This is a genomic window from Tardiphaga sp. 20_F10_N6_6, from assembly GCF_052076045.1.
GTDB lineage: Bacteria > Pseudomonadota > Alphaproteobacteria > Rhizobiales > Xanthobacteraceae > Tardiphaga > Tardiphaga robiniae.
The window spans coordinates 5,405,987-6,328,732 of record NZ_CP197239.1 but is presented as its reverse complement, the minus strand read 5'-3'; the positions used below and the strand labels follow the sequence as shown (position 1 = coordinate 6,328,732).

Here is a 922,746-nt window from a genome sequence, read left to right as displayed (position 1 = left end):
CCTGCGGGATCTGCTCGCTGGTCATCAGGAACGAGAACAGCACCGCGTTGGTGACGATGTAGAGGATCATCGCGCTCATGCTGGCCGAGATCAGAAGAACCTTGGGCACGTCCTTCCACTTCATGTCCTTGTAGATGAACATCTCGATCAGGAAGGCGTAGACGGCGCTCATGGCGGCGGCTTCCGTCGGCGTGAACCAGCCGAGATAGATGCCTCCCAGCACGATAACGATCAGCGAAATGCCCCAAGCTGATTCCCGAAAGGCGTGCCAGCTCTCGGCCCAGGTTGCCTTGGGTATGCGCGGATAGTTGTTCTTCCACGCGCGATACCAGGTCGTGGCGGAGAGCATGACGGCCAGGATCACACCCGGTATCATTCCGGCCATGAACAATTGTCCGACCGAGGCGGAAGAGACTTTCTCGCCGGCGGGACCGAAGTAAACCGCACCGCTGGTCGATACTGCGTAGATCACCATGATGATCGAAGGCGGAATCAGGTTGCCGAGCGCGCCGCCGGTAACGATGATGCCGGCAGCAAAGCGCTTCGGGTAGCCGACCGAAAGCATGGCCGGCAGCATGATCGAGCCGATCGCCACCACAGTCGCCGGCGAAGACCCCGACACCGCTGAAAACAGCGCGGCGGCCATCGTGGCTGCAATGCCCAGTCCGCCGGCCCAATGGCCGATCATCGTCCGCGCGAATTCGATCATTCGCCGCGCGACGCCGCCATGCGTAAGGAAGTTTCCGGCGAGGATGAAGAACGGGATCGCCATGATCTCGAACTTCTCGATGCCGGTAAACAGCTTCAGCGCGACGGATTCGATCGGCACGTTGGTCATGAAAAACAGGAACGTCAGCACCGTGAGACCGAGCGCGATCGAGATCGGCATGCCCGTCAGCATCAGCACAACAAGCAGTCCGAAAATAATGGCAGCGATCATCGGATGATCCTCGCGGCGCTGGCGGCGGCGGCTTCGGGATCGATCCCCTCCACGTCGGTCTCGTCATGATGTGGGAGTTCGCCGGTGCGCCAGAACTTGCGAGCAACCTGCAGGAAGCGGAAGCACATCAGATAGGAGCCGAGCGGAACACAGAGATAGATGATCCAGCTCGGCAGTTCGAGATCGGGCGTCACCTGATCGGTGTACATCAGCCCGTAGACGAATTTCGCGCCCATGCTCCCGACCACAAAGGTGAAGAGCGCGCCGCAGAGCAGACCGAACATCACCACCGTCTTGCGCCAGGGCGGGTCGAGTTGGTTCACCAGCACATCGACGCCGACATGGATGCCGGTCCGCACGCCGTAGGCGGCGCCGAACTTCGCCATCCACACAAACATCAAGATGCACAGCTCCTGCGCCCACGACAGGTGGATCGGGAACAAAAACGGATAGAAGAACGGGATGCCGACGAGGTAGCGATGTGCCACTGCAATGAAAATGATCACGGTCGCGGCCGCGATCAATGTCATGATCAGCAGTTCCTCAAGCCGATCGAGGATGCGAAGAAACATTTAGTCCCCCAGTGCGGGTCAACCGGCAATTGATCTGATCGCGGCGTGACCTTGCGCTAACCCCATTCCGCAGTCAGGCAACTGCGGCCCCCGGGGCGTCAGTGGCTTCCGCACCCGAGGGCGCGGAAGCTCACATCGTCAATCCTAGTTGGTGGCGCCGCGCGTTTCCTTGAGAAATTCGTCGATCAGTGGCTTGCCTACCCGGCCTGCTACATCGGTATAAACCGACTCCACCGCCTTGCGCATGCCGGCATCTTGCTCCGGCGTCAGTGTAACAAATTCGGTCTTGCCGCTCTTCTTCATCTCGGCGAGTGCGTCGTCGTTTTCCTTCGCCGACTGGCCGTTGCCATAGGCGGTGGCTTCCTTCATGGCCTTTTCCAGAAGGCCGCGAGTATCCGCCGGAATGCCATCCCAGAATTTCTTGTTCACCACCACCACGTAACCGATGTAACCGTGGTTGGTCAGCGTGGTGTACTTCTGCACCTCATGCATTTTCTGGGTGTAGATGTTCGACGGCGTATTCTCCTGACCATCGACCACGCCCGTCTGCAGCGCCTGGTACACTTCCGAGAACGCCATCACCTGCGGAATCGCGCCAAGCGTGCGGAATTGAGCTTCCAGCACCTTTGACGACTGGATGCGGAACTTCATACCTTTGTAGTCCGCGGGAGTGAGCAACTTCTTGTTCGCGGTCATCTGCTTGAAGCCGTTGTCCCAATAGGCAAGGCCGGTCATGCCTTTGGAATCCAGCAGCTTGAGCAGTTTCGCGCCGAGCGGGCCGTCAGTCACCTTGCGCAGGGTGGCGAGGTCCGGAAGGATGTAGGGAAGATCGAAAACCTCGAACTCCTTGACGCCGATCGGCCCGAACTTCGAGTTCGACGGCGCCAGCATTTGCACCGCGCCGAGCTGCAAGGCTTCCAGCTCTTCCTTGTCCTTGTAGAGCTGCGAGTTCGGATAGACTTCGACCTTGACCTTGCCGTCGGTGTATTTCTCGGCGAGTTCCTTGAACTTCTCCGCAGCGAGGCCCTTCGGCGTGTTCGGCGCGACGACATGGCTGAATTTGATGATGATAGGCGCCTGCGCGGCGGCCGGTCCTATCAATGCAAGCGCGGCAACCGATGCTGCTGCGAAAATCAATTTGCGCATGTGTTTCTCCCCGTAATGACGTGGGAGCTCATTGAGCGGCTCCCGCTTGTATGCCAGTTGCAGCAATATAGAGATCAATGCGCAAACACCATTGCCCGTTCGCAGGGGTGCAACATGAAATCGATGCTGCACCGCAAAACGCGGAGCGCCTGCTCCCTCTCCCCGTTCTGCACGGGGAGAGGGGCGGGGTGAGGGGCGAGGCAATGGCCTAACAGCGTGGGGAATCGTGCGGGTGCGACCCGTCAGTAAGTGAGGGATGAGAGGACAACGAACCGCCCCTCACCCGCGCGTAAGAGCGCGCGACCTCTCCCCGCGCAGAGCGGGGAGAGGTTATCCCAGATCAGCTCGCGGCAGCAACCGCTGCCGGCATGTCGCGCGCGCGCTTCATGACGATCTTGTTCAGCCCGCCGAGATAGGCCTTGGCCGAAGCGACCAGCGTATCCGGATCGGCGGCGCGCGAGGTCATGGAGCGGCCTTCATGGGCCAGACGCACCGACACTTCCGCCTGCGCGTCGGTGCCTTCGGTGACGGCATGGACCTGATACAGTTCCAGCTTGGCCTCGTGCGGCACCAGCGCCTTGATGCAGTTGAACACCGCATCGACCGGGCCATTGCCCTCGGCCTCCTCGATCTTCACCACGCCGTCGATGTTCAGCTTCATCGTCGCGCGCTGCGGACCGTGGGTGCCAGCGATCACCGTCAGCGACACCAGCTTGATGCGGTCGTGGGCGGCAGTCATTTCCTGATCGACCAGCGCTTCCAGATCCTCGTCGTAGATGTCCTTCTTGCGATCGGCCAGGGCCTTGAAGCGCACGAAGGCGTCTTCCAGCTGGTTCTGACCCAGCTTATAGCCCATCTCCTCCAGCTTGTGGATGAAGGCATGGCGGCCGGAATGCTTGCCCATCACCAGCGAGGTCTGCTTCACGCCCACCGTCTCCGGCAGCATGATCTCGTAGGTCTGCGCGTTCTTCAACATGCCGTCCTGATGGATGCCGCTCTCATGCGCGAAGGCGTTACGGCCGACGATCGCCTTGTTGTACTGCACCGGAAACGAGGTCGCAGCCGAGACTTCCTTCGACGCGCGCATCAGCATCGTGGTGTCGATGTTGTTCCAGTACGGCAATTTGTCATTGCGCACCTTCATCGCCATCACGATCTCTTCCAGCGCAGCATTGCCGGCACGCTCGCCGATGCCATTGATGGTGCATTCGACCTGCCGCGCGCCGCCGCGGATGCCGGCCATCGAATTGGCGACGGCCATGCCGAGGTCATTGTGGCAGTGAACCGAGAAGATCGCCTTGTCGGAATTCGGCACGTTCTCGCGCACGCGCTTGAACAGGTCGTAATATTCCTCGGGCACCGAATAGCCGACGGTGTCGGGGATATTGATGGTGGTCGCGCCGGCCTTGATCGCCGACTCGACGCAGCGGCACAGGAAATCGAATTCGGTGCGGGTGCCGTCTTCCGACGACCATTCGACGTCATCGGTATGGTTGCGGGCACGGGTCACCGACGAGATCACCAGATCATGGACGGCATCCGGCTCCATCTGCAGCTTGTACTTCATGTGCACCGGCGAGGTGGACAGGAAGGAATGGATGCGGCCGCGCTTGGCGGGACGGATCGCCTCGGCGCAGCGGTCGATGTCCTTCTGGCCGGCGCGGGACAGGCCGCAGACCACGGCATTCTTGGTGCGCTTGGCAATCTCGTTGACGGCTTCGAAGTCGCCGTCGGAAGCGATCGGGAAGCCGGCCTCAATGACGTCGACACCCATGGTGTCGAGCATCGCGGCGATCTCCAGCTTTTCCTCGAAGGTCATGGTGGCGCCGGGACACTGCTCGCCGTCGCGCAAGGTGGTGTCGAAAATGATGACGCGGTCCTTGTCGGACTTGTCCTGAACGGACGGGGTGGTCGAAGTCATGAGATATTCCTTAGGTCGGGGCGCATCTGTCTGGGCGCCAGAGGGAGCTGATGGTTCTGAATGTCATGATCCCCTGAGTACCCAGGCCAAACGGCCCAGACGGCGCTCAGGGGCAGATAAGCAGAAGCAGCCCGCCAAGAAGGAGGTTCGAGCGCAGCGCAGCCGGAATCGCGTCGGGACCAGCGGCAACAGCCACTCCCCCGGAAACTCCAACCATGTCGCTGCGAATCAGCATTGCCACACCTTCAGGCCCAGATCCTCGGCCAAAACCAGTTTCAAGGAAAACCCTTGATGGTTCGTTGCCGACGAGGCCTAAGGTCGTTCTAGACGACAAATGCGGGGCCCTGCAACGGCTAAGAGGGTCAGGAAGACTGACCTAAATCCTCCTGGGAGAAGCTCGGGCGCGTGGCCGACTGGCCTAGCCAGAACATCGCCAACTGGACGTTTTCGCAGCCATCCTTTTGCCCTAAGACCGAACGGCAATTGCGAGGACAGGACGATGACTTTCGCTAGGGGATTATCCGCTTTCCCGATCACGCCGATGAATACGAATGGCAGGGTCGATACGCCCGCGCTACGGCGGCTGGTGGCGCCGCTGGCGACCGCCAAGGTCGATTCCATCGGGCTCCTGGGCAGCACCGGATCGTATCCGTTTCTCAGCCGTGACGAGCGTCGGCGTGCCACTGAAGCCGCCATTGCGGAGGTGAACGGCCGTGTCCCCGTGCTGGTCGGCATCGGCGCACTGCGTACCGACGAGACGATCGAACTCGCCCGCGACGCCAAGGCGGCCGGCGCAGCCGCCGGCCTGCTCGCGCCGGTGTCCTACACGCCGCTCACCGAGGACGAGGTGTTCGAGCACTTCAAAGTGGTTGCCGGCGAGAGCAAACTGCCGATCGTCATCTACGACAATTTCGCCACCACGCATTTCAAGTTCACGCCCGACCTGGTCGGCCGCATCGCACGTATTCCCGGCGTCGTCGCCGTCAAGGGCACCTCGCCCGAAGCCAGCCTCGCCGCGGATCACCTGAAGCAAATGCGTGCCGCTGTGCCATCAGGCTTCTCCGTCGGCTATGCCGGTGACTGGAATTCGATGGAGACGCTGCTGGCCGGCGGCGATGCCTGGTATTGCGTGGCGGCGGGCCTGTTTCCAAAGAGTTGTCTGGCCATCACCCGCGCAGCGCAGGCCGGCAATGCCGACGAAGCGCGCCGCCTCAACGGCGCGATGCAGCCGCTGTGGGATCTGTTCAAGCAGTTTTCCAGCCTGCGCGTGATGTATGCGGCTGCGGAGCAGATGGGGCTGACGGATGCGAAGCCACCGCGCCCGGTGCTGCCATTGAATGACGCGGCGCAGGACAAGGTCGCCGCGGTGTTGAAGGAATTGAAGTTGAGTTAAACTAGCCCGCCGTAGCTGTCGTCCCCGCGAAGGCGGGGACCCATAGCCACGGTCGAACTAATCAAAACGGCAAAGTCGCAACGACAACGTACGAACGGCCTCTTCGGCGTGTATGGATCCCCGCCTTCGCGGGGATGACAGCCAGAAAATATCACGTTTTCTTCGCCACCTTCTTCTTGGCCACCTTCTTCTTCGCGACCTTCTTCACCACAGGCTTGCCTTCCCGCGGCGGCCCTTCCTTCTCCAGCGCCTCGCGGATCAGCGTAAAGTCCTTCTTCGCCTCGCCGTCCACGGTCGGAAAGTGCAGGTCCAGTTTCTCCAGCGCGTTGACGATGGCCGAGCCGATCACTACACGCGAGAACCATTTGCGATCCGCCGGCACCACATGCCATGGCGCTTCCTCGCAGGACGTATGCTTGATCAGGTCCTCATAGGCCTCCTGATACTTGTCCCACAACGCGCGCTCGGCGATATCGGCCGATGAGAACTTCCAGTTCTTGGCCGGCTGCTCGAGACGATCGAGGAAGCGCTCGCGCTGCTCTTCCTTGGAGACGTTGAGAAAGAACTTCAGCACCACGGTGCCGTTGCGCGCCAGATACTTTTCGAAGGCGGTGATGTCCTCGAAGCGCTCGCGCCAGATATCTTTTGTCACCAGCTCCGCCGGGATCTTCTGCTTGGCTAGAATCTCCGGATGCACGCGCACCACGAGACATTCCTCGTAGTAAGAGCGATTGAAGATGCCGATGCGGCCGCGCTGTGGCAGCGCGATGGTGTGACGCCACATGAAATCATGATCGAGCTCGTTCGACGACGGCGTCTTGAACGAATGCACCTCGCAGCCCTGCGGATTGATGCCGTCGAACACGCTCTCGATGGCGCTGTCCTTGCCGGCGGCGTCCATGCCCTGGAAGATCAGCAGCAGCGACCAGCGATCCTGCGCATAGAGCTTCTCCTGCAGCTCCTGCAGCCGGCGGCGGTTGGCCTCGATGATCTTCTTGCCGGTTTCCTTGTGCAGCCCGCCGCTGCCATTGGTGTCATGCGCCTTGAGGTGGAAAGCTTTCGAACCGTCGACCCGATACGGCTCGATATAGGACTTCAACGCGGACACAACTGGCTTGGCAGACATGAGATCGGCAACTCCGGGACACGGGGATTGCAAGCGTAGCGTGCCGATCCCGGCAATACCAGCAGATCACGTCGCTGGCATCAGCTGCGCTGTCATAAACGCTGTCACAAACAGCGGCATCGTCGGGGTGAAGTCAGCTTCGCTGCGCACCAGACGAATTCCGCTCAGCTCAGGCGACGCCTGACCGGCAAGATTGGCTTCGATGGTGCTGCGCAGCGTCTCACCCGGCTGATCCGCATCCAGAAGACGCATCATCGCCACCGAGAAATCCGTCACGACGCAGGACCAACCAGCGTCGGCCCGGTAATCGGCTTCCGTCAGACCGAGCTCTTCCTCGACTTCACGGGTCACACTGCCCGCGATATCGACGACGTCGCCGCGCAGGTCGTCCAGATCAGGCGTGCCCGCCGCAAAATAGATGCGTCCGGCATTGGATGTATGCTGCCCCATCTCGCCGAGCACGAAGGCGCCGTCGCTGGCACGCAGCGCACCCATGCCAAATCCGTTGAACACATCCGGATCGGGACAGCGCCAATCCCGCCACGCCAGAAAGCTCGCAAAATCGGTCTCGAAATAGTCCGCGCTAAATTGGTTGCCAGTGAACTGCGCATTGCGCGCCAGCAACACGCGCCCATTGAACAGTTGCGGCTTCTCGGCGCGCTTGCTTGCGAAGTGAGCGTCGATCTCCTCACGCCGCTCACGCGCGAATGGCCACTGCCAATCGCTGCGTGTGAGGTCGAGTTGCGTGACGCGGTGAATGACCGGCGTCATCATGCGCAGAACCTACTTCGCATTCGTCCCCGTCGTCTTGGCGAACTGCTCGACATATTTATTCGTGTAGGTCTTGCTGACATCGATATTGGCCTTGGCCACCTCGGGCGAGCCCTCGCTGAACACGGCGAGCACGGCAGCCGCGCCCTTCGGATCCATCAGCCCCGTCTCCGAATACATCGGGAGCGTGTTTTTGAGCGCCGCGAGATAGAGCTCCTTGTCCTTGCCGACGATACCTTCCGGCATCTTCGCCATGATCTTTTCCGGCGTATGACTGTGGATCCACTTCAGCGTGTTCATGATCGCGTTGGTCAGCCCCTGCACTTCCTTCTCGTGTCCCTTGACCCATGCGGTCGTCGAATACAGCGCGCCACCGGGATATTCGCCGGAGAACACCGCCAGCGTGTCCTTCTGCGTCCGGGTATCGCTGAGAATCGTGAGGTCTTTGTGGCTGCCTTGCAGCACGGTGACGGCAGGGTCGAGCATGACGGCGGCTTCGATCTGCCCCTGCTCCATCGCCGCCACCGCGGTCGCGCCGAGGCCCACGCCGATCACGGCGGTGCCAGCCGGATCGAGACCGTTTTTCTTGAGCTGATACTTCAGGAAGAAGTCTGTCGACGAGCCCGGCGCGCTGACGCCGACTTTCTTGCCGGCGAGATCCTTGATCGACGTGATCTTGCCGGTGTGCTTCGGCGACACCACCAGCACGAGACCGGGATAGCGGTCGTAGACGACGAAGGATTGCAGCTCCTGCTTCTTGGCGGCGAGATTGACGCAATGATCGAAATAGCCGGAGACCACATCGGCGCTGCCGCCGAGCACCGCCTTCAGTGCATCGGAGCCGCCCTTGAGATCGACCAGTTCGACCGCGAGACCCGCCTTCTCGTATTCGCCGAGCTGCTTGGCCAGCACGGTCGGCAGATAGCACAGGCACGCCCCGCCGCCGATGGCGATGGTCACTTTGGTTTGCGCTGCAGCGGGATGAACGAGAAACAGCGACAAAAGGCTCGCAAGGAAAAGACGTGTGGGGAATAAACGGCTCAAGCCGGTTTTTATGTTTGTTGTCATTATTTCCTCCGCTGCTATCAGGCGCGGAGGATAGAGGAGCCTCCGCCGGTTGGAAAGCCGGCACTGGTCAACGCACATTCCGCGACATAGCATCCGCGCGGCAAATCATTGTCATCCAGGGGGAACGTTCATGAAGCGCATCACTGCGACACTCTCGATCACCGCAGCCTTCGCCGCCGGTTGTCTCATCACGCATCTCGTGCCCGAGGGCATCACGCCGGCACAGGCTGCGGAAAACATCACCGCCCAGGTCATCCACGTCCCCGAACTCGTCGGCGACGCACTCGGCCCGGCCTCGCCCACCGGCTTCCGCTCCAAGATGTTCATGCAGGCCGATGGCGCCACCATCTCGGTGCAGGACGGCAATGTGGTAAAGCACATGCATCCCAACACCAACGAGATCCAGTACATCCTCGAAGGCACCGGCACCGTCTGGCTCGGCGACAAGGAAGTTCAGGTCAAGGCCGGCGACCTCATCATCATCCCGAAGGGTACGCCCCATGGCGGCACCAAGCCGGACGGCAAGCCGTTCCGCGCCATCGCCATCAAGACCCCGCCACAGGCGCCGGACGACACCAAGCCGCTGCCGTAAGCCACGGGCTAACCTCGCCCCGCTTGCGGGGCGGGGGAATCGTCTCAGCTCCGCCCGTCGCTCGCCACCGGCTTCCACACCAGCAAGCGCTTCTCGACCATCGTCACGAGAATATCGATGGCGATCACAAAGGCCGATAGCACAAACATGCCCGCGAACACGCCGGCCACATCGAACGTACCCTCCGCCTGCTGGATGACATAGCCAAGCCCCGCCGCGGAGCCGAGATATTCGCCGACCACGGCGCCGACGACGGCAAAGCCCACTGCGGTATGCAGCGACGAGAACATCCATGACAGCGCCGACGGCCAGAACACATGGCGCATCAACTGCCGCTCGCTCATGCCCAGCATGCGGCCATTGGCGAGCACCGTGGGCGAGACTTCCTTGACGCCCTGATAGACGTTGAAGAATACGATGAAGAACACCAGCGTGACGCCGAGCGCGACTTTTGACCAGATGCCGAGCCCGAGCCACAGCGCGAAGATCGGCGCCAGCACCACGCGCGGCAGCGCATTGGCCATCTTCACATAAGGATCGAAGATCGCTGCGAGACGCGGCTGGCGCGCAAACCAGAAGCCGATCAGCACGCCCAGCGTCGAGCCGATCACAAAGGCCAGCACGGATTCCAGCAGTGTGATGCCGAGATGCTTCCAGATAATGCCGCTAGCGAACCAGCTATAGATCTGGCTGCCGACATCCCAGGGGTTGGAGAAGAAAAACGGCGGCAGCAGGATGCGGCCGAACACCGGCACGGTGGTGAGCAGGTGCCACAGCCCGATGACGACCACGGCGACGAGCACCTGACACAGCAGCAGCACGGGACGCGTCATGACGCGGCTCCCATACCAGCGGACTGCGCGTAGCCCTTCATCACTTCGTCCTTCAGTACGCTCCAGATCTCGCGATGAAGCGCGTGAAACTCCTTGTCGAGCCGCACTTCGAAAATATCGCGCGGCCGCGGCAACGGCACTTTCCAGTCGCCGATGATGCGCGAACCAGGCCCCGCCGACATGATGACGACGCGGTCCGCCAGCGCGATCGCCTCTTCGAGATCGTGGGTGACGAACAGCACCGCCTTGCGATCCCTGCTCCACAGATCCAGCAACAGGTTGCCCATCACCTGCCGGGTCTGCGCGTCAAGCGGCCCGAACGGCTCATCCATCAGCAGGATTTTCGGATTGCGGATCAGCACCTGCGCAAGACCGACGCGCTTGCGCTGGCCGCCCGACAGCATATGCGGATAGCGCCCCGAAAACGCACCGAGACCGACCGAGGTCAACCACTCCTGCGCCCGCGCCAACGCCGCGTCGCGTGCTATGCCCGCGATCTCCAGTCCGATGGCGACATTGTCGAGGGCGGTCTTCCAGGGAAACAGCGCATCGGCCTGAAACAGGTAGCCCGCCTGTGCGTTCAGTCCGCCCAGCGGCTGACCGAAAATCCGGACAGCACCGGAGGCTGGCGCCAGCAGACCGGCAGCGACATTGAGCAGTGTAGATTTGCCACAGCCGGTCGGCCCGACGATGGCAACGAACTCGCCATCCGCGACCCGGAGCGTCGCCTTCTCTACCGCCGTATAGACGCGGTTGTCGGCAATACCGAACGCCACCGTCGCGTCATCAAGCGCCACCGCCATCGATGCCGCGGCCTCACCTGCCTGCACGCGCGTCCCCCAGAGTGTTTTTGTTCCGGGACTGGCTTAGCGCTGCAGGGCAGACAATTCAACGTCTGGGCCGAGCTTGGTGGGTTGCCACGGCTGTGATAGTCCGGGACATGACCTCCGCTGCCCCCCTGATCGCCTTTCAGCATGTCAGCAAGAGCTTCGACGGCGGTGCCATCAAAGCCGTCGACAACGTCTCGCTCGATGTTGCCGAGGGCGAGTTCCTCGCGGTCGTCGGCGGCTCCGGCTCTGGCAAGACCACGCTGATGCGGCTGGCCAACCGGCTGATCGCACCGGACACGGGACACATCACCATCGCCGGCGAGGACGTCGCGCAGGTCGATCCCATCGAACTGCGCCGGCGCATCGGCTACGTGTTCCAGAGCGGCGGGTTGTTTCCGCATATGAGCATAGCCGACAATATCGGCATCACGCCCAGACTGCTGGGCACTCCCGCCAGGGACATCGCGGATCGCGTCGATGAATTGCTCGATCTCGTGCGCCTTGACCGCAAGCAGCATCGCGACCGCTTCCCGCACGAACTCTCCGGCGGTCAGCGCCAGCGCGTCGGTGTCGCGCGGGCGCTGGCTGCGAAGCCGCGCATCGTGCTGATGGATGAACCGTTCGGCGCGCTCGATCCGCTGACCCGCGATGCGCTTGGCGACGACTACCGCGCGCTACATTGCAGCCTCGGCCTCACCACCATCATGATCACCCATGACATGACGGAGGCGATCCTGCTCGCGGACCGGATCGCGGTGATGCAGTCCGGCAAACTGCTCGCGGAGGGCACGCCCACTGATTTGTCCGAAAGCACCGATCCCTATGTCGGCGAGTTGCTGGGTACGCCGCGCCGGCAGGCGAAACGACTTCAGATGCTGCTGCCGAAGGATGGCGCGGCGCCCCAAGGCGGCGCGACATGAGCCTGTTCACCGATCCGCGCTGGAGCGACGCGCTCGGGCATCTGCCGGACTATCTCGGCAGCCACGTGCGCGTCAGCCTCGCCGCGCTGGCGCTCGGCCTCGTCATCAGCCTGCCGCTGGCCATCATCGCGCGGCACCGGCCCGTGATGCGCAGCGCGCTGCTCGGTGCGGCCAGCATCGTGCAGACAGTGCCGGGCCTGGCACTGCTGGCTTTGTTCTATCCCCTATTGCTCGCGCTTGCGGCGCTGTCGCTGCAATATCTCGGCGTCAGCTTCTCGGCCTTCGGCTTCCTGCCGGCCGTGCTGGCGCTGGCGCTGTATTCGATGCTGCCGGTATTGCGTAACACCATCACGGGATTGAACGGCGTCGATCCCGCGCTCACCGAAGCCGCGCAAGGCGTCGGCATGACACCGCGGCAATCGCTGACCATGGTCGAATTGCCGCTGGCATTGCCAGTCATCATGGCCGGCATCCGCACCTCGGCGGTGTGGGTCATCGGCACCGCGACGCTGTCCACGCCGATCGGCCAGACCAGTCTCGGCAACTACATTTTTGCAGGATTGCAGACGCAGAACTGGGTGCTGGTGATCTTCGGCTGCGTCGCCGCTGCAATCCTCGCGCTGGCCGTCGATCAATTGCTGGCGCTGATCGAGACCGGCATCCGCCGGCGCAGCCGCATCCGCACTGCCATCGGCGTGCTCGGTATCGCTGCGCTGGTGCTCGTCACACTCGCGCCGTCATTCGCCCGCTCCGGCACACGCATCGTGGTCGGCGCCAAGACTTTCACCGAACAATATGTGCTGGCCGCGCTGATGTCGCAGCGCCTGCAGGCGGCCAGCCTGCCCGCCACGACGCGGCAGGGTCTCGGCTCCAGCGTGATCTACGATGCGCTGGCCTCCGGCGATATCGATGTCTACATCGATTATTCCGGCACGCTGTGGGCCAACCAGTTTCACCGCAGCGAGATCCTGCCGCGCGAACAGTTGCTGACCGAGCTGAAGACGACGCTGGCCAAACAAGGCATCACGCTGTTCGGCGAACTCGGTTTCGCCAATGCCTATGCGCTGGTGATGCCGCGTACGAAGGCGGAGATGCTGGGGATCAAGACCGCAGCCGATCTCGCGGCGCTGAGCAGTAATATGACCATCGCCGGCGACTACGAATTCTTCTCGCGGCCGGAATGGTCGGGGCTGAAGGCAGCCTATGGCCTGTCGTTCAAGGCCCAGCGCACCATGCAGCCCGATTTCATGTATGCCGCCGTCGCCTCCGGCGAGGTCGATGTCATCGCCGGCTACACCAGCGACGGGCTGATCGCGAAATACGATCTCGTGGTGCTGGACGATCCCAAACATGCGATCCCGCCCTATGACGCGATCATGCTGCTGGCGCCGAAGCACGCGGGTGACGAGAAGCTGCGCAGCGCATTGGAGCCACTGCTCGGCAAGATCGATCTGCCGCTTATGCGCGAGGCAAACCTGCGCGCGGCAGGCAATGATGCGACGAGTTCGCCGGAGAGTGTGGCCCGGTGGATGTGGGAAAAGATCGGGAAGAAGTGACACTTCTCTTCCCCTCTCCCCTTTGCGAAGCTTCGCTTCGCGGGGGAGAGGAGAAGAAAGAGCGACTACAAATTCTTGATCATCCCCGCGTCGATCAGCAGCCGATTGAACCGCCGCGCTTCCGCGCCGTCCTTGCAGGCATAGAACATACCCTTGCAGCGAAGCATGATCTTCTTTTGCTCCTCGAAGGACGGGTCCAGCGGAATGCCCGCGGCCTCCTGAATGACCAGCGGCAGATACGGCCCGTCGATCGTGTCCATCACCGTCGCGCTCTTCACCGGTTCGAAATTGATCGCGTCGATGGCGTAGTAGGTCGCGTAGTAGCGCGGGTCGTAGCTCTGCAGCTTCTTGCCGAGGCCCGCTTCATCCATGTTGGGATCGAGAATGCCCGGCGCGAATTCCGGCTGATGATCGCCATAGCGTACGATCAGGAACGGCTGCGCTGGAAACTGCTTCTTCAGCTTCGCGACGAACGCGCTATAATGATCGACGCTCATCGCTTGCCGGCGCAGATATTCATCAACCACCGGCACATTGCCGGGCGCACGCCAGCCCGGCGTCATGTCTGGGCGAAATTTGGTCTCCCACGGAAAGTGATTGGCGGCGAGATAGACGAACATGAACAGCGGATTGGTCGGCGGCTGCTCGGCCATCAGGCGCGCCGCTGAATCGTAGAAGAAGCTGTCGGGCTCGACGCCCTTGGCACCAAGATCCTTGGCGTCATAGAAGCGCTCGACGCCGGTGGTGGTCTGGAAGCTGCGCGCGCTCATGAAGGCGCCGAAGGCCGGATAGAGCGAGATAGTGCTGTAGCCACAGCGGCGCAGCGCCAGTGGCAATCCGCGCTCGACGCGGCCCGAAGCGATCCGCGTGACGAAATAGGAGAACGGCCCGAACGAGCGCGACGAGAGTCCGGCCAATACGTTGTATTCGGTGAACCAGCTCGGCCCGCCATTGCTCTCGGCGAGAAATTTGCGTGCCTTGCCATCCCATGAATTGAAGTGGCTGCCATAGCCTTTCGGCGTCTTCACGCCGGCGGCCTGACGGATGTCGAAGGACGACTCGTCATGCACCATGATGATGTGCGGACGACGTCCCGCCGGATGGCAGGAATCCTCCAGCGGCAACTTCAGCCGCTCGGTGATGACCGCGTCGGACTCCATGAAACCGTAGCTGCTGAAGTCCGACACCGCGGTAACGCCGGAGCGCGCGAATTTCGACAGATAGCCGTCATCGTAATAGCCGCGCCAGGCTTCATCCGGCCAGGCCAACGCATATCCCGTCAATGCGGCGAGGCAAGCCGTCAGCGCGGCGAGCGCCGGCAGCCGTCGAATGCGGAACGGATCGAGCCACCACAGCGCATACATCAGCGGCAGCACCACCACGGCAGCGCCGATGGCGGACCAGCGCAGGTTCGGAAAGATCGTGAACAGGAAGGCTGCGGTATCGCGGTCGATCACCATCAGGTCGACGAAGTTCGCGGTCATCTGCACCACGTCGTGCTTCAGCCGCGACAGCAGCACGAGGATGACGACCAGGGTCAGCGACAGCGCCCCCGACAGCGCGGGGCGGCGCAAGAGCGCGATCCAGAAGAAGTTGAGGATGGCCCAGGCCAGCACGAAGCCGATCCGACCCACCAGATCGGTCTCGGTCTGGACCATCACCAGCAGCGCGCCGAAATGCGACGCAGCCACGGCCAACAGCCGCCACACGCTGGTCGGCGCGGCCACAGCAGTTGACGAGACGCTGGGTACTGGATTGAGCGGAGGCGCCATGGCGGCACGCAACACCACCGGCGAGGCCTCGGGCCTGGGCTGGCGACGGCCAGAGGGCGCATGTCGCAGCCGGAAACTGCGATATGTCATTAATTTGTAATGTAATCGTCATGAACGGGCAATGACCTTGGCCCGAACGGGATCGACGGAACCAGCAGACTGCCCTCACTGCTGCAGCCGGCCGGGTCAGAGATCCTTGATCAGCCCCGCATCGATCAGCCAGCGATTGAAACGGCTGGCTTCATCGCCGCCCTTGCAGCCATAGAACACGCCCTTGCAGCGAAGCATGATCTTCTTCTGCTCGACAAAGGATGGATCGAGCGGCACCCGCGCGGCTTCTTGCACCATCAACGGCAGATAGGCAGCATCCAGCACCGGCAGCGCCGATGACAGTTCGGGCCGGTAGTTCAGCGCGTCGATGGCGTAATAGGTCGTATAGTATCTGACATCATGCGTCATGATCCGGTCGGCGCGCCTCGGCTGGGCCAGATCAGGCTCCAGCAGTTTCTGCGCGATTGCCGGCTGGTGATCGCCGAACCGCACCAGAAGGAACGGCTCGGCCGGATGATCCTTCTGCAGCTGCGCGACGAAGGCCTTGTAGTCCGCAGCCGTCATCGCCTGACGGCGGATATACTCATCCACCTCCGCCGTATTGCCCGGCGCCTGCCAGCCGGCCGGCGTCAGGTCGTCGCGATAGGTCGTGGTCCACGGGAAGTGATTGGCGGTGAGATAGACCAGCACGAAGACCGGCTGGTCGGTCTTGCTCTCGCGCGCGATGAGGTCCCTGGCCTGATCGAAATAGAACCTGTCGGGCTGCATGTCTTCGCTGACACCCATCGCCGCCATGTCGATGAAGCCGTCGATGCCTGCGCCCTCTTGGAAGCTGCGCGCGCTGAGGAAATTTCCGTAGGTCGGATACAGCGAGAAGGTCTTGTAGCCGCAGCGCTGCAGCGCCTGCGGCAGGCCGCGCGAGATCTTTCCGGCAGCGATACGCGTCACATAGAATTTCAGCGCACCGAAAGAGCGCGCAGACAGTCCGGTGAAGATATTGAACTCGGTGTACCACGTCGGCCCGCCGCTGGACTCGGTGATCAGCGCGCGCTGCTGGCCATCGGCAGACTTGAAGTAATCATGATAGCCCGCCGGCACCTTGATGCCGGGGGCCGCGGACACGTCGAAGGACGACTCGTCGAGCACCATCACGATATTCGGCCGCTTCACGCCCGGCTCGCAGGTGGTCATCGGCGACGCCTGCGCGGAGCTGACGAGGCTCTTGGAATCCGCCTCGATCCAGCCGGTCGCGGTCAGATGCGAGACCGAAACCACGCCCGAACGCGCCAGATTGGAAATGTGATTGACGCCCTGGAACGGCTCCCATGGCTTTTCGGGATTGGCTGCCGACAGACCGACGATTCCGACCATGCAGACGCCCGCGCAGGCCAGAGCCGTGCGGCGGCGCAGTCGGAACGGATCGGCGCGCCAGATCAGCCAAAGGATCGGCAGCGCGACGGCGGCGGCGATCAGCAGCCAGGTCCGCAGCTGCGGGAAGATCGAATGCAGGAAGGAGATCGTATCACGATCGATGATCAGGAAATCGAGAAAGGTCAGCGTGAGCTGCGTGATGCCGAATTTGAACTGCGACAGCACGATCAGCGCCGTGACCAGCAGCAGCGACAGCACCGCGCTGACGCCGGGCCGCTTGAACAGCGCGAGGAACAGGAAATTCAGCAAACCCCAGGTGAACAGCGCCAGCGTGGTGGCGAACGGGCCGTATTCGACCGAGGCGAGAACATAGATCGCGAGCGTATGGATCGCAGCGATCAGCGCCGTGCGCAGCGGCCAGTGCCGAACATACTGCCAGGCCGCCGCCATTCGCTCCCTGAAGCGGCGGCCGGCTTGCGCCGGGGAGACTGAGATCGGCGACGGCAGCATGACTTGCCTGCGAACACCCGGCAAGAAAACTACCTTGTCTGGCAACGGCCAGCCGGCTCACACCGCGACCGGACCCTGCGGAATGTCACAAAATCGTAATACAGGCGTCATGAACGGACAATGAACCTTTCGACGCAGGCGGTGCCGGTCCGGGCGCCGCCTGCCGTCGTCATCCCTCGCCTCTACCGCACTGCGGTCGGCGTCTCGCCCTTGATGATCTCGCCGAAGCGCTGCCAGCGCTCGCCCTTGAAGCTCATCATCTGGAACTGGTCGATGGGCGAGAAGTCGGTCAGGCTGGTATTGACGGTCACGCCCGGCAGCAGTCCGTCGAGCTGCACGTTCTTCAGGTTGGCGGCCTGCTTCATCAGGTTCTCATGGGTGAGATCGTCGCCGCACTGCTTCAGCGCCTCGACCATGGTCTGGGCGATGCTGTAGCCGGACAGCACGGTGCTCTCCATCGGCTTGCCTTCCGGAATGTACTTCTCGACATAGGCGTAGAACTTCTGCATGCCCGGATCGTCCTTCCACTGCGGATCGGTCGGATCCTTGGCGAAGGTCGCGGACAAAACGTCCTGCGCATTCTCGAAGCCTGCCGGACGGATCACGCTGCCCACCGACGAACTCGCATTCGGCACGATGTGCAGCGGCTTCCAGCCGAGCTCGGCGACTTTCTTGATCGACTGTGCGGCGAATTTTCCGACAGCAAAGGAGAACAGCGTATCGACGCCGGCGGCCTTCAGCTTGACGATCTGCGAGTCGATGGTCGGCTCGGAAACCTCGTAGCTCGCTTCAGCCACGATCCTTGACGCCGCCTTGTCGCCGAAACCTTCCTTCAGTCCCTTCAGATAGTCCTTGCCGAAATCGTCGTTCTGATAGAGCACGCCGATCTTGGCATCCGGCTTCTCCTTCAGAAGATACTTCGCATAGGCCGCAGCTTCGGCGTGGTAGCTCGGCAGCCAGCCCATGGTCCATGGAAACTGCTTCGGATCGTTCCAGCGGGTGGCGCCGGTCGCGAGAAACAGTTGCGGCGTCTTCTTGGCATTGACGTATTTCTGGATCGCGGCATTCGCGGCGGTGCCGACATTGCCGACGATCGCCATCACCTCGTCGCTCTCGACCAGCTTGCGGGTCTGCTCCACGGTCTTCGGCGGCGAATAGGCGTCGTCATAGGAGATGAAGACGATCTTGCGGCCGTTGATGCCGCCCTCGTCATTGATCTTCTTGAAATAGGCGGCATAGGACTTCCCGAGAATGCCGTAAGCAGACGCCGGGCCGCTATAGGGCACGGTGTTGCCGATCTTGATTTCGGTATCGCTGGCGCCGGGGCCATACTTCTTCTGCGCCAGCGCCGGGCTTGCGACCATCGCGACGGCGACCGCCCAAGCGGCCATCGAAGTTGCAGTCATGGCAGTTGTCTTCATACGCATCATACGTCCTTCTTTTGCGTTTCCAGTGCGTGCGGTGGTGCCGCTACGGCCGTTGCCGTATTCGATCCGAGCCTTCCCGTTGGTCGGGATTGTCGAGCGGCTCGTCAGGTGCGTGTGTTGTTCGTGAACCTCAGTCCTTGCGGTCGGTGTCGGAATGATCGAGGTCGGTCGCGGCCTGATCAGCCAGCGCCTGAATGTCGGCGGCAGCGATCTGCACATGGCTATGGACGAGCGCGGTGACAGCGACTTCGTCACGCGCTGCTATGGCGGCGACGAATGCGCGGTGATCGTCGAGCGAGCGCTGGCGTAGCGCCGCCGACTCGAAATAACGGCGACGCCCGCGCGTGCTCATCAGCATCAAAGGCGTAATCGTGCGCACGAGAATGCGGTTCTGGCTCGCGGCAGCCACGGCAAGATGAAACTCAACGTCTTCGTCGGCCATGTTGCGGCCGTTGGCGGCCAGCGCCGCATAGGTGTCCAGCAGTCCGTGCAGCTTTGAGAGATCGGCATCGGTGCGGCGCTGGCAAGCGAGCCGGAACGCCTGCTCCTCGCAGATGATCCGCGCCTCGATAGCATCGCGCGTCACCTGCGCATCGAACGTGACACCCAGATCGGCCTGCAGCACCAGTGCATCGAGGCCGCTGTCCTCCAGCGTATTGCGCAGATAGATGCCGGATTTGGGCTTCCGCTCGGTGATGCGCATGGCATCGAGCACCGCCAGTGCCTCGCGAACCGAACTGCGCGTCACCCCGAACCGCTCAGACAGGTCCCGCTCGGACGGCAGCCGGTCGCCCTTCGACAGCCGGTGGTGCCGAACGAATTGGAGCGTTTTCCGAACGGCGTCGGACGTATCAGTGCTGACCGCAGCGAGCATGGACTGACCCTACCAATCTGGTAGTACCAGCTAGCCAATTTTAGCCGCCCTGTCGAGGCGACAAATGGCCCCGCTATTTGGGCCGTAATCCCAACTGCTTCGCCATAATGCCGTCCAGCCAGCGCCGCGGCAGCCAACCGGCGATCCAAGTCTGAACCGGCTGCGGCGATGCCACCACGCGCACTTTCGGGTTGGGCCTGGTCAACGCCTGATGAACCAGCTCGCCGATCGTCTCCGGCGGCAGCCCGTTCTTCGCCAGCTTCATCAGCATCTCGCGCAGCTTCGTTAGCGCCGGCAGAAACGGCGACGCATCGAAGCGCGCCATATCGAGGGCGTCGGCCTTGTCCCAGATCGGCGTGCGCACGGCCCCCGGCGCGATCACCAGCACGTCGATGCCGAACAGCATGAATTCGCGCCGCAGGCTCTCGGCCAATCCTTCCAGTGCGAATTTCGACGCGCTATAGGGCGACAGCAGTGGATTGCCGAACTGTCCGGACACCGAACTCATCATCACGATGCGCCCGGGCGCGCCCGTCATTGCCGGATCGGCGCCGAGCAGCGGCGCGAAGGCCTTGGTGACGATCACCGGCCCCATCACATTGATCTCGATCTGCTGGCGAAACTCGTCCACCGCCAGATCGAGCAGCGCGCCCGGCACCGCAACGCCGGCATTGTTGACGAGCCCTGCAAGCGTCTCGCCGTTCAGCGCGGCGCGAACTTGGACAGCGGCGGCCAACACAGCGGCCTCATCGGTCACATCGAACAGCAGCGGGATGAAGTTCGTGCCGAACTCGACTTGCAAGCGCTCGGCATCGGCCTGCCTGCGGACACTGCCGAATACGCGAAAACCGCGCGCGAGTAGAAGCTTCGCCGTGGCGTGGCCGATGCCCGTGGAGACGCCGGTGATAACAATAGCATTCATGCGGTGACCTGCTCGACATGGTGCGAAGGTTGTCTCAGTACCCAGAAAATGGAAGAAAGTGGGCGCAATATGATATCACTCATCTATTGGCTTCCGTCATCCAATCTCAAGGGCTCGACATGCTTCCTGTTTTTGCCTCAACCCCGGCCAACCACACGAAGCAGAGCAAAGGACTCAATATGACCATGCGGCGAGCAATCGGCGTCGCCGTGTTGCTCGCCGCAATGGCAACGAGTGCGGAAGCGCAGATTGCACCGACAACTGGCCCCGAAGCCATGACCGCGAGTCCGGCCATGCGCGCATGGCGGCAGCACACAACCGCGCGGATCATGCGAACGGCAAAGCGGCTTGCCGAGGCGGGACTTCGCGGACGTGTGGTCGTCTGTCTTGCGGTGAACCGCAGTGGTCGGGTGGTCGAGGCTACCGTCTTAAGGAGTTCTGGAAACACCGAACTTGACGGTGCAGCTCTCGCCGTTGTGCGGATGGCCGGCCCATTCGCGCCACTGCCATCGATATACCCTAAAGCGGTTCTGGCGGTCGGCGTGCCGATAGCCTATTCGGGCCCGTCCTCCCATGGCGGCAGAGCCGCGCGCCTGCATGGCACGTGAACTCCCGGATAGCATGTGGCAAATACCTGGCGCGGACTTTGCGGGCTGGCCATTTCGGTGAGCTCATCACGCATTGTACATTTCAAAAGAAACGGGACCGCGTTGCCGCGGTCCCATCATAGCTGCGCCTAAGCGAAGCGCTTAGTTCTTGGTCTTGTCGACCAGCGCCTTTTCCTTGATCCACGGCATCATGTCGCGGAGCTTGGCGCCCACTTCCTCGATCGGATGCGCGTTGTTGCGCTGACGGGTCGCCTTGAACGAGGCCTGGTTGACCTTGTTTTCCAGCATCCAGTCGCGGGCGAACTTGCCGGACTGAATGTCGGTCAGCACGCGCTTCATCTCGGCCTTGGTCTCCGAGGTGACGATGCGCGGGCCGGTGACGTATTCGCCGTATTCGGCGGTGTTGGAGATCGAGTAATTCATGTTGGCGATGCCGCCTTCATAGATCAGGTCGACGATCAGCTTCAGTTCGTGCAGGCACTCGAAGTAAGCCATTTCCGGCGCGTAGCCGGCTTCCACCAGCGTCTCGAAGCCGGCGCGGATCAATTCGACGGTGCCGCCGCAGAGAACGGCCTGTTCGCCGAACAGATCGGTTTCGCACTCTTCCTTGAACGAGGTCTCGATGATGCCGGCGCGGCCACCACCCACTGCCGAAGCGTAGCTCAGGCCGAGGTCATGGGCGTTGCCCGAAACGTCCTTGTGAACCGCGATCAGGCAGGGCACGCCGCCGCCGCGCTGATATTCCGAACGCACGGTGTGGCCTGGACCCTTCGGTGCGATCATCAGCACGTCGAGATCTTCACGCGGATCAAGCAGGTTGAAGTGCACGTTGAGGCCGTGCGCGAAGACGAGCGCTGCGCCCTTCTTCATGTTGTCATGCATGTGGTCGCGATAGATGTCGCCCTGCAATTCGTCGGGGGTCAGCATCATCATCAGGTCGGCCCACTTGGCGGCCTCGGCGACTTCCATCACCTTGAAGCCGGCGGCTTCCGCCTTCTTCGCGGTGGCCGAGCCCTTGCGCAGCGCAATGACCACGTCCTTGACGCCAGAGTCCTTGAGGTTCAGCGCATGGGCATGGCCCTGGCTGCCATAGCCGACGATGCAGACCTTCTTGCCCTTGATCAGGTTCAGGTCGGCGTCGCGATCGTAATAAACTCGCATGGGTATTTCCTCTCTTCAGCAACTATATTTCAAAGCTGCCCGTTCGAACCGGTCTCAAGCCGAATGGCCGAAGACCATGAATTGCCGCCGGTTTCTAGGGCGACGGGTGCCGCGAGACAAGCCCGCGGCGGTGATTTTACGCTGCGCGTCGGGCTCATAGCTCGACCAGCACCGGATACAGGGAGGCCAGCAGCAGCAGCCCCATGACGATATTGAACGCCCGGACCGCGCCAGGCGATTTTACCAGCGATTGCAGCGAGGTGCCGCACAGCACCCAAGTGACGCAGGAGACGAACCCGAGCAGCAGCGACAGGGCGACCTGCAGCAGGATGTTCCAGGGATAGTTCGCAATCGCCGCATAGGCGGTGATGGTGCCGATCACCATCACCCAGCCCTTGACGTTGACCCATTGAAACAGCGCTGCGCCGAAAAACGTCATCGGCCGGCGCCGCTCGGCGTCACCGGGGCTCGGCGGACCGGACATCCCGATCGCAAAGGCGAGATAGACGAGATACGCCGCGCCGGCATATTTCAGGACGGTGTGCAGCACCGGATAGGAGGTGAAGACCGCCCCCAATCCGAGGCCCGTGACGGCGACCATGAAAGCAAAGCCGACGGTGACGCCGAAGACATGCGGCAGCGTACGACGAAAGCCAAAATTAAGCCCCGACGCGAGCAGCATGATGTTGTTCGGGCCTGGCGTGAAGAACATCACGATGGCGAACACGATGAAGGCGAACAAGAGTTGCTGCGACATGACCTCAGACCACCTCGACAAGCGTGGGTGGGCGCTTCGACAGCAGCATCACGGCGATGCCGCAGACGACGACGATCATACCGGCGAGCCGCAGTGATCCAAACTGCTCGCCGAACGTGACGCTCGACGCAGCCGCCCCGATGAAGGGCACCAGCAGCGCGAATGGCACGACCTGCGCCGCGGAATAGTCACGCAGCAGCCGGCCCCAGATCCAGTAGCCCAGCGTGGTGCCGACCAGCGCGAGGAACAGCACGCAGGCGAAGGCCTTCAGCGAGACATGCGTGAGCGACTGCCACGTCGTGCTCGCGCCATCGACACCGAACAGCACCACCAGCAGCGGCAGCAGCGCGACAAGACTGATCCAGGCGAACAGGTCGAGCATCGGCACGCCCTGCGCGCGCCGCAGCAGCAGATTGGAGAACGCAAAGCTCACCGGCGCGGTCATCAGCACCATGAAAGGAAACACGCTGAAGTCATAGCCGACCGTGAAGCAGATCATCAGCAGTCCGCCCATGGCGATGGCGATACCCGCGACCTGCTGCCGGGTCGGCAATTCCCGCAGGAACAGCGCTGCGGCGCCCACCGTGAACAACGCCTGGCTCTGCACGATCACCGAGGTCAACCCCGCCGGCACGCCATGCGCCATGCCATAGGTCTGCGCCAGGAATTGCGCCACCAAGAGCCAGCTGGTGGCGACGATCAGCAGCCATGATAGCTTCGGCTTCGGCAGGAACAGGCACGGCAGTGCCGTGATGCCGAAGCGCAGCGTGGTGAGCAGCGTCGACGACATTTCGTCGACCGCCATCCGGGTCAGCACGAAGCCGACGCCCCAGATCACGGCCACTGCGACGGCCAACGCGATGTCGAGAGGTTTCATGACTGCGATGCGTGGAGGCTACATCCCCTCCGGTCCGCGGCTGATGGCGGCAACGCCGGTGCGCGAGATCTCGACGAGGCCAAGCGGCCGCATCAGGTCGATAAACTGGTTGATCTTGCCGGTATTGCCGGTGATCTCGAACACGAAGCTCTCGATGGTGGCGTCGATGACGCGCGCGCGGAACGCTTCGGCCAAACGTAACGCTTCGACGCGATGCTCGCCGGTGCCGCGCAACTTCACCATGGCAAGCTCACGCTCGATGGAGCGGCCGGTCAGCGTCATGTCGACCACGCGATGCACCGGGATCATGCGATCGAGCTGATGCTTGATCTGCGTGATCACCATCGGCGTGCCCGTGGTGACGATGGTGATGCGCGAGACATGCTTGTGGCTCTCGGTCTCCGACACCGTGAGACTTTCGATGTTGTAGCCGCGGCCGGAGAAAAGACCGATGACGCGCGCGAGCACGCCGGGCTCATTGGCGACGAGCACCGTCAGCGTATGCGTCTCGTTGGGATCGTGACGCTCTTCCATGAAATAGGCGGAGGCAGGCTGTTCCATTGTCGTTTCCTGTCGAAGTCTCGTTTGGCTTTCGCCACGATGTTACATCCCTCATGGTGAGGAGCGCGGCTTCGCGCGTCTCGAACCATGAGCTTGGACACTCATCCTTCGAGACGCCGCACAAGAGTGCGGCTCCTCAGGATGAGGGCCTGTGTTATCTGCATCACACCAGCGCCTTGCCGCCGGCGAAGGCCGCGGCGGTGGCTTCATCATTGGCTTCCAGCGGCAGCAGCATTTCGTTATGCGCCTTGCCGGACGGGATCATCGGGAAGCAGTTTTCCAGCGCGGCAACGCGGCAGTCGAACAGCACCGGCTTCTTCACCTTGATCATCTCCTGCAGCGCGCCGTCGAGATCGCCGGGCTTGCTGCACTGGAAGCCGACGCCGCCATAGGCTTCCGCCAGCTTGACGAAATCAGGCAGTGCTTCCGAGTACGAATGCGACAGCCGGTTGCCATGCAGCAGCTGCTGCCACTGGCGCACCATGCCCATATACTGATTGTTGAGGATGAAGATCTTGATCGGCAGTTCGTGCTGAACCGCGGCTGACATTTCCTGCATCGTCATCTGCACCGACGCGTCGCCACCGATATCGATGACCAGCGAATCCGGATGCGCGACCTGCACGCCGAGCGCCGCCGGCAGGCCGTAGCCCATAGTGCCGAGACCACCCGACGTCATCCAGCGATGCGGCTCTTCGAAGCCGAAGAACTGCGCCGCCCACATCTGATGCTGGCCGACTTCGGTGGTGATGTAGGTGTCGTGACCGCGCGTCGCCTCGAACAGCCGCTGGATCGCATATTGCGGCAGGATCACATCGTTATTCGTCTTATAGGCCAGCGAATTGCGCGCGCGCCAGGTGGCGATGGTCTTCCACCAGTCCTTGGTGTCAGGCTTCTTCGCCTCGGATTTGAACACCTGCAGGATGTCGCCCAGCACGTTGCCGCAATCGCCGATGATTGGGATATCGACGCGGATGTTCTTGTTGATCGACGACGGATCGATGTCGATATGGATCTTCTTCGAGTTCGGCGAGAACGCGTCCGTACGTCCGGTGATGCGGTCGTCGAAGCGCGCGCCGACGCACAGCATGACGTCACAGTCGTGCATCGCCATGTTCGCTTCGTAAGTGCCGTGCATGCCCAGCATGCCCAGCCAGTTCGGGCCGGAGGCCGGATAGGCGCCGAGGCCCATCAGCGTCGAGGTGATCGGGAAACCGGTGACCTCGACCAGCTCGCGCAGCAGCTTCGATGCCGCGAGACCCGAATTGATGACGCCGCCGCCGGAATAGATGATCGGCTTCTTGGCACCCGCCAGCAGCGACACCGCCTTGCGGATCGCATTGGCATCACCCTTCACGCGCGGCGAATAGGAGATATGGACGTCCGACTTGCGCGGCGGATGATAGGTGCCGGTGGCGAACTGCACATCCTTCGGCACGTCGACGACGACCGGGCCCGGACGGCCGGTGGTGGCGACGTAGAAGGCTTCATGCAGCACCTTGGCGAGATCGTTGACGTCGCGGACCAGCCAGTTGTGCTTGGTGCAGGGCCGCGTGATGCCGACGGTGTCGCATTCCTGGAACGCGTCGTTACCAATGAGATGCGTCGGGACCTGTCCGGTGATGCAGACCAGCGGGATCGAATCCATCAGCGCGTCGGCCAGCGGCGTCACCATATTGGTGGCGCCCGGACCCGAGGTCACCAGCACGACGCCCGGCAAACCCGTCGAGCGCGCATAGCCTTCGGCGGCATGACCGGCGCCCTGCTCGTGGCGGACCAGAATGTGCTCCACTTCGGACTGCTGGTAGATCTCGTCATAGATCGGCAGCACCGCACCACCGGGATAGCCGAAGATGTGCTTGACGCCATGATCAGCAAGCGCGCGCACGATCATCGCGGCGCCGGTCATCTGATTGGGATCGTGAGGCTTGCTGTCGCTCATGGTTCGCTCCGGATGCGCTCTGCGGCGCGGCTTGGTCTGGATGGTCGCTGGGTTCGGAAAGCTTGAAGTTCAGACAATAAAAAAGGGCCCGTTCAGGACCCTGTGCACACCGCTCGGTTCGTGGGTAGCCGTCAGCTACCCCCGGCGGTGCGCCAGGGTACCACGATAATAAGGAGATTCGTAACTTTGTTGCGCACAGGATCGGTCCGACTTTTCATAACTTGCGCGGAACATAGCCAGCAAACGGGGGATGTCAAGGGAAGTTGCTGTGATCGCGCTGATTTTGGAGCCTAGCCGGGTCTTTGGCGTTCGGCGAGCGGAAAAAACGGGCGGGCTGATATGCGCCGCCTCCTCAACCGTCATGCCCGGCGCATGCCGGGTATCCACGCCTTTGGCCGCAAGCGAAAACGTGGATGGCCAGGACATCTAGCGAAGCTCGCTTCGCTCTGCCCGGCCATGACGGCGTGTTGGTTTGCAGGCCTACGCCGCCTTCACCAGCGGCGTTGCACGTTCGATCCGCGCCATTTCCTGCGGCGAGTTCATCGCCTCCCACAAATCGCTGCGGCGCTGCACGTTCAGCCAGAAGTCCGGGCTGTTGCCGAAGACGCGCGCGAGAATGAGCGCGGTCGCCGCGGTCACGTTACGGCGATCGTTGCACAACTCGTTCACATGCTTGCGCTGGACACCCATCGCCTTTGCCAATGTCCCTTGTGTCAGGCCAAGCGGCTGCATGAATTCCTCGACCAGGATTTCACCGACAGTGGCCGGCTTGCGTTTGGTCATCAGCATGAGTCACCTCATCGATAGCTGTGATCGTCGAGATAAAGATCCGACGCTTCGCCGCGGCTGCTGTCCCAGCGGAAGATCAGCCGCCATTGGTTGTTGACGCGGATCGAGTGCAAGCCGCCAAGTTTGCCGCGCAGCTTTTCGAAATGATTGCTCGGCGGTACGCGCAGATCCTGATCGGTGGTCGCATCGTCGATCATCTGAAGCTTGCGAAACAGCCGGCTTTCAAGGTCCGCCGGAATGTTGCGAGAATGGACGTCGTCCACGAAGAAGGCCCGCAACCAATCATCGCGAAACCCGACGATCATTCAGAGCCTCCCAGATGAGCCATTGTACCACCCTATGGGTCAACGGACAAGAGCTCTGGCCAAGCTCGTCCCCGCCTCCTCCACCGTCATCCACGCGAACTCCGGCAGTTGATGCCGAAACCACGTGAACTGCCGCTTGGCGTAGTGGCGCGTATCCGCCTGCCCGATCTCCGCGGCCTCCTCGCGCGAGATCTCGCCGCGGATATGCCGGATCAGCGCCGGCACGCCATGAGCCTTCATCGCCGGCAGCAGCGAATCGAGACCGCGCGCGGCCAGCGCTGCGACTTCGTCCAGCGCGCCTTCATCCAGCATCCGCGCGAACCGCGCATCGATCCGCGCATAAAGCTCATCGCGCTCAGGCGCGAGAAACAGCGCGGTCACGCCCTCCGGTGGCAGCAGCGGCGGCAGGCCTTCGCTATGCCAGTCGGTCAGCGAACGTCCGGTCGCCTCCACCACTTCAAGCGCGCGGGCGATGCGCGTGCGGTCGCGCAGATTGAGCCGCGCAGCGGAGACCGGATCGACCAAAGCGAGCTGCGCATGCAGCGCCTCTGGCCCGTCCCGCTCCAGCCGTGCGCGGACATCGTCGCGCACCTCGGCGGCGACGGGCGGTACGGCCGAGAGCCCGCGCGTCAGCGCCTTGAAGTATAGTCCGGAGCCGCCGATGAAGATCGGCAGTTTGCCTTGCGTCCGCACCTCGGCAAGCACCCGCGCCGCCTCCTCCACCCAGGCGCCGGCGGAGAAATTCACCGCGGCATCGACCGAGCCATAGAGCCGGTGCGGCGCCAGCGCCTCCTCGTCGACCGTCGGCCGCGCCGTCAGCACGCGCAGGTCGCGATAGACCTGCATGCTGTCGGTATTGATGACCACGCCGTTCTGCGCGCGCGCCACGGCCAGCGCCAGCGCCGACTTGCCGCTGGCGGTCGGCCCTGCGATAAGCAGCGCTCTGTTGTCTGGCTTGGAACTCACGTCATGTCTCTCGTCGCGACCCTGATCTGCAATCCCGCCAATCCCGCTCTCGATAGCACGGTGGTCGACGGTCTGCGCGCACTTCTGCCGGGCGACACCGAGGCGCACTGGCTGAGCGACGGCGTCGCCGCAGATATCATGTTTGCCAGCGACCACAACATGCTCGCGCTCGGCGACCGCCTGCGCGCAGCCCGCGGCGACATGCCGATCGACGTTGTCGTGCAGCCTGTCAGCGACCGCCGCAAGAAGCTTTTTCTCGCCGACATGGATTCCACCATGATCGGCCAGGAATGTATCGACGAGCTCGCCGATTTCGCCGGCCTCAAGGCCCATGTGGCTGCGATTACCGAACGCGCCATGCGCGGCGAGATCGAGTTCGAGCCGGCGCTGCGCGAACGCGTGGCGCTGCTGAAAAATCTGAAGGTCGGCGTCGTCGACGAGGTGCTGGCCTCGCGCATCACGCTGACGCCAGGCGGCCGCGAGCTGGTGCAGACCATGCGCGCCAATGGCGCCTATACCTGCCTCGTCTCCGGCGGCTTCACGCTGTTCACAGCCAAGGTCGCCGAACTCGTCGGCTTCCAGGAAAACCGCGCCAACGTGTTGCATGTCGCGGATGGCAAGCTGACCGGCACGGTGGCCGAGCCGATCCTCGGCAAGGCCGCGAAACTCGCCACACTCGTGGAGCTGCGCGAGTCCTTCGATCTCGACAATCTCGACACCATGGCCGTCGGCGACGGCGCCAACGATCTCGCCATGATCCAGGATGCAGGCCTCGGCGTCGCCTATCACGCCAAGCCGGCCGTGGCTGCATCGGCAGCAGCCCGGATCGACCACGGCGATCTCACCGCGCTACTGTATGCGCAGGGCTACAAGCGCAGCACGTTTGTGACCGCGTAGGCACGGCCAAAGTCTAAACGTAAATTGAACCACTGCGGCAGCCGCAGCGTCAAACGACCGGTCTTCAGTTACGAAAGCACCGGTCATCATGCCGCCGTTGGATTTATCGGGTCTCGTTCCGCTCTTCGCTTTGATTTGGATTCTCGTGCCCCTAATGGAATGCGTGCGGACGTTCCTGGCCGACAGGCCGCTTTCCGCACGCCAACTTCTCCATACCGGCTGGCGAAGCATCTATGCGGGCGCATGGCTGACGATGTTTCTCGTTCTCCAGCAAGCTTACAGGCAGCAGGCAATATCGCTTCGCACGCTGGTTCTGCTGCTACTTGCGACATTCGCGGTGCTGCTGACCGCCGACTGGTTGATCAAACAGCGCTATCCCGAGAAGGAACCGGTCACTGAGCCGCCCGCCTAAAAATAAGATTCCCGGAGTGTTCATCCCATGACGAGATTCCCCGCCACTCCAGTTGGAGTGGCGGGGAATCTCGACGTGTTCTGGTGGCTTCAGCCGCAAACTCTAATTGTCGTCGCCCGACTTGATCGGGCGGCCCAGTAAACGCAGGCCATCGTGACGAAGCGCAACGCCGGCGTTTACTGGGCTCCCCGCTTTCGTGAGGGCAACAGGCCGACGCCAAACATTTTTTCCTATCTTCCGTTGACACCATCCCCATAAGGTTTATATTCCCCCTCGTCCTGCCCCACCGAGAGGGGCGATCGCGATCGTCACGTTCGCGGGGTGGGATGCGGTGGACGCCGGAGATGCGGCGTCACGCGGTTTGGGGGTGACGTCTGTCTTCGGGCAGGACGGATCTGCGCCAGCACTGCCACTGGCAAGGAGACGACCGGCCTTGGGATGGAAAGTTGCCCTGGACAGTGTGACGGACGACCAAGTCAAAACGCGTTCGGCTTACTCGCTTGAGGCTCCCTTCCCATCGCCTTGGGACTTTAATTCGCGATCGGAGCGTTCGTCGAGGCAAAGTGCAAGCAACCGAAAAAACACCGTATGCGGAACGTCGGGCACTGGCTCGGCGCCTCCGAAAGTCCTGATGCATTCACTATTGCGGAAGACCGCATCGCATCAGGCCCAAGGGTGCAACGGGCACCCGGCGTTCCGCACGCCCTCTCACAGGAGGGTGGGAATGCAAGCGACGACGGCGCCCCCGCGCCGCAAACAATGGGGGCGATGACGCATGTCTGAAGGGTAGTGGCTGTTTAACATTCACATCTGCAACGGCGCGCAGGCGTTTGTGGAATCCCTCCCCCCGCGCGAAGCGAAGCTTCGCTAGGCGGGCAGGGTCGGCCGAAGGAGGCGATGCGCAGCATCGACGAAGTGGAGGCCGGGGTGGGGGTGCCACGAGCGACGCCCTCACGTGGGGCACCCCACCCGTCACGTTTGTTCGCTTCGCTCTCAAACGCGCCACCCTCCCCGCTGCGCGCGGCTTCGCCGCGCTTGAGGGAGGGAGAAGAAAGAGCCCTACTGCACGCTCAGCGCCACAAAGCGCAGCTCGCCTTCGGCATTCGACACCAGCAGCAGCACCGACTTCTTGCCGTCCTTCTTCAAGGCATCGACGCGCTTCTTGACGTCGGCGGCGTTGGTGACCGCTTCCTGCGCGACCTCGACGATGACGTCGCCGGCGGCCAGGCGCTTCTCGGCGGCGTCGGAGCCGGCATCGACGCCGGTCACGATGACGCCCTTCACGCTGTCCTTGATCTTGTACTTGGTGCGCAGATCCTTGCTGAGACCGGTGAGGTCGAGGCCCAGCGCCTTCTGCGTCGCCGGCTTCTCGGCTTCCGGCGTGGCCTTGATCGAGGCCTGCACCGGCTTGTCATCCTCGAGACGTCCGAGGGTGACCTGCTTGGTCTCTTCCTTGCCCTTGCGAATGATCAGCACATTGACCGCCTTGCCGACGGCGGTGCCGGCAACGATGCGCGACAGGTCCTTCGGCTCCTTGACGTCACGGCCGTCGAACTTGATCACCACATCGCCGGGCTCGAGGCCGGCAGGCTTGGCCGGGCCCTTGTCGTCGACACCCGCGATCAGTGCGCCGCGCGCCGGCTTGATGTTCAGGCTCTCGGCAATCTCGTCCGTCACCGGCTGGATGCGCACGCCGAGCCAGCCGCGGCGGACTTCCTTGTATTCGCGCAGCTGCTCGATGACGCCGACCACGGTCTTCGACGGCACGGCGAAGCCGAGGCCGATGGAGCCGCCGGTGGGCGAGATGATCAGCGTGTTCACGCCAACCACTTCGCCCTCGAGGTTGAACAGCGGACCGCCCGAATTGCCGCGATTGATCGAGGCGTCAGTCTGGATGTAGCTGTCATAGGGGCTGTTATTGCTGATCTCGCGGTTACGCGCCGAGACGATGCCCGCAGTGACGCTGCCGCCGAGCGAAAACGGATTGCCGATCGCGATCACCCATTCGCCAAGCCGCAGTTTCTCGCTATCGCCGAACTTCACGGCGACCACAGGCTTTACCGGGGTAAACTTCAGCACTGCCAGATCGGTCTTCTTGTCGACGCCGACCAGCTCGGCCTTGATCTTGGTGCCGTCATTCATGATGACGGTGATCTCGTCGGCACCATCGATGACATGGTTGTTCGTGACCACGACGCCCGAGGTGTCGATAATGAAACCGGAGCCGAGCGAATTGGTCTTGCGCGGCTGCAGGCCGCCATTCTTGTCGCCGCCGGGGCGCCCGCCGCGGTTCTTGAAGAAGTCGTCGAAGAACTCCTCGAACGGCGAGCCTGGCGGCAGTTGCGGCATCGCCCCGCGGCCACCGCCCTCCCCCTTGTCGCTGTTCTTCGCCTCGACAGTCGAGGTGGTCGAGATATTGACCACGGAATCGATCACCTTCTCGGCGACGTCGGCGATGCCATCCGGTCCGCGGGCCGAGGCCGGCGCGGAAAACGTGGCGACCGCGGCGCCAAAACAAAGCGCCGTCAGCAGCGGACGCAGGCCGCTATACGGTGCACGGCGCGAAACGGAGCTCAGAGAGGGATGAGCGATGGACATGTCGGAAACGTCTCCAAAAGAGAGTCGGCAAATTTGACTGAGAGTGCGCCCGAACGGCGACATCGCGCAAGCCTTCGCGCGGGCCATCCGGCTGGCCCATCTGGGACGTGGATTGCGGCGGAATGCGGACGTAAACGTGCACGATCGCGTTGATCGGGAAGAGCTTTTTCGGACGCCCGGAGAGATTATGAGCCGCCGCTAGCGCCGGATCGCCCAGATCAGGATCAGGCCGCCGACGGCCGAGACCAGACCGGCGATGCGCAGGATATTGTCAGGGCTTTGCAGCGCGCTCTTCATCGCGCGGCGCATCCATCCGGGAAATGCCAGGAACAGGATGCCTTCGAACACGAACAGGATTCCGATGCCGATGAGGAAGTCGGCAAACGCTATGGACCTCATCCGACTTCAACTCCCGAACGTTCGCACCCTGGCCGCAGTTTCTTGGCAGTTTTCTTGGCGCTTTTCTGAAAACAAATGAGGCGCGCCACGATGGCGCGCCTCATCCTTTAGATCAGAGTGGCAGCGAACGCAAAACAGGTATCCGCGTAAGCTTAACCAGTGACGCCGTTACTGCGGCTTTGCCGCGGGGGGCTTGCCCGACGGATTGGCGAAGAAGCGGAAGAACTCCGAATCCGGCCGCAGCAGGAAGCGGGTGTCGTTGCTCTTCAATCCGTTCTCGTAAGCCGTCATCGAGCGGTAGAACGCGAAGAACTCCGGATCCTGGCCGTAGGATTCGGCAAACAGACGGTTGCGCTCGCCGTCGCCCGCACCGCGGGTTTGTTCAGCCGTCGAATTCGCATCGGCGATGATCACCGTTGCTTCACGATCGGCCTTGGAGCGAATCTCCTGCGCCTTCTGGCCACCGCCGGCGCGGAATTCAGCAGCTTCCCGCTGACGCTCGGTCTGCATCCGCTGATACACCGCCTGGCTGTTCGCCTCCGGCAGATCGGCGCGGCGGATACGAACGTCGACGACGGAGATGCCGTAACCGTCGGCTTCCTTGTCGAGCTGCTCGCGGATCTTGTTCATCAGGTTCTCGCGCTCGTCGCGCACGATCTGGATGAAGGTGACCTCGCCGAGCACACGGCGCATGGCCGCGTTGAGCAGCGTGGTGAGCTGGATGTTCGCAGCCTGGATCGAGCCGATGCTCTGGTAGAAGCGCAGGGCATTCTTGATCTTGTAGCGAGCGAAGGCATCGACCACCAGACGACGCTGGTCGTTGGCGATGATTTCCTGAGCCGGGTTTTCCAGATCGAGGATACGCTTGTCGATCGAGATCACGCTGTCGATGAACGGGATCTTGAAGTTCAGACCGGGTTCGGTGACCACGCGAACGGGCTCGCCGAGTCGCACCACAAGGGCCTGTTCAGTCTGGCGCACCGTATAGATCGAGCCGAAGCCCACGATGACCAGCACCAGCACTACAATCAGTGCAACGATACCTGAGATGCCGGTTTTCATCGGGTGCTCCCGCTCTGCTGAGGCTGACCAGATGGCGCCGGAGGCTGACGCCGCGGCGTCAGTTCATTCAAGGGAAGGTAAGGCACGACGCCTTGCGACGCACCGGCGCCCTGGCCGCCGTCATAGACCAGCTTCTCGGCTCCGCCGAAGATCCGCTCCATGGTTTCGAGATAGATACGCTGACGGGTTACGTCAGGCGCCTTTTTGTACTCGTCGTAGACCTTCAGGAAGCGCGCACTCTGGCCCTTTGCTTCGGCGATCGCCTGTTCGCGATAGCCTTCGGCGACCTGCAGGATCTGCGCAGCACGACCGCGCGCATCGGGAACGACGCGGTTGGTATAGGTCTGGGCTTCGTTCTGCAGACGCTGGGCGTCGGCCTGCGCCGCCTGCACGTCACGGAACGCATCGATCACCTGTGCCGGCGGATCGACCTTCTGCAGCTGGACCTGCTGGATCAGGACGCCGGCGCTATAGCCGTCGAGCGTCTTCTGCATCAGTTCCTGCACCTGGGTTTCGGTGGTGGTGCGTGCGCCGGTGAGGATCGGCTGAATGTTGGCGCGGCCCACGACTTCACGCATCACGCTTTCGGCGACCGCTTTCACGGTGCCTTCGGGGTTCTGGATGTTGAACAGGAAGTTGCCGACCCCGTCGGGCTTGATGCGCCACAACACGGTGAAGTCGACATCGACGATGTTCTCGTCGCCGGTCAGCATCAGGCTCTCTTCCGGCACATCGCGGATGGTGCGGCCACGGCGACCGGTGTCTTCCAGGATCGACATGCCGACCGACAGCGTCGATACGCGCAGCGCCTTCGGCAACAGCACGGTCTCGATCGGATAAGGCAGATGATAGTTCAGGCCGGGCTGCACGGTGCGGACATGCTTGCCGAAGCGCAGCACGACACCGAGCTCTTCGGACTGCACGCGGAAGAAACCGGACAGCCCCCAGATCACGAGCGCCACGGCGAGCACGAGCGCGATGCCCATGCCGCTGACGAAGCCGCCGGGCAGCATCGACTGCAGGCGGTCCTGCCCCTTGCGCAGCAGATCCTCAAGATCAGGCGGCCTCGGTCCGGATGATTGCGGACCAGAACCCCAGGGTCCCTTCGGACCAGAGCCCCATGGGCCTCCGCCTTGATTCTTCCACGGCATTCAACACTCTCCTCTGCGCGGCCGGACATACCGGTCTCGCCACGTCTGCAGGCTTTATAGGGGACGACCCCAGCTCTTACAACGCGGGGTTCTTGATCGCTGGAGCTATGCCCGAGGCCGCGAAAGTCAATGTTAACGGGCGGAAAACGCGGTTAACGAGGCGCTCTCCGGCAATATGTCACATAGGAGAAATCGACGCTGTCCTCGCCCGCCGCCGCATTCCTGACGCGTGCCACTTCTTCCCACACAGTGAGATCGACCGGCGGCATAAAGGTATCGCCGGTCGGCTGCGCGTGAACTTCGGTCACTTCGAGACGGCCGGCGATCCCCATCCATTGGGCATAGATCTCGGCGCCGCCGATCACGGCAATCTCAGTGACCAAACGCCGCAGCGCATCGCCAGTCGCCACCGCGCGCGCATCGGCAAGCGACGCGGTGACTACAGCCCCAGCGGCCTGATAGTCGGCATTGCGCGTGATGACGATATTGGTGCGGCCCGGCAGCGGTCGCTTCGGAAACGACTCGAACGTCTTGCGCCCCATCACAATCGGCTTGCCCATCGTCAGCGCCTTGAAGCGCTGCATGTCGGACTTGAGCCGCCATGGAATGGCATTGCCCTGCCCGATCACGCCGTTCTCGGCGACGGCATAGACGAAGACAATCTGAGGGACAGCCGTCGTTGCGGTCACACCGCAACCTCGGCCTTGATATGCGGATGCGGATCGTAGCCTTCGAGGGTGAAGTCCTCATAGCGGAACGCGAAGATGTCCTTCACGTCCGGATTGATCTTCATCACCGGCAGCGTACGCGTCGGCCGCGTCAACTGCAGCCGCGCTTGCTCCAGATGGTTGGAATAGAGATGCGTGTCGCCAAGGGTATGAACGAAGTCGCCGGGCTTGAGACCCGTGACCTGCGCGATCATCATCGTCAGCAGTGCATAGGAGGCGATATTGAACGGCACGCCGAGGAAGACGTCGGCCGAGCGCTGATAGAGCTGGCACGACAGCTTGCCGTTCACGACATAGAATTGGAAAAGACAATGACATGGCGGCAGCGCCATCTTGTCGATCTCGGCGGGATTCCACGCCGTCACGATCAGCCGGCGCGAGTCCGGATTGCGCTTGATCATATCGACCACATTGGCGATCTGGTCGATGCTCCGTCCGTCGGGCGCCGGCCATGAGCGCCACTGCGATCCATAGACCGGGCCGAGATCACCATTGGCGTCCGCCCATTCATCCCAGATCGAGACGCCGTGGTCCTTGAGATATTTGATATTGGTATCGCCTGCCAAAAACCACAGCAGCTCGTGGATGATCGCCTTCAGCGAAAGCTTCTTGGTGGTCAGCACGGGGAAACCATCACTGAGCTTGAAGCGCATCTGATGGCCGAACACCGACAGCGTGCCTGTGCCGGTGCGGTCGTGCTTCTCGGCACCGTCGCTCAGGATTCGCTCTAGCAGGTCGTGATACTGGTTCATGGTCGATCTTGCGGGCTTGTGAGCGGGCGAACTTATCGCCTCGTCCGGTGGTCGGACACGCCGATTCCCGGATTATACCCGAAAAAGTGTGTCCCTGCCCCGCAAACGGCAAGGGCTGGATCCCTGGGGATCCAGCCCTTGAAATCAACCGGTTAGCCGGTTCCGATCACATCGCGGGCTTCAATACCGCCGACCACTTCTCGACTTCGCTCTTCACCAGCGAACCGAGCGCAGCCTGGGTGCGGGCTTCCGGCTTCGGAATGTCCGAACCGAGATCGAGCAGACGCTTCTTGACGTTCTCGTCGTCCAGCGCCTTGGCGGCCGCGGCGTTCAGCTTGGCAGTGATCGCGGCAGGCGTGCCCTTGGGTGCGAAGATCGCGTTCCAGGCCGAGGCCTGATACTTCGGCAGACCGGCTTCGATGGTGGTCGGGACGTCCGGCAGCGACGGGTTACGATCGGGCGTCGCAATGGCATAGGCCTTGATGGTGCCGCCCTTGATCTGCGGAACCGCGTTGACGATCTGGTCGCACATATAATCGACCTGACCACCGACCAGCGCGTTCATCGCCGGACCGGTGCCATTGAACGGCACGCCGGTCGGCTTGATATCCAGAACCGAGCTCAGCAATTCGCAGGACGAGTACGACACAGAACCGACGCCGGCATGGGCCATGTTCAACTTGTCGCTGTTGGCCTTCACATAGGTGACGAATTCCTTGAGATCCTTTGGCGCGAAATCCTTCTTCGCCAGGATCAGGATCGGCGTGCCGGCGAGCAGCGCGACGGGCTCGAAATCCTTCTCGGGGTGATAAGCGAGCTTCGGATACAGCGGCACCGCCGCAGCATGGGTGCCCATGTGGCCGGTGATGATCGTGTAGCCGTCATTGGCCGCACGCGCTGCACGCGTCGCGCCGGTCGTGCCGCCAGCGCCGACGACGTTCTCGATGATGATCTGCTGGCCCAGCGTCTTCGACATGTCCGCAGCGACGATGCGCGCGATCACATCGGTGGGGCCGCCGGCCGCGAACGGCACGATCATGGTGATGTTGCGCGTCGGGTATTCCTGCGCCTGAACAGTGGTTGCCAGTGCGCCGAAGCCGGCGACGGCCGCCAGGCCACTGATCGCAACTCTGCGATTGAACAGCTTCATTTGGTTTCCTCCGAAAATGTTTTTGCCGCGAAAATAACGACAGTCGCGGGACTGAATACAAGCAAAGGCCCGAAGTCTATTCGACTTCGGGCCGTGGCGTAACGACGCAGATGTGTGGAGAGATTCGTCAGCTCTCGGATTCGACGAAGACTTCGTCGCGTTTCTTTCGCAGTGCGGGAAGCACAGCGAGGATCAGCAGGAACGCCGAGATTGCCATCAGGGTGGCCGACAACGGACGGGTGAAAAACACCGTCGCATCGCCGCGCGAGATCAGCAGTGCACGACGCAGGTTCTCTTCCATCAGCGGACCAAGCACCATGCCGAGCAGCAGCGGCGCCGGTTCAAAGTCATGCTTGATCAACCAGTAGCCGAGCAAACCGAACACGCCTGCGAGCACCACGTCCATCGGTGCGTTGTTCACCGAATAGATGCCGATGCTGCAGAACACCACGATCGACGGGAACATCAGGCGATACGGCACACGAAGCAGCCGAACCCAGATGCCGACCATCGGCAGGTTGATGACGAGCAGCATCAGGTTTCCGATCCACATCGAGGCGATCATGCCCCAGACGAGTTCCGGCTGCTTCTGCATCACCTGCGGGCCCGGCACGATGCCATGGATGGTCATCGCGCCGACCATCAGCGCCATCACCGCGTTCGGCGGAATGCCGAGGGTGAGCAGCGGGATGAACGAGGTTTGCGCTGCAGCGTTGTTGGCGCTTTCCGGCGCCGCAACGCCTTCGATCGCTCCGCGACCGAAACGCTTCGGATCCTTCGACAGCTTCTTCTCAAGCGTATAGGCCGCGAAGGATGCGATGACCGCGCCGCCGCCCGGCAGAATGCCGAGAATGGAGCCGAGCACCGTGCCGCGCAGAATTGCCGGCGCAGAGTCCTTCAAATCCTTCTTGGTCGGCATCAGGCCCGTGACCTTCTGCTGCACGAGCTGGCGATCTTCCTCGCCGCCCGCATCCAGGTTGCGGATGATTTCCGCAAAGCCGAACAGACCCATGGCGACCGTAGCGAAGCCTAGGCCGTCAGCGAGTTCAGGGATGTTGAACGACATGCGCGACGCACCGGTCTCGATGTCGGAGCCAACCATGGACAGCAGCAGACCGAATACGATCATCGCGATCGCCTTCAGCACCGAGCCCTTGGCAAGCACCACGGCAAAGATCAGGCCGAGCACCATGAGCGAGAAGTATTCTGCAGGACCGAACGCAAGCGCGAGCTTGGTGAGCGGCGCGCCGAGCACAGCGATAAGGACCGTCGCAACGCAACCCGCAAAGAACGAGCCGATTGCTGCAATCGCGAGCGCCGGACCGGCACGGCCCTGCTTCGCCATCTGGAAGCCGTCGAGCGCAGTTACGACCGAACCTGCTTCACCCGGAATATTGACCAGGATCGACGTGGTCGAACCGCCATATTGCGCACCGTAATAGATGCCGGCGAGCATGATCAGCGCGCCGACCGGCGGCAGACCGAACGTGATCGGCAGCAACATCGCCACGGTGGCAATGGTACCGATGCCCGGCAGAACGCCGACCAGCGTACCGACCAGCGCACCGATCAGACAGAGCAGAATATTGATCGGAAGCGGGATCGACATTCCGCCAAGGAACGCCGGCGTCCACTGCACGAACTGGAAGACGGTGCTGAAGCCAAGACCGAGATTCGAAAAAAGATCACCCATGACGCCCTCGTTCTTAGCGGATCAGAAATGTCGGCCACATCTGCAACGGCAGACCAAGCGCATACGGGAACAGCAAGGCGCAGAAGCCCGTTAGGCAGGCGCCAACGATGATCGTTTCTTTCCAGCGCGTCTCGGGCGTGCCGAGCGCAGCAATCAGAAAACTCGACATCGCCGCGAAGATCATGCCCATCGGACGAATGCCGACCGCGAAAACCAGAATGGCCAGCGCCACAAAAAACGGACCGCGCCAGTGGAACTTGGAGAGCCCGGGGCCCTCTGTGAAAATGCCGACAACGGTTACGGCTGCACCAAGACCCAGCAGCAGAATGCCGAACATCCGCGGCGCGGTACCTGCTCCGAACGAGAAGCCATGCATGCCCTGCAGATCGCTGGATGCCCACAGAGCAAATGCAGCAATCGCCACCAAAGCAAGGCCGCCGATAAAGTCTTGAGGGCCTTTGACCCAGCTCGGTAAGATGGATTTCTCCGGCGCATGGCTCGGCGCATCACTCATTGGTACGTTCCCCTGTCACGAGCATTTAGCCCAAACAACATCGTTCGGAGACCGCCCAACGGCTCCGTGGTCAAGCTTGCTAGCGATTTTCGTCAGAGAACGCCAGCGAAACCAAGAAGGCCCCCGGCAACTAACAACCATAGCGGGTTAAGCCGCGTGGCAAACGCCAAAACGGCGGCGCTCCCCGTTACCAGAAACGCCGTCCAGGTGGTGTCAGAAGCGAACAGCAGAACCAACCCGCTCGCGCTCATGAGACCTATCGATAAGGGGACCAGCGCGGCCTGTACGATTCCCGGCCATTGCGCGTGGCCCGAGCGCGCAAGCAATTGGCTGACAAAATAAGCAAACACGGCCGTCGGCCCGCACATGGCCAGTGTTGCAACCATCGCACCGAGGATGCCAGCGACCTGATAACCGATCAGCGTCACAATGAGAACATTCGGCCCCGGCGACAGCTGCGAGATCGCAAACACATCCGCGAACTGCTTGTCGGACATCCAGTGGTTGACATCGACCGCGAGCCGATGAATTTCGGGAATGGCCGAATTGGCGCCGCCCACGGCAAAAAGCGACATCAGCCCGAACGACCAGGCCAGCGTGACAAGCGATCCGGGAGTGGCATCGTTCATGCTGCCGCCCGCCGTCGCATCAACATGGTCAGGCCGATACTGACGGGAATCGACACCAGAAGAACGGTCGGCAATGGCCATCGCATCACGCCAACGGCGACGAAAACGGCGATCAGGAGCGCCAGGCTGACGGGCTCACGCTTCTTCAGAAGAGGCAGCATCATTCGGAAAATCACCGCGAACAGCAGTCCAACGGCAGCGCATGAGACGCCGGCAAGTGTGCGCCGCAGCGCTTCGATATCCCCAAAGCGTGCATACAGGATCGCCAGAATGGTCACGATGACCACGGGCGGACCCAGCAATCCCGCAAAGGCTGCAATAGCGCCAGGCACACCGCGAAACCGCGCCCCGAACACCACCGACAGATTGACGATATTCGGCCCCGGCAAGAAATGGCAAAGTGCGAAAGTCTCATTGAATTCCTCGGGCGTCATCCAGCCGTGCTGCTCGACGATCGCCCGGCGCGCCCAAACCAGAACACCACCGAAACCGGCCAGGGACATCTTTGCAAAGGCAAGGAATAGCGTCAGCAGTCCCGGCGGCGATGCCGACGCGAGTTCCGCAATGGGGGCATCAGCCTGTGGTGAACTTGGACGCATGATCCAGAACTAGGGCCATCCGCCCATCGGGCCAATCGATTTTTGCCTGTTTCCACGCCAATCGGCGGTTGAAATGACCGCCCGGCTGTATCGCGTCCAATTTGCGTCATATATAGAGGGCGCCAGCTTTTCCGGCTGCTGACCTCGGGTCAAGACCGGGATAGAATAGATAGAACAGTATGTGACGCGAGTCGGCCTCCGGCCTCGCCCTCACTCCATATATGGCCATGACCAAGACAAGCGACGGGACCGACCGATGGCAACCGATCATATTCGATACGATGTGCTGGCGCGCGACGCCCTTCGTGGCGTTCTGCGGCGCGTGCTGATCGACGCTGCCGAGCATGGCCTGCCGGGCGAGCACCACTTCTTTATCACCTTCGTTTCAACGGCCGACGGCGTCAAACTGTCGCCGCGCCTGCTGGCCCAGTATCCAGAGGAAATGACGGTGATCCTGCAGCATCAGTTCTGGGATCTCGTGGTCACCGAAGATCGCTTCGAGGTCGGCCTGTCCTTTAACGGCATCCCCGAGCGCCTCGTCGTGCCGTTCAACGCCATCAAGAGTTTCTACGATCCCTCAGTGCAGTTCGGCCTGCAGTTCGAAACCGAAACCGCTGTAGAGACCCCGGCTGCCGGTGCGTCGTCCGCAGCCACTGCGGCATCTGCTCTCGCCGCCCCTCCGGCTCCGCCCGCGCCTGCTTCAGAGGAAGAACCGCCAAAATCGGGCGAAGGTGCAGAAGTCGTCCGTTTAGACCGCTTCCGGAAAAAATAATCGCAAGACGTTGTAAGGTGCCGGGGCCGCGTTCGCGCGGCCCCATTCTTATGCGCCGCACCCGCCAGAAGTCTCTGCAGGGAGCGCGGCATCGCAAGGACCGTACCCATGGCCAAATCCTCGAAGACCTCCGCCACCACCCGCACCGAAACCGACAGCTTCGGTCCGATCGAGGTCGCAGCGGATCGTTATTGGGGAGCCCAAACGGAACGGTCGCGACAGAATTTCAAGATCGGTCACGATCGCATGCCGATGCCGATCATTCGCGCGCTCGGCATCGTCAAGCTGGCGGCGGCCGAAACCAATCGCGAACTCAAACTTCTCGAGCCCAAGCTTGCAAAGGCCATTGTGAGCGCAGCACGCGAAGTCATCGACGGGAAACTGGATGATCACTTCCCATTGGTCGTCTGGCAAACCGGCTCCGGCACGCAGACCAACATGAATCTCAACGAGGTCATTGCCAATCGTGCGAACGAGCTTCTTGGCGGTGAACGCGGCGCCAAGAAGCCAGTGCATCCCAATGACCATGTCAACATGAGTCAATCGTCCAACGATTCGTTTCCGACTGCGATGCACATTGCGGCAACGCAGGGTATTGTTGAGTACCTCATCCCCGCACTAAGCGAACTACATGCTGCGTTGCGCAAGAAGGAAAAAGCCTTCGCAAAGATCGTGAAGATCGGACGTACACATACACAAGACGCGACGCCTCTCACGCTCGGGCAGGAGTTTTCAGGCTATGCCGCACAGATCGAAAGCGGCATCAAACGCCTACGAAGCGTCGTGAAGGATCTCTACCCGCTCGCCCAAGGTGGAACTGCAGTCGGGACCGGCCTCAACTCCAAGCCTCGTTTTGCGAAGTTGTTCGCGAAGCACGCAGCAACAATTACCAAGCTGCCTTTCATCACTGCACCGAACAAATTCGAAGCACTCGCATCAAACGACGCCTATGTATTTGCACACGGTGCGATCAACTCAGTTGCAACTAGTCTATTTAAGATTGCAAACGACATCCGATTGCTCGGATCTGGCCCGCGTTCCGGACTTGGCGAATTGATACTTCCGGAGAACGAGCCTGGCTCATCGATCATGCCTGGAAAGGTAAATCCGACACAATGTGAAGCAATGACAATGGTATGCTGTCAGGTATTCGGTAACCACACGGCAATTACGGTGGCCGGCAGTCAGGGTCACTTCGAGCTCAATGTCTACAAGCCGGTGATGGCCCATTGCATGATGCAGTCCATCCAATTGATGGCAGACGTTGCGCGATCCTTCACAGAGCACTGCATCAACGGCATTCGCGCCGATGAAAAACGAATTCATGAGTTGATGGAACGATCACTGATGCTCGTGACTGCACTCGCACCGAAAATCGGTTACGATAACGCGGCGAAAGTAGCTAAGGTTGCTCATGCAAACGGAACGACATTGAAGGAGGAAGCGCTGCGGCTCGGTTTTGTTAGTGCAGCAGAGTTCGATCTTCTTGTTCAGCCGGCCAAAATGATACATCCTGGGTAAGCAAGAATATTTGCTCACAGCTTGTTGAGAATAACTCCAGAAGGAAATAGTTATAATTCATATCTGCTAAATGGTTAGAATGGTCGCATATCAGACGCGTTTTTCCTTGTGATACAGCAGAAGGTGATCTGGTTACGCTTCGTAGATGACTTCATTTTTCTGCGGAGCTTGTTTGGAACTACGGAGAATATTTTAGGATGGATACCGAAACCGAATTCACCCTCGTCTCGTACAACTACTGGATGGTGAAGACGACGTTTCCCACCCCATCATTTTTTAAAGACAGGAGCGATCATGGGTGACCTGATCAATCTCAATCGCTTCAAGAAGCGCACTGCACGAGAGGAATCGGCAAAACAAGCCGATATAAACCGTGCGCGCTTCGGACGAACTAAGTCAGAACGAACATTGCAGGAGCAGCGCACAGTCCGTGCGAACAACGTGCTGGATCAGCATCACATCGATGGCGAGGACGCATCATGAAATCGCCCGTAGTTAAGAGATCGATCGTTGTTGCGGGTCACAAGACCAGCGTGAGTCTCGAAGAGGCGTTCTGGAACGGCATGAAGGAGATTTCGAATCTTCGCGACATGACGCTTTCCGAGCTGGTTGGTGAGATCGACACAAACCGTCAACAGGGCAATTTGTCGTCCGCGATTCGGCTGTTCGTGCTCGATTACTTCCGTACACGTGCCGTTCCGCAACAGCGGATGCCGGAGCACAATCTCTCGGCGTAAACACAGCCGACCTTCAGCGAATCGCTTCGCCGTCGGTCGTGTTTGCTGAGTCATCGTCAGAACGTCGGCCGCGCTGAACTCGCGGTCGGCGGTGTCAGTACTAGCGGAGGCGCGGGCCTCGGCCTTGGTGCGCGCGCAGCACCGGGTGCCGGACGAACTTCAATGGGTGCTGGCAGCGGCGCAACCTGCTGACTCGCAACAGGCGGTGTCGCAGGACGAGGCGTAGCAGCCTTCGGTGCAAGACGGCGCGGATCGCGACCGGGAAGAAGCACATCGGAGGGCGCAGAGGCTGTCGGTGGATCGCTCGCAGGCGTCTGCGTGTCGACGGGCAGCGAGGCGGACGGCGGGGGAACGGCAACGGGCACAGCCGCCGGTGGCAACTCACCGCGTTCAAGCGAATCAAGCCGGCGCGTCTCGCGATCGATTGCGCGCACTGCGAGCCAGGATGATAACGCCGCCACATCTAGCGTGCGATCAAGCTTATCAGGCGTTCCCACCGCGAAGATCTGAACTTCCGGTCGAACGCTCGACGTCCCCGCGCTCGTGCCGGTCAATGTCGCGCGCATATCCACCTGGTCGGCAACGATATCGTAACCTCCTGACACGATGGCACGCCCTCCTTCGCCATCGAGCGTCGTCGCACCAACGCGCAGGCGGCTATCCTTGATACTGAACGGGACCTGCACCGAAGTTACGGACAATGCACCGCCGGTGATCGCTGTATCGACGATCTGACGCAACTTGACGTCATTCGTGGCCTGCCCAGAATCGCTGGCGCGAATGGCAATGTCAAAGGCACGTGGATCGAGGCCATTGATGCGCGCCCCGTCGATCGTCAGCAATCCACTGCCGGACAATGCGCCTTCCAGAGCCGAGGCACTCCGCCCCTGACTGGCCAGCGTCATCCGCAGCGACGTCTTGCCCCCGGGCATTGTCAGAGAGCGATAGCGCAACGCCGCTCCATCTACGCCGGAAAATTGCACACGGGCGCCAAGCGCATATCCGCTGATCGATGGCTTCAGATCGACATCGGCCGTGATCTCGCCGCCACCGACAGACCCTTTGATCGTATCGATCGTCAGGGCCTGGCCATCACTCTTCACAGTGCCACTGATGGGACGCAATTCAACACCGCCAGGCAATGTCCCGCGCAGCGCCTGAAAGGCCAACTGCCCGCGCCATCCCTGCAGCACACCATGCCCGAGCGGATCCGTGGCGTCGCGACCTCTCGTGCCCACAGCGAGACCAAAGGCCGGTCCAAGTTCGATCGCATCCATGCCGATCTGACCATCGATGGCTTTCTCGGCACCGAGCGTCAGCGCAATACGGCCGCGCACGCGCGAGCCAGCCAGTGTGCTGTCGATATCCTCCAACGTAACTTTGTCGCCGTTCAATGTGAGCCGCGATGACAGGCTGACATTCTGCGCGGCCGCATCCGACGGCTTGAGAGCGACCAGCGGCGCCAGATTGGCGCGACGTATCGCAAGCGCGAGCGATGCTTTCGGTGATCCCGCCCAAGGTTCTGCACTACCCTGAACATCGGCATCGACATCCGCGCCGGACAGTTTTGCCGTGACGCGCAGCGGCGCGCGCCATTGTCCTTTTGCCGATCCTTCGAAATTCACAACGGCGTCGCTTGCGGCGATCACGTTACTCAGGCCCAACAATGCGAGAAGTTGCCCGCCCTGCCCGGCCAATTTAGACTCGAGTGTCACATCGCTGCGCGACAGCTCATTGAGGTCGACGCCACGCATCGCCGCTAGGGGAGCAGATGCGGTCAACGTCGTCGTCCCCTTCACCTGCGCCGCATCGATATCGAATACGGCGCGCGCATTTGTGCGATCGGCGCGTTGTTGATCCTTTGCCAGATCGAGCGACAGTTTGACTCGAACCGCGCCGGGCGTCGCGGTCATGGCGCTGAGCCTCGCCGCAACAGACGGCGCCAGCGGCGTGAGCAAGTTGCTGATCTGACTCATCGATGCGGACGTGGCGTTGAGTGTCAGTCCGCCCGTGGCTTCCATGCGATCGAACGACGCGCGGCCGTCGAGCATCAGGCCGGTGGCTTCACCGACTTTGAAGCGATCGACCGAGATCGTCTTTGGGCTGTAGGCCAGTTGCGCCACGAACGGGCGCATCTCCTGCCCGGCTGACACAGCACGACCGATATCGAGTGACACCTGCCCTACATCTGGCCACTCGGCCTGCGGCTCGCCAAGCGATCGGATCAAAGCCACCGCTGCGTCGAGATCGAGCCGGTCGGCCTTCAGGTCGGCATCGAAGCGGGAGCCGCCAGCAGCCGAGGAATACGAATATGCAGCACGACCTTCGATCGTACCCCCGTCGATCTCCGCCTTCAGTGCCTCGATGGCCAAGCGATTGGACACCGAAGTGATATTGCCACGAATGCGTAGCGGCTTCTGATTGCGCAAGCCGACGTCTGTTCGGCCCTTGAGCCACGCAGCAAGCGTATCCGGATCGGACGACTCGACCGCGATCGCCCCCTTGAAGCCGCTCGATGCACCTGGCTGTGCTGCGCCGCCGCTCAACGTGACGCGGGTCGCGCCTGGCGCGCGAAACTCGAGACGATCGACCGTCCATGTTGCTGCATCGCTACGCAGGTCAGCGCCGATATTCTGCACAGGCTTTCCGCCGAGCATGATCTGCTCCACGCCAATCTCGATCTGTGTCGCGAAGGGCGCCATCGGCATGCTCGACAACACTCTGCGCAACGCCGGCAACGGCGTCACCGCATCGTTGGTCGCTTGATCCCTGGAGAGCAGCCGATCGGCATCGAGCTGCTTGGCCGACAGCACCGCATGCAGCAGTGGCGATGTGCCAAAGCGCATGTCAGCAAGACCAGCGAACCTGAAAGCGGTCTCTTCCGCGCCATAGCTGGCTTCAAGCGCTTCCATATGCGCAACGGCCGGATCGGCCTTGACCTTGGCGAAGACGCGCCACGGCGTTGACAGTTGATCGCCCGCGCCATTCGCCTTCAGGCCGGCCGGGCTTGCGAGAGTCAGTGCGCCGTCGAAGCGTGGCGTGCGATTGTCGAAGTTGAGTACGCCATCGAGATCGACGGACAAGGGCTTCTCGCCGGGGTCGACAGTGAAACGAACGCGCGTGCCGTTACCGTCACCTGTCGGGCCGGAGGACAAACGGAACGGATAGCGCGCGCCCGACAACAGGAAATTGCCATCGCCGCGCATGGCGCCGGCCGCCAATGAGCGAACATCGCCGCTGAAGGCGACGTCGTAGAGTTCGAGCGTGCTCTTGCTCGCAGCGTCGTGGAGTGCGACGCGACCGGTGACGTTCAACCGGTCTATCGCCAGCGCGCCAAGATTGAATGGCCCGGTGGAAGCCGGAAGTTCGATACGCCCCTGCGCATTGAGGCCGAGATCGACCGCGGCGCCGCCGATGGTGAGTTCTGTTGCGCGCCATTCGCCGCGCATCAACGAACTCAGGCTGAATTCCACATCGAGATTGTCTGCACGGATCCTGCCGAGATCGTTGGGACTGCCCACCGTGATCGACTGCAGCCGTAGCGACGGCGCCGGCAGCAGCCGCGCCTCCAGCCCGCCGCTGACGCGAACGGGCGCACCGACCACGCGCGTGGCTTCAGCCTCGAATTGCGGGCGGAACTGATTCCAGTCGACGAAATAGGGGCCGACCAGAGCAGCAACCAGCGCCAGGATAAATGCAATTGCCAGGCCGAGCAGTGTCGTCTGCACCGAATCTCCCCTCAAGCGCTCCGGCAGAATGTCCGCCTGCCTGCCAGGCAAAGTGCATTGCAGCACGTCACTGGGCAATACGCCTTACAGACGTTGCAGGGCCACGCAGAAATACGCGGGAACGCATCTATTTATAGAACCAACTGTGGCGAAGTCACAGCACGCAATACATGGCCAGATCGGCCATCCCTCGCCGTCCGCTTGCGGCAAATCGCCCGGCTTCGATTAAGTCGAAGCACCCTGCTCCAGCGGTTTTGCGGCGCCATGGGCGCGGTGCAAACGTCCGGCCACCGCCCTTACCTTGCCCGGCGACGCCATCCAGACCGCGAAGGTCGCGAGGAAGCTGACTGCGATTCCAAGGGCAAATGCAGGCGTATAGGTACCAAAGTGGTCGTGCAGGACACCTGTCACCAAGGGACCGGCGGCGCCGCCGGCCAGCGCGGCCAGCATGAGCGTGCCGAAAATGCTGCCAAAATGCTCGCCCTGGAAAATCTCGGAAACCACGGCGCCCATGATGGACGTCACGCCATAGCCCAGCAGGCCCTGCGAGATCACCATGACATAGACGAGCGCCAGACTCGGCACGGATTCCAGCGCAATCAGGGACGCAAAGCAGATTGCGAAACCGACACCGCTGACGGTCCAGATCCATTCGCGGCCGATGCGATCGGACAAATGGCCCAGAAATATCTGGCCGGGCACACCGAACAGACTGACCATACCGAGCGCCCAGGCGGCGACACCCGGCGTGAAGCCGATGTCGAGCAGATACTTGGTTTGATGGACCTGAACCGCGTACCAGGCATACAGCCCGCCGAACAGGCCGAGTGCGAGCCACCAGAACCGCGTCGTTCGTATGGCGCGTGCCAGCGTCCAGTCGATACTGGCCCAAACCGGATCAACCACATTGGATACATGTTTCGCCGACGAGGTCGGCGCCTGATCGCCATCCGGCAAGAGCCCCATGTCCTGCGGGCGTTTGCGCAACAACAAATTGATCGGCACGAGCACGACCAGCACCACGAGCCCGACCGCTGTGCAGGCGGTGCGCCAACCCGTCTGCTCGATCATCACCTGCACCCAGGGAAGCACGGTCACAGACCCGATGCCGACGCCGGCGAATGCGAGGCCGACCGCGAGGCCACGCTTGCGGCTGAACCAGTTCGGCAGAAACAGCGATTGTCCGGAATAGCCGAGGCAGACGCTGCCTGCGCCGACCAGAACGCCGATGGTCATGTACAAATGCCACGGCTGCGTCGTCAGCGGCGCCAGCAATAGGCCAGCAGCCATCAGCACGGTGCCAAGTTCCATGACGGCTCGCGGGCCGCCGCGATCCATCAGTCTGCCCATCAGCGGGCTCATGATCGCGGAAATCAGGAAGCCGAATGAAAAGGCACCGGCAGTGACGCCACGGTCCCAGCCGAATTCCTGGAGAATTGGCGGGAAGAACAGCGAGAACGATGTCCGCGCATTGACCCCGATGGCCATGGAAACGAACGTGACGGCGACGATGACCCAACCATAGAAAAACGGTAGCCGCATCGGATGATGCCTTTTTTATTGGACGCATTCTGCGTCAAAGCTTTTTGATTGCACCTTCCGTAACCGAAAAGCGCAATCCATGCTGGTATATAATTATATCTACAACTTTAAACTTTTTAAGAATAGTTAAGCATTGCCGCTGCTGCCGAATTTTCCCGTCCGCATTCGGCCTGACCGGATGCGGCAATCTGGCGTCACGCCTGCGGCAGGATTTTCCCGGGATTGAAGATATTGTCGGGATCGAGTGCCTTCTTGAGCGCCCGCATGGCGTCGAGCGCCTCACTGCCCAGTTCGGCCTGCATATACTTTTGCTTGCCTTGCCCGATGCCATGTTCACCCGTGCAGGTGCCCCCCATCGCCTGCGCCCGTTGAGCGAGGCGATGCATGAAGTCCTCCGCGCGGGCGACCTCGTTGGCATCGTTGCGATCGCAGACCATCGAGCAATGAAAGTTGCCATCGCCGACGTGACCGACGATGGGCGCCAACAGGCCGAGCCGCGCAAGATCCTCTTCCGTCGCAGCGACACATTCCGCGAGTTTGGAAATCGGCACACAGACGTCGGTGGCCGCGACGTCGGAACCCGGCCGCATGCTCTTCACCGACCAATAGGCATCGTGACGGGCCTGCCAGAGCTTGGTGCGATCTTCCGGCTTCGTCGTCCACGAGAAATCGCCACCGCCGCATTCCAGTGCGATCTCGTGAAAATTTCGCGACTGCTCGGCCACTTCGGCCTCGCTGCCATGAAATTCCAGCAGCAGCAGCGGCGTTTCCGGCAGCGTCAGCTTGGAATAGGAATTACAGGCACGAACCTGCGCCTCATTCAGCAGCTCAATCCTTGCAACGGGAATGCCGGTCTGAATCGCGAGAATCGTCGCCTGACAGGCACCTGCCACCGTAGCGAACGAACATGACGCGGCAGCCATGGTTTCAGGAATGCCACGCAGCTTGATGGTCAGCTCGCTGATGATGCCCAGCGTGCCTTCGGCGCCGACAAACAGATGCGTCAGGTCGTACCCCGCCGAAGATTTCTTCGCGCGGGTGCCAGTCTTGATGATCTCACCGTCGGCGCGCACGACCTTGAGCGCGAGCACATTGTCGCGCATCGTCCCGTAACGCACCGCGTTAGTGCCGGAGGCGCGCGTCGACGCCATGCCGCCAAGCGACGCATCGGCGCCGGGATCAATCGGGAAGAACAGGCCCTGATCGCGCAGATTTTCGTTGAGCGCCTTGCGGGTGACGCCGGGCTGAATCACGCAGTCGAGGTCTTCGCTGTGCACTTCCAGAATCTGGTTCATGTCGCGCATGTCGATGCAAATGCCGCCTGCCGGCGCATTGACCTGACCTTCCAGCGACGTGCCGGTGCCGAATGCGATCACCGGAACTTTGTTCGCTGCACAAATCCGGACTACGTCCTGGATATCCGCGGTTTCCTGCGCGAACACGACGCCATCCGGCGGCTGGTTGGCAAGCCATGTCGTGGTATGGCCATGCTGCTCGCGAACCGCCTGCGACGTCACCAGCCGATTGCCAAAACGCGCCGTCAGCGCTTCAAGCGCCGTGGCCAAGGCCTTCGGCTCCGGTCGTTTCAAATTGTTCGCAATGCTAGCCACAGCAGTCCCTCCGACGCGGCGGGACCGTGGCAAAGGTTGTATAACGGGTCAAGAGACGTGAGAGCGGGACAGGAATTACCGATGATTGAGCCAACCGACGATCTACTGCAACCCGTCCCTTTCCGGGCGCATGTCATGCAGATCGAACCGCAATGGATCGACTATAATGGCCATCTCAACATGGCCTATTACAACGTGCTGTTCGACCGGGCGATCGACGATCTATGGCTCAAGATCGGGATCGGTCCCGAATATATGAGGGCGCGCAACAACTCGACCTTCACGGCCGAATGCCATGTTCGCTATGTCAGGGAAATCCATCTCGGTGATCCCGCGCAGGTGTCGATCCTGGTTGTCGCTGCAGACGACAAGCGCATTCACACCTTCAAGGAGTTACGCCACGCCACCGAGGGATGGCTGTCGGCGACCTCAGAGAACATGACGCTCCACATGGACATGGCCGCCCGGAAGGTTGCGCCGTTTCCGCCTGATATCAGCGCCCGCGTGCAGGCGCTGGCCAAAGCACATCACTCCGCAGAGCGGCCGGAGGGCATCGGCCGATCGATCGGGATGCCCTCGAAGAAATAGCCGTCAGACGCGCGTGCGGCCGCGGACGAGGCCCACAACGGCCGAGATCAGGAACAGGACGATGGCGATGAAGAAGATCGCCTTGGCGATTTCGATGGAGGCGCCGGCGACACCACCGAAGCCGAGAACGCCGGCAATGAGAGCAATGACGAGGAAAGTAACGACCCAGCTGAACATGGCACAAACCTCAGTTTTTGGTGTTTGACGCGGCATTCGCCGTCGCGCTTGATGCTGAAACAAGCCGGAGCAAGAACGAAAGTTCCCGACCCACGTACCAGCCAGCATCACTGAAACGAGAGCGCTCCTGCGTGCCAACGGGCGTCAGATGAGCCCATGCGGGGATAAGTCTGTCGCCAGAAGCCTCTCGCTCCTATATGCCCTCCTATCCTGCTAAGAAGGCTCCCCTTTAAGGCCCCACGGTGCCAACGTGGGCGGAATACGATTCGCATGAGTGACGCACGCAAAATGCCCGCCAACGATCTCCCTGCCTACCAACCGGCGGCGGGCGGCATTGGCGCGCGTGCGCGCGCTGCTGCGGCGCCAGCGACACAGTATCTGAGCGGGCTCAATCCGGAGCAGCGCGACGCCGTCGAGACGCTCGACGGCCCTGTCCTGGTGCTCGCGGGTGCCGGCACCGGCAAGACCAAGGTTCTGACCTCGCGGATCGCCCACATCCTCAGCATGGGCCGTGCGCGGCCCGGTGAAATCCTGTCGGTGACCTTCACCAACAAGGCCGCGCGCGAGATGAAGCACCGGCTCGGCATCATGCTCGGCCAGGCGGTTGAAGGCATGCCGTGGCTCGGCACCTTCCACTCGATCGGTGGCCGCATCCTGCGCACCCATGCCGAACTGGTGCAGCTGAAATCCAACTTCACGGTGCTCGACACCGATGACCAGATCAGACTGCTCAAGCAGCTCCTGCAGGCTGACAATATTGACGACAAGCGCTGGCCGGCGCGAATGCTGGCCAACCTGATCGACGGCTGGAAGAACCGCGGACTGACGCCATCGCAGGTGCCGTCAGGCGAAGCCGCCGTGTTCGGCAATGGCAAGGGCGGCAAGCTCTATGCCGCCTATCAGGATCGGTTGAAGACCCTCAACGCCGCGGATTTCGGCGACCTCCTGCTGGAATGTATCCGGCTGTTCCGCGAGCATCCGGACGTGCTGAAACAGTATCAGCAGCGCTTCAAATATATCCTCGTCGACGAATATCAGGACACCAACGTCGCGCAGTATCTGTGGCTGCGGCTGCTGTCGCAGGCGCCGGGGCAGCGTGTGCTGCCGGAAGCGGACGCGCCATCGGCAGACAACAAACCGACCGCACCGCTCAAGAACATCTGCTGCGTCGGCGACGACGATCAGTCGATCTATGGCTGGCGCGGCGCCGAGGTCGACAACATCCTGCGCTTCGAACATGATTTTCCCGGCGCCAAGGTCGTCCGGCTGGAGCGCAACTATCGTTCGACCGGCCATATTCTCGCCGCGGCCTCGCATCTGATCGCGCATAACGAAGGCCGCCTCGGCAAGACGCTGCGCACCGAGGATGTCGATGGCGAGAAGGTCACCGTCACCGGCTCGTGGGATTCCGAGGAAGAAGCCCGCGCGATTGGCGAGGAGATCGAGCAGTTGCAGCGCGAGGGCAACAAGCTCAACGACATCGCGATCCTGGTGCGCGCCTCGTTCCAGATGCGCGAGTTTGAAGATCGCTTCGTTACGCTCGGCCTGCCCTATCGGGTCATTGGCGGCCCGCGCTTCTATGAGCGCGCCGAAATCCGCGACGCACTGGCCTATCTGCGCGTGATCAATTCGCCGGCCGACGATCTCGCCTTCGAGCGCATCGTCAATGTGCCCAAGCGCGGCCTCGGCGATGCCACCGTGCAGATGCTGCACGATCACGCACGTCGTCGCCGCATTCCGCTCTCTGAGGCTGCCCGTCAGGTCGTCGAGACCGACGAGATGAAGCCGAAGGCGCGTGGCAGCCTGCGCGACCTGATGATGAGCTTCGAGCGCTGGCGCAAGCAAAGCGAAGTCATCCCGCATACCGAACTCGCCGAGATCGTGCTCGACGAAAGCGGTTACACCGACATGTGGCAGAAGGACCGCTCCGCCGACGCTGCCGGCCGACTTGAAAACCTCAAGGAACTCGTGCGCTCGATGGAAGAGTTCGAGAACCTGCAGGGCTTCCTCGAACACATCTCGCTGGTGATGGACCGCGAAGGCGGCGCCGACGAGGATGCCGTGTCGGTGATGACACTGCATTCGGCCAAGGGGCTCGAATTCGACAACGTCTTTCTACCGGGCTGGGAAGAAGGCCTGTTCCCGCATCAGCGGGCACTCGACGATCAGGGCCGCGCCGGGCTCGAGGAAGAACGCCGCCTCGCCCATGTCGGCATCACCCGCGCGCGCCGCCGCGCCAAGCTCTATTTCGCGACCAACCGGCGCATTCACGGCACCTGGAACACGACGATGCCGTCGCGCTTCCTCGATGAATTGCCGGCGGCCAATGTCGAGATCACGGAATCAAAGGGCGGTTCGGGCTGGGGCGGCGCCGGAGGCTACGGCGCATCGCGCTTCGACAACGTGGAATCGTTCGGATCGAGCTATTCGACACCGGGCTGGCAGCGCGCGCAGGCCAACCGCTCGCGCGGCGGACAGGGCGGCAGCGGCTTCAGCGAAGGCCAGTCGCCTTTCGGCGGCTCTTCTTCATCGCGAAACAAGCGGCCGATGACTATCGAGGGCGAGTTGATCGCGAAGTCCACCGGCACGGAGTCCGACTTCACGCTGCAGGATCGCGTCTTCCACCAGAAGTTCGGCTACGGCAATGTGACCAAGATCGACGGCAACAAGCTCACCATCGTCTTCGAGAAGGCGGGGGAGAAGAAGGTCGTCGACAGTTTCGTGGAACGTGTCTGACAATGCCGGTCTATATTGCACTCATTCAGAAGGATGCCAGCGGCACCTTCAACGTCTCCTTTCCCGACCTGCCCGGCATCGTGACCGCCGGTGACACCCTCGATGAAGCCATCGAGGAAGCCGAGGAAACGCTCGAATACGCGGCCGGAGACTGGCGCAATCCGGACGGCTCGAGCGGCCTTCCGACGCCGCGCACCATCGAGCAATTAACCAGCGACCCTGCATTTGCCGATGCGGCCGACGGTGGCACGATTGTCGAGATCGACTACGAAGCCGCAGAATAGCCCTAAAATTGCCTGTTCCGCGATTGCGCCGGCGCATCTTCATTCCTATGTACGCACCCCGCGCCCGACAAAGCCGTTTCGGCTGCGCCGTTCGTGCGTCCCGGTATGACCGCCCGGTCCTCTGCCTTCCCCTTTTCGAACGATCATATCGCCGATGTCACCCATCATTTCCGTCTCCAATCTGACCAAGAGCTATGCCTCGGGCTTTACGGCCCTGAAGGGTATCGACCTCGATATTAACCGCGGCGAGATCTTCGCGCTGCTGGGGCCGAACGGCGCTGGCAAGACGACGATGATCAGCATCATCTGTGGCATCGCCAATGCCACCTCCGGCAAGGTCATGGTCGATGGTCACGACATCGCCCGGGACTATCGCGCCGCGCGGTCGCTGATCGGGCTGGTGCCGCAGGAACTGCACACCGACGCCTTCGAATCGGTTTGGGCCACGGTCAGTTTCAGCCGCGGCCTGTTCGGCAAACCGAAGAACCCGGCGCTGATCGAGAAAATCCTGAAAGACCTCTCGCTGTGGGACAAGAAGGATAACAAGATCATCACGCTGTCCGGCGGCATGAAGCGCCGCGTGATGATCGCCAAGGCGCTGTCGCACGAGCCGCAAATCCTGTTCCTCGACGAGCCCACCGCCGGCGTCGACGTCGAATTGCGCAAGGGCATGTGGGAAGTCGTGCGCACGCTGCGCGCTGCCGGCGTCACGGTCATCCTCACCACGCATTACATCGAAGAAGCCGAGGAGATGGCCGACCGCATCGGCGTCATCAACAAGGGCGAGATCATCCTGATCGAGGAAAAGACCAAGCTGATGGAGCAGCTCGGCAAGAAGCAGCTCAAGCTGTATCTGCAAGGCAAGGTCACGGAGATTCCAGCCAGCCTGGCTCACTACAACCTCGAACTGGCAGCGGACGGCCACCAGTTGATCTACAGCTACGACACCAAGAGCGAACGTACCGGGATCACCAGCCTGCTTGGCGATCTCCGTGAATCCGGCATCCGCTTCTCCGATCTCGACACCACGCAGAGCTCGCTCGAAGACATCTTCGTCAGCCTGGTGAGGAAGTAACATGAACTTCAGAGCTGTCCGCGCCATCTATCTGTTCGAAATGGCGCGCACCTGGCGCACCGTGCTGCAGAGCATCGTTTCGCCGGTGATTTCCACCTCGCTGTATTTCGTGGTGTTCGGCGCAGCCATTGGCTCGCGCATCACCTCGATCGAGGGCGTCAGCTACGGCACCTTCATCGTGCCTGGTCTCGTGATGCTGTCGGTATTAACACAGAGCATATCCAACGCGTCATTCGGTATCTACTTTCCGAAATTCACCGGCACGATCTATGAATTGCTGTCGGCGCCGGTATCTTACGTCGAAGTCGTGCTCGGCTATGTCGGTGCTGCTGCGACCAAGTCGATCCTGTTGGGCCTGATCATTCTGGCCACCGCCGGACTGTTCGTGCCGCTGCACATCCTGCATCCGTGGTGGATGCTGACCTTCCTGGTGCTCACGGCAGTTACGTTCAGCCTGTTCGGCTTCATCATCGGAATCTGGGCCGACGGCTTCGAGAAACTGCAGGCGATCCCGCTGCTGGTGGTGACGCCGCTAACCTTCCTGGGCGGTAGCTTCTACTCCGTCAGCATGCTGCCGTCGGGTTGGCGAACCGTCACGCTGCTCAATCCGGTCGTGTATCTGATCAGTGGCTTCCGCTGGAGCTTCTACGAAATCTCCGACGTCAGTGTCGGCTGGAGCATCGGCGTCACCTGCATGTTCCTGGTGATTTGCATGTTCGTCGTCTGGTGGATTTTCAAGACCGGCTACAAGCTGAAAAACTGAAATCGCTGATAATAAAAATGGCCCGGTTTGAACCGGGCCATTTTCATTTCAAATCAATGTCTGCTTAGCGATAGCAGCGGAATTTGCCATGGCGGTTGTAATAGCCGCGGCACTGTGTCCGTCGACCTTCTGGAATTCCAAGTACACCCTTCACGCCGCCCACGGCCGCGCCGACGCCGAGGCCAACTGCGCCACCGACCACACCGCCGACCGGTCCGGCGGCGCGATTGCCGTCACGGTAACCTTGGTTGGCCCCCTGCTCACCACCCCGGAATACGCCCTGCGCCTGCGCAAAATGCGGCATGGCGACCAGAGCCAGCACGCCCGCGGCGAACGCCAGGCGGGTCTTCATCGATGAACTGATCGGCAACACAGCGGTCTTAACGGTCATCTGGAGCTTCCCTCTGAGCGACGAGAATTCGCCGCTTGCGATTGTGGGAGGGCAACGCGCGACCTAGGAACCGGTTCCATCTGCCTTCATGAGAAGCTTCCTATCGCGCATCGTCGGGTCGGGCCGAGCCCTCTTTCGGCCCGGTCGCCGCCTTGGTGCCGCCTAGCCCAACATTAAGGATGCACGAAACTGTCACTGGCACGCGGGCCGCCCGATATGCATATTGGGTGCGGGACGGTAGGCGGTACAACAGGTTACGGCCCGGAGGCCAAGGTAAGATGCGTTCGTTTTATATGACCCTTGCGGGTCTCGCCGTTTTCGCCGCCACCAACACTGCGCAGGCCAAGATTGCCATTACCGTCGACAAGGATGCCCAGCAGCTGACCGTCGTTCAGGACGGCGTCGAGAAATATCGCTGGCCGGTCTCGTCAGGCATTCCATCCTACGAGACCCCGAATGGCAGCTTCCAGACATTCCGCATGGAGGAGGATCACTTCTCCAAGGAATTCGACGACGCGCCAATGCCCCATGCCATCTTCTTCACCAAGAAGGGCCACGCCATCCACGGCACCGATTCCGTGAACCGCCTGGGCTCGCCGGCCTCCCACGGCTGCGTTCGGCTGTCGCGCGAGAACGCCGCGACCTTGTTCGCCATGGTCAAGGCCGACGGGGTACTCAACACCACCGTCACGCTGACGGGCTCCTCACAGGTCGCCCTCGCCCGCAACCCGCGCCCGGCGAAGCCGTCTGCCGTCGCCCGCCGCGACATCGCACCCGCCACAACGTCGTATGACTCCGCCGGCAATCCTGTGGATCTCACTCCGCCGGCCGCGGCGCCGAACCGCCGCGTCGCGCGTCAGGTACAGCCGGCGGATGACGATCGTTACATCTATCCGGCCGATGGCAATGACGGTCAGCGTTATCCGGCCCCTCCCGGCTATCGCCGCATGACGGAAGCCGAGACCCAGCAGTATTACGCCAATCGTGGCTATTACAGCCGGCAATACCCGCCGCAGGCCTACGCACCGCGGCCGTATCAGCCGCGCGGCTTCTTCGGCGATTACTGAGCGAACCTGTGTGACGCGTTTTCCTGACGCGGGCCGGCGTCCACTTCGCTTGAAAACGCTTCAGTTATCCCCGTCCCGTAGCCGGCGCCACACGGCGCCGAGCACGTTGGAATAGTCATCGGTCCAGACCCGCTGATCGTCGTTCGCCTCGGTCAGGGCCCATTGCGATGATGTCGCGATGGAGCCGACATCGGCGGCGTCATGGGCCGAGATGACCACATTGGTCGAGAAGATATATTCGTTGTCGCGGCCGGAATCCTCCGAATAGACCCAGCTCTTCATGTCATTGGCATCGGCGATGCCGACCACGACGCTGGCGAGTTCAAGATGCCGGTTCGACACATGCATGACGACGGCGCCCTGCGGGGCGAGCTTTTCCTTGTAAATCTCCATCGCTTCCTCGGTCGCCAGATGGATCGGAATCGCGTCCGACGAATAGGCATCCACGATGATGAGGTCGTAGACGCCGTCAGGCTCTTTCGCAAAAGTCAGCCTTGCATCGCCGATCACCGGTTTAACGTCCGGTTCGCACTTCTGGATGTAGCTGAAATATTTCGGATCCCTTGCGGTATCGACCATCGACTGGTCGATCTCGAAGAACTTCCAGTCCTCGCCCGGCGCCGATGCACAGGTCAGCGACCCCGAACCGAGGCCGATCACTGCCACGCGCAGTGGCGCCCCCTTGCGGGCGCGCACCGCCGTGATCGCCTGCCCGATGCCGCCGTCCTTGTAATAATAGGAGATCGGCTCCGGCCGTCCGGTCACCGGCGTGCCATCGTCGTTGAGATACTTCTCTGCGCCGTGGATGGTCGTGCCGTGCATCAGCACGTGATACTGGCCGTTCGTCGTCACCACGATCTTGTGTACGCCGAAGAAGCTGCGCACGGTTTCTACCCGGCCATCGTCGGCCGGGTAGAAACGGATCAGCGCCAGAGCGAGGACAGTGATCGCCAGGAGCTTGAGCCGGTCAGCCCGCAGGATCGCCGCGATTATGCCGACAACGGCAACGGTGCTGACGACATAGACACGTTGGGTATCGATCCACGTGAACAGCTTGCCGGTTGTGTAGCTCGGCACGATCAATGCGATTGCGGCAACCACGAGCGCGATCCAGTACCAGCGCGCCCAGCCGGAATACCGCTCCGGCAATGACGGCCGGCACAGCACGGCAAATGCGATCAGGATCGGATATTCCGCGATCCATGAGAATGTGAACGGCGCGATCAACCCGGCGAACAGGCCACCGACCATGCCACCGAACGACAACGCTACATAGTAGCCCGTGAGATACCGAGCAGCCGGACGCTGCCGGGCCAATTCACCATGGCACGCCATGGCAATAATGAAGAAGCACAACAGATGACCACCGAGGGTCAGCAGCAGATTCTGTTCGCCGCCAACTGCGAGCAGGACAACCACGCCGGCAATCGCGAGAGGCTGCAACATCAGGACCCATGAGTGCGGCAGCAGCGGACGCGACTGGAACACCAGCACCCAGGTCAGCAGATAAAGCGACAGCGGCAGCACCCAGAGCAGCGGCGCCGCAGCGACGTCCGTCGAGATATGCGCGGTGACCGCGATCAGCAGGCCGGATGGGACAGCCGCGAGGAAGATCCAGCGTGCACGCAGCGCCCAGCTCGGCGCCGGCGCGTCGATGGCATCAGCCCCCGGTGCAGCGACGGCAACCGGCGGCGACTTCAGCAGCAACACGCCGCAGCCGGCGATCAGCAGGATCAGCAGGCCATAGCCGGACGTCCAGATCAGGTTCTGCGTGCGCAGCGAAAACATCGGCTCCAGCAGCACCGGATAGGTCAGCAGCGCGAGAAAGCTCCCGATATTCGACGACGCATAGAGAAAATACGGATCGTGGCCATTGGGATGGCCCGTGCGCACGAACCAGGCCTGCAGCAGCGGATTGTTCGCAGCGAGCGCGAAGAACGGCAGACCGATGGACACCCCGAACAGGCCGAGCAGCCAGAACGCATAGCCACTCTCCGGCGGCGTGCCCCAGCCCGATGCGATGGACAGCGGCAGCGTCAGCAGCGCAACAGCCAGCAACAGGAGATGAACGACGATCGGCACCAGCCGGCTTCGCAATTGCATCAGGTAATGGGCATAGGCATAGCCGCCGAGCAGCAGCGACTGGAAGAACACCATCGCCACCGACCACACCGCCGGCGACCCGCCGAGCCGCGGCAGCACCATCTTGGTGAACAGGGGCTGCACCGAGAACAACAGCAGCGCGCTGGTGAAGATCGCCGCGGTGTAAACCACCAGAAGGAGCCGATTGCGGGAGGCCGAGTTTGGGGCGGCGACGGGCTGCGACGAACTCATGAAGGCTCCAGCATATTGCGCGGCAGAAAAGCAAGAATCCGGCCGGTAGCCGGCGGGCGGGAATGGAGCATATGGCACCGTTTCGGGCAATGCGCGCTAACTATGGAACCACAATCGTGACGGGCGGCCTTGTGCCGCGCGCGCACCTCTTCGATAAAGAGGGCCCTATTTTCGTTTGACGCGTTTTCTTCATGCGAACCGGTCGCCACTTCGCACGAAAACGCTCTAGCAGGCTTTGTTGAAGCGGACATGTCAGACACCGACGTTTTGATCATCGGCGCCGGCCATAACGGCCTCACTTGCGCGGCCTATCTCGCCATGAGCGGGCTGCGCGTGAAGGTGGTCGAACGACGTTGCGTGGTTGGCGGCGCCGCGGTGACGCAGGAGTTTCACCCCGGCTTCCGCAATTCCGTCGCGGCCTACACTGTCAGCCTGCTCAACCCGCAGATCGCCTCTGATCTGAAGCTCGCCGAACACGGCCTGCGGATCGTCGAGCGCAAGGCGCAGAATTTCATTCCCGCACCGGACGGCAGCTATCTCCTGACAGGCGAAGGCCGCACGCAACAGTCGGTTGCCAAGCTCAACGCGCGCGATGCCGAGCGGATTGGTGCGTTCTCGCATGAGCTCGAAGTCATCGCCGATGTGCTCAGGGATTTCGTGCTGCGTTCACCGCCGAACGTCGTGCAAGGTTTCGGTCTCGGCGCGATCAGCGAAGCCATCAATGCGCTCGGCACCGCGAAGATTCTCAACGCACTGACCATCGAACAGCAGCGCGTATTGCTCGATCTGTTCACCTGCTCCGCCGGCGAGATGCTGGACGACGTGTTCGAGCATGATCTGGTGAAGGCATTGTTCGGCTTCGATGCCGTGGTCGGCAACTATGCTAGCCCCTATGCCGCCGGTTCGGCCTATGTGATGCTGCACCATGCCTTCGGCGAGGTGAACGGCAAGAAGGGCGTCTGGGGTCACGCCATCGGCGGCATGGGCGCAATCACGCAGGCCATGGCCGCCGCGGCACGCTCGCACGGCGTGCAGATCGAACTCGACAACGGCGTGCGCGAAGTCCTCGTGGAGAACGACAAGGTCGTCGGCGTCATCCTCGACAATGGCGAGAGCATCCGCGCGAAATATGTTGCCTCCAACGTCAATCCGAAGCTGCTGTATACACGGCTGATGCCGGCGGATGCGCTGCCCAAGCCGTTCCTCGATCGCATCCGCAACTGGCGCAACGGCTCCGGTACATTCCGCATGAATGTCGCGTTGAGCACCCTGCCCTCCTTCACCGCATTGCCGGGCAACGGCGATCATCTCTCGGCGGGCATTATCATCGCGCCGAGTCTCGCCTACATGGATCGCGCTTGGCTCGATGCTAAGCAACACGGCTGGAGCCGCCAGCCGATTGTCGAAGTACTGATCCCCTCCACTCTTGATGACAGCCTCAGCCCACCAGGCCAGCACGTCGCCAGTCTCTTTTGCCAGCATGTTGCGCCGACACTCCCGAACGGCACATCGTGGGATGACCATCGGAATGAGGTCGCGGGCCTGATGATCAAGACCGTCGATGACTATGCACCGGGCTTTGCCGCCAGCGTGATCGGCCGGCAGGCGCTGTCACCGCTCGATCTGGAACGCGACTTCGGCCTGCTCGGCGGCGACATCTTCCATGGCGCGCTCTCGCTGAACCAGCTGTTCTCGGCCCGCCCGATGCTCGGCCATGCGGATTATCGCGGGCCGCTGAAGGGGCTCTATCACTGCGGCTCCGGCGCGCATCCCGGCGGCGGCGTGACGGGCGCGCCTGGCCACAATGCGGCCAAGGCGATCCTCAGGGACCACCGGGCGCTGTTCGGCTAAGGACATCCTGTGGATAAGCCTGTGCACAGGCGGTGGATGAGTCCTGAAAAAGCCTGTGCGGAAGCTCAGGAGTACGGCGGTATAATCGGCTTATAACCTGTGCGCAGCCGCTGTATCGCCCCTGTATCCCCGCCGGTATAAACCCTGTACCAAGCGCGCCTAAGCTGTGCAGACCCTGTTCACGACGCCACCCGGACCCGCGATGACCACGCCCCAAGGAACCAGCCGCGCCACCTTTGCCGTCGGCGACGAATTCAGCGCCAAGCGCATCGTCGATCTCCTCACCGAGAGTTTCGAGGAAGGACAGGCCGCGATTGCTGCATTCGAGAGCCCCGAGGGCCGCTGGGACGTCACCGTCCATTTCGCCGATCCGCCGGACGAGGCGTCGATCCGCGAGCTCGTCAGCCTTGCCTCAGATGACACCGTGGCGGCGAGCATCGTGTTCGACAGCATCGAGGCCAAGGACTGGGTCAAGGAGAGCCTCAAGGGTCTGGTGCCAGTGCGCGCCGGCCGCTTCATCGTCCATGGCCAGCATGACCGAGACCAAGTACGGCCCAATCAACTCGGGATCGAGATCGAAGCCGCACTCGCTTTCGGCACCGGCCATCACGGTACTACGCGCGGCTGCCTCATCTATCTCGATTATGTGCTGCGTGCGAAAGCGCCGAAACGGATGCTCGATCTGGGGACCGGCACAGGCGTGCTGGCCATCGCTGCTGCGAAGGCCACGAAACGCCGCGTGCTCGCGACCGATATCGACCCAATGTCTGTGAAGGTGGCGCGCGAGAACATGCGGCTCAACGGCGTCGGCAATCTCGTCGATACCGTTTGCGCAACGGGCTTCTCCTCGCCGGCGTTTGGCGATCGCGCGCCGTTCGATCTGATCCTCGCGAACATCCTCGCCAATCCTCTGCGGGCGATGTCGACCGATATGAGCCGGCACCTCACGCGCAATGGCATGGTGATCCTATCCGGCCTGTTGCCGCATCAGGCGATGAGCGTGATCGCCGCCTATCGCGCCCGCGGGCTGGTGCTCCGCAAGCATCAGATCGTTGAGGGCTGGAGCAGCCTGTTGATGCAGCGCGCAGGCTGATACGCCACTCGTCATTTTCCGAACTCCGGAATAATGACGGGCGATCTGGCTAAAGCTGACGGCTGATTTTGCTACTTCGGGGGCGGCACGTCGCGGCGACGAAGCACTGCATTTTCCAGCCGCTCGACGCGCGTCACGCGGGCTTCGACGAAACGGCCCAGAATCTGGATGATACCGCTGCGTTGATTTGGCTGACTGGGCGGAGTTTGGGTGGACTGCACCTGGGTAGGCTGGGAATGGCCAAGCGTGGGGGGTGGCGAAATTTTCTCGAACGTAAAAGCAGGCATTGTGTATCCCCTCTTCGTTGAGTTGAGACACTCTGAATGGCCAAGCATCGCACCGACAACACGAGCCGGGGGACGTTGTTCCATCCGGTTGAACACAACCATCAGATTTCAAGCATAACTTGTGCCAAATCTGCGCAACCCTGCCCCTCGATTGCAGGCCTGACAGCGCACCCATAGGATGATCCCGCGATGTTCGAAGCCCATTTCCAGACGTTCGAAGAGCCCGAAAGCGGCGTGGCGCTGACTGCGCGGCTGGCCGCATTTCGCGAGGAATTGTTGCGCCGGAAACTGACAGGCTTCGTGATTCCCCGCGCCGATCAGCAGCAGAACGAATATGTGCCGCCCTCCGACGAGCGGCTGGCCTGGCTCACCGGCTTCACCGGATCGGCTGGCATGGCGATCGTGCTGTTGCAGGACGCCGCCGTGTTCGTGGATGGCCGGTATACGCTGCAGGCGGCCAAACAAGTCGATGTGAATGCGTGGAGCATCCAGTCGCTGGTCGAGCCGCCGCCGGAGAGCTGGCTTACGGATCACCTGAAGCCCGAAAACCGCCTCGGATTTGATCCATGGCTGCACACTTCTGCGGCAGCCGAGAGGCTGGCAGCGGCCTGCGCCAAGGCCGGCGCCGAACTGGTGGCGGTCGACAGCAATCCGCTCGATTCGGTGTGGGCCGAGCGCCCGGCGCCGCCGCTCGGCGCGGTATCGATTCACCCGCTCAACTATGCCGGCGTTTCCGAAGCCGACAAGCTCGCCCAGATCCGCGGCGAGATGGAGCGTCTGCGTGTCGATGCGCTGGTGCTGTCGGATTCCCATGCGGTGGCCTGGGCCTTCAACATCCGCGGCGCGGACGTCTCCCATACGCCGCTGCCGCTGTCCTATGCGCTGGTACCGAAACACGGCCGCCCGCAGATTTTCATCGACCACCGCAAGCTCTCCAACAGCACGCGCAACCATCTGGAAGTCTCGGCCGATGTGCAGGAGCCGGATGCGCTGACTGCGACGCTGAGCGATCTCGCCGGCTCCGGCGCATCCATCGCACTCGACAATGCGACCGCCGCCGATGCGCTGAGCCGGCTGATCACGTCTAGTGGCGGCAAGCCCGTGCGCGGCAATGATCCCATCGCTCTGCTCAAGGCAGTGAAGAATCCCGTCGAGATCAAGGGCACACAGACCGCGCATCGCCGCGACGCCGTGGCGCTGGCACGGTTTCTCGCCTGGATCGACCGCGAGGCACCGAAGGGCAAGCTCACCGAAATCGACACCGTCGAGGCGCTGGAGACCTTCCGCCGCCAGACCGGCGCGCTGAAGGATGTCTCGTTTCCGACCATCGCCGGCACCGGGCCGAACGGCGCCATCGTGCATTACCGCGTCACCCGCAAGACCAATCGCCGTATCGCGCTCGGCGATCTGCTGCTGATCGATTCCGGCGCGCAATATGAAGACGGCACCACCGACGTCACCCGCACCATTGCGATCGGCGAGCCGACCGACGAGATGCGCGACCGCTTCACCCGCGTATTGCGCGGCCATATCGCCATTGCGCGCGCGGCGTTTCCCGACGGCACCACCGGCGCGCAGCTCGATACGCTGGCGCGGCAGTTTCTGTGGCATGCCGGCCTCGACTTCGCCCACGGTACCGGCCACGGCGTTGGCAGCTATCTGTCGGTGCATGAAGGCCCGGCGCGGATCTCCAAGCTCGGCACCACGCCGCTCAAGCGCGGCATGATCCTCTCCAATGAGCCCGGCTACTACAAGACCGACGCCTTCGGCATTCGCATCGAGAATCTCGAACTGGTGGTCGAAGCCCATATCGAGGGCGCCGAACTGCCGATGAATGAATTCGAGACGCTGACGCTGGCGCCGATCGATCGCCGGCTAATTAATACCCATCGCATCAGCAAGCGCGAACTCAAATGGATCAACGACTATCACGCCCGCGTTCGCCGCGAGGTGATGCCGCTGCTCGACGATGAAGCGACGCGCGTCTGGCTGGAAGCGGCGACAGAGCCGCTGACGCAGCCGCAATAGCGAGAGAACAGCCACCACGTGAATTACAGCCCGCCTTTTCCAAAAGTCGACGCCGTCGACCTCTCCAAATCGCGGGTAATGCTGCTGTTGCTCGTGGTGATGACCGGCATCGCGCCGATCTCGCTCTATATGCTGGTGCCGGCGCTGCCCGAACTCGCGCGCACCTTCGGTGCCGACATCTCCATCGCGCAGATGACGGTGTCGCTCTACATGGTCGGCCTCGCCTTCTCGCAACTGATCATGGGACCTCTGTCGGACAAGTTCGGCCGGCGTCCGGTGCTGCTTGCCGGTCTCGGCCTGATGGTAATCGCCGGCATCGGCAGCAGCTTTGCGCTCACATTGCCGCAGTTGATCGCCGCGCGGTTCTTTCAGGCGCTCGGCGGCGCAACAGGCATGGTGATGAGCCGCGCCATCATCAGGGATCTCTATCCGCGCGAACGCGTCGGCGCGATGATCAGTCTCGTCATCGCGGTGATGATGATCGCGCAGATGCTGAGCCCGCTGGCCGGCGGTCTCTTGGAAACCGGCTTCGGCTGGCGCGCGATCTTCTATGTGGTCACCGCGTCTTCGCTGGTCGTGACGCTCGCGATCGCATTCTTTCTCCCCGAGACCAGACGGCGCGCCGCCAGTGACGTGAGCGGCGGCGGCTTCATCGCCGACTCGCGGGTGCTGCTGCGCAGCCGGACGTTTATCGGCTATCTCCTCTGTTACGTCGTGGCATCCTGGATCATCTTCACCTTTGCCGGCGGCGGTCCCTATGTGGTGGTCACGCAGATGGGCCGCACATCGGCCGAATATGGCGCGTGGTTCGCGACATCGGGTCTTGCTTATCTCGTCGGCAATCTCTGCTGCGTCCGCTTTGCGCCGCGCCGGACCATCGAACAACTAATCTGGTTCGGCCTCGCGCTGCAATTCGGCGGCGCCATGCTCAACGTGGTCTGGGGCCTCACCGGGCTGAACCAGAATCCGGCCTGGCTGTTCCTCACCCATATGATCGTGATGTTCGGCAATGCCTTCGTGATGTCGAACGGCGCTGCCGGCGCCCTCAGCATTCGGCCGCAGGCCGCGGGCACGGCATCGGGCATGATGGGCTTCCTGCAGATGGGATTGGGCTCGCTGTGCTCGCAATTCGGCGCCTGGCTCGGCGGCCATTTCGCAACGCCGGTGCCGCTCAACATTGCGCTCGTCGTGCTGTCCTGCGGCTGCGCAGCCGCGATGATCTTTCTGGTCCCCCGCCGCAAGACCGTGGTGACGGAAGAACTGATCGAGCAGGCCGAAGGCGAAGAGAGCGGGTTGTTGTAGGAGCGCTTTTCTCTCCACGTCATGGCCGGACAGCGCGAAGCGAGCTTCGCTAGATGTTCCGGCCATCCACGTCTTCCTTTGTCGCGAAGGCGTGGATACGCGGGACAAGCCCGCGCATGACGACTGAGTATGTCGTGATCACGGAGCGCCACGTCTCTCCTGATTCAACTGTCAAACAGCCACTGCTCTTCAGACATGCGTCATCGCCCCCATTATTTGCGGCGCGGGGGCGCCGTCGTCTGTCGCATTCCCTGCCCCCTGTGAGAGGGCGTGCGGAACGCCGGGTGCCCGTTGCACCCTTGGGCCTGATGCGAAATGCGGTCTTCCGCAAGTGAGTGCATCAGGACTTTCGGAGGCGCCGAGCGATTGCCCGACGTTCCGCATGCGGTGTTTTTTCGGTTGCTTGCACTTTGCCTCAGCGAACGATCCGATCACCGAATTAAAGTCCCAAGGCGATGGGAAGGGAGCCTCAAGCGAATAGGCCGGACACGTTTTGACTTGGTCGTCCGTCACACTGTCCAGGGAGTCTTTCCATCCCAAGGTCGGACGTCTCCTTGCCAGTGGCAGTGCTGGCGCAGATCCGTCCTGCCCGAAGACAGACGTCAACCCATGAACCGCGTAACGCCGCATCTCCGGCGTCCACCGCATCCTGCCCGCGAACGTGACGATCGCGATCGCCCCTCTCGGTGGGGCAGGACGAAGGGGAATATAAACCTGATGGGGATGTTGTCAACGGGATATAGGAAAAAATGTTTGGGCGCCTCTGTGCACCCTACCCTCGTCATTCCGGGGCGCGGGCGCGCCTTCGCGCACGTGAACCCGGAATCTCAGCATGGGAGTCTTCAACCGCGCCGAACATATCGAGATTCCGGGTTCGCGCTCTGCCGGCTTCGCGGGCGACGCACGCCCCGGAATGACCGTGCGGGTCTTTACCCCCCGATCAGCGCCAGCCACTCATCTTCCGTGAGCACTGCAACGCCGAGATCGCGCGCCTTGGTGAGCTTCGAACCTGCGTCCTCGCCGGCCACCACATAGTCCGTCTTCTTCGACACCGAGCCTGCGACCTTGGCGCCGAGGCGCTCGGCACCGGCTTTGGCTTCATCACGCGTGAACTTGGTCAACGAGCCCGTGAACACCACGGTCTTGCCAGCCACCGGCGTATCGGTCTTGGCCTGTGCGACATCGAGCACCTCGATCTCGCCGAGCAATTCGTCGAGCGCCTTGACGTTACGTTTCTCGGCGAAGAACTCGACGACCGCGTCCGCGACGATTTCACCGACGCCGTCGATGGCGTTGAGATCGGAATAGGCTTCGGACGTATTCTCCTCGGTGCCCTGCCCCGCAGCAGCCGCCAGCATCGCCTCGCGAAACGCAGCGAACGAACCGTAGTGTCGCGCCAGCAGCTTGGCATTGCCTTCGCCGATGTGACGGATACCGAGCGCGAAGATCAGGCGATTGAGCTCGATCTTGCGGCGGTCATCGATGGCGGCGAACAGGTTGCGCACCGAGGTCTCGCCGTAACCTTCACGGTCTCGCAGCTTCTTGGTGTTGCGCTCGTCGCGTTTGGCCAGCGTGAAGATATCGACGGGATGCATGATGATGCCCTCGTCGTAGAATTCCTGGATCTGCTTGTCGCCGAGCCCGTCGATGTCGAAGGCCAGCCGCGAGACGAAATGCTTGAGCTTCTCGACTGCCTGCGCCGGGCAGACCAGCGCGCCGGTGCAGCGCGTGACGACTTCGTCGTTCTCGCGGATCGCATGGCTGCCGCAGACCGGACACTTGGTGGGAAATTCATACGGCTTTGCGCTCTTCGGGCGCTTGTCGAGGACGACATTGACGACCTGCGGGATGACGTCGCCGGCGCGTTGCACGATGACGGTGTCGCCTTCGCGAATATCGACGCCGTCGCGCAGCGGCTGGCCGTCATTGCCGATGCCGGCGATATAGTCCGCATTGTGCAGCGTTGCATTCGACACTACGACGCCGCCAACGGTGATCGGCGTCAGCCGCGCCACCGGCGTCAGCGCGCCGGTGCGGCCGACCTGGATATCGATTTTCTCCAGCACCGTCGTCGCCTGCTCGGCCGCGAATTTATGTGCGATCGCCCAGCGCGGCGCGCGGCCGGCGAAACCGAGCCGCGCCTGCCAGTCGATGCGGTCGACCTTGTAGACGACACCGTCGATATCATAGCCGAGCTTGGCCCTGATCTCGCCGATGCGGCGATAGAAGGCGAGCGCATCGTCGACGCTCTTGCACAATGTGATCTCGGGATTGACAGTGAAACCGGCCTTGTCCAGCCACGCGATCATCGCGTGCTGGGTCGGCTCCGGCATCGGATAATCCGACATCTCGCCCCAGGCATAGGCGAAGAATTTCAGCGGACGTGACGCGGTGATCGCCACGTCCTTTTGGCGCAATGAGCCCGCTGCCGAGTTGCGCGGATTTGCGAACACGGTGTCGCCGGCCTCTTCCTGCTTCTTGTTGAGGGCAAGGAAATCGCTCTTCAGCATATAGACCTCGCCGCGCAATTCGCAGGCGGCAGGGATGTGCTTGCCTTTCAGCGTCGTTGGAATGTCCTTGATAGTGCGGACATTGGCAGTGACATCCTCGCCGGTGAAACCGTCGCCCCGCGTGGCGGCGCGGATCAGTTCGCCATTCTCGTAGCGCAGCGACAGCGACAGACCGTCGATCTTCGGCTCGGCGACGATGGCAGGGATTTCATCGAGCTTGAGGAAGCGCTGGATGCGCTCGACGAATTCTGTCACTTCCTCATCGCTGAACGCATTGCCCAGCGACAGCATCGGCATCACATGCTGCACCTTGGCAAAGCCGCGCGCGGGCGCTGCGCCGACCGTCTGTGTCGGTGACGCGCCGGTGACGAGATCGGGGAATTTGGCTTCGATCGCCTCGACCCGGCGACGCAGCGCGTCGTAGTCCGCATCCGACACCGTCGGCGCGTCGTCCTGATAGTAGCGCTTGTTGTGCGCTTCCATCTCCAGCGACAGCCGCATCAGCTCGATCTTCGCTTTGGGCTTCGTGAGCGTGGAGATGTCGGGGGGAGTTTTTGCGGGTTTTGCCATACGCGGTCACCGATGTTCGTCATGGCCGGGCTTGTCCCGGCCATCCACGCCTTGAAGCGCTGTTGTAAAGACGTGGATGCCCGGCACAAGGCCGGGCATGACGGAGTACAATGGTGAAACAAGGTGCACGTCGCGGTTCCGGGTTCGCTCGCCAAGAGGCGAGCGCCCCGGAATGACGTTCAAATCAGGCCGCGCCCTTGAGCAACCGCTCCGCTGCGGCCCGCGCTTCGGCGGTAATCTCCGCGCCGGCGAGCATCCGCGCGATTTCCTCGCGGCGATGATCCTCGGCCAGCGTGTTGACGCGCGTCGCCACGCGCTTGCCCTTGTCGAGGGCATCCTTGGAGATCAGCAGATGCTGGTCGGCCCTCGCTGCCACCTGTGGGGCGTGGGTGACGGCCATCACCTGGACCTTGCCGGCGAGCCGCGCCAGGCGCGCGCCGATGGCGTCGGCGACGGCACCGCCGACCCCCGTGTCGATTTCGTCGAACACCAGAGTCGGTGCCGAGCCCTTGTCCGACAGCACCACCTTGAGCGCCAGCAGGAAGCGCGAGAGTTCGCCGCCGGAGGCGACCTTCATCATCGGGCCCGGGCGGGTTCCGGGATTGGTCTGAACCCAGAATTCGACACGGTCGATGCCGTGTGGACCCGGCGTCGCCGCATCGCTGTCGACCTGGGTGATGAATTTCGCACGTTCAAGCTTGAGCGGGCCGAGCTCGGCGATGACGGCCTTGTTGAGCTTCTCGGCGGACTTGATGCGCGCGGCCGAAAGCTTGCTCGCCGCAGCGCTATACTTCTTGTCGGCCTCCGACGCCGCACTCTCCAGCCCCTTGAGCTGGCCGGCGCCGGCGTCGATGGTGGCGACATCGGCAAAGTATTTCGCGGCCAGCGCGGCGAGCCCGTCGACCGGCGTCGAATATTTCCGCGCGGCGCCGCGCAGCGCGAACAGCCGCTCCTCGATGCGCTCGAGTTCCGCAGGATCGAAATCGGCAGCGATGAGCGCGGCGGCAAGATGCTGATCGGCTTCTTCCAACGCGTTGATGGCGACGTCGATCGCTTTCACCGCAGGCTCGACCAGCGACGGCGATGAACCGGCGCGGCGCTCCAGCCGGCGCACGGCGGCGGCCAGCGACGAGATCGGCGAATGATGGCCGGACACGGCCTCCTGCGCCTCGCGTAAATCGGCCGCGATCTTCTCGCCGTGCATCATGCCGGTGCGGCGCTCCGCAAGCTTGCTCTCCTCGCCGTCCTTCGGGTTGAGCTTCTTCAGCTCGTCCGCGGCGTGGCGCAGATAATCGGCGTCGCGGGCGGCGCGCTCCATATTGGCGCGATGGGTCTCCAGCGCCGCATAAGCGGTCTTGCGGGCGTCCCAGAGTGTCTCCAGCGCGGTGACGTCCTTCTCCAACCCAGCGAAAGCGTCGAGCAGCCGGCGATGCGTGGCGGCGTCCACCAGGGCGCGCTCGTCGTGCTGGCCGTGGATCTCGACCAAAGCGGCGCCGACCGCCTTCATGGTCTGCACAGAGATCGCCTGATCGTTGATGAAGGCACGGGTGCGACCATCGGCGAGCTGCACGCGGCGCAGAATCATCTCGCCGGAATCGTCGTCGAAACCGTTGTCCTTGAGAATCGTCAGCGCCGGGTGGCCCTTGGCCAGGTCGAACACGGCCGTCACCTGGCCCTGCTCGACGCCGTGGCGCACGAGGCCGGCATCGCCGCGGCCGCCGAGGGCCAGCGCGAAAGCATCGAGAAGAATGGATTTGCCGGCGCCGGTTTCACCGGTCAGCACAGCAAGACCGCGGGAAAACTCGATATCGAGCCGTTCGATCAGGACGATGTCACGGATCGACAGACGGGCCAGCATGGGAGGTCAGTTCCTAACCGAGGCCAAATCTCTTGAAGGCCTTGCTCAGGTAAGACCCTTTGTTCTCGCTCGGCTCGAGACCGCCGGACTTTACAAGATTGTAGGCGTCTTTGTACCACTTGCTGTCAGGAAAGTTGTGGCCAAGCACGGCGGCAGCCGTCTGCGCCTCGCCGACCACGCCGATCGCCATATAGGCCTCGGTCAGGCGCATCAGCGCTTCCTCGACGTGACGCGTGGTCTGATACTGCGTCACCACCGTCTTGAAGCGGTTGATGGCGCCGGTGTAGTTGCGCTTGTCGAGATTGTAGCGGCCGATTTCCATTTCCTTGCCGGCAATCTGGTCGCGTGCGCCTTCCAGCTTCTTCTTGGCCGAGGTCGCATATTCCGAGGTCGGATATTTGCGGACCACTTCCTCGAGCGCAGCCATTGCCTTTTCGGTGCGGCCTTGGTCGCGCGAGATGTCCGGGATCTGGTCGTAATGCGAGGCGGCGATCAGATACTGCGCATAGGCCGCATCCGGGCTACCGGGATGCAGCGTCACATAGCGCGTGGCCGAGCCGATGCAGGTGTCGTAGTCGGCGGATTCGTAGGCCGCATAGGCCGACATCAGCAGCGACTTGCGCGCCCATTCCGAATACGGATGCTGACGATCGACTTCCTCGAATTTCTTCGCGGCGGCCTTGGGATCCTTGTTGTTGTTCATGAGGTACAAGCCCTCATTGTAGAGCTTGTCGGCGGGCTCCTCGACGAAAGTGTCGTCCTTGGTGCCGAACTTGTCCCACAGTGCGCCGGTGCCGCAGCCACTCAGCGGCACGGCCAGCACGATGAGGCCCGACGCCAACCGCACATGGCGGCCGAAGCGGGTGAGCAGGGAATCACGGGATTCGAGCGTAATGCGCTGTGCCGACATATATCTGAGACCTGACGCCTTCATGCGGTGTCTGCGCGGTACGCGCACAATCACGGACCAACCGGATACGCGCCCGCAGCTTCGCTTGACCGCGTGCTCTATCTACCCGAATGACATCCGTTAACCAACCGGATACGGAGCCATTTCGCCCGGATTAAGGCGAAGAATGTGGAGATACAGGCGGTTATGGTTACCGGGGATGTCTCGGTGCCCGCAAAGGTCTACGCGCCCGCAAAAGCGCAACGCAAAATACCGGCAGCGGGTAGAAGAAGGCCAGAAAGCCCGATCTTAGGAAACGTCCGGGCCGAAAGCCGGGGCGATCATGCCGCCAAGCATGCCCGAGGTGACATCGGCGCTGGCGCGGCCGCGGCGGACAGGGACGGCATCGGCTTCGACGATCTTCCAGGCCGAACGATCGGCCATCAGGGCGCAGAGCACGGCGTTGTTGAGCTTGTGGCCGCCGCGCACCGAGCGGTAAGCGCCGAGGATCGGCAGACCTGCCAGCGCGAGATCGCCGACAGCGTCCAGCACCTTGTGGCGGGCGCATTCATCGCTGTAGCGCAGGCCTTCGGTGTTGAGCAGCTTGTCATCGTCGAACACGACGGAATTCTCGAAGGACGCGCCGAGCGCAAAACCGGCGCTCCAGAGGCGGGCCACGTCGTTCATGCAACCGAAGGTGCGGGCACGGGCGATATCGCGGCGGAAGGATTCGGGATTGAGATCGAGCACGTAGCTCTGGCGGCCAATCACCGGATTGGCGAAGCTGATTTCGACTTCGGCGCGGAAACCCGCAGCGTGGGGGCGGATTTCGCCGAACGAGTCACCGATGGCAACCTGCACCGGTTTGAGAACCTGAATGAAGCGGCGACGGGCGCCCTGCTCCACAACGCCGGCCTGATCGATGGCGGCGACGAAGGCGGCTGCGGAGCCGTCCATGATCGGCACTTCCGGTCCATCGACTTCGATGGTGGCGTTGTCGATGCCCATGCCGCGCAGCGCAGCGAGAACATGTTCGGCGGTGGAAACGATTGGGCCTTCACGATCGCCGAGCACGGTGGCAAACTCGGTGGCGATAACGGATTTGGCGTCGGCCTGGATTTCGCGATCAGCACCTTCAAGACCGGTGCGAACAAAAATATAACCTGCATCGACGGGCGCAGGTCCAAGCGTGAGACTGACAGGCTTTCCAGAATGGACGCCGACACCGGTAACGGTGGCTTGCGATCCAAGCGTTGTCTGTCGGCTGAAAGTCATAAGGTACCCACCCAAGTAGCCTCTCGTCATGAGAGGGACTCTCTCAGTCGAACCTTGCGGCCTCCTGAGTCCCCGAGTCGCAGTCACATTAACCCCTGCCACAAAGTGCGCCAACTCACGCTTTTTTACCGATTGTTACCCCACCTTTGCCGCAATCAGGCCAGGGGTTAACCAAAATTTCTGCCGGTTCCACGGCCGTTTCGAGCCTTGGCAGAGCGCGACGGTAAAGATTAATGACTTACTATCAATAGGTTAAGAAATCCTACGCCTTTTGGTGGCTGTCACAAACGAAAGCCCCGGCTGATCCAGCCGGGGCTTCTGTCGTCGTCACGATTGTAACAAAGGTCAGCTGGTCTGGCGGCGCAGGAAGGCCGGGATATCCAGATGATCATCGCCCTGTGGCGCCGGCGCAACAGGTGCCGGGCGGCCATGAGAATCAAGACCCTGCGGGGCCGGACGGCGGGCGTATTCGGACACCGGCGGCTCGTTACCCATCTGCTGGGCGACGCTGCGCTGTGGCTTACGCTCGGGCAGCGGCGGCATCGGAGCCATCGGCGGGGCCGACGGACGACCGGAGACCGGCGCTTCCGTTTCCTCGTCGCGGCGGCCGAGACCGACATTGGCCAGACGCTGCAGCAGCGACAGGCGAGCCTTCTGCGGTTCCTCTTCCGATTCGCCGCGTGCCTGACGGATCTCGTTCTGGGCCGGCATCGGCAGTTCTTCGAATTTCGGCATCCGCGGAGCGCGCAGCGGAGCACGTTCGGCCGATGGCGGAATGAACTGTTCGGGGATCGGCGCTTCGACAGGGGCTTCCTGACGCGGCGCTTCCGGGAACAGCGAGGGCTTCTGCGCGATCGGACGTACCATCACATCGCCATACTGCTGCGGCGCAGCGGCTTCCGGAGCCACGGCAGCGGCGATGGCGGCGAGCGCGGCACGCTCATGGCTGGTCGCAGGTGCACGGGGCGCGGCAGCGGGCGCCGGAGCGCCGGCAGACTTGGCAGCCGCTGCGGCAGCGAGACGCTGGTTGTCCGCGCGAAGACGCGCGGTCAGATCGGCCAGGCGGGCATCCGGAGCGCCGTTGCCGGCAGGAGCAGCAACGGCCGAGGTCACGGTGGTGACCGGGGCCGAGGAATTGCGAGCCAGCATGGCCTGCTCGATGCCGGTGGCGACGACCGACACGCGGATCACGCCGTCGAGGCTCTCGTCGAAGGTGGCGCCGACAATGATGTTGGCGTCGGCATCGACTTCTTCGCGGATACGAGTCGCGGCTTCGTCGACTTCGAACAGGGTCAGGTCCTTGCCGCCGGTGATCGAGATCAGCAGGCCGCGGGCGCCCTTCATCGAGCTATCGTCGATCAGCGGGTTGGCGATCGCAGCTTCCGCTGCGGTCAGCGCGCGCTTCTCACCGGTGGCTTCGCCGGTGCCCATCATCGCCTTGCCCATCTCCTTCATGACTGCGCGCACGTCGGCGAAGTCGAGGTTGATGAGGCCTTCCTTGACCATCAGGTCGGTGATGCAGGCAACACCCGAGTAGAGAACCTGGTCGGCCATCGCGAAAGCGTCGGCGAAGGTGGTCTTCTCGTTGGCGACCCGGAACAGGTTCTGGTTCGGGATGATCAGCAGCGTGTCGACCACCTTGTGCAGCTCGGCAATGCCGGCTTCGGCGGTGCGCATGCGGCGCTGGCCTTCGAAGTGGAACGGCTTGGTGATCACGCCGACGGTGAGGATGCCCATGTCGCGCGCGGTCTTGGCGATGACGGGCGCTGCACCGGTGCCGGTGCCGCCGCCCATGCCGGCGGTGACGAACACCATGTTGGCGCCGGTCAGGTGATCACGGATTTCGTCGATGACTTCCTGCGCGGCGGCCGCACCGACATCCGGCTGCGAACCGGCGCCGAGTCCCTGGGTGACCTGCGTGCCCATCTGCACGATGCGCTGGGCCTTCGACATGGTCAGCGCCTGCGCATCGGTGTTGGCGACGACGAAATCGACGCCCTGCAGACCGGCGGTGATCATGTTGTTGACGGCGTTGCCGCCAGCGCCACCGACACCGAACACGGTAATGCGGGGCTTCAGCTCGCTGATATCAGGAACGTTGAGATTGATGGTCATGAGGTTGCCTCTCGATTACGCGCGCGTTGTGTGGTCATGCCATTGGCCGGTGGCCGATGGCGTCGGAGATGGAAAAAACACTGGCCGGAAAAATTTCATCAGAAGCCCTCTCGAAGCCATCGTCCGACCTTTCCGAAATAACCGTCACTGGTCCCTGTCTTGAGCTGCCGCGTATGCCGCGGTTCGACATGTTCAAGATGAGCGAATTGCGGATACACCAGCAGGCCCGACGGCACCGCGAACGAAGCGCTCTTGGCTTCATTGGGCAGCCGGCCGAAGCCGAGTGGTCGTGCAATGCGAACGGACCGTCCGAGAATCTGGCTGCCGAGTTCGGCGAGGCCCGTGAGCTGCGACGCGCCGCCTGACAGCACCACGCGTGCGCGCGGTTCTGCAGCGAAGGGCGAATCCGCCAACCGGTCCCTGACCATTTCAAAAATCTCCTCGGCACGCTGACGCACGATGTTCGCGATCGTGGCGCGGGACACGACCTGCGGAAAATCGCGATCGTTATCACCAGCCGTCGGCACGTTCATGAGTTCGCGCGCATCGGAGCCACCCGTCAGCACCGTGCCATATAACGTCTTGATTCGCTCGGCATCCGCGATGCAAGCACCGAGTCCGCGCGCGAGATCCATGGTGATGTGTTGCCCGCCGACCGCAAATCCCGAGGCGTGCACGAAGCGTCCGCCGGAATAGGTCGCGATGGTTGTCGTACCTGCGCCCATCTCGACGACCGCAGCACCGAGATCGGTCTCGTCGTCGGTCAGCACGGACAAACCTGCAACATAGGGCGCCGCAGCCATGGCTTCGACATTGAGATGGCAGCGCTCGACGACCAGCATCAGGTTACGCGCGACCGTCGCGTCCGCAGTGACGACATTCATATCGACGCCGAACTGCGAGGCGACCATGCCCTTGGGATCGCGAATGCCCTTCACGCCATCGAGTGAATAGCCGACCGGCAATGCATGGAGCACCGTGCGGCCCGGCGGCGTTGCGTGGCGCATGCCGGTCGAGGTGACGCGTGCGATATCGGACGCTGTGACGGCGCCGCCCTTGATATCGGCTGACGCTTCAATCAGTTGGCCCTGCAGGCGACCGGCCGAGACCGACAGCAGCACGGATTCGACGCGAACCTTGGCCATACGTTCGGCCAGCGCCACCGCCTGACGGACGGCCTGCTCGGCCTCGCCCATATCGACGATCGCACCGGACTTCACGCCGCGCGACTGGATCTGGCTGTAGCCGATCAGTTCAACCGCATGGCTGCGGCCACGCAGGGCTTCGTTCGGCGCGGATGGCCGCAGACGCGCGATCATGCACGCGATCTTGCTGGTGCCGACGTCCAGCGACGCCACCAGCGCGGTGCGGTTGGCCGCCATCTGACGCGTTTTCGGCGCCTGGTTGCGATCGAGACCGGTCATGCCGCGCCAGCCTTCTTCTTGGACTTGTCTTGTGCCTTGAACAGATCTTCGCGCGCCTTCGCTGCGTCTTCCGACAGCCGCACGGTCAGCCGATCCGACAGCCGCATGTCGATGGCGACGATGTCGCGCGAGAACAGGCGATCTTCCTTGTCGAGCTTGCTGAGCATGGCCAGCGCGTTGCCGACGTCGATTTCCGGGAGGCGAATGTCGAGGCCATCCTTCAGGCGGAGATTCCAGCGGCGCTCACCGACGAAGATCGCGGCCTTGGTGACCGAGCGGACCTGTGGGTAGCGATCCAGCAGCGCGAGGAAATCCCTGGCGTTGCTGTCGGCGCCCTTGCCCACCACCAGCGGCAGCGACATGAAGCGGCGCGACACGTAGTTTTCGAGAACGGCACCGTCATCGGCGATCACCGAGAGACGACCGTCCTCCTGCCACAGCGCAAAAGCCGTGCGTTCGGTGACATCGATCTGCAGACGGTTCGGATAGAGCTTCAGCACATTGGCGTCAGCGATCCACGGATTGGCCTTGAGCTTGTCGCGGACAGCCGCTGCATCGAGGAAGAACAGCGAGGAGCGACCATTGACGCCGCCGATGGCCAGGATCTCGTCCTGGGTCAGCTGCTTGCGGCCGTTGAGAATGACGGAGGCAATGCGGAAGCCGGCGGCATTGGCCGCAGCGTTGCGCGCATCGCTAAAAGCTTCGACCATTTCGTCGACGTGATTGCCCTTGACCACGCCAAGCGCGAGGCTGCCCGTCAGCATCAACACGGTGGCCGCAATTCCGACGCGGCGCGGCGCGTAACGCTCAAGCGTCGCGATGAAGCGATTGGAACTCTGTTCGCGGACGGCAGGCTTGGCGGCACGAAAACGGGCCCAGAAGCGGGCGAGCGGGCTCAGCTGCTCGCGCAGCAGAATGCCTGCCCCAAGGGCAGCCATTTTAAGATCAGCTTGGGGCCTCAAGGGTCGCACCGACCGAGAGAGGCGTCCTCCACCATCCATACCACGAGCTCGTCACAGGTTACGTCCGCATTGGCGCGGGACTTGAGGCGTGAGTGACGTCTCGGTCCTGCCGGGATGGATTCAAGCCTTTGAAAAAGGCCGGTTTTCCATCGATACGCGTCGTCACGGAGTCCCCGCAAAGCTCACGCCTCGGCAGCCAAGCGCACACGCGCCGCCAGCGTTAACCTTCGGCCTTCCTGGTAAACAAAGTGTAAAGGGGATGGGCGCAGAGTGCGATTTGATGCGGCTGTGGAAGACTTTAGCCGAGGTGTGGCCGATGCGCCCGAGGGAACTGCGGCAGCTTCATGGCCGGCGTCGCGGGGTTGCCGGAATTAACGCGGCGATCGGGTGTTGTGGACGGCCAGCGATTAAACTCCGTCATGCCCGGCCTCGTGCCGGGCATCCACGCCTTGGCGAAAAGCGAAGACGTGGATGGCCGGGACAAGCCCGGCCATGACGGAGTGAGATAACTGGCTGGTTAGCCGCCTGCCCGTTTCACCGCGAGCTCGATCTGGCCGTTCAAAAAATCCACGAAACTGATCCCCTGCGCGTTCAGCGCCTTGGGATAGAGCGAGGCTTTGGTCAGGCCCGGGAGCGTGTTGGTCTCCAGATAGACTGGGCCTTTGGCCGACACGATGAAGTCCGACCGCGAATAGCCGCGGCACGACATCGCGCGGTGCGCCTTCACCGCGAAATCCATGATCCCCGCGGAAACCTCCGGCGTGAAACGCCCGGGGCAGATCTCCTGCGTCGATTTGGCGAGATACTTCGCCTCATAGTCGAAACCGCCATCAGCCGGGATGATTTCGATCGGCGGCAATGCGATCAGCGAGCCATCGGCCTGCTCAAGCACGGCGCAGGTCGCCTCGACGCCGGCGACGAACGGCTCAATCACATAGTCCTCGGTCTTGGCCGCATTGCGCACAGCAACGAGATCCTGCTTCGCATTGACGAACATCAGGCCGTAGCTCGATCCGTCACGTGCGGGCTTGGCGATCAGCTTGCCGTATTCGGCGAGCGCGGCTTCCATGTCGTTCAATGCGACACCCGCCACGATGGGCACGCCTGCGATGGCCGCGAAGCGCTTGGCGCCGACCTTGTCGAAAGACAGATTGGATGATGCCGAACCGGAACCGGTGAACGGGATGCCGCGCATTTCGCACATCACCTGCAGCTCACCATTCTCCGCAGCGCCGCCATGCATGCCGAGCACCAGCACGCGGTTCTCGGCTTGGGCCTTGTCGAGCGCCTGCGTCAGCACGCCGATGCTGCTGCCACCGGGCTTGAACGGATCCTCGAACGGACGATCATGGGAGAGCAGCGCCGTGCCCGACGTCTCGTAGACGCGGTCATCGGCATCCCAGAACCACAGATCCGCATCGGGCAACGCGCTGTGCAGGGCCTGTGCGGAGGCCACCGACACCAGACGCTCCTTGTTCAGGCCACCAAACATGATGGTGATCCGCTGAGGTCTCGCCTGCTCCGTCATCGTGTCGTCTCCGAACCCATCCGCGAATCGCGCCGCTGCCGACAAGGCAATAGCATCACGCTAGCCGAGTCATATAATGCCTTGTCGGGGGCGGTTTTGCGAGCCCGCCCCGCGGTGACATGGAAGCGACCTGATGATCAGAGCCTGGCTCGAACTCTCTACCTTCGGCATCTTCGCGACGCTGGGCACCATCTATTACGGAGTCGCACTGATCCTCGTGGGGCTGACCTCCAGCCGGCTGCTGTCGATGCGGCTGAAGTCCCTCCACGGTATCGTCGCGCCCTTCTTTTCCTCGGTGGCCATCCTGTTCGGCCTGCTCACGGGCTTCCTTGCCAGCGACGTCGGTGACCGCAACCGCCAGGCCGTCCGCGCCGTTCAGATCGAGGCCGGCGAGTTGCGCAACATCCATACGCTGAGCGTGGCATCGGTCACTGACATGTCCAACATACGCGCCGCGCTGAAGGCCTATGTGACATCGGAAGTGACGGAGGAATGGCCGGCAATGCTGCTCGGCCTGAAGTCGCCGCGCACCGATGTGGCCTACGACAGCCTGCTGCGCGAAATCAGCGATCCCGCCATCACGCGCGATGCCAGCAACACGGTGCATGGGGCGCTGATGGGCGCCTCGATCCGCGCGGGGACCGCGCGCAATGACCGGCTCAGCCTGTCGACCGACCACACCAACGATCTGAAATGGACGTCGGTGCTGCTGCTCGGGCTGATCACGCAACTGGCGCTGGCGCTGGTGCATCTGGAACGTCCGCGGGCCATGCTCGCGGCGCTCACGGTGTTCGCCAGCGGCGCCATCGTCGCGCTCGGCATTATCGCGCTGCAGGAGCATCCGTTCGACGGCGCCTTCCGCGTCGCCCCTGCGCCGCTGGAGAATCTGCTGAGCATCAGCGAGGCCGGACCGGCGTCGGCACTACCGCCACCGCCGAAATAGCAGCCAAAACGTTTCCGAGCGAAGCGGTGCCGGTTCGCGTCAAGGAAATGTATCAGACAAATAGTATTACGGCGCGACGCCGATCCGCTTAATTTCCCAGTGCAGGTCGATGCCCGACTGCGCCAGAACGCGCGCGCGCACTGTCTCGCCGAGCGTTTCGATATCGCTCGCCGTGGCATCGCCGGTGTTGATCAGGAAATTGCAGTGCATTTCCGACACCTGCGCCCCGCCGACACGCAAACCGCGGCAGCCGGCGGCATCGACCAGCTTCCAGGCCGAATGACCGGGCGGGTTCTTGAACGTGGAGCCACCGGTCTTCTCACGGATCGGCTGCGCGGTCTCGCGATGCGCCTGCACCTCGTCCATCCGCGCGCGGATCGCGGCGGAATCGGTGATCGTCCCGCGAAACTTTGCTGACGTGAAAATGATCGACGGTGAGACGCCGGAATTGCGATAGACGAATTGCATGCCGGCATTATCGAAGACGTGCTTCGTGCCATCGCGGCCGATGCCGGTTGCTTCGATCAGTACATCCTTGGTCTCGTCGCCATTGGCGCCGGCATTCATCCGCAGCGCGCCGCCGATGGAGCCGGGAATGCCGAAGTAGAATTCCAGCCCGCCAACATTCGCCGCTGCCGCCGTCTCCGCCACGCGCTTGTCGAGCGCGGCGGTGCCCGCGCTGACGATGTCGCCATCGGCTGATACTGCACCGAAGCCGCGTGGGCTCAGGCGAATGACGACACCTTTGATGCCGCCATCGCGCACGATGAGATTGGAGCCGACGCCGACGACGGTGACCGGAATATCGCTCGGCAGCTTCAACAGGAAGTAAGCGAGATCGTCTTCGTCGGCTGGCGTGAACAACACCTGCGCGGGACCACCGACGCGAAACCATGTCAGCGGCGCGAGGGACTCGTTCGCGAGCAGACGCCCGCGCAGATCGGGCATCGCGGATTTGAGTTGGGGGGTGATGTCGGGGAAGGTCATATTATTGCGCAGGAAGAAGACATGGATGGCCGGAACAAGCCCGGCCATGACGAGAGAGAGTGAAGACTACTACTAAAAAGGGCGGAGCGCTCGCAAATGTGATAAGGCGAAAATGTAACTCCGTCATGGCCGGGCTTGTCCCGGCCATCCACGCCTTTCGAGCTATCAACATGGCAGGTGGTTACGTGTACTTCATGACCAATCGGCCGAATGGCATCCTGTATGTCGGGGTGACCAACGATCTCGTGCGCCGCGTCCACGAACACAGATCCGGCTTCGTCGATGGCTTTACCAAGCGGTACGATCTCAAGCTGCTCGTGTATTTCGAGCGCTTCGAGGACATCCGCGACGCCATTCAGCGCGAGCATAACATCAAGCACTGGCCGCGGGCGTGGAAGGTTCGGAAGATCATGATCGACAATCCGAACTGGGACGACCTGTATCCTCTCATCACGCAGTAAAGACGTGGATGGCCGGGACAAGCCCGGCCATGACGAACTCTTCTGCAGCGTATGCCCCATCAAGTCACCCCAGCGCCTTCAATTCGCCCGGCAATGCGTAAGCCCATTGCGTGATGTTGCCGGCACCGAGACACACGACCGTATCGCCCGACTTCGCTACGCCTGCGACAAGACCAGCAAGCGCCGCCGACTCCTGCAGCGGGATCACCTCGCGATGGCCGTGGGCGCGCAGGCCGAGCACGAAATTGTCGCGATCGATGCCCTCGATCGGCGCTTCGCCGGCGGGATAGACGTCGGCGACGATCACGGTGTCGGCGTCGTTAAAGCAGGTGCAGAATTCCTCAAACAGCGACTGCAGGCGCGTGTAGCGATGCGGCTGCACCACGGCGATGACCTTGCCCGCGGTGCTTTCACGCGCGGCACGCAGCACGGCGGAAATCTCCACGGGATGATGGCCGTAGTCGTCGATGATGGTGACGCCGTTCCACTCGCCGGTCTTGGTGAAGCGGCGCTTGACACCGCCGAAGCCGGCGATGGCCTTGCGGATCGCCTCATCGGACATGCCGAGTTCATGCGCGACGGCAATCGCCGCCGTGGCATTCAGTGCGTTGTGACGACCCGGCATCGGCAGCAGCAGATTATCGATCTCATGCGCAGTGCCGGCCTTGCGATCGCGGAACGCTACCTTGAAGGACGAGCCGCCATTGGCGGGCTTGAGGTCAACGAGCCGCGCATCGGCCTGCGGGTTCTGCCCGTAAGTGATGATGCGGCGATCCTCGATCTTGCCGACGATGCTCTGCACCACGGGGTGATCGATGCACATGACAGCGAAGCCGTAGAACGGCACGTTCTCGACAAAGTGGCGGAACGCATCCTGCACGGCATCGAAGGTCTTGAAGTGATCGAGATGTTCGGGATCCACATTGGTGACGATGGCGACATCGGCCGGCAGCTTCAGAAAGGTGCCGTCGCTCTCGTCGGCCTCCACCACCATCCATTCACCGGCGCCGAGCCGCGCATTGGTGCCATAGGCATTGATGATGCCACCATTGATGACGGTGGGATCGAGTTCGCCGGCATCGAGCAATGCGGCTACCATCGAGGTCGTCGTGGTCTTGCCATGGGTGCCGGCGATGGCCACGCAGCTCTTCAAGCGCATCAGCTCGGCGAGCATCTCGGCGCGGCGCACCACCGGAATGCGCTGCGCGCGCGCGGCCATCAGTTCCGGATTGTCGCGCTTGATCGCCGTGGAGACGACGAGCACGTCGGCGCCCGACACGTTATCGGCCTTGTGGCCGACATGGATGGTGATGCCTTTTTCGCGCAGACGATTGACATTGGCACTTTCGGAAGCGTCCGAGCCCTGCACGGTGTAGCCGAGATTGCACAGCACCTCGGCGATGCCGCTCATGCCGATGCCGCCGATACCGACAAAGTGAATGGGTCCGATTTCGCGCGGCAGTCTCATGGGGCGTCTCTATGTTCCATCATGTCCGGGCAGCGCGAAGCGAGCTTCGCTGGACGTCCGGGCATCCAAGCTCGTTCGAGCAGATGACTCCTTCAAACAGACGTGGATGGCCGGGACAAGCCCGGCCATGACGAAAAAGACGGAAATTTGGCTTGCGGATCAGGCGAATCCGCCTTGAGCACCCTATTCCGCCGGCGCGGGAACCGGCGCCGGTGCGCGATCCGCACGATTGGCAATGAGCGCCACAGCGACCCCAGCCAGCGGAGCGAGCGCCGCGACCCATGGCACCGCGCTCAGACCGCCATGCGCAATCACCGCGCCGCCAAGCCACGCGCCAATGGCATTGCCGAGATTGAACGCGGCAATGTTGAAGCTCGACGCGAGACTCTGGCCGGCGCCCTCGGCCTTGCGTAGCACCGCCATCTGCAAGGGCGACGCGGTGGCGAAGGCCGTGGCACCCAGCAGCGCGATAGCGATGATGACGGCGACCTGATTATGCGCGGCGAAGGTGATCAGCACGAGCGTCACCGCCAGGGCCAGCAGGCTGCCGAACACGCTGCCCGCCGGCCAGCGATCGGCAAGACGTCCGCCGGCCAGATTGCCGACGATGGCGCCCGCGCCGAACACCAGCAGGATCGGCGACACGGCCGCATCGGAGAAGCCAGAAATCTTCGTCAGGACCGGCGCGACATAAGTGAACAGCGCGAAGATGCCGATCCAGCCCAAAATTGTTGTGAGCAGGCCGAGCAGCACCTGAGGCCGCGCCAGCACTGCGAGATCGTCGGACAGCTTGCTGTGTTCTTCCGGCGCCTTGACCGGTGGCACCAGCAGCGCCACTGCGGCCATCGCAACCATTCCCACCAGCGTCACCGCGTAGAAGGTCGCGCGCCAGCCATAGCCCTGCCCGAGCCACGTCCCGAACGGCACGCCGAGAATGGTCGCCACCGTCAGGCCGGCGAACATGATGGAGATCGCCGACGCCTTCTTGTTCTCGGGCACGAGGCTCGTCGCCACCACCGAGCCGACGCCGAAGAACGTGCCATGCGCGAAAGCCGTCAGCACGCGTGCCGCCATCAGGCTCCAGTAGTCCGGCGCCAGGGCGCAAGCGAGATTGCCCAGCGTGAAGATGCCCATCAGCACCAGCAGCACGGTTTTGCGCGGCCAGCGACTGGTGGCGATGGTCATGATCGGGGCGCCGAGCACGACACCCAGCGCATAGCCCGAGATCAGCAGACCCGCGGCCGGGATCGACACGCCGAGGTCGCCGCCGACCTCGATGAGAAGACCCATGATGACGAATTCGGTGACGCCAATTCCGAAGGCGCCGGCGGTAAGCGCGTAGAGTGCAAGAGGCATGAACGTGGTGTCCCGTGGGTGAAGCGGGCCAATTGCCCGATGACGGGAGATGTGGACCTCCTGACATTGATGAGATAGACGTGGCATAGGAACAATATTTGTGAATTGAATTCACTCAACGAATTACGGCCAGATGTCACGACTGGACGTCAACCGCTCCGGCGAGATGGAAGTGTTCACCCGCGTGGTCGAGCTCGGCGGTTTTTCGACCGCGGCGCGGGCCTTCCGAATGACCCCCTCTGCCGTCAGCAAACTGGTGGCGCGACTGGAGGCACGGCTCGGCGTGCGGCTCATCAACCGCTCGACGCGCAAGCTTCAGCTCACGCCGGAAGGCAGCACTTTCTATGAGCGCGCCTTACGCATTCTCGACGAGATCAGCGCAGCCGAACGCGAGGCCGCCATCGGCGCCACACCGAGCGGCCTGCTGCGCGTCAATACCAGCGTGCCCTTCGGCCTGCGTCTCCTGCTGCCGCTGCTCCCCGATTTTGCGAAGCGCTATCCGGACATCAAGGTCGAGGTCGTTCTGACGGATCTCGTGGTGAATCTCCTGGAAGAGCGCGCCGATGTCGCCATTCGCGTTGGCTTGATGCGCGAGTCACGGCTGCTGGCGCGCAAACTCGGCGAGAGCCGGATGGTCGTGGTCGCCTCGCCCGGCTATCTCAAAGAGCGCGGCACACCCAAAACGCCGGACGATCTCGCACATCACAATCTGTTGCGCTTCGGCTTCGCCAAGTGGGAGAACGGCTGGCCGTTCAAAATCGGCGGCGAGACAGTCGCCGTCATGCCGTCAGGCAATGCCCTCGTCAGCGACGGCGAAGCGATGCAGCACCTCGCCGTCGCCGGCATGGGCCTTGCGCGGCTGGCGCGTTTTCATGTCGAAGCCGACATCGCAGCCGGACGTCTTGTGCCGGTGCTCGAAGCGTTCAATCCCGGCGACATCGAACCGATCCACGCCGTATTCGTCGGCCATGGCGGACAGTTGCCGGCGCGCGTGCGGGCGTTTCTGGATTACCTGGTGGAGACCGTGAGGCTGTAGCGTTCCAGCACCTCGTCATCACGCCTCCGCTATGCCCATTACTTGAAAGGCACTGATCGGCGGAGGCAGCCCCGGCGGTTTCTCGCCCGTGAAAAATGCAGCGAGATACATCTTTCCAAGCAGATGCCTGGTCTCCAACGCGTCGGGCGCCAGCCGCCCATCGCGCAAGGCCTGCTGGAATTCCGCAAGTGTAGGAGCCGAGAGATCCGTGTCCGGCACCGAGCGCGACGCGGTCGCTACGGCGCTGAACTGGACGCCCGCATAAAACAGACGGGTGAGCGCGCGCATCAGTTCGAGGCGATCGCGCAAGCTGCGATCGGGCGGGTGACCAAGCCATGCCTGCAAAAGCACCTCTTCGAGTTCAGGTGACGGCGCAAAATTATCGAGCATGGTCGCCATGTCGACGACGGGATCGTTGCAATAGGCCGACTCCCAATCGACCAGCCACAGACGCTCGCCATCGAACAGAAGGTTGCGCGGCAGGATATCGTTGTGGCTGGAAACCGCCTCGTCGCTATTCCACGTATAGGCGCTACGGAGGTCTGCCAGACGCTGCGTGTGGGCATCGAGCACGCCGGGCGCAAACAGGTTTGTGCGGCAGACATGGGCCCACAGCCGGGCGGTAATATCCGGATAATCGACGAAGCGCCCGAACCTTGGCGTGCCCTGCAGGCGCCGCAGCATTCCTCCCAGCGCCTGCGCCAAAGCGTGGGGACCGCCGGGATAGGACTGCAGAGGCTGTTCGACGATGAAGTCCATCACCGCGACACGTGCGGTCTCATCCACATAGTGCAGCCGCGGCGCGATCCCTGCCTGTGCGGCGATGCGCATCGACGTATATTGGTGCGGATTACGCAGCGGACTTGCGGCCCCCTCCATGCGCAATACGTAGCGGCGATCGCCGGCGGCTACTCGATAGACGAGCGCGCCCGAGACGCCACCCGGAATCGGCCGGATGGAATCGATGGTTGCAGAACCGACGGTCGCCCTGAGCGCAGCCTGCGCGATCTCGCGGTGCGTCATCGGAATATCAGAAAGATGCTCTCCGCTCATTGTCCCCCCGGCGAACCGCGTAGGGACGACGTGTAGCAGAACCGATGACCTAAATCTTCGCGACCTTGGCAACCAGATCCGCCAGCCGCTCTGCTGCATCGAGCTTGCCGACCTTGCGCGCGCCTGCGGCCATCGCGGTCAACCGCGACGGCTCGCCGGCCAGCGCCGAGATTTCAGCAGCCAGACGATCCGGCGTGAAATCACTCTGCGCGATGCGAAGCGCGCCACCGGCGTCCGCAAGCACACCGGCATTGGCGAACTGATCCTGATCGAGCGCACCGGGCAGCGGCACCAGAATGGACGGCCGCCCGATGGCCCCGAGTTCAGCGACGGTGCCCGCACCGGAGCGCGAGATCACCAGTTGGGCTGACGCGAGACGCGCGGGGAGATCGCTGAAGAACGGCGCGAGTTCGGCCTTGATCTTGAGCTTGTCGTAAACGGCACGCACGCGGCTCATGTCTTCGTCGCGCACCTGTTGCGTCAGCACGAGGCGATTCCACAGCGCCGGTTCGAGACGCTCGATCGCCGGCGGCACGATATCGGCCATGATGCGCGCGCCCTGGCTGCCGCCGACGACGAGCAAGCGGAATGGCCCGGTGAGATCCGGCGCGGCATAGGGGACGGCAGCAGCGGCGAGGATCGCCGGGCGCATCGGCGTGCCCGTGGTGGTGGTCTTCTTCGACAATTCGGGATCGCGGTCGAGCACACCGGGCAACGACGTCGCGATCGCGCTGACCTTGCCGGACAGCATGCGGTTGGCGCGGCCCATGACGGCGTTAGAATCGTGAATGAGGGTGGGAATGCCGAACAGACGCGCGGCAAACAGTGGCGGCACAGTCGGATAGCCACCGAAGCCGATTACCGCTGCGGGCTTCAGGCTGCGCATCAGGTTCAGCGCCATCGCGGTGCCAGCAGCGAGCATGATCGCGGTGCGTGCCAGCGAGATGGGATTGCGGGAGCGCACCGTCTCGCTCGGCACCACATCGATCATCTCGCGCGAAAACAGCCCGCTATATTTCAGCGCCCGCGCATCGGTGACGAGCCGGACGCGCAGCCCGCGCTTCATCAGCGCGACGCCGAGCGCTTCCGCCGGAAACAGATGTCCGCCGGTGCCGCCCGCCGCCAGCAATATGAGGGGCGCGGTGCTCATCACGCGTAAGTGCGCGCGACGTGGGCGTCGATCGCCTCGACTTCGGTGCGCGGGCGCATCCGCGTCAAAGCGAGCAGCATGCCGACGCTATAAGCCAGCGAGATCATCGACGAGCCGCCATAGGAGATGAAGGGCAGCGTCATGCCCTTGGCGGGGATGAGATGCAGGTTGACCGCCATGTTGATCGCCGCCTGCACGCCAAACAGGATCGCGAGACCCGAGGCAGCGAAGCGCGAGAACAGATCTTCGGTGGCGTAGGCGCGCGACATCGCGCGGATCACGATGAAGGCGAACAGGCTGAGCACCGCGAGACACAACAGGATGCCGAACTCCTCGGCGCCGACGGCGAAGACGAAGTCGGTGTGGCTGTCCGGCAGGCTGCGCTTGGCAATGCCCTCGCCCGGCCCGAGGCCAAACCAGCCGCCATTCGAAAAAGCTTCCATCGCGGTATCGACCTGGAACGTGTCGCCCGAGGCGGGATCCATAAAGCGTTTGATACGGCCGGCGACGTGCGGCACCAGGAAATAAGCCATCAAGAGTCCACCTGCCGCGGTGGCGCCGAGGCCGAATACCCAGACCATGCGCATGCCGGCGATGAAGAACAGCGAACCCCAGGCCATCAGGATCAGCATGGTCTGGCCGAAGTCAGGCTGCATCACCAGCAGCGACACCAGCATCATCAGCAGGACGATGGCCATGGAGGTCGCCGGCATTTCCGGCTTGCGCGCGGATTCCGAGAACAGCCAGGCGGCGATGACCACGAATGCCGGCTTGGCGGATTCCGATGCCTGGATATTGATGCCAAGGATGGTGATCCAGCGCTTGGCGCCCTTCACCTCCGGCCCGATCAGCAAGGTCGCCAGGATCAGCACGATGGAGATCGCGAACACGACAAGGGCCGAGCGGCGGATCTGCCGCGGCGTCATGAAGGACACGCCGATCAGCACGATAATCGACGGCACCAGGAACAGGATGTGCCGGTTGAAGAAGTGGAACGGATCAAGCCCGATGCGGGTCGCCACCGGCGGCGAGGCCGCCAGCGACAGGATCACCCCGGCCAGCATCAGCGCGATGATCGCCGCCAGCAGCAGGCGGTCCACGGTCCACCACCATTCGCTGAGCGGCGTGCGTTGTTCGCGAGAGATCATAAGCGCGTCCTGCGGGTCGATGAACTCCTATCGATGGGCCATCGTGGTTGCCAGACAGTTAATGGATTGTGAAAATTTGGAGGGAATGGGGCTGGCTTACCTCTCCCCGCGTTTGCGGGGAGAGGTCGAAATCGGAGCGAAGCGAGGATTTCGGGTGAGGGGCAAGGCACGGGACACGCGCCATCGAAGCACCATCGGGTCGGCCAGCAACGTTTCCGCACGAGAGAGATCTGAGGGATCCGTGAGTTCTCAGTTGTGGAGAGTCAGTGCCCTGCCCCTCACCCGGATCGCAACGAAGCTTCGCTTCGCAGCGATCCGACCTCTCCCCGCTATGCGGGGAGAGGTAAAGAAAACTAAACCGCCCTCATCCCATCCAACGCCAGCACCAGTTCGCGAAACCGGTCGCCGCGGATCTCGAAATTGCGGAACTGGTCGAATGAGGCGCAGGCGGGTGACAGCAGCACGACCGGCTCTGTCAGCCCGGCTTCGGCGGCATCGCGCGCGGCATTGGCGACCGCGACGTCGAGACTGACGCTGATCTCATACGGCACCTTGCCGTCCAGCGTCTGCGCGAAGTCGCTCGCCGCCTCGCCGATCAAATAGGCGCCGCGGATGCGCGGGAAGAATTCGGCGAGCGAGGTGATGCCGCCCTCCTTCTGCTTGCCACCGGCGATCCAGAAGATGTCGTTGAAGGACGACAGCGCCTTGGCAGCGGCGTCGGCATTGGTGCCCTTGGAGTCGTTGACAAACAACGTCGTGCCCTGACGCCCGACCTGCTCCATGCGATGGGCAAGACCGGGAAAGCTGCGCAGGCCCTTCTGCAGCACGGCCGGGCTGACGCCGAGCGCCAGCGCTGCGGCCGAGGCACAGGCGGCGTTCTGCGCATTATGCAATCCGCGCAGCGAGCCGATACCAGCGATATCGACGACATCGCTCTGCGCGCCGCCGGCATTGCGCACGATGGTGCTGCCCTTGATGGTGAGGCCATCGGCCAGCGGATGTTCGACGGAGACGCGCACCACGCGCTTGCCGGATTGTTCGATGCGATCAGCGGCCTTGCTGCACCAATCGTCGTCGACGCCGATGATGGCGGTGCCGGCCGCCTGCACACCGGCAACGAGACGCTCCTTCACCGCAGCGTAATGCGCCAGCGTGCCGTGACGATCGATATGATCGGGCGTGACGTTGAGCAGGATGCCGACGGACGGATCGAGCGAGGGCGTGAGATCGATCTGATAGGACGACATCTCGATCACATGAACACGGCCGGCGCGCGGTGGCTCGAGCGACAGGATCGCGGTACCGATATTGCCGCCCATCTGCGTATCGAAACCCGCCTCGCGCATCAGATGCGCAACGAGCGCCGTCGTCGTCGATTTGCCATTGGTGCCGGTAATGGCAACGAAGGGCGCATCGGGTGCATGGAACTTGCGCTCGCGGCAGAACAGTTCGATGTCGCCGATGACCTCGACGCCGGCTGCTTTCGCAGCGACGACTGTCCAATGCGGCGCCGGATGCGTCAGCGGCACACCGGGCGTCAGGATCAGAGCCGCAAAACTGCCCCATGCCACCGTGCGCAGATCGGCAGTGATGAAACCGGCCTGCGTGGCCTGGACCATTCTGTCGATGCTGTCGTCACAGGCGATGACTTCGGCGCCGCCCGCCTGCAGCGCGTGACAAGACGCAAGGCCGGAGCCGCCGAGCCCGAACACGGCGACGGTCTTGCCGGCGAAGGATGTGACCGGGATCACGATCTCACCGCAGCTTCAGCGTGGAGAGGCCGACCAGCGCCAGCATCACCGAGATGATCCAGAAGCGAATGACGATCTGCGGCTCGGTCCAGCCCTTCTGTTCGAAATGGTGATGGATCGGCGCCATGCGGAACACGCGCTTGCCGGTGAGCTTGAACGAGGTGACCTGCACGATGACCGACACGGCTTCCAGCACGAACAATCCGCCGATCACGGCGAGCACGATCTCGTGCTTCACGGCCACCGCGATGGAGCCGAGCATACCGCCCAGCGCCAGCGAGCCGGTATCGCCCATGAAGATCGAGGCCGGCGGCGCATTGAACCAGAGGAAGCCAAGCCCTGCCCCGAGCACCGCGCCGCAGAGCACAGCGAGTTCGCCGGTCCCCGCAACGTAGTTGATCTGCAGGTAATCAGAGAACACCGCATTGCCGGCGAGATAGGCGATCATGCCGAACGAGGCCGACGCGATCATGACAGGCACGATGGCCAGACCATCGAGGCCGTCGGTGAGGTTCACGGCATTGCCAGCGCCAACGACGATGAAGGCGCCGAACAGCACAAAGAACCAGCCGAAATTCACGATCACGTCCTTGAGGAACGGGATCACCAGCGAGGACGACAGCGGATCGCGGCCGAGCTTGACGAAGGCGAAACAGGCGGCGCCCGCAATGATAAATTCGATCAGCAGACGCGTGCGACCGGCGAATCCTTTATGGCTCTGCTTGGTGACCTTGAGATAATCATCATAGAAGCCGACGAAGCCGAAGCCGAGGGTGACCGCCAGCACGATCCAGACATAGGGATTGCGCGGATTGGCCCAGAGTAGCGTGGAGACCACGAGGCCAGACAGGATCATCAGCCCGCCCATGGTCGGCGTGCCCACCTTGACCAGATGCGACTGCGGGCCGTCGGTGCGGATCGGCTGACCCTTGCCCTGGCGCAAACGCAGATTGTCGATGATCCAGGGTCCGAACAGGAATACGAACAGTGCGCCGGTGACCACTGCGCCGCCGGTGCGAAAGGTGATGTAGCGGAACACGTTGAACACCGGCACGGTGCCCGCAAAATCGATCAGCCAGTAGAACATTCAGTCCGCCCTATACCGCGGCGTCGTCGAGCGCGGCGTTGCCGGGAAAGCGCTTTTCGAGCGCGGAGACAATCGGTTTCATCTTCGAGCCGAGCGAGCCCTTGACCATGATGGCGTCACCGGCGCGGATCGCGGCCAGCACCTGCGATTCGAGCGCCGCCGCATCCCCGGCATAGCCGCCCCGCTTGCCCGTGGAAAGGGCATCCCAAAGGTTGCGCATCAGGGGACCACAGCAAAATACCAGATCGATGCCGTTGGACTGCACCGCATCCAGCAACCCGGCATGAAGTTTCGCGCCATCGGCGCCGAGTTCGAGCATGTCGCCCAGCACCGCGATGCGGCGCCCCTTTGGCCCGATGGCTGCTGCGCCAAGCACATTGATGGCTGCCGCCATCGAAGCCGGATTGGCATTGTAGCTCTCGTCGATCAGCGTCGCCTCGCCGCCTGACACTTCGAGCACATGGCGGACGCCGCGGCCCGCAGCGGGCACGACCTGCGACAGCGTCAGCGCGGCATGCGCCAGATCGGCCCCCATCAGCGACGCTGCCGCCAGCACCGCCAGCGAATTCATCGCCATGTGGCGGCCGGGCATACCGAGCTTGTAGGTGACGTCATGGCCGAGGATATTGGCATGCACGGCCGAGCAGGTCGGATGCAACGCCACGTCGATCAGCCGCGCCTCAGCCTTCTGGTCGGCACCGAACGAGACGACACGCGAGACGCCGGCCTTCTTGGCGCTCTTCTGCAACCGCGCGAATTGCGCATTGTCGCGGTTGAGGATCGCGACGCCATCGGGTTCAAGCCCCGAAAAGATTTCGGCCTTGGCGTCGGCAATGGCTTCGACGCCAGCGAAGAATTCCAGATGCACCGGCTCGACGGTGGTGATGACGGCGAAATGCGGTCGCACCATCTTCACCAGCGTCTCGATTTCGCCGGCGTGGTTCATGCCGATTTCGAAGATCGCAAAGCGCACGTCCGCCGGGCAGCGCGCCAGCGTCAGCGGCACGCCCCAGTGATTGTTGAACGACGCGACCGAGGCATGGGTCTTGCCCTGCGCTTCCAGCACGCGGCGTAGCGCTTCCTTGGTCGAGGTCTTGCCGACCGAGCCGGTGATCGCAATGATCGGCGCTTTCAGACGTGCACGCGAGGCGATGCCGAGTTCGACGAGCGCTGCGAGCACGTCGTCGACCACCAGCAGGCGCGCATCGGCGGGAAACTTGTCGCGCTGCGCGGTTTCGACGACGGCCAATCCTGCGCCAGCTTTCAGCGCGGCCTCGACGAAGGCGTGGCCGTCATGCACGTCGCCCTTGATCGCGAAATAGGCCTCGCCGGATTTGATGGTGCGGGTATCGATGGAGATGCCCGTGATACCCGCCGGCAGCGCGCCCTGCACCGTGGCGTGCATCGCGTCGGCCATCGCGGCCGATGTCCAAAGAAACTCGCTCATGCAGTCCTCTTGGCAAGCGCCGCTGCGGCGGCCTCGTGATCGCTGAAAGGCAATGTGCGGGTACCGACGATCTGTCCGGTCTCGTGGCCCTTGCCGGCGATCAATAGGGCATCGCCGGGCTGCAGACCCTCGACGGCCACGCGAATGGCTTCGGCGCGATCACCGATTTCGATGGCGCCTTTCGCAGCGGCCAGAATGGCTGCGCGGATAGTCGCTGGATTCTCGCTGCGCGGATTGTCATCGGTGACGATCACGCTGTCGGCATTCTCGGCGGCAATCTCGCCCATCAGCGGCCGCTTGCCGGCATCGCGATCACCGCCGGCGCCGAACACCACGACGAGCTTGCGCTTTGCGTAAGGACGCAGCGCCTGCAGTGCCTTCGCCAGTGCATCCGGCTTGTGTGCGTAATCGACGAACACCGGCGCGCCATTGTGAGTGCCAACCTGCTCGAGCCGCCCCTTGGCGCCTTCGAGATGTTCGAGCGCGGCGAAGGTCTGATCGACATCACCGCCGGTACCGATCACAAGACCGGCCGCAACAAGCGCGTTCTCGATCTGGAATTCACCGACCAGTGGCAGCTTGATCTGATGGCTCTTGCCGCGATGCTCAAGCGTGAGTTTCTGCGCGAAGCCTTCGACCGTGGCATCGACAAGGCGAATACCTTCGCCCACGCCGTCGCCTTTGCGGCCGACTTTCATCAGACGCAAGTGGCGCGACTGTGCGGCATGGATCACTTGCGGCGAATGCTCATGATCGGCCGCGATCACGGCAACGCCACCGTCCACGACCAGATTGAGGAACAACCGCAGCTTGGCACTGAGATAATGCGCGACGTCCGGATGGTAGTCCATGTGATCGCGCGACAGGTTGGTGAAGCCGGCGGCAGAAACCCGCACACCGTCAAGCCTGAATTGATCGAGGCCATGGGACGACGCTTCGAGCGCGAGATGAGTGACGCCCTCGCCGGTGATCTCGTCGATCTGTTGGTGCAGCGAGATCGGATCCGGCGTGGTCAGCGAGCCATAGACGGTGCGCTTCGGCGAGACGAGACCGATGGTGCCGATGCTTGCAGAGGCATATCCGAGGCGCCCCCAGATCTCGCGCGCAAAGGACGCAACCGACGTCTTGCCTGATGTCCCCGTGACGGCGGCGATGACCGCAGGCTGGCGCGGATAGAATTTGGCGGCGGCCAGAGCCAGCGCAAGGCGCGGATTGGGCGTGCGCACGAAGGGTACGGACAGATCGTCGGGCTTGTGGGCACCGGCGACGGCGACTGCACCTGACGCCAGTGCCTGTGCGATGAAACGCGAACCGTCGGTCTTCGCACCGGCGAGTGCAAAGAACAGATCGCCCGGTTTCACTGCGCGGCTGTCCACAGCCAGTCCGGTGACGGTGACGTCCCTTGCGGACTGCTCCATCACGGCATCAGGGTTGAACAAATCGCGTAGTTTCATGCTGCTCCGGGCAGGCCAGATCGAGGGACACATCGGGTTCCGCAACGCCACGCAAACCGCATTTTGCACCGGCTGTAAAGCGCAGATGCGGCGTTACTGAGTCACCTTGGATGTCGCAAGAATAAGGCGGTCGGACGGCGCCAGATCGAAGCGCGGCTCGAGCCCCAAAAGCGGCGCGATACGGGCGATCACGTTGCCGCCCGTCGGCACCGCATTCCAGCCCGAGGTGATGAAACCATGGGTTTCCGGCAGCGCCTTCGGCTCGTCCAGCATCACCAGAACCTGGAATTGCGGGTTGTCCATCGGCAGCACGGCGGTAAAGGAATTCAGCACCTGCTTCTTGGAATAGCGGCCGTTGACGACCTTCTCGGCCGTGCCGGTCTTGCCGCCGAGATAGTAACCCTTGGCCCTGGCTTCCGCCTGCCGCGCCGAGCCGGTCTCGGCATTCAGGCGCATCATGTAACGCACCTTGTCGCTGGTCTCTTTCTTGATGACGCGCTTGCCGATCTCCCGCGCTTCCTCTTCGGTGCGCTTCAGGAAGGTCGGCGGGATCAGCAGCCCGCCATTGATCATCGCATTGACGCCCATCACCGCCTGCAGCGGCGCCACGGCCATGCCGTGACCGAATGCGATGGTGATGGTGTTCAGTTCACCCCAGCGTTTCGGCACGATCGGCATCGCGCTTTCCGGCAATTCAGTGCGCAGGCGATCGAGCTGGCCGACCTTCTTCAGGAACGCCTTGTGCGCTTCGACGCCCTGCCCGAGCGCGATCTTCGCAGCACCGACGTTTGACGAAAAAGTGAAGACTTCGGTGAGCGAGATCGGACGCGGCACCGGATGGGTGTCGTGGATCTTGAACTTGCCGTAGCTGAGCGGATAGCGCGCGTCATACATCGTATTGAGATTGGCCTTGCCGCTGTCCAGCGCCATCGCCAGCGTCAGCGTCTTGAAGGTCGATCCCATTTCATAGACGCCGGTGGTCAGGCGGTTGATGCGGTCGGGATCGTGCGCTTCCTTCGGATTGTTCGGATCGAAGTCGGGCAACGAGACCATGGCGACGATCTCGCCGGTCTTCACGTTGGAGACGAGCCCCGACGCCGCCTTGGCGCTGTACTTCGCCTTGGCCTTGAGCAGTTCGTCACGCAGCGCATGTTCAACGCGCAGGTCGACGGCGAGTTCGACCGGCTTCTGCAGACGGTCGGATGCGAAGCCCGCGCGATGCAGATCCGCGAGGCCATTGCTGTCGAGCCATTTCTCGATGCCGGCAATGCCCTGATTGTCGATATTGGTCAGGCCGATCAGATGCGAGACCGCCGCGCCGCTCGGATAGACACGCTTGTTCTCGCGCAGGAAGCCGATACCGGGAATGCCCAGGCGATGAATGTCGCGCTGCTGCTGCGGCGTGATCTCGCGCTTCAGCCAGGCAAAGCCCTTCTTGCTCATGATCCGCTCGCGCACTTCGGCGCCGTCGAGATCGGGCAATGCGCCAGTGAGCAATTCGACCGCTTCGTCCTTGTCGATGATGCGACGTGGCTCCGAGAACAGCGATGGTGACTTCACGTCGGTCGCCAGGATCGCGCCGTTGCGGTCGACGATATCGGGACGTGCGGTCGCGATGGCGTCACGCGTGGAGCGGCGCTCGGCATGGGTGTCGCCGTTGACGGCAAACATGATCAGACGCACGGCAATGATGCCGTACACACCGCCGAACGCGATCATCGCAAGACCGACGCGCGCGCGTGCCTTCGCCGCACGATCAACGTTGCGCCCGTAAAGCAGACTGCGGATCAGACGCTGGCGCCAGGGCTCCGGCGGCCGGGTGATCGGTTTGTTCGGGTCGAGTTGCGGACCTGTCACTGCGGATCCTCCGGCGCCGGCAACGAGCCGGTCACGATATCCGGATCGATGGTGTGGATCATCGCGCCAATCGGATCTGGCTCACCGGGCTTGGCAAAATTCGGCGGCCGATCCGGCAGATTCTTCATCGTGTCGAATTGCTGCGCCGTCACCGGCTGCAGCTTGAGATGACGTTCGGCCAGACCCTGCAGCCGCATCGGCGCATCCAGCTTGGCCCATTCGGCGCGCAACGACGCGATCGCATCGCGCTGTTCGCGAATATCGGCATGCAGGCGCAGCACCTTCTCGGTGCGCACCGTGGATTCCATCTTGATGCGATAGACATAGGCGGCGGCGAAGACGAGAACGGCGATGACGAGAAGGTGGATGATCCGCATGGTCAGCCTCCCCTCATCACAGAGGCAAGCGTCGGCCAGCCCGGCAACGGGCCGGCATCCTGTGCCGGCGCGTCGGTACGCTCGGCGCCGCGCAGCTTCGCAGAGCGCGCGCGCGGATTGGCCTTGAGTTCTTCGTCGCCAGCAGTGATCGGGCGCTTGTTGACGAGCGAGAAGCGCGGACGGGATTGCGCGACCTCGGGCAGATGCCGCGAACCGCCGCCGGTCTTGCTGCGCTCGGTCATGAAATTCTTGACGATGCGGTCTTCCAGCGAATGGAACGAGACCACCGACAGCCGGCCGCCCAGCTTCAGCACGCGTTCGGCGGCGGCGAGCGCAGTGTGGAGTTCGTCGAGCTCTGCATTGACGAAGATGCGCAGCGCCTGGAACGTGCGCGTCGCCGGATGGATTTCGCCGGGCTTGGCCCACACGACCTTCTGCACGATATCGACGAGCTGCTTCGTCGTCTCGATCGGCGCTTCCTTGCGCGCCGCAATGATCGCGCGCGCGACGGAGCGGGAATGCCGCTCCTCGCCGAAGATATAGATGATATTGGCAAGATCCGCCTCGGAGGCCTTCGCCACCACATCGGCCGCGGTCGGCCCGTGCTGGCTCATGCGCATGTCGAGCGGGCCGTCGAAACGAAACGAGAAGCCGCGTTCGGCCTGATCGATCTGCATCGACGAGACGCCGACATCCATCACGACGCCATCGACGAGCGGCTCGCCCTGGGCGGCACACACATCGGTGAGATTGGAGAAGCGATCCTCGACCAACGTAAGACGACCGTCAGACGCGTCGACCAGATCGAAACCACCGGCGATGGCGGTCCGGTCGCGATCAATGGCGATGACGCGGGTTCCCTCGGTCGCGAGAATGGCGCGGGAATAACCGCCTGCGCCGAATGTGGCATCGACATAAATACCACCGGCGCGCGGGCTCAGCATGTCGACGGCTTCAACGCCGAGAACGGAGATATGTCTTGTATCGGGCGTGCTCATGCGCGCGCCGGCCGGAGGCGTGCAGACAGCGCGTTCCGTTCCTTCGCATCGAGGCGCAAAATCAAACTGGACACGAACAGGCCCATGTCGCCTCAACTGTCGGCGCGCCGCCTGGCTTTTCCTCCTGAAAAGCCAGGTCGCCGCGCGATTGCGGGTTCCATTCGACGCACCACCCGCGTTTGGCGCGGGAAAGGCCGGACGTCCGCATGGATTTGTCGGGATTGCCATGGGATTTGAACGTCAAAATGGAACTTTGGCCTCCCTTTCAGGTTGGCTCTTCACCACTCAGTAACGGCACTTAGCGTTAAGAAAGCGTTGATGGGTTGGAGAGCAGTTGATCAATTGCAAGTGCCGGTTTCATCGTAGTGCTGATGCTTTAAGCCCACAGTGGATAAAAATGGGGCAAAACTGTCATGCAGTCGTTGCATAGCAAGGTGCCGGTCGGGGATAGTACGCGCCTGCGGCGCAACCGATATGTGCCGCTGTTCTCGTGACTGATTTGAGTTTTCTGATGGCTTCACCTACGTCCGCACCCGCTGGATCCGACTCCAAGCGTCAACGCGCCCTCCCGATTCCCAAGGGCGCCGCGGACATGCCGACCTTTACCCCGGATTCATCCGTCGTTTCCGACGTGATCCCGTCGCCGAATTTCGGTGAGCGTAACAAGGGCCTCGTGCCCGACATGATCGTGCTGCACTATACCGGCATGCCCGATCCGGAAGGCGCGATCGCGCGCCTGTGCAGCGCGGGCACCGATGTCTCTGCGCATTACATCGTGCTCGAGGACGGCCGCATCGTGCAGACGGTGCCGGAAGCCAAGCGGGCCTGGCACGCCGGCGTCGGTTTCTGGGCCGGCGAAGAGGACATCAATTCCTGCTCGATCGGCATCGAGATCATCAATCGCGGTCATGACTGGGGCTATCCGGATTTTCCGAGCCGGCAGATCGCCGCTGTCACCGCGCTATGCCGCGGCATCATGCTGCGTCATGACCTGCAGCCGCATCGCGTGCTCGGTCATTCCGACGTCTCGCCTTCGCGCAAGAAGGATCCCGGCGAGAAATTCCCGTGGCACTCGCTGGCCAATTCCGGTGTCGGCCACTGGGTGATGCCGGCGCCGATCGTGCGCGGCGAAACCATGAAACTCGGCACTGCAGGCGACGACGTACTGGCGCTGCAGCATGCATTGGCGCGCTATGGCTACGGCATCGAGACCGATGGCCAGTACAATGCTCCGACCATGGAAGTGGTCACCGCCTTCCAGCGCCATTTCCGTCCCGAGCGCGTCGACGGTCTCGTGGATCACTCGACGCTGACCACGCTGCAGGCCCTGCTCACCAGCCTGCCGGCGGAGACGACGATCGCCGCGCGCTAATCCTCCGCCGGCTCCTGCCGATCCAGCTCAGCCAATCGCCGCGCGTAAAGCCGGCGCAATGGCTCAAGTTGTGTGGCCGCACTGGCCCGATGATACGCATCGCGGGCGGCATCGCGCCGGCCAAGACGGCGCAACAGGTCGGCACGCACGGCCGGCAGCAGATCGTAGCCGTCGAGTCCGCCCCTCGCCTGCAATGCGTCGACCAGATTCAGGGCACGCAGCGGACCATCGACCATCGCCACCGCGGCGGCATGGTTGAGCTCGATCACCGGCGATGGCCTGATCCGCAGCAGGACTTCGTAGAGCCCGGCGATCTGCGGCCAGTCGGTGGCTTGATAGCTTGGCGCCTGCGCATGCAGCGCCGCGATCGCGGCCTGCACCACATAGTCATCGGGTCGGCCCGGAGCGTGCAACGCGTCCTCGACCAGCCGCAATCCCTCGACAATCTGTTGGTGATCCCACAGCGACCGATCCTGCGCTTCCAGCAGCACGATATCGCCATCTGCCGTCGCACGACCGGAGCGGCGCGCGTCGTGCAGCAGCATCAGCGCCAGCAGGCCTTTGATCTCGCGGCGCTGCGGCATCAGCGCATCAAGCAAACGAGCCAGCCGGATTGCTTCCCGCGCCAGGTCCGGCCGCATCAGATCGTCACCTGATGTGGCAACGTAGCCTTCGGTGAAAACCAGATAGATCACGGCCAACACGCCGCGCAGGCGCTGTTCGAGCGCATCTCGCACAGGCACTTCATAGGGAATTCCGGCGATGCGGATCTTCTGTTTGGCTCGGACCAGACGCTGCGCCATGGCGTCTTCGCCGATCAGAAACGCCCGTGCCACCTGAGCGGTACTCAATCCACAGACGGTTCGCAGCGTCAGCATCACCTGCACCTCCACGGCGAAAGCCGGATGGCAACAGATGAAAATCAGCCGCAGCATGTCGTCGTCGAGAACGGCGTCGTCACAGCGATCGTCATCTGTGCCCGCATTCAGCAACAGCTCGTGCGTCACCTGTTGCTGCTTGCCGCGAAACGAGACCAGCCGCCTGACACGGTCGATCGCCTTGTTGCGGCCGACATTGACAAGCCACGCGCGCGGATTTGCCGGCGGCTCAGCCGTTGGCCATCTTTCAAGCGCAACCGCGAAAGCATCCTGCAACGCATCTTCAGCCAAATCGAAATCGCCGACGAGGCGGATCAGCGTCGCCAGCGCGCGACCCGCCTCGTTGCGAAAGATCCTGTCGATTTCGGCCAGCGTCATGGTGTCAGTTATAGACCCAGATCGGCCGCACCTCGATTGAACCGACCCGCGCACTGGGAATCCGCGCCGCAATCGCCAGTGCGGCATCGAGATCCTTGGCGTCAACCAGATAGTAACCAGCGAGCTGTTCGCGCGTCTCGGCGAACGGACCATCGGTGGTGAGCATCTTGCCGTCGCGCACCTGCACCGTGGTCGCTGTGGTCGTCGGTTGCAGCCGGTCACCGGCCTTAAAATTGCCGCTCTGGACGATGGACTGGGTGAACGCGCCATATTCCTCAAGCATCTTCTTGCCTGTGGCGGCGTCCATTTTCGCGTACTCGGCTTCGTTCTGGTAGATCATCAGCAGATACTGCATTGCGTTCTCTCCTCTTGAGCGGCGCATTCGCCGTGACATGGGCATGATCGGGTCCGAAAACTGGTTGCCACTTTCCGGGATCATGCGGTCAGTCGAACGGACCGGCAGCAGAACGACATCTTCAGGATAATTTATTTTGGCAAAGACTGCGCGCGTTCCTGGCTTGACGCCACGGCCCTGAGCCTCCATGCCTGTGCCGTCAGTCGGCTGGACGGCCGCTCCCGCTATGGTCGAAAGGCTGCGGGAGAGGAAAGTCCGGGCTCCATCGACATACGGTGCCGGATAACGTCCGGCGGGGGCGACCCCAGGGAAAGTGCCACAGAGAACGAACCGCCCTCCTACGTCCCTTCGGGACTTCGGCGCGACAAGCCTTCGGGCTTGCCACGCCGTAGCAGCGCAAGCTGCGAAGGCGGGTAAGGGTGAAAAGGTGCGGTAAGAGCGCACCGCGTATCCGGCAACGGAAACGGCATGGCAAACCACACCGGGAGCAAAACCGAATAGGGACGGCAAAGCAGTCAGTTCGCTCACCTTGAGCGATAACACTGCGGGGCAATGTCTTGCTCGCTGTCCGGGTAGGTTGCTTGAGGCCATAGGCAACTATGGTCCCAGAGGAATGGCCGTCACGTATCGCCGGTGCAAATCGGCGATGCCCTACAGAACCCGGCTTACAGGCCGGCTGATAACTTTCTGAACAACGAAGGGCCCGGCGCAAAACGCCGGGCCCTTCGCCAGTTTTGGCGCCGATGACCACACCTGCTTCAGTCCCGTCCTGCCTGAATGATCGCCTCTGCGAGGCGTGCAGGATTGCTGAAGAACATTTCATGGCTACCCGGACATTCGACCAGCCGAAACAGACCAAGACGTTCGGATAGTCGGGGATGCCATGGCAGGCTGTGTGGCAGCGCAATGTCCTGCTGACAATTCACGTAGGATTTCCCGACCGCAAGTTCGGCGAGAGGCTTGCTCAGCGAAATCTTGTCGGTGAATGTCTTGTAGGGATGCGGATTGAGTTGCTCATAGGCTGACTTCGCCAGTCCGAAATCGGCATCGTTGATGAAAGCGTCGCGCCAGATTTCGAACGGCAGCATCACCGCGTTGTTGTTGGCGGCAGCGATGGAATCGAACAGGCCAAGGTAATGCGGCGGCACCATGTCGTTGAGCGACTGTCCGTCCAGCGGAACGAAGGCGTTGACATAGACCAGCCGCTTGATGCGTTCTGCCATACGGTCCGCGACGCCCGAAATCACCATGCCGCCATAGCTGTGTCCGACAAGGCGTATGTCCCGCAGATTTTCTTTCTCGATATAATCAGCGATCGAAGCGATAGCCTGCGCAAGCCCAACTGTGCTGCGGTCGTCATTCGCGTTGTTGCCAGCGACCGTCGGGCAATGAACGACATGCCCGCTCGCCCGCAGATGACCGGCGACCGCGTCCATCTCCTGTCCCGTGTGCCAGGCGCCGTGAACCAGGACGTATAGATCTGCCATGCAATCCTCCCGATGTTTCCCGGACATTCATAATCACTGACATGCCGGGCAGATGGCCGGATTGTGCCAGCCTAATCGACGATTTGCGTCACAGGCTATCGTCGGCGCCTGAACTCGCCGGGTGTCACCCCCAGATATTTGCGGCACTGGCGGATAAAGTGTGATGGATCCGTCAGGCCGACCTTCTGGCCGATGCCACCGATACTCACACGGTCGAAGCGCGGCTCGGCCAGCATCTTGCGGGCCATTGACATGCGGCAGTCAGCGAGCAGCCCGCTAAAGGTCACGGACGCGCTGGCGAGACCGCGATGCAGCGTGCGCTCCGAGATTTGCAGTTGCGTGGCAATCGACGCTGCAGTGAGGCCGGGCTCGGCATAGCGTTCGCGCAGAGCGCGACGAATCCGATCAATCAGCGCGGCCGTGCCGGACGTCTCCGCTGGCGACTGCGTCACATCGCCTTCCAGTGTCAGAGCCAGCAGGGCTCCTAATTGATCGACGAGGAGGGGCGCCGGCAGCGGACTGCGAACGGCCAATTCCGGTGACCATTGCCGGACGAAGCCGCTCAGTGCCAGTCCCCAGCCAGACTGTCCATCAATCACCCGGCCAAGATGCTGCTCCGGCGCGGTAAGCCAGCGCTCGACCCATCCCATCGGCAGCTCCAGCGAAATCGTGTCCGACGTCACCGGAAAATGAAATTCATAGGGGCGCCGCGAATCCACCAGGAGAAGATCATGGGGGCGCAACATCGCCGTTCTCTCGGATTGCGTGGCCGACCAGTTCCGGTCGGTCTTGCAAAGCAGATAGTAAAAATTGGACTGGCCGCGCGCGATGGCGCGTCTGGTGCGATAGACATGCTGGGGATCGCCTCGAACTTGATTGACCCCAATCACATCGAGCTGCCCGCGTTGTAGTTCGGACGCAAAGCTCGCGGGCGCGAGGCTGGCGATATCCATCTCCAGAAAGCCTTCGCAGACAGCGGAAATCCAGTAATCCAGCCGTCGTTCCGGCTCGACGAGAGCAGTCGACCATGTCTGAATGTCCGGCGAGCAATCCATCGTCGAGCCCCAATACGGTCTATACTGGTCGCAGGATCGACAGAGTGTTGCGCAAAGCAGGAACTGTCAACGACATCCGATTTTGCGACGACGGGCGTCGCCGTGCGGGTGTCGCCACGATCGGCTCGCCCACCGGGGACGAACGCATTCACGACATGCGCCAAAATGCGAACGAGGGCCAACGGCGGCCCCCGTTCCTTCCTGATATCATTCCGCGGCGGCGGTGCGATCGAGATCCAGCACCTGCCGTTCGAACAGGCCGCGATAGATGCCACCCGGTCGCGCTGTGAGCGTCGCATGGGTGCCCTCTTCCGCGATGTGCCCGTGATCGAACACCAGAATGCGATCGAGGCTGCGCACCGTCGACAGGCGATGCGCGATCACGATCGACGTGCGGCCTTTCATCAGCCGCTCCATCGCCTCCTGGATCAACGCCTCCGACTCTGAATCAAGGCTCGATGTCGCCTCGTCCAGAATCAGCACCGGTGCATCCGCCAGGAATGCGCGCGCCAGCGCGACACGCTGCCGCTCGCCGCCCGACAGTTTCACACCGCGCTCACCGACCAGCGTGCCGTAACCTTTCGGCAGCCGGGTGATGAAGTCATGCGCATTCGCCAGCCGCGCCGCCTGTTCAATCGCCGCCATGCTGGCACCGGGCCGGCCATAGGCGATGTTGTCGGCCAGCGAACGGTGAAACAGGATCGGATCCTGCTGCACAATCGCAATCCGGCTGCGCAGCGACTCCTGCGTGACCTCGGCGATGTTCTGGCCGTCGATCATGATGCGACCGCTCGAGACATCGTAGAGCCGCTGGATCAGCTTCACGAAGGTCGTCTTGCCGGAGCCCGAACGCCCGACCAGACCGACGCGCTCGCCGGCGCGGATGTCCACCGACAGGCCGTCATAGAGCGGCGTGGCATGACCGCCATAGTGGAACGTCACATCATCGAACAGGATGCGCCCGCCCGTGATGGCAATCGGCTGGGCATCGGGAGCATCGGCGATGCCGAGCGCGACATCATGAATCGCGACAAGCTCCTCCATGTCGTTCACCGAACGCTGCAGGTTGTTGATGTGCATGCCGACATCACGCAGATAGCCGTGGATCACGACATAGCTCGTCAGCACATAGGTGACATCGCCCGCCGTGGCCTGCCCGTTCAGCCACAGCCATAGCGCGCCGCCGATCACCGCCGTGCGCACGCAGAGCAGCACTGCGAGCTGCACCGTGCTCGTGGTGTTGTAGCGATACCATGTGCGCGCCACGCGCACGCGCCAGCGGCCGACGACCTGCCCCAGCCGATCGTCCTCGCGGCTTTCCGCACCGAAGGATTTCACCACGGCGTTGCAGGTCAGGGCATCCGCCAGCGTACCGCCAACCTTGGTGTCCCATGCATTCGACACGCGCGCGGCCGGCGCGATGTAACGCGTGGAGAACCACACGGTCATCGCGATATAGGCCACCGTACCGACAGCGATCACACCGCCCAGCGCCGGCCAGTGCCAGCCGAGCAGCAGCATCGAGCCAAGCAACACCACCAGCGACGGCAGCAGCGCCATCAACAGCGTGTCGTTGAGCAGATCGACCGCCCACATTCCGCGCGTGACCTTGCGCACCGTGGAGCCCGCAAAGCTGTTGGCGTGCCAGTCGGTCGAGAAACGCTGCACGCGCGCGAATGCCTCGCGCGACAGATCCGACATGATGCGCAGCGTGAACGGAACGATGGCGTGGATGCCGAGTAGCCGCAGCAGCATCGACGTCGCGCCAAGCGCCACGATGGCGCCAAAGGCTGTGAATGCCGCCTGCCGGGCCGCCGGATCGACGCCACCTTTGGTGACGGCATCAACCAGCTGGCCGGAGAACAGCGGCATGAACAGATCGGCCACCGTTGCGCCGAGCAGACCGACGGCAACCGTCGCCGCCCGTCCGGGCTGCCGGAACCAATGCCGGATCACGAAAGGGATCACCACGCGGATAGCGGCGGCGCGGTCCTTCGATTTCAGAGTCATGACTTCATCCGGCACCGCCCCTGCGCAGACCGGCTCCATGGTTTGACGCGCAACGGCCAGACCGAGCGCGAGCGTCCTAAAAGTACAGAAACGGGAAAGATCAGGATGATCGGGACATCAGGCCCGACCGGCAGAGGCGGAACCGGGGCTCAATGAGCCCGCATAAATCCGCATGCGTGCACCGAACCGAGAATTCCGGAGAGCAGATCAATCGACTTCATGCAGACTCTCCCTCGGGTTCGAGCAATGGAAGGTAGTTTTATAGATGTGCCGGCGACTTTTGGCAACATGATGGCCGGCTTCAATCGCTGATTGGCGATAGAACTGCTCCAGCCGCTCTAGCTTTTTGTTTTGACGCGTTTTCTTGACGCGAACCGGCATCCCGCTCGAAAACGCTCTAGTGTCCGCCGCCTGCAGCCGCGGGATTGCTGGGCTTGTTCAGCAGCATCACCATGAGGCTGAGACCGACATAGAACGCCGACAGCGCGAAGAACGCGTCGCCAAAGCTCATCACGACGGCCTGACGATGCACGATCTGCGACAGCTGCTTCATGGCCATCCGCGAGGCGTCGCCCATGCCCTGGAACTTCTGGGTGAACATGTTGAGCATCTCGACCGCCTGCGCATTGCCCCAGGTGACCTTGTCGTGCAGCCGGGTGATGTGGAAATCAGTGCGGTGATCGAGCACGGTGTTGATCAGCGCGAGGCCGAGTGCGCCGCCAAGATTGCGCGTCAGGTTGAACAGGCCGGAGGCGTTCTTCAGCATTTGCGGCGCCAGCGTGCCGAGCGCAATGTTGTTGATCGGCACCATGGCCATCATCATGCCGATGCCGCGCAGGATTTGCGGCAGCAGCAATTCGTAGAAATCGAAATCGCGCGTCACCCATGTCATCTGCCATGTGCCGGCAGCGAACAGCACCAATCCCGTCATGATGAGATAGCGCATGTCGATCTTCTGCATCAGACGCGCCACCAGCGGCGCCGTCAGGAACATCGCAACGCCCGAGACGAACATGGTCTCGCCGATCATCAGCGCGCTGTAGCCGCGGATCTCGGCGAGATAACGCGGATAGAGATAGGTCAGGCCGTAGAGCCCGATGCCGACGCAGAACGAGAACAGACAGCCCAGCGCGAAATTGCGATCCGTGAAGGCACGGATGTCGACGATCGGTTCTTTCGCCGTCAACACGCGCCAGAAAAACGCCACGCAGCTCACAACGCAGACAACGGCAAAGATCGCGATCGAGGTGTCGCCGAACCAGTCGTTCCGCGGCCCCTCTTCCAGCACATATTCCAGCGAACCGAGGAAACCCGCCATGAAGCCGAGGCCCCACCAGTCGAAATGATCGAGCAGTTCGAAATGCGGCTCGTCGAAATCCACCAGCGCGAGCACGCCGATGGTGATGCCGATGCCCGGCACCACATTGATGAAGAACAGCCAGTGCCATGACAGCGCATCGGTGATGTAGCCGCCCACCGTCGGGCCGATGGTCGGCGCCAGCGTCGCGACGAGACCGATGATCGGGCCGACGATGTGGAATTTCGAGCGCGGAAACACCGTATAGGCCGAGGCGAACACCGTCGGGATCATGCCGGCGCCAAGGAAGCCCTGGATCGCGCGCCACAGGATCATCTGCTCGATCGACGAGGTGAAGCCGCACATCAGGCTGGCGAAGGTGAATCCGGCGGCGGAGATGGCGAACAACAAGCGTGTGCCGAGCGCGCGCGAGAGGAAACCGGACAGCGGGATCGCGATCACTTCCGCGATCAGATAGGCCGTCTGCACCCAGGAGACTTCGCTGGACGACGCGGACAATCCGGCCTGGATTTCAGACAGCGATGCCGAGACGATCTGGATGTCCAGGATCGACATGAACATGCCGAACACCATGATCAGAAACGCGATCAGGCGTTTCGGCGCGACATAGTCCGCAGCCGGAGCGGCCGGCGGTGCGCCTGACACGGTGGTTGTCGTGGACATCTGCTTGTCCTGACTTAGCGCGCGGGTTCTGCACCCGGCTTGGTGTTGACGCGGACATAGACCGACATGCCGGCGCGCAGCAGGTTTTCCTTGGCAACGTCAGCCGGCACCCTGAGACGCACAGGCACACGCTGCACGATCTTGGTGAAGTTGCCGGTGGCGTTATCCGGCGGCAGCAGCGTGAACACCGAGCCTGCGGCTGGCGCGAGGCTTTCCACAGTGCCTTCGATGGCGCGGCTGCTATCGGCGTCGAGCTCGATCGAGACCGGCTGGCCCGGCTTCAGGCGGCGCAGCTGCGTCTCCTTGAAATTGGCATCGATATAGACGTCGTTGAGCGGCACGACATTGCCAAGACGCTGACCCATCGAAACGAAATCACCGGTCGAGATGAGACGGTTCGAGAAGATGCCATCCACCGGCGACTTCACGATCGTGAAGTCGAGATCACGCACGGCCTTGTCCAGCGCGCTCTGCAATTCGGCGAGCTGCGCGCGGGCTTCGTTCTGCTGCGCCTTCGTCACTTCGACGCTGCTCTTGGCGGAGTCGACGGATGCCTTCGCGGCCTTGACGGCAGCCGAGGTCTGATCACGGTTCGACTGCGAGGTCTCGTAGACCGAGCGCGAGGCAAAACCCTGCTTGCTCAGCGTTTCCTGACGGTCGAATTCGAGCGTGGCGCGATTGGCGGCGGCATCAGCCGATGCGAGCTGGGCCTGTGCCTGCTCGACGGCGCTTTCCTGCGCGCCGACCTGACGGCCGATCCGTTCGATGGTGGCCTTCTGGGTGTCGATCTTGCGCTTGGCGGCATCGACGGCGATGCGATAGTCGCCGTCATCGATCCTGAAGATCACCTCGCCGGCCTTCACCGCGACGTTGTCGCCCGGCAGGATCTGCGCGATGTGGCCCGATACGCGCGCACCCAGCGTGGTGTTGCTGGCGCGGACATAGGCGTCGTCGGTCGAGACGATGAAGCGGCCCACCAGATAATAGTTCACGCCATAATAGACGCCCGCGATGGCGAGCAGCGCGCCGACGCCGAGCAGCATTTTTCTCTTCTTGCCGGATTTTGGCGCAGCGGTCTGCGCGGTCGCGGCCGGTGCTGCTGTGGCGGGCTGTTCAGGTGCGGGCGCATCCGCAGGACCGCGGGCTGCGGGTTCATCCGCTGCGGGCGACACGACGCGTACCGGCGCGCTGTCAGTCTCGCCTTCGGGGCGAATGATACGGGCAGCCTGGTCGCGTGGTCCGGCCATTCCGGCCTCCTCAAACGTGAGAATGCGGACACCATCGGACATGCCGGGTCCCCGCTTGCTGCGGCAATATGTAAATTGACCGAACGGTTCGGTCAAGATAGAGTTTGGTCAGTTCATCACGATTTCGCGTTATTCCGGCTTCATCGCGGGCGATATCCCGCTGATTCATCGAACAGGCTGAACGAATGGTTGCCTCCCACCCTGCCCCCCTCTCGCCTGTCGGCGAGGAAGACAGCGCCAAGCGCCGCCAAATTCTCGACGGTGCGCGAAAAGTCTTCCTGGATCTGGGCTTCGACGGCGCCAGCATGGGCGAGATCGCGCGTGCCGCCGGCGTCTCCAAGGGCACGCTCTACGTCTATTTCACCGACAAGAGCGCGCTGTTTGAGTCGATCGTCGAGCAGGAGAAGCTCGAGCAGGGCAAAGCTGTCTTCAATCTCGATCCGGAACGCGATGCGGTGACCACCCTCGGCGAGTTCGGCCGCGCCTATATCCAGTTGCTGTGTCGGCCCGGCGGCGGCTCGGCGATCCGTACCGTGATGGCGATTGCGGAACGCATGCCCGATGTCGGCAAACGCTTTTATGAAGCGGTGCTGGCGCACGCGATCCGGCAGGTCGCGGCCTATCTCGATGCCCGCGTCGCTGCGAAGGAACTGGAAATCAAGGATACCGAACTGGCCGCCGCGCAATTCATGATGTCCTGCCAGGCGACGCTGTTTCAGCCCTTCATCTTCCAGGCCAAGCCGACACCGACGCGCGCGGAGATCGACAAGGTCGTCGACAGTGCGGTGCGGATGTTCCTCGCGGCCTACCGCATCTGACAAGCCGGTCTATTCGTTCTCGTAGAAGTCCTCGTCATCGGGCGACTTGCGCGTCGACTTCTTGGCCGTGCGGCCGATCGAGCCGGTCACGCCACCGTAGTCATTGTTGTTGCGCCCGGCATAGGGATTGCGGCTTTGCGCGCGCGCGGCAATCTCCTCGCCCGACACGGCCGCCGGCTGGCAGATCACCGGGCGCTTGGGCCGGCGCATCAGATCCACGTGAATGTGATCGTAGTGATAGACGTTGGAGCCCGGCGCTAGCACGGTGTTGAAGACCTGGCACGCGCCGCCCTGGATGTCGCGCAGGAAGCCCTGCTCTTCCGGCATGCCCTTCCAGCCTGCCTTCACCGAGACGCTGCGACCATCGGCGAGGACGAAGGCAGAGATATCGAGCGCGTTGCCGAATGCATGTTCGGAGATGTGCGCGCGCGAATTGCCGTTCATGCCACGGCACGAATAGGCGGAGATCTGCTTGATCTCGGCGACGCGGACGCCGAACCAGCGCATCGCTGCCGGCTGCACGGACTCCGCGAGCCACTTGTCGAGTGCCGAGACGATCGGACAGGCCAGCGTCGCCGTCGGTTTCACGACGACGGGGCCGACCGAGCCCGTGACATTGCCCTGTCCCGGTCCAAGACGCTGTGGGGCATAGTCCTGCGGCGGCTGGCTCTGCTGCACACCTGAACTATAGCGGCCGTAAGGCGCGCGCGGCTGCTCTTGTTGCGGCGCGCGCATCGTTTGGGGCGAACCTTCTGGCGGCAATTCGATTTCGTCTTCATTGTCCGGCGGCACGCCCGGCGCGTTCAGCGAGATCGGTCCGTTATTGGCAGCGCCGCCATAGGATGAACCGCCATAGGACGGCTGCTGCGGCGCGGCTTGCGGATAGGAATTCGGATAGCTGCTGGCGGGGCGCGCCATGGTTTGTGGCTGCTGCTGGACCGGCCAATGCGGCTGGCTTGCACCGCTAATGCCGCCAGGCGGCCGCAAGGTTTCATCGGCAAAACCGTAGCTGCTGCTGGCCTCGCCGAGGGCTGCGACCTTCAAGGGAAATTCAGCGCCGCAGACACCGGGCCCGGAAATCGGGTTGATCCGAACGAGATCAGCGCCCTCTTTCACCGTGCCGGATTTGAGACATGCGACCTCTGCCTCGGCACGCCATGGTTCACGTTCCTGGGTCTGAAACAGACCGCGTCCGCAACCCGCAAGCGAAACAAGGACGACGGAGCCGACGAGATACAAACGAACTCTGCGCGTCATTCGCGCAAGGTGGTCGAAATGTTTTAAAGACTCTTCAACGCATTGAATTCACGTTTGATTTACCATGTTGCCGACGCTCGTACCGCTACGGCCGCAGTTGGTCGACTTCCTTCTCTTTTCTGCGGGAACGGACCGCCAGCTTTCGCGTTACTCCGCGCGACAACGTCAAAGGGAGGGTTCCCATGACTATGTTCGGCCAACTGAGCGTTGTGGCCGCCTATGCGGCAATCGCCTTCGTCGGCGCTATCGTATTTGGCGTGCTGTAGAGCCCTAATCCCATAAAGCTTTCTCACCTATGGCGTCCGCTCTCCCGAGCGGGCGCTTTTTGCTGTTGTGACCTGCCAGTAACCGATTGACAGTTTGACGCAGGCCGGGGCCTGATGCCCCGTTACGAGCGCTTGCGCATGGACCGGGACAACCGCCCGCGCAGTAGACCAGCGCCGAATTCAGAAGTCAGGAAACGCCTATGCGCAAATTCTTTGCCGCAGCCATTGCGGCTGTATCACTCGCCGCTGCACTTGCAGCCCCTGCTGCGGCGCAAACCCCGATCAAGATCATGGTTGGCGGTATCGACAAGCAGATCTATCTGCCGGCGAAACTCGCGGCGCAGCTCGGATTCTTCAAGGAACAGGGGCTCGACGTCGAACTGTTCAACTCCACCTCCGGCTCACAGGCGGCGACCGCCCTGCTCGCGCGCGAAGTGCAAGGCGTGGTCGGTTTCTACGATCACACCATCGACTTGCAGTCCAAGGGCAAGTTCATCACCTCGGTGGTGCAATTCGCCGTCGCGCCTGGCGAAGTCGTGCTGGTGAAAGCCGCCGACGCCGACAAGCTGAAGGATCCCGCCAACTGGAAGGGCCAGGCGCTCGGCGTCACCGGCCTCGGCTCTGCCACCGACTTCCTGACCCGCGCGCTCGCCGCCAAGGCGGGACTGAAGATGCAGGACTACACACTGGTGCCGGTCGGCGCAGGCGATACGTTCCTGGCTTCCATGCAGCAGGGCAAGATCGTTTCCGGCATGACCACGGAGCCGACGGTGGCGCGCGCGGTGAAGAACGGCACGGCCAAAGTCGGCATCGATCTGCGGACGCCGGAAAGCACCCGCGCTGCGCTCGGCGGCGATTATCCGGCCGCGTGTCTCTATATGGACCGCGCCTGGATGGAAGCGAACAAGGAGACGGCACAGAAGGTCGTCAATGCCTTCGTGAAGACGCTGAAGTGGATGAACAGCCACTCGCCGGAGGAAATCGCCGCTCAAATGCCGAAGGACTATTATGCCGGCGAACTCGACCTCTATGTGCAAGGCCTGAAGGAAGGCAAGCCGCAATATTCGGTCGACGGCATGATGCCGGCGGGTGCGCCGGAATCGGTGCTGAGCGTGCTGAACAGCTTCTCGCCCAACCTCAAGGGCAAGACCATCGACCTCGCCAAGACGTACACCACGGATTTCGTGGTCAAAGCCAACGCGACGAACTGAGGCCCTTCTCCCCTCCCCCTTGCGGGGAGGGGCCGGGGGTGGGGGTAGCCACAAGGGACGTCACTTGTGGACCCCCCTCCCCGACCCTCCCCCGCAAGGGGGGAGGGAGCAGAACGAGCGCGCTTTACCCGCCGACTTCAACAACGACTCTGATAATAAAGCGAATGCAATCATGAATGCTCCCGCACCCTCTGCCGTCGCGCTGAAGAACGTCGCGCGCCGCTTCGTCACGCCTTCGGGTGACGTTCTCTCCGCGCTTGAGGATTTCGACCTCACCATCGCGCCCGGTGAATTCATGGCCGTGGTGGGCCCGACCGGCTGCGGCAAGTCGACGACGCTCGGACTGATCGCCGGGCTCGCCCGCCCACAAGGCGGCGAGGTCACATTGTTCGATGCGCCGGTGACCGGTGTCGATCGCCGCGTCGGCTTCGTGTTCCAGCAGGACGCCGTGTTTCCGTGGCGCGACGTGCTCGGCAATGTCATGGCCGGGCCGCTGTTTCGCGGCGTGGCGAAAGACAAGGCAGAGGCCACCGCGCGCGGCTGGATCATTCGTGTCGGCCTGAAGGGCTTCGAACATCATCATCCGCATCAGCTCTCCGGCGGCATGCGCAAGCGCGTGGCGCTGGCGCAGACTTTCATCAACAATCCGCAGGTGCTGCTGATGGACGAGCCATTCTCCGCGCTCGACGTGCAGACTAGGGAATTGATGCAGGAGGAATTGCTGCAGCTCTGGGCGCAGGCGAAATCGGCGGTGCTGTTCGTCACCCACGATCTCGACGAAGCCATCCTGCTCGCCGATCGCGTCGCGGTGCTGACCACACGACCGGCGCGGGTAAAATCCGTCCACACCATCGACCTGCCGCGTCCACGCGATGTCGCGACGCTGCGCTACGACGAACGTTTCATCGCCATTGCGCGCAAGATCTCTGACGACCTGCGCGAGGAAGTGTTGCGCGCCCGGGCGGGACACTAGAATGACCGAAACGACAATCACCACACCCCTTGCCACCGACGGCCGCATCGAGACCGCCGTCCAGCGCATGCGCCGCCATCAGCGCCTCGTGCTGGTACTGCGGCTTGCCGTTCTCGTATTCCTGATCGGCGGTTGGGAATTCGGCGTGCGCTTCGAGCTGATCGATCCGTTCTTCTTCGGCCAGCCCTCCGGCATCGTCCTGAAACTGATAGACTGGACCGAGAACGGCACCTCGATCGGCCCGCTCTGGAAACAGATCTGGGTCACGATCTACGAGGCCGGCGCCGGCTTCCTGATCGGCTCAGCCATGGGCATCCTGTGCGGCATCGCGCTGGGGCGTAACCAACTCCTGTCAGACGTGTTCTCGATCTACATCAAGGTCGCGAATTCGATCCCGCGCGTCGTGCTCGGCTCGATCTTCATCGTGGCCCTCGGCCTTGGCGCGGCATCGAAGATCGCACTGGCCGTCGTGATGGTGTTCTTCGTGGTGTTCGCCAATGCCTTCCAGGGCGTACGCGAGGCTGACAAGAACCTGATCGCCAATGCACGCATCCTCGGCGCCAGCAACTGGCAGATGACCCGCGCTGTGGTGCTGCCCTCGGCGCTGTCCTGGATTCTCGCCAGCCTGCATGTCTCGTTCGGCTTCGCGCTGGTCGGCGCCATCGTCGGCGAATTCCTCGGCGCCCGCGAAGGCATGGGCCTGCTGATCGCGACCGCACAGGGCTCGTTCGATTCCAACGGCGTGTTCGCCGCGATGATCGTTATCGCGATCGTGGCGCTGCTGGCCGAATGGATCCTGACCATGATCGAAAACCGGCTGCTGACCTGGCGCCCGGATACCACCGTTAACGAGTGACCACTGAAGCCCGGCGCGCTTGATTCAAATCAGCGCGCCGGCGGTCATTCCCGGTGCAACAATGTTGTCCGCCTCCCCCCGCGACGACACATTTCCCCGCCGCGACGAAACCGTTTTGCAGAATTGACGCAAATCTCCTGAAACGGCCGCTGGGTACATCTCCTGCCAACGAGGCGCCGAACGGGCGCTCATTTACAGGCGCTCAAACGGAGATTCCCATGATCACCCTCGCTTCTTTCGAACGAAAAATTCGCCGTGCTGCCGTTGCAATCGGCGCGCTCCTTGCCGGCGCATTCTCCTTTGCCCATCCGGCAGCCGCAACGCCGCTGCCGCTGTTTCCGTTCTTCATGGCGCCGCCGGTCCAGAGCGAGCCTGCGCCCTATGTGCAGTCGCCGCAGATGGATGACGAGCGCTCTGCCATCGAACAGCCCGCGCGCTTCAGGCGGCAGATCGTCAACTATCCGACCCGCGAGGCCGCCGGCACGATCATCGTCGATACGCCGAACACCTATCTGTATTACGTGCTCGGCAACGGTCAGGCGCTCCGCTACGGCATCGGCGTCGGCCGCGATGGTTTCACATGGTCCGGTGTACAAACCGTGACTCGCAAGGCCGAATGGCCGGCATGGACCCCGCCCGCTGAAATGATCGCACGCCAGCCCTATCTGCCGCGCCACATGGCCGGCGGTCCCGGCAACCCGCTCGGCGCCCGCGCCATGTATCTCGGCGGCACCATCTATCGCATCCACGGCACCAATATGCCGGAGACCATCGGCACGCAGGTCTCGTCGGGCTGCATCCGCCTCACCAATCAGGACGTGTCGGATCTGTATTCCCGCGTCACAGTCGGCACCAAGGTGATCGTGCTGCCGATGGATCGCCGTGCGGACAGCGCAAGCGGCAAGCGTGGCTAAAGTCGGGCACGGTTCATAACTGGCGCGCGTCACCACAGCATTGTAATGTCCCCGCGTTTTCGAGCGGGGACATCATGCGTCTGAAACCAATTCTCATCGGCGCGGTGCTGGTCGCCGTCTTTTTCGTGGTCGCACTCAAGGTGATGGACTATGTGGCTCCGCGCGGCACCGGATCGGCGCCGGTGCTGGTCGCATTGCCGCCACTGCCACCCTCACCCGCACGCAGTTCAAGCATCATCGCGCCGGTCGCCATTGCACTCACCGCGATCCGCGATGCCGCCGATCGCGGCGCACCGCGCAGCTTCAACGGCACGGCGGACAATCCTGTACAGCAATTGCTGCAGGATGCCGATATCAAGTGGACCGCCGCACGCGGTCCGATCGCGGCGACTGGCGCGCAGGACACGCTGACCATGTCCACGCCACTGAGCGGCACGCTCAATGTCACCGGCGCCATCTCGACGAATGTGCGCGATGCGCTGGGCGGCGCGCTCGGCAACCTGCTCGGCGGCAATGTTGCCAAGCAGCTTGGCAACATCAACATCAAGAACGTCAATGCCAATGCGGAAATCCGCGGCAATGTGGTGGTCTCGGCGCAGCCGCGGCTGACGCCGAACTGGCGGATCGACCCGAACCTGACCGCTCAGGTGACACTCGGCGACACCAATGTCGCGGTCGCCGGTGCCCGCATCAATGTGCCCGCGCAGGTCAAGCCGATGATCGACAATGCGGTCAACGAGCAGATCATCGCCCTGCAGCAGCGCCTGCGCAACGATCCTGCCTTCGAACAGAATGCCCGGCGCGAATGGGCCAAACTCTGCCGGTCGATCCCGCTGCAAGGTGCGAGCGCATTGCAGAACCTGTTCATCGAACTGAAGCCGACGCGCGCCGTCGCCGCCCAGCCGCGCATCGATGCCAGCAATTTGACGCTGACACTCGGCGTCGAGGCCGAAACACGCGTGACCTCAACGCAGACGCAGCCGAATTGTCCGTTCCCTGCCACACTCACCATCGTGCCGCCCGGCCCCGGCAAACTCAGCATCGGTGTGCCCGTGGACATGCCTTTCACCGAACTGAACAAGATCATCGAGGCGCAACTCGTCGGCAAGACATTTCCGGAAGACAATTCCGGCGCGGTCGCAGTGACGGTGAAGAAGGCAACTGTCTCGGCATCCGGCGACCGCCTGCTCATCTCGTTGCTGGTGAATGCCAAGGAGAAGCAGAGCTGGTTCGGTCTTGGCGGCGAAGCAACCGTCCATGTCTGGGGCAAGCCTGCGCTTGATCAGGCGGCACAGACGCTGCGCTTTACCGATCTGGAACTTGCCGTTGAATCAGAAGCAGCCTTCGGCCTGCTCGGCGCGGCAGCTCGTGCAGCCATGCCATTGCTACAGAAGACGCTGGCTGAACGTGCGACCATCGATCTGAAGCCCTTTGCCTCGAACGCGCAAAAGAAGATCGCCGCCGTCATCGCCGACTTCCAGAAGAACGAAAACGGCATCCGCGTCGGCGCCGAGATCAGCAGCCTCCGCCTTGGCGGGATCGCCTTCGATTCCAAAACACTCCGGGTGATCGCGGAAGCCGATGGCGCCATCAATGTGAATGTGACGGCCTTACCGGGGCTGTAGATTCAACGCGATGAAGAGCGCACCCGCAAAACGGGCGCGCCCTTATCGTCAGCTTACTGGTTCTTGGCTCGCGTTATCATAACGTGACGCAAAAAGGCCTTACATCGCATACTTAAACTCAGGCATCGCCTTCAATTGATCCTTGCTGGCGCCGCTGAGCACCGCATGGTCGGGGTACCAAGGATTAGCCTTGGCGGCTGCGGGAGCTGCACCCGAGGTGGCTGCACCCGTGGTCATGCCGCTTGGCGGCGTGGTCGACTTCATGCCCGATGAACCGCCAGTTGAAGACGCCATTGTTGCGACCGGCTCGTTCACGAATTTGATCTTGTCATAAGGCACGGCGATCAGGCGTTCGCCGACACCGAGGAAACCACCGACGCCGATCACCACGGCCTTGATGTTCCCCTGCTTGTCGGTCAGGAGATCGTTGATCGAACCGAGGCTCTCATTGGCTTCGTTATATACGCTCAGACCGACCACCTTCGATGTACGCCAGTTGCCATTGAACGTCGTATCAGATGCGGTGACCGGCGCAGCTGCCGGGGCTGTGGTTGTCGTAGTTGCGCTCGGGCTCTGCGCGAAAGCTGCGGTTGCCAGCAACGCCGAACCAACGATACCAGCCGTCATGTATTTCTTGAACATATGTTCCTCCTGTCGTTGTGGGTCGTCCAAAACCAACGCGGAGGTACAATGACTGTTCCGGTTCCACCGAAATTGGTCGTTAGAATTCGCCCCAATAGGGTGCGACGCCGTAGTGGCGATGCAGCGCTTCCTCCTGCGACCTGTCGCCCCAGTCGAACTCGCGTTTCTCGGTGAATGACGGCGCGCTGCGCAATTCTTCTTCGCTGATATCAAGTTGATAAGCATCGAGTTCACGATTGAAGGTCAGTCGCGCCCAAGGCAGTGGCAGCAGGTTCGAACCGAGGCCGAGAAAGCCGCCGAAGCTCAGGATCGCGTAGGACACTTTGCCGCTGATCTTGTCGATCATCAGACGTTCGATATGACCGATGCGTTCGCCATTCGGACGTCGTACCGCCGTTCCCTCGATCCGGTCGCTCGCAATCAGGCTATGCGGCTTCGTCATGACGTCGGGAGTCATTGTCGCCTCCATAAATCAATTGAAGGGGTAACAATGCCCGGACGTGTTCCTTGTTCCGGCAATAGCGCGAAAGTGACCTGCACAAAAGAAACCACCACCTTTCCCTTGCGGGAAAGATGGTGGCGTCAGCCTGGTCGTAAGCGTCGCGGTCTTCGTATCAGGTCTGGTAGTCGATCAGCAGGGCGGTGAATGACGCCTTGCTGCTGGATGCTGTAGCGCTGGTGCCGCTCGCGCTGTAGGAGCTTGAAGACGAGGCCTCCAGCGATTGCTTCAGCGAGTCCAGGAACTGCTTCATGATATCGGAGATACTGGTCGCGCTGTCCGTATCATCGGTACTGTCGGTACTATCGGCGCTATCCGCCGGCGGTGGGCCGCCGGGTCCACCGCCAGGAGGTGGACCACCGGCACCGCGAGCGCCGCCTGCCCCACCCGGGCCGCCATCGGCGAAGGCCGACTGGAACACGCCCTGCAATTCGGTGGCCTGGTCCGAGGTCAGCTTGCCGCTGGACACCTGGGCACTGATGAGATCGTCGATCTTCGATTTCATCTCGTCCGGCGACGGCCGGCTGCCGCTGCTCTGGCTCGAACGGTCGGCCTGCAGCGACGAGTCGATATCGGTTAAAGCAGAGGACAGCGCATCCTGATCGCCGCTGCTGATCTTTCCGGAGGAAAGCTCGGCCTGCAGCTCCTGCTGCAGTTTCTGAAGGGGGGATTGGTAGGAACTGCTGGACGCAGCCGAGATAGAGGTCATGATCTGCTCCAAGGTGCTTGCTTAGTGCTCGCAACTTGCGGTTAACCTTCTTAACGAGGTCTTGTTATTGCCTTGCTGACATGTTGCGGTTTGTTGCGCCTCAGCCACCAGCAATAGTCCGAAACAAAAAACTTCTGCAGCCCGCGCCGATCCCGGCCAAAAGAGTTCGCATGGCAAACGTACCGAACATCCTGGTCGTAGAAGACGACCGCGAAACCCGTACGCTGATCGCGAAGTATCTGCGTACCAATTCCTGCAACGTCACCACCGCTGCCGACGGGCGCGAGATGGAAAAGGTGATGGCCGACACCCGTGTCGACCTGCTGATCCTCGACGTGATGCTACCCGGCGAAGACGGCCTCAGCCTGTGCCGCAAGGTCCGTGCCGAGTCGCAACTGCCGATCATCATGCTGACGGCGCGCGGCGAAGACGTGGACCGCATCCTCGGCCTCGAAATGGGCGCCGACGACTACCTGCCAAAGCCCTTCAATCCGCGCGAATTGCTGGCACGCATCAATGCAGTGCTGCGCCGACAGGCCACGGCGCTCAATGCCAGCGCCACGCCGAACGCCACGGCGCTGTCATTCGCCGGCTGGCAGATCGACCTGCGCCTGCGCGAATTGCGCAATCCCGAAGGCGCCCGCGTCGCCATGACCTCGGCCGAATTCGATCTGCTGCGCGCCTTTGTCGAGCGCTCCGGCCGCGTGCTGTCGCGCGACAGCCTGCTCGATCTCACGCAAGGCCGCAGCGCCGGATCGTTCGAACGCAGCATCGACGTGCTGGTCAGCCGCATCCGCCGCAAGATCGAGGTCGACCCGCAGGACGCGCAAATGATCAAGACGGTGCGTTCGGGCGGCTACATGTTTACGCCGACGGTGGAAGCGGTCGCAACGGCGACGACCAACTAGTTTCATCGAGATGTTCAGCGTCCTCAATCTGCGTCGGATCAGCGGCCAGATCACCGCCCTGGTGGTGATGTCGATCGTGGCTATCCACATCGTTCTCTCGCTGCTGTTCACGCTGATGAGACCGGACCCGAATGATCAGGAGCGGGATCGTGGCCACGGCGAGTTGATCGCGATCGTTCGCTTGCTGAAGGCGACACCGATCGCCGATCGCTCGGAACTTCTGGTCAATCTGAAAAACGCCTTTCCCAAATTCGATATCCGGCCAGTCCCTCGGGATGCAACGATCACAACCGACAATGGCCCCGACTATCCGCGTCACAGCTTACGCCGGCTGCTTGGTTCCGACGCGCGACTGCTGACGATCGGTGGCGCGCCGGACCGGATCGGGGTCACCCTCCCGGACGGCGACATGTTCTCCTTCAGTAGTCTGCCGGAGCGACGACCAGGCTTCTTTCTGGGCGGTCCCTGGGTTCTGACGTTTCTGTTCGTGGTGATCAGCCTGACGCTGCTGGGCCTGTGGGCGGCCCGCATGCTGTCCGCGCCGCTTTCGGCCTTTGCCAAGGCAGCGGAAGAGTTCAGCCTGAACGGCTCGGCTGAGCCCCTGCCCGAGCGCGGCCCCGAAGAAATCCGATCGGTGGCACGCGCGCTGAACCGGATGCGCGAGCGCATCGGCACGTTGATCGACGACCGCACCAAGATGTTGGCCGCGATCAGCCACGACCTGCGCACGCCGATCACCCGGCTGCGTCTACGTTCGGAATTCATCGAGGACGACGGCCATCGCCGCCACATGCTGCGCGACCTCGACCAGATGCGATCGATGCTCGAAGCGGTGCTCTCGTTCCTGCGCAACGACCGCCGGCTGGAAGAGATGACGCTGACGGATATCGCCACAACCCTGCAGCTGATCGCCGACCAATTTGCCGACATCGGGCATATGGTGACCTATCAGGGCCCCTCCCATGCCATGGCGATGGCCCGGCCCGACGATCTGCATCGCGCAGTGACCAACCTGGTCGAGAACGCCGTGAAGTTCGGCTCGGAAGCGAATATCTCTCTGACGATGTCCGAGGGCGGCGCCATCATCGACGTCGCCGATGACGGTCCTGGCATTTCGGACGCACAAAAGAGCGCGATGCTGCAGCCTTTCGTACGCGGCGACGACGCCCGCAATATGGATCATGAAGCTGCCGGCTTCGGCCTCGGCCTGTCGATCGCCCGCGCCGTAACGTTGGCCCATGGCGGCGAATTGACACTGCTGGATCGCCAGCCCCGTGGCCTGATCGTCCGCATCACGCTGCCGGCACGCGATACGGACAGAGCCGCAGCGTAGCGCTCAGTTCGCCTTCACCGCAGGCGCGACGCTGTGGACCGCACCCGGCTTGCGCAGATGGATCGTAGCGATGTCATCGCTATAGATCTTTTCCCAACCATCGACGCGGTCGAGCAGCTTGGTGGCCGCGCTCTGGGTTCGCAGCAACGTCGCCTCGATGTCGTAATCCTTCAGCAGCCGGAACAGGTTGTCGGGCTCGATCAGACCGCTGGCATTGTTGTGGTCGACCATCAGCTTCGTCCCGAACAATTCGGTACGGCCATCGATGAAGGTCGGCACCCCACGCGCGATCAGATAGCCGCCGAAGTCGTAATCGTTGAACACGCGACTGAGTTTGAGTTTCTGCAGTTCGGTCACCGCCTTCGCGGGCGCAGCCGCCTCGAGCGGCATGTAGCGCTGCACGGACGCCAGTACGAACGTTCCGGCAATCAGGCAGATCGCGATCCCCGCGAACAGCAGATGCCGCGACGGCGATACATGATTGGCCGCCGGCATCTGAGGTCCACCGATTTGTTGGCCAAGCGGCGTCGCCAAGACCATCGGCGCCAGCAGCGCCAGCACTTCGGCGTTGCGCACGTGACTGAGCGCCATGAACACGAAGCCGATCACGAGCACGATGCGCATCGGCGGCAGCGTGATGCCGCGCCACAGCGCCAGCGCGAACGCTGCCAGCACGGTCAGTTCCAGAGGCCCGGCATGATTGAAATTCGCAGGCCGCCATTCGCCGATCAGCGCCAGCGCTTCGCCGAGATTGAGAATGCGACGCGACGCCAGCAGCGAGTCCCAGCCATAGGGCGTCACGCAACTTGCTGCCAGCGCGGCAATGCCGAACAGCGCCCAGCGCAGCAGCAATGATCGCTGCATAGGTTTCGGTGCATGCCAGATCGCATCGATGCCGATCGGACCGATCAGCGCCAATCCGAGAATGAAGCCGCCGTGCAGGTTGGCCCAAAGCGCCATCAGCGGCAGCAGCCAGAACGATGGCACGCTTTTGCGATCCATCGCATTCACGAGGCCGGCGACCCATGCCACCATCACCGGCATCGCCAGCAGATGCGGCCGCGCAACAACATGCCCCGCCATCAGCGCAAGAGCCGTCGCGACGAAAATGATCGTCACCGTGGCCGGCAGGCGCTTATCGAGAAAGCGCGCCAACAGCGCCATTGTCACGGCCAGCGCAGCGACAGCAAGCACCACCACGCCGGTCCAGCCAGAGCCGGCATAGGCGACCGCGTAGAGGACCTGAGACAGCCACTGGGTCGAGATCCATGGCTGGCCGTACATCGTGAACGAGTAGATATCGGTCGTCGGCACCGCATGGTGATCGAGAATCCACTGCCCGACTGCGATCTGCCAATACGCATCCGGATCTCTCAGGAGGGCGTTGCCCGCCGCGAGCCACAGCGTATAGACCGCAATCCCCACCCAGAGCGGGAGCAGCCCGTGCATCGTTTTGCGCGTTACGACGGGATGGGTGGCGGACATCGTCATGCTCGGCATGCCCCTGGAAAGTCGCAAGAAAAGCGCCGGAATACCGCAGCAAACCACGAGAGGGCATAATTTGGGGTAAATATCGGGCGGAACTCGCGAATCTGGCCTACAGAAAGACTCAATTCGAGCCCTCATCTCGGATAATTGAATCGGATGGTTTAGGCCGTCTGAAAGGCTGCCTCCGCTACTGGCGGGGGAACGAAGTTTTCGAGACCATTCATGAAACGCATTTCTCTGTCCCTGGCGACGCTTCTGGCTGTTGCCGCTCTTCCGCAACTGGCATCCGCGCAGCAGCGTGCCGACTACGACGCCATGGTTGCCACCCATGCCCAGGCCAATGGCGTGCCCGAGGCGCTGGTGCATCGTGTGATCGTGCGCGAAAGCAAGTATCACCCCAATCTGATCGGCCGCGGCGGCACCATCGGCCTGATGCAGATCAAGCTCGCGACCGCGCGCGGCGTTGGCTACACCGGCACCGCCGAAGGCCTCCGCGATCCCAACACCAATCTCACTTACGCGGTGAAATATCTCGCCGGCGCCTACCGCGCTGCGAACGGCAATCACAATCGCGCGGTGTCCTACTATGCCGGCGGCTACTACTATGCCGCCAAGCGCCAGCGCCGCGAGGTTTCCGCGCCGCCGCATCAGCCGCTCTTCGCCAAGGACGCCGAGCGCCTGCACCTGCAGAACACGGACAATGCGAACGCGCAGGCTTTGAAGCCGTAAGTCCCGCCACATTGAAATCGGGGTCGGCCAACACATGCACCGATCACTGCGTTCACGCATATAAGCATTGGTAACGTGAAGATATCACTGCTTTTCGCTGGCGTTATTCAAGCCAAAATGCTACTTTAAGTTGATTTTGTACGGATAATAAAAGCAAGCATCTTCGAAATTCGGGAGATGATTCTATGTATGGTCGGTTGGCCTTTGCCCTTTGTTTAATGGTTGTCACCCCGTCATTCGCGACCGAGCCCGGACCGGCAAAAGGCCCGCTCCAGAAGGACGCGAAACAACTTTGCCAAGAAATTTGTGCAGCATCGTTCTCGGAAAAATTCGATGTCGCAAGAAAGAAGCAGCTGAGCGACTGCTTTGCTCAAGGTCTTTGTCCCATCAACATGGGTCCACCAACAGCAAACATGCCGTGGTCCAAGTCTAAGCGGTTCGAAAACGCAATCTGATGCTTGAATTTGGCACCAGCTCGTTCTTTGCGGTCATTTCGCAGCCTCTCATTTTCGGTGCACTAGCGGGCGCTCTCTTTGCGTTCGTCTTCTCTCTGCAGAACTCCTTACTGCCCTACTCAACAAAACTGCGAGCCAACCTGCCTGTTGGAATCGGATTTGCGCTGCCGATTTCGCTAGTTGCCTTTGTCGCAGGATACCTGACTGGCGTCAGCCGCTCTCCCGCGGTCGGGACGATCATTCCGGCAGTCCTCACGCTCGTCGGTGGCCTCAATATTTACCTATTCGGTATCGACGTGAAAAATCGATCTTTGGTCGGCTTTAGTGTTTTTCTGTTCACTCTTTTCTTGTTCTACGGCGTTCAGGCGGGTTCCTATCATCGAGAAATCGGCCGCGAAGCCAGACTAATTTTTCTGTCCGAGCAGGAGCGAAAAATCAGAATTTTTCGGGAAAATCGCGATCTTTCCCCTGATATGCCAGCCTGGATAACAACTGGCGAACCGCGATAGGCAAGTCCCGCACTCACGACGAGACGGGGCCGCGTTGACACGCCCATCCATAGGTTTACATTAGAGTCGTTCCGAGGGGGGCTCCGACGAGGAGCTGAGATACCGCAAGCTTGCACTTTTCCTGTTCCGGAAGAGGCGCGCGAGACCGCGGTGACCCTTTGAACCTGATCCGGGTCATGCCGGCGAAGGGACAGGGATGTTTCAGGCTACGCAATCTCCGCACGGGGACTCTCCCGTGGCGGGTCAATCGATATCAGTGATTGGCGCTGGCATTGCCGGCGCTTGGCAGGCGTTGATGCTGGCCAAGGCCGGTCACGCTGTGACGCTGCATGAGCGCAGCGACGATGGTATGCGCGACGCCACCAGCCATTGGGCCGGCGGCATGCTGGCGCCTTGGTGCGAAGCCGAGGTCTCCGAGCCGGTGGTGTCGCGACTCGGCTTGCGCGCGCTCGACCTGTGGCGCGAGGAATTGCCTGACACACCATTCAACGGATCGCTGGTCGTGGCGCATGCGCGCGACCGCGCCGATTTCGAGCGTTTCGCGAAAATGACCTCCGGCCATACGCGGCTCGATGCGGCTGGCGTCGCCGAGATCGAGCCCTCGCTCGCAGGCCGGTTTCGCGACGGGCTGTTCTATCCCGGCGAAGGCCATGTGGAGCCCCGCCGCGTGCTCCCGCAACTGCACGCGCGGATCACCGCCGCCGGTGGCATTATCAAATACAACAGCGAGCAGCAGCCGAAAGATCTCGACGGTCTGGTGATCGATTGCCGCGGGCTTGCGGCGCGTGATGATGCCAGCACGCCGAAGCTGCGCGGCGTCAAGGGCGAAATCATCATCGTCGAGACCGAGGAGGTGCAGCTGTCGCGCCCCGTCCGCCTGATGCATCCGCGATGGCCACTTTACGTGATCCCGCGCGCGGACAATCGCTTCATGCTCGGTGCGACCTCCATCGAAGGCGAGGACACCGGCGTCAGCGTGCGCTCTGCACTCGAACTGCTCGGCGCTGCCTATGCGGTGCATCCAGCCTTTGCCGAAGCGCGCATTCTCGAATTCGGATCGGGACTTCGGCCGGCTTTTCCTGACAACCTGCCGCGCATTGCGATCGACAAGAACACGATTGCAGTGAACGGCCTCTATCGCCACGGCTTCCTGCTGGCGCCTGCGCTGGCGGAGCTGACGCTCAACTATATCAAGCGGGGCGAGATCGACAATGAGGTGATGCAATGCAAGTGATCGTCAATGGCGAGCACCGCGAGATCGAGGCGTCGCATGTCGGCGCGCTGCTGCAGGAACTGGACTACGAAGGCACGCACTGCGCCATTGCCCTGAATTTCGACGTTGTGCCGCGCAGCGCGTGGGCGCAGACGCCGCTGAAGGCCGGCGACGAGATCGAGATCATCACGCCACGGCAGGGAGGCTAATTCCTGATGGTGAATTTCTACGGCAAAGAGTTTAAGTCCCGCCTGCTGATCGGATCGGCGCTCTATCCCTCGCCCGCGATCATGCAGGACGCGATCCGCGCCTCCGGCGCCGGCATCGTCACGGTGTCGCTGCGGCGTGAATCCGCCGGCGGCAAGACCGGCGATGCGTTCTGGTCATTGATCCGAGAACTCGACGTCACCGTGCTGCCTAATACTGCGGGCTGCCGCAGCGTGCGCGACGCAGTCACGACCGCAAAGCTCGCGCGCGAACTGTTCGGCACGTCCTGGATCAAGCTCGAAGTGATCGCCGACAACGACACGCTGCAGCCCGACGTGGTCGGCCTCGTCGAAGCAGCAAACATCCTGATCAAGGACGGTTTCGAAGTATTCCCCTATTGCACCGAGGATCTCAGCGTCGCGATGCGTCTCGTGGATGCCGGCTGCAAGGCGGTGATGCCATGGGCCGCGCCGATCGGCTCGGCGCGCGGCATCATCAATGCCGACGCGTTGAAGCTGATGCGGGACCGCCTGCCCGATATCACGCTCGTCGTCGATGCCGGCTTAGGGGCGCCGTCGCACGCCGCCGAAGCCCTCGAACTCGGCTATGACGCCGTGCTCCTCAACACCGCTATCGCCAAGGCGGCCGATCCCGTCGCCATGGCCAATGCCTTCCGCATCGCCGTTGAGGCCGGCCGCACCGGCTTCGAGGCGGGCCTGATGGGCGCGCGCGATTTCGCTTCTCCTTCCACTCCAGTCATCGGGACACCGTTCTGGCATGCCGTATCCTGACCGTTTCTATCCCGTCGTCGACACCGTAGCCTGGGTGAAGCGCCTCACGCAGCTGGGCGTCGGCACCGTGCAACTCCGCGCCAAGGACCTCGACAACGTCGCAGCCACCACGCTGTTTCGCGAGGCGCTGGCCGTCACCAGCGGCACGAAAACGAAGCTGGTGGTCAACGACTACTGGCGCGTCGCCATCGACCTCAAGGCGCAGCATCTGCATCTTGGCCAGGAAGATCTCGCCGAGGCCGACGTGGCCGCGATCCGCAAGGCCGGCATCACACTGGGCCTCTCCACCCATGACGAGGACGAACTCGAAACCGCCCTGCGCGCAAATCCGGACTACGTCGCGCTCGGGCCGATCTTCTTCACGACGCTGAAATCCATGCGCTTCGCGCCGCAGGGCATTCCGAAAATCTCGGTCTGGAAGAAGCGCATCGGCACGCTGCCGCTGGTCGCGATCGGCGGCATTAAGTTCGAACAGGCCGAAGAGATCTTTGCCGCCGGCGCGGATTCCATTGCCGTCGTCAGCGACGTTACACAACACGCAGACCCGGACGCCCGCGTCCATCAATGGCTTGGCGCATCCGCCAAAGCCGCCTGACATTGCAAGAACGACAACGGAGGATTAGTCCATGAACATCCGCTCCAATCCCGACACCACCCTGCCCGCCGTCACCACCGGCAACCTGCCCTCGTCCCGCAAGATCTACGCGATCCCGGAGAGCGCGCCCGATCTGCGCGTGCCACTGCGTGAGATCATTCTCTCCGAAGGCGCCGGCGAACCGAACCTGCCGGTCTATGACACGTCGGGTCCCTATACCGATCCGAACGTGCTGATCGACGTCAATAACGGGTTGTCTCGCGCGCGTCTCGATTGGGTCAAGGAACGCGGCGGCGTCGAGGAATATCAGGGCCGCGAGATCAAGCCGGAAGACAACGGCAATGTCGGCGCAGCGCATGCTGCGAAGTCGTTCAAGGCCTATCACAAGCCGCTGCGCGGCACCGGCGATGCCATGATCACGCAATATGAGTTCGCCCGCGCCGGCATCATCACCAAGGAAATGATCTACGTCGCCGAGCGCGAGAACCTCGGCCGCAAGGTCCAGCTCGAGCGCGCCGAGGCCGCGCGCGCCGACGGCGAGAGCTTCGGCGCCGAAGTGCCGCTGTTCGTCACGCCGGAATTCGTGCGCTCGGAAATCGCTAGGGGCCGCGCCATCATCCCCTGCAACATCAACCACGCCGAACTCGAGCCGATGATCATCGGCCGCAACTTCCTCACCAAGATCAACGCCAATATCGGCAACTCCGCCGTGACCTCGTCAGTCGAGGAAGAAGTCGACAAGATGGTGTGGGCGATCCGCTGGGGCGCCGATACCGTGATGGACCTCTCGACGGGCCGCAACATCCACACCACCCGCGAATGGATCCTGCGCAATGCGCCGATCCCGATCGGCACCGTGCCGATCTATCAGGCGCTGGAGAAGTGCGACGGCGATCCGGTCAAGCTGACCTGGGAGCTCTACAAGGACACGCTGATCGAGCAGTGCGAACAGGGCGTCGACTACTTCACCATCCATGCCGGCGTGCGCTTGGCCTATATCCATCTCACCGCCAATCGCGTCACAGGCATCGTCTCGCGCGGCGGCTCCATCATGGCCAAGTGGTGCCTCGCGCATCACCAGGAGAGCTTCCTCTACACCCACTTCGAGGAAATCTGCGACATCATGCGCAAGTATGACGTGTCGTTCTCGCTCGGCGACGGCCTCCGCCCCGGCTCAATCGCCGACGCCAATGACCGCGCGCAATTCGCCGAACTGGAGACGCTGGGCGAGCTCACCAAGGTGGCATGGGCGAAGGGCTGTCAGGTGATGATCGAAGGCCCCGGCCATGTGCCGCTGCACAAGATCAAGATCAACATGGACAAGCAGCTCAAGGAATGCGGCGAAGCGCCGTTCTACACCCTCGGGCCTCTGACCACCGACATCGCGCCGGGCTACGACCACATCACCTCGGGCATCGGCGCCGCCATGATCGGCTGGTTCGGCTGTTCAATGCTCTGCTACGTGACACCGAAGGAGCATCTCGGCTTGCCCAATCGTGACGACGTCAAGGTCGGCGTCATCACCTACAAGATCTCCGCGCATGCCTCGGATCTCGCAAAGGGCCACCCCGCCGCGCAGCTCCGCGACGACGCGCTCTCCCGCGCCCGTTTCGACTTCCGCTGGCAGGACCAGTTCAATCTCGGCCTCGATCCGGAAACCGCCGTCGCCTATCACGACGAGACGCTGCCGAAGGACGCCCACAAGGTCGCGCATTTCTGCTCGATGTGCGGGCCGAAGTTCTGCTCGATGAAGATCACGCAGGACGTCCGCGACTATGCGGCAACCCTCGGCGACAACGAGAAGGCCGCGCTGAACCTCGGCGGCACAGCGACGATGGGCATGTCGATGTCTGGCGTGATCGAGGACGGCATGGCCAGCATGAGCCAGAAGTTCAAGGACATGGGCGAGCAGGTCTATGTCCAGGCGGAGGCGGTGAAGGAGAGTAATAAGGCGCTGTAAGCGCATCCCCTGCTTGCATCATCATGCCAGGACTTGGCCCGGCATTCATCTCGCCAAAGAAGGCCGGGCATTTGCCCGGCCTTCTCTCGTATCCAAACGTTGCAAAACTGGCCCGGTTCAAGCGCGGCGTATCCTTGCTTTTCGCAATGGACACCGGCGCGCTCCGCATTTTGTTTCACGCCGATGCAGAACAATCGCGCGCTATGATAACGTCCATCACTGAACGACGACACGGTCGGTGGAGGCCACAACCATGCATCACCTTACGCCTCTCTCTGGAATCGTCGGCGGCGCGCTGATCGGGCTCGCTGCCTCCATGCTGATGCTGCTGACCGGACGCATCGCCGGGATCAGCGGCATTTTCGGGGGGCTACTCCAGCCCGGTGCCGGCGATCGCGGCTGGCGCATCGCCTTCGTCGCCGGACTTCTGGCAGCGCCCCTGCTCGCTTCGCTTTCGGGCACACCATTGCCAGCACCAGTGATGCCAGCGAGCCTGATCGTCATCGTTATCGCCGGGCTTCTGGTCGGTTTCGGCAGCCGCATGGGCGGCGGCTGCACATCCGGCCATGGCGTATGCGGTATCGCACGCCTGTCAGCACGTTCAATCGTCGCCACAGCGATCTTCATGGCCGCAGCGATCGCCACGGTCGCCGTCGTGCGTCACGGTATCGGAGGCTGATGCAATGCTACTTGTTTTCGTCAGCTTTGCTTGCGGTCTCGTGTTCGGCATCGGCCTCCTGATCTCGGGCATGACGGACACCGGGAAAGTACTCGGCTTCCTCGATATCTTCGGGGCTTGGGACGCGACGCTGGCTTTCGTGATGGCCGGCGCAGTCGCGGTCACCGGTCTTGGCTTCGCACTGGCGCGGCGGCGCGGCACACCTGTCCTTGCCGCAAAGAACCTGTGGCCGACACGCAGGGACGTCGACACACCGCTCGTTATCGGGACCACGCTGTTTGGGATCGGCTGGGGCCTCGTGGGGCTCTGTCCTGGCCCCGCGCTGGTCAACCTCGCGGGGCTAGGCCGTCCGGTGATTGTGTTCGTCGTCGCAATGGCGGTGGGCATGCTCGGTCACGATGCATGGGGCACACGTCGCACGCTCATGCGACAGATCGAGAAAGCGTAGATTGGGTAACGGCCTGAACCAATCGTAACCTTGAAAGCGACCAATGCAGTACCCGCGGCATGGCGTCATAATCGGCGATCACTGGCTGTGCTCGCACCACTCCCCTATCCTCACTGACATCACAAGGCACGCGCGCCCTGTGCGCTTATCGACATGCCGGGTTCCAAGGCGTCAGGGGCAGACAAAGCGACTTTCTTTGTTGCAATATCCCGGCGGTACACCCAATGGTACCCATTGATTAACCTTTCGTTAACCAATCGCGCCCAACCTGCCGCAACGCAACGGCTGGGGGCTGTTCGTTCTCGATGTTGTTGCTTCGCGCAACGAAGCAGGCGTTGATCGGGAGATACCCATGATCCAGGAATCCCTTTACGAGTCCCTTCGCCGCCCGCGTGACGATTCGCCGGCTGAAATGGACATGTTTGCGCCCTCGTCAGATCCAAGCGAGGTCGTGACGATGCTGATCGGCGCGACTGTCCATGAGGTCGAACGCGAGTTGATGCTACAGACGCTGGCGCGCTGCGACGGCAATCGCACCCACGCCGCCCGCGTGCTTGGCGTCTCCGTCCGCACCATGCGTAACAAGATCAAACAGTATTCAGCGGATGGGGCCGACGTGCCGGGGCACGGCTAGCGCGCGGCGCTATTGCTGGAGCGCGCTGGTATCCAGCACCCATGTGGAGCCCTGCAGCCGGTCTTCGGTCTGCATCTCGACACCGACGAGATGCGCCTTCGGCTCAAAGCCGCGAATTCTGACAGTGAGCGGCCTGGTGAATTGCCATGCCTCGCGCGCCTGCAGCAGGCCATCCTGATACGACGCCAGAGCTTTTGAATCGCCGGCTTTCTTCAGTGCCTGCCATCGCGCCAGATTCGCGCGATCCTCGAACCAGATCGAATCCGGTTTTACCTGCATGGACGCCCCTAGGCGTATCTCGCCGGCATGCGTTGCGCTCGTGAGGGCCAACAAGGTCAGCAGCGCCAGATATGATTTCATATGTCGTCGCCCGTTGCCCTGATGAGAGCGTAAGTCGCCGCGGACCCCGTTCCGGTTCGACAGGGCTCGGCAATTCGCGGGCGCACCTTGCCTAGACCTGCTACGCTGGCCCGTCACATGAGCGCGAGGCCTGATCATGCCCATCCAGCACTTCCCGCCCCCTCCCGGAATCAAAGCGCCGCCGCTGTCCTATGCGGCGCGGGTCGGCGATCTCCTGTTCGTCTCCGGCATTCCCGGCTTCGACGCCAATGGCCAATTGCCGGAACAATTCGAGGCGCAGTTCGGATTTGTGGTGCGCACGATCAAACGAGTACTGAAGGATGCAGGCACCGACATCTCGCATCTCGTCAAGGTCAACGTGCTGCTGACGCGCGCGTCCGACGTGGCTCCCATGAATGCTCTGTATGCCGAAGCCTTCGGACCACCGCCCTATCCGGCGCGCACCACTTGCGTGGTCCAGGCACTGCCCAATCCGGCGATGCTGATCGAGATCGAGTGTGTGGCTTCGCTACCGTAACGACGGTCATCGGCCGGCCATCGCATCCTTCACCGTCTCGCTGACGAAATCGGCGGCGCGGCGGAATGCGGTGTCAGTATCGCCGCGGAAGGTGACGGCGCGGCGCATCACCAGCTGCTCGCGCTCAACATCGAACAACTGCACCTCGCCCCATTGCACCAGCGTACTCATCTTGCGGATGCCGCCATAGACCAGGTAACGCGCACCGTCGCGGCGCGCTGCGGCGACGAGATCGTCGGGCGCCATGCTGACGGCAGTGCAGGCAGGCTGCGGACAGGCCGGGCGCACCACGCGGTAGTCGCGCTGCGCCAGCCCGTCGCGCAGCAGTGCAGCGAAGATGGTCATGCGGTCGCGATGCTGCGCGGATTGGTCGGCCTCCTCGCCGGAGGTGTCGCTATAGTCGAAATCGGCCACCGCGACGGCGAGCTGTCCGGCGGCCGGGGCCGGCGCAGGTGCGCCCAGCAACGCCACGGCGCCGCACAGCAACCACAGAACCTGCCCTCTCCGCATGTTCTCCTCCCTGATCTTCTGTTCGCCGCCACGCCAAACTGGCGCAGGTGCCAGCAGGTCGAGCGACAGCCGATGCTAGTCCGCATGTGGTGAAGCGCAACCGGCAATGTCTGTGGTGGCATGGCAGCAGCGGCGAATTGAAGCCGTCATCCATCCCCTGTTAAAAGCGGCCGGACAGAATCAATACGGAGTGTGAGGCGTGGCAAAAGATACGATCAGCCAAACCGGATTACGCGGCCCCCGCGGCGAACCGGGACTTCCCGGACCGCAGGGCCATCCCGGACGGCCGGGGCCGGACGGCGCGCAGGGCAAGCCGGGCCTGGCCGGCAAAGCCGGCGCCAATGGCAAGCCGGGGCCGCAGGGCAAGCGCGGCGAAGCAGGCCCCCAAGGTAAGGCTGGCGTCAATGGTCAGGCTGGCGCCGACGGCAAGCCTGGTCCGATCGGACCGCAGGGCAAGGCCGGGCCGCAGGGACCACGGGGTGAACAGGGCCTTCAGGGCAAGCCCGGCGTGCAGGGCGAAGCCGGGCCGCGCGGCGAGCAAGGTCCTCCCGGCGCGCTACCGAGCCTCGAGCAGATCATGCCGTGGCTGCACATGGTGTTCGACGCCTGGGAAGACCACCGCCAGATGCGCCTGCGCGAAGCGCAGGAGCGCGAAGAGGCCCTGCTGCGCGAGCAGCAGGAAGCCGTCGAACGCGTCGCCGCGATGATCGAGGCCGAAGCCGCCATCGCGGATGAGTCCGATGAAACCGACGACGGCAAGAAAAAGAAGAAGCGCAAGAAGAACAAGGACGACTAGCACCGCTGCGTCGTTCGATACGGACGCGCAACAACAGATCAGGCGACGCGCCGCAATGCCGGCCCGTCGCCTTTACTTTTTACATGGTCCGCTGCGGTGCGGTCTGCAGCAGATCCTGAAGCTGCTGTTTGTAGAATTTCGCACCGCCTGTCGTGAGATGACCGCGGGTCTCGGTGCTCGCCGGAATCAGCAGCATCTTCGCGTTTTTGATCCGCTTCAGCGCGGCGTCCATCAGCCCGGTCTCCGGCGGATTGCGCTCGTCATCGGCAGCGTTGATCGCGAGCACGACGGATGTGATCTTCTCCAGACCTGCTGATGGATTGTAGTCGCGCGACGATTCCCACTGATAGATGAAATCATTTGCATCGGCGACAAATGGCGCCTTGAGCCGGTCATCGACATTCTTGTCGGCGGCCTCGCCGGTTGGTGCCAGCATCTGATAGGCCAGCGTGCCGCCAGCTGTCGCGATGCCATACATCACGCTGGCAAATTTGATCATGCCAGGCTGCGATGTGTAGTTGCCGGCCTTGTAATCTGGATCGGCGCGCACGGTCTCGATCATCACGCGCCGCATCATCCAGTTGCGTGCGCTCATTTCCGTAGGCTGTGATGCCATCGGCACCAGAGCGTCCATCGCATCGGGATATTTAGCGCCCCAGATCCACGCATGCATGCCGCCCATGGAATTGCCGATCACCATCCGCACATGCTTGATGCCGAGCCCTTCGATCAGCAGCCGGTGCTGGGCATCGACCATATCGTCGTAATTGTACTTCGGAAATGCAGTCTTCATCCCGTCAGAGGGTTTTGACGATTTGCCGTGGCCGAGCGCATCGGGAATGATGATGTAGTATTTTGCGGCATCGAGCGGCTGGCCCGCGCCGAATAACTCACCCGCAAAAGCAGGCGTCAATATGCTCTGCGCCGAACCGCCGGTGCCATGCAGCACCAGCACCGGCTGGCCGCTCGGCTCGCCTACCGTGGTGTAATGCAGCTTCAACTCCGGCATCACATGGCCAGTATGAAACTTGAAATCCTTCGCGATCCAGTCGCCCTGCTTTGGCGCCGGATAATCAGCGGCGAACGCGGTCACGGCAGCAAGCGAAGCACATGTCACGACAGCAGCAGCGCAGAACGCGCGCATAGAACGGCTGGGCATCGTCATCCTCCCCGGCGCAGCCATTTGATCGGGCCGCTTGACACAGATGCTAGCATGGCAGCGCGAGCCAGGAGACCAACAGATCGATACTGCAGCGCAGCGATCCCCAGCTCGTCGCGCCGGGTATAATCTTTGGGCAGGCGTCGCCGCCATAGCTCGGGCTTAATCATCGCAAGAATCCGAGTCGTCCCGTGCGGCACCCGGCGTCCGCGCGTGATGCAACACCGTGAGGTTCGCATGCGGGGATTGATTCAAGTGGTGCTGCTGGCAGCGCTTACCGTGATGGCGACGACCGCTCACGCCATCGATCGCGGCCAGTTCAACGATGTGCCCGACGATATCCGGAACTGGTTCAAAAGCGTCATCAGCCCTAATGGCGTGCCGTGTTGCGATATCTCCGACGGCCATCGCACCGAATATGACGTCCGCAACGGCTCCTATTGGGTGCCGATCGAAGGCATATGGACGGAGGTGCCGACGCGCGCCGTGATCCGCGATCGCGGCAACCCCGTTGGCGAAGCCGTCGTCTGGTATGTGCGCCATCGCGGCGAGATCATCATCAGCTGTTTCGTTCCGGCTGACGCCGCGTGATGACGATCACGAAACGGTGCCAGGGTGCGGCCTTGCAATCCACAGGCAATCGGGCCCAATTTGAGGCTAATTCTGCGCGCGGCGCGTTAGGTCACTCTGGCCCCGCCGTCACCTCGCCGCGGGCGCTACAGGATAAAGAGAGATCGATATGACGGAAGTGACCTATGTGATCGTCGAGCATGATGGCGGTTGGGCCTATAAGGTTGGCGCCGTCTTCTCCGAGCCGTATGCGACGCACGCACTCGCCACCGCAGCCGCCAAGCGCGCCGCGGCCGAGCAGAGAGTGCCGGGACGCACCGAGGTGATCGCCTATGAGGACGAAAAAGGGCAGTGGCACGAGGAAACTGCCTCGGGCAGTGATCGTCCCAACACCCACATCATCGACAAGGCCTGATCGCGAAGACAGGTGAATGATCCAACTGACGTCAACGCGTCCAATGGCGCCGGCATTGCCGTATCTCGCCATGCCGGAGAAGTTGTTGCTCGTCACGCCCGCCTGGGTGCCCTTCGCGCGCGAACTCATCATCGCCGCGGCGTCATTGAAATCGCCGCATCGCTTGCACTTGTGACACGCACACGGTTGAATTGGTGGGCCGGCGTCATCAATTGGCCCGGGCCACACAAAGACGCCACAGACTCATAGCGAACGGGCCAAATCGACAAACCACATACGTTATGGAGTCACATGGTGACTCCGGCGTCGGTTGCGGTGCTGTCTGCGCGACTTTTCTGCAAGGCGCCGCCATGCTAGTTTTGCACCATCAAATTGCATCGGGAGAGCAGACGTGACCGACGTCGCAGCAGACGAACTCCGCACCATTTATCCAACGCCGCATCCACGCGTGATCGCCAAGGCGCGACCGACGCTTGACATGCATTCCAGCAAGTTCATCTCGCTATCGCCATTCTGCGTGCTTGCTTCGTCGGGTCCCGACGGGACTGTCGATGCATCGCCGCGCGGTGGCGGCGTCGGCTTCGTTCGGATTGCCTCGCCGACCGAATTGCAGATGCCGGATCGTCCTGGCAACAATCGCATCGATACGTTCCAGAATCTGATGGCGGGCAGCGGCCACGTGCAGCTGATCTTCTTCGTTCCGGGCATCGACGACACCTTGCGTGTCAGCGGCGTCGCCAGGCTGATTAAAGACCCGGAACTGATGGCGTCGATGGAGGAGTTCGGCAAGCTCCCGCGCGCGGTGTTGAGCATCACCGTGACCGAAGCCTATTTTCATTGCGGCAAGGCGCTGATGCGTTCGAAGCTGTGGTCGCCGGAGGTGCAGGTGAAGCGCTCGGTGATGCCGAGCATCTCGGAAATGGTTCACGACCAGACCAAACTCGGTGAACCGATGACCCAGGAACAGATCGACGTCGCCTATCGCCAGCAGCTGTAGCTCGTCGGCCTCGTCCGGAGCCAAAAGGAGCTCCGGCAGCCGCGGCCATCCACGCACAACCCCTATTTGAAATTATCACTTAAGGTTGTATAATGACGACGCTTGGGGAGAGCGTTGTGCGTGGCGTTGCGTTGATTCAGCTGATGACGGTCGCGGGCGTCATCCTAGGCGGCTGCGCGCGCGATCCATTCGTGACAGAACGGGACGAAACCTATGCGGGCGAATGGTTGATCCCGCACCAGATCGACCGCATCACCGGCGCCGAATTGCCCAGCGCCTATGTCTTTGCCGAAGCGTCAAACAGCAATGTGGATTTTCCACGTGTCTCGTCATTGCTGCTGACATGCATCGATGGCGCGCCGCTGATCCGCTTCGCCTTTGATTTCAAGATCGGCAGCAACCGCAACACGGTGCTCGGCTATCGCTTCGATGGAAAACCTGGTCACGACGACGTCGGCTCGCGGGTGGTGCGGGGAAACCAGATCATCGTCATCGAAGACAGGGCAGAGATCGCGACCTTCGTCAGCGAGCTTGCCGGTGCGAAGACGTTGTATGTCCGGATCAGGTCGATCAACGGGGGTCGAACGGCCGTAGAATATCCGCTGGAGGGATCGACTGCCGCGATCCGCGCGGCATTCTCCAAATGCGATATGCCTAAACCGCCCCTGCCGGAACAGGGGCGGACGACATTGTCCGGCGTCTATTGAGACGCCGGGGATGATCCTGGCCTAGAACTCGCTCTCAAGGCCACCCATGTGCTTCTGGGTGTAGAGATCGATACCGATCCGCTCGATCAGATCGAGCTGGGTTTCGAGGAAGTCGATGTGACCTTCCTCGTCCTTCATCAGCTTCTCGAACAGATCACGCGAGACGTAATCCTTGACGCCGTGACAATAGGTGGCGGCTTCTTCATACAGCGTGCGGGCACCGATTTCGGCAGCGAGATCGCATTCGATGATTTCCTTGACCGTCTGGCCGATGCGCAACGGATCGAGAACCTGCATGTTCGGGAAGCCGTCCAGGAAGAGAATGCGATCGGTAAAACGATCTGCGTGATTCATCTCTTCGATGGATTCCTTGCGCCACATCTTGGCCATGTCGACCAAGCCCCAGTGATTCAGGAGCCGGAAGTGCAGCCAATACTGGCTGATCGCGGTGAGCTCGCTGCGCAGGCCCTTGTTGAGGAATTCGATGACCTTCGGGTCGCCCTTCATGATGTTCTCCTGTCTGCTGAACCCGTCCGAAACAGGCCCTCGTCTGAATTTAGAATGTTTCTAAATCAGATTCACCGACAGGACAACCCTTCTTTGCTCAATTCGGGAAGGAGCGTGGAAAAGCTGGAAAGCTGTTGAATTTATAAGTGCTTAGGCTGCCGCTTCGATCGAGGCAATATCTGCCAGTTCGATATGCGCATGAGTCTCGGTGTGAGACTGCCCATGGGCCGCCGTATGCGGGCAGCCGGCACAGCAGGACTTGGCACAGGCGCCCAGCGCTTCGTCCATGATCTTCTTGATCGTCCGTACGCACCGTCCGCACTGGGCGCTGCAGCCGAGGCATCCATAGACCTGCCCCGGCGTACGCGGCGGACGCGCTCCGGCAACGGCACTACGAACATCATGGTCGGAAAAGACGTTGCAGGAACAAACGATCATGAGATGAAGGCGAACTCGCAGGTCAGGACCCCTCTTGGATATGTAAGAGACCGACCCGATGCAAAAGGAAAACGCCGACTTTGAAGCTATTCCAAACTACTGATCGCATGGAAGAAATTGGAACGAATCTAAAATTCGTCTGAGCGCTCGCAAGCGCCATGATCAGAAGACGGCTAGCCGACAGATGCCCCTGTCCAGTAACCGCCTGCAACGCGGCATGCCCTTGGGGAGGGTCGCGGACCTCCGTCCGGAATGGCTTTAATATCAAGATGTAACCTGGATCGCGCGGTCCCGTTCATTGATCATTCAAGTGAAGTATGAAACTTTTCACGTCAGGCAGCGCTATGTGTGAGCGCAGCCCGATTGAGAAAGGGAATGCCATGAAGAAAACTCTGATGGCCATTGCCGCCGTTGCCACCCTGGCCGCTTCCGCCATGGCTCCGACATCGGCAAGCGCGCAGCACTGGCGTGGACATGGCGGCGGTGGCGCGGTGGCTGCAGGTCTGATTGGCGGCGCCCTGCTTGGCGGCGCGATCGCTGCCGGCTCGGGATACTATGGTCCCGGCTACGGCTATTACGGCCGTCCTGCCTATGTGGCCGGCCCGGGCTATTACGGCGATTGTTTCTGGCAACGTCAGCGTTTCTGGGACGGCTATGGCTGGCGCATTCGCCGCGTCCGCGTGTGCGGCTGAGATCGCGGGATCATGTGATCTCTGAGATCACTCTGATCTCCTGTTACGCATCGGAAACCTACGACATTTCCAGTGCGTGATGCTTGCAATGGCCCGAAAAAACCGCTTTTCCGGATCATTGACTGGCTAACGTTTACATCGAATTGACGGTTGGGCGCTTCTAAGTGAGACCGTCAGTTCGAATCGCAGCGTGAGTAGACCTTTAACCGTGCGTCGCTTGCGGCGCCCTTCTGGAGAGACTTGAGATGAAGAAGACGATTTCCGCCTTGCTCGCCGCCGCGACGGTTGCCGGTTCGCTGGTTGCTGTTGCGCCTGCCGCAAAGGCCGACGGTGGCCGCATCGCCGCTGGCGTTGCCGGTGGCCTGATCGGTGGCGCTCTCCTCGGTGGCGCCATTGCAGCCAGCCGTCCGGCTCCGGCCTATGGCTACGGCTACGCCCCCGCTCCGGTTTATGTCGAACCGGAATGCCGTGTCGTCCGCCAGCGCGTCTGGGACGAATATCGCGGCGTCTGGCGTTCGCGTCCGGTCGAAGTTTGCGATTGATCTGACCTAACCGTCGCGTAGCACTGCGCGGCGATCCACATTCAAAACCCGGCCGCTCGCGCGGCCGGGTTTTTCGTTGAGTGATCAGATTTCGGGCGACTTCGATCTCGAACTATCTCGCGTTCATCGCGCGCAACACCGTCTCGCTGGGCCAGCAATCGACCTTGAGGCCCGCTGACTTCTGATAGGCGCCGAGCGCGGCACGCGTCTTCATGCCGGCCTTGCCGTCCATCTTGTCGGCATAGAGACCAAGCTTCGTCAGATGCCGCTGCATGGCCTCGATATCGGTGCTGCGCAATTGGTTCGAAGCCGACCACGGCGTTGCAAATGGTTGCGCATTGGCCATTCGATCACTGAGATGGCCGACGAACAGCACATAGAGATCGGAAAAATTGTATTCCTTGATGACGAAATAGTTCTTCGTCGTCAGGAAGGCCGGGCCATAGATCCCCTCCGGCTGCAGCAGTGATGCGGGCTGCGCCTGCTCCGCCGCGCTGAGCTTCTCGCCACGGACCGGAATGAAGCCGGCACGAATCCACTCCCCAATCGGCCGGGTGACTTCTGGCACACCCATCGTACAGTCGGCATTGGCCGGCGCACGCACTTCATAGGCCCAGCGCAGACCGCGCTGCCAACCCTTGTTCGTGAGTTGCTGCGCCGCTGATGCCAGCGCATCCGGCACCGACTTCCAGATATCGACACGGCCGTCGCCGTCGAAATCGACGCCGTGCTTATCCAGTTCCGACGGCAGGAATTGCGTGAGCCCCGTCGCGCCGCCCCAGGACACGCGCAGATCCTTGCGCGATACGTCGCCGCGCTCGATCAGCTTCAGTGCCGCGATGAACTCGCCGCGATACTGGTCCTTGCGGCGACCGACATAGGCTTGCGTCGCCAGCACGCGAATGCCGTCATAGGGCAACGCATACCGACCGTAATCGGTCTCGCGCCCCCAGATCGCCAGAATGATTGTTGCCGGCACGCCGAAGCGCTGCTCGATGGCGGTGAGTGTCGCGCGATGCTTCTGCAGCAGCCGCTGCCCTTCGCCGGCCAGCCGGATGATGCTGGCTTCCTTCACATAATCCGCGGGCACCTGCACGAATTCCGCCTGCGACGGCGCGCCAGTCGCAGGACGGCCGGGCAGAATGAGATCCGGAAGCTTGTAGTCCGGCTCCAGCCCGCGCGTGACCTCATCGAAGGTCTTGCGCGAGACGCCCGCTTGTTGGGCTTCAGGCCAGAGCGAAGCAATGAAGGTGGTGAAGCCGGCGTCAGGTGCAGCAAGCAACGGAACCGGCCCGATTATCAGGCACAGGATGACGACGACTGAGAGCGGTCGCAGTGTCGTCCACATGCCCGGCTTCAATTTCAATGCGCGTGGCCTCCATGGCCCTGCTTGCCGTGACCGTTTTCTGACGAATGCGGAACAACTCCGTTCGAGAGCTTGTCCACATAGGCGATGCCAACGGCCGAGAGAATGAACACGATGTGGATGATGGTCTGCCACATCACGCCCACCTCGGTGTAGTTCGTCGTGCGCGCGCTGGTGCTTCCGAGATTGCCGGCCTCGATGAAGGTGCGCAGCAGATGGATCGAGGAGATGCCGATGATCGCCATCGCCAGCTTGATCTTCAGCACGCTGGCATTGACGTGGCTGAGCCATTCCGGCTCATCCGGATGGCCGTTCAGATTGAGCCGCGACACGAAGGTCTCGTAGCCACCGACAATCACCATCACCAGCAGGTTGGAGATCATCACAACGTCGATCAGGCCCAGCACGACCAGCATGATCTGCTGTTCGCTGAAGTCGAACGAGTGCGCGATCAGATGCCAGAGTTCCTTGAGGAACAGCACGACATAGACGCACTGCGCCACGATCAGGCCGATATAGAGCGGCAGCTGCAGCCAGCGCGAGCCAAAGATCAGCGCCGGAATCGGTCGCATCGCCCCGCCTTTTCCTCTGGGCGGCAATGGCGTTTCGGGCGTCATGGACATGGGGGGCTCGCTATGGGTCGAATCGGAATGCAATGGAAGCGCCGATCTTATAGCGGCGCGTTCTGGACGCGATGATGTCGTGAATGCGCGGCAACTGGCCGCATCAGCTATTTGACAGCGACAATGAAGATCCGCGGAAATTTCAGCAGAACCTTGCCATCCGCCTGCGGCAGATAGCTGGCGGCGATGCGCGCGGTATACTCAGCGATGTAAGCCTTGCGCTCCGGCGGCTCCAGCGGATCGACGAACGGACGCAGCCCGGTGCCCTTCACCCATTCCACGATCGCGGCGGCATCGGCCAACGCATGATTGTAGACGGTGTGCCAGATCTCGACCCGCGAACACAGCGGCTGCAGCGCATCGTAATAGGCCCCGGGCTTCGGCAGCGAGTCGCGCAGCTCCGCAGCCTTCGAGAGCTGCGCGCGCCACGGCTCGAGATAGGCGACCTCGCGCATCAGGATGTGCGAGGGCTCGTCGAGATTATCCGGCATTTGCACGGCCAGCACGCCACCGTCAGGCAAGGCACCGACAAGACGCTTCAGCTGCTTGATGTGATCCGGCACCCACTGAAACACGGCATTGGCAAACAAGACATCGGAGCCGGCCGGCGCCACCCAATGGGCGATATTGGCCTCGATGAACGTCTGCGCGGGCAGCCGTTCCCGCGCCTGCCGCAGCATATCGGCCGACGTATCGACACCGATGACCGATGCTTGCGGCCAGCGATTGACCAGAAGCTCCGTCGAGTTGCCGGGTCCGCAGCCGATGTCGACGACCTTGCGGGCATCGAGAAGCGGAATCTGCGCGAGCAGATCCCGTGCCGGCCTGGTTCGCTCGTCCTCGAACTTCAGATACTGCTGCGCGCTCCAGTCGGCCATTTGAGAGTTCTCCTCAGCGCGTCAGTTTCTTGTATTTCACGCGATGCGGGATGATCGAATCCTGCCCGAGACGACGCATCTTGTCCTTCTCGTAGTCCTGGAAGTTGCCCTCAAACCATTCCACGTGGCTGTCACCTTCGAAAGCGAGCATATGGGTCGCGATACGGTCGAGGAACCAGCGGTCATGGCTGATGATCACGGCGCAACCGGCGAAGTCTTCCAGCGCCTCTTCCAGCGCGCGTAGCGTGTCGACGTCGAGGTCGTTGGTCGGTTCGTCGAGCAGCAGGACGTTGGCGCCGGACTTCAGCATCTTGGCGAGATGCACGCGGTTGCGTTCACCGCCCGACAATGCGCCGACCTTCTTCTGCTGATCGCCGCCCTTGAAGTTGAACGACGAGCAGTAGCCGCGCGAATTGACTTCCTTCTTGCCGAGCAGGATCAGTTCGTTATTGCCCGAGATTTCCTCCCACACGGTCTTCTTGCCGTCGAGCGCATCGCGCGACTGATCGACATAACCGAGATGAACGGTCTCGCCGACGGTGATCGTGCCGCTATCGGGCTTCTCCTGGCCGGTGATCATCTTGAACAGCGTCGTCTTGCCGGCACCGTTGGCGCCGATGACGCCGACGATACCGCCGGGCGGCAGCTTGAAGGTCAGATCGTCGATCAGCACGCGATCACCATAGGCCTTGGTGAGGCCTTCGAAGTCGACGACGTTGTCGCCGAGGCGCTCGGCCACCGGAATGGTGATCTGCGCACCCTGGGTCTGCTTCTCGCTGGCCTTCTTGAGCAGCTCGTCATAGCGCTGGTAGCGCGCCTTCGACTTGGCCTGACGGGCCTTGGGCGACGAGGCGATCCACTCCTGCTCGCGTTCCAGCGTCTTCTGATGGGCTGCGTCCTCGCGGCCTTCCTGTGCCAGACGCTTCTGCTTCTGCACCAGCCAGGACGAGTAGTTGCCCTCGTAGGGAATGCCGCGGCCGCGATCGAGTTCGAGAATCCAGGACGTCACGTTGTCGAGGAAGTAGCGATCGTGGGTCACGATCAGGATCGCGCCGGGATAGTTGCGCAGATGGCCTTCCAGCCATGAGACGGACTCGGCGTCGAGATGGTTGGTCGGTTCGTCGAGCAGCAGCAGTTCGGGTGCATCGAGCAGCAGCTTGCAGAGCGCGACGCGGCGGCGTTCACCACCGGAGAGCTTGGTGACGTCGGCATCGTCAGGCGGACAACGCAGCGCGTCCATCGCCTGGTCAACCTTGCTGTCGAGATCCCAGAGGCCTTGCGCCTCGATCTCGTCCTGCAGCTTGGTCATCTCGTCGGCGGTCTCTTCCGAGTAGTTCATCGCCAGCTCGTTGTAGCGATCGAGAACAGCCTTCTGCTTGGCGACGCCAAGCATGACGTTCTCGCGGACGTTCAAAGACGCATCGAGCTGCGGTTCCTGTTCGAGATAGCCGACGCGCGCGCCCTGCGCGACCCAGGCCTCGCCGGTGTATTCCTTGTCGAGGCCCGCCATGATCTTGAGCAGCGTCGACTTACCAGCGCCGTTGACACCGAGCACGCCGATCTTGGCGTCCGGGTAGAACGACAAATGGACGTTATCCAGCACCTTGCGGGTCGGATAGGCCTTGGTCAGACCCTGCATGAAGTAGACGAATTGGCGAGCCATCGTGATCCTTGAAAACCGTCGCGGGCGTGAAAAATGGGTTGTCGCTGATGTAGCGGCGTGGCCCCGAAAGGGCAACCGGGGGTCTTAAGGATTTGGTAACTCTGCACTTCTTCGAGGCAGCCGTTGTGACAATTAAAACCGCTTTTTAACGACTTCCGCCAAGAGTGCTCCCAGGGCGATCAATCATGCCCCTCGCGACTGAAGTCGCGGGCAGACAGGCGGAGCCTCGTCATGGCGATCACTACATCAGTCCCCTCTCCAGCCGCCGCCGAAACCCGCGCGGCGCGCCCAGGCCTACTCCACGAAATCCGGACGTTCTGGCAGCTGTTCTTCGTCGCCGCCTTCGATCCTTACCGGCCCGAGCAGCATTACATGCGCGGCCCGGGCCCCGCCTGTCGCGCCAAGGACCCGTCCGCGCCGGTCCCGCCCTCACATTAAGCTGATCGCACTGCCGCCGACGATGCAGACGCTTGCGCACGCCCGCGAGGCGCGCAATGTGTCCATCCCCTGACGGCTTCAACACCGTCATCACCACACCGGATGGACGATCCCATGACGCGGCTGCGCTGTGCAATTCTCGACGACTATCAGAACGTGGCCCTGACGCTTGGTGACTGGAGCGCACTCGCCGACCGCATTGAGATCACCGTCTTCGACAAGCCGTTCGCCTCAGCGGACGAAGCGGCTGCAGCGCTGAAGGATTTCGAAATCATCTGCGCCATGCGCGAGCGGACGCCGTTTCCCCGCGCGATGTTCGAGGCGCTGCCGAAACTCAAGCTGCTGATCACTTCCGGCATGCGCAATGCCGCGATCGATTTCGAGGCCGCGAAGGCTCATGACGTCACCGTCTGCGGTACCGCGATGGTGGGCAATCCGACGGCCGGCCTGACCATCGGCCTGATGCTGGAACTGACCCGCAAGATCGGCTTTGAAAACGCACGCATGAAGGCCGGCAAGCCCTGGCAGGTTACCGTCGGCGAGGACATCGAAGGCAAGACGCTGGGAATCATTGGCCTCGGCAAGCTCGGCAGCCAGGTCGCCGGCATCGGCCGCGCGCTTGGGATGAAGACCATTGCCTGGAGCACCAATCTGACGCCCGAGGCCTGCGAAAAAGCCGGCGTGACCTATGCCACCAAAGAAGAACTGTTCGCTCAGGCCGACATCATTACGATCCACCTCGTGCTGAGTGATCGCTCACGCGGATTGGTGTCACGGGTGGATCTCGCGCGGATGAAACCGACAGCCTATCTCATCAACACAGCACGCGGCCCGATCGTGGATGAAGTCGCGCTGCTCGAGACCTTGCAGGCCGGGAAAATTGCCGGTGCAGGTATCGACACCTATTCCCATGAACCGCTGCCGCTCGACAGCCCGCTGCGCAAGCTCGACAATGTCGTGATCACGCCGCATCTCGGTTATGTCACCGCGGAAAACTACGAGCGGATCTATGCGGAGATGATCGAGGGCATCGGCGGCTGGTTGAACAGCGCCCCCGTCCGCAAGCTCAACTGACGCAAGCGCTCACAGCGCAAAAGAAAACGGGCGCCGTGTGATCACACGGCGCCCGTTTTCTCGAAATCAGCTGAAAGAAATCAGCGAATGCTGACCGGGGCCGGTAGCGGCTGAACCGATGTCGGCTGGGTACCGGGCAGCGGCGCCGGCGCGGCGCTGGCGCTCGGACCGGGCACGGGCTGCGCGGAGGCGGTCGTTGCCGGAGCCTTGCCTGGCATCACCACCACGCGGGTGCCGACCTTGACGCGCTCGAACAGATCCGAGACGTCGTCGTTGAGCATGCCGAAGCAGCCCGACGACACGGACTTGCCGATAGTCGACGGCTGGTTGGTGCCGTGAATACGATAGACCGTCGAGCCGAGATACATCGCGCGGGCACCGAGCGGATTACCTTCGCCACCCGCCATAAAGCGCGGCAGATAGGGCTGACGCTCGATCATCTCGGTCGGCGGATGCCAATCCGGCCACTCCGCCTTGCGAGTGATCTTCTGCACACCGTTCCAGGTGAAACCATCGCGGCCGACACGGACGCCATAGCGCATCGCGCGGTTGTTGCCGAGCACATAGTACAAATAGAAGTTCGGCGTATCGACGACGATGGTGCCCGCAGGCTCCTTCGTCACGAAATTCACTTCCTGCCGGCGGAACTGCGGCGGCAACTGCGCCGGACCGGTTTCCGGCTGATCTTCCGGAGGCAATGAAGCCACCATCACGGAGCTGCCATTGGCGCCCAGACCCTGTCCCTGCACCGAGCCGGTCACAGGGGCACCCTGCCCGCCCATGCCTTCAGGCGGACGCATTGCGCCATCGCCATTGCCGCGGTTCGAATACACCACCGGCGGCGCCATCGGGCGGCCGTAACGCGGGTCGTCCGGCGACATCACCGGGCCCTGCGGCATGGCGCGATCGGAATAAACCGGGGCAGCACCAGCAGGGCGACCGTAGCGCGGATCATCCGGAGACATCACCGGGCTCTGGGGCGCAATTCCGGGCGCGGACAGCCCCGTCATCGGCCGGCCACCGCGAGAGGGCGGCGCGTCATCTTCGTCGAGCGCATCAAAATCCGGCATGGCGTCCAGTGCGCGATCGGCGCGTGAATTGGCCGGATAGCCGCCCGGGGGATAGTTGGGGTCGGCCGGAATCGAGTAGCCGCTTGGCATGCCCACAGGATAGCCCTGCGCGACCGCGAGCGAATGACCCGCGACGCTACCGAGAGCCACGGTCGCCAATGTCGTCAAAACACGCTTGATCATCATTGCCCTTGTATAAGCTCAAGCAAAAACCGGAACATGCTGTGAGATCGCGCAGGATAGCGGCGCATTCAAGACAATTCCGGAAAAAAGCTTCCCATTTCGGTCATATTCGCGAGATCGCACGCCGGCGTGGCTATCTTGCCTCACCCCCGCTGAAATCACTGCTCAGGAATGCGTCCTCAGTTGTGCATCTCACTTTTTAACAAACGGTTCCTGAGGCCGTGCGTTATCCTCAAACGGTCCTGATTCGCGACGCTTTGGCGGCAGCCGATTCTGCGGAACGGGCCGCTTCCAGTGTTGTCACCGCGTCCCCGTCGTTCGAAAGCCTTCCACGGTCTGTCCGAAGGCGGAACTGCCATTCATGCTTCCGGGTTTCCGATTTCTGTTCGCAGCCGTCCTGCTCACAGTCTCGTTGGTGGTCTTCGGCCTTGGTGCCGCAGCCCTGCTGCGCTCTGCCCATCAGGAATTCGCGACCATTCCGACCAGGCGCGCGGCGCCGACCGTCTTTGCGCAGCCGCCCGTCGAAGCTCCGCCGACATTGGCCATGCTGCGCGTCGAGGCAGCAGCCCCCACCCCTGAGACTGTCGCGCCACCAGCGGTCTCCGTAACCTCGGCGGCAGAACAAGAGCCCCCCATCGCGGCTCCTGCGGAGCCGGAAAAGATCGCCTTACCCGAGACCGCCGCACCCCCGTCGACGCCGGCCACAGCGGCTGTCGAGATTACTGCCCCGGTGGCGGCGACGCCGAAGCCTGAAGTTGCAGCGAAGTCGGAAACAACGAAGATCGAAGAGCGGGAACCTCTAACGACGGTTGCCGTCGCACCAGCGACCTTCGTCGAACCAGTCGCTGCCCCTCCTCCCGAGGCTGCCACCGTTCCTGCACCAGCCGCCGCCGCAGAGGTTGTAGCGGGGTCACAGCCGACGGCGACGCTGACCGATGACGACGCAAAATTGTCTTCGACGAAAATTGCGACGCTGGGCGGACCGCCCGTCGATACCGAGTCGGTTCCACTGCCGAAAGCGAAGCCTGCTGCAGAACCCGCCAAGAAGATCGTGAAGAAGCGCATCGTCGTCAAAAAGCGGCGTGTGGCCGCCAGGCCTATGGCGGCCGCTGCACCACAGCCAACCGACCCGTTCGGATTGCCGGTCGCGCGCTGACCTCGACCCCGGTTACGCCGGTCCGGTCTCGACGGGCGGACCGTCGGGCTGCCCCCATTCCGACCACGAGCCGTCATAGAGCGCTGAACCGCGCACGCCGAGACGATAAAGCGCCAGCGTCAACACCGCCGCAGATACGCCCGAGCCACATGTGGTGACGATGGGCTTGTCCAGATCGAGCCCCGTGCCGGTGAAGGCTTCGCGCAATTCTTCGAGCGGCTTCATCGTGCCGGTCGCGGCGTCGAACAACAGGTTGTAAGGCAGGTTGCGACTGGCGGGGATGTGACCGGAGCGAATGCCCGCGCGCGGTTCAGGGACACTTCCCTCGAAGCGATTGGCGGCACGCGCATCGATCAATTGCTCCTTGCGCGAATCCAGATTGGCAACGACCTGCGCCTTGCTGCGGACGTACGACTTGTCGAGCGTGGCGCTGAACGTGCCAGTCTTCGGTGACGACTTTCCGGTTTCCGTCGCACGGCCTTCGGCCTTCCACTTCTTCAGCCCGCCATCGAGCACCTTCACATTGGCGTGGCCGTAAGAGAGGAACATCCACCACGCCCGCGGCGCCGCGACCCAGCCACCCGCATCATAGGCGACGACCGTATCATCGGAGGAAATGCCGAGCGCACCGACATCGCGCGCAAACTGGTCGGCAGCCGGATACATGTGCGGCAGCGACACAGAGTGATCGGAGACCGCATCGACATCGAAGAACACAGCGCTGGGAATGTGTGCCGCCAGATAATCATCAACCGGCAGCGGCAGCACGCCTGGCATCTTGAACGACGCATCGATGACCTTCACCTTGGGATCGCCGAGATGCGCGGCGAGCCATTCGGTCGAGACGAGAGGATCTGTGGATGTCATGCTGTTTCTTTCTTCTGTCATTCCGGGACGCGCTCTTGCGCAGACCCGAAATCTCGCGGTGTTAAGCTATCTCCAGATTCCGGGTTCGCCCGCAGCTATCGCTACGCGCGCCCCGGAATGACGACAAATATCGACTACTTCGACGCCTTCGGCTCGACCTTCTCGACCGCGCCGCCTGCATTGCGCCAGGCGGTGAAGCCACCGCCCAGATGCGCCACCGGCTTCAAGCCCATATCGGCCGCGGTCTTGGCAGCCAGCGCCGAGCGCCAGCCACTGGCGCAATGGAAGATGAACTTCTTGTCTTCCTGAAAGATTGGCTTGCCATAGGGGCTTTCGGGATCGATCCAGAACTCTAGCATGCCCCGGGTGCAGGAGAACGAGCCGGGGATCTTGCCTTCGCGTTCGATCTCGCGGGGATCGCGGATATCAACGATAACCACATCCGGGCTTTCCGCCGCTTTCATCACATCTTCGACGCTCATGGTCTCGATCTGCGCGTTAGCTTCGTCGAGCAGCGCCTTGTAGCCGCGGGTAATCGTCTGCGTCATGCTTTTCGCACCAGTTCCTTCATTGCACCTTCGAGACCTTCAATCGTCAGCGGATACATCCGTTCCGAGAACAGCCGGCGAATGATGGTCGTGGACTCCGAGTAGTCCCAGTGCCGCTTGGCGACGGGATTGAGCCACACCGCATTCGGATAGGTCTGCGTGATGCGCTCCAGCCAGACCGAGCCGGACTCTTCGTTCACATGTTCGACCGAACCGCCGGGCACCATGATCTCGTAAGGCGACATCGAGGCGTCGCCGACGAACACGATCTTGTAGTCATGGGCATATTTGTGCAGCACGTCCCAAGTCGGCGTGCGGTCCGTGAAGCGGCGTTTGTTCTGCTTCCACACGCCTTCATAGAGGCAGTTGTGGAAGTAGAAATACTCCATGTGCTTGAATTCGCTCTTCGCCGCCGAAAACAATTCCTCGACCTGCTCGATATGCGAATCCATGGATCCGCCGATATCGAAGAACACCAGCACCTTGACCGCATTGCGCCGTTCCGGCCGCATATGGACGTCGAGATAGCCGTGATTGGCGGTCTCCCGAATCGTGGTGTCGAGATCGAGTTCATCCGGCGCACCGGTGCGGGCAAACTTGCGCAGACGGCGCAGCGCCACCTTGATATTGCGGATGCCAAGCTCGACATTGCCATCGAGATCCTTGAACTCGCGCTTGTCCCAGACCTTCACCGCGCGCCGGTGGCGGCTTTTCTCCTGCCCGATACGGATGCCTTCGGGATTGTAGCCTTCGGCGCCAAACGGTGAGGTCCCGGCGGTGCCGATCCATTTGTTGCCGCCCTGATGGCGTTCCTTCTGCTCTTCAAGGCGCTTCCGCAGAGTTTCCATGAGCTTGTCCCAGCCCATGGCCTCGATCTGCTTCTTCTCTTCCTCGGTAAGATATTTCTCGGCGAGCTTCTTCAGCCACTCGGCGGGAATCTCCGCCTTTTCCATGGCGTCGAGCAGGCTCTCAAGCCCCTTGAAGACCGTGCCGAACACCCGATCGAACTTGTCGAGATTGCGCTCGTCCTTCACCAGCGCTGCACGGGACAAATAATAGAAATTCTCCACCGACTGATCAGCGAGGTCGGCGTCGAGCGCCTCCATCAGCGTGAGATATTCGCGCAGGGTCACCGGGACCTGTGCATCGCGCAGCGATGTGAAGAATTGCAAGAACATGATTGACAGATTGCCCGACCACCCGCGTCCGTCAAGGGCCGGATGTGGTAGAAGCCTACACAGCTCCGTGGCTCGCCATCGCGGCGCACATCCGAAATAAGCGAGATTTGTCAGTCAAACTGGGGCGAATTCCGCTCCGCGGCATGGTGAAGCAATCGTTGTCAGATTGCAGGTATTTGTTTCAACAATTCCGGCGTCAGTAACCACGCAGCGCGGTGTCCCGCCATCGGCGGGCATTCTTAGCTATCGTGAAAGCAACGACGGCCATGGTGATGGCCTGTTTTGCTGTCAACATTGAAACGAATGACCGTACCCACGACACTGACCAGCAGTTCGCCGAGCCGACTCTCCGCGCCGGGTGTGATCGTCACGCTGTTCGTGCTGGCGATGAGCGCGTGCGTGCTCGGGCTTGTCGTCTGGAAGGCGCTCGATGCCCGCCAGACCGTATTGGCGCAAAGCGAAACCGACAGTCGAAACCTCGCACATTCGCTGGTCGAACATGCTTCGCGCTCGATACAGGCCATCGACATCGCCATGAGCGGGATGGCGGATCTGCTGAAGTACCAAAACCCGCAGCCGGATCGCTTCAACACGTTTCTGGCCAACACGGCGAATGCACTGCCACAGCTGCGCGAAATCGGTGTATTCGATACGCTTGGGAACTGGCGCTATTCCTCGCTGCCGGAAACGCCAACGCACAATAACTCCGACCGCGACTATTTCATTTATCATCGCGACCACACCGACTCCAATATCAGGATCAACGCCCCCATCACGTCGCGGCTAACCGGCCGTACATCAATCATCCTGTCGAAGCGGATCGACGGCCCCGACGGCAGCTTCAAAGGTGTACTGACGGGCGCGATCGACAACCAGTACTTCAGCGATTTCTACAAAACATTCCAGATCGGCGAGAGCGGCGGCATCAGCCTGATCCGAAGCGACGGCATACTGCTGATTCACTGGCCATCGATGGAAGTTGGGAAGGACCTCTCCGGAACTCAGCTCATTCAGACCCGTCTGAAACAGAGTCTGGCAGGCTTCTACAAGATCGATTCGCCGTTCGACGGCATCACCAAATATTTCAGCTACGAGCAAACCACGCAGTATCCGCTGATCGTCACAGTCGCGATTCCGGAAGATCAGGTGTTGGCGATATGGAAGAGCAATCTGCTCTCCGACGTTATCGTTGCTTCAGTCCTGCTCTGCACCGTGATCCTGCTCGCCGCCCTGCTATCGACCCAGTTTCGCTTCCGGCTCAACATGGAACACGCGCTCCGCGAGCGCGAGTCCCGCTATCGCCTGCTCGCCGACAACATCGCCGATGTTATTATCCTGCTCGATCGCTTTGGAAATATCGTCTTCGTCTCGCATTCGGTCGAATTCGTTTTGGGGCATAATCCGAAAGATCTGCTCGGGCGCTCCTGCTTCGAACTGGTGCACCCCGAGGATGTGGAAGCCGTGAAGGCGGCCAGCGCGCAATTGAAAGATCTCACAGCGAACCGCACCGTGATTTTTCGAACTTATCGTGACGACCATTCACTCGCTTGGGTGGAGGTTAACTTCAAACTGGCCACCCGCGAGATCGATCGCGACAAGGTCGAAATCGTAGGCGTGCTGCGCGACGTCACCCTTCGAAAAAGCATGCAGGACGAGTTGACGTCGTTGAATACAAAGCTCGCAGAACTCGCGACCACTGACGGGCTGACGGGGCTCGCCAACCGCCGCACACTCGACGGCTTTCTGCGCCGCGTCTTTGAGCAGCACGACGAGATGTCGGTGCTTTTGATCGATGTCGACAACTTCAAGGGCTATAATGACAGCAACGGCCACCAGGCCGGCGACGAATGCCTCAAACGCGTCGCGGCCGTCATTGCCGATGCCACGATCAATACGCCGGCATTGTCCGCACGTTATGGCGGCGAGGAGTTCGCCATCGTTTTGCCGGACGTATCCGAGGCCGATGCGATCACTATCGCGGAAGCCCTGCGTCTTCGAGTCAGGGCATTGGAGATTCCAAATATGGCATCAACCCGTGGCCACCTGTCGATCAGCGTCGGCGTCGCTAGCCGGAACAGCCTGACCTCGAACGAAGCCGTCCTGGTCGGCGAGGCCGATCTGGCGCTTTACGAGGCCAAACGACGTGGTCGAGATTGCGTTGTCGCCAATTCGGCGCTGCAACGCGAATATTTCAGCGCGGGCTTTTCTCACAACGGCTGATCCGCCAATTGCCGCCAGACCGCCCGGCTTTTCCCCGCCATGATATGTTCTTCGTCATCGCAAAAGGTCCCGCGAAGTGCCCGGAATGGTGGCTGGACCTGACCAATAATTCAATTAAACTTCGCCCGGAAACGTGCCGGCTGGCCAAATTGGCCGACGGCTGATGATCACAACAGGAATGGCGCGTCACTTGATGTCGCCCGCGAAGGATTGATCCATGGGAATTCTCGCAGCATTGCTGATCGGTGCCATTGCCGGCTGGTTGGCCGGGTTGATCGTTCGTGGTGCCGGCTTCGGCCTGCTCGGCAATATCGTAATCGGCATCATCGGCGCACTGGTCGCTGGTTGGCTGCTGCCGCGATTGGGTGTGAGCCTTGGCGTCGGGGCGATCCGCGACATCATCAACGCCACCATCGGCGCGGTGATCGTGCTCGTCATCCTGTCGCTGATCCGGCGCTAACGTCGCATCCCCTCACTCTGCGATCGCCTACCGCGATTCCCATCATTTTCGGCGGCGCGCGTCCGCGCGACAAGAAGAACAAGGCAAAGTCTCCATGAAATTTACCGGCACCGAAAACTATGTCGCGACCGATGATCTCAAGGTCGCGGTCAATGCCGCTATCGTGCTCGAACGCCCGCTGCTGGTGAAGGGCGAGCCGGGCACTGGCAAGACCGTACTGGCCGAAGAAGTCGCCAAGGCGCTGGGCGCACCGCTGCTGACCTGGCACATCAAGTCGACCACAAAGGCGCAGCAGGGCCTGTACGAATACGATGCCGTCTCGCGCCTGCGCGACAGCCAGCTCGGCGATCCCCGCGTCTCGGATATCGGCAACTACATCAAGCGCGGCAAGCTGTGGGAAGCTTTCACCCATGCAGAGCGACCGGTGCTGCTGATCGACGAAATCGACAAGGCTGACATCGAATTCCCGAACGACCTTCTGCTCGAGCTCGACCGCATGGAATTCCATGTTTACGAGACCGGCGAGACCATCAAGGCGGCAAAGCGCCCGATCGTGATGATCACATCGAACAACGAGAAGGAATTGCCCGACGCGTTTCTGCGCCGTTGCTTCTTCCACTACATCAAGTTCCCCGACATCGACACCATGAACCAGATCGTCGAGGTCCACTTCCCCGGCATCAAGCATCGCCTCGTCGCCGAAGCGATGCGTATTTTCTTCGAGGTGCGCGATGTGCCCGGCCTCAAGAAGAAGCCATCGACGTCGGAACTGCTCGACTGGCTGAAGCTGCTGGTCAATGAGGATATGTCGCCGGAGATGCTGCGGGAGCGCGACCCGCGCAAGCTGATTCCGCCGCTGCACGGCGCGCTGCTGAAGAACGAGCAGGACGTGCACCTGTTCGAGCGGCTGGCGTTTTTGAACAGACGGGAAGTCTGATCCCACCATCGAGGTATACAGCCTTCACGAAAAACCGCCCTCAGGGGCGGTTTTTTAATACCTATTCCAGAGATATTTTCCAATTTCAGTATACATAAACTGGTTCTAATCCCCGTTCTATTGAGATATCGTCCCTTCAAACGCCATCCCTGTATACAAACAGGACTCAAGAACTGCGCCACGGAGGAATACGATGCCCGCTTCATTCCCGCTGAACGCCTGGTACGCCGCCGCCTGGGATGCCGACATCAAGCACCAGCTTTTTCCGCGCACGATCTGCGGCAAGCATGTGGTGATCTATCGACGCTCCGATGGCGGCGTCAGCGCGCTGGAGGATGCCTGCTGGCACCGGCTGGTGCCGCTGTCCAAGGGACGTCTCGAGGGCGACACGGTGGTCTGCGGCTATCACGGCCTGAAATACAACGCGCAAGGCCGCTGCACCTTTATGCCCTCGCAGGAGACCATCAATCCCTCCGCCTGCGTGCGCTCCTATCCCGTGGTCGAGCGGCATCGCTTCATCTGGCTGTGGATGGGCGACCCGGCGCTGGCAGATCCGGCACTAGTGCCGGACATGCACTGGAATGACGATCCGGAATGGGCCGGCGACGGCAAGACGATTCACGCGAAGTGCGACTACCGCCTCGTGGTCGACAATCTGATGGATCTCACCCACGAGACCTTCGTGCACGGCTCCAGCATCGGTCAGGACGACGTCGCTGAATCTCCTTTCGATGTTACCCATGGCGACAAGACCGTCACCGTGACGCGCTGGATGAAGGGCATCGAAGCGCCGCCATTCTGGGCCGCGCAGTTGCGCAAGCCTGGCCCCGTCGATCGCTGGCAGATCATCCACTTCCAGGCGCCGAGCACGGTGAATATCGACGTCGGCGTCGCACCGGCCGGAACCGGCGCACCGGAAGGCGATCGCTCGCAGGGCGTCAACGGCTTCGTGCTCAACACCATGACGCCGGAAACCGAGACCACCTGCCACTATTTCTGGGCCTTTGTACGCAACCACCGCATCACCGAACAGAAGATCACCACGGAAATCCGCGAAGGCGTCGCGGGTATTTTCCGCGAGGACGAGATCATTCTCGAAGCGCAGCAGAAGGCGATGACCGAGAATCCGGACCGCGTATTTTACAACCTCAATATCGATGCCGGTGCCATGTGGTGCCGACGGGTGATCGACCGCATGGTGGCAAAGGAAACTACGCCACCCAAACTGCAGGCGGCAGAGTAAAATCATGAGCGAACGCGATACCGAACGCTCCGTCTCGCAGACCGTGCGTGCGCAGCTCGCACTGCGCGACATGATCCTGTCCGGCACGCTGCGCCCGGGCGAGCGCATCAGCGAATTGCAGGCTGTGGAAATCACCGGCGTCTCGCGCACGCCGGTGCGCCTCGCACTGGTGCGTCTGGAAGATGAGGGTCTGCTGCAGGCGATCCCCTCCGGCGGCTTCATGGTGAAGGCGTTTTCCGAGCGCGACATTCTCGACTCCATCGAACTGCGCGGTACGCTGGAAGGCCTCGCAGCCCGCTTCGCCGCCGAGCGCGGCGCCAGCGCCCGCAACCTTGAACCACTGAAAGAATGTCTGTCGGATCTGGATCAACTGGTGCGGCAGGATCCGATCTCCGTGGAAGCCTTCTCTGCCTATGTCACCATGAACGCCCGTTTCCATGCGCTGCTGACCGATCTCTCCGGCAGCGCGCCGGTGATCCGGCAGATAGATCGTGTTTCGGCGATGCCCTTTGCCTCGCCCAGCGCCTTCGTGATGGCGCAGTCAGCGCTGCCGGAAGCGCACAACATCCTGCTGATCGGCCAGGAACATCACCGCATCGTCGTCGACGCCATCGAGAATCGCGAAGGTGCGCGCGCCGAGGCGATCATGCGTGAGCACGCGCGGCTTGCCGTGCGCAATCTGCGGCTGGCACTGCGCAATCGCAATCATCTCGACCTGCTGCCTGCACTGGCATTGCTGACCTCGACACCGGCGGATTGACGGAGACCTTCATGCGTTTTGCAGAACACTGGATGGGATGCCGCGTCGAGGCCACGCGCAATGTGGCGCCGAACATTCGCGAGATCACACTGAAGCCGGATACACCGCTGCCGTCCTACCCTCTCGGCAGCCATATTAATGTCAGCCTCCTGATCGACGGCCAGCCACAGACGCGATCCTATTCGCTGGTGGGAGGACGCAGCAACGAGTTGCTGCGTATCGCTGTGCGGCTGGCACCGGATAGCCGCGGCGGCTCCAAAGCCATGTGGGCACTGCAAGTCGGCGCGCGGCTGGAGATCTCCAGCCCGTCATCGCTCTACGACATCGACTGGAATCGTGGGACATACTGCCTGATCGCCGGCGGCATCGGCATCACCCCGATCACCGGCATTGCCGCAGCGCTCCACAGCAAAGCCATCGATCTGCAGCTACACTATGCAGTGAAGGCTCGCAGCGAAGCCGCCTATCTCGATGAACTATCGACGTTGCTCGGCGACCGCCTGACGGTGCACGCCAGCCATGAAGGTGCTCGACTGGATTTCACCGCGACCTTTGGCGCCCTGCCTCCCGATGCCATCGTCATCCTCTGTGGCCCGATGCGCATGTTGGAAGCGGCCCGGCGCGAATGGAACGCCGCCGGACGCGCGCCCGCTGATCTGCGCTATGAAACATTCGGCTCCAGTGGTCTCCTGCCGACCACGGAATTCCGCGTCCGGCTGAAGGATAGCGGTGCCGAGATCGTGGTGCCGCAAAGCCGCTCGATGCTAGCAGCGCTCAACGAGGCCGGCTTCGAGGTGATGTCGGACTGCGAACGCGGCGAATGCGGCGTCTGCGCCATCGATGTCCTCGCCATCGACGGCGAAATCGATCATCGCGACGTGTTCTTCAGCGATCACCAAAAGAGCGGCAATACGAAGATCTGTCCCTGCGTCTCGCGCGTCGTCGGCACGGTGACGGTGGATACGTTGTATCAGCCGGACGCTGTCTGACCGTCAGCGTTCACCGCGCAGCGACGCAATCATCGAAATGATCGCGAGCACGATGACCACGGCGCCATAGACATAGGCCACGACGGCCAGTCCGGCATATGGCACAGCCACACCTGCAGCGAGTGCCGGCAGGCTGAAGGCCAGATAGGACAACACATAGAACGCCGCCAGCAAACCGGCGCGCTGATGCGCCTCGGCGGTCGGCAGCAGCGTGCTCAGCGAGCCGGCGAAGGACGCGCCGAAGCCGAAACCTGCGATCACCGAACCGGCAAACAGCATCGCAACGCTGTGCTGCCAGATGCCGAGCAGCGAGACGAAGACGCCCAGCGACAGCGCGGCCGTGCCAATCACCAGCAACCGCTGCGCCGGAAGCTGCCGAAGGGCGGCCACGGTCAGTGCTGCAGCCAGCATCAGGGTCGCGACCACGACGCCCCCGACCCAAGGCGCGGAGACGCCCATCGTTGTTGCGACCACCGTGGGCATCAAGGACAGACTGAAGCCGCCCAACGCCCATGTGGCGACGGTGGCCGGTGCAACGCGCAGCAGCGCGGCGCGCGATTGGCTGGGCACGCGCACATGCGGCCGCAGCGAGGCCAGCGCTCCCGATTTGCGCGACACGGTCTCGGGCATCACGAACAGCAGCACAATCATCACAGCCGTCAGCGCGAATAGAACCTCATAAACCAGATGCAGCGGATCGGGCGCGAAGGTGACGAGCGCCGCCGCGCCGAGCGCGCCGACCATCAGGCCAAGAAAGGCGGTCACGCTGTTGAGGAGCGGTCCACGCTTGCGGTCAGTATCGAGGATCGCAGCACCCAATGCCGTTGTCGCCGTGCCGACGCACAGGCCCTGCACGGCACGCGCGAGGATCAATTGCCCGACATCACTGGCATAGGAGAACAGCACCATTGCGATAGCATTCAGCAACAGACCGCCGAGAATGACCGGACGGCGTCCGACATAATCGGACAGGCCGCCGACTGTCAGCAGCGCGGCCAGCAGGCTGATCGCATAGACCGCAAACACCAGCGTGATCATCAGCGGCGAGAGGTGCATCGACTGTTGGTAGAGCCGGTACAGCGGCGTCACCGCGCTGCTGCTGGCCGCGACCAGCGCGGCCCCGGCAAAACTGAATGCCGTCATGGCCGATGGCTTCAACACCCAACCGGTTCTGGCTGGTGATGCTTGAGCATTGGAAACACACGTCTTTTCGGCACTGCCTTGCATAGCTCATTCCTAAAAGCTAAGTAATTGCATTAGGCATCTAGGTCGCCCGAGAGCTTAATGCAAATATTTTGCGTTAAGAATCTCAGTTTTTTGCACATGTGCGACCGTGGGAGACCGATGTGACGGTGAAGGAACGAGTCCGGATTGGTGGGCGCAGCGCGCGGATACAGAGCGCCGTGCATGATGCTGTCCGCAAATTGGGGGCTCTTTCCACCCGAAACCAGATCACCGTGCCGCAAATCGCTGCCGAGGCTGGCGTGACGCCGTCGACCATCTATCGGCGCTGGGGCGATCTCTCCGCGCTGCTCGCCGACGTCGCCGTGGCGCGGCTGCGGCCGATCGCAGATCCCGACGACACTGGTGCGGTCGAAACCGATCTCCGCGCCTTCATCGAGCAATATGCCGAAGAGATGTCGTCCCCAGTCGGCCAGGCCTTGATGCGGGACGTGTTGTCGGGACTGAAGGAGGGACTGCCCAGCGCCTGCGCGGGCTTCACCTGCGATCACCTCACCACCCTTAACGCACGCGCCAAAGCGCGCGGCGAGACGCCCTTCGACATCGACGAGGTGATTGACCATGTGGTGGCGCCGATCATCTATCGCGCGCTATTCAGCGAACAGATACCGACACCCGATTATTGCAATCGCCTGATTGACCGGATTTATCCGCCAGCCCGCAAGCGACGCACCGCCGTCTGATCGTCAGCGCGGCTTCTCGTCCAGCTGATAGGTCAGATGCGCCTTCACCGTCGGCCATTCGCCGGGCAAGATACTATAGACAACCGTGTCGCGCAGCGTGCCGTTCGGCGCGATCTGATGATTGCGCAGGATGCCGTCCTGCTTGGCGCCGAGCCGCTCGATGGCACGACGGGACTGGTGGTTGAAGAAATGCGTGCGGAATTCCACCGCGATGCAATCCAGCTTCTCGAACGCATGCCCGAGCAACAGGAGCTTGCACTGGGTGTTCAGCGCGGTGCGCTGCACCCACTTGCCATACCATGTCGAGCCGATCTCGACCCGGCGGTTGGCGGCATCGACATTCATATAGGTCGTCATGCCGGCGATCTTGCCGTCGGCATCCTTCACCGTGAATGGCAGCATCGCGCCTGATGCCTGCAGAGCGAGCCGACGGTCAATCTCGGCGCTCATCTTTTCGGGCGTCGGAATCGCCGTGTACCAGATCTTCGAAAGGTCGCCTGACTTGGCGGCCTCGATCAGACCATCGCAGTGATCTTTGGCAAGAGGTTCGAGCCGGGCGTGAGGGCCAGAGAGCGTAACGGGTTCAAGCCACGGCATCGGTCTTCCTTCGTTCTAGACGCGCGATCGGACGCAAAACCGGCTTCCACTTTTGCTGATCGCGCTCGGGCTACTTGTTCAAGAAATTGAGCGGCAAGCCACCGCGCGGCCAATCCATTGCGATCAGCTCGCCCTTGCCCGACAGCGTGATATAGGCCGTCTTCAGCTCGGGGCCGCCAAATGCGATATTCGTGGTGACGCGGTCGCCAGTTTGTATCTGTTCCACCAATTTTCCATCCGGCGCAATCACCGAGATGCAGCCGCTGACCAGCGTTGCGACGCAGACGTTGCCGGAGGCTTCAACCGCGAGAGAATCGAACATCTGATAGCCGCCAAGGCCCGCGATGGGACGGCCGCGCTCGCCGCGATAGATCACCTCGCTCGGCTTCACTTCGCCCGGCGCGCCGACGTCGAAGGCCCACAACCGCGCCGTCGGCGTCTCGGCCACATAGACGGTCTTCTCGTCCGGCGACAGGCCGATGCCGTTGGCCGGCAACATGCCGAAATGCCCTTCGACGACTTCGGTGGCACCCGGCTTCATGTAATAGAACGCGCCGACATCCATGTCGCGATGGCGACGCTTGCCGAGATCGGTGAACCAGAGCCCACCCTGCTTGTCGAACACCAGATCGTTCGGCCCCTTCAGCGGATGCGCACCGCATTTGTCGAACAGGGTTTCGACCTTGCCGTTAGAGAGGTCCACGCGCTGGATCGAGCCGCCGATATATTCATGCGGCTCCGGCGCGCCAGGCATGATGGCGCCGCGCGACGCCGCCCAGCTGAAGCCACCATTGTTGCAGAGATACATCTTGCCGTCCGGACCGAGCGCAGCGCCGTTCGGGCCACCCGGGATTTTCGCGACCACTTCCTTGCGGCCATCGGGCCACACCCGCGTCAGTTGCTGCGCACGGATCTCGACCAGAATGACGGAGCCGTCCGGCATCACCACCGGGCCTTCGGGGAATGCGAGATCGGTGGCGAGGACGCGGATGTTGGGACTGGACATGGAAACTCCCTGACATTTTCTTGGTTTGTTATCGCCCCCTGGGTGGGCGACGCAGCGTGACGAAAGTAGAGCAAACATGTCCGGCGCTGCCAAGCCGCGCAAATGCATGGCCACTTGCGTGGAATTTCCATTCGGCTTTAGCTGCAATCAACGATAACGTGAAAGTCCGAGGAAACCGATGCCGACCGACACCGCAGTTGCGCCTGAAGCCGATGAAGAGGTGCTCTACTCTGTCGCCCATGGCATCGCGACCGTCACGCTCAATCGCCCGCAACGGTTGAACACGATCTCACGCGAGATGCTGTCGCAGCTCAGCGAACTGTTCCTGAAAGCGGACGCTGATCCCGAAGTCCGCGTGGTGATCCTGACGGCCACCGGCCGCGCCTTCTGCGCCGGGCTCGACATGGCCAGCGCCACCAAGGGCACCGGCATCGGCTCCGCCAATGACGCCAACAACAACCGCACCACGCTCGATCTCAAGACCGCGCCCCCGATCGTGATGTTCAACATGGAGAAGCCTACCATATGCGCCATGAATGGCGCCGCTGCCGGCTATGGCATGGACGTCGCGCTCGGCTGCGACATGCGCATCATGGCGGAGAGTGCCAAATTCGCCGCGGCCTTCGTGAAACGTGGCGTGGTGCCTGAATCCGGCGGCACCTGGTTTCTGCCGAGGATGATTGGCTGGGCCAAGGCAGCCGAGCTGATCTTCACAGGCCGCACACTGTCGGCGCGCGAAAGCCTCGAAATGGGCCTTACCAACGAGGTGGTTGATGATGCGGAATTGATGACGCGCGCCAATGCAGTGGCGGCCGAGATTGCCGCCAATGCGCCGCTCGCAGTGCAGGCTGCCAAACGCATGATGCGCTCAGGTCTGTCCGAGAGCTTTGGCGACCACGTCCATCACGTGTTCCTGCAATTGCTGCCGCTGTTTCGCACAGCGGATTTCCGCGAAGGCATGGCGTCGTTTCTCGAGAAGCGCCCAGCCAAATTCACCGGTGAGTGAGCGCGACGCACAAACATATCGACGCGGTGTTGTGCGCCGCGTCATGCTTTGCTGATTAAGTCAGCTTTCCAACTTCAGGGCTTGGTGCATACTCCCGGCATTCGAGCCGCATCACAAAAACCTGCATAGACGGGCCGATGCGGTTGATCGAGCCACAGGGAGGACACTTGACCATGCAGCATGACTGGAAAGTTCTGCGAGTGACTTTGCTCGCCGGCGTTGTCGTAGCGCTTACGTCCACCGCAAGCCACGCGCAGAAGAAGTACGATACTGGCGCCACCGATACCGAGATCAAGATCGGCAACATCATGCCGTATAGTGGCCCGGCGTCCTCCTACGCGACGATCGGAAAAACCGAGGCTGCCTATTTCAAGATGATCAACGAGAAGGGCGGCATCAATGGCCGCAAGATCACCTTCATCAGCTATGACGACGGCTACAGCCCGCCGAAGACGGTGGAGCAAGCGCGCAAGCTGGTCGAGAATGACGAAGTGCTGTTCATCATGAACCCGCTCGGCACGCCAGGAAATACGGCGATCCAGAAATACATGAACACCAAGAAGGTGCCGCAGCTGTTCGTCTCGACGGGCGCCGCGAAATGGGCCGATCCGAAGAACTTCCCTTGGACCATGGGCTGGCAGCCGAGCTACCAGGCCGAGGCGCGCATCTACGCGCAATACATCATGAAGAATCATCCCGGCAAGAAAGTCGGCGTGCTCTATGCCAATGACGACTTCGGCAAGGATTACATCATCGGACTGCACGAGGGGTTCGGCGATAAGGTCAAAGATTACATCGTCTCCGAGGTGCCTTATGAGACGGCGTCACCAACGGTGGATTCACAGATCGTGCAGATCAAGGCAGCCAATCCGGATGTCTTCATCAACATCGCCACGCCAAAATTCGCTGCACAGGCGATCAAGAAGGTCGGCGAGATGGGCTGGAAGCCCGTTCACATCGTCACCAATGTCTCGGCATCTGTCGGCAGCGTGATGAAGCCCGCGGGCTATGCCAACTCGCAGGACGTGCTCAGCGCGGCCTATATGAAGGATCCCAAGGATCCAACATGGAAGAACGATCCCGGCATGCTGGAATGGTCGGCCTTCATGGACAAGTACTATCCCGAAGGCGACAAGGAAGACGGCGCCACCGTGTTCGGCTACGGCGTCTCGCAGGGTATCGTCCAGGTGCTCAAGCAATGCGGCGACGACCTCACGCGCGAAAACATCATGAAGCAGGCGGCGAGCCTGAACATGGAGATCGGCATCTATCTGCCGGGCACCAAGATCAAGACCAGCCCGACCGACTTCAGCCCGCTGGAGCAACTTCAGATGCAGCGGTTCAAGGGCGAAAGCTGGGAGCTGTTCGGACCGCTGATGTCCGGCGAGAAGAACTCGTAAGCGATACGCTCCGGCGTCCCCTCTCCTGAGCCAGAGGGGACGCACGCGTGCTGAGCCACGCGCTCTCGTTGCTGGCCCGCTCTCCTCAATCGTGCATACTCGACGCAAGCCGCGGCGATCGACGGTCCACTCAGATGGACCGCACCGCGGGCATACAAAACGTTAGAGGAAGCGATGCACAGGACACTGCCCCGCGGGATGACTCTCGCGCTTTCCGCGCTCATGTTCGGCGCGCTGGCCACGCCATCTCACGCGCAGAAGAAATACGATCCCGGCGCCAGCGACACCGAGATCAAGGTCGGCAACATCATGCCCTATAGCGGGCCGGCATCGTCCTATGCCTCGATCGGAAAATCGGAGGCCGCCTATTTCCGGATGATCAACGATCAGGGCGGCATCAACGGCCGCAAGATCAATTTCATCAGCTATGACGATGCCTACTCGCCGCCGAAGACGGTGGAACAGGCGCGCAAGCTGGTCGAGAGCGACGAAGTGCTGCTGCTGTTTAATCCCTTGGGCACCGCGACGAATTCCGCGATCCAGAAATACATGAACATCAAGAAGGTGCCGCATCTGTTCGTATCGTCCGGCGCCTCGAAATGGGCCGACCCAAAGCACTTCCCGTGGACCATGGGCTGGTCGCCCAGCTACCACAATGAGGGGCGCATCTGGGCCGCATGGATCCTGAAGAACCATCCCGATGCCAGGATCGGCGTGCTGTTCCAGAACGACGACATGGGGAAGGACTATTTCAGCGGCGTGCGCGAAGGGCTCGGCGACAAGGCTGACAAGATGATCACGGTACAGGCGAGCTTCGAGACCAGCTCACCGACAGTAGATTCGCAGATCGTCCAGATCAGGACCGCCAATCCCGATGTGTTCCTGAACATCGCCTCGCCGAAATTCGCCGCGCAGGCGATCAAGAAGGTGGCCGAGCTGAACTGGAAACCGGTGCAGATGCTGGTCAACGTGTCGCAATCGGTCGGCTCGGTGATCAAGCCCGCAGGCTTCGACAATGCGCAGGGCGTGATCAGCGCAGCCTATATGAAGGACCCCACCGATCCGCAGTGGAAGGACGATCCGACCATCAAGGAATGGCTTGCCTTCATGGACAAGTATTATCCCGACGGCGACAAGAACGACATCTACACGCTGTACGGCTTCGGCATCGCGCGCACACTGGCACATATTCTCGAACGTTGCGGCGACACGCTCACACGGGAGAACGTGATGAAGCAGGCCACCAGTCTCGACTATGAGGTCGGTATCTTCCTGCCCGGTACCCGCGTCAAGACCAGCCCAACCGACTACAGCCCGCTGCAGCAGTTGCAGATGATGCGTTTCAAGGGCGAACGCTGGGAACTGTTCGGACCCGTGCTGAGCAGCGAGTAGGACGAGAGCGCCCTACTTCGCTGCATCCTTGGCAGGCGCTGGTGCATCCTTGGCCGCCGGCGCGTCTTTCGCGGCAGCTGGAGCTTCCTTCGCAGCCGGCGCCGGCTTCTTCTGCGCCGCCTGCAGCTCCTCCACCGTTTTCTGCAGGGCAACGACGGTAGCCTTCAGCGCCTCGACCTGACGGTTGGTCGCATCAAGCCGCTGTTGCTGATCAAGCCGCAGCTTCCCCAGCGTCTGCTGGAGGAAATTGACGTTGCTTTGCAGGCAGCTGGTGCGGCGCTCCATGGTCTTTTCGACCGTGCAGATCTCGATTCCCGGCACATCCTGCGCCTGCGCCTTGGCGGCGCCCAAAATGGTCAGCAATGTCATCGCTAGGATTGTTCGGCCGCGCATCATTTTCCCCATCATGTCCGTCATGCCGCCAAGACCAAGCGGTGCTGGCGCCCGGCTGTCAACCAGGTGTGATGGAAACGAAGAAGATGTCCGCCCGTTCCTTGGACCGGAGCACCTCATGGCGACGCGTGAACGACGGCTAGCCGAATTCGATGGCCAGGGTGATCCTGAGCCTGATCAGGCGGTGCAAGTGTTGTGCGAGGACCACAGCGGCACCTATCAACTGCCCTTCCCTTGCGTGTTCACGGATGGCGAATGGCGCAATGCCGAGACGGGCAGCATGGTCGAGGCACGCGTGGTCGGATGGCGGCTGTCACGTACATCGTGATGGCCGTGTGCCTGCTTCAGGGGCGGCGGTGCACTGCGCCGACCGGCGCTTATGCGTATAGATAGCCGACAGGCTTGCCCTCGGTCCGCAGGGGGCGAATGTCCTTCTGTGTAATGATCTTGGCCGCCAGGCCGTCGATTTCATCGCGCTGGGTCGGCGTCCAGCTTCGAAGCTGCTCCATGCCCTTCAGAAGGCCAAGCCGAAGGACTTGCGTATTTTCGCCCATCCCGATGAGACTGGTCGAATTCTTGCCCGCCGTCACGACATCACCGGCGGCAAGTTCGAACGTCTTCCCAGCACTATCCACGAATTCGGCCGTGCCGCGAATGACGCGATAGACGACAACCTCACCTCTCGCGAAAGAAGCGGCATCCACGGCCGGCGCTGAACTCTTCGGCAAGAGCGACTTGCCATGCGGATCGGTTGCGATGATATGACCCGTAACAAGATGACCGCTCGGAGCCTCGATGCCAATATCGCGCACATAGACGGGCGCCGCCGACTTGATGCTGTCATCAACCAGCGGCTTGAAGAGCGCATCCAGTGCCAGCGGGTCCTGAAGCCAGAAGCCTGCATCATCCGGGCGATCATGCAGCGCATGGGTCCAGGCCATACGTGGCGTTTCAGCTTCGTTGATCTGATCCGGACCCACGATTGTCGGGTTCGGGAAGGTCGTCGGATCCGTCACGAAGGCTTCGAGAAACTTGCCGGAGTAGCCCATGGAGAGGGGATCGGGCACCACCGTCTGCGGCGTCTTCAGGTTCTCCTCGGTAGACAATCCCGACCAGGTGTAGAACAGCTGACGATGCACGATCGCGCTTTGCAGCATCACTGCGCCAGGGCCGACATTGTAGAAGCGCCCATCGTAATCGAAGGTGAACATGCCCGACGTAACCAGCACGAGCTGGAAGCCGCCTGGTGGCAGGTGGAGATGGAAATCGGTAGGACCAGTATCTTCGCGATAGATCGGCAGATTGGTCGCGACCTCATGGAGCAGGAAAGTTTCGTTGTTGGCGTGAAAGCCCTCATTGGCGCGGCTATAAAGTGCCTGCGGGCGATAAGTCGCCTCGTATGTCGTGTCCTTGTGCCGATCGATCGCTACGAAATCCCCATGATTCAGGCGGAGAGGATCGCCGTTCGGGTGCTTAAGCCCAGGCCATTTGAGGTCGATCGCAGCATGTACATTCATGGGATCCTCCAACGTGTTTAAAAACACCCGGGGACCGAACTGTGATTGGCGTGCAATCGATCGGCAGCCAACGCAATGCGGCTCGCGAGAAATTGCTGCTATGCGAAAATCGCGCCAGCTGGCGTCAAAGGCGTTTTGATACCAATCGCGCTCGTTAGCAGGTGATCTGGCGGCCAAACCGCGCAAATCCCCGGGCAAGCACTACAAATTCTGGATACAAGTTGAGCACGCCGTGCCCGATCCGTGAGCCGGCGGGGCGTTGCCAAACTATCAATCAGTACTCAACCTCGAGCTCTTCGATATCGGTAGGCTCCTGCCTGGCCGCGGCAATCCATTCCTGCATTTCGGGCAGGTTCATCACCATGCTGGCATAGGCTGATAGCTGCGGATCGAGCTTGACGTCATAGGTCGCGAAGCGCGTCACCACCGGCGCATACATGGCGTCCGCCATGCTGCGGGTGCCGAACAGGAAAGGGCCGCCGGACTTCGACAGACACTCGCGCCAGATCGTGCAGATCCGGTCGATATCGGCTTGTGCCCGCGACCAGATCTTGAAGTTCGGAAAATGCCCTTTGATGTTGACCGGCAGCGATGCCCGCAATGTCGTGAAGCCGGAATGGATTTCGCCCGAAATTGAGCGGCAATGCGCCCGCAGGATGCGGTCCGCCGGCAATAGCTTAGCTTCCGGCATGATCTCGTTGAGATATTCGGCGATTGCCAGTGTATCCCAGACCACCGCCCCTTCATGGCGCAGGCAGGGCACCAGGATCGATGAGGACAGCAACAGGATCTCGGCCTTGGCGGAGGCATCGTCCGGCGCCGTAACGACTTCGTCGAACTCAAGGCCTGAGAATTTTGTCAGCAGCCACCCTCGCAATGACCACGACGAGTAGTTCTTGCTGCTGATGGTGAGTGTTGCGTTGGCCATGACTTATCCCCTTACGCCCGAACCCAGGCAGCCCGTCAGCCCTCGGGGTAACCGGTTCCCGGCTGCCCATTGCTTGTGCTGCTTTAATTTTATTCAGCAAACCACGTGCCAGTTTTCCAGACGAATTGACTCTTCTCTGGCTTCAATATTGCATAGCAACACAGCAGGGATAGCTCCGGATGATGTCAATGATGTATCAGGCCTACCAGAATCACATGGATCTGACAGCACCTTGGCGCACCGGTGCGTCTGCCGCATTGAAGTACCTCAATCTCGTCCCGGCCGGCACCTCCGAGAAACTGTTCGGTCGCCTCGCGGCAGCACTTGAGCTGATCTCGCGCTCCGCCCTCACCTATCATCGGCCCGAATTCGATATCGGCAAGGTGATGGTCGGTAACAGCGAGCATGAGGTGACGGAAGAAGTCACCTTCAAGACGCCATTCGGATCGCTGCTACACTTCAAGAAAGAGAATGCACCGGAGCAGCCCCGCATGCTGCTGGTGGCGCCAATGTCCGGCCACTTCGCGACGCTGCTGCGCGGCACCGTGAAGACGCTGCTGCAGGATCACGATGTCTATATCACAGACTGGCACAACCCGCGTGACATACCGCTCAATCAGGGCAAGTTCGGCCTCGACGAGTATACCGAGCACCTGATCACATTCATGAATGAGCTCGGCCCGCGTTCGCACATGGTCGCGATTTGCCAGCCGTCCGTGTCGGCGCTGGCTGCAGCAGCTATCATGTCGGAAGACAATCACCCCGCCCGCCCGGCAAGCCTGACACTAATGGCGGGCCCGATCGATACGCGCATTCAGCCGACCAAGGTCAACGAGTTCGCCAAGAGCAAGCCGTTGAAGTGGTTCGAAGAGAACATGATCAACTACGTGCCGTTCCAGTGCAAAGGCGCGTTCCGGCAGGTCTATCCCGGCTTCATTCAGTTGACTGCATTCGTCTCGATGAATCTCGAGCGGCACATCAAGTCACATGTCGATCTCGCCAATCATCTCGCCAAGGGCGAGACCGAGAAGGCGGAAGTCATCAAGACGTTCTATGATGAATATTTCGCCGTGATGGATCTGCCAGGAGAGTTCTATATCGACACCATCCGCGATGTGTTCCAGGAGCATCTGTTGCCGCAAGGCAAGCTGACCTACAAGGGCCGGACCGTGAACTGCGCATCGATCAAGCGCATGGGGCTGATGACGGTCGAGGGCGAGAAGGATGATATCTGCTCGATCGGCCAGACTCTAGCAGCCCAGGATCTCTGCACCGGCGTTCGCGCCTATCGCAAAGTCCATCACATGCAGGCCGGTGTCGGCCACTACGGTGTATTCAGCGGACGCCGTTGGAACAACGAGATCTACCCGCTGCTGCGGGATTTTGTTCACGTGAATTCGTGAAACCCTGCGTTGTATACAAATAGTCGGGCGCTTCACCCAAATTGGTGACGCGGATGTCGCAGGAATAACCTACGTCGATACCGGGAATTGTTTCGCCGCTGCTTCAGCAGCATAGCAGCGGTTTCTTATTACCGCTTCGGCGGACCGTGTATTGACGACTGCACGATTTTTCACCGGACATACTTACGCATCAAGGCCGGCCATCGTGCCGGCCTTTTTCGTGGATTTTTCAGGCGTCCCGGTCCGGGATCAATTGAACTCGCGGCTGGCCCAGAAGCCGAACCAGGTCCACCTGCCGCTCGACGCCAGTTTTCAAGAAGACGGATTTCAGCTGGGTCCGCACGGTATTCAGGCTGACGCTCTGCATTTTCGAGATGGCGGTGACTGAGTTGCCATCGATCAAAAGGCTGGTGATCCGCGCTTCAGCCGGCGTCAAATCGAACAAAGCCTGCAGAAGCTCCGGACCCGGGCTGCGCTGCTGGTGGGTGATCGGCGTCAGGAGCAGGATCGACATAGCGCCCGCAAAAACATCGAGACCAGCCAAACGGAGCGGCAGCACATGCGCGATCAAGGGTGGGCTGTGCTCAGTCCCAGAAATTGGAATTGAACGGCCCGTTTTCGACAGAGATAAGGGCTTGCTCAGCGCCTCGATAAACATGGTCTGAGCGACCTGCGAGGCGAACTGCACCTGATCCTGCGCGCCAATGCCGACAATCGTCGTGCTGGAAATGAACCCAGGATTGGCCGCGATAACGCGCCCCTCCTGACTGACAGCACTCGCGGGAAGGCCAATCATCTGAAGTGTTGCAACCGCCGTACGGGCGCGTTCGAAGCCCAGACGACCGGACAACACCGCCGCACGGGCCAGATGAGGCCGGAGGCCATCCAGTTGATCCGCCACAGCGCGTTCAACCGGCCCCTTGGCATAAGCCTTCTCCACCGAAATCACGAGCGTATCACCGGAGGGAGACCGTACCGAGGTACCGGCGCACCAGCCGAGACCCGCCGGCCGGAGAATGTCCCGATAGAAGCTCTCATTGTCGAGTTCTTCCATCGTGAAACGGTCCAGGTCCGTCAGAAACCACGGCTCGTTTTCCGCGATTAGTCTGGCGCTTCGTGGATTCTTGGTCGCATAGGGACTCTTGGTCCAACGATCGATCCGCTCGCGAATTCTCTCAGATGACGTCCACCGCGGAATGCCAGGCGCGGATGCGAAAATCATCGCACCTTCGGCATCTGCCATCTCCGCCAGGCGATCAAACACCTGCGGCCAACGCTCCGGCAAAACTCCCGCTTCATAAATCTCGTCAACGAGCGTTTCAAAATTCACGGACGTATCCAGCAAAACGGTTTCCGGCGGCTCGCGTCTCGGTCATCACGGTGAGAAAGCAGCACCCATCATGCAACACCGCAGACACCAGACAATTCCCGAGACCATTCGGAAATCTGCGACCACGATGCTGATGTGCGCGAAATGCCACTTTCGCCAGCCGCCGTTCAGGAGGCGAATGGTATTCACCGCCTAACTAGACCGGTCCCGCGCTGCTCGCCAGTGTAAAGCGAGAAGTTTTACGCCAGAGGTGCTTTTGCCGGTGGCAACTCCCGCGGCAAAATCAATGCAGCGACGATCACCAGCGCCGACAAGGCGGCAAAGGCGTGCAACATCATGATGAAGCCACCCTGCTCGTACAACCACGCGACAAGCCCGACCGAGGCTCCCGCTGCGGTAAAGCCAACGAAATAACGCACGGCGTAGGCGCGCGACCGCCACTCCTCGCTTGTATACTTGCCGACGATCGCCTCGTTGACGGTTATCTGCCCGAACAGACCAATGATGATTCCAATCGCGACGACAATCAGTGAGATGTTCGACTGCGACGCTGCGAAATACAGGAACGGCGCGAGCACCAGCGACAATGGAACGCTCACCGCCTTCAGCGAGTGCTTATCGATCAGCTTGCCGATGTTGTACTGGGTTGCCGCGCCGAAGACGTAGACGCAGGCGGCAATAATGCCGAGCAATGCCGGGCTGTCCGTCATGTCGGACAGACGCTCGGCAAACAGTTTTGGCAGCGCGACGGTGATGGCGTTGAAGACGGTGGAGATCGCGACCACCGTGACCAACAGTGCAAGGATCACACGCCACATGTCGGACTTCGCGACGCGCGCTTGCGCCGCAGCCTGTTTGAATCCCGAGCGATCTTCATGTGCGACCTCGCGCATGAAGACAACACCAGCTGCAACAGTGACGAGGCCGGGAATGATGAAGGCCCAGCGCCAGCCGAGGAACTGACCAAGTACGCCGGTGATCAGTGCGGAAGATGCCACGCCGAAATTGCCGAACACGCCGTTAATGCCCATCGCGCTGCCGAGCTTGTCGGCATAGGAGACGATCATCGCCGTGCCGACCGGATGATAGATCGACGCGAATAGGCCAACCGAGAACAGCGCCGCACCAAGCTGCAAAGGCGTCTGCACCAGGCCGACAGCCATCATCGACAGACCGATGCCGTAGAAGAAGATCACCATCATGTGGCGACGGCTCCAGCGGTCCCCGAGCCAGCCAGTCACCAGCGAGCCGGCTCCAAACGCCATGAAGCCCGGCGTCGCATAGGGCAGCAACTCGGTATAGGTCATATTCATGGCCGGACCCATCACGAGCACCGCTGCCGCAAAGATCAGCATCGCGTAGTGGTCGATGAAATGGGCGACATTAACGAGGGTGATGACCCGGCTGGGGACGTTCATGAATCGATTCCTTGGCAACCTTGGAATGCCGTTATATGAGCTTGCTCTAACGGGATGTTGCCAATGAATGTCGCAGAACCGCCAATCCTGGACTTATCGGAGCGACGGCGCCCGGCGACGGACGGTGTCCACATCCTGGCGACGCGCTACCCCAAGGGTATCCGGCTGGACACTCATGCCCATCGCGAGGCGCAACTCGTATTCGCCGCTGCGGGCACTATGCAGGTCACGACTCCAAAGGGCCGCTGGCTGGTGCCACCGGATCGCGCGGTCTGGGTGCCGGCCCACCTGCCCCACGCCATCGACGTTCTGGCCGACATCGAGATGCGCTCGCTGTATTTCAACGTCGATTGGCTGGCGCGGGATCGACGCAATGGCGATCTCGCAGCGGAGTTCGTGGTTCGCGTGTCGCGCCTGTTGCACGAGTCGATCCTGGCGCTGTTCGATGGGCGCGATGACGTCGCACGGAATCGGTTGTTGATCGAGATTGCCATGCTCGAACTGCATCAGGCAGGCGATCCCGCGACGTTCATGCCGCTGCCGCAAGAGCCGCGCTGCCGACGTGCGGCGGAGATGGTGCTGACCGATCCGACGCAGACTTACGAGATCGAAACATTGGCGCGCACCGTCGGCACGTCTGCACGTACACTATCGCGGCTTTTTTCGGCAGAGACGCAATTGAGCTTCAAGAGCTGGTGTCAACGCGCCCGGATCGCAGAGGCGATCGAACGACTATCGATGAACCGCAACGTGTCGGTGAAGCAGCTCGCTGCCGATCTCGGCTATGCCAGCTTCTCGGCGTTTTCGCACGCGTTCCGGCAAGTGACGGGCAAGAGCCCGACAGAGTTTATCGAGGCGAAGTAGCGCCGCTTAGCGCGGCACCACCGCAGTCGCTTCGATCTCGACGCGCGCAGCGAGTTCAACCAGACGCACGACCTGCACCAGCGCCATTGCCGGATAGTGTGCACCGAAGATCTCGCGATAGGCCTGACCGAGCGCTTTGAGATTGCCGAGATATTCTTCCATATCGACGACATACCAGGTCAGCCGCACGAGATGCTCGGGCTTCGCGCCACCTTCCGCGAGGATGTCGGAAATGTTCTGCAGTGCCTGACGCACCTGCGATACAAAATCCGGCTTCAGCTTCTCCTCGGCGTCCCAGCCAATTACACCACCGGTCACGACGATGCGGCCATCTGCCGTCATGCCGTTGGCATAGCCTTTGGGCTTCGGCCAGCCACTCGGCTGCAATGCGCGCGAAACGGATGCTGCAACATCGCCCTTTGCGTTTGGCACCACGGTCAATGTCGGGCCCTTTGGTGCATTCACCGGGCAATCCTCCCTGAAAGAAACGTCTTCAAACTTATGCGGCAACGGTCGGTGACGCGCCCGCCGCAGCCTGCTGGCGAAGCGCAAAGCGCTTCAGCTTGCCGGTCTCGGTCTTGGGCAGTTGCGTCACGAATTCGATGGCGCGCGGATATTTGTAAGGCGCGATCTCGCGCTTCACGTGGTTCTGCAACTCGGTCGCCAGCGCGTCGCTCCCTGCCTGACCGGGAGCGAGAACGACATAAGCCTTTACGATCATACCGCGATCGGCATCGGGGCAACCGACAACGCCGCAATCGACCACGGCTTCATGGGTGAGCAACGCAGCTTCCACGTCGGGGCCGGCAATATTGTAACCCGCCGACACGATCATGTCGTCAGAACGTGACTGGTACCAGAAGTAACCATCCTCATCCATCAGGAAGGTATCGCCGGTGATATTCCAGCCGTTCTGCACGAACTTCAGTTGACGCGGATCGGCGAGATATTTGCAACCCGTTGGGCCCTTGACGGCGAGACGGCCTAGCGTGCCCGGCGCCACTTCGTTGCCTTCGTCGTCAATGATCCTGGCCACATAGCCCGGCACCGGCTTGCCGGTCGAGCCCGGGCGGATTTCTTCCTCAATGGCGCAGATGAAGATGTGCAGCATTTCGGTGCCGCCGATGCCATCCATCAGCTTGATGCCGGTCGCCTTCAGCCATGCATCATAGGTGCCCTTCGGCAACGTTTCGCCTGCCGACACGCATTTGCGGAGCGTCGAAAGATCGTACTGATCAATCTTGCCGAGGATCGCGCGATAGGCGGTCGGCGCGGTGAAGCAGACCGTGACCTTGTGCTTGGCAACAGCCAGAGGCAGCTCGTCCGGGCCGGCCTTCTCGAGCACCACGAAGGACGCACCGATATGCAGCGGAAACAGCACGCCGCCGAAGCCGAACGTGAAGGCCAGCGGCGCCGAACCGATGAAGCGATCTTCCGGACTGGCGCGCAGCACATTGCGTGCGAATCCGTCGCACACCGCGAGCATGTCGCGGTGGAAATGCATGGTGCCCTTCGGGTCGCCCGTTGTGCCCGACGTGAAGGCGATGAGGCAGATATCATCCGAGGCCGTATCGACGGCGGTGAATTCCGGGCTGGCCTCGGCGATCATCTTGTCGAGTTCGGCTTCACCGGCCCCCCAATAGACGACGCGCTTGAGTTCAGGCGAAACCGCCTTGGCCTTCTCCATCTCGTCGGACAGCTTGCTGTCGCAGAGCGCCAGCGAGATCTTCGCCTTCTGCAGTGGATAGGACAGTTCCTTGGCGCGCAGCAGCGGCATGGTCGACACGCAAACGCCGCCGGCCTTGATGATGGCGAGATAGGTCGCAACCATCATCGGATTATTGGCCGACCGCAGCAGCACACGGCCACCGGTAACAAGACCGAGCTTGTTGACCAGCACGTTGCAGATCTTGTTCACGAGCTCATAGAGTTCGCGATAGGTATAGCTCTCGTTCAGCCCGATCATGCACGGCGCATCGCCGCGCCCTTCAGCAACCCAGCGATCGAGAAACGGCACCACGCAATTGATGCGCGGTGGATAGTGAAATTCTGGCCGGGTGAAAAGAAACTCCGGTAGCTGTTCCGGCGGGGGCATATTGTCCCGCGCAAACGTATCAACATGCGCCGTATAAGGCTTTGTCAGCTGAGTATCAGCGGCCATTGCAATGCTCCCGTCACGTCAGATGCCCGGCAACGTCATCCAAATATCATTTTAGACTTAAAACAGTTTTCCGCAACTGCGGAGTCTTGCGGCACGCCGAAATTTTCGGCTGACAACGTCGATTTGCGCGGATTGTTTAGGCAAGTCAGCCTAAAGCGTGGCCAGCGCCTTCAGCCGCAGCACCATGGCGGACTGCGGATCGGCCAGTGGCGCGACGGCGGTAAAATGATTTGCGCCGGGAAGCGCCTCGAAGCGCGCGGGAATATGGACACCCCAGGCGTCGACGATGCTTTGGCTCTGCCGCAAATATTCGACACCCTCGTCGCCACCAACCACGGCATCGAGAGATCCGTGCGAAGGCGCCGGCCAGAACAACGGACTGACCTCACGGGCGCCGGCATCATTCAAATGCAATGCATTGTTGATGGACGTCGGCACCAGCGGCGCCAGATCGAACAGCCCAGAGATCGCATAGGCGCCGACAATCAGGTCCTGCGGCAGCGCGGAATCGAGCGCGCGCCAATCCGTCGCCAGCATGCAGGCCGCGAGATGACCGCCCGCCGAATGGCCCGACACGACGAGCCGCCTGCCGAGCTTCGCCAGCTCTCGGGTCGCCGCACGCATCTGCGCGATGATATCACCGACCGAGACGTTCGGACACAAATCGTAGCTGGGGATCACCACGCTGATGCCATGGCTGTTCAGCCCACGCGCCAGATGGCTGAAGAACGAGGCATCCAGCGCCTGCCAGTAGCCACCGTGAATGAAGACGACAATCGGACCTTTGTCGCCGGCGGGAAAGTAGTCGATCCTGTGCCGTGCGCCCGAGCCATATGGAATGGCCCGCATCGGCACGCCGCTGTCGCGATAGGCTTTGGCGTCCTGTGCCCAGCCGGCGATCAGCGCAGAGCTTTCCGGCACTTTTGCGCGGTTATTGTATTCGGCTTCGAGATCGATCACTGCACTCACCGCGTCGCGTTTACGGCGCCTTGCCGTTCGCTGCCTTTTGCGCCGCCTTCTGCGCGGAAGCCTTGGTCTTGGCCAGCAGCCGCATCAGTTCGCGAACATCCTTCGGCGCCAAATCCGTGAAGATTTCGGCGATCCAGGTCTCGTGCTCTTCGGCCATCTTGCGAAACTCGGCGCGACCGAGTTTGGTGAGCCGGATCACTTGCACCCGGCGATCGGTGTCAGAGGTACGGCGATCGACATGGCCGGATTCCACGAGGCGCTCGACCAGACCGGTGACATTGCCGTTCGACACCATCATCCGTTTCGAGACATCCGACAGGGTCATACCGTCCGGCACCTTGTCGAGCTGGGCCATCAGATCGAAGCGCGGGAGCGTGACATCGAAGCGTTCGCGCAAGCGGCTGCGGACTTCACCCTCGATCAACGTCGTACAAGTCAGGAGCCGCAGCCACAGGCGCAGCTCATCGCCGTGATCATCGGGAAGTTCGACGGCCTTGGTCTCGGAATCGAGAATCATGATGCAATCTTACCTGCTTGAAGCTCCTGCGGCGGCCGAGAGACCGGCAATCCACAATCTCGTACCGCCCCATACCGATCCTTTGACCTTCAAGGAATTTCCGTCCGACCGCAAGCCAAAACGCCGCAGCCTTGACCGCCGTCGATTTTGAATATTTCTTTAAGGTTCAAATAAATTGGCCTACGGTTTGCATAGGGTATTCGGCTGATTTCTGACGCCTGGAAGTCATTTACATTGCTTGCGGCTGCGCCCGTCGTGAGCATAATCTAGGCAAAAGAACAGAATTCTGGGTTGGCACGTTTTTCGGCTGCCTGTCGCGGCCGAGTGGAGGAGAAGTTAATGAAGCAGTCTCTCAAATTGGCCGGTTTGGCCGCCCTGATGATGAGCGTTTCGGCCATCCCGGCCATGGCTCAGGAAAAGATCAAGGTCGGCGTGATCGTGTCGCTGTCGGGTGCCGGTGCCGTGCTCGGACAGCAGGCCCGCGACGGCTTCAACCTCGCTGTCAAGGATCTCGGCGGGAAGATGGGCGGCAAGGACGTCGAAGTCATCGTTGTTGATGACGAACTCAAGCCGGACGTCGCCGTCACCAAGGTCAAGGGTCTGCTGGAGCGCGACAAGGTCGACTTCGTGGTCGGTCCGATCTTCTCCAACATCCTGGGCGCGATCCATAAGCCGGTGACCGAGAACAAGACCTTCCTGATCTCTCCGAATGCCGGCCCGTCGAGCTACGCGGGCAAGGAGTGCAATCCGTACTTCTATGTGACGTCGTATCAGAACGACCAGATCCACCAGATCCTCGGTAATGTCGCCCAGAAGCGCGGCTACAAGAAGATCTATCTGATGACCCCGAACTATCAGGCCGGCAAGGATTTCGTCGCCGGCGTGAAGATGGACTTCAAGGGCGAGATCCTTGAGGAATCCTTCATCCCGCTCGGCACACTCGACTTCCAGGCCGAACTCTCCAAGATCGCTTCGATGAAGCCTGATGCCGTGCTCACCTTCATGCCGGGCGGCATGGGCGTGAACCTCGTCAAGCAGTACAAGCAGGCCGGCCTGCTCGACCGCATTCCGTTCCTGTCGACCTTCACCGTCGATGAATCGACGCTGCCGGCTCAGCAGGACGCGGCGATCGGCATGTTCGGTGGCTCGAACTGGGCACCGACCCTCGACACTCCGCAGAACAAGAAGTTCGTGGCAGAATACGAGAAAGCTTATAACAGCGTGCCGGCGACCTACGCCTTCCAGTCCTACGACGCGGCCATGCTGATCAACAGCGCCGTCGTTGCCGTGAAGGGCGACCTCTCGGACAAGGCCAAGGTGGCTGCAGCCATGAAGAAGGCCGACTTCCCGTCGATCCGCGGCGGCTTCAAGTTCAGCAACAACGGTTACCCCGTTCAGGACTTCTTCCTGACCAAGGTTGCCAAGCGCGCTGACGGCAAGTTCCAGACCGAGATCGTCGAGAAGGTGTTCTCGAACTACAGCGATCGCTACGCCAAGGACTGCGCTGCGCAGTAATCGCCCTGGCGATCACTCATCACCGGGCCGTTGCCGCGAAGGCGGGACGGCCCGGTGCTTTATCGGCCCGTGTTTATCTCAGTATAGAAACCAAGTTATCTGATGACCCTCACGCTTGCCCTCGTCCAGATCCTGAACGGCTTGCAGTTCGGATTGATCCTGTTCCTGATCGCCGCCGGCCTCACGCTGGTGTTTGGCGTCATGGACTTCATCAATCTTGCACATGGCGTGCAATACATGGTCGGCGCCTATCTTGTCGCCGCCTTCACCGCCATGACCGGAAGTTTCGTCGCCGGCCTCGCACTGGCGCTACCAGCAGCCCTGATTTTCGGGCTCCTGCTGGAGGTCCTGATCTTTCGACATTTATATGATCGCGACCATCTCGATCAGGTGCTCGCGACCTTTGGCGTCATCATCTTCCTCAATCAGGCCGTCAAATACATCTGGGGCGCTGCGCCGCTAAATGTTGCAATTCCTGACGCGCTGTCGGGCGCGGTCGAGATCACGGACGGCATGCTCTATCCGGTCTGGCGTCTCGTCATCATCGCCGTCGGTCTTGCTGTCGGCCTCGCGCTCTATCTCGTCGTCAACAAGACCAAGCTTGGCATGCTCGTGCGTGCCGGCGCCAGCAACGCTGCCATGGTCTCCGCGCTGGGCGTCAACATCCGCCTGCTGTTCACCATCGTGTTCGGCGTCGGCGCCATGCTCGCGGGCTTCGCCGGCGCCATGGTTGCACCGATCCTCTCGGTAGAGCCCGGCATGGGCGACAATGTGCTCATTCTTGCTTTCGTGGTGATCGTCATCGGCGGCATCGGCTCGATCCGCGGTGCCTTCATCGCGGCGCTGCTGATAGGTCTCGTCGATACGCTCGGACGTTTCTTCGCGCCCACGCTGCTCAAGCTGCTGCTCGATCCCTCGGCGGCCAGCCAGACCGGCCGCGCCATTGCGCCGATGCTGATCTATATCCTGATGGCTGCGGTGCTGTTCTTCCGGCCATCCGGCCTGTTCCCGTCCAAGCAGTAACGGGAGCAGACCATGAACAATCTCGTCGACCTCGACACCCCCGCTTCGCCTGCCCTCGCAACGCCGCTGCGTACTAGCCGCGCCTATGTGCTGCCGCTGATCGTTTTCGCGATCTTCGCCCTGGTGCCGCTCTCGGTGCTGTGGGGATCGCAGAGCTTCATCCTGGCGTTGGTCACGCGCATCATGATCCTGGCGCTCGCCGCCATGTCGCTCGATCTGCTGATCGGCTACGGCGCGATGATCTCGTTCGGCCATGCCGCCTATGTCGGTCTCGGCGCCTACAGCGTCGCGATCCTTTCCAGCCACGGCATCACCGACGGCTTCATCCAGCTTGCGGTGGCGCTTGGTGTCTCGCTCATCTTCGCTCTCTTCACAGGCGCGATCTCGCTGCGGACCAAGGGCGTCTATTTCATCATGATCACGCTGGCTTTCGGCCAGATGCTGTTCTTCCTCGGCACTTCGCTGGCTGCCTATGGCGGTGACGACGGGCTAACACTGGCCTCGCGCAGCATGTTCTTCGGCTCGAAGTTCCTGAAGAACGATGTGGCGATGTATTACGTCGCCTTCGGCGTGCTGCTCGGCGCTTATCTGCTGCTCCGCGCCATCGTCGCGTCACGCTTCGGTCGGGTGCTACGCGGCATTCGCGAGAATCCCGTGCGCATGGAGGCGATCGGCTTTGCGCCGTATCGCTATCAGCTCACGGCCTATGTCATTGCCGGCATGATTGCTGGCGTGTCGGGCTTTTTGCTGGCCAACCAGACCGAGTTCGTCAGCCCGGCCTATACGGCCTGGCAGCGCTCTGGCGACTTGATCTTCGTACTCGTGCTCGGCGGTCTCGGCTCACTGCATGGCGCGATCATCGGCGCAGCCGTGTTCAGCCTGCTCGCAGATATCCTGTCGCATTACACGGAGAACTGGGCACTGATCTTCGGACCCATCCTCATTCTCGTCGTGCTCTATGCCCGCGGCGGCATCACCGGACTGTTCGGGAGCAAGTCATGAGCAGCGCTCCGCTTCAGCTGCAGAACATCTGCAAGAACTACGGCGCCCTGCGCGTCACCGACGATGTGTCGCTGAACATCGAAGCCGGCGAGTTGCACGCCATCATCGGCCCCAACGGTGCCGGCAAGACCACGCTGATCCACCAGATCTCCGGTCATGCACAATCAGACTCCGGCCGTATCATCTTCGATGGACAGGACGTTTCGCGTTTGCCGATGGCGGAGCGCGCGCGGATGGGCCTGGTGCGCTCGTTCCAGATCACCTCGATCCTGCCACGCTTCTCGGCGCTAGAGAATGTCGCCATCGCCGTGCAGGCGCGCAGCGGCTCGAGCTTCAGTTTCTTCGGCAATGCATCCAAGGAGCCGGCGCTGAACGACACCGCCATGACCCTGCTGTCGCGCTTCGGCCTCGCCGCTCGCGCAGGCGTGCCGGCTGGGCAGATGTCGCATGGCGAGAAACGCCAGCTCGAAATCGCCATTGCGCTGGCTGCAAAGCCGAAGCTGCTGCTGCTCGACGAACCGCTCGCCGGCACCAGCCACGATGAATCGCAGCGACTGATCAACACGTTGCAGGAGCTGCGCAAGGAGCTTCCCATCGTGCTGATCGAACACGATATGGACGCCGTCTTCGCGCTGGCTGACCGGGTCTCGGTCCTGGTTTATGGCCGCATCATCGCGTCCGGTTCACCGCAGAGCATTCGCGACAATGCGGAAGTCCGCGCTGCCTATCTCGGCGAGGAGGCCGCCTGATGCTCTCAGTCTCAAATCTTCAGGCTGCTTACGGCGCGGCCAAGGTGCTGTTCGATATCTCGCTCACCATCAATGCCGGTGAAGTCGTTACCCTGCTCGGCCGCAACGGCATGGGCAAGACCACCACCATCAACGCCATCATGGGCCTGATTCATCCAACCGGTGGCACCGTCACCTTCGACGACAAGCCGATGGCCGGCTTGCCGTCCTATCGTATCGCCCAGGCCGGCATCGGTCTCGTGCCCGAGGGCCGCCAGATCTTCCCGACGCTCACCGTGGAAGAAAACCTGGTTGCCACCGCCGCCGTGCGGCATCCGCCGGCGCGCTGGACGCTGGACAAGATCTACGAGCTCTTTCCACGCCTCAAGGAGCGCCGCAGCAATCTCGGCACGCAATTGTCGGGCGGCGAGCAGCAGATGCTAGCGGTCGGGCGCGCGCTGATGACCAATCCGAAGCTGCTCATTCTCGATGAAGCCACCGAAGGCCTCGCCCCGCTCATCCGCCTTGAGATCTGGAATTGCCTGAAGAAGCTCAAGGCCGAGCGTCAGTCCATTCTGGTCATCGACAAGAATGTCGATGCGCTCGCCGGCTTCGCCGATCGTCATGTAGTGATCGAAAAGGGCCGCGTCGTGTGGACCGGCACATCCGAGCAACTGAAGAGCGACTCCACCGTAAAGGACCGTTTCCTCCACGTTTGATCAACTGTTTTCGAGTACCACCCGACGCGTCGTAATGCGTGACCCAAGGAAGGACCAACCATGAAAACCGAGATCGCCGGCATCACCCGCGCCAATGAAGGCATGCAGGGCATCACCTGGAACATCCTCGGCCAGACATATGTGCCCAAGAACTGCACCGAGGATTCGTTCTCGTGGCACGCCACCTTCCCGCCCGGCACCTTCGTGCCGCCGCACATCCATCCCGACCAGGATGAGTATCTCTACATCCTCGAAGGCAAGCTCGACTTCTTCCTCGGCGGCTCCGAAACTTCGGCCACGCCGGGCGATCTGGTGCGGCTGCAGCGCGGCATTCCGCACGGCATCTTCAACAAGTCCGATCAGAACGCCAAAGTGCTGTTCTGGGTTTCGCCGAGCCGCCGGCTCTATGACCTGTTCTGGGCGATCCACAACATGAAAGAACAGAAGCCCGAGGACGTGGTGGCGCTCGCCGCCGAATACAACATCCACTTCCTGCCGCCGCCTCCCGGCGCGTAAGGCGCGGCGCTTTTAGCTTCAGACACCAACGCAAAATGGCCGGGCAAAGCCCGGCCATTTTCGTATCAACTTGATCGCGCGTGTAGCGGTTGGATCAGCCGTTCACCACCGCTAGCCCGGGCTGCGCAGCAAAGCCAGCCTTGTGCGCATAGCCCTTCACAATCGCTTCACGCTGCGCGTAGCTCAGAACGTTCTCGACATTGTCGAAGCCATCCGGCGCGATCTGCTCGACAGCATCGATCACGCCTTCCGGACCGCCGCGGCGGTTGGAGCGCACGATCTCCGCGGTCATCGGCAGGCGCTTGCGCTCATAGGCCATCAGCGCCTGGCGCGGATGTTCGGCATGGGCCAGCGAGTCGGCCAGCGCGCGCGCATCGAGGATCGCCTGCGAGGCGCCGTTGGAGCCGACCGGATACATCGGGTGTGCGGCGTCGCCGAGCAGGGTGACGCGGCCACCCGACCAGTATGGCAGCGGATCGCGGTCGCAGCAGGGATATTCCCAGAACTCAGGCGTCGCCGTGATCAGCGCCGGCACGTCGATATGCGGCACATTGAAACGCGCCACATGCGGCATCAATTCGTCGCGCTTGCCGGGACGTGACCAGTCCTCGCGGCGCGGCGGCAGCGTGCCCCCCTCGCCGGTCTTCACCAGCACGGCCCAATTGGTCAGCCGGTTGCCCGGCGTCTCACCTTCGGCAATCGGATAGACCACGACCTTGGCGTGGAGACCGCCGGCGACGATCATCGAGTTGCCGCTGAGGAAAGCCGGCCAGTCGCGCGCACCGCGCCACAGCATCAGGCCATTCCAGACCGGATGTCCTTCATTCGGGAACAGCGTGCTCCGAACCTTGGAGTGGATACCGTCAGCGCCAATCAGGATATCGCCGCGCGCGGTTTCGACATGGTTGTTATTGCGATCGAAGAAATAAGCGGTGACACCACCTTCGTCTTGCGTGAAGTGGCCCAGGCGACGACCGGTGTGAATCGCCTCGGCGCCAAGGCGCTCTTCCACCGCACGATGGATCACACTCTGCAGGCGGCCGCGATGGATCGAGAATTGCGGCACGTCATGGCCGGCGCCGAAGCCGCGCTTCTCGCGCCAGACTTCCTGCCCGTGACGGTTGAGATAATGCAGCTCATCGGTGCGGATCGCCACCGCATCGAGGCGATCGAGCAGACCGAGACCAGCGAGTTCGCGGATCGCGTGTGGCAGCGTGTTGATGCCAACGCCGAGTTCGCGGATTGAGTCAGCCTGTTCGTAGAGTTCGCAATTGATGCCCCGCGCCCGCAGCATCAAGGCGGTGGTCAGACCGCCAACGCCGCCGCCCACGATGATTGCTTTCATCAGCTCAACTCCACTCGATACAATGCCGTAGGATAGGTAGAGCCCTTGCGAAACCCATCAACGATACGCGCCGCAGTCATGGGTTTCGCTTCGCTCTACCCACCCTACGTTTGTGATCAATAAACTCGCATGCCCAGTCATTCAGCCGCAAGTGGCTTGGCGGCCTCCGCCCGCATCTCGGCGCGGGTCTTCGGCTTAGCCTTAATTTTCAGGTCTTCGAAATCCTGCTTGTCCCTGACGCTGTTGCGGAAAATCTGATCCTTGCCGGGCATATATTGTGGCGGGCAATAGGCATCCTTTGCACCATACCAGGCGGCCGCCTTGATGGTGAAGGACGGGTCGGTCAGGTGCGGACGACCAAGCGCGACGAGGTCCGCACGGCCGGCGGCCAGGATCGTATTGACCTGATCGGCGGACGTGATGTTGCCGACGCACATAGTGGCAACGCGGGCCTCGTTGCGGACTTGATCCGAGAACGGCGTCTGGAACATGCGGCCGTAGATCGGACGCGACTCCTTGACGGTTTGGCCTGTCGAGATATCGGCGAGATCGACACCGGCTTCGGCGAAGGCGCGGGCGATCTGCACCGCATCGTCACCGGTGTTGCCACCTTCGGCCCAGTCGGTCGCCGAGAAACGTACCGACATCGGCTTGTGTGCCGGCCACGCTTGACGCATCGCCGTGAACACTTCGAGCGGGAAGCGCAGACGGTTCTCCAGGGAGCCACCATATTCATCGGTGCGCTTGTTGGTGAGCGGCGACAGGAAACTCGCCAGCAGATAGCCGTGCGCCGTATGCATCTCAAGCATGTCGAAGCCACAGCGCTCACCGCGGATCGTGGCGGCCACGAACTCCGCCTTGACGCGGTCCATACCGGTGCGATCGATTTCCGCGGGCACCTGACTATCCGGATAGTAAGCCAGCGGCGACGCCGAGACGATGTCCCACGCGCCATCGGCGAGCGGACGGTCCATGCCGTCCCACATCAGCTTGGTCGCGCCCTTGCGGCCGGCATGGCCGAGCTGCAGACAGATCTTCGCAGCCGACGTGCTGTGCACAAAATCGACGATGCGCTTCCACTGCGCTTCCTGCTCGTCGGTCCAGAGACCTGCGCAGCCGGGCGTGATGCGCGCGTCGCGGCCGACGCAGACCATTTCGGTGAAGACGAGACCTGCGCCGCCAATGGCACGCGAGCCGTAATGCACCAGATGGAAATCGTTCGGCACGCCCTCTTCCGCCGAATACATACACATCGGCGACACTACGGCGCGATTGGCAAGCACCATATCCCGCATCTTGAACGGCTGGAACATCGGCACTTCCGGCTTATCAATATCGACGTCGAAGCCCTGCGCGCGCACCTTCTGCGCAAACGACTTGTCGACTTCCTTGACGAAGTCCGGCGCGCGCAGCGTCAGGTTATCGTAGGTAATCGCCTTGGCACGGGTCATGACGCCAAAGGCGAACTGCACGGGGTCGAAATCCCAAAAGCGATCCACGTGCTCGAACCAGACCAGCGACACATCCGCTGAATGCTGGATCTTCTCGACCTCCTCGCGGCGACCGTGTTCGTAATCGTGCAACCCGGCCTCGACAGTGGGCGCCTTCGCCATCGCATCATGCAGCGCGATGGCATCTTCCATGGCGAGCTTGGTGCCCGAACCGATGGAAAAATGCGCGGTCGCCTTGGCGTCGCCAAGCAGCACCATATTGTCCTTGACCCAGCGCTTGTTGCGGATCATCGGAAAGTTGCGCCACATCGAACGGTTGATCAGCAGCTTGTGGTCGCCGAGGAAGCCCTTGAAGATATCGTGCATGCGATCAGCAGATTCCTGCTCGCCGAGGCCTTCGAGGCCGGCGCGCCTGAAGGTCTCCGGATCGGTCTCGAAGATCCAGGTCGAGCGGCCCGCCTCATATTGATAGGCGTGGGCGATGAACGGACCCCACTCGGTTTCCTGGAACAGGAAGGTGAAGGCATCGAGCGGCTTGGTGGAGCCCATCCAGGTGAACTTGTTCGAACGCAAATCCACTTCGGGCGCGAAGTGCTCGATATACTTGTTACGGAAGTGGCTGTTGATGCCATCAGCCAGCACGATCAGATCGGCATCGGCGAAACGCGCTTCGTCGGTGATATCGACTTCGAACAGCAGATGGACGCCGAGTTCGCGGGCACGATCTTGCAGGATCATCAGCAGCGTACGGCGCGAACAGCCGCAGAAGCCGTTGCCGCCGACGCGGTGGACAGTGCCGCGGAAGTGCACGGCGATATCATCCCAGTACGCGAATTCCTGGGTGATGCGCTGATAGCTCGGAAGATCATATTTCTCGAAATTGTCGAGGGTGGCGTCGGAGAACACCACACCGAAACCGAAGGTGTCGTCAGGGCGGTTGCGCTCATAGACCGTGATCTCTGCCTGCGGCCGCTGCTTCTTCAGCAGGATCGCAGAATAGAGGCCCGCCGGCCCGCCACCGATAATCGCGATCTTCATGACAGCCTCCGCAGTCGTGCCTGGATGGAGATATTTTAAACCTAAAACAATTCCTGGCAAGCCTGACAAACCGGCAATTCGCCAGCTTTGATGCACATCAAATTATCATCGTGACCAGCGCGCTCATGGTCGATCCCGCATATTGAGGGTCTCAATTACCCTCGAACTTCGGCTTCTGCTTGTTCGCGAAGGCATGGAACGCCCGGGCAAAATCCTCGGTGGTCATGCACAGCGCCTGCGCCACCGCCTCAGCCTCGATCGCCTCTTCTACCGACATCGCCCACTCCATCGACAGCATCCGTTTGGTCATGGTGTTGGCATAGGTCGGGCCTTCGGAAATCTGCCTGGCCAGTGTCTGCGCCTGGCTCAGCACCTCTGCAGGCGCGACGATGCGGCTGAAGAAGCCCCAGCGCTCGCCCTCCTCGGCTGTCATGAAGCGGCCGGTATAGAGCAGCTCCGACGCACGGGACTGGCCGATGATACGCGGCAGGATCGCGCAAGCGCCCATGTCGCAGCCGGCCAGCCCCACTTTGTTGAACAGGAACCCGACCTTGGTGCCGGTCGCAGCCAGACGCATGTCGGAGGCCATCGCCATGATGGCGCCGGCGCCGGCGCAGATGCCTTCCACTGCGGCCACGATCGGCTGCGGAGCGGCCCGCATCGCCTTGACCAGATCGCCAGTCATGCGCGTGAAGGCGGTGAGATCTTTGGTGTTCATCTCAATCAACGGGCCGATGATCTCGAACACGTCGCCGCCCGACGAGAAATTACCGCCGGCGCCGGTGACGACCACGACTTTGAGGTCGTCATCCATTGCGCAGGCGCGGAAGAAATCCGTCAGCTCACGGTAGCTCTGGAAGGTCAGCGGGTTTTTACGCTCGGGCCGGTTCAGCGTCACCGTCGCGATGCCATCGGCCACCGCCAGCAGGAAATGCTCAGGCTTGAACTCGGCCAGCGGCAGCGTGACGGGATTGGCGACCTTGTTCTTGACCATGACTGACATATTGGCTCCCAGTAATTTGTTCGGTTCTTGTTGTTACGGTTCGATCAGACTTCGCCGCCGGCGACGGCGATGCTCTGGCCGGTGATGGAACTGGCGCCGGCGCCGCACAACCACAGGACCGCATCGGCGACTTCCCCAGGCGTCACCAGACGGCCCTGCGGATTGTGCTTCGCCAATTCGGCAACAGCTTGTTCCCGCGTACGGCCGGTCTTGCTCATGATGTTGTCGATGCTGCCTTCGAGCAGATCGGTTTCGGTGAAACCGGGGCAAACCGCATTCACGGTGACGCCGCTCTTGGCCACTTCCGGCGCCACCGAGCGCACCAGACCGATGACGGCGTGCTTCGCAGCGCTGTAGGCGCTCACATAACCATAGCCCTTGAGGCCAGCCGTCGAAGCCACCGCAACGATGCGGCCGCTCTTGCGCTTGACCATATCCGGCAGCACAGCCTGCGTCGCATAAACGACGCCCATGAAATTAACATCCATCATGCGCTGGAACAGTGCCGCATCCGATTTCACGAATGGCGCAGACTCCGCAGCACCCGCATTCGCCACCAGAATATCGATCGGCTGGCGTTTCGCGGCATCCGCAATCGCGGCATTCAGCGCGGCTTGATCGGACACGTCGGCGGCCATCGCATGGTGCGCGTCACCAGCGGCAACGACCTCGTTCAGCACTGCAAGATTGCGACCCAGGATGGTGACGGTCGCGCCGGCCTGCACCAACGATGCTGCAATGGCGCGGCCGATGCCGCGGCCGCCGCCGGTCACCAGAGCGTGGGAGGAGCGAGACAATCCGGACATGCGTCACCTTCCGCAGGCTCTCCATGAGCCTGCCTCGATATTATTTTAGACTTCAAGCTTTTGCAAGAAACAGGCAGGCCATGCTGCTAGCGGCTGCGGCGGAGCGTATCCGACGGGCTCTCGCCATAACGGGCACGGTAGAAGCTGGCCATCCGGCTCGGATGGGTAAAGCCGAGATCGAAGGCCATATCGATGACGCGCTCGCCCGGCGCAGCCCGCAGCAACCTCGCATTCAAATGCGTCAGCCGGATATCGAGCAGCGCATCGGAGATCGACATGCCGAAATGCTTCTGGAAGCCGAGCTGCAGCGAACGTATCCCGATGCCAGCTGCGCGCGAGAGCCGATCGAGATCGAGCGGCTCAGTGGCATGAGCCTCAAGATAGTCCCGTGCCTTTCTCAGCACTGACGGCAGCGGGCCAAGGCGCGCAAGGGTGCGGTCGATGGTATCGGTGAGCGTATGTTGCTGACCGGTCAGCAACAGTCCAATCACGGAGTCACGCAGGGTCGCCGCCATCATCGGCGAGATCTGCTGCCCGGGTCCGCGATGCTCCGCGAGATCGACCAGGTATTCGATCTGGGACCGGATCGCTAGACCGAACGGCGTATTGAGATCGACCTGCGGATCGAATTCAATGACCGCTCCGGATCTCTCCGCCAGCGCCGCCGCGCGCTCCTCGACGAGCCGTCGTTCAACCAGCAGGATCAATTTTGCACAATCGTCCTGCCAGACCATTTTTGTCGGCATGGTCGGTGACAGCAAGGACGCGACACGCCCTGCAGATACCTCGATCTTCCGGCCTCCCGTATTGATCCGGGCCCCGCCATGCATCGGGATCTGCAGCAAGAAGAAGCGATCGAGACAGCCGGGATCGATCGCCACCGAGCCGCCATAGGAGACGTAGTTCACCGAGAAGCCATCGAACGCGGCACAGTTATGGAGCGCATGAAAATCCGGCCAGGAGCGCTGTAAGGGATCAAGCGCATGCGGGCAGAAGATGCGCCCGATCGAATCGGCAGCCTCGTCGATATCCCTGGTGAAGACGCGGGAGAACGCCGCAAGCCTTGCGGCGCGGGCCGGCTGGGCATTCCCTGATACGGCTGCGTCCAACACCATGGTCCGATCGCCTGCGTTATTTGAAGCCTAGACTATCCATGTCGCATCACGCCGCATAGTCGGCGCCGCGCCGCAAATATTGCCGTGCTGCACAACGAATGCGCAGGCCGGCGTCTTCCAAAGATGAGTGTGCAGCGCAGCGTGGCCGCGCGCCCTCGCCTGCGCCGGTAATTATTTCGTCGTTTGGATAGCGGATTCGTTCAACGGCTAGAGACAGGCCCCGAGGTCACGCAGCATCCTTGCAGACGTGAAACCCAAGGGAGCAGGACCATGGCGGCACTTGAAAAAGGCATTACCCAGAACGGCACCGGATATAACGGCACCACGTGGAATATCCTTGGACAGGTCTATTTCCCGAAGGCCGTGACCGACTCCACCTTTGCTTTCGAGACCAACAGCGATCCCGGCCAGTTCGTGCCGGTGCATATCCATCCGACCCAGGAAGAGTTCATCCTGGTTCAGGAGGGTATTCTCGACCTCAAGCTCGACGGCCAGTGGGTCCGCGCTCACGCCGGCGATCTGGTTCGCCTGCCTCGCGGCATTCCGCATGGCTATTTCAACAAATCGGACAAGCCCGCCCGCGCGCTGTTCTGGGTCTCGCCGACACAGAAGCTCGAAGCCCTGTTCAAGCAATTGCACAATATGAGCGATATCGAAGCCATCGTGCGGGTCTCCGCCGAGCATGAAGTGAACTTCCTGCCACCGGAAGCCAACGACTAGGCTCAACAGCCGAACGGCACTCAACACTCCACGCGAACGTTTCGCGCAGATGTCCGTCTGCGCGCGCGAACCCGCACGTCCGCGATCCAACGCCGCATTCAGACAGGAGACGAGCCATGGTCAAACAGAAGAGCGTTTGCGTCATCGGCGCCGGTATCGCCGGCCTTGCCGCCGCCAAATCCTTCACAGCATGCGGACACAAGGTCACGATGCTTGAACGCAGCGGCGACCTCGGCGGCGTCTGGGAGCCAGCCCGCTCTTATCCAGAGGTGCAGACCCAGAGTCCCAAGGAACTCTATCGCTTCACCGACAAGCCGATGCCGGCGAGCTATCCGGAATGGCCCAAGGGGCCGCAGGTCCATGCCTATCTCACAGATTATGCACGCGACTACAATCTGATCCCGCTGATGCGTTTCAACACGACCGTCGTGAGCATGAAACGCCGCGAAGATGGACTCCCCGGCTGGACGCTTGAGACACGCGATGCGGCTGGCAACACCGCGCCGGAAACATTCGATTTCGTGGCGGTCTGCACCGGGCAATTCAACGAGCGCAAGGAACTGCATCATCCCGGCGAAGACGCGTTCAAGGCCGCCGGCGGCGTGATCCTGCATTCGGCCGAGCACACGGATTCATCCATCGTCAAAGGCAAGAAGGTCATCGTGCTGGGCGGCTCGAAATCGGCCACCGATATCGCCGTGCATTCGGTCAATGCCGGCGCCAGCGCCGTTACCTTCGTCTATCGCGAGCCGGTCTGGCGCATTCCCTATTTCATCGGCGGCCTGATCAACTTCAAGCGCATCCTCTATATCCGCGCCCAGGAGGAGATGTTTCGGGGCTGGGGCCTGACTGCGCTCTCGCGACTCAATCACGCCATTGCCAAGCCATTCATCTGGGCCAACTGGCGCGGGCTGGAGGCCATGTTGAAGACCCAGCTCAAGCTCAAGAAATGCGACATGGTGCCGGAAGGCCGTATCGAGGACGGCATCAACTGCTCGGTACCGATCGCTACACCTAACTTCTTCCCGATGGTTGCCGACGGACGCATCAAGGCTATCCGCGGTACCTTCGATCACTACGACGGCAAGACCATTGTGATGTCATCAGGCCAGCGCGTCGAAGCTGACGTTGCCGTGCTGGCTATCGGCTTCACACTCGGCGTACCGTTCCTGCCGCAGCAATATCGCGACAAGCTCATCCAGGATGACGGGCAGTATCGGCTGTATCGCGTCATTGCCAATCCGGATCTGCCAGACATGGGATTTGTCGGCTTCAACTCCAGCTTCTGCTCGGTGCTGACGGCGGAAATGGCCGCCAACTGGCTGGTGCGCTATGCCGACGGCAAGCTGGCGAAACAGCCGACCGCCGCTCAGATGCATGCGGATATGGACAAGATGCTGCATTTCAAACGCGTCGAACGGCCCGCAGCCGGCGTTTATGGCGGACTATGCGTGGCGCCCTATCACTTCAAGCACTTCGACGAACTGCTCGACGACATGGGCGCCACCAGCAAACGGCGCAGCACGCTGGTGGAGAAATTCACGCCGCCAGATGCGGACGCCTATGCGCGGTTTCTTGCATCGGCGCCGAACTACAAGGCGGAGGCTGCGGCCACGTAGCTTCACCCTCCATTGTCGTCCCCGCGAAGGCGGGGACCCATAACCACGGTCAACGTGGTCCAAACGGCAGAGTTACCCCGACTGTGTTCCGACCAGATCTCCAGCGTGTATGGGTCCCCGCCTTCGCGGGGACGACACATGGATAGATTGGCGACTAACTACTACGCCCCCGTCTGGGCAGCCTTGATCAGCTCGCGACCGATGATGACCTTCTGGACTTCGGTTGCGCCTTCATAGATGCGCAGCGCGCGAATCTCGCGATAGAGCTCCTCGACCTTGACGCCCGACTGCACGCCCATGCCGCCGAAGATTTGAACCGCGCGGTCGATCACTGTCTGTGCCGCTTCGGTCGCGAACATCTTGGCCATGGCGGCTTCGCGTGTGATGCGCGCCGCGCCCTGATCCTTGGTCCAGGCCGAGCGATAGATCAGCAGTGCGGAGGCATCGATCGACGTGGCCATCTCCGCGAGGCCCGCTTGCGTCAGCTGAAGATCGCCCAGCGTATGGCCAAACATTTTCCGCGTGACCGAGCGATGCAGCGCTTCATCGAGCGCGCGTCGTGCGAGGCCGAGCGCGGCAGCACCGACGGTCGAGCGAAACACGTCGAGCGTCGCCATCGCGACCTTGAAGCCTTCGCCGTCCTTGCCGATACGGTTCGCCAGAGGCACGCGGCAATTCTCGAATTTCAGCGTGGCCAGTGGATGCGGCGCGATCACATCGATCCGCTCTGCAATCGTGAAGCCAGGCGTATCCGCGTCGACAACGAATGCGCTGATGCCGCGCGCGCCGGATTCGCCAGTACGCAGGAACACCACATACTGGTCGGCAATGCCGCCATTGGAGATCCAGGTCTTGAGGCCATTGATGCGGACATGATCCGGATCATCAGGCACCGCTGTCGTCGTCATCGCAGCGACATCCGAACCTGCATCGGGCTCTGACAATGCGAAAGCTGCAATGGCCTCACCGCTGGCGACGCGCGGCAGATAGCGCAATTTCAACGCTTCCGAACCGAACAGGCTGATCGGGCCGGTGCCGAGTCCCTGCATCGCAAATGCGAAGTCGGCGAGACCGCTCTCATAGGCCAGCGTTTCGCGGATCAGACACAGCGAGCGCACATCGAAAGTCGGATACAATCCACCGTGGCTCGCCGGCACCGCTGCGCGCAACCATCCGCCGTCGCCGAGCGCCTTCACCAGACGCTTGCAGGAGCCATCGACGTCATGGTGATCGACCAGACCGGGCAGCGTCGCCTTGGCCCAGCGCGACAGGCCCGTGGCCAGCTCGCGATGATGGTCCTCGAAAAACGGCCAGGACAAAAATGACTGATCGGACATGGCTTCCTCCCTCGATGCATCGGCAATCGACATTGTTTTAAACCTAAAGAAATTTCGGACAAGGGCGATGGCCGGACATCACAACATCGCCAACCGGAAGGCGCATAGTCCGTCACCGGAGAGCCGACCTCTAAAAACGACGTGCCTCCGGATGAGGCAATCCACAACCCTTTAAGTCTAAAACTATCGCTTTTCATATATCTCGGACATGCTAGGATCGCCCTTGTCCGACAGCACAGGAGGCCTATGCGTGCCAAATTCTGCAGCCCTGACGACGAAGGACGGCCGCTTCGGCTTTGAAGCCAAAGGCGATTCCGCGGCAACGCCGCTGGTGTTTCTGCATGGGATCGGCGGTGCGGGCCGCGGCTGGCGCCACCAGCTCGAAGCGTTCGGCGACCGCTACTACGCCATCGGCTGGGACATGCCGGGCTATGGCGGCTCAGAACAACTGCCAGAGCCAAGCATCCCGGCCTTCGCCGAAGCCCTGAAGGACTTTCTCGCGCAGATTGGCTCCAGGAAACCGGTGCTGGTCGGCCATTCCATTGGCGGCATGATCGTGCAGCGCTTCATGGTGGACTATCCCGATCTCGCCTGCGCCATCGTGCTGGCGCAGACCACCTCCGCCTTCGGCAGCTCCGACGGCGAATGGCAGAAGAATTTCATCGACGCCCGGCTTGGCCCGCTCGACCGTGGCGAGACCATGGTGTCGATGGCGCCGAAGCTGGTGGCAGGCCTGATCGGCGACAATCCGGATCCTGCCGGCCTTGAACTCGCACGCGACTGCATGGCCGCTGTGAAGCCCGACACCTACCGCGCCTCGATGAAGGCGATGATCGGGTTCGATCTGCGCAAGAACATCGCGGACATCAAAATACCGACTTTAGTCCTATCCGGTTCGAAAGACAACAACGCGCCGGCAAAGACGATGGCAAAGATGGCGGGCCTCGTGCCCGGGTCGACCTATGTCGAACTCGAGGGCGTCGGCCATCTCGCCAGTTTCGAACGTCCGCACGAATTCAACGAAGTACTCGCCGACTTCCTCAAAACCAGCCACAACCTTTCGGGGTCATCCTCATGAACAAGCCCGCCAGTAAGCCAGACCTCGACAGCATCGTCCTCGACAGCATCGTCCTCGACAAGCCGATGTTCGATCCGAAAGCCTATCGTCTCGATGACGAACAGGCCGGGCTGATCGCCAAGGCGCGCGAGCTGGCGCAGGCTAACTTCGCCGGTCGCGCGGCGAAGTGGGATACCGAGGCCACCTTCCCGCTGGAGAACTACAAGGACCTGCACAAGGCGGGTCTGCTGGGCATCTCGATCCCGAAAGCCAATGGCGGTTCGGGCGCCGGCTATCAGACCTATTCGCTCGCTGCCGCCGAAATCGGCCGTTATTGCGGCGCCACGGCACTCACCTGGAACATGCATGTCTGCTCGACGCTGTGGTCCGGCCCGCTGGCCGACGACCTCGACATGGATGACCAGATGCGCGCCGAACAGCACCGCCGCCGCGCTATCCACTACAAGCGCATCGTCGAAGACGGCGCGATCTATTCGCAGCCGTTCTCCGAAGGCGGCGCAGCAGCCGCCGGCGGCGTTGCATTCGGAACCGAAGCGAAGCCCGTCAAAGGCGGCTGGATCGTCAACGGCAAGAAGATCTTTGCGTCGCTGTCGGGCTTCGCCGATTACTACGGCGTGCTCTGCACCGAAGTCGCTGAGGGTGAGAAGGCTTCGCGCCGCAACACGCTGTATCTGGCGATTTCCGCCAAGTCCGAAGGCGTCTCGGTCGTTGGCGACTGGGATCCACTCGGCATGCGCGGCACGGTCTCCCGCACGCTGATCTTCAAGGACGTGTTTGTTCCGGAAGATGCAGCGCTGATGCCGCGCGGCGTCTACTTCCAGGCCGCGATGCGCTGGCCGCACATGTTCCTGACGCTGTCACCGACTTACGTCGGTCTCGCGCAGGCATCGTACGATTTCACCGTGAAGTATCTCCGCGGCGAAATCCCGGGCATGCCGCCAGTCAAGCGCCGGATGTATCCGACCAAGCAGATCGCCGTGGCGCAGATGCAGATCAAGCTCGAGCAGCTCAAGTCGACCTGGTTCCAGGCCGTGACCGAAGCCTGTGCCAATCCGAGCAAGGAGCAGGTCCTGCGCGCCTACGCCGCGCAATACACCGTGATGGAAGGCGCCAACGAACTTGCGGCACTGGCGATCCGCACCTGCGGCGGTCAGGCCATGCTGAAGACGCTACCGCTGGAGCGCATCTATCGCGACAGCCGCTGCGGTGCGCTGATGCTGCCCTGGACCGCCGAGCTTTGCCTCGACCGCATCGGCCGAGAAGCACTCTATGAGGCCGGTGAGAAAGACGAGTAATCGTGGATCTCTCCAGCCTCATCGCCCGCAACGCCGCATTCACGCCGGACAAGCCCGCGATTCATTTCGAGGGCAAGACACTCAGCTATGCCGTGTTCAACGCGCGGATCGAGGCGACGGCGAAGGCACTGAAGACGGAATGCGGCGTTAGTCGCGGTGATCGCGTCGCGATCCTGAGCATGAACCGGCCAGACTATCTGGTCCTGCTCTATGCCTGCGCCCGCCTCGGCGCGATCATGGTGCCGCTGAACTGGCGGCTCGCGGTCGCCGAGCAGCTCTTCATCCTGTCCGATGCTTCGGTAAAGGTGCTGGTGCTTGAGGAAGGCTTTGCGGCCATCCTCCCGTCGCTTGCGAAGGACTTGCCGGATACGCGCGTGATCGCGTTCGATTTCGCGCTTGATGCCCCCGGCCAGACATTCGACACACTGCTGTCCCGCGCTTCCGGAGATGGCCGCAATCCGCATACCGACCTCTCCTGCCCGCTGCTGATCGTCTACACGTCAGGCACTACAGGCCGCCCGAAAGGCGCCGTGCTGCGCCAGGAAGCGCTGCTGTGGAACGGCGTGATGAGCCAGCACATGCATGGCCTCACATCGGACGATCACGTCCTGACCGTGCTGCCGTTCTTCCATGTCGGTGGCCTCAACATCCAGACCACGCCGGCGCTGCATCACGGCGCCACCGTGACAATCCATGCGCGCTTCACCCCGGACTCCACGCTGGCTGCAATCGCGCAGGAGCGACCGACCCTGACCGTCTGGGTACCCGCGATCATCCAGGCGATGAGCGAGCATCCCGGCTGGGCTGCGACCGATGTTTCCTGCCTCAAGGCCGTGTCCACCGGCTCCAGCATCGTGCCACCGCATCTAATCGAGCGCCTGACGGCGCGCGGAATTCCCGTGCTGCAGGTCTATGGTTCGACGGAGACCTGCCCGATCTCGGTCTATACGCGGCTCGGCGGCGACCTGTCGCGTACGGGATCGACGGGTTTGCCCGGCCTGTGCTGCGAAGCCATCATCATCGACGACGACGGCAACGAGCTGCCTGCCACTGCCACCGGCGAGATCGCGGTGCGCGGCCCCAACGTGTTCTACGAATATTGGGGCAACGAGGGCGCGACGCGCGAGGCACTGCATGACGGCTGGTATCGCACCGGCGATATCGGCACGCGCGACGATGACGGCTATTTCTGGGTCCACGACCGCAAGAAGAACATGATTATTTCCGGCGGCGAGAATGTCTATCCCGCCGAAGTCGAACGCGTGCTGCTCGAACATCCCGATGTCGCCGATTGCGGCGTCGTCGGTGTGCCCGATCCGAAATGGCAGGAAGTACCAGTCGCCTATGTGCTGCTGCGGCCGAATTGCAGCGTGAGCGCCGAAACACTGAAGGCCCATGTTCTCACGCAGCTCGCCCGCTACAAGCAGCCGCGCGACATCGTATTCGTCACTGACCTGCCGCGCACAGCGCTCGGCAAGGTGCAGCATTTCAAACTGAAGCAGGTTCAGGCGGCAACGCCGAGCGACGGAGAGACCAATTGAAGATCGCAGTATTGGGTGGCGGCAACGGTTCGTTCGCAGCCGCGGGTGATTTCGCACTGCAGGGCCATGACGTCCGCCTGTGGCGCCGCGACGCCGATGCTGTCGCCGAACACAACAAGGCCGGCTCGCGCATCAAGGTCAAGAATGCCCAGGGCACACACGACACCCAGTTGACGCTGGTGACGACTGATATCGCCGAGGTGATCAAGGACGTCGAACTGATCCTGTGCCCCGCACCCGCCTTTGCGCAGCCTGATATCGCCAAGCGGATCGCACCTCACCTCAAAGATGGTCAGGTCGTTTATCTGCCGCCTGCAACCTTCGGCTCGATGATATTCGCCAAGGCTGCGCATGACGCCGGCAACACCGCCAAGGTCGCCTTCGCCGAGACCGGCACGCTGCCCTGGCTCGCGCGCAAACACGGACCGTTCGAAGTGGCGATCACCATCCGCGCCAAGCGGCTGCCGACCGGCGTGTTCCCGCTTCACATGATGGACTATGCCTGCAAGGTCATCGACAAGGCCTTCCCCGGCGTGATCGAGCCCTGCGGCGATGCGCTGTCCGGCGCACTGATGAATGCCGGCCCGATCATCCATCCGCCGCTCATCGTCATGAATGCCGGGCCGCTTGAGCATTTTCCGACCTGGGACATTCACAAGGAAGGTACGCAGCCGGCTATCCGCCGCGTCACCGACCAACTCGACGCCGAGCGCATCGCGATCCGCGAGGCCTTTGGCTACAACGGCGCGCATTTCCCGCTGGCGGATCACTACGCCAAGGAAGGCGAAGAGTGGATGTATGGCCGCGGCTCGCATGATCGTCTCACCGACAGCGGTGACTGGCGCGAGCACATCGTGCTCACCGAGCACCGCTACATGCGCGAGGATCTGCGCACGGGCCTGTCGTTCTTCCTGTCCTGCGCCACGCTCGCGGGCGTCGAAACACCGCTGGCCAAAGCCTTCCTCGCCATCGGCGGCGCGATCTGCGGCGAAAATTTCCTGCAGGGTGGCCGCACGCTCGCAAGCCTCGGCTTCGGCGATCTCGATCAGGCCGCGCTGCTGAAGCTACTGCGCGAAGGCTTTGCCGCATGAGCGCCCGTGCCGCCATCGCATGTCTTGGCGCGGGTCGCATGGGCCGCGGCATCGCCGTCGCCTTTGCCTATGCGGGCCACAATGTCGCGATCGTCGACTTCAAGGCGCGCGACCTCGACAAGTTCAAGGCACTGGAAGCCGAGGCGCTTGGCGAGATCCGCAAGACCTTTGCCAGCATGGCGCGCTTCGGCCTGCTCACAGAAGCTGACATCGAAACACTGGTGTCACGCATCAGCGTTGTGCCGGAAGCCGGTGCGGGCGCTGCGCTCAGCAGTTCGGCGATCATTTTCGAAGGCGTGCCTGAGGTGCTCGATCAGAAGCGCGATGCGCTGGCGCGCGCCTCACAACTCGCAGGCCCCACGCCGATCATCGCATCGACGACGTCGACCATCCTCGTCGATGACATCTCCAGCGCCGTCGAGCATCCCGAGCGCTTCCTCAACGCACACTGGCTGAACCCGGCCTATCTCGTGCCACTGGTCGAAGTCTCGCCGGGCGCCAAGACCGATCCGGCGATTACCGTGCGGGTGAAGGAGATGCTCGAAGGCATCGGCAAGGTTCCCGTGGTTTGCGCCGCGACACCCGGCTATATTGTGCCGCGTATCCAGGCAATGGCCATGAACGAAGCCGCGCGCATGGTCGAGGAAGGCGTTGCCAGTCCCGAGGATATCGACAAGGCGATCAAATACGGTTTCGGATTCCGCTTCGCGGTGCTGGGTCTGCTCGAATTCGTCGATTGGGGCGGCGGCGACATTCTCTATTACGCCAGCAAGTACCTGACAGGCGCGCTGAACAACGATCGCTATTCGTCACCGGAGATCGTCGGCCGCAACATGGCCGAGGGCAAGATCGGCCTCAAGACCGGCGAAGGCTTTCTCAATTACGAGGGGCTCGATGTCGATGCCTATCGCGAAGGACGGCTGTCGGCGTTCGTGGATCTGCTGAAGCACTTTCAGTTGCAGAAGCCGCCGGTTTTGTAGCGACTGCGAACTCGGCCCCTCATCCTGAGGAGCCGCACACTTGCGCAGCGTCTCGAAGGATGGCCGCACATCCATTCATGGTTCGAGACGGCGCCGAAGAGGCGCCTCCTCACCATGAGGGCTGAGTGTTTGATAGCCGTCTTTACACTTCCGGGAAGCCCCGCAGCAGATAGCTGCGCAGCCAGTGCAGCAGGCTGTTCAGGATCAGGCCGAGCATCGAGATCATGATCAGCGGCACGAACATATCCACGGTCTGAAACGTGCGCGCGGCCTGCACCAGCATGTGACCGAGGCCATCGGTCGAGGTGATCATCTCGGCGAGGAATACCACGATGCAGGAGATCACGAGGCCGATGCGGCAGCCGGTGAGGATCGATGGCATCGCGGCGGGCAGCACCACCTTGAACAGGATCTGCCAGCGCGGCGTGCCGGCGGCCATCGCGGACCAGATCAGCTTCTGCTCGACCATCGACGCGCCGTAATAGGTCGAAAGCAGGATCGGGAACAGCGCGTCGGCAGTCACCAGCGTGATCTTGGAGGCGTGGTCGAAGCCGAGGATCAGCAGCAGCGCGGGATACAGCGCGATCTTCGGGATCGGCGCCAGCACGCGCACCAGCGGCTTGACGACGGCATTGACTGCCGGGCTCACCGCTGCAGCAAGACCGATGAACACGCCGACGACCACGGCAATGCCGAAGCCGGCGAACAGACGGATCAGCGTCGCGGCGATATCGTGCAGAAAGTCGCCGTTGAAGAAGTCCTTCGCCAGCTTTCCGAACACCGCGCCCGGCGGCGGCAACAAGCTCGTCGGCGCGAAGCCGAACGAGATCAGCGACTGCCACAGCGCGATGAACAGCACGATCGGCGTGATGCCCAGCAGAACCGAATTGATGCGTTCCTGGTTCATGTTGCGCTCACGTAAAGCTGAGAGGCATGTCGTCGCGCGGTTGCGACCAGCGCACGAGCGACAGGCGAAGCTTCTCGAAGGCCGCATCGAAGATGATGCCCATGGCGCCGATGATCAGGATCATCGCAAACACCGTGTCGTATTGTGCCATGTCGAGCGAGTTGAACAGGATGTTGCCGGCGCCGGACTGGCGCGCGATCATCTCGGAGGTGATCATGGTGATCAGCGCCAGCACGAGACCGGTGCGGCAGCCCGTGAGAATTTCAGGCAGCGCCGCGGGCAGCACGATGCGGAGCATGCGCATCGGCGCCGACATGCCCATCGCCGCACCAGACCACAGCATTTTTTCTTCAACGGCTTTGGAGCCCTGGAAAGCGTGATAGATGATCGGCAGACTGACACCAAGGAAGATGACGAGGATCTTGGAGACGTCGCCAACGCCCATCCAGAGCATGATGATGGGCATCAGCGCTGCTTTTGGCACGGGATAGATGATCATCATCAGCGGATTGAAGAACGACGCCACGGCCTTGATGCGCCCCATCAGCAAACCGAGCGGGATCGCAAACATCACCGCGAGTACGAGGCCGATGGCCATGCGACGGATGGAATCGAGAATGTTCAGCAGCGATCCCTTGTCCCCGAGGATCGACGGAATGGCCTTGATCGACTCCAGTGCCGTTGGGAAGCTTTCGGTATCCAGCCGCAGCGAGGCAATCTGCCAGACACACAGCAACCCGATGCAGGCGAACAATGGCGAAAGTGTCTTGAGCACCCCGCGCACGGTCATCACAGATGGTCCTTGCCGTCGTCGATCATCTTCTCGATATCGACGATGTATTTCTGGAAACGTGCGTCGAGCAGCAGATCGGCGCGCTTGCGCGGCCGCGGCAGATCGATATCGACGATTTCCTTGATACTGCCCGGCGAGCGCGACATCACGATCACCTTGTCTGAGAGATAGACGGCTTCCTCGACCGAATGGGTGACGAACAGCACCGTCTTGCGTTGTGTATCCCAGATGTCGAGCAGATCGTTCTGCAGCCGCGTGCGGGTATGCGCATCGAGCGCGCCGAACGGCTCATCCATCAGCAGCACGGCGGGATCGTAGGCCAGCGTGCGCGCGATCGCGACGCGCTGCTTCATGCCGCCGGAGAGTTCTTTCGGATAGAAATTCTCATAGCCCTTCAGGCCGACCATCTCGAGCAGCTTGCGGCCGCGCGTTTCGGCTTCAGCCTTCTTAATGCCCTGCTGGCGCATGCCATACATGACATTGCCGAGCACGTTCTTCCACGGAAACAGCGCGAATTCCTGAAACACCGGACCGCGATCGGGACCAGGTCCCGTGATCGCCTTGCCCTTCACCTTGGCGACGCCATCGGTGGGCTGCACGAAGCCGCCGACGATATAGAGCAAGGTCGACTTGCCGCAGCCTGAGGGTCCGAGGATCGAGACGAAGGCACCATCTTCGATGGTGAGGTTGATATCCGACAGCGCCAGATGGCTTTGCTTGCCGGAGGTCTGGAAGCGCTGCGAGACGTGCTCGATCTCGATCATGGCTGAAGCGGGTTTGCGGCCGGATAAAGGTTCCGACTCGGCGTGAGCGTCCGAACGTAGCGACACCACCTGCATTCCCGGTCCTTCATTTGCCATGCACGCATTGCAATCACGACGGCCCGACTGTGTCCATCATGCTGACGGACACAGCGTAGCCGGAAACTGCAATTACTTTAAGCTTCAAATTTATGCGGGCAACGCCTTTTTGCTAGTCAGCGCCTGCTGCGAACAAGTCAGTTTCCCGCAGCAGGACTTTCGGCGCTTTTGGTGCGTTTAGTCGCGGAAATACGGCTCCACAGGGCCGGACAGCTTGATCAGCAGCGGATTGCCGTACCGGTCCTTTGCCGCACCGGCGGGCACCTTCACCCAGCCTTCGCTGACGCAATATTCTTCGACATTGGTCTTCTCGGCGCCCTTGAAGCGAATGCCGACATCGCGCTGCAGCACTTCGGCATTGTAGAACGGGCTTCGCGGATCGGTGGACAGGCGATCGGGCAGATCGGCTGATGCATTGGTGTTATCGGTCATAGCAGCGCCTCGATTTTCTCTCGCAGTGATTCAGGTTTGGCGGTCGGCGCAAAACGCTCGACGACCCGTCCGGAACGGTCGATCAGGAATTTGGTAAAATTCCATTTGATCCCCGAACCCAGCAATCCGGACTTTTCAGATTTCAGGTAATTATACAATGGATGCGCCCCGGCGCCATTCACGTCGATCTTCTCAAACAGCGGGAAGGTGATGTGGTAATTGGCCTCGCAGAAGCGCTCGATCGCCTTGGCGTCGCCCGGCTCCTGCGCGCCGAACTGGTTGCAGGGAAAGCCCAGCACGGAAAATCCGCGCGGCGCAAAATCCTGCTGCAGCTTCTCCAGCCCCGCATATTGCGGCGTGAATCCGCAGGCGCTGGCGGTGTTGACGATCAGCAGCACCTTTCCTTCGAACTGCTTGAGCGCGACAGGCTCACCTGTCAGTGCGTTCGCAGAAAAATCGGAGATGCCGGTCATCGCACTGATCCCTCTCAGGCCGTCGCGGGGTCGCAAGGCATCGGCGGGGTACCGCCGGCCTCGATGGCTTCGCCGGCCAGCAGACACAGATCCTCGCGGTAACGGCCGGCGACGAGTTGCACGCCGGTCGGCGCACGGCCGACAAGACCCGTGGCGACGCTGAGCGCCGGCAGGCCCATGAAGGGAATCCCGATCTGCGGCATCTGGGCGGCCCAGACGCGATCGAACGATTCCTGGCCCTGCATATCCAGATGATCCGGGAACGGCAATTCGCCGGACATCGGCATCAGCACCACAGTATAGGTCTGCAGGAACAGCTCCCAGTCGCGCACGAAGGTGGAGCGGCGCACCAGCGCCCGTGACAGGCCGCCATTCTCGAAGTCCTTGAGCTTGTCCTTCTGTCCGCGCAGACAGACCAGTGCTGCGGGATCACCCTCGCGCACCGCCGCGTCCAGCATGCCCTGATAGCCATCGCCGAACCAGAGCTGCGTCTGCAAGGCGGCGGCCTCGCGCAGGGCCGGCGTGTTCTCGACTTCCTCGACGACCCACCCTGCCCGCTCCAGCCGCTTTCCGGCATCGCGCACCGCGGCCTCGACATCGGCGGTGATGGCGAGACCATCAGGCCGCAGGCACATGGCGGCGCGCTTCTCGCGCTTGGGTCCCTCCAGCGGCGCCGGCACCCACCAGGGATCGCGCGCATCGGGCTGCGACATAGCCGCAAGCCCGAGACGGACATCATTGATGGTGCGTGCCAAGGGACCGGACACCGCGGTGATCTGGCCGGAAATGATACGCTCGGGCAGCGCCTGATTATAGGCGGCGATGCGGCCGACGGTCGGACGCAGACCGTGCACGCCGCAGGCATAGGCGGGATAGCGGATCGAGCCGGCGATGTCGGTGCCATGGGCGATGTGGCCGATGCCGGCGGCGACCGCGCTGCCTGCGCCGCCTGACGATCCGCCCGGCGTCAGCGACGGATCGCGCGGATTCTTGGTATCGCCATAGAGCTGATTGGTGGTGAACCAGCGATAGGAAAATGCCGGGCAATTGGTGCGGCCGATGATGACGGCGCCAGCCTTCAGCAGATTGTCGATCACCGGGCTGTTGGTCGTAGCGATGATCTCGTTCTGGATCTTTACGCCATTCGATGTCGGATAGGTCGCGTAGTCGATATTCACTTTGACGGTGATGGGCACGCCGCCGAGCGGACCGACATCGTCGCCGCGCGCAATCGCCGCATCGACCGCATCCGCCCGTGCCAGCGCCTCATTGGGTCGATGGTCGACCACGGCATTGATGGCAGGGTTCACAGCATCGAGCCGTGCGAGGCCAGCCACCGTCGCCTCCTTGGCGGACACCTTGCGGTCGCGAATGAGTGCGGAGAGGTCAGTTGCCGACAGGCGCCAGAGATCGTTCATGCAGTGCTCCATTGCTTGTCGCTTGTTAACGCAGGCGGCCGGAGATTGCCAATCAGGCACGATTTCGCAGTCTCGCGGCGCCGAAGCGTCCGAGCTATGAGCATTCCTTCCCACCCTCAATCGAGAGGGCGTGCGGAACGCCGGGTGCCCGTTGCACCCTTGGGCCTGATGCGAATGCGGTCTTCCGCAATTGAGAGTGCATCAGGACTTTCGGAGGCGCCGAGCAAGTGCCCGACGTTCCGCATACGGTGTTTTTTCGGTTGCCTGCACATCTGCCATGGCGAACGGTCCCATCACCAAAATTAATGTCCCAGGGCGGAGGGACAGGGTAGCCTCAAGCGAGTAAGCCGAACGCGTTTTGACTTGGTCGTCCGTCACACTGTCCAGGGAGTCTTTCCATCCCAAGATCGGCCGTCTCCTTGCCAGTGGCAGTGCTGGCGCAGATCCGTCCTGCCCGAAGACAGACGTCACCCGTGAACCGCGTAACGCCGCATCTCCGGCGTCCACCGCATCCAGCCCCGCGAACGTGACGATCGCGCTCGCCCCTCTCATCGGGGCCGGACGAAGGGGAAAATAATCCATGGCGGGATATTGTCAATAAGAAATAGGAAAAAATGTTAGGTGCTGGCTCGCCGCCCCACACTCGTCATTCCGGGGCGTGGCCGGCTCTTGCCGGACGCGAACCCGGAATCCCAGCATGTTCAGCGCAAAACACTCCGAGATTCCCCACCATTCCAAGTGGAATGGCTGAGGTTCGCGTCCGGCAAGTGCCAGCCGCGCCCCGGAATGACAGTGGGAGCTGAACATGTCGGGATTCCGGGCTCATTCCGGTCCGCTGTGCAGCCCGGCCTGCCCCGGAATGACGTCGCGCGGGTGAGCCCGCGCGACGTCACTTCACCCTTGCGAGAAAATAAGCCAGCTCCACGATTTGCGCTTCGGAGATCGACTGCATCACATCGGCCATGGTGGCATCGTAACCGTGGCGGGAGTTGTCCTTGTATTCGCGCATGGTCTTGGCGAGGTAGTCCTCGCGCTGGTTGGCAATGCGCGGGATATTGTCGCGGCCCGAGAAATCAGCGTTGTGGCAGCTATCGCAGCGAAATTGCGATGTCAGCGCCTTGGCGGCCTGCATCCGCGCGGGATCGCTAGCGATCCCCTGGGGATCGCCCGCCTCCAGCGCTGTCGGTTTCGGCAGCGTCGCGAGATAGTCAGAGAAACTGCGCAGGTCGTCGTCGGTAAAATCCTTCACCATGTCGTTCATCGGCTCCGCGACGCGGAGCTTCTCGCGAAACATGTAGATCTGGATCAGCGAATAGGCCGGCTGCTGCGCGCCGAGCGACGGCGTGTTCTCGGTTTCGGAGGTCCCCTTCTCGCCGTGGCAGGCGAGGCACGGCGCGGCGCGCTCGGTGATGGGTTCGGCGGCGAAGAGTGGGGACGTCGAGAGAAAAAGAGCTACGATGACGGCAAACGGGCGCATCGGCTTTGAACTTTCTGAATACTGAAACTCCGGCGTGGCGAATTCCTTCTCCCCGCTTGCGGGGAGAAGGTGAGGATGAGGGGGACTCTCACCGCGCTCGGAGCAAGTGGAGAGTCCCCCTCACCCGACTTTCACGCGCTTCGCGCGTTGCAGTCGACCTCTCCCCGCAAGCGGGGAGAGGTGAGAAAACGTCGTCACTTCTTGTCCGCCACCTTCTGCTTGCCATAGGTGATGCGATAGATCGCGCCGTTCCAGTCGTCGGAGACCAGCAGCGATCCGTCCTTCATCTGCAGCACGTCGACGGGGCGGCCGACATATTTGTTGTCCTCGATGAAGCCGGTGAGGAACGGCTCGACGGACTTCACCGTGCCGTCCTTGTTCAGCTTCGCGACAACGACGTCTCCGCCGAGCTTCTGAGTCTTGTTCCAGGAGCCATGGCGCGCGATGAAGATCGCATCCTTGTAGGCGGCCGGGAACATCTTGCCGGTGTAGAACCGCATGCCCAATGCCGCCGTATGCGACCCGAGCAGGCCGACCGGCGCGGTGTAGTCGGCGCAGGACTTGCCCCAGCCGAATTCCGGATCGAGGATATTGCCCTGCAGGCAATATGGCGCGCCGAAGTCTTCACCCGCCTTGGTGACACGGTTGAGTTCATCTTCCGGCACCGCTTCCGACATCCAGTCGCGGCCGTTGTCGGTGAAGTACATCTGCTTGGTGGTCGGATTCCAGTCGAAGCCGACGGTGTTGCGGACGCCCTTCACATAGATCTCGGCGCCGGTGCCATCGAGATTCATGCGGCGGATCTGGCCATGGGCCTCGTCATGCAGCACATTGTTGCCGGGCTGGCCGACCGGCACATAGAGCTTGTTGTCCGGGCCGATGCCGATGAACTTCCAGCCATGGGCTTCGTCCTTCGGCAGGTTGTCGTAGATCATGGTCGGCTTCGGCGGATTTTCGAGATTGTCTTCCACCTTGTCGATCTTCGAGATCTTCGACAGTTCGGCGATGTAGAGCGTGCCGTCCTTGAAGGCGAGACCGTTCGGGCGATAGAGGCCGGAGGCCAGCACCTTCACCTGGCGCTTGCCGTCATTGTTGATGACCGCGTAGACCTTGTCGACGAGGCGCGACCCCACAAAGACCGTGCCCTTGTCGCCTTCGCGCATCGAGCGCGCATTGGCCATGCCGGCGGCGTAAACCTCGATATTGAAGCCCGCGGGCACCTTCAGCTTCGCAGTCGGCAGCTTGTCGGCGGCGGACGGAATCGGCGGCGGCGCGACGGGCGCGAGCTTGGCTGCGGCAGCGCCATCGGGACGGCCGATCAGCGGCGAGCCGGGCGGCAGCGCAGGCGCCGCGGCGGCGACTGGCGCTGCTGCAGGTGCCGGAGCGGCAGCCTGCGGGGCGGCTGGTGCCGGTGCAGGAGCCGCTGCGGGAGCAGCAGGCGCTGCACTTGGAGCTGCACTTGGCGTGGCTGCAGGAGCCGGTGTTGCAGGTGATGTATCGGACTGCTGGGCAAAAGCGCCGCTTGTAAAGACACCGATGAACGCACCGGCAAGCAATGCCCGGCGCGCGGACGTGTAGACACTCATGGATCTCTCCCCTTTTTACGGAAGCCTTCTCTGCTCGCAGCGCATGAGATGCGCCGCCCCCGAGGCTTTCCGGATCGCACTGTTGGATATTTTTATGTCGCTGCGCAATCAAAACATCACGCGCGAGCAAGCCTGTGCGGATTCCCGCAATCGGCTAAAGCCTTTTCGGTTCTGATAGAGTTAGAACCGAGGCTCTAGCGTTGTGTATTGACGCGTTTTCTTGACGCGAACCAGTGCCCACTTCGCTCGACAACGCTCTAGTGCCGCGTTGCGGACTCATCGGTGGCATCGAGCAGTGCTTCGGTGAACGGAAATTCAAGCACGATCTCGCCGTCCTTGTCCGTCACCTCAAGCACCGCTTTGAGCAGATCGCTCGGCGTGCCCTCGGAGCGCAGCAATTGCAGGATCATCGACCGCGCCACATCCCAGGCATGATCGGGATCCCGCAGCTCCTCGCCTTCGGGATCGACCACCAGCTCGTCGTTGATGCGTGTGTTGAAGAAATAAAGCGGCATGGCAATTCTCTTGGCACTCGGCTTGGGCGCGGACGCAGAAGACCTCAGACCACGCGAATATCCGGAAGATGCGGCGGGCTGAGTACGAATCAATGCCTTTCAACCAAAGGCCTTCGCTATCTATGGAACGTTCTCGCCATTGCAATGTTGCAGCGCAACCGATTGTGCATTGCACGCATATTGTACCCCTATCGCTTCACATTGTGATGACGAAGTTGTTGGCGAACCTTTGAGCAGGGAATAGAGTTATGGTTATGCAGTACCTGACTGCAGATAAGCGGGAGAGAAATATGGCCTGGAAAGCACCGAAGATCGTCGAAGTTGCAGTCGGCATGGAAATCAACATGTACGCCTGCGCGGCGCGCAAGTAAGACTTGAGCTCAAGCTAAGTTTTGGGGGCGCCTTCGTCGACGACAGGCGCCCCGCGTCTTTTTACGAGACGCTAATTGGCCGGGATTCAGGGCGATCTCATGTTGCGTGTTGTCGTTCTTGGAGCCGCGGCCGGCGGCGGTGTTCCGCAGTGGAATTGCGGATGCCGGATTTGTCGTGCGGCGCGCGATGAGCGGCCAGACTTGCGGAGCGGTCAGGCCTCGATCGCGGTGTCGGCCGACAATGCCAACTGGTTCCTGATCAATGCCTCGCCCGACCTGCGACAACAGGTCACCGATACGCCCCAGCTTCACCCCCACCCCGATCATGTCAGACACTCGCCGATCGCGGGCGTGATCCTCACCAATGGCGAGGTCGATGCGGTGGCCGGGCTCTTGTCGATGCGGGAAGGTTCGCCATTTACAATCTATGCGCACACACGTGTGCTGGCGATCCTGAAAGCCAACAGCATTTTCAACGTGCTCTCGGACAAGAACGTGCGCCGCGACGCCATCGAGATTGATACGTCTTTCGAACCGAAGCTGCAGGATGGCGCGCCGTCCGGCCTGGAGGTGCTGCCTTTCGTCGTGCCCGGCAAGAGCGCGTGGTATCTGGAAGGCCAGGCACATCCGGCCGGTGAGGATGGCGACGGCGATACGCTGGGACTGCGGATCGCCGAGAAGGCCACCGGCAAGTATTTCTATTTCATTGCGGCCTGCGCGCGGGTGACGCCCGAACTGAAGACGCGCATCTCCGGCGCCCCGCTGGTGTTCTTCGACGGCACCGTGTGGCGCGACGACGAATTGATCGCCGCAGGATTGGGCCATAAGACCGGCCAGAGCATGGGGCATCTGTCGATGTCCGGCACGGATGGCGCGATCAGCGAACTGGCCGATGCCGGCATCGCCAGAAAGTTCTTTCTGCACATCAACAATTCGAACCCGGCGCTGCTGCATGATTCCACCGAGCGCGCCGCATTGACCACCGCCGGCTGGCAAATCCCCGGCAATGGCATGGAGATCACGCTGTGAACGCCCCAGGTGCTACCATGACAAGTGCAAACATGATCGGCGCCAACGCCATTTCCGCCTATTCGATTTCGCCAGGCGTGCCGCTGGACAATGCCGCGCAACTCGAAGAGACGCTGCGCCATATCGGCGCGACGCGCTATCACAGCCTACATCCGTTTCATAAATTGTTGCACGGCGGCAAGCTCAACAAGGGCCAGGTGCAGGCCTGGGCGCTGAACCGCTACTATTATCAGAGCACGATCCCCATCAAGGACGCCGTGGTGATCTCGCGCTTCCGCGACCGGGCGACACGCGTGGAATGGCGGCACCGCATCGAGGATCACGACGGTGATACCGGCGCCGAAGGCGGCATCGAGCGCTGGCTGAAGCTGACCGAAGGGCTCGGTCTCGACTCAGCCTATGTGGAATCCACCGAAGGCATTTTACCGGCGACGCGTTTCGCCGTGGAGGCCTATGTGCATTTCGTGCGTGACAAGACGCCGCTCGAGGCCATCGCCTCGTCGCTGACGGAACTGTTCGCCCCCAACCTGCATGAAGAGCGCATCTCTGGCATGCTGAAGCATTATGATTTCGTCAATCCGGACATCATGAGCTATTTCAGCCGCCGCCTGACCCAGGCGCCGCGCGATGCCGGCTTTGCGCTGGATTACGTCAAGCAGCACGCCAACACCCCGGCCGAGCGCCGCGCGGTTTGCAATGCACTGATCTTCAAGACCAATGTGTTGTGGGTGCAGCTCGATGCGCTGTATCATGCCTATGTCGATGGCCATGTGCCGCCGGGCGCGTTCGTCCCGGCCAAGTAAGAAGGCAACGATGACGGAGTTGCGCAGCAATCGTCGGATCAGTGTCAGCGAGGCCAGCAAGCCGATCTTGCCGCGCCACGCCCGGCTGAAGTTCGACGAGACGCGCCAGCGCTGGGTGATCCTGGCGCCGGAGCGTGTGCTGGCGCCGGACGATATCGCCGTGGAAATCCTGCAACTCTGTGACGGCGCACGCAGCGTGGCCGATATCATCGACCTGCTGGCGGCGAAATACGCCGCGCCGCGCGACGATATCGGTACCGATGTTCTCGCGATGCTGCAGGATCTCGCCGACAAGGGCTTTCTCACGCAAGCGCGGGAGAAGACATCATGAGCCCCACCCTCACCGACGCCAGCCCCGTCTTCACCGATCCCGCCGACAGTCTCGCTATCATGGAGCGGACGCGCTCGACTGCGGAAACCTTCGGCATTCCCCTCGCCGTGCTGGCCGAACTCACCCATCGCTGCCCGCTGCAATGTCCATACTGCTCCAATCCCGTGGAACTCGACCGCAGCAGCACCGAGCTGACCACCGACGAATGGAAGAAGGTGCTGTCCGAGCTCGCCGAAATCGGCGTGCTGCAGATCCACTTCTCCGGCGGCGAACCGACCGCGCGCAAGGACATCGTCGAGCTGGTGCAGCACGCGACGGATGTGGGCCTGTATTCCAACCTCATCACCTCGGCGGTGCTGCTGACGCGCGACAAGCTTTCCGCGCTCGCCGATGCCGGGCTATGCCATGTGCAGATCAGCTTCCAGGGCAATGAGCCCGTGGTTGCCGACCGCGTCGGCGGCTATCGCAATGGCCACGCGAAGAAGCTCGAAGTGGCCAAATGGACGCGCGAGCTCGACCTGCCGCTGACGGTGAATGCGGTGATGCACCGGCAGAACCTGCATCAGCTCGCTGACATCATCCAGATGGCCGTCGATCTCGATGCCGACCGGCTGGAAGTGGCCAATGTGCAGTATTACGGCTGGGCGTTGAAGAACCGCGCCGCTTTGATGCCGACCATCGACCAGATCGACGAGACCAGCCGCATCGTCGAGGATGCGCAGCTGCGCCTGAAAGGCATTCTCGATATCGACTATGTCGTGCCGGACTATTACGCGCTGCGGCCGAAGAAGTGCATGGGCGGCTGGGGCCGGCAGTTCTTCAACATCTCTCCATCAGGCAAGATCCTGCCGTGCCATGCCGCCGAGACCATCACCGGGATGGAATTCGAATCCGTGCGCTCCAATCATTCGATCGCCTGGATCTGGCAGAATTCCGAAGCCTTCAACCGCTATCGCGGCACCGGCTGGATGCCCGAGCCATGCCAGAGCTGCGCGTTCAAGGAAGTGGATTTCGGCGGCTGCCGCTGCCAGGCCTTCGCGCTGACCGGCGACGCCGGCAATACCGACCCCGCCTGCACGCTGTCGCCTGTTCACGCCGAAATCTTCAAACTGGCCGAGACGGAATCCACCGAGGGCCGCGACCGCTTCATCTATCGCAACTTCAAAGGCGGCACGCTGGAGCCGGACGCGGACGACGTCCATGGCCGCTGATGTCCCCGCCCCGGTGAATGCGGACCTGTTTGCGCCGCTGACCTCGGAACATCTGGATGTCGGCGACGGCCACGCAATCCATGTGGAGAGCGTCGGCCGCAGCGACGGCATTCCCGCAGTCTATCTGCATGGCGGCCCCGGCTCCGGCTGCCAGCCCGATCACCGCCGGCTGTTCGATCCGCAGCGTTTTCACACCGTGTTGTTCGATCAGCGCGGCGCCGGCCGCAGCAAGCCGAAAGGCAAGCGCGAGGCGAATACGCTGCCGCATCTGATCGCGGATATGGAAACGATCCGCACCCAATTCGGCTTCGACAAATGGCTCGTGGTCGGCGGCTCCTGGGGAGCGACGCTGGCGCTGGCCTATGCGCAGGCCCATCCCGAACGCGTGACCGGCATCGTGCTGCGCGCAACCTTTCTCGGCACGCGAGAAGAATTGCACGATGTCTTCAACGTCATGCTGCCGCGGCATTATCCGGGCCTGCATGGAGATTTTTTGAGCGCCCTTCCCGAAGCCGAGCGCGCCGATCCGCTGCCGAACTTCTATCGCCGCATTCTCGATGCCGATCCGGCCGTGCATGTCCCCGCGATCCGCGCCTGGGGCGGCACCGAAGCCATCCTGTCGGAAATCGCGCCGAAGCGCACGCGGCTCGACCGCGCCGAACTCGGCAACACCACGCGGCCGATGCCGGCCACACCGGCAATGGAAGCACATTACTTCAAGCACGACTGCTTCATGCGGCCACAGCAGCTCATGGAAGACGCCGGCAAACTCACCGGCATTCCCGGCGTCATAATTCAGGGCCGTTACGACTTCCTCTGCCCGCCCGCGACATCGCACGCCCTGGCCAGGCGCTGGATGAATGCCGAGGTGCGCATCGTTGAAAGCGCCGGTCACAGCCTCTATGACCCCGGCATGCGCGATGCGGTCATGAAGGCCATCGCCGATGTCGCGTCGAAACTGAAATAGGACTTCTGGAATGCCGATCAGAGGCACGGGAATGTTGATGACGTCGATGGATATCGACGCCAGCCATGAGCAGGAATTCAACCAATGGTACGACCGCGAGCATCTTGCCGAGCGCGTCGCCATCGAGGGCTTCGTCGAGGCCCGGCGTTACGTGGCCGTGAACGCCAGGCCGAAATATCTCGGGCTCTATTCGACCGCGACATTCGACGTGCTGGACAGTGATGCCTATCGCACGGCGCTGGCCAACCAGACCAAGTGGTCGCTGACCAATATCGGCCGCTTCCAGAACATGCTGCGTTCGGTGGCTCGGATCACTGTGAGCCGCGGTCAGGGCCGCGGCGCGGCACTTGGACTGGTGCGCATCCGGCCACCCGCCGAAGGCGCTGACAAACTGCGCAGCGCCATCGAAGCGAAGCTCGATCCCGGCGATATCAACGGCATCATTTCGATGCATCTGATGGAGAGCGATCCCCGGCTGTCGAAGCCGCTCACCGACGATCCCGCCGCACCCAATCCCGCCGCCCGCGACTGGTATGTGATGATCGACGGGACGGATGTCGACGCCGTCGCTGCGACCATGAAGGGCCGCTTCACTGCGGCCATTGCAGCGGCAAAGGCAGAGCTGATTTCCGAGGGGACCTACCGGCTGATGTGGGACCTGGCGAAGAGCGATCTTTGAATTCACGGTCGACGCGGCCTTTCTGAACCTCCCCCCGCTTGCGGGGAGAGGTCGGAGTCGGCGCGCAGCGACGGCTCCGGGTGAGGGGGAGTTAGAGGTGAAGCTCAGCAAAAGCCCCTCACCCCACCCTCTCCCCGCAAGTGCGGGGCGAGGGAGTGCATCGACCGCGCCCAGCATCGATTGAACGCATCCCGCTTCTGATGCGACCAAGGTGAACTGGCCCGCAACGGGCCGCCTCACCTTGCGAGACGTCGATGACCATCCGTGTGTTGTCCCTTCTGGTTCTCACCTCCGCTCTGACCATCGGCGGCCCGCTGGCGCGCGCCGAGGACGAGCCGGTCAAGGTCGATGCGGTGAAGGCAGCCGAATTCAACAAGCGCATGTTTGCCGGTCCGCTGGGTCCGAAGCTGACCTATGCCTGCTTCGTCCGGCGCTATGACGCCGAGCATCTGGCGCGGCATCCCAAGCAGAAGGTCAGCACCATGAAGCTGCTGGTCGTCGCCGGGCATCCGCCCGAGGAAAGCTATACGCCCTACTCGTTCCGGCTCGGATTCAAATATCGCCATCGCAAAGGCGACTGGGATTCCAGCGGCTCCTGCGGCCAGATCCAGGATACCGACAAGGGCCAGGAGGTGAAGTTCGCATGCAGCGTCGATTGCGATGGCGGCGGCATCGCGATCGGCCTGGCCAAAGACATCGACGCAACGCTGGTTCGCGTCGAGCGGGTCCGCATCTGGCAGAACAGCAAGCCCGATGAAGAACCCGGCGCTGACGCGCTGACCGGCGGCGAGGACGACAAGATTTTCCGGCTCGACCGCACGAGTCTGAAGGAATGTGAATCGTTGATCACAGACCGCAAGGAACTCGCGGCGATGCGCAGCAAGTGAGCGTGATTGACGTCAAATCGGAGCGAGCTATGAATCGACGCAGCCTATTGTGGACCGCTCTGTCGTCGATCGGCGCGGGACTGGTCGCCTCGCAGGCCAGTGCGGCAGCGACTGACGCAAAGCCGTCTGCTAAGCTCAAGGTGGTCTATCACCTCGCCGATGCCGACCGGGTGAATTTCGCGCTCGGCAATATCCAGAACCACTTCGACGGCGTCGACGGCCCCGACAACGTTACCATCGCACTGGTCGTGCTCGGTCCGGCGCTGAAGTCATTTGCCCGGGCTTCCACCAATCCCGACATTACCGCGCGGGTCGCCAAATTCTCCAAGTCCGGCCTGCAACTGGCCGCCTGCGGCAACACCATGAAGGCGCAGGATGTGACGCTGGACGGCCTGCTGCCGGGCTTCACCATCGCCGACCGCGGCGGCGTGGTCCGGATCGCGGAGCTGCAGGCGCAGGGCTATCTGTATATTCGCCCCTGACCCCCTTCGCCGTCATTGCGAGGAGCCCTTGCGACGAAGCAATCCAGTCTTTCTTCGCTTTTGATCCTCTGGATTGCCGCGTCGCTTCGCTCCTCGCAATGACGTGAGCGGCTGGAGGCGCTCCCCAACCCACAAAACCGACGCACAAAATTTGCACAATTGTCATGCCGCCGGGCCAATCTGGCGAACACGGAATTGCGATCCGGCTCCCGCGCCCTGAATGGAACCGTTCGGCTTGCCATGCGTATGGGTTTGGGGCGATCATTGGAACCGGGCCGCGGAACGTTTCGCGCGGCGATCGGCCTTTTGATAATTGTAAGCAGAACAAGGCATCATGAATCCCGTCAAAGCACTCGAATCCCATGGTCAGGCCGTTTGGCTGGACTTCCTCGCCCGCGGCTTCGTCGCCAAAGGCGACCTCAAGAAGCTGATCGACACTGACGCCGTGAAGGGCGTGACGTCGAACCCGGCGATCTTCGAGAAGGCGATCGGAAGTTCGGACGAATATGATGCCCCGATTGCCGAGGCGCTGAAGTCCGGCGACAAATCGCCTGCCGACCTGTTCGAGCACATTGCCGTCGAGGACATCCAGCACGCCGCCGACGTGCTGAAACCGGTTTACGACAAGATGAAGGGCGACGACGGCTTCGTCAGCCTCGAAGTCTCGCCCTATCTCGCCAATGACACCAAGGGCACGGTCACTGAGGCGGAGCGCCTGTGGGCGAGCGTCAAGCGCCCAAACCTGATGGTGAAGGTGCCGGCAACGCCGGAGGGGCTGCCCGCGATCCAGCAACTGATCGGCGAAGGCATCAGCATCAATGTGACGCTGCTATTCGCGCAGAAGACCTATGTGGAGGTCGCCGAGGCCTATCTGAATGGTCTGGAAAAATATGTTGCCGGCGGCGGCGATCCCTCGCATGTGGCCAGCGTCGCCTCGTTCTTCGTCAGCCGCATCGATGCGCAGGTCGACAAGCAGCTCGACGACAAGATCGCCAAGGCCAATGATCCATCCGAGAAGGCGCGGCTCAAGGACCTCAAGGGCAAGGTCGCCATCGCCAATGCGAAACTCGCCTATCAGGAATATCTGGAACTGTTTGCCGGCCCGCGCTGGGAGAAACTGGCCGCCAAGGGCGCCAAGCCGCAGCGTCTGCTCTGGGCTTCCACCGGCGTGAAGAGCAAGGACTATCGTGACACGCTCTATGTGGAAGAGCTGATCGGCAAGAACACCGTCAACACCGTGCCGCCCGCCACGCTGGACGCGTTCCGCGACCACGGCGAGGTGCGCGACAGCCTCGAAGAGAATGTCGAGGATGCCAAGAAGGTGCTGGCCGACCTCGCCAAGACCGGCATCTCGCTCGACGCAATCACGACGCATCTTGTCGAGGACGGCGTCAAGCTGTTCGCCGACGCGGCCGACAAGCTGTACGGCGCCGTGGCGCACAAGCGCGCAACATCGCTGGGTAACGGGATCGGATCGCAGAAGCTGGCGCTGGGCGACGGCATCACGAAGAAGGTCGCAACCTCAACCGAAGAGTGGCGTGGTTCGGCGAAGATCCGCCGGCTCTGGCACAAGGACAAATCGGTCTGGACCGGCGCGGACGAAGACAAGTGGCTGGGCTGGCTGAATAGCACCTTTGACGAGAAGGCCAAGCTCGTCGACTACAACGACTTCGCCAAATGGGTGAAGGCGCAGGGATTCACTGATGCGGTGGTGCTCGGCATGGGCGGATCGAGCCTTGGGCCGGAAGTGCTGGCGCAGACCTTTGCCAAGGTGGCGGGCTTCCCGAAACTGCATGTGCTGGATTCCACCGATCCCGCGCAGGTCGCGGCTATGGGCAAAGCCGTGAAGATCGCCTCGACGCTGTTCATCGTCTCCAGCAAATCCGGCGGCACCACCGAGCCGAATGTGATGAAGAACTACTTCTTCGACGAGGTGACCAAGGCGGTCGGCGCCGACAAGGCCGGCGGCCATTTCGTCGCCGTGACCGATCCCGGCTCGTCTTTGGAGAAGGTCGCGAAGACCCAAAAGTTTGCGCGCATCTTCCATGGTGATCCCACCATCGGCGGGCGCTATTCGGTGCTGTCGCCGTTCGGCCTCGTGCCGGCGGCTGCAGCGGGCGTCGATCTCACCAAGCTGCTCGATCTCACGCTGTCGATGGTCCGCTCCTGTGGGCCGGACGTGCCACCCGCTGAAAATCCCGGCGTCCAGCTCGGCCTTGCCATGGGCAATGCCGGGCTCGACGGCCGCGACAAGGTCACGATCTTGTCCTCGAAGAAAATCGCCGATTTCGGCGCATGGGCCGAACAGCTCATCGCCGAATCCACCGGCAAGGATGGCAAGGGCCTGATCCCCATCGACGGCGAGACGCTGGGCGAGCCCTCAGTCTATGGCACCGATCGCTTCTTTATCGATCTGCGCACATCAGGCGAAGACGACAAGGGACATGACGACAAGCTGGCTGCGCTGGAGAAGGCGGGCCATCCCGTCGCGCGCATCGTGATGCCGTCCATCGATCATCTCGGCCAGGAATTCTTCCGCTTCGAAATCGCGACAGCCGTCGCGGGATCGATTCTGGGCATCAACCCGTTCAACCAGCCAGATGTGGAAGCCGCCAAGATCAAGACGCGCGAGCTGACGGAGGCCTTCGAGAAGACCGGTTCGCTGCCGCCGGAGACGCCGGTGGTGTCCTCCAAGGAGGCCGATCTCTATACGGACGACAGCAATGCCGAACTGCTGAAGAAGGCCGGCGCCAATGGCGATCTGACCTCGTGGCTGAAGGCGCATTTCCGCCGCGTCACCCCCGGCGATTACGTGGCCCTGCTCGCTTATGTCGAACGCGATAGCGCCCATATCGACACGCTGCAGCAGATGCGGATGGCGGTGCGCGACAAGAAGAAGGTGGCCACCTGCGCCGAATTCGGCCCGCGCTTCCTGCATTCGACGGGCCAAGCCTACAAAGGCGGGCCGGATACCGGCGTGTTCCTGCAGATCACGGCTGACGATGCCAAGGATCTTGCCATTCCCGATTACCGCGCCTCGTTCGGTGTCATCAAGGCGGCACAGGCGCGTGGTGACTTCGGCGTACTGACCGATCGCAACCGCCGCGCGCTGCGCATCCATCTCAAGGGCGATCTCAAGGCCGGACTTGCTGTTCTCGACAAGGCGATGACTGCCGCATTGAACTAAACGACGATCCGCATGGCCCGGACATTGCTTCGGGTCATGCGCAATCAATAAAGGACATCACACAATGCAGCTCGGCATGATCGGTCTCGGCCGAATGGGCGGAAATATTGTCCGCCGCCTGATGAAGAACGGTCACACCGCGGTTGTCTATGACAAGGACGCCAAGGCCGTCAGCGGCCTTGCCTCCGAAGGTGCCATCGGCGGATCGTCGCTCGAAGATTTCGTCAAGAAGCTCGACAAGCCGCGCGCCGTCTGGGTGATGTTGCCCGCCGGCAAGATCACCGAGACCACCATCGATGCGCTGACTAGGCTGCTGGAGCCCGGCGACACCGTCATCGACGGCGGCAACACGTTCTGGCAGGACGACGTTCGCCGCGGCAAGGCGCTGAAGGAGAAGGGCCTCTTCTATATCGACGTCGGCACGTCCGGCGGCGTCTGGGGCATCGATCGCGGCTATTGCATGATGATCGGCGGTGAAAAGAGCGTCGTCGATCGGCTCGATCCGATCTTCAAGACGCTGGCGCCTGGGATCGGCGACATCCCGCGTACGCCGGGCCGCGACAACAGCGATCCGCGCATCGAGAACGGCTACATCCATGCAGGCCCCGTCGGCGCCGGGCATTTCGTCAAGATGGTCCATAACGGCATCGAATACGGATTGATGCAGGCCTATGCCGAAGGCTTCGACATCATGAAGAACGCCAATATCGAGGCGCTGCCGGAAGCGCATCGCTTCGACCTCAACCTGCCCGATATAGCCGAAGTCTGGCGCCGTGGCAGCGTGATCCCGTCCTGGCTGCTCGACCTCACCTCCTCCGCGCTCGCCAAGAACGAGACGCTCGATACTTACTCAGGCTTCGTCGAGGATTCCGGCGAAGGCCGCTGGACGGTGAATGCCGCCATCGACGAAGCGGTGCCCGCCGAGGTTCTGACGGCAGCGCTGTTTGCGCGGTTTCGCTCGCGCAAGGAGCACACATTTGCAGAAAAGATTCTATCCGCGATGCGCGCCGGTTTCGGCGGCCACAAAGAGCCCGATCAGCATCCGGATCCAAAACGGCAGGACGCGCCTGATATCATCAAACCAAAGGCGTAGCCCGCATGACCGAGATACAAGCTCCAGGCCCTGCCAAATCCAAGAAGAAGCCAGACCCTTGCGCATTCGTGATCTTCGGCGTCACCGGCGATCTCGCACACCGGCTGGTCATCGCGGCGCTTTATAACCTTCAGGCGGCCGATCTTCTGCCGGAGAAATTCTGCGTCGTCGGCATCGCCCGCAAGGACATGACCGGCGCGGAACTCCGCGACGACCTGATGAAGGGCCTGAAGCAATATGCGACGCGCCCGGTCGACGACGCCATCGCACAGAAGCTGCTCAATTGTGTCACCTGCATCGAGGCCGATCCGGGCGAGCCGGATTCCTTCGATCGCATGCGTGACCAGCTCGACAAACTCGAGGAAGCGCGCGGCACCGGCGGCAATCGCCTGTTCTATCTGGCGACGCCGCCTTCGGCCTTCGCGCCGATCGCGCGTCAGCTCGGCCGCACCGGCATGCTGAAGGAAAACGGCTCGTGGCGCCGCCTCGTGGTCGAGAAGCCGTTCGGCACCGACCTTGAATCCGCGAAGAAGCTGAACAATGAACTGCTCGGCCTGATGAACGAGCAGCAGATCTACCGGATCGATCACTATCTCGGCAAGGAGACGGTGCAGAACATCCTGGTGCTGCGCTTTGCCAATGGCATGTTCGAGCCGATCTGGAATCGCAACCATATCGATCACGTGCAGATCACCGTGGACGAGAAACTCGGCGTCGGCCATCGCGGCTCGTTCTATGACGCCACCGGCGCGCTGCGCGACATGGTGCCCAACCATCTGTTCCAGCTGCTGTCGCTGGTGGCCATGGAGCCGCCCGCGCGGTTCGAGGCCAATGCGGTGCGCTCCGAGAAGGCCGAAGTGCTCGCCGCCGTCACCACGCAGACCGAGGCCGAAGCACTGCAGAATTCGGTTCGCGCGCAATATGTCGCCGGCCATGTCGGCGATACCGACATTGGTGATTATCTGAAGACCAAGGACGTCAAGGAAGGCAGTACCACCGAGACCTATGCAGCGATGAAGCTGTCGATCGACAACTGGCGCTGGGCCGGCGTTCCCTTTTATCTGCGTACCGGCAAGGCACTCGGCATCAAGCGCACCGAAGTGGCGATCAAGTTCAAGCAAGCACCCTTCGCCATGTTCCGCGACATGTCCGTGGAAAGCCTCGCCGAGAACTTTCTCGTTATCGCGGTGGAGCCGAACGAAGGCATCTCGCTGAAGTTCAATACCAAGGTGCCCGGTCCCGCTGTGGAGATCGACGGCGTCGAGATGAAGTTCCGCTATAAGGACTACTTCCAGGCTGCACCGGCGACGGGCTATGAGACGCTGATCTATGACTGCATGATCGGCGACAACATCCTGTTCCAGCGCGCCGACAGCGTGGAAGCCGGCTGGCGTGCCGTGCAGCCATTCCTCGATGCCTGGAAGAAGGCCGGCAAGGACGGGCTAAAGACCTACAACGCCGGCAGCGAAGGTCCCGAGGAAGCCGACGACCTGCTCAAGCGCGATGGTCGTAGCTGGCGCGTACTGAGCTGACGCCATGACAGCGCCCAATCGCCATATCGTCGTGGTCGAGGATGCGGTGGCTCTCGCCGAGGCCGCAGCCGACCGGCTGATCGAGCGCATCGAAGCCAATCCCGGCCGCATCGCAATCTGCATGACCGGCGGATCGAGCCCGAAGCGCCTCTATGAACTGCTCGCCACCGAACCCTATCGCAGCGAAATCCCCTGGGATCGCGTACACTGGTTCATCGGCGATGATCGTTTCGTGCCGTCAGGCGATCCGCTCAACAACATGAGTATGGCGCGAACTGCGTTTCTGGATACATGCGCGCCGCTTGCGAATGTGCACCCGATCAAGACCGATGCGGCGAATCCGGATGAAGCCGCTGCGCTCTATACGCGCGAGCTGCAGTTGTTCTACGGAGCCGACAAGCTCGATAAAGCCAAACCGCTGTTCGATCTGGTGTTGCTCGGCGTCGGCCCCGATGGTCACGTGGCATCGTTGTTCCCCAGCTATCCAGCCATCGAGATCAAGGACCGCTGGGTTGTCGGCGTGCCCGAAGCCCATGTGAAGCCTTTCGTGCCGCGCGTCAGCCTGACGCTGCCGGCACTCGCCTCATGCCGCGAGATGCTGTTCCTGATGAGCGGCGAGGACAAGCGCGCGATCCTGACCCGGGTGCTGAAGGGCGAGGATCTGCCAGCCAATCGCGCGCGGTCGGACGGCGAAACCGTGTGGCTGTGCGACAAGGCCGCCCTGCCGGACGACGCGCGTGGCTGACACCGCGCCCAAGACTCTGGCACCCAAGATCCTGGCACCCAAGGCTCTGGTGGTGATGGGCGTCTCCAGCTCAGGCAAGAGCACGATCGCGAAGACGCTTGCTGAACGCCTCGGCTGGCGCTTCGCCGATGGCGACGATTTTCACCCGAAGGCAAATATCGAGAAGCAGCGCGCGGGCCAGCCACTCACCGACGACGATCGCTGGCCCTGGCTGCAGGCCATTGCCGACGAGATCGACCGCGTCACCGCCGATAAGCTTGTCGTCGCCTGTTCTGCGCTCAAGCGCGCCTATCGCGATCTGCTATTGCACGGCCGCGACGACATTCGCATCGTCTATCTCGACGGCTCCAGGGAGCTAATCGCCAAGCGCATGGCGGCGCGGAAGAATCATTTCATGCCGCCGACGCTGCTCGACAGTCAGTTCAAGACGCTCGAAATCCCTGGCCCAGACGAACGCCCGATCACAGTATCCATCGACGACGATGTCGACGGCATCGTCTCCGCCATCATCAAACAACTGCCGGCCTGAAGGATCAAACCATGACCAAAATCGCTCTCGTGGTGTCCGATGTCGACGGCACACTCGTCACCCACGACAAACGCCTCACCGACACGGCCAAGGCGGCCGTGAAGAAACTGGAAGACGCCGGCATCGGGTTCACGATCACGTCGAGCCGCCCGCCCGTCGGCATGCGCTTCCTCGTGAAGCCACTGGGGATCACGCTGCCGATCGGCCCATTCAACGGCAGCTCCATGGTGGACGGCGACCTCAAGCCGATCATGCAGCACCTGATCCCGGAAGCTGCCACCAAGCGCGCCATCGAAGTGTTGGAAGACCACGGCGTCGATATCTGGATATTCACCAATGACGAATGGGTGATCAAGCGCGACGACGGCAAATATGTGCCGCACGAGCGCGACACCATCCAGCATGAAGCCGTGATGGTCGACGACTTCTCGCCCTACCTCGCCAGGGCCTGCAAGATCGTCGGTGCGAGCCAGGATTTTCCATTGCTGGAACGCTGCGAGGGCGCGATGCAGAAGGCGCTGGGCGATACGGCTGTCGCGGTGCGCTCGCAGAACTATTATCTCGACATCACACCGCCCAATCAGAACAAGGGCACTTTCGTGCAGGCGATGGCGCAGCGGCTGGGCATCTCCCTTGAGGCCATCGCCACCATCGGCGACATGCGCAACGATCTGCCGATGTTCAAGGTGTCAGGCATGTCGGTCGCGATGGGCAACGCGAGTGACGACGTGAAATCGCAGGCGACGGATGTGACATCGTCGAACGAAGAGGAAGGCTTTGCGGGCGCGGTGGAGATGATTTTGAAAAGGAATGCGGGGCGCTGAGGCGCTCTGGCACCCGTGGCTTCCCTCCCCCAAGCGGCGTAGCCGCGCAGTGGGGTCTGGCGGACGAATTCGTCCGTCATGAGTCGGCCGATAGGCCGGGGTGGGGTGTCCCAGCAGACGACAAAGTGAGCGGAAGCACCCCACCCGTCTCGACCGCTGCGCGGTCGATCCACCTCCCCACTGCGCGCAGCTTCTCTGCGCTTGAGGGAGGGATAAGAAAGAGCTACTTCGCCCGCTCTACCTTCTTCTCCTGCGGACGCTTGGCGCTCGCCAGATTATGCGCCACGGCGATCAACGCGATATGGGTCAGCGCCTGCGGGAAGTTGCCGGTCTGGCGTTTGACGCCGCTGTCATATTCCTCCGCCAGCAGCCCGACATCATTGGCGATCGCGACGACGCGATTGAAGAGTTCTTCCGCCTTGGCGATCTCGCCCATCTTGATATAGGCCTCGGCCAGCCACAGGCTGCAGGCGAGGAACGCCCCCTCGGCGGGTTGAACCTCGCCAGTGACCTCGCGTGGATCGTGGCGCAGCACGAAGCCGTCACGTATCAGATATTTCTCGACCGCTGCGATCGTGCCCTTCACGCGAGGATCGTCGGCCGGAAGAAACCCCAGAGCCGGCAGCAGCAGAATGGCGCCGTCGAGCACGTCCGAGCCATAGGATTCCACGAAGGTGTTTTCGCGGGGATCGAACCCTTTCTCGCAGACGTCGCGATGAATCTCCTTGCGCAGTGCCTTCCACGTGTCGACGGGGCCTTTGAGATTAAAGGTCTCGGCGCTCTTGATGGCGCGGTCGAACGCAACCCAGCAGCCGACTTTCGACAGCACATAGTGCTTGCCGGGGCCGCGGCGCTCCCAGATGCCGTGATCGGGCTTATTCCAGACAGAAGCGAGATGTTCGAGGATCTCGCATTCCACCGCCCAGGTGCCATCCTCGAGATCGAGTTTGGCAACGCGAGTCTGGTGGAAGGCGTCAATCAACTCGCCATAGACATCAAGCTGCAATTGCGCATGCGCGGCATTGCCGACGCGCACCGGCAGCGCGCCGCCATAGCCGGGCAACCAATCGGCCTCCCATTCGAGCAAGCGGCGCTGGCCCATGATGCCATACATGATCTGCATCTCGGCCGGTGCGCCGGCGACAGCGCGCAGCAGCCAGCGATACCAGGCGCGCGCCTCATCAGTGTAGCCGCTGTTCATCAGCACCAGCAGCGTGAATGTCGCATCGCGCAGCCAGCAGAAGCGATAGTCCCAATTTCTGGAGCCGCCGAGCTTTTCGGGCAGCGACGTGGTCGGCGCCGCGACGATACCGCCGGATGGCGCATAGATCAGCGCCTTCAGCGTGATCAGCGAGCGCATCACGAGATCACGGTGCTCGCCTTTGTAGGTGCAGCGGCTGCTCCATTCCTTCCAGAATTCCTCCGTGTCCTTCAGCGCCTCGTCGACATTGATCGGCGCTGGCACTTTGAGATGCGAAGGCCCATAGGTCAGCACGAACGGGATGCTGTCGCCCTGTTTGACTTCGAATTTCGCGACGGTCGTGAGGTTCTCGCCGTGGGTCTCGACGGGCGTGTGCAGCACGGTCATGTCGGGCCCGCAAATCGCCAGCACTCCGCCGTCCCTGTCGCGCTTCACCCAGGGGATGGCCGCGCCGAATCCGAAGCGGATGATCAGCTCCATCCGGACCGTCACCGTGCCGCGATCGCCGCGGACGATGCGCACCACATCAGAGGCGGCGCCGCGCGGCGGCATGAAGTCGATCAGCGTGATGGCGCCGTCATCCGTCTCCAGCGTGGTTTCCAGAATGAGGGAGTCGCCGCGATAGCGCCGTTTGCATGCCGTGATCGGAGCGTCGGGCGTGATTTGCCAGCGGCCGTGATCCTTGGTGCCGAGCAGCGCGGTAAAGCAGGCGTCGGAATCGAAGGCCGGCCAGCACAGCCAGTCGATCGATCCGTTGCGGTTGACGAGAGCGGCGGTCTCACAATCGCCGATCAGCGCGTAATCTTCGATATTGCTGTACAAAGTCTTTCCGCCACCTGACAAAATTTAGGTCAATGCGGACAAACTCCTGTCCGCGGTTGCAATGTGCAGCGCGTCACGATCGATCGACGTGGCCATCGTCTCCACCGTGGCCGGCAGCCGCTGCCGCCAGTTCGGATGCTCATTGATGGTGCCGGGAATATTCGGTTGATCGATCACACCCAACAGGTCTTCCAACGCGACGGCCAGCAAACGGGTCCGCGTGCGCGCGAGAAAGTGAGCGACGGCGTAGAAGTCTTCGGTATTGATGCCCTGCGCTCGCAGCGCCTCGCCGAGCATCTGCAGCGCGTAACGGCGGGCATCGTCGCTCTCGCCGGGATCGATGCCCAGCGAGCGCTTCAGCTGCAAATCGTGCAGGCTGCGCCAACCGGCATAGGTCGGCAGATCGTGGGTATTGAAGGTCACCAGTGCATTCGGCGCGTAATAATCGACGCCGCGGAACGCATAGCGTTCATCGCGCTCGAACATCATCACCAGATACGACCAGATGCCCCAGGATGCGAGATGATCGCGGAAGCCGTCCGGCACGGTACCGAGGTCCTCACCGATCACCACGCAGCGATTGGCGACGCTCTCCTGCGCCGTCACCGCCAGCAGCGCTTCCAGCGGCATCTTTACATAGGCGCCGTTATCGGCGTCGTAGCCGTGCGGCACGACGTAAAGGCGATTAAGGCCGAGCACGTGATCGAGCCTGACAGCACCGGCATAGCGCATCGAGGCGCGCAACATGTCCTTGAACGGCGCGAAGCCCTGCACTTCCAGCCCTGCGGCATTGAAGCCGGCGAGACCCCAGTTCTGCCCGGCGGGCTGCAGCGCATCGGGCGGCGCGCCGACGGACAGATGACGCGAAATCGCGATCTGCTCATTCCAGGCATCGAAGCCGCCGGACTGTACGCCGACGGCGACGTCGAGATAGAGGCCGACGGGCATGCCGAGCTTCGTCGTCAGATCGAAACACGCCTTGAGCTGCAGGTCGGCATTCCACTGCACGTATTCGATGTAAGCCACGTCCTTGCCGTCCGGTCCGGCGCGGAAGGCGTCGCAGGTCGCGTCATCGGGCAGCAGCCATTCCGACGGCCAGTCCCACCACGCGGTCTGCTGCTGATGCCGCAGCACCTCGAAACAGGCGAAGCGCGTCAGCAGCGGCGCGCGCTCGGCGCGGAATGCGGCAAAGGCCTTCTGACGCTCGGATGTCGGATCGGCATAAAATGTCTCAAAGGCGGCACGCATCGCTGTCGACTTGACCGCGGCGATATCGACATAGTCGACGAACTTGCTGGCGCGCATAGTGGCCAGCATATCGCCGCTGTCATTGGCCGCATATTCGGGCAGCGCCTCGACGTTGATATAAAGCGGATTGAGAAACAGCCGGCTGTTCGGCGAATACGGGCTGCATTCGGCCGGCCGGTCGTCGAACAGCGCATGCAGCGGATTGAGCCCGACACCGCCGGCGCCGCTCGAGGCGGCCAGTCTGATCAGGTCCTGCAGATCGGTGAAGTCGCCGATGCCCCAGTTGCGCTCGGAGCGCACGCCGTAGAGCTGTACGGCGAGAATCCAGGAGCGATCGAAGGTCCCGGGAAATGCCTTGGACGGCGCGACGATGAACGGCACCTCATCGGGGAATTTCTTGGCGTCGACCAGCCTGAGCCGGTGCACGCCGACCGGCAGATCGCGCGGCCAGGTGATCTCGCGCCCCTCCGTCGTTCCCTCGGCGATAACCTTAACCCCGTCGAGAATTTTCCAGGTCAGGGGAAACGTGGCAGCCTCATTGAGGACCGTACGGGCACCCTCGCCGGCCCGGACCACGACCGGACTCGCCACGAAGCGATGCGGCGTGCGCACCGGCATGGCGTCCAGAATGAGCTTCAGGGCAGCTTCGCCCGTGGTGTGCCACTGGCCCTGACCGTCGTGAAAACCGGTCTGGATTCCGAGTTCGGCAGCTTTGGTGAAAAGGTCCATTCGGCACGCTGTTTGCAGAGCAACAATCGAAAGTTGCTGGGAAATTTCTGAATTTGCGGAAGAGGATAGCCGATTTCAACGCGTCGATCTAAGCTGAGTTCCATGGGGAACCAAACCCCTGTCACGGGGCTTTGTATATGATCGCACCGTCTCTTTTTGAAAAATCGAACAGGGACGACACCTCATGATGGCATCACCGTGAACAGAACATCCCAAATCGTGGACACCGCCGGTATCGGCGGGGCTTTCCATATCGAAAACATCTATCCGATCATCGACGCTGGCCGCTTCCCGGTCAAACGCATCGTGGGCGAACCTGTCGCTGTCTATGCCGACCTGTACCGCGATGGTCACGAGATCATCGCCGCTGCCATTGTCTGGCGCCGTGAACAGGACCGCGAGTGGAATCGGGTCCCGATGACGCTGGAAGTGAACGACCGCTGGGGCGGCTCATTCATCCCCGATGGCATCGGACGCTATGTCTATGCGATCGAGGCCTGGACCGACGAATTCGCGACCTGGCGCCACGGCTTCGAGCTGAAGCTGAAGGCCGGACAGGACGTCACGCTGGATGCGCTGGAAGGCGCCGGCCTGATGACCAAGGCGCAGAATGGCGGGCCCGAGGCTTCGGCGCTCATCGTCAAGCAATGCGAGAATTTCCTGCAGACCGGCGACAACGAGCCGCTGCTGTCACCCGAGCTGCGCACCGCCATGGCCGAAGCGCAGTTGCGGCCTGACCTGACGCGCTCGCCGCTGCTGCCGCTGATGATCGACCGTGAGCGTGCCCGCAACGGTGCGTGGTACGAGATGGTGCCGCGCAGCCAGAGCACAGTGCCCGGCCAGCATGGCACGTTCCGCGACTGTATTGCCCGCCTGCCCGACGTGCAGGCCATGGGCTTCGACGTGCTGTATTTCACGCCGATCCACCCCATCGGCAAGACCAACCGCAAGGGCAAGAACAATTCACTGACCTCCGAGCCCGGCGATGTCGGCAGCCCCTATGCCATTGGCGGCGCCGAGGGCGGCCATGATGCATTGCATCCGCAGCTCGGCACCATGGAGGATTTCCATGCGCTGATCGCTGCGTGCAAAGAGCATGGTCTGGAAGTGGCGATCGACGTCGCCGTGCAGTGCTCGCCGGATCATCCGTGGGTCAAGGACCATCCGGACTGGTTCAAGCGCCGGCCGGACGGTTCGATGAAATATGCGGAGAATCCGCCAAAAAAATACGAAGACATCCACAATCCCGACTTCGACTGCGAGGACGCGGGATCGCTGTGGAACGCGCTCCGCGACATGCTGCTGTTCTGGTGCGACCAGGGCGTCAAGATCTTCCGCATCGACAATCCGCACACCAAGCCGTTGCGGTTCTGGGAATGGGCGATCCATGAGGTGCAGATCAGGCATCCGGACGCGCTGTTTCTGGCGGAGGCCTTCACGCGCCCGAAGCTGATGAAGGGCCTTGCCAAGCTCGGCTTCTCGCAGAGCTACACCTATTTCACCTGGCGCACCGCGAAGTGGGAGATCGAGCAATATCTCAACGAACTATGCGGCTATCCCGAGCGTGAATTCTATCGCCCGAACTTCTTCGTCAACACGCCGGACATCCTGCCCTATCACCTGCAATCCGGCGAAGCCTGGATGTTCAAGGCGCGGGTGGCGCTGGCGGCCGCGCTGTCGTCGACCTATGGCATCTATAACGGTTTCGAATTGCTCGAACACGAGGCGATTCCCGGCAAGGAGGAATATCTGAACTCGGAGAAATACGAGATCAGGACCCGCGACTGGAATGCGCCGGGGAATATCAAGCCCTACATCACCGCGCTGAACCACGCGCGCCGCGCCAACCCGGCGCTGCAGCAGACATCGAACCTGCGCTTCATGCCGGTGGAGAACGACAACATCATCGGCTTCGTGAAGGAGTCGGTGGATGGCACCAATACGGTCGCCGGCGCCATCGCCCTGTCACGCGACGCTTACGAATTCTGGCTGCCGATCGACACGCAAGTCACGGTCGATGGCGAGAAGCGCAACGTCGCCGCCGTCGAGAACATCATTACCGGCGAGCGCCATGGCGTCGAATGGGGCGGCATCCGCCTGCGTCTCGATCCCCAGCGCGATCCCGCCATCTTCTTCCGTTGCCTCGCCTGAAAGCGTTGACATGAACGTAATGACCGATATCGACGTTAAAGCGAAACAGCGCGCCGAGGAGATCGACAAGCTCTGGTACAAGGACGCCATCATCTATCAGCTGCATGTGAAGACATTCGCTGACAGCAACCATGACGGCATCGGCGACTTTATCGGCCTGACCGAGAAGCTGGATTACCTGCAGGATCTCGGCGTCACCACCATCTGGCTGATGCCGTTCTATCCGTCGCCAGGCCGCGACGACGGCTACGACATCGCCGACTATGGTTCGATCCATCCCGACTTCGGCACGATGAAGGATTTCAAGCGCTTCATCCACGAAGCCAAGCGCCGTGGCCTGCGCGTGATTACCGAACTCGTCATCAATCACACGTCGGACCAGCATGACTGGTTCAAGCGCGCCCGCCGCAGCCCGGCCGGCTCCAGTGCGCGCAACTGGTATGTCTGGAGCGACACCGACCAGAAATATCAGAGCACCCGGATCATCTTCACCGATACCGAAAAGTCGAACTGGACCTGGGACCCGGAGGCCAAGGCCTATTACTGGCACCGCTTCTTCTCACATCAGCCGGATTTGAATTTCGACAATCCGCGCGTCGTCTCTGCCGTGGTGCAGGTGATGAAACGCTGGCTGGATGCCGGCGTCGATGGCTTCCGTCTGGACGCGATCCCCTATCTTGTCGAGCGCGACGGTACCAATAACGAGAACCTGCCGGAAACGCACAAGGTCATCAAACATCTGCGTGCCGAGCTCGATGCCTATGCGCCGGGCAAACTGTTGCTGGCCGAGGCCAATCAGTGGCCCGAAGACGTGCAGGAATATTTTGGCAACAGTGATGAATGCCACATGGCCTATCACTTCCCGCTGATGCCACGCATCTATATGGCACTGGCGCAGGAAGACCGATTCCCGATCACCGATATCATGCGGCAGACACCGGACATTCCCGGCGACTGCCAGTGGGCGATGTTCCTGCGCAATCACGACGAGCTGACGCTGGAAATGGTCACCGACGTCGAGCGCGACTATCTGTGGTCCACCTATGCGAACGATCCGCGCGCGCGCATCAATGTCGGTATTCGCCGTCGCCTGGCGCCTTTGATGGACAACGATCGGCGCAAGATCGAGCTGCTGGACTCGTTGTTGCTGTCGTTCCCCGGCACGCCGATCATTTATTACGGCGACGAGATCGGCATGGGCGACAATATCTATCTCGGCGACCGCAACGGCGTGCGCACGCCGATGCAGTGGGCACCGGACCGCAATGGCGGCTTCTCGCGCGCAGATCCTGCGCGGCTCTATGCACCGCCGATCATGGATCCAATCTACGGTTATGAGTCGGTGAACGTGGAGGCGCAGTCGCGCAGCCTATCGTCACTGCTGTCGGCGACCAAACGGCTCATTGCTGTCAGGAAATCGACGCTCGCTTTCGGTCGCGGCACCATGACCTTCATCCGCCCCGACAACCGCTCCGTTCTCGCTTATGTGCGCCAACTCGGCGACGAAGCGATCCTCTGCGTCGCCAACCTGTCGCGCGCCGCGCAGGCCACCGAACTCGATCTGTCGCCGTGGAAGGAACGCGTGCCGCTGGAAATGCTCGGCCGCACCAAATTTCCGCCGATCGGCGATCTGCCTTACATGATCACGCTGGCGCCTTACGGCTTCTACTGGTTCCAGCTGCAGCTCCGCGATGTCTCCGAACATTCGCAGCCGCCGGTGGTGCCGGAATTCGAAACGCTGGTGGTGCCGCTCGGCTCGACCTGGATGACTCTCGCCCGTACGCGCGGTGTGTTCGAGCGCGACGTGCTGCCCTCCTTCCTGGCGCGCAGCCGCTGGTATCCGGAGCGACAGCCAAAGGCGATCCAGCCCGTGCTGACCGGCGCGATCCCGTTCTGCGAGATCGGCGACAACCGTCCATGGCTGGTGTTCTTCGAAACCACGCAGCGCAATGTGGCGACGCGCTATCTACTGCCCATGCAGATCGAGTGGACCCGCTTCGACCGCGAACGCTACAATCCGAAAGCCTTTGCCGCTGTCCGCCAGGGCGCACGCGAAGGCACCTTGCTCGATGTCGCCACCGACCACATCTTCATTGCGCTGCTGTTGCACAATTTGCGCATTTCACTGACCGTCGAAGAAGAGGGCAACCGTCTGGAATTCCGGCCAACGACCAAGCTCGCCGAAAAGCCGGCTGCGCCGCTGGAGAACATCCGTGCGGTCGAAACCGAACAGTCCAACAGCACTGCATTGGTCGACAACGACTATGTCGTGAAGATCTATCGCAAGCTGCAGGCCGGCATCAATCCGGAGATCGAGGTCAGCCGTTTCCTGACGGATATCGCCGGTTTCACCAATACGCCGGCTTTGCTAGGCAGTGTCGAGCTGGTCGAGGGTGATCAGCGCACCGCCGTCGCCATCGTGCATGCCTTCGTGCAGAATCAGGGTGATGCCTGGACGGTGACATCGGCCTATCTCGACCGTTTCGCCGATGAGCAGCGTCTGCTGGCGGTGGATGACCACGCCCCGCACAGTGAAGAACAGGTACCGTATCTGCTCTATATGTCGCAGACCGGCCGCCGCGTCGCCGAGATGCAGATGGCGCTGGCCAGCCGCGACGACATCCCGGATTTCAAGCCGGAGCCGACGTCGCCTGACGATATCAGGCTCTGGATCAATGAAATTGTCACGCGTGCGGAGCCGGTATTCAGTGCGCTTGCCCAACGTCGCAATTCTGCAAAGGATTCGGATCGCGCGCTGATCGATCAGGTGCTGGAACTGCGCCACGGCTTGCGGGGGTGGCTGACCGAGCTGCTGCCGGAGAATATCGACGGACTGAAGATCCGCCATCACGGAGATTTCCATCTCGGCCAGATGCTGATCGTCAAGGATGATATCTTCATCATCGACTTCGAGGGTGAACCGCGTAGGTCGATCGATGAGCGCCGCCGCAAGGCGCCCGCTGCGCGCGATATCGCCGGGCTCATTCGCTCGATCGATTATTCGGCAACGGCAGCGCTGGAACGCGCGCTCAAGGTCACTTCGGACGACACCGGCAAGCTGGCTGCGGCACTGGACGCCTGGCGGGAACGTGCCACCACGGCTTTCGTTGACGCCTATCGCGAGACCATGACTGATGCGCGGCTGTGGCCGGCAGACGCGGGGGCCACCAAGGAAATGCTGAACTTCTTCCTTCTGGAGAAGGCGCTTTATGAAATCGAATACGAACTCGCGCATCGGCCAGATTGGCTGCGGGTGCCACTGACTGGCATCCTGCGCATTCTGAACCAGTATTCTGAGGAAGCCGTATGACCAATTTGCCCGCCGAGGCTTACGCAATCGTCGAAGGCCGCCACTCCGATCCATTTCACTATCTCGGCCCCCACAAGGAAGCCGACAAGACGGTCGTGCGTGCTTTCCTGCCCGAAGCCGTGAAGGTCGATGCCATCGACGATCACGGTGCGACGACCGCATTGGAACGCGTCCATGACGCCGGCCTGTTTGTCGGCGCGCTGGCTAATGGCTCGACCAAGTATCAACTGCGGGCGCGCTATGGCGACAGATCCGTCGATCTCGACGACCCTTATCGCTTTCCGCCGATCCTGACTGAATTCGATCTCTATCTGCTCGGCGAAGGTACCCATCAGCGGCTCTATGACAAGCTCGGCGCCCATCCGATGGTGCTTGAAGGCGTCAGCGGCGTCGGATTTGTGGTGCTCGCGCCCAATGCGAAGCGTGTCAGCGTTGTCGGTGATTTCAATTTCTGGGATGCGCGGCGTCATCCCATGCGCGTGCGCGGTGCGGGCTACTGGGAGCTGTTCGTTCCCGGAGCCACGCCCCGCGATCACTACAAGTTCGACATCATTGGCCCGCATGGCCAGTTGACGCAAAAATCCGACCCGATGGCCTTCGCCGCCGAACTGCGGCCCTCCACGGCGTCCATCGTGCTCGACGAAACCAGGATCCCGCATCCGCGCCCTGCCCCGGATCACATCAATGCGCTGAACAAGCCGATGTCGATCTACGAGGTGCATCTGGGCTCCTGGCGTCGCAAGGGCGACAATGAGTGGCTGACCTATCGCGACCTCGCGGAGACGCTGCCGCGCTATGCCCGCGATCTTGGTTTTACCCATGTGGAATTCCTGCCGGTCAACGAGCATCCGTTTGACGGCTCCTGGGGCTATCAGCCGACCGGCATGTATGCGCCGACCAGCCGCTTCGGTACGCCGGCAGAATTCGCACTGCTGATCGACGCCTGTCATGCCGAGGGGCTCGGCGTGCTGCTCGACTGGGTGCCCGGGCACTTCCCGGATGATCCGCATGGCCTCGGCAATTTCGACGGCACGGCCCTTTATGAACATGCCAACCCGCTGCAGGGCCGGCACATGGACTGGGGCACGCTGATCTACAATTACGGCCGCACCGAAGTCGTAAACTTCCTCGTATCCAACGCGCTGTTCTGGCTTGAGCGTTACAATGTGGATGGGCTGCGCGTCGATGCCGTCGCCTCGATGCTGTATCTCGATTACAGCCGGGAAGCCGGCGCCTGGATACCGAACAAATATGGTGGCCGCGAGAATATCGAGGCCGTCAGCTTCCTGCGCCGCTTCAACACCGAGGTCTTCGCCAAATTTCCGAATGCGACCACGGCGGCGGAGGAATCCACTGCTTGGCCGCAGGTCTCACGCCCCGTCGAATTCGGCGGGCTCGGATTCGGCTACAAGTGGAACATGGGCTGGATGCATGACACGCTGAATTACATCAGCAAGGATCCGATCTATCGCAAGTACCAGCACAACGACATTCTGTTCGGGCTGCAATACGCCTTCTCGGAAAATTTCGTGCTGCCGCTATCGCATGACGAAGTCGTGCACGGCAAGCGGTCCATCCTGGGCCGCATGCCGGGCGACGACTGGCAGCGGTTCGCCAATCTGCGCGCGTATTATTCCTTCATGTTCGGCCATCCCGGCAAGAAGCTGATGTTCATGGGCTGCGAATTCGCCCAGGAGCGCGAATGGAATCACGACACGTCGCTGGACTGGCACCTGCTGGAGCAGGACAAGCATGCCGGCATCCATTCGCTGATCCGCGATCTCAACGAGCTGTATCGCAACCAGCCGGCACTGCATGAACTCGATTGCGATCCCGCCGGCTTCGAATGGATAATCACTGATGATGCCGGCAACAACGTCTTCGCTTGGCTGCGCAAGGGCGGCAATCCGCGCGCGCAATGCCTCGTGGTCGTGAACTTCTCGCCCAACGTCTATCACGATTACCGCGTCCGCGTGCCGTTCACCGGCGCCTGGCGCGAGGTGTTGAATTCCGACGCCGCGCATTATGGCGGCAGCAATGTCGGCAATTCGGGCGAAGTCATTGCCAAGGGGCTTGTCCCCGAACTCAATCTGACCCTTCCACCGCTGGCCGCACTCTTTCTCGTACCGGAATTCTAGAGCATGAGACTATCCGCCGGCATGCCCTCCCGCCTCGGCGCAAGCTGGGACGGACGGGGGACCAACTTTGCCTTGTTCTCTGCGAACGCCACCAGGGTCGAACTGTGTCTGTTCGACAGCCAGGGGCGGCGCGAGCTCGAGCGCATCGAATTGCCGGAATATAACGAGCACGTCTTTCACGGCTATCTCAACGATGTCTCGCCGGGCCAGCTCTATGGCTATCGCGTGCACGGGCCTTATGAACCGGAGCATGGACATCGCTTCAATGCGCACAAGCTGCTGCTCGACCCCTATGCCAAGAAGCTGGCCGGGCGCCTGGTCTGGAGCGATGCACATTTCGGCTATCGCACCGGCTCGTCGCGCGAGGACCTGTCCTTCGATCGCCGCGACAATGCGCGCGGCATGCCGAAGGCCGTGGTGGTCGACGAGACCTTCAACTGGGGGCGCAAGGAAGCGCGCCCGAGCGTGCCGTGGGAAGATACGATCATCTATGAGGCCCATGTGAAGGGCCTGACGCAGACCCGCAAGGACGTGCCGCCAGGACTGCGCGGCACCTATCGCGGACTGTCGTCGCCGTCGATGATCGAGCATCTCAAACGGCTTGGCGTCACCACCATCGAGCTGCTGCCGGTGCACAGCTTTGTCGATGACCGCCGGCTGGTGGAAATGAAGCTGGTGAATTACTGGGGTTATAACACCCTCTCCTTCTTCGCACCGGAAGCGCGCTACGGCGCCGACAATCCGCTCGATGCGTTCCGCACAACGGTGGCGCGGCTGCATGACGCGGGCATCGAGGTGATACTCGATGTGGTCTATAACCACACCGCCGAAGGCAATCATCTCGGCCCGACACTGAGCTACCGCGGCATCGACAACGCCTCCTATTACTGGCTGATGCCGGACAATCCACGATTCTATGACGACTTCACGGGCTGTGGCAGCTCGATGAACCTTACGCATCCGCGCGTGTTGCAGATGGTGATGGATTCATTGCGCTACTGGGTCGAGGTGTGTCACGTGGATGGCTTTCGTTTCGACCTTGCAACCACGCTGGCGCGCGGGCCGAATGGCTTCGATCGCAATAGCGGTTTCCTCACCGCCATCCGGCAGGACCCTGTCCTCGCAAACGTCAAAATGGTCGCCGAGCCTTGGGATCTCGGCATGGGCGGCTACCAGGTCGGCGCGTTTCCATCGCAGTGGTCGGAATGGAACGACAAATATCGCAGCGCCATGCGCCGCTACTGGAGCGGCGAAGGCTCGCTGATCGGCGAAGTCTCCAGCCGCATGACCGGTTCGTCCGACGTGTTCAATCATGACGGCCGCAAGCAGCGCGCCGGGATCAACCATGTCACCGTGCATGACGGTTTCCCGCTGGCCGACCTCTTTGCCTATAACGAGAAGCACAACGAAGCCAATGGCGAGGACAATCGCGACGGCTCCTCGGATAACCTCAGCAACAATTTCGGCGTCGAGGGCCCGACCGACGATCCCGAGCTGCTGGCGCTCCGCAGGCAACTCCGCAAGAACCAGCTCGCCTGTCTGTTCCTCGCGCAGGGCGTGCCGCTGCTGCTGGCCGGCGACGAGGTCGGCAACACGCAGGGCGGCAACAACAACGCCTATTGCCAGGACAACGAGATCGGCTGGGTCGGCTGGGACAATCTCGGCGACAAGGACGACGATCTCACCGACTTCATCGGCCATATGGCGCAGCTGCGACAGCGCTTTCCGCAGATCACCACGCAACGCTGGCTCGACGGCCGCCGCGCCGATGGCAGCTATGGCGTGCTATGGCTGACGCCCTCGGCCGACGAGATGACCGAGACGGACTGGGCGTTTCCCGACGGGCGCTTTCTCTCCTATGTGCTTAGCGCTTCCGGCGACAACACCAACCCGATTTTCATCGTGCTGAATGCGGCGCCTGAGGGCATCCCGTTCAAGCTGCCGAAGATGCTGGAATACAAGAACTGGAGGCAGGTGCTGAACACCGCCGACGAAAAGCTCTCCATCGCTATCCTCCCCCCCGGTAGCGACATCGATGCGCCACCGCGCTCGGTGCTTGCCTTTGCGGGGACGCCAGCATGAGCGCGCATTCGTTCGGACCACGGCTCACGGAGAAAGGCGCGATCTTCCGTCTCTGGGCGCCGGCGGCGCAACGCGTCGACGTGGTACTTGGCGATCAATCCTATCCCTTGAAGCCCGGCGATGACGGCTGGTTCGCCGCCGAGATTTCCGGCGTGAAAGCCGGCGCCACCTATCGCTTCAGGATCGACGACAAGACCGACGTGCCCGACCCCGGCTCACGCTTTCAGCCGAACGATATCGCCGGCCCTTCCGAAGTGATCAACCACAAGGCCTATCCGTGGCGCGCGACCGACTGGCGCGGGCGGCCGTGGGAAGAGACCGTGCTGATTGAAACCCATGTCGGTACCTTTACGCCGCAGGGCACCTATCGCGCGATGATCGACAAGCTCGATCACCTTGTGGCGACGGGGATCACCGCGCTCGAATTGATGCCGTTGGCCGATTTCGCCGGCAAGCGCAACTGGGGTTATGACGGTGTGCTGTGGTATGCGCCGGACGCGATGTTCGGCCGCCCGGACGATCTGAAGGCGCTGATCGACGAGGCGCATCTGCGTGGGCTGACAGTGTTTCTGGACGTCGTCTATAACCACTTCGGCCCGGAAGGGAATTACATCGGGCAATATGCGCCGTCCTTCTTCGGCGATGCGCATACGCCGTGGGGCTCGGCGATCAACTATCACCTGCCGGAAGTGCGGGCCTACGCGATCGAGAATGCCGTGGCGTGGCTGCGCGACTATCGCTTCGATGGGCTCAGGCTCGATGCCGTGCATGCGATCCCCGAACAGGGCGAGATCCCGATGCTGCACGAGCTGAGCCGCGAGGTCGGCAAGCTAGCCGCCGACACCGGCCGACTGATCCATCTGGTGCTCGAGAACGACGACAACCGCGCCACTCTGCTCGATCCCGCCACCAACCCGCCGCGCGGCAAATATCGCGCGCAGTGGAACGACGACTATCACCATGCCTGGCACGTGCTGCTCACCGGCGAGGACAAGGGCTATTACAGCGACTACGCACCGAAGCCGCTCGATCATATCGTACGGGCGCTGGGCTCGGGCTTCGCCTATCAGGGCCAGTCGTCGGCGCATCGCGACGGCGCACCGCGCGGCGAACCATCAGGCGAACTCGCACCGGCCGCCTTCGTGAATTTCCTGCAGAACCACGACCAGATCGGTAATCGTGCGCTTGGCGATCGGCTGGAGACCTTGGCCAAGCCCGAGGCCATCGAAGCTGCACTGGCCATTACATTGCTGGCGCCGATGGTGCCGATGCTGTTTCAGGGCGAGGAATGGGGCTCGAAGGTGCCATTCCCGTTTTTCTGCGATTTCGAAGGCGATCTCGCCAATGCCGTACGCAATGGCCGCAAGAAGGAATTCGCCAGCGCCTACGAAAAGTATGGCGACGAGATTCCCGATCCGTTGGACGAGAGCTCGTTCCGCTCGGCCTTCGTCGATTGGGACAATCGCGAAACGACCACGGGCAAGACGCGGCTGACGCTGGTTCGCGAGCTGCTCGCATTGCGCAATCAGCACATCGTGCCGCGCCTTGCTGGCGCACGGTTCGGCCAGGCTGAGGCGAGCGACGACGGTTTGCTCACGGCCTTCTGGACAATGGGTGACGGCAGCAGGCTGCATCTCACGGCCAATCTTTCCGACAAGACCGTCAACGCGGCATCGCCGAGCACAGGTACAACAATTTGGGGCAACACTACCACCGGCGTGGGGACGCCGTGGTCCGTCGTTTGGCGGATCGGAGATAGATAATGGCTCCTGCGATTCCCGTCGCGACCTACCGTATTCAACTCACCAAGGATTTCGATTTCGATGCCACCGCGGGCATCGTCCCCTATCTGAAGGCGCTTGGCATCACCCATCTCTATGCCTCACCCTTCATGAAATCGCGCGCCGGCTCGACCCATGGCTATGACATTGTCGATCACACCAAGCTCAATCCAGAACTGGGCGGCGACGAAGGTTTCGAGCGCCTGAGTGCCGCGCTGAAGGCCAACGATATCGGCCTGATCCTCGACTTTGTGCCCAATCATGTGGGCGTGCATTTCGCAGACAATCCGTGGTGGCTCGACGTGCTGGAATGGGGACAGGCCTCGCCGCACGCCGTCTCCTTCGACATCGACTGGGACACCCTGCCCTATCGCGCACGCGGCGGCCTGCTGCTACCGATCATCGGTAGCTCTTATGGCCAGGCACTGGACAACGGCGAGATCGAGCTGAAATACGACGCCGAGGAAGGCAGCTTCTCGGCCTGGTATTTCGAGCATAGGCTGCCGATCGCGCCGGAGCGCTACAGCGAGATGCTGCGCACCATCGTCAAGGAAGCCGACGCCGGCAACACGCCAGCCGGCCGCGCAATCCTGACACTGGCGGCCAAGCACAAGGGCCTCCGCCATCCCAACCGGCGGGAAGCGCCGGCTTTCAAGCAGCAGCTGGCGTCGATCGACGGCGCTGCCGAGGTTATCACGCGCGGCCTCGACGCCTATCGCGCCGGGCTGGATCGGCCCGCCCAGATTCAGGCCATGCACATGCTGCTGGAGCGCCAGCACTATAAGCTCGGTCAGTGGCGCCTGGCATCGAGCGAGATCAATTACCGCCGCTTCTTCGACGTCAATACGCTGGCTGGTCTACGTATCGAGGACGCCGATACGTTCGAGGCGATCCATTCGCTCGTCAAACGGCTGATTACCGAAGACAAGCTGCAGGGGTTGCGGCTGGACCACATCGACGGCCTTCACGATCCCTCGCAATATTTCCAACGGCTGCGCCGGCTGATCCGCGAGGCGCATGGCAACAGCACCAAACCGTTCTATGTCGTGGTCGAGAAGATTCTCGGCGAGCACGAGAAGCTGGTGCCCTTCGCCGGCGTGCATGGCACCACCGGCTATGAATGGCTCAATGTGATCACGCAGGTACTGGTCGAAGAAAAAGGCCTGGAACCACTGGGCGAAACCTGGCGTCAGGTGAGCAACGTCTCGCCGAAATTCGAACCGCAACTGGTGGAAGCCAAGCGCCGCGTGCTCGATACGCTGCTGCTCAGCGAATTCACCGTGCTGACGCGTCTGCTGGCACGGATCGCCAACGGGCATTATTCGACGCGCGACTTCTCCGCCGACACGCTGCGTCAGGCTTTCGAACTTTACGTGCTGCATTTCCCGGTCTATCGCACCTATCTCTCCACCGCCGGTCCATCTGCCCTCGACCGGCAACTGATCGCCACGACCATCGAGAAAGCTCGCGCCGACTGGTTCGGCGCCGATGAAGGCTTGTTCGACTTCTTGCGCGACGCTCTGACGCTGGACCTGCTGAAGCCTGGCCGCCCCGCACATAGCAAGCCGCGGGTGCGACGCTTTGCATTGAAGGTGCAGCAGTTCACCGGGCCGACGATGGCGAAGTCGCTCGAAGACACCGCCTTCTATCGCTATCATCGCCTGCTGGCGTTCAACGAAGTTGGCGGCGAGCCAGCAGCGGAAGCGATACCTGTCGCTACGTTCCACGAGATAATGATCACACGCGCGCTCGAGCGGCCGCATGGCATGACTTCGACCGCCACCCACGATACCAAGCGCGGCGAGGATGCCCGCGCGCGTTTGCTGGCGCTGGCCGAAATGCCCGGTGAATGGGCCAGTGCTGTCAGCCGCTGGAAGTTGCTGAACGCGCCGCATCTGGTTGTTGACGGCGAGATGCGCGCGCCCTCCGCAGCGTTCGAGTATATGTTTTATCAGGCGCTTATCGGCGCCTGGCCGCTCGGCGGGCAGGACAATTCCTTCCTCGAGCGGATGCAGGCCTATGCGCTGAAGGCGGCGCGCGAGGGCAAGCAGGAAACGAGCTGGCTCAACCCCAACGACACCTATGAGAAGGGTCTGCGCACGTTTCTGGAGCGCATTCTCGACCCGGCCCAGTCGCTGGAATTTCTTGCAGCGCTTGAGACCTTTGCCAAACGCACATCGCTGATCGGCGCGTTGAATTCACTCAGCCAGATCACGCTGAAAGCGACCATTCCCGGCATGCCGGACTTCTATCAGGGCACCGAATTCTGGGATTTCTCGCTGGTCGATCCCGATAACCGCCGCCCGGTGGATTTCGCCGAACGCGCGAAAGTGCTGAAGGCACTGCAGCAGCCGGATTGGGCAGCGCTGGCGCAACACTGGGATGATGGCCACATCAAACTCGCCTGGACGCGCGAGCTGTTGAAACACCGCACCGAGATGGCAGCCGTCTTCACCGATGGCGATTACGAACCACTTGAAGTGACCGGACCTCATGCCGCGCACATCATCGCCTTTGCGCGGCGGCATCAGCGCGACGCGGCGATCGTCGTGATCCCACGCGCCTTTTTCGAAGCGACGCAAGGCGGGCGGCATTGGCCGGAGGCGACGGCCTTCGACGCGACAGTGATCGCGCCCGGCTATCTCGTTGAAGGTTTTGCGCAGAAGAACGGCGCGATCCAGCTCTCCGTTGCCAAACTCTTCAAGCAGCTTCCGATGGCGATCGTGAAGGCACATGCCGCGCCGAAACGCATTCGTTCGACGCGTTTGCGATAGCATACGACAAGGCCGCCCGGGATCAACGGCCGGACGGCCTGGCGGATGTCGTGCCGACTCGAGAAAGGTCGGTTCCCTTCCTCCGCGTGCTCAAAGCTTTTCATCAAATTGTTTGCGAGTGGTTTACGATCAAACTCGCGTGCGCCGCACTATCGCACGACATTTTTATGCTGCACAGCAGCAGGCATTAAAGATGCGTGAGATTTTCTGCACGTCGCAATCGCCGGTTCAACCCTTTTTCGTGAGCAGCAGATTTCCGCGCGACTTAATCGCTGCCTGCGCCACTTCCGCGAAGCGCTGCAGCAACCAGGGCAGCACAACTTCGACGGTGACATGATCCTCGGCCACATCGACATGACCGGACGCTGCCTGCCCCATGGCATGGACGCGGAAGATCATGCGATCGCCGTCCCAGCGCTCCTCGTCAACTTTCAACATCGGTACATTAGTTGCTGCGCGTGTCAGTCCTGTCTTGAGCCGGCGCGCAGCTTCCTCGCGGCCGAGGCTGTGAGGGATAGAGACAACGAGCGGTGCAGACATCAAGGGATCCTTTGTTAGTTCATATGGATGTAAGCGCGAATTCGTCCAGCGGTAGTCGCAATGAAGGTTTCAACCCTGGAACCTTGCGGGCGCCTGCGCGTTTTTACCGCATGAAGGCAGCCGGCTCGTCCGTCTGCCAGGCTGAGGAGACATTCATGTCCATTGGTACGATTATTCTGATCATCCTGATTATCGCCTTGCTTGGTGGTTTCAGCGGTATCGGCGGCGGTCCGTTCTACGGCACCGGCTATTACGGCGGCGGCGGTCTCGGCCTCATCGTGGTGATCCTGCTGATACTCCTGCTGCTTGGTAAGCTGTAAGAGCGGATATTGATTTCAAGGCGCGCGATCCGGAAGGATCGCGCGCTTTTCCATGCGCGTACGCTCTCACCGTCATCACCCGCGAAAGCGAGTAATGACGGTGAGAGTCATTTCATTTTTCCAATCGCGGCCTTGATCGACGACGCAGCATCCTCGTAACCCGTCCACGCCTTGCTCTTCGCCAGTAGCGCCGGGACGCTGCGCACAGTGAAATTCTTCGGATCCAAATCTTTGCGCAACTGTGGCCATGTCAGTGGCATCGACACCGTGGCACCCTTTCGCGCCCGCGGCGACAACACCGAGACCGCGGTCGACATCCAGTCGTTGCGCAGATAATCGAGGAAAATCTTTCCACCACGCAGCTTCTTCGACATGTTGAGCAGATAGCGCTCAGGGTCGTCACTGGCCATCTGCTGGCATACGGCCTGCGCAAACGTCTTCGCCGTCTTCCAGTCAACCTTGTCCTTCGCGCTGTGCAGCAGCGGTGCCACCACATGCAGGCCCTTGCCGCCCGTCGTCTTGCAGAAACTCTCCATGCCGAGGCTCGAGAGCCGTTCGCGCATCTCGCGTGCCGCATCCATGACGGCAATGAACTCCACATCAGGCGCCGGATCGAGATCGAACACCAGACGCCCCGGTGTATCCGGCGCATCCGGCGCGCAATTCCAGGGATGCAGTTCGAGCCCGCCGATCTGTGCGACGGCCGCGAGACCCTCGACTCGATCGATCTGCAGGTAAGGCTTGCGGTCGCCAGAGACTTTCACGAGTTCGAGCAGGTTCGATGTCCCCGGCATTGCGTGGCGCTGGAAGAACTGCTGCCCGTCGATGCCATCGGGCGCGCGCACGATCGAACATGGGCGCCCCTTGAGATAGTCCATCATCCAGTCGCCGGCGGCTTCGAAATACGCTGCGAGATCGCGTTTGGTAACCGGCTCGCCATCGCCAGCATCCGGCCATAGCTCCTTGTCAGGCTTGGAGATCGATACGCCCATGACAACGGCATTGCCTGCCGCAGCTTTTGCAGGCGGGGCTTTTTTCGTGGAGTTCTTGGCAGTCTTCTTCGCGCCGCGCTTGGGTCTCGGTTCGGCAAGTTCGGTTGTCTTTGGCGTCTCAGCCTCGACCTCATCAGCCGGCTTGTCCTGCCGCAGCCCCTTGAATGACGCCTGACGCACCATGCCGGCGCCGGTGAAGCCTGCGAATTCGATCTCGGCCACCAGTTCGGGCTTGAGCCAGTGCACGTCCCGGCCACCCGGCGGCGTCTCCTTGCCGCCGAACGGGCTCGTCTTCGCCGCTGATTTCTTCAGCGCCGGCATGATGCGCGTGACCTTGTCCTGGCCGAAGCCGGTGCCGACGATGCCGACATAGGCCAGATGATCGCCTCTGTTGACGCCGACCATCAGCGACCGGAACTTGCCGGCATTACTCTTCCATCCGCCGATCACGACCTCATGGCCGGCCCGGCATTTGGCCTTGGTCCAGTTTTGCGAGCGGCCGGACATATAGGGCTCCGACAGCTTCTTGGAGACGATGCCTTCCAGTGACAGTTTGCAGGCCGACTGCAGAATGGCGTCACCACCAGTCTCGAAATGATCGACATAGCGGATCAGGCTTTCCTTGCGACGGCCGCGGGCTTTGTCGAGTAGCGCCTTCAATCGCTCCTTGCGCTCGCCAAGCGGCAGCTTCCGCAGGTCTTCGCCATCCGCAAACAGCAGGTCGAACACGAAGAAGATCAGCGTATCGGTCTCGTCATCCGACAGCGCCGCCTGCAGCGCCGCGAAATTCGGCGCGCCATGAGCGTCAAGGCCGACAATCTCGCCATCGATAATCGCATCCGGCAGGCCGGTGGCCTCTGTCGCGATAGCCTGAAACTTGTCGGTCCAGTCGAGCCCCTTGCGTGTCTTCAGCGTGGTCTCGCCGTCTTCGACGCGGAGCTGCACCCGATAGCCGTCGAACTTAATCTCATGCGCCCAGCCATCCGCAGAGGGCGGCCGATCCACGATGGTGCAAAGCTGAGGCGCGACGAAGCCCGGCATCCTTGCGACCTTGACCGGCTTCGCCGATGGTTTGGCCGCCTTCCTTGTCACGGCATTTTTGCCTGCAGCTTTCTCAGTCCTCGCCCCCCCTACATCAGCCTTCGTCTTGCCGCCCCTATTAGCGCGCGCATCGGCAGCACTGCCATCGCTGGAATCCCAGATAGCATCGGGTTTGATCTTTGCCGTCTTCGCGATCATGAAGGGCTTCGGCGCCTTCCCTTCTCCTGAGGCGATGGCGCTCATGGTCCGGCCGGATGCCACTGACTTGTCATCGTCGAGGATGGTGTTGGCCTTGCCCTCCTTCACGAAGTCGTCGCGATGCTTGATCAGCAACCAGTTGGTCCGCTTGCCGCCATTGCGGTCATGCTTCATGCGCACCAGAACGAAGCCGCCATGCAGCTTCTCGCCGTCCAGCGTGAATTTCAGGTCGCCCTTCTTGAAGCCCTTGTCCGGATCGTCGCTCTCCCAATAGCCACGGTCCCACAGTTGCACGGTGCCGCCGCCGTATTGTCCCCGGGGAATCGTGCCTTCGAAATCGCCATAGTCGAGCGGATGGTCCTCAACCTCGACAGCGAGGCGCTTGTCGGCAGGGTCCATCGATGGCCCGCGCGTGACGGCCCACGACTTGAACACCCCGTCCATCTCCAGCCGCAGATCGTAATGCAGCCGCGTGGCATCGTGTTTCTGGATCACGAAGCGGCGGCGCTTCGCCGGCGCGACCACGATCTGGCCGGAGGGCTCCTTGGTGAGCGCGAAATCGCGTTTCCGGCGGTAGATCTGAAGCTGCTTGTCGGCCACACCGTCCCCCACTCACCGCATTGGGCGCATGATCCGGCCCGGAACCAAAACCGGCAACTGCCGTTGAAGTTCCTGGAAATCCACGCCAGCGCAATACTTTGCGGCCTGCGCGCTTCATTTGTAGATCGAGTTGGAGAACGAGTATGGCCCCGCCCCGCGCTTATTGGAAAGGCTCTCTCAAGCTGTCGCTCGTCACCTGCCCGGTGGTGCTGTATCCGGCCGCGACCTCGGTCGAGAAAACCAAATTCCACATGATCAACCGTGAGACCGGCAACCGGCTGAGACAGCAGATGGTGGATGTCGAGACCGGCGACGTCGTGGAGAAGGAGCAGAAGGGCCGCGGCTACGAGATCAGCAAGGGCGAATATGTCGAGATCGAGAAGGAAGAGCTCGAGGCCGTGCAGATCGAGAGCAATCACACTATCGACATCGACAACTTCGTGCCGCGCGACGAGATCGATCGGCGCTATCTGAACAATCCCTATTACATCGCGCCCGACGGCAAGGCCGGCGCCGATGCGTTCGCCGTGATCCGCGATGCCATGAAGGACAAGGACCGCGTGGCGCTAGCGCGCATCGTGCTCACCAATCGCGAGCATATCATCGCCATCGAGCCGCTCGGCAAGGGCCTGCTCGGTACCACGCTGCGCTTCCCCTATGAAGTGCGCGACGAGGAGGACTATTTCGACGATATCAAGAGCCCGAGGATCTCCAAGGACATGATCGACCTTGCGGCGCATATCCTCGACAGCAAGGCGTCGCATTTCGATCCCAGCAAGTTCAAGGATGAATATGAGACCGCGCTGAAGACGCTGGTGAAGCGCAAGGCTGCGGGCAAGCCGGTGAAGGTCGTCGAGAAGGAGGAGAAGCCGGACAACGTCATCAACCTGATGGATGCGCTGAAGGCGAGCCTCAAGGGTGGTAAGGGCAAGTCGACCAAACGCGCTTCGTCGTCACGACCACATGTGGCGCGCAAGCGCCCGGCCAAGAAGGCTGCGCGGTCATCGGCGCGACATCGCAAGGCAAGCTGAGCGCATGAAGATTTTGGGAATGATCATAGGCATCGCGTTGATGTCGACCGCGGCAGCGCAGGCGCAGCAACTGCAGACACGGGAATGCAACGCCTCGAATATCGCCTTCGTCGCCGAAGCCATCGCCAAGATGGCCGATGGCAAGCAAAAGAAGACCGCCTCCGACGAGATCGGCCTGGCCAGCGAAGCAATGGCGGAGGGCAAGGACGATGAATGTAAGGACCACCTGCTGAAGGCGACCTTACAGACGAAGTGAGGCGATGACGCTTCGGTCGAAACTGTCATGGCCGGGCTTGTCCCGGCCATCTACGTTTTTCTCTCCCCAAGACGTGGATGCCCGGGACAAGCCCGGGCATGACGAAGATTGGTTCATATGCGTCGATCAACGTACATCGGCGCAGCCTCAGGCCTTCGTCGACTTCCGGGATTTTTTGGCCGCTTTCTCTTTCCCCGCCGTCTTCTTGCTGGCTTTCTTCACCGTCTTTTTCTTCGGCGCCTTCGGCACCTTCTTGCCCTCGGCGCGAGCCTCGGACAGGCCGATAGCAATCGCCTGCTTCTTACTGGTGACCTTCTTGCCCGAGCCGCCGCTTCGCAATGTACCGGCCTTGCGCTTCTTCATGGCCCGCGCGACCTTTGCGGCGGCCTTCTTGGAATATTTCGCCATTCCATGCTCCCGTTGTGATCGAAACGATCAATCGTCATCATCGGTGATGGTTCCGCGTGGGTGATGTGCGAACGGACGCACTTATGAAATCCCTATAACGCAGCACCGCATCTCATCTCGTTTTCAAACGGGCAGCCGATCATCTTGCAGCCATTCGCTCAAGCGAATGAACTGGAGACTGCAAGTGATCACCATCGAACCTCCCTCGTGTAGCTCATCCCTCGTTTTCATCGGCAAGAACGGCCGCGGCCAGTGGGTCGCGCAGGAGCAGAACGGCCTATTCGGCGGATTGTTTGTCAGCCGCGCGAATGCCGTGCGTTATGCACTATTCGAGAACGGCCATCGCCCCGAAGCTATCATCGAGACGGCGGGCCTCATCGAACTCGATATGAATGCCCTGCCTTTCACGGCAGCAACCTCTATCGAACGGTTACAACAACGGCGCGTCGCCTGAGCCTCCCGCCATGTCCACAGTTGCTCTTCGGGCTCGTGCCCTCCCGCAAGCTCGTGCCTCCCATCACGCCAACGACTGGCTGCACGGCATCATCGCCGATGTGCCGACGCCGTTCGACACGCATGGCGCGCTCGATCTCGTCACTTTCGCGCGGTTGTGCGAACGTCAGGTCTGTGCCGGCGCCAGTGCCATCGTGGTCGGCGCGACCACCGGCGAAGCCGACACGCTCACCTCGAACGAGCGCGCCACGCTGATCCGGACTGCCGCCGGCGTCGCCCGCGGGCGCATCCACGTCATTGCCGGCGCGGGATCGAACTGCACCAGCCGCGCCATTGAATCGACGCGGCTGGCATGGGCCGCCGGCGCCGATGCCGTCATATCGGTCGTGCCGTATTACAACCGCCCGACGGCAAGTGGCATCGCAGCGCATTTCCGTGCGATTCTGGAGGCGACATTGCTGCCGGTCATTGTGCATGACGCACCGTCGCGTTGTGCCCGTGCGCTGACCGACGACACGCTCATCGGTCTCGCCGCCTCGCCGCGATTGATAGGCCTGCGCGACGACACCGGCGACGCCGGACGGCTGGCGCGATTGCGGCCGCTGCTGCCAGCGGGTTTCCGGATGCTGACGGGACAGGACACCGCAGCCCTGCCTTATCTGCTGCTCGGCGGCGACGGCGTTGTCTCCGCGATGGCCAATGTGGCGCCGCAGCTCTGCCGCGGCATGTATTACGCGGCCCGCCAGGGATGCCCGCGCTATGCGACGACCATCTCCGACATGCTGGCGCCGCTCGCAGCAGCTCTGCCGCCGGACCAGGTTACATCGGCAGTGAAGTATGCATTGACCTTGCGGGGCCTGGGGAGTGCCGCCGTGCGCCTGCCGCTGACCGAGCTTACAGATGCCGAGCAGCAGCAGGTACACACCGCGATGGAAGCGATCTGGGCACAGCCCGACGACGCGCCGCCCCTGCGCCCCGCCCGCTAGGCTTGTGGACGCTCGTTCTTCTCACGACATTTCGGGCCGGGTCCGCGCATATAATGCGCGGCCGGCCGATAGACGGCAGGTCCAATGACAAAACGCCATAGCCGGGCGAGGATGCCCGGCATGATGGTCGCGTAGGAGCCGATACGCGCGAACAGCGCAGCAGAACGGTCTTTACTCATGGTTCGCTCCGGCGATCCTGAAGCACCGGCGTATCAGCGGCGCGCACACGGACGCGCGCGAGTTCACGCCGCGCGCGGCGCATCTTGTCGGCCACCAGGGCCATGTGGATGACGGCGAAGAAGCCCTTGATGTGGTTACGCGTCAGCCGGGCGGCTACGCAGAGCCGTTTCCATTGGATATCGCCCGAGTGATGGACGATCGCCGGCTGATTGCGGCTGATGAGGTAGCTGCGATAGGCGCTGTCGGCCGAGAAATCGTGCAGCTGCGTATCGCGATTGTAGAACATCGTCATGGTCGTTGTCCGTCTTCTCAAATCCCTGGCGCATGAGCGCGTCGGGATGGTGAGAAGATGCGGACATCGCCATATGAAATCGAGACGGGCAGCCGCGCCTGTTCATAGGCGCGGCATAAAGATCAGGAGGCTGGAACTGCCGGAAAGACCAGCGCTCGCTCAGCTCTTGGCCATGCAGTCTTCGATGTAGAACCAGCGATCGTCGCCGGCGAGACCCTTGACCTTGACGTCCTTGCGGCAGGCCTTGAGCTTGCCCTTGTTGGCGCTCCACTTCGCCTTCATGTCCTTCAGACTCTGCTTGTTCAGCTTCATCTTGGCGGGCGCAGCAGGGGTTGCCGGCGTCGCAGGCGCCTGTGCCGAAGCAACGCCCATTGAAGTCACAACGAACAGTGCGGCCACGAGGCCCGTAGTGATGCGTGTCATCGTTATCCCCGAATGTGCTTGTTTTGAAGATTGTTCGTCAGATGTGAAACGGGACCGGAAGCTTTCGCTGCCGGTCCCGCGCAGGTTTTACTGGAAGATGCGCGCGGCGCTCTGCAGCGTCAGCCAGACACCCCAGCACAGCGGGACACCGACAAAGGCCCAGAAGGCAATGGCTGCGCCGTCGAAACCGCCCTTGCCAATGCCATAGGAGCCTCCACCGGCCGACGCCGCCTCGGCGCCCTTGGCCTGCAACTTCGCGACTTCCTCCGGCTTCATAAACCAGTGCGGCGCCAGTGGCTTCACCAGCATGTTGCAGATCAGTCCCAGCACCAGCATGCCGGCGAGGATGTACATCGTGAAGTCATAGACCTGCGCCCGCGGCACGCCGGCGGCGATCTGGAATTCACGGATGTAGTTCACCACCACCGGACCGACGATGCCCGCAGTCGCCCAGGCCGTCAGCAGCCGGCCGTGGATCGCACCCACGAACTGGGTGCCGAAGATATCGGCGAGATAGGCCGGGATGGTCGCGAATCCGCCGCCATACATCGAGAGGATGATGCCGAAGGCCAGCACGAACAGAACCTTGCTGCCCATCGCCGCGAAGGTCGGCACCAGTGCATAGAGCACGATGCCGAGAATAAAGAACGTGTAGTAGGTGTTCTTGCGGCCGAGCTTGTCCGACAAAGACGCCCAGAAGAAGCGGCCGCCGATGTTGAACAGCGAGATCAGACCCGCGAATCCGGCTGCGATGCCGGCAATCGCAGTCTTCTGCGCTGCTGAGAGCTGGCTGAAGGAGAGATCCGGCGCGCCGATCAGCTTGCCCGCGAAGATTTCCTGCAGCATCGGCGAGGCCATGCCGATGACGCCGATGCCCGCCGACACGTTCAGGCAGAGCACGCCCCAGATCAGCCAGAACTGCTTGGTCTTGTGCGCATTGTCGAGATGCACGTGGCCGGTGGTGATCATCGCATTCGCCGTAGCCGGCGGGGTCCAGCCTTCCGGCTTCCAGTTCGGTGGCGTGATGCGATAGGAGAACGCGCCAATGGTCATGAACACAAAATAGATCACGCCCATGGCGAGAAAGGTCTGCCAGACGCCGACATCGGTCGGGGTCTTGAAATAATTCATCAGCAGGTTGGCGAGCGGCGAGCCGATCATCGCACCGCCGCCGAAGCCCATGATCGCCATGCCCGTCGCCATGCCGCGACGATCCGGGAACCACTTCACCAGCGTCGACACCGGCGAGATGTAGCCGAGACCCAGACCGATGCCGCCGATCACGCCGGAGCCGATCCACAGCAGCCAGAGCTGATGCGTGTAGACGCCGATCGAACCGAGCACGAGACCGCCGCACCAGCACATCGCCGACACGAAGCCCGCCTTGCGCGGCCCGACGCGCTCGAGCCAGCCGCCCCAGATGGCGGCGGAGACGCCGAGCAGCACGAAGAACAGCGTGTACATCCAGCCGAGGCTGGCGACCTTCCAGTTACAGGTGGTGGTGAACAGCTCGGTGGCGAGGCTCATGCCCTCGCACACTTCCTTCGAGGCAGGTGTCGTGATTGCTTGCGACAGCGGCAGCCAGAACACGCTGAAGCCGTAGGCCATGCCGATACAGAGATGAATACAGAGTGCAGCAGGTGGAACCAGCCACCGGTTGAAGCCGGCGGTCGCAATGATGCGTTCGCGTTCCAGCAATCCTGGCTTGGTGCCAGACAGTGTTCCGGCGTTGCCCACACTTGTCATGAAAGTTCTCCCCTGCAGCCGACCCTTCTGAGCCGGTCTGCGATTTGAAAAAGTCGCTTCGTCAATTCCCCTGCGGCGCGCGGACAAAGATTTACGCACGCTCGCACTTTAGAACAGGGCCAGAAGCGACTGCGGGAGTCGATAGTCCAAAGGTATCAGGAGCGAAAATTTATCAATGATTTCCACTGCATCGCAGCAATTCAATCGCGATTTGCAATCGCAGCATTTCGTTTTTCGATGAAGAAAACGATCACATCGCCACTGCGTTCGGAGGCTTCGATCTGATCGCCGCTTTGCTGAATCAACGCAGGGATGTCGATCACCGCGAGGGGGTCCGTGCAGTGGACTTCGAGGCGGTCGCCGACCGACAGTGCCTTCATCGCCTTGCGCGTCATCAGCGCCGGCAACGGGCATTTCAATCCGGTCAGGTCGAGCTTGGTCACGGGCATCGCGCGGTTCCACTTGGTGCAACTGCGTTATATCGGGCTGGCGTCAAATGTCATATGCAGCGGTATGGCGATGACGAACACATATCCGGCCACGCTGGGCGTGCTTCTCGCGGGCGGTCTCGCGCGCCGGATGGGCGGCGGCGACAAGCCGATGCGTGAGATTGGTGGCCGCAGCATCCTGGCCCGCGTGATCGCACGCATCGCGCCGCAATGCGACGGACTGGTGCTGAACGCCAATGGTGATCCCGCACGATTTGCGTCCTTCGGACTGCCGGTGATCGCCGACGACGTCGCGGATTTTCCCGGCCCCCTCGCCGGCATTCTCGCAGGTCTGGAATGGACAGCCGCCAACCGACCGGATGTCACATGGATGCTCAGCGTCGCCGGCGACTGCCCGTTCCTGCCGCGCGATCTCGTCACCCGCTTGCATCAGGCCCGCATCGTGGAGAATGCGCAGCTTGCTGTCGCGTCATCGGCCGGGCAATCGCACCCCGTCGTCGGCCTGTGGGATATCTCCCTGCGCCATGAGTTACGGCACGCGCTCGTCAACGAGGACATCCGCAAGGTCGGCCGCTGGACGTCCCGCTACAGACTCGCAACCGTGGAATGGCCGGTCGATCCCGTCGATCCGTTCTTCAACGCCAATACGATGGACGACGTTGCGGAAGCCGAGCGGCTTGCATTGCTCGACGACAAAGCCTGACCTAAGCTTCTCCCAACACGCGGCCGAAGTGTCGCGACACATGGGAGGACCTTCATGCGCGGCACATCTTTGTCCGTGATCTCAAGCATTGCACTTACTCTCCTCGCCTCAACCGCCTCGGCGCAGATTTCCGACGACGTCGTCAAGATCGGCGTGCTCACCGACATGAACGGTCCGGCCTCGACGCCCTCCGGCCAGGGTTCGGTGACGGCCGCGCAAATGGCCGTGGACGATTTCGGCGGCAGCGTGCTCGGCAAGCCGATCAGCATCATCATCGGCGATCATCAGTTGAAGCCCGATGTCGGCGCGTCACTGGCGCGGCGCTGGTACGATGTCGATCAGGTCGATCTCATCGTCGACGTGCCGGTGTCTGCTGTCGGCCTTGCCGTTCAGAACGTCGCCAACGATCGCAAGCGATTGTTCATCACCCATTCGACCGGCGCTGCAGACTTCCACGGCAAGTTCTGCTCGCCTTATACGATGCAGTGGGTATTCGACACCCGCGCGCTCGCCGTCGGCACCGCGCAGGAAGTGGTGAAGCGCGGCGGCGACAGCTGGTTCTTCATCACCGATGACTTTGCTTTCGGCCATGCGCTGGAGCGCGACGCATCTGCCGTCGTCACCAAGACTGGCGGCAAGGTGATTGGCTCTGTACGGCCGCCATTCGGCGCATCGGACCTGTCGTCCTTCGTGCTGCAGGCGCAGGCCTCTAAGGCCAAGATCATCGGCATCGCCGGTGGGCCGCCGAACAACATCAACGAGATCAAGACTGCCGGCGAATTCGGCGTGTTCAAGGGCGGCCAGCAGATGGCGGCGCTGCTGGCGCTGATCACCGACATCGACTCGCTGGGGCTACAGACGGCGCAAGGCCTGCTGCTGACCACCGCCTTTTACTGGGACATGGACGACAAGACCCGCGCCTGGTCGAAGCGCTTCTTCGAGAAGACCAAGCGGATGCCCACCATGTGGCAGGCTGGTGTCTATTCCTCCACCATGGTCTATCTCAACGCCATCAAGGAGGCCGGCACAGACGATCCGCTGAAAGTCGCCGCCAAGATACGCGAGAAGCCCATCGAGGATTTCTTCGCACGCAACGGCAGACTGCGCGAGGACGGGTTGATGGTGCACGACCTGATGCTGGTGCAGGTCAAGTCACCCGAAGAGTCCAAGTATCCGTGGGACTACTACAAGATCCTCGCGAAGATTTCCGGTGAGGAAGCATTCGGGCCGCCGGATCCGGCTTGTGCATTGGGGAAGAAGTAGTAGACAAAAACTATCGGCGGCGCTCCACTTTCCCTCTCCCCTTGCGGGAGAGGGTGGCCGCGCGAAGCGCGGACGGGAGAGGGGTGCACAAAACTCGGAGTTCGTGGCGCCCCCTCTCCCGTCTGCGCGCCTTTCGGCGCGCATCCACCCTCTCCCACCTAGCGAAGCTGCGCTTCGCCTGGGGGAGAGGGGAAGCAAGAGCGATCCACTACGCTACTTCACCACCCCAATCTCTCTGAAATACTTCAGCACCCCGGGATGGATCAGCGCCACATCGGGCGCTGATGCCACCGTATTCGATGCTGTAGTCTCCTTCGCCTGTGCGAGCCGCGCACCGAGCGTGGCTTCGGCGCCGTGCAGTGTCTTCGCCAGACGATAGGCGACCTCATCCGGCAGCGTTTCGCGCGCGAGGATGTAGCTCCACGAGCCCACCGACGCGATCGGCATCGGCTGGTTCGGATAGCTGTTGGCGCCCACCAGCATCGGCTTGAGGAAAGTATGTTTGGCGCGGATCTGCGCGATCTCCGCCGCATCGGGCGCAATGAAGCGCGCGCCGCCGGGGCTTTCGCTCATCGCCTTGAAGCCGGGCCAGCCCAGGCCTGCGCCCCACAGCGCGGCGACGCGGCCGTCCTGCACCATCGCCGGACCGTCGCCGGCGCGGTCGAGATAGACCGCCTGAAAATCCTTGTCCTGATCGAGACCGATCCCGTCCAGCACATAGCGCGACAGGAATACGAGGCCGGAGCCCTTGGCGCCGAAGGCGATCGGCTTGCCGACAAGATCGCGGATCGTCCTGTAGGGACTGTCGGCGCGCACCACAAACATGCCGGGATTGGAATAGAGCGCGGTGATAATCTTCAGCTTCGTCGGCGCCCGGCCGATGCCCTTGAACGCTTCATAAGCGGGCTCGCCGGCTACCAAAGCGAGATCGAGTTGGCCGGCTTCGAGCAACGGGATGTTCTCGGTCGAGCCTTTGGTATTGCGCGTGGCCAGCGTCAGCGACGGATCGGCCTTGTTCATCAGCTCGGCAAAGGCGTCGCCATAGAGCGGGAAGCCGCCGCCGGGCGTCGCCGTGCCGAGACTCAAGCTGAGAGGCATGGTGGTCGACATCGGCTTGGCTCCCTCCTGCGCAATGGCCGTCGTGACAGTCAGGAATGCTGCGCAAACAAGCGGCATCATTTTCATGGGGCACCTCGACGTCGATCAGCCTGCATCGTTCGACCAAGCTTGTAGGCAAAATCCGAATTCTATGAAAGCATGGAGGTAACGGGCGGCAAGCCCGATCGAACGACGTCGCGCATCAGCGCTGCGATTTTCATGTCTGGGAGGAACTATGATCGCTTTTCTGCGTGCCGCTGTGCTGTGTCTTGTCGGCTTCGCCAGCCTCGCCACGACGACCCTCCCCGCCTCCGCCGCCGGCTATCCGGATCGCCCCGTGCGCTGGCTGATCGGCTTCGCTGCCGGCGGCCCCGTCGATATCGTGGCGCGCATCATGGCACAGTGGCTGTCGGATCATTTCGGCCAGCAATTCGTCGTGGAAAACCGCGCTGGATCGGGCGGCAATCTCGCCGCCGCCGCGGCCGTGACCTCGGCGCCGGATGGCTATACGCTGCTGTTCGTCGCACCGAACAACGCAATCTCGGCCTCGCTCTACAAGAAGCTGCCTTACGATTTCATCCGCGACACCGTGCCGGTCGCCAGCATCATGCAGCTCACCAATATGCTGGTGGTATCGAATGGCATGCCTGTGAAAACGGTCCAGGAGTTCATCGACTACTGCAAGGCCAATCCCGGCAAGATCTCCTATGCGTCGTCGGGCAATGGCACCTCGGTGCATATGTCAGCCGAATTGTTCAAGGCGATGACCAAATGCGACATGATCCACGTGCCCTATCGCGGCTCGGCGATCGCGTTTCCTGACATCATCTCCAACAAGGTGCAGTTGATCTTCGACAACCTGCCCACGGCGCTCGAACAGTCGCGGGGCGGCACCGTCCGCGCACTCGGCGTCACCTCGCCGCAACGCTGGCCCATCGTGCCGGACGTCCCGGCCATTGCCGAGACGGTGCCAGGCTTCGAGTCCATCGGCTTCTACGGCATCTCCGCGCCGAAGGGCACGCCGCCGGAGGTGATCACCACCCTCAACAAGGCTGTGGGCGAAGCGCTGAAGGATCCGAAGCTGATCGCACGGCTCGCCGAGACCGGCGGCGTGCCGAAGCCCATGACGCCCGAGGAATTCGGCAAACTGGTTGCCGCCGAAACCGAGAAATGGCGCAAGGTGGTGGAATTCGCCGGCGTCTCGGTCGACTGAGCCAGGGGCGATTGATCCGGGGGCGACTGAGCTAGACGCTCAACGCGACCATGGCGGGCAGCAGCTCAGAACTGCTGACCGCCCCGGCGACCAGATAGGCGAAGCCCAGCAAAGCCAGGAAGCCGAGGAAGAACAGCGCAAAGAGGATGATCGAGAGCTTCTTGGCGAAAGCCGAGATGTTGGTGAGGCCGAGGCCGCCGGCAATCAGGGAAATGATCAGACAGATGACAGCCCAGCGAAACACCCGCGCCTCCCTACGTTGAAATTGCGCGGGCCAACGCCACCGCCCGGCCAAAGTTCCGCCCCCGGGAACGCGGCATTGCCGACAGGCGATGGCCGATATAAGGAGTGCCTGCACCGCCGTCCCCGGTCCTCACGCCCGCTGGACGCCGGCGGGGCCTGTAGCTCAATGGTTAGAGCCGACCGCTCATAACGGTCTGGTTGCAGGTTCGAGTCCTGCCGGGCCCACCAGTGATTTCAAAGGGTTGGACTATCTCCGACCGCTTTGCTTTTTCTTCAACCAACGAAACAACCAACGCTACTTTTTTCTTGGGCGCTGGACGTGAGGCGATAGCTTCCGCAGCTTCCCGCAGGAATTCGGGATGGTGATGGCCGTATGTGTCGCGAAGCGTTTTTTCGCTCATGCCAAGGAAGCCCGCTGCCTGCCACATCGGGGCCACCCGCTGCATCAACCAAGTCGCTGCGGTGTGCCGTAGCGTGTGAGGCGTAACGTTGCCTACGGCTAGGTCTAGCCCGGCCAGACGCACTCCGGTTGCGAAGCCCGTCTTCACCGACGCCACCGGCTTCCCATTCCATTCAACAAAGTGCCTGTCGGCTGTACCGGTCCACGCCCATCTTCGCATGTGAGCCAATAACCGATTGGGCAACGGAACGGGTGTCTGGCGCTTTGCACTGGCTTTCTTGCCGATGGCCAGCCTGTAGAAGATGCCATTTTCGAGATCGACGAATGACTTGCCTTCTGCTCGGCAAGGCGCAGCGCTGGCAATAGCTGCGGCACGGGTACCCGTATAGAGGCCAATCAAGATGAAACGGGCAAGATGGCGTAGAGGCCGCCTCTCGGTGACAACTTTCCGGCCCTTGAGCTTTTCGCGTTCGGATGAGTCGCGCAGGTTCTTAACCCAGAGATTGAACTACACTTTGTGCCGCGCCGAATGTGCGAACCATTTACCGAAACGGCCGCAGGCTCGCAACTTTGTCAAACCACTTTCCATCTTCACAGAAAAATTCGACTACACTTTGAGGAATCGTTTGAGGACATCCGGTCGTGTTGTTGGGTTTTCGCGCGCGTATACACGTTCTCCCGTGAAGTCCCTCTGATATAGGGGTTAAGTGTATATATTGAACAATAACCTATAACCCACCTAAGTATCTGATATCACAGCAGGAGGTTTTTGTTTTCGGCTTGACAATAACCTAACAACAACCCCTCTCTGCGGAGGGGAGTTGTTGTCAGGACCGGGGTTGTTGCGGAGGTTATTGTTCGCGCAATTGCGCGTATCACTGCCGAAGATTTGGATCGACTTCCTGCGCCAAATCGGCCGGGAACGCGTGCAACACGCGGCCATCGCCAGCGTACACGTACACGACCCATTCGTCGCCGGGCGTCGGCAACGTGTAGCCGAGATCGCAGGCCGATGAGCCCCCGCCGCCTCCAAAAGCAAACTGACTGTCGGAGTGATCACCTCGCAAAACGCGGCTTGCTGTCGCTAGTGCGCGCCAAGGACGAGCGTGGCCGGGGTGTAAGCCAACATAAGATGCCTGATCGACCCGAACGAGCACGACCGCGCGAACAACGTTTGTGCTGTATGCCCTGGCCACGCGTTCAGGGGCCGACGAAAACACGGTGCATGCTTCCGCAGTGGTCGGAAGCGCGGCAATTGCGATGATCGCTATCCATTGGCGCATGAAAGGTCCCTTCGTTCACCAGCGCATCAAATACGGACGCCGGGCCTTTTTCGAATTCACAACTCGCAAATCAGGCCGCGCGGTTGCGTTGAAGCACACCATTTTGTGGCAAGGATGATCCTTATGCCAAATTTGAATGGCCTTCCCGAGCGCTTCGTCGCGGCTGTTTGCCATCACTGTGCCGAAGCCGCTTCGAACGTTGACCACGCCGTCCTCCAATGCGCGGCAGCCCGTGACGACGTAGAGGTAGATCATTCGGGGGTCCTCCGGCGGGTACGCGAATTCAGATGCCCGCAAACGCAGACGACGGCCTGTCCGTGTAAGAGAAAGCGCAAAGCGCTTCAAACGCTGTTGAACTGCGTTCTGCTCAAATACACGCAACTTTAACCCCAGCGTGAGCCGGCGCTTTCTCTCTCCCGTCGCAACGTTAGAGTGCGCGAAAGGGAGCGCACGATGACCTGGATCAAGGCAAATGTATCGGACCCGATGTTCTTAGCGTGCTTCGGTGCCGCGATTTTTGGCTCTTCGAGTTCTTTTTCAAAAGGTTCTTCGGCCGACCGAATATCGCTAGCATAGGCCTGTTCATTGAAGACCGAAGGCTCGCCTTTTTGGCAGCGGCTCTCTTGGGGCAGCCTCGATGTTTTTACTCGGTTGGTTTGTGAACCGGAAAGCCGGGTTTGGCCTAGCCCACCTCTCGATCGGCCCATCAGCCGTGTTTCGCCCCCGCCCGCGCAACCGCCGTGCTGATGAACGCGGACAATGGAGGTGTCTATCATCTGGACGGAGCCGTCATGGGATTCGGCGAGCGACTTCATGATCAAGTCCCAGATGCCAGCCATTCGCCAACGAACGAAACGGTTGTAGCAGGTCGTGTAAGGCCCAAAGCTCTCCGGCAGATCGCACCATGGTGCGCCTGACCGCAATATCCAGAAGATGCCGTTGAGGACACGTCGGTCGTTGACCCTCGGTACGCCGCGCGGCTTGTTCGGAAGGAACGGCCTGATGGCAGACCACTCAAAGTCCGTGAGTTCGTATCTCATGATTCGAGCTCCCCGTTCGGGAGCTTGAATCACGCCTATCTCGGTGTTCGCAACGCCGATTTGCAGGTCCGAGATGGGCCGGATAGCGGACATGCTGCAGATATGTCAAAAGAGACGTGAATGACCCGACCCGGACTCATCGTCGCTCCTGTATTGGCGAGCATATCAAGAATTTCGTACTTGTCGCGAGCAGCGGTGAATGGTCCTTTGCCTACATAACGCATCAAGTACTATCTGGCATCGGACCTCATACGGATCGAAGATGAAAGCCTACCTATTTGACTTGGACAGCACTCTTGCAGCCAGCGAGGCTTTGAAAGCACGAGCACTAGCTCAGGCCTGCGCGTCCTATGGAGCGAAAGCCAACCACCTGATCTATGCTGACGTGATGGGCGAAGACTGGCCCACGGTCACCGGGCATTTTCTCAAACGATACGATCTAAGACCGCCATTTGATGAGTTCAATGATCGCTTCCGCGGCTTCTATCTCGATCTGATCGAGGCGGAAGTCTCTGAAACGCAGGGAGCCCGCCAATTCGTTCTTGAAACGCGGAGCAGCGGGACAACAATCGGAGTGGTCAGTTCGGCTGCCACCTGGATGGTTGAGAAGGTGCTGGCGAAGCTCGATCTACAAAACTCCTTCGACCTGGTCATCACTCAGGAAGATGTGGCGCGTCATAAGCCCGATCCGGAAGCCTATCTGTTAGCGCTTTCCCGATTGCGGGTGAGCGCGAAGGATACCCTCGTCTTCGAGGATTCTTCCGCGGGCATGAAGGCGGCGAAAGCCGCCGGTTGTCACTGCGTTGCAGTTCGCCATGCCTTTAATGGAAAACACGACTTCTCCGGTGCTCTCCGCGAGATTGAGAGCTTTAGCGAGGTTCTCGGAGCGGCAGCGCAGGACTGGGATTCATAGAAACCGTTACGAATGTCTGCGCTTCTACGCACAGCAGGCCAATTCTATGGCGGAGAAGGAAGCCGCGTTCCACAAGCTCGCTTCGGGCGTGGGGAATGCTGCGGCCGATTTGTCCCTCGCGTTCGAAGATTCTCGCTCCGGCATTCAATCTGCCTCCGCGGCAGGAATTTGGCACTTTTTGGACCTGAGCAGATGTCCGGTTTAAGTCCGCAAAGCGTCGGATAGCGGGCATCGTTCAGAACGTGCTGATTAATCTCGATTTTATGAGTACATGGCCTAGTGCGCCGGAGGAGGAAGTTTTAGTACCAATCAATTTGGAAGAACTCCGGTAGCCGCCGTGCGAAAATGCCGGCGGTTTTTCTCTGCCGGAAGCAAGATTTTCAAGCAGGCCGGCGCAACGTGCTGCACCCGTCAACTTCGTAGTGATCTATCGGCAGCCTTCGGGGCATGCCGGCACCCATTGCGTATTGCCGGCTCTGTGGCACGATGAAGCGAATTTCAGCAGTCGGTTTGTGTACAAATGATCTTTGAACCAATTCGATTGATGCCTGAGGCGCCCGGGCAAACCCCGGCGAGGAACCGCACGATCTTTTCTCTCCTGGCGGCGGTTAGATGGGTCCAGCGTTACGTTGACAGCGAAGCCAAGACAACGCCGCGGTGGACGAAGCTGATCGCTGTTCTTGATGAGGCGACTGTCGGGAAAATTGAGCCGCCCGACGTTCGAACCGCGCTCCATGTCGCTTTGATGGCTGAAGGATGGGCGATGCCAGACGAGCTTGAGCAACCAGATATATTCACGTCTGGCCGAGCGGATTCCCCGTAACATCAGCCGGGATCCACTGGTAGCGGCGCCACCTTCAAGTGGACGCCGGTATCTGTCATAGTGCAGGCTTTACTGCTCGGAGAACGCTCATGTTGTTCCCTGTCGGTAGTCGATGGCTCGCAGCGATTCTTGCGCTGACATTTTGCACCAGCGCGAGCGCCGGCGATGTGCTCCTCGAAAATGTTCGAATCTTCGACGGGAGAAGCGCCACTCTTTCCGCTCCGTCGAATGTGCTGATCAAGGGCAACCTCATCGAGCGTATTTCCACGGCACCGATAGCAGCCGCAGACGCTCAGCGTGTTGCAGGAAACGGGCATACGCTGATGCCTGGCCTGATCGACAATCATTGGCATACGATGTTGATACGGGTGACGCCGGCACAGGCTTTCGGTGACGTCGGCTACAACAATCTGCTGGCCGGCAGCGAAGCGACTGACACGCTGATGCGCGGCTTCACCACTGTTCGCGATGTTGGCGGGCCGGTGTTCGGCCTCAAGCGTGCCATCGACGAGGGCATCGTCAAGGGCCCGCGCATCTATCCGTCTGGCGCCATGATCACTATCACGAGCGGGCATGGGGATTTCCGGCAGCTAACCGATCTGCCACGCACGATCGGCGGCATGCTCACCCGCATGGAGCAGGTCGGTGGCGCGATCGTCGCCGACAGCCCTGACGAGGTGCGTCTGCGCGCGCGCGAGCAACTCATGCAGGGCGCCTCCCAGGTCAAGTTGACGGCGGGCGGCGGCGTGTCGTCACCCTTCAGTCCGGTCGACGTGACCACTTTCACCGAAGCCGAACTACGCGCCGCCGTTGAAGCGGCCGAGAATTGGGGCACATATGTCGCCGCGCATGCCTTTACTCCGGCGGCGATCCAGAGAGCCGTTGCCGCTGGCGTGAAGTGCATCGAACACGGCATGCTGATGGACGAGGCAACCGCCAGGCTGCTTGCCGAGAAGGACATCTGGTTGAGCTTGCAGCCCCTCCCCGAGGGCTTGAGGCTTGGCTTTCCCGAAGGTTCAGTCCAGCGGGCCAAGGCGGATGAGGTCTGGCCCGGCATAGCCAGGTCCTACGAGTTTGCCAAGAAGTACAAGATCAAGACGGCGTGGGGCACCGACGTGCTGTTCTCGCGCGCGCTCGCGCAGCAACAGGGGGCAATTCTGGCCTCGCTCACGCGCTGGTACACGCCCGCCGAAGCGCTGGTCATGGCGACATCGACAAACGCCGAACTGCTGGCACTGTCCGGCAAGCGCAATCCCTATCCCGGCAAGCTCGGCGTCGTGGAACAGGGCGCGCTCGCGGATTTACTGCTTGTCGGCGGCAATCCGCTGGACAACATCAACCTGATTGCCGATCCCGCGAATAACCTCAAAATCATCATGAAAGACGGCGTCATCTACAAGAACACTTTGAGCAAGTGAGTCTATGCGCAACCTCCTCTTTCTTGCCGTCATAATGATCGGCCTCGCATCGCCTGTCCGTGCTGCGGACGATGTAGCGGCGGCGCAAAAGATCATCAGCTCCCAAGCCGATGCGCTGGCGCGCGACGATGCTGTGACTGCCTATGGATTCGCGGCCCCCGGCATCCAGAGCATTTTCACCGATCCCGACAGCTTCATGGACATGGTACGCAACGCCTATGCGCCCATCTATCGCCATCGCAGCTTCGAATTCACCGAGAGCAATACGTCCGGTGGCACCATCGAGCAGAAGGTCCATATCGTCGATGCCGATGGTGTGCCGTGGGATGCGCTCTACACGCTGGAGCCGCAGCCGGATGGTAGCCTGAAGATCAGCGGCTGCATGTTGCTGAAAGTCGGCCAGGCTGTGTGACACCTCACAGCGGCATTCACATTCGCACCTCACATCATCTATAATAGGTCCTGCACGTCTCTCGTCCTACGGTTGCTTCCCGGGTGAATTTGTTGCGGTACCTGTCCCTCAGCACACTGTCTCCCATTGTCCTGGGCAGCCTGTTGGCGTGCGGGGTGTCGACCATCGCGATGACTGACACGCGTCGCCTATCCCTGATGCCCGATCCGCGCGGCGAGTTCATTCGGCTCTGCGCGCCCTTCATGGTGTCGCGCTATGCGCATCCCGAAGCGATCTGCGACTGCGTCCGCACCGCGCTGATCAGCGAGATCGGCGATCGCGATATTCTCGACGCGATCCTGTACGGGGTCACCGAGCGCGGCGTCCCCACGCTGAACGAGAACTGGCTGCCGCCGGACAAACGAAGCTTGATCCCGCGGACCATGACGGCGATTGCCGAGCCGACGCTGGACTGCATGTTCGGTAGCGGCCCGGCCAAACGCGCGCTCGAAAACGTACCGATCGATGGATTTCCGGCGATGCCGCCGGTGCAGGATCTGACGCCTTAGGCGACCGATGCGCCCGAGGAGAAAATCAACCTGCGGCGCGCCCGCAGCATCAGCGCCGTGATGATGGTGACGTTGAGCGCATTCCAGGCGAGGCCGTTCATGAACGCTGCCGCGTAGGAGCCCGTGGCGTCGAAGATGACGCCCGACATCCAGCCGCCAAGTGACATGCCTCCTACCGTGCCCAATATGACAATGCCGACACGCGTAGCCGCCTGCGATGCGGGCATTGCCTCGCGGATGATGATGGCATAGGCCGGCACCAGACCGCCCTGGAACAGGCCGAACATCGCCGAGATGATGTAAAGCGAAGCCAGGCTGTCGAAGAACAAATAGAACAGCAGTGCGAATCCCTGCAGCAACGAGCCAATAAGCAGTGTGCGAATGCCACCGATACGATCGGCCAGAAAACCCGAGCCAACACGGCTGACAATCCCGCAGGCCAGCATCAGCGACAACATCTCGGCGCCGCGCGTCACGCCGTAGCCGAGATCCCCGCAATAAGCGACGATATGCACCTGCGGCATCGCCATGGCGACACAGCAACCGATGCCGGCCACGAAGAGAAGCGTCGTCAGCGTGTTGTTGCTGAGCTGGAGATCGACTTTGGGCGGCGGCGCATTGACGTGACTACGTCGTGTGACCGTGCCCATCTGCGCGCGCAGAACCACAAGCATCAGGAGCATCAGGACGGTTGTGACGACCCCGACACTGATATGCGTCGAGCGCCAACCAAAAGTCAGAATGCCCCAGCTGACAATCGGCGGCCAGAGCGTGCCGCCGATATAGCTGCCGGTTGCGGCGACAGTCACCGCGATGCCGCGCCGGCGTTCGAACCAGTGCGACGCCTCCGCCATCAGCGGCCCGAAGGTCGCCGACGACCCTGCCCCGATCACCACGTGAATAAGATTGAACTGCCAGAGCGCCGTGGACTGCGACGCGAGAAGATAACCGGCCCCCATCAGCACCGTCGCAAGCGCAATCGTGGCCACGATGCCAAACCGGTCCGTGAGCCTCCCGGCCACCACGCCGCCGAGGCCGAAACCGACCATGGTCAGGGTAAAGGCCAGCGACGCCGCGCCGCGGCTGGCCGCGAAGTCGGCCTGCACGGCCGGGAGCGCCACCACCACCGACCACATGCCCACTGACCCCAGTGAGCCGATGATCAAGGCAAGCGACAGCCGGATCCAGGCCTGACGGGAGTCAGGCAGGAACGGCGTCGAATCTGAGGTGGGGGTCGCGATGGTCACGGCGGCAACATCCTCGGCGTGTGCCCACGGGTCAAGCGATATGCCGAAGGATTAGGCATGCAGAAACAGTGCAACAGACCGTTTCGGCCAAAACTGGCTCCGGGCTTGTGGCAAAGCCGCTCAGTAACGCCTCGTTAACCCTTTGCTAACCAACACACGGCAAAAATTGCCGAGTGGAGTCGCGTCTCGTCAGCTGACCGGGGGAATGCCCGTGGATGCCAGTGCGGTGCCTCACTTGCGGATCGGCGGCCCTTCGGCCGCTGCGCAGACGTTCGGCAGTCGCGAACGACATTCGCGCGGGGAAGCGGCATCGATGACGGATTTGATCGCGGGTCAGGGCCTCGGAGCACCCAAGAGCGGCGGTTTCGACTTCGCCAGCATCAGGACGAACGTCTTGCGCGGCGATATCGGCCTCGCATTCGGCGTTCTGATCATCCTTGTCGTCCTGATCATGCCGCTGCCAGCCATCGTGATGGATCTGTTCCTCGCGATCTCCATCACCATGTCGGTGTTGATCCTGATGACGGCTCTGTTCACCCAGACGCCGCTGGAATTCTCGTCGTTCCCCACCGTGCTGCTGATCTCGACCATGTTGCGGCTGTCGCTGAACCTGGCGTCGACCCGCCTGATCCTGTCGCATGGCCACGAAGGCACCGCCGCGGCAGGCCACGTCATCGAGGCGTTCGGCAATTTCGTGATGGGTGGCAATTTCGTCATCGGCATCGTCGTGTTCGCGATCCTCGTGATCGTGAACTTCATCGTCATCACCAAGGGTTCGGGCCGTATCGCCGAAGTCGCGGCACGCTTCCAGCTGGACTCGATGCCCGGCAAGCAGATGGCGATCGACGCCGATCTGTCGGCTGGCCTGATCGACGAGGCCACCGCCAAGGCGCGCCGCAAGGATCTCGAAGACGAAAGTGGCTTCTTCGGCGCCATGGACGGTGCTTCCAAGTTCGTCCGCGGCGATGCCATTGCCGGCCTGCTCATCACCGCCATCAACGTCATCGGCGGGATCATCATCGGTGTCGCGCAGCAGGGCCTGTCGTTCTCGGAAGCCGGCCGCACCTATACACTGCTGACCGTCGGCGACGGCTTGGTCACCCAGGTTCCGGCGCTGATTGTCTCGACCGCCGCAGGCCTGCTCGTCTCGAAGGCGGGCATTACCGGCGCCGCCGACAAGACGCTGATCAAGCAATTCTCCGGCTATCCGCAGGCGCTGGGCATGTCGGCCGGCGTCATGCTGACGCTGGCGCTGCTGCCGGGCATTCCGATGCTGCCGTTCCTCGCGCTCGGCGGCGGCGCAGCCTATCTCGCCGTCACCGCCAACAAGCGCAACAAGGTTGCGCGTGCCGAAGTCGCGCATCAGGCCGCAGCACCGGCGGCCGCCGCCGCCGCACAAGCCGCCGCCGCGGACGAGCCGATCTCCGCATCGCTGAAGATCGACGATCTCAAGATCGAGCTGGGCTACGCGCTGCTGCCGCTGGTCAATGGCCCGGACGGCACCGATCGCCTGACCGAACAGATCAAGGCGCTGCGCAAGTCGCTCGCCGTCGAAATGGGTTTCGTGATGCCGTCGGTCAGAATCCTGGACAACGTGCAGCTCGAAGCCAATACCTACATCATCAAGATCAAGGAAGTGGACGCCGGCACCGGCCGCATCTGGCCGAACCAGTTCATGGTCATGGATCCCGGCGGCAACCAGGTCAACGTACCAGGCATTCACACCACAGAGCCGACCTTCGGCCTGCCCGCGACCTGGGTCGATGCCGGCCTGAAGGAAGAAGCCTCGCTCAAGGGCTACACCGTGGTCGATGCCGCCACGGTCTTGTCGACGCATCTGACAGAGCTACTGAAAGGCAATATGTCGGATCTCTTGTCCTACGGCGAAGTGCAGAAGCTGCTGAAGGACCTGCCGAAAGAACAAGGCGAACTGGTCAAGGATATCGTCCCGTCGCTCATCACCGTGTCGGGCATCCAGCGCGTGCTGCAATTGCTGCTCACCGAACGTATTTCGGTGCGCGATCTCTCGACCATCCTCGAAGGCATTGCCGACGCCCTCGCCTTCTCGCGCAACCCATCGACCATCGTCGAGCATGTGCGTGCGCGCCTCGCGCGACAGATCTGCGCGCAGAACACGTCCTACAACGGCTACCTGCCGCTCATCGCACTGTCGGCGCAGTGGGAGCAGGCCTTCGCGGAATCGATCATCGGCACCGGCGAAGAACGCAGTCTCGCGATGCAGCCGTCGAAGCTGTCGGAGTTCATGACCACCGTGCGCGATCGTTTCGAACAGGCCGCGCGCGAAGGCGAAGCGCCGGTGCTGGTCACCTCGGCCTCGATCCGGCCGTTCGTGCGCTCGCTGGTGGAACGGTTCCGCGCACAAACCACCGTGCTGTCCCAGGCGGAAATCCACCCCCGTGCGCGCCTGAAGACCGTCGGAAGCGTCTGATTCGGCGGCAAGAGGCTAGCAACCTTGCCCGAAACCGATGTAAATTCGTCACAGACAAGAGATTTGCCAGAATGTCGCATCCCGAGGCCATTTCGGGGCGACGGCACGAATTACTCTCAACGCTCTGATAATAAATAATAATTTATGAATTTCAGGGCCAAGCCGGGTGCTTCAATCGCGCCGGATCACGTCTTATCACTGCCTTGTGATCGACTATTTGGAACGGAACGACCCAACACCACGTTTCCTATGCGTGATGAGTTGAACCTGCCGACGCGGACACGACACAAACGGTCGTAGGCAGAGTAAGACGGCAGGGAGCGTTTCCAATGAACCACTCGATTTACAGCGCGGATCGCATGACCCACCTCAAGGTGGTGATCGTTGCTCTGGTCGCCGGTATCTTCGTGGCAGGCTTCGGAATCTCGGCCCGCATGAATGCTGACGAAGGCTACAGCCAGACCGCCAGCGCTCGTGTGATCAAAGCAGGCCAGCCGGTTGCTGTCACCACTTCGAACGCCAGCATGGTCCGCTAAGGAATTCAGGAATTCGCGTGGCGATGTCCCCCAAGGTCGTCAGGTGAATACATAGAAGCTCCACTTCCCCCCGAGTGGACTTCTGAATGGAAAACGCCCGCTCCCCACGGGCGTTTTTCTTTTGTGGGGTGCTTTCTTGCTTCTCCCTCCCTCAAGCAGCGCAGCTGCGCAGTGGGAGGGATACTCTGCGCGCCAGCGCGCCATCACAGATTCAAATTTCAAACAGCCAAACTCTCGCAGTCTCGCGGCGCTTGCGCGTCCGAGGTATGAGCAGTGCCCCTCGAAAATATGAGGGGTGGCAGCGCGCCGTGAGGCGCAAAGGGTGGTTTTATCGCGATCCGCTCCACCGGAACGCCGGCAAGCTGCAACCGCGCAACGCCTCACGGCGCGCCACCGCGGCGATTTCTGTCCCCGGGACCGTTCTTCCGGGCAAAGGCGCAGAGCTCCGCACTCCGCTGATCCCGACGGTTTCCCGCCGTTCACCAATGCCACGTCCAGCCAGCATGAGTGGCAGACCCCCGTAGTGGGGCCGGACGGTGACCCAAGGCCTCCCGAGTGCGCGGGGTACGTCACCCCACACCCGCAGGCGCCGCATCCCTGTTCCACTTCAAGACGCCTCATGAAGCGCCCCTCGCGAACCAGATGAGCGGAGGATAATCCTGTTGGGGATATTGTCAAGAACAATAGGAAAAAATGTTTAAGCCCTATTCTATCGATTGTCATTCCGGGGCGCGCTCTTGCGCGAGCCCGGAATCCATAACCACGATCGCGCGTATGGATTCCGGACCTACCCCCAGCCGGCTACGCCTGTCGGGCGCGTCCCGGAATGACAGCCAGTGAGCTCAAAATCGCGTTGCACCTAGCTTTGCGCGAACTACACTTTCCTCACCGAAGTCCAACACCGATAATCACGGTGATCGCAATGACGTATTACGTCTATCTGCTGGCCAGCCGAAAATACGGCACGCTATACATTGGCGTGACGAACGACCTTATACGGCGAGTCTACGAGCATCGTAGCAAGGTGGTTGACGGCTTCACGCGACGTTATGACGTCGACAAGCTCGTTTGGTTTGAGGTCTACGATGACGTCCTGTCGGCCATTGCGCGTGAGAAAGAACTCAAGAAATGGCGCCGCGACTGGAAGATCCGATTGATCGAAGAGCAAAATCCAAACTGGATGGATTTGTACCCGGTGCTTTCCGGCTGACGTGGAGTTTATGGATTCCGGGCCCGCGCAAGAGCGCGTCCCGGAATGACAATTGAGAGGTTTGCATTACAGCGACTGCGCCGCTTTCATGCGCCCCGGAATGACGACTGTGGGACCAATGCCGGATGACGAGAGAGCCTAACGATCACCGTGCCGGCGGCACCGTTTCGATCAGCTTGCCGGTGAAAACGATCGGGCCCGTGGCTGCACCGGTCGGCGAACCGCCTTCCGGCTCCACGGTCACGGCATAGGTGGCCTGATTGACGACATCGGGATCATAGGCAGCGAGTGCAGCGCGCGATGTGAAGTCGTTGCTGCCGATCACGCCGAGCGAACGCGGGCGTTGCAGCTTGTCGGACACAATCCAGAGCTCGTAGCTTTTGCCGGCCTGCGGCTCGGCGCCAACCTTGCGCACTGTAAAGTTTTTGGTCGCCGCATCGACAGTGAGGATGAATGCGGGTGACGCAGCGTCGGTCTGCAGCAAGGCGACGTATTGCGACTGAGCTGCTGCGGGCGGCGCGACCGGCGCTGGCGCCTGCACCACCTGTTGCGCTGCCTTCGGGCGTAAACCCGCCGGCAGCAATTCGGGGCGATAGGCCTGTACGGCAATCAGCGCAACAAGCATGGCGGCAATCGCGGTCATGCCGGTGGCCACACCGCGCCAGCGTTTTGCCTGGACCGAGAAATCAATCACGTTCGAACGATCGAGCGTCGAGCGATCGATCGCAGGCTGCTCAGCAACGACCGCCGCTGCAGCGACCGGCTGCGGCGCTTCCGGATGCACGATCGCTTCTTGCGTACCGGCCAGACCGATCGCAACGCGGATTTTCTCCCAGACTTCAGGACGCGGCTCGACAAGGCCGACCATCTGATTCAAAACGCCGAGCTTGCGCTCCCACGCCTCGACCACAGCGGCAAAATCCTTGTCAACGGACATCATGGTCTCGACCTGCACGCGCTCTTCGGCACTGAGCGTGCCAAGCGCATATTCCGCGGCAAGCGCGATATGGTCTTCGCTATAGGCCATCATGTCAGTCCCAGACACTCCCGGATGTCCATCATACTGCGGCGCAGCCACGTCTTTACTGTATTGACCGGCGCTTCGAACTTCGTCGCGAGTTGTTCGCGGCTCCAACCATTGTAGTAAGCAAGCAGCACCAGTTTCTGCCGGTCCGGCTCAAGCCGGCCCACGCACTCCAACAAGCGCTTCAATTCTTCGGTCATTTCCTGTCGCGCGAGCGGGTCAGGTGTATCGGCTGCCACTTCCATTGCAGCCGGCTCTTCCTCGATAGACGTTTCGCTTCTCTTGCGAACGACATCAATAGCCCGGTTACGAGCGATCGACGCCATCCACGTGATCGGCGAGGCAACACCGGGATTGAATTGCCCGGCGCTGTTCCAGATCTTGACATAGGCCTCCTGGATGACTTCCTCGGCGAGATCCTGTCTGCGCAAGATACGGATCACGACGCCAAAGAGTTTCGCGCGCGTCGCTGCATAGAGTCGCTCGAAGGCGGCTTCATCCCCTTTGGCAACTGCGGCAAGAAGCCAGACCAGTTCAGCCGGCGTCAGCATTACGTCTCCCCAACCTCAATATACCTTTCGCCTTACGGAGGTGCCGCCCGGCGGTATTCCCTGTCGTAACATAGATTATAGCAAGCGGGCCATGTCGCTGTTTATGCTGTGGATAGACCACAAACAGCAAACCCGGACCTCGCGGCCCGGGCTTGATGACTTCAATCTTTGAGGCTCGTTGGCTCGCCGCTTCTGCGGATCAGGCCACTGCGCCGATGCGGGCACGCATCAGGCCAATGCTGTCGAGGTCGGCCTGTTCGCGTGCGTTCTCTTCGTCGCGTGCACGGGCCTGGTCGCGCTCGTCGAGCAGTTCGACCTTCTTGAGTTCTTCGAAAGCTTCACTCAGCAATGCCTTCGCGTCTTCGAGCTGCACGCGCAGCTCATCGGCCGAACGTGTCAGGTTCTCGCGACGTTGAATCGCAGCCTTCGCATAGGTGGGATAGGCAAAGTGAGTGGGATCCTGAATACCGGCGCGATCCTGTTCGGTCTGGATCTCGCGCTCGAGATCGACCGACATGCGCTGGAAATCCGCGATCATGCCTTCGATCTGATTGACCCGGCGGCGCTTCTCATCGACCTGGAACTTCTTCAGGCGGATCAGGGTGTCACGTGACTTCATCGACTCATACTCCCCAGAAGTCCCAGTCTCAACGCGGGACACAACCGGACAACCGCAAGGGGCTGACCGGCCGAAATTCTTCTCTGAGGGTCATGATGGCCTGACAAAGTTAGCGTTCCGTTTCCAAACCACCAACGATTTGTTGCAGTTGCTGATAGCCTTGGGCCAGTCCGCAGACTTCGTCCTTCCGTTGCCGCAGGAATGCCTCAAGCGGCTCATGGAGCCGGATCGCCTCGTCCACTTCCGGACTGGAACCGGCGCGATAGGCACCGAGCCGGATCAGCTCTTCCATATCCGAATAGGTCGCCATGATCTGCCGCGCCCGCGTGATCGTCGGTAAATAGGCTGGATCGCAGGACCGCGGCATGGTTCGCGACACCGACTTCAGAATATTGATAGCAGGATAGCGGCCGCGCTCGGCGATACCGCGTTGCATCACGATATGGCCATCGAGAATGCCGCGCACGGCGTCCGCAACGGGTTCGTTGTGATCGTCGCCGTCGACCAGCACCGTGAAGATACCGGTGATCGAGCCTTCATCGGTGCCCGGCCCTGCCCGCTCCAGCAGTTTCGGCAGTTCGGTGAACACCGTCGGCGTATAGCCTTTTGCGGTCGGCGGCTCGCCGACGGACAGGCCGATCTCGCGCTGCGCCATGGCGAAACGCGTGACCGAGTCCATCATGCACATGACGTCCTTGCCCTCATCGCGGAAGAACTCCGAGATCGACAGCGTCAGATAGGCCGCCTGGCGCCGCATCAGTGCAGGCTCGTCCGAAGTCGCCACGACTACGACGGCGCGTGCGAGACCTTCTTCGCCCAAGTCCTCCTGCAAGAACTCCTGCACTTCACGGCCACGTTCGCCGATCAGGCCGATGACCGACACGTCGGCATCGACATTGCGTGCCAGCATGGACAGCAAGACCGACTTGCCGACGCCGGAGCCCGCAAAGATGCCCATGCGCTGGCCGCGGCAACAGGTCAGGAAGGTATTGAGCGAGCGCACCCCGAGATCGAGCGGCGCGCCGACGCGTTTGCGAGAATGCGCCGGCGGCGGAGACGCGCGATACGGCATCGGTGCCGGACCCTGCAGCAACGGCCCCTTGCCGTCGATCGGCTCGCCCATCGCGTTCACGACGCGGCCGAGCCAGGCAATCGAGGGCCGCACCTGGCTGGCGGCATTGGCGATCACCGCCCGGCAGCCGCGACGTACGCCTTCCAGTCCGGCAAAGGGCATCACCACGGCGTTGTCGCCACTGAAACCAATCACCTCGGCAGGGATGGAACGGCTGGTGCCGGTCTCGATGGTAATGCGGGCACCGACCGACATCGCGTGGATCGGCCCGGCCACCTCAACCATTAACCCGCGAACACCGACCACCCGGCCGTAAATATTGACGCCATCGAGGTCAGTAATCTGTTCCGCAAGGGCTTTCATTGCAAAACCCTTAAGTTTCGCTTCATTGCCGGCTCGGCCTTAACCCCGTGTTTACCCGCATCGTTAATCATTACGTCACTGTCTTGGATGACTGAGAGCATTCGCGCCATCAGAATGAAGGGGCGAGTCGATGGAGTCGGTTAGGTCCGGCTCTTAATGTGGAGCTTGAGCGGGTACGGGTACAAAAAGAGTCTTTGCTGCAACATCTTATGGCGATTCGACAAAAATTGCACGATTAGAGCTTGCGCTGAAGAATCAGGTTTTGTTAACCATATCCAGTCAGGATCCGAATCAGTTGTTCGTAGGCGTTTTTTGGTGCCGCAAGTATGGCGGCCGACCTGACGCCCGGAGCGGCGACTAAAGGGGACTGGCATGCGCGTTTTGCTAATTGAAGATGATAGCGCCGTTGCGCAGTCGATTGAGCTGATGCTCAAATCCGAGAGTTTCAACGTCTATACGACGGATCTCGGAGAAGAGGGCGTCGATCTCGGCAAGCTCTACGACTACGATATTATCCTGCTCGATCTCAATCTGCCGGACATGTCCGGTTACGATGTGCTCAAGCAGCTGCGGGTGTCCAAGATCAAGACCCCGATCCTCATTCTCTCGGGCCTCGCCGGCATCGAGGACAAGGTCAAGGGTCTCGGCGTCGGCGCCGACGACTACATGACCAAGCCCTTCCACAAGGACGAGCTGGTTGCCCGCATTCATGCGATCGTGCGCCGCTCCAAGGGCCACGCCCAGTCGGTCATCCAGACCGGCGACTTGGTGGTCAATCTCGATACCAAGACGGTGGAAGTCGGCGGTCAGCGCGTCCATCTGACGGGCAAGGAATACCAGATGCTGGAGCTGCTCTCGCTCCGCAAGGGCACCACCCTCACCAAGGAAATGTTCCTCAACCACCTCTATGGCGGTATGGACGAGCCCGAACTGAAGATCATCGACGTTTTCATCTGCAAGCTGCGCAAGAAGCTGGCGAATGCTTCCGAAGGCCGCAACTTCATCGAAACCGTCTGGGGCCGTGGCTATGTGCTCCGCGAGCCGCACGAAGAAGAGATCCGCATCCCGGCTTGAGTTTCAAGCCGGCATAAGCGTCACTCCCCGAAAGTTCTCACGAAACCCCGCCGAAAGGCGGGGTTTTTGTTTGCGTGGATGAACCCACCCTTTGCTTACAGCGACGAATGCCATAGGCGAATACCAAGCAATCATGTTTGGCGCACATTTCGGGGGCGGAATGGTTCTGCAATCTCTGGTCGGGCTGCCGGCCTTTCTGGTCTATTTCTGCACCGGCATTGTCGCCGTGATGCTCTACCTGTTCGTCTATCTGCGCGTAACCGCACATGACGAGTTCGCACTGATCCGCAAGGATTGCGCGCCAGCTGCGATCGCACTCGGGCTCAGCCTGCTCGGCTTCGTGCTGCCGGTGGCTAGCGCGATTGTCCACTCCGCCAATGTCATCGATTGTCTGATCTGGGCGATCATCGCGCTGATCGTGCAGATCGCCGTCTATTTCATTCTCCGCATTCCGGTGCCGCAATTGTCGGATCGCATCGCCAATGGCGAGATGGCCCCGGCCCTCTGGCTCGGCCTCGCCTCCCTTGCCGCCGGCGTGCTGAATGCTGCCTCCATGGTGTATTCGCCATGACAAGCGGGCCCGCAAAGAACTTCGGCAAGCGCCGACCAGTGCAGCCGATGCCTGAGGAAACCCCGTCGCGCAAACGCTCCAACCACGTGGCGCTCTTGCTCATGGGCACCATGGCCTTGGGCGGCGGCGCTTATGCGCTGATGCCGAGCGAACATTGCGACCCGAACCGCGCGGCCATCGCCGGCCAGCAGCAGGAGTGTCAGCAGCGCAGTTCATCGTCATCCTCCGGCGGCCATGGCTATTCAGGGGGCAGCAGCAGTTCTTCGGGACGCAGCAACTTCGCCAGCACCGGATCATCATCCAGCGGCGGATATGACAGCTCGTCATCCAGCAGCAGCCACGTCACCCATGGTGGCTTCGGCTCCTTCGCCTCGCATTTCTCCGGCGGCGGCTAGTTTCTCATGCAACGCATCGCATGTTCCGAGCGCGACGATTGGCAGGCCACCGCAGCCGCGACGGGCTTCGTATTTCATACCGAGGCCGGTGACCGCTATTGGGACGAGCGCGCCTACTACGCTTTCACGCTCGATGAGATCGAGCGTCAGATCGAAGCCCCGACCGCCGAACTCAACGCGATGTGCCGCGAGCTGGTGAGCCGTGCGGTCAAGGATGAGCGCTATCTGCGGCTGCTGAAGATTCCGCAGGCCTACTGGACCTTTATCGCCGCAAGCTGGCAACGGAGCGATCCCAGCCTCTACGGCCGTTTCGATTTCCAGTTCGACGGCAAAGGCCCTGCAAAGCTGCTCGAATACAATGCGGACACGCCAACCTCACTGTTCGAGGCCGCGGTGTTTCAATGGACCTGGCTCGAACAGGCGATCGAGCGCCAGATCATCCCGAAGCGGGCCGATCAATACAACTCGCTGCATGAGCGGCTCATCGAGGCCTGGCGCAAGATCGGCACCGACAAAGCCATTCATCTCGCAGCCGCCATGGACAATGCCGAGGACCGCGGCACAGTGCAGTACCTCGCCGATGTCGCGCAGCAAGGCGGCCTCACACCGGCGCTGATCGACATCAAGGACATCGGCTATGCCGACAGCGGGCACTTCGTCGATCTCAAGGACCAGCCGATCGACCTGATGTTCAAGCTTTATCCGTGGGAGTGGATGTTCCGCGAGGCATTCGGCGGCCGTCTGAAAGGCGCATCGACGCGCTGGATCGAGCCACCGTGGAAAGCCATTCTGTCCAACAAGGGCATCCTGCCGCTGCTATGGGCGATGTTTCCGAACCACCCGAACCTGCTGCCGGCCTATTTCGACGACGATGCCGCAGCGGCTGAGCTCGGCACATCCTATGTGCGCAAGCCGCTCTATTCGCGCGAAGGCGCCAATGTCACGCTGGTGAGCGGCGGCAGCGCCATCGATGCGCAGCCCGGTCCCTATGGCGAAGAAGGCTTCATCCGGCAGATGCTGATGCCGCTGCCGAACTTTGCGGATCAGTATCCGGTGCTGGGCAGCTGGCTGGTCGATGAGGTGCCATGCGGGCTCTCGATCCGCGAGGATGAGAATCCGATCACCGGCAACATGTCACGCTTTATTCCGCACGCGATCCTATGACGGCGCTCAGCGCGCCGGCGAAGCAGCGGCCTTGAGACCCACAGGTGTCATGCTCGGCACGATCGACGGTGCAGCACGGACGACGTTCGGACGGTACAGGCCACGCTTGTCGGCATGCGGCTTGAACGCATCGGTCAGACCGACAACGGTCTCTGCGGCGCCCAGCGCCAGGAAGCCATCGGGCTCCGTGCACTTGGCAAGGCGGCCAAAGATCTGCGTCTTCATGTCCTGATCGAAATAGATCAGCACATTGCGGCAGAAGATGATGTCGAACTTGCCCATGCTGGAGAAGTCCTGCAGCAGATTGAGCGGCTTATACTGGATCATCGACCGGATCTCCGGATTGATCTGCCACATCTCGCCGGTCTGCTTGAAGTATTTGACCAGCAGCTGGATCGGCAATCCGCGCTGCACTTCGAACTGGGTGTAGATGCCCGACTTCGACTTCTCGAGCACCTGCTGCGAGATATCTGTGCCGATGATCTCGATCCGCCATCCGGCGAGCTGGGCGCTCATTTCCTTGATGGTCATCGCGATCGAATACGGCTCCTGACCGGTGGACGCAGCCGCACACCAGATCCGCAGGCTCTTGCGGGCGGCACGTGCCTGGATCATCTCCGGCAGCACGACGTCGCGCAGATGGTCGAATGGAAGCTTGTCGCGGAAGAAGAAGGTTTCGTTGGTGGTCATCGCCTCGACCACGTCGGACGCAACCGTGGAGGAGCCGTTCTTGATCTTCTGGACCAGCTCTTCAATGCCCGACAGGTTGGCCTTGCGTGCGAGCGGCATCAGCCGGCTTTCGACCAGATACTGCTTGTCAGCAGACAGATCGAGACCCGAGCGCTCCTTCAGGAACTTGCGCAGGAAATCATAGTCTGCCGGTGTCATGACCGATCTCCCGAGAAAAGACGAACCACTTTCGAACCGATTTGATTGAGCGGCAGGATAGCCGAGCAGATGCCCGCATTGGCGGCAGCGCCGGGCATACCCCACACCACGCTCGATGCTTCGTCCTGCGCGATGACATTGCCGCCAGCCGCGACGATATCCTTGCCGCCGCGCATGCCGTCCGAACCCATGCCTGTCAACACGACGGCGAGAATGGCGCCGTGCCAGACGTCGATGGCAGACGTGAACAGCGGATCGACAGCAGGTTTGCAGAAATTCACCGGCGGACCGTCATCGAGCGCGATGGCGATGTTGGCACCCTGCTTGACGGCGCGCATATGCTTGCCGCCCGGCGCGAGGTAGATCTGACCGGCCTTGACGATCTCACCATCGACACCTTCGCGAGCCGGACGCTTGCTGGCGCGCGCAAGATGTTCGGCGAGAATGGTCGTAAAGGTCGGCGGCATATGCTGCGTGATAAGCACAGGCACCTTGTCGATCACGGCGCCGATTTCGGCAACCAGCGTCATCAGGGCCTGCGGCCCGCCAGTGGACGAACCGATCAGCAGCGCGCGTGGCATCGTGGCGCTGAAAGGACGCTTCACGAGCTGCGCCTGCGCGGCGACTGATGTCACGGACTTGAAAGACGGTGCGGCCTCACGCGCCGCGGGAGCCGGCACGATCGACGGCGTCGTCGCCGACTTCAGGCGGCGAACCTTCGCGCCAAGATGACGGATCTTCTGCAACAGGTCGTGCTTGAAGATGTCGGCTGCGGAAATCTCCCGGGTGCTCTCCGGTTTCGGAATGTAGTCGGCGGCGCCGAGCGACATCGCCTTGAAGCTGATCTCCGCGTTGCGGCGGGTCAGCGTCGACGCCATGATGATAATGAGATTCCGCTTCTTCGCCAGCAGCTGCGGCAGCGCCGAAATGCCATCGAGCTCCGGCATTTCAATATCGAGAATCGCAACGTCGGGATTGATGCGCTCGATCTGGTTGACGGCATCGAGACCAGTACGAAGCGACGCCGCGACGGCCATGTCAGGCTCGGCCTCGATCCAGCGCGAGATCAGGCCGCGAATGACGACGGAGTCGTCCACCACCATGACCCGCAGTGGCTCATACCGCGAATCGACAACAGGAGGACTTATCACATCAACACTCATGAACTCACCGGACGCAACACAACGCGACAAATGCACTGACAAAACAAATGCACAAACAAAAAGGCGGGCGCCGGAAGTGGAATACGCAATTCCGGCGTATAACTTAGATCAGGCCGACTTCCTGAAACTTCGCCGACACGATTTCCTTGTCGAACGGTTTCATGATGTATTCGTTCGCGCCGGCATGCAGAGCGCGCGCGATGTGGGCCACATCGTTTTCGGTCGTGCAGAACACGACCTTTGGAACGTCACCGCCAGGCATGCGGCGCAGGTTACGGAGGAACTCGTAGCCATCCATCACCGGCATGTTCCAATCAAGCAGAACAGCGTCCGGCAGATTCTGCTTGCAGATTTCGAGCGCTTTCTCGCCGTCTTCAGCTTCGGTAATCTCGAAATCGAGACCTTCGAGAATCCGACGGGCGACCTTACGGATGACACTGGAGTCATCGACAACCAGACATGTCTTCATGTGAGCCTCATTTTCACCGCGGACAAAATTGTCCAAGTGCTGGTCTTAGGCGGCCAGCTTGTCAGGCGAGATTTCAAGGATGCGATCAACGTCGAGTACGACCATCAGTTGCCCATCGAGACGATGGACGCCATCGGCCATCTTGGCCATGCGCGGATCCAGATTGACCGGATTCACCTCACGGCTCTCATCGGCGAGCTTCAGGACTTCACCGATCGAATCGATCAGCAGGCCATAAGATTCACCGCGGAGATCGACGCCCACAGCCATCGGCGGCTTGCCGTCATCGTTCTTCGGCAGGCCAAGGCGCGAACGCATGTCGATCGCGGTCACAATTCGACCGCGCAAATTGAGCACGCCGGCGACGTCGCTGGAGGACAGCGGCACGCGGGTCAGACGCTCGGGCATGAACACGTCCTGCACGCGCGAGATCGGCATGCCGAACAGCTGTCCACCGATCATGGTGGTCACGTATTCGGTGATCGCGCCGTCAGCGCTCGGAGCCTTGGTGGTGGTGGTGGTCGTAGTGGTGGTGGTCATTGCGATTTCCCTCACGCAGCCTGGCGAACTTCAGTGGTCTGTTCTTTGAGCGCCGCAATCAGGCCGGGGCGATCGAACTTGGCGACGTAGTCATGGAAACCTGCGAGGCGACCGCGCTCGATGGCAGCCGGGGAGATCATCGCCGAGAGAGCAATGATCGGCGTGTGGCTGAGTTTCTGATCCGCACGGATGGTCTCGGCGAATTCGAAGCCGTTCATATCCGGCATTTCGATGTCGGTGAGGATTACGTCGACCTCCTGACCCGAGCGCAGGAATGACAAACCTTCCTGGGCGTTGGTGGCGACGCGTACCTTGTAGCCGGCAGCCTTGAGCACGGGCGAGAGCATGTTGCGGAAGAACGCGGAGTCGTCGACCAGCAGCACCGATTGAGCGGTTGCCGAGACACGCATTTCCTTACGCGAGAACCAATCGGCAAAAGCCATCGGCAGGAAGTGACCGACGTCGATCACTTCGGTCGCGAGACCCTTGATGACAGCGGAGCCCAAGATCCCCTCGCGACCGCTGGCCACTTCGATATGCAGGCGCTCTTCGACGATATCGACGATTTCGTCGACGACGAGACCCATCGAGCGACCGTCGTCTGCGAAGACGAGGATTGGCTGGGTGCCCGACGTACGGACGGTCACGCCTTCCATCTGCACCAGCGGCATCAGCTGATCGCGGTACTGGACCATGTAGCGGCCGTTCGACAGCTCGACCTTGTCAACGCCCACTTCTTCGAGGCGCGTGACGAGACCGAGCGGCACTGCCTTGGGCTGTGCGGAGCCGGCGCGGAACACCAGCAGCGACGTCAGCTGTTCTGCATTCATCGCGCGCATTGCGGCGTTCTCGTCGGCAATCTCGTGAGCGTTGGATGCCAGAGCACCAAGCTCCTGCGCGATGCCGTTCGGATCGACAATCATGATCACCGCGCCATCGCCCAGGATGGTGTTGCCGGAGAACATGCCAATGTGACGGAGCTTGGTGGACATCGGCTTGACGACGATTTCTTCGGTGTGGAAGACGCCATCGACGACGATGCCGAAGGTCTGGTTGCCCACCTGGGTCACGACGATGAAGCCGTTCTCCGGATCGGCCGACGAGCCGTCATCGATCTGCAGCAGCTTCTTCAGATGCATCAGCGGCAGCAACTTGTTGCGCAGGCGCAGCACCGGGGTGTCCTTGATGCGCTCGATGCGATGTTCGGAGTTGGCGCGCGCACGCACCAGTTCGACGACCGCGAGCTGCGGGATCGCGAAGCGATCACCACCGGCTTCGACGATCAGCGCGGACACGATGGCCAGCGTGAGCGGGATCTTGATGGTGACGCTGGAGCCCTCGCCGGCGACCGACTTGATGTCGATGGTGCCGCCGATCTGATCGATATTGGTGCGCACCACGTCCATGCCGACGCCGCGGCCGGAGACGCTGGTGACGGCAGCCGCAGTGGAGAAGCCCGGTGCGAAGATGAACTTGTGAATCTGGGCTTCCGACATCTTCTCGATATCGGCTTCGGTGGCCAGACCGTTCGAGATCGCCTTCGCCTTGATCCGCTCGGTGTTGAGACCGCGGCCGTTGTCGGCGATGCAGATCAGGATGTGGCCGCCCTCGTGATAGGCGGACAGACGGATGGTGCCCTGCTCCGGCTTGCCTTCGGCAGCGCGCTCAGCCGGCGTTTCGAGGCCGTGATCCGCCGAGTTGCGCACCATGTGGGTGAGCGGATCCTTGATAAGATCGAGCACCTGGCGATCGAGTTCGGTATCGGCGCCGTGCATCTCGAGTTCGATCTGCTTGCCGAGTTCGCCGGCCAGATCGCGCACGATACGCGGCAGCTTCTGCCAGGCATTGCCGATCGGCTGCATGCGCGTCTTCATGACACCGTCCTGCAGTTCGGCGGTCACGGTGGACAGGCGCTGCAGCGGCACCTTGAATTCGGTGTCTTCATGACGACGGCTGATTTCCAGCAGCTGGTTGCGGGTCAGCACCAGCTCCGAGACCATGGTCATCAGATGTTCGAGCGTGTCGACATTCACGCGGATTGACTGGTTCGCGACCTTGTCGGCTTCTGGCTGGTCGACCTCGACAGCGGTCTTCTTGGCGGCAGGCTTCGGAGTAGCAGCCTTCGGCGCGGCGGGCTTTTCAGCAACCGGAGTCGGCGGCGCGACAGGCGCTGCAGGCGCTGGCGCAGCAGCTGCTACGGGCGGTGCCACTTCGATGGCGGTTTCCTGGAAGGCGCGCTCAAGCTCTTCGAGCGAGACTTCGCCTGGGCGCAATTCACGCTCCAAGGTCGGAACGACCAACGGGGCCGACTCGGCCGCGACAGGCGCTTCCGGTGCGATCGGAGGTGCGGACTCAGTCATCGATTCCATGCCTTTTTCGACCATGTGATGCAGTTCGCCAATCAGATCTTCGTCGACGCCTTCCGGCTCCACTTCCGTGGCTTCGAGCTGACTGAGAATTTCCTTGATGCGATCGATCGTGGTCAGGATGAGCGTAACCGCCTCTCCGGTAACCGGCATCCCATCGCGGAATTTGCCCATCAATGTCTCGGCGGCGTGGGCCAGGGCTTCGAGACGGGGCAGTCCGAGAAATCCGCACGTGCCCTTGATGGTGTGAACCAGGCGAAAAATATTATCGAGAATTTTCGCGTTATTCGGGTCCTGTTCGAAGCGGACCAGCTGATTGTCAACCGTATCCAGGCTCTCGTTGGTTTCCGTCAAAAACTCGCGGAGAAGATCATCCATGAAAATAGGCCTTCACACTCCAGGCTCGCGACTTTCGCTACGCCTTTCGAAGTCTGGCTACTTTCCCCGCAAAGCGTTTAATATTAGTTGAGCATTCCCAAAAACAATGAATGCGACATTTAGCTATATGCTCGCACACGTACGAGCCCGCCAAACGGCGGACTCGTAAAGAGTTCATTAAGAGTTGAATGAGTTTGCGATCAGATCGCGGTGACGACGATGGCGTCGCCTTCGGGCACTAAGGTCACCTTGAGGCCGCAAGCCTGCGCCAGGAGCCGCGTGTAGTAAGGCTGCACGGCATGGGCATCGATGCTGCCAACTTGTTCCGAGGCCAGCATATCGACGATGGCCTGCGGCAGGCGCGCGTTGAGGCCTGCGGCCGTGATCTTGAAACCCTGCGGCTCACCTTCGCCGATGCCATCGATCTTGAGCACGCCGCCGCGCGGAATCGTCTGCTGCGCGATTACCAGCATGTTGAGCAGCAGCTTGACCTTGTTCTTCGGCAGCAGAAGCCGCGGCAGATTCCATTCGATCTTGGTCTTGGCGTCTTCAAGATGACCGCGCGACATGGTCTGCGCGTCGCCGAGATCGATCTGCGCGCCCGCCGAGCCGGCGGCTCCGAAGGCGAGCCGGCAGAACTGCAAGCGGGCCGATGCGGTCTTGGCGCTCTTCCGGATCAGATCGAGCGCGAATTCCTTGTCTTCCGGCTTGGGATTGTCATCGAGCACTTCGAGCCCGTTAACGATGGCGCCCACGGGGCTGATCAGGTCGTGGCAGACCCGCGAGCAGAGCAATGCCGCGAGTTCAAGGGCATCGGGGGCCGGACCTGGCGTGGGAGTGTCGGACATGAAATGCGCTCCTGGGGCCACACAGAATGAACGGCGAATCAAGCATTTGCTTTACGGTTAGATACACCGCAGATGGTGGCGCGACCACAACAAGGCTGGCACAGTCCACCGGTGCAACAGGCGCGTGTAGAAATGAACGGGGATGACATGCAGGGGATGAAGGCTAGTCGATGACGGATGATTCGCGACCTCGCATGGATGCCGCGCGGGCTGCCACCCTGATGGAGCCGCTGACCGAGCTCGCCGCACAGGCCGGCGCCGCCATCCTCAAGGTCAACCGCAATGTCATGACCGTGGATGGCAAGGCCGACGGCTCGCCTGTGACCGAAGCCGATCTCGCGGCCGACCATGTCATCGGCGAAGGACTGGCGCGGCTGTTTCCGGGCATCCCGTCGCTGTCCGAAGAGCGCCTCCACCTCGCCACACCCCCCTATGCCGGCACACTGTTCCTGATCGACCCGCTCGACGGCACCAAGGAATTCGTCGCCGGCCGTCAGGAGTTCACCGTCAATATTGCATTGATCGTCGATGGCACTCCGCTGCTGGGTATTGTCGGTGCCCCTGCCCTCGGGCTGATCTGGCGCGGGCTGGTTGGACGCGGCGCCGAGCGTGTCGAACTCGCACCAGACCTGTCCATCCGCAAGGTCACACCGATCCAGACCCGCGCTGCGCCTGCTCCGGGCGCGGCATGGACCGCAGCGGTCAGCCGCTCCCATGGCGACCAGCGAACCGAAGCTTTCATCGCCAGCCGCCCCGGTGCTGTCAGACAGGAGTTCGGCTCGGCGCTGAAATTCTGTCGCGTGGCCGAGGGCCAGGCCGACATCTATCCACGGCTGGCGCCGACTTGTGAGTGGGATGTGGCCGCCGGCCATGCCGTGGTGGTGGCTGCAGGCGGCAAGGTGACCGACACCTTTGGCAAGGCGGTTCGCTTCGGCGGTAACCGGGAAGACTTCATCGTGCCGGAATTCATCGCCTGGGGTGACAGCACCGCGAGCGCGCGCGGCTGAACCCGCATTATTTCGCCAGGATATCCTGCACGCCCGGCCAGCGCTTGCGCGCGCCGGGCAGATATTTGGCCGGTGCCGCAGCAAAGGCGTCGCGGGTTTCCTCCCGGCCGAACAGGTAAAGGCGTTCGCCCGTAATGAGCCACAAACGCGGATTGCCGGCGAAGGCGACCCCGCGGGCGACATCGACGGGATCATAGCCACCGAATTGCGGACCGTAGATGTCCGGATGCGCGGCGAAAGAGGCGCGGTTGCCCTCATTGCGGAAGCGCCAGACCGTGCCCTCCTCCGACATTTCGAAGTCCGGCTGCCCCAGCGTCGGGCGGCCTTCGGTGAAATAGGCCACCGGATCGAAACCGCTGATTGCGAGACCCGTATATCGGTCAGTGACCACGCGCTCGCTGGTCGCAGCCTGCGCGCCCGCCGGGACGAGAGCGGCCGCCAGCAGCAGAATCAAGGCAATTCCACGGCTCCAGCCTGACAATTCCCGCCGTTGTGCCGTCATAGTTGATACCGATAGTATAGGGAGTCGGGGACAATGACTGCAGAGTTAAACCGTGCTTCTCAGCATCCGGTTAAAGCCGCGGTCGCAAATTTGAAATACCAGGGGTTCTTTTCATGACCTTCGCATCACGCCTGGCAGCGGTCGCGCTAGCCACGTTCACGCTCGCCTTCTCGCCGGCTTCTGCGCAGCAACCACCGCGCGGCCAGGCCGCACCGGACACCTACCGGTCCGAAGAACTCATGACGGCCGGACACCGGTTTTTCGGCAATGTCTCGCGCGGCCTCGCCTCGGTGATCGAGAAGGCTGTCAGCCAGTGGGGGCTGCCGAACGGTTATATTCTGGGCGAGGAAGGCAGCGGCGCGATCGTGGCGGGCCTGCGTTACGGCGAAGGTACGCTCTATACGAAGAATGCCGGCGATCTGCGCGTCTACTGGCAGGGTCCCTCGGTCGGCTTCGACTGGGGCGGCGACGGCGCCCGCACCATGACGCTGGTCTATAACCTGCCGGCCACCCAGGCGATCTATCAGCGCTTCGCCGGTATCGACGGCTCCGCCTACATCATCGGCGGCTTCGGCATGACGGCACTGACTGCCAACAACGTCGTCCTGGTGCCGATCCGTTCGGGTCTCGGCCTGCGGCTCGGCGCCAATATCGGCTATCTCAAATATACCCCCAGCGCGACCTGGAACCCGTTCTAAGCCCTCGATCGCGCGGTCCTGCGATCAAGCGCTTCTGAACGGCTGAATAAAGGTTAACGAGGCGTTACGCTGTCTTTGCCGGCGGTGCCATGGCATGGTAACCGCTGCATTTTGAGAGCGTGGGAGCATTCGTCATGGTTGAACCGATCATGTATCTGGCGATCGGTTTTCTGATCTCGATGCTCTGCGGCCTGATGATCATGCCGCTGGTGCATAACCGCGCCGTCCGCCTCACCACCCGCCGGCTCGAAGCCGCGACGCCGCTGTCGATGGCAGAAATCCAGGCTGACAAGGACCAGCTGCGCGCAGAATTCGCGATGGCAGCACGCCGGCTGGAAATGAGCGTCGACCAGCTCAAGAACAAGACCACCAGCCAGCTCGCCGAACTCGGCAAGAAGTCCGACGCCATCAACCGCATGAAGCTTGAGCTCGGCGAGAAGAACGCCACGATCTTCGCGCTGGAAGCCCGTGAAGCCGCCGTGAAGGAAAAGCTCGGCCTCACCGAGGCCGACTTCACCAGCAAGACGGAAGCGTTGCGCGCCGCCGAACAGGCATTGAGCAACAAGCAGGCCGAACTCGCCAGGCTGAACCACGACCTCTCGGACCGCTCCATGGTGGCCGACACCCGCCAGGTCGAGCTCATCGCCGTGCGTGCGCAGGTCGAGGAATTGAAGGGCCGTGTCGGCGATGCCGAAAAGGAATTCGCCAATACGCAGCACCGGCTGGAGCTGCAGCGCGGCGAATCCGACACCGCAACACGCGAACTCACTGAGGCGCGCGCGCGCGTCGAGAATCTCAGCCAGCGCGTGACTGATCTCGATCAGCAGCTCACCATCCAGGTGCGCGAAGCCGAACAGCTCGGCGCCCGCGTCACTGATCTCGAGAGCCAGCTCTCGACCCAGACCAAGATCCTCGCCGAGCGCGATTTCGAGAACAGCCAGTTGCGCCAAGCCAATGAAGCCGCCGAACAGATCGCGCGCGACCTGCGCGTCGAGCTCGCCGCCATGAACGGCGCCAAGGGATCGCCTGTTCTCGAGAAGCTGCGCGCCGAGAAGGCCGCCGTGGAGACCGAGCTCGCCGCCGCCCGCGAGGAGCGCGCCAAGCTGCAGCGCGACCTCAACGGCGTCCATCAGCAGGCCGAGAGCGCATGGGCCACCGAGCGCATGGAAAACGCGCTGCTGCGCGAGCGCATCAACGACATCGCCGCCGAAGTGGCCAAGATGGCCATGACACTGGAAGGGCCGAATTCGCCCATCGAGGCAATTTTGGCTGCCGAACCAGCGCCCGCGGCCCAGCCGCGCCCGGCTAATGACGCCGGTTTCGCCCCCAACAGCACCCTCGCCGACCGGATCCGGGCGCTGCAGTCCCACGCCTCCCGCGCTCCGCAGCCGGGCTAAATCGCGGGCCAGGAACCCGGATCGCCCGCATGGCCGGATGGGGAGACTTATTGTGCTGACTTGCGGCAGGGTTCGCTTGACACCCCCGCCCCCTATTCCCTAAATCGCGCCACTGACGTCAGTCCCCGCCGGGCCATTACCGCCCGGCCTTTTGGTCTGTACGGCATCCCGGGCGCATAGCTCAGCGGGAGAGCGTTCCCTTCACACGGGAGAGGTCCAAGGTTCGATCCCTTGTGCGCCCACCATTATTCCAGTATATTCAAGTACTTAGCGGCCTTATTCCCTCGAAGTGTGCCCCGGAAAAGCTGGGGCACAGCAGGGGCACACTCGTTTCGGCGCTTGATCATCGTCATGGATTGGCCGGCGCAGCTCTCTAGCCGCCAAGTTAGACTTTCGTGAAATCGGGCTTTCGCTTCTCTGCAAAGGCAGAGAAGGCCTCGCGAGCTTCCGCGCTCTGAAGCCGCTCTTTGAAAAGAGCGCTCTCTTCAGCGATCCTTTCAACCATTTCCTGCTGCTCCCGCATCAAAAGCTTTGTATGGCGAAGTGCGCCTGTCGGACGCTGCGTCAAAGTCAGGGCGGCGGTCGCCGCCCTCGCACGAACATCGCCGATAGGGACAACGGCATTGGCAAGTCCGCATTGAAGTGCGGTTACCGCATCCATCGGCTCTCCCAACGCGAACATGGCATACGCCCTCACGTGCCCGATCCGCGAAGGGAGCAACCAACTCGACGCGGCTTCGGGCACCAGCGCCAGGTTGACGAAAGGCGTGATCAGGCGCGCATTCTCCGCCAGGTAGACCAGATCGCAATGCAGGAGCATCGTGGTTCCGACACCAACGGCGTTTCCCTGGACGGCCGCGACGAGCGGCTTGGTCGCCCTTGCTAAATTGCCGATAAAGCGAAACGCGGGACTGTCAGTGGTTTCGTTTGCCGTGGACGGGGCGGCAAAGTCCGCCAAGTCGTTGCCGGAGGTGAAGCTGTCGCCGTCGCCCTGAAACAGAACGACCTTGACGGCAGGATCCCTTTCGGCGCGTTCGAGGCCTTCCGACATCGCGTCGTACATCGCGCCAGTCAGCGCGTTCTTCTTTTCGGGACGCGAGATCGTGAGCGTCATCACGCCATCGACGACATCCGTCTTCAAATGATCCGTCATGCCATCGTCCTCAGCTTGCGGCGCGCAGGGGTTCGCGGGCAGAGGCGTCGAGAAAACCGGTCAAGCGCTGGCGGATGATGCTTTCGGCGTCCGCCATGATGCGATCGATCAGTTCCTTGACGGTCGGGATGTCGTTGATGAGGCCCGCAACCATGCCGCAGCTCCAGGCGCCGGCGTCCATGTCACCGTCGACCATGACTTTCGGATACACGCCCGCCACTTCATTGATGATGTCGCCGATGACCAATGAGTCACCCTTAGCTCGTTCGGTTGCGAGCAGCCGCTCGACTCCGGCGTTATTGAGAACGCGCTCGGTATTCCTGAGCGAGCGCATCACCAGACGGGTGTCGAGTTCTGACGCCTTCACAATCGCATCCTTGACGTTCTGATGAACGGGCGCCTCTTTGGTCGCCACGAACCGGGTGCCCATGTTCATGCCCGCAGCGCCCATCGCGAGCACCGCAACCAGACTACGCGCGTCGGCCATCCCTCCCGATGCAACGAACGGGATCTTCAGCTCTTCGGCAGCGCGCGGCAGCAGAATCATGTTTGGCATGTCGTCTTCGCCGGGATGGCCGCCGCATTCGAAGCCGTCGACGCTGACGGCATCGCAACCGATCTTCTCCGCCTTCAACGAATGGCGAACGGAAGTGCACTTGTGGATGACCTTGATCCCCGCCTCTTTCAGGGCTGGCATATATTGCTCAGGGCTTCGACCTGCGGTCTCCACCGCCTTGATGCCGCCTTCCTTAATGGCGGCGATGTATTCTGGATAGGGCGGCGCGTCGAACGTCGGAAGAAATGTCAGGTTCACGCCGAACGGTTTGTCGGTCATGTCGTGACAGCGCGCGATTTCCTTCGCGAGGTTCTCGGGCGTTCTCTGCGTCAATCCGGTGATGATGCCCAGGCCACCGGCATTCGAGACGGCCGCGGCGAGTTCGGCAAAGCCTACATAGTGCATGCCGCCCTGAATGATGGGATGTTCGATCCCGAACAGGTCTGTGATCGCAGTTCTCATGATCGTCTCCGACTCTCGCTGTTTAGGTTTCTTATTATCAGTGAACGATTTCGAGCAAACCCGCTGCGCCCATCCCGCCACCGACGCACATCGTGACCACCGCGTACTTCGCCTTGCGACGACGCCCCTCGATCAACGCATGCCCCGTCAGTCGCGCGCCGGTCATGCCATAGGGGTGACCGACCGCGATGGAGCCGCCGTTGACGTTGAGCTTCTCGGGATCAATGCCGAGCTTGTCGCGGCAGTAGATAACCTGGACCGCGAATGCCTCGTTCAATTCCCAAAGGTCGATGTCGTCGATCGTGAGACCATGGCGCTTGAGAAGGCGAGGCACTGCGAAGATCGGGCCGATTCCCATCTCGTCGGGCTCGCAGCCCGCCGACACAAAGCCGCGGAAGATGCCAAGCGGCTTTAGGCCCTTTTGGGCGGCGAGCTTGTCGCTCATGATAACGGTGGCGCTGGCACCGTCCGATAGCTGGCTCGCGTTGCCGCCAGTGATGGAGTAGCCCGGCCCTTTCGCCGGCTTGACTTTGGCCAGTCCCTCGGCGGTCGTGTCAGGACGCGGGCCCTCGTCCGCCGAGAGCGTGATCTCGTTGTAGGAGATGGCGCCGGTCTCCTTGTTAGTCACGACCATCGTCGTCTTGATCGGCGCCAGTTCGTCATTGAAGCGGCCGGCCTGCTGCGCGGCTGCGGTGCGGCGCTGACTTTCGAGACTGTATTCGTCCTGCGCGTCCCGAGAGATGTTGTAGCGTTTTGCGACGTTTTCGGCCGTATCCAGCATTGCGATGTAAGCGTCGCCTTTGATCGCCAGCAGCTCTGGGTCAACCGCGTGCCACTGGTTCATATGTTCGTTCTGGACGAGGCTAATGGATTCACCGCCTCCGCCGACCGCGACCTCTACGCCGTCGAAGATCACCGACCGGGCGGCAAGCGCGATCGCCTGAAGCCCCGACGCACACTGTCTGTCGATGGTGGTGCCGGCGACCGTGACAGGAAGACCGGCGCGAAGCAGAGCCTTGCGGGCGATGTTCGATCCCGTCGTGCCCTGCTGCATGGCGCACCCCATCACCACGTCCTCGACCTCTCCGCCTATGATGTTCGCGCGGGTGAGCGCCGCCGAAATGGCGTGTCCCATCATGGTCGCACCTTCGGTATTGTTGAGCGCGCCCTTGTAGGCCTTTCCGATCGGGGTGCGGGCGGTCGATACGATTACGGCTTCGGTCATTTATTATTTCCTTGGCTGGATGGGACGGGCGTGACCGCGCGTCATGCGGCGCGGGCGAATCGCATCAGATGGAAAGCGGGGTCGCCGAACTGGATGTCGATGGCGCCGATACGCTTGAAATAGTGACCGACCTTGAGCTCGTCGCTCATGCCCATGCCACCGTGCAGCTGGATCGCCTGTTCGCCGATGAAGCGCGCAGCATATCCGACCTTTGTCTTCGCACCGGAGGCGAGCTTCGTGACATGGGCGTCGTTGGACGCCAGCGTCAGGGTCAGATGCTGCATGAGTGAGACGGCTTCCTGCAGTGCGATGAACATATCGACCATCCGGTGCTGCAGCACCTGAAATGATCCGAGCGTCACCCCGAACTGCTTGCGGGTCTTGCTGTAGTCGAGTGTCGCCCCGTTCAATTCGGTCATCGCGCCTATGGCCTCGGCACACAATCCGCCTATGGCCCGGTCGCGGCAGTTTTCGAGTGCAGCAACACCCAGGCCTTCGCGTCCGAGCAGGTTGCTCGCCGGGACTCGGACATCCTTCAGCATGATCTCGGCGGCCCGCCTGCCGTCGATCGTCCGGTAGCCTTGCATGTGCAGACCGGCCGCTCGACTGTCGACGATGAAGAGGGACACGCCATCGCGATCGCCGTCCCGGCCGGACGTCCTTGCGGAGACGATCAATCGGTCTGCCCACGGGGCTCCGATCACGGCGGCTTTCGTTCCCGACAGGACGTAGTCATCACCACTTCGGTCCGCAGACACCGATACCTTGTTGAGGTTGTATCGAGATCCCGGTTCGGCCCAGGCCAACGCCCACGTCGCCTCGCCCGCTGCGATCTCGGCGAGCAATTCCCCGCGTTGGTCGTCGGTCCCCAATGCCTCGATTAGCCCTCCCGCCAGCACGACCGTCTCGAAATATGGCTCGACGACGAGGCTGCGGCCGAACTCCTGCATAACGATCATGGTCGTCAGCGGGCCGTTCCCGAGGCCGCCATATTCCTCCGCGAACGGTGCCGCCAGAAGACCGAGGTCGGCGAACTTTGCCCACACCGCGCGACTCCAACCATCTTCGCCCGCGACGATCTTCGCTCGGTCATCGAAGCCGTATTCATCCTTCAGGAAACGTTGCATGCTGTTGCGGAGCAATTCCTGGTCTTCGGTCAGTTCGATGTCCATGGGCGCCTCTCCTGGTGCGGGTCAAAGACCGAGCACGGCTTTCGCGATGATGTTGCGTTGAATCTCGTTGGATCCGCCGTAGATGCTGAGCTTGCGCGAGTTGAGGTATTTTTCCGCCGACGTATGCCCATAGTCAGGCCCGGGCATGAAACGGTTACCGCTGACGGGATGCTCCCGAAGAGCGACGCCATAGTTGCCCGTCGCGCGGTGCGTGAGGTCGGTAATGCGCTGGAATATCTCGGTGCCTCTGATCTTGAAGAGCGATGCGGCCGGGCCGGGATCGATACCGCGCGACATCTGCGCGACGACCCTCAATTCCGTCGCTTCGAGGGCCAGCACATCCAATTCGACACGGGCGATCTCACGGATGAACTCCGCGAAACTCGGATCGTCCTCGGGAATTTCAGCCCTGACGATGTCCTTGAGTCGCCGCAGGTACCGGGTCGAACGACCGATACCAGCCATACTGGTGCGTTCGTTGCCGAGGAGGAATTTTGCGTAGGTCCAGCCCTTGTTCTCCTCGCCGATCAGATTCTCGATCGGCACCCGCACGTCCTCAAGGAAGACGTCGTTGACCTCGTGCGAGCCGTCGATGGTGATGATCGGGCGCACGGTGACGCCGGGCGTCTTCATGTCGATCAACAGGAAGGAGATGCCCGCCTGGGGCTTTGCGGACGGATCGGTGCGGACGAGACAGAAGATCCAGTCCGCGTGCTGCGCGAGAGTAGTCCATGTCTTGTGCCCGTTGACGACGTAGTGATCGCCGTCGCGAACCGCCTTGGTCCTGACGGAAGCTAGATCCGACCCCGACCCCGGCTCCGAGTAACCCTGGCACCACCAGTCCTCGCCCGACAATATGCGCGGCAGGAACCTCGCCTTCTGCGCCTCCGTCCCGAAGGTGTAGATGACCGGGCCGACCATGGTCACGCTGAAGGCGAGCGGCGGAAGCGTTCCCGCACGCGAGGTCTCCTGCTCCCAGATGAAGCGCTGGGTCAGCGACCAACCGGGGCCGCCATATTCCTTCGGCCAAAGCGGCGCGATCCAGCCCTTCTGATGGAGGATCCTGTGCCAAAGGAGCGATTGCTCTTTTGTGAGATCCGTCTCGGGATTCGCGACACGCATTTCCTTCGGGTAGTTTTCCGCTATGAAGGACCGAGCCTCGTTACGGAATGCCGCATCTTCGGCCGAAAGGTTGAGCTCCATGGCGAGCTACCACTTCTCGCCGAATGGACGAATCTCATGCTCGAAGGTCCATGCGTCGCGCGGTTGCTGGTAGAGGGACCAGTATGCCTCGGCGACCGCCGCCGGCCGCATGAGCCGGTTCGGATCGAGGTTTTCCATTGCCTGCGGCCCTTCGCGGCTGGTGATCAGCTGCCGCACCCATTCCGTGTCCACGCTGGAGTCGATGATCAGGTGCGCGACATGAATGTTCTTTGGCCCGAGTTCCCGGGCCATTGATTGCGCGACGGCTCGGAGACCGAATTTGGCGCTCGCGAAGGCTGCGAAACCGTTGCCGCCGCGCAGGCTTGCCGTCGCTCCGGTGAAGAAGATGTTCCCCTTGCCGCGTGCCAGCATTGCCCGCGCTGCCTCGCGTCCAGCGAGGAATCCCGAATAGCACGCCATCTCCCAGACTTTGCGAAACACGCGCTCCGTGGTCTCGACGATCGGAAAATTGACGTTTGCGCCGATATTGAAAACGCACACCTCCAAAGGGGCATGAGCGTCGGCATCGGAGATGAATTTCACCATCTCGTCTTCCTTGCGCGCATCGAGAGCCCGTCCGAACACGGTCCCACCGGCAGCCTCAATCTCCTTGATCAGCGGCCCCAGCTTCTCACCCTGGCGCCGGCCCACGAACACCGTGAAGCCTTCGGCAGCGAATTTCTTAGCGATCTCGCCGCCGATGAAGTCACCTGCGCCGACGACGGCGACCGTTGCATTGCGCTTTTTCACCTAGATTCTCCTGGATACGAGTACGTCGCGACGAATGTCGCCTCAATCTGCCTGGCTGCGCAGCGATTCCGCCAGCTTGTGCTTGAGAATCTTGCCCGTGGATGTGGCCGGCAGCGCCGGCAGAACGATGATTTCCGATGGGCGCTTGTAGGATGTGAGCTGAGGCCCGACATGCGCCATCAGATCGGAGGCCGTTGTCTCGGTCCCCTGAAGAAGCTGCACAAAGGCGACGACCTCTTCGTTACCGTCCACCGGGCGCCCCACCACCGCGCACTGCACAACCGAGGCATGCGTACTCAACACCGCTTCGATCTCGGCGGGGTAAACGTTGAATCCCGACCGGATGATCATTTCCTTGGTACGGCCGACAATGAAGAGACAATCGCCCTCGAAGCGTGCCAGATCTCCGGTATTGAACCAGCCGTCCGGATCAATCGCTTTCGCGGTGAGATCCGGCGCCCGGTAATAGCCGCGCATCACATTCCGGCCTCGGACATGAAGCTCACCGACCTCGCCGGGAGGCTTGAACGCCCCGTCGAGACTCAGAATCTTCGCCTCGATACCTGGGAGCAGAGGGCCAACCGCCTGATCATCGCGCGGCGCATCAATGCGTACGCCAGATAGCCCGGGCGAACATTCAGTGATGCCATAGCCATTCAATAGTGAGAGCCCGAGTTCCCGCTCCACGCGCGACTTCAAATCCAGATCGAGCGGCGCACCTGCGACCGCAATGAGGCGCAAAGAGCCCGGATCGAGCTTGCTCAAGCCGGCGATCGATTTGTATTCCAGCAATCGCTGATAGGTCGCCGGCACGCCGTTCAGAATCGTGATGCCTTCGTCAGAGATCGCCTTGGCCAACGCAGCCGGATCATACTTGCTTGCCAATCGGACGGACGCGCCCGTCATCAACGTCATCACCAACAACGAAATGCCAACGATATGCGAAATCGGCAGCACGATGTACTGCTTGTCGGCAGGAGTCATGCGGCGGATGTCCGCTGTGGTCTTGGCGCTGAAGAGCAGGTTTTCGTGCGTCAGCATCACGCCCTTCGGCGTGCCGGTCGTACCGGACGTATAGATGAGAACGGCGATCTGATCCTTCGGACTGTCCTCGACGGGCTCAGGTGACGTACCCTCATTGAGGGCGGTCACGGCCACCTCGGATAGCGGGCCGATCAGATGCGCTTGGGCTTCATACCGCGCGGCATGACTCGCCGCTTCCTTGGACACGCCGGTTGTCAGAAGAACGCGGCGCGCCCCGCTGTGATCCCTGATCTGATCCAATTCCCGAGCGGACAGCCGCGGATTGACGACGATCGCCCAGACATCGAGGCGACTTGCCGCGAGCAGAAGTACAGCGAGTGGAATGCTGTTTTCGCTGACGATCATCAGGCGGTCGCCCGGCCTCATGCCGAGCTTGGTGAGATCCCGAGCAACGGTGCCGACGGCCTCGCGCAACTCACCATAGGACAGGCTGCCACTGTCCTCGATCAGCGCTATGCGATCGGGCGTCTCGGCGGCATGTCGGTCTATGACGTGATCGATGCGGCGCGGCAACGCGGAGAGTATGCGCGCCGCCTGATCGGTGTCGACCGTCTTCAACATCTTCGTCCTCCCGGGAAAAGAGCCGCTTGGTCGCAGCTTCTGGATTGTATGGTCAGGTAACCTAGGCCGTCCTCGTTTTCAGGACAGAAGCCTGCTGAACGATCGCCTCTTCCACATCCCTGAGACTGTCCTTGCCGAAGAATATCTCGTTGCCGACGAAGAACGTCGGCGACCCGAACGACCCGCGAGCAACCGCGTCATTCGTGTCCTTGATGAGTTTCTGCTTGACGTCGTCCTGCTGCGCTCGCGCGATCAACCTGTCGATGTCGATGCCGGAGGATTTGAAGGCCGCGGCGAAGACTTCGGGGTCGTCCATCTTCTTCGGCTCTTCCCACATATGGTGATAGGCCGCCCTAAAATACGGATCGAACACACCTTCGAACTTAGCCGCGACAGCGCCGCGCATGAGCATAAGCGTGTTGACCGGAAAGAACGGATTGCTGTTGAACTTGGTGATACCGTGGCGCCGGATGAAGCGCTCGGACTCCAGCCTCTGATATTCAGGCTTGTTCTTGATGCCGCGCAACGACTCCGCAGGCGACATATTACCGGTAGCTTTGTAAATCCCGCCCAGCAGGACCGGAATATATTGAAATTTGACCTTGGTGCGTTGCTCGATACCCGGGAGTGCGGCTTCGGCGAGATAGGCGTTCGGGCTGCCGAAATCGAAATGGAATTCCGGCTGTGATCGATCGGTCAACGGCGCCTCCCCTTTTATCTTGATGGGCACGATCAAATGTCCGCCCCGACCGAACGCTAGAGTTCTATTTTAGAACTGTCAACGGCGAAACCTGCTTTGAAACTGGAACGGCGACAACGGTATTGTTTTGAGGTCCATGCCAAAATAGAATGCGCGGAATGGGGAATGCCGGAGACGTGGGATGAAATGGGATTCGCTTGAGGAAGAGCCGTGTTCGCTGGCCCGCACCGTCGCGGTGATTGGCGACCGCTGGACGCTTATGATTTTGCGCGAATGCTTCCTGCGCAAGCGTCGCTTCGACGCCTTCCAGACATCGCTGGGAATTACACGGCACCTGCTCGCCGACCGCCTCAAGAAGCTGGTTCGATTCGGTGTGCTCCGGCGCATTCCCTATATGGATGCACCCAAGCGATACGAGTATATTTTGACCCAGAAGGGACTGGACCTTTACCCGATCATCATGTCGGTCGTTCATTGGGGTAACATCCACATGGTCGACTCGCGGGGGCGACCGATGCTTCACGAGCACAAGTCATGCGGCAAGCACTTCGATCCGCTCATGATCTGCTCGGAATGCGGCGAGCCGGTGCTTGCGAAGGAAGTCCACGTCCATCCGGGGCCTGGCGCTCGCGAAACGGCAATGCCGAGGACGCAGATTGCCAAGACACAGGTTAAAGTGCAGGCGCCGAAAGCCACCGCTTCCAGGGCAAAACGCGCCTGAGGCCAAGTCCGGACGAAGAACAAGCCGGACTTGGCGACGACTGCGTTACTCCGAGCTCGCGTCCAGAAGACCGCCGAACTGGTCCCAGGAATTCCCGTTCCAGCGCTGCAGCTGAAGCTGGGTATAGGCCATGCTGTTCTGCGGTCCGGTATTGATAGTAATTCCCGGCATCAACGTCGGCAGGGACAGGCCCCGAATATTGCGTGCCTGCTTCACGATATTCTCGCGGGAATAATCGCCAGCGCATTGTTTCAGAACCTGCTCCAGTATCTGGCCCTGCTCCGTGCCATACACATAGTTCGCATCGCCAATGTCGGCACCGGGCAGATATTTCGCGAAGTGGGCTTTGTACCACTGGACCCCGGGATCATCCGCCCATTTGCTGTCGCTCGGATCCTTTGCGATGGTCGCCGCGACGATACCGATCGCCTTGTCGGGTCCTGCAGGCACGATTGTCGACGAGACCGAGCTTGAGACGTAGTTGATCAGGAACAGCGGCTTCCAGCCTATTTCGGACGCTTTCTTGATCGCCTGCGCGGCGAATTTCGGCGTGCCGGCAACCAGGAACGCTGCCGCGCCCGAGGCTTTCAGATTCACCACATGGGAGTCGATGGTGGGCTCACTCAGTTCATATGCGGATGCCACGACCTTCTTGTCGAAAGCGTCCTTGAAATACGCCTTAAACGCCGCGAGGAAGTCCTTGCCGAGATCGTCGTTCTGATACAATAGCGCGATCTTCGCATCCGGCAGCACCTTCGAGATATATTTGGCGTAGATCTTTCCCTCGGTGTCGTAGCTGGGCAGGCCCGTCGTCGTCATCGGGAATTCTTTGAAGTTCGTGAACTTGTTGACGCCGCTCACCACGAACAGGTGCGGGACCTTCTTCGCGTTGACGTATTTGATCGTCGCTCCAATTCCAGGCGTGCCCTGCGGGCCGAACAGGAACGCAACCTCGTCGCTCTCAACCAGCTTGCGCGTTTGTTCGACCGTTTTCGGCGGGCTATAGGCGTCGTCATAGGTAATGAGATTGATCTTTTTGCCGCCGATGCCGCCGCGATCGTTGATCGAGTTGACATAGGCAATGAGCCCCTTGCCGGTATTGCTCAAGGGCGACGCAGGTCCGCTGAACGGAAAGGTCGCACCGATTTTGATTTCGGTATCCGTGACGCCGACTGTCTCGGCTCGCGCCTGCAGTCCGAACAGTGTCGCTGCCATTGCAACGCCAACAAACATTCTTCTCATCATTGTCCGCTCCCTCCAGTGCCGCAAGCTTGACTGCCTGCCATTTAAAATTCTCGAATGAAGAGCTCTCGCCAACGTCGCCGAGCGAAACAGCCCTGCACATGCCCATCGGTGACAGCGACAAGCGCCCGGATCGGCCATCCCCGAGGTGCCGTGGCTCGTCAGGGCAGAGACCGGCCAAGCCCGGCGCTGCTGCGTCGTTCAAACCCGGCAGCCCTCGAAATGAGTTTGGCTATCGATCGATGGGCCGATGACGCGCGATTCCACCGGCACCGATCACCGCGCCACGTGGTGCCGCGCGCGGCATGCACCGCCGTTGGGATCGCAAACCATCAACGCTGTCGTGATCCGGCGCATCATATCCTCCCCTGGCTCGCCGCAATGATCGCGGCGGCATGCAATCATTTGATCGCAATTATTGGTCAGCGACCTTGGTGATCAAGGTCAGTTCTTTTAAAGAACTTGTCAATCGCAAAATGACCGCCGCGCAAGTGGCGAGCTGACGCGACGTCGCCGCTAGGTTTTTCGATCTGCAATCGCTTGCCTTGCAAGCTCGATCCAGACTGGCGCTTCCCGCGCATAGAGCTCGCGCGTCGCCTGCATCGACATCGGTCCTTCATCGATTCCAAACGTCTGGAACATCGTCCTGACCTTTTCGGTCTGCGCCGCCCGCATGATGAGATCCGACAGGCGTTCGACAATGGCCGTTGGCGTACCGGTGGGCACCGCGCAGCATTGATAGGTCAGCAGACCGAACAGCGGCGAATCCGCCCCCTGCTCGGCAAACGTCCTGACTTCCGGAAAGGTCGTGAGCCGCTTGCGCGGCACAGCGACGACTGCACCCGACCCGCTCTGCAGGACCGGCTGCGCGCCGACGATCGTACCGACACCGCCGTCGACCGTCTGTGCCAGCATATCGGTGAACATCGGTGCCTCACCACGGTAGTGGATCGGCTCGATGTTCAGGCCATATTGCTTGTTGAGCGCGAGGATCGTGAGGTGCGGAGGTGAGCCGACCCCGAACGTTCCGAGCGTCATGCGCCCCGTCGCGCGTGCATGACGAACGACGCCGTCGAGGTCGGTGATGCCCAGCTGCTTGCGCATGATGAGCGGCAGTCCACCCGTCGGCATCGCCGAAACCAGCTGAAAATCCTTATCCGTGTCGTAGGCAAGATCTTTGACCAGCACGCGGTTCACGGTCATCGCGCCAGACGTATTGAACAGGATGGTATAGCCGTCCGGCACTGCCCGCTTGACCTCGGCCCCGGCAATCGAACCGAGCGCGCCGGTCTTGTTCTCGACGATCACTGGCACGCCGGTCTGGCTTCCGATGAACTCGGCATACATCCGCGCATAGACGTCGGTCTGTCCGCCCGGGGCGAAGCCGACGACGATCCTGATCGGTCGCTGCGGCCAGGTGTCCGCCGCCGATCGTGCGATCGACGGGACTGCAACGGTGGACGCCGTTGCGGCCAAGAAAGACCGGCGCGTTATTTTCATTCTTCATCCTCCCTCTGATAGGCGTCGTCATTTTTCCGTCCGCGTCATTGAGGCCTGTTCGGCTGCGGATCGTCGTCTTGAGACCGGCGCAATTTCGCTTACGCGCGGCCAGCGTCGCCGGTGTTACGGCTGCAACGCCGCCCGGTCTTGTTGGAGCGATCAGCCCGGCTTGTTGGCCGCCGAGGCATCCCGATAGGCGGAGCGATTCAGCACACGGTCGAGATAGGGCGTCGCGCTGTCGCAGATCGCTACCTGATAATCGATGGCCCAGGTCAGACACGTGGTCAGCAGGATGTCTGCGGTGGTGAACTGTTCACCCAGGAGATATTCCCGCCCGTCGGACAGCGCCGCATCGACGTGCTTCAACTGCTTCCTGAAATACTCCGCAGCCTGGGCGACAACGCCCGGTGCATCACCATAGATGTGAGACAGTCCCTTGATCTGCCCATGCCGCCTCATGACGTACAGGCTCGTGGAATCCAGCTCGGTGACGATGAAGAAACACCATTCGAGCCACTTCGCGTAAGTCTCGGAGTCTTTCGGAATGAGGGAGGCGGCCTGGTCGGGATAGGTCTTGGCTAGATAGGCGATGATCGCAGCGCTCTCGCCGATGACGAGCGTGTGGTCCTGCAACAGCGGCACCTTTTGCCGGGGATTGAGGGCCGTATATTCCGGCGTTTCGGTCTCCCCCGTCCGCGGCAGGATCGGCTTTCGGGTATAGGGAAGCTTCAATTCATGAAGCGCCCAGTGAGGTCGGATGGTCCGGCTGGTGCCAACGCCCCACAACACGAGTTCCGGGTTCATCACCATTTCTCCGCAGCCGGCCGAAGATCGAGCTCATGCGTCCATCCGTCTCGCTTCTGCGCATGGGCGAACCAATAGGCTTCCGCAATCGACGCCGTCGTGGTGAGGCTGTCGGGCTGACGGGCGGCAGGATCCAGGCCACGGCTCCTCATCCGCTCATGGATCGCCTCACTGTCGACGCCGGCATCGATCAGCAGGTGCACGACGTGGATGTTCTTCGGTCCGAGCTCTCGCGCCATGGCCTGCGCAACGGCCCGCAGACCGAATTTCGCTGCCGAGAAAGCGGCAAAGCCGCTGCCGCCGCGCATGCTGGCCGTCGCGCCGGTGAACAGCATCGTGCCGGCGCCGCGCGGCACCATATGCTTCGCTGCCTCACGTCCCACCAGGAAGCCGGCATAGCAGGCTAGTTCCCAGGCCTTGAAGAACAGCTTCCCGGTCGTTTCGAGCAGTGGCTTCTGCACATTGGATCCGGCATTGAACAGGCACACCGCGATGGGGCCCATCTCATCTTCCACCGTCTGGAACAGCCGCTGCACCTCCTCCTCGTTTCGGGCGTCGATCGATCTGGCGTGGACATCGTGGCCCTGCGCGCGCAGCTCCTCGACCAGGCCCGCAGACTTTTCAGCATCGCGCCGCGCGATACAGATCGCGTATCCCCCCTGTGCAAATCGCCGTGCGACGGCCGCACCAATTGCATCCCCCGCTCCCACCAGGAGCGCCACCTGCTTCTTGTCAGTCATGTCAACGTCCCTCGCCTTCAATTCGGACGACCTTCGACAGGGTCATCTCGGTGATTGCCGCATCGTCGAAGCCAAGATCTCGCAGGATCTCCCGACTATGCTCGCCAATGCGTGGTGCCGGCCCGCCGATGGCCGCCGGGCGCTCTTCGAACCGGGCCGCCGGTTTCGGCTGACGGACGCGGCCGACGGACGGCTGCTCCAACTCTTGGATGATGCCGCGCGCCACCACCTGCTCGTTGGCGACGATCTCGCTACGGCGCAGCACCGGTGCACATGGCACGTCCGCGGCGTCCAGCCTGGCAAGCCATTCGGCCGTGGTCCGGGTGGCGATGTATTCCTGCATCTTGTTGATGCGCGCGGTGGCATTGACCGAGCGCCCCGCAGGCGTCGCGAACCTCTCGTCCTTGACGAGCTCAGGGTCGTCGGTGGCGCGGCAGAAGCCCTGCCACTCGGAATCCGAGATCGTGCCTGCGGTGATATAGCCGTCCACGGTCTTGAAGATCAGATCGGGGCGATCATTAGGATCCGGCGACGAGGCCTCCGCGCCGACGACGGTGTGTTGCATCATGCCTTCAGGCCACAGGAACGACAGCATGGCGTCCAGCATCGCGACCCGAATGTGATCGCCGCGTCCAGTCTTCTCGCGCGCATAGAGCGCCGAGGACACGGCCTGTGCCGTCAGCACTGCCGTCGTCTTGTCCGCGACGATGGTCCGTATCATCTGAGGTCGGTTGGTGCCGGCCTGCGACTGGATGTCGGCGAAACCCGATAGCCCCTGAACGATCGGATCGTAGACGCGTTTCTTGGCGTACGGCCCGGTTTCACCAACCCCGCTGATCGAAACGTAGATGAGGCGCGGATATTGCGCCCGGAGTTCGTTGGCTCCCAACCCGAGACGCTCCATCGTACCCGGGCGAAAGTTCTGCACGAGGACATCGGACTGGGCGATGAGCTTCTTGACAATCCGCGCACCGGCTTCGCTTTTGATATCGAGCGAGATCGAGCGCTTGCCTCGGTTCGACGAGATGAACAGCGCCGAGAACTGCCCGGCCTTGTCGATGGCGGCCCGGCTGCGGCGCGTGATGTCACCGCCCAGCGGCTCGATCTTGATGACCTCAGCGCCCTGGTCCGCCAAGAACATGGTTGCAAATGGACCCGACACGACGCTGGTCAGATCAAGTACGCGAACTCCCAAAAGAGGCCCTGGCATGCGTTCCATTCCCACTGCATTCGGCGCACGACGCACCGTTGAGTGGATCTGTTAGAAGAACGCGGGCGACCAGGCTTGCCAGATAGTGCCGGATCTACGTGAAAGCGACATTGCTTTCCGACTTTGCTAATGCCGCACCGCGGCGCGAAAGCCCGACGGACAAAGACCAGTGTGCTGTTTGAATTTCGTCGTGAAATGTTGCGAATGGCTGAAGCCAACTGCAAGGCCAATTTCCGTCAGCGAACACTTCTCACTAATAAGAAGGTATTTGGCGCGCTCAATGCGCCGACCGATGACATACTGATGCGGGGTATCGCCGGTACTTTCGGAAAATGCCCTAATGAAATGTCGAGTGCTCAATCCGACCAGCGAAGCCATCTCCATCAATCCGATCGACCGACCGAGGTTTTCCTCGACGAACTCGGAGATCCTTTTAAGATTGCACTGGGTGAGACCACCTCGGTTGCCAAGCGGCGTCTTGGTGCCGCTCAACCGCTTTAGAACAGCGAGTGTCTGGATTGCCCACCCCTCTGCCATCATCGCATAGACATCGTCGTCATGATGCGGCTCGCTGCACAGTTCTTCCAGTCCGAAGGCGATTGCGGGGTTATCGAACCCCAGTCTCGGCGCTGCCGCAAAGCTTGGAAGTCGTTCCGATATGAACGTCTGGTCGAAGAACACGACTGTATAATCCGACTTTGCCGATGTGACGGTGAATTCGCCGTCGATCTCCAAGCCAGCCGGATAGACGGCCAAGTTGCCGGCAAGTTGCTGGTCGAACGACTGACCATCCATCTTGCCGCGCAGCTTCCGCGCACCCCTCCTATAGAAGAAGAGCGCTAGTTCTGGCTGCTTGAAATGCCATTGAACCTGCTTCGACACGTCCCTGCGGAAGCTTTCAATCCGGATTACGGGCGTGCGGACGACGGTGTTAGACAGCACGCGACCGCCGACGATCCTGATGAATTCTCCATTCTCGGATACATTGCTCATGCGACTGTCTCCCCTGCGCGTCGATGCACAACTCGCTCGGCAACCGCAACGCCTGGATGGCTCGAGATGAGGATGCTGTTTCCACGCGACCGGGCACAACATCGCTCCGTCGGAAGTCCATCGGACTTCGCGGACAGACCGCGCATCTATTTCCTCCCGACGGTCATTCAGCTGACCGTCTTTGACAATCGGCTCAAGCGGAGACGATCCTGCCTTGCAGCCTCTTGCCCGAAGATTATAGTTCTATTTTAGAACTGTCAATTTTCGAACAGTGCACGACGGGGGGACTCTTCATGACGATCTTGACGCCGGTTTCGGTCGAAACGGGAACGGACGAATTGCTTTGTCATATCGACCGTCGGGTCGCCGTGATCACGCTCAATCGCCCGGCGGCCCGCAATGCGCTGTCGGACAAACTCACACCCGCCCTGCGCCGGATGATCGCATACTGCTCGACCGACAATGGCATACGCGCGGTGCTGATCACCGGCGCCGGCGAGGCTTTCTGCGCGGGTGGCGATGTGAAAGGCATGGGCGACCGCAGCAGCACAGACGAACTAACCTTTGGTCAGAAAGTAACGCGCCTGATCGAACGTCAACGCACTTTGACCGGCGCGCTGTTCGAGATGCGGAAGCCGACGGTCGCGGCCCTTCCCGGTGCGGCTGCAGGCGCAGGCCTCTCGCTCGCATTGGCCTGCGATATCCGCATCGCAGCTGAGCAAGCATTCGTCAGTACGGCCTATGCCAGAATCGGGCTGAGCGGCGACTACGGCATCGCCTGGCTACTCACGCGAACGGTGGGAGCCGCCCGCGCAAGAGAACTGATGTTGTTGTCCGACAGAGTCGATGCACAACGCTGCGAAACTATGGGATTATTCAATCGGATCGTGGCCGCCGACAGGCTTGCCGAGGAGGCGTTCATGATCGCGTTGAAATTGGCGAATGGACCCACAAAGGCCTACAGCGCCATGAAAGACAACCTGGACGAGGTGCAAAACGTCGGCTTTGCCGCATCGCTAGACAAGGAGGCCGAGCGGCTGGTCCGCTCCGCGCAGACCGAGGAGCATCGCGAAGCCGTCAGAGCGTTCGTCGAGAAGCGTCCAGCGGTGTTTCGGTGAGCGCAGATGGCAGACAATACGCGTTGCCTGAGATGCCGTTACCAGATGTCTTTAGATCGACACTGCAAATACGACGACGGGGTCGAGGTGAGAGTCTACCTATGCAAGATCTGCACGTATATTCACGTCGAGACCGCAAAACTCGACGACGCTCATAACTGGCACGGCGTGCACTACGTCATTTGACGCCGACCACTTTTCGTTCACCTGTTCACCGCTCTTCCACATCTAACTGTACACCACCGCGAGTTCGACGCTGATACCGAGGATGTGCGACGATGTAGACCTACACCAGAGCCGCGACCGACGTCGCGAGCAATGAAGTATGGGTCCAGCTTACAATCGCCAAGAATTAATCGCACGGCAGGCTATCGCTAGTTGAAACCAACGTGTTGATGCTGTGCGGCCATCCGAGCGGCAACGATGCCACGAGGGAGATTTCGTGGGTCAACGATGTCCGCTTTGCGCCGGGAGCTGACGTTCGCTCGTGGGCGCTTACGCTACCGCGCGCTGTAGGCGATGCAGCATGTAATCGATCTCCTCGCGCGCCTTCGCTGACAGTGCGGAACCGGGCTTGCGTTGGGCGTCCGACGCCAGAAACCCGCGCTTCATCATCACATACTTCCGCACGGCAAGGCCAACGCCCTGCTGCTGTTCGTATCGCAAGAGCGGCAAGTGCGCATCGAACAGATCATGCGCCTCGTCGCGCTTGCCGGCCTTCTGCAGCTTGACCAGCTCGACGAGCATGTCAGGGAACGCGTAGCCGGTCATCGCGCCGTCTGCGCCGCGCTCCATTTCAAAATCGAGGAACAGTCCGCCATTCCCGGTCAGAATCGAGATCGGCCGCAACGACCCTTCAGCCTGGAACGCACGCAGCGTCGATATCTTTTCAAGACCCGGCCAATCTTCATGCTTGAGCATGACGCAGGACGGGTTCTCCTGGACGATCTGGCGGATGACTTTCGGCGTCATCTGCACCGACAGTGTCAAAGGATAGTCCTGGATCACGAACGGAATGTCGGCGCCGATTGCCTCAATAGCCTGACGATAATAGCCTATGATCTGATCGTCCGTGCGCAGGCTCGGCACCGGAGCAATCATCACACCCGCCGCACCGTTCTCCATCACAGTCCGCGACAGCGCACGCATCGCGGCGAATCCGGGTGCCGAAACGCCGACGATCACCGGCAGTTTTCCGAAGCCCTTCACGAAATGCTTAGCAATCGCGATCGATTCCTCGGGCTCGAGCTTCGGCGCCTCACCCATGATGCCAAGCACCGTGACGCCGGTTGAGCCAGCCTTGAGGTATCCGTCGATCAATGTGCCGAGCGAGGCCTCATCAAGACGACCATCGGGATGAAACGGGGTGGGGGCGATTGGGAAGACGCCAGAGGCGGTTGCGTCGAGAGCCATGATTTGATCCTTCAGATGCTAGTAATGAGACCACCATCGACGCGGATGACCGAGCCGTTGACGTAAGATGCGCGGGTGCTGGCGAGAAAGGCGACCACATCAGCATATTCTTGTGGCTCACCATAACGGCCGGCAGGAATACTGGCGGTGCTCTCCGCAGACACGTCCTCGACGGAGCGGCTTTCACGCTTTGCCTTCTGCTCGTCCAGGAAACGGATGCGACTGGTGGCAACCCGGCCTGGAAGCACGATATTGGCTGTGATGCCGTCACGTCCAACTTCGCGGGCCAGCGTCTTCGACCAGCCCACGAGTGACAATCGCAGTGCATTCGAAATGCCGAGATTGGGAATCGGCGACACCACGCCAGACGATGTCGATGTCACGATACGTCCCCATTTGCGGGCGCGCATGCCGGGCAATACGCGATCGGTCAGCGTGATGACCGACAGCACCATCTGCTCGAAGCTCCTGCTCCACAGTTCCGGGTCCTGCCCGGCAGCAGGCGTCGGCGGCGGCCCACCGGTATTGTGGACAAGGATGTCGATGGGGCCGAACGCTGCCTCGATGGCACTGACGCGCGCATCCATCGCGGCACGATCGGCCAGATCGAAAGCGGCGGCCATCGCGTCGCCTCCATCCTGCTTGATCTCCGCGACGACACGATCGAGCGCGGCCGCGTCGATGTCCGCAAGCGCGACACGCGCGCCTTCACTCGCCAGCGTCTTCGCGATAGCGCTTCCAAGGCCGCCACCGGCGCCAAGCACCAGCGCGACCTTGCCCTGAAGTCCGAGATCCATGTCCTGTCCTTTGTCGAAATGCTGAATCGATATGCGTGTTGGCCTGTCAGTCCGGCCCTAGATTTGGGCCGGGCACGGCCACGCGTTGCAGGTAATCGGCCTTGCTGGAGTGCATGTGCTCGACGCAGAGCTGCGATAGCGCCCAATTGTCGTTGCCACGCAGCAGTGAAATCATCATATCGTGCTGCTGGATCGACACCTGCAGCCCGTTGTGATCGGCAAGGTTCTTGGCACGCATGGGCAGTGTCAGGCCCATGTAATCCTGCAGCGATCGCACCAGATACGGGTTTCCGCACGCCGCAAACAGAGCGATGTGGAACGCGTCATTGGTGTCGTGAATGCCGCGCAAATCGCCGCGCTCGGCATACCGCACATATTCTGCTTGAATGGCTTCGAGCTCCATGATCAGCGACGCCTTGGCTGGCAACGGGATCATCAGTGCGGCCTGGCGCGTGAGCATCTCGCGCACTTCATAGATCTGCTTCACCTCGGCCGTCGAATAGGAACGCACCGTCGCGCCCACATTCTTCTCCCTCTGGACGATGCCGGTATGCTCGAGATGCACCAGCGCCTGGCGCACGAAGTGCCGCGAGGCGCCATAGCGTTCCATCAGGTTGTCTTCGATCAGCCGCGCGCCGGGCGGTAATCGGCCAAAGATGATATCCTCTTCGACACGTCGGATGATCTCGGCCTGTTCATCGGCGCGCGACGCAATTTTGGTGACGGTCATCTGGCATTGCCTCGAGATGCTTCGCGCCCTGACAACCGGTAGCAATCCTCGACAAGGCGTAGGGTTTGCAGATTGTCCGCGGGAGAGGTCTCGAAAGGCGCTCTGCTTTGCAGCGCATCGATGAAATGCGCGATGGTCGCATCGTAGGAACCCTGATAGGTCGCAGCTAGATCGTAGGCGCGGATCTCGCTTTGCGCGCCCGTCAGCTTCAGCTGCGTACCTTCGAGCCGAATTGAGCCAATCGTGCCAAGGATTTCGAGTTGATCGGCCTGCGATATCGGCGCGCCATGAGCTGCAAAGCTCGCGAACAACGACACACCGGCGCCGCCGCGGGATCGCATCTGGATCACGGCACCGTCTTCACCCGCAATATCCGGACATGTTTGGGTCAGCGCCGCCGCGATCACATCCAGCGGGCCTAGCAGCATGCGCAAAGTATCGAGATGGTGAATTAGCACTTCAGCCACCAGCATGCGGGACTCGCCGCGCATGAACGGCTGGCGCTCGATCGCAGGATATTGGCCGTTTGCATCGGGAATCGTGCCCGATGTCAGCAGCGTCAGACGGGCAGCTGTCACCGCCCCGATACGACCGTCCCTGATCCAGGATGCGGCATCGCGATAGTATGCACGAAAGCGCCAGTTCTCATGCACCATCAACCGGATGCGACCCTCGACATCACGAGCCAACGCCTCGGCTTCTGCGAGTGTCGGGGCGAGCGGCTTCTGGCAAAGCACCGGCAGACCACGATCGGCGACGAGGCGTACCAAAGGCGCATGGAAGGCACGCGGCGCAGCAATATCGACCGCATCGAGTTCACATGCCGCCAGCATGTCTTCCGCGCGCGAAAAGCATTGCGCGATACCGAACTGCCGGGCGCGCGCAGCAGCATTCTCCGACGAGGGATCGGCGATCGCGACGACCACGGCACGCCCCGCGAGCTTCTGCCATGCCAGCAGATGATATTGCGTGACCCACCCCGCACCAATCAATCCGATCCGCAACGGCTTGCTCATTGCCCGATATCCCGACGCTTCTCGCCGATGACGGCCCGGCCCGTCGTTGCGTCAAACACGAAGACCGCATTGACCGGGAAATACAGATCGACGGTCTCGTCGATGGCGACAGGCACATGACGCGGCAATCGCGCCGTCCACTCCACGCCGGGTTCGATTTCGACCAACAGCAAGGTTTCCGCGCCCAACGGCTCCACCGCGATCGTACGCCCCCGCACATGGCCCGCAGGCTCGCTGCCTAACGCCGCCTTGTTGATATGCAAATCCTCGGCGCGCACGCCGATTGTCACTTTTTGGTCTACCAGCTTTCCCAATAACTGAGGCGACCAGCGCGTCAGCGCCGTCTCAAGGCTCTGGCTTCGTGCCACAGAGCTTTCATTGGCCGAAGCGACAACCGCCGTCGCCAGATTCATCGGTGGCGATCCCAGGAATCGGGCGACGAACGTGTCCGCCGGCTCCCAATAGACGTCGAGCGGCGCGCCGATCTGAGCAACGCGACCGGCATTCATGACGCAGATCCGCGTTCCCATGGTCATGGCCTCGACCTGGTCGTGGGTCACATAGATCATCGTCGATCCCAGCCGCTTGTGCTGCTTGATGATCTCGCTGCGGGTGTTGACGCGTAGCGCGGCGTCGAGGTTGGACAGCGGTTCGTCGAATAGGAACACCATCGGCTCGCGCACCATGGCGCGCCCGAGTGCGACACGCTGGCGCTGGCCGCCGGACAGCGCGCTGGGCTTGCGCGTCAGCAGCGGCGTCAGACCAAGAATATTCGCCGCATCCTGCACCCGGCGTTCGATCTCGGCAGCGGCGAAATTGCGCCGGCGCAGGCCGAAGGCGAGATTGTCCGCAACGCTCATATGCGGATAGAGCGCATAGGACTGAAACACCATCGCGATGTCGCGATCCTTGGCCGGCACCTGATTGACTACGCGATCGCCAATCGAGAGCTTGCCGGAGCTGATCTCTTCCAGGCCCGCGATCATGCGCAGTGTCGTCGACTTGCCGCAGCCTGAGGGCCCGAGCAGAACCATGAATTCGCCGTCGCCGATATGAAGATCGACCTTGTCAACGACCACCGGACCTGTCGGCCCATATTGTTTGGAGAGTTTGTCGAGGGTGACAACGGCCATGGCTGCCTCTTATTTGATTGCGCCGGCAGTCATGCCGCGAATGAGTTTCTCTGAGAAGAAAACGTAGACGATGATCACCGGAATGACGGAGATCATGACGCCGGTGGCGATCATGCCGATGTCCTGGAAATGATCGCCCATGAAGGCGCGAATGCCGACCGGCAGCGTGCGCTTGTCAGGATCGGTGATCAGCACGACGGCAAACAGAAATTCGTTCCAGAGCTGGATAAAGTTCAGGATCAGCGTAGTGGCAATCGCCGGCATGCCGATGGGCAGCACGATGCGCCGGAAAATTTCGAGATCGCCGTAGCCATCGATCTTGGCGGCGTCGAACAGATCCTGCGGAATGCGCGCAAAGAACCCTTCCAGCAGATAGATTGTCAGCGGCAGCTGCAGCGACACATAGACCAGCGTCAGCCCGAGCAGGCTGTTGTAAAGATTGTAGTCGACCAGGATCTGATACAGCGAGATCAACGTAATCTGCGGCGGGAAAATGATCGACGAGAACAGGATGCCGTAGACCAGCCGATTGCCGCGGAAACGATAGCGCGCCAACGCATGCGCTGCTGCGGCGCCAAGCAGCGTCACGACGGCGACGGCGCCCACCACGACAATCGTGGAATTCCAGAAATAGGTCGCAAAATCGGAATCGACCCAGGCGATCCGGAACTGCTCCCAGTGGAACACTTTGGGCCACGCATAGTGGTCGGCGCTGATTTCGGCGGTGGTGCGCACCGACATCGTGGCGAGCCACAGGAACGGTCCCAGCGTGTAGATAGTGTAGAGGCCCAGCACGAGAGCGAGCGCTCCGCGGCTGAAGAAACGCGGCAAAGGTGCGCGTTCCGCAAGCATGGCAGCCACGATCAGTACTCCAGACGTTCGCGGGTCGCCAGAAGGCGATTGAGGATGATGACAGCGGCGCAGACCACCACGAACCACACCGACGCGATGGCGGAAGGATATCCGAGATCAAAGGTGTTCCAGTTGAAAGCACGCTTGTAGACGTAGGTGGATACGGTTTCGGTCGCCCATAGCGGGCCGCCCTGGGTCATGATCCAGACCAGATCGAAGATCTTCATCTTGCCGATGAAGGCAAGAATATAAAGGTTCAGCAAGGTCGACCGCAGCATCGGCACAATGACGTAGCGCAGCTTGGCGCCCCAGCCGCAATTGTCGAGTTCGGAGGCTTCTAGTACCTCGCGCGGCAACGAATGAATCGCCGCGAGACAGACCACCATGTTGAAGCCTGCCCATTTCCAGGCATGGGTCACGATGAGTGCGCCGAGCGCTAAATTTGGATCACCGAGCCAGGACGACGCCAGTGCCCCAAGCCCGACGGCGCGCAGCATGGCGTTGAGGATTCCCCAGTCGTAGTTGAATATCCACATCCAGAGGATCGCGACGACGACGTAGGATAGAAGGACCGGAGTGAACCACGCGACCCGCAGGAAGCGCGCGGCAGGAACGCCCGCATATAGCGCCAGTGCGAGCAGCAGGCCTGTCACAACATCGAGCACGGGCGCGATGAACGACCAGATGAATGTGTTCCGCACCGACACCCAGAACGTCTCGTCGGACATCAGCGCGCGATAGTTATCCAGGCCGACGAAGGTCGCATCGAGACCTTCAATGGTGAAGAAGCTGTCATAGAAGGTTCGAAACGCCGGATAGGCGGTCAGTCCGATATACACCGCCAAAGCCGGCGCCAGAAAGACGGCCAGCACCCACCAGCTCGCCCGGCGCGGATCGGCCAGCGAGGGGGCTGCGTGCTGAGCCCCCTCCTCGGCAGCGGATGGAATGCTGATCGATGTCATTGTTAGTACTCAGCTCTTGAAGCAGGCGCTGTCCATCTTCTCCGCGGCTTCCTGAACGCTCAGAAGGCCAGCCGGAAAAGCGTTGTTCATGACCTGGGTGTAGGTCTCCGCACACTTGGCGCGGTAATACAGCAGAGGCGTGCCGAAGAAGTATTTGACGTTCTTGTTGCGTGCGTTGAGCTCCGCAAAGTAGTCCTTGCGCGGGCTGTTGATCTTGGCCGGGTCGGATTTCAGACCGGTCTGCAGCGAGACCTGCTCCATCCACTTGGTGCCATTCTCGACGGTGGCCATGGATTTCATCAGCGGACCGGCGCAATCCTTGTTCTTGCTCTTTGAATACATCACGAAGCTGCCGGCGACGGCGAGCGTCTTGCAGTCCGGACAAGCGCCCTTGTCCATTGCCGGAAATTGCATGATGCCGAGCGGGAAATTGGCCGGCATGCCACCACCTTCCGGTGGCGCAAAGGCGCGACCCGTGAACCAGCTCGGATCCGGGAAGGTCAGCGCGCCCGGCGTGTTGTAGAAATAGAAGTGGGACTCACCGAGCTTCAGCGTGGAAAAACTCTTCGGATAGGCACCGGCATCGACCAGCCCCTTCATCCAGGTCATGACTTCAACGACGCGCGGATCCTTGAACGACAGCCCACCATTGAGCAGCTTGCCATAGTCCTCGATACCGAGCTTACGCAGCAGCGACTCGAACAGAAGCAAGCCACCCGGGAACGGACGATCGCCGACGCCCTGCGACACCGGGGTGATGCCGGCGGCAACGCCCTTCTTCACCAGATCGGTGAACTGCTCCTGCGTTAGCTGGAACGACGCCGGCACATCCACGCCGACCTTCTTGACCGCGTCCTTGTTGTAGTAAAGCTCGACCGTATAGGCCTCGACCGGCAGGCCGTAGACCTTGCCCTTCGATGTCCAGGCCGGTTTCGACCAGTCCTCGTACTGCGCCAGATCGACATAGCTATCCAGCGGTTCGAGGAAGCCTCCGGCGAGAAATTCCGGCTGATCCGGTTCCATGTAGAAAATGTCGGGCGCCTGCCCGGTCCGCACCGCTGATTTGGCCTGGGTGTAGAGATCCGCCTTCGGGATAAAGCTGAGCTTGACCGAGCACTGCTTGTTCGCAGCCTCGAAGTCCTTCACCCGCGTCGTCACCCAATCCTTCTTGGCGGGCTCGTCGGGCCAGTTGCTCCACATCGTGATCTGCGTGGCCTGCGCAAAAGCGGGAGCAGCGCTCGCGATGGTAGCCGCCGCGACAACCGCAGCCAGTCCAATTCTCCGTGCCGTCATGGTGATCTCCTCCGGATGTCTGTTTTTTATTGGGCCGGACCCTGGAACAGGTCCAGTCATATTGTCAATAATAAATATCCAATTGAGTGGTATTAGCGATTATATCCGCCGTACCCAATCAGATTATTGACAATTCAAACGACGCCGGCGATGTAACGAAGAAAATCGGCTTTGGTGGCCGCAGGGGAAACGACATGTCCAAAGGGCTTCGCAAAGGGCTGACAAACTATGGCGACGCGGGATTTGCGCTATTTCTGCGTAAGGCGTTCATCAAGGCGATGGGCTATTCCGACGATGCGCTGGAGCGCCCGATCGTTGGAATCACCAACACCTACAGCGACTACAATCCGTGCCACGGTAACGTCCCTGCCATCATCGAGGCGGTGAAGCGCGGCGTGATGCTGGCCGGCGCGATGCCGATGGTATTTCCGACCATCTCGATCCACGAAAGTTTTGCGCACCCCACCTCGATGTTCCTGCGCAACCTGATGGCCATGGACACCGAGGAGATGATCCGCGCGCAGCCGATGGACGCCATCGTGGTCATCGGCGGCTGTGACAAGACGCTGCCGGCCCAGATCATGGCCGCGGCATCCGTCAATCTGCCAACGGTTGTGATCCCCGTCGGACCCATGGTCGTCGGTCATCACAAGGGTGAGGTGCTCGGCGCCTGTACGGATTGTCGCCGCCTCTGGAGCGCGCACCGCGCCGGCGAGATCGACCCCGAGGAAATCGAGATAGTCAACGAGCGCCTCGCGCCCTCCGTCGGCACCTGCATGGTGATGGGCACCGCCAGCACAATGGCCTGCGTCACGGAAGTGCTGGGCCTGTCGCTGCCGATGAGCGCGACCATCCCTGCCCCGCACGCCGAACGTTTCCGTCTCGCCGAAGCAAGCGGCAAGCGCGCCGCCGAAATGGCGGTAAGCGGCGGACCACGTCCCTCGGAATTGCTGACGCCTGCGGCTTTCCGTAACGCCACCGTTGTCATGCAGGCGATCGGCGGCTCTACCAACGGCATCATCCATCTCACCGCCATCGCCAACCGGACACCGCATGGCTACGACCTCGACATGCTCGACGAGATCGGCCGCATTGCGCCCGTGCTGATCGATCTGAAACCGTCAGGTGCGCACTACATGGAGCATTTCCATCACGCTGGCGGCGTGCCCAAGTTGCTTGCAGAACTTGGCGACCTTATCGATGGTAGTGCGCCCACCATCGCAGGCAAGACGCTGGGCGAGATTGCGGCCGAAGCTGAGATCGTCCCCGGTCAGGACGTCATCCGGCCGCGCAGCAATCCGATCAAGGCCGAAGGCTCCATGGCCGTGCTGTACGGCAACCTCGCGCCCGGCGGCGCGATCATCAAGCGCTCGGCTGCGACGCCCCGACTGCTGCAGCACACCGGCCGCGCCTTGGTGTTTACCTCTGTCGAGGACATGGCACTACGGATCGACGATCCCGATCTGGACGTAACGGCCGAAGACGTTCTGGTGCTACTGAACACCGGCCCCAAAGGCGCACCGGGCATGCCGGAAGCGGGCTATTTGCCGATCCCAAAAAAGCTCGGCCGACAAGGTGTGAAGGACATGGTGCGCATTTCAGATGCCCGCATGAGCGGCACTGCATTTGGCACCATCGTGCTGCATATTACGCCCGAATCCGCGGTGGGCGGTCCGCTCGGGCTAGTTCGCAACGGTGATCAGATCAAGCTTGACGTTGATGCGCGGTCCATCAGCCTTCTGGTCGATGAATCCGAACTCGACGGGCGCCGCGCAGCACAGTCAAAGGTTCATCCAAACCTGCCTGAACGTGGCTACGCTCGCCTGTTTCAGCAGACAGTGACCCAAGCCGACGAAGGCTGCGATTTCGACTTCATGATCGCGAAAAAGACGTAAGATTTTACCTCGCGATCACGCATCGCCTGCAATCCGCCTTTACAAACGGATACTATCAAAGATTGCGTTGGCCCACTCCCGTGAGCTCTGAGAATGTCCGCTCATCTTGAGAAGAATGACTTCAACCGTCCGTTCATAATGCGCCGTAAGCAAGCTATCCATCCCAGGCTCGTATCAATGTCCGCTTTGCGCCAGGACCGGACCTTGTCTGACCCAGGCCAGTCCACTGCTCAATGCCGAATTATCCTGAGTTCAAGCAAGCAGCATTTTCGTCGATACTGAAAGCCGGTTGGAAGCAACGTCTTATTCTGATGAAACAATGGACCAATTTGTGCCCATTGTAAGCCGGCCAAACAGGGCGCGAACCTTGTTGTCGAGCTCGCGGATCAATCAGCGACTTCTGCTTCCAAGACGTCCCCTTGCCTTCGGCCGCCGTCAGAGCGTCGAGTTGCTCGGTAACGACCAGGCGATAGGCCGTGATGTCGATGGAAGAGCTTCGAAAACGCGGCAGTGGTCTCATAGCCGACAGAGGTCGCAATCCGTGCAATCGCCTCGTCGCTTGCTTCGAGTAAAAACGCGGCCTCCGACATCCGGCGCGCGATCAGGTAACTGTACATGGACTGGCCGACGAGCTTGGTGAAGCGAGCTGAAAACGCCGAGCGACCTAGCCCAACCCGCTGCCCGAGGTCATCAAGAGTCCAGGGCCGATCCGGTCGTTCGTGGATCAACCGAAGTGCCGGTCCGATGTGCGGGTCCGCCATCGCGCCCAGCCACCCGCCTTCTCCGGGACCAAGCGACTTGATCCAGTTTCGCAGAACCTCGACGAAGAGCACTTCTGTTAGTCGTGACAACGCGACGCCCTGGCCGGGACGCTCACATGCCGACTCGCTCACCATGCGTCGCAGAATCGCCTCGAGCCACGCGCCATCCTCCGTGGGCTTCAGGAGAAGCACGGGCGGGAGTAAGTCCAGCACGCTGCCGCGTGAGGGCCGCGCCACGGTGAACTTGCCGCAGATCATCGTCGCATGCGGCTGCGCGTTGCCGCCGTGACGAACGACGCCACGATCCGCGGCCGATCGATCGAAGTCGAGAACCGAAAATGGCGTCGTTCGGCGATCCGAATAAATCACATGGGGCTCGCCCCGCGAGATGACAACACAGTCGCCCGCGTTCATGCGGAGTTCTGATCCCTGTTCGAGCGCGAGGGTCGCTGAGCCACGACTGATATAATGAAACATGGCGTACGGGCGTTGTGGCAACGCCAGATTCCAGGGATGGCCGAGCTCGAAGTGGAACAGCAAAGTCCCCCCGAGGCGCACGCGGTCGAGTACTTCGGCGAGGATGTCCATGGCGGCGATGCTAATCTCGCGGACGATCCGACGCAATACTTGGACGATTGGGCTCTACCGTCCGAAACATCTTCATATTAGGTCCTGCCGAAGCGCGCGGACGCATCGTGCAGTCATCCATCTGCCGAAGGGCAGATGGATGATCCGCGACTTTGCTGAATCGCCTGCCATCCCCGACCTCGCGTCGTTCGTCATCCAACAGGAGCCATTCATGCGAAATCTTCTGCTTTCAACCGCCGCCGTCCTCCTGGCCGGAGCGGCATTTGCCGCCTCCGCCCAGTCGGCCGAACTGCCCAAGGGGGCCGCTCACAACATCGTGCTCGTCCATGGCGCTTTCGTCGACCAGACGAGTTGGCAGCCTGTTGCCGACATCCTCACCAAGAAGGGCTACAACGTCACGCTCGTCGAAAATCCGCTCACCTCCCTTGCCGCTGACGTCGATGCCACCAAACAGGCCTTGGCGAAGCAGAACGGCAAGACCGTTCTCGTTGGCCATTCCTGGGGCGGCGTGGTCATCACGGAAGCCGGCAACGACCCCAAGATCTCGGCGCTCGTCTACATCTCCGCTTTCGCGCCTGACGTGGGACAATCTCTGGCGGACCTCGCCAAGAGCGGTCCCGCGACCGAAGGTGGTGCGGCGATTCATCCGGACGACAAGGGCAACCTCTACATCGATCCCAAGGTATTTCCGTCGGCCGTTGCGGCCGACCTTCCTCCGGAGATCGCCGCGCACCTGGCTAACTCGCAGCTTCCATTGAATCACGTTGCATTCGAGGCGCCCGTCGACATTGCAGCCTGGCGCGACAAGCCGACATTCTATGTCATCAGCACGAAGGACAAGGTGATCGCACCCGAGGCCCAGAAGTTTTTCGCCGGCAGGATGAAGGCTCAGACGACGGAAGTCGCCGGCAGCCATGCTTCGCTCGTTGTTCATGCGAAGGAAGTCGCGGCGGCGATTGAAAAGGCCGCGCTGGTGAAGTGACAAGACCGCTCCCGGCACACGCGTGCCGGGAGCGCTGCACTGGTCCCTCACTTGATTACTTCGTGCCCAGCATCCGGAGGATGACATGACTGCACTCGACATCACGAGCGAGGACGCCACGCTTGAAGCGGCACCCACCCGCTACATCGAAGGCCGCGGAATCCGCTTCGCCTATCGCCGCCTCGGCCCATCGACCGGAACGCCGCTGGTGCTTCTGCAGCATTTCTCGGGCAACATCGATGCGTGGGATCCCGCCGTCGTCAACGCTCTCGCCGCCGATCGCCCTGTGATCGCCTTCGACAACGCCGGGGTCGGTCGCTCGACCGGCCAAACGCCCGACAATGTCGCGGCGATGGCACGCGACGCGGTCGCCTTCATCAACGCGCTTGGCATCTCTGAAGTCGACCTGCTGGGCTTTTCTCTCGGCGGATGCGTCGCCCAGCAGATCGCTGCCGAGCACGGACGGCTCGTCCGCAAGCTCATCCTCGTCGGCACCGCGCCCAAAGGCGGAGAGGAACACCTGTTAGCGGTTCTCCAAGAGGCGTTTTCCCAAACCGATGCACCCGACCCCCGCCTGCCGCTGTTCTTCACGACGTCGCCCGCCAGCCAATCGTCCGGCCTGGCGTTCCTGAAGCGGACGCAGGTGCGTAAGGACGATAGGGACACCGATAACGGCAGCGCGGTCACCGATCCGCAGGCTAAGGCGCTGATCACTTGGTGCGCCACACCTGATCCCGAGCACGCCATTCTGCACGCTATCCGCCAGCCCACTCTTGTGGTCAGCGGTAGCCACGACACCATGCTTCCCGCGAACAATGCCTACGCAATGTTCAAGGAACTCAGCAACGCGCAGCTGGTCCTCTATCCCGATTCAGGCCACGGCGCCCTGTTTCAGCACCACGAGATCTTCGTCAGTCACGTCCGGACTTTCCTGAACGCGTAACCGGCAGCCGCATGATCCCCGGCGAGAGGTCGATGCGATCATACGCACTTTATCCATGAGAGTTATTTCGGAGGACAAAATGAGAATCGAGGTCGAACGTTTCAGCCTTACGAGCTCAAAGCCATTCGATGCTGTCGTGGCCGCGCTCAAGTCGGCTGTCGGCCAGCCCGACATAGTCGAATTTTTTAAGTCGTCGAGGGCGGCAAATTCCTTCCTGGAATTGGAGCGCATTGTGCATAGCGGGCTTGGCCGCACGGGTTTTATGCTTTTCGCTGAATTCGACTTAGGCGCGGTTCTGCGTCGCGAAACTGGTTCCAAGATGCCTAACAGCATACGGCTTTTGGTGGGCAATCCACTCATCATGAAAGAAATGGTCAAACACGTACCTGATGCTGGATCTTACGCGCCAGTGACGATCCTCATTGATGAACGTCCTGATGGCGTGCAACTCTCCTATGACAAAATGGAGAGCTATCTCCTGCCGTATGGCAGCACGGAAGCGCTCGCAGTCGCACGCAATCTCGATGCGAAAATCACGGCATTGCTGCGCGAATGTGCAAGCTAAAACTTCCCGATGACGTTTCGGCCTGTGGAAGTGATCGTCTCAAAGCGGCAATCGCGCAGCGCGAGAACGCAACTTGGTGACGCGAGCGAGACGAATAGCTATTAAACTTGGAAGAGAATTCCGAACATGTACAAGAAACTTCTTGCCGCCCTCACCGCGACGGCTTTTTCATTGGCTGTCACGGCTGCTCCCGCCGTCAGTGCTGAGCCGCTGGATGCCACGACCCTTAACACAATCAAATCGCAGTTCGGCAGACTCATGGAATTGGCGAACAAGCACGATTTCAAGGCTTTGCATGAGATGTTCTGGCAATCGCCCTCGACCTTGTTGGTGGCAAAGAGCGCGATCCCGTCCGAGGGAAACTGGGCCGGCTTTTGGGGCAACGAAGCTATTGATCAAAAGCTGCATGACATCGGTAGCTCCGGTCCGGTCGTGCTGGAGCCCGATTATTCGAAGCTCAAGATTGTCGGCCTAACGCGCGACGTAGCAGAGTCCTATGTGCCGATGAACATCACGGTCTCATATGCGGGACAGGATGGAACAGCCAGGCCATTTCTGATGATCATTAATTGGCTTCGCGTCGGGAAGGACTGGAAGGTCGCTTCTGAGATTATTCTGCCCGTACCGCCGGCACCCGCTGCGAGGGGCTAGTGCGCGCGGCACCTGCGCGACATCTCGTCGAAAAGCTCAGGTCGGCAACGACCCACTCTTCGGGCATCTGCGGTAAGCATTTTAGGTATCCAGTGCCCGCTTTGCGTCAGGAGTGGTCACAAGCAATCTACAAAGGGAACTGTCGACGCGTCGACACTTCCCCCGACACCTGCATCCAGAACGACGACTCGCGGCCACGATGTCGTGAGAATCGAGTTGTCAAATTCAGCCGAGATGGCTCACGAATTTTGTTCTCAAGTAAGCATTAAGTCCCTCAACACCTCCCTCGTGCCCGTAACCTGAATCTTTTACGCCGCCGAATGGCGTTTCCGGAAGAGCGATACCAAAGTGATTGATCGATACCATTCCGTGGTCGAGTCCGTCGGACACCTTGGTCGCAGTTTTCGCGTCCTTGGTGAAGGCATAGCTCGCAAGACCGAACGGCAGGCTATTGGCGCGTTCCAGCACTTCATCGGCATCCTTGAAGCGTAACATCACCGCGATCGGGCCAAATGGCTCCTCGTGCATAATTCGCGCATCGGCGGGGACATTCGTCAGTACAGTCGGCTCGAAGAAGTTGCCGGAATTGCCAACGCGCTTGCCGCCCGTTTCGACTTTAGCGCCCTTCTCCTGGGCATCGAGCAGAGTCGCTTCCATCGCATTGACTCGCCGCGGATTGGCGAGCGGTCCCATTTTGCTGTTAGGATCGAAACCGTCTCCGACCGTAGTACCGCGCGCAAGGTCCGTGAATTTGGCAACAAACTTGTCGTAGGACTTTTCCTGAACAAAGAAGCGCGTCGGCGAAACACAGACCTGGCCCGCGTTGCGATATTTCATGCCGGCCAGAAGCGTGGCAACGCCATCGGTCTCGGCATCGTCAAAAACCAGCACGGGCGCGTGGCCGCCAAGCTCCATGGTCGTGCGCTTCATATGCTGTCCGGCAAGCGAGGCCAGATGTTTGCCGACCGGGACAGACCCCGTGAACGATATCTTGCGGATCGCCGGCGAACTGATGAGATATTCCGAGATCACGGCCGGAACGCCGTAAACCAGATTGATCACGCCGGCGGACACGCCGGCCTCTTCGAAACATTTCACGAACTCGATCGGCGAACCCGGTGTTTCCTCGGGGCATTTGATGATGATCGAGCAACCGGCGGCAAGCGCACCGGAGATCTTCCGAGCAGCCTGCAGCACAGGAAAATTCCAGGGTGAGAAGCCCGCCACCGGACCGACCGGCTCCATCATCACCATGTTGCGGACGCCGTCGGCGCGCGCCGGAATGATGCGGCCATAGGCGCGGCGGCCTTCCTCGGCGAACCATTCGATGACGTCGGCCGAGCCCATGACTTCGAGCTTCGCCTCAGCCAGGAGCTTGCCTTGCTCAAAGGTGAGAATGGTGGCGATCTGCTCGACCCGCGCGCGCACCAGATCGGCCGCCTTGCGCAGGATCTTGCTGCGCTCGAAGGCGGAGACGCGTCGCCAGGTGTTGAAGCCGGATCGAGCAGCGGCGATCGCCTTGTCGAGATCGGCCTTTGACGCATGCCCGAGTTTGCCGATGGGCATATTCGTGGATGGATTAATCACGTCCTGGTAATCGCCCGAAGTCGGCTGGGCCCATGCACCGTTGATATAATGCGGGAGCGTATCGAGATATTGTGGCTGCATGGACTAAATCCTGTTCCAGATTTCGGTTTGTTGTGAATTGAGTTGCAAGTCTATTCAGGGGCCAACACACCGAGGTACTGGCGGACATCAGGCTGGCTCGTGAGGTCATCAAAATGAGCATAATTGGTGACGGCTCCACCACTGACGAACAGGAAACGCTCGCAGATCTCCTTGAGGATCGTCAGCTGAAACGTCGCCGTCGGGTGCAGGCAGATGAAAACGAGCCGCTTCTCACTGCGCAGCTTGCGGAAGAAATCCAGCATGAAGCCGATATAGCCATCCTGGGTATTGAACTGCGGTTCGTCGAACAGATGAACGAGCGGATAGGCGCTTGCAGCCTGCTCCATCGTGAAGGACGGCCTGGTCTTTCTGAACTGACGGACCTGATAGGACTGATGGTAATGAATCGCGAGACGATCGCGCTGAAGATAGCGAACGCTTTGCATGTCCTGACCGGCAACCATCACACGCCCTGCCGACGGCACGTTCGATCCCGCGATCATCTCGAATAGCGTGGTCTTGCCGGCGCCGTTTGGCCCCATGACGCCCACAATCTCGGGCTGCATGAAGGCGCGATCCACATGCAGTTGAAACGCGGGCTCCCGGTCAAGCAAGCCGCGGCGATAGATCTTGTTCACGCTCTCCAGCGCAAGTAGCGGCGTCTCGCTCATTACAGCCCTCCCAGAAGCTTGCGCTTGAGTCCGGGATCTGCAGTCAGTGCAGCCGCGTCCCCTGCCCAGGCAACATGTCCCTGCGAAAGCACAACAACCCGATCGGCGACGCCCAGCGCGACATCGGCATTCTGTTCGACCACGATACTGGCAATGCCGGCCTGCCTGAGGCGCCGGATGACAGCCATCACGTCGTCGACGATTTTCGGTGCAAGGCCCTGGCTCGGCTCGTCGAACAGCACGAGACCGGGTGAACCGAGCAACGCGCGGGCGATGGCCACCATCTGCATCTCGCCGCCGGACAAAGTCTCGGCCTCACGCGCCATCAGATATTTGAGCGGTGTGAAAATCTCGGTGACTTCTCCGAGAGACCATCCTCGAAAAGTCGTGCGCTTTTCGCCCAACGACAGATTTTTCGCCACGGTGAGTGTCGGACAGAGGCGACGGTCGTCCGGCACCCAGCCGATGCCCGCACATGCGATATGATGCGTCGCGCTGGCCGCGATCGATTTTCCCTGAAAACGGATGTCGCCCCGGCGCGCGCGCGTGAGACCTAGGATGGAGCGAAGCACCGTGGTTTTGCCCGCTCCGTTGGCGCCGAGCAGGGCAAGCACCTCGCCTGCGCGCACGGACAACGAGACCGAAAACAGCGCCTGCGTCTCGCCATAGAAAGAATCGATACTGGATACATCGAGCATCAGTTGAGCCGCCCCAGGTTGGAAGCCTCGACCCAGGGATTCGTCTTGAGCGCGGCCGGCGCGCCGCGCGCGATCACCTGCCCCCAATGAATGACGGATATCTCATCGGCCAGCGAGAACAGGAATTCCATATCATGTTCGATGATGACGATGGTCAGATCGCCTTTGAGCTGAAGGATAAGATCGGCAAGTCGGGCGCGCCCGTCGCTACCCAGACCCGCGGTCGGTTCATCGAGAAAAAGCAGCTTAGGACGACAGGCCAGCGCGACGCCGATTTCGAGCGCGCGGCGTGCGCCATAAGAGAGCGACTTGGCTTCATCGTCGGCGCGTCCTGCGAGACCCACCTTTTCGAGAATGCCGTGAGCTTCGTCGACCAGCGCGGTGTCGGCATATGCCTGAGCAATCATGTCATGTCCGCGCCGGCGCGTAGCCGGAAGCGCAATGGCTATGTTCTCGAACACCGTGAACTCGTCGAACAGGTTCATCAGCTGGAACGACCTTGCGATGCCGAGCCGTGCGATATCCTGGGGACTTTTCCCGGTGATGTCGTCTCCCTGCCACAATACCTGCCCGCGATTGGGCTTGTAGCGGCCGGTCAGCACGTTGAAACAGGTCGTCTTGCCGGCGCCGTTCGGCCCCATGATGCCGGACAACTGGCCGGCTTCAAATGCAAGCGAGACGCTCTCGAGCACGACGCGATCGCCGAATCGCAGATGCAGATCTTTGGCTTCAAACAGTGGCATGGCTCACCTCGCCTGCGATTGCGGTGCGGCGGCAGGGCGCGGAACGATCTTGTCTCGTCCGTTCATGACGCCGGCAAATATGCCGGCGATCCCCTCCGGCTTGAAAAGCACGAGGACAACAAACGACAGGCCGAACCACAGCATCCACCCTGTGGTGAATGATCCGATGACGTCGCGTGCAAGAAAGAAGGCCACGGCACCGATGACGGGCCCCCAGAACGAGACAAGTCCGCCGCCCACCAGTGTCATCATGACGACATAGCCGGAATAGTGCAGGCTCATCACGTCCGGGAAGGCGGAAGTCTGTGCCATCGCGAATAATCCGCCCGCGAGTCCGGATAAGGTCGTGGATACAACCAGGACTGCCGCCTTGTAGCGCCAGACGTCGTAGCCGACGAAACGAGCACGTGTTTCGTTCTGCTTTATGGCCTTAACCACCCGCCCAAAGGGGGAATGCACGAGCCGCCACAGCAGGAACGAGACGACAGCGAAGACCGCGAGCACGAAGTAATACAGCGCTATGTTGCTGCCGAGGTTGAACGTGGTGATGCCAAGCGAGGCGGGTAGCCTCTCAATCTTGAGCAAGCCATCTTCGCCCCCAGTTATGCGGTGCGCCTTGATCGCGATGAACCAGAAGATTTGCCCGAAAGCGATGGTCATCAACGCGTAATAGATGCCTCGCCTGTGCGAGATGAAGAGCGCCACAAAAGCGCCCGCTATTGCGGCTGCACCTGCCGCAACCGCAAGACAGACCCACAGGTTCGGCACGATGTTCGATTGCGCCAGACCGAATGCGTAGGCACCAATCCCGAAAAATGCGCCATGCCCGAACGACGGCAATCCCGCATGACCCAGGACCAGATTGTAGGCCAGAGCATAAAGCGCAAAGATCAGGATCTCGACCCCGAGATACTGATAGAGACCGACTCGCTCGATCCAGAACGGAACGGTTGCGAACAGGATCCACGTAACGAGCATCGCGGGCGTGAAGCTGGGAACCGTACGGGCTGCCGCCATATCAAGCCTCCAACACACTTTTCTTGCCGAACAGGCCTCGTGCGCGGAACGTCACGACGACAATTAACAACAGATACATGGACAGCATCGACCATTCGGAGGCATAGGCACCGGACAGCCCGACCACCATGCCGACCAGGAGCCCGCCCAACGCAGCCCCCCAGAAGCTTCCGACGCCACCGAGCACGATAATGAGGAATGCCGGCACAACGGCATCGACTCCCATATGCGGCCGGATTCCCCAAAGCGGCGCCATGATCACACCGGCGAAAGCCGCGAGCATCGTGCCAAGGACGAACACCCAAACCCGCAGCCGCGTCAGATCGATGCCGAGTGCCTGGACGATTTCGCTGTCATGGGCGCCAGCCTTGACCATCGCACCGAAGCGCGTGCGTTCGACGATGAACCAGACGGCTCCCATGGCCATGATCGCCATGCCGGCCGCCCAGAAGCGATAGGTCGACCAGATCAGATCGAGCATGATGAAGCCGCCGGACATGTCACGCGGTACCGGCATCATGTAGTCGCGCGTGCCCCACACCACGCGGATTAACTCTTCCAGCACCATAGCAACACCGAAGGTGAGCAGAAGCCCATAGAGCGGATCGCGCCCATAGGTGCGGCGCATCAGTCGCTCAAGCACAAGACCAAAGGGCGCAACCAGGATCGGAGCCACCACAACTGCTGCGGCAAACCGCAAGCCAAGCGGCACGCCCGCCCACGCGGTCAGGACATCCTGCGGCAACGGTAGCTTCGCCCGGCAAATGGCGTAGGCGAAGTACGCCCCGAGAGCGAATAACGAGCCATGAGCAAGGTTGATCTGCTCCATCAATCCAAGGATCAGCATGAAGCCAAGTGCAATCAGGGAAAATAGCAAGCCGAGCGCTATACCGTTCAGCAAATGCGGAAGGAGATTGAGAAGCGACATAAGCGTTCATCTATTCCAATGAGCGAGCACGAGCGCCCGGAACGTGCTCCGGGCGCTCACGCCTGGGCCTTATGTGTCGAAGACCGGAACGTCGGCGAGCGCCTTCATCTTGCATTTTTCCAGCGAGGCATCGTCCACCGCCGTTTCGGGCCTGGTCCAGCTGATGACCTCATACAGATCCGTCTTGTCGGCGGGTTTTGCATTGCGGCGGGCAAGATAGATCGTCTGCTGCACTTGATGCGTCGCAGGATCGATATACGCATCGAAATGCTGCATGCGGTCGGCAGCGAGCATCTTGTGCCCTTCCAACTGCTTGATCACAGCGTGATTGCTGGTCGTACCGGCGCGCTCGATGGCGCGCAGCAATTCGCGTGTCGCGATGTAGCCGTTGTAGGAGACATTCCCGGGCACCGGAATCGGCGACTGCGGATAGGTCGCTTGCCAGCGTTTGACGAATTCGGCAACGCCGGGGAGCGGCAAAAGATGATACCAGTTGGTACCGAAGACGCCGAACAGCGTATCTTCCGCGCCCCAGATATCGGGCCAGTCCTGCTGATTGTTCACCCAGGCCGTTTTCTCTTCCAGCTTCAGTGCACTGATCTGCTGACGTAGCGCCTTCATGTCGTCGCCGCCGACGGCCATCGCGACCACATCAGGCTTGGCCTGCTGCACCTTGAGGAGATAGGAGGTGAAGTCGCGGGTGTTCTGCGGGATCAGCAGATTATCGATGATCTGTCCACCGGACTTCTCGACCTCGGCTTTGGTCGCGGCCGATGTCGTATGCCCCCACACATAATCGTTGGTCAGCAATAGCCACTTCTTGCCGATCTTCTGAACCGCGTTCTGGACAGCGGCCTTGGAAAAATTGGTTCCGTTCCCATCCCAGACAAATTTGATGCGCGAGCAGTTCTCGCCTGCTTCGCTTGGCGCCGACGAGTTGGTGTTGAAATAGATGGTGCCGTATTTATTCGCGACTTGCGTGATGGCATTGGCGACGCCCGAATGCACGGCGCCGATCAGGAAGCCACACTGCTCCTGCGTAATGAAACGCTCCGCGATGCGCGTCCCTGTCGCCGCGTTGGTTTCGGTGTCGGCCGTCGTCCATTCGATCTTGCGACCGAGAACGCCGCCTTTCGCGTTGAACTCATCAATGGCGAGGCGGATGCCGCGCATATCGTCCTGCCCGCTATTGCCATATTGGCCGCTGGCATCGCAGGTGAGCCCCAACTTGATTGGCTTCTTTTCTCCCTGCGCCAGAACACGTGTGTGCTGCCATGGACCGAAAAATGTCGCTGTGGCAGACAGCAAGCCGCCCTTCACGAGGGCACGCCGGGACAGCCCGGACGTATCGCTACGTCGCTTCATTGTTTCCTCCTGGAACTCGGCGGCTCTTTTATTGTCCGCGCATCGTATGGCCTTAGAATAAACATTCCACGAACCATGTAAAGTGGAATATACAAGTCAGAGAAACCGATGACCGCAAATACGAGCCAACCGCATGTCCACTAAAGCCAAAGCCGCCCAGCACGGCACTTATGAAAACCTCCGTCACGAGATCGCGCGCCAACATCCGGATTTTTCAGATCGTCTCCGGGTGATCGCTGAGTTTGCACTCGAACATCCCACCGAGATGGCGCTCGGGACCGTGGCGGAAGTTTCACAGCGTGCGAAGGTGCAGCCGTCCGCCATTGTGAGATTTGCGCGCGCACTGGGCTATGGCGGCTTCACGGAATTGCAACAGGTGTTCCGTTCAAGGCTCGTCGCCAGCGTGCCACCGAGCTACAAGGAGCGCATCACCGGGCTGCGACGCGATGGCCGCTTTCAGGGTGCGAACAATCCACAGGCGGTTCTGACCCGCTTCGCGTCAGAAGGCATGGTCTCGTTAGAAAGCCTGCAGGACCGCGTCAGGCAGGCAGATCTTGCGCGCGCGATCGAACTGCTCGGCGCCGCAGAGACGATCTATGTCCTGGGCCTCGGCGGCTCTTTCCCGGTCGCAGCGCATCTGACCTATGTTCTGCGCAAACTTGGGCGCCGCGTCGTTATCCTCGACGGACTTGGCAGCGCGCTTGGCGACCAGGCCGCCTCGGCGACCCCTGCCGATGCGCTCGTTGCCATCAGCTTCAGGGTCTACAATCCCGACACAGCGCGACTGTTTCCGGAACTCGTAGCCCGCCGCTTGCCTGTTATCTCGATCACGGACAGCTTGCTCAGCCCGATTGTCGAGGGCGCCAGCGTCGTCTTCGAAATTCCGGACATGCCGGAAGCCGCACTCCGCACGATGGTTGCTCCCATGTGTCTCGCCCAGACACTGGCCGTCGGTCTCACGCTTACACTCGACTGAAGACAACTCTCATTAACTGACAGGATGAAGCCATGTCCGCTCGTATGCTGGAAGGCCAGGTCGCACTCGTCACGGGTGCAGGTCGCGGGCTTGGCCGCGCCTTTGCCGAACGTCTCGCAGCCCTCGGTTGCCATATCGCGATTCACGGCATGCGCGAGCACGGTCCTTCCGAATTTGGTGGCACCGAGACGCTTACGGATGTCGCTCGATCGATAGCGGACAAACATGACGTCCGCACTTTCAAGGTGCTCGGCGATCTTACTATATCGGAGGACATCGAGCGGGTCATTCAAGTCACCGAGACCAGTCTCGGCCCCATCGATATCCTCGTACACAATGCCGGCGGCGACATCGCGGCTGCAGGCGGAAAGCCAAACCCGAACGATGTCGTGAGTATCAAGGCAGAGGATGTGCGGGCCGTCATCGACCGTAATCTTCTAAGCACAATCTTCGTCTGCCAGCAGGTGGCGCGGGGCATGATGAACCGGCGCCGGGGACGCATTATCAACATCGGCTCAGTCGCGGCATTCAAAGGGCGCACGAATTCATCGATCTACGCAACGGCAAAAGCCGGCGCGATGCATTTTACGCGGTGTCTCGCCGACCAGATGCGGACCTGTGATGTCACCGTCAACACGATCGCCCCCGGCGACACACGCACGGAACGGTTTATGGCAACACGCACCGTCGATCCGGCGCGGCTGATTCAGGAAGGGTCGCTCGACCGGATTGCCACCATAGACGAGGTTGCGCGCGTCATTGAGTTATTTGCCGGACCTATGGGAGCGTTCGTATCGGGGCAGGTCCTTCGCGTCGACGGCGGCAGCCAGCTCTGGCCGGCATGAGCCTCAAACTCCCAATTCAGTGACCATTTGGAATGCAGGAACCGAATCCTCTTCGTTGTTATTTGCAAGCCGCTGCGCAATCTCGCCATGAAACCTGCGGCTCCTTTTTCACCAGAGTCCGCTTAGCGCCAGAAGCCGACATTCAGAGATTCTGCCTACTCTCCGCCAAGCCCCAGCCGGTTTGGCATGCGCTTCTCAATGTTGAACTTGAGCAGGGCCGCGGAGCGGAAAATGCCGTGGGCGAATTTGCCGTAAGGCAGCGTCAGGAACAGCGCCATTACGGTGCCGAGATGGATCGCGAGCCACAGCGCCATGAAGCGGGTATCGCGCAGCAGCAGCAGCGCGAAGCCGGTGGCGCTGACTAGCAGCAGCAGCATGATGAAGCCGCGGTCCATGGCGTTCTGTTTGACGTCGGCGCGCAGCGCATCGCGCTTCAGGTTCAGCCACAGCAGGCCGGCCGGCCCGACGATCAGGCCGGTGCCGCCGAGTGAGCCGAGAATCACCGGCGCGCTGGTGAAGGCATAGGGTGCGTGCAGATTCCACAGATAGTGATAGAGCGTCGCCACGCAGGTCGCCGCGAAGCACAGCAGGAAGCCATAGAGCGTGAAATGGTGGAAGCGCCGCCGCCACGGCGTGAAGGCATCATCGTCCTCGTTGCAGCCCTCGCCATGGCCGCCGCCGAGATACTTCAGCCGCGCGACGTCGTGGACGGCTTCGGCCACCGCAGGAACGCGCGCCTGCGCGGCCGCCTTGATGTCGGCGGGATTGCCGTCCTTCGTCGGCGAGACCTCGCGCCAGAATTTGACCACGCCGATGGCGAGCGCCAGCATTGCGAACAGGAACACAGTGCCGAACAACAGCGCCAGGAAGTTGTGTGGGAAGATCGCATAGAACTGGCCCGCCAGCGGCTCATGGATAAGCCGGCCGTTCATCGCAACAGCAAGGATCATGAACAGCGCCAGACCACCCGACAGCGCGAACGCCACCGTCAGCCCGGCGCGCTCGTAGAGCCGGCCGAACGCGCGCGGCCACGCATAGTCCTGATAGGTGCGCACCCGCACCTTCGCCATCGCCTGCGGAACATTGACTGCAAACTCATGCGGCGGCGCATATTGGCACGCATAAAGGCACGAGCCGCAGTTGTGACAGAGATTCGCAAGGTAATGCGTATCGGCCGCGTTGAATTCGAGCCGACGCGTCATCGCCGGGAAGACGGCGCAGAATCCTTCGCAATAACGGCATGCGTTGCAGATCTGCATGACGCGGGCGATCTCCGCCTCGCCCACAGTCATCGCATCGGCAAAGTTCACGCCGCCTTCGCAGGCGCCGCCGGCGACGGGCGCTTCCAACTCAGTGACCGGCGGCATAGCGAAGCTCCTCTTGGAATGTCGGGTGGCGATGCCCGGTCGCAGCCGCCGCATTGACACCGGCGATGCGGCCGAACGCGGTGCCGATGCTCATGCCGACACCGGCGGTATAGCCCTTGCCGAGCACATTGCCGGCCACCATCTCGCCGGCGGCAAACAGGTTGCTGCTCGCAACGCCGTTGAAGCGGCAGGCCGCCGTCGCATCGGTCTTCATGCCGAGATAAGTGAAAGTGATGCCGGGTTTGAGCGGATAGGCGTAGAACGGCGGCGTGTCGATCACCCGCGCCCAGTGGGTCTTTGCGGGCGTGAGCCCGTCGGTACGGCAATCATCCAATGCGGTGTGATCGAACGTGCCGGGACGGCAGGCCGCATTATAGGCTGACAGCGTCTCGACGAAGATCGCGGGATCGACGCCGATCTTCGTGGCAAGTTCGTCCAGCGTATTGGCCTTGGTGCCATCGAACACCGGCGGCATGAAGCGACCGACCGCCTTCTGGTCGATGATCGACCACGCGGTCTGGCCCGGCTGTTGCGCGACAAGACGGCCCCAGATCGCATAGCGCTTCGGCCAGAAATCCTCGCCCTCGTCATAGAAGCGCTTGGCTTCGCGATTGACGACGACACCGAGCGAGACGCAATCGATGCGCGTGCAGATGCCGCCGTCATAGAGCGGCGCGCGCGCGTCGATGGCGACGCAATGCGCCTGGGTCGGATCTCCGATGCTGTCGGCACCGGCATCGATCATGAACTTGAGCAACACACCCTGATTGAAGCGAGTGCCGCGGATCAAGAAGTTCTCCGCGGTCCATTCGCCGCGCTCATTCTGGCCCCAGGCTTCACGCTGCCATTCCAGATTGGACTCGAAGCCGCCGCAGCCGAGCACACAGCTTTTTGCAGTGATGCGCTCGCCGGACTCGGTAATGGCAGCTATAAACTGGCCATCCTTCAGCTCGAGACTCTTCACAGGCGTGTCGTAACGGATTGCGACCCCGAGGGCCTCGGCTGATCGGTAATAGGCATTCACCAGCGCCTTGCCGCCGCCCATGAAGAACGCATTGGTACGCGCCACATGCAGCGCACCGGATAAAGGTGGCTGGAAATGCACGCCGTGCTTGCGCATCCATGGCCGGCAGCGCGACGAATGGCGGATCACCATCCGCGCCAGTGGCTCGTCAGTCAGGCCGCCTGTGACCTTCAAGAGATCCTGCCAATACTCTTCCTCGGGATAGGCCTCGACCAGCACGTCCTGCGGATCGTCATGCATGCAGCGCAGGTTGCGCACATGCATCGAATTGCCGCCGCGCCACGCCTGTGGCGCGGATTCCAGCATCAGCACCGATGCGCCTGCCTCGCGCGCCATTAGCGCCGAGCACAAAGCTGCATTGCCGCCACCGATGACGAGCACGTCCGATGGGGATGAAGATGTTGCCATGGATCAGGCCATTCCTGCGCAGCTTCGCGCCCCGTGTAAAATTGTCAGCGTCGATAGGCCGGCCATTCGCCACCCAGATTCATTGTGAGCTTTTTGGCAATGGGGCCCAGTACGCGTTTCATCTCGGCGATCTCTGCTGCGCCGAAGCGCTCGCGCGGCCCCGACAGCGAGATCACGCCGACGAGCATGCCGCGCGGGCCGAACACAGGTGCAGCCACCGCCGCGCAGCTCGGATCGCGTTCGCCGAGCGAGACATCAAAACCAGTGGCGCGAATGGCGTCATAGCGTTTTCCGGTGCTGCCGGCGTAAGCGAGAATGATGTGTCCGGCCGCGCCGCGCAGTAGTGCATAGCTGTGACCGGCCTCGACGCGGTCGAGCGTCGCGTGACGCGAATTCACCCGAAACAGGCAGACGCGGTTGTCGGCATCCTGCCGCACATGGAACGAGGCGCTCTCGGTGCCGCGATCGACCAGCTCCTGCAACGCCGGCACCACATGATGGCCGAGCGCATTCTTGCGGGTGAAAGCGACGCCAAGGCGAAATGCGGTCGGCCCGAGGTCGTAGCTACCATCCGGCAGCCGCGTGACATAACCGGTCGGGATCAGCGAGCTCAAAAGGCGCAGGATGGTGCTCTTGTAGAAGCCGGTACGAACAGCGAGTTCGGCCAGCATCATCGGTTGGTCAGCGGTTTCGAGCGCCGCCACAATGGACAAAGCCCGCTCGACGGCTGCGACGCCCTCGCCGGCTTCTCGCACCGGGACGTCCGTCGTTGCAGGTTTGGTCGCAGGCTTCTTCATGGGAGCTTCCGATCAGGCCGTACGCGACGCCTTGATGACGCGCGCCAAAACCGGCCAGTAGAGGTCGCCATCACCGGCGTCAATCGCCTCGCCCAGGATCTTGTCGGCAAGTTCCGCGCCTTGCAGCTTGATGTTCACCGACTTGGCAAGATCGAGCGCGTAGGAGATGTCCTTGCGAGCATATTCAGTCGAGAAGGCCCGCTCCGGGAAGGTGTCGGGCAGCATCGCCTTCATGCCGTGATTGCGCAGCGCAAAGCTGTCAGCCGAGCCCTTGGCGAGCGTCTCGAACACCAGCTTGGGATCGAGCCCGGCCCGTTTGGCCGTTTCCAGCGCCTCGCCGAGCGCGACGACGGTTTCCATCAGCACCATATTGTTGAGGATCTTGACCACCTGGCCGGCGCCGATATCGCCGCAATGGGTGATGTCGGTGGCGAAAGTGGCGATCAGGGGCTGCAGCTTGGCGAAGATCGCCGCGCTGGCGCCGACCATGACGCTCAGCGTGCCCTCTTCCGCGGCCTGTCGCGTCCGCGCGATCGGCGCATCGGCATAGGCCGCGCCCCTGGCGGCGAAGCGCTCGGCGAGTTCGCGGCTGGCTTCGACCGGCGAGGTGCCGAGATCGACGACGGTGTGGCGCGCACCGGCACGCGCGAGCAGCCCGTCATCGCCCTCGCACACGGCCTGCACATGCTTGCCGCTGGGCAGCGCCATGAAGATGACGTCGCACTGCTTGGCGAGTTCGGCCAGCGAGTTTGCGCGCTTGACGCCTGCTTCCGCGAGACGCTGCAGCGGCGCATCGGCGCGGTCGAAGCCGAAAACCGGCACGCCCGACTTGCGGGCCAGATTGCGGCACATCGGCTCGCCCATCACGCCAAGACCGATAAAACCAATGGCAGTCACCATGCCGGACTCCTTCGTCTTCATTCCAAGAGAGATCGAGAAGCGGGCGCAGCCAGGGCTGCACCCGCGATGTCGTGGTTCGCCTAGCCCTTGACCAGCGGGCAGTTGCCTTCGCTCATCGGCCGGAACGCCTGTTCGCCGGGTGACGTCGTGATGACCTTGTAGTAATCGAACTTGTACTTCGATTCTTCCGGCTTCTTCACCTGCACCAGATACATGTTGTGCAACACGCGGCCATCGGGACGCACAGTGACGTTCTTGTTGTACATGTCGTTGACCTTCATCTCGTGCATCATCTTGGCGACCACGGCCGGGTCCTTGGTGCCCGCGGCCTTCACGGCGGCGAGATAGTGATGCACGCCGCTATACACACCGGCCTGCACCATGCTGGGGACCCTGTTGTTGGTCATCGCGAAATAGCGCTTTGTCCAGGCGCGGGTCTCGTCATTGAGGTCCCAGTAGAACGAGGTCGTGACCTGAAGGCCCTGCGTCGCCTTGAGACCGAGCGCATTGACGTCGGTGATGAACACGAGGAGACCAGCAAGCTGCTGGCCGCTCTCGACGATGCCGAACTCGCCGGCCTGCTTGATCGCGGTCTGCACGTCGGCCCCCGAGGTGGCGAGACCGACGACCTTGGCCTTGGAGCCCTGCGCTTGCAGCAGGAACGAGGCCATGTCGGTGGTCCCCAGCGGATGTGCGGAGGAACCGATCACCTTGCCGCCGGCGCCCTCGATGAACTTCGTCGCATCACGCTGCAAGGCATGGCCGAAAGCATAGTCGGCCGAGATGAAGTACCAGGTGTTGCCACCGGCCTTGGTGATGGCCTCAGAGGTCAGCTTCGACAGCGCATAGGTGTCGTAGTTGAAATGGAAGCTCACCGGCGAGCAGGCCTTGCCGGTGAAGTCCGACGATCCCGGGCCGCTGATGGTGAAGATCTTGCCCTTCTGCTTTGCCACTTCGAGGATGGCGAAGCCGGCCGACGATGCGGCACCGTCGGCGATCATGTCGACGTTTTCGGTATCGAACCAGCGGCGCGCGGTGGCCGCAGCGACGTCCGGCTTGTTCTGGTGATCGGCGGTGACCACCTCGATCTTCTGCCCGAGAATCTCGCCGCCGAAATCCTCGGCCGCGAGCTTGGCAGCCGCCACCGAGCCGACGCCGCCATTGTCGGCGAACACGCCTGACTGGTCGTTCAGCACGCCGATCTTGATGGTCTCGGCAGCGCTGGCGACCTGCGCCGACAGCAAGAGTGCGGCGGATAGATAAAGACTTTTCGTGAATGCCCTGGTTGTCATGTGATGCCCTCTCCTCAGATTTTCTGTTATTGTTGGATTTTCTCAAGCACCGGCGCGATGTAACGCCGGAATTGCGCGGGATTCTCGCTCATCGGGAAATGGCCCAGCTGCTCCATTACGGTGACTTCCGCGCCCGCGATGCCGGAGGCCGTTCGCACGGTGTCTTCGGGCATGCAGGAGAAGTCGTACTCGCCGGTGAGCAGATAGAGCGGACAGATCTTGGTATCGATCGCCTTGGTGCGACCGCGCAGGTCGCCGTCGACGCGATAGAAATACAGATCGCCCTTGAACACGCCGGGGCCGCCCTGCTTGTAGGCCCACAGGGTCTCCATCCGCGCCTCCGCAGGAGACTGCGGCGCAACGAGACCGGATACCAGCGCGGCACAGACTTCGCCGCCATGGATATCCGGCCGATTAAGCCAGGTGGTGTCGTACCACGGCGCCTGGAAGTCCGCGGCTTCGAGGCCGATCAGGGCGCGGAATTCGCTGGCGTGATCGATGGCGAGATTGAGCACGATCCGGCCGCCGATCGAACAGCCCATCACGACGGGCTTGTCGAGATCGAGCGCCGCACTGAATGCGCGGATCGTCTGCGTATAGCGCGCGGTGGTGAGCTGATATTCGCTGCCGTCCCAATTCGCTGGCGGATTCGACTTGCCATGCCAGGGCATGTCGAAGGCAATGATGCGGAAGTGTTTGGTGAACTGTTCATCCGCAAGGAGATAGCGCCATTGCCGGTTGTCCGAGCCGGCGGTGTGCAGGCAGACCAGCGGAATGCCTTGGCCGGCTTCCTCGAAATAGATCCGGTGCGTGGTGCCGTCGATATCGACATGCACGTAACGCCCGATCATGGGTTCGATATATCCGGTCATGATGCAGCTCCCGACTTGCGCGGCAGTGCCAGCAGATCCTTGAAATACTGCAAATTGGTCATGAAGGGCTTGATGTCACCTTCGAGCTTGGCTTCGCCGCGCTTGGTCAGCGACAGAAGATCGTGCCACCCCGCCTTCGGCATCGGCTGCCAGAATGCGGTCCAGGCGTCAGGCGTCGCGCGATAGCCGAAAGTCCACGACCGCATCAGCACCGGCGCCGACACCATGTCGATGATGCGGCCGGCGCGAATGGCTACGTGGAACGCCTGCGTGGTCGAACCGAGCAGACAATCGACGTCGAGGAAGCGCCCGCGCTGGATCAGCGCAGCGTCGCGTTCGAGCAACGCCGGAATTTGCGAGAATGCCTCGCTGACCGGATCAGATCTTTTCAAGACCGGACTCCTTGATGATGCGGCCCCACAGTTCCGTCTGCTTGCTAACGTGGTCGGCAAGACCTTCCGGCGTGCTGGTATCCGGCTCGAGACCGATATCGGCGAAGAATTTTTTCGCCTCGTCGGTCGCCATGACCTGCAGGAAAGCCTTGTTGAGCTTCTGCACGATGTCGGCCGGCACATTCTTCGGCGCGAACAATCCGCTCCAGGCAGCGAAGTCGTAGCCGGGCAGACCGACCGTGGCCATCGGTGCCACCTCCGGTAGCGACGCGACCTTCTGCGGTGTCGTCACGCCGAGCGCGCGGAGGCTGCCATTGTTGATGAACTCACGCGTCACGGCCACGTCGGTAATGATGAATTCGATGCGGCCTCCGAGCAGATCGGTGATCGCCTGCGGCGTGCCGGGATAGGAGATGCGTACCGCGTCGATGCTCGCCATGGATCTCACGAGCTGCGCCGCCGCCATACTGCCGGTATTGCCGCTGCCATAGCTCAGCTTGCCTGGATTGGCCTTGGCGTAAGCGATGAATTCCTTGAGGTCCTTCGCCGGAAAATCCTTGGCAACCACCATCACCAGTGGATTGCGCGTCAACCGCGCGATTGGCGTGAAGTCGGCGACGGGATCGAATGGCATCTTGTTGTAGAGATGCACATTGGCCGAATGGGTCGAATTGGTCGCGAGATACAGCGTATAGCCGTCGCCCGGCGCGCGCGCGACTTCGGCCGCGCCGATATTGGCATTGGCGCCCGGCTTGTTGTCGACGAGGATCTTCTGGCCCAGCACTGCGCCGACTTTTTCGGCGAGGAAGCGCGCTTCCACGTCGGTGGCGCTCCCGGCCGGGAACGGCACCAGCAACCGGATCATCTTGCTCGGATAGGCGTCCTGCGCCTGCGCCGGTGTGAACACCGCTGTCGTCACCGCCAGCATGCCTGCCATCGCGACGCGCCGCGTGAGCGACCACGCCGCAGCCCACTGCTCTCTCATGTTTCAACTCCCAATCGATATTCTTGATGATTTTGTTGTTCAGCGCGCCCGACGCATGATCACCGACACGCAAGTGGCGCGCGCCGCGGCATCTGCCGCTGCGTTCACCGCCATCTCGTGGCATCCAATCGTACGCATCTTCGATCTCATCCAATTGCAGCACGTTCTGTCTGACAGAACAGTTGTTCTATTATATCAACATATGATTGGATGCCGCGCAAGTGAGGCGGAGTCAACCGCTTCCGACGACCAAGAAAGTGGACTTCGACATGGCCTATCCCAACATCGAGCTTTACGTGGACGGACAGTGGCGCCGGGCTCCCGGCGCACCGATCATCAATCCCGCCGATGAGAGCGTGCTCGGCACCGTGCCGCACGCGACCAGAGCCGATCTCGATGACGCACTGGATGCGGCGGTGCGCGGCTTCAATGTCTGGCGCAAGACGGCACCGAACGGGCGCGCGCAAATCATTCTGAAGGCTGCGGCGTTAATCCGCTCGCGCGTCGACGAGATGGCGACGGCGATGGTGCTCGAACAAGGCAAGCCGCTCGATCAGGCGAAGCTCGAAATCCTGCGCGGCTGCGAGATCATCGAATGGGATGCAACCGAAGGCATGCGCATGTATGGCCGCGTGATCCCGGCCGGTCCCGGTCTGCAACACACCGTGTATCGCCAGCCGATCGGCCCCGTTGCAGCATTCTCGCCGTGGAATTTCCCAATGAGCTCACCGGCGCGCAAGGTTGCCGGCGCGCTGGCGTCCGGCTGCTCGATCATCCTGAAAGCATCGGAAGAAACCCCGGCCGGCGCGGTGCAGCTGGTGCGCGCGTTCCATGATGCAGGCCTGCCCGCGGGCGTGCTCAATCTGGTGTTCGGCGATCCCGCCGAAATCTCCGGCTATCTGGTGCCGCATCAGGCGATCCGGCTTATCACCTTCACCGGCTCGGTGCCAGTCGGCAAACATCTGGCCGCCATGGCCGGTCAGCACATGAAGCCGGCGATCATGGAGCTCGGCGGCCACGGCCCGGTCATCATCTGCGACGACGCCGATCCGGTGACTACCGCAGCAGCATCGGTCGTCACCAAGTCGCGCAATGCGGGCCAGGTCTGCGTCGCGCCGACGCGCTTCTTCGTGCACGAGAAGAACTACGAGATCTTCGCAAAGAGTCTTGCCGAAGGCGCTGCCAAGCTGAAGATCGGCAACGGCATGGATCCGTCGACCCAACTCGGTCCGCTGGCGAATGGCCGTCGTATCGAGGCGATGGAGCGGCTGGTGTCGGATGCGACGGCGCGCGGAGCCCGCGTACTCGCCGGCGGCCAGCGCGTCGGCAATCGCGGCTATTACTTCCCGCTGACCGTGCTGGCGGACGTGCCGGACGATGCATTGGCGATGAACGAGGAGCCGTTCGGTCCGCTCGCTCTCGTCAATCCGGTGCGCGATCTCGACGAAGGCATCGCCAAGGCCAATGCATTGCCGTTCGGCCTTGCCGCCTATGCCTTCACGAAGTCAGCCGACAACGTGCAGCGGATCTCCAACGACGTGGAAACCGGTAACCTCACCATCAACCACTTCGTCGCATCCACAGCGGAGACGCCGTTCGGCGGCGTCAAGGACTCAGGCTATGGCCGCGAAGGCGGTACCGAGGGCCTCGCCTGCTACACGGTGACGAAGAACGTGTCGCATAAATTTGCGTGAGACATTCGTGGAGGCTGGGAAGCACTCTGGTTCTTCAAACGACTTTTGAAGAACCAGAGTCGCACGGGTGCAATCTACCGACACGATCTGCTCTCGTGCGATTGGTTTAAGCGACGGTACCGCTCCCAAAAATACATCGTCCGCGAAGTGGATCAGTGGCGAGAAGTTGTCATGCAAACGGAAGCTTCGGCGAGCGCCGGGCCTGCGAGTGGGGAAAGGTCACCCCAGCCTGCGCGCCTGAGCTCGCACCGAGATCGTAGACCTGTAGAACGCTACGGCCGCGCGTGCAGGTGACACGCCGGCCGCGGCCATCCTTCCGGATCTTGATGCCTACGCGCCGCCCCCGACGATCGTGGCGCTCGCGACAACCAGATAAAGAAGCAGGTTTAAGAGCATCCACGCCTCCGCACCGCCCCCCAAGCGGAACTTCCGAAAAACTCATCCATGTCCGCTTTGCGCCAGGAGCTGACATTGTCGGTAGCGCGTAACATGGACGCGCGGCACGCCACCTCACTCAAACTATTTCTTACATTCAGAAAATCGCACTGGAGAACCTGCATTGCCAGTTGCGCGGCGCCATGCCCCCGGCGGCAGTCCAGTCGCGGCGGAAAAGACGCGGGTGAAGTGGCTTTGATCGGCAAAGCCACAGGCCAGTGCGACATCGGCCAACGGCGTATCGGTCTTCATCAGAAGACCTCGGGCCTGCTCGACGCGCTGGGACAGTATCCACTGGTGAGGCGCCTTGCCCGTCGCTTTCTTGAAGCCGCGAATGAAATAGCCGCGCGACAAGCCGCAGGCCTGGGCAACATCAGCAACGCGCACATTACTGGCAGCGTTGTTGCTCAGCATTTCGATGGCGAGCGCCAGTTGTGGCCGCGATAACGCCGCGCCTTGCGACGTGGGTTCGAGACTGGTCGCATTGTTGTATCGCTCGATCAGATGAATACCGATCGTCGTTCCAAGCTGGTCGAGGAACAACGGACTCGCCTCGCTACTCTTCTGCAGAAAGGGCTCGACCACGCTGACGAGTCGCAACAAGACCGGATCAGTGTCACCGGCGTGGCACGCTAGGTCGACCGCGCCGCGCCACCCATGCTCCTGCGCCAGTTCGATCAAGAACGGCCGCGACACCTCCATCAGGAGAAAATCGAACGCGCCGCGCAGATCGGCACGATAATCATCCGCTAGGTTTCGGATATAAATCGAGCCTTCCTCGAACTCCTGGCCCGTGGCGTGATGCTCGTGAAAAACACGCCGCCGATGACCACGACCTTGCGAGATGCCGATCAGGAAACCGCGATCGTCGGCTGCGGTCGCGACCTGCCCGAGATGCGGATAGTCGCTCCCTTTGCGGAAAAACTTGATCCCGGCGCCGCGCAGCTCCTGATCCTGGTGGAGTTTGCTGGCGGGACAGCCGAACACATCGATCTTCGATTTCGGCATCGGCGAAACAGGCAACGGTTCAAGCATGTGGACCGGTCCCGCATATGATGCACCATCGGGAATTCGAGTACCCGCCATCATACACCCCCATCGCTGCACGCTGCAGATCGCCCGGACGTTCTCATACGTCCCAACGAACTACCTCAGATTTCAGTTTTGCCACGCACATGGTTGCACATGGCTGCGGCTCAATAATTTCCAGAATGCGGAATTTTATGCGGACAGACAATTGGAGCATGGTGGAGGCTGACTAGACCTTGGTCTAGGCGAGCGACGGCGGCTCATATCCCAACTGGTCGGCCATCCGCACGATGTCAGCGAGCGAGTTCGCCCGCATCTTGCGCATCATCGTGCCGCGATGGAGCTTGATCGTGGCCTCGCTCAGGTCCAGCGCAGCCGCAATCTGCTTGTTCATCAAGCCGGCGGCGACATACGCGAACACCTCGCGCTCCCTGACCGTCAAGGTGTCGAAATCCGCCTTGAGGCCAGCGATTTTCTCGGCCGCCTGCTTCGTCACACGGTCGCGTTTCACGGCCGCCTCAACCGCAGCAAGAAGATCCATCGCGCGAACGGGCTTGGTCAGGAATTCGATGGCGCCGGCCTTCATTGCCCGCACCGACATCGGCACATCGGCAAAGCCACTGATGACGATCACCGGCGTTGTGACATGCAGGGCAGCCAGATCATCGAGAAAATCGAGACCGTTACGACCGGGCAGATGCACATCGAGAACGATACAGCCAAATTTGTCCCGGTCGTCTTTGGCTAGGAACTCCTGCGCCGAGGCAAAGCACTCGACCTGAAGACCGACAGAGCGCAGCATGCCATCCAGGGCCTCGCGAATACCCTTGTCATCGTCAATGACGGCGACAACTGCGGTAACTGGCTCCGAAGTTGCGATCACGGTGTCACCTGCAGCGTACGTGGCGGCAGCGTGAAGCGAAAGCGCGTGCCGGTAGGCACGCGTGGCTCCGCCCAGAGCCTTCCGCCATGGGCATCGATGATGGAACGGCAGATCGACAGCCCCATGCCAATGCCATCCCGTTTGGTCGTGAAGAACGGATTGAAGATCATATCGAGGTGATCGGGATCGATACCCACCCCCGCATCTTCGACGGTGACGCAGACCTCTCCCAACGGATCCATCGCCGACACGACAGTCACACGCCGTTGTTGATTCTCCGATGAATTGATGGCATCGGCCGCGTTGGACACCAGGTTCAACATCACCTGTTGCAACTGCACCCGATCACCACCGATCGATGGCTGGTCGGGCTGAAGATTGACTTCCAGCGCAATCCCCTGCCGCGACAGTTCCGGCTGCACGATGGAGAGGACGCTTTCGATCATATCGTTCAGGGCGAGCTCTTCGAACACCACCGGCGCGTTGCGCGCAATCGCGCGGACGCGCTGGATGATCGCTCCGGCGCGATGCCCCTCCGCGATGGCTCGCTCCGCGGCGGCGCGGGCCTCGCCGACATTGGCCTTCTCGCCCTTGAGCCATTGCACGCAGGCCTCGGCATTCATGACAACGGCCATCAGCGGCTGATTGACTTCATGCGCAATGGACGCGGTGAGCTGCCCCATCGTGGTGATCCGCGACATGCGCGCCAGCTCCGCATGCGCCACCTGAAGCGCCGCCGTGCTCTCGCGCAGCTTGCGGTCGGCGCGGTCCTTGTACAGGGCCATTTCGATCACGGTGCGCAGTTGCAGATCCTCGAACGGCTTGAGCAGATAGCCGAATGGCTCGGCTTGACTGGCGCGCCTGACCGTCTCGTCATCGGCATAGGCCGTGAGGAACACTACCGGAATTTGGCATCTGCCGCGGATCTGTCGGGCGGCATCGATGCCGTCTATATCGCCTTCCAGACGGATGTCCATCAGCACCAGATCGGGGCGATTGCTGATCGCAAGCTCAACGGCCGCCTCGCCGCGGGCCGTCACCCCGATCACGGAATGACCGATCCGGCCGAGTTGCTCGCTGATATCGCGGGCAACGATGCGATCGTCCTCAACCACCATCACGCGAGCGCGCGTTGTCATGGCGCAAGCCTCGCGCTACGGCCAGCCTGGAATGTAAGGGTGCAAGTGGTGCCGCCGGTGCGATCGACAGAGAACGTCCCATGCAACTGCTCGACGAGATCGCGCACCAGCTGCAGACCGAGTGATCTGGTTTCGATGAAGTCGAACTGCTCCGGCATCCCGATGCCGTCATCCGCGACGGTCAGAATACATGTCCCGTTCGCGCTGCGGCCGAACCTGACCTTGATATATCCGCTGCGTTTGCCGGGAAAGGCGTGTTTGAACGCATTGGATACGAGCTCGTTGATGATGAGGCCGCAGGAGACAGCGCGATCCATATCAAGCGTGACGTCATCGCTTTCGGCCGTGATCTCGACGCGAACCCGCCCATAGGCGCGGCGCAGATGCGTGCACAGACTGAGCACATGGGTCTGCATCTGGATCTCAGCGAAGTTGCCGGCGCGATACAGATTTTCATGCACCAGCGCCATCGACCGCACACGGTTGCGGCTATCCGCAAACAGCGCCGCGGTGATCGGGTCGGTGATGCGCGACGCCTGCAGGTTCAGGAGACTACTGATAAGCTGCAGGTTGTTCTTGACGCGGTGATGCACTTCCTTGAGCAGCGCTTCCTTTTCGTTCAGCGATGCTTCCAGTCTTTCCCGTGCAGCGTTTCCGGTTGTGATGTCCATCATCGCGCGGCGGAGCTCGAGCTGGTTCATGATCTGCCGCGCGAGCGCCTGCAGCGTGAAGCGCTGGCGTGTCGACAGACCATCCGGGCGCGGCGTGTGATCCAACACACAAACGGTACCGATCGGCAGTCCGTTCTGTGTTTCCAGCAGCGCGCTGGCATAAAAGCGGAGCCTGGGACCCCCGCTCACCAATGGATTATGCTGGAAGCGTGTATCCGAAGACAGATCGGGGATCACGAAAAGATCCGTCTGGCGGATCGCCTGCGCGCAGATCGAATGATCGAGCGGCAGTTCCCGATCGCCGTGCCCGATACCGGTAAGGGTCCAGTGCCGGTCGCCATCTATCAGATTGATGGCCGCGATCGGCGCATCGCAGATATCCGACGCGATCTGCACGAAGTCTGCGAAATCCACATCAGATGCAGAATCGAGAATATCGTATCGATGCAAGGCCGCGATGCGATCGCGTTCATTCCACATGTCAGGCACTTATGTCGGCATCATCCGAACCATCACGCCAAAACGGGACCGATGGCGGGCGAGCGTGTAACCTATTCCGCCGCGGCACAAAATGAAACCACGCCTCATGGCCTCCGGACGTCCGGTTACCACCCATATTTGAGCTCCAAACCCAGATAATTGCTGTCGTGCCCGCCGGCGTTCCGCACCGTGTCGCCAATGGCGTAATGCACCGCCTCGACGGCTCCGGTCAGGTTGGCGTTGAAGACGTAATCCGCTCGAAGCTGCGAATAGACCCCCGTCCAGCGGCTGCCCTGCCCAGCCGTGCCCGCGACGGCAACGTTGGGCTGAACATAAACGGCATCGGCAACCGTCTGGCGCCACTGCATGCCGAGCCCGGCGGTCACCGTCAGATTGGCAATGGGCTTCACCGTCAGTGTCGGCTTGAGATGGATCAGGTTGGCGTAGCCGGTATAGCCTGCCAGCGAGAAATAGTAGCCGTTCGGGAACAGCGGATTGAACGTAGCGATCGTGTTGTCACCCGCACGCCCGTCACCTGACGCCGCATCCGCCTGCAAGCCGATCCTTGGCGTCCATGCGGCGTTAGAGAATGTGTAACCGGTGCGGCCGCCCAGTGCCCAGGCCTCGATCTCCTTAGGCCCGACATGCCCTGTCTGCCCCATCGCCTCGAGATCCCAATCGAAGCCATTGGCATTACCGGCAAAGCGGACGTCGAAGATGTGCCGCGTCTCTTCGCCCAGGGCGTCGAGATAACGCGCAGACGACCGCTCGAACAGGGAGTAGTAGCCGGAGAGTTCGTTGTCGCCGAACACCTTGCGTTCGATACGCGCAGTGCTGAAGCGGAAATTCTGGCCGGAGAAGTCGTCGAACACATCGCCAAAGCGATATTGCACCGGCTGGCTGACAAAGCCGATGAAACGCCACAACCCGGTCTCGTAATCCGCCCACACCGCATCGAAGGACTGCCGCACATTCGGCCCGTCGCGCGAGGACACAAAGCGTTGCAGATCGAAGGCAAAATCCTGCCGGCCGACGCGCGCCTTGAAGATGCCATCACCCAGCGCACCGCTATAGGCGATAAATGCCAGTCTCAGATCGAGCTGGTTCTGGTCGACCGGCGAGACGCTCGCCTTGTCAATGGTGCGGACATCCTCCAGCTGCGTGAAGATCTGCCAGTTCTCGTTCAGCCGGATGTCGACATGCATCTGCAGCCGTTGCAGCAGATAGGAATCGCCGCGCGTATTGCCGACGCCGAAATTCGGAGCGTCGTTGAACTCAAATCGCTCGCGCAGACTAGCACCTAGCGAGATATAGCTTTTCGGATCGGTGACAAAGAGCGGGATATATTTCAGAGCGTCGAATGGCTCGGTGCGCAACGCCGAAGTGGCGAGCGCAGACCAGTCTTCCTGCCAGCGATTGGTTAGAAGCTTCGGGCGCGCTGGCGTTAGCGCTGAATCGTCCGCATGCGCAGGCGGCAGCAGGACCGCGCTAAAGGCCAGCGCGGTCGCGGCTATCCAAGCCTTACTTGCCGACGGCAGAGTGAATCTCGGCAACATAGCCTCCGGGGAATTTTACCAGCGCTGCGCGGCGCGCATCCGCGACATAGGGCTCGACCAGCACCGTGGCACCGACCGTCTTCGCCTTGGCCAGCGTCTCGTCGAGCGACGGCACTTCATAGCCGGTCAGCTCATGGCCATAAGGATAAGGAAGCACGCCGTCGGTCACCAGCACAGTCATCTTGCCGAACTTCGACGTGATGCGAACCCGACGGTAGGTATCGTTGGGTCGGCCGATCTCGATGCCCGGCGCCTTCGCCGTGTCGGAGACAACGTTGCCTTTCGAGAAAGCGACAAAGCTCTTCACGAACTGATCGGCCCGGCCGGCCGGAACGTAGACGCGGTTTTCCGGGACCGTCTGCAGTTCCGGATAGGACGGCGCCGTCGTGTGCCAATAGAGCTGCATGTTGATGCCGCCCGGCCATTGCACAACGACGTCGCGGCCGATCGGATCGGGAAACGTCTTGACCAGCACGTCGGCGCCCGCGCCTTGCGCGGCTCTGACGGCGGCATCGATATCTGTAACGAGATAGCCGGTGCGCTCATGGCCGAATGGATAGGGAATCGGAGTCTTGAAGCCAAACACCGAGACCGACCCTGCCGGGGTCAGCAGAAGCTGCGACGTCGTGCTGCTCGGCGTCGGCGTCATTGTCGCAACTACCTGTTTGGTGCTCTTGCCACCAAAAGTCGCGATGAAGCTTTCGACAAAGCGATCGACCTCGTCCGGCGCAACATAGACGTGCGTCGTGTCATATTGCGCGCCGACGGCAAAGCCGACCTTCGCCGGCGCCTCGCGCGACCATGCATCTTGCGGCGCGGCCGATAGCAACGCGATGGAAAGAATGGCGGCGGTGAATTTGAACAAACGCATCATGGCAGTCCTTGTGGCGACTAGTGCTGATTGACCAGTTCGGGCTTCGACGTCGGGTTTTTCAGATCCAGCGTCAGAAAATGCCGGACCACGGGGGCGTCGGGCCCGATGTGATATTGCGTCATCTCGCGCTGCACATCGGCATCAGCCTTCGAGACGCGGTGATGCTGCCGCAGATGCTCCGCCCATGATTCCACCAGGAACCATTCGACGATCTTCTCCGGATCGGCGGCATCCTCGGTGATGCCCCAGCCATAAGCGCCATCGCGACGACGCGCTTCGGAGAGGCGCTTGAGCCCGGTGAAGAACGGCGCGCGGTTTTGACGCGCGATTCGATATTCAATCAGGATCAGGACGGGCCCCCGGTCATGTTCGACCTCGTCCGACGTCAGCGGCTCCGGCCAGTAATTGGACGGCGTGAGATCGGCTTCGCCTGTCGGCAGCTTCACCCGGTGCATGATGAAGGCGGCGACGGCGAGACCGCATGCGCTAACCAGCAGCGTCGCCGGCAGGCTCAGCGCTTGGGCCACCGCGCCCCAGCCGAGGCTTCCAGCAGCCATGGCACCGTTGAACACCATCAGATAGACAGCGAGACCGCGACCACGCACCCAGTTCGGCAGCACCGCCTGCGCGACGCCACTGAACGTCGTCAGCGCCGTGATCCACGCAGAACCGAGCAGCAGCAGAACCGGCAGCGCAACCCATTTCGGCGGCGCGAAGGACAGTACAGCCATCACACACGCCGACAACAGCGCGGCGATCAGCAGCAGCGCGTCGGAGTCGAGCTTCGCGCGGAGCCGCGGCAGCACCAGCGCGCCACCGATCGCGCCTGCACCAACCGCACCAAGCAGCACGCCGTAAAAACTGGCATCGCCACCCAGCAGATTACGCGCCACCAGCGGCAGCAGAGCCCAGATCGAGCTGGAGAATGCAAAGAAGATCGTTGCCCGCAGCAGCACGATGTGCAGTTCACGGCTAGAGCGGGTGTAGCGCAATCCGGCCCGGAACGCGCCGAAGAACTTCTCTGACAACACGTCATTCTCGGCCTTGGCGCGTGGCCACCACAGCAGTGCTGCGATGACGAACATGTAGCTGATGACATCGGCGCCATAGGTGACGGCGGCGCCGAATGTCGCCAGCAGGATGCCGCCGGCGGCCGGGCCGATCGAGCGCGAGACATTGATGCCCAGTGAATTCAGCGCGACCGCGCTCTTGATGTCCTGCCGCGGCACGAGCTCCGGCACGATCGCCTGCCATGTCGGCCCGACCAGTGCGGCGCCGATGCCGCCGATGAAGGTCAGCCCGATCAGCAGATTGACCGTCAGCAGCCCGTAATAAGACAGCATCATCAGCGTCGCGCTCACCAAGGCGAGCAGCACCTGCACCGCGATCAGGAATTTGCGGCGATCGAGAATATCGGACAGCACCCCGGCGGGGATCGCAAACAGGAAGATCGGAAGCGTGCCCGCGGCCTGGATCATGGTGACCGCTGCGGGCGCCGCCGACAGGTCTGTGACGAGCCAGGAGCTCGCCACGTCGCGCATGAAGCTGCCGGTATTGCCCATCACCGTCGCGACCCAGATCACCGCGAAGATGGATTGGCGGAATGGCGCGAAGGCGCTGGTTGCCTTGGCCGGCTCGGCGGCTCCGCTCATGGTTTTGCCTTCCTGGCCCGGTCATTAAGGTCATGCCATGCGACGAGCAGGAAGCCGCCGCACAGGCCGATATGTTCGAAAAACGAATTGGCGCTCATAAAGCGCTCTGGCGGAGCCAGCTCCCAGAACCGATTCGCCAGAAATGTCGCCATCAGCGTAAAGCCTGCCAGCGAGAGTGCACCGAGCCAGCGCCACACGCCACCAAGAATCAATAGCGAGGCAACCAGTTCGAGCCCAATCGTCGCCAGCGCGAAGGGCGCCGCCGGCTGCAGTCCGAAATGGTTCATCTCGGCAATCGCCCCCGGAAGGTCGAACGCCTTGACGAGCCCGCCCTGCAGATAGGCCGCACACAGGCAGAGCAAACCCAGCCAATGCATAACGGGTGCCCCGATCACGCGACGTGCGAGATTCGTGATCATACCGCCCAGCACGCGCAGCCGATTGCGCCCCAGAAGCTTTTGAGATCGGCGATGGGCAGCCTGCTGGACCACGCTGTCGCGTGATCGTGGCCGTGCACGCCGCAGGAATTGGCGCAGCCGCAGGTCATCGCCATCTTCTGCGCGACGACCTGTCCATTCGCATCGGGTGCAGCCCATGCGCCGTAGCCGCCGAAGGTGCGTACAGGTGACCAGTCCGGCATCGCCGGCGGCGGCGCATTCTCGTCGAGCTTGGCGAAATCACCGACGGCATAGACAACCTTTCCGCCGACGATTGTCAGCACTGCGCTCGTGTCGGCAATCTCGTTCTCCGCGCAGGAGAAGAAGTCACGATCGGGTACGACGATATCGGCGAGCTGGCCAACCTGGATGCGGCCCTTCTTGCCTTCTTCGTTCGAGAACCACGTTACGTTTTCGGTCCACATGCGCAACGCCGTTTCGCGGTCGAGGCAGTTGCGCTGCGGATAGAGCTGCATGCCGCCGACGGTACGGCCGGTGACCAGCCAGGACAGCGACACCCACGGATTATAGGAGGCCACGCGCGTGGCATCAGTGCCGGCGGAAACCTTGACGCCCTTGGCGAGCATCTTCGACACCGGGGGCGTCGCTTCTGCAGCGCCATGGCCGTAGCGCTCGACGAAATATTCGCCCTGATAGGCCATGCGGTGCTGCACGGCGATGCCGCCACCAAGGGCGGCGATACGGTCGATCGACTGATCCGAAATCGTTTCAGCGTGGTCGAAGAACCAGTTTAGCCCTTCCAGCGGCATCTCCTGATTGACGCGCTCGAACACATCCAGCGCACGGCTGATGGTCTCGTCATAGGTCGCGTGCATACGCCACGGCCATTTGTTCTGGACCAGAACGCGCACAACATCCTCGAGCTCGCCTTCCATTTCCGGCTCCATATCCGGGCGCGGCTGGCGGAAATCCTCGAAATCGGCAGCAGAGAACACCAGCATTTCGCCAGCGCCGTTATGGCGGAAATAGTCGTCGCCCTGCTTGTATTTGGACGTCTTGGTCCAGTTCAGGAAGTCGTCCTTCTCGCCCTTCGGCTTTTGGGTGAAGAGGTTATAGGCGAGACGGATCGTCAACTGATTCTCGTCATGCAGCTTCTGGATGACGGCATAATCCTCGGGATAGTTCTGGAAACCGCCGCCGGCATCGATGGCGCCGGTGACACCGAGGCGGTTGAGCTCGCGCATGAAATGGCGGGTGGAGTTGACCTGATAGTCGAATGGCAGCTTCGGCCCCTTGGCCAGCGTCGCATAGAGAATGCCGGCATTGGGCTTGGCCAGCAGCAGCCCGTTCGGATTGCCGTTAGCGTCGCGAATGATCTCACCGCCTGGCGGGTTTGGCGTGTCCTTCGTATAGCCGACGGCGCGCAGCGCGGCGCCATTGAGCAGTGCGCGATCATAGAGATGCAGCAGGAATACCGGTGTATCCGGCGCGACGGCATTCAACTCATCGATTGTCGGCAACCGCTTCTCGACGAACTGATGCTCGGTGAAGCCACCGACAACGCGCACCCATTGCGGCGGCGGGGTGATGGCGACCTGACGTTTCAGCATGTTCATGGCGTCGGAAAGCGAGCGCACGCCATCCCAGCGTAGCTCCATGTTGAAGTTCAGGCCGCCGCGAATGATGTGCAAGTGATTGTCGATCAGGCCGGGCAGCACGCGCTTGCCCTTGAGGTCGACGACCTTCGTCTTCGGTCCCGCCAGGGGCAGAATGTCCGCGTTATGGCCGACATGGGTGAAGCGACCATCCTTGATGGCCACCGCGCTGGCGACGGGATTGGAGCGATCGAGCGTCGTGAACAGGCCACGATGGAGAATGAGATCGGAGGTCTGCGGCTCGGTCATGGGGAGTTCCTTCGGCGATAGTGAATTGAACAGGCAATGTGATCGTGAGGCGGGTGCCGGAGACTAACCGCCGGCGGGCGGCTGCGGCGCCTTCTCGGCCACGACACGCGTATCGGAGCGCTGGCCCTTCGGCAGATGGCCGAACATGTGTGGCTTCACCTGTTCGAGCCAGGACTGCACCACCGGCTCCTTCTGCCAGAGGCTGCGTACCAACGGCGGCAATTGCTCGCCGACGAGAATGCCGAGCAGGCCGACCAGCGCCACCACCGGTGGCGCCGGAGAGCGCACATTGATCAGACTGTAGATGACGCCCACCAGCAGGCCTGCGCCAAGGGAGATCATGTGCGCTTTCATGTCGTTGTCCTCGGTTGTGTGACGTGACGGCCTACTTGGCCGGGCCGCCTTCGGAAGCGTGCTCGCCGAGCGCCCACTTCGAGAAGCGGATCTGGATGCCGTAAGGCGAATGCGCGCGCTGGATGTCCATCATGCCCTCATAGGTCTCGCTGCGCGCCCAATCCTGCTGCAGCTCATACGCATATTGCGAGGACGTGATCGGCACCGCGCCAGCCTGGATGGCGCGCTGCATGGCACGCTCATGCGCTTCCGGCGAGAGATCGCCGCAGGCGTCGGCAGCAATGTAGATTTCAAAGCCTTCGCGCAGCATGTCTAGGGTCGGGAAGATCACACAGGCTTCGGTCCACAGACCGGCGATCACGAATTTCTTGCGGCCGGTGGCGGCGACGGCTTTGCGGAAGTTCGGATCGAGCCACGAATTCATTGAGGTGCGATCAATGATCTCCTGTCCTGGAAACAGCGACACCACCTCGGGGATGAACGGGCCGGAAAACGACTCTGCCGCAACGGTTGTCAGAACGGTCGGAATCTTGAAGAGCTTCGCGGCTTTTGCAAGAATCTGGACGTTGTTCAATGTGACAAGGCGATCGTGCGACTGGACGCCCTGGAACATCGCAGGCTGAAAATCGATCAGCGCGATGGCGCTATTCTGCGGGGTCAGCATTTCCTGAAATGACATTCTGGTTCTCCGTGAAAGGATTGTGACGATTTCAAACTCGCGCACGCCGCAGGCGAATTTTCTTCAGCTGATGACGGGCGCTACTTCTGGTTTTACGAGCGACCGGTCTGGACCGCGAAGTCTCCACGCTATGTGCGCGAGAATGGCGGACAGCGTCTTGTCTGGAAGTCATCGACTTTGAATGATCGGTCACGGCACTATGTCGTAGGTGACTTACTGCGGTCTATCGTGTCTCGCCAAACCGCGCGAACAATTACCGACCAAAGTTGTGCCAACTCCAGGATAGCTCGAACCTCGCGCCGAGGCCTCCGCTTCCTTTCAAATGAATTCAAGACGGATTGAGCTGCATCCCCGTCTTGATTCACAAGCGACTATTTCGTAGTGGCTGCTTCGCGCCAAAAAAAGCGCGTCACTGCATGATGCGCCTTAGATCGCTTTAGAGGTCCACCTGCTCAGACATGACAAGTGCATCATCTACCTCAATTCCAAGATACCGCACCGTACTTTCGAGTTTTGTGTGGCCTAAGAGCAATTGCACCGCTCGAAGATTTCCGGTTTTCTTATAAATCTGAGATGCTTTTGTCCGACGCATCGAATGCGTCCCATAGCGTCTTCGGTCCAACCCGATACTGGTGACCCATCGATCTACGATTCTCCCGTATTGTCGGGCGGACAAATGAAGTTTTGAGCACATCCGACTCGGAAACAGGTGGTCTGCCGATGTCAGTTCTCGTTCAACGATCCATTTCTCCAATGCGGACCTTGTGTGCTCGGAGAGCTCGAACTGGACCGGCCGTCCGGTCTTTCTTTGGATGACCGTCGCCCGATCGCGTAGGACGCCCGATATCGTCAAATTGCTCACTTTGATCGACGTCAAATCGCAAGCGCGAAGCTTACTGTCGATCGCAAGGTTGAAGAGAGCAAGCTCTCGGAGATTCGAGGCAACCTCCAATCTGGTTCGTATTCCCCAGACTTCTTTCGGTTTTAACGGAAGTTTTTGACCAACGATCTGCCCCTTATTCCAGACAGGCATAGCAAGACTCCATGCCACCCGTCCCAGCCCCACCACTCCCATCGAGCAAGAGGAATCTACGCTATAGGGCTAAATGGCGCCTTAGCGCCATAAGCGGCCGCCAAGTGTATGTAATTCTCCGATTGACGAGATATAAGCGGGCCGTGAGTTCTTTCGGTGTCTGTCCCCCGTTACGAATGCCTCCGGAAGACGGAACCGCTATTTTGGTCAGATCGTCTCGGCGTGGCAGCCGCTATCTGTGCAACGTTACTACAAAAAGACTCTTTAAAAGCAGGTGCCGCCAAACCGCTCGCGGCCCTTGATCTGGGCGGCAGCCTGCGCATCGTTCGGCAAGGGCGGCGTGATCGTCAGCCAGAAGCGGACGAACAGGGCCAGCGTTTCCGCGGGTAACCCCAAGATCGCGTTCGAGACGTTGGACTTGGCGCGACAGCCGGTCGAGACGGCGCGCGAACGCCGCCTCGCGCCGATCCTCCCCATCCGGAGACAGAAACGAGGTGACCGCCGCTTCCACGATCGCCGATCGGGAAAGCTTCTTGCGGTCGGCAAGATCGGCGATCTGCTTCAGAAGGTCCGGCGGGAAATACACGTTCATCCGGTCGCGCATGGTCTCACAACTCCATACCGTCATTCGGGTCGAGCGAGACCTGGCGGGCGATGCCACGCATCTGCTGGTGCAGGATGCGAGCCTGACGGGCTGCATCGTCCGACTCGTCGTCGAGCACAGCGGCGAACTCTTCCGCAGGCCTCGGATCAGTCGCCTCCTTGGCAATGGCGACATGGTCGGGAAGCTCGGGTTCGCGACGCAAGCCGCTATTGGCGGCATCCTGTTCCGCCTTCTGGATCTCACCAAGCAACACGGCGTCCGGTGCCTGCGGCGTTAGAGCTGACCACCCATCCGTCCGTGACGACCGGCCAGACTTCGCCGGATCGGGCGGCGTCAGCACCCGTTCGGTGAAACGGTGATCCTCGTAATAGCGAGCTTTCTTCGCCCGGATCGGGGGCGTGCCGGCAACCATGACGATCTCGTCAGTGGGCGGGAGCTGCATCACCTCGCCCGGCGTGAGCAGCGGCCTTGCCGTCTCCTGCCGCGAGACCATGAGGTGACCAAGCCACGGATTCAGCCGGTGACCGGCATAGTTCTTCATGGCGCGCATCTCGGTTGCTGTCCTCAGCGCATCGGAGACACGCTTCGCCGTGCGCTCGTCCATGGCAGTTGTCGAGGATCGCGTTGTTGGGCCCGTAGGCTTTCTCGATCTGATTCAGCGACTGCGCGATCAGGAGGCTTTTGATGCCGTAACCTGCCATGAAGGCCAGCGCGGATTCTAAGAAGTCGAGCCGGCCGAGCGCGAGCCGGGTGCCGAGATCGACTTCCATTTGCCGGGCGAGATCGCGCGTGAAGGCTTTGAGATCGGTCATCTCGCCGGCGTCCTCGGGCCAGGCGATGAAGCGGAAATGATGCCGGTCGTCCTTGCAGCGATCCGCGAAGGCGGCATCGTCAGCGCGGTCACTGCCGGCATCGAACATCACCGCCTTCTCGCTGTTACGGGTGACGCCGTCGCGTTTGAGGTACGAGAGATGAGCGGTCAGCGGCGCGGAACGGAAGGATCGTCCCTGGTGACGAACGACGCGCGCCTTCACCACCACGCGCCGCGCCGGGCTGAACAGGCGGCTGCGGCTAAACCTGATCCGGCCGCGCCCGAAGGTCGAGCGCCCGTAGCTCGAGGAACGCTTGCCCGCAGCTGCAAGACTGGAGCTGTGACCGGCCTTCTTCGCCGCGCGCAGCACCCGGTTGATGAAGCTCTTGGGCTTTGGCGCTCGCGTGCCGCGGATGCGGCCAGGCCGGACTCGTAAATCGCTGTCGCCTGCGCTCACTGCAATGGCTCCGCGAGCAAGCAAGAACGGACAGTGCCGAAAACATTCTTGAGTTCATTGGCGAAAGCCTGAGGCGCGGCACGCGCCCCGACCGACCGGCACGGCCGAACCCTAGCCATTCCAATGGCTTGTGGTTCGAGCGGCGAGCCGCTTTTATCTCGCCGTCCCGCTGTCGTGTTTCCCCGTTGCCTTGGCCTTCCCAGCCATTCTATCCCGGAGCACGCCATGGCACGCCAGACTGCACATCCCGTCATTGCAGGTCTCCCGCACTGGATCGTGCAACGAACAGACTGCCCGCTTGCGGCACGAACGCAGAGATATTGCGCGACAGATCGCTCGCCGAAGCGCGGTTCGATCGACGCTCAGCCGACACCTGATCGGCAGCGGTTGCGCGTTCGGGTCGCGCGATGAACAACGGCGCCTCGGTCCATGACTTCGCGTGAACTACTGCGACGGAGAGCGGACTGGCGAGTTCGGCGCCACCGAACAGGGGAGCAAGCGTTGCCGCATAAGCGCGGGTCTCGGCCGGCAATGGACGGCCCGCGAGATACTGTTCGTAGCGGCCTGGTCCCGCGTTATACGCCGCAAGGAAACCGGGCGAGCCATAGCGGTCGTGTAGTTCGTGGAGATACGCTGCGCCTGCCAGAATGTTGTCGCGCGGATCGTATGGATTGTCGCCAAAGCGATGACGTATGCGCAGGTCTGCCCAGGTCGCGGGCATGATCTGCATCAACCCCATCGCACCTTTTGGCGATCTGGCCCACACGTCACCTGCACTTTCGAGGGTCATGACGGTGCGTATCCAACGCGCCGGCACGCCGAAGCGACGTGAGGCCTCTTCGATGAGAATCGCAAACGACCCGGCAGGCCGTGCGCTCGGCGGACGTCCGGTTGATGCGTTATCAGCTTGTGCGGCATGCACCAGCACGATCGCAAACGACAACACCATTACGACGGTACAAGCTGCCGTCTTTAAACGACCCAAGCATGCCGCCGTGCTCACGCCCGTCCAGGGTAAAGCTGCTTCGCGCCGGCCTTGCGGCCGCCCTGGACCGCCGCCGCGCCCGGCGGCTTTGCGAATGTTGGTCGGGACGGAGGAATGGTGCAGCATCCGGTCGAACAGAGGAATGGCAGATCGAGAAAGAGAGATGCGCACCATCACTCCTCCTTGGTCCAGACAGGGAATGCACGGCCAACAACTGCGGATGCCGCGATCGGCCCGAAGTAGCGACCGTCCAGCGAGTCCCTGGACTGCCAGTTCATGAGAAAGAGTTCGTCTTCGCCGACAACACGACAGCCGTGCCAGACTGGCAGCGGCCGGCCGCGACTGTCTCGCTCGCGCGCCTCTCCCATGTCGATCGCATCGACCGAGATAGTGTGTCCGCTTCTGCAAACCGTTTGCCTGGGCAGCGCCAGCACGCGCTTCAACATGGGAATGCCGACCGGCAGATAGCCGTTCATGTTAAGAAAACTCGCCAGCGGCTCTGGTGGCTTGATGGCGACGAGTTCGGTGACAAACAGTCTGTCTGCGGGCCGTAAGCGATAGAGGCCAAGCGGTACACTTTCGGAAGCATTCCACAGGTAGAGTGGAACCGGCTCCGCGACGACCGGTGCAACGAGAACGGCGACCCCAACAAGCATGACTGCGAGCGTCGAGAACCGGCCATTCATGGCATAATCCTCCGCCTGTGAAGCCAAGCTTGGTGACGCGACTTGGTGTAGGTTCGCGGAGCTTCATTAACGGAGAGGCGGTTATGGACGTGATGCCAACAATCAAGTGCAGCGTCCGCGGGATCGATGCCAAGCGCTTCGATCGCATCGATCAGTTGCAGCACTCGCTCGACCTTGGGCCAGCCCGACAACCGCAACAGAATATCGCCGCCGGGCGTCACATAGGGCACCGTGGTGCAACGCTGACCGGCCGCGACTGCCCGCAAGATGTCGATCCGCGAGATGACCGTGCCAAAGTCATTTGAGGTCCAGCGGACGAACGCGAAGAGCTGCCGGGTGTGAACGACACAACGCGCCGACGGCGATCTAGGATCGGCTCCGAACAGTGCCCCCACAGATGCCAGGTCCATCAGACAATTAGGATGCCGATCGCCCCCTACGATTCACAGTTGCTCGTCAACTTCGCGGCAAAAGGGGGCGATTCGTCCTATTTGTACGCCACAACTACACAGCAGCCATACCAGCGCTTTATATTTCTTTGCTGGAGAAGCCTACGATCTTATTGTCTGAGACCGATGGTGGTTCGGGGCGGAGGCATGGGCGGCAAGAACGAAAAGACTCGGATCGAGGCATTTGCGTCGCCAGGTAGGGGGAAAATGCCGCGTGCCACGAAGCGCCCTCGCAAGAAACGTGGCATGCCGCCGCCAGCGACGTTCGATATCGATACGCTGCCGGGCAGCTCGAATTTGACGGCATTGGAAGCGGCCGCGGTCATCCGGCGCACGCCCGGAGCGCTGGAGCAGTGGCGGCGCGATCGGAACCATCCCCTGAAATGGCGCCATGTCGATGGTCGCCCGCTCTATCGGGTCGATGCGGTGCGCGACTATCTAGCCAGATGCGATAAAGCCACTAAGACGCCTCCGCCGCATAATGCTCGCGAAGACGACCGAGCAGCTCAGCCTTGATGGGGTCAAGTGGATTCGTCCGTTGCAGGCGCACGACCCCTCCGACCCGTTGCGCACCGACCAACTGCGCGATGTAGTCATGAGCAGCTTCGAACGCCATCTTGCGGATGATCCACTGTTCGTCGTGATTGTAGACCTGATCGATTCCGCGCGGCTTTTGCCCGACACATAACCGCTGGATTTCGTTGTCGTAGCCGCACCGTGACATAACGGTGCGCAAGCTGCGCCTCAAATCGTGCATGGTGAACCTGGCGACACCCGCTTCCTTAACCAAACGGTTCACCATCTTGGTGAAGCCCGACAACTGGCCGCCGGTCTTTGGTGACGGGAAGACGTAGTCGGACGTTGCGCGCTGGAAATGCTTCGCAGCTGTGAGCACCTCGTCAACGAGATGAGTGCGCGGCACGTCGTGATGCAGGCCCATCTTGGTCCACGCCGCATCGAAGGTGATGCGGTCATCCATGATGTGCTTTCGCCACTCAATGATGGTTGGCTCGCTGCGGCGCGGACCGCCGAGCAGGCACATGCGTGCTAATTGTCCAAAAGCCCCGAGCTTGCCGGATGCGTGCCAGACCTTGATGATCTCCTCATCCATCAGCGCGCGGCCCTTCGTTCGGCGCCCGACCCTCTGCGCACGGGTCTCTTTCGGCGCGCGATAGCCGGCAAGCACGTTGTGCTCGACGTAACCTTCGCCGACACACCACTCGAGGAATGTGTGGGTGTGCTTGCGCAAGTCCCTGGCTGCACCGCGCTTACCGGTCTTGGCGGTCTTGTCCACTGCCGCCATGATTTGCCGGCGCGTCAATTCGCCGATGGCGAGATCGAAATGATCCTTGAGACCGCGCCGCAGCGCCGACATCGCAGGCTTCCAGTTCACGACTTGGCGTCCGGTCAGGGATGTCTGATAAGGGCCGTCTTCACTGATCAAGGCCACCAGCGTAGTGCGCTGCATCTCGGCCAGTTGCTGGCGCTTGGCTTCTCGTTTGGCGTCGTTCGGATCGACCCCTGTGACCACCTCACCAGCGGTGATGGTGGCGGCCTTCCGAGCCGCCCGCTCATTGAACCTTGGCCAGGCCCCGAGGGTCTTGCGCTGAGTGCCTCTCACTCCCGGCTTGGTGAACAGGTAAACCCAGGTCCGGCCGCCCGTCGCGCGCATGCGCAGCGCCAGACCGGGCAGCTTGTCGTCGTGGAGGTAATGCTGCGCCTTGCCCGGTGGCATTGTCGTGTCGCGGATGACCGTGTCGGTCAGCGTCAAATAGTTGATCGGCTCTCCCACGGTCCCTGCCCTTCCGTCTTGTGCCCACGCGGGAATGATCGGACCGGCAAGAACCGGGTCTCAGACCTTCCCTCGACTGTGTGCCCCAAGGGAAAATTCGCGGGGGGCACAACAGGGGCACACAAGATGCGCTATGGCCCACCATGGTCAACTATGGTCACACACGACAAAAAAACCATAATTAACAGGCTCTTCTGCAATTTTACTATGGTTAGGGCTGGCTGGCTAGGGTCTACAGATTGTGGTTCACACGGGAGAGGTCCAAGGTTCGATCCCTTGTGCGCCCACCATGTCTTCGTCGAATTCAATGACTTAACGGTCCAATTCCCTTGCGGTGTGCCCCAGAAGAGCGGGGGCACAGTGCGGCACATTGGTACGACACGGTTGCCAAAAATGACTCGGCCACCGCGCCCACCCAACTGCCGCTTTCGGGCTCAGGCAAGTCGGTGTTGTGGTCAGACTGCATTCCGACATGAATTAGCGAATGGTCAGCGTGAAGGGCGCCCGCCCTTGCCGTGCGCGTCGCGTTGCAGCCTCATGTTAAAATATCAACGTGGATTCGCGATGCAGCCTTTCACCCTGCCCCCTATGAACACTTAAGCAGACGAGCTCATGGACCCGCTTGACAGCCCCAATTCCAGGACAGACGCGCGTCTGGCAACGCAGTCATCACCGCAAGGAATTGCGGCTGATCTCGTTGCCGTGCTGGTATCCGTGACCTCGGGCGAGCCTCGCGTTCTAACGATCCAGGACCAGCGCGCCCTGCCCTCCGGGCCTTTCGAACTCGCCCATCGTTCGCTGCAATCGGGGCTACGGGCCTGGGTCGAACGGCAGACACGGCTGCCGCTCGGTTATGTCGAACAACTCTACACCTTTGCGGATCGTGATCGTGCTGGCGCCACCGGCCAGCATGTCATCTCGATCAGCTATCTTGGCCTGACACGAGAACAACCGGCATTCGGCGAACACGAGGCCAGATGGCGCGGCTGGTATGATTACTTCCCCTGGGAGGATCATCGTGACGGCCCGCCGCCGCTGATGGAGAAAGCTCTGCAGCCGGGGCTCAAAGCCTGGGCTTCTGCAGCTTCCGATCGGGCGGCACAGCGCGCTCGTCGGCAGCGCGCCGCCATGCTCTTCGGTTTCGAAGAGCACGGCTGGAACGAGGAACTGGTTCTGCAGCGATACGAATTATTATATGAGGCGAGACTGATCCCGGAGGCGACACGCGGAAATTCCTCGACATCCACGTCGACCCGTGCGGCTTTATCGAACACGCCGGGTCACCCCATGATCCTGGACCATCGCCGGATTCTGGCCACCGGAATTGCAAGACTCAGGGCCAAGATCAAATACCATCCTGTCGTATTTGAATTGATGCCGGACACATTCACGCTGCTGCAATTGCAACGCTGTGTTGAGGCGCTGGCGGGACGGCAAGTGCACAAGCCGAATTTCCGCCGCCTGATCGAGCAGCAGGAACTCGTTGAGGAAACTGGCGAAACCAGCCAGGACACCGGCGGACGTCCTGCAAAGCTCTTCCGCTTTCGCCGTGCCGTCCTTGCGGAACGCGCCATTGCCGGAACCAAACTTCCCGTCTCGGGGGCTTGACAAGCCTTATACTCGATTACAGTATAACATATGCTCAACGAGAGTATATATCATGTTGTCGATACCCGAACTGCGTCCTTCGGAACATCTCTATGCGAAAGTGCGCCACGCGATTCCCGCGATCGAATGGTCGATGCTGTCAAAAGATATCGACGCTATCATCGCGTTGAAGAAAAGCCGCAACGCCGTCATCCTTGCCCACAATTATCAGACACCGGACATCTTCCACTGCGTCGCGGACATTGTCGGCGACAGCCTCGCTTTGGCGCGTGAAGCCATGCACGTGGAAGCCGACGTCATCGTTCTCGCCGGTGTTCACTTCATGGCCGAGACGGCCAAATTACTCAATCCGTCGAAGACCGTGCTGATTCCCGATCGCGGTGCCGGCTGCTCGCTAGCCGACTCCATCACGCCTGAGGACGTGAGGCTGTTGCGGCAAAAGTATCCTGGCGTCCCGATCGTGACTTATGTGAACACCTCGGCAGCGGTGAAAGCCGAGTCGGATATCTGCTGCACCTCAGGCAATGCCAAGGCGGTGATCGAGTCGCTTAGCGTTGAACGCGTGATCATGCTGCCGGACGAATATCTGGCCAGGAACATCGCCGCCGAGACCAAGGTTAAAGTGATTACCTGGACCGGTCATTGCGAGGTGCACGAGCGCTTCAGCGCCGAAGAGGTGCGCCAATTGCGCGAGAACCACCCTGGTGTCGTCGTACTGGCGCACCCGGAATGCCCGCCGGACGTCCTGGCGGAGGCCGATTTCGCCGGCTCGACGGCCGCCATGTCGTCCTACGTCGCAAGCAAACGACCACCGCGAGTCGTGCTTCTGACGGAATGCTCGATGAGCGACAATGTCGCCATCCAATACCCGGACCTCGAATTCATTCGTCCGTGCAATCTTTGTCCGCACATGAAGACGATCACGCTCGGCAACATCCGTCACGCGTTGGAGACGATGCAGCACGAGGTCACGATCGACGACAGTGTCGCAGCGCGCGCACGCCTCGCGGTCGAACGAATGCTGGCCGTCACATGACAGCGTTGCACGATACGAACGGCGCTCCCGTCATCATCGGCGGCGGCATCGCCGGCCTCATGACTGCTCTGGCGCTAGCACCGCAACCGGTGCTGCTCCTGACCGGCGCGCCGCTCGGCTCGGAATCGTCGAGTGCGCTTGCGCAAGGTGGTATCGCTGCCAGTATCGGGGCGGATGATAGTGCTTCGCTGCATCTGGCAGACACACTCGCCGCCGGTGACGGTTTGTGCGACAAAACCATCGCGGCCTCAATCCTCGCCGCAGCGCCCGCCGCGATCGAACAGTTGGCGCGGCTCGGCGTCCTTTTCGATCGGGATGCCTGCGGCAAGATCATCCTCGGCCTCGAGGCCGCGCATTCGCGCCGCCGGATCGTCCATGCCGGGGGTGATGCAACAGGCCGGGACGTTATTCGAGCCCTGGTCCGCAAGGTCCGCGAGACGCCTGCGATCACGGTGATCGAGGGAGCCACGGCACGGCGCCTGGTCGTCGAAGACAATGCAGTGGTGGGTCTTCTCGGCCATACCGGCCCGGGACCCGTGCTCTTTGCCACCGATCGTGTCGTCATCGCGACCGGTGGCATCGGAGGTCTGTTTCTGCATGGGACAAATCCGGCTGGATCCTTTGGCCAGGGCCTCGCGCTCGCAGCACGCGCCGGCGCCGTCATGGCCGATCTTGAATTTATCCAATTTCATCCGACGGCGCTCGACAGCAAGTCCTCTCCACTGAAGCTCATTAGTGAGGCCGTACGCGGAGAAGGCGCGATCCTGGTCGATGGGAATGGCGATCGCTTCATGGCCGGTGTCCCAGGCGCCGAGCTTGCGTCCCGCGATGTCGTGGCACGTGCCGTCTGGCGGCACATGGCGGCGGGGCATCGAGTTTTTCTCGACGCAAGGGGCGTGAAGGGACTCGACTTTGCGCGGCGGTTCCCGGCCATCACGGCACTTTGTCGCGATGCAGGAATCGATCCGGTTACGCAGCCAATCCCAGTCCGTCCCGCTGCGCACTACCACATGGGCGGCATACTGGTTGACCGGACCGGGCGGACCTCCGTCGACGGTCTGTGGGCCTGCGGCGAAGCTGCCTGCACCGGCCTGCATGGTGCAAACCGGCTTGCCAGTAATTCACTCCTCGAGGCGGCCGTGTGTGGCGGCTGGGTTGCCCAGAATATTGCCGCAACGACCTCCATCCGGCGGCGGCAGCCAATGTTGCCCGGTGGAGTAACAGACAGCGACCCAAGTTTGGTGCGCCCTATTCTGTCGCATGCCGCAGGCGTATTACGCGATGGCGAAGGCCTGCGTGCCGCCGCCCGCGCGCTCTATCCCCTCGCGATCTCGCAGCAAGCTGCAAGCGACCCCGCAATTGTCGGCCTGATGATCGTGATCGCTGCCTTGCGCCGCCAGGAAAGCCGCGGCGCGCATGCACGCACGGACTTCCCGAAGCACATGAGTCTGGCACAGCGTTCGACGCTGCGCCTTGATGACGCGCTTCAAGCCGCGCGAGACGACATCCCGGAACTCGTCGCCTAACCCAAAGGATCGCCATGACGCCCTCACCGCTCCCCCATGTCATGATCGAGCCATTGGTTCGCATGGCATTGCTCGAAGATCTCGGACGAGCCGGCGATCTCACGACCGATGCGATCGTGCCAGCCGACCGACGCGCCACAACACTTCTTGTTGCGCGCCAGCCCGGCGTGGTGGCCGGGCTCGACCTCGCTCGACTCGCCTTTCAACTGATCGATCCTGCGATCGAGGTGCATATCGAGCGCAGCGACGGCGCAGTCCTGGCGCCCGGCGACGTGATCGCCACAATCACCGGCCCGGCGCGAGGTATTTTGACCGCTGAACGGGTTGCTTTGAATTTCCTGTGCCGCCTGAGCGGAATCGCAACGGCAACGGCATCTGTGGTTGCAGCGGTCCGAGACTACCAGACGAAAATTGTCTGCACGCGCAAGACAACGCCAGGGCTGCGCGCCATCGAAAAATATGCGATCCGCGTTGGCGGTGGCAGCAATCATCGGTTCGGCCTCGACGATGCCGTGCTCATCAAGGACAATCACGTCGCCATCGCCGGCAGCGTAACCGAGGCGTTGAAGCGGGCGAAAACCGGTGTCGGGCATCTGGTCAAGATCGAACTCGAAGTCGATACGCTCGATCAGCTGCGCGAAGCGCTCGATCACGGTGTAGACGCCGTGCTTCTCGACAATATGGATGCAGCGACGCTCACGGAAGCTGTCGCGATGGTCGCAGGTCGGGCGGTAACCGAAGCCTCCGGCCGCATCACGCCCGCGACAGCGCCACGCATCGCTGCGACCGGCGTCGATCTGATCTCAATCGGATGGCTCACCCATAGCGTCGGCGTTCTCGACATCGGGCTCGATTTCAAACCGGACGATTTGAAGATGTGAGTCAGGCTATTGATGTTGTTGTGATCGAACTCAATATCAACAGAACGCCTCAGCAATTATCCCGATTGCAACTTTGTACCAGTAGCTTCGTCGATCCCGCGTCGCGCGATCTTCGTCCTCTAGCCCGCTTCTCTCGGGAGATCGAAAGCATCAGATCTTTTCACTGGTCGGCGCAAAAATGCACATCCGATCGGTAAAGCACCGTCACGTACTAACTTCGCGTGGCGATGTTTCTCAACGCCTGAGCATCGAGAAGGACAAGTGTACGATTCTTGACCAGAACCCAGCCGCGCTCGGCCCAAGCGGATATGATTTTATTTGCGCGCTCCCGCGAAATGCCTACCATCTCGCTAACACTCTGTTGCGTCATATTCACCACAGGGGATCCACCCATTCGCAGATTCGGCTCCGCAAATTTTACGATGATATGGGCAAGACGAGCCTCGAGACCGTGAAGGATCACCTCTTCCAGATGCTCGCTCGTCCATCTCAGGCGCGCGCATAACAAGTCAATGAACTTTGCAGCCAAAGCCGGCTCGGTTCTAACCAGGGGGATCAGATCGCGCCGCGCAATTCCCCAGATCTCACAATCGCTATTCGCGATTGCATCCGTTGTTCGGTCGAGGCCATCCAAAACAGCAATCTCGCCAAATGTCTGACCGGCACTGATCAGATTTAACACCGCGCTCTTACCGTCAGGGGAGGATGCACACATCCTCACCGAGCCTTCCACAACTCCGAACAGGCACGTCCCAGGGTCTCCGCGTCGAAAAATGTAGTCTCCCCGTTCGAAGGTCTGAAAAGACGCGCGATGAAACAGCTGGGCAACCGTCTCGGGCGCGAGGTCGCTGAAGATCGCGTTCATACGTATGGCCGCCTGACGGCCCGCTGATCTCGCTGGCTTCGCTTTCGACACCGCGATGTTCCCTGTGCTCCGCACCGGTCCCAAATCAAGGTCTGTTTGGACGTCCGCACCGATCCAGCCGGCCAGCCCCGATCCGCACAGCCAATGGTGAGCCGGGACCTGGCGCCTTTGTGTCTCCTGTTTTCGCGATGCGCTGTACGTCCGGACGATCGCAAGCAAGCTGCGAGATCATCAATTCCGAGATCAATCGTGTCACCTGCGGAGCCGCGACACTTGTCCCATTCATCGTCACAACGGAACCGCTGCGCGTACCGGCGGCAAGCAGATTCCTGTGTACTGGCGACTCGTCTCCAACTGCCGACACATCGGGGCTTCGGATTGGGGATGCGCCATCTGATGTCGCGCGCCCTCCGGCCCCCGAATACTCGCTGACGGCCTTGTCGCTGCGAAGATAAGCACCCACGACGATTGCGCGCGTCCCTGTCGCCAATGCGTTGATCGTACTTTCTCGCCGGACCGGGCTGGAGCCCTTGTCATCTTGCTCCAGTCGCCCGGCAAGATCGAAGCGCACGTAATTCTCGTCTTCAAGCCGAGATTGCCGCCCTGACAACGGATAGCCAAATGGCGTGTCGCCGCGCTGAACCCAGACATCGACTGTCGTGGCTGCTCCCTTGTTTTTGAGTTCGATCAACCACGTCCCGGACGGCGCAGTCAGCGAGGGCATTGCGAGATCAGCCGTGGGCGCCATAGCAAGGAATATCTGCGATCGCTCCCCGACTGCAGTATAGTATTTCCCGAAAAACCGGAGCTGGCCTGATATGCGCCACTGCCAGTTCTGGTTAGCCCCAATCCAAGGACTGCGCTGGTTGGTCGGGGTGGTAATCCTTATGGCGATTTCGGGTTGGGACTTCTCTGTTGCCTGTTTGGGCAGCCAGAGCTCCATAAAGCTGTTGGCCTTATCGTCGGGCTGCACGCGCCACCGCAAGCGCTTGGGCGATTGGCCAGGGATTGATGCCTGAGACAGTTCGACCAAGGCATGACATCGCGCCAGATAGTGATTTCCGGCTGGCAGAACGACCCTGAGCGGTGCGGTGCGTGACGCTATCAACTGATCGATCGCAGCTTCCAGCTGTGACGTACCATCGTGCGGGCCGGCAATGGTCCCATAACTCAAATTGATGACCACTGGGATCGGCCCCGTTCCTTCGGCGGCCGAGATCTGATCCGCACGACTGAGCACATAGGAGATGGCGGCGTAGACATTCGGAGTCAGGAATGCGCCCGACGTCTCCTCTGTCACCCACTTCGGCAATTGAACGCCGATGATATAGGGAAGGTTGGGATCTTCGGGAACCGCATGTTTCGGGTCGAGCCCGCAAGCAATGTCCATGACGTGCGTACCGTGCTTGGCGCGGCGAGCAGCCAGCTTCTGACCGGCCAACCGATAGAACTCATCCTCATCCAGCAATCCAGTATGCGTGCAGGACGCCAGAAGCTGATTGATCTCGTTCTCCTGCAGCTCCCGCCCCCAGCCGAATCCGGCCGGCCGGCCTGTATTTGTGTGATCGTCCTGGTTCCAGAAATACTTCACCCGCGATCGGCCATCCTGAAAGCGGAATCTCTCATGGGCGAACGCCAATCCGTCATCGATGATCGCGACAATTGCCCGCCGCGACGGACTCGTGGCAAGCAACTGCTGCTCGATCGGTTCAGTCTTCTCGAACAGATTCGTCGTCGGCGTTCCAAGCTCGATTCGATTGATCGAGGACAGCAGGGGCGCAAACTGTTTGGCGTCACCGCGCGATACCTTGCCGGAAACAAATGCGGAAAGAGCCTCGCGTCTCGCAATCGCCATACAGCATGTTAGATCGGCACCTCTCAGAGAGGGTGGCGCCTCCTGATAGACCGCGGGAATTCGAATGAACTGATCCAGCCCCGAGCGCACGACGGAACGGGCAAGGGCTTCCACTGGTTCATCAAGCTCCAACAAGACCCAGAACCACTCACCCGGGAGATAAGCGAACTCCGTCAGCACTGCCCATTCGAGATAAGGTGAAACCCGCTTCCGTTGTTCTGCCATAACGCACACCTTGCGAATGCGATCGCCCTACCGCCATTTCCCAGCAGCTACTTCACCTCTGCAAGCGCAGCATCCCACAGCCACTTCACAATCGGCGACACAACTGGCGGCGTGGAGGCGAGAAAATCGACATAGGGCGGATCAATCAGGGGGCTCAGCTTTTCCTGTCCGTTTGCTGGATTGTAGAAATCATGGAAATTGAAGTCCTGAGTAGCTCCGTATCGCCCGCCGTCAAAACGCCAGGCGTTGAATCTCGGCCCACCTTTCGCCCGCAGAATGAAATAGCGGGCAAGTGACAGTCCAAGCACCTGACCGGCCGCAGTGTCGACCGGGAAATGGACACCTGCCACTGTGCGGTTGACCGCGATCCGCGCCGCCTGTCGCATCAACTGCTCACCAAGTTTAGGCTCGCGCCCGTACAGCTCCCACAGGATGCGCGCAATCATATGATTTTCGGTGGAATGACCGCTCGGAAATGTCCCGTGGCCTGGCGTCAGAATGATCGGTTGAACCTGAGACGACAGTTCATATGGTCGCCAGCACGCCAGAGCATGCTTGATGCGCATTTCCACCGCGGTTGCAAACCGAAGAGCAGCATCAAGCAGCTCGATCGTCTTCTTGGTACGATCCGGATGGAGGTTCACGACCGAACTCCAGAACGCATATTGAGGGCCGAGCTGGGTCACGATTTCCGAAACACGATCCTCGCGAAGATCGGAATATTGATCCAGAAAATCCAGCTGGCCTTTGAAAGTCTCGGCCGGCGGGCGGATCAAAGTCGCAATCCGGCTCGATTTCGCTTTGGGAGAGGGATCGGCCGCCGTGGTTTGAACGTGGAACTGCCAGACCGTGACCGACTTCTCGCTCGGTGTCCGGGAGACGTTCTTGCCCTGATGCTTGTAGCTGAATTTCTCTGAGTGGCTTGTAAAATGGAGGTGCGACAGCAGTTCGAAGTCTATGACCGCCGCCCGCACCCACGGCTCCCAGAGCGCGAGGTTCTTCTTGTCGTCCAGCGCACGTGGCGACCGATTGACGGTCTGACCGAGCCAGCTTCCGACGATACCGTCGCGGTGCTTGACGAGTGCATCGGCAACCAGCGGCGACCCGTAACTGCCGTAGGGCCCAGCTCCAGCACCGCCTGCGCCTCCGGCACCGCCCGCTCCCCCAGCACCACCGGCGCCGCCTGCGCCCCCCGCACCTCCTGCGCCGCCTTCAGGACCCATCGTGCACATGTTTTTGCTCCCGTTCTGCTAATTCGGTACGCCAGCTCCCTGCAATGCGCTCGACCAAATGCGGCCAGTTTCATATCCCCCACTGGGGTGACGCTCGCGATATTTCGCGACCGTCAGGCCCGGCTCGAGTTTCATCAGTTCGGTCACCGTCTTGCGCGCCTCTTGCTGAAGGCCGAGCTGCCATTGCGCGATCGCCAGCGCGCGAAACGTGGATGTATGCGTGCGATTGGCGCGCAACGAACGGTTGGCAAGATCGATGGCGCGCTTGTATTGCCCGGCGGAGAGAGCAGCCGTTGCGGCCAGGGAATCGTAGAAGTATCTGTGAGGGTCGAGCGGCGACAGTTTCAGCGCGTGCTCGGTGTGTTCGACTGCCGACTTTCCTGCATCCTTGAAGGCGAGAAGCGTTCCCTTTAGCAGCCACGCCATCCCATCGTTAGGATTGACGCGCAGCGCGAGGTCATACTGCTCCTGCGCGACGTCAAATTGTTTCAGCAGATTGGTATGAGCAAAGCCCATAACCACCAGCGCGAGGGAACACCGCGGGTCGGCACTCAGTGCTCGCCGCCCGCAATCGAGCGCCAGTTGCGTATCCGCACTCCAGTCATCGGTCCATCCCTGCTGGACCCGCAATATGTGCCACTTGGCCATCCATGCCCATGGTACGGCCTGTCGGGGCATGCGCTCGGTCAAGACCTGGAGCATCTGGCGCGACCTGTCAAAATCCTGCACCGAAAGACGATGCATGAGCGCGATCGCCCCCATCAACAACGTGTAGCTCTCGACGGTCGGGAGTGATTGCGACTGCGCGCGTTCAAGCTCGCGCGCCATGATCGCCAAGCTGACCGCCGTCACAATACCCGCGACAGCACCGTCCTTTCCGCTGATCAAAGCTGTCGCGCTACAAACGAACGAGTCAGACCAAACGATTGTCAGATTCGACGACGATGCCAGTTCGAGGTTCACCCGCAACTTACTTCCGGCCTTGCGGTAAGAGCCCGACAGAACGTAGTTCGCCGTCAAATAGCTACTGATCTCCTCGACCGAACTATCCCGCCCGCGAAAGACAGACGTCGACAGGCGCGAGATGACGTTCAGCTCCGATGAACGCGAAAGCGCGGATATGATTTCGTCGGCGAGCACTTCGCCAATGACCCGATGTTCCGGACCATCATCCAGCCCGGTAAAAGGTACGACCGCGACAGTGGCGCGCAACTTCGGCATTGATACAGTACCTGGCTCGATCACGGGTCGCGGCCCTGGTGGGCCGACACGATACGCTCGAACGGGTTCATGCACATGTTTAAGGTAACAAGCTCCCAAATCCTCGACGTCGGCATCCAATACAGGCACGAGTTGGTCGCGAACATCGGCCGATACAACAATTTCCCCTGGCCCCGCTAAACCTGTGAGCCGGGCTGCAAGGTTAACGTCAGCCCCGTAAACATCGTGCTCGTCCGCAAGAAGATGACCGACGTGAGCTCCTTCACGGACGAGGATATACTGATCTTGCGGAACGCCTTCATTGATAACCGCACACGCATTCTGGACTGCAAAGGCAGCTCTCACCGCGAGGGGAGATTGAGGGAATTCCATCAGGAGCCCATCCCCAAGGCTCTTTACAAGCCGCCCCTCGAACCGCGGCAGGACATCTTCATCTATCGTTTTAACGAGTTTACGCCATCGCTGTACGGTGCTGGCCTCGTTCTCTTCCATCAGTCGCACGGACTCGACCACGTCCACGAAGAGCAGTGTGCGCACCACCCATTCCGGATTCTCGAATGCGAGTGAAGCGCTTGATCTAGCCATCAGCCACGCTGGTCACTGTTCTGATCCGCACTCTTGTGCACTAATGCGCACAAACTCGGTATCGCGGACGGATCACACTCAATTTTGCCCGCCAAGAACTTGTTAGCTAGACTTGAACAACGGCGATTTCAGGACGCCGCTCCTGACGACTAGATTGCAACCACGTCGCCACGCGACTCGACTTTGATACGCCAGCCGTAATCATCGATACCTGCCGCCGGACCGAATGGTGCTATCTCGATCATAGACCAGGAGTTCTTCAGCCGGCAACTGCGACCTGCGCGTAGCGACGGCGCCTCCGCCCCTGACGACGGATGTACATCGTTAAAGCCTGAAACGATTTGCTTCATGATGGCAGGGACTGCGGCGGTTTTCCCAACCACGATCGCACACATGAGGACGGCGCAAATCACTCCGGCCCCGATCATCAAGCGATGGTATAATCGACGATAGGACTGCTCCAGTTTATCTTCCGACGCACTCATGATTGCCTCCAGATAAGGCACATAGCCTTACTGCGTCCCGCTGGAGGTGGATGTGACGAGTGTCACATCCCGGGATGATTTTTTCTGATTGCCGACGCTCTTTGTCCCGGCCTGGCCGCCCCTTGAACCAAAGATAGCGTATCAAGCTACGCGCGGCTTCGAGGAAGCGCAGCGAATTCTTGGTCGTAGCTGGCGTAGGATTCCTTGAGCGTCGCCAGATTGAGCAGCATCGTCGCGACCAGCGCGTTCGAGCTATTGAAGACTTCGGTGCGCACCCACAGACTCTCGGTGCGTTTGCTGCCGGACATCGCGACGACCTTTCGGTCTATGCGGTAGTCTTCCCCAACGAACAGCGGACCTCGCAGTAACCGGATTTCCTGATCAGCGAACAGCCCGACTGCCGGCCCCTTGACCGGCAGACGATCCTTCTTGCTGCCGTGCTGAAACAACACGCTGAGCATTTCCATCGGAATGATCGCGCGTCCCCATGGCGAATTGCCTGCGCTCTCGGGCGCGTAATATGGCGACGGCTCGGTGATGACCTTGAGCTTCTGTTCAAGCGAGAATGGATAGAGCTCGCCCATATTCTGATCGAAATCCATCCGAACCGTCTGCGATGCGGTGGTCATGCCGAGCTTGATGTCGCGCAGGATTACGGCATCACTCAGCGGCTTCAGCTCAGTGAGTCGGATATCCAGGGCGGAGGCCGGCGCGTCACTGCCGATCGATGCACTGCCGCGCAACACTTCGGTGCCATCACGCTTCGCCATCCTGATCGTGCAATAATGCCCGTCACCAATCGGCTTTTCGACAATGGCCTGTACTTCCTCGCCCTCAAAGGCGGCAGCACGATAATGCGCCGAGATACAGCCCGTCTCGAACCAGTCCTTGCCCCACAGTCGTTCGCAGAGCGGTGCAAACTGGCTGAAATGGGTCGGGCCCTCGATGGTCCCGCCCTTGAAGCCGAGCTTCTGCGCGGTGGCATCGTCATGGATGGATGCGTGAGAGTCGTAAGTCTGCGCATGGAGCATCTGTCGGGGCTGTCGCCACGGACCGATCAGTGCATTTCCGGCGTCCTCAATCACCGTATCGAATGCTTTTGATATCATTGGAAACTCCTCCGGGAATGCGAGCCGTCGGTTCGTTGTGGCTACCAGGTATCGACACAGGGGCGCTTGCGACCCTCGCGTTGCGGCGGCTTCGGCACCGAACGCAGGCCGGCCATCACCCAGCGGCGCGTCTCGGCGGGGTCGATGACATTGTCGATCTCGAACACCGAGGCGATCGAGGTCGCCTTCCCGTTGGCATAGAGTTCGGCGACCTTGTTCTTGTAATAGGTCTCGCGCTCCACCGGATCGGCGATTGCCTCCATTTCCTTGCGGAAGCCGAGCCGGACGTAGCCTTCCAGCCCCATGCCGCCGAATTCGCCGGTCGGCCACGCCGCGGTGAAGAACGAGGCATGAAAACCGCCGCCGATCATCGACTGGGCACCGAGCCCATAGCCCTTGCGCAGCACGATGCCGAACAACGGCACTGTGATGCTCGCGCCGGTGACAAACATACGCGCGACATGGCGCACGATCGCGGTCTTCTCCGCCTCCGGCCCAACCATGAAGCCCGGCGTATCGCAGAGTGACACGATCGGAATGTCGAATGCATCGCAGAGCTGCAAGAAGCGCGCGGCCTTGTCGCCGGCCGCGGCGTCGATGGCGCCGCCGAGATGTTTCGGATTGTTGGCAATCAGGCCGAATGGCTTGCCTTCGATACGAATGAACGCAGTGATCATGCCGACGCCGAAATCGCGCCGGATTTCGAGCACGGAATCCTCATCAGCGATCAGATCGATCACCACGCGGATGTCATAGACGCGCAACCGGTTCTCCGGAATCGCACGCCGCAGCAGGCGCTGGTCAGGCGCACGCCATTCGGTGACGGCGCCCTGGAAGTAGGACAGATATTTCTGCGCGGCCCGTGTCGCTTCCTCTTCGTCCTCGACGAGAATATCGATGACGCCGTTCGGTGACTGGAAAGAGACGGGTCCGACTTCGGCCGGATGATAGACGCCGAGACCCCCGCCTTCGATCATCGCAGGACCCCCCATGCCGATCGAGGCGTTCTTCGTGGCGATGATAACGTCACAACAACCGAGCATCGCAGCATTGCCCGCGAAGCAATAGCCAGACACCACGCCGACCACCGGGACGAGACCCGAAAGTTTCGCGAATTGCACGAAAGACGGCCCGTCGAGACCCGTCATGCCGAGCCGATCGGTATCGCCGGGACGACCACCGCCGCCTTCGGCATAGAACACCAGCGGCATTTTCCACTGCTCGACCAGCGACAGCATGCGGTCGATCTTCTTGTGATTCATATGGCCCTGGGTACCCGCCAGCACGGTGTAATCATAGGAAATCACCATGCAGCGAGCCTCATGCTCGCCGAACTTGGCGGCATTGACGGTCGCGACGCCGGCGACCAGACCATCGGCCGGCGTGTTCTTGATGAGATCATCGACCGCGCGGCGGCGCCGCTGGCCGGCGATGGCGAGGCTGCCATATTCCATGAACGAGCCGTCATCGACCAGTTGCGCAATATTCTCGCGCGCGGTGCGCTGATTGGTCTTGCGCCGGCGCTCGACCGAAGAGGGCCGGTTTTCATCGAGCGTGATCCCCTGGCGAGCGATCAGTTCGGCAAGGTCGGGACGAATGTGGTCGAGATCGATATCGGCTTCTTGCGTGGCGAGGTCGCCGGCCACGTCCTGCGGTTCGATGTAAAGTATGGGCTCGCCCTGCATCAACGTGACGCCATCGGATGCCGCGATCCGGGTGACGCGACCGCCCTGCTCCGCAGTCACCAGATGCTCCATCTTCATGGATTCGATGATGGCGAGTTGCTGGCCGGGCCTGACAACATCGCCTTCGGCCACCGGAATGGACACGACCGTGCCCTGCAGCGGCGCCGCGACCGGGATCGATCCTTCCGGCGCGGGCTGTACGACGCCGGCGGAGGTCCGTGCATCACCGATTGATCCGCTGGCGGCGAATAGCGGCTTGCCCGCTGTCAGTGTGGCAGCGACCAGATCGGAGACGTTGCGATCGATGAAGCTGGTGTTGATCCGATTGGCCTGGAAATCGGCGTTGGCCAGGATCGCCTGCATCAACGGGATATTGGTGGCGACGCCCTCGATGCGGAATTCGCGTAACGCCCGCGTGCCCTTGGCGATGGCGTCGGCCCATTTCGACGACGGCGTGTGGACGATCACCTTGGCCAGCAACGAGTCGAAGGCCGCACTGGTCTTGTAACCGGCATAACCGAACGTATCGACACGCACGCCCGGGCCTGACGGTGGCTCGAAAATCGCGAGCGTGCCGCCGGTCGGCTTGGTGGCGCCGGTGGCATCCATGGTCTCCATATTGATGCGGAGCTGCATGGCGAAGCCGCGCGGACTCGGCACCGACGCCTGATCGAGACCGAGCGACGCCAGCGTGGCGCCACCGGCAACGGCGAGCTGCGACCGCACCAGATCGACCGACAGCACTTCCTCGGTCACGGTGTGTTCGACTTGCAGCCGCGGATTGGCCTCGATGAAGGCGAAGGCGCCATCGCCCTCGCCAGCCTCGCCATCGACCAGGAATTCGAACGTGCCGAGGCTGTCATACTTCGCCTCCGCCGCAAGATTTTTGGCAGCTTCAACGATGCGGCTGCGCAATTTATGTGACACCGACGGACTCGGCGCAACTTCGACCAGCTTCTGATTGCGGCGCTGGATGGTGCATTCACGCTCCCAGAGCTGACTGATATCGCCGTGCCGATCACCGATGATTTGCACTTCGATATGACGGGCATTGCGAATGAGACGCTCGACATAGACGCCGTCGCTGCCGAAGGCAGCCGTGGCTTCGGACTGGCAACGCGCATAGGCGTCGTCGAGATCCTCCGCGCGCTCGACAACGCGCATACCGCGGCCGCCGCCGCCAGCCATCGCCTTGATCATCACGGCGGCATTGCTACCCAGCGATGTGAAAAACGCTTTCACCTCATCAAGCGTCGAGGGGCCCATGGTGCCCGCGATGATCGGCACACCACAGCGCTTGGCGAGTTGCTTGGCCGCGACCTTGTCGCCGAACAGCTGCAATGCCGCGGGTGACGGGCCGACAAAGGTAATGCCCTCTTCGGCGCAGCGGCGGGCCAGATCGGCGTTCTCGCTGAGAAAGCCGTAGCCCGGATGCAGCGCGTCACAGCCGGTGGCTTTCGCGGCACCAATCACACCTTCGATATCGAGATAAGCACGCGCACCACGGCCGGGGATTTCCGTGGACTCGTCAGCGATCCGTACATGCAGCGAAAGCGCGTCATCGGCCGGATACATCGCGACGGTGGCAAGGCCGGCGTCCGCCGCGGCGCGCGCGATACGAATGGCGATCTCGCCGCGATTGGCAATCAGCAACTTGCGAAAGGGCATCAAAACTCTCCGTGAACAATAGACGCGATCCGGGGTGGCATCATCCACACCCGGGGCCATGTAACGTTTCGATTTACTGCGGCGCGTTGGCGTCGAGTTCCTGCTTCTTCACCTTGCCGGTGCCGGTCATCGGCAGCGCGTCGATAATGCGGATCTCAGGCACCTTGTAGACGGCCATCCGTTCGGCACACCACGCCTGCAGTTCGGCTGCCGTAATGGTGCCCCTCTCTTCTGGCTTGAGCTGGATGAAGGCGACCGGCACTTGCCCCTTGCTGGCGTCTTCGCGACCGACCACGCCCGATCCGAGAACCTTCGGATGCTGACCGAGCAGCGCCTCGATCTCCGGCGGGAATACGCTCATACCCTTGACCTTCAGCATCTCTTTGCGACGACCGAGGAAATGCAGGAAGCCGTCGGTATCGATGGTGCCGATATCACCGGTGCGCAGCCAGCCATCGATCAACGACTCCGCTGTTGCTTCCGGCTTATTCCAGTAGCTCTTCAGCAGCGACGGCGTGCGAACGCGAATCTCGCCCTCGCCGCCGAGCGGCACGAGTTCACCTGTCTCGAAATCGGTGATCTTGAACTCCGCGCCGGGCACCGGGAGCCCAACGAAGATCGGCTGCGACAGCAGATCGAAATCATCATCCTGGAAGCCGGCCGTGAGGGTGTTGGATGTATGGGTCTCCGTCATTCCCCACGAAGCCTCCGTAAGGATCGTGCCCGTGAGATCCTTCCAGCGCTTGCGATAGGCCGGATTGAGCTTCTTCACGAAGGATACGACACGCACCTGATTAAGCGACGACAGGTCGAATTCCCCGAACCGCGGATGATCCATCAGCTCGACGGCGCCATCCACCGGCATCGCAGTGACATTGACCTTGTAGCGATCGATTGCCGACAGTGCCCCGATCGCATCCCAGCGCGCCAGCAGGACAAGCGTTGCGCCCGTAAACATCGGGAAGATCAGGCCGAAATTCTCGCCCGCAATCCAGAACTCCGGGAAGAACGACAGAAAGACGCTATCTTCATTGGCAACGACAGAGATGCCGTGATTGGCGGCGGCCGTATAGACCATATCGCGCTGGGTGTGCACGCAGCCCTTCGGCATGCCGGTGGTGCCACCGGTGTAATTCAGCGCAGCGATATCATCGAGCCCGGCGGGCGGCAGCGGCTTTGGCGCGGGCAGCGCAGCCAGCGCCGGTAACAGATCGGTCGCACCTGAGATGGCAATGCGCGGCGCACTGATCGAGTCTGGAACGGGAATGGTCGGCCTGGCCGGAAGCACATCCGCAAAACTGGTAACGATCACTTCGCGCAGCTTGGACTCGCTCCGCACCTGGTCGACCACAGGCGCCAATTGATCCAGCGCCACGATGACCTCGGCGTCGGTATCATTCAACTCGTAGGACAATTCGAACGCGCGTGACAGCGGGCTCACTGGCACATGAATGGCGCCGAGCTTGAGGATGCCGAAGAACACGATATGGAATTGCGGGCAGTTCGGCAGGAACACCGCGACACGGTCGCCCTTGCGGACGCCCTTCTCCATCAGCAACGCTGCGAAGCGATCACTCTGCGCGTCGAGTTCGGCATAGGTGGTGACGTGACCGTAAAAGATCACCGCAGGCTTTTCAGGATTACGCTTGGCCCACGCGCGCAAATATTCGGTGAGCGCCACCTCGCCATGCAGATATTGCGGCTTGTCCGGCGTGCCCTTCGGCCAGGCCTTAGCCCACAGCTCGTGCAGCATGGCGAGATATTCAGTTTCTTTGGCGCTTGCGGTCATCACCGTCTTCCTTGTTCTTGGTCTTGGTCAATTACGTTTCATGGTCGGGTCGAGCGCTACGCGCAGCGATTCACCCAGTGTGTTGAAGGCCAGTGCAGTGAACAGGATGGCGAGGCCGGGCGGATACATCTGCTCGGGCGCGATTTCCATGTTCTGATAGGCGCGCGCCAGCATCGAGCCCCAGCTCGGATCCGGCGGCTGGATGCCGAGGCCGAGGAAACTGAGGCTCGCTTCCGCCAGCAGCGCCGCGGCCAGCAACAGCGTGACCTGCACGATGACGGGCTGGATCGCGTTCGGCAGCACGTGACGCCAAAGAATGCGTGGCGTTGATCCGCCGAAGCAACGCGCGGCATCGACATAAAGCTCATTGCGCACCACCAGCGTGCGCGCCCGGACGAGGCGCGCCAGTTGCGGCGAAAACACGATGCCAACCGAGATCATGCCGTTCGTGAGGCCGATGCCGAGCGCACCTGTCACGGCGATCGCCAGCACGATGGCCGGGAACGACAGGAAGCTGTCGATAACACGGCTGATCACCGTATCGACCCAGCCGCCAAGATAGCCGGCGAGAATGCCGACAGGCACGCCGATCAGAACGGCGATCGTGACCGCAAGGAAGCTCGCATAGAGCGACGCCATACCGCCATAGATCAGGCGGCTGAGCGTATCGCGACCGAGATCGTCGGCGCCCAGCCAATGTTGAGTCGACATGGTCGCCAACGCCGCGTCGAGATCCTGTGCGGCCGGCGCGTATGGCGAGATCCACGGGCCGAGGACCGAGATCGTGAACAGCGCGACGAGGAAAGTCAGGCTGAAAGCGCCGCGTAGATCACTGACGAACCAGCGTACAAAACCCGAGAAACGTCCCGGCCGGCGCTCGGGCGCCATCACAGCATCCGTCATGATGAAATCCTCGGATCGAGGACGCTGTACAGAATGTCTGTGAGCAGATTGAGCGTGACGACAATCAGGACCATGGTGAACACCACGCCCTGCACCACGGGGAAATCGCGGTTCATCGCGCCGTTGACGATCAACCCGCCCATGCCGGGAATCGCGAACACGGCCTCGACCACGACGGTCGCCGCGAGCAGGCGGTTCGCGAGCAGGCTGACGACGGTGAGCAGGTTGACGCTGACATTCTTCAAGCCGTGACGCCACAGGATCGACGATGGCGGCAACCCCTTGGCGTGCAGCGTGCGAACCTGTTGCGACGACAGTATCTCGACGAGTGACGACCGCAATTGCCGCGCCACCTCGGCAATGCCTCCGGACGCGAGCGCTACCGCCGGCAGGATGGCATGACTGAGCGACGCCCACGGATCTTTCATGAGCGATACCGCACCCGTGGCCGGCAGCCAATTGAGCTGCAGCGAGAAGAACGCCACCAGCAGCATGCCGAGCCAGAAATTCGGCACGGCGACACCGAGTGAGGCAATCGCCATGACGAAGCCGTCGATCCACGAGCCGGGCTTGGTTGCCGCGGCAATGCCCAGGGGGATGCCGACCAACATCGCCATGAACAGCGCGAGTGCGACGATCAGCAGCGTATGCGGCAGGCAGCGCTGGATCGAGGTCAGCACCGCTTCGTTGGAAATCAGCGAGCTGGAGAGATCGCCATGCGCCGCCTTCCAGAGCCATGAGCCATATTGCAGCAGGAACGGCTGGTTCAGGCCATAGAGCTCGCGGATTTCGGCGATCCGCTGCTCCGACGCATTGTCGCCAGCAAGCGTCACCGCAACATCGCCCGGCACCAGTTTGAGCAGGCCGAACACGATGAAGGTCGACAGCACCACCACCGGGATTGCCTGCAGCAGGCGACGACCGATGATGCGGAGACGTCCGGAATTCAACATGCGCAATTCACACCAGTTAGGGACGCCGCGATGATCGCGGCGCCGGTTGCTGTGTCGGACGGATTAGCCGAGCGAGATGTTTTCGAATTTCGGCTTGCCGAGCAGATTGGGCTTGAAGCCCTTCACCTTGGCGGACAGCGCATCGAGTTCAAACTGGAATGCGAGCGGTGCCGACAGGGCGTTCTCCACCGTGAATTTCTGGATCTTGGCGAACACATCGGCGCGCTTGGCGAGATCTTCGCTGACACGGCTCTCCTGGATCAACTTCGACAACTCCGGCTCACCGCTGCGGCCCGCATTGTAATAAGCGCCTTTGTCGAAGCTCAGCCCGTAGGTCATGCTCGGATCCGGACGCCCGGTCCATGCCGAGACAAGAAGGTCGAACTTTTTCTCGGTGGCAAAGAACTGCGCGCTGATTTCGGCGATGGTGCCGCGGGTGAATTTCAGGCGGATACCAGCCTTGCCGAGCTGATCCTGGATCACCTCGCCACGCCGCACGGAATCCTGATCCATATAGCCGCCTATGGTCAGTTCGAGACCATCCTTGTAGCCGGCCTCGGCGAGCAGCTGCTTCGCTTTCTCCGTATTGTTGGGATACATCCCCGCGACGTCCTTGTTGAATGCCCAGTGCGAGCTCGGCAGCGTCATGCGCGCCGGTTCGCCAAGGCCGTTGAGCGCCGCCTTGACGAAAGCATCGCGGTCGAGCGCGAAGTTGATCGCCTGACGGACCTTGACGTTGTCGAGCGGTGCGCGGCCGTAATTGAAGTAGACCTGAATGCAATACAATGTCGGCGAGCTGACGGTTTCCAGATTCTTGGCGCGCTCGATCACCGGCTTCAATCGCGCCGGCAGCTGGAACGCCATATCGTTCTGGCCGGCGACGACCGAACGCAAAGCGGTAGCGTTTTCCGGAATGATGTTGAATTCGATGCCGTCCAGATAGGGCCGCCCCTGGCGCCAGTACTGATCATGGCGGGTGACGACGATGATCTCGTTGTCGTTCCAGCGTACGAATTTCCACGGCCCGGCGCCGACCGGCTTGCGGTCGGTCTCATTGCCGAGCGCCTTGATATTGGTCGGCGACACCATCATGCCAGCACGGTCCGACAGAATGGCCGGCAGCGCGGTGTCGGGATTCTTAAGCTTCAGCGTGACCTGCAGCGAACCGGTCACCTCAACCGCTTCCACGCTGGAGAGATCGGGCTTGACGTTGGAGCGCTGATCGGTGCGGTTGCGCTCGAGGTTGAATTTGACGGCCTCGGCATCCATCGGTGTGCCATCGTGGAATTTGATGCCGGCGCTGATGTCGAGCACCATGGTCTTCGGATCGGGGAACGCCCATTTCGCCATCCCCGGCTTCGGCTTCAGCGTCTCGTAATCCCACTCCACCAGCGTGTCATACATGGTCCAGAGGATGCTGTGGTCGGAGCCGGCGCCGCCGGTGGCGGGATCGAGCGACGACGGATTGGCCGGCGCGGCGACCTTCAGCACGCCGCCTTTCTTGGCCTCCAGCGCCCAAGCAGGCAGGCCGAGCGCGCCGGTGGCGGCAGCGCCGCCCATCAGCGCCAGCATGTCACGGCGGCGCAATGTTTGCTTGCCCAGATCAATTGTCTTCATTTGAAAATCTCCCGATGATTATGATGCGCGTTGCGCTTTTTGATTGTCTGGTGGTGGCCCGTCCGCCGTGGCGAAATGACAGGCCACGCGATGTCCCGGCTTGACGTCGCGCCAGGCTGGCACTTCTTTGGCGCAACGCGGTTGCACCGACGGGCAGCGCGTGCGGAAACGGCAACCCGATGGTGGTGCCACCGGGCTCGGAATTTCACCTTCGAGAATGATGCGGCGGTCGACCCGCAAATGCGACGGCAACGGGATCGGCTCGGCCGACAACAGCGCACGCGTATAGGGATGCAGTGGCCGCTCGACCACGTCCTCGGTCGGACCGAGCTCCATCAGCTTGCCGAGATAGGTGACGGCGATACGGTCGGAGATGTGCGAGACCACCGAGATGTCATGGGTGATAAACACATAGGTCAGGCCGAATTCGCGCTGCAGATCGGCAAACAGATTGAGCACGTCGCCGCGGATGGAGACGTCGAGCGCCGCCACCACCTCGTCGCAAACGATGACCTTGGGCCGCAACGTCAGCACGCGCGCGATGTTAACGCGCTGCTTCTGGCCGCCGGACAGCTGATGCGGATAGCGATCGGCGGCTTCGGCGGCAAGGCCGACGCGCTCCAGCACCTCGATGCCACGGCGATGGCGCGAGACATGATCGCCTTCGCCCATGATCTCCAGCGGCTCGACCACGCTGTCGATGATCGTCATGCGCGGATTGAGCGCGGCATTCGGATCCTGGAAGATAATCTGGTAATCGCGGCGGTGCTTGCGGAATGCGCTTGTGCTGAGGGCAGCCGGATCGGTGCCGTCATGCAGAATTTGGCCGTGGCTCGGCGGCAGCAGCGACACCAGCGCACGGCCGAGCGTGGTCTTGCCCGAGCCAGACTCGCCGATAATGCCGAAGGTCTCGCCAGCGCGGACCTCGAAATCCATGCCGTCGATCGCCTTGACTGTGTCGCGGCCATCGCGGGTCGGAAACAGGATCCGCAAGTCACGCACTGCGAGAATCCCGCCGCTGTCCCGCTTGTGGCTCCGCATGCCTGACATTAATTCACCGCTCCCGGCAGCACGAGTTCGGGAGCACGCCAGCAGCGCGCAGTACGACCGCTTTCGATCTCGACCATCGGCTGGCTCTGCTCGCAGCCTGCCACGGCATGCGTGCAACGTGATCGGAAGCGGCAGCCGGCCGGCATCGCATTCGGCGATGGCACACGACCTGGGATCGAGGCCAGCACGCCGCGGCGCGGGCTGAGGCTAGGCAGCGAGCGCAGCAGTCCGGATGTATAGGGATGACGTGGCCGCGTCAGCACGTCATCCACCGGCGCGTCCTCGACGACCTCACCGGCATACATGGTGATCATGCGGGTGCAGGTTTCGGCGACGACGCCAAGATCATGGGTAATGAAGATCAATGCCGTACCGGTGCGCTCGCTCAACGAACGCAAGAGATCGGTGATCTGTGCCTGCACCGTGACATCGAGCGCCGTGGTCGGCTCGTCGGCGACCAGCAGCTTCGGCTTGCAGATCAACGCCATCGCGATCATCACGCGCTGGCGCATACCGCCCGAGAGTTGATGCGGATATTCGTCGCAGCGGCGTTCCGGCGCGGGGATACCGACTTCACGCAACGCAGCGATGGCGCGCTCGCGCCCCTCCGCGCGACTGACCGGAAAATGGATGCGATAGGCTTCGCTGATCTGGTCGCCAACCGTGAAGACAGGATCAAGCGCGCTCATAGGCTCCTGGAAGATCATCGCAATCTCGCGCCCGCGCACGGCGCGCATGCGCCGCGGCGACAGCGTGGCCAGATTGGTTCCGTTGAACAGAATATCACCTTCGATCCGCGCCGATTGCGGCGGCAACAGTCGCAGCAGCGAGAGTCCGGTAACGGTCTTGCCGCATCCGCTCTCTCCGACCAGACCGACGCGCTCGCCCGGCGCGATGGTGAAATTTACGTTCCGGGTGATCGGCAATGCGCCACGCGCCGTCGCGAATGACAGCGAGAGATCGCGTACTTCCAGCAGCGGCTGCGGCGAAACGCCCGCGTCGGGCATTCCAGCAACGCGCGTTGCCGTGGGAGCGGAGATGTCGATCGCACCTGTCATTGCGCTTCGCCAGCCAGAACACGACCAATGACGCCGCGCCTCATCCGCTGCTGCAGGGTTTGCCGGTGCTGCACTTGCACATACGGATGAAAGCCGCAGACGCGTGTCTGTTGGGCTGTTGTCAGTCGGACATGCGCCGACGCAAACAGAGCCGCCATGTTCACCTCCCTTGCCATCCCTGTTCTGCAGATCTTGCATCGGGACGTTCCATCGCGGTCCGGCTTGAGCCGGTATGTATTGAAGCGACAGTAACCCAATGAAAGGTCATCGACTGTCAATTGTCAACAATTGACTTCTGCGGTAGACAGGACCGTATGACGCGGCAAGCGTGCATCGACAGGAGGCAGCCATGGCAGCGACACTTCGCAGGCCATTCAACGATAACCAGCACGACGTCGAACGGAGATTTGCACCGCGTACGATCCCCGACCAGGTTGCGGAGGAACTCGGTGCCGAAATCGTCTCCGGCCGTCGCAAAGCGGGCGAGCGTCTTGTCGAACTCGACCTCGCGCGCGATTTCGGCGTCAGCCGTGGCCCAATCCGTGAAGCGATCCGCATTCTCGAGCGCCGGCGCCTGGTCGACATCTTTCCGCGGCGCGGCGCCTATATCAGACCGCTGTCACTCAAATCGGTGGCTGACCTGTTTAATGTCCGCACCGCACTGTCGATGCTGGCGGTGCGCACCATGGCGACCACGCCGGTCGAAAGCTTCATCGACACACTGGCGCGCCGCTGCGACGAGTTGAGAGTCGCAGTCGAGGTCGATGATCCAATGGCTTTCGCACACACCACGACGCGCGCGGTAAAGACCATTGCGCGCGGCTCGGGCAACGAACTGCTCGTCGAACTGCTCACCGACCTTGCCAATCAAACCGTATGGGAAACCATATGGAAGACGCCGCTGGACTATCAGACCCGCGACATCCGCCGACTCAGCGCCGACCTAATGGCGTCGACATTGAAGGCGATCCGGCAGCGCAAGCCAAACGCTGCTGTCACACATCTCGGTCAGCTTCTGGAAAGTGATCGCGACCGCGCCTTGTCCACCCTATCGCGCATTCGCGGAGAGACATTCGACCTGAGTGCGCTAACACATAGCGATGGGCACGATATTATGCCGGCTGAGATTGCGCCTGCTCCGCGCGGATGAAATTCGACGGGTCGGCAGGCTCAGACGGCAGCTACCGCAATTCATCAGCGAAAACGTAACAGGCGATCGGAGAAGGACTGGTGCTCGCCATCAAGCTGAAGGCGCCGCTTTCGCCGGAGATCGTCGCCGCGGCCGGGTATTTGTGATATCACGAGAGACCGAAGCCGACGCAGATCGAAGAGCTGCGCAAGGAGCTCCGTACTGTCGTCGAGGTGTTCGGCAAGATGCAGTCCGCCCTGCGTCGCAGGCAACTGGGTGACGATCGGATCGCTGCCGACTGCACAACTGGAAACGATAAGCCGACAATGATGAAGGCCGCCTGACAGCCCAATCCACTGCTCTTGCTGCTCCACTGAACCCGAGCCGCGCTATCTGCGACTAATCGGTATGCCACATGCCCTGACACGCGCCTGGACGAGATTGATGGACTGGATCGAGAATGCCGTCCACTTCGTGGACTGGCTGACGGACGACCCATCCCCGACCAACAAATTTCTGGAAGAGCCGCCAATTAAGGAACGAGCCACACCGGACAAACGCTCGACACGCTAGCGCGACGTCACACGGATTTCAGTTGACCGAGACCGATCGCCGGCCACGGGAGCCGCGCCAGCTTGCTGGCGCATAGGGCAGCGCCGTGTATGCCGATGAGCGCCTCACCGGTGCGGCGCCACGCGACACGCGGTTCTTCGGCGCAAACATCCATCCGATCAGGCCAAGCGTTGTTTTGCACGCCGTCGCGGGCGTCGACGCTGCAATCGATGTCGACTTCAATCCAAATTGTCTGGGCATTCAAACCTCCATCCCGGAATTTCGATTACGCCAAAAGGGCGCTCCGAATCCCAGCCGAGATTGAATTTATACACCGCGAATCTTGTGGCGCACTTGCGCTGCATCAAGTCACCAATCAGTGCAGAACGGCGTGCGCCATCTGCTCATCGAACGGCCGTGCGGCCATCTGCGCACGCAGCTCGGCCAGTTCGGTCTCGAGTTGCTGATTGACAAGAATGAGTGCTGCCACGGTACCGCGGGTGTCGCCGTGGCAGGCGGCGATGAGATCGTCGACTTCCGCGTCTAACTTGGTCATTGAAAAAATCTCCTGCCGCGCTTTCGGTTGCCTTCAATAATCGGCTGAGCGTTGCATCAATATTAAACGATACCGGAGTCGTTGGCGTCATCGCCAACGTGCATGAATACCGGTTAAGAGCGCCTTTCCGGGCTCAAAGAATCCACAAGCGACTTTCTGCAATCGGTTTAAGCGACCCGTTTCAATCACCGCGCTGCAACCGCGCGTTGATCGCAAAATCACCTGTTTCTGATTAGTCATAGTCCGCCGAACCGGCTACCGCCGTCAGGCCGATCACGATGCAAATTCAAGGACATGCCAATGATGAACGATGGTCGCCCGTTCGGGCTTTATATCAATGGCCGGTTTCAGCCAGCCTCGACCGGCCGTACCATCAAGATCGAGAACCCGAAGGACTGCAGCCATCTGGCCGATGTCGCCGAGGGGGACGAAAAGGATATCGATCTGGCCATCGACGCCGCCGAACGCGCCGGCAAAATCTGGGCGGCGACACCGGGCGCGGTCCGCGGCGACATCATGCACCGGGCCGGCGAACTTCTGGCCAAAAAGCTCCCCGAACTGGTGACCATCGAGGTCGATCAGATCGGCCGCGCCCGCCGCGAAATGACCGCCCAGCTAGGCCGGCTGCCGGAATGGTTTCGCTATTTCGGCGCTCTGGCGCGCACTCATGAGGACACCGTGCCGCCGTTCGGCGGCAACTTCCTGAATTATACCCGCCGGGTCCCGCTCGGCGTCGTCGGCCATGTGACGCCATGGAATCATCCGTTGCTGATCCTCACCAAGAAGATCGCGCCGTCGATGGCGGCGGGCAATACGATGGTGGTGAAGCCGAGCGAATTGGCGCCGATCACACCTCTGCTGCTCGGTGATATCTTCAAGGAAGCCGGCGTGCCCGACGGCGTCTACAATGTCGTGCCCGGCTATGGAGCCACCGCCGGCAAGGCGCTGACCACCAGCAAGCGCATCAAGAAGATCGACCTCACCGGCGGCACCGAGACCGGCAAGATGGTGGCGTCCATGGCTGGCGCCAACCTCACCAAGGTCGCAGCCGAGCTTGGCGGCAAGGCCGCGGTCATCCTGTTCGATGATACACCCATCGAGCGCGGCGTCGCGGCGGCCCTGTTCGCCTCGTTCATCGCAACCGGTCAGACCTGCGTCCAGGGTGCGCGGCTGCTAGTGCAACGTTCCGTGCATGACACCGTGGTCGCCGAACTGGTGAAGCGCACTAACGCGATCCGGATCGGCGATCCGCAGGACATGGCGACGCAGATGGGCCCGCTGGTCTCGGCCAAGCAGCGCGAGCTGACCGAACGCTACGTCAAGATCGGACTCGAGGAAGGTGCGACGCTCGCCGCGGGCGGCAAGCGGCCGGACGGCAAGGCCTTCGAGAACGGCTATTATCATCAGCCGACGATCTTCACGAACGTGACTGGCAGCATGCGCATTGCGCAGGAAGAGATCTTCGGGCCGGTCGTCGTTGTGATCCCGTTCGACACCGAAGAGGAAGCCATCGCGCTGTCCAACGGCACCGAGTTCGGGTTGGCCACCTCGATCTGGACCCGCGACGTCACCCGCGCGCACCGCGTGGCACATCAGCTCGAGAGCGGCATCGTCTGGATCAACGACCACCACCGCATCGATCCCTGCTCGCCCTGGGGCGGCTTCAAGATGAGCGGCATCGGCCGCGAGAACGGCATTGTCGCCTATGAGGAATACACCCAGATCCAGAACGTGATCGTCAATCTCTCGGACGAGCCGTTCGACTGGTATGCCGATGATGGGCAGGAGAAGCGGTATAGCTGAGACGAACGTCGTTTCATTAGACAGGCAAGGCGCCCCTCCACTCGGTCGTCATACGCGGGCTTGACCCGCATATCCATCCTCGCCCAACGCTCGAACATGCGGCCTGAAGTTGGATTGCCGGGTCAAGCCCGGCAATGACGTGAGGAGGGGTGCGAGCGCATCACCATCGATTCTAGCTTTCTAAGCCAACACTAACCGAACCCTGCCACCGCATGCGGCACATAGGGCGCTTCGAGCGAGGCGATCTCCTCACTCGTCAGCTTCAACGACAGCGCCGCCACCGCATCGGTCAGATGCGCCGGCTTCGATGCACCGATGATCGGTGAGGTGATGCCTTTTTTCTGCAGCAGCCAGGCCATCGCGACCTGCGCCTGCGGAACGCCGCGCGCCTTGGCGACGGCAGCAACCTGCTCGACGATCTTGCGATCGGACTCCTCGGACTGCACATAGAGCGTCTTGCCGAATTCATCGGTATTTTGACGCTCGCTGGTCTCGTCCCAGGCCCGCGTCAGGCGCCCGCGCGCCAGCGGGCTCCACGGCATGACCGCGATCTTCTGGTCGGCGCAGAGCGGCAGCATCTCGCGCTCTTCCTCGCGGTTCAGCAGATTGACATGGTTCTGCATGCTGACAAATTCAGTCCAACCGTTCAGCCGCGAGGTATAGAGCGCCTTGGAGAATTGCCATGCATACATGCTGGACGCGCCGATATAGCGGACCTTGCCGGCTTTCACGAGGTCATGCAGCGCTTCAAGCGTCTCCTCGAGGGGCGTGTTCTTGTCGAGGCGATGGATCTGGTAGAGATCGATATAATCGGTGCCGAGCCGGCGCAGGCTGTGATCGACCTCGGTCATGATCGCCTTGCGCGACAGGCCTGCCCCGTTCGGTCCCGGCCGCATCCGGTTGAAGACCTTGGTCGCCAGCACCACATCGTCACGGCGCGTGAAGTCCTTCAGCGCGCGACCGACGATCTCTTCCGAGGTGCCATCCGAATAGACATTCGCCGTGTCGAAGAAATTGATGCCGAGCTCAATCGCCTGCTTGATCAGCGGCCGGCTCTTGTCCTCGTCCAGCGTCCATGCATGCGCGCCGCGATCGGAGACGCCATAGGTCATGCAGCCCAGACACAGACGCGAGACGTCCAGGCCGGTGTTTCCAAATTTCACGTAATCCACTGCGTTTCTCCCTTGTTATTCTATTTGTGTTTCACGAATTCGGCGAAGGCATCGGCATAATCGGGATGCCAGCGCGACAGCGCCGGTCGATTTTCCACGACGTCGCCGATGGCCCACAACATGCGGCGTTCGTCGAGTGCGCGCGGCACGTCGTTGTCCGGACACAGGATATAGAAGTCGCCGGCGTCGAGTCGTTGCATCATGAAGTCCACGGTCTGCTCGGCTGTCCACGCTGCATCCGGCTTCTCGCTGCGCCCGCCAACTGCGAGCGGCGTGAAGACAAAGCCGGGGATCAGCAGATGTGCGGAGACCTGACATCCCACGGTGTTGCGCAGCTCGTGCGCCAGCGCTTCGGTATAGGCTTTCACGCCGGCCTTGGAGACATTGTAGGCGGGATTGCCGGGCGGCGTTGTGATGCCCTGCTTGGAGCCCGTATTGATGATCAGGCCCGGCCGCTTGCGCGCGATCATGTCCACAGCGAAGGCCTGACAACCATTGACGATGCCCCACAGATTGACGCCGAGCAGCCGCTCCCAATTCTCGCGCGGACCGAGCGCCGAGGTCGGCACCTGAATGCCGGCATTGTTCATCAGCACATCGCAGCTGCCGAAACGGGCCTGCACATCGGCCGCGAGGCCGGTCATCGCGGCGACATCACTGACATCGACCGCGGCTGTCATCACATCGTCACGTCCGCCGCGCGCCACGCTGGCGATTTTGCCGGCCGCGTCCGTCAGGCGATCCTCGCCGAGATCGACAATGCAAATGCGCAGGCCCAGCCGCGTAAAGGCCGTCGCCGCGGCAAGGCCGATGCCCGAGGCGCCTCCGGTGATGACGGCAACAGAACCTGGGGACAGAGCGGGATGGGACATGATGTTCTCCGGTACCGGGAGGTTGCGTCCATGCATATAGCATCAACGCGCATCTTCGCATTTCACATGATCGCTAGCGATCGGCGTCCATCCGCGCATGACTACGATTTCTTCCCGTGAAACACCTCGTTCACGGTCTTGATCGCGCCGGTGTCCGACGCGGCATAGCCGGGCAGCTTGACCACCACGTCATGAAACTCTGCGCTGCGCAGCAATGCGAGGATATGCTGCATCGGTTCCTGATCGAGCAATGTCTCGCGGCAGACGAAATAGTAATCCTCGGTCAGCAGCCGCACGAAATCCAGCCCGAATTGCCGCGCCGCAGCCTCGACGCCGAAGGCCACGTCGGCCATGTCACTGGCAACATAAGCGGCGACTGCCGCATGAGTGAACTCCACCTGCTGATAACCATTGATCTGCTCGGGATCGATCTTGTGTTGGCGAAGCAGCTGATCGAACAGCAACCCCGTACCGGAATCCTGATCGCGATTGACGAAGCGGATCGCGGGATTGATCAGCGCTTCCATCGATGTGATGCGCAGCGGATTGCCGGGCTTCACCATGAGGCCCATTTCGCGGGTCGCGAAACCGACGACGCGATGGACGCGGTTGTCGACCCACTCCTTGCAGGCATTGACGCTGCGCTTGCGCAATTCGCCGCGCGGCAGATGCACGCCGGCGAGATCGCAGGTGTTATGCGCCAGCGACACCAGCGAGGTCTGGTTGCTGACATAGCGTAGATCGATGCCCGTGCCCGCCGTGGTGTTCAGCATCTCGCGCAATTTCGACACGGCAAAACCGTGACTGGCATGAACGCGGATGACCGCAGGATGGTTGGGCAGCAGCTCCTTGAGTTCGGTCGCCAGTTCCTGCGCCAGATTGTCGAGCTGCGGTCCGAGCCGCGCTTCCAGCCGTTCGCCGGCCCAGACCAGTTTCTCGCCAAATGCCGTCAGCTTGGTGCCCTTGCCCTTGCTCCGCTCGACCACCGGCACGCCGAAGAAGGCCGACCAGTCATTCACCAGGCTCCACGCATGGCGGTAGGACAGCTGGTTGCTGCTGGCCGCGAGCGTCAGCTTGCCGGTTTCGTTGATGTCCTTGAGAAAGCCGAGCATCACCGATGTCGGCTGGCGCGAACCCGGCTTGCGGAATCGCCAGATGGTTTCGATATCGATGCGCATCGTGCTTCCTATCGCCCTGCCACCTATGTTCGCGATTGCATATGTGCCGCCGCGCCGTGACTCACGTTCTCATATTTACTGTCAATGCCCCTCCTGATCCGATCGTCGAAACATCGGGAGGTATACACTATGCCAGAGATCTCACATGCTGATCTTGCCATTTCTGCATCGTCGAAACTGACGCGCAAACGGCTCCTCATCGACGGCCAGCAGGTCGAGCCGTTGTCCGGCCGATATTTCGATGTCCTCAATCCCGCGACGGGCGAGATCATCGCCGTCGTCGCCGAAGCCGACAGCGGCGATATCGACCGTGCGGTCCGCGCGGCGCGCAGGGCGCTCGAGGGTCCGTGGGGCCGCATGCGCGCGGCCGATCGCGGCCTCGTGCTGCAGCGTTTCGCACAACTGCTGGAAGATCACGCGCAGGAACTGATCGCGCTGGAAAGTCTCGACACCGGCAAGCCGCTCGCCGCCGTGCAGCGCCAGGACCTGCCTGCCGCCATCGACACGCTGCGCTACTATGCGGGCTGGGCCGACAAGATCAACGGACAGGTGATCCCGGCGCGCCATGATGCACTGACCTATACGGTGCGTGAGCCGATCGGCGTCGTCGGCGCCATCGTGCCATGGAATTTCCCGCTGATGATCGGGATGTGGAAGATCGCACCGGCGCTGGCCTGTGGCTGCACCGTCGTGCTGAAGCCGGCCGAGATCACGCCGCTTTCGGCACTGCGGATTGGCGAACTGGCACTGGACGCCGGCCTGCCGCCGGGCACGCTGAATATCGTGCCGGGATTTGGCAAGACCGCCGGCCGTGCCATGGTCGATCACCCCGACATTGACAAGATCACCTTCACGGGATCGCCGACCGTCGGCCGAGAAATCCTCGCCGGCGCTGCCGGCAATCTGAAGCGCGTCACGCTCGAACTCGGGGGCAAATCGGCCAATGTGATCTTCGACGACGCCGATCTGGATTCCGCCACCAAGGCCGCCGCTTCCGGCATCTTCTTCAATTCCGGCCAGGTCTGCTCGGCCGGTTCGCGCATTCTCGCGCATGCGTCGGTCTATGACGAGGTCGTGGAGCGCATGACGACCCGCGCCAAGGCCATCCGCGTCGGCGATCCCACGCAGTCCGGCACGACGATGGGACCGATCGTCTCGGAACTGCAGATGAAGCGGGTGCTGGACTATGTCGATATCGGCACCAAGGAAGGCGCCATCGTGACGATCGGCGGTACACGCATCGGCGATCGCGGCTATTTCGTCGCGCCTACGGTGTTCGCCAATGTCGAACACGAAATGCGCGTCTCGCAGGAAGAGATCTTCGGTCCCGTCGTCAGCATCATCAGATTCTTCGATGAGGCTGATGCCATCAGCAAGGCCAATGGCACGAAATACAGCCTCGCCGCCGGTGTCTGGAGCTCGGATATCGGCCGCGTGCAGCGCTTCGCCAAACAGGTGAAGGCAGGCACAGTCTGGATCAACACCTATGGCTATACGGATGTCCGGCTCCCCTGGGGCGGCTCACGCGATTCCGGCTTCGGCCGCGAGCATGGCGATGCGGCGCTTGAGAACTTTACCGAGCCGAAGGCCGTCTGGATGAATCTCAACGTCTGAGGCACCCAGCGCATCCTTGCGCCACACAATTGGCTGTTGATCGTTATATTCTTATGGATATAACGATTGCCGGTCAATTGCGTGTGAGCCCTTCTTCATGAACCGTCACCGGCGTTCTGCCGTCGCCCTGCGTCATGTCGCTTTCGAGGACCTGGGCCTGCTGTCGTCGGTACTGGATCGTGAGGGATGGGACGTCTCGTTCTGCGATGCCGCCATTGATGACGTCTCCCACCGCTCCATCGAAGATGCCGACCTCCTGATCGTGCTGGGCGGCCCCATCGGCGTCTATGAGGCCGACGCCTACCCGTTCCTGACACGTGAGATCGCCCTGCTGGAACGGCGTCTCGCGCAGGGGCGCCCGACGCTCGGCATCTGCCTTGGCGCACAATTGATGGCCCGCGCACTCGGCGCCCGCGTCTATGCCGGCGATATCAAGGAGATCGGCTGGGGCCAAGTATCCCCGACCAAGCAGGGCGCGGCCTCATGCCTCGCGCCGCTGGCGGAGGATGGCGCCAGCGTTCTGCATTGGCATGGCGACACCTTCGATCTGCCGGAGGGCGCCATTCGCCTCGCCTCGAACGACGCCTATGACAACCAGGCCTTTGCCTATGGTCGCCATGCACTGGCGCTGCAGTTCCATCTCGAAGCCGATCCACGGCAGCTCGAGGAATGGTATGTCGGTCACGCGGTCGAATTGGCCGCCGCCGGCATTCCCATCGCGCAGCTGCGTTCAAACACCGCTGCCGTCGCCAACCGACTGCCAGTTCAGGCCGATCGCATTTTCACGCGCTGGATCCGCGAGATCGGTTGAACGATTCCAGACGCGAATTCACGATCGTGAATTGGTCGCGAAGATCACCCATGCAGAACGCTGCAGATTCCCCGCCTTTACCCGTTTCGTGAAAACGATATATTTCGCGCGCTACAACGACACTTCAAACAAACGTCCGGGAGGATCACATTATGGGCTTGATGCAGCCAATCTCTGCCACCGCGCACCCTTACGCGAACGGCTCCTACAAGCAGATGCTGATCGACGGCAAATGGGTCGATGCGAAGTCGGGCAAGAAATTCGAGACGCATAACCCCGCTACCGGTGAGCTGCTAGCCACCGTCGCCGAAGGCGATGCTGGGGATATCGACCTTGCGGTCGCCGCCGCCCGCCGCGCCTTCGAAGGTCCGTGGAGCAAGGCCAAGCCCTATGAGCGCCAGGCGCTGCTGCTGAAATTCGCCGAGCTCGTCGAGAAGCATTTTGACGAACTCGCTTTGCTCGATACGCTCGATATGGGCGCGCCTGTCATGCGCACCTTCGCGGGCAAGCAGCGCATCCTCGGCATGCTGCGCTTCTATGCCGGCCAGGCCACGCTGATCTATGGCGAAACCATCGAGAATTCGCTGCCGGGCGAAATCTTCTCCTACACGCTGAAGGAGCCAGTCGGCGTCGTCGGCGCGATCATTCCGTGGAACTCGCCGCTGTCAGCCAGCATCTGGAAGATCGGCCCTGCTATCGCCACCGGCTGCACCATCGTGCTGAAGCCAGCTGAAGAAGCCCCGCTGACCTCGCTACGCCTCGGTGAGCTGGCCTTGGAAGCCGGCTTCCCGGCTGGCGTCATCAACGTCGTGCCGGGCTATGGCGAAACCGCCGGCGCCGCGCTGGCCTCGCATATGGACGTCAACAAGGTCGCTTTCACCGGTTCCCACTTCACCGGCCAGTCGATCATCCGCGCCTCGGCCGGCAACCTCAAGCGCGTGTCGCTCGAGCTCGGCGGCAAGTCGCCGAACATCGTGTTCTCCGATGCCGATCTCGATGCGGCTGTTCCTGGCGCTGCCATGGCGGTGTTCGCAAATTCCGGGCAGATCTGCAGCGCCGGCACCCGCCTGTTCGTCGAAAAGAGGATCTATGACGAATTCGTTGGCCGCGTCGCCGAATTCGCTGGGAAGTTAAAGGTCGGTAATGGTGCCAACCCCGACACCCAGCTCGGGCCATTGGTCTCCAAGGAACAGCTCGACCGCGTCACCGGCTATCTCACCACCGGAAGCGGCGAAGGCGCCAAGGCGCTGTCCGGCGGTGGCCGCCTGATGGACGGCGAACTGTCGAAGGGCTTCTTCGTGCAGCCGACCGTGTTCGCCAACGTCCAGGACAGCATGAAGATCGCGCAGGAAGAGATCTTCGGGCCGGTGATCTCCGCGATCTCGTTCACCGACATGGACGAGCTAGTGCAGCGCGCCAACAACACGACCTTCGGTCTCGGCAGTGGCGTCTGGACCAGGGATGTCAGCAAGGCGCATCGCCTCGCGAAGTCCCTGCAGGCCGGCTCGGTCTGGATCAATTGCTATCAGGCGATGGATCCTGCCGTGCCGTTCGGCGGCTACAAGATGAGCGGCTATGGCCGCGAGTCCGGCGTCCATCACATCAACGAATATCTGAACATCAAGGCGGTCTGGATCAACACCTGATCGCCGCTGTCCTCGAAAGAGAAAAGGCGCCGAGCAACGAGCTCGGCGCCTTTTCTTTGCGCCGTCATTGCAAGGAGCCGTTGCGACGAACATTGGCGATTAAGCAGCCGGCGCGGCACCGTATCGATCGCGCAGCTTGCGCTTGAAGATCTTGCCGGTCGACTCGCGCGGCAGCGCCGTGTGGAAGTGGATTTCCTTCGGCACCTTGAAGTTGGCAAGCCGCTGCTTGAGATAGGCTTGGATCTCGGACGAGGAGAGCTGCGTATCATCTTCGAGTTCGACGCAGCCCACCAGTCGTTCGCCGAATTCGTCGTCGGGCACGCCGAACACCGCGCAGTCCCGCACGCCGTTCATGCCGATCAGCGTGTTCTCGATCTCGGCGGGATAGATGTTGACGCCGCCGGAGATGACCATGTCGCGCTTGCGATCACACATGAAGAGATAGCCGTCCTCGTCGAGATAGCCGACGTCACCGACGCTGATCAGGCCCTCGCGGCCGGCTTCGGCCCGTGCGTCGGGGCGGCCCTGATAGTCGAAATCCGGCACCGAGGTCTGCCGCATGAAGATTTCACCGGGCACATTGACCGGACATTCCTTGCCGTCCGCATCGAAGATCTTAACCATGCCCCCCTCGATGGTGCGACCGACGGTGCCCGGCTTCCTCAGCGCCTCCTCCGATGAATGCCAGATCGGTACCCCGGTTTCGGTGGAACCGAGATATTCGTTGATCACCGGTCCCCACCACGCAATCATCGCCTGCTTGACATGGATCGGGCACGGCGCTGCGCCATGGATGATGAAGCGCAGCGACGACAGGTCGTAGCGCGACTTCACCTCGTCCGGCAGACGCAGCAGCCGCACGAACATAGTCGGCACCATATGCATGTTGGTGATGCGGTGCTTCTCGGTGAGCTGCAGCAGATCCTCGGGATCGAAACGCGGTTCGAGCACGATCGTGCTGCCATGACGGAATGCCATCAGCCCGTAGGAGCTTGGCGCCGAGTGATACATCGGCCCGTTCATCAGGATGATCTGATCCTCGTTCGGCTTCAGCCCATAGGCGATGCCGCCGACGCGCTCGGATGCCGCAGCCTGTTCCGGCGTCATGGCCGCGCGGGTCACGCCCTTGGGACGGCCCGTGGTGCCCGACGTGTAGAACATGGTCAGCGCGCGCTTGGGAACGTTCTCCATCGGCGCATGCAACTCGCGCCAGACATCGAAGTCCGTGGCGCCTGCAGGCACCTCGGTCGCAGCTTCGGCAACACCATAGGCGACTGCGATCTCCGGCGGCGTGCGGACGATCAGGATCGGAAATCCCGCGGGCAAATTATCTTTGATCTGCGGCAAAAGATCAGCGTGGCAGACCAGCAGTTTCGCACCGCTGTCGGCGAGGATGTAGCTGACCTCCTCACCTTTAAGGTGCCAGTTGATCGGGACCACACGCGCGCCGAGCGCACCTGCGCCGAACGCCGTCTCGAACAGCGCGAAATCGTTGCGCAGCATCATGCCGACCGGCGCATCGGCGCCTGCACCGAGGCTCTTGAACCCGGTCGCCACCTTGGCGATGCGCTGCATGATGTCCGGATAGCTGATCGCCCGGTCGCCGCTGATAATCATTGTCCGCCCTTATATTGTTCTTGAATCGATCGAAGCCATCGCTGGCTTCGATCCTTGTTCTGTCGATGTGATGGTACAGATGCTCACTGGTCGTCGAGCAATTCGCCAAAGCCTTCCCAGTTCTTGCCGTTGAAACGGCGCAGCCGCAGTTGCTGGAACGAAAGATAGTCATCCTTGTCGGTATTGACCGTGACGCCCGACAGCAACAGCGGCAGCTTGACGTTCTTCATCGACGTCGCCTGACGCAGGATATTCTCCCGGCTGACGTCATCGCCGCACGCTTTCAGGATATGCGTGATGAGATGCGCATTCAGGAATCCGGTTGCATAATTGGTGTTGCGCGGATCAGCTGACGGCAGGCTCTCTTTCATGAAAGCGAAATAGGCCTTCACGTCCTCGTCGTTGGCCCATGACGCGTCATTGATGTCTTTCTGATAACTCGACGTGATCAGGCCGGTGGCGTTGTCCAGACCTGCCGGCTCCAGAAAGGTGATCGACGAAGCGGACGTGGGGACGAACATCAGGTCCGGCTTCCAGCCGATTTCCGCAGCGCCCTTGATCATCTGCGACGAGAATTTGCCGACCACCGCGCCAAACAGCACATTCGCGCCGGACGATTTGAGCGCCGCAAGCTGCGACGAGATCGTCGGCGCACTGGTCTCATAGGTCGCCTCGGATACGATCATACTGGCGGCCTTGTCGCCCAGCGCACGTTTAAAGCCAGCCACATAGTCTTTGCCGAGATCGTCGTTCTGCGCGAGAATGGCGATCTTGGCACCCGGCTTGGTCTTCAACACGTGCTTGGCGTAGACAACGCCTTCCGATTCATAGGCGGCCATGCCCGGCATGGTCCACGGAAAACCTTTCGGATCCGCCCATTTGGTCGCGCCTGATAGCACGAACAGCTGCGGAATTTTCTTGCTGTTCAAATAGCGATGCACCGCGTTGTTGGTCGCGGTGCCGAGCGTCCCGAACATCATCAGAACCTCATCCTGCTCCACCAGTTTGCGGGTCTGCTCCACGGTCTTCGGCGGCGAATAGGCGTCATCGAGACTGATGAACTTGATCTTGCGCCCGTTAATGCCGCCTTCGGCGTTGAGCTTGGCAAAATAGGCTTCCTGCGCGCGGCCGATCACGCCGAAGCCCGAGAGCGGCCCGCTATAGGGAAGCGTCTGCCCGATCTTGATCTCTTCCTTGCTGTTGGCCGCAGCTTGCGTCGGCGCATTCACGCAGACGGCAAAAGCGAACAGCCCAAGCGTCCTCAGCATGACTGATGTCATGATTGTCTTCTCCCCGTTATATTTTTATCGGGCCGCGCTTATGCGCGTGCCCGTCTCGCAAAGTCTCCGGTCGCTTCCGCATATTCGCGCTTCAGGCGGTCCACGAGTTCTGCCACCGGGGGAGCATCAACGATCTGGCCGATACCCTGGCCGCAACCCCAGATGTCCTTCCAGGCCTTGACCTTCATGTTACCGCCGGAGCCGAAGTTCATCTTGGTCTTGTCAGCCACCGGAAGATTGTCGGGATCGAGGCCGGCGGCTGCGATGGACGGGCCGAGATAGTTGCCGTGAATACCGGTGAACAGGTTGGTGTAGACCGTGTCATGCGCGGCGAATTCGGTCAGCGCCTTCTTGTAGGCCGGGTCGGCATTAGCTTCTTCGGTCGCAATGAAGCGCGTGCCCATATAAGCGAGGTCTGCGCCGAGTGCGAGCGCCGACGCAATCCCGTAGCCGTCGGAGATTGCACCAGATACCAGCACAGTCCCCTTGAACCACTGCTTCACTTCGCGCACCAGCGCGAAGGGTGACAACGTACCGGCATGACCACCGGCACCGGCGCAGACCAGGATCAGGCCATCGACGCCCTGCTCGGCTGCCTTGCGCGCATGCTTGACGTTGATAACGTCATGAAACACGACGCCGCCATAGGAATGCGCGGCCTCGACGATCTCCGAGGGCGGGCGCAACGAGGTGATGATGATCGGAACCTTGTGCTTCACACAGGTTTCCATGTCCTTCATCAACCGGTCGTTGGACGCGTGGCAGATCTGGTTGACCGCATAGGGCGCGACCTTCTTGCCGGGATTCTTCGCTTTGTATTCGCCGAGCTCATCCTCGATGCGCGTCAGCCACTGATCGAGCACTTCCACCGGCCGCGCATTCAGCGCTGGAAACGAACCGACGATACCGGCCTTGCATTGCGCAATGACGAGTTCAGGACCGGAGACGATGAACAGCGGGGAACCGAGCACAGGCAGCTCGAGGGTGCCATCGAGAGCTTTGGGGAGCGACATAAGCGTTTCCTTATATTTTTTATAACCGAACTATAGGGGTTGACCGCCCGTGCGTGTTGTTCGAATTTGAACAATTGGCCTTCCGGATTTGATCACATGGACTGGGATCTCTGTCGCACCTTCAATGCCGTGGTCGACGCCGGAAGCTATCTCGGCGCGTCCAGGCAGTTGCGCACCAGCCACCCGACCGTGAGCCGCGAGGTCGCGGCGCTGGAGAAGCAACTTGGCACCAAGCTGTTCGTGCGCTCCGACGAAGGGCTGGTGCTGACTGCCCGCGGGCGGCGCTTTCATGAGAGCACCAAAGCGATGGCCGAGGCCGCGCTGAAAGCAGAAGCTGCCGCCGGCGCGTCGGGCCAGAGCGCACGCGGCGTGGTCAAGGTGTCGATCGGACCGACGCTGGCGAATTTCTGGCTGATGCCGCATATCGGCGCTTTCATCCGCCAGCATCCGCATGTCGAGATCCAGCTGGTGACGCATCCCTTCCCGGTCAGCGTACGCAAGCGCGAAGCCGACATCGTGCTGCGGCTGTATCAGACCGGCGACGAAAATCTCACCGGACGGAAAATCGCCAAGCTCGGCGTTGGCTTCTACGCCTCGCGCGATTACGCAGCGCGATGCCCGCTGCCCGAACAGCGGGCCGCTTGGAAGGACCACACTGTCATCGGCTTCGCCGACAAATCGTCGAATTCCGAACTCGGACGCTGGAGCGACCACATCACCAAGGACGCCACCGTCGCCATCCGCTGCTCGTCGCAAGCGGATATGCTTGCAGCCGTCCGCGCAGGAATTGGCATCTGCGTGCTGTCATGCATCGTCGGCGACGCCCATGCGGATCTGATCCGCGTGGCACCGCAGAAGCTGGCCAGCCTCTCTGATATCTGGCTGCTGGCGCATCCGGACCTCGTCGATCAGCCGTCGGTGCGCGCCGTACTGGAATTCATCACGGCCTGCGCGCGCGACGACCGCGCGCTGTTACGCGGCCGATGATGTCGCACCCTTGCCGGGAAATGGCGCCGCACGGCTGACATAGCGTCCCTCGCCTTTTTCGCCGACGAGCTTGCCGTCGCGCGTAACGAATTTCCCGCGCAGCATCGTTGCCACCGGCCAGCCCGTAATCTCCAAACCTTCATAAGGCGTGTAATCGGCGCCGTGATGCAGGTTCGCCTGGGTGAGCGTTGCTTGGCGCTTCGAATCCCACAGCGCGATATCGGCATCGTAGCCGATGGCGATGGAGCCCTTGCCGGTGAGGCCATAGGTCTTCGCATGATTGGTCGAGGTCAGTGCCACAAACTGGTTGAGCGTGATGCGGCCCTTGCTGACACCTTCCGAGAACAGGATCGGAAGGCGCGTCTCGACACCGGGAATGCCGTTCGGAATCCAGCGGAAGCTGGTACGCGCGTTGGGTGGTTGCTTGCCCTGCACGTCGTCATAGCGAAACGGGCAATGATCCGACGAGAACAGGGAGAATACGCCCTGCTGCAAACCTTCCCAGCATGCCTGCTGGCTGGCGAGATCGCGCGGTGGCGGCGAGCAGACATATTTCGCGCCCTCCATACCCAGATCCTTCAGATCCTCTTCGGTCAGCACGAGATATTGCGGGCAGGTCTCGCCATGGATCGTCAACCCGCGCATCTGAGCGCGGCGGATCTCTTCCATGGACTCCCGATTGGAGACATGAACCACCACCATCGACACATCGACCAGTTCCGCCAGCGAGAGAGCCCGGTGCGTGGCCTCGCGCTCAACGACGATAGGCCGCGACTTGGCGTGAAAATACGGGCCGACATTGCCGTCGCGTTCGAGCTTGTCGACCAGAAAGCGGATGGCGTCGTAATTCTCCGCATGAACCTGAACCAGTGCACCGGATTCACGCGCCACGGCCAGTACCTGCAGGATCTGCAGATCGCTCAGCGCGAGGTCTTCATAGGTCATGAAGACCTTGAGCGAGGTGTAGCCATCGGCGATCAAGGCTGGCAGTTCCTGCCCGAGTACCGCTTCACTGGGATCGGCGATGATCAGGTGGAAGGAATGATCGATATGGCAATTCTGATCGGCAAGCGTGTGATAATTCTTCAACGCCTCGCGGATCGGTTGGCCCTTCGCCTGCAGACAGTAAGGCATCACGAAAGTGTTGCCGCCGAAGGCTGCGGCGCGCGTGGCGCTTTCGAAATCGTCGGCCATGACGATGCCGGGGCCGGATGGTTGCGCAATATGAACGTGGCTGTCGATACCGCCGGGCAGCACCAGCAGACCGGTTGCATCGACCGTCTCGGTCGCGTCGGTCAGCGCTTCGCCGATGGCAACGATGCGGCCGTTCCTGATGCCGACATCGGCTTTGGTGGTTTCGCTTGCGGTTGCAATGGTGCCATGACGAATGACGGTATCGAAAGCGGTCATGAGCAAAACCTCATCAATTAAGCAACGCAGGTTGCATACAGACAAATACTAGACTTGCTGAAACAGCGATCCCCATTGGGTGACGCGTTTGGTATCGACGCCAGCCATCTTCAGGCATTTCCAGACCACCGTGGCAATGGTGTCATAGACCGGAATGCCCGTCTCCCTTTCCAGTTTCGCCGCGGATGGTGCAACTCTCAAATTGGTGCAGATGATCGTGATAGCGTCTGGCTTTTCCTTGGCCACGTCCCGCGTCATATCCTCAAGTTGCACAACGGGCACTTCGGAGAACGAGAAGTTATCCTGCAGACCGAGATGGCGTTCGCCCTGGCACGCAAAGCCCAGCTTTTCATAATTCTCCAGAATCTTGGCCTGAACGTCGTCCAGATATGGCGTCACGTACCCCAGACGCTTCACCTTTTGATGTTCAAGAATCTCATTGAGAGCCAACATCGACGTCGTCGCAGGAATCCCGGTTGCTGCGGTGATCTGCTCACACAGGCGGACATCCGCCTCAAAGCCGAGCCAGCCAGAGGATGTTCCATTCCAGCCGATGACATCGACCTTCGCATGAGCCAGCAATTCTGCGGCCCGCAGGATTTCCGAATTGTCGAATTGGGCGAGCGCCTTGTTCGACAGCGCGATCTCCGTGACCTTGAAACGCGAGAAATGCGCCGAGACTTCGGGCAATTCGCCAAGCATGGCAGTCGTGATCGGCTCCAGCGCCGTGTTCGACGAAGGCGTCAGCATTCCGAGAAGCACACGTTTGGTCATGGATGATCCAGAGTTTCGAGGAATGGTTTCGTCCGTTCAGATCGAAGCAGATCGAGAACGTGACGTTTGATTTCGTTGAACTGCGGGCTGGTGATGTCGCGTGGCCGCGGCAGGTCCAACGGGATGATTTCGCGGATACGCCCCGGACGGGCGCTCATCACGGCAACATGCGTGCCCAGCGTCAGTGCTTCGTCGATGCCGTGCGTGACGAAAACGATCGTGCCTTGGTGTTCCTGCCAGATCCGGACGAGTTCATTCTGCATATCCATCCGGGTCTGCTCATCGAGCGCGCCGAACGGCTCATCCATCAGGATGACCTGCGGATTCATCAGCAATGCACGGGCGATGCCGACACGCTGATTCATGCCGCCTGACAGTTCGGACGGATAATGATTTTCAAATCCCGTGAGCCCGACCATGTCGATATAGCGCTGTGCTGTTTCGCGGCGCACGGCCTTCTGGCCACCGCGCAGCAGCAGGTGGAAGCCGACATTCTCCCAGACCGGGAGCCACGGCATCAGGTTGGCCTGCTGAAACACCACGCCGCGCTCCGAACCGGGCGCCGTGATCAATTGACCATCGACGGTGACGGTGCCGGATGACGGCTTCTCGAAGCCTGCGATCATATTGAGAAGCGTGGACTTGCCGCATCCGCTGGGGCCGAGCAGACAGAGAAACTGATTCTTCTCCACCTTGATATTTATGTGGTCGAGAGCCGTGACATCGGCCTTGCGTTTCGCGTCCTTGAAGATTTTGGAGACACCGGAGATTTCGATCGTCGCCATGACCTAGCTCTCCCCGCTCTGGATCGTCGTGTTGCGCTGCCAGTGCAGCACGCGCGCCATCACGAGACGGATGCCGAAGTCGCTGAGAAAACCGAGCAGACCGATGCTGGCCATCGCAGCCAGCACAAGGTCGTAGCGCAGGAAATAATAGGAATCCCACAGCACATAGCCGAGACCGCTTTTCACAGCGACCATCTCCGCCGTCACCGTCAGCATCCAGGCCGAGCCGATGCCGATCCGCAGACCGGCAAAGATGCTGGGCAGCGCGGCCGGCAGCACGATGAAGCGCAGCAGTTGGCGATTGCCGCCGCCGACCATCGCGCCGGCGCGGATCAGATTGCGATCGCAGGTCTTCACGCCGTGAATCGTATTGAGCAGGATCGGAAAAAACGCACCGAGGAACACCAGGAAAATCGCCGGCTTGTTGGCGATGCCGAACCAGATGATGGCAAGCGGAATCCACGATACCGGCGGGATCGGCCGCAGCGTCTGCAGCGTCGGCTCGATGATCACCTCGACAGTGCGGGACCACCCGATGGCGACCCCGACCGACACGGCCAGCGCCGTGGCGATGGCGAAGCCCGCGAGAACGCGCGACAGACTGGCGAGCATGTCGAACAGCCAGTGGCCGCTATAGGTCTGGGTATTGCCGTCGGTGCCCAACACCCAATCCGCCCAAGCCCAGGCCACGGTGGAAGGCGCCGGCAACAGCGCCGCCGGCAGTGCGCCGGATCGGGAAAACGCTTCCCAGCCCGTCAGAATCAGGACCGGTACGACATACCGATCCAGCCGTCTCAACATCGCGACGATTTGGCGCATCACCGGACTCAGTAACCGAGTTCGGATTTCGGCTTGCCGGTGGCAGCCTCCAGGAAGCGGTAGTCCATGTTCTTCTCGACGGCCGCCGAAACGTCGGAATTGATATATTTCAGGTCGCGCATCATCGCTGCGATGGCGAGCGCCGATGCGCGGTACATCTTCGGATCCGGATCGAGGTTTTCGACAGCGCCTGTGGCGATGGCCTTATCGAGGCCGGTGATCTTGGAAATCACGTCGATCAGGGCACCCTTGTCCGCCGCGACGAATTCATCGACTTTCACAACCGCACGCACGGTCTCTTCGAGCTGCTTCGGCTTATCCTTGACGACATCGGATCGCGTCAGGATCAGGTTGGTGAGCTTTCCCGCCGCCTGATCGTAGGGAAGGCCAAACATCTTGGCGGCCTTGGCCTGAAGGATCTGGGTGGCGAAGGGCTCCACGGTGCAGATTAGCTCGATTTCACCGCGACGCAGCGCCTGAAGGTGATCGGAGGGATTGGGAATGTTGACGAACTGCACATCCTTATTGATGTCGATGCCCTGCTTGGCAAAGGCGCCGCGCATATGAATGTCCTGCGCGTTGCCGCGGGACGCCGCAACGCGGAATGGCTTTCCCGCTGCCTTGTAGTCAGCGATGACTTTCTTGAGCGAAGCCCAGTCATTCAGAACGATCGACAGATCATTACCGACCAACATTGCTGAACCGCCATTGACCTGCCCGGAAATAGCGACCACGTCGAAACCCTTGTCGAGCGCGATAGCATAATGAAGATAGGTCACCTGGGCGACGTCGATGTTCTTCGAGACAAGCGCAGTCAGCGCATCCGTGCCTGTGTTAAATCCAACCGCATCGATCTGAACGCCCTTGGCGTATTGCGGGGTAAGCGACATCGGTGTGCAATGGGCACATTTCGCATAGCCGAGCTTGATCACCGACTCGGACTGGGCCATCGCGGCCGGGGCAATCGATGCCAAACAAAGCGCAATCAGAATGCCGAGCAGATTTTTCTTCATCGTCGCAATCTCCGGAGCGGGTGGCGGTGAATTCACGATACGTCCACACTCAGCAAGCCCCATGCCAATCCGGATACGATATACAATCACAAAATTATCTAGTAATATCAATTACTATGAATTATCGTTATCTCGACTTCGATGCTCCATTTTTGGGCGAAGGATGTCATTTGGAGGCAACCTCGCCACCCGAGAGACTGAACCATGAGTGAGATTGCCCCACGCGCGAAGCTTCGCACGCGCTTCAAGCCGACGCGGCTGAAGCTCTCCTCGGATCATTCAAAACGGCCGCTGGACCGTATGTCGCTGCACGATCAACTCGTCGCGAAGGTGCGCGAAATGATTGTCGATGGCGAACTCCAGGCCGGAGCCCCTTTGCCAGAAAAGATGTTGTGCGAAACGTTCGGCGTATCGCGCACACCCTTGCGCGAAGCATTCAAGATACTGGCCTCCGAAGGGCTGATCGAACTGCGCCCTCACCGCACCCCTGTCGTCACCCCGGTCGACAGGGAAGAAATCGCAAACAGCTTTGCGATCATGGTCGCACTGGACGGCGTTGCCGGCGCCGAGGCCGCAATGCGCGCGACGGATGAAGATATTGCCCGGCTCAGTGCGATGCACGACCAGCTTGTTACCCTTCATCGCGAAGCATCGCGCCCGGCCTATTTCAGGCTGAACCAGGACATCCATATCGAGATTACCAGGCTCGCCAAAAATCCCGTGCTCCTCAATATCTGGACGACGTTGAACGCGAATATCTATCGGGCGCGGGCCACCGCCAATTATGACGCGGCACGGTGGACGGAATCCGTCAGGGAACACGAGGCTTTCATGGCCCTGCTTCGCGCGCGCGACGCGCAAGGATTTGCGGCCTCCCTCAGCGCGCATACGCGCAAGACGGGCGATGCCGTTCTTGCGACGTTGAAGATTGCGACCGATGCGAAGACCTAGCAGACCTCTATCACGACGAATAAAGCCTAGGCCCGTATCGCTGCACACCGCATAATCGCCAAGCGCCTGCAAAACGTGCTTTGGGCATGGAGCACAATGGTCCAAACAGGGGCGAAGGACCGCTCCGCGGTTCATAGGCTGATCGATGAAGATTCTCGTTTTTGGCGGCACCGGCTTTGTCGGGCTGAATATCGCGGAAGCCCTGTTGAAGCGCGGCCATGTGGTGACCCTGTTCGACCGTTCGGGCCTGCCACCGGCGGCGCAGCTTGCCTTCGCTGACTATGGCGACAGGCTTTCGGTGATCATCGGCGATGTGCTCGACCGGACATTGATCGACAGTGTCATCGCGGCCGGCTTCGATGCCATTGTTCTCGGCGCTGCGATCACGGCAAGCACAGAGCGCGATGCCGCCGACCCGGAAAACGTCCTGCAAGTCAACCTGATGGCGCAAACGCCGATCCTCGCGGCAGCACGCCGCAATGGCGTCAAACGCGTGATCAATCTGTCGTCCGCCGGCGCCTACGGCGCCTCGGCGTTTAAATATCCCCTGCTCGATGAAGAACTGCCCTGCGATCCCGTCTCGCTCTACGCGATCACCAAATTTGCATCGGAAAAAGTCGCCGCGCGCCTCGCCGCGCTCTGGCAGACCGATTTCATTAGCGTGCGGCTCAGCGCCGTGTTTGGACCATGGGAGCGTGCAACAGGCGTACGGGATACGCTCAGCCCGCTGATGCAGATTTTCACGGCGCACGCGAAGCAGAGCGCCGCCATTCTGGTCCGTTCCGGCGTGCGGGACTGGATCTATGCGCCTGATGTCGCCGATGCCATGACTTTGCTGATCGAGGCGCCGAAGACGCAGCATCGCCTCTACAACATCTCAACCGCCACGCCGTGGTCAGCGCTGGAATGGGGCCAACAATTGGCAGAATCCAATCCGGGCTTTGTTTGCCGCCTGGCCAGCGTCGGCGAAACCCCAACCATCGATCTGCACAGTGACAGCGACAGGGCACCGCTATCGGTCGCGCGATTGGAGCAGGAATTCGGATGGCGCGCCAAATTCGGCTGCGCCGACTCAGCCGCGGATCTGATCGACTGGTCGGCGCGGCACAGCATAGGGTGATGACATGAGACTTCAGGGACGTACAGCAATCATCACCGGCGGGGGCTCCGGCATCGGCCAGGCCAGTGCCGTGCTGTTCGCACAGGAAGGCGCGTTTGTCGCACTGGTCGATCGCGACGAGGCCGGCCTGAAAGAAACACTGGCGATGCTGCCTAATGCAAACGAGGCATCGATGCATGTCGGCGATGTCGGCGACGGCGATTTTGCGCAGACCGTGGTCGGGGAGATCGTCGCGCGGCGCGGTCAGCTCGACGTGTTGATGACCTCGGCCGGCTTTTCCTGCGGCGGCACCGTGGTGACCACAGCGCCAGAAGATTGGGACGCCGTGTTTCGCACCAATGTCGGCGGCACCTGGCTATGGGCGCGCGCGGCCATTCCGCAGATGCAGAAGCAGGGCAAGGGATCGATCATCACGCTGGCCTCGCAATTGGCCATTGCCGGCGGCAAGGGCAATAGCGCCTATATCGCGGCGAAAGGCGCGATCATCAGCCTGACGCGCACCATGGCGGTGGATTTCGCGACTGATGGCATTCGCGTCAATGCGATCGCGCCGGGCGCTATCGACACGCCGCTGCTGCGCCGCAGTTTCGCGCGCCATGCGGACCCCGCCCCCGTGCGCGATGCTTCGCGCAATCGTCACGCCATGAAGCGGTTCGGTCTGGCCGAGGAAGTCGCGCAGACCGCGCTGCATCTGGCGAGCGATGCATCCTCGTTCACGACCGGCACGGTCATGCCGGTCGATGGCGGATGGCTCGCAGCATGAGCGACGCTCTCGCAGCGCTGGAAGCGCAGGTCCGCGCCGATCTCCACAAGATCGCCCATCCGAACATGCCGTGGCTGCAGCCGAAATCCGCGCCGGACGGCACAGCCGCGCTGGACGTGCTGATCGTCGGCGCCGGCCAGGGCGGCGTCACAGCGGCCTTTGGCCTGCTACGATCGCAGGTCACCAATATACTCGTTGTCGACAAAAGCGCAGAAGGCCGCGAAGGCCCCTGGCTCACCTACGCCCGCATGCCGACGCTGCGCAGCCCCAAACACTTCACCGGCCCCGATCTCGATATCCCCGCTCTCACCTATCAGTCATGGCACGAAGCCATGTTCGGGAAGGATCACTGGCAGGCGCTCGATCGCATCCCGCGAGGACACTGGGCGGACTATCTGCTGTGGTTCAGGCGCATCACCGGCGTGCCTGTACGCAATGGCTGCGAAATCCTGGACATTGGACCTGCCGCGAACGGCTTGCTTGCAGCAACCGTACAAGGCGTCGACGGCATCGAAATCATCCATGCGCGCAAGGTGCTGCTGGCGACCGGACAGGAAGGCATGGGCAACTGGATGATCCCGGAGCAACTCCAGCACCTGCCATCGTCGCTTTGCGTGAATGCATCCGCGGATATCGATTTCGAAGCCCTGCGTGGCAAGACCGTCGCCGTGATCGGCGCCGGCGCATCCGCCTTCGACAATGCAGCGACCGCGCTCGAAGCCGGCGCTGAGGTGCACCTGTTGTGCCGCCGCGCGGAAATCCAGATCGTGCAGCCCTATCACTGGCTGACGTTCCGCGGGCTGCTGCGTCACTTCAGTGAGCTCGACGATGTCTGGCGCTGGCGCTTCATGCGCCGGCTGATGGACTTGCGCGAAGGCTTCCCACAGCCGACATGGGATCGCTGCGCGCGGCATGCAGGCTTTCACCTGCATGAGAACACGCCCATTCAGTCAGCACAAAAAATAGGCAGCCAAGTTACGCTGCAGACACCACAGGGTACCTTCACCGCAGACTTCGTGATCTGCGGCACCGGCATCGACATGGATTTCTCGACTCGTCGGGAATTGCAGAATTGCGTGGGTAATATCGCGACCTGGTCCGATCGCTATCAGCCGCCGGATACCGAGCTCAGCCCACGCCTCGGTCGTTTCCCCTATCTCGCGGACGATTATGCGCTGATGGAACGTGTTCCCGGCATCACGCCGTGGATCTCCGACATCCATCTTTTCGCAATTGCGTCCACCATGAGCTTCGGCCCCTCGGGGTCGTCGATCAATGCGATGACCACCGCGATTCCGAAACTGGTGCATGGTCTGACGCGCGGCTTGTTCCGCGCGGATATCGAGCGATACTGGACCGCGTTCGAGGCTTACGACGTTCCACAAGTGACCATTGCAAGGGCGACGGAAGCTGCGGCAAAAAGCTAAAGGGCCAAATTATCCCGACGGGGAAAGTTCTCCGCTTGGCACCTATCGACCATCGTTTGGCGCGTTCCTTGCTTCAGTGGACGAGTCGCTCGACAGCCTCGGCACTGACGAGTCCGTTCAGAGTTTCCGTCGAATTCAGAGGATAGGGTTATGGGACTGATCTATTCCAAGCAGATGCTCGGCGCCGCCGCAGCGCTGGCATTTTTCACCGCTGCCGTTCCTGCCAAGGCGCAGACCCGCGCCGAGACGCTGCGTTACGTGACCGGCGCCGCTGTCAACACGCTCGATCCCAATATTCCCGGCTCGACCCGCGAAGCCTTCGCCGTCAGCCTCTCGACCTATGACCGTCTCGTCTCGTTCGGCCGCAAGCAGCTGAATGGCAAATGGGTGTTCGATCTCGACACGATCCGCGGCGAACTCGCAGAGTCCTACTCTGTCAGCCCGGATGGCCTGAAGATCACCTTCAAGCTGCGCAACGACGCGAAATTCCAGGACGGCTCGCCGGTCACGGCCGAGGACGTGAAGTGGTCGCTCGACCGCGCCGTCACCGCCAAGATCCTTGGCAAGGCGCAGCTGCTGACCGGTTCGCTCACCGATGCCAGCCAGTTCAAGGTGATCGATCCCACGACATTCGAAGTAACACTGCCGCAGCCGGACAAACTGGCGCTGCCAAACCTCGCAACCGTCTATCCGATCATCATCAATTCGAAAGTCGCCAAGGCCCACGCCACCGAGGAAGATCCGTGGGCACAGGCCTGGCTGAAGGAAAACACCGCCGGATCGGGCGCCTATATCGTCGAAACCTTCAAGCCCGGCGAGCAGGTCATCCTCAAGCGTAACGACGCCTGGAATCGTGCCGCCGGCGACAAGCAGGCCTTCTTCAAGCGCCTGATCATCCAGTCGGTGCCGGAGCCGGCAACGCGCGCCAACCTGGTTGAAAAGGGTGACGCCGATATCGTCATCGATCTGCAGGCCAGCGACGCGCAGGCGTTAGAGGCCAAGGGCAAGCTGCAGGTGATCTCGACGCCGCAGTATAACGCCATCACCTTCATCTCGATGAACAACCAGATGGCTCCCTTCGACAAGCCGGACGTGCGTCGCGCCGTGGCCTATGCGCTGCCTTATGACGACATGTTCAAGGCGGCACTCTTCAGCCGCGGTGATTTGCTGGCCGGCGCGACCTGGGCCGACGGCAAGCCGCCATCGGGCGCGTTCCCGATCAAGCAGCCGATCAAACTCGACCTCGAAAAAGCCAAGGCCTATCTGAAGGCCGCAGGCTATCCGGACGGTTTCTCGACCACGTTCAGCTTCAATGTGGGCCAGTCGGCGACGGCTGAGCCGATGGCTGCGCTGCTGAAGGAATCGCTGGCCAAGATCGGCATCAAGGTCGATATCCAGAAACTGCCGGACGCACAGATGTCGACGCAGATCACCGAAAAGAAACTGCCCTTCTTTACCGAAGGCATCGTCGCCTGGCTGCCATCGACCGACTACTTCTACCGCAACTTCTACACTGGCAATCAGCGCTGGAACTACAGCTCTATCGACAATGCCGAGCTGACCGCGGTCGCGCAAAAGGCTCGTTTCGAGGCTGACAAGGCCAAGTACGAAGCCGACGGCAAGGTGCTGAACGCGATGAACTTCGACCTGATGCCCCAGATTCCGCTGTGGCAGCCGAGCCAGGACGCGGTGATGGCCTCGAACCTGACGGGCTACACTTATCAGTTCCATCGCCAGGTCGATTACCGCGACCTCAGCCGGAAGTGATCATTCGAGCACCACGCGAGCGAATCCCGAAGCGCCTCTCAGCGGCGCTTCGGATTTACGCAGCTTGCGACCTTCACTGCAGCGAGCTGCCCATGACTACAAGTAACCGATCATGACGACTCTGGGCGCAACGGCCATCCGCGCAGCGCGACGCTTCGCATCCTCTTTGCCTGCGTTGTTCGGCGTGCTGATCTTCACCTTCCTGCTGATGCGCGTCTTGCCGGGCGATCCCGCCGTGTTCTTTGCCTCCGGACCCAACTCCGGCAAGGAAGAGATCGAGACCATCCGCAAACAGATGGGTCTCGACAAGCCCGTGCCACAGCAACTGTTCCTGTATCTCTACGACGTCGGCCGCGGCAATCTTGGCCGCTCGCTGATGACGGGCCAGAACGTTACCAAGGACCTGCGTGAGCGCCTGCCCGCCTCCCTCGAACTGACCTTCTCGGCACTCCTGATCGCACTTGTTCTCGCAATCCCGCTGGGTGTCCTTGCGGCACTGAAACCAGGATCGCTGGTCGATCACGGCGTGAGGCTATTCTGCGCGCTCGGGGTCTGTGTCCCGACCTTCGTGTCGGGCCTGCTGCTGATCTATATCTTCTATTATCTGTTCGGCGTGTCGCCCGATCCGACCGGGCGCGTCGATATCTTCACGACGCTGCCGCCAGCACATACCGGCTTCCTGTTGATCGACTTTGCGCTCGCCGGCGACTTCGATGGCTGGTGGGCCGCGTTCAAGCAATTGATCCTGCCGGCCTGCACCATGGCGCTGTTTGTGATCGCCCCGTTGGCGCGTATCACCCGCGCCTCGATGCTGGCCTCGCTCGGCAGCGACTTCGTTCGCACCGCGCGTTCTGTCGGCCTGTCATGGTGGCGCATCATCGTCACCTATGCGCTGCGTAATGCGATCCTGCCTGTCATCACCATTGCCGGCATCGTGTTCTCGACCATGCTCGGCGCCAATGTGCTGGTGGAGAAAGTGTTTTCCTGGCCCGGCGTCGCCTCCTACGCGCTCGATGCGCTGCTGTCGTCGGACTATGCACCGGTGCAGGGCTTCGTGCTGTTGATGGCGTCGGTCTTCGTTATCGTCAATCTCGTCGTCGATGTGCTCTATGGCATCGCCGATCCCAGGATTTCCATCGGATGAGCAGCGCAACACTTCAACACGCCGCCTTCATCCTGCGCGGCAACCCCATTACCGGTGTCGCCGCCATCGGTGCATCGCTGCTGATCTTTGTCGGCATTTTCGGTCCGTGGATCGTGCCCTATGATCCCATCGCGTCAAACGTTCAGAACGCGCTGATGCCACCGAGTGCCGCGCATTGGGCCGGCACCGACCAGCTCGGCCGTGATGTGTTCAGCCGCATCATCGTCGCCGCACAGCTCGACCTCGCCATCGCCGTCTCTGCGGTCGGTATCTCCTTCGCGCTGGGCGCCGTCATCGGTGCCCTCTGCGGCTATTCGGGCGGCAAGCTGGATCGCGCTGTTGGCCGCTTCGTCGACGTGCTGATGGCGTTCCCGCTATTCGTGCTGGCCATGGCCATGGTCGCCGCCCTCGGCAATCGCGTCGAGAACATCGTGATCGCCACCGCCATCATCAACCTGCCGTTCTATATCCGCTTTGCACGCGCAGAAGTGAACGTGCGCCGCAACCTGGGCTGGGTCGAGGCCGCTCGCGCTTGCGGCGACAGCCATGTCTCCGTCGTACTGCGCTTTTTGCTGCCGAACGTGCTGCCCGCGATGGTGGTGCAGATGTCGCTCAATCTCGGCTGGGCCATTATCAATGCCGCCGGTCTCTCCTTCATTGGCCTTGGCGTGAAACCACCGACGCCGGAATGGGGCATCATGGTCGCCGAAGGCGCGCGCTTTATCTCCACTGGCAAATGGTGGCTGGTCGCCTTCCCTGGCCTGGCGCTGATGCTCGCTGTGCTGTGCTTCAATCTGCTCGGCGACGGGCTGCGTGATATTCTTGATCCTAGACAACGTACATGAGCGCAGCGAACGTGATGACGACACCGAAACCGCTGCTCGATATCGAAAACCTTCAGGTCACCTTCTCCACACGCCGCGGCCCGGTCGAGGCCGTGCGCGGAATTTCGTTGTCGCTTGCCGAGGGCGAAACGCTAGGGATCGTCGGTGAGAGCGGCTCCGGAAAATCCGTCACGGGTTTTGCGATGACACGCCTACTGGACGCGTCGGGCAAGATCTCCGGCGGCCGTATCTCGTTCCGCGATCGGGACATCACCAAGATGACCAGCGCCAGCCTGCGTGAGATGCACGGCTCGGCAATGGCGATGATTTTCCAGAATCCGCGCGGCGCGCTCAATCCGATCCGCGCTATCGGCCAGCAGATCGCCGATGCCATTCTGGCGCATCGCAAGATCTCCGCCTCCGAGGCACGCGCGCAATCCCTCGAATTGCTGCGTGCGGTGAAAATCCGCGATCCCGAAAAGCGCATGAACGCCTATCCGCACGAACTCTCTGGCGGCATGTGCCAACGCGTGATGATCGCCATGGCGATCTCCAGCAATCCGGCGTTGCTGATCGCGGATGAGCCGACAACCGGCCTCGACGTCACCACGCAGAAAGTGGTGATGGATCTCCTCGCTAACATCGCCGCCGAGCGGGGTATGGCGACGATCCTCATCACCCACGATCTCGGCCTCGCCGCCCGCTATTGCCGCCGCGTCGTGGTGATGGAACAGGGCAGACTGGTCGAGGAGGCCGACGCCCTGACGCTGTTCCGGTCGCCGCAGCATCCCTACACCAAGCGGCTCGTCGCAGCGTCGCCAACCGCAACCTCGCGGGTCGAGGATCTCGTGACCGACGACGAGAAGCTGCTGGTACCGGCCGTCCCCCTCGCTCCGCCGCCAAAGCCGGCGCATGGCACGCCGCCGCTGCTGGAAGTTCTCGATCTCGTCAAACGTTTCGACGACGGCACTGTTGGCGTCGAGAATTTCTCGATGGCGATTGCGCCTGGCGAAAGCGTTGGACTTGTCGGCGAATCCGGCTCCGGCAAGAGCACGACCTCGCGCATGATCTGCCGTTTGCTCGATCAGACCGAAGGCACCATCAATTTCAACGGCCAGTCGATCAGCCATATTCCCGCGCGCGAATTCCACCGGGCGCCGCAGCGCCGCGAGATCCAGATCGTCTTCCAGGACCCGAACGACAGCCTCAATCCGCGCTTCAACGCCTTCGACTGTATCGCGCATCCGCTGATCCGCCTGCTCGGCATGCGCAATGGAGCGGCGTTGCGCCAGCGTGTCGGCGAATGCGCTCACCGCGTCGGCCTGCCTGCCAATCTGCTGGAACGGTTTCCGCACCAGCTGTCGGGCGGCCAGAAAGCCCGCATCGGCATCGCGCGCGCGATTGCCTGCCGGCCGAAGCTTCTGGTGCTGGACGAGCCGACGGCCGCGCTCGACGTCTCCGTTCAGGCGGTGGTGTTGCAGCTCCTCGACCGTCTGCGCCGCGAAGACAATCTCGCCTTCCTGTTCGTCAGCCACGATCTCAACGTCGTGCGCATGATGTGCCAGCGGACCATCGTGCTGCGCAATGGCGCCATAGTCGAAGAAGGCGAGAGTCATCAGTTGTTCGACAGCCCGAAGACCGACTACACCCGCGAGCTCGTCGATGCAGTTCCGCATATCGAGATGATCGCCGCAGAAAAAATGGCCGCCGGCGCCTAGCCGCGGGTGGCTAGCGGCTAAACGCCTCAACGGACAGCCTTGTCCGGTTCCATTGGCGTAACCATACCGACTATAGTGTGAGTTATACCGGTGCCGGATACCTTGCATCCACAGAGCATCTCGCCGAACATAAGACCAAGCGTCGCCCAATGACGCATCAAGATCGGGAGGATTACCGTGCGGATCAAAGCCGTTCACGTCGCCTTGCTCGCCGTCATGGCGAGCTGTTCGGCCATTACGTCAGGCGCTCACGCCCAGGCGTGGCCTCAGAAACAAGTCACCTTCATCGTGCCCTTCGCAGCCGGCGGCGGCACCGACGCCTTTGCGCGACCACTGGCGGCGCAGCTCGATACCCAGCTTGGCAAGCGCGTCATCATCGAAAACCGCGCCGGTGCCGGGGGCACGGTCGGCGCTTCGGCGGCTGCCAAGGCGGCGCCTGACGGCTACACCTTCTTCATGGGTGCCGCGCATCACGCGATCGCCCCGTCGCTCTATCCCACCCTCGATTATGACATCGAGAAAGACTTCATCCCGGTGGCGCTGATCGCACGACCACCGCAGGTTATCGTGGTCAATCCCGACAAGGTCGCCGCCAAGACACTGGGTGAATTCATCGCCTATGCGAAGGCCAACCCGGACAAGCTCTCCTATGGTTCGGCAGGTGCCGGCACCACGCATCATCTGGCCGGCGAGCTGTTCAAGATCCTGACCCAGACCAAGATCCAGCACGTGCCCTATCGCGGCGCCGGACCGGCCATGCAGGACCTGATCGCCGGTCACGTGCCCGTCGTGTTCGACGGTCTCGGCTCGTCCGCCGCGCCAATCCGCGCGGGGCAACTCCGCGCGCTGGCGATTGCCGCTCCGAAGCGCGTGGCAGCCTTCCCCGATCTGCCGACCGCGGCGGAAGCCGGTTTGCCGAATTATGAAGTCGCCACCTGGTACGGGCTGTTCGCCCCCAAGGGCACGCCGCCCGACGTGGTCGAGCGCATGGCGAAGGAATTGAAAGCTGCATTGCAGGTGCCGGCGATCAAGGAAGCGTGGGAACGCAACGGCTCCGATGTGCCCGATGTGGCCGGTGCCGACTTCGGCAAGATGGTGTCGGCCGAGGTGGCGCGCTGGCGCAAGGTCGTGACCGAGGCCAACGTCAAGCTGGATTGACCTGGTAGAATTACGAAGCCCGCCAGACGCAGAGTCTGGCGGGCTTAATTTTATACGGAAACGACTTCCGCCTGCCTGGCACCCGGACCGGCGAACATCGCGCGGCCGGGAATCGCATCCAGCAGCGCACGCGTATAAGCGTCGCTCGGATTCTGGAAGATCTTCTGCGTTTCGCCCTGCTCGACGATCTCGCCGCGCCGCATCACCACGATGCGGTCGGCGATTTCGGCGGCGACACGCAAGTCATGGGTGATGAAGATCATGGCCAGATTCATCTCCTCGCGCAGTTCGGCGAGGAGCTGCAGCACCTGCGCCTGCACCGACACGTCGAGCGCCGAGACGGCCTCGTCCGCCACCAGCACCGAGGGCTTCAGGGCCAGCGCACGCGCGATACAGATGCGCTGCCGCTGACCGCCGGAGAATTCGTGCGGATAGCGGTTGGCTGCGCTCTCCTGTAGGCCAACGCGGGCCAACAGGCGCTTGGCATCGGCCATGGCTTCCTTGGAGGGCGTGCCATAGGCAATCGGGCCGCCGGCAATCGCGTCGCCGACCTTCTGCCGCGGATCGAGAGCCGCGAAGGGATCCTGGAACACGATCTGAATCTTGCGGCGCATCTGGCGCAATTTCTCCCCGCGCTGTGATAGCAGATCCTTGCCATCGAAATGCACCGAGCCGGTATCAGGCTCGATCAGCCGCATGATCAACCGACCCAGCGTGGACTTGCCCGAACCGGACTCGCCGACGATGGCCACGGTCTCGCGCGCCTTCAGACCGAGCGAGATATTCTGTACTGCATCGGTCCGGCGCGGCGGCAGGAACATGCCCTGCTTGGTGATGAAGGTCTTGTTCAGCCCGACCGCATCGAGCAACGGCTCACCGGTGATCTTGCGATCGGCTTTGGTCAGCGAGCGCGCGCCGGGGACGGCGGCGATCAGGCTCTTGGTGTAATCGTCCTTCGGATTTCGCAGGACCTCGTCGACGGTGCCCTGCTCAACGACACGGCCGTTGCGCATGACCACGACGCGATCAGCGACATCGGCAACAACGCCAAAATCGTGGGTGATCAGCAGCACGCCCATGCCGCGCTCCGACTGCAGCTTCTTCACCAGCGCCAGAATCTGCTTCTGCGTGGTCACGTCGAGCGCGGTGGTCGGCTCGTCGGCCAGCAGCAGCGCCGGATTGTTGGCCATTGCCATCGCGATCATGATGCGCTGGCGCTGGCCACCCGAGAGCTGGAACGGAAAGCTGCGCGCGAGCGCCACCGGATCCGGCAAACCGACGTCGCGGATCAGTTCCTGCACGCGCGCATCCACCGCCTCCTTGGACGGCGTCGGCTTGGTGTGTGTGATGATCGATTCCGCAATCTGCTGGCCGACACGGGCCAGCGGATTGAGCGCGCTGAGTGGCTCCTGGAAAATCATCGAGATCGCGCCGCCGCGCAGCTTGCGCATTGTCGGCTCATCGGCCTTGGCGATGTCGTTACCATTGAAGCTGATGCTGCCCTGCGCAACGCCCGTTCGGTCGGGCAGCAGTCGCAGGATCGCATGCGCGGTCATCGACTTGCCGGAGCCGGACTCGCCGACCAGACAGACGATTTCGTTGCGGTTGACGGTGAGCGATACGTCTTCGATGGCAAAAGGACGATCTGCGCCCGGCGGCAGGCTGATAGAGACGTTCTCGATGGCAAGCAGTGTTTTGTCGGTCATGGATACTATCGCTTGCGTGAGATACGGGGGTTCAGCGTGTCATTGAGACCTTCACCCACGAGATTGATGGCGAGCACCGTGAGCAGGATGGCTAGACCGGGAAACACGCTCATCCACCACGCCTGCCGGATCACGGTGCGCGCAGCGCCGATCATGAAGCCCCACGACATCAGATTGGGATCGCCGAGACCCATGAAGCTCAACGCGCTCTCGATCAGGATGGCGCTGGCGACCGCAAGCGATCCGGTGACGATAATCGGCGAGATCGCGTTCGGCAGGATGCGGCGCAGCACCACGGTCAGCGGACGCTGGCCCTGGCAGACCGCAGCCTGAACGAATTCACGCCCACGCAGCCGCATGAACTCGGCGCGCGTCAGGCGTGCCAGCGGCGGCCAGCTGACGATGCCGATGGCAAAGATGATGTTGGAGATCTTCGGTCCGATGGTCGCGACCAGCAAAATCGCAAGAATGAAGCCCGGGATGGTCTGGAACAGCTCGGTGATGCGCATCATCACCTCATCGACCTTGCCGCCGAAATAGCCGGCGATGGCGCCGATGGTGACGCCGATAACCAGGGAGGTCAGTGTCGAAATGACGCCGATGATCAGCGAGATGCGCGCACCATGCGCGATGCCGGCAGCGACGTCACGGCCGAGCATATCGGAGCCGAGCCAGAGCCCTTCGCTGAACGGCGGCTGGAACGGCGCGCCGACCATATCCCAGGGGTCGTCGGGGAACAGCCACGGAGCCGTCACCGCGAGGAGGACCACCGCGAGGAGGACGATCAGACCAATCATCCCGGTGGGATGGCGGAGAAACGATTTGAGCGTAGACATCATATAATCCCGTTCACGATGCCGCACGCACGGAGACGCGTGGATCGATCACCCGGTAGATCGCATCGGTGAGAAGATTGAGCGCAATCACGATCACCGACATCACTAGGAACACGCCCAGCAACACCGGATAATCGCGCTGCAACAGCGCGTCATAGATGAGACGGCCGAGACCCGGCCAGGCGAACACGGTCTCGATCACCACCGCACCGCCAACCAGCGCACCGGCCTGCATACCCGCGACAGTCACGATGGGCAGCATCGCATTGCGCAGGATATGGCGAATGATGATGCGGCCCTGCTTCAGCCCCTTGGCCTTCGCGGTCTTGATAAAGTCCTGATGGGTGACGTCCAGCACCGACGAGCGCATCAGACGTGTATAGATCGCGAGATACACCGCTGCGAGCGACACCGCCGGCAGGATCAGATGCATCCCGATATCGCCCATGCGCTGCAGTGTCGTCATCGGCACGCCGATGGTGACATAGCCGAAGGCCGGCAGCCAATCGAGTTGCACCGAAAACAGCAAAACCAGCATCAGTCCAAGCCAGAACACCGGCGTTGCATAAAGCAGCAGCGACACGATCGTCAGCAACGTATCTGACCACTTGCCAGCACGAACACCGGCCAGCGTGCCCAGAATGATACCCGACAGCAGTGCGAGAGTGAAAGCCGTCGCCGTCAGCAGCAGTGTTGCCGGCAGACGCTCGAGAATGAGCGACGCCACGGTCCGTTGCTGGCGATAGGAATAGCCGAGGTCGAGCGTCACGACGCGCTTCAGATAGGTGGCGAGCTGAATCGGATAGGGCTTGTCGAGCCCATATTCAGCGCGCAGCTGCTCCAGAAGCTTTTCATCCGATGCGCCGCTCTGGCCGGCGATGACCTGCGCGGGATCGCCAGGTGCGGCATGAACGAGAATGAAGTTGAAGGTCGCAATGACCAGAACGACCGCGACGAATTTGACAATCCATCCCGCGAGCGCGAGGGCGACCGCGAAAACGCGACCGCCTTTTGCATCGACCGACACCGCCGTCATCCGAAGCTCACGTCGCTGAACGATTCATGCACGCCGATCGCTGTTGTAGTCACGTTCTTGAGGCGCTTGTCGATGAACGTCGGATAAGCCTGCTCGAACATCCAGACCACCGGCACATCCTCGACCAGGATCTTCTGAACCTGGCTGTACAGTTCCTGACGCTTGGCCTCGGAGGTCGAGGTTGCAGCCTCTTCGAACAGACGGTCGACTTCCGGATTGGAATAGCCTGCCGTGTTCGAGAATAGGATGCCCTTCTTGATATTCGACGAGATGTAGGTGCGCGACACGCCGAGCGCGGGATCGCCGAACTGATAGACCAGATTGCCGGTCATCTCGTAGTCCCAGTTGCTGAACTTCTCCGCCCAGCCACCGACGTCGGTGTTCTCGATCTGCACATCGATGCCGACGCGGCCGAGCGACTGGCGAATGAACTCGGCCGCGCGCTGATAGATTTCACCATAAGGCGGGGTGAGATACTTGATAGTAACGCGTTTGCCGCCGGCACCCGGCTTAAGCCCCATCTCGTCGAGCAGCGCCTTCGCCTTGTCCAACGAGTAGTCGTAACGCTTGACGTCCTTCTCGTAGAACCTGGTCGCTGATGACACCGGACCGGTCGCAACCTTGGGCAGACCAAAGTAAACGCGCTGTGCCATCGATTTCAGATCGAGCGCATAGGCAATGGCCTGACGGAAACGCTTGTCGTCCATTGGCTTGATGCGGTTGTTGAGCTCAAGCCACTGATGCGGTGCGAAATATTCGTAGCCCTTGGTGGTCATCTCGAAATTCGGCAGCTTCGACAGCCGCGCCACATCGAACATTTCGATGTCGTTCCACTGCGTCAGCTGAATCTTGCCCTGCTCCAGCGCAACGGCGCGTGATGCGGAGTCGGGAATGATGCGGTAGATGATTTCGTCGAGATACGGCTGATCCTTGCGGTAGTAGCCTTCGTGCTTGACGAGATGAACATGCGAGCCCTTCACCCATTCCTTCAGCTTGAACGGGCCCGAACCGATCGCCTGTGCATTGGCCGGGTTCTTGCGATATTCGGTGCCGTCATAGATATGCTTCGGCACGATCGGACCCGTCGTGCAGTCGAGCGCGGTCAGGAACGGGGCAAAGGTCGACTTCAGCTTGAACACCACGGTGAGCGGATCCGGGGCATCGGCCTTTTCGATGCGCGAGTAAATACCGCGCGCACGTGCATGGGTCTCCGGCAGCAGCTTGGTCATCGAGAAGATGACGTCATCAGCCGTCAGCGGCTTGCCGTCGTGGAAGGTGATGCCCGGAAACAGCTTGAACGTATAGGTCAGGCCGTCCGGCGACACTTCCCACGACTGTGCGAGACCGGGAAGCGGCTTGAGGTCAGGGCTGTAACGCAGCAGGCTCTCATAGATCTTGCCGCCCAGTGTCAGCGTCGGCTGCTGCTGGTTCAGTGCCGTGACGAGGATCGGAGGCTCTGGCTGAATGATCGTGTTCAGCGTGCCGCCTTTGGTTTGGCCAGCGGCACGGGTGATGCCGAGGGGGATACCCGAGAGCGCAACCGCGCTCACGCCCATCAGCTTCGCGAATTCACGTCTATTCATAGCCTCTTCCTTTAAACATTGACGCCTGACAGTGGCTGTAGCCGGACGCTTGCACGTCCGGCTACAGCCAAGCCATCAAGTGACTTTCAGTAACTTCGGCTTCAACCGAGCGTCACGGCTCCAAAAGTCTCGTGCACACCGATGCCGGTGGTGATGACGTTCTTCAACCGCTTGTCGATGAAGTTGGGGAAGTCTTGCTCGACCATCCATGCGATCGGGACTTCTTCTACGACAATTTTCTGCACGGCCGTGTAGAGTTCCTGACGTTTTGCGTCAGAGGTCGCCACGGCGGCTTCCTCGAATAGCCGGTCTACTTCCGGATTGGAATAGCCCGCGATATTTGAGAACAGAATACCCTTGCGGATATTCGCCGTGATGTAACTGCGCGACACGCCCAGTGCCGGATCGCCGAACTGGTAAAGCAGATTACAGGTCATCTCGTAATTCCAGTTGCTGGTGCGCTCGGCCCAGCCGGCGAGATCGAGATTTTCCAGTTGCAGATCGATGCCGACACGACCGAGCGATTGCTTGAAGAATTCGGCCGAGCGCTGCCAGATTTCGCCATAGGGCGGAACCAAGAATTTGATGCTGACACGCTTGCCGTCAGCACCGGGCTTCAGGCCCATCTCGTCGAGCAGGGCTTTCGCCTTGTCCAGCGAGTAGTCGTACTGCTTGACATCTTTTTCGTAAAACCGGGTCTTCGACGAAACGGGTCCGGTCGCTACCTTCCCGAGATTGAAGAACACGCGTTGCAGCAGCGCTTTGCGATCGACCGCGAACATCACCGCCTGGCGGAAGCGCTTGTCGTCCATCGGCTTGACGCGAAGATTGAACTCCAGCCAGAAATGCGGCGCGAAGAACTCGTAGCCCTTGGTGGTCATTTCGACATTGGGCAGCTTCGAGAGACGCGCAACGTCGAACAGTTCGACGTCGGTCCACTGCGTCAACTGGACCTTGCCCTGTTCGAGCGCGACGGCGCGCGATGCGCCGTCCGGAATCACGCGGTAGATAATTTCGTCGAGATGCGGCTCGCCCTTGCGGTAGTAACCCTCGTGCTTGACCAGATGAACGTGTGAGCCCTTGACCCATTCCTTGAGTTTGAACGGGCCCGAGCCGATCGCCTGGGCGTTGGCAGGGTTCTTGCGGAAATCGGTGCCGTCATAGATGTGCTTCGGCACGATCGGCGCTGTGGTGCAATCGAATGAATTGAGGAACGGTGCGAACGGCGCCTTCAGCGTGAACACGACCGTGAGCGGATCGGGCGCTTCGGCCTTGTCGATGCGCAGGAAGGTGCCGCGCGCGCGCGCGTGGGTTTCGACGAGAACCTTGGTGACCGAGAACACCACGTCTTCCGAGGTCAGCGGCTTGCCGTCATGAAAGGTGATGCCCGGAAACAGCTTGAACGTATAGACGAGGCCGTCGGGCGAAACGGTCCAGGACTCAGCGAGACCAGGCAGCGGCTTGAGATCGGCGCCGTAGCGCAGCAAGCTCTCATAGATCTTGCCGCCCAGCGTCAGTGTCGGCTGTTGCTGGTTGAGCGCCGTCACCAGGATCGGGGGCTCGGGCTGGATGATCGTATTGAGCGTGCCGCCCTTGGTCTGACCGACGGCGCGGGTGACGCCGAGAGGAATTCCCGAAAACGCAGTCGCACTCAAACCCAATAGCTTCGCGAATTCACGTCTGTTCATCTTAATTCCTTTGTAGCAAGATATTTGAAACCTTCAACGTCATCCGAAGCTCACCGCCCCGAATGTCTCGTGCACCCCGATCGCCGTCGACAACACGTTCTTCAGCCGCTTGTCGATGAAGTTCGGATAGTCCTGCTCGAACGTCCAGACCACCGGAACATCGTCAACGAGAATTCTCTGGACCTGACTATAAAGCTCCTGCCGCTTGTCATCGGATGTCGCCACGGCTGCTTCTTCGAACAGGCGATCAACTTCCGGATTGGAATAACCGGCGGTGTTCGAGAACAGGATGCCCTTCTTGATATTCGATGTAATGTAAGTGCGCGCGACACCGAGCGCGGGATCGCCGAACTGGTAGACCAGGTTGCCGGTCATATCGTAATCCCAATCGGCGAACTTTTGCGCCCAGCCGGCGATATCGGTGGTCTGCAATTGCAGATCGATGCCGACGCGCCCGAGTGACTGGCGCAGGAATTCGGCGGCCCGCGTATTGGCCTCGCTGACCGGCGAGATCAGATAGCGCAGCGTGACGCGCTTGCCATCCGGACCCGGCTTCAGCCCCATCTCGTCGAGCAGCGCTTTCGCCTTGTCGAGGGAGTAGTCATACGTCTTGACGTTCTTGTCGTAGAACCGTGTCTTCGACGAGATCGGGCCGGTCGCCAGCTTGCCAAGCCCGAAATAGATTCGCTGCAGCATCGCCTTGCGGTCGATCGCATGCATCACGGCCTGACGAAAACGCTTGTCGTCCATCGGCTTAATGCGATTATTGAGTTCGATCCATTGATGCGGCGCAAAGAACTCGTAGCCCTTGGTGGACACCTCGTAATTCGGCAGTTTCGACAGCCGTGGCACCTCGAAGAATTCGATATCGCCCCACTGCGTCAGCTGCACCTTGCCCTGCTCTACCGCCACGGTACGCGACGCACCATCGGGGATCGCGCGGTAGATGATTTCGTCGAGATAGGGCTCGCCGGGCCGATGGTATCCTTCGTGCCGGACAAAATGGATGTGCGATCCCTTGACCCACTCCTTGAGCTTGAACGGACCGCAGCCGATTGCCTGCGCATTGGCGGGATTCTTGCGATAGTCGGTACCTTCATAGATGTGCTTCGGCAGGATCGGCGCCGTGGTGCAATCCAGCGACGTCAGGAACGGCGCGAAGGGCGACTTCAGCGTGAAGATCACCGTCAGTGGATCGGGCGCTTCCGCCTTCGCGATACGCGCAAATGTCACGCGACCGCGCGCATGGGTTTCCATCAGCACCTTGGTCATGGTGAAGATCACGTCTTCCGACGTCAGCGGCTTGCCGTCGTGAAACGTAATGTTCGGAAACAGCTTGAACGTGTAGGTCAGCCCGTCCGGCGAAACCTCCCAGGATTTGGCGAGGCCGGGAATCGGTTTGAGATCGAAATCGTAACGCAGCAGGCTCTCATAGAGTTTGCCGCCGACGGTGAGGGTCGGCTGTTGCTGATTGATCGCCGTGACCAGGATCGGCGGTTCGGGCTGGATGATCGTATTGAGCGTACCGCCTCTGGTCTGCCCCGTGGCGCGGGTAATGCCGAGCGGGATGCCTGACAGCGCCGTAGCGCTCAAACCCAGCAATTTCGCAAACTCACGTCGATTCATTCAGCTCTCCCGATGGATCCAGAGGGTTGAACGTCAGGGTTGCACTGACGCGCAAGGATGAGCTTGCAAAATTCAAGCCGCCGCCGTCGCCGGGCCGATCATCATCGCGATCGGGCCGGCGTTGTCCGAGAGCCGAACATGTTCCGTGAATGAGCAGGCATTCAGTATCCCAGTGCCGGATCGACGCGGTTGAGTAGAATCTCTCCGGCCTTGAGACGGCGGATATTCTCGGCGATCTGGTCGGCAATGACGCGTGGCTTGGCCAATCCGGCCATGTGCGGCGTCACCAGAATACCCGGCTCCGTCCACAGCGGATTGTCAGGCTGCATCGGCTCCTTGTCGAACACGTCGAGAATAGCGCCGCGCAAATGGCCCGAACGCAATGATGCGACAAGATCCGGTACGTTCAGATGCTCGCCCCGACTGCATAGGATAAGTGACGCCCCTTTCGGCAGGCGGGCAAAGCAATCGGCATTCAGGATTCCCATCGTGCTCTGCGTTAGCGGCAGCAGACAGACCAGGATGTCGGTCTGCGCCAGGAAATCGTCGAGCGCGGCGTCACCGGCGAGGACCTCCACACCCTCGACCTGTTTTGCGGAGCGCGACCAGCCGGAGACCTTGTAGCCGACCGATTTCAGCAGCGTGGCAGCCTGGATTCCGAGGGTGCCGAGACCGAGGATACCGACACGCTTCTCGGCGGCAGCGACCTGATCGTAGCGATGCCAGTGCCCATTGCGGGCATTGGTGGAGACGCGATCAAATTCGCGATGAAAATACAGCGTGCCCCACAGCACATATTCGGCCATCGCCTTGCCCAGCAGCGGATCCACGATCCGGCACAGCGGCAGGTCCGGCAGTGCCGTGTCGGACAACACATTGTCCACACCGGCGGCGATGGAGTGGATCAGCCGCAAATTCGGCATGATCGCCATTACGCCCGCGGGTGGTTTCCAGCAGACCACAACCTCCCCGTCCAGCGCCCCCACTTCCGGCCAAGTGGTCACGACTGCGCCGGGAACCGCCCGCTTCAGATGGTCCTCCAGAAAGCCCATGGTGTTGGACAGGGTTGTCATGAGAGTAATGCGCGTCATCGAATTCCTGCGTTTGTTTTTGCCCGAGCCTTTTCCGTTCCGATTGAATCGGAACGGGGCTCAGGATTGTTGTTTTACGCGTTTTCTTAATGCGAACCGGTACCCACTTCGCTGGAAAACGCGCTAGTGGCATGAAGCCTGCTTTGAGAATGGCAACGTCCGGAACGATGCGCCCAAAACCTCTATCCTAGGGTACGATGTCGGCGCATCATCTCCGTCTTCACAGGGTCAGGATTTGTCGCGTATGGGCCATATCTCTTCAATTTCGTGCAACACGCCGCGCCAGCGCGTCGCGCCGCCGGCCATGGTGAGTTTTTCCGGCTTCGAGGCCAGCGGCCGCCGCGCCGATGCACTCCAGGCCGCACAACGCCCGGTGGTTGCGATGGCTGCCGAATTCTCCTCGGGCGGCGTCGGAGTCCGGCACAGCCACCGCCGCGCGCAATTTCTCCACGGCCTGACCGGGGTCATGACCGTGATCACCGAGACCGGCAGCTGGACCGTATCGCCGCAGCATGCGCTGTGGATCCCGCCCGGCGTCGTCCATCAAAGCCGCTGCTGGGGCACCGTGCAGCTCCGTACGCTTTACGTCGAACCCGACGCGACGGTCGGCCTGCCGACCTCGTGCCAGCTGATGGAAGTGTCGTCGCTGGTACGCGCGCTGCTCAACGAGGCCGTCACCTTCCCGACCGAATACGATATGGACGGCCGCGAAGGCCAGATCATGAATTTGATGCTCGCTGAAATCGGCCGCATGCCGGCCGTGCCGCTGCGCGCGCCGATGCCGCAGGACCGCCGCCTCGCGCGTATCTGTGAAGCGATCCTGCGCGAGCCCGGCAACAATCAGGATCTGGAATCCTGGTCGCAGATCGGCGGCCTCGGACGACGGACGCTGACACGGCTGTTTCGCCGCGAGACTGGCATGAGCTTCGCCGAATGGCGCCAGCAGGTGCGATTGATGGAAGCATTGTCGCGCCTGACCATGCGCGAACCGGTGACCAATGTGGCGCTCGATCTCGGCTATGATAGTCCAAGTGCCTTCAGCGCCATGTTCCGTCGCTCGATGGGAATTTCACCACGCGACTATCTGCGCTGGAGCGAACAGACGGAGGACTTGGCAACGTGACCGACGCGCACCAGCTTAGGACTCGACCGCTGGCCGCGTTTCCATCGAAGCACGCAAACGCCGGATACCGGCTTCGATTTCGCGGATGTCGTCGTCGAGCTGCCCGAGCAGTACGCCGAAATTGAAGTCCATTCTGTTGCGGACGGACGCCGCCAGCGTTTCGCGATGCACCTTGAGATCTTGCAACGCACTTAGCTGGTTCGTATCGACATAGGCGGCAACTACAAGCTCAATCGCGCTTTTCACCGCAACGCTTTCTTCTCGGCTTCATCGATTTGCGCTTTCAGCCGCGCCTTGGTCGCTCGAACACCGGGGAATGGTGCTCCGAGCCGGCGTGCCTGGATCTGAACGGAACTCTGCGGTCGTTTCATGATCACCGCGGCTCTGGCCAGCGATACTTTACGCGCGATAAGCCCTTTCAAAATTTCAATCTGTTCGTCGTCCCAACGATTTTTTGCCATCTGATCTTATGAGTGCGCTGAAATAACTTGTCTGTGCGGTAGCTGTCCCTTTGCAACGCGATGTTCACAACTATTGTTCCCGATGCACCCAGGTTGCAGAGCACAATCCCTGCCGGAGAAAGCGCTGCGTGTGGCGGAAAATCGGAACGCGTTTCCATTGGTATCATTTCGTCAGCAGGGAACAGTACTGAAAAGGCTCCGGAGTGATCCGGAGCCTTTCTCTATTTGGGGGCACCGCTTGGTAGCGGGGTATTTGTCAGCCGCGGTGATACCCGCTGCTCACATCACCACTTCGATCAGCTTCGGACCCTTCGCGGCGATCGCGTTGGCGAGCGCCTTGTTGAAGTCGTCGACGTTGGACACCGAGACACCGGGGACGCCCATGCCCTTGGCGAGCGACACCCAGTCGAGCGCCGGGCGATCGAGATTGAGCATATCCAGCGCGCGCTGGCCGGGCTCGCCAGCATCGACGCCTGCGAATTCACCGAGCAGGATTTGATACTTGCGGTTGGCGAACACGATGGTGGTGATGTCAAGTTCTTCGCGGGCCTGGGTCCACAGCGACTGCAGCGTGTACATCGCGCTGCCGTCGCCGACCATGCAGATCACCTTGCGGTCCGGGCAGGCCACGGCGGCGCCGGTGGCGACCGGGGTCGAGAAGCCGATCGAGCCACCCATGTTCTGCAGCCAGTCATGCGGCGCAGCCGCTGCGGTCGGCGGGAAGAAGCCGCGGCCGGTGGTCAGCGACTCGTCGACCATGATGGCGTTTTCCGGAATCGCATAGGCAATCGCCTGCGCAATCGTGGTGTGGTTCAGCGCACCGGTCGGCTTCACCAGTTCGGCGAGCTTCTGCGGCTTCACGTCCGACGGCTTGGCACCGAGCGCGCCGGCCAGCGCTTCCAGCGCAGCGATCGAGTTCTCGCCGCCTGCGGTTATGCGATGCACTTCGCAGCCTTCCGGCTTCAGCATGCTCGGCTTGTTCGGATAGGCGAAGAAGGCCACGGGATCGTTGGCTTCCACCAGCACGATGTTCTTGAAGTCCTTCAGCAGCGGAAGCGCGGCTTCGATCACATAGGGAATGCGATCGATGGAGAAGCGGCCACGACCGCGCGCCATGCGCGGATTGTAGGTCTGGCCCATCACCTTGCAGCCGGTCTTGCCGGCGATCTGCTCGGCCAGCGCCAGGCCCTTTTCGGTCAGCCCCTGGCCGGTCATCAGCAGCAGCGTCGAGGCGCCACCGTCCTTCATGATCCTGGCGGCAGTCTCGACGGCCTGTGCCGAATAGCCGGCGCTCTGCTTCTCGGCCGGCACCGGGGCCACGCCATCGGCCGCGCCCCATGCGGTGTCAGCGGGCAGGATCAGCGTCGCGATCTGGCGATCCTTGGCGGCGGCAATTGCTGCGGCGCCGTCCTTGGCCACCGACTTGGAATCCGGCGAGGTGTGCACCCACTGCGACATCGGACGGGCGAGGCCCTCGATGTCCGAGGTCAGCGGCGCGTTGTATTCGATGTGATAGACGGCATGCTGGCCGACGATGTTGACGATGCCCGAATTGGCCTTCTTGGCATTGTGCAGGTTGGCGAGGCCATTGGCGAGGCCGGGACCGAGATGCAGCAGCGTCGAGGCCGGGGTGCCCTTCATGCGGAAGTAGCCATCCGCCGCGCCGGTGACGACGCCTTCGAACAGGCCGAGCACGCAGCGCATGCCTTCGACGCGGTCGAGCGCCGCAACGAAATGCATTTCCGACGTTCCCGGATTGGCAAAGCAGACATCCACATTGCCCGCCACCAATGTCCGCACCAGGCTTTCCGCACCGTTCATCGTCTCACTCCGTTTGATTCAGGGTCGTATCTCGGTTTCTTGATCTCGGAGGCTGATGAACCATTGTTCGGAGGGCCCGTCAAAGGGTCGGAACGCAAGGCTTCGTTGTGAGGGCCGCGGGGCGGGCTGAACGCCGGTTATTATCGCTCCATCCGGGCTGTCCTCACACGGCCGTGGGTTGCGGATCGGGGCGATTTATGGCCTGTCTTGGGCCTCAATTTTTTCTGGCGAGGACCATGATGAAGCGCCTTTTTGCTCTCTTTTTTGCCGCAGCCGCGTTCACCACAATTGCGTTTCCTGCCGATGCACGCGTCCGCAACCAGCCACCAGCGCAGGACTTCGAGGTCGACGACGGCCCGTCGCTCTCCAACTTCTTCTCCAATTTCGGCAATGGCGGCGGCAACAGCTCCGGCCCGATCCAGCGCCAGACCGTCGGCTTCCACAGCAATTACGCCCCGGGGACCATCGTCGTGAACACCTCCGAGCGCCGGCTCTATCTGGTGCAGCCGGGCGGCCAGGCGCTGCGCTATGGCATCGGCGTCGGCCGCGATGGCTTCCGCTGGGGCGGCGTCCACCGCGTCACCGCCAAGAAGGAATGGCCGAGCTGGACCCCGCCGGCCCAGATGCTCGCCCGCCGGCCCGATTTGCCCCGCCACATGCCCGGCGGCATCGACAACCCGCTCGGCGCCCGCGCCATGTATCTCGGCTCGACGCTGTACCGCATCCACGGCTCGAACGAGCCGGAGACCATCGGGCAGGCCGTGTCCTCGGGATGCTTCCGCATGACCAATGACGATGTCACCGATCTCTATAACCGCGTCTCGGTCGGCGCGACGGTCATCGTCAAGAACTGAGCTTGACCTGAGAACGAAGGCTTCCTGCGGGAAGCCTTCGAATTGTCCGCGGGGGCGGCACTGAACGCTTGCGCAAATACGCGCATTGCGAGAACTTGAGTAATAATGCCCGCCCCGACACCAGATCGATTCATCGTCCGGACGATTGCCGCGCTGCTGGCGCTAGCGTCTTTGACCGCCTTCGTGCCGCAGCCGTCTTATGCCGGTGCGAGCGAGCCGCCCGCCGTTACGGCGCGCCAGCGCACCGAGAAGAAAACCTTTACCGACAGCGAGATCATCGACGGTTTTTTCAAGACCGCCTTTGGCGCCGAATATCACCTCGCCGGCCGCGTCGATCGCATCCGCAAATATGAGCTTCCGGTGCGGGTCTTCGCCGAGGGCCGTGCCGACCGCAAGGCTCAAATCGCCAAGGTTGTGACCGACATCGCGCGCCGGGTGCAGCATCTCAACATCGCCATGGCGGACAACCGCGACGACGCCAATGTACTGGTGAAGCTGGTGCGCGACCGCGATCTCTATCGCACCATCTCGACCTTCTATGGCACCGACCGGGCCAACGAGATCCGCGACTCCCTGGACCCGCAATGCCTGTCCGGCTTCCGCAAGAACGAGGCCTTCGAGATCGAACGCTCCGACGTGATCCTCACCGTCGACAATGGCGACTTCGTCTTTCTCGATTGCGCCTATGAGGAATTGCTGCAGTCGCTGGGCCCGATCAACGATACCAGTACGGTGCCGTGGACGATGTTCAACGACAACGTCCAGATGGGCTTCTTCGACGTCTACGACCAGTACATCCTCAACATCCTCTACGATCCCCGCATCAAGGCCGGCATGACCGTGCAGGAGGTCAAGGACGTGCTGCCGCAGGTGCTCACTGACGTGCGTATCTGGGTGAGCAAGGTGAACGAGCTGCAGGATTAGCGGCGAGCGTCGTCCGCAATCGTAGGATGGGTAGAGCGTCCTCGCGAAACCATCGCTTTTCTGAGCTTGTGTGGTTGATGGGTTTCGCTCCTGCGCGATGCGCCTGCACTCCACCCATCCTGCGATCCCGCGTGATGCTCTCGGTCGTCGTGGCCCGACTACGCGAAGCGAGCTTCGCAATGATCCCAGGCTTCTGCACACGTCATGGCCGGACTTGTTCCGGCCATCCACGCCTTGCTGTGGATGTCGCCCAGGCGTGGATACCCGGCATGCGCCGGGCATGACGGCGTCTGGTTTGGACGTTCGCGCGTCACGTTATTTCAGATTCAACTGTCAAACAGCCACTGCTCTTCAGACATGCGTCATCGCCCCCATTGTTTGCGGCGCGGGGGCGCCGTCGTCTGCTGCATTCCTTGCCCCTGTGAGAGGGCGTGCGGAACGCCAGGTGCCCGTTGCACCCTTGGGCCTGATGCGATGCGGTCTTCCGCAATCTAGTGTGCATCAGGACTTTCGGAGGCGCCGAGCAAGTGCCCGACGTTCCGCATGCGGTGTTTTTTCGGTTGCTTGCACTTTGCCTCGACGAACGCTCCGATCGCGAATTAAAGTCCCAAGGCGATGGGAAGGGAGCCTCAAGCGACTGGGCCGAACGCGTTTCGAGTTGGTCGTCCGTCACACTGTCCAGGGGTCTGTCCATCCCAAGGTCGGCCGTGTCCTTGCCAGTGGCAGTGCTGGCGCAGATCCGTCCTGCCCGAAGACGGACGTTCCCCCATGAACCGCGTGACGCCGCATCTCCGGCGTCCACCGCATCCTGCCCCGCGAACGTGACGATCGCGATCGCCCCTCTCGGTGGGGCAGGACGAATGGGAATATAAACCAGACCGGGATACTGTCAACGGGAGATAGGAAAAAATGTTTGGGCGCTGTCTTCCCGCCCCACACTGTCATTCCGGGGCGACTGCGCGCCTTCGCGCAGGCGAACCCGGAATCCCAGCATGTTCAGCGCAAAACAGTCCGAGATTCCGGGTTCGTGCTCTGCCGGCTTCGCCGGCGACGCACGCCCCGGAATGACGAGTGAGGTCGCCTCGTCCCCTCACCCCCGCGGCTTCGGCGTGAACGGTCCCTTCGGCGCGTTGCCGATCAACGACACGACGATCAGCGCTGCCATCGCGAACCAGAAGGTGAGCCAGAAGCCGTCGATATAGGCCAGGGTATTGGCCTCGCGCTGCACGAGGCTTGCGAGCGTGCCGATGCCGCGGGCCTGAGCAAGGCCCTCGCCATGGCTGGCGAAGCGGCCGGTGAGTTTGGCAAGAATGCCGACGACATCGGCATCGCCGCTGGCGACATGCTGGCCGAGCAGATTCGAATGGATCTGCTCGCGCACGCGCAGCCAGGTGCCCATCAACGCGATGCCGATCTCGGCACCGCCGAGTCGGAAGACCTGGATATAGGCCGCAAAGGCGGTGGCGCGCGACGGATCGGAATTCGACAGTGCGATGATCACGATGGGCAGCAGCGTGAAGCTCTGCCCAAGCGACTGCAACATCACCATCGGGATGAAATCGCCAAGCGCCCATTCATGGGTGAGCTGCGTGCCCAGGAGGGCGGCGGCGGCGAATGCCGCAAGGCCAATGATCAGCGTCAACTTCACGTCGTAGTAGCGAATGAGCCAGATCGACAGCGGCACCAGCACGATCATCGGCACGACGGCATAGAGCAGAAACAACATGCCGGACTGCTCCGGCCGCAACAGCGCGATGTTGGTGAGAAAATTCGGCGCCAACGATGAATTGGACAGGCTGGTCATGGTGTAGAGAATGATCGTCAGCAGCGCGAGACCGATATTGCGCGACAGCAGCACCTCGGCATGCGCCCATGGCCGTTTGACCACCGACTCATTGATGAAGAAGCCGACGGTCAGGACCGTGCCGCCGCCAAGCAGCGCCACCACGGTACCCGAACCCAGCCAGTCCAGCCGGTTGCCCTGATCGAGCCCGGCATAGATCATCGCCATGCCGGTGCCGAGCAAGAGCATGCCGCCCCAATCCGCCTCGCACAGCACGAAGCGGTTGATCGGCTCGCGCGGTGTGCCGAGCCAGACGAACAGCGCCAGCAGCGGCGCGATGATGACATCCTGCCAGAACATCCATTGCCAGCCGATGTGGCTGACATAGAAGCCGACCAGCGCGGTGCCGGAATTGAGCGAGAAGCCGACGCGAATGGAATAGATCGCAATGGCCGGTAGCCACCACTTCATCGGCAGATTGCGAAAGATGATCAGCAGCGTTGCCGGCACGAAGGTGCCAAGCAGCATGCCGTGCACGATGTTCAGCACCAGCAGCAGATTGTAGTCGCGCACCAGCGGGATCACCAGCGAGATCGCCGCATAGACTAGGGCAGGAATGCCGAGCACGCGGCGCAGCCCGAACACGGTGGCCATCCAGGCCACCGCCGGCGCGATGAAGATCTGCGACGCGGTTCCGGCGGTGGAGAGCCACGCGCCTTCGTCGAAACTCAGCCCCAGCGCCCCGCGCAGATCGGCGAGGCCGATGGAGAAGATACGCGTATCGAAATTGGCGAGGAACGCGCCGAGCAGCACTGCCCCGACCGCAAAGATCGGATGGTGCGAAACGCCCCCGGTCGAGACCGGGCCGCTTTCGATGACCTTACTTTCCGCCATTGCCGGCCGCCGGCGCGTCGGTGTTGATGCTGGCGGTTACCGACATGCCCGGCAGCAACCGGTCGAGCAGCGGCTGTCCCTTGTCGAGCGTGATGCGGACCGGTACGCGCTGCACGACCTTGGTGAAATTTCCGGTGGCGTTATCCGGCGGCAGCAAGGCGAATTGCGATCCCGATGCCGGCGAGACCCGCTCGACGCGGCCGCGCAGCGTCTCCGCCGAGAATGTATCGACGACGATGTCCACGGGTTGGCCGGGCTTCACGCGCGTGAGCTGCGTTTCCTTGAAATTGGCGATCACATAGACGTCGGGCAGCGGCACGATGCTGATCAGGCTGGAGCCGATATTGACATAATCGCCCGGCTGCACCTGGCGCTCGCTGACCACGCCATCGAAGGGCGCGACGATCTTCGTATAGCTCAGGCGTAGCCTCGCGGCATCGAGCGTCGCCTTGGCGCCGAGCAGGTCGGCGGCCCGCTGTTTGCGCGTGCCGGCGAGAACTTCGAGCTGATGTTTTTGCGCAGCGATCACCGCGCCGCTTGCCTTCACGTCGGCCTGTGCCTTGGCATAGGCGGCAGTCGCCTGTTCGAAGCGCTGCCGCGTGCCGGCTTCGGTCTGCGTCAGCGAAGCCTGACGTTCCCGCTCCTGCTGCGCCTGCACTTCCATCGCCTGCGCCGACACGCGCTGCGCCTCGGCCTGCGCGATGGTGGCGTATTGCAGCTCGACCTGGTTGGCGAGATTGTCCAGCGCCGCCTGCGCACCGGCGACGCCGGCTTCGGCTTGCGCTACCTGCGCCTCGTAATCCGCGGGATCGATCTGGATCAGCAGATCGCCGGCTTTGACGTGCTGGAAGTCGTTCACCGGCACGGCTTTCACGGCACCGGCCACGCGGCTCGACAGCCGCGTTGTCTGCGCGCGGATATAGGCATCGTTGGTGGTTTGCACCGCGCGGTTGCCCATCCAGATGTCCCAGCGGGTGGTGGCCAGAACGATGAAGACAACCGCGGCAGCAACGGCTAGCAGCGGAATCGCAAGACGACGCCACGCCTGCTGTGCTGGCGTCAACGCCGCAGGCTGTGCGGGCGGTTGCGCAGCCGGTTGCGCAGGTGTCGGCGCAACAGGTTGTGACGGCGCCGGTTGCGGCGTTGGGGATGCATCAAGCTGGGACATGTCTTCCTCGCAGCGACTGAGTGACATTATGTCTCATGTCGTCGCACCCGATTCAATCGCCCGATATCGGCAATCCATACCGGTGCCGCAGCATTCGGGTTCGATTCGTACCAAAGACCGCAGATTTATATCTTTTTGCGGCGTGCCGGTTTGTCGCCGCCATCAGATGGCGCCGGAGTATCCAGACCACGCGGCTGCAGATAGCGTTGCAGCGCAATGGCACGCTCGCTGGATTCGACGAGTCGCTCGACGCTCCCCAGCAATTGATGAAATTCGTCCGCGTTGAGACAATCGAATTGCACGTCGTTGACCTGACGCTGCGTCGGATTGAGGCTTGCGAGCAGCGCATCGCCGGCCTGTGTCACCATGAGACGCAGACGCCGGCGATCGGCGGGATCGACGAGCTTGTCGAGCAATCCCATCTGCTGCAGCTTGTTGGACACCGTGGTGACGAAAGCGCCGCTGAGATGCAGATGCGCTGCGAGTTCGCGCACGCTGACGTCGCCTTCAGCGGCCAGATATTTGACCGAGATCAGCACGGTGTATTCGATCCCGGCCAAGCCGATCGCGGCGGCATGCCCCTCACGCACGGTCTCGTGACGCGCGAGGAACGCCAGCAATGTGTGCACGAGTTGCCGGAATGCATGATCGGAGCCATCGACCAGCAGCGCCTTGCGCGAGGTGGTCAGCGCCGGGGCCGGAAGTTTGGCCTTGAGCGCGGTTTTGGCTCCCGTCTTCACCGCGGGCTTTTCGGATTTACGCAGTGCCGTCGTCTTGGAGAGCGGCGCAACCTTGGAACGAGACATACCGCTTCCCAGTGAACGATCCACTACAGGATTGGCTGGCGCCCCCTGCTTCGTCAAGCGATTCTGCATACCTTCTTAACGAAGCTATTGATCAAATGCATTTACTGGGTCAGGATCGGCGCCAAATCTGACGGGAGAACATCATGAAACTCGATATCAGGCGCCTGCTCTGCTTCACCGACCACAAGGAGGTCGAGGCCGGCCACCGGCATGACCAGCCGCTGCGCCGCGTCGCCGCCGTGGCCATCGTCGCCAATCCCTATGCCGGACGCTATGTCGAAGACCTCGCCGAGGCAATTGCCGCCAGCGTCGATGTCGGCGCCGTGCTGGCGAAGCTCGCCGTCGAGGCGATGGGATCGTACAAGGTGGAGAGCTACGGCAAAGGCGGCGTCGTTGGCCTCGGCGGCGAACTCGAACATGCCAATGCGATGCTGACCACGACTTTCGCGACGCCGCTGCGCGAGGCCGTGGGCGGCGCCGAAGCGTGGATCCCCTCTTTCACCAAGCTCGCCGCTCCCGGCTGCCTGATCGACGTTCCCCTGGCGCACAAGGACGCGCTCTATGTCCGCTCGCATTATGACGGCGTCTCGGTGACGCTGCCACCCGATGCGCCGGCGGCTGATGAAGTTGCGCTGATCGTCTGTCTCGCCAATCGTGGGCGGCTCAATGCGCGGGTCGGCGGGTTGAATGCGAGGGATATCGGCGGCAAGGACGGCTTGCGCTAGGCTGCGGCTTTGTGCGGCCTTGGACGGCCTTGAGATTGCGGAGACGGGTATGAAAACGGCCATCGTCAATATCGGCACCATCGTCACCGGTGATCTCAAGGCGCCGTTCGCCGACGGCGACGGCATGCTGATGCAGGACGGGCGCATCAGCGCGATCGGCACGCTGTCCTCGGACCAGGTGTCATCGGCCGATGTGGTGATCGACGCCGCCGGCACCACGGCGATTCCCGGTCTGATCGACAGCCATGTGCACATCACTTTTGGCGATTATACGCCGAGGCAGCGCGTGGTCGGCTATCTCGAAAGCTACGTGCATGGCGGCACGACCACGTCGATCACCGCGTCCGAAGTGCACGTCCCCGGACGTCCCAAGGATCCTGCCGGCGTCAAGGCGCTGGCGCTGGCGGCGCGCGCCTGTTTCCTCGACTATCGCCCCGGCGGCATGCGCGTGCATGCCGGCTCGATCATCCTCGAGCCGGGACTGACAGAGGCCGATCTGGAAGAACTGGTGAAGGCCGGCTTGTGGCTTGCCAAGGCCGGCTTCGGCGCATTCGAGACACCATTCGACTATGCGCCCTTGATGCTCGCCGCACGCAAGCTCGGCATGGTCACCACCATGCATACCGGCGGCTCATCGATCCCCGGCTCGTCCGGCATCTGGGCCGAACACGTGCTGAAATCGAATCCGAGCGTGTCGTTTCACGTCAATGGCGGACCGGTGGCGATGCCGGAAGCCGGCTTTGCGCGGCTGGTGAATGAAAGCGACATCGCGCTGCAGCTCTGCACCGCCGGCAATCTTCGCACCGCGCTGCTGACGGCGAAGCTGCTCGACGAAGCCAAACAACCGGAGCGGCTGCTGATCGCGACGGATACGCCGACCGGCAGCGGGATCATGCCGCTCGGCATGTTCTACACCATCAGCCATCTCGCCAGCCTGGGCGGCATGCCGCCCGAACAGGCGATCGCGGCGGCGACGGGGAATAATGCAACGGTCTATCGGCTCAACAACGGTTTCCTGAAGGCCGGTAGGGATGCCGACGTGGTGCTGATCGACGCTTGCGCCGGCGGCTCGCAGGACGATGCACTATCGGCGCTTGTGAATGGCGATGTGCCGGCAGTCAGCGCCGTGATCACCGACGGCGTGCCGCGCTTCGTCGGCCGCAGCCGCAATACGCCGGCGGGGATGCGGAATGTGCGCGTGGCAGAGACGAGATTGCCGCGGGATTTCTCGGGCGCGGCGGCGCATTGATCGGGATTGCAGAGAAGCAGCGGCACGCACGGTAGGCTCCCTCTCCCCGCATCTTGCACGGGGAGAGGGGTGGCGTGAGGGGCGAGGCACAAGACCCGCCGCATTTGATCCCTCACACATCGGCACGTTCTCCGAACTGCGCATACTGCGCTTGCGTTGAACTCCGAGAATGGCCCCTCACCCGCCGCGAAGACGCGGCGACCTCTCCCCGTAAAGGACGGGGAGAGGTTAAGGAAGCGACTGCGCTTTAGTTGCTGTCCTTGAACTCCGGCAGATCATATTTCGCCGTCATCTTCTCCGCCATGCCCGCCGCGCGCTCCCAGTCATAGGTGCGGTAGCTATGGCCGCGGGTGACAAACTGGGCGCCGGCATAGAACATCTCATATTGCAGATGGCGCGAGGCGAATTCGGAGCCGACGGCGTCCCAGGTCAGCTTCAGCAGCTTGACGCGGTCCTGGCCCGACATCGCCGGCGAGATCTGGGTCAGTCCGATAATGTCCGCGATTTCCGGATTGCTGAAATCATCCACCGAGGACGGCAGCATCAAGAGCGCACCACCGGCAAGTTCGCGGATGGCGCTGATGATCTGCGGATACATCTCCTGCGACTGCACCTGCGCCGCATAGAGCAGATGCTTGTTGGGGAGGAAATAGTCGCCGCGCATCGCGCCGCCGGCTTCCATGCCGAGCACCATGCCCTCGATCAGCGCGGCCTGCGATGCGAGCTTGCCGAGCGTCTCCATGACAGGCGGGAAATTGATCGTGCCGATAGTCTTGGCGATGCCGCGCGCGAGGCCGACCAGGAAACGCAGCTTTACCGACAGGCGGATCTGCGCCTGATAGTTCTGGTAGACATGGGCCGGTGTGTCATGGAGCTGGGCGCGGCACATGTCGGTGTTGCGGAGCAGGAACACGCGCTCCCACGGCACTTTCACGTCGTCGAAGAACACCAGTGCGTCGTTCTCGTCATAGCGATAGGCCAGCGGATTGTCGTATTCGTTCGGCGCATGGGCCTCGAACGATTTCCGCGACAGCATCTTGAGGCCCTTGGTCCCCATCGGCAGCGCGCAGGAGAACGCCAGATGCTCCTCGCCCGGCCGCAGCGGCTGGCCGGAGCCGACGAAGATCTCGTTGGCCATGATGGCTGACGTGGCGAACAGTTTTGCGCCGCGGATGGTGATGCCCGATGAATCCTCGTCGACGATGCGCGCCACCATGTCCTGAGCATTCTTGCCCTGATCGCCGAACGCTTTGGAGCGGTCGCCCTGCACGTTGTTGATCACATAGGTCAGGAACAGGTCGCTCTTGCGGGCGTAGTCGTACCAGTCGCGAAACGCCTGCGCGCGTTTCGGATCGTAATTGTCGAACACCTCGATGCCCATCATCATGCCGGACATGGATGACGCCACGTGATCGGGCGAGCGGCCGAGGAAGCCGCCGGACAGTTCAGCCCATTCCACCAGCGCCTTGCGACGCTCGACCAGTTCCGCGTAGCTGGTCGGCAATTGCCAGGCGCGATTGACGCGGCGACCACCGCCGACATCGAAGGTCATACGTTCGATATTTGCGCGATCGGCCTGATAGTCGTAGAGCGCGCCGGCCGAGGCGACCGCATGGCGATAGGCCGGATGGGTCGAGACGTCATCGACCTTCTTGCCGTCGAGATAGACCGCACGGCCGTCGCGCACAGCGGCGACATGCTGGGCGCCAGTCTTGACGCCGGCAACTGCCGCCCCGGATCCAAATGCCTTGTTCATCACTTTTCTCCGTCACCTGCTGCCGGCCGCGCGCCGGTCATCCCTATTAATAGCTATCATCCGAAGCTATTTTGAATCCGTTGTCAAGCGGACCTGTGGCATTCGCACACTTGCATCATTCGTCGCGATTGCAATTACCGCGCGAAGCCGCCAAGCTCGGGCAAGTTTTGATACATGGGATCATCACGTGGCCAAATCCGCAGCGCGCTCCACTTCGATCGGCAAATCAGTTGGCAAGGAGATCAGCAAGAAGCCTGCCACAGGCCGGCCGGCGTCCCGCGCTGCATTGACGGTCTCCCGTCCGGAGCTGCTGGTGGACGGTTCGGACGCCCAGTTCCGCCGCCTCGTCCACAGCCTGTTCGGCTTTCTGGTCCGCCACCAGACCTTGCGCGAAGGTCACGCCGCCGTCATCGGCCTCGCCGGCATCGAATACACGACCTTGATTTCGATCCGGCATCTGTCGGCGCAAGGCGACGTCCATGTGCGCGCCGTCGCCGATCACCTGCATCTGAGCGGCGCCTTCGTCACCACGGTGACCAACAAGCTCGAAACCAAAGGGCTGATCACCAAGACCTCGCACACCGGCGACCGCCGCCGCATCAGCCTCGTGGTGACGCCGCATGGCGCCGAATTGCTGGAGCGGCTCGCGCCGACTCAAGCGCAGGTTAACGACGTGCAGTTCGGTTGCCTCGGCACCCGGGAATTCCACCAATTGCTGGACATGGTGCAGCGGCTCGTCGATTCCAGCGACCGCGCCATTGCGTTGCAGCGTTATCTGGCCGACACCAATGTGAAGCAGCTCTCGCCCGAGGCCCAATCGATCGCCGTCGCCAAGCGCGGCAAGCCGCGCAAGGGCTGAATCTGGCCTGCAATCTGACCTGCGTCAGGACCGGCGGTTGCACCCGGCCAAGGCCCCGGGGGATAGCCACAGCCCGCGTCGCCATTGCTGCGACAAAACGGCGCCCGTGCGCGCAGCCCCTGCCCGCCCAAGGGCGACGCGGGAATCAGCCGCGACGCGCCCGCAACACCAAACACCCGTGAAACAGGCAATTGCGCGCATTCCCGCCAGCTTCGAATTGCTGCATTTCCGGGCCGCACTGCCGCATAAATTAGCTTCTTAAGAGAACTATTTTATAAAGATACTCAGAATGACGATTGTCAAAGCCTGAAATTTATTGGACGATCCAACCAACGCTGTCATTCCGCTGTCACAGCTGGCGATGGCACATGGCGTGCATAGAAATCTTTATCTGGATTATGCTGCGGATCACTGCAGCAAAAGCATCAGCAGAAGAGGACGATCGTCGATGTCACGGATCAAATCGAATTTGCCGCGCGTATTGGGCACAGTTGCCGCCGTCACGCTTTCCGCCATGGTTGGCGGTCAGGCATGGGCGCAGGAAATCGCCATCGGTGCGGTGGTGCCGAGCTCCGGTCCGTTCGCCGAGTGGGGCCGCAGCAACACCGTCACGCTGAAGATGCTGGAACAGCAGACCAACGATGCCGGCGGCATCAATGGCGCCAAGCTGAAGATCACCATCCTCGACGACGCCGCCAAGCCGGCGCAGGCCGCAAGCTCGCTGCGCAAGCTGGCCGGCGACGAGAAGGTTCTCGCCGTGGCCGGTCCGCTGACCTCCAGCGCCGCCGAAGTGACGTTCCCGGTCGCCAATGAAATGAAGGTGGTCTCCACCTCGCAGGCCTCCTCGAAGCCAGGCGTGGCGAAGCTCAACCGTCCGTGGGCTTTCCGTAACACCATCGACGAAGGCGTGCTCGCCAAGACCACCGTGCCTTTCTACAAGAAGGCCTTCAACATCAAGACCGTCGCCGTGATCTTCGACGCCAAGGACGCCACGGCGTCCACCGTCGGCAAAGTGATCATGCCTGCCGTGCTGAAGGCCAATGACATCATTGTCGCCAACGAGAACGATCTGCTGTCGTTCAACACCGGCGACCTCGACGTGTCCGCACAGGTCACCAAGCTGAAAGCCCTGAATCCCGACGGCGTTGTCGTCAGCGCCGATTACAGCCAGGCCATCACCGTGCTGCGCGAAATGAAGCGCCAGGGTCTGATCAAGCCAGTCGTCGGCGCCACCCAGTTGATCTCGTCGGCGATTCTCAAGGCTGCGCCGGAAATCCCGGTGATCGCGCCCGCGACCTTCTACGCCACGATGACGGGCCCGGCACCCGAGAAATTCACGGCCACCCTGACGCCGCTGCTGCGCAAGGAATCCGGCCTGCCGAAGGACATCGAGCCCTCGATGTATGACGCCAACATCTACGAGATCGTCTCGATGTATATCGACGCGATCAAGAAGACTGGCGTCACCGGCAAGCCGGCCGATCTCGAAGCCGACCGCACCAAGATCCGCGATCACCTAGCCAAGCTCGAAGGCTTCGCCGGTCTGGGCGGCCCGATCGGCTTCAATGACGACGGCGATGCGATCAAGGCCTTCTACGTGCTGCAGGGCCAGAACGGCGCCTGGGACACCAAGGTCAAGGGTTGCAGCTCGGCGCCCGGGCACCCGGCCTGCTGATCTCTCGCATTATCCACGCCGCTGCGGCCGGGAAGTCCTCCCGGCCGCAGTCATGATGACGACCACCTGATTTAACGATTGCGATTCCCATGCTGATACAGCAACTCGTCAACGGCCTGACGCTCGGAGCGGTCTATACGCTGCTGGCGCTGTCGTTCTCGCTCGTGATGGGCATTCTCGGCATTCTCAATCTCGCGATTGCCGAACTCTTCATGATCGGCGGCTATCTCGGTTTCACGCTGATCACCGCAGGCTTCCCGCTTCCGGTCGCCGTGCTCGGCGGCATGCTCGGCGCAGCCGTGATCGCCATCGCCATCGAGAAGATCGGCTACCAGCCGCTGCGCGACGCGCCGCTGGTGACGCCGATGCTGTCGACGCTGGGTTTCTCGATCATCCTGCAGAACGTCGCCACCAACATCTGGGGCTCGGATCCTGCCCAGCTCCCCGACGAGTATTTCGGCAAGCAATATGCGTTCGGCCCGGTCAATATCGGCGAGATGCAGCTGATCGTCCTCGTCGCCACCGTCGTGCTGGTCGCACTGGTTGCCTATATCGTGCAGAAGACCCCGATGGGCCGCGCGCTGCGCGCCGTCGCCGAGAACCGCGAAGTCGCAAGAATCCTGGGCGTCTCCGCTGACCGCCTGACCATGCTGGCCTTCATCCTATCGGGCTCGCTTGCCGGTGTCGCCGGCGTGCTGATCGCCCTGCATTACGGCACCATCACGCCCTATCTCGGCGTCGAGATCGGCCTCAAGGCTATCGCCGTGATGGTGATCGGCGGCACCCGCCAGATCTGGGGCGCGCTGGTCGCGGGTCCCTTGATCGGCATCGCCGAAGTGTTGACCGTCGCTTACGGCGGCTCGCAGGTGCGCGACTTCGTCGTCTATGGCTTCATGATTTTGATTTTGTTGCTGCGTCCACAGGGCCTACTCGGCGGCGCGCGATCCGATCAGGGGCAGCGCGTCTGATGTCGACCTATTACGCAAGCCTGCTCGCCGAGTCCGGCATTCTCCTGCTCGGCGCACTCAGCGTCTATATCATCCTCGCCACCGGCCAGCTCTCGCTCGGCAATGGCGCCTTCATGGGAATCGGCGCGTATCTGTCGTCGTATCTCACCGTCGCGCTGAACGTACCGCTGACGCTGGCCCTGGTGATCTCGGCCATCGCCGCCGGCATCATCGGCGCCATCGTCGCCTTCCCTGCTTTGAGGTTGAAAGGCATCTATCTCGCCATGGCCACCGTCGGCTTCGGCGAAATGGTGCGCAGCTTCTTCCTCAATTTCGACGCCATGGGCGGCTCCGGCGGCTATCGCGGCATGCAGCACATCTCGGTCGGCTATGTCTGGCTGTGGGCCGGCGGCATCCTGATCGCCGTGATGCTGCTGGAGCGCTCGCGCGTCTGGCTGGAAATGCAGGCTGTCCATGATGACGAGACGGCCGCGGGCCTGATCGGACTCAACACCACCGTGACCAAGATCGGCGCCTTCGGTGTCGGCGCCGCCGTGGCCGCGATCTCCGGCGGATTGTTCGCGCATCACAATGTCTATATCGAGCCGGCGAATTTCGGCTTCGATCGCTCGATCGAATTCGTGCTGGCCGTGATCCTCGGCGGCTCCACCGTCGGACCGGGCTCGCTGGTCGGTTCATTGCTGCTGGTGTTCCTGCCTGAATTCCTCCGCCCGATCGCCGACTGGCGGCTCGCTGCCTTCGGCACGCTGCTGATCGTCGTGCTGCTGGTACGGCGTCAGGGCATTCTCGATCGTTCACTGATCCGAACGCTTACCTTCCGGAGGGCTGCGGCATGAGCGACGCGCTGCTTCAACTCACCGGCGTCACCAAGACGTTCGGCGGCATCCACGCCCTGTCCGGCATGGTTTGCGAAGTGCCGGAAGGCAAGATCGTCGGCGTGATCGGCCCGAACGGCGCCGGCAAGACGACTTTGTTCAACACCATCACCGGCGCCTATCGCGCCGATGCCGGCGAAGTCAAACTCAAGGGCGTCGACGTCACGCAGTGGCCGTCCTATCGCATCGTGCGCGAGGGCATCGCCCGCACCTTCCAGAACATCCGGCTGTTCGGCAGCATGACAGTCTGGGAACATCTGCTGGTGGCGCAGCCGCATAGCGAAAGCGCGTGGCGGCGTCTGCTGCCGATCTCCTGGGCCAATCCGGCGGCGCAGGAACGCGCCGAGGAAGTGATGGCGTTCTTCGGCCTCACCGAACTGCGCGACCGCCCAGCGAAATCCCTGCCCTACGGCATCCAGCGCAAGGTGGAGATGGCGCGCGCCGTCACCGCCAGGCCGAAGCTGCTGCTGCTGGATGAACCCGTCGCCGGCATGAACCACGACGAGGCCGAGGAAATCCGCGCGCTGATGATCCGGCTCCGCGACACCGGCCTCACCATTCTCCTGATCGAACACGACATGAATTTCGTGATGCGGCTCTGCGACTATCTCTATGTGCTCGATTTCGGCGTGCTGATCGCCGAAGGCAGACCGGAAGAAGTGCGCGCCAATCCCGTCGTCCTCGACGCCTATCTCGGAAAGGACTCGTGATGCTCACGATCCGGGGCTTGCAGGTCCGCTACGGCGCCATCACCGCCGTGCGCGGCGTCGATCTCGACATCAAGCAGGGCGAGATCGTCGCGCTGCTCGGCGCCAATGGCGCCGGCAAGAGCACGATTGCGCGGTCCATTGCAGGACTGCTGCCATTCCAGGGCGACATCACCTATCAGGGCGAGAAGCTCGTGCCGAATGCCGCCGAGAAGAATCTCCGCCGTGGCATCGCGCTGGTGCCGGAAGGCCGCGGCATTCTCGCGCGCATGACGGTCCATGAAAATCTGCTGATGGGTATCTACACGCGCCCGGACAAGGCCGAGGCGATGGCCGATGTCGGCCGGATGCTCGAGCGCTTTCCGATTCTCGGCAAGCGCCGCGACGGTCTCGCCAGTCTGTTGTCGGGCGGCGAACAGCAGATGCTGGCTATCGGGCGTGCACTGCTGTCGAAGCCAAAGCTGCTGCTGCTCGACGAGCCCTCGCTCGGCCTCGCGCCTCTGATGACCGATACGCTGTTCAAGATGATTGCGCAGTTTCGTGACGAAGGCCTGACCGTACTGCTGGTGGAGCAGAAGGCGCGCCAGACGCTGAAGATCGTGGACAGGGCCTATCTGCTGGAGACCGGGCGTGTGGTGACCTCAGGCACGGCGCAGGCGTTGATCAATGATCCGACGGTGTCGGATGCGTTTTTGGGCGGGGCGCATTGAGGATGGTGTCGTCCCCGCGCAGGCGGGGACCCATAGCCTCCAGCGATCTGGTCGAAACACGACCGCTGCTTCTATGCCGCTTCTCTTACACTGACCGTGGATATGGGTCCCCGCCTTCGCGGGGACGACAGCGGAGAGGTCGTCGCGTTCAACTACGCCCCATACCGCGCCATCACCGGCCAAGTCTCCACGCCGTTGTTATGCCCGACCACATGATACGCCGCATGCAAATTCACCGTCGGATCGCAATGCGTCGTCAGCAGCAATACGCGGCTGCCGAGTTTCGGCGCTTCCGCGCCTGATGGCATCGTGATCATACCATGTTCGTCGCCGCCGAAGCGATAGGTCGACCCTTCCGGCACACCTAACATCAGCGACGGCACCGGGCCGTTGAAGGCCATCGCCTTGACGCCGGCATCGACGGTGAATTCGCCTGCACGATTCACCGACGTGACCGTCGCGAGAATGAACAGACTTGGATCGTAAGGCAGCGCACCACCCTCGTGCTCCAACTTGCCGTAGTCGGAATCCATGAAGACATAAGAGCCGACCTGCAGCTCCGTATAGGTGCCCGTGACATCATAGGCGCAGGCGCCCGTGCCACTTCCGGTGACGATCTCCGCCTTGATGCCGGCCTCCGTCAGCACATGCAGATGCTCGTCGAGCATGGCGCGCACGCGCCCAGCGCCTGCCCTGCGCTCCCCGGAGTCGATCATGTGCTGCACATGACCCGCAAAACCCTGGATGCCACCGAATGTCATGCCCGGCGTGGCTTGGATCAATCGCGCCAGCGCGAGCGTCGATGCCGTATCGACCACACCGGTGCGGCGCTGGCCGACATCGATATCGATCAGCACCTGCAGCGGACGACTGCCCGCATCGAGCAATTCGTGCAGAACATGAATCTGGTCGGCGTGATCGACGACGATGCTGATATCGGATTGATCGGCGACAGCGGCGAGACGCGCGAGCTTCGGCCGATCGGCGACAGGTGTCGTCAGCAGCAGACCTGTGATGCCGGCCTGCGCGAAAGCCTCGATCTCGGCCACCGTCGCGCAGGAGATTCCGACAGCGCCGGCTTCGATCTGCAACTGCGCGATACGTGTCGATTTATGAGTCTTGGCATGCGGGCGCAGCGCAACGCCATTCGCTTTGGCGAACTCGGCCATGGCGGTGATGTTGCGCTGAAGAGCAGAGGCGTCCAGCACCAGCGCAGGCGTCTGGATATCTGCGAAGGCCGGCAGATTGGGATCGAGCATGTTTGGCATCACAGCAACTTCGCACCAAAGTTCTTCGCCGGGTCCATTTCGGAAGCGAGCTTGCCCGATGGCGTCGCGGCCCTGCCGCCCTCGCGCAGCATCAAGCGTCCCTCGCCCGGCTTGCTGGTGAAGGTGTCGCCATCGACCAGTACACGGCCGCGCAACAGGACCTTCTCGGGCCAGCCTGTGACCGTGCGGCCAGAGAACGGCGAGAAACCGGTGAGATCGTGCATCATCTCATCCGTAAGCGTCACCTTGCGGACGGGATCCCAGATCGCAATGTCGGCATCGTTGCCGATGGCAATGGAGCCCTTCTTCGGCAGATTGTAGATCTGCGCCGGCGCGGTCGATGTCAGCTCGACGAATTTAGACAGGCCGAGGCGCCCCTTCGACACCATGGCGTCGAACAGCAGCGGCAGGCGAACTTCGAGGCCCGGCAGACCGTTGGCGACCTGCTTGAAGGTCGGATTCGGGCCGGCGCGGAGCTTGCCGGTCTCGTCATAGCGATAGGGCGCGTGGTCCGACGAGATCAGTTGCAGATCGCCGAGCGCCAGCGCGTGCCACAGCGCCTCCTGATCGTCCGTGGTGCGCGCCGGCGGGCTGCACATCCACTTCGCGCCTTCGGCGCCGGGCTTGTCCATGTCCTCGGCGGTCAAGAACAGATATTGCGGGCAGGTCTCGGCGAAAATCTTGACGCCGCGGCCGCGCGCCTCGCGGATCACCGCGGCGCCCTCGCGGGTCGAGACGTGGAAGATCATCACCGGCTGGTCGAGCAATTCGCTGAACGCGATCAGCCGCGTGAAGGCTTCGGATTCCGACACGCGCGCATGGCTGACGGCGTGATATTTCGGCGCGGTGTAGCCCTTGTCAATCAGGCGCTTCACCATCCAGGCGATGACGCCGTGGTTCTCGGCGTGAACGCAGACCAGCGCTTTGGCTTCGCGCGCTGCAGCGAGGATATCCAGCAGCTTCTCGTCGTCGACCTTGAGCCGGTCATAGGTCATGAAGATCTTGATAGAGGAATGGCCTTCCCTGACCAGCGCCGGAATATCCTCGGCGATGACCTTCTCGGTGACGTCGGAGACGATGATGTGGAAGGCGTAGTCGATCATTGCGCCCTTCTTCGCCAGCGCCGTGTAATCGGTGACGACCTCGTGCACATCCATGCCAACATGCTGGGCGGCGAAAGAAATCACGCTGGTGGTGCCGCCAAAGGCCGCGGACCGCGTCGCGCTCTCGAAGGTGTCGGCATTCATGATGCCGGCGGCGGAGAGTTGTTCGATATGGGCATGGGCATCGACGCCGCCCGGCAGAACCAGCTTGCCTGTTGCATCGATCTCCGTCTTGCCGGCTGCAAGCCCGCTGCCCAGTGCCACGATGGTCTCACCGGTAATACCGACATCGGCGGCAAACACATCGCTCGATGTGGCGACGGTGCCACCGCGGATTACGAGGTCGTAGACGGGATCGGACAAGGGCAGAACTCCAAGGATGAGATCAGATATGCGAACATTTTACAGGCTTTGACGGTCGGCACTTTCCGGTAATACTGCTGTCCTGACAAGGAGCCGAATATGCAGCCCCGCAAGAAGATTCTGGTGGTCAATCCGAACAGCAACCCGCAGGTGACGCGCAACCTCGCGGAGGCGTTGCAACCGGTGATGTTCGAGGCCGGGCCCGAGATCGAATGCGTCACGCTGGCGGAAGGACCATTGGGCGTGCAGACGCAGGCCGATCTCGAAAGCGTCACGATACCGCTGAGCCGGCTGGTGGCCGCAGACAATTCGGCCGATGCCTTCGTCATCGCCTGCTATTCCGATCCCGGCCTGCATGTGTGCCGCGAGGCGACGCAGCGCCCTGTCTTCGGCATCGCCGAATCCGGCGTGCTGACCGCGCTGTCACGCGGCGACCGCTTCGGCGTCATCGCAGTGGCGCAGGGCTCGATCGGCCGGCACATGCGTTATCTCCGCCAGATGTGCCTGATGGATCGCTTCGCCGGCGAACGACCGCTCAACATGAGTGTGGCGGAAGCGGCTTCCGGCGATGACGTGCTCGCGAAGATGATCAAGGTCGGCCGCCAGTTGAAGGACGAGGACGGCGCCAATGCCGTAGTGATGGGCTGCGCGGGCATGTCGCGTCATCGCAGCGCGCTCGAGGATGCGCTCGGCATTCCGGTGATCGATCCGACCCAGGCTGCGGTGAGCATGGCCATTGGCACGGTGATGTTTCAGTAGCGGATTTCACTCCGGCGGGAATGCGCTCCCTCTCCCCGCACTGCGCGGGGAGAGGGTCGGGGTGAGGGGCGAGGCACGAACTCAGCCTTAACTCTACAGCAAGTGAACTGCTCGACGATCGATACGAGAATCCGACATTAACGCGACTGCGGTGAACCGCCCCTCACCCGCCGCGAAGACGCGGCGACCTCTCCCCGCGCAAAGCGGGGAGAGGTTAGGTCAGCGCTTCTCGTCGATTTAAGAGCGTCGCCTCACTCCGGCGGCAGAACCACGCCCGTCTGGCTGGTGATCCGGCCATAATGCTCGATGCGCCGGTGGCGCTTGAAGTCGAAGATGGTGTCCTTGCCGAACTTCGTGTCGTCGAGATCGACGGTGCAGACCAGCAGCTCATCGCCTTCAGTTTTGGCTTCGGCGAGAATGACGCCGTTGGGATCGACGATCAGTGAGCCGCCGATCAGGGGATGACCGTCTTCATCGCCGGCCTTGGCGACGGCGACCACGAAGGTCGAGTTCTGATAGGCGCCGGCCTGCACCGACAGGCGGTTGTGGAACAGGCGCTGCTCCGGGCCCTCGACCGACTTCTGCGAATTCACCGACGGCGTGTTGTAGCCGAGCACGATCATCTCGACGCCCTGCAAGCCCATCACGCGATAGGATTCCGGCCAGCGGCGGTCGTTGCACACCATCATCCCGAAGATGCCGTCCAAAGCGCGGAAGACGGGGAAGCCGAGATCGCCCGGTTCGAAATAGCGCTTTTCCAGATGCTGGAACGCACGCTCGGTGTCGAATTCGACATGTCCGGGCAGATGCACCTTGCGATATTTGCCGACGATCTTGCCGGTCTTGTCGGTGAGGATCTGGGTGTTGAAGTGATGGCCGTCGGGCGTCAGTTCGGCGTAGCCGATTGACAGCGCGATACCGGCCTTGGCGGCGGCGTCGAACAGCGGCTGCGTCGCAGCGTTCGGCATTTCCGACTCGAACCAGGTGTCGACCTCCTTCTGGTCGGTCATGTACCAGCGCGGGAAGAAGGTGGTCAGCGCCAACTCCGGATAGACGATCAGATCGGCGCCCTTCCCTTTGGCTTCGTCCAGCAGCGCCAGCATGCGCTTGACCACGGCCTCGCGGCTTTCGGCTTTCTGAATTGGGCCCAGTTGGGCAGCGGCGACGGTAAGCTTACGCATAAAATTATCCGGGTTCGAGTTGCGTGCGGTTTGTACCAGAACCGAAAGCAATGATCGAGCCAACACGAGGCCCTTCCGGCACGGTTGGGACCGGGCGGCCCAGACAGGCCTGATCCGGGCCTTCGCCCCCATGACTCATTTGGTCCGGAACACAACACGATTGATCCGGTTGTGCTGACACCTGATGCCCTCGTCCAAACAGTGGAAAAATCATGAAACGCCGCACCCTCATTGCCGCGAGCCTGTTGCTCGTGTCCTCCGCCCTCGCCCCAGCCGTTTACGCACAGTCCGTCGGCGAAAAGACGGGCGTCAATTCCGTTCTCGGTGTCAGCCCGAGCACCCCTGATTTCGTCAAGCAGGTCGCGATCAGCGACATGTTCGAGATCCAGTCCAACACGCTGGCGGAAAGCAAGGGAAATGCCGCCGAGAAATCCTTTGCAGCCATGATGGTGAAAGATCACACCAAGACCAGCACCGAGCTGAAGGCGATGGTCAGCAGCGGCAAGGTTAAGGCCGAACTTCCGGCAGCGCTCGACAGCGCGCATCAAAGTAAGCTCGACAAGTTGAAGGAACAAAGCGGAGCTGACTTCAGCAAGAACTTCAATTCGATCCAGGTCGACGCCCACAAGGACGCGGTTGATCTGTTCGAGCGCTACGCCAAAAGCGGCGACAATGCCGAATTGAAGGACTGGGCAGGAAAGACGCTGCCGGCGCTGAAGCATCACCTCGAAATGGCGCAGAACCTCGGCAAGTAGCGCCTGCCCAACGCCGAACTCCCTGAGGCCCGCGAACGCAATCGCGGGCCCTTCTCCCGGTAACTTCTGCGAGACATCCCATGGCTAAATCATCGACGCCCAAGAGCGACACCACCAATGTAACGATTCACGATCAGACACTTGTTCGCGGTGAAGGCGGCGAACTCCATCAGATCGCCGGACCAGATGACGCGTTGCTGACGACGGCCCAGGGCGGCCCGGTTTTCGACGATCAAAACTCGCTCAAGGCCGGATCGCGCGGACCGACATTGCTCGAGGATTTTCACTTTCGTGAAAAGATCTTCCATTTCGATCACGAACGGATTCCCGAACGCGTGGTCCATGCACGCGGCTATGCCGCGCACGGCTTCTTCGAAAATTACGGTTCACTGGCCAAGCATACCCGCGCAGATCTGTTTCAGCGCGCAGGCGAGCGAACCCCCGCCTTCGTTCGATTCTCGACGGTCGCGGGCAGCAAGGGCTCGTTCGACCTCGCACGCGACGTGCGCGGCTTTGCCGTCAAACTCTATACCCAAGAGGGCAACTGGGACCTGGTCGGCAACAACATCCCGGTGTTCTTCATCCAGGATGCAATCAAGTTTCCCGATCTGGTTCATGCCGTGAAGGAAGAGCCCGACAGCGCCTTCCCTCAGGCGCAGTCGGCGCATGACAACTTCTGGGATTTCATTTCGCTGACGCCCGAAAGCATGCACATGGTCATGTGGCAGATGTCGGACCGAACGATTCCCCGCTCTTTCCGCTTCATGGAGGGGTTCGGCGTCCATACGTTCCGCTTCGTAAACGCCAAGGACGAATCGACCTTCGTCAAATTCCACTGGAAGCCGAAGCTCGGTCTGCAATCGGTGCTGTGGAACGAGGCCGTCAAGATCAACGGCGCCGATCCGGATTTTCATCGCCGCGACTTGTGGAGCGCTATCCAGTCCGGCGACTATCCCGAATGGGAGCTGCGGGTGCAGCTGTTCAACAACGAGTTTGCTGACAAATTCGATTTCGACGTGCTCGACCCCACCAAGATCATCCCCGAAGAACTCGTGCCCCCGATCGCTATCGGCCGTCTGGTGCTGGACCGCATGCCGGACAATTTCTTTGCTGAGACCGAGCAGGTCGCGTTCATGACGCAGAATGTTCCGCCCGGCATCGACTTCACCAATGACCCGCTGCTGCAAGGCCGCAACTTCTCCTATCTGGATACACAGCTGAAGCGACTCGGCAGTCCGAACTTCACCCATATCCCGATCAATGCTCCGAAATGTCCGTTCGGACATTTCCAGCAGGACGGGCACATGGCCATGCGCAACCCGGTCGGTCGCGTCAACTACCAGCCAAATTCGTTCGGCGTAGGCCCGCGCGAGTCAACCGCCAAAGGCTTCAAGACATTTGCTGACATAGAGCAAGGCGCGAAGCGTCGGCTGCGCGCGGAGAGCTTTGCGGATCACTACAGCCAGGCACGGCAGTTCTTCATCAGCCAGACCAGGGGCGAGCAACACCATATTGCCGCAGCGCTGACTTTCGAATTGAGCAAAGTGAAGACACCGGTAATCCGCGAGCGCATGGTCGCGCATCTCCTGAACATAGATGAAGGACTGGCCAACAGGGTCGGCACCATGCTGGGTCTTCCGACGATGCCGAAGCCTGCTGACGCGGCGATGCCCACGCGGCAGGATCTGGCGGAGTCGCCAGCGCTCAGCATTGTCGCAAATGGCCCGCAGCGTTTCGAGGGCCGCAAGCTCGGCATCCTCGTCACCGACGGGGTCGATGCCAAACTGCTTGCCGCTCTGCAAGGCGCGGTGACGGAGGCCGGCGCAACATACGAGATCATTGCGCCAAAGGTGAACGGGGTTGAAGCCAGCGATGGCAGCCTGGTCGCCGCCGACCAGATGATCGATGGTGGCCCGTCCGTTCTCTATGACGCAGTCGCCTTGCTCCCGGCGGAAGCCGGAATCGACGACCTCTTGCAGGAATCAACCGCCCGCGACTTCGTCACCGACGCCTTTGCCCACTGCAAGTTTATCGGACATTCCGAGGCCGCCGAGCGGTTGTTCGCCAAAGTGGGAATCGCGGACGACCTCGATGAAGGCGTCGTTGCGCTGGGCAGCGCCGACGACGTGGCGGGCTTCATGGACAAGCTGGCCAAGCTGCGGCTCTGGAGCCGCGAACCGAGCGTCAAGATGCGCTGAAACGTGCAGTTGCCCGCCCTGTGTGCGGGCCGGCATAACTTTTGAGCAAAGCTTTCAGATCGAAGCAATGGCGCGGCATTTTATGCTGCGCCATTGCTATGTCTTGCAAGAATTCTCTGAGCCGCCGCAGCATTAGGGAATGACTTGGCCGCCGGTTATGCCCTAGGTTGCGCGGGCTATGCGCTGGTTCCATCTGCGCAGGCACGACGCAGGAGACTTCGACACCATGACCCGCCTGGAAATGACCCGCCGCACGGCGCTGCTGACCTCCGCCGCCATTGCCGCCAATGTCGCGAACCCGCTGCGCGCCTTCGCGCAGGAAACGCCCCGCAAGGGCGGCGTGTTCAATGTCCATTACGGTGCAGAACAGCGTCAGCTCAACCCCAGCATTCAGGCCTCCACCGGCGTCTACATCATCGGCGGCAAGATCCAGGAAGCGCTGGTCGATCTAGACGCCAATGGCCAGCCGGTCGGCGTGCTCGCGGAGAGCTGGGAATCCACGCCGGACGGCAAGACCATCACCTTCAAGTTGCGTAAGGGCGTGACCTGGCACGACGGCAAGCCATTCACCTCCGCCGACGTCCAGTTCACCGCCATGAACATGTGGAAGAAGATCCTCAATTACGGATCGACCCTGCAGCTGTTCCTCACCGCCGTGGAAACGCCGGACGCACAGACCGCGATCTTCAAATATGAGCGGCCGATGCCGCTCGGCCTGCTCCTGCGCGCGCTGCCGGACCTCGGCTATATCTCCGCCAAGCACCTCTATGAAGGCAGCAGCGACATCCGCCAGAACCCCACCAACCTCGCCCCGGTCGGCACCGGCCCGTTCAAATTCGTCAAATATGAGCGCGGCCAATACATCATCGCGGAGCGCAACGAGAATTACTGGCGCCCGAATGCGCCCTATCTCGACCGTATCGTCTGGAAGGTCGTCACCGACCGCGCCGCGGCCGCCGCCCAGATGGAAGCCGGCGACATCCAGTACAGCCCGTTCACGGGTCTCACGATTTCCGACACGGCACGGCTCTCCAAGGACAAGCGCTTCATCGTCTCCACCAAGGGCAATGAAGGCAACGCGCGCACCAACACCATCGAGTTCAACTTCCGCCGCAAGGAGCTGGCGGATATCCGCGTCCGCCGCGCCATTGCGCACGCGATCAATGTGCCGTTCTTCATCGAGAATTTCCTCGGCGATTTCGCCAAGCTCGGCACCGGCCCGATCCCCTCGGTCTCCACCGACTTCTATCCGGGCCCCGATACGCCGCAATATGCCTATGACAAGAAGAAGGCGATCGCGCTGCTCGACGAGGCCGGCTTCAAGGCAGGCAGCGGCGGTACCCGCTTCTCGCTGCGCCTGCTGCCCGCGCCATGGGGCGAGGACATCTCGCTGTGGGCGACCTTCATTCAGCAGTCGCTGGGCGAAGTCGGCATTCCCGTCGAGATCGTCCGCAACGATGGCGGCGGCTTCCTGAAGCAGGTCTATGACGACCACGCCTTCGACCTCTCAACCGGCTGGCACCAGTATCGCAACGATCCCGCCGTCTCGACCACGGTCTGGTATCGCTCCGGCCAGCCGAAGGGCGCGCCCTGGACCAACCAATGGGACTGGAAGAACGACGCCATCGACAAGGTGATCGACGACGCGGCCACCGAGATCGATCCGGTCAAGCGCAAGGCGCTCTATGCGACCTTCGTCAAGGAAGCCAACACCGAACTGCCGGTGTGGATGCCGATCGAACAGATCTTCGTCACGGTGATTACGGCCAAGGCGCGTAACCATTCCAACACGCCGCGCTGGGGATCGTCGAGCTGGCACGATCTTTGGCTTTCCGCCTGAGCCAAACTTCGCCACAATAGCCAGATGCGCATCCTGAGCCTTGCGGGGCGGCGGCTCGCCGCCTCGATACCCACATTATTCCTGATCCTGATCGGCGTGTTCCTGCTGCTGCAATTCGCACCGGGAGACACCGTCGATGCCATGATGGCGCAGATGGGCGGCGGCGATGCCGCGACCGCGCGCGAGCTGCGCAAGTTCTATGGGCTCGACCTTTCGATCCCGATGCAGCTCGGCAACTATCTGTGGCGACTGATCCGGCTCGATCTCGGTTTCTCCTCGATCTACGGCAAGCCGGTGGCGACCGTGATCCTCGAACGTCTCCCGCCGACGATCCTGCTGATGACAGCGTCGCTGTCCTTTGCGTTTTTCTTCGGCCTGCTGCTTGGTGTCATCGCCGCACGCGGCGTCAACAAGTGGCCGGACACGCTGATCTCCACCCTCGGCCTCGTCTTCTACGCGACGCCGTCGTTCTGGTTCGGCCTGATGGCCATCGTGGTGTTCTCGATCTATCTGCAATGGCTGCCCGCTGGCGGCTTCGAGGATATCGGTGCCGCACAGACCGGATTTGGCCGCACCATCGATATCGCGCTGCATCTGATCCTGCCGACGCTGACGCTGGGCCTGATCTTCCTCGCCATCTATCTGCGCATCATGCGTGCCTCGATGCTGGAAGTGCTCAACCTCGATTTCGTGCGCACCGCGCGCGCCAAGGGACTCGACGAGACCCGGGTGGTGGTGAAGCATGTGCTACGCAACGCCCTGCTGCCGATGGTAACGCTGATCGGCCTGCAGGCCGGCACCATGCTCGGCGGCTCGGTCGTGGTCGAAAGCGTATTCTCCCTGCCCGGCCTCGGACGGCTGGCTTATGAGTCTGTCGTGCAGCGCGATCTGAACACGCTGCTCGGCATCGTCTTCGTCTCGGCGCTTCTCGTGATCCTCGTCAACTTCCTCGTCGACCTTCTCTATGCGCGGCTCGATCCGCGTATCCAGGCGGAGGCGTGAGATGATGGACGCGATCAAACGTTATTTCCGCAGCCCGGCCGCCGTCGTCGGCCTGCTGCTCCTGCTGGTGGTCATCGTGATGGCCATCACCGCGAGCTGGATCTATCCGCGCGATCCGCTGGCGCTGGCTGGTCGGCCGCTGATCTGGCCGTTCTCCAATCCGCGCTTCCTATTGGGCACCGATAATTCCGGCCGCGATATCGCCGCGCAGATTTTCTACGGTGCGCGCATCTCGCTGCTGATCGGCGGCGTCGCGACTGTCATCGCCGTGGTCATCGGCGTGCTGATCGGCGCCTTTGCCGGCTATTATGGCGGCTGGGTCGATACCGTCTTGATGCGCATCACCGAGGCGTTCCAGACCCTGCCGAATTTCGTGCTGCTGCTGGTGCTCGTCGCCGTGTTCGGCTCGACCATCACCACCGTCACCGTCGCCGTCGGCATCGTGTCATGGCCGGCACCGGCGCGGCTGACGCGCGCGGAATTCATGTCGCTGCGCAGCCGCGAATTCGTCCAGGCCGGACGCACGCTCGGCATGAAAGACATTCAGCTCATTCTGGGCGAGATCCTGCCCAATGCGCTGCCGCCGGTCATCGTCTATGCCAGCGTGGTGATGGCGTTGTCGATCCTGCTGGAAAGCGCACTCGCCTTCCTGCGTCTCTCTGATCCCAACGTGGCGTCATGGGGCAACCTCATTGGTCTCGGCCGCGACGTGCTGCGCGTGCAGTGGTATGTCTCCGCAATCCCCGGCATCGCCATCCTGCTCACGGTGCTCGCCGTATCGCTGGTCGGCCAGGGCCTCAACGATGCGCTTAATCCGAGACTGAAAAGCCGATGAGCGCCGTGGACAATCCGATCCTCACCATCGACGGCCTCAGCGTGAAGCTGCCCAAGGGCGCCGACCGCTCGCATGCGCTGAACGGCGTCTCGATGGCGATTTCCGCCAATGAGATCGTCTGCGTGGTCGGCGAGTCCGGCTCCGGCAAGTCTGTCATGGCCAACGCCATCATGCGGCTGCTGCCCGGCGAAGTTGCCATCGATGGCGGCCGCGTGCTGTTCGAGGGCAAGGACCTCGCCAGCGCGTCCAATGCCGAGATGCGCAAGGTGCGGGGCGCCGGCATCGCGATGATCTTCCAGGAACCCATGACCGCGCTCAATCCGCTGCGCACTATCGGCGACCAGATCGGCGAGATGTTCGAGATCCATACCGAGCTCTCCAAGACCGAGATCAAGGCGCGCGTGCTGGGGCTGCTGCAGGACGTGCACATTCCCGATCCCGTACAGGCCGCACGTGCCTATCCGCACGAACTCTCCGGCGGCCAGCGCCAGCGCGCGATGATCGCCATGGCGCTCGCTCTTGATCCGCGGCTGTTGATTGCCGATGAGCCAACCACCGCGCTCGACGTCACCACGCAGGCGCAGATCCTCAAGCTGATCAAGGAATTGCAGACCCGCAGGAATACGGCGGTGCTGTTCATCACCCACGATTTCGGCGTGGTCGCCGAAATCGCCGACCGCGTGGTGGTAATGCAGCATGGCAACGTGGTTGAACAAGGTGCCGTGAAGGATGTGCTGACCAATCCGCAGCATCCCTATACGCAGCAGCTGATCGCCGCGGTGCCTCCGCTGACGGCGCCGCCACCGCGCGCACTGTCCGATGACATCATCCTGACGCTCGACAACGTGTCTAAGACCTATCGCAATGGCGGCTTTCTCGGCCGCGGCGTGCGCGTGACCCACGCGGTGAAGTCCGTCTCGTTGAAACTGCCGCGTGGTGCGACGCTCGGCATTGTCGGCGAGTCAGGTTCGGGCAAATCGACGCTGGCCCGCTGCATCATCAGGCTGATCGATCCCGATGGCGGCGCGATCGTGCTGGAAGGCAAGGACTGGGCGAAGCTCTCACGTGACGAGGTGCGCCGCGAGACCAAGCACATCCAAATGGTGTTTCAGGACCCGTTCGCCTCGCTGAACCCGCGCCGCAAGGCCGGCGATCTCGTGGCGCAAGGCCCGATCGTGCACGGTACGCCGCGTGCGCAGGCAGTGGCACAGGCGAAGGAGCTGTTTCGGCTGGTCGGCCTCGATCCGTCCGCCATCGATCGCTTCCCGCACGAATTCTCCGGCGGCCAACGCCAGCGTATCGGCCTTGCGCGCGCGCTCGCGCTGAAGCCGGACGTGCTGGTGGCGGATGAAGCCGTGTCCGCGCTCGACGTCTCCGTGCAGGCGCAGGTGTTGAAGATGCTGCACGAACTGCGCGAGCGGCTTGGGCTCTCGATCGTCTTTATCACGCACGATCTGCGCGTTGCCGCGCAGATTTGCGATCTCGTCGCTGTGATGAAAGACGGCGAAGTCGTCGAGCACGGATTGGCCGGCGAAGTATTCGGCAATCCGCAGCACGCTTATACCAAGGCGCTGCTGGCTTCGATCCCCGGCGGCGACTTTGCGCGCAGCCGGAAACCGGTGACGGTGTAGCTCCATCCCTCATGGTGAGGAGCGCGCACTTGCGCGCGTCTCGAACCATGAGATGGCTAGGTTCCGAGCTCGCGCCCATCCTTCGAGACGCCGCTGCGCGGCTCCTCAGGATGAGGGCTGAGTCTGTGGCGTACGCTAAGCCATCTCCTTCGCGTCCCTGCGGCGATAGACCAGCAGCATGAAGGGTGCGAGCAGACGCATGAGCCCATGCGCCGCAATCGGCACCGGCTCGGAGAATGGCAGCGCCAATTCGCTCTCCGGCACGCCGCGCACCACCTTCGAGAATTCATCGCCGAGCGCCACCGACAGTGCGACGCCGCGGCCGTTGCAGCCGGTCCAGCCATAGGCATTCGGCCCGAGCTTGTGCATGCGCGGCAGGAAGTCCGCGGTCATGCCGACATAGCCGTTCCAGACATAATCGAACTGGACATCGCCGATCTGTGGCCAGAGTCGTTTCAGCCGTTCGGCCACCATGACCTTCAGCCGCTCCGTCTTGTCGCCGAGCCCGACCACATTGCCGCCGGTGACGAGGCGATTGCGCGCGTCGTAGCGCGCGAAATACAGCTCGCCATGGGTATCGGACATCGACTGCCGGCCGGGGATGATGGTCTTGCGCGCCTCGTCGGACAACGGCTGCGTCGCCATCTGCCATGACAGCACCGGCATCACCTCACTCGCGATGCCTGGTGAGAGCTGCTTGGAGAATTCGCCGGTATAGGCATTGGTGGCGACGACCAGGCTGCGCGCGCGAACCTCGCCGTTCTTCGTCTTGACGATCCAGCGATCGCCCTTGCGCTCATAACTCTCCACCGGCGAGCGCGCATAGATGCGGCCGCCCTGCTCCAGCACCACACGCGCAAGGCCGCGTGCCAGCGCCAGCGGATTGATATGGCCGCCGGTCTTGTTCCAGAAGCCGCCAAACCACGCGTCGGAGCCGAGCAGCCCGCGCATCTGCTCGCGTGACAGCAGCTCCACCGGCGCGCCGTGCTTCGACCACTGCCGCACGCGGCGCTCCGCGATCTTGATGCGGCCCGGCGAATGCACCGGCTGGATCCAGCCGTTCTGTTCGGCCTCGGCCTGGATCTGATAGCGGCGCGTGAGATCGAACAGGATCGAGGCGCTGTCGCGGATCAGTCCGACGAGGCGTTCGCCGGCGGCTCCGTAGCGCTTGATGATATCTTCGGGATCGGGCCGCGACAGCGTCGGGATCACCTGGCCGTTATTGCGCCCCGAAGCGCCCCAGCCCGGCTCCATCGCCTCGACCACGGCGACATCGACGCCGGCTTCGCGCAGATGCAGCGCTGTCGAGAGCCCCGTGAAACCACCGCCGATGACGACCACATCGGCCTCGACAGAGCCTTTCAGCTCGGGCAAGTCCGGACCTGGAGGCGTGACGCCGGCCCAGAGCGACTTCGGCCAGGGCACGTTTGCGGTATCCATCGTCACGCCTTTCTGCAGCATCAATCATGCATTGCGCCGCGCAACCGAACATAACCGTTCTCTTGCGGCACCCCTGCATTCTGCATAGTTTACGCGCCTGATCCATTGCAAGGTAATGAGCACGTGACGCTGAAAAACATCGTTGGAATCGACCACGCCGTGGTCGTCGTCAAGGACCTCGACGCCGCCGCTGCGAACTGGAAGAGCCTCGGCTTTACAGTGTCGCCGCGCGGCACCCACAGCGCCAAGATGGGCTCCGGCAATTACACCATGATGCTCGGCCCGGACTATGTGGAGCTGCTGGGCGTGCTTAACGAGACCGAGCACAACGCGCCGACGCGGGCGTTTCTCGCCAAGCGCGGCGACGGCATCGAGCGCATCGCCTTCACCACCACCGACGCCGCTGTCGGCGCCGAGGAAATCCGCGCGCGCGGTTACACGCCGATCGGCCCGACCGATTTCGAACGCCCGGTGACGATGCCGGACGGCAGCCTGAGCGCGGCGAAATTCGCCACCTATCAGTGGCCCTATGAGGAAGCCCCCGGTGGCCTCCGCATCTTCGCCTGCCAGCACAAGACCCGCGAGACCGTGTGGATTCCCGAGCTGCAGGTGCATGCCAATACGGCCAAGCGCCTGAAGAAGGTGTTCATCGTCACGCCGGAGCTGGAGAAGGACGCACAGCATATGGCGAAGCTGATCGACGGCGCTGCGCGCAGCGAAGCCGATGGCACTGTCGTCGTGCCGTCAGGCGGCGACCGCGCGGACTTTGTATTCGTCACCAAGGACGTGCTTGCGAAGCACTTCCCCGGCACATCGCTGGCCGGCATTCCCGAGCGTGGCGGCATTTCGCTGGTGTTCGGCGTGGCTGATATTGCAGCGGCCGAGAAGGCCGTTGGATCAGCTGGCAGCCGCAGCGATGTCGGCGTCGTCGTGCCGCCGAGCAAGGGCAACGGTGTGTTGCTGGCGTTTGTGAAGGATTGAGAGGGCGCTGCCCCCTCCTCGTCATCCCCGGGCTTGACCCGGGGATCCATCTTTTTGAAGATGACGGGTGCGAAAGATGGATGGCCGGGTCAAGCCCGGCCATGACAGCGCAAAGCACGAGCGCCGTTGCTCATCGTTACTATCGCAACGATTAGGCCCGCACAGGCGCCTCACCCAAATCCCAGAACAACCCCGCCATGATGTTCAGCGCCTCCTCCGTCACCGGCAAGAGAATGTGTTCATCCGGCGCGTGCTGCGAGCAGCCGGGATAGGAATGCGGCACCCACACGGTGGGCAGGCCGAGAATATCCGTGAACACGTCATTCGGCAGCGAGCCGCCGAAATTCGGCAGCAGCGCCGGCGCGCTACCCGTGCTCTTGCGAACAGACTCGACGGCCCAGCCAACCCAGGGATTGTCGATATCGGTGCGTGAGGCCGAAAAATATTGCGACTGGCTCACCTTGATGTCGGCAAAACCGTTTGCGGCAAGGTGTTTCTCGATTGCCGGTACGACATTCTCGATGTCGGTGCCGACGACGAAGCGAAGCTGCAGCACCGCGCCGGCCTTGCCGGGAATGGCATTGGCGGGATTGTTGATATTGCCCGCATTGATCGCCAGTACTTCCAGCGTATTCCAGGCATAGAGCCGTTCCGCCGGCGACAATCCGTCTTCGCCCCAATTCTCCGACAGAGCCGGTTCATCAGCCGACGGCGCGACGATCACGTCAGCCAGAGCCGCACGGACCTGATTGGAAATGCGCGGCGGCTTCAGTGCGTCCAGCAGGATGCGGCCGTTCCTGTCGACCAGCGTCGCTATTGCCGAAGCGAGGATCGTCGCGGGATTGGCGAGCAGCCCGCCCCAGTTGCCGGAATGGTGCGCGCCGTCGCGCAGCTCGATATCGAGATGAATGCGGCGGCCGCCGCGACAGCCGAGAAAGATCGTCGGGCGCTCGGCCGACAGCCGCGGGCCGTCGGAGGCGAGAAACAGATCGGCCTTCAACGCATCGCGATGGGCTTCGCAGACTTTGGGAAGATCGGGGGAGCCGATTTCTTCGCCCATCTCGATGATGAACTTGGCATTGAAGCCGAGTTTGCCGCCGCGCGCTTCATGCACCGCGCGAAGAGCGGCGATGTTGATGGCATGCTGGCCCTTGTTGTCGGCGGTGCCGCGGCCATAGACGCGCTCGCCAACACTCGTGCAGCGCCACGGATCGAGCCCGTCGCGCCATTCGCCTTCCATGCCGGGGACCACATCGCCATGGCCATACATCAGCACGGTCGGCAGATCGTCGCTCTCATGATAGGTCGCGAGCAGATGGGGCCCGCGCCCCGATGGCGACGGGATGATGTCAGTCGTAAAGCCGAGCGCCGTGAAAGTCGGCGTCAGTTCCTGCTCGAGATAGGCGCGCAGATCGTCGGCGCGCTTGTCGCTCTGGCTCTCGGTCTTGTAGCCCACCATGCGATCGAGCGTGGCGAGGAAATCCCCCGACGTGAACTGCGCGTTGACCCGCGCGATGGCATCAATCCGTGTCATCTCAGAGCGATGCCATCACGGCTTCGGCCTCGGTCAGCAGCCGGTCGGCATTTGCCTCGGTGAAGACCAGCGGCGGACGAACCTTCAGCACATTGGCATGAGGGCCCGTCGCCGAGATCAGCACGCGGCGCGCGCGCAGGCCATTGACCACGGCAGATGCCGCGGCGGCATCCGACTCCTTGGTGCTGCGATCCTTTACGAGTTCGACGCCGACATAGAGGCCGGAGCCACGGACGTCACCGATCTGCTCGTATTTCTTCGCCAGTGCATGGAAGCCGTTGCGCAGGACCTTGCCGACCCGGAGCGAATTCTCGACCAGCTTCTCGTCGCGAATGACATTCAGCACCGCCTGCGCGGCCGCCATCGCCACCGTATTGCCACCGAATGTGTTGAAGTAGCGGTTGTCGCGGCCGAATTTCTCCACGATCTCCGGCAGCATCACGGCGGCAGCAACGGGGTAGCCATTGCCCATCGGCTTGCCCATGGTGATGATATCAGGCGTGATGCCGTGGCGCTGATAGCCCCAGAGCTTTTCACCGCTGCGGCCGAAGCCGGACTGCACTTCATCGGCGATGAAGACGCCGCCCGCCTTGTGCACGACATCGAGCACCGGCTTCAGCACGTCGGTCGGGTGCGAGAAGATGCCATCGGACGAGAACATGGAGTCCGCGATGAAGGCGGCGACACCGACGCCGCGGCGTTGCAGGTCAACGATCTGCTCGGACACCTTCTCGGCCATCCACGCGCCGATCTTTTCCGGCGCGATGCGATAGGAATCCGGTGCGGGCACGCGACGCACATAGGTGCCAAGCGGCGAATACGGCCCGAGCGACGGCGAGAAGCCCGCAGTCAGCTCCGAATTGCCGTGATAGGCTTCTTCGGTGATGATGATGCCCTGATTGCCGGTGTGATGCTTGGCCATGCGGACGGCGAGATCATTGGCTTCCGAGCCGGTGCAGGTGAACATCACATGCCGCTTCGGCCCGTCGAACGTGCCGAGCAGATCCTCGGCATAGTCGAGAATGCCCTTCTGGATATAGCGCGTATGGGTGCAGATGGTCTGCGCCTGCTGCGTGATCGCATCGACCACGCGCGGATGGCAGTGGCCGACCGACACCACATTGTTATAGGCGTCGAGATATTCGTTGCCCTCTGAATCATAGAGCAGCACGCCCTTGGCGCGCGCGACCTCGACGGGGTTGCTGTAGAACAACCGATAGGCCGGGCCGAGCAGATCGCTGCGTCGCGCGACGAGCTTGCGGCTCTCTTCGGTGAGGCCGGTTGCCGTGGCGGGGTCGAAGCCGTTGACCATCTTGCCGCGCGGGGCGCTGGTGACTGCGGTCATGTTGTTGTTTCCTCTGGAAGCAGGGTCGGATGTGGCAAAGATTATCTGGCGAAGTCCATCAACTGATCGGAGATCTCGTCCATCGAGCGGGCGATGAACCAGTCCATCTGCACCCAGGTCTGCTCATTGTTGCGCAGGACATAGGCGGCGACGGACGGCACCCGGTTGGCCATAGCCGTGGACAGCAGCAGGCGCGTCGCCAGACGCGAGAAGATCAGATGCGGAATGAGGCTCAGTTCTTCCGCCGTCAGATCGGCGATGGACAGATAGCCTTTGAGCAGATCGCGGCCATCGGCAAAGACATCGCCGTCCATCGCGACGGGCAACTGATTGAGCATCGCTGTCGAGGCGTCGATGGCAATCGCGGTGCGGACCGTGTCGCCGAAATCGATGATGCCGCTGACGAAACCCGGCAGCGACGCATCGACGACAATGTTGGAGCGGGTGAAATCATTGTGCAGCACCTGCATGCGGCACTGTTTGAGCCGGGTTTCGATGGCGGCAAAACGCTCGAGCGCCGCCTCGACCTTGCGGCGCTGGTCGGCATCGGTGATTTCCGCCAGCAGGTCGCGCAGCGTGAGCAGGTTCTTGACGTCCCATGCGACGACCCGGGAGTCTGACGGATGGCTGAAATCCGCCAGTGCGAGACGGAGTCGCGCCAGCAATTTGCCGATCTCGGCCCGTCCCGACTCCGTGGACGGCACCTCACTCAGGGGCTGGCCTTCGAGATAGGACATCATCCGCACCTGCCGGTTCTGGCCGGCACGATCCACATAATTGAAATGCCGTTCACCCTTGTCGTTGGGGATGACACGCGGCACCGGCAGATCGGGCGCACGCGCCGCGACGTGATCGAGCACCTGCACCTGCAGATCAATCTCGGGGATATCCTCGATGGGGTTCGCAACCTTCAGGATAAAGCGCGGCCCGCTTGCCGGCGCGATCCGGAAGGTGTCGTCCTTCTCGGTTGCAAAGCGCGTCGGACGGCCTTCGATGCCAAAACGCTCGCGGGCGAGATCGACGGCCTCATCATCCGTCATGTTTATATACGATGCCGCGAGTCCGCCCTGCATTGCACCCGGACGCGCGGAAGGCTCAAATGTCACCTGAACTGATCCATCTCGATTCGGAATCCGGCACGTCGCGGCCGGTACGCGCGACCATAGCAACGCTGTTCCCGCTTGTCAGGGTGTCCGCGCGAATGCGGGCATTTTCGACGAACTAAGCCCGCATTTTCTGCCTTTGCTGCCCATTTGGGCACGGATTTCGCAGAAGCCACGTCGCATACGCGCCGCATCCATCCATGCGACACCATCTACGCTATGGCGCTGGCCGGCCGGCGATGCAGCAGGCAACGACGTAAGCGCCGTTGCGGTGGCCTTGGCTATTTGCCCTTGACGACACCTGGCCGCACATCGCTGATCGGCACACAGCTCTTCTTGCGACGCTGGTTGTTCGGCGCACCTTGCACCTTCAGCACCTTGCCCGCCGAACACGAACCGTTGTCGACGAACACGGTCGCATACGGATCCATCATCAAAGGTTCGAAGGAGAGAAATTTTTGCGCGAAACACGGCTGGGCGACGGCCGTCAGGAACAGTCCAAGTAAAATAGTACGCACGACGATTATCTCACATAGATGACAAGACCGCCGATGATCACCAGGGCCGCGATAGCAAGAACATGGGCGCATGCGATCGAAACCGCCTCGACGGCGGAACCGACCTTCTGCCTGAGCTTCGACTCCTTGAATCGGAGCATAGGCATGCGAGACGCCACTTGCGCCTTGAAACGAGAGTCAGTCAATGAGCAGTCCCCAAATGCCGGCGCAAGATGTGTCCCACTCTGCCGACGAGCAAAGACTTGCGGTCAAATGAGGCGACAGTGAGTCAGGGTAACAGCCGACAATGATCACCGGGATTCGTCGGTCAGTTGGATTCCATGATCCATGCCCTGCCCGCTTGCGCGACGGACGGCGCAACATCGCGGCCGCAGAACTCCGCAGCGCGCTCGAATTGTTCCTGAATTTCCGATGTTACCACCCCATTTGCGGCATCGAGTTCCCGCAGCGAGATGGTCGATGTGAAGGTTCCGGCAAAACAGCTGCAGAACTTTTTGGAATCGCTCGAAGGTTTATTCGGCCGCTTGCGAAAGTGATTCGAACAGCTTGTTTCCAGATTGTTCGCCATCTGATCGATTTCGTTCGCATAGATCGGGGACGCGATCACGGCGGCAAGTGCCAGTATAAATGTAGTTTGTCTCATAGTGCGATCATAACCTCGGTACTCCAGCAACGCATCGTCACTCTGTCGTCATCCTCAGGTTCCATGGGAGAAAGCTCGTGCTCACGCGCCTGTGTTCGGTATTCCGACATTCGGGGTTGAATTGTTGCAATTGTGACGGTTGAACAAATGAGCCGCATTGGCGATGTTCGCGGATGGGGCGGATGCCGAAAGTGATTGTGATTCTGCGATCTGCGGTCTGAGCGCCGCATTATTCGCTTATTCAATGGGTTCTCTGCTACGCGACGATCTCGGCATTTCCAGCAGACATGTCAGGTCGATAACGCTACACTGTCCGGGATTGATTGCGCTGTTGCTTGCGCTCGAATTCCTGAGCACCAACTGGACCACGCCGTTGCAGGATAGCGGCATGCCCCATAGGGACGCCTTCATGGACAAGATCGCTCCGCATAAAGTCACGAAGGCCGATATCGTCTTCTCCGTCGGCCGCGGCCTCGTGATGGCCGCAGCCATCATCGGCGCCACATATTTCCTTGGAAGCTGGTATCTCGGCGGCAGCGACCTGGAATCGATCTACCAGACTGAAAGCTATAACGACGCCTCCACGACGCCGCGAAGCGAACATGCGACTGCGCCCGGCACAACGGAGGAAGCGACGCAGTAAAACACTGCGCGCCTCCTCGCATCTGCGCAGATGCGCTGGCTAGTAAGCCACTGCTTGCGGCCGCCCGACGCCGCTATAGAGAAATCCGTTCCGCGTCACTTCATCCGGCGAATAGATGTTGCGGAGATCGATGATCACCGGACAGGCCATGATCGCCGCCATCTCCTTCAGATCGAGCGCGCGGAACTGCTCCCATTCGGTGACGATGACCATGGCGTGACACCCGCGGGCGCATTCATAGGGCCCCTCGCAAAAGGTGACATTCTCGAACACCTTCTTCGCCTGCTCCATGCCCACGGGATCATAGACCCGCACCTCGGCGCCCATATCCTGCAGCGCCGTGATCAACGGGATCGACGGCGCGTCGCGCATGTCGTCGGTATTCGGCTTGAAGGTCACACCGAGAATGGCGATGGACTTGCCGCGCAGATTGCCGCCGAAGGCATGCGCCACCTTGCGTGCCATGGCGCGCTTGCGCTGGTCGTTGACGGCAACCACGGTCTCGACGATGCGCAGCGGCGCTTCGTAATCCTGGCCCGTCTTGATCAGTGCCAGCGTGTCCTTCGGAAAACACGAGCCGCCATAGCCCGGTCCGGCGTGCAGGAACTTCAGGCCGATCCGGTTGTCGAGGCCGATGCCCCGCGCGACTTCCTGCACATTGGCGCCCACCTTCTCGGCGAGATCGGCGATCTCGTTGATGAAGGCGACTTTCGTGGCCAGGAATGAATTGGCGGCGTATTTGGTCAGTTCGGCCGTGCGGCGATCCGTATACATGATCGGCGACGAGTTAAGATGCAGCGGCCGGTAGACTTCGGCCATCACGTCCTTGGCACGCTGGTCGCTGGAACCGATGACGATACGGTCGGGATGTTTGAAGTCTCTGATAGCCGCGCCTTCGCGCAGGAACTCCGGATTCGAGACCACGGCGAATTCCGCCTCCGGGTTCTCCTCGCGAATGATGCGCTCGACCTCGTCGCCGGAACCGACCGGCACCGTCGACTTGTTGACCACCACGGTGAACTTCTTGATGGCCTTCGCGATCTCGCGCGCCGCTGCATAGACATAGGACAGGTCCGCATGACCGTCACCACGCCGCGATGGCGTGCCGACGGCGATGAACACCACCTCGGCCGCACCGACAGCAGATGTGACATCGGTAACGAATTTGAGACGTCCCTGCTTGGCATTGCTCGCGACCAGCGCATCGAGACCAGGCTCATGGATCGGAATCTCACCGTTGTTCAGCGCATCGATCTTTCCCTGATCCGTATCGACGCAGGTGACGTGATGGCCGAAGTCCGAAAAGCACGCCCCCGACACGAGCCCCACATAGCCAGCGCCAATCATGGCAATTCGCATTGCATGTCCTGTCTTGTAAACAGTCCGCGGTCAGAACGACCCGGACATCCCCCGAGAATTCCGCATGCGCCTCAGCTGTTGAGGATCAACTCGCCGTCGAGATGCTGCGGAAAGAAAAAGAAGTTGTTGACGTAAGCTTGCCCGGGTTTACGGCCACCATTGGGCAACAGCGCATCGGCGTCCTGCATTTCCCCGGCGTTGAAATGATCGATGGAGATCACCTCGTCGTCCTGGAGGAAGAAGCCGCGATAGGATTTGTCGCGAAAGAAATCGAACACCGAGCGCGTCGCCTCGGCACGGTGGCGATCCTCAGCCTCGACAAGGAAGACCGGCTGGCACCGGTCGATCAGGCCGACGGCTCCATGCAAGACGCTCAACTCGTGCCCCTCGACGTCTACCTTCACGAAGGACACGTCCTCGCGCACGACACCATCGAGACGCGCCAATGGAACATGCGTGGTGATCAGTTGCTTCACCGACGGTTCGTATTGCTGTTCGAGCGATGCCCGCCCGTAAACAAGGCCATCCTCGCCTTGCGGTGTGTAGAGCTCGGCATCGCCTTCATGATCCGAGAGAGCCACTTCATGGATGCGCACATTGGACGCGGAGGTACGCCGGAGCAGATCGGCCATCTCACGCGACGGCTCGAACGCATGGACCTGACCGGACAGTCGCGCCAGTTGCTGGGTATAGAGACCGCAATTGGCGCCGACATCCACCGTGACGGCCCCCTGCGGCACGATCTTGTCGAGATAAGCCAGTTCACGCTCCGCCGATTTGGGACGCTTCATGAAGCGCCAGCGCAGATACATCGACGGGAAAGCGTCTTTCAAGAGCTGCTTGGTCCGTTGCGTCGCCGTCATGGCTGTCACCCTTCGTTCGAGGCTGGTTTCAAGGCAAAACAATTCCGGGCGCCGGACGGAGGTCCGCCAGCGCAATGTCTGCAATGTGTGGTGTGATCGATGCCGCCGCTCAATCGGTCGTGGGCATCAGAAGGCATTACCGGAGAGGAATTCGCGTCGGACGGTTTGCACGATGATCGTGATGTCCATACGCATCGACCATTTCTCGATATATTCGAGGTCGTAATCGATGCGCGAGATCGCCCGGGGCGCCTCCACGGTGCTGCCGCGACAGCCGCTCACCTGGGCCAGGCCGGTGATGCCGGGCCGCGCGCTGTGACGCGTAAAATAATACGGCACGAGATCTTCATAGAGCACGTTGGCGGCCAGCATGCCCGGAACATGGGGCCGCGGCCCAACCAGAGACATATCGCCCTTGAGCACGTTGATCAGCTGCGGAATTTCGTCGAGGCTGGTCTTGCGCAGCAGCTTGCCAATCCGCGTCACCCGGGCGTCGCCTTCGACCGTCTGCTGAATGCCGCGCTTGTCGCCGGCATCGGTGCGCATTGAGCGGAACTTGTAGATCTTGAAGAACCGGTTGCGGTAGCCATAGCGATACTGGGTAAAGAACACCGGTCCCGGCGAGGTCGCCTTGATGATGATTGCGATCGTGATCAGCAGCGGCGCGAGAAACAGCAAGGCCGAGCCTGCGGCCGCAATGTCGAACAATCGCTTGGCAATCGACTCCGACGGCTCGCACCGGGCAACCTGGTTCGTCCGGCGGCTGCGATAGGCGCTATTCCGATAGGACCCGTGGCCGGCAAACTCGACCGGCCGCACTGAAATGAGCTGCCGCTCCTTCCAGAGCGGCGTCACCTTGTTGCGATCAAAACCAACTGAAACTGTAGAGGCCATGCTCTCGCTCCCTGCTGGAACTTTGGTGCGCGATAATCGAACAGAAACATGCCTATGTGGCAGGCATGCGAATTCAGAACTCTTCCCTTCGACGAACATTCGCAATTGCGAAACCATCTTCGTCGATCAGCAAGAACCTTCATCCCTGAAGATTTCTTAACTGTGCGAACGAATTAGGGCGGCAAAACGGTATTGGCGTGTAACATTACGCAGTCGCAATATTGATATAATTGTGCGGCGCGCAAAATTCTTTGTGCACGGAAGCGCTTAGATCATTTTGTGGGTCTATTGCGCTGCATCACGCTCACAGCAGCCATGCAAAATAATTACACGACGCAGATCGATGAATTGCATCGCGTCGCTGCGAGATCGGGTGCATGATCTCCGCAATTAACAAATAGCCACCAAGCAGCAATCGATTCGAGCTTGATTTTTCACTCGATACTAAAGCGCGCCCATTATGTTGCGCACTGAGACTGCTCACTCCGCCAGATATTTCGGCATCGCCATGGTCGCTCGACGAACACCTCAGATGACTACAGGGGACATTTCATTTCCCCCGCGCGCGATCGCCGTGGATAAGGCGGCGATCTCGAGCCCTGTGGACAGTTCTACCAGCGATGTGCACAACGCATCTGGCCGCAAACTGCGAAATAGACTTCTTCTTATCAATGCGGCCGTCTGGGTCGCTGTGATCGTCGCCGTTCGCATCATTTTCTTCTGAGCTCATCGCTATCCCCAAAGCTTTATGAGTCCCAAGGCGTTGCGCGGCCGATTGAATTTGACCGCGACGGTTCCCTGATCGTAGCTTGCGCGAAATGCCGCGCTCCCTCTCCAGGTCAGATTCGAACAAGGCGGCACTGCCGCCCGATACGCGTATCTATGCTATCGGCGACATTCACGGGCGCGCCGACCTGCTGCAGGAGACCATCGCGCGCATCGATGAGGACATCCGACGTCGCCCGATCACCTATGCGGCAGAGGTCTATATCGGCGATTACATCGATCGTGGCGCGGATTCGAAAGGTGTGATCGATTTGCTGGCAGTCCGCATGGTGCACAACCATGCAATCTGCCTACGCGGCAATCACGAAGCCATCATGGAAGACTTCCTAGAGGATGCCAGCGTACTTGAGCACTGGCGCCAACTGGGCGGACTTCAGACTCTCGCGTCCTATGGCGTTTCTCCATCGCGCACGGCAACGGCGCGCGACGTGCAGAAAGCCTTTCATGCCGCATTCCCTCCGGCGCATGACGCTTTCTTGCGTTGCCTGCGGAACAATATCAGATGTGGCGACTTCTTGTTCGTTCACGCGGGCATTCGTCCCAATGTTCCGCTGTCGTCTCAAGATCCGCATGATCTGATGTGGATCAGGGACGAGTTTCTGGATTCAAAGCGCGATCATGGCGTCTATGTGGTGCACGGACACACGCCGGTTCCCCATGCAGATATTAGAGATAACCGTGTGAATATTGACACAGGTGCGTGGCGCAGCGGCATCCTCACGTGCATTGCCATCGAAGGCACAGAGATTCTGGTTCTCTAAGAAGACATTAGTACGCAATCTGCGCACTCTCTGAGTACGCCACATTCTTTCGCCGTTTTTTGCCGGACACTCTCGCGCAATTGTCGTCTGCATCAATTGTCATCGAATTGATGCAGATGATCACATTGATGTTGTGTTGGGGGTCTACCATGTTGCGAACGAACCGATGCGCCGGCATTTTGATAGTACCGGTGCTTTCATTTTTCCTTGCTGGCGTCGCTCCGTCGATCGCGCTCGCACAGGACCAGCGGGTTTCTGCGGCTTCGCCGTCAGGCACCTATCTTCTTGGACCAACTGACAGGATCCGTCTGAAGGTCTATGGCGAAGCTGATATCACCGGTGAATATGAAGTCGACAGCAACGGATTTGTATCGATTCCCCTTGCGGGCCACGTGAAGGCCGCTGGACTGACCACACGGCAATTAGAGAAGGGCATCTCCTCCGCGCTGGCCAAGGGAATCGTGCGAGACCCACGCGTGAATGTGGAAATCGCACTGTATCGCCCCTTCTATATCCTCGGCGAAGTGAAGAAGAGCGGCGAATACCCTTATCGCATGGGCCTGACCGTGATGGACGCCGTCGCAACTGCCGGTGGATTCACCTATCGCGCCAATGAGAACAAAGTGTATTTGCGGCGATCGGGCTCAACCGTCGAAGAGATCTATGCGCTCGATTCGCCAGTCCTGGTATTTCCCGGCGACAATGTGCGTGTCCCAGAACGATACTTCTGAACTCATCATTTTTGATTTTGTCTGATGTGTAGTGACCGATGCGCGCCTTCATGTCGCGCGTCGCCATAGTCTCGACTTTTTGCGATGCGTATTCTTGTGCAGTGCGACGAACTTTACTTCGCACTTCACATTGTGGGCAGCAAAGAGAAGGGCGTTTCATCAGACGAGTGTTGAGTGCGCTAGTGGGGGCGCGACATTCATCACGGGCTTGCTGAGTTTGTAAGCGCCAGGATGAATTTCTAAGCGGCAATCAAGTCTCGACGACAATTCGATAGCGGAGGAATGCATGTCCTTCGCAAGGGATGAGTGATGAAATGTACGTTTGTATCAGCAGGATCGGATGCGATCGGCGAAGGACCGGAGGGGCTGCGGCCGATTCCCGTCACGCGCCGCGCTCTCCGTATCGCGCCATGGCCGGTCACGGCGATTCTGCTTGGTATTGCATCACCCGCCAATGCTCAGGCGATCCCGGCAACCAGCGACGAGCTCGCGCCGCCCTGGAATGCGCAACGGATTTTCGAACCGTCCGCGCTGCCCGATCTGGTCGACCGGGATAACCGCGAAGCAGTAGCGCCAGAGGACATGCCAGTAAAAAAGCGACAGCAACCTGGTTATGAACCCGTCGGCATCCGCCAGGGATCCTGGATGTTCAACCCGTCGCTGATGACGGGCGCACTCTATGACAGCAATGTGTTTGCCTCGAACACCCAGAAGCGCGGCGACGTCGCGGCGGTGATCGAACCCAGCCTGCGTGCTCACACGCTGTGGGAACGACACGGCATCGACATCAAGCTCAATTCACGAACCACGGCCTATAACGAAAATTCAAGCCTCGACCAGACCGATGTGAGCCTGAAGGGCGCCGGCTGGATCGATATCGCCAACGATATGGTCGTGCTGGGCAGTTTCCAGATCGCGCATCTCAATGAGGGTGTGGGTTCGCTGAGCTCGCCTTCCAAAGCCGTGACACCGACGCCTTATAATCTGATGTCCGGCGACCTGACCGTCCGCAAGGAATTCAACCGGCTGGCGACATCGATCGGTGCACGCGTCGACTCCTACGATTACGGTACGGCGCGCGCGCAGGATGGCAGTCTGATCGACCAGAGCAGCCGCGACGGCCAGATCTATGCACTTCACGGCCGCGTCGATTATGCGTTCTCGCCTGTGCTCGGCTGGTTCGGCGGCGTCGAAGGCAACCAGCGCAACATCCGCGGCGTGCCCGGCCAGACGCTGGACTCCACCGGCTATCGCGCTTTGTCCGGCTTGACCGTCGGTTTCGGCAATCTGCTCCGCGGCGAATTCGGCGGCGGCTATGTCGAGCAGCGCTTCGACAATCCTCTGATTGGCACCGTCGACGGGCCATCCTATCGCGCCAAGCTCACATGGAGCCCGACGCGATTGATGGACATCCACGTCAAGGCCGAACAACTGGTCACGCAGACATCCGATACCAGCTCGACCGGCGTGTTGGCCAATGCCGTGCAGGTCGGCGTCGACTACGAACTGCGTCGCAACGTCATCCTGTCGCTGGCGGGCGCCTATGAGATCGATCGCTTCTTCGGCCAGGCCCGCAAGGACCGCGTGACCACGACCAATGCCAGCGTGAAGTATTTGATGAACCGCTTCAGCGCGATCTCGGCCTATCACCGCTACACATCGCGCGACAGCGATATACCCACCTTCAGTTACGACAAACACCAGGTAGGGCTCAATGTTACAGCGCAATTTTGATCAGCCTTATCCGGCGGCACCGGAACCGGTTCCGACCGCCGTTGCCGGTTGGCAGGCGCCGACCGTCGATCTCCGGGAAATGGCGCGCATCCTGCGCCGGCGCTGGCGCGCGGTCGTGCTGCCCGCCGCCGTGCTCGGTGGTATCGCCCTCGCTTATGTGGCGACGGCGACCACACTCTATACTGCGAACTCCACCGTACTGGTCGATCCCCGGCGCGCCAATGTGGTCGAAACCAATCAATCGGTGCTGACCAATTTCGGCACGGACGATGCGACCATCGAAAGCCAGACGCTGCTGATCCAGTCGCTGACCATTCTGCAGCGTGTGGTCGACAAGCTGAAGCTGACGCAGGATCTCGAGTTCATGCCAAAGCCCGGCCTACTCGATCCGATCCGCAATCTGTTCCGCAGCAGCAGCCCAGTCGATGGCGTGAGCCCCGAAGACGCCGCGCGTGCATACTCTATATATCTGCTCCAGCGCCGCATGAAGGTGACACGACAAGGCACGACATTCCTGGTCGATATCGCCGTCAGCTCGGAATCGCCGCAGAAAGCCGCGACCATCGCCAATGCGGTGGCTGACGCCTATTTCGAGGAACAGGTCCGCGCCAAATTCGACGCGACGCGCATCGCAGCCAAATGGCTCGGCGGCCAGATCGATGCGCTGAAGAACCGCGTCGTCACCTCCGAACAGGCCGTCGCGGACTATCGTTCCGCCAATAACCTCGCGGTCTCGCAGGGCGTAACGGTCAACGACCAGCAGATCACCGATCTCAACAGCAAGCTGATTGCTGCCCGGGTGCAGACCGCCGAGGCGCGTGCCAAGTTCGATCAGGTGCAACAATTGGCGAAAACCGGCGGCGATGCCGGCGGGCTCAATGCCGCCGTCTCCTCGGAGATGGTGACCAAGCTGCGCGCGCAATATGCCGATATCGCCAAGAACGAAGCCGACCTGACCAGCAAATATGGTCCGCGGCATCCGCAGGTCGCCAATGTGCGGGCGCAGCTCAAGGACACGCAGCGGCTGATCAACGAGGAAATCGGGCGCATCGTGCAGGGCACGGCGCATGATTATGACGTTGCGAAATCGCGCGAGGCGTCGCTGCAGGACAGTTTCGACAAGCTGCAGGGCGTCTCCAGCACGTCCGGTCAGGCCGTGGTCCGGCTGCATGAGCTGCAGCGCGAGGCCGAGGCCAACCGCACGCTCTATGAGTCATATCTCGCGCGCTCGAAGGAGACGACGGCGCAGGAAAGCCTGGAGATGCCGGACTCCCGCATCGTCAGCTTTGCCAGCATCCCGCTCAAGCCCTCCGCGCCGAAGACCATGCTTATTCTCGGCTTTGCCATCCTGCTCGGCCTCGGCGGCGGCACTGTGCTGGCATTCCTGACCGACTACCTCGACGGCCGGATCAAGACGCTGGAACAGGCCGAAGAGATTTCGGGCGTTCCCGCCCTGGCAGCGCTGCCGTCGATCAGCAGCCGCGAACTCGCTGGACGTGCCAAACGCGGCCGCACCGAACTCGGCAATTACGATCCGCGCACCATGCGGCTGCTGCCGGCTGCATTGCAGCCACCACTGATGCGCTATGCCATCGAGGAGCCCGGCACATTCTTCGCCGAAGCGATCCGCGCCGTGCGTCTGGCGATCCAGCGTGCGCGCAAGATCGACACGGTCAAGGTCGTGCTGGTGACATCGGGCCTCGAAAGTGAAGGCAAGACAACCTTCGCCGGCAATCTCGCACTGTCCTTCGCCACGCTGGGCATCAAGACGCTGCTCATCGACGGCGATCTGCGCAATCCCGGCCTGACCCGCGCCGTCAGCCCCAATGCCGATGCCGGCCTCCTGCAGGTGGCGACCGGCGAAGTGTCGCTGGAGCGCGCCATCCTGCTCGATCGCAGCACCGGCCTCTCGATTCTACCCTCCCCCGCTATCAAGGACGTCGATGCCATCACCGAGTTGATGTTCTCCGAGCAGATCGTCGAAATCCTCGACCGCCTGAAGTCACATTATGAACTGATCATCATCGACTCGCCGCCGCTGATTCCGCTGGTCGACGGCCGCGCGCTGGCCGAACTCGCCGACCGAATTTTGCTGGCCATGGCCTGGAATCAGACACCGCGCGAAGTCGTCGCCCACACGATGGAGCTGCTGGCTCCGGTGCATGATCGCATTCTCGGCACCGTGCTGACCCAGGTCGATCTCAGCAAGATCCGCTTCTACGACTATTATCGCAGCTCGGCCTATCTGAAGCCCTATGGCGTCGCCGCCGCCAGTGCGGGAGCTGCGCGTTGACATTGGCCCGGACCGCGCCGCTCAGGCTGCATCGCAACGGCGCCGGCGCCGCGGCGGGCTCGCGTGCACGCGTTCCGCAACGACGCCAGATCGTCAACACTGCCCAACTCATTAATTTGATGATCGTCAGCGTGCTGCTGGGCGCTATCGTCGCGATCTTCACGCTGTCCGGCGGCGTTCTGACCAATCTCAAGATTCACTATCTGACACCCGGCGGCAATTTTCTCGAGAAATTGCACCCCGGCACCTATGCGACATTCATCGCGACGCTTTTGCTGCTGATGCGCGACGGTGACCCGATCGGTGAGATCAACCGTGCCTTCACGGACGCCAAGCTTTTGTTGGTGCACCTGTTCTGCTGGTTCGTCCTGCTGATCCAGATGTTCGTGCTGGAACGCCCGTTCACGGTCATCATCGACACGTTCCTGCTGCCGGTGCTGCTGTGCCTGCTGATCTGGCGGCTGACGCCGGCGCAGCGGCGGCCGCTGGTCTGGGCCATCCATGCGACACTGCTGCTCAACATCCTGATTGGCTATTACGAATATTTTTCCGGCCATCGCATCATTCCGCTGACACTCGGCAGCGTGCTGGTGGTCGGTGAATGGCGCTCGGCTGCGCTCCTCGGCCATCCGCTGACGGCCTCGGGCATCGTCGGCGCCTATATCATGGCGCTGGTGCTGCGACCGGCCATCTGCCCGCCGATCATGATCCGCGTGCCATTGATCGCCTTCAGTCTGGGCTCGCTGATGGCCTTCGGCGGCCGTACCGCGCTGATGACGGTATTGTTCGTGTTGGCTTGCCTCGGTCTGCTTGAGACCATCCGGCTGATCCGCGGCAAGCGGGTGCCGTTGCTGTTCGCTGTCGGCGCAATCTGCTTTCTTTTTGCGGCGGCAGGCGTCGTGTTTGCTGCGCTCTATCTCGGCATCTTCGACAAGATGCTGCTGCGCTTCTCGTCGGACAAAGGCAGCGCCCTGGCGCGCTTTGCGACCTTCGACATGCTCAATCATTTCCAGTGGAGCGAACTGATTCTCGGGCCCAATCCGGTTCGCGTGAACGCGCTGCAGTCGCAGCTCGGTTTGAATTATGGCATCGAGAACTTCTGGGTGTCCTGCATCGTGCAATTCGGCCTGATCCACACCATCCTGATCACACTGGGCCTGACCTGCTTCTTCATCGAACTGCTGCGCCGGTCGGACCGCGCAGCCTTCGCCATCTTGCTGCTGATCCTGATGATTGCGGCAAGCTCGGTGAGCTTCTCGTCGAAGAACATCCAGCTGGCGCAACTCGTTCTGCTCATCGCGCTGCTGTTGCCGCGCGAACGCGCGCCGGCCGTGGCGCCACCCCGCCATGTCCATCAGCGGCCGCCGATGGCGGCTCCGCATGTCCGCGCCGTCCCCCGGGATCAGGAGTTTGCATGACTATCTATGTCGATCACACCCATCTCGGACGCCATGTGACCGGGCTCGAACGGATCACACTGGAGCTGTTTTCGGAACAGGCGCTGGCGCCGCTCGATGTCGTGCCCATCACCTCGCGTGGCACCGGCCAGATGGTGGCGACGCAGACTTTCGGGCTGCCGATGCGCCTGGCGTCTCCCTCGTCGTTCCTGCTGTGTCCCGGCTTTCCGCCAAGCCCGCTGCTGCGGATGTTTTCATCACGTGTGCTGCCCTATATGCACGACGACTTCCTGCTGACGCGACAGGCCGATCTCAATGCCCGCGCCCGACTCTATATGGCGACGCCTTTCAAGATCGCGCTCAAGAACTATCCGCGATTCCTGACCAATTCGCGCGACACCCAGCGCAAGCTCGCCGAGCATTGTCGTCCGGACGCCGAGATCACGCTGTATCGCCCACCAGTGCGCAACGTGTTCAAGCTGGAATCCGCCGAGCGCGCCGAGCGTGAACCCGAGACGTCGCCGCTGCGCGTCGTGGCCCTCGGCACCGTCGAGCCACGCAAGAACTTCATCGCCGCGGCCAATATCGTCCGTGAATTGCGCCAGCACGGCTTTCCCGGTGCCACCCTCGATATCGTTGGTCGCAAGGGCTGGGGCGATGACTGGAAGACGCTGGAGCGCATGTCGTGCGTGACCTTGCATGGCTACCAGTCGTCCGAGAACGTGACGCGTATTCTCAATGAGGCCGATATTTTCCTTTGCACCTCGCATGATGAAGGTCTCGGTTTGCCACTGCTCGAAGCCCAATATGCCGGCCTGCCGATCGTGGCGCCAAATGCGCCCGTCTTCCACGAAGTACTGGGCACATCCGGCGTCTTCATCGATCCGTCGGACCACGGCACCGCGGCGTCGCAGATCGGCGGGGCTATCGCGGCTTCGCAGTGGCGCAGGCAGTATGTTGCAGCAGCTACCGAAAACCTCGCGCGCTGGAACGCGCTGGCGGCGAGCGACCACGACATCGTCATCGACCTGATCGCCGAACTCGCCGGCGGGCAGCTGGCCGGCCGTCGTTCGGCGGCGAAGCCCAACGTCGCGCATTAGGACCGCGACGCCGGCGTCCACGCCGGATCGGGGCCACGCCTGGTCCGTTCAACAGGGGATATTGCTTCTTGCAGGATATCGACACCAGCACACGACATCTGGACGGGCTGCGCATCGTTGCGGCCAGCGCCGTCGTGATCCTGCACTATTCGGATTACATCAAGGAACTGCCAATTGGCCGCTTCATGGTGGACCACACTTGGCACTTCAATCTGTTCGTCGACCTGTTCTTCGTCATCTCCGGCTTCGTCATTGCGAGCCAGTATCTTGCGAAGGTGGGCTCGCCCGCGGCGGTCGGCCGCTTCCTGTGGCGGCGCCTAGCGCGGATCTATCCCCTACATCTGGCGACGCTGGCTTTCTATATCCTGATCGCACTGGCGCTTCATGCGGGCATCGCCAAGACCGACAACCCGGCACGTTATCCGTTCTCGGACCTGCCGGCGCAGTTCCTGCTGCTGCACGCCATCGATGGCGACCGGCTGACCTTCAATTTTCCGAGCTGGTCGCTGTCGGCAGAGTTCTTTTGCTATGTGCTGTTTCCGCTGATGGTGCTGACGATCGCGCGGAGCAGGAGGGTGATTGTGGCCCTCGTCGTGCTGCCGCTACTGGCCAACAGCATCTATGCCGTTGCCATGGGCACCGAGCCCTGGCCGGACTGGATCAACAAGGGCGGCGCCTTCCGCGCTTTGCCTGCCTTCAATCTCGGCATCGCCTGCTGGCTGTTTCGCGACCGGATTGCCCGGCTTCCAGCGATACCGGGCCTGCTGACCACGGCCCTCGTCCTGTTCCTGATCTTCGGCGCGCAGCTTCCGATCATGGCAGCACTGGCAGTCATCTATCTCATCGCGGTGCTCGCCATCCATCACGACCTCTCGGGCCAGACCACCCTGTTCTCGCGCCTTGGCTTCGAGCGCTGGTCGTCGCTGACCTATTCCTCCTACATGCTGCATATTCCGGTCGCGACCGTCGTCCTCACGCTGGCGGCACGCTTTCTTGCTCCCGTCATTCCCGGTGGCAAGCTGACCCTGGTGCCGCTGGCCATCGCCGTTCTTGCCGCTGCCAGCATTCTGTCCCTGCGCTATTTCGAGACGCCCATGCGGCGCGCTCTCAATGACGCTTATGATCGCCATTTCAGCACACGAATTGCCGCGGCGACGGTGCCAAGGCAGACGTGACCTGATGGTGGATGCAACACAGACAATGTCCGGGACGGCGCGGCCGCTGGCTCAAACGAGGACGGCCAGCCGGGATGTGGCCATCGACAGCATGCGCGGCCTCGCCATTCTGATGGTGATCGGCATCCATTCGCTGCAGCAACCGCTCGATGCATCGTGGAAGACCATGCTCGATGCAGCGCTGCGTCCCTGTGTGCCGATCTTCCTGTTCGCGTCCGGCTATCTGACCGCGCTGTCGGGCCGCGTTCCACTCGGCAAGCGCGTCATGGCCGCATTGATCCCCTACGCCATCGCTTTCGCTGCGGCCTATCTCTACATGGCGCTGCAGAACCCGGCGATGGATCACCGCCCAACGACAACGGCTGCCCGTTTCGTGCTCGCTTACGTGTTCGTGTATTATTATGTCTTCGTCTATCTCGGCTGTACGCTCATGCTCTGGCTGACCCTGTGGTTTGCCCATCGTGAGCCGACCCAAGCCAATGAGCGACTGCGCCTCGTCCTGATGCTCGCCCTCGCCTTCGGCCTGATCATCGGCAGCTACGTCGATCCCCTGCTGATCCAGCGCGGACTGTCCGATGGGCTGATCGAGGAAGTGCGCATGCGCGATATCCCATTCTGGTTCAGCTTCGTGGCCCTGGGAATGCTGGTCGCCGGATCGACGGCGCGGCTGGCCCTTCCGCGGATGCGCCTGACACTCACTGCCGCGGCACTGCTGGCCTATGTGATCTATGCGACAGCGAGACTGCTCAAGATCGGCGACGCCGCCGATTATGATTCGATGGCGTTCTTCGGCTATGCCGCTGCGCTCTGCGTCCTGTTGCTCGCACTCGGCATCCGCGCGCCGGTCCTGGCCATGCTCGGGTCCGGCAGCTACTTCATCTATCTCTGGCATATTTTCATTGTCATGGCCTTGCGCGATCATGGCGGACTGCGCCAGTTCGGCCCGGTTGCGGGGACATTTCTGATGTATGCCATCACCGTCGCCCTGAGCCTTGTCGCGTTGCTCGCCGTGCAACGATGGGCGCCGCCGCGCGCGGCCCGCTGGCTCGGAGCCTGACCATGCTACTGAAGCGCACCATCCTTTATCTTCCGGCCCAAATCGTCGGGCCGATGTTCCAGCTGATCGCGATGATCGTGTGGACCCATGTGGTCAACGAGCATACGCTGGGTGTGATCACGCTGATCACGGCAACGCATGAGCTGCTGCAGATCGCGTTCCTCGCCTGGTGGTCGCAATATGCGCTGCGCTTCTTCGGCCGCTATCAGGACGGCGAACAGGCCGAACGCTTCTATCGCACCGAGAATGTCGTCATTCTTGTTTCGCTGGTGCTGCAGAGCGCCGCCGTCATCGGCGTGCTCTATACGGTCATCGCGACTGACACCAACCCGGCGCTGCTCGGCGCCACAATCGCTTATGTCATCAGCCGCTCTCTCAATCTCTATATCGCCGAACGCGCCCGGGTCCGGCACCAGATCGGCGTCTACTCGATCCAGCAGATCGTCGGACCGTCGATCGGCTTCATTCTCGGCCTGGTACTCATCAAGCTGATCGGCCCATCGCCGGAATGGCCGCTGCTGGGCTATGCCGCCGCGCAGCTCTTTGCCGCTTTGGTCGTCCTGCCCCATATCGGCTACAGCCGCCGCCTGTGGCCGATCGATCGCGAGATCATTCGCCATGCGGTGAGCTACGGGATTCCGCTGATCATCGGCGGTGCGCTGGGCTGGGTCGGCCTCAATGCGTCGCGCTTTATCGTCAACGACATGCTCGGCGTCGCCGCCGCTGGTCTTTTTGCCGTTGGTTATGGTCTGGGCCAGCGCGCCGCGGCAGTGGCTGCGATGCTGGTGACGGCAGCGGCTTTCCCGCTGGCGGTCAAGAGCATGGAGCAAGGCGGCAGCAAGGCCGCAATGCGCCAGCTTGCCGACAACAGTGCACTGCTCATCGGCATTCTGGCGCCGAGCATTGCGGGCATCTTCCTGCTACGGGCCGAGATCGTGCACCTGCTGATCGCCACGCCGTTTCAACAGGTGACGCTGGCAATTCTGCCTCTCTCGGCCCTGGCCGGTTCGATCCGCAACATCCGTGCCCATTTCGGCGATCAGGTGTTTCTCCTGCACAGCAAGACACAGCTGATGATCGTGGTCTCCAGCATCGACGCGCTGGTGACGATCGTGGCGAGCTTCATCTGTATCCACTATTGGGGACTCGTCGGTGCGGCCGGCGCGACAGTGCTGTCCGCCATTGCCGCAGCGCTGGTCAGTTTCATCATCGGTTTTTCGAAATTCGGCCTGACCCTGCCCTGGGCGCATCTCACCCGCATCGTCCTCGCAACCGGGGCCATGGCGGCACTGCTGACGCAACTGCCCGAGGCGCCCAACCATGTCCTGCTGGCAGCACATGTCGCCGCAGGCGCGGCGATCTACGTGTTGGTCCTTGCCATCCTTTACGGGCCGACGTTGCTTCGGATGCTGCGCCGGCAGCCGCAACTCTCGGAGCTCTAATGTCGTGAAATCGTCACGACCGTTTGGCGGTCTCCAGCGCATGGGCCATTGCGTACCACAGCGGCTTTTTCTGCATGTTCTCATCGAACGGCAGCGGCCGTGGCAGTCGTTCTGCGAGAGGATTCTTCTTTCTCGCAGCGTCCGTATAGAATGAATAGTGATCGGACAGCTGCCACGCGATCACGGCCTTGACCGCCGGGACCTGTAGCACCGTTTCGAGGAATTTCCCGCCGGTCTCCGCGATCATCTTGTCGCGCGTGGCCACATCATCCGGGAACGTGTCGTCGCGGACATCGAATTCGGTGATGTAGATGTCGACCTTGCGTTCGGCGAGCGCGTGGACGAATTCCAGAAACCGCTGGGGATCATGCGGATAGCGCGGCTGCAAGTGGCCCTGCAGGCCGACGACATCAAGCCGAACGCCAGCATGCTGCAATTCATCGACCAGACGCAACAGTCCCGCGCGTACCGCGAGACCGACATCGTCATCGCGTTCCGCCTGTGCCTCATTGAGCACAAGTTTAGTCTTCTTATCCACAGCACCGGCCCGCGCGAAGGCGCGCCTGATATAATCAGTGCCAAAGGCATCGTACCACGGGCCAAGGCGATAGCCGCCGGGTGCCTTGTGACCGGGCCAGAACGGCTCATTCACGACGTCCCATGACTGCAATTGGCCGGCATAACGTCCTGCGACTTCATCGATATAACTATCAAAGAAGGCCTGCCGCTCGGTATTGCTCATGGACTTGATCCACTGCGGAACCCATTCGTTCCAGATCAGACAATGACCGCGCATGGGAATGCGATTGCTCGCACAAAATTGTAGCAATCGATCGGCGCTCTCGAATCGCTTCGGACCCGCCATCGGCGCAAGCGTGCCCATTTTCAGAGCGATGTCCGTCGTTATAATTTTCGTCTGTGTTGTGTAAAGCTCACGATATCCGACATCCTTGTCGATCACCGGCCCCGCAGCCGCGCCAAACATCAAACCATTTTTTGCCGCAATTGTACCAAGGCTCTGCATTTGAGTCGCGCCGAGTGCATGTTGTTGCATAGCGACTGTCGCGCCGGCGATGACTGCGAGCGACTTTCTCCTTGAACATTCGAACATATCCACTCTCCATCGATTCAAAATCGTGACTGCTATCTTTTCCATATTGCGCGACAGCATCGCCATCGTTGCGTCGCAATAGTTCGTTTTGATGTCCATGACGTCGGGGAGATGATTTTCGACTCACTTTTCTTTGCTGCATCGGCAGCAAGCAGGTGTGCACTTCGTTCAAGCGTACCTCGGCTACATCGTCATCAGGGGACCGACATGTCGAAGACGCAGGCGCCACACGCCAAAAATCTCACCGTTGACGGAGTCACCGTGAACGTGTCATCGCTCGATGAAGCCGTTTTATCGATCGTAGAAGCGGCCGAACGCGGCGATAACTTCAGTGTATGCACGCTCAATCTCGATCATGTCGTACATCTGCAACAAAAGCCCGACTTTCGCGCGGCCTACCGGCGCGCACGCTTCGTGACTGCGGATGGCTTTCCGATCGTCGTTCTCAGTCATCTGCTCGGCAAACCTATTTCACGAACAACCGGTGCTGATCTTGCCGCTCCCTTGTGCGAAGCTGCAGGCAAGAAGGGGCTTCCCATCTTTCTGTTCGGTTCCGACAGGCCAACGCTGGACAAGACTGCAGCAGAATTGCGCAAACGATATCAGGGCTTGCAGATCGTCGGCACCTTCGCGCCTGGTCGCAACTTCGAGGCCTATTCATCGGAAGCCGATACAGCGATTGCACAGATCCGCGCATCCGGTGCAAAGCTCTGCTTCCTCGCGCTGGGCGCGCCACGACAGGAAGTGTTTGCGTCGCGCTGTATCGATGAGTTGGACGGGACGGGCTGCCTGTGTTTCGGCGCGGCGCTGGACTTCATCGCAGGTACACAGGTTCGCGCACCGATGTTCACCCAACGTGCCGGTCTCGAATGGGCCTGGCGCATGTTGCGGGATCCGCGCCGCCTTGGGCCCCGTTACGCACGCTGCGCTGCCGCCGTGCCACGTTTGATCGCCAGTACGCTTCCACAAATCCTGAACGCTCGCATGAGGAAAGCCGCATGACCTCGACACTCACTCTGGGTCTTCGTGCCCGGAACGCCGCGCCGGCCAAGCAACGCTACCAGATCTGCCTCATCCACCCCTTCGATCCGCGCGGCCAAAAGGTGGGTGGGCTAGAGACCTATATCCGCGACTTCATCACCTTCCATCCCACGGACACGGACATCCTGTTCGTTGGCGTGGATTCGATCGGCGACCTCAAGCTCGGCGAAGTGCGACGGCTGACTTTCCGCGGGCGCGACTTCGACTTTCTCCCGATCCTGCACTATTCCGACCAGCAGGCCCGAGAGGCCGCGCGCACCATCCGCTCATCACTCACCGGCCAGTTCTTCATGGCGTTACTGCGCTATTTCGGACCGGTGTCGCGCTTGATCCGCGAGCGCGGCTGCACGGTTGATCTGCGCCGCGTCGAATTTTCCTGGCTGCCGACGCTGCTGCGCCGCCCCTTCATCCAGATGCTGCATGGCGAGGGCGCGCCGAAGCTGCAGATGGATTCGCTCCTCAAGAAGTATTCGTTCGTGCACAATATCGGCGAGCGTTTCGCGGTCACGACCAGCGCAAAATTTCTGTGCGTGAATCCGTTCATCACCGAACGGCTGCAAAAGACCTATCCCGGCCAGAGCGGCAAGATCGATACGCTGTGGACCTGGGTCAACACCGACATCTTCAAGCCACAACCATTTCCGGCGATGACCGAGCCGTTCCGAATCATCTTCGCGGGACGCCTTGACGAGTTCAAGGATCCGCCGTTGATGTTCAGCACCATCGCCCGCCTGCGCGAGCGGCTGCATGGCCATCTCGAATTCCATTATATCGGGACCAGCGATCCGCATCGCTTTGCCGAATTCGCCGCGATCGAAGACATCACGATCCGGCACGGCTTCAAGGACGCTGTCGGCATGGCCGCAACATTGGCCGATGCCCATGCAGGCATCCTGACGTCCGAGTTCGAGGGCATGCCGCGCTGCGTGCTCGAGACGCTTGCGGTCGGCCGCCCGGTCGTCGCCGTGCACCTGCCGCAACTGGAGTCAGTAATTCATGATGGCGAGAGCGGCTATCTCATTTCCCGCAGCTCATCCCGCGACGAGATGATCGAGAACCTGGCCCAACGTTTCCTCGATACCCGCGATGCGATCGGCACAGGCGAAATCAACCCGGCGCAGGTTGCCAGCGCGATCGATAATTTCACACCAGCAACACAGCTGGCGCGCGTCTTTACCTATCACCAGGACATCCAGAATGCGCGCAACATGACGATGACGCCCTCCGCGGCACACTGAGGTTATTTGTGAATATCCTGTTGCTATCGAGCGAATATGCTCCCGCACGCGGCGGGATCGGCACCTACGCCCACGAGATCGCATTGGCCGCAACGCAGCTCGGCGCACGGGTGACGCTGGTCGCTCCCGATTACGCACAGGATATGTCAGCCGACGATCGCGCCATGCCCTTCGCAATCCACCGCTTCAGCGGCGGATTGCATTCGGCGCGCGATCTGCCCGCCAAGATCATGCTGGCGCGCAGCCGGATCGGTACGGCCCCGTTCGACGTGGTGCATGCCGCCGACTGGCCGTTCTTCATTCCGGTCGCACTCGCGCGCGGCCGCACGCCGGCGCGGATGCTGATGACGGTGCACGGTACAGAGATCAATGAGACGCAGACGCCACTGAAGCGGCTGGCGATCCGCTTCAGTGGCGTGTTCGGGCCGCGCACCGAGGTCGCTGCCAATAGCAACTTCACACGCGAGCTGTTCCGCAAAAGATTCACGATCGACGAACGCCGCATCCATGCCATTCGCCTTGGCGTCTCCGATTTCTGGTCCGGCCGGCGTAGCGACCGCGCTGCCACGCGCGCGATCTATGACATTGCGCCCGACCGGATCATCATGGTCACCGTGGCACGGCTCACGCGGCGCAAGGGACATCATCTCACGCTCGCCGCACTCGCGCAGCTTCCTGACGAATTACGTCAGCGCATCACATGGCTGGTCATCGGTCCGCAAGGAGAAGCTGACTATGTCGATGAGCTTCGCGGCATGATCGCTGCGTCGGACTGCGACATCAGGCTACTCGGCGCGCTATCGAATGAAGAAATTCGCGATATCTACGGTGCGGCGGACTTCTTTTGTCTGACCGGTGTGCCGGATTCGTCCGGCCGCGTCGAAGGCTTCGGTCTCGTCTATCTCGAGGCCGGTGCCACGGGTCTGCCGAGCGTCGCAAGCAATATCGGAGGTGTGCCCGATGCGGTGCTCGCCGGCCAGTCTGGCCTTTTGGTCGCCCCCCGCGTCGACATGATCGCCCATGTGATCCGGCAATTGGCCGAGGACGATGAGCTGCGGGCGCGCCTCGGCGCTGGCGCCGCCGCACATGCGCGTGATCTGTCGTGGGAACGCTGCGCCGCAGAAACCTATGGTTTGAAACGGCCATCACCGTCGGAGGATGCCTTGCAGACCGGATCGGAGCTGAGGGCATCGGCATGAAACAGCTCGCTGCCATCGTCACATTGCTCGTGCTCACCGCAGGCGCCGCGCAGGCCGACAACTGCAACAAGAGCCGGGAGTATTTGCTCGGCGGCCTTGCAGGCGATCTCACCATGCCGCCACAGGCCTATGAAGGCCTGTTCAAGGTTTGCACCGCGACGGCGACGATGCCGAACGTCAAAGATGCCTACATCCTGAAGGATGGGGCCATCGCGGTGATTCCGAAACAGGACACGGTGGCCGCCACCGCGGCGACGCTGTCGCGATTCTGCGACGCCAACCCCAGAGCCACGCTACGCTTCATCTCCGCCAAGGAGCTCGTGCTAACGAAATCGACATCGGGCATTGTGCAGATGTCGTCAGGCTCCGCAACATCGTGTAAGAAGATCAAGGGTCTCACCTGAGCCAGAGGGAAATGCCGCCATGCTGAAGCGCATCTTTCGCTCCTCGTCCGAGACATTCCGGACACGCTCGCCGGAACGCGATCGCATCACCGATGAACGGCTGGTTCTTGCCATTGCGGCGACCATCGACTCCGGCCTGCGCAGCGCAGAATACGAGCATGACGGCCTGAAGCGTCGGCTGGAAGACGTCATCTCCATCGCCGCAATTGTCGGCGGTAACGAGATCGAGGACGTCAACAGCCAGTCGGACCCACGGGCGGAACTCCTGCAGAAATCGGACGATGAGATTCGCATCGGTGAAGCACGGCTGCGGACGCTCGAAAACAATATCGAGCATTTCAGATCGCTGAAACGGGACCTGAGACGGCGTTTCCCAGGCATCAATCTCGATGCCGCCGAGCCGGCGCCGAAATAGCGGTTTTCCACCGGTCAAGACCAGCCGATCAAGATTCGGCCAATCAGCACGCCATGCGCGGGCCAGTGACGCCACGACACCCTTCAGGATGATCGATGCCTCGTAGCCGAGTTCGATGCGATCAGGCATACTGATCGTATAAATGTTATCCCTCACCTCGTCGCCGGCCGCCACCCGTACCGTGATCGGCCCCGCCTGCCTCAATCCCGCCCCAGGGCTTCGCCCAAGGGGCGACCGGAGTATCTGCTTCCATGACTGATCGCGCCGACGCCATTGCCGCCAGGATCGAGACCTTCATTCGCGCCGAAGTCATCCCCTATGAGAAAGATCCGCGGACAGGTGCTCACGGCCCGAGCGACGAACTGGTGCAAGAGCTGCGCGACAAGGCCCGCAAGTCCGGCGTGTTGACCCCGCACATTCTTGCGGATGGGTCGCATCTGACGCAGCGCGAAACGGCAAAGGCCCTGATCAAATCCGGTCTTTCGCCGCTGGGTCCGCTTGCCTGCAACACGATGGCGCCCGATGAGGGCAATATGTATCTGCTCGGCAAGGTCGGCACAGCCGAACAGAAGACGCGTTTTCTGGAACCGCTGGTGTCGGGCAAAGCACGTTCGGCATTCTTCATGACCGAGCCGGCAGACGAAGACGGCGCCGGCTCCGATCCGTCGATGATGCGGACCACCTGCAGGCTCGATGGCAATCACTGGGTCATCAACGGGCGGAAGAAGTTCATCACCGGCGCGGAAGGCGCCAAGGTCGGTATCGTCATGGCGAAGTCCGATGACGGCGCCTGCATGTTCCTCGTCGATCTGCCCGATCCTGCGATCCGCACCCTGCGCGTGCTGGATACGATCGACAATTCGATGCCCGGCGGCCATGCAGAGATCGAGATCGAAAACCTGCGTGTCCCGGCAGACCAGATGCTTGGCGCGTCAGGCGACGGTTTCAAATACGCACAGATCCGCCTCAGCCCGGCGCGCCTGTCGCATTGCATGCGTTGGCTGGGTCTTGCGATCCGCGCCAACGAGATCGCGACCGACTATGCCTGTCGTCGCCATGCATTCGGAAAGGCCCTGATCGATCATGAAGGCGTCGGCTTCATGCTGGCGGAAAACCTGATCGACATCAAACAGTCGGAACTGATGATCGACTGGTGCGCCGACGTGCTCGACACCGGCTCGCTCGGCACGGCCGAAAGCTCGATGGCCAAGGTCGCCGTATCGGAAGCGCTGATGCGGATCGCCGACCGTTGCGTGCAGGTGATGGGCGGCACCGGCGTTTCCGGCGAAACCATCGTCGAACAGGCCTTCCGCGAGATCCGCGCCTTCCGCATCTATGACGGCCCGACCGAAGTCCACAAATGGTCGCTCGCCAAGAAGATCAAGCGCGACTGGAAGACGGAACAGCAATGACGCGCACGGCAAAAGCCGTCGCTGTTTGATCGAGCGCTGCGACCATTCAGGGATGGCGTCAGGAGGTCGATGGCCATCCTGAGGCGGCGCGCGGGCGCCGAAATTGCCAGACGCCTCGCTTGAGACAGCCCCCCATCAGCAACCCTGCCCTGAAACTGCTGACCGACAGGTCAATGACGTTCTCTCGTACAAGCCATTCCGAGAAAAACTCTCCTGCATTCACCGCGGTACCAGCAGGCTTCTTCCGAACATGACGCCATCGCGTCTACGTGCTGGACGCTTTGCTTGATTTCCTGAAGTGTAGTTGCAACTTCTCCAAAGCGCACACTTATGCCGCATCAGCAGGCACCGAAGAGACATATCATGAAGACAGCAAGATTTCTGCACGTCGGCGCGCTCGCATTGGGCTTTGTCGCGGCGACTATGCAAGGCGTTCGCGCCGAGACGGCCCAACTCCGCATCGCGCAGCAGTTCGGGATCGCCTATCTCCCGCTCATCGTCGCGAGCGAACGAGGCTTGATCGAGGACGAGGCCAAGGCGCTTGGCATCACACCGCCGAAGATCGAATGGCTGCGACTCTCGGGCGCCGCATCGATGAATGAAGCTCTGATTTCCGGCGGGCTGGATTTCGCCACCGCTGGCATCACGCCGATGATCCTGACCTGGGACAAGACGCGGACCACCGCCAAGATCATCGGCGTCGCCGCCTTGGGATCGATGGCCAATATCCTGACCACCAACAACCCGAACATCAAGACACTCGCCGACTTCACCGAGAAGGACCGCATCGCGCTGCCGTCAGTCAAGGTCGGCTTCCAGCCGATCGTGCTGCAGATGGCCGCCGACAAGGCGTTCGGCAAATACGACAAGCTCGACGAACTCACCGTCAGCATGCCGCATCCGGACGCAACGGCGCAGATCCTGTCGGGTCGCTCCGAGATCACGGCACACTTCACCTCGCCGCCGTTCTCGCAGCAGCAGCTCGCCAGCGGCAAGGTGCACCAAGTGCTGAACAGCTACGACGTGCTCGGCGGCCCGCATACTTTCAACGTGGTCTATGCCACCACAAAATTCGTCAACGACAATCCGAAGACGATCCAGGCCTTCGTGCGCGGGCTCGACCGCGCCAATGACTGGATCAAGGCCAATCCGAAAGAAGCCACCGCGCTCTACATCAAGGCCGAAAATTCGAAGCTCACGCCGGACTTCGTCGAGAGCATCATTCGCGACAAGAACATCAACTTCACCACAATTCCCGAGGGCGCGCAGAAATTCGCCGACTTCGAAGCCAAGGTCGGCCTGATCAAGCAGGCGCCGGCGTCGTGGCGGGATCTGTTCTGGTCCGGCCTCGGAGAGAAGCCGGGGAGCTGACGTGAACGTCGCACCGCGATCGGCTGACTTCGTCGGCGACGCCGTGTCGCCGCTGCTGACGCTGGATCATGTCAGCATCAGCTATCCCACCCGCGACGGCATCCTCACGGCCGTCGAGGATGTCAGCTTCACACTCTCGGCCGGCGAGCGATTGGTGCTGCTCGGCCCGTCGGGCTGCGGCAAGTCCACGCTGCTGCGTACGGTGGGCGGTTTCCTGAAGCCAAGCACCGGCGAGATCCGCCTACACGGCCGGCGCATCGATGCGCCCGGCCCCGACCGCATGACGGTGTTTCAGGAATTCGACCAGTTGCTGCCGTGGCGCACGGTGCTTGGCAATATCCGCTACGCGCTGGAGCGCGGCAAGTCGCTGCCGCGCCCGCAGGCGGAAGAGGTGGCGCGCCACTGGCTCAGCCGCGTCGGGCTGAAGAATTTCGTCGATGCCTATCCGCATACATTGTCCGGCGGCATGAAGCAGCGCGTCGCCATTGCTCGTGCCTTCGCGCTCGAGCCTGCATTGCTCTTGATGGACGAGCCGTTCGCTGCACTGGATGCGCTGACGCGCCGGCAGATGCAGGACGAACTGCTCAAGCTGTGCGAGGAGACCGGGAGCACGGCGCTGTTCGTCACCCACGGCATCGACGAGGCGATCCGCGTCGGCACCCGCATCCTCGCACTGACGCCGCATCCCGGCCGGCTGGCCGCGACATTCGACGTGCCGCCCGACACCCGCATCCGCGGCACCGCGCGTTTCGCTGAGCTCGAACGAGAGATCCAGCAGAGCGTTTTCGCAGATCCGGAAATCGAACATGTCTGATATCGCTGCGCCGAAACTGGTGCGCGCGCCCGCTTTGCGGCGCGTGTTCGATGGTACGCCGTGGCGCCGCGCCGTGATCCTCGCGGGCTTCGCGCTGATTTGGGAGCTTTATGCGCGCTGGCTCGACAACGCGCTGCTGCTGCCGACCATGGGCGCGACGTTGTCGGCGCTGTGGGCGGCTATCGTTTCCGGTGAACTGCCGGACCGCACCCTGACGTCGCTGCGCGTCCTGATCACCGGCTATGCGCTGGGTGTCGCCGTCGCCGCGGCGCTCACGACCCTCGCCGCGCTGTCGCGCTGGGGCAACGAAGCGCTCGGGCTGCTGACATCCATGTTCAATCCGCTACCCGCCATCGCGCTGCTGCCGGTTGCGCTGCTGTGGTTCGGCATCGGCACGCCGAGCCTGATCTTCGTCATCGTCCATTCGGTACTGTGGCCGGTGGCGCTGGCCTGCTATGGCGGCTTCCTCGCCGTGCCGCCAACGCTGCGGATGGCAGGTCGCAATCTCGGCTTGTCCGGCGGACGTTTCGTGGTGGAGATCCTGGTGCCTGCGGCGTTCCCGCAAATCCTGTCGGGCCTGCGGATCGGCTGGGCCTTCGCATGGCGGACGCTGATCGCTGCCGAACTCGTATTCGGCGTCAGCGCACGCTCCGGCGGTCTCGGCTGGTTCATCTACACCAGCCGCGCACAGTTGGAGACCGCCAGCGTATTCGCGGGACTGCTGACGGTGATCCTGATCGGCCTCGTCGTCGAAGGCATGATCTTCCGGACGCTGACGCGGATTACCGTTCAGCGCTGGGGCCAGGAGCAGGCCTGAGCGAGCAATCCACAGCGGCAATACCGGAAGCACAACGTTCTCCGGATGGCGGCATTGTGCAGAGCGATCAACCCATGATCGTCCTGGTTTTTGGAATTCCCCAGATCGCCTGCTTGGGACTCTAATGCGTCATCAGTGATGGTGCCCTTCACGCCCCAATGCAGGACAACGACAATGCATGCCAGACGAATGATCTTGAAAGCCGCCATCGCCATGGGTCTCGGCGTGGCTGTCGTCTCCGCTCCCACGCTGATCGGTTCCGGATCAGCACACGCGCAGGAGAAGACCGTCCGGATTGGCTTCCAGAAATACGGCAAGCTGGTTCTGCTGAAGAGCAAAGGCAGCCTTGAGCCACGCCTGAAGGCGCTTGGCTGGAACATCAGGTGGACAGAGTTTTCGGCAGGCCCCGCGCTGCTGGAAGCGATCAATGTCGGCGCGCTCGATTTCGGCAACACCGGCGAGGCGCCGCCGATCTTCGCGCAGGCCGCCGGCGCACCGATCCGCTATGTCGCCTACGAGCCGCCAGCGCCCAAGGGCGAAGCGATCCTGGTGCCGAAAGGCAGTCCGATCAAATCGGTCGCCGAGCTGAAGGGCAAGAAGGTCGCACTCAACAAGGGCTCCAACGTTCACTATCTCCTCGTCAAAGCGCTGGAGAAAGCCAATGTCAAATATTCCGACATCACCCCGGTGTTCCTGGCGCCGGCTGACGCGCGAGCTGCGTTCGAGCGCGGAGCCGTGGATGCCTGGGTGATTTGGGATCCGTTCCAGGCGGCCGCTGAAGCCGCGATCGAGGCGACGGTTCTCGCCGACGGCACCGATACCGTGTCGAATTACCAGTTCTATCTGTCATCGCAGAAATTCCTGGAATCCGATCCCAAGGTGGTCGATGCGATTCTCGAAGGCCTGCGGGAAGTCGACGACTGGGCCAAGACAGACATCAAGGCTGTGGCCGAGCAGTTGAGCCCGTCGGTCGGCCTACCGGTTCCCGTCCTGGAGGTCGCGCTCAAGCGGCAGGCCTACGGGATCAAACCGATCGATCGCAAGGTCATCACCGAGCAGCAGCAACTGGCCGATACGTTTCTGGCGCTCGGACTGATCCCGAAAGCCATTGCCGTAGCCGACGCCGCCGGGACGCCCGCGCCATGACGGCAGTCGACGACGCTCTCAAGATTCTCTGGTTCCTGCCGACCAGCGGCGACGGCCACTATCTCGGAACCACGGCCGGCGCGCGCGAGGTCGATTTCGACTATCTGCGGCAGATTGCGCGTGCCGCGGACAAGCTCGGCTATTACGGGGCCCTGCTCCCGACCGGGCGCAATTGCGAAGACTCCTGGGTCATCGCATCAGCCATCGCGCCGTGGACGGAGCGATTGCGCTATCTCGTCGCCGTGCGACCCGGACTGCAGTCGCCCACGGTAGCGGCGCGCATGACTGCCACGCTGGATCGCCTGACCAACGGACGATTGCTCATCAACATCGTGACGGGCGGCGATGCCGTCGAGAACAAGGGCGATGGCGTCTTCCTCGATCACGACGAACGCTATGAGGTCACCCGTGAGTTTCTAAATGTTTACGCGCGGGAGCTCGCCGGCGAAGCCGTCACTGTCGCGGGCAAGCACATCACGGTCGAAGACGGTCGTATCCTCTATCCACCGATCCAGACACCTCATCCGCCGTTCTATTTTGGCGGTTCGTCGGATGCCGGCATCGATGTCGCCGTCGATACCGTCGACAAATACCTGACCTGGGGCGAGCCCCCGGCCCAGGTCGCGGAGAAGATCGCACGCGTGCGCGGGATTGCCGAGCAGCGCGGCCGCAAGATCACGTTCGGCATTCGGCTGCATGTCATCGTCCGCCATACCAACGAGGCCGCATGGAAGGCCGCCGACGAACTGATCGAGCATCTTACCGACGACACGATCGCATCCGCGCAGCAAATTCTCGGGCGAATGGATTCCGTCGGCCAGCAGCGCATGTCGCAATTGCACGGCGGCCGGCGCGACCGGCTCGAGGTCAGCCTGAATCTGTGGGCCGGCGTTGGCCTGGTGCGCGGCGGCGCCGGCACGGCGCTGGTCGGCGATCCCGCCACCGTCGCCGCACGCATCCGCGAATATCAGGACCTCGGCATCGATACGTTCATCCTGTCCGGCTATCCGCATCTCGAAGAGGCCTATCGCTTTGCCGAACTGGTGTTTCCGCTGCTGTCGCTGCAACAAACCAGCAATGTCCGGCAGTTCCGCGCCAATACCGGACCGTTCGGAGAACCGCTCGCCGATCACCGCCGGACGACAGCAAAAGTTTGACGCGCCGCCGGTCTTGATCCCAGCGGTGCAATGACGCCGCGGCATCTGGAGGACACCACATGACCAAGCAGATTCGCCTCAACGCGTTCGCCATGAACTGCGTGGCGCACCAGTCGCCCGGCCTGTGGACGCATCCCGACGATCGCTCCGGCGACTATAATCGCCTGCCCTACTGGCTCGATCTCGCGCGAACGCTGGAACGCGGACGGTTCGACGGACTGTTCCTTGCAGATGTGCTCGGCGTCTACGACGTGTTCGGCGGCAATCCGGACGCGGCATTGCGCAATGCCGCACAGGTGCCGGTCAACGACCCGCTACTGCTGGTGTCGGCGATGGCCGCCGTCACCGAGAATCTCGGCTTCGGCGTGACCTGTACGCTGTCTTACGAGCCGCCCTATCCATTCGCGCGCCGGATGTCGACGCTCGATCACCTCACCGATGGCCGCATCGGCTGGAACATCGTCACCGGCTATCTCGACAGCGCCGCCAAGGGCATGGGCAAGGCCAGCCAGAACGCCCATGACGACCGCTACAACGTCGCCGAAGAATATATGGAGGTCGTCTACAAGCTGTGGGAAGGCAGCTGGGAAGACGACGCCGTGCAGCGCGACAAGGCGCGCGGCATTTTCACCGAGCCGTCGCGCGTTCACCGCGTCCTGCATTATGGCGAGAACTATACGCTCGACGCCATCCATCTCTCCGAACCGTCACCGCAACGAACGCCGGTGCTGTATCAGGCCGGAACGTCGCTGCGCGGAAAACTGTTCGCCGCGCAACACGCCGAATGCGTGTTCATGTCCGGTCCGTCCGCGAAGGTGATCGCGCCGCGCGTCGCTGCGATCCGCGCGCTTACGGCAGAGACCGGGCGCGACCCGTCGGAAATTCTGATGTTCAGCATGATGACGGTGATCCTCGGCCGCACCGATGAGGAAGCCGCCGCGAAGCATGCGGAGTATCGTCGCTACATCAACCATGAGGGCGCCCTGACGCTGATGTCCGGCTGGACCGGCGTCGATTTCTCGACCTATGACCTCGACCAGAAGGTGGAGCACGTCCACAACGAGGCCGGCCGCACGGCGATGGACAACATCACCCGCGCCGATCCCGATCGCACCTGGACGGTACGCGAAGTCGCCGAGCATGTCGGCATCGGTGGCATCGGGCCAATCGTGGTCGGAACGCCCGAACAGGTGGCTGACGCTATCGAGGACTGGGTCGCGCAGACCGACGTCGATGGCCTGAACCTCGCCTTCGCGATCTCGCCCGGAAGCTTCGAGGACATCGTCGATCTGCTGGTTCCGGAACTGACCCGACGCGGCATCTACAAGAGCGCCTACGCGCCCGGCACGCTTCGCGAAAAACTATTCGGTACCGGTCGCGCACGACTGCGGGCGCCGCATCCAGCCTCCTCGTTCCGCCCCGCGCTGCCATCCGCTATCGCCGCGGAGTAACGGACCGGGACGACTCGACGCCGGCCTCCGGCCCGGGCTGGCACCAAAGCAGCAGAGGGATCGACGCATGCGAGGCGCTCTGATCATTCCGGGCCTTCACGGCTCACCGGCCGGCCACTGGCAGACCCTGTTGCAGAGCCATACGCCGTTAGCGCGCCGTGTCGAGCAGGACGACTGGGACGCACCTGTGCTCGATCGCTGGGTGGAGCGACTTCTGTCGAGCGCGGATGCCAATCCCGGCGCGATCGCAGTCGCCCACAGTCTCGGCTGTATCCTCATTGCTCATACAGCGCTGCGGGTGCCGGACATCAAAATCGGCGGCGCACTTCTGGTCGCACCGGCCGATGTGGAAACGAACACCGACGCATTCCCGCAATTGCGCAACTTTGCACCGATGCCGACGACATCCCTGCCGTTTCCGAGCATCGTCGTCGCCAGCAGCAACGATCCCTTCATGTCGCTGCAACGGGCGCGCATGCTGGCCGAGAGCTGGGGCTCGGACTTCGTCAACATGGGCGATGCCGGCCACATCAATATCGCGTCGGGCTATGGCGCGTGGCCGGCCGCGCATCACCTGGTCGATGCGCTGGCAGCGAAAGCCGAGACGGCACGGCACCCGCCACGGCCATTCCGAAACCGCACGACCGGCAAACGGGTGCCGGCGCCGTAGAGTATTTCAAGCCGTCTTGTCGTTCCGTTCAAACCGATCGTGCCGTCGAAGGGCCAGCTATCGCCGCATTGGCAGACGAACGCACGAAGACACTCTCGATCGCGGGGATCGATGACAACAAGGCCCTGGTGTAATCATCGGCCGGGTTGGAAAATACCTGATCGACCGGCCCGGCTTCGACGATCTGCCCGCGGTGAAACACCAGCACGCGATCCGCGATATGCTGGACGACGCCCAGATCGTGCGAGATGAAGAGCAGCGCGGTGCCGAGGCGCGCCTGCAGCTCGCTCAGCAGATCCAGCACCTGCGCCTGGATCGAAACATCCAGCGCCGACACCGGCTCGTCGCACACGATGATGTCCGGCTCCGCTGCCAGTGCACGTGCAATGGAGACTCGCTGCCGCTGGCCGCCCGACAGCGACCGCGGAGTGCGACCGAGATGACCGGCGTTCAGCCCGACCTGCTCGAGCAGCGCGACGATGCGGTCGCGCTTTGCGCGCGCATCGCCGGTCAGGTTTTCGGCAATCACATCAGCGACCCGGTAGCGCGGATCGAAACTGCTGAGGGCATCCTGCGGGATATATTGCAGCCTTGCGCGCAGCGCGCGCCGCTCGGCCTCCGCCACCCCGGACCAGCGCTGCCCGAGCAGGCGCACCTCGCCCTCATCCGGCGCGAGCAATCCGAGCACGATCTTGGCGCAGGTCGATTTGCCAGATCCGGATTCGCCGACGATGCCGACAACCTCGCCGGCCTTCATAGCAAAACTGACCCGATCCAGCGCCGGAAGCGGCGGCTCGCGGCCAGACGTCCGCCGCGATACGTATCGCTTCGATATGCCGTCCACCTGCAGCACCACGGCGTCATCCGATGGCTTGCGGGCCGGAAGCGGCTCGCGGACGATGATAGACCCGTTGGTGCTGCCGCCTTCGGCGCCGGCGACGTCAAACCGGGCGGAGGCGAGCAGATGTCCTTTTGAATCAGCGGATGGGATCGCAGCAAGAAGCTGGCGCGTATAGGGATGGCGCGGACGGCGCAAGACATCCGCCGTAGCTCCGCTGTCCACGATGCGGCCGTCGCGCATCACGATCACCCGATCGGCAATGCCAGCCACAACTGCGAGATCGTGGCTGATCAGCAGCAGTCCGGCGCCTTCCCGCACGCGCTCGGCCAATACGGCCAGTACCTGCGCCTGGACGGTGACATCCAGCGATGTGGTCGGTTCGTCTGCGATGATGAGATCCGGGTCGGCCGCAATGGCCGAGGCGATCAGCGCGCGCTGGCGCAAACCGCCGGAGAGCTGATGCGCATATTGCGCAGCCCGATGTTCGGGATCGGGAATGCCGACCTTGCGCAGCACATCGGTGACACGTGCGGCAACTGTTTGTCGCCCACGTAACGTCCGATGCGCGGAGAGCACCTCGCGGACTTCCTGCCCGATGGTGCGCAGCGGGTCCAGCGACACCAGCGCGTCCTGCATGACCAGGCCCGTGACCGTGCCGCGCAGCTTGCGCCAATCGGCTTCACGAAATTGCAGCGCATTGCGGCCCTTGATCAGGAAGCGATCAGCGTCGATCTCGGCCCCGTCACCAGACAGATTCAGCAGACTGCGCGCGGTGATGCTCTTGCCCGACCCGGACTCGCCGACCAAAGCCACGCATTCGCCGCGGCGGATCGTCAGGTCGAAGTTCCGGACGATCGGTGCGCCGCCATTGGCGCCGGCAAAGCCGATCGCGAGTCCCTCGATGTCGATCAGCAGATCATCGGGTTGTGGAATGACCAGATATGGTTTGTCCGTCATGCCAGCCGTCCTTCGAACCGTTTCTGGATGGCATTGCCGACCAGCGTGAAGGCGATCACCGTCAGCGTGATGGCGAGGCCGGGAAACACGCCGGGCCACCACGCCACGCGCAGCACGTCGCGGCTCTCCGCCAGCATCACGCCCCATTCCGGCGTCGGCGGCTGCGGGCCGAGGCCGAGAAAGCTGAGGCCCGACACCGCGAGGATCGTGTTGCCGATATAGACCGTCGCGATCACCGGCACTGCGACCAAGACATTCGGTAGCACATGGCGGATGAAGATCTGCCAGCGGCCGAGGCCATAGACGACCGCATGCGTCACAAAATCGGCATCGCGCACCAATTGCGTTTGGGCACGGATGACGCGACCGAATTTCGGAATGCCGGCAATGCCGACCGCGATGGCGATGTTGAGCATACCCTGCCCCAGAAACGTGACCACCAACATCGCCAGCAGCACGCCGGGGAACGACGACAGCACGTCGAACACGCGCGACGTCCCCTCATCGAGGAAACGGTTGCGCTGTCCGGCGAGAATGCCAAGCACGATGCCGAAGGCCAGGCTGATCGCCATGCCGCCGAGCCCGATCAGGAGCGAATAGCGCGTGCCGTGGATGGTCCGCGCGAACACGTCGCGGCCGAGCCGGTCGGTGCCGAACAGATGCTCCCAGCTCGGCGACTTCAGCCCCAGCGCATAATCGCCGATCAGCGGATCGAACTGGGTGAAGGCGCGTGGGAATGCCGCGGCCAGAAGCAGCACGAACAGAAACAGCAGCGAGATCGCAAGGCCCGGCGACAGCAATCGCGGCGCGATCACCGCCGCCGTCGTTACCGGTTCCACCGCACCGGGCGGGTTAACCTGCGGGTCGAGCGCGACGGACAAGTCCGCGAGCGGACGCGTTTGAATGTTCATTGCGCCCTCAGTCGCGGGTCGATCAGCAGATACAGGATGTCGAGCACGGTCGAGGCTGCGACATGGATAAAAGCGGCCAGCAGCACCACGGCCAGCACCACCGGCACGTCATGGGTCAGCACGGCGCCGAGCGTCACGGTGCCGAGACCCGGACGCCCGAAGACTTTCTCCGTGATCACGGCGCCGCCGAGCAGTCCGCCGATCAGCCAGCCACCCAGCGTCACCGCCGGCAGCAAGGCATGCCGCAGCACATGGCGCGCGCGGATCACGAGCTCGCCCACACCACGCGAGCGTACCGTGGTGACGAAGGGCTGATCGAGCGTCTTCTCCATCGCCTCACGCAGCACCTGCGCGAGGAGGCCCGCCGTCGGCAGTGCCAGTGTCAGTGACGGCAGCACAATCGACTGCCAGCCACTGGCCCCGGACACCGGAAACCAGCGCAGCGTGAACGAGAACGCCATCAGCAGCAGAATGCCGAGCCAGAACACCGGCGTCGATGCGAACACCAGTTCCAGAAAGGATGCGATCTGGCGCGAGATGCGACCACGCCCGGCTGTCAGCAGCGCGAGCCCGACTGCGATCACGATGGCCAGAAGCCCGCCGAGCAACGCAAGCTGCACGGTCGGCATCAGTTGTGATCCCACCACCTCGGTGACGGGCTGACGCAGCACATAGGACGTGCCGAAATCGCCCTGCAGGATGCGCAGAAGAAAATCCAGGTACTGCGCGGGCAGACTGCGATCGAGCCCCCACTCCGCCGCAATCGCCTCGCGCAGCCCTGGATATTCCAGATCGCCCGCCAGGATATCCTGGATGCGGCCCGGCAAGGCGTGCAGCGCCAAGAATGCCGCCGTCACACTCGCCCAGGCCACCACGAGGCTGGTGAGCAATCTGGAAATGATACGAGACCACATGATCTCGTCTACTTCGCCAGCCAGAAGTCATAGGCGCTCGACGGCGAGTCCAAACCCGCCTCGAAGCTCAGCCCGTTGACGTTGTTCTTCGCCGCCAGGAACCAGCTCGGAGCGAACATCGGCACGATGAAGGCCTGATCGACGCCGAGCTTCTGGATTTCATCTGTGAGAGCACGCTTCTTCGTCACATCGGTCGAACGCAGCGCTTCATCGATCAGACCCGTGATCTGAGGATCCGGATTGGCGATGTTGGAATACAGAAAGCCCTTGGAGCCGAGCATGTCCCACAACTCCCGCGCCGGATCCGACGGATTGTCGGTGTTCGGATAGATCGTCCAGTTGCCGTTGGCGTTGTTCTTGGCATATTCGCCGGCGGTGATGATGCGCAGGTTGAGATCGAAGCCGATATTCTTGCGCAGCGCGGCCTGGATGCCCTGGATCAGCACTTCGCGGTTATCGCGGACGTAAGGCTGCGGATAGCCGACGTCGATCTTCAGGCGTACGCCGTTCTTGGTGCGGAAGCCTTCGGCGTCGCGGCCGGTCCATCCGGCTTCGTCGAGCAGCTTGTTGGCGCTCGCAATATTGTTGCCCCACGCACCGACCAGCGCCTTGTTATAGGCCGGGTTGGCCGGGCCAATGATGGACCATGCACGCGGCACGGTGCCGAGATAGACCTGCTTGACCAGCGGCTCGAGATCGAAGCCGTCTCGCAGCGCGCGCCGGACCCGCACGTCATCCGCAGGCGGAATGGTGTAGTTGATGTTGAACGTGAACGACGTGCTGGCGCCGGACGGGCCGGTCAGCAATTTGAACTCGGCCTGATCCGCGAACAGCGCCACGTCTGTCGGCTGCACGCCTTCGATCAGATCGACCTGTCCCGACGTCAGCGCGCCGGCCCGCACCGCGGCCTCCGGCAGGAACCGCAGAGTCACGCGATCGAGATAGGCCGGGCCGGTATGCGCGGCATAACCCGGTCCCCACTTGTAATCCTTGTTGCGGACGAACACCGCCGACTGGCCGCGGCTGTAGCGCTCGAATACGAACGGCCCGCTGCCCGCCAGCAGCGGCCCGCCGCCGCACAGATCGCCCTTGGCAAGGGCCTTCGGCGAGATGATGCCCAGTTTGACGTTGGATGTTGACTCCAGAAATGTCGAATCCGGCTGCGTCAAAATGAGTTTGACGACATAGGGCGATACCACTTCGGCGCGATCGAAATATTGCAGCAGCGCGACTGCATTAGTGGCGTTTTCCGGCTTCTTGACGAAATCGTAATTCGCCTTCACCGCCGCCGCGTCGAACTTCTCGCCGTCGTGGAAGACGACGTCCTCGCGCAGTTTGTACGTATATTCCTTGCCGTCCGGCGAGATCGACCACTCAGTCGCCAGCCACGGCGCGAAGGTGCCATCGGTCTTCTTGCCGACCAGCGAGTCGATATAGTTGCGCGCCACGAAAAATGCGGCCTGCTGCGAGGCGCGATGCGGATCGAAGCAGCTCGGTTCGGTCGCAACGCCCCATGTGATGGCGCCACCGGAAACCGGCTTGCCCTCCTGCGCCTGCGCAAGCTGTCCGCCCAGCATGACCGACGCGATGACGATCGCAGTGCGTGGCGAAATACTAATCTTCCTCATTGGGGACCGTCCGTTGGTGTTTTTCACTACCAACCGCAGCAGCAACGTCTCGCATTTTCTGAAGTGATCGATGGCATGGAGTTGCCACTTCATCTGAGCGCTGCAACGCGGTAGCAATTTGTAGCGCGATCTAAATCTGCAATTCGCGCAAAGACAATGCACTTCACGCGATCTCACCGTCGCGACATTAAGTTTGAAAGATCATTCGCGATGCGATGCGATCAGTGGGCGAATGTCATACGCGCAAGCCCAAAGACAACTGGATCGCTCTCCGTCTCGCCCATCAGGAATGCTCCATGAGTGAACGCAAACTGCATCTCAACGTGAACCTGCTCCATTCCGGGGTCTATGCATCGGCCTGGCGGCTACCTGACAGCGATCCCGGCGCATTCTACGATGTGCAGCATTATGTGAATGTCGCGAAGATCGCCGAGCGCGGAAAATTCGACGCGATCTTTCTCGCCGACACGCCGGCCATCACCGACCGCATCGACCTGCGGCCGTTTCAATCCATGGAGCCGACCATCGTTCTGGCAAGCGTGGCTGCGGCGACCACGCATATCGGCCTGATCGCCACTGCATCTACGACCTATAACGAGCCATATAACATCGCGCGGCGCTTCGCGACGCTCGACCATGCGAGCGGTGGCCGCGTCGGCTGGAATGCAGTGACCACGGCGGACGCGTCTGCGAGCCGCAATTTCGGCCTCTCGCACGTGCTCGAACATGGCTTGCGCTATGAGCGCGCGAAGGAATTCGCCGAGGTCGTACACGCGCTATGGGACAGTTGGGAAGACGACGCCTTTGTCGGCGACAAGGCGACGGCGCGTTTCGTCGATACGTCGAAGGTCCACGCCATCGATCATCGCGGCACGCATTACACCGTGGCCGGTGCGTTGACCGTGCCGCGCTCGCCGCAGGGACGGCCGATCACCGTGCAGGCCGGCGGTTCAAGCGACGGCCGCGACCTCGCCGCGGCGCAGGCCGATGCGGTGTTCACGCTGTCGCAATCGATCGACGACGGCGTTGCCTATGCGCGTGATCTGCGGGCGCGGGCCGTCGCCTATGGCCGCCCGTCGGATTCCATCGTGATCCTGCCGGGCCTCGCGACCATCATCGGCAGCACCGAGGGCGAGGCGCAGCGACGGCAGGACGAGTTGTGGGACCTGGTGCCGATCCAGTACAGCCTGTCGCGACTGGCAGGAACCCTGCATGTCCCGCCTGAGATCCTCGAACTCGACAAGCCATTGCCGGACATTCCACTGCCGGCCAATGCCAACCAGACGATGTTCAAGGGCACCGTCGCTATGGCCCGCAAGGATAATCTCACGGTGCGGCAACTGCTCAAAGCGCTGGGCGGCGGGGTCGGCCATCGCATCATCGTCGGAACGCCCGAGGCGATCGCCGACGATATCGAGGCCTGGTTCAGGGCCGGTGCCGCCGATGGCTTCAACCTGATGCCTGACGTACTCCCGACAGGCCTGGCCGTGTTCGTCGACGAAGTCGTCCCCCTGCTGCAAAAGCGCGGCATCTTCCGCCGCGACTACGAGGGCACCACGCTGCGCGACCACTTCGGATTGGAACGTCCGCCCAGCCGCTATGCCAAGCGTCCCGCAGCGGCCGTCACGGCGTGATATCACCACAAGTGAATACTCCCGTCGCGATCGACGGGAGCAGTCATGGTTGCGCTAACCTGCCCTATGGCGCGTGGAACACCAGCGCCCGCAGCTCGATGCTCTCGCGCGGCGGCGCATCAGCAGGCGCAGTCGGATCCGCAAAGGCCGTATGCGGAGCGAAACGTGCGACGCCGTCTTTGGTCGAATCGTAGCACTTCAGCAGCAATATCTCGTCGGGCGTCATATCCGGTACGTAGTACCAGCGATGCTGCGGATTGAATTTTACCGCATAGGTTTCACCGACCCGGTGCTGATAGACCAGATCCGATCCCACCAGTTCGTCAAAGCGAACGGTGCGCGCATCGGCAACCGCCAGCGGTGAATCCTTCAGCGGACCGCGGATCGGACGCCACAGATTGATGATCTGCACGCGCCCCTTGAGCAATTCTTCCGCATCCTCCGGGAGCAGATCGCGGACACGTTGCGGACCCGATTTGTCGGTGTGATCGACATGCACCCGAGCGACTGGCTGGCGCGGGCCTTCGCCGCGGTCATTGACGCCATCGACGCGCTTGCGCACGGTATGATCGAAGATGAAGACGCGGCTCGCGCCGGTGATGTCTTTGAGCAGCTTCTCGGCTTCGGGATAGTAGACGTCCTTGACGTTCTCGTCATCGTAGAAATCGGACACCGCGCTGTGCTGGTGCGCCACCGCAAAGCCGTGTTCATCGAGCGACCACTGATCGATGCTCGGTCGCGCATCATGGATCGCAACCGCATGCGGCTCCGGCTCCGCAGTGGAGCGCGGCTCGCCGGCCGGAGGATCGAATGTGTAGGTACGAGGGCGGCCATTGATCGGTGCCAGGTAGTTCAGATCCGCGGTGACGAATGCACCGGCCGTGATCTTCTCGTTGAGCAGTCCCATGATGGTTCTCCCGATTGACATGGGCTCATCACACATTTCATGCGGCCCATTTGGTTCAATCTGATCCCGGAGACCCACCGCGCCAATGGGGCGTCTCAAATAAGAACGTCATTTCCCGTCAGCGTGAAAACGGATGATGTGATTTCAGCATCGGTATCGATTGAAGATGTTTAATGTTGTGATCACGATCATCGTGAACAACGTTCGGCGTCGGTGCTTCTCCGCACCCGGAACATCGCTTGCATCTGCAAGCATTTACGCCTCGTGACCGGCGCTCCGAAAGAAGGATTGGAAGCCGTTCGGCCCAACTTTGGAATTCCCAAGCGCGCTGCGTGGAGCGTTAATGAGTGTCTTCAGGAGTCGAATTGATGCCACATCCGCCACTTCTCGCCGTCGCCATCGCAGGTGCTCACGCGCTTGCGACGGCCGTCGAGACCTATCACGCTGCCCATCAGCCCAAGCCTGACATGTCCCGGAATGCTGCAGCAGCGACGCCAGCCCAGCAACTCGATCGTGCCCTGCAGGCGCTCCGCCTCGATACAGTCAGAGACAACGCGTCAGCCATGTAGACAGGAGAAGGGACCAAGGCATGTATCTCGGAAAGATGATCGTTTTGGTACTGGGACACGCGACGTTCCTCAGCCTGTTCGTGTGGTGGTTTGGCTAAGCGGGGCTCTCGCCTTCCGGCAAGACCGCTTCGCGGTGTCAACTCAACCGCGCGAGGTCTTCAGCAAAGCTGCCTTCCCCCTCACCCGTGGAAAGACTTGCTCGGCAAAACGCTGCATCTCGCTCTCCAATGGCTGGAATTGCAGCATGAATAACTCGATGCCGGCGGCATGGAACTCGCGGATACGGGCAGCGACCGTATCGTAGCTTCCCACCAGACCCGCAGCGGTCCCGCCATTGGTGCCGACCCGCGGTGACTTCTGCATCGTCTGCATCATCACGACCTTGGGATCGGTATTGGCCCGCTGAATGGCCTTCATCGGCGCGTCCTGCGCGGCGAGCGCCAGCAGACGCTGATGTGCCTGTTCGGCTTCTGCGTCAGTCTCACGCGCGATCACGAAGGCCGACAGGCCGAAACGCAGCGGTGCGCCGGCGCGCGGTCGTGCCGCGACATTGGCGATCAGCGCTGCCACATCGGCCAGCGGCTGGCCGTTGATAAACCAGACATCGCCATGCGCTGCCACCAGATCGCGCGCCGGCTCGGACTCGCCGCCGACATAGATCGCAGGCCGCGCGCGGTACAGGTCCTTCGGCCGCAGCGCGTAGTCTCGGATGTCGAAATTTTCGCCCTTGTGCGTCAGCCGCTCCCCGCTCGTCAGCTGCGCAACGATCGAGATCCATTCCTTGCCATAGGCGTAGCGATCGTCATGTTCGGCAAAGCCGATACCGGCCTTCTCCAGCTCGGGCTTGTTCCAGGCATTGACCAGATTGAGCGCAAAGCGGCCGCGGCTGATATTCTCAATCTGCAGTGCCATCTTGGCCAGTACGACCGGATGGAAGAGATAGGGCTTGATCGCCGCGATGATCTCGATCCGGCTGGTCAGCGCAGCCAGTGCCGCTGCAGAGCTCCAGGTCTCGAGTTGATCGAGATCCTCCTGATGCGGATTGATGGTGTGCTGCGCGATCAGGGTCGAATCGTAACCCAGTGCCTCGGCCTGCAGGACCAGCGCCTTGTTGCGCTCCCACGACGCATCATACGGCTCTTCGGGATCCCGATGCGACGCCCGTGGCCCATGCACCGGTGCCCAGACGCCAAATCGAAGAGGATTCGTGCTCATTGTCTTCCTCATATTCACGTCGCTCTCGCTATAAGACGACCCGCACACAACAATGCAAGCACCGCCATGCACTCATGACATCGGCGGCAAAATAGCGCGGATCGAACGAGAAACTTCTTCTTCGCATGACGCATAGCACCACAAGAAAATTCCACTGCGCTTCGGGCCGATCAAATTTCAAGGCAACACGCAGCTTCATTTTCCAAAAACAAGCACTGCAAAAGATCGTTCACCTCTCAATCGCGTCGCTCGGATATCAAACTGATCTAATATCGCATGGAGAATGGTTTCGCCGAAGAAACTGAAGACGCTGCGCTTTTCGTTGCTCTATCATCGCCGCTGAATTTCAGAACTGCAGCAATGGATGGCAGGGTGAGCAACGTCGACTACGTCATTCAACAGGAGTATCGCGCGCCCGCAACGCCGGCACCCACGCGCCACGCTTCCGCCATTGCCAAACCCGGCCTGAAGCCAAATCTGATCGTCCTGTCCTGGATCGCGCCCGTTATTCTTATCGTTGTTTGGGAGGCATTGGCGCAGGCCGGTTGGCTGTCGCCGCAAGTGCTTCCTGCCCCCTCAAAGGTGCTACGCACGGCGTGGAAGCTGACTTTGTCGGGCTCTCTGCTGAACGATCTCGGCGTCAGCCTGCTGCGTGCGGCCGCGGGCTTTGCAATCGGCGGCAGCATCGGCTTCATTCTCGGCACGCTGGTGGGCTTCTCGCGCATCGCCGAAGCATTGATCGATCGCAGCGTGCAGATGATCCGCGCGATCCCGTTCCTCGCCCTCGTGCCCCTCGTCATCGTCTGGTTCGGCGTCGGCGAAGGACAGAAGATCTTTCTGGTCTCGCTCGGCGTCGCCTTCCCGATCTATATCAACACCACGCTCGGCATTCGGCAGATCGATCCGAAGCTGATCGAGCTCGGCCGCGTCCAGGGGCTGTCCACGTTGCAATTGATCCGGCGCATCATCCTGCCCGGTGCGCTGCCGTCGATCCTCACCGGTGTCCGCTATTCGCTGGCGACGGCATGGCTGGCGCTTGTGGTGGCCGAGACCGTCGGCGCGCAATCAGGCCTCGGGTTCCTCGCCATGGACGCCCGCGAGTTCCTGCGCACCGACGTGATCGTGCTGACCATCGTGATCTACGCGCTGATCGGCGTTGCCGCCGACTCCATCGCCCGGCTGCTCGAACGCAAATTGCTCGCCTGGCATCCGAACTACGGCAAGGGCGCACGATCATGAGCCCGACATCCGTGACATCTAGCGAAACCGCCGTCACCGTGAGCGGCCTGACGCGCGCCTATGGCCCGCGGGTGGTGATCGATAGGCTGGATCTCCGCATCGGGCGCGGTGAATTCGTCGCACTTCTCGGTGAGAGCGGCTGCGGCAAGACGACGTTGCTGCGCGCCCTCGCCGGCCTCGACCCGATCCAGGGCGGACATATCGATGCGCCGGGACGACCTGCCGTGGTGTTTCAGGAACATCGCCTGCTGCCCTGGGACACGCTCTGGCAGAATGTCTCGCTCGGCCTTCCTGGCGCGGATCCGCGCAAGCGTGCCGCCGCCGCGCTAGTTGAGGTCGGTCTCGGCGATCGGCTGGACGACTGGCCGCGTAATCTGTCCGGCGGACAGGCGCAGCGCGTCGCCCTCGCCCGCGCGCTGGTGCAGGAGCCCCGGTTGCTATTGCTCGACGAACCCTTCGCAGCACTGGACGCGCTGACGCGGATTCGCATGCATGTGCTGGTCAAGGAGCTTGTGGCCCGCCACCAGCCCGGCGTTCTTCTCGTTACACATGACGTCGATGAAGCAATTGCTCTGGCCGATCGAATTCTGGTGATGCGCAACGGCGCGATCGCGTCCGAGCACCGCGCCCACACTCACGGCGGGCCGGCTGCATCCCGCGATCAACTGCTTCGCGAACTCGGCGTCACCACCAATCTCCAGGTCGCCTGATTCCACCTCACAGGAAGTTTTCTCATGTCAAAACCGTTCTTCACATCGTCACGCCGGGATTTTCTCAGTCTCGCGATGGCTGGTGTCAGCGCCTATGCCGGCATTCATCTCGCCAGCCATGACGACGCCATCGCGCAAAGCACCGGGCGAAAGACCGACAAGGTCCGTCTCACCTGGGGTTATCACGGTCTCACGCTGATCGCGAAGGAACGCGGCGAGTTCGAGAAGGCACTCGCCCAGCATGACATCAAGGTGGAATGGCTCGGCCCATTCCCGAACCACGCGCCGACCTTACAGGCAGTGACCGGTGACAGTGCTGATTTTGGCTTTGGCGGCAGCACCACACCCGCGCTGGCGGCGATTATCGCCGGCTCGCCGCTCGTCTTCACCCAATTCGTGCTCTACGAGCCGCGCACGACGGCGATCATCGCCAAGGATGATTCCGGCATCAACAAGGTCGAGGATCTGGTCGGCAAGTCGGTCGCGGTCAACCGCTCCGGGCTTGGCGAGTTCCTGCTCATCGCCGCGCTCGAGAAACACAAGGTCGACCGCTCCAAGGTGAAATTCGTCTATCTCAACCCGCCGGACGCAGCGCCGGCGCTCGCATCCGGCAAAGTGGATGCCTGGTCGATGTGGTCGCCGGGCGTCGACATCGCGCGGCTGGACTACAAGGCTCACGACGTTTTCCTTGAGGGACGCGACCTGCCGTTCCAGATCGACTTCTCCTCTTACGTGACGGCGCGCAAATTCGCGAAGGACAATCCGGCCATCCTGCGGGCGCTCAACGCGGCCTACGAGAAGGAAGCGCAGTGGGTCAACAAGAACACCACCGACGCCGAGCATCTCATCCAGAAGGTCGCGAAATATGACGACCGGATTCGAGACCAGTTCAACGAGCGCAAACGCAACTACACGCTCATCCCCGTGTCGGACAAGAAATTCGTCGGAGAACTGCAAACCGCAGCGAACTGGCTGACCGAGCGCAAGGTCCTGCCCGAGTCTGTCACCGTCTCGGATCATCTGGCCAGTCTTTAAGCCTCTGTCGCCGCTCGATCCTCCCACCGGAACCGCCGAGAAGGAATCCCATGAACAAGCCCACATCGCAGCACTCGTTCGACGTGTCGCAGCCGATCCGGATCGGCTCGTCCGACTTGCAACAGTTGTTTGATCACATCGCGCAGGGCGAGGCAGAGCGCGAGCACGACCGTGTTCTGCCCTACGACATCATCGAGCTGATCCGCCGATCGCGGATCGGCGCGCTCCGCATTCCCAAAGCCGACGGCGGCGGCGGCAGTACCGTGCGAGAACTGCTCACTGCCGTAATCAGGCTGGCGGAAGCCGACGCCAATGTCGCGCATATCCTGCGCAATCACTATAGCGTGGTCGAGCGTCTGCTGGCCTCGCCGCCAAGCGCGCAGAATCGCAAGTGGCGCGACGACGTCGCGGCCGGCGCCATCATTGGCCTCGCCACCACCGAGCTGGGCAGCTCGCAGGTGGGAGACATCGCTCCCGCCACCACCGTCACGCCGGATGGCGACGGCTACCGCCTGAACGGCACCAAATATTACAGCACCGGCACGCTCTATGCGGACTACGTGCTGGTGCGCGTCGCGGACGGCAATGAAGCACTCGCGACCACGATCATTCCGGTCAAGCGCGAAGGCATCGAACTGGTCGACGACTGGGATGGTTCGGGCCAGCGCCTGACCGGAAGCGGCACCACGCATTTCCGCAACGTCCGGGTCGAAGCGGCCGAGCTCATTTTCGATCAACCCAATATCGGTTATGGGGCCGCCTATCAGAACACGTTCGCGCAACTCTATCTGACGGCTATCAATGCCGGCATCGCTGCAGCCATCCTGCGTGACGCCAGCGACCTGGTCAGGCGGCGCGCGCGCAGTTTCTATTACGCGCCCACCCTTCGCCCGCGCGAGGACCCGATCCTGCAGCAGACTATTGGCCAGATCGCAAGCAATGCGTTCGCGGCAGAAGCGACCGTGCTGGCCGCCGCCGACGCGCTTGACGTATCGAGCAAGGCCCCTGATCGGGAAGATACCAAGCCGGCGCTGGATGCCGCCCTCGCATCGTCCAAAGCCAAGATCGTCGTCGACGAACTGGCTATCCGCAGCGGCAGCCTGCTGTTCGATGCCGGCGGCGCATCCGCGACCAAGAAGTCCGACAACCTCGACCGCCACTGGCGCAATGCGCGAACGCTGTCGTCGCACAACCCGGTGACCTACAAGGCGCAGGCGATCGGTGCGTATGAGGTCAACGGCACGCCGCTGCCGGCCAAGGGCTTCTTCTAGGCAATCCGGAACGCTGCGCCGTCGTAGCGAGCGCGATACATTCACTTCATTCCCAACCTGGACACATCATGAAAGCTGCATCTCGATTTCTTATTTTCTCCCTTTCGGTGCTTGCACTGTCGTTACCCGCCCTGCAGGCCAACGCCGCAGACAAGCCGCTCAAGGTCGGCGTTTCGGCAGGGCCCTATGGTGACATTCTTCGCGAGGCCGCGCGGCTTTCCGAGAAAGAGGGACTGAAGGCGGAGATCATCGAGTTCAGCGACTGGAACCAGCCCAATGCAGCGCTGCAGGCAGGCGACATCGACCTCAACAACTTCCAGCACCGCTTCTATCTCGCCAATCAATCGAAGGCGCGCGGTTACAAGCTCTCCGCCCTCGATGAATCGATCCTGGTGCCGGCCGGCGTCTTCTCCAAGAAATACACCAAGGCCTCCGACATTCCCGACGGGGCCAAGATCGCCATCCCCAACGACCCGACCAATGCAGCACGCGCATTGTTGCTGTTTCAGACAGCCGGACTGCTCAAATTGAAGACCGATACCGGCCTCTCGGCGAGCATTCTCGATGTGACTGAAAATCCGAAGAAGCTGCAGATCGTTGAAATCGACGCGGCCCAGTTGCCGCGGTCTCTCGATGACGTGGCAGCCGCCTTTGTGTCATCCAACTACGCCTATCTCGCTGGCCTGGATCTCAACAAGGCGCTTGCGGCCGAGACCAGCGTCGTCGAAGCCAAGCCATATTATACCCTCGTCTTCGCCGCACGTGACGATCGCAAGGACGATCCGCAGATCAAGAAATTCATCTCGATCTATCGTTCGCAGCCGGTGAAGGATTTCATCCGCACCAAGTTCAACGGCTCGATCCTCGCCGCCTGGTAATCCCAACGGGATGGCAGCTCGGGTGTTCTCCCTGACGCGATGTGGCATGGCCCGACCACGGGCCGCGCCAGTTGGATAGCGACAGCGTGCCAGCGCGGCGGCTATCCAACCATCATCGCGGGCTGATCTTGCTGCGCACCGATGCCTGCGTCACGAAACTGTTGGGCGGTACGTCTTCGGTCAACCAGACATTGCCGCCTATGGTGGAGCCGCTTCCGACCACGATGCGTCCCAGAATGGTCGCGCCCGCATAGATGATGACATCGTCCTCGATGATCGGATGGCGCGCATTGCCCTTGATGGCCTTGCCCTCGTGATCGGTGGGGAAGTGCCGGGCTCCAAGCGTTACCGCCTGATAGATTCGGACGCGATCGCCGACGATGGCAGTTTCGCCGATCACCACGCCGGTGCCATGGTCGATGAAGATGCTGGCGCCAAGACGCGCGCCCGGGTGAATGTCGATTCCCGTTGCGCTATGCGCCAACTCGGCGATCAACCGCGCCACCATCGTTGCCCCGAGATTGTAAAGCAGGTGCGCGACGCGGTGATGGATGATCGCCACCATGCCGGGATAGCCAATCAGGATTTCGGGGAAGCTCGTTGCAGCAGGATCTCCCACGAAGGCGGCCCTGAGATCGCTGACCAGCCTGCCTCGGATTTCCGGCAGCCGGGCGGCGAAGTCGCGCGTCAACGTAACGGCATCCTCGAAATGTCGCTCGGTCGGCGCGCCGTCGGAAACGAAAGTCTGCCCGCGGTAGACTTGCTCGAGCAAGCCATCCAGCGCAGCGCCCAGTTTGCCTTCGACAAACGCATCGATGCTTTCGGTGCCGAAATCGGAGCGGCCGTAATGCCGGGGAAACAATACCTCGGTGAGGCTCTTGAGCACGTCCCCGAGGGCTTCGCGCGACGGCGCCCGTCTGTTCGGCCCACGCTGCCAGATATTGTGGGCAACATCGCGGGACTCGCGCAGCCCGGCAACGATCGTACCCAGGTCCCAGAGTGGCGCTGGACCGTCCCGATCTGTGTCTTGCTTGACGTCCTCGGCAACCCTCGACATCGCGGCTCCCCTGTTGCGATCTCACGCAGCTGCAACTGTGACTCATGAGCCTGGGACAAGGAATTCCAAAAGTGCAGCATTTTCGATACGTCCATCCTTCCTCCTCACGCGCCGACCTCACATCACGTGCCCTTCGCTTCCGATACGATCGCAATCAGGCACTGAACCAGCGTGCGCGCAGCTTCCAAGGCTGTGCAAGCTGCACGGCGGAACGATTTTACCGTGATCGGATGGCTGCTGCCGTCGCCAAACAGCCGTTCATTCGCCGCACATGGCTGCGCGCAGCATCGTCGTCATTGAGGTGCCGATAAATTTGGATAGCCATTTCATTGACGAATGAACGCCGACGTCGGATATTCCTGACACAGATTATGCACTTCGGAATGCCTGCATGACCGCATATGAGACAACAGTAGTGAGCCAGTTGCGCAAGCGCGTAACCCGCCGCTGCGTGTCCGCGGCCACCGGCGCGTGTTGTTGATTCCAGCGTAACGACTCACACCGAACATTCCATCACTCATTGATAGGATCGCTGCCTCGGCGGCGAACAGAACGCGCATGTCCAATGCCTATGTCATCGAAGTCTTCCATCGCACTGCCGGAATCGTCGTCGCGGAAGAGCGCGGATTTCGTTTCTTTTCATCAGAACCTGCCTTCGACACGCTTGAAGGCGACCATTTCGGATCGGCCCGGGCAGCGGAACGCGCAGCGAAGGCACTTATGGACCAGCGAAGTCACAGGGCTAGCCAATCCCGTATCGCCACGGCCCGCTGAGTTTGAGACTGTCCTCGCCCGACCAGAATGACAATCAGCGTCGAACGAACAAAATTGCCCGGCGCAGACGGCATGGAGAATATTACTCCACGCCGGAACGCCCCGACGTGCTGATCATCATTATTTCCGGCGCGCGCTTGCGTAGACCAGATTTATCGCCTTGTTATCTGCAAATGGCGCGTTGGAGAACGATGATGCGTGAACTATCGGCGGAAGCCCGGTTGCATAACCGTGCGCGCGCGTCGTCGAACCGCACAGCGGTGCGCCTGCACACGGCCGCCGTTTACGGCGCATTTGCGTTGATCGCAGCCATCGTGTTCGGCGCGACATCGGTGCGCCCATTTTGACAACGGCACGGGACGGTGAGCCGTACGCAAACATGCGGTCCCATCGTCAGAGGACATCATGAGCGATCGTTCGGAGTTTCTTTGGTACATCCCGAATGACGTGAAGGCAGGTCACCGCGGCGATGTCGTCGATCCAAACCACAACAGCGTCGAGACGCTTGCCGACCAGGCGCAAGCGCTGGAACGTCATGGGTGGCAAGGCGCGCTGATCGGAACCGGCTGGGGAAGACCGGACACATTCACTGTCGCGTCAGTGCTGGCGGCCCGAACGACGCGTTTCGAGCCGCTGATAGCCATCCGTCCCGGCTATTGGCAGCCGGCGCATTTTGCATCTGCCGCAGCCACACTGGATCAATTGAGCGGTGGCCGGGTTCGCATCAATATCGTCTCCGGCAAGGACAATCTGGCAGCTTACGGGGATGACGAAGCCGACTCGTCGCAGCGATATGCGCGCACCAAGGAATTCATGCGCATCGTCCGGCGGCTATGGACCGAAGAAAACGTCACCTATTCCGGCGCGCATTTTTGCGTTTCAGACTCGACCGCGGCGCCGCGCATACTCCAGCGCGGCAATCGCCGACATCCGAAGCTGTATTTCGGCGGGGCGTCGGACGCGGCCGAGCATGTCGCCGCAACCGAAGCCGATGTCCAGCTGTTCTGGGGCGAACCGCTCGGTGACGTCAAACAGCGCATCGAACGGCTCAAGACCTTGAGTCAGCGCCTCGATCGGGACCTCCCGCCTTTGGAGTTTGGACTCAGGATCACGACGCTTGTCCGCGAGAGCTCGGCCGAAGCCTGGGCTGTGGCGGAAGCCAAGGTTGCCGATATGGCGAAGAAAGCTGGCGCGGGCTGGAACGACCACGGCCCAGCCATCGCAATCGGCCAACGGCGACTGCTCGACCTCCAGGCCCGCGGCGACGTCCTCGATGACAATCTCTATACGGCACCAGGAAAATTCGGAGCAGCCGGCGCCGGCACCACCTGGCTGGTCGGTTCGGCATCCGAAGTGGCCAGTTCGCTGCAGAAATACCGCGATCTCGGAATCAAGTATTTCATCCTGTCCGACACGCCCTATCTGGCGGAGATCGAGCGGCAAGGCAAAATACTCCTGCCTTTGCTTCGAGATTGATTTGCACGGCATCATCCGTCCTGATCCGGATTGGCACCATCATTCTCTGTCCTGTTCGAACCAGCCTGTGCTACCTCGATCTTGCGCTCGATACGTCTGAAGAAGACGCGCATTATATAATTGATATCATTATATAATTTATGGGAACTCCTTTAGGCTCAATCGTGCCGAGGTCCGCTTTGCGGCCCAGTCCCGCTTCCAGAAGGACGACGTAACCCGTCCGGAATGCAGCGCCGGCTTCCGCCGGATCGCTTTCGTCCGACGAGGTAACCAAGCGGATATCGCTGCCCCGTTCGCGATACTCTGGCGCGCAAATTTAATTGCGGCGGCCTGCCGTAAGTGATTGAATTTTCAGCAACTCGACTCAACTAATGATGGAGATACTTTCGCCAGCGAGGTTACTGCCATGCTTGCCGAGAAGTTTTTTCTGGTGCTCGAGACAATCAGAAGTCACGCCTCCGATGATAAGCCATCCGGTGCTAGATCATCTCCAGTCGTGACCGGTCCCGTACCGCCGACCCCGGTCAAACCGCCGAGCGAAAAGCAAACTAGGGCCGCCAACTGAGGCAGCGTTTCGCTTTTCACGAATGTGGGCGTTAGCACCATTCGAACAGCCCTGAGTCCCGCTGCTCCCGATCGATCCGGAAATTGCCGTCGTAATTTACCGCGTCATTCCATCGCCATCTTGGGCATGTCTTGCTAGTGTCATAAAACATGATGCGTGCTTCCGATGGAGTTACCATTGAACGCCCAGCAGCCAATCGTGCCCGATTCTGCTGGCGCAGCAATTGCTGTACGACCGGGTGAACAGGCGGAAATCGAACTTAAGCTGCTGGCGCCGCAAGGTATCCTCGAAAAACTGCGCGAGATCCCCGTCATCGTGCAGCATGCGCGCAATCGCGGCGTGGTCCGCCGGTTGGAGACAATTTATTACGACACACCGGAGGGGGCGCTGTTTCAACGCGGCATGTCGCTGCGCGTGCGACGCAGCGGCAAGCATTTCATTCAGACATTGAAGCTTCTGCCCGACATCGGGCGGCCGTTGGCGCGACGACAGTGGGAAACATCGGTTGACGGTATGACTCCCGATCTGGCGCGGCTTCCTGTCGCCGAGATCGGCGATCCGCTGACGACACTTACGCCCGATGCGCTCGTGCCAGCGTTTGCAACAAGAGTTCGCCGGCATGCACGGCAGCTCGATCTGCCTGATGCGTCAGTTGAAGTCGCCTTCGACGTGGGGACTATCGAGGCCGGTACGCGTCAAGAAGTCCTGTCCGAGATCGAGCTCGAATTGAAGAGCGGCAACGCCGGCGCGCTGTTTGATCTCGGAACGCAGTTGCTCGATGCCGCGCCGCTGCAGGTCGGCACACGGAGCAAGGCAGAACGCGGTTATGCGCTGGCGTTCAATGTCATGCAACCGGCAGTGAAAGCCGAACCTGTCAACATCACTGCCGAGCGCGCAGTTGACGACGTCATTGCGCTGCTGGGAGGCGCCTGCTGGCATCATCTCCTGCGCAATCATGCGGTGGCAAAGGCGGGATCCGACCCCGAAGGCGTGCACCAGATGCGCATCGCTTTGCGCCGTTTGCGCACGATCTGTGCGCTGTTCCGGCGCGAGATCCCATCGCCCTCGTTCGAGGCGATCAACAGCGAAGCGAGATGGCTGATGCGACAGCTCGGCCGAACCCGCGATTGGGACGTTTTCGCCACCACGACCACTTCTCGCGTGGCGACGACCACGCCGGAGGTCGACTTCGGCGGCTTGCGCGAGGCAATCGAGCGGCAGCGCAAGTCGAGCTATGGCAGCCTGCAGGCGGTTCTCGACGATCCGCGCTACAGCCGTTTTCTGCTTTCGCTCGGGCACTGGGTCGAGCGCCGCCGCTGGCGCAACGATATCGACAGCGATGCGCTGGCTGTCCTGTCGCAGCCGATGCCGGCGCTCGCCGACAAAATTCTGGCGCGACAGCAGCGGAAGGTGCGCAAGCGTGGCACGCACTTCCGGCAGCTCGACACCGCTGCACGGCACAGTCTCAGGATCCAGCTCAAGAGGCTGCGCTATGCGGCGGAATTCTTCTTGCCACTTTACGCCGGCCATGCGTCCGCCAAGCGTTACGTGGCTCGGCTTGCCAAGCTCCAGAAGAGTCTGGGACGCGTGTGCGACATCGCAAGTATCCGCGGATTGCTCCGTTCGGTCAGGCAGGACGATCAGGCCGCGCTTCACCTCGCCATCGGCACCGTGACCGGCTGGCAGGTGCGCGACGAGATTGTGGCCGCGAAAACGCTGCGCAAGAAATGGCGGCGCTTCAGGGCGACGCCGGCATTCTGGGGCCGGTAGAGTTCGTCGCGCTCATCTACGGGCGTGACAGCGCGCACCTCAATGATCGAGAAGCACTACGCCCGTTGGATTTCTGATGGCCTGGAAGAGTTAATCGCGCGATCTGTAGTTCCACTCCTTCCTCGAGATGAGGCATGATGCATCTTTTACGAAGGGCAGCGATTGCGGCCACAGCGTGCCACCTAAAGCAATGCCGCTCATGAAATATTGAATGAAGCAATATCGATGGTATAGGCAGTTCCGATCAACTCGGTGTAATTGCCGCATCTCGCGCCGGTGCCGCACGACCGTTGGTTATCCGCACTCGATGCCATATCAGCAGTAAGGCTTGCAAAGCTGTGGTGATGCCAGCTGTATCCCGCATTGTTTGTTGATTTTATTAGATTTTACGATTTCTTCCGGATCAACCCCACCGTTCGCCCCAACCGCACTTTGCGCGCGCTCGATCAGGCCGCATACTTTCGCCTGTCCTGGGATTGTACCAAGCGCCCTTGTCCGCCGGACCACGCCACTCGAATTCTGGAGCATCCAGCATAGGTGGGAATGAGCTTGGCCAATCCCAAAAGTCCGATCGTCTGTTACGTCGGCGATGAAAGCGCCATGCATTCCAACAGGTGCTATGGACTGTTTCTCAGCACTAGCTTCCGGTTAATGTCGTGCTGATTAACAACGGGGTTGCACAGGATGATCGATCCAGGTCGGAAGTGTTGTGTAGGCAGCCTGTAATCCGATCGCGAGCACAACGACGATTACAACCAGCAGGATGATGCCTAGCACTTGCTCCAGATCGAAATCCTTCCGGCACAAGCGACCCAATCGGTTGTATAGGCCGCAGGCCAAGCGGGCTTGAGAGTGAACTACGCACGATCACTCAGGAACTCGGGGCCTCGTTTTAAAATGAGGGATGGGTTCTGCGGATAGTGACCAAGGCATCCGGAAGTGGCTGAGCGCCTTCATCGGCTGCAAGAGTAATACGATCGACCTTGCTGAGGAACACAAACGATATTTCAGCCGTGGGCCCCAAATCTTTCAAGGCGGCATAAAACGTTGCAGCCTCGCACGCGCTTGCGCCTCGCACACTGATAACCGATGTCTGCCTGAAAATTCGCTGACCGTCGCACGTCACCCTACCGAGATCCTCTCGAAACTCAGAAAGAAGACATATGCCTTTCGCGACCTCAACAGAACTCGCATCGAACGCTAACGTCGGATGTCCGTCAATCTCTACGGCAAACAACAGTCGATCACTGAAAGGATCGGTCACGAGAATATTCCTTTCCCGATAATAGTTAGTGACAGCTTCCATAAATTGTATTCTGATACTGTTCGCAAAAACCCACTCTTAAAGGGGAATATTTTCAAAAGCCGAGCGCACATATCCGTCGTGACGCTTAATCCAGACGATTATTTACGCCGCGAGGTACCGTGATGAAGGCTGTTAACAGCACAAGTCGATCGTGCATCTCGCGTCAATCGGCCTTTCCGTGAATCGAATCCAGCTTATCTTGTCAATCCCATCTCCTTAACAAGAACATAAAATCAATTTCTACAATCTAAACCGAGACCCGAGCCAGACGCATGGGCAAGACAGAGACGACACCAACCGAAATTATCCGCATGATCTCTGCTGAAGCTACCCGACTCATCGGCCCGTGGCCCAGCAACCTGGATATATTTGTATTTCGCGTGGATGACAGCTGGGAATGCCTGATAACACCGACCAATAATCCAACCGAAGCTAAATTCCGAGATGTGGCGTTGCAGATCGGCCTTTCACTCGAACGCAGTTTTAAGCTCAGGGTATGAAACCTATTTTTGCGGCCTCGTATTCTCCTTACCAACTCGAAATCCTCTTGCGAAATTGACACGACGTTGGGGCAACTAAGCCTCAGCACAGCGATTTCGACCTGCTGCCTTTCCCATACTTTTGCAAGCAGGCTGTTATCCCGAGAGCTATCAGTTCGGTGTCTAGATTACCGGGAATTATCGCGAGCCCCAACAGCCCGGGCGTCGGGCAAAAGTAGATCTTCTTTCCTCGTTGAGTTTGTAGTCGACGCATACTCTTCGATAACTCTCCGAGAAGCGAATGCCGTTCCTGTCTCGGTCGCTATCGTTCTCACAGCTTTCGCGACGAACGCCTTGACCGATGAAGTGTGTATTTCGAACAGGCGATAAAACGCAACAGATAGCGCACCACAGAGCAGCATGAAGGACACGAAGCGAACGAGAGAGAACAACGTAAACTCGCTTGGGCCACTACTGAAGATAACGTTCAGCACCACCAAAATTGGATAGTGTGTTGCATATAGCGAAAAACTATACTTCGCGCCGTTTGCGAGTGGGTGCAGCTGCCTTGGCATAGATGCACCTGAGAGGGTCAGCCCCACGATGCTGCCTGCGACAATCAGGCCGGTTGCCAGCTGGCTTGCCGCCCATTTCGGCGCCGCCCCCCCTACATAGAGCAGCCAGGCTCCAACGAGACCTACGCAGAATAAGAACAGCCAACTCACGGCAGGCGCCCTAATGGCGTAAACGGCGGCGCCGAGGCACCATATCAAAAAGTAGAAGATGAATTTGGCTCCGATATGCGCCCCCGCCGGGTCATGTCTTTCTGCATACCAAAACAAGGCAAGAATGCCGATGATCAAAAATGTAAAACTGGGACGAGACCAAACGACGACAAGAGCAAAGATCAGAACATAGTACCAGAATTCGTTGGAGAGGCTCCACAATGCCAGATTTCCGGCAAACTCCGAGCATCCGATCGTCTGAAGAAAGGCGACATTACATACAGCCGTCGTTGCCCCCGCGCTTGCAGAGAACAGCCTCCCTGCATCATATAGGTCGTGGCGCGTCGCAACGAATTCCTGCCAGTTCGGCAAATGTCTCGCCAAACTATATGCGCAGATGGACGTCACAAGTGCAGGCATTAACACCACATAGAGGCGAGCACCTCTCGCGGCGAAGTAATCAATCGCATTGAGCTGCCCCCACCTTGCTCTGACGATCGCTGGTCCGCCCACGAGATAGCCACTCAAAACGAAGAAGACGATGACAGCGGCCATGCCATGCGCGCTGAGGGGCAGTACAAGAGAGTAGAGATAGCTGACGGGAGAGCCATCTCCCGGGTCCGGAGACCTTTCCAGAAACATCAATTGGTAGGAGTGGAACGCAACCACCTCGATTGCAGCCATCGTACGGGCGAGATCTAGCCATGTGGGCAGATTCGCCGGTGTCACGGCGTTGGTACGAAACCCAATCCAACCCTCATCCATGAGCTCGAGATCCTGCAAAGCGTCAGTCTGCAATTGGCACGTCATCGACCTGTGTGAACCAGCTAAACGCAGGCAGCGCCCTTAGACTTGACAACTCTCAATACGCTGGCGTTCGAAGAGAGCGCTCCTAACCTGCCCCCACCCAATTCGATCTTAAAGCTCGGCCCAGCGCCGCTCCTGGCGGCATTTGGAGGTGCTGAGCGTTCCTGGGGAAATCGCCCCCGAATTTGACACCCATCAACTTTGACCCATGCGCGTCTCGCATGATCACGGCGACAGAACCCGCGTCTTCTCCAATCAGGAGAGGCCGTCGCGTCGTCCTGAATTCGGAGAATGCACATGACACGATACGGTCAGCTCCTCGGAGTCCTCTTGCCAAGCATTTGGCGCCAAAAGGGCATTGTCGTCAGCTCCATCGTTGTCGTCTCACTCCTGACCCTCATGGCCTACGCAACGATCGGTGAAAGATATGAGTCCTACACTCTGCTGCGTGTCGGCCAGGGCATCAAAGACCGGTCGTCAGGCGCAAGCGTGAATCCGTTCGCCGAGGGCGCCGACCTGTCTATCCGAATCGATTCGCTCGCTCGACTTGTTACGACTGACCACGTTGTCCGGGAAGCAGCGTCCAGCACCGGCTTTGATCGCTTCAACAAAGGCCGAGACAACAGTCTAATGGCGTCCATGAGCAAGACGATCGGGTCTATCGATCTTTCGCGGCTGCTGCCGAAGAGCGTAGCCGATGCATTAGCGAGTTGGTCGAAGCCGGCTGACACGAACGAGGCCAGCGATCAGGCGCCAAGTAAAGAGGCGACACTGGTCGCTTCGCTCCGTGATCTGATTACCGCGAAGCAGGAGGGGCGGTCAGACCTGCTGCGCATTTCCTTTCGCTATCCCGACGCTGCTGTTGCCACACGCTTTTTAACTGAACTGGCAAATGCCCTCGTTGCGGTTCAGGCCGATCTCGTCCAGACACCTGGCGCCGATATCTTCTTTGAAGATCAAACGAGACGGCTGCAGTTGGAAGCTGAAAAGTCGGCGACCGAACTCCAGAATTTCTCGGTCGGAGCGGCGATATACTCTGTTGCAGAGCAACGCGCACTGCTCCTCAAGCGGGCAAACGAGCTGAGTACGTTAATCTCAACGACCCGTGCGCAGATCCAGGATCGAAAGGGCCAAAAGCAGTCCATCGTTGATCAGCTCCTGATACTGAAGCCGGTTCAACAATCGAAAACGGTCACTGGTATCGTCAATAGCCTGGGTGCGCGTGATTATCCAGTAACGCCAAATGCTGCCGGGACACCTCAGAACTTTGAGGAAACCCCTCCATTGTTGCTGATCAAAGTGTATCAGGACGCCGTCGCCACTCTCTTCAAGGTCAACACCGATCTGAACGGATCCATGAAGCTTGAGAGCCTCCTTGCTGACGAGCTCGAACATGTGAATGCCGAGCTCGCGTCATTGTCGTCCAAGGAATCCCAGTATGACCAGCTCAAGCGCGCGTTGGTCCGTGCCTCCACGGCCGCCGATCACTACGGCGCACGAGTCATCGAGGAAAAGATCAATCTCGACATCGCCAAGAAAACTCAGTTGTCGAGCGTGCGTGTAATCCAGGCTGCCGATCGCCCTCTCCGGCCGATCTTTCCGCAGAGATTTCACTTTGTCCTGCTGGCACTGTTTGGAGGCGTGATTGCGGGATCCGCAATCATCATCATGAAGGAATTGAGCCGCCTGCGCCAAGATCAGTACGAGCTTGAAGAGCGCGAGCTCGCAATGAACGAAATCGGCATCCGATCGGTTCGCGAGTACAAGGCAGCGTTGAAAGCCGCACAAGCGGCTGAATGAGCTGCGCTATTGCGTGACTAATTTGTCACTGTGTTTTGAAACTGAGTATACATGGACGGATTATGGATCAACTCTGTTTTGATAATGATGATGACGTTCATTCGGACCCGTCTCGTTTAGACGCAGGATCAGCGCGCCCTCAGTCGCCAATGGTCACAATCGCCATTCCGACATTTAATCGCGCAAGGCATCTGCGCCATTGCATCAAGTCGGCGCTCGCTCAGACTTACGACAATTTCGAAGTTCTAGTCTCCAACAATGCATCAACGGACACAACGCACGAGGTGCTGAACGAGTTTTCAGACGAGAGGCTTCGTATTGTCCAGCAGCAGAGCAATATTGGACTGCTGCCGAATTGGAATGCTTGTCTCGCCAATGCAAAGGGCGATTACGTCGTTTTTCTCTCCGACGACGATCGTGTGTCGCCATTTATGATTCAGAAAGCTATGGACGTTGTCCGTAAACGACCCGGCCTGCCGATAGTCGTTACGCTAAGCAATTTGCATTCTGAAGCTGTTGGCAAGACGTTCGCGGCTCGCGGGAGCCGAAAGTTGTCGACGGGAATCTGGCCAGGAACGGCAGTATTGGATGAGTTCCTGCAGAACAACATTACTGTCACCATGTGCAGCGTTCTGCTGCGTGCCGATTACGTTCGGGCAAATGGAGGATTTCCTCTGGAGTGTCCTCATATGGCTGATATCGCAGCCTGGGCACCACTTCTATTTCTAGGCGAAGCTGGGCTGGTGAACGAGCCGTGCGCGACCTTCTCCTATCATGGCAACTCCGAGACGTCCCGATTGAGTCCGGAGGAGCTGCTATTGGACGGACGGCATATGGAGGAAATGATTTCTGACCTTGCCGTGAAGTATGTCGGAGACTCCGAGCAACAGCGTCTTCTGCAGCTCAATGCCCGTCGGTGTTTTGCACAACGAGGCTTGACCGTTCTCTCCGATTATCGATCAAGCGGCGGGAAGATGGACCGATTTATCACCTTACTTTGGAAATTCCGCAGTTATCTGACATCCGCCGGACCAAAAGTCGGCTTACGTTTCTTCGCACTCGTCCTCTGCCCTCCTTTCATTGCAGACTATTTGCGCCAGCGGCGTCGGGGCGCGTCAGAGCAGTTGGTGTGAAAATGCCTGCTTGTCGGCACCCGTTTCACCCATGGACGGCATTTTTTCGAGGCCAGAATAGCACTCAACATTCTTCTGGATATCAGCGAAAATCGGTGACTGCAGCTGCTGGAACGCTTCTGCTTGCATTCAATGTTAGCGCCAACGCTTTTGACGGTTCCGCCCCTCCGGCATCTGATTCAACGCAACTCCTCACGATCGCGACACCGCATTCCGCTCTGGCGCAGCCTTATCGGCTGGCAGCTTATTCAGCGGACCTGGCTTCACGGCGAATTGGAATACCGCGATTCAAACCGGAGCGAGAGGTCACAATTGATACACCACTAGTAGACGCTACGGTTCAAAACACTCCGGGTTACAGCGATCAGTATCCTGCAGGCGTCCCGAAGACGTTTGCCTGGTGTGGTGGATCTTACAGGCCGCCTAACAACCGTACGCCACCACCGGACTTCACCGCTGTGACCGGCTGGGGGCAAATCTATCCCGCGATAGGCGCAGCCGAATACTCCACACTCGATCCGGTCATTGAGGTCGCCAATTCACGCACCTATGTCCACCTCAAAGGACGGAATGGTTGGGTATTGGTCCAAAGTCAGGCGCGCATACAGCTCGCCGGTGCGCATTTCGTCTCCGACTTTTCCAAGAATGCGGCGATCCGGATGGAGATTCGTCAAAGCCCAGGCGGCGGCGCGATGATTGGCGCGCCACCGCCCGGCTACAACAGCCATTTCTGGCTCGTCACGCGCGGCACCTATCCAGCCTCTAGCGTTGACGGGGTCTACGTACAAATGGATATGCGATCGGCTGATCCCGCACTGAACGTCGTCGCTAACGTCGGGGCCGATTGGTGGCGCAACGCAACAGCCGCATTCGAAGACGGCTTCGGAAACAATCCCGGAGCCGGAATGAGCAACTGGCTCACCCTTTCGACGCAGTGGTCGACGCTACGCTTCTACTCGACCAGCAACGACGACCTGTGGGCCGATCCACCGCCTCCCTTACTATCCACGCGGCCACCCTACATGCCTACGAAAACGAAGCGGCGCGACATCGCGAGGATACCTTGTTCCCTCAGTCGCGAAACCCAACCGCAATAGCTATCTTGAAAGGCGTACTGGAAACTGCACGCCGCGACACAGTGCCGCGATTACACTGACGTTCGCATTCAATAGCAGATGCGTTCTCTAAATGTATTATGTAGTTAGCTACTACTCGATCAGTGTATCGCCGCTGCTGCCCATTACGCGGTGCAACACGAACACATTGAAAACAAAATGTGTTGCCACGGTTCGCTACACTATTATTGATTCGTCAATGCACGATTTATTGGCGACTGCACAACTACTACGCATAAGCTACGAATCGTTTCAAACGACAAGAGCCTTCATCACATCAATCCTCATCGGCCGACATCCGGGACAGATGCAAGTTCGGTGGGCACTCGGCAAAACTCCAGTTTCGCGTCGCCCGCATGTTTCGTACGGGTACAATCTCGAGACAGTCAAAATCCCATTTTCTTTGCCGAGATGGATGCTCTTCACAGGTATTTCTTTTGAAGTCGGGCGCACCAAGCAGCGACAACCGGGGACATAGGATGGCAATTTCTGTTTCGGATATCATAGCTCAGAACACGATCGGTTATAGTGAGGGTAAACCAGTTGGCGTGCCGGCGAGCTACGCATGGTACAACGGTTTGTATAGGCCAGTTGGCTATAGCGGTCCGCCATCCGACTTCACGTCGGTAACTGGATGGGGGCAAGTCTATCAGAAGGCCGGTGCCCCGGCGTATTCGAATCCAAATGCCACCATCGATGTCGCCAACGCCAAGACTTATGTGCACCTGAAGGCCACAGGTGAGTGGGTTCTGGTTCAGAATCAGGCCAATAACCAGATTGCGGGCGCGCATTTCGTTGCCGATTTCAGCGGCAACTCGGCGATCGCCATGAAGATCGGGTCCCAGACCGCGGGGAGCGCCACAATGGCGACGCCCCCGGCCGGATATAACGACCATTTCTGGCCCAGCGCGCGCGGTATCTATGCAGCAGGGGCGGTTGATGCCGTCTATGTGCAGATGGATATGAAGGTCAGCGATCCCAATCTGCAACTGATCGCCAATGTTGGCGCCGATTGGTGGCGCACCCCCTCGGTCGGCTACGCCAACGGAATGACCAATAATCCCGGGGCAGGCATGAGCAACTGGGTCGAGCTGTCGACTCAGTGGACCACGCTCGGGTTCTATTCCTCAACGACAGCTCAATTTCAGGCAGACCTGCCACCACCGCTTGAAGGAGTGGTTACGGAAGTTCCAAAGCCTACCATTACGCTCTTCAGCGCCGATAGCGGCGTCGTCGGCGACGGCATTACGAACGCATCTGTCTTGAAGTTGACGGGGACCGCTCAGGCGGGACTCGCTGTCAACGTCTTTGACGGATCCCAGCTTCTCGGGACCACCAAGGCTGATGCGTCCGGTGCATGGACGTTTACGACGGCGCAGCTTACCAGCACGTCGCACAGCTTCACTGCAAAGGCCATCAGTGCCTCAGGAAGCACGAGCATCGCATCGACAACCCTCACTGTTCAGGTCGATACGATTGCCCCCACTGCACCGAAGCTTCTCTCGTTCTCTCCCGACACGGGCGTCGTCGGAGACGGCAAGACCGACGCCACTGTCATTAAGCTGACCGGCACAGCGGAGGCTGGCAGCGCCGTCAAGGTGTTCGATGGGGCGACCCAGATCGGGACCGTGAGGACCGATTCGCAGGGATCATGGAGTTTGGTAACGGGGCCACTGTCGACGGCCACTCACACTTTTTCAGCTACGGCCACCGATGTCGCCGGCAACTCAAGTACAGCGTCATCGCCGCTCAACGTCAGGGTCGATGGAGGCGGGACTTCTACGCCCCCGGTCACGGGTGAGAATCTTTTGGTCAACGGATCGTTCGAGGCATCAGCCGTGAAATCCAGCTGGTTTGCTGGATTCAGTACGATTCCGGGATGGTCGGCCGTCAGCGGTGGCACGATCGAACTTTGGAACAATTTGAACGGCGTAAAAGCGACCAATGGCGTGAACTTTGGAGAGCTCGATTATCTCGGCGCCGATGACGGGCTCTACCAGAACGTGTTGACTATCCAGGGCCAGAGTTACGACCTCTCACTCGACGCGCGCAGTCGGCCTGGCTTTACGGGGGCAACCTGCTCCATGGAAATTCTCTGGAACGACACCGTGGTCGCGCGCGTACCACCAGGAAGTAGCTGGCAGACCTATAATTTTACGGTGACCGGCACAGGTGGGTCTGACCGTCTGACCATTCGTGAGGTCGCAGGCCAAGGCGGTGACGGCTTGGGCGCACTTTATGACAATGTGAGTTTGGTGGCCAAGCAGCCGATAACATCCGCGTCACAGGCCAGTCTGGCTCAGGCATCACGTGCCGTCGACCTTATCAATCAATATTCCGCAACAAGTGCTGTCAATTCAGATTACGGGACCAGCCCCTTGGCGAACGCGGCCGACTCCCTCACCACTCTCTCACAGACGTTAGCGCAATCGCAGCAGCACACCTGACAACATCAATCTTAGGGGGCGCCGCTCCAGATGCGCGCCCCTCGAGGAGCCTTTTCTCACTCCTCACGGAGCGTGATTTTGCGACTGGAAATTTCTAACGATCGTGTTGTGTCGACCAACTAATTCAAGAACAGCCGGTCCATGGGCGAGAACAATACTCGTGGATCTCGCTCGCATCTCCTCGCAGCAGCGCTGGATTTCACGAGTCAGCGCCTTATCGGCTTCAGCATAGAATTCCGCGAAAGACGGCCACTCATCTGGCCAGCGACTTGCGATCCGTGGCGTATTGAGAAACGGAAACTCGGCCGATTTCGGTGAAGCCGTATACCACGGCCCCACATTTGGCAACGTCTCACCATGCGCCGCCTGCAAATTGGAGCGGATACCCAGCGTCAACGACCCAACATCGACCGGCTCTTCATCGGCAGATAGCAATTCGAGCCCAGCGTTATAACAGACCCCAAAACGCATAACCGCTTCGTCGAACGAGGTGCACAGATACTCCAAATGGGAATGCACGAATCTCAGACGCTGATACGGACGGCTGGCCTCCTCTGCCTGCGTCAGACCGCTCGCGATTCTCTGAAACTCCCATGCATCTTCGCAGACCGTCTCAAATTGCAATAACGCTTCTACAATTTCCCTGAGCTTATCATGTGCCACGGCGATCGGATTTCTCGCGAATTCCGGCAACGAGCTGAGGTAGGGTGCATCGGCGACGCTCAGGCTAACCTTGGCATCATCTATGATCCGATCGAGCAAGCCTGCTGCGATCTGCGAGGCGGCAGCTTCTGCTTCAACAATGGTCATTGGCGCCGGCTATCTCAGGCTAAACAGATTGCCAGTCGGTGTGCGCACGAACCGGCGTCCAGGGTCTACGTACCGCTTCCCTTTAGCATGTTCGCACGCCGGCGCCACCAGTGTTCAATCCGGTGCGATTTGGATAGCCGAATAATAACGGCAAACCGACAGCCTATGACTGCGTGAGAGCGCATCGCATACCGCGTCTCTCTCAGGTCGCTCGCTGATGCCACTTCCATGCAGAGCCGACGATGGTCGAAAGGTCGGAATACCTGGGCTGGAAGCCCAGAACTGCCTTGGCGCGCCCCGGATTTGCAACCAGAACCGGCGGATCGCCATTCCGCCGAGGCTTGATGACGAACGGCGTCTCCCTATTCGTCTCACGCCGAATTTGACCGATAATCTCCTTGACGGAGTATCCCCTTCCCGTTCCCAGATTGAAGCATCCACCGGCCCCACCCGCGCGAAGATGCTTCAAGGCAAGGACATGAGCCTGCGCCAGATCCGTAACGTGAATATAGTCACGTATGGCTGTGCCATCGGGAGTCGCATAGTCGTCTCCGAAAATCGCAAAATCATCCAGCTTGCCCTGCGTCGCCAGAATAGCGCGCGGGATTAGATGCGTCTCGGGGGAATGGTCTTCGCCAATCTCTCCGCCAATATCCGCACCACTCGCGTTAAAGTATCGCAGGCAGATTGTCGCCAGGCCATAAGCTCCACCGAAATCCGCCAACATGTCCTCGACGATCCGCTTGGTTCTCCCATATGGATTGATCGGCTGCAGGACTTCACTCTCTTCAATCAAATCCTTATCGACGCATCCATAGACAGCGCCGCTGCTCGAGAACACCAATGTCTTGCACGACGCATCGCGCATGGCACGCAACAGACTCACCGTGCCTTCAACATTATTTCTGTAGTATTTTTCCGGATCACTGACGGATTCGCCGACGAGGCTCGAGGCGGCGAAGTGAAACACCGCCACGGCGCGATATTTCTCAATCGTCTCCGCCAAGCGTCGCTGATCGTGAATATCGCCTTCGATCAATGGGCCCCACTTGACCGATGATCGATGTCCCGTCGACAGATTGTCATAGCAAATTGCACGATAGCCGGCTTCTGCAAGACCCTTGCAGCAATGCGACCCTATATACCCAGCGCCGCCCACGACCACTACATTCGGCGTCTCACTCATCATCCACCCCACACGCAGCGCTCGGCCTCACATACGGACCACCACGTTCAGCCGTTACAATCTTCACGGTTCGACATCTCGGGCGAGCTAGAGAAATTCTTTTTCGTCGGTCTCCCGACTGATGTATCGCGCCCTTTTCCTTACACTCGCCTGCGCGTCGGAACGGCTTCCATGCATCACCGACGCCCGGCCCGCATAGGCAAAGTACAGGGCCATCGATGTAAAATTATCGAGAAGGTTCTCCGAGAAGAAATAGATACAGAGAACGACAAACAGAACTCGCGTCGCTCCAACCGGAAGTGATCGGTAAACGTGGATCAGAAATGGAACGAAGATAGCGAGATTGATCAAACCGTACTCTACCAGAATGCGCAGATAGTCGTTATGCGCAACGAGCGCGGCATAGGTGACAAGCGCCGTTTGCCCCGATCCGTAACCGAATAGAAAAACACCGGTCCCCTGGCTCGAATACACATTCCAGATATCCGTCCAATGTATCAGACGAAAGAATGCCGAAAGATCTGTGGAACCCGTCATGGTGACAAGCTGCTTGTAGGACATTGACGCAATCGCGCTCGGATCCATGCTGAATACCAGCATCAAGTTGTCGAACGTCGCAATTCCGCGATCTAGGGCGCCAACCGACAGCGCGACAGCACCGCCTATGCCAACGGCAATAAGAGCAACGATAGAACTGCTCCGGATCGGCATGACGATCCACAAGCAGGATGCCACTGCTGTCGCGACGGCTGCCCCCAGCTTGTTCATGACGATAGCATTGATGAACTGGAACAGAATGACCCGGTTGCCGTAGAGCTGCGTTACCGCAAACAGAAGCGCAGAAAAATACAGAACACCGGTATTCGCGTTCGGAAAATATGAGAAGACTTCACTCGCAAAGCTCTCATTCTCGTAAACCTTGCTGCTCCCTTTGGTCAGCAAGAAAAGTATCGGTACAATGCCGAGCGCAACAATGCAGCGCAACTCGATCGGTTTCATCTTGCCACCGGTTGCGCGTCCCGCAGCATAGAACACATAGATTGACAGATACTTGAGAGCATCCGTCATCGACGCAACCTGCAGATTGTAGATGACACTTAACGTCGTCGTCACCAGCGCGACGAGCAGATATCCCTTCGCCGCGCCGTCTTCCCGCTTCGACTGCATAATGATCTGAATTGAATATGCGATGATCGCGAGGCTGACGGCGTTTCCCACGGCATTGAAGACTTGCGCTCCCAGAAAGTGATAAAGAAATGCGCAAAGATTGACGATCAACAAGCCGATGCAGAACATCGAGAAGTAAGACGATTTCGGTACCGCAACAGTGGGTCGGCCTTCGATCGCAAATTCGCTCATCGACGGCCACTCATATCGGTGATCGCTTCCTCAGCCTTTGCCCTCATCACCGCAACCTCCGACACCACCATCGATGGTCGTCGCTTCTGCCGGCGCCCAATTGGAGGTCTGACGATGAGGTCATCCTTGTCCTTCTGCGGACGCGTTGTCGATCTGTCCGGGTGGGACGCTCCCATCACGGCATCATAAATTTCGAGCGTCTTCGAAGCGATATCATTCCAGTCATAACGGCGCGTACTCTCGTGTCGAATCGTCTCGCGCTCGGCCGCTCCCATCCGAACCGCAGTGAGAGCAGCCATCTTCGATCTGAGTTCTTCGCAATCGCCAACCGGAAAGATATTGGCTGGATCCGTCACAACTTCGCAGTTTGACGGAATGTCACTAACCAACACCGGAAGCCCATAACTCAAGGCTTCGAGTAGGACGATTGGTAATCCTTCATGCGACGACGGCAATACGAAAAGTCCCGCATGCGCATAGAGCTGACGCAACGTCTCGCCGCTTTGGTATCCGGCCATCACAACGTTGTCCTGGCCTTGCGCCTCGATCACAAGCCGATCTGCGTATTCGTTCTTGTGATCGATCCGCCCAACGATAACGAGCTTCCATCCATCCGATTTCAGTCCCTCGAACGCCCGCAAGAGATCGATCTGCCGCTTCTCGGGGACCAGCCGCCCAACCGTCAAGACATACCGCCCCGCTTCGAGACCCAGCGCGTTGATCTTGTCTGTGTTCAGCGGAAGCTCGGAAAATACGACCCCATTTGGTATGACATCGCACGTCTTTTCATACTTCTCCTCGATGAGCTGACCGATGCTGCGACTGACAGCTATCCGCTTATGCGCGTATCGCATTCCGAATGCCTCGCCGGTCCGCAGAATCGTCCGCGCAGCCCAGCCCCATTTCTCTCGATTGTAGTCCTCGCCATGATGCGTCACGACCACGCGCAAGCCAAATAGTCGCAGCAACGGCGTCACGATCGCCGGGCCGATTCCGTGAATATGCACGACGCTCGGTCGCTTAATCCCGGCGACGAGCGCACAGATCAGCGAGTGCAGCAGCGTTTCGAGATACACACTGCGAACAGTCCAGAGGCGAAGGATCCTCACTCCGCGCCAAGCATCGCCTTCCTGCGCGTCCACATATGGCGATCGCACGCAGGCCGTTACACCCTGTCCGAGCTTCGCAAGCCTCGGTGCGAGATTCTCGACATGGTTCTCGATCCCGCCCTGAACGTCCGGGAAGCCACGAAACCCGAACGTGTAGACCTCTCCCTTACCCATGACGCCACTCCCCGCTCTTAGTTGTTGATGAATGACTTCAGTGGGTAATGTTGGTCAGTTGTTATGCGCCCCTTGACCAGCTTGGCCTTGACGGTCTTGTCCAGGAATGACGGTCGCTCGACATGCGGCGACGGCCGCGCATCCGAATAGTCGATATAACTGTCGAAGCAAATCTTCTTGCCCATCGACACCTTGGCTTTGTTTTTCAGAACCCACATCAATGGCTCCTGCTTTGGCAGTTGCGGCACGATCCGGGATCGCATCGCTGTCCGTGCGGTGGTCACCATCCAGCAGTTCTGTGCGCATCCAGCGACCTTGCCGAGCGTTTTTCGGGCGGTGTCGCTGTTGGCGATCTCATCCCACGACTGCTTTGCAAGATTTCCCATCGGAAGATCGGACCGGACGTTGCAAGCCCAGACATCCGACCACGGATCGATGAACGCAAAATCCTTTCCGGCGCTGCAGGGAATGAGCCTGTCGTGACCGAGAATCTTCTCGATCAAACCGAGATTCAGATAGGCGCGGAACCAGTTCTTCGGCTTGTTGCTTTTCAACAGCGCCTCGACGAGCCCCTCGACCTTGCGCGCGACGCTGCGTCGATCATAAAAATAGTTGTCGTTCTTGTAGAACTGCCAGGCGTTATGGAGCGTCGAGGTTGCGAGTTCGTAGCCTTCCTTGCGGGCGAATTCGTAGACATCGACCAGCTGATCGACATTCTCGTCCTGGATCACCATCGCAAAGCCAAGATCCGTGCCGCCCGCCTCCTTCAACATCCGGAGGCCGGCGACCTTCGTCGCATAGCCGCCCTTCTCACCCCGGATCGTATCGCTCGTTACTTGGTCACCTTCGACGGAGAAACGAACCTTGATGTTCGGATACTTCTTGATAATCGGAACCAGGCGTTCGGGATGCAGGCCATTCGACGAAATCTCGAGGACCCGCGCTTTCGGATAAAGTAGGTCCGCGATCTCGGCGAGATCTTTGCGAAGTGTTGGCTCGCCACCCGACACATTGAGGTTGTCGAAGCCAGGCGGCAGTTTCGACAATGTCTCGAGTGATATCTCTTCCCGCGGATCGGTCGGGTTCTGCCAAATATAGCACATCTGGCACTTGGAATTGCAGCGGAACGTCGAAATGATAGTGAGATCCATTTTATACTCCGACTCTGTTCTGTTCCTTCAGGGGATTCACGACGCTTTGGTAGAGCGCGAGCAGCGCCGCCCCATGGGCTTGAAGCGAGTATTCGGCTTCGACGACCTTCCTGGCCTCAGCACCAAGCCGCCCACGGAGGTCACGGTCCGCGAGCAGCAGTCGAATTTTGCTCGATAGGTCGTGAACGTCCTTCGAGGCAAACAGCAGCCCGGTCAATCCGTCTCTGACCAACTCGGGAATTCCACCAATTCGCGATGCAAGAACGGTTTTTCCGTGCGCCATCGCCTCCAGGATCGAGAGGGGGCTGTTTTCGTGCCACTCCGAAGGCACCACAACGACGGCGGCTCCGCGAATGATACTCGTCAGATCTGCACCAGCCAGATGTCCCTTGAACTCGGCGTCTGGAAATTGCGTCCGGAGCTCAGATAACAGAGGCCCGGTCCCGGCCACCACAAGCCGCCAAGTGGCACTGTCTGCGGCATGTGCTTTCAGCAGGGTGGCCACACCTTTTTCCGACGAAAGTCGCCCGAGATAGAGGACATAGCCGCTATCTTCACGAGATACCTGGATCGCAGAGGCGTCGATACCGTTGGGAATATGCGTGACTTTCGCGTCTCCAAACCGGCGTGCGACGGCGTCACGCATGAATCGACTGGGCGCGATGAATTGACTGACACGTTGATAACTTTGCGCCACCGCGTGATAGCGCGCTTCCGCCCAAAGTAACGCACTTCGCCCCAGCGACCCGTCCGCACATCGTTTACGCAAAATCGATTCGAAACGTCCGCTGGTGCAGTCTGTGCAGACTGCGCCATTCGACAGTTGCGTGTAGACCGGGCAAATCGGCTTGTAGTCGTGCAGCGTCAGGACGACTGGCGTATGAAGCCGCGCAGCGGCATTGATGATCGACGGCGTCAGCTGATGGTAGATGTTGTGGCAATGTAAAAGGTTGGGATTCTCGTCGCGTATGAGCGCGGAAATATTACTTACGGCTTCCTGAGACCGAACGAAGGAGATCGCCGCTTTTATTTTGCTGCTTCTCGACCCCGCCTTGTAGCTCTTCTCGGAAACGAAGTAAGATTCGTATTTCGACGGGCGATTGCGACTGTCGCGCATGGAGAACTCCATGACGTCGATACCGCGCCCCTTCATCCAGTTCATTTCGTCGAACATAACGGCCTCTGAGCCGCCATTCCGGAAGAAGAATTTATTCGCGACAAGGATCTTTTCGACCTGATCCGCAGCGCAACTCAGTGTCGGCCGTTGAATATCGGTGCCCCCGTCCGCGCTACGTTCGGCCTGCGACGGCCTTAGCATCACGATGTTCTCGTTGCGGAACGCGCTACTGGCGGGCATGCGTAATGACCTCGTCTTTATGGGTTGAAGCCATCTCTCAGACGTCTCTCAAACGACCCATGAACGAAGCGTATGCGTAGGTACGACAGTGATATTGACGGGCGTCAACTCCGCTTAGCGCAGCGCAATAGAGTCTCTCTCAACGACATCCGCCTGAACTTCTCCTCTATTTCGGCGCCAGAATTGGACCGGATCATTACTGCGGCTCGAGCGCGACATGGTAGCAGCGGTGCCGCGCGGCGCGAGGGGACCAATGGAAGAGCACCTCGAGCCAACAGCAGCAAAGCCTGACGGCGGTCTTATAGCTCTCGTCATGATGCTCAGATTTCAGGGGCTGAGCATTGACCCGGAGCGCATTCGACATCAGTTCGGCCACAAGCTCATCGGCGTGGCTGAGATGCTCCGTTGCGCCAAGGATCTCGGCCTAAAGGCGCGCATTGTGCGCAGCAGTTGGGTGCGGCTGTCCAAGGTGCCAATGCCGGCCCTGGCGCTTCTCAAGGACGGTCAGTTCCTCCTGCTCGGCAAGGTCGAGCCCGAGAGGGTCATTGTCCTGCAGCCGGGTCGATCGCAGCCGACAATGATGACGCCATCCGAGCTGACAACCGTATGGGACGGCCCGCTTCTCTTGATGACGAAACGGGCAACCCTTTCAGATCTGGCTCGGCGGTTCGACCTCACCTGGTTCATCGCGGCAATCTACAAGTACCGCTGGCTGTTGAGCGAAGTTCTCCTTGCTTCGTTCTTTCTCCAGCTATTTGCGCTGGTCTCTCCGCTCTTTTTCCAGGTTGTGGTCGACAAGGTTCTTGTTCATCGCAGTATGAGCACCCTCGACGTGCTCGCGATTGGCCTGATTGCCATCGCTTTGTTCGAGACCGTCCTTTCGATTCTTCGGACCTATCTCCTGTCTCACACCACCAACCGCATCGACGTAGAGCTTGGCGCCCGGTTGTTCCGACATCTACTGGCGCTTCCGATCGGCTATTTCCAGACCCGGCGCGTCGGCGACTCCGTGGCGCGCGTCCGTGAGCTGGAGAACATCCGGACTTTTCTCACCAGTTCGTCTTTGACCGTTGCCATCGACCTGTTCTTCACGATCATCTTCATTGGCGTTCTGTTTGTCTATTCGCCCCTACTCACCTGGATCGTCGTCGCCGCGTTTCCCATTTATGTCGTCATCTCTGCGGTTGCGACGCCGCTATTCCAGTACCGGCTCGATGAAAAATTCAGGCGCGGTGCCGAGAACCAGGCATTTCTGGTCGAAAGTGTCACTGCCATCGAGACATTGAAAGCAATGGCGGTCGAGCCCCAGATGCAGCGGCGCTGGGAGGAGCAGCTGGCAGCCTATGTGTCTGCCAGCTTTCGCGTCCTCAGTCTGGGCAATTTCACCAGCCAGTTCATTCAGTTCATTAGCAAAATCGTGAGTGCGCTGATTCTATACTTTGGCGCCAAACTGGTCATCAGTGGTGACCTGACCGTTGGCGAACTGGTGGCCTTCAATCTACTCGCGGGCCGTGTCAACGCACCAATTCTCAGACTGGCCCAACTCTGGCAGGACTTTCAGCAAACACGCCTCTCGGTTGCCCGGCTTGGTGACATCCTGAATACCGCTCCAGAGCCAGCCTATATGCCCAGTCGGATGTCGCTTGCGGCCATCAGAGGGGACGTCCGCTTTGAACATGTAACGTTCCGTTATCGCATCGATGGACCGGAAATCCTCTACAACATCAACATCCATTGTCCTGCTGGACAGGTTATTGGAGTGGTTGGCCCATCCGGGTCGGGCAAGAGCACGCTCGCGAAACTGGTTCAGCGCCTCTATGTCCCCGAAACAGGCCGGGTGCTGGTCGACGGCGTCGACATCGCACAGGTCGATCCAAGTTGGCTTCGTCGACAGATTGGCGTTGTCCTGCAGGATAGTGTTCTGCTTAACGCCTCCATTCGCGAAAACATCGCTTTGGTTGATCCAGCGACACCTGCGGGAAAAGTTGTCGAAGCTGCCGCTCTCGCGGGCGCCCATGACTTTATCATCGAGCTTCCGGAAGGCTACGATACTGTCGTCGGCGAGCGGGGCAACACATTGTCGGGCGGCCAGCGCCAACGCGTCGCCATCGCGCGCGCGCTCATAACTGATCCCCGTATTCTAATCTTCGATGAGGCTACAAGCGCGCTCGACTACGAAAGCGAACGGATTGTCCAAAAGAATATGGCGCAGATCGCCAAGGGGCGTACAGTATTCATTATTGCTCATCGCCTTTCCGCCCTCCGCATGGCCGATCGCATCATTACGATCGAGAATGGACGGCTGGTCGAGGACGGCACCCATCAGGAGCTCATAAAAGCCGGCGGGCGCTATGCCAAGCTTTATCGTTTACAGGCGGGGTTTCATGACCCGGCTTGATCCCTGTCTCGACGCATTGCCAGATTATTCTGTACTCGGGATTCGAATTTTCCCAAGAACGAGAGACGCGGTTTGACCGTACTTGAGACCACATCCTTGCACAGCAGCGACGATCCTGGCTTCTTTGCCCTGGAGATGCTGTTACGCTTGGCCGGATTAGAGGTCGACGTTGCCCTGCTGCGTAGCATCAGCAACAACGGTCCCATCGATGTTGCAAGCATCCTAGCTTACGCACGGAAGGCCGAGCTGTCCGCACGATGTATCGAGACAAGGTGGATTGACCTTCCCAAATATGCGCTGCCGGGCATCATTCCTCTTCGCAATGGCAGTTTCTCGATTGTCGGCAGCGTCGCCGGCGAGAAGGTCGTCGTTCTTCATGCTGGCGCATCTCGTCCAAACGTTTTGAGTGAGGCGCAATTCACCTCACTCTGGGACGGACGCCTCCTTCTGATCCAAAGGTTATCTCCAGTATCAGCATCGACCCTGAGGATTCGCAAGCTGCTGACACGAATCTTCCAGAAGCCACGCCGGCTCGACCAGGCCGCGTCGCATAGCCCCCCAGGCCAGGTCGCGGTTCTGGTCACTGCACGACGGGGCGCCGCCGCAGTGTCCAGTCAAGCTCGAAAATTCGGTAGCGCTGTGGCCAGCCTGAAGCCAAGGGATCAGGCGTCTCAAGTTCATGAACTGGCATTTTTGCCCGCTGCCCTCGAAATCGTGGAAACCCCTCCGTCTCCAATCGGGCGCGCGGTTGCGTATACTATTGCTTCCATCTTCACATTTGCGCTCATCTGGGCAACATTCGGCACCGTCGATATTGTGGCCACCGCACCGGGGAAATTCGTCCCGAGCGGACGCACGAAATCAATCCAGCCTCTCGAAGCCGGCGTCATTCGAGCGATCAGCGTCACGGACGGCCAGGCCGTGCGGAGCGGCGATCCTTTGATCGCGTTCGATGCCACGATGAGCACCGCAGAACTTGGCCACCTCAAAAGTGACCTCCTTGGGTCGGAGCTTGACGTGGCACGGCTGAAGGCGGCTTTGAATAAAGCGCAGAATCCCCTGACTGCCTTTGCCCCGCCGGGCACTGCGTCCTTGGCCCTCGTTGAGATGCACCGGCGCTTTCTTATCAGCCAGACCGCCGAGCAAGCTGCCAAACTCGCTACCATCAATGGCCAGATTGCGCAAAAGGAGGCCGAACGAGCAACTTCCAAGGCATTGAGCGAGAAATTACGCGCCGTCTTGAATCCCTTGCAGCAAAGGGTCGAAATCCGGGAGCAGCTGTTTCAAAAGGGCCTGGGCTCGAAGATCAATTATCTCACCGAATTGCAGGACTTGGTTACCCAACGCCAGGAGCTGACCGTACAGGACAGCCGCCATAGCGAAGCGGAGGCTGCAATTGCGGTGTTAGTCGAAATGCGAACAAAGGCCGTCGCAGAATATGAAAGGTCGCTCTTCGAGGAATTGGCCAAGGCGGAACAGAAGGTCGCGGGGCTCACGCAGGACGTCATCAAGGCGGAGCGCCGCACCGCGCTACAGACCTTGACGGCTCCTATCGACGGCACCGTCCAGCAACTGGCCGTTCACACTGTTGGCGGGGTCGCCACTCCGGCCCAAACGCTCATGCTGATTGTCCCGGAGGATAGCCGCCTGGAAATCGAAGCCAATATTTCCAACAGGGACATCGGGTTTGTTGAACCAGGCCAAGACGTGGCTATCAAGGTCGATACGTTCAATTTCACGCGCTACGGTCTTCTGAGCGGCAAGATTCTGAGCATCTCGAAGGATGCCATCACCCGCAACAAGCCGCCTGCCCGGGGTGTCGATTCTTCATCTGCTACAGACACTGCCAGCAGCGAACCGGCCGGTCAGGAGCTCGTATACTCCGCACGCATATCGGTGGATCGCAAACAGATGGATGTAGAAAATAGAGCCGTCGATCTTTCGGCCGGCATGGCTGTCACCGCTGAGATCAACATCGGATCACGTCGGATTATCAGCTACATCATGTCCCCGCTGCTGCGCTACAAACAAGAAAGTCTGCGCGAGCGGTAGCACCATGATTTAATTACGACCGCCGTACTCTCCACAGCTCGGAACCCAGCATATACCGCGCTAACTCGCTTGCGCGGGGCAAACGCTGCCCCCTTCAGCGCACCAGGCCGGCGGACTGCAATGCAGAAGCCGCCTCCTTGAGGGTCCCCCAGGGCAGGCTTGAGCGTTCGGCGATATCGAGCAGAGAGGTTGCACCGTCCGACATATTCAGAATCCATAGCAACGCCAACTGGTACTCACCAGCAGAACGCCCGCCAATGGTGCTGTAAAGACCGTAGTCACCGAGCTTCGGCTCACACATCGGCTTCTGATTGGTATATTTTCGATTATTCTCAATCACATCGATCGCCGCGATCGCCCTGTCCAATGAATCGCGTAGAGCCGCCGGTTTCACGAATGACAGATTGTCGGCCGATGTGTGGTACTCAGGGAATTTCCCGTGCGGTGTCCTCATGAACGAGCCGACCGGGAGATTGATGCCAGGCGAGCAGTATTGTCGCTCGTCATAGCCAAATGGTGAGAAAGGCTGAATTGTGTGGGGCTCGCCACCTTGCTTCAATACATAGGTCCACGCACGATCGATTTCGGCATTGCCTTGGCGGCTTAATTTGTATGTCGGGCTCCCAGCGTCGCCCACACACGTCAAAACGAAGCCATGCTTGATCCGGCTGAGATGCGCCTGATTCAACGCCAACCAAGTGATCGATCCGATCGTGCCTGGGATAAACACAAATCGATAAGAGTAGCGTAGATCCATGTTGCGCAAATACTGGGCGAGTGCTGTCGCCACGGCAATTCCGGACAGATTGTCATTACAAAGAGATGGATGACACAGGTGGCAAGATATGAGGACTTCTTCTGATGAACTTCCCAGAAGCCGCAAGTCGCCATATGTGAGATGCCCGGGTTCAAGCATCGAGTCGATGCATACCTCGTACTCGTCTTCCTTGAGCGCCAACAACTGCGTATGTGTGACGCAAAATCCCCAGGCGGCGTGATAATACGACGTGCGATAGGGAATGACGTCCGGATGGTCTGGATCTGAAAAGAGGTGCTTCTTCAGTTCTTCAAGATTAAGGCGCACATGAACAGGCACGCTGTAACTAACCACATGAAGATTGCACGCTCGGAAATCTACGATGCGTTCTCCCGCGCTGTTCTTGATGTAAGCATCGCGGATATTCCACTCAGATGGCACCGTCCAGTCGAACACTTTCAAACCGGACGGAACCTCACAAGTGGTAAGCGGAACATACTTCTGAATATGAAGAAGGGTTTCGCGAACTCCCTCGCCGGTAATGCTCCTGCATATCGGATAGAGATCTGCAATGAAGTCATGCATGGCCTGGCCACTGCGATTGGCCGACAACTCCGTCGTCGCAGCACCCCTCTCGAGTCGACCCGACACCACCTTCCGAACAATATCATGCATCGCCTGGTCTCATTCCACTCTCTATTCTGATGCTTTGATCGTCACGCGATGACAACGGGCTCCGGAATAGGAACAATAAATTTTGCTCCCCAACTGCGGGCAAATGACAGCTGGCTGATGATTTCCTGTTGCAGATTCCAAGGCAGGATCAGGATATAGTCCGGCTTTGTCACCCCTATCCTTTCCGGCTCATAGATTGGGATGTGCGTTCCGGGCAATAAATGCCCCTGCTTATGTGGGTTCTTGTCGACCGTGTACTCGATGAGGTCGGGGCTGACACCGCAGTAATTCAGCAAAGTGTTTCCCTTGGCCGGCGCTCCATATCCGACGACCCGTTTACCTTCACGTTTTGCTGTTTCCAGAAAGTCGATCAGCTTCCGCTTCGTCTCCAGGGCGCGCTCCTCGAAGGCCTGATAATGCTCCAGATTGGCGAACCCCGCTGCGATCTCTTTTTCTCGCAACGCTGACACCCGGCTCGACACCGCGTGACGTCCGCGACCCGTGTGCTGTGCATAGATCCGAAGCGAACCGCCGTGGGTCGACAGCTCTTCAACATCGAACAACGTCATACTGTGGGATGCGAAGATCTTCTCAACGGTCAGAAACGAGAAGTACGAAAAGTGCTCATGATAAATCGTATCAATCTGGCACTCGTCAAAAAGCCGCATGAGGTGCGGGAATTCCATTGTTGCCACGCCACGATCATCGAGGAGAATGCTGATCCCGCCGACAAAATCATTCAGGTTTGGCACATGCGCCAGCACGTTGTTTCCAATCAGAAGATTGGCACGCAACCCTTCGCGGCGAAGCGTCTTGGCTGACCGCTCACCGAAAAAATCGACGCGCGTGGGTATACCGCGCGCTCTGGCGACCGCGGCAACATTCTGCGCCGGCTCGATTCCGAGGACCGGGATCTCATGCTCGACAAAGTACTGCAGGAGATATCCATCATTGCTTGCGATCTCGACGACGCTCGTATCTGGACCGAGGCTAAAGCGAGTGATTACGTTGTCGACATACTTCTTGGCATGTTGAAGCCATGATTCGCTGTATGACGAGAAATACGCGTAATCGCCGAAGATGTTCTCCGGGCTTTCCCACTCTTCCAACTGAACAAGAAAGCACTCGCTACATACATAGGCCTTCAGCGGGAAGAATTTCTCCTTTTCTCCATTGTCATCCTTCTTCAGATAGGAATTTGCGAGAGGAGACATCCCAAGGTCGAGAAACACATTCTCCAGAGGAGCACTACAGAATCTGCAGCTACATGTTTCATCCGAATGCGACGACGGTGTCGCCGCCGAATTGAAGGACTGCACAGCGACTTCTTGATTCAACATGGGTACGCTCCTGATGCGCGTTCGCGTTATCTCGCACCGGAACCATATTTGTCTGCGCACCCGTTCACTTGACCTCTGTCAAGTTATCACAACTACTTTATTTGACGGATGGGATTGCGGATTGGCGCGGCGCCTTGCGGCAATCGTTCGCTCGATGTTAGTCGGCCATCGGAATGAGACTGTGCGCCAATTCGCTGCTCGCAGGCGTAGACATACGCGCCCGCATTTCCGCTTCGCGGCCTTTGAGAGGCGCCCAGGCCTCATCCCGCTCGGAGATTACCGAAACAGCCGGCCAGCTGATGCCGAGGACCGGATCCTGATATCCGATGCCTCCCTCGCCGCCTGCCTTGTGAGACGTGCTCATGAAGTAAAGAAGTTCGGTATCATCAGCCAGGGTGATGAAACCGTGCGCGAACCGCTTCGGAATATAAAGCCCGCGACCGTTTTCAGCGGAAAGTTCGACGGAAACATGCCTCAAGTAGGTATTGGATTCAGGACGAAGATCCACGATGACATCCAAAACGGCGCCCCTCACACAGCGAACATATTTCTCTTCTGCGTACGGCGGATATTGGAAATGCAGTCCTCTTAGCGTTCCTGCCTTGCAGTTATAACTCAGGTTCGCTTGCCGGATCGAGGTTTCTAGCCCAGGAGCGGAGAGCTCTTCAACACAGAACACACGCGAGAAGTATCCACGTCTGTCCTCGTGTCGCTCGACGTCAATGACGAAAGCGCCTGCCAGATCTGTCTCGGTAAGGATCATTTAGGCCTGCGAATAAGATAGTTTCATACCCACTTGGAACGGAACACGACAGCTATGCGCGTCGAGAGCTCCGCATGGTGGTGCAAACGCGCGGATGACTAGCCGTACTATAAGATAGCAAATTGGATAGCCGTAACGCATGCCCTGCCCAGCACGTAGATCCAGGCGATGGTTGCCCCGGTTGCCAGCAGGACAACGGCCGTTGGCCAATCGAGCCTCCGGCGCTCGCCCTTCGAGATCACGGTATCAGCCAAGATATTTTGTGAGTTCAGCTTATCCATATGCGTCATCCACATCTGATCGTCGTGAGCAGTATGGATGCTAACTCTCTCAACTCGCCCGAACATGACAATGCTCAATAGTCGAAGACCATCGTGGTCGCGCGCCCAACGCCGCAACGCGAACATCGGTCGGTCTCCGCAGCGCCCCCCTTCCAGACCGGCTTAAGCGGGTCTTGTACAGCGTCGTGCTCGCTATGACCCATCAGCGGTCGTTCGTTAATTTCGTCAAAAACGTGTTCGGACTTGACGACGCGCAAGTTTCCTACCCGATCTGGCTGCGACAAATTATCATTGGATACTTTTGTATTGTCGCGTCGATAGAGGTTACCTTCATGTCCGACAACATTTTTGAGAATGGAGTTTCATCCACTGACGCGTCCGTTCGCGAGCAATTGCGGATCCGAGCGCACACAGCAATCCCCGGCGGAGCCCACACTTATGCAAAGGGCGACGACCAGTTCCCAGTTTCCGCGCCAGCCTTCATTGCCAGAGGACTAGGCTGCCACGTGTGGGACACCGAGGGGACGGAATTCATCGAATATGGCATGGGGCTTCGCTCCGTCGGATTGGGGCATGCCTTCCCCCCCGTTATTGAAGCTGCGGCCGCTGAGTTACGACATGGGTCGAATTTTACCCGGCCGTCACCACTCGAAGTCGAATGCGCGGAAAGCCTGCTGGAGGTCATTCCAGGCGCCGAGATGGTAAAATTCACCAAGGACGGATCGACGGCGACCACGGCTGCAATCCGCCTCGCGCGAGCTTACACAGGACGGGACATTGTTGCGCTCTGCTCCGACCATCCGTTCTACTCCTATGATGACTGGGCGATCGGCACGTCGCAGATGCCCGCGGGTATTCCCGAAGAGACAAAAGACCTCACATTGACGTTCCGCTACAATGATCTGACATCGGTGGCAGTGCTGTTTGCGCTCTATCCGGGCAGGATTGCCGCCATCATTCTAGAGGCCGAAAAGGATGTTGCGCCAACCGAAGGCTTCTTGGAGGGAATTCGCCAGCTCTGCACGAGCAACGGAACGCTTCTGATCCTCGATGAGATGATCACGGGATTTCGATGGCCGACGCGTACGGCGCAGAACTTCTACAAGGTAACGCCGGATTTGAGCACTTTCGGCAAGGCCCTTGGAAATGGCTTTGCCATTTCGGCGCTGGCGGGCAAGCGCGAGATTATGATGCAGGGTGGCCGCGATCACGACAAAGAACGCGTCTTTTTGCTGTCTACGACACATGGCGCTGAAACGCATGCACTTGCTGCCGCGCTCGCTGTGATGAAAGTCTATCGTGAAGAAGCCGTGATTGAGACATTGGAACGTCAAGGCGATCGATTGAAAGCCGGCGTGGATGCCGCAGCGGCACGCCATGGCTTGAGCCAGTTATTCAAGCTGGCCGGGCGCCCGTCCAATCTCGTATACAGTTGCTGCGATGGAGACGGGATACCGTCGCAGCCATACCGCACCTTGTTCTTGCAAGAACTTTGCCGCCACGGAATTATCGCGCCTTCGCTGGTGACGAGCTATTCCCATTCCGACGACGATATCGATCAAACGATCGATGCTGTTGATCAAGCGCTCCACGTGTATCGCAAAGCGCTCGAGGACGGCATTGACACATATCTGATCGGCCGACCCGTCCGCCCCGTGTTCAATCGATATGGCGATAGAACAAGCAGCGGGACGACCGCGCCGACTGGCGCTCAGATCACCAAGACTCTGCTTAGACCCCGGCGCAAACCACGAGCCTCCAATACTGCAGCCGGAAATCGGCGCAACTCGCGTTATGCTGAATCCACGATAGGATAAAATCGAAGCTTACAGATTGCCCCGTGAGGCGTTCGAGACATTGTCGCCCGACCGACTACCGATCCCACAGAAGGTCGTCCGCGACCTCTGCAACTCCCTTTGCAACACAAGTGCCGCCCACGCCAAATGCGCGATAAGCCAAAGTGCGAAGATATGCTGCATCAAAGACATAGTTTGGAGATCCGCTTAAGGGAGCAAAGACATCGTGGATAGACCACCACGGCCGCTCTGGCGGCCTACCAGATACGTCGACAGTCCACATCACGCAAACACCATAAAACACAAAAATGGCAGATTTCTGCGTGATTCGACAGGCTAGATGCTATTTAGTGGTAGGAGATCGAGACTCTCTCCTTCATCGCGGCCCTTCAGCGGCGCGACGTCTCGATTTGGATCATCCTAGCCACGGTTGTTCGGAGGCCATGCCGATACAGGTGCCTTCGATGACCTTGTGCACAGAAGCGCATTGACGCCTTATAGCTGAACGAGACTTTGCCCTGATAGCGCAATGACAATCGCGCTTACGCTCAATGCGGCTCGCACAGCAGCGCTCATCAAATGACGGGTGTGCCCGCAATCTCGCTTCAGTGCTAAGGCGCCCGACATCCCAGCGACGCGGTCGGCAAGTAAAACCTGCGGCTTCTCCGAACTGGCCGTCAGCAGGCGTTCTGAGGTTTCACTGCCGCCCGTGCAACAAGATTCACCAACACATCAATAAACGTTGTCAGTCTTCAACACCCGAAAGACCGTCAAAACCAGGATGCGAAGATCCAGCCAGATCGACCACGATTCGATATACCACAGGTCGCTTTCGACCCTCTTCTTCATCATGCCGATCTCTGGGGTTTCGCCTCGGAATCCATTGACCTGAGCCCAGCCTGTAATTCCTGGCTTGATCTTGTGCCGCATGGCATAGGTTGCAATGAGCTGATCGTATTCAGAATCGTGTGCCAATGCATGCGGCCGAGGCCCCACGAGCGACATCTCCCCGCGAAGTACGTTGATTAGCTGCGGTATCTCATCAATGCTGAGCTTTCGCAGCAGCGCTCCCAGCCGCGTAATACGATGATCATTTCTCTTGGCCTGAACAATGACCGGTCCGTCGTCTCGCGTGTTCATCGTCCTGAACTTATAGATCTTGAACGGCTTTCCGTTGAAGCCTGCCCGCTGCTGCAGAAATAACGACCGGCCCGGCGACTCCAGGCGTATTGCGATGCTGATAATCGCAAACATTGGCAGTAGGACAATGAGTCCCGATGCGGCCAACAGCTGGTCCATGGATCGTTTCATTGTCCGCTGCATGGCACTCAGGGGCGCACGCTGCAGCTGCAGGGCCTTTGTCGGGCCAAAATCGAATAGCGGTCGATCCAGCAGGCGAGCTGTCCTTTGATCCGAAACGAGTTTGATTGGAATCGGGAGAACACGCAGCTCGCTTTCGACTTGCCCGACCGCATCGAGAAATGCCCAAGGCATTGCGATCACGACCTCGTCCACCCCGGTTTGGCGGACATAACGAACGAGCTCACGCATGCGTTCCTTGAGGATGGCGGGATCGAGCAATTGGCCGGGCTCCATTGGAAGCGATACGATTTTGCAAACAGAGTAGCCATATAACTCAAGCTTACTCAGCGTTACGTTACCGATGAGCTCCTCCTCTAGACCGACCAAAACGATCCGGTTCGGCCGAATAAGCTTCGAGCGGATGACATAGGAACAGAGTTCCGCGACGATGACTCTCAACGCGGAAGAAACAACAAGGCCGCTTGCAAAGAAAAGCAAAACCCAGCCACGAGAGAAGGTCGAGCCGCTCTTGAGCAAGAAAACGAGAGCCGCGAGAGACGCAAATACGGCCAACCATGTCAGTGCGGATCTGCCAACCTGCCACCGGCCTCGCAGCAGATTGGACGCTTGATACAGCTTCGAAACATGAGCAATAGCGGAATACAGAATGCCGACAGCCATTCCCGAGCCCAGGTTGTTTTCCGCGCTGCTATAGCCAGCGACAGCGGTAGCATCATAAATGACGCCCGTCGCGACCGACAGAATTACAATCCATCCCAGGTCAAGCGCCGCTACGAGCGGGGAAATCACTGACAAGGAGGACGGTACGCCGAACTCGTGCTGACCGTGCGGTCGCTCCAGTCTCGCCGCCGCCTTTCGATCGCCCACCGGATCCATTGAATCTGCTCCTACCAAATATTGAGAGCTTCACCACGCTATCCGTTATCTCTGCGCCCTTGCGCTTGCGACCTTCATCAACCCATTTTGATTGATGAAGCGAATGGTCTTCCGGCTTGGCAGATCAATTAGCTCTTTCGCTTTGAAATCAGCGAGTGCCCGACAGACAGTCTCAATTGATGTTCCGACATGATCGGCGATATCGGCTCGAGATAGTTGCAGCCGAAGCGCCTTGGGACGCTTCGGGTCCTCGCGCAAATGAGGTTGAATGCGAAGCAGAAGCCACGCAATCCGGGCAACGCAGGTTCGCTGGCTCATCGTCAGTACAAGAGAGAGTGTTTCCGACAGAACTTGATGAGTCCCGCATGGCTCGCCCTGATGACAAACGCGAGCAACGGTGGTGCGAATGACTCGGCAGTCCGTAACTGCTTCAGCTGTGAATTCTTGGCACGCCTGCTGGGTGGGCATGACAACATCGCCTGGCCAATAAAAGGCAAGGATTTGCCGGTTGCCGTCGGGGAGCAGACGCACTGCCCGCACGACGCCTTCGATGATTTCGATCTTCTGGTTTTGTTGCTCTCCCTCCCAGAACAGGGCTCTGCCCCGCGGAACAATCGTCGGAGTGGGAGTACGATCCAGCATTATCTTGCTGGGCAGCACAGTAAGGCCAATCGGCGCGCGTGTGCAGGACGGCTTTAGGGAAACCATGTCTAGCGGCATTGGTCCAACCCTCAACGTTAAAGCGTGCGTTGAAGGTGGCATGCAGACAACTTTAAGAAAATTCAGGCTCGTGCGCTAAGTTTTCTATGGTTCCAACTCGGCCTGATGGTCTAGACCGAATGTCAGGAAAACTATACTGCGCTTAGCTGGCGCACATTTTTGGTTATGATAGCGCCTATAATATTGGCGTATTGCCGCCGAGCGGAGCATTCTACGTATTTACTATCACGCACGGAATATGCGCGATTCACGCATCGATGTCATCTTCGAATTCTGTGACGACCGTCAATTATGCACTGACCTTTTTTGATTGAATGCGGACTTCACAGATGGCCCCATCGAGTGGCTCACGCTGCTTTTCAAGGTCATCCAGAGACGTGATCGGGTGAAGCGGCATATCCGCTTGCGAGTGAAGCCCTTTCACCAATCGAAAGAGCGCATGCCATTGGTCAGAACGGGGCTTCTTGCCACCTCAGTCGCTATCCTCGGGATGCGGGTAACCATCTTGGCATGCAAGTTCGGGCTCGCCATCTTTGTTGGCCGCTATCTCGATCTTTCATCGTTAGGGGTCTTTGGACTTTGCGCCGGCGTTGTCGCGGTGGGACCGAGCCTAGTCGGGATGGGCATGGTCCATCTCATCGTGCGGGATGCAGTTACGCTGACGCTCGCTGAATTGATCGACCTGCTGCGGCACTACTGGTCCTTTGTCACCATCGTTTACGCCCTAGCGCTGACGATTTCCTTTCCGGTCACGCACTTTCTGAACGGATCGAGCATATGGTCGCTGGTCATCTCGATTACGCTGCTAGAGCACTTCGGCAACGACGTTTTCCAATTACTATCAAATTTGCAAAAGCCCCTTCTGGCCAACATAAGCGCCTTCATTCGCGGGGCCCTCTGGGTCCTGGTCTATACCCCACTGGCCATCTGGTATCCGGAACTCAGATCCATGACCGCGTTGCTGTGCTTCTGGCTCGCCGGCAGCATCGTGGCTTTGGCTCTGTTCTTCTGGACAACCAGACTGTGGCCGTGGACAGCAACCTCGCTGACGGCGGTCGACCCACAACGAATTTTCTCCACGATCAGGAAAGGTTTCGTCATTTACCTGAGCGATCTCGGTTTTGTTGCAAGCCAATATATCGATCGCTATCTGGTTTCGTTTTTCCTCGGGCTGGAGCTGACCGGCATTTACTTCCTCTATTGGTCGGCCGCAAATGCCGTAAGCACCTTCGTGAGCATTGCCGTCCTGCAGATACAGCGCCCCATATTGATCAAGGCACACCATCATGGCGGCGATTCAGAACACCAGAAGCTGATGATGCCGTTTCTAGGCACGACGTTGCTCTCGACAATCGCATTGGGTGCAGCGACCGGATTGGCGTTCTATCTCGTCTTGCCCTACTTGAAGCAACCGGCTATCGAAAACTTCCTGTTGGCATTCTGGCTTATCATGGCGGGAATGGCAGTGCGCAACGTGGCAGATTTTGGAGCCATGGCGTTGTTTACGGCTCGCCGAGATGGCGTTATGACGCTCACCAATCTCGCATCGGTTACTGGGCTGATCGTCGCCCAGTCGCTCTGTCTTCCGCTCATGGGGCTTAATGGCGCGGGGACCGCTATGATCATCACGTTTGGGGCGATCACAATCTGGCGCGGCGCGTTGCTGTATGACCCTACGCCGAGCAAGTCGCCAGCGCTGGGATAACTCCAGGTTACCCAGGATCAACGACAGCCAGCTCTATGCCGGAAATCTCATGCGTGATCGGCCGCCATTCATACCCATCCCCTCGATCATGAAACGAGTGCTGGAAGCGCGGCTAGCAGTACGTTCTTTCGGTCCAACAATCTTTGCGGCCATGAACGCCGCCTCGGTTCTATTGCGAGCGCCAAGCGCCCGAAGAAGTGCAGCTGTATGAATTTTGCTCGTGCCCTCGGCGATGCTCAGCTCACGTGCGATCTCTTTGTTCGACATTCCCTGCGCCAGCAACGGCAGCACGTCATGCTGGCGACGCGTCAAACGAAGTTTGTCGACATCGACCGTCATCGTACGCTGACTGCCAACGCTGCCATGATCGCCATCTGCGAGCCATCGTGGAACATAGATACGTCCAGTGAGCAGATCGCTGATAGCCGTCAGCAACTCTTCGTCGGATTGTAGCTTGTAAACAAATCCGTGAAACCCAGCCGAGAGGCAACCAAATACGTCAGCACGGGTATTTGACGTCGACATGATAGCAACGCGCGTCGCCGGGCGCCGCTCATAAACCTGCGCGAGCACCTCAAGCGAAAGGTCGTTGAGGCTTGCTCGATCCATCAGGATCAAGTCGAAACAATCATCCGTTTCGAAAACCTCGAGGCGAGACGCCTCGATTACTCTGGAGTGTGGAAGTCTTGCCTCAACAACGTCCTTGAGGCCGGCTCGATAGACGCTGTGCTGGTCGACCACTAAGATTACTGACACGACACCAACCCCTGGTATGCGTAATCCAAATTTATGCGGTGATAATTCTGCTTCGGGCGCCCTCTACCGCCGCTCACTTTAATATTCTGCAATGCAACAAGAATACCTACGAACGCCCCCTTGTCAACTCATTGAATCAAATGGAACTTTTCGACGACCGGTATGAATCTGGGTACACGCGCATAAATTATGCACGCGCAATATCGACAATCACGCACTCGGCTGGATTGCAATACCTTTATTCTACTCGGCACGAGGGTGCACACATGCAGACTGCGCGGAAACGTCGCGGTTAGTTTGCAGTCATTCCGCCGCGACTGCAGGAAACATGTCCTTCATTGGCGTCCAACGAAGCCGCGGATCCAATTGCTCTGTATCCCGCAGATGCCGGAGTTCAGCCAATCGCGTAAAGGGCGCCGCATTGAAAACTTTCTCGTCAAGCTGAATGCGCTCAAAGACGCTCTTTAGCTGCAGCGCTCCCAATCGCGCATCCCATTTGCAACAAAAGCTTGGCAGATGCTCTTTTATCTTTGCGAATGAAACGCGATAACTACGATCGTCTGCTCCAGCAGGCCCAAAGGTCAATACGGAGCCGGCGAATGTCTCATTGACGATATTCGCAATGTCGCGGACCGCATAGTTCTGCGTCTCGTCGCCGACATTGAAGGCCTCGCCCCACACCGCTTCGCGGGGCGCTTCCAATGCACACACAATCGCTTGGCAAATATCATCGATATGCACCAACGGTCGTAAAGGCGACCCATCACTCATCACACGCACTGTTCCAGAAGTGTACGCGAAGCCGGACAAGTTGTTCAAGACCAGGTCAAAACGTTGCCGCGGCGAAGCGCCGAATGCCGTGGCGTTGCGAAGAAACACCGGCGTGAAGCGCGAGTCGGCCATTGCCCTTACGTCGCGCTCAACCAGAACTTTGCATTTGGCATAAGCAGTGCGCGGATCGACCGATGACGTCTCGGTCTTCAGCTCATCGCCGGAGGCGCCATAGATGCTGCATGACGACGCGTAGACAAATCGTTGAACGCCGGCATCCTTACATTTCTTTGCGAAGGCGACCGAGCCTTCGTGATTGATCTCCATGGTCATGCCAGGGTCATTCTCGCCGAGAGGATCGTTCGACAGCTCGGCAAGGTGCACGACCGCATCAATTCCGGTAAGATCAGTCGTCGTTAGTTGGCGCGTGTCCTTCGAAATGACCATTGGCCGTGTGCAGCCATCATCAAACAACCAGCCCCGGCGATAAAGGCCTGTGTCGATGCCAACTGCGTCATGACCGCTGCTGAGAAGCTTTGGCCCAAGTACTGCGCCAATATAGCCATCAGCTCCTGTATATAACACACGCATAATTTCGCCCTCACTTAACAGTCTGACCGGCAAATGCCGGATCAGACATACGCGAAATATTGGACCTCGGACCCGTGGACTTCTGATCCCAGACACACCACGGTGGGTTTCCTGTATCCCACAACTCCTGCAGGACGGCCTTGTCGCGCAGAGTATCCATATTTTGCCAGTAGCCGTGATGCCGATAGACCGCGAGCTGATCTCGATCGATAAGTTGAGCCAACGGTTCGTTCTCCCAGCTCGTGCTGTCGCCATCGATCACGTCGAGTGCTTCAGGCTCGACGACAAAAAAACCTCCGTTGATCACCTGCCCGTCTCGCGCATCCTTTTCCCGGAAGCGGGCCGCACGTGGACGCTCTGACGACAAATTAATCGCACCGAAGCGACCGGGCTGCTGGACCGCTGTCACCGTCGCGAGCGCTCCTTGCTCGTGGTGGAACTTGATAAGCTCCTGCACATTCACGTCGCTTACGCCATCGCCGTAAGTGAGACAGAACGTCGAGTTTCCGATATAATCCTTCACGCGCTTCAATCGCCCGCCTGTCATGGTCTTCTCGCCGGTATCGACGAGCGTGACCTTCCACGGCTCGCTTGCATTGCGATGGATCTCGACGTCGTTACGCTGCAGGTCGACGGTGAGATCACCCTGGTGCGGCAAATAGTTCAGAAAGTAGTCCTTGATCACCGAGCCCTTGTAGCCGCAGCAGATCACAAATTCGTTCAGACCATGATACGAGTAGAGTTTCATGATGTGCCAGAGTATTGGACGCCCGCCGATTTCGACCAAAGGCTTGGGAACGACCGACGTATGCTCGCTGAGGCGCGTGCCATAACCGCCTGCAAGGATCACCACCTTCATTATTCTCTCCTGTCCTTTGGTCGCCATCGTCTGATTTCACACACCGGATACCGTCCGGTGTGCAGATGACCTTATTGGCAGGATAGGCAGCATCACCCGGTGCGAGTTGACAGCCGTCAAATCTGAATTTTCGTTGAGCAATAACTTTTGCGCCAACGTTCTACTTATAAAGTGCCTGCGAGATTTTGATTGAGGGCCACCGATATGGTCGCCCATGCGCGACCATTGCGATTACGTTGAGATCTCTGCGAGCGTCGATTGGCCAAATACGCACTGATGAGTCAGAAACGATGAGTCCGGAGTTTCTACTTCTTCTCATGGCCTTTACCGCACTATGTCTGATGGTGCTGACAGCCTATTGCGGTGGCGAAGATGTATTGTCTGGCCGCTTCACTTCACCTTCAGCCCTGGATACTCCCCACGTCGCCACGATTCATCGCCCGCCTCATGTGACACCAGATACAGCAGATTTCTTCAGTTGAGACTGCGTTGAACTTAGCGTCGGGATTGGAACTTTGAGCAGCTCGCACTTTCTGACACCAGGTCAACTTCAGCTCCTGGCGACGGAAGTAGTCGGCCCGGCTCCAGGCTGGAATGCGAAGATCGAAATTCCCGTAGGCGGCGGCATTTTCGTCGGCGGGGAGGAAGCTTCCGATCTGTTCGCCCGCGCTCTGTTGCAGGCGACTCCCTTGCCACCACCACATGAACAGGAATTTGATGAGGACGCGGGCTCACTCGTACTCGACCATTTATGGACCGCGACATCCGCCGGTCGCCAGGCACGCGATAACGCAATTGCATCTGATCGCGATGGGACGAGTCCGGTCCGCTGATCTTAGGTCTGACGATATGCTCACCGCCTCAAGCGCATCCGCCGAGAGGCTTCGTTACAGCTTGAAATCCAGCTCTACGACGCCATCGATCGGTTTCGTGCAAGCAGCACTGAGCCAGAGCTTTGGCCAAGCGATCTTGAATAACCTCACAGCAATATCTGGAGGCAGCTGCGACTCGACCTTTACGATAGCCGACTGCCTCTTCCCACAATTCCAGAACTCAAAACTGATGCAATTTCTGCGATAATCGTATTCTGGCTCGAACAACAAGCCTCGCGGTATTGTCTCGCCACCCATAATCTGCCTCGCCCCTGCGCAACGCGTTACGTAGCCACGCGTCGTCCGATGCAGGCATTTCATATCGATAAATTGTCGATAGGTTGACGTGCGCAGGAAGATTCGGGCTGGGTCTGTAAAATTATTTAAACCACCGGCGTCCCGGATTCATAAGCGACCGTCGATGATTGCGCCTGTGATTGATGGCAGAATGCAGCGTTTACTCTTGTGCAAATCATATCGGCCTAATCGACACAATTCTCACACCAAGGCACAGCGGGATCGCAATTGTCTATGCCGGAGGGATCCAAATTATCTTACGGCGCACCTGTTTCGCGGGATACTGTAGCGTAGGGGTGCCACATGAATTGTATCGAGCGATACTCTCTGGTTCAGCTCGTGGGGATGCATTCAATAAACGACCTTATGTCGTCGATGGACACAGGGATGAGGTCTTGTCGCGGCGCGGGAGCAACGTCAACTCCATCGGAGGTGATATATCCGCAAGTGGCGGCGGCAAACCCGCAAGAAACTGAGAGCTGGTTCCGGAATAAAAATGGATGGTCGACCATGTCGTGGAGAGTGCGGCTTTGCGCCAGAAGCGGTCATGTGGAGATCCAAAGACAGCGGAATTTCGCGAAGTCTTGCATAAAAGGTGACACCGATTGAGAATGGATGGCTCATCCAGAGCTTCGGCTCGGCCAGCGGCGAGAACGTACCGTACGTCTACCGATATGGCGGCATTTCTATCCAATCGTCGAAAGCAACGTCCGTGCCCTCTGTCAACAAAGCAAAGAAATCAACCAGCAAACGCCCGTCACGGACCAATGGCAGCATAACAGACGCAACCTATTTAAAGCTGCACAACCTGATCGAGTCGCGACAGCTGCAGCCCGGCGAGGTGATCGAAGAGCGCCGCCTTGCACTGCGGCTGAAAGTCTCGCGGACACCGCTGCGGGCAGGCATCAGCCGGTTGCTGGGCGAAGGCCGGCTCGAGCAATTGTCCAACGGCACCGTGGTGGTCCGCACAATCGAGATGGCGGAATTGCTCGAATTGGTCCATCTTCGCATGGTACTGGAGAGCGAAGCGACGTTCATTGCGGCGACCCGCATCGCACTGGATATCCTTGCACCGATCAGGGCCTCGCTAGAGAAGATCATTGCTGCGTCGACGGTGTCCGGGACAGCTCACTGGACTCTCGACGATGAAATTCATGATCAGATCGCGCGGCATTGCGGCAATCGCTCGCTTGAGAAACTGATTGGAGAAATCCGGCAGAAGATCCGGATGTGCAATGTGGAGCGCAACCCTGGCCGGCTGCTGCCCGCCACCCGCGAGCATCTTGCGATTATCGATGCCATCATCGATCGTGATGCCGCCGCAGCCCGTCAGGCGATGATCCTGCATCTCACTAATGTGCGGCAAGGATTGCTCGAACGGTTCGGGATCTTCCTGCCCGAGCCTCACGGCTAGGCCACGATTAGGCAAATCCCTGCAGGTTGCATGTCCGAAAATTCTGCAGCTGCCCGCAATTTTGTCGGACTCCGTCCAAATTTAACGCAGCTTCCCGAACTTCGCAGCTTGACTGAAATCAGCATGGGCGGTTCACTGGTATACCATTGGAATATCGAGCCGCTTCGCAGCAGGCCGACTAACCAGATGTCCCGCCTGAATGACGCCGAACCACACTGCTTCCCATACCGTCGCGGCCGAATCGCTGTCCCCGGCCGCCTTTGCCGCCTTCGGCGATGTAGCCGAGCGACCGATCGACGCGCGCCGGCGTTATCTTCCGACATCGGACGGTCGCGCCGAGGACGCCGCCATCTTTTCCTTCTGGATCAGCAGCGCCGCCAGGCTTGGTAGTCTGCCCCTGCCAATCACGACGCTGGAGCGTCATCCGTTCTCCGCCCAGACCTTCGTACCGCTCGGCAGCAGCCAATACCTGGCGATCGTGTGCCATGCCGACCCGGATGGCCTGCCTGATGTGGCCACCCTGCGTTGCTTCATCGCCGGAGCGCATCAAAGCGTCACCTTCGCCCGCAATGTCTGGCATCATCCCATGACCGTTCTCGGCGCGGCCATGGAATTCGCTGTCGCCATGGGCATGACCGGCCGGCAGGACGACGACGTGTTCGTCGATATCGCTGGCGACGTTCGCGCCGTGATGCCGCAGAGCGCATAGGGATCACAACGATGCCGCATGATGATCACCTCGCCCGCGACTTCGTCGGCTACGGCCGCACCCCGCCGCATCCGCAGTGGCCGGGCGCAGCAAGAATCGCGCTCAACTTCTGCATCAACTACGAAGAAGGCTCCGAGCCGTCGTTCGCCGATGGCGACGGCGTCACCGAAACGGCCCTGACCGAAGGCGGCGGCGGCGGCTTCGAGGGCCGCGACCTCGCTGCCGAGTCGATGTTCGAATATGGCAGCCGCATAGGCTTCTGGCGCGTGCTGCGCCTTCTGTCCGAGCGCGGCATGATCGCCACCGTCATGGGCTGCGCGCTGGCGTTGGAACGCAACAACGAGGCCTGCGCCGCCATTCGCGAATACGGCTACGACGTCTGCGCTCATGGCTGGCGCTGGGAGCGGCATCCGTTGCTGTCCGAGGCCGACGAGCGCGAGCGCATTCGCAAGACCGTCGAGAGCCTCAGGCGCACCACCGGCGAGCGTCCGCTCGGCTGGTATTGCCGCTATGGGCCGAGCGTGAACACGCGGCGCCTCGTGGTCGAGGAAGGCGGTTTCCTCTACGACTCCGACGCCTATAACGACGAATTGCCGTACTGGACACGTGTGCTCGGCAAGCCGCATCTCGTGGTGCCTTACGGCCTTGCCAACAACGACGCCAAGTTCAGCCGCGGCGCGATGGCAACGGCGGATGATTTCTTCGTCTATCTGCGCGATGCCTTCGACATGCTCTACGCGGAAGGCGCCACCGCGCCGAAGATGATGTCGGTCGGACTGCACACCCGCCTGATCGGCCATCCCGGCCGCGCCGCCGGCCTGCAGCGCTTCCTCGATCACGTCGCCAAGCACGACAACACCTGGGTCTGCCGGCGCGGCGACATCGCCCGTCACTGGCAGGCCACTCATCCCCCCACGCCCTGATCTCCACCACATCCGCACCCGAAAGGACGTCCCCATGAGACTGAAACCCACGGATTGGCTGTTCGCGCTGATGCTGTCGACTGCGGTATTCGCCGGCGGCGCCAGCGCGCAGCAAGCCGATCATCCGTCCGACAAACCGATGGTGGTCGCGTCCGACTTCGGCGTCGCGCCGTGGATGGTGCGCGGCCCCAACGGCCCCGAGGGTTTCGGTGCGGATCTGATCAACGAGATCGGTAAAGATCTCGGCCGCCCGAAGGTCGAGATCGTCGACATCAATTTCTCCGGCCTGTTCGCGGCGCTGTTCGCCAAGCGCGCCGAATTCCTCGTCAACCCGCTCAACCTCACTGCCGAACGCTCCGAGCGCATGCTCTATACCGAGCCGCTATTCTCCACCGGCAACGGCTTCATCGTCCGCGCCGCCGACGAGATGAAGGGCTTCGAGGATCTCAAGGGCAAGGCCGTCGCCGTCAACCGCGGCACCATCTCGGATACCTGGGCCACCGCCAATGCCGAGAAATACGGCTTCGAAGTGCAGCGCTACGATGTATTCCCCGACACGGTACAGGCCGTGCTGACGCGCCGCGCCTTCACAGCGCTAAATGAGATCCCGACCACCGTCTATGCCGCCAGCCAGAACAAGGCGATCAAGGTCGGTTTCAAGGACTTCAACGGCCGCAACTTCGCTTATGCGTTTCGCCTGGAAGACACCGAGTATCGCAACAAGGTCGAGGCGGTCATCGAATGCATGAAGTTGGACGGCCGCCTGCGCAAGCTGCACGAGAAATGGTATGGCGCAACGCCCGATGCCGGCTCGGCCATCGACACTGTGTATTTCGGTTACGGCCCTCCCGGCTTCAAGGGTTTCGAGCCCACCTCGCACGTTCCGGCGTGCAAGTAGCACGCTTGCTCTGACAAGATAGCTGCGAGCACCGGACCGGCCTGAGCCGGTCCGACCGCGGTTGATGGACACCCGATGGAGCGAATAGTCGAATACTACTTCAATGCAGACGTCATCGCGGGCGCCTTCCCCCAGGTGCTCGCGGGCTTTCGCACGACGGTCATCGTATCGCTTTTGATTATTGTCTGCGGCACGCTGTTCGGCCTGTCGCTGGCACTGCTGCGCTGCGCCAACCTGCGCCCCGTCAATTTCATCATCACTGCTTATGTCGACGTGCTGCGCACGCTGCCGCAGCTCGTCGTGATCGTCTTCATCTATTTTGGCCTGCCTTATCTGGGCCCGACGCTGTCCCCCTTCGCAACCACTGTGCTGGCGCTCGGCATGGTGCTGTCGGCCTTTTCCACCGAGATCTTCTGGTCCGCGATCATGGCACTGCCCCGCGGGCAATGGGATGCCGCGAGCGCGCTCGGCTTCAGCCGGCTACGGACGCTGATCACGATCATCCTGCCGCAGGCCGTTCGCCTCGCGATCCCGCTTCTGACCAACCGCGCCATCTCCATCAGCAAGGGTACTGCGCTCGGCACCGCCGTATCGCTCCCGGAAACGCTAGGACAGGCGCAGAGCGTGATGGCGCTGGTCGCCAATCCCTCGCCGCTGACGCTGGCCGCGGCGTTCTACCTCACCTTCTTCCTGCCGCTGGTGATCGCCAGCCGGTGGATCGAATATCGCTACAGCACGGGGCGTTGAGCGGATCGCATGCAAGATTTCCTGGACAATTTCGCCAACTGGGAGTCGCTGTTGCGGGTCTATCCGCTGCTGCTGCAGGGGCTGATCTATACTGTCTCGCTGGCGGTGGTGGCGCTGCCGCTCGGCATTCTCGCCGGCCTCGCCATCGCCGTGCTGTACAGCTTCAAGAACCGCTGGGTAAATATCGCGCTACTGATCTATATCGACCTGTTCAGGTCGTTTCCCGTGGTGGTGCTGCTGATCCTGATCTTCTACGGCATGCCGTTTCTGGGCCTGACGCTCGGCGGCTTTACCGCGGCGGTGCTGGCCATCGTGCTCAACAATTCTGGCTATTATGGCGAGATCTTCCGCGCCGGCATCCTGTCCGTGCCCCACGGCCAGACCGAGGCTGCCCGGGCGCTCGGTTTCAAGCCGCTGCATGTGGTGTTCTCCATCGTGCTGCCGCAGGCGATCCGCAACGTGCTGGCGCCGCTCGCCAGCAATTCGCTGGAACTCGCCAAGGCGACACCAATTGCCGCCTTGGTCGCGCTGCCTGAACTGCTGCGCTCAGCCCGCATCGCCCAGGAGCAAACCTACAACCCGACGCCGCTGATGGCGGCCGCGGTAATCTTCTTCGTCATCCTGTATCCGTTCGCGCGCTGGGTGGCGCGGCTGGAACGGCAAGCACTGAAAGCCCGCTGACATGGCCACACTGATCACCGGCGGCAGCGGTTTCATCGGGCTCGCGCTCGCCGAACGCCTGATCGCCGACGGCGAGACCGTTATCTTGTTCGACCTCTCAGCCCCCGGCCACGACATGCTGATGCGCGCCGAGCTTGCCGGCGCTACGCTGGTCACCGGCGATGTCACAAACGCCGACGACGTCGACCGCGCGTTGAACACGGCCGGCATCGACCGCGTGATCCACACCGCCGCGATGACGCCGAATGCCCAGCGCGAGCATGACGCTGCGCGCCAGATCGTCGACGTCAATATCGGTGGCACCGTCAATCTGCTCGAACGCGTAACATTGCGACCCGCCATCAAGCGCGTCACCGTGCTCAGTTCGGTCGCAGTGTACGGCTTCTCGCAACCGGCCGCGTCGGGCCTGTTCGAGGAGGATTTGTCGCCGCCGGCGCCAGCCGCGCTCTACGGCATCACAAAGCTTGCATCGGAACAGGCGGCGCTGCGGATCGCCGACCTTCACAAGCTCGATGTGCGCGTGATTCGGCTCGGGCCGGTCTTTGGCCCATGGGAATTGCAGACCGGTGTCCGCGATGCGCTGAGTCCGCATTATCAGGTGCTCCGTATGGCCTTCGACGGCCGTGAGGCGATTCTCCCGCGCAGCATGGCCGGCGATTGGATCTATTCCCGTGACGCTGCCCTCGGCGTCGCGAGGGTGAGCGCCTCCGACACGCTGAAGCACCGCACCTATCACGTCAGCGGCGGTGTGCTGTCTGATCTGCCACAATGGTGCGAGATCATCGCGACGCACATGCCGGGATTCCGCTGGCGGATGGCGGAGATCGAGGCGGAGGGCAACGTGATCTATGGCCTGCCGACGGACCGTGCGCCGCTGAACATTGCGCGACTGGCCGCGGATGCCGGCTTCACGCCTCAATTTCATCTGGAAGATGCGGCGCGCGACTATCTCGGCTGGTTGCCGCAGGCAGGAGAACCCGCATGAGCAAACGTCTGGCTGGAAAGTCGGTTCTGATCACCGGCGCCTCCTCGGGCATCGGCCGCGCCATCGCCCGCCGGTTTGCTGCCGAGGGCGCGAAGCTCATGCTCGCGGATCTCACCATGGACGTGCGCGAAGGCGGCACTCCGACATTGGAGCTGCTGCGTGCAGACGGTTATGAGGTCGATTTCATCCAGATCGACGTCGCCTCGGAGGACGACACCGTCCGCGCCGTCCAACAGACCGTTGCGCGCTACGGCCGCCTCGACGTGCTCGTCAACGACGCCGCCATCGGCACCGGCAAACGTCTGACCGACACCAGCCTCGCCGAATGGGACAGGACGCTCGCGGTCAACCTTACCGGCGTATTCCTGATGTCCCGCGCCGCCGTCAACCAGATGCTGACGCAGGATATCCGCAACGAGGCCCGCGGCCGCCTCGTCAACATCTCCTCGCAACACGGCATGATCGCCTGCCCGGAAGACGTCGCCTATGGCACCTCCAAATCCGGGGTCGTCTACATGACGCGGCAGATCGCGGCGGACTACGCGAAGGATCACATCATCTGCAATGCAGTCGCGCCCGGCAAGATCGTCACCGGCAAACCAGGCCGCGCCGCGGAGCCGCGCTGGATGGACTACTCCACCAGCCGCACGCCGATGCCGCGGCTGGGCCGTCCCGACGACGTCGCCAATGCAGCGCTATTTCTGGCCTCAGACGAGGCAACTTTCATGACGGGCGAAAACATTCTCGTCGATGGCGGCTGGATGGCGTCATGAGTAACGTTTCGGAGAGCACCATGGAGCAAGCGCCTGCGGATACATCCGCGCCGATCATCCAGATGTCCGGCGTCACCAAATGGTATGGCGACGTCCAGGTGCTCAAGGGCATCGACTTCACGGTGGCGCGCGGCGAGCGCGTCGTGATCTGCGGGCCTTCGGGGTCCGGCAAGTCGACCATGATCCGTTGCATTAACCGGTTGGAAGAACATCGCGACGGCCGCATCATGGTCAATGGCGTCGAGCTGGATCACTCGACGCGCAATGTCGACGTGGTCCGCCGCGATGTCGGCATGGTATTCCAGCAGTTCAACCTGTTTCCGCATCTGACCGTGCTGCAGAACCTCACCATCGCGCCACGCAAGATCCGCGGCGCAACGAGGCAGGAAGCCGACGAGGTCGCGCGCTATTTTCTTGAGCGCGTACGGATCTCCGAACAGGCCGATAAATATCCGAGCCAGCTCTCCGGCGGCCAGCAGCAGCGCGTCGCCATCGCGCGTGCGCTGTGCATGAAACCGCAGATCATGCTATTCGACGAGCCTACCTCCGCGCTTGATCCAGAAATGATCCAGGAGGTACTCGACGTCATGGTCGGCCTCGCCCGCGAAGGGATGACCATGGTCTGCGTCACCCACGAGATGGGCTTCGCGCGTACGGTCGCCGACCGCGTGGTGTTCATGGACGCCGGCCGGATCATCGAGGAAGGCGCGCCGACCGATTTTTTCTCAGATCCGAAACAGGATCGAACCCGTGCATTCCTCAAGCAAATTATGCATCGATGATCGAAGCGTCCGCTTAGCGGGGCGGGCTCAATTGGTCAGCGCAACACTCTAATCTTATGGGAAAGATGGAGTGCAGGCATGAAACAGCGACCTCGCATCTATTACTCGGCAGCCCAGCGATCTTTGATCTGGGATCGTTGGCAGGCAGGCGAGCCGATGAGTTCGATTGGGCGTCGGTTTGAACGGGATTCTTCATCGGTTTTCTCGGTTATATCTCCGTCCGGAGGCATCCGTCCGCCAGATCGGCGTCGCGCCGAACGGGCTCTTAGCCTTACTGAGCGAGAGGAGATCTCCCGATGGCTCAGCATGCGCCGCTCCTTGCGATCGATAGCGCGTCATCTGGGACGATCTGCGTCGACGATCAGCCGTGAGGTTCAACGCAATGGCGGAACGGATCGCTACCGTGCTGCGCAGTCTGATCACAGCGCGTGGGATCGGGCCCGTCGCCCCAAGCTTTGCAAGCTGGCTTGCCGTCCTTTCCTGAGACGGACAGTATCGAGACTACTGCAGAGACAATGGTCGCCGGAGCAGATCGCCGGCTGGCTGAAGCGCACACACCCGGCGGAGCCTGAAAAGCAGGTGTCACACGAGACGATTTATCGCAGCCTATTCATTCAGGCGCGCGGCGTGTTGAAAAAGGAGCTTCTCGAGCACCTGAGGGCGAAACGCACGGTTCGTCGTTCTAGGCACGCGAGCATGAAACGGACCGGACTCGGCCAGATCAAGAACGCCGTATCCATCAGCGAACGACCGCCGTCTGTTGAAGATCGTGCGGTCCCAGGCCATTGGGAAGGCGATCTGATCGGCGGATCGAGAAATAGCTACATCGCAACGCTGGTTGAACGCCATTCGCGCTACGTGATGCTGATCAAGGTTGCGAACAAGAACACCGAAAGCGTCGTCTCTGCGCTGATCAAGCAGTCACGGCGATTGCCTGGCGAACTCTACCGGTCCCTGACCTGGGATAGAGGCAAGGAGCTCGCCGACCATCAGCGACTGGCATTGGCCACCGACGTCGACATCTACTTTTGTGACCCTCGCTCCCCATGGCAGCGCGGATCAAACGAGAACACCAACAGATTACTGCGCCAATATCTGCCGCGCGGCACCGATCTGTCCTTACACAGTCAAGCCAAGCTTAGCGCCATCGCAAGACAGCTCAATGAGCGGCCGCGAAAAACCTTGCTCTATCAGACGCCAGCTGAGAAGTTCGCCGAGTGTGTTGCAGCGATCGGTTGAACTCGCCGGCATAAGCGGACATCGATTGCTCCTGCGTGCCCCGTGATCTATGAGCTCACAATCAACGTCTGGGCGACCGCTAGAAAGACCTACGCGGCTTCGTCGCGCGATTGGTAGAGCTTGTAAAGCATGCGTTGCCCGATACGCCGGAACGGCGAGAACGGATGCGTCGGCAGCGGCGACGTGAAGATCGGTAGGTCCTGCCCCTTGAAGTTCTTGCCCGCGATCATCTCGGCCATGCGACGGCCGGCCTGCGCCGAATAAGACACGCCATTGCCACCGTAGCCCAGCGCATAGAACAGAGTTTGCGAAGGATCGGGCCGGAAGATACGCGGCATCATGTCGTGGCTGACATCGACCCAGCCCCACCAGGAATAGTCGATCTCGATTCCCTTGAGCGCCGGGAACTTGCGGTGCAGCCCGTCGATCAGGAGCTGCAGATGCCGCGGATTTGCAGCGTCCGCGCCGGTGATGGCGCTGCGGCTACCGATTTGCACACGGTTGTCGGGCAGCCGGCGATAATAGAAGCGCAGCGTGCGGGTGTCGGTGATGACTTCGGTGGTCTTGAAGCCGGTCGCCTCCAGCTCTGCTCCGGTAAGCGGCCGCGTCACAATCGAGTTGGACATGATCGGCATGCAGCGGCCACGCAGCAAGGGCGTCAGACCGAGTGACGTGTAAGCGCCGGTCGCGATACCGACTGCGCGTGCACGCACGGTGCCGCCGGGTGTGCGCAGATGGTGAATGCCGTTGCGCGTTGTGATCTCCTGCACCGGACTGCCGGGATGCACCTTGGCGCCGAGTTCGCGCGCCATGCGCAGATAGCCGAAAGCGAGTTTGGCGGGATGGACGCCAGTGCCCAGCGGCTCATGCACAGCACCAACACATTCGGCCTCGTTCACATAGTCGCGTCGCACGTCCTCGGCGGACAGCACGCGCGTCTTGTAGCCGAACACCTCGTTCTGGACTTTCGACTCGGCTGCGATCTTCTCGAACGTCCGCTGGCGATGCGCGAGATAGAGGTGGCCGCCGCGCTGCGGTTCACAATCGATATTTCCGGTCTTGATCAGATCCTCGAAGGTCTCGAAGCCGTCCTGGATTTCCGCGTGCAGCCGCAGCGCCACATCGCGGCCCCAGCGCGCGATCCACTGCGAACGCGACAGCCGGCCCGACGCGTTCTGGCCCTGCCCGCCATTGCGTGTGCTGCAGCCCCAGGCGACGCGATTTGCTTCCAGCACCAAGGCCTTGATGCCGAATTCGCGCGCCAGAAAAATCGCGCAAGCCAGCCCGGTATAGCCCGAACCGACAATCGCGACGTCGGCATCGATGTCGCCATTGATCGGGCCGTCGTCGTCTGGCGGTGTTCCTGCCGTGGCGGCCCAATAAGTCGGGGCGTAGTCGCGGTGGGTACCGGGACCGGGGGACACCAGCGGATCGTAATGCTGGTCGTAAGGCGCAATCGACATCGGCGCGACCTCCTTCACGACGCGATCACGACTTCGCCGGCAGCGCCGGTCGATCCTTGCGGAACGCACTCTTGCGCGAGAGCTTGTGGCCCTTGAACGTGAAGAGATCGCAGCCCTCGGCCTCGATCCGCGTACCGTTGGCTGCTGTACCGCGGAAAATCCATTCAGATAGGCCGCGGTCGCCGAACACGCTGTGCGATGTACAGGTCCAGCTCGCATCTGGCGTACCGCCCCAGACCTTCTCGAACGCCGCCTTCACGTCGGAGGTGCCGATAATGCGGTTGCCATACATCTCCGACCCGACGGCGGTATCGAACACGATATCGTCGGTCATGCAGGCCATCACGCCATCGGCGTCGTGACGGTTGAACGCCTCGAACAGCGTGACGAGAAGCTGGTGGCGCTGGGTCTGCTGCTCGGACATTGCAAAGCTCTCTCGATCATTTCAACAATGGTCGGCACTGCGTGCCAGCCATGGGGATGAAACTGCCAGCGGCCATGCGGCGCGATTAGGGCCAGTTGCGGCGAAGCACCTGTCCAGAGCGGAACGGTTCGCGCCGGCGATCTGGCCCAAAGATTGAGACACGCTGGCCCTCCCCAGGCTAACGGATGTCGCCATGGTGGCAGCATGACGGAGCGACGGACCCACGTGACATGCATGACCTGACGATCGCGATCGGCGATCTCGGTGCGGCGCTGACGCCAAAACTGGTTTTGCTGTCGATTGCCTCGATTTTCGTCGCCGCGGTGCTGCGCGGCTTTACCGGCTTTGGTTTTGCCCTTGCCGCTGTGCCGCTGCTCGGCTTGTTCATGATACCGACCGAGGCCGTGCCAGTGGCGATCGGATTGCAACTCGCTGGCAGCCTGCTTGATTTCCGCAAGGCATCGCAGAGCTGCGACTGGCCCTCGCTGCGCTGGCTGATGATCGGCGCGCTGATCGGATCGCCGCTGGGAACCCTGATCCTGACCGAAATCCCGGCGCCAATCTCGCGGCTGGTTATCAGTTCGATCACGCTCCTGGCGGTGTTCGCGCTGGGCCGCGGCTTCGCGTTGCCCGCCATCCCGCCACGCCCGGTGACGTCAATCACCGGTTTCTTCTCCGGTCTGTTCAACGGGCTAGCCGCGATGCCCGGACCGCCGGTGGTCGCTTACTATATGTCGGTTCCGCTGCCACGCTTGACAACGCGTGCGTCGCTGATGGTGTTCTTCCTGATGACCTCGATCACGGCAACGATCACTTTCGTCAGCGTGGGCCTGCTGAACGTCCACACCATCGGCCTGTCGTTGCTCGGCCTGCCGGTGATGTGGCTCGGCACCATATTCGGCGAAATCGCATTCCGGCGCGGCAACGAAGCAATGCATCGCCAGGTCTCGATCATCAGCCTCGGCGTGATTGCCCTCGTCAGCGCCGTCAAGGGCGTGAGCGAGCTGACCTGAGCCGCGTCAGCTCATGCGTGCGATGATGCGACCGAGACGTTCAATGCCCGGTTCGATCCGGTCATTGCGGATCGACGAGAAGCCAAGCCGGAAGCAATTGGCATGGGTACCTTTCGTCATCGAGAATACGTCGCCCGGCTCGATCACCACGCCTTCTGCCAACGCGGCCGTGGCAAGTTCGGTGGCATCGCAGGCCGCCGGACATGTCACCCAATAGCTGGTGCTGCCGACGCCGCGCACGAAATCGCAACCGGCGAGATGCTTGGGCAGCAACTGATCGAGAATGCGTGCGCGCTCCAGTAGCACGCGTGAGACGCGCTGCAGATGCGAGCGGTAATGGCCAAGGCCGATGAACAGCGCCGCAACGCGCTGGTTGTTGAGCGGTGGATGCCGCAGCATTAGGCGCCGCAGCGCGCGCAATTCACGGATCACCGGCGCTGGTGCGGCGACATAGCCGAGCCGTAGGCCGGGCGCGAGCGCCTTCGACAGGCTGCCGACATAAAGCACGCGGTCGTTGCGATCGAGGCTCATTAGCGGCGGCAGTGCCGGCCCCTCCGAGATCAGCTCGCTCTCATAATCGTCCTCGATCAGGATGATGTCGCTCTCCTCTGCCTTGCGCAGCACTTCGAGACGGCGCTGCTCGGGCATCGCCACCGTGGTCGGGCATTGATGACCTGCGGTGACGTAAGCGAGATCGCAGCTCTCGAAGTTCGCATCGGGCACCATGCCCTCGCCGTCGACTGCGAGCGGCACGATATTGTCGGTCTGCATACCGAAAATGTTGCGGGCGTCGGGATAGCCGGGATCTTCCATGCCGACCCGGGTGCCCTGCTTCACGAACAATCGGGCGATCAGATACAGCGCATGCTGGGCGCCGATGGTCATCATGATCTCGTCCGGCCGCGCGCGAACGCCGCGGCGCGGCAACACCTGCAGCCGGAGCTGCTCGATCAGCGCCGGATCGTCCTCGTCGATCAGATCGCGGGCCCAGTTGTTGATCTCGGGCACGCTAAGTGCGGCGCGCGCACTTTCGCGCCAGTCATTGGTCGGAAACAGGCTTGGATCGAACTGCCCGAAGATGAAGGGATACGGATAGTCCTGCCAGTTGAGCGGCTTGACGATGTTCCGGTTGGCCGACGGCCGCACTGCGAAGCGCCCGGCCCAGCGCGCGGCGCCGGCCTCGTCGAGCGCCGCGCGGTCGTCGCGCTGGGTGCCGAGATGCTTGGGGAGGCCGGCCACGAAGAAGCCGCTGCGTTCGCGCGAAATGAGGAAATTCTGGTCGACCAGCTGCTCATAGGCGATCACGACGGTATTACGCGACACTTCGAGCAGTGTGGCCAGTTCGCGGCTCGACGGCATGCGCACACCAAGCGCCAGACGGCCTTCTTCGATGGCGGTACAGATCAACTGGCGGATCTGGAGCTGCAGGAAGGGACCGCGCCGGTCCAGCCCCTGGAACAGCGATCCCCAGAACAGCGCATCCCCAATGCCAGACGCTGCAGGACGCCCGTCTGCACGGGCGGCTTTCACTGAACCTCCGGGATTACCCATCGCGCCCTCCACACTCATCCCGAAACCAAAGCCGCACCCGTCTTCGGGCCTAACAGGATACTAAGCAAAAGCCGCGCCAAGGTGGACCGTCGGCACCGCGGGACTGGCCCCATTCGTGCATCCGATCTGGCGCTGGCTCGGAGCGATGCGAGGCCTCACGCTTCGATGACGGAATTTTGAGGGTGGTCCATTGAGCCAGGATACGATTGTTTTTTCGGCCCGCAAGATCGTGACCATGAACCCGTCACGCCCATCCGCCACGCATGTCGCAGTGCAGAACGGCCGGATCGTCGCAGTCGGCAGCTTCGACGAGATCGTCGCTACCAGCGGCGCCAAGGTCGACGACCGTTTCAAGGACAAGGTGCTGCTGCCCGGCTTCGTTGAAGGCCACAGCCACATCATGGAAGGCATGATGTGGTCGCTGCCTTATGTCGGCGCCTTCGACCGCCGCTCGCCCGAAGGCAAACTCGTCCAGGGCCTGCCGGATATCGATGCCATCGTCGCGCGGCTGCAGGAAGCCGAGGCAGCGATGACCGATGCCGAGGCACCGCTCTTCGCCTGGGGCTTCGATCCCCTGCATATCGGCAGCGTGTCCCTGACGCGGCAGGATCTCGACCGCGTATCGACCACGCGGCCGATCATGGTCGTGCATGCATCGTTCCACATCAGCAACGTCAACACTATCGTGCTGCAGCGCGCCGAGCTCGATCGCACCACCAATATTTCCGGCGTGGTGATGGGCAAGGACGGCGAACCATCCGGCGAAGTCCAGGGCATTGCCGCTCGGTTTCGCGTGTTCCGCGTGCTCAGCACCAATCCACTGTCTGGCAATCTCACAGCCGATGACGTCAACCGCTACGCGGCATCGTCGTGCATTCAGGGCGTGACTACCATCACCGACCTGCACAACGATCTTGCTGACCTGACCATCGAGGTCTATCGCGCCGCAAGTCGGCGCGATGATTTCTCGGTGCGCCTGGTCCCGGCCATGGCCTCGGTGTCGCACAGCCCGGAACAGGGCGTCGAGAAGATCAAGACACTGAAGGCGTCGAACAATGACAAGCTTCACTATGGCATCGTCAAGCTGGTGGTCGACGGCTCGATTCAGGGCTTTACCGCGCGGCTGCGCTGGCCGGGCTATCACAACGGAGCGCCCAACGGGTTGTGGTACATCGCGCCGGAAGAACTGCCGTCCATCGTTGCAGCTTACCACAATGCGGGCATCCAGCTGCACATCCACACCAATGGCGACGAAGCCACCGAAGTGGCGCTCGATGCCGTCGAGGCCGCGCAGATCGCAAAGCCGCGGCCCGATCACCGCCATACGCTGCAGCATTGCCAGATGGCGGATGCTGCGCAGTTCAAGCGCATGAAATCGCTCGGCATGTGTGTCAACTTGTTTTCCAATCACATCTATTACTGGGGTGACTCGCATTACGAGCTGACCATGGGTCCGGAACGCGCCAACAGACTCGACGCCACCGGTACCGCGCTGCGCGTCGGCGTTCCCTTCGCAATCCATTCCGACGCCCCGGTGACGCCCCTGAGCCCGCTGTTCACCGCCTGGTGTGCCGTCAACCGCGTGTCGTCGAGCGGACGTGTGCTCGGCAAGGAGACCGAAGCGCTGACCGTCGAACAGGCGCTTGCCGCGATCACGATCAACGCCGCCTATACGCTGAAGCTCGATCACATCGTCGGCAGCATCGAGGCCGGCAAATATGCGGACTTCGCGGTACTTGATGAAGATCCGCTTGAAGTCGCGCCGGAGAAGCTCAAGGATATTGCCATCTGGGGTACCGTGGTCGGTGGCCACGTGCGGGAGGCGCCACGGGCATGACGGCAGCGTCATCAGCGAAAATTCCCGTGACGGTGGTCGGCGGCTTTCTCGGCGCCGGCAAGACGACCTATCTGAATCACCTCCTTCGCACCGGCTCCGCCCGCTATGCCGTGCTGGTCAACGACTTCGGCGCGGTGAACATCGACGCCGGCCTGATTGCCCAGCACGACGGCACCACCATGACGCTGACCAATGGCTGCGTCTGCTGCAGCATCGGCGGCGGCTTTCTGGATACGCTGGGCCGGATCCTCGACGACGCCATCCCGTTCGATCACATCATCATCGAAGCGTCGGGCGTCGGTGATCCCTGGCGCATCGCCGAGATCGCACTGGTGGAGCCGAGCCTGCGCCTGAATGCTGTGATCGTGGTCGCGGATGCATCCCGCATTTCAAAACTGCTGATCGACAGTCACGTCGGCGACACCGTGCGCGGCCAGTTCGATCGCTGCAGTCTCGTGCTGCTCAACAAGGTAGACCTGCTAAACCGCACCGCCGCCGATGCGGCCCGCGCCACGGTCGCGGCGCTGCGTCCCGACATCCAGATCATCGAGACGACGGAAGATACGCTGCCGGTCCTGCCGGACGGCGAGGTCAAAGCGACATCGCGCTTTGCCGCGACCGCCGTGAACGACAGCGTCGATCATGAAAGCGCGTTCCACCGCTGGTCGTATCGGCGCAGCGGCACGTTCGATCGTGGCCAGCTTACAGCAGCACTAGCCGCATTGCCGCCGCAGCTTTTGCGCCTCAAAGGACAATGCCGGATCGCCGGTGATGCGTCGCCAGCGCTGCTGCAGATGGTCGGGCAAGACTGGGCGCTGACACCCGCTCCCGCCGATATGACGGCTCAAAACGACATCATGCTGGTCGGCGTCGGCACCGACGCTCTGCCCGATGCCGCCGCGCTTGATGCCATTCTCGATGGCGCGCTGATCCAGGTTTCACAAACACACCCGACAACGGCGGACCTCAACCGTCGGCACGCTGCATTCACCCTCTGAGAGAAGGACCGACAAGATGTCTTCGATCTGGTCACGACGACCCCGTTCGCTGAAAGCGTCTCTTCTGGCCTGCGCTCTGGGCCTTGCCCTCGTCGCAACCGCCATCGCGCCAAGCGTCAAGCCGGCACTTGCCGCCGACGGCGGCACGCTGGTGATCGCCTCGACGCAGGTGCCACGCCACTTCAACGGCGCCGTGCAGTCCGGCCTCGCCACCGCGATGCCGTCCACGCAAATCTTCGCCAGTCCGCTGCGCTATGACGACAACTGGAATCCGCAGCCTTATCTCGCAAAGTCGTGGGCGGTCGCGCCGGACGGCCTCTCGGTGACGCTGAAGCTGGTCGACAATGCCCTGTTCCACGACGGCAAGCCGGTCACGTCCGAAGACGTCGCCTTTTCAATCATGACCATCAAGGCGAACCATCCCTTTCAGAGCATGCTGGCCGCTGTCGATAAGGTCGATACGCCCGACCCGCTCACCGCTATCATCCGCCTGAAGCATCCGCACCCGGCGCTGCTTTTGGCGATGTCGCCTGCACTGATGCCGATCCTGCCGAAACACGTCTATGGCGACGGCCAGGATATCAAGGCGCATCCCGCCAATCTGAAACCGGTCGGCTCAGGCCCCTATCGCCTCACCGAATACAAGCAGGGCGAATATTACACGCTGGAGAAGTTCGACAAGTTCTTCATCACCGGCAAGCCCAAGCTCGACAAGATCGTCGTCAAGCTGGTATCGGATTCCAATGCCGCAGTGGTCTCGCTTGAGCGCGGCGACGTCAACGTGCTGCCGTTCGTCTCAAACACCCGCGACATCGAGCGCATCGAGAAGATGCCGAACGTGATGGTCATCGACAAGGGCTTTGCCGGCGTCGGTCCGATCAACTGGCTCGCCTTCAACACCAAGAAGAAGCCGCTCGATGACGTGCGCGTGCGTCAGGCGATAGCATACGCAGCCAATCGCGAGTTCATCACCAGCAAACTGATGGGCGGCAAGGCGAAGACCGCCACCAGCCCGATCGCCCCGGGATCGCTGCTGCTGGAGCCCGGCGTCGAGATGTACAAGCTCGATCTCGCGAAGTCGGCGAAGCTACTCGACGACGCCGGCTATCCGAAGGCTGCCGACGGCACGCGCATGAGCCTCACCATCGACTATATCCCCGGTGACGAGGAACAGCAGCGCAATGTCGCCGAATATCTGCGCTCGCAGCTCAAGCGCGTCGGCATCAATCTGGAAGTCCGTGCCGCGCCGGACTTCCCTACCTGGGCGCAGCGTATTTCGAATTTCGACTACGACTTGACGATGGACAACGTGTTCAACTGGGGCGATCCGGTGATCGGCGTCAACCGCACGTACCTTTCGAGCAACATCCGCAAGGGCATCATCTGGTCGAACACCCAGCAATACAGCAACCCGAAGGTCGACGAACTGCTCGCCGCAGGCGCGCAGGAGACGTCGCCCGAGAAGCGCAAGGCATTGTATTCGGAATTCCAGAAGATCGTCGTTAACGACGTGCCGATCTATTTCATCAACGGAGCGCCGTATCGCAACGCCTTCAGCAAGGGCCTCGGCGGTCTGCCGACGTCGATCTGGGGCATGATGTCGCCGCTCGACGAGCTTTATTGGGAAGTGCCGCCAAAGACCTGATGGTCTTCGGCTCACTCTGACGGTCCAGCACCATGAACCTCGCTCTTCACATTCTGCGTCAGGTGGCCAATGCAGTTGGCCTCCTTATCGCCGTGCTGGTCCTCAATTTCTGCCTGATCCATGCTGCGCCCGGCGATCCCGCTCTAGTGATCGCGGGCGAGATGGGCGGTGCGTCGGCCGACGTCATCGCTGCACTGCGGGTCAAATACGGCCTCGACAAGAGCCTGCTCGAACAGCTCTTCACCTATCTCGGCAGCGTCGCCACCGGCGACTTCGGCTATTCCTATTATTTCAATGCCCCCGTGACCGGCCTGATCGCCCAGCGCATTCCGGCGACGCTGTATCTGGTGCTGTCGGCGCTGGCGATCTCGGTGGTGATCGGCACGCTGCTCGGCGTCGTCAGCGCCCGCAAGCCGAACGGGCTGTTCAGCCAGGGCGTCACCATCATCTCGCTTGCGGGCTATGCCGCGCCGGTGTTCTGGACCGGGCTGATGTTGCTGCTGCTGTTCGGATCGGTGTGGCCGATCCTGCCGGTGTCGGGCATGACCGACGTCGCGCGGCCCAAGGTCGGCTTCGCGCATGTCGTGGATATATTGCAGCATCTCGTGCTGCCCGCGACCACGCTCGCACTCGTCTTCATCGCGCAATATAGCCGGCTCGCCCGTGTCAACATGATCGATGCGCTGACGGCTGACTACGTGCGCACCGCCCGCGCCAAGGGCCTGCCAGAATTTATCGTGATCGGCAAACATGCGCTGCGCAACACGCTGATCCCGATTGTCACTGTCGCCGGGCTGCAATTCGGCCATCTGTTCGCGGGCGCCGTGCTGGTCGAGACGGTGTTCAGCTGGCCCGGCATGGGACGGCTGGTGTTCGAATCCATTCTGCGCCGAGATTATCCGACCCTGCTCGCCGTGCTGTTCTTCTCGGCAGTCTTGGTCATGGCCGCCAATATCATCACCGATCTGGTCTATCGCCTGGTCGATCCGCGCATCCGTTCGGGGGCCCGATGACCACAATAGAATCCACCGCCATCAAGCCCGATAGGACCGCGCTGCCCGTGAGCGCCGCGGCGTCGCCCACGATGGCCGCGCTGCGCCAGTTTGCCCGCAGCCCGGCGGGCGTCGTCGGCGCGGTTGTGCTGCTGTTTCTGATGCTCGCCACCTTGTTCGGGCCGTCGATCTATGGCGTCGATCCGCTCGACATTGCCGGCGCGCCCTTCACGCCGCCGGATGCGGTCACCTGGCTCGGCACCGACTATCTCGGCCGCGATATCCTGGCGGGGCTGCTGCAGGGCGGCCGTGCCACGCTGACTGTCGGCGGCGTGGCAGCGATCATCACCATCGTGATCGGCGTCACCATCGGTTCGCTGGCCGGCTTCTTCGGCGGCCCCATCGACACGGCACTGACCAAGATCACCGAGTTCTTCCAGATCCTGCCACCGCTGCTGTTTGCCATGGTACTGGTCACTCTGTTCGGGCAGACGCTGACCACCGTGACCATCGCGATTGGCGTGGTGAGCTGGCCGTCTGCCGCGCGCCTGACCCGCGCGGAGTTCCTGCGCTTGCGCAATCTCGATTTCGTCAAGGCATCGCGCGCCGCCGGCGCGGGCAATGGTCACCTCATCCTGCGCGTCGTGCTGCCCAATGCGCTGCCGCCGATCATCGTCTCAGCGACGCTCGCGATCGGCGTGGCCATCCTGTTCGAAGGCGGATTGAGTTTCCTCGGCCTCGGCGATCCCAACACCATGAGCTGGGGCCTTATGCTTGGGCAGAACCGCAATTATGTGCTCAATGCCTGGTGGACCGTGGCGTTTCCCGGTGCTGCAATCTTCATCGCGGTGCTCGCCATCAGCCTGATCGGCGACGGCGTCAATGACGCCATCAATCCGCGCCTGCGGAAGCGAGGCTGAGCGATGCCCCCCGTTCTCTCCGTCAAGGATCTCAGCGTCTCGATGAACGGCACCAAGGGCATGGTGCCGGTGCTTGAGCATCTGTCATTCGACGTCGCGCAAGGCAAGACCATGGCGCTGGTCGGCGAGTCCGGCTGCGGCAAAAGCATGACCGCGCTCGCGATCATGCAGCTATTGCCCGAAGACTTTCGCGTCACCTCCGGCAGCATTCTGCTGGATGGCGTCGAGGTTTTATCGGCATCACCCAAGGAGTTGCGCAGCCTGCGCGGCGACAAGATGTCGATGATCTTCCAGGAGCCGATGACGGCGCTCAACCCGCTCTACACGGTCGGTGACCAGATCGGCGAGGTCCTGCGTCAGCACCGCGGACTGAGCCGCCGCGATGCCCATGCGCAAGCGATACAGTTTCTCAAGGCGGTGCAGATCCCCGCGGCCGAGAAACGCGTCGATGCCTATCCGCATCAATTGTCCGGCGGCATGCGGCAACGTGTGATGATCGCCATGGCGCTGGCCTGCAAGCCGAAGCTTCTGATCGCAGACGAGCCGACCACTGCGCTCGACGTCACCGTGCAGGCGCAGATCTTCGACCTGCTCAGCGAATTGCAGGACGACACCGACACGGCCATCGTGCTGATCACCCATGATCTCGGCGCCGTCGCCGAACTCGCCGACGATGTCGCCGTGCTCTATGCCGGCCGCTGCATCGAACAGGGCGCCGCACACGAGATCATCGCCCGTGCGCGGCATCCCTATACGCGCGGGCTGATGGCCTGCGTGCCGCATCTGCAGCTCGGCCGCATGAGCAACCATGCCTCGGCCGAGCTCGATGAAATCCCAGGTATGGTGCCGCCGCTCGGCGCACGCGGGCCGGACTGCGCTTTCCTGCCGCGCTGTGCCTTTGCCGGCGCGATCTGTCGCGCACAGCCGCAGCCGCCGTTCGATCGCATCGATGCCGGTGCCGCCGTATCGTGCTGGCGTCATCAGGAGATCACACCGTGAGCGATGGCTTGAATATATCTGCGCCCGCAGACGTCCTGCTCGACGTCAACGATCTCGTGGTGCACTTCCCGGCCGGACGCCGCGGCATGTTCGGTCCACCCTCGAAGGTCCACGCGGTCGACGGCGTGAGTTTTCGCGTCCGCCGCGGCACCACCTTCGGCATCGTCGGCGAAAGCGGCTCCGGCAAATCGACCACTGCGCAGGCGGTGATGCGGCTGATCCCGATGACCTCCGGCCAGATCGTGTTCGGCGGCGAGAACATCGCAGACTTCCGCGGCGAGAAACTGCGGCTGGCGCGCAGCAAATTCCAGATCGTGTTCCAGGATCCGTTCTCGGCACTGGATCCGCGGCGCCGCGCGGGCGATCTGATCCGCGAACCGCTCGACCTGCTCGGCATCGGCTCGCCACGCGAGCGCGAGGTCCGGGTCAAACAGCTTCTGGAGGAAGTCGGCCTGCCGCCGCAGGCGGCTGATCTGTTTCCGCATCAGTTTTCCGGCGGCCAGCGCCAGCGTCTGTGCATTGCACGTGCGATGGCGCCAGAACCCGACCTGATCGTCTGCGACGAAGCGGTGTCGGCACTCGACGTCGCTATCCAGGCGCAGATCCTGAACCTGCTGAAGAAGCTACAGCGCGAGCGCGGCCTGACCTATATCTTCATCTCGCACGATCTCGGCGTGATCCAGCATTTCTGCGACGAGATTGCGGTGATGTATCTCGGACGCATCGTCGAACAGGCGCCGGCGCAGGTGTTCTTCTCGGCACCCTTGCATCCCTATAGCTGGTCGCTGATATCAGCCGCCGCACCGCCCGGCCCGCTGCGCGACCGGCTGAAGAAGGACTATCTGGTCAAGGGCGATCCACCGAGTCCGGTGGATCCACCGCCCGGCTGCCGCTTCGCGCAGCGCTGCCCGTTCGTGGTGGAGCGGTGCCGTGACGAATTGCCGATCCTTCAGGTCGAGGCCGAGGAACACTTCATCGCCTGCCATCGGACCGGCGAGATCGCCCCTCCGGATTTTGCATCCCTGTGAGCCGTCGCTGTGGGGCGTCCGCATTGCGCGGCGAGTTCAACCGATCGCTGCAACACACTCGGCGAACTTCTCAGCTGGCGTCTGATAGAGCAAGGTTTTTCGCGGCCGCTCATTGAGCTGTCTTGCGATGGCGCTAAGCTTGGCTTGACTGTGTAAGGACAGATCGGTGCCGCGCGGCAGATATTGGCGCAGTAATCTGTTGGTGTTCTCGTTTGATCCGCGCTGCCATGGGGAGCGAGGGTCACAAAAGTAGATGTCGACGTCGGTGGCCAATGCCAGTCGCTGATGGTCGGCGAGCTCCTTGCCTCTATCCCAGGTCAGGGACCGGTAGAGTTCGCCAGGCAATCGCCGTGACTGCTTGATCAGCGCAGAGACGACGCTTTCGGTGTTCTTGTTCGCAACCTTGATCAGCATCACGTAGCGCGAATGGCGTTCAACCAGCGTTGCGATGTAGCTATTTCTCGATCCGCCGATCAGATCGCCTTCCCAATGGCCTGGGACCGCACGATCTTCAACAGACGGCGGTCGTTCGCTGATGGATACGGCGTTCTTGATCTGGCCGAGTCCGGTCCGTTTCATGCTCGCGTGCCTAGAACGACGAACCGTGCGTTTCGCCCTCAGGTGCTCGAGAAGCTCCTTTTTCAACACGCCGCGCGCCTGAATGAATAGGCTGCGATAAATCGTCTCGTGTGACACCTGCTTTTCAGGCTCCGCCGGGTGTGTGCGCTTCAGCCAGCCGGCGATCTGCTCCGGCGACCATTGTCTCTGCAGTAGTCTCGATACTGTCCGTCTCAGGAAAGGACGGCAAGCCAGCTTGCAAAGCTTGGGGCGACGGGCCCGATCCCACGCGCTGTGATCAGACTGCGCAGCACGGTAGCGATCCGTTCCGCCATTGCGTTGAACCTCACGGCTGATCGTCGACGCAGATCGTCCCAGATGACGCGCTATCGATCGCAAGGAGCGGCGCATGCTGAGCCATCGGGAGATCTCCTCTCGCTCAGTAAGGCTAAGAGCCCGTTCGGCGCGACGCCGATCTGGCGGACGGATGCCTCCGGACGGAGATATAACCGAGAAAACCGATGAAGAATCCCGTTCAAACCGACGCCCAATCGAACTCATCGGCTCGCCTGCCTGCCAACGATCCCAGATCAAAGATCGCTGGGCTGCCGAGTAATAGATGCGAGGTCGCTGTTTCATGCCTGCACTCCATCTTTCCCATAAGATTAGAGTGTTGCGCTGACCAATTGAGCCCGCCGCCAATTGCTGTCACTCATATGTTCGTCGACGCTTGCAGCATGGCGCGCCTATTGCGCTGTCCCCATCCAAATCGGGCGAACCGTCCGATTTGGTACTAGGCGCAACTGGCCGACGCTTTCCAGATCACACCACGCTCACCCTGGCCTGAGACATAGCTCCCGACATTGCCATGATCGCGCAATTGGATAGATTGCTTGCTCCGCCGGAAAGGGTGAAAGGTGGCATCCAAAGAAGGGCACAACCTATTGGACGATTCCGCGAACCAATGCGCGTATTGCGGGTTCACGATGCAATTGGATGCACGCTTTTGCGGTGGCTGCGGGCGGCCAAGGGCTGCTCCAACTGCGCTTGGCGTTCATGCACTCTCATTCCTGCAATCGCAAATCCCGCCAGAACTCGCTGAGCGTATCATGCGGTCCGGCACATCCATGCTGGGCGAGCGCAAACGTGTCACCGTCCTGTTTGCCGACATCCAGCGGTCGACCGAACTCATCGACCAGTTGGACCCAGAAGAAGCGCTGGAAGTTATTGGCCCAGTGCTCAAGCGGCTGATGGACGCCGTGCATGAGCACGATGGGTTGGTCAATCAGACGCGCGGTGACGGCATTATGGCGCTCTTCGGCGCCCCCATTGCGAGCGAAGACCACGCCGTCCAGGCCTGCCGCGCAGCACTGGCTGCGAGAAATGCGATCATCGAATTCAATCGTCTGCATCAGCGCTCGATCAGTATCAGAATTGGCCTGAATTCCGGACAGGTCATCATTCATTCGATCGGCAACAATCTGGCGATGAACTATGACGCCGTTGGAAAAACGGTTCACCTCGCCGCCCGAATGGAAGCGCTTGCCTCCCCTGGCTCGATCAAATTGTCGTCCGACACCTTCCAACTCGCGAAGGGCTTCATCAGCGCATTGCAGCTCGGGCCCGAACAAGCCAAAGGGGTCGCCGAGCCGGTGGAGACCTATGAACTGGTGTCGATGCGGCCGCGCACCCGCTGGCAGGCTCGCTCATCCGGCGGCCTCAGTCCGCTGATCGGACGTCGGACAGAATTAGATTTCCTCAAGAAACTGCTGGATAACGCCGCTGCGGGACACGGACGCGCGGTTACCATTGTCGGCCCTGCCGGGATCGGCAAATCGCGTCTGGTCCATGAGTTCATCGCCAGCGTTCCAGAAGAATGGCTCGTCCTGCAGACGACCTGCGCTTCTCAACGCGCGAACTCCAGCTACTATCCCGTCAGCACGTTGATACGTGAGCTCTTCGGCGTACGCGCCGAGGATAGCCCCGCCTCAGCTGCCAGCCGGACCAGCACCCGTGTTGCCCGCCTCGATCCAAATCTGCCCCCACATCTTCCGGCCATCCTCTCGCTCCTGGATCTCAACAGCGAGGACGAAGACTGGAAAAAGCTTGAGCCATCCGAAAGACGCAACAAGGTCATCGACGCCATGAAGACGCTCGTCTTCTCGCAGGAACGGTTGACGCCCTTGCTCATCCTGATCGAGGACATCCACTGGGTCGATGCCGAAACCCAGCTCATTCTGAACAGCATCATGGGGATGCTCGATAACGCCCGGGTCCTCGTGGTCGTCACGCAACGCCCGGAACGCATCTGGTCCGGCCGAGCGGTTGAACGCCTGGACATCGCGCCGCTCAGCGAACCGGACGGTGATCAACTGCTTGTATCGCTGTTGGGCGATGACGGAAGTCTGGGCTACATCAGACGACGTGTCCTCGCGAAAGCGCAAGGCAATCCACTCTTCGTGGAGGAACTGGCCCAGGCACTCAAAGATACGAAGGTGCTAGTCGGCGATCCGGGCCGCTACAAAGTCAGCGATGGATCGTCTAATATCAAAATCCCCGAGACCATTCATTCCGTTCTGGCATCGCGTATCGACCTACTCGATCAAGCGACGAAATCGCTTTTGCAAATGTCCGCCGTGATCGGCAAAGACATCTCATTGATCCTGCTGTCCGGCATGGTTGGAACTGATCCCGACGAACTGGCTCCTCGTCTTCTGGCGCTCGAGTCGGGGGATTTTCTCAGAAAGGCCACTACCTCCGGCACGGTCGAATATTCGTTCAAACATGAGCTCACGAGAGAAGTGGCCTACGGCATGATGCTACTCAGCGTCCGTCGCTATCTCCACGCCAAGGCGATCGAAATTATCGAGCTTCGATTCGCCGACCGTCTCGACGAACATATCGACCGACTTGCCGACCACGCGTTTCTCGCTGAGCTATGGCAAAAGGCGGTTCCGTATCAGTTGCGGAGCTGCCGTCGAGCAATCAAGCGTGGCGCCAATCAGGATGCGATCGCCATTTACGAGCGTGGTCGCGAAACGCTGGCGCATTGGCCGCCGTCATCGAAGAAAACCATCTCTGAAATAGATCTGCATCTGACGGTGATTACGGCGCTCGAACCAATCGGCATGCATCAACGTATTGCCGACGTCTTGCGTGAGGCGCGCCGGCTGGCCGAAGAATCCCGGGAACCATGGCGGATTGCGGCGGTGAATTGTCAGTTGACAGTCGCACTCTGGAGACTTGGCTATCACGTCGAAGCCATGACCGCTGCCCAAACGGCACAGTCGATCGCAGAGAAGATCGGCCAACCCGTCCTAACCTTTGCCGCTCTCCACAATGTGGGCATCATCCACCATGAAACCGGCGACTTCACGCAATCGCTTGCGTATCACGAAAAATGTCTCGCGATCGAAACACCAGAGATCGACGAGAAGCGCGCTGGATGGGCCGCGCTTCCCAGCGTGATGCTTCGGACTTTCATGGCCGATTCACTGATCGATCTCGGTGACTTCTCTCGCGCAGAGGCTCTTGCAAAAGAGGCAAGGCTGTTGGCGGTGGCGGCGAACCACTCGTATTCACGCGCCAACATTAATCATGTTTTTGGTCGGCTCCGGATCGCGCAAGGGCGCCCTGTCGAAGCGCTCGCGCTGCTGAATGAGAGCTGGCAGACATGCCTCGATCTTGAGATGAAACAGATGTACCCGGTCTTCGCGTCCCGGATGGGCGAAGCCTATCTCGCATTGGGCGATGTCGAATCTGCGCTCAACATCCTCGCAGTGCCTGAAAAGCTGGATATTCCGCTCGCTGAACACGCATTCGGCTGGCGCTTTCTGTTCATCGCTCAAGGTCGTGCTTTCCTTGCCGCCGGCCGCAGCAAGGAAGCCAAAGCCGTAGCTGAAAGAGCGCTAGCACTAGCGGAAGAGCGCGGAGAATTGCCACAGCAAGTCTACGCCAAGAAGCTTCTGGGCGACATTGCCCATATTCTCGATACGAGCAACACGACCACCGCAGAACGATACTATCGCGAAGCGCTCGGTCTCGCCGAACGGTGCTCCATGCAGCCTTACACGACGCTCTGCAACGATGCGCTTGCCACCTTGGTTGCCTGAATCAGACCCTGGCTGCGAGCTCAATCGGCCAGGGCGCGGATGGCATTGATACCCGGCAGGAAAAAGTACGCCCCACCGCGCACCGTGACAAAGGGGCGAGGTTTTTCGATATGGAGATTGAACGGTCTCTGCTGAATGACGAGTTCATCTCCGTCATGGGCAACATGGCTAATCGGATCGGTCCCGACGGGCAGTCCCCCGAACTGAGGATTGTTCAGCCACGAATGCTGGATTATCTCGAACTGGCCAGCGATATCGGCGTTCAACGCGATGAACGCCGTCCCGCGCCGAGAACCCTTGCCGGTTGTCTCGTCCTGCTCGCCGCGCCTGGCTCCATAGGGCCGGCCGCGCCTGATAATGCGATGCATCTTGGACAGCTTCAGTGCGACATCCGGGTCGGAGCCAATGGCATCGCGCGGATTGGCACGGCGAATATGCGCGCCAATCGGACAGGCCATCCCTGCCTCGTCTTCGTAGGCGTAAAGAAAATCATTGCGTTCGGGTGCCGACGGTGAATCGGCGCCGGCACGCACCAGCGGCGCACCGTTGCGGTACCGACCGATCAGCCGTGCCGCAACCTCCTCTGTCGCCTCGACATCGGCTTTGCCATGCATTCGGGTAGCGAGGCTGGCAACAAATTTCTCGAAGGCGTCCACGTCCTGCTCCAGTTGCCGGAACACCAGGTAGGTTCCGTTACGCAGCAGATCGCGCAGATTGGAGCCGGGCTTCACGGATTGGCTGCTGATGCGCTCCCGACGTTCATTGCGATAGCCGAGCACAAATTCGCCTGGCTTGACCAGGGAGATGCGGCGGTCTTTTGCGCTCAGGACCTTGTCTCCTTCGCCACTGCCCGCGGGGGTGTGACCTGACTTGGCTTTTTTCTCGTTCTTGGCGTTTTCCTCGCTCCGGATCGCCAGGGGCGACCCCTCGATGATCGGCTGCGAGATGCCGTCGACGAAGCCGAAATGCTCCTTGGCATCGTCATAGAGGCGGCCATGGACGATGACGGGCCGGCCGTTGCCTTGGTCACCAGTCACAACAACGTCAGCAACGCCGTTCATCGCGTGCAGCTCTGCCTGGACAAGGGCCTGCAAAACATGTTCTTCGGATGCATAAAGCAACAGCATGCCGTGCACCTCGGCGGACGGCCCCCATCCGCCCCACTCCCATCGGCATGGTGAGCTTTCTCCCGCGTCGCCGAGAAGGCCGGAGCGTCGGGGCATCCGTCTGCCAGACGTCGGCTTCGGCGCCATGCCTTCGAGAAATTCCACGGAGAAGTCCGACAGCCGATGCTCGTCGAGATCCAGTTCCCGGAGGCCACTGGCAGTGATGGCCAGATTGATCGCCGTCCGATCGCCAACACGCATGGCCTTAAGTGCCCGGATGTTCGTCGGCGGTAACTGCAGATCCGTCGCGCCGTCGTCTTCCCCTTCAATCCTGTCCGCGCGCATCAATCGCTCGGCCAGATCGCGCAGCCAGCGCTTGGCAGCATCCCGCTGGCCTGGAAGAAAGTGCCAGGCCACATAGGCGGAGTACGGCAATTGCGGATAGCCGCTTAACAGCAGCCCCTGCACATCATGCCATTCGATTTTTTCCGTGTTCATGGTTTTTCAAAGACGTTGGAGGAATCGATCGATAGCCGGCGAACTCAACGGAGCGAACAGATCTTGTCTGGTATCGGTGTTCGCATTGATGCCGACAACACCGAGCATAGGATAGGCGCCGTACCAGACGATGGTTTCCACCTGGCTCTGCCGCACATAGGCCTTGAACGGCCTCGCATCCTGCGCGCCTTGCCAGAACAGAAAACGCGTGGGCGGAAAACCGTAGCGTTTCCCTGCCGCGTTCACGAACGTATTGGTCCAGATCGCATTCAGCCCCTTCACGGCGGCCAGATCGATGAACTCGTTGAGGTAGCTCTCCCAGGCACCGCCGAAATTGTCGAGAAATAGCAGACGCCGGCCACCATCGATCAGCACCCAGCGCGCCGAGAGGATGGTTGGGATGCCGCCAAGCTCACCCTTGTTGAACCAGAATTTCGCGAGAACATTGACGGCGAACAGGACCAGTCGAAGGATCCAGTATCGAAGGACACCCGGCTTTACACAGGTGATGCTGGCCAGATGATTCTGGTACCGGTTAATTCCGGCTTCCTCGCGCGCATATTTGCGCGCGTTGTCGCGAGCCCGGATCAAAAGACCTGCGGGATGTTCAAACGTCGTCCTGTCGCGATACTCGAGTGCCCCAACCACGCACAGAGCCAGCAGTCCGACGAGATAGCCGGCCATCACGCCGCTCCATCCCAACAGAACCATCAGAAGCCAGCCGTAAGTGAGCGATCTGGCCATTCCAGCCACGTTGCTGATGACCGTTTCCGGCAGCAGCGCTGCAACGAGCAGGACGCCGACCGAGACCAGAAGGAACATGGCGAACTGGATGACGTCCAATGCCATACGCCGCAGATTCTCGCGCGTCTTGCTGAGAGGCTGAAGCTCGACCATCAACTGCAGCGATGTCGTGCAATACCAGCCGACGAGCAACAGCACCCCAATGCAGACAAGCTGGAACATGACCACCAGCACCGCACCCAGCGACATCAGGATCCCACTCGGACCATCCACCAATATCCCGGCCCATGTCGGTGATCTGTCAACGCCGGAGATGACCGCGAGCGTGACAACACCGATGAGCACACCGAGCAGCGCGTATCGTGTAACGACCGCCAATTGCAGCGGAAAGCGCCAGAACAGATGCTGGTCGCGGGTATTTTTGCTCGCACTTCGGAGAAGAAGTTCTGCCGCCCGGACCACCAGCCACATCACGCTCAATAACATCAAGCCGGTCAGCGTTGCCGGCTGTATGACTTCGGTGAGCTGTGAGACCCACGGCAATGCCGATACCTTTGTATCGAGATGCTGCGTTGCGTGACCGACCGTCTCAAGCCATAGCGGCAACACCGCGTAGAGCGCTGACGGTCGATAGCCCAAAGCCCAGCACACGAGTGCGCCCAGAGCGCATGCCAGCAGCGCAACGACGATACCAGCCGCAACAGCGATCTGGGTTCGAAGCGTCATCTGCCATGGCAATTGCGCCGGCTGCTCTGCCCAGCGATTGTCGGCACTGCCGCGAATGCACTCTCGTGTCACGAGATCGAGCAACCCCGCCGGGCGACCGGGCAAGATCGCATCGACGAGAAATCGCGCCGAAAGAAACGACACGATTCCCTTCCGAACGCTGTTCTCGCCTTTGACCTGCACCACCGTGCGGCCGGGACTGCCACTAAAGAACGTATTCGCACCGACGTCATGGCGCTCCCAATACTCCCGGACCAGATTTGGGGTCGTTGTTCCTGACAAGGGATAGCCGACACACCGGCGGTAGACCTCGTCGAAACCAATTGGTGCATACTTTAACAGCTCATCCAGAAAACCCGCTCTCGGGCCATCGAACGTTGCCTCGAATACGAGACAAGGCCCGCCCCCGTCGGCAGCGTCCAGGATGACAAAACTACAAAAATGCAGACCTGCAATCTTGTCGAATGGAAACAATGGGCGGCACTCAAGAAACGCTGCCTCACCGCCAAACTGCGGGTCGGCATTGTCGCGAAGATAGCCCCTGCACCATTCAACTTTGGACGGTTCGATCGGCGTGATGATCGTTGTGAAATTCGGATTCAATGGACGGGCTCCGATCCATTCGCATTGAACGTCACGCGCAGCGAGCAAGGTGCTGGCCCGTCATAGCCGACCTGACCGCCCTGTCCGGGCGCGCGCGCCAGACCCGGCAGGCGCATCAGCGCGCGGACGATCTCCAACATGACCACGTCAGCAATGTATTTGCCGAAACAGTGGCGCGGCCCGAAACCGAAATGAAAGTAACTCTCGATGGGACGATCGCGAAATGTGAGCGGGTCTGGAAATGCTTCGGAATCGAACATGGCCGCCAGCGGCGGTGCCAAGACAAGCGTCCCGGCAGGCACCCGCCGGGCCCGCGGGGTGCCGTTGGCGATGATCGTATCACGCGGGCATGTTCGCACCAGCAAAGGCAGCATCGGACGAAACCGCATGGCTTCATAGATGCAGCCACGTAACGCCTCCCGCGCCGCTGCGAGCTGGCCATTCGGCGCATCAGCGGCGACCGATCCTTGATCGGTGTGGATCGCACGCTCGAGTGCAGCGGACAGTGCCTGAGCATGCGCCAAAGCCCCGGCCTGCTCCAGCAACTGATCCACGGCATGGGTGACACCGCGGATAATGGTGGCTCCGCCCGTCGCAACCAGCCCGGTCAGATAGCAGCGAATCCATTCCTCATCAAACCAGGGCGGGTTGCCCGGCTGACCATGGCGGCGCTGCAACCGTGCCAGCAGGCTGTGAGCTGGAATGGATGGGTGCGATGCAGCGGCAGTAGTGGGGCCGCCGGATCCAAGCTGCTGCGTCAGTTGACAGGTCAGATCTGCGATATCGGCGCGAGACCGGCTCCACGGAAGCGAACCAACTGGCGGGTTGACCATAATGATGCCGGCCAGATTCCGCATGACGCCTGCCATTCGCTGCCGGTCTCCATTCAGTGGAGGGACGCCAAAGTATTCGGCCAGGACGGCAACCATCACCGGCTCCGCCAGATCGGCGACAACGTCGATCTGGCCCGAGTCCTTCAATGCCTCGATGCAGGACTGGCAATTCTCGGAAGCGATCGTCCGGATGAGCCGGGCATCAGTCTTCTCGACCACGCTCTGCAGCATTTCCCTCTCGCGGGCATGCTGCTCTCGCCCATCGACCGTCATCAGAAACGGTCCCCAGGGCATTCCGGGCTCGATGGTGTCGCCCAGTTCAAAGTCGTCGAAGCGTTCGAGCACCTCGCGTACATCGCTGGCTTTTGTCGCCACAAGGACGTTGCCGACGATCGTGATGGGCCGCACGACGCGCAGCACCGCGAAGACCGCCTTGAACAACCGAAGATGGGAGAGCACGTGGCAGGACAGCCGATATTTGACGAGCTCGCCCCACATACGCAGGCGTCGTCCGAAGCGATCCACAGCGCTGGCGCCACCTGGATCGAGTCCATTGGGATCAGCCAGCTTCGAGCCGGATATGCCGGTTGCCGACTGATCCGGCGTATCGTCGCCGACCACCTGATCCCGGAATAGTTTCAATGAATGTTGATCCTGGCCGTCTGCCGGCAGCACCAGATCCTTGGTCTCGCGAATCCCATGCATCGGTGCGCCTATTCGGCTTGGGTTGGAGTGCTCAGCAATAGAACAAGAGCGTTTGTAGTTGTAGAACTATCTATATTCCATCGAAGATAGCTCGCCAAAACTAGGATTGTTATCATACTTGCAAGCCGCAATAACCAGCCGCTGGCCAGCGCCATCATGGCCGACACGTTAGCTGCCGCATTTCCCCGCGTCAGTGAACTAGATCACAGACAGCCGTCCATTCATTCGCATAGTAGCCTTATGGAGGCCAAATGCGACCAACGACAACACAACAACTTGCCATCGAAGCCATGCTCAACAGTCTGCTGGGGCCGCGTGTTTACGACCGCTTGTGCCTGGGTATGAAAGTCGGAGGAATGGATGAGGACGTCCTCTACGTCTTTGTCTCCAATGAAGCCTGCGCAGCGGAGATCGAAGCGGTTCACACGGATGATTTTGCCCTGGCCGCCGAGCACGTGCTGAATCAGCCCGTCCGCTGCGTGAACGTCATCCCATACGATTTCTCGGATCTATCGAGCCCATAGCGGACGCCCCTCACCTTTCACCTTTAAGGGGAACCAACCCTTCGCGTTAGCGAGCTCACTGTCGCCACACGCAGACGAGCCGCCCATTCGGGATGGGGGCTCCCACCGATCTGGCGTCTAGAAGCTCTTTATCGGGTTGCCGAGCAGCACCGTGACAGCCAACACCACAACGACGCCATAGAGGATAAACACCCCGAGTGTGAGGCGCCGGTAAATGCGGCGATAGGTTTGCTCCAATTCGTCGACGGATGCCATGCCGAATACCTCCTGATACCCGGCCACTAATGGGCCAAACACCAACGAAGTCATGTGAACCACATCACACCTTGAGCGGCCGCCCCGACGCATCAAGGGTTGCAGGCTCGGCTTCGGCAACAGCCGCTAGCGCCTTCGGCTTGAGGATGGCGATGCTGCCGGGCTCAAGGCGGATCCACCCTTTCAAGGACCAGGCACGAAGTTGCTTGTTGATGCTTTCTCTAGTCACTCCGACCATCTCGCCGATCTCTTGTTGAGTGACGATAAAAGGACGGCCGACGTCGGAAGGCTCGTGCTTCGAGGCCAAACCGATCAGCAGGTTCGCTAGCCGCGCAGGCAGGTCCTGCAGAATGACATGCTCGACCTGTTCACTCGTCCAGCGCAGACGGGCGCAAAGCAAGTGAATGAACTTCATGGCCAGCATCGGTTGGGATTCGATAAATGGAAAGAAATCTCGCCGGTCGATCACGATAAGCTCGCAATTGGTGTGAGCAATCGCATCGGCCGTTCGCGCAAGCCCGTCGAGCAACGCGATCTCCCCGAATACCTCACCTTTCGTCACAAGATTGAGGATGGCGCTGCGTCCCTCAGATGAGGCGACGCTCATCTTGACGGCGCCGCTCACCACGACGAAGAGACTATTGCCGGGATCTCCTCTCACAAAGACGGTCGCCCCGCGTTTGAACTTTCGGAAGCTCGCATACTGGCATAGTTGATCTAATGCCTTGGCGTCGAGATCAATGAAAAATGGATGACTGCGTAGTATCGACAATCGGGGATTGATCTGAGAAACGCCTCGCGCCATCACAAGTGCTGCTCCATGCCAGAAATATTCAAAACAAGGCTAGACACATTGGTAGTGTGACGAAGCCCCCTCTCAAGGGTCATAGCCTGCCATGAAGACTTTAAGAAGTGACGCAGGATTTTATCGCAAATAATGGCAGAAAACGACGAGGAGTTTTGCACTGACACCAATGATTTCTTTGCGCCCAGAAGCTGCCATTCGAAGTCGGCCGGCGGACTGTATAAGAAATGCGTATTTCTTATACAGTCCGCGCTTCGGATATCTTCTTGTTTCTTTCTTATACAGCCGGCTGCACGCCCAATGATTGGATAGAAAAATGCAGTTTCTTATGCAGTTGACCAACGGAAAGCAGCTCTCACGCCAGATATCTAGAGCTTAGGCCGGGCGTAGCTGGCTGTTGTAGAGCCTCAGTGTAAATGTATGCTCGACTTGCTTCTCGGAATCTCCGCCGACCACCACGTTGTCCGGCACCTTGCCGTATCCCCACTCCCACAGAAGCTTGCCCCACTTGTCGTCGCCCTGGAGGGCTTTGAGCAGGCCGACGATGATGGTCGTCTGTAAGGGCTTCTTATCGTTATCGACTGCTTTCTTGATGGTGCCCGCAATGGCGGGCGGCAGTAGTTCTTCGCCTTCGAGTATCCGGCGAATCTGGGGCTGGAAAACTAATGATGCAGCCGTTTAAGAAGCCGCCTTCCGTTGCCAAGCCGGCGCTATACACGCGCAAAATATGAATAGCTGAAGCACTCCGATTTCTTTGAACTTGGCGCTCGCTGTCAAGGGCTGTAGCGCCTAACATAATGCGACGCTGGAAACGGGATGCCGACCCGATCACGATGTCGCTGAAACACCGCATGTTGAAAAGTGGGGCGTTGTCGAGGAGCACCGGCGGAGAGCCAGCGGTGGCGCTCTGGCGCGAGGATGCCGAGCGATGCACGACTCCTGAATGAAGTTATCCGGAAGGCCTGACCCACAACGTGTGAATTCGGCACGCAGACTCTATGCGTTCGCGGCTACCAACGCGACAGGAGCATAGATCCGATCGCCGACGTCCGCCCAAGCGTCACCACGCTTATTTGGCGAATATTCGACAGATTTTATGATAGACACGTAAGTGATTGAAATCATTGGCGCTCCGTAAGGGATATCACGGAACGGAAAGAAACCAATTTCCCCAATAAAATCAATAGGCGAACCTGCCCTATGTTGGGCATGTAGGACGTCATGTAGGACGTCGCAAAAACCGTTTTGTTCACGGTCTATCTGATCACCGCGACGCCATCCCCCTCCGCGAGGCGCAACTTATTCTCGCGGATTCGATACAGCCGCCGGGCCAAAAAGCTAGGGTTGCAACCGATACCGGACGACGGAAAGATCCTCTAAAGCCGATGGCCTACGCTAAGGCCGCATGGATGACTGAAATCCCTAACCGCCGGTCATTCGTTCGTTTAGCGAGCAATGTGATTGCGCTCGCCGCGGTCGGCGCCGCTGGCATTCGCTTCGTTGGGAGCGATTGACGCGTTCACGGCATCAATAAGAATCATCCCGGCAGCTCATCCTGATCGCATCGATTTCATTCACGTTCGGAAAGTCGATTGGCATTCGCCATTTCGGGCCCGCTTTTCGCGTTTGCCTATGCGTCTTCGGCCTTTGCACAGTCCGGGCCAACGCCTGACGTTACCGACAATGAAATCGTCGTCGGGCAGACAATGCCGTACGGCGGACGCGACTTCCAGCGCCAGTAGTAGCGAAAGCCGGCCTTGCGCCAACGCCCAAGCGTCTTGGGCCGGATGATTGTGAGAACTTTCAGGATGGCTGGAAAGCAGCTTTATTGGACCGTGATCGCTGCCATCACTTTCTGAGCACGAAATGACGCTGCCGGATTGACAGGACTATCTGTCGATATCTCACGAGCTCCATAGGTCCGTTACGCTGACGATAAGACCCTTCGATCCCAGAGCATTTAACGCGATATTGTGAACTGTCTCAGTCGGAGCACTGCAGAGTTCACCGATGACCCGGACCGACAGGTCGTCAGCCGCGCGCGATAGGGCGGTGAAGACGACACAGTTCTGCGTCATCATTCCACAGATCAGCAATTCGTCGGTTTTCGTTAAATGAGACAATAGTTCCGTCTCTTGGAAAGCGTCGGCGAACTGTTTGATGACGACAGGAGCATCGGCTGCAGCTGCAAGAACGGCTGGTCGGATGGCACTACCTGGGCCGTTTGCCGCGAACAAACCGGCGTCTGCCTTCGACACGTGTCGAACGAGGACGACGTTGTCTCCTGAAGCTCTTGCCCGCGCGATGGCGGACACGATGCGAGCCTCAATTTCATCGGGCTTCCATAGTGGAAGAAGGCCACCGGGGAAATATTCGTTCTGGACGTCGATCACGAGAAGCGTGCGGGTCATAATGGGGCTCCTGAGGTTTCAGCGACCTTTACTCGCGCACACCAGCGTCCGTCAGTGGCCCGATGGACATTTTTGGTGTAGATCGGGCCAATGCGAATTGCCGTCCTCGCCTACGATCACATCAGTCCTTTCATGCTGTCCACGCCGCTCGCAGTGTTCGGCGAACCGTTCCTGGCCAGCGGTCATCGGATCGACGTCTGCTCAAACGAGCCTCGTTTAAAGACCGCAGGCGGATTGACGATCGAGGCGAGCTATCCGTTGGAGGCGGCCCGCGAGGCTGACGTCGTGATCCTGCCGGGCTGGCGGAACGTCGACGAACCGCTGTCGTCGGATATCATCGCGGAAGTGCAAATGGCAGGCGAGCGCGAGGCGATCGTCGTCGGCCTTTGCCTCGGAGCCTTTGGTCTGGCCGAAGCCGGCTTGCTCCATGGACGCCGCGCGACAACGCACTGGGCTCAAGCGAAGACGTTCGCGCTACGTTATCCCACGGTCGACGTCGATGCCGGCGCACTCTTTATCGACGAAGGGCAGATATTGACCTCGGCGGGCATCGCATCCGGGCTGGACTGCTGTCTGCATCTGCTCGCCCGCATGTCCGGGCTCGGCGAAGCCAACCGCGTCGCCCGTCACCTCGTTCTTGCGCCGCAACGCTCGGGCCAGCAACCGCAGGTGCTTGAGCGCCCGGCGATCGGATCGTCCTCCGATCGGCGTGTCACCGAAATTCTGGAAGGGCTGCGCGCAGATCCGACCCGGACGCCGTCGCTCGACGAACTGGCGGAGCGTGCCGGCATGAGCCGCCGAAGCCTGTCGCGTCATATCCGCTCGCGGACCGGCGGCAACCTCGGACAATGGCTGAAGCAAGTGCGCCTGTCGCGCGCCCAGGAGATGCTGACATCCGGCGTACATGGCATGGAAGATGTCGCCCTTCGCAGCGGATTTCCAGATGCGCACGCATTGCGGTCAGCATTTCGTGCCGAGCTCGGGCTGACGCCGACGCAATGGATGGCGCGGCAGAAAATCGGCTGATCGCAGACCAATCGATCTGGAGCTGGCGATCGCCAGAGCTCCGTCATTCTAGAACCTCAATGACACGAAGATAGTTTTCGCCTCTCAATGATGGCGGCAACATCTCGATCATTTTCGATAACGTTCATTAGCCGAAATGAAATTCTTGTTCTTGCTGAACGAAGAGCGCACTCAATCGCGGATTGCGACGTCGGTCTCTCAAGGAAGCGATAGTTCTTTCTTCACCCCGCGCCATTGCGGCGTGTTTGTCCTCCGCTTGGAGCAATATCTGAAATTGCCAGAGCGAATGTTGTGGGCAAACATTCACGATAGCTTCTGACGCCTTGCGGGCGTATCTCGATTTGCAGCGGAGATATTAAATGAGCGACAACGCGCCTCGCGTCGATGCACGCACAGCGGACGCCGTCGAGCTCGATGCAGATGTGCTGGTGCTCGGCGGCGGCCCGGCCGGCACCTGGGCGGCAATCAGCGCTGCCGGCGAAGGCGCGCGCGTCGTGCTCGTTGACAAAGGCTTTTGCGGGACCTCCGGCGCCACAGCACCATCCGGCACCGGTGTCTGGTACATCGATCCATCGCCTGACAAGCGCGAGGCCGCGATGACCAATCGCGAGAAGATGGGCGGCTATCTGCAGGATCGCCGCTGGATGTCCCGCGTCCTCGACCGCACCTACGACCAGAGCAACAGACTGGCGGAATGGGGCTATCCCTACCCGACCGATGACAGCGGCCGATCTCAGCGCAATTCGCTGCAGGGGCCGGAATATATGCGGCTGATGCGCAAGCGCACCAAGGCCGCGGGTGTCACGATCCTGGATCACAGTCCGGCGCTGGAATTGCTGGTCGATGAAGCCGGCGCCGTCGCTGGCGCCGGGGGCCAGCAGCGCCAGGACGGAAAGCCATGGCGCGTGCGCGCTGGTGCCGTCGTCATCGCGACGGGCGGATGCGCCTTCCTCAGCAAGACGCTGGGCTCGAACGTTCTCACCGGCGACGGATATCTGATGGCCGCCGAACTCGGCGCCGAGCTGACCAGCATGGAGTTCTCCAATCCCTATGCGATATCGAGCGCATTCGGATCGGTGACCAAAACGCTGTTCTTCGGCTGGGGCACCTTCACCTATGAGGATGGGACGCCGGTGCCGGGTGCTGCGTCGAAGGGCGGCCGTTCGGCCATCGCGCGCGCATTGCTGCAGGGTCCCGTCTACGCGCAGCTCGACAAGGCCGATGCTGACATTCAGGAGGCCATGCGCGTCTCGCAGCCGAACTTCTTCCTGCCTTATGACCGCACGGGCGTCGATCCTTTCACCCAGCGCTTTCCGGTCACGCTGCGTCTCGAAGGCACGATCCGCGGCACCGGCGGCCTGCGCATCGTCGATGACAGCTGCGCCACCACCGTGCCCGGCCTCTATGCCGCCGGCGATGCCGCGACGCGCGAACTCGTTTGCGGCGGCTTCACCGGGGGCGGCAGCCACAATGCGGCGTGGGCGATGTCGTCCGGCTACTGGTCGGGCCAGGGCGCGGCACGTTACGTCAAGGGCACGCGCCGTATCCGCCGGAATGCAACGGGCGCCGGCACCGTGGGCCTGCAGGAAAGCACGCGCCCGACATTGAACGGCGCGACCCTTGCCACAGCCGTGCAGAACGAGGTCTTCCCGTACGAGATCAACTATTTCCGCGAAGCTGGTCGCCTGACGGCATCGCTCGCGCGCCTCGACACACTCTGGCACGACGCCACCAAGGCAGGCGCTGTGTCGGGCATCGACGCGGTCCGCGCGCGCGAAAGCGCCGCGATGCTGGCGACGGCACGCTGGATGTATCGCAGCGCGCTGGCGCGCAAGGAAACTCGTGGCATGCATCGGCGCGACGACTTCCCCGAGCAGGATCCGTCGCAGCGCCACTACATCACCACCGGCGGCCTCGACGAGGTCTGGACAGCTACCCGTCCGCACGCCGAAGCATCTCTTGCGGAGGCTGCAGAATGATCGAGGTCATCGATTCCGAAACTTGCACCTCCTGCAATATCTGCGTCCGCGTCTGCCCGACCAATGTGTTCGACAAGACCGACGGCATGCCCGTCATCGCCCGGCAGGACGACTGCCAGACCTGCTTCATGTGCGAACTCTACTGTCCGGAAGACTCGCTCTACGTTTCGCCCTTCGCGGACGAGCCGGTCAGCCTCGCAGCTGCGGAACTCAAGCAGTCCGATGTACTCGGCAGCTATCGACGCGCTGTCGGCTGGACCAAGGAAACGCGGGATCAGCGCGGCATCGATCGCAGCTATCGACTCTTCGGCCACTGACAATACCCGACGGTGTCGGACGCATTGCGCGTCCCGGAGCTTCGCATGAACGTCAGATCCGTGGCCGTCGACCGTGTCGTCGATCGCTTTCCCGCCGTTCGCCGCATCTGGACGGCGCGCGCGGTCGGCCATCGGCTGCTGCCGCTTGCGATTCCACTGATCATCCTGATCGCATGGCAATGTGCGGCATCGCTGCGGCTTCTGCCGGTGCAGATCCTGCCGCCGCCGCTACTGGTGGCGACCACCGCCATCGACCTGATCCGTGGCGGCGAGATCGTCGACGGGCTTCGCATCAGCCTGTGGCGGATCGGGATCGGCTTCGCCATCGGAGCTGGCGGCGGCCTCGTCTTCGGCGCGCTGCTCGGCCTGTCGCGCACCGTCGAGGCCTATTGCGGACTGACCTTCAGACTGCTCGCCCAGATTCCGTCGCTCGGCTGGCTGCCGATCCTGCTGCTGATCTTTGGTCTCGATGAGACGCTCAAATTCGTTCTCATCGCGAAGGCCAGTTTCGTCCCGACCGTCATTGCCACGTCCGAAAGCGTCAAACAGATCCCTGCCCCGTTTCGCGAGGTTGCGCGCGTGTTGCAGCTGCCGGCGCGATCCTATCTGCGCCGCCTCGTTTTGCCTGCAACCATTCCCGGTATTTTCGGCGGCCTGCGCACTGCCTTGAGCCATGCATGGATCGCGCTCATCGTGGTCGAGATGCTCGCCGCCACCGAGGGCGTCGGCTACACGATGGTGTGGGGACGCACCCTGTTCCAGATCGACATCGTCATCGTCGGCATGGTGGTGATCGGCCTGATCGGCCTCGCCATGGATACCGGCCTTGCGCGTATCGAGCAACGACTGCAGCACTGGGAGGCGCGCCCATGAGCGGCGCGATACCTTCCGAAGCTCTGCGAGCAACGCGCGGCGGCGCATTGCCGTGGTCGCGCGGTCTGGTATTGCCGCTCGCCCTCGCGCTCGGCTGGGCCTGGGCGGTACATGTCGGCTGGCTGTCAGGCCCGCTCGCCATTCAGCCCGAGCGGATTCTGCTCGCACCGTTCGACGATGCGGCCGGCCGCGAGATCTGGCGAGCGATCGCCGCCAGCGCGCTCCGTTACGCCGGCGGTGCCGGCATCGGCATCGTGCTGGGCCTCGCGCTAGGCACTGCGATGGGCCTGTCCTCCACCGTCGAACGGGCGAGCGGCGGCTCCTTCCATGCGCTGCGCCAGATCACGCTCTTCGCCTGGATTCCATTGCTCACGGCCTGGTTCGGCAACGGCGAGGCCAGCAAGATCGTCTATATCGCGCTGTCAGCCTTCTTTCCGGTCGCACTGAACACCGCCACCGGCCTGCGCAACGTGCCGACATCCTATCGCGAAGTGTCGCGCGTGCTCAGCCTGTCGCGCCGGCAAGAAATCCGCCGCGTGCTGCTTCCCGCCGCCCTTCCGGCCATCACCATCGGCATCGAGATCGCACTGATCAGCGCGTGGATCGGCACCGTCGGCGCGGAATATGCGATCGGCAACGGGCGCGGCATCGGCACCTTCGTTTCCGAAGGGCGTGAACAGTTTCGCATGGACATCGTCATCATCGGCGTCATCGCGCTCGCGGCCACCGGCTATCTGGCGACACGTGTGTGCCGCCGGCTGTCGTCGCTGGCCTTGACGCGCGCCTCCGGCCTCACGTGATGGAAACCGCATGACAGAATTCACCGAACTCGCGATCCGGCATGTCACCAAGACCTATGTGGTCGACGAGACGCCGCTGCCCGTGCTGCAGGATGTGTCGCTGTCCGTGTTGCCCGGCGAATTCGTCAGCATCGTCGGCGCCTCCGGCTGCGGCAAGTCCACGTTGCTGCGTCTCATCGTGGGGCTCGACGACGACTATCGCGGCGAGATCCTGCTCGGCGGCACGCAGGTGAGCGGCCCCGGCGCCGACCGCGGCATCGTGTTTCAGGATCACCGGCTGTTTCCGTGGTTGACGCTGACAGAGAATGTCACGCTTGCGCTCGATGCCTTTCCGCTGCCGACGGAAGAAAAAGCGCGGCGCGTCCGCGACTCCATCGCGCTGGTCGGTCTGTCCGGCTTCGAGTGGGCACGCCCTGAGCAGTTATCCGGAGGAATGGCGCAGCGCGCCGCGATTGCGCGTGCGCTGGTTCGGCGGCCTGCAATCTTGTTGCTGGACGAACCGCTTGGCGCTCTCGACTCGCTGAACCGCACGCGACTTCAGGACGCGCTGCTGGACATCTGGGAGGCGCAGCGGACCACCGTGATCATGGTGACCCACGACGTCGAGGAGGCCGTCTATCTCTCGACCCGCATCGTGGTGATGGAGCCACGCCCCGGCCGCATCCGCAGCGTCATCCCGGTTGAACTGGCCGCACGCGACCGCGCCGCGCCCGATTTCCTCGCGCTCAAGCAGCGCGTTCTCGCCGATCTCCGACACTGAAACCAGGAGCAACCATCATGGATAGGATCACGCGACGCAGTTTCACCGCTGGCGCCGCCGCGCTGCTGGCAGCCGGCACAGTGGCCCGCGCCGCCACCGATACGCCGGAGACGATCCGCTTCGGCGCCTTCGGTGCCGGCTTCGGACAGCCCTACGGTGTGGCGACCTTCGGCGTCGCCCAGGCCAAGGACTTCATCGCCAACGAATTCAAGGACACGCCGGTCAAGCTGGAATGGACCTATCTCGCGGGCACCGGACCGGCAGTCAATGAAGGCATCGCCAACGGACGTATCGATTTCGCTCAGTACGGCGCATTGCCGAATGTGATCGGCCGCGCCAACGGCCTGCCCACCCGCGTGCTCTTGAATTACGGTCCTACCACGATCTTTGGCGCCGCACGCAAGGGACTGCCTATCCATTCGATCAAGGATCTCAAGGGACGCAAGGTCACCTTCCAGAAAGGCACCATCCTGCATTGGGCGTTCCTGCGCGCGCTGCAGGCAAATGGCCTGACGGCCAAGGACCTGACCGTCGTTGATCTCAAGACTGCCGATCAACTCGCTGCGCTGGCCGCCGGCAGTGTCGATGCCAGTATCGGTTCGAGCTCGGTGCTGTCGCTGCGCGAGAAGGGCATCATCGATATCTTCTACACATCGAAGGACATCGGTCCGAAGGCCACCGGCTTTGGCGGCATTCTCGTCACCGATCAATTCCGCGAGAAATATCCCGACGCGACGCGCCGCGTCGTCACCGGCCTTCTCAAGGCGGTCGCGTGGATCGGCGACGAAGCCAATCGCGACGAGGCGTTGCGTATCTGGTCGAAATCCGGCACGCCCTACGAGGCCCTGCAGGAGGAGTTCCACGGCCAGTCGCTGAAGGAGGCGTTCAATCCGCTCGTTGACGAATTCCTGCTGGCCCAATTCCAGGATGTCGTCGATTTCTCCAAGTCCGAAAAGCTGATCCGCAGCGATATCGACGTGAGGGAATGGGTGCTTGCGGCGCCGATCAACGAGGCACTTGCCAGCCTCAAGCTCGAGAAATTCTGGACGCCGCGACATGCCGATGGATCGCCGAAAGCATAAGGCAACGATTCCGGTTGTCCGGATCGTACTGGGTGGGAGATTGTGATGATCGATTTTCCGCTCAAGCGACGCTATGAGCGCGATCCCGTCGATCTCGACGAAGCGGACACACGGGCGGCATTCGACGCCTGCGACGCCATTCCATTGGCGATGCGGGCGCGCGCGCAGACCTTGCGCTCGCTGGACCGCTGTGTCCGGCTGCGGCGAACGCTGCGGACACAGCGCCCGGATCGTCCGCAACTGCGCTCCGCCCTCAAGGCCGAGCAACGCGTGCTGGCCCTGATCCGCCAATGGGCGGACGGCCAACGCATGCGGTGAAGTGAAAAGCCTCCGGCGCGCTACCCTAAGAGTAGGTCCGTTGTTCTCCCGACACGCTTTCGGACAGAAGCTTTATCCAAGAAATGCAGCATATCCGAAATTGCCGCTGGCCCACCGCGCAACGTATCTTCTGCGCATATGCACAGTCCGCTCACCATTGCGGCGAACAATGCGACCGCGGCTCATCCAGCACAGGAGCCCGGACCGGCTCGCGGTGTGCCGGCGGATGCGGCGCGCCGAAGCACGGATATTTGCGACCGACGACATCGACATTTGGCCAACCAACCCAGGATCCGATACGTGACAATTTCCCGCCGAGGCGTTCACCCTCCTTCGCTCAGCCGCCGCAATCTTCTGATCGGCGCAGGCGCTACGGCCGCCACCGGCCTTCTCGGCGCTCCGGCCATCGCGCAGACGCATAGCAAGGCCGTGCTCGCCTATGGCAGCACCGGCTACACTTGGGCCCTCCCCTATGTCGCCGAAGCTGCCGGCCTCTGGGAAAAAGCCAATGTCGACCTCACGACTTCATCCTTCGAGACCGGGCGCGACGCCATGCAGGCACTGCTGTCCGGCTCAGCCGATTTCTCAGCCTCCACGGATACGCCGCTGGTGTTCGCTGCACTGACCGGACTGCGTCCCGTCGCCGTGATCAACTACAGCCGCTACTCGCGCGACATGAAGCTTGCAGTGCGCAAAGGTGGCGCTATCGATCCGAAGAATCCCGCAAGCCTCAAGGGTCGCAAGATTGCCACCCGCATCGGCACGTCGGGCCAATTCTTTCTCGCCAAATATCTCGAACTCGCCGGCCTTAAACTGCAGGACGTCACCGTCGTCGATCTCGCGCCGAATAACATGACGACGGCGCTGGCGCGCGGCGATATCGATGGCTTTGCCTGGACCAGCCAGACCGTCGGCGTGGCACAGAAGCAGTCGAATGGCCAGGTCGATGAAATGACGCTCGACGGGATAGAGAAATATTTCCAGAGCCACCAACTCCTGCTTACCACCGAGCGCGTGCTTAAGGAGAAGCCGGATTTGGTCAACACTGCGGTAAAGGTATTCCTGCAAGCCGAAGCTCGCATCGCCAGCGATAAGAACTGGCCGCAGATCATCGCCGACCGGATCAAGACGCCAGCCGGCGACATCACCGAGGCAACCTCGACTTTCACTTTCAAGCTCACCTTCGACGATCGCTTCGTCGACGATCTCGTTAGCCAGGCCCAATGGGCGATCGATGCCGGACTTGCTAAGCCCCCGAAGGGCGAGTTGCGTCCGCTGCTGCGCAGCCTTGTCGTCGATTCGCCGGTCAAGGCTGCGCAGCCAGACCGCGTGACCCTGACGTGAGCCGAGGTACTGCATCGCTGATCGACGTCTCAGGCGTTTCGCAAATCTATGCGGGACGCGACGGTGCTCCCACCTGGGCGCTCCGCGACGTCTCGCTGCAGATCGGCGACGGCGAGTTCGTCTGCCTGATCGGGCCGTCGGGCTGCGGCAAGACCACGCTGCTGCATCTGATCGCCGGCTTCCTGCAGCCGAGCCGCGGTAGCGTCGCATTCCAGCAGCAGCCAATTCTGGGCCCGGGCCCCGACCGCGGTGTCGTGTTCCAGGAATATGCACTGTTCGCCTGGATGACGGCGCGGCAGAACGTCGAATTCGGCCTGCGTGCCAAGCCACTGTCGCGCGGCGCGCGCAGGCAACTGGCGCTCGATGCGCTCGGCCGCGTCGACCTGCTCGCCGCTGCGGACAAATATCCGCACGAACTTTCCGGCGGCATGCGCCAGCGCGTCGCCGTCGCGCGTGCGCTCGTGGTCGAACCGAAAGTTCTGCTGATGGACGAGCCATTCGCTGCCGTCGATGCGATGACACGGCAGACCCTGCAGGACGATCTGCTGCAGCTGTGGAAAGAAACCGGCGTCTCGGTCGTCTTCGTGACCCACAATATCGACGAGGCGATCGTCCTCGCCCAGCGCGTCGTCGTGATGGCGCCTCATCCCGGCACCATCGTCTCGGAGCGCATCATCGACGCCGACTATCCCCGCGACCGCGGCTCGACAGCGTTCGGTGAACTCTACGGCTCGATCTCCGGCGAACTGACCAATGGTACGCGAAGGGCCGCATGACGACGATTTCAGATATCGATCTGGCCGACGATGCGCATCCGGCGTCGCCCTCCTTCGAGGCCCAGTTCCGTGCCGCCAATGACCGCGCACGGCGGAAGGCTCAGCTCACGCGTCTGGCCTTGAACATCCTCGGCCTCGTGCTGTTTATCGCCATCTGGGAAGCGATCCCGCGCTATTCGGACTGGGTCAACGAAGTCTTGTTCCCGCCGCCAAGCACCGTGTTGCAGGCCTTCATCCCAATGCTGACGTCGGGCGAGATCGGCCGCAACATCGCCATCAGCCTGCAGCGCGCCGGGCTCGGCTTCGTCATCGCGCTCGCTTCGGGCATCGGCCTAGGCCTCGTCACCGCGCGTGTTCGCTGGCTGCAATATCTCACCGAGCCGCTGCTGCACGGCTTTCGCGCCATTCCGACGATCGCGCTGGTGCCGCTCTGCGTGCTCTGGTTCGGCATCGGTGAACCGTCGAAGGTGGTGCTGGTTGCATGGGGCGCATTCTTTCCGATCTGGATCACCACCTTCATCGGCGTGCGTGACATCAATCTCATCTATCTGCGCTCGGCCGCCTGCCTCGGCGCCAGCCGCCGCGACACCTTGCTGCTGGTGGTGTTGCCGGCCGCGCTTCCCTTCATCCTGTCGGGCATCCGCCAGTCCATCGCCGTATCATTGATCGTGCTGGTTGCCGCCGAACTGTCCGGCGCATCGGCCGGTGTGGCCTATATGATGTCGCAGGGGCACCAATTGTTCCGCGTCGACATCATGTTCATCGGCCTCGCGCTGCTCGGCACCTTCGGCTTTCTCGCCGACCGCGTCTTCGTCGCGCTCGCGCGCTGGCTGTTCCCCTGGTACGCGGCGTCATGACAACGCCTGCACTGCGACAGCGGATCTTCGAGAATGCGAAGATCTGGACGTTCGACCGCGAACGGCCCACCGCGCAGGCCATCGCGATCGACGGCAACGTGATCGTAGCCGTAGGCGACCGCGACGCCGTGCGCGACGCCGCGCCGGATGCTGAACGGATCGACCTGCAGGGCGCCTGTATCATTCCGGGCTTCAACGACACTCATGCGCATATGGAGCGTGAGGGGCTGAAGACGCTGCGCCCCTCACTCGCCGGCGCCAGGTCTGTCGGAGACATCCTCGCGCGCATCCGAAATGCCGCCGCCAACACGCCGCCGGGCGAATGGATCGTCACCATGCCGGCGGGCACACCGCCCTTCTTCTTCGACGGCGTCTCCGCCCTCGCCGAGCAACGCCTGCCGAACCGCCACGAACTCGACGCCGCAGCGCCCAATCATCCCGTTTATATCCAGGGCGTGTTCGGCAACTGGGGCAAGCCGCCGGGCCACTCGGCACTCAATACGCGCGGGCTCGAACTCAACAATATCGGACCCGACACACACCCGCGCATCGGCGGCGTGGAGATCGAAGTCGATGCGCAGGGCGCACCGACCGGCATAATCGTCGAGCACAACAACCGTCCGACGGTGGAATTAGACATCCTGCCCGCGGTGCCGCGCTTCGGCTTTGCCGACCGCCTCGAAGGTGTCCGCCGCTCGCAGCGGCTCTACAATGCCAAGGGCACCACCAGCATCTATGAAGGCCACGGCTCCGCCGCCGAGACCATCTCGGTCTATCGCCGGCTCTGGGAACTCAACGAACTCACTATCCGCGCGGGCCTCGTGCTGAGTCCGAGCTGGAACGACCTGATCGAGGCTCGCCGCATCATGCGCGACTGGCTCGCCACCGCACGCGGCAGCGGGCTCGGCGACCGCTGGCTGCGCGTCTCCGGCATCCATATCGCCTATGGCGGCGATCCCGTCGTCGCCTGCTGCGCCCGCGCGCATCTGCCCGACACTGGCTGGTCTGGCTTCGTCGAACAGGCGGTGACGCCATCCGACTTTCGCGAGGCCTGTTTCCTCGCCGCCGAATTCGACTTGCGCCTGCACACCATCGTCGGGGACCAGCTGCACGAGATCGTCCCCGTGCTGCGGGCGGTGAACGAGCGACATCCGATCGCTGAACGCCGCTGGGTCATCGAACATATCGGCCGTGCGCGGCCTGAGGACATCCGCGCGCTCAAGGAGCTCGGCGTCTATGTGACGACGATCTCGACTTATTATCTCTGGAAGGGCGGCAGCAAATATCTGAACGAGGCCGATGGCGGAAATGGCGTCGTACCTCATCGCGCCATCCTCGATGCCGGTATTCCCCTGGCCATCGCCACTGACAATATTCCCTATGATCCGTTCTTCACGCTGTGGACCACCTGCGCCCGCGAGGAGCGCTCCACCGGCCGCGTGATCGGGCCTGATCAGCGCCTCGATGCGCATACGGCGCTCGAACTCTTCACCGCCGCCGGCGCTGCGCTCACTTTTGACGAAGGCTGGAAGGGCCGCCTGAAACCCGGCTTCGCTGCGGATCTCGCGGTGCTGTCCGATGACCCCACGACACTGCCACCGGCGGAGCTGAAGGATCTCTCCTGTCTGCTCACAATGGTCGACGGGCGCATCGTCCATGACGTATGCTGATGCCGCAAAGCGCGTATAGTCCGTCGCCATGACCGACGCACCCCGCTCCATCATCCGCCTGTCGCATAACGAGAGCCCGTTCGGCCCTTCGCCGCGCGCACTCCGTGCCATCGAAGAGAACCTTGCCCATCTCGACCGCTATGTCAGCGCCGAGCTGGACCAGCTCACTACCGCCATCGCCGCGCATGAACGTATCGCGCCGGAGCAGATCGTGCTCGGCGAAATCCTCGACGTGCTAGGGCTGTATCTCTCCGCGCAAGGCGGCCCCGGCGGCGAGTTCATTTATTCGGAGCCGGGCTATACGGCGCTGGTCGATGCCGTCGCGCCAGCCGGCGGCAAGGCCATCGCCGTGCCGCTGGATGATCGGCTCAACAACGACCTTCCGGCCATTGCCCGCCGGGTGAATGCGCAGACCCGCGCCGTCTATCTCGTCAACCCGCACAATCCGAGCGGCACTGTTAGTCCAGCCGAGGAATTCATCGCATTCGTCCGCGATCTATCGAACCGCGCGCTGGTGATCGTCGACGAAGCCTATCTCGACTACACGCCAGATCCGGAACGGCGCGCCGTGGCTGGCCTCGTGCGTGACGGCCATCAGGTCGTCGTATTCAGGACTTTCGCCAAGATCCACGGCCTCGCCGGTCTCGCCATCGGCTATGTGCTGGCGCCTGCCGAGCTCGCCCGATCGCTCAGGCAGATCGGCATTGGCGCGTTTCATGGCCTCAGCCGCCTCGGCCTGGTCGCCGCTCAGGCAAGTCTGGCCGATCGCGAACATATCACCGCAGTGCGCACCGCGGTTGCCGCCGAGCGCGAGAGTTGGCACGCGTTGTTTCGCGCGAACGGCGTTTCCTTCTCTGCAGCGCAGGGCAATTTCGTGTTCTTCGATGCCGGCCAGCGACACGGTGATGTGACTGCAGCCCTTGCGGCGCGGGACATCGCGATCAAGCAATCCTATCCCGCGCTGCCGACCTGGCTGCGGATATCGATCGGCCTGCCCGATGACAATGTATTGGCGCGCCAGGTCGTCGCCGACAGCCTACGCTGATCACCAACAATGGCACCGAACGCCGGCAGGCGTATTTCAGAAGAAGTACGGCCACCAGCGCGCGCATCAAAGCGTGCGGAGGAAGGCGACGACCGCCACGCAGCATCCGGATAACGCGGATGCACCGCTTTCGCGGCATTCCGCGCCCACACCTCGCCGCCGCCGATCTGGCGAGCAGGCGTCGATCTGCTCTCTGAGAGAATGCTTTCGCAATATCTTTGTTCTCGAAAACTGCGCATGACAGTCGCCGCAGTTCGAATATCGCCTCGCAGCTCAATTCGGCAATTAATTGCTGCAAGGCGAATGTCGCGACGCCTACCCATTGTCTTGTCAAGCACACAAGGGGATGAGGCATGGCAATCCAGAGCGCTTCTGGTCAAGCGAATGTATCGGATGCAACAAGCGGCGCAGACGTCGCATTTCTTTCCGCTGTCGAACTTGTTGAGCTTTATCGTCAGCGAAAACTGTCACCTGTCGAAGTCACGCGCGCAATTCTCGATCGCATTCAACGGCTGGAGCCGAAAATCAATGCATTTGCCTTGCTTGACGCAGACTCTGCACTCGCATCCGCTGAAAGATCTGAACAGCGTTGGCATCGTGGTGAACCTGCAGGTCTGATCGACGGTGTTCCGGTTGCGCTGAAGGACCTGATCCTGGCGAAGGGTTGGCCAACGCTGCGCGGCAGCCGCGCGGTCGATCCGAACCAGGAATGGAACGAAGATTCGCCGGCGACCGCGCGCCTGCGCGAGCACGGCGCCGTCGTGCTCGGCAAGACCACCACTTCCGAATTCGGCTGGAAGGGGCTCGGCGACAGCCCGCTGACCGGCATTACCCGCAATCCCTGGAATACGGCGCACACACCGGGCGGCAGCAGCGGCGGCTCGGGTGCGGCGGCGGCGATCGGCTTCGGCCCGCTGCATGTGGCGACCGATGGCGGCGGCTCGACGCGGCTTCCCGCTGCACATAGCGGCGCCTTCGGCTTCAAGCAGACATTCGGCCGCGTGCCGGTCTATCCGCCGTCGCAGAACGGCACGTTGTTTCACGTCACCCCACTCACCCGCTCGGTGCGCGATGCCGCACTGCTGCTCGACGTCATCGCGCGGCCCGACCTGCGCGACTGGAATGCATTGCCGCCGCAGGACGTGGCGTGGCAGAGCGGGCTTGAGGACGGCGTCAAAGGTTTGCGCATCGCTTATAGCCCCGCCCTCGGCTACGCAACGGTCGATCCCGAAGTCGCAGCCATCGTCGACAAGGCGGTGAAGGTATTCGCTGATCTCGGCGCCATCGTCGAGCGCGTCGATCCCGGCATCGAGGATCCGCTGCCAATCTTCCTGACTTTCTGGCAGGCCGGCGCCGCGAAACTCGTGGACAGCTTCGCCCCGGAACGGCGCAATCTCAGCGAGGCCGGCCTACTGGCCGCAGCCGAACAGGGCCGCGCGATCGGCGTCGTGTCCTACGTGAAGGCCATCGATCAGCGTGAGGCGCTGGGTTGGCACTTCAGTCGCTTCCATCAGTCCTGGGATCTGCTGATCACGCCGTCCACGGCATTTCCTGCTTCAGCCATCGATGCATCGCAGGCCGATCTTGCCACGCGGCCCATTCGCTCGCCCTTCACCTATCCGTTCAATCTGACGCAACAGCCAGCGGCATCGATTCCGGCCGGACTGACCGCGGCGGGTCTGCCGGTCGGCCTGCAACTGATCGGTGCGAAATTTGATGATGCGAAGGTCCTGCGCGCAGCGCGGGCATTCGAGATCGCGCGGCCCTTCGCAACACCGAAGGATCCCACGTGAGCTACCCTGCACCTGAAATCGAACTCGATCTGCCGACGCTTTCGGCCGCCTATGCGGATGGATCGCTGGCACCTTCGCGAGTCGTGGAGTCGATCCTCGACACGATCACAGCGCGCGGGGATGATGGCGTCTGGATCGGGCATGTCGGACGCGACGCGGTTTTCGCCCGTGCGCGTGAACTCGAAGGACAGTCGACCTCCGATCGCGCGGCCGCATCGCTCTGGGGCGTGCCTTTCAGCGTGAAGGACTGCATCGACGTCGCCGGGCTTCCTACGACATCGGCCTGCCCCGACTATTCCTATGTCCCCACCCGGCATAGTCCTGCGGTCGCGCGGCTGCTGGCGGCCGGGGCGATCCTGATCGGCAAGACCAATATGGATCAATTCGCCACCGGGCTCGTGGGCGTCCGCTCGCCCTATGGCGTGGCACGCAACCCGTTCGATGCCGACTACATTCCGGGCGGATCGAGTTCGGGTGCCGCCGTCTCGGTCGCGGCCGGCCTCGCCAGCCTGGCGCTCGGCACCGACACCGGCGGTTCGGGCCGCGTGCCCGCCGCGCTCACCAACGTGGTCGGTCTCAAGCCGACGCGCGGCCTCATCAGCGGTGTCGGCACGGTGCCGGCCTGTCGCTCCATCGAAACGATCTCGGTGTTCGCGCTCACCGTCGCCGACGCGCAGGCTGGCTTCGACGTCATCCGCGCCCATGATCCGGAAGACCCGTTCGCGCGGCCGCTGACGCTACGCGAAGCGGACGCATGGCCGTCGTTCCGCTTCGGCGTGCCCGCGGCGCCCTGGCTAGAGTTCTTCGGCGACACGGCGGCGGCCGCACTGTTCGATGCCGCCGTCGCGCGCCTCACGGCGATCGGCGGCGTGCGCGTCGAGATCGACTTCGCGCCGTTTCGCGAAATCAACGACATGTTGTTCCTCGGCCCGTGGCTGGCCGATCGCTACGGCGCGCTGAAGCCGTTCCTTGATCGCGACATCGATGCCGTGCTGCCAGTCACTCGCGACATCCTGCTGGGCGGTGCGCGGATCACGGGCGCGCAGGTCTTTGCCGGTCAGCAGCGTCTCGCCGAACTGAAGCAGAAAATCGACGCCGGGTGGCGCGACATCGACGTTCTCTTCGTGCCGACGACGCCCACCACCTACAGGATCGGCGAGATCGCGGCCGATCCCATCACCCTCAATGCCCGTATCGGCACCTACACCACATTCGTCAATCTGGCCGATCTCGCCGCAGTCGCCGTGCCCTCGGGTTTTCTGCCGAACGGCCTGCCGCAAGGCGTGACGCTGATCGGCCCAGCTCTGTCCGACCGCAGCCTCGCACGGCTGGCCGGCCGGTTTCATCAGCATTCCGGACTGCCGCTCGGTACGCGCGGTCTTGGCATCGCGCCCCCATTCTCAACAAGGAGCTTGTGACGTGACGAATTCAGAACGGTTTTTCAGCCATGCCAGGCGATTGGCCCGCACCGCGTTGGTGCTGGGCGCGGCATTCGTTGCCTCGGCTGCGACGGCGCGCGCGGAGGATGTGACGATCGGCGCCGGCCTCTCCATGGGTTGGGGCCAGTTCTTCGTCGCCGATCAGGCCAAGACCTGGGACAAGCAGGGCCTCACGCCCAAGACCACGATCTTCGCCAGCGGCCGCCTCGCACTCGACGCTCTGGTCGGCGGCGGCGTGGTGGTGGCGACCGCAGCCGAAACGCCGGTGCTGTTCGCGAATCTCAACGGCCTGCCGGTGCGCATCATCGCCACGCTGAATCGTCAGGAATCCTTCGACCTTGTCGCCGTCAAGGACATCAAGACGATCAAGGATATCAAGGGCCGCAAGATCGGCTATTCGCAAGGCACCAACGCGCACTACTACCTGTCGAAGCTGCTGAAGGAAGCCAATCTGACCTTCGCAGACGTCACCGCCGTCAGCCTCAACCCCGGCGACTTCGTGACCAGCCTGTCGAATGGCGCGGTCGATGCATTCATCTGGACCGAGCCGCATATCTCGCTCGCGCTCAAGCAGGGCGGCGACAAGTTCCATGCGATCCGCTCGCCCGGACTCTATGTCGGATTTTCTACCGTGATCGCGCTGCAATCGACCATCGACAAGAATCCCGACCTGCTCGTGAAGGTGCTGAAGTCGCTGATCGATGCCAACGACCTCATCAAGAAGGATCCGAATGCCGCAGCAGCGCTGATCGCCGAGCGCATCAAGGTCGATCCGGAGATCGTCCGCAACTTCCTGCCGCGCACCCGCTTCAATATCGATCTCGAACGCGCGGATCTCGTCGCCGAACTGCAGACGCAGGCGAAATGGGCGATCGACAACAAGCTGGTGCGGCCGGACGTCAAGGTGCCGGACTTTAACACCGTCGTAGTCGGCTCGCTGCTCGACAAGGCGCGCGAGAAATAGAAACGGCGTCACCGGAGTCGTCGCATGAATGTGAGAGTGGACGTTTCCACGGCATCCGCGGTCCAGCGGCCGCTCATCGCCTGTCACGAGCTCGGACATGTCTATGACTCCGGGCGCGGCCGCACGGTCGCGCTTGACCAGGTGTCGTTGACCATCCAGCCCGGCGAATTCGTCTGCGTCCTCGGCCCGAGCGGTTGCGGCAAGACCACGCTGCTCAATATCCTCGCCGGCTTCGTGCAACCGTCGCATGGCGAGGTGCTGATCAACGACCATGCGATCGCCGGGCCGAGCCCCGAACGCGGCGTCGTGTTCCAGGACTACTCGCTGTTTCCATGGTTGACCGCGAAGGCCAATGTGGGTTTCGGCCTGCGCATGGCCGGGCGCCCGGCCGCGGAGCGCGAGGCCGTCGCCAGCGATCTGCTCCGCCAGGTCGGACTGCCGGAGGCTGGCGACAAATATCCGTTCGAACTGTCCGGCGGCATGAAGCAGCGGGTAGCGATCGCCCGCGCGCTGGCGACGCAGCCGGCACTGCTGCTGATGGACGAGCCGTTTGCCGCGCTGGATGCCATGACCAGGGCTTCACTGCAGACAAGGCTGATCGACCTGCAGCAGCAGAGCGCGCAGACGATCCTGTTCGTCACGCACAATATCGCCGAAGCGCTGGTGCTTGGCACTAGGCTGATCGTGATGTCACCGAATCCCGGCCGCGTGGTCGAGGATATCGTGATCGATCTCGAACGGCCGCGGCGGCGCACCACGCCGGCCTTCAACGAACTCTACGACCATGTGGCCCGCGCCATCGGTCTCGACACGGCAGAATAGGCGATGGCATTCAAGCTGAAGCGAAACACAGTTGCAGGCGCGTTCGGCACCGTCGGCTTCTTCGCGATCTGGGAGGCGATCAGCCGCAGCGGCCTCGTCAACAACATCATGCTGCCCGCACCAACCGCCATCGTGCTATCGGGCTGGGAGCTGCTGGCATCCGGCGAATTGCTACGCCATCTCGGCGCCAGCCTGTGGCGCTCGCTGCTCGGTTTCGTTGTCGGCTCGGTCCTCGCTATTGCAGTCGGCGTCGCGATGGCGCAACTGCCGCTGCTGAACGCAACCCTCAACCCTCTCGTGCAGATGTTTCGCGCCATTCCCGCACTGGCCTTCGTGCCGCTCGCGATCTTCTGGTTTGGCATCGGCGAACTGTCCAAGGTGTTCCTGATCGCCTGGGGTGTGTTCTTCCCTGTCTGGGTCAATACCTATCTCGGGGTGCGCGACACCAATCCGCTGCTCGGCCGCGCCGCGGCGAGCCTCGGAGCGCGGGGCTGGCGCAAATTCGCCTTTGTCGTCATTCCCGGCGCCCTACCATTCATCATTGCCGGCCTGCGCGTCAGTCTGTCGGTCGCGCTGGTGCTGCTGGTCGCCTCCGAACTCGCGGGCGCTGCATTCGGCGTCGGCTATCTCATCCAGATGTCGCAGCAGGTGTTTCGCGTCGACTACATGTTCGTCGGCCTGATCGTGCTCGGCATCATGGGTGTGGTTGCCGATTTTCTGTTCGAAGGCGCCGTACGCCGCCTGCTGCCCTGGTATGGCGCTGAGAAGTCGCTGCGCGGAGCGGCCGGGAACAGGAAAGAGCGCAAGCTGGCGGAACCAGCCGCCTGATTTGGGCACACCGCGCGGAAAGCAATTTATTGCAAGCCGTGTCGGCGACCGACGGTTACAGATCGATGCAAAGCTGGAGATTGCACATGCAACCGACCGAAGTCGCATTGATCGAAGACTACACCGTTCTCGCCGTCACCTGGGACGACGGCGAAACCAGTCGGCTGGATGCGGTAACCCTGCGCCAGGCCAGCCGGGCGGCGAGCGAGATCCGGCGCCAGGCCGAGGGCGTGGAGCTGATACTGCCGCCGGCGTTTCGCATGCAGAGTGTCGAGCCGATCGGCAACTATGCGCTGCGGCTATTCTTCTCCGACGGGCACGATCGCGGCATCTATCCGTGGGTGTATCTGCGCGAACTCGCCGGCCACGCAGCGTAAGGAACAGGCTATGGATGAGATCAAGCAAGGCCTGTCAGAAATCGAATGCGACGTGCTGGTGATCGGCGGCGGCACCGCCGGTCCGATGGCTGCCTACAAGGCCAAGCGCCGCAATCCCAAGGCGCGCGTGGTATTGCTCGAAAAGGCCAACGTGAAGCGGTCAGGCGCTATCGCCATGGGAATGGACGGGCTCAATAATGCCGTAGTGCCGGGCTTTGCGACGCCGGAGCAGTACACCAAGGAAATCACCATCGCCAATGACGGCATCTGCGATCAGGCGCCCGTCTACAAATATGCGTCGCGTTGCTTCGACGTCATCCAGGAATTGGACAGTTTCGGCATCAAGTTCCAGAAGACTGAGAATGGCGATTTCGACGTCAAGAAGGTTCACCATCTCGGCTCCTATGTGCTGCCGATGCCGAATGGCGAGACGGTCAAGAAGGCGCTGTATCGTCAACTGCGCCGCGAAAAGGTGCTGATCTCGAACCGCTACATGGCGACGCGGCTGTTGACGGCGAAGGACGGCCGCATCGCCGGCGTCATCGCCGTCAATACTCGCAGCGCGGAATTCCTGGTGCTACGCGCCAAGACCGTGATCCTCTGCACCGGTGCCGCCGGCCGTCTCGGCCTGCCGCAGTCCGGCTATCTCTGGGGCACCTACGAGAATGCGACCAATTCGGGCGACGGCTATGCGATGGCCTATCATGCCGGCGCAGGGCTCGCAAATATCGAATGCTACCAGATCAACCCGCTGATCAAGGACTACAACGGCCCGGCCTGCGCCTATGTGGCCGGCCCGTTCGGCGCCTATACGGCGAACAGCGAGGGCAACCGCTTCATCGAATGCGATTACTGGTCCGGCCAGATGATGCAGGAGTTCTACAACGAACTGCAGTCGGGCAAGGGGCCGGTATTCCTCAAGCTCAACCACCTGCACAGCGACACCGTCGGCCAGATCGAGGCGGTGCTGCACAAGGTCGAGCGGCCGTCGCGCGGCCGGTTCCACGAGAACCGCGGCACGAACTATCGCGAGAAGATGATCGAGATGCATATCTCGGAAATCGGCCTGTGTTCGGGCCACAGCGCCTCCGGCGTATTCGTCGACGAATTCGCCCGTACCACCGTCACGGGTCTTTATTCGGCGGGCGACATGGCAAGCGTGCCGCATAACTACATGCTCGGCGCCTTCACCAATGGCGCGGTAGCCGGCGAACATGCGGTGGATTTCGCTGCCGAGGTCGACTTCCCCGATTATGACCGCGACGATGTGGTGCGCGAGCAGGAACGCGTGCTGGCGCCGACGCGGCGTGACGACGGCATTCCGCCGAACCAGCTCGAATACAAGGCGCGCCGCCTCGTGAACGATTACCTGCAGCCGCCGAAGGTCACTGCCAAGATGCAGATCGGCCAAGCGCGCTTGGCGGAAGTGCGCGACGATCTCGACAATGAGATGGTGGTGCGCGACTCGCACGAGCTGATGCGCGCGCTGGAAGTGTCGTCGATCCTCGACTGCGCCGACATGGCGGCTTACGCCTCCTTGTTCCGCACCGAAAGTCGCTGGGGCCTCTATCACAACCGCGTCGATTATCCCGAGAAGAACGACGAGGACTGGTTCTGCCACAGCATCCTCAGCAAGCGGGACGGGCGCATGACTGCCGAGAAGCGTGCCGTCGAGCCCTATCTCGTCCCGATCGATGAGAGCGAACGCGACGCCTATGATCGCCAGCGCATACGCCAGCACGCCTGAGACGGAGCATCCATGCCCATTGCCTATGCACCCACCACCGTGCCCGTCGTCGTGGACGATGCCAAATGCATCGCCGACAAGGGCTGCACGGTCTGCGTCGATGTCTGTCCGCTGGACGTGCTGCGGATCAGCGACCTCACCGGTAAGGCCTATATGAAGTATGACGAGTGCTGGTACTGCATGCCATGCGAGACCGATTGCCCCACCGGGGCGGTGACCGTCAACATCCCCTATCTGCTGCGCTGACATGTCTGCATTCGAATCCTTCATTGACGTCGCCGAGATCGCAGAAAATCTGCAGAGTCCTGATGCCTCGGTACGCCGCCTCACGGTGATCGAGATCGCCGAGACGGCGAGTGACGAGGCCGTGCCGCATCTGGTCACGGCCATCAGCGACACGGCACCCGAGGTCAGGCTGCAGGCCGCGCGCGCGCTTGGCGAGTTTGATGGGCTTTCGGTCGCGCAGGCGCTGGTGCGCGGCGTGACGGATGCCGACCGTGACGTCGCGTCGGCTGCCGCAGAGAGCCTCGCCGAACTGCGCGATGCTGCGGCCGATGCAGCCCTGCTGCCGCTGGTGTCGCACCAGTCGGCCTTTGTTCGCGAAGCCATATTTAGAGCACTGAAGGAGCTGCGGAGTGCGATCGCCCTTGGCCCGGCCATCTTGGCACTGCAGGATGTCGATCCCGCCGTGCGCGTGCAAGCGGTGGGCGTGATCGGCTATCTCAAGAGCAACGAGACCCTGCCGTCGCTGATCAGTGCGGCGCGCGATGCCGATGCGCAGGTGCGGCTCGCTGCGGTCAACGCGCTGTCCTTTGCCCGCAATGCGGTTGCTGCGCAGGCGGCTTCGGGCGCGCTGGCCGACGACGCCTGGCAGGTACGCGCCGCCGCGGCCGAAACGCTCGGCCGGATCGGCGAGACTTCGGCTGCCGCAGCCGTGAGAGGCGCGCTCGGTGACACGTTCTGGCAGGTGCGCCAGAAGGCGCTGCAATGCCTCGGCAAGCTGAAGGCGCGGGATGCCGTCCCAGCCATTCTCGGCATTCTGGATGATCCCCTACCCTCGTTGCGCAAAGAGGCAGCTGCGGCCCTGGGCGACATCGGCGATATCAGCGCACAGGCACCGCTCGCTGCGCATGCCGCCGATATCGATCCGGACGTGCGCAAGACCGTCGCCTGGGCGCTCGGCCGACTGCTTGAGCGCTAATCCTTCAGCAGTATCTGTTCGAGCTGGTCGAGGCGGTGGATGCGGATAACGCCGCCATCGATGGAGACGATGCGCTTGGCGTGGAACCGCTTCAGCATCATCGTGACCCACTGCCGGGTCGAGCCCACCATCGCCGCGATCTGGTCGTGCGTCACCTTGCGGTTGATGACGACCGCGTCGCCGTCGGCCACGCCATAGAGCTCCGAGAGGTTCAGAATGTATTGCGCGAGGCGCTCGATCACCGACCGCGTGCCCAGCATCTGCGCCATCGACGAATAGCATTTTCCCTTGGCAACCAGCCCGTCGATTAGCGCCAGCGCGAAAGTGGGCATGCGCAGCAGCAGCGCCTGCAGTGTCGCGCTGGAGAGATGCGTGATATCGCAATCCTCGATGGCGACGCCGGACCACATATGGGTGCCGCCGCCGGAAATCGCCGGACCACCGATGAAGTGGCCGGGCGTCCAATAAGCCAGGGTGATCTCGCGTCCGGTCGGCGCGGTGTAGAACACCCGGACCTGGCCGCGCTCGATGATAAAAATTCCCTGATGATGCGCGCCCTGGCTGAAGATCGCCTCGCCTTGCCGCATCGTGAATTGGCGTCCGCTCTCGCGGATCTGCGCGCGCTCCTCCACTGTGAGGCGGTCGAGAAAATGGGCGCCATCGTTCAGGTCGTCGATCGTCTCGCTCATGAACAGCGCCGAAAGATCGCTCTGCCGCATAGCCGGCGCGGTTACGATCGAGCGACCGGATGCAACGCCCGTGGATGACGGTGATGTCCGGCATGCGTGCCCGCCACGCAAGGTCACGGCGGTTGCGGGAAGATACGCCTCACGAGAGTCCGAAAGCGTTTTCAGGCTGGCCATCGCATTTTCACTTGTGCTGAAGGTCTTGAAGCGAGGCTAATGGTGCGGCGCAGAGGAAGTCCACTCTTTTGAGCATCTCCAGATCGACTTGAAACGCCTGATGCGCGGATCGACGAAGCACGAGGGAATTCATCTGTAATGCATCGAACTCCTGCAAGATAATTTTCGGCGCCCCTCGCAGGCGCAACGCCGCGTCATGTTCGCTCGCCTGCGACGCCGGCGCGCATCGCAACTAATTGCTTCAGCGGCATCGTGCGCCGGTTCAACATCCGGGCGGAGCGTATCCGATCACTCGGATAACCAGGGGACATGCCATGAAACGATTTGGATTGGGGATTATTGCGGCCTTTGCGATGACGTGGGCAGGAACCTCGAGCGCCGAGACCATCCGCGTCGCACTCGGCACGCAGGATACGACGATCAATTGCGCCACCGGCGGGCTGATCGTCCGCGAACTCAAGCTGCTCGAGAAATATCTGCCCCGGGACGGCAAGTACAAGGACGTCACCTACGACATCCAGTGGAAGAACTTCACCAGCGGGGCTCCGCTCACCAACGAGATGGTGGCCGGCAAGCTCGATTTCGGCGCGATGGCGGATTTCCCGGGTTCGCTTAACGGCGTCGCGTTCCAGAAAGCCGGCCGCCGCAGCCTCTTCATCATCACGCTATCCGGCAGTACCAAAGGGAGCGGCAATGGCATTGTCGTTCCGACGAGTTCGCCCGCGCAATCGATCGCCGACCTGAAGGGCAAGACCATCTCGGTGCCATTTGCGTCGACGTCGCACGGCATGCTGCTACGGGCGATCAAGGCGCAGGGCTGGAATCCCGAGACCGACGTCAACATCATCACCCAGGCGCCGGAAGTCGCCGGCCCCGCGCTGCAGACAAATAAGATCGAGGCCCATGCCGACTTCGTTCCGTTCGCCGAATTATTCCCGTGGCGCGGCTTTGCCCGCAAGATCTTCGATGGCTCGCAGGCGGATGCGCCGACCTTCCATGGCGCGCTGGTCGATAGCGAATATGCGGACAAATATCCGGAGATCGTGCAGGCCTATCTGAGCGCGAGCATCGAGGCGGACCGCCTGTTCGCCGCCGAGCCGGAGAAATACAGCGAACTGATCGCCAAGGTAACCGGCATCGAGGCCGAGGTGAACTATCTGTTCCACGGCCCGCTCGGGCTGCAGACGCGCGGCCTGACCTGGAAGCCTGAATATCGCCAGGCGGTGCAGACCTCCATCGATACGCTGAAGCTGCTCAAGCGCGCCGATGGCGATCTCGATATCGACAAGTTCGTCACCGACAAATATATCCGCGCGGCCTTCGTCAAGGCCGGGCGCGACTATGATGCGGAGCTCAAGGATTACGCTCAGCTCGCGCTGAAGGCGAAGGACGCCCTGACCGGTGCCGAGATCACCGATGTCAGCCGGGTCGCGCAGATCTGGGTCAAGGACGAGCCGTTGGTGCGGCACTATACATCGCCCGAGAACGCCCTGAAGGCTCTGGCGGCACTGGAAAAGGACGGCAAGAGCGCGCGGGTCGTCTACGCGCAGGATCGCGAAAGCGGCATCAAGCTGTTCGCGCAGCAGGCCTGGTTCGTGCGCGCGGCCAATGGCGAACTCGGCGCCTTCCTGTCGCGCGGCACCGCCGAAAAATGGGCCGCGGCCAAGGGCGGCCAGGTGGTCGATTTCGCCGGCGCGCGTGAAGCCGTGGTGGTGAGCCGCTGATGGCGACGGCGACGGGATCAGGCGGTATGCATATGGGCCGCCTGCTGGTGCAGGTGGGATCGATCCTGGCCTGCATTGCGTTCTGGCAGGTGGCGTCCACCCTGCGCCTCAATCTCGGGATCGTCACCTTCCGTAACGTGCCGCCGCCGACCGAAGTGCTGCAGTCGCTGATTGTGCTGCTGCAGTCACCCAAGCTGCTGGCGCATCTCGGCAGCAGCCTCGGACGCGTTTTTGCCGGCTACGGGGTCGCGGCACTCTTGGGAATTCTGCTTGGCTTTGCCATCGGCCGGTCCCGTGCAGCGAGCGACGTGCTGCTGCCGCCGCTGGAACTGCTGCGCCCGATTCCGGCGGTCGCCTGGATCCCGCTGTCGATCCTGATGTTTCCATCCTCGGAACTGTCGATGATCTTCATCACTTTCATCGGCGCGCTGTTTCCCATCGTGCTCAATACCATTCACGGCGTTGCCAATGTGGATCGCCGCCTGGTCGCTTCGGCGCGAAGCCTCGGTGGCAGCCGCGCCGCCATCCTGTGGGAGATCGTACTCCCGGGCGCGGCGCCAAGCATCGTCACCGGCCTCGCGATCGGCATGGGAACATCGTGGTTCTGCCTGGTGACGGCGGAGATGATCTCCGGCCAGTTCGGCATCGGCTATTACACGTGGGAATCCTACACCTTGCAGAACTACGCTGACATCATCGTCGGCATGCTGGTGATCGGCTTGTTCGGCATGGGCAGCAGCTGGCTGCTGACGACGCTCGGACATGTCCTGATGCCCTGGCGAAGCCCGATGGTGGCGCGATGAAGGCACCGCGGGTTAACGGCCACGGCGTCGGCCTCGGACGAATTGCGATCGAGGACGCATCGATATCGCTTGGTCATGGCGACGATGCCTTCGAGGCGGTCGCCGGTCTCGACATCTCTGTCGCGCCCGGCGAGTTCGTCTGCATCCTGGGGCCGTCGGGCTGCGGCAAGTCCACCCTGCTCGGCGCGCTGGCGGGACACGTAGCAAATACCAGCGGTAGCCTTACCGTGGACGGACAGGCGATTACCGGCCCGAGCCCGGATCGCGGCATCGTGTTCCAGCAGCACACCCTGTTCCCTTGGAAAAAGGTGCGTGAAAATGTCTGCTTCGGGCCGAAGATGCGCGGCATCGGCAAGGTTGCGCGGCGACAGCTCGCGGACGAATTGCTCGCGCTGGTCGGGCTATCCGGCTTCGAGGAGTTTTATCCGTCACAGTTGTCAGGCGGCATGCAGCAGCGTGTCGAGATCGCGCGCGTACTCATCAACCAGCCGCGCGTACTTTTGATGGACGAGCCGTTTAGCGCGCTCGATGCCCAAACCCGATCGATGATGCATGAGTTGCTGCTCGACATCTGGACCGAACGCCCCACCACGCTGATCTTCGTCACGCATGATATCGAGGAGGCGCTGTTTCTCGCCGACCGTGTGATCGTGATGAGCCGGCGCCCTGGGCGGATCGTCGAGGATCTGCGAGTGCCATTCGCGCGTCCACGGCCGGCTGATATTGTCACCGAGATTGAATTCGCGCGTCTGAAGCGGCACTTGCTTCTGCTTCTCCGTCCGGATCAACAGTCTACTGCGCTGTCTGAACACCAGAGCGAACACGCGTTGGCGCCGAATTAGTTGGCGAGCCGCTCTTGTCGCGCAAGGCCGCCATCGCAGAATTCGACTATACCCTGCGGGGCGCGAGTTGGCCGCCGTACCGAGCTGCGCGGTCCCTGTGCCGAGACGTCGCCTCTAAGCCAGCGCAAGGAAGGCGAATAAAACTGTCCGAAACCGGCAGCGCGGAGAATTCTGAACCGCTGACTGCACCACAGACAGAGCGCGTATCGCTATTTTCTCCGCCCGCTTGAACGCGGAAGCAACCTGCCTTGAAATAGGCAGATGACCGATTGGAGAAAGACCGTGCGAGATCTATCAGCCGAAGCCCGCTTGCATCTTCGTGCCCGTTCGTCGTCGAACCGCGCCGCGGTAAGGTTTCACACCGTCGCCGTCTACAGCTCTCTGGCGTTGATCGCCGCCATCGTATTCGGCGCGGTTTCGGTGCGCCCGTTCTAGTTCCGACGTCGCGTACCCCGGGATCTTGCGTGTTTGGCTGGCAGACAACATTCGCGATCCGGCGCTACTGCAGGTGATCCAGAGGAGCAATTGGGATGAGCGACCACCCGCCGATTTTGCGGCAGTCATTCTCGGGCTGGACGGCTTTGTTGCCGGGACTCATCCCTGCATTCCTGTTTGTGACAATTTACGGCATGCGGCGCGCATATGATCTCGTGGGCGCAATAGCGGCCTCATTTTGACGCGCAGCATCGTTGTCATCCGTCTTTGGCAGGATGAACACCAGGTTGGTGATAGCACCGTGGCAGCGCCGGCCCTTACCTTGCTGACCACATGGGCAGCCCACAGCGTCTCCTCTGAGTTGCGCGCACCATCAACATTTCGGACACTAATGACGTGTCAGCGTTGAGCCGGCTCGGGCGCGATCGGCAGCGAAGTCGACGACTTCAACGTCTTGACCACATAATGCGGCCGCGTCGACTTGATCCGCACCAGTGCGTTAAGCTGACGATGGAATTCCTCGAATTCGGATGCATCGCTGACGACGATGCGAAGGCAGTAGTCCACGTCTCCCGCCATGCGATAGCAAGCGACCACTTCCGGCATATCCTTGACGACCGACGAGAATTTTCTGAGCCAAGCCTCCGAATGATCGTCGCTCTGGACGTCGAGAAATATTGTCATATCCAGACCGACCGAGGATGGATCGACCAGCGCAACCTTGCCGACGATGACTCCATCGCCCTCCAGCCGCTTGATGCGCTTCCAGCAGGGCGTCGCAGACAGCCCCACGATATCTCCAATGTCGGCAACCGACAGTGACGAATTCTCCTGGATCAAGGTGAGGATCCTGCGATCGATGGCATCGAGACGGCGACCGATCGGCGGTTTCGTTACATCAACATCAGTCATATGCGCCGCCCGCAAGGATCGGAGCTAAGGGTCGGTGCGTCGGTATGAAAGAAGAACAATCCGTCTGGGTGGCTGTCGTACAAGGGCGTTTCGACGACCCGCAAAATGGTTTTTGGATTCTGCGACATTTATAAACTCCTCGATGGCTGCGCGGTTTGCTTCCAAAAATGGTGGATCGAACCGTTCGACCCTTCGATCTCGTGTGATACTGTCATGCCGGCACGCGCATGCGGCCGGGCGCGGCGAGCCGGATCAGCACGCGCGCTGCCGCGTCGAGAAGAAAGCCAAGCAATCCGATCATGAGCACCATGGCCATCAACTCGGAGTAAGCGAGCCGATCGCGGGTATCGAGGATGAAATAGCCCACTCCCGCCGACACCCCGAGCATCTCGCAGGGCACGAGCACGATCCACACGACGCCGATCGCCAGCCGCAGCCCGGCCAGGATATGGCCCAGCACGCCCGGGATGATGACATGACGCAGCGTCTCCCAGCGCGTCGCCGACAGGCTGCTGGCAAGGCGGAGCCAACTCGGTTCGAGCCGTCGCACGCCTTCCGCGGTGTTCAGCAGGATCGGCCAGACGGCGGCGAATGCGAGCAGGAAATAGATGGGGCGATCACCGATGCCGAACACCATGACGGCGATCGGCATCCAGGACAGCGGCGAGATCATGCGCAGAAACTGAAACGCCGGTGATGTCGTCGCATCGAGACGTTGCGAGCGACCAACTGCGAGGCCGATCGGCACACCGATCAACAGCGCGAGGCCGAGGCCGACCAGGACACGGCGCAAGCTCACGAGCAGATGGATCGACAGGTCAGATTGCGTGAGCAGCGTCAGCAGACTGGCGAACGCTGTGCCCGGCGCGAAATGACGCACGAAACTCCCTTTCGGGGGCAGCAGCTCCGTCCCGATCCACCAAAGGACAATCAGGACAATCAACCCGCTGGTGCCCAGCACCACCGTCGATAGCCGCACAGTCCAACGCGAACGCGCAGCGCGGATGGACCAGCGTCGCCTGCTCCCGTCACTGCTTTGCGCATCGAGTCCGGCCGGCGCGATGCCGGCCTCCAGGCTGCTCGTCACGCGACCACTACTTCCGTTCGCGTGAACGATTCCGGTAGCCCAAATGCGGCCATGCCGCCTGCTGCGGTCACCGCAGCCTTGACGAAGCGGTCATCCACAAGCTCCCGTGCCGCGGTTGCGGGATCGAGCCTGTCGAGGAACGCGCGGTCGCCTTCGATCAGCGTGTCCTTCAACCGACGCACCAGCTCCTCGGTATAGCTCGGATACGGATAGGGCTGGAAATCGATACGCCGCTCACGCCACACCGCGTTCCGGATCGCGCCGGATTTGAGATAGGCGGCATTGTCGGCCTCGGGCGGCGAGAGAACCTTCTCCAGCACCGCCGTCGTATGCGGCGTGTACTTTTGGGCCCCCTCCTTGGACAGCAGCGCGGCGGTCTCGGCGCGGTTCTCGCGGGTCCAGAGTTGCGCCTTGACCATGGCGTTGACGACCTTCTGCGACCATTCCGGCCGCTGCTGCAGATCGCGCTCATGCATGAAGACAACGCAGCAAGCGTGATCCTTCCAGACGTCGCCGGTGAACCGCAGGATCTTGCCGACCCCCAGCGTCTCGGCCGTGGCATTGAACGGCTCGGCGACGATAAAGCCAGCAATCTGATTGGACGCGAGCGCCGGGACCATGTCGGCCGGCGCCATGATGACGAGGTTGACCTCGTTGGCTTGTGGCGCTCCGGTGCGCTTGCTCACCGGGATCAGACCGTTCTCCCGTAGCAGCGCCTGCAGAACCACGTTGTGGATCGAATACCAGAATGGAATGGCGACGGTCTTGCCGCCGAGTTCCTTGACGCTATTGATCTGCGGCCCGACGCTGAGGCCGGATCCGCCGGTATGATTCCAGGCCACGACCTTGGCCGGCGCCTGGCTGCCGAAACGTGCCCACACCGTCATCGGCGACAGCAGGTGAACAACGTTGACCTGACCGGAGATGAATGCCTCCAGCACTTGGGCCCAGCTGCGCAACATCACCGGCTTCTCGGCCTTGAGGCCTTCGGCTTCGAAATAGCCCTTGCCGTGAGCCACAAGCAACGGCGTGGCATCGGTGATCGGGAGATAGCCGATGCGTACCGGCGCATCCGCTTCCTGCGCCCTCGCCTCATAGGCACGCAGCAACGGAAGCGCCCCCGCCGCGGTGAACAGTGCCGACAGTTTGATGAGTTCGCGGCGCGAGAACTGATCCATGGACATGCGGTTACCTCATTCAGTTGCGGCGCGATGCGCCTTTCAAGGCCTTAAGAATGTCGATCCGGATGGCGCCGAGTTCTGCGACATACTCGTCGCGCGGCTTCGGTAGCTCGATCACCCAGTCGCCGACCTGGCGCGCGGGCGCGCCGCCGAGCAGGATGATCCGGTCGGACAGCAACAGCGCTTCGTCGATGTCATGTGTGATGAGGACGGCCGCCGTCTGGTGATCGCGAACGACTTTAAGCAGCAGATGCTGCATCTCTTCCCGCGTAACCTCGTCGAGCGCGCCGAATGGTTCGTCGAGCAGCAGGATTTCCGGCGTGCGCGCAAGGCAGCGGGCGAGCGCTGTGCGTTGCGCCATGCCGCCGGACAGTTGATCCGGATAGAGGCGGCGGGCATGGCCGAGACCGACCTCGTCGATGGCGGCATCCACACGCGCGCGACGCTCGGGCGCCGACAGCTGCGGCTGATGCTTAAAATCGAGACCAAAGGCGACGTTGCGCTCCAGCGACAGCCACGGCAGCAGGCTCGGATCCTGAAACGCCATCGCGACGCGTGGATGCGCGCCGTTTAGCGGGCTCCCGCGCACCTGTACCGTCCCACCGGTCGGCTGCATCAGACCCGCGAGCACGCGGAGCAGACTGGATTTCCCCACCCCACTCGGCCCCAGAATGCTGACGGTTTCACCGGCACGAAGCGACAGGCTGAAGTCTTGCAGCACGTGTTCGCCCGCCGGCGAATAGCGGAGCGCGATATCGGCAGCTTGCAGCAGGGCCTGCGTCATGCGTTCTCGACGATCGCTTGACGCCGCTCGTGTTCGCGCAGCACCGTCTTGAGCTGCACCAGGCTTGGCGTGATGATCGGCACAAAGGCCGCCTCGCGCAGCCGACGCTGGAACGACCGGCCGGGCTCCGACAGATAGGCCTGGCCGCCAGACGCCGCGAGCTCGAGCTGCACGGCCCCTGAGACAATGGCAGCGAGTTGCAGCCGAAGCCGGAAAAGCGGGGCTGGCGCCGCGATGAAACGCGCATCGAGCAATCCTGCCGCCAGTTGCCCTTCCGCGATATCGAGGTCACGCGACAACGCGTCGACCTCGGCTGCAAGTACGTCGCGATTCCTGTTGAGCCTAAGCTCAGTCTCCGCCAGCGAACGCCTCGCAAGACCGATCGACATGGCGCATTGCAGACCGAGAAATGCCGGACGGACCTGCGGCAGCCACACGCCGGCATCGGGATGGATGATGTCATCTTCGCTCACGCGAACGCCGTCGAGGTCGACAGCGGCCGTGCTGGTGGCGCGCATTCCCATCAATGCCAGATCGGGCGAGCGCCTCACCCCCGCGTTGTCCGACGACAGGCTGGCGACGAACGGCGTCGATCCGCCTTCGCCCTGCACTGCTGCCGCGACGTCGAAGCCCGCCGCACGCAGATTGGTCACCCATGGCAGCTTGCCGGTAACGGTGCGCACGCCGTCCTGTGCCGCGGCCTTGATCTGAAGCGCCTCGACGCCCGACAGAAACTTCATCGCATTCGAGAGCCCGGTCGCGCCCGCGCGGCGCCCCGACAGCAGGTCCGGCAGCAGTCGGTCCCGCAGCCTTTCATTGGGACTCTGGAGCAGATATTCGATGAATGTTCGATGCCCCCAGAACACGAAACCCGCTGCCAGAGAATGGCTGGATACAGCGGCTATCACTCCGACGGCATCGTTGATGTGACCACCCAGACCGCCTTGCGCGCGCGGCACGCCGATGCGCAGCACATCCGCGTCTGCGAGCCGTGGCAGAATGCTCGCCGCGCCGTCCGCTCGCTCATCGAGATCATCAGCGTTGGACGCGATCCAGCTTTTCAATTCGGTTGGAAGTTGCGCCATCGACACTGGCCCGGCAGACTATTCGGCCGCGGCCGCCGACGCGTTCGTCCAAGCGTAGGGACGCAACTCGTCGTTAAGCGGTGGTTGTCCGAGATTATTGGCGAAATTGCACAGTGTCGCGAGGCTGACGCCAAGCACGACCTCCAGAGCATTGGCATCGGTGAGGCCGGCGAAGCGAAACGCCGTTACCTCGGCGTCGGAAACCGCACCGCGGCTCCGAATGACGGCGCGTGTGAAATCGGCAATGGCATTCAGTCGATCATCCGGAACCTTTCGGCTGTCGCGCAGCGCTTCGACCACCGCCTCCGAGAGCCCGGCTTTCTTGTAGGCGACCGCCGTATGTCCGGCGACGCAGAAGCCGCATCCATGCGTTGTCGCCGCCGTGATCTGCACAACCTCGCGCTCTGCCAGGCTCAAACCGCTCCGCACATTGATGGCAGATACCGTTTGATAGGTTTCCAGCGCGGCCGGCGCATTGGCGAGCAACCGCACAAGGTTGGGAAGAAAGCCGCTATTAATCTGCGCGGTCTGCAAGCCAGCCTTCGCAGCATCCGGGGCGTTCTCGATGGTGAGCAACGGAAGTCGGGACATAGATGCAGCTCCGCTCGCATGATGCCGGGCAATGATGCCTCATCCATCATCAACTGGCGCCAGTTGTAGCGACTTCGCCTGCGATGCAAAGGCGCCAGCGAAAAAGAGTAAGTCTTGATCGCGTCAGCCAAGTTTCGAAAAGAGACATGCCGTAATCTGGCGATTGGCGCAGCATTCCGACTGCTCATCGAAACACATCGCATCGCGCTCAGTCGCGCCGGTACAGGCATCAATCCTGCACGCACAGACGCCGCCGCGTCGTCCCGATTTGCAGCTCGAATCAACGGGGCGATCCAGTCGTCGTATCGCGCTGAAGGACGCGACTACACGTATACCGACGTCTGCTATAGCAATCGAATATCCAATATCACGGACACATTCGCCATTGGGATAGCCGTCCAGCCGTCTTCTTGGATAAAAGCGCGACGGCAGGACATTCTCCAATTGAACCTTATGTCAGCACGTTTAGTTTTCCAACAGCAGGCAGGACAGATCGTTTCTGCTGAATGAATTGGAGACTGACAATGAACGCAGCAATGCAGATGATGCCGATGCCCATGATGATGGGCGGCATGATGAATCCGATGATGTCGGGTAACATGATCAACCCGATGATGGCCGGCGGCATGATGAACCCGATGATGATGGGTGGCATGCCGATGATGGGCTGCCAGATGAAGTGCACCATGACCGCCAACGGCATGACCTGCGAAATGATGCCGATGGATCCCGCCATGAAGGACATGTTCATGAAGTGCTGTGAGAACATGATGAGCATGATGCAGATGGGCATGCCGATGATGATGAATTGCGGCGGCATGATGATGATGTGCATGCCGATGAAGACAGCGGCCTGATCGGCCTCTCTTCGCTGACAGACATGGCGGGCTGGCTTTGTCAGCTCGCCATTTTCGTTTCTGGCGGCCCGATTGCTACGACGCGATGTCCGCATAGGTCATGACGAGATAGAGCACGGCCTCGCTCGCGACGAGATTTCGGTAGACATGCGGCACGTCCGCTTCGAACAGGACGGCGTCGCCTTCGGCCAAGGTCTGCGGCTTCTCCGATCCCACGGTAAGTTCAATCACGCCCTTCACGACCACCAGATTCTCACGCGTCCCAGGCGCATGCGCCTCTGCCGACTCGCGATGCAGAGCTGCGATCTTGAGCTCGTAAAATTCGACGTCGTGATTTCCCTCAAACGGAAACAAAGCACGCGAACTGAACTGCCCCTGGCTCGACGTGAGCAGCTTCGCCTCAGAACGCCGCAACACCACCGATCCACGCGGCGCCTCGGAATGCAGCAGGTTTGCGAACGGAACGTTCAACGCATTCGCGACCTTCCACAACAGCCCGATCGTCGGCACGCTCTTGCCGGTCTCTATCTGGCCGAGCATCGCGCGGCTTACGCCCGACTGCTTGGCAAGCCGTTCCAGCGAATCTCCACGACGGGTTCGCAGGCGCCGCACATTGCGACCGACAATCGCCGGAAGATCCGTTGGCATGTCGGGCGCAGCTAGATGGTGAAGCTGGTCGTCAGCGACAGGGCTCAATCTACCGTCGCTCACAAAGCGTCCCGATTTGTCGAAGCGGTTGCGGCCATCGGGACTGGCATCCAGACCATCATCGGCCAGAACCAGTAGACCGCTCCCTGATAGAAATTGACTTGCTCTGACGGAGCGCTCGACTCGCGAACTGCAGTCTTGCGCGCCCGATAGGCGCTGAGGTCGATTACGTTTGCTGAACTATCTGTCACGCAATTTTCCATATCTTCAACAGCTTGACCGATATGGTATTGATGTCGGGGCTCGAAACAAGCCGCCGGAGAATAAAACAACAGACGTGCTGGAGGGCGACGCGGCAAAGCAAGTTATACTAGGCACGCGGCAGGCTGCAGCATACCTCACTCAGATGTAGTTTCAGTTGTCTGATCTTACCCGTGCGCTTCGCCACGATCACGGCTGCATGCCGGATAGCGTGCTTCTCCGCCGCAGGCATGCACCGGCCATGATATCTGCCTCGCCGCCCAGGCCGGACTTGCTTGCCGGAAGTGTCGTGGGCCTTGCCGATCCTCGCATCGGTGTGTCCCGGATGAGTTCGAGTTCGGGATACGCCTCCCAATCGAGCGGTCTTCGCACCTTCCCGCATGATGCCGTCAAGTGACGAGTAAATCCTCAGGAGTTCGCTCAGGCAGGATCAATCTGCTGCTCGGACATCCGGCGTCGCGATCGGCGGCCTTTGCGACGTGATCGCCTGTTCGAGATGATCGAGACGATCCTGCCCCCAGAAGGGTTCGTCGCGATAGAAGTAGAAGGGCGCACCGAACAGCTTCCTGTCGACAGCCTCGCGCGTCAGGTTCACCTCGCGCTCTTGCACGGCAAGGTCGTTGGCGCCGGACAGCAGCCGTCGCCCGTCGAGACCGCTCTGATCGGCCAGACGCACCAGCGTCTCGGCATCAGTAACGTCCAGTTCATCGGCCCACACCGCCTTGAGCCCGACATGAACGAAGGCTGCTACGTCGCGACCCTCGGCAATTGCGACCAGCAGCATGCGATGTCCGAGCGACGGGTCGGCAGGATAAAACTTCGGCCATGTGACGAGCGGAATGTTGCGGATCGCCTTCCAGCGCTCCATTTCGACGAGCCGATAGGCCTGGCGCTGGAGCGGCCGCTCACGAACCGGCTTGCCGCCGCCCGCCGCAAACACCGTCAGCAGATCGATAGGCTTGTAGACAACGTCGACGTGGTGGCGTCTCACGATGTCCTGGAACACCAGGCTGCCGATGTAGGACCACAGCGAGATAAAGCTGAAATAGTAATCGACCCGGGGATGTTGCTCGGCCATGCCGTGTCCTTCTGAAAGTAAAACCTAGATTCCAAGATAAGCGGCGCGAACCGACGGATCACGCAATATCTCTGCCGCAGTGCCGGCCGCAACACTGCGGCCCTGATCAATGACATAGGCATGATCGGCGAATTCGAGCGCGGTTGCCACATCCTGTTCCACGACCAGCAGGCTCGTCCCCGCCGCATTCACCTTGCGCAGCGCCTCGATCAATTCATCGACTACTTTTGGCGCCAGTCCGAGTGACAATTCGTCGATCAGCAGCAAGCGCGGCGCCGCCATCAACCCGCGGCCGATCGCACACATCTGCTGTTCGCCGCCTGATAGCGTAACGGCATCCTGCCTGCGCCGCTCACGCAGACGGGGAAATAGGTCGAAGACGCGCTCGATGTCGGCGGATATCGCCCCGCGATTGCTGCGGCCATAGGCGCCGAGCATCAGATTATCTAGCACCGACAGGCCGGCGAACAGGCGCCGTCCCTCCGGCACATGTATCAGGCCACGGCGGACGAAATCCAGCGGCGACGCTGCCCTCACCTCCTCACCGTCGAACACGATCGTGCCGCCGGTGGGTTGCAGCAATCCGGACAAAGCGCGCAGGATCGTGCTCTTGCCGGCGCCGTTCGACCCGATGAGAGCGACGACATCGCCCTGCGGAATAGCGAGATCGACGTTCCAGACCATCTGCACGTCGCCGTAGCCAACCGCGAGATGACGGACCTCGAGCAAGGTCGCGCTCATGGTGTGATCTCCTTCTGCAGCCTGGCAAAGCGCTTACCGAGATAGGCCTCGATCACCCCTTCGTCCTGCATGACCTCGGCCGTCGGGCCATCGGCCACCAACCGGCCCTGATGCAGCACCAGCAGCCGGCTGCAGGACCGTGACACCACCTTCATCAGATGCTCGATCAGCAGAACGGTAATGCCCTTGGCGGCGATATCGGCGATCAGGCGCAAGGCATTGTCGATTTCCGCCGCATTTAGGCCGGCATTGACCTCGTCGAGCAGCAGCAGCTTCGGTTTCGATGCAAGACTCTTCGCCAGTTCCAGCCGCTTGCGGCCGGCAAGCGTCAATGCTGACGCCAGCGTATCGGCCTCACGCGTCAGCCCACAGAAAGCCAGATGCAGGTCGGCATCGCGGCTGGCCTCCTCGCGCGTCGGAACACCCCCGGCAAACAGCGCGGCAGCAGCGACGTTCTCGCGCACAGTCATACGCGGAAACGGCTGCACGATCTGGAAAGTGCGCGCGATGCCCGCGCGGGCCACAAGGTCCGGTCGCAATCCACCTATCTGCCGTCCGGCGAAATCGATTGTCCCCGATGTCGGCTTCAGAACGCCTGTAACGACGTTGACGAAGGTCGTCTTGCCCGCGCCGTTCGGACCGATGAGGCCGATGATCTCGCCTTCCTTCAGTGCCACCGATACATCGTCAAGCGCCAGCAAGCCTCCGAAGCGGCGCGAGAGATGGTCCATCGTGAGAAGTGTGCTCATCGCGGCTTTCTCCGCATGATCGCGGCAATGGATGACAGCATCCCACGGCCGCGCAGCGCTCCAAGGCCGCTTGGTAGGAACAGGACCAGCGCCACCACCAACAGGCCGAGGAAGCCTGCGTGGAATTCGAGACTGTTGCGCCAGATCAGTTCCTCCAGTCCGAGGAAGACGAAGGCCCCGATCACCGGTCCGGCGATGGTACCGACACCACCGAGCAGGGCCATGATGATCGGCTTGACCGAGAGTGAGACATCATAGACGTCGGATGGATCGATATAGCTGACCCATGACGCATAGATCGCGCCGGCGATGCCGATGAACAGGCTGGACAAAGTAAAACCGATGACCTTGGCGCGCCGGGTATCGATGCCGATGACCTGCGCGGCGTCCTCGTTCTGGTCGATACAGCGAAGTGCGACACCCAGCCGTGCCCGATCAATCCAGATCGATGCAACAACCGCTGCCACCGCGACGACGCTCATCGCCACGAGAAACAACTGCGCCTGGCTGTTCGAACTACCGCCGAGCAACGGCACGTTCAGGCCCATGCCGCCACCGGTCAGCGACGTCCAGGAATTGGTTACCTCGCGAAGCACGTCAGCAACGACGAGGCTGCCGATCGCGAAATAGTGCCCGCGCAGATGCAGGATCGCGAACCCGAGCGCGGTCGCGAAGACGGCCGTGAACACACCGGCACCGATCCAGGCGGCAACTGCCGGCACACCCGCCGACGATGCAAGGCCGCCCGCATAGGCGCCAAGCCCGAAGAAGGCTGCTGTCGCGAATGACGGATAGCCGGAGAAACCACCGACGATGTTCCAGGCGACGGCCAGCGTCACATACATCGCGACCGTAGTGGCGAGGCGCAGCACATAGTTGTCGCCAAATGCCAACAACCCAATGAACAGCACCAGCCCGGCGGCGACCAAGAATATCCTCCAGCGCATCAGTTGAACCCCTTGCGGCCCAGCAGCCCGGTGGGCCTGACCACCAGCAACACCAGCAAAAGGAGGAAGGAGATCGTCAGCGCATTCTCAGGCCCGATGAACAGCGCGCCAAAACTCTCGATCACGCCCAGCGCAAAGCCGCCCGCAACGACGCCGGGGATGCTGCCAAGACCGCCGAGCACGCAGATCACGAACGCCTTGCCGAGATATCCGCCGGAGGACACCGGCGAGATCGGAAAGATGGCAGCGAGCAGCGCGCCGGCCGATCCCGCCATGAAGGTTCCGAGCGCGAACGCGATTGCATAGGTACGCTTGACGTCGATGCCCATCAGCGACGCGGCATCACGATCCATGCGCACCGCCACGATGGCGCGGCCGAGCTGGGTGAAACGCAGCAGCAGTCCCAAGGCGACGACGAGCACCAGCCCGACCGCTGTGGCATAGACGCGGTCGATGGGGAGGATGATGTCGCCGAACTCGAAAACACCAAGCGGCGGATTGAGATTGATCTTGCGGTAATCGGCCTTGAACCCGGCCAGCATGGCATTGTCGAGAAACAGGTTGAGTCCGAAGGTCAGCACCAGCGTCATCAGCACCGGTCGTCCCATCACCGGATTGATCGCGATGCGCTGGATGACATAGCCGAGCACGAAAATGATCGCTCCCGCCAGCGGCGCGAACAGGAACGGGCTGATGCCGAACGATTGATGGGCGAAGAAAGCCAGATATCCGCCGAGCACGATCAGCGACCCATGCAGGATGTTGATGATGTTGAGTACGCCCCAGACCAGCGAAAAGCCGGCGGCGATGCAGGCATAGAGCCCACCTAAAGCCAGTCCGTTGACCAGCACCTGTATCCAGAGCATGTCGATGCCTCAATGCAGAGGCCGTGGCAGAACGCACTGCCACGGCCTCGCAAGCGTCAGAAGATCAATTTCCCGGGGTCGCCCGGAAATCGCTGGTGGCGATGTCGGCGGGATAGACCACCTGCACCTTGCCCTGCTGGATCTGATAGACTGGCGGGATGTAGGAGTTGGCGATACCCGTCGGGCCGAACGAGATCAGTGCAAAGAAGGTCTTGAAGCCGCCCTTCGCGAGTTGCTCGCGGACAGCATTGCGATCCTTCGAGCCGGCGCGTTCGACGGCCAGCTGCAGAATGACACCGACCGCCGCGCCTGACGCCTGGGTGAAATCTGGCTCGGCACCATATTTGGTCTTGAATTGCGCAACGAAATTCTGCGTCGAGCCGAACACGTCTTCGCTCTTGTAATTCAGTATCGGATGAAACCAGCTCGCGGTCGTGACATTCTCCGACAGCGGGCCCACAGCATCGATCCACTCCTTGTAGGCCGGGCCATTGATCAGCGTGTAAGCCTGCCCGCCGACCTTCAGTTCTCCGGCCTGCTTGCGGGCCAGAATGAGGTCGTTGATGTAGCCGGTCACCACCACCCAATCGGGCTTGGCGGCACGTAACTGCGTCAACGCAGAAGAATGATCCAGCGTGCCGATCGGATATTTCTCGAAGAACACGACCTCGAAGCCGCGCTTCTTGGCGCTTTTCTCGAATTCATTGGCCAACGACAACGGATAGAGATCGTTGCGCGCCAGAATCGCGATACGCTTCACGTTCGGCAGCTTCGCCTTGATGAGATCCGCGATCGGTTCGCTCAGCGTGCTGTTGTCGGTATAGAGGCCGAACAGGTTCTTGTACCCCTGATCAAACACCTCGGCCGACGACGCACTCGATGCCAGCAGAGGTACGCCCGCTTTCTCGGCCACCGCGCTCACGGCCTTTGCCGCACCGGAGCCGAACGGTGAAAACAGGAAATCGACCTTGTCGTCGGTAATCAGCTTCTCGGCGAGCTGGACCGCCTTGGGCGTCGTCGACTGATAATCGTAATAGACCAGTTCGATCTTCAGCTTCTTCTCGCCCGCCTTGATGCCGCCGGCCGCGTTGACCTTCTCCTGCCAGAGCTCATAGCCCTGCTTCAGTTTTGCGCCTTCCGGAGCCAACGCACCCGTCAGCGGAAGCGGCGCGCCAATGCGCAGGGAATCTTGCGCGCTTGCGATGCCCGCCTGCAACACAATGGCCGCCGCGGCGGCCAGCAGCGAATGTCCCAACTTCATGATCATCTCCTTATGAGTTCCGCGGCATGTCTCCGAGCGCAAATGAGATGTCAATGTGCTGCGCGGAATAAGAAATTCCTACTTTCAACAACGACCGCGCCGCTTTCGATGATCTCACGCGAGATGGAATCTCAATGGATTTCGACTACAGTTGAGTAATCATAGCATGCACGCAATGCGCTCTCACCATTTTCGAATGCCGCCGATCAGGCATCGCGGCACGCCGGTATCCGGGCTTCACCGGCATCAACCGCGCGGCAACAGGCCGAGCCGGCGACCGCTCCAGAGCGTGACCGCCATGCCGGTGAACAGCGACGCGCCGAACACCCAGCCCGACAACGCACCGGCGGTGATGCCGGAGAACAGGGTGCCGACGGTGCAGCCGAGGCCGGTCATCGCGCCACATCCCAGCAAAACGCCACCCGTAAGACCGCGCAGGACGTGGTCGATCCGCGGACGTTGCGGCTTGAACTGCCCGGCCACCAGTGCCGCGGCCAGCGATGCGGCGACCAGTCCCAGCACGAACGCGCCGTTCGGCGACAGCAGCGCGTCGCGGACGACGGCAATACAGCCGCGCAGACTATCGAGGCCTTGCAGGCGCGTGGGTACAAGTTCCAATGCGCCTGCAAGCTGCCGTGCGCGGCTGCCGAGTTCGGCCGTGACCCCGAGTGGCGCGACGCGCAGATACGACATGGTCGCGAGCACACCGATGATGGCGCCGCCAATCCATGCCGGCCAGCGATCAACAAAGATCGCGGTCACCCGGTCGCGTGCGCGCGCATGCTCGGCCGGTTTCTGCGGAGTCGATCGCGTCACAGCATAGGCGATCAGGCCGAGCACTAGGCCCGCGACCAGAAGATGCCCGGCATAGCCAAGCGTCCGCGGCAGCCACACCACCGGCGCATCTGCAACGGCGGCAAGATAGACGGTGTTCCAGCTGACAAAGCCCAGCACGAAGCCGATAATTGTGCCGATGAGTGCGAATGGCGCTGTGGGCGATCCCTCGCTGAGCCGATAGAGATGCGCGCTGACGCAGGAACCGGAAATCGCCATACCCGCGCCGAACGCGATTCCGGCAGCCACGAGCGCGAAGCTGACAGGCCCGATGAACGCATCCGGCGGCAGCCGCCCGGTGCCGGCATCCGGCAACCATGCACCGAACACCAGCGTCGTGCCGATCAGGCCGACGGCGAGCGCCACGATGAGACCCAGCACGCCCTGCGGTGCGCGATCATCGAGCCATTCGCGAAACATGCAGAAGAAGCAGAACCTCGCGCGTTGCAGCACGATGCCGAACGCCGCGCCGAACAGCAGCGAGATGGCGAGTGCCGGACTGCCCTGCCCGTGCAGCACATAGGCGGAGACGCCGATTGCCAGCACGATAGCAAGAGCGACTGTGACGGAGACCTTGCGGTCTGCAAACGCAGCAGGCGCCGGGTCGATACCCGGCGCCTGTTCGTCACGACGTGAAGACCCTGTGAGGGTTTCCACGGATGTGCCGTCGGTCACTTGCCGCTCCAGACCGTACCCGCAAGGTTGACTACGGGGACGCCGACCGAATTGCCATATTCGGTCCACGAGCCGTCATAGTTCTTGACGTCATAGCCAAGGATCTTCGAGAGCAGGAACCAGGTGTGGCTCGATCGCTCGCCGATCCGGCAATAGACGATGATCGGCTTCGATCCGTCGATGCCAGCGGAGGCATACAGCTTTTTCAGCTCATCGGCGGATTTGAAGGTGCCGTCTTCGCTGACCGCGCGGCCCCATGGCACGTTAAGCGCGCCGGGGACGTGGCCGGCCCGCACCGTCAATTCCTGCGAACCGGGCGGCGCAAAGATCTTGCCGGAATACTCATCGGCAGAGCGGATATCGACAATTGCAGCATTCTTGCTGTCGGATGCCGCGCGAATATCGGCCAGGCGCGCACGCAGCTTCTGGTTCGGCTCGGAGACCGTCAGCTTGCCCGGCTGTACCGATGCATTGCGCGTATCCAGCGGACGCTTGTCGGCTTCCCACTTCTTGCGGCCGCCATCGAGCAGCTTGACGTTCTTGACGCCATAGACATCGAACACCCAGGCACCCCAGGCCGCGAACCAGTTGTTGTTGTCACCGTAGAGAACGACGGTGGTGTCCTGATCGACGCCCAGCTTGCGCGTCAGTTCCTGGAACTTCTCCTTTGAGGCGATGTCACGGGTCACCGTATCGACGAGGTCCGTGTGCCACACCACATTCTGGGCGCCGGGGATATGGCCGCGCTCATAGATGCCCGGCTCGACGCTAACTTCGACGACGCGAACCTTCGGATCGTTCAGATTCTTCTCGAGCCATTCACCGTTGACCAGCGGGCTGCTGCCTTGCGCGAATGACGCTGTCGCCAGTGCGACGGCGCCAAGGCCCACGGCCAGCGTGGTTGCGATAATCGATTTCAGTTTCACAATCATTCTCCATCAATGGGCAGAGCACAGGGCTGAATATCAGTTGCCGAACGTCGCCCCCGGCCGACAAATTTCCCGAATGCATCTCCTCACTGCACCAGCAGCGCGTCAATTGACCGTCTGACGCAGCCAAAAATGGCCTTCTCGCAAATGTCGGAATCGCCGAATGGATCGAATGTGCGAGCTCATTCACCCGGAATGTCCTTCCAGTCGTGGCAACCTGTCGCAGGTCGCTGCAAGCGGTGACAGCGCGGACGGTTCTTCGCTGCGCTCGCAATCACGCGTACGGCGATGGAACGGTCAGAACTACTTATCGTCGGGGGTCTTATCGACGCCATGCCACACGCGCTGGTGATCGGCATGGGTCTGCAGATAGGCACCGTCCTTGTAGTGCGTATCGTAGAATCCAAGGTCGATATGGTGCGCCTGGGTATAGGCCGCGACGCCGACACTCGGCTGGGTACCGGGGAATTTTCCGTAGGTATCGTAGATGTCCTGCGCCAGCGTTCCGAGATAGCGTACGAAGGCGGGACTATAGGCATTGCCCGGCGCGAGTTTGAGCAGGCCGGCGCGCTCGAGCAGGATCAGGCCACGCGCGCCGTTCAACGGCTCATTGGGAATGGCAACGCTGTCGCCGGACTTGATCTCGCTCAGGCTCTTCACTTTTTTCGAGAACAGGCCGACCGGGGCGATGACGCCGACCTTATCGACCTGAGCCAGCGTGAAGCCGCGCTGCTTGTTCTGAATCGCAAGATAGGTGCTGTGCTGAAACAGGTTCGCGTCGGTATCGCCGCTCTGGACGGACTCGTTGATGACAATCCAGTCGGTCAGTTCCACCACCTTGACGTCAAGGCCCTTATCCTTGGCCAGCGATGCGGCGAAGGAGACCAACTGGCCGACCGGTCCGGCGCTCGTCGCGATCTTGAGTGGCTGATCCGCGGATGCCGCGCCGGTCAGGGCAGCCAGAAGACCCGCTGCTCGTGCGATCCGTAGTAATGGCTTGATCATATTGCTCGCTCCTCGTTGATGGCGCTCGAAGTCTAGGCGAGCGCTATCCCGAAATAACGAGACGGATATTGGTTTGTTGATGCGTGTGAGAGACGAAGTGTAGCGCGCAACCCGCTGACGGAGATCAAAGCGGCCGGCGGAGAATAAGTGCGCCGCTCGGGCGAAGTTCGTGGATGAGTTTTTCGCACCTAAATCCGCTCTATCTCACAAATGGCGAAGAGGCGAAAACTTCAAGTGATACGCGATCCATCGAACAATATTGCCGAGCATGCGAGCAATATGAGTGCATTGTCTACGCCGGTTGTGATCTCATTCCTCCGTTGCCTCTCAACATGGAGATCATCGACATGGCCATCATTCTTCAGGTGAACTACACGCCCAGCGCTCAGCAGGATCAGCAATCCGACGCCGCGCGCATCGAGTCGGCCGAGAACATTGCCAAAAACGTGGCTGGCCTGCAGTGGAAGGTCTGGATTTCGAACACGACCGAAAAGCTGCGTGGCGGCATCTATCTGTTCGACGACCTCGACAGCGCCAAGGCGTGGGGCGAGGGCAATCTGCGCGAGCGACTGGCTGCTGGTGGTGGAACCAACATCTCCATCACCTATTTCGAAGCCAACGAGAAGCTCAGCGCCATCACGCGTGCGACATTCTCGAAATCCGCCATCGCTGCCTGATCTGAGTTTCACATGACATCGCCAGACCGTTCCGCCGCCTTGAATGGTCTGGCGAATTTTCCGCTGCTCGATGCGCTGTTCGGACGACGCTCCCGCCGTTTCGGCGTCGGCATGTCGATTCCGGACGGGCCTCTTGCCTATACATCGAAGCTGCCGCCGCAGCCGTTGAGCGAAATCGAGCGCGCCGTGCTGATCGCCGCAGGCGTCGGCATCAGCGGCTGGAATCTGGGTATTCCCCATACCGAGGTGGGTGAGCCCGATACAGGCTGTAATTACACTGTGAGGCCGATCGGACGCACCTTTCCCAGCGGCGCGGCCACGCACGGCTCCGAGATCCTCATCAACGACGACAGCGGCGCCTATATCACCCGGTTTCGCGACCTCGATGCGTCCGCCATCCAAGAATATGCCGGCGTCGATGATCTGGCACGCCTAGCCGAATGGCTGCGGCCGCATATCATCAAGCTCAGCGATCGTCGCATCGAGTTTCCGCCGGAATATCCGTATGTCGCCTCACATAACCGATGGGTTGCCAACAAGCCCGGCAGCACGCTGATCATTCCGATCAGCGATCAGGTGGAATCCACGTTCAACCAACTCTGGATTCGAACCGGCGAGGGTGCGGTTGTGACCGATCCGAAATCCGGCCGGGTGCTCGGTAACCCCGCCGACCTGATCGACGCGGGCATATTGCGGCGCGACCGTTCGGTGCCGTTGTCTGTGATCGAGGGCAATTCCAGAACCAGCACGACGGCCGAATTGTCCATTGCCGCGTACAACGTCCACCTCGTGATGCAGGCAATGGGACTCGGCGGCTGGTTGTTTTCAGGCATCAACACGCAAGCGATCCTCGGCGCTTTCGCGCCCAAGGGTATCGATGGTTACGGCTTCCGTTTCGATCGCCGCGACGGCTGGGTGCAGCCCAACCCGATCGGCCTCGATGGTTTCTTTGAGCCGCTGATCCCGCCTTATGTGCCGGACATGCATGTGGCAGCACAGCGCTTTGCCGAGCGTAAATTCGGCCCGCGCGGCAACCACAATCCGCAGCGCCCGGGTCCCTATCTCGACAATGGCGGCGTCAAGTCCCGGACCAAGGGCTTTGCGGTCAGCAAGTTCGATATCGTTGAGAATCCAAAAAATCTGAAAATCGTCGAACTGGACCCGGCACAGACCTACCGGTCATTGGACGATGTCACGCTCGGGCTGGTCAACATCACCTATCTGATCCCTGCTGGCGGCGATCCGAAGTCCGCGCTCATCATCGACAAGACCATCGATGACGGGCTGGTGCTGCGCTTCACGGCGCGAACGGACAAGAAGGACGATCCACGGTTGGCCGCCTTCATCAAAGTCTTCAGGTCGCCGGAGGTCAAGCGCTATATCGAGGAGAAATTGCCAGCCTTTGTTCCGGCCGGTTTCGACAGCTAGTGTTGATCCCGCGAGGCGCAACGTTTAAGTCCGCGCCTCGCTTGCCTCCCAACCAGGAATCCCATGACCACCCGCCGACCGCTTCGCTTCAATGCCTTCAACATGACCGCGCCGAGCCATAACTGGGCCGGGCTCTGGTCTCATCCGCGCGATGCATCCATCGATTACAACAATCTGGATTACTGGATCGACTACGCGCGGATCGCCGAACGCGGGTTGTTCGACGGCATCTTTCTGGCTGACGTGTTCGGTGTCTATGACGTGTTCGGTGATAGTCCAGACACAGCCGTGTCGCACGGCGTGCAATTGCCGAATGCGGACCCCACGCTTCTGGTCTCGGCCATGGCGCTGGTCACCAAGCACCTCGGCTTCGGCATCACGTCCAATATGTCGCTGGAGCATCCCTACCAATTCGCGCGGCGATTTTCGACGCTAGACCACCTGACCCGCGGCCGGATCGGCTGGAATATCGTCACCGGCTATCTCGACAGCGGGGCGCGCGGCATGGGCTTTGCGGCCGGTCGTGCCCATGACGACCGTTATGATGTCGCCGAAGACTTCCTCACGGCGGCCTACAAATTATGGGAGGGCAGCTGGGAGCAGGACGCCGTGCGTCGCGATCGTGCCACCGGCACGTTCACCGATCCAACGAAGGTTCACACCATCCGCCACGACGGTCCGCATTACCGCGTCGATGGCATTCACCTCTCCGAGCCCTCCCCGCAACGCACGCCATTGCTGTATCAGGCTGGCGCCTCGAAGCGCGGGCGCGCCTTCGCCGCCAAGCATGCTGAAGCTATCTTCCTGAACGGCCAGACCAAGCCGATCCTCGCCAAGGCCGTGCGCGACATCCGGACGGCCACAAAAGACTTTGGCCGCGATCCCTACGACATCCGGCTGTTCGCCGGTCTGACCGTGATCGTTGCGCCAACCCGCGCGGAGGCGAACGATCTTCATGCGGAATACAGCCGCTATGTCGACCAGCAAGGGCAGCTCGCGCTGCTCTCGGGCTGGACCGGCATCGATTTCTCGACCTACAGCCCGGATCAGGCGCTGCAATATGTCAAGAGCAACGCGATCCAATCGATGGTCGAGAACCTCACGCTGCGCAGCGAAACGCCGCTGCGCGTCGGCGATCTCGCCAGCCTGAGCGCGATCGGTGCGCGAGCCCCCTTCGTCGTTGGCTCGCCGCAGGACGTCGCGGACGAGCTCGCCGACTGGGCCGAGCAGACCGATATCGATGGCTTCAATCTCGTCCGTCTGGTGGCTCCGGAATCGCTCGAGGCATTCGTCGATCTCGTGATGCCGGAGTTGCAGTCACGCGGGCTGTACAAGACCGAATACGGCGCGGGGACGTTACGCGAGAAGCTGTTTCCGGGTCGAGGCGCCCTGCTTCATGGCACGCACCCCGGCGCGCAGTTTCGCCGCTGAGGGCCAGCAGGCCTGTCGCACCTGAACAAATTGTCGCGAAGCCGCCACGCTGGCGTGGCGGCTCCAGACCTCCATCACCACGACGGCAGATAAGCGCCCTTGAATCGCGTCAGGATGAACTGTTTCACCGGTTCTGAGTGATAGGCATCGACCAGCTTCGCCACCCATGGCTTGCCTTTGTCCTCTTCCCGCACGGCGATAATATTGACCCACGGACTTTCCAGCGGCTCCTTGATCAGGCTGTCGCGCACGGGATCGAGGCCAGCCTGGACGGCATAGTTGTTGTTGATCGCCGCCACATCGACATCTGCCAGCGACCGCGACAGCTGCGCAGCATCGAGCTCGACAAATTTCAGCTTTTTGGGATTCTCCGCGATATCGACGATCCCCGCGGTGACGCTGGTGGGGTCTCGCAACTTGATCACGCCATTCGCTGCCAAAATCTGCAGCGAACGCGCGCCATTGGTCGGGTCGTTGGGAATCGCAACCGTCGCACCATTTGGGACATCGGCAACGCTCTTGTACTTCTTCGCGTAGAAGCCCATCGGAGAAACCGTGGTGTAGGCAACCTTCACGAGCTTCCAGCCGGTCTTGGAGATCTGGTTCTTCAGATAAGGCTCGTGCTGAAACGAATTGGCCTCAAGATCCTTGTTGGCCAGGGCCTGGTTCGGAAACACATAATCCGTGAATTCAACGACCTTGATGTCGAGCCCGCGCTCCGCGGCCACCTTCTTGACGGCGTCGAGCACTTCCGCATGTGGGCCAGCCGTGACACCCACGCGAATGGTCGTTGGCTCTTGTGCATTTGCGACAGGTAGACCTGCTGCAATAGTGGCGAACAGGAATGCGGCCACCCCGCCGGTGCGAGCGACCATGGCCAGCCGCAATACGTGAGCCGATTTCATTGACGAGTCCCTTATGTAAGTGTGCGAGATGACGATGACGGCGGCGGGCAACTTTCGCTGCGCCGCCACGCCAATGATTATGAATTTCTCCCGAGCTGACGGAATTCTTTTGTTAGCCCGGTTTGGAAGAGACTTTGCTGCGATCAAGGGAAGAGGCAGCACAAACACGGTGGCAGGCAACCGCCCAGCGCCAGGATCGCACTAACAGCACCGACGGTGGCGCGCCCGCGCATTCAAGCGAAATGACACGCCGCTACGTGGCTGTCTGCCACGGTGCGAAGGACTGGACTTTCCACAGCACATAACTCTTCTGCGCGCGGACACCTGGTATGGAAGTGGCATCCTTCTGGCGGATTATAGGCACTCGGCAGATCGCCCTGCACCATATGCCGCCGCCGACCGAGACCGCCGGTATCGATGCGCGGGATCGAGTCAAACAGCGCTCGCGTGTAGGGATGCGCGGGGCTTGACCACAATTTCTCCCGGGTCGATGTCTCCACGATACGCCCGAGATACATCACCGCGACGCGATCACTGACATATTCAACCACGGACAGCTCGTGGCTGATGAAGAGATACGCCACGCCGAGTTTGGACTGCAGATCGACCAGCAGGTTCAGGATCTGAGCCTGCACGGACACATCGAGCGCAGACACCGGTTCATCCAGGATGATTAGTCGTGGATCAAGCGCCAGCGCGCGGGCAATGCCGATCCGTTGCCGCTGTCCACCCGAGAACTGATGCGGATAACGGTCGGCGGAATCCGCGGAAAGTCCCACTTTTGAAAGCAGATCGGCGATCCGGTCACGGCGCTGCCGCCGATCGCCGATGCCATGAATCCTGAGCGGTTCACCGATCAGCATTCCGACAGTACAATGCGGATCGAGCGAGGCCAGCGGATCCTGGAATACGACCTGGATATCGCGTCTATAGGGCCGCATGCCGCTCCGTGTCAGGCGCGTCAGATCGACGCCGCCCAGCCGAACGCTGCCGCTTTGCGGCTCGACCAGCCGCGCAATCGCCCGGCCGAGCGTGGATTTCCCACAGCCGGATTCACCGACGAGACCAAGCGTTTCACCGGGCTTGATCGACAACGAGACGCCGTCAACCGCCTGCACGGTTCCGCGCGAAGAAGCAAAGCGCACGACGAGATCGTTCACCGTGAGCAGTGGCTCAATATGCGTCGCAACGAGCGGCTGCGTGTTCTGATGCACGGGCTTCCTCAATTCTCAGACAGGCTACGGCGCCATCTGCGCCAACGGGTATCAGCGGCGGCCGCGCGATCCGGCAGGCGTCGACCACAAACGAGCATCGCGCGGCAAAGCCGCATCCATGCGGCATCTCGGCCAGCGAAGGCACCATGCCCGGGATTTCGCTCAGTCGGGTACGAAGGCCGTTGACGTGATGGCGCCCCGGCCGCGCTGCGATCAATCCGCGCGTATAGGGATGCAGCGGCGACTTCAGAAGATCACGGGTAGTGCGCTCCTCGACCTTGCGGCCCGCATACATCACCAGCACGCGATCGGAATATTCCGAGACAACACCGAGATCGTGCGTGATCAACAGAATGGCGGCTCCGGACTCGCGTTTGATCTGATCCAGCAACTCCAGGATCTGCGATTGAATGGTGACGTCGAGCGCCGTGGTCGGCTCGTCGGCCACCAGCAGCGCCGGATTGCAGGCGAGAGCGATGGCGATCATGACCCGCTGTCGCATGCCGCCGGAGAGATGATGCGGATAATCGTTCACGCGGCGACGTGGATCGGAAATCCGTACCCGATCAAGCAATGAGACTGTGCGACCCCAGGCCTTCTGGTGCGAAATGTCCTCATGTGCCGTGATGGCCTCGATGATCTGCTCGCCGATGGTCAGCACCGGATTGAGCGCCGTCATCGGTTCCTGGAAGATCATCGCGATCCGGTTGCCACGCAGCCGGCGCAGCGCCTCGCCTTCAAGGCCAAGAATGTCGCGCCCCTGCAGCTTCACAGAGCGGCCCTCGATGCGGCCGGGCGCCGCCACGAGGCCGAGCAAGGCAAGAGCGGTGAGCGACTTTCCGCAGCCGGATTCGCCCACGATGGCCAGCGTCTCTCCCGCAGAGATGTCGAAGCTGAGACTGTCCACGGCGGTCAGCGCGCCGCCCTTGCGGTCGAACCTGACATTCAGCCCATCGACCGACAGCACTGGCTCGCCCATCACCGACGCTCCTGTTTCGGGTCGACGGCGTCATTGAGGCCATCCCCCAGCAGATTGAGCGCGAGCACCGCAACGACGATCGCCACCCCCGGCAGTGTTGCGATGTACCAATCCGACCGCAGCACTTCGCGCCCGGCGCCGACCATGCCACCCCAACTCACCACGTTCGGATCGCCGAGACCGAGAAACGCCAGACTGGATTCGGTCAGGATGGCCGTCGCGACCATGACCGATGCCGAGACGATGATCGGCGCCAGCGTGTTGGGCAGCAGATGGCGGAAGATAATGCGCATGTCGGACGCACCGAGCGCGATCTCCGCCTGCACCATGTCGCCGTGACGCAGTTTAAGGAATTCGGCGCGCACCAGCCGTGCCAGGCTCGGCCACGCTGTGACGCCGATCGCTCCGACGATGGTCGCGATGGAGGGCTGCAGGATGGCGACGATGGTCAGCGCGAACAGAAACGGCGGAATCGTCTGGAAGAACTCCGTCAGCCGCATCAGCGACGCATCGATCTTGCCGCCGTAATATCCTGCGAAGGCGCCGACACCGACCCCAATCACCAGTGACATGGCGGTCGCCACCGCGCCGATCAGAAGCGAGATGCGCGCACCGTGAAATATCCCCGACGCCAGATCGCGCCCCAGCATATCGGTGCCGAGCGGAAAGCTGGGATCCTGGCCGGGACGCAGGAATGGCTGACCGGCAAAATCCAGGGGATCGCCAGGGAAAATCTGGTGGGCAAGCAGTGCCATGGCCACGACGAACCCAAGCAACAATACGCCCACAACCGCCGACGGCTGTCTTGCCGTCCGGAAGAACGCGTTATCCTGCGCGATGCGCGCCGGCGGGATATGCGCAACGATATCGACGAGGGCCATGGTCAGCTGAGCTCGATGCGCGGGTCGAGCACAGTGTACAGGAAGTCGATCGCCGCATTGGCCAAGACCACCACGACCGAACTGCACAGCAGTATGCCGAGAAGCAGGTTGAGGTCGCGCTGAAACAGCGCTTCGAAAGCGAGCCGACCCAGCCCGGGCCACGAAAACACGGTTTCAACCAGCACAGCGCCGCCGAGCACGGCCCCGACCTGCACGCCGAGCATGGTGAGAACAGGCAGCAACGCGTTTCGTACAACATGACGATAGGCGATCCGCCCCGGACGAAGGCCCTTGGCGACGGCAGTCCTGACAAAGTCCTGCCGCTGCACGTCAATCATCGCCGCGCGCATCAACCGCGTATAAACGGCCAGAAAGAACAGCCCAAGCGTGGTTGCAGGAAGTACCAGATGTGCCGCGACATCTTTCAGATAGGCCAGGCCGATATAGCCACGCTCGATGCTGGTCATGCCGCCGACCGGTAGCCAGTCAAGCCACACCGAGAAGACCACGATCAGCATGATCCCGGTCCAGAACACGGGCGTCGCATAGAACAACAGCGCAATGGTGGAGATCACGGTATCGGTCGCCCTGCCCGCGCGGCGCGCGGCGGCGATCCCCATCGCCGAACCGACCAGCAATGCGAACGTGATCGACGTACCCATCAGCAACAGCGTTGCCGGGAGCCGCTGGGCGATCAGTTCGAGCACAGGCAAGCCCTGACGGAACGAGAAGCCGAGATTGAGCGACAGAAGGTTGCGCAAATATAGGGCGAATTGCACCGGCAGCGGTTGATCGAGCCCGAACTGCTTGCGCAGCGCGGCCAGATATTCCGGCGTTGCCGAGCCAGCCTCACCTGCCAGCACTTGTGCTGCATCACCCGGCGCTAGCCGCAGCAGGAAGAAATTGGTGATGGCAATGCCCAGCACCACGATCACGAGTTGCAGGGCTCGCCGCCCGAGAAATCTGGCCGATACAGGGATCATGCGCGAGCGTTCAATTCTGCGCCGGCGCCTGATCGAACCATGCATTCTTCAGCGAGCCATAGGACTGGTCCGCCTGCAGGACGACGTCCTTCAGGGCGGAAGAGTGCAATGTGAAGAAGCGCAGTTCGAGCAGTGGCAAAGTCGGCAGATCGCGTTGAACAATCTGCTGGAAACGATTGAAATCTTCAGTACGCTTTTTCGGATTGCCTTCGACCGCAGCGGCCTGGATCAGACCATCGACCTCGGCATTGCGGTAGCCCGACCCGTTCGTCCACGGCGTCTTGCTGCCAAGCCAGCCCGACCAGTATTCACGAACGACGCCAATTTGCGGATCGGGGAAAGCGCCGTTGTAGGAGCTCGAAATGTCGAAGTCGCGGTCGGCATAGACGCGTTTAATGAAAGCTGCGGTGTCCTGGGCGCGGATGTTGATCTCGATACCCACACGCTTCAGCGCCTGCTTCAGATATTCGCCGGTTCGCTTATAGTCGTCACCGTAAGGCAGGAAGTCATGATTAAGCGTGAACCGCACCCCATCAGGCCCGCGCTTGAAGCCGGCTTCGTCGAGCAAGGCTTCGGCCTTTTTCAGGTCGAACGGATATTTAGGCACGCTGGCATCGTGGAATGCCGTCAGTGCCGTCGGAATCGGGCTGACAGCAGGCTTGCCGTAGCCATACCAGACGACCTTGCCCAGCGCTTCCTTGTCCAGAGCAAATGCGATGGCCTGACGGACGCGGACATCCTTGAGATACTGGTTCTCGACATTGAAATCGAGATACAGCACGGGCGACAGCCAGTCATAGCCGCGTGTATCGACCTTTAGCGACGGCAGCTTGGCAAGGCGCTCGACCTCGCGGAACGACACCGGATTGAATGTCGCATATTGCACCTCACCCTTCTCGATCGCCGCTGCGCGCGCCGCCGCGTCGGGAATGATCCTGAAGATGACTTTGTCGAGATAGGGTTTTGCGGGCTCCCAGTAATCCGGATTGCGTTCCAGCAGAATGTATTCGCCCTTCTTCCACTCCTTGAAGACGAATGCCCCCGTGCCGACCGGCTTGTTGTTGTACGCATTGTTCAGGATGTCGGTACCTTCATAAAGATGCTTCGGCAGAATCGGCGCACCGACGGCGTTGAGCACGCTCAGAATTGGCAGCGACGGCTTCGACAAATGAAGGATGATCGTATTATCGTCAGGCGTATCGACCGTAGCGACGTTCTCGAATATCGCCTTGTTGCGCGGATGGATGGTCTTCCAGACATTCTCCAGGCTCCATTTCACGTCCGCGGACGAGAACGGTTTGCCATCATGCCACTTGACGCCCTTGCGCAGGTTGAAACTGATGGTGAGGCCATCCTCCGCAACTTTCCACTCCGTCGCGAGCGATGGCTGCGGCTTCAGCGCCGGGTCGTAATAGACCAGGCCATCGAAGATATTTCCCGCAACGATCTGCGTCGGCGTTGCCGTATTGAATGCTGGCGTCAGGGTGACCGGCTCCGGCTGCACGATGGCCGTCAGCGCTCCACCGCGCTTCGGACCGCCGGCTGCGCATGCCGGCGTCGCCGGCATGACCGCCACGGCAGCCAGCAGGACCGATAGTCGTGCGACCAATGATGTTTGGAAAGAGATTGCCCGAAAAAATTTCATGATGATTGCCCCAGCTCAATTCTGCTTCGGAACGTCAAACCAGAAATCGCGGAAGCTGCCATAAACCTGATCGCCGCGAATGGCCGAGGTCTTGAGATTCGCCGCCTGAACGGTGAAGAACTTTAGCTCGACCAGCGGCAGCGTCGGCAGGTCGGTCAGAACGATCTTCTGAAAGTCCTTGAACAGCGCGATGCGTTTCTCGGCGCTGGCCTCGCCCTGGACCTTCGAGATGATGTCATCGACCTCGGCATTCTTGTAGCCGGAGCCATTAGTCCAAGGGATGTTCTTGCCGACGGATGCCGACCAGTAAGCGCGGGTCACGCCGATCTGCGGATCGGAAAACGCTGCAAACCATGCGATCGAAAGATCGAAGTCACGGTCGCCATAGACCCGCTTGGTAAATGCCGCGGTATCCTGCGTCCTGATCGTGACGTCGACGCCGACACGCTTCAACGCCTGTTTGATGTATTCCGCGGTCCGCTTGAAATCGTCGCCATAGGGTATGTAGTCGATGAACAGGGAGAAGCGGGTGCCGTCCGCGTTGCGCTTGAATCCGGCCTCATCCAATAGCGCATCCGCCGATTTGACGTCGAACGCATCCTTGTCGGCGCTCGCGTCGTGAAACGCCGCAAGCGTTGAAGGAACGGGGCTGGTCGCGGGCTTGGCAAAGCCGTACCAGACCACGTTGGAAATCGCCTTGCGATCGGTTGCACGTGCCAACGCATGTCGAACGCGTGCATCCTTCAGCGGTCCACGTTCGACATTGAAATCGAGAAACAGGAACGGCGACAGCCATTCATAGCCGCTGGTTTCAATCTTGAGGCCGGGCAGCTTGCCGAGCCGTTCGGCGTCCTTGAGCGGCACCGGGCTGAGCGAGCCATACTGGATTTCGCCCTTCTCGAAGCCAGCCGATCGGGCCGCCGCATCCGGAACGACCTTGTAGATCACTTTGTCGAGATACGGCTTTCCCTTGGCCCAGTAATTCGGATTCCGTTCCAGCACGATGTACTCACCGCGCTTCCATTCCTTGAACACGAACGGCCCCGTGCCGACCGGCTTGTTGTTGTTCGGATTGTTGAGAATATCGGTGCCATCGTAAAGATGCTTCGGCAGCACTTGGGCGCCGTTGCTGTTCAGTGAACTGAGGATCGCGGGGGAAGGTTCGCTCAGCCTCAAGACGACGGTGTTGTCGTCGGGGGTATCGACCTGCTTCACCTTGGCGAAGGTCGCCTGATTGCGCGGATGGATCGTCTTCCAGACATTTTCCAAGGTCCACTTCACATCCGCCGACGTGAACGGCTTGCCGTCATGCCAGAGCACGCCCTTGCGCAGGCGAAGGGTGAGCGACAATCCATTCGCCGCAGTCTCCCAGCTCTCCGCCAGCGCCGGCTGAGGGTTTAGGCTGGTGTCGTAGTCGACAAGTCCATCAAAAATATTGCCGCTGACCGTTCCGGTCGGCGCGGCGGTGTTGATGGCGGCCGTGAGGATGACCGGCTCGGGTTGAATGATCGCCGTTAGCGTTCCGCCGGGCTGCGGCGTTTGAGCAAAGCTCACTGCTGGCATCGCCGCACCAACTGCGAAAAACAGACCGACTACTGCGCGACATGATCTATCGGCGATCAAGCGAGGGAGAGCCATCCAACGACGATCATTCTGTGGCGTAGCGGCAACCATTCTTCCCCCTGCTTGATATCGATCTGCAATGTATTGCCTGACGAACGGCGTTTTCTTTGACATCGCGATATATCGACGCCACCGCGATCAATCGTCAATTTCGAATTGCACACGATACCAAGGACAATCGCGCCGCCAACACGGCCGATAGCAGAAGCTTTCTCTTTCACAAGCAGGAACGCCTTTTGGCAGGTCAACATGCGCCGCGATCCACGGCCGCCGACGATGTACCAGCCGTCGCCGAAATCTTCGGCTTCGCACCTTGGGAATACCATTGCCCCGCGTTTGAGATTGCTCAGCGCAGGCTTTTCTTCATCGAACTTGCGTCGAGGAGAATGATTGAACTCTCGATCGTCAATCTTTGGACTTCAAAAATCTTGTTCTCTGACCGAGAGTCGATGCTTGTCGTTACACAAAGGAGCGACTGAAGGCGCGGAGAAAAACGACGGCCTGAAAATATTGGGAGCAGCTGCTTGAGCATCGACAATGACAATATTCGAACCCAGCGGCGGCGCGGCCCGACTTCGGCCATCACGTTCAGTATGCGACAAATAGGCTATCGCGAATGGACGGCTGTGGAGAAACACAAGCTAAAGGGATTGGCCGAGCGAGGCTTGTCCGTTCAGAAGATTGCCAGATCGCTCAAGCGGTCCGTTTGCATTACCCAAGCGATGGCATCGAAATTGGGTATCCGCTTCGGGGATGAATTGGAACTGCGATCAAGTTAGGCATATGCGTTCCAGGATTCATCCATATGATTACCATTTCTCCGACAGCCTCAAAGAGGCCATGCGCATCAATGTTGGCCACGATGAAATTGCGCCCGCGATGTGATTGGACGTCAGTCCGGCAACGCAGGTTGCGCAAACAACCATCCCGGGCGTGCAATTCGTGGAAGGCGCGCAGGGCGATCTCGCACCGTGTTGCCAAAGACCCAGTTACATGAATTGGCATTGCCACTGAAGCGCAGCGCTTTTACTTACTTTCCGAAGCGAAACGACAGAGAACAGAACAATGGCTGTCTATCTGGATCATACCGGCCGCCCCCTTCAGCAGAATCTGACGAAATCGGACGGTATTCGTTTTCATTATATCCGCGGTGGCAAGGGACCTACCGTCGTTTTGATCGCCGGCTTTCCGCAAAGCGTCTACGCATGGCGGCGCGTCATTCCTCTGCTCACCGATGCCTATGACGTGATCGCGCTCGACCTTCCGGGCCAGGGCGATAGCGACAAGCCGCTGGATGGCTACGACACAGCGACAGCGGCGAAACGAATCAACAGCTTCCTCAAGACCATAGGTGTTGGACGCCATTATTTCGTCGGGCACGATATCGGATCCTGGATCGGATATCCTTATGCGCACGAATTTGCGAGCGAACTGGACGGCGTCGTGTATCTCGACGCCAACATTCCCGGCGTCACGTTGAAGCCTTCCATCGATGTCGCTGATCCGGACTACTGGAAGAGCTGGCACTTTCTCTTTAACATGGTCGACGATCTGCCCGAGGCGCTCTTGCGGGACCGCGAGCGTATTCTCATCGAATGGTTCTTCAACAAGAAGACCGCAAACGCGATCGCAACCTTCTCGAAGGATGACATCGACGAATATGTTCGCGTCTATAGCTCGTTGGGTGGCCTGCGCGGAATGCTGGGTTATTATCGCGCCGTCATCCGCGACATGGATTACAATCGCGGCTTGTTTCAAAAGAAAATAGCTGTGCCTGTGCTGGCGCTGGGAGGCGATGCCGGTAGTGCACCGGGAATTTTCGAAGCTATGCGACCCTTGGCTGAAAATATTCGAGGCGGCGTCATCCGGGATAGTGGTCACTATATCCCCGAGGAACAGCCCGCAGCTCTTGTCGCCGAGCTGAGGGCATTTTTCGAAATTACATCCGCTTCATGAGCGTGAGGCTCCAGCCAAGCTGCGCAGATCCCGAACGGTGACATGCCCGGCCAGCTCCGGTATTCGCTCTGATTTCGAGCGTGCTGTTCCTCGGCGACCGTGTAGCCCCCAAATTGATAGTCGGTGGACCGCTTGCGATCTCTGGTGTCGCCATTACACAAACAAGACCGCGCGCTCAATCAATCTAAACCCGTGTTGGTGTTGGCGGCATCGTGCTCGGACACCAAGGAGTTCAGATCTGCGCGCGAAGACGTTCGATATGTTCAGTCGAAGGCCGTCAAAGCTTTTTCTGCCAGGCGGCGTCACGATCCTTCGTCCAGGCCGAGGTGACGCCGTCATCATCAGCGACGCGATCTACCGGCAGACGGGGCAGAACCAGTTCAGCAAATCGGTACGCCTCTTCCAGCAGCGGCATCCCGGAGACGATCAGCACCTCGATGCCAGCGTCGCGATAATCCTGAATGCGTTTGACGACCTGGTCGGCGCTGCCGATCAGCGCGGTGCCCGGCCCGTGCCTGACGAGGCCTATGCCGGCCCAGAGATTAGGTTCGATTTCCAGTTCACGTAGATCCTTTGGCTTACGTCCACCGTGCAGCGCCGACATCCGCTGTTGGCCCACCGAGTCGATATTCGCGACGTAGGCCTGCGCGCCGGCGATCGCGGCATCGTCCATGTGGTCATACAGATCCTGCGCGGCAGCCCACGCCTCCGCCTCGGTCTCACGCACAATGACGTAGAGCCGGATACCGAAACTGATCTTGTCGGCGCGGCCGTGGCGCGCAGCGAGATGTTTTACTTCGCGGATCTTGGTCTCGGCCTGCGAGGGCGTTTCGCCCCACGACAGATAGGTGTCGATATGTTTGGCCGCGACTTCATGCGCCGCCGGCGACGAGCCGCCGAACCACAGTGGCACGCGGCGCTGATACGGCGGTAGCGGTAGCCCGGCATCGACTACATGGATGTGGCGGCCCTTGAAATTGACGGTCTCGCCGCGCAGCAGCCCGGTCAGCACCGTCAGATATTCGTCGGTGTAGGCATAGCGTTCGTCATGACTGAGGTGCACGCCGTTCTGCGCCATCAGTTTGGCATCGCCATTGACGATGTTGACGCGAAGCCGACCTTTCGAGAACTGATCGAAGGTCGTGATCATTTTGGCTAGCAGTGTCGGCGACAGCAGCGGCGGATGCGCCGCGACCAGATGCTGGAAGTTGTCGGTGAAGGGGATCAGCGAGGCGCCCTGCACCCAGGCGTCGTGCGAGCCTGTCGCCAACAGCGCGCCGGTGAAGCCGAGATGGTCGACCGCGCGCGCCAGTTGCTGGAAATACGGGTAGCTGAGTTTTCGCGCGCCGTCCGCCCGCCAGGGATAGCGACCATCGGGGCCGGTCAAATACCAAAGAACTTCCATGATGAACCTCGTTGTTTGCAGATGGGCCGGTCAGGCAATCGCGAAGTGGCGGGAATCGACGGTATCGGTGACATCAATCGCGCGCGGGATCAGGCCGAAGCGGGTGAATATGTCGGCGTGCTGCTGCTGCTCGTGCAGGAACGCATCGTCCGGCGCCTCGACACCCCAAGGGCGCGACGTCAAAGCCGGCAGCCATTGCGCCGCGGTGTTGCCGTTCAGCCCGTCGAGCAGCGCTGCGGCTTGCTGCGGATCGGCGGCGACGGCGCGGTCGGAGTCGATCAGCGCGTCGAGCAGCCAGCGCACCGGGCCATTGCGATCCTGTACCAGTTCGCTGAGGCCCCAGTAGACAGAGCGGTTGGAAAAGATCGTGCCCGGCGACGCCAGCACGCGCGTCTCGACGCGGCTGGCGATCTGCGAATAAAGCGGATCGGTCGCGACGATGGCGGGAAGCAGGCCATCGATGAAGGCGTCCTTTGCCGTGATCGGCAGGATTTCCGCGGCGCGCACGTCGCGCCAGGCGAGACCGGCGGCGTTGAGTTCGGTGGCGACAAACTGGGTATGCCAGGAGATCGGCATCAACCCGATGCCTTTGCCAATCAGACCGCGCAGATCGCTAATGCCGCTGTCGGCACGCACCAGCAAGCCACCGCGCTCCGGGCGCGAACCGGACATCCCGAATACGGCGGCCGAAAGCCCTTCCGCCTTGGCGAGAATCGGCGGCGTGGCGCCGGTGCCGGCCAGATGCAGCACGCCGGCCTTGATCAGCGGAATGGTTTGCGCCCCCGCGGCATAGACGAAGAATTGCAGCCCCTTCTCGCGCAAGGACGCTACGGCCTGCGGCCGCCGTGCCAGAATCGACAGCGAGAGGTTTTGCGGGTGGGCTCCGACGACATAGGTCATCGCATACTCCTGATGATGAAGGGAAAGCGGGCCGCTACAGCCGCCATACCCGCGCCGCCCGCCCCGATAACCAGGACGTCGGTTTCGCGATGTGTCGGCGCTTCCGCGCTATCGTCTGATTGAGTCATTCCTACTTCACTATTGCCGACGCACGTCGCAGCGCACTCATAGTTGTCAGGCCGGCGTAGCCATGCCGAGATAGGCATCGACGATGGCCGGAGAATTCGACAGTTCCGACGACGGTCCCTCCAGCACGATACGGCCGCCTTCCAGCACGTAGCCGCGCGCGGCCAGCGCCAGCGCCTTGCGGGCGTTCTGCTCGACCAGCAGGATCGCCATGCCCTGCCCGTTGAGATCGCCCAGCAGCGCAAAGATTTCCGACACGATCAGCGGCGCCAGCCCCATCGACGGCTCATCCAGCAGCAGCACGGAGGGTCCCGCCATCATGGCGCGGCCGATCGCCAGCATCTGCTGTTCGCCGCCGGACAGCAGCCCGGCCGGCTGGCGGCGTCGTTCCTTCAGGCGCGGAAAGCGATCGTAGATCGCCGCCAGCGTGTCGGCGGCACTGCCCTTGCGACCGTAGGCGCCAACCTGCAGATTCTCCTCGACGCTGAGCGGCGCGATCACCTGCCGCCCCTCCGGCACCAGCGACAGCCCGGCCCGCACGATGCGCTCCGGCGCCAGTCCGCCGATAGTACTGCCGCTCAGCCGGATCGTGCCAGCGGACGGGCGCAGCAGCCCGGCAATCGTATTGAGCAGCGTCGTCTTGCCGGCGCCGTTGGCGCCGACCACCGCGACGATCTCGTTGGCGTTGACGCGCAGCGACACGTCATGCAGCACATCGGGGCCGCCATAGCCCGCAGCGAGTCCGTTGATCTCAAGCATCATCGACTCCCAGATAGGCTTCGATCACTTTCGGATCGGCGCGTACCGCTGCAGGTTTTCCGGAAGCGATGGGACGGCCGAGATTGAGCACATGGATCTCGTCGCAGACGCCCATGACCAGATCCATGTCGTGTTCGACCAGCACCACGGTGATCCCCTGCCCCGGCAACGATGCAATCAGGTCACGCAACGCGTTGCGCTCCTGATGAGTCATTCCTGCGGCAGGCTCGTCGAGCAACAGCAGCCGTGGCTGGAGCGCCAGCGCGCGCGCGATTTCGATACGACGGCGGTCGCCATAGGACAGGTCGCCGGCCAGAGTCCTGGCATGCCGGCCGGCCCCCACCTGCTCCAGCAGAGCGATTGCGCGGGCGTCGCCTTCGGCCTCGACGCGGCGCAGCCGCGGCAATCGCAGCAGGATATCGAGCGGGCCTGCGGTCGGCGCATGCAGCGCCAGCACGACGTTCTGCAGCCCCGTCAGATCCGGGATCAGGCGGATATGCTGGAAGGTGCGCGCGACGCCGAGCCGCGCCAGCCGGTTCGCCGGCTTGCCCTGCACCGCCGTGCCATCGAGCAGGATGGCGCCCGAGGTCGGCGCATCGACACCGCTGATGACGTTCATCAGCGTGGTCTTGCCGGAGCCGTTGGGGCCGATCAGCCCGACAATGGCGCCGGCCGGCACCGACAGCGAGACGCCGTTCAGCGCCGCGACGCCGCCGAAATGCCGTGTGACGTCTTGCAATTCCAGCAGCGCGCTCATGCCAGCCTCCGCCGCAGGATGGTGGGCAGCGAGGCCACGCCGGTCGGCAGGTACAGCACGGCGATCAGCATTGCCGCCCCCACCAGGATCTCGCGCATCTGCGCCGAGAACCGCAGCACTTCCGGCAGCACCGTGATGATGGTGGCGCCGATCACCGGGCCGAGCACGTTCCAGGCGCCACCGAGCACTGGCGCGATGGCGGTGTCGACGCTGCGCAAGAATCCGAAATCGCCGGGCGCGACGAACATGTTGAGATGCGCCGCCAGTGCGCCGCCCAGCCCCGCAATCGCACCGGACACCGTGAAGATCGCCAGCTTGAATTGCGCCACGTCATAGCCAGCCGTGGTGACGGCCAATTCGTCGGATGCCACCGCGCGCATCCGCTCGCCGATCCGCGACCGCCGGACGGCCCAAGCAAAGTACACCACCACCACCAGCAGCAGCGCGAGCTGCCACGTCTCGGTCAACTTCGGAATGCCGAACACGCCCAGCGCACCGCCGGTGGCCGCATCCCAGTTCAATGCGATGACGCGCACCACCTCGGTGAAAGCCAGCGTCGCCATGGTGAAATAGTCACCGCGCAGCCGCAGCACCAGCGAGCCCAGCGCGAAGGCCGCGATAGACCCGATCACCAACGATGCCACCAGCGCCGGAGCGAACGCCCAGCCCTGCTGCATTGTCAGCCAGATCGACAGATAGGCGCCCAGCGCCATCAGCCCGCCGGTGGCCAGCGAGAACAGGTTGACGCCGAGCAGCAGGAAGCAGCCAAAAGCCAGCGCCGAGTTCAGCAGGCAGAGATCGATGACGTTGTGATAGGCTTCGAAGAGATCGATCATGCCCGCTTGGTTTCCTGTGTGGCGAACAGGCCGGTGGGCCTGCCGATCAGGATCAGCAGCACGAGTCCAAAACCCACCGCGTCGCGATAGCCCGAGCCGACCGCGACGATAGAGCCGACCTCGACGAGGCCGAGCAGCAGGCCGCCGACCAAGGCGCCCGCGACATTGCCGAGCCCGCCGAGGATTAGCACCGTCAGGCCCTTCAGCAGAATACTGTCGCCCATGAACGGCGACACCGACTGGAACAGCAGCGACCACAGCACGCCGGCGCCGCCGGCCAGCGCGCCCGACACGAAGAACGTCGCGATCCGCACGCGGTCGACGGGGATGCCGACCAGCCGCCCGACGGTCTCGCTGAACGCGATGGTGCGAATGGCGCGGCCGAGATTGGTCAGCCGCAGCAGCAGCGCCAGCGCCAGCACCATCGCCAGAGCCGACCCGATCGAGACGATCTGAAGAAGCTGCAATCGCGCGCCAAACAGGTCCAGCGAGGCGCCGACCAGCGCGTTGTCGGGATAGCGCACCACCTGGGTGCCGAACACTTCCTGCGCCAGGCCGATCAGGATGCGCGCCAGCGCCAGGCTGCCGACCATGCCCATCCAGCGATGCGCGCCGCGCCGCTGCAACGGGCGAAACACGATCAGCTCGCTCAACACGCCGAGCAAGCCTGCCGCGACCGCCGCAGCGAGGATCGCCAGCGGCAACGGCAGTGCGAGCCGCCCGACCACTTCGAGCCCGACATAGGCGCCCCACATGAAGACGGCACCCTGCGCCAGGTTGAGCACGTTCATGACGCCGAACACCAGCGTGAAGCCGATCGCAAATACGGCGTAAACGGCCCCGAGCGAGAGGCCGTTTACCAGTTGTTGTAACAGCATGCCGACCTCAAGCGCCCGGCGCGGCGACGAAGGTCTTGCTGTTGCCGTCGCCGATCAGCACCTTAGGCTGGGCGGTGATGTCGCGATCCGCGGTCCAGCCGAACTTGCCCAGCACGCCGTCGAAACCGGTGATCTCCGCCAGCTTGGCGCGGATCAACTTTCCGTCGGTGACGCTGTCGGCGCGGCGGATCGCTTCGGCGATCAGATAGGCGGCGTCGTAGCCCTGCGCGGCATAGATATCTGGCGTCGAGCCATAGCGCTTCTGGTAGGCTGCTACAAAGGCCTTGCTGCGCGGGCTGTCGTAGCCGGAGAACCAGGTTGCGCCGACAATGATGCCATTGGCGGCGGGGCCTGCCAGTTCGAACAGTTTTGCGGAAATGTTGGCGTTACAGCCGATGAACACGATCTTGCTGTCGATCCCGAGCTGCCTGGCCTGGCGCAGGATGGCGGCGGCCTCTTCGGCCAGCGTGCCAAGAATGACGGCGTCCGGATTCTGCGCGCGGATTTTGGTGAGCTGCGCCGAGAAATCCACATCGCCGCGCTGGTAGCTTTCGATGCCGACCGGCTCGAGCTTGAGATCGGCCACCGCCTTCTTCTGCACGTCGTGCGCGCCGCGGGTCAGCGCGTCGTCCAGCCCGTAGATCAGCGCGACGCGCTTGATGCCGTGCTTTTTCACGGCATAGCCCAGCACCGTCGGAAACACCTGATCTTCGGGCACGCTGGTGCGGAAGATGAAATCGCCGATCTTGGTCACGCCCGGCGCGGTGTTGGAGCTGGCGATCACGGGAATGCCGGCCTGCTGCGCCAGCGGATCGGCGGCGAAGGCGGAGTTCGACAGCGTCGGCCCGAGAATGGCGACGACCTTGTCCTGCCGGATCAGCCGCTGGAAGATGTTGACGGTCTGGCCGCGATCAGCGCCATCGTCGGAATGCAGCGCATGCAGCCGGATGCCGTTCAGCGTCTTGCTTGCGTTCAATTCGTCAAAGGCCAGTTCAATGGCCTGCTTTTGTTCCGTACCGTAGAGCGCCGCCGATCCGCCGGTGGTCGATTGCACCAGACCAATTTTCGCGACGCGCTCGCTCTGCGCGAAGGCCGATGAACTCGCGAGGGCGGCAGCGCCGCCGAGAGCCAGGATGCGACGACGTGATATCAAACCCAACGACATGTCTTCCCTCAATCAAACGAAACGGTAATCGATGATTGTTGAAGACGGAGCGCGCGGCGGGTGTCAATGCATCGAAAAACTTTGCGCGATTATTCCAGAGATGACGAAGCGTTGAGAAAATTGGCCTGACGATCGGGTGTTTTGCAAAATCGAACTCGACCGCCGTTTTCGGGAAATGATCTCACTATGCTACTCGTGCCCTGACATGCGAGGCAGACCAATCGTGGATATTCTTTTTCTCGGCTAGTCCTGATTCACCGCTATTTATCGGCGCAGCATTGAATGCACCCATTGCCGGTTGTGCCGGTCATCTCGGAAATACTGAAAAGAACAGACGTAAGAGCGAGCCCATTTCGTTTCCCAAGCCGCAGCTTGGCGTTGGCGCCGGGTTAATCTCACTCATGTAAACGGCGAACTCATACTGAGCTAGCTGATTACCCACGGCGTGCAGCGTCCCAATGCCAACGCGTTCGTTTCGGCGATGGCGCAAGTTACCAGACATATGGCTTCGGCATCACCGCCAACCTGACGCTCGATCATCCCTATGATTTCGCTCGCCGGTCCTCGACGCTGGACAGCAGAATTAGGTCACACGTCCACTTCCACCTGCAGCACGTCGTTGAAGCGATTGAACGCGCCGCATAGCGCGATGCGCCAAGTCAGCTCTACGATCTGCGGTTCGCTGAAATGCGCGCGCAGACGCTCGAACATGGCATCGCGGATGCGGCTCCAGTTCGATGTAACCGCGATGGCATATTCCACGACCAGACGATCGACCTCGTCCAGTTCCGGATGCTTCTCCCAGTCGAGCAGATTGGCGGCGCCGTCCGGCGTGATGCCTTCCACTGCCAGCTTGGGCGAATGCTGGGCGACGCAGAACTCGCACTGATTGACCAGCGAGGTCGCGACAATGCCGAGTTCGAGATAGCGCTTCTTCAACACGCCTTCGTCGGACAATTCTGTGAGCAGGCGCCACATGTGCTCAAAAATCGGCAGCCGTTGGGCCATCGCACCGGCCTGTTCTGCGAACGGGCCATAGGTGGTCATACGATCCCACAGCGGCTTGAGATGGTCGGGCAGATCGTCGCGGCGCTTGAGGGTGACGCGGGCCATGGGAAACTCCTGGGATCAGTTGATTTTGTTTGCGAGCGCCGAGCGCGGCTCGCGGCCAAAACCGTCGGGTTTGAAGATCAGTAGAACAACCAGCCCCACGCCGACAAGGAACAGCCGGATCGCGGCAAGTTCCGACGCGCCGAGACCGGGCACGAGATCGATCAGGAAGCGGCTGCCTTCGAGCAGGAAGATCAGCGTGAAGGCGGCGACGAGCACACCGCGATTGCTGCCGCGACCGCCGACCACGACCGCCATGAAAGCGTAGGCCGTGATGATCGGACCGAACTGGGTCGGATCGATATAGGTGTAATAAAACGCATGCAGGCTGCCGGCGATGCCGAGAATGGCGCCGCCCAATGCGAAGACACGAACGCGGACCGACAGCACCGATTTGCCGAGCGCCTCGACAACGCCGGGATCGTCGCGCGTGGCGCGCACAAGGCGGCCGAATGGCGAGCGTGCGAGGCCCTGCAGCACGGCATAGACGACGACCACCGCAAGCTGCGCCAGCACGAGGAAGCCGATATCGCCGAACCCGCGCGGCCACTGGTTCTGGAACGGCCGCTCGATGCCGGCCACGCCGAGCATACCCTTGGTCAACCAGCCTTCATAGCTGATGACGAGGCGCAGACATTCGGCAAAGCCGAGCGTAACGATGGCCAGATAGTCTTCCGACAGCCGCACCGAGATCAGCGCACTCACCGCACTCAGCGCAGCGACGCCGACCATCGCAGCAGCAAGCGCAAGCAGCGGCGGCACGCCTTGAACTGTGAGCAGTCCCGCAATGTAAGCACCTAGCATGTAGAGGCCGAACAGGCCGAAATTCACCAGCCCGCCCATGCCCCATTGCAGATTCAACGCGAGACCGGCCAGCGCAGCGATGGCAACCACCGTGAGCGTTGCGATGAGATAGACCGTCATTTCGTCACCCACCGCGTTCCGAACAGGCCCCAGGGGCGAAGCAGCAGCAGCGCCACCATCACCAGGAAGGTGACGATCATCCGGTAGTGTACCGGCATCACCAGTGTCGCCAGTTCCTCCGCGATACCGAGCGTGAGCGCGCCGGCAACCGCCGCCATCGGATTGGCGATGCCGCCAAGAATGGCGGCGGTGAACACCGGCAACAGATAAGTCCAGCCCATCTGCGGCTCGACATTGGCATCGAGCCCGACCAGCACGCCGGACAACGACGCCAGCGTGCCCGAAATCAGCCAGACGCAGGCAACCACGCGCCCACGCGAGATGCCGCGCACGGCGGCGAGATCGGGATTGTCGGCGACCGCGCGCATTATGCGCCCGAGCCGCGTGAAGCGGAACACGATCCAGACCACGGCAAGCGCCGTAACGACCGTCATCAATATGGTGAGCTGCTCGTGATTGAGACGGATGTCGCCAAAGCGGATCGGTCGCGCGACGGCTACGTCATAGGCGCGCGGCGAATTGCCGGCGAAGAAGCGGATCACGTTCTCCAGCGCGATGGCGACGCCCATGGAGGCCACGAGCAGCGTCACGCCGGAGCGATTGCGCAGCGGGCGGAAGGCGAGCCAGTCGATGCCGACGGCGATGACCGCGAACAGGATCGCGCCGACGCTTGCCGCGAGCCAAAGCGGCCAGCCGAGCAGCACATTGCCGACATAAACGAGATAGGCGCCGCAAGTGATGTAGGAGCCGATGGCATAGTTGGCGAAGCGCAGCACGCTGAAGGTCAGCGACAGTGCCAGCGCCGGCAAAGCCAGCAACAAGCCGGTGACGAGGCCATTGATGAGAAGCTGACCCATCACGCGCCTCCGAGATAAAGGCTGCGGATTTCGGGATCGGCCAGCACCGTCGCGGCAGGTGCGGCAAGGCGCACATGGCCGCTGACCAGCACGACTCCACGATCCGCAGCGCCGAGACCGAGGCGCGTGTTCTGTTCGACGATCAGCATGGTGACGCCGGAGGCGGCGACACGTCCGATGATCTCGAACAGCAATTCGGCATTGCGCGGCGACAGCCCCGCCGACGGCTCGTCGAGCGCCAGCACCGATGGATTCGGCATCAAGGCCGCGGCCATTGCCACCATCTGCCGCTGGCCGCCGCTGAGATGACCCGCGGCCGTGCGCAGCTTGGCGCGAATTTCGGGAAACAGATCGAGCACAGCGTCGAGCCACCCGGCAAAGGTTGGCCCCTTGGGCGCCGCAACGAATTCATGCCCGACCTGCAGGTTCTCCAGCACGGTCATGTTGCGAAACACATTGGCTTCCTGCGGCACGTAAGCGAGACCACGCGCGGCTCGCGCGGGGGCGCCGAGCGCGGACACATCGGCATCGCCCAGTTGCACGGTGCCGGACATCGGCTTGATTAGCCCGACGACGGTCTTCATCAGCGTGGATTTGCCGGAGCCGTTCGGGCCGACCACCACCAGCGTCTCGCCTGCCGCCACCTTGAGGCTGACACCATGCAGGATCGGCTGACCGCCATAGCCCGCGACCACGTCGCGCAATTCCAGTCCGGACGCCAGCGATGTCATGGCTGCGTGCCCAGATAGGCGGAGGCAACCTGCGCATCCGCAATAACATGTTCGAAGCTGCCTTCGGTCAGCACGCGCCCTTCGGCGAGGACATAGACATGATCGCACAGAGCGCGGACCATCCCCATATTGTGCTCGACGAGGCCGAAGGTCGTGCCCTCCTGCCGCAGCGCTTTGACGAATTCGACGATCTCGCCGATCCGCGTCGGGTTCACGCCGGCGCTCGGCTCGTCCATCAGCACGATGCGCGGATCGAGCATCAAGGCCCGGCAGATTTCGAGCAGCTTCTTCTGCCCGCCTGACAGCGCGCCGGCCGGCGCATCGGCGAGCTTCCAGAGATCGACACGTTGAAGCAGAGCGCGCGCCTTCTCAAAGGCGGCATCCTCCTCACGGCGTGCAGCACCGCGGGCGAAGACGAGCGACAGTAGTCGCTCGCCGGACATCGCGGGCTTGGCGACGAGAACGTTTTCGAGCACGGAGAGGCTGGCCAGTTCGCGCGACAGCTGGAACGTGCGCGCGAGACCACGGCGCGCACGCCAGACCGGGCCGTGACGGGTCACGGCCTCCCCGGCCAGACGCACCTCGCCCTTCACTGGGCGCACGGCGCCAGCCAGCACGCCGAACAATGTGGACTTTCCGGCACCGTTCGGGCCGATCAGGCCCGTAACGGCGCCTGCGGCAAGCGTCACCGATGCGCCGGCAAGCGCTGTGAAGCCGCCTTCATAGACCACACTGACATCGTTCGCCTCGAGCATTGCCTCAGCGGATCTCGCCGAGCAGCTTGCTCTCGCCGGACTTGATGACGAAGTGGCCATAGCTGAGATTGGTCTGGTCGCCATTCTTCGCGAACTTGAAGTCCGACGCCGCGCCAGCGTAGCGGAACGGCTTGCCTTCACGCAGCGCCTTCAGGGCCTCGGCGGGATCACCGAGCGACGGTGCATCGGCGTTCACCAGCGCTGCAAATTCGGGACCGAACTTGGTGGCATCCGTGCTCTTGGCCTTTTCGATGGCCAGCGCAGTGAGCACGATCTGGTCGAACACCTGCGCACCGAAGGTCATGATGGTGCCTTCCGGCCTGCCGATCTCCTTCAGATAACGGCTATAGGCAGCCGACTTTCCGACTGGCACCTGCTGGGTCCAGACAATGCCCTCGGCGACATTGGCGCCGACATTCTTGACGAATTGCGGACCGGTCGCATTGCCGAATGCATAGACCTTGCTCTCGTAACCCGAGCGGAAGGCTTCCTTCACGATGGCGCCAAGCTCGTTGATGTAAGCCGCGACGAACACCGCCTCGGGCTTCTTCGCAAAAATGCGCTCGACTTCGGTGCGATAGGAGGGCTGGCCGGCGTTGAACGAGACTTCATCCAGCACCTTGCCGCCGGCATCGGTGAACGCCTTGCGGAACGGCGCGATGGTGCTCTGGGTGAACGGCGTCTGCAGCACCAGGATCGAGGCGCTCTTGATGCCGTCCTTGATCATGGCCTTGGCAAAGCCTTCGCCCCAGCTCTTGCCATTAGTCTGGAAACGCCAGACCAGATTCTTGTTATCGCCGTCGGTGATCTCGTCCGCCGAGCCGTTGACGGTGAGCAGCACATTCTTTTCCAACGTAATCGGCTTGATCGCCAGCGCCACGGCGCTGCTCCACACGCCGCCGATGGAGACGACCTTGTCGATATCGATCAGCTTTCGCGTAGCGGCAACTCCTGCGGTCGGCTGGGTTTCGTCGTCGGCCACGAGAAGCTCGAGCTTGCGGCCGAGCACGCCGCCGGCATCATTGATAATTTTTACCGCCGCGCGAGCAGCCTGCTCTTCCTCCTGCCCGTAAGGACCACCTGTGCCGGTCAAGGGAGCTAGCAAGCCAACGCGGACCGGGCCATCCTGTGCTGAAGCTATGGCAGGCACGGCTAAGGTCGCAACCACGGCCACGGCAGCTAGCAGCGAACGGCGCGGGTAAGAATGGATCAGCACAGCTATTCTCCAGGACTTATAGGCAGGCAGGCGAAAAGCATCTGCGTATAGCAGGCGACTGTCCATGCCTCATTTTTGATGGAAGGCTCATCGATGGCGCCCATCTAGAAGCGCGCAGATTTGCGTCCCCCGATCTTAGACCCGTGTCAATATAGCTTTTCCGAAAAGATAATCTGTTGCGTTATTTTCGCTGCAAAGGAATACAATCGGCGTCAGACGCGGTCGAATAGAAATTCCTTGCCGAGCCATGGACGGGTTTCTTGCGCGAGTACGGGTGCGGCAGAGGCAGTCGCTGCGATGCTCAAGCTCGCGACGCCCACGACATCTCTTCGGGTCACCGATGGGCGTGCAAGAAGCCTGTCGTTCGTGGTCATCTGCAATCCTCTGTGAGAGGAAAAGAAACTCCCCGCAAATGCGATCTTTCCCGTTGGAATATCTTCAGCCCGCTCACAGCGCATGACCTGCAGGCTCCGATCAAAAAGCCGCTCGCGAAGCCTGCTACGACGTCGCTCGTCCAGTGAGCCAGCACATAGATCCTCGTCAGCGAAACACCGACCGACGCTGTCCAGGTGAATTCTCGATAAGGTCTATCGAACGACGATGCCGCGCTCGCAAGAGCGCCCATATGCATCGCATGCCCCGAAGGAAACCCATCATTCGCGCGGCCCGAAATCGGGACACCTAGATATGGCCAATTGCCGTGAGCCTGTCCGGACGGCGCTGGTTGAAGACGTGCTTCAGCACATGCGGAAGGACGCCCGTGACGACCGAGATCGACAGAAAATGATTCCGACCGTACGTGCCCGCTGCGAACCACGCCGGGAAAAAACCAATAGGTGGGAGCTGGCCCTCAATGTCCGCAATGCACGGCGGGCTCAATTGGTCAGCGCAACACTCTAATCTTATGGGAAAGATGGAGTGCAGGCATGAAACAGCGACCTCGCATCTATTACTCGGCAGCCCAGCGATCTTTGATCTGGGATCGTTGGCAGGCAGGCGAGCCGATGAGTTCGATTGGGCGTCGGTTTGAACGGGATTCTTCATCGGTTTTCTCGGTTATATCTCCGTCCGGAGGCATCCGTCCGCCAGATCGGCGTCGCGCCGAACGGGCTCTTAGCCTTACTGAGCGAGAGGAGATCTCCCGATGGCTCAGCATGCGCCGCTCCTTGCGATCGATAGCGCGTCATCTGGGACGATCTGCGTCGACGATCAGCCGTGAGGTTCAACGCAATGGCGGAACGGATCGCTACCGTGCTGCGCAGTCTGATCACAGCGCGTGGGATCGGGCCCGTCGCCCCAAGCTTTGCAAGCTGGCTTGCCGTCCTTTCCTGAGACGGACAGTATCGAGACTACTGCAGAGACAATGGTCGCCGGAGCAGATCGCCGGCTGGCTGAAGCGCACACACCCGGCGGAGCCTGAAAAGCAGGTGTCACACGAGACGATTTATCGCAGCCTATTCATTCAGGCGCGCGGCGTGTTGAAAAAGGAGCTTCTCGAGCACCTGAGGGCGAAACGCACGGTTCGTCGTTCTAGGCACGCGAGCATGAAACGGACCGGACTCGGCCAGATCAAGAACGCCGTATCCATCAGCGAACGACCGCCGTCTGTTGAAGATCGTGCGGTCCCAGGCCATTGGGAAGGCGATCTGATCGGCGGATCGAGAAATAGCTACATCGCAACGCTGGTTGAACGCCATTCGCGCTACGTGATGCTGATCAAGGTTGCGAACAAGAACACCGAAAGCGTCGTCTCTGCGCTGATCAAGCAGTCACGGCGATTGCCTGGCGAACTCTACCGGTCCCTGACCTGGGATAGAGGCAAGGAGCTCGCCGACCATCAGCGACTGGCATTGGCCACCGACGTCGACATCTACTTTTGTGACCCTCGCTCCCCATGGCAGCGCGGATCAAACGAGAACACCAACAGATTACTGCGCCAATATCTGCCGCGCGGCACCGATCTGTCCTTACACAGTCAAGCCAAGCTTAGCGCCATCGCAAGACAGCTCAATGAGCGGCCGCGAAAAACCTTGCTCTATCAGACGCCAGCTGAGAAGTTCGCCGAGTGTGTTGCAGCGATCGGTTGAACTCGCCACCAGAAGCTGCCATTCGAACTCAGCCGGCGAACTGTATAAGAAATTCATGTTTCTTTACAGTCGGCGAACTCTTGAAGCTCGTACGCAGCTGGGCGGCGACCCAACTGGTATTTTAGAGGCGGGTTGATGGCTTCGAGCAGCGTCTATTTCCCCGCATTGCTAATATGCGATTATTGATCGATGCGACTACACTAGAGAGGCTTTGCGCGCTGACGTGTAGGACGACTACCCGAAAATGGGAATCGAACACAATCTAAGTCTTTGATTTCATTCTATTTTTTGTAAAATTATGGCGCTCCGTAAGGGAATCGAAGAGCACCATAAAAAACCGAGATAAAACAAAGGCAAATCAGCTTGTCTGCTGCTCTAATGCTACCACCAGATGCGACCACCAATCAAGGAAGACCGCGCTAGCGAACCAACCCTTCGACGCGCCCGCTCGATCCAGGCACCTAAGACCATTGGCTGGCCTATCAGTTACGACATTGCAGCTTCGCCGCTCGGGCTTACAATCCCTCACCACGCTTAAGCACTAAGCGCGGTATTCCGGCGAGTAGCGAGACGATGGCGATCACCAATGACCAAGAACTGGCGGGCGCCGTAACTCAAGCCGGTGATCTTATTCAGTCGATTCAAGATTACTGCGCTAAGACAAATCGCGAAGATGCGAAAGTTAGATTTCCGCGGGGACTCATCGGTACCGCAGACACCTACAGGGCACGCTTTCCCGCCTACCTTGATCACGGCAGGATTAGCAACTGCTCCTTCAGTTTCATGTTTCTAGACGTACTGTGGTGGCTATCGGCTCGGACCGACATCACCGGTGTCGCGAAGCAGATGATATTAAAGTCAGCCATCGTAACTATAGGGACCATCTTGGAAGCGTGCCTCTATGTTCCAAATCTGCCGAAGAGCAAGCTGTTGTCCAACCAATGTGCCGCTGGCGTTAAGCAGCGTGTTGACAACGCGTGTACCCGCGGTTGGATATCCGAACCGGAGCGCGACGCTTTGAAACAGCTGTGGGATCATAGACTGAACGTACATCAGAAAATTGCCGTTGATAGCGAACTAGACCTCTACAATCGTGACCACGTTAACATTCCACAAGCAGCCCTACTTGTTCTAATGACAAGACTGAGGGAATGGAACGGGAAGGACTGAAGCTGCGTATTTAAGCTGCGGGGAACACCTTATCGTTATCCAGAACCATACGCGGCGCGCTTCCGCTTTCAGCGCCCTAAGTTTCTTCATCGACTGTCAAAGACCTCGGGCCTATAGGCATTTTGACAACTTGATAATCAGACGGAAGGTTGATCGGCCGATAGTCTTGGACTGAGTTCATGCGACGCTCAACGGACTCGTGAACGAACGCGCCAATCGGAATAGACCGCGGCTCACATCTCGGCAAATAGTGCCCCAAAAACGATCTACGCAACTGCCAATCCTTGTACTTGTCCGCTTTCGGAATCCACTCGAGAGCCCGCCAAACTCTCGACATTGAGTCATGAGCCACTACGTTCTCATTCGGCTCAACATAGCTAAACGGACTGTTCTTCCTCTGAACTCCCCAAGCTAGTTGATTGACTGTGCGTGCATCCACGGAAAGCCCGGCCTTCACTGCCTCACCGATCATCCAAAGTAGCGGAAACTTTGAAAGACCACTTTCTTCCTCAGCATAGCCACCGCCGATATCGCCATGAACGCCAGCGAACCAGACCTGCTGAATGTCCTGCAGCTCCAAATTGTTGGTTCGACTAAAGCGATTGTGCATAAAATTCTGGGGTTGGTCCCACGGATCAAGGCGAAACATCCTGCGCCGCTCATCAATCGCTATCGCTTGTCGGAATATCATAACGCTCGGGTTTGAACGGGTGTTCGGCAATTCTTGGATGCTGAACGTGTAGAATCTATCGGGGCGCGGCACTATCACGCTTGCGACTGTATCCCAGACACCGACAAATCTAACAGTCGGCCATCTAGTCGAGACGATGCGAGAAAATTGAGACGCTCGATCCTCTTGAGTTGTGGGACCTGTCTGGTCACCCTCATGAGCTCCACTGAGAGAAACTTGAGAGACATTCTGAGTATCGTGGTCGGAAGAAACAGTTTGCTTATAGGCCGTTAACGCTGCACCCGAGAGATTGCGCTGCTGCGGCGCCAACAACCCCACCTTATGCACAAGCGCGGCCAACACTCTCACGCTATATGCGCCCCGACTAAAGCCAAAAAGGTAAATACTATCACCTTCCTCGTAGTGCTCGACAAGGAATTCATATGCCGCGAGCACGTTGTCATCGAGGCCATAGCCAGTCACTAGGCCGAGAACAGCAACAGCATCTTGCCTAAATTTTGTCCAAGGATCTGGACGGGCTAACGTCCCAACGCCAGGGTCGTAGTAAACGATTTGCCGCGGTTCGGTCTTGCCTGTTTTCCGCAGAACCCGATAGAGCTTAAGAACGTTCGAGATGTTCTCGCTGATTTCGTTTCCTGTGCCATCACAGCAGACGACGATATTTCGCATTCGGACTGCCTCGACGTTCTCAGTAACCGACAATAGTGCCTTATCGCGATTCACGAAGGCGTCGGTGAAGCGCGACTAAAGACGGATCGATTCTTCGTACATCATCGCCTCGAACTGCTCTCTGTATGACTTCCCACGATGCAGCGACAAACCACGCAGCGACGTCGCTTGTTGACCTTGCTTCCTTGTAGCGCCGAGCAATTCGCGTCGCGTCAACTCTTTCGATCCCGAACTCAAGAACCAAATGGAGTGCGTCAAAATTGGGCACGCCCTCAGCAGCGAGAGCTGATAGTGCGCTTAGCCCATCGCCGACAACCATAGAGCGCTGTGCCGCCTCGTACTGAAGCAGCTCATGCATGCCAAAGAGCCCCCATGGGAGGAGGTACTGCATCCGACCATAGATACTGCTCACCATCCGGCCGAACGTTGCATCCCGCTCAATCTGGAAGCTAGCAAGTGGAATCCCGCTGATCCATTTTGACGCTTGAAACGAAACAGCCCCCCCTAGCGCAGCCCCTTCAAATGCGATCAGATGTTTTGCTAGCGGCCCGATCAAGTATCCAAGGTTATCAAAGTTGCGGATGTAGCCCCGCACGACGATATTACCGAACTGTTCGAGCTGCCAATTTTCGCGGCTCTGCAGCCAGATATACAGAGCCTGCTGAGCTTCTAGCGACCAACCTACCCGAGCTGCAATTTCGATGAACTCGGCATTGCCTTCCGTGGCCCTCGACACCACGTTCCGTTGTTGAGTTCCCAGAGCATTTGCAAACTTCGTTGACTCCAGAGTCATCTGCTTAGACGCTAAGAACTCACCAAACTCGGTGGCTTGTTGTTTGGGTAAAGAAGTCAAACCACTGGAGTTCGCGTGCGCATAACCTACGCGCATAATATTGATTAACGCCCTGATCTCCTTCGCTTCTGCGGAAACTTTGTTGTCAATCCTGATCGATGACAGGGAGATATCTTCTAAAATCCCCATGTTAATCTTTCCCGCAGAGACAAGAGCTTCTAACCGTTCAATCCCAACAGCTAGCGCAGACCGGACCGGCGGGATATCTTCGAGCTTTACTTTCATGTAGTCGGAAAGCTCGTAATCAGTCAGTTTGTCGGCCCACAAGCTAGGCCTGTACAAAATGCAATGCCCTTCGCTATCAACTCCAAAGCGGCCAGCGCGACCCGCAATATTCCACAGCGCACGTGGGCTAATTTCAAACGACTTTGACACCAAGGTCTCGACAACCACCGTGGAAAAGGGAAAGTTTACGCCCTCAGCTAGCGTCGTCGTCGCACAGATTACGTCGACCTTTTTAAGCCTTATTGCTTCCTCCAGCCCCTGCCTGATACGCGGCGGCATCTGAGCGTGATGGAACGCGACTCTTTTCTGATAGACCTTCCGCAGCTGCGACTCGGGGTAGAGCTCTCTTTCTATCCAAGCATCGAGGCGCTCGGATATATCGTCCGTTACGTCTTGGGTCTTTGCCCTTAGCTCAGCGACTAATCCTGCTACCTCTTCGGCTGCGGCAGGACTTGGACATAAAACAAGAACAATACCGGTTTTAGAAAGATGGTTTGCTAGTGCAGCCAACCCTGCCCTCGGATTAATGGGAAGCGCACCGTCTTGCAGAAGGGTAAAAGGCTTTTCGCCGAAATTTAGTTGGGCAGCTCCGCGCTTCGTGCGCTCCAAGACGCCGATACGCAGCCGACTGGTACGCCAATCCAACATTACAGATTCAGACTTTTCTTTAAGCGCTATCCAATCAGTCAACTCGTCAATATTCGGCGCCACGGCAGACAATTGAACAATACGCGCGCTTGACGCGATCATCTTCCTCAATCGCCACAAATAGAATTCGAGAAGAACCCCCCTGCTTCCTTGTTCGATATGATGCGCTTCATCAACGACAATTAGGCACACCTCTTTCAAGAATTTTGGATCAATGCGCAAAAGCAGGTCGGCACGTTCTGGGGTAAACACGATGACATCCGCATCCTCAGAGACGATTGGGATAGCGTCATGAACGATTAGGTGCGCACCAGCTTTTAGAACTTTTCTGCCAAGGCCTACGAGAGCTTCTTGGAGGTCATCACCTACTTGGTGCACTAACGCTCTGCTTGGACAAATATAGAGCACTTTCTTTGTTGGGTATCTTTGGAAAGCGTCAGCTATCAGCAATTTCGTGAGTGCGGTTTTGCCAGTGCCAGTTGGGGCGGCGAAACCAAAGCTTGAGATATCTTGATTAAGCAGCCCTCTTTTTAATGCTTCTGCCTGAGCCGGCCACAATTCGAGTGGCGCACCGATTGCTCTTAGTGCTTCTTCGGTGAGGGAGGACCTCCCCGGCACCAATTCGAGTGAACTGTTAGAACCTCGCAATCGAACTAATTGAGATACTGCTTCGAGATCATCACCTGTTAGAGGAAAAGAATAATGTCCAGCGATTGTGGTTAGTTTCGCTAGGCTGGAGGCAACTTCGCTATTCTCGGTGTCCATCTGCAAATTAAATGCAGCCTCTTGGACTACGTCACCGATTGCCTGTTCGAATAGCACCGCGCTCTCTTCGCTGTTCTCAACCTCTTCCCACAGCAGCGACTGCGTTTGCTCCGAATCTCGCGAAACCCTGCCCCACAAGGAGTCGAGTGAACGTCCAAAAAATTCCCGCAATCGCGGATCAAATCCATTTCGGCTGGCAAGCGATGCGCTAGCACCCGGCAGTCCCGCCAAATCGTAAAGAACGATGGACTTGAACAGTGCTACGTGGGCCTGTTCTGAGCCTTCCGAACCAGCCAAAGAAAGGGAAGCTTCGATGTCCGCGGCCAATTGACAAAGCCGCCGACCATCGCCTTCACGAGGATTTTTCCAAGTTGGCGCACTTCCCATTACAGCTTGGGAGAAACGCCGCATCATCGTAACGTTTTTAGCTTCGAGTTTCTCTTGGTCCAGACCGAGGCGCGACAGCAGCAGATTGCGCTCCAGAGAAGAATATCCGGAAGAGAACCATGGTTGATTTGTGCACTCCGTCAATTGATCTGTGCTAAACATTATTTCAATGCCTTTATCATGGCGTCCCAGATACCGTAAGCGTGAGCGGCGAGCTCCGACAGATCCGTGACGACAAGCGCATAGTAAGAAAATGGAGCAACGCAGGGAGCAGATAGAATGAAGTCATCATCACCGGTATTTACGGTCGACGCGTTCGTAATGCTCACGCCCATAAACTTGAGATTAGCTGGTCCTGGAGGGGTTAACTCACTTCGAATCTTCGCTTGATCGTCAGGCGAAAAGTGTTTGTCTAAATTATCTCGTATGCGGGCGAACTCAAACCTCGGATCGTCTGTCGAACACGCATCGAGTGAGTCGACCATTTGTTTGAGGATTCCTGACTTATGTTTTTTTTGCTTTGTCAGGGGCGTAGGGAGAACGCTGCTCTTTGCCTCGACAAACAGGAATTCGACGGGACTTTGGGTAAGCTTTACAAATAGCCCATCCATCTTGTGTACGTTGGTGTTTTGCGAAGTCGTTAAAGTCAGCTTGCTGTAAAGCCGCCGATACCCGAGGTGGCTCTCGATAAATTCTGCAGCCAATATTTCTCCGCAGTGACTGTTGCGAAATTTCTCCGAGGTAGGCGCATTGGCAGCGAGGTCGACAACCGCTTCCAGTGCCGAATTCCCTGACGCGAAATCTGCGACGATGCCTTCCATTGGTCGGTAATGGTACGGCAGCTTTCCTGAGATGTGCTTGCCGAGACGATAGCCCTCATGTTCGTCTTTGAGGATCGCGCGCGATCCACCTCGCACTGCAACAATTTTTGAATCTGCAACGGTGAGAATTGCTTCTGTAGCAACGTAGTTACTTAGCCGACTCGACATGTATGCCCCAGTAGTAGGTGCGGAACCATACTCGCGTGGGTGGAGCTGTCCACGGCAAATTCAGCAATACATTTTTTCGGAGGCGCCTTGTGTATAACCTAAATGGACGTATAGATTTTACACAGAACGCCTTTGGAGGCTCCCGCTGTGTCCGACCGTCCCGTTATCACCTACGTCCGCGTCTCCACTTCTCAGCAAGGGCGCTCCGGTCTGGGCATTGAGGCTCAGCGGCAAACCCTTGCTCACTTTGCGCACTCCGAGGGTCTCACGGTGGCCCGGGAGTTCGTCGAGGTGGAGACTGGCAAAGGATCGGACGCGCTGGACCGTCGCCCGCAGCTCAAAGCCGCCCTAGCCGCCGCTAAGAAGCTCAAGTGTCACGTGGCCGTGGCAAAACTAGACCGTTTGAGCCGCGACGTTCACTTCGTGAGCGGGCTTATGGCCCACAAGGTGCCCTTCCTGGTCGCGGAGCTTGGCCCGGACGTGGACCCCTTTGTGCTTCACCTCTATGCCGCGCTCGCGGAAAAGGAACGTGCTCTCATCTCAACAAGGACCCGGCAAGCTCTTGCTGCCGCTAAGGCTCGTGGCGTGACCTTGGGAAACCCAAAGCTCCACGTGGCCCGCAAGAATGCTGTGGAGGCCGTGAGCACCGAGGCGGATAGGTTTGCGGCCAACGTGATCCCCATCATCCGAGAAGCTCAGAAGGCGGGCGCGGCGACACTGAGAGACATAGCGGCGGCTCTCAATGCACGGGGTGTTGCTACGGCCCGGGGTGGCCAATGGCACGCCAAGTCAGTCAGCAACGTTCTTGAGCGGGCATAGGAGGCAGCAATGCTGACAATCACAGGCGGACTGTTAGGCGGCGCGGCAGTCGTCGCCGTGGCACTGGAGGCAACCGGCGTAGCCATTGTGCTCGGCGGAATTGCCTTTTGGCTGGTGTCGCACGGCAGCTAGGTCATGCCGATTTAGTCTGGGTCCCATATCGGCCCATGGGACCCTTTTTGCCTCACGTCGGCGACCTGACTTCAAAAAGTTCGGAGTAAAGCCGCAGCCGCCGCCCGGGTGACAGCAGAACCGGATCATCTCGACACTTCGAGCCACTAAACTCGTCGATGGCAAATGCTGTGGGGACAAGTTTTCTGAACTTCCATCCGTTGAGCGTTGCTTATACGCTCATCTTAGAGTTGTTATTTTGACGATTGTACTCGACGAAGTTGGACTGGATTTGAAATGAAGTGCCCCCATTGCACAGTTACTATCCACGAAAGTTGGGAGCTCAGCCCTACATACGTGAAAGGCTCCGCGACACTGTGGCGTACCAGGTTCATGACCTGCCCCGAATGTGCCAAAGATATACTCGGAATTGGAAAGGCTCAAAGGACCCCAAATGGCCTGAGTGAGCCGAAGAATTTCACACAGGTTATTCCGACGGGCTCCAGTCGACCACCCGTCTCCACTGACGTTCCTCAAGACATCGCTTCAGACTACAAGGAAGCCGCTCTGGTGCTCCCACTAAGTTCCAAAGCTTCGGCGGCGTTGTCTCGACGTTGCTTGCAATCAATATTGTGGAACGCTGGGTACGTGCAGAAGGATCTTTCAAAGCAGATTGACGCCGTTTTGGCTGAGACGGACACTACCAAAGCCCTACCTACAGGTGTTCATTCTATCGTAGATGCCATTAGAAACTTTGGAAATTTTTCAGCTCACAAAATTACAGATCAAACTTCGCTACAGGTCATTGAGGTCGAGGCTCATGAAGCGGAATGGTGCTTAGACATTTTAGACGAGCTATTCGACCATTACTATGTGCGACCGGCTATAGCGGCGCGGCGTAAAGCTTTGTTAGATGCCAAACTTGCCGCAGGGAATAAGCCTCCCGCGAAGTGAGCCCTCAGCTTTCTACTTCGTGGCGCGCGCCACACCGCGATTATTGGGTCCCATATCGCCCCATGGGACCCTTTTTGGATCGCATCGCCGACCGGACTTCAAAAACTTCGGAGTAAAGCCCGCCGCCGCCACCCGGGTCACATCAGCAGTCTGGCACCTGGGTCCCCTTTGGGTCCCATGCATCATTCCGTGCACATCGCGATACGGCACGCCGCTTCACTTTGGGTCCCATTGGGTCCCTCAGCAATTCATGTCGGATTAAGAACTTCGGCGCAGGCTCCTCCCTATTAAAAACAATACATTTGGGAAGAACATGCCTCCATCAGCAATTGACCTGATCGTGCAAGCGTACGTTCACGTTGGCGACCGACGAGCACTCATAGAAATGCAGGAACAGTGGACGCGAAACGTTCAGCGAATAGCAGATCGCTCCGATTTCGATTTCACAGTGGCTCTTGATACTCTGAGACGGGACCTCGAATGCATCGGACGGCTTGGCTGAGCTTCAGAGCGTGTCGTCTCCAACGGGCTCAGAACAGGCCGGGACTTAAGTCTAAGCCGTAGGTCAATGCGAGGAGCGACACGAACAAGCCTGCCGCGCTGAGCCACACGAGGTGCATCCAAGGCTTAGCATGGGCCGATGCGTCGGCGACAATAGCGGGGCTTTTTAAGGCGACTGGCATGATGACCTCTCCGTTGCTGGCCATGATAGGTGTGGCAGGCTGTCGCAGAGGTTCAACTAACCGGGCATAATTTGTCGCGTGGGATCGCTATCCCTTCCCGGCGCTATCAAGGGTCGCTCGAATATCTCGCAAAATTTGCAATAGGGGGACCCCGAACAGCTCGGACGTCATCCACACTGTGTCTGGGAACGTAGGCTTGGCATCGTTCATCCAGTCCAGACGCTCATTGACTATCAACCACATGATGGCTTCGCCGTAGTTTGGTTTCCGTGACATCACATAAACCTTTTGACGTGCACGCCTCCACGCGGAAAACGTTGTAATCTTCGGATCAATCGCGACTATTTTGGGTCCCATATCGGTCCATGGGACCCTATTGGGATCGGCCCGGCGACCTGACTTCAAAATACTCGGAGTAAAGGCCGCCGCCGGCGCCCGGATGGCAGCAGCCCCAAAGCGGGCATATCCCGGACAGGACGAAGTCGCCGGTAATGATCCGTAGCGACGTTTGGTGCATTTCGCTGTGTTGCTATCATTAATCTCTCAGCTCAGTCATCGCACACGACTACACAGTAGTGGTCATTGGTCTTGTGTACCCAGCCTGATGTACCCGGAGAATTGGTAATACCGGGTGGAGGGACATTTGGAAGTTCGCATTTCTCAAGTTCACCATGGGAGAGACTCCGGTTTGTCTCGATCTGTGAAACTTGGTCTTTGACGAAGCGACAATTCTTTACGCGCATTGAGGTGAAGTACTCGCCAATTCCTCGACCGCAAATCACAGAGCTACGACCTCTCACCCCGTCGCCGTGCACCAGCGCGACATAGCGAAGTCCATACTGTGGCCGAACACTCCACTCCCGGCTTTCGATACTAAATGATGCTTGCGGAATTTGCTGGTCGGTCGGGCACCGCAGCTCCCCTGCGGTCGCAGAGGTGATAGTCACTAGCAGCATAATAAACGCTCTCATCGTTACCTCTTCCGCATTTGGTCTTGCGAAGCTTTGGGTCCCATATCGACCCACGGGACCCTTTTTGGATCGGCTCGGCCGACTGACTTCAAAATCTTGAGCCTAAAGCCGCAGCGCCGCCCGGATGACAACTGCGGTGCGCGCAATCCAACCGCCCAGATGAGCGCTCGTTGGCGGCACCATTAGGCCCTCTTCGCTGGGTCGAGGTACGTTTTCCAATTGAGAGCAATGGAGCGACCTATAAGAAGTTGCAGGACAATCGGCGGGAAGAACACCGGCAGCAAGTTGATGTGATGCTCCAAATCGTAGCCCGTCCCGCTAAGTATTTTGGCAGCCGCAAGTGACAGCGCGATCGAAACCGTAACGATCAGCAAAACGGACCATCTCTTCTCGATTGGGATTTTTCCGATCAACCATCCAATGAGCGCGCCGGGCAAAAGGCCCAGCACAAAGAACACCATCCAAGCCGCGAAAAGCCAAAGGAACAGGAACCAGCCCATCACACGCCCTTCTTTTTCGGCCCGATCACCGACTTGCAGCCGCGCTCATACGGTAGGGCCGCATCCGGAGAGGACGCCGAGAAGCTTATAGCCTCACCCGAACAGCACATTGCGTCGTAATATTTTAAAACTCACGTGTCCCATTTCACACCGGCCCCTAAATTCTCGACCCGGCTGGAAGCTACCGGCGCCACCATGGTGACAACTGCACTGCTCTGCCGTGCCCTGAAATTCCTGCAAATCGATATGATCCTGCGACTTTCCAATAGGTTACGAGCAAATCTTCCCCACCTCTAGGGGAAGCCGAAACGCTTCTGCTCAGGAACAAGTGTTGACGCATCAAATACTTACTGACCAAACACCCTGACCTATAGAGGAAGCGGGGGCGCCTTCGTAACTCCCACCCACCACGGACTATCAACCAGCAACGGGAACATGAACCCACGACCATCACCGAAGACCCTGCCACCAGACTTCAACGATATCCGCCGCTATCTCAGTTCCATCGACCAACGAAAAAACTTAGGTCGCTTCATCAAGGCCAAGTGGACCCCCGCCGAACTCTCAGAGTGCGCGCGTGATATCTACCTAGCCCCAGGCAGAACCTATCCAACCAAGGTCTCCTATCAGCTCGCTATGACCTTCGGCCCCACGAGCCCTCACGCAAAGGCCCTCCTCGCGATCCTGCGAGCCCCCGGCTTCAAGATGCCACCATTCAATCGTCCGGTGCCCAAGCGTTACGAATGGGATGATCCTGATAACTCCGACCACACACCAGAGATTCGAAGCGATGTAGACGTCATCGCCCGCCTCTATCGTGATCGACAATCGGATCGTCTTGAGATGCCTAGGGCAGCTCATGATGAGCCTGTGCCCAAATGGCTTTGGAGACGCGCGTACCGCCTACGTAATCGCTACCACTCGCTGGAGGACACCTTGGACATCCAAGGCCTCCGTGAGCCCGAGCCGCCTGCCGAAGAGCTATCTGTCCCGACGTTGCCAACCGACGCTCAAAGCACAATGCAGGCAGGCCTAGTCACCGAATAGAGAGAGCGACGCTGAAGCACGTCCCCCGATGGACACCAAAGCTTCCGCAGTAAAGCGCTAGGCGGCTTGATCCGCCCATTTCGCTCTCTCGCCCCACCTCCGACTTACACAACCTCACCGGATATCTCTCCAATGACCAACTTGCATTGGCTCGCATCGCGTCGGGCTACGCTTCAACACGCCATGACTAAACACGACCGTGTTGCCCTTCTCTTCTCGGGTGGCATCGAAAGCTGCCTCTTGCTGCACCTCGCTGAGCCGTGGCGTGACAAGGTAACTCTGTACACGGTGCGTACTGGTGCGGAATTTCCGCACATGGTGTCTTTCGTGGACCGTAAATTAGAGGGCTGGCAGCACCGCGTTATCACGTCGGACCTCGGGGGCTCCTTTGGCACCTTAGGTCTTCCCGCTTCCGTGGTCCCTATCGAGCACGTCCCCGACGCTGCAGCGATGATCAACATCGAAGAGCGGAGCCCTCGCATCACACTGTGGCCCCTGTGCTGCCTACGTAATCGCTGGCTACCTGGCTGTGAGGCCATGGTGTCCGATGGGATCACTGCTGCAATCCACGGCCAACGCGCTGGCGACTATCCAAAGAGCACCCCGGCTCCCTTGGAGTACCCCGGGCTGGACCTAGTGGCCCCGCTCTGGACTGTGACACGGGCTGAGGTGAAATCAGCTGTGGCAGAACTCGGGATTGAGTTGCCCGAGCATTACGCGGCCTACCCATCTTCCTTGGACTGCTCAGTGTGCCCATCGTCGCTCACGACGCAACGGCGCGCGTGGATGTCTCGGGCCTACCCCGATGTTCTCGCGGTTGCTGAGGGTCTGCATGCGGAGGTCAGCCGGGCCGTTGTCTCAGCTCTAGACGGTGACAACACCAAGAACGGCTACGCGGCTTGCTAGTGTCGCTTTAGACGCCAACATTCTTGTTAAAGATGCTGACCGATTGCGCTGCATTGGGTCGAACTGTGGCTCCACGTGTTTCACTGAGGCTCTTTATTGCATTGCCCTTGGAGGACCGCGTGGATCGCTCAGCAAAAACTTCGTCACTATCCCCACAAGACCGCAAGGCCTGCGGTCGGATTTTCTACATGCTGGAGGTTCTTACAGAACTCCACCCGACGATGACCGCGCTTCTCGCAAAGGTCTTTCTTCGGATAGCAATTGAAGATGGTCTTACGGGTACCGATATCGCCGCCCGGACACACGTGAACCCATCTGTCACAACCCGGCACCTAAGGGCCTTAGGGGCTCACGGGGGAGGCCTTGGCTTGGTTCAGTTTGTTCAAGGGCCACTTGGTGATCGCCGTCAGAAGCACGTGGCGCTCACACCCAAAGGGGTGGAAGTGATTAAGGACATCATGCAGGCCTTCAAAATGGGCGCTCGGGCTCGTGGGGAACGTATGGCTAGAGCCATGCAAGCCGAAAGAGCCATGGACGGCTTGGGCGTCCCCGCGAAAACCGCTGGTCCCTCGTGAGATACGCCATTGAGGGGCACCAAAAGCCTACGGAGTCCACTGGCGAGCTTTGGAAGCGGCGAGTCCCTTCGGTGATCCTGAAGGATCAAATGAGTCTACGGGCTCCTCTGGGCGACTGTGGGACTTCCCAGCCTGCGGACCAGCACGACAGACAATTACACCGCCCGCTCATAAACTTTTTGAGCCCAAACATTCGTTCCACGTTATGGCCGTGGTGATACGCCGTGATGGAGAGGGGTATATACCATGAATATTATACCCTATTCCCTATGGTCCCCTGAGTACCCCCATGGCTAACCCTAGCGCCGGTGACATTATTAAAAATCCCAAGGATCGCTCACGTCCAACCTTGGCAGCATTCCAGTCGTCCGGCGGTACTGCTCAGTGAGCACGTTCATGGCCAGTTTCACCTTGGTCCTTGGAACGATCAGACTATCGTGGACCGGCAGACTTGGAACACCATGCTCACGCATCAGCGCCTGCATAGAGCCGATGATGATCTCGCTTTCGGCGAACATAAGGTCCCCGTAGTCACGCACCCGGCCTCTGATCGGGCCACCCCAGCGTTCGAGCAATGGGTGTCGCTTCAGGACCTTCTCCCGGACAACCTTCAGCGGGTAGGCCTGAGGATCGAACGGCAACGCAACTGGCCCCTCAACGAGCTTGTTTTCCAGCTGCTGCTTTAGGTTCTTTGACCATTTCTTGATTAGGCCGCTGTTGCCGAACGAGGCATTGATCCAAAACTTTGCAACGTCCCTATCCAACTTCGTCGGACCGAGGATGTCGGCGTAAGCATCATCGTCCAAATCGAGCTGCTGATCGTTCCAAGCATAAAAGATGCTGAGATACGAAGACCCGAGGTCAATCTCGGCCACACGTGCTCCGTCAATGCGCATGTCAAGCCGCGTTGCCTCAGGAACGCTCTGATAGTTGACCTTCCTCGCCGTCGGCTGAGCGTACAACCGGCCCCCTTTGTTCCACTTGAAGTCCGGGTGATTGCTGAGATGAAACTTCCGTACCCAACCGATATGCCTGATTGTCGGGTGTGAAATTGGGTGTTGCGCAATGAAGGCGTTCAATTCAGCCACCTCCTCTCGGAGCCTGTTGGCTTTGGCATTCTTGGGTGTTGGCTCGAACGGCGACGTCAGTTGCACCAATTCTGAAGGCATCTGATAATCGACATGGAAGTGCGCAGTGACATTGTCCGGTGTCACACCATGAGATGCGCAGAGGTCAATGAGCCGCACTGTCGCTTTATATCTGGTCATCCTGCCGTGTGAGGGGCCGGGATTGCCGAAAGCGAGCTTGCCGGGATAGCCCTTAACAGTTTCCACGAGCCCCGCAGCGAGCCACGTATCACGGACATTTTGAAATTGCCGCTGCGTCACAGGCTTGCCGGTGAATTCAGCCTTCTTAAGAGAGCACCTGATCCAGCCTCCCCTGATGTCATCGCCGTAGGCCTGTAGCAGCTCAGCAAGGAAGGCGGCGATAGCGGTCTCAAACCCCGATTTGCGCTTGATCTGCGGGTAGCCCTTCGCCGTCTTGGCTTCTCCAGTATGCCGAGGGTACTTGTCCGCTAGATGGGTAACGAGCGCCTGCGCTGCATCGGTCTCGGCGCGCCCGCTTAAGCTGGCTTGAGGGGCATTATTGAGTTCATCTTTATCGCCTGAGGTCAGCTCTGCTGCCTCAAAGGTCGCGTCAGCGACGCTGTCGTCATCGAACGTGTCGTCATTCACGAAGTAAATTCCATCTCACCGTTCACATAAGCGGGTGCAGAGAGGCACAGGGGCCACTAAGAAATAGAAAACCAAGCGTCCTTGTGTCTCTCTGCCCTTGTTTGTCTTGCGTCAGCGCGCTGGCCCGTACACTGCATCTACGACTGGGGTGATCATTTGGCTGTGATCTAAGCCTGCGTTCTGTGCCCTTTTATCAACCCAATCGGTGAGGTCTGTGCCCCACCCAATGACGCGCTCACCAAAGCTCATCAGCCACCATCCGAAACGAATACCAGCGCGTGCCATTGCGTACTTCATTTGCAGCCCCTTCGATGTGATGTGGACCCCGCAGGGTCGGTTGATATTGATTACGCAACGCAACGCTTACTGAAATCAAAAGGCGGACAGAGAGGCGCTCAGCGCTTCTTGCGATCCGATGCAACGAACGGGCGCACCTTGGAAAGGTCGAGACCCGGATATGAAATGCGATTGATCGCCCCTGCTAATACCTTGGCGCCGAACCGCGAGAGCATAGCGTTCGCGCCGTATCCCGAGCCAACGGACGAATCCTGCGCGTGCCCAACGAGCGCCTCCCGAGCCTCGGGATCAGCCTCGCCGCGCCGCAGTGCGTCCTTAACTGTATGACGGAAGCTGTGAAACACTTTCGCCTGATCTTTGACACCAGCCCCTCTGAGATAGCGTCCGAACCACTTAGAGAAGGCTGGCACTCCCGCTTTGCCCTTGTCCGGCGAAACCAATGGGAAAAGCCACGCGTCAGGACCATCTGCACGCCGCCTGCGCTCAACGTAATCCATGAAGCCGAGCGCGAGCACCTTAGGATGTACAGGCACGACCCGCTCGGATGTTTCGGTCTTTAAGCGCTTTCCGCGCGCCCGGTCCGTCACGAAATAAAGGAGCGGTGTTGAAGTCTCAGCGTCCACGCGCACGTTCGCTACGGCTAGACTCCCTAGTTCTGCCTGCCGCGCTCCTGAGAACAGCGCGAGAATGGGCAACCAGAAGCCTGCGTCTCCATGAGCACCGACAGGATACTTGTGCTGTGTGAAGACAGGCGTGTTGAACAAAAGCTGAAGCTCGGCGGTCTCAAACGAAGTGCGCTCAGAGCGGTCCTCCGGGAGACGTAGAGCACCGAATGGGTCCGTCCATTGAGCGTCATCAGGCACGAGCCCCTTGTTGTTTGCCCAACGTGCTATCGCTTGCACCGCGCCAAGCTGCTTATTCACGGTACGTGGGGAAACCTTGGCAGCGTTAGGGTGCTTGCGACCGTATTCAGCCAAGTCCGGTAATGGTGCTGCCTTCAATTTACCAGTGCGCAGACTTGCGATAGGCACCAGCTGGAGTGCTTCGCGAAACTCCCGTGCATGGCTCTTCTTGATGTCGGCCACGAGCAGATCACCGTGAAGCTGAATAAACATATCAACTGCACGGCGATACTCGTGAACGGTGCCTGCTGATTTGGCTCGTTCTTTTTCCCAGCCAGAGAATGCATCTTTAAGTGAACTGCCTGTCACGGTGTTGAGGCTCTTGGGACCTCGGGTGAACGCTGGTGTCTCTATCGGTTCACCGGCATTGCGCTGCTCTATGGCCTGCAGTGCCCTCACGTAGGCGCGCAAGGCGTGCATTCCTAGCTCGCGGTAGGCCGGGCTTTTGCGGTCTAGCTCGATTTCGAACTCTGCCAACAACAGGTCAAGGTCATCTTCAACAGCCGCGATGTCACCCAAAGCGAGGGCTTCGCGCATTGTCGCCAGCTCATGGACCATGTGCTCTCGCTGGCGCGCAAGCTGCTCCGGTTGCCAACCATGTTCACGGAGGCTTTCGAGCGGATACGGCAATTGGAAGCTCGGGTCTTCGTTGTGGCGTACCCAATCAGCCGCTTCAGCAACACGCGCCCTGCCCCCGAACCGGAAGGCTTCGTCGTCAGCCAAAAGCTTGCCGTAGAGCGCCTCCGACATCCGCGCGATTTCAGCCGCATTGAGACTACTGCGGACAGGCGGCTTGACCTTTGGTGCCGCTAAGGCAGCGGCCTCACGAAGGACCCTGTCGAACTCCATCTGGACCGGCTTCGCGCGCACATTGGCCGAGCGGAGGTCTTTGGTCCCGAGGGACTTCTTGAGGTAGGCCTGCTTAGGTTTGCCACCACCCAGCACACGCGCAACGGCCACTTGGAGGCGCTCTGGCACCTTCTGCTGAGCGTAATAGGTGCCGTGTCTGTCTTTGATCAAACCCATCAACGCACGCATCAAAATGACCACTTTCTGCTACCACCTGAAAGCAGAGAAAGCCAATGATTGCGCTATGTTCTTGAGTTTTCGACGCTTCTTAAAGCGATGGCGCTCCGTAAGGGAATCGAACCCTTATTTTAGCCTTGAGAGGGCCATGTCCTAACCGTTAGACGAACGGAGCGTGCGCGGGAGGGGATAGCCGGGAATGGCGGTGGCTGCAAGATGCTGTCGCCCCCTCGCCCACTAATATGGTTATGGTTCGCAGGCGAACCTCAGGGCTCGCTGGCGAATTTCAGCGTTCCGGCGGGTTTCAGGCTCTTGGCGTCGAACGTGCGGATTTCGGTGCTGCCGCCGACGTCCAGCGTCAGCACGATCCGGTCGCCGGCTACCCCCGTGGAGAGGATTTTGGCGCCTTTCGGCAGGGTCGCAGTCGTCGTGGACGTGACAGTGCTTCCATCCGTGCGGAAAAGGCGGTAGCCGATCACGACGAGCAGCGCGCCGACGCCCAAGGCGGTGGTCAGGCCCGCGATCAGCATCATGCGGCGGACGCGCGCGATCATGGCGGCCTGTTCAAGCGTCGGTTCGGGCGCGCTATCGGCGGCGGGCTGGGTCATGCAAACACTCGTCTCTTAATTCACGGCTCTCGAAGCAACACGCTTCTGTCAGGTAAGGCTTTACGGAATGAACGATCAACGGCTGGATGTCACGGTGCAGGGCGATGAAGGCTCGACCCGGCTCGATCGCGTGCTCGCCGTGCGCAGCCCGGCTTTGTCGCGGTCGCGGCTGAAGGCGCTGATCCTCGCCGGCCAGGTGACGATCACCCGGTCTTCGCAAGACCCCACCCCCGTGCGCGACCCCGCTTATCATGTCGCTGCCGGCGATACGATCACAATCGACGTGCCGCCCGCCATCGCGCCGGAGCCCGAAGGCGAGGATATCGCCCTCGATATCGTGTTCGAGGACGAGGACATCATCGTCATCAACAAGCCCAAGGGGCTCGTTGTGCATCCCGCCGCCGGCCACGAGACGGGCACGCTGGTGAACGCGCTGATCGCCCATTGCGGCGCGTCTTTGTCGGGGATCGGCGGCGTCAAGCGGCCGGGCATCGTGCACCGGCTGGACAAGGACACCACCGGATTGATGGTGGTCGCCAAGAACGACGCCGCGCATGCGTCGCTCACCACACAATTCGCCGATCATGGCCGCACCAACGAGATGCGGCGCGGCTATATGGCCTTTGCCTGGGGTATCCCAAACCGGCCGCGCGGCACGGTGGAAGCGCCGATCGACCGGCATCCCCATGCCCGCGAGAAAATGGCCGTCCGCGAAGGCGGCCGCGATGCCGTCACCCATTGGGAAGTGCTGCAGGAATTCCCCGACCGCCACGGCAAGCCGATCGCCACCCTGCTCGCTTGCCAATTGGAGACCGGGCGGACGCACCAGATCCGCGTGCATCTGGCGCATATCCAGCATCCGCTGATGGGGGATTCGGTCTATGGCTCGCATTTCAAGACCAAGGCGTCGTCGCTGGGCGTAAAGAGCCGCGCGGCGCTGGAAGCGCTCGACCGGCAGGCGCTTCACGCCTATTTGCTGGCTCTGGAGCACCCTCGCACGGGCGAGATTCTGGAGTGGACCAGCGAGCTTCCTCACGATTTGGCGGTTCTGAGAGCCCATATGGCCGTGCCAGAATGACGCAGATGCATATAAAAAAGTAAGCCTTTCCAAACGCTTATATCGGCCGCACGGGAACGTGACAGGGAATTCACTTTCAATACGCTTGTAGTAGGGTGTATGTTGCACCTGCGTCAAATGAGACGCGGAACATCGCAGCCAGGGCGGCTTTAACAAAGCGCTCGCTGCCTGGCCCGCCGCTATCGGGGGTCTGAACCACTGGAGGGCATCATAATGGCCCGTACAGCTACCCTTCCGGTTCTCAATGGAGAATCCGGCCTCTCGCATTACCTCGCCGAGATCCGCAAGTTTCCGATGTTGGAACCTCAGCAGGAATATATGTTTGCCAAGCGTTGGCGCGAGCACGACGATCGCGACGCGGCACATCATCTTGTGACCAGCCATCTGCGACTCGTCGCCAAGATCGCCATGGGCTATCGCGGCTACGGTCTGCCGATCTCCGAAGTTGTCTCGGAAGGCAACGTCGGTCTGATGCAGGCTGTGAAACGCTTCGAGCCGGAGAAAGGCTTCCGCCTGGCCACCTACGCCATGTGGTGGATCAAGGCCTCGATTCAAGAGTACATCCTGCGTTCGTGGTCGCTCGTGAAGATGGGCACCACCGCGAACCAGAAGAAGCTGTTCTTCAACCTGCGTAAGGCGAAGAGCAAGATTTCTGCCCTGGACGAAGGTGATCTTCGCCCCGACCAGGTCAAGCTGATCGCCACGCGTCTCGGCGTGACGGAACAGGACGTGATCGACATGAACCGCCGCCTCGGTGGCGACGCGTCGCTCAACGCACCGATCCGTGACGACGGCGAAGCCGGCGAATGGCAGGACTGGTTGGTCGATAACTCGCCCAATCAGGAAACCATCATGGCGGAGCACGAGGAGTTCGATCATCGCCGTCAGGCGCTGAACGGCGCCATCGGTGTCCTCAACCCGCGCGAACGGCGCATCTTCGAGGCGCGTCGCCTCGCCGATGAACCGATGACGCTGGAAGATCTCGCCTCGGAGTTCGGCGTCTCGCGCGAGCGTGTCCGTCAGATCGAAGTCCGTGCCTTCGAGAAGGTGCAGACCGCGGTCAAGGGCACCATCGCCAAGGCGGAAGCTGCCGCTCTGGAAGCTGCGCACTAACAGGCGCGGTTGATACGACAAATACGAAAGCCGGCGGAAACGCCGGCTTTTTTGTTGGGGTCAATTATCTGATCGGCTTCGCCAGCGCTTCTGTCCGGTCGCGCTCGGTCATGTCGATTACCGTTTCGACGGGTGCCGTCAGTTCATAGACATAGGACACGTCGGTGAAGTAGCGCTTCGCCGTACCACCCAGCGCTTCCGGCGCCACGCGATCGAGCAGCACCAGACCGAAATCGCTGTCCGGCCGCCGCGTTGCTTCGCTGGTGTTGAACTCTTCCCAGCGGAAGTTGAACAGCCCATCCGGCTCACTGCCCGTGATCTCCCAATGCGCAACGATATGCGGATGTTTACCCACCAGCGACAGGCCCTCGTCGGAATGCGAGGCCAGTTCGAAGAACAGCAGCGACAGGCTCTGCGCGGCGCGCGCGCTGACAACGATGTCCGGCCCTTCCAGTGCGATACGGTCGGCATGCGGGATCGCACGCGCCTCGAACAGACCCTTGAGCTGCACGCCCTGCCACTGGCTCTCGCTCAGCAGCGAGACTACATTCGACATCGCGTGAATACGGCCGATCAGGAGATCGCGCGCATTGTCCACGTCGGAGCCGTGGCGCAGCGTGCGCGTCACGATGGACTGGATCACCGCCAGGATGTTCTTCACGCGATGATTGAGCTCGTCGATGACGGCAGTCAGGCGACGTTCGAAGCCAATGCGTATCTCCACCTCGCGCCGCAGCCGCAGATTGGCGTAGGAGACATAGCCAAACAGCCCGCAAACAATGGCCGTCAGCGCCAGGCCAAACCCGCCGACGATGATCGCGGTGCGCTGCGCGCGCAGCTCGGTATTGACCTTCGGATAATAGCCCAGCGACCAGTCACGCCCGCCGAACGAAACCGTGCGCAGGACTGCCAGCGCAGGACCATTCGCCACCAGCGGGCGCGCCGTTACCCTGCCATCGTCATCGGCGACGATTTCGCCGTCAGCGACGCGCGGATCTTTCAGCGCCACCGAGAACAATGACATCTCGTCATTGGCCAGCATCAACGGCCCAAGTTCATAGGAGAACGACACGAAGCCGGCCGGCGCGGGATCGCCTTCGGGCACAACTGGCGTCACCAGTACCAATCCCAGCGGTCCATCGGGCTGCTGCAGCGGCGTGGGGCTGGAGGCGACCGGCTTGCCCTCGTTCACGGCGCGCACTAGCGTTGGACCTGTGACGGGAGAGAAATTCAGGGCGCGACCGGCGAAGCCTTCGGTGACGGAATTGCGCGGCTCCACATCCATCAGCACGTCGAGCGGCTGCCCCAGCGCCCTGGCATCGAGGCGATCGTCGTTGTAGCTGCGGATCGTAGGATTGCGGTAGCCGGCACTGGCCAGCTCCGCGCTGGCGGCCGCGAATTCGTTCGGCTGCAGGCGAGCGATCCAGGCGGCAATCGCGAAATCGGTCTTGAAGGCGTAGATCGAGGCCCGCAACGGCTGCAGCATATTGGCCTTCATGACCGTCGGCGCACGAAACAGCCCGGCTGCGACGCGCGCCAGCAGTTCGCGCTCGGTCAAACGCTCCTGCACCAGGCTGGCATGGATATCCACGGCCCGGCCCAGCGCGATATTCTCGATCGCCAGCTCCTGGTCATGCACGCGATAGGCCGCAAGGCCGGAGAGCAGAGCTCCGACCAGTGCCAGTAATGCGATGATGAAACCAAGCCGGACCACACGGATACTCGGGAAATTAGGACGTTGCTGCCGGGTCAGCGGCTCAGGAGTATGCCAATCATGCCGGAACAATTTGGTTCCAGCCCGATGGAAATTATTTCCGGACCGGACAAATCTTGAAAAACAGGCTTAACGCAATATCACACGACACATTAGCCGACGGGCATCGACCAGCCCGTCGTTATAGCCAACCCAATATGAACGCCTCAAGTCGAAGCCCGCTCGTGAGAACTACGGCAGAGGCCTTATTCACAAGTCTCAGGCGACCGCCTTGGCCTTAAGGCCGCCCTTGCTCTCAATGAATGAGATAATCCGGTCGAGACCTTCCTGCGTCTTCATATTGGTCATCACGAAGGGCCTGACCCCGCGCATCCGTTTGGCGTCGACGTCCATCTTCTCAAGCGAAGCCCCGACATAGGGCGCAAGGTCGATCTTGTTGATCACCAGCAGGTCCGAGCGCGTGATGCCCGGCCCCCCCTTGGAGGGGATCTTGTCGCCAGCCGCAACGTCGATAACGTAGATAGTGATATCGGCCAGTTCCGGCGAAAAGGTCGCCGCGAGGTTGTCGCCGCCGGATTCGATCAGCACCATGTCGAGATCGGGAAACTTGACGCGCATGTCGGCAACGGCGGCGAGGTTCATCGAGGCGTCCTCGCGGATCGCGGTATGCGGACAGCCGCCGGTTTCAACGCCAGCAATGCGATCCGCTGTCAGCGAGCCCGAGCGCACCAGATATTCGGCGTCCCACTTCGTGTAGATGTCATTGGTAATCGCCGCGATGTCGTAGCGCTCGCGCATGGTCTTGCACAGCAGGTCCATCAGCGCGGTCTTACCGGAGCCGACGGGACCGCCAATGCCGACGCGGAGCGGACCGTGAAAACTGGACATGTCAGGGGTACTTTCGGTTGAGGATAAAGCGACGACCCTCATCCTGAGGAGCGGCGGCTTCGCCGCGTCTCGAAGGATGCGCCAAACAACTCATGGTTCGAGACGCGCGCCAAACGGCCCGCTCCTCCAGCCTGAACGCGATTGCGTTCAGGCGACCATGAGGGGTCTGGTGTGTGATTTGAGCTGGAGCCATCATGACCTGAACAGCCGCGTATACTGCGTCTCGTGACGCATGCTGGCGATATCAGAGCGAAATGTCGCGCCGCCGAGATCGTCGAGGGATGCGGCCATAGCGCGATGGCCTGTGGTCACGACGACGGGCTCCAGCGCTGCAAGTACGCGCTGGCTGTCGGTCTGACCGAGCGGCACCAGCCGCGCGCCAGCGGAAATCCAGTTCGAGACCACCGCGTGGAAAAAACCATGCATGGTTGCCGACAGCGGAACGCCATGGGCAGCGCTCACAAGTCCGACGGCAACGGGATAGACAATCGGGCTGTCGCATATCGCGATCAGCCGCTCCATATCCTCATGCGACCAGGCATTGCGCGCGATCTCGATGAAGGCCTTGCCTTGCGTGGTGGTCTCCAGCTGACGTTCCCTTGATGGCACGAAGGCGCTGGCGAGTTCGGCAACCTCGCGCAATGCCTTGTCGTCGCCGTCAGATGCCGCGCGGTGCACATGAGCGAGAAACACGCCATCGCAAAACCCTGCGCCATCGGACAGCATCGCCGACAACCAGTCCTGCAGGCTGGCAGCATCGGTGATGTCGCCCGCTTCCACCGCCCATTCGATTCCGCTGGAATAGGAAAACGCGCCGACAGGAAAAGCCGGCGACAGCCAGGTCATCAGCCGGTACAGCGCAGCGCCTTCGTCGGCAGACAAGGCGAGAGAGTCGTTCAGCGAGCTAGTGTCCGCCGGTCTATTTGTGGTCATGAGCATGAGAGTGACGATGGTGGTCGTGCTTGCTGTCGTGATCATGGTGATGATCGTGATGATCGTGATCGTGACTGCAATGCTCGTCATGGACATGCTGGTCATGGCCATGACCGGCATGACCGTGCGCGTCATGGCTGTGGCCATGGTGGTCGTGCCCATGATCGTCGTGACTGTGTCCATGGTCGTGATGAGCATGATCATGATGACCGTGATGCCCATGTCCGGCCGGCTCATGCGCAGCGGCATAGGCGCCGCCTTCGGGATCGAACGGTGCCTCGATCTCGATCACCTTGGCGCCGAGGCCCTTCACCATCTCCTCGATGACATGGTCGCTGCGGATACGCAGCCCCTTGGCCATGATCTGCGTCGGCAGATGGCGGTTGCCGAGATGCCAGGCGAGCCGCACCAGATGGCCGGGATCGGTACCCCGGATTTCGATCAGCGGCTCCGGCGCTGCGACCACCTCGATCAGGCGGCCGTCTTCCAGCACCAAAGCGTCGCCGCCCCGCAGGGCGACGGCGTTTTCGAGATCGAGCAGGAATTCCAGTCCGCGCGTCCCCGTCATCGCCATGCGGCGACGATGACGATCGTCGAAATCGAGAACGACGGTATCTGCCGCCGCCTCTGTCCAGTTGTATTGGCCTTTGACCTCAGTCGCGCGGATCATGAACTCTCTCGTTTGGTTTAACGCACCACGACGTCAGCCGGGGTGATGATTTCGATCTTCGGAGGCGCGTTGAAGCATTTCACCGCGACGCGGCCGAAAGTCTTCATATGTTCCTGCGTCCGGTGCGGCACCAGCGCCTCGGCATTCTCCCATTGCTCGACGAACACCATGCGGGTCGGATCGGTGACGCTCTCGTGCAGATCATAGGCGATATTGCCCGCTTCCTTGCGGGTCTCGGCGATGCAAGCCTTGGCAGCTTCGATCAGTTCGGCACGGGCTTCGGGTTTCACGGACAAAGTGGCAACGACGTAGATCAAGGGGGAGTCCTCCCGGTTTGTTGTTGTGGCTAAGAATGCCGGGACGGACATTAGGGGGGAATGCGAGGGGGAGGAAGGGGGCTTTCTTCTCCCCCCAAGCAGCGCAGCTGCGCAGTGGGGAGGGTGGCGTTGCGAGCGAAGCGAACAACGTGACGGGTGGGGAGCAACACGGAACATCGCGCTTGTTGAAGCACCCCACCCCGGCCTAACCGCCGACCCTCCCCACTGCGCGCAGCTTCGCTGCGCTGGAGGGAGGGAGGGAGGGAGGGCCACCGAGCACCTCAATACATAAAGTACCTCTGCGCCATCGGCAGCACTTCCGCCGGCTCGCAGGTCAAAAGCTCGCCATCCGCCCTCACCTCATAGGTCTCCGAATCCACCTCGATCTTCGGCGTCGCGCCGTTATGGATCATGCTCTTCTTCGAGATGCCGTCGCGGACATTTTCCACCGCATAGAGCGACTTCTGGATGCCGAGCTTCTTGGCGAGACCGCCAGCCACCGCCGCCCCCGATGTGAACACCACCGACGACTGGGTCAGCGCGCGGCCGAAGGCGCCGAACATCGGCTGGTAGTGTACGGGCTGCGGCGTCGGGATCGATGCGTTGGGATCGCCCATCGGCGCCGCGACGATGGAGCCGCCCTTGATGACGAGATCCGGCTTGACGCCGAAGAACGCCGGCGACCACAGCACCAGATCCGCCATCTTGCCCTTCTCTACCGAGCCGATCAGCTTCGAGACGCCATGGGCGATGGCGGGGTTGATCGTGTATTTCGCGATGTAGCGCTTGACGCGGAAATTGTCGTTGTTGCCCTTGTCTTCCTTCAGCGAACCGCGCTGCTTCTTCATCTTGTCGGCGGTCTGCCACGTCCGGATGATGACTTCGCCGAGCCGGCCCATGGCCTGACTGTCCGAAGACATCATCGAGAGCGCGCCGAGATCGTGCAGGATGTCTTCGGCAGCGATCGTCTCCTTGCGGATGCGGCTTTCGGCAAACGCAAGATCTTCCGCAATCGACGGATCGAGATGGTGGCACACCATCAGCATGTCCAGATGCTCATCAATGGTGTTGCGGGTAAATGGCCGCGTCGGATTGGTCGACGACGGCAACACGTTCTTGAGGCCTGCGACCTTGATGATATCGGGCGCATGGCCACCGCCGGCACCTTCAGTGTGGAAGGCGTGGATGGTGCGACCCTTGAATGCCTTGATGGTGTCCTCGACGAAGCCGGACTCGTTCAGCGTGTCCGAGTGCAGCATCACCTGCACGTCGTAGTCGTCGGCGACGCTGAGGCAGTTGTCGATCGCGGCGGGCGTGGTGCCCCAGTCCTCGTGCAGCTTCAGTGCACAGGCACCGGCATTGATCATTTCCACCAGCGGCGCGGGCTTCGAGGCATTGCCCTTGCCGGAGATGCCGAGATTGACCGGGAACGCATCGAAGGACTGGATCATCCGCGCAATGTGCCACGGGCCGGGCGTGCAGGTCGTCGCGAAGGTGCCGTGCGACGGGCCGGTGCCGCCCCCGAGCATCGAGGTGACACCCGACATCAGCGCATGCTCGATCTGCTGCGGGCAGATGAAATGGATATGGCTGTCGAAGCCGCCGGCGGTGAGGATCTTGCCCTCGCCCGCGATGACATCGGTGCCCGGACCGACATTGATGGTCACGCCCGGCTGGATATCGGGATTGCCGGCCTTGCCGATGGCGTGGACCATGCCGCCCTTGAGTGCCACGTCGGCCTTCACGATCCCCCAGTGATCGACGATCAGCACGTTGGTAATGACGGTATCGACCGCGCCCTGCGCGCGTGTCGCCTGCGACTGCCCCATGCCGTCGCGGATCACCTTGCCGCCGCCGAACTTCACCTCCTCGCCATAGATGGTGAAGTCCTTCTCCACCTCGATGATCAGATCCGTATCGGCGAGCCGCACGCGGTCGCCGGTGGTCGGGCCGAACATGTCGGCATAGACGGAGCGTTTGATTTTCACGGGCATGAGATCAGGCCTTCCCAACGGTGGAAGATGAGGAGAGTGGATTCGAACGCAGCGATGCCGCCGGGAACGCAAACATCCCGATCAGTGTGCAGCCTGCGCCTTCGTTCATTGACGGCGTCGCCCGCCACCTCCATAGCTTCGCGCACCCCAACAAGGCGCGCGGCGTCGGGATCTGAGACGGAGACCGATATCGTGAGATGGAAGAACGTCTATCCATTTGCTGCGGCGTGCCTGCTGTTCGCGCTGACGTTCTGGCTATACATGACCCGCGTCATGTGGCTCGGATTTCCGGATGGCTTCATCGCCGAACTGGACGCTGCCGAAGCGATCCTCGTCACCTGGTTCAACTGGTTCAGCATCGCTCTGGGCATCTGGTTCGTGATCCTTGGCATCCGATCGTTCCGTGACGATGTCGGACGTTGGTCATTGTACAGCTGTCTTCTGTTCGTCTCGGTCGTCCTGATATCGCTGGCCATCGATCGATATTTCCGCTCGTTCATGATGGATAGCGCTGGCGGCTAGACGTTCACAGCTTCCCCATCACATCGCCGCGGAAGCCGTAAACCGTGCGCTTGCCGGCGAGTTCCACCAGTTGCACGTCGCGGGTCTGGCCGGGCTCGAAGCGGACCGCCGTGCCGGCGGCGATGTCGAGGCGCATGCCGCGGGCCTTCTTGCGATCGAATTTCAGCGCCGGGTTGGTCTCGAAGAAATGATAGTGCGAGCCGATCTGGATCGGCCGGTCGCCGGAATTCGCTACAGTCAATGTCACGGTCTTGCGGCCGGCATTGAGCTCGATCTCGCCGTCCTGGATGAAGAGTTCGCCGGGGATCATGTGACCTCTCGATTTTCTCGGTGTCATGGCCGGGCTTGACCCGGCCGTCCACGCCTTAGGCGCTGAAGATGGATGCCCGGGTCAAGCCCGGGCATGACGGAGTTTGAACTAGCGGATCGGTTCGTGCACCGTGACGAGCTTCGTCCCGTCGGGGAATGTCGCTTCCACCTGAATGTCGTGGATCATCTCGGCGATCCCATCCATGCATTGCGCGCGGGTGATGACCTCGGCGCCGGATTTCATCAGCTCGGCAACGGTGCGGCCGTCGCGCGCGCCCTCGACGATGAAATCGGAGATGATGGCGATGGCTTCGGGATGGTTGAGCTTGACGCCGCGTTCCAGCCGGCGGCGCGCCACGATGGCGGCCATCGAGATCAGGAGCTTGTCTTTTTCGCGGGGAGACAGGTTCATTGCAGGTCTCTGAATAAGTTTAGTTGAGCCACATGCGCGGCAGCATCGCGCCCGATCGCCCGAGCACCGCCATCATGTCGGCGCGCAGCTTGGACGCATCTTGTGCACAGAAGCGGGCCATTGCAAAGCCGTTCCAGCAGGAGATACCAACTTCACCGCCAGCGCCATCCGTGGCTTCGCGTAGCCGCTCAATGAGTGCTTCATCGCCGGGCACGATCAGCGCCGTGCCGATGGCCACCGCGCCATTGCCGATTGCCGGTCTGGCCAGTTTCGCGGCGATATCGCCATCCAGCCGCACGTTTTCCGCGAACACCAGCCTGCCACCGCGACGCAGGCGCCAGCGGTCGACGAAAGACCCCGTCTGCATCACCTCACCCATGGCCGCACGACCGAACACCACGATCTCGCAAAGCAAAAGCGTCGCGCGATCGGCCAGATCGATATCGATGCGCCTGATAGTGCGGGCCTGATCGAACAGGATGGTTTCCTGCGGCAGCCAGGACAGATGCGCGCCGGCCTCGGCCTTCAGCGCAATGTTGATCTCGGCCGCGGGACCATGGGAGCGATAGATCTTCTCGGCGGCCGCAGTGGACATGGTCAGGCGCGTGCCCTCGCCGGCCGCGATATCGATATCGAAACGGTCGCCGCCGGCCGCACCGCCGGCGGTGTTGACGAACATCGCCGACAAGCCGTGATCTTCGGGGGACGGGAAACGCACGCGCAGCGAGCCGGATTCATGGAGCTGGCGGCGGCGAGTCTTGCCCTCCACCAGATGCACGTCAAACTTGACCGCACCGCGGGCACGGTTGGCCGCAAAAATCGCCGAGGACGATGAGATCGCCGATGACGACAGCGTGGTGTTGTCAGCCTGCATGCGCTCCCCGGCTTTGAACCCGGCCCTACAGCGCCATCTGGCGGCTGATCTCGGCGGGATCGAGCGTACTGCGGTCGCAGGTGTATTTCACCGCGCCGCGATCCATCACGGCGAAGTTGTCGCCGAGTTCGCAGGCAAAGTCGAGATACTGCTCCACCAGGACGATGGCGATATTGCCGAGGGAGCGCAGATAGGAAATCGCGCGGCCGATATCCTTGATGATCGAGGGCTGGATGCCTTCGGTCGGCTCATCCAGCAGCAGGAGTTTCGGCCGCATCACCAGCGCACGGCCGATGGCCAGCTGCTGCTGCTGGCCGCCGGAGAGATCGCCGCCGCGCCGCCCCAGCATCGAATTCAGCACCGGAAACAGCGAGAACACGTCATCGGGAATATTGCGGTCGGCGCGCTTCAGCGGCGCGTAGCCGGTCTTGAGGTTTTCTTCCACTGTGAGCAGCGGAAAGATCTCGCGGCCCTGCGGCACGAAGGAAATGCCGCGCCGCGCCCGCTCGAACGGCTTCAGCGTCGAGATATCCTGACCGTCAAACGTGATCGAACCTGACGAGATCGCCTGCTGGCCAACCATCGCGCGCAGCAGCGAGGTCTTGCCGACGCCGTTGCGGCCAAGCACGCAGGTGACCTTGCCGGGCTTCGCCGAAACGGTGACGCCACGCAGCGCCTGCGCTGCACCGTAATAGAGGCTGATGTTATCGACCTTCAGCATATCTCACCTTCCCAGATACACTTCGACCACGCGGTCATTGGTCGACACCTGATCGATTGTGCCTTCGGCCAGCACGGTGCCTTCGTGCAGACACGTCACCTTGACGCCGAGTTCGCGGACGAAGGTCATGTCGTGTTCGACCACCATCACGGTCTTGTTGTCGCGGTTGATCGCCTTCAGCAGTTCGGCGGTCTGATGCGTTTCCACATCGGTCATGCCGGCCACCGGCTCGTCCACCAGCAGCAGCTTCGGATCCTGCGCCAGCAGCATGCCGATTTCGAGCCACTGCTTCTGGCCGTGGGAGAGATTGCCGGCGAGCCGATCGCGCGAGTCCGTGAGGCGAATGGTCTCAAGCACCTTGTCGATGCGCTCTGCCTCGCCCCGGCTGCCGCGCCAGAACAGCGTGCCGCGCACGCTGTGATCGACGTTCAGCGCCAGCAAAAGATTGTCATAGATAGTCTGACTCTCAAACACCGTCGGCTTCTGGAATTTACGACCGATGCCGAGCTCGGCGATCTTGGTCTCATCCAGCAGCGTCAGGTCGTGAATGCCGTCGAAATAGACGTCGCCCTCGTCCGGTTTGGTCTTGCCGGTGATGATGTCCATCATCGTGGTCTTGCCGGCGCCGTTGGGGCCGATGATGGCGCGCATCTCGCCGGGCGCCAGCACCATCGACAGATTGTTGATGGCATGGAAGCCATCGAACGACACATGAACGCCGTCGAGATAGAGCTGTGCGGAGGTGATGCGCTTCTGCCGGGCTTCCGCCTCGCGTGCCGCGACCACTGGATCAATGATAGCGGGCGCGTGAGACGGCGGCGTTGCCGGGGCTGGCATTTCAATCACGGTCATCACGCCTTCTCCGCCAGATGGGGTTTGGTGACGCCATCTTCCGCTGCGGCGCTATCGGCATTCGCGCTATTGCTGGCTTTGCGACTTTCCGACCATGCATTGAAGGTGCCGATGATGCCCTTGGGCAGCAGCAACGTCACGAGAATGAACAGCGCGCCGAGCATGAACAGCCAGTAGGGAGCAAGGGCGCCCGATGTGAACACCGTCTTGGCGTAGTTGACCACGACCGCGCCGAGCGCCGCACCGACCAGCGTGCCACGGCCACCGACCGCGACCCAGATGACTGCTTCAATCGAGTTCGCCGGGGCGAATTCACCGGGATTGATGATACCCACCTGCGGCACATAGAGCGCACCCGCAACGCCCGCCATGCAGGCCGACAGCGTGAACACAAACAGTTTGTAGGATTCGACACGGTAGCCCAAGAATCTTGTGCGGGATTCCGCATCGCGTATGGCGATCAGCACCTTGCCGAGCTTCGAGGTGACGATGGCGCGGCAGACGAGGAAGCCGACGATCAACGCCAGACAGCTCAGCGCGAACAGCGCCGCACGGGTGCCGTCGGCCTGCACGTTGAATCCAAGGATGTCCTTGAAATCGGTCAGGCCGTTATTGCCGCCGAAGCCGAAATCATTGCGGAAGAAGGCCAGTAGCAGCGCATAGGTCATCGCCTGGGTAATGATCGACAGATACACGCCAGACACGCGGGAGCGGAAGGTGAGCCAGCCGAACACGAAAGCCAGGATGCCCGGCGCGATCAGCACCATCGCAGCGGCGAACCAGAACATGTCGAAGCCGTACCAGTACCACGGCAGCGCCTTGTAATTCAGGAACACCATGAAGTCCGGCAGGATCGGATTGCCATAGACGCCGCGCGAACCGATCTGGCGCATCAGATACATGCCCATGGCGTAACCGCCGAGCGCGAAGAACGCACCGTGACCGAGCGAGAGAATGCCGCAATAGCCCCAGATCAGATCGATCGAGAGCGCGAGAATGGCGTAGCAGACATATTTGCCGAACAGCGCCATCAGATAGGTCGGCACCTGCAGCGGCGAGTCCGCCGGCAGCAACAGGTTCGACAGCGGAATGAGAATGCCGACCGCGGCGACAATCAGCAGGAAGATCGTGGCGCTGCGGTCCAGCGTTCGGGTGAGGAAATGCGGCGTCATGCTTCGATCGCCCTGCCCTTGAGCGCGAACAGACCGCGCGGCCGTTTCTGAATGAACAGGATGATCAGCACCAGGATGGCAATCTTGCCAAGCACGGCGCCGGCGACCGGCTCCAGGAACTTGTTGGCGATGCCGAGCGAGAACGCACCGACCAGCGTGCCCCACAGATTCCCGACGCCGCCGAACACCACGACCATGAAACTGTCGATAATGTAGCTCTGGCCGAGATTGGGCGAGACGTTGTCGATTTGGGAGAGCGCCACGCCGGCAATGCCCGCAATGCCGGAGCCGAGACCGAAGGTCAGCGCATCCACGCGCGAGGTTGCGATGCCCATGGACGCGGCCATGCGGCGATTCTGGGTGACGGCGCGCATCTCGAGTCCGATCGAGGTGTAGCGCAGCATCGCCAGCAGGATCGCAAACACGGCAAGCGTGAAGCACAGGATCCAGAGCCGGTTGTAGGTGATCGTGAGCTGACCCAGCTCGAATGCGCCGGACATCCATGAGGGATTGCCGACCTCGCGATTGGTCGGGCCAAACATGGTGCGCACCGCCTGCTGCAGCACCAGCGACAGACCCCAGGTCGCCAGCAGCGTTTCCAGCGGACGGCCATAGAGGAAGCGGATAATGGTGCGCTCGATGACGATACCGAGCAGACCAGCGACGATGAAGGCCAGCGGCACGGCCATCAGCAGCGAGTAGTCGAACAGGCCGGGATAGCTGGTGCGGATCACGTCCTGCACCACGAAGGTGACATAGGCACCGATCATCACCATCTCGCCATGCGCCATGTTGATGACGCCCATCACGCCGAAGGTGATGGCGAGGCCAATGGCAGCGAGCAAGAGAACCGAGCCGAGCGACAGGCCGTACCAGGCGTTCTGGCCGATCGACCACAGCGTCTGCCGGCTGTTGATGGCGGTGACAGCGCTGGCCGCGCTGCGCGCGACACCAACGGTCTGATCGGCCGGCAGACTGGTGAGCAGCGCCAGCGCGTCCTGATCGCCGCGCCCCTTGATAATCGCAATGGATTCGATCTTCTCAGCCTCGGTCGCATCTTCCTTGTAGAGCAGGATCGCAGCACGGGCCTCGGTGAAGGCCTGTTTGGCGACCTTGTTGGTTTCTTTCTCCAGCGCGGTCTCGATCACCGGCAGCATCGCGGTCTCGTGGCTCTTGAACACCGACTGCGCCGAGGTGATGCGCTTGGCGGGATCCGGCGACATCAGCGTGAGTCCGCCCAGTGCAGATTCGATATTGCGGCGCAGGCGGTTGTTGAGGCGCACCGCGGCGGCGCTGGCCGGCACTTCTGCGACGGCTTCACCGGTCGCAGCATCGGTGACCTTGCCGTCGGTGCCAGTGAGATAAACCTTCTTGCTGTCGGGATCGGCGGAGAGGCGGCCTTCCTGCAGCGCGGTGATCACAGCGAAAGCCTGCGGATTGCCGGAGGTGGCAATGATGCCCACGGCTTCGTCGCTGTCGGAGAAATCATCATTGGCGAATTTGGCGACGGCATCCTCGAAAGGACCCGCAAAGGCCGGAATGGCGGCGGCGACGATCAGCAGAAATGCAACAGCGATCGCGCGGAAACGATAAAGGAGATCAGTCACTGGAAAACCCCGGCCGAAGAAAAAAGAGAAGGCGACGGATTCACCGCCTTCTCCAGTTTTGGGAGTCTCGTGTCAGAAGAGTCTCGGGAGGATCATCATTGCGGGCGGAAAATGCCCGCAATGATGGAGAACACAGAACCTCAGAGCGAGATCAGGAACCCTGACCGCCGCACTTGTTGGTCTTGGTGTTGAAGTTGCCGCACTTCTTGCCAACCCAGTCGCCAATCAGGTCCTTGGAGCCGTCGAGCTCCTTCGACCATGCATCGCCAGCCACCAGCGCCGGGGTCTTCCAGACCACGTCGAACTGGCCATTGGCTTTGATTTCGCCAATGAACACCGGCTTGGTGATGTGGTGGTTCGGCAGCATCTTGGAGGTACCGCCGGTCAGGTTCTTGGCTTCGATGCCGGGCAGAGCGTCGATGACCTTGTCGGCTTCGATCGACTTGGCCTTCTCGACCGCCTTCACCCACATGTTGAAGCCGATCACGGTGGCTTCCATCGGGTCGTTGGTCACGCGCTTCGGATTCTTGGTGAAGGCCTGCCATTCCTTGATGAACTTCTCGTTCTCAGGGCTCTTGATCGACTGGAAGTAGTTCCAGGCCGCGAGATGGCCGAGCAGCGGCTTGGTGTCGATGCCGGCGAGTTCTTCTTCACCCACCGAGAACGCAACCACCGGAATGTCGGTCGCCTTGATGCCCTGGTTGCCGAGTTCCTTGTAGAACGGAACGTTGGCATCGCCGTTGATGGTCGAGACCACGGCGGTCTTCTTGCCGGCCGAGCCGAACTTCTTGATGTCGGCCACGATCGTCTGCCAGTCACTATGACCAAACGGCGTGTAGTTGATCATGATGTCTTCCTGCTTGACGCCCTTCGACTTCAAGTAGGCTTCCAGAATCTTGTTGGTGGTGCGCGGATAGACGTAGTCGGTGCCGGCCAGCACCCAGCGCTTCACCTTCTCGTCCTTCATCAGGTAGTCGACAGCCGGGATCGCCTGCTGGTTCGGAGCAGCACCCGTGTAGAACACGTTACGCTCGGACTCTTCGCCCTCGTACTGCACGGGATAGAACAGGATGTTGTTCAGTTCTTTGAACACCGGGAGAACCGACTTGCGCGACACCGAGGTCCAGCAGCCGAACACGACGGCAACCTTGTCCTTGGTGATCAGCTCGCGCGCCTTTTCGGCGAACAGCGGCCAGTTTGAAGCTGGATCGACCACCACGGCTTCGAGCTTCTTGCCGTTCACGCCGCCCTTCTTGTTCTGCTGATCGATCATGAACAGCACGGTGTCTTTCAACGTGGTCTCGGAAATCGCCATGGTGCCCGACAGCGAGTGCAGAACGCCGACCTTGATGGTGTCGTCTGCGGCTTTGGCCGGCGAAAATGCCGACAGGCCCAGAGCCAGACCCGTTGCCGCGGCCATCAGGCTGCGACGCGAGATCGGCTTGGCTATTGCGTGAGTCAAATTGGTAATCATGTGCGGTCTCTCCCTGACGCAGACGAAATCAATGCGGAACGGCCCCACGGCCGGCGCGTTAAGGAGATCGCAAGAAGTGTGCCAGCCCTCTAACACACGTTAAGCTATTGGGATTGTTCGCATGTTTCCGATTTTCGGAAAGCGCTGAGGTTTTCTTGTTTATTTCTTGTGCAGAAAAATTGATCATGCACACGGCAAACAGCTTAAATAATCGCCAAAAATTGCCTCATGTCTAAATTTCATGCAGCGGTATTTTGTCGCTGCTGTTAACCCTCTCGCCGATTGACCTTGAATCCGCCGCCTTGCTGTTCCATATCAATCGAACGACCTAGAGAATCATCAGGTCCTTGCGAGCCGCGTGTTCTGATCCCGTCTTTACTCTGATCTCCTCAGGGCAGTTCGACGGTTTCTGGCTTGCCCCTTCAGCTAACCAGAACTGACGCCCCAAACACGCGGGTGTCCCAGACACACTCGCGCGCTCCCTGGCCCCATGGTCTTTGAATCATGGCCGGGCGCCTGCTTTCACTTTGGAAAGATTAATCTTTTGACCACCTTTCAGGAATTCGGCCTCGCCGATCCCATCACCCGTGCGCTTAAAGAAGAAAACTACACCACTCCGACCCCGATCCAGGCCCAGACCATCCCGATTGCCATCACCGGCAAGGACGTGATCGGCATCGCCCAGACCGGCACCGGCAAGACCGCTTCCTTCGCGCTTCCTATCCTTCACCGCCTGCTCGAGAACCGCATCAAGCCGCAGCCGAAGACCTGCCGCGTGCTGGTGCTGAGCCCGACCCGCGAACTCTCCGGCCAGATCCTCGACAGTTTCAATGCCTATGGGCGCCATATGCACCTCGCATCGGCGCTGGCCATTGGCGGCGTGCCGATGGGCCGTCAGGTCCGCTCGCTGATGCAGGGCGTCGACGTCCTCGTCGCCACCCCGGGCCGCCTGCTCGACCTCGTGCAGAGCAACGGCCTCAAGCTCAACATGGTTGAGTTCCTGGTGCTCGACGAAGCCGACCGCATGCTCGACATGGGCTTCATCAACGACATCCGCAAAGTCGTCGCCAAGCTCCCTATCAAGCGCCAGACGCTGTTCTTCTCGGCCACCATGCCGAAGGACATCGCCGATCTTGCCGAAGCAATGCTCAAGGATCCCGCCCGCGTCGCGGTGACCCCGGTCGCCTCCACCGTGGAGCGCATCAGCCAGCGGATCATGCTGGTCGATCACTCCGCCAAGCCGACGATCCTCGCCCAGATCCTCAAGACCGAGACGGTTGACCGCGCACTGGTGTTCACCCGCACCAAGCACGGCGCCGACAAGGTCGTGAAGGGGCTCGAGCGCGCCGGCATCGCCGCCGCCGCGATCCACGGCAACAAGTCGCAGAACCACCGCGAGCGCACGCTGGCCCAGTTCCGCACCGGCGAAATCCGCACCCTGGTGGCCACCGACATCGCCGCCCGCGGCATCGACGTCGACGGCATCACCCATGTGGTAAACTTCGACCTGCCGAATATTCCGGAAACCTATGTCCACCGAATCGGCCGTACGGCCCGTGCCGGACGCGAAGGCATCGCAATCTCGCTTTGCGCGGGCGAGGAAATGGCGTATCTGCGCGATATTGAAAAGCTGATCCGCATTTCGCTTCCGAAGGAAGACCGCCGCACCCCAGGCCGCAACGACGTGGGGCCGTCGCCTTCCCAGAACCGTGGCGGTCAGCGCAACGGTCGCTCCGCCCCGCACGCACCACGCAGCAATGACGGAGCGCCCGGCAAGAACGCGCGCAATCGTCGTCGTCCTCATGGCGGCAACGGCGGCGCATCGCAGCCGAACCGCGATCATGGTCGGAACGAGAATGCGAGACACGAGAATGCACGGCATGAGCCGATCTCACGTCCGGCCAACCAGGCTGGAACTGCGACCAAAGAAGGGATGCAGGGCGTTGCCTTCCTGCACCGCGAAAGCCGACCGAATACAACCCCGAACCGCACCCAGCGGCCACGCTAACAGCCGATCGATCTGGAGCTAACAATGGCCAAAGAAGAGCTGATCCAGTTCGAAGGACTGGTGACCGAAATCCTCCCCGATGCACGCTATCGCGTGCAATTGGACGCAGGACACGAAATCGTCGCCTACACCGCCGGCAAGATGAAGAAGAACCGCATCAAGACGCTGGCCGGCGATCGCGTGACCATCGAGATGTCGCCCTACGATCTCGAAAAGGGTCGTCTGATTTTCCGCCACAAGGACGAGCGTCCCGGCGGTCCTCCGCGTGGCGCACCGCCGCGCGGTCAGTTCCGTCGCCGCTAAGCGCATCCAGCGTTAAACTGTCGACAGTTTAAATCGCAATGACAACCCATCCGCGCATCGGATCACTCGCGATGCGCGGATGGGTAAGCGTTCCTGACCGTTCGTGCGCAATCAAAAAATCGTGCGCGTCAGGATTGTTTTGAGGGGGCGCTTCCCCTAATATGAGTTAATCGATTTTCGGCCGGACGACATTATCTATCCCCCGGTGCAGCCGGTCTAGACTGACGACCCTTCCAAAAATTCGATGTCACCAGCCCACATCTGTTGCGTGGGCTACACTATATCTTTGAGAAGGGACTACCCCCATGAGCATGGGAACAGTGAAGTGGTTTAACGCGACCAAGGGCTTCGGCTTCATTCAGCCGGACGATGGTGGCAACGACGTGTTCGTTCACATCAGCGCCGTTGAGCGTGCCGGTCTCGGCACCCTGCGTGAAGGCCAGAAGATCAGCTACGAAATCGTTGCTGACCGTCGTTCCGGCAAGTCGTCGGCCGACAATCTCCGCGCCGCAGGCTAAACGATCATTCGCAAGCTTGATGCTTGCGAATTGATCGACTGAATACGAAAAGGCCGCGCTCTTGAGCGCGGCCTTTTTGCTGAAGCATGATCCGAGAAAGTGGACCGACGATCGTTCGCTGCAACTACAAATACGCAGCGCATGATCGCAAGTTACGGCGTGCAGCTCGTCACCATCACGACGCAGGACGTTTGCCGCGGCCGCGTGTACATCGCATCGGACAGCGTGAGCCCGCCCTTCGGCACGACCCAGCCGATTGTCGGCACGTAGGTATAGTTAGCCTCGCCAAGGATCAGATACTGGTTTGCCACATAGTTTCCGTTGGCGTCCTTGACGATCAGATTGGTGGGAACCGATACGACCGTGCCCACGTCCTTCTTTTGGTCGCCGCGACTCCACACAACTTTGGCGGTCTTGCTCGATGGATCGATATAGACTTGGCTGATGGTCGCCTTGAGCTGCGTCTTGTCATAAGGTGTCAGCATCGCATCGGCGATGATGAAGAAGTTCGAGACATCGGTTTCCGCCAGCGTCGTGTAGCGTGACGCCAGGTCGGCCATCCCCTGTGAGATCTGACTGACCTTGCGATCGACGGCAAAACCGTTGGAAACATCCAACATGCCGAAGAACATCAGGAACATCAGCGGCATGATCATCGCGAACTCGACCGCGGATACGCCTCTCGTATCGTCTCGCAACAGCAAGGCCCGTCGCCAGGCTGCCAGTGCTGCCATCCGCACGTGCATTGTCCCGATCCCTGCCATCACTGCGGCCCGGTCGCCGCTGTCGCGGCCAGCAGGCGCTTGCTGCTCGTCGTTCCACGGCTGATATTGGCGATGTTGTAGCCGAGGCCAGTCACATAAAGCGGCCACTGATAGAAGCCGCGCACGACCACCGTCTTGCTGGTCGGACAGGCCGGCGGCTGGTAGACAAGATTCGTCGACACATAGTTGCCGCTGGCGTCGATCGGATCCGAAATCGTGATCGCTGTGCCGGGATCGTACGAGCGCACATCGATGTCGATCTTGGTGCAATCCATCAGTGTCGATGCGCGCGCGCAGATCGACGTCTTGAAATCGACGGCTGTAGCTGCAGCGGAACACGTATAGACCGACCGCGCGGCATCCTGGACGCCGGTTTCAAGGACCTGCCCCGCCAGAAACACCATGCCGGTTTCCATGATGGCAAAAATCAGCGCGAAGAAGATCGGCGCGATCATCGCGAATTCGACCGCGGCCGAGCCGCTGCTGTTATGGCCGAAGCGGCGCAGGCGCCCGGCGAGCGTCGCCATCGAAATCAGCGGTAGCAGCATCTGCAAGTGCCTCGGTGATAGGAAATAACTACCGCCAAGATGTATCGGAAACAGATTGTTGAAGTGTTTCGCCGGATCGAGACAAGATGGCTCGCTGCGTTAACCCGCCATTAACCATGTGGCAGGACGCTTGCGATGGTGTCCGGCGGGATTGGTCTGACCGACGAAAAGTGGTGGCTTAGTTGCTCCTCGCCCCTATCGTCGCGGCCTGACTGCCGATGGCGCCGGCCTGATCCATCGTCGACTTGAAGAAGGTTTCCCCGTCACCCAGCGTCAAACGCCGCTCGCAATTCGCCGCGCAGCTATAGGTCTCCCGGCTCATACCGCGATAGACCGTCACGACCTTGTCGGTCGGCCCTTCCACCTGAATAACGCGGTCCATCAGCACGGAGCCCTGGCGATCAATGGCAATCACATTGGTGGCGCCATAGCTCTTGCCGGTGATGACAACCATGCCGCCGGCCTGCAGCGTCACATCGGCGATCAAGGGGTTGCCGACCACGATGGTCGCGATCTTCTCGGGAAATTTGACGAGCCTGGCCTGATCGACGCTGACTGCGATCAGATCATTCGCAGGAGCCGCAAAACCGCCCACCGGCAACAGCATGGTCCCTGCCGCCAGAGCACGGGCCACAAACACCGCGCGCATCCGCGCGCGCTTCGACTGAAACGACATCCTGTACTCCGGGACGATACAAGCCGACAAAAGCAGATACGCAGCGGTGCCGGCGCCCGACATGGCAAATGTGCCGTTAATTGATGAAGGAACTGGAAACGGCGGTGGCAGGGTGCATGATGGACGCTGTCCCGGCTTAGGAAGCCTGGATTGACTGGCATTCCGGGGCACTCGAAGGCGGCGAGGCCACTGCAGTGAGAACCTCAACCACTCCACCTGGAGCGGCGGGGAATCTCGACATGTTCAGCGCAAAACAGATCGGGATTCCGGGTTCGCGCACGTAAAGATGCGCGCACGCCCCGGAATGACAGTGTGGGGCGGCAAGACAGCGCCCAAACATTTTTTCCTATCTCCCGTTGACACCATCTCCGTCAGGTTTATATTCCCCATTGTCCTGCCCCACCGAGAGGGGCGATCGCGATCGTCACGTTCGCGGGGTGGGATGCGGTGGACGCCGGAGATGCGGCGTCACGCGGTTCACGGGTGACGTCTGTCTTCGGGCAGGACGGATCTGCGCCAGCACTGCCACTGGCAAGGAGACGGCTGGCCTTGGGATGGAAAGAGCCCTGGACAGTGTGACGGACGACCAAATCAAAACGCGTTCGGCTTACTCGCTTGAGGCTCCCTTCCCATCGCCTTGGGACTTTAATTCGGTGATCGGATCGTTCGCTGAGGCAAAGTGCAAGCAACCGAAAAAACACCGCAGGCGGAACGCTGGGCAATCGCTCGGCGCCTCCGAAAGTCCTGATGCACTCTAACCCTGCGGAAGACCGCATCGCATCAGGCCCAAGGGTGCAACGGGCACCCGGCGTTCCGCACGCCCTCTCACAGGGGCAGGGAATGCAAGAGACGACGGCGCCCCCGCGCCGCAAATAATGGGGGCGATGACGCATGTCTTCAGAGCAGTGGCTGTTTGACAGTTGAATCTGCGATGGCGCGTAGGCGCCAGAGGAATCCCTCCCTCAGCGCGGCTACGCCGCTTGGGGGAGGAGCAGGAAGAGCGTGCTACTGCTTGAACGGATAGGCCAGTTGCCCGGTGAATTCGGTCGGCAAAGGCTCGCCGTCGACACCGTAATTATCCGGCAGTTCACCCTTCGGCATGCGGAAGGTCCCGAACATGATGTCCCAGATCGGAAACGTGCCTGCGAAATTGGTGTTGCCGCCGCGCTCCAGCGACGTGTGGTGCCAGCGGTGGAACACCGGCGTCGCCAGCACATATTTAAACGGCCCGAGGGTCCAGTTCAGATTGGCGTGCACGAAAGCCGAGTGGAAGGTCGTGAACGGTCCGACCCACAGCATGATGTTCGGCGAGATACCGGCCATCAATAGCAACACGTCGACCGCGACGGTGCCGAGAAACAGGTTGACCGGATGAAACCGTGCAGCGGAGATCCAGTCGATCTCTTCCGACGAATGATGGATGGCGTGGTACTTCCAGAAGCCGCCGCCGTGATACATCCGGTGCAGCCAGTAGAGCATGAAGTCGGACACCACGAGAAAGAAGATCCCCTGTACCCAGAGCGGCATCTGCGCCAGCGGCCCGTGGCCGTTGTCGTAGAAGGCAATCAGTTCATCGGCATCGTGAATATTGAAGACGACGGCAGCGCCGACCACGAGGAGTCCGATCCGCACGACGCGGGTGATCAGCGGCACGAAGAACCAGTAGACCACGTCGGTCACGATCTCCGTCTTGCGCCACCAGTGCTTGCCGGGATTGCAGGCCCAGAAATGCGTCAGCACCGTAAAGACCACCGCAACAACCAGCGTGATCGGCACCACCTTCATGATGGTCTCGCCGAACATGTTCAGGACTTCCATGGGGAGTATAGTCATCGCGACCTCGTAGGCTCCGGAGGCCAAGAGTTACCGCGGTATGCTTAAGGAGCGATGAAGCGAAAAGGACACGCCTGGTGTCATCACACCCAAGTCATTCTAAAATCGCCTTAAGTAGGTATTTACCGTGCAAAAGAAGAGACAAATGCGACCGACTTTCATCAATCGAATTAACCGCACTGCAATTCCCCACTCCTAGTGTTCCCTCATGGTCACGGTGCTGAGAACGCCGGGGAGACCAGGCATCACGATCGACAGCCACGTGCACATATGGAGTTTTGTATTATGAAGAACCTCGTTTCGCGTTTCATGAAGGATGAGTCCGGCGCCACCGCTATCGAATACGGCCTGATTGCTGCCGGCATCTCGCTGGCCATCATCGCGGTCGTTAACGGCCTCGGCTCGAACCTGAACGGCAAGTTCACCTCGATCAACGGCTCGCTCAAGTAAGCGACTGTTACGAGTGCATCAAAGGCTCCGGTGTCCGGAGCCTTTTTTGTTTCGGAATGCTGCTGAGCCGTCGTCGTCAAAAGTGTAATGCGTATGAGACACCCCGACATTCCCCGCTCCGTCCTGCAGGGACTTCAGATCTCGCTCCGCGACCCCGCCGGCCTGGTCTGCGCCGCATTGATTCTCGCGCTGGTCGCCGTCGCGATTCGGATCGCCAGCGTTTGGTAAATTCTTTCTTGTTGTCCGATTGTTCATTTCTGCTGGCTAGGTTTTCCGTCGTCGCCGTAACGGGCCCTTGAAGCCATGATCCTCGATTTGACGCGCCTCCTGCTGTTCCCGGGCCTGATGGCCTATGCGGCGATCAGCGACCTTTTCACGATGACTATTTCGAACCGTATCTCGCTGCTGCTGGTGGCGGGCTTCGCCGTGCTGGCGATGTTCGGCGGGATGGGTCTTCACGATGCGCTGTCGCATCTCGGCGCGGGGGCGACCGTGCTGGTAGTCGCTTTCGCCTGTTTTGCGTTCGGCTGGATCGGCGGCGGCGATGCCAAGCTCGCCGCAGCTGCGGGACTGTGGTTCGGCTTCGACCATCTCCTGAACTACCTCGTTTACGCCTCGCTGTTCGGCGGCGCGCTCACGTTGCTGCTGCTCCAGTTCCGGCAGTGGCCGCTGCCCTATGCGCTCGGCGGCCAGGCCTGGCTGATGCGTCTGCATCACAAGGAAACCGGCATCCCTTACGGTATTGCCCTCGCCCTCGGCGCACTGCTCGTTTACCCCGACACCGGATGGGTGAAGACGATCGACCTGGCGCGTCTCGCGCTTCACTAAGATCGGAACTTTCTATTAACGCGATTTAGATACCGCTCATTAACCATGCTTTGACGAATAACTGGTCAACTCCCGTTACAGCGGCGGCAGCGTCGCGGCGTAATGTGGAAAGTTGAAGCGTATGAATACCGCACGCATTGTGGTCCTCGCCATTGCACTCGGCGCTGGCAGTGTGGCGCTATATCTTGCGAGCACATCGGACGCACCGCCGCCCCCTCAGGTCGCCGAAGCCCCGACAACTGACGTTCTCGTTGCCAAGGCCGATATCGCGCTCGGTCAGGCGCTCGGTCCCGATGATGTCCAGTGGCAGTCCTGGCCCGCATCAGCGGCGAGCACCAATGTCATCAGCCGTAACAGCCGCCCGGACGCAGCGACGCAAATCGCCGGCTCCATCGCGCGTTCGGCCTTCATTGCCGGCGAACCGATCCGCGAACCGAAACTGGTGCGCGCCAATGGCGCTGGCTTCATGGCCGCGGTTCTGCCGACCGGCATGCGCGCCGTCTCCACCGAAATTTCGCCGGAAACCGGCGCCGGCGGCTTCATCCTGCCAAACGACCGCGTCGACGTGATCCTGTCGAAGCGCGAACGCGGTACGGATCGCAGCGGCATTGAGGTCATCAACTCCGAGATCATCCTGAACAATATCCGCATTCTCGCCATCGATCAGGCGCCCAAGGAAAAGGACGGTCAGAATTCAGTCGTCGGCAAGACCGCAACGCTCGAATTAAAGCCCGAACAGGCCGAGTTGCTCGCCCGCGCGCGGCAGAGCGGCACGATCTCGCTGGCGTTGCGCGCCCTTGTCGACGCTAACGCGCCCGCACCGGTTGAAGATCCCAATGGCGGCAAGCGCGACAGCATTAACATCGTGCGTTACGGCATCCCGTCGACCGCGACCATGACGAAGTGATCAAGAGGACGCAGGCGATGAAGCGCATCACAACAGGCGGATCAATGCGGGCTCTTGCAGCCCGCGCGCTGTCGCTCACCGCCATCACGGCGCTCACGATCAATCCCGTATTGACGCCCGTTTTCGCGGCCGACGCCGCGTCCATGCAAGCCGGCAGCGCCGGCGCCTTGAACGCGAAATTCCTGCCGCTCGGCATCGGCAAGTCGATCGTCATCGACCTGCCGCGCGACATCAAGGATGTGCTGGTCGCCGATCCCAAGATCGCCAACGCCGTCGTGCGTTCGGCACAGCGCGCCTACATCATCGGCGCGACCGTAGGCCAGACCAACATCGTATTCTTCGACGTCAACGGCCAGCAGATCGCCGCTTATGATATCGCCGTCACGCGCGACCTGAACGGTATTCGGGCCGCGCTCAAGCAGACCATGCCCAATACGGATATTCGCATCGAAGGTCTCGGCGATGGCGTGATGCTGTCGGGTACGGCATCGAGTCAGGTCGAAGCGCAGCAGGCCGCGGACCTCGCGGCGCGCCTCGTCGGCGGCATGGACAAGGTCGTGAACAGCATCTCGGTGCGCGGGCGTGATCAGGTCATGCTCAAGGTCACCGTTGCGGAAGTCCAGCGCAACATTGTCAAGCAGCTCGGCGTCGATCTGTCGGCATCGATGAGCTACGGCACGTCCGTCGTCAACTTCAACAATAGCAACCCGTTCACGGCGCGCGGCGGCAGCCTGGTCTCCGATAATGCCCTCAAGGCATCCTTCGGATCGACACCATCCGTCACGGCGACGCTGAAGGCGATGGAAAACGCCGGCGTCATCCGGACGCTTGCCGAGCCCACGCTGACCGCGATCTCCGGCGAGACCGCCAATTTCCTTGCGGGTGGCGAATTCCCGGTCCCCGGCGGCAATACCTGCGATCCCACGACGCGGATCTGCACGACGCAGATCACCTTCAAGAAATTCGGTATTTCGCTGGGCTTTACGCCGGTGGTTCTGAGCGAAGGTCGTATCAGCCTGCGTGTCGGCACCGAAGTTTCCGAGCTATCGCAGGAAAATTCCGTCACGATCAGCGGAACCTCGATCCCGGCGATCAAGGTCAACCGTGCGGACACCACGCTCGAGATTCCGTCCGGCGGTTCGATGGTGATGGCCGGCCTTATCAAGCAGCAGACCAAAGCGGCCATCAGCGGCCTGCCGGGCATGTCGCAATTGCCTGTGCTGGGCACGCTGTTCCGCAGCCGGGATTACGTCAACAACAACACCGAGCTGATGGTCCTGGTAACGCCCTATGTGGTCCGCGCCGTCGCGCAGAAGGATCTCTCGCGTCCGGATGACGGCTTCGTGGATGCATCCGATCCGCAGGCCGATCTGCTCGGCAACGTCAACCGCATCTATGGCGCACCGCACCGCACCGAGCCGACCCAACCGACGCGCAGCTATCGCGGCGTTTTCGGCTTCATCACGGATTGAGACGGGGCAAGTATCCGATGACCATGATCAATCACACAGCGATACACTCTTCGCGCACACGGACCGCCACTGGCGCGCTGCTGTTCCTGGCGCTTGCGCTCGGCGGCTGCAAGACCGTTGCGCAGGACACCACGTCGAGCATACCGGACGATTACCGGCTGCGGCATCCCATCGTTGTCGAAGAACGGGCCAAGACCACCGAGGTCTTCGTCGGCAGCCAGCGCGGCGGCCTGTCGGCCACACAGCGCGCGGATGTCGTATCGCTCGGTCAGGACTGGTTGCGCGAAGGCACCGGCGTCATCACTGCGGAGGTGCCGGTCAATACACCGAACGCACGCGCCGCCAGAGAGTCTTATCGTGAGGTTCATTCGCTCCTGATGGCGATTGGTGTGCCCCAGAACGGCGTCCTGATGCGCAGCTATCAGCCGAGCGATCCGCGTATGTTGCCGACCATCCGCGTCAGCTACCCGCTGATCGCGGCTTCGGCTGGTCCGTGCGGCACCTGGCCCGACGACCTTGCGTCGTCGATCAAGAACAAGGGCTATCTCGCGAACAAGCCATATTACAATCTCGGCTGCGCCCAGCAACGCAATCTCGCCGCCATGGTCGCCAATCCTTCCGACCTGGTTCAGCCGCGCGCCGAAACCCCTGTCTATGCCGGCCGACGTACCGTCGTGCTGGACAAGTATCGCAAGGGTGAGAGCACTGCGACGACCTATCCCGAAGACAAGACCAGAATCAGCAATGTGGGCCAATGATTAGCTACGCGCAGAAAACCGCAGACGAGCAGCCCTCCGCCGCAACACCCGCGGCAGAGGAGCATATTGCGCCGGCACCGCGGGTGTCGGTGCAGGCGTTCTGCGAGACCGTGGAAACCGCTGCCGCTGTGCAGGCCGCCGCCGAGGACAGGCGTCTGGGCAAGGCTCACATCAAGATTCAGATGGGCGGCATGCCTGCGGCCATCGAGGCCTATCGGTCAGCACCGACGCCGAACGTCATTGTTCTCGAGACCGAACCGCGCGGCGACATTCTCGCTGGCCTTGATCAACTGGCGACGGTTTGCGATTCCGGTACCCGCGTGGTGGTGATCGGCAAGGTCAACGATGTCACGCTCTACCGCGAGCTCGTTCGTCGCGGCGTCAGCGACTACGCGATCGCGCCTGTTGCGACTATCGACGTCGTTCGTTCGATCTGCGGACTGTTCTCGGCGCCGGAAGCCAAGGCGGTCGGCCGTATCATTGCCGTAGTCGGCGCCAAGGGCGGCGTCGGCGCGTCCACCATCGCTCACAACGTCGCCTGGGCGATCGCGCGCGATCTGGCACTGGACTCCGTTGTCGCCGACCTCGATCTTGCCTTTGGAACTGCCGGGCTGGACTACAACCAGGACCCGCCGCAAGGCATCGCCGACGCGGTGTTCTCGCCGGATCGTGTCGATACCGCCTTCATCGACCGACTGTTGTCGAAGTGCACCGACCATCTCAGTCTGCTGGCTGCCCCTGCCACACTGGACCGCGTCTACGACTTTGGCGCCGAGGCCTTCGACTCGATCTTTGACACGCTGCGGTCGACAATGCCCTGCATAGTGCTCGACGTGCCGCATCAATGGTCGGGCTGGACCAAGCGGGCCCTGATCGGCGCGGACGACATCCTGATCGTTGCAGCACCGGATCTCGCCAACCTGCGCAATACCAAGAACATGTACGATCTGATCAAGGCGTCACGCCCCAATGATCGCGCACCGCTGTACTGCCTCAACCAGGTCGGCGTTCCAAAGCGACCCGAAATCAGCGCCAGCGAATTCGCCAAGGCCATCGAGACACCGCCGATCGTCACGATCCCGTTCGATCCACAGATGTTCGGCTCGGCCGCCAATAATGGTCAGATGATTGCCGAGATTGCGGCCAGCCATCGCACCACCGAACTCTTTCTGCAAATTGCGCAGCGGCTGACGGGCCGCGGCGAGGCCAAGAAGCCACGAGGATCCTTCCTGGGTCCGTTCCTGGAGAAGTTGCGGTCGAAATAATCCGCCGCATGGAGTGTTGTCGTGTTTGGTAAGCGTAGCGGAACAGATACGGATGTCCGGGCCGTCAAGCCCGCCAGCGCGCCGGAGCCCTCTCCCGGCGCGATGGCTGCGTCTGCGCCACCGGCTGTGTCATCGCCGCCGCTGTCACCCGCGCGTGCTGCACCAGCGGCCCCCGTCATCGCAGAGCGTCGCTCCGAAAATTACTATCAGGTCAAAGCCACGATTTTCGGCGCCCTGATCGAGGCGATCGACCTCGCGCAGCTCGCCAAGCTCGACGGCGAATCCGCGCGCGAGGAAATCCGCGACATCGTTAACGAGATCATCGCGATCAAGAACATCGTGATGTCCATTGCCGAGCAGGAAGAACTGCTCGACGACATCTGCAACGACGTGCTCGGTTACGGGCCGCTCGAGCCGCTTCTGGCGCGCGACGACATCGCCGACATCATGGTCAATGGTGCCGGCACGGTGTTCATCGAAGTCGCCGGCAAGATCCAGAAGACCGGCATCCGCTTCCGCGACAATCAGCAGTTGCTGAATATCTGCCAGCGCATCGTCAGCCAGGTCGGCCGCCGCGTCGATGAATCCTCACCGATCTGCGACGCTCGTCTTGCCGACGGCTCGCGCGTCAACGCCATCGTGCCGCCGCTGGCCATCGATGGTCCTGCGCTGACGATTCGTAAGTTCAAGAAGGACAAGCTGACGCTCGAGCAGCTGGTCAAATTCGGCGCGATCTCGCCGGACGGCGCCCAGATCCTTCAGATCATCGGCCGCTGCCGCGCCAACGTGCTGATCTCCGGCGGTACCGGTTCGGGCAAGACCACGCTGCTGAACTGTCTCACCAACTATATCGACGACGACGAGCGCATCATCACCTGCGAAGACGCCGCTGAACTTCAGCTGCAGCAGCCCCACGTGGTTCGGCTCGAAACCCGGCCGCCGAACATCGAGGGCGAAGGCCAGGTCACGATGCGCGAACTGGTGCGTAACTGTCTGCGTATGCGTCCGGAGCGGATCATCGTCGGCGAAGTCCGCGGACCCGAGGCATTCGACCTTTTGCAGGCGATGAATACCGGCCATGACGGCTCGATGGGCACCCTCCACGCCAACAATCCGCGTGAAGCGCTGTCGCGCTGCGAATCCATGATCACCATGGGTGGCTTCTCGCTGCCCTCGCGCACCATTCGCGAAATGATCTGCGCGTCGATCGACGTCATCGTACAGGCCGCCCGTCTGCGCGACGGTTCGCGCCGCATCACGCACATCACCGAGGTGATGGGCATGGAAGGCGACACCATCATTACGCAGGACCTGTTCGTCTACGACATGGTCGGTGAAGACGCCAACGGCAACATCATCGGACGGCACCGCTCGACCGGCATTGGCCGCCCGCGGTTCTGGGATCGTGCCCGCTATTACGGCGAGGAGAAGCGGCTCGCGGCGGCGCTCGATGCTGCCGAAGTCATAGCGCCGAACTGAGGAGCGAATGATGAACATGCAGGCGCTCGCATTGGCATTCATGGCCAGCATCGCTGTCGGCGGTCTGGCCTGGGTTTTTCTCTATCCGCTGTTGTCCGGCGAGAAGAAGGCCGAAACCCGCCGTGCATCGGTCGCGCGGACGGAGCCCGTGGCGCGCCAGGTCGACAGAAACCAGCGGTCCCGGCGCGAGCAGGTCGAAGGATCTCTCAAGGAAGTCGAAGCACGTCTCCAGAAGGAAAAGAAGATCCCGCTCGGAATCCGGATCGCGCAGGCCGGCCTCGACTGGAGCGACCAGAAATTCATGGTGATCTCCGGCATTCTGGGAGGCGGAAGCTTCCTAATGACCATGATGTTTGGCGGCGGTCTGCTCGCGGCCGCCGGTCTCGGATTCGCCGCCGGCTTCGGCCTGCCGCGCTGGATCCTCAGCTTTCTCAAGAAGCGGCGCGAGGCGGCCTTCCTCAAAGCGCTTCCAGATGCCGTCGACGTCATCGTTCGCGGTATCAAGGCCGGTCTGCCGCTATTCGACTCGATCAAGGTTGTCGCCGCCGACGCGTCGGAACCTCTACGCAGCGAATTTCTTGCCATCATCGAAACTCAGACGATCGGTATGCCGCTCGGCGAGGCTTGTGCGCGGCTCTATGAGCGCATGCCGCTTCCGGAGGCCAACTTCTTCGGCATCGTCATCGCGATTCAGCAGAAGTCGGGTGGCAACCTCTCGGAAGCTCTTGGCAATCTCTCCAAGGTGCTGCGCGACCGCAAGAAGATGGCCGAGAAAATCCAGGCCATGTCGATGGAAGCCAAGGCGTCCGCCGGCATCATCGGCTCGCTGCCGCCGATCGTGATGTTGCTCGTCTATCTCAGCACGCCTGAATATATTTCGCTGCTGTGGACCCATCCGACAGGCCGCCTGATGCTGGCGGCCTGCGTGGTCTGGATGTCCTGCGGCATCTACGTCATGAAGCGCATGATCAACTTCGACTTCTGATGGTGCTGGCATGCTCGATCTCCTGATAGCAAAGCTTCACGACATCCGTTTCATGACGATGCTGCTTGCCGCGATCGCGGTTGCAGCAACAGCCTACAGCCTGCTTACGCCGTTGTTCGCCGGCGACGGTCTCGCCAAGCGGATGAAAGCGGTCGCCAGCGAGCGGGAGCGGCTGCGGCAGCGCGAGCGGGACCGCATGGCCAAAGGCGAGAGAGTGTCGCTGCGCCAGACGCCGAAGCAACTCGTCTCCAAGGTTGTGACCGACTTCAACCTCAGCAAATGGCTGGCGCAGGAAGCCGCACTCGACAAGCTGGTCATGGCCGGCTATCGCGGCCAAGCGCCTTATATCACCTTCCTGTTCTTCCGCGCCGTCACGCCGATCGTGTTCCTCGTCTTCGCGATCCTCTATGTGTTCGTCATCTCGCGCATGGAACAGTCGATGCCCATCAAGATCGGCATGTGCCTCGGTGCCGCCTATCTTGGCCTGCAGGCGCCGATGATCTTTCTCAAGAATGCAATCACCAAACGCCAGCTTTCGATCCGCCGCGCATTTCCGGACGCTCTCGATCTGCTGCTGATCTGTATCGAATCCGGCATGTCCATCGAAGTCGCGTTTCGCCGCGTGTCCATCGAGATCGGAACGCAGTCGGTGGCGCTGGCCGAGGAATTCACACTGACCACGGCCGAACTGTCCTATCTGCAGGATCGCAAGGTTGCATATGAGAACCTCGCAAAGCGTACCGGATTGGAGGGCGTCAAATCAGTCTGTCTGGCACTAATGCAGTCGGAACGCTACGGCACTCCGCTCGGTCAGAGCCTTCGCGTGATGGCGCAGGAAAACCGCGACATGCGCATGAACGAAGCCGAGAAGAAGGCCGCCGCGCTGCCGCCGAAGCTGACGGTGCCGATGATCCTGTTCTTCCTGCCGGTTCTGTTCGTCGTCATTCTCGGCCCAACGGGCATCAAGGTCGCAGCGATGCAGTGAGGCCGGTGAGCTTGGCCTTGCTCAACGTCATTGCGAAATTTGACCTGCGAGAAATTACGACCGACGCGGCGCGTCGTCGTCCCGGGCGCCCAGGCGGGGCTGACCTTTACTGCTCAGCATCTGCTTGAGATAGGCGACATTCGCCGCTGCTTCGTCTGGGGGCAGGTCAGCCCTCACGATAGATTCCGCTTCACCGAACCGGCCCTGCAGGCCAACCACGAGACCGAGATTCTGGCGAACGCGCGGATCGACATTGCCGCGGCCCTGCGCGCGGCGCAGCGTCGCCTCGGCCTGCGGCAGATCCTTCGAGAGCATGTAGGACAGACCGAGATTGGAGAGCACGGACGGTTCCTCCGGCCTGATCTTCAGAGCGCTGCCGTAGTAGCGGCGCGCCTCGTCGTGCTTGCCCATCTGGTCCAGGACCGCACCCTGAGCCGAGAGAATGCGCCAATCCGGATTGGCCGGGCTATGCGCGGTGGTCAGTACGTCGAAGGCGCGCTGGAAGCTGCCGGTATCGGCCAGCGCGCGGCCGTAACCAGCCAATAGTGGCTTGTTGCCGGGATTCGTAAGTGTCGCCTGTTCGAACACCGAAACGGCCTGGGCCCGCTGGCCGTTGGCCCGGAGCGCCTGGCCGTAACGCAAGGCAGCGTCAGCATCCTTGGGATTGGCGCGATAGCGTTCGCCATAGACTTCGGCCGCACGGGCGGGATCGGCATCGGCTGGTGCTTCCGCCCGAGCGCCAAGGGAACCGGTGATATCGGACATGCCCGCCGTCTTGCAGCCGGCAAGGCCGCTGGCCAGGATTGCCGTCATTGCCGCGGTCGTCAAAAGCCGGGCAAGACAAGGGGGCTGACGCATGGCAGGTTGACTCAACAATGGAGCGAACGGGCGGGCCGGATGCCTTCAGCAATAGAGTGTTAACCCTAATGGCTGGTTAATCGGCGCGGGCCACGCCATTCCTCCAATACCGGCGCTTGACGCCCTTTGCGCTTCAGGTGTCATTGCCGCTCCCTTTCGCGAGATTCTGCATATGCATTCCGCCTTCGAGACCGCTGCCGCCGCATCCACCATTCCGATCACCTTCGCGACCAAGACAACCTGGCCCGAAATCAGCGCAGCACTCCCCGCACCCGCGAAAGCTTTCGCCGCGGCCAACGGTTTTGCGGCGAAACCCGGCGCCTGGCTGGCGTTGCCGACGGAAGATGGCGCAATCGCCCAGGTCATCTTCGGGCTGGAAGACGACGGCGCGACCTTCCGCGACCTGTTCCGCCCGGGGCAATTGCCCGGCCTGCTGCCAGCGGGCACCTACCGTTTCGCCAACGCACCGCACGACACCCGCCTCGCCGTGCTCGCTTTCGCGCTCGGCAGCTATCGTTTCGGCCGTTATCGCAAGAATGATGAGCCCAAGGTGAAGCTGGTGCCGCCGGATGGCGTCGATATCGCCGATATCAGCCGCATGGCCGAGGCCGCAGCACTGGCGCGCGATCTCATCAATACGCCGTCGAACGATATGGGACCGGAAGAACTCGCCGCGGCCGCCAGGGATCTCGCAGCGCGTTTTGGTGCAGACTTCAACTGCATCATCGGCGACGACCTCGTGCAACAGAATTTTCCGTTGATCCACGCCGTGGGCATGGCCTCGACGCGCGCGCCACGGCTGATCGATTTCTCCTGGGGAGATCCGTCACATCCCAAGGTGACGCTGGTCGGCAAGGGCGTCTGCTTCGACACCGGCGGCCTTGATCTCAAGCCATCGAGCGGAATGCTGATCATGAAGAAGGATATGGGCGGTGCGGCCAATGTTCTCGCGCTGGCGCTGATGGTAATGGATGCCAAACTGAAAGTGCGGTTGCGCGTGCTTATCCCTGCTGTCGAGAACGCCGTCGCCGGCAATGCCTTTCGTCCGCTTGATATCTTCAAGTCGCGCAAGGGGCCGACGGTCGAAATCGGCAATACCGACGCCGAGGGGCGGTTGGTGCTGGCCGATGCACTGGCCTATGCCGACGAGGAGAAGCCGGACCTGCTGGTCGATCTGGGCACGCTGACCGGCGCTGCACGCGTAGCGCTCGGACCCGATCTACCGCCCTACTACACCAACGACGAGACGCTGGCACTGGACATCGCGCGCTGTGCGAAGGAGCAGAACGATCCGCTCTGGCGACTGCCGCTCTGGGCTCCCTACGATGCCTGGCTCGACTCCAAGGTCGCCAATATCAACAACGCGCCCTCCGGCGGTTTTGCGGGCTCGATCACCTGCGCGCTGTTTCTGCAGCGTTTCGTCGAAGCCGCGAAGAGCTGGCTTCACGTGGATATCTATGGCTGGACGCCGTCGGCGAAACCGGCGCGCCCCGAAGGCGGCGAATGTCAGGCTGCGCGCGCGATCTATCAACTATTGAGCCAACGCTATGGATAAACGCGACCCCAGGCTCACACCCGCGCGGCCAGACGTGGCCGCGCGATATCTTGAAGGTCAGGTCGAGGCCGCACGTTTCGTCGTCGGCGAAGAATTCGAGGTTGCCGATGGCGTCGCCTCCATGCGGCTCCAACCATTCTCCGGCGCAGAAATGAATACGCAGGCCTTGAAGGGCGAGCGCTTCACCATCTACGACCGCAACGACGAAGGCTGGGTCTGGGGCCAACTCAATGGCGACGGCTATGTCGGCTGGCTCTCGGATCTCGCACTCTATCCACCCGGGCCAACACCGACACACAAGGTGACCGCCCTCCGGTCGTTCCTTTTCCCTGGGCCCTCCATCAAGCTGCCGCCGACAGATACGCTGCCGCTCGGCGCGCGCCTGGCCATCATCAAGATGACCGACGCATTTGCCATGACGAGCGCCGGACATTGCGTGCCAAAGCAGCATATCGCAGAGATCGATGCGTTCGAGACCGACTTCGTTGCCGTGGCCGAGCGCTTCGTTGGCACGCCCTATCTCTGGGGCGGCAAGAGCAGCCTCGGTATCGATTGCTCCGGGCTGGTACAAATCGCACTGACGGCCGCGGGAACCGGATGCCCCCGCGACAGCGACATGCAGGAGAGCGGCCTCGGCCGCGCCTTGTCAGACGCCGAGATGCAGCATCTGAAGCGCGGCGACCTGATCTTCTGGAAAGGCCACGTCGCCATCGCCCGCGACGCCGACACGATCGTGCATGCCAATGCGCATCACATGGCGACGGCCATTGAAGACACGAAGGGTGCCATTGCGCGGATCAGGGCGGCCGGCAGCAATATCACCAGTATCAGACGGCTGGATTAGGCGCCGCGCGCTCGTAGTATTCCCCCAATCGGTCACGATGCAGTGCCAGCCATTGCAGGGCGCTAACCATCAAGCCGTTGTAAACTGCGCCGCTATCCAGCGCCGCGATCGCCTCGTCGATGGAGACCACGAGAGGCCGGGTATCCTCCGTCTCTCCGACGAGACCGCCCCGGCTGGGCACCTTGCTGCTGTCGACGAAGCCGAGAAAGAACGTGATATATTCGTCGGTGCAGCCTGGCGTCGGCAGCACGCTATAGAGTTCAAACAAACGCTGCGGCGTTACGCCGATCTCTTCCGCGCATTCTCGCGCAGCGGCAGCGAGCGGCGTTTCATCGCCATCGATCCGCCCGGCGACGATCTCGACCATCTCACCACGCCCCGTGGCCAGATGGGCCGGCAAACGGAACTGGTGGATCAGCACCACTTCACCGCGCTCCAGATCGATGGGAATTACTGCTGCCACCTTGCTCGCACGCAGCACGTCGCGCTGCTGCCGCAACGTCTCATCGTCCGCGCGAATGATCGCGATGTCGTACCGTTCGTAGGTCATGAAGCCGCGTCCGACCACCGTCGGGGCCGAGACAGCGACATCGGCAGCACGGTCCGTAATGGTGGGACGGTGATCGTTGTCTTTCGTCATCGTGTCCTACTGCGCAGCATCCCCGCCCGGTGCCGTTTCGATCCTGAACGCTGCGGCAAACAGCGCGCGGGTGTAATCGCTCTTCGGGTTCTTGAACAGCTCGGCCGCCGGCCCTTCCTCGACCACCTTGCCATGGCGCATCACGATGAGATGGCTGGCCAGGGACGCGACCACGCGCAGGTCATGCGAGATGAACAGATAAGTGAGATCGCGCTTGCGCTGCAGCTCGCGCAGGAGATCGACCATCTGCGCCTGGAACAGCATGTCGAGCGCGCTGGTCGGCTCGTCCAGCACAACGAAGCTCGGCTCCAGCACGGCTGCGCGCGCGATGCTGATGCGTTGGCGCTGGCCGCCGGAGAACTCATGCGGATAGCGGAACCGGGTCTTCGGATCGAGACCGACATCCTGCAGCGCCTTGACGACGCGCGTCTCACGATCCTCCGGCGAAAGAGAAGGCTGATGCACGCTGAGCCCCTCGGCGACGATATCTCCGACTGACATACGCGGCGACAGCGCCCCGAACGGATCCTGAAACACGATCTGCATGTCGCGCCGGATCGGCCGCATGTCCTTGAACTGCAAACCCTGAATGTCCTTGCTGAGGAACACGATCGGCCCCTGCGAGGAAATCAGCCGCAGCAGCGCGAGCCCTAACGTCGTCTTGCCCGAGCCGGACTCACCGACGACGCCCAGCGTCTCGCCCTGCCGCACTTGCAGGCTGACGCCGTCCACCGCTTTTACGTGGCCCACCGTCTTGCGCAGCAAGCCTCGCTTAATCGGGAACCAGACCTTGAGACCGTCCGCCGACATCACCACCGGCGCTTCCGGCCGTGGCGGCGCAGGATCAGGCTTCGGCTCGGCTGCGAGCAGCGCCTTGGTGTAGGCATGCTGCGGCGACGTGAACACCTGCTCCACCGGCCCCTGCTCGACGATCTTGCCATTGTTCATGACGCAGACGGTGTCGGCGATACGGCGGACAATGCCAAGATCGTGGGTGATGAAGAGGAGGCTCATGCCGAGCCGCTGACGAATATCGGCCAGCAGAGCGAGGATCTGCGCCTGCACCGTGACGTCCAGCGCCGTGGTCGGTTCGTCGGCGATCAGCAGATCGGGCTCGTTCGCGAGCGCCATCGCGATCATGACGCGCTGGCGCTGACCGCCAGACAGCTGATGCGGATAGCTGGCGAGACGCGTTTCCGGATCGGGAATGCCGACTTGCGTCAGCAATTCCAGCGTTCGTTCGCGCGCCTTGCTGCCGCGGATGCCATTATGGAGTTGCAGTATCTCGCCGATCTGCGCACCGATCGTGTGCAGCGGATTCAGCGAGGTCATCGGCTCCTGGAAGATGATCGAGATATCGTTGCCGCGGATGCCACGGATCTCGCGCTCCGACATGCTCAGGAGCTCATGGCCCTTGAAGCGGATATGGCCGGACGGATGCGATGCCGTCGGATAGGGCAACAGTCGCAGGATCGACATGGCGCTGACGGATTTGCCCGAGCCGGACTCACCCACAAGCGCCACGCACTCGCCCCGTTTGATCTCGAACGACACCCTGTCGACCGCGACCGATGTATTGCCGCCATGGTGGAACGCGACCGAGAGATCGCGCACATCGAGCAGCGGCTGGTTGATGGCATCCATGCTGCGGCCCTACCTGAACGTCTTGCGCGGATCGAAGGCATCGCGCACGCCCTCGCCGATGAAGATCAACAGCGACAGCATGATCGCCACCGCGAAGAAACCGGTGAAGCCGAGCCAGGGCGCCTGCACATTGGCCTTGCCCTGCGACAGCAGTTCGCCGAGCGACGGCGAGCCCGGCGGCAGACCGAAACCGAGGAAATCCAGCGCGGTCAGCGTCATCACCGAGGACGATACGATGAACGGCAGGAAGGTCATGGTCGCAACCATGGCATTGGGTAGCAGATGTCGGATCATGATTTTGGCGTTCGACACGCCGAGCGCCCGCGCGGCCATGATATATTCGAAGTTGCGACCGCGCAGGAATTCAGCGCGCACGAGACCTACGAGCGATACCCATGAGAACAGCAGCAGAATGCCGAGTAGCACGAAGAAACCCGGCACCAGCACCGAAGACAGGATCAGCAGCAGATAGAGTGACGGGATCGCACTCCAGATCTCGATGAAGCGCTGGAAAGCGAGATCGACCCAGCCACCGAAATAGCCCTGCACACCGCCTGCCGCGATGCCGATGATTGACGAAACGATCGTGAGCGCGAGGCCGAATAGCACCGAGATGCGGAAGCCGTAGATCAACCGGGCCACGACATCACGGCCCTGATCGTCGGTGCCGAGCCAGTTATATTCGAGGTCGCGGCAGCTCTTGAGGCCCTTCTTTTCAACCACCGGCTTGCACTGCTCCTCGGTCAGCATCCATGTCGGCTTTGACGGCGCCGGCGTCGGCAAATCGAGATTGTGGGTATCGTAGGAATAGCGGATCAGCGGCCAAAGGATGGTGCCGTTCTTCTCGGCGATCAGCTTTTGCAGGAAGGGGTCGCGATAATCGGCGGCCGTCTCGAAATCACCGCCGAAGGTCGTCTCCGAATAAGTGACGAAAGCCGGGAAATACATCTTGCCGTCGAACTTGATGAAGAACGGCCGGTCATTGGCGATCACCTCGGCGAACAGCGAGATGAAGAACAGGAACAGGAAAATCCAGAACGACCAGTAGCCACGGCGATTGGATTTGAAGTTCTGCCAGCGACGCTGGTTGAGCGGCGAGATACCGAGTGGATGGCGCGACGGTGGCACGGCTTCGCCGAGCGGTGACAGCGTGGTGGTTTCGACGGGCACGGGCGCTGTGATCGTCATCAGACTTCTCGCGCCTCAAAGTCGATCCGCGGATCGATCCACATATAGGCCAGATCGGACAGGAGGTTCACGACGAGACCGACCAGCGAAAAGATAAACAGCGTGCCGAACACCACGGGGTAATCGCGGTTGAGCACGCTCTCGAAGCCGAGGAGACCGAGGCCGTCGAGCGAGAAGATGGTCTCGATCAGCAGCGAACCCGAAAAAAAAGCATGAATGAACGCGCCCGGGAATCCTGCGATGACGATCAGCATCGCGTTACGGAAGATGTGATTGTAGAGTACCTGCCGCTCGTTGCAGCCTTTGGCGCGCGCCGTCATCACATATTGCTTGCGGATTTCATCGAGGAAAGAGTTCTTGGTCAGCAGCGTCATGGTGGCGAAGGCGCCGAGCACCATGGAGATCAGCGGCAGCGTCATGTGCCAGAAATAATCGATGATCTTCCAGTACCACGGGAACTGGCTCCAGCCGTCCGAGGTCAGTCCACGCAACGGGAAGATGCTCCAGAACGATCCGCCCGAGAACAGGATGATCAGCAGGATCGCGAACAAGAAGCCGGGAATGGCGAAACCGACAATGATGACGGCCGAGGTCCAGGTATCGAATCTTGAGCCGTCCTGCACCGCTTTGCGGATGCCGAGCGGAATCGAGATCAGATAGGTGATCAACATCATCCAGATGCCGAGCGACATCGAGACCGGCAGCTTCTCCTTGATGAGCTGCAGCACCGTCGTGTCGCGGAAATAGCTCTTGCCGAAATCGAAGCGCGCGAAATTCCACAGCATCAGCGCGAAACGTTCAGGCGCAGGCTTGTCGAAGCCGAACTGCTTTTCCAGGCTCTTGACGAAATCCGGATCGAGCCCCTGCGCGCCGCGATATTTCGAGTTCACCGCATCGCCTGCGGCGCCCGGCTGCGCACGGTTACCGAAGTCACCACCAGATGAACCGGAAACGCGCGACGCGCCTGTATCGGCGCCGCTGAGTTGCGCAATCACACGCTCGACTGGACCTCCGGGCGCAAATTGCACCACCACAAAGGAGACGAACAGGATTCCCAACAGCGTGGGAAACATCAGCAGCACGCGCCGTGCGATATATGCGCCCATGCTATTTGGCCTGCTCACTTGAAGGTTTTGCGGACGCCCACCACAGATCGGGGGCACCGACGCCGATATATTTCGGCAGATTGGCGGGATGGCCGAACACATCCCAATAGGCCACGCGATGCGACGCTGCATACCATTGCGGCACCCAATAACGTCCGGCGCGGATCACACGATCCAGCGCCCGCGCCGCAAAAACCAGCTTGGGCCGCGTATCGGCGGCGATAACTTCGTTCATCAGGGCATCGACCACAGGATCGGAAATGCCGGCGAGATTGTTCGAGCCCTTGGTGGCGGCCGACTGCATCGAGAAGAACGAACGCAGCGAATCGCCGGGAATGGTAGAAAAGCTGAAGCGCTCAATGGCCGCATCGAAATCGAAATCGTCGCGGCGCGCGCGGAATTGCACGGGATCGACAAGACGCACACTGGCCTCGATGCCCAGCGTGCCGAGATTTTTGATATAGGGCATGTGATGCGCCTGGAAAGCAGGCTCATCAAGCAGAAACTCGATCTTGAACGGCTCACCCTGCGCCGTCATGCGCTTGCCGTCCTTCATTGCGCAACCTGCGTCGTTCAGGAGCTGGATGGCCTTGCGCAGCAGCGCACGATCCTGGCCCGAACCATCGGAAGTTGGCGGCACATAGGGATCACCGAACACTTCGCTCGACACCTTGTCCCGGAACGGCTCCAGCAATGCGAGCTCTTCCGGCGACGGCGCACCAGTCGCCATCAGGTCAGAGTTCTGGAACGGCGACACCGTGCGCACATAGGCGCCATACATGATGGTCTTGTTGGTCCATTCGAAATCGAATGCATTGCCGAGCGCCTCGCGCACGCGCGGATCCTTGAACTTGGCGCGGCGTGTGTTGAGGAACCAGCCCTGCGCGCCGGACGGCGTATCGTCGGGCAGCATCTCCTGCTTGACCCGGCCATCCTTCACGGCCGGAAAATCGTAGCGTGTATTCCAGATGCGCGAGGTGAACTCCTCGCGATACAGATAATTGCGACCGGTGAAGCCCTCGAAAGCCACGTCGCGGTCGCGATAGAAATCGAACCGCACCGTATCGAAATTGTAGCTGCCCCGGTTGACCGGAAGGTCTGCGGCCCACCAGTCCTTCACGCGGTCGAATTCGATGTAACGCCCGACCTCGAAGCGCCCGACCTTGTAAGGCCCGCTACCGAGCGGCGTCTCCAGCGACGTCTCATCGAATGCGCGCTTATCGTAATAGGCCTGCGAGAAAATCGGCATGCCTGCAACGAACAACGGCACGTCGCGGCCGCGTTTCTCGGCGAAGGTCACCACCAGCGTCACGTCATCGACAGCCTCGGCCTTCACCATATCACGCATCTGCTGCGTGATGATGGGATGGCCCTTGGTCTTGAGGGCCGTCAATGAGAATGCCGCATCGCGTGCAGTGAGTTTGCTGCCGTCGTGGAAGCGAGCTTCCGGCCTCAGCGTAAAACGATAAGTCAGACCATCGGCAGAGATCTGCACGGACTTCGCGACCAGCCCGTACATCGCGTCTGGCTCGTCGCCCGCGCGCACCATCAGCGGGGCGAAGGTCATGCCCATGCCCTGCGCGCCGTCGCCCTTCAGAACATAGGCGTTCAGCGAATTGAAGGTCTGGAACGACTGGTTGAATGCACGGCTCGACGGCACCGTCGAAAAGGCGCCGCCCTTCGGCGCCTTAACGTTGACGTAGTCGAAATTCGGAAAATCGGCCGGATATTTCAGATCGCCAAAGGCGGAGATGCCGTGGGCTTCGCTCCGCGCCTGCGCCAAAGCGGGGCTGAAGTGCGCGACCGCAATAGCGCCGATCCCGAGACCCAGCACGTGCCGACGATTGAGCTGCGCCATGCGCGATGTGCTCCTCAAGAGCGCTTGCCGATCTTTGCGGCCTTGTCGGCGTCGTACCACCAGATGGCTGGGAAACCCGACTGCCCGTATTTCGGCGGCTCAGGCGGACGACCGAAGCGATCCCAGCGCGCGGTGCGGACCTTGTTGTAGGTCCATTGCGGCACCACGAAGTTGTTCCACAGCAGCACGCGATCGAGCGCCTTGGTCGCAGCGACGAGATCGTTGCGGTCCTTGGTGAAGATCACGCGATCGATCAGCTTGTCGATCGCCGGATTCTTGATGCCCACGATGTTGCGCGAGCCGGCCATATCGGCTGCCTGCGAGCCCCAGAATTCACGCTGCTCGTTACCAGGCGACAGCGACTCCGGCCAGGACGACACGACGATGTCAAAATCCCAGGTCCGCAGCCGGTTCTCATATTGCGTGGCATCGATGGTGCGGACCGACACGCCGATGCCGAGACGTTCCAGCGACGGCTTGAAGAACAGCATCACGCGCTCGAAAGAGGGATCCTCACCGAGCAATTCCAGTTCAAACGACGCACCGGTCTTGGCATTGACCAGTTTGCGATCACGGACTTCGTAGCCTGCTTCCTTGAACAATTGTAGCGCTTCGCGAAGATTGCTGCGCACATTTTCAGCACTGCCACCGACCGGATTCGTATAGGGCTTGGTGAAAACCTCCGGCGGCACTTCGGCACGCACCGTCTCCAAAATCTCCAGCTCCTTGCCTTCCGGCAGACCTGACGATGCCAGTTCGGTGCCGTCGAAATAGCTGGAGATGCGCTTGTACTGGCCGAAGAAGATCTGCTTATTCATCTCCTCGAAGTCGAACGCATAATTCAGCGCGCGGCGAACGCGCGGATCCTTGAACTTCTCGCGGCGGATGTTGAGCGCGAAGCCCTGCATGATGCCCGACGAGCGGTTGAGGAATTCTTCGAGGATAACGCGCTTCTCGGCCACCGCCGGAAAGTCATAGGCCGTCGCCCAGTTCTTGGCGCTGTTCTCGGTGCGCCAATCGACCTGATCGCCCTTGAAGGCTTCGAGTGCAACGGTGCCGTCGCGGAAATATTCGTAGCGCAGCTCGTCGAAATTATTGCGACCGACATTCACGTTGAGGTCGCGCCCCCAATAGTCCTTCACACGCTCCACCGCCACCGAACGGCCCGGCACGAAATCCTTGATGCGGTAGGCGGCGCTGCCAAGCGGCATCTCCAGCGTGGTGCTGCCGATGTCGCGCTTGGCGCCGGAGGCGTTGCTGCCCTCCCACCAGTGCTTGGGCAGCACGGTGAGCTGGCCGACGATCTGCGGCAATTCACGATTGCCGGGCGCATCGAAGGTGAACTTGATCTCGCGCTCGCCGACCTTCTCTGCCTTCACCACATGGCGGTAATAGGCAGAATATTGCGGGTGATATTTCTTGAAAGACTCAAGCGAGAAGATCACATCCTCCGGGGTCACCGGCTTGCCATCATGCCACTTGGCATTCGCCCGCAGCCGGTAGGACACCCAGGAGTAATCCTCGGGGTGGCTGACGGCTTCGGCGAGCAGACCATATTCGGTCGACACCTCGTCCAGTGATCCTGTCGTGAGGGACTCGTAGATCAGTCCGACGGCACCGGCGATATTGCCCTTCACGCCGGCCACCGCGATGTTGAAATTGTCGAAGGTGCCGATGGCGATCTGGCGGACGGTGCCGCCCTTGGGAGCTTCGGGATTGACGTAGTCGAAGCGCTTGAACTCCGCCGGATACTTGATCTCCCCGAACAAGGACAGCGCATGGCGCCATTCTGCACCTTTAGCCGGAGACTGGGCACTTGCTGCATCAATGACGGAGAGGCTGCCCGTACCACCGATGACAGGGGCAAGTGCGGCGAAGGCGCTGGTCTGGAGAAGGCGGCGTCGGGAAATCGTCAATGTGCTGAATCCTGTGAACCGAAGCAGTCTATTAGAACGGTCATATAAGGCGAGGGTTCGACCGATTATGCCGGCTTTTCCGCAGGATACCACCCGTCACGCTGGTTGCATCCTAACGCGTTGCGGCCAAACGTCCCGCTTAAGCTTTGGTAATGCAGATACGAAAACGGCCAGGCTGAGCCTGGCCGTTTAATCGATGATAAATTACCAAGGAACAGCGTTACGACGCCGTCCTCATTTCGCTGCTGTGGGCAGCGGCACCGGCTTATCGGCGAGAGTTGCCAGATAGGCGATCACGTCGGCGCGCTCGCTATCCTTTTGAATGCCGGCGAAGCCCATGGCCGTGCCGGGCACGGTGCCCTTCGGATTGGCGATAAACTTGTTCAGCTCCTCGAAGGTCCAGGTGCCGCCCTTGGCCTTCATGCCTGCCGAGAAGTTGAACCCGGCCTTGCCTTCGCCCACCTTCTCATTGACGACGCCGAACAGGTTCGGGCCAACGCGGTTCGGGCCACCCTTTTCGAATGTATGGCAGGCAGCGCACTTCTTGGCTGCGGTTGAGCCCTTCTCGACCGAAGCGGTCTGCAGCAGCTTCTCGATCGGTTCGGACGGCGCGGCAGCGGCCTTGGCACCACCGGCAGCCTCTTCCTTCACGGCGATATCAAAGCCAGGCTTTTCCATATGCTTCGGTGAAAACACGGCCTGGGCGGTGAAATTCGTCACCATCAGAACCAGGCAGGTGCCGAGAATGGCGCCCATAATCTTGTTGAGTTCGAAGGAGTCCATAGTCGAAAAGCCCCACGCCGTTTTAGGTCATTGGAAGGCCGCTCCAACGGCCTCGACACACTCAGGAATCACGTTCCTGCGGCCCTTGGGCCTGCCGTTTTGAGATAACGGTTTGCCCATCCTCTGGCAACCCGTATAAACGCCGCGCCCTTTGATGTGCATCATACTTTTCGGGGGGAGATCACTGGAATCCAAGCCGATTTTGACATGACAGACACACGCACCCTGGTGCTCATTCCCGCCCGGATGGCGGCCACCCGCCTCCCCGGCAAGCCGCTGCTCGATATTGGCGGGCTGCCGATGATCGTGCATGTGGCGCGACGCGCCAAAGAGGCCGGTCTGGGCCGTGTCGCCATCGCCACCGATACGGCCGACATCGCGGACGCCGTTAAAGCCCACGGTTTCGAGGCGGTCATGACCTCCCCGGACCATCCATCAGGGTCCGACCGGATATTTGAGGCCCTGTGCAAACTGGACCCGGCCGGGCACGTCCAGACCATCGTCAATGTCCAGGGCGACCTGCCCACTATTCCGCCAGGTGACATTAGCGCCGCGGTCCGCCTGCTCGACGACCCCGCGGTCGACATCGCGACCCTGGCGACCGAGATCCACAAGGATGACGAACATACCAATCCGAGCGTGGTGAAGCTGATCGGCTCGCCAGCCGGGCCTGACCGGCTGCGTGCGCTGTATTTCACCCGCGCCACGGCGCCCTATGGCGACGGGCCCCGCTACCATCACATCGGGCTTTATGCCTATCGGCGCGCCGCGCTCGAAGGCTTCGTCAAACTCGCGCCGTCGACGCTGGAGCTGCGCGAAAAGCTCGAACAGCTCCGCGCACTGGAAGCCGGCATGCGGATCGACGCCGCCATCGTCGATAGCGTCCCGCTCGGCGTCGATACACCCGCGGATCTCGAAACCGCCCGCCGGCTACTGGCAAATAACTGAGCGACTGATACAAGGCCCGCCATGACCATTCCCAAAAATCAGATCATGAAGATCGCATTCCAGGGCGAGCCCGGCGCCAATTCCCATATCGCCATCGTCGAGGCGTTTCCGAATGCCGAGCCCCTGCCCTGCGCCACCTTCGAGGATGCGCTGGCCGCGATCACCTCGGGCGAGGCCGATCTCGGCATGATCCCGATCGAGAACTCGATTGCCGGCCGCGTCGCCGACATCCATCATCTGCTGCCGCAGTCGGGCCTGCATATCGTCGGCGAGTGGTTTCTGCCCATCCACCACCAGATGATGGCGCTGCCCGGCACGAAGCTCACCGACATCAAGACGGTGGAAAGCCACGTCCACGCGCTCGGCCAGTGCCGCCGCATCATTCGCAAGCTCGGCATCAAGGCCATCGTCGCCGCCGACACTGCGGGCTCGGCCCGCGCGATTGCCGAACGCGGCGACAAGAGCTGCGCCTCGCTGGCCTCGCGGCTCGCGGCAGATATCTACGGGCTCGAAATTCTCGCCGAGGACGTCGAGGACGAGGATCACAACACCACGCGTTTCGTCATCCTTTCCAAAGACGCCAAATGGGCGCCGCAGGGCTCCGAACCGCTGGTCACCAGTTTTGTTTTCCGCGTCCGCAACCTTCCTGCGGCGCTCTACAAGGCACTCGGCGGCTTCGCCACCAACGGCGTCAACATGACCAAGCTGGAAAGCTACATGGTCGACGGCGAATTCTTCGCCACGCAGTTCTACGCCGATGTCGACGGTCATCCGGATGACCGCAACCTCGCTTTCGCGCTCGAAGAGCTGAAGTTCTTCTCACGCGAATTCAGGATCGTCGGCGTCTATCCGGCGCATCCTTTCCGCGCAACCTTCGGCGAACCGACCTCGTAACCGGCAAGTTCAGGACGACGCCGGCCGGACGTGATCGGTCAGCGCATGCGTCGCCGCCATAGGCGAACCGGGCAGAAATAGCTGAACCGGACGGATTTCATAGACCGCAGTCGGATTGACGCGGCGCAGATCGCGCGCGGTCGCGACGGCGTCCTCACGGGTCGCACAATCGACGACATAGAAGCCGAGCAACTGCTCCTTGGTCTCGGCAAAAGGACCGTCGATGACCACGCCGGCACCGGGTCCGCGCAGGGTGAATGCACCCTTGGTGCCGCCCAGCCGCGCAGCCGGCCCCATCCGGCCGTCGGCCGTCAGCTTCTCGTGAAGCTCATGAAGATTGGCCATCACCGCAGTGTCTTCGTCGGCCGTCCACGACACGACGACGTCTTCGACGTGATAGGCCAGGATTGCATAGAGCATAGGTTTTACCTCGTGTGGTGACGGCGCCAATCCAAGGACGTTTCGGTAGTCCCGATCCCGACATTGCCTTTCGAAACTTTACGACGCCTCGCAAATTGACGCATCCACCGCAACCAACTCGACGATATTGCCGTCCGGATCGGTGACGTAAATGGAGCGCCAGCCGATCCATCGGTGTTCGTAGGTGTTCGGCTTGAAACCCGCCTTCGTCAGGGCATCGAGAGCAGGCTGATAGTCCGATAACGCAATCTCCAGCGCAAGGTGATGCAGAGTGGGTGCCCGCAAATCGGGAGCAGACCATTTCGTGTCGTCACGATTGGACGGCTGATCGGCCCTGAAAAGACCGATAATCCGGTGATGGCCTTCAAAGCCATCTTCCACTTTGAGAAATACAATCCGATCGTCGAAGGCGCGCAGCAGACTGAGACCAAGGACATCTCGATAGAAACTGACCGCGCGCGGCATATCGCTGACACGCAGAACAACTTCGCCAAGGCCACGCGGTGTTACCAGAGGCGCCATCATCCCCTCCCATTGTCGCGGCGCTCGCTAACCTCGCTGCGCCTAAGCTGCTGCTCTCTGCAATTGAAATACGTCCGCCAACAGATCATAGGACCGCTTCCGCGCCTCATGATCATACATCGCGGTAATGACCATCAACTCATCGGCCTGGCATTCGCTGATGAGCGGCTGCAGCTTTTCCAAGACTGTCGACGGACTGCCGACGAACAGCCGTGAACGATTGCGCGCGATCTTCATCTTTTCGCTGTCGCTATAAGGATAGGCCAGCGCCTCTTCGACGCTCGGCAGCGGCGCGTATTCGCCGCGGTCGCGGCGGAGGCGATTGAGGTCGGCCGACGAGGCCAGACGCTCGGCCTCGGCATCGGTCTCCGCACAAATCACAGCGACCGCGAGAATCGCATGCGGCGCCTGCCGCCAGCCGGATGATTTGAAGCGCGCGCGGTAATGCACCATCGCGTCGGCCGCATCATGGGATGCGAAATGATGCGCGAAAGCGAAACCCATGCCGACCTGCGCAGCCAGATCCGAACTGTAGTCGCTGGACCCGAGCAGCCAGAGCGGCGGCAGTGGCACGTCATTCGGCATCGCCACAACGTTGTTATAGGGATGACCTTCCGGGAATTGCCGCGTCTCCCACAGTACCAGTTCGCTCAGCCGCTCGAGGAAATCATCGCCCTCGCGGCCGGCAAGACGGTTGCGCAACGCATAGGCTGTGGCGCCATCGGTCCCCGGCGCACGGCCAAGGCCGAGATCGATCCGGCCGGGAAACAGCGCCTCCAGCATCTTGAAGCGCTCGGCCACCATCAGCGGCGCATGGTTCGGCAGCATCACGCCGCCGGAACCGACGCGAATGTGCTGCGTCACTGCCGCAATCTGCCCGATCATGATCTCCGGCGCCGGACTCGCGACCGATGCCAAATTGTGGTGCTCGGCCAGCCAGTAACGGACATAGCCGAGGCGATCGGCATGTTTGGCCAGATCGATGCTGTTACGGAGCGCGCCCGCGGGCGGCGTGCCTGACGTGACGACCGAGAGGTCGAGAATGGACAATGGGATCATGGCGCCAAGCTAGTGCCTGCGCCGGAGAGGGCAAAGAGCGTTTTGGGCCACGGACGCCTCCCCCAAATGCCGACGGCAACGAGGGCCGGCACTCGTGGGACGAATTCTGATATAAGAATAATTACACGAACTCTGCCCACATACACCTTCATAGATCGAAGTGGTTCGATTGACAATTTAAAGCCATATTCTGGTAGTTTTGCGGGAAACCGGCGCTGCCCACTTATATTCCAACAACGGAAATTACGCGAGATATCCGCCCTTAATTGGGCCAATTCCCACCCTAAAATCGCTCCAGATGGGCTATTTCAGTCACCGACCATAGCCTATCTTTGTGCAGTGCAGCCAAAATCCTCAGGGCTTGGCGCCAGAGACAACCGGTACCGCTTCATGCGGTGGAGTTCGACGCGATGACCGAGATCAACCCGGCCACCCCAACCAAGCTTCCCAATATCTCCTTCGAGTTCTTCCCGCCGAAGACCGAGGAGATGGACCGCACCCTGTGGGACACCATCGAGCGCCTGGCGCCGCTGAACCCGTCCTTCGTGTCGGTGACCTATGGCGCCGGTGGGTCGACGCGCGAGCGCACCCACGCCACCATCGTCCGTCTGCTCAAGGAGACCGCCCTCACCCCGGCGGCGCATCTGACCTGCGTCGGCGCGCCGAAAAGCGAAATCGACGATGTCGTGACCCGCTATCATGAGGCCGGCGTTCGCCACATCGTGGCCCTGCGCGGCGATCCGACCACAGGCATCGGCACGGAATATATACCGCACCCCGACGGTTACAAGACCTCCGCCGATCTGGTCGCCAGCATCCGCAACCGCTATCCCGATATCGACGTCACCGTCTCCGCCTATCCGGAGAAGCATCCCGAGAGCGCCGACTTCGATGCTGACATCGATACGCTGAAGGCCAAAGTCGATGCCGGCGCGACCCGCGCCATCACCCAGGTGTTCTTCGATAACGACCTGTATTTCCGCTACCTCGACAAGGTCCGCTCCCGCGGCATCGATATCCCGGTGCTGCCCGGCATCATGCCGATGCATAATTTCAAGCAGGCGAGAACTTTCGTCACCCGCGCCGGCACCACGGTGCCATCCTGGCTCGCCGCCAAGTTCGACGGCCTCGATAACGATGCCGAGACACGCAAACTGGTAGCTACCACCGTGGCCGCCGGCCAAGTGCAGAAGCTCGCCAAACAGGGCGTCAGTGACTTCCATTTCTACACGATGAACCGCGCCGATCTCGTTTTCGCCATTAGTCACCTGTTGGGCTTCCGGCCGAACGGCGCGCAGAAAGCTGCCTGATCTCATGTCCGTACCCGTTTCGCCGAAGCGTACCGAACTGCTTGCCGCCGCTGCCGAGCGCATTCTCGTGCTCGACGGTGCCATGGGCACCATGATCCAGGGCCTGCAATTCGACGAGGCCGCATTCCGCGGTGAGCGCTACAAGAATTTCCACCGCGACCTCCGCGGCAACAACGACCTGTTGATCCTGACGCAGGCCGACGCCATCGAGGACATCCACGCGCAATATCTGCGCGCCGGTGCCGACATCGTCGCCACCAACACCTTCTCCTCGACCTCGATCGCGCAGGCCGATTACGACCTGCAGGACATCGCCTATGAGATGAGCCGCGAAGGCGCGCGCCTCGCCAAGAACGCCGCGATCACCGTCGCTGCCGAGGACGGCAAGCCGCGCTTCGTCGCCGGCGCCATCGGCCCGACCAACCGCACCGCCTCGATCTCGCCGGATGTCGCAAATCCCGGCTATCGCGCGGTGACCTTCGACGATCTGCGCATCGCCTATAGCGAGCAGATCAACGGTTTGCTCGACGGCGGTGCTGATCTCTTGCTGGTCGAGACCATCTTCGACACGCTGAACGCCAAGGCGGCGCTCTATGCCATTGCCGAAATCTGCGAGGCGCGCGGCATCGACGTGCCCGTAATGATCTCCGGCACCATCACCGACAAGTCCGGACGCCTGCTGTCCGGCCAGATGCCGGAAGCGTTCTGGAATTCGGTGAAGCACGCCAGACCCGCCACCATCGGCTTCAACTGCGCGCTCGGCGCCGAAGACCTGCGCGCGCATATCGCCGATATCGGCCGCGTCGCCGATACCCTCGTCTGCGCCTATCCGAATGCCGGCCTGCCCAACGAATTCGGCCAGTATGACGAGAGCCCGGAATTCATGGCGGGGCTGATCGGCGAGTTCGCTGCCAGCGGCCTCGTCAATGTGGTCGGCGGCTGCTGCGGCACCACGCCGGATCATATCGCGGCCATCGCCAAGGCCGTCGCGCCGCACAAGCCGCGCGTCGTGCCCGAGATCGCACCGCTCCTGCGCCTGTCAGGTCTGGAGCCGTTCGAACTGACCTCGGCGATCCCCTTCGTGAATGTCGGCGAGCGCACCAACGTCACCGGCTCGGCTAAATTCCGCAAGCTGATCACCGCCGGCGACTACACCGCCGCGCTGCAGGTGGCGCGCGACCAGGTCGAGAACGGCGCGCAGGTCATCGACGTCAATATGGACGAAGGCCTGCTGGATTCCGAAGCGGCGATGGTCGAGTTCCTCCATCTGGTCGCCTCCGAGCCGGACATCGCCCGCGTGCCGGTGATGGTCGACTCGTCGAAATTCAACGTCATCGAAGCCGGCCTGAAATGCGTTCAGGGCAAGCCGATCGTCAATTCGATCTCGATGAAGGAAGGCGTGGAGAAGTTCATCCATGAGGCCAAGATCGCGCAGCGCCATGGCGCCGCCGTGGTCGTCATGGCCTTCGACGAGGTCGGCCAGGCCGACACGTTCGCGCGCAAGACCGAGATCTGCAAACGCGCTTACGACATTCTGGTGGGTGAGCTGAACTTCCCGCCGGAAGACATCATCTTCGATCCCAACATTTTTGCGATCGCAACCGGTCTGGAAGAGCACAACAATTACGGCGTCGACTTCATCGAAGCGACACGCTGGATCCGCCAGAACCTGCCGCATGCGCATATTTCCGGCGGCGTCTCCAACTTGTCCTTCTCGTTCCGCGGCAACGAGCCCGTGCGCGAAGCGATGCATTCGGTGTTCCTGTATCACGCCATCAAGGCGGGCATGGACATGGGCATCGTCAATGCCGGCCAGATGATCGTCTATGACGACATCGATCCTGAACTGCGCCAGGTCTGCGAGGACGTCATCCTCAACCGCGATCCCGGCGCCTCGGAACGGCTGCTCGAACTTGCCGAGAAATTCCGCGGCCAGACCAAGCAGGCCAAGGAGCAGGATCTCACCTGGCGCGAATGGCCGGTGGAGAAGCGGCTGAGCCATGCGCTGGTGCACGGCATCACCCAATATATCGACGAAGACACCGAAGCCGCACGCCTGACCGTGGCACGCCCGCTGCATGTCATCGAGGGCCCGCTGATGGCCGGCATGAACATTGTCGGCGACCTGTTCGGCGACGGAAAGATGTTCCTGCCGCAGGTGGTGAAGTCGGCCCGCGTGATGAAGCAGGCGGTGGCCTACCTGATGCCGTTCATGGAGCAGGAGAAGGCCGACAATCTCGCCGCAGGGATCACCGGCGATGGCCGCAAGAATGCCGGCAAGATCGTGCTCGCCACGGTGAAGGGCGATGTCCACGACATCGGCAAGAACATTGTCGGCATCGTGCTCCAGTGCAACAATTTCGAGGTCATCGATCTCGGCGTCATGGTGCCGGCATCGAAGATCATCGACACCGCCAAGGCCGAAGGCGCCGACATCATCGGCCTGTCCGGCCTGATCACGCCGTCGCTCGATGAGATGACGTTCCTGGCCGGCGAGATGGAACGGCAGGGTCTGAAGATGCCGCTGCTGATCGGCGGCGCGACGACCAGCCGCGTGCATACCGCCGTGAAGATCGATCCGAACTACCGCGCCGGCGCCGTTGTGCATGTCAACGACGCCAGCCGCGCCGTCGGCGTCGCCTCGTCGCTGCTGTCGCCTGAGAAGAGCGTCGCCTATGCGGCCGAGGTGCGCGCCGATTATGCGAAGATCTCGGCGGCACATTTCCGCGCCCAACAGGACAAGAAGCGCCTCTCGCTCATCGCAGCGCGCGCTAATGCGCATGTCGCGGACTTCAGCAAGACGGTGCGCAAGCCGACCTTCCTGGGCATCCGGACTTTCAGCGATTATTCGCTCGAAGAGCTTGCTGCCTATATCGACTGGACGCCGTTCTTCCAGACTTGGGAACTGTCCGGCCGTTTCCCCGGCATCCTCACCGACAGCGTGGTCGGCGAAGTCGCGACGTCGCTCTATGCCGATGCGCAGAAGATGCTCAAGCAGATCGTCGAAGAGAAGTGGTTCACGGCGAAGGCAACCATCGGCTTCTGGCCGGCCAATGCCGTGGGTGACGACATCCGCCTCTATGCCGATGACACCCGCACAACCGAGATCGCGACGCTCTACACGTTGCGCCAGCAGCTCGAAAAGCGCGAGGGTCGCTTCAACGCCGCGCTCTCCGACTTCATCGCGCCGAAGACCTCGAATGTGCCGGATTATATCGGCGGCTTCGTGGTCACCGCGGGCATCGGCGAGGACATCATCGCCGACCGCTTCAAGAACGCCAATGACGACTACTCGTCGATCCTGTGCAAGGCACTGGCCGACCGCCTCGCCGAAGCCTTCGCCGAGCGCATGCATGAGCGTGTGCGCAAGGAGTTCTGGGCCTATGCGCCGGACGAGGCCATCTCGACTGACGACCTGATCCTGGAGAAGTATCAGGGCATCCGCCCTGCTCCCGGCTATCCCGCACAGCCCGATCACACCGAGAAAGCGACGATCTTCAAATTGCTCGATGCGGAGAACACTGCGGGCGTAACACTCACCGAAAGCTACGCCATGTGGCCGGGCTCGTCGGTGTCCGGGCTCTATTTCAGCCATCCCGAGAGCTATTATTTCGGCGTCGGCAAGATCGAGCGCGATCAGGTCGAGGAATATGCCGCGCGCAAGAACATGAGCGTGGCCGAGGTGGAACGTTGGCTGGCGCCTGTGCTGAACTACATTCCGGGTGCCGGTGCCGAGCCTGCACCGGTCGCCGTACCCGCGCCTGCCAATGACGAACTCGCGACCCATCCGCCGGGATGTAACTGCGCGGTGCATTTGATGTATCGCGGCAAGAAGGTCGGCGTGAAGTAGCGCTTTGCAAGTCGCAGGATGTGCTTGTCAAACAGCCACGCTCTCGCAGTCTCGCGGCGCTTGCGCGTCCGAGGTGTGAGCAGTGCCCCTCGAAACATGAGGGGTGGCGGCGCGCCGTGAGGCGCAAAGGGTGGTTTTATCGCGATCCGCTCCACCGGAACCGGCAAGCTGCAACCGCGCAACGCCTCACGGCGCGCCACCGCGGCGATTTCTGTCCCCGGGACCGTTCTTCCGGGCAAAGGCGCAGAGCTCCGCACTCCGCTGATCCCGACGGTTTCCCGCCGTTCACCAATGCCACGTCCAGCCAGCATGAGTGGCAGACCCCCGTAGTGGGGCCGGACGGTGACCCAGGGCCTCCCGAGTGCGCGGGGTACGTCACCCCACACCCGCAGGCGCCGCATCCCAGTCCCACCTCAAGACGCCTCTAGAAGCGCCCCTCGCGAACGGGATAAAAGGCATATAGACCTATATCGGATTTTAGTCAATAGAGCGCGAGGGATTATTTTCTCCCTCCCTCCCACCGCCGCGACGAATTCCGGTCCCGGCAAAGTTATCGTTTCAATCCCGTGGCGACGGAACGATCAGGAAGGCCGCAGCTTGTCGTATGCGCAATATTTGCGTTTGGAGGGTTGAAATGAAACGTACCATGATCGCGACGGCAGCCGCGGCACTCCTGGGTCTGGGCCTGATGCTTCCAGCGAACGCCATGCCGGTCGGTGGGCTTGCACCTGCGAGCACCGCCAGCGACATCATCCAGATTCGTGGCCATGGCGGCGGACATCACGGCATGCACCGCGGCGGGCGTGGACATCATTACGGCTGGGGCCGCGGACGCGGCCATCATTATGGTTGGTCGCGCGGACGGCATCGCGGCTGGCGCTAGAATCTGACATGATCATCATAGGAGCCGCCGCACAGGCGGCTCTTTCTGTTTGGTGAGCAAGCTTTCAATCTTTCCCCGGATCGCTCGCCAATACCCCCTTCACTGCCTGCGCCCAGCCCTTCAGTTTTCGTGTCCGTGTGGCTTCGCTCATGGCCGGCTTGAAGCGGTGTTCGAGCCGCCAGTTGTCGGCGAATTTGGCAGGCTCCGGAAATACGCCGGCCGTGAGACCGGCGAGATAGGCAGCTCCCAGCGCGGTGGTTTCCTGGATCATCGGGCGATCGACAGGGGCATTCAGCAGATCCGCGAGACGCTGCATGGTCCAGTCCGACGCGGTCATGCCGCCATCGACGCGCAGCACCACGGTGGCGGCGGAGACATCCGGCCAGTCGGCGCGCATCGCCGCGTAGAGATCGCGCGTCTGGTAGCAGACGCTTTCCAGTGCGGCATGGGCGAGTTCGGCCGGGCCGGTGTTGCGCGTCAGTCCGAACAGCGCTCCGCGCACATCGGGATTCCAGTAAGGCGCACCGAGCCCGACAAAGGCCGGGACCAGATAGACCGATTGCGAAGAATCGTTCTGATCCGCGAGCGGCCCGCTTTCAGCAGCGCTCTTGATGATCCCCAGACCATCGCGCAGCCACTGCACCGCGGATCCGGCAACGAAAATCGAACCTTCCAGCGCATAGGTGCGCACGCCGTTGAGCTGATAGGCAACCGTGGTGAGCAGCTTGTTCTTCGATTGCACCGGCGTCGTACCAGTGTTGAGCAGGGCAAAGCAGCCGGTGCCGTAAGTGGACTTGATCATGCCGGGCGCGAAACAGGCCTGCCCGATGGTTGCAGCCTGCTGATCGCCGGCAATACCGCCGATCATGATCGTGCCACCAAACAGATCGGTGCTGCCGAAATCCGACGAAGAGTCCTGCACCCTGGGCAGCATCGCCTTGGGCACACGCAGCAGCTTCAGCAGTTCGTCATCCCACTCGCCGGTGTGGATGTTGAAGAGCTGCGTGCGCGAGGCATTGGTGGCGTCGGTGGCATGCACCCTGCCCGCCGTGAGCCGCCACAGCAGATAGCAATCGACGGTGCCGAATAGCAATTCGCCGCGCTCGGCGCGGTCGCGCGCGCCGGGGACATGATCGAGAATCCACGCCACTTTCGTTCCGGAGAAATACGGATCGATGATCAGGCCGGTCTTTTGCGTGATCAACGGCTCATGGCCGTCGGCTTTCATCTGCGCGCAGATCTCCGCGGTGCGGCGGTCCTGCCAGACGATGGCACGGTGCACAGCCTGGCCGGTGACGCGATCCCACACCACCACCGTCTCGCGCTGATTGGTGATGCCGATGGCGGCAATATCCTTCGCGGTAACGCCCGCCTTCGTCATGGCCTCGTGGCAAACGGCCAACGTCGAGGTCCAGATATCCTCGGGCTCATGCTCGACCCAGCCGGAGGCCGGGAAATGCTGCGGGAATTCCTGCTGCGCACTGGCCGCGATCGAGATGTCGGCGCGAAAGATCATCGCGCGCGAGGATGTGGTGCCCTGATCGATGGCCATCACGAAAGACATGACGTTTCTTCCCGAAAGATTGTGGTCGCGTTGTGTTGGGAGGCGCAGGCAACCGGATTAGCGCGGGCGCGTCAAGCGGCAGCGCCGGCGGTCAGGTCGCCGAGTCGATCATCATGACCAGAGCGGACGCGACCATCGCCAGTTCGCGCGGCAGCGTCTCGCGGGCCCGCCGCACCATGCCCTCGCCGAGCCGGCCAAAGAAACGCGCCCAGCGCTGCGCGCGCCAATACAGCGAATTCTCGACAGTGACTGAGCGCAGCTTGAACGCCTTGCCGGTGGCCCAGGCGTCGCATTCCAGCTTCAACGGATCGGCGTAATATTGCGCGATCTTGTCGGCGCCCATGCCTGAAGTCGCGAGCCAGTTCGGGATATGCACGCTGCAGAGCTGCGCGACATCGGTGAACACCTTGTCGGTGCCGGTGCCGCTGCCCGGGCACGGCGAAGCAAAGGCATCGCCAACCAGCACGACGCCAGGCTGGACCACATTGTCGCTCTCATAGAGATCGATGGGGCGGATCCTGATATCGCCGGATATCTTGTAGTCGCCGATCAGCGCGCGCAGTTTCGGCAGGCAGGCGTCAAGCGCCGCCTCGGGCGTCCGGCGCATCTGGCGAATCCAGGGATCGTCGGTCTCGCGATAGACGAACAGATTGCCGCGCATCGTGTCGCCGATCGGGAACAGCGTGACATAGGCGGTGCGATGAACCGTGGTTTCCGCGAAATAAGTGAGCGCCGGAAAGGCAAAACGTTCACGGCCGACGGGCGCGATATCGAAACCCACCGAGATCGAATGATTGGCCGAGATGACCGGGCGGCCGATATTGAGCTGATTGCGCAGGCTGACGCTGGCGCCGTTGGCGAGCACAACGAGACGCGCGGAAATCTCCTCGCCATTGGACAGGCCGATGGTCTGACGGTCATCCGATGTGGCGATCGACGTCGCCTTGGCGTGAATGGTCTCGATGGTGGATGGAATCTGGCCACGCACGGTATTGACCAGCGTGTCGTAGAGAAAGCCGTGCTGCTGGCTGGGGCGCTTGTCGATCACGCGGCCGAAACGCGCGATCCAGATCTCGTCGTCATGGGTAGCGGCACCGAGCACCGCATCGACGAGACCCGTCTTGCGGAGCCGCTCGAGCTGGACGCCGCCGCTGATCTTCTCGCAGCGGAGTTCGGGCGGATGGACCTGATGCGGCTCGATCAGGATCGCAGACACACCGGCGCGACCGAGCATCGCCGCAGCTGTCGACCCGGCGAGGCCGCCACCAATGATCGCGATATCCGTCTGCCGCACGGGAACTCTCCAGCTGCGGCTATCCGTGCGCCCTAAGTGTTAAAAAACGGGAAAGGATTGAGGCAGGCGGCAAGTGGCTACCGCCGGAGGTTTGTTTCGCGGGATTTCTTACTCTCCCCTGCAGGGGGAGGGTCAGCGATCATCGCGCGCAGCGCGGTGAGAGGCGGGGTGGGGTGAAGCTGCGGGCGACAGCGTCTGTGGCTTCACCCCACCCCGACGAACGCTACGCGTTCATCGACCTCCCCCTTCAGGGGAGGGTAAGGACGTCACACCGATGCGGTCGTCACGCCGCCGTCGATGACGATGGTCTGGCCGGTCATGAAGGTGGAGGAATCCGAGCCGAGATAGGCGACGGCACCGGCGATCTCGTGGGGCTCGCCGATCCGGCGCAGCGGCGTGGTTGCGGTGCGGCGCTTGAGATTGGCCTCGTCTTCCCACAGCGCCTTCGCGAAGTCGGTCTTCACCAGCCCAGGCGCGATGCAATTGACGCGCACGCCCTTCGGTCCCCATTCGCCGGCGAGACTGCGACACAGGGAGAAGTCGGCAGCCTTGGAGATGCCATAGGCGCCGATCACCGTGGAGCCGCGCAAGCCGCCGATGGAAGAGATAATGACCACCGAGCCCTTGCCGCGCTCGGCCATGGCCGGGATCGCCTTGGCGCAAAGCCAGATGTTGCTCTTGACGTTGGAGCCCATGATCTTGTCAAAGGCCTCATCCGCAATATCGAGCAGCGGACCGTAATAGGGATTCACCGCGGCATTGCAGACCAGAATATCGATCGGGCCGTAATGTTTCACGGTGCCATCGATCAGGGCTTCGACTTCATCGCGGCGCGAGATGTTGCAGGGAATGACATGGGCATCGCCGCCATTGGCCTTGATGCCATCGACCACGGCCTGACAGGCATCGGCCTTGCGGCTGGAGACGACAACCTTGGCACCGAGTTGCGCCAGCAGTTCCGCGGAGGCCTTGCCGATGCCGCGGCTGGAGCCGGTGATGACGGCGACCTTGCCGGTGAGATCGAATGGATTTTTCACGGGCGGTCTCCTGATGTTGATTGATTTTAGCGATGGCGCATTCCTTCTCCCCGCATGCGGGGAGAAGGTGGCTCGAATGCGCGTAGCGCGTTCGAGTCGGATGAGGGGGACTCTCCACGAGTTCATGAGCGCGTGGAGAGTCCCCCTCACCCGGATTGCTTCGCAATCCGACCTCTCCCCGCAAGCGGGGAGAGGTTAAGAGCAGAGTTACTCCGTGATCCCGCCCGCCTGCGCGACGCGGCGCAGGTGATAATCGGCATCGCCGAACTGCTGCTCGATCATGGTCAGCCGCTTGAAGTAGTGGCCGATCTTGTACTCCATGGTCACGCCAACGCCGCCATGCAGCTGCACGCCGCCCTGGCCGACGAAGCGCGCGGAGCGGCCGATCTGCACCTTGGCAGCGGCGACCGTCTTGGTGCGTTCGTCGAGATCGGTGAAGCTCGACGCCATCGAGGCCAGGAACGACATGCTGCGCGCGGTCTCCAGCGCGGTGAACATGTCGGCCGCGCGGTGCTGCAGCGCCTGGAACGAGCCGATGGCGACGCCGAACTGCTTGCGCTCCTTGATATACTCGACGGAGATCTTCAGTGCCTCTTCCATCGCGCCGACCGCTTCGGCACACAGCGCGATGCGGGCGTCATCGACGACCTGATTGACGATCGACAGGCCATCCTCGGCATTGCCGATCGCGGCGTCAGCGCCGACCTCGACATTGTTCAGCTTGATATCGGCGGCGCGGCTGCCATCCTGCGTCTCATAGCCCTTGATGTCGACGCCCTTGGCATTGGCGGACACCAGGAATACGCCGACGCCCTTGGCATCGCGCTGGCCACCAGCGGTGCGCGCGGTGACGATCAGCGTATCGGCAGTATCGCCGTGACCGACGACGAACTTCTCGCCGGACAACGTGTAGCCCGAACCGCTCTTCTTGGCCGACGTCTTGATGTCCCCGAGGTCATAGCGTGAGTCACGCTCGACCTGTGCAAAAGCCATGGTCTTGGAGCCGTCGATGATCCCGGGCAGATGCGCAGCACGCTGTTCGGCCGAACCACGGCGCAGGAAACCGCCGCCGAGCACGACCGTATCAAGATAGGGCTCGACCACGAGATTACGGCCCAGCGCTTCCATCACGATCATGGTCTCGATCGGACCGGCGCCGAAGCCGCCGTCATCCTCGGAGAACGGCAGGCCGAGCAGGCCCTGTTCGGCAAACTTGCCCCAGACGTCGCGGCTCCAGCCGCCCTTCTCGGCGCGATACTTCTTGCGAGCCTCGAATTCGTAAGACGATTTCAGCAGGCCGTCGACGCTGTCCTTGAGGAGGCGTTGCTCCTCCGACAAATCAAAATCCATGGTCTTTCTCTCTCGGATCGCGCGTAACGCGCGTGTGAATGTGTTTAAGCTCCCTAACCTCCCCCCGCTTGCGGGGAGAGGTCGAGGGCGAGCGAAGCGGAGCCTTCGGGTGAGGAGGACTATCCGCGGGCACCGAGCCGGCGGAGGCTCCCCCTCATCCGGTCCGAATGCGCTACGCGCAATCGGACCACCTTCTCCCCGCAAGCGGGGAGAAGGAAGACATCAAAGCCCCAGCACCGCTTTCGCGATGATGTTGCGCTGGATCTCGTTGGAGCCGCCATAGATCGACACCTTGCGGTAGTTGAAATAGGTCGGCGCGATCGGCGAGGCCCAGTCGCCCTCTTCGTTCTGCCCCTCGCCTTCCGGCATGAACGGCAGTGCGAACGGCCCGGTGACTTCGAGCAGCAGCTCGGTGAGCGTCTGCTGGATTTCCGAACCCTTGATCTTGAGGATCGACGAGGCCGGATCCGGCTTGCCCTTGCCGTGCTTGCCTTCGGCCGCGACGACGCGCATCTGCGTCAGTTCGAGCGCCTTCAGCTCGATCTCGGTCGCAGCCAGCTTCTGGCGGAACTGCGGATCCTCGATCAGCGGCTTGTCACCGGACATCACGCTGGACGCCAGCTCCTTGATGCGGCGGATGCGCTCCTTCGACATGCCGACGCGCGCGATATTGACGCGCTCGTTGCCGAGCAGGAATTTCGCGTAGTCCCAGCCCTTGTTCTCTTCACCAACCAGATTCTCGGCCGGCACCACGACCTCATCGAAGAACACTTCGTTGACTTCGACGCCGCCATCGATGGTCTGGATCGGGCGGACGGTGATGCCCTTCGACTTCATGTCGATGAGGATGAAGGAGATGCCCGACTGCTTCTTCGCATCGGGGTCGGTGCGACAAAGGCAGAAGATCCAGTCGGCATGTTGCGCGAGCGTGGTCCAGGTCTTCTGGCCGTTGACGATATAGGTATCGCCCTTCTTCTTCGCCGTGGTCTTCAGCGAGGCGAGGTCCGAACCCGAGCCCGGCTCCGAGAAGCCCTGGCACCACCAGTCGTCCATATTTGCGATGCGCGGCAGGAAGTGCTTCTTCTGCTGCTCATTGCCGAAAGTGTAGATCACCGGGCCAACCATGTTGACGCCGAACGGCAGCGGCGGCGGCGCGGGGGTCTTCTGCAGCTCTTCCAGGAAGATGTACTGCTTCGCGGCACTCCAGCCGGTGCCGCCATATTCCTGCGGCCAATGCGGGACGGCCCAGCCCTTCTTGTTGAGCGTGCGCTGCCAGTTCACCAGGTCGTCTTTGCTGGTGTGGTGACCTTCCTGCAGTTTCTTACGCACCGCCGGGTCGAGGCTTTCGCGGAAAAAGGTGCGCACCTCGTCGCGGAATGCTGTTTCTTCTTTGCTGAAGCTCAGATCCATCGGATCCTCCTTGTGAGCAGATGTGTAATTACTGAACGATTTCGAGCAGGCCGGCGGAGCCCATGCCGCCGCCGACGCACATGGTGACAACGGCATACTTCGCCTTGCGGCGACGTCCTTCGATCAGCGCGTGACCGGCGAGACGTGCGCCCGACATGCCATAGGGATGGCCGACCGAGATCGCGCCACCATTGACGTTGAGCTTTTCCGGATCGATGCCGAGCTTGTCGCGGCAGTACAGAACCTGCACGGCGAAGGCTTCATTGAGCTCCCAGAGATCGATGTCCTCGATCTTGAGACCATGGCGCTTCAGAAGGCGCGGCACGGCGAACACCGGACCGATGCCCATCTCGTCCGGCTCGCAGCCGGCAGAGACGAAGCCGCGGAAGATGCCGAGCGGCTTGAGGCCCTTCTGTGCGGCGAGCTTGTCGCTCATGATCACGGTGGCGCTGGCACCGTCCGAGAGCTGCGACGCATTGCCGGCGGTGATGGTGAAGCCATCGCCGCGCACAGCCTTCAGGCCGGCGAGACCTTCAGCGGTGGTTTCCGGACGCGGGCCTTCATCCTTGGACAGCGTGATGTCCTTGAACGAGACTTCGCCGGTCGCCTTGTCGACGACGCCCATCCTGGTCGCGATTGGCGCCAGTTCGTCGTTGAACTTGCCGCCCTGCTGCGCGGCCGCCGTGCGGCGCTGGCTCTCCAGCGAATATTCGTCCTGGCGTTCGCGCGAGATGTTGTAGCGCTTGGCCACCGTCTCGGCAGTGTCGAGCATCGGCATATAGACGTCGCCCTTGATCTTCATCAGTTCGGGATCGACGGTGTGGAACTTGTTGGCATGCTCGTTCTGCACCAGCGAGATCGACTCGCCGCCGCCGCCAACCGCGATCTCGACGCCGTCGAAAATCACCGAACGTGCGGCCAGCGCAATCGCCTGCAGGCCCGAAGCGCACTGACGATCGATAGTGGTGCCGCCAACCGTGACCGGCAGGCCGGCGCGGAGCAGCGCCTTGCGTGCGATGTTGCCGCCGGTCGCGCCCTGCTGCAGGGCTGCGCCCATCACCACATCTTCGACTTCCTTGGGATCGATGCCGGCGCGCTTGACGGCATGCTCGATGGCATGGCCGAGCAGCGTCGCGCCTTCGGTGGCATTGAGGGCGCCGCGAAAGGCCTTGCCGATCGGCGTACGGGCGGTGGAAACGATAACGGCTTCGGTCATGGGCGGGGTCCTCCAGAGGCGGTTTGTTGTTGCGAGGTTGTTTCTTGGTTCATGATGGGCGTGGGTTGCAACCCGCGCAAGGCGTGGCGCGAGAGTTTTCCGACCGCGGTGCGCGGCAAGTCGTCGACGAAGTCCAAAGCTGCCGGCAGTTCATGCTTGCCGAGCTTGCCGGTGAGAAACGCGCGCAGCTCGTCGATGGTGAACGGCGCTGCGCCATTGCGCAGCCTGATAAAGGCCTTGGCCGCCTCGCCGCGATACTGATCGGTGACACCGATCACGATCACTTCCTGCACCGACGGATGTTCGTAGATCGCCTGCTCGATCATCTGCGGATAGACGTTGAAACCGCCGGAGATGATCATGTCCTTCTTGCGATCGACCAGATAGAAGAATCCGTCTTCATCCATGTAGCCGATATCGCCGGTCAGGAAGCGATCGCCGACGAATGACTCCGCACTCTCCTGCGCGCGGTTCCAGTAGCCTTTGGTGACGTTCGGCCCCTTGATGCGGATTTCGCCGGTTTCGTTGACGCCGAGCACCCTGGTCGGGTCATCGAGTGACACCACGTCAATCTCGATCCCTGGCAGCATCAGGCCGATCGAGCCCGGCTTGTCGAGACCGCCGGGCGGATGGCTGGTGCCGGGCGAGCAGGTTTCGGTCATGCCCCAGCCGCTCTTCAGCGACAGGCCAGTCTTGCGCTCGAACAGACGCGCCACTTCATCGGGCAACGGCGCGCCGCCGGAGGCCGCCGACACCAGCGACGACAGATCGCGCGTTTCCAGCGACGGATCGGCTGCGATGGCGATCCACATGGTGGGCACGCCGGGAAATACGGTGGCTTTCTTTTTCTCGATATCGTCGAGCACGCGGCTGACATCGAAACGCTGATGCAGCGAAATGGTGTCGCCGAGGCTGATGCGGCTCAGCAGGATCACGGTCAGCGCATAGATATGAAACAGAGGCAGCACGCAGATGACGCGCTCGATCCGATTGCGCCCGGCGCGTGCCGGCGCGCCCCATAGATTGTAGATCGAGACCGCCGAAGTGAGATTGCCGTGGCTCAGCATCGCGCCTTTCGGCAGGCCGGTGGTGCCGCCGGTATATTGCAGCAGCGCGACATCATCTGCTGAAATCTCGGGCCACTGCGCGGGCAACGTGGCACCCGCGGTGAAATTGCGAAAGGTGACAATCGTGGGATTTTCCGGCAGCGGCAGCTGCGGATTGTTCACAGCGCCCCAGTCGTCGTCCTCGCAGACGATCAGCCTGTCGAGCAGGCCCTTGTCGAGAAACTTCAGTGCCATCGGCAGCAACGCCGCGAGGTTGCTGGTCACCAGCACGCGCGCGCCAGAATCCTTGAGCTTGTGCGACAGTGCGATTTCGCCATCGAGCGGCGACAAATGCACGAGCCGCGCGCCGGCCTTGAGACCGCCGAAGAAATGCACCGGATGATCCGGCGTATTGCCGAGGAAGATGCCGATGGAGGAGCCTTTGCCATAGCCGGCGCGCATCAGCGCGGCAGCTACGATATCGACGCGCGCATGCAGATCGTTGAACGAGATCGGCTGATCCCGAAATTCGATGGCGGTGCGGTCACCGTGTTTTGCAACGGAGTCGGCAAGCAGACCCGGCAGCGACCCACGCGCAATCGGCGCGTCCCAGGTGACGCCCGGTGGGTAATGTTGCTCGCCCGGATGGGTCATGGCGTGGCCTGCTTACATAAGGAGCGCACGGCGCCAATGTTCCCTCCCCCCTTGCGGGGGAGGGTCAGGGAGGGGGGTAAGCCACAAGTGACGTCGCCCGGGGACCCCCGCCCCCGGCCCCTCCCCGCAAGGGGGAGGGGAGCACATCGTGCTCGCGTCACCACAACTAGCCCTTCGCCAGTGACGCAAACGTCTTGCCTTCATCTGCCAGCTTCTTCAGCAGCGCGGCCGGCTCCAGCGACGGATCGTTGGTCTGCTTGGCATAGAACTGCAGGCGCTCGACGATCTGCTTGAGGCCGACCTGATCGGCATAGAACATCGGGCCGCCGCGATAGATCGGCCAGCCGTATCCATAGAGCCAGATCACATCGATATCGCTCGGACGCGACGCGACCTTCTCTTCGAGGATGCGCGCACCCTCGTTGATCATCGGATACATCATGCGTTCCAGGATTTCCTGATCGCTGACGGCGCGACGGGTCAGGCCCAGGCTCCGGCAGGTATCGTCGATGAGCTTCTCGACTTCCGGATCCGGCACCGGCGCGCGGGAGCCGGCTTCATACTTGTAATAGCCCTTGCCGGTCTTCTGACCGAAGCGGCCGGCTTCGCAGAGCGCGTCGGCGATTGGCGAGGTGATGCCGCGATCCTTGCGCGAGCGCCAGCCGATATCGAGGCCGGCGAGATCGCCCATGGCGAACGGACCCATCGGCATGCCGAACTTGGTGACGACGGCATCGACCTGCTGCGGCAGCGCGCCTTCGAACAGCAACTTCTCGGACTGCTTGGAGCGGGCCGCGAGCATGCGGTTGCCGACGAAGCCGTCGGACACACCGACCACGGCTGGCACCTTGGCGATCTTGCGGGCGACAGCGACGGCGGTGACGAGCGCGTCCGGCGCGGTCTTGTCGGCGCGGACGATTTCGCACAGCTTCATGACATTGGCCGGCGAGAAGAAGTGCATGCCGAGCACATCCTGCGGACGCTTGGTGACGGCCGCGATCTCGTCGATGTTGAGGTAGGACGTGTTGCTGGCGAGGATGGCGCCCGGCTTGGCATAGGCATCCAGCGCGGTGAACACTTCCTTCTTGATCGCCATGGTTTCGAACACGGCTTCGATCACCAGATCGACATCCTTGACGTTTTCGAGGCCGACGACGCCGTTGATCAGTGCCATGCGCTTGGCGGGCGCATCGGCAGGAATGCCACCGCGGGCTGCAGTGGCTTCATAGTTCTTCTGCATGATGCCGAGGCCGCGCTTGAGCTGCTCCTCGCCGGTCTCGATCAGCGTCACGGGAATACCGGCATTGGCGAAGGACATCGCAATACCGCCGCCCATGGTGCCGGCGCCGATGATGGCGACGCGTTCGACCGGACGCGGCTTGACGCCTTCCGGCACGTTCTGGACCTTGGCGGCTTCGCGCTCGGAGAAGAAGGCATAACGCTGCGCCTTCGACTGGTCGTCGGCGACCAGCTTGAGGAACATCTCGCGCTCCTTCTTGAGCGCCTCGTCGAACGGCACGTCGAGCGTCCAGCTCACGGCTTCGGCGCAGGCCAGCGGCGCATTCATGCCGCGGTTCTTCTTGTTGGCGGCTGCGGCGGCGTTGGTGAAGATGGTGCGATCGGCGCGAGCGGCGGCGAGCTTGGAATCGTCGTTGCGCAGCAGGCGCAGCGGACGCTTTTCGGCGATCACCTTGCGCGCGAAGGCTTCTGCGCCCGAGGCCGGACCTTCGACGATCTCTTCGATCAGACCGTTCTTCAAGGCTTCAGATGCGCTGATCGGATCGCCGGTGACGACCATCTTGACGCCGAGTTCCGGGCCGACTGCGCGCGGCAGGCGCTGCGTTCCGCCGGCACCCGGCAGCAGGCCGAGCTTCACTTCGGGCAGACCAAGCTTGGCTTCTTTTGTCGCCACGCGGAAATGACAGCCGAGCGTGAGCTCGAGGCCGCCGCCGAGCGCGGTGCCATGGATCGCGGCGATCACCGGTTTGGAACAATTCTCGATTTCCGCAATGACTTCGCTCAATCCGGGCGACTGCGGCGGCTTGCCGAATTCGGTGATGTCGGCGCCGGCAACGAAGGTACGGCCTGCGCATGCGATGACGATCGCCTTCACGGCAGGATCGGCAGCGGCCGTTTTGACGTTCTCAAAAATGCCGCGGCGAACCGCCGCACTCAGCGCATTTACAGGGGGAGAGTTGATCGTGACGATGGCGACTTCATCATGACGTTCAAGCTTTACGACATCGCTCACGGCATTCTCCTTGGCTACGTTTACCGGTCTGATTTTCTTAGTTTCGCACTGCGAAATTTAATTCCACATCTTGACACGGAGGGTTATTTTGAAGAGCGTCCCTTGTCAACGAGGGCCGTGGTGCAATCGTATGAAACTGACAAAACCAAATTTTGGGAAGCATGAAACGTCCAGCGAAGAATGTGGCGACAGATCGCAATTTCGTCGTCGCATTGGCTCGCGGCCTGGATGTCTTGCGTGCATTTCGCCCCAATGACGGGCTTCTCGGCAATCAGGAGATTGCCGCCCGCACCAAACTGCCGAAGCCAACCATCTCGCGATTGACTTACACACTCACGAAGTTGGGCTACCTTACACCTGTGCCACGCTTCGAGAAGTATCAACTCGCGCCAGCAGCCATGGCCCTGGGGTATGCTGCACTTGCGAACTTAGGCGTTAAGCATCTCTCGGAATCGTTTCGCGACGAATTGATGCGGCAGACCGGCGGTGCCTGCGCAGTCGGCGCGCGCGATCGATTGAGCATGATCTATTTCGGGCAGAGCCGCTCCAGTCTCACTGTCGGCGTTCAACTCGACGTCGGCTCGCGCATTCCCATTGCAACCACGGCGATGGGCCGCGCCTATTTCTGGGCGCTGCCACCGGAAGAACGTGCCCAATTATTGCGCGAATTTCGCGAGCACTACGGACATCGCTGGTCGAAGATGCGCGACGGGCTTGAGCGCGCAGGCGAAATGGTCGCGCGCCACGGCTTCGTCATCTCGGCTGGCGAGTGGCAGGACGATGTGCACGCTGCCGGTGTTGCAATGACATTGAATGACGGCACCGGTCCTTATGCCTTTAATTGCGGCGCGCCCGCGTTCCGTTTCACGGAAGAGCGCTTGCTCAACGATATTGGACCTCGGCTATTGGCGATGGTAAGAAACATCGAAGCGGCGCTCGGGGGAACAGCTGCACCACAATCCAAAAAACTCGACAGCAAAAAAATCAAATCAGGAGGGAAAGTTGCACGCATTGTTGAAGGGCTCTGACAGCCTTCATCGTCGTGACCTGCGCAAGACTTCGCCGCAGCCGACGATCGAGGATCACCGCACATGACACAGGCACAACTCGCAGAGCGCGCGCCCGTCGCATCGACGGCGCCGCTGCTTTCGGTTCGCGACGTCAGCGTTGTGTTCGGTGGCATCATCGCGTTGAACGGCGTCTCGTTCGACATGCAACAGGGCCACATCCTTGGCCTCATCGGACCGAACGGCGCTGGCAAGACCACGCTGTTCAATTGCCTCAGCCGGCTCTACCAGCCGAGCAAGGGCGATATCCTGATGGACGGCCAGACGATCCTGAATCGTCCGGCGCACAAGATTTCCGAGATCGGCATCGGCCGCACCTTCCAGAATGTTGCGCTGTTTCCGAACCTGACCGTGCGTGACAATGTCCGCGTCGGCAAACATGCGCGCACCAACAGCGACATCATCAGCGATTCGCTGAAGCTGCCATGGGTTCGATCAGGAGAAGCTGCGATCAACAAGGACGTCAACGACATCCTTGATTATCTCGATCTGCACAGCGTTGCCGATACGATCGTCAGCGGTCTTCCGTTCGGCACGCAGAAGCGCGTCGAACTCGCGCGTGCGCTCGCCGCCGAACCGAAGATCCTGCTGCTCGACGAGCCCGCAGGCGGTCTCAACCATGAGGAAGTCTACATCCTTGGCGACCTGATCCGTCGCATCCGCGACGATCGCGGCGTGACGGTACTCCTCGTCGAGCATCACATGGGTCTCGTGATGTCGATCGCCGACCATGTCGTCGCATTGAATTTCGGCAAGAAGCTCGCTGAAGGCACACCTGCTGCCGTCCAGAAAGACCCTGCTGTGATCAAGGCCTATCTGGGAGACAAAGACTCATGACCGCGATGCTTCACGTAAAAGACCTGCGTGCGTATTACGGCCAGGTCCAGGCACTGCACGGCCTCGAATTCGAACTGCAGGAAGGCAGCCTGACCACCCTGCTCGGCGCCAACGGTGCCGGCAAGACCACCACGCTGCGCTCGATCTGCAACATGATCCGCTCCACAGGCTCGATCGAGTTCGAGGGCAAGAAGCTCGACAACAAGTCGACCGAAAGCATCGTGCGGCTGGGCATCGCCCATGTGCCACAGGGCCGCGGCACCTTCACCACCATGACGGTGGAAGAGAACCTGCAGCTCGGCGCGATCAGTCGCAAGGACACCAAGGCGATCGGTGACGACATCGAGCGCATGTATGCCCATTTCCCGGTGCTCAAGCAGCGCCATACCCAGCAGGCCGGCACACTCTCCGGCGGCGAACAGCAGATGCTCGCGGTCGCCCGCGCGCTGATGCTGCGTCCCCGCCTGATGCTGCTGGACGAGCCGTCCTTTGGCCTTGCGCCGCTGATCGTGCGGGATCTGTTCAAGATCCTCGGCAAGATCAACCGAGAGGACAAGGTCAGCATCCTTGTCGTCGAACAGAACGCACAGCTCGCGCTCGAACTCGCCGACAAGGCCTATGTCATCGAAACAGGACGCATCGTGATGTCCGGCACCGCCGACGAGATCGCGAATAATGAAGACGTCCGTAAATCGTATCTGGGATATTGAGGGGGCGGCCATGGAACTCTTTACCAACCAAGTCCTGGCTGGCATCGCCACCGGCGCGATCTACGCCTGTATGGCGCTCGCCGTGGTCATGATCTACCAGGCGATCGACCACCTGAACTTCGCCCAGGGCGAAATGGCGATGTTCTCGACCTTCGTCGCCTGGCAGATGATGCAGTGGGGCATACCCTATTGGGGCGCATTCGCGCTCACGCTGATTTTCTCCTTTGTCGGCGGCATCGTCATCGAGCGGGCTTTGTTCAAGCCGCTCGCCAAGGCGCCGGTGCTGACCCACGTCGCCGGTTTCATCGCGCTGTTCGCCATCATCAACAGCGTCGCGGGCCTGACCTGGGATTTCACCATCAAGCAGTTTCCCTCGCCGTTCGGCTCGTCGCCCTTCCTGGGCAGCCAGCTGATCTCGACGCATCAGGCTGGCATGATCGGCGTGACGATCATCCTGCTCGTCCTGCTGTTCATCTTCTTCCGCTACACCCGCGTGGGCCTTGCGATGCGGGCAGCGGCGTCGATGCCTGAATCGGCGCGGCTGGTCGGCATCAACACGTCATGGATGATTGCACTCGGCTGGGGCATGGCAGCTGCGATCGGTTCGATCGCCGGTATGCTGATCGCCCCCGTCGTGTTCCTCGAGCCCAACATGATGGGCGGCGTGCTGATCTACGGATTTGCCGCGGCCGTCGTCGGCGGGCTCACGAGCCCACTGGGTGCTGTCATCGGCGGGTTCCTTGTCGGCGTCTTCGAGAACCTCGTCGGCACCTATATCCCGGGTGTCGGCAATGAGCTGAAACTGCCCATCGCCCTGGCGCTGATCATCACCGTGCTGGTCGTCAAACCCAATGGCCTGTTCGGCCGTGCCATCGTGAAGCGAGTTTGATCATGAGCACCGTTCAAGACGTCTCCGCCGCTCCCGCGGTCGCTGCCGTTCCCAAAAAGGCAATGGCGCTCGGCCCGCTGGCATCGCTGATCATCCTGGCGCTGCTCATCGTCACACCACTGTTCGTGAAGAACTTCATCATCTTCCAGATGACCATGTGGCTGATCTACGCCATCGCGGTTCTCGCACTGAACATCCTGACCGGCGCCAGCGGCCAGTTCTCACTCGGCCAGAGCGCGTTCTACGCCCTCGGCGCCTATACGTCGGCAATCCTCATGGAACATGTCGGCGTCAACTACGCACTAACGCTTCCTGTGGCTGGTCTGGTCTGCTTCATCGCCGGCTTCCTGTTCGGCCTGCCGGCGCTTCGACTGTCCGGCATCTACCTCGCGCTGGCGACCTTCGCCCTCGCGGTGGCGATGCCGCAGCTCCTGAAGCTCGGCGTGTTCGAACACTGGACCGGCGGCGTACAGGGCCTCGTCGTCACCAAGCCTGATGCACCGGAAATCCTGGCCTCACTGGGTCTGAAAGTGTCGCAGGACATGTGGCTGTACTTCTTCACCCTCGCGGTCACGATCCTGATCTACATCCTCTCGGTCAACCTGCTGAAGTCGCGGTCAGGCCGGGCCATGATGGCGATCCGCGACAACGAAATCGCCGCATCTGCGATGGGCGTGGACGTCTCGCTCTACAAGACGCTGGCTTTCGGCGTCAGCGCCGGCATCACCGGCGTTGCTGGCGGTCTCGGTGCCATCGCCGTGCAGTTCGTCGCGCCGGATGGTTACACCATCCAGCTCGCCATCGCGCTGTTCCTCGGCATGGTCGTCGGCGGCGTTGGCTGGCTGCCGGGCTCGCTGGCCGGTGCGGCTTTCATCGTCTTCGTTCCGAATATTGCGGAACACGTCTCGAAGGGTCTGTCTGGCGCCGTGTTTGGCGTCATCCTGATCATCATCATCTTCCTGCTCCCGAACGGGGCCAGGCAACTCGCTTATTTGGCACAGGGCTTGATAGGCAAACTACGTAAACACTGAGGACCTATGAACTGCAGAAACTTTCTGCGCACCGCCGCGCTTTCGAGCGCGGCGTTTGCGTTTCTCGCCTTCTCAACTTCCGCGAATGCCCAGAAGAAATACGACACCGGGGCGAGCGATACCGAGATCAAGATCGGCAACATCATTCCCTATAGCGGCCCGGCTTCGGCCTACGGCATCATCGGGAAGATGGAAGAAGCCTACTTCAAGATGATCAACGATCAGGGCGGCATCAACGGCCGCAAGATCACCTTCGTCAGCTATGACGATGCCTACAGCCCGGCCAAGGCTGTGGAACAGACCCGCAAGCTGGTCGAATCCGACGAAGTTCTGTTCGTGTTCGGTCCGCTCGGCACGCCGTCGAACACCGCGATCATGAAGTACCTGAACGCCAAGAAGATCCCGCAGCTGTTCGTCGCCACCGGCGCGACCAAGTTCGGCGAGTACAAGACCGCGCCATGGACGATGGGCTGGCAGCCAGCCTATCAGAGCGAAGGCCGCATCTTCGCGCAATACGCGATCACCGAGAAGCCGAACGGCAAGATCGCCGTGTTCTACCAGAACGACGACCTCGGCAAGGACATGCTGAAGGGTCTCAAGGACGGCCTCGGCGAGAAGGCCTCGATGATCGTGGCTGAAGACAGCTATGAAGTGTCCGAGCCGACCATTGACTCGCACATCGTCAAGATGAAGGCCTCGGGCGCCGACATCTTCGTCTCGATCTCGACGCCGAAATTCGCTGCCCAGGCGATCAAGAAGGTCGCCGAGATTGGCTGGAAGCCAATGTTCTTCCAGAGCAATGTCGGCTCCTCGGTCGGCGCCGTGATGCGTCCGGCGGGTATCGACAATGCGCAGGGCGTGCTGTCGCTGGCCTATGCCAAGGATGCCATCGACCCGCAGTGGAAGGACGATGAGGGCATGAAGAAGTATCTCGACTTCCTGGCCAAATACGCCCCCTTCGCCAATCCGGCCGAAAGCTCGGCTGCCTATGGCTACGGCCAGGCACAGACCGTGGTTCAGGTCCTCAAGCAGGCCGGCGACGACCTGACCCGTGCCAACATCATGAAACAGGCCGCCAGCCTGAAGGACTTCGCACCCGACACGCTGTTGCCGGGCGTCAAGATCAACACCTCGGCGACCGATTTCTATCCGATCGAGCAGCTGCGCATGATGCGCTTCACCGGCGAGAAGTGGGATGTGTTCGGCCCGCCGATCGACAGCAAGCTCGGCGGGTAATCGTTCACAAAAATGCGACCGTCTTACGCTTCGTCACGGCCGGGCTTGTCCCGGCCATCCACGCCTTCTTAGCTTGTAGCCAAGACGTGGATGCCCGGGACAAACCCGGGCATGACGACTGGGAAGACAGCGACAAAGCGCGTTGCAACAACTCGCGCTGGAACATTAAAACTGCTTAATAAAACAGCCCCTTACGACGAAAGTCGTGAGGGGCTTTTTCTTGCTAGTTGCAGCGGAAAAGTATTCAATCCGACGCGCCGCAGCATTCAATAAAAACAAGAATACGCGCGGTTTTATCCAGAGATCAGGGAGATCAGAAATGCCTTCGTTAAGCTCGCGTGCAATGACGTTCACGGTTGCCGCAGCCCTCAGTGCGGCCCTTGGCGGTACTGCCTTCGCCCAGAAAAAATACGACACCGGCGCCAGCGATACCGAGATCAAGATCGGCAACATCATGCCCTATAGCGGGCCCGCATCCGCCTATGGCGTGATCGGCAAGATGGAAGAAGCCTATTTCAAGATGATCAACGATCAGGGTGGCATCAACGGCCGCAAGATCAATTACATCACCTATGACGACGGCTACTCGCCGCCGAAGGCTGTGGAGCAGGCGCGCAAGCTCGTCGAGTCGGACGAAGTGCTGTTCATTGCCAGCTCGCTCGGAACCCCGTCGAACTCTGCCATTCAGAAATACATGAATGCGAAGAAGGTGCCGCAGCTGTTCGTGGCCACCGGCGCGACCAAGTTCGGCGACTACAAGGACTTCCCCTGGACCATGGGCTGGCAGCCCGCCTATCAGAGCGAGTCCAGGATCTATGCAGCCTATCTGCTGCGGGAAAAGCCCGACGCCAAGATCGCGGTCATGTACCAGAACGACGATTTCGGCAAAGACATGCTGAAGGGTCTGAAGGATGGTCTCGGCGCCAAGGCGGCATCGATGATTGTCGCCGAGGAAAGCTATGAAGTGTCGGAGCCGACCATCGAGTCCCACATCGTCAAGCTGAAGTCGACCAATGCCGACACCTTTGTCAGCTTCACCACGCCGAAATTCGCTGCGCAGGCGATCAAGAAAGTGGCGGAGCTCAGCTGGAAACCAACCTTCATCCAGAGCAATGTCGGCTCTTCGGTCGGCGGCGTGATGAAGCCGGCGGGTTACGAGATCGCCCAGGGCATCCTGTCGGCGAACTACGCCAAGGACGGCGCCGATTCCAGCTGGGATAATGACGAGGGCATGAAGAAATTCTACGCCTTCCTCGCCAAATATGCCCCCACCATGGACAGGAGCGACGGCTCGGTCGTCTATGGCTATGGCCAGGCGCAGACCATCGTTCAGGTGCTCAAGCAGGCCGGTGACAACCTGACCCGCGCGAACATCATGAAGGAAGCAGCCAACCTCAAGGAATTCGCGCCCGACACATTGCTGCCCGGCGTGACCATCTCGACCTCCGCGACCGACTTCTACCCGATCGAGCAGCTGCAGATGCAGCGCTTCAAGGGCGAGAAGTGGGAGCTGTTCGGCCCGATCATCGCGGGCAAGATCGACGGCTGATGTTCTGATCTCTCCCCGCCGGTCGAAGCCAAGCTTCGCCGCGCGGGGAGAGATCGAGATCAGTAATAATCCCGGAACGCATCCGCGAGACTGTCGGGCTGCCAGTCGATCTGGTCCGACGCGATCGGATCGTCCGAGAGCAACGCACTCGCCTGCGTCTTGTAGTCCGGCGCCACGTAATCCGCCTGCGGCAGACCACGGCGCACGATATCCTGATAGTTCAGATAATTGTCGCGATTTCCCACGAAGGTGCACATGCATTTGGCGGGGTCGGCATAGAGATAGCGCGGGCCGTTCGGCGTGGTGTGCACGACGAAGCGATAGGCCGGCAATTTGCTCAAAGCCAGTTTGCCTGCCGCATCGTTGGCGAAGCGCGCCTTGAAGCCTGCGGACTCCATGTCGAATCCGACCTTCTGCAGCACCGGCACGCTCGGCAATTCGCGCGCCACCAGCAGCGTGACATCGAGCAGCGCCAGCACCGCGATGACAGCGAGTGCGATGCCGCGCGGGCGCCAAGCGGAAAACGTCGTCATCGTCACTGCGCGCATGTCGCGAAACCCCGGCTATGAGCGCGCATCGGCGCGCACTATTGCGCGCGACACTAACGGACCCCGCAGGCGGTGTCACGGTAGCGCTGCCGCAGCGCGCGATGCCGGTTAACAAATCCATCACGCCGCCTCGCTGGCGACGAGCGCCTCCAGGACGCGCCAATACATTTCGTCCAGTATCGCTTGCTGCTGCTCTGCATTCAGAACGCGCCGTCGTTGAAACAGAAGACAGATCGGCCGGCTGCCTGTGCAATGGTGTGCACGACGACAGGCCTTGATGACGCAAGTGCGATGGGTGCGCAGGATGTTCGCATTACCGCGCTCGATCTCCTCGATGCAGACGGCGACGATCATGTCCGACAACCTCTTGGCCGCCAGGTCGCTCTTGTCCCTGGCGCGCTGCGCGAGATGCCAGGCGTCGTGTTGCGAGATGATCATGTGAACTCCCGTTGTGACGATGATGACTGGATATGAGTGACTTGGGTGACGGTCACGCGCCGTCCTTGCCCGCGCCTGTGCGCGTGCGTGGCGGTCCCGGTGGTCTCCCTCGAAAATGAGGGAGATGAAGCGCCGAAAGGCGCGACTTGGGTACAGTGCCGCAGCGTAGTGTCCGGATCGCCGGACCACAGAGGCCGCGGAAACGCCTTTCGACGCTCCATCGTGGCGATTTCTGTCCCCGGGACCGTTCTTCCGGGCAAAGGCGCAAAGCTCCGCAGTCCGCTTATCCCGACGGTTTCCCGCCGTTCACCAATGCCACGTCCAGCCAGCATGAGTGGCAGACCCCCGTAGTGGGGCCGGACGGTGACCCAAGGCCTCCCGAGTGCGTGAGGGAACGTCTCCCTCCCGCCCGCAGGCGCCACATCCCGCCCCGCGCTAACAAGCGTCCCTGGCAACGCCCCTCAAAGTGGGACGGGATGCAAGGGAATATAATCTGAACTGGAATGACGTCAAGGATTATTTTCAGAATTCTTCGGAGGCACCCGCCAGAGAGCCCACCTCCTGAGAGAGCGACGCAGGTGTACAGATGAATGTCGAGGCGTGATAGAAAATGGACCCGCTAACGCAGATCATGACGAAATACCTGGTTCAACATCGGGGCGCCGTTACGCCCGACGATATATGTCGCGGAATATACTCCGCCTGGCCAAGGTTCGGTGGACCGCTTTTTTCCGATGAAGAGAAGCGTCTGGGCCTGATTTTGCGCAACTGCAACTGGACCCTTCTCGGCGATGATCCTGCCGTCGGGATCGCGCAGCGTCAGTGACTGTTCGTCGCCCGTCTTCAAGCCAATTGTCCGAACATAAACGACAAGGGCTTCAGATTTCGTAGTTGGCTTGCGCTGAGAGACAGCGTCAACCTCGATCATATCGTTCGTGACTGCTTCGGTAGCGAATCCGAAGTTCAAGACTGCGCGCGGTGAATAGGCCAGACGAACCCGAGCATCGTCCGTCCATTCACTTTCAGTATGACTGCCGCAAGCGCCAGGCATCAAGCCTGCTCCAAAGGGATCGATGACCTTCCCTTCTCGCCGCACAATAAAGTGTAGATGCGGATACTCAGTTAGCCCCGACATGCCGACGGCACCGAGAACTTGGCCGGCGCGGACTGTATCTCCAGCTCTTACCAAGATGCTGTCTTTGGCCATATGGCAGTACTGGGTTTCGCGATCTCCGGAATGTCTGACAACAACGCCATTGCCGCATTCATTTCCTTTGGCTGCATCGCGCCTGTCGCCTTTCACAGGGCTGTCCGCAAGGCCGTCGCGAGTTCGCAGCACCGTGCCCTCGGCGGCTACGACGACGTGAACCGGCTTCTGCTGTCCGCCATGTGACGTTAATCGAAAATCGACGCCGTTATGGCCGTCATAGGTCAATGTCCCGCACATGTAGTCCTTGGCCGAGGGACTATCGTCGATGTCTACGTAATTCTGGATGAAACACGTGCGACCAATGTCGCACGATAACGGTATGATCAAATCTCCAGCAGTCGCCGCGTGCGATATTCCTATAACGAGGGGCAGCGCTAACAATATCCCAATCTGTTGCCGATGCGCCATCTGATCACGTCTGGATGCCCGCGGGAACTCCACGATTTTACATGGATGAAGATGTGGTGATGTAGGGTGCCCCGGGCTGTCGCAACTTGAACGGTGAGAATGTTCGACTATGCAGAACGAAAAATTCCGATTGGCGATTGATTCCAACTTTCAGCATGACGCGTTTGATGTAAGTCCGTACGGTTTCTTCCGTGAAACCAAGTTCCAATCCGATGGCGCGTGGACAGCGCCCGCGGAGAATACAGCGAACAATCCGCGCCTCCACCCAACTCAAGCCAAACGCGAGAGCAATGCGCTGGGCACCGGCCTCCTCATTGAATTGAGGAACGTAGATGAGAGCAAGATTGGGATCGGTATTTCCAGGGATTGAACCGATCACAGCAAACAAAAATCGCTGCTCCTCTTGCGAGATGAGCACGGTCGATCCGACGTTCTTTTGGTTTGGATCCGGAATGATAGCGGCTCGAACAGCGTCCCTGAGCTGGGTGGTGATGAGGGGGGTCGATCCCGAGAGCGTACCACCGTCGAGAGTGATGACACCTTCGCCGACAAGTCGCCGAAACCCGCTGTTCATGCTCCGAACGATCAGATTTTCGTCAATGGTCAGGGCGGGTGACTCAATGTCATCCAGCCACATTTGATGAGACTGCAGTGTGGTCTTTGTCAGATCAGCGACCGCATCCCATAGGAGCTCGATCGCGCGCCTAGCGGTAGCGAATTCTGCATCAGGAATCTGCACCTGCCACCATCCCGCAATAAAGATGGCAGTATCCCCAGAGACCGTACATACACGTCCAATGACCGAGTGGTGCCCGTAGACCGGGCGCGTTCCGATCAGCCGGCGTGCAAACCCGTTTGGCGACGTAGACGACTGATATATGAAATTGCCGTCTCCGTTGAAAGTCTCCGAGATGGATCTCGCCAACGCATCCGATGCGGGACTGGGCGCGGGTAATCCAACTGAAGTCTGATCGAGTAGATCTCCTTCTGGAGACAAGAACGCAGCGTAGCAGCGTTTGCATTCGAGCAGTCGGGCTAAGGATCGCGCAAACCACAGGTTTTGTGGCGCACTGGAGTTGCGGCTGGGGCGGGGCAATGGATTCGCCGGAGTAGCTCGAAGTCTGAAGGCCAGTGAGCCGATGGTGTCAGAGCGGTCGTTTTCCTGTTGGTATCCTTGCTGCATAAATGCCTCCCAAAGAATTTGTGTGTTCAATATTCCGCCAAGGCGTCAACTCTCCCGGAAGGCACGGTGGACGCGTAGGCGCAGCGGCTGAATTAAGTACTCCGCAAATGTTCTTATGCCTGTTTCAACAAAGACTTCGACCGGAAGGCCGGGCTTCAAAGTCGTGAGATGAGGTTCGACCTCCGGTGATCGCTGCAAATCAATTTCTGCCATGTAGGATGTGACGCCGCTCTTCGTGTCAGTGAACGCATCCGCCGCGACAGCAGTCACCTGGCCTTCCAGCATGGGTCGGCGGCGAATGTTGAGGGCAATGATGCGGATACGAGCGTTCTGCCCCGCCATGACTTCCTCGCGATCCTGCGGCCGCAGCGATGCCTCGATGACGAGGCGATCCTCGATGGGCACGATCTCCATGAGTGTCTCTCGAGGCGCTAACACAGTGTTCAATTCCCTGCTGTTGAGGCGAACAACCCGTCCCGACTCCGGTGCGCGTAAATCAGTCCGCGCCAGTTGTTCACGCAATGCGCCAATCCGATGTCTGAGATCGCCGATCGATTCTCGCGTTGCGTGACTCTGTTTTGCGATATCCTGACTTTGGTTGAGACCCAGCTGTTTTCCACGATCGACGAGTTCTGCGATTTTCCCGCGTGTTTCTGCTTGCTGGGTCAGATTGCGCGTGAGTTGGGCCTGCATGTCCGCTTCCGCCCTCTTCAACGCAAGTACGCGTGGCTTTCGTGCGAGCCCTTTTTCCAATAGCGATGCTGTATCTCGTATTTCTTCCTGAAGAAACTGAAGTTGCTCTTGCAGGCTTGTCCTGCTGTTTTCGAGGCCATGGGCCGTGTCCATGAGTTGTCGGGTCTGCTGATCGATCAATTTCCGCTCGCCGGTCAATGCACTTGATCGCGTCGCGAACTCCGTCTCCTGGGTCTGAATTGCCGTCTTTGCTTCGGGGCGAGGAGAATTCCGTAATTCGTCAGGAAATGAAATAGCGGTGGACTGCATTTGTTCAGCGAGTAACCGTGCATCCAGCGAGAGATCAGCAAACAATTTTGTCTCTAATACGCCAAGGCTTCCCTCAACTTGGGTCGTATCGAGTTTTGCAACGATCTGACCGGCCTCGACTTGCTCGTTCTCGCGGACATAAATGGTCTTCAATATCCCACCGTCGAAATGTTGCACCGCCTTCCGCTTGGATTGGACCTTTATGATACCGGGAGCGATGACGGCGCTGCGCAGCGGGACGAATGTAGCCCAAAGGCCGAATCCGCCGAATTGAATCGCTAAAAGGAAGGCTCCCCATTTTATGAGTCGTCGGGCATCGGACCTGGGTTTCTCCAGGATTTCGTGGCTGCTCGTTGCACCGAGTAAAAGTTCGTGGACGTGAGTTGTCACAATTCCTGCTCCTAGCCAGATAGCAGTTGCGGGCGGTCGGGCTGACGCGGACCCCGGCGTGAAGGGAGCCCCGCTGTGTTGCTGGGTAGAACTTCCGAAACGGGACCGAAGGCGACCTGCGTGCCGTCGCGGAGCAGCAATACGTGATCCGCAATCGTCAGGAGGCGTGGCCGGTGGGTCACGATCAGGAAGGTTGTGCCCTGCGATCGTGCGCTCAATATCGCAGTGCACAGCGCTGCCTCCCCATCCGGATCGAGATTTGCGTTGGGCTCGTCGAGCAGTATCAGTTTACGGTTGCCGAAGAAGGCTCGTGCCAAGCCGATGCGCTGTCGCTGGCCACCAGAGAGGCGATGACCGTCGCGACCGATCTGCGTTTGATACCCGGCCGGCAGTGCCAGAATCATCTGATGCGCGCCAGCCAGAGTTGCCGCCATGACGATATCTTCGTCGCGCGGACTCTCCTCAAATCCCGAGATCGCTTCAGCAACGGTACCGGCGAGCAATTCGACATCCTGAGGAAGATAGCCGATGTAGCTTCCGAGCTGATCGGGGTGCCAGCTCTCCAGCAACGCGTTGTCGAGCCGGATTTCACCGACGCTGGGCTTCTCCAAGGCGGCCGCCATCCGCAAGAGAGTGGACTTGCCCGCGCCGGTCGGACCAACGACCACGACGATCTCGCTGGGCCTGCATCGGAAGGCAATACCTCTCAGGATCGAACGTCTCGCCTGCGGAATGGTGAAGCCGACACCATTGAGTTCCAGTAAGCCATTTGGGGCAGTGAGGCGGGTCCGATGAGGTTGCTTCAACACCCATGTCGCCGCGGCGCTGACGCGTTTCCATGCCTCCTGCGCCGCAGTCACCCCGCGCCAGGCAGAGATAAGGCTCTCCATCGGTTGCAGGGTTCGGCTGACCATGATCGAGCTCGCGATCAGGCTGCCGGCGAGTACCTCGTTTTGCAGTACAAGCCAGGCACCACATCCGATAGATAGTACTTGCAGGGTAGACCTCACCATGCGTGCCGCCGATGCGATCGCGGCGACCCGTTCACTGGCGCGAACGACAGGAGATAACGCCTCATCATTGGCGCGCATGAAGGCGCGGATGGCGCCTCCAGTCCAGCCCATGGCCCTGATGAAGTTGCCGTGTCGTACGATGCCATCCATTAGCATCTGACAACGTGCGGCTGCACCGCTCGCTTCATTGACCTCCGCCCGGGCAATACAGCTACTCACATATCCCATGATCGACAGAACGACCGCGCCAGTCAGCGCAATAGCGCCGTAGTAGGGATGGATGAGAAAGAGGATAAGTATGAAGACGGGAAGAAACGGGGCATCGACCAACGTAATGACAGCGCCGCCTGAAAAGAAGTTCCGTAGCTCCCGAACTTTCACCAGATCATGCGTCGAGCCTTCGCGGCGTCGCGCCGGATCGGCAATGGTTGCCTCCAGGATGAGCGGTGCGATGCGCTGTTCGAAGGTGACGGCGAACCGGCTGAGCAATCGAAATCGAATGACGTCGAAGAAGGCGCTGAAGATCAACGCCGCAATTCCGAGGGAGGTCAGGCCGATGAGAGTCTCGATGCTTCCGCTGCTGATGACCCGGTCGAAGACCTCGATGGAGTAGAAGGGTAACACAAGCAGAAGGATGTTGGCCGACACGCTGAAGACGACGACCCACACGAGCGTGGTTCGCCCTGGAACGGCGCTGACAACAGATTCTGCTCGGGCCGAGTGAGCCAGACGCATAGTGACTGCCTAATTGCGCAAAATGCGTAGGGCGGCAACGTGCCGCCCTACGTCGTCAATAATCAGACAACTTCGATAGCGGTGTAACCCGCTGCGTTATTTATGTCCTCGATCGAGGCATAGGGGGTTCCTCCGCCCGTAATGCCATCGAGGGTGATGGTTCCGAAGCCGAAATCCAGCGTGGTATTGGTACCATCGTCGTCGACGACCACCGTTGTCGGGTCATAGCCAGGCGCCGCATCGATGCTGATGGTGTCACCGTCAGCGAAACTAAGATCGGTAACTTCGTCATCACCGAAGTCCGCGCCCGTACCATCGCCAGCGTTGATCGCGTCGGTTCCGGCGCCTCCTGTAAGCACGTCATCACCGATACCGCCGTTCATCGCGTCAGCGCCGTTACCGCCGCTCAGCTCATCGTCGCCCGCTGCGCCGTTGAGCGTGTCATTTCCTGCACCGCCGGCCAGCGTATCGTCACCGTCGCCGCCTTCAAGCGCATCCGCTCCATTGCCGCCGGCAAGCGTATCGTCGCCTGCATCGCCGTTTAACGTATCGACGCCGGTGCCACCGGACAGTTCGTCTGCCCCGTCGCCACCATTAGCGACGTCATCGCCAGCGCCGCCTTCGATTGTGTCGTCACCGGCGTCACCTGCCAGCAGGTCGTTACCCGCACCGCCATCCATGACGTCGTCGCCCGCTCCACCATTAAGTGTGTCGTTTCCGGCGTCGCCGTTCATGATATCGTTCCCGTCATCGCCATTGAGGGTGTCGATACCATCGCCTCCGTTCATGGTGTCGTTACCGGCACCGCCATTCAGCGTGTCATCGCCGAGACCGCCATTCACCGTATCATCACCCAGGCCGCCACTGGCGGTATCATTGCCGTCGCCGCCTTCCAGCGTGTCATTGCCGAGCCCGCCGGTCAGGGTATCGTCGCCGGCATCACCATTGATGGTATCATCGCCCACCCCGCCAGACAGGACGTCAGCACCATCACCACCATTCAATGTGTCATCGCCAGCAGCGCCTGCGAGTGTATCATCGCCTGCGCCCCCCGAGAGAACGTCATTTCCAGCACCGCCGTCGACGTTGTCATTTCCGTCGCCGCCATCGATCGTATCCGCCCCGGCGTTGCCGGAGAGATCATCATTCCCTGAGCCGCCATTGATCGTATCGTCCCCCGCGTCGCCGCTGGCCGTATCATCTCCAGCGCCACCGTCGATCGTATCAATGCCAGCGCCGCCACTGATCTGGTCGTTTCCGTCTCCTCCGAGAATGGAGTCGTCTCCCGCGTTGCCGTTCAAGGTGTCGTTGTCGACGCCACCATCGATCGAGTCGTTACCGGCTCCACCGTTGATCGTGTCATCACCGCCGAGGCCTGAGAGAGTGTCATTACCCGGGAGCCCATTGATCGTATCCGCAACTGGGGTTCCGTCCAGAATGTCGTCACCTGGTGTACCATTGATCAGTGCCATGATTGCCACTCCATGATGATGTCGCGCTTCTAACGCGACTACGCTTCGCGCTGAACATAGATGCATGATCCTAGCTATCCCCTCGACAACCGGAGATCGCTGACACCGAGCGTGTCGATCGAGCGAATTTTGCGCAATCCCCATGTGGGGACAAAATGCAGCGCGTGATAGGGAAAGCTATTGCGTAAATGTTCGCTCAGGATTCATCTGAAGGACAGCCCTGCTGCCGTAACTCAAGTTCGACAATAATGCTCTGAGGCCATGATTAAGCGCGTCGAGCGTACAATCTGAAGATGAAGGGCAGAGCAGAACTCTAACTATCCGGTATTCTTACGGATTACAGAGTGCTCTCGCGCGTGGCTCGTGACGACTGTTCCATCTAGCCGAGTGCCTTCGTCTACTTCAGCCATAATCTCGTTAATCGTCTCAATAGGTCTTGCAGAAAGGAAGGATGACGCGAAGCTCATGTGCGTGAAACTGGCTTAACGCCAACAATGTGCAACGCCCGTCCCAAGTATATTATCCTGGAATCGATCTATCCTACGAGTGTCACATGTAATCGGCATCGTGTCGCACATCGACGAGCTGCTCGACCGCAACATCGGTGCCGGGTATCCAATTGGTCGATTTGAAGCCGCTCACGCATGCGGCAATCCCTTGCGACATTAAGATAGCTCACGTCCGCTTCTGGTGCCAAACCGACAATCGGTAACGGACGATGTCGGCCGCTTGCCATGAGCGAGACAAGACCTTTGTGGCGGTCAAATTACTCTGAACTACACTTTCGAGAGATTCTTGCAGCGGCTCCTTTTCGAATCTGCAGCGCTCCTGTCGACAGGTGACATCAATCCAGAGCGACGCAGCCCCTAGAAGCCGCATGTCCCGCGGCATCCGGGATGGCACCGTTGATCTGATCGATCAGGAACGCACTTCGAAGATCATATTGAAAGGCGTCTCAGTCGCGCGGCGGAAGCGCTTGAATCCTGCCTCAGTCGCGACCTGACGCAATTTGCTTTCACCTGCCTGGGCACCGAGCCCCAAGCCCACCTCCTGAGAGAGCGACGCAGGCGTACAAATGAATGTCGAGGCGTGATAGAAAATGGACCCGATGGGGTTGAGATTATCCTTGAGATTGTCATGAGCAAATGGCTCGACGATCATCCATGACCCGTCTTTGGCCAGTGTTTCCTTGACATGCTTGCCCGCACCAACGGGGTCGCCCATGTCATGCAGGCAATCGAAGAAAGCGACCAGATCGTAGTCTTTTGCCGGAAAATCCTTGGCACTGGCCTGCGCGAATTCAATTCGGTCTCCGACCCCCGCTTCCTGGGCCAGGACCTTCGCGCGATCGATCGAAGGTTTGTGGTAATCAAACCCGAAGAACGTGGATTTGGGGTACGCCTGCGCCATCACGATGGTAGAGGCGCCGTGGCCGCATCCGACATCGGCCACCTTGGCGCCAGCTTTCAGTTTGGCTTCGACGCCTTCGAGCGTCGGAATCCAGTTCGAAACCAGATTGGCGTTATAGCCCGGCCTGAAGAAGCGTTCGGTGCCCGAGAAAAGGCACTTCGAATGCTCATGCCAGCCAACGCCCTTCCCTGTTCGAAATGCTTCGGCAACCTTGGGTTCGTCGAGATAGGTGGACTGCACGACATCGAATGCACCGGCGAAGAAAGCCGGCGACCCCTCCTCGGCGAACGCCATCGCTTGTTCGGCCGAGAGCGAGAACGCGTTCTTTTCAGGGTGATAATCGATGTAACCAGAGGCAGCTTGGCCGGAGAGCCACTCGCGGACATAACGCTCATGCAGACCGGTCTTCTTGGCAAGCGCTGAAGGCGTGAAGATATCTCCATCCGCCATTGCCTTGTAGAGGCCAAGACGATCGCCGAGCAGTATACTAGCACCGCCGAGTGAAATGCCGAGGTCGTTGACCAGCTTTCCTACGAGTGCGTTCAGCTTTTCAGGATTTGGTTCACGCATTGCAGCATCCTCCACTTTGTGAAGAACAGCCCTCGCTCTAGTTAAGCACGACTGGCGAATTACAAGTGGGCGCCGAGCGCCACGCGATGTCAGATTCACGATTGTGCGGGATTGTCCGCTGCTGGCGCAATCCCCGCGTTCCCTCTAGACTTGCTTCTGCGAAGTTTTGAAAATTGCCGCTCAATTTTCTCGAGTTTTCGGGGGAAATTATCCTTGGCCGAAAGTGGGATTGCGAATATTCGCGCGGTACTGTTGTTAAAGCCCCGCCCGGTCGGGTGGGATCAGCGCCGGCAGCGACTTGATGAAGTTGGGTCGATCTGGCCGGTGGCCGACGATGTCGAGTTGCGGACTGTCGATTGCGGAAATGTCGCGGGGGAATGGTCCTTCTCACCGGGGGCAGATACGACGAGCGTGCTTCTGTATTTTCATGGCGGCGGTTTTTGTTCGGGATCAATCCTCAGTCATCGACGCCTCGTGACAGAGGCAGGGCGGGCTGCTGGCATAAGCACCCTGGCGATTGACTATCGGCTCGCGCCGGAAAACCCGTTTCCTGCCGCTCACGACGACGCGATGAGCGCTTGGCGATATCTGCGCCAGCAGGGCATAGACGCCGGCAATATAGTAGTTGCCGGTGACAGCGCTGGCGGCAATCTTACAATTACCCTGATCAACGCCTTGCGCGGAGCCAATGAAGAGTCGCCGGCATGCGCTTGGCTTATTTCGCCCTGGACCGATCTTTCAATGTCCGGGACGACGCTGCAAAGCAAGGATCAGATCGATCCGATCATCCACCGTGGCTACCTCGAGGAACTGGCTGACGCCTTTGCTCCGGCATCGCTCGACCGCAGGAGCCCGTTTCTGTCTCCGCTGTTCTCGGACCTCATCGGATTTCCACCAACACTCATTCAGGTCGGGTCAGCCGAAACTTTGCTCGCAGACTCGACGCGTTTCGCGGAGGCTGCCGCAATAGCCAACGTCGCGACGACGTTGGAGGTATGGCCCGACATGATCCATGCATGGCCTCTGTGGAATGGCGGTCTTACAGACGCAAGGTTGGCGCTCAGGTCAGCTGGACAATTCATCAAGCATCGATTGTCTGATCTAGTTCAAATCAGTGCCAAGTCTTCGTGATTCATGATTCTTAACTCTGACATCGGAGGGAGGACATCAAGGCGCCATTGCCGCCACGACACTACGGACGGTACTGCGCGCATTCGCAAGGCGGCGCCGCAACCTCAGCTCTGATGCGGGCCTTGCATGATTTTCATGGCATCCTTCACGTGGCGCCACTCGTTGGCCTCTTCCAGCTGACCTTTTTGCTCGCATGTCAGTGCATTCTGAGCGGCATGAGCGATGGCCACGGCTCCGTGCCGATCAAGCATCTGCCGGGCGATGGTGTGGACTTGAGTTTCGGACATCATTTGCTTTCTCCTGATTTACCCGAGCCAAGGAAAACCGGTGCTGCTGGAACCGAGCCGGCCCGGTGTCTCTGAAAACGGTGGAACAGCCAATCTCGTTCCCGGAAAAAACAACCGGCCGCGCGCCGGCGGCCGGCCATCTATCGCCACCGCTTTGCCATGAATTTCAAACTCGAATTGCGATCGGGCAAAGCATTGTGCACCGCAAATCAATCATCCGATGTTAAACATCGGATGATTGCATTCGCTCTGAAAACGTGAGATAGGCCACTGAGCAAACAACAGCGGGGAAGAACGCTCGTGGCACGAAGTCCTACGAAATCGCTGGAGCGGGGAAGCAAGCCAGGCCGCATCAATTCGGTCTTGACCACGCTCGGCTGCGAAATCGCGCAGGATATTATCCCGATTGGCGCAACCCTCCCCCCAGAGCCGGAACTGGAGGCGCGCTTCGGTGTTGGGCGCGGCGTCATCCGGGAAGCGATCAAAACCCTTGCTGCGAAAGGAATGGTCAGCGTGCGTCCGCGTTACGGTACGCACGTCTTGCCGCGCCGCGACTGGAGCCTGCTCGATCGCGATGTGCTGGGATGGCTGGTCGGCGGCGGCGAACCAGACCGCGATCTTCTGATGGCCATTCAGGAAGTCCGACTGATCATCGAGCCGGCAGCAGCCGCGCTCGCGGCAACGCGGAGCACCAAGCAGGACAGGTTACGCATCGAAGCCGCGCTGGTCGGCATGGAAACCTCGCACGATCAGGAAAGCGCCATCAAGGCGGACAAGGCATTCCACCTCGCCATTCTAGATGCGACGCATAACCCCGTGTTGCAGGGTTTTCGCGGCGCCATCGATACCATTCTGAGCGCGGTATTTCTTGTCGCGGTCGGCAGCCCCGGCTGGTTCGAAGACAATCTGCCAAACCACGCGGCCGCTGCGCGCGCGATTTCCGCGGGTGATGCAAAGAAGGCCAAGACCGCCATGGAACAGGTGCTTGGCTACACGCAAATCAAACTCTCGAAGCGTCGCGCGACTGCGACGCCTGAAGGCATAACGCGGGTCTCAACCGCGACGGCGAAAAAAACAAAGAGGAAGCCCCATGTATCGTGACATGATTGGATCGACGCACGTCCTTGCATCACCGGAAATCGCCGTCGTCGCTATTCCCGAGGACGAGCGCGTCTGGGTGCCGCAGGCGCCGGATGTCTGGTTTCGTCCGCTGATGCTGAACACACGACAAGGGCAGTGGTGCAATCTGCTGCGCGTGCGACGCGCCGGCGTATTATCGCGGCATCTGCATCCCAATCCGGTGCATGGCTTCGTGTTGCGCGGCAAGTGGTTCTACCGCGAACACCAGTGGGTGGCGACGGAAGGCTCCTACGTGTTCGAGCCCCCAGGTGAGATCCACACGCTGATCGTCCCAGAGGACGTTCCCGAGATGATCACCTTCTTCAACATCCAGGGATCGATGCTGTATCTCGATGAGAACAACAAGCACGTCGGTTATGAGGACGTCTTCACCAAGATCGATATGTGCCGCGCCCACTACGAGTCCGTCGGCCTTGGCCGTGACTACGTCGATCAGTTCGTGCGCTGATGGCAGACGGTGCCAACATGATCGAGGAGATTCCGTCGGCCGCATGGGCGTCGATCTGGTACGCGGGAAAACGCGTGCTGGTGACGGGCGGAACGTCAGGGATCGGCGCGGGCCTGGCGCGCGGCTTCGTTGAGGCCGGCGCGGAGGTCATCGCGACCGGCGTGAATGCTGGGGAGATCGAGCGGGCACGTTCGGATTCGGTGTTGCGCGAGGCTCAGGCGCATCAGCTCGACGTTCGCGACGACAGCGCGATCAAGTCTCTTGTCGGCTCGCTCGGCGAGCTCGACGTGATCGTCAATTGCGCCGGCGTCATTCGTCGCAGCGAAGAACTCGACCCCGCGGTTTTCCAGTCGGTGGTCGATATCAATCTCAACGGCACCATGCGGATGTGCGCCGCCGCGCGGCCGCTGCTGGCACGCTCCAAGGGTGCGATCGTCAATCTGGCATCCATGCTGTCGTTCTTCGGCGGCGGTCTCGTTCCCGGTTATGCCGCCAGCAAAGGCGGTATTGCACAACTGACGAAATCGCTGGCGATCGCCTATGCGAATGACGGCATTCGCGTCAACGCGATCGCGCCGGGCTGGATCGCCACGCCGCTGACGACCGATCTGCAGGCCAGCCCGGAACGTAGCCAGGTCATTCTGGGGCGCACGCCCTTGGGCCGTTGGGGCAAACCATCGGACCTCTTGGGTGGCGTGCTCTATCTGTGTTCGCCGACGGCATCTTTCGTGACGGGGACGATCCTCGTCATCGACGGCGGATATGCCGTGACGTGACCAGGACGGCGGCGAAGTGCCGCCGTTCGCAGACGAGATTTGAGTACTAAACTGCGTAGCCGAGAGCCTCGCAGATAAAAATAAAACGGCCAGAACGCTGGTCAAAGGGAGGTCGCGTGCTCGTTGCGCCCGGTCAAAAAGTGCGGTCCCGCGTCGCCTGGCGCGGCATGAACTCGCTGGTGGGCGCAGCCTTGTTCGTGGCGCCCTTGCTGGTGCTCGTCGCCATCTGGGCGATCGTGGTCCCGCTGTTCAATGTCAATCCGCGGATTTTTCCGTCGCTCGGCTCGGTGGCCGAAGCAGCGGTTGCCGCGATCGGCGATGGCTCGCTCATCCGCCATATCGGCGCGAGCATGCTGCGTGTCGGACTGGGCACGTTTCTCGGCGTGCTCGTCGCTGTTCCGCTTGGCGTCGCCATGGGCGTGAGCCCTGCGGCCTCGGCGTTCCTGACGCCGCTGTTTCGCTTCTTCTCGGTGCTTGCCGGCATCGCCTGGATACCGATTGCAACATTGTGGTTCGGCTACGGCTTCGGCGCCATCATCTTCGTGATCTTCAACGCCGTCTTCTTTGTGGTCGCCTACAACACGCTGCTCGGTGTCTCCACCATTCCGATGACGATCCGCAATGCGGCCGCCTCGCTCGGTGCCGGACGATGGGCCTTGCTTACCGAAGTGCTGCTGCCGGGTGCGCTCCCCAATATCGTGACAGGCGTGCGCACCGGGCTCGGCTTCGCGTGGCGCGGCCTGATCGCGGCGGAGATGATCGCGACCAATGTCGGACTTGGCTACATGCTGTTCGTCGCCCGTGACTTCTATCGCACCGAAGTGATCGTGCTCGGCATGATCGTCATCGGCGTGTTGTGGCTATTCATCGACCGGTTGCTGCTCGTTCCGCTGGAACGCGCGACGATCGAGCGATGGGGACTGGTGAGGCGCACATGAACATTGCACTGAAATTCTGGAGCGGTTACGTGCGCACGACGCATCGGTGGCCAATTATCGCGACCATCGTGCCGTTTATTCCCGTGGTGGCGATCTGGAGCATTGTCGCCAATTCAGGCATGTTTCCGCGCGCCTTCTTCCCGGCGCCGGTGGATGTGATACGGTCGTTCATCTCCCTCACCTACAAGGGAATTTTGCCGGACTATCTGCAGGACAGTCTGATCCGGCTGCTGTTCGGCGCAACCATCGGCGTCGCGCTGGGCATTCCGCTCGGCATCCTGATCGGCTCCAGCCGCCTCGCGCATCGCATCTGCTGGCCGGTGCTGCTGTTCTTTCAGGCCATCGGCGACATTGCGTGGCTGCCGATCCTGCTGATCTGGTTCGGATTCGGCCTCACCACCATGACCTTTGTCATCGTCTACACCGTGCTGTTTCCGATCGTGCTGAGCACCGTGCTCGGCGTGCAGTCGGTACATCGCGATCTGGCCCGTGCGGCGCAGAGCCTCGGCGCTTCGCCGATGCGAGTGTTGTGGGAAGTGACGCTGCCCGGTGCGTTGCCGAATATCATTACCGGCCTGCGCAACGGCCTCGGCTATGGCTGGCGCGCGCTGATCGCGGTGGAGATCATCGTCGGCACCAGCGGTATCGGATTCATGATGTTCGATGCACGTCGTGCCGGCTCAACGGTCGAGATCCTGCTCGGCATGATCGTTCTCGGCACTCTTTGGTACATCGTCGATGCCTGGATCCTTGCGCCGATCGAGCGCGCAACGGGCCAGCGGTGGGGATTGGTTACGTCATGAAAACGCTGTCGCTGAAAAATCTTCGCAAGACCTATTTCGATCCCTATGCGGGATCGCAGGTCACCGCCGTCCAGGACGTCTCGCTCGACGTCGAGCAGGGCGAATTCGTCTCCGTCGTCGGTCCCTCCGGCTGCGGAAAGACGACAATCCTGAACATGATCGCGGGCTTCATCCCCTATACGGGTGGCGAGATCCTGATTGACGGCAATCTCGTCAAGGGACCGGGTCCGGATCGCGGCGTGGTTTTCCAGTCGTTCGCCCTCTTCCCGTGGAAGACGGTGCTGGAGAATGTCGGCTTCGGCCCGAAGATGCGGGGCGTGCCAAAGGACGAGCGCGACCGCACTGCGCGGGAATATCTCGCGCTCGCCGGTCTCTCGCATGCCGCGGATCGCTACCCGAACGAACTATCCGGCGGCATGCAGCAGCGCGTCGGCGTCGTCCGCGCGCTGGCCAACAATCCGGCCGTGCTGCTGATGGACGAGCCGTTCGCCAGCGTCGATGCGCAGACCCGCATGACACTGCAGGAAGAGCTGACGCGTATCTGGCAGGAGCGCAAGCCGACCGTCATCTTCATTACACACGATGTGGCCGAAGCCGTGTTTCTTGCAAACCGCGTCGTCGTGTTGTCCAAGGGCCGCGTGCTCGATCAGATCAAGGTCGATCTTCCGCGTCCGCGCGTCTGGGATCACCTGATCGAGGATGAAACGTTCAAGCGTCTGTCGGCGCAGGTGCTGCAAATGGTGCGGGCCGCATGAGCATCGCGCGAGATGTCATTCGTTCGACCCGCGGGCGTGTGGTGCTCGCTGTCATCGCCGTGTGGGCCGCGTTTCAGGGCTGGCTGAGCATCGAGGCGCCGGGCAAGATTTCCAAGGAGCTCGCCGGCGCGTCCGACAAGGTCAATATCCAGATCGATATGCCGTTTACGCCGGAGCGTTTTCACGTTCTGGCGTTTCAGAAGTATGGGCGGATCGCCGGAGCCGACGATCATTCCATCGGACTAAGGGGTGTGAAACGAACGGACCTCAACGCGGTTGCCCGGCCTTACTGGGTCACGAGCGTGGGGCCAATCAAGGAGGAGGACTGATTTTGAAACGCATATTATGGGCTTTAACTGCAGTGATGCTGGCTTGCGTGCCGGCACAATCGCAGACATTGACGAAACTGAATGTCGGTATGGTCAGCGCCATCGACATGCTGGCGATCCCGGTGGCACTGGAGCGCGGTTACTTCGAGAAGCAGGGTCTCGATGTCACCATTGCGCGCCCCTACGCGACCGGCGTTGATGCGCTGAATGCGCTGCAGGCTGGCGAGACCGAGATCCTGCAGGTCGGCGTTCCGATGATCGGCGCCGTGTTGCGCGGCATGGATCTCGTGGCACTCGGCAATTACAGCGGCAGCGCCACCAAGTCCGGTTCGGATGCGACCATGGCGATCATTGCCCGTGAGGGATCGGGCATCGTCAAGGGTGACCTCAAGAGCCTCAAGGGCAAGAAGATCGCGACCTCCTTCGGCACCATCAACCATCTCTATATCCTGGCACTGCTGGAGAAGGCCGGGCTCAAGCCCGACGACGTCCAGCTGGTCAACACGCCGCCGCCGGATATGACGGTCGCGCTGCTCGCCAAGGGCATCGATGCATTTTCCGGCTGGGATCCGTGGCCGATCATCGCGCAGAAGGACGTCCCCGGTGCCTTCGAAGTGATCCGCGGCGGCGATGTCATTGCCTATCTCGGCTATGTCGTCTCGCTTCGGTCCTGGGTCGAGAAAAATCCGGAATCGACGGAGAAATTCCTGGCCGCGACCTCACAGGCCGACCAGTGGATGCGCAAAAATCCCAAGGCCGCCGCGCAGATCGGCACCCGCTGGATTCCGGGCCTGAAGCCGGAGATCGCCGAAGCCGCCATGGAATTCAATGTCCAGCAACTTGATCGACGTCTTTCGGCAAATAGCTACAAGGCACTCTGGAGCGCGCAGGACCGGCTTCAGCGGCTGGGCGTACTGAAGGCGACATTCGACGTCAACAAGAACATCGACGCCAAGCCGATGCTGAACGTCATGAAGAAGCATCCCGAACTATTCGCCGATCTGCCACCCATTCCGGCGGACGTCGCGCTCGGACCGGACTTCACGTTCAAGCCCTGAATAAAGGAGGCGGTTTGCCCAATTGCGGACCGCCTTTTTTCTGATCGATGCATCAATCGAAAACACTAGCTAGCAGCGTCGTGCTTTTGCGACTAGCTCACCTTTATCCGCAACGCCAACTGCGATTAAGCCAGTCCCAGGCCGCCATCAACAGCAACAACCTGGCCCGTCATCCATTCCGAAGCGGGACTTGAAAGCCTCACGATCCATTCCGCCAGGTCGTCAGGAACGCCGCGCCGCCCGAGCGGTATGCGCGCACGCTCCTGTTCCTTGATTGCCGCAGCCTGTTCCGGGGAGAGCCCCATCATGCCAGTCAGCGCGCCTGATTCCGTAGGTCCTGCCGCCACGGCGTTCACGCGTATGCCGAGTGGTGCAAGCTCCAGCGCCCAGCAGCGAGTCAAATGCTCCAAAGCCGCCTTGCTGGCGGCGTAATGAGACAGTCCTGCCACCGGCTTGTGACCGAAAGTGCTCGAGACATTGACGATCGTGCCCCGTGTTGCCGTTAGGTGAGGAAGAGCAGCAGAGGCGAGGAGACTTGGGCCGAGCACATTGACGGAGAGAATGTCCCTGATCCGATCGGCTGTCGCATCTGCCAGCGGAAGGATTGCGCCTGCGCCCGCGTTGTTGACCAGGGCATCAACCCTGCCCCAAAGATCGACCGTCTTGGCGATTGTGCGCTTGGCATCTTCGGCGGAGGCTGCATCCGCCACCATGCCGGCTATGTTCGTATGCTCGGCAATCGTTTCTTCGATAGGGCCGGGACGGCGGCCGGTCACGAACACCTTGTTGCCTTCCCTTGCGAAGCGCAGCGCCGCCGCCTTCCCTATGCCGGAGCTGCCGCCCGTTACAATCACGACCTTTTCACTCTGCATTTTCAATCTCCTTCTTGCCAAGATGACGCGGCTTGGCCCACTACTCTGCAGTCCATCTGAATCCGCACTGCTATAACCGGGGCGCGCGCGCATGAACGCCACGCGGGCGCGCCCCGGTCCTCATCCGACTAGCGATCAGTAGTCCCAGACGATCGGAACCCAGCGAAACGCGTCGCCATCGATCGCCACGTGGCCGGCGGACGGGAATGGCAGATGAGTCGCGACCAACAATTCGCCTGTTGCCGCCAGCTCCCGCAACAGACGGGTCCGAACGCGCGCTGCCTCCTCGGGGTCGTGCTCGAAACCGTTGTGCCAATCGGGTTGGTCAAACCCGACCGTGAACACGGCGTCGCCGGCGAAGGTCAGCGCGTCACCGCCGGATGCCAGGCGGACGACACTGTGTCCGGGCGTGTGGCCGCCGGTCCGACGCACGATGACTCCCGGCGCCAGTTCGTGCTCGTCCGTGAATGTCCGAAAATGCTTTCCATATTCGGCCATGAACCGCTTGGCGGTTGCCCGCAGCGCGTCCGGGAATCCCGGCGGCATTTGGGTGTGAGAGAAATCGGGCGCTTTCCAGAATTCGACCTCGGCGGCAGCGACGTGGATCCGCAGATCCGAACGTAGTTGATCCTTCACCCCTTCGACGAGAAGTCCGCCGATATGGTCCATATGCAAGTGCGTCAGCACGATATCGGTGACGCATGCAAGATCGATCTCGGCAGCTGCCAATCGCTGGATCAGTTGTCCGGCCCGCGGCAAATGCAGGTCCGGGTCCAATCCCAGCCCGGCGTCGACAAGAATGGTCTGCTCGCCACTCTGCACGACGACCACGTTCAGCGGCCAGTCGAAAGCGTCCGGCGGCAGGAACATGTCGCGCATCCAGGCGGCCCGGACGGCGGGGTCTGCGTTATGTCCCAACATGGAGGTTGGGAGTGGCAACACGCCATCGCTGACCACCAGCACGTCGATGTCGCCGATCTTCACTGCATAGCGCGACGGAACCAGTTCGTTACGCCCCGACTTGACGGGGGCTGATGTCGTATCAAGGTTCATGTGTTTCTCCTTCTGAGTATTTTGCTGGGTGTTTTGCTGAGTGCTTTTCCGAGTGGCTTGAATCGTCTGTGTCATCTGTGAGTCCTCCTGGTTGATCGATTGCGAGAGCTGGCCGCGCTCCTGCATGGAGCGCGGTTCTTTCTTGTGTGGGGTGGCTAGACTTCGGTCACATGCTCCGGATCGGCCGAGGCGAGAGCGGCAGCACGCTCGGGCTTCGGCGGATAAATCCAGACGGTGTTGATTTCCTTCTTGGTTTTCTTGGCGACGTCGCCAACCATCTCGACCTTGCGGTCCCAGCCGCGCGTGAACAGTGCGCCGGCTTCGCCGAGGTCGAGACAGGTGACGTAGCCCTTCTGGTGATATGGCCTGGTCGCCATGCGCAACAATTCGGCGGCGGCATTGTTGCCGGCAAAGGCGCCCATCCGCGTCGCATGCTGGCACGACATCAGCGCGTAATTGCCGACATCGTCGCTGGCTGCCCTGGCAGCGTCACCGGTGGCAAAGACGCCAGGCACCGAGGGTACGCGCAAATCGCGGTCGACCAGCAGCCGGCCGAAATTGTCGCGCTCGGCGGGGATCTGCGTGGTCAGCGGCGCGGCGCGAATGCCTGCCGCCCAGATCACGGTCTCGGTTTCGATACGTTCGCCGTCGGACAGTGTGATCCCGGATGCATCCAGCGAGGCAACGCCGGCACCGAGCCGGGTCTCCACACCGAGCTTGCGCAGCGCCTCCTCGATGATGGGACGCGAACCCTCGCCCATATCGGGGGCGATCGCACTATTTCGTTCGACAATGATGACGCGCGGCTTGGCATCCTTGCCGAGGATCGCGCGAAGCCGCGCCGGGATTTCGGTCGCTGCTTCAATTCCTGTGAAGCCGCCGCCGGCTACGACGATGGTGTCGCGTCCGTTCGATGCCGGCCGATCGGCCAGGCCATGCAGATGCTTGTCGAGCGCGATCGCATCGTCGAGATTGTCGACGCTGAAACCATGCTCCGCGAGGCCGGGAATATTCGGACGGAACAACCGGCTTCCGGTCGCCACGACCAGCCGATCGTAGGACAGCGACTGTCGCTTATTGTTGGCGGTCGCGACCTGCACGATGCGGGATGCGGTGTCGATCGTCTCGGCGCTGCCTTTGATATAGACGACGTCGACGGCCTTGAGGACATCCAGCAAAGGCGCAGTCAAGGTTTCGGGCTTCGGCTCATAGAGCCGCGGGCGAATGACCAGTGTCGGCTCGGGTGCGACCAGCGCGATCTCGAGTTCTTCGGGCGAAACACCCTTGATGTCGCGCAGGCGTGCTGCGGACAATGCGGCGTACATGCCGGCGAAGCCGGCGCCTATGATGACTATTCGCATGTGATTTTCTCCTTGGGTTTAAGTTGCTCGGCAGTACGCGCGTCACCGCCGCCGCTTCTCACCTGCGGCAAATTTGTTGCGATCAACGATGACGCGAAGAAGGGAAACGACGAAGTGAGCCCCTATGGAGGGGAGCAGTCCAGCATCGACGCCAGTTGCATGGGACGTTCACATTCGGCGCGGCAGATTCGCGGAACCGGCGGCCGGTCACGGTGAAAAATGATCGGCTGAGCGAACGTCAGCGGCCGGTCATTCAAAGCCTGGATGTCGTCGCTCACGATGATGGACAGTGAAGGGGTGCTGTCTTGCGCGGTCTGCGCTGGCTTCTCGGCTTCTTCGCCCGTCGATGTCGTCAGTCGAATGGTCAGTGAAAGTCCATATATCAGAGAGCTCGTGACGACTCTCCGTCGCGGTATCATTGCAAGTGGGTCGACGAAGGTCTTCCAGGCCATTGTCTGTCTCCGTCCGTTATTGGCGTGGGCACGGTGATGATCTAGCTGATCGGATCCGCAACTGCCCCAGAGCGATTGACGTACCTGTCGAGAGATTGCGGCTAACGCGTCCGTCGGCGCCAATCGCTTGGACTTTCGCCGGTCAGCTTCCTGAACGCCGCTGCGAAGGCTGTCTGCGAGGCATAGCCAAGCGCCGCTGCCACCGACACGACCGATGCGTCGGTGTCGCGCAGCATGTTCATGGCCTGCTCGAGCCGGTGTTGGCGCAACCAGGCATGTGGCGAAAGCCCGGTGCTTTCCTTGAAGGCACGGCAGAAGTGAAAGCGCGACAGGCCGGCATCCGAGGCCAGGGCGGAGAGAGAGACGTCCGTATCGCTGTCCGAGCGCAAACGTTCGATGGCACGTAGCAGCGTCTTCGGCGCCAGCCCGCCCATGGTCTGCTGGAACGTGGTTGGCGCGCCGGTGTGCGCAGCCAGCAGGCGCGTGGCCAGAAGATCCGTCACTTGCTGCCTGAACAGGGCATCCAGGGCCGCATTGCCCTCCAGGACGTCCGCCGCACTTATGAGCAACCGCGATGTGATGGGATCGGGATGCGCCGTTCGCTCCAGAAGGTCGCCAGGAGCGGCGATGTCGGCTTCGTGGGCAACGCGCTCGAGTATTCTGTGCGGAAGATAGAGCTGAACGACATCAACAGGTTTCGGAATATCCCATCGGGAGCTTGATCCTTCCGGAATGATGATCACAACACCGGGGCGAAACGTTCCAATCGCAACCGATCTTCCCGACCGCCGCTCCATGCGCTGCATCGAACCGTTGTAAGCCATGATGACGTGATGGGTCATGGGCTCGACGACGTCGTGCAATGGCTCATGTTTCCAGTGGGTGATTCCGGCACCGGAGGAATCCAAAGCCATATGAAATGGTGTGGTCCCGAGCACGCGGGACATCTCCGCACCGGCAGAACGCCGCTCGGCATGGGACGGAGTTTCCTGGGGCGCCTCTGATGCGGCTGCCGGGTCATTCGGACGATCGTGAGGCTTGGTCATGGACGTGCACCCGCAGCAAGGGTTCGTGTGTGTCCGATGAGACCCGTACCGCCCATGACGATAATCCTCATGACTTTCCTCCGATTGTTCGGGCCATCCGTGGCCTTGCTCCTGAAAGCACTGCCAGAATGCGCGCGGACGGGCCGGAAAGCCTTGTAGGCACCTTGAATTGCCGTTGAGTTTTCCTTGGCTTCTTGTGCAATCGACGCGCGGACGTGCAGTTTTCATTCAAAAATGATTGCCTGGACGCCGACCGGCGCGAGCTCAAGCGAGGCGCCCGAACTCGTCGCTGCTGGACCGAAGCCGTTCGATCTGCTGCTCTTTCCGGTCCCGAACAATGACCCGAAGCGGAAACCGGGCATCCAATCATCGCTGATGAACTATTTGATCTGCGACCCCGACCAAGGGACAAATGAGCGTCCGGGGAATGGCGGTCGGGTATCCCGGCTGCTCCGGACAACGTGCGGAGACCACATGCGATGCAGATGCGCTTCTCAACATACCGGTTGTTCGCATGCATGGGCGTGGTGCTTCTCGCCGGGTTGCCGGGAGTGGCCGCCGCAGACGAGTCGGATTCCTGCATAAAGCTGTCGGATGACCTCGCGGTCGCGGGGTGCACGCGCACCATCGACTCGCACCAATACACGGGGCGAAGCCTCGCGCGGGTCTATGCGCGTCGCGGCGGGGCGTACCGGGCACAGGGCGACCTCACCCACGCCATGGCGGATTACAACGAGTCGATGCGGATCGATCCGACCTATCCGTCTGCCTACAACAATCGCGGCAACGCTTGGTACCACAGCGGAAAATTCGATCGGGCCATCGCGGACTATAACCAGGCGATCCAGCTCGATCCGAAATCAGGGCTCGCCTACGCCAACCGTGGCAGCGCCTGGGGCGCCAAGGGCGACTTCAACCGGGCCATCGAGGACTTCGACCGGGCGATCCAACTCGATCCGAAAGATGCTGACGCCTACTACAACCGCGGCAGCGCCTGGAGCGGCAGGGGTGACCTCGATCGGGCCATCGCGGACTACGATCAGGCGATCCAGCTCGATCCGAAACATGGGGCTGCCTACGTCAACCGCGGCAACGCCTGGGGCACCAAAGGCAATTTCGACCGGGCCATCGCGGACTTCAACCAGGCGATCCAGCTCGATCCGAAAGATACCAAAGCCTATTACAACCGCGGCATGGCGCGGGAGAAGAAACGCAGTCTGAAAGAGGCATTGGCTGACTTCAAGATGCACGCTCAACTCACTCCGTCCGATCCGGACGGCCAGAAGGCTCTGAAGCGCGTATCGAAAGAATTGAACGCAATATGACGGGGCGGCGCTGACATGGCTTGATGTCTGGAAGCGGCACATTCCAAGCGTCATGCCTCCGACGTCTCCCATTCCCGCACCACCGATGTCCCGCGTCTCGCGATGCCTGATCGACATCGGGCGCATGATCGTCGGCCTGATCGCGGCGATTGTCATCGCGCCTTTGGCCATGGGAATTCTGCTGCAGCTCAGCCTTCGGCCCACCGGTGGACTCGCCGCGCATCTCGGCGCGCTCGTCACGACGAATTTGCTGACTCTCGTTTTCGGCGTGGCGGGTTCGTTCAAGGCCACCGTTTTCATAGCCCTGCCCGGAATCCTCTTTGCGCGATGGGTCGGGATCATGTCGCCCGCGATGTGCATGATCGGCGGCGCCATCACCGGCGGCGGCTTCTTCGGCATCAGCGCCTCCGTTGGCTCCTCACTGCCGACCGAATGGGGGCTGATCGGCGCAGCTGCGTGCGGCGGAAGCGTTGCCCCGCTCGCTTACTGGTGGCTGGTGGAGCGTCACATCCGGTGACCGTCGCGACACCGCCAATGAGAACAATTGGCCTGTTTTGGGATCGACCGACATAGCGAAGCCTGTCGTGCCGCCCATTGCTCACATCACATCTGCTTTCGCAGCGATGCATGCCGATCAACGCCCGTCGACATAAGGATGACGCGAGAGGATATCATCGAGTCCGGCGCGGCAGCGATCCGCCCATGCAGGATCAAGTCGGCCCAGCAATGCGAGTTGATGCGCAAAACGCAGGCGCCTGATATCGCCGGCGTTGGAATTGCGGTGCATGAGTTCATAGGTTCCGGCCATCGCCGAGGTGATGGTCTCAAAAGTCCAGTACATCAACTCATCTAGATCGTCGGTGGTCCGCATGTCGTATCGCTCGCCGCGTTCGACGAACATGTAGTGGAAGTGCCCGTCATGCTCGATCAGCGCACGGCCGGAATCGACATGCCGATACCCCGGCAGCAGCTCCTCGGGCGCATGGATGCGTGCGGCAAGCACGCGCATGCGGTGATCGACTTGCTCAAGGGGTGTCAAGGCAGCGGCCTCGAGATTGGCCAATGCGGCCGTGGGACGGTGGCGATAAGTCGGGATAACTGCGCACCAGGTTCACTCAGACAGAGGGCACCAGACGGCAGCAGCACGCCTGAACCCGATCTTCGCGCGCGCCGACATATGGGACGAGGTGCCGTAGTCGATGTCCGAGCCAAGTCCCCTTCTGGAATTCATCATGCAGGCGCTGGCATCAAAGCCGGAGGAGCGCGGCATTCTGTTTTACGTCATACTGACATTCACCGTCGGCATCGCCATTGCCGCGGTATGGCCGTTTGGCGGCACGCCGGCCGACGTCCTGACCGGCTATGGGATCGTGGTGGTGGCGGTCGGCAGCGGCGTGTTGCTGGTGAAGTGGTTCTTTCACAGCATCAATTAAGTAGTACCGGCACAGCTGCCTCTCGCACGTTCGCAAGCCGTTGCACCAATGCCTCTACGAGCGCTTTCAGCTCGCCCAGCGCGACGTCGGGAGGCGCCACGTCGATGTCATGCACGTGCCAATAGGTCACGCGATCTTCCCAGCCCGGAAAGCGCGTCACCAGCAAGGTGCGGTGCTCGGCCTCCTTCACGGCCACGACCATATCGGACGCTGCAAGCGCATCATGCGTACAGACCGCCGGCATCCGCGACGCGCCAAGGGGCGCAATGCTATCGATGGTCAGAGCGTCGATGGTCTGCCGCGCCATCGGGCCGATATTGTCCCTGCCCCGCTCGATGGCCAAAGCGAGCGACACCGCCTCCCAGTCCAGACCGGCGCGGCGCGCCAGGTGATTGAAGAGTTCTTCCGCATAGCGGCTGCGATAGTAATTGCCGGTGCAGAGGAAGAGGACGGTCCTGGCCATGGCCGAGTGTGTTTGGTGGGGCCTGCATTTGTCAATTGCAGCGCCCTCGCGGCCCGCGCAGCGCCGAAGGCCCATGGACCCCGCGGCCATTTTGCTGAATTGTGCCGGCCTCGCCTTGCGCCAACGAATCATTCCTCGGAGGACACCCCCATGTCGCGCTCGCTTTTCCGCACCACCCTCGTCGCCGCCCTCGCCTTGATCGGCGCAAGCCTGTCCTCCGCGGCCTTCGCCGATAGCGGCACGATCCGCATCAATGTGCTGAAGGGCGGCTGGTTCATCGGCGCGTCGGGCGGTTCGGGCACGCTGACCTTTCGCGGGCGGACCTATCCGCTCTCGATCGGCGGCTTGAGCGCGGGCCTCGTGTTCGGCGCGTCGCAGACCTATCTGTCCGGCCGCGTCAGCCGCATCAACAGCCCGGGCGATGTGGCCGGCGTCTATGGCGCAGGCGGCGCGGGTGCTGCCGTCGGCCGCGGCGTCAGCGCCATCGTGCTCACCAACGAAAAAGGCGCGCTGCTGGAATTGAGCGGCCGCCAGACCGGATTGATGGTCAATGCCGATCTCTCGGGCCTCGCCATCTCGCTGAGGTAAGCGGCGAGCCGATAAGCGGAGCACGGACGCCTTGCTGCAAGGCGCCCGTGCAACACATATCCGCGAACTGACGCCCCGGCGCGCGATAGGCCGCATTCGGGAATGGCGCTTGATCAAGCCCCCATTCAGCGAAATGGCAGGGGGGTCATCGATCGCGCGAATATGCACGCAACGTCATCGCGGCTTCACACTTGCTAAAGATTTTATCGATCTTTTTTTGCGTGCTGGTGTGCAGCGCAATGCGCGCGACGCGATGTCGCGCAACACCGCATGAAGGTTCAACGCCCACACTTCAAAACAATGTCACCAGCCGTCATCGACGTTTCATCGCACGGACCAAGATACGCCCCAATGCGTCAGCATGGTCCGCGCAGCTCGAGACGACGGAGTGTAGCATGACAACCGACCCGACACCGAAGTTCGACGCAAACTATGTGGCCACGCTGCGCCAAGTGCTGGATATCGCTGTGCAGCAGATCGCCGTGCAGCATCGTACGCCGGCGACGAAGGCGATGATGGCGGAGACCATCGTGCGCCATGCGGCCGGCGGCATCACCGACGCTCATGCGCTCGTGTCGCACGCCGTGACCGCAGGTGCGAACGGCGCGCCGTAGCATTGCTGCGCAATCTTTCGCAACGCGAAAAGCGGGAACTGCCACGTATTTGATGGCATACCGCCACGTCTTCGCCAAACCGGACAGCGAAGTTCCATCGAAGCCGATGGAAAACGATACCGATGATTATGTCAGAAAATTATTTCAGAGACCGCGCGGACGATTGCAACCGCCTCGCCCGCGAAGAGAGCGATCTGGAAATGCGCGGCATGCTCTGCGATCTCGAACTGGATTATCGCGCCAAGGCGCTCCATGCTGCAGCCCACGGCTGGCGCGACGCGCCGCGGTATTTCGAATTGGCTGAGGCGTAGACCTGTCGCGTGCGACAGCAGACCGGCCGGAATCTTTCTCGACCTTAAGCTTTCACGAGCCGCACCTGAGTGCCCCAGGGATCGGCGATCGCAATGCCGTCTGCGATCGACTCGCCTGACAGGCCCGCCGCCGCAAGACGGCGCTTGCGGTCGGCCATCACGGCATCATCGGCAATCCGGAGCGAAAACCAGGCCAGCCCGGTCTCCTGCGCATTGCGCGGACCACTGCCGGCGCTCTGCCATGTGTTGATGCCAATGTGATGGTGATAGCGACCTGACGACAGGAATGCGACACCCGGCCGGCCAAGCCGCGTCGGCTCCATGCCGATCAGCCCCTCATAGAAATTGCGGCCGCGCGCGACGTCGCCGACGCGTAGATGCATATGACCGATGCGCAGCGCCTTCGGCGCGGTGAGATACTGATCGCGGGTCGTGTCCGTCTGCGCCACGATATTGTCGATATCGAGCTGGTCGGTCCCCATGGTGACCATGTCGCCGGTCCATTTCCACGCCGATGGCGGCCGGTCCGAATAGACCTCGATGCCGTTGCCCTCGGGATCGGTGAGATAGGAAGCTTCGCTGACATGATGATCTGCAAAGCCGTCGAACGGTGTGCGCGCCAGCGCGGCATGGACCAGCCAGCGCGCGAAGTCGGCGCGGCTCGGCATCAGGAACGCGGTGTGAAACAACCCGGCGGTGGTCTGCGCTTCCAGCGGCGCATCGGGCCGATGGATCAGATGCAACAGCGCCACGCCATCGACGCCGAGCACGACCTCGATCTTGTCCGCACTGATGGTGTCGAGCTTCAGCAGGTCTGTGTAATAGGTCCGCATCTTGCCGAGGTCGCGGACGCGGAGCGCCGCGGCGCCGATACGCATCGGCGTCTGCTGCGCGAAGGGGAGCCGTGACGACGCGGCCGCGCCGGGATCGACACCGCCCTCAGCACGCACCGCGCCCATCAGCGCGGTCTGGCTGGCAGCAAAGGCGGCGAGCTTCATCACCTGTCGGCGCGTGGTCATGCGGGGGTCCATGGCGGCAGAAGGAGTTCAAGAGCGGATCATTGTGGATAGCAGGCGACCATACGGGGTCAAATCACATCGCTGTAGGCCCAATCCACGGGGCCTTTTTTAACATAATGTTACGTTCCGACATCGTTTTGGTAGTTGATCGCAGAGGCGAAGTGAGGAGAACTCACCCCAACTCAAAAATAAAACAGACGGGAAACGCCATGTCGACAGCCCCCCACATCATCCGTGATGACAACCGCGCGCGTGCCATCGTGACGGCGATAGCCTTGTTTGCCGCGCTATGCGGCACCACGGCCCCCGCTTCCGCACAGGAGCTCGCCTGCGACGACGGTATCAAGACTGCATTTCATCCGGATGAGGCCACCATCGTGGTGGCCGTGCGGGCGATCAAGAAGGGCGAGGAACTGGTCGCGCAGGATTCGCCCCGCCCGATCACCATGGCGGCGGACATGTGCCTTGTGAAGCTTCTGGTCGGGCCAGGCTTCACGGCGGAAAAGGACAAGGCTGCGCGCTCCTGGTCCGAGGGCATCGGCATCGAGGTCTGGCTGCCGACACCGGCGAACTGGAATACCCGCATCCGCAATTACGGCGGCGGCGGCTGGGTCGGCGGTGGTCATCGCACTGCCGACAAGATCGGCAGCAAGGTGCCCGCCCTCGTCAACGCCAATATGGGTTATGCCTCGGGCACCACCGATGCAGGACAACCCTGGTATCAGGACGGCTCCTTCACCTTCCTCTCCGACGGCAAGGTCAACGTCGAGGCGTTCCGCGACTTCTCGGTCCGCGCCATGGTGGAGCAGGCCGTCAAGACCAGAGCGCTCGTCACGCTCTATTACGGCAAGGCGCCGGCTTACGCTTATTACGATGGCCATTCGCAGGGCGGCCGGCAGGGCATGAAGATCGCCCAGGACTATCCCGAGCTCTATGACGGCTACATGATCGCACAGCCGGCGCTGAACATCCCGCAATTCGGCACGGCTGCGCTGTATCCGCAGATCGTGATGAAGACCGAGCTCGGCTTCACCGCACTCGACAAGCCGAAAGCCACCGCCTTCGCCGCCAAGATCGACGCCGCCAACAAACGTGCCCTCGCCGCGTGCGACAAGGCCGGGATCGGCTTCCTGCTCGATCCGTTCGCCTGCGATTACAATCCCGCGCGCGATGCCGCAGCTCTCTGCAGCGGCGAGGCTGGCCAGGGCGTCACCGGCAGCAATGCCGATGCGGCAACCTGTATGAGCCTGAAGGAAGCGATGGCGCTCGACAGGATCTGGTTCGGCGCAACGCCCGATGGCAGTTATGACGCCGCGCAAAGCTCCGACAGCCGCAGTGGCAAGGTGCTCGGCACGAAACAGGTGTGGTGGGCCTTCACCAGGACCACGGCGATCGGCAGCCAGATCACCGGTACAGCCGCCGGCAGCGTGGCCCTGGCCCTGCAGGACGTCCGCTACGCCGCCGATGCCAGCGCCACCAACCCGTCGGACATTCCGTTCAACAACGGCTCGACCACCGAACGCAACAAGTGGCAGGAGCTCAGCTATGCCGATCTGGCCGATACGGTGAACAAGAACCTTGCCTTGCAGCCCACCCTGTTCAGCAATCTCGGCACAGACAAAGCGGATCTCGGCAAGTTGCGCGATCTCGGCCGCAAGATCATCGTCTATAGCGGCCTCGTCGATGACGCGATCCCGCCCGCCGGCAATGTCAACTATCACGAGCGCGTCGCGGCGCAGATGGGCGGCCACGCGGGGGTGCAGAAGTTCATGCGGATGTATCTGCTGCCCGGCTCGGCCCACAGCTCGCAGGGCCGCGCCTATACGGTCAGCGGACAGAACGATTCCGTGCCGCTGCCGAAACTGCCGGGGAATGCCAACCAGACGCCGACGCGCGAGCAGGATCAGTTCTTCACCGCGCTGACGGACTGGGTCGAGAAAGGTGTGGCTCCCGGCGAGATCGCATTGACGTCGCGCGACAGCAAGTTGAGCTATCCGGCTTGCGTCTATCCGCTGCGAACAGTGTGGAATGGTGGAGCAGTGACGCAGGCGGGGAGTTTCGGCTGCAAGTAGCTCCGTCCAGACGACGCACTCTCATTCGTCATGGCCGGGCTTGACCCGGCCATCCACGCCTTCGCCTGTGACAAGACGTGGATGCCCGGCTCAAGGCCGGGCATGACGTGGAGAGATCGGTGCATCACGAGCGGCTGACCAGCACCAGCGCGCTTGATCTATTATTCGCCCCAGGCCGCGAAGGCGTCGTTGAAGGCACGCTCGCCGGGCGAGCCCTTCTCGATGGCGATGATGGCGCGGCGCTGGTTGGCATAGACCAGCGGGATATCGAACCATGACCGCTCCTTCAGGAGCTGCAGGTTGCGCGCGCGATCGCTTTCGACATTGCTGAGACCGACTAGGAAGAAGCCGTCGGTGACCTTGACCGCGAGGCCGGCCAGCGGCGTGCCGCGGGCCTGCTCGTTCGACTTCATCAGCACGCCCGGAACATTGGCGATGCCGCCGCCGGCGAAATCGGGCGGCAGAACGAAAGTGAGTTCGGCCGTGTGGCTGGCAGGCAGCGACGTGTCGGTGTTGCGGCGGAACGACATGGTCATCTTGAACTTGCGTTCCGGAATCTCGATGTCCGCGCGCACGGCGATGTCACCAGGCTTGCCGCCGGTGCCCTTGATCTGCTCGGTGCGCCAGACCACCGTGCCGACATATTGCCGGCCCTTCGGCTCGGCCGGATCCTCGTCATACAGAACGACGCGCTGCGCGACCGGCGCGATCTGATCCGACGACGACGGCTGACCGACGCGATCGGCGATCTTCGGCCGCGGCGCCAGCGGCGCATCCTTGTTGTCGGTGACGACGGGCGCCGAACCGCCGGCGAAACCGCGCACCATTTTGTTGATCGTCGGCCATCCCAGAATCACGGCGCCGATCAGGATCATCACGATGCCGATGAGAAGCGCGGTCTTGAACGGGAAACCGCCGCTGACGCGCTTCGGCTTCGGAGGCTTGGGCGGCTTCGCCTTCTTGCCCTTGGAATCCTTGATGCGCGACGGCGGCACCTGCGACTCGTCGCCGTCCTGGTCGTCGTAAGCCGTCTCGTCGTAGCCGAAAGCTTCGCTCCGCGCTTCCATGCTGGGTTCGAGACGATCGAATTCCGGCGTCGGAGACGGCACGTTGGCGTAGGTCTTGCGCGCCGCGCGGTTGGCCTGCGCGGCGGCGCGGCCAAGATCGTCCACATCGGCGGTGACGTCGCGGAAGCCGCGCATGGCGGCATCGCCCTGGTCGCCGCGATCATTGCGGGCGGGCGGCGGTGCTGCCGGATTGTTCTCGAAGCGGCGCGGCGTGCCTGATCGTTCGCGGGTTGGCGGACCGTTCGGATCCTGCGCGCCGGCATTGGGCGACTGCTGCTTCGGAATCGGCGGCGGATCGACGCGCAAGGTGCGCGGCGGGCGCGGCTCTTCCGGCCCGCGGGGAGACGCCGGCGTCGGCGTAATCGGCTGGCGGCCGCGCGGTGACGGCTCGGCCGGCGTGGCACCGGCACGCGGCCCGGCATTGCGGAAAGCATCGCCGGCGCGCGGCTTGCCGTCGCCCGTCGTTCCAGCCCCCGCAGGCCGCGACGCATCGCGAGCGCGCTGGGCCGCTTCGGATTCGACCTTGCGGACGGCCTCTTCGAGCGACAGCCGCTCCCTAGTGATCTCTGACTCGCTGAGGGGCGGCTCGACACTGCGCAACTGGGCAATCAGAGCCGTGCGGGCGCGCTCATAGAGCGCGCGCCGCTGCTCACCGGGAGCACTGGGGTCCAGTCCGGCGATGGCACGGGCGATCAACGGGTAGTAATCAGCCATCTCGACTCAATGTTGCGGGTGCATCAATTTGGAGGCTATCCGGTAACAGTCCGTTAAGCCTCGAACGGGTTTTGCACCAGAATAGTATCTTCGCGTTCCGGGCTCGTGGAAAGCAAAGCAATCGGACAGCCCACCAGTTCCTCGATCCGGCGCACGTATTTGATCGCCTGCGCCGGCAGATCGGCCCAGGAGCGCGCATTCGCGGTCGGCTCTTTCCAGCCTTCAATGGTCTCGTAGATCGGCTCGATCCGGGCCTGGGCGCCTTCACCGGCCGGCAGATAGTCGATTTCCTTGCCGTCGAGCTTGTAGCCGACGCAAACCTCGATGGTGTCGAAGCCGTCGAGGATGTCGAGCTTGGTCAGCGCCAGGCCGTTGATGCCGCAGGTGCGGACAGTCTGTCGCACCAGCACCGCATCGAACCAGCCGCAGCGGCGCTTGCGCCCAGTATTGACGCCGAATTCCTTGCCGCGGCGGCCGATCTCTTCACCGATCTCGTTGAGCAGTTCGGTCGGGAACGGACCCTGGCCGACGCGCGTGGTGTAGGCCTTGCAGATGCCGAGCACATAGCCGACCGCGCCCGGGCCCATGCCGGTGCCGGTCGCTGCCTGCGCAGCCACGGTGTTGGACGAGGTGACATAGGGATAGGTGCCGTGATCGACATCGAGCAGCGCGCCCTGCGCGCCCTCGAACAGGATGCGCTTGCCTTCGCGGCGCTTGCTGTCGAGCAGCCGCCAGACCGCCTCGGCGTAGGGCAGCAGCACCGGCGCGAATGCGGAGAGCTCCTTCACAATGTCAGCCGTGTTGAATTCTGCGAGGCCGAGACCGCGGCGCAGCGCATTGTGATGCGTCAGCAGGCGATCGACCTTGTGCGGCAGCGTGGCGAGATCGGCGAGATCCATCAGACGAATGGCGCGGCGGCCGACCTTGTCTTCATAGGCCGGGCCGATGCCGCGCTGGGTGGTGCCGATGGCCGTAGCCTTGTTGGCATTCTCGCGCAGTGCATCGAGTTCGCGGTGCAGCGGCAGGATCAGCGTGACGTTTTCGGCAACGCGCAGATTGTGCGGGCCGACATCGACGCCCTGGCCGCGGAGCTTGGCGACTTCATCGACAAAGGCCTGCGGGTCAAACACCACGCCATTGCCGATCACCGAGAGCTTGGACTGGCGCACGACGCCCGACGGCAGCAGCGCCAGCTTGTAGGTCTGGCCATTGATGACCAGCGTATGACCGGCATTGTGGCCGCCCTGATAGCGGGCGACGACATCCGCCTGATCCGACAACCAGTCAACGATCTTGCCCTTACCCTCGTCGCCCCACTGGGCGCCGACGACGACAACATTGGCCATTTGGCGCTAGTCCTCTGAAAATACACGCGTCGAAGCGTGATCAGCGCGGAAAACGGTCTGCCGTTTGCCGGATCACGCCCAGGCATCCGCCTAAACGCGGCCAATGATCTTGGTTACCCAAGTCTTCCAGGACGCTGTCTGCGATGCAAAACGGGAATAAAGGAAGCGCGGGGGGAAAACAAGCACGAACGCCCCGAAAATGGCCTCGTTAGCCTCATGCAAACCTTTGATATCCCCTGAAAATCCGGGGCGATGTGGCGAGATTGCGGCAGCGCTCGTGGCCCGATTACTGAGAATGCCTCTCAATCTCACATGGTCGTGAGATCGGCCATCCCGGTTGGATCTGCCCTCGTTGTGCCGCGGCGTCGCCCTATATGGGTACCTCCGAGCGTTAATCACGCCGCTCGCCCGCTGACGTTGAACGGAATCGCCCGCCGCCCGCCTTACCGATGTGGCGTTCAGGAGTAACCAACATGACCCATTCAATCAGGCTGGCGGCGGCCATCGTCGCCGCGGCGTGCCTGTATGGCAGTGCTGCATCGGCGCAGCAGGCCGGCCCCGGCTGCACATCGCGCCAACCGGTCGGCGGCCCACAAACCCTGCACTGCGGCGGCGTGACGATCATTGCTGAAAACGGCGCGCGTTTCACGCTGCTCGACCGCGACCGCAACGGCCGTGTCGACGGCGTCGACCTGCAAAGCAAGGCCATTTTCATCGAGGCCCCCAAACAGAAGGCCGGCAAAACCTTCGAGGTGATGACACCGCAAGCTATCGCCGCCGTGCGTGGCACCAAATGGGCGGTGGACGCCGAGGGCAGCAAGACCTCCGTCTTCGTCGAGACCGGTCGTGTCGGCGTCAGGCGCGTGACCGGCCCCGGCAGCGTAACCCTCGGCCCCGGTGAAGGCGTCGATGTCGATACCTCGGCGACACCACTCGACATCAAGCGTTGGCCGGCGCCGCGCGTCGCCGCATTGATGGCAAGGCTTGGTCGTTAGCAAGGCTTGGACGTTAAAGAGGCCTGGATACGCGACGATGATGAAGGCCAGCAGATTGCAGACACCGCTCGCCATGGTCCTTGCGGGCGTGTGGGCGGCAGCACTGGCCTTTGGTCACAACCGCGGCGATGTCGGCTTTCTCGACCGGTTAGAGGCGACGCTGACCGACCTGCGCATCCAGATCCGCGGCGTGAAGAAACCGCCCGATCTCGTCACCATCATCGCCATCGACGATCGGGTCGCACGCGAACAAGGCAGCTATCCGCTGCCCCGCGCCACGCTGACGACAATCATCGAGGAAATCGCACGCTACAAACCGAAAGTGCTCGCACTCGATCTGCTGCTGGTCGATGCCGGCGCAGCAGAGAGCGATGCCGCACTGGCACAGGCGCTCGGCAAGACCAACACCGTCATTGCCGCGGCGGCGCTGTTCAGCGAGTCCAAACAGACGGTAGCCACCAAGGAGGCCGGGCCGCTTGCGGATCTGCCGGTGGCATCGGGATTTCTGCTGCCGCTGAAAGTCTTCGCCGATCAGGCCACGGTCGGCGTGGTCAATCTCAACACCGACAGCAGCGGCGTGCCGCGCTCGATGCCGATGCTGATGCGCTCAGCCGACCGCGTGATGGTGTCGATGCCGCTGCGCGTCGCATCCGCCGCCTCGCGCGACGATGCCCAGATTGGCGAGTATAATTTCTCCCTCGCCGGCAACCATGTCCCGACCGATGTCGGCCATTTGCTGCCGATGTCTTTCTATGGGCCGCACGGCACGATCAGGACGATCAGCGCATCGGAGGTTCTGGCGGGCAAGCTCCGCCGCGCCGATGTCGAGGACCGCGTCGTCGCCATCGGCGTCACCGTCAGCGGCGGCGGCGATTTCTTCTCGACGCCGTTCGATCCGGTGATGCCCGGCGTCGAAGTCGTGTCCACCGCAATCACGCATCTGCTCGCCAAGGACACCTTGCTGCGCAATACATCCATCCGGCTGTTCGATGCCGGCTTTGCGATCGTCCTGGCGATGCTGTGCATCGCCCTGCTCGCCTGGCGGCGCAATGCCGTCGGCCTCATTGCGATCGTCGCCGTCGTCGCATTGTGGGCCGTGATCAACACCGTCGCCTATGCCCATGGCATCTGGATGAGCGCTGCATTGCCGCTGGCCGCGGCTGTGCCGCCGGCGATGGCGTTCGGCGCGCTGCAGATCTGGAGCAGCCGGCGCAGCGTGCAGCATTTCGCCGCCCGCAGCGATCTGCTGCGCCAGTTCCAGGCGCCGGGCCTGCGCGACTGGCTGATCAAGGATCCGGACTATCTGTTGCAGCCGGTGCATCAGCATGCCGCCGTCATCTTCATCGATATCTCGCGCTTCACCGCACTCAGTGAGACACGCGACGCAGATGCGGTGCGCGAATTGCTGAAGTCCTTCCACGCCATGATCGATCAGGTGACCCTCGCCCATGGCGGTGTGGTGACAACCTTCATGGGCGACGGCGCGATGATCCTGTTCGGATTGCCTGTGGTCGCCGATGACGATGCCGCCCGTGCCGTGCGCTGCTGTATCGAACTGACGACGCGCACCGGCACATGGATCGCCGGTCTTCCGCCTGAGATCGCCAGCCAGATCGGATTCAAGATCGGCGCACATTTCGGCGATATCGTCGCATCGCGTCTCGGCGGCGCCAGCTACCAGCACATCACCGCGACCGGCGATACCGTCAATGTCGCCAGCCGGCTCATGGAGGTGGCCGCGAGCCACGGCGCCAAGGTGGCCCTGAGCGACGACCTGCTGCACGCCGCGGGAGCGGACTGTGCGGTGCGCGCGACGGGGGCCCTGAGCGGCCCGACCGAAGTCCAGATCCGCGGCCGCAGTGGCGCGGTCAGCGCGTGGCTCTGGCACGACGGCAGCGCGGCGGAGGCTATATCGACCTCAGCGTAAATCGACGCACGCGGCATCGCCGCGATTGAGCCGGAACCCGGTCTGGTCTGGCACGTTTGCTCGAAGACCTGTTACCGTACATCCGCAAACCGTATCTGTTTGCGGCCGTATTTCATTGCAGCGTATTTTTGCGATCGGAGCCGCAGCTCCCGGGGTATTCGTGGATCAATCGTTAGGACCTATTCAGGACGCCAATTCATTCTTGCGAAGTTTGCTCGCAGCATCGGGCGACTGCATCAAGGTTCTCGATTTCGACGGCAACCTCATCTTCATGACCGAGGGCGGCCAGCGCATCATGGAGGTCACGGACTTCGGCGCGATCGAGGGCCGCTCATGGCCGGACTTCTGGCAGGATCAGGGCAATATCGACGCCAAGGCGGCTGTAAGAGCCGCTCAGCTTGGGCGTACCGGACACTTCCAGGGTTTCGCCACCACAATGGCCGGCACGCCGAAATGGTGGGATGTCACCGTCACTGCCATTCCCGGCCCCGATGGGAAACCGCATCAGCTGCTTTCGGTGTCGCGCGATATCACTGCATCGCGTGCCGTGGATGTGGCGCTGCAGGCAAGCGAAAGCCAGCTACGACTTGCACTCGACGCCGCCGACACTGGAACCTGGGATCTCGACCCGCGTACCGGCGTGCTGCAATGGGACCGGCGCTGCTACGAATTGTTCGGCCTCACCTTCGGCAAGCCGATCTCGTTCGACGTCTTCCTGCAAGGGCTTCATCCCGACGATCGCGACGTCACGGAGAAGGCGTGCCTGAACGCCATGAAGCTGGACGGACCGCAGGCCTATGACATCGAATACCGCACCATCGGCCTCGATGACGGCATTGAGCGCTGGTGTTCCGCCAAAGGCAGGGCTGAATTCGAGAATGGCATCGTTACGCGCTTCATCGGCACCATTCGCGACGTCGGTAAACTGAAACGTGCCGAGACACAGCAGCAATTGCTGACGCGCGAACTCGAACATCGCATGAAGAACACCATGGCCATGGTCGGCGCCATCGCCAGCCAGACGTTTCGGACCGCAGTGACCAAGGAAGAGGCGCGTACGATCTTCGATGCGCGTCTGGCCGCGCTCAACCAGGCGCATGACATCCTCACGCAATCGAGCTGGACCAGCGCGTCGATGCCCACGGTGATCGCTGGCGCACTGGCGCCGCATCGAACGGGCGAAAAGCGCATCCGCGTTTCCGGCCCCGAAGTGGAACTTACCGCGAAGCAGGCACTGTCGCTGGCGCTCGCGCTGCATGAACTCGCAACCAATGCCACAAAGTATGGTGCATTGTCCGTTCCGGACGGAACGATCACTATCGACTGGGCTTGTCACACCGGCAGCGACGGGCCGGCGTTAGGTTTCGCGTGGCGCGAATCCGGCGGCCCCGTCGTGGCGCCGCCGACGCGACGTGGATTTGGCTCACGACTGATCGAAGGCACGCTGTCAGCCGACTTCGGCAGTTCCGTCAAAATCGAATTCTTGCCCGAAGGGCTCACATGTCGGTTCGAAACCAGATTGAGCGATCTGGCTTCGGTGCCCGACGAAAGGTGACACCAATTTTTATGGCATCACTCCAAGAACTCAATGCACGTGACATGCAGCGGCCCGCCGTCCTCATCGTCGAGGACGAGCCTCTGCTCCGCATTCACGCGGCCGACATCGTCGAGGAAGCCGGGTTCTTCGCCATCGAGGCCAACAATGCCGACGAGGCCGTGCGAATTCTGGAAACGCGCGACGACATCGTTCTGCTGTTCACCGACGTACAGATGCCTGGAAGCATGGACGGGTTGAAACTGGCCCACGCGGTACGCAACCGCTGGCCACCGATCAAGATCGTGATCGTTTCCGGCCATTTGCAGGTCGCCAAGAACGATCTGCCCGACGACAGCCGCTTCTTCGGCAAGCCGTTCGAGACGACGAAGATGATCGCGGAACTGCGCGCGCTGATCGGCTAGCGCCGGCGCTACTGGACGGATTGCTCGCCCAGGATGGCACGATCGATCGCGTCGACCACGTTCTGCATCTCGACAAACTTCATGCGAGCCCGTTCCGCATTATCGCGATTGAAGGGCGCCGCCAGCACTTTTGCGTGCACATCACGTTCCTCGATCATGCGCATACGCGCCGCCTTGAGCGTATCCAGACGTTCAATCATCTTGATCGATCCTCATATGGGACGCTGAAATCGGGCGTATGATCATGCGTATAGCATGAAGCCCGCCGGTGATGATCACCGACGGGCTTCAGTCATTCAAAATCTATCAGGCGACGCAAAACTTGTTGGTCGAGAAATCCCAGTACATCCGTGGAAATTTCAGGACCTTCAAGCTCAGATCGCGCGGAGATCTTCCGCGCTGGTCTTGCCGCGCATCTTGTCAGCCTTGGCTTCGAAAGAAACCTTCTGGCCTTCATTGAGCGAACCCAATCCAGCGCGCTCGACTGCACTGATGTGAACGAACACATCCTGGCCGCCGTCATCAGGTTGAATGAAACCGAAACCCTTGGTCGCGTTGAACCACTTAACTGTACCGACTGCCATAACTATTCTCCAAGATGTGCGAATGCGCGAGCCCTACGCGACATCGCGTGAGCCCGATCCGATTTCAACGATGTCTTGGGGAATGGAGCCGATTACGGCGCGGTCAACAAGCCAGAGCATATATTCGAATAACTGCAATATAGATGATTTCAGCCGAATTACAAGAACAATGATTCCAGAGCGTGTTTAACGAGCATTTACAACGGTGAACTTCAGATCGAAGCTGGCTACGGAACTCTGATTTACCGTTGCTGCAGCGGGCACACGAATGGACAGATCGAGGCGACGCACACCGGTTCTGGCCGAAATTCGCTTCGCCGAGCGGCGGTGCGAATTCGACGGGCTCGATCTCACTACGCGTTTCGAGCTGATCTATCGCACCAATCTGTGGGGCGCTGAAAAATCGCAATCCGGCCTCGGCTCCGAACTCGACGCAACAACGTCACTCCGCCGCGACCTCACGCAATTGCTACGGCGATTGCGGGTACAATCCATCCTCGATCTGCCTTGCGGCGATTTCACCTGGATGGCGCAGATGGACCTCGGTGGTATCCGCTATCTCGGCGCCGATATCGTTCCGGATATCGTGGCAGCCAATGCCGCGCATTATGGCCATGCAGGCCATATCGATTTTGCCCGACTCGATCTCGTCAGCGATCCCCTGCCCGCTGTGGATCTGGTGTTGTGCCGCGACTGCCTTGTGCATCTGTCATTCGCCAACATCCACCGCGCCATCGCCAATCTGAAACGCTCTGGCACCCGCTGGCTGCTGACCACGACATTTCCCGACGCATCAGCCAATCGCGATATCGAGGACGGTGACTGGCGCGTGCTCAATCTGCAGTACGCACCGTTCCTGTTTCCTGCTCCCTTAGCCGTGATCAACGAAGACTGCACGGAAGCCGGCGGCGACTATGCCGACAAGTCGCTGGCCCTGTGGCGCGTGGGAGATCTGCCGGACGGGGCGTGATTCAGCTTACAGGTCGATACGGCCCTGCATCACCGGCACGCAACGGCCGGAAATGCGAACGCTCTCCACATGTCCATCACGCTTCCGCACCTCGACCTCAATGAGGCTGCGGCGCCCCATCTCAACGCCCTGCTCGATGGTGATGCCACAGACCGCATCGCGGCGCGGGTCGAGCGTGACGAGATAGGCCGCGAGCGCCGCCGAGGCGCTGCCGGTGGCGGGATCTTCGGGCACGTTGCTGAGCGGCGCGAACATGCGGGCGCGCAAATGATCGATGCCGTCGCCGGTGCGGACATAGATGAAGGCCGAGAAGCGATCGTCGCGGTGCCAGTATGTCTTTCCCGCTACCTCAAAGGCAGATGTATTCGGACGCGCGGAGGCCAGTGCATCGAGACCCGACAGTTCAGCGACAGCGAAAGGCAGGCCGACGGAGACGATGCGCGGCGGATGCGTGTGTGACACGACCGCATCCGGCGGCAGCGAGATGCAGCCGGCCAGCGTCGCTACATCGACTGCGTCACCGATCTGAACGGATTGCGGCGCGACAAAGCCGGCGCCGATGACCTCCCCACCATCGCGCAACAGATCGAGATGGACGAGGCCCGCCTTCTCTTCGAACACCATGCGATCGCCGACAGGCTTGCCGAAGGCCGTGCGCTGACGGCCAAGCACGAATGCAGTGCCGACATTGGGATGACCGGCGAACGGAATCTCATCGGTCGGCGTGAAAATGCGAACGCGTGCGGTATGCGCGGGATCATCCGGGGGAAACACGAAGGTCGTTTCTGAATAATTGAACTCGGTGGCGATCTTCTGCAGCAGCGTATCGTCGATGCCACGCGCATCCGGAACGACTGCCAGCGGATTGCCGCCGAAGCGGGTATCCGTGAACACATCCACGGTGACGTAGTCGATCATACTGCAGCCCTCACCATTCCGTTACCGCTGGGTTCGCCGACGTAACAGTCGGCGCCGGCCCTGCGTATTCGTAGCCATAAACCTAGGTATGCCGGCTGCACACCACCGTCCGATTCACCGCGGCCTCGCCATCCCATAGACCAGATAATGTCATGCCGATCCGCTCCCGTTCGAGCTGACCGGCGCGAACTCGTCAAGTGCAACATCCATGCTTCCTTCATCCCTCCGGCGAGGACAATCGCCGGCAACCGAATGGTGATACCATGTTGATGAACTCCCTTTCCAAGACGACTCTGCGTGCGATGCTGACAGTGGCCATGTGTGTGCTGACGGCGCCGATGGCGCAGGCCGCAACGACAGCGCCCGTGAAGGCGAAGAACGTGGTTCTGGTGCACGGCGCCTGGGCCGACGGATCGAGTTGGGCCGAGGTCATTCCGCTGCTGCAGAAGGCAGGCCTCCATGTAACCGCTGTGCAAAACCCGCTGAGCTCGCTGGAAGACTCCGATGCCGCGACGCGCCGCGCATTGGCGCTGCAGGACGGCCCGACCGTGCTGGTCGCCCATTCCTGGGCCGGCACCGTGATCAGCGACGTCGGCACCGATCCGAAGGTCTCGGCGCTGGTCTATGTCGCGGCCCGCGCACCGGATGCCAATGAGGACTTCGTCGCGCTGTCCGGAAAGTTTCCGACGGGTGAAGTGCGTGCCGGCATCCAGACCCATGATGGCTACACCCAGCTCTCCGAAGACTCGTTCCTGAAATATTTCGCCAATGGCGTTCCGCGCAAGCAGGCCGAAGTGCTCTATGCCGTGCAGGGCTCGACCGCCGCATCGATCTTCGCAGGACGCACCACCGCAGCCGCGTGGCATGACAAGCCATCATTCTATGCGGTGTCGAAAGAGGACAAGACGATCAATCCAGATCTCGAGCGTTTCCTCGCCAAGCGCATGAATGCGACGACGATCGAACTCAATGCCGGCCACCTCTCGCTGGTTTCGCATCCCAAGGAAGTCGCCGACCTGATCCTCGCGGCCGCAGGCGTCAAGAAGTAGAGCTGTTTCTTTCTCCGTGACAGCGCGCGTCGGGATACCCGGCGCGCAACGCTTTCATCGATCCGACAATCATGACGCAGATCTGCGTCGCAACAGGAGGACGTCCCATGTTCTCACGGAGAGATCTCATGGCAGCCACAGCATCGGGCATCGTGATGACGGCCGCAGCATCGGCACAGGCCGCCACATTCGGCAATCCTGATCTGCCGCCGCAGGGCGCGATCAACGCCAAGGGGCCGAACAATCTGAGCGATCCCGGCCCGCAAAATCCCGTCATCGCCGGCCAGTTCCCATCCTCGCAATTGCCACCGGCAACCGATATCGGCGGCATGGCGCTGCCCTGGGCCACGTTCAACAATGCACCGCGGCGCATCCAGAACGGCGGCTGGGCACGGCAGGTGACGCAAGCAGACTTTGCGATCTCGACCACGATCTCGGGCGTCAATATGCGGCTCACCGCCGGTGGCATCCGCGAGATGCATTGGCACCAGGCGGGCGAATGGGCGATCATGACTTACGGCTCGTGCCGGGTAACCGTGCTCGACAATCAGGGCCGGCCTTATGTTGCCGACGTCAGCGCGGGCGATCTCTGGTACTTCCCCTCCGGCGCGCCGCATTCGCTGCAGGGCCTCGGCCCCGATGGCTGCGAATTCGTGATCTGCTTCGATGACGGTCAGGCCAACGAGTTCAATACGCTGCTGCTGTCGGACTGGATCGCGCATACGCCGCCGGAAATCCTCGCCAAGAATTTCGGCGTGCCGGTCGAAAGCTTCGCGAAAATCCCGCTGCAAAATCTCTGGATCTTCCAGGGCACAGTGCCCGGTCCGCTCGCGGCCGATCAGGCCTCGTCCTATCGCGACGCGGATGTCGCGCTCTATCCGTTCACCTATTCGCTTGGATCGTCCAAGCCGGTCAAATCGACACGCAACGGCGAGATCCGGATTGCCGACACCAGCAACTTCACCGCTTCGGCGACGATCGCGGTGGCGCTGGTGACGGTCAAGCCCGGCGGCATGCGCGAGATGCACTGGCACCCGAATGCCGACGAGTGGCAGTATTATCTTGCGGGCCGCGCGCGGATGACACTGTTCAATTCCGGCCCGAACGCCACCACCATCGACTTCACGCCGGGCGATGTCGGCTACGTCAAACGCAACTTCGGCCATTATATCGAGAACACCGGCGACACCGACCTGCAATTCATCGAGGTGTTCCGCGCGGCGCATTACGAGGAAGTGTCGCTGTCAGACTGGTTGACGCACACGCCCCCGGCTCTCGTCGCACAACATCTCAACGTGGCACCGGAAGTCATCGCCAAATGGCCGCGCCGGGCGCCAGGCATCATGCCGGCCTGACGCCGCAACACCGCACGGGAAGCGTCCGAGCTTCCCGTGCCTTTCGGCGATCAACCACCCGACTGTCCGTCGATCGCAACATCGACACCTTCATAGTTCTTGCCGCGAAGACTGACCTTGTCGCCGTCGAACGACAACGTCCATTTCCGCGATAGCTCGCTCGCGCCGATATTGATGCGCTCGACTTCGAATGCATGATCATCCAGCCACCGCCCCTTCACCGCAAGCGGCCCATAGGGCGTATCCTTTCCCTTGCGATACAGCCCGTCGAGCCCGATGGGGCCGCTGATCATCTCGGGCGGCCGTGCCGAATTGCGGCTGTAGAGTTCGAAATCATAATGCGGGTTCGGGCCGACCAGTGTCAGCGTCAGCGATTTCACGCCCAGCGGATTGCGGGCGAACGCATAGGTCTTGCCAGAGATCGTCGATACGATCTCTGGCGTCGGTCCGACCTCTGACGGCTTCTCTGTCGATATGGCGCGGAGGGCGCTCGCCAGTCGTTCTGTGCCGGCCGTGTCCGGCTGTATTGCAGTCTCGGATTTGATAGATGCCGCGATGGACGGCAGGAGAGTCGTCACGGCGCAGCCGTTTCTACCTGTGGTCACCGCCACGAGATCCAGCGCCGGGTAGACCACGATCAACTGACAATGATAGCCACTCGCCCAATAGACGTTACTGTCGGGCAGAGCCCAGAAGAAATTCGAATAACGCCATGCCGGAGCAAATGAGAGGTGCATGTCCACCGTGGCGTGGTTCACCTTGTCGATCCAGTCCCGTGGCACCAGCGGTTTACCCTCCCACTCGCCGTTGCGCAGATAGAGATAGCCGAACTTCGCCATATCGCGCGGGTGCAGCGCCAGACCGTATCCGCCGGTCGAGATGCCCTGCGGATCGCGACGCCATTTCCATGCCGTGATACCCAGCGGGCCGAACAGCCGCGCCTTGGCGTAATCCTCCGCGCTCATCCCCGTTACTTTGGTGAGGATCGCGGACAGCAGATGCGGATTGCCGCTATTGTAATTGAAGCCGTCTCCGGGCGTGGCGGCCATCTGTCGATTGAGGATGAACTCGATCCAGTTCCGGCTTCGCTCCATGTCGATCACCGACAGCGGTGGTCCTTCGCCGAGCCCTTCTTCCCACATCAGTCCGGAGGTCATGTCCAGCAGACCTTGAAGCGTGATGGCTTTCTTTCTGTCATCGAGGTTGAGGATGCTGCGCTCGCCAAAGAATGGCAGCACCGGCTGATCGGTGCCCGTCAGCAGACCATCCTTCAAGGCGAATGACGTCAGCGTGCCGATCACGGCCTTGGTGACGGAGTTGACCACGTGAGGCATGTCCGCGCTGTACGGTGCGTAATAGGCATCCAGTACGATCTTGCCGTGGCGCACGATCAGAATGCTGTCCATGCTTTGACGAGCACCGGACTCAACCAGCTTGGCGAGCGCTGCCGGGTCCACGCCCTGCTCTTCCGGAGTCGATGTCTGCCAGCCCTGGGTCGGCCACACGACGGTCCGTCCCTCCTCTGCGATGACGCCCTCACTACAAAACGCGGCGGCGAACATGCCCAGGCCGAGCACAAACTTCAGAACGGGAATTCGTGAAGATCGCATGACAGCCTCGCTGTGAGTTAACGCTGCGCGAGAACCATATCTCCAGCTACAGATTGTTCAACCGAATTGCAGCTTCATTCCGTCCGCGGACTTGCAGGTGCACAATCGCCTACATGGCTACAGGAACAAGCTTCGCGACGGCGCTGAGCAAATCGGTCTGGGTGATCAGCCCCTGAATCATGCGGTCCTGATCGACGATGATGACGGCGTGTGTTCGTCCATCGGTCAGCGTCGGCAGCAAGGTCACCGCGGGCGTCTGCATCGTCGCCGTCGCTGCGGGCGACATGGATTTTCCGACATCGCCCGATTCTTTCATCAGCTCGCGGAGGCCGACCGTTCCGACGAGCTGTCCCTGCTTGCCCAGGACGGGAAGCGTGCGGACATTGTGCAGGAGCAGCCGCGAGCGGGCCAGCTCGGCACTATCCCGCAATCCGACCGTGACGACATCGCGCGACATGATGTCTCCGCACAGGATTGTGCCGTGCGAGCGCAACATGGCTTGCAGTTCGACCTGCCGCAGCAGCGTTTCGAGATCGTCGGGACTGATATCAAAAGTCTCGCTGAGCGCTTCCAGCGCCTTGTCGATATCCTCGGCGCGAAAGCCAACCCGGAGCTCCGGGCTGATGTCCGATGTCTGATGTGGATTTGCCGGTGGCACCGGCGCCCTGTGAGGATAGGTCCGCCGCGAGATCTTGTGGAACAGATAGCCGAGCCCGACCAGAAGCACCGAGTTCAGGCCAACGGGCACGAATGGAAACAGATATCCCGACGCGGTCACGACAGGCCCGCCGATGATCGCCGTCAGCGCCGTGGCGCCGCCGGGCGGATGCAGGCAGCGCGCAAAGGACATCGCGGCGATGGCGAGTGATACGCCGAAGCCGATCGCCAGAATCTGGTCGGGAATGAGATGCGCGACAGCAACGCCGATCAGAGCCGAGATGGTGTTACCGCCGATGATCGCCCATGGCTGGGCCAGCGGACTCGTGGGAACCGCAAACAGGAGCACAGCGGAAGCGCCCAGCGGCGCCACGATCAGCGGCAGGCTGGAGCTGTCGCCCAGCACAGATCGGCAGATCAGTCCCGTGAGCACGATGCCCAGCAGTGCACCCAGGCAAGCAATCATGCGCTCGCCAAGCCGTGCCCCCGCCAGGATGGGGACGAACAGTCGAATACCTGTCTTGCGAGGTGCAACGTCGCTCGAAAGGTTCCTTGGGTCTTCTCTTTTTGTCATTGAATCGAGACCGGCGCATGGCCCCGCCAGAATGACGGGCCCCCCTTTGACCACTATGCACAAGCGCCTGCAATGTTGAATACGACACGCGGGCCTGACGATCGCGATCTGGCAGAGCTATCCCTGCTCGGCTACAACGGCACGGCCATTCGCCCGAACGCGCCCCATCAGGAGGGCGCGACGGCGATCTCAAGGGAGGACCCATGGCCCGCATCGACTACAGCGATCCCGCCACAGCCAGCGAACGCACCCGCGAGATCCTCGGCAAGAACCGCAATGCCAACATCTTCCGCATGATGGCGCATTCGCCCAGCTACCTCGAACAATATTGCCGGCTCGGCGGCGCCATCCGCAACAAGGGCGAGCTCGATCCCATCATCCGCGAACTAGCGATCACCCGCACCGGCATTCTCTGCGAGGCGCCGTATGAAGTCGCCGCACACAAGCGCATCGGCGGCTATGTCGGTGTGTCAAACGAACAGAACGCCGCGTTGGACGACTGGCAGGCGGCGACATGTTTCGATGACACGCAGCGCGCGGCGCTGGCGTTCACCGATGAGATCGTCAAACTGCATCGCCCCACCGACGCGACCTTCAAGGCGATCGCAGCCAAGCTGAGGCCCGGCGCGCTGGTGGAATTGCAGCTCGCGGTCGGCTTCTACATCATGACCTCGAAATTCCTCGAAAGTTTTGCTATCGACATGCAGCCCGTGTCCGAGGTCGTCTGAGTCACCACTGTTTGAGCACTCCATGTCGAAAACCACCCGCGCCACGCAGACACTGAGCAAGCTCGGCGCCGCGTTCACTCTGCATACCTACGAGTATGATCCGAATGCCGAGAGCATCGGCCTGCAGGCAGCGGAGGCGCTCGGCATTGCGCCGCAGCGCATGCTGAAGACGCTGATGGCCGAGGTCGATGGCAAGCCGGTCTGCGTCGTGGTGCCCTCCGACAAGGAGGTCAGCATGAAGAAGCTGGCCGCGGCCTTTCGCGGCAAGAGCGCAAAGATGATGCGCCCGGCCGATGCCGAACGCATGACCGGTTATCACGTCGGTGGCATCAGCCCGTTCGGACAAAAGAAGCGCGTGCCCGTCGCCATGGAACAGGCGGCATTGTCGGAAAATACGGTCTATCTCAATGGCGGCCAGCGCGGGCTGCAGATCGAGATCGCGCCGGAGGCCGCACGGGCAGCGCTGGATGCGATAGCGGCCACACTGACGGACTGATGCGCATCACCGCGGTTTGAAGTCCCGGTAGGACGGAGTGATCACGACGCGCTGTCGCAGGCGGGAACGGCGATGTAAGCTGCGCATTATCGATTTCAGACCTCAAGGGAGAATCGACATGCGCTCAATCCTGGCAGCAGCTGCACTTCTGGTCGTGATGGGCGCCACGCCCTCCATGGCCCGCGAATATCCATGGTGCTCGCGCACCTCGGCCACCGGCTTCAATCCAAGCTGTACGTTCACCTCCTATAACCAGTGCATGGCGACCGTGAGCGGCCAGCGCGGAGACTGCATGCAGAACCCGATGCTGGCCTATGGCGACCAGCGCCGCGGCAGCCGCGCTATGCGTGGTCAGCAGGACGGTTGGGACAATGGATGGAATAACGGCTGGAACAATAACTGGGATCGGCGCTGGTAACCTCATAGGCCAGCAGCGGATTAGCTGAAGGCATAATCTGCCGTTGGCATTACGATGCCGGAGAAGCGGCGGATTACGCTTCGCTGGTCCACCCTGCTTTCTCAGTCACTTCCGGCAATACGCCCACACAACGATCGCGATCGGCAGCCCGACGCCGAACCACGCAAAATAGCGGCCGGGATCGCCGGCGAGCAGCGCCGACAGCAAGCCTGCCAGCGATAAGACGCCAATGACGATCGGCGCGCCGAACACGCGCCACCAGCTAGCTCTGTGCTGCGGCACCTCGCTCATGACGATGACCCGATCGCTGCCGTCACGCCGGCAGACAGCCGCGCGCCGCGCCTGACCTTGCTGCGCTTCACCGCCCACAGATACAGCCCGCTGCCGAGCACGATGATCGTGAAGACCGTGAGCAGCGCCCAGATGATCTTCAGCGGCATGCCGCCATAGTCACCGAAATGCAGCGGCTGCGAGACCAGCACGGCTTTCAGATAGGTCGGTAGCTCGCTGGTATCGGACACCTCGCCGGTCTCGCCATCGAACAGCACCGGCTTCACCAGCCGCGACGTCAAAGGCGTGTCGCCGCGCAGGAAGACCGCGAAATGATGCGTCGATGTGAACGGCGTGCCAGGGAATGCGATGAAGGCCGGATCCATGCCGGGCGTCGTCTTCATGGCATTGCCGACGACCTTGTCCAGCGAGGCGAGCTGCGCCGGTGTCGGCTTGCCGGCATAGGGTGCGGCCATGGCCGCCAGCTCATTACGCTGCCAGATGCCGAGCATGACTTCGGCATAGGCGTTGATGACACCGGTGCCGCCGACCACCAGCGCCCAGACGATGGTGACCACGCCGAGCAGATTGTGCCAGTCGAGCCACAACACCCGGCGCGATTTCTGTTTGCGGATCGCCGCGAAATTCAGCCGGCGGGTGAACGGCCAGTACAGCACCACGCCGGAGATGATGGCGATCATGAAGAGGAAACCCATGACACCCATAAACCACTTGCCGGGGAGACCGAGATACATGTCGGTATGTAGCCGCAACATCACCAGCATCGGGCCGGTGCCGAGCAGACCCACCGGCTTCGCCGTATAGGCATCGAATGCCTTCACCACCGTGGTCTGCGGATCGGAGGTCACCGACGTGTTGGTGAAGGTCGAGACCATCCCGGGCTCGTCCTTGTCCCAGGCCATATAGAGCAACACACTGCCGGGATGATCCGTGATCGCGGCGCGGCCGATGGCATCGAGACTGAGCTTCGCCGCGCCCGGCACATGCACATCCATCTTCGGCGCATAGCCGAGCGCCTCGTCGATCTCATGATGAAAGATCAACGGCAGGCCCGTGAGGCACAGCAGCAGCAGAAAGACGGTCGAGACAAGGCTGGTCCATTTGTGGATCAGCGACCAGATGCGGGCAGTACGCGCTTTCAGGGGATCGATCCTTCTTCAACTACTAAAAATGTCGTCTCCGGCGAGCCGGAGACGACATGAGCAGATCATTTTGACGTGGCGACCGTGCGGCGAGCGTGACGTACAGCGACCTATTGCCGTGCCGTTTCGCTCGCCCGTACCGTTACCACTTGTAGCCGATGCTGCCGGTCACGCGGCGGCGATCGCCGTAGAAGCAGGACGTAGGGCCCGCGCAGCTCGCCACATAGATTTCATCGGTCACATTGTTGGCATTAACGGCGAAGCGCCAGTTCTGCCAATCGTAGTGGACCGCGAGATCACCCAGAATTCGCGATGGCACGGCGAGCGTGTTGGCCTGGTCGGCAAAGGATCCGCCGACATAACGCACACCGCCGCCGAAGCCGAAGCCGCGCAGCCAGCCATCCTGGAAAGTATAGTCCGCCCAGCCGGATGCAAGTTGCTGCGGCGTGTTGGTCGGCGTCTTGCCGATCAGCGTCGGATCGAAGTCCTTGCTGACGAACAGATGGTAGTGGGTGAACGACCCGAGCACCTTGAAGCCGGGCGCCAGATTGGCCACAGCCTCGAGTTCAATACCGCGCGACGTCACTTCGCCGCTCTGGGTCGGAATCAGCACGTTGGTGGGATCGGTCGTGAGCGCATTCTGCCGCTTCAGGTCGAAATAGGCGAAGCCGAAGTGACCGTCAAAGCCGACCGGCTGGAACTTGACACCGACCTCGGTCTGTTGACCCGTTTCCGGCAGCAGTAGCTGTCCCGAACCATTGACCCCGATGACCGGATTGAAGCTCGTTGCATAGGAGATGTAGGGCGCGAGGCCGTTGTCGAAATTGTAGATCAGGCCGGCACGCCCGCTGAACGCGCTGGCACTGCGTCCAAGCGGTGCGGTGCCGGCAATGCGGCTGACATCATTGGTATCGACCCAGTCATTACGGCCGGAGAGCACCAGCGTGAAGCGATCGAGCTTGATCTGGTCCTGCAAGTATACGCCGAGCTGCTGCTGGGTCAGCTGCGAGTCGCGGTACGGCGCGGCAGTGAGCGTCGCACCGGTATATACTGGATTGAGGACGTTGATCGGACCGCTGGTGAAGGCGAAGGCCTGACGATCACTGATCTGATAATATTTCAGATCGAGGCCGTACAACGTGGTGTGGCTGAGGATGCCGGTGTTGAATCGGTATTCGACCTGGCTATCCATCTGCGCTTGGTTGGCGATACCGCGTGTGCCGAATGGAAAACGAGCGAGATCCCCCGTGGTCTGATTGGCGTAACCGCTGCCGGTGACACCGGTGTAGTTCACATCCACATGGGCGAAGCGCGCGTTCTGCCGGAAGGTGACGCTATCCGACAGCTTGCGCTCGAACTGGTAACCGAGCATTTCCTGCTCGCGCTTGAACTTGTCGAAGTTGGGCTCGCCGCCGAAGAAGCTGGTGGGAATACGGCCGAACGGAGCATTGGTGACGGTTCCGACGTAAGGCAGGAACTGGGCGGCACGGGTCTCGTTGTACGATGCCGATGCAAGGATCGTCAGCGTGGTGTCGACGTCCGGCTTCCAGGTCACCGACGGCGCGATGAAGTAGTTGTTGTTCGGCGTGAAGTCGGTCTGCGTCCCGCCGTTCTGCACCTGGCCGACGATGCGGGTGTAAAGCTCGCCATTGCCCGGAGCCAGCTTGATCGGCGTGTTGATGTCGAAGCCGAAATAGGCGTTGCCGAAGTTGTCGACGCCGGTCTCGACGTAGCGGATCGGTTCGGCCTGCGGCATCTTGCTGACGACGTTGACGACGCCGCTCGGGCTCGAACCACCGTACAGAATAGCCGACGGGCCGCGCAGAATTTCCACGCGCTCCATGTTGGAGGGCTGCAGCTTCCAGCTTGCATAGGAGGTGTAGAACAGCTGCAGGCCGTCGAGGAACACGCTGTTGTCGTCGGACTTGAAGCCGCGGATCAGAAACCAGTCATTGCGGAAGTCGGAGCCGAAGGTACCAGCCGCAACACCCGGCACATAACGCAGGACGTCGTCGAAGCTACGGGGCTTCTGATCGCGGATCTGCTCCGCGCCAACCACCGAAATTGCCTGTGGCGTTTCATTGATCGGCGTATTGGTCTTGGTGCCGGTCGAGCTGCGATTGGCGACATAGCCCTGGATCGGACCGCGCGGGCCTTCCACGAATACATTGGTCTGGCGCGGAGCAACCGGACGCGGCGCGACTGCCGTGCGGGCACGCGGCGCGCGGCTCGGCGTAGCAGCGGCACGGCGCCGCTGCTGGTTGGGCTGATTGACGACCACGGGCGGTAGGGGCTGCGCGCCGCTCTGCGTGGAACTGGACTGCGCCAGCGACGTATCGAGCGTGACAACGCTGAGCACGCAGACCGACGACAAAAGTGCGAAACGCGACAGACGAATGATGTTGTTCAAGGTGATCCCCGAAATCTCATCCGCATCGACATATTCGATGATGGATGCCTCATATGATGGATCGGGGTTAGAGGGACGGCAGCGTCACCGCCAATAGAAGCATTCCAAACAACAAGCATTCTGCGGCAGTGTGACATCACTGCCGCAGATTTTAATGGTTCTAAATTTAGCGGCTATTTCTCAGCGAGATGCAGCCAGGGCGCGACGATTGTCTCTGCCCGGAAACATCTGGGGCGCCGTCGCGCGCGCGATTCTTGTCTTTCCCGGTGGATAGTTACGCGGCGCGCACCGAGCGCAGGAAGTTGCCGACCTCCTGCTTCAGTCGCGTGCTTTCGCTGGACAGCGACTGTGCCGCGGACAGAACCTGCGATGACGCCGAGCCTGCTTCTTCGACGCCGCGCTGCACGTCGGTGATGTTCGCGCTCACCTGCATCGTGCCTGCTGCGGCCTGCTGCACGTTGCGCGAAATCTCCTGTGTGGTGGCGCCCTGCTCTTCAACGGCCGATGCAATGGCGGACGCGATCTCCGACATCTGACCGATAGTCATGGAGATCTCCTTGATGGCCGATACCGAATCCTCGGTCGCCTTCTGGATGCCCGAGACCTGCTGGCTGATTTCACCCGTGGCCTTTGCAGTCTGCTCGGCCAGCGCCTTCACTTCCGCGGCAACCACCGCAAAGCCGCGACCGGCTTCGCCGGCGCGCGCGGCCTCGATGGTCGCGTTGAGCGCCAGCAGATTGGTCTGGCCCGCGATATTGTTGATCAGCTCGACGACATCGCCGATGCGTGCCGCGGCTGTCGCCAGTTCGCTGACGCGGTTGTTGGTATTGTCAGCCTGCGCAACAGCCTCGCTGGCAATGCGCGCGGCGCCCTGCACCTGGCGGCTGATCTCGTGCACGGACGACGACATTTCCTCGGTGGCGGATGCGACCGACTGCACGTTTGTCGCGGCTTCTTCCGATGCCGCCGATACAGCCACCGCCAAAGCCTGCGAGCGATCCGAGGTTGCCGTCAATGTGGTGGCCGAACCTTCCAGTTCCTTCGAGGCAGCCGATACGGTCTCGACGATCTGCCCGACGGCGCCTTCGAAATCGGCGGCGAGCTTCATCATATCCGCCTTGCGCTGTTCGGCCGTGCGGCTTTCCGTAGCGATCTGCGCGACCTTCATGCGCTCGACTTCGAGGCCGTTCTCCTTGAATACACTCAGCGCCGTCATGATCTCCCCGATCTCGTCGGCGCGCTTGCTTGCCGGAACGTAGACGGTGAGGTCTCCTTTGGCGAGCTTGTTCATCGTGGCGATGCTTGCCTTCAACGGACGCACCACGCTGCTGCGCGCCACAACATAGCTGACAATGATGGCGAGCAGCATCACGCCGAGCGTCGCATAGATAATGGTCCAGAGCGTGTCGTTGGCGGTTTCGAGAAACTCGACCTTCTTGATGCCCACATAGAGGATGCCGATCACGTTGCGGCTGGCGTCGAAGATCGGATCATAGACAGTCATATACGGCTCACCGAGGATAGCCACTTCACCACGGAACGCGGTCTTGCCATTGAAGACCGCGTCATAGGCCGGCCCTTTCGCCAGCTGCGTGCCGATGGCACGGGTGCCATCCGGCTTCATCACATTGGTGGAGATGCGGGTATCGTTCATGAAGATCGTTGCGGTGCCGCCGACCAGCGTCTTGATCTTGTCGACCGCGGCGAAATTGCCGTTCAGCGGCTTGCCGTCCGCCAGCAGCTTGCCATCCGCGATGCTGTATTTGTCGCCGCTCTCGCGCAGCACGTTCCAGGCGACGCGCATGTTGGTCTCGACCCGCTCTGTCGCGGATTTGGCGGCGCCCTGTTCGAGCACATATTTGGCGACCAGCGTGATGCAGACGCCGAGGATGAGAATGCCGGAGACCGTCATCAACATGATGCGCGGGCCAAGACCGAGACCCCGGCGACGGCCGGGTTTGGGTTGGGAGGCGGACAACGGCATTGCGATCTCCTGTCGCGCCGACCCCTCGGTCGTGCGCTCAAAGCCGAACGGCTCCAGACACACTCACTGCACAACGTCGACGAGGTATCCGGACCCGCAATTCAAGAAACAAGTTCCATCATTATGATTCAGTTCTATCGGCTAGCCGTTCGAAAGCAGTTAATGTTCGCCTGGTGGAAAAGGTATAATCATCTGATTTTGCGTGCTTTTAGGCATCTGAATACCTGAATCGAGGCTCATTCTCGGCGTCCATTCGACGCATCTACCGATGCGCGCTCCGCTGCCGCGCATGGTGTCCGCGCGCCAGCGTGGCTTGTGCCACCCGGCGAACTGCCGCCTATGGAAGGCTGCATTGACCATCGAGCCGATGACCCCTTCCGCTCCGCCGCGACAAACGATCGTCGGCTGGTTCGCCAACCAGCCTTATCTCCTGCTCAGCCTCACCTCGCTGTTCTGGGCCGGGAATATCGTGCTCGGCCGCTATGTCGCCGGCCACGTACCGCCGGTGACACTGGCCTGCGTGCGTTGGATCGGGGCCTTTTTCCTGTTGCTGCCCTTCGCCTGGACGCATCTGCGCACGGACTGGCCGGTCCTCCGCGCGCAGCTTTCTCTCATGACGATGCTGGCGCTGACCGGCTTCGCCGCCAATACGGTGCTGGCCTATTGGGGCCTGAAATACACGCAGGCCCTGAATGCGTTGCTGATCCAGTCGTCGGGCCCTCTCTGTGTCGCGCTGTGGACGCTGATCCTGTTCGGCGTGAGGCTGACGCTCGCGCAGCTACTCGGCATCGTGGTCTCCATGGCCGGCGTGCTGATCATCATCCTGCGCGGCGATCTCACCGCACTGGCCAGTATCCAGATCAACAAGGGCGATGCGATGCTGTTCGCAGCGCTCCTGGTGTTCGGCATCTATTCGGCGTTGATGCTGCGGCGACCGGTGACGCACCCGATGTCGCTGATTGCTTTCACCACCGCCGGCGGCGCGATCCTGACCCTGCCGGTCAGCATCTGGGAACTCAACTCCGGTTCACCGCTGATCTTCGACACCGTAACGCTGCTGACGCTCGCCTATGCCATGATCTTTCCGTCGGCGCTGGCCTATCTGTTCTTCAATCGCGGCATCGCGCTGATCGGCCCGAATCGCGCGGCACCATTTCTGCATCTCATGCCGGTGTTCGGCTCGGTATTGGCGATCGCGTTTCTCGGCGAGCAGCCGCAACTGTTTCACCTTATCGGCTACGTGCTGGTGCTGTCAGGCGTGTTCATCGCATCACGGCGATAGACCGAACATCCGCTCCGGCCAGCCTGACATCGGGAGTAGAAACATCACATGACCGTTTTCTCGCTCGCCCACCTCACCGTGCTATCGCTGGCGCCGCCAGAGATGATCGACGTTGCCGCGCGCTGCGGCTACCGGAGTGTCGGACTGAGACTGATAGCCGTGACCGCGGAAAGCCCTGGCTACCCGCTGATGAACGACAAGGCGATGATGCAGCAAACCAAGGCGCGTCTCGCCGATACCGGACTGCACGTGCTCGATATTGAACTCGTCAAGATCACGCCCGGGATCGACGTCGCGGCGCTTGAGCCGATACTCACCGCCGGCGCGGAGCTCGGAGCCCGCCATGTCATCGTCGCGCCCTATGATCCCGACTTGTCCCGCCTCGCCGACCGACTGGCGGCCATCGCCGATCTTGCGGCGCGATACGGCATCATGCCGGTGATGGAGTTCTTTCCCTGGACCAATGTGTCGAACCTGCACAAGGCGCGCGCCATCGTCGAGACCGCAGGCCGCGCCAATGCGGGTATCCTTGTCGATACGCTGCATTTCGACCGCTCCGACAGCAGCCTCGCCGAACTCGACGACATGCCATCGCGCTTGCTGCCGTTTTTCCATTTTTGCGATGCTCCGGCGGAGAAGCCTGGCACGGTGGAAGGACTGCTGCACACCGCGCGCGCTGAACGGCTGCCACCCGGCGACGGCGGCATCGACCTCTGCGCCATCGCCGCGCACCTGCCGAAGCATATTCCGGTCGCGCTCGAAGTGCCGATGGATGCGCTGACCCGGGAGCGCGGCCCCGAAGAAGTCGCGCGCCGCGCAATCGCCGGCGCGAAGCGCCTGCTGGGAGATTGAGAATCTAGCGAGTAATCTACGCGCACATGCCACCGCCCGGCATAGCACCTGTCCCGCGCGCGTTATGCCAACGTATGAACGATAACCGGCCCGGCTATCGCTGTGGCTGGTCCAATCAGCAAGGGCGCCAGATTCTGTTCGCTCCACGCGAGCCCGCGTCGGTTCGACTCCTCGGCGCCCGCGAAATTGTTGAAGATGCTGATCGCCGTCACCGTATCGTCGGACGCATAGACCACATAATAGGCCATGAAACCTTCGACATCACTGATGATCGGAATGGCACCTTCCTTGATCCTGCGCGTCAGTTCCTCAGCCATGCCGGTCTTTGCCTTGCTCTGACGAATGGCAGCATACATGGGACGCTCCTTTACCCGTAAGCTGCCCGCGATCGCACCTGCCGCGATCATGCATCGCACACACTCATCATCGGCGGGACGAGCAGCAGGGTTTCCCGCGCATAGAACCTACGCCATCCCGCGCAATGACGCCATCTGACGCCTCCCCACCCACTACGCGCCTCCGATCAATATTCCCACCGCCAGAACGATGACGCCGCCAAGCACCACCTGAAAGACGGCCTGCAGGAACGGCGTATCCATATAGCGCGCCCTGATATAGGCGATGGCCCAGAGTTCGAAAAAAACGACAACACCTGCGATGGCCGTCGCGATCCAGAACGCATTCGGCCAGTTGTCCGGCACGAGATAAGGCAGAGTATGGCCGAGACCGCCCAGCGTCGTCATCAGCCCGCAGATGCCGCCACGTAGCCACGGCGAGCCGCGTCCGGTCATGGAGCCATCGTCCGACAGTGCTTCGGCGAAACCCATGCTGATGCCGGCGCCGATCGACGCAGCGAGGCCAACAAGGAATGTCTGCCAGTTGTGATGTGTTGCAAACGCGGCCGCAAACAGCGGCGCCAGCGTCGATACGGAGCCGTCCATCAAGCCCGCAAGACCAGGCTGAACATATTGCAGGACGAACATCCGGTGGCGGGTGTTGTCCTCGATCGTACGAACGTCGGACGTCAGGATGGCATCCGATAGTTTGGCCGCGAGATGCTCATGTCCTTTTTCCAGCTCGGCCAGATCGCCCAGCAACTTGCGAACGCCGACATCCGTCGCTTGCTCGGCGGCTCTGGCGTAAAAGCGCTCAGCCTCAAACTCCATCCTCTCGGCCTCCTTGCGGATGGTGTCGAGCGACAGGTTACGCGTGAGCCAGATTGGTCGGCGGCGGATGAAGCCCTTGACGTCTTCGCGCCGGATCGGCGGAAGGTTCGGTCCGAAGCGCTCCTCATACATCTGCAACAGCAGATGTCGATGGCCCTTTTCCTCTTCGGCCATCTCGCTGAAGACTTTCGCGGAATCGGGATAGCGCTCTGCCAGATCCTCGGCGAAGCTGAGATAGATCCGGCTGTCCTCTTCCTCGCTGGAGATCGCAACCGCCAGCACCTCGCGTTCGGTGAGCTCCGAAAACGCCTTCATATCAATGCCTTGCTTAGTTTAGAACTATTCTAATTTATATAAGAGCTGCTGTGCATTTGTCAAAGAGCTTTGCGCCTGCGCGGCGCTGACCCTATCGCTGGTCGGGAAGCAGTAGCGGCGACGAGAAGGATCGCGACGAAACGACCGTGCGTGCTCCGGAGGTCGCCCCGGCATTCGCACCGACCCCGACGTGGAGATGCTGCGGAGATCAGCGACCGTCTGCAGGTGCTGTCGCTCACGAACGCGATAAGGTCGACCCGGTGCAGCAGAAGTCGATGCATGGCCTACACCATCGACAGCGCGCTCAGCTGAACTGCATACCTTTCCGCTTCCGTGCGTCACCGACCTCCGCTAGTTTGCCCGCAACAAATGTGGGCTACCAAAGCCGATTCAGGGAGAAAAGCGGAATGCACGGACTTTCAGTTCTTCGCGGTGCGGCGAGCGCATCGTTTATCGGAGCGCTGCTGTTGGCGACCCCGGATGCCATCGCACAAACTGCGAATTATCCAAACCGGGCGATCACGCTGGTGCTCCCTTTCGCCGCCGGCAGCGGCACCGACACCACGACGCGCCTGATCGCCAAGGAACTCGGCACCGCACTGAACGCCAACACCGTGATCGACAACAAAGCCGGCGCCAATGGCTCGATCGCCGCCAGTTTCGTCGCCCGCGCCCCCGCCGACGGTTACACGCTGTTCGTCACGACCAACACGACGCATTCGGCCAATCCTTTTCTGCTCAAGACCATGAGCTATGATCCGATCAAGGATTTCACGCCGATCGCGCGCACCGGCGACCTGCCCTTCATGCTGGTGATCAATCCTGAGATTCCCGCCAACTCCGTGGAAGAGCTGATCGCGCTCGCCAAGAAAGAGCCGGGCAAGTACTCCTACGCATCGGGCAGTTCGTCGGCGATCGTCTCGGGCGCGACCTTTGCCCGCCTCGCCAAGCTCGATCTCCTGCACGTGCCTTACAAGAGCTCACCACCGGCGCTCACCGATGTCATCGCCGGCCGTGTCAGCATGATGTTCGTCGACGTTCCGACCGGCTTGCCGCATGTCAACGCCAAGGCGTTGAAGTCGCTTGCGGTGACCACGAAATATCGCTCCAAACTGCTGCCCGATCTGCCGACTATGGACGAGGCCGGCGTGAAGGGCTTCGACATCACCTCGTGGCAGGGCTATCTCGGTCCGGCCAACATGCCGAAGGACATCGTCGTCAAGCTCAACGCCGAAATCCGCAAGATCGTCGAACGCCCCGAGATCCAGAAAGACCTCGCCAGCCGCGGCATGGAAGCCTTTTCCGGTACGCCGGAAGAGTTCGACGCCTTCCTGAAGGATCAGCTCAAGGTGTGGGAGAAGCTGATCACGGATGCGGGGATCGAGAAGCAGTAGGTGCATTTCAGATAGAACCGCACGGCAGGTATGTTCGTCATGCCCGGCGAATGCCGGGTATCCACGTCTCGGCCACAAAGAAGACGTGGATGGCCGGGACATCCAGCGAAGCCGCGCTTCGCGCTTTGCCCGGCCATGAGATGGTTTTGCGTGGGTTGAACGAAGAGGAACCGCGCCTAACCCGCAGACTCGGCGACTGCATGTCGCAGGGTTTTCCCCTCTCGTCATTTTCTTGTCACGGAACTGTCAGCGCAGCGTAACGCCCGCGCCTCAGAACACGCCGCATGGTCACCACAAGGAGACACACCATGCGCAGCACATTCCTCTGCTCCGTCGCTTCCCTCGTCATGCTCACATCCGCCGCTTTCGCCCAGACCGAAGGTGAATTCCCCGCCAAGCTCGCCGGCCATGCCGTGCTGCCGGCGACGTCGACCATCGATGCGCCTGCGGATGCGCCGAACGACCTGAAGACCTCGGGCAAATACACCACCGGCAAGCGCGTCGACGCGCTCGGCACCGTGATGGGCAAGTCCTATGAGCGCGCCACCGGCATCTCGCTGCCGATGAAGGGCCAGCCGCTGCAGGGCCATTCCGGCATCAAGGTGATGCCCGACGGTTCGTTCTGGGTGCTGACCGACAACGGCGCCGGCTCGCGCTACAATTCGGCCGACTACATGATCTATCTCAATCACCACAAGATCGACTGGAAGAACGGCAAGGTCGAGCGTCAGGCCACCGTGTTCCTGCACGATCCCGACAAGAAGGTGCCGTTCCGCATCGTCCATGAAGACACCGCCAAGCGCTACCTGACCGGCGCCGATGTCGACACCGAGGGTTTCCAGATCGTCGGCGACAATTTCTGGATCGGCGAGGAATTCGGCCCCTACATCATCAAGGCCGACAAGACCGGCAAGGTGCGGGCTGTGTTTGACACCGTCGCCGACGGCAAGCCGGTGCGTTCACCGGACCATTGGTCGGTGCAGTCGCCGGGTGCGCCGGGCGCCACCTACACCACGGTCAACCTGCGCCGCTCCAAGGGCTATGAAGGCTTCGCTTCCTCCAAGGATGGCAAGTTCCTCTACGGCCTGCTCGAAGGCCCGATCTGGGATGCCGAGAAGAAGGACTGGGAAAAGGTCGACGGCAAGGAAGCTTCGCGCATCCTGGAATTCGACGTCGCCAACGAGAAGTTCACCGGTCGCTACTGGCAGTATGTGTTCGAACAGAACGGCAATGCCATCGGCGATTTCAACATGATCACCGCCGACAACGGCCTGATCATCGAGCGTGACAACGGCGAAGGCACCAAGGACAAGGCCTGCGCCGACGGCAAGCGCGGTGAAGACTGCTTCCCGGATCTCGCCAAGTTCAAGAAGGTCTACAAGATCGAACTGAACGACGCCAATGTCGGCAAGCCCGTTCGCAAGATTGGTTTCATCGACCTGATGAAGATCCAGGACCCGAACAAGCTGGCCCGCAAGCCGCTGAACGACGGCGTGCTGACCTTCCCGTTCTTCACCATCGAGAACGTCGACCAGGTTGATGCCACCCACATCATCGTCGGCAACGACAACAACCTGCCGTTCTCGTCGAGCCGTGAGCCGAACAAGGCCGACGACAACGAGTTCGTGCTGCTCGAAGTCGCCGACTTCCTGAAGGCGAAGTAAGCAACGCGAGCAGGCATCAGCCTGAACGACGAAAGCCCTCCCGCAAGGGAGGGCTTTTTGCATCCGGGCTTGATCTACTTTCCCTCCCCCCTTGTTGGAGAGGGAAAGTAGAGCCTCTACGCAGCACGCACCTTGGTCAGGAACTCGTCCACAGCCGTTCGTAACATGCCGGACTGGGTGTCGAGCTCCCTGGCATTCGACAACACCTGCGAGGCCGCCGTCCCGGTCGCTTCTGCTGCGCTGCTGACGCCGCCGATATGTTCGCTGATTTCACTGGAGCCCGCCGCGACCGACTGAATGTTGCGCGCGATTTCCCGCGTGGCCTCGCCCTGCTCCTGGACGGCCGTGGAGATGCTGGTGGTGATCTCGCTCATCTGCGCAATGGTGCCTGTAATGGCGCTGATCGAAAGCACGGCTTCGCTGGTGGACGCCTGCATGGCGGCGACCTGGGCGGAGATCTCTTCGGTAGCCTTGGCGGTCTGGCTCGCCAATGCCTTCACTTCAGAGGCGACGACCGCAAAGCCGCGGCCGGACTCGCCGGCGCGCGCCGCTTCGATGGTCGCATTCAGCGCGAGCAGATTGGTCTGGGAGGCGATGCTGTGGATCAACTGAACCACTTCGCCGATCTTCTCCGCGCCGCTGGACAGCAGCTGAACGGTCGCATTGGTGCGCTCCGCATCGCCGACTGCCTTGCTGGCAATTTGGCTCGACTGCGAGACCTGCCGCAAGACTTCGCTGACCGAAGCCGACAATTCCTCGGCGGCAGCTGCAACCGTGCTGACATTGTCCGACGACCGCTCCGACGCGGCGCCGACCGTCGATGCACGCGAACTGGCATCGCTGGCGGTCGCCGTCATGGATTGCGCGGTGGTCTGCATCCCTGCCGCTGCCGTCGATACCGAGCGAACAATCCCGTTGACGCTGCGTTCGAAATCATCGGCGATGCTCTCCATGGTCGAACGACGCTCGGCAGACGCGCGCGCCTGCGTCTCGGCTTCGATCTTGTCGAGCCCGCGGATCCGGACCGCATTGTCCTTGAAGACCTGAACGGTCGATGCCATCGCACCGATCTCATCGCCGCGCCCGGTCCCGGGAATGTCGTCTTCGAGCGCGCCATCGGCCAGCGTGCGCATCCGCGCACCGAGCTGACCGAGCGGGCGGCTGATGCTGCGACCGATCATCCAGGCGATGCCGCCCGCGACCGCACCAATAGCAAGGATCGCCAAACCGAGCGCCCAGACGATCGGCTTCAACCTGGCATCGAGGTCTTCCAGATAAGCTCCCGCGCCCACATACATGTTCCATCCCGGGATCGCAGCGGCATAAGCAACCTTGCGCAGCGGCTCCGTCTGGCCGGGTTTGACGTAGTCATAGAACATCGTGTGCTCGCCTTTGGCAGCAACACTGTCGCGCCACTCGCGACCGATCGCCTTGCCATTGGTCACCACATCGAGACGGTTCTGACCGATCTGCTTGGCATCCGGCGACAACACCGTCACGCCGTCCATCATGGAGCCGAACAGATAGCCCGCGCCGTTGTCGTAGGTCATCGTATTTGCACGACGACCGAATTCAGCCATCGCGGCTTCCTTGGAGAGCTGGCCGGCGTCGACTTGTTTTTGCAATCCGATCGCCACGCTGCGCGCGGCATCGACGAAGTGGCGCAGCTCCTCGATCCTTGAGGTCATCATCTCGCGCTGAACGAAATATCCCGCGAGAACGCCAGACGCGCACAGACCAAGCAACATGACACCCACCAGAATACCTAGCTTGGGCGTGATCGTCAGATTACTTATCTTCACAATGAGTTCTCCAAAAAAGGTCGCGGGTGCAAATACCAAGTGAGGAGAAGAATACCGAACAGACCTTTTTTTGTTCTTTACAAACCAAACCCGCAAATCATCGAGCCTGTGATACTTGATGATGAGCAACGATTGCAGCGCTACAAGAGCTCGCCCTCCGCGAGAGAAGAAGAAAGGCTCTACGCTGCGCGAACCTTCGCGAGGAATTCATCCACCGCCTTGCGCAGGATGCTCGACTGGCCGTCCAGCTCTTTCGCATTCGACAGCACCATGCCTGCCGCCTGCCCCGTTGCTTCCGCCGCTGCGCTGACGCCGCCGATATGAGCGCTGACCTCGCTCGAGCCAGCGGCAACCGACTGGATGTTGCGCGCGATCTCCTGCGTGGCCGAACCTTGCTCTTCCACTGCCGCCGAGATCGTCGTGGTGATCTGGCTCATCTGCGCGATCGTACCGGTGATGGCGTTGATCGAGTTGACAGCCTCCTGTGTCGACGCCTGCATCGCTGCAACCTGCGCGGAGATTTCCTCGGTCGCCTTCGCCGTCTGGCTCGCCAGCGCCTTCACTTCCGATGCGACGACGGCAAAGCCGCGGCCGGATTCACCGGCGCGTGCCGCTTCGATGGTGGCGTTGAGCGCAAGCAGATTGGTCTGCGAGGCGATGTTGTGGATCAGCTGCACGACCTCGCCAATCTTCTCGGCGCCGCTGGAGAGCTGCTGCACCGTCGCATTGGTGCGCTCCGCATCGCCCACGGCCTTGCTGGCGATATCGCTGGAGGCTGCGACCTGACGCAGCACTTCGCTGACTGATGCCGATAGTTCTTCAGCCGCGGCGGCAACCGTGCTGACATTGTCAGATGAACGCGCCGATGCCGCACCGACCGTCGATGCGCGCGAGCTCGCGTCGCTTGCCGTCGCCGTCATCGACTGTGCAGTGCTCTGCATACCGGCCGCGGCGGTGGAGACGGAACGCACGATGCCGTTGACGCTGCGCTCGAAATCATCGGCGAGGCTTTCCATGGCCGCACGGCGTTCGGCAGCAGTACGGGCCTGCGATTCCACCTCGATCTTGTCGAGCCCGCGAATGCGCACCGCGTTGTCCTTGAACACCTGAACCGTTGCGGCCATGGCGCCGATCTCGTCGCCGCGGTCGACGTCGGGGATCGCTTCATCCAGCGCGCCATCGGCGAGACCGCGCATGCGCGCGCCGAGCCGGCGAAGCGGGATGGTGATGCTGCGGCCAATCATCCAGGCAAGCGCGCCGAGAATGACAATGACCGCGAGTGCCGCGATCATCACGGTGCGCGCACTCTCCCAGAGCTGTACCTGCAAGTCGTCGATATAGACGCCGGTGCCGATCACCCAGCCCCAAGGCTCGAAACCAACGACATAAGACAGCTTCGGCTGCGGTGCGTCCTTGCCGGGCTTGGGCCACAGATAGTCGACGAAGCCGGCCTTCTGCTTCTTCACGACATCGGCGAATTCGACAAACAGCCGCTTTCCGTTCGGGTCCTTGTTGCCGGAGAGATCGCTGCCGTTCATCTCGGGCTTGATCGGATGCATCACCATGCGCGGCTGCAGGTCGTTGATCCAGAAGTAATCGCCATTGCCGTAGCGCAGTTTGCCGATACGCGCCGCTGCGGTCTTGCGCGCGGCCTCGTCCGACACGCCGCTACGCTGGATCGTCGCGTATTCTTCCTGCGCGATGCCGAGCGCCAGCTCCGTAAGATGGGTCAATTCGCTCTGGCGCTGCTGCTTGAGCGAGTCGCCGAGGGTGTTCAGCTGCATCCAGGCCAGCCCGGCGAGGCCAAGAAAGCTCAAGCCAATGATGCTGTAGAGGCGAAGGCCGATCGAAATTTTCAAACGATTCATGGGAAGTATCCCTGTAAGGCGCGCTGAAATAAGCGAGTCACCATCGCAGGGTGTAGTTTCGAGTTCGTGAAGTGGTGTGTAGTTCCGTTTTTGCAACCGCGGTTATAGGTTACCTCGAACGCACCAAAAGTCGCGCTACAGGTAGCTGCGCACCACTATGAACTATCATTGTGCAGATTTAAATTCGGTGGTGCAGCGATACGACGCAGCGGCCGAAACTCAATAGTTCAGGCAAGTCCCAGCCCGGTAGCTCCCCGAGCGCAGCTAAGCCGCGCTCGGGGAAGGATTTGACTCAGGCTGCTCTCACCTTGGCGAGGAATTCATCCACTGCGGTGCGCAGCATGCCGGACTGGCTCTCCAGCTCCTTTGCATTCGACAGCACCTGTGACGCCGCGGAGCCGGTGGCTTCGGCTGCGCTGCTGACGCCGCCGATATGATTGCTGATCTCATTCGCGCCGGCCGACACCGACTGAATGTTGCGCGCGATTTCCTGCGTCGCAGTGCCCTGCTGCTCCACCGCCACAGAGATCGTGTTGGTGATCTGGCTCATCTGGGCGATGGTGCCGGTGATGGCGCCGATCGATGCAACGGCCTCGCTGGTCGATGCCTGCATGGCGGCGACCTGCGCCGAAATTTCCTCGGTGGCCTTGGCGGTCTGGCTGGCCAGCGCCTTCACCTCCGACGCAACCACGGCAAAGCCGCGACCGGACTCGCCGGCACGTGCGGCTTCGATGGTCGCGTTCAGCGCCAGCAGATTGGTCTGGGAGGCAATGCTGTGGATCAGCTGTACCACTTCGCCGATTTTCTCAGCGCCGCTCGACAGGATCTGAACAGTCGCATTGGTGCGCTCGGCATCGCCTACCGCCTTGCTGGCGATCTCGCTGGAAGCCGATACCTGACGCAGCACTTCACTGACTGACGCCGACAATTCCTCCGCAGCCGCCGCAACCGTGCTGACATTGTCGGACGAGCGCGTCGAAGCTGCACTGACCGTCGCGGCGCGCGAGCTTGCATCGCTTGCCGTCGCCGTCATCGACTGCGCGGTGCTCTGCATGCCGACTGCGGCGGTGGAGACCGAGCGGACGATACCCGTCACGCTGCGCTCGAAATCCGTGGCCATCGCCTCCATGGCGGCTCGGCGCTCCGCGGCGATACGGCCCTGCGCATCCGCCTCGACCTGTTCCAGCGAGCGGATACGCAGCGCGTTGTCCTTGAACACCTGAACCGTCTTGGCCATCGCACCGACTTCATCGCTACGGCCAACGCCGGGAATTTCCTCATCCAGCGCACCATTGGCGAGCGACTCCATGCGCGATCCCAGCATGCCGAGCGGCTTGGTGATGCTACGGCCGATCAGCCACGCGATCGCACCCGCCACCGCGGCAATGGCCAGCATGGCCAGGCCGAGTGCCCAGATGATCGGTTTCAGATGAGCGTCGAGGTCATCGAGATAGGCGCCGGTGGCAATGAACATGTTCCAGCCGGGAAGCGCCGCGGCATAACCCATCTTGCGCGACGGGACCTGCTCATTGGGCTTCTGGAATTCGTAAGTCAGAATCTTCGTGCCGTTGGCTGCGACGCCGTCGCGGAATTCACGCGTAATGGCTACGCCGCTAACCTTGACGTCGAGCCGGTTGGATCCCGCCTTGAAGCCCGGCAAATGAACCACCTCACCGTCCATCGTGTAGATGAACAGATAGTTGCCGTTGTCATAGGTCATCGGCTCGATGCGGCGTACCAGCTCGGCGGTCGCGGCTTCCTTGGTGAGCTTGCCTGCTGCGACATCCTTCTGGATGCTGGCCGCTACGTTGGTCCCGATTTCGACGATCGACTTCAGCTGCTCGGTTCGCGCGGAGAGCATCTCGCTCTTGACCATATAGGCGGCCAGGATGCCCGCGGCGCAGAGGCCGATCATGGTGACGGCCACCAGAACGACGAGCTTGTACGTAATACGGATATTGGCGAGCTTCACGGCTGTGTTCCCCCGGGCGTGCGATTTTCGATCGCTGATTCCTCGGGGTAAAATGTATCGGGGTAGTGTTCCCAAATCCTTACACGTGCGGGGCAGGGGCAAACCTGCCGCGCCGACCTGAATGTGAACATTTTCCGCAAAACGAAAAAATCCCCGCCTTTCGGACGGGGATTTCGGCAATGTCAGTTCGGGTAAGAGACACTCAGAATGTCAGCGCCTTGGCCTGTTTCACCTGCGGCAGCGCCTGCACCTTGCTCAGCACATCGGCCGGCACAACGCCGTCGATCTCCACCAGCGCGATGGCGTCACCGCCCTGTTCGTTGCGGCCGAGATGGAAGGTTGCGATGTTGACCTTGGCGTCGCCGAGCAGCGAGGCGAACTTTCCGATGAAGCCCGGCTTGTCCTCGTTGGTGACATAGATCATCGACTTCCCGAATTCGGCATCGACGCGGATACCCTTGATATCAACCAGCCGCGGCTTGCCATCATGATAGACAGTGCCGGACACCGAGCGTTCCTGCCGTTCGGTGATAACCGTAACGGTGATCAGGCTTTCGTAATCGCTCTGCGCCGCGCGCACCACTTCATCGACTACCATGCCGCGCTCCTTGGCAACGGCCGGCGCGGAGACGACGTTGACGTCGCCGAGCATTGGCCGCAGCAACCCGCTCAATGCAGCAGACGTCAGGGCCTTGATCTTCATTTCGGCCACCGCGCCTTCATAGGTGATCTGCACCTTGGCAATGCCGGTCTCGGTGAGCTGGCCCGCGAACGAGCCAAGCTTCTCGGCGAGTTCGATGAACGGCTTCAGCTTCGGTGCTTCTTCCGCGGTGATCGACGGGAAGTTGACCGCGTTGGAGATCGCGCCTGACAGCAGATAATCCGACATCTGCTCGGCGACCTGCAGCGCGACATTCTCCTGCGCTTCGGTTGTCGATGCGCCCAAATGCGGCGTGCAGATCACATTGGGATGGCCGAACAGCACGTTCTTGGTGGCCGGCTCCTCGACGAACACGTCGAAGGCAGCGCCGGCGACATGCTTGCTATTCAGCGCATCGACCAGCGCCTGCTCGTCGACCAGACCGCCGCGGGCGCAGTTGATAATGCGCACGCCGGGCTTCATCTTGGCGATGGCAGCGGCATCGATGATGTTCTTCGTCTTCTCGGTAAGCGGCGTATGCAGCGTGATGAAGTCGGCACGCTTGAGGAGGTCGTCAAGTTCGACCTTCTCGACGCCGATGTCCTTGGCGCGTTCCGGCGACAGGAACGGATCGAAGGCAATGACCTTCATACGCAGGCCGAGCGCGCGGTCGGCGGCAATGGCGCCGATATTGCCGCAACCGATCACGCCCAGCGTCTTGCCGGTGATCTCGACGCCCATGAAGCGGTTCTTCTCCCACTTGCCGGCCTGCGTCGACGCATCGGCCTGCGGGATCTCGCGGGCCAGCGAGAGCATCAGTGTGATCGCATGTTCGGCTGTCGTGATCGAATTGCCGAACGGCGTGTTCATCACGATGATGCCCTTGGCGGTGGCCGCGGGAATTTCGACATTGTCGACGCCGATGCCGGCGCGGCCGATCACCTTCAGGCGCGTCGCCCTTTCGAGAATCTTCGCGGTTGCCTTGGTGGCCGAGCGAATGGCGAGGCCGTCATAGTTGCCGATGATCTCGGCAAGCTTGTCCTTGTCCTTGCCGAGATTCGGCTGGAAGTCGACGTCGATGCCGCGATCCCGAAAGATCTGCACGGCAGCGGGAGAGAGAGCGTCGGAAATGAGAACTTTGGGGGCGGTCATGGGATGTGATCCTCGAAATGGGAGCCGGTGTAGGCGCGACAAACGCAGCAGGCTCCTTCTCCCCGTTCTTACGGGGAGAAGGTCGGGATGAGGGGCCACTTTCGACCCGAGAATACAGGAGTGAGGAGAGTTGAGTGCCATGCCCCTCACCCGGACATCGCGCTTCGCGTGATGTCCGACCTCTCCCCGCCCGCGCACAGCGAAGCTGTGCTAGGCGGGGAGAGGTTAAGAGCAACTAAGCCGCCTTGGCGAGCGAAGCCTTGGTCTCGGCAAAGGCCCAGTCGATCCACTGCGTGAGGATTTCGACGTCCTTGGCTTCGACCGTAGCACCACACCAGATGCGCAGACCGGCCGGCGCATCGCGATAATGCGCGAAGTCGAAACCGGCATTTTCCTTCTCGACGGCTGCGACCAGCTTCTTGGCGAAGTCAGCCTGCGCGTCCGGCGAGAGCGCGGTGATCGCGGGATCGATCACCTTCATGCATACCGACGTGTTGGAGCGGATCGCCGGATCAACCGCCAGGAAGTCGATCCACGGCGTCTTCGCTTTCCAGTCGGCGAGCGCCTTGGTGTTGGCGTCCGCACGCGCGATCAGCGCCTTGAGACCTCCGACCGACTTGGCCCAGCCGAGCGCATCGAGATAGTCCTCGACGCACAGCATCGACGGCGTGTTGATGGTCTCGCCGACGAAGATGCCTTCGTTGAGCTTGCCGCCCTTGGTCATGCGGAAGATCTTCGGCAGCGGCCATGGCGGCGTGTAGCTCTCCAGACGCGCCACGGCGCGCGGCGACAGCACGAGCATGCCATGTGCGGCTTCGCCGCCGAGCGCCTTTTGCCAGGAGAAGGTGACGACATCGAGCTTGGCCCAGTCGAGCGGCTGCGCAAAAGCAGCAGACGTCGCGTCGCAGATGGTCAGGCCTTCGCGGTCAGCCTTGATCCAGTCGGCATTCGGCACGCGCACGCCGGAGGTCGTGCCGTTCCAGGTGAAGACGATGTCCGAGTTCGGATCGGCCTTCGACAGGTCGGGGAGTTCGCCATAGCCGGCATGCAGCTTGGTGATGTCCTTGAGCTTCAGCTCCTTGACGATGTCCGAAACCCAGCCTTCACCGAAGGATTCCCAGGCGATGGTGGTGACGGGACGCGGCCCGAGCAGCGACCACAGCGCCATCTCAACGGCGCCCGTATCCGATGCCGGCACGATACCGATGCGGTAATCGGCGGGCACTTCGAGCACTTCACGCGTCAGATCGATCGCGAGTTTGAGCTTGTTCTTGCCGATCTTCGCACGGTGCGAACGACCAAGGGCTGCGTCGGTGAGTTTTTCGGGGGTCCAGCCTGGGCGCTTGGCGCAGGGGCCGGAGGAGAAATGCGGCACGTTGGGCCGCGAAGAAGGCTTCGCTGCAGTCATAATCTATCCTTCCAGATAGCTAGCCTCCCGTTGGGGGGAGGTGTCCCGCTGGCGTGGATATGGGAACCGACCCGGAGCGTCAAGCGACTTCCGGGCTATCACGCGTGATTGATGGCCGGATGACGTCGCCCGTCCCGGCGTACCACCACCGGTTTTGCTGATGCCTTGCAACGAACGGCGCCGCGCGGCGTCCGCCGGACGACATGATGATGACGCGTTCTAGAACCGCAACGTCATGCCCACATGACTGTCAGCGAAACCGAGGCGCTTGTAGAATCGCTGGGCATCGACCCGGGTCTGGTGCGTCAACAGCTCGACGAGCTTGCATCCCCTCGCTTGTGCCTCGCCAATGGCCCATCGCACCAGTTGTTCGCCGATGCCCTGGCTGCGCAGCGTCGTCGACACACGAACATCCTCGATAAGCGCACGCGAAGCGCCCTGCGAGCTCAAGCCCGGCAGGATGCAGAGCTGCAGGCATCCGACCACGCTGCCATCGCCGCCTTCTGCAACCATCAACCGGATATTTGGATCATGCGTGACCTTATCGAAGGCCTCGTAATAAGGTTGCGGCAGCGGATCCTCGATACGCTCGCGGCCACGGCCGAGCGCATCATCGGCCAACATCGCCACGATTGCAGCGACGTCCTGGCGCTGCGCCGGCCGCAGTACGACCTTCGTGCTCATACGAGGCCCAATGCCTTCTCGCTGTCGGCGATCCAGCGCCTGATCGACGCGTAACCGTCGAGATGGAAGCCCCCCTCATAGGCGACGCGCGTATAGGCCAGCAACGACGCGTCGGCCAGCGAGACGTGATCTCCGACAAGGAAACGCGATGTCGTCAGGTGATGCTCCATGCGCACCAGCGCGAAATAGCCGCGCTTCAGCTTTTCGGGATCGAGATCCGAAATCGCCTTGCCGAGATAGACGATCTGATAGCGGCACACCGCGATATAGGGCTCGTGGCTGTATTGTTCCCAGAACAGCCATTCATCCATCTTGGCGGCGTCATAGGCATCGGTCGGGATCAAATCGCTGCCACGCGCGAGATAGCGGATGATGGCATTGGACTGCGCGAGCGGGCGACCGTCATCGAGCACAACGGTCGGCACCTGGCCGGCGCCGTTAAGCGCCAGAAACTCCGGCGTCCGGCTCTCGCCCTTGCTCGTGTCGATATCAATCCACGTATAGGGAAGTTTGAGGTGATCGCTCACCCACTTCACCTTCAGGCAATTGCCGGAATTCAGATCGCCGTAGATTTTCATGATGACTGCCCCGCATCCTCAGACACGGTAAGGCAGCATTCGTCAAACGGCATGTCAACAGAGATCAAACTCGTGCCAAACGTGCGCGACCTTGGCCGGTCAGAACTTGTAGCCGACGCCGGCTCGCACGGTATTGATATTGGTATCGACCGTTGAGGTGAAGCGGATGTATTCCCACTCGGCGCGCATGAACAGCCCACCGATCAGGTTCACGTCAACGCCGAGGCCAGCAGAGTAGCCGTAGATGAGATGGCTGTATTGGCCTTCGGTCTTGCTGTAGTCGAACGGGAGGTTCTGGAAGCCCGGTGCTGCGGCTACATTGACGGCGACCCCGTGAATACGTGCTGACCGAACGATATCGGCCTGTCCGAGCGCGAGACCTCCGAACATGTAAGGCAAGAACGATCCCACGGCATAGCCGGCGCGGGCACGCAGCGTGCCCATATCCGTAATCGACATCTTCGCAGCGGCATCGTAGGTGACGCCGTTGGTATAGCCGAGAGCATCGATGAAAGAGCGCCCCATCGAACCGCTTGCGTCGCCGCCGAACTTGCCGTGCATGTAGCTCATTTCGACGCCAATCACGACGTCGTCCCACTGGCTATTGTAGCCGATGAAGCCACCCCAGCCCTCGCCTCGCCGCGACGTCTTGCCGAGCAATGGCCATTGCGAGACCTGGCCGGCTGATTCCATTGCAAGGCCATCCAGCAGGCTGCCTGCGAGGGTACGTGTCGCCCCGGTGAAATTCATGTCGGACTGTCCGACGCCAGCTTGGGCGCCGATATAGTAGCCCTCCCAGACCGAGCGCGTTGAGCTTAGTCCTTCGGGGAACGAGCCGCGCAGCGCCGGGAATTCTGGCATATCGGCGGCTTGAGCGGTTTGCACTGCGCCCAGCAGCGCTGCAGCGATCAGAAGTCTACGCATCACGACAATTCCTCAACTCACCGAACTGTCCCGATCATCCGCTGTTAACCTTAATCATTGGTTGCGATGATACTACCCGTGCAAAACAAAACGGCGCGGGAATCTCCCGCGCCGTTAAGGTCTCTTAAGATAGTTGAGGCAATCCGCTTAGCTTTAGCCCTTGCGGATCAACGGCGGCGGCGCATAGGCCGGCGGGCTGTCGAGGTTCCAGCGCACGCCGAGCTTCAGGTCATGCGAGGTGATGTCCTTGAACTGCATCGCCACGCCGCGGGTGAAGCCGTCATAGGTCGAGACCGGTCCGGTCTGGCCATCGCCGAGGTTCATGTAGCTGTAGCCGAGTTCGACGGTCATTGCCGGATTGACCTTGTAAGCAAGACCGGTGTGCAAGGCCCATGCGAAGTTCCACTTCGATGCTGCCGGCGCGCTGGCATAGCTCGGGAACGGGCCGCCGATGAATGGCACGCCGCCGGCGGAGCCGACATTGATCGCACCGTTATCCGTGTAGTTCCCGATATTGACGCGAGCCATGCCGACGCCGGCGCCGACGAACGGGGTCACGCACCACCAGGTACCGAGATCGACGTAACCATTGGCCATCACCACCCATTCGGACTTGGTGGCGTTGTAGTTGTTCACGCCGGTACCAACGAGGCCGCTCGACGGGAACGTCACGTGATCGGTGCCCTTGAAATTCGAATTGCCGCGATACTGGCCGGTGATGTCACCGCGGAACCAGTTGTTGAACTGATAACCGACGCCGAGCTGGAAGATGCCAGCCGTATCGAAGGCAGTGGTCTGCTGAAGCGAGAGCAGATTGGCGTTGCGACCATCACCCATCTCGATGTTCTTGACGCGCTGGTTGCTGAAACCGATATCGCCGCGCAGGTACCAACCGCCGAAGTCTTCAACCGGCGGCGGCGCATACATCTGAGGCGGTGGAGCAATGGGCATGTCGGCAGCGAGAACGGCGGTCGACATCAGGGAAGCCGCGCCCGCGGCCAGAATGAATTTAACGCTACGCATTGGCTTCGTCCTTTTGGGCCAAAGAGGCAACTAATGGAGGCCTCACACTCGGAAACTCACAAACGGACGATGACACCAACTCCTTAAGCGGCGCTTAACCCTAACTTTTAAGGTTGATATTTGGTGACGAAAATGCACGCAAATTCCATCACGCCACTGCGTCGCCACAGTTACTAACAATGTCTTGCTATCAAACCGTGCTGCAATGCGCCGCGGCATCGCCAGGTGTTAACGAGACTTACCTGCCCGGAGCCTTCGGCTCTGACCGGATCAGAACCGAGGCTCCAGCTTTTTGTTGACGCGTTTCCTTGATGCGAACCGGTGCCCACTTCGCTCGAAAGCGCTCCAACGCGAACTATCAAAACGCAAAAGAGCCGCCTCACCCGATAAATATTCGGGCAAGACGGCTCTTCATGTCAGCTCGGCAGTCATCGCGCTGGCGCCTTGGCCAGAGCGAACGAACAGGAATCTTACGCCGCGGCTGCGTGGCCCAGCGCGTCAACGATGGAATCCACCACTTCCTCGACCATCACGCGGTCATCGCCCTCTCCCATCACGCGGATGACTGGCTCCGTGCCCGACGGGCGGATCAGGAGACGACCATGACCATTGAGGCGCTGTTCACCGGCAGCGATGGTGGATTTCACTTCCGCATCATCGAGCGGCTTGCCGCTGCGATAACGCACATTCTTCAGAATCTGCGGCAACGGATCGAACAGGTGGCAGACTTCCGACACCGGCCGACCGAGCTTGGTCACCACGGCCAGCACCTGCAGCGCGGCTACGAAACCGTCGCCTGTCGTCGCATGGTCCGACATGATGATATGGCCGGACGGTTCGCCGCCGACATTGTAGCCGTGCTGTAGCATCTGCTCGAGCACATAGCGATCGCCCACCGCGGTGCGGATGAGGTCGATGCCCTGCCCCTTCAGGAAGCGCTCCAGACCGAGATTTGACATCACAGTGGAGACGATGCCCGGCTTGGCGAGCCGCCCGTCTTCCTTCCAGCTCTGCGCGATAACGGCGAGCAACTGATCGCCATCGACCAGATGGCCACGCTCGTCGACCATGATCAGCCGATCGGCGTCGCCATCCAGCGCAATGCCAATATCGGCGCGCATCTCGCGCACCTTGCGACTCAGCGCTTCCGGTGCGGTCGATCCGCATTCCTTGTTGATGTTGAAACCATCCGGCTCGACGCCGATGGAGATGACGTCCGCGCCGAGTTCCCAGAGCGCCTCCGGCGCCACCTTGTAGGCGGCGCCATGGGCGCAATCGATGACGACGCGCAAACCATCGAGGCTGAGATTTCGCGGCAGCGTGCGTTTGGCAAATTCGATGTAGCGATCATGCACCCCGTCGATGCGGCGCGCCCGACCGAGGCTGGCGCTCTGCGACAGTCTCTTGTCGAGATTCTCGTCGAGCAATTCCTCGATCTGCTTCTCGACATCGTCCGACAGCTTGTAGCCGAGCGGTCCGAACAGCTTGATGCCGTTGTCCTCGAACAGATTGTGCGATGCGGAAATCATCACGCCGAGATCGGCGCGCATCGACTTGGTCAGCATCGCCACGGCTGGCGTCGGCATCGGCCCGACCAGCAGCACATCCATGCCGACCGACGTGAAGCCTGCCACCATCGCATTTTCGATCATGTAGCCGGACAACCGGGTGTCCTTGCCGATCACGACACGATGACGATGTTCGCCGCGCTGAAACACAAGACCTGCGGCCTGCCCAACCTTCAGTGCCAGTTCCGGCGTGATCAGACCATTGGCGCGGCCGCGAATGCCGTCTGTCCCGAAATATTTACGGCTCATGGTAACCCCCAATGCCCTCGCGCCTTGCGCGAGGGCTCAAAACCCTGTCTCAGGCGACTGACCCATTGGCAGCGCCATATATGTGACGGACTTATAAGGCTACGGCCCCTAAAATCGCTTCAAAAAATATGATGAATCATTACCAAGGCCCGGAGCACGCGATCGACGACAAGCCATTGATATTACTTATATACCTTACCTTTCATGTAATGCCTTCGATGGAGCATCAGCTGACCGGAACCCGGCCCGCTCAGCCCTTTCGCTTGATATGCGCGTCCGCCTTTGAATGGGCAGGCTGGGTCACACTGACCGGATCGGAGCCCGGAAAAGTCTCCTCCAACCCTTCGTCCAGCGCAACTTCCAGCTGTCGCTTTTCTTCGTCCTCGGCTGCCTTGCCGGGAGCCTTGCCGGCCCCGTGGCCTGCTGGATTTGTCTTGGAGCCGGACATTCTGGCCTCCTTCAATTTCGACGACATTCCAATGACAAGGATGATATGGCGGACCGCCTAACCATGCTAGATGACACCGAAACAAGCAAATACAAGCAAAGACAAGAACGGCTGGGACATCTCATGAAGCATATCACCTGCATCGAAGATCTTCGCCTCGAGCACAAGCGCAACGTGCCGAAGGCGTTCTTCGATTATGTCGACCATGGCTCCTATAGCGAAGACACGTTCCGTGCGAATTGCGAGGATCTGCAGAAGCTGAAGTTCCGCCAGCGTATTCTGGTCGACATCGCCAATCGCGACACCTCGACGACCATCCTCGGTGAGAAGGCCACCATGCCGCTGATCTGCGCGCCGGTCGGCTCAACCGGCTTGCAATATGGCGACGGCGAAATTCACTCCTGCCGGGCGGCGCAGGCGGCGGGCATTCCCTATACGCTCTCGACGATGTCGATCAATTCGATCGAAGACGTCGCCGAGAATGTCGAAAAACCGTTCTGGTTTCAGCTCTATGTCATGAAGGATCGCGGCTTCATCAAGGAATTGATCGAGCGCGCCATCAAGGCGAAGTGTAGCGCGCTGGTGCTGACCGTCGATCTGCAGGTGATCGGCCAGCGTCATGCCGACATCAAGAATGGCCTGTCGGTGCCGCCTCAGATCTTGAATGTGAAGAACCTGATCGATTTCATGAGCAAGCCCGGCTGGCTGGTGCGCACGCTGAAAGCCAAGCGGCGCAACTTCGGCAACATCGCCGGCTTCGTGAAGAACACCGACGATCTCGGCTCCGTCGCGCAGTGGACAGCATCGCAATTCGACGCGTCGTTGAACTGGAAGGATCTCGACTGGATCCGCAGCATCTGGCCCGGCAAGATCGTGATCAAGGGCATTCACGATATCGAGGATGCCCGCGAAGCCGTGAAGGTCGGCGCGCAGGCGATGGTCGTGTCCAACCACGGCGGACGTCAGCTCGACGGCGCACCGTCGTCGATCTCGGTACTGCCGGGGATCGCCGATGCCGTCGGCTCGGAGATCGAAGTGATGTTCGACAGCGGCATCCGCTCGGGGCAGGACGTGATGCGTGCGCTCGCCCTCGGCGCCAAGTCCTGCATGATCGGCCGCGCCTATATCTACGGCCTCGGTGCCTATGGCGGCCCCGGCGTGACCAAGGCGCTCGACATCCTGCGCAACGAACTCAGCGTGACCATGGGCCTGTGCGGCGTGAATTCGATCGCCGAGATCGACAGGCACGTTTTGGTGAGCTGAATGCCTCTCTCAGTCGTCATGGCCGGGCTTGTCCCGGCCATCCACGTCTTTCTGCCTTGCCCAAGACGTGGATGCCCGGCACAAGGCCGGGCATGACGATAGTGTTCTAGTTCAAGCTTTCTAGCTCACATCGGCGGCGTCAACCCATCCAGCCCAACATTGACCCGCGCCGTCTCGAAGGTGCCGTCATCCTTCTTGGTAGCGCCCATGATGATGATCTTGGCGCCAGGCTTGAGTTCATCCTTGTTGCCCGGCACGAATGTCACGATGGGCGTGTCAGGCGTCACGGTCACTTTCTTTTCCCCGTCCTTGTACTTCACCGTCACCGTCTGGCCATCGGAGGCCTGGACCTTCTGATCGACGGTGGCATTGGTCATGCTGCTGTTGGGGCGCAGATCCCAGGGGCGCGAACCTTCGCCGGTGCCGCGCATCGCTTCCGGAAAGATATGGATCGCGATGGCCTTCTGCGACCCGTCGGCCTGCGGCATGCCGGTCACGCCGATATAGGAGCCGGGCTTCACCTCGGCCATTGTCGTTCTGGCAATGCCGGTCACGGTGACATTGTCCGTCATCTTCACTTTGCGCTCGTCGCCTTCACGCGTCTTGATCGTCAGCACCGCGCCGTCGACGGCTTCGATGGCACCACGGATGCGCAGGGGTTGCGGCTGCTGCGCTGATGCAGCGGAAATCAGCAATGAACCAGCGAGAAGTGAGCCCACGAACAAGCGAGCCGAAGTCGATACGATCTGAACCATAGGGGAATTTCCTTTGAAGGCGGCGCCCACCGCTGCAGATGGAAACCCCAAGGCCAAATAGCTATTCCCCGCTCACGCCACTGTGAGATCGGCCTCGACGAGGCGACGCAGTTCCGGCGTCACGTCGGGGCGCTGCCCGAACCACAATTCGAAGCCACGCACGGCCTGATACAGCAACATGCCGAGTCCATCCGCGGTGCGGAGGCCCCGCGCGCGGGCGGCGGCGAGCAGCGGGGTGTCGAGCGGCACGTAAACGAGATCGGCGACGACCGCCTGGTCAGGCAACAGATCGAGGTCGATGATCAATGGCGGCTGGCCGCCCATGCCGAGCGACGTGGTGTTCACCAGCAAGGATGCGCGCGGCAACATGCTGGCGACATGCTCCCACGCCAGCGGCACGACCTGCGACCCGAATTGCGCGGCCATCGCCTCGGCACGATCGAGACTGCGATTGGCGACATAGACATGCTTGATTCCGCGTTCCAGCAATCCGAACACCACTGCACGCGACGAACCGCCCGCGCCGAGCACCAGCGCGTCGTCGGCCTGGTCCCAGTCGTGCGCGCAATGATCGAGATTGTCGATGAAGCCCTCGATATCCGTATTGGTCGCGCGTAGCGTGCCGTGGTCATACCATAACGTGTTGGCGGCCCCGACCGCGCGCGCGCGGCGATCCGGTGAGGTCAGCTTCAGCACACGCTCCTTGTGCGGGATCGTGACATTGGCGCCGATGTAACCGTGCTTGGAGAGGTTCATCACGAATTCGGCTACGCCTTCCGGCGGAATAGACTCGATACTATAGCCGCCCGGAATATCCATGCTGCGCAGCCAGTGATGGTGGATCAGCGGCGAGCGCGAATGCGCGGCAGGCCAGCCGATCAAACAGGCGGCGCGGGGCGTGGTCTCGTTCGGCATCATTCATCCTTCGCTTCAGGCGGAAGCGTGCGTAGCATAAAAATCATGCAGGGGCTCTTAATCATCAGACAGTTTTGCGGCGCACAGCAAGTCCGACAACCATGCAGACGATCAATACTGCAGCTGCGAGCAACTGCCGATGCCATCAGCTCGACGTCTCCTGGATCGCTGCAGCGCGTCGGATCTTGATCTCGCTGACGGCCACTGCAACATCAGCACGGTATTTGACCAGTGGCGGTCGCGCGCCGTGGGTCAGCAGCGCCCGCCGCACGCCCTGCGAGGTGCCGGTGAGAATGACGCGGACGCCCTGTCGCTTTGCCTTCTCGGCAATGCCCTTGATCGCATTCGCAGCAGTCGAATCCAGGAAGGGGACCGCGGCAAAATCAATCACAAAAGCCTTGTGGCGATCCGAGAAGCCCTCGAGCACAGATCCGATGGTGGAGGCCGCGCCGAAGAAAAATGCGCCGGTGATGCGATAGACAACGACGTCGGGATCGGCAGCGAGACCGGGATCATAGGGTTTTCGATCGCCATTGGCGTCGTCGGCCTTGTCGGCCACGACCAGCGGCTTATCCGCCTCAATGCCGGTTGTTTGCGCCATGCGGTTGATGAACAGAATCGCGCCAAGCGCGAAGCCGACCACAATGCCCTCGGTAAGATCGCGGAAGATCGTTAGCAGGAAAGTCGCCGACAGCACGGCAGCATCGCCCCATGATGACCGCAGTAGCGTCGCGAATTCATGCTTCTCCGCCATGTTCCAGGCGACCACGGCAAGCACCGCGGCGAGCGCCGCCAGCGGAATGTAACTTGCCAATGGCGCCGCGACGAGAATGAATACCAGCAGGAATACCGCATGCAGCATGCCCGAGATCGGGCCGTGCGCGCCGGCGCGGACATTGGTGGCGGTTCGCGCGATGGTGCCGGTCACGCAGATTCCACCGAACAGCGCCGAGCCGATATTGGCGATGCCCTGCGCCACCAGTTCGCAATTGGAGCGATGCCGCCGGCCGGTCATGCCGTCAGCGACGACAGCTGAGAGCAAAGATTCAATCGCGCCCAGCAGCGCAAAGGAGATCGCGTCCGGCAGAATGGCCTGCAGCTTTGCCAGGGAAATCGCGGGAAGCGACGGCAGCGGAAAGGATTGCGGAATGCCGCCGAACTTGGTGCCGATGGTTTCCACGGGTAACGCCAACGAAGCTGCCGCGACAGCGCTCACGACCACCGCGATCAGAATGCCGGGCCATGATGGCCGCAGCGTCCGGAGTCCGACAATGATCGCAAGCGAGACGATGGTAACGGCAACGGCCGCAGCGTTCACCGTCGGCAATGCGGAACCCAGTGCCTCGAGCTTGGGAATGAGATCTCCCGGCTCCTTGCCAGTCAGCGTCAACCCCAACAGATCCCTGATCTGGCTGGCGAAGATGATGACGGCGATGCCGGCTGTGAAGCCGACCGTGACCGGATAGGGAATGAACTTGATGTAGGTGCCAAGCCGGAGATAGCCGGCCGCCGTCAGAAAAATGCCCGACATCATAGTGGCGAGGATCAGTCCATCGATGCCATGTCGGCTCACGGTCGCAGCCACCAGCACGATGAAGGCGCCGGCTGGGCCGCCGATCTGAAAGCGGCTACCACCCAACGCAGACACGAGGAAGCCGCCGATCACAGCGGTGATGAGGCCACGATCCGGCGACGTCCCCGAGGCGATGGCAATCGCCATCGACAGCGGCAGCGCCACGATCGCCACCGTCAGACCGGCGAGCACATCATCGCGAAATGCCGCAAGATTGTAGCCTTCGCGCAGCACCGTGATCAGTTTCGGTGTGAACAGCTCCGCGAATGTCGGCTGATGTGGGCGCCGCATGCCCCCGCCAGAAATGCCCATACTCGGCTCGCCTCTGTCGCACGCAGCGACTCGTCTCGATCTGCCAGTTTTATCCATCCACCTTAGGCGGCGGACCGGGCTGCTTCAGACGCACACCTCGGCCACCGGAGTCGCTGCGGGTGTGTTCGCCGATCAATTCGACGCCGGCGCGATTGAACGCGTCCACCACCTTGATCAGCGAATCCACCACGCCCCTGACATTGCCTTCGCTCGCTTCCATGCGCTGGATGGTCGGTAGCGACACGCCGGCCATTTCGGCCAGCCGCTTTTGATCGATACCCAGCAGCGCACGGGCGGCCCGCATCTGAAACGATGTAATCAAGGGCGGTTTCCAGTTTCACGAGTCTTATATCATATGTGAGATATCTTCAATGATGTATAAAACATCATTTGATCGGCGAAGCCGCCATGGTCGCCACGAACTGGGCGACAGCGGCGCGCGATGTCAGGCGTCGTTTGACGCCGCCGAAGTCGTCGAACAGCGCCAGGTGGCCAGCGAACGAACTCGACGTTTTGCGCTGCCAGTAGGCCTCGGCCCAAGCCAGAAAATCTGCATGTTCCTCGGCCGTCGCGCCACGCCAAGGGCCCCGGAGAGCGAGGCTATCACGACAAACCCCGGGCTCATGTCGAGCCAGACCAATGCTGTGGCGCGCGGCAATGCCGCTTCGACCAGCCAGCCGTAAACGCCTTCGATGATCCAGTTCGACTTCACGGCAAGGGCGGCCACCAGTTCTTTGGCCTGCCCCTCGTCGCGCTTCACACCGACCCTGTCCAGCCAATGGATATGATCGAGATCCGTGCGTTCGCCGCCGACGCGGCTTTCAAGCTGCCGCGCCAGCGTGCTCTTGCCCGAGCCGCTATTGCCAATGATTACAACCCGCGGTCCAAGCGTCATGGGCCACTGTACTAAGCCGCCACCCGATGCGCCGCAACGATCTGGTCGGCGGCGCGGCCCGAGACTTCGGCCATGTGGTCGAAGCTGCGGGTGAAGCTGCCGGCACCCGCGGTGGCCGAACGTAGTTCGACGATCAGGTCGCCGATCTCCGCTTCCGGCAACATCGCGCGCACCGTATCCCAGCCCGGCCAGTTGTCACGGGTATCGAAGCCGAGGATCTGGCCGCGCCGTCCCGACAGGATGGCGTTGACCTTGGCCGTGGCCTCGGTGGGACAGACGATCTCCACCGTATGGATCGGCTCCAGCAGCACCGGCTGGCATTGCGGCAGCGCCTCGGTGAAACCGATGCGGGCAGCGGTCCGGAAAGCCTGATCGGATGAATCGACGCTGTGATACGACCCATCGGTGAGCGTCACCTGCACGTCGATGACAGGAAAACCGAGCGGGCCACGCTGCAACCCGTCGACGACGCCTTCCTGCACCGCGGGAATGTAGTTGCGCGGCACCGCGCCGCCGACCACCTTTTCCTGGAATGCAAAGCCTTCGCCGCGCGGCAACGGGCCGATCTCCAGCACAACGTCGCCAAACTGGCCGTGACCGCCGGACTGTTTCTTGTGCCTGCCGCGCTGGGTGATCGGTTTACGGATGGTCTCCTGATAGCCGATCACCGGCGCATGCGATTTGACGTTGATGCCGAAGCGTTCGTGCAGGCGCTCCATCGCCACGCGCAGATGCATCTCGCCCTGCCCCCACAACACCACGTCATGGGTCTGCGCGTTATTGACCACCGCAAGCGACGGATCCTCCTCGGTCAGTCGCAACAACGCCTGGCCGAGCTTGACGTCGTCTTTGCGATCGGCGGACGCTAGCGCCATCGCCAGCACGGGCGATGCAGCTATGACACTCACGACAGAGGCCGGCGCAGTCTTGCCGGTCGAGATCGTGTCGCCGGTCCTGACATGATCGAGCTTGCCGAGCGCGACGGTCTCGCCCGCTTCGGCCGATGCGCGCTTGCTGTCATGTCCGCCGCTCGCCGCAAGAATGCCGGAGACACGCCCGCTTTCGCCCGACGAGGACAGCAATGTTGCGCCATCATCGAGATGACCACTCAGCACGCGCGCGTAAGACAGCTTGCCGCCATGCTGTAGATGGCTGCTCTTGAACACGTAACCGATCGCATCCTTGCTATCAGGCACGCCGAGGCGCTTGGCCGTCTCGGCCACGCCGGGTGCCTCGTGGCGTAGCGCCTTCATCAGCCGCAGCACGCCGTTCTCACGCATCGCCGAGCCCAGCAACACCGGACAGATCAGGCCTTCGCGCAATTCGCGCGCGAGATCGTCGAACACGGCGTCGGCCGGCGGCGCGATGTCGTCAAGCAACTGCTCCATCAGCGCGTCGTCATGATCCGCAAGCTTCTCCAGCATGGAGAAACGCGCCTCCTTCTCCCGATCGAGATCGCCGCCTTCGAGCTTGATGACTTCGGACGCCTTGTGCTCGCGATAGACGAAAGCGCGCTCCAGCGCGAGATCGACGAAGCCGGCGACAAGGTCGCCGTTCCAGATCGGGATCTGTCGCAGCACCAGCGGCACGCGCGAGGCCGGCTGCAACGTCGCCAACGTCTCGCGCACGCGCTTGTGGGCGCGGTCGATCTTGTTGAGAAACAGAAATCTGGGAATGCCGAGGTCTTCGAGTTCGCGCAGGATCAATTGCAGCTGCGGCAATTTTCGCGCATCCGCCTCGCAAACCACGATGGCTGCATCGACGGCGGGTAATGCCGCGCGCATGTCATGCGCGAATTCCACCGAGCCCGGACAGTCGATGAATGTGTAGCTGTCGCCCATGAAGGTGGTGGTCGCAGCCGTCAGGCCGACGCCCATCTTGTGGGCTCTGGCTTCCGCATTGGCATCGCCGATGCTTGTCCCATTGTCGACGCTGCCGGCCCGCGGGATCGCCCCGGTGCGGGCCATGATCGCTTCAAGCAGTGTGGTTTTTCCGCTCTGGAAAGGGCCCACCAGCGCAATGCACTTTGCGGCATTGCCTTGTGGACCGCGGGGACTTCTCAGGTCTTGTCCCATTGCCGCCTCCTCATGTGGAGCTCGGCCCATGATTGGGTCGGCGGTCAATGCTCCGCCCGGTCCGGATATTTGGCAAGATGGAAAAGTTGCTGCGCTGCGATGAACGTGATTGGATTGCGCCATAAAAAATCCGGCTCCGCCATGGGCGAAGCCGGATGAATTTGTGCGAGCGATCGCCGCGGGATCAGCGACCGGGGCGCAACTCCAGGCTCTGCAGGCCGGCGGCGACATTCAGTCCCACCGACCCCTGCAGACTGAGCGGCTGCAGGGAGAAGGCGTTTTGCGAACCGCCAACCAGGACATTCGCGCCGACGCCGACACCAACCGACGCGCTGCCCTGCGCGCCCGCATAGTTGCCGGACAGATCGCCGGGACCGCTATAGTTCACCGGCACGAACACGGCCCAGGATAGCGCGGTCTGTTCGGTAATACCAAGATCGATGCCCACCTTGCGGATCGTGGCGACATAAGGCTGATCCGGACGACCGGTACCGGTGAGCACGCAGCCGAGATTGGTCACCGAGCCCACGACGAATCCGACGCTGGCTCCGCCCCGGCAATTCAAGACACCGACCTGCACGCCTTGCTGCGACTGCGCTTGCGATGCAGTGAAAAAGGCGGCGGCAGCGATACCGAGAACAAGCGATGAGAGGCGGACCATCAGGAATCTCCGGGTGATGAACGGAAGTAAGGATGTGGATCGACTATCCATAGCTAATGATACCGCCCAATGACAGCGGCGCACGCGCAGCGCGCGCAACAAAAAAGGCCCGCTCGCGCGGGCCTTTTCGTTAACCTTGCCGGATCGCTTACGCGATCACAGCGATCGCTGGCGATCGCTTAGCGATGGCTGCGATGACGGCGCTTCTTGTTGTAGCGATGACCGCTGACCGGACCGGTCGCTTCCAGTTCGAGCTGAACGATGCCGCTGGCGACGTTCAAGCCGGTCTGGCCCTGCACCGAGATCGGCTGCAGCGAATAGGTGTTGCCCGGACCGCCAACGAGGAAGTTGCCGCCGAAACCGAGGCCAACCGATGCGTTGGTACCGACGCCGCCGTAGCTGCCGGCCAGTGCGCCGCGCGGCACGCGGGTGGTCGGAGCGAATGCAGCCCACTGCACCGTGGTGTTTTCGGTGAAGCCGAGATCAAGGCCGAAACGGCGGATGTTGGCGACGTAACCTTCGGCGCGGCCACCGGCGCTCTGGAAGACGCAGTTGAGGTGCGCATTCGAACCGACCACGTAGCCGACGTTCTGGCCGCCACGGCACTCCAGCACGCCAACCTGAACGCTGCCAGGCTGCTGTGCATTTGCGGTCGCAACCGACGCCGCAAAGGCCACGGCCGTCAGGCCGAACATCTTGGAAAGTCGCATAGTGTTACTCCACCTTGGGGATTTTGATAGCGAGGGGACAAGAAGGAAGCGCCGTGTCGAAAACAAGGCGCTTCCCGGAATAAGCCCCGAAACCGTCAAAAGTTTCGGAGCGGGTTTTGTTACCGAAGATTTCCGCAGAAGCGCTGGATGCGCTTGCAGGCATCTTCGAGATCGGACGTCTTCGTCGCGTAGGAGATGCGGAATGCCGGGCCAAGGCCGAAGGCCGAACCCTGCACCACCGCCACGCCTTCGGTTTCCAACAGTTCTGTGACGAAGTCTTCGTCATTGGCGATAACCTTGCCCGAAGGCGCAGTCTTGCCGATGGTGCCGGCGCAGGACGGATAGACGTAGAATGCGCCTTCCGGACGCGGGCAGTTGATGCCCGAGGCCTGATTCAGCATTGCCACCACGAGATCGCGGCGCTCCTTGAAGACGGCATTGTTCTTCGGGATAAAATCCTGCGGACCGTTCAAGGCTTCCACCGCCGCCCACTGCGCGATCGACGACGGGTTCGAGGTCGACTGCGACTGGATCGTCGCCATTGCCTTGATGAGCTCGGCGGGACCACCGGCGTAACCGATGCGCCAGCCGGTCATGCAGTAAGCCTTGGAGACGCCGTTCACGGTCAGCGTGCGATTGAACAGGGACGGTTCGATCTGTGCCGGCGTGGTGAACTCGAAGTCGTCATAGACGAGGTGCTCATACATATCGTCGGTCATCACCCAAACGTGAGGATGCTTCACGAGGACATCGGTGAGCGCCTTGAGCTCCGACTTCTTGTAGGCGGCGCCCGTCGGGTTCGACGGCGAGCACAGGATGATCCACTTGGTCTTCGGCGTGATCGCTGCTTCCAGCGCTGAAGCCTGCAGCTTGAAGCCGAATTCTGCGGTGCAGACCACGGACACGGGCGTGCCGCCGGCCAGCGCCACCATTTCCGGATAGCTCACCCAATACGGCGCCGGGATGATGACCTCGTCACCCGGGTTCAACGTCGCCATCAGCGCGTTGTAGAGCACCTGCTTGCCGCCGGTGCCGACGATGATCTGGTTCGGCTTGTAAGTCAGGCCATTCTCGCGCTGAAATTTGCCGATAATGGCTTCCTTCAGTTCGGGAATACCGTCCACGGCGGTGTACTTGGTCTTGCCGGCCTCGATGGCGTGAATCGCTGCCAGCTTGATGTTCGCCGGGGTGTCGAAATCGGGCTCGCCCGAACCAAGACCGATGACGTTGCGGCCGGCTGCTTTCAGCGCACGTGCTTTATCCGTCACCGCGATCGTCGCGGACGGCTTCACACGGTCGAGCGCAGCGGACAAAAACGACATCATCTTCTCCTGAGAAAGGTCGCGGACCCGCGGTCGGCGACGTCAAAATGGCTGATCCTGCTGGGATCGGCGCACCCTAGTGCGTGCGACGTTGCATCGCAAGAAGCTTGGGCAAAAACCCATCTGGAAGTGATGCAATTCAGCAAGCGTTAAACGGGGGACGGTAGCGTCAACCGCACGTCGCAATTGACGATTTGAGCCAAAATGCACCCTTAAAATGATCTGGATCTGGCAGCACATTGAAAGCGGCGCATGGCTGCCCCTCAAACGCGTGCGGGCTTACAGCCTGATCGTGCTCGCTTTGGGCGCTTTGGGCTTCGGTGGCTGGATTGCGGTCTCGGACGGCGCGATCGACCGCAATGGCAAGCCGATCGGGACCGACTTTTCCAACATCTATGCGGCGGGCCGGCTCACCCTCGAAGGCAAACCCGCCGACGCGTATGATCCCGCCCTGCAACATGCCGCAGAACAGAGGGTGTTCGGCCGCGATGTGCCGTTCTACGGCTGGCACTATCCGCCGTTCTTTCTCGGAATTGCCGCGCTGGTGGCCACGGTACCCTATGGATGGGGGCTCGGTCTGTGGCTCGTCGCCAGCTTCGCCGCCTACCTCGCCGCGATCCGCACGATCCTGCCCCGCCGGGAAACGCTGCTGGTGGCCGCCGCCTTTCCTGCCGTCTTCATCAATGTCGGTCACGGCCATAACGGATTTCTAACCACCGCACTGCTGGGCGGCGCATTGCTTCTGCTACATCGCCGGCCGTGGCTGGCCGGCGTGTTGATCGGGCTATTGGCCTACAAGCCGCAATTCGGTGTGCTGATTCCTCTCGCCCTGCTCGCCGACAGACGCTGGATCACGATGGTATCGGCCGCACTCACCGTCGCTGTCCTCATCGTATTGAGCACGGGGTTGTTCGGCGCCAGCATCTGGCAGGCCTTTGCCGACTCCACTGCTTTCACTCGCGATGTCGTACTCGAACAAGGCGGCACCGGGTGGCAGAAAATCCAGTCGATCTTCGCCGCGACACGGATGTGGGGCGCCGGTCTTCCTGTCGCTTATGCCGCACAGTTCAGTCTCGCAGCCGGCATTGCCATCAGTCTGATGTGGCTATGGCGCAGCCATGCAGCGTTCGAACTCAAGGCAACAGCGCTCGCGGTCGGCAGTCTGCTGGCGACGCCCTATGTGCTCGACTACGATCTCATGGTGCTCGCCATCGCCATCGCCTTCTTCGCGCGGCATGGACTCGATCATGGCTTTCGCGCGGGCGAGATCAGCCTGCTCGCATTGACCTGGATCATGCCGCTGCTGACGCGCAGCATCGCTGGCGCCATCGCACTGCCGCTCGGCTTTCTGGTGATGGTCGCTTTCTATATCATCGTGCTGCGGCGCGCACTCGCTGATAACAGCACATCGCGGCACCTTCACACACAGATCGCGGCAGCGTGATCTTCCATTGCCGAATGCTGCCTGACATACATTTTTCTCAATCCAGACTGCCGCAGCCGTTTTCGACTTTTTCCATTCCGTGGGCCTTGCGACAGGCTCGCATCAGCATCATTGTCTAACCGCGATCTGCGCTGGCCAATCGCGCAGTTGCCTTGACCTGAAATGAATTGAACATCTGCGAATGTACAAACTCTATTCGATGCAGCGCTCTGGCAATAGCTACAAGGTTCGCCTTGCGCTGGCGTTCCTGGACGCGCCTTATCGCGCCATCGAAGTGGACATTCTGCGCGGCGAGAGCCGTACCCCGGAATTTCTGGCCAAGAACCCCAGCGGTCAGGTGCCGCTGCTCGAGATCGCCGAAGGCCGCTATCTCGCCGAATCCAACGCCATCCTGTGGTATGTCGCCATCGGTACATCTCTGGCGCCGGAATCGCGGATGGACCGTGCCGAAGCCATGCAGTGGATGTTCTTCGAGCAGCACGCGCTGGAGCCGAATCTCGGCGCCGCCTATTTCTGGCTGTGCCTGGTGCGCGGTGGCCGCGACCTGCAGACCCACGCGCTGGAAGACTGGATGGAGCGTGGCTATGCCGCGCTGCAGGTGATGGAGAATCACCTCAAGATCCATGACTTCTTCGCCGCGGGCCAGCTGACCATCGCCGACATCGCGCTATACGGTTACACCCACGTCGCCGAGAAGTGCGATTTCGACCTCTCTAGCTTTCCGTCGATCCGCCGCTGGCTGCGTCTGGTGGAAACCCAGCCGGGTTTTATCTCCATGGACTGGCACCCGACCTCGTCGGAATACGATACTTTGGACGTAGTCGCCGACGCTTAAGTCCTGAAATAGCGGGCATAACCGCTGTGAATGCCATTTTCCCGCCATAGTTACGGCCAATCCCGCCCAAATCTCGCCTGCCGCAGCTGCGAATTTATAGCACGCGGGTGATTCGCCCGCGATTTGAAGGATTTACGGCCATGATACGGTCGCTTCGCGTGGGTGCAGGATTTCAGGCGCGCCCCACGTCCATCGCATCCACCCGGTTGACCCACGCCGTCGCGGCGTCGCTCGCGGTTGGCTGTCTGTCGCTCTGCGTCATCCTCGCTCTCACCGTGATGTCGATCCCGGTGGCGAGTGCGATGCCGCTCTGACGGTCCCCACAACTCATAAACACTCAGCCGCGATGCCGCGCATCGCTTATGCAACCTGCGACTCCGTGATGGAGCCATTTCGATGAAAAGGCCCGTGATCTGGGTCACTGTCACGTTGACGGCGGCTATCGTCGTGACCGCGACCCTTCTGATCGCCACGACCACCCGCGGCGAAAACACCTCGTTCGGCTCGTCGGCCGGCAGGCTCGAAGTACAGACTGTCGCCTCCGGTCTCGCTTATCCATGGGCATTGGCCTTCCTGCCCGAGGGCCGCATGCTGGTCACCGAACGGCCCGGCCGCATCCGTATCGTCTCGCCGCAGGGACAGTTGTCGCCTGCGGTGAAAGGCGTGCCCGAGGTGATGGCCATCGGCCAGGGCGGTTTGCTCGACGTCATCACCGACAAGAACTACGCGCAGAACAACACGATCTACTTCTGCTACTCGGAACGTTCGGGCAGCGGCGGTCGCACCGCCGTGGCGCGCGGCAAGCTCATCGACGGCACTGCGCCGCGTCTCGACGACATGAAGGTGATCTTTCGCCAGGACGGCCCGCTGTCGTCGGGCAATCACCACGGCTGCCGTATTGTTCAGGCGCCTGACAGCAACCTGTTTGTTACGCTCGGCGAACACTATAGCGGCCGCGATCAGGCACAGAATCTCGATAATCATCTCGGCAAGCTGATCCGCATCGCGCCGGATGGATCTGTGCCGAAAGACAATCCGTTTGTCGGCCGCGACGGTGCCAGGCCGGAGATCTGGAGCTATGGTCATCGCAACCAGCAAGGCCTCGCCATCAATCCGGCGACCGGTGAGTTGTGGGAGACCGAGCACGGGCCGCGCGGCGGCGATGAAGTGAACATCATCGGCAAGGGCAAGAATTACGGCTGGCCGGTGATCGGCTATGGCGTCGATTATTCCGGCGCCAAACTGCACGACACGACGTCGAAGGCAGGCATGGAGCAGCCGGTGAAATACTGGGTGCCGTCGATCGCCCCGTCCGGCATGACGTTCTACACCGGCGATCTCTTCCCGCGCTGGCGCGGCAGCCTGTTCACCGGCGCGCTCGCCGGCCAGATGCTGGTGCGGCTGCAGCTCAACGGCAATACCGTGAGCTCTGAAGAACGCATCCTGCAGAATCTCAACGAACGCATCCGCGACGTCCGGCAAGGACCGGACGGCGCACTGTGGCTGCTGACGGATAGTTCGGCAGGACGAATCTTGCGGATTACGCCAGCCGGGAAGTAAGCGGTCGCTGCTACGACCACTTGTGGAAAATGAAGAACGCCCCGAGCGCGATGAAGGCAAAGCCCAGCGCGTGATTCCAGCCGAGCGGCTCCTTCAGATACAGCACCGAAAATGCAGCAAACACGACCAGCGTGATGACTTCCTGCATCGTCTTCAACTGGGCGGCATTGTAGACTTCGCTGCCCCAGCGATTGGCGGGCACCGCCAGCCAATATTCGAAGAAGGCAATGCCCCAGCTCACCATGATGACGAGGGGCAACGAGTGATCCTTGAATTTGAGATGGCCATACCATGCGAAGGTCATGAAGATATTCGAGGCCAGCAGCATCAAAATCGGCAGCAGCAGCGGCGGAATGGTGAAGGGCATTCGATCGGGGTCCTTTTTAAATCCCGGCGCTAACATTCAGGGGCCGGCGCCGGTTCCGGTGGCATCGATAGCATTTGAAGCGAACAAGGGGAAAATGATGCCGGGCTCTTCACGCGCCGTTAGCTATACCGCCGGGAAATTGTGGGCCTTTTTGCAACCAGAGGCCAACCTGCGTTTCTTACCTCTGTACGGACACAGGTACAGCCGATGCAGTACGATTGGCGACTGATTCTCGATCCGGGAATTGAAACGGCGATCATTGTGATCGCAGCCGTCGGGATTACTTTGGCAATCCGCCTCTTCCGGCTGCGACGCGCGGCCCGGGCCCGCGAGAACGAGCAGCACGCCACTGCCCAGCGCCTTTCGGCTGCACTTGACCAGATCGATATCGGTGTCGTGCTTCTCAATGCCGACACCCGCGCCGAATTCATCAACCGCGCCTTCCGCGACTACTTCACGCTCCCCGACGAGAAGGCTGACAGCAAGCCGCCGCTGATCGCGCTGATGTATCACGCGCGCGATATCCACGCTTACGCCCTCCCCGACGACGAGGTCGACAGCTTCATCGCCAGGCGCGTCGAGATGATCCGCGCCGGCACTTCCACGCCGACGACGTTGCGCCTCGCCAATGGCCGGGTGCTGCGGATGAGTTGCGCCGTGCTGCCCGATGGCGGGCGGATGCTGAGCTACACTCCGGTGACCGACCTCATTCGTCACACCGACGAGCTCTCCGAGCGCGACTATTATCTGGCGCTCCGCGAAGGCGACGTGTTCAGCTCCCACCGGCTGGACGCGGCCGAATAGGGCGCAATGCCACCTGTGGATATCCCGGGTTGTCATGGCGATGTCACTCGCCCCGGCTAGGCTCCTCATGCAGCCGGTTGCTTCCCCCCGTCGCCAATCGGGTGCTTCCCCAGCGGTCTCCGTCAGTTGCCGCGCTGACCGGGACCGCTTCTTTTTGCCGTGGTTTCTCTTAATTCAAGCAACTGACTTTGCCTGCGGAAGTCGGCCCCGGTATAATAAACCCATGATCCGTTTCGCCGCCGTCCTGATCTCCTTGACCATGCTGACGCTGCTGCTGGCGCCGTTTCAGCTGATCGCACTGGCCTTCGGCCTGCGCTGGCAGCGGAGTATTCCGCATCTGTTTCACCGCGTGCTTTGCGCATTGATCGGGGTGCGCATTCACGAAGTCGGCAAGCGGACGACGGACACGCCGGTCCTGATCCTCTCCAATCACGTCTCATGGCTCGACATCATCATCATCGGCGCCAGGGCGCCCGTGGTGTTCGTCGCCAAGAGCGAAGTTGCCAAATGGCCCGTGTTCGGCTGGCTCGCCAAACTGCAGCGCACGATTTTTGTCGAGCGCGAACGCCGGCAGAAGACCGGCGCGACGGCGCAGGAAATCGGCGACCGCATGCTGTCCGGCGACGCGGTGGTCCTGTTCGCGGAGGGTACCTCCAGCGACGGCATGCGCGTGCTGCCGTTTCGCTCGGCACTGGTCGGCTCGGTGCATCACGCGCTCGGCGATTCCACGCATCACAAAGAGATCACGGTGCAGCCGATGTCGATCGCCTATGTCGGCTTCGGTGGATTGCCGGTCGGCCGCGCCTTTCGCGAAAACGTGGCGTGGTATGGCGACATCGATCTGATCCCGCATTTCATCGGCATCCTGTCGTCGGGCGCCATCGACGTCGTCGTAAGCTGGGGCGAAGCCGTCGCCTATGACATGTCCGCTGATCGCAAGACCATCACGCGTAACGCGGAAAACGCTGTACGGCGCATGACATCCGCAGCCCTGCGCGCCGGCCCGCCGCGGAAGACCCCGACCGCCCTGCCCGCGCCCGAAGCTCAACCGCCCGAGTCCGCTTCCGCAATCGCCTGAGCGCCCGCGCGACTGCCATGATGCAGCGCGTCTTGCTGCGCGATGAGGCGCGCGCCATAACCTTGGTCCGCGCTTCCCTCACAAGGCACACTCATCATGGAAATCCGCAATCTCGGCCGCTCCGGCCTTCGCGTCTCCGCCGTCGGTCTCGGCTGCAACAATTTCGGCCAGCGCACCGATCTGGAGACCGCGCGCAAGGTCATCCACAAGGCGATCGATCTCGGCATCACGCTGTTCGACACCGCTGACATCTATGCCGGCATGGGCGGCTCCGAGACGGTGCTGGGTGAAGTGCTGGGCGATCGCCGCAAGGACATCGTACTGGCGACGAAATACTGCAAGCCGATGAGCAATGACGGCAGCAAGCAGGGCGCCTCGCGCCGCTACATCATGAGCGCCGTCGAGGCCAGCCTGAGGAGGCTGAAGACTGACTATATCGATCTGTATCAACAGCACGATTACGATGCGCTGACGCCCATCGAAGAGACGCTGCGCACGCTCGACGACCTCGTGCGTCAGGGCAAGGTGCGCTATATCGGCAATTCCAACTTCCCGGCTTGGCGCATCGCCGAAGCCGAGATGGCCGCGCGCCAGATGGGCGTCGCGCCCTTCGTGTCGTGCCAGGACGAATACAGTCTCGTCGTCCGCGACATCGAGAAGGACCTGCTGCCGGCCGCGCAGCATTTCAATCTCGGCCTGCTGCCGTTCTTCCCGCTCGCCGGCGGCATGCTGACCGGTAAATATGCCGGCCTGAAGAACGTCCCCGCCGATACGCGCTTCGGCAAGACCCCCTATATGCAAGAGCGCTATCTGAACCCGCGCAACATCGCCTTGGTCGATCAACTGCAGGCCTTCGTCGGCGCGCGCGGTCATTCGATGCTTGAGCTCGCCTTCTCGTGGCTCGCCGCCCGCCCGCAAGTCTCCAGCGTCATCGCCGGCGCATCATCGCCCGAGCAGATCGAGCAAAATGTGAAGGCGGCGCAGTGGAAGCTGACGACGGACGAGATGACGGAGATCGACGGGATTACGCTGGGGTAGTTAAACGCGCAGATTCTTCTCCTCTCCCCCAGCGCGAGGGCTCTATCGTGCTTGCGGCTAGACCCTCTCCCGCCTTCGCTTCGCTCAGGCACCCTCTCCCACTGCGCGGAGCTTCGCTCCGCTGGGGGAGAGGGGAAGCAAGAAAGCTACCCCACCAATCCCTTCGCCGGCTTCACCAGCGCACTGTCAGGAAACACCTGCTCGGCCAGTGCACGCTCGCTGATGCCGAGATGATCGTGCAGCACGCCCTTGAAGATCGCGCGCAGATCCGTGGTTGGCGCGAGATCGCGGGCTTCATAGAGCTTGCCATTCGCAAGGCCGGGCCAGTCCGCAATCACCCGGCCGCCTTTGACCGCACCACCCGCAAGCAGCGCAATCGTGCCGGTGCCGTGATCGGTGCCGGCCGTGCCGTTGATCTTGGCGGTGCGACCGAACTCCGTGGCCACGACCACCACCGTGTCGCGCCAATGTGGCCCAAGCCCGCTCTCGAATTCCGCCAGTGCACCATCCAGACCGCCGAGCAATTGCGCGAGGCGCCCGACCGGGCCGCCCTCCTGTGCATGGGTGTCCCATCCATCGAAGGCCAGCGCCGCGATGCGCGGTCCGTCATCGGCAGCCATCAGCTTCGCTGCGCCGCGTGCGACCTGGCGCATCGCCGCTACGGCATTGCCGCCGCCCTTCGGTTTCATCTCGTCGCCAACGGCAATCTTGTCGAGCTTCAGGCCCTGCGACAGTGCCGTCGCCAAAGCGGGATCGCGGTCCTGATAGAGTTGCATCAGCCGCATCGCCGTATCATCGGCCGCATTGGGCAGATTGACCGGCGCCCAGCCAACCGTTGGCGCGGCGCCGCGCAGCACCAGCGGCGTGGTCGGTCCGATCGCAAGACCGGACGAGACGCGTTCGCCACGCGGTAGCGCTTCGATGGCGCGATTGAGCCAGCCCGACTGCACGCGGCCGGGGCCGGCATAGCCGCTCTCCAGTACGTCCTGGCCGTCGAAATGCGAACGTTCGCGATAGGACGTCGCCACCGCATGGACCACGGCAGCTTTCTTGTCGCCATACATCCGCGCAAATTCCGGCATCGCTGGATGCATGCCGAAGAACGAGTCCAGCGCGATGGCTGCGTTCGGGCCATCCTTCGCCAGTGCGATCGAGCCGTGCAGACCGGCATAATCGGGGTCGCCGAGCGGCGCGACGGTGGCCAGACCATCGAGCGCGCCGCGCAGGATCACCACGATCAGGCGCGGATCGCGCGCGTCGGCGGCCCTAGCGAATTTCGGCAGATAGGCCCAGGCGGCAAAGGCCGCGCCTGATAACAGAAGCGAGCGGCGTGTGGGGCCGAGCATGCGGCTTTCACAGCAGTCCATCGTCATCTCCTCTGAAATTCCGGCGACATCAGCAGCAGCGTCAGTGCCTGCTGCCGCGTCTCCGCGCGCGCGATCGTCTGTCGTGTTTCGGATGAGGCCGCCTCGCCGGCGACCACGTCGAGCATCTCGCGCGGATCGATACTGTCGGGAATGCGCGACGAAACCTGTGCGGCGAGATCGAGCCGCAGCTTCATGCCTTCGGGCACGGCCCAGGCGGCATTGCCGTCCGGAAAGCCGTTCGGCCCCGGCGGTGTCCAGAGTGGCTGGCCAAGCGTCTGCAGTCCCGCAAAGTAACGGCCGGGATCTTCGGGGATGCGCGCCAGCAGGCGGCCGGTGGAGATCAGATATTCATAGGGCGTGCGGAGCTTGGCCATCGGCATCTGCCAGGCTTCATTGGAATCAAGCAGCGCCAGCGCCAGCGCCTTCAGATCGCCGTCGGTCTTTTTGAACACCCCTTCCAGCCGCGCCAGCAGTGCCGGCGGCGGCGCATCAGCCACGAAATGCTGCGCGAATTTCCTGGCGATGAATGTCGCCGCCGATGGATGGCGTGCGAGATCGGCGAGCGCGGCTTCGCCTTGCGCCACGCCGGTGTCGTCATAGGTCTTGCCCAGCAATTGCTGCGGCCCCGGTTCATGCGCATTGGCGTTGAAGGCAAAACTGCCGGGCGTGCCGATCTTTCCTTCGCGGCCGGCAAAGGTCCAGCCGGTGATGATGCGCGCCAGCGACGTCACATCGGCCTGCGTGTAACCACCGCCGACGCCGAGCGTATGCAGCTCCATGATCTCGCGTGCGAGATTTTCATTGAGGCCGCGCTTGCCCCTCTCACCGGCTTTTGAATTCGGGCCGATCGACTGCTGGTTGTCGAGAAAGAACAGCATCGCCGGATGCTGTTCGACGGCTTTCAGCATGTCGGCAAATTTGCCCAGCACATAGGGGCGGATCGCCTCGCGTTCGAAGGAGCCAGCCCACATCCGCGCCGGGTCGCCCTTGCTGGCCGAGATGCAGAAATGGTTCGACCAGAACACGACGAGGCGTTCGACAAAGCCACCCTCGGTAATGGTCGCGCGCTGGATCCGCGCCAGCGCTTCTGCACGATAGGTCTTCTGCACCACATTCGGCGGCAGCGCGACGGCCGGCGGCGGCTTCGGTGCGTCAGGCTGCACTGTCATGGTGGTGTTGCCGGTCATCGCGGGAGCTTCCGGCTTCCTGTCCATCGCAGCCGGCGGCGCTTCGACCGGCACCAGCCCCGGCGTCTTCAGCGCCGCCTCGCGTGCCGTTTTCACTTCGAGCTGATAGGCGAACATCGCCTGCCCCAGCTCGGTCGTGGATTGCAGGCCGGGCAATTCCAGCAGCGCCGCATTGGGGCGCGCCAGCTCGGCCTTCACGAAGCCGCGGGGATCGGAGGCCGCATTGACGATGTCGCCGGAAGCGCCACCCCGCGCGCCAAAACCGAATCGGTTCAGCGCGATCAGCGCACCTTGCGGGTCGCGGGCCATCGGGTTTCCCTCACTCTGCCTTCGTCCTATGATGCATTGGAACATCAAAGGCGACACCCCAGATATACGGGTGGAACAGATGAACCCGGCATGAAAATCGCGCTGAAATTTGGGCTGCTTTCATGAATTATCGGACAGAAACTGCACAGCCGCTCAGCCGCCGCCTCACCTGTTCGGACTGCGGGACTGAATTCGGCTGCGACCTGTCCGGCAATTGCTGGTGCGCCGAGGAGACCGCGAAACTGCCGATGCCGACCACAGGCGGCGATTGCCTGTGCCGCGACTGCCTGCGCGCGAAGGCAGCGGCAGCGCACGCCACGACCTGACGGACGTGGTGCCCCGGCGCCACCCGTTCGTTCAAACTTGAGCGGAACGGTCACGAGACGATTAAGCCTGAGAACATCGCAAGGCACGCGGTTACCTCACATTAAAGCCGCCTCGGTCTATGCAATTTCCGATTGAAACCCGTGCGGGATTGCCATGAACCGTATTGCCCTTTTCGTGGGCGTCGCCGTCAGCACCTTCGTCATCGGCGTCTGGGCCGCGCGCGGATTTCCGACGCGCTCCCCGTTCACGTCGCCCGCCAAACCCATGGCGGCGACGGTCGATGCCACATTCGGCAACGACAAGACCGAGCAGGTACCTGAGCGGCGGACCCAGGAAGCGATCAACGATCCGGACAACGCCAAACGCAATCCGTTGCGTATGGAAGCGCTGCAGGCCGCCACCGGCTATGCGCTGTCCCCCTGTAATGCCAGCATGAAGGCCAATTTCGTGGCAGCCACTACGGCCTATGCAGCGGGCTATGCTTGGCGGGACAAATGCAATCCCATGTTCGGCAATTGCGAGGCCGTACTGGAGCGCGCCAATGTCATGTACTCCTCGCCGCTCGATCAGCGCGTACGCGCCGCCCTCAACGAGGCCTTCGAGAAGGGCGGAATCAGCAAAGACGACTTCCCACCGAAACTGCAAATGGAGGTGATGACGCTGGCAAGCAGCCAGGGCAATCCGGTCTCCGCCTGTACACGGCCGACCGAACGGCCGCGCCGATGAAACTCCTTTACGTCATAGCGGCCATTGTCCTCTGGCAGATCGCCGGCTGGGCCTTTACGCCCGCTCCGCCGCCGAAACAGTTGCCGAACAGCGACAGTGCTTACGGCTCCGACGAGAAATACCTTGTCGAGGGCCGCGAGAAACAACGGCAGAGTGCTTTCCGGGCCCTCGCGCGGCCGACCGGCAGCCTGTGCATCGAAGAAAGCCGCAAGGAGTTCATCAGTGGTCTCGGCGAATACTACTATCACCGGCAGAACCAGATGGAGCGTTATCCTGAGAATTTCGGGAAACTCGGCGCCGACTACATCGCCAAGCAATGGGCCAGCACAGATGACAAGCGCATCGATCGCCTGACCCAGGAAGCCTATAGCAAGGGCTATTTAAAGCCGGACGAGTTCCAGGCCGTTGCCCGCAAGATGATCCAGACCGTGGTGAAGGGCGAGCGCGTTATCGCCAAAGGCTGCGCCTGAGATCACCGACCGAGGTAACGCGAACGCAGTGGCGTCTGCGTGGTGCACGACGAAATCATCGTTCCAGTCGCGATGTCACCGACACAAGCGCGCCGATTGCCGCGATTGCCTACACCATGCCCGCGCTGCGCCGGTCACGATCGGGTTGCGCATAGTAGCTGCGCTTGGCTTGCAGCATTTCCATATCGGCGCGCTTGACCACGGCTTCGAGTCGCTCGCCGGCCCGGCTGGTGGCAATCCCGGTGGAGAGGCTCAGCGTCAGATCAGGATAGTACTGGTTGTTGACCTCGATCAGCCGCGCCAGCGAGGCAAGCACAGCTTCGCCGCCGGCGGCATCCACTCCGGGCAGCAAGATGGCGAATTCGTCGCCGCCGATGCGCGACACCGTCGCCGGCTTTTCGACCAGTTCGCCAAACACTTCACCGGCCCGGCGCAGCAACCCGTCGCCGGCGGCATGGCCAAGATCGTCATTGGCAGTCTTCAGCGCGTTAAGATCAGCAACGATCACGGTGACCGGTTGCGATCCCTTGCGTTCGAGCCGGTTGAGTTCGTCCACGAAGAACGAGCGGTTCGTGGTGCGCGTCAATACGTCGTGGGTGCCGAGATATTCCAGATAGGCTTCCGCCTTCTTGCGCGCGGTGATGTCGGTCAGCGCGACCTGCACCTGTGACCAGTCGCGCTCATGCCCGGGCAACACCGAGAACTGCAGCAGCAGATGCAGCTTGGTGCCATCGAGCGCGTAGTTGACGACCTCGCGCTGCTGGAACAGCTTGCCCTCCCACAGGTCGATCAACTGTTCGCGGAAATGCGGCTCCATCTCGTCGCGAAACACATCCGACAATTGACGGAGCAACGTGTCCTTGTCGGGCGCGCCGAACAATTCCAGCGTACGACTGTTGACATCGAGCACACGGATCTCGCTCATGCAGCGCAAAACGAATTCCTCGTGCACATCCGTGAACACGCGAAAATCCTCGATGCCGCGCGCGCGAACGTCGTCCACCAGGCGCTTGACGCCGCTGAAATCCTCGACCCACAGCGACACCGGCGAATGCGCGAACAGGCCGAACGCATAATTCTCGCTCTCCGCGAGGCGACGACGCGCGCCTTCACGTTCGGTCACATCCTCGATGGCGATCATCACGCGATCCCAGCGCTCTTCATGCCCGGGCAGAACAATGCCGTGCAGCTGGATGTCGAGGCGCTCACCCTTCAGCGTGTAGTTGACCGTATGGCTGGAAAAATGATTGCGGCCGCTCCAGAGCTGGGCCAGTTCCGACACATGACTCTTGAACGTATCGTCGCGCATCACCAGGCCGAGACTGAGCGTCAGGTGAGACAGGTCGCGCGCGCCGAACAGTGACAGCGTCTTGCGATTGACCTTGAGAATGCGGATGTGCTGCGAGCACTCACGGACCCGTTCGGGATTGGCGAGCAGGAATGTCTCGATGTCGTCGACGCCCTGCGCCTGCCACTGTTCGAACAGCCCCTTCACATCGCTGTAGTCCTCGATCCAGAGCGAGACCGGGGCAAGATCGAACATCACGGCATCGTCGGCGAGATTGGTAGGCGGAACGGACATAGAGACCTTGGCGCGTGAGACAGCGTGAATCGTTGAGGTATTCCCTTATAGCGAGAGTTACAGGGAATATCCTTGGATTTTCACGAAGGCACCAAGCACCACCGAAACAACGCTGGTATGCGGACATGAATACCAGCGATTGCTCAATTCATCGCCCGTAGAGAGTGGAACTCAGACCGGATAGCCCGCCGAGTTCCGCGCCATGCCGTTAAAAGCATCAAGCATTTTTTCGCGCCATGCATAGATCGCGTCGTCTTCCGCCAGCAGCTTGAACGGCGAGATCGCACGCGCCCACTGGAACGGGCCGAACACGATGTAGTCGGCATAGTTCGGCGCGGCACCACCAAGGAACGGCTGCGTCTTCAGGGTGAGGCGCATCGGATCAAGCGACTTGCGGAAGGCATCTACGCCCGTGTCGCGATTGGATGCGACCTCTTCCAGCGACTTCTTGAACCGCGCTTCGCGGCTCTCGCGGAAATAGGCCTGATCGACCGGACGCAGATGACCGTGAATATCCGCGACAATGAACGGAAACATGCCGGCGACCACGACCGTGTCGCCCCACCAGTTCAGCATCCGCCCCATGGCGCGGCCGCCCTCGCCGCCGAACAGTGACGGGCGATCCGGATAGGTGTCTTCGAGATAATTGGCGATCGCCCAGGAGTCACTGACCGCGCGCTCACCATCGAGCAGCACCGGCACCTTGTCGGATTTGTGCTTGTTGATCGCGTCCTTCTCGGTGAAGCGCCACGGGATCGATGTGGCGTCGAGGCCCTTATGTGCCAGCGCCATCCGGATGCGCCAGCAGAACGGGCTGAAGGGACGATCTTCTTCGGTGCCGACCAGTTCGAACAGTTGCAGCGCCATGATTGCTTCTCGTAATTCTGAGCTAACTCTTCACCACAGCCGAGGTCTGGCCGAACAGCAGCTTGCGCTCTTCGTCGGTGCGGATCGGCGGCTGGCCGAAATTGGGGTTGACCTCTTTGGCGATCTCGTAAGCACGCTTGACCGCCGGCCGCTCGGCGATGGTTTCGAGCCAGCGCTTGAGATGCGGGAAGTCGTTGATATCCTGGCCCTGGTTCTTGTAGGGCACGATCCAGGGATAGCTCGCCATATCGGCAATCGAATAGTCGCCGGCGATGAACTTGCGATCTGCAAGGCGCTTGTTGAGCACGCCATAGAGCCGGTTGGTCTCGTTCACATAGCGGTCGATAGCGTAGGTGATCTTTTCCTGCGCGTAATTGCGGAAGTGATGGTTCTGTCCGGCCATCGGCCCGAGACCGCCCATCTGCCAGAACACCCACTGGATCGCATCATAGCGCACGGCGAGATCGTCGCTCAGGAACCTCCCGGTCTTCTCGGCGAGATACAGCAGCATCGCGCCGGACTCGAACACCGAGATCGGCTTGCTGCCACTCTTGGGTTCATGATCGACCAGCGCCGGAATGCGGTTGTTCGGCGCGATGGCCAAAAACTCGTCCTTGAACTGGTCACCCTTGCTGATATTCACCGGAATGATCTTGTAGGGGAGCCCCGTCTCCTCAAGAAAGATCGTGATCTTGTGGCCGTTCGGCGTGCTCCAGTAATAGAGATCGATCATCGTTCAATCCGTTTTGCGTGATGAGGCAACCCGCAAACCCGACCGAGGGCCGATTGAATGCGACTGCATGAAATGTTGCCGGATCATCGGATCAAGTCAATGCAATTTGCTCCGCCTCCGATGATCTTCGAAAGATCATTCCCTGCCAGTGGCGCATCCGGTCTGTTATCAAACGAAAACTCCGCACAGGCGGATGATTTCCGGGAGACATGCCATGACCGCAGATATCCGCCGCCGCGACTTTCTCAAGACCTCGGCAGCCTTTACTGGCATGGCTGCGGCCGGATTTTCCTGCGTGGAGGTTGCCAACGCGGCGCCGATCCAGGTGCCGACGGTCGATCGGCTCTCGATCCGCGTGCTCGTCGATCAGCAACACGATCAATTCCTCCGCGGCAGCACGGTGAATGGCGTGGTGCATGAGGGGCCAGGGCCGGCCCGCAGCGCCGATGCGCGCAACGTGCTGCACAATGAGTGGGGCCTGTCGCTATTTCTGGAATCGCAGCGTGAGCAGGACAAGCGTAATATCCTGCTCGATTTTGGCTATACCTCGCCGGCGATCATCAACAATATCGGGCTGCTCAAGGTCGATCCGGCCTCGCTCAACGCGCTGATCGTCAGTCACGGACATATCGATCATTACGGCGGACTGATCGGCTTCCTCGAGCAGTATCGCAGCGTATTGCCACCCGACATCAAGCTCTATGCCGGCGGCGAGGATAATTTCTGCCACCGCGTCAGCCGCGCATCGACCGGCCAGTTCGGCGAAGGCGGCATCCTCGACCGCAAGCAGATCGCCGCGCAGAAGGTGCAGACCGTACTCTGCGAAACCCCGACGGTGATCGAGGGCCATGCTTTCACAACAGGCAAGATCAAGCGTAACAGCGTCGAGCGCGTGCTGCCGAACACCTTCGTGGACTACAAGCCGGACAGCGCAGGCTGCGACTACGGCCACTATACGGCTGCCGAACTGCAGGGCAATTTTACACCGGACGAACACGTCCACGAACACGCCACCTGCTTCAACATCCGCGGCAAGGGGCTGGTGGTGATCAGCTCCTGCGGCCATGTCGGCATCGTCAATTCGGTCCGGCAGGCGCAGGAGATATCGGGCGTGCAGAAGGTACACGCCGTCGTCGGCGGCTTTCACCTCGGTCCTGCCCCTGCCGACTACCTCAAGCAGATCGTCGGCGAGATCAAGAAGCTCGAGCCCGATGTGGTCATCCCGATGCATTGCAGCGGTCTCAACTTCCTTCTCGAGGCGCGCGCGCAGATGCCGGACAACGTCATCAACGTCTCGACCGGCAGCCGCCTGACCTTCAGCGCGTGACCTCGCGCGCCGCACGCGCCTTCTGGTACCGGACCGGCATAGCCGCCATGGCTGCGCTGTGGCTCGGGTGCTGGAGTGCGGCGCCCGCATCAGCGCAGGGGTCGTCCCGTTCCGCAGCCGAATTGATGGACGCAGTGATGTGGAATCGCGAGCCGATCGGCGGCGCGTTCCAGCTTATCGACCAGTCGGGCCAAGCCCGCAGCGAGCGCGACTATCGCGGCCAGCTGTTGCTGGTGTATTTCGGTTTCACCTATTGTCCGGACATCTGCCCGACCGACCTGCAGGCCATCGGACTGGCGATGGACCGGCTTGGCGCTGACGCCGCTCATGTGCAGCCGCTCTTCATCACTCTGGATCCCGAGCGCGACACGCGGGAGCAACTGGCGCAATATGTGCCGATGTTTCACCCGAAGCTGATCGGCCTGACCGGCAGCACTACCGCGATTCATGCCGCCGCCGAAGCCTATCGCGTCTACTACAAGCGCGTCGATTTCCACGACAGACCGGCCGACTACACCGTCGATCACTCCGCCTTCGTCTATCTGATGGACCGCGACGGAAAATATCTCGGCTTCTTTCCGCCCGGCACCTCTGCCGAGAAGATGGTCGACATGATCCGGCCGTATCTGGAAATCGGAAAATAGAGATGCCGCGCCCTTGCGAGCGCAGCATCGTGATAGAAGTGATCGACTGAAGCTTACATGCCCATGATCGCGATATCCGTCACCTTGCCGGTGACGCCGGAGATCTTGGCGGCTTCGGTCGCGTTGCCAGTGGCGAGATCGACCGAATAGAGCGTACCGTCGGCCATCAGCCAGGCTTCGTTCCTGGTGCCGTCCGACCAGATGTCGAAGGCGACGCTCGCCGGTTTGATGCCGAGCTTGCCGACCGCGCCGAGGATGCCGTCATTCGGTGGCGCCTGCTTGACCAGAGCACCGATGGTGCCGTCGATGTTGAACAGCGCGGTCTCCTTGGTGCCCTTCACAGAGTTTGTGTAGGCGCCGGCGATGACATTCGGCTTCTCGCCCTTGTGCATGTCGGTCTCGGCATATTTGTGATCGCCGTCCTTTGTCACCTTGCCGTCGTCGACATTGGCGCGCAGGCTCATGCCGTCCGAGCCCATCACGCGCAGACGATCGGCCACCGGGTTGAAGTCGACGGTGGCGGTGACGCCCTTGGCCAGCATGGTGTCGAGCTTCGACTTCACCGTCGCCTTGCCGTCCGCGGCGATGGTGACGATCGTGCCGTCATCGACCACCCCATAGAGCATGCCATCGGCGGGACGGACGTCGATGCCGACCAGCGCGCCGGATATACCAGTGACCTTGACGGATCCGGCGGCCATCTTCTTGGTGGTATCGACCATGGCGATGGTGTCGCCACCGACCAGGGCTGCAACCAGGGCAGCATTGGCGGCGGCCGCGGGGATCAGCAGCAATGCTGCAGAGGCGGCGAAAAGCGAACGAAATGACATAAGTGGCTCCCTGTGTTTCCGCGATCCCCTCGGGACCGACACAAGGACTACCGGCGGGCCCTCCCAACTGGATGCACGCCCCTGAAAATAAATTCATTTGGGTGCATCCAATTGCGTGCGGCAAAGGTAGACTGACCATGCAAGGGCATGGACATGACTGGGAATGGCACCATCACCGAGACCCGGCGCGACGAAGCGGGCCTCGACCACGCGCGCGAGGCACAGCTGTCGGCTGCGCTGGCGCGATGCGCCGCCGGCGACCGGGCGGCTCTGCAGATGATCTACAACAGCGAAGCCCCGAAGATGATCGGCGTCGCCCGCCGCATCCTGTTCCGGCAGGATCTGGCGGAGGAAGCCGTGCACGATGCCTTCGTGCGGATCTGGGGCGCGGCCGCGTCGTTCGATCCGCATCGCGGCTCGGCGCGCGGCTGGCTCTATGCCGTCGTGCGCAATCGCGCGCTCAGCATTCACCGCAACGAGCATCGCTATGATGCGTCCGACGACAGCGCGCTCGATATCGACTGCGAGGCGACCATGACGCGGATGCCCGAGACATCGGCGCTGCGCAAATGCCTGGAGCGTATCGACCGGCCGCGCCGCGATGTCGTGGTGCTGGCCTATGTCCATGGCATGAGCCATGGCGAACTGGCCGGACGGCTGAAAGTGCCGCTCGGCACCGTGAAGAGCTGGATCCGCCGCAGTCTGTTCGCACTGCAGGAGTGCATGGGATGAGCATGCACGACGACAACACGCATTCCACCGACGATCTCGCCGCCGACTATGTCATGGGCCTGCTGGAAGGCACGGAGCTCGCCGCTGCCGAAGCGCGCATGACCGACGATGCCGATTTCGCCAGGGCCGTCAGCACCTGGCGCGAGCGATTGGCCGATCTCGACGCCACAGCCGAAGCGCTCGCCCCCAGCGCTGCACTGTGGGACCGCATCGCCGACTCCACAAAGATCAAACCCGCGATCCCGCTGCCCGGCGCCCGCGCTGCGCTGCGCGGCGCAACGCTGTGGGACAATATCGGCTTCTGGCGCGGCACCGGGATCGGCGGCGTGTTCGCGGCCTTGATGCTGGTGGTGATCCTGATCGGCGCGCTCGCAACGTCGCGCCAGCTCCGCCGCGAACTGATCGCGCTGGCGCAGCGCAAGCCGATCTATGTCGCCGTGCTGGTCAACGACGCCACCAGGGAAACCGGCGCCATCGTCAACACCTTCTCCGACGGCCGCGTCGAACTGATCCCGCTGCGCCCGATCGACGTACCTGCCGGCCGCACGCTGCAGGTCTGGACCCTGTGGGATCGCGACATCGGCCCGAAGTCCATCGGTCTCACCGGACAGTCGCGGACATTGCAGCTCGATCTGGAAGCATTGCCGGATACGGTCGCAGATCAGTTGTTCGAGATCACGCTGGAGCCAGAAGGCGGCTCGCCGATCGGAAGACCGACGGGGCCGATCCTGTTCAAGGGCAATGCGGCAAGGGCTTTGTGAGCTCTCGCAGTCATCCTTCGAACCTATAGCCGCGCATTGAACGTATCAGTCGCTGCGTTCGACAAAGGGCGTGACGCGGCGGCGGACATGGTGTTCCTGCAGCCTATTCCTTGTGACCTGATCGATCCATCTTGCGGCGTCGAATGGCGCGTTGCGGAGAGAGTGCATGCGATATTCGACCGACGATCTGCGCGCGGCTGTCACAGCCGGCGTGCTTCCTTCCACGCAGCTCGACGCCCTGCTGGCTTTCCTCACGGCGCGTGTGCCGGAGCAGCCGGCGGCCGGGCCCAGATTCGATGTCGTGCATTTGCTCTGGTATGCAGGCGCGCTGGTGGTGATATCAGCCATGGGGCTGTTCTCGACGCTGGCGTTTTCGCAAATGGGCGGACCGGCCCTGACCGCCACTGCACTTGTCTATGCCGGCCTGTTCACCGCTGCCGGGCACTATCTCTGGACCGTCAAGAAACTACGCACACCGGGTGGTCTGCTGATTGCGGTGGCCGTGGCAATGACACCGCTAGCCGTGTTCGGCATACAGGATGCCTACGGTGCCTGGACCGAATTCGGCAAGCCGGCGGCGATGCGCGATTTCTATGTCTGGATCAAAGGCAGCTTCGTCTTCATGGAGCTGGCGACCATCGCCGCGGCGATCGTGGCACTGCAATTCTATCGCTTTCCCTTCATCGTCTTCATCATGGCGGTCGCGCTATGGTTTCTGTCGATGGATGTCGTGCCATGGATCGCGGGCGCGAGCTACGGCAACTGGGAGCTATCGCGCAAGGTGTCCATCTGGTTCGGCCTTGGCATTCTGGTTGCTGCGGTGATCGTCAACCTGCGCCAGCGCAGCGGCGATTTCGCATTCTGGCTCTATCTGTTCGGCGTGCTGACATTCTGGGGCGGCATCACCGCCACCTCGAACGGCACCAATCTCGACAAGGCGCTATACTGCCTGCTGAACGTCGGTTTCCTGCTGATCTCGGTCGCGCTGTCGCGACGAGTCTTTGCGGTGTTCGGCACCATCGGCATTGCGATCTATCTCGGCGAGCTCGCCGAGAAGATTTTTAAGGATTCGATGCTGTTTCCGTTCGCGCTGTCCCTGATCGGCATCGGAATCATTGCGCTGGGGCTGTATGTCCATCGCCACCAGCGCGACATCGGCGCCTGGGTCGATGCGCGCCTGCCCGAATCGCTCAAGCGCCTGCGGGCGTAACCGGTCGCCGGATAGGTTTGATGAGGCTGGCCCTGCAGGTCTGGCCCCTGTGAGACCGCGATCGGGCCCCCACTGGACGACCTCGCCGGAGAACGACATCGTCAAACGTCATCAAGTTGAAATAGCCTCCCGATCAACCATCGGGCGGGAACGCGCTTTTGCCATCATGCCAGGTTCTATTCCGCGCGCGCTTTCTTCGGTTCCACGATCTCGAATCCCGATGAGAATTCGTCCAGCAGACCGAACAATTCACGCAGCTTGAGCGGATTGCCGCTGAGTGATGTTTCCCCGGCGGCCACACTATCCGCAAAGGTGCGCTGCTTCAGCGTGATGGCGTCGAGCGCTGCGCGGGTCAGCGTCACGCTGGCGTCGGCGCTGTCTGAAAGTTTGCCCGACATATGCGTCAGCGCTGAATTCTCCAGGTTCATCACGTAGGTTTCATTGAGATCGGTGAAGGTCCAGTTGATGACGATCTTCTTGCCTTCCGCCTTCGTCGCGTTGAGCCGCACCCCGAGAAAATCGAAGGCCAGATCGATGGATACGCCCTTGAGCAGTTCGGCGTTCGCCAGCGACGATCTCTGCGGCCCGACGCCGCTGCGCAGTTCCAGTGCGCCGAGCAGATAAGCATTCCGCCACGTCGCCGCCTCGCTCTGATAGCCCAACTGTTCGAGTGCGTCGGCACCGAGATCACGCGCCTCCTTGTTCGACGGATCGGCGAACACGACCCGACTCATCACGCTGGCGACCCAGCGATATTGCCCTGCCTTGAAATCCTCACGCGCGCGTCTGATCGTGGCGTCCGCACCGCCCATGTATTCGACCTGCTTCTTCGCCTCCTCCGCGCGCGGCAACGGATTGAGGTCCGCGGGATTGGCGTCATACCAGCCAAGATAGAATTGATAGACCGCCTTGGCATTGTGGCTCAGGGTGCCGTAATAGCCGCGCGACGCCCAATCGTTTGCCAGCGACGGCGGCAGCTTCAATTGCTCCGCGATCTCGGTCGATGTGAGGCCGTGGTTGAGCAACCGCACGGCCTGGTCGTGGATGAATTTGTAGAGATCGCGCTGTTTCTTGAGAAAATTGACGATGCGCTCGTTGCCCCACATCGGCCAGTGATGCTGTGCGATCACGATATCGGCCTTGTCGCCGTAGCGCGCGATCGCCTCGCCGATGTAGCGCGACCACAACCGGCCGTCGCGAATCTCCGCGCCGCGGATGGTGTAGAGATTATGCATGTTGTGGGTGGCATCTTCCGCCATGTTCAGCAATTTGAACTGCGGAAAATACAAGATCATCTCGCTTGGGGCTTCCGAGCCCGGCACCAGATGAAATTCGATCTCGACGCCATCGACGATGCGCGTCTCATAGGACTGCTTGATGAGGTCGTTTGGGGGGATCAGCGAGATCGTCCCCCGCGCCAATGCCTTGCCCAACCCCGTATCGACCTGGGCGCGCTCACCGACCGGCAGTGTGCTGCCGAACTGGTATTGCGCGCGGCGCGACATCGCATTGCCGGCAATGACGTTCTCCGCCACCGCATGCTCCATGAAGCCGTCGGGCGCGATCACCTTGACGTTGCCCTGCCTGGCGTCGTTCTCGCTGATGACGCCCTTGGCTCCGCCGAAGTGATCGGCATGGCTGTGGGTGTAGATCACGGCGGCGACGGGCTTCGCAGGCCGATTCTTCAGATAAAGTTCGAGCGCGGCTTTTGCGGTCTCGTTCGACAGCAGCGGATCGATCAGGATCAGGCCGCTGTCGCCCTCGATGATGGTCATGTTGGAAATATCGAGCCCGCGCACTTGATAAACGCGCTCGGTGACCTTGAAGAGGCCGTTGATCGCGTTGAGCTGCGCCTGTCGCCACAGGCTGGGATTGACGGTCGCCGGCACGGCGTCGTTTTGCAGGAACGCGTAGGGCTTGGTGTCCCATGCCGGCCTGCCGTCCGGACCTGCGATCACCCCATCCGGCAGCGTAGCGATGAAGCCGCGTTTGGCATCGTCGAAATCGGCGCGGTCGGAAAACGGCAGCGCCTTCAGCACCGATTCGTTCAGCCCCTTCGTGGCCGGCTCGGCGTCCCTGGACTGGGCGAGGCACGGCGCTGTTGCAAATCCTATTGCAGTGCACAGCAATATTGTCGGCATCACACGCATGGCAATCCCTCGCAGACCTCGGCCGCATCGCCGGATTTGAGTGTTGAACCCGGAATCCGAATGACGCATCCTGATTGAAACATAGAGTACGCCAAGGGAGATGATCATGACCACACGCCGCACGGTTCTGCTATCTCTCGCGATACCTCTTGCCGCGCTGGTGCCGGCGCAGGCCGCCTCTTTCCTGGCGCAGCTCGATCCCGACAAGGATGGCACCGTCGACCTCGCCGAGGCCAAGGCGGCCGCCGGCAAACTGTTCGACAAGCTCGACCGCGACAAGGACGGCACGCTGGACGCCCGGGAGCTGCGTGGACGGCTGAGCAAGGGCGAATTCGCGGCCGCCAATCCGGACAATGACGGCACGCTCGACAGAGCGGAATATCTCGCCGTGGTGGAAACCCGGTTCCGCGCGGCAAACCCCGATAATGACGGCACCATCGACGCCAGGGAATTCGCCACGCCGGCCGGCAAGAAGCTGTTGAAGCTGCTGAAGTAGGGCCCTTTTATCGCCACCGGACTCGCCCCATATTCCGCCCATGGCGAAGAAACCCGACTCTCCGAAAAAGCCCGCAAAATCAATCAAGACCCCCGCCGCCAAGCCTGGCGCCGGCCGTCCCGACGTCAAGCCGATCGGGCCTGCGCTGGCGGAACTGCTGAATCCCGCGATCAATCGCGGCGATGCCGGCATGGGCTCGGGCACCGGCCTGCAGCCACCGCCGAGTAATTCCTTCGAGCGTCGTTCCGGCGGCGAGGCCGCGGTGCATCGCGCGCGCAAATCGACGCCTAAGAAGTTCGAGGGCGACGATTTAGCAAGGTCTTCGGGCATGCGTCCGACGCCGCTGCAGCCGTTTCCCCAGCCGGTGGTCGCGCCCTATGCGCCGCGGCTGAGCGAGCAGAAGGGCCTCGAGGAAGCGCCGCAGGCGAATTACAACACCTCGGCCTCGATCCCGACGCTGGATCCGGAACTGGCCAAGCAGCTCGGCTTCACCACCGAGGAAGAAGACGCCGAGGCACTAACGGCACGGCCGCCGCGCAACAAGATGGAAGCCCTCGGCGTGCAGGCCACGGCCGATGCGCTGGAAGCGCTGGTGCGCGACGGCCGTCCGGAGTTCAAGGACCAGAAAGTCTGGACCCCGCATCGTCCGCCGCGTCCGGAGAAATCCGAAGGCGGCGTGCGCTTCGAGCTGAAGTCGGAATACGAGCCGAAAGGCGACCAGCCGACCGCGATCAAGGAACTGGTCGAGGGCATCGACCGCAACGACCGCACCCAGGTTCTGCTCGGCGTCACCGGCTCCGGCAAGACCTACACCATGGCCAAGGTGATCGAGGCGACGCAACGCCCGGCGATCATTCTCGCGCCGAACAAGACGCTGGCCGCGCAGCTCTATGGCGAGTTCAAGAACTTCTTCCCCGACAACGCCGTCGAATATTTCGTCAGCTATTACGACTACTACCAGCCGGAAGCCTACGTCCCGCGCACTGACACCTATATCGAGAAGGATTCGTCCATCAACGAGCAGATCGACCGCATGCGCCATTCGGCGACGCGCGCACTCTTGGAGCGTGACGACGTCATCATCGTGGCGTCGGTGTCGTGCATCTACGGTATCGGTTCGGTGGAAACCTATACCGCGATGACCTTCGCGCTGAAGAAGGACGAGCGCATCGACCAGCGCCAGCTCATCGCCGACCTCGTCGCCTTGCAATACAAGCGCACCCAGCACGACTTCACCCGCGGCACCTTCCGCGTGCGCGGCGACGTCATCGACATCTTCCCGGCCCACTATGAAGACCGCGCCTGGCGCGTGAACCTGTTCGGCGACACCGTGGAGAGCATCGAGGAGTTCGATCCGCTCACCGGCCACAAGCAGGACGAACTCGAATTCATCAAGATCTACGCCAATTCGCATTACGTGACGCCGCGGCCGACGCTGATCCAGGCGATGAAGTCGATCAAGGAAGAGCTGAAGTGGCGGCTCGACCAGCTGCACAATCAGGGCCGCCTGCTGGAAGCGCAGCGCCTCGAACAGCGCACCACCTTCGATCTGGAAATGATGGAAGCCACCGGCTCCTGCGCCGGCATCGAGAACTATTCGCGCTATCTCACTGGCCGCCGCCCCGGCGAGCCGCCGCCGACTTTGTTCGAATATGTCCCGGACAATGCGCTGGTGTTTGCCGACGAAAGCCATGTCTCGGTGCCGCAGATCGGCGCCATGTTCAAGGGCGACTTCCGCCGCAAGGCGACGCTGGCGGAATACGGTTTCCGCCTGCCCTCCTGCATGGACAACCGCCCGCTGCGCTTCGAGGAGTGGGACATGATGCGCCCGCAATCGATCGCGGTGTCAGCGACGCCGTCGGGCTGGGAGCTGCAGGAATCCGGCGGCGTGTTCGTCGAGCAGGTCATTCGCCCCACCGGCCTGATCGACCCCCCGATCAATATCCGCCCGGCCCGCACCCAGGTCGACGATCTCTTGGGCGAGGTCCGCGCCACCGCGGCCCAGGGCTATCGTTCGCTGATCACCGTGCTGACCAAGCGCATGGCGGAAGACCTCACCGAGTTCCTGCATGAGCAAGGCATCCGCGTGCGCTACATGCACAGCGATATCGACACCATCGAGCGTATCGAGATCATCCGGGATCTCCGCCTCGGCGCATTCGACGCGCTGGTCGGCATCAATCTCCTCCGCGAAGGTCTCGACATTCCCGAATGCGCGCTGGTCGCCGTGCTCGATGCCGACAAGGAAGGCTTCTTGCGTTCGGAGACCTCGCTGATCCAGACCATCGGCCGTGCCGCGCGTAACGTCGACGGCCGCGTCATTCTCTATGCCGACCAGATGACCGGCTCGATGACCCGCGCCATCGCCGAAACCGATCGCCGCCGCGAGAAGCAGGTCGAATACAACACGCTGCACGGCATCACGCCGGAAAGCGTGAAGAAGTCGATCGGCGACATCATGAACTCGGTCTATGAAGGCGACCGCGTGCTGGTGGATATCGGCGGCGGCATGGCCGAGGATGCCATCACCATCGGGCACAATTTCGAAGCCGTGCTGGCCGATCTGGAAGTGCGGATGCGCGAGGCCGCGGCCGACCTGAACTTCGAGGAAGCCGCGCGCCTCCGCGACGAGGTCAAGCGCCTGCGTGCCACGGAGCTGGCCGTGGTCGACGACCCCACCGTCAAGCAGCGCGGCGTCGCCGCACGCGGCGGCGGTTACAAAGGCGAGAAGAAATATGGCGATGCCGCCAACCTGCCCGCGCGTCTGGAAAAGGCCGCGCAAGGCAAGGCGCGCGGCAAATACGGCAAGAGTTCATCAGCGGGCGGCGCCTCGTCGAAAGTGCACAAGCCCGGGCTCGACGAGATGGGCATCGCGAACTGGCATGAAGTGAAGCCCGCCCGCGGCAAAGAGGTGGAACGTCCGCGCAAGCCGACGCTGGATGAAATGGGTCCGGGCACCGAGAGCAAGATCTTCCAGCCGAAGAACAGCCGCGAGTCCGGACCGGAGTTTGGCCCCGCGCCAAGATCAACCGGCGGCGCGCCGGGGCATCGGGGTGGGTGGAAGAAGAGGCCCTGATCCGCGCTCATTGACGAAAATGCATCTGTAGCGTATACGCTACAGATGCCGGTGATCAAGAGAACCGACGAATTCTCGATTTGGCTGAAAAATCTGCGCGATATCCGGGCGCGGGCTAAGATCTTGTCGCGCATCGATCGGCTGGAGCTTGGCAACCCCGGCGACGTTGCGCCAGTCGGTGATGGCGTCAGTGAGATGCGCATTCACTACGGACCAGGCTATCGGGTCTATTTCGTCCGTCGCGGCGACGAACTGATCATCCTGCTCTGCGGTGGCGACAAGAGCTCGCAAAGCGCAGACATCGCCGCTGCCAAGCAGCTCGCGCATCAACTGAAGGAGTGAGCATGGCCACCGTGACCCCATTCGATGCCGCCGACTATCTCGACAATCCAGAGATGATCGCCGCCTATCTAACTGAGGCTTTTGAATCGGAAGACCCGGCCTTGATCGCCAAGGCGATCGGCGCCGTTGCCCGCGCGCAGGGCATGACCGACGTTGCCGAGAAGACCGGCCTGTCGCGCGAGAACCTTTATCGCGCGCTCGGCGGTGATGCCAAACCGGAATTCGCGACGGTGCTGAAGGTGTTGCATGCACTCGGGATCAGTTTGGTGGCGCAGACAAGGGTGGCATGAAATGCGCGAAGATCTTTCTGTGACCGCAGTGCCTTCCTTCCTGCGGAACAACATCAAACGCCACCCTGATAGACTGCAGCCGCTACCGGCTGAGCTTTTTCAAAGGATAGTTGCCTTAACGCACGGCATGACGTTCGATCCCACCGAACCGATCGAGGGGCGACGTCGAGCTTTGAGCGACTAGCGCCCCGCCCTACGAAAGCACTCAGGCCCAAGAGCAATATATTATCTCGACACCTTTCCGAACTACGATCGGAATATCCATGATGTCCGCACTCGCCGTTCCAAGTTTTATTGAGGACATCGTCCAGCGCTTCGATGCCAACGAAGAGCCGTTTGATGAATTCACGATCGGCGGCGAGCTGAAGACCGCGCGTGGCGCTTTGATTGATCCGTCCGAAGCCGAAAATCTTGGTGCCTGGGCGGAAGTACTAGCGTTCGCTTTGGCAACTGGCCAACATGAAAACCCGTGGAATAACTACTTTGGCCCCATGGGGTCGGGCACAAACGCCGACGGCCAAATATTCTATTTCCCGGACATCACAGGGACCCCACCAGATGTTGTAACGCATTGGGCGGCCCGGGCACGATCTCTCAAGCATCCCTTCCTTAAATCGCGCTACGCTGATCTTGCGTGGGAAATGAGCGGCCTTATCGGTAAGCGTAAGCGTGATCCAGAGGACGCCCGGATCGCAATCGATTCCTACCTCAATGCAGTTCCACGCATGGCTGAGGACCACAACCAAGTGATGTTTGCGATCCGGGCACTCGACCTTGCCACTTTGATCGACGACAAGGACCGCACCGATCGGGCGCGCGCTACGCTAATGGATATGCATCGCGCATTGATGAAAACTCACGCTGGTATGTGGTGGTACACTGTTGACCGGCTACTTGAGGACAAAAAGGCAGGTGTCACGGATGCGGAGCGTGATGAACTAGTCGCTGACTTGGAAAGCATTGTCACGAAAGGCTCAAATACCGGAGATCCAACCCACTTCAACCCGCATGAGGTCAAGGATGCTGCCGAGCGTTTGATCTCGTATTACCGCCGCTTGAACAAGTTCGATGATATCAGGCGTCTCCACAAGGCCGTCGGCGATTCATTTGAACACTTCGCGAGTAACGCCGATCCGATGCTCGCGGCGGCATTGCTACAGACGGCCACCGATGAATACCGGGACGCAGGCTTGAAGGACGAGCGCGACCGTACCCGCATCCTTATGCAGCAGAAAATCGGCGCGGCTGGCGAAACTCTTCAATCGGTTGAGCATAAGATCGAGATCACCAAGGACGACATGGACAAGTTCTTGGACCTCGTTGTCGTTGATGACCTTGGCAAAAGCTTTGTGCGTATAACCCGAGAGTTCATGCTGAAACGTGGAGAGCTTGAAAAGGAAGTCCAAAAGACCCTGAAAGAAGCTCCGATTATGGCTCATATCACGCAAATGGTTATGGCCGACGATCACGTTGCCGCAAAGATCGGATCAGTAAGGGAGGATGCGTTCGGTCGCCTTTTCCATCAAGCCAAGTTCTCTTTTCAGTTTGCCACGCCTTGGCTAGCGCAAGCCTTCCGGCGCTTGTTTGAGAGGCACGAAGTAGTGGCCGAGCATTTTTCCGGATGGGCTAACCGTCACGGGTTGTTCGAAGATATGAGTTTATTGGTGGAAGGCGCCCGCGCATGGGAGCGCAACGATCACGTGAAGGCCGCGCATGTGCTTATCCCACAAATTGAGCGCGCGTTGCGGAAGATCGCGGATAGCCTCGGTGTGCCAGTTACCAAGCCTCACCCTAAAGTGTCCGGAACAAGCGTCGCCATCGGACTGGGTGAAATACTCTATAATGACAAGGTTGCAGAGGCCCTTGGGCCCGACGCCACACTACATTTTCAAGCGCTCTATGCCGATCCACGCGGCATGAATCTGCGAAATGAGATCGCGCATGGTTTGATGGATGCGGGTCAATTCTATTGGCACATCGGCAACCTCATTGTTCACTCACTTATGATGCTGGGCTTGTGGAAGGAGTTCGGCGACTTAAGTAAGAAACGGCGAGATTGAGGACGGATCAATAGGTTGAGAGTGGCTCGGAATCCCACCTTGACAAAATTCCCATAAGACTATATACTCTTCCCCGTCCTGCTCATGAGGGGCGCTTCTCGAGGGCGCTTTCGGAGTGGAGCAGGATACGGCGCCTGCGGACGTGCCTCGCAAGCACGGACTCGGGAGGTCCGGGGTCACCGTCCTGGCCCGCTACGGGGCTGCGCCGGAAACGGCTGGACGGGTGCGGGTGAAGGCAGGTGAAAGCCTGTCCGGAACGGAGGACTTTCATTAGTCCTGCCCAGTACCCGGAAGCACGGTCCCTGGAACAGAAATCGCCGTGATGGAGCGCCGCAAGGCGTTGCGCTGTGGATGGAACGGTGTCGCAACCGGACCGGACGCAGCGACTGACTATCAAGGTGCGCCTTGCGGCGCTCCATTCCCCTCAGTTTCGAGGGGAGAACGACAGCTCACCTCGGGGCTTTCGCCCGCGAGAACGATGTCACATGGCTGTTTGACATTCGAATCCGAGAGACACATGCGATGGCGCGTGCGGCCTGTTGAACCGTTTCGCCGCCCCGCCAACCAATCATGATGCGCGGCCATCACGCCGCATCGCGGTGGCAAGTGACAATGACCGAGTGGCAGTTGGCGATGATCGAGATCAGTGCGCTCAAGAAGCGGCTCGATGACGTCACGCGCGATCACGGCAGAACCCGCGACTATCTGATCGGACTGGTGTCGTGCATGGTGGCTGCGCTGGCGGCCGCGTTGTTTGAGCAATACGGCAGGACGGCCAGCAACATCTATACCCAGATCATCGTCTTCGTGATCGGTTTTTTCGTCGTCCGTCGCATCACGCGCTGGACGCTGAAAGGCTGACGCTCACTTCCCCGCCGGCGGCGCGACGTCGGCGACCTGGCCGCTGCGCTTGAGCGCGTCGGCGACGAAACCCGAGGCCTTCATCTCCTCGACGAAGGCGGCAAGATAGGCGACACCAGTCGTGCGCGGCTTGTCGGCGATGCGCGGCATGGCCATCGCCTGCTGGATCTCCTGGAAGTGACCGGACATCACGCGCATCTCCGGATGGTCCTTGGCATAGGCATCGAGCTGCTGGCGCACGCCGGCGGCGGCATCGAGCTTCTCGTCGAGAAACTTCCGGATCATCGCGCTGCCGCCGCCGGCATCGGCGCGCAGCACGGTGGCGTGCTTGATGGTGCGGGTGAGATAGAGGTCGTAGGCCGAGCCGAGGCCGACCGACATCCGTACGCCGTCCTTGTCGACGTCGTCGACACTCTTCAGCGGCGAATGCACGGGGACCATGTAGGTGCCCTCGATGATCACATAGGGCGCGGTGAAGATGATCTCCTGCGCGCGCACCGGCTCGATGGCGATGAAGCCGACATCCCAGGCGCCGGCCTTGGCGCCCTCGAACACCTTGCCTGCCGCCTCATAGGGCACATAGTCCACGGCCACGCCGAGACGCTTGGCCAGTTCGGCAGCGAGATCCGCCGAGACGCCGCGCGGCGCGCCGTCGGGGCCCTTCTGGGCCAAGACGCTGTTGCCGTAATTGATCGCGGCGCGGAGCTTTCCGGTGGGGGCGAGATCGCGCAGCACCTCGGGCGACGGTGCCGGTTGGGCGAAAGCCGGGACTGCAGCAGTCATGAAAAGCACCATCCATCGTAAAATACGCATCATAGGCCTCCCCGATTTCGGCGCGACCATGCCCGCAAACCCGCCGCGCGACAACCGGCGACCGGGCCTCCAATGACAGCGTGATTGGCCCGGCGCGACCAACCTCCGTTCGTCACGCGGACGGGATGGCTGATATGCCCGGCCGGGAATGCCTGTTATCGCACTGCGCGAACGTCTACACTGGTGCCCGTTGGCGCAGTGGGTGGCTTTAAGTGTTCGACGGTTTCTACAAATGCGACTACCGGGCGGGCGACGTGGTCGGCCGCAGCGTCATGTATTGCAAGGACGGCCGCATGCTGGGCGGCAACACCGCCTTCGCCCATATCGGCACCTATGAGGAAGCCGACGACGGCATCCATGCGGTGATCCACGGCCAGCGCCATCATGTGGGCTCGCAGTTTCGCACGCTCTATGGCGACGACGACGGCTCGATCCGCGTGCGTGGCATCCACGACGGCAAGAACTACAGGTTCACGGGCGGCGACGCGCAGGGCAAGGGGCCGGCCTTCGAATCCGTGATGACGCGGCTCGACGAAGAGGACTTCCCGGACACCGGCACGGTGGGCGATGGCGGCATCGCCAACGGACTGTATTCGCTGCACATGAAAACCCTCGACGGCGTCGAGGACGGGCTGACCGGCGTGATGCTGCTGTTCGACGGCCGCATTCTCGGCGGCGACGCCCGCTTCTATTATCTCGGCGCCTATGGTTCGGCCGGCGGCCGCTGGAAGGGCGAGATCGTCAATCAGGAACACACGCCCGCAGCCGGCGGGAGTTCGCTTTTCGCCGGCTATGAAGTGGGCATCGGCTTTTCCGGCAGTTGCAGCGACGGCTGCGCGGCCTTCGAAGCCACCGCCCTCGCCGGCAAACGCAGCCTGCGCCTCAAGGCCGAGCTGTCGCTGCTGCACAAGGCCTGATAGTTACGCGCGCGCCAGCACCTTACGTTCGACGGGATGAATGTCGATGGCGCGCAAGCGGCCCATCCGCAGCACGTCGATCTCGACCGTCCGATCGATACGGTCGCGATCAAGAATACGAATGAGATCATCGACGCCGTTCACCGGCACGTGATCGAGACTGACGACGACATCGCCAGGCAACAGACCAGCCTTGAACGCCGGACCGTCGGGATCGATCTGGTCGAGCAGCGCGCCCATGGTGTTCTCGATGCCGGCGAGCACCGCATGGCGGCGCGGGATCGGCGCGGTCTGGCCGGACACGCCGATGAAGGCGCGGCGGACATAGCCGTGACGGATAATCTCCGACAGCACGAATTGCGCGGTGTTGCTGGCGACCGCAAAGCAGATGCCCTGCGCGCCTTGGATGATGGCGGTGTTGATGCCGATCACCTCGCCGCGCGACGACACCAGCGCGCCGCCGGAATTGCCGGGATTGAGCGCGGCATCTGTCTGGATCACGTCCTCGATGTTGCGCCCGCTCACCGAGCGGATCGAGCGGCCGAGTGCCGAGACGACACCGGCAGTGACCGTGGATTCGAAGCCGAGCGGATTGCCGATAGCGACCACGAGCTGGCCGCGCTTCAGATTCTTGGAATTGCCGAGACCCGCATAGCGCAGGTCGCGCGCATTATCGGCCCGCAGCAAAGCGAGATCGGTATCGGGATCGGCGCCGAGCACGCGAGCATCGGTGACGACGCCTTCGGTGTCGCGCAGGCGAATATGCCTGGAATCGCCGACGACATGACTGTTGGTCAGGACAAGGCCGTCCGGCGAGATGACGATGCCGGAGCCCAGCCCACCGCGGTCGCGGGCATTTGGCGTCCTCGCGCCGGTCTCGACGCGCACGACCGCAGGACCGACGCGTTCGGTGACATCGATGACAGCGTTCGAATAGGCATCGAGCAGCGCAGCATCGTTCGGCACTGCGGCAACGGCGGGTGTCGCGGAATCGTCATTTAAGGGATGTGCGGTGATATCAAGCATGGCGATGCTTCCTTTGAGATTTAAATGGCCCCGGCGCGCACCACTGCAAGTGCAGCATGCACGGGAGACATGGCCGGGCTGCGCCGCGCTTTAACCTCAGGTCTGTTCAAAGCGTGACTTTACGCCGCAGCTCAGCGCACCTATGTTTTGCGCGCGGCTGTCGATGGTGATGAGCGCTTTCAAGGGACGAAACCACGATGGCCAAGCAACCCTGGTATCGCATTCTCTATATCCAGGTGCTGATCGCGATCGCGATCGGCGTCACCGTCGGCTACTTCTATCCGGATGCGGGCAAGGCCCTGAAGCCGCTCGGCGACGGCTTCATCGCGCTGATCAAGATGATGATCGCGCCGGCGATCTTCTGCACCGTGGTGCACGGCATCGCCTCCATCGGCGACATGAGCAAGGTCGGCCGCATCGGCGGCAAGACGCTGCTGTATTTCGAGACGGTCTCCACCCTGGCGCTACTGATCGGCCTCCTGGTCGGCCACTTCCTGCAGCCCGGCGCCGGCTTCAATATCGATCCCTCCACATTGGACGCGAAATCCGTCGCCAGCTATGTCAGCCGCGCCAAGGAGGAAAGCTTCGTCACCCATCTGATGGGAATCATTCCGACGTCCTATTTCGACTCGCTGGCCAAAGGCGATCTGCTGCAGGTGCTGCTGGTGGCGATCCTGTCCGGCTTCGCGATCTCGCATATGGGCAAGCCCGGCGAAAAGATCGCCGAAGGCGTTGATCTCGCCGGCAAGATGTTCTTCCGCATCATCGGCATGATCGTGCAGCTCGCGCCCATCGGCGCCTTTGGCGCGATGGCTTTCACCATTGGCTCGTTCGGCCTCGGCGCCCTCGTCAATCTCGGCTATCTGATCTTCACCTTCTATCTGGCGTCGCTGCTGTTCGTGCTGCTGGTGCTCGGCGGTATCGCGCGTGCCTTCGGCTTCTCGATCCTGCGTTTCATCGGCTATATCAAGGACGAGCTGCTGATCGTGCTCGGCACCTCGTCGTCCGAGACCGTGCTGCCGCGCATGATCACCAAGATGGAAGCGCTCGGCGCATCGAAGCCCGTGGTCGGCCTCGTGATCCCGACCGGCTACAGCTTCAATCTCGACGGCACCAATATCTACATGACGCTCGCTACGCTGTTTCTGGCGCAGGCCACCAACACGCATCTCACCTTCGGCCAGATGGCTGCAGTGCTCGGCGTGGCGATGCTGACATCGAAGGGTGCATCGGGCGTCACCGGCGCGGGCTTCGTGACGCTGGCCGCGACGCTGTCGATCATCCCCGATATTCCGATCACCGCACTGGCCATCATCGTCGGCATCGACAAGTTCATGAGCGAATGCCGTGCGCTCACCAATCTGATCGGCAACGGCGTCGCCACCATCGTCATCAGCCGCTGGGAAGGCGAACTCGATCGCCATCAGCTCCACGAGGCGCTGCTGCATCCGATCGATTTCGGCGAAGAGATGGAACGCCGCCCGCTGGGAGGAGAACTGCCGGAGAAATCGGCCGCCTGATCGCTCTATTTAGGGCACGCGATCCGGCATCAGCATCGCCACCGCCTCTGCGCTGGCGTCCGCACCTGACAGCAGCAGATACTGCCCGTTCTTTAACGTCGCGGCGCTCGCCACGACAACGGCGCGCTTCGGGCAGATGCCAAGGCAGCTCGTCAGCACCACGCGTGGACTTTTCACGTCCTGCTTCGCGCCGCGGCGTTTCAAGTCCGACTTGAGCGATTTGCGCAGCGCCTTGCCGTCATCAATGCGGCCAAGGCATTTCTTGCAGACAAGAACGGGTGACGCGCGGCGCAAGCGGGCGGTGACGACGGGTTTATTGGCCATTCCTCTTATATAGAAACCGCCCGCTGCATTGCGATCACCCCGACCGGCGGTTGCTCGTGTTCTGCGTGAGATTGCCGTGCGCCGCCTGCTCACGAATATTGTGCTTCTCGTCGTCGCGATGACCCTTGGTGTTATCGAGCGTCACCTTCGGCGCGCTGCCAGGTCCCTTGTCGCTGCAGTTATCTTCGGGAACGGGCTGGATGTGCTTGGTCATCGGGAATCTCCCTTGCAGATCGGGAGAAAACGCAGCCGCCCAAGCAGCGTTCCTTTCCCGGGCTCCGGCACATGAAATCGCCGCCCGCCGTTGAACCTTCTGGCGCCATTGTTTGACGCATAAAACATTGAGTGGGGGCGCTGCATGAAAATCGCGTTGCTGATCTTGCTGGGTTTGGTTCTGGGGTTGCTCGGTGGAGCGGCCGTGGGGATCGGCGCCGGCGTTGCCTGGGTCGAATTGTTCAAGACCAGCAATTTCGAGGGCTATAGCGCCATGCTTGTGTTTTTCACCTTCATGCCCATTGGCGCACTCCTCGGCGCCGTCGGCGGGGCCCTCCTGTTCGGCGTCATGGCTGCCCGCAATGGCGATGTCGCCATGGAACCGCTCCCCGTGCAGGACCACGAGCAGACATACCGGTAAGGTTATGCCGACGCCGCAATGCAGCTTAACGTTTTGGTGAGCAGCTCCTCACCACGAACATTTGTGCATTGCAAAATAAACCGTTGAATTTTAGCGAAATTATATTACTTCAGCTATCAAGCAATTTGTGCAGACCGCCCGGGCAACGTTGCCCCGGCGCGCAAGTGTTTCAACCATTTTCAGGACTATCCCAATGACAGAGCATAGCCTCTGGCGTTTCTCGCGCGCGTTGCATCGCGCCATCAACGAACGCCAGCTCGACCACCTCACTGACATCATCGACGACAATATCGAGTGGGCGGTCTACGGGCCGATTGATATGTTTCCGTTTCTCGGCGCACGCCACGGCAAGGCTGCCGTGCTCGATGTCTGCAAGCAGATCGCCGACAATGTGCGGGTGCATCGCTTCGAGCGTGAGTCGATGATCCTTGGTGATGAATCTGGCTCTGCAATGATGCGCTTCTCGCTGACCGCACTGGATTCGAACCGTCCCATCAGCCTGCGGCTGGCGCAATTCGCGCAGTTCAAGGCCGGGCGTCTGACCAGCATGCGCGTGGTCGTCGATACGTTCGACCTGGTCGAACAGGCATTGGGCCGGCCTATCCATCTGCCGAAGATCGCCTGAGCGGCACGGCGATTGCCAATCGCCACGTCCATCCCCAGCGAAATGTTGCGACGCCACAATTCCGCCGGGTCTGATGGTATTATGTGCCAATCGATCCGCGATCTTGCTGGGCAGTGGCACGATGGCTTCAATCAAACCGACATATTGGGCGCTCATCGCAGCACTCGGCGGAACCGCGTTTGCCTTTCCGGTTCACGCGCAGAATCCGTGGCGCGGTCTCGTCGATGTTGCGCCGCCTCCCGGTGAAATAGAGCAGGTCGACACGGCAGCCACTCCTCCTGCCGACGCCCCGGAACCCGACTGGAGCCTCTTGAATACCGACGATTCGCCGACGGCGAAGGCATCGCTCCGCGAGAAGCGCTCGTCGCTGATCGTCGGCAGCCCGTCGTCCAGCTGGACTTCCAACGACAGCAACGGCACCTCCGCGCTCTCGGTCAAGCAGTCGGTTACGCCGTTCTGGGATACCCGCGTCGGCGCCGACATCAATGTCGCGCGGCAAAACGCGCCGCGCAGCGCAGCCGATGCCTACCGCAACCAATTCGGCGACGGCACGGCGCAGGCCCAATCGGGCGGCGCAGCCTGGGCGGCCGCGACTGCTCCCGGCGTGGGCTCAATCTGGGACAAGACGGCGATCGAAGCGCGCGTCGATCCGGGCGCGGATCAAACCAAACTGGGCACTTCGCTCAGCAAGTCGGTACCCATTGCCGGCGATCAGTATTCGCTGACGCTGCAGAGCGGCTACAACGTGATCCAGCAAGGCAGCATTCCAGCCATTGGCTACAACGGGCGCCCGACGCGCAGCTATGAGACCGATCAGCTCGCGCGCTTCAACATTACCGATACCGGCACCAGCTTCATCGCCGGGCAATCGCTCGCCACCACCGATGACAAATGGCTGCGCAAGTTCGGCGCCGAGCAGAAGCTGTTTGGCGGCGTCAACGTCTCCGGATCGATCAGCGAGACCGTTCAGGGCGTGACCAACAAGACGTTCTCGGCCGGCTTCAAGCATAGTTGGTGAATTAAGTTTTAATACACTTTGCCAGAGGATTGCCGGCAAAGATCGGCGCCCTGCCGCATATTCGCCGCTATCTCGTCAAAATCCACTGCGCAGATGTACACGTAAATTTGTCATGCGGGGGACCGCGCTCGCTCATTGTGAAGTCCGCTTCACACAAACAAGGAAGAGCTGATGAGTGCCATTCGTTCAGAACAGACAGAAGCCAAAGATGACGACAGCAACCTCGCCGCTGTGTCTGAAGTCGAAGCGGGTATCCGCGACTTCGTGCGCAACGATATCGCTTACCTCCGTCGTCCGGTGCCTGGCATGGTGAACAACAGCAGTGAAACCACCACCGGCACCGAAGCGCCGCTGGAAGCGACGACCGAAGCGACTGTGAACAGCGTCAATTCGCTGATCCAGCGCGTCGCCGGCACCTCGCTCGGCGAGATCGAGAAGCTGGTTTCCGAACTCGAGAGCCTCCGCGACCTGCTCCACGCCGAAGGCCAGCGCGTTCAGCGCGAGATCTCGGGCTACGCCCAGCTCAGCCAGGCCGCGATGAAGTCGACCCGCCTGATCGCCGACAACGTCGCGCAGTGGAAGCGCACCGCTGACGGCCTGCGTCACGACTGATCGGCACTAGACCACCCGAATCAGAAGCCGCCGCCCGAAAGGGCGGCGGCTTTTTCATGAGCTCGTTCAATTGAACTTTATTCGTTTTGTTCCCGACCAACGGTTACGCAGCACCTGCGAACTGCTTTTGGGGGAATCGATCCGTGGAGACCATTCGGCCGAACAACACCGATCCCATTCCGGCGCGCAGCAACGCGCCCAGGATGGGGACCATTATCTTGCGCTTTGTCGGATTGCTGTTGGTGGCCGTGGCATTGCTCGCCTGGGCCTGGAGTCGCTGAGGTCGCCATCATCGACCCCACTCACGAAAAAACCCGCGCAGTTCGGCGCGGGTCTGGTTAGCAACTCGTAAAAATTACTCGCTAACGACCGCGCTGCTCTCGAGCGTATAGGCGCCATCGGCATAACCCTTGACCACCATGCACGTGGCCAGCATCACCGCAAGCGTCACGCTCGCAAAGATGAAGCCCACAAATTTCAATCCGGTGCGGTCAGCCATTGTCGTCCCCAAAATCGTCCTGCGAAGTGTCGTCTCGGTCGTCATACCTGTAAGTCGCAGATCACGCTCACAAGGTTCAGAACCCCTTAACAGAGCTAGGGTTCCATCGATAAAGTTTGAAATGGTTAAGCCGCGTCGCCCCGTTGCGGCAGGAAGACCGAACCAAGGAAGCTGTAGACCTCCTCGCCGCGCTGATTAACGGCAACGTTCTTCGACTGCAAGATGCCCCAGCCCGGACGCGTCGCGGTCGCGCGCACGGAAACAACCTCGCTGCTATAGGTCAGGGTATCGCCGGCGAGAACAGGCCGGGTCCAGCGCAAATCACGAAAACCGGGAGATGGACCGCCGACTGGAGGCTCTTCGCCACGCGCCTCTGCCTCCGCCTTTGCGCGCTGGCCATCGGCGACCAGCAACTTCATGCACACCGACGCCACGTGCCAGCCCGACGCAGCGAGACCACCGAATAGCGATTTGCGGCCGGCCTCTTCATCGAGATGGAACGGTTGCGGATCGAATTGCCTGGCAAACGCCTTGATCGACTCCGCCGTGAACGTGAACGAGCCGAGCTCGCGGCGCATACCGATTTGGATGTCTTCCAGATAGCGCATGCTGCGACCCTAGTTCCCGGAGGCGAGTTCACGCACCCCGATCATGATCGGGGTGATCATCTCGGAAATCGTCTGCCCCTTGGCATTGCGTGTGCTGAACTTGAATTTGACGATGCCCAAGGTCGGCCGGCTTTGCGATGCGCGCGCCTCGACCACTTCGACATCCAGCGTCAGATCGTCGCCGGGGCGAAACGGCGCGAGCCATCGCATCTGATCCACGCCCGGCGAGCCCATCGATGCGGTCTTGTGCAGAAATCCGTCATAGATCATCCGCATCATCAGCGAGCACATGTGCCAGCCGGAGCCGGAAAGTCCTTTGAGCATCGATGCGCTTGCGGCAACTTCATCGAGATGCATCGGCTGCGGATCGTATTCTTTCGCATAGGCGATAATCTCGTCGCGCGTAATATGGCGCGGCCCGAAGGTCCCGAAGTGGCCGGGCTTAAAATCTTCAAATGTCAGGGTCATAATGGGGAATGCCGTCGAGGAAGCCTGATTGTGGCCGTTATTTGCAGCAATCTCAACCCGGTCGCTTGCATGGCTTTCCCGCGATCCTGCCCGTCAATGTGGTCGGGCCGGGATATTTGAAGCCGTTTCTCAATGCAATTGAATTTGTCACTCATCTACACGGCGGGGGATTTCACCGATGTTCGAATTTCGCGATCTGTTTCAGTGGGACCGTTTCATCACACCCACAATCATCAAGACGTTCTACTGGCTGGTGATCGCACTGATCATTCTGTTCGGCATTTCCGGGATCTTTTCGGGTCTCGCCGCAATGGCCATCAGCCCGTTCGGCGGTTTCGTCCTCGTGATGTCGAGCCTCGCCAGCGTGATCGTCGGCATCATCTTCGCGCGCATTGCGGCTGAGTTCGTTCTGATCGTGTTCCGCATCAACGAACACCTCGGCGCGCTACGGGATCAGGGGCAAAACCTCGGGCAGGATCACGGCCACGGCCAGCAGTACTGAGAACTACCGCGCTCTCAACCGTCATTGCGAGGAGCCCTTGCGACGAAGCAATCCAGTCTTCGCTTGTGGCTCCTGGATTGCCGCGTCGCTTCGCTCCTCGCAATGACGGGGAGAGGATTGAGAATATCTTACGTGTTGAACCGGAAATGCAGCACGTCGCCGTCAGCGACGACATATTCCTTGCCTTCCAGCCGCAGCTTGCCGCCATCGCGCGCGCCGGCTTCGCCGCCGAGCCTGACATAGTCTTCATAGCCGATGGTTTCCGCGCGGATGAAGCCCTTCTCGAAATCCGTGTGGATCACGGCTGCAGCTTGCGGTGCCTTGGTGCCCTGGGTGATGGTCCAGGCACGAGCTTCCTTGGGGCCGACGGTGAAGTAGGTGATGAGGTGCAGCAGCGAATAGCCTGCACGGATCAGGCGATCGAGGCCCGCTTCTTCAAGCCCGAGCGTATCGAGGAATTCCGCACGTTCGGCACGTGACAGCGTCGCGATTTCGGATTCGATCTTGGCCGAGATGGCGACCGCAACAGCGCCCTCCTTCTCAGCATGTTCTGCAACCCGCTTCGAGTATTCGTTGCCTTCGCCCGCCGCGCCTTCTTCGACGTTGCAGACATAGAGAACAGGCTTGGAGGTCAGCAGGCCGAGCATTCCGAAAGCGCGCTCTTCCTCGGGCTTGCGCTCGAGAAAACGCGTCGGCTTGCCGTCGCGCAGCAACACCAAAGCGCGCTGGACCAGATCGAGCTGTTCCTTGGCGTCCTTGTCGTTGCCCTTGGCCTTCTTGGTCAGGTTATCGATGCGCTTCTCGCAGGAATCCAGATCCGCGAGCATCAGCTCGGTCTCGATGATCTCGATGTCGGCGAGCGGATCGATCTTGCCTTCGACATGGGTGATGTCGTCATCGATGAAGCAACGCACCACATGCGCGACGGCATCGACTTCGCGGATCGTGGCGAGGAACTGGTTGCCAAGGCCTTCGCCCTTCGACGCGCCTTTCACCAGGCCCGCAATGTCCACGAAGGTCAGGCGCGTCGGGATGATCTGCTGCGACTTGCCGATCTCGGACAATTTGTCGAGCCGCTTGTCCGGCACCGCGACTTCACCGACATTCGGCTCGATGGTGCAGAACGGATAGTTCGCAGCCTGCGCCGCGGCAGTTTCGGTGAGCGCATTGAACAGCGTCGATTTGCCGACATTCGGCAGTCCGACGATCCCGCATTTGAATCCCATGACCCTGTCCTAATTCTTCGACGGCTTCTCAGCGGAGCCGTTGTCGTCCTTCGACGTGAAACCCTTGGCCTGCATCGTCAGATGCACCTTGTTCTGAAACGACGAGTCCTGACCACCGACCAGCAGGCCGACATGGTCCGACACCGCATCGTTGAACGCTTCGAGCTGAGGCCGTTCGGCCTTGGCGAAATCGCTCAGCACGTGATTATGGACCAGCTCCTTGGCACCGGGATGTCCGATGCCGAGGCGAACGCGCCGATAGTCGTTGCCTATATGCGCGGAGATCGAGCGTAGACCGTTATGTCCGGCAATGCCGCCGCCGACCTTCACGCGCACCTTGGCGAATGGCAGTTCGAGCTCGTCGTGAAACGCGGCGATGTCGCCGAGTGAAATCTTCAAATAGGCGGACGCTTCCTGCACCGAGCGGCCGGACTCGTTCATGAAGGTCATGGGCTTCAGCAGGATGACGCGCTCACCAGACAGCGTGCCTTCCGAGGTCTCGCCCTGAAAGCGACGGCGCCACGGTCCAAAACCGTGGCGCCGCGCGATATCATCGAGAACCATGAACCCGATATTGTGCCGGTTGCCCTGGTATTTGGCACCAGGGTTTCCGAGTCCAACAAAGAGAAGCATGACGCGGAGCTCCGCGCCGGGTTACTTCTTCTTCGCCGGAGCGGCGGCAGCGGCCGGAGCCTTTGCACCAGCGGCGGGGGCCTTGGCGCCGGCAGCCGGAGCCTTGGCACCAGCAGCCGCGGGAGCCGCAGCAGCAGCCGCAGGGGTCGCAGCTTCTTCACCGTAGCCCGACGGCGGCACGATGGTGACCAGCGTCAGGTCGGCATCGCGCGCCAGCGTCTTCACGCCCTTCGGCAGAACAACGTCGGTGATGTGCAGCGACGTGCCGATATCGAGCTGGCCGACATCAACTTCGAGGAACTGCGGAATGCTCTCGGCTTCGGCTTCCAGTTCGATCGTGTGGGTCACGATGTTGATGGTGCCGCCACGCTTCACGCCCGGAGCGCCTTCAGCGCCCTTGATGTGTAGCGGAACGCTGACGCGGATGGTCGCGCCTTCGCCGAGGCGGAGGAAGTCGACGTGGAGCGGGAAGTCCTTGACCGGGTCGAGGTGGAAGTCGCGCGGAATCACGCGGTGCTTCTTGCCCTCGAGCTCGATGTCGTAAATCGTGGTGAGGAACCGGCCTGCCAGAATGCGCTGACGCAGTTCGGCATCATTCACCGAAATCGCCACCGGGGGCTTGTTGTCACCATAGATCACTCCGGGCACTCGGCCGGCGCGACGCTCTGCCCGTGCGGCCCCCTTGCCGCCGACCGGACGTGAGGTCGCCTTCAATTCCTTGACGGTCGCCATCGTTTAAGTCCTTGTTTTCTAAAAGTTAAAGGCCGCAATGCGGCCCGTTTTCACGCTGCAGCAAGCCTCCAGGGGTGCGGGGGCTGCGGACGTGGGCGGCTTCTACCGCCGAAACGCCAAAAAGACAAGGAAATGACAGGCTTTTTCTTCGTCTGCGGAGCCCTTCCAGGGGCCTATTTTAGCCATTTGTGAACAGGCAGCCGATGTCCGGCGCGCAGTGCAGGCCACCGGCAGGGCTTCCGCTCAGCCGCCGAGCTTGGCTTCCAGCGCTGCGATCCGGGCCTTCAGCGCCTCGTTCTCCTCGCGGGCGAGCCGGGCCATGTCCTTGACCGCCTCGAACTCCTCACGCTTCACGATATCGAGGTCGCGCAGGATCTTCTCAGCCTGGTTGCGCACAACCGTATCGACCTCGCGCTTGACGCCCTGGGCCGCGCCGGCGGCATCGTTCATCAGGCGGCCGATCTCGTCGAAGAACCGATTGTTGGTCTGGGTCATGGCAAGAACTCCGGTCGGATGAACAAACACGCGGGATTAAGTTGTAGATCGACAATGGCGATCCCGGCCGCGCAGTTCAAGTATCGCCTGCTTTTGGCGTTCACAACTGCAGAAGTCCCTTAATTCGTCACATGCCAATGCTTTACTGGCGCCATCGGGAGCCGTAAGCCCACCACATGCCATTCCTGACCATCGCCTTCCCCGTTTTCGATCCGGTCGCCATCGCGCTCGGCCCCATCGTCATTCGCTGGTACGCGCTGGCCTATATCGGCGGCATCGTGCTCGGCTGGATCTATGCCCGCGCGCTGATCAAGAGCACGAAACTGTGGGGCGGGCCCTCACCGATCTCCCTGCTGGATTTCGACGACTTCATCCTCTGGGTGACCATCGGCATCATTGTCGGCGGCCGCACCGGCTATGTGCTGTTCTACAATCTCGATTTCTTCATTGCCCACCCCGCCGAGATCTTCGAGCTATGGAAGGGCGGCATGTCGTTCCATGGCGGTTTCATGGGCTGCGTCTTTGCCGTGCTTCTGTTCTGCTGGAAGCGTGGCCTGTCGGTCCTGTCGCTCGGCGACATCACCTGCGCGGTCGGCCCGATCGGCCTCTTGCTCGGGCGCCTCGCCAATTTCATCAACAGTGAATTGTGGGGCCGCCACGCCGACGCCAGCGTGCCCTGGGCGATGGTGTTTCCCAATGGCGGGCCGCTACCGCGCCATCCCAGCCAGCTCTATGAAGCCGGGCTCGAGGGCATCGTACTGTTTCTGATTCTGGCCCTGATGATCCGGGCCGGTGCGTTGAAGCGGCCTGGCCTGATCCTCGGCGCCTTCATCTTTTTTTATGCGCTGGCGCGTATTACGGGAGAATTCTTCCGCGAGCCGGACCCACAACTCGGATTTCTGTGGGGTGGGCTCACCATGGGCATGCTGCTCTCCGTGCCGATGATATTTGTGGGACTCGTTTTGATGGTGCGCGCCTGGCGAAAGCCGCAGGCATCGCTCGAATTGAGCCCAGGCAAGAAGGCCTGATGTGACCGACCAATCGCTGCTGCAGGATGAAATCAAGCGCCTGATCAAGTCCACCGGACCGATGCCGGTGTGGCGCTACATGCAGCTGTGCCTCACCCATCCGCAACACGGCTACTACATTTCCCGCGATCCGCTCGGTCGCGAGGGTGACTTCACCACGTCGCCCGAAGTCAGCCAGATGTTCGGCGAGCTGCTCGGCCTGTGGTCGGCTTCGGTCTGGCGCGCGATCGGCGCGCCGCCCTTCGTGCACCTGATCGAACTGGGCCCCGGCCGCGGCACCATGATGGCCGACGCGCTCCGCGCCCTACGCGTGCTGCCGCCGCTGTATCAGGCGCTCAACGTGCATCTGGTCGAAATCAATCCGGTGCTGCGCGAGAAGCAGAAGGCAACGCTGTCCGGCACCCGCAACATCACCTGGCACGACAGTATCGAAACCGTCCCCGCGGGTCCGTCGATCATCCTTGCCAATGAATATTTCGACGTCCTGCCGATCCATCAGGCCGTGAAGCGCGAAGGCGGCTGGCACGAGCGCATGGTGGATATCGACAGCAACGGCCAGCTGATGTTCAGTGCGTCAACCGATCCGCTACCGCGCTTCGACGTGCTGCTGCCACCACTGGTGCGCGCAGCCCCTGTCGGCGCGGTGTTCGAATGGCGCCCCGATACCGAGATGATGAAGATCGCCAGCCGCGTGCGCGACGAAGGAGGCGCGGCTCTGATCATCGATTACGGCCATGTCCGTAGCGATGCCGGCGACACCCTGCAGGCTATCGCACAGCATAGCTATGCTGATCCGCTGAAGAATCCCGGCATGGCCGACATCACCGCGCATGTGGATTTCCAGGCGCTCGGCCGCGCGGCGGAGGATGTCGGCGCACGCGTGCACGGGCCGGTGACGCAGGGCGAATTCCTCAAGCGCCTCGGCATCGAGACGCGCGCACTGACCTTGATGGCCAAGGCCACGCCGGAAGTTTCCGAAACCGTCTCGGGCGCACTGAAACGCCTAATCGACAGTGGTCGCGGCGGCATGGGCTCGATGTTCAAGGTGGTCGGCATCTCCGATCCCAATATCGACACGCTGGTGGCGCTGAGCGACGACACCGGCATCGAGGCCCAGACATCATGACTTTCACATCGCCTTTGCTGTCAGCCATTCCCGGCCTGCGCCACGCGTTCTTCACGCGCGACGGCGGCGTCTCCGAAGGCATCTATGCCGGCCTCAATGGCGGGCTCGGATCGAACGACGATCCCGCGCATGTGGCGGAGAACCGCAGGCGCATGGCGGCGGAGATGGGCGTCGATCCCCTGCACTTCCTCACCGCCTATCAGGTCCATTCGCCCGATGTCGCCGTCGCCACGGCACCGTGGAATGGAGATTCACGGCCGCGCGTCGATGCCATGGTGACGAAGGTCGAGGGCCTGGCGCTCGGCGTCACGACGGCCGATTGCGGACCGGTGCTGTTTGCCGATCCCAAGGCCCGCGTCATCGGTGCCGCCCATGCCGGCTGGAAGGGCGCCTTCACCGGCGTGCTCGAGGCCACCATCGCGGAGATGGAAAAACTCGGCGCGGATCGTTCCGACATTGTGGTCGCGATTGGTCCGCTGATCCGCCAGCCAAGCTATGAGGTCGGGGCCGAATTCGTCGAGCGTTTCACGCAGGCCGATGCCGGTTTTGCGCGGTTCTTCATTCCCTCGACCCGCGCCGGTCATGCCATGTTCGATCTCGGCGGCTCCATCCGGATGCGGCTGGAGCGCGCCGGCATTGCCATTATCGATGACACCGGTATCGACACCTATCCCGACAAGAACCTGTTCAGCTATCGCCGGTCGGTGCATCGGAAAGAGCCAGATTACGGACGCCAGATCCACGCCATCGTGCTTGAGCGGTAACTCGCGCGTTGACGCGCCGTTATCCTTAACGCGGCCGAACTGCCTCAAACTGAACGCGAATTGTCGGAGAGCGGTGACCGTTTCGGTCACCCTGGAAAGACCTGTGGCCGCGCTGCCCTAGACCTTAACGCATTTTAACGATATCGCTCGACCTGTCCGGCGCCGCTTGCGGCAAACGGACGGAAGTCGGGACGCCCTATGCGATTTTCTGCCCTTACGACCGATCGAGCCAGACCGCGGCTAATCCAGGCCGCGCTGTCGCTGACCGTAGCGTTTGGGCTTGCCGGCTGCGCCAATGTCCCCAATTCCGGCGGCGCCATGAATGCGCAGGCCAGCCTTTCCACCGCCTCCGGCCCGACGATCGCGTTCGAATCCATCGACGGGCCGCCGCCGCAGGTCTTCGACCGCATGGTCAACCTTCTGGATAGTGAAGCGCGCCTGCGCAACCTTGCGGTTGTATCGCGCAAGGACAGCGCGGCTTTTCGGGTCCGCAGCTACCTCTCGGCCCAGGTTCGCGGCGGCCAGACCTCGATCGCCTGGGTGTGGGATGTCTATGACCGCGACCAGAACCGTGCTCTGCGCCTGAGCGGCGAGGAACAGGCCGGCAAAGGCGGCCGCGACGCCTGGGCTACCGCCGACGACCTTGTCTTGCGGCGGATCGCGCAAGCGGGGCTCACCGGCCTCAATGGCATGATCAACGGCACCACGCCCGGCGAGCAGCCGCCTGCGCCAAGTGGCAACGGACCCGCCATCGCCAGTACCGATGAATTGCCCGTGCAGGCCACCGCATTTGCCGAGACGCGCTGACTTCAGTTCACGTTAAGCAGAGGCCCGTTTTTACGCAGGAAAACAGCGGCCCACGGGTTGCCAGCGGACGGCCGACCTTGATATCACCTCGCTCAGCTAGACGAGTTCTTGTGGGTAATCCGATATGCTGAACGTTGTATCCACCAAGCCGCGGGGAGACGCGTCGATGTCGGCCAAGAACGGTTCGATCAAACTGGTCGCCGGTAATTCCAATCCTGTCCTCGCGCAGGAAATTGCGACCTCGCTGAATATCCCGCTGACCAAGGCCAGCGTCCGGCGCTTCGCCGATATGGAAATCTTCGTCGAGATCCAGGAAAACGTCCGCGGCTCCGACGTCTTCATTCTTCAATCCACGTCGTTCCCGACCAACGACCATCTGATGGAATTACTGATTATCACCGATGCGCTGCGCCGCGCTTCCGCGCGCCGCATCACCGCGGTGATCCCCTATTTCGGCTATGCTCGCCAGGACCGCAAGGCCGGTGGCCGCACCCCGATCTCGGCCAAGCTGGTCGCCAACATGATCACCCATGCCGGCGCCGACCGCGTCATGACGCTCGACCTGCATGCCGGCCAGATCCAGGGCTTCTTCGATATCCCGACCGACAACCTCTATGCCGCGCCGTTGATGGTGCGCGACATCAAGGAGAAGTTCGATCTCGCCAATGTGATGGTGGTTTCGCCCGACGTCGGCGGCGTCGCCCGTGCCCGCGGCCTTGCCAAACGCATCAACGCGCCGCTCGCCATCGTCGACAAACGCCGCGAACGCCCCGGTGAATCCGAAGTGATGAACGTGATCGGCGACGTCGCCGGCTACACCTGCATCCTGATCGACGACATCGTCGACTCCGGCGGCACGCTGGTGAACGCCGCCGATGCGCTACTCAAATACGGTGCCAAGGACGTCTCCGCCTATCTCACCCATGGCGTCTTGAGCGGCGGCGCCGCCGCGCGCATCGCCAATTCCAAGCTCAAGGAATTGGTGATCACGGACTCGATCCAGCCCACGGAAGCCGTGAGCAAGTCACCGAACATCCGCGTGCTCTCGGTTGCCTCGCTGATCGCCGAAGCGATCGGCCGCACCGCATCGGAAGAGTCGGTATCGAGCCTGTTCGACTAAGGCTCGCGCCTCTACACGATCCCGGCCGCGACCTGACCGCGCAGACGCTCCAGACTGAGCAGCGTCTCGGCGCAGGCTGCCGCGACCTTGAGGCCGCTCTCCGCAAAGTGCTTGCGGAAAAATGCTGCCCGCTCTTCAGTCTCGTGAAAATCCTCCGGCGCCGTCACGGCCGAGAACACTGGGATCTCGGTGCGTAGCTGCACTTCCATCAGCGCACGGATGACCGTGTCAGCCACGAAGCCGCGGGTGCCGCTGTCGATCACGAGGCCGGCCGCGACGATGGCCGTGTAGCGCCGCGTCTTGGCAAGAACCTGCACATGCAGGGGGATCTCGAACGAGCCGGGCACTTCAAACAGATCGACCTGCGACGAGCTGATATGGCGCACCTCGATCTCACTGAGAAACGACTCCCAACAGGGCGCAACAATGTCGCGATGCCAGGATGACTGCACGAAGGCGACGCGCTGCGGCTTGGCGAAGCGCGGATGCTGGACTGCGGATGACTCGGAGGTGGTGTCGTTCATGGCCTGATACTTTCGTTACGGCCAAACTATGCCGAAACCGGACCAGCCCAGCAAGGCCGTCCACAGGCTGTATCGGGGCCCAACAGGACTCCTGCGAGGCCGGGAAAGCTTGCGGGCCGCACGAAGAATCAATAGTTACCACCCCAACCGGACTCGCGGCGCGCGAGGGCGCACCGCACAGACTCGCAATCCGGGAATCCGATTCCGGTTTGTTCTCATTGCGGCGAGATGACCTGTGGATGAGGGCCGGTTTGTCTGTGGATGGATTCGTGGTGCCGTTGCGCGGATTCAGCAAATCACATCACTTCAAACTCGCAAGGTCTGGACGAATAGAACTTGCAGCCTGCAGCGACGCTCCGACATTTTCGCGTACCGGCCAGCTGTTTGCATCATCACATTTCAAGAGCAAGGTCGCGACGGCATGTCACTTCTCGAAGGTACTATCGATTCACGGCTCAACCCGCTCGCCGTTGTCGAGGATATTGCCGCCGATCATAACTGGGCGTTCGAGCGCTCCGGCGAAGACGAAGTCACAATTGTTTCCAAAGGTGACTGGATCGATTACCAGCTCTCCTTCACCTGGATGAACGAGATCGAGGCGCTGCATCTCGCGTGCGCCTTCGACATGAAGATTCCACCCGCACGCCGCGCCGAAGTGCAGCGCCTGATCGCCATGATCAACGAACAGATGTGGGTCGGTCATTTCGATATCTGGACTCACTCAGGCATGGTGATGTACCGACAGGCACTGGTGCTGCCCGATGGCCTCACCGCAACGACCGCGCAGTGCGAAGCCATGCTGGTCTCGGCAATTCATTCCTGCGAGCGCTACTATCCGGCGTTGCAGTTCGTGGTGTGGGCCGGCAAGACCGCAGCCGAAGCAATGTCTGCTGCGATGTTCGACACTGCCGGCGAAGCATGACCGACGCGCCGGTCATCAGCGTGCCGGATGCGCCCGGCGAAGCCGAACGGCTGGTGGTCGCAAATGCGTTGCTGGCCTACAATACCAAGACCGTCGGCCCCAACAATCACCAGCCGCTCTCGATCCTGATCCACGATCCCGCGACCGGCGAGCCGATCGGCGGCATCTGGGGCAAGACCGCGTTCAACTGGTGTTTCGTCGAGCTGTTCGTCGTGCCCGAACAATTTCGCGGCCAGGACATCGGCTCGAAAGTTCTCGCCAAGGCCGAAGAGATCGCGCGGGAACGCGGCTGCATCGGTCTGTGGCTCGATACCTACTGGTTTCAGGCCCGCAGCTTCTACGAGAAGCAGGGCTATGAGGTGTTCGGCGAAATCCCGGACTATCCGCGCGGCGGCCCGCGCTACTTCCTGAAAAAGAATCTCATCTAGACGGGTTCAGGCTGTGCAGCCCGCCCCGCAATGTTATGGTCCCGGTCGTTCTGACAGCCGGGATTTTGCGATGACCTCCACCACGACCTCACGCGCGCTCAACACCATCGACGGCCACATCGTGCTGGCCGGCGCCGGCAAGATGGGCGGCGCGATGCTGACGGGCTGGATCGCCGGCGGCCTCGACCCCAAACGCGCCATCGTGATCGATCCGCATGTCTCCGACGAGATCAAGGCGCTCGCGGCAAAGGGCGTCCGGCTCAATCCGGATGTGAAAGACATCGGCGCTGTCGCCGCGCTGGTTCTTGCCGTGAAGCCGCAGATGTTCGCGGAGGTCGGCCCGACCCTGCGCGCGATTGCCGGATCGTCCCTCGTGGTCTCGATCATGGCGGGCACAACCATCGCCGGCATCGCCAAGGCCTGCGGCGGCAAGGTGGTACGCGCGATGCCGAATACGCCGGCCGCCATCGGCCGCGGTATCACCGTGGCGGTTGCGGCGAGCGACGTATCGCCGGAGCAACGCGGCCTGACCGACGCACTGCTGCGCGCCACCGGATCGGTCGAATGGGTCGATGACGAAAGCCTGATCGATGCTGTGACGGCCGTCTCCGGCTCGGGGCCTGCCTATGTGTTCCTACTGGCCGAAGAAATGGCCCGCGCCGGCATCGCTGCAGGTCTTCCGCCTGAACTCGCGATGAAACTTGCACGTGAAACCGTATCCGGCTCAGGCGAATTGCTGCGCCAGTCCGATCTCGACGCGGCAACGCTGCGCAAGAATGTCACCTCGCCCGGCGGGACCACTGCAGCCGCGCTCAGCGTATTGATGGCCGATGATGGTTTCGAGCCGCTGCTGACTCGCGCGATTGCTGCGGCAACGGCGCGGTCGAAGGAACTGGCGAAGTAACTAGACGGGCACCCGCACCACCGCCCTCAATCCGCCCATCGGACTCTCGGCCAGCGTGATATCGCCGCCATGGGAGCGCGCTATATCGCGGGCGATGGCGAGGCCAAGACCCGTGCCGCCTTCGTCCTGATTGCGCGCGTCGTCGAGCCGCAGGAACGGTTTGAACACTTCCTCGCGCATGTCGGCGGGGATGCCGGGGCCGTCATCATCCACAGTCACCGTGAGATAGCGATGATCGCGGTGCCCGGTGATGGCGATATCGTTGGCGTGGCGCGCGGCGTTCGAAACGAGATTGCCGAGGCAACGCTTGAACGCGGCTGGCTTCACCGTGACGATCGGCAGGCCGTGGAACGTGACCGTCGCCTTATGGCCGTTGCGCTCGGCATCGCTGCGCAATTCTTCCAGCGCCGCAGCCATATCCGTCGGCTGCGCCTGCTCGCCGCTGTCGCCGCGCGCAAAGGCGAGATAAGCCTCGAGCATGCCCGACATCTCATCGATATCCTTGCGCATGCCATCGACTTCCGGACCGTCCTCGATCAGCGCCAGTTCGAGCTTGAAGCGCGTCAGGATCGTGCGCAGGTCATGCGAGACGCCGGCGAGCATGGCCGTGCGCTGCTCCATCGCGCGTTCGATACGCGCCTTCATCTCGATAAAGGCATTGGCGGCACGACGGACCTCGCGTGCGCCGCGCGGCCGAAAATTCGGCGCTTCGCGGCCTTTGCCGAAACTTTCGGCCGCGTCAGCGAGTTTGAGGATCGGGCGGATCTGGTTACGCAGGAACAGGATCGCGACGATCAGCAGGATCGAAGACGTCCCCACCATCCAGAACAGGAAGATTTCCGAATTCGATGCATAGGCCGCACTGCGCTGGGCGAAGATGCGCATCACCGCATCATCGAGCTGGATGCGGATTTCCACGAGATTGGAGCGACCAACGGTGTCGATCCAGAACGGCCGCGTGATCTGCCGACCGATCTGGACCGACAGCGCCTGATCGAGCAGCGAGAAGAACGGCTTCGGACCTGGCGGCGGCATGTCGCCGAGCGGCAGGAAATCCACCACGAGGCCAAGGCGCTGCTGTGCGATGGCTTTGATCTGCGTGCGGTCCTTATCCTGCGGATAAACCTTGTAGACGTCGATCAGTGTTGCGATGTCCTGTACCACGGCCTGCGACAGGCGGCGCGTCACCGTGTTCCAGTGTCGCTCCATGAACACGAAGGCGACCACCGACTGCAGCAGCACCATCGGCACAATCATGATCAGCAGCGTGCGGGCATAGAGCCCCGTGGGCATCACGCTCTTGAAGCGCCGGCCCATCAGACTGTGCGCCGCAGAAACTCGGCCCGCCGCAGTGCGGAGGATGGTGATGCCGGTGTCGAGTGTGGTCATCGTGCAAACTTCATCGAACTATGGCGACGCGACGAGGCGATAGCCGATGCCACGCACGGCCTGCAGGAAGAGCGGATTGGCCGGATCGGTCTCGATCTTGCGACGCAGGCGATTGATCTGCACGTCTACCGCACGCTCGTTCACGGTGCCACCGCCGCCGGTGAGTTCACCACGCGGCACGGTCTCGCCGGGCGCTGCGGCCAGCACGCGCAGCATGTCACGCTCGCGGTCGGTAAGATGGATGATCTCGTCGCCCTGGCGTAGTTCGCCACGCGCGAGGTGATACACATAAGGTCCGAACTGCAGCGATTCCGCGCGCTCGACCGGCACCGGCGCACTGCGCTTCAGGATGTTTGCGATGCGCAGCACCAGTTCGCGCGGCTCGAACGGCTTGGCCACATAGTCGTCGGCACCGATCTGCAATCCCTCGATCCGGCTTTCCGCCTCGTGCCGCGCCGTCAGCATGATGATCGGCACGGCCGAAGACGTCCGAATGAAGCGCGCGAGCTCAAAGCCGGTCTCGCCTGGCATCATTACATCGAGGATCAGGAGATCGAAATGCAGACCGAGCAATTTGGCGCGCGCTTCCTTGGCGCTCGGCGCCGTGGTGACGCGGTAGCCTTCGCCAGAGAGAAAGCGCGAGAGGAGATCGCGAATACGACGGTCGTCATCGACCAGCAGCAGATGCGGCGCATCGTCGGCCAATGGCACCGGCATTCGTTTGGCGGCCTGAGCTAACATCATGTCTTGTTTGTCCTGCCGTCAGTTTTGGCGGATGCCTGGCCCAAGATGACCTGCAGCACCTTGTCGGGATCATTGCGGTCGATCATCGCCGAGAGAAACCTGCCAATCGCTTCAACTTCGACCGGCGTAAAATCCTTGAGCGCGCGGTTGATGCGATCGGTCTGCAAACCCGCGAGCTGCGCAACGAGAGCTTCACCCTTGGCCGTGGCGAAAAGAAGCCGTTGCCGCCGATCGGCCTCGCCGGATTTCTGAACGATATACCCTTCATCGAGCAATTGCTTGAGGACACGGCCCAGCGACTGCTTTGTAATACGCAAGACATCGAGCAGATCGGCAACCTTCAGGCCGGGATAGCGATGCACAAAGTGTACGACCCGGTGATGGGCGCGCCCGAAACCGAACTGATCGAGCACATCGTCGGGATCGCCCACAAAGTCGCGATAGGCAAAGAACAACAGCTCGATGATGTCCCAGCGGGGCGGTTTCGCAGGATCGCCGCTGGACTGCCGCTGGATCGTCTCAAGCGATCGTGACGCCGCGTCCTTGGAATTTACGTCAACCATATTGACATATCTTGGGTTCAATCTTACAAAACTGACCATCGCGACGAAACATTAGAACTCTCGCCGCATGGCCCAATAGGGCCGATCTGAGAACCATACCGGACTTCGGCATGGCGCTAAAGCCTGTCCTGGGTCATCCACCGGGGCCGGAAACGCTTTTGCCGTGGGTCCGCTTGACGTAGAACAACATCGACGCTGCCGTCCCCAGGAGCTGCGCCGTAAGCAGGAGTGAGGTCCATGGGAGTTTCGTTCGATAAAATCGATGGCGCAGCTTTGCTGAAGTTCGACATTCAGCCCGCGGCGAACGCGGTGTCCGAGGCGGACCGCGCAGCAAAGCTCAGGGATCCGGGCTTCGGCCGGGTTTTCACCGACCACATGGCTCTGGTCCGCTACAACCAGAAGGACGGCTGGCATGGCGCGCGCATCGAATCCCGCGCGAATTTCCCGCTCGATCCCGCAGCAGCCGTCCTGCATTACGCCCAGGAGATTTTCGAAGGGCTCAAGGCCTATGTGCGTGAAGATGGCGGCGTGAATCTGTTCCGCCCCGATGCCAATGCAAGGCGCTTCCGGAATTCTGCCGATCGTATGGCCATGGCCCCGCTGCCCGAGCCCGTGTTTATCGATGCGATCGAGCAACTCGTGCGCATCGACCGCGCCTGGATTCCATCAGGCGAAGGCAGCCTCTACCTGCGCCCCTTCATGGTTGCGAGCGAGATCTTCCTCGGCGTGAAGCCCTCCGCGGAATACATTTTCGCTGTAATCGCCTCGCCGGTTGGCTCCTATTTCAAGGGCGGACCCGCCCCGGTGTCGATCTGGGTGTCGGAGAACTACACACGCGCCGCGATCGGCGGCACCGGCGCCGTCAAATGCGGTGGCAACTACGCCGCAAGCCTCCGTGCGCAGGCCGAGGCCATCAGTCACGGCTGCGATCAGGTCGTGTTCCTCGATGCGGTCGAGCGCCGTTACATCGAAGAACTTGGCGGCATGAACATTTTCTTCGTGTTCGAGGACGGCTCGCTGCTGACACCGCCACTCGGCACGATCCTGCCGGGCATCACGCGCGATTCGATCATCGCGCTGGCGAAGGACAAGGGCACGCAGGTGCGCGAAGAACCCTATACGCTCGACCAATGGCGTGCCGACGCTGCCAGCGGCAAGCTGAAGGAGGCTTTTGCCTGCGGCACGGCGGCGGTCATCTCGCCGATCGGCCAGGTGCGCTCTGCGAGCGGTGATTTTACCATCAATGGCGGCGCCGCAGGCCCCGTTGCGATGGGACTGCGCAAACAGTTGGTCGACATTCAGTACGGCCGCGCGCCAGACCAGCACAACTGGATCCGCAAGGTTCTGTAAGCGCAGGCGCTTCAAGGCGACAAATGCCGCAGCCTTTCGAGGCTGCGGCATTTTTATTTGGCTCAAATCGCCGGCACGAGCCCGAGTTGCTCGCGCCGGGTCCAACGCCAGAGCATGACCGGTGCAACGACCGCGAGACCCGCTGCCAGCCCAATCCAGATGCCGACGCCGCCGAAACCCAGCTTGAATGCGAACAGCAGGCTGAGGCCCATGCCGAAGCCCCAATAGCCTAATGCGGCAAAGATCATCGGCACCCGCGTATCCTGCAATCCGCGCAGCATCCCTGCTGCAACCGACTGCGCGCCGTCCGCAATCTGGAACACCGCCGCGCAAAACAGAAACGACATTGCCGTATCGATGACGACGGCATTGGCGGGATTGCCCAGATCGATGAAGGCGCCAATGAGGACCCGCGGCGCAGCCAGCAACAACATGCTCATCGACGCCATGAATGCCACCGCAAGGCCAAATGCAGTCCATCCTGCTCGCGTGATGCCATCGCGATCCACGGCGCCTTTGGCCAATCCAACGCGGACAGTTGCCGCCTGGCTCAGTCCCATTGGCACCATGAAGGAGATCGATGCGATCTGGATCGCAATCGCATGCGCCGCGATGGCCGCCGTTCCAAACTGCCCCATCAGGAACACCGCCGCATTAAAGACAGTAATTTCGAATGCGAGCGTCGCGCCGATCGGCAGACCGATGCGCCATAGCTTTGCGAGGCGTGGCCAATCGGTGCGCCACCAGTTGCCGAACAAATGATAACGCCGAAACTTCGGATGCCATCCGACGACGAGCGCAAAGACAGCGAACAGAAAGATGTTCGACAGCGTGGTCGCAAGGCCGGAACCGCGCAGACCCATCTCCGGAAATCCGAGATGGCCGAACACCAGACCCCAGTTTGCAGCAGCATTGAACAGAATGGTGACGCCCGTCACCACCAGTGCCCAGAGTGGGCGTTGCACGGCGGCAACGAATGAGCGCAGCACGATGAAGCCTAGCGCGGGTAGGAAGCCCCATTGCAGCATATGCACGAAGCTCTGGGCGTCGGCAGCCGCCTGCGCCTCCTGACCGAACAGCAACAGGATCGCTTCGGTATGCCAGAGGACGATCCATGCCGGCACCGAGACGATGAGCGCCGTCCACAAACCCTGCCGAAATGTCCGCCTGACATCGCGCACCGCATGCAGCTTGCGACCGATCGCTTCCGCCATCATCGGCGACGTCGCCGTAACGAGGCCGATGGCGAATATCAGAATGGCGAAATAGACATTCACGCCGAGCGCCGACGCAGCCAATGCCTCCGCGCTCACGCGGCCGAGTATGATCACATCAGTCGTGGTGAGTGCGATCTGCGCCAGATTGGTCAGGATCAGCGGCCAGCCAAGCGCAAGTGTCGCCCGCAATTCGGCGAGCCACAGATTGCGCGTTGGCGCTTTCTGATCGACAGCCAGCAGCATGACATCCTTCAGTCGATTTGAACGACACGACGGTGAGAGATGTCGCGTCAAAATCCGTCCGACAACGATGTCGGACATTCACACATCAAAATGCGCGTGAAGATGCCGTGATAAACGCTACGGGCGTGTTTGGCCAGATGCCGGACTAGCCGGCGCCGCGACCTTGCAGCGCAGCAGCGGACACCCAGAACACCTCGCCTTCGGAGTCTTCGGTGTCCAGCCAGATCAGCGGCAGATCGGGAAAGGCTTCATCGACATTGGCGCGGCCGCGACCGATTTCACACAACAAACCGCCATGTGGATTCAGATGATCGCCAGCCTGTTCAATGATCTTCCTGACGATGTCGAGCCCGTCATCGCCGCCATCGAAAGCCATGGCCGGTTCGGCCAGGCATTCATCCGGCAAATCCGCCATGCCCTGCGCATCGACGTAAGGCGGATTGGTGATGATGAGATCGTAACGGGTATCCCCGAGCGGTTCGAACAGATCGCCCTTGTAAAGCGTCAGCCGCTCGTCGAGCCCGTAATCGATGACATTGCGCATAGCGACGGCAAGCGCCGCAGGCGAGAGATCGACGGCATCGACCTGCGCGTTGGGGAATGACTGGCTGGCCAGGATCGCGATGCAGCCGGAGCCGGTGCAGAGGTCCAGCACGCTTTCAACGTCCATGGGATCGTCGATCAGCGAGCCGCCTTCACCGTCATCGCCGCTGAAATGAGAATCTAGCAATTCGCCGATGAAAGACCGCGGCACAATAGTGCGCTCGTCCACATAGAACGGCAGGCCGCGCATATAGATCTTGTTGAGCAGATAGGCCGCCGGTTTGCGCGTCGTCACACGGCGATGAATGATGTCGAGGATCTGTTTGCCTTCAGCCGCAGTTACCCGCGCCATGGCGAAACTCTCGAACTGGTCGGGATGCAGATGCAGGACTTCGCAGACGATGAAGGCGGCTTCGGCCACGGGATCGGTGGTGCCGTGCGCAAAAGAGAGCCGGGCCTCGATGAAACGGCTGGTGGCGTAGCGCACATAGTCGAGCAATGTCGCAAGCTCGCCCGCACCAACCTTCGGCAGAGTCGCCGTTGCGATCTTCTTCACGGAAGTCTTTGCCTTTGCAGAAGCCTTGCTCGCAGATTTCCTGACCACCTTCTTCGCGGTTGTCTTCACAGTCTTCTTTGCCATCAGTTTTTATCCCAGCGCGCCGCGGCGTCGTCATCGTCGGTCTTCGCAGCAATCCAGCTGCTGCCACCGGCGGTTTCCTCGCGCTTCCAGAACGGAGCATGCGCCTTGAGGTAATCCATCAGAAACTCGGCGGCCTGAAACGCCGCCTGGCGGTGGGCCGACGCGGTCAGCACCACCATGATATTCTCGCCGGGCAGGATGCGGCCGACACGGTGAACGATCGTCAATCCCGTGAGCGGCCAGCGGTTCATCGCCTCATCAGCATGACGCGCAATCTCTGCCTCGGCCATGCCGGGATAATGCTCCAGCGTCAGCGCCGTGTTTGCGTCGCAGCTGCCACTTAAGTTTTCTTGGCCGCCACGGCAGATACCACTGAACGTAACGACCGCGCCGATGTCCGTACGGCTTGCCGTCAGCGCCGCGATTTCGCTGGAAACGTCGAAATCGGCATCCTGGATGCGGATGGTCACGTTGGAGGTCATGAGATCAACGCAGTCGTTGCTAGAATCAACCGCCGGTCATCGGCGGGAAGAATGCAATCTCGCGGGCGCCAGCAATCACGGTGTCGGGCCGCACATGCGTGTGGTCGATGGCGGCGCGGATCACTTTCGGCGTTTCGAACGCATAGGCATATTCGTCGCCGCGCGTGCTCAGCCATCCGATCAGATCGCCGACCGTGCGCACGGCTGCTGGCGGCTCGACCGTCTCTTCGGCCTTGCCGATGCGCTCGCGCACCCAGGCGAAGTAGACGAGCTTCATGCATCCTCCGCAATGAGGTGGTGAATGCCAGCCCTGAAATAGTCGTAGCCCGTATAAATGGTGACGAGCGCGGAAATCCAGAGCAGCAACAGGCCGAGCTGTGTCGTGATCGGGATCACCTGATCGCCGGCCTCACCGGCCAGCAGGAAGCCGATGGCGATCAACTGGGCCGTCGTCTTCCACTTCGCCACTCTGGAGACTGGGACGCTGACACGGAGTGCGGCGAGATATTCACGCAGGCCCGAGACCAGAATTTCGCGGCACAGGATCACGATGGCGGCCCACAGGGTCCAGCCATGGATGATGCCATCGGCCGCCAGCATCAGCAGGCAAGACGCCACCAGCAGCTTGTCGGCGATCGGATCGAGCATCCGGCCGAAGGCCGACTGCTGATTCCAGATCCGGGCGTAATAGCCATCGAGAAAATCCGTGACCGCGGCGCCGATAAAGACGGCCAGCGCGACCCAGCGCAGCCATAGCGGGCCATCCATGATCGACTGCGAATAGATGCAGCCGACCACCACCGGAATGGCGGCAATGCGGGCCATGGTCAGGATATTTGGCAGGGACATCGCGGAATTCGCGGCCCGTCTCGTGGTCACTGTCATCCGTCTTACCAATACTGCCAGAGCGCAGAGGTCAACCGCCAGCGAAGCGGCGCGGCTTAGTTTACCGCAAAACTGCCCCAAGGCATGCGACAGCCAGATTACGTCTCGTCCATCTTTGCGGTCATCTGGCCACCGGCTGGGGGTGAAAAAAGTCGAAAATCTTGCGGGCGCTCTCGGCCGAGATGCCAGGAACCTTGCCGAGGTCGCCTACGGAGGCCCGCTCGATCTCTTTCAGCGTTCCGAAATGGTGCAGGAGTGCCCGCTTGCGGGTTGGGCCGATCCCCGGGATTTCCTGTAATCCGGCCTCGCGGATGTCCTTCTTGCGCAGTGTGCGGTGCGATCCGATGACGAACCGATGCGCCTCGTCGCGCAGCCGCTGGATAAAATACAGAACGGGGTCCCGGGGCTCCAATTTGATGGCATCGCGGCCAGGAATGAACATGGTCTCGCGGCCGGCGTCACGATCCGGCCCCTTGGCCACAGCCATCAGGGTCACATCGGTCAGCTTCAGCTCGTCGAAGATCTCCTTGACTGCATTGAGCTGGCCGCGGCCGCCATCGATGATGACCAGATCCGGCCAGAGCGGCACGTCATCGTCCTTCGGCTTGACCACCTCGCCCTCAACCGGTGGCGCCAGCAGACGCTTGAAACGGCGCTGCAGCACCTCCTTCATCATCCCGTAGTCGTCACCGGGCGTGAGCCCTTCCGACTTGATGTTGAACTTGCGGTACTGGTTCTTGATGAAGCCATCCGGCCCCGCCACGATCATGGCACCGACTGCGTTTGTCCCCTGGATATGGCTATTGTCATAGACTTCGATGCGCTTCGGCACCGTGGCCATGCCCGCCATCTTCGACATGCCTTCCAGCAGACGCGTCTGCGTCGCCGTGTCGGCGAGCTTGCGGCCAAGCGCCTCGCGGGCGTTGGTCAGTGCATGGACGACCAGCTCTTTCTTTTCGCCGCGCTGCGGCGTCAGCACCTCGACCTTGAAACCTGCCTTGACGCCGAGCGCGCTGGCCAGCAGCTCGCTTTCCTCGATGGCATGCGACAGCAGCACCATCTTCGGCGGCGGCTTGTCCTCGTAGAACTGCGCCAGAAACGAGCCGAGCACTTCCTCCGGCGTGTATGATTTTTCGGCCTTGGGGAAATAGGCGCGGTTGCCCCAGTTCTGGCCGGTGCGGAAGAAGAACACCTCGACGCAGGAATAACCGCCTTCCTGATGGATGGCGAAGACGTCGGCCTCCTCCACGGTGCGCGGATTGATGCCTTGCTGCGACTGGATGGCAGACAGGGCTGCAAGGCGGTCGCGATACAGCGCGGCGCGCTCGAAGGCGAGTTCTTCCGACGCTTTCTCCATTTCGCCGGCCAATAGCTGCTTCACCGCCCGGCTGCGGCCGGACAGGAAGTCCTTCGCCTCGCGTACCAGTTCGGTATAGCCTGGAAAATCGATCTCGCCGGTGCAGGGGCCAGAGCAGCGGCGGATTTGATACAGCAGACACGGACGCGTGCGGCTTTCGAAAAAGGAATCCGTGCACGACCGCACTAGGAACGCGCGCTGCAGGGCCGTGATGGTGCGGTTGACCGCGCCCACCGACGCGAATGGACCGAAATAGCGGCCGGGCCGCGACTGCGCGCCACGATGCTTCAGAATCTGGGGCGCCCAGTGATCGCCCGAGATCAGAATATACGGAAAGGACTTGTCGTCGCGGAGCTGCACGTTGAATCGCGGACGCAGCTGCTTGATGAGATTGGCCTCAAGCAACAATGCTTCGGTCTCGGTCGCGGTCGAGATGATTTCCACCACCACGGTCGCCGCGATCATGCGTGCGATGCGCATCACCTGCCCGGTCGGCCTTGCATAGGACGACAACCGCTTCTTCACGTTCTTGGCCTTGCCGACATACAGCACATCGTTGGCCGCATTCAGCATCCGGTAGACGCCCGGCGAGGTCGGGGCATGGCGCACGGCATGTTCGATGGCCGCGCGGCCGATCGCCAGCGGGCCCTCAGCGACCACGTCGCCGGAATCGTCATCGCCAGCATCCGGGAGCGCTCCGTCTTCCTCGTCGTCGGCGGCCGCGGGTTCCGGTTCGAGATCGGGTGGCGCCTGCAAGGTGGACTGGGTGGCCTGCCCGGAACTAGGGCTGTCGGAACCTGGCTCTGCTGCGGGCTCGGATGATGTCTCGTGCAGCGGCTCGGTGGGGTCTTGAATCATGAGCCCAATTTAGGCGCTGCAGCGGGTCATCGCCAGCATTCGTGCGACCGGAAATGCCCTCGCAACGGCCGGTTTTCCGGCTGCTCGCGGCAGGCCACAGGATTTTGGCCGCCCGCCCGGGAAACTCGCGGATTGCCAAAAGTAAGACTCTTTTAACGCCAATACGGCGCCGCTGAGGGCCGTTAAGGACCGCTTAATCTAAAACTCTCGATAAATCGTCTCGATAAATGATGGAATTCCGTAACCCTAAGGCTTCGTTCGGCAGATCCCGAGCGCGCTCCCATGGGCCGGCAGTAACGCGTAGTTTGGAGAGTTGAGATGAGTAAGTTTGCGTTCGCGGCAGTCGCCCTCGTGGCTGCAGGTGCGACAACAGCACATGCGGCGGACATGCCTTACCGGTCGCGCGCCCCCTATACCGTTGCCCAGCCGCTCAACGCCTATAGCTGGGCCGGCCCGTATCTCGGCGCCACTCTCGGTTACGAATGGGGCAGCGTCTCCAACACCGGTGCGAAGCCCTCAGGCATCGCCGGCGGCGTGACGGGCGGCTACAACTGGCAGAGCGGCAACATCGTGTTCGGTCTCGAAGGCGATCTTCAGGGCACCGGCGCGGATGACCGCTTCGCCACCTACAAGTTCTCGAACCCCTGGTTCGGCACCGCGCGCGGCCGCATCGGCTACGCCTTCAACAACGTATTGCTCTACGGCACCGCCGGCCTCTCCTTCGGCAGCCTCGAAGCCGAGCTGAACGGCCTGCAGCAGTCCCAGACTTCGGTCGGCTGGACCGCCGGCGTCGGCGCCGAGGTCGGCATCTACCAGAACTGGACCGCCAAGATCGAATATCTCTATGTCGATCTGTCCAAGAACACCTACACGCTCACCGGCACCGACAGCGCGCTCAGCTTCGGCACTGTGCGTATCGGCGTGAACTATCACTTCTAAGTCCGGCTCCGGACGCCTCGCGTCCGGACCTCTATTCAAGTACTTCGTCTCCAGATACGTCGACTCCAAGTACAAGAAACCATCGCCATTCACTCCCGGCCGCGCTGCGGCCGGGATTTTTTTATGGCCCACTCCCAAGCTGGATCCGCCGCTATCCTGTGATGACCAAATTGACCGCCTTGGGGCCTTTGCCCTTCTTGTCGGGCTCGACCTCGAAGGTGATCCGCTGTCCTTCGATCAGGTCCTTCAGGCCAGCGCGCTCGACTGCGGTAATGTGCACAAACACGTCCCGTCCGCCATCGTCCGGCTTGATGAAGCCGTAGCCACGCTCGCCATTGAAAAACTTGACCGTACCGCTCATGCCCATCGGGTCCCTCCCCGCAATGCTCCGCCGCGGCGCTTTCGCGCTGCGACCGACCGGACATTCACTCCACGGAAGCTAGGCCTTGTTTCAATATCGATTTGGGCCACGTCACTCCGCCGCAACCATTCGCGGAAGCGGAACGTAAAGCCAGTCATAATGCCAGCAGCTTAATACGGTTCCGCCGGGATTGACTACCGTTTTTGGCGGCGCCGTTTGATAGTTGGAGTTTGCGTAGTTCAGCGCAGGCCGTGCGACGTCAGGGTTTGGCGGTCTCGAGCCGGAAGCGTCCAGCGCCGCCAAGGCCAAGCGGCTTCTCGAGCTGCGGCAGGATTTCCTTGAGCTCGGCAGCAAGCTTCCACGGCGGATTGACGATCAAAAGTCCCGTTGAGGTCAGCGGACCATCCGCCGTTTGCGGTGCAACGCTGAATTCGAGGCGCAGGCATTTACCAGGTGTAGCGGATGCAGCGGCCGTCGCGGCGACGTGCTGCGCCAGCTCATCGGTGGCGCGGCGGCTCTTGGCGGGATACCACAGCATGTAAATGCCGGTCGCCCATTTGGCATAGACCTGCTCGAACACTGCAGCCATCCGCGCGAACTCGTTCTTGTCTTCATAGGGCGGATCGATCAGCACCACGCCGCGTCGTTCCTTCGGCGGCACATAGGCCGGCAGGCCGACCCAGCCATCGATATCGACCACGCGGGCCTGCTCGTCCCTGCGCAGCGCCGAGATCAGCTTCTTCCGCGCCGTGGGCTCGACCTCGCAGCACACCATGCTGTCCTGCGGCCGCATCAAGGCGCGCGCGATCAGCGGCGAGCCGGGATAGGCTTTGAGTTCGCGCGGCGCATTGAATGACCGGACGATGTCGAGATAGGGCGCGACCAGCGGCGCACTGGCTTCGCTGAACCGCGCCTGCAGGGCGCGCGCGATGCCGGTGGTCCATTCGCCGGAGCGTGTGGCTTCATCGCCGGTCAGGTCATAGAGCCCGGCGCCGGCATGACTGTCGATGACGCGGAACGGCGCCGGCTTCTCCTGCAGATGCGTCAGGATACGGACCAGCACGATATGCTTGATGACATCGGCAAAGTTGCCGGCGTGAAAGGCGTGTCGATAATTCATGCGCCAGCAGTACGCTAGGAATGCCGGTTGAGCTAGCCGCCTCGCATCGGCGGCATCACCACCTGATCGCGGCGGCAGGCGCGGCGGTCAATCTCCTCGCAAGCGCGGAACTGGAGATCCTTGCTCATGCAGACCCGGACCTCGGTCAGGCGGTTACGATCGCAGGTCACGGCGATGGCCGAATTGCTGAGGCCCGGATTGACCTTGATGAAGGCTTCCTCGATTGCGTCCGGCGCAATCGTCTTGGCCTGCTGCAGATCGAGAAATTCGTCGGGAATTTTGATACCGGCGCGCGCCTTGCGGATGGCTTCGAAATAGGCGCGCTGGCCGAGGCCGGAGCAGGTGCCGTGCTTGTCCCATTCATTGAAGATCAGGCCGGGCGCGGGCATCAGGTCGAGCATCGACTGCATGATATTGCGTGCCAGCCGCGGGGCCGGACGCTCGCAGTAATTCGGGAAGCCGCGGTCATATTGCGGCCACAGGCCATGAACCACGAAAGAGTAAGGCCGGCCGCCGCATTGCATCTGGGCTGAGCGGTTGTTGCCGCCGCGCTCCTGAGCCGCCTCGCAGAAACTCGGCGACCATGACAGCGACAACACGTAAAAATCGAATTCGCCCGGCGCATTCTGCCGGCGATCCTGGGCGGAGGCCGGATAGGCGCTCAGCGCCGCGAGCGCGAGAAACCCAAGCGAAACGACAAATCGAAATGCCTGAAACATGACGCGCCCCACCCCTGAGAAGGGCAAACCTAATCAGGCATCAAGAACAATTCAAGAACAAAATGGGTTGGATCCGCAAACGAAGCTTAGTGCTTCGCCGCCCGGCAACGCGGGTTATAGGCCCAGTCGCGGTCGAGACCAACGACGCACCATTCCACGCCCTGGCCGTAACCGGCAAAGCCGCCGTCCTCGATGATCGAATAATGCACCTGGCGCGTCTTGCCATCGGTCAGCATCGCGTCGGCGGTGCAGTAGCGGCGCGGAATATTGTCGGAGGTCCAGGGGCGGAAGGCGGTCTCATGGACACGGCTAAAGCCGGTGATCTGCAGCGCCGAATTCCAGAAGGTGCTTTCCTTGTCCTGGAACTGGGACGAAATCGTCGAGAGACCAGCTTCGCAATCCGCCAGACGGCCCTCGTAGTTCGGCCCGGACAGCCAGAAGTTCAGCTCGAGCAGGTTCGCAGCCTGTGCGCCGGGAGCCAAGGTCATAAGCCCGAGAACGGCGCCGGTAACGGCAGCCAGGACGGCTTTCTTCCAGGATGAAATGAGGTCGCGCATGGGGAATCCGCCGTCTGATGATTGTTCCCGGAACGTGCCGCGAAGCCCGTGCAGGGTCAAGTGCACCGCGGCCACACCCAGCGCACAACTCTGTCAGAACCTGGACGGCGTTCTTTTCAGCGTCGCCGATGCCCTCTAAGGTGCCCATAACGACGATGGAGACGGTGATGCGAATGATTCGGTTGGCGATTTTGGCTACAGGTCTGAGCGGTGCGATCATGAGCAGCGCGGCCAAGGCCGACTGGGTGCCGCCATTCAAGGGCAATGACACCGGCGGCATCATCTCCACATCCCTGATCAGCCAGACCGACATTCGCGCCCTGGCGATCGATCATTGCGCGCGTTACGGCAAGGTCGTGAAATTCCTGAGCGCACCGCAGGAATATGGCGCCTACGTCTCGTTCGCCTGCCGCTGGGTGCCCTATGGCGCCTCGGATCGGCCGCTCCGCGTTCGCTACTGAACTTTTTTACGCGACACAGCGTCTCATCGGCTTGGGGAGAATCAGGCATGATGCGACGCTATGTTTCACTGTTGAATGTTTCCGTTTTGAGCGCGATTGCGATGTTGTGGGCAATCCCCGCCATCGCCGATCCCATCGAGTTGCCGGCACGCAAGGCCGGGCTCTGGGAAATGAAGATGCAGGGCAGCGCCGGGATGCCCGGCATGACGATGCAGCACTGCACGGACGAGACCACCGACAAGTTCATGAACACGACCTTCTCGCCGATGGCGAAGGATATGTGTTCGAAGAACGAGATGAAGAAGACCGCGACGGGCTATGTCACGGATTCGGTCTGCAATATCGGCGGCACCACCAGCACGTCGCATGCCGAGATCACCGGCGATTTCAACTCTGCCTATACGATGAAGATCACGTCGCAGAGCACCGGCGGCGCCAAGGCTAATACTGGTGACAACACCACGCAGCTGGAAGCCAAATGGCTCGGCGCCTGCAAGCCGGACCAGAAGCCCGGTGACATCATAATGCCCGGCGGCATGAAGATGAATGTCAAAGACATGGAGAAGATGAAGGGCATGCACCGGCCGCAATAGAGCCGCGCGCCCGCTGACTGGATGTTTCCCGCCGCAGCGTTCCCCGCTATAGATGATGGTAATCATCCCAATGGCGTGCGCAACGCCAGCGACAGGAAACTCCGAAGGGCAGCTCCATGACCGAATTCACCGCATTGATGTCGTCCATGACGCGCTCCGGCGACGGTTGGGCCGTCAGCGTCAGCGACGACTGGCTACAGGGCCGTACCGTCTATGGCGGTCTGGCCGCGGCACTGTGCATGCAGGCTGCGCTCAATGAATTCGGTGCCGTGCCGCCGCTTCGCTCGGCGCAGATCGCCTTCGTCGGCCCGGCCCCCGGTCCATTGCAGTTGCGCACCAGCGTTCTGCGCAAGGGCAAATCGACACTGTTCGCCAGCGTCGATCTTGTCGGCGAAGCAGGCCTCGCAACCCGCGCCATGTTCTGCTTCGGCGCCGCGCGTGAATCGGCTTTTGCCCATGTGGAGACCGGGACGCCGGAACTGAAAGCACCGGAGCATTGCCCGGACTTCTTTCGCCTTGCGCCTCCGACGCTGCGTTTCCTGGAGCATATCGAAGGCCGGCATATGGGGGGCTCGATGCCGTTCAGCGGCAGCGAGGATCCGCAGATGATGCTATGGCTGCGCCACCGCGAGCCCGGCATCCAGCCGTCGCTGGTGGCGTTGCTGGCCTTGGCCGACGCGCCGCCGCCGGCAGCTTCCGTTCGATCCACAACGCCGTCGCCGATCAGCACGATGACCTGGTCGATCGACATGCTCACCGACGAGATCGCCACCGATGACGGCTGGTGGCTGATCCGCAATGTCGCCGAGCAGATCGCCGGCGGTTATTCCAGCCAGGCGATGACGCTGTGGAATCGAAACGGCCGGCCCATCATGGCCAGCCGTCAGAATATTGCAGTGTTTGGATAGAGGCTTACTTCTTCGCCGCGGCGGCTGCGCGCTCGACGAAGGTCTGGCCACCCTTCATCTTATTGTTGAGCGGCGCTTCGTTGATCTGGATGACGACGGCGTCGGCAGTGACGCCGAGGTTCTTCACCAGCGCCTGGGTAATGTCGAGCATCATGCCCTTCTTCTGCTCGTCGGTGCGGCCGGCCGCCAGGTTGATCGTGATCTCAGGCATTGATGTCTCCCATTGCTCTACCAATTGTTGGCGCGTGGATTAATTCCACTTCACGCCGTGCTTGTCGAGAATCTTGCGGACCGCGCTGACGAGATCGTTTTCCGCGATCTTGGTCTGCGCCTCTGCCTGCTTCTGCAGATAGGCGTCGCGGTCACCTTCCAGATCCGACAGTCCGGCACCGAGGATCAGATCCTTCAGCATCACCTCGCCGGTCGCCTTTTCGTCGGAGCCTTGAATGATCACACAGGGTGAATTGCGCCTGTCGGCATATTTCAGCTGGTTGCCCATGTTCTTGGGATTGCCGAGATAGAGTTCGGCGCGGATGCCGGCATTGCGCAGGCTCGCAACCATCTTCTGATAATCGGCGACACGGTCGCGATCAAACACGGTGACGACGACCGGGCCGAAATCCGGCGTGGTGTCGATCTTGCCGAGCAGCGTCAGCGCCGCCTGCAGGCGCGAGACGCCGATGGAGAAACCGGTAGCGGGCACCGGCTCGCCACGGAAGCGCGAGACGAGACCATCGTAACGACCACCGCCGCCGACGGAGCCGAAGCGAACGGGGCGGCCCTTTTCGTCTTTGGTTTCAAGCGTGAGTTCAACTTCGTAGACGGGGCCCGTGTAGTATTCGAGGCCGCGGACGACGGATGGATCAATCTTGATGCGATCCATTTCGTATCCACTGGCGCGAACCAGATCCTGGATCTCTTCAAGCTCGTCGCGGCCCGCACTATACAGGCTGCTGACTTCGTTGACCGTCTTGCCATTAGGCATCGCAATAGTGGTGCCGCCAATTCCAAAGCCCTGAGGATCACTCTCCACTGAAGTAGCTAGGATTACGTCAGCTTGCCAATCTTCCAGATTGGCCCCTTTCGTAAAATCGCCTTTGCCTTCTTCACCACCGTCCCAGCGGCCCTTGCCAAGAAGTTTACGAACTTCTTCACCAGAGAATTTGTCCGCTTTGTCGATAGCACGGAGCACCGTGAGACGACGCCCTGAATTCTCCTCACCACCAAGCCCAATGGCTTCAAGCACACCATCAAGCACCTTGCGATTGTTGACGCGCACCACATAGCTACCGCGCGGAATGCCGAGCGCTTCCATCGCATCCGCCGCCATCATGCACATCTCGGCATCCGCCGCCGGCGAGCCGGAGCCCACCGTATCAGCGTCGAACTGCATGAACTGGCGGAAGCGGCCGGGGCCCGGCTTCTCGTTGCGATAGACGTAACCTGCACGGTAGCTGCGATACGGCTTCGGCAGCGCGTCCCAATGCTCGGCCACATAGCGCGCCAGCGGCGCGGTCAGGTCGTAGCGCAGCGAGATCCACTGCTCGTCGTCGTCCTGAAACGAGAACACGCCTTCATTGGGCCGGTCCTGGTCCGGCAGGAATTTGCCGAGCGCATCGGTGAATTCCATGGTCGGGGTCTCGACCGGCTCGAAGCCGTAGCGCTCATAGACCTCGCGGATGGTGTCGGTCATACGCCGGGTCGCGGCGATATCGGCCGGTCCGCGGTCGCCAAGGCCGCGCGGCAGACGCGCGCGCAGTTTCTGAGGTTTTTTCGATTTTTCAGCCATGTCGTCCGGTCTATCGCTTGCAAGTCAATGTTGACTTACACCAACGGGGGTTACCAGCGCCGGCAGAAACCGGCAAGCGCAGGACTGGCATCCCCAGCCGGAACCTTTCCCCCTTTCTCCCCGTTCAATGTAAAACACCGGCCGTTTTGGCCGGCGCAGAACGAGGCTTTCCATATGCCACCGCTCGCAAGCGCCCTGGTGCGAACAGGGCTCGCGCTCAAGCTCAATCAGGTCAAGCGCGCCACGTCGTCCTATGTCCGTGACCGCAGTGAGCAGACCCAGGGCATCGCGGTCTCTTATGCGGTCGCTGCCGGACTTTATGCTGCCGCAGGCGTCTTTCTGACTGCCACCTTGCTGGTGGGCGCCGCCGCGCTGTTTCGCTGGGTCGAATTGCGCTATGGCCTGTTTCAGGCATTTGGCGCAACCGGCGGATCGCTGCTGGTGCTCGCTGCCCTCTTCGCCGTCCTCGCTGCGAGCCGGCTGAAACGTCCATCGAAGCAGTTTCCAAGCTTAGGGAGCCGCTTGCGCGTCGCGATCAATGCGAGCCCCGGCAAGCATGAGCAGGTCACGTCGGCCGCACCGCATCGCGCACCCGCGCCGAACGAATTCAGGCCGAGCACACGCTCCGCACAGCCCCCGCAGAGCAGCGGCCCGGTGAAAGCCGGACTGGTGCTCGCCGCGACGCTTGCCGGCTGGGCTTTCGCCCGGCGCCGCAGCCTTGCGCAGCCAGCCCCTGCCCGCAGACCCGCGAGCAAAGCGAACGCCTGATGGTCGTTCGCCGATCCGACACGGACAGTCTGCTGCTTGTCGCAGCGACCACCTTTGCCGTGCTCGCGTTGCAGAGCTTTTTCTCGACACGCACGGTAGAGAGGTCCGTTGTCGATGAGCCGCAACCGATCGGCGACACCGACGTCCCGCCACCACAGACATTCACCCGCGAACTCGCCCAGTCCGGCCGCGGCCGCCATTCGTCCAACCCGCTGCAAATTCCATGGACCGGCTGGAAGGACGTGCTGTGGCGGACCTATGAGCAGATCAATGAGGACCGGTTGCTGGCGATTGCGGCCGGGGTCGTGTTCTTCGGCCTACTCGCCGTGTTTCCGGCAATCACCGCACTGGTCTCCTGCTATGGCCTGTTTGCCGATGCTTCCACGATTTCGGACAACCTGCAGACGCTGGCGCTGATGCTGCCGGATGGCTCGTTCCAGATCGTGCAGGACCAGATCGCGCGCGTGCTCGCCAACGGGCAGGCCAAACTCGGCCTCACCTTCCTGTTCGGCCTTGCGCTGGCGCTGTGGAGCGCCAATGCCGGCGTGAAGGCCGTGATCGACGCGCTCAATGTCGTTTATGGCGAGCGCGAGAAGCGCAGCTTCATCAGGCTCAATATGCTCTCGCTCACTTTCACCACCGGCGCCATTGCCGCGCTCCTTCTCATGGTGAGCGCCGTCGTTGCGCTGCCGCTGACACTGGACCGGATCGGTCTCGCCACCGACAGCAAGACGATCATCAGCCTCTCCCGCTGGCCACTTCTGCTGCTCGTGGTCGTGCTGGCGCTCGGCATTCTCTACCGCTTTGGTCCGAGCCGCCCCGGCGCGCGCTGGGAATGGCTCAGCATCGGCACCCTCGTCGCCGCCTTGCTCTGGCTCGCCGGCTCAGCGCTGCTGTCCTGGTACCTGTCCAATTTCGGCAATTACAGCGCCACTTACGGCTCGCTCGGCGCCGCCATCGGCCTGATGATGTGGATGTGGATGTCCGCGATCATCGTTCTGTGCGGGGCCGAACTGAATTCCGAGATCGAGCACCAGACCGCCGTGGATACCACCGTCGGACCGGGACGACCGATGGGCGCACGTGGCGCCGCCATGGCCGATACGCTCGGCCGCGCCAGCGCCTGAGGTGCAAAAGCACCGGTGGGCAAGTTCTCCCAGCCCTGCTTTCCGAATCAACAATAATGCTAAGGTTGGCCGGATACTTAGCGCGGGAGCGCTCGCGGCCGTGCCTCCGCCGCGCCGTTCAGGAGTTTGGATTTGAGGATGTTGCGCGCGTTATGATCCGCATCTCCACGATTTTTGTCGGCATTTGCATGGTGCTGGTCTCAGCTTCGCTTGGCCTGGTGCTGTATGCGATCGCCGGCATCAGCGGCTACGAATCGGCCATCGTCGCACTGACAGCGCTGACCGTGATGATCCTCTACAACGCGGTGTCGATGCGCATCAAAGACCGCACCGAATCCACCGGCCAGATCACCGATCTGTCGCGCGGCACCGCCGACCTTGCCCGGCAGGTCGCCGAATTCGGCCGCCGCCTCGCCGTGGTCGAGAGCAAGATCGCATCCGCCGGCACAGCCAATCAGGACCGTATCCAGACCGTCGCCGGTGAGATCGGCGAATTGGGCGCGCTGGTGAAGCAACTCGCTACATCGGTCGCCACCCATGAGGACATGCTGACGGCGATGCCGGCGACCGCGTCTGCCGCTATCGCGCCGCCATCGCCACCGGTCAAACCCGTGACCGCTGCCGATGTGCCGCCCGCCGTCGAGGTCGCCGAAGACACCGTGACACCGACGGCTCCTGCGATCGTCGTCCGGCCGGAGGCAGCGCCGGCGCGCGACAATGCGCAGTTCACCGCCATGGTGAAGGATGCCATCGCCGACAACCGCATCGACATCTATCTGCAGCCGATGGTCACGCTGCCGCAGCGCAAGGTGCGCTTCTACGAGGCGATGACGCGGCTGCGCGACGACAAGGATCAGGTGATCACCGCCGACGAGTTCATCGGTCCCGCAGAAGCCGCAGGCCTGATGGGCCAGATCGACCACATCGTGCTGCTGCGCTGCATGCAGGTGCTGCGCCGCCTGATGGTGCGCAACAAGGATGTCGGCGTGTTCTGCAACATGGCCGGCGCAACCCTGTCGAATGCCGAAACTTTCGCGCAATGCATCGACTTTCTCGAAGCCAATCGCGCGCTGGCGCCATCCTTCGTGCTGGAATTCAAGCAGAACGTGTTCCGCAATCTCGGCCCGATCGAGAGCGAGCATCTCGCCGCCCTCGCCCAGCGCGGCTACCGCTTCTCCATCGATCACGTCACGGATTTGCGGATCGAGCCCCGCGACCTCGCCGATCGCGGCGTGCGCTTTATCAAGGTACCGGCAGCACTCCTGCTCGACCCCAAGCAGACGTCGAATTCCGACATTCACCCCGCCGATCTCTCCGACCTGCTCGGCCGTTTCGGAATCGACCTGATCGCCGAGCGAATCGAGGGCGAACGGGCCGTGGTCGACCTGCTCGACTTCGACGTCCGGTTCGGGCAAGGCTTCCTGTTCGCGGCGCCCCGCCCGCTCCGGCCGGAAACGCCGGCCAATGGCGGTGCGCCAAATCCTGCTACCAAGGAACTCGCCAAGGCACCCACGGACCCCAATGGCCCAGTGAGATCCGCCCCACCCACGCCTGCGCGGCCTGAGCCGCCGCGCTCCACCGGCAATGCCGCGCTGGCACGCCGCGCCACCGGCCCGAACTGAACGGCCCTCAATCCAATGACCACACTACGTTTCGCCGAGCGCTTGCGCGATCTCACGGACAATGTCGATGTCGTCCTCAGCGATATCTGGGGCGTCGTCCATAACGGCCTCGAGTCGTTCCCCGAAGCCTGCGAGGCGTTGCATACGTTTCGCGCCGAGGGCGGCACGGTGATCATGATCACCAATGCGCCGCGCCCCGCCGACTCCGTGCAGCGGCAGCTCCGCAAGCTCGGCGTCGCTGACGACACCTATGACGCCATCGTCTCGTCCGGCGACCTCACGCGCAATTTCGTCGCCGGCCGGCCGGGTCAGGCGATGTATCTGATCGGACCGGACCGCGACAGTTCGATCCATCGCGGCCTCGATGTGAAGCTCACCCAGCTCGAACAGGCCGACTACATCGTCTGCAGCGGATTGTTCGACGACGAGACCGAATCTGCCGACGACTATCGCGACATGATGCAACAAGCACTGGCGCGCAAGCTGACGCTCGTCTGCGCCAATCCGGACATCATCGTCGAGCGCGGCGACCGCTTGATCTACTGCGCCGGCGCGGTCGCTGAACTCTATCGCGAGATGGGCGGCGAGGTGATCTTCTACGGCAAGCCGCATCGGCCGATCTACGATCAGGCCATGGCACTGGCCAAGGCGAAGCGCGGCAAGGACACGGCGCTGGATCGCGTGCTGGCGATCGGCGATTCCGTGCGCACCGATCTCACCGGCGCGCATGCCTATGGCATCGACCTGCTGTTCGTCACCCGCGGCATCCATGCCGGCGATTTCGAAGGCATCGAACAGATGGGCGCCGCGGAAGTGAAGGAACTGTTCGGCCATCCACCGAAAGCGCTGATGCGTGAATTGAAGTGGTGAGCTGACACATAGAGTGGGGTGACGCTCTCGGTCGTCATGGCCGGATGGCGCGAAGCGAGCTTCGCAATAATCCCAGGCTTCTCCCCACGTCATGGCCGGGCTTGACCCGGCCATCCACCTTGGTCTTGTGCGACGGTGTGCGGGCCAAGCTGGATCCCCGGGTCAAGCCCGGGGATGACACCTGTGGGTGCGGCGCCTTCATCGCGCCATCACAGATTCAACTGTCAAACAGCCACTGCGCTTCAGGCATGCGTCATCGCCCCCATTGTTTACGGCGCGGGGGCGCCGTCGTGTCTTGCATTCCCGCCCCCTGTGAGAGGGCGTGCGGAACGCCAGGTGCCCGTTGCACCCTTGGGCCTGATGCGAATGCGGTCTTCCGCGATCTAGAGTGCATCAGGACTTTCGGAGGCGTCAGGCAAGTGCCCGACGTTCCGCCTGCGGTGTTTTTTCGGTTGCTTGCACTTTGCCTCGACGAACGCTCCGATCGCGAATTAAAGTCCCAAGGCGATGGGAAGGGAGCCTCAAGCGAGTAAGCCGGACGCGTTTTGACTTGGTCGTCCGTCACACTGTCCAGGGGTCTGTCGATCCCAAGGCCGGCCTTCTCCTTGCCAGTGGCAGTGCTGGCGCAGATCCGTCCTGCCCGAAGACAGACGTCACCCCCAAACCGCGTGACGCCGCATCTCCGGCGTCCACCGCATCCCACCCCGCGAACGTGACGATCGCGATCGCCCCTCTCGGTGGGGCAGGACGGAGGGGAATATAAACTTGATGGGGATGTTGTCAACGGGAGATAGGAAAAAATGTTTAGGCGCTTTGCGCCGCCCCACACTGTCATTCCGGAGCGGGACCGGCGCCGCAGACGACGGGACCGAATCCAGAATCCCGACCTGTTTTGCGCTGAACATGTCGGGATTCCGGGCTCAGTCCAGCCCGCTTCGCGGTCCGTCCTGCCCCGGAATGACAGGGGGAGCCGAAACGCAAAATGCCCGGCACAAGGCCGGGCATTGCGAAACTCGAAAGCTCTGAGCGAAGCTGCGCGGCTTACGCCGGCACGGTGTCCGGGAACACGGCTTCGATCTTGGTCTTCAGCGTCGCCGCGTTGAACGGCTTGACGATGTAGTTGTTCACGCCGGCCTTCTTGGCGGCAATCACGTTCTCGGTCTTGGATTCTGCCGTGATCATGATGAAAGGGGTCTGCGACAGGTTGGGGTCGGCGCGGACTTCCTTGAGCAGGTCGTAGCCCGTCATCGGCTCCATGTTCCAGTCGGAAATCACGAGGCCATACTTCTTGGTGCGCATCTTTTCCAGCGCCATCGAACCATCGCTGGCATCGTCGATGTGTTCGAAACCAAGCTGCTTCAGAAGATTGCGAATGATGCGGATCATGGTGTTGTAATCGTCCACCACCAGCACCGTCATCGACAAATCAACCGCCATCTTCATTCCCCCTGAGGCACGATACGCAAATGCAAAAAATGATATTTGCCGTCAGGCAAACCGTTCCAACCGGGATTGGCGAGTATTGCTGTCCGCGGCCCGGAGCCAGAATTAGCAGGGTGGGTTAAATTTCCAGTTAACCGCCCCATGGCGCGAAATTCGTCAAATTCGAGAAGAAAGCCGATTTTACCTTCGCTTGACTTCGACGTGGTGGGCGCGCCACGGTCCCTCACCCGCCAAAACCACCAACGAATCCAATCATGACGACTGCTTTCAGCGTGATCCGCGACACAACGCCCGCCAACGCCATCCCGCGCGGATGCGTCGTGGCAATGGGTAATTTCGACGGCGTCCATCTCGGCCACCGCGCCGTCATCGGTGCTGCGTTACGCATGGCGGAACTGCATAAAACAAGCGCTTTGGCGGTGACCTTCGAGCCGCATCCGCGCAGTTTCTTCAGCCCGAACACGCCGCAGTTCCGGCTCTCCGACGAAGCCGCCAAGCTGCGCCTGCTGGCAGGAACCGGCTTGGCCGGCGCCGTCGTCATGACCTTCGACAAGGGACGCGCCAGCACCACGGCGCAAGACTTCATTCACCACGATCTCATTGAGCGTCTCGGCATCAGCGGCATCGCCGTCGGCTACGACTTTCATTTCGGCAAAGGCCGCGTCGGTTCGCCCAGCCTGCTGGCCAACGAAGCGCCGCGCCTCGGCATCGAGGTCGACATCCAGCCGCATGTCGATATCGATGAGCGCCCGGTGTCTTCGACGGCTATCCGCATGGCCTTGGCCGAGGGCCAGGTGACCGAGGCCACGGAGATGCTGAACGGGCCGTGGTTCATCACCGGCGAAGTGATCCATGGCAAGAAGCTCGGCCGCGACCTTGGCTATCCCACCGCCAATATCCGCCTGAATAACAATTGCGGCCTCAAGCACGGCATCTACGCCGTGCGGGTCGGCCGCGGAAACGAGCGCTTCGACGGCGTTGCCTCCTTTGGCCGGCGCCCGACCTTCGATAACGGCGCGCCTTTGCTCGAAGTCTTCCTGTTCGACTTCAAGGGCGACCTTTACGGCCAGGCACTGGACGTCGCCTTCATTGCCTTCATCCGCGATGAAATGAAATTCGAGGGCATCGAACCCCTGATCCGCCAGATGGACGACGACAGCGCCAAGGCGCGGGCCGCGCTGGCGGCTGCACCGGATGCGTTTCCGAAACTGGGAGACATCGACTGACCAGGACCGAAAAGCAGAAAATGCTCGCCGGCGAACTCTATCGCCCCGGCAGCCCCGAACTGGTCGCTGACGAGAAGGCCAACAAGGCCTGGCTCGCGAAATACAACGCGCAATTGGACCGGCCTGTCACCGAACGACGGACGCTGCTCGCCGAGCATTTCGGCAGAGTCGGCGCCGACTGCGTGATCCGGCCGCCGTTCTTCTGCGACTACGGCTACAACATCCATCTCGGCGACAACGTTTTCCTGAATTTCAATTGCGTGATCCTGGATATCGTCGCGGTCTCCATCGGCGACAGGACGCAAATCGGCCCGGCTGTGCAGATCTACGCCGCCGACCATCCCCGCGACGCCGAGACCCGCCGCAGCGGACTGGAATTCGGCCGGCCGGTCAAAATCGGCGCCGATGTCTGGATCGGCGGCGGGGCCATCATCGTGCCCGGCGTGACCATCGGTGACGGCGCCGTGATCGGGGCCGGCAGTGTCGTGACCCGGGACGTTCCGAACGGCGCCACCGTGGCCGGCAATCCGGCCCGGGTGATTGGCAAACGGGGCTAATCCGACCCTTTGCGATCCTCTCCCCGGCTGCTATTGAGTGCCGGATGTCTGCACGGCGCCCCATCATAAGCATTATCGGCCCGGCTTCCGCCTGAGCTTTGCTCGGCGCAAGACCGGGACCGTCCAGTTTCATCGCGTTTTCACGCGTTTCAGCGCCATTCGAGCAAGCCAGAGCCATTATGTCCGACAAGCCCGCCAAATCTGACACCCACGACTATTCCAAAACCCTCTATTTGCCGCAGACCGAGTTTCCGATGCGCGCCGGCCTGCCGACCAGCGAGCCGAAAATGCTGGCGCGCTGGAACGAGATCGACCTCTACGGCAAGCTCCGCGAGACCGCGAAGGGCAAGCCGAAATTCGTGCTGCATGACGGCCCGCCCTATGCCAACGGCAACATCCATATCGGGCATGCGCTCAACAAGATCCTCAAGGACGTGGTGACCAAGAGCCAGCAGATGCTGGGCTTCGACAGCAACTACGTGCCGGGCTGGGACTGTCACGGCCTGCCGATCGAGTGGAAGATCGAGGAAGAGAACTACCGCTCCAAGGGCAAGACCAAGCCGAACTTCAAGGACGGCGCGGCGATGATCGCGTTCCGCCAGGAATGCCGTGCCTATGCCAACAAGTGGCTCGATATCCAGCGCGAGGAATTCAAGCGACTCGGCATCATCGGCGACTGGGCCGGCCGCTACGCCACCATGGACTATTTCGCCGAGGCGCAGATCGCGCGCGAGCTGATGAAGTTCGCGGCCAATGGCACGCTGTATCGCGGATCGAAGCCTGTCATGTGGAGCGTGGTCGAGAAGACCGCGCTGGCCGAAGCCGAAGTCGAATACGAGGACTACACGTCAGATGCGGTATGGGTGAAATTCCCGGTCGCCGCCGAATTCGGCCGGCTCGCCAAGGCCGCAGTGGTGATCTGGACCACCACGCCATGGACGCTGCCGGCCAACCGCGCCATCTCGTTCTCCAGCAAGATCGCCTATGGCCTCTATGAGGTTACCGAGGCGCCGGAGGACAACTGGCTGAAGACCGGCGACCTGCTGATCCTCGCCGATGCACTGGCCGAAAGCGTGTTCAAGCAGGCGCGCGTGACCTCCTGGAAGAAGAGTAGCGAGCTGTCGTCCGACATCCTCGAGGATCTGGAATGCCGTCATCCGCTCAAGGGTCTCGCCGGCGGCTATGACTTCATCGTGCCGCTGCTCGACGGCGATCACGTCACCGACGATACCGGCACCGGCTTCGTGCATACCGCGCCAAGCCACGGCCGCGACGACTTCGATATCTGGACGTCGAATGGCCGCCAGCTCACCGAGCGCGGCATCGCCACCACGATCCCCTACACGGTCGACGAGAACGGCGCGCTGACCGAACAGGCGCCGGGCTTCGCCGGCACGCGCGTAATCAACGACAAGGGCGAGAAGGGCGACGCCAACGAGGCCGTCATCAAGGCGCTGGTCGAGCGCGGCATGCTGGTGGCGCGTGCGCGCCTGAAGCATCAATATCCGCATTCCTGGCGCTCCAAGAAGCCGGTGATCTATCGCAACACGCCGCAATGGTTCATCGCGATGGACAAGGACATTTTGGAAGTGAACGCTCCCGGCAAGCCGGGAGCTATGGCGGACGACGGCAAGGCGAAGCCCGGCGACACGCTGCGTCACCGTGCCCTCGAAGCCATCAAGGTCACGCAATGGGTGCCGGCCACCGGCCAGAACCGCATCAACGGCATGATCAACACCAAGCCCGACTGGGTGATCTCGCGCCAGCGCGCCTGGGGCGTGCCGATCGCGGTGTTCGTGCGCGAGAAAGGCGATGGCTCCGCAGAGATCCTGCAGGACGAGGCCGTCAACAAGCGCATTGCCGACGCGTTCGAGAAGGATGGCGCCGACGCCTGGTATGCCGAAGGCGCGCGCGAGCATTTCCTCGGCTCGCTTGCCAATGAAGAGTGGAAGAAGGTCGACGACATCTGCGACGTCTGGTTCGACTCAGGCTCCACACACGCCTTCGTGCTCGAAGACCCCGTGCACTTCCCCGGCCTTGCCGGCATCAAGCGCAAGGCCCAGGGCGGCGCGGACACCGTCATGTATCTGGAAGGCTCCGACCAGCACCGCGGCTGGTTCCAGTCGTCACTGCTGGAGAGCAGCGGCACCCGCGGCCGCGCACCGTTCGACGTCGTGCTGACCCACGGCTTCACGCTCGACGAAAACGGTCGCAAGATGTCGAAATCGATCGGCAACACCATCGAGCCGCAGAAGATCATCAAGGACTCCGGCGCCGACATCCTGCGCCTGTGGGTCTGCGCCACCGATTATGCCGACGACCAGCGCATCGGCCCGGAGATCATCAAGAACACCATCGAGACCTATCGCAAGCTGCGCAACAGCGTGCGCTGGATGCTCGGCAGCCTCGCGCACTTCCACGACGAGGAGCGCGTCAGGGCAGACGATATGCCGGAGCTCGAACGGCTGATGCTGCATCGTCTCTCGGAAGTCGATGCGGTGGTGCGACAAGCCTATGCCGATTTCGACTACAAGACGGTGGTGGCCACGCTCGCCGCCTTCATGAACACCGAATTGTCGGCCTTCTACTTCGACATCCGCAAGGACGCGCTGTATTGCGACGCGCCGTCGTCGGTGACACGCAAGGCGTCGCTGACCGTGATCGATTACCTGTTCCGTTCGATCGTGACCTGGTTCGCACCCATTCTGAGCTTCACCGCCGAAGAAGCATGGCTGTCGCGCTATGGCAGCAGCTCCGTGTCGGTGCATCTCGAAACGTTCCAGAAGACGCTGCCGGCATGGCGTAACGAGGCGCTCGCCGCGAAGTGGGACACCATCCGCAATGTCCGCCGCGTCGTCACCGGCGCGCTGGAAGTCGAGCGCGCTGCCAAGAATATCGGCTCGTCGCTGGAGGCCTCACCGCTGATCCATGTCACAGACGCCGCGATCTTTGCCATACTGGCTGACGTCGATCTGGCCGAAATCTGCATCACCTCGAATGCGATGCTGACCAATGCCGAAGCGCCCGCAGGCGCCTTCGCGCTGAACGACGTGCCCGGCGTCGCCGTGGTCGTGGAAAAGGCCGTCGGCACCAAATGTGCACGGTCGTGGAAGATCCTGCCGACGGTGGGCGAAGACAAGGACTATCCCGACGTCACCCCGCGCGATGCGCAGGCGCTGCGGGAGTGGAAGGCACTGGGAGTGGCTGTTTGAAACCAGCCGTCCGCTCCGGGCTGATCGCAGCCATCGTCGTCCTGATCCTCGATCAGGCGACGAAGCTGTGGCTGCTCTATGGCTTCGATCTCGGCCATCGTGGCCTGGTCAGGATCACACCGTTCTTCGATCTGGTCCTGGCCTGGAATACCGGCATCAGCTACGGCTGGTTCTCCGATTCCGGCCCCACCGGCCAGGTCGTGCTGGTGGCTATCAAAGCCATCGCGGTGGTGGCGCTGGCCGTCTGGATGGCGAAATCGGAGACCAGACTGGCCACGATCGGGCTGGGACTGATCATCGGGGGCGCGATCGGCAATGCCATCGACCGGTTCGCCTATGGCGCGGTGGTCGATTTCGCCCTCCTACATGTCGAAATCGCCGGCAAGACCTACAACTGGTACGTGTTTAACCTTGCCGATGTCGCCATTGTTGCCGGTGTAGCGGCCCTGCTGTATGACTCTTTCTTCACGGTACCCGCCGCAAAAGCGCCCTGATCCCAGCCGATACGCAAGGCCAAGGGCGATACCAGCGGAACCGCACCAGGATTCTTCGGATTCTTGCCGATCCGCCAGATATTTGAACAGGATGAACACGATGCGCGAGACCGAAACCGGTTGGGCTCTGCACACTTCATCGGGCGCCTGGATGCGCGCCCTGCGCCTTACCGCCGTTGCCCTTAGTGTTGGTCTCGTGATGTCCGCTGGCGCCGCACGCGCCCAGGATGCCGAGGAAGAAGACCAGCCGTTCGAGCAGAAGGTCATCAAGCAGATCATGACCGGTCTCGGCGGTACCAATATGGAAAACACCGGGATCGACTACCGTGAGCGCTCGCCGCTGGTGGTGCCGCCGAAGATCGATCTGCCGCCGCCGGATGCCAAGGGCCCTGCGCCTGTCGCCAACTGGCCGAAGGATCCGGATGTACAGCAGCGCCGCGCAGCCGCCGCCAACGCCAAGACCGGACGTCCGGAAGAAGTGCTGGAAGCCGCGCGCCCGTTGACCCCGCGCGAGATGGCGCCGAAGCGCGCACGTGGCGCCTCGTCCGCCGTGGACAATTCCTCGCCAGGCGATCCGAACAAGAACATCGTGCTGAGCCCGAAGCAGCTCGGCTATGAAGGCGGACTGTTCAAGAATATGTTCGGCAGCAATAAGGGTGAGACCGCCGAATTCAAGGGCGAGCCGACACGCGAGTCGCTGACCCAGCCGCCGGCCGGTTACCAGACGCCTGCCTCGGGCTATGCCTATGGCACCGGGCCGAAGGAAACCATGAAGAACGATTACAACATCAACCCGATGACGGGTAAGTTCTGATCGCAGCGCTCCCTTTGCGCTGCCATTCCAAAGACGTCCTTTCACTGCGATCAGCCTGCACGCGCGGATATGTCCCGCGCGATGGCTTGGTCACGCCTTTTCCCATGCTTTGGAGCTGCTAGCCCCGCCATGACCTCTTCATTCCGACTTGCCGTACGATCCGTCGCAGTCGTCGCTTTGCTGCTGGCTCCCGCCCTCGCCATATCGGGCGCCCGCGCGCAGACGGTGACGGCGAAACCGCCAACCACGTTCAAGCTCGATAACGGCATGCAGGTCGTGGTGATCGAGGATCACCGCACGCCCGTGGTCACCCAGATGATCTGGTACAAGGTCGGCTCCGCCGACGAGACGCCGGGCAAGTCAGGCTTGGCGCATTTCCTCGAACATCTGATGTTCAAGGGCACAGCGAAACATCCGGTCGGTGAATTCTCGCAGACCGTGCAGCGCGTCGGCGGCGAGGAGAACGCTTTCACCTCGACCGACTATACCGGCTACTACCAGCGCATCAGCAAGGACCAGCTCGGCAAGATGATGGAATTCGAGGCCGATCGCATGACCGGCCTGGTGCTGAAGGACGAAAACGTTCTCCCCGAGCGCGACGTCGTGCTGGAAGAATACAACATGCGCGTCGCCAACAGCCCGGATGCCCGGCTGTCGGAGCAGATCATGGCCGCGCTCTATCTCAACCACCCCTATGGTCGCCCGATCATCGGCTGGCATCAGGAGATCGAGAAGCTGGACCGCGAGGACGCGCTCGCTTTCTACAAGCGCTTCTACGCTCCCAACAATGCGACGCTGATCATCGCCGGCGATGTCGACCCGCAGGAGATCCGCCCGATGGTGGAGCGCACCTATGGCGTGGTCCCGGCACAGCCGGCGATCCCCGAACGGCGCATGCGTCCACAAGAGCCGACGCCCGCCGCGCCGCGCACGGTGACGCTGGCCGATCCGCGTGTCGAACAGACAAGCCTGCGCCGCTATTATCTGGTGCCGTCGGCAACCACCGCTGCGGCCGGCGAGAGCCAGGCCCTCGATGTACTCGGCCAGTTGATCGGCGGCGGCGCGAACTCATATCTCTACCGCGCCCTCGTCATCGACAAACAGCTCGCGATCAATGCCGGCGCCAGCTACCAGGGCACTGCACTCGACAGCGCACAGTTCATGATTTCAGCCTCGCCGAAGCCGGGCGCTGAATTCGCCGATATCGAAAAGACCATCGACGCGGTGATCGCCGACCTCGCGACCAACCCGGTGCCGGCTGCCGACCTCGAACGCGTCAAGACGCAGCTCGTCGCCGAAGCCACCTATGCGCAGGACAGCCAGGCCTCGCTGGCGCGCTGGTATGGCGCGGCACTCACCACGGGCCTCAGCGTCGAGGACATCCGTAGCTGGCCCGACCGTATCAAGGCGGTCACCGCCGAACAGGTGCGCGCAGCCGCCCAGACCTGGCTCGACAAGAAGCGCTCGGTCACCGGCTATCTGGTCAAGGATACATCAGCGCCCAAGCGCGAGGAGAAGCGGTCGTGAGCATCATCTTCAACGCCGGCCGCCTCGGCATTGCCGTCGCCACCGCCTTCTCACTTGTCACCCTGACGGTGACGCCATCTTTCGCCGCCGCCAAGGTGCAGCGGCTGGTGACGCCAGGCGGCATCGAAGCCTGGTTCGTGCAGGATGCAACCGTTCCCCTGATCGCGATGGAATATGCGTTCGGTGGCGGTGCGGCACAGGATCCGAAGGATAAATCCGGCACCGCCAACATGGTGGCCAGCCTGATGGACGAAGGCGCGGGCGATCTCGATTCCACGACCTTCCGCGATCGCATGGAACGCCGCGCCATCGAGCTCAACTTCAACGCCCAGCGCGATTACCTGCGCGGCTCGCTGCGCATGCTGAAAGAGCATCGCGACGAGGCGTTCGACCTCGCCCGCCTCGCTTTGACGTCACCACGCTTCGACGCCCCCGATGTCGAGCGCATCCGCGCGCAGATCATGTCCGGCCTGCGCCGCGAAACCTCGAACCCGAATTCGCTGGCGACGCGCAAGTTTCTGCAGGTGGCATTCGGCGACCATCCCTATAGCCGACCGTCCAATGGCAGCCTGACCGACGTGCCGACCATCAATGTCGACGACATCAAGGCCTACAAGCAACGCATCGTCGCGAAGGACACGCTGAAGATTGCCGTGGTCGGCGACGTCGACCCCGACACGCTCGCGACACTGCTGGACAAGACCTTCGGTGGCCTGCCCGCCAAGGCGACACTGACGCCGATCCCGGAAGTCACGGCAGCCAAGCCGCCGCAGAAGGAATCCGTGACGCTGGACGTGCCGCAGACGGTCATCACCTTCGGCAGCCCGGGCGTCAAACGCGACGATCCGAATTTCATGGCCGCCTATATCGTCAATCACATCCTCGGCGGCGGCACGCTGTCGTCGCGGCTGTATCACGAAGTGCGCGAGAAGCGCGGCCTGGTCTATTCCGTCAGTGGTTCGCTGCTGTGGATGCAGCATTCCGGCATCTATATCGGCAGCACCGCGACTCGCGCCGACCGCGCCACCGAGACGGTCGATACCGTGACCAGCGAAGTGAAACGCATGGCCGAGCAGGGTCCGACCCAGCGCGAGCTGGATGAGGCCAAATCCTATCTCAAGGGTTCGCAGATGCTGGCGCTCGACACCTCGTCGAAACTGGCCGGCGCACTGCTGCAATACCAGCTCGACAGACTGCCGATTGATTACATCGAGAAGCGCAATGCCGTGGTCGATGCCGTGACGCTGGACCAGGCCAAGGCGGCAGCGAAGAAGCTGTGGGCGGATGGCCTGCTGACCGTCGTCGTCGGACGCGCGCCGCAGGCGGCCGCAGCGCCGGTGGCCCCGGCGCCGAAGGCCAACTGAGGCGCCGACATGCGGATCGCAGTGATCGGCGCCGGCGCGGTCGGCTGCTACTATGGCGCCAAGCTGCTGCGTGCCGGCCATGACGTGACATTGGTCGGACGCCAGATCCATGTCGATGCCATCAATGCACGCGGCCTTCGGTTCGAGAGCGCCGAGTTCGACGGTTTCATTCCGGCGAAGGCGATGACGCAGATCGCCGATCTCGCGCTGCCGGACCTCGTTCTGTTCGCCGTGAAGTCCGGCGATACGAACAGTTCAGCGACCGCGCTCAAACCTGTGCTCAAGCCGAACTCTATCGTGCTGAGTCTGCAGAACGGCGTCGACAATCCCGAGCGCTTGCGCGCCATCCTCAGCCAGCCGGTGATCGCTGCAGCCGTCTATGTGGCCTCCGAGATGCCGGGTGCCGGTCATGTGAAGCACAATGGCCGCGGCGAGTTGATCATCGGTGCCTCGCCCGCGAGCGACACGCTAGCGAAGCTGCTGTCCGACGCCGGCGTGCCGACCACCGTCGCCAGCGATATCGACGCGGTGCAGTGGTCGAAGCTCATCAACAACTGCGCCTATAACGCGCTCTCGGCGGTGGCCGGGATTGCCTATGGCGAGATGTTCAAGGTCCAGGGCGTGCCTGACATCGTGGCCAATGCCGTCGTGGAATGCATGGCGGTGGCCCGCGCCTGCGGCGTGTCGTTGCCGGCCGACCTCCTCAACAAGACGCTCGCCCTTGCCGCCAGCATGCCGCTTCAGCAATCCTCGACATCGCAGGATCTCGCCCGCGGCAAGCCATCGGAAATCGACTTCCTCAACGGCTTCATTGTCCGCAAGGGCCTGGAGCATGGGGTTCCGACGCCAACCAACCATGCGCTGCAGGTCATGGTGAAGCTGGTCGAACGCAGTGGGTCACGGCGGTCCTAGCAGCGCATTTCAACGCGCAGGCTTGCCCGGATGTATGGCGGATGTGCTACGGAGGATCATGCTCCGGATCACCCGCTCCATCGCCATCGACGAAGACGATATCGATATCGTCTTCGTCCGCGCGTCCGGACCTGGCGGGCAGAACGTCAACAAGGTCTCCACCGCCGCGCAATTGCGCTTCGACAGCCGCAAGCTGGCGCTGCCGGAGGACACCGCGATCCGGCTGCGGACCCTCGCCGGCCAGCGCATGACCAAGGACGGCGTGATCGTGATCCACGCCCAGCGTTTCCGGACCCAGGAGCGCAACAAGGCCGACGCCATCGAGCGGCTGGTCGAACTGATGCAGGAAGCCGCCTTCCGGCAGGCGCCGCGGCGGGCCACGAAGCCCACGCTCGGCTCAAAAATGCGCCGCCTCGACGGCAAGAAGCGCCGCAGCGACGTCAAGGCCGGCCGCGGCGGGCGCTTCGACGACTGAGCGGCACCTCACACAACAAGCCAGACCACTTTTTCCAGGAATTTCCCGATGGCCAAACCCGTTCATTCGATGATCCGCGTGCTGGACGAAGCGCGGTCGCTGGACTTCTACAAGCGCGCTTTTGGCCTCGAGATTGCCGAGCGCATCGCATTTCCCGACTTTGCGCTGATCTATCTGCGCCATCCCTCCTCGCCCTTCGAGCTCGAATTGACGGTGAATTTCGACCGTACCGAGCCCTATGTGCTGGGCGACGGCTACGGCCATCTCGCGGTTGTCGTGGACGACGTGGCCGCGGAACATGCCCGCTTCGAGGGCGAGAAGCCCGGTCCGCTGCGCGATTTCAAACATGAGGGCCGCACGCTGGCGCAATTCTTCTTCGCCACCGACCCCGACGGCTACAAGATCGAGGTGATCCAGAAGGGCGGCCGATTCGCTTAAAGCGTTTTCGAGCAAAGTGGATACCGGTTCGCGTCAAGAAAACGCGTCAAAACAAAAAGCCAGAACCGGGGAAAAGCGGGCTGCGGCGGGGACATCAGGCGCCCGGGGCCATAGAATGGCGCTTCAGGTTCCCTACATATCCCCGACCCGTCACCACGCCCCGAGATCCATGCCCGTTCGCCAGCTCCCAGAAACCATCGTCAACCGCATCGCCGCCGGCGAGGTGGTGGAACGGCCGGCCAGCGTGGTGAAGGAGCTGGTGGAGAATGCCATCGATGCCGGCGCCTTGAGGGTCGAGATCTTCACCGATGGCGGCGGGCGGCGGAAGATCGCCATCACCGATGACGGCGGCGGCATGACCCATAGCGATCTCACCCTCGCAGTGGACCGCCACGCCACCTCGAAGCTCGATGACGAGGACCTGCTGCAGATCCGCACCCTCGGTTTTCGCGGCGAGGCGCTGCCCTCCATCGGGTCTGTCGCACGGCTCAGCATCACCACACGCCACGCGTCGGAACCGCATGCCTGGTCGCGTACCGTCGATGGCGGCGAGAAATCGCCGATCGCACCCGCGGCGCTGTCGCAGGGCACCCGCGTCGAGGTCAGCGATCTGTTCTACGCGACCCCTGCCCGGCTGAAATTTCTCAAGACCGATCGCACCGAGGCCGAAGCGATCCGCGAAGTGGTGCGCCGCCTCGCCATGGCGCGCCCCGACATCGCCTTCACCATGGCCGGCGAGGAGCGCGCGCCGGTGACATGGGCGGCGGCACTCCCAGGTCCGGCCGGACAGTTGACGCGGCTCGGCGACATTCTCGGGCCTGAGTTTCGTCTCAGTGCCATTGAAGTGCGCAGCGAGCGCGAAGGTGTAGTGGTTGAAGGTTTTGCCGCGGCGCCATCGCTGACCCGCGCCAATGCGCTTGGACAGTATCTGTTCGTCAATGGCCGTCCGGTGCGCGACAAGCTAATCATCGGTGCGGTGCGCGCGGCCTATTCCGACTATCTGCCACGCGACCGCCACCCGATCGTCGCGCTGTTCGTCACGCTCGACCCAACGGAGGTCGATGCCAATGTGCATCCGGCCAAGACCGAGGTGCGTTTCCGCAATGCCGGGCTGGTGCGCGGGCTGATCGTGCATGCCCTGAAAGAAGGCCTGGCGCGCGAAGGACGCCGCACTGCGGCCAATAGCGACGGCGCCGTGCTGGACTCGTTCCGCCCCAACTTCGCCCCGAATTTTGCGCCGCGCCCGAATGCGAACTGGGACTGGCAGCGCTCGCCGGCCTATCCCGTCAATCCAATGCCGGGCTTCGATGGTTCGGCGGCGTTTGCCGAACCCGGCCAGGCGGCTTTCGATGTCGGCACGCCCACGGCCGATGTGCGTTTTGAAGAGACGCCGCAGACCGATCTGGTCGACCGGCCGCTCGGTGCCGCGCGCGCACAGGTGCATGAGAACTACATCATCGCGCAGACCCGCGACGGCATGATCGTGGTCGATCAGCATGCCGCGCATGAGCGCATCGTCTATGAACGGCTGAAGGCGTCGCTCGCCGCCAACGGCGTGCAGCGGCAGATCCTGCTGATCCCCGAAATCGTCGAAATGGACGAGGCCATCGTGGAGAAACTGTTCGACCGCGCCGAAGAACTCGCAAGCTACGGCCTCGCCATCGACAGTTTCGGCCCCGGCGCCATCGCCGTGCGCGAGACGCCGTCGCTGCTCGGCAAGACCAATGCCGCGTCGCTGCTGCGCGATCTCGCCGAACACATGGCGGAATGGGACGAAGCCCTGCCGCTGGAACGCCGGCTGCTGCATGTGGCGGCGACCATGGCCTGCCACGGCTCGGTACGCTCAGGCCGGCGGCTGCGGCCCGAGGAGATGAACGCACTGCTGCGCGAGATGGAAGACACGCCGAATTCCGGCCAGTGCAATCACGGCCGGCCGACTTATGTCGAGCTGAAGCTCAGCGATATCGAGAAGCTGTTCGGAAGACGCTAGACCCCTCAGCCGTCATTGCGAGCGCAGCGAAGCAATCCAGAGCCGCAAGCGAAGACTGGATTGCCGCGTCGCTTCGCTCCTCGCAATGACGTGGACGGGCTGGTGCTCGACTCACGTATATTTGGGATCACGTTCCAGGAGCTCGATCGACACGCCCTGCGGCGCGCGGATGAAGCAGATGCGCAGGCCGGGCTTCAGCGTATGCGGCTCCTTGGTGAACTCCACGCCCTTGGCCTTCAGCGACGCGGCCACCGCATCGATGTCCTTCACCTTCAGGCCGAAATGGTCGAGGCCCTGATAGGGCGTGACCGGCGGCGGGTTGACGCCCATCTCCGGCGTCACAGGTGCCAGGAAGATCATGCCGCCGCCGAGCCTGATATCGATGCGGCCAGGCGCGCGCAGGATCTCGGCACCGAGCATATCGGCAAACCACTGCGCGGTCGCTTCGGTGTCCGGCGTGCGGATATGGACGTGATCCCAAGTGTATTCGATCGCAGACATCGGCGGCTCCTTTTGACGTCTTCTTACACAGATCGCAGAAACGTAAACTCGGTATCGTCATAGGCACGGCGCTCGAGTTCTTCAAACCCGTCGGGCGCTGCGAAAGCCGCATCCTTCGCCTCTTCCACCACCAGCAAAGCGCCCGGCGTCAGCCATCCGCCATCGCGCAGCGAGGCCAGCGCCTTTTCGGCAAGCTTCATGCGATAGGGCGGATCGAGGAACACCAGCGAGAACGGCTCGACCGGATGGGCGGGACCGAGATCGGCGGCATCGCGGCGATAGACTTTCGTGACACCGCCGAGACCGAGCGCCTCGACATTGTTGCGGAGCAAGGCGCGCGCCTCCGAACCGTTATCGACGAACAACGTGAATTTCGCGCCGCGCGACACGGCCTCGATGCCGAGCGCACCAGTGCCGGCAAACAGATCGAGCACGCGGGCGTCCTCGATCGGACTTTCGTAAGCGTGGATCAGGATGTTGAACAACGACTCGCGCAGTCGATCCGCCGTGGGACGGATCGCCTGCGTCGTGGGCGACGCGATGTTGCGGCCCTTCAGCCGGCCACCGACGACACGCATGGCTTACGCGTCCCGCGGCTTCAGATCGCGCTTGCCGTGATAGCCGCGCTTCGGCTTCTTCGGCGGGCCACCGAAGGTAGCCGCGTCTTCATTGCGGGCACGCGACTCTTCCGAGCCGGCGCGCTGTACGAGAATGCGACGGCCCTTGCGATCTTCCACCGTCGAGCGCTTCAGAACCGGCTTCTTCTCGATCACCGGATCGAGCGAGACGTCGCCCTTGCTCGGCAGTTGCCGACCGAAATCGGCACCCGAGGCATCCGCGATCTTCTCGCCGAGCTGCTCGCGCAGCACGCGGGTCTTCACCTCGTCGACCTGGCCTTCCTCGATTTCGCCGAGCTGGAACGGACCGTAGGAGATGCGGATCAGCCGGTTCACCTCGAGGCCGAGATGCGCCAGCACGTTACGCACTTCGCGGTTCTTGCCTTCGCGGATCGCGAACACGATCCAGACATTGGCGCTCTTGTCGCGCTCCAGCGTCGCATCGATCGAGCCATATTTGACGCCGTCGACCTCGACGCCGTTCTTGAGCTCGTTGAGCTGCGCCTGCGTGACTTCGCCATGCGCACGCACGCGGTAGCGCCGCAGCCAGCCGGTCTCCGGCAATTCCAGCGTGCGCGCGAGGCCGCCGTCATTGGTCAGCAGCAGCAGGCCTTCGGTGTTGAAATCGAGCCGGCCGATGGAGATCAGACGCGGCAGGCCTTCGGGCAGATGATCGAACACCGTCGGCCGTCCCTCGGGATCGGCATGGGTCGTCATCAGACCGCGCGGCTTGTGATACAGGAACAAGCGCGTGCGCTCCGGCGCCGGCAACGGCTTGCCATCGACGGTGATCACGTCATTGGTCGAGACATCGAGCGCCGGCGAGTTGATGACGCGGCCATTGACGGCAACACGGCCCTGCGTGACCCATTCCTCGGCATCGCGGCGCGAGCACAGGCCCGCGCGCGACACGACCTTGGCGATACGCTCGCCGGCCTTCTTGGCCGCGGGAACGCGCGCCGGGCGGCGCTGCTCGGGATCGCGCTCGCGATATTCACCACGGCCGCCGAATGCAGGACGCTTGGCGAAAATCCTGCTGTCGTCCTCATTCTCGCGACGCGGACGCTCGTCGCCGTCGCGAGCCTCGCTGCGACCATGCTCCTGCCAGTCGGTGCGGCCACGCGGCTCGCGCGGACGATCGAAGCTTGGACGGTCCTCACGCGGACGCGAGAAACGCGGGCGCTCGCTGTCGCTGCGCTCGGGGCGATCATCGCGCGGACGCTCGAATTTGGGCCTGTCGAATTTCGGCCGGTCGAAATTGCGCGCGCCATCGCGCGGCGGACGCGCGCTGCGGCTGCCGCGATCATCCGCCCCGCCTTCGCGCTTCTGCCAAGGCTTCTGCTCGCTGCGATCAGGGCCGCGCTCGAAATCACGCCCGCCACGATCACCGCGATCGGGACGATCGTTGCGATCGTTGCGATCGCCAAAGCTCTTGCGCGGGCCGCCGCGATCCGGCGCACCGCGGGAGAATTTCTTGTCGCCGCCAAACTTCTTCTCGGCGCTGAACGGCCGGTCGCCGCGCGGACGATCGCCGTCGCGTGAGGGGCGCGGGCTGAACGGACGATCGCCTTGCGGACGATCGTTGCGATCACGCTGTGGGCGATCGTTGCGATCGCCTTGCGGGCGATCAAAGCGCGGACGCGGACGATCACCATCGCCGCCGCGAAAGCCTTCGCCGCGCGGCGTGTAGGGGCGTTTCTCACCGCCACCGTCGCGCGGCGCGTAGGGCTTCCGCTCGCCGAACTTCTTGTCGGAAAAACGTCCGGCCGGACGCGCATCGCCGCGGTCACCCCGCGGGGCGCGATCATCCCTGTTGAAATTCGGACGGTCGCCGCGCGGTGCCTCTCCGCGTGGGCTGTAGGGACGTTTGTCGCCGCCACCGGCGCCGGCGCGCGGTGAATAGGGACGCTTCTCGCGGTCACCGAAATCCTTACGCGGCCCACGGTCTGGACGATCACCGCCACCGCTGCGCGCGGGACGGTCATCGCGGTTGAAGCGGGCCGGACGCGCATCGTCACGATCGCGTCGCGGCGCATCGCCGTAGTCGCGGCGCGGCGCACGGTCGTCATCGCGGTTGCCGGCGTAAGGCTTGGCGCCAAAAGATTTGCCGCCAGAAGGCTTGCCACCGAAAGATCGCTTCTCACCGCCGCCAGCACCGGGCGGCTTCGGGGTGTATGTGCCGTCGCGCTTGGCGAATTTCTTGTCGGGTCCGCGTGCGGCGCCGGAGCGGCCCTTGCCGGCTCCGCCTTTGCCACCGGGTGGCCGGCCGCGCGAGGGGCCGTTGTTTTTGTCGTTGTCGCGGGGCATGAAGGGTCTCACTGCAGCGGAAGCTGAATTGGGTTGAGCGGTGCGGACAGGGTTCGCGGGCCGAAAATGCGCGCTCATTGGGGCGCATTCTCACGCAAAACCAGTATCCACTTTTGCTGAATGCAACTCCGTAGCAGAGTTTTGCGCAGGAAACGAGCCGTTGACCGCACCTTCTTTCATGGATCTGGCGCTGAAAGCGGCCGAAAGCGCCGGAAATGCCGGCGAAGTCCCCATCGGCTGCGTCATCGTCGGGAATAACGAGGTGATCGCCACAGCCGGCAACCGCACCGTCCGGGACCGCGACCCGACCGCCCATGCCGAAGTCCTGGCGATCCGGGAGGCCGCCGCCAGGCTCGGCAGCGAGCGGCTGGTCGACTGCGACCTGTATGTGACCCTGGAGCCCTGCACCATGTGCGCGGGCGCAATCTCCTTCGCCCGGATCCGGCGGCTATATTACGGCGCAGCCGATCCCAAGGGCGGCGGGGTCGATTCCGGCGTGCGCTTCTTCGCAGCAAAAACATGCCACCACGCGCCGGAAGTCTATCCGTCCGTGGGCGAAACCCAGTCCGCCACGCTGTTACGAGAGTTTTTTAAAGCGCGGCGCTGAGGCTTTGCTGACAGCCAAGTCAACGGGAACGCGGGTCACTTCGTGCCCGTCTTCGTGGATGACGCAGATGTGGCGCTCATGGTCCTGATGCATCGCCGGCCGGGCGCTGACTTCGTCGGCGATCACATAAGCCTGTGCAATCGCTTCGGCGTCACTGCGCAGCTCCCGACCAGCGTGGTCGCGCTGCGTCGTGCCGTTCTTGAGGTCGAAATAATAGTGCGCCATGGGTACCTCACAGCCCCATCAACGCGTTCCACAACCTTCGGTTCCCCGAGAGGACCACCCGAATACCGTTACTTGCCCTTGCGTTCCCGCGCCACCGCCTGCCAGCCGATATCCCGCCGACAGAAACCTTCAGGCCAGTTGATCAGGCCGATGGCCTCATAGGCGCGGCGCTGGGCCTCAGCAACGGTCTTGGCGGAGGCCGTCACGTTGAGGACGCGGCCGCCATTGGCGAGAATCCAGTCGCCGGATGCCTTGGTCCCGGCATGGAAAATCTCGACACCCTCGATCTTCTCGGCCCGGTCCAAGCCGGCGATGCGCGTGCCCTTGTCGTAGTCGCCGGGATAGCCCTTCGTGGCCATCACCACCGTCAGCGCCGGATCCGGGAACCAGCGCAGATCGAAATTCTTGAGCTGCCCGTCACAGCAGGCAATCAGCGCCGGCAGCAGATCCGACATCATACGGACCATCAGCACCTGACACTCCGGATCGCCGAACCGGGCATTGTATTCGACGAGTTTCGGCCCCTGCTCGGTCACCATGACGCCGGCATAGATCACGCCCTTATAGGGCGTCCCCATGGCGCTGAGCGCGCGCAGGGTCGGCATGATCATCTCGTCCATCACCTGCGCGCAGAGCGCCTCGGTCATGACAGGCGCCGGCGAATAGGCGCCCATGCCACCAGTGTTCGGGCCCTTGTCGCCGTCGAAGGCGCGCTTGTGGTCCTGCGCAGTTGCCAGCGCCAACGCGTGCTCGCCATCGCACAGCGCGAAGAACGAGGCTTCCTCGCCCTGCATGAACTCCTCGATCACGACTTCCGCACCGGCCTCGCCGAAGCCGCCATCGAACATCATGTCGACCGCGTCCAGCGCCTCGGCTTCAGACATCGCCACCACAACGCCCTTGCCAGCGGCGAGGCCATCGGCCTTGACCACGATCGGTGCGCCTTGGGCCCGGATATAGGCCTTGGCAGACTCTGCATCATGGAAATGGCCATAGGCCGCAGTCGGGATGTTATTGGCCCGGCACAGTTCCTTGGTGAAGCTCTTCGAGCTTTCCAGTTGGCCGGCGGCTTTACTGGGTCCGAATGCCTTGATGCCGACGGCAGCAAGATCGTCGACGATGCCCGCCGCTATCGGGGCATCCGGGCCGACCACGACGAAATCGACCTTGTTCACCTTGCAGAAATCAATCACGGCCGCATGGTCGGTGATATCCACCGCCACGCATTCGGCCTCCCGGGCGATGCCGGCATTACCTGGCGCGCACCAGAGTTTGGTCAGCAGCGGCGACGCGGCGAGTTTCCACGCCAGCGCATGTTCGCGACCACCGGAACCGAGGAGGAGAATGTTCATAACCAGCCAGACCAATTGCAATCAAACACGCCCATCGTTTAGCACGGCGCGTCGGGACAGCAATCAGCGGTCTGAGTAATCAATCGGCCAGGCGGCCAACCCCTCAAGCGACGGCGACATGTGTTTCCGCGCGATAACGGCGGATCAAACCCACCGTCCAGCCAAGGAAATAGCCGGCGCACGCCCCCGACACCAATTGGCCAATCAGCGGAACGGCAGCACCCGAACCCAACTTCATCGCGGTTGCGACCGCCACGGCATATTGCAGCAGAAAGACCGACAGGTTGCGGATCAGGGGCAGCCAGCTCCCGGGGCGCAGAATGGTGCCGTCCTGCCGATCGACCGTCATCTCGCCGGGACCGATCGACAGAGCGACGGCCGCCATCACGATTGCCGCTGCCAGCCAGGCCCCGATCAGATGCAATTGGCCGCCGGCAAAGATCAGCCGCGACAGCCCCATCAGGAGAAACACCATTGGAACGATCAGCAAACGGCGCAGCTGTGTCTTTCGCGGTCGGAGCGACAGGCTTCCGAGCCAGATCAGCAGCGCCAGCAACGCGAACACCCAGATCGGCGTGTTGGTCAGAATGCGCCACGCGATGTCCATGACAATCTCCCAGGCTTTGCTCTACTTGCCTTCCGCAGTTGCGATGATCTCACGCAAGGTGGCGACGTGCCGCGCGAAGGCGCCACGCCCGGCGGCGGTGGCTGTCACCGTCGTCTGCGGCTTCTTGCCGACGAACGCTTTCTCGACGCTGACATAACCGGCTTTCGCCAGTGTCTCGATATGAGCGCCGAGATTGCCATCGGTGGCGCCGGTCAATTTCTTCAAGCGCGGGAAATCCAGCCCCTGTGCCGGTTGCAGAGCGTTCAGCGCTGCCATGATCTTGAGCCGCAGAGGCTGATGGATGATGTCGTCGAGTTCGGCCATGTCAGCTACGCCGCATCCAGAGGCCACCGAGCAACAGGCCGCCGCCATTGACGACAGCCATCCAGAGCGTGAACCATGGTCCGGCCAGGAAGTAACCGAGCAACGTCAGCGCGATCACGCTCATGCCGATCACGACAAAGACGCGGCCGAACCAGAACCCTGTCATCACGTAAGGCAACATGAAGTAAGTCGTCCAGAACGCGCCGATCTGCCGCGGCGCCATGTTCCCGAAAACGATGCTCCACAGACAGCCAAAAGCCACGAACGCGATAAACGCTGCCGTTGCTCGGGCGTCGAAGGTGCTGACGCCTTCGCGCTTCTTGTTGAGTGCCCCGATGACGATCGCGCAGATGACACCCGCGACAATGACGACCGACCAGATGACGGGAGCCGCAGCAGGCGCAAAGAACGAGAGCAGATAACCGATAAAAGTCGCAACGCCCCATAGAATGAGCATTGTGCTGGCGTGCCGATAGAACACCGACTGCCGGACCAGCCGACTGAGGCTTTCGATCTCCATCAACGCAGCGCTGGCTTCCTGGCTGTTGATCACGGTGTCACCTCGTTGCGAGATCGTCGGCGACAACGGCGACGAAACTTGCCGTGCTGACAACGTCCATGTGATTTGCGTTGTCGAGGACGCGCACGTCGATATTGGCCTTCGACTGCATCGCCTCGCGATATTTGTCGGCGAACATCAGCTCGTCATTGCGCCCGGCGATGACCGATATGGGCCCGTTCGCCGGATCGAGATCCAGACGGTAGTCGCGATGCGTGCCGAAATTCTGCAGCAACCGATATGAATATTCGGACGTCAGAATGCGGGTCGAACCCGGTTGCACGGCAAAGGCAACGACCGGGAGCTGCGAACAGCATGTCACCCCGAACGACTGCAGCACACTGAGCGCGATGATGCGCGGTACATTCGGACTGGCCCATCCGCCTGCGTTCTCGCGTGTGGAGGGCGACTTCAGGCCGAGATAGGGTGACAGCAGAACGGTGCGCGCGAAAAGCCCCTGATTGACGGATCCCGCCACGCGCAGCGCAAACCCGCCGCCCGACGAATGCCCGGCGAGCGTCAGTGGCGACACCAGCCCCTGCCCGCGCAAATGGCCGACGAGATCTGCGAGATCATCGTCGAGCTGACCGAGATAGGCGATATCGCCGCGGGTCCCCGACGCGCCATGGCCGCGCATGTCGGGAGCGATGCTTTCGACGCCCCGCGCGGCAAGCGCTTTCGCCAGGGCGTGCACCGCTATGCTCGATCCCGACGAGCCATGAATGAGCAGTGCGGCACGGCTCACGGACGGTCCGGATGGCGTGTAGCGCCGGTAGGCCAGATTCGAGCCGTCTCTCGCCTGGAAATACTGCAGTGGCGGAACGTCCCCGCGATACGCACTGCGCGCCGTGTCCGCAATGGAGGCCAGTGCCTTGGGCCGTGAAACCGGCACCGCAATCATGCCGACCAGCACCAGGGCCGCCAGACCCGCCGCGGCAAGGAGCCAAACGATGCCACGGACCGCGAAGGTCAATATCGACGCCATAATACCCGCCATTCTCTGAATACAGATTACTCTGTATAATAGAGTTATCTGCAAATCAATATCTGATTGGCGTTTTGCGACCGACATCCCTACTTTGCGACGATCCTGAAAGCCGAGATTCGATGCCCAAAGCCGCCGCCCCCCTTACCAATTCCCCCGAATTCACCGTCTCCGAGCTGTCCTCAGCCCTGAAACGGACGGTGGAAGACACTTATGGGAACGTGCGGGTGCGCGGCGAAATCTCGGGTTTTCGTGGGCCGCATTCGTCGGGCCACTGCTATTTCTCGCTCAAGGACGAGAGCGCCAAGATCGAGGCGGTGATCTGGAAGGGCGTCCATGGCCGGATGCGGTTCAAGCCGCAGGAAGGCCTCGAAGTCATCGCCACCGGCAAGCTGACCACCTATCCAGGCTCGTCGAAATACCAGATCGTCATCGAGGCCATCGAACCCGCCGGCGTCGGCGCGCTGATGGCGCTGATGGAAGAGCGCAAGCGCAAGCTTGGCGCCGAAGGCCTGTTCGACGAAGCGCGCAAGCAGCTGCTGCCATGGCTGCCGGAAGTCATCGGCGTAGTGACATCGCCCACCGGCGCGGTTATTCGCGACATCCTGCATCGGCTGGAGGATCGCTTCCCGCGCCGCGTGTTGGTCTGGCCGGTGAAAGTTCAGGGCGAAGGCTCGGCCGAACAGGTCGCCGCCGCGATCCATGGCTTCAATGCGCTGCCGGTGGGCGGCGCCATTCCGCGGCCGGATCTGCTGATTGTCGCGCGCGGCGGCGGCTCGCTGGAAGACCTGTGGTCGTTCAACGAAGAAA

Annotated in this window: 854 protein-coding genes, 3 tRNA genes, 1 other RNA gene, 4 pseudogenes and 1 riboswitch (2 of these 863 only partly in view); of the genes and pseudogenes, 398 read left to right on the top strand and 464 right to left on the bottom strand. The window is 61.3% G+C overall.

Annotation, left to right across the window (positions count from 1 at the left end; all coding sequences use genetic code 11):
* From AB7813_RS30165 to AB7813_RS30150, 4 genes are all read right to left on the bottom strand, one after another.
* A protein-coding gene (locus AB7813_RS30165; RefSeq protein WP_175366840.1) for a TRAP transporter large permease crosses the window boundary here: on the bottom strand, positions 1-940 show its 5' portion. The gene continues 386 nt to the left of window position 1, outside the view; the window shows 940 of its 1,326 coding nt (coding positions 1-940); it begins with the start codon at positions 938-940; its stop codon lies beyond the left edge, outside the window.
* Positions 937-1,512 (bottom strand): TRAP transporter small permease, encoded by a 576-nt coding sequence (locus tag AB7813_RS30160; protein ID WP_068738416.1) that lies wholly within the window; start codon positions 1,510-1,512, stop codon positions 937-939. Before AB7813_RS30160 ends, AB7813_RS30165 begins: the two co-directional genes overlap by 4 nt.
* 144 nt (positions 1,513-1,656) lie before the next feature.
* Positions 1,657-2,658 carry a TRAP transporter substrate-binding protein gene (locus AB7813_RS30155; protein WP_231077537.1) on the bottom strand — a complete coding sequence of 334 codons (1,002 nt, stop codon included), beginning with the start codon at positions 2,656-2,658 and terminating at the stop codon, positions 1,657-1,659.
* A 340-nt stretch (positions 2,659-2,998) separates the two neighbouring features.
* A complete protein-coding gene (locus AB7813_RS30150) occupies positions 2,999-4,579 on the bottom strand; it encodes a 2-isopropylmalate synthase (protein WP_439063370.1) in 1,581 nt (526 codons plus the stop codon).
* Between the two features lie 499 nt (positions 4,580-5,078).
* On the opposite strand from AB7813_RS30150, the gene AB7813_RS30145 reads away from it, so the two are divergent.
* Positions 5,079-5,972 (top strand): dihydrodipicolinate synthase family protein, encoded by an 894-nt coding sequence (locus AB7813_RS30145; RefSeq protein WP_439063369.1) that lies wholly within the window; start codon positions 5,079-5,081, stop codon positions 5,970-5,972.
* Between the two features lie 151 nt (positions 5,973-6,123).
* Here the strand turns inward: AB7813_RS30145 and AB7813_RS30140 are convergent, their stop codons facing one another.
* The 3 genes from AB7813_RS30140 to AB7813_RS30130 all read right to left on the bottom strand — a co-directional run bounded on the left by AB7813_RS30140 (position 6,124) and on the right by AB7813_RS30130 (position 8,937).
* A complete protein-coding gene (locus AB7813_RS30140) occupies positions 6,124-7,098 on the bottom strand; it encodes a polyphosphate kinase 2 family protein (protein ID WP_309946510.1) in 975 nt (324 codons plus the stop codon).
* Between the two features lie 66 nt (positions 7,099-7,164).
* The gene (locus tag AB7813_RS30135; protein ID WP_439063368.1) at positions 7,165-7,872 is read right to left on the bottom strand and encodes an NUDIX hydrolase; all 708 of its coding nucleotides are present in this window, start codon (positions 7,870-7,872) and stop codon (positions 7,165-7,167) included.
* Positions 7,873-7,881: 9 nt separating this feature from the next.
* Positions 7,882-8,937 (bottom strand): ABC transporter substrate-binding protein, encoded by a 1,056-nt coding sequence (locus AB7813_RS30130; RefSeq protein ID WP_439063367.1) that lies wholly within the window; start codon positions 8,935-8,937, stop codon positions 7,882-7,884.
* A 130-nt stretch (positions 8,938-9,067) separates the two neighbouring features.
* Here AB7813_RS30130 and AB7813_RS30125 point away from each other — a divergent pair, with 130 nt between their 5' ends.
* Positions 9,068-9,529, top strand: coding sequence for a cupin domain-containing protein (locus AB7813_RS30125; RefSeq protein ID WP_068738428.1), 462 nt, complete (start codon positions 9,068-9,070; stop codon positions 9,527-9,529).
* A 44-nt stretch (positions 9,530-9,573) separates the two neighbouring features.
* Here AB7813_RS30125 and AB7813_RS30120 read toward each other — a convergent pair whose 3' ends face one another.
* Together AB7813_RS30120 and AB7813_RS30115 are read right to left on the bottom strand one after the other, a co-directional pair.
* Positions 9,574-10,362, bottom strand: coding sequence for an ABC transporter permease (locus AB7813_RS30120; RefSeq protein ID WP_439063366.1), 789 nt, complete (start codon positions 10,360-10,362; stop codon positions 9,574-9,576).
* Positions 10,359-11,165 carry an ABC transporter ATP-binding protein gene (locus AB7813_RS30115; protein WP_439064602.1) on the bottom strand — a complete coding sequence of 269 codons (807 nt, stop codon included), beginning with the start codon at positions 11,163-11,165 and terminating at the stop codon, positions 10,359-10,361. The genes AB7813_RS30120 and AB7813_RS30115 overlap by 4 nt, the downstream gene beginning before the upstream one ends.
* Positions 11,166-11,302: 137 nt before the next feature.
* On the opposite strand from AB7813_RS30115, the gene AB7813_RS30110 reads away from it, so the two are divergent.
* Positions 11,303-12,112, top strand: coding sequence for an ATP-binding cassette domain-containing protein (locus AB7813_RS30110; protein ID WP_439063365.1), 810 nt, complete (start codon positions 11,303-11,305; stop codon positions 12,110-12,112).
* Positions 12,109-13,668: an ABC transporter permease/substrate-binding protein gene (locus AB7813_RS30105; RefSeq protein WP_439063364.1), complete on the top strand. Its 1,560-nt coding sequence runs from the start codon at positions 12,109-12,111 to the stop codon at positions 13,666-13,668. The genes AB7813_RS30110 and AB7813_RS30105 overlap by 4 nt, the downstream gene beginning before the upstream one ends.
* A gap of 65 nt (positions 13,669-13,733) precedes the next feature.
* Here AB7813_RS30105 and AB7813_RS30100 read toward each other — a convergent pair whose 3' ends face one another.
* The 5 genes from AB7813_RS30100 to AB7813_RS30080 form a co-directional block, all read right to left on the bottom strand.
* Positions 13,734-15,440, bottom strand: a complete 1,707-nt coding sequence (locus AB7813_RS30100) for a sulfatase-like hydrolase/transferase (protein ID WP_439064601.1) — start codon at positions 15,438-15,440, stop codon at positions 13,734-13,736.
* A 186-nt stretch (positions 15,441-15,626) separates the two neighbouring features.
* Positions 15,627-17,372 carry a sulfatase-like hydrolase/transferase gene (locus tag AB7813_RS30095; RefSeq protein WP_439063363.1) on the bottom strand — a complete coding sequence of 582 codons (1,746 nt, stop codon included), beginning with the start codon at positions 17,370-17,372 and terminating at the stop codon, positions 15,627-15,629.
* A gap of 182 nt (positions 17,373-17,554) precedes the next feature.
* Positions 17,555-18,778: an ABC transporter substrate-binding protein gene (locus AB7813_RS30090; RefSeq protein WP_439063362.1), complete on the bottom strand. Its 1,224-nt coding sequence runs from the start codon at positions 18,776-18,778 to the stop codon at positions 17,555-17,557.
* Positions 18,779-18,929: 151 nt separating this feature from the next.
* Entirely contained in the window at positions 18,930-19,673 is a 744-nt protein-coding gene (locus AB7813_RS30085) for a FadR/GntR family transcriptional regulator (RefSeq protein WP_184514884.1), read from the bottom strand.
* Positions 19,674-19,746: 73 nt separating this feature from the next.
* On the bottom strand, positions 19,747-20,595 hold the full coding sequence (locus tag AB7813_RS30080) for an SDR family NAD(P)-dependent oxidoreductase (RefSeq protein WP_439083767.1): 849 nt from the start codon (positions 20,593-20,595) through the stop codon (positions 19,747-19,749).
* A 119-nt stretch (positions 20,596-20,714) separates the two neighbouring features.
* On the opposite strand from AB7813_RS30080, the gene AB7813_RS30075 reads away from it, so the two are divergent.
* Positions 20,715-21,203 carry an energy transducer TonB gene (locus AB7813_RS30075; protein ID WP_231077549.1) on the top strand — a complete coding sequence of 163 codons (489 nt, stop codon included), beginning with the start codon at positions 20,715-20,717 and terminating at the stop codon, positions 21,201-21,203.
* A 141-nt stretch (positions 21,204-21,344) separates the two neighbouring features.
* Here the strand turns inward: AB7813_RS30075 and ilvC are convergent, their stop codons facing one another.
* The 8 genes from ilvC to miaA all read right to left on the bottom strand — a co-directional run bounded on the left by ilvC (position 21,345) and on the right by miaA (position 28,561).
* Positions 21,345-22,364, bottom strand: a complete 1,020-nt coding sequence (ilvC, locus tag AB7813_RS30070) for a ketol-acid reductoisomerase (RefSeq protein WP_089267877.1) — start codon at positions 22,362-22,364, stop codon at positions 21,345-21,347.
* Positions 22,365-22,518: 154 nt separating this feature from the next.
* A complete protein-coding gene (locus AB7813_RS30065; protein ID WP_175365597.1) occupies positions 22,519-23,121 on the bottom strand; it encodes a LysE family translocator in 603 nt (200 codons plus the stop codon).
* Positions 23,122-23,125: 4 nt separating this feature from the next.
* Positions 23,126-23,998, bottom strand: a complete 873-nt coding sequence (locus AB7813_RS30060; protein ID WP_175365598.1) for an EamA family transporter — start codon at positions 23,996-23,998, stop codon at positions 23,126-23,128.
* A gap of 18 nt (positions 23,999-24,016) precedes the next feature.
* Positions 24,017-24,559 (bottom strand): acetolactate synthase small subunit, encoded by a 543-nt coding sequence (gene ilvN, locus AB7813_RS30055; RefSeq protein WP_068738461.1) that lies wholly within the window; start codon positions 24,557-24,559, stop codon positions 24,017-24,019.
* A gap of 163 nt (positions 24,560-24,722) precedes the next feature.
* A complete protein-coding gene (locus AB7813_RS30050; protein ID WP_175365599.1) occupies positions 24,723-26,501 on the bottom strand; it encodes an acetolactate synthase 3 large subunit in 1,779 nt (592 codons plus the stop codon).
* Positions 26,502-26,981: 480 nt separating this feature from the next.
* The gene (locus AB7813_RS30045) at positions 26,982-27,290 is read right to left on the bottom strand and encodes a HigA family addiction module antitoxin (RefSeq protein ID WP_175365600.1); all 309 of its coding nucleotides are present in this window, start codon (positions 27,288-27,290) and stop codon (positions 26,982-26,984) included.
* Between the two features lie 8 nt (positions 27,291-27,298).
* Entirely contained in the window at positions 27,299-27,595 is a 297-nt protein-coding gene (locus AB7813_RS30040; protein ID WP_175365601.1) for a type II toxin-antitoxin system RelE/ParE family toxin, read from the bottom strand.
* A 39-nt stretch (positions 27,596-27,634) separates the two neighbouring features.
* Positions 27,635-28,561: a tRNA (adenosine(37)-N6)-dimethylallyltransferase MiaA gene (gene miaA, locus AB7813_RS30035; protein WP_175365602.1), complete on the bottom strand. Its 927-nt coding sequence runs from the start codon at positions 28,559-28,561 to the stop codon at positions 27,635-27,637.
* A gap of 3 nt (positions 28,562-28,564) precedes the next feature.
* Between miaA and serB the strand changes: the two genes are divergently transcribed.
* Together serB and AB7813_RS30025 are read left to right on the top strand one after the other, a co-directional pair.
* Positions 28,565-29,458: a phosphoserine phosphatase SerB gene (gene serB, locus AB7813_RS30030; protein ID WP_439063360.1), complete on the top strand. Its 894-nt coding sequence runs from the start codon at positions 28,565-28,567 to the stop codon at positions 29,456-29,458.
* An 88-nt stretch (positions 29,459-29,546) separates the two neighbouring features.
* A complete protein-coding gene (locus tag AB7813_RS30025; RefSeq protein ID WP_139285909.1) occupies positions 29,547-29,870 on the top strand; it encodes a hypothetical protein in 324 nt (107 codons plus the stop codon).
* A 1,059-nt stretch (positions 29,871-30,929) separates the two neighbouring features.
* Here the strand turns inward: AB7813_RS30025 and AB7813_RS30020 are convergent.
* From AB7813_RS30020 to AB7813_RS29970, 11 genes are all read right to left on the bottom strand, one after another.
* Positions 30,930-32,468 carry a Do family serine endopeptidase gene (locus AB7813_RS30020; protein WP_089268265.1) on the bottom strand — a complete coding sequence of 513 codons (1,539 nt, stop codon included), beginning with the start codon at positions 32,466-32,468 and terminating at the stop codon, positions 30,930-30,932.
* Positions 32,469-32,666: 198 nt separating this feature from the next.
* Positions 32,667-32,867, bottom strand: a complete 201-nt coding sequence (locus AB7813_RS30015; protein WP_068734021.1) for a DUF2065 domain-containing protein — start codon at positions 32,865-32,867, stop codon at positions 32,667-32,669.
* Between the two features lie 168 nt (positions 32,868-33,035).
* The gene (gene hflC, locus AB7813_RS30010) at positions 33,036-33,929 is read right to left on the bottom strand and encodes a protease modulator HflC (RefSeq protein WP_089268264.1); all 894 of its coding nucleotides are present in this window, start codon (positions 33,927-33,929) and stop codon (positions 33,036-33,038) included.
* Positions 33,926-35,080: an FtsH protease activity modulator HflK gene (gene hflK / locus AB7813_RS30005; protein WP_089268263.1), complete on the bottom strand. Its 1,155-nt coding sequence runs from the start codon at positions 35,078-35,080 to the stop codon at positions 33,926-33,928. The genes hflC and hflK overlap by 4 nt, the downstream gene beginning before the upstream one ends.
* A gap of 152 nt (positions 35,081-35,232) precedes the next feature.
* Positions 35,233-35,769, bottom strand: coding sequence for a dihydrofolate reductase (locus AB7813_RS30000; RefSeq protein ID WP_439063358.1), 537 nt, complete (start codon positions 35,767-35,769; stop codon positions 35,233-35,235).
* On the bottom strand, positions 35,766-36,560 hold the full coding sequence (locus tag AB7813_RS29995; RefSeq protein ID WP_089268261.1) for a thymidylate synthase: 795 nt from the start codon (positions 36,558-36,560) through the stop codon (positions 35,766-35,768). Before AB7813_RS29995 ends, AB7813_RS30000 begins: the two co-directional genes overlap by 4 nt.
* 166 nt (positions 36,561-36,726) lie before the next feature.
* On the bottom strand, positions 36,727-37,710 hold the full coding sequence (locus AB7813_RS29990) for a tripartite tricarboxylate transporter substrate-binding protein (RefSeq protein ID WP_089268260.1): 984 nt from the start codon (positions 37,708-37,710) through the stop codon (positions 36,727-36,729).
* Positions 37,711-37,837: 127 nt separating this feature from the next.
* Positions 37,838-39,403 carry a tripartite tricarboxylate transporter permease gene (locus tag AB7813_RS29985; protein ID WP_170849787.1) on the bottom strand — a complete coding sequence of 522 codons (1,566 nt, stop codon included), beginning with the start codon at positions 39,401-39,403 and terminating at the stop codon, positions 37,838-37,840.
* A 13-nt stretch (positions 39,404-39,416) separates the two neighbouring features.
* On the bottom strand, positions 39,417-39,917 hold the full coding sequence (locus AB7813_RS29980; protein WP_089268259.1) for a tripartite tricarboxylate transporter TctB family protein: 501 nt from the start codon (positions 39,915-39,917) through the stop codon (positions 39,417-39,419).
* A gap of 92 nt (positions 39,918-40,009) precedes the next feature.
* Positions 40,010-40,546 carry a chromate transporter gene (locus AB7813_RS29975; RefSeq protein ID WP_120289067.1) on the bottom strand — a complete coding sequence of 179 codons (537 nt, stop codon included), beginning with the start codon at positions 40,544-40,546 and terminating at the stop codon, positions 40,010-40,012.
* On the bottom strand, positions 40,543-41,145 hold the full coding sequence (locus tag AB7813_RS29970) for a chromate transporter (RefSeq protein ID WP_089268257.1): 603 nt from the start codon (positions 41,143-41,145) through the stop codon (positions 40,543-40,545). The genes AB7813_RS29975 and AB7813_RS29970 overlap by 4 nt, the downstream gene beginning before the upstream one ends.
* 256 nt (positions 41,146-41,401) lie before the next feature.
* Between AB7813_RS29970 and AB7813_RS29965 the strand changes: the two genes are divergently transcribed.
* The 4 genes from AB7813_RS29965 to AB7813_RS29950 all read left to right on the top strand — a co-directional run bounded on the left by AB7813_RS29965 (position 41,402) and on the right by AB7813_RS29950 (position 44,175).
* Positions 41,402-41,917 (top strand): SspB family protein, encoded by a 516-nt coding sequence (locus tag AB7813_RS29965; RefSeq protein ID WP_089268256.1) that lies wholly within the window; start codon positions 41,402-41,404, stop codon positions 41,915-41,917.
* Positions 41,918-42,025: 108 nt separating this feature from the next.
* A complete protein-coding gene (gene fumC / locus AB7813_RS29960; protein ID WP_175367164.1) occupies positions 42,026-43,438 on the top strand; it encodes a class II fumarate hydratase in 1,413 nt (470 codons plus the stop codon).
* Positions 43,439-43,732: 294 nt separating this feature from the next.
* The gene (locus tag AB7813_RS29955) at positions 43,733-43,921 is read left to right on the top strand and encodes a DUF4169 family protein (protein WP_068734044.1); all 189 of its coding nucleotides are present in this window, start codon (positions 43,733-43,735) and stop codon (positions 43,919-43,921) included.
* Positions 43,918-44,175, top strand: a complete 258-nt coding sequence (locus AB7813_RS29950; protein ID WP_068734045.1) for a ribbon-helix-helix domain-containing protein — start codon at positions 43,918-43,920, stop codon at positions 44,173-44,175. The genes AB7813_RS29955 and AB7813_RS29950 overlap by 4 nt, the downstream gene beginning before the upstream one ends.
* A 56-nt stretch (positions 44,176-44,231) precedes the next feature.
* Here the strand turns inward: AB7813_RS29950 and AB7813_RS29945 are convergent, their stop codons facing one another.
* The 3 genes from AB7813_RS29945 to AB7813_RS29935 all read right to left on the bottom strand — a co-directional run bounded on the left by AB7813_RS29945 (position 44,232) and on the right by AB7813_RS29935 (position 51,055).
* A complete protein-coding gene (locus AB7813_RS29945; RefSeq protein WP_439063357.1) occupies positions 44,232-47,903 on the bottom strand; it encodes an AsmA family protein in 3,672 nt (1,223 codons plus the stop codon).
* Positions 47,904-48,128: 225 nt separating this feature from the next.
* Positions 48,129-49,445 carry an MFS transporter gene (locus tag AB7813_RS29940; RefSeq protein WP_439063356.1) on the bottom strand — a complete coding sequence of 439 codons (1,317 nt, stop codon included), beginning with the start codon at positions 49,443-49,445 and terminating at the stop codon, positions 48,129-48,131.
* 194 nt (positions 49,446-49,639) lie between these two features.
* Positions 49,640-51,055 carry an FAD-binding oxidoreductase gene (locus tag AB7813_RS29935; RefSeq protein ID WP_439083768.1) on the bottom strand — a complete coding sequence of 472 codons (1,416 nt, stop codon included), beginning with the start codon at positions 51,053-51,055 and terminating at the stop codon, positions 49,640-49,642.
* An 81-nt stretch (positions 51,056-51,136) separates the two neighbouring features.
* On the opposite strand from AB7813_RS29935, the gene AB7813_RS29930 reads away from it, so the two are divergent.
* Positions 51,137-51,643, top strand: a complete 507-nt coding sequence (locus AB7813_RS29930; RefSeq protein ID WP_439083769.1) for a thioesterase family protein — start codon at positions 51,137-51,139, stop codon at positions 51,641-51,643.
* A 3-nt stretch (positions 51,644-51,646) separates the two neighbouring features.
* Here the strand turns inward: AB7813_RS29930 and AB7813_RS29925 are convergent, their stop codons facing one another.
* Positions 51,647-51,820, bottom strand: coding sequence for a DUF1328 domain-containing protein (locus tag AB7813_RS29925; RefSeq protein ID WP_089268250.1), 174 nt, complete (start codon positions 51,818-51,820; stop codon positions 51,647-51,649).
* 270 nt (positions 51,821-52,090) lie between these two features.
* Between AB7813_RS29925 and AB7813_RS29920 the strand changes: the two genes are divergently transcribed.
* The 4 genes from AB7813_RS29920 (at position 52,091) to AB7813_RS29905 (ending at position 56,678) form a co-directional block, all read left to right on the top strand.
* On the top strand, positions 52,091-54,556 hold the full coding sequence (locus AB7813_RS29920; RefSeq protein ID WP_439083770.1) for an ATP-dependent helicase: 2,466 nt from the start codon (positions 52,091-52,093) through the stop codon (positions 54,554-54,556).
* Positions 54,557-54,558: 2 nt separating this feature from the next.
* Positions 54,559-54,840 carry a type II toxin-antitoxin system HicB family antitoxin gene (locus AB7813_RS29915; protein WP_089268248.1) on the top strand — a complete coding sequence of 94 codons (282 nt, stop codon included), beginning with the start codon at positions 54,559-54,561 and terminating at the stop codon, positions 54,838-54,840.
* A gap of 154 nt (positions 54,841-54,994) precedes the next feature.
* Positions 54,995-55,915 (top strand): ABC transporter ATP-binding protein, encoded by a 921-nt coding sequence (locus tag AB7813_RS29910; protein ID WP_089268247.1) that lies wholly within the window; start codon positions 54,995-54,997, stop codon positions 55,913-55,915.
* A gap of 1 nt (position 55,916) precedes the next feature.
* A complete protein-coding gene (locus tag AB7813_RS29905) occupies positions 55,917-56,678 on the top strand; it encodes an ABC transporter permease (protein ID WP_068734061.1) in 762 nt (253 codons plus the stop codon).
* A 64-nt stretch (positions 56,679-56,742) separates the two neighbouring features.
* Here AB7813_RS29905 and AB7813_RS29900 read toward each other — a convergent pair whose 3' ends face one another.
* Complete coding sequence (locus tag AB7813_RS29900; RefSeq protein WP_089268246.1) at positions 56,743-57,069, bottom strand: hypothetical protein; 327 nt, start codon at positions 57,067-57,069, stop codon at positions 56,743-56,745.
* A gap of 278 nt (positions 57,070-57,347) precedes the next feature.
* Here AB7813_RS29900 and AB7813_RS29895 point away from each other — a divergent pair, with 278 nt between their 5' ends.
* Positions 57,348-58,136, top strand: coding sequence for a L,D-transpeptidase family protein (locus AB7813_RS29895; protein ID WP_439083771.1), 789 nt, complete (start codon positions 57,348-57,350; stop codon positions 58,134-58,136).
* Between the two features lie 60 nt (positions 58,137-58,196).
* Here the strand turns inward: AB7813_RS29895 and AB7813_RS29890 are convergent, their stop codons facing one another.
* Complete coding sequence (locus tag AB7813_RS29890; RefSeq protein ID WP_439083772.1) at positions 58,197-60,470, bottom strand: spermidine synthase; 2,274 nt, start codon at positions 60,468-60,470, stop codon at positions 58,197-58,199.
* Positions 60,471-60,719: 249 nt separating this feature from the next.
* Between AB7813_RS29890 and AB7813_RS29885 the strand changes: the two genes are divergently transcribed.
* Positions 60,720-62,321, top strand: coding sequence for a phytoene desaturase family protein (locus AB7813_RS29885; protein WP_439083773.1), 1,602 nt, complete (start codon positions 60,720-60,722; stop codon positions 62,319-62,321).
* A 202-nt stretch (positions 62,322-62,523) separates the two neighbouring features.
* The gene (locus AB7813_RS29880) at positions 62,524-63,414 is read left to right on the top strand and encodes a 50S ribosomal protein L11 methyltransferase (protein WP_439070827.1); all 891 of its coding nucleotides are present in this window, start codon (positions 62,524-62,526) and stop codon (positions 63,412-63,414) included.
* Between the two features lie 71 nt (positions 63,415-63,485).
* Here the strand turns inward: AB7813_RS29880 and AB7813_RS29875 are convergent, their stop codons facing one another.
* Positions 63,486-63,701, bottom strand: a complete 216-nt coding sequence (locus tag AB7813_RS29875; RefSeq protein ID WP_439057694.1) for a hypothetical protein — start codon at positions 63,699-63,701, stop codon at positions 63,486-63,488.
* Positions 63,702-63,890: 189 nt separating this feature from the next.
* On the opposite strand from AB7813_RS29875, the gene AB7813_RS29870 reads away from it, so the two are divergent.
* Positions 63,891-65,729 carry an aminopeptidase P family protein gene (locus AB7813_RS29870; RefSeq protein WP_439063350.1) on the top strand — a complete coding sequence of 613 codons (1,839 nt, stop codon included), beginning with the start codon at positions 63,891-63,893 and terminating at the stop codon, positions 65,727-65,729.
* Positions 65,730-65,807: 78 nt separating this feature from the next.
* Positions 65,808-67,031, top strand: a complete 1,224-nt coding sequence (locus AB7813_RS29865) for a multidrug effflux MFS transporter (RefSeq protein WP_439064600.1) — start codon at positions 65,808-65,810, stop codon at positions 67,029-67,031.
* Positions 67,032-67,960: 929 nt separating this feature from the next.
* Here AB7813_RS29865 and ligA read toward each other — a convergent pair.
* From ligA to AB7813_RS29825, 8 genes are all read right to left on the bottom strand, one after another.
* Positions 67,961-70,111: an NAD-dependent DNA ligase LigA gene (ligA, locus tag AB7813_RS29860; protein ID WP_439063349.1), complete on the bottom strand. Its 2,151-nt coding sequence runs from the start codon at positions 70,109-70,111 to the stop codon at positions 67,961-67,963.
* 184 nt (positions 70,112-70,295) lie between these two features.
* Complete coding sequence (recN, locus tag AB7813_RS29855) at positions 70,296-71,969, bottom strand: DNA repair protein RecN (RefSeq protein WP_439063348.1); 1,674 nt, start codon at positions 71,967-71,969, stop codon at positions 70,296-70,298.
* Positions 71,970-71,982: 13 nt separating this feature from the next.
* Positions 71,983-72,879, bottom strand: coding sequence for an outer membrane protein assembly factor BamD (gene bamD / locus AB7813_RS29850; RefSeq protein WP_439064599.1), 897 nt, complete (start codon positions 72,877-72,879; stop codon positions 71,983-71,985).
* Between the two features lie 288 nt (positions 72,880-73,167).
* Positions 73,168-74,133 carry a UDP-3-O-acyl-N-acetylglucosamine deacetylase gene (gene lpxC, locus AB7813_RS29845; RefSeq protein WP_089267338.1) on the bottom strand — a complete coding sequence of 322 codons (966 nt, stop codon included), beginning with the start codon at positions 74,131-74,133 and terminating at the stop codon, positions 73,168-73,170.
* 345 nt (positions 74,134-74,478) lie between these two features.
* Positions 74,479-76,248, bottom strand: a complete 1,770-nt coding sequence (gene ftsZ, locus AB7813_RS29840) for a cell division protein FtsZ (protein WP_068734083.1) — start codon at positions 76,246-76,248, stop codon at positions 74,479-74,481.
* A 98-nt stretch (positions 76,249-76,346) separates the two neighbouring features.
* Positions 76,347-77,672 (bottom strand): cell division protein FtsA, encoded by a 1,326-nt coding sequence (gene ftsA, locus AB7813_RS29835; protein ID WP_068734085.1) that lies wholly within the window; start codon positions 77,670-77,672, stop codon positions 76,347-76,349.
* Positions 77,669-78,673, bottom strand: a complete 1,005-nt coding sequence (locus tag AB7813_RS29830; protein WP_089267340.1) for a cell division protein FtsQ/DivIB — start codon at positions 78,671-78,673, stop codon at positions 77,669-77,671. Before AB7813_RS29830 ends, ftsA begins: the two co-directional genes overlap by 4 nt.
* A 478-nt stretch (positions 78,674-79,151) precedes the next feature.
* Positions 79,152-80,162 carry a D-alanine--D-alanine ligase family protein gene (locus AB7813_RS29825; protein ID WP_439063347.1) on the bottom strand — a complete coding sequence of 337 codons (1,011 nt, stop codon included), beginning with the start codon at positions 80,160-80,162 and terminating at the stop codon, positions 79,152-79,154.
* 133 nt (positions 80,163-80,295) lie between these two features.
* Here AB7813_RS29825 and AB7813_RS29820 point away from each other — a divergent pair, with 133 nt between their 5' ends.
* Positions 80,296-81,105 (top strand): bestrophin-like domain, encoded by an 810-nt coding sequence (locus tag AB7813_RS29820; RefSeq protein WP_093760512.1) that lies wholly within the window; start codon positions 80,296-80,298, stop codon positions 81,103-81,105.
* Between the two features lie 66 nt (positions 81,106-81,171).
* On the opposite strand, the gene murB is transcribed toward AB7813_RS29820, so the two are convergent.
* Positions 81,172-82,092: a UDP-N-acetylmuramate dehydrogenase gene (murB, locus tag AB7813_RS29815; RefSeq protein WP_439064598.1), complete on the bottom strand. Its 921-nt coding sequence runs from the start codon at positions 82,090-82,092 to the stop codon at positions 81,172-81,174.
* Between the two features lie 125 nt (positions 82,093-82,217).
* On the opposite strand from murB, the gene AB7813_RS29810 reads away from it, so the two are divergent.
* Positions 82,218-82,553, top strand: a complete 336-nt coding sequence (locus AB7813_RS29810; protein WP_120289047.1) for a GIY-YIG nuclease family protein — start codon at positions 82,218-82,220, stop codon at positions 82,551-82,553.
* Between the two features lie 64 nt (positions 82,554-82,617).
* Here the strand turns inward: AB7813_RS29810 and murC are convergent, their stop codons facing one another.
* Positions 82,618-84,021 carry a UDP-N-acetylmuramate--L-alanine ligase gene (gene murC, locus AB7813_RS29805; protein WP_068734093.1) on the bottom strand — a complete coding sequence of 468 codons (1,404 nt, stop codon included), beginning with the start codon at positions 84,019-84,021 and terminating at the stop codon, positions 82,618-82,620.
* Between the two features lie 183 nt (positions 84,022-84,204).
* A complete protein-coding gene (locus tag AB7813_RS29800) occupies positions 84,205-85,377 on the bottom strand; it encodes an MFS transporter (RefSeq protein WP_439063346.1) in 1,173 nt (390 codons plus the stop codon).
* Between the two features lie 133 nt (positions 85,378-85,510).
* Between AB7813_RS29800 and AB7813_RS29795 the strand changes: the two genes are divergently transcribed.
* Entirely contained in the window at positions 85,511-86,413 is a 903-nt protein-coding gene (locus tag AB7813_RS29795) for a LysR family transcriptional regulator (protein WP_439083774.1), read from the top strand.
* A gap of 18 nt (positions 86,414-86,431) precedes the next feature.
* Here AB7813_RS29795 and AB7813_RS29790 read toward each other — a convergent pair whose 3' ends face one another.
* From AB7813_RS29790 to rsmH, 10 genes are all read right to left on the bottom strand, one after another.
* A complete protein-coding gene (locus tag AB7813_RS29790) occupies positions 86,432-87,436 on the bottom strand; it encodes a phosphotransferase (RefSeq protein WP_439063344.1) in 1,005 nt (334 codons plus the stop codon).
* 79 nt (positions 87,437-87,515) lie between these two features.
* Positions 87,516-88,619, bottom strand: coding sequence for an undecaprenyldiphospho-muramoylpentapeptide beta-N-acetylglucosaminyltransferase (gene murG / locus AB7813_RS29785; protein WP_439063343.1), 1,104 nt, complete (start codon positions 88,617-88,619; stop codon positions 87,516-87,518).
* The gene (gene ftsW / locus AB7813_RS29780) at positions 88,616-89,764 is read right to left on the bottom strand and encodes a putative lipid II flippase FtsW (RefSeq protein ID WP_089267347.1); all 1,149 of its coding nucleotides are present in this window, start codon (positions 89,762-89,764) and stop codon (positions 88,616-88,618) included. Before ftsW ends, murG begins: the two co-directional genes overlap by 4 nt.
* Positions 89,765-90,117: 353 nt before the next feature.
* On the bottom strand, positions 90,118-91,515 hold the full coding sequence (murD, locus tag AB7813_RS29775; protein WP_439063341.1) for a UDP-N-acetylmuramoyl-L-alanine--D-glutamate ligase: 1,398 nt from the start codon (positions 91,513-91,515) through the stop codon (positions 90,118-90,120).
* A 4-nt stretch (positions 91,516-91,519) separates the two neighbouring features.
* A complete protein-coding gene (gene mraY / locus AB7813_RS29770) occupies positions 91,520-92,602 on the bottom strand; it encodes a phospho-N-acetylmuramoyl-pentapeptide-transferase (RefSeq protein WP_068732324.1) in 1,083 nt (360 codons plus the stop codon).
* A 10-nt stretch (positions 92,603-92,612) separates the two neighbouring features.
* Positions 92,613-94,049 carry a UDP-N-acetylmuramoylalanyl-D-glutamyl-2,6-diaminopimelate--D-alanyl-D-alanine ligase gene (locus AB7813_RS29765; protein WP_439063340.1) on the bottom strand — a complete coding sequence of 479 codons (1,437 nt, stop codon included), beginning with the start codon at positions 94,047-94,049 and terminating at the stop codon, positions 92,613-92,615.
* The gene (locus AB7813_RS29760) at positions 94,046-95,503 is read right to left on the bottom strand and encodes a UDP-N-acetylmuramoyl-L-alanyl-D-glutamate--2,6-diaminopimelate ligase (protein WP_439063339.1); all 1,458 of its coding nucleotides are present in this window, start codon (positions 95,501-95,503) and stop codon (positions 94,046-94,048) included. The genes AB7813_RS29765 and AB7813_RS29760 overlap by 4 nt, the downstream gene beginning before the upstream one ends.
* A gap of 93 nt (positions 95,504-95,596) precedes the next feature.
* Positions 95,597-97,360, bottom strand: coding sequence for a peptidoglycan D,D-transpeptidase FtsI family protein (locus tag AB7813_RS29755; protein ID WP_231077580.1), 1,764 nt, complete (start codon positions 97,358-97,360; stop codon positions 95,597-95,599).
* Positions 97,357-97,737, bottom strand: a complete 381-nt coding sequence (gene ftsL / locus AB7813_RS29750) for a cell division protein FtsL (RefSeq protein ID WP_089267351.1) — start codon at positions 97,735-97,737, stop codon at positions 97,357-97,359. The genes AB7813_RS29755 and ftsL overlap by 4 nt, the downstream gene beginning before the upstream one ends.
* Positions 97,738-97,739: 2 nt before the next feature.
* Complete coding sequence (gene rsmH / locus AB7813_RS29745) at positions 97,740-98,735, bottom strand: 16S rRNA (cytosine(1402)-N(4))-methyltransferase RsmH (RefSeq protein ID WP_439063338.1); 996 nt, start codon at positions 98,733-98,735, stop codon at positions 97,740-97,742.
* Between the two features lie 511 nt (positions 98,736-99,246).
* Between rsmH and AB7813_RS29740 the strand changes: the two genes are divergently transcribed.
* Positions 99,247-100,107: an N-acetylmuramoyl-L-alanine amidase gene (locus AB7813_RS29740; RefSeq protein ID WP_439083775.1), complete on the top strand. Its 861-nt coding sequence runs from the start codon at positions 99,247-99,249 to the stop codon at positions 100,105-100,107.
* On the opposite strand, the gene AB7813_RS29735 is transcribed toward AB7813_RS29740, so the two are convergent.
* Together AB7813_RS29735 and AB7813_RS29730 are read right to left on the bottom strand one after the other, a co-directional pair.
* Positions 100,104-101,363, bottom strand: coding sequence for an RNA polymerase sigma factor (locus AB7813_RS29735; RefSeq protein WP_439063336.1), 1,260 nt, complete (start codon positions 101,361-101,363; stop codon positions 100,104-100,106). The two genes, AB7813_RS29740 and AB7813_RS29735, sit on opposite strands and share 4 nt — an antisense overlap.
* A gap of 4 nt (positions 101,364-101,367) precedes the next feature.
* Positions 101,368-101,718, bottom strand: coding sequence for a YciI family protein (locus AB7813_RS29730; protein ID WP_068732310.1), 351 nt, complete (start codon positions 101,716-101,718; stop codon positions 101,368-101,370).
* Positions 101,719-101,917: 199 nt separating this feature from the next.
* Between AB7813_RS29730 and rnpB the strand changes: the two genes are divergently transcribed.
* Positions 101,918-102,402: RNase P RNA component class A (rnpB, locus tag AB7813_RS29725), an RNA gene on the top strand.
* A 74-nt stretch (positions 102,403-102,476) separates the two neighbouring features.
* On the opposite strand, the gene AB7813_RS29720 is transcribed toward rnpB, so the two are convergent.
* The 5 genes from AB7813_RS29720 to AB7813_RS29700 form a co-directional block, all read right to left on the bottom strand.
* Positions 102,477-103,205: an alpha/beta hydrolase gene (locus AB7813_RS29720; protein WP_068732308.1), complete on the bottom strand. Its 729-nt coding sequence runs from the start codon at positions 103,203-103,205 to the stop codon at positions 102,477-102,479.
* Positions 103,206-103,300: 95 nt separating this feature from the next.
* A complete protein-coding gene (locus AB7813_RS29715; protein WP_439063335.1) occupies positions 103,301-104,260 on the bottom strand; it encodes a helix-turn-helix domain-containing protein in 960 nt (319 codons plus the stop codon).
* A gap of 207 nt (positions 104,261-104,467) precedes the next feature.
* Positions 104,468-106,270, bottom strand: a complete 1,803-nt coding sequence (locus tag AB7813_RS29710; protein ID WP_439063334.1) for an ABC transporter ATP-binding protein — start codon at positions 106,268-106,270, stop codon at positions 104,468-104,470.
* A 397-nt stretch (positions 106,271-106,667) separates the two neighbouring features.
* On the bottom strand, positions 106,668-108,251 hold the full coding sequence (locus tag AB7813_RS29705) for a DHA2 family efflux MFS transporter permease subunit (protein ID WP_439063333.1): 1,584 nt from the start codon (positions 108,249-108,251) through the stop codon (positions 106,668-106,670).
* A gap of 14 nt (positions 108,252-108,265) precedes the next feature.
* A complete protein-coding gene (locus tag AB7813_RS29700; protein WP_439063332.1) occupies positions 108,266-109,498 on the bottom strand; it encodes an HlyD family secretion protein in 1,233 nt (410 codons plus the stop codon).
* A 185-nt stretch (positions 109,499-109,683) separates the two neighbouring features.
* On the opposite strand from AB7813_RS29700, the gene AB7813_RS29695 reads away from it, so the two are divergent.
* Positions 109,684-110,316 carry a TetR/AcrR family transcriptional regulator gene (locus AB7813_RS29695; protein ID WP_309946654.1) on the top strand — a complete coding sequence of 211 codons (633 nt, stop codon included), beginning with the start codon at positions 109,684-109,686 and terminating at the stop codon, positions 110,314-110,316.
* A 9-nt stretch (positions 110,317-110,325) separates the two neighbouring features.
* Here AB7813_RS29695 and AB7813_RS29690 read toward each other — a convergent pair whose 3' ends face one another.
* Complete coding sequence (locus tag AB7813_RS29690) at positions 110,326-111,573, bottom strand: extensin family protein (protein ID WP_439063331.1); 1,248 nt, start codon at positions 111,571-111,573, stop codon at positions 110,326-110,328.
* Between the two features lie 466 nt (positions 111,574-112,039).
* Between AB7813_RS29690 and AB7813_RS29685 the strand changes: the two genes are divergently transcribed.
* The 5 genes from AB7813_RS29685 (at position 112,040) to AB7813_RS29665 (ending at position 117,418) form a co-directional block, all read left to right on the top strand.
* The gene (locus tag AB7813_RS29685; RefSeq protein WP_439063330.1) at positions 112,040-113,050 is read left to right on the top strand and encodes an ABC transporter substrate-binding protein; all 1,011 of its coding nucleotides are present in this window, start codon (positions 112,040-112,042) and stop codon (positions 113,048-113,050) included.
* Between the two features lie 172 nt (positions 113,051-113,222).
* The gene (locus AB7813_RS29680; protein WP_439063329.1) at positions 113,223-114,023 is read left to right on the top strand and encodes an ABC transporter ATP-binding protein; all 801 of its coding nucleotides are present in this window, start codon (positions 113,223-113,225) and stop codon (positions 114,021-114,023) included.
* Positions 114,024-114,090: 67 nt separating this feature from the next.
* Positions 114,091-114,879, top strand: a complete 789-nt coding sequence (locus AB7813_RS29675; protein WP_439064597.1) for an ABC transporter permease — start codon at positions 114,091-114,093, stop codon at positions 114,877-114,879.
* A 218-nt stretch (positions 114,880-115,097) separates the two neighbouring features.
* Positions 115,098-115,793 carry a L,D-transpeptidase gene (locus AB7813_RS29670; RefSeq protein ID WP_439063328.1) on the top strand — a complete coding sequence of 232 codons (696 nt, stop codon included), beginning with the start codon at positions 115,098-115,100 and terminating at the stop codon, positions 115,791-115,793.
* Positions 115,794-115,867: 74 nt separating this feature from the next.
* The gene (locus AB7813_RS29665) at positions 115,868-117,418 is read left to right on the top strand and encodes a DUF4403 family protein (protein ID WP_439082799.1); all 1,551 of its coding nucleotides are present in this window, start codon (positions 115,868-115,870) and stop codon (positions 117,416-117,418) included.
* Between the two features lie 99 nt (positions 117,419-117,517).
* Here the strand turns inward: AB7813_RS29665 and AB7813_RS29660 are convergent, their stop codons facing one another.
* The 3 genes from AB7813_RS29660 to AB7813_RS29650 form a co-directional block, all read right to left on the bottom strand.
* Positions 117,518-118,060, bottom strand: coding sequence for a PRC-barrel domain-containing protein (locus AB7813_RS29660; RefSeq protein ID WP_439063326.1), 543 nt, complete (start codon positions 118,058-118,060; stop codon positions 117,518-117,520).
* A gap of 79 nt (positions 118,061-118,139) precedes the next feature.
* A complete protein-coding gene (locus AB7813_RS29655) occupies positions 118,140-118,517 on the bottom strand; it encodes a PRC-barrel domain-containing protein (protein ID WP_439063325.1) in 378 nt (125 codons plus the stop codon).
* A gap of 157 nt (positions 118,518-118,674) precedes the next feature.
* Positions 118,675-119,268 (bottom strand): hypothetical protein, encoded by a 594-nt coding sequence (locus AB7813_RS29650; RefSeq protein ID WP_439075659.1) that lies wholly within the window; start codon positions 119,266-119,268, stop codon positions 118,675-118,677.
* Positions 119,269-119,438: 170 nt separating this feature from the next.
* Between AB7813_RS29650 and AB7813_RS29645 the strand changes: the two genes are divergently transcribed.
* Positions 119,439-120,176: a response regulator gene (locus tag AB7813_RS29645; protein WP_093760564.1), complete on the top strand. Its 738-nt coding sequence runs from the start codon at positions 119,439-119,441 to the stop codon at positions 120,174-120,176.
* Positions 120,177-120,186: 10 nt separating this feature from the next.
* Positions 120,187-121,509, top strand: coding sequence for an ATP-binding protein (locus tag AB7813_RS29640; RefSeq protein WP_309946663.1), 1,323 nt, complete (start codon positions 120,187-120,189; stop codon positions 121,507-121,509).
* A gap of 3 nt (positions 121,510-121,512) precedes the next feature.
* On the opposite strand, the gene AB7813_RS29635 is transcribed toward AB7813_RS29640, so the two are convergent.
* Entirely contained in the window at positions 121,513-123,000 is a 1,488-nt protein-coding gene (locus AB7813_RS29635) for a hypothetical protein (protein WP_439082800.1), read from the bottom strand.
* 219 nt (positions 123,001-123,219) lie between these two features.
* On the opposite strand from AB7813_RS29635, the gene AB7813_RS29630 reads away from it, so the two are divergent.
* From AB7813_RS29630 to AB7813_RS29585, 10 genes are all read left to right on the top strand, one after another.
* Positions 123,220-123,726, top strand: coding sequence for a transglycosylase SLT domain-containing protein (locus tag AB7813_RS29630; protein WP_439082801.1), 507 nt, complete (start codon positions 123,220-123,222; stop codon positions 123,724-123,726).
* 454 nt (positions 123,727-124,180) lie between these two features.
* On the top strand, positions 124,181-124,690 hold the full coding sequence (locus AB7813_RS29625; RefSeq protein WP_439082802.1) for a hypothetical protein: 510 nt from the start codon (positions 124,181-124,183) through the stop codon (positions 124,688-124,690).
* A gap of 64 nt (positions 124,691-124,754) precedes the next feature.
* Positions 124,755-124,899, top strand: a riboswitch (TPP riboswitch).
* Positions 124,887-125,924, top strand: coding sequence for an FAD-dependent oxidoreductase (locus AB7813_RS29620; RefSeq protein WP_439082803.1), 1,038 nt, complete (start codon positions 124,887-124,889; stop codon positions 125,922-125,924). Its footprint overlaps the riboswitch before it by 13 nt.
* Positions 125,915-126,112: a sulfur carrier protein ThiS gene (gene thiS, locus AB7813_RS29615; RefSeq protein ID WP_068732274.1), complete on the top strand. Its 198-nt coding sequence runs from the start codon at positions 125,915-125,917 to the stop codon at positions 126,110-126,112. Before AB7813_RS29620 ends, thiS begins: the two co-directional genes overlap by 10 nt.
* Positions 126,113-126,118: 6 nt before the next feature.
* Positions 126,119-126,901 (top strand): thiazole synthase, encoded by a 783-nt coding sequence (locus AB7813_RS29610; protein ID WP_439082804.1) that lies wholly within the window; start codon positions 126,119-126,121, stop codon positions 126,899-126,901.
* The gene (locus AB7813_RS29605; RefSeq protein WP_439082805.1) at positions 126,888-127,496 is read left to right on the top strand and encodes a thiamine phosphate synthase; all 609 of its coding nucleotides are present in this window, start codon (positions 126,888-126,890) and stop codon (positions 127,494-127,496) included. Before AB7813_RS29610 ends, AB7813_RS29605 begins: the two co-directional genes overlap by 14 nt.
* A 31-nt stretch (positions 127,497-127,527) precedes the next feature.
* Complete coding sequence (gene thiC / locus AB7813_RS29600; RefSeq protein WP_439082806.1) at positions 127,528-129,456, top strand: phosphomethylpyrimidine synthase ThiC; 1,929 nt, start codon at positions 127,528-127,530, stop codon at positions 129,454-129,456.
* 253 nt (positions 129,457-129,709) lie between these two features.
* Entirely contained in the window at positions 129,710-130,135 is a 426-nt protein-coding gene (locus tag AB7813_RS29595) for a YeeE/YedE family protein (RefSeq protein WP_439082807.1), read from the top strand.
* A gap of 4 nt (positions 130,136-130,139) precedes the next feature.
* Positions 130,140-130,583 carry a DUF6691 family protein gene (locus tag AB7813_RS29590; RefSeq protein WP_120289015.1) on the top strand — a complete coding sequence of 148 codons (444 nt, stop codon included), beginning with the start codon at positions 130,140-130,142 and terminating at the stop codon, positions 130,581-130,583.
* A 412-nt stretch (positions 130,584-130,995) separates the two neighbouring features.
* Complete coding sequence (locus AB7813_RS29585) at positions 130,996-131,217, top strand: helix-turn-helix domain-containing protein (RefSeq protein WP_439079894.1); 222 nt, start codon at positions 130,996-130,998, stop codon at positions 131,215-131,217.
* Between the two features lie 9 nt (positions 131,218-131,226).
* Here AB7813_RS29585 and AB7813_RS29580 read toward each other — a convergent pair whose 3' ends face one another.
* Positions 131,227-131,577: a hypothetical protein gene (locus tag AB7813_RS29580; RefSeq protein ID WP_439082808.1), complete on the bottom strand. Its 351-nt coding sequence runs from the start codon at positions 131,575-131,577 to the stop codon at positions 131,227-131,229.
* A gap of 136 nt (positions 131,578-131,713) precedes the next feature.
* On the opposite strand from AB7813_RS29580, the gene AB7813_RS29575 reads away from it, so the two are divergent.
* On the top strand, positions 131,714-132,094 hold the full coding sequence (locus AB7813_RS29575) for a RidA family protein (RefSeq protein WP_093760584.1): 381 nt from the start codon (positions 131,714-131,716) through the stop codon (positions 132,092-132,094).
* Between the two features lie 6 nt (positions 132,095-132,100).
* Here the strand turns inward: AB7813_RS29575 and AB7813_RS29570 are convergent, their stop codons facing one another.
* On the bottom strand, positions 132,101-132,604 hold the full coding sequence (locus AB7813_RS29570; protein WP_439076405.1) for a DUF2380 domain-containing protein: 504 nt from the start codon (positions 132,602-132,604) through the stop codon (positions 132,101-132,103).
* A 199-nt stretch (positions 132,605-132,803) separates the two neighbouring features.
* On the opposite strand from AB7813_RS29570, the gene AB7813_RS29565 reads away from it, so the two are divergent.
* Positions 132,804-133,400: a collagen-like protein gene (locus AB7813_RS29565; RefSeq protein WP_439082809.1), complete on the top strand. Its 597-nt coding sequence runs from the start codon at positions 132,804-132,806 to the stop codon at positions 133,398-133,400.
* Positions 133,401-133,479: 79 nt separating this feature from the next.
* Here AB7813_RS29565 and AB7813_RS29560 read toward each other — a convergent pair whose 3' ends face one another.
* Positions 133,480-134,544, bottom strand: coding sequence for an alpha/beta fold hydrolase (locus AB7813_RS29560; protein ID WP_441229016.1), 1,065 nt, complete (start codon positions 134,542-134,544; stop codon positions 133,480-133,482).
* A 252-nt stretch (positions 134,545-134,796) separates the two neighbouring features.
* Here AB7813_RS29560 and AB7813_RS29555 point away from each other — a divergent pair, with 252 nt between their 5' ends.
* From AB7813_RS29555 to AB7813_RS29535, 5 genes are all read left to right on the top strand, one after another.
* A complete protein-coding gene (locus tag AB7813_RS29555; RefSeq protein ID WP_439063314.1) occupies positions 134,797-135,150 on the top strand; it encodes a hypothetical protein in 354 nt (117 codons plus the stop codon).
* A gap of 148 nt (positions 135,151-135,298) precedes the next feature.
* Positions 135,299-135,544 carry a DUF2188 domain-containing protein gene (locus tag AB7813_RS29550; RefSeq protein ID WP_068732250.1) on the top strand — a complete coding sequence of 82 codons (246 nt, stop codon included), beginning with the start codon at positions 135,299-135,301 and terminating at the stop codon, positions 135,542-135,544.
* A gap of 16 nt (positions 135,545-135,560) precedes the next feature.
* Entirely contained in the window at positions 135,561-135,719 is a 159-nt protein-coding gene (locus AB7813_RS29545) for a hypothetical protein (RefSeq protein ID WP_175367212.1), read from the top strand.
* A 216-nt stretch (positions 135,720-135,935) separates the two neighbouring features.
* Positions 135,936-136,541: an MSMEG_1061 family FMN-dependent PPOX-type flavoprotein gene (locus AB7813_RS29540; protein ID WP_068732246.1), complete on the top strand. Its 606-nt coding sequence runs from the start codon at positions 135,936-135,938 to the stop codon at positions 136,539-136,541.
* 92 nt (positions 136,542-136,633) lie between these two features.
* On the top strand, positions 136,634-137,248 hold the full coding sequence (locus AB7813_RS29535) for a hypothetical protein (RefSeq protein WP_439063313.1): 615 nt from the start codon (positions 136,634-136,636) through the stop codon (positions 137,246-137,248).
* Positions 137,249-137,269: 21 nt separating this feature from the next.
* Here the strand turns inward: AB7813_RS29535 and bfr are convergent, their stop codons facing one another.
* Both bfr and AB7813_RS29525 read right to left on the bottom strand, forming a co-directional pair.
* Positions 137,270-137,755: a bacterioferritin gene (gene bfr, locus AB7813_RS29530; protein WP_068732242.1), complete on the bottom strand. Its 486-nt coding sequence runs from the start codon at positions 137,753-137,755 to the stop codon at positions 137,270-137,272.
* Positions 137,756-137,905: 150 nt separating this feature from the next.
* Positions 137,906-138,193, bottom strand: a complete 288-nt coding sequence (locus tag AB7813_RS29525; RefSeq protein WP_068732239.1) for a (2Fe-2S)-binding protein — start codon at positions 138,191-138,193, stop codon at positions 137,906-137,908.
* Between the two features lie 380 nt (positions 138,194-138,573).
* Between AB7813_RS29525 and AB7813_RS29520 the strand changes: the two genes are divergently transcribed.
* A complete protein-coding gene (locus AB7813_RS29520; protein WP_439063312.1) occupies positions 138,574-138,885 on the top strand; it encodes a hypothetical protein in 312 nt (103 codons plus the stop codon).
* A gap of 245 nt (positions 138,886-139,130) precedes the next feature.
* Positions 139,131-139,427, top strand: a complete 297-nt coding sequence (locus tag AB7813_RS29515; RefSeq protein WP_068732235.1) for a hypothetical protein — start codon at positions 139,131-139,133, stop codon at positions 139,425-139,427.
* Positions 139,428-139,539: 112 nt separating this feature from the next.
* Here AB7813_RS29515 and AB7813_RS29510 read toward each other — a convergent pair whose 3' ends face one another.
* From AB7813_RS29510 to ettA, 4 genes are all read right to left on the bottom strand, one after another.
* Positions 139,540-140,775 carry a lytic murein transglycosylase gene (locus tag AB7813_RS29510; protein WP_439064595.1) on the bottom strand — a complete coding sequence of 412 codons (1,236 nt, stop codon included), beginning with the start codon at positions 140,773-140,775 and terminating at the stop codon, positions 139,540-139,542.
* Positions 140,776-140,789: 14 nt separating this feature from the next.
* Complete coding sequence (locus AB7813_RS29505) at positions 140,790-141,416, bottom strand: TIGR00645 family protein (protein ID WP_439063311.1); 627 nt, start codon at positions 141,414-141,416, stop codon at positions 140,790-140,792.
* A 107-nt stretch (positions 141,417-141,523) separates the two neighbouring features.
* On the bottom strand, positions 141,524-142,294 hold the full coding sequence (gene tam, locus AB7813_RS29500) for a trans-aconitate 2-methyltransferase (protein ID WP_089267385.1): 771 nt from the start codon (positions 142,292-142,294) through the stop codon (positions 141,524-141,526).
* Between the two features lie 13 nt (positions 142,295-142,307).
* The gene (gene ettA, locus AB7813_RS29495) at positions 142,308-143,957 is read right to left on the bottom strand and encodes an energy-dependent translational throttle protein EttA (RefSeq protein WP_089267386.1); all 1,650 of its coding nucleotides are present in this window, start codon (positions 143,955-143,957) and stop codon (positions 142,308-142,310) included.
* A 231-nt stretch (positions 143,958-144,188) separates the two neighbouring features.
* Here ettA and AB7813_RS29490 point away from each other — a divergent pair, with 231 nt between their 5' ends.
* On the top strand, positions 144,189-144,395 hold the full coding sequence (locus tag AB7813_RS29490; protein WP_089267387.1) for a hypothetical protein: 207 nt from the start codon (positions 144,189-144,191) through the stop codon (positions 144,393-144,395).
* A 114-nt stretch (positions 144,396-144,509) separates the two neighbouring features.
* Complete coding sequence (locus tag AB7813_RS29485) at positions 144,510-145,469, top strand: D-2-hydroxyacid dehydrogenase family protein (protein WP_439063310.1); 960 nt, start codon at positions 144,510-144,512, stop codon at positions 145,467-145,469.
* 80 nt (positions 145,470-145,549) lie between these two features.
* On the opposite strand, the gene AB7813_RS29480 is transcribed toward AB7813_RS29485, so the two are convergent.
* The gene (locus AB7813_RS29480; protein ID WP_439063309.1) at positions 145,550-146,725 is read right to left on the bottom strand and encodes a L,D-transpeptidase family protein; all 1,176 of its coding nucleotides are present in this window, start codon (positions 146,723-146,725) and stop codon (positions 145,550-145,552) included.
* Positions 146,726-147,083: 358 nt separating this feature from the next.
* Here AB7813_RS29480 and AB7813_RS29475 point away from each other — a divergent pair, with 358 nt between their 5' ends.
* Positions 147,084-147,878 (top strand): hypothetical protein, encoded by a 795-nt coding sequence (locus AB7813_RS29475; RefSeq protein ID WP_439063308.1) that lies wholly within the window; start codon positions 147,084-147,086, stop codon positions 147,876-147,878.
* Positions 147,879-147,890: 12 nt separating this feature from the next.
* Here the strand turns inward: AB7813_RS29475 and sseA are convergent, their stop codons facing one another.
* From sseA to AB7813_RS29460, 3 genes are all read right to left on the bottom strand, one after another.
* On the bottom strand, positions 147,891-148,745 hold the full coding sequence (gene sseA, locus AB7813_RS29470) for a 3-mercaptopyruvate sulfurtransferase (RefSeq protein ID WP_439082811.1): 855 nt from the start codon (positions 148,743-148,745) through the stop codon (positions 147,891-147,893).
* A 134-nt stretch (positions 148,746-148,879) separates the two neighbouring features.
* Positions 148,880-149,293 (bottom strand): rhodanese-like domain-containing protein, encoded by a 414-nt coding sequence (locus tag AB7813_RS29465; protein WP_068732221.1) that lies wholly within the window; start codon positions 149,291-149,293, stop codon positions 148,880-148,882.
* A complete protein-coding gene (locus AB7813_RS29460; protein WP_068732219.1) occupies positions 149,290-150,471 on the bottom strand; it encodes a vWA domain-containing protein in 1,182 nt (393 codons plus the stop codon). The genes AB7813_RS29465 and AB7813_RS29460 overlap by 4 nt, the downstream gene beginning before the upstream one ends.
* A gap of 303 nt (positions 150,472-150,774) precedes the next feature.
* Here AB7813_RS29460 and AB7813_RS29455 point away from each other — a divergent pair, with 303 nt between their 5' ends.
* From AB7813_RS29455 to AB7813_RS29430, 6 genes are all read left to right on the top strand, one after another.
* The gene (locus AB7813_RS29455) at positions 150,775-152,691 is read left to right on the top strand and encodes a diguanylate cyclase (RefSeq protein ID WP_439063306.1); all 1,917 of its coding nucleotides are present in this window, start codon (positions 150,775-150,777) and stop codon (positions 152,689-152,691) included.
* 217 nt (positions 152,692-152,908) lie between these two features.
* On the top strand, positions 152,909-153,151 hold the full coding sequence (locus AB7813_RS29450; RefSeq protein WP_068732215.1) for a GlsB/YeaQ/YmgE family stress response membrane protein: 243 nt from the start codon (positions 152,909-152,911) through the stop codon (positions 153,149-153,151).
* A gap of 94 nt (positions 153,152-153,245) precedes the next feature.
* A complete protein-coding gene (locus tag AB7813_RS29445; protein WP_068732213.1) occupies positions 153,246-154,088 on the top strand; it encodes an AAA family ATPase in 843 nt (280 codons plus the stop codon).
* Positions 154,089-154,281: 193 nt separating this feature from the next.
* Positions 154,282-155,331 carry an aromatic ring-hydroxylating dioxygenase subunit alpha gene (locus AB7813_RS29440; RefSeq protein WP_115033826.1) on the top strand — a complete coding sequence of 350 codons (1,050 nt, stop codon included), beginning with the start codon at positions 154,282-154,284 and terminating at the stop codon, positions 155,329-155,331.
* A 4-nt stretch (positions 155,332-155,335) separates the two neighbouring features.
* Positions 155,336-156,091 carry a GntR family transcriptional regulator gene (locus AB7813_RS29435; RefSeq protein ID WP_093760616.1) on the top strand — a complete coding sequence of 252 codons (756 nt, stop codon included), beginning with the start codon at positions 155,336-155,338 and terminating at the stop codon, positions 156,089-156,091.
* Between the two features lie 11 nt (positions 156,092-156,102).
* Complete coding sequence (locus AB7813_RS29430; RefSeq protein ID WP_093761149.1) at positions 156,103-157,080, top strand: PDR/VanB family oxidoreductase; 978 nt, start codon at positions 156,103-156,105, stop codon at positions 157,078-157,080.
* A gap of 3 nt (positions 157,081-157,083) precedes the next feature.
* Here the strand turns inward: AB7813_RS29430 and AB7813_RS29425 are convergent, their stop codons facing one another.
* Complete coding sequence (locus AB7813_RS29425) at positions 157,084-158,223, bottom strand: MFS transporter (RefSeq protein ID WP_439063305.1); 1,140 nt, start codon at positions 158,221-158,223, stop codon at positions 157,084-157,086.
* 203 nt (positions 158,224-158,426) lie between these two features.
* On the opposite strand from AB7813_RS29425, the gene AB7813_RS29420 reads away from it, so the two are divergent.
* The gene (locus tag AB7813_RS29420) at positions 158,427-159,005 is read left to right on the top strand and encodes a TetR/AcrR family transcriptional regulator (protein WP_439063304.1); all 579 of its coding nucleotides are present in this window, start codon (positions 158,427-158,429) and stop codon (positions 159,003-159,005) included.
* 3 nt (positions 159,006-159,008) lie between these two features.
* Here AB7813_RS29420 and AB7813_RS29415 read toward each other — a convergent pair whose 3' ends face one another.
* The gene (locus AB7813_RS29415; protein ID WP_175367228.1) at positions 159,009-159,602 is read right to left on the bottom strand and encodes a GNAT family N-acetyltransferase; all 594 of its coding nucleotides are present in this window, start codon (positions 159,600-159,602) and stop codon (positions 159,009-159,011) included.
* A gap of 70 nt (positions 159,603-159,672) precedes the next feature.
* A complete protein-coding gene (locus AB7813_RS29410) occupies positions 159,673-160,608 on the bottom strand; it encodes an SMP-30/gluconolactonase/LRE family protein (protein ID WP_068732201.1) in 936 nt (311 codons plus the stop codon).
* 178 nt (positions 160,609-160,786) lie between these two features.
* Here AB7813_RS29410 and AB7813_RS29405 point away from each other — a divergent pair, with 178 nt between their 5' ends.
* The 3 genes from AB7813_RS29405 to AB7813_RS29395 all read left to right on the top strand — a co-directional run bounded on the left by AB7813_RS29405 (position 160,787) and on the right by AB7813_RS29395 (position 164,406).
* Positions 160,787-161,614 (top strand): enoyl-CoA hydratase/isomerase family protein, encoded by an 828-nt coding sequence (locus AB7813_RS29405; RefSeq protein ID WP_439063303.1) that lies wholly within the window; start codon positions 160,787-160,789, stop codon positions 161,612-161,614.
* 173 nt (positions 161,615-161,787) lie between these two features.
* Positions 161,788-163,014 carry an ABC transporter substrate-binding protein gene (locus AB7813_RS29400; protein ID WP_120288995.1) on the top strand — a complete coding sequence of 409 codons (1,227 nt, stop codon included), beginning with the start codon at positions 161,788-161,790 and terminating at the stop codon, positions 163,012-163,014.
* Positions 163,015-163,212: 198 nt separating this feature from the next.
* Complete coding sequence (locus AB7813_RS29395) at positions 163,213-164,406, top strand: ABC transporter substrate-binding protein (protein ID WP_439063302.1); 1,194 nt, start codon at positions 163,213-163,215, stop codon at positions 164,404-164,406.
* Between the two features lie 12 nt (positions 164,407-164,418).
* Here the strand turns inward: AB7813_RS29395 and AB7813_RS29390 are convergent, their stop codons facing one another.
* Positions 164,419-164,799, bottom strand: a complete 381-nt coding sequence (locus tag AB7813_RS29390; RefSeq protein WP_374725678.1) for a hypothetical protein — start codon at positions 164,797-164,799, stop codon at positions 164,419-164,421.
* A 118-nt stretch (positions 164,800-164,917) separates the two neighbouring features.
* Here AB7813_RS29390 and AB7813_RS29385 point away from each other — a divergent pair, with 118 nt between their 5' ends.
* On the top strand, positions 164,918-165,127 hold the full coding sequence (locus tag AB7813_RS29385) for a hypothetical protein (RefSeq protein ID WP_309946718.1): 210 nt from the start codon (positions 164,918-164,920) through the stop codon (positions 165,125-165,127).
* Positions 165,128-165,176: 49 nt separating this feature from the next.
* Here AB7813_RS29385 and AB7813_RS29380 read toward each other — a convergent pair whose 3' ends face one another.
* Positions 165,177-166,316 (bottom strand): hypothetical protein, encoded by a 1,140-nt coding sequence (locus AB7813_RS29380; protein WP_439064594.1) that lies wholly within the window; start codon positions 166,314-166,316, stop codon positions 165,177-165,179.
* 274 nt (positions 166,317-166,590) lie between these two features.
* Positions 166,591-167,244 (bottom strand): glutathione S-transferase family protein, encoded by a 654-nt coding sequence (locus AB7813_RS29375; RefSeq protein WP_439063301.1) that lies wholly within the window; start codon positions 167,242-167,244, stop codon positions 166,591-166,593.
* Between the two features lie 179 nt (positions 167,245-167,423).
* Between AB7813_RS29375 and phaZ the strand changes: the two genes are divergently transcribed.
* Positions 167,424-168,647: a polyhydroxyalkanoate depolymerase gene (gene phaZ / locus AB7813_RS29370; RefSeq protein WP_439063300.1), complete on the top strand. Its 1,224-nt coding sequence runs from the start codon at positions 167,424-167,426 to the stop codon at positions 168,645-168,647.
* 229 nt (positions 168,648-168,876) lie between these two features.
* Here phaZ and AB7813_RS29365 read toward each other — a convergent pair whose 3' ends face one another.
* The gene (locus tag AB7813_RS29365; protein WP_141137173.1) at positions 168,877-169,977 is read right to left on the bottom strand and encodes a helix-turn-helix transcriptional regulator; all 1,101 of its coding nucleotides are present in this window, start codon (positions 169,975-169,977) and stop codon (positions 168,877-168,879) included.
* Between the two features lie 239 nt (positions 169,978-170,216).
* On the bottom strand, positions 170,217-171,395 hold the full coding sequence (locus tag AB7813_RS29360) for an MFS transporter (RefSeq protein WP_089267410.1): 1,179 nt from the start codon (positions 171,393-171,395) through the stop codon (positions 170,217-170,219).
* Between the two features lie 63 nt (positions 171,396-171,458).
* Here AB7813_RS29360 and AB7813_RS29355 point away from each other — a divergent pair, with 63 nt between their 5' ends.
* Complete coding sequence (locus AB7813_RS29355) at positions 171,459-172,259, top strand: AraC family transcriptional regulator (RefSeq protein WP_244528438.1); 801 nt, start codon at positions 171,459-171,461, stop codon at positions 172,257-172,259.
* 6 nt (positions 172,260-172,265) lie between these two features.
* On the opposite strand, the gene AB7813_RS29350 is transcribed toward AB7813_RS29355, so the two are convergent.
* From AB7813_RS29350 to AB7813_RS29335, 4 genes are all read right to left on the bottom strand, one after another.
* Entirely contained in the window at positions 172,266-172,724 is a 459-nt protein-coding gene (locus AB7813_RS29350) for a RidA family protein (protein WP_089267412.1), read from the bottom strand.
* Between the two features lie 34 nt (positions 172,725-172,758).
* Positions 172,759-174,426: an AMP-binding protein gene (locus AB7813_RS29345; RefSeq protein ID WP_439064593.1), complete on the bottom strand. Its 1,668-nt coding sequence runs from the start codon at positions 174,424-174,426 to the stop codon at positions 172,759-172,761.
* A 144-nt stretch (positions 174,427-174,570) separates the two neighbouring features.
* Positions 174,571-175,380: an alpha/beta hydrolase gene (locus tag AB7813_RS29340; protein ID WP_441228902.1), complete on the bottom strand. Its 810-nt coding sequence runs from the start codon at positions 175,378-175,380 to the stop codon at positions 174,571-174,573.
* Positions 175,381-175,399: 19 nt separating this feature from the next.
* The gene (locus tag AB7813_RS29335; RefSeq protein ID WP_184514565.1) at positions 175,400-175,906 is read right to left on the bottom strand and encodes a MarR family winged helix-turn-helix transcriptional regulator; all 507 of its coding nucleotides are present in this window, start codon (positions 175,904-175,906) and stop codon (positions 175,400-175,402) included.
* Between the two features lie 339 nt (positions 175,907-176,245).
* Here AB7813_RS29335 and AB7813_RS29330 point away from each other — a divergent pair, with 339 nt between their 5' ends.
* From AB7813_RS29330 to AB7813_RS29305, 6 genes are all read left to right on the top strand, one after another.
* Positions 176,246-177,421 carry an ABC transporter substrate-binding protein gene (locus AB7813_RS29330; RefSeq protein WP_439063297.1) on the top strand — a complete coding sequence of 392 codons (1,176 nt, stop codon included), beginning with the start codon at positions 176,246-176,248 and terminating at the stop codon, positions 177,419-177,421.
* 102 nt (positions 177,422-177,523) lie between these two features.
* Positions 177,524-178,444, top strand: a complete 921-nt coding sequence (locus AB7813_RS29325; RefSeq protein WP_089267415.1) for a branched-chain amino acid ABC transporter permease — start codon at positions 177,524-177,526, stop codon at positions 178,442-178,444.
* A gap of 12 nt (positions 178,445-178,456) precedes the next feature.
* Entirely contained in the window at positions 178,457-179,446 is a 990-nt protein-coding gene (locus AB7813_RS29320; protein WP_184514561.1) for a branched-chain amino acid ABC transporter permease, read from the top strand.
* Positions 179,443-180,195: an ABC transporter ATP-binding protein gene (locus AB7813_RS29315; RefSeq protein ID WP_439063296.1), complete on the top strand. Its 753-nt coding sequence runs from the start codon at positions 179,443-179,445 to the stop codon at positions 180,193-180,195. The genes AB7813_RS29320 and AB7813_RS29315 overlap by 4 nt, the downstream gene beginning before the upstream one ends.
* Complete coding sequence (locus tag AB7813_RS29310; RefSeq protein ID WP_089267418.1) at positions 180,195-180,893, top strand: ABC transporter ATP-binding protein; 699 nt, start codon at positions 180,195-180,197, stop codon at positions 180,891-180,893. The genes AB7813_RS29315 and AB7813_RS29310 overlap by 1 nt, the downstream gene beginning before the upstream one ends.
* Positions 180,894-180,953: 60 nt before the next feature.
* Positions 180,954-181,409 carry a cupin domain-containing protein gene (locus AB7813_RS29305; RefSeq protein ID WP_089267419.1) on the top strand — a complete coding sequence of 152 codons (456 nt, stop codon included), beginning with the start codon at positions 180,954-180,956 and terminating at the stop codon, positions 181,407-181,409.
* 94 nt (positions 181,410-181,503) lie between these two features.
* On the opposite strand, the gene AB7813_RS29300 is transcribed toward AB7813_RS29305, so the two are convergent.
* From AB7813_RS29300 to AB7813_RS29280, 5 genes are all read right to left on the bottom strand, one after another.
* Complete coding sequence (locus tag AB7813_RS29300; protein ID WP_439063295.1) at positions 181,504-182,754, bottom strand: flavin-dependent oxidoreductase; 1,251 nt, start codon at positions 182,752-182,754, stop codon at positions 181,504-181,506.
* Positions 182,755-182,891: 137 nt separating this feature from the next.
* Complete coding sequence (locus tag AB7813_RS29295; protein WP_439063294.1) at positions 182,892-185,243, bottom strand: bifunctional salicylyl-CoA 5-hydroxylase/oxidoreductase; 2,352 nt, start codon at positions 185,241-185,243, stop codon at positions 182,892-182,894.
* A gap of 151 nt (positions 185,244-185,394) precedes the next feature.
* Positions 185,395-186,237: an enoyl-CoA hydratase family protein gene (locus tag AB7813_RS29290; protein ID WP_439064592.1), complete on the bottom strand. Its 843-nt coding sequence runs from the start codon at positions 186,235-186,237 to the stop codon at positions 185,395-185,397.
* Between the two features lie 53 nt (positions 186,238-186,290).
* On the bottom strand, positions 186,291-187,052 hold the full coding sequence (locus AB7813_RS29285; protein ID WP_439082812.1) for an SDR family NAD(P)-dependent oxidoreductase: 762 nt from the start codon (positions 187,050-187,052) through the stop codon (positions 186,291-186,293).
* Positions 187,053-187,138: 86 nt separating this feature from the next.
* Positions 187,139-188,167, bottom strand: a complete 1,029-nt coding sequence (locus AB7813_RS29280) for an AraC family transcriptional regulator (RefSeq protein WP_439082813.1) — start codon at positions 188,165-188,167, stop codon at positions 187,139-187,141.
* A gap of 270 nt (positions 188,168-188,437) precedes the next feature.
* On the opposite strand from AB7813_RS29280, the gene AB7813_RS29275 reads away from it, so the two are divergent.
* Both AB7813_RS29275 and AB7813_RS29270 read left to right on the top strand, forming a co-directional pair.
* The gene (locus AB7813_RS29275) at positions 188,438-188,887 is read left to right on the top strand and encodes a cupin domain-containing protein (RefSeq protein ID WP_175367248.1); all 450 of its coding nucleotides are present in this window, start codon (positions 188,438-188,440) and stop codon (positions 188,885-188,887) included.
* Positions 188,888-189,003: 116 nt separating this feature from the next.
* Positions 189,004-190,506 carry a flavin-containing monooxygenase gene (locus AB7813_RS29270; protein ID WP_439089085.1) on the top strand — a complete coding sequence of 501 codons (1,503 nt, stop codon included), beginning with the start codon at positions 189,004-189,006 and terminating at the stop codon, positions 190,504-190,506.
* Positions 190,507-190,667: 161 nt separating this feature from the next.
* Here the strand turns inward: AB7813_RS29270 and AB7813_RS29265 are convergent, their stop codons facing one another.
* Positions 190,668-191,843, bottom strand: coding sequence for an acyl-CoA dehydrogenase family protein (locus AB7813_RS29265; protein WP_439063290.1), 1,176 nt, complete (start codon positions 191,841-191,843; stop codon positions 190,668-190,670).
* A gap of 250 nt (positions 191,844-192,093) precedes the next feature.
* Here AB7813_RS29265 and AB7813_RS29260 point away from each other — a divergent pair, with 250 nt between their 5' ends.
* The 5 genes from AB7813_RS29260 to AB7813_RS29240 all read left to right on the top strand — a co-directional run bounded on the left by AB7813_RS29260 (position 192,094) and on the right by AB7813_RS29240 (position 197,828).
* Complete coding sequence (locus tag AB7813_RS29260; protein WP_439063289.1) at positions 192,094-192,921, top strand: alpha/beta fold hydrolase; 828 nt, start codon at positions 192,094-192,096, stop codon at positions 192,919-192,921.
* A 65-nt stretch (positions 192,922-192,986) separates the two neighbouring features.
* Positions 192,987-194,216 carry an acyl-CoA dehydrogenase gene (locus AB7813_RS29255; protein ID WP_093761155.1) on the top strand — a complete coding sequence of 410 codons (1,230 nt, stop codon included), beginning with the start codon at positions 192,987-192,989 and terminating at the stop codon, positions 194,214-194,216.
* A 2-nt stretch (positions 194,217-194,218) separates the two neighbouring features.
* Positions 194,219-195,757 carry a class I adenylate-forming enzyme family protein gene (locus AB7813_RS29250; protein ID WP_439063288.1) on the top strand — a complete coding sequence of 513 codons (1,539 nt, stop codon included), beginning with the start codon at positions 194,219-194,221 and terminating at the stop codon, positions 195,755-195,757.
* Entirely contained in the window at positions 195,754-196,848 is a 1,095-nt protein-coding gene (locus AB7813_RS29245) for an NAD/NADP octopine/nopaline dehydrogenase family protein (protein WP_439063287.1), read from the top strand. The genes AB7813_RS29250 and AB7813_RS29245 overlap by 4 nt, the downstream gene beginning before the upstream one ends.
* Positions 196,845-197,828 carry a 3-hydroxybutyryl-CoA dehydrogenase gene (locus AB7813_RS29240; protein WP_439063286.1) on the top strand — a complete coding sequence of 328 codons (984 nt, stop codon included), beginning with the start codon at positions 196,845-196,847 and terminating at the stop codon, positions 197,826-197,828. The genes AB7813_RS29245 and AB7813_RS29240 overlap by 4 nt, the downstream gene beginning before the upstream one ends.
* Before the next feature lie 142 nt (positions 197,829-197,970).
* Here the strand turns inward: AB7813_RS29240 and AB7813_RS29235 are convergent, their stop codons facing one another.
* The 9 genes from AB7813_RS29235 to AB7813_RS29195 all read right to left on the bottom strand — a co-directional run bounded on the left by AB7813_RS29235 (position 197,971) and on the right by AB7813_RS29195 (position 206,289).
* Positions 197,971-198,735: an ABC transporter permease gene (locus AB7813_RS29235; RefSeq protein ID WP_068732140.1), complete on the bottom strand. Its 765-nt coding sequence runs from the start codon at positions 198,733-198,735 to the stop codon at positions 197,971-197,973.
* Positions 198,736-198,742: 7 nt separating this feature from the next.
* Positions 198,743-199,525, bottom strand: coding sequence for an ABC transporter permease (locus AB7813_RS29230; RefSeq protein ID WP_439063285.1), 783 nt, complete (start codon positions 199,523-199,525; stop codon positions 198,743-198,745).
* Positions 199,525-200,367, bottom strand: coding sequence for an ABC transporter ATP-binding protein (locus AB7813_RS29225; protein ID WP_439064590.1), 843 nt, complete (start codon positions 200,365-200,367; stop codon positions 199,525-199,527). The genes AB7813_RS29230 and AB7813_RS29225 overlap by 1 nt, the downstream gene beginning before the upstream one ends.
* Positions 200,368-200,565: 198 nt before the next feature.
* Positions 200,566-200,820: a DUF3297 family protein gene (locus tag AB7813_RS29220; protein ID WP_068732134.1), complete on the bottom strand. Its 255-nt coding sequence runs from the start codon at positions 200,818-200,820 to the stop codon at positions 200,566-200,568.
* Positions 200,817-201,293: a glutathione peroxidase gene (locus AB7813_RS29215; protein ID WP_439063284.1), complete on the bottom strand. Its 477-nt coding sequence runs from the start codon at positions 201,291-201,293 to the stop codon at positions 200,817-200,819. Before AB7813_RS29215 ends, AB7813_RS29220 begins: the two co-directional genes overlap by 4 nt.
* 14 nt (positions 201,294-201,307) lie before the next feature.
* Positions 201,308-202,711, bottom strand: coding sequence for an amidase family protein (locus AB7813_RS29210; protein ID WP_439063283.1), 1,404 nt, complete (start codon positions 202,709-202,711; stop codon positions 201,308-201,310).
* Positions 202,712-203,600: 889 nt separating this feature from the next.
* Complete coding sequence (locus AB7813_RS29205) at positions 203,601-204,188, bottom strand: c-type cytochrome (protein WP_439063282.1); 588 nt, start codon at positions 204,186-204,188, stop codon at positions 203,601-203,603.
* A gap of 194 nt (positions 204,189-204,382) precedes the next feature.
* Positions 204,383-205,774 carry a PQQ-dependent sugar dehydrogenase gene (locus AB7813_RS29200; protein WP_439063281.1) on the bottom strand — a complete coding sequence of 464 codons (1,392 nt, stop codon included), beginning with the start codon at positions 205,772-205,774 and terminating at the stop codon, positions 204,383-204,385.
* A gap of 257 nt (positions 205,775-206,031) precedes the next feature.
* Entirely contained in the window at positions 206,032-206,289 is a 258-nt protein-coding gene (locus AB7813_RS29195) for a DUF6894 family protein (RefSeq protein WP_089267437.1), read from the bottom strand.
* Between the two features lie 290 nt (positions 206,290-206,579).
* Here AB7813_RS29195 and pqqA point away from each other — a divergent pair, with 290 nt between their 5' ends.
* From pqqA to AB7813_RS29120, 15 genes are all read left to right on the top strand, one after another.
* Positions 206,580-206,660, top strand: a complete 81-nt coding sequence (pqqA, locus tag AB7813_RS29190; protein ID WP_089267584.1) for a pyrroloquinoline quinone precursor peptide PqqA — start codon at positions 206,580-206,582, stop codon at positions 206,658-206,660.
* Positions 206,661-206,759: 99 nt separating this feature from the next.
* On the top strand, positions 206,760-207,689 hold the full coding sequence (gene pqqB / locus AB7813_RS29185) for a pyrroloquinoline quinone biosynthesis protein PqqB (RefSeq protein ID WP_439064589.1): 930 nt from the start codon (positions 206,760-206,762) through the stop codon (positions 207,687-207,689).
* 32 nt (positions 207,690-207,721) lie between these two features.
* Entirely contained in the window at positions 207,722-208,492 is a 771-nt protein-coding gene (pqqC, locus tag AB7813_RS29180; RefSeq protein ID WP_420878663.1) for a pyrroloquinoline-quinone synthase PqqC, read from the top strand.
* Between the two features lie 10 nt (positions 208,493-208,502).
* Positions 208,503-208,823, top strand: a complete 321-nt coding sequence (pqqD, locus tag AB7813_RS29175; RefSeq protein ID WP_439063280.1) for a pyrroloquinoline quinone biosynthesis peptide chaperone PqqD — start codon at positions 208,503-208,505, stop codon at positions 208,821-208,823.
* Positions 208,820-210,034, top strand: a complete 1,215-nt coding sequence (gene pqqE, locus AB7813_RS29170) for a pyrroloquinoline quinone biosynthesis protein PqqE (RefSeq protein WP_439063279.1) — start codon at positions 208,820-208,822, stop codon at positions 210,032-210,034. The genes pqqD and pqqE overlap by 4 nt, the downstream gene beginning before the upstream one ends.
* The gene (pip, locus tag AB7813_RS29165; protein WP_439063278.1) at positions 210,024-211,001 is read left to right on the top strand and encodes a prolyl aminopeptidase; all 978 of its coding nucleotides are present in this window, start codon (positions 210,024-210,026) and stop codon (positions 210,999-211,001) included. Before pqqE ends, pip begins: the two co-directional genes overlap by 11 nt.
* 10 nt (positions 211,002-211,011) lie before the next feature.
* Positions 211,012-211,680 (top strand): hypothetical protein, encoded by a 669-nt coding sequence (locus AB7813_RS29160; RefSeq protein WP_439082815.1) that lies wholly within the window; start codon positions 211,012-211,014, stop codon positions 211,678-211,680.
* A 254-nt stretch (positions 211,681-211,934) separates the two neighbouring features.
* Positions 211,935-212,567, top strand: coding sequence for a hypothetical protein (locus AB7813_RS29155; protein ID WP_439082816.1), 633 nt, complete (start codon positions 211,935-211,937; stop codon positions 212,565-212,567).
* Between the two features lie 29 nt (positions 212,568-212,596).
* Positions 212,597-213,049 (top strand): DsrE family protein, encoded by a 453-nt coding sequence (locus tag AB7813_RS29150; protein WP_439063274.1) that lies wholly within the window; start codon positions 212,597-212,599, stop codon positions 213,047-213,049.
* Between the two features lie 334 nt (positions 213,050-213,383).
* On the top strand, positions 213,384-216,236 hold the full coding sequence (locus AB7813_RS29145; RefSeq protein ID WP_439063273.1) for a bifunctional transaldolase/phosoglucose isomerase: 2,853 nt from the start codon (positions 213,384-213,386) through the stop codon (positions 216,234-216,236).
* 64 nt (positions 216,237-216,300) lie between these two features.
* The gene (gene gnd / locus AB7813_RS29140) at positions 216,301-217,329 is read left to right on the top strand and encodes a phosphogluconate dehydrogenase (NAD(+)-dependent, decarboxylating) (RefSeq protein WP_439063272.1); all 1,029 of its coding nucleotides are present in this window, start codon (positions 216,301-216,303) and stop codon (positions 217,327-217,329) included.
* Positions 217,330-217,334: 5 nt separating this feature from the next.
* Positions 217,335-218,861 (top strand): glucose-6-phosphate dehydrogenase, encoded by a 1,527-nt coding sequence (gene zwf / locus AB7813_RS29135; protein ID WP_439063271.1) that lies wholly within the window; start codon positions 217,335-217,337, stop codon positions 218,859-218,861.
* A 4-nt stretch (positions 218,862-218,865) separates the two neighbouring features.
* Positions 218,866-219,606, top strand: a complete 741-nt coding sequence (pgl, locus tag AB7813_RS29130; protein ID WP_439063270.1) for a 6-phosphogluconolactonase — start codon at positions 218,866-218,868, stop codon at positions 219,604-219,606.
* Positions 219,607-219,661: 55 nt separating this feature from the next.
* A complete protein-coding gene (locus tag AB7813_RS29125; RefSeq protein WP_439064588.1) occupies positions 219,662-220,135 on the top strand; it encodes a gluconokinase in 474 nt (157 codons plus the stop codon).
* An 11-nt stretch (positions 220,136-220,146) separates the two neighbouring features.
* Entirely contained in the window at positions 220,147-220,959 is an 813-nt protein-coding gene (locus AB7813_RS29120; protein WP_439063269.1) for a Cof-type HAD-IIB family hydrolase, read from the top strand.
* A gap of 223 nt (positions 220,960-221,182) precedes the next feature.
* On the opposite strand, the gene AB7813_RS29115 is transcribed toward AB7813_RS29120, so the two are convergent.
* Together AB7813_RS29115 and malQ are read right to left on the bottom strand one after the other, a co-directional pair.
* On the bottom strand, positions 221,183-222,982 hold the full coding sequence (locus AB7813_RS29115; RefSeq protein WP_439063268.1) for a glycoside hydrolase family 15 protein: 1,800 nt from the start codon (positions 222,980-222,982) through the stop codon (positions 221,183-221,185).
* Positions 222,983-223,006: 24 nt separating this feature from the next.
* Positions 223,007-224,959 carry a 4-alpha-glucanotransferase gene (gene malQ, locus AB7813_RS29110; RefSeq protein WP_439063267.1) on the bottom strand — a complete coding sequence of 651 codons (1,953 nt, stop codon included), beginning with the start codon at positions 224,957-224,959 and terminating at the stop codon, positions 223,007-223,009.
* A gap of 198 nt (positions 224,960-225,157) precedes the next feature.
* Here malQ and AB7813_RS29105 point away from each other — a divergent pair, with 198 nt between their 5' ends.
* Genes AB7813_RS29105 through treY form a run of 6 tightly spaced genes read left to right on the top strand, consistent with a single transcriptional unit; the run spans position 225,158 to position 239,195 of the window.
* A complete protein-coding gene (locus tag AB7813_RS29105) occupies positions 225,158-227,110 on the top strand; it encodes an alpha-1,4-glucan--maltose-1-phosphate maltosyltransferase (protein ID WP_439063266.1) in 1,953 nt (650 codons plus the stop codon).
* Positions 227,111-227,120: 10 nt separating this feature from the next.
* Positions 227,121-230,420 (top strand): maltose alpha-D-glucosyltransferase, encoded by a 3,300-nt coding sequence (gene treS / locus AB7813_RS29100; RefSeq protein ID WP_439063265.1) that lies wholly within the window; start codon positions 227,121-227,123, stop codon positions 230,418-230,420.
* Positions 230,417-232,558 (top strand): 1,4-alpha-glucan branching protein GlgB, encoded by a 2,142-nt coding sequence (glgB, locus tag AB7813_RS29095; RefSeq protein ID WP_439063264.1) that lies wholly within the window; start codon positions 230,417-230,419, stop codon positions 232,556-232,558. The genes treS and glgB overlap by 4 nt, the downstream gene beginning before the upstream one ends.
* Positions 232,559-232,561: 3 nt before the next feature.
* Complete coding sequence (gene glgX, locus AB7813_RS29090; RefSeq protein WP_439063263.1) at positions 232,562-234,640, top strand: glycogen debranching protein GlgX; 2,079 nt, start codon at positions 232,562-232,564, stop codon at positions 234,638-234,640.
* A complete protein-coding gene (gene treZ / locus AB7813_RS29085; RefSeq protein WP_439063262.1) occupies positions 234,637-236,403 on the top strand; it encodes a malto-oligosyltrehalose trehalohydrolase in 1,767 nt (588 codons plus the stop codon). The genes glgX and treZ overlap by 4 nt, the downstream gene beginning before the upstream one ends.
* Positions 236,403-239,195, top strand: coding sequence for a malto-oligosyltrehalose synthase (gene treY / locus AB7813_RS29080; protein ID WP_439063261.1), 2,793 nt, complete (start codon positions 236,403-236,405; stop codon positions 239,193-239,195). Before treZ ends, treY begins: the two co-directional genes overlap by 1 nt.
* Positions 239,196-239,423: 228 nt before the next feature.
* On the opposite strand, the gene AB7813_RS29075 is transcribed toward treY, so the two are convergent.
* A complete protein-coding gene (locus AB7813_RS29075; protein ID WP_439063260.1) occupies positions 239,424-239,735 on the bottom strand; it encodes a polyhydroxyalkanoic acid system family protein in 312 nt (103 codons plus the stop codon).
* Positions 239,736-239,890: 155 nt separating this feature from the next.
* Here AB7813_RS29075 and AB7813_RS29070 point away from each other — a divergent pair, with 155 nt between their 5' ends.
* Entirely contained in the window at positions 239,891-240,055 is a 165-nt protein-coding gene (locus AB7813_RS29070; protein ID WP_081422059.1) for a DUF3309 family protein, read from the top strand.
* 107 nt (positions 240,056-240,162) lie between these two features.
* Here AB7813_RS29070 and ligD read toward each other — a convergent pair whose 3' ends face one another.
* Positions 240,163-242,886, bottom strand: coding sequence for a DNA ligase D (ligD, locus tag AB7813_RS29065; protein ID WP_439082819.1), 2,724 nt, complete (start codon positions 242,884-242,886; stop codon positions 240,163-240,165).
* A gap of 143 nt (positions 242,887-243,029) precedes the next feature.
* Here ligD and AB7813_RS29060 point away from each other — a divergent pair, with 143 nt between their 5' ends.
* A complete protein-coding gene (locus AB7813_RS29060) occupies positions 243,030-243,917 on the top strand; it encodes a non-homologous end joining protein Ku (RefSeq protein ID WP_439063258.1) in 888 nt (295 codons plus the stop codon).
* Between the two features lie 19 nt (positions 243,918-243,936).
* Positions 243,937-244,173, top strand: a complete 237-nt coding sequence (locus AB7813_RS29055; RefSeq protein WP_175367280.1) for a hypothetical protein — start codon at positions 243,937-243,939, stop codon at positions 244,171-244,173.
* 147 nt (positions 244,174-244,320) lie between these two features.
* Here AB7813_RS29055 and AB7813_RS29050 read toward each other — a convergent pair whose 3' ends face one another.
* Entirely contained in the window at positions 244,321-244,581 is a 261-nt protein-coding gene (locus AB7813_RS29050; RefSeq protein ID WP_439063257.1) for a DUF6496 domain-containing protein, read from the bottom strand.
* Between the two features lie 184 nt (positions 244,582-244,765).
* Between AB7813_RS29050 and AB7813_RS29045 the strand changes: the two genes are divergently transcribed.
* Together AB7813_RS29045 and dapA are read left to right on the top strand one after the other, a co-directional pair.
* On the top strand, positions 244,766-245,035 hold the full coding sequence (locus AB7813_RS29045) for a hypothetical protein (protein ID WP_439063256.1): 270 nt from the start codon (positions 244,766-244,768) through the stop codon (positions 245,033-245,035).
* Between the two features lie 10 nt (positions 245,036-245,045).
* Positions 245,046-246,020 carry a 4-hydroxy-tetrahydrodipicolinate synthase gene (dapA, locus tag AB7813_RS29040; protein ID WP_439063255.1) on the top strand — a complete coding sequence of 325 codons (975 nt, stop codon included), beginning with the start codon at positions 245,046-245,048 and terminating at the stop codon, positions 246,018-246,020.
* Here dapA and AB7813_RS29035 read toward each other — a convergent pair.
* The 5 genes from AB7813_RS29035 to AB7813_RS29015 all read right to left on the bottom strand — a co-directional run bounded on the left by AB7813_RS29035 (position 246,017) and on the right by AB7813_RS29015 (position 249,110).
* Positions 246,017-246,199 carry a hypothetical protein gene (locus tag AB7813_RS29035; protein WP_439063254.1) on the bottom strand — a complete coding sequence of 61 codons (183 nt, stop codon included), beginning with the start codon at positions 246,197-246,199 and terminating at the stop codon, positions 246,017-246,019. The two genes, dapA and AB7813_RS29035, sit on opposite strands and share 4 nt — an antisense overlap.
* The gene (locus tag AB7813_RS29030) at positions 246,196-246,492 is read right to left on the bottom strand and encodes a hypothetical protein (RefSeq protein ID WP_439063253.1); all 297 of its coding nucleotides are present in this window, start codon (positions 246,490-246,492) and stop codon (positions 246,196-246,198) included. The genes AB7813_RS29035 and AB7813_RS29030 overlap by 4 nt, the downstream gene beginning before the upstream one ends.
* 159 nt (positions 246,493-246,651) lie before the next feature.
* Positions 246,652-246,915 carry a hypothetical protein gene (locus AB7813_RS29025; protein WP_068737016.1) on the bottom strand — a complete coding sequence of 88 codons (264 nt, stop codon included), beginning with the start codon at positions 246,913-246,915 and terminating at the stop codon, positions 246,652-246,654.
* Between the two features lie 87 nt (positions 246,916-247,002).
* Positions 247,003-248,661 carry an OFA family MFS transporter gene (locus tag AB7813_RS29020; protein ID WP_439063252.1) on the bottom strand — a complete coding sequence of 553 codons (1,659 nt, stop codon included), beginning with the start codon at positions 248,659-248,661 and terminating at the stop codon, positions 247,003-247,005.
* A 200-nt stretch (positions 248,662-248,861) separates the two neighbouring features.
* The gene (locus AB7813_RS29015) at positions 248,862-249,110 is read right to left on the bottom strand and encodes a sulfurtransferase TusA family protein (protein WP_093760742.1); all 249 of its coding nucleotides are present in this window, start codon (positions 249,108-249,110) and stop codon (positions 248,862-248,864) included.
* 70 nt (positions 249,111-249,180) lie between these two features.
* On the opposite strand from AB7813_RS29015, the gene mobA reads away from it, so the two are divergent.
* Positions 249,181-249,813, top strand: a complete 633-nt coding sequence (gene mobA / locus AB7813_RS29010) for a molybdenum cofactor guanylyltransferase MobA (protein WP_439063251.1) — start codon at positions 249,181-249,183, stop codon at positions 249,811-249,813.
* A 54-nt stretch (positions 249,814-249,867) separates the two neighbouring features.
* Complete coding sequence (locus AB7813_RS29005; protein ID WP_439082820.1) at positions 249,868-251,076, top strand: ABC transporter substrate-binding protein; 1,209 nt, start codon at positions 249,868-249,870, stop codon at positions 251,074-251,076.
* A 213-nt stretch (positions 251,077-251,289) separates the two neighbouring features.
* Here the strand turns inward: AB7813_RS29005 and AB7813_RS29000 are convergent, their stop codons facing one another.
* A complete protein-coding gene (locus AB7813_RS29000) occupies positions 251,290-252,261 on the bottom strand; it encodes a TAXI family TRAP transporter solute-binding subunit (RefSeq protein WP_439082821.1) in 972 nt (323 codons plus the stop codon).
* Between the two features lie 148 nt (positions 252,262-252,409).
* Between AB7813_RS29000 and AB7813_RS28995 the strand changes: the two genes are divergently transcribed.
* Positions 252,410-253,387: a Bug family tripartite tricarboxylate transporter substrate binding protein gene (locus AB7813_RS28995; protein ID WP_439063248.1), complete on the top strand. Its 978-nt coding sequence runs from the start codon at positions 252,410-252,412 to the stop codon at positions 253,385-253,387.
* Positions 253,388-253,418: 31 nt separating this feature from the next.
* Here the strand turns inward: AB7813_RS28995 and AB7813_RS28990 are convergent, their stop codons facing one another.
* Positions 253,419-253,631, bottom strand: coding sequence for a DUF1328 domain-containing protein (locus AB7813_RS28990; RefSeq protein WP_439063247.1), 213 nt, complete (start codon positions 253,629-253,631; stop codon positions 253,419-253,421).
* Between the two features lie 151 nt (positions 253,632-253,782).
* Between AB7813_RS28990 and AB7813_RS28985 the strand changes: the two genes are divergently transcribed.
* Positions 253,783-253,858 (top strand) — tRNA-Ile (locus tag AB7813_RS28985).
* 143 nt (positions 253,859-254,001) lie between these two features.
* Here AB7813_RS28985 and AB7813_RS28980 read toward each other — a convergent pair.
* From AB7813_RS28980 to AB7813_RS28970, 3 genes and pseudogenes are all read right to left on the bottom strand, one after another.
* Positions 254,002-254,430: pseudogene (locus tag AB7813_RS28980) on the bottom strand (tyrosine-type recombinase/integrase); the annotation flags it as partial.
* Between the two features lie 898 nt (positions 254,431-255,328).
* Entirely contained in the window at positions 255,329-255,568 is a 240-nt protein-coding gene (locus tag AB7813_RS28975; protein ID WP_439063246.1) for a hypothetical protein, read from the bottom strand.
* Positions 255,569-255,996: 428 nt separating this feature from the next.
* A pseudogene (locus tag AB7813_RS28970) lies at positions 255,997-256,353 on the bottom strand (IS5 family transposase); the annotation flags it as partial.
* Positions 256,354-256,615: 262 nt separating this feature from the next.
* Between AB7813_RS28970 and AB7813_RS28965 the strand changes: the two are divergent.
* From AB7813_RS28965 to AB7813_RS28950, 4 genes are all read left to right on the top strand, one after another.
* Positions 256,616-257,266, top strand: a complete 651-nt coding sequence (locus AB7813_RS28965) for an HAD family hydrolase (protein ID WP_439063245.1) — start codon at positions 256,616-256,618, stop codon at positions 257,264-257,266.
* A gap of 912 nt (positions 257,267-258,178) precedes the next feature.
* On the top strand, positions 258,179-259,507 hold the full coding sequence (locus tag AB7813_RS28960) for an amidohydrolase family protein (protein WP_439082822.1): 1,329 nt from the start codon (positions 258,179-258,181) through the stop codon (positions 259,505-259,507).
* A gap of 4 nt (positions 259,508-259,511) precedes the next feature.
* A complete protein-coding gene (locus AB7813_RS28955) occupies positions 259,512-259,919 on the top strand; it encodes a DUF4864 domain-containing protein (protein WP_439057606.1) in 408 nt (135 codons plus the stop codon).
* Positions 259,920-260,089: 170 nt separating this feature from the next.
* Positions 260,090-260,467: a hypothetical protein gene (locus AB7813_RS28950; RefSeq protein WP_139285952.1), complete on the top strand. Its 378-nt coding sequence runs from the start codon at positions 260,090-260,092 to the stop codon at positions 260,465-260,467.
* On the opposite strand, the gene AB7813_RS28945 is transcribed toward AB7813_RS28950, so the two are convergent.
* Positions 260,464-261,714, bottom strand: a complete 1,251-nt coding sequence (locus AB7813_RS28945) for an MFS transporter (RefSeq protein ID WP_439070663.1) — start codon at positions 261,712-261,714, stop codon at positions 260,464-260,466. The two genes, AB7813_RS28950 and AB7813_RS28945, sit on opposite strands and share 4 nt — an antisense overlap.
* A gap of 211 nt (positions 261,715-261,925) precedes the next feature.
* Between AB7813_RS28945 and flhA the strand changes: the two genes are divergently transcribed.
* From flhA to AB7813_RS28930, 3 genes are all read left to right on the top strand, one after another.
* Positions 261,926-264,163, top strand: coding sequence for a flagellar biosynthesis protein FlhA (gene flhA / locus AB7813_RS28940; RefSeq protein WP_089267512.1), 2,238 nt, complete (start codon positions 261,926-261,928; stop codon positions 264,161-264,163).
* 329 nt (positions 264,164-264,492) lie between these two features.
* Positions 264,493-264,699: a hypothetical protein gene (locus tag AB7813_RS28935; RefSeq protein WP_068737106.1), complete on the top strand. Its 207-nt coding sequence runs from the start codon at positions 264,493-264,495 to the stop codon at positions 264,697-264,699.
* A gap of 922 nt (positions 264,700-265,621) precedes the next feature.
* Entirely contained in the window at positions 265,622-265,909 is a 288-nt protein-coding gene (locus tag AB7813_RS28930) for a GIY-YIG nuclease family protein (RefSeq protein ID WP_068737108.1), read from the top strand.
* A gap of 145 nt (positions 265,910-266,054) precedes the next feature.
* Here the strand turns inward: AB7813_RS28930 and AB7813_RS28925 are convergent, their stop codons facing one another.
* From AB7813_RS28925 to fliI, 4 genes are all read right to left on the bottom strand, one after another.
* Positions 266,055-266,936 carry an anti-sigma factor gene (locus AB7813_RS28925; RefSeq protein WP_231081175.1) on the bottom strand — a complete coding sequence of 294 codons (882 nt, stop codon included), beginning with the start codon at positions 266,934-266,936 and terminating at the stop codon, positions 266,055-266,057.
* A complete protein-coding gene (locus AB7813_RS28920; protein ID WP_089267514.1) occupies positions 266,936-267,484 on the bottom strand; it encodes a sigma-70 family RNA polymerase sigma factor in 549 nt (182 codons plus the stop codon). Before AB7813_RS28920 ends, AB7813_RS28925 begins: the two co-directional genes overlap by 1 nt.
* Positions 267,485-267,683: 199 nt before the next feature.
* Positions 267,684-268,103, bottom strand: a complete 420-nt coding sequence (gene fliJ, locus AB7813_RS28915; RefSeq protein ID WP_068737112.1) for a flagellar export protein FliJ — start codon at positions 268,101-268,103, stop codon at positions 267,684-267,686.
* 109 nt (positions 268,104-268,212) lie between these two features.
* Entirely contained in the window at positions 268,213-269,538 is a 1,326-nt protein-coding gene (gene fliI / locus AB7813_RS28910; protein WP_089267515.1) for a flagellar protein export ATPase FliI, read from the bottom strand.
* A 372-nt stretch (positions 269,539-269,910) separates the two neighbouring features.
* On the opposite strand from fliI, the gene ctrA reads away from it, so the two are divergent.
* From ctrA to AB7813_RS28890, 4 genes are all read left to right on the top strand, one after another.
* Positions 269,911-270,612, top strand: a complete 702-nt coding sequence (gene ctrA, locus AB7813_RS28905; RefSeq protein ID WP_068737116.1) for a response regulator transcription factor CtrA — start codon at positions 269,911-269,913, stop codon at positions 270,610-270,612.
* A 160-nt stretch (positions 270,613-270,772) separates the two neighbouring features.
* On the top strand, positions 270,773-271,183 hold the full coding sequence (locus AB7813_RS28900; protein ID WP_089267516.1) for a DUF350 domain-containing protein: 411 nt from the start codon (positions 270,773-270,775) through the stop codon (positions 271,181-271,183).
* Positions 271,180-271,578 carry a hypothetical protein gene (locus AB7813_RS28895; RefSeq protein WP_439082823.1) on the top strand — a complete coding sequence of 133 codons (399 nt, stop codon included), beginning with the start codon at positions 271,180-271,182 and terminating at the stop codon, positions 271,576-271,578. The genes AB7813_RS28900 and AB7813_RS28895 overlap by 4 nt, the downstream gene beginning before the upstream one ends.
* A gap of 6 nt (positions 271,579-271,584) precedes the next feature.
* Complete coding sequence (locus tag AB7813_RS28890; protein ID WP_439082824.1) at positions 271,585-272,742, top strand: glutathionylspermidine synthase family protein; 1,158 nt, start codon at positions 271,585-271,587, stop codon at positions 272,740-272,742.
* A gap of 6 nt (positions 272,743-272,748) precedes the next feature.
* On the opposite strand, the gene AB7813_RS28885 is transcribed toward AB7813_RS28890, so the two are convergent.
* The 6 genes from AB7813_RS28885 to chpT all read right to left on the bottom strand — a co-directional run bounded on the left by AB7813_RS28885 (position 272,749) and on the right by chpT (position 279,394).
* Positions 272,749-273,630, bottom strand: coding sequence for a CheR family methyltransferase (locus AB7813_RS28885; protein ID WP_439063240.1), 882 nt, complete (start codon positions 273,628-273,630; stop codon positions 272,749-272,751).
* Positions 273,627-274,793, bottom strand: a complete 1,167-nt coding sequence (locus AB7813_RS28880) for a protein-glutamate methylesterase/protein-glutamine glutaminase (protein ID WP_093760980.1) — start codon at positions 274,791-274,793, stop codon at positions 273,627-273,629. The genes AB7813_RS28885 and AB7813_RS28880 overlap by 4 nt, the downstream gene beginning before the upstream one ends.
* 103 nt (positions 274,794-274,896) lie before the next feature.
* A complete protein-coding gene (locus tag AB7813_RS28875) occupies positions 274,897-275,262 on the bottom strand; it encodes a response regulator (RefSeq protein WP_068737128.1) in 366 nt (121 codons plus the stop codon).
* A gap of 45 nt (positions 275,263-275,307) precedes the next feature.
* The gene (locus AB7813_RS28870) at positions 275,308-275,802 is read right to left on the bottom strand and encodes a chemotaxis protein CheW (protein ID WP_093760982.1); all 495 of its coding nucleotides are present in this window, start codon (positions 275,800-275,802) and stop codon (positions 275,308-275,310) included.
* 11 nt (positions 275,803-275,813) lie between these two features.
* Positions 275,814-278,546: a hybrid sensor histidine kinase/response regulator gene (locus AB7813_RS28865; protein WP_439063238.1), complete on the bottom strand. Its 2,733-nt coding sequence runs from the start codon at positions 278,544-278,546 to the stop codon at positions 275,814-275,816.
* A gap of 200 nt (positions 278,547-278,746) precedes the next feature.
* Positions 278,747-279,394 carry a histidine phosphotransferase ChpT gene (gene chpT / locus AB7813_RS28860; RefSeq protein WP_068737134.1) on the bottom strand — a complete coding sequence of 216 codons (648 nt, stop codon included), beginning with the start codon at positions 279,392-279,394 and terminating at the stop codon, positions 278,747-278,749.
* A gap of 170 nt (positions 279,395-279,564) precedes the next feature.
* Between chpT and cysQ the strand changes: the two genes are divergently transcribed.
* Entirely contained in the window at positions 279,565-280,401 is an 837-nt protein-coding gene (gene cysQ / locus AB7813_RS28855) for a 3'(2'),5'-bisphosphate nucleotidase CysQ (RefSeq protein WP_439063237.1), read from the top strand.
* A gap of 7 nt (positions 280,402-280,408) precedes the next feature.
* Here cysQ and AB7813_RS28850 read toward each other — a convergent pair whose 3' ends face one another.
* On the bottom strand, positions 280,409-280,903 hold the full coding sequence (locus AB7813_RS28850) for a YHS domain-containing (seleno)protein (protein WP_176454721.1): 495 nt from the start codon (positions 280,901-280,903) through the stop codon (positions 280,409-280,411).
* Positions 280,904-281,016: 113 nt separating this feature from the next.
* Here AB7813_RS28850 and AB7813_RS28845 point away from each other — a divergent pair, with 113 nt between their 5' ends.
* The 3 genes from AB7813_RS28845 to AB7813_RS28835 all read left to right on the top strand — a co-directional run bounded on the left by AB7813_RS28845 (position 281,017) and on the right by AB7813_RS28835 (position 283,243).
* Complete coding sequence (locus AB7813_RS28845; RefSeq protein WP_089267524.1) at positions 281,017-281,601, top strand: DUF1134 domain-containing protein; 585 nt, start codon at positions 281,017-281,019, stop codon at positions 281,599-281,601.
* Between the two features lie 134 nt (positions 281,602-281,735).
* The gene (locus tag AB7813_RS28840) at positions 281,736-282,998 is read left to right on the top strand and encodes a hypothetical protein (RefSeq protein ID WP_439063236.1); all 1,263 of its coding nucleotides are present in this window, start codon (positions 281,736-281,738) and stop codon (positions 282,996-282,998) included.
* Between the two features lie 170 nt (positions 282,999-283,168).
* Positions 283,169-283,243 (top strand) — tRNA-Val (locus AB7813_RS28835).
* Between the two features lie 140 nt (positions 283,244-283,383).
* Here the strand turns inward: AB7813_RS28835 and AB7813_RS28830 are convergent.
* The 8 genes from AB7813_RS28830 to AB7813_RS28795 form a co-directional block, all read right to left on the bottom strand.
* Positions 283,384-284,151 (bottom strand): enoyl-CoA hydratase, encoded by a 768-nt coding sequence (locus tag AB7813_RS28830; protein WP_439063235.1) that lies wholly within the window; start codon positions 284,149-284,151, stop codon positions 283,384-283,386.
* A gap of 10 nt (positions 284,152-284,161) precedes the next feature.
* Entirely contained in the window at positions 284,162-285,169 is a 1,008-nt protein-coding gene (locus tag AB7813_RS28825) for an NAD(P)H-dependent flavin oxidoreductase (protein ID WP_231081176.1), read from the bottom strand.
* Between the two features lie 37 nt (positions 285,170-285,206).
* Positions 285,207-286,394: an acetyl-CoA C-acyltransferase gene (locus tag AB7813_RS28820; protein ID WP_439063234.1), complete on the bottom strand. Its 1,188-nt coding sequence runs from the start codon at positions 286,392-286,394 to the stop codon at positions 285,207-285,209.
* 41 nt (positions 286,395-286,435) lie between these two features.
* On the bottom strand, positions 286,436-287,566 hold the full coding sequence (locus tag AB7813_RS28815) for an acyl-CoA dehydrogenase family protein (RefSeq protein ID WP_439063233.1): 1,131 nt from the start codon (positions 287,564-287,566) through the stop codon (positions 286,436-286,438).
* 21 nt (positions 287,567-287,587) lie between these two features.
* Positions 287,588-288,769 (bottom strand): acyl-CoA dehydrogenase family protein, encoded by a 1,182-nt coding sequence (locus AB7813_RS28810; protein ID WP_439063232.1) that lies wholly within the window; start codon positions 288,767-288,769, stop codon positions 287,588-287,590.
* A gap of 6 nt (positions 288,770-288,775) precedes the next feature.
* Positions 288,776-289,519 carry an SDR family NAD(P)-dependent oxidoreductase gene (locus tag AB7813_RS28805; protein WP_439063231.1) on the bottom strand — a complete coding sequence of 248 codons (744 nt, stop codon included), beginning with the start codon at positions 289,517-289,519 and terminating at the stop codon, positions 288,776-288,778.
* Between the two features lie 42 nt (positions 289,520-289,561).
* A complete protein-coding gene (locus AB7813_RS28800) occupies positions 289,562-291,124 on the bottom strand; it encodes a class I adenylate-forming enzyme family protein (protein WP_439063230.1) in 1,563 nt (520 codons plus the stop codon).
* A gap of 61 nt (positions 291,125-291,185) precedes the next feature.
* A complete protein-coding gene (locus tag AB7813_RS28795; RefSeq protein ID WP_439063229.1) occupies positions 291,186-291,824 on the bottom strand; it encodes a 2-hydroxychromene-2-carboxylate isomerase in 639 nt (212 codons plus the stop codon).
* 181 nt (positions 291,825-292,005) lie between these two features.
* On the opposite strand from AB7813_RS28795, the gene AB7813_RS28790 reads away from it, so the two are divergent.
* Entirely contained in the window at positions 292,006-292,545 is a 540-nt protein-coding gene (locus AB7813_RS28790) for a winged helix-turn-helix transcriptional regulator (RefSeq protein ID WP_309946831.1), read from the top strand.
* A gap of 45 nt (positions 292,546-292,590) precedes the next feature.
* Here AB7813_RS28790 and AB7813_RS28785 read toward each other — a convergent pair whose 3' ends face one another.
* The 6 genes from AB7813_RS28785 to AB7813_RS28760 form a co-directional block, all read right to left on the bottom strand.
* On the bottom strand, positions 292,591-293,790 hold the full coding sequence (locus AB7813_RS28785) for an ABC transporter substrate-binding protein (RefSeq protein WP_120288900.1): 1,200 nt from the start codon (positions 293,788-293,790) through the stop codon (positions 292,591-292,593).
* A 513-nt stretch (positions 293,791-294,303) separates the two neighbouring features.
* Complete coding sequence (locus tag AB7813_RS28780; RefSeq protein WP_089267534.1) at positions 294,304-295,287, bottom strand: Bug family tripartite tricarboxylate transporter substrate binding protein; 984 nt, start codon at positions 295,285-295,287, stop codon at positions 294,304-294,306.
* Positions 295,288-295,446: 159 nt separating this feature from the next.
* Positions 295,447-296,091 (bottom strand): glutathione S-transferase family protein, encoded by a 645-nt coding sequence (locus AB7813_RS28775; RefSeq protein WP_439063228.1) that lies wholly within the window; start codon positions 296,089-296,091, stop codon positions 295,447-295,449.
* Positions 296,091-296,831 (bottom strand): SDR family NAD(P)-dependent oxidoreductase, encoded by a 741-nt coding sequence (locus AB7813_RS28770; RefSeq protein WP_089267535.1) that lies wholly within the window; start codon positions 296,829-296,831, stop codon positions 296,091-296,093. The genes AB7813_RS28775 and AB7813_RS28770 overlap by 1 nt, the downstream gene beginning before the upstream one ends.
* 1 nt (position 296,832) lies before the next feature.
* Entirely contained in the window at positions 296,833-298,041 is a 1,209-nt protein-coding gene (locus AB7813_RS28765; protein WP_439082825.1) for a CaiB/BaiF CoA transferase family protein, read from the bottom strand.
* A gap of 126 nt (positions 298,042-298,167) precedes the next feature.
* Positions 298,168-299,034, bottom strand: a complete 867-nt coding sequence (locus tag AB7813_RS28760; RefSeq protein WP_309946839.1) for an AraC family transcriptional regulator — start codon at positions 299,032-299,034, stop codon at positions 298,168-298,170.
* Positions 299,035-299,333: 299 nt separating this feature from the next.
* On the opposite strand from AB7813_RS28760, the gene AB7813_RS28755 reads away from it, so the two are divergent.
* Positions 299,334-300,152, top strand: coding sequence for an enoyl-CoA hydratase-related protein (locus tag AB7813_RS28755; protein ID WP_439084195.1), 819 nt, complete (start codon positions 299,334-299,336; stop codon positions 300,150-300,152).
* A 495-nt stretch (positions 300,153-300,647) separates the two neighbouring features.
* Here the strand turns inward: AB7813_RS28755 and AB7813_RS28750 are convergent, their stop codons facing one another.
* Genes AB7813_RS28750 through AB7813_RS28715 form a run of 8 tightly spaced genes read right to left on the bottom strand, consistent with a single transcriptional unit; the run spans position 300,648 to position 308,348 of the window.
* Positions 300,648-301,565 carry a dihydrodipicolinate synthase family protein gene (locus tag AB7813_RS28750; protein WP_439063226.1) on the bottom strand — a complete coding sequence of 306 codons (918 nt, stop codon included), beginning with the start codon at positions 301,563-301,565 and terminating at the stop codon, positions 300,648-300,650.
* An 11-nt stretch (positions 301,566-301,576) separates the two neighbouring features.
* Positions 301,577-302,362, bottom strand: coding sequence for an SDR family oxidoreductase (locus AB7813_RS28745; protein WP_439063225.1), 786 nt, complete (start codon positions 302,360-302,362; stop codon positions 301,577-301,579).
* 46 nt (positions 302,363-302,408) lie between these two features.
* Complete coding sequence (locus AB7813_RS28740; protein ID WP_093760894.1) at positions 302,409-303,092, bottom strand: GntR family transcriptional regulator; 684 nt, start codon at positions 303,090-303,092, stop codon at positions 302,409-302,411.
* Positions 303,089-304,108 (bottom strand): Gfo/Idh/MocA family protein, encoded by a 1,020-nt coding sequence (locus tag AB7813_RS28735; protein WP_439063224.1) that lies wholly within the window; start codon positions 304,106-304,108, stop codon positions 303,089-303,091. Before AB7813_RS28735 ends, AB7813_RS28740 begins: the two co-directional genes overlap by 4 nt.
* Complete coding sequence (locus tag AB7813_RS28730; RefSeq protein WP_439063223.1) at positions 304,105-305,241, bottom strand: ABC transporter ATP-binding protein; 1,137 nt, start codon at positions 305,239-305,241, stop codon at positions 304,105-304,107. The genes AB7813_RS28735 and AB7813_RS28730 overlap by 4 nt, the downstream gene beginning before the upstream one ends.
* A 9-nt stretch (positions 305,242-305,250) precedes the next feature.
* On the bottom strand, positions 305,251-306,093 hold the full coding sequence (locus AB7813_RS28725) for a carbohydrate ABC transporter permease (RefSeq protein ID WP_175368247.1): 843 nt from the start codon (positions 306,091-306,093) through the stop codon (positions 305,251-305,253).
* Positions 306,094-306,104: 11 nt separating this feature from the next.
* Positions 306,105-307,055, bottom strand: a complete 951-nt coding sequence (locus tag AB7813_RS28720) for a carbohydrate ABC transporter permease (protein WP_439063222.1) — start codon at positions 307,053-307,055, stop codon at positions 306,105-306,107.
* Between the two features lie 9 nt (positions 307,056-307,064).
* The gene (locus AB7813_RS28715; protein ID WP_439063221.1) at positions 307,065-308,348 is read right to left on the bottom strand and encodes an ABC transporter substrate-binding protein; all 1,284 of its coding nucleotides are present in this window, start codon (positions 308,346-308,348) and stop codon (positions 307,065-307,067) included.
* Positions 308,349-308,542: 194 nt separating this feature from the next.
* Between AB7813_RS28715 and AB7813_RS28710 the strand changes: the two genes are divergently transcribed.
* Positions 308,543-310,243 (top strand): IlvD/Edd family dehydratase, encoded by a 1,701-nt coding sequence (locus AB7813_RS28710; protein WP_439082826.1) that lies wholly within the window; start codon positions 308,543-308,545, stop codon positions 310,241-310,243.
* 386 nt (positions 310,244-310,629) lie between these two features.
* Here AB7813_RS28710 and AB7813_RS28705 read toward each other — a convergent pair whose 3' ends face one another.
* Positions 310,630-311,592 carry a cupin domain-containing protein gene (locus AB7813_RS28705; protein ID WP_439063219.1) on the bottom strand — a complete coding sequence of 321 codons (963 nt, stop codon included), beginning with the start codon at positions 311,590-311,592 and terminating at the stop codon, positions 310,630-310,632.
* Positions 311,593-311,803: 211 nt separating this feature from the next.
* Here AB7813_RS28705 and AB7813_RS28700 point away from each other — a divergent pair, with 211 nt between their 5' ends.
* The 4 genes from AB7813_RS28700 to AB7813_RS28685 all read left to right on the top strand — a co-directional run bounded on the left by AB7813_RS28700 (position 311,804) and on the right by AB7813_RS28685 (position 314,733).
* Positions 311,804-312,574: an alpha/beta hydrolase gene (locus AB7813_RS28700; RefSeq protein ID WP_439063218.1), complete on the top strand. Its 771-nt coding sequence runs from the start codon at positions 311,804-311,806 to the stop codon at positions 312,572-312,574.
* An 85-nt stretch (positions 312,575-312,659) separates the two neighbouring features.
* Entirely contained in the window at positions 312,660-313,517 is an 858-nt protein-coding gene (locus AB7813_RS28695; protein ID WP_439063217.1) for an alpha/beta fold hydrolase, read from the top strand.
* Positions 313,518-313,596: 79 nt separating this feature from the next.
* Positions 313,597-314,082, top strand: a complete 486-nt coding sequence (locus AB7813_RS28690) for a DUF302 domain-containing protein (protein ID WP_439082828.1) — start codon at positions 313,597-313,599, stop codon at positions 314,080-314,082.
* Between the two features lie 126 nt (positions 314,083-314,208).
* The gene (locus tag AB7813_RS28685) at positions 314,209-314,733 is read left to right on the top strand and encodes a hypothetical protein (protein WP_439063215.1); all 525 of its coding nucleotides are present in this window, start codon (positions 314,209-314,211) and stop codon (positions 314,731-314,733) included.
* Between the two features lie 225 nt (positions 314,734-314,958).
* Here the strand turns inward: AB7813_RS28685 and AB7813_RS28680 are convergent, their stop codons facing one another.
* The 7 genes from AB7813_RS28680 to AB7813_RS28650 form a co-directional block, all read right to left on the bottom strand.
* Positions 314,959-316,401, bottom strand: coding sequence for an NAD-dependent succinate-semialdehyde dehydrogenase (locus AB7813_RS28680; protein ID WP_439082829.1), 1,443 nt, complete (start codon positions 316,399-316,401; stop codon positions 314,959-314,961).
* Between the two features lie 50 nt (positions 316,402-316,451).
* A complete protein-coding gene (locus tag AB7813_RS28675; protein ID WP_439063213.1) occupies positions 316,452-317,072 on the bottom strand; it encodes an ATP-binding cassette domain-containing protein in 621 nt (206 codons plus the stop codon).
* Positions 317,072-317,770 (bottom strand): ABC transporter ATP-binding protein, encoded by a 699-nt coding sequence (locus tag AB7813_RS28670; protein WP_439063212.1) that lies wholly within the window; start codon positions 317,768-317,770, stop codon positions 317,072-317,074. The genes AB7813_RS28675 and AB7813_RS28670 overlap by 1 nt, the downstream gene beginning before the upstream one ends.
* Complete coding sequence (locus AB7813_RS28665; RefSeq protein WP_439063211.1) at positions 317,770-318,513, bottom strand: ABC transporter ATP-binding protein; 744 nt, start codon at positions 318,511-318,513, stop codon at positions 317,770-317,772. Before AB7813_RS28665 ends, AB7813_RS28670 begins: the two co-directional genes overlap by 1 nt.
* Positions 318,514-318,516: 3 nt before the next feature.
* Positions 318,517-319,530, bottom strand: coding sequence for a branched-chain amino acid ABC transporter permease (locus AB7813_RS28660; protein WP_439063210.1), 1,014 nt, complete (start codon positions 319,528-319,530; stop codon positions 318,517-318,519).
* Between the two features lies 1 nt (position 319,531).
* Entirely contained in the window at positions 319,532-320,458 is a 927-nt protein-coding gene (locus AB7813_RS28655) for a branched-chain amino acid ABC transporter permease (protein WP_439063209.1), read from the bottom strand.
* Positions 320,459-320,527: 69 nt separating this feature from the next.
* Positions 320,528-321,823, bottom strand: a complete 1,296-nt coding sequence (locus AB7813_RS28650) for an ABC transporter substrate-binding protein (RefSeq protein ID WP_439063208.1) — start codon at positions 321,821-321,823, stop codon at positions 320,528-320,530.
* A 133-nt stretch (positions 321,824-321,956) separates the two neighbouring features.
* Between AB7813_RS28650 and AB7813_RS28645 the strand changes: the two genes are divergently transcribed.
* Positions 321,957-322,799: a MurR/RpiR family transcriptional regulator gene (locus AB7813_RS28645; protein WP_439063207.1), complete on the top strand. Its 843-nt coding sequence runs from the start codon at positions 321,957-321,959 to the stop codon at positions 322,797-322,799.
* A 44-nt stretch (positions 322,800-322,843) separates the two neighbouring features.
* Entirely contained in the window at positions 322,844-323,644 is an 801-nt protein-coding gene (locus AB7813_RS28640; RefSeq protein WP_439063206.1) for an SDR family NAD(P)-dependent oxidoreductase, read from the top strand.
* Positions 323,645-323,799: 155 nt separating this feature from the next.
* Here the strand turns inward: AB7813_RS28640 and tcuB are convergent, their stop codons facing one another.
* The 8 genes from tcuB to AB7813_RS28600 all read right to left on the bottom strand — a co-directional run bounded on the left by tcuB (position 323,800) and on the right by AB7813_RS28600 (position 331,681).
* Entirely contained in the window at positions 323,800-325,011 is a 1,212-nt protein-coding gene (tcuB, locus tag AB7813_RS28635; RefSeq protein WP_439063205.1) for a tricarballylate utilization 4Fe-4S protein TcuB, read from the bottom strand.
* Positions 324,995-326,443 carry an FAD-dependent tricarballylate dehydrogenase TcuA gene (gene tcuA / locus AB7813_RS28630; protein ID WP_439063204.1) on the bottom strand — a complete coding sequence of 483 codons (1,449 nt, stop codon included), beginning with the start codon at positions 326,441-326,443 and terminating at the stop codon, positions 324,995-324,997. The genes tcuB and tcuA overlap by 17 nt, the downstream gene beginning before the upstream one ends.
* A 44-nt stretch (positions 326,444-326,487) precedes the next feature.
* A complete protein-coding gene (locus AB7813_RS28625; protein WP_439063203.1) occupies positions 326,488-327,240 on the bottom strand; it encodes an IclR family transcriptional regulator in 753 nt (250 codons plus the stop codon).
* A 12-nt stretch (positions 327,241-327,252) separates the two neighbouring features.
* A complete protein-coding gene (locus AB7813_RS28620; protein ID WP_439082830.1) occupies positions 327,253-328,140 on the bottom strand; it encodes an NAD(P)-dependent oxidoreductase in 888 nt (295 codons plus the stop codon).
* Between the two features lie 80 nt (positions 328,141-328,220).
* Positions 328,221-329,432 carry an ABC transporter substrate-binding protein gene (locus AB7813_RS28615; protein ID WP_439082831.1) on the bottom strand — a complete coding sequence of 404 codons (1,212 nt, stop codon included), beginning with the start codon at positions 329,430-329,432 and terminating at the stop codon, positions 328,221-328,223.
* 26 nt (positions 329,433-329,458) lie between these two features.
* A complete protein-coding gene (locus tag AB7813_RS28610; RefSeq protein ID WP_439082832.1) occupies positions 329,459-330,304 on the bottom strand; it encodes an alpha/beta fold hydrolase in 846 nt (281 codons plus the stop codon).
* Positions 330,301-330,696, bottom strand: a complete 396-nt coding sequence (locus tag AB7813_RS28605) for a hypothetical protein (protein ID WP_439063199.1) — start codon at positions 330,694-330,696, stop codon at positions 330,301-330,303. Before AB7813_RS28605 ends, AB7813_RS28610 begins: the two co-directional genes overlap by 4 nt.
* Positions 330,683-331,681: a Bug family tripartite tricarboxylate transporter substrate binding protein gene (locus AB7813_RS28600; protein ID WP_439063198.1), complete on the bottom strand. Its 999-nt coding sequence runs from the start codon at positions 331,679-331,681 to the stop codon at positions 330,683-330,685. Before AB7813_RS28600 ends, AB7813_RS28605 begins: the two co-directional genes overlap by 14 nt.
* A gap of 269 nt (positions 331,682-331,950) precedes the next feature.
* Here AB7813_RS28600 and AB7813_RS28595 point away from each other — a divergent pair, with 269 nt between their 5' ends.
* Positions 331,951-333,375 carry an NAD-dependent succinate-semialdehyde dehydrogenase gene (locus AB7813_RS28595; protein ID WP_439063197.1) on the top strand — a complete coding sequence of 475 codons (1,425 nt, stop codon included), beginning with the start codon at positions 331,951-331,953 and terminating at the stop codon, positions 333,373-333,375.
* A 519-nt stretch (positions 333,376-333,894) separates the two neighbouring features.
* Here the strand turns inward: AB7813_RS28595 and AB7813_RS28590 are convergent.
* From AB7813_RS28590 to AB7813_RS28500, 19 genes and pseudogenes are all read right to left on the bottom strand, one after another.
* A complete protein-coding gene (locus AB7813_RS28590) occupies positions 333,895-334,845 on the bottom strand; it encodes a helix-turn-helix domain-containing protein (protein WP_439063196.1) in 951 nt (316 codons plus the stop codon).
* Between the two features lie 235 nt (positions 334,846-335,080).
* Positions 335,081-335,722 carry a response regulator transcription factor gene (locus tag AB7813_RS28585; protein WP_439063195.1) on the bottom strand — a complete coding sequence of 214 codons (642 nt, stop codon included), beginning with the start codon at positions 335,720-335,722 and terminating at the stop codon, positions 335,081-335,083.
* Positions 335,719-336,861 carry a sensor histidine kinase gene (locus AB7813_RS28580; RefSeq protein WP_439063194.1) on the bottom strand — a complete coding sequence of 381 codons (1,143 nt, stop codon included), beginning with the start codon at positions 336,859-336,861 and terminating at the stop codon, positions 335,719-335,721. Before AB7813_RS28580 ends, AB7813_RS28585 begins: the two co-directional genes overlap by 4 nt.
* Positions 336,858-338,012, bottom strand: a complete 1,155-nt coding sequence (locus AB7813_RS28575) for a sensor histidine kinase (RefSeq protein ID WP_439063193.1) — start codon at positions 338,010-338,012, stop codon at positions 336,858-336,860. The genes AB7813_RS28580 and AB7813_RS28575 overlap by 4 nt, the downstream gene beginning before the upstream one ends.
* A gap of 125 nt (positions 338,013-338,137) precedes the next feature.
* A complete protein-coding gene (locus AB7813_RS28570; RefSeq protein ID WP_439063192.1) occupies positions 338,138-339,568 on the bottom strand; it encodes an alginate export family protein in 1,431 nt (476 codons plus the stop codon).
* Entirely contained in the window at positions 339,534-340,439 is a 906-nt protein-coding gene (locus tag AB7813_RS28565) for a glyoxalase (protein WP_439063191.1), read from the bottom strand. Before AB7813_RS28565 ends, AB7813_RS28570 begins: the two co-directional genes overlap by 35 nt.
* Positions 340,440-340,459: 20 nt before the next feature.
* Entirely contained in the window at positions 340,460-342,094 is a 1,635-nt protein-coding gene (locus AB7813_RS28560) for an MFS transporter (protein ID WP_439063190.1), read from the bottom strand.
* Positions 342,091-342,513: a DoxX family protein gene (locus tag AB7813_RS28555; protein WP_439062584.1), complete on the bottom strand. Its 423-nt coding sequence runs from the start codon at positions 342,511-342,513 to the stop codon at positions 342,091-342,093. Before AB7813_RS28555 ends, AB7813_RS28560 begins: the two co-directional genes overlap by 4 nt.
* Positions 342,510-344,396: an amidohydrolase gene (locus AB7813_RS28550; protein WP_439063189.1), complete on the bottom strand. Its 1,887-nt coding sequence runs from the start codon at positions 344,394-344,396 to the stop codon at positions 342,510-342,512. Before AB7813_RS28550 ends, AB7813_RS28555 begins: the two co-directional genes overlap by 4 nt.
* A 63-nt stretch (positions 344,397-344,459) precedes the next feature.
* Positions 344,460-344,750 carry a XapX domain-containing protein gene (locus AB7813_RS28545; protein WP_089267974.1) on the bottom strand — a complete coding sequence of 97 codons (291 nt, stop codon included), beginning with the start codon at positions 344,748-344,750 and terminating at the stop codon, positions 344,460-344,462.
* Positions 344,751-344,781: 31 nt separating this feature from the next.
* Positions 344,782-345,429, bottom strand: coding sequence for a hydrolase (locus AB7813_RS28540; protein WP_089267975.1), 648 nt, complete (start codon positions 345,427-345,429; stop codon positions 344,782-344,784).
* A gap of 436 nt (positions 345,430-345,865) precedes the next feature.
* Positions 345,866-346,462, bottom strand: coding sequence for a tyrosine-type recombinase/integrase (locus tag AB7813_RS28535; RefSeq protein WP_439063188.1), 597 nt, complete (start codon positions 346,460-346,462; stop codon positions 345,866-345,868).
* A 276-nt stretch (positions 346,463-346,738) separates the two neighbouring features.
* A pseudogene (locus tag AB7813_RS28530) lies at positions 346,739-347,066 on the bottom strand (CopG family transcriptional regulator); the annotation flags it as partial.
* 4 nt (positions 347,067-347,070) lie between these two features.
* Positions 347,071-347,508 (bottom strand): type IV secretory system conjugative DNA transfer family protein, encoded by a 438-nt coding sequence (locus AB7813_RS28525; protein ID WP_439063187.1) that lies wholly within the window; start codon positions 347,506-347,508, stop codon positions 347,071-347,073.
* Entirely contained in the window at positions 347,489-348,334 is an 846-nt protein-coding gene (locus tag AB7813_RS28520; protein ID WP_439063186.1) for a type IV secretory system conjugative DNA transfer family protein, read from the bottom strand. Before AB7813_RS28520 ends, AB7813_RS28525 begins: the two co-directional genes overlap by 20 nt.
* Before the next feature lie 250 nt (positions 348,335-348,584).
* Complete coding sequence (locus tag AB7813_RS28515; protein ID WP_439082838.1) at positions 348,585-349,493, bottom strand: lytic transglycosylase domain-containing protein; 909 nt, start codon at positions 349,491-349,493, stop codon at positions 348,585-348,587.
* Positions 349,493-350,005 carry a S26 family signal peptidase gene (locus AB7813_RS28510; RefSeq protein WP_439063185.1) on the bottom strand — a complete coding sequence of 171 codons (513 nt, stop codon included), beginning with the start codon at positions 350,003-350,005 and terminating at the stop codon, positions 349,493-349,495. Before AB7813_RS28510 ends, AB7813_RS28515 begins: the two co-directional genes overlap by 1 nt.
* Positions 350,002-350,402, bottom strand: a pseudogene (locus tag AB7813_RS28505) (DUF2840 domain-containing protein). Before AB7813_RS28505 ends, AB7813_RS28510 begins: the two are co-directional and overlap by 4 nt.
* Before the next feature lie 512 nt (positions 350,403-350,914).
* A complete protein-coding gene (locus tag AB7813_RS28500) occupies positions 350,915-352,246 on the bottom strand; it encodes a tyrosine-type recombinase/integrase (RefSeq protein ID WP_439082839.1) in 1,332 nt (443 codons plus the stop codon).
* 612 nt (positions 352,247-352,858) lie between these two features.
* Between AB7813_RS28500 and AB7813_RS28495 the strand changes: the two genes are divergently transcribed.
* From AB7813_RS28495 to nadC, 4 genes are read left to right on the top strand one after another with little or no spacing between them, the layout of a single operon-like run.
* Positions 352,859-353,854: an NUDIX hydrolase gene (locus AB7813_RS28495; RefSeq protein ID WP_439063184.1), complete on the top strand. Its 996-nt coding sequence runs from the start codon at positions 352,859-352,861 to the stop codon at positions 353,852-353,854.
* Between the two features lie 52 nt (positions 353,855-353,906).
* A complete protein-coding gene (gene nadA, locus AB7813_RS28490) occupies positions 353,907-354,890 on the top strand; it encodes a quinolinate synthase NadA (protein ID WP_439064582.1) in 984 nt (327 codons plus the stop codon).
* Entirely contained in the window at positions 354,887-356,416 is a 1,530-nt protein-coding gene (locus tag AB7813_RS28485) for an L-aspartate oxidase (RefSeq protein ID WP_439082840.1), read from the top strand. Before nadA ends, AB7813_RS28485 begins: the two co-directional genes overlap by 4 nt.
* A 14-nt stretch (positions 356,417-356,430) precedes the next feature.
* Complete coding sequence (gene nadC / locus AB7813_RS28480; RefSeq protein WP_439063182.1) at positions 356,431-357,297, top strand: carboxylating nicotinate-nucleotide diphosphorylase; 867 nt, start codon at positions 356,431-356,433, stop codon at positions 357,295-357,297.
* 211 nt (positions 357,298-357,508) lie between these two features.
* On the opposite strand, the gene AB7813_RS28475 is transcribed toward nadC, so the two are convergent.
* From AB7813_RS28475 to AB7813_RS28415, 13 genes are all read right to left on the bottom strand, one after another.
* Positions 357,509-358,162 carry a Crp/Fnr family transcriptional regulator gene (locus AB7813_RS28475; RefSeq protein WP_439063181.1) on the bottom strand — a complete coding sequence of 218 codons (654 nt, stop codon included), beginning with the start codon at positions 358,160-358,162 and terminating at the stop codon, positions 357,509-357,511.
* A gap of 85 nt (positions 358,163-358,247) precedes the next feature.
* Positions 358,248-360,242, bottom strand: a complete 1,995-nt coding sequence (locus AB7813_RS28470) for a S8 family serine peptidase (protein WP_439063180.1) — start codon at positions 360,240-360,242, stop codon at positions 358,248-358,250.
* Between the two features lie 47 nt (positions 360,243-360,289).
* Positions 360,290-361,474: a phosphatase PAP2 family protein gene (locus AB7813_RS28465; protein ID WP_441228901.1), complete on the bottom strand. Its 1,185-nt coding sequence runs from the start codon at positions 361,472-361,474 to the stop codon at positions 360,290-360,292.
* An 18-nt stretch (positions 361,475-361,492) separates the two neighbouring features.
* Positions 361,493-363,232, bottom strand: coding sequence for an adenylate/guanylate cyclase domain-containing protein (locus tag AB7813_RS28460; protein WP_231077732.1), 1,740 nt, complete (start codon positions 363,230-363,232; stop codon positions 361,493-361,495).
* A gap of 197 nt (positions 363,233-363,429) precedes the next feature.
* Positions 363,430-363,765, bottom strand: a complete 336-nt coding sequence (locus AB7813_RS28455; RefSeq protein ID WP_231077733.1) for a hypothetical protein — start codon at positions 363,763-363,765, stop codon at positions 363,430-363,432.
* Between the two features lie 146 nt (positions 363,766-363,911).
* Positions 363,912-364,874, bottom strand: a complete 963-nt coding sequence (locus AB7813_RS28450; protein ID WP_439063178.1) for a hypothetical protein — start codon at positions 364,872-364,874, stop codon at positions 363,912-363,914.
* A gap of 41 nt (positions 364,875-364,915) precedes the next feature.
* The gene (locus tag AB7813_RS28445) at positions 364,916-368,227 is read right to left on the bottom strand and encodes a carboxyl transferase domain-containing protein (RefSeq protein ID WP_439063177.1); all 3,312 of its coding nucleotides are present in this window, start codon (positions 368,225-368,227) and stop codon (positions 364,916-364,918) included.
* A 73-nt stretch (positions 368,228-368,300) separates the two neighbouring features.
* The gene (locus AB7813_RS28440; protein WP_439063176.1) at positions 368,301-370,016 is read right to left on the bottom strand and encodes an AMP-binding protein; all 1,716 of its coding nucleotides are present in this window, start codon (positions 370,014-370,016) and stop codon (positions 368,301-368,303) included.
* 27 nt (positions 370,017-370,043) lie between these two features.
* Positions 370,044-370,919, bottom strand: a complete 876-nt coding sequence (locus AB7813_RS28435; RefSeq protein ID WP_120288836.1) for an ABC transporter permease — start codon at positions 370,917-370,919, stop codon at positions 370,044-370,046.
* Entirely contained in the window at positions 370,916-371,872 is a 957-nt protein-coding gene (locus tag AB7813_RS28430) for an ABC transporter permease (RefSeq protein WP_068737345.1), read from the bottom strand. The genes AB7813_RS28435 and AB7813_RS28430 overlap by 4 nt, the downstream gene beginning before the upstream one ends.
* Positions 371,873-371,935: 63 nt before the next feature.
* Entirely contained in the window at positions 371,936-373,489 is a 1,554-nt protein-coding gene (locus AB7813_RS28425) for an ABC transporter substrate-binding protein (protein ID WP_439063175.1), read from the bottom strand.
* Positions 373,490-373,507: 18 nt separating this feature from the next.
* Positions 373,508-374,530 (bottom strand): ABC transporter ATP-binding protein, encoded by a 1,023-nt coding sequence (locus AB7813_RS28420; protein WP_439064581.1) that lies wholly within the window; start codon positions 374,528-374,530, stop codon positions 373,508-373,510.
* An 8-nt stretch (positions 374,531-374,538) separates the two neighbouring features.
* Complete coding sequence (locus tag AB7813_RS28415) at positions 374,539-375,597, bottom strand: ABC transporter ATP-binding protein (protein ID WP_439063174.1); 1,059 nt, start codon at positions 375,595-375,597, stop codon at positions 374,539-374,541.
* Between the two features lie 349 nt (positions 375,598-375,946).
* On the opposite strand from AB7813_RS28415, the gene AB7813_RS28410 reads away from it, so the two are divergent.
* Positions 375,947-376,747 (top strand): GntR family transcriptional regulator, encoded by an 801-nt coding sequence (locus AB7813_RS28410; protein ID WP_120288833.1) that lies wholly within the window; start codon positions 375,947-375,949, stop codon positions 376,745-376,747.
* 559 nt (positions 376,748-377,306) lie between these two features.
* On the opposite strand, the gene AB7813_RS28405 is transcribed toward AB7813_RS28410, so the two are convergent.
* Both AB7813_RS28405 and AB7813_RS28400 read right to left on the bottom strand, forming a co-directional pair.
* On the bottom strand, positions 377,307-377,543 hold the full coding sequence (locus AB7813_RS28405) for a hypothetical protein (protein ID WP_439063173.1): 237 nt from the start codon (positions 377,541-377,543) through the stop codon (positions 377,307-377,309).
* A gap of 111 nt (positions 377,544-377,654) precedes the next feature.
* Entirely contained in the window at positions 377,655-377,834 is a 180-nt protein-coding gene (locus tag AB7813_RS28400; protein ID WP_089268001.1) for a hypothetical protein, read from the bottom strand.
* A 300-nt stretch (positions 377,835-378,134) separates the two neighbouring features.
* Here AB7813_RS28400 and AB7813_RS28395 point away from each other — a divergent pair, with 300 nt between their 5' ends.
* Positions 378,135-379,637 carry an aldehyde dehydrogenase gene (locus AB7813_RS28395; protein WP_439063172.1) on the top strand — a complete coding sequence of 501 codons (1,503 nt, stop codon included), beginning with the start codon at positions 378,135-378,137 and terminating at the stop codon, positions 379,635-379,637.
* Between the two features lie 191 nt (positions 379,638-379,828).
* Here AB7813_RS28395 and AB7813_RS28390 read toward each other — a convergent pair whose 3' ends face one another.
* From AB7813_RS28390 to AB7813_RS28380, 3 genes are all read right to left on the bottom strand, one after another.
* On the bottom strand, positions 379,829-380,809 hold the full coding sequence (locus AB7813_RS28390) for an aldo/keto reductase (RefSeq protein ID WP_439063171.1): 981 nt from the start codon (positions 380,807-380,809) through the stop codon (positions 379,829-379,831).
* A 20-nt stretch (positions 380,810-380,829) separates the two neighbouring features.
* A complete protein-coding gene (locus AB7813_RS28385) occupies positions 380,830-381,681 on the bottom strand; it encodes an SDR family NAD(P)-dependent oxidoreductase (protein WP_439063170.1) in 852 nt (283 codons plus the stop codon).
* Between the two features lie 101 nt (positions 381,682-381,782).
* Positions 381,783-382,859 carry a substrate-binding domain-containing protein gene (locus AB7813_RS28380; protein ID WP_439063169.1) on the bottom strand — a complete coding sequence of 359 codons (1,077 nt, stop codon included), beginning with the start codon at positions 382,857-382,859 and terminating at the stop codon, positions 381,783-381,785.
* A 129-nt stretch (positions 382,860-382,988) separates the two neighbouring features.
* Between AB7813_RS28380 and AB7813_RS28375 the strand changes: the two genes are divergently transcribed.
* The 3 genes from AB7813_RS28375 (at position 382,989) to AB7813_RS28365 (ending at position 386,930) form a co-directional block, all read left to right on the top strand.
* The gene (locus AB7813_RS28375) at positions 382,989-384,473 is read left to right on the top strand and encodes an aldehyde dehydrogenase family protein (protein WP_439063168.1); all 1,485 of its coding nucleotides are present in this window, start codon (positions 382,989-382,991) and stop codon (positions 384,471-384,473) included.
* Between the two features lie 97 nt (positions 384,474-384,570).
* A complete protein-coding gene (locus tag AB7813_RS28370) occupies positions 384,571-385,284 on the top strand; it encodes a glutamine amidotransferase (protein WP_439063167.1) in 714 nt (237 codons plus the stop codon).
* Between the two features lie 152 nt (positions 385,285-385,436).
* Entirely contained in the window at positions 385,437-386,930 is a 1,494-nt protein-coding gene (locus tag AB7813_RS28365) for an aldehyde dehydrogenase family protein (protein ID WP_439082842.1), read from the top strand.
* A gap of 99 nt (positions 386,931-387,029) precedes the next feature.
* Here AB7813_RS28365 and AB7813_RS28360 read toward each other — a convergent pair whose 3' ends face one another.
* The 3 genes from AB7813_RS28360 to AB7813_RS28350 form a co-directional block, all read right to left on the bottom strand.
* Positions 387,030-388,547, bottom strand: a complete 1,518-nt coding sequence (locus AB7813_RS28360) for an acyl-CoA synthetase (protein WP_439063165.1) — start codon at positions 388,545-388,547, stop codon at positions 387,030-387,032.
* Between the two features lie 83 nt (positions 388,548-388,630).
* Positions 388,631-389,815: an ABC transporter substrate-binding protein gene (locus tag AB7813_RS28355; RefSeq protein WP_439084196.1), complete on the bottom strand. Its 1,185-nt coding sequence runs from the start codon at positions 389,813-389,815 to the stop codon at positions 388,631-388,633.
* A gap of 50 nt (positions 389,816-389,865) precedes the next feature.
* The gene (locus AB7813_RS28350) at positions 389,866-390,840 is read right to left on the bottom strand and encodes an NAD(P)H-dependent flavin oxidoreductase (RefSeq protein ID WP_089268011.1); all 975 of its coding nucleotides are present in this window, start codon (positions 390,838-390,840) and stop codon (positions 389,866-389,868) included.
* Between the two features lie 96 nt (positions 390,841-390,936).
* Here AB7813_RS28350 and AB7813_RS28345 point away from each other — a divergent pair, with 96 nt between their 5' ends.
* Positions 390,937-391,827, top strand: a complete 891-nt coding sequence (locus tag AB7813_RS28345; RefSeq protein ID WP_439082843.1) for a LysR family transcriptional regulator — start codon at positions 390,937-390,939, stop codon at positions 391,825-391,827.
* On the opposite strand, the gene hydA (AB7813_RS28340) is transcribed toward AB7813_RS28345, so the two are convergent.
* From hydA (AB7813_RS28340) to AB7813_RS28320, 5 genes are read right to left on the bottom strand one after another with little or no spacing between them, the layout of a single operon-like run.
* Positions 391,813-393,237: a dihydropyrimidinase gene (gene hydA / locus AB7813_RS28340; RefSeq protein WP_439082844.1), complete on the bottom strand. Its 1,425-nt coding sequence runs from the start codon at positions 393,235-393,237 to the stop codon at positions 391,813-391,815. The genes AB7813_RS28345 and hydA (AB7813_RS28340) overlap by 15 nt on opposite strands.
* A 48-nt stretch (positions 393,238-393,285) precedes the next feature.
* Complete coding sequence (locus AB7813_RS28335) at positions 393,286-394,011, bottom strand: maleate cis-trans isomerase family protein (protein ID WP_068737385.1); 726 nt, start codon at positions 394,009-394,011, stop codon at positions 393,286-393,288.
* Entirely contained in the window at positions 394,008-394,796 is a 789-nt protein-coding gene (locus AB7813_RS28330; protein ID WP_439082845.1) for an ABC transporter ATP-binding protein, read from the bottom strand. The genes AB7813_RS28335 and AB7813_RS28330 overlap by 4 nt, the downstream gene beginning before the upstream one ends.
* Before the next feature lie 3 nt (positions 394,797-394,799).
* Positions 394,800-395,615: an ABC transporter permease gene (locus tag AB7813_RS28325; RefSeq protein WP_439082846.1), complete on the bottom strand. Its 816-nt coding sequence runs from the start codon at positions 395,613-395,615 to the stop codon at positions 394,800-394,802.
* Between the two features lie 8 nt (positions 395,616-395,623).
* A complete protein-coding gene (locus tag AB7813_RS28320; protein WP_439082847.1) occupies positions 395,624-396,628 on the bottom strand; it encodes an ABC transporter substrate-binding protein in 1,005 nt (334 codons plus the stop codon).
* Between the two features lie 204 nt (positions 396,629-396,832).
* Here AB7813_RS28320 and AB7813_RS28315 point away from each other — a divergent pair, with 204 nt between their 5' ends.
* From AB7813_RS28315 to AB7813_RS28275, 9 genes are all read left to right on the top strand, one after another.
* Positions 396,833-397,579, top strand: a complete 747-nt coding sequence (locus AB7813_RS28315) for a GntR family transcriptional regulator (RefSeq protein ID WP_439082848.1) — start codon at positions 396,833-396,835, stop codon at positions 397,577-397,579.
* A 145-nt stretch (positions 397,580-397,724) separates the two neighbouring features.
* Positions 397,725-398,699: an NAD-dependent epimerase/dehydratase family protein gene (locus AB7813_RS28310; RefSeq protein ID WP_439082849.1), complete on the top strand. Its 975-nt coding sequence runs from the start codon at positions 397,725-397,727 to the stop codon at positions 398,697-398,699.
* 4 nt (positions 398,700-398,703) lie between these two features.
* Positions 398,704-399,462: an SDR family oxidoreductase gene (locus AB7813_RS28305; protein WP_439070592.1), complete on the top strand. Its 759-nt coding sequence runs from the start codon at positions 398,704-398,706 to the stop codon at positions 399,460-399,462.
* Positions 399,459-400,889 carry an NAD(P)-binding domain-containing protein gene (locus AB7813_RS28300; RefSeq protein WP_439082850.1) on the top strand — a complete coding sequence of 477 codons (1,431 nt, stop codon included), beginning with the start codon at positions 399,459-399,461 and terminating at the stop codon, positions 400,887-400,889. Before AB7813_RS28305 ends, AB7813_RS28300 begins: the two co-directional genes overlap by 4 nt.
* Positions 400,890-401,039: 150 nt before the next feature.
* On the top strand, positions 401,040-402,656 hold the full coding sequence (locus AB7813_RS28295; protein WP_439082851.1) for an ABC transporter substrate-binding protein: 1,617 nt from the start codon (positions 401,040-401,042) through the stop codon (positions 402,654-402,656).
* A 112-nt stretch (positions 402,657-402,768) separates the two neighbouring features.
* The gene (locus tag AB7813_RS28290) at positions 402,769-403,800 is read left to right on the top strand and encodes an ABC transporter permease (protein ID WP_170849808.1); all 1,032 of its coding nucleotides are present in this window, start codon (positions 402,769-402,771) and stop codon (positions 403,798-403,800) included.
* Positions 403,797-404,645, top strand: coding sequence for an ABC transporter permease (locus tag AB7813_RS28285; protein ID WP_439082852.1), 849 nt, complete (start codon positions 403,797-403,799; stop codon positions 404,643-404,645). The genes AB7813_RS28290 and AB7813_RS28285 overlap by 4 nt, the downstream gene beginning before the upstream one ends.
* Positions 404,642-406,342 carry a nickel ABC transporter ATP-binding protein NikE gene (nikE, locus tag AB7813_RS28280; RefSeq protein WP_439082853.1) on the top strand — a complete coding sequence of 567 codons (1,701 nt, stop codon included), beginning with the start codon at positions 404,642-404,644 and terminating at the stop codon, positions 406,340-406,342. The genes AB7813_RS28285 and nikE overlap by 4 nt, the downstream gene beginning before the upstream one ends.
* 177 nt (positions 406,343-406,519) lie before the next feature.
* Positions 406,520-407,500 carry a Bug family tripartite tricarboxylate transporter substrate binding protein gene (locus AB7813_RS28275; RefSeq protein ID WP_439082854.1) on the top strand — a complete coding sequence of 327 codons (981 nt, stop codon included), beginning with the start codon at positions 406,520-406,522 and terminating at the stop codon, positions 407,498-407,500.
* 50 nt (positions 407,501-407,550) lie between these two features.
* Here the strand turns inward: AB7813_RS28275 and AB7813_RS28270 are convergent, their stop codons facing one another.
* The 7 genes from AB7813_RS28270 to AB7813_RS28240 all read right to left on the bottom strand — a co-directional run bounded on the left by AB7813_RS28270 (position 407,551) and on the right by AB7813_RS28240 (position 417,048).
* Positions 407,551-409,206, bottom strand: a complete 1,656-nt coding sequence (locus tag AB7813_RS28270) for a dipeptide ABC transporter ATP-binding protein (RefSeq protein WP_439063155.1) — start codon at positions 409,204-409,206, stop codon at positions 407,551-407,553.
* 5 nt (positions 409,207-409,211) lie between these two features.
* Positions 409,212-410,042, bottom strand: a complete 831-nt coding sequence (locus AB7813_RS28265; protein WP_089268033.1) for an ABC transporter permease — start codon at positions 410,040-410,042, stop codon at positions 409,212-409,214.
* Positions 410,043-410,055: 13 nt separating this feature from the next.
* Positions 410,056-411,078: an ABC transporter permease gene (locus tag AB7813_RS28260; protein ID WP_439082855.1), complete on the bottom strand. Its 1,023-nt coding sequence runs from the start codon at positions 411,076-411,078 to the stop codon at positions 410,056-410,058.
* Complete coding sequence (locus tag AB7813_RS28255; protein ID WP_120288813.1) at positions 411,075-412,661, bottom strand: ABC transporter substrate-binding protein; 1,587 nt, start codon at positions 412,659-412,661, stop codon at positions 411,075-411,077. Before AB7813_RS28255 ends, AB7813_RS28260 begins: the two co-directional genes overlap by 4 nt.
* A 101-nt stretch (positions 412,662-412,762) precedes the next feature.
* Positions 412,763-414,349, bottom strand: a complete 1,587-nt coding sequence (locus AB7813_RS28250) for an ABC transporter substrate-binding protein (protein WP_439082856.1) — start codon at positions 414,347-414,349, stop codon at positions 412,763-412,765.
* 39 nt (positions 414,350-414,388) lie between these two features.
* Entirely contained in the window at positions 414,389-415,975 is a 1,587-nt protein-coding gene (locus tag AB7813_RS28245) for an ABC transporter substrate-binding protein (RefSeq protein ID WP_439082857.1), read from the bottom strand.
* 161 nt (positions 415,976-416,136) lie between these two features.
* Complete coding sequence (locus AB7813_RS28240; RefSeq protein ID WP_439082858.1) at positions 416,137-417,048, bottom strand: 2-hydroxyacid dehydrogenase; 912 nt, start codon at positions 417,046-417,048, stop codon at positions 416,137-416,139.
* Between the two features lie 262 nt (positions 417,049-417,310).
* On the opposite strand from AB7813_RS28240, the gene AB7813_RS28235 reads away from it, so the two are divergent.
* The gene (locus tag AB7813_RS28235; RefSeq protein WP_210269248.1) at positions 417,311-418,189 is read left to right on the top strand and encodes an AraC family transcriptional regulator; all 879 of its coding nucleotides are present in this window, start codon (positions 417,311-417,313) and stop codon (positions 418,187-418,189) included.
* A gap of 15 nt (positions 418,190-418,204) precedes the next feature.
* Here AB7813_RS28235 and AB7813_RS28230 read toward each other — a convergent pair whose 3' ends face one another.
* The 3 genes from AB7813_RS28230 to AB7813_RS28220 form a co-directional block, all read right to left on the bottom strand.
* Positions 418,205-418,435 carry a hypothetical protein gene (locus tag AB7813_RS28230; RefSeq protein ID WP_068737422.1) on the bottom strand — a complete coding sequence of 77 codons (231 nt, stop codon included), beginning with the start codon at positions 418,433-418,435 and terminating at the stop codon, positions 418,205-418,207.
* The gene (locus AB7813_RS28225) at positions 418,432-418,650 is read right to left on the bottom strand and encodes a hypothetical protein (protein ID WP_068737424.1); all 219 of its coding nucleotides are present in this window, start codon (positions 418,648-418,650) and stop codon (positions 418,432-418,434) included. Before AB7813_RS28225 ends, AB7813_RS28230 begins: the two co-directional genes overlap by 4 nt.
* Before the next feature lie 279 nt (positions 418,651-418,929).
* Positions 418,930-420,471, bottom strand: coding sequence for an acetolactate synthase large subunit (locus AB7813_RS28220; protein WP_093761088.1), 1,542 nt, complete (start codon positions 420,469-420,471; stop codon positions 418,930-418,932).
* A 239-nt stretch (positions 420,472-420,710) separates the two neighbouring features.
* Here AB7813_RS28220 and AB7813_RS28215 point away from each other — a divergent pair, with 239 nt between their 5' ends.
* Entirely contained in the window at positions 420,711-421,325 is a 615-nt protein-coding gene (locus AB7813_RS28215) for a L,D-transpeptidase (RefSeq protein ID WP_439084197.1), read from the top strand.
* 105 nt (positions 421,326-421,430) lie between these two features.
* Complete coding sequence (locus tag AB7813_RS28210) at positions 421,431-422,249, top strand: DUF2927 domain-containing protein (RefSeq protein WP_089268029.1); 819 nt, start codon at positions 421,431-421,433, stop codon at positions 422,247-422,249.
* Positions 422,250-423,339: 1,090 nt separating this feature from the next.
* Here AB7813_RS28210 and AB7813_RS28205 read toward each other — a convergent pair.
* The 3 genes from AB7813_RS28205 to AB7813_RS28195 all read right to left on the bottom strand — a co-directional run bounded on the left by AB7813_RS28205 (position 423,340) and on the right by AB7813_RS28195 (position 426,900).
* The gene (locus tag AB7813_RS28205) at positions 423,340-424,926 is read right to left on the bottom strand and encodes an MFS transporter (protein WP_089268035.1); all 1,587 of its coding nucleotides are present in this window, start codon (positions 424,924-424,926) and stop codon (positions 423,340-423,342) included.
* On the bottom strand, positions 424,913-426,094 hold the full coding sequence (locus AB7813_RS28200) for an HlyD family secretion protein (RefSeq protein WP_439082859.1): 1,182 nt from the start codon (positions 426,092-426,094) through the stop codon (positions 424,913-424,915). The genes AB7813_RS28205 and AB7813_RS28200 overlap by 14 nt, the downstream gene beginning before the upstream one ends.
* Before the next feature lie 125 nt (positions 426,095-426,219).
* Positions 426,220-426,900: a MarR family winged helix-turn-helix transcriptional regulator gene (locus tag AB7813_RS28195; protein ID WP_439082860.1), complete on the bottom strand. Its 681-nt coding sequence runs from the start codon at positions 426,898-426,900 to the stop codon at positions 426,220-426,222.
* Positions 426,901-427,043: 143 nt separating this feature from the next.
* On the opposite strand from AB7813_RS28195, the gene AB7813_RS28190 reads away from it, so the two are divergent.
* Positions 427,044-427,625, top strand: a complete 582-nt coding sequence (locus AB7813_RS28190; protein WP_184514327.1) for an amino acid synthesis family protein — start codon at positions 427,044-427,046, stop codon at positions 427,623-427,625.
* A 49-nt stretch (positions 427,626-427,674) separates the two neighbouring features.
* Positions 427,675-428,874, top strand: coding sequence for an amidohydrolase family protein (locus AB7813_RS28185; protein ID WP_439082861.1), 1,200 nt, complete (start codon positions 427,675-427,677; stop codon positions 428,872-428,874).
* Positions 428,875-429,121: 247 nt separating this feature from the next.
* On the opposite strand, the gene AB7813_RS28180 is transcribed toward AB7813_RS28185, so the two are convergent.
* Positions 429,122-430,630 (bottom strand): 4-hydroxyphenylacetate 3-hydroxylase family protein, encoded by a 1,509-nt coding sequence (locus AB7813_RS28180; RefSeq protein WP_439082862.1) that lies wholly within the window; start codon positions 430,628-430,630, stop codon positions 429,122-429,124.
* A gap of 187 nt (positions 430,631-430,817) precedes the next feature.
* Here AB7813_RS28180 and AB7813_RS28175 point away from each other — a divergent pair, with 187 nt between their 5' ends.
* The 6 genes from AB7813_RS28175 to AB7813_RS28150 all read left to right on the top strand — a co-directional run bounded on the left by AB7813_RS28175 (position 430,818) and on the right by AB7813_RS28150 (position 436,424).
* Positions 430,818-431,489: a MarR family winged helix-turn-helix transcriptional regulator gene (locus AB7813_RS28175; RefSeq protein ID WP_158596773.1), complete on the top strand. Its 672-nt coding sequence runs from the start codon at positions 430,818-430,820 to the stop codon at positions 431,487-431,489.
* Between the two features lie 448 nt (positions 431,490-431,937).
* Positions 431,938-433,164, top strand: a complete 1,227-nt coding sequence (locus AB7813_RS28170) for an ABC transporter substrate-binding protein (RefSeq protein ID WP_170849727.1) — start codon at positions 431,938-431,940, stop codon at positions 433,162-433,164.
* Positions 433,165-433,253: 89 nt separating this feature from the next.
* Positions 433,254-434,132 carry a branched-chain amino acid ABC transporter permease gene (locus AB7813_RS28165; protein WP_175366873.1) on the top strand — a complete coding sequence of 293 codons (879 nt, stop codon included), beginning with the start codon at positions 433,254-433,256 and terminating at the stop codon, positions 434,130-434,132.
* Positions 434,132-434,968: a branched-chain amino acid ABC transporter permease gene (locus AB7813_RS28160; protein ID WP_175366874.1), complete on the top strand. Its 837-nt coding sequence runs from the start codon at positions 434,132-434,134 to the stop codon at positions 434,966-434,968. The genes AB7813_RS28165 and AB7813_RS28160 overlap by 1 nt, the downstream gene beginning before the upstream one ends.
* Complete coding sequence (locus tag AB7813_RS28155; protein ID WP_439082863.1) at positions 434,965-435,717, top strand: ABC transporter ATP-binding protein; 753 nt, start codon at positions 434,965-434,967, stop codon at positions 435,715-435,717. The genes AB7813_RS28160 and AB7813_RS28155 overlap by 4 nt, the downstream gene beginning before the upstream one ends.
* Positions 435,717-436,424 (top strand): ABC transporter ATP-binding protein, encoded by a 708-nt coding sequence (locus AB7813_RS28150; protein WP_439082864.1) that lies wholly within the window; start codon positions 435,717-435,719, stop codon positions 436,422-436,424. Before AB7813_RS28155 ends, AB7813_RS28150 begins: the two co-directional genes overlap by 1 nt.
* 152 nt (positions 436,425-436,576) lie before the next feature.
* Here the strand turns inward: AB7813_RS28150 and AB7813_RS28145 are convergent, their stop codons facing one another.
* Both AB7813_RS28145 and hydA (AB7813_RS28140) read right to left on the bottom strand, forming a co-directional pair.
* The gene (locus AB7813_RS28145) at positions 436,577-437,683 is read right to left on the bottom strand and encodes a DSD1 family PLP-dependent enzyme (RefSeq protein WP_439089091.1); all 1,107 of its coding nucleotides are present in this window, start codon (positions 437,681-437,683) and stop codon (positions 436,577-436,579) included.
* Positions 437,684-437,691: 8 nt separating this feature from the next.
* Complete coding sequence (gene hydA, locus AB7813_RS28140; RefSeq protein WP_439082866.1) at positions 437,692-439,158, bottom strand: dihydropyrimidinase; 1,467 nt, start codon at positions 439,156-439,158, stop codon at positions 437,692-437,694.
* Between the two features lie 99 nt (positions 439,159-439,257).
* On the opposite strand from hydA (AB7813_RS28140), the gene AB7813_RS28135 reads away from it, so the two are divergent.
* Complete coding sequence (locus AB7813_RS28135) at positions 439,258-439,917, top strand: aspartate/glutamate racemase family protein (RefSeq protein ID WP_439082867.1); 660 nt, start codon at positions 439,258-439,260, stop codon at positions 439,915-439,917.
* Between the two features lie 251 nt (positions 439,918-440,168).
* Here AB7813_RS28135 and AB7813_RS28130 read toward each other — a convergent pair whose 3' ends face one another.
* On the bottom strand, positions 440,169-441,098 hold the full coding sequence (locus AB7813_RS28130; RefSeq protein WP_439082868.1) for an N-carbamoyl-D-amino-acid hydrolase: 930 nt from the start codon (positions 441,096-441,098) through the stop codon (positions 440,169-440,171).
* 212 nt (positions 441,099-441,310) lie between these two features.
* On the opposite strand from AB7813_RS28130, the gene AB7813_RS28125 reads away from it, so the two are divergent.
* From AB7813_RS28125 to AB7813_RS28100, 6 genes are all read left to right on the top strand, one after another.
* The gene (locus AB7813_RS28125; protein WP_184514310.1) at positions 441,311-441,853 is read left to right on the top strand and encodes a DUF4142 domain-containing protein; all 543 of its coding nucleotides are present in this window, start codon (positions 441,311-441,313) and stop codon (positions 441,851-441,853) included.
* 80 nt (positions 441,854-441,933) lie between these two features.
* Positions 441,934-444,051, top strand: coding sequence for a catalase (locus AB7813_RS28120; RefSeq protein WP_439070568.1), 2,118 nt, complete (start codon positions 441,934-441,936; stop codon positions 444,049-444,051).
* A 226-nt stretch (positions 444,052-444,277) separates the two neighbouring features.
* Complete coding sequence (locus tag AB7813_RS28115; RefSeq protein WP_439082869.1) at positions 444,278-445,891, top strand: ABC transporter substrate-binding protein; 1,614 nt, start codon at positions 444,278-444,280, stop codon at positions 445,889-445,891.
* Positions 445,892-445,915: 24 nt separating this feature from the next.
* Entirely contained in the window at positions 445,916-446,893 is a 978-nt protein-coding gene (locus tag AB7813_RS28110) for an ABC transporter permease (RefSeq protein ID WP_068738555.1), read from the top strand.
* A 4-nt stretch (positions 446,894-446,897) separates the two neighbouring features.
* Positions 446,898-447,728 (top strand): ABC transporter permease, encoded by an 831-nt coding sequence (locus tag AB7813_RS28105; RefSeq protein WP_439084198.1) that lies wholly within the window; start codon positions 446,898-446,900, stop codon positions 447,726-447,728.
* Positions 447,725-449,359, top strand: a complete 1,635-nt coding sequence (locus tag AB7813_RS28100) for an ABC transporter ATP-binding protein (RefSeq protein WP_439082870.1) — start codon at positions 447,725-447,727, stop codon at positions 449,357-449,359. Before AB7813_RS28105 ends, AB7813_RS28100 begins: the two co-directional genes overlap by 4 nt.
* A 135-nt stretch (positions 449,360-449,494) precedes the next feature.
* Here AB7813_RS28100 and AB7813_RS28095 read toward each other — a convergent pair whose 3' ends face one another.
* Positions 449,495-450,799: an NAD(P)/FAD-dependent oxidoreductase gene (locus tag AB7813_RS28095; protein ID WP_441228900.1), complete on the bottom strand. Its 1,305-nt coding sequence runs from the start codon at positions 450,797-450,799 to the stop codon at positions 449,495-449,497.
* A gap of 123 nt (positions 450,800-450,922) precedes the next feature.
* Between AB7813_RS28095 and AB7813_RS28090 the strand changes: the two genes are divergently transcribed.
* A complete protein-coding gene (locus AB7813_RS28090; protein ID WP_439082872.1) occupies positions 450,923-451,780 on the top strand; it encodes a VOC family protein in 858 nt (285 codons plus the stop codon).
* 151 nt (positions 451,781-451,931) lie between these two features.
* Here the strand turns inward: AB7813_RS28090 and AB7813_RS28085 are convergent, their stop codons facing one another.
* The 6 genes from AB7813_RS28085 to AB7813_RS28060 form a co-directional block, all read right to left on the bottom strand.
* Entirely contained in the window at positions 451,932-453,314 is a 1,383-nt protein-coding gene (locus AB7813_RS28085; RefSeq protein ID WP_439082873.1) for a M20 family metallopeptidase, read from the bottom strand.
* Between the two features lies 1 nt (position 453,315).
* Positions 453,316-454,659 carry an aspartate aminotransferase family protein gene (locus AB7813_RS28080; protein ID WP_439089092.1) on the bottom strand — a complete coding sequence of 448 codons (1,344 nt, stop codon included), beginning with the start codon at positions 454,657-454,659 and terminating at the stop codon, positions 453,316-453,318.
* Between the two features lie 41 nt (positions 454,660-454,700).
* Complete coding sequence (locus AB7813_RS28075) at positions 454,701-455,699, bottom strand: phosphotransferase (protein WP_439082875.1); 999 nt, start codon at positions 455,697-455,699, stop codon at positions 454,701-454,703.
* Between the two features lie 344 nt (positions 455,700-456,043).
* Positions 456,044-456,280, bottom strand: a complete 237-nt coding sequence (locus AB7813_RS28070; RefSeq protein WP_231077788.1) for a DUF6719 family protein — start codon at positions 456,278-456,280, stop codon at positions 456,044-456,046.
* A gap of 5 nt (positions 456,281-456,285) precedes the next feature.
* Positions 456,286-456,426: a hypothetical protein gene (locus AB7813_RS28065; RefSeq protein WP_158596770.1), complete on the bottom strand. Its 141-nt coding sequence runs from the start codon at positions 456,424-456,426 to the stop codon at positions 456,286-456,288.
* A gap of 161 nt (positions 456,427-456,587) precedes the next feature.
* A complete protein-coding gene (locus tag AB7813_RS28060; protein WP_141137206.1) occupies positions 456,588-456,848 on the bottom strand; it encodes a hypothetical protein in 261 nt (86 codons plus the stop codon).
* A 463-nt stretch (positions 456,849-457,311) separates the two neighbouring features.
* On the opposite strand from AB7813_RS28060, the gene AB7813_RS28055 reads away from it, so the two are divergent.
* On the top strand, positions 457,312-457,566 hold the full coding sequence (locus AB7813_RS28055) for a hypothetical protein (protein WP_139285856.1): 255 nt from the start codon (positions 457,312-457,314) through the stop codon (positions 457,564-457,566).
* A 39-nt stretch (positions 457,567-457,605) separates the two neighbouring features.
* Here AB7813_RS28055 and AB7813_RS28050 read toward each other — a convergent pair whose 3' ends face one another.
* From AB7813_RS28050 to AB7813_RS28040, 3 genes are all read right to left on the bottom strand, one after another.
* The gene (locus AB7813_RS28050; protein WP_093759182.1) at positions 457,606-458,925 is read right to left on the bottom strand and encodes a UDP-glucose dehydrogenase family protein; all 1,320 of its coding nucleotides are present in this window, start codon (positions 458,923-458,925) and stop codon (positions 457,606-457,608) included.
* Positions 458,926-458,996: 71 nt separating this feature from the next.
* A complete protein-coding gene (locus tag AB7813_RS28045; protein ID WP_175366890.1) occupies positions 458,997-459,788 on the bottom strand; it encodes an FkbM family methyltransferase in 792 nt (263 codons plus the stop codon).
* A 126-nt stretch (positions 459,789-459,914) separates the two neighbouring features.
* Positions 459,915-460,682, bottom strand: a complete 768-nt coding sequence (locus AB7813_RS28040; protein WP_120288785.1) for a sugar transferase — start codon at positions 460,680-460,682, stop codon at positions 459,915-459,917.
* A gap of 818 nt (positions 460,683-461,500) precedes the next feature.
* On the opposite strand from AB7813_RS28040, the gene AB7813_RS28035 reads away from it, so the two are divergent.
* The 9 genes from AB7813_RS28035 (at position 461,501) to AB7813_RS27995 (ending at position 473,158) form a co-directional block, all read left to right on the top strand.
* On the top strand, positions 461,501-462,229 hold the full coding sequence (locus AB7813_RS28035) for a metallophosphoesterase family protein (protein WP_315844356.1): 729 nt from the start codon (positions 461,501-461,503) through the stop codon (positions 462,227-462,229).
* A 116-nt stretch (positions 462,230-462,345) separates the two neighbouring features.
* A complete protein-coding gene (locus AB7813_RS28030) occupies positions 462,346-462,960 on the top strand; it encodes a polysaccharide biosynthesis/export family protein (protein WP_244528336.1) in 615 nt (204 codons plus the stop codon).
* A 309-nt stretch (positions 462,961-463,269) separates the two neighbouring features.
* Positions 463,270-464,694 carry an outer membrane beta-barrel protein gene (locus AB7813_RS28025; protein ID WP_441228899.1) on the top strand — a complete coding sequence of 475 codons (1,425 nt, stop codon included), beginning with the start codon at positions 463,270-463,272 and terminating at the stop codon, positions 464,692-464,694.
* The gene (locus AB7813_RS28020) at positions 464,675-466,987 is read left to right on the top strand and encodes a GumC family protein (RefSeq protein WP_120288781.1); all 2,313 of its coding nucleotides are present in this window, start codon (positions 464,675-464,677) and stop codon (positions 466,985-466,987) included. Before AB7813_RS28025 ends, AB7813_RS28020 begins: the two co-directional genes overlap by 20 nt.
* On the top strand, positions 466,984-468,405 hold the full coding sequence (locus tag AB7813_RS28015; protein ID WP_439082877.1) for a VpsF family polysaccharide biosynthesis protein: 1,422 nt from the start codon (positions 466,984-466,986) through the stop codon (positions 468,403-468,405). The genes AB7813_RS28020 and AB7813_RS28015 overlap by 4 nt, the downstream gene beginning before the upstream one ends.
* Complete coding sequence (locus tag AB7813_RS28010; RefSeq protein WP_439082878.1) at positions 468,402-469,484, top strand: glycosyltransferase family 4 protein; 1,083 nt, start codon at positions 468,402-468,404, stop codon at positions 469,482-469,484. The genes AB7813_RS28015 and AB7813_RS28010 overlap by 4 nt, the downstream gene beginning before the upstream one ends.
* Before the next feature lie 68 nt (positions 469,485-469,552).
* Positions 469,553-470,659, top strand: coding sequence for an acyltransferase family protein (locus AB7813_RS28005; RefSeq protein WP_439082879.1), 1,107 nt, complete (start codon positions 469,553-469,555; stop codon positions 470,657-470,659).
* 76 nt (positions 470,660-470,735) lie between these two features.
* Positions 470,736-471,716, top strand: coding sequence for an acyltransferase family protein (locus AB7813_RS28000; protein ID WP_441228898.1), 981 nt, complete (start codon positions 470,736-470,738; stop codon positions 471,714-471,716).
* A 2-nt stretch (positions 471,717-471,718) separates the two neighbouring features.
* Entirely contained in the window at positions 471,719-473,158 is a 1,440-nt protein-coding gene (locus AB7813_RS27995) for an oligosaccharide flippase family protein (protein WP_439082881.1), read from the top strand.
* A gap of 13 nt (positions 473,159-473,171) precedes the next feature.
* Here AB7813_RS27995 and AB7813_RS27990 read toward each other — a convergent pair whose 3' ends face one another.
* Positions 473,172-474,335, bottom strand: coding sequence for an endo-1,4-beta-xylanase (locus tag AB7813_RS27990; protein ID WP_439082882.1), 1,164 nt, complete (start codon positions 474,333-474,335; stop codon positions 473,172-473,174).
* Positions 474,336-474,380: 45 nt separating this feature from the next.
* On the opposite strand from AB7813_RS27990, the gene AB7813_RS27985 reads away from it, so the two are divergent.
* The 13 genes from AB7813_RS27985 (at position 474,381) to AB7813_RS27925 (ending at position 487,404) form a co-directional block, all read left to right on the top strand.
* Positions 474,381-475,271 (top strand): WecB/TagA/CpsF family glycosyltransferase, encoded by an 891-nt coding sequence (locus tag AB7813_RS27985; protein ID WP_439067376.1) that lies wholly within the window; start codon positions 474,381-474,383, stop codon positions 475,269-475,271.
* The gene (locus tag AB7813_RS27980; protein WP_439082883.1) at positions 475,268-476,548 is read left to right on the top strand and encodes a glycosyltransferase; all 1,281 of its coding nucleotides are present in this window, start codon (positions 475,268-475,270) and stop codon (positions 476,546-476,548) included. The genes AB7813_RS27985 and AB7813_RS27980 overlap by 4 nt, the downstream gene beginning before the upstream one ends.
* 8 nt (positions 476,549-476,556) lie before the next feature.
* Positions 476,557-477,747, top strand: coding sequence for a glycosyltransferase family 4 protein (locus AB7813_RS27975; protein WP_439082884.1), 1,191 nt, complete (start codon positions 476,557-476,559; stop codon positions 477,745-477,747).
* Positions 477,744-478,151 carry a hypothetical protein gene (locus AB7813_RS27970; RefSeq protein ID WP_176454758.1) on the top strand — a complete coding sequence of 136 codons (408 nt, stop codon included), beginning with the start codon at positions 477,744-477,746 and terminating at the stop codon, positions 478,149-478,151. Before AB7813_RS27975 ends, AB7813_RS27970 begins: the two co-directional genes overlap by 4 nt.
* Before the next feature lie 19 nt (positions 478,152-478,170).
* Entirely contained in the window at positions 478,171-478,566 is a 396-nt protein-coding gene (locus AB7813_RS27965; protein ID WP_116664041.1) for a hypothetical protein, read from the top strand.
* Positions 478,567-478,817: 251 nt separating this feature from the next.
* Positions 478,818-479,978: an acyl-CoA dehydrogenase family protein gene (locus tag AB7813_RS27960; protein WP_439082886.1), complete on the top strand. Its 1,161-nt coding sequence runs from the start codon at positions 478,818-478,820 to the stop codon at positions 479,976-479,978.
* Positions 479,979-480,341: 363 nt separating this feature from the next.
* Positions 480,342-481,349 (top strand): ABC transporter substrate-binding protein, encoded by a 1,008-nt coding sequence (locus tag AB7813_RS27955; RefSeq protein ID WP_439082887.1) that lies wholly within the window; start codon positions 480,342-480,344, stop codon positions 481,347-481,349.
* A gap of 1 nt (position 481,350) precedes the next feature.
* Positions 481,351-482,163 (top strand): ABC transporter ATP-binding protein, encoded by an 813-nt coding sequence (locus AB7813_RS27950; protein WP_439082888.1) that lies wholly within the window; start codon positions 481,351-481,353, stop codon positions 482,161-482,163.
* The gene (locus AB7813_RS27945; protein ID WP_439082889.1) at positions 482,156-482,980 is read left to right on the top strand and encodes an ABC transporter permease; all 825 of its coding nucleotides are present in this window, start codon (positions 482,156-482,158) and stop codon (positions 482,978-482,980) included. The genes AB7813_RS27950 and AB7813_RS27945 overlap by 8 nt, the downstream gene beginning before the upstream one ends.
* Before the next feature lie 213 nt (positions 482,981-483,193).
* Positions 483,194-484,126 (top strand): sulfonate ABC transporter substrate-binding protein, encoded by a 933-nt coding sequence (locus AB7813_RS27940; RefSeq protein ID WP_439084200.1) that lies wholly within the window; start codon positions 483,194-483,196, stop codon positions 484,124-484,126.
* Positions 484,123-485,283 carry an FMNH2-dependent alkanesulfonate monooxygenase gene (ssuD, locus tag AB7813_RS27935; RefSeq protein ID WP_439082890.1) on the top strand — a complete coding sequence of 387 codons (1,161 nt, stop codon included), beginning with the start codon at positions 484,123-484,125 and terminating at the stop codon, positions 485,281-485,283. The genes AB7813_RS27940 and ssuD overlap by 4 nt, the downstream gene beginning before the upstream one ends.
* Before the next feature lie 59 nt (positions 485,284-485,342).
* A complete protein-coding gene (locus AB7813_RS27930) occupies positions 485,343-486,734 on the top strand; it encodes an LLM class flavin-dependent oxidoreductase (RefSeq protein ID WP_439082891.1) in 1,392 nt (463 codons plus the stop codon).
* Positions 486,735-486,801: 67 nt separating this feature from the next.
* Positions 486,802-487,404 carry an RBBP9/YdeN family alpha/beta hydrolase gene (locus AB7813_RS27925; protein WP_439082892.1) on the top strand — a complete coding sequence of 201 codons (603 nt, stop codon included), beginning with the start codon at positions 486,802-486,804 and terminating at the stop codon, positions 487,402-487,404.
* A gap of 28 nt (positions 487,405-487,432) precedes the next feature.
* Here AB7813_RS27925 and AB7813_RS27920 read toward each other — a convergent pair whose 3' ends face one another.
* From AB7813_RS27920 to AB7813_RS27905, 4 genes are read right to left on the bottom strand one after another with little or no spacing between them, the layout of a single operon-like run.
* Positions 487,433-489,202, bottom strand: a complete 1,770-nt coding sequence (locus AB7813_RS27920; RefSeq protein ID WP_439082893.1) for a dipeptide ABC transporter ATP-binding protein — start codon at positions 489,200-489,202, stop codon at positions 487,433-487,435.
* Positions 489,199-490,113, bottom strand: a complete 915-nt coding sequence (locus AB7813_RS27915; RefSeq protein ID WP_439082894.1) for an ABC transporter permease — start codon at positions 490,111-490,113, stop codon at positions 489,199-489,201. The genes AB7813_RS27920 and AB7813_RS27915 overlap by 4 nt, the downstream gene beginning before the upstream one ends.
* Positions 490,110-491,027, bottom strand: coding sequence for an ABC transporter permease (locus AB7813_RS27910; protein WP_439082895.1), 918 nt, complete (start codon positions 491,025-491,027; stop codon positions 490,110-490,112). The genes AB7813_RS27915 and AB7813_RS27910 overlap by 4 nt, the downstream gene beginning before the upstream one ends.
* Before the next feature lie 8 nt (positions 491,028-491,035).
* Positions 491,036-492,655, bottom strand: coding sequence for an ABC transporter substrate-binding protein (locus tag AB7813_RS27905; RefSeq protein WP_439082896.1), 1,620 nt, complete (start codon positions 492,653-492,655; stop codon positions 491,036-491,038).
* A gap of 296 nt (positions 492,656-492,951) precedes the next feature.
* Here AB7813_RS27905 and AB7813_RS27900 point away from each other — a divergent pair, with 296 nt between their 5' ends.
* Entirely contained in the window at positions 492,952-494,289 is a 1,338-nt protein-coding gene (locus AB7813_RS27900) for an LLM class flavin-dependent oxidoreductase (protein ID WP_231077808.1), read from the top strand.
* A gap of 64 nt (positions 494,290-494,353) precedes the next feature.
* Here the strand turns inward: AB7813_RS27900 and AB7813_RS27895 are convergent, their stop codons facing one another.
* Positions 494,354-495,196, bottom strand: a complete 843-nt coding sequence (locus AB7813_RS27895) for a CmcJ/NvfI family oxidoreductase (RefSeq protein WP_439063121.1) — start codon at positions 495,194-495,196, stop codon at positions 494,354-494,356.
* A gap of 368 nt (positions 495,197-495,564) precedes the next feature.
* Here AB7813_RS27895 and AB7813_RS27890 point away from each other — a divergent pair, with 368 nt between their 5' ends.
* Positions 495,565-495,765: a hypothetical protein gene (locus tag AB7813_RS27890; protein WP_441228897.1), complete on the top strand. Its 201-nt coding sequence runs from the start codon at positions 495,565-495,567 to the stop codon at positions 495,763-495,765.
* Positions 495,766-495,906: 141 nt separating this feature from the next.
* Here the strand turns inward: AB7813_RS27890 and AB7813_RS27885 are convergent, their stop codons facing one another.
* Positions 495,907-496,980: an LLM class flavin-dependent oxidoreductase gene (locus tag AB7813_RS27885; RefSeq protein ID WP_439082898.1), complete on the bottom strand. Its 1,074-nt coding sequence runs from the start codon at positions 496,978-496,980 to the stop codon at positions 495,907-495,909.
* A gap of 450 nt (positions 496,981-497,430) precedes the next feature.
* On the opposite strand from AB7813_RS27885, the gene AB7813_RS27880 reads away from it, so the two are divergent.
* From AB7813_RS27880 to AB7813_RS27860, 5 genes are all read left to right on the top strand, one after another.
* Positions 497,431-498,219 carry an ABC transporter permease subunit gene (locus AB7813_RS27880; RefSeq protein WP_315844353.1) on the top strand — a complete coding sequence of 263 codons (789 nt, stop codon included), beginning with the start codon at positions 497,431-497,433 and terminating at the stop codon, positions 498,217-498,219.
* Positions 498,216-498,929 (top strand): ABC transporter ATP-binding protein, encoded by a 714-nt coding sequence (locus AB7813_RS27875; protein ID WP_439082899.1) that lies wholly within the window; start codon positions 498,216-498,218, stop codon positions 498,927-498,929. Before AB7813_RS27880 ends, AB7813_RS27875 begins: the two co-directional genes overlap by 4 nt.
* 24 nt (positions 498,930-498,953) lie before the next feature.
* Positions 498,954-499,964 (top strand): NrtA/SsuA/CpmA family ABC transporter substrate-binding protein, encoded by a 1,011-nt coding sequence (locus AB7813_RS27870; protein WP_441228896.1) that lies wholly within the window; start codon positions 498,954-498,956, stop codon positions 499,962-499,964.
* A 50-nt stretch (positions 499,965-500,014) separates the two neighbouring features.
* Positions 500,015-501,235, top strand: coding sequence for an acyl-CoA dehydrogenase (locus AB7813_RS27865; RefSeq protein ID WP_439057487.1), 1,221 nt, complete (start codon positions 500,015-500,017; stop codon positions 501,233-501,235).
* 68 nt (positions 501,236-501,303) lie between these two features.
* The gene (locus AB7813_RS27860) at positions 501,304-502,113 is read left to right on the top strand and encodes a MetQ/NlpA family ABC transporter substrate-binding protein (protein WP_439057486.1); all 810 of its coding nucleotides are present in this window, start codon (positions 501,304-501,306) and stop codon (positions 502,111-502,113) included.
* Positions 502,114-502,225: 112 nt separating this feature from the next.
* Here AB7813_RS27860 and epsC read toward each other — a convergent pair whose 3' ends face one another.
* Positions 502,226-503,170, bottom strand: coding sequence for a serine O-acetyltransferase EpsC (epsC, locus tag AB7813_RS27855; RefSeq protein WP_439057485.1), 945 nt, complete (start codon positions 503,168-503,170; stop codon positions 502,226-502,228).
* Between the two features lie 558 nt (positions 503,171-503,728).
* On the opposite strand from epsC, the gene AB7813_RS27850 reads away from it, so the two are divergent.
* The 4 genes from AB7813_RS27850 to AB7813_RS27835 all read left to right on the top strand — a co-directional run bounded on the left by AB7813_RS27850 (position 503,729) and on the right by AB7813_RS27835 (position 507,755).
* Positions 503,729-503,944 (top strand): hypothetical protein, encoded by a 216-nt coding sequence (locus AB7813_RS27850; protein ID WP_439082901.1) that lies wholly within the window; start codon positions 503,729-503,731, stop codon positions 503,942-503,944.
* Positions 503,945-504,051: 107 nt separating this feature from the next.
* On the top strand, positions 504,052-504,291 hold the full coding sequence (locus AB7813_RS27845; protein ID WP_231081285.1) for a hypothetical protein: 240 nt from the start codon (positions 504,052-504,054) through the stop codon (positions 504,289-504,291).
* Between the two features lie 58 nt (positions 504,292-504,349).
* A complete protein-coding gene (locus AB7813_RS27840; RefSeq protein WP_231077816.1) occupies positions 504,350-505,420 on the top strand; it encodes an LLM class flavin-dependent oxidoreductase in 1,071 nt (356 codons plus the stop codon).
* A gap of 763 nt (positions 505,421-506,183) precedes the next feature.
* Entirely contained in the window at positions 506,184-507,755 is a 1,572-nt protein-coding gene (locus tag AB7813_RS27835; RefSeq protein WP_439082902.1) for a CYTH and CHAD domain-containing protein, read from the top strand.
* Between the two features lie 892 nt (positions 507,756-508,647).
* Here the strand turns inward: AB7813_RS27835 and AB7813_RS27830 are convergent.
* The gene (locus AB7813_RS27830) at positions 508,648-509,061 is read right to left on the bottom strand and encodes a hypothetical protein (RefSeq protein WP_120288753.1); all 414 of its coding nucleotides are present in this window, start codon (positions 509,059-509,061) and stop codon (positions 508,648-508,650) included.
* A gap of 272 nt (positions 509,062-509,333) precedes the next feature.
* Between AB7813_RS27830 and AB7813_RS27825 the strand changes: the two genes are divergently transcribed.
* Positions 509,334-509,561 carry a hypothetical protein gene (locus tag AB7813_RS27825; RefSeq protein ID WP_139285903.1) on the top strand — a complete coding sequence of 76 codons (228 nt, stop codon included), beginning with the start codon at positions 509,334-509,336 and terminating at the stop codon, positions 509,559-509,561.
* A gap of 167 nt (positions 509,562-509,728) precedes the next feature.
* On the opposite strand, the gene AB7813_RS27820 is transcribed toward AB7813_RS27825, so the two are convergent.
* Positions 509,729-511,030 carry an acyltransferase family protein gene (locus tag AB7813_RS27820; protein ID WP_439082903.1) on the bottom strand — a complete coding sequence of 434 codons (1,302 nt, stop codon included), beginning with the start codon at positions 511,028-511,030 and terminating at the stop codon, positions 509,729-509,731.
* A 339-nt stretch (positions 511,031-511,369) separates the two neighbouring features.
* Between AB7813_RS27820 and AB7813_RS27815 the strand changes: the two genes are divergently transcribed.
* The 4 genes from AB7813_RS27815 (at position 511,370) to AB7813_RS27800 (ending at position 517,567) form a co-directional block, all read left to right on the top strand.
* Positions 511,370-512,872: a hypothetical protein gene (locus AB7813_RS27815; protein ID WP_309947031.1), complete on the top strand. Its 1,503-nt coding sequence runs from the start codon at positions 511,370-511,372 to the stop codon at positions 512,870-512,872.
* 62 nt (positions 512,873-512,934) lie between these two features.
* Positions 512,935-514,005 carry a glycosyltransferase family 2 protein gene (locus AB7813_RS27810; RefSeq protein ID WP_439082904.1) on the top strand — a complete coding sequence of 357 codons (1,071 nt, stop codon included), beginning with the start codon at positions 512,935-512,937 and terminating at the stop codon, positions 514,003-514,005.
* A gap of 458 nt (positions 514,006-514,463) precedes the next feature.
* Complete coding sequence (locus AB7813_RS27805) at positions 514,464-515,102, top strand: hypothetical protein (RefSeq protein ID WP_441228895.1); 639 nt, start codon at positions 514,464-514,466, stop codon at positions 515,100-515,102.
* A 497-nt stretch (positions 515,103-515,599) separates the two neighbouring features.
* Entirely contained in the window at positions 515,600-517,567 is a 1,968-nt protein-coding gene (locus tag AB7813_RS27800; RefSeq protein WP_439082906.1) for an Ig-like domain-containing protein, read from the top strand.
* A gap of 63 nt (positions 517,568-517,630) precedes the next feature.
* Here the strand turns inward: AB7813_RS27800 and AB7813_RS27795 are convergent, their stop codons facing one another.
* The 6 genes from AB7813_RS27795 to AB7813_RS27770 form a co-directional block, all read right to left on the bottom strand.
* Complete coding sequence (locus AB7813_RS27795; protein ID WP_439082907.1) at positions 517,631-518,377, bottom strand: hypothetical protein; 747 nt, start codon at positions 518,375-518,377, stop codon at positions 517,631-517,633.
* 202 nt (positions 518,378-518,579) lie between these two features.
* The gene (gene galE / locus AB7813_RS27790) at positions 518,580-519,563 is read right to left on the bottom strand and encodes a UDP-glucose 4-epimerase GalE (RefSeq protein WP_439082908.1); all 984 of its coding nucleotides are present in this window, start codon (positions 519,561-519,563) and stop codon (positions 518,580-518,582) included.
* A gap of 87 nt (positions 519,564-519,650) precedes the next feature.
* Positions 519,651-520,922 carry an O-antigen ligase family protein gene (locus tag AB7813_RS27785; protein ID WP_309947039.1) on the bottom strand — a complete coding sequence of 424 codons (1,272 nt, stop codon included), beginning with the start codon at positions 520,920-520,922 and terminating at the stop codon, positions 519,651-519,653.
* Positions 520,919-522,205: a glycosyltransferase family 4 protein gene (locus tag AB7813_RS27780; RefSeq protein ID WP_120288744.1), complete on the bottom strand. Its 1,287-nt coding sequence runs from the start codon at positions 522,203-522,205 to the stop codon at positions 520,919-520,921. Before AB7813_RS27780 ends, AB7813_RS27785 begins: the two co-directional genes overlap by 4 nt.
* Before the next feature lie 17 nt (positions 522,206-522,222).
* The gene (locus tag AB7813_RS27775; protein WP_093760290.1) at positions 522,223-523,356 is read right to left on the bottom strand and encodes a radical SAM protein; all 1,134 of its coding nucleotides are present in this window, start codon (positions 523,354-523,356) and stop codon (positions 522,223-522,225) included.
* Position 523,357: 1 nt separating this feature from the next.
* Positions 523,358-524,713: a glycosyltransferase family 4 protein gene (locus AB7813_RS27770; RefSeq protein ID WP_439082910.1), complete on the bottom strand. Its 1,356-nt coding sequence runs from the start codon at positions 524,711-524,713 to the stop codon at positions 523,358-523,360.
* Between the two features lie 217 nt (positions 524,714-524,930).
* Between AB7813_RS27770 and AB7813_RS27765 the strand changes: the two genes are divergently transcribed.
* Together AB7813_RS27765 and AB7813_RS27760 are read left to right on the top strand one after the other, a co-directional pair.
* A complete protein-coding gene (locus AB7813_RS27765; RefSeq protein WP_439082911.1) occupies positions 524,931-527,111 on the top strand; it encodes a type I secretion system permease/ATPase in 2,181 nt (726 codons plus the stop codon).
* Positions 527,112-527,183: 72 nt separating this feature from the next.
* On the top strand, positions 527,184-529,163 hold the full coding sequence (locus tag AB7813_RS27760; protein ID WP_441228894.1) for an HlyD family type I secretion periplasmic adaptor subunit: 1,980 nt from the start codon (positions 527,184-527,186) through the stop codon (positions 529,161-529,163).
* Positions 529,164-529,257: 94 nt separating this feature from the next.
* Here AB7813_RS27760 and AB7813_RS27755 read toward each other — a convergent pair whose 3' ends face one another.
* The 4 genes from AB7813_RS27755 to AB7813_RS27740 form a co-directional block, all read right to left on the bottom strand.
* A complete protein-coding gene (locus AB7813_RS27755; RefSeq protein WP_441228893.1) occupies positions 529,258-530,595 on the bottom strand; it encodes a DUF4910 domain-containing protein in 1,338 nt (445 codons plus the stop codon).
* A 41-nt stretch (positions 530,596-530,636) separates the two neighbouring features.
* Positions 530,637-531,935, bottom strand: a complete 1,299-nt coding sequence (locus tag AB7813_RS27750; RefSeq protein ID WP_439062529.1) for a methyltransferase domain-containing protein — start codon at positions 531,933-531,935, stop codon at positions 530,637-530,639.
* A 157-nt stretch (positions 531,936-532,092) separates the two neighbouring features.
* Complete coding sequence (locus AB7813_RS27745; RefSeq protein WP_441228892.1) at positions 532,093-532,698, bottom strand: dTDP-4-dehydrorhamnose 3,5-epimerase family protein; 606 nt, start codon at positions 532,696-532,698, stop codon at positions 532,093-532,095.
* 107 nt (positions 532,699-532,805) lie between these two features.
* The gene (locus tag AB7813_RS27740; RefSeq protein ID WP_158596765.1) at positions 532,806-532,979 is read right to left on the bottom strand and encodes a hypothetical protein; all 174 of its coding nucleotides are present in this window, start codon (positions 532,977-532,979) and stop codon (positions 532,806-532,808) included.
* A gap of 332 nt (positions 532,980-533,311) precedes the next feature.
* Between AB7813_RS27740 and AB7813_RS27735 the strand changes: the two genes are divergently transcribed.
* On the top strand, positions 533,312-534,796 hold the full coding sequence (locus AB7813_RS27735) for a glutamate-1-semialdehyde 2,1-aminomutase (protein WP_441229015.1): 1,485 nt from the start codon (positions 533,312-533,314) through the stop codon (positions 534,794-534,796).
* A gap of 711 nt (positions 534,797-535,507) precedes the next feature.
* On the opposite strand, the gene AB7813_RS27730 is transcribed toward AB7813_RS27735, so the two are convergent.
* Both AB7813_RS27730 and AB7813_RS27725 read right to left on the bottom strand, forming a co-directional pair.
* Positions 535,508-536,974 carry an undecaprenyl-phosphate glucose phosphotransferase gene (locus tag AB7813_RS27730; protein WP_441228891.1) on the bottom strand — a complete coding sequence of 489 codons (1,467 nt, stop codon included), beginning with the start codon at positions 536,972-536,974 and terminating at the stop codon, positions 535,508-535,510.
* A 45-nt stretch (positions 536,975-537,019) separates the two neighbouring features.
* Positions 537,020-537,616 carry a Crp/Fnr family transcriptional regulator gene (locus AB7813_RS27725; protein ID WP_158596788.1) on the bottom strand — a complete coding sequence of 199 codons (597 nt, stop codon included), beginning with the start codon at positions 537,614-537,616 and terminating at the stop codon, positions 537,020-537,022.
* 388 nt (positions 537,617-538,004) lie between these two features.
* On the opposite strand from AB7813_RS27725, the gene AB7813_RS27720 reads away from it, so the two are divergent.
* Positions 538,005-539,399 carry a lipopolysaccharide biosynthesis protein gene (locus AB7813_RS27720; protein ID WP_441228890.1) on the top strand — a complete coding sequence of 465 codons (1,395 nt, stop codon included), beginning with the start codon at positions 538,005-538,007 and terminating at the stop codon, positions 539,397-539,399.
* 33 nt (positions 539,400-539,432) lie between these two features.
* Here the strand turns inward: AB7813_RS27720 and AB7813_RS27715 are convergent, their stop codons facing one another.
* The 3 genes from AB7813_RS27715 to rfbF all read right to left on the bottom strand — a co-directional run bounded on the left by AB7813_RS27715 (position 539,433) and on the right by rfbF (position 542,376).
* On the bottom strand, positions 539,433-540,155 hold the full coding sequence (locus AB7813_RS27715) for a LuxR C-terminal-related transcriptional regulator (protein WP_231077834.1): 723 nt from the start codon (positions 540,153-540,155) through the stop codon (positions 539,433-539,435).
* Positions 540,156-540,458: 303 nt separating this feature from the next.
* Entirely contained in the window at positions 540,459-541,517 is a 1,059-nt protein-coding gene (locus tag AB7813_RS27710; RefSeq protein WP_441228889.1) for an NAD-dependent epimerase/dehydratase family protein, read from the bottom strand.
* 10 nt (positions 541,518-541,527) lie between these two features.
* Complete coding sequence (gene rfbF, locus AB7813_RS27705; RefSeq protein ID WP_441228888.1) at positions 541,528-542,376, bottom strand: glucose-1-phosphate cytidylyltransferase; 849 nt, start codon at positions 542,374-542,376, stop codon at positions 541,528-541,530.
* 1,881 nt (positions 542,377-544,257) lie between these two features.
* Between rfbF and AB7813_RS27700 the strand changes: the two genes are divergently transcribed.
* From AB7813_RS27700 to AB7813_RS27655, 10 genes are all read left to right on the top strand, one after another.
* Positions 544,258-544,959, top strand: a complete 702-nt coding sequence (locus AB7813_RS27700) for a GntR family transcriptional regulator (protein WP_441228887.1) — start codon at positions 544,258-544,260, stop codon at positions 544,957-544,959.
* Positions 544,960-545,158: 199 nt separating this feature from the next.
* Positions 545,159-545,668: an ureidoglycolate lyase gene (locus tag AB7813_RS27695; RefSeq protein ID WP_093757249.1), complete on the top strand. Its 510-nt coding sequence runs from the start codon at positions 545,159-545,161 to the stop codon at positions 545,666-545,668.
* Positions 545,669-545,679: 11 nt separating this feature from the next.
* Entirely contained in the window at positions 545,680-546,591 is a 912-nt protein-coding gene (locus tag AB7813_RS27690) for an allantoinase PuuE (RefSeq protein WP_175366941.1), read from the top strand.
* A 34-nt stretch (positions 546,592-546,625) separates the two neighbouring features.
* A complete protein-coding gene (locus AB7813_RS27685; RefSeq protein WP_441228886.1) occupies positions 546,626-547,489 on the top strand; it encodes a substrate-binding periplasmic protein in 864 nt (287 codons plus the stop codon).
* 75 nt (positions 547,490-547,564) lie between these two features.
* A complete protein-coding gene (locus AB7813_RS27680) occupies positions 547,565-548,236 on the top strand; it encodes an amino acid ABC transporter permease (protein WP_441228885.1) in 672 nt (223 codons plus the stop codon).
* 9 nt (positions 548,237-548,245) lie between these two features.
* Positions 548,246-548,917 carry an amino acid ABC transporter permease gene (locus AB7813_RS27675; protein WP_441228884.1) on the top strand — a complete coding sequence of 224 codons (672 nt, stop codon included), beginning with the start codon at positions 548,246-548,248 and terminating at the stop codon, positions 548,915-548,917.
* Between the two features lies 1 nt (position 548,918).
* Complete coding sequence (locus AB7813_RS27670; protein ID WP_441228883.1) at positions 548,919-549,902, top strand: NAD-dependent epimerase/dehydratase family protein; 984 nt, start codon at positions 548,919-548,921, stop codon at positions 549,900-549,902.
* The gene (locus AB7813_RS27665; RefSeq protein WP_441228882.1) at positions 549,899-550,675 is read left to right on the top strand and encodes an SDR family NAD(P)-dependent oxidoreductase; all 777 of its coding nucleotides are present in this window, start codon (positions 549,899-549,901) and stop codon (positions 550,673-550,675) included. Before AB7813_RS27670 ends, AB7813_RS27665 begins: the two co-directional genes overlap by 4 nt.
* Positions 550,672-551,457, top strand: coding sequence for an amino acid ABC transporter ATP-binding protein (locus tag AB7813_RS27660; RefSeq protein ID WP_276509733.1), 786 nt, complete (start codon positions 550,672-550,674; stop codon positions 551,455-551,457). Before AB7813_RS27665 ends, AB7813_RS27660 begins: the two co-directional genes overlap by 4 nt.
* 78 nt (positions 551,458-551,535) lie before the next feature.
* Complete coding sequence (locus tag AB7813_RS27655) at positions 551,536-552,696, top strand: IS30 family transposase (RefSeq protein WP_441228164.1); 1,161 nt, start codon at positions 551,536-551,538, stop codon at positions 552,694-552,696.
* Positions 552,697-552,785: 89 nt separating this feature from the next.
* On the opposite strand, the gene AB7813_RS27650 is transcribed toward AB7813_RS27655, so the two are convergent.
* Positions 552,786-554,159 carry an NAD(P)/FAD-dependent oxidoreductase gene (locus AB7813_RS27650; protein ID WP_441228881.1) on the bottom strand — a complete coding sequence of 458 codons (1,374 nt, stop codon included), beginning with the start codon at positions 554,157-554,159 and terminating at the stop codon, positions 552,786-552,788.
* Between the two features lie 25 nt (positions 554,160-554,184).
* On the bottom strand, positions 554,185-554,583 hold the full coding sequence (locus tag AB7813_RS27645; protein ID WP_175366948.1) for a nuclear transport factor 2 family protein: 399 nt from the start codon (positions 554,581-554,583) through the stop codon (positions 554,185-554,187).
* A 230-nt stretch (positions 554,584-554,813) separates the two neighbouring features.
* Between AB7813_RS27645 and AB7813_RS27640 the strand changes: the two genes are divergently transcribed.
* Positions 554,814-555,596, top strand: coding sequence for a sulfite exporter TauE/SafE family protein (locus tag AB7813_RS27640; RefSeq protein WP_175366949.1), 783 nt, complete (start codon positions 554,814-554,816; stop codon positions 555,594-555,596).
* Positions 555,597-555,602: 6 nt separating this feature from the next.
* Here the strand turns inward: AB7813_RS27640 and pdxR are convergent, their stop codons facing one another.
* The gene (gene pdxR, locus AB7813_RS27635; RefSeq protein ID WP_441228880.1) at positions 555,603-557,147 is read right to left on the bottom strand and encodes a MocR-like pyridoxine biosynthesis transcription factor PdxR; all 1,545 of its coding nucleotides are present in this window, start codon (positions 557,145-557,147) and stop codon (positions 555,603-555,605) included.
* 235 nt (positions 557,148-557,382) lie between these two features.
* Between pdxR and AB7813_RS27630 the strand changes: the two genes are divergently transcribed.
* From AB7813_RS27630 to AB7813_RS27600, 7 genes are read left to right on the top strand one after another with little or no spacing between them, the layout of a single operon-like run.
* On the top strand, positions 557,383-558,984 hold the full coding sequence (locus AB7813_RS27630) for an amidohydrolase (RefSeq protein ID WP_441228879.1): 1,602 nt from the start codon (positions 557,383-557,385) through the stop codon (positions 558,982-558,984).
* Positions 558,981-559,982, top strand: coding sequence for a CobW family GTP-binding protein (locus AB7813_RS27625; RefSeq protein ID WP_175366951.1), 1,002 nt, complete (start codon positions 558,981-558,983; stop codon positions 559,980-559,982). Before AB7813_RS27630 ends, AB7813_RS27625 begins: the two co-directional genes overlap by 4 nt.
* A gap of 16 nt (positions 559,983-559,998) precedes the next feature.
* The gene (locus AB7813_RS27620) at positions 559,999-561,627 is read left to right on the top strand and encodes an ABC transporter substrate-binding protein (protein ID WP_439062509.1); all 1,629 of its coding nucleotides are present in this window, start codon (positions 559,999-560,001) and stop codon (positions 561,625-561,627) included.
* Between the two features lie 32 nt (positions 561,628-561,659).
* On the top strand, positions 561,660-562,640 hold the full coding sequence (locus tag AB7813_RS27615; RefSeq protein ID WP_231077849.1) for an ABC transporter permease: 981 nt from the start codon (positions 561,660-561,662) through the stop codon (positions 562,638-562,640).
* Positions 562,637-563,539, top strand: coding sequence for an ABC transporter permease (locus AB7813_RS27610; RefSeq protein WP_441228878.1), 903 nt, complete (start codon positions 562,637-562,639; stop codon positions 563,537-563,539). Before AB7813_RS27615 ends, AB7813_RS27610 begins: the two co-directional genes overlap by 4 nt.
* 3 nt (positions 563,540-563,542) lie before the next feature.
* Complete coding sequence (locus AB7813_RS27605) at positions 563,543-564,538, top strand: ABC transporter ATP-binding protein (RefSeq protein ID WP_441228877.1); 996 nt, start codon at positions 563,543-563,545, stop codon at positions 564,536-564,538.
* Positions 564,535-565,566 carry an ABC transporter ATP-binding protein gene (locus tag AB7813_RS27600; protein WP_231077851.1) on the top strand — a complete coding sequence of 344 codons (1,032 nt, stop codon included), beginning with the start codon at positions 564,535-564,537 and terminating at the stop codon, positions 565,564-565,566. Before AB7813_RS27605 ends, AB7813_RS27600 begins: the two co-directional genes overlap by 4 nt.
* 36 nt (positions 565,567-565,602) lie before the next feature.
* Here AB7813_RS27600 and AB7813_RS27595 read toward each other — a convergent pair whose 3' ends face one another.
* Positions 565,603-566,763, bottom strand: coding sequence for an IS30 family transposase (locus tag AB7813_RS27595; RefSeq protein WP_441228164.1), 1,161 nt, complete (start codon positions 566,761-566,763; stop codon positions 565,603-565,605).
* A gap of 278 nt (positions 566,764-567,041) precedes the next feature.
* On the opposite strand from AB7813_RS27595, the gene AB7813_RS27590 reads away from it, so the two are divergent.
* The gene (locus tag AB7813_RS27590) at positions 567,042-570,236 is read left to right on the top strand and encodes an ATP-binding protein (protein WP_441228876.1); all 3,195 of its coding nucleotides are present in this window, start codon (positions 567,042-567,044) and stop codon (positions 570,234-570,236) included.
* 20 nt (positions 570,237-570,256) lie between these two features.
* Here the strand turns inward: AB7813_RS27590 and AB7813_RS27585 are convergent, their stop codons facing one another.
* From AB7813_RS27585 to AB7813_RS27575, 3 genes are read right to left on the bottom strand one after another with little or no spacing between them, the layout of a single operon-like run.
* A complete protein-coding gene (locus tag AB7813_RS27585; protein ID WP_441228875.1) occupies positions 570,257-571,840 on the bottom strand; it encodes a Dyp-type peroxidase in 1,584 nt (527 codons plus the stop codon).
* 6 nt (positions 571,841-571,846) lie between these two features.
* Positions 571,847-573,913 carry a hypothetical protein gene (locus AB7813_RS27580; protein WP_441228874.1) on the bottom strand — a complete coding sequence of 689 codons (2,067 nt, stop codon included), beginning with the start codon at positions 573,911-573,913 and terminating at the stop codon, positions 571,847-571,849.
* A complete protein-coding gene (locus AB7813_RS27575; protein WP_441228873.1) occupies positions 573,910-575,244 on the bottom strand; it encodes a cytochrome P450 in 1,335 nt (444 codons plus the stop codon). Before AB7813_RS27575 ends, AB7813_RS27580 begins: the two co-directional genes overlap by 4 nt.
* Before the next feature lie 458 nt (positions 575,245-575,702).
* Between AB7813_RS27575 and AB7813_RS27570 the strand changes: the two genes are divergently transcribed.
* A complete protein-coding gene (locus AB7813_RS27570; RefSeq protein ID WP_147421613.1) occupies positions 575,703-575,975 on the top strand; it encodes a hypothetical protein in 273 nt (90 codons plus the stop codon).
* A gap of 117 nt (positions 575,976-576,092) precedes the next feature.
* Here the strand turns inward: AB7813_RS27570 and AB7813_RS27565 are convergent, their stop codons facing one another.
* The 3 genes from AB7813_RS27565 to AB7813_RS27555 all read right to left on the bottom strand — a co-directional run bounded on the left by AB7813_RS27565 (position 576,093) and on the right by AB7813_RS27555 (position 579,446).
* Complete coding sequence (locus AB7813_RS27565) at positions 576,093-576,230, bottom strand: hypothetical protein (protein ID WP_176454725.1); 138 nt, start codon at positions 576,228-576,230, stop codon at positions 576,093-576,095.
* Positions 576,231-576,294: 64 nt separating this feature from the next.
* Positions 576,295-577,035, bottom strand: coding sequence for a Crp/Fnr family transcriptional regulator (locus AB7813_RS27560; protein ID WP_439057451.1), 741 nt, complete (start codon positions 577,033-577,035; stop codon positions 576,295-576,297).
* Between the two features lie 1,904 nt (positions 577,036-578,939).
* The gene (locus AB7813_RS27555) at positions 578,940-579,446 is read right to left on the bottom strand and encodes a cysteine hydrolase family protein (RefSeq protein WP_439062502.1); all 507 of its coding nucleotides are present in this window, start codon (positions 579,444-579,446) and stop codon (positions 578,940-578,942) included.
* Between the two features lie 90 nt (positions 579,447-579,536).
* On the opposite strand from AB7813_RS27555, the gene AB7813_RS27550 reads away from it, so the two are divergent.
* The 22 genes from AB7813_RS27550 to AB7813_RS27445 all read left to right on the top strand — a co-directional run bounded on the left by AB7813_RS27550 (position 579,537) and on the right by AB7813_RS27445 (position 601,464).
* Positions 579,537-580,472 carry a GlxA family transcriptional regulator gene (locus AB7813_RS27550; RefSeq protein WP_439062501.1) on the top strand — a complete coding sequence of 312 codons (936 nt, stop codon included), beginning with the start codon at positions 579,537-579,539 and terminating at the stop codon, positions 580,470-580,472.
* Positions 580,473-580,831: 359 nt separating this feature from the next.
* Positions 580,832-582,451, top strand: coding sequence for an FAD-binding protein (locus AB7813_RS27545; RefSeq protein WP_439062500.1), 1,620 nt, complete (start codon positions 580,832-580,834; stop codon positions 582,449-582,451).
* Positions 582,448-582,768: a 4Fe-4S dicluster domain-containing protein gene (locus tag AB7813_RS27540; protein ID WP_439062499.1), complete on the top strand. Its 321-nt coding sequence runs from the start codon at positions 582,448-582,450 to the stop codon at positions 582,766-582,768. The genes AB7813_RS27545 and AB7813_RS27540 overlap by 4 nt, the downstream gene beginning before the upstream one ends.
* Positions 582,769-582,813: 45 nt before the next feature.
* Entirely contained in the window at positions 582,814-583,641 is an 828-nt protein-coding gene (locus AB7813_RS27535) for an ABC transporter permease (protein ID WP_439086149.1), read from the top strand.
* Positions 583,638-584,441: an ABC transporter permease gene (locus AB7813_RS27530; protein ID WP_439062497.1), complete on the top strand. Its 804-nt coding sequence runs from the start codon at positions 583,638-583,640 to the stop codon at positions 584,439-584,441. Before AB7813_RS27535 ends, AB7813_RS27530 begins: the two co-directional genes overlap by 4 nt.
* A 10-nt stretch (positions 584,442-584,451) precedes the next feature.
* A complete protein-coding gene (locus AB7813_RS27525; protein WP_439062496.1) occupies positions 584,452-585,201 on the top strand; it encodes an ABC transporter ATP-binding protein in 750 nt (249 codons plus the stop codon).
* 17 nt (positions 585,202-585,218) lie between these two features.
* A complete protein-coding gene (locus AB7813_RS27520; RefSeq protein WP_439062495.1) occupies positions 585,219-586,283 on the top strand; it encodes an ABC transporter substrate-binding protein in 1,065 nt (354 codons plus the stop codon).
* 45 nt (positions 586,284-586,328) lie between these two features.
* A complete protein-coding gene (locus tag AB7813_RS27515; protein ID WP_439062494.1) occupies positions 586,329-586,601 on the top strand; it encodes a hypothetical protein in 273 nt (90 codons plus the stop codon).
* Between the two features lie 300 nt (positions 586,602-586,901).
* Positions 586,902-587,945 (top strand): ABC transporter substrate-binding protein, encoded by a 1,044-nt coding sequence (locus tag AB7813_RS27510; RefSeq protein WP_439062493.1) that lies wholly within the window; start codon positions 586,902-586,904, stop codon positions 587,943-587,945.
* Positions 587,942-588,721 carry an ABC transporter ATP-binding protein gene (locus AB7813_RS27505; protein ID WP_439062492.1) on the top strand — a complete coding sequence of 260 codons (780 nt, stop codon included), beginning with the start codon at positions 587,942-587,944 and terminating at the stop codon, positions 588,719-588,721. The genes AB7813_RS27510 and AB7813_RS27505 overlap by 4 nt, the downstream gene beginning before the upstream one ends.
* Positions 588,718-589,578, top strand: a complete 861-nt coding sequence (locus AB7813_RS27500; protein ID WP_439062491.1) for an ABC transporter permease — start codon at positions 588,718-588,720, stop codon at positions 589,576-589,578. The genes AB7813_RS27505 and AB7813_RS27500 overlap by 4 nt, the downstream gene beginning before the upstream one ends.
* Positions 589,575-591,248 (top strand): amidohydrolase, encoded by a 1,674-nt coding sequence (locus AB7813_RS27495; RefSeq protein WP_439062490.1) that lies wholly within the window; start codon positions 589,575-589,577, stop codon positions 591,246-591,248. Before AB7813_RS27500 ends, AB7813_RS27495 begins: the two co-directional genes overlap by 4 nt.
* A gap of 28 nt (positions 591,249-591,276) precedes the next feature.
* Positions 591,277-592,293 (top strand): pyridoxal phosphate-dependent aminotransferase, encoded by a 1,017-nt coding sequence (locus tag AB7813_RS27490; protein WP_441228872.1) that lies wholly within the window; start codon positions 591,277-591,279, stop codon positions 592,291-592,293.
* 353 nt (positions 592,294-592,646) lie between these two features.
* Positions 592,647-594,086 carry an amidase gene (locus AB7813_RS27485; RefSeq protein WP_441228871.1) on the top strand — a complete coding sequence of 480 codons (1,440 nt, stop codon included), beginning with the start codon at positions 592,647-592,649 and terminating at the stop codon, positions 594,084-594,086.
* A complete protein-coding gene (atzF, locus tag AB7813_RS27480; RefSeq protein WP_439062487.1) occupies positions 594,083-595,504 on the top strand; it encodes an allophanate hydrolase in 1,422 nt (473 codons plus the stop codon). Before AB7813_RS27485 ends, atzF begins: the two co-directional genes overlap by 4 nt.
* A gap of 1 nt (position 595,505) precedes the next feature.
* On the top strand, positions 595,506-596,489 hold the full coding sequence (locus AB7813_RS27475; RefSeq protein WP_439062486.1) for an ABC transporter substrate-binding protein: 984 nt from the start codon (positions 595,506-595,508) through the stop codon (positions 596,487-596,489).
* A gap of 24 nt (positions 596,490-596,513) precedes the next feature.
* Positions 596,514-597,311, top strand: coding sequence for an ABC transporter ATP-binding protein (locus AB7813_RS27470; RefSeq protein WP_439062485.1), 798 nt, complete (start codon positions 596,514-596,516; stop codon positions 597,309-597,311).
* A gap of 3 nt (positions 597,312-597,314) precedes the next feature.
* On the top strand, positions 597,315-598,139 hold the full coding sequence (locus AB7813_RS27465) for an ABC transporter permease (protein WP_439062484.1): 825 nt from the start codon (positions 597,315-597,317) through the stop codon (positions 598,137-598,139).
* 86 nt (positions 598,140-598,225) lie between these two features.
* Positions 598,226-598,516: a gamma-butyrobetaine hydroxylase-like domain-containing protein gene (locus AB7813_RS27460; RefSeq protein ID WP_439062483.1), complete on the top strand. Its 291-nt coding sequence runs from the start codon at positions 598,226-598,228 to the stop codon at positions 598,514-598,516.
* Positions 598,517-598,526: 10 nt separating this feature from the next.
* A complete protein-coding gene (locus tag AB7813_RS27455) occupies positions 598,527-600,263 on the top strand; it encodes a fumarate reductase/succinate dehydrogenase flavoprotein subunit (RefSeq protein ID WP_439062482.1) in 1,737 nt (578 codons plus the stop codon).
* A gap of 12 nt (positions 600,264-600,275) precedes the next feature.
* Entirely contained in the window at positions 600,276-600,509 is a 234-nt protein-coding gene (locus AB7813_RS27450; protein ID WP_184517127.1) for a 4Fe-4S dicluster domain-containing protein, read from the top strand.
* Position 600,510: 1 nt separating this feature from the next.
* The gene (locus AB7813_RS27445) at positions 600,511-601,464 is read left to right on the top strand and encodes a HEAT repeat domain-containing protein (protein ID WP_439062481.1); all 954 of its coding nucleotides are present in this window, start codon (positions 600,511-600,513) and stop codon (positions 601,462-601,464) included.
* On the opposite strand, the gene AB7813_RS27440 is transcribed toward AB7813_RS27445, so the two are convergent.
* A complete protein-coding gene (locus AB7813_RS27440; RefSeq protein ID WP_439062723.1) occupies positions 601,461-602,183 on the bottom strand; it encodes a Crp/Fnr family transcriptional regulator in 723 nt (240 codons plus the stop codon). The two genes, AB7813_RS27445 and AB7813_RS27440, sit on opposite strands and share 4 nt — an antisense overlap.
* 458 nt (positions 602,184-602,641) lie before the next feature.
* Between AB7813_RS27440 and AB7813_RS27435 the strand changes: the two genes are divergently transcribed.
* The 4 genes from AB7813_RS27435 (at position 602,642) to AB7813_RS27420 (ending at position 606,131) form a co-directional block, all read left to right on the top strand.
* On the top strand, positions 602,642-604,051 hold the full coding sequence (locus AB7813_RS27435) for an ABC transporter substrate-binding protein (RefSeq protein WP_439062480.1): 1,410 nt from the start codon (positions 602,642-602,644) through the stop codon (positions 604,049-604,051).
* Positions 604,052-604,077: 26 nt separating this feature from the next.
* Positions 604,078-604,854: an ABC transporter permease gene (locus AB7813_RS27430; RefSeq protein ID WP_439062722.1), complete on the top strand. Its 777-nt coding sequence runs from the start codon at positions 604,078-604,080 to the stop codon at positions 604,852-604,854.
* Positions 604,851-605,696, top strand: coding sequence for an ABC transporter ATP-binding protein (locus AB7813_RS27425; RefSeq protein WP_439062479.1), 846 nt, complete (start codon positions 604,851-604,853; stop codon positions 605,694-605,696). Before AB7813_RS27430 ends, AB7813_RS27425 begins: the two co-directional genes overlap by 4 nt.
* 282 nt (positions 605,697-605,978) lie before the next feature.
* Positions 605,979-606,131 carry a hypothetical protein gene (locus tag AB7813_RS27420; RefSeq protein ID WP_439062478.1) on the top strand — a complete coding sequence of 51 codons (153 nt, stop codon included), beginning with the start codon at positions 605,979-605,981 and terminating at the stop codon, positions 606,129-606,131.
* A gap of 399 nt (positions 606,132-606,530) precedes the next feature.
* Here the strand turns inward: AB7813_RS27420 and AB7813_RS27415 are convergent, their stop codons facing one another.
* From AB7813_RS27415 to AB7813_RS27390, 6 genes are all read right to left on the bottom strand, one after another.
* Positions 606,531-607,043: an Lrp/AsnC family transcriptional regulator gene (locus tag AB7813_RS27415; RefSeq protein ID WP_439062477.1), complete on the bottom strand. Its 513-nt coding sequence runs from the start codon at positions 607,041-607,043 to the stop codon at positions 606,531-606,533.
* A 211-nt stretch (positions 607,044-607,254) separates the two neighbouring features.
* The gene (locus AB7813_RS27410; protein WP_439062476.1) at positions 607,255-608,130 is read right to left on the bottom strand and encodes an ABC transporter permease; all 876 of its coding nucleotides are present in this window, start codon (positions 608,128-608,130) and stop codon (positions 607,255-607,257) included.
* On the bottom strand, positions 608,127-609,314 hold the full coding sequence (locus tag AB7813_RS27405) for an ABC transporter substrate-binding protein (protein ID WP_441228870.1): 1,188 nt from the start codon (positions 609,312-609,314) through the stop codon (positions 608,127-608,129). The genes AB7813_RS27410 and AB7813_RS27405 overlap by 4 nt, the downstream gene beginning before the upstream one ends.
* A 13-nt stretch (positions 609,315-609,327) precedes the next feature.
* Positions 609,328-610,095: an ABC transporter ATP-binding protein gene (locus AB7813_RS27400; RefSeq protein ID WP_439062474.1), complete on the bottom strand. Its 768-nt coding sequence runs from the start codon at positions 610,093-610,095 to the stop codon at positions 609,328-609,330.
* Positions 610,092-611,180 carry an acyl-CoA dehydrogenase family protein gene (locus AB7813_RS27395; RefSeq protein WP_439062473.1) on the bottom strand — a complete coding sequence of 363 codons (1,089 nt, stop codon included), beginning with the start codon at positions 611,178-611,180 and terminating at the stop codon, positions 610,092-610,094. Before AB7813_RS27395 ends, AB7813_RS27400 begins: the two co-directional genes overlap by 4 nt.
* Positions 611,181-611,198: 18 nt before the next feature.
* Positions 611,199-611,756 carry a carboxymuconolactone decarboxylase family protein gene (locus AB7813_RS27390; protein ID WP_439062472.1) on the bottom strand — a complete coding sequence of 186 codons (558 nt, stop codon included), beginning with the start codon at positions 611,754-611,756 and terminating at the stop codon, positions 611,199-611,201.
* Positions 611,757-611,885: 129 nt separating this feature from the next.
* On the opposite strand from AB7813_RS27390, the gene AB7813_RS27385 reads away from it, so the two are divergent.
* Together AB7813_RS27385 and AB7813_RS27380 are read left to right on the top strand one after the other, a co-directional pair.
* Positions 611,886-612,281, top strand: coding sequence for a hypothetical protein (locus AB7813_RS27385; RefSeq protein WP_439062471.1), 396 nt, complete (start codon positions 611,886-611,888; stop codon positions 612,279-612,281).
* 14 nt (positions 612,282-612,295) lie between these two features.
* A complete protein-coding gene (locus tag AB7813_RS27380; RefSeq protein ID WP_439062470.1) occupies positions 612,296-612,628 on the top strand; it encodes a hypothetical protein in 333 nt (110 codons plus the stop codon).
* 75 nt (positions 612,629-612,703) lie between these two features.
* Here AB7813_RS27380 and AB7813_RS27375 read toward each other — a convergent pair whose 3' ends face one another.
* From AB7813_RS27375 to AB7813_RS27330, 10 genes are all read right to left on the bottom strand, one after another.
* The gene (locus tag AB7813_RS27375; RefSeq protein ID WP_439062469.1) at positions 612,704-613,276 is read right to left on the bottom strand and encodes a helix-turn-helix domain-containing protein; all 573 of its coding nucleotides are present in this window, start codon (positions 613,274-613,276) and stop codon (positions 612,704-612,706) included.
* Between the two features lie 691 nt (positions 613,277-613,967).
* The gene (locus AB7813_RS27370; protein ID WP_441228869.1) at positions 613,968-614,615 is read right to left on the bottom strand and encodes a 2-hydroxychromene-2-carboxylate isomerase; all 648 of its coding nucleotides are present in this window, start codon (positions 614,613-614,615) and stop codon (positions 613,968-613,970) included.
* A gap of 24 nt (positions 614,616-614,639) precedes the next feature.
* Positions 614,640-615,356, bottom strand: coding sequence for an ABC transporter ATP-binding protein (locus AB7813_RS27365; protein WP_441228868.1), 717 nt, complete (start codon positions 615,354-615,356; stop codon positions 614,640-614,642).
* Complete coding sequence (locus AB7813_RS27360) at positions 615,353-616,105, bottom strand: ABC transporter ATP-binding protein (protein WP_439062466.1); 753 nt, start codon at positions 616,103-616,105, stop codon at positions 615,353-615,355. Before AB7813_RS27360 ends, AB7813_RS27365 begins: the two co-directional genes overlap by 4 nt.
* The gene (locus tag AB7813_RS27355) at positions 616,102-617,034 is read right to left on the bottom strand and encodes a branched-chain amino acid ABC transporter permease (protein ID WP_439062465.1); all 933 of its coding nucleotides are present in this window, start codon (positions 617,032-617,034) and stop codon (positions 616,102-616,104) included. The genes AB7813_RS27360 and AB7813_RS27355 overlap by 4 nt, the downstream gene beginning before the upstream one ends.
* A gap of 17 nt (positions 617,035-617,051) precedes the next feature.
* The gene (locus tag AB7813_RS27350; protein WP_439057503.1) at positions 617,052-617,918 is read right to left on the bottom strand and encodes a branched-chain amino acid ABC transporter permease; all 867 of its coding nucleotides are present in this window, start codon (positions 617,916-617,918) and stop codon (positions 617,052-617,054) included.
* 64 nt (positions 617,919-617,982) lie between these two features.
* Positions 617,983-619,179, bottom strand: coding sequence for an amino acid ABC transporter substrate-binding protein (locus tag AB7813_RS27345; RefSeq protein ID WP_439086159.1), 1,197 nt, complete (start codon positions 619,177-619,179; stop codon positions 617,983-617,985).
* Positions 619,180-619,425: 246 nt separating this feature from the next.
* Complete coding sequence (locus AB7813_RS27340; RefSeq protein ID WP_439086160.1) at positions 619,426-620,688, bottom strand: YeeE/YedE family protein; 1,263 nt, start codon at positions 620,686-620,688, stop codon at positions 619,426-619,428.
* Positions 620,685-621,608, bottom strand: coding sequence for a sulfurtransferase (locus AB7813_RS27335; RefSeq protein WP_439088509.1), 924 nt, complete (start codon positions 621,606-621,608; stop codon positions 620,685-620,687). The genes AB7813_RS27340 and AB7813_RS27335 overlap by 4 nt, the downstream gene beginning before the upstream one ends.
* 312 nt (positions 621,609-621,920) lie before the next feature.
* Positions 621,921-622,622 carry a MetQ/NlpA family ABC transporter substrate-binding protein gene (locus AB7813_RS27330; protein ID WP_441228867.1) on the bottom strand — a complete coding sequence of 234 codons (702 nt, stop codon included), beginning with the start codon at positions 622,620-622,622 and terminating at the stop codon, positions 621,921-621,923.
* 347 nt (positions 622,623-622,969) lie between these two features.
* Between AB7813_RS27330 and AB7813_RS27325 the strand changes: the two genes are divergently transcribed.
* From AB7813_RS27325 to AB7813_RS27315, 3 genes are all read left to right on the top strand, one after another.
* The gene (locus AB7813_RS27325) at positions 622,970-623,299 is read left to right on the top strand and encodes a YdhR family protein (protein ID WP_439062460.1); all 330 of its coding nucleotides are present in this window, start codon (positions 622,970-622,972) and stop codon (positions 623,297-623,299) included.
* A gap of 12 nt (positions 623,300-623,311) precedes the next feature.
* A complete protein-coding gene (locus AB7813_RS27320) occupies positions 623,312-624,727 on the top strand; it encodes a MetQ/NlpA family ABC transporter substrate-binding protein (protein ID WP_441228866.1) in 1,416 nt (471 codons plus the stop codon).
* A gap of 63 nt (positions 624,728-624,790) precedes the next feature.
* Complete coding sequence (locus AB7813_RS27315) at positions 624,791-626,158, top strand: LLM class flavin-dependent oxidoreductase (protein ID WP_439062458.1); 1,368 nt, start codon at positions 624,791-624,793, stop codon at positions 626,156-626,158.
* Between the two features lie 74 nt (positions 626,159-626,232).
* Here AB7813_RS27315 and AB7813_RS27310 read toward each other — a convergent pair whose 3' ends face one another.
* The 7 genes from AB7813_RS27310 to AB7813_RS27280 form a co-directional block, all read right to left on the bottom strand.
* Positions 626,233-627,033, bottom strand: coding sequence for a MetQ/NlpA family ABC transporter substrate-binding protein (locus AB7813_RS27310; RefSeq protein WP_441229014.1), 801 nt, complete (start codon positions 627,031-627,033; stop codon positions 626,233-626,235).
* A gap of 263 nt (positions 627,034-627,296) precedes the next feature.
* Positions 627,297-628,277 carry an ABC transporter ATP-binding protein gene (locus AB7813_RS27305; RefSeq protein ID WP_441228865.1) on the bottom strand — a complete coding sequence of 327 codons (981 nt, stop codon included), beginning with the start codon at positions 628,275-628,277 and terminating at the stop codon, positions 627,297-627,299.
* Complete coding sequence (locus tag AB7813_RS27300; RefSeq protein ID WP_439062456.1) at positions 628,237-629,256, bottom strand: ABC transporter ATP-binding protein; 1,020 nt, start codon at positions 629,254-629,256, stop codon at positions 628,237-628,239. The genes AB7813_RS27305 and AB7813_RS27300 overlap by 41 nt, the downstream gene beginning before the upstream one ends.
* Positions 629,256-630,137: an ABC transporter permease gene (locus AB7813_RS27295; protein ID WP_439086162.1), complete on the bottom strand. Its 882-nt coding sequence runs from the start codon at positions 630,135-630,137 to the stop codon at positions 629,256-629,258. Before AB7813_RS27295 ends, AB7813_RS27300 begins: the two co-directional genes overlap by 1 nt.
* Positions 630,138-630,139: 2 nt before the next feature.
* The gene (locus tag AB7813_RS27290; RefSeq protein WP_439062454.1) at positions 630,140-631,120 is read right to left on the bottom strand and encodes an ABC transporter permease; all 981 of its coding nucleotides are present in this window, start codon (positions 631,118-631,120) and stop codon (positions 630,140-630,142) included.
* 10 nt (positions 631,121-631,130) lie between these two features.
* Entirely contained in the window at positions 631,131-632,765 is a 1,635-nt protein-coding gene (locus tag AB7813_RS27285; protein ID WP_439062453.1) for an ABC transporter substrate-binding protein, read from the bottom strand.
* Positions 632,766-632,780: 15 nt separating this feature from the next.
* A complete protein-coding gene (locus AB7813_RS27280) occupies positions 632,781-634,328 on the bottom strand; it encodes an ABC transporter substrate-binding protein (protein ID WP_439086164.1) in 1,548 nt (515 codons plus the stop codon).
* Between the two features lie 167 nt (positions 634,329-634,495).
* Between AB7813_RS27280 and AB7813_RS27275 the strand changes: the two genes are divergently transcribed.
* The 3 genes from AB7813_RS27275 to AB7813_RS27265 all read left to right on the top strand — a co-directional run bounded on the left by AB7813_RS27275 (position 634,496) and on the right by AB7813_RS27265 (position 636,344).
* Positions 634,496-634,867, top strand: a complete 372-nt coding sequence (locus AB7813_RS27275; RefSeq protein ID WP_439062451.1) for a hypothetical protein — start codon at positions 634,496-634,498, stop codon at positions 634,865-634,867.
* 45 nt (positions 634,868-634,912) lie between these two features.
* The gene (locus AB7813_RS27270; protein ID WP_439062450.1) at positions 634,913-635,167 is read left to right on the top strand and encodes a hypothetical protein; all 255 of its coding nucleotides are present in this window, start codon (positions 634,913-634,915) and stop codon (positions 635,165-635,167) included.
* A 286-nt stretch (positions 635,168-635,453) separates the two neighbouring features.
* Positions 635,454-636,344 (top strand): alpha/beta fold hydrolase, encoded by an 891-nt coding sequence (locus AB7813_RS27265; protein WP_441228864.1) that lies wholly within the window; start codon positions 635,454-635,456, stop codon positions 636,342-636,344.
* Between the two features lie 277 nt (positions 636,345-636,621).
* Here AB7813_RS27265 and AB7813_RS27260 read toward each other — a convergent pair whose 3' ends face one another.
* From AB7813_RS27260 to AB7813_RS27190, 15 genes are all read right to left on the bottom strand, one after another.
* Positions 636,622-637,749, bottom strand: coding sequence for an LLM class flavin-dependent oxidoreductase (locus AB7813_RS27260; RefSeq protein ID WP_439062448.1), 1,128 nt, complete (start codon positions 637,747-637,749; stop codon positions 636,622-636,624).
* Positions 637,750-637,779: 30 nt separating this feature from the next.
* A complete protein-coding gene (locus AB7813_RS27255; protein ID WP_439062447.1) occupies positions 637,780-638,649 on the bottom strand; it encodes an ABC transporter substrate-binding protein in 870 nt (289 codons plus the stop codon).
* A gap of 174 nt (positions 638,650-638,823) precedes the next feature.
* Positions 638,824-639,534, bottom strand: a complete 711-nt coding sequence (locus AB7813_RS27250) for an ABC transporter ATP-binding protein (RefSeq protein WP_439062446.1) — start codon at positions 639,532-639,534, stop codon at positions 638,824-638,826.
* On the bottom strand, positions 639,527-640,291 hold the full coding sequence (locus AB7813_RS27245; RefSeq protein ID WP_439062445.1) for an ABC transporter ATP-binding protein: 765 nt from the start codon (positions 640,289-640,291) through the stop codon (positions 639,527-639,529). Before AB7813_RS27245 ends, AB7813_RS27250 begins: the two co-directional genes overlap by 8 nt.
* Positions 640,288-641,127 carry a branched-chain amino acid ABC transporter permease gene (locus AB7813_RS27240; protein ID WP_439086167.1) on the bottom strand — a complete coding sequence of 280 codons (840 nt, stop codon included), beginning with the start codon at positions 641,125-641,127 and terminating at the stop codon, positions 640,288-640,290. Before AB7813_RS27240 ends, AB7813_RS27245 begins: the two co-directional genes overlap by 4 nt.
* Positions 641,124-642,005 (bottom strand): branched-chain amino acid ABC transporter permease, encoded by an 882-nt coding sequence (locus AB7813_RS27235; RefSeq protein ID WP_439062443.1) that lies wholly within the window; start codon positions 642,003-642,005, stop codon positions 641,124-641,126. The genes AB7813_RS27240 and AB7813_RS27235 overlap by 4 nt, the downstream gene beginning before the upstream one ends.
* A 7-nt stretch (positions 642,006-642,012) precedes the next feature.
* A complete protein-coding gene (locus AB7813_RS27230; protein ID WP_439062442.1) occupies positions 642,013-643,170 on the bottom strand; it encodes an ABC transporter substrate-binding protein in 1,158 nt (385 codons plus the stop codon).
* 588 nt (positions 643,171-643,758) lie between these two features.
* A complete protein-coding gene (locus AB7813_RS27225) occupies positions 643,759-644,283 on the bottom strand; it encodes a carboxymuconolactone decarboxylase family protein (protein ID WP_439086169.1) in 525 nt (174 codons plus the stop codon).
* A gap of 15 nt (positions 644,284-644,298) precedes the next feature.
* A complete protein-coding gene (locus AB7813_RS27220; protein WP_441228863.1) occupies positions 644,299-645,204 on the bottom strand; it encodes a branched-chain amino acid ABC transporter permease in 906 nt (301 codons plus the stop codon).
* Positions 645,201-646,061 carry a branched-chain amino acid ABC transporter permease gene (locus AB7813_RS27215; RefSeq protein ID WP_439062439.1) on the bottom strand — a complete coding sequence of 287 codons (861 nt, stop codon included), beginning with the start codon at positions 646,059-646,061 and terminating at the stop codon, positions 645,201-645,203. Before AB7813_RS27215 ends, AB7813_RS27220 begins: the two co-directional genes overlap by 4 nt.
* Positions 646,061-646,792: an ABC transporter ATP-binding protein gene (locus AB7813_RS27210; protein ID WP_441228862.1), complete on the bottom strand. Its 732-nt coding sequence runs from the start codon at positions 646,790-646,792 to the stop codon at positions 646,061-646,063. Before AB7813_RS27210 ends, AB7813_RS27215 begins: the two co-directional genes overlap by 1 nt.
* Positions 646,789-647,547, bottom strand: a complete 759-nt coding sequence (locus AB7813_RS27205; protein ID WP_439062437.1) for an ABC transporter ATP-binding protein — start codon at positions 647,545-647,547, stop codon at positions 646,789-646,791. Before AB7813_RS27205 ends, AB7813_RS27210 begins: the two co-directional genes overlap by 4 nt.
* Positions 647,548-647,551: 4 nt before the next feature.
* Entirely contained in the window at positions 647,552-648,763 is a 1,212-nt protein-coding gene (locus tag AB7813_RS27200; RefSeq protein ID WP_439062436.1) for an ABC transporter substrate-binding protein, read from the bottom strand.
* A gap of 212 nt (positions 648,764-648,975) precedes the next feature.
* Positions 648,976-649,137, bottom strand: a complete 162-nt coding sequence (locus AB7813_RS27195) for a hypothetical protein (RefSeq protein WP_439086170.1) — start codon at positions 649,135-649,137, stop codon at positions 648,976-648,978.
* Positions 649,134-649,580: a phosphatase PAP2 family protein gene (locus AB7813_RS27190; RefSeq protein ID WP_439086171.1), complete on the bottom strand. Its 447-nt coding sequence runs from the start codon at positions 649,578-649,580 to the stop codon at positions 649,134-649,136. The genes AB7813_RS27195 and AB7813_RS27190 overlap by 4 nt, the downstream gene beginning before the upstream one ends.
* 109 nt (positions 649,581-649,689) lie before the next feature.
* Here AB7813_RS27190 and AB7813_RS27185 point away from each other — a divergent pair, with 109 nt between their 5' ends.
* Positions 649,690-650,850 (top strand): IS30 family transposase, encoded by a 1,161-nt coding sequence (locus tag AB7813_RS27185; RefSeq protein ID WP_441228164.1) that lies wholly within the window; start codon positions 649,690-649,692, stop codon positions 650,848-650,850.
* A gap of 573 nt (positions 650,851-651,423) precedes the next feature.
* Positions 651,424-652,020, top strand: a complete 597-nt coding sequence (locus AB7813_RS27180; RefSeq protein ID WP_441228861.1) for a hypothetical protein — start codon at positions 651,424-651,426, stop codon at positions 652,018-652,020.
* Between the two features lie 76 nt (positions 652,021-652,096).
* Here AB7813_RS27180 and AB7813_RS27175 read toward each other — a convergent pair whose 3' ends face one another.
* From AB7813_RS27175 to AB7813_RS27165, 3 genes are read right to left on the bottom strand one after another with little or no spacing between them, the layout of a single operon-like run.
* Entirely contained in the window at positions 652,097-653,380 is a 1,284-nt protein-coding gene (locus tag AB7813_RS27175) for a DUF2235 domain-containing protein (RefSeq protein WP_441228860.1), read from the bottom strand.
* A 40-nt stretch (positions 653,381-653,420) separates the two neighbouring features.
* A complete protein-coding gene (locus tag AB7813_RS27170) occupies positions 653,421-656,420 on the bottom strand; it encodes a DEAD/DEAH box helicase (RefSeq protein WP_441228859.1) in 3,000 nt (999 codons plus the stop codon).
* Complete coding sequence (locus tag AB7813_RS27165; protein WP_441228858.1) at positions 656,420-657,247, bottom strand: Hachiman antiphage defense system protein HamA; 828 nt, start codon at positions 657,245-657,247, stop codon at positions 656,420-656,422. Before AB7813_RS27165 ends, AB7813_RS27170 begins: the two co-directional genes overlap by 1 nt.
* A gap of 147 nt (positions 657,248-657,394) precedes the next feature.
* On the opposite strand from AB7813_RS27165, the gene AB7813_RS27160 reads away from it, so the two are divergent.
* The 3 genes from AB7813_RS27160 to AB7813_RS27150 all read left to right on the top strand — a co-directional run bounded on the left by AB7813_RS27160 (position 657,395) and on the right by AB7813_RS27150 (position 659,131).
* Complete coding sequence (locus AB7813_RS27160; protein ID WP_441228857.1) at positions 657,395-658,066, top strand: recombinase family protein; 672 nt, start codon at positions 657,395-657,397, stop codon at positions 658,064-658,066.
* A gap of 9 nt (positions 658,067-658,075) precedes the next feature.
* On the top strand, positions 658,076-658,198 hold the full coding sequence (locus AB7813_RS27155) for a hypothetical protein (RefSeq protein WP_441228856.1): 123 nt from the start codon (positions 658,076-658,078) through the stop codon (positions 658,196-658,198).
* Positions 658,199-658,474: 276 nt separating this feature from the next.
* Positions 658,475-659,131, top strand: a complete 657-nt coding sequence (locus AB7813_RS27150; protein WP_441228855.1) for a DUF4145 domain-containing protein — start codon at positions 658,475-658,477, stop codon at positions 659,129-659,131.
* Between the two features lie 1,836 nt (positions 659,132-660,967).
* Here AB7813_RS27150 and AB7813_RS27145 read toward each other — a convergent pair.
* Complete coding sequence (locus tag AB7813_RS27145) at positions 660,968-661,285, bottom strand: hypothetical protein (protein WP_441228854.1); 318 nt, start codon at positions 661,283-661,285, stop codon at positions 660,968-660,970.
* Between the two features lie 435 nt (positions 661,286-661,720).
* Between AB7813_RS27145 and AB7813_RS27140 the strand changes: the two genes are divergently transcribed.
* Both AB7813_RS27140 and AB7813_RS27135 read left to right on the top strand, forming a co-directional pair.
* Positions 661,721-662,332: a hypothetical protein gene (locus AB7813_RS27140; protein ID WP_441228853.1), complete on the top strand. Its 612-nt coding sequence runs from the start codon at positions 661,721-661,723 to the stop codon at positions 662,330-662,332.
* A gap of 132 nt (positions 662,333-662,464) precedes the next feature.
* Positions 662,465-663,238 carry a phosphoadenosine phosphosulfate reductase domain-containing protein gene (locus tag AB7813_RS27135; protein ID WP_441228852.1) on the top strand — a complete coding sequence of 258 codons (774 nt, stop codon included), beginning with the start codon at positions 662,465-662,467 and terminating at the stop codon, positions 663,236-663,238.
* 892 nt (positions 663,239-664,130) lie between these two features.
* Here AB7813_RS27135 and AB7813_RS27130 read toward each other — a convergent pair.
* The 4 genes from AB7813_RS27130 to AB7813_RS27115 form a co-directional block, all read right to left on the bottom strand.
* Positions 664,131-665,549 carry a hypothetical protein gene (locus AB7813_RS27130; RefSeq protein WP_441228851.1) on the bottom strand — a complete coding sequence of 473 codons (1,419 nt, stop codon included), beginning with the start codon at positions 665,547-665,549 and terminating at the stop codon, positions 664,131-664,133.
* A 395-nt stretch (positions 665,550-665,944) separates the two neighbouring features.
* On the bottom strand, positions 665,945-667,786 hold the full coding sequence (locus AB7813_RS27125; RefSeq protein ID WP_441228850.1) for a DUF6538 domain-containing protein: 1,842 nt from the start codon (positions 667,784-667,786) through the stop codon (positions 665,945-665,947).
* 88 nt (positions 667,787-667,874) lie between these two features.
* A tRNA-Glu gene (locus AB7813_RS27120) sits at positions 667,875-667,949 on the bottom strand.
* A gap of 91 nt (positions 667,950-668,040) precedes the next feature.
* Positions 668,041-668,382, bottom strand: a complete 342-nt coding sequence (locus AB7813_RS27115) for a hypothetical protein (protein ID WP_093759212.1) — start codon at positions 668,380-668,382, stop codon at positions 668,041-668,043.
* 67 nt (positions 668,383-668,449) lie between these two features.
* Here AB7813_RS27115 and AB7813_RS27110 point away from each other — a divergent pair, with 67 nt between their 5' ends.
* Both AB7813_RS27110 and rpoH read left to right on the top strand, forming a co-directional pair.
* Entirely contained in the window at positions 668,450-669,460 is a 1,011-nt protein-coding gene (locus AB7813_RS27110) for an RluA family pseudouridine synthase (protein WP_089261504.1), read from the top strand.
* Between the two features lie 213 nt (positions 669,461-669,673).
* Positions 669,674-670,573, top strand: coding sequence for an RNA polymerase sigma factor RpoH (rpoH, locus tag AB7813_RS27105; RefSeq protein WP_089261507.1), 900 nt, complete (start codon positions 669,674-669,676; stop codon positions 670,571-670,573).
* Between the two features lie 64 nt (positions 670,574-670,637).
* Here rpoH and AB7813_RS27100 read toward each other — a convergent pair whose 3' ends face one another.
* The 6 genes from AB7813_RS27100 to ureC all read right to left on the bottom strand — a co-directional run bounded on the left by AB7813_RS27100 (position 670,638) and on the right by ureC (position 677,089).
* Complete coding sequence (locus AB7813_RS27100; RefSeq protein WP_439057448.1) at positions 670,638-672,287, bottom strand: CHASE domain-containing protein; 1,650 nt, start codon at positions 672,285-672,287, stop codon at positions 670,638-670,640.
* A gap of 258 nt (positions 672,288-672,545) precedes the next feature.
* A complete protein-coding gene (gene ureG, locus AB7813_RS27095) occupies positions 672,546-673,175 on the bottom strand; it encodes an urease accessory protein UreG (protein ID WP_068733948.1) in 630 nt (209 codons plus the stop codon).
* A gap of 192 nt (positions 673,176-673,367) precedes the next feature.
* Positions 673,368-674,114, bottom strand: a complete 747-nt coding sequence (locus AB7813_RS27090) for an urease accessory protein UreF (RefSeq protein ID WP_441229013.1) — start codon at positions 674,112-674,114, stop codon at positions 673,368-673,370.
* Positions 674,095-674,778, bottom strand: coding sequence for an urease accessory protein UreE (locus AB7813_RS27085; RefSeq protein ID WP_441228849.1), 684 nt, complete (start codon positions 674,776-674,778; stop codon positions 674,095-674,097). The genes AB7813_RS27090 and AB7813_RS27085 overlap by 20 nt, the downstream gene beginning before the upstream one ends.
* A gap of 17 nt (positions 674,779-674,795) precedes the next feature.
* Positions 674,796-675,095 carry a putative quinol monooxygenase gene (locus AB7813_RS27080; RefSeq protein ID WP_439057446.1) on the bottom strand — a complete coding sequence of 100 codons (300 nt, stop codon included), beginning with the start codon at positions 675,093-675,095 and terminating at the stop codon, positions 674,796-674,798.
* A 281-nt stretch (positions 675,096-675,376) separates the two neighbouring features.
* Positions 675,377-677,089, bottom strand: coding sequence for an urease subunit alpha (gene ureC, locus AB7813_RS27075; protein WP_068733942.1), 1,713 nt, complete (start codon positions 677,087-677,089; stop codon positions 675,377-675,379).
* Between the two features lie 192 nt (positions 677,090-677,281).
* Here ureC and AB7813_RS27070 point away from each other — a divergent pair, with 192 nt between their 5' ends.
* Positions 677,282-677,611: a hypothetical protein gene (locus AB7813_RS27070; RefSeq protein WP_093759217.1), complete on the top strand. Its 330-nt coding sequence runs from the start codon at positions 677,282-677,284 to the stop codon at positions 677,609-677,611.
* A 4-nt stretch (positions 677,612-677,615) separates the two neighbouring features.
* On the opposite strand, the gene AB7813_RS27065 is transcribed toward AB7813_RS27070, so the two are convergent.
* The 8 genes from AB7813_RS27065 to urtA all read right to left on the bottom strand — a co-directional run bounded on the left by AB7813_RS27065 (position 677,616) and on the right by urtA (position 685,032).
* Positions 677,616-677,921, bottom strand: a complete 306-nt coding sequence (locus AB7813_RS27065; protein ID WP_441228848.1) for an urease subunit beta — start codon at positions 677,919-677,921, stop codon at positions 677,616-677,618.
* 108 nt (positions 677,922-678,029) lie between these two features.
* On the bottom strand, positions 678,030-678,332 hold the full coding sequence (locus AB7813_RS27060; protein WP_068733936.1) for an urease subunit gamma: 303 nt from the start codon (positions 678,330-678,332) through the stop codon (positions 678,030-678,032).
* 19 nt (positions 678,333-678,351) lie between these two features.
* Positions 678,352-679,206: an urease accessory protein UreD gene (locus AB7813_RS27055; RefSeq protein ID WP_441228847.1), complete on the bottom strand. Its 855-nt coding sequence runs from the start codon at positions 679,204-679,206 to the stop codon at positions 678,352-678,354.
* A gap of 25 nt (positions 679,207-679,231) precedes the next feature.
* Positions 679,232-679,927 carry an urea ABC transporter ATP-binding subunit UrtE gene (gene urtE, locus AB7813_RS27050; protein ID WP_441228846.1) on the bottom strand — a complete coding sequence of 232 codons (696 nt, stop codon included), beginning with the start codon at positions 679,925-679,927 and terminating at the stop codon, positions 679,232-679,234.
* Between the two features lie 3 nt (positions 679,928-679,930).
* Complete coding sequence (urtD, locus tag AB7813_RS27045; protein WP_441228845.1) at positions 679,931-680,779, bottom strand: urea ABC transporter ATP-binding protein UrtD; 849 nt, start codon at positions 680,777-680,779, stop codon at positions 679,931-679,933.
* Positions 680,779-681,951 carry an urea ABC transporter permease subunit UrtC gene (gene urtC / locus AB7813_RS27040; RefSeq protein WP_175366985.1) on the bottom strand — a complete coding sequence of 391 codons (1,173 nt, stop codon included), beginning with the start codon at positions 681,949-681,951 and terminating at the stop codon, positions 680,779-680,781. Before urtC ends, urtD begins: the two co-directional genes overlap by 1 nt.
* Positions 681,948-683,558: an urea ABC transporter permease subunit UrtB gene (gene urtB / locus AB7813_RS27035; RefSeq protein ID WP_441228844.1), complete on the bottom strand. Its 1,611-nt coding sequence runs from the start codon at positions 683,556-683,558 to the stop codon at positions 681,948-681,950. Before urtB ends, urtC begins: the two co-directional genes overlap by 4 nt.
* Before the next feature lie 151 nt (positions 683,559-683,709).
* Positions 683,710-685,032 (bottom strand): urea ABC transporter substrate-binding protein, encoded by a 1,323-nt coding sequence (gene urtA / locus AB7813_RS27030; protein WP_092149862.1) that lies wholly within the window; start codon positions 685,030-685,032, stop codon positions 683,710-683,712.
* 490 nt (positions 685,033-685,522) lie between these two features.
* On the opposite strand from urtA, the gene AB7813_RS27025 reads away from it, so the two are divergent.
* The 3 genes from AB7813_RS27025 (at position 685,523) to AB7813_RS27015 (ending at position 687,861) form a co-directional block, all read left to right on the top strand.
* Positions 685,523-687,040, top strand: coding sequence for a DEAD/DEAH box helicase (locus AB7813_RS27025; RefSeq protein ID WP_089261529.1), 1,518 nt, complete (start codon positions 685,523-685,525; stop codon positions 687,038-687,040).
* Positions 687,041-687,064: 24 nt separating this feature from the next.
* The gene (gene infA, locus AB7813_RS27020; RefSeq protein ID WP_068733922.1) at positions 687,065-687,343 is read left to right on the top strand and encodes a translation initiation factor IF-1; all 279 of its coding nucleotides are present in this window, start codon (positions 687,065-687,067) and stop codon (positions 687,341-687,343) included.
* 305 nt (positions 687,344-687,648) lie between these two features.
* Positions 687,649-687,861, top strand: a complete 213-nt coding sequence (locus tag AB7813_RS27015) for a cold-shock protein (RefSeq protein ID WP_011474122.1) — start codon at positions 687,649-687,651, stop codon at positions 687,859-687,861.
* 152 nt (positions 687,862-688,013) lie between these two features.
* Here AB7813_RS27015 and AB7813_RS27010 read toward each other — a convergent pair whose 3' ends face one another.
* From AB7813_RS27010 to AB7813_RS26995, 4 genes are all read right to left on the bottom strand, one after another.
* Complete coding sequence (locus AB7813_RS27010) at positions 688,014-688,607, bottom strand: TadE/TadG family type IV pilus assembly protein (RefSeq protein ID WP_175366987.1); 594 nt, start codon at positions 688,605-688,607, stop codon at positions 688,014-688,016.
* A 17-nt stretch (positions 688,608-688,624) separates the two neighbouring features.
* Positions 688,625-689,173: a TadE/TadG family type IV pilus assembly protein gene (locus tag AB7813_RS27005; RefSeq protein WP_120288699.1), complete on the bottom strand. Its 549-nt coding sequence runs from the start codon at positions 689,171-689,173 to the stop codon at positions 688,625-688,627.
* A 178-nt stretch (positions 689,174-689,351) separates the two neighbouring features.
* Positions 689,352-689,849, bottom strand: a complete 498-nt coding sequence (locus AB7813_RS27000) for a pilus assembly protein N-terminal domain-containing protein (RefSeq protein WP_120289175.1) — start codon at positions 689,847-689,849, stop codon at positions 689,352-689,354.
* 1,005 nt (positions 689,850-690,854) lie between these two features.
* Positions 690,855-691,682, bottom strand: coding sequence for a sterol desaturase family protein (locus tag AB7813_RS26995; RefSeq protein WP_089263571.1), 828 nt, complete (start codon positions 691,680-691,682; stop codon positions 690,855-690,857).
* Between the two features lie 285 nt (positions 691,683-691,967).
* Between AB7813_RS26995 and AB7813_RS26990 the strand changes: the two genes are divergently transcribed.
* From AB7813_RS26990 to AB7813_RS26950, 9 genes are all read left to right on the top strand, one after another.
* Positions 691,968-692,132, top strand: coding sequence for a Flp family type IVb pilin (locus AB7813_RS26990; RefSeq protein WP_089261533.1), 165 nt, complete (start codon positions 691,968-691,970; stop codon positions 692,130-692,132).
* A gap of 303 nt (positions 692,133-692,435) precedes the next feature.
* Entirely contained in the window at positions 692,436-692,960 is a 525-nt protein-coding gene (locus AB7813_RS26985; RefSeq protein ID WP_184514019.1) for an A24 family peptidase, read from the top strand.
* Positions 692,961-693,081: 121 nt separating this feature from the next.
* A complete protein-coding gene (gene cpaB, locus AB7813_RS26980; protein WP_309947399.1) occupies positions 693,082-693,867 on the top strand; it encodes a Flp pilus assembly protein CpaB in 786 nt (261 codons plus the stop codon).
* Between the two features lie 17 nt (positions 693,868-693,884).
* Complete coding sequence (locus AB7813_RS26975) at positions 693,885-695,339, top strand: type II and III secretion system protein family protein (protein WP_309947398.1); 1,455 nt, start codon at positions 693,885-693,887, stop codon at positions 695,337-695,339.
* Positions 695,340-695,362: 23 nt separating this feature from the next.
* Complete coding sequence (locus tag AB7813_RS26970; protein ID WP_089263573.1) at positions 695,363-696,097, top strand: CpaD family pilus assembly protein; 735 nt, start codon at positions 695,363-695,365, stop codon at positions 696,095-696,097.
* Positions 696,094-697,362 (top strand): AAA family ATPase, encoded by a 1,269-nt coding sequence (locus AB7813_RS26965; protein ID WP_441228843.1) that lies wholly within the window; start codon positions 696,094-696,096, stop codon positions 697,360-697,362. Before AB7813_RS26970 ends, AB7813_RS26965 begins: the two co-directional genes overlap by 4 nt.
* 21 nt (positions 697,363-697,383) lie before the next feature.
* Complete coding sequence (locus tag AB7813_RS26960; RefSeq protein WP_120288696.1) at positions 697,384-698,841, top strand: CpaF family protein; 1,458 nt, start codon at positions 697,384-697,386, stop codon at positions 698,839-698,841.
* 10 nt (positions 698,842-698,851) lie between these two features.
* Positions 698,852-699,826 carry a type II secretion system F family protein gene (locus tag AB7813_RS26955; protein ID WP_120288695.1) on the top strand — a complete coding sequence of 325 codons (975 nt, stop codon included), beginning with the start codon at positions 698,852-698,854 and terminating at the stop codon, positions 699,824-699,826.
* Between the two features lie 10 nt (positions 699,827-699,836).
* The gene (locus AB7813_RS26950) at positions 699,837-700,811 is read left to right on the top strand and encodes a type II secretion system F family protein (RefSeq protein ID WP_089261544.1); all 975 of its coding nucleotides are present in this window, start codon (positions 699,837-699,839) and stop codon (positions 700,809-700,811) included.
* 54 nt (positions 700,812-700,865) lie between these two features.
* On the opposite strand, the gene AB7813_RS26945 is transcribed toward AB7813_RS26950, so the two are convergent.
* Complete coding sequence (locus AB7813_RS26945) at positions 700,866-701,669, bottom strand: tetratricopeptide repeat protein (protein WP_441228842.1); 804 nt, start codon at positions 701,667-701,669, stop codon at positions 700,866-700,868.
* Between the two features lie 172 nt (positions 701,670-701,841).
* Between AB7813_RS26945 and AB7813_RS26940 the strand changes: the two genes are divergently transcribed.
* Complete coding sequence (locus tag AB7813_RS26940) at positions 701,842-703,224, top strand: leucyl aminopeptidase family protein (RefSeq protein ID WP_441228841.1); 1,383 nt, start codon at positions 701,842-701,844, stop codon at positions 703,222-703,224.
* Positions 703,217-704,068: a C40 family peptidase gene (locus AB7813_RS26935; protein WP_441228840.1), complete on the top strand. Its 852-nt coding sequence runs from the start codon at positions 703,217-703,219 to the stop codon at positions 704,066-704,068. The genes AB7813_RS26940 and AB7813_RS26935 overlap by 8 nt, the downstream gene beginning before the upstream one ends.
* Here AB7813_RS26935 and AB7813_RS26930 read toward each other — a convergent pair.
* From AB7813_RS26930 to AB7813_RS26900, 7 genes are all read right to left on the bottom strand, one after another.
* On the bottom strand, positions 704,052-704,708 hold the full coding sequence (locus AB7813_RS26930; RefSeq protein ID WP_441228839.1) for an NUDIX domain-containing protein: 657 nt from the start codon (positions 704,706-704,708) through the stop codon (positions 704,052-704,054). The two genes, AB7813_RS26935 and AB7813_RS26930, sit on opposite strands and share 17 nt — an antisense overlap.
* A gap of 6 nt (positions 704,709-704,714) precedes the next feature.
* Complete coding sequence (locus tag AB7813_RS26925) at positions 704,715-706,352, bottom strand: ABC transporter ATP-binding protein (protein ID WP_441228838.1); 1,638 nt, start codon at positions 706,350-706,352, stop codon at positions 704,715-704,717.
* Positions 706,353-706,361: 9 nt separating this feature from the next.
* Positions 706,362-707,540 (bottom strand): ABC transporter permease, encoded by a 1,179-nt coding sequence (locus AB7813_RS26920; protein ID WP_089261556.1) that lies wholly within the window; start codon positions 707,538-707,540, stop codon positions 706,362-706,364.
* Complete coding sequence (locus AB7813_RS26915) at positions 707,540-708,646, bottom strand: microcin C ABC transporter permease YejB (RefSeq protein ID WP_068736211.1); 1,107 nt, start codon at positions 708,644-708,646, stop codon at positions 707,540-707,542. Before AB7813_RS26915 ends, AB7813_RS26920 begins: the two co-directional genes overlap by 1 nt.
* A gap of 1 nt (position 708,647) precedes the next feature.
* Positions 708,648-710,504, bottom strand: a complete 1,857-nt coding sequence (locus tag AB7813_RS26910; RefSeq protein WP_441228837.1) for an extracellular solute-binding protein — start codon at positions 710,502-710,504, stop codon at positions 708,648-708,650.
* Positions 710,505-710,518: 14 nt separating this feature from the next.
* Positions 710,519-712,420, bottom strand: a complete 1,902-nt coding sequence (locus tag AB7813_RS26905; protein WP_441228836.1) for an extracellular solute-binding protein — start codon at positions 712,418-712,420, stop codon at positions 710,519-710,521.
* A 234-nt stretch (positions 712,421-712,654) separates the two neighbouring features.
* The gene (locus tag AB7813_RS26900; protein WP_068736206.1) at positions 712,655-713,203 is read right to left on the bottom strand and encodes a c-type cytochrome; all 549 of its coding nucleotides are present in this window, start codon (positions 713,201-713,203) and stop codon (positions 712,655-712,657) included.
* Between the two features lie 207 nt (positions 713,204-713,410).
* Between AB7813_RS26900 and AB7813_RS26895 the strand changes: the two genes are divergently transcribed.
* The gene (locus AB7813_RS26895) at positions 713,411-714,151 is read left to right on the top strand and encodes a 3-deoxy-manno-octulosonate cytidylyltransferase (protein WP_441228835.1); all 741 of its coding nucleotides are present in this window, start codon (positions 713,411-713,413) and stop codon (positions 714,149-714,151) included.
* Positions 714,152-714,196: 45 nt separating this feature from the next.
* Complete coding sequence (locus tag AB7813_RS26890; RefSeq protein ID WP_441229012.1) at positions 714,197-715,045, top strand: prephenate dehydratase; 849 nt, start codon at positions 714,197-714,199, stop codon at positions 715,043-715,045.
* A 9-nt stretch (positions 715,046-715,054) separates the two neighbouring features.
* On the opposite strand, the gene AB7813_RS26885 is transcribed toward AB7813_RS26890, so the two are convergent.
* From AB7813_RS26885 to AB7813_RS26875, 3 genes are all read right to left on the bottom strand, one after another.
* Positions 715,055-715,465: a YciI family protein gene (locus tag AB7813_RS26885; protein ID WP_093759237.1), complete on the bottom strand. Its 411-nt coding sequence runs from the start codon at positions 715,463-715,465 to the stop codon at positions 715,055-715,057.
* 78 nt (positions 715,466-715,543) lie between these two features.
* Entirely contained in the window at positions 715,544-715,987 is a 444-nt protein-coding gene (locus AB7813_RS26880) for a VOC family protein (RefSeq protein ID WP_175365659.1), read from the bottom strand.
* A gap of 42 nt (positions 715,988-716,029) precedes the next feature.
* Positions 716,030-717,046 (bottom strand): LLM class flavin-dependent oxidoreductase, encoded by a 1,017-nt coding sequence (locus AB7813_RS26875; RefSeq protein WP_439082972.1) that lies wholly within the window; start codon positions 717,044-717,046, stop codon positions 716,030-716,032.
* 410 nt (positions 717,047-717,456) lie between these two features.
* Between AB7813_RS26875 and metF the strand changes: the two genes are divergently transcribed.
* From metF to AB7813_RS26860, 3 genes are all read left to right on the top strand, one after another.
* The gene (metF, locus tag AB7813_RS26870) at positions 717,457-718,356 is read left to right on the top strand and encodes a methylenetetrahydrofolate reductase [NAD(P)H] (protein ID WP_441228834.1); all 900 of its coding nucleotides are present in this window, start codon (positions 717,457-717,459) and stop codon (positions 718,354-718,356) included.
* A 4-nt stretch (positions 718,357-718,360) separates the two neighbouring features.
* Complete coding sequence (gene metH / locus AB7813_RS26865; RefSeq protein ID WP_441228833.1) at positions 718,361-722,206, top strand: methionine synthase; 3,846 nt, start codon at positions 718,361-718,363, stop codon at positions 722,204-722,206.
* Between the two features lie 634 nt (positions 722,207-722,840).
* Positions 722,841-723,089, top strand: a complete 249-nt coding sequence (locus AB7813_RS26860) for a hypothetical protein (RefSeq protein WP_089261574.1) — start codon at positions 722,841-722,843, stop codon at positions 723,087-723,089.
* A gap of 64 nt (positions 723,090-723,153) precedes the next feature.
* On the opposite strand, the gene glpK is transcribed toward AB7813_RS26860, so the two are convergent.
* The 8 genes from glpK to AB7813_RS26820 form a co-directional block, all read right to left on the bottom strand.
* A complete protein-coding gene (gene glpK, locus AB7813_RS26855; RefSeq protein ID WP_184513983.1) occupies positions 723,154-724,653 on the bottom strand; it encodes a glycerol kinase GlpK in 1,500 nt (499 codons plus the stop codon).
* Between the two features lie 91 nt (positions 724,654-724,744).
* Positions 724,745-725,947, bottom strand: a complete 1,203-nt coding sequence (locus tag AB7813_RS26850) for an FAD-dependent oxidoreductase (protein WP_441228832.1) — start codon at positions 725,945-725,947, stop codon at positions 724,745-724,747.
* A 266-nt stretch (positions 725,948-726,213) separates the two neighbouring features.
* Positions 726,214-726,984 carry an SDR family NAD(P)-dependent oxidoreductase gene (locus AB7813_RS26845; RefSeq protein ID WP_441228831.1) on the bottom strand — a complete coding sequence of 257 codons (771 nt, stop codon included), beginning with the start codon at positions 726,982-726,984 and terminating at the stop codon, positions 726,214-726,216.
* A 207-nt stretch (positions 726,985-727,191) separates the two neighbouring features.
* On the bottom strand, positions 727,192-728,334 hold the full coding sequence (gene pimD / locus AB7813_RS26840; RefSeq protein WP_441228830.1) for a pimeloyl-CoA dehydrogenase small subunit: 1,143 nt from the start codon (positions 728,332-728,334) through the stop codon (positions 727,192-727,194).
* A 222-nt stretch (positions 728,335-728,556) separates the two neighbouring features.
* Positions 728,557-729,744 carry a pimeloyl-CoA dehydrogenase large subunit gene (pimC, locus tag AB7813_RS26835; protein ID WP_089261586.1) on the bottom strand — a complete coding sequence of 396 codons (1,188 nt, stop codon included), beginning with the start codon at positions 729,742-729,744 and terminating at the stop codon, positions 728,557-728,559.
* 28 nt (positions 729,745-729,772) lie between these two features.
* On the bottom strand, positions 729,773-730,960 hold the full coding sequence (locus AB7813_RS26830; protein WP_089261588.1) for an acetyl-CoA C-acyltransferase: 1,188 nt from the start codon (positions 730,958-730,960) through the stop codon (positions 729,773-729,775).
* On the bottom strand, positions 730,957-732,660 hold the full coding sequence (gene pimA / locus AB7813_RS26825; protein WP_441228829.1) for a dicarboxylate--CoA ligase PimA: 1,704 nt from the start codon (positions 732,658-732,660) through the stop codon (positions 730,957-730,959). The genes AB7813_RS26830 and pimA overlap by 4 nt, the downstream gene beginning before the upstream one ends.
* Positions 732,661-732,826: 166 nt before the next feature.
* Positions 732,827-734,911: a 3-hydroxyacyl-CoA dehydrogenase NAD-binding domain-containing protein gene (locus tag AB7813_RS26820; RefSeq protein WP_441228828.1), complete on the bottom strand. Its 2,085-nt coding sequence runs from the start codon at positions 734,909-734,911 to the stop codon at positions 732,827-732,829.
* 161 nt (positions 734,912-735,072) lie between these two features.
* Between AB7813_RS26820 and AB7813_RS26815 the strand changes: the two genes are divergently transcribed.
* The 7 genes from AB7813_RS26815 to AB7813_RS26785 all read left to right on the top strand — a co-directional run bounded on the left by AB7813_RS26815 (position 735,073) and on the right by AB7813_RS26785 (position 742,230).
* Entirely contained in the window at positions 735,073-735,939 is an 867-nt protein-coding gene (locus tag AB7813_RS26815) for an IclR family transcriptional regulator (protein WP_120288678.1), read from the top strand.
* 63 nt (positions 735,940-736,002) lie between these two features.
* On the top strand, positions 736,003-736,815 hold the full coding sequence (locus AB7813_RS26810) for an ABC transporter ATP-binding protein (RefSeq protein WP_089261596.1): 813 nt from the start codon (positions 736,003-736,005) through the stop codon (positions 736,813-736,815).
* Positions 736,812-737,525: an ABC transporter ATP-binding protein gene (locus AB7813_RS26805; RefSeq protein WP_116663743.1), complete on the top strand. Its 714-nt coding sequence runs from the start codon at positions 736,812-736,814 to the stop codon at positions 737,523-737,525. The genes AB7813_RS26810 and AB7813_RS26805 overlap by 4 nt, the downstream gene beginning before the upstream one ends.
* A gap of 10 nt (positions 737,526-737,535) precedes the next feature.
* Positions 737,536-738,414 carry a branched-chain amino acid ABC transporter permease gene (locus AB7813_RS26800; RefSeq protein ID WP_089261600.1) on the top strand — a complete coding sequence of 293 codons (879 nt, stop codon included), beginning with the start codon at positions 737,536-737,538 and terminating at the stop codon, positions 738,412-738,414.
* A gap of 2 nt (positions 738,415-738,416) precedes the next feature.
* Positions 738,417-739,445 (top strand): branched-chain amino acid ABC transporter permease, encoded by a 1,029-nt coding sequence (locus AB7813_RS26795; RefSeq protein WP_093759247.1) that lies wholly within the window; start codon positions 738,417-738,419, stop codon positions 739,443-739,445.
* A gap of 6 nt (positions 739,446-739,451) precedes the next feature.
* Positions 739,452-740,681: an ABC transporter substrate-binding protein gene (locus tag AB7813_RS26790; protein WP_175365668.1), complete on the top strand. Its 1,230-nt coding sequence runs from the start codon at positions 739,452-739,454 to the stop codon at positions 740,679-740,681.
* Positions 740,682-741,024: 343 nt separating this feature from the next.
* Positions 741,025-742,230, top strand: a complete 1,206-nt coding sequence (locus tag AB7813_RS26785) for an ABC transporter substrate-binding protein (protein WP_231081190.1) — start codon at positions 741,025-741,027, stop codon at positions 742,228-742,230.
* 59 nt (positions 742,231-742,289) lie between these two features.
* On the opposite strand, the gene AB7813_RS26780 is transcribed toward AB7813_RS26785, so the two are convergent.
* The 8 genes from AB7813_RS26780 to AB7813_RS26745 all read right to left on the bottom strand — a co-directional run bounded on the left by AB7813_RS26780 (position 742,290) and on the right by AB7813_RS26745 (position 752,609).
* The gene (locus tag AB7813_RS26780; protein ID WP_184513955.1) at positions 742,290-742,763 is read right to left on the bottom strand and encodes a hypothetical protein; all 474 of its coding nucleotides are present in this window, start codon (positions 742,761-742,763) and stop codon (positions 742,290-742,292) included.
* 135 nt (positions 742,764-742,898) lie between these two features.
* A complete protein-coding gene (locus AB7813_RS26775) occupies positions 742,899-743,216 on the bottom strand; it encodes a hypothetical protein (protein WP_120288675.1) in 318 nt (105 codons plus the stop codon).
* 619 nt (positions 743,217-743,835) lie between these two features.
* The gene (locus AB7813_RS26770; protein ID WP_120288674.1) at positions 743,836-744,834 is read right to left on the bottom strand and encodes a M23 family metallopeptidase; all 999 of its coding nucleotides are present in this window, start codon (positions 744,832-744,834) and stop codon (positions 743,836-743,838) included.
* A 37-nt stretch (positions 744,835-744,871) separates the two neighbouring features.
* Entirely contained in the window at positions 744,872-745,573 is a 702-nt protein-coding gene (locus AB7813_RS26765; protein WP_184513953.1) for a helix-turn-helix transcriptional regulator, read from the bottom strand.
* A gap of 489 nt (positions 745,574-746,062) precedes the next feature.
* Positions 746,063-747,409, bottom strand: a complete 1,347-nt coding sequence (locus AB7813_RS26760) for an HlyD family type I secretion periplasmic adaptor subunit (RefSeq protein ID WP_244628407.1) — start codon at positions 747,407-747,409, stop codon at positions 746,063-746,065.
* An 11-nt stretch (positions 747,410-747,420) separates the two neighbouring features.
* Positions 747,421-749,091: a type I secretion system permease/ATPase gene (locus tag AB7813_RS26755; RefSeq protein ID WP_441228827.1), complete on the bottom strand. Its 1,671-nt coding sequence runs from the start codon at positions 749,089-749,091 to the stop codon at positions 747,421-747,423.
* A 128-nt stretch (positions 749,092-749,219) separates the two neighbouring features.
* The gene (locus tag AB7813_RS26750) at positions 749,220-750,629 is read right to left on the bottom strand and encodes a calcium-binding protein (protein WP_120288671.1); all 1,410 of its coding nucleotides are present in this window, start codon (positions 750,627-750,629) and stop codon (positions 749,220-749,222) included.
* A gap of 918 nt (positions 750,630-751,547) precedes the next feature.
* Positions 751,548-752,609: a class I SAM-dependent methyltransferase gene (locus tag AB7813_RS26745; protein WP_441228826.1), complete on the bottom strand. Its 1,062-nt coding sequence runs from the start codon at positions 752,607-752,609 to the stop codon at positions 751,548-751,550.
* Between the two features lie 213 nt (positions 752,610-752,822).
* Between AB7813_RS26745 and AB7813_RS26740 the strand changes: the two genes are divergently transcribed.
* Positions 752,823-753,740, top strand: coding sequence for an alpha/beta hydrolase (locus AB7813_RS26740; RefSeq protein ID WP_441228825.1), 918 nt, complete (start codon positions 752,823-752,825; stop codon positions 753,738-753,740).
* 104 nt (positions 753,741-753,844) lie between these two features.
* Here the strand turns inward: AB7813_RS26740 and AB7813_RS26735 are convergent, their stop codons facing one another.
* A complete protein-coding gene (locus AB7813_RS26735; protein WP_439073929.1) occupies positions 753,845-754,030 on the bottom strand; it encodes a hypothetical protein in 186 nt (61 codons plus the stop codon).
* Positions 754,031-754,390: 360 nt separating this feature from the next.
* Between AB7813_RS26735 and AB7813_RS26730 the strand changes: the two genes are divergently transcribed.
* From AB7813_RS26730 to AB7813_RS26695, 8 genes are all read left to right on the top strand, one after another.
* A complete protein-coding gene (locus AB7813_RS26730; RefSeq protein WP_441228824.1) occupies positions 754,391-755,128 on the top strand; it encodes a FadR/GntR family transcriptional regulator in 738 nt (245 codons plus the stop codon).
* Positions 755,118-755,615, top strand: a complete 498-nt coding sequence (locus AB7813_RS26725; protein WP_244628405.1) for a 2,4'-dihydroxyacetophenone dioxygenase family protein — start codon at positions 755,118-755,120, stop codon at positions 755,613-755,615. Before AB7813_RS26730 ends, AB7813_RS26725 begins: the two co-directional genes overlap by 11 nt.
* Positions 755,615-756,391: an SDR family NAD(P)-dependent oxidoreductase gene (locus AB7813_RS26720; RefSeq protein ID WP_441228823.1), complete on the top strand. Its 777-nt coding sequence runs from the start codon at positions 755,615-755,617 to the stop codon at positions 756,389-756,391. The genes AB7813_RS26725 and AB7813_RS26720 overlap by 1 nt, the downstream gene beginning before the upstream one ends.
* Before the next feature lie 116 nt (positions 756,392-756,507).
* The gene (locus tag AB7813_RS26715; RefSeq protein WP_441228822.1) at positions 756,508-757,329 is read left to right on the top strand and encodes an ABC transporter permease; all 822 of its coding nucleotides are present in this window, start codon (positions 756,508-756,510) and stop codon (positions 757,327-757,329) included.
* Positions 757,326-758,132 carry an ABC transporter permease gene (locus AB7813_RS26710; protein WP_441228821.1) on the top strand — a complete coding sequence of 269 codons (807 nt, stop codon included), beginning with the start codon at positions 757,326-757,328 and terminating at the stop codon, positions 758,130-758,132. The genes AB7813_RS26715 and AB7813_RS26710 overlap by 4 nt, the downstream gene beginning before the upstream one ends.
* Positions 758,129-758,887 carry an ABC transporter ATP-binding protein gene (locus AB7813_RS26705; protein WP_441228820.1) on the top strand — a complete coding sequence of 253 codons (759 nt, stop codon included), beginning with the start codon at positions 758,129-758,131 and terminating at the stop codon, positions 758,885-758,887. The genes AB7813_RS26710 and AB7813_RS26705 overlap by 4 nt, the downstream gene beginning before the upstream one ends.
* The gene (locus AB7813_RS26700; protein WP_092138836.1) at positions 758,884-759,216 is read left to right on the top strand and encodes a hypothetical protein; all 333 of its coding nucleotides are present in this window, start codon (positions 758,884-758,886) and stop codon (positions 759,214-759,216) included. The genes AB7813_RS26705 and AB7813_RS26700 overlap by 4 nt, the downstream gene beginning before the upstream one ends.
* 2 nt (positions 759,217-759,218) lie before the next feature.
* Positions 759,219-760,274: an ABC transporter substrate-binding protein gene (locus tag AB7813_RS26695; RefSeq protein WP_093759258.1), complete on the top strand. Its 1,056-nt coding sequence runs from the start codon at positions 759,219-759,221 to the stop codon at positions 760,272-760,274.
* Between the two features lie 125 nt (positions 760,275-760,399).
* Here the strand turns inward: AB7813_RS26695 and AB7813_RS26690 are convergent, their stop codons facing one another.
* The 5 genes from AB7813_RS26690 to AB7813_RS26670 form a co-directional block, all read right to left on the bottom strand.
* Positions 760,400-761,146 carry an SDR family NAD(P)-dependent oxidoreductase gene (locus tag AB7813_RS26690; RefSeq protein WP_441228819.1) on the bottom strand — a complete coding sequence of 249 codons (747 nt, stop codon included), beginning with the start codon at positions 761,144-761,146 and terminating at the stop codon, positions 760,400-760,402.
* 135 nt (positions 761,147-761,281) lie between these two features.
* Positions 761,282-762,199, bottom strand: coding sequence for an MBL fold metallo-hydrolase (locus AB7813_RS26685; RefSeq protein ID WP_439080046.1), 918 nt, complete (start codon positions 762,197-762,199; stop codon positions 761,282-761,284).
* Between the two features lie 155 nt (positions 762,200-762,354).
* Positions 762,355-763,560 carry an NAD(P)/FAD-dependent oxidoreductase gene (locus tag AB7813_RS26680; RefSeq protein WP_441228818.1) on the bottom strand — a complete coding sequence of 402 codons (1,206 nt, stop codon included), beginning with the start codon at positions 763,558-763,560 and terminating at the stop codon, positions 762,355-762,357.
* Between the two features lie 122 nt (positions 763,561-763,682).
* Positions 763,683-764,012 (bottom strand): hypothetical protein, encoded by a 330-nt coding sequence (locus tag AB7813_RS26675; RefSeq protein WP_441228817.1) that lies wholly within the window; start codon positions 764,010-764,012, stop codon positions 763,683-763,685.
* A 101-nt stretch (positions 764,013-764,113) separates the two neighbouring features.
* Positions 764,114-765,058: a helix-turn-helix transcriptional regulator gene (locus AB7813_RS26670; RefSeq protein ID WP_441229011.1), complete on the bottom strand. Its 945-nt coding sequence runs from the start codon at positions 765,056-765,058 to the stop codon at positions 764,114-764,116.
* Between the two features lie 479 nt (positions 765,059-765,537).
* Between AB7813_RS26670 and AB7813_RS26665 the strand changes: the two genes are divergently transcribed.
* Entirely contained in the window at positions 765,538-766,383 is an 846-nt protein-coding gene (locus AB7813_RS26665; protein ID WP_441228816.1) for a tetratricopeptide repeat protein, read from the top strand.
* Between the two features lie 85 nt (positions 766,384-766,468).
* On the top strand, positions 766,469-766,900 hold the full coding sequence (locus tag AB7813_RS26660) for a hypothetical protein (RefSeq protein ID WP_441228815.1): 432 nt from the start codon (positions 766,469-766,471) through the stop codon (positions 766,898-766,900).
* A gap of 117 nt (positions 766,901-767,017) precedes the next feature.
* Here AB7813_RS26660 and AB7813_RS26655 read toward each other — a convergent pair whose 3' ends face one another.
* Positions 767,018-767,392 carry an Imm63 family immunity protein gene (locus AB7813_RS26655; protein WP_309947340.1) on the bottom strand — a complete coding sequence of 125 codons (375 nt, stop codon included), beginning with the start codon at positions 767,390-767,392 and terminating at the stop codon, positions 767,018-767,020.
* A gap of 190 nt (positions 767,393-767,582) precedes the next feature.
* On the opposite strand from AB7813_RS26655, the gene AB7813_RS26650 reads away from it, so the two are divergent.
* The gene (locus AB7813_RS26650) at positions 767,583-767,816 is read left to right on the top strand and encodes a hypothetical protein (RefSeq protein WP_441228814.1); all 234 of its coding nucleotides are present in this window, start codon (positions 767,583-767,585) and stop codon (positions 767,814-767,816) included.
* On the opposite strand, the gene AB7813_RS26645 is transcribed toward AB7813_RS26650, so the two are convergent.
* The gene (locus AB7813_RS26645; RefSeq protein ID WP_441228813.1) at positions 767,809-768,279 is read right to left on the bottom strand and encodes an arsenate reductase/protein-tyrosine-phosphatase family protein; all 471 of its coding nucleotides are present in this window, start codon (positions 768,277-768,279) and stop codon (positions 767,809-767,811) included. The genes AB7813_RS26650 and AB7813_RS26645 overlap by 8 nt on opposite strands.
* A gap of 150 nt (positions 768,280-768,429) precedes the next feature.
* Between AB7813_RS26645 and AB7813_RS26640 the strand changes: the two genes are divergently transcribed.
* The 4 genes from AB7813_RS26640 to AB7813_RS26625 all read left to right on the top strand — a co-directional run bounded on the left by AB7813_RS26640 (position 768,430) and on the right by AB7813_RS26625 (position 769,792).
* Complete coding sequence (locus tag AB7813_RS26640) at positions 768,430-768,867, top strand: hypothetical protein (RefSeq protein WP_068731288.1); 438 nt, start codon at positions 768,430-768,432, stop codon at positions 768,865-768,867.
* 31 nt (positions 768,868-768,898) lie between these two features.
* Positions 768,899-769,141, top strand: coding sequence for a hypothetical protein (locus tag AB7813_RS26635; RefSeq protein WP_441228812.1), 243 nt, complete (start codon positions 768,899-768,901; stop codon positions 769,139-769,141).
* Between the two features lie 121 nt (positions 769,142-769,262).
* Complete coding sequence (locus tag AB7813_RS26630) at positions 769,263-769,481, top strand: hypothetical protein (RefSeq protein WP_068731389.1); 219 nt, start codon at positions 769,263-769,265, stop codon at positions 769,479-769,481.
* Between the two features lie 122 nt (positions 769,482-769,603).
* A complete protein-coding gene (locus AB7813_RS26625; protein WP_068731284.1) occupies positions 769,604-769,792 on the top strand; it encodes a hypothetical protein in 189 nt (62 codons plus the stop codon).
* Positions 769,793-769,836: 44 nt separating this feature from the next.
* Here AB7813_RS26625 and AB7813_RS26620 read toward each other — a convergent pair whose 3' ends face one another.
* On the bottom strand, positions 769,837-770,811 hold the full coding sequence (locus AB7813_RS26620; RefSeq protein WP_441228811.1) for a VOC family protein: 975 nt from the start codon (positions 770,809-770,811) through the stop codon (positions 769,837-769,839).
* Positions 770,812-771,020: 209 nt separating this feature from the next.
* Here AB7813_RS26620 and AB7813_RS26615 point away from each other — a divergent pair, with 209 nt between their 5' ends.
* Positions 771,021-772,883 carry a tannase/feruloyl esterase family alpha/beta hydrolase gene (locus AB7813_RS26615; RefSeq protein ID WP_441228810.1) on the top strand — a complete coding sequence of 621 codons (1,863 nt, stop codon included), beginning with the start codon at positions 771,021-771,023 and terminating at the stop codon, positions 772,881-772,883.
* Positions 772,884-773,044: 161 nt separating this feature from the next.
* Here the strand turns inward: AB7813_RS26615 and AB7813_RS26610 are convergent, their stop codons facing one another.
* Positions 773,045-774,664 (bottom strand): hypothetical protein, encoded by a 1,620-nt coding sequence (locus AB7813_RS26610; protein ID WP_439062984.1) that lies wholly within the window; start codon positions 774,662-774,664, stop codon positions 773,045-773,047.
* Between the two features lie 53 nt (positions 774,665-774,717).
* Complete coding sequence (locus tag AB7813_RS26605) at positions 774,718-776,010, bottom strand: adenylosuccinate synthase (protein WP_089261652.1); 1,293 nt, start codon at positions 776,008-776,010, stop codon at positions 774,718-774,720.
* A 473-nt stretch (positions 776,011-776,483) separates the two neighbouring features.
* Here AB7813_RS26605 and AB7813_RS26600 point away from each other — a divergent pair, with 473 nt between their 5' ends.
* The 4 genes from AB7813_RS26600 (at position 776,484) to AB7813_RS26585 (ending at position 780,891) form a co-directional block, all read left to right on the top strand.
* Positions 776,484-777,005, top strand: a complete 522-nt coding sequence (locus AB7813_RS26600; RefSeq protein WP_441228809.1) for a FecR domain-containing protein — start codon at positions 776,484-776,486, stop codon at positions 777,003-777,005.
* 37 nt (positions 777,006-777,042) lie between these two features.
* Positions 777,043-778,932, top strand: coding sequence for a CHASE2 domain-containing protein (locus AB7813_RS26595; RefSeq protein ID WP_441228808.1), 1,890 nt, complete (start codon positions 777,043-777,045; stop codon positions 778,930-778,932).
* A 202-nt stretch (positions 778,933-779,134) separates the two neighbouring features.
* Positions 779,135-780,487: a sensor histidine kinase gene (locus AB7813_RS26590; protein WP_441228807.1), complete on the top strand. Its 1,353-nt coding sequence runs from the start codon at positions 779,135-779,137 to the stop codon at positions 780,485-780,487.
* A gap of 11 nt (positions 780,488-780,498) precedes the next feature.
* Entirely contained in the window at positions 780,499-780,891 is a 393-nt protein-coding gene (locus tag AB7813_RS26585; protein ID WP_231077883.1) for a response regulator, read from the top strand.
* Positions 780,892-780,899: 8 nt separating this feature from the next.
* Here the strand turns inward: AB7813_RS26585 and AB7813_RS26580 are convergent, their stop codons facing one another.
* A complete protein-coding gene (locus tag AB7813_RS26580) occupies positions 780,900-781,091 on the bottom strand; it encodes a hypothetical protein (RefSeq protein ID WP_441228806.1) in 192 nt (63 codons plus the stop codon).
* A gap of 174 nt (positions 781,092-781,265) precedes the next feature.
* Positions 781,266-781,475 carry a cold-shock protein gene (locus tag AB7813_RS26575; protein WP_068731259.1) on the bottom strand — a complete coding sequence of 70 codons (210 nt, stop codon included), beginning with the start codon at positions 781,473-781,475 and terminating at the stop codon, positions 781,266-781,268.
* A gap of 268 nt (positions 781,476-781,743) precedes the next feature.
* Between AB7813_RS26575 and AB7813_RS26570 the strand changes: the two genes are divergently transcribed.
* Complete coding sequence (locus AB7813_RS26570) at positions 781,744-782,445, top strand: class I SAM-dependent methyltransferase (protein ID WP_441228805.1); 702 nt, start codon at positions 781,744-781,746, stop codon at positions 782,443-782,445.
* A 6-nt stretch (positions 782,446-782,451) separates the two neighbouring features.
* Here AB7813_RS26570 and AB7813_RS26565 read toward each other — a convergent pair whose 3' ends face one another.
* Positions 782,452-783,363, bottom strand: coding sequence for a PhzF family phenazine biosynthesis protein (locus AB7813_RS26565; RefSeq protein WP_441228804.1), 912 nt, complete (start codon positions 783,361-783,363; stop codon positions 782,452-782,454).
* A 269-nt stretch (positions 783,364-783,632) separates the two neighbouring features.
* Here AB7813_RS26565 and AB7813_RS26560 point away from each other — a divergent pair, with 269 nt between their 5' ends.
* Positions 783,633-784,412: an alpha/beta fold hydrolase gene (locus tag AB7813_RS26560; RefSeq protein WP_441228803.1), complete on the top strand. Its 780-nt coding sequence runs from the start codon at positions 783,633-783,635 to the stop codon at positions 784,410-784,412.
* Between the two features lie 107 nt (positions 784,413-784,519).
* A complete protein-coding gene (locus AB7813_RS26555) occupies positions 784,520-785,767 on the top strand; it encodes a cupin domain-containing protein (RefSeq protein ID WP_441228802.1) in 1,248 nt (415 codons plus the stop codon).
* A 50-nt stretch (positions 785,768-785,817) separates the two neighbouring features.
* Here the strand turns inward: AB7813_RS26555 and AB7813_RS26550 are convergent, their stop codons facing one another.
* Both AB7813_RS26550 and AB7813_RS26545 read right to left on the bottom strand, forming a co-directional pair.
* Positions 785,818-787,377 (bottom strand): serine hydrolase domain-containing protein, encoded by a 1,560-nt coding sequence (locus tag AB7813_RS26550; RefSeq protein ID WP_441228801.1) that lies wholly within the window; start codon positions 787,375-787,377, stop codon positions 785,818-785,820.
* A 109-nt stretch (positions 787,378-787,486) separates the two neighbouring features.
* Positions 787,487-788,608: an HPP family protein gene (locus AB7813_RS26545; RefSeq protein ID WP_441228800.1), complete on the bottom strand. Its 1,122-nt coding sequence runs from the start codon at positions 788,606-788,608 to the stop codon at positions 787,487-787,489.
* Between the two features lie 203 nt (positions 788,609-788,811).
* Between AB7813_RS26545 and AB7813_RS26540 the strand changes: the two genes are divergently transcribed.
* The 3 genes from AB7813_RS26540 (at position 788,812) to AB7813_RS26530 (ending at position 790,250) form a co-directional block, all read left to right on the top strand.
* Positions 788,812-789,336, top strand: a complete 525-nt coding sequence (locus AB7813_RS26540) for a carboxymuconolactone decarboxylase family protein (RefSeq protein ID WP_441228799.1) — start codon at positions 788,812-788,814, stop codon at positions 789,334-789,336.
* A 22-nt stretch (positions 789,337-789,358) separates the two neighbouring features.
* A complete protein-coding gene (gene ybaK, locus AB7813_RS26535) occupies positions 789,359-789,832 on the top strand; it encodes a Cys-tRNA(Pro) deacylase (RefSeq protein ID WP_441228798.1) in 474 nt (157 codons plus the stop codon).
* Between the two features lie 118 nt (positions 789,833-789,950).
* The gene (locus AB7813_RS26530; protein WP_315840895.1) at positions 789,951-790,250 is read left to right on the top strand and encodes a DUF3551 domain-containing protein; all 300 of its coding nucleotides are present in this window, start codon (positions 789,951-789,953) and stop codon (positions 790,248-790,250) included.
* 105 nt (positions 790,251-790,355) lie between these two features.
* On the opposite strand, the gene AB7813_RS26525 is transcribed toward AB7813_RS26530, so the two are convergent.
* The 4 genes from AB7813_RS26525 to AB7813_RS26510 form a co-directional block, all read right to left on the bottom strand.
* Positions 790,356-790,541: a hypothetical protein gene (locus tag AB7813_RS26525; RefSeq protein ID WP_441228797.1), complete on the bottom strand. Its 186-nt coding sequence runs from the start codon at positions 790,539-790,541 to the stop codon at positions 790,356-790,358.
* A complete protein-coding gene (locus tag AB7813_RS26520) occupies positions 790,538-791,605 on the bottom strand; it encodes a PepSY-associated TM helix domain-containing protein (RefSeq protein ID WP_441229010.1) in 1,068 nt (355 codons plus the stop codon). Before AB7813_RS26520 ends, AB7813_RS26525 begins: the two co-directional genes overlap by 4 nt.
* Before the next feature lie 220 nt (positions 791,606-791,825).
* On the bottom strand, positions 791,826-794,075 hold the full coding sequence (locus tag AB7813_RS26515) for a TonB-dependent siderophore receptor (RefSeq protein ID WP_441229009.1): 2,250 nt from the start codon (positions 794,073-794,075) through the stop codon (positions 791,826-791,828).
* A 292-nt stretch (positions 794,076-794,367) separates the two neighbouring features.
* A complete protein-coding gene (locus tag AB7813_RS26510; protein ID WP_441228796.1) occupies positions 794,368-796,077 on the bottom strand; it encodes a methyl-accepting chemotaxis protein in 1,710 nt (569 codons plus the stop codon).
* A gap of 367 nt (positions 796,078-796,444) precedes the next feature.
* Here AB7813_RS26510 and AB7813_RS26505 point away from each other — a divergent pair, with 367 nt between their 5' ends.
* On the top strand, positions 796,445-797,359 hold the full coding sequence (locus AB7813_RS26505) for a DMT family transporter (RefSeq protein ID WP_068731383.1): 915 nt from the start codon (positions 796,445-796,447) through the stop codon (positions 797,357-797,359).
* A 48-nt stretch (positions 797,360-797,407) separates the two neighbouring features.
* Positions 797,408-798,211 (top strand): sugar phosphate isomerase/epimerase family protein, encoded by an 804-nt coding sequence (locus AB7813_RS26500; protein WP_441228795.1) that lies wholly within the window; start codon positions 797,408-797,410, stop codon positions 798,209-798,211.
* 62 nt (positions 798,212-798,273) lie between these two features.
* Here the strand turns inward: AB7813_RS26500 and AB7813_RS26495 are convergent, their stop codons facing one another.
* The gene (locus AB7813_RS26495; protein ID WP_089263582.1) at positions 798,274-798,567 is read right to left on the bottom strand and encodes an antibiotic biosynthesis monooxygenase; all 294 of its coding nucleotides are present in this window, start codon (positions 798,565-798,567) and stop codon (positions 798,274-798,276) included.
* Positions 798,568-798,720: 153 nt separating this feature from the next.
* On the bottom strand, positions 798,721-799,692 hold the full coding sequence (gene mbfA / locus AB7813_RS26490; protein WP_441228794.1) for an iron exporter MbfA: 972 nt from the start codon (positions 799,690-799,692) through the stop codon (positions 798,721-798,723).
* Between the two features lie 407 nt (positions 799,693-800,099).
* On the opposite strand from mbfA, the gene AB7813_RS26485 reads away from it, so the two are divergent.
* Positions 800,100-801,086, top strand: coding sequence for a Bug family tripartite tricarboxylate transporter substrate binding protein (locus AB7813_RS26485; RefSeq protein WP_441228793.1), 987 nt, complete (start codon positions 800,100-800,102; stop codon positions 801,084-801,086).
* Between the two features lie 308 nt (positions 801,087-801,394).
* Complete coding sequence (locus tag AB7813_RS26480) at positions 801,395-802,750, top strand: esterase-like activity of phytase family protein (protein ID WP_441228792.1); 1,356 nt, start codon at positions 801,395-801,397, stop codon at positions 802,748-802,750.
* A gap of 116 nt (positions 802,751-802,866) precedes the next feature.
* Here the strand turns inward: AB7813_RS26480 and AB7813_RS26475 are convergent, their stop codons facing one another.
* From AB7813_RS26475 to AB7813_RS26425, 11 genes are all read right to left on the bottom strand, one after another.
* Positions 802,867-804,552 (bottom strand): methyl-accepting chemotaxis protein, encoded by a 1,686-nt coding sequence (locus AB7813_RS26475; RefSeq protein WP_441228791.1) that lies wholly within the window; start codon positions 804,550-804,552, stop codon positions 802,867-802,869.
* 179 nt (positions 804,553-804,731) lie between these two features.
* The gene (locus AB7813_RS26470) at positions 804,732-806,420 is read right to left on the bottom strand and encodes a cache domain-containing protein (RefSeq protein WP_441228790.1); all 1,689 of its coding nucleotides are present in this window, start codon (positions 806,418-806,420) and stop codon (positions 804,732-804,734) included.
* Positions 806,421-806,712: 292 nt separating this feature from the next.
* Complete coding sequence (locus AB7813_RS26465) at positions 806,713-808,392, bottom strand: methyl-accepting chemotaxis protein (protein ID WP_120288635.1); 1,680 nt, start codon at positions 808,390-808,392, stop codon at positions 806,713-806,715.
* Between the two features lie 202 nt (positions 808,393-808,594).
* On the bottom strand, positions 808,595-810,184 hold the full coding sequence (gene serA, locus AB7813_RS26460) for a phosphoglycerate dehydrogenase (protein ID WP_315840882.1): 1,590 nt from the start codon (positions 810,182-810,184) through the stop codon (positions 808,595-808,597).
* A gap of 235 nt (positions 810,185-810,419) precedes the next feature.
* Positions 810,420-811,592 (bottom strand): phosphoserine transaminase, encoded by a 1,173-nt coding sequence (locus tag AB7813_RS26455; RefSeq protein WP_441228789.1) that lies wholly within the window; start codon positions 811,590-811,592, stop codon positions 810,420-810,422.
* Positions 811,593-811,811: 219 nt separating this feature from the next.
* Positions 811,812-812,276, bottom strand: a complete 465-nt coding sequence (locus tag AB7813_RS26450) for a GNAT family N-acetyltransferase (RefSeq protein ID WP_441228788.1) — start codon at positions 812,274-812,276, stop codon at positions 811,812-811,814.
* On the bottom strand, positions 812,273-812,854 hold the full coding sequence (locus tag AB7813_RS26445) for a glutathione S-transferase family protein (protein ID WP_441228787.1): 582 nt from the start codon (positions 812,852-812,854) through the stop codon (positions 812,273-812,275). The genes AB7813_RS26450 and AB7813_RS26445 overlap by 4 nt, the downstream gene beginning before the upstream one ends.
* Before the next feature lie 99 nt (positions 812,855-812,953).
* Positions 812,954-813,778 (bottom strand): outer membrane protein, encoded by an 825-nt coding sequence (locus tag AB7813_RS26440; RefSeq protein ID WP_439057384.1) that lies wholly within the window; start codon positions 813,776-813,778, stop codon positions 812,954-812,956.
* A 153-nt stretch (positions 813,779-813,931) separates the two neighbouring features.
* Positions 813,932-814,801 (bottom strand): outer membrane protein, encoded by an 870-nt coding sequence (locus AB7813_RS26435; RefSeq protein ID WP_068731233.1) that lies wholly within the window; start codon positions 814,799-814,801, stop codon positions 813,932-813,934.
* A 470-nt stretch (positions 814,802-815,271) separates the two neighbouring features.
* Positions 815,272-816,618 carry a phosphoglucosamine mutase gene (gene glmM, locus AB7813_RS26430; RefSeq protein ID WP_089261706.1) on the bottom strand — a complete coding sequence of 449 codons (1,347 nt, stop codon included), beginning with the start codon at positions 816,616-816,618 and terminating at the stop codon, positions 815,272-815,274.
* 250 nt (positions 816,619-816,868) lie between these two features.
* Positions 816,869-817,066, bottom strand: coding sequence for a hypothetical protein (locus AB7813_RS26425; protein WP_141137017.1), 198 nt, complete (start codon positions 817,064-817,066; stop codon positions 816,869-816,871).
* A 123-nt stretch (positions 817,067-817,189) separates the two neighbouring features.
* Here AB7813_RS26425 and AB7813_RS26420 point away from each other — a divergent pair, with 123 nt between their 5' ends.
* On the top strand, positions 817,190-818,329 hold the full coding sequence (locus AB7813_RS26420) for an alpha-hydroxy acid oxidase (protein ID WP_441228786.1): 1,140 nt from the start codon (positions 817,190-817,192) through the stop codon (positions 818,327-818,329).
* Between the two features lie 125 nt (positions 818,330-818,454).
* Here the strand turns inward: AB7813_RS26420 and AB7813_RS26415 are convergent, their stop codons facing one another.
* The 9 genes from AB7813_RS26415 to AB7813_RS26375 form a co-directional block, all read right to left on the bottom strand.
* Positions 818,455-819,084 (bottom strand): hypothetical protein, encoded by a 630-nt coding sequence (locus tag AB7813_RS26415; protein ID WP_441228785.1) that lies wholly within the window; start codon positions 819,082-819,084, stop codon positions 818,455-818,457.
* A 72-nt stretch (positions 819,085-819,156) separates the two neighbouring features.
* Complete coding sequence (locus AB7813_RS26410) at positions 819,157-820,002, bottom strand: shikimate dehydrogenase (protein ID WP_441228784.1); 846 nt, start codon at positions 820,000-820,002, stop codon at positions 819,157-819,159.
* A gap of 142 nt (positions 820,003-820,144) precedes the next feature.
* The gene (locus tag AB7813_RS26405) at positions 820,145-821,884 is read right to left on the bottom strand and encodes a SulP family inorganic anion transporter (protein WP_441228783.1); all 1,740 of its coding nucleotides are present in this window, start codon (positions 821,882-821,884) and stop codon (positions 820,145-820,147) included.
* 49 nt (positions 821,885-821,933) lie between these two features.
* Positions 821,934-822,206, bottom strand: a complete 273-nt coding sequence (locus tag AB7813_RS26400) for a helix-turn-helix domain-containing protein (protein WP_068731217.1) — start codon at positions 822,204-822,206, stop codon at positions 821,934-821,936.
* 123 nt (positions 822,207-822,329) lie between these two features.
* The gene (locus AB7813_RS26395; RefSeq protein WP_441228782.1) at positions 822,330-822,779 is read right to left on the bottom strand and encodes a hypothetical protein; all 450 of its coding nucleotides are present in this window, start codon (positions 822,777-822,779) and stop codon (positions 822,330-822,332) included.
* A gap of 11 nt (positions 822,780-822,790) precedes the next feature.
* Entirely contained in the window at positions 822,791-824,854 is a 2,064-nt protein-coding gene (locus tag AB7813_RS26390) for an elongation factor G (RefSeq protein WP_175367574.1), read from the bottom strand.
* A 184-nt stretch (positions 824,855-825,038) separates the two neighbouring features.
* The gene (locus AB7813_RS26385) at positions 825,039-825,515 is read right to left on the bottom strand and encodes a DUF992 domain-containing protein (protein WP_068731211.1); all 477 of its coding nucleotides are present in this window, start codon (positions 825,513-825,515) and stop codon (positions 825,039-825,041) included.
* Between the two features lie 179 nt (positions 825,516-825,694).
* Positions 825,695-826,225 carry a DUF992 domain-containing protein gene (locus AB7813_RS26380; RefSeq protein WP_068731210.1) on the bottom strand — a complete coding sequence of 177 codons (531 nt, stop codon included), beginning with the start codon at positions 826,223-826,225 and terminating at the stop codon, positions 825,695-825,697.
* A 119-nt stretch (positions 826,226-826,344) separates the two neighbouring features.
* Positions 826,345-827,547: a pyridoxal phosphate-dependent aminotransferase gene (locus AB7813_RS26375; protein WP_068731379.1), complete on the bottom strand. Its 1,203-nt coding sequence runs from the start codon at positions 827,545-827,547 to the stop codon at positions 826,345-826,347.
* Between the two features lie 217 nt (positions 827,548-827,764).
* Between AB7813_RS26375 and AB7813_RS26370 the strand changes: the two genes are divergently transcribed.
* From AB7813_RS26370 to AB7813_RS26355, 4 genes are all read left to right on the top strand, one after another.
* Entirely contained in the window at positions 827,765-828,991 is a 1,227-nt protein-coding gene (locus tag AB7813_RS26370) for a glycosyltransferase family 87 protein (RefSeq protein ID WP_441228781.1), read from the top strand.
* A 181-nt stretch (positions 828,992-829,172) separates the two neighbouring features.
* Positions 829,173-829,826, top strand: a complete 654-nt coding sequence (locus tag AB7813_RS26365) for a glutathione S-transferase family protein (protein WP_089261726.1) — start codon at positions 829,173-829,175, stop codon at positions 829,824-829,826.
* A 140-nt stretch (positions 829,827-829,966) separates the two neighbouring features.
* A complete protein-coding gene (locus AB7813_RS26360) occupies positions 829,967-830,140 on the top strand; it encodes a hypothetical protein (protein WP_175367576.1) in 174 nt (57 codons plus the stop codon).
* 82 nt (positions 830,141-830,222) lie between these two features.
* A complete protein-coding gene (locus tag AB7813_RS26355) occupies positions 830,223-831,386 on the top strand; it encodes a PQQ-dependent sugar dehydrogenase (RefSeq protein WP_441228780.1) in 1,164 nt (387 codons plus the stop codon).
* A 10-nt stretch (positions 831,387-831,396) separates the two neighbouring features.
* Here AB7813_RS26355 and AB7813_RS26350 read toward each other — a convergent pair whose 3' ends face one another.
* Entirely contained in the window at positions 831,397-831,753 is a 357-nt protein-coding gene (locus tag AB7813_RS26350; RefSeq protein ID WP_068731204.1) for a DMT family protein, read from the bottom strand.
* Between the two features lie 261 nt (positions 831,754-832,014).
* Here AB7813_RS26350 and AB7813_RS26345 point away from each other — a divergent pair, with 261 nt between their 5' ends.
* The 3 genes from AB7813_RS26345 to AB7813_RS26335 all read left to right on the top strand — a co-directional run bounded on the left by AB7813_RS26345 (position 832,015) and on the right by AB7813_RS26335 (position 834,673).
* The gene (locus AB7813_RS26345) at positions 832,015-832,557 is read left to right on the top strand and encodes a PAS-domain containing protein (protein WP_374725693.1); all 543 of its coding nucleotides are present in this window, start codon (positions 832,015-832,017) and stop codon (positions 832,555-832,557) included.
* A 223-nt stretch (positions 832,558-832,780) separates the two neighbouring features.
* Complete coding sequence (locus AB7813_RS26340) at positions 832,781-833,635, top strand: lysophospholipid acyltransferase family protein (RefSeq protein WP_441228779.1); 855 nt, start codon at positions 832,781-832,783, stop codon at positions 833,633-833,635.
* Between the two features lie 96 nt (positions 833,636-833,731).
* On the top strand, positions 833,732-834,673 hold the full coding sequence (locus AB7813_RS26335) for an aldo/keto reductase (RefSeq protein WP_441228778.1): 942 nt from the start codon (positions 833,732-833,734) through the stop codon (positions 834,671-834,673).
* 146 nt (positions 834,674-834,819) lie between these two features.
* On the opposite strand, the gene AB7813_RS26330 is transcribed toward AB7813_RS26335, so the two are convergent.
* Both AB7813_RS26330 and AB7813_RS26325 read right to left on the bottom strand, forming a co-directional pair.
* The gene (locus AB7813_RS26330; RefSeq protein ID WP_441228777.1) at positions 834,820-836,046 is read right to left on the bottom strand and encodes a DUF1501 domain-containing protein; all 1,227 of its coding nucleotides are present in this window, start codon (positions 836,044-836,046) and stop codon (positions 834,820-834,822) included.
* Complete coding sequence (locus AB7813_RS26325) at positions 836,043-837,536, bottom strand: DUF1800 domain-containing protein (protein WP_184513854.1); 1,494 nt, start codon at positions 837,534-837,536, stop codon at positions 836,043-836,045. Before AB7813_RS26325 ends, AB7813_RS26330 begins: the two co-directional genes overlap by 4 nt.
* A 122-nt stretch (positions 837,537-837,658) precedes the next feature.
* Between AB7813_RS26325 and AB7813_RS26320 the strand changes: the two genes are divergently transcribed.
* The 3 genes from AB7813_RS26320 to AB7813_RS26310 all read left to right on the top strand — a co-directional run bounded on the left by AB7813_RS26320 (position 837,659) and on the right by AB7813_RS26310 (position 839,059).
* The gene (locus AB7813_RS26320) at positions 837,659-837,862 is read left to right on the top strand and encodes a hypothetical protein (RefSeq protein ID WP_315840855.1); all 204 of its coding nucleotides are present in this window, start codon (positions 837,659-837,661) and stop codon (positions 837,860-837,862) included.
* A 154-nt stretch (positions 837,863-838,016) separates the two neighbouring features.
* Entirely contained in the window at positions 838,017-838,589 is a 573-nt protein-coding gene (locus AB7813_RS26315) for a hypothetical protein (protein WP_441228776.1), read from the top strand.
* Entirely contained in the window at positions 838,586-839,059 is a 474-nt protein-coding gene (locus tag AB7813_RS26310) for a hypothetical protein (RefSeq protein ID WP_441228775.1), read from the top strand. Before AB7813_RS26315 ends, AB7813_RS26310 begins: the two co-directional genes overlap by 4 nt.
* Before the next feature lie 109 nt (positions 839,060-839,168).
* On the opposite strand, the gene AB7813_RS26305 is transcribed toward AB7813_RS26310, so the two are convergent.
* The 3 genes from AB7813_RS26305 to AB7813_RS26295 form a co-directional block, all read right to left on the bottom strand.
* Positions 839,169-840,641, bottom strand: coding sequence for a diguanylate cyclase domain-containing protein (locus AB7813_RS26305; RefSeq protein ID WP_441228774.1), 1,473 nt, complete (start codon positions 840,639-840,641; stop codon positions 839,169-839,171).
* Between the two features lie 171 nt (positions 840,642-840,812).
* The gene (locus AB7813_RS26300; protein ID WP_441228773.1) at positions 840,813-841,508 is read right to left on the bottom strand and encodes a glutathione S-transferase family protein; all 696 of its coding nucleotides are present in this window, start codon (positions 841,506-841,508) and stop codon (positions 840,813-840,815) included.
* A gap of 22 nt (positions 841,509-841,530) precedes the next feature.
* Positions 841,531-842,241 (bottom strand): glutathione binding-like protein, encoded by a 711-nt coding sequence (locus AB7813_RS26295; protein WP_441228772.1) that lies wholly within the window; start codon positions 842,239-842,241, stop codon positions 841,531-841,533.
* Positions 842,242-842,455: 214 nt separating this feature from the next.
* Here AB7813_RS26295 and AB7813_RS26290 point away from each other — a divergent pair, with 214 nt between their 5' ends.
* Positions 842,456-843,568 (top strand): MBL fold metallo-hydrolase, encoded by a 1,113-nt coding sequence (locus AB7813_RS26290; RefSeq protein ID WP_441228771.1) that lies wholly within the window; start codon positions 842,456-842,458, stop codon positions 843,566-843,568.
* A gap of 47 nt (positions 843,569-843,615) precedes the next feature.
* Positions 843,616-844,212: an SCO family protein gene (locus AB7813_RS26285; protein WP_441229008.1), complete on the top strand. Its 597-nt coding sequence runs from the start codon at positions 843,616-843,618 to the stop codon at positions 844,210-844,212.
* Between the two features lie 53 nt (positions 844,213-844,265).
* Here AB7813_RS26285 and AB7813_RS26280 read toward each other — a convergent pair whose 3' ends face one another.
* Positions 844,266-845,042, bottom strand: a complete 777-nt coding sequence (locus AB7813_RS26280; protein WP_441228770.1) for a DUF4394 domain-containing protein — start codon at positions 845,040-845,042, stop codon at positions 844,266-844,268.
* Between the two features lie 153 nt (positions 845,043-845,195).
* On the opposite strand from AB7813_RS26280, the gene AB7813_RS26275 reads away from it, so the two are divergent.
* From AB7813_RS26275 to AB7813_RS26265, 3 genes are all read left to right on the top strand, one after another.
* Positions 845,196-845,774: a sigma-70 family RNA polymerase sigma factor gene (locus AB7813_RS26275; protein WP_175367585.1), complete on the top strand. Its 579-nt coding sequence runs from the start codon at positions 845,196-845,198 to the stop codon at positions 845,772-845,774.
* Positions 845,771-846,535, top strand: a complete 765-nt coding sequence (locus AB7813_RS26270; RefSeq protein WP_175367586.1) for an anti-sigma factor — start codon at positions 845,771-845,773, stop codon at positions 846,533-846,535. Before AB7813_RS26275 ends, AB7813_RS26270 begins: the two co-directional genes overlap by 4 nt.
* A 166-nt stretch (positions 846,536-846,701) precedes the next feature.
* Entirely contained in the window at positions 846,702-847,745 is a 1,044-nt protein-coding gene (locus tag AB7813_RS26265; RefSeq protein WP_441228769.1) for a hypothetical protein, read from the top strand.
* Positions 847,746-847,921: 176 nt separating this feature from the next.
* Here the strand turns inward: AB7813_RS26265 and AB7813_RS26260 are convergent, their stop codons facing one another.
* Positions 847,922-849,886 carry an alkyl/aryl-sulfatase gene (locus tag AB7813_RS26260; RefSeq protein WP_441229007.1) on the bottom strand — a complete coding sequence of 655 codons (1,965 nt, stop codon included), beginning with the start codon at positions 849,884-849,886 and terminating at the stop codon, positions 847,922-847,924.
* A 115-nt stretch (positions 849,887-850,001) separates the two neighbouring features.
* Here AB7813_RS26260 and AB7813_RS26255 point away from each other — a divergent pair, with 115 nt between their 5' ends.
* The 6 genes from AB7813_RS26255 (at position 850,002) to AB7813_RS26230 (ending at position 857,020) form a co-directional block, all read left to right on the top strand.
* Positions 850,002-850,391, top strand: coding sequence for an EF-hand domain-containing protein (locus AB7813_RS26255; protein ID WP_439062946.1), 390 nt, complete (start codon positions 850,002-850,004; stop codon positions 850,389-850,391).
* A gap of 40 nt (positions 850,392-850,431) precedes the next feature.
* Positions 850,432-853,467: an excinuclease ABC subunit UvrB gene (gene uvrB, locus AB7813_RS26250; RefSeq protein ID WP_441228768.1), complete on the top strand. Its 3,036-nt coding sequence runs from the start codon at positions 850,432-850,434 to the stop codon at positions 853,465-853,467.
* Positions 853,468-853,512: 45 nt separating this feature from the next.
* The gene (locus tag AB7813_RS26245) at positions 853,513-853,809 is read left to right on the top strand and encodes a type II toxin-antitoxin system RelE/ParE family toxin (RefSeq protein WP_441228767.1); all 297 of its coding nucleotides are present in this window, start codon (positions 853,513-853,515) and stop codon (positions 853,807-853,809) included.
* A gap of 2 nt (positions 853,810-853,811) precedes the next feature.
* Positions 853,812-854,099 carry an addiction module antidote protein gene (locus AB7813_RS26240; protein ID WP_439073996.1) on the top strand — a complete coding sequence of 96 codons (288 nt, stop codon included), beginning with the start codon at positions 853,812-853,814 and terminating at the stop codon, positions 854,097-854,099.
* A 263-nt stretch (positions 854,100-854,362) separates the two neighbouring features.
* Positions 854,363-856,159, top strand: a complete 1,797-nt coding sequence (locus AB7813_RS26235; protein ID WP_441228766.1) for a DUF4209 domain-containing protein — start codon at positions 854,363-854,365, stop codon at positions 856,157-856,159.
* Positions 856,160-856,771: 612 nt separating this feature from the next.
* Complete coding sequence (locus AB7813_RS26230; RefSeq protein ID WP_441228765.1) at positions 856,772-857,020, top strand: hypothetical protein; 249 nt, start codon at positions 856,772-856,774, stop codon at positions 857,018-857,020.
* Positions 857,021-857,023: 3 nt separating this feature from the next.
* Here the strand turns inward: AB7813_RS26230 and AB7813_RS26225 are convergent, their stop codons facing one another.
* A complete protein-coding gene (locus AB7813_RS26225) occupies positions 857,024-857,803 on the bottom strand; it encodes a transporter substrate-binding domain-containing protein (protein ID WP_441228764.1) in 780 nt (259 codons plus the stop codon).
* Between the two features lie 242 nt (positions 857,804-858,045).
* On the opposite strand from AB7813_RS26225, the gene AB7813_RS26220 reads away from it, so the two are divergent.
* Positions 858,046-858,750, top strand: a complete 705-nt coding sequence (locus AB7813_RS26220; protein WP_175367596.1) for a hypothetical protein — start codon at positions 858,046-858,048, stop codon at positions 858,748-858,750.
* 3 nt (positions 858,751-858,753) lie between these two features.
* Here the strand turns inward: AB7813_RS26220 and AB7813_RS26215 are convergent, their stop codons facing one another.
* Entirely contained in the window at positions 858,754-859,776 is a 1,023-nt protein-coding gene (locus AB7813_RS26215; RefSeq protein WP_441228763.1) for a S1C family serine protease, read from the bottom strand.
* 197 nt (positions 859,777-859,973) lie between these two features.
* Between AB7813_RS26215 and AB7813_RS26210 the strand changes: the two genes are divergently transcribed.
* Positions 859,974-861,296, top strand: a complete 1,323-nt coding sequence (locus AB7813_RS26210; protein WP_120288607.1) for a dicarboxylate/amino acid:cation symporter — start codon at positions 859,974-859,976, stop codon at positions 861,294-861,296.
* Positions 861,297-861,305: 9 nt separating this feature from the next.
* Here the strand turns inward: AB7813_RS26210 and AB7813_RS26205 are convergent, their stop codons facing one another.
* A complete protein-coding gene (locus AB7813_RS26205; protein ID WP_441228762.1) occupies positions 861,306-861,620 on the bottom strand; it encodes a (2Fe-2S) ferredoxin domain-containing protein in 315 nt (104 codons plus the stop codon).
* 34 nt (positions 861,621-861,654) lie between these two features.
* Positions 861,655-861,834, bottom strand: coding sequence for a hypothetical protein (locus AB7813_RS26200; RefSeq protein WP_089261775.1), 180 nt, complete (start codon positions 861,832-861,834; stop codon positions 861,655-861,657).
* Positions 861,835-861,978: 144 nt separating this feature from the next.
* Here AB7813_RS26200 and AB7813_RS26195 point away from each other — a divergent pair, with 144 nt between their 5' ends.
* From AB7813_RS26195 to AB7813_RS26180, 4 genes are all read left to right on the top strand, one after another.
* On the top strand, positions 861,979-862,254 hold the full coding sequence (locus AB7813_RS26195) for a hypothetical protein (RefSeq protein WP_089261777.1): 276 nt from the start codon (positions 861,979-861,981) through the stop codon (positions 862,252-862,254).
* A 193-nt stretch (positions 862,255-862,447) separates the two neighbouring features.
* Positions 862,448-862,879, top strand: a complete 432-nt coding sequence (locus tag AB7813_RS26190) for a nuclear transport factor 2 family protein (RefSeq protein ID WP_068731173.1) — start codon at positions 862,448-862,450, stop codon at positions 862,877-862,879.
* Between the two features lie 121 nt (positions 862,880-863,000).
* Positions 863,001-863,897: a hypothetical protein gene (locus AB7813_RS26185; RefSeq protein ID WP_441228761.1), complete on the top strand. Its 897-nt coding sequence runs from the start codon at positions 863,001-863,003 to the stop codon at positions 863,895-863,897.
* Between the two features lie 171 nt (positions 863,898-864,068).
* Positions 864,069-864,509 (top strand): hypothetical protein, encoded by a 441-nt coding sequence (locus AB7813_RS26180; protein WP_089261783.1) that lies wholly within the window; start codon positions 864,069-864,071, stop codon positions 864,507-864,509.
* A gap of 355 nt (positions 864,510-864,864) precedes the next feature.
* Here AB7813_RS26180 and AB7813_RS26175 read toward each other — a convergent pair whose 3' ends face one another.
* From AB7813_RS26175 to AB7813_RS26165, 3 genes are all read right to left on the bottom strand, one after another.
* Positions 864,865-865,008 (bottom strand): hypothetical protein, encoded by a 144-nt coding sequence (locus AB7813_RS26175; protein ID WP_170849743.1) that lies wholly within the window; start codon positions 865,006-865,008, stop codon positions 864,865-864,867.
* Between the two features lie 125 nt (positions 865,009-865,133).
* Entirely contained in the window at positions 865,134-865,616 is a 483-nt protein-coding gene (locus tag AB7813_RS26170; RefSeq protein ID WP_320447013.1) for a MaoC family dehydratase, read from the bottom strand.
* Between the two features lie 9 nt (positions 865,617-865,625).
* A complete protein-coding gene (locus AB7813_RS26165) occupies positions 865,626-866,084 on the bottom strand; it encodes a MaoC family dehydratase (protein WP_441228760.1) in 459 nt (152 codons plus the stop codon).
* A 178-nt stretch (positions 866,085-866,262) separates the two neighbouring features.
* On the opposite strand from AB7813_RS26165, the gene AB7813_RS26160 reads away from it, so the two are divergent.
* Positions 866,263-866,586, top strand: a complete 324-nt coding sequence (locus AB7813_RS26160) for a DUF4282 domain-containing protein (RefSeq protein WP_068731168.1) — start codon at positions 866,263-866,265, stop codon at positions 866,584-866,586.
* A 128-nt stretch (positions 866,587-866,714) separates the two neighbouring features.
* Here AB7813_RS26160 and ychF read toward each other — a convergent pair whose 3' ends face one another.
* From ychF to AB7813_RS26140, 4 genes are all read right to left on the bottom strand, one after another.
* Positions 866,715-867,812, bottom strand: a complete 1,098-nt coding sequence (ychF, locus tag AB7813_RS26155) for a redox-regulated ATPase YchF (RefSeq protein ID WP_231077932.1) — start codon at positions 867,810-867,812, stop codon at positions 866,715-866,717.
* 9 nt (positions 867,813-867,821) lie between these two features.
* Positions 867,822-868,445 (bottom strand): aminoacyl-tRNA hydrolase, encoded by a 624-nt coding sequence (pth, locus tag AB7813_RS26150; protein ID WP_439062938.1) that lies wholly within the window; start codon positions 868,443-868,445, stop codon positions 867,822-867,824.
* A gap of 21 nt (positions 868,446-868,466) precedes the next feature.
* Positions 868,467-869,177, bottom strand: a complete 711-nt coding sequence (locus tag AB7813_RS26145; RefSeq protein WP_068731165.1) for a 50S ribosomal protein L25/general stress protein Ctc — start codon at positions 869,175-869,177, stop codon at positions 868,467-868,469.
* A gap of 243 nt (positions 869,178-869,420) precedes the next feature.
* The gene (locus tag AB7813_RS26140; protein ID WP_089261793.1) at positions 869,421-869,672 is read right to left on the bottom strand and encodes an accessory factor UbiK family protein; all 252 of its coding nucleotides are present in this window, start codon (positions 869,670-869,672) and stop codon (positions 869,421-869,423) included.
* Positions 869,673-869,848: 176 nt separating this feature from the next.
* Here AB7813_RS26140 and lgt point away from each other — a divergent pair, with 176 nt between their 5' ends.
* From lgt to AB7813_RS26115, 5 genes are all read left to right on the top strand, one after another.
* Positions 869,849-870,700 (top strand): prolipoprotein diacylglyceryl transferase, encoded by an 852-nt coding sequence (lgt, locus tag AB7813_RS26135; RefSeq protein WP_439062937.1) that lies wholly within the window; start codon positions 869,849-869,851, stop codon positions 870,698-870,700.
* Between the two features lies 1 nt (position 870,701).
* On the top strand, positions 870,702-871,826 hold the full coding sequence (locus AB7813_RS26130) for a class I SAM-dependent methyltransferase (protein WP_441228759.1): 1,125 nt from the start codon (positions 870,702-870,704) through the stop codon (positions 871,824-871,826).
* A complete protein-coding gene (gene pgeF, locus AB7813_RS26125; RefSeq protein WP_441228758.1) occupies positions 871,823-872,590 on the top strand; it encodes a peptidoglycan editing factor PgeF in 768 nt (255 codons plus the stop codon). The genes AB7813_RS26130 and pgeF overlap by 4 nt, the downstream gene beginning before the upstream one ends.
* 198 nt (positions 872,591-872,788) lie before the next feature.
* A complete protein-coding gene (locus AB7813_RS26120) occupies positions 872,789-873,397 on the top strand; it encodes a hypothetical protein (protein ID WP_093759333.1) in 609 nt (202 codons plus the stop codon).
* Positions 873,398-873,563: 166 nt separating this feature from the next.
* Positions 873,564-874,517, top strand: coding sequence for a ribose-phosphate pyrophosphokinase (locus AB7813_RS26115; protein ID WP_089263589.1), 954 nt, complete (start codon positions 873,564-873,566; stop codon positions 874,515-874,517).
* Positions 874,518-874,528: 11 nt separating this feature from the next.
* Here the strand turns inward: AB7813_RS26115 and AB7813_RS26110 are convergent, their stop codons facing one another.
* The gene (locus AB7813_RS26110; RefSeq protein ID WP_184513806.1) at positions 874,529-875,041 is read right to left on the bottom strand and encodes a 6,7-dimethyl-8-ribityllumazine synthase; all 513 of its coding nucleotides are present in this window, start codon (positions 875,039-875,041) and stop codon (positions 874,529-874,531) included.
* 421 nt (positions 875,042-875,462) lie between these two features.
* Between AB7813_RS26110 and AB7813_RS26105 the strand changes: the two genes are divergently transcribed.
* From AB7813_RS26105 to proC, 3 genes are all read left to right on the top strand, one after another.
* Positions 875,463-875,963 carry a YbjN domain-containing protein gene (locus AB7813_RS26105; RefSeq protein WP_231081197.1) on the top strand — a complete coding sequence of 167 codons (501 nt, stop codon included), beginning with the start codon at positions 875,463-875,465 and terminating at the stop codon, positions 875,961-875,963.
* Positions 875,960-876,391 (top strand): GNAT family N-acetyltransferase, encoded by a 432-nt coding sequence (locus AB7813_RS26100; RefSeq protein WP_231077936.1) that lies wholly within the window; start codon positions 875,960-875,962, stop codon positions 876,389-876,391. The genes AB7813_RS26105 and AB7813_RS26100 overlap by 4 nt, the downstream gene beginning before the upstream one ends.
* 70 nt (positions 876,392-876,461) lie before the next feature.
* The gene (gene proC / locus AB7813_RS26095) at positions 876,462-877,295 is read left to right on the top strand and encodes a pyrroline-5-carboxylate reductase (protein WP_441228757.1); all 834 of its coding nucleotides are present in this window, start codon (positions 876,462-876,464) and stop codon (positions 877,293-877,295) included.
* On the opposite strand, the gene AB7813_RS26090 is transcribed toward proC, so the two are convergent.
* From AB7813_RS26090 to AB7813_RS26080, 3 genes are read right to left on the bottom strand one after another with little or no spacing between them, the layout of a single operon-like run.
* Positions 877,296-878,684 (bottom strand): ATP-binding protein, encoded by a 1,389-nt coding sequence (locus tag AB7813_RS26090; protein ID WP_309947243.1) that lies wholly within the window; start codon positions 878,682-878,684, stop codon positions 877,296-877,298.
* Between the two features lie 18 nt (positions 878,685-878,702).
* Complete coding sequence (locus AB7813_RS26085) at positions 878,703-879,428, bottom strand: response regulator (RefSeq protein ID WP_089261813.1); 726 nt, start codon at positions 879,426-879,428, stop codon at positions 878,703-878,705.
* On the bottom strand, positions 879,425-879,991 hold the full coding sequence (locus AB7813_RS26080; protein ID WP_068731153.1) for a MarR family winged helix-turn-helix transcriptional regulator: 567 nt from the start codon (positions 879,989-879,991) through the stop codon (positions 879,425-879,427). Before AB7813_RS26080 ends, AB7813_RS26085 begins: the two co-directional genes overlap by 4 nt.
* A gap of 237 nt (positions 879,992-880,228) precedes the next feature.
* Here AB7813_RS26080 and AB7813_RS26075 point away from each other — a divergent pair, with 237 nt between their 5' ends.
* Positions 880,229-881,341: a branched-chain amino acid aminotransferase gene (locus AB7813_RS26075; RefSeq protein WP_441228756.1), complete on the top strand. Its 1,113-nt coding sequence runs from the start codon at positions 880,229-880,231 to the stop codon at positions 881,339-881,341.
* Positions 881,342-881,403: 62 nt separating this feature from the next.
* Here the strand turns inward: AB7813_RS26075 and AB7813_RS26070 are convergent, their stop codons facing one another.
* The 6 genes from AB7813_RS26070 to uvrC all read right to left on the bottom strand — a co-directional run bounded on the left by AB7813_RS26070 (position 881,404) and on the right by uvrC (position 887,566).
* On the bottom strand, positions 881,404-882,801 hold the full coding sequence (locus AB7813_RS26070) for an MATE family efflux transporter (RefSeq protein WP_441228755.1): 1,398 nt from the start codon (positions 882,799-882,801) through the stop codon (positions 881,404-881,406).
* Between the two features lie 145 nt (positions 882,802-882,946).
* Positions 882,947-883,984 carry a 50S ribosomal protein L3 N(5)-glutamine methyltransferase gene (gene prmB / locus AB7813_RS26065; RefSeq protein WP_441228754.1) on the bottom strand — a complete coding sequence of 346 codons (1,038 nt, stop codon included), beginning with the start codon at positions 883,982-883,984 and terminating at the stop codon, positions 882,947-882,949.
* Positions 883,984-884,466, bottom strand: a complete 483-nt coding sequence (locus AB7813_RS26060) for a molybdenum cofactor biosynthesis protein MoaE (protein WP_441228753.1) — start codon at positions 884,464-884,466, stop codon at positions 883,984-883,986. Before AB7813_RS26060 ends, prmB begins: the two co-directional genes overlap by 1 nt.
* A 25-nt stretch (positions 884,467-884,491) precedes the next feature.
* Positions 884,492-884,743: a molybdopterin converting factor subunit 1 gene (gene moaD / locus AB7813_RS26055; protein WP_441228752.1), complete on the bottom strand. Its 252-nt coding sequence runs from the start codon at positions 884,741-884,743 to the stop codon at positions 884,492-884,494.
* Entirely contained in the window at positions 884,740-885,351 is a 612-nt protein-coding gene (gene pgsA / locus AB7813_RS26050; RefSeq protein WP_089261825.1) for a CDP-diacylglycerol--glycerol-3-phosphate 3-phosphatidyltransferase, read from the bottom strand. The genes moaD and pgsA overlap by 4 nt, the downstream gene beginning before the upstream one ends.
* Before the next feature lie 121 nt (positions 885,352-885,472).
* Complete coding sequence (uvrC, locus tag AB7813_RS26045; protein ID WP_441228751.1) at positions 885,473-887,566, bottom strand: excinuclease ABC subunit UvrC; 2,094 nt, start codon at positions 887,564-887,566, stop codon at positions 885,473-885,475.
* A gap of 318 nt (positions 887,567-887,884) precedes the next feature.
* Here uvrC and AB7813_RS26040 point away from each other — a divergent pair, with 318 nt between their 5' ends.
* Positions 887,885-888,505, top strand: a complete 621-nt coding sequence (locus AB7813_RS26040; RefSeq protein WP_068731146.1) for an outer membrane protein — start codon at positions 887,885-887,887, stop codon at positions 888,503-888,505.
* 151 nt (positions 888,506-888,656) lie between these two features.
* Here AB7813_RS26040 and AB7813_RS26035 read toward each other — a convergent pair whose 3' ends face one another.
* The 4 genes from AB7813_RS26035 to AB7813_RS26020 all read right to left on the bottom strand — a co-directional run bounded on the left by AB7813_RS26035 (position 888,657) and on the right by AB7813_RS26020 (position 891,262).
* Positions 888,657-888,872, bottom strand: a complete 216-nt coding sequence (locus AB7813_RS26035; protein WP_068731145.1) for a cold-shock protein — start codon at positions 888,870-888,872, stop codon at positions 888,657-888,659.
* Positions 888,873-889,125: 253 nt separating this feature from the next.
* A complete protein-coding gene (locus AB7813_RS26030) occupies positions 889,126-889,986 on the bottom strand; it encodes a 23S rRNA (adenine(2030)-N(6))-methyltransferase RlmJ (RefSeq protein WP_441228750.1) in 861 nt (286 codons plus the stop codon).
* Positions 889,987-890,018: 32 nt separating this feature from the next.
* Complete coding sequence (locus tag AB7813_RS26025; RefSeq protein ID WP_439074018.1) at positions 890,019-890,705, bottom strand: ribonuclease T2 family protein; 687 nt, start codon at positions 890,703-890,705, stop codon at positions 890,019-890,021.
* 86 nt (positions 890,706-890,791) lie between these two features.
* Entirely contained in the window at positions 890,792-891,262 is a 471-nt protein-coding gene (locus AB7813_RS26020) for a hypothetical protein (protein WP_089261833.1), read from the bottom strand.
* A gap of 167 nt (positions 891,263-891,429) precedes the next feature.
* On the opposite strand from AB7813_RS26020, the gene AB7813_RS26015 reads away from it, so the two are divergent.
* The 3 genes from AB7813_RS26015 (at position 891,430) to AB7813_RS26005 (ending at position 893,224) form a co-directional block, all read left to right on the top strand.
* Entirely contained in the window at positions 891,430-891,723 is a 294-nt protein-coding gene (locus AB7813_RS26015) for a hypothetical protein (protein ID WP_441228749.1), read from the top strand.
* Between the two features lie 50 nt (positions 891,724-891,773).
* Complete coding sequence (locus AB7813_RS26010) at positions 891,774-892,316, top strand: DUF3617 domain-containing protein (RefSeq protein WP_441229006.1); 543 nt, start codon at positions 891,774-891,776, stop codon at positions 892,314-892,316.
* A gap of 116 nt (positions 892,317-892,432) precedes the next feature.
* Positions 892,433-893,224 carry a thioesterase family protein gene (locus tag AB7813_RS26005; RefSeq protein ID WP_441228748.1) on the top strand — a complete coding sequence of 264 codons (792 nt, stop codon included), beginning with the start codon at positions 892,433-892,435 and terminating at the stop codon, positions 893,222-893,224.
* Positions 893,225-893,228: 4 nt separating this feature from the next.
* Here the strand turns inward: AB7813_RS26005 and AB7813_RS26000 are convergent, their stop codons facing one another.
* On the bottom strand, positions 893,229-893,435 hold the full coding sequence (locus AB7813_RS26000) for a tautomerase family protein (RefSeq protein ID WP_093759344.1): 207 nt from the start codon (positions 893,433-893,435) through the stop codon (positions 893,229-893,231).
* Between the two features lie 39 nt (positions 893,436-893,474).
* The gene (hisS, locus tag AB7813_RS25995) at positions 893,475-895,013 is read right to left on the bottom strand and encodes a histidine--tRNA ligase (protein WP_441228747.1); all 1,539 of its coding nucleotides are present in this window, start codon (positions 895,011-895,013) and stop codon (positions 893,475-893,477) included.
* Positions 895,014-895,187: 174 nt separating this feature from the next.
* Between hisS and AB7813_RS25990 the strand changes: the two genes are divergently transcribed.
* The 4 genes from AB7813_RS25990 to AB7813_RS25975 all read left to right on the top strand — a co-directional run bounded on the left by AB7813_RS25990 (position 895,188) and on the right by AB7813_RS25975 (position 899,400).
* Entirely contained in the window at positions 895,188-895,781 is a 594-nt protein-coding gene (locus AB7813_RS25990; RefSeq protein ID WP_441228746.1) for a phage holin family protein, read from the top strand.
* Positions 895,781-896,908 carry a YihY/virulence factor BrkB family protein gene (locus tag AB7813_RS25985; RefSeq protein WP_441228745.1) on the top strand — a complete coding sequence of 376 codons (1,128 nt, stop codon included), beginning with the start codon at positions 895,781-895,783 and terminating at the stop codon, positions 896,906-896,908. Before AB7813_RS25990 ends, AB7813_RS25985 begins: the two co-directional genes overlap by 1 nt.
* 152 nt (positions 896,909-897,060) lie before the next feature.
* The gene (locus AB7813_RS25980) at positions 897,061-898,530 is read left to right on the top strand and encodes an EAL domain-containing protein (RefSeq protein WP_441228744.1); all 1,470 of its coding nucleotides are present in this window, start codon (positions 897,061-897,063) and stop codon (positions 898,528-898,530) included.
* Between the two features lie 15 nt (positions 898,531-898,545).
* Positions 898,546-899,400 (top strand): TIGR01459 family HAD-type hydrolase, encoded by an 855-nt coding sequence (locus AB7813_RS25975; protein ID WP_441228743.1) that lies wholly within the window; start codon positions 898,546-898,548, stop codon positions 899,398-899,400.
* 1,041 nt (positions 899,401-900,441) lie between these two features.
* Here the strand turns inward: AB7813_RS25975 and AB7813_RS25970 are convergent.
* Positions 900,442-900,837, bottom strand: a complete 396-nt coding sequence (locus tag AB7813_RS25970; protein ID WP_089263591.1) for a response regulator — start codon at positions 900,835-900,837, stop codon at positions 900,442-900,444.
* Positions 900,838-901,097: 260 nt separating this feature from the next.
* Between AB7813_RS25970 and AB7813_RS25965 the strand changes: the two genes are divergently transcribed.
* From AB7813_RS25965 to mutL, 11 genes are all read left to right on the top strand, one after another.
* Positions 901,098-902,069 (top strand): bifunctional riboflavin kinase/FAD synthetase, encoded by a 972-nt coding sequence (locus tag AB7813_RS25965; RefSeq protein ID WP_093759349.1) that lies wholly within the window; start codon positions 901,098-901,100, stop codon positions 902,067-902,069.
* Positions 902,066-902,626 (top strand): sugar O-acetyltransferase, encoded by a 561-nt coding sequence (locus AB7813_RS25960; protein WP_441229005.1) that lies wholly within the window; start codon positions 902,066-902,068, stop codon positions 902,624-902,626. Before AB7813_RS25965 ends, AB7813_RS25960 begins: the two co-directional genes overlap by 4 nt.
* A gap of 179 nt (positions 902,627-902,805) precedes the next feature.
* Complete coding sequence (gene ileS, locus AB7813_RS25955) at positions 902,806-905,838, top strand: isoleucine--tRNA ligase (protein WP_441228742.1); 3,033 nt, start codon at positions 902,806-902,808, stop codon at positions 905,836-905,838.
* Positions 905,835-906,332: a signal peptidase II gene (lspA, locus tag AB7813_RS25950; RefSeq protein ID WP_371423709.1), complete on the top strand. Its 498-nt coding sequence runs from the start codon at positions 905,835-905,837 to the stop codon at positions 906,330-906,332. The genes ileS and lspA overlap by 4 nt, the downstream gene beginning before the upstream one ends.
* A 100-nt stretch (positions 906,333-906,432) precedes the next feature.
* Positions 906,433-907,146 carry a hypothetical protein gene (locus AB7813_RS25945; protein ID WP_089263592.1) on the top strand — a complete coding sequence of 238 codons (714 nt, stop codon included), beginning with the start codon at positions 906,433-906,435 and terminating at the stop codon, positions 907,144-907,146.
* A gap of 129 nt (positions 907,147-907,275) precedes the next feature.
* Positions 907,276-908,673: a M16 family metallopeptidase gene (locus AB7813_RS25940; protein WP_441228741.1), complete on the top strand. Its 1,398-nt coding sequence runs from the start codon at positions 907,276-907,278 to the stop codon at positions 908,671-908,673.
* A 29-nt stretch (positions 908,674-908,702) separates the two neighbouring features.
* The gene (locus tag AB7813_RS25935) at positions 908,703-910,037 is read left to right on the top strand and encodes a M16 family metallopeptidase (protein WP_441229004.1); all 1,335 of its coding nucleotides are present in this window, start codon (positions 908,703-908,705) and stop codon (positions 910,035-910,037) included.
* A gap of 9 nt (positions 910,038-910,046) precedes the next feature.
* Entirely contained in the window at positions 910,047-910,949 is a 903-nt protein-coding gene (locus tag AB7813_RS25930) for a ketopantoate reductase family protein (protein WP_441228740.1), read from the top strand.
* A gap of 58 nt (positions 910,950-911,007) precedes the next feature.
* Positions 911,008-911,424, top strand: coding sequence for an alternative ribosome rescue aminoacyl-tRNA hydrolase ArfB (gene arfB / locus AB7813_RS25925; RefSeq protein WP_089263593.1), 417 nt, complete (start codon positions 911,008-911,010; stop codon positions 911,422-911,424).
* A gap of 48 nt (positions 911,425-911,472) precedes the next feature.
* A complete protein-coding gene (locus tag AB7813_RS25920; RefSeq protein ID WP_441228739.1) occupies positions 911,473-911,862 on the top strand; it encodes a VOC family protein in 390 nt (129 codons plus the stop codon).
* 169 nt (positions 911,863-912,031) lie between these two features.
* The gene (gene mutL, locus AB7813_RS25915; protein ID WP_441228738.1) at positions 912,032-913,852 is read left to right on the top strand and encodes a DNA mismatch repair endonuclease MutL; all 1,821 of its coding nucleotides are present in this window, start codon (positions 912,032-912,034) and stop codon (positions 913,850-913,852) included.
* Between the two features lie 111 nt (positions 913,853-913,963).
* On the opposite strand, the gene AB7813_RS25910 is transcribed toward mutL, so the two are convergent.
* Genes AB7813_RS25910 through AB7813_RS25900 form a run of 3 tightly spaced genes read right to left on the bottom strand, consistent with a single transcriptional unit; the run spans position 913,964 to position 917,277 of the window.
* Positions 913,964-914,353, bottom strand: coding sequence for a VOC family protein (locus AB7813_RS25910; RefSeq protein ID WP_089261869.1), 390 nt, complete (start codon positions 914,351-914,353; stop codon positions 913,964-913,966).
* 23 nt (positions 914,354-914,376) lie between these two features.
* Entirely contained in the window at positions 914,377-914,931 is a 555-nt protein-coding gene (rsmD, locus tag AB7813_RS25905; RefSeq protein ID WP_439086306.1) for a 16S rRNA (guanine(966)-N(2))-methyltransferase RsmD, read from the bottom strand.
* 3 nt (positions 914,932-914,934) lie between these two features.
* Positions 914,935-917,277 carry a pseudouridine synthase gene (locus AB7813_RS25900; RefSeq protein ID WP_441228737.1) on the bottom strand — a complete coding sequence of 781 codons (2,343 nt, stop codon included), beginning with the start codon at positions 917,275-917,277 and terminating at the stop codon, positions 914,935-914,937.
* A gap of 160 nt (positions 917,278-917,437) precedes the next feature.
* Between AB7813_RS25900 and AB7813_RS25895 the strand changes: the two genes are divergently transcribed.
* Positions 917,438-917,884, top strand: coding sequence for a nucleoside deaminase (locus tag AB7813_RS25895; protein WP_441228736.1), 447 nt, complete (start codon positions 917,438-917,440; stop codon positions 917,882-917,884).
* On the opposite strand, the gene AB7813_RS25890 is transcribed toward AB7813_RS25895, so the two are convergent.
* From AB7813_RS25890 to AB7813_RS25865, 6 genes are all read right to left on the bottom strand, one after another.
* The gene (locus tag AB7813_RS25890; protein ID WP_441228735.1) at positions 917,855-918,109 is read right to left on the bottom strand and encodes a DUF6894 family protein; all 255 of its coding nucleotides are present in this window, start codon (positions 918,107-918,109) and stop codon (positions 917,855-917,857) included. The genes AB7813_RS25895 and AB7813_RS25890 overlap by 30 nt on opposite strands.
* A gap of 68 nt (positions 918,110-918,177) precedes the next feature.
* Complete coding sequence (purD, locus tag AB7813_RS25885) at positions 918,178-919,461, bottom strand: phosphoribosylamine--glycine ligase (RefSeq protein WP_184513747.1); 1,284 nt, start codon at positions 919,459-919,461, stop codon at positions 918,178-918,180.
* A gap of 103 nt (positions 919,462-919,564) precedes the next feature.
* On the bottom strand, positions 919,565-920,068 hold the full coding sequence (locus tag AB7813_RS25880; protein WP_441228734.1) for a DUF6622 family protein: 504 nt from the start codon (positions 920,066-920,068) through the stop codon (positions 919,565-919,567).
* 21 nt (positions 920,069-920,089) lie between these two features.
* Complete coding sequence (locus AB7813_RS25875; RefSeq protein ID WP_439062908.1) at positions 920,090-920,392, bottom strand: winged helix-turn-helix domain-containing protein; 303 nt, start codon at positions 920,390-920,392, stop codon at positions 920,090-920,092.
* A gap of 1 nt (position 920,393) precedes the next feature.
* Positions 920,394-920,945 (bottom strand): hypothetical protein, encoded by a 552-nt coding sequence (locus AB7813_RS25870; RefSeq protein ID WP_439062907.1) that lies wholly within the window; start codon positions 920,943-920,945, stop codon positions 920,394-920,396.
* 4 nt (positions 920,946-920,949) lie between these two features.
* Positions 920,950-921,936 (bottom strand): alpha/beta hydrolase, encoded by a 987-nt coding sequence (locus tag AB7813_RS25865; protein WP_441228733.1) that lies wholly within the window; start codon positions 921,934-921,936, stop codon positions 920,950-920,952.
* Positions 921,937-922,058: 122 nt separating this feature from the next.
* Here AB7813_RS25865 and xseA point away from each other — a divergent pair, with 122 nt between their 5' ends.
* On the top strand, positions 922,059-922,746 hold the 5' portion of the coding sequence (xseA, locus tag AB7813_RS25860) for an exodeoxyribonuclease VII large subunit (protein WP_441228732.1). Its footprint extends 914 nt past the window's final position; only the first 688 of its 1,602 coding nucleotides appear in the window; it begins with the start codon at positions 922,059-922,061; the stop codon falls past the right edge of the window.

Coding starts and splice junctions, on each gene's coding strand:
- pimC (WP_089261586.1), bottom strand. CDS start 729,744: ATGGATCTGAGCTTCAGCAAAGAAGAAACAGCATTCCGCGACGAGGTG.
- AB7813_RS27180 (WP_441228861.1), top strand. CDS start 651,424: ATGGCGATCACCAATGACCAAGAACTGGCGGGCGCCGTAACTCAAGCC.
- uvrC (WP_441228751.1), bottom strand. CDS start 887,566: ATGATTCAAGACCCCACCGAGCCGCTGCACGAGACATCATCCGAGCCC.
- AB7813_RS29385 (WP_309946718.1), top strand. CDS start 164,918: ATGGCGACGCGTGAACGACGGCTAGCCGAATTCGATGGCCAGGGTGAT.
- AB7813_RS29320 (WP_184514561.1), top strand. CDS start 178,457: ATGAACAATCTCGTCGACCTCGACACCCCCGCTTCGCCTGCCCTCGCA.
- hisS (WP_441228747.1), bottom strand. CDS start 895,013: ATGGCTGAAAAATCGAAAAAACCTCAGAAACTGCGCGCGCGTCTGCCG.
- AB7813_RS28260 (WP_439082855.1), bottom strand. CDS start 411,078: ATGACGGCGGTGTCGGTCGATGCAAAAGGCGGTCGCGTTTTCGCGGTC.
- AB7813_RS28760 (WP_309946839.1), bottom strand. CDS start 299,034: ATGAGCAATGTATCCGAGAATGGAGAATTCATCAGGATCGTCGGCGGT.
- AB7813_RS29355 (WP_244528438.1), top strand. CDS start 171,459: ATGAATGTCGCAGAACCGCCAATCCTGGACTTATCGGAGCGACGGCGC.
- AB7813_RS26555 (WP_441228802.1), top strand. CDS start 784,520: ATGTTCTCACGGAGAGATCTCATGGCAGCCACAGCATCGGGCATCGTG.
- AB7813_RS27260 (WP_439062448.1), bottom strand. CDS start 637,749: ATGGAAGTTCTTTGGTATTTGACCGGCCCCGATGGTCGCTATCCCTGG.
- AB7813_RS27860 (WP_439057486.1), top strand. CDS start 501,304: ATGAAAGCTGCATCTCGATTTCTTATTTTCTCCCTTTCGGTGCTTGCA.
- AB7813_RS26915 (WP_068736211.1), bottom strand. CDS start 708,646: ATGGGCGCATATATCGCACGGCGCGTGCTGCTGATGTTTCCCACGCTG.
- phaZ (WP_439063300.1), top strand. CDS start 167,424: ATGATGTCAATGATGTATCAGGCCTACCAGAATCACATGGATCTGACA.
- AB7813_RS28360 (WP_439063165.1), bottom strand. CDS start 388,547: ATGATTATCAGCGGCGACCGGGCGATCAGCTATCCGGACATCATGCAG.
- AB7813_RS27970 (WP_176454758.1), top strand. CDS start 477,744: ATGAAACAGCTCGCTGCCATCGTCACATTGCTCGTGCTCACCGCAGGC.
- AB7813_RS25965 (WP_093759349.1), top strand. CDS start 901,098: ATGACGACTGCTTTCAGCGTGATCCGCGACACAACGCCCGCCAACGCC.
- AB7813_RS27605 (WP_441228877.1), top strand. CDS start 563,543: ATGCCCCCCGTTCTCTCCGTCAAGGATCTCAGCGTCTCGATGAACGGC.
- pqqA (WP_089267584.1), top strand. CDS start 206,580: ATGGCCTGGAAAGCACCGAAGATCGTCGAAGTTGCAGTCGGCATGGAA.
- AB7813_RS29910 (WP_089268247.1), top strand. CDS start 54,995: ATGTCACCCATCATTTCCGTCTCCAATCTGACCAAGAGCTATGCCTCG.
- AB7813_RS26780 (WP_184513955.1), bottom strand. CDS start 742,763: ATGACGACGTTTTCCGCTTGGCGCCCGCGCGGCATCGCACTCGCTGTC.
- AB7813_RS29955 (WP_068734044.1), top strand. CDS start 43,733: ATGGGTGACCTGATCAATCTCAATCGCTTCAAGAAGCGCACTGCACGA.
- AB7813_RS29610 (WP_439082804.1), top strand. CDS start 126,119: ATGGTGAATTTCTACGGCAAAGAGTTTAAGTCCCGCCTGCTGATCGGA.
- AB7813_RS27210 (WP_441228862.1), bottom strand. CDS start 646,792: ATGACATCGCTGGCGTCCGGACTGGAATTGCGCGACGTGGTCGCGGGC.
- AB7813_RS28800 (WP_439063230.1), bottom strand. CDS start 291,124: ATGTTGAAGACGGTCGACACCGATCAGGCGGCGCGCATACTCTCCGCG.
- AB7813_RS28925 (WP_231081175.1), bottom strand. CDS start 266,936: ATGGCCTATAGCGAAGACCATATCGCGCTTGCCGCGGAATATGCGCTT.
- AB7813_RS29925 (WP_089268250.1), bottom strand. CDS start 51,820: ATGTTCAGCTGGGTCGTTACTTTCCTCGTCATTGCTCTCATTGCCGGC.
- AB7813_RS29650 (WP_439075659.1), bottom strand. CDS start 119,268: ATGACCTCTATCTCGGCTGCGTCCAGCAGTTCCTACCAATCCCCCCTT.
- AB7813_RS29295 (WP_439063294.1), bottom strand. CDS start 185,243: ATGAAGATCGCGATTATCGGTGGCGGGCCGGCGGGCCTCTATTCTGCG.
- AB7813_RS27615 (WP_231077849.1), top strand. CDS start 561,660: ATGAACCTCGCTCTTCACATTCTGCGTCAGGTGGCCAATGCAGTTGGC.
- AB7813_RS27625 (WP_175366951.1), top strand. CDS start 558,981: ATGACGGCAGCGTCATCAGCGAAAATTCCCGTGACGGTGGTCGGCGGC.
- ftsW (WP_089267347.1), bottom strand. CDS start 89,764: ATGATCTCTCGCGAACAACGCACGCCGCTCAGCGAATGGTGGTGGACC.
- AB7813_RS28650 (WP_439063208.1), bottom strand. CDS start 321,823: ATGAAGCGACGTAGCGATACGTCCGGGCTGTCCCGGCGTGCCCTCGTG.
- AB7813_RS29050 (WP_439063257.1), bottom strand. CDS start 244,581: ATGGCGAAATATTCCAAGAAGGCCGCCGCAAAGGTCGCGCGGGCCATG.
- AB7813_RS26375 (WP_068731379.1), bottom strand. CDS start 827,547: ATGTCGTTTTTGTCCGCTGCGCTCGACCGTGTGAAGCCGTCCGCGACG.
- AB7813_RS27980 (WP_439082883.1), top strand. CDS start 475,268: ATGACCTCGACACTCACTCTGGGTCTTCGTGCCCGGAACGCCGCGCCG.
- AB7813_RS29545 (WP_175367212.1), top strand. CDS start 135,561: ATGATCCAACTGACGTCAACGCGTCCAATGGCGCCGGCATTGCCGTAT.
- AB7813_RS27215 (WP_439062439.1), bottom strand. CDS start 646,061: ATGGGTCAGCTTCTCATCAATGGCCTCGTCACCGGCTTGTTGCTGGCT.
- tam (WP_089267385.1), bottom strand. CDS start 142,294: ATGGCCGACTGGAGCGCGCAGCAGTATCTGAAGTTCGAGGACGAGCGA.
- AB7813_RS30050 (WP_175365599.1), bottom strand. CDS start 26,501: ATGAGCGACAGCAAGCCTCACGATCCCAATCAGATGACCGGCGCCGCG.
- AB7813_RS27540 (WP_439062499.1), top strand. CDS start 582,448: ATGATCGAGGTCATCGATTCCGAAACTTGCACCTCCTGCAATATCTGC.
- pgl (WP_439063270.1), top strand. CDS start 218,866: ATGACAGCGCCCAATCGCCATATCGTCGTGGTCGAGGATGCGGTGGCT.
- AB7813_RS26830 (WP_089261588.1), bottom strand. CDS start 730,960: ATGACCGAAGCCGTTATCGTTTCCACCGCCCGTACGCCGATCGGCAAG.
- AB7813_RS26320 (WP_315840855.1), top strand. CDS start 837,659: ATGAATTATCGGACAGAAACTGCACAGCCGCTCAGCCGCCGCCTCACC.
- AB7813_RS26280 (WP_441228770.1), bottom strand. CDS start 845,042: ATGTCATTTCGTTCGCTTTTCGCCGCCTCTGCAGCATTGCTGCTGATC.
- AB7813_RS26920 (WP_089261556.1), bottom strand. CDS start 707,540: ATGACGATCACAGCGCCCGTGCCCGTCGAAACCACCACGCTGTCACCG.
- AB7813_RS29435 (WP_093760616.1), top strand. CDS start 155,336: ATGAGCGAACGCGATACCGAACGCTCCGTCTCGCAGACCGTGCGTGCG.
- AB7813_RS27140 (WP_441228853.1), top strand. CDS start 661,721: ATGAACCCACGACCATCACCGAAGACCCTGCCACCAGACTTCAACGAT.
- AB7813_RS26335 (WP_441228778.1), top strand. CDS start 833,732: ATGGAAATCCGCAATCTCGGCCGCTCCGGCCTTCGCGTCTCCGCCGTC.
- proC (WP_441228757.1), top strand. CDS start 876,462: ATGACCTCCACCACGACCTCACGCGCGCTCAACACCATCGACGGCCAC.
- AB7813_RS26550 (WP_441228801.1), bottom strand. CDS start 787,377: ATGCGATCTTCACGAATTCCCGTTCTGAAGTTTGTGCTCGGCCTGGGC.
- AB7813_RS27515 (WP_439062494.1), top strand. CDS start 586,329: ATGATCGATTTTCCGCTCAAGCGACGCTATGAGCGCGATCCCGTCGAT.
- AB7813_RS29375 (WP_439063301.1), bottom strand. CDS start 167,244: ATGGCCAACGCAACACTCACCATCAGCAGCAAGAACTACTCGTCGTGG.
- AB7813_RS29525 (WP_068732239.1), bottom strand. CDS start 138,193: ATGATCGTTTGTTCCTGCAACGTCTTTTCCGACCATGATGTTCGTAGT.
- AB7813_RS29210 (WP_439063283.1), bottom strand. CDS start 202,711: ATGAACGATCTCTGGCGCCTGTCGGCAACTGACCTCTCCGCACTCATT.
- uvrB (WP_441228768.1), top strand. CDS start 850,432: ATGGCGAAGAAACCCGACTCTCCGAAAAAGCCCGCAAAATCAATCAAG.
- AB7813_RS29985 (WP_170849787.1), bottom strand. CDS start 39,403: ATGGGTGATCTTTTTTCGAATCTCGGTCTTGGCTTCAGCACCGTCTTC.
- AB7813_RS28815 (WP_439063233.1), bottom strand. CDS start 287,566: ATGGACATCGAACTGACCGAAGACCAGGAATTGCTCCGCAACAGCATG.
- ettA (WP_089267386.1), bottom strand. CDS start 143,957: ATGGCTCGCCAATTCGTCTACTTCATGCAGGGTCTGACCAAGGCCTAT.
- AB7813_RS27620 (WP_439062509.1), top strand. CDS start 559,999: ATGTCTTCGATCTGGTCACGACGACCCCGTTCGCTGAAAGCGTCTCTT.
- nadC (WP_439063182.1), top strand. CDS start 356,431: ATGACGCCCTCACCGCTCCCCCATGTCATGATCGAGCCATTGGTTCGC.
- AB7813_RS26720 (WP_441228823.1), top strand. CDS start 755,615: ATGGCAGACGGTGCCAACATGATCGAGGAGATTCCGTCGGCCGCATGG.
- AB7813_RS26910 (WP_441228837.1), bottom strand. CDS start 710,504: ATGGCGCAGCTCAATCGTCGGCACGTGCTGGGTCTCGGGATCGGCGCT.
- AB7813_RS27965 (WP_116664041.1), top strand. CDS start 478,171: ATGCTGAAGCGCATCTTTCGCTCCTCGTCCGAGACATTCCGGACACGC.
- AB7813_RS29665 (WP_439082799.1), top strand. CDS start 115,868: ATGCGTCTGAAACCAATTCTCATCGGCGCGGTGCTGGTCGCCGTCTTT.
- AB7813_RS28680 (WP_439082829.1), bottom strand. CDS start 316,401: ATGCAGCCACAATATCTCGATACGCTCCCGCATTATATCAACGGTGCA.
- AB7813_RS26305 (WP_441228774.1), bottom strand. CDS start 840,641: ATGTCCGTTCCGCCTACCAATCTCGCCGACGATGCCGTGATGTTCGAT.
- AB7813_RS27670 (WP_441228883.1), top strand. CDS start 548,919: ATGGCCACACTGATCACCGGCGGCAGCGGTTTCATCGGGCTCGCGCTC.
- AB7813_RS29485 (WP_439063310.1), top strand. CDS start 144,510: ATGACGCGGCTGCGCTGTGCAATTCTCGACGACTATCAGAACGTGGCC.
- AB7813_RS29630 (WP_439082801.1), top strand. CDS start 123,220: ATGAAACGCATTTCTCTGTCCCTGGCGACGCTTCTGGCTGTTGCCGCT.
- AB7813_RS26070 (WP_441228755.1), bottom strand. CDS start 882,801: ATGCTGCTGGCTGTCGATCAGAAAGCGCCAACGCGCAATCTGTGGCTC.
- pqqE (WP_439063279.1), top strand. CDS start 208,820: ATGAGCCCCACCCTCACCGACGCCAGCCCCGTCTTCACCGATCCCGCC.
- AB7813_RS26640 (WP_068731288.1), top strand. CDS start 768,430: ATGTCGCGCTCGCTTTTCCGCACCACCCTCGTCGCCGCCCTCGCCTTG.
- AB7813_RS28730 (WP_439063223.1), bottom strand. CDS start 305,241: ATGGCCGTTGTCACCCTCGACAAACTCTCCAAACAATATGGGCCGACA.
- AB7813_RS27245 (WP_439062445.1), bottom strand. CDS start 640,291: ATGAGCGCGCTGCTGGAATTGCAAGACGTCACACGGCATTTCGGCGGC.
- AB7813_RS26725 (WP_244628405.1), top strand. CDS start 755,118: ATGTATCGTGACATGATTGGATCGACGCACGTCCTTGCATCACCGGAA.
- AB7813_RS26950 (WP_089261544.1), top strand. CDS start 699,837: ATGCTCGATCTCCTGATAGCAAAGCTTCACGACATCCGTTTCATGACG.
- AB7813_RS26560 (WP_441228803.1), top strand. CDS start 783,633: ATGAACTCCCTTTCCAAGACGACTCTGCGTGCGATGCTGACAGTGGCC.
- AB7813_RS28080 (WP_439089092.1), bottom strand. CDS start 454,659: ATGACCGCAGTCACCAGCGCCCCGCGCGGCAAGATGGTCAACGGCTTC.
- AB7813_RS27780 (WP_120288744.1), bottom strand. CDS start 522,205: ATGGGTAAGGGAGAGGTCTACACGTTCGGGTTTCGTGGCTTCCCGGAC.
- serA (WP_315840882.1), bottom strand. CDS start 810,184: ATGACCGCCCCCAAAGTTCTCATTTCCGACGCTCTCTCTCCCGCTGCC.
- malQ (WP_439063267.1), bottom strand. CDS start 224,959: ATGGACCTTTTCACCAAAGCTGCCGAACTCGGAATCCAGACCGGTTTT.
- fumC (WP_175367164.1), top strand. CDS start 42,026: ATGGCCAAATCCTCGAAGACCTCCGCCACCACCCGCACCGAAACCGAC.
- AB7813_RS28640 (WP_439063206.1), top strand. CDS start 322,844: ATGCTGGAAGGCCAGGTCGCACTCGTCACGGGTGCAGGTCGCGGGCTT.
- AB7813_RS26800 (WP_089261600.1), top strand. CDS start 737,536: ATGGAACTCTTTACCAACCAAGTCCTGGCTGGCATCGCCACCGGCGCG.
- AB7813_RS26310 (WP_441228775.1), top strand. CDS start 838,586: ATGAAACTCCTTTACGTCATAGCGGCCATTGTCCTCTGGCAGATCGCC.
- AB7813_RS28150 (WP_439082864.1), top strand. CDS start 435,717: ATGCTCACGATCCGGGGCTTGCAGGTCCGCTACGGCGCCATCACCGCC.
- AB7813_RS27640 (WP_175366949.1), top strand. CDS start 554,814: ATGCATGACCTGACGATCGCGATCGGCGATCTCGGTGCGGCGCTGACG.
- AB7813_RS28245 (WP_439082857.1), bottom strand. CDS start 415,975: ATGAATCGACGTGAGTTTGCGAAATTGCTGGGTTTGAGCGCTACGGCG.
- AB7813_RS26410 (WP_441228784.1), bottom strand. CDS start 820,002: ATGATGCCGAACGAGACCACGCCCCGCGCCGCCTGTTTGATCGGCTGG.
- AB7813_RS26990 (WP_089261533.1), top strand. CDS start 691,968: ATGAAGAACCTCGTTTCGCGTTTCATGAAGGATGAGTCCGGCGCCACC.
- AB7813_RS27345 (WP_439086159.1), bottom strand. CDS start 619,179: ATGAAGTTGGGACATTCGCTGCTGGCCGCCGCGGCGGCCATTGTGTTG.
- treS (WP_439063265.1), top strand. CDS start 227,121: ATGAACGTAATGACCGATATCGACGTTAAAGCGAAACAGCGCGCCGAG.
- AB7813_RS29505 (WP_439063311.1), bottom strand. CDS start 141,416: ATGTCCATGACGCCCGAAACGCCATTGCCGCCCAGAGGAAAAGGCGGG.
- AB7813_RS28035 (WP_315844356.1), top strand. CDS start 461,501: ATGCCGCGCTCCCTCTCCAGGTCAGATTCGAACAAGGCGGCACTGCCG.
- AB7813_RS28695 (WP_439063217.1), top strand. CDS start 312,660: ATGACTGCACTCGACATCACGAGCGAGGACGCCACGCTTGAAGCGGCA.
- AB7813_RS28525 (WP_439063187.1), bottom strand. CDS start 347,508: ATGCAGCTCCCGCCCACTGACGAGATCGTCATGGTTGCCGGCACGCCC.
- ligA (WP_439063349.1), bottom strand. CDS start 70,111: ATGGCAAAACCCGCAAAAACTCCCCCCGACATCTCCACGCTCACGAAG.
- AB7813_RS27440 (WP_439062723.1), bottom strand. CDS start 602,183: ATGCGGCAGAGCGATCTTTCGGCGCTGTTCATGAGCGAGACGATCGAC.
- arfB (WP_089263593.1), top strand. CDS start 911,008: ATGCTCCGGATCACCCGCTCCATCGCCATCGACGAAGACGATATCGAT.
- AB7813_RS29410 (WP_068732201.1), bottom strand. CDS start 160,608: ATGTCCAGTCCCAACATCCGCGTCCTCGCCACCGATCTCGCATTCCCC.
- AB7813_RS27135 (WP_441228852.1), top strand. CDS start 662,465: ATGACCAACTTGCATTGGCTCGCATCGCGTCGGGCTACGCTTCAACAC.
- zwf (WP_439063271.1), top strand. CDS start 217,335: ATGACCGAGATACAAGCTCCAGGCCCTGCCAAATCCAAGAAGAAGCCA.
- prmB (WP_441228754.1), bottom strand. CDS start 883,984: ATGGCAAAGAAGACTGTGAAGACAACCGCGAAGAAGGTGGTCAGGAAA.
- AB7813_RS30065 (WP_175365597.1), bottom strand. CDS start 23,121: ATGTCGCAGCAACTCTTGTTCGCCTTCATCGTGTTCGCCATCGTGATG.
- AB7813_RS27320 (WP_441228866.1), top strand. CDS start 623,312: ATGACATCGCCAGACCGTTCCGCCGCCTTGAATGGTCTGGCGAATTTT.
- AB7813_RS27380 (WP_439062470.1), top strand. CDS start 612,296: ATGAACGCAGCAATGCAGATGATGCCGATGCCCATGATGATGGGCGGC.
- tcuA (WP_439063204.1), bottom strand. CDS start 326,443: ATGGCAACATCTTCATCCCCATCGGACGTGCTCGTCATCGGTGGCGGC.
- AB7813_RS30045 (WP_175365600.1), bottom strand. CDS start 27,290: ATGCTGATGACCAAACGCAAGCCGGCCACTGTCGGTGAAATCCTGGTC.
- AB7813_RS26965 (WP_441228843.1), top strand. CDS start 696,094: ATGATTAGCTACGCGCAGAAAACCGCAGACGAGCAGCCCTCCGCCGCA.
- AB7813_RS27280 (WP_439086164.1), bottom strand. CDS start 634,328: ATGCCAGCAGTGAGCTTTGCTCAAACGCCGCAGCCCGGCGGAACGCTA.
- AB7813_RS29380 (WP_439064594.1), bottom strand. CDS start 166,316: ATGAATGTACATGCTGCGATCGACCTCAAATGGCCTGGGCTTAAGCAC.
- AB7813_RS29810 (WP_120289047.1), top strand. CDS start 82,218: ATGGCCGGGCTTGTCCCGGCCATCCACGCCTTTCGAGCTATCAACATG.
- AB7813_RS26105 (WP_231081197.1), top strand. CDS start 875,463: ATGTCACTTCTCGAAGGTACTATCGATTCACGGCTCAACCCGCTCGCC.
- AB7813_RS28975 (WP_439063246.1), bottom strand. CDS start 255,568: ATGATCTACCTCTACGTCGTCACGGGCTGCCGCGCATTGGAGGACGGC.
- treY (WP_439063261.1), top strand. CDS start 236,403: ATGGCTCCTGCGATTCCCGTCGCGACCTACCGTATTCAACTCACCAAG.
- AB7813_RS29120 (WP_439063269.1), top strand. CDS start 220,147: ATGACCAAAATCGCTCTCGTGGTGTCCGATGTCGACGGCACACTCGTC.
- AB7813_RS29440 (WP_115033826.1), top strand. CDS start 154,282: ATGCCCGCTTCATTCCCGCTGAACGCCTGGTACGCCGCCGCCTGGGAT.
- cpaB (WP_309947399.1), top strand. CDS start 693,082: ATGAATACCGCACGCATTGTGGTCCTCGCCATTGCACTCGGCGCTGGC.
- AB7813_RS26395 (WP_441228782.1), bottom strand. CDS start 822,779: ATGACGCTTGGACCGCGGGTTGTAATCATTGGCAATAGCGGCTCGGGC.
- AB7813_RS29980 (WP_089268259.1), bottom strand. CDS start 39,917: ATGAGTGATGCGCCGAGCCATGCGCCGGAGAAATCCATCTTACCGAGC.
- AB7813_RS29200 (WP_439063281.1), bottom strand. CDS start 205,774: ATGAGTGTCTACACGTCCGCGCGCCGGGCATTGCTTGCCGGTGCGTTC.
- AB7813_RS28440 (WP_439063176.1), bottom strand. CDS start 370,016: ATGACCGCAAGCGCCAAAGAAACTGAATATCTCGCCATGCTGCACGAG.
- epsC (WP_439057485.1), bottom strand. CDS start 503,170: ATGTCGAGGGTTGCCGAGGACGTCAAGCAAGACACAGATCGGGACGGT.
- AB7813_RS26295 (WP_441228772.1), bottom strand. CDS start 842,241: ATGATCGATCTCTATTACTGGAGCACGCCGAACGGCCACAAGATCACG.
- AB7813_RS29900 (WP_089268246.1), bottom strand. CDS start 57,069: ATGACCGTTAAGACCGCTGTGTTGCCGATCAGTTCATCGATGAAGACC.
- AB7813_RS29125 (WP_439064588.1), top strand. CDS start 219,662: ATGGGCGTCTCCAGCTCAGGCAAGAGCACGATCGCGAAGACGCTTGCT.
- AB7813_RS28780 (WP_089267534.1), bottom strand. CDS start 295,287: ATGAAAATAACGCGCCGGTCTTTCTTGGCCGCAACGGCGTCCACCGTT.
- AB7813_RS29075 (WP_439063260.1), bottom strand. CDS start 239,735: ATGTCTGCACCGCTCGTTGTCTCTATCCCTCACAGCCTCGGCCGCGAG.
- AB7813_RS28880 (WP_093760980.1), bottom strand. CDS start 274,793: ATGAGTGTTGATGTGATAAGTCCTCCTGTTGTCGATTCGCGGTATGAG.
- AB7813_RS27960 (WP_439082886.1), top strand. CDS start 478,818: ATGACTGATCGCGCCGACGCCATTGCCGCCAGGATCGAGACCTTCATT.
- AB7813_RS27745 (WP_441228892.1), bottom strand. CDS start 532,698: ATGATCCTTACCGAGACAGATCTGGCAGGCGCTTTCGTCATTGACGTC.
- AB7813_RS26385 (WP_068731211.1), bottom strand. CDS start 825,515: ATGGTCCGCCTCTCATCGCTTGTTCTCGGTATCGCTGCCGCCGCCTTT.
- AB7813_RS29895 (WP_439083771.1), top strand. CDS start 57,348: ATGCGTTCGTTTTATATGACCCTTGCGGGTCTCGCCGTTTTCGCCGCC.
- AB7813_RS27495 (WP_439062490.1), top strand. CDS start 589,575: ATGACAACGCCTGCACTGCGACAGCGGATCTTCGAGAATGCGAAGATC.
- AB7813_RS26315 (WP_441228776.1), top strand. CDS start 838,017: ATGAACCGTATTGCCCTTTTCGTGGGCGTCGCCGTCAGCACCTTCGTC.
- AB7813_RS26670 (WP_441229011.1), bottom strand. CDS start 765,058: ATGACCAAGCCTCACGATCGTCCGAATGACCCGGCAGCCGCATCAGAG.
- ilvN (WP_068738461.1), bottom strand. CDS start 24,559: ATGGAACAGCCTGCCTCCGCCTATTTCATGGAAGAGCGTCACGATCCC.
- AB7813_RS29255 (WP_093761155.1), top strand. CDS start 192,987: ATGTTCGATCCGAAAGCCTATCGTCTCGATGACGAACAGGCCGGGCTG.
- AB7813_RS29205 (WP_439063282.1), bottom strand. CDS start 204,188: ATGCGCCCGTTTGCCGTCATCGTAGCTCTTTTTCTCTCGACGTCCCCA.
- AB7813_RS26645 (WP_441228813.1), bottom strand. CDS start 768,279: ATGGCCAGGACCGTCCTCTTCCTCTGCACCGGCAATTACTATCGCAGC.
- AB7813_RS28030 (WP_244528336.1), top strand. CDS start 462,346: ATGATCACATTGATGTTGTGTTGGGGGTCTACCATGTTGCGAACGAAC.
- AB7813_RS28465 (WP_441228901.1), bottom strand. CDS start 361,474: ATGTGCACGATGGGTCCTGAAGGCGGCGCAGGAGGTGCGGGGGGCGCA.
- AB7813_RS26355 (WP_441228780.1), top strand. CDS start 830,223: ATGAAAAGGCCCGTGATCTGGGTCACTGTCACGTTGACGGCGGCTATC.
- AB7813_RS29235 (WP_068732140.1), bottom strand. CDS start 198,735: ATGAACCAGGAACGCATCAATTCGGTTCTGCTGGGCATCACGCCGATC.
- recN (WP_439063348.1), bottom strand. CDS start 71,969: ATGCTGGCCCGTCTGTCGATCCGTGACATCGTCCTGATCGAACGGCTC.
- AB7813_RS26745 (WP_441228826.1), bottom strand. CDS start 752,609: ATGCGTGAACCAAATCCTGAAAAGCTGAACGCACTCGTAGGAAAGCTG.
- AB7813_RS27930 (WP_439082891.1), top strand. CDS start 485,343: ATGACCAAGCAGATTCGCCTCAACGCGTTCGCCATGAACTGCGTGGCG.
- AB7813_RS27065 (WP_441228848.1), bottom strand. CDS start 677,921: ATGATCCCCGGCGAACTCTTCATCCAGGACGGCGAGATCGAGCTCAAT.
- ybaK (WP_441228798.1), top strand. CDS start 789,359: ATGTCGAAAACCACCCGCGCCACGCAGACACTGAGCAAGCTCGGCGCC.
- AB7813_RS27470 (WP_439062485.1), top strand. CDS start 596,514: ATGAATGTGAGAGTGGACGTTTCCACGGCATCCGCGGTCCAGCGGCCG.
- AB7813_RS29060 (WP_439063258.1), top strand. CDS start 243,030: ATGGCCCCGCCCCGCGCTTATTGGAAAGGCTCTCTCAAGCTGTCGCTC.
- AB7813_RS28935 (WP_068737106.1), top strand. CDS start 264,493: ATGAACCACTCGATTTACAGCGCGGATCGCATGACCCACCTCAAGGTG.
- AB7813_RS27675 (WP_441228884.1), top strand. CDS start 548,246: ATGCAAGATTTCCTGGACAATTTCGCCAACTGGGAGTCGCTGTTGCGG.
- AB7813_RS26365 (WP_089261726.1), top strand. CDS start 829,173: ATGTACAAACTCTATTCGATGCAGCGCTCTGGCAATAGCTACAAGGTT.
- AB7813_RS26885 (WP_093759237.1), bottom strand. CDS start 715,465: ATGCTCTATGCAATCCTGGCCTATCACGTCGAAGACGTCGTCGTGTCG.
- AB7813_RS29865 (WP_439064600.1), top strand. CDS start 65,808: ATGCTGCTGTTGCTCGTGGTGATGACCGGCATCGCGCCGATCTCGCTC.
- AB7813_RS26190 (WP_068731173.1), top strand. CDS start 862,448: ATGACAGAGCATAGCCTCTGGCGTTTCTCGCGCGCGTTGCATCGCGCC.
- AB7813_RS28570 (WP_439063192.1), bottom strand. CDS start 339,568: ATGTTGCCGAGATTCACTCTGCCGTCGGCAAGTAAGGCTTGGATAGCC.
- AB7813_RS28330 (WP_439082845.1), bottom strand. CDS start 394,796: ATGGCGACGATCGAAATCTCCGGTGTCTCCAAAATCTTCAAGGACGCG.
- lpxC (WP_089267338.1), bottom strand. CDS start 74,133: ATGACTTTCAGCCGACAGACAACGCTTGGATCGCAAGCCACCGTTACC.
- AB7813_RS27550 (WP_439062501.1), top strand. CDS start 579,537: ATGCGAATTGCCGTCCTCGCCTACGATCACATCAGTCCTTTCATGCTG.
- AB7813_RS27925 (WP_439082892.1), top strand. CDS start 486,802: ATGCGAGGCGCTCTGATCATTCCGGGCCTTCACGGCTCACCGGCCGGC.
- AB7813_RS28040 (WP_120288785.1), bottom strand. CDS start 460,682: ATGGCCTCTACAGTTTCAGTTGGTTTTGATCGCAACAAGGTGACGCCG.
- AB7813_RS28785 (WP_120288900.1), bottom strand. CDS start 293,790: ATGATGAGAAGAATGTTTGTTGGCGTTGCAATGGCAGCGACACTGTTC.
- AB7813_RS28615 (WP_439082831.1), bottom strand. CDS start 329,432: ATGACAACCAGGGCATTCACGAAAAGTCTTTATCTATCCGCCGCACTC.
- AB7813_RS28750 (WP_439063226.1), bottom strand. CDS start 301,565: ATGGCTCTCGACGCAACCGCCTCTGGCGTCTTCCCAATCGCCCCCACC.
- AB7813_RS27085 (WP_441228849.1), bottom strand. CDS start 674,778: ATGATCCGCGCGACTGAGGTCAAAGGCCAATACAACTGGACAGAGGCG.
- AB7813_RS28735 (WP_439063224.1), bottom strand. CDS start 304,108: ATGAGCAAGCCGTTGCGGATCGGATTGATTGGTGCGGGGTGGGTCACG.
- ctrA (WP_068737116.1), top strand. CDS start 269,911: ATGCGCGTTTTGCTAATTGAAGATGATAGCGCCGTTGCGCAGTCGATT.
- AB7813_RS26175 (WP_170849743.1), bottom strand. CDS start 865,008: ATGGCTGACCGCACCGGATTGAAATTTGTGGGCTTCATCTTTGCGAGC.
- AB7813_RS27665 (WP_441228882.1), top strand. CDS start 549,899: ATGAGCAAACGTCTGGCTGGAAAGTCGGTTCTGATCACCGGCGCCTCC.
- AB7813_RS27520 (WP_439062495.1), top strand. CDS start 585,219: ATGGATAGGATCACGCGACGCAGTTTCACCGCTGGCGCCGCCGCGCTG.
- AB7813_RS29570 (WP_439076405.1), bottom strand. CDS start 132,604: ATGCGGAGAGGGCAGGTTCTGTGGTTGCTGTGCGGCGCCGTGGCGTTG.
- AB7813_RS28100 (WP_439082870.1), top strand. CDS start 447,725: ATGAGCGCCGTGGACAATCCGATCCTCACCATCGACGGCCTCAGCGTG.
- AB7813_RS29670 (WP_439063328.1), top strand. CDS start 115,098: ATGATCACCCTCGCTTCTTTCGAACGAAAAATTCGCCGTGCTGCCGTT.
- AB7813_RS28295 (WP_439082851.1), top strand. CDS start 401,040: ATGGGACTGATCTATTCCAAGCAGATGCTCGGCGCCGCCGCAGCGCTG.
- pip (WP_439063278.1), top strand. CDS start 210,024: ATGGCCGCTGATGTCCCCGCCCCGGTGAATGCGGACCTGTTTGCGCCG.
- AB7813_RS27875 (WP_439082899.1), top strand. CDS start 498,216: ATGAGCCCGACATCCGTGACATCTAGCGAAACCGCCGTCACCGTGAGC.
- AB7813_RS28960 (WP_439082822.1), top strand. CDS start 258,179: ATGTTGTTCCCTGTCGGTAGTCGATGGCTCGCAGCGATTCTTGCGCTG.
- AB7813_RS29655 (WP_439063325.1), bottom strand. CDS start 118,517: ATGACTCCCGACGTCATGACGAAGCCGCATAGCCTGATTGCGAGCGAC.
- AB7813_RS26995 (WP_089263571.1), bottom strand. CDS start 691,682: ATGACTATACTCCCCATGGAAGTCCTGAACATGTTCGGCGAGACCATC.
- AB7813_RS29975 (WP_120289067.1), bottom strand. CDS start 40,546: ATGAACGATGCCACTCCCGGATCGCTTGTCACGCTGGCCTGGTCGTTC.
- AB7813_RS27785 (WP_309947039.1), bottom strand. CDS start 520,922: ATGAGCGAATTTGCGATCGAAGGCCGACCCACTGTTGCGGTACCGAAA.
- AB7813_RS29405 (WP_439063303.1), top strand. CDS start 160,787: ATGCCGACCGACACCGCAGTTGCGCCTGAAGCCGATGAAGAGGTGCTC.
- bfr (WP_068732242.1), bottom strand. CDS start 137,755: ATGAAGGGCGACCCGAAGGTCATCGAATTCCTCAACAAGGGCCTGCGC.
- infA (WP_068733922.1), top strand. CDS start 687,065: ATGGCCAAAGAAGAGCTGATCCAGTTCGAAGGACTGGTGACCGAAATC.
- AB7813_RS29310 (WP_089267418.1), top strand. CDS start 180,195: ATGCTCTCAGTCTCAAATCTTCAGGCTGCTTACGGCGCGGCCAAGGTG.
- AB7813_RS28950 (WP_139285952.1), top strand. CDS start 260,090: ATGACTGACACGCGTCGCCTATCCCTGATGCCCGATCCGCGCGGCGAG.
- AB7813_RS26085 (WP_089261813.1), bottom strand. CDS start 879,428: ATGATGTTAGCTCAGGCCGCCAAACGAATGCCGGTGCCATTGGCCGAC.
- AB7813_RS29280 (WP_439082813.1), bottom strand. CDS start 188,167: ATGGTGTTGGACGCAGCCGTATCAGGGAATGCCCAGCCGGCCCGCGCC.
- AB7813_RS27400 (WP_439062474.1), bottom strand. CDS start 610,095: ATGACGCAGGCCCTGCTGCAAGCTGCCGATATCGCGCTCCGCTATTCG.
- AB7813_RS27000 (WP_120289175.1), bottom strand. CDS start 689,849: ATGTCGTTTCAGTCGAAGCGCGCGCGGATGCGCGCGGTGTTTGTGGCC.
- AB7813_RS27530 (WP_439062497.1), top strand. CDS start 583,638: ATGAGCGGCGCGATACCTTCCGAAGCTCTGCGAGCAACGCGCGGCGGC.
- urtD (WP_441228845.1), bottom strand. CDS start 680,779: ATGACCGTGATTGAAATGCCAGCCCCGGCAACGCCGCCGTCTCACGCG.
- AB7813_RS27125 (WP_441228850.1), bottom strand. CDS start 667,786: ATGCGTGCGTTGATGGGTTTGATCAAAGACAGACACGGCACCTATTAC.
- AB7813_RS29550 (WP_068732250.1), top strand. CDS start 135,299: ATGACGGAAGTGACCTATGTGATCGTCGAGCATGATGGCGGTTGGGCC.
- AB7813_RS27235 (WP_439062443.1), bottom strand. CDS start 642,005: ATGCTGTTACAACAACTGGTAAACGGCCTCTCGCTCGGGGCCGTTTAC.
- ssuD (WP_439082890.1), top strand. CDS start 484,123: ATGACGGCAGTCGACGACGCTCTCAAGATTCTCTGGTTCCTGCCGACC.
- ureG (WP_068733948.1), bottom strand. CDS start 673,175: ATGTCCAGTTTTCACGGTCCGCTCCGCGTCGGCATTGGCGGTCCCGTC.
- AB7813_RS28125 (WP_184514310.1), top strand. CDS start 441,311: ATGAAACGCCGCACCCTCATTGCCGCGAGCCTGTTGCTCGTGTCCTCC.
- AB7813_RS27090 (WP_441229013.1), bottom strand. CDS start 674,114: ATGCTCATGACCACAAATAGACCGGCGGACACTAGCTCGCTGAACGAC.
- AB7813_RS28565 (WP_439063191.1), bottom strand. CDS start 340,439: ATGCGTTTGTTCAAATTCACCGCCGCCATTCTTTCCATCGCGTTGCTA.
- AB7813_RS27010 (WP_175366987.1), bottom strand. CDS start 688,607: ATGCACGTGCGGATGGCAGCACTGGCAGCCTGGCGACGGGCCTTGCTG.
- AB7813_RS30020 (WP_089268265.1), bottom strand. CDS start 32,468: ATGTCCATCGCTCATCCCTCTCTGAGCTCCGTTTCGCGCCGTGCACCG.
- pdxR (WP_441228880.1), bottom strand. CDS start 557,147: ATGGGTAATCCCGGAGGTTCAGTGAAAGCCGCCCGTGCAGACGGGCGT.
- AB7813_RS25910 (WP_089261869.1), bottom strand. CDS start 914,353: ATGTCTGCGATCGAATACACTTGGGATCACGTCCATATCCGCACGCCG.
- AB7813_RS26605 (WP_089261652.1), bottom strand. CDS start 776,010: ATGGCCAATGTTGTCGTCGTCGGCGCCCAGTGGGGCGACGAGGGTAAG.
- AB7813_RS26625 (WP_068731284.1), top strand. CDS start 769,604: ATGATTATGTCAGAAAATTATTTCAGAGACCGCGCGGACGATTGCAAC.
- AB7813_RS26935 (WP_441228840.1), top strand. CDS start 703,217: ATGGATAAACGCGACCCCAGGCTCACACCCGCGCGGCCAGACGTGGCC.
- AB7813_RS28700 (WP_439063218.1), top strand. CDS start 311,804: ATGCGAAATCTTCTGCTTTCAACCGCCGCCGTCCTCCTGGCCGGAGCG.
- pimD (WP_441228830.1), bottom strand. CDS start 728,334: ATGGATTTTGATTTGTCGGAGGAGCAACGCCTCCTCAAGGACAGCGTC.
- AB7813_RS28335 (WP_068737385.1), bottom strand. CDS start 394,011: ATGACCAAACGTGTGCTTCTCGGAATGCTGACGCCTTCGTCGAACACG.
- AB7813_RS29590 (WP_120289015.1), top strand. CDS start 130,140: ATGCTACTTGTTTTCGTCAGCTTTGCTTGCGGTCTCGTGTTCGGCATC.
- AB7813_RS27945 (WP_439082889.1), top strand. CDS start 482,156: ATGTCTGATATCGCTGCGCCGAAACTGGTGCGCGCGCCCGCTTTGCGG.
- AB7813_RS26015 (WP_441228749.1), top strand. CDS start 891,430: ATGCGAATGATTCGGTTGGCGATTTTGGCTACAGGTCTGAGCGGTGCG.
- AB7813_RS29705 (WP_439063333.1), bottom strand. CDS start 108,251: ATGTCCACGACAACCACCGTGTCAGGCGCACCGCCGGCCGCTCCGGCT.
- AB7813_RS27110 (WP_089261504.1), top strand. CDS start 668,450: ATGAACGATCAACGGCTGGATGTCACGGTGCAGGGCGATGAAGGCTCG.
- AB7813_RS29150 (WP_439063274.1), top strand. CDS start 212,597: ATGAATCGACGCAGCCTATTGTGGACCGCTCTGTCGTCGATCGGCGCG.
- AB7813_RS26540 (WP_441228799.1), top strand. CDS start 788,812: ATGGCCCGCATCGACTACAGCGATCCCGCCACAGCCAGCGAACGCACC.
- AB7813_RS29645 (WP_093760564.1), top strand. CDS start 119,439: ATGGCAAACGTACCGAACATCCTGGTCGTAGAAGACGACCGCGAAACC.
- AB7813_RS28595 (WP_439063197.1), top strand. CDS start 331,951: ATGGCCTATCCCAACATCGAGCTTTACGTGGACGGACAGTGGCGCCGG.
- AB7813_RS27850 (WP_439082901.1), top strand. CDS start 503,729: ATGTCCAATGCCTATGTCATCGAAGTCTTCCATCGCACTGCCGGAATC.
- AB7813_RS27885 (WP_439082898.1), bottom strand. CDS start 496,980: ATGAGCACGAATCCTCTTCGATTTGGCGTCTGGGCACCGGTGCATGGG.
- AB7813_RS26330 (WP_441228777.1), bottom strand. CDS start 836,046: ATGACGATGGACTGCTGTGAAAGCCGCATGCTCGGCCCCACACGCCGC.
- AB7813_RS27820 (WP_439082903.1), bottom strand. CDS start 511,030: ATGGATGAGGGTTGGATTGGGTTTCGTACCAACGCCGTGACACCGGCG.
- AB7813_RS28415 (WP_439063174.1), bottom strand. CDS start 375,597: ATGACAGGTGCGATCGACATCTCCGCTCCCACGGCAACGCGCGTTGCT.
- AB7813_RS30125 (WP_068738428.1), top strand. CDS start 9,068: ATGAAGCGCATCACTGCGACACTCTCGATCACCGCAGCCTTCGCCGCC.
- AB7813_RS30140 (WP_309946510.1), bottom strand. CDS start 7,098: ATGTCTGCCAAGCCAGTTGTGTCCGCGTTGAAGTCCTATATCGAGCCG.
- AB7813_RS29480 (WP_439063309.1), bottom strand. CDS start 146,725: ATGATGATCAAGCGTGTTTTGACGACATTGGCGACCGTGGCTCTCGGT.
- AB7813_RS26470 (WP_441228790.1), bottom strand. CDS start 806,420: ATGAATCGTTTGAAAATTTCGATCGGCCTTCGCCTCTACAGCATCATT.
- AB7813_RS29455 (WP_439063306.1), top strand. CDS start 150,775: ATGACCGTACCCACGACACTGACCAGCAGTTCGCCGAGCCGACTCTCC.
- AB7813_RS26805 (WP_116663743.1), top strand. CDS start 736,812: ATGACCGCGATGCTTCACGTAAAAGACCTGCGTGCGTATTACGGCCAG.
- AB7813_RS26110 (WP_184513806.1), bottom strand. CDS start 875,041: ATGAACGACACCACCTCCGAGTCATCCGCAGTCCAGCATCCGCGCTTC.
- AB7813_RS28955 (WP_439057606.1), top strand. CDS start 259,512: ATGCGCAACCTCCTCTTTCTTGCCGTCATAATGATCGGCCTCGCATCG.
- serB (WP_439063360.1), top strand. CDS start 28,565: ATGTCTCTCGTCGCGACCCTGATCTGCAATCCCGCCAATCCCGCTCTC.
- ychF (WP_231077932.1), bottom strand. CDS start 867,812: ATGGGATTCAAATGCGGGATCGTCGGACTGCCGAATGTCGGCAAATCG.
- AB7813_RS26035 (WP_068731145.1), bottom strand. CDS start 888,872: ATGGGCATGAGCGGTACGGTCAAGTTTTTCAATGGCGAGCGTGGCTAC.
- AB7813_RS29030 (WP_439063253.1), bottom strand. CDS start 246,492: ATGACGATGTTCTACAATCGCGATACGCAGCTGCACGATTTCTCGGCC.
- AB7813_RS27225 (WP_439086169.1), bottom strand. CDS start 644,283: ATGGCCCGCGTCACCCTCAAGCGCCGCGACGATCTGCCCGACCATCTC.
- AB7813_RS25880 (WP_441228734.1), bottom strand. CDS start 920,068: ATGGACATCGCGTGGCGCATTCTGACCAACACGCCGATCTGGGTGTTC.
- AB7813_RS26485 (WP_441228793.1), top strand. CDS start 800,100: ATGCACGGACTTTCAGTTCTTCGCGGTGCGGCGAGCGCATCGTTTATC.
- pimA (WP_441228829.1), bottom strand. CDS start 732,660: ATGACCCATCCGGGCGAGCAACATTACCCACCGGGCGTCACCTGGGAC.
- AB7813_RS26595 (WP_441228808.1), top strand. CDS start 777,043: ATGATGAAGGCCAGCAGATTGCAGACACCGCTCGCCATGGTCCTTGCG.
- AB7813_RS26775 (WP_120288675.1), bottom strand. CDS start 743,216: ATGATCATCTCGCAACACGACGCCTGGCATCTCGCGCAGCGCGCCAGG.
- AB7813_RS27730 (WP_441228891.1), bottom strand. CDS start 536,974: ATGGATCCGGTGGGCGATCGAAAGGCGGCGGCGAGACTGGAGCGACCG.
- AB7813_RS26900 (WP_068736206.1), bottom strand. CDS start 713,203: ATGGACTCCTTCGAACTCAACAAGATTATGGGCGCCATTCTCGGCACC.
- AB7813_RS27185 (WP_441228164.1), top strand. CDS start 649,690: ATGAAACAGCGACCTCGCATCTATTACTCGGCAGCCCAGCGATCTTTG.
- AB7813_RS28510 (WP_439063185.1), bottom strand. CDS start 350,005: ATGAATGGCCGGTTCTCGACGCTCGCAGTCATGCTTGTTGGGGTCGCC.
- AB7813_RS27360 (WP_439062466.1), bottom strand. CDS start 616,105: ATGAGCACACTTCTCACGATGGACCATCTCTCGCGCCGCTTCGGAGGC.
- AB7813_RS26240 (WP_439073996.1), top strand. CDS start 853,812: ATGGCCACCGTGACCCCATTCGATGCCGCCGACTATCTCGACAATCCA.
- AB7813_RS25920 (WP_441228739.1), top strand. CDS start 911,473: ATGGCCAAACCCGTTCATTCGATGATCCGCGTGCTGGACGAAGCGCGG.
- AB7813_RS26795 (WP_093759247.1), top strand. CDS start 738,417: ATGAGCACCGTTCAAGACGTCTCCGCCGCTCCCGCGGTCGCTGCCGTT.
- AB7813_RS26895 (WP_441228835.1), top strand. CDS start 713,411: ATGACAGACACACGCACCCTGGTGCTCATTCCCGCCCGGATGGCGGCC.
- AB7813_RS27240 (WP_439086167.1), bottom strand. CDS start 641,127: ATGATCGATCTCTTCGAAGCCTATCACAACGTCATCGATCTCTGCCTG.
- AB7813_RS29300 (WP_439063295.1), bottom strand. CDS start 182,754: ATGAAAGCAATCATCGTGGGCGGCGGCGTTGGCGGTCTGACCACCGCC.
- AB7813_RS28655 (WP_439063209.1), bottom strand. CDS start 320,458: ATGTCGCTTCTCAATCTCCTTCCGCATTTGCTGAACGGTATAGCGCTC.
- AB7813_RS28240 (WP_439082858.1), bottom strand. CDS start 417,048: ATGACAACCCTGTCCAACACCATGGGCTTTCTGGAGGACCATCTGAAG.
- AB7813_RS28190 (WP_184514327.1), top strand. CDS start 427,044: ATGAAACTCGATATCAGGCGCCTGCTCTGCTTCACCGACCACAAGGAG.
- AB7813_RS25900 (WP_441228737.1), bottom strand. CDS start 917,277: ATGCCCCGCGACAACGACAAAAACAACGGCCCCTCGCGCGGCCGGCCA.
- AB7813_RS27645 (WP_175366948.1), bottom strand. CDS start 554,583: ATGTCCGAGCAGCAGACCCAGCGCCACCAGCTTCTCGTCACGCTGTTC.
- AB7813_RS30150 (WP_439063370.1), bottom strand. CDS start 4,579: ATGACTTCGACCACCCCGTCCGTTCAGGACAAGTCCGACAAGGACCGC.
- AB7813_RS29520 (WP_439063312.1), top strand. CDS start 138,574: ATGAAGAAAACTCTGATGGCCATTGCCGCCGTTGCCACCCTGGCCGCT.
- AB7813_RS26340 (WP_441228779.1), top strand. CDS start 832,781: ATGATCCGTTTCGCCGCCGTCCTGATCTCCTTGACCATGCTGACGCTG.
- AB7813_RS29920 (WP_439083770.1), top strand. CDS start 52,091: ATGAGTGACGCACGCAAAATGCCCGCCAACGATCTCCCTGCCTACCAA.
- AB7813_RS27450 (WP_184517127.1), top strand. CDS start 600,276: ATGCCCATTGCCTATGCACCCACCACCGTGCCCGTCGTCGTGGACGAT.
- AB7813_RS28705 (WP_439063219.1), bottom strand. CDS start 311,592: ATGGACATCCTCGCCGAAGTACTCGACCGCGTGCGCCTCGGGGGGACT.
- AB7813_RS26495 (WP_089263582.1), bottom strand. CDS start 798,567: ATGTATGCTGCCATTCGTCAGAGCAAGGCAAAGACCGGCATGGCTGAG.
- pgeF (WP_441228758.1), top strand. CDS start 871,823: ATGACTTTCACATCGCCTTTGCTGTCAGCCATTCCCGGCCTGCGCCAC.
- AB7813_RS29510 (WP_439064595.1), bottom strand. CDS start 140,775: ATGTGGACGACACTGCGACCGCTCTCAGTCGTCGTCATCCTGTGCCTG.
- AB7813_RS28155 (WP_439082863.1), top strand. CDS start 434,965: ATGAGCGACGCGCTGCTTCAACTCACCGGCGTCACCAAGACGTTCGGC.
- AB7813_RS27350 (WP_439057503.1), bottom strand. CDS start 617,918: ATGCTCTGGATACAGGTGCTGGTCAACGGACTGGCTTTAGGTGGGCTC.
- AB7813_RS27905 (WP_439082896.1), bottom strand. CDS start 492,655: ATGAGGAAGATTAGTATTTCGCCACGCACTGCGATCGTCATCGCGTCG.
- AB7813_RS26545 (WP_441228800.1), bottom strand. CDS start 788,608: ATGACAAAAAGAGAAGACCCAAGGAACCTTTCGAGCGACGTTGCACCT.
- AB7813_RS26750 (WP_120288671.1), bottom strand. CDS start 750,629: ATGGCACTGATCAATGGTACACCAGGTGACGACATTCTGGACGGAACC.
- AB7813_RS28885 (WP_439063240.1), bottom strand. CDS start 273,630: ATGACACCGGCAGACTATGATTTCCTGCGCAAGTTCCTGAAGGAGCGC.
- AB7813_RS28085 (WP_439082873.1), bottom strand. CDS start 453,314: ATGACACGGATTGATGCCATCGCGCGGGTCAACGCGCAGTTCACGTCG.
- lgt (WP_439062937.1), top strand. CDS start 869,849: ATGCCATTCCTGACCATCGCCTTCCCCGTTTTCGATCCGGTCGCCATC.
- AB7813_RS28455 (WP_231077733.1), bottom strand. CDS start 363,765: ATGAGTGCGTCGGAAGATAAACTGGAGCAGTCCTATCGTCGATTATAC.
- AB7813_RS27315 (WP_439062458.1), top strand. CDS start 624,791: ATGACCACCCGCCGACCGCTTCGCTTCAATGCCTTCAACATGACCGCG.
- AB7813_RS28105 (WP_439084198.1), top strand. CDS start 446,898: ATGGACGCGATCAAACGTTATTTCCGCAGCCCGGCCGCCGTCGTCGGC.
- AB7813_RS27365 (WP_441228868.1), bottom strand. CDS start 615,356: ATGAGCGCGACCTTGCTCGAGGTCCGTCATCTCGCGGTTGGCTACGGC.
- AB7813_RS29270 (WP_439089085.1), top strand. CDS start 189,004: ATGGTCAAACAGAAGAGCGTTTGCGTCATCGGCGCCGGTATCGCCGGC.
- AB7813_RS26530 (WP_315840895.1), top strand. CDS start 789,951: ATGCGCTCAATCCTGGCAGCAGCTGCACTTCTGGTCGTGATGGGCGCC.
- AB7813_RS28055 (WP_139285856.1), top strand. CDS start 457,312: ATGCCCCATAGGGACGCCTTCATGGACAAGATCGCTCCGCATAAAGTC.
- AB7813_RS26200 (WP_089261775.1), bottom strand. CDS start 861,834: ATGACCAAGCACATCCAGCCCGTTCCCGAAGATAACTGCAGCGACAAG.
- AB7813_RS27535 (WP_439086149.1), top strand. CDS start 582,814: ATGAACGTCAGATCCGTGGCCGTCGACCGTGTCGTCGATCGCTTTCCC.
- AB7813_RS28270 (WP_439063155.1), bottom strand. CDS start 409,206: ATGACCGACAAAACACTGCTTGCCATCGAGAACGTCTCTATCAGCCTG.
- AB7813_RS28020 (WP_120288781.1), top strand. CDS start 464,675: ATGTTACAGCGCAATTTTGATCAGCCTTATCCGGCGGCACCGGAACCG.
- AB7813_RS29005 (WP_439082820.1), top strand. CDS start 249,868: ATGCGCGGCACATCTTTGTCCGTGATCTCAAGCATTGCACTTACTCTC.
- AB7813_RS29155 (WP_439082816.1), top strand. CDS start 211,935: ATGACCATCCGTGTGTTGTCCCTTCTGGTTCTCACCTCCGCTCTGACC.
- AB7813_RS26225 (WP_441228764.1), bottom strand. CDS start 857,803: ATGACTGCTGCAGTCCCGGCTTTCGCCCAACCGGCACCGTCGCCCGAG.
- AB7813_RS28775 (WP_439063228.1), bottom strand. CDS start 296,091: ATGAACCCGGAACTCGTGTTGTGGGGCGTTGGCACCAGCCGGACCATC.
- AB7813_RS29995 (WP_089268261.1), bottom strand. CDS start 36,560: ATGAACCAGTATCACGACCTGCTAGAGCGAATCCTGAGCGACGGTGCC.
- pqqB (WP_439064589.1), top strand. CDS start 206,760: ATGTTGCGTGTTGTCGTTCTTGGAGCCGCGGCCGGCGGCGGTGTTCCG.
- AB7813_RS27285 (WP_439062453.1), bottom strand. CDS start 632,765: ATGAAATTTTTTCGGGCAATCTCTTTCCAAACATCATTGGTCGCACGA.
- mraY (WP_068732324.1), bottom strand. CDS start 92,602: ATGTTCTACTGGCTGATCGATTTTGCGGGCACCGTGCCGGTGTTCAAC.
- AB7813_RS26810 (WP_089261596.1), top strand. CDS start 736,003: ATGACACAGGCACAACTCGCAGAGCGCGCGCCCGTCGCATCGACGGCG.
- AB7813_RS27435 (WP_439062480.1), top strand. CDS start 602,642: ATGAAACGATTTGGATTGGGGATTATTGCGGCCTTTGCGATGACGTGG.
- AB7813_RS26420 (WP_441228786.1), top strand. CDS start 817,190: ATGAAGCATATCACCTGCATCGAAGATCTTCGCCTCGAGCACAAGCGC.
- AB7813_RS27610 (WP_441228878.1), top strand. CDS start 562,637: ATGACCACAATAGAATCCACCGCCATCAAGCCCGATAGGACCGCGCTG.
- AB7813_RS27575 (WP_441228873.1), bottom strand. CDS start 575,244: ATGTGGGGCGAGCTCGTCAAATATCGGCTGTCCTGCCACGTGCTCTCC.
- AB7813_RS26300 (WP_441228773.1), bottom strand. CDS start 841,508: ATGGCGCTGCAACTGTTCGAACTGGTCGGCACCGAAGAAGATCGTCCC.
- AB7813_RS27865 (WP_439057487.1), top strand. CDS start 500,015: ATGAACAAGCCCACATCGCAGCACTCGTTCGACGTGTCGCAGCCGATC.
- AB7813_RS27800 (WP_439082906.1), top strand. CDS start 515,600: ATGGCAATTTCTGTTTCGGATATCATAGCTCAGAACACGATCGGTTAT.
- AB7813_RS28850 (WP_176454721.1), bottom strand. CDS start 280,903: ATGACGGCACAACGGCGGGAATTGTCAGGCTGGAGCCGTGGAATTGCC.
- AB7813_RS28115 (WP_439082869.1), top strand. CDS start 444,278: ATGACCCGCCTGGAAATGACCCGCCGCACGGCGCTGCTGACCTCCGCC.
- AB7813_RS26275 (WP_175367585.1), top strand. CDS start 845,196: ATGACTGGGAATGGCACCATCACCGAGACCCGGCGCGACGAAGCGGGC.
- AB7813_RS26405 (WP_441228783.1), bottom strand. CDS start 821,884: ATGGGCATTTCTGGCGGGGGCATGCGGCGCCCACATCAGCCGACATTC.
- AB7813_RS30080 (WP_439083767.1), bottom strand. CDS start 20,595: ATGAATGCTATTGTTATCACCGGCGTCTCCACGGGCATCGGCCACGCC.
- AB7813_RS26390 (WP_175367574.1), bottom strand. CDS start 824,854: ATGGGACAAGACCTGAGAAGTCCCCGCGGTCCACAAGGCAATGCCGCA.
- hydA (WP_439082844.1), bottom strand. CDS start 393,237: ATGACCGCTTTCGATACCGTCATTCGTCATGGCACCATTGCAACCGCA.
- AB7813_RS27060 (WP_068733936.1), bottom strand. CDS start 678,332: ATGAACCTGTCTCCCCGCGAAAAAGACAAGCTCCTGATCTCGATGGCC.
- AB7813_RS27290 (WP_439062454.1), bottom strand. CDS start 631,120: ATGATCCCTGTATCGGCCAGATTTCTCGGGCGGCGAGCCCTGCAACTC.
- AB7813_RS28550 (WP_439063189.1), bottom strand. CDS start 344,396: ATGACCGAGCCGCAGACCTCCGATCTCATTCTCCATCGTGGCCTGTTC.
- AB7813_RS27265 (WP_441228864.1), top strand. CDS start 635,454: ATGGCTGTCTATCTGGATCATACCGGCCGCCCCCTTCAGCAGAATCTG.
- AB7813_RS28215 (WP_439084197.1), top strand. CDS start 420,711: ATGAAGCGCCTTTTTGCTCTCTTTTTTGCCGCAGCCGCGTTCACCACA.
- AB7813_RS29675 (WP_439064597.1), top strand. CDS start 114,091: ATGCGCCGCCATCAGCGCCTCGTGCTGGTACTGCGGCTTGCCGTTCTC.
- AB7813_RS28830 (WP_439063235.1), bottom strand. CDS start 284,151: ATGACGGATCATTTGAAGACGGATGTCGTCGATGGCGTGATGACGCTC.
- pgsA (WP_089261825.1), bottom strand. CDS start 885,351: ATGACAGTGACCACGAGACGGGCCGCGAATTCCGCGATGTCCCTGCCA.
- AB7813_RS26005 (WP_441228748.1), top strand. CDS start 892,433: ATGACCGAATTCACCGCATTGATGTCGTCCATGACGCGCTCCGGCGAC.
- AB7813_RS27375 (WP_439062469.1), bottom strand. CDS start 613,276: ATGCCAACGGATCTTCCGGCGATTGTCGGTCGCAATGTGCGGCGCCTG.
- AB7813_RS29715 (WP_439063335.1), bottom strand. CDS start 104,260: ATGGATTGCTCGCCGGACATTCAGACATGGTCGACTGCTCTCGTCGAG.
- AB7813_RS28255 (WP_120288813.1), bottom strand. CDS start 412,661: ATGAATAGACGTGAATTCGCGAAGCTGATGGGCGTGAGCGCGGTTGCG.
- AB7813_RS27680 (WP_441228885.1), top strand. CDS start 547,565: ATGGAGCGAATAGTCGAATACTACTTCAATGCAGACGTCATCGCGGGC.
- AB7813_RS30145 (WP_439063369.1), top strand. CDS start 5,079: ATGACTTTCGCTAGGGGATTATCCGCTTTCCCGATCACGCCGATGAAT.
- AB7813_RS29635 (WP_439082800.1), bottom strand. CDS start 123,000: ATGACGATGTCCGCCACCCATCCCGTCGTAACGCGCAAAACGATGCAC.
- AB7813_RS26660 (WP_441228815.1), top strand. CDS start 766,469: ATGTCCCGCGTCTCGCGATGCCTGATCGACATCGGGCGCATGATCGTC.
- AB7813_RS26525 (WP_441228797.1), bottom strand. CDS start 790,541: ATGAGCGAGGTGCCGCAGCACAGAGCTAGCTGGTGGCGCGTGTTCGGC.
- AB7813_RS27725 (WP_158596788.1), bottom strand. CDS start 537,616: ATGCTGGATCGTACTCCCACTCCGACGATTGTTCCGCGGGGCAGAGCC.
- AB7813_RS27525 (WP_439062496.1), top strand. CDS start 584,452: ATGACAGAATTCACCGAACTCGCGATCCGGCATGTCACCAAGACCTAT.
- AB7813_RS28485 (WP_439082840.1), top strand. CDS start 354,887: ATGACAGCGTTGCACGATACGAACGGCGCTCCCGTCATCATCGGCGGC.
- AB7813_RS28050 (WP_093759182.1), bottom strand. CDS start 458,925: ATGCGAATTGCCATGATTGGCGCTGGCTATGTGGGGCTCGTGTCGGGG.
- AB7813_RS28665 (WP_439063211.1), bottom strand. CDS start 318,513: ATGCCACTGTTTGAAGCCAAAGATCTGCATCTGCGATTCGGCGATCGC.
- AB7813_RS29760 (WP_439063339.1), bottom strand. CDS start 95,503: ATGAAACTACGCGATTTGTTCAACCCTGATGCCGTGATGGAGCAGTCC.
- AB7813_RS27995 (WP_439082881.1), top strand. CDS start 471,719: ATGCTACTGAAGCGCACCATCCTTTATCTTCCGGCCCAAATCGTCGGG.
- AB7813_RS28690 (WP_439082828.1), top strand. CDS start 313,597: ATGAGAATCGAGGTCGAACGTTTCAGCCTTACGAGCTCAAAGCCATTC.
- AB7813_RS26655 (WP_309947340.1), bottom strand. CDS start 767,392: ATGCGCGTGCTTGCCGCACGCATCCATGCGCCCGAGGAGCTGCTGCCG.
- AB7813_RS29595 (WP_439082807.1), top strand. CDS start 129,710: ATGCATCACCTTACGCCTCTCTCTGGAATCGTCGGCGGCGCGCTGATC.
- AB7813_RS26255 (WP_439062946.1), top strand. CDS start 850,002: ATGACCACACGCCGCACGGTTCTGCTATCTCTCGCGATACCTCTTGCC.
- AB7813_RS29315 (WP_439063296.1), top strand. CDS start 179,443: ATGAGCAGCGCTCCGCTTCAGCTGCAGAACATCTGCAAGAACTACGGC.
- AB7813_RS26080 (WP_068731153.1), bottom strand. CDS start 879,991: ATGGTTGACGTAAATTCCAAGGACGCGGCGTCACGATCGCTTGAGACG.
- AB7813_RS26985 (WP_184514019.1), top strand. CDS start 692,436: ATGATCCTCGATTTGACGCGCCTCCTGCTGTTCCCGGGCCTGATGGCC.
- rsmH (WP_439063338.1), bottom strand. CDS start 98,735: ATGAGCACGCCCGATACAAGACATATCTCCGTTCTCGGCGTTGAAGCC.
- ftsL (WP_089267351.1), bottom strand. CDS start 97,737: ATGCGGATCATCCACCTTCTCGTCATCGCCGTTCTCGTCTTCGCCGCC.
- AB7813_RS27870 (WP_441228896.1), top strand. CDS start 498,954: ATGTCAAAACCGTTCTTCACATCGTCACGCCGGGATTTTCTCAGTCTC.
- AB7813_RS26350 (WP_068731204.1), bottom strand. CDS start 831,753: ATGCCCTTCACCATTCCGCCGCTGCTGCTGCCGATTTTGATGCTGCTG.
- AB7813_RS29915 (WP_089268248.1), top strand. CDS start 54,559: ATGCCGGTCTATATTGCACTCATTCAGAAGGATGCCAGCGGCACCTTC.
- AB7813_RS26370 (WP_441228781.1), top strand. CDS start 827,765: ATGATCTGGATCTGGCAGCACATTGAAAGCGGCGCATGGCTGCCCCTC.
- AB7813_RS28670 (WP_439063212.1), bottom strand. CDS start 317,770: ATGCTCGATGTATCCAGTATCGATTCTTTCTATGGCGAGACGCAGGCG.
- AB7813_RS27005 (WP_120288699.1), bottom strand. CDS start 689,173: ATGCTGCTACCGCTGATTTCGATGGCGACGCTCGCCGGGCGCCTGCGC.
- AB7813_RS29535 (WP_439063313.1), top strand. CDS start 136,634: ATGACGACGCTTGGGGAGAGCGTTGTGCGTGGCGTTGCGTTGATTCAG.
- AB7813_RS27650 (WP_441228881.1), bottom strand. CDS start 554,159: ATGTCGATTGCGCCTTACGACCAGCATTACGATCCGCTGGTGTCCCCC.
- AB7813_RS29820 (WP_093760512.1), top strand. CDS start 80,296: ATGATCAGAGCCTGGCTCGAACTCTCTACCTTCGGCATCTTCGCGACG.
- AB7813_RS29605 (WP_439082805.1), top strand. CDS start 126,888: ATGCCGTATCCTGACCGTTTCTATCCCGTCGTCGACACCGTAGCCTGG.
- AB7813_RS29970 (WP_089268257.1), bottom strand. CDS start 41,145: ATGCGTCCAAGTTCACCACAGGCTGATGCCCCCATTGCGGAACTCGCG.
- AB7813_RS28380 (WP_439063169.1), bottom strand. CDS start 382,859: ATGCGCATCGATATCGAAACCATCTGGCGATTCCGCAAGCCGGGTTCG.
- AB7813_RS26600 (WP_441228809.1), top strand. CDS start 776,484: ATGACCCATTCAATCAGGCTGGCGGCGGCCATCGTCGCCGCGGCGTGC.
- AB7813_RS28195 (WP_439082860.1), bottom strand. CDS start 426,900: ATGTCTCGTTCCAAGGTTGCGCCGCTCTCCAAGACGACGGCACTGCGT.
- AB7813_RS27325 (WP_439062460.1), top strand. CDS start 622,970: ATGGCCATCATTCTTCAGGTGAACTACACGCCCAGCGCTCAGCAGGAT.
- AB7813_RS29390 (WP_374725678.1), bottom strand. CDS start 164,799: ATGCGCGGCCGAACAATCCTAGCGATGACATTGCTGACCATTTTGGGC.
- AB7813_RS28495 (WP_439063184.1), top strand. CDS start 352,859: ATGGACCCGCTTGACAGCCCCAATTCCAGGACAGACGCGCGTCTGGCA.
- AB7813_RS28400 (WP_089268001.1), bottom strand. CDS start 377,834: ATGACCAAGTTAGACGCGGAAGTCGACGATCTCATCGCCGCCTGCCAC.
- AB7813_RS28555 (WP_439062584.1), bottom strand. CDS start 342,513: ATGATCACGAATCTCGCACGTCGCGTGATCGGGGCACCCGTTATGCAT.
- AB7813_RS28110 (WP_068738555.1), top strand. CDS start 445,916: ATGCGCATCCTGAGCCTTGCGGGGCGGCGGCTCGCCGCCTCGATACCC.
- AB7813_RS27145 (WP_441228854.1), bottom strand. CDS start 661,285: ATGGGCTGGTTCCTGTTCCTTTGGCTTTTCGCGGCTTGGATGGTGTTC.
- AB7813_RS26145 (WP_068731165.1), bottom strand. CDS start 869,177: ATGGCGACCGTCAAGGAATTGAAGGCGACCTCACGTCCGGTCGGCGGC.
- AB7813_RS29015 (WP_093760742.1), bottom strand. CDS start 249,110: ATGCCCGTGACCAAGCTCGACCTGACCGGATTGAAATGCCCGTTGCCG.
- AB7813_RS30100 (WP_439064601.1), bottom strand. CDS start 15,440: ATGGCGCCTCCGCTCAATCCAGTACCCAGCGTCTCGTCAACTGCTGTG.
- AB7813_RS27570 (WP_147421613.1), top strand. CDS start 575,703: ATGCGACCAACGACAACACAACAACTTGCCATCGAAGCCATGCTCAAC.
- AB7813_RS28470 (WP_439063180.1), bottom strand. CDS start 360,242: ATGGCAGAACAACGGAAGCGGGTTTCACCTTATCTCGAATGGGCAGTG.
- AB7813_RS28745 (WP_439063225.1), bottom strand. CDS start 302,362: ATGGATCTCGGACTTCAGGGCAAGGTCGCGCTGGTGCTTGGCGCCGGT.
- AB7813_RS29700 (WP_439063332.1), bottom strand. CDS start 109,498: ATGGCCGGACCACGCGACCAGGCTGCCCGTATCATTCGCCCCGAAGGC.
- AB7813_RS26455 (WP_441228789.1), bottom strand. CDS start 811,592: ATGACTGCAGCGAAGCCTTCTTCGCGGCCCAACGTGCCGCATTTCTCC.
- AB7813_RS28290 (WP_170849808.1), top strand. CDS start 402,769: ATGACGACTCTGGGCGCAACGGCCATCCGCGCAGCGCGACGCTTCGCA.
- AB7813_RS25865 (WP_441228733.1), bottom strand. CDS start 921,936: ATGGCGTCGATATTGACCTTCGCGGTCCGTGGCATCGTTTGGCTCCTT.
- AB7813_RS28825 (WP_231081176.1), bottom strand. CDS start 285,169: ATGAGAACTGCGATCACAGACCTGTTCGGGATCGAACATCCCATCATT.
- AB7813_RS27415 (WP_439062477.1), bottom strand. CDS start 607,043: ATGACTGATGTTGATGTAACGAAACCGCCGATCGGTCGCCGTCTCGAT.
- AB7813_RS28515 (WP_439082838.1), bottom strand. CDS start 349,493: ATGGTGCGCATCTCTCTTTCTCGATCTGCCATTCCTCTGTTCGACCGG.
- AB7813_RS27490 (WP_441228872.1), top strand. CDS start 591,277: ATGACCGACGCACCCCGCTCCATCATCCGCCTGTCGCATAACGAGAGC.
- AB7813_RS28285 (WP_439082852.1), top strand. CDS start 403,797: ATGAGCAGCGCAACACTTCAACACGCCGCCTTCATCCTGCGCGGCAAC.
- AB7813_RS29965 (WP_089268256.1), top strand. CDS start 41,402: ATGGCAACCGATCATATTCGATACGATGTGCTGGCGCGCGACGCCCTT.
- AB7813_RS26650 (WP_441228814.1), top strand. CDS start 767,583: ATGTCCGAGCCAAGTCCCCTTCTGGAATTCATCATGCAGGCGCTGGCA.
- AB7813_RS27560 (WP_439057451.1), bottom strand. CDS start 577,035: ATGGCGCGAGGCGTTTCTCAGATCAATCCCCGATTGTCGATACTACGC.
- AB7813_RS28840 (WP_439063236.1), top strand. CDS start 281,736: ATGGTTGAACCGATCATGTATCTGGCGATCGGTTTTCTGATCTCGATG.
- AB7813_RS26025 (WP_439074018.1), bottom strand. CDS start 890,705: ATGTTTCAGGCATTTCGATTTGTCGTTTCGCTTGGGTTTCTCGCGCTC.
- moaD (WP_441228752.1), bottom strand. CDS start 884,743: ATGAAGCTCGTCTACTTCGCCTGGGTGCGCGAGCGCATCGGCAAGGCC.
- AB7813_RS27565 (WP_176454725.1), bottom strand. CDS start 576,230: ATGGCATCCGTCGACGAATTGGAGCAAACCTATCGCCGCATTTACCGG.
- AB7813_RS29765 (WP_439063340.1), bottom strand. CDS start 94,049: ATGAGCGAGTTTCTTTGGACATCGGCCGCGATGGCCGACGCGATGCAC.
- AB7813_RS27595 (WP_441228164.1), bottom strand. CDS start 566,763: ATGAAACAGCGACCTCGCATCTATTACTCGGCAGCCCAGCGATCTTTG.
- AB7813_RS28160 (WP_175366874.1), top strand. CDS start 434,132: ATGTCGACCTATTACGCAAGCCTGCTCGCCGAGTCCGGCATTCTCCTG.
- AB7813_RS29950 (WP_068734045.1), top strand. CDS start 43,918: ATGAAATCGCCCGTAGTTAAGAGATCGATCGTTGTTGCGGGTCACAAG.
- AB7813_RS28180 (WP_439082862.1), bottom strand. CDS start 430,630: ATGAACAAGGCATTTGGATCCGGGGCGGCAGTTGCCGGCGTCAAGACT.
- fliI (WP_089267515.1), bottom strand. CDS start 269,538: ATGAAAGCCCTTGCGGAACAGATTACTGACCTCGATGGCGTCAATATT.
- AB7813_RS29660 (WP_439063326.1), bottom strand. CDS start 118,060: ATGTTCAAGAAATACATGACGGCTGGTATCGTTGGTTCGGCGTTGCTG.
- AB7813_RS26285 (WP_441229008.1), top strand. CDS start 843,616: ATGGCTGCGCTGTGGCTCGGGTGCTGGAGTGCGGCGCCCGCATCAGCG.
- AB7813_RS28475 (WP_439063181.1), bottom strand. CDS start 358,162: ATGAACGCGATCTTCAGCGACCTCGCGCCCGAGACGGTTGCCCAGCTG.
- AB7813_RS28540 (WP_089267975.1), bottom strand. CDS start 345,429: ATGTCATTTCAGGAAATGCTGACCCCGCAGAATAGCGCCATCGCGCTG.
- AB7813_RS26925 (WP_441228838.1), bottom strand. CDS start 706,352: ATGGATGCCATCAACCAGCCGCTGCTCGATGTGCGCGATCTCTCGGTC.
- AB7813_RS27660 (WP_276509733.1), top strand. CDS start 550,672: ATGAGTAACGTTTCGGAGAGCACCATGGAGCAAGCGCCTGCGGATACA.
- AB7813_RS26435 (WP_068731233.1), bottom strand. CDS start 814,801: ATGCGTAGCGTTAAATTCATTCTGGCCGCGGGCGCGGCTTCCCTGATG.
- AB7813_RS28450 (WP_439063178.1), bottom strand. CDS start 364,874: ATGATATCAAAAGCATTCGATACGGTGATTGAGGACGCCGGAAATGCA.
- glgB (WP_439063264.1), top strand. CDS start 230,417: ATGACCAATTTGCCCGCCGAGGCTTACGCAATCGTCGAAGGCCGCCAC.
- AB7813_RS26790 (WP_175365668.1), top strand. CDS start 739,452: ATGAACTGCAGAAACTTTCTGCGCACCGCCGCGCTTTCGAGCGCGGCG.
- AB7813_RS27485 (WP_441228871.1), top strand. CDS start 592,647: ATGGCAATCCAGAGCGCTTCTGGTCAAGCGAATGTATCGGATGCAACA.
- AB7813_RS28740 (WP_093760894.1), bottom strand. CDS start 303,092: ATGACCGTCACCAAAATTGCGTCGCGCGCCGATGAACAGGCCGAGATC.
- AB7813_RS29875 (WP_439057694.1), bottom strand. CDS start 63,701: ATGCCTGCTTTTACGTTCGAGAAAATTTCGCCACCCCCCACGCTTGGC.
- AB7813_RS28560 (WP_439063190.1), bottom strand. CDS start 342,094: ATGAGCGGAGCCGCCGAGCCGGCCAAGGCAACCAGCGCCTTCGCGCCA.
- AB7813_RS28995 (WP_439063248.1), top strand. CDS start 252,410: ATGATCGCTTTTCTGCGTGCCGCTGTGCTGTGTCTTGTCGGCTTCGCC.
- thiS (WP_068732274.1), top strand. CDS start 125,915: ATGCAAGTGATCGTCAATGGCGAGCACCGCGAGATCGAGGCGTCGCAT.
- AB7813_RS29940 (WP_439063356.1), bottom strand. CDS start 49,445: ATGCGGCTACCGTTTTTCTATGGTTGGGTCATCGTCGCCGTCACGTTC.
- AB7813_RS28375 (WP_439063168.1), top strand. CDS start 382,989: ATGCCAGAGATCTCACATGCTGATCTTGCCATTTCTGCATCGTCGAAA.
- AB7813_RS30155 (WP_231077537.1), bottom strand. CDS start 2,658: ATGCGCAAATTGATTTTCGCAGCAGCATCGGTTGCCGCGCTTGCATTG.
- AB7813_RS27990 (WP_439082882.1), bottom strand. CDS start 474,335: ATGGCGATGCTGTCGCGCAATATGGAAAAGATAGCAGTCACGATTTTG.
- AB7813_RS28890 (WP_439082824.1), top strand. CDS start 271,585: ATGCAACGCATCGCATGTTCCGAGCGCGACGATTGGCAGGCCACCGCA.
- AB7813_RS26380 (WP_068731210.1), bottom strand. CDS start 826,225: ATGCGACTTTCCAAGATGTTCGGCCTGACGGCCGTGGCCTTTGCGGCG.
- gnd (WP_439063272.1), top strand. CDS start 216,301: ATGCAGCTCGGCATGATCGGTCTCGGCCGAATGGGCGGAAATATTGTC.
- AB7813_RS29885 (WP_439083773.1), top strand. CDS start 60,720: ATGTCAGACACCGACGTTTTGATCATCGGCGCCGGCCATAACGGCCTC.
- AB7813_RS27815 (WP_309947031.1), top strand. CDS start 511,370: ATGACACGATACGGTCAGCTCCTCGGAGTCCTCTTGCCAAGCATTTGG.
- AB7813_RS27765 (WP_439082911.1), top strand. CDS start 524,931: ATGGTAGCAGCGGTGCCGCGCGGCGCGAGGGGACCAATGGAAGAGCAC.
- AB7813_RS28045 (WP_175366890.1), bottom strand. CDS start 459,788: ATGACGGCGACGCAACGGACCAAGCAGCTCTTGAAAGACGCTTTCCCG.
- AB7813_RS28265 (WP_089268033.1), bottom strand. CDS start 410,042: ATGTCTACGCTCAAATCGTTTCTCCGCCATCCCACCGGGATGATTGGT.
- pqqC (WP_420878663.1), top strand. CDS start 207,722: ATGATCGGCGCCAACGCCATTTCCGCCTATTCGATTTCGCCAGGCGTG.
- AB7813_RS26230 (WP_441228765.1), top strand. CDS start 856,772: ATGACCGAGTGGCAGTTGGCGATGATCGAGATCAGTGCGCTCAAGAAG.
- AB7813_RS27775 (WP_093760290.1), bottom strand. CDS start 523,356: ATGGATCTCACTATCATTTCGACGTTCCGCTGCAATTCCAAGTGCCAG.
- AB7813_RS27940 (WP_439084200.1), top strand. CDS start 483,194: ATGGGTCTCGGCGTGGCTGTCGTCTCCGCTCCCACGCTGATCGGTTCC.
- AB7813_RS27055 (WP_441228847.1), bottom strand. CDS start 679,206: ATGCAGGCTGACAACACCACGCTGTCGTCATCGGCGATCTCATCGTCC.
- pqqD (WP_439063280.1), top strand. CDS start 208,503: ATGACGGAGTTGCGCAGCAATCGTCGGATCAGTGTCAGCGAGGCCAGC.
- AB7813_RS29800 (WP_439063346.1), bottom strand. CDS start 85,377: ATGCCTCTTGCACTCTACGCGCTTACCGCCGGCGCCTTCGGAATTGGC.
- fliJ (WP_068737112.1), bottom strand. CDS start 268,103: ATGAAGTCACGTGACACCCTGATCCGCCTGAAGAAGTTCCAGGTCGAT.
- AB7813_RS29880 (WP_439070827.1), top strand. CDS start 62,524: ATGACCACGCCCCAAGGAACCAGCCGCGCCACCTTTGCCGTCGGCGAC.
- AB7813_RS27150 (WP_441228855.1), top strand. CDS start 658,475: ATGAAGTGCCCCCATTGCACAGTTACTATCCACGAAAGTTGGGAGCTC.
- AB7813_RS26185 (WP_441228761.1), top strand. CDS start 863,001: ATGGCTTCAATCAAACCGACATATTGGGCGCTCATCGCAGCACTCGGC.
- AB7813_RS26205 (WP_441228762.1), bottom strand. CDS start 861,620: ATGGCCAATAAACCCGTCGTCACCGCCCGCTTGCGCCGCGCGTCACCC.
- AB7813_RS26735 (WP_439073929.1), bottom strand. CDS start 754,030: ATGATGTCCGAAACTCAAGTCCACACCATCGCCCGGCAGATGCTTGAT.
- AB7813_RS27795 (WP_439082907.1), bottom strand. CDS start 518,377: ATGACCATTGTTGAAGCAGAAGCTGCCGCCTCGCAGATCGCAGCAGGC.
- AB7813_RS26785 (WP_231081190.1), top strand. CDS start 741,025: ATGACGTTCACGGTTGCCGCAGCCCTCAGTGCGGCCCTTGGCGGTACT.
- AB7813_RS28305 (WP_439070592.1), top strand. CDS start 398,704: ATGAGACTTCAGGGACGTACAGCAATCATCACCGGCGGGGGCTCCGGC.
- AB7813_RS28845 (WP_089267524.1), top strand. CDS start 281,017: ATGACCTTCGCATCACGCCTGGCAGCGGTCGCGCTAGCCACGTTCACG.
- AB7813_RS25975 (WP_441228743.1), top strand. CDS start 898,546: ATGACCACACTACGTTTCGCCGAGCGCTTGCGCGATCTCACGGACAAT.
- AB7813_RS27165 (WP_441228858.1), bottom strand. CDS start 657,247: ATGTCGAGTCGGCTAAGTAACTACGTTGCTACAGAAGCAATTCTCACC.
- AB7813_RS27770 (WP_439082910.1), bottom strand. CDS start 524,713: ATGCCCGCCAGTAGCGCGTTCCGCAACGAGAACATCGTGATGCTAAGG.
- AB7813_RS30015 (WP_068734021.1), bottom strand. CDS start 32,867: ATGAGGTCCATAGCGTTTGCCGACTTCCTCATCGGCATCGGAATCCTG.
- AB7813_RS30110 (WP_439063365.1), top strand. CDS start 11,303: ATGACCTCCGCTGCCCCCCTGATCGCCTTTCAGCATGTCAGCAAGAGC.
- AB7813_RS28345 (WP_439082843.1), top strand. CDS start 390,937: ATGGACTGGGATCTCTGTCGCACCTTCAATGCCGTGGTCGACGCCGGA.
- AB7813_RS25990 (WP_441228746.1), top strand. CDS start 895,188: ATGCCACCGCTCGCAAGCGCCCTGGTGCGAACAGGGCTCGCGCTCAAG.
- AB7813_RS27310 (WP_441229014.1), bottom strand. CDS start 627,033: ATGGTCGCTCGCACCGGCGGGGTGGCCGCATTCCTGTTCGCCACTATT.
- AB7813_RS26700 (WP_092138836.1), top strand. CDS start 758,884: ATGAGCATCGCGCGAGATGTCATTCGTTCGACCCGCGGGCGTGTGGTG.
- AB7813_RS27895 (WP_439063121.1), bottom strand. CDS start 495,196: ATGGGACTGCTCAACGAGAAGATCACGGCCGGTGCATTCGTCACCGCG.
- AB7813_RS26690 (WP_441228819.1), bottom strand. CDS start 761,146: ATGCAGAGTGAAAAGGTCGTGATTGTAACGGGCGGCAGCTCCGGCATA.
- AB7813_RS29680 (WP_439063329.1), top strand. CDS start 113,223: ATGAATGCTCCCGCACCCTCTGCCGTCGCGCTGAAGAACGTCGCGCGC.
- AB7813_RS27740 (WP_158596765.1), bottom strand. CDS start 532,979: ATGGATAAGCTGAACTCACAAAATATCTTGGCTGATACCGTGATCTCG.
- AB7813_RS27295 (WP_439086162.1), bottom strand. CDS start 630,137: ATGGCCCTCGTCGATATCGTTGCGCATATCCCGCCGGCGCGCATCGCG.
- AB7813_RS28620 (WP_439082830.1), bottom strand. CDS start 328,140: ATGGTGACTGCCATTGGTTTTATCGGTCTTGGCGTGATGGGCGAGCCG.
- AB7813_RS27910 (WP_439082895.1), bottom strand. CDS start 491,027: ATGTGGTCTCGTATCATTTCCAGATTGCTCACCAGCCTCGTGGTGGCC.
- ftsZ (WP_068734083.1), bottom strand. CDS start 76,248: ATGACCATCAATCTCAACGTTCCTGATATCAGCGAGCTGAAGCCCCGC.
- AB7813_RS26180 (WP_089261783.1), top strand. CDS start 864,069: ATGAGTGCCATTCGTTCAGAACAGACAGAAGCCAAAGATGACGACAGC.
- AB7813_RS27300 (WP_439062456.1), bottom strand. CDS start 629,256: ATGGGCGAGCCAGTGCTGTCGGTCGATGGGCTGAATGTCAGGTTCGAC.
- AB7813_RS28250 (WP_439082856.1), bottom strand. CDS start 414,349: ATGAACAGACGTGAATTCGCGAAGCTATTGGGTTTGAGTGCGACTGCG.
- AB7813_RS27900 (WP_231077808.1), top strand. CDS start 492,952: ATGAGTGAACGCAAACTGCATCTCAACGTGAACCTGCTCCATTCCGGG.
- AB7813_RS28365 (WP_439082842.1), top strand. CDS start 385,437: ATGGGCTTGATGCAGCCAATCTCTGCCACCGCGCACCCTTACGCGAAC.
- AB7813_RS26425 (WP_141137017.1), bottom strand. CDS start 817,066: ATGTCCGGCTCCAAGACAAATCCAGCAGGCCACGGGGCCGGCAAGGCT.
- metH (WP_441228833.1), top strand. CDS start 718,361: ATGTCCGTACCCGTTTCGCCGAAGCGTACCGAACTGCTTGCCGCCGCT.
- AB7813_RS26210 (WP_120288607.1), top strand. CDS start 859,974: ATGGCCAAGCAACCCTGGTATCGCATTCTCTATATCCAGGTGCTGATC.
- AB7813_RS30075 (WP_231077549.1), top strand. CDS start 20,715: ATGCTTCCTGTTTTTGCCTCAACCCCGGCCAACCACACGAAGCAGAGC.
- AB7813_RS29360 (WP_089267410.1), bottom strand. CDS start 171,395: ATGAACGTCCCCAGCCGGGTCATCACCCTCGTTAATGTCGCCCATTTC.
- AB7813_RS28625 (WP_439063203.1), bottom strand. CDS start 327,240: ATGAAGAAGCCTGCGACCAAACCTGCAACGACGGACGTCCCGGTGCGA.
- AB7813_RS27500 (WP_439062491.1), top strand. CDS start 588,718: ATGACGACGATTTCAGATATCGATCTGGCCGACGATGCGCATCCGGCG.
- AB7813_RS26030 (WP_441228750.1), bottom strand. CDS start 889,986: ATGAATTATCGACACGCCTTTCACGCCGGCAACTTTGCCGATGTCATC.
- AB7813_RS28370 (WP_439063167.1), top strand. CDS start 384,571: ATGAACCGTCACCGGCGTTCTGCCGTCGCCCTGCGTCATGTCGCTTTC.
- AB7813_RS26620 (WP_441228811.1), bottom strand. CDS start 770,811: ATGACCACGCGCCGACAGGTGATGAAGCTCGCCGCCTTTGCTGCCAGC.
- AB7813_RS29720 (WP_068732308.1), bottom strand. CDS start 103,205: ATGGCAGATCTATACGTCCTGGTTCACGGCGCCTGGCACACGGGACAG.
- AB7813_RS27810 (WP_439082904.1), top strand. CDS start 512,935: ATGGATCAACTCTGTTTTGATAATGATGATGACGTTCATTCGGACCCG.
- AB7813_RS29400 (WP_120288995.1), top strand. CDS start 161,788: ATGCAGCATGACTGGAAAGTTCTGCGAGTGACTTTGCTCGCCGGCGTT.
- AB7813_RS29160 (WP_439082815.1), top strand. CDS start 211,012: ATGCCGATCAGAGGCACGGGAATGTTGATGACGTCGATGGATATCGAC.
- AB7813_RS26565 (WP_441228804.1), bottom strand. CDS start 783,363: ATGATCGACTACGTCACCGTGGATGTGTTCACGGATACCCGCTTCGGC.
- AB7813_RS29575 (WP_093760584.1), top strand. CDS start 131,714: ATGCCCATCCAGCACTTCCCGCCCCCTCCCGGAATCAAAGCGCCGCCG.
- AB7813_RS26440 (WP_439057384.1), bottom strand. CDS start 813,778: ATGCGTAGACTTCTGATCGCTGCAGCGCTGCTGGGCGCAGTGCAAACC.
- AB7813_RS27985 (WP_439067376.1), top strand. CDS start 474,381: ATGATTTTCGACTCACTTTTCTTTGCTGCATCGGCAGCAAGCAGGTGT.
- AB7813_RS30135 (WP_439063368.1), bottom strand. CDS start 7,872: ATGATGACGCCGGTCATTCACCGCGTCACGCAACTCGACCTCACACGC.
- AB7813_RS27430 (WP_439062722.1), top strand. CDS start 604,078: ATGCATATGGGCCGCCTGCTGGTGCAGGTGGGATCGATCCTGGCCTGC.
- AB7813_RS26890 (WP_441229012.1), top strand. CDS start 714,197: ATGAAGATCGCATTCCAGGGCGAGCCCGGCGCCAATTCCCATATCGCC.
- AB7813_RS28385 (WP_439063170.1), bottom strand. CDS start 381,681: ATGTCCCATCCCGCTCTGTCCCCAGGTTCTGTTGCCGTCATCACCGGA.
- AB7813_RS26165 (WP_441228760.1), bottom strand. CDS start 866,084: ATGACCCTGACATTTGAAGATTTTAAGCCCGGCCACTTCGGGACCTTC.
- AB7813_RS26930 (WP_441228839.1), bottom strand. CDS start 704,708: ATGACGAAAGACAACGATCACCGTCCCACCATTACGGACCGTGCTGCC.
- AB7813_RS29580 (WP_439082808.1), bottom strand. CDS start 131,577: ATGAAATCATATCTGGCGCTGCTGACCTTGTTGGCCCTCACGAGCGCA.
- AB7813_RS28225 (WP_068737424.1), bottom strand. CDS start 418,650: ATGGCAAAAAATCGTTGGGACGACGAACAGATTGAAATTTTGAAAGGG.
- AB7813_RS29735 (WP_439063336.1), bottom strand. CDS start 101,363: ATGACGCTGGCCGAAATCGACAGGATCTTTCGCAACGAGGCGGGTCGC.
- AB7813_RS29795 (WP_439083774.1), top strand. CDS start 85,511: ATGTCACGACTGGACGTCAACCGCTCCGGCGAGATGGAAGTGTTCACC.
- AB7813_RS27840 (WP_231077816.1), top strand. CDS start 504,350: ATGAGCGATCGTTCGGAGTTTCTTTGGTACATCCCGAATGACGTGAAG.
- AB7813_RS29195 (WP_089267437.1), bottom strand. CDS start 206,289: ATGCCGCTTTATTTCTTCAACACACGCATCAACGACGAGCTGGTGGTC.
- AB7813_RS28420 (WP_439064581.1), bottom strand. CDS start 374,530: ATGCGGAGCCACAAGCGGGACAGCGGCGGGATTCTCGCAGTGCGTGAC.
- AB7813_RS29220 (WP_068732134.1), bottom strand. CDS start 200,820: ATGACCGATAACACCAATGCATCAGCCGATCTGCCCGATCGCCTGTCC.
- AB7813_RS27445 (WP_439062481.1), top strand. CDS start 600,511: ATGTCTGCATTCGAATCCTTCATTGACGTCGCCGAGATCGCAGAAAAT.
- AB7813_RS26975 (WP_309947398.1), top strand. CDS start 693,885: ATGAAGCGCATCACAACAGGCGGATCAATGCGGGCTCTTGCAGCCCGC.
- AB7813_RS29070 (WP_081422059.1), top strand. CDS start 239,891: ATGTCCATTGGTACGATTATTCTGATCATCCTGATTATCGCCTTGCTT.
- AB7813_RS27155 (WP_441228856.1), top strand. CDS start 658,076: ATGCTGACAATCACAGGCGGACTGTTAGGCGGCGCGGCAGTCGTCGCC.
- murB (WP_439064598.1), bottom strand. CDS start 82,092: ATGACCTTCCCCGACATCACCCCCCAACTCAAATCCGCGATGCCCGAT.
- AB7813_RS29825 (WP_439063347.1), bottom strand. CDS start 80,162: ATGACGGAGCAGGCGAGACCTCAGCGGATCACCATCATGTTTGGTGGC.
- AB7813_RS28600 (WP_439063198.1), bottom strand. CDS start 331,681: ATGAGAGAGCAGTGGGCTGCGGCGTGGTCGCTCACGCGGCGCGTCGCG.
- nadA (WP_439064582.1), top strand. CDS start 353,907: ATGTTGTCGATACCCGAACTGCGTCCTTCGGAACATCTCTATGCGAAA.
- AB7813_RS29640 (WP_309946663.1), top strand. CDS start 120,187: ATGTTCAGCGTCCTCAATCTGCGTCGGATCAGCGGCCAGATCACCGCC.
- AB7813_RS29830 (WP_089267340.1), bottom strand. CDS start 78,673: ATGGATGGTGGAGGACGCCTCTCTCGGTCGGTGCGACCCTTGAGGCCC.
- AB7813_RS29905 (WP_068734061.1), top strand. CDS start 55,917: ATGAACTTCAGAGCTGTCCGCGCCATCTATCTGTTCGAAATGGCGCGC.
- AB7813_RS25890 (WP_441228735.1), bottom strand. CDS start 918,109: ATGGCGCACTATTATTTCGACCTCAAGAACGGCACGACGCAGCGCGAC.
- AB7813_RS28575 (WP_439063193.1), bottom strand. CDS start 338,012: ATGTGGAATGAACGCGATCGCATCGCGGCCTTGCATCGATACGATATT.
- AB7813_RS27330 (WP_441228867.1), bottom strand. CDS start 622,622: ATGATCAAGCCATTACTACGGATCGCACGAGCAGCGGGTCTTCTGGCT.
- AB7813_RS28310 (WP_439082849.1), top strand. CDS start 397,725: ATGAAGATTCTCGTTTTTGGCGGCACCGGCTTTGTCGGGCTGAATATC.
- AB7813_RS27175 (WP_441228860.1), bottom strand. CDS start 653,380: ATGCGAAATATCGTCGTCTGCTGTGATGGCACAGGAAACGAAATCAGC.
- AB7813_RS27460 (WP_439062483.1), top strand. CDS start 598,226: ATGCAACCGACCGAAGTCGCATTGATCGAAGACTACACCGTTCTCGCC.
- AB7813_RS26630 (WP_068731389.1), top strand. CDS start 769,263: ATGACAACCGACCCGACACCGAAGTTCGACGCAAACTATGTGGCCACG.
- AB7813_RS29275 (WP_175367248.1), top strand. CDS start 188,438: ATGGCGGCACTTGAAAAAGGCATTACCCAGAACGGCACCGGATATAAC.
- AB7813_RS26245 (WP_441228767.1), top strand. CDS start 853,513: ATGCCGGTGATCAAGAGAACCGACGAATTCTCGATTTGGCTGAAAAAT.
- AB7813_RS28900 (WP_089267516.1), top strand. CDS start 270,773: ATGGTTCTGCAATCTCTGGTCGGGCTGCCGGCCTTTCTGGTCTATTTC.
- AB7813_RS29620 (WP_439082803.1), top strand. CDS start 124,887: ATGTTTCAGGCTACGCAATCTCCGCACGGGGACTCTCCCGTGGCGGGT.
- AB7813_RS26120 (WP_093759333.1), top strand. CDS start 872,789: ATGCGATTTTCTGCCCTTACGACCGATCGAGCCAGACCGCGGCTAATC.
- mobA (WP_439063251.1), top strand. CDS start 249,181: ATGACGAACACATATCCGGCCACGCTGGGCGTGCTTCTCGCGGGCGGT.
- AB7813_RS26685 (WP_439080046.1), bottom strand. CDS start 762,199: ATGAACCTTGATACGACATCAGCCCCCGTCAAGTCGGGGCGTAACGAA.
- AB7813_RS26270 (WP_175367586.1), top strand. CDS start 845,771: ATGAGCATGCACGACGACAACACGCATTCCACCGACGATCTCGCCGCC.
- AB7813_RS30095 (WP_439063363.1), bottom strand. CDS start 17,372: ATGCTGCCGTCGCCGATCTCAGTCTCCCCGGCGCAAGCCGGCCGCCGC.
- AB7813_RS27115 (WP_093759212.1), bottom strand. CDS start 668,382: ATGACCCAGCCCGCCGCCGATAGCGCGCCCGAACCGACGCTTGAACAG.
- AB7813_RS28870 (WP_093760982.1), bottom strand. CDS start 275,802: ATGACCACCACCACTACGACCACCACCACCACCAAGGCTCCGAGCGCT.
- AB7813_RS29395 (WP_439063302.1), top strand. CDS start 163,213: ATGACTCTCGCGCTTTCCGCGCTCATGTTCGGCGCGCTGGCCACGCCA.
- AB7813_RS27755 (WP_441228893.1), bottom strand. CDS start 530,595: ATGCATGATATTGTTCGGAAGGTGGTGTCGGGTCGACTCGAGAGGGGT.
- AB7813_RS26940 (WP_441228841.1), top strand. CDS start 701,842: ATGCATTCCGCCTTCGAGACCGCTGCCGCCGCATCCACCATTCCGATC.
- AB7813_RS30040 (WP_175365601.1), bottom strand. CDS start 27,595: ATGATCGTCGGGTTTCGCGATGATTGGTTGCGGGCCTTCTTCGTGGAC.
- AB7813_RS28235 (WP_210269248.1), top strand. CDS start 417,311: ATGGGCCATATCTCTTCAATTTCGTGCAACACGCCGCGCCAGCGCGTC.
- AB7813_RS28060 (WP_141137206.1), bottom strand. CDS start 456,848: ATGGCGAACAATCTGGAAACAAGCTGTTCGAATCACTTTCGCAAGCGG.
- purD (WP_184513747.1), bottom strand. CDS start 919,461: ATGAACATTCTCCTCCTCGGTTCCGGTGGTCGCGAACATGCGCTGGCG.
- rpoH (WP_089261507.1), top strand. CDS start 669,674: ATGGCCCGTACAGCTACCCTTCCGGTTCTCAATGGAGAATCCGGCCTC.
- AB7813_RS27025 (WP_089261529.1), top strand. CDS start 685,523: ATGGTCTTTGAATCATGGCCGGGCGCCTGCTTTCACTTTGGAAAGATT.
- AB7813_RS26500 (WP_441228795.1), top strand. CDS start 797,408: ATGACCGTTTTCTCGCTCGCCCACCTCACCGTGCTATCGCTGGCGCCG.
- AB7813_RS28065 (WP_158596770.1), bottom strand. CDS start 456,426: ATGCCTATGCTCCGATTCAAGGAGTCGAAGCTCAGGCAGAAGGTCGGT.
- AB7813_RS27630 (WP_441228879.1), top strand. CDS start 557,383: ATGAACCCGTCACGCCCATCCGCCACGCATGTCGCAGTGCAGAACGGC.
- AB7813_RS28580 (WP_439063194.1), bottom strand. CDS start 336,861: ATGACAACGCGCGCTCGCGTGATGGTGGTTGAGGACGATCGCATCGTT.
- AB7813_RS29020 (WP_439063252.1), bottom strand. CDS start 248,661: ATGACAAGTGTGGGCAACGCCGGAACACTGTCTGGCACCAAGCCAGGA.
- AB7813_RS27220 (WP_441228863.1), bottom strand. CDS start 645,204: ATGACGGTCTATCTCATCGCAACGCTCACGGTGGTTGCCATCGCTGCG.
- AB7813_RS26445 (WP_441228787.1), bottom strand. CDS start 812,854: ATGAAAATCTACGGCGATCTGAATTCCGGCAATTGCCTGAAGGTGAAG.
- AB7813_RS28445 (WP_439063177.1), bottom strand. CDS start 368,227: ATGCCCTTTCGCAAGTTGCTGATTGCCAATCGCGGCGAGATCGCCATT.
- AB7813_RS26020 (WP_089261833.1), bottom strand. CDS start 891,262: ATGCGCGACCTCATTTCATCCTGGAAGAAAGCCGTCCTGGCTGCCGTT.
- AB7813_RS26585 (WP_231077883.1), top strand. CDS start 780,499: ATGGCATCACTCCAAGAACTCAATGCACGTGACATGCAGCGGCCCGCC.
- AB7813_RS26815 (WP_120288678.1), top strand. CDS start 735,073: ATGAAACGTCCAGCGAAGAATGTGGCGACAGATCGCAATTTCGTCGTC.
- AB7813_RS29990 (WP_089268260.1), bottom strand. CDS start 37,710: ATGAAGCTGTTCAATCGCAGAGTTGCGATCAGTGGCCTGGCGGCCGTC.
- AB7813_RS27825 (WP_139285903.1), top strand. CDS start 509,334: ATGGGCAAGACAGAGACGACACCAACCGAAATTATCCGCATGATCTCT.
- AB7813_RS28300 (WP_439082850.1), top strand. CDS start 399,459: ATGAGCGACGCTCTCGCAGCGCTGGAAGCGCAGGTCCGCGCCGATCTC.
- AB7813_RS29585 (WP_439079894.1), top strand. CDS start 130,996: ATGGACATGTTTGCGCCCTCGTCAGATCCAAGCGAGGTCGTGACGATG.
- AB7813_RS29240 (WP_439063286.1), top strand. CDS start 196,845: ATGAGCGCCCGTGCCGCCATCGCATGTCTTGGCGCGGGTCGCATGGGC.
- AB7813_RS29335 (WP_184514565.1), bottom strand. CDS start 175,906: ATGATTCTCGATTCCGAGACCAAGGCCGTCGAACTTCCCGATGATCAC.
- thiC (WP_439082806.1), top strand. CDS start 127,528: ATGAACATCCGCTCCAATCCCGACACCACCCTGCCCGCCGTCACCACC.
- AB7813_RS28355 (WP_439084196.1), bottom strand. CDS start 389,815: ATGCTGAGGACGCTTGGGCTGTTCGCTTTTGCCGTCTGCGTGAATGCG.
- murC (WP_068734093.1), bottom strand. CDS start 84,021: ATGAGACTGCCGCGCGAAATCGGACCCATTCACTTTGTCGGTATCGGC.
- AB7813_RS30090 (WP_439063362.1), bottom strand. CDS start 18,778: ATGACTGCAACTTCGATGGCCGCTTGGGCGGTCGCCGTCGCGATGGTC.
- AB7813_RS29330 (WP_439063297.1), top strand. CDS start 176,246: ATGAAGCAGTCTCTCAAATTGGCCGGTTTGGCCGCCCTGATGATGAGC.
- pth (WP_439062938.1), bottom strand. CDS start 868,445: ATGCTTCTCTTTGTTGGACTCGGAAACCCTGGTGCCAAATACCAGGGC.
- ilvC (WP_089267877.1), bottom strand. CDS start 22,364: ATGCGAGTTTATTACGATCGCGACGCCGACCTGAACCTGATCAAGGGC.
- AB7813_RS29425 (WP_439063305.1), bottom strand. CDS start 158,223: ATGACGGCATTCAGTTTTGCCGGGGCCGCGCTGGTCGCGGCCAGCAGC.
- bamD (WP_439064599.1), bottom strand. CDS start 72,879: ATGTCGGCACAGCGCATTACGCTCGAATCCCGTGATTCCCTGCTCACC.
- AB7813_RS26610 (WP_439062984.1), bottom strand. CDS start 774,664: ATGGCTGATTACTACCCGTTGATCGCCCGTGCCATCGCCGGACTGGAC.
- AB7813_RS29870 (WP_439063350.1), top strand. CDS start 63,891: ATGTTCGAAGCCCATTTCCAGACGTTCGAAGAGCCCGAAAGCGGCGTG.
- AB7813_RS29035 (WP_439063254.1), bottom strand. CDS start 246,199: ATGAGTAAAGACCGTTCTGCTGCGCTGTTCGCGCGTATCGGCTCCTAC.
- AB7813_RS26955 (WP_120288695.1), top strand. CDS start 698,852: ATGAACATGCAGGCGCTCGCATTGGCATTCATGGCCAGCATCGCTGTC.
- mutL (WP_441228738.1), top strand. CDS start 912,032: ATGCCCGTTCGCCAGCTCCCAGAAACCATCGTCAACCGCATCGCCGCC.
- AB7813_RS28790 (WP_309946831.1), top strand. CDS start 292,006: ATGAAATGGGATTCGCTTGAGGAAGAGCCGTGTTCGCTGGCCCGCACC.
- AB7813_RS28315 (WP_439082848.1), top strand. CDS start 396,833: ATGAGTGAGATTGCCCCACGCGCGAAGCTTCGCACGCGCTTCAAGCCG.
- AB7813_RS27250 (WP_439062446.1), bottom strand. CDS start 639,534: ATGCTTGAGATCAACGGACTCGCTGCGGGCTATGGCGGCCCCGATGTG.
- AB7813_RS26705 (WP_441228820.1), top strand. CDS start 758,129: ATGAAAACGCTGTCGCTGAAAAATCTTCGCAAGACCTATTTCGATCCC.
- metF (WP_441228834.1), top strand. CDS start 717,457: ATGACCGAGATCAACCCGGCCACCCCAACCAAGCTTCCCAATATCTCC.
- AB7813_RS28865 (WP_439063238.1), bottom strand. CDS start 278,546: ATGGATGATCTTCTCCGCGAGTTTTTGACGGAAACCAACGAGAGCCTG.
- AB7813_RS29215 (WP_439063284.1), bottom strand. CDS start 201,293: ATGACCGGCATCTCCGATTTTTCTGCGAACGCACTGACAGGTGAGCCT.
- AB7813_RS29625 (WP_439082802.1), top strand. CDS start 124,181: ATGCTTGAATTTGGCACCAGCTCGTTCTTTGCGGTCATTTCGCAGCCT.
- tcuB (WP_439063205.1), bottom strand. CDS start 325,011: ATGCCGCCGGTCACTGAGTTGGAAGCGCCCGTCGCCGGCGGCGCCTGC.
- AB7813_RS26480 (WP_441228792.1), top strand. CDS start 801,395: ATGCGCAGCACATTCCTCTGCTCCGTCGCTTCCCTCGTCATGCTCACA.
- AB7813_RS28130 (WP_439082868.1), bottom strand. CDS start 441,098: ATGCGTAAGCTTACCGTCGCCGCTGCCCAACTGGGCCCAATTCAGAAA.
- AB7813_RS28410 (WP_120288833.1), top strand. CDS start 375,947: ATGGCAGCGACACTTCGCAGGCCATTCAACGATAACCAGCACGACGTC.
- AB7813_RS26235 (WP_441228766.1), top strand. CDS start 854,363: ATGATGTCCGCACTCGCCGTTCCAAGTTTTATTGAGGACATCGTCCAG.
- galE (WP_439082908.1), bottom strand. CDS start 519,563: ATGAGTGAGACGCCGAATGTAGTGGTCGTGGGCGGCGCTGGGTATATA.
- AB7813_RS29450 (WP_068732215.1), top strand. CDS start 152,909: ATGGGAATTCTCGCAGCATTGCTGATCGGTGCCATTGCCGGCTGGTTG.
- AB7813_RS28205 (WP_089268035.1), bottom strand. CDS start 424,926: ATGGCGGAAAGTAAGGTCATCGAAAGCGGCCCGGTCTCGACCGGGGGC.
- AB7813_RS27750 (WP_439062529.1), bottom strand. CDS start 531,935: ATGTTGAATCAAGAAGTCGCTGTGCAGTCCTTCAATTCGGCGGCGACA.
- urtC (WP_175366985.1), bottom strand. CDS start 681,951: ATGACGCCGCATTTCCTCACCCGAACGCTGGACCGCAGCGCCACGATC.
- AB7813_RS30060 (WP_175365598.1), bottom strand. CDS start 23,998: ATGAAACCTCTCGACATCGCGTTGGCCGTCGCAGTGGCCGTGATCTGG.
- AB7813_RS28220 (WP_093761088.1), bottom strand. CDS start 420,471: ATGAACGGTGCGGAAAGCCTGGTGCGGACATTGGTGGCGGGCAATGTG.
- AB7813_RS29000 (WP_439082821.1), bottom strand. CDS start 252,261: ATGAAAATGATGCCGCTTGTTTGCGCAGCATTCCTGACTGTCACGACG.
- AB7813_RS29430 (WP_093761149.1), top strand. CDS start 156,103: ATGCGTTTTGCAGAACACTGGATGGGATGCCGCGTCGAGGCCACGCGC.
- AB7813_RS26580 (WP_441228806.1), bottom strand. CDS start 781,091: ATGATTGAACGTCTGGATACGCTCAAGGCGGCGCGTATGCGCATGATC.
- AB7813_RS29460 (WP_068732219.1), bottom strand. CDS start 150,471: ATGTTCTTGCAATTCTTCACATCGCTGCGCGATGCACAGGTCCCGGTG.
- AB7813_RS28545 (WP_089267974.1), bottom strand. CDS start 344,750: ATGAAAGCGCACATGATCTCCCTTGGCGCAGGCCTGCTGGTGGGCGTC.
- AB7813_RS27395 (WP_439062473.1), bottom strand. CDS start 611,180: ATGGCGCAACTTCCAACCGAATTGAAAAGCTGGATCGCGTCCAACGCT.
- ftsA (WP_068734085.1), bottom strand. CDS start 77,672: ATGACCGGTCTCGATCGCAACCAGGCGCCGAAAACGCGTCAGATGGCG.
- AB7813_RS28120 (WP_439070568.1), top strand. CDS start 441,934: ATGGCTAAATCATCGACGCCCAAGAGCGACACCACCAATGTAACGATT.
- AB7813_RS28535 (WP_439063188.1), bottom strand. CDS start 346,462: ATGCCTGTCTGGAATAAGGGGCAGATCGTTGGTCAAAAACTTCCGTTA.
- AB7813_RS26290 (WP_441228771.1), top strand. CDS start 842,456: ATGACCGCAGATATCCGCCGCCGCGACTTTCTCAAGACCTCGGCAGCC.
- AB7813_RS28660 (WP_439063210.1), bottom strand. CDS start 319,530: ATGGCGGCAGCCCGTACGGTTCCCAGCTTCACGCCCGCGATGCTCGTT.
- AB7813_RS27735 (WP_441229015.1), top strand. CDS start 533,312: ATGTCCGACAACATTTTTGAGAATGGAGTTTCATCCACTGACGCGTCC.
- AB7813_RS27170 (WP_441228859.1), bottom strand. CDS start 656,420: ATGTTTAGCACAGATCAATTGACGGAGTGCACAAATCAACCATGGTTC.
- AB7813_RS29305 (WP_089267419.1), top strand. CDS start 180,954: ATGAAAACCGAGATCGCCGGCATCACCCGCGCCAATGAAGGCATGCAG.
- AB7813_RS28170 (WP_170849727.1), top strand. CDS start 431,938: ATGTCACGGATCAAATCGAATTTGCCGCGCGTATTGGGCACAGTTGCC.
- AB7813_RS26665 (WP_441228816.1), top strand. CDS start 765,538: ATGCAGATGCGCTTCTCAACATACCGGTTGTTCGCATGCATGGGCGTG.
- AB7813_RS26140 (WP_089261793.1), bottom strand. CDS start 869,672: ATGACCCAGACCAACAATCGGTTCTTCGACGAGATCGGCCGCCTGATG.
- AB7813_RS28590 (WP_439063196.1), bottom strand. CDS start 334,845: ATGCTTGAACCGTTGCCTGTTTCGCCGATGCCGAAATCGAAGATCGAT.
- AB7813_RS28715 (WP_439063221.1), bottom strand. CDS start 308,348: ATGACGGCACGGAGAATTGGACTGGCTGCGGTTGTCGCGGCGGCTACC.
- sseA (WP_439082811.1), bottom strand. CDS start 148,745: ATGACATCCACAGATCCTCTCGTCTCGACCGAATGGCTCGCCGCGCAT.
- AB7813_RS26615 (WP_441228810.1), top strand. CDS start 771,021: ATGTCGACAGCCCCCCACATCATCCGTGATGACAACCGCGCGCGTGCC.
- AB7813_RS26860 (WP_089261574.1), top strand. CDS start 722,841: ATGAAACGTACCATGATCGCGACGGCAGCCGCGGCACTCCTGGGTCTG.
- AB7813_RS26115 (WP_089263589.1), top strand. CDS start 873,564: ATGTCGGCCAAGAACGGTTCGATCAAACTGGTCGCCGGTAATTCCAAT.
- AB7813_RS26680 (WP_441228818.1), bottom strand. CDS start 763,560: ATGCGAATAGTCATCATAGGCGCCGGCTTCGCCGGCATGTACGCCGCA.
- AB7813_RS26875 (WP_439082972.1), bottom strand. CDS start 717,046: ATGATCCCATTGTCCATTCTCGACCTCTCGGTCGTCACGTCAGGCACG.
- AB7813_RS26325 (WP_184513854.1), bottom strand. CDS start 837,536: ATGGCCCGCGACCCGCAAGGTGCGCTGATCGCGCTGAACCGATTCGGT.
- AB7813_RS26880 (WP_175365659.1), bottom strand. CDS start 715,987: ATGGCGCCTCTGGTAACACCGCGTGGCCTTGGCGAAGTTGTTCTGCGT.
- AB7813_RS27710 (WP_441228889.1), bottom strand. CDS start 541,517: ATGCGTGTGTTATATACAGGAGCTGATGGCTATATTGGCGCAGTACTT.
- AB7813_RS27920 (WP_439082893.1), bottom strand. CDS start 489,202: ATGACGGACAAACCATATCTGGTCATTCCACAACCCGATGATCTGCTG.
- AB7813_RS29415 (WP_175367228.1), bottom strand. CDS start 159,602: ATGCCGTGGCTTGAACCCGTTACGCTCTCTGGCCCTCACGCCCGGCTC.
- AB7813_RS27465 (WP_439062484.1), top strand. CDS start 597,315: ATGGCATTCAAGCTGAAGCGAAACACAGTTGCAGGCGCGTTCGGCACC.
- AB7813_RS30115 (WP_439064602.1), bottom strand. CDS start 11,165: ATGGCGGTGGCGCTTGATGACGCGACGGTGGCGTTCGGTATTGCCGAC.
- urtA (WP_092149862.1), bottom strand. CDS start 685,032: ATGATTACCAATTTGACTCACGCAATAGCCAAGCCGATCTCGCGTCGC.
- AB7813_RS30160 (WP_068738416.1), bottom strand. CDS start 1,512: ATGTTTCTTCGCATCCTCGATCGGCTTGAGGAACTGCTGATCATGACA.
- AB7813_RS27205 (WP_439062437.1), bottom strand. CDS start 647,547: ATGCTCGAGGCGAACGATGTCAGTGTGGTCTATGAAGGCGGCTTCACA.
- AB7813_RS27370 (WP_441228869.1), bottom strand. CDS start 614,615: ATGGCCGAGCAACATCCCCGGGTCGATTACTATTTCAGCTTTATCTCG.
- treZ (WP_439063262.1), top strand. CDS start 234,637: ATGAGCGCGCATTCGTTCGGACCACGGCTCACGGAGAAAGGCGCGATC.
- AB7813_RS26675 (WP_441228817.1), bottom strand. CDS start 764,012: ATGGCCTGGAAGACCTTCGTCGACCCACTTGCAATGATACCGCGACGG.
- AB7813_RS27405 (WP_441228870.1), bottom strand. CDS start 609,314: ATGTCCATGGATCAGTTCTCGCGCCGCGAACTCATCAAACTGTCGGCA.
- AB7813_RS29285 (WP_439082812.1), bottom strand. CDS start 187,052: ATGTCCGGATTGTCTCGCTCCTCCCACGCTCTGGTGACCGGCGGCGGC.
- AB7813_RS28920 (WP_089267514.1), bottom strand. CDS start 267,484: ATGCTGACGCCGGCTGAACTGGTCTGGCTTCTTGCCGCAGTTGCCAAA.
- AB7813_RS28895 (WP_439082823.1), top strand. CDS start 271,180: ATGACAAGCGGGCCCGCAAAGAACTTCGGCAAGCGCCGACCAGTGCAG.
- AB7813_RS28765 (WP_439082825.1), bottom strand. CDS start 298,041: ATGCCAGGGCCTCTTTTGGGAGTTCGCGTACTTGATCTGACCAGCGTC.
- AB7813_RS26770 (WP_120288674.1), bottom strand. CDS start 744,834: ATGGCGCATCGGCAACAGATTGGGATATTGTTAGCGCTGCCCCTCGTT.
- AB7813_RS28610 (WP_439082832.1), bottom strand. CDS start 330,304: ATGACCGGATATATCGAACCCATGATCGGGCGTTACGTGCATGTCGAT.
- AB7813_RS29730 (WP_068732310.1), bottom strand. CDS start 101,718: ATGCAGTATCTGCTGATGATCTACCAGAACGAAGCCGAGTACGCGAAA.
- AB7813_RS28425 (WP_439063175.1), bottom strand. CDS start 373,489: ATGAAGACAATTGATCTGGGCAAGCAAACATTGCGCCGCCGTGACATG.
- AB7813_RS25940 (WP_441228741.1), top strand. CDS start 907,276: ATGACCTCTTCATTCCGACTTGCCGTACGATCCGTCGCAGTCGTCGCT.
- AB7813_RS27685 (WP_441228886.1), top strand. CDS start 546,626: ATGAGACTGAAACCCACGGATTGGCTGTTCGCGCTGATGCTGTCGACT.
- AB7813_RS26040 (WP_068731146.1), top strand. CDS start 887,885: ATGAGTAAGTTTGCGTTCGCGGCAGTCGCCCTCGTGGCTGCAGGTGCG.
- chpT (WP_068737134.1), bottom strand. CDS start 279,394: ATGTCCGACACTCCCACGCCAGGTCCGGCCCCCGATGCCCTTGAACTC.
- AB7813_RS25875 (WP_439062908.1), bottom strand. CDS start 920,392: ATGGCCGAACTCGACGACATCATCCATCAGCCTCTGCGGCTCAAGATC.
- AB7813_RS28010 (WP_439082878.1), top strand. CDS start 468,402: ATGACTATCTATGTCGATCACACCCATCTCGGACGCCATGTGACCGGG.
- AB7813_RS29490 (WP_089267387.1), top strand. CDS start 144,189: ATGGCGATCACTACATCAGTCCCCTCTCCAGCCGCCGCCGAAACCCGC.
- AB7813_RS27555 (WP_439062502.1), bottom strand. CDS start 579,446: ATGACCCGCACGCTTCTCGTGATCGACGTCCAGAACGAATATTTCCCC.
- AB7813_RS25930 (WP_441228740.1), top strand. CDS start 910,047: ATGCGGATCGCAGTGATCGGCGCCGGCGCGGTCGGCTGCTACTATGGC.
- urtE (WP_441228846.1), bottom strand. CDS start 679,927: ATGCTGAAGGTCGATAACATCAGCCTCTATTACGGTGCAGCGCAGGCG.
- AB7813_RS28185 (WP_439082861.1), top strand. CDS start 427,675: ATGAAAACGGCCATCGTCAATATCGGCACCATCGTCACCGGTGATCTC.
- AB7813_RS27545 (WP_439062500.1), top strand. CDS start 580,832: ATGAGCGACAACGCGCCTCGCGTCGATGCACGCACAGCGGACGCCGTC.
- AB7813_RS27955 (WP_439082887.1), top strand. CDS start 480,342: ATGAAGACAGCAAGATTTCTGCACGTCGGCGCGCTCGCATTGGGCTTT.
- AB7813_RS26505 (WP_068731383.1), top strand. CDS start 796,445: ATGACCCCTTCCGCTCCGCCGCGACAAACGATCGTCGGCTGGTTCGCC.
- AB7813_RS27585 (WP_441228875.1), bottom strand. CDS start 571,840: ATGAACACGGAAAAAATCGAATGGCATGATGTGCAGGGGCTGCTGTTA.
- AB7813_RS28930 (WP_068737108.1), top strand. CDS start 265,622: ATGACGTATTACGTCTATCTGCTGGCCAGCCGAAAATACGGCACGCTA.
- ureC (WP_068733942.1), bottom strand. CDS start 677,089: ATGCCCGTGAAAATCAAACGCTCCGTCTATGCCGACATGTTCGGCCCG.
- AB7813_RS27230 (WP_439062442.1), bottom strand. CDS start 643,170: ATGTCGTTGGGTTTGATATCACGTCGTCGCATCCTGGCTCTCGGCGGC.
- AB7813_RS29325 (WP_089267415.1), top strand. CDS start 177,524: ATGACCCTCACGCTTGCCCTCGTCCAGATCCTGAACGGCTTGCAGTTC.
- AB7813_RS29145 (WP_439063273.1), top strand. CDS start 213,384: ATGAATCCCGTCAAAGCACTCGAATCCCATGGTCAGGCCGTTTGGCTG.
- AB7813_RS27915 (WP_439082894.1), bottom strand. CDS start 490,113: ATGAACATTCAAACGCGTCCGCTCGCGGACTTGTCCGTCGCGCTCGAC.
- AB7813_RS30120 (WP_439063366.1), bottom strand. CDS start 10,362: ATGACGCGTCCCGTGCTGCTGCTGTGTCAGGTGCTCGTCGCCGTGGTC.
- AB7813_RS27655 (WP_441228164.1), top strand. CDS start 551,536: ATGAAACAGCGACCTCGCATCTATTACTCGGCAGCCCAGCGATCTTTG.
- AB7813_RS28435 (WP_120288836.1), bottom strand. CDS start 370,919: ATGACGGATGCTGTGATGGCGCCCGAGCGCCGGCCGGGACGTTTCTCG.
- AB7813_RS26570 (WP_441228805.1), top strand. CDS start 781,744: ATGGACAGATCGAGGCGACGCACACCGGTTCTGGCCGAAATTCGCTTC.
- AB7813_RS29690 (WP_439063331.1), bottom strand. CDS start 111,573: ATGACGCGCAGAGTTCGTTTGTATCTCGTCGGCTCCGTCGTCCTTGTT.
- nikE (WP_439082853.1), top strand. CDS start 404,642: ATGAGCGCAGCGAACGTGATGACGACACCGAAACCGCTGCTCGATATC.
- AB7813_RS26170 (WP_320447013.1), bottom strand. CDS start 865,616: ATGCGCTATCTGGAAGACATCCAAATCGGTATGCGCCGCGAGCTCGGC.
- AB7813_RS28810 (WP_439063232.1), bottom strand. CDS start 288,769: ATGGAGCTCAACCTTTCGGCCGAAGATGCGGCATTCCGTAACGAGGCT.
- AB7813_RS28395 (WP_439063172.1), top strand. CDS start 378,135: ATGATGAACGATGGTCGCCCGTTCGGGCTTTATATCAATGGCCGGTTT.
- AB7813_RS26575 (WP_068731259.1), bottom strand. CDS start 781,475: ATGGCAGTCGGTACAGTTAAGTGGTTCAACGCGACCAAGGGTTTCGGT.
- AB7813_RS26710 (WP_441228821.1), top strand. CDS start 757,326: ATGAACATTGCACTGAAATTCTGGAGCGGTTACGTGCGCACGACGCAT.
- rfbF (WP_441228888.1), bottom strand. CDS start 542,376: ATGAAGGTGGTGATCCTTGCAGGCGGTTATGGCACGCGCCTCAGCGAG.
- AB7813_RS28965 (WP_439063245.1), top strand. CDS start 256,616: ATGAAAGCCTACCTATTTGACTTGGACAGCACTCTTGCAGCCAGCGAG.
- AB7813_RS29265 (WP_439063290.1), bottom strand. CDS start 191,843: ATGTCCGATCAGTCATTTTTGTCCTGGCCGTTTTTCGAGGACCATCAT.
- AB7813_RS28200 (WP_439082859.1), bottom strand. CDS start 426,094: ATGTCCCAGCTTGATGCATCCCCAACGCCGCAACCGGCGCCGTCACAA.
- rsmD (WP_439086306.1), bottom strand. CDS start 914,931: ATGCGTGTCGTCGGTGGCCGGCTGAAGGGCCGCAACATCGCGTCGCCC.
- AB7813_RS27425 (WP_439062479.1), top strand. CDS start 604,851: ATGAAGGCACCGCGGGTTAACGGCCACGGCGTCGGCCTCGGACGAATT.
- AB7813_RS29465 (WP_068732221.1), bottom strand. CDS start 149,293: ATGACGCAGACGATTACCCGCGGCTACAAGGCGCTGCTCGACGAAGCT.
- AB7813_RS28145 (WP_439089091.1), bottom strand. CDS start 437,683: ATGCTCGATCCCAATCTGCCGGCCTTCGCAGATATCCAGACGCCTGCG.
- AB7813_RS27890 (WP_441228897.1), top strand. CDS start 495,565: ATGCCACATCCGCCACTTCTCGCCGTCGCCATCGCAGGTGCTCACGCG.
- AB7813_RS27695 (WP_093757249.1), top strand. CDS start 545,159: ATGACGCCGAACCACACTGCTTCCCATACCGTCGCGGCCGAATCGCTG.
- AB7813_RS30130 (WP_439063367.1), bottom strand. CDS start 8,937: ATGACAACAAACATAAAAACCGGCTTGAGCCGTTTATTCCCCACACGT.
- AB7813_RS26075 (WP_441228756.1), top strand. CDS start 880,229: ATGGGAGTTTCGTTCGATAAAATCGATGGCGCAGCTTTGCTGAAGTTC.
- AB7813_RS26000 (WP_093759344.1), bottom strand. CDS start 893,435: ATGCCTGAGATCACGATCAACCTGGCGGCCGGCCGCACCGACGAGCAG.
- AB7813_RS29710 (WP_439063334.1), bottom strand. CDS start 106,270: ATGACTCTGAAATCGAAGGACCGCGCCGCCGCTATCCGCGTGGTGATC.
- cysQ (WP_439063237.1), top strand. CDS start 279,565: ATGACGGATGATTCGCGACCTCGCATGGATGCCGCGCGGGCTGCCACC.
- AB7813_RS25945 (WP_089263592.1), top strand. CDS start 906,433: ATGCGCGAGACCGAAACCGGTTGGGCTCTGCACACTTCATCGGGCGCC.
- AB7813_RS28675 (WP_439063213.1), bottom strand. CDS start 317,072: ATGAGCGAGACGCCGCTACTTGCGCTGGAGAGCGTGAACAAGATCTAT.
- AB7813_RS29025 (WP_068737016.1), bottom strand. CDS start 246,915: ATGACACGCATCACTACGGGCCTCGTGGCCGCACTGTTCGTTGTGACT.
- AB7813_RS28350 (WP_089268011.1), bottom strand. CDS start 390,840: ATGTCGCTCCCCAAAGCTCTCGATGGCACCCTCGAGCTGCCTGTGCTC.
- AB7813_RS28820 (WP_439063234.1), bottom strand. CDS start 286,394: ATGACCGAAGCCGTAATCGTATCGACCGCCCGCACCCCGATCGGAAAG.
- AB7813_RS28165 (WP_175366873.1), top strand. CDS start 433,254: ATGCTGATACAGCAACTCGTCAACGGCCTGACGCTCGGAGCGGTCTAT.
- AB7813_RS27195 (WP_439086170.1), bottom strand. CDS start 649,137: ATGACCACGAACGACAGGCTTCTTGCACGCCCATCGGTGACCCGAAGA.
- AB7813_RS28770 (WP_089267535.1), bottom strand. CDS start 296,831: ATGACTGACAAGAAGCAGGTGGCGCTCCTGGTGGGAGCGGGGGATGCA.
- AB7813_RS27690 (WP_175366941.1), top strand. CDS start 545,680: ATGCCGCATGATGATCACCTCGCCCGCGACTTCGTCGGCTACGGCCGC.
- AB7813_RS25970 (WP_089263591.1), bottom strand. CDS start 900,837: ATGGCGGTTGATTTGTCGATGACGGTGCTGGTGGTGGACGATTACAAC.
- glgX (WP_439063263.1), top strand. CDS start 232,562: ATGAGACTATCCGCCGGCATGCCCTCCCGCCTCGGCGCAAGCTGGGAC.
- AB7813_RS29790 (WP_439063344.1), bottom strand. CDS start 87,436: ATGACGCACCGCGAGATCGCGCAGGCTGCGCTCAGGGCGACCGTCGGT.
- AB7813_RS25985 (WP_441228745.1), top strand. CDS start 895,781: ATGGTCGTTCGCCGATCCGACACGGACAGTCTGCTGCTTGTCGCAGCG.
- AB7813_RS28075 (WP_439082875.1), bottom strand. CDS start 455,699: ATGACGGATGATGAGGCCGTCGATCTCGCCCGCGAGCGTTTTGGCATC.
- AB7813_RS29055 (WP_175367280.1), top strand. CDS start 243,937: ATGATCATAGGCATCGCGTTGATGTCGACCGCGGCAGCGCAGGCGCAG.
- AB7813_RS29740 (WP_439083775.1), top strand. CDS start 99,247: ATGGCTTCACCTACGTCCGCACCCGCTGGATCCGACTCCAAGCGTCAA.
- AB7813_RS29230 (WP_439063285.1), bottom strand. CDS start 199,525: ATGACCGTGCGCGGGGTGCTCAAGACACTTTCGCCATTGTTCGCCTGC.
- AB7813_RS29515 (WP_068732235.1), top strand. CDS start 139,131: ATGAAGAAGACGATTTCCGCCTTGCTCGCCGCCGCGACGGTTGCCGGT.
- AB7813_RS28875 (WP_068737128.1), bottom strand. CDS start 275,262: ATGAAGACATGTCTGGTTGTCGATGACTCCAGTGTCATCCGTAAGGTC.
- glmM (WP_089261706.1), bottom strand. CDS start 816,618: ATGAGCCGTAAATATTTCGGGACAGACGGCATTCGCGGCCGCGCCAAT.
- AB7813_RS26090 (WP_309947243.1), bottom strand. CDS start 878,684: ATGACCACACTCGACACCGGCATCACCATCCTCCGCACTGCGGCGGGC.
- AB7813_RS26160 (WP_068731168.1), top strand. CDS start 866,263: ATGTTCGAATTTCGCGATCTGTTTCAGTGGGACCGTTTCATCACACCC.
- AB7813_RS27015 (WP_011474122.1), top strand. CDS start 687,649: ATGAGCATGGGAACAGTGAAGTGGTTTAACGCGACCAAGGGCTTCGGC.
- AB7813_RS26415 (WP_441228785.1), bottom strand. CDS start 819,084: ATGGTTCAGATCGTATCGACTTCGGCTCGCTTGTTCGTGGGCTCACTT.
- AB7813_RS26360 (WP_175367576.1), top strand. CDS start 829,967: ATGATACGGTCGCTTCGCGTGGGTGCAGGATTTCAGGCGCGCCCCACG.
- AB7813_RS28135 (WP_439082867.1), top strand. CDS start 439,258: ATGCAGCCCCGCAAGAAGATTCTGGTGGTCAATCCGAACAGCAACCCG.
- AB7813_RS27455 (WP_439062482.1), top strand. CDS start 598,527: ATGGATGAGATCAAGCAAGGCCTGTCAGAAATCGAATGCGACGTGCTG.
- glpK (WP_184513983.1), bottom strand. CDS start 724,653: ATGTCTTTCGTGATGGCCATCGATCAGGGCACCACATCCTCGCGCGCG.
- AB7813_RS29475 (WP_439063308.1), top strand. CDS start 147,084: ATGCTTCCGGGTTTCCGATTTCTGTTCGCAGCCGTCCTGCTCACAGTC.
- AB7813_RS28710 (WP_439082826.1), top strand. CDS start 308,543: ATGTCCAAAGGGCTTCGCAAAGGGCTGACAAACTATGGCGACGCGGGA.
- AB7813_RS29890 (WP_439083772.1), bottom strand. CDS start 60,470: ATGAGTTCGTCGCAGCCCGTCGCCGCCCCAAACTCGGCCTCCCGCAAT.
- AB7813_RS29290 (WP_439064592.1), bottom strand. CDS start 186,237: ATGGTCAAGAACAAGGTCGCCAATCCCGTCACGCTGCCGCTGGCCGAG.
- AB7813_RS28725 (WP_175368247.1), bottom strand. CDS start 306,093: ATGCTTGCGGAACGCGCACCTTTGCCGCGTTTCTTCAGCCGCGGAGCG.
- AB7813_RS28210 (WP_089268029.1), top strand. CDS start 421,431: ATGCCCGCCCCGACACCAGATCGATTCATCGTCCGGACGATTGCCGCG.
- AB7813_RS30085 (WP_184514884.1), bottom strand. CDS start 19,673: ATGCTCGCTGCGGTCAGCACTGATACGTCCGACGCCGTTCGGAAAACG.
- AB7813_RS26100 (WP_231077936.1), top strand. CDS start 875,960: ATGACCGACGCGCCGGTCATCAGCGTGCCGGATGCGCCCGGCGAAGCC.
- AB7813_RS29695 (WP_309946654.1), top strand. CDS start 109,684: ATGGTTGCCTCCCACCCTGCCCCCCTCTCGCCTGTCGGCGAGGAAGAC.
- hflC (WP_089268264.1), bottom strand. CDS start 33,929: ATGAAAACCGGCATCTCAGGTATCGTTGCACTGATTGTAGTGCTGGTG.
- dapA (WP_439063255.1), top strand. CDS start 245,046: ATGTCCACAGTTGCTCTTCGGGCTCGTGCCCTCCCGCAAGCTCGTGCC.
- AB7813_RS26450 (WP_441228788.1), bottom strand. CDS start 812,276: ATGAGCACGAAGGTCGTACTGCGGCCGGCGCAGCGCCAGGACGTCGCT.
- AB7813_RS27255 (WP_439062447.1), bottom strand. CDS start 638,649: ATGACCTATGTCGTCGGAGCCCACCCGCAAAACCTCTCGCTGTCGATT.
- AB7813_RS26010 (WP_441229006.1), top strand. CDS start 891,774: ATGCGACGCTATGTTTCACTGTTGAATGTTTCCGTTTTGAGCGCGATT.
- AB7813_RS28720 (WP_439063222.1), bottom strand. CDS start 307,055: ATGACATCGATCAGCATTCCATCCGCTGCCGAGGAGGGGGCTCAGCAC.
- AB7813_RS28025 (WP_441228899.1), top strand. CDS start 463,270: ATGAAATGTACGTTTGTATCAGCAGGATCGGATGCGATCGGCGAAGGA.
- AB7813_RS26215 (WP_441228763.1), bottom strand. CDS start 859,776: ATGCTTGATATCACCGCACATCCCTTAAATGACGATTCCGCGACACCC.
- AB7813_RS25980 (WP_441228744.1), top strand. CDS start 897,061: ATGATCCGCATCTCCACGATTTTTGTCGGCATTTGCATGGTGCTGGTC.
- ileS (WP_441228742.1), top strand. CDS start 902,806: ATGTCCGACAAGCCCGCCAAATCTGACACCCACGACTATTCCAAAACC.
- AB7813_RS29930 (WP_439083769.1), top strand. CDS start 51,137: ATGATTGAGCCAACCGACGATCTACTGCAACCCGTCCCTTTCCGGGCG.
- AB7813_RS27830 (WP_120288753.1), bottom strand. CDS start 509,061: ATGGAAGCTGTCACTAACTATTATCGGGAAAGGAATATTCTCGTGACC.
- mbfA (WP_441228794.1), bottom strand. CDS start 799,692: ATGAAGGCGTTTTCGGAGCTCACCGAACGCGAGGTGCTGGCGGTTGCG.
- AB7813_RS29685 (WP_439063330.1), top strand. CDS start 112,040: ATGCGCAAATTCTTTGCCGCAGCCATTGCGGCTGTATCACTCGCCGCT.
- AB7813_RS26195 (WP_089261777.1), top strand. CDS start 861,979: ATGAAAATCGCGTTGCTGATCTTGCTGGGTTTGGTTCTGGGGTTGCTC.
- AB7813_RS26260 (WP_441229007.1), bottom strand. CDS start 849,886: ATGCCGACAATATTGCTGTGCACTGCAATAGGATTTGCAACAGCGCCG.
- AB7813_RS29445 (WP_068732213.1), top strand. CDS start 153,246: ATGAAATTTACCGGCACCGAAAACTATGTCGCGACCGATGATCTCAAG.
- AB7813_RS28095 (WP_441228900.1), bottom strand. CDS start 450,799: ATGGATACCGCAAACGTGCCCTGGCCGAAGTCGCTCTGGGCCGGCGTC.
- hflK (WP_089268263.1), bottom strand. CDS start 35,080: ATGCCGTGGAAGAATCAAGGCGGAGGCCCATGGGGCTCTGGTCCGAAG.
- AB7813_RS26945 (WP_441228842.1), bottom strand. CDS start 701,669: ATGCGTCAGCCCCCTTGTCTTGCCCGGCTTTTGACGACCGCGGCAATG.
- AB7813_RS26265 (WP_441228769.1), top strand. CDS start 846,702: ATGCGATATTCGACCGACGATCTGCGCGCGGCTGTCACAGCCGGCGTG.
- AB7813_RS28430 (WP_068737345.1), bottom strand. CDS start 371,872: ATGTTGAATTCCGGACGTCTCCGCATCATCGGTCGTCGCCTGCTGCAG.
- AB7813_RS26060 (WP_441228753.1), bottom strand. CDS start 884,466: ATGACCTCCAACGTGACCATCCGCATCCAGGATGCCGATTTCGACGTT.
- AB7813_RS28685 (WP_439063215.1), top strand. CDS start 314,209: ATGTACAAGAAACTTCTTGCCGCCCTCACCGCGACGGCTTTTTCATTG.
- AB7813_RS28325 (WP_439082846.1), bottom strand. CDS start 395,615: ATGCGCCAAATCGTCGCGATGTTGAGACGGCTGGATCGGTATGTCGTA.
- AB7813_RS28645 (WP_439063207.1), top strand. CDS start 321,957: ATGTCCACTAAAGCCAAAGCCGCCCAGCACGGCACTTATGAAAACCTC.
- AB7813_RS29555 (WP_439063314.1), top strand. CDS start 134,797: ATGCGGGGATTGATTCAAGTGGTGCTGCTGGCAGCGCTTACCGTGATG.
- AB7813_RS28320 (WP_439082847.1), bottom strand. CDS start 396,628: ATGAAGAAAAATCTGCTCGGCATTCTGATTGCGCTTTGTTTGGCATCG.
- AB7813_RS29225 (WP_439064590.1), bottom strand. CDS start 200,367: ATGCAGGTGGTGTCGCTACGTTCGGACGCTCACGCCGAGTCGGAACCT.
- AB7813_RS30105 (WP_439063364.1), top strand. CDS start 12,109: ATGAGCCTGTTCACCGATCCGCGCTGGAGCGACGCGCTCGGGCATCTG.
- AB7813_RS30025 (WP_139285909.1), top strand. CDS start 29,547: ATGCCGCCGTTGGATTTATCGGGTCTCGTTCCGCTCTTCGCTTTGATT.
- AB7813_RS29560 (WP_441229016.1), bottom strand. CDS start 134,544: ATGCGCGCGTTCTGCGCTGCTGCTGTCGTGACATGTGCTTCGCTTGCT.
- AB7813_RS26510 (WP_441228796.1), bottom strand. CDS start 796,077: ATGCCGTTGTCCGCCTCCCAACCCAAACCCGGCCGTCGCCGGGGTCTC.
- AB7813_RS26970 (WP_089263573.1), top strand. CDS start 695,363: ATGATCAATCACACAGCGATACACTCTTCGCGCACACGGACCGCCACT.